Here is a 922746-nt window from a genome sequence, read left to right as displayed (position 1 = left end):
CAGCGCCAGAGGCGGGTTCGGATCCGCGGCGGCCTCGGGATGGTGCCGTCCGATTGCGTGGTCGGCGAGGCGGCGCAGCAGGTCGAGGTCACCGGTCGCCCGCGCGTACTGGAAGGTGCCCACCCGCAGGTGGCTGCTCGCGACCCGGGAGAGCACGGCTCCGGGCAGCCAGGTCTCGCGACGCACCTGCCGACCCGTCGCGACGACGGCGAGCGACCGGGTGGTCGGCACGCCCAGGGCGTGCATCGCGCGGCTCACGACGAGCTCGCGCAGCATCGGCCCGACGGCGGCGAGACCGTCGCCGCCGCGAGCGAACGGCGTGCGACCCGAGCCCTTGAGGTGGAGGTCCCACTCGCTGTCGTCGGGGCCGATCAGCTCCCCGAGCAGCAGTGCTCGACCGTCACCGAGACGCGGGACGAAGCCGCCGAACTGATGTCCGGCGTAGGCCTGCGCGACGGGGGTGGCGCCGTCGGGCACGGCGTTGCCCACGAGGAACCGCACGCCGGCGGGGCTGCGCAACCACTCCGGGTCGAGGCCGAGCTCGGTCGCGAGGGCGTCGGCGAGGTGCAGGAGCCGAGGTGTGGGCGCGTCCTCAGCCCGCCACGGGACGCCCAGCTCGGGAAGCTCCCGAGCAAACCTGCCGTGGAGGACGACCGGTACCGGCGGTGCGGGGCTCACCTTCTCGAGGGTACGTCGGCGCGGGATCGGCGCAAGCAACTCGTAGCGCTTCGGTCCTGGAGCGCGTCTTGTTCGCCCCCCGGGGGGCGAACGCGAACGACTGCGGCTACCTCACTTCGGCGGCCCACAAGGGGAACGCGCCCGCCGGCGCAGGCGGGTCGACGCCGCGCAGGCGAACGATGCAGGCCTGCTCATCAGCACCGGTGGCCGCCCACAGGCTGTGCGTGCGACCTGCCGCGTTGCTCGAAATCCATGACAGCGCGTCGTCGAGGTCGGTAGCGGTTAGCCTCGTGATTTCACGCCGGTAGTGGGTTGGAGACGGCGAAGGTGCCCCTGACCTGGGATGATGTGTCTTGCGACGGACAGATCAGACCAGAACGAGGAGCACCTTCGTGGTGAACGCTACCCGCCCGTATCCGAGTGTTCGAGTCGATGCCGCGCCGGTGGCCGCGGTCGGTTCTGCGGGCGGGGTGCTGCTGACGGAGGTCCTCGCAGTCAGCGGCCTGTCCTCGGCGCTGTCAGCCGGGCTGGAGCGCTGGCGCAGACCGAGCGCTGTGCATGACCCGGCCAAGGTCCTGACCGACCTCGCTCTCACGCTCGCACTCGGCGGGGACTGTCTCGCGGATGCTGCTCTCCTGCGCGGGGAGCCGGAGGTGTTCGGGCCGGTCGCTTCGGAGGCGACGGTCTCGCGCACGATCACGGCCCTGGCAGCGGAACCGGGCCGGGTCCTGCCAGCGATCGCGAAGGCTCGTAAGGCGGCCCGGGCCCGGGTCTGGGAGCTGGCGGGCCAGGCGTCCCCGCTGCACGGGATCAGTGATGCGAACCCGTTGGTGATCGATCTGGATGCCACGATCGTCATCTCCCACAGCGAGAAGGAGGCGGCCGCGCCGACGTTCAAAAGGACGTTCGGGCACCACCCCCTGCTCGCGTTCGCCGACCACGGCCAGGCTGGCAGTGGCGAGCTCCTCGCTGCCCTGTTGCGGCCGGGGAACGCCGGGTCGAACACCGCCGCCGATCACATCGAGATCACAAGGCAGGCGCTGGCGGCCGTGCCAGGGATCAACGCCTCCCGCCCGGGAAGGAAGGTGATGATCCGCACCGACGGCGCCGGAGCGAGCCGCGAGTTCCTGACGTTCCTGACCCGCCGCGGACTGTCCTACTCGATCGGGTGGACCCTGCCCTGGGCCGAGATGGGCGAGATCTACCAGGCCGTCACGAGGGCTGGCGGGTGGACTCCGGCGCTGACCGCGGCCGGTGAGGTCAACGAGCACGCCGACGTCGCCGACATCACCAACCTGCTCACCCAGCATGGGCACCTGACGGGCTGGCCGGCCGGGATGCGTGTGATCGTGCGCCGGGAACGGCCCCACCCCGGCGCCCGCGTCGCGCAGGACCGGCTCGATGACGCCGAGGGCTACCGCCTCACCGCGTTCACCACGAACACCCGCCGAGGCCAGCTCCAAGTCCTCGAGCTACGCCACCGCCGACGGGCCCGCTGCGAGGACCGGATCCGCTGCGCGAAAGACACCGGGCTACGCAACCTCCCCCTGAAGACCCTCGCGCAGAACGAGATCTGGCTGGCCGCCGTCGCTCTTGCCACTGATCTCCTGGCCTGGCTCGGCCTCCTCGGACTCGACGAGGACAGCGCCCGGGTCTGGGAACCCAAGCGGCTCCGGCTACGCCTGTTCACCGCCCCTGCCACGATCGCCCGACACGCCCGCCGCGTCATCCTGCACGTCAAGGAGACCTACGCATGGGCTGAAATCGTGCTCGCCGCGCACCGGCGCCTCAGGGCCCTGGCTGCCGCACCGACCTGACCCAAGGACCCCCGACCACCCACGACCCCGAGGAACCCCGACCGGCCGGAACCGGCGCCCACCGCGAGCGACACGCGGCACGACGTCACACCCACAGGGCAGAATCACCACCAGGAGCCGGCACCGACGCCGACAAGTCCACCGAGCCCGCCCGATGAAAGATCGAGGTTAGCTCCCACTCCTCGCAGGTCGTCGCGTTCGCCCAGAACAGGACGCGGTAGGTCGGCGCGACGTCCTCGGACCTGGCGTCGCGGGGATCGATCAGTCGCGCGCGCATGCAGAACACCATAGCGTCGGACCGAGGTGCTCCTGTCGACGGACGAACCATCACCCGAGAGCCAGCCGCCGGAGTGATAAAGAGTGCGGCTAGAAGTCCTGCCTCAACATCGCACCCAAACTTGCCCGAGCCTCGGCGACCCGCTCCTCGTCTGCCCCAGCAACAACCGCTCCGTCACAGACCAAGTCCCAGTGGACATGATCAGGGAGATTCAGTAGCTTCCGACGGCTATCAGCATTATCTCGAGCAACGTCGAAACCATAGCATATTGCGTCGATATTGAATCGCACCTGTTCGTCCAACAGCGCGACCAACGGCACAACCGGTTCATGCCGGCTAGCCCGTTCCGAGCCCACCAGCACCTGGAACTTGACTCGTAGGTTCGATGCCGCCCACAAAATCGGGAGTTCTTGATAGTACGTGAAGTACACCGCCGTGTTAAGGCGCCCAAAGTCGCTGTACTCCAGGGGTATGTCGCCCTCATCGAATCCCGCTGGAAACGGGATCCTCGCACCCCCTTCGTCCAACTTGTAAGTCACTGTCGGATGAGACCTGTTCTCACTTCTGAACACACTACACCTGAGAGATGATCGGTGTTTGTCATCATTGTCGTAGATGCTCAAGAGGTTGACCACAGAGGTTTCGGACCACTCCCGCGACGGTTCCCTACCGTCGACCGGTCGGTCCGCGAAGGGCTGAAGGCGACGTACACGCTCGACGATGTATTCGGGCAACTGCTCCAGGCGACGACTCCACCGGTTCCACTCGCTCGCAGAAACTACGTTTGGGTACTCGAGTCTGGCAATAGCACCTTCGCTAGCTCCCGCATCTCTCGCAGCTCCATCACAAGGTGGTTCAGGGCGGACCTCAGATTGTGCACGTAATCGCCGATCAGTACCGCGAGTCGGCCAAGTGACAAGGTGGGCGAGAACTTCAGGCGAACCTCGAAAGCATGACGCTCAAGCACCAGTCGGCCCTCACAGCTCATTCCCGCGTTGGTCGACCATTCCGCTATCAGTGATTCAATTTCCCTCCGAAGAGTCTGGGCCCTACGGTATTTGGCTTCAACGGACGCAGGGCTGCCGCGCCCAGCGCGAACAACGGGATCCTCGCGAAAGAAGCCCGCCCCGAAATTGGGAAGAGGCATCGAGACCTCCCACTCCTGCTCTCAGCTCGCTGTGGACCGGCTCAACTTGGTCGACTACCGGTCCCACGAGTCAACTCGGCTGCATGTCGACATGGACAGGGCCTACCAGGCCCCGCCGCCCCCACCCGTGTCCTGCGCCATGTCGACGAACCGCGCGTAGTGGCCCTGGAACGCGACGACGATCGTGTCGGTCGGACCGTTGCGGTGCTTCGCCACGATGAAGTCGGCCTCGCCCTTGCGGGGCGTCTCGCGGTCGTAGGCCTCGTCGCGGTGCAGCAGGATCACCATGTCCGCGTCCTGCTCGATCGAGTTGTGGACCGCGATCCCGTTGGCGACGAAGTTGTGGCCACCGACCACGGTGGCGTCGAAGACCTGCGCCTCCCCCATCGGCTCGATCGCCACCACCTCGTCCCAGAGGACGTCGTTCACCGCGTACATCTCGAGCTCGGAGTCCTGAAGCAGAGCCGCCACACGACCGAGTCGCTCACGTGACGGGCTGCGCTTCCACGCCGCGGAACCCGCGAACTGCGTGCCCATCGCGCTGGCGAACTGACGGTGCGTGATGCCCTGCTCGGCCAGCACCAGACGCACACGGTCCCAGACCTGAGCCGGCACCGTGTCCACATTCGGGTTGCTCGTCGTCGAACGCACGATCTCGAGCAGACGGGCGCCCGCGTCCCCGCGAGCACCGTGCACTCCGATCTCCTGCAGGAACCGACGCTGGCTGTCGGATCCCGACACGTCCAGCGTGTAGCCGTCCCGGTAGCCCTGCTTGCGCACCGTACGCACCCGAGTGGAGATCCCGAACCTCAGAAGCAGCCGCGAGAGGTCGTCCACCAGGCGTCGCGACGTCGACGAGTAGTAGACGCGCCCACCTCGACCGTCCTTGCGCACCGTGACGGAACCGTCGGTCGCCCAGATGTGCCGAACGAAGAGGGCGATCTGGTCCTTCGGAAGGGAGAAGATCGCCGTCGGCACGAACTTCTCGTGCGAACGCGCGCCGAACAGGCCCAAGTCGTCCAGCCACGCCGCGATCGGGTTGCGCCGCCCGTGCGTCAGGTGGAACGGCGCAGGAAGCCGCAGCGTGGAGACGCGGGCGGCCGCATAGTCGTCGCGAACCGGCTTGACGCCCCAGCGAGTAGCGGCGTCTCCGACGGCCGCCAGGTTCGCCTCGTCGATCGATGCGTAGCGCAACGGCTGTCGCTTCACGAAGGATCCGTCACCCAACAGGTGCGCCAGCATCACGACCTCGCGGTCGTCCCATGCCGGCACCTCGCCGACGCCCGCGCACCGCTCCGGCCCGGGGACGTGCCGCGGCACGCCGACCCGGGAGCCCACGGCGAGGTCGCCGAGCGATGTCCAGCCCTCGTAGGTGAGGAACGGGTGGTTCGCCGTCGCCGTGATCTCCTTGCCGGACGCCAGCCGCAGTCGGAAGGTCTCCTTCACGCCCGTGGGGAACACGTGCGTGAGGTGGCGGCGCACGTACTGCAGCCGGTCGTTGAGCGTCCACACCGGGATGTCGCGGGCGTTGAGCGCGAACAGCTCGCCCATCGTGGTCTCCGCGCCGGTGTCGGCGCGCAGCACCCGGGTGTCCGCCGCCAGGCAGCCCGACTCACGCAGGTCGCTCACCTGCGGCCGCTTGTCCTGGCGCTGCTCGGCACCACGGTTCAGCTGGGACACCGCGATGACCGGCACCTCCAGCTCCTTGGCGAGCAGCTTGATCGCGCGGGAGAACTCCGAGACCTCCTGCTGGCGCGACTCCACCCGCTTGCCCGAGCTCATGAGCTGCAGGTAGTCGATCACGACGATCTTGAGGTCGTGGCGCTGCTTGAGCCGGCGGCACTTGGCCCGGATCTCCATGAGGGACATGTTGGGCGAGTCGTCGATGAACAGCGGCGCGTCCGAGATCGCACTCACCGTGCCGGCCAGCTTCTGCCAGTCCCGGTCGTCCATCGGCCCCTGCCGCAGCCGCTGCAGCGGCACCTGCGCCTCGGCGGCCAGCATCCTCATGACGATCTCGTTCGCGCTCATCTCGAGGGAGAACACCGCCGCCGTCATGCCGTGGTGCACCGCCGCTGACCGCACGATGTCCAACGCCATCGTCGACTTGCCCATCGCGGGCCGGGCCGCGACCACGATCATCTGCCCCGGGTGCAAACCGTTCGTGAGTCGGTCCAGATCGGTGAACCCGGTCGGCACCCCGACCATCTGGCCGTCGCGGCTGGTGGCGTGCTCGATCTCCTCGACGGTGCCGGTGATGATCTCCCGCAGCGCCTTGTAGTCCTCGCTCGTGCGCCGCTCCGTCACGGCGTAGATCTCCGACTGCGCCGAGTTCACCAGCTCCTCGACGTCGCCGCCGTCGGCCGCGTACCCGAGCTGCACGATGCGCGTGCCGGCCTCGACGAGCTTGCGCAGCACCGCTCGCTCACGCACGATCCCCGCGTAGTAGCCCGCGTTCGCGGCCGTCGGGACGGACGAGATGAGCGTGTGCAGGTACCCGTGCCCGCCTACCCGGCCGAGCTCACCGCGCTTGGTCAGCTCGTCGGCGACTGTGATGACGTCCGTCGGCTGACCACGCCCGTACAGGTCGACGATCGCGTCGTAGACCATCTCGTGCGCCGGCCGGTAGAAGTCCGCCGCGCGGATCTCCTCCACGACGTCGGCGATCGCGTCCTTGCTCAGCATCATCCCGCCGAGCACGCTCTGCTCCGCCGCCGCGTCCTGCGGCGGGGTCCGCTCCCCGAGTGCACTGAAGGCCCGAAGATCCGCCTCGTCCGTCGCCGTCACGCTCCACCTCTCCGCCCCGTCGCTGTTCTCCGACGAGTGCACACCCGGCCACCGACATCGCCCGGACGAACGCGTCGGCTCCGGGCCAGCGGCACACGCTACGACCTCCCCGACCCCTCCGGACGCCCTGGGACGAACCCGCCCCGGCTTGACATCCACGCGTGTTCCGGCGGGGTGTGGACCGCCTGTGGAAAGCCTGGGGACAGGGTGGGGACGACGACGTAACCGCAGTGTGGACGACACTCCGCCCCGATCCCCAGGACTGTGGACAACGTGTGGAAACCACGCGGGAAACGGCGGGATCTCAACGATTCCCGCTGTGGGTTCACCCCACGCCGACGCGACGGCGAAATCCACCGACCCGACACGCCGCGCCACGCCGTCGGACCCGTCTGGCAGGCTTGGCCGGTGAGGGAACCCCGAGGAACGCCGCTGGACCGCAGCATCCTCGCCCTCGCGATCCCCGCCTTCGGCGCCCTCGTCGCCGAGCCGGTGTTCGTCCTCGTCGACTCCGCGCTCGTGGGCCACCTGGGGACGGCCGAGCTCGCCGGCCTCACCCTCGCCTCCACCCTGCTGGTCACCGCCGTCGGCCTCTTCGTCTTCCTCGCCTACACCACCACCGCGAGCGTCGGCCGCCTCCTCGGGGCGGGCGAGGAGACCCGCGCCCTGCGGGCCGGGATCGACGGGCTGTGGCTCGCGCTCGCCGTCGGGCTCGTCGTCGCGGCCCTCGGCCTCGCCACGGCGCCGTGGGCGATCGGCGCGATGGGCGGCACGGGCGACGTCGCCACCCAGGCCGTGACCTACCTGCGCTGGTCGCTGCCGGGCCTGCCCGGCATGCTCGTCGTCCTCGCCGCGACCGGCGTGCTGCGCGGCATGCTCGACACCCGCACCCCGCTCGTCGTCGCCGCCGCCGGCGCCGTCGCCAACGGCGCGCTCAACGCCCTCTTCATCTACGGCTTCGGCTGGGGCATCGCCGGCTCCGGCGCCGGCACCGCCCTCGTGCAGCTCGCCATGGGCGCAGTCCTCGCCTGGCGCGTCCTGCGCGGTGCCCGACGGCGAGGGGTCGCCCTCTCCCCCACCCTCACCGGCCTGGGGCGCGGGATGCGCGACGGCGGGCCCCTGTTCGTCCGCACCCTCACCCTGCGCGTCGCGATCCTCCTCACGGTGACGACCGCCGCCACGCTCGGCGAGGTGCCGCTCGCCGCGCACCAGGTCGTCAACGCGCTCTGGGGGTTCGCGGCGTTCGCGCTCGACGCGCTCGCGATCGCAGCCCAGGCGCTCGTCGGGCACGCGCTCGGCGCGCGCCGGCCCGAGGACGCGCGCGCCGTGCTGCGCCGCACCCTGCAGTGGGGAGCCGGCGGCGGTGCCGTGCTCGGCGTCGTGCTCGCGCTCCTCGCCGTGCCGCTCACCGCGCTGTTCACGTCCGACCCGCTCGTGCGCGGCGCCGCCGCGGCGGGCCTGTGGGTGGTCGCGGCCGCGCTGCCGCTCGCGGGCGTGGTGTGGGTGCTCGACGGCGTGCTCATCGGCGCCGGCGACGGCCGCTTCCTCGCGTGGGCCGGGGCGGCTTCGCTCGTCGTCTACCTGCCGTTCCTGTGGATCGTGCGCACCGCGGCGCCGCGCGGGGCGGGCGAGGCGCCGTGGTCCGTGGTGTGGCTGTGGCTCGCGTTCGGCGTCGTGTTCATGCTCGCGCGCGGCGGGGCGACGTGGTGGCGCTCGCGCGGCGACGCGTGGCTCGTGCTGGGCGCGCGCTGACCCGGGTCGCGCGCCCTGCCTCGCCGCCGACTCCTCAGCGCGGACGATTCCGGAGCCATACGCTCCGGAAACGTCCGCACTGAGGGGGGGGCGGGCAGGTCCCACCACGGGATGACCCCGCCGGCAACGCGGGACCGTGGGCCGAACGTCCGCCGGCACCTCGGCTCCTAGCGTCGGGGGCATGACCTCCACGAGCCCCCTGCCGCCCGACGCGCCCCAGCCCTACCCGACGAGCCCGCGGGCCGACTCGAGCCCGACGCCGTCGACACACGCGACGCACCAGCCACACCAGTCCCACCCGGCACATCAGTCCCACCCGGCGCACCACGCCGATCCGACCTCCCCCGCCCCGGCCGTGCGCGCCGTCGGGCTCACGAAGACCTACGGCACCGGCGGCGCGGCCGTGCACGCCCTGCGCGGCGTCGACGTCGCGTTCAAGCGCGGCGCGTTCACGGCGATCATGGGCGCCTCCGGCTCCGGCAAGTCCACGCTCCTGCACCTGCTCGCGGGTCTCGACTCCGCCACGGACGGCCACGTGCTCCTCGGCGACACCGACCTGTCCACCCTCGACGACCAGGCCCTCACCCTGCTGCGCCGCGAGCGCGTCGGGTTCGTCTTCCAGGCGTTCAACCTGCTGCCGATGTTCACGGCCGAGCAGAACATCACCCTCCCCCTCGAGCTCGCCGGCCGGGTCGGCCGCGGCGGCATCGACGCCGACACCCGCGCCTGGTTCGACCGCCTTGTCGACGTCCTCGGCCTGCGCGACCGCCTCGGCCACCACCCCAGCGAGCTCTCCGGCGGCCAGCAGCAGCGCGTCGCGATCGCCCGCGCCCTGCTCACCCGGCCCGACGTGGTGTTCGCCGACGAGCCGACGGGCAACCTCGACTCGCGCTCGGGCGCGGAGGTGCTGGAGCTCCTGCGCACCAGCGTGCGCGAGCTCGGCCAGACGGTCGTGATGGTGACGCACGACGCCGCAGCGGCCGCCTACGCCGACCGGGTCGTCCTCGTCGCCGACGGACGGATTGCGGGCGACCTCGAGCACCCCACCCCCGAGCAGGTCACCGCCGCGCTCGACGCGCTGCGCACCGCCAGCCTCGCCGGCTCCGTCGTCGGGGCACGCTGATGTGGCGCCTGACCTGGGCGCAGATGCGCCGCACGGGCGGACGACTCGTCGCCGTCGGGATCGCGATCGCGCTGGGCACCGGCTTCATCACGGCCGCGTTCCTCGGCTCCTCCACGCTCGAGGCGACCGCGCTGGCCACGGCGCGCGCCGGCGTCGGCGACCCCGACCTCGTCGTCCAGACCAGCATGACGACGGACGAGGTCGCCGACCTGGCCGCCATCGACGGCGTCGCCGCGGTCCAGCCGATCGGCTTCGTCGGCCGGGAGGTCGGCACGGGGCAGGGCTCGGAATACCTCCTGCTCGCCCCGCCCGCCACCGACGACCGCCTCGCGCCCGCCGCCCTCGCCAGCGGCGAGGCGCCGGACGCGCCCGGCGAGATCGCCGTCCCGGGCACGACGGCGCAGCGACTCGGGGTGCAGGTCGGCGACACCGTGCAGGTCGTCTCGCAGACGTGGACGGCGGACTCGGACGAACCCACGCGCGAGGTGAGCGACGCCGTCGTCGTCGGCATCACCGCGGACGGCTCGGGCCTCGGGTTCGGTCTGCCGCTGGGGCTGGCGGACGCGACCGACGTGGCCGCGTGGCAGGCGTCCGACGGCAGCACGTGGTCCGGCGCGACGCTCGTCCTGGCCGACGGCGCCGATGCGGGCGCGGTGCGCGACGCCGTCGCCGGCTCCGTCGACCCCGACGCCACCCTGCAGACGGGCGAGGAGTACGCACGAGAGGTCGCGTCCTCGTTCACCGACGGCGTCGACGTGTTCCGCTCGCTCGTGCTCGCCTTCGCGGGCGTCGCGATGGCCGTCGCGGGCATCGTCATCGCCAACACGTTCACCGTGCTCGTCGCGCAGCGCACCCGCACGCTGGCGCTGCTGCGCTGCGTCGGTGCGACCGCGTCCCAGGTCCGCGCGTCGGTCCGGCTCGAGGCGCTCGTGCTCGGCGTCGTCGCGTCCATTGCCGGCGTGATCGGCGGCGTCGCGCTCGGCCAGGTGGTCCTGACCATCCTGGGGCGTGCCAACGCCGGGGTGCCGCTGCCCGCCGTCGTGCCCGTGTCGGTCGCCGCCGTGGTGGTGCCGATCGTCGCCGGCGTCCTCGTGACGCTGCTCGCCGCGGGCGGCGCGGCGCGGCTCGCCACCCGGGTGGCGCCGCTCGCCGCGCTCCGCCCGGTCGACCTCGCGTCCGGTGCCCGACGGCGCAGCGTGCGTCCCGCGATCGGCTGGACGCTCGTGGGGCTCGGCCTGGCGGGCATGGCCGGTGCTCTCGTGGTGAGCGCGGGCGGGAGCTTCGACCTCGGCCTCGCCCTCGGGGTGCTGGGCGGGATCGTGTCCGTGGTGGGCGTGGTCGTCGCGGCGATCACCTACGTGCCGGGCCTCACCCGGGTGCTCGGGCGCACGGCGGCGGCCATCGCGCCGGACCGCAGCCGGGTGTCCGCGCGGCTCGCGGCGATCAACGCGGCCCGCAACCCGGCCCGCACCACGTCCACGGCGACCGCCCTGCTCGTGGGCGTCGCGCTGGTGGTCATGATGTCGACCGGCGCCGCGATGGCCCGGTCCGCGCTCGACACCGAGCTCTCGGAGCAGTTCGCGGTCGACGTCACCGTGAGCGGCACCGCGCTGCGCCAGGCGACGATCGACGCCGTGCGCGCCGTCGACGGCGTGGCCTCCTCCGTCGTGATGGACGGGGCCAGCGCCGAGGTGACCACGGACGACGGAACGTCCACCGTCACGGCGTACTCGGCGTCGGACATCGCGGCGCTGGCCGACGTGGTGGCGACTCTCCCCGCCTGGGGGCGAGGGGTGTCGATGGCCGACGGGTGGGTGCTGGCGAAGGACGGGCCCCTCACGGTGAACGGGCTGACGACGTCCGGAAAGCTCGTCGAGGGACTGCCGAGCAGCACCGTGCTGCTCGACGCCGAGACGTTCGCCTACGCCTCGCTCACGCCGGACTCGCGGACCGTGTGGCTCGCCCTGACGCCGGGCGCCGATCCTCGCGCCGTGGCGAACGCCGTCACCGACGCGGTCTCGGACACCACCACGGGGACCGCCGGAGCGACGCCGGTGGTCGCCGGGGGCGCCGTCGAGCGCGCGGGGTACGGGCAGATCGTCGACACCATGCTGCTCGTGGTGGTGGGTCTGCTCGCCGTCGCCGTGATCATCGCGCTCATCGGGGTGGCGAACACGCTGTCGCTCTCGGTGGTCGAGCGGCGGCGCGAGAACGCGCTCCTGCGAGCCCTCGGGCTGACGCGCCGGCAGCTGCGGGCGACGCTCGCCGTCGAGGGCGTGCTGCTGGCCGGGGTCGGTGCGCTCGTGGGGATCGTGCTCGGCGTCGGGTACGGCTGGCTCGGCTCGATGCTGCTGCTCGGGCCGACCGTCGGGCTCGGCGTGGGCGACCTGGCGGTGCCGTGGTCGACCGTGCTCGTGATCGTGGCGGTCGCGGTGGTGGCCGGCGTGCTCGCGTCGGTGCTCCCGGCGCGCGGCGCGACGCGGACCTCGCCGGTGGCGGCGCTGGCGACCGAGTAGGCCAGGATGGGCCGGTGCCCGTCGAGATCCGCTACGACCGGTTCCTGGTGGCGGGCGCTCCTGCGGGAGCGCTCGTCCGCCACCTGGAGCCCGGCCGGCTGCGCACCGTGCTGGCGTACGCGAGCGCGGACGGCGCCGTCGTGCACCACACGAGCGAGATCGACCACCCCGGCGACGTGCGGCACTGGACCCGCTCGCGCTACACCGAGACGGAGAAAGGGCTCGACGTCGAGCACCGCCATCTCGGGTCCGCCGCGCCGAGCGTGCCCACGTACGCCGACGTGCTCGTGGTCGAGCGACTCGCGCGCCTGCGGGAGGACCGCCTCGACGTGCCCGTGCTGCACGAGCGCGACGGCGACGTGGAGGCGGGCGCGTTCGTTCGGCACGCGCGCGACCTGGCCGCTCCCCGCGGCCTGCAGGTCGACTCGCGGGTGGACGTGCTCACCGGCGTGGCGCTGCACGCCCGGCACTGGTGCCTCGGCCCCACCCTCCTCGCGTCGGACTGGATGGGGGCGTTCTCGTTCCGGGTGCGCACCCTCGACCTCGCGCTTCGCGGGGTGCCCGACGGCGTGGCAGCGCTCGTGCGCGACGCCGTGCGGTAGGCCGCGGCGCGGGTGAGGCGGCGGCGGGGTGCGGCGGCGGAGCAGGCGAGGCGGCGGCGGGCGGCCCGCAGCGCAGCTGACGTGCCGAACGAGCGCAGGCCCGGTCCCCTCGGGGACCGGGCCTGCGTCGTGACGCGAGCGGGAGCGTGCTCAGGCGGGGACGACCTCGACGGTCACCTTGGCCGAGACGCCCTCGTGCAGGTGCACCACGACCTGGTGCGTGCCGAGCGTCTTGATGTGCTGCTTCGACTCGATCTTGCGACGGTCGACCGAGGGCCCGCCCGACGCGAGGACCGCCTCGGCTATCTCCTTCGTCGTCACGGTGCCGAACAGGCGACCACCGGCGCCGGCGCGCGCCTTGACCGTGTAGCGCGAGCCCTCGAGGGCGTCGCGCACCGCAGCCGCAGCCTCGACGGAGTCGTGCGCGCGCTTGCTGCGCGCCGTGCGGATCGCCGCGATCTCCTTCTCGGCACCCTTGGACCAGCCGGTCGCCAGGCCACGCGGGACGAGGTAGTTGCGGGCGTACCCGTCCTTGACCTCGACCACGTCGCCGGGGGCGCCGAGGCCGGTGACCTCGTGCGTGAGGATGAGCTTCGTCGTCATGATGTCTGCCTCCTCGTGGCTCAGCGAGCGGAGCTCGAGTAGGGGAGCAGCGCCATCTCGCGGGCGTTCTTGACCGCCTTGGCGATCTTGCGCTGGTCCTGGACGGAGACACCGGTCACGCGGCGGGCGCGGATCTTGCCGCGGTCGGAGATGAACTTCCGCAGCAGAACGGTGTCCTTGTAGTCGATCGTGCCCTCGACCTTGGCGGCCTTGAGAGGGCTGACCTTCTTCTTGGGCTTGCGAAGAACGGGCTTCGCCATGGGGTACTCCTTGGGGTGTCGCTGTCTGTGATGTCGAGTGGTCCTGCGGGCGCCGGTCGTGCGTCAGGCACGCACCGGGCGGTCCGTCAGAACGGGGGCTCGTCCGGGTAGGAGCTGCCGCTCCCGCCGGTGGCCCAGGGGTCCTCGTTGCCGCCGCTCGAGCCGCCACCGGAGTAGCCGCCCGAACCGCCGGAGCCGCCGGAGCGCGAGGACCCGGAGTCGCCGTACCCGCCGCCGCCACCGGAGAAGCCGCCACCACCGCCACCGCCGCGCTGGGCACGGGCGACCTTCGCCGTCGCGTACCGCAGCGAGGGGCCGATCTCGTCGACCTGGAGCTCGACGACCGTGCGCTTCTCACCCTCGCGGGTCTCGTAGGAGCGCTGCACGAGCCGGCCGGAGGCGATGACGCGGGTGCCCTTGGTGAGGGACTCCGCGACGTTCTCAGCCGCCTCGCGCCAGATGGAGCACCGCATGAACAGGGTGTCGCCGTCGCGCCACTCGTTCGACTGGCGGTCGAACGTACGCGGCGTGGACGCCACCGTGAAGTTGGCCACGGCGGCCCCCGACGGCGTGAAACGCAGCTCGGGGTCGGCCGTGAGGTTGCCGATCACGGTGATGACGGTCTCGCCTGCCATGGATGCTCCTCGTCTCGTCTGGGTCGAGTGAAGTCGGTGCGAGTGGGTGAGGCTCGGTGGAGCGGGGGTCAGCGCTCGTCGGCGCGGAGGAGCTTGGTGCGCATCACGGCCTCGTTGAGGCCGAGCTGGCGGTCGAGCTCCTGGGCGAGGGCCGGCGTCGCCGTCATGTTGACGACGGCGTAGATGCCCTCGGAGCGCTTGTCGATCTCGTACGCCAGCCGGCGCTTGCCCCAGATGTCGACCTTGTCGACGGAGCCACCACCGGTGGTGATCACGGACAGGAACTTCTCGAGCGACGGAGCGACGGTGCGCTCGTCCACCTCGGGGTCGAGGATCAGCATCAGCTCGTAAGGACGCATGTGTCTACCCACCTCCTCTGGACTGTGCGGCCACGGACGTTCCGTGACAGGAGGGCAATGCGTGTGCGTCGTGCGCCCCGAGGACCGGAGGTCCGCCGGGCACACAACCGCACCAGTGTAGCCGACCGGGCTATCCGTTCCCGCCCGCGTCCTGCGTCGGCTCCGGCGTGGGCGCGGGAGTCGGCGTCGACGTCGGCGAGGGGGTGGGGCTCGGCGTCGGCGAGGGCGCCGGGGTGGTGGGTGGCGGGGCGGCCGGTCCGGTGGAGACGACGATCGTGACGATCGTCGACTTCGACGCGCTGCCGGCGCCCGGCTCGGTGCGGATGACGGACCCCGCCGGCACGGTGTCGGACGCCTCGGACGAGGTGGCGACCGAGAACCCGGCCGCCGCGATCGCAGCGCGCGCGGCGTCCTCGCCCTGCCCGACCACGTCGGGGACGTCCCCGGTCTCCTCGGCGGTCGCCGTCGGGCTCGGGGTCGCGGTGGGCTCCTCGGTGGCGCCGCCGATGTAGGTGCGCGCCGGGAACTGCTCCACGGGCATGCCCTCGGTGACCTTCTGCATGTACGCGAGCCACATGTCGGCGGGGACGGAACCGCCGGCCACCGGGTTGGCGCCGCCGAACGGCGTGATCGTCTCCTCGGTGCCGTCGGCGCCGGTCTGGTACAGCGCGACGACGGTCGCGAGCTGCGGGATGTAGCCCGCGAACGAGGCCGACTTGTAGTCCTGCGAGGACCCCGTCTTGCCGGCGACCGGACGGCCCAGCTCGGCGATCTGGGGTGCCGTGCCGCCCCGCGCCGGGACGTGGGTCATCGCGAACGTCGCCTCGGCCATGACGTCGGGGCTGACCACCTGCTCGCCCTGGGTCGGACCGGTGTAGACGACGTTGCCGTCGGCGTCGAGCACCGTGTCCACCACGTGCGTGGTGTGCTTCATGCCCTGCGCCGCGTAGGTCGCGAACACCGACGCCATGTCGATCGCGTGCGGGGAGGCGTTGCCGAGCACGTTGGACAGCACCGGGACGAGCCCGACCGTGTCGGTCGGCAGGCCGACCTTCACGGCGGTGTCGACGAGGGCCTGCCCCGGCGCGCCACCGGCCGAGATCGCCTTGTTGAGCTGCGCGTAGTACGTGTTCACCGACCCCGCGGTCGCGGCGACCATGTCGATGTCGCCCTTGTTGCGCCCGTCGAAGTTGCCGACCTTCCAGCCGTCGATCTCGATGGAACCGGGAGAGTTGTAGGTCTGCTCCAGCGACATGCCCTGCTCGAGCGCCGTGATCATGGCGAACGGCTTGAACGTCGAGCCGCCCTGGTAGACCGCCTGCGTCGCGCGGTTCAGGCTCTCGGTGAGGTAGTCGGTGCCGCCGTACAGCGCCTTCACGCCACCGGTGGCCGGGTCCACCGACACGAGGGTCGCCTTGAGGTTGTCGGCGTGGTCGCTCGGCAGGTCGTTCTGGATCGTGTCGACGGCGGCCGCCTGCATCGTGGCGTCGAACGTCGTGATGATCGAGAACCCGCCGCGGTTGAGCTCGTCCTGCGTGTAGGGCGCGTCGTCGCCGGAGGTGAGCTCGGAGATCGTCATGGCCAGCAGGTACCCGTTGGTCCCCCCGAACCGGTCCGACTGCACGGGCTCGATCGTCGTGGGGAACGTCTGCGCGTCACGGTCGGCCTGCGTGATCATGCCCTCCTGGACCATGTAGTCCAGCGTGCGGGCCCAGCGCACCTGCGCCTGGTCCGGGTTGATCGCGGGGTCCCATGCGCTCGGCGCCGGGATGATCCCGGCGAGCATCGCGGACTCCGACAGCGTCAGCTCGCTCGCGCTCTTGCCGAAGTACGCCTGAGCCGCGGCCTCGATGCCGTAGGCGCCGCGGCCGTAGTAGATGGTGTTGAGGTAGGAGTCGAGGATCTGGTCCTTGGACAGCGACTGCTCGACCTTGACGGCGAGGATCGCCTCCTTGAACTTGCCCAGGTACCCCGTGGTCCGGCCCAGGTAGTAGTTCTCGACGTACTGCTGGGTGAGGGTCGAGCCACCCTGGCGCTGACCGCCCGTGAGGTTGTTCCACAGGGCGCGCGCGATGCCGACCGGGTCGATGCCGGAGTTGGAGTAGAACCGGCGGTCCTCCGAGGCCACGACGGCGCCCGCCACGTAGTCCGGCAGCGCGGTGGTGTCGATGATCGTGCGGTCGACCTCCTGGAGCGTGCCCAGCGGCGTGGTCCCGTCGGCGAAGTACACGGTGCTGCTCTGCGCGAGCGCGAGCTCCTCGGGCTCGGGCACGTCGGTGCGCACGTACGCGGCGGCGACGACCCCGACGACGACAGCCACACCGGTCACGACGAGGCCGAGCAGGAAGCGCCAGCTGGGCAGCCAGCGACGCACCGGACCCTTGCCCCGGCGGGGGTAGTTCCAGAACCGGCGCTTGGCCTTGCCCTTGGCCGGCTTGCTCTTTCGTGACGTGGCCACGCGTGCTGCTCCGATCGGGTGGGTGCGGGGGACGGCGGGACGCACCGTCGCGACCGCCCTCCAGTATGGCGAGCCGGTGCCGGGGCGCGGGGGCAGCGCTGGGCAGGCGCGGCGGGAGGTTCGTGTGCGGGTTGTGGAGGCACACGCGTCGCAGTGGCTCACGTCGATGTATCCATGCGATACATTCCTTGCTGACATACACCCACGCTTGTCAGGTCGGGAGCACCCGGCCCCGCGAGCACTGCCGGACCGACGCACCGCCCGCACCACGACCGGCACCACGAGAGGAGGCCTCATGCGCGACCGCACCGAGGTCCTCGAGCTCGCCGTGCTCGGCCGCCTCGCGGACGGCCCGCTGCACGGCTACGAGCTGCGCAAGCGGCTCGTGACCGACCTCGGCGTCTTCCGCACCCTCTCGTTCGGCTCGCTCTACCCGCGCCTGCGCTCGCTCGCGGACCGCGGCCTCGTCACGGCCTCGGGCACCGCCGAGCTGCCGCACCCCCTCGCGGGTCGGCGCTCCCGGGTGGTGTACGAGCTCACCCCCGAGGGCAAGGAGCACCTCGCGGCGGCGCTCGCCGTCGCCGAGCCGACGGCGTGGGAGGACGACGCGTTCGACGTGCGGTTCTCCCTGTTCGCGGCCACCGAGCCGAGCACCCGGCTGCACATCCTCGAGGGCCGGCGCACCCGCGTCCTCGAACGTCGCGAGGCCTACCGCCTCGCCTCCGCGCGCGGCCGTGAGCGCCGCGACGCCTACACGCTCGAGCTCCAGCGCCACGGCCTGGAGCTCCTGGACCGCGAGCTCGGCTGGCTCGACGGTCTCATCGCCTCCGAGCGAGCCGGCTCCGAGCGAACCGGCTCCGAGCGAACCACCCCGAACCCCAGCACGCCCCCCGCTGCTGCGCCGTCGTCCGACGGCACCACCTGAGAAGGAGAACCCATGAGTTCCATCCGCGTCGCGATCGCGGGCGTCGGCAACTGCGCGAGCTCGCTCGTCCAGGGTGTCGAGTTCTACAAGGACGCCGACCCGACGGGCACCGTGCCCGGCCTCATGCACGTGCAGTTCGGCGAGTACCACGTGAGCGACCTCGAGTTCGTGCTCGCGTTCGACGTCGACGCCAAGAAGGTCGGCCAGGACCTGTCCGCCGCGATCACGGCGTCGGAGAACAACACGATCAAGATCACCGACGTGCCGCCCACCGGCGTGACCGTGAAGCGCGGCCCGACCCTGGACGGCCTCGGCAAGTACTACCGCGAGACCATCGAGGAGTCCGCCGAGGAGCCGGTCGACGTCGTCGCCGCCCTCAAGGAGGCGCGCGTCGACGTGCTGGTGTGCTACCTGCCCGTCGGGTCCGAGGAGGCCGTCAAGGCGTACGCGCAGGCCGCGATCGACGCGAAGGTCGCGTTCGTCAACGCGCTGCCCGTCTTCATCGCCGGCACCAAGGAGTGGGCCGACAAGTTCGAGGCCGCGGGCGTGCCGATCGTCGGCGACGACATCAAGTCGCAGGTCGGCGCCACGATCACGCACCGCGTGCTCGCCCGCCTGTTCGAGGAGCGCGGCGTGGTCCTGGACCGCACCTACCAGCTCAACGTCGGCGGCAACATGGACTTCAAGAACATGCTCGAGCGCGACCGCCTGGAGTCCAAGAAGATCTCCAAGACGCAGGCCGTCACCTCCAACATCTCCACCGGCCCGCTGGCCGGCAAGAAGGCCGACCGCAACGTCCACATCGGCCCGTCGGACTACGTCGCGTGGCTGGACGACCGCAAGTGGGCCTACGTGCGCCTCGAGGGTCGCGCGTTCGGCGAGGTGCCCCTGAACCTGGAGTACAAGCTCGAGGTCTGGGACTCCCCCAACTCCGCCGGCATCATCATCGACGCCGTGCGCGCCGCCAAGATCGCCAAGGACCGCGGTGTCGGCGGCCCGATCCTCTCGGCGTCCTCCTACTTCATGAAGTCCCCGCCGGAGCAGTACGACGACGAGACCGCGCGCGCCAAGGTCGAGGCCTTCATCGCCGGTGACGTCGAGCGCTGATCGGCAGCACGACCCCGTCGGACCACCTTCCGACCGGGTGCGGTGCTGATCCGCAGCACCCACACGCACACCCACGACGGCGAGGGGCCGGGTTCCGTACGGAACCCGGCCCCTCGCCGTCGGGCGGACGGGCACCTGGCTTCCCGAACCCAGCGGTTCGTGCCGCGTCCGGCCACCAGACCGCGACAGATCGCTGGCACCCCCCGCCGGACCGGCACCAGTCAGCGCCGTTCAGCCCTTCTCCGCGCCGGCGCTCGCGTTCATGATCCGGCGCTGGAAGACGAAGAACAGCACGGCCACCGGGATCGTCATGATGACGGCCGCACCGAGCTTGAGCGGGTACTGCGTGCCCTGGCTCAGCGCCCCGGAGGACAGCTGCGCGACGCCCTTGGTCAGGGTGTAGAGGCCGGGAGACTGGGACGCCACGATGAAGTGGGACAGCTCGTTCCACGAGCCCTGGAACGACAGGATCACGATCGTGATGAGCGCCGGCGTCGCCATCGGCAGCACCACCGACCAGAACACCCGGAACGTGCCGGCGCCGTCGAGCCGGGCGGCCTCTTCCACCGAGGCGGGGATCGACTCGAAGAAGTTCTTCATGATGAAGATTCCGGCGGCGTCGGCCAGCAGCGGGATGATGAGGCCGGCGAAGGAGTTGTAGATGCCCAGGGTGTTGATGACGAGGAACTTGGGGATCAGCAGCACCACCGACGGCACGGCCATCACGGCGACGAGCCCCGCGAACACCACCCCGCGGCTCCGGAACGGCAGGCGCGCGAGCGCGTAGCCGGCGAGGGAGTTGAAGAAGACCCGCCCGAGCGTCACGGTGACCGTGACGATCACCGAGTTGCGGAACCACAGCGGGAAGTCGGAGTTGAGGAACAGGCGCGAGTACGCCGCCGTGGTGAAGGTCTCGGGAATGAGCGCGAGGGGGTCGGCGGCCGCTTCGGCGTCGGGCTTGAACGACGTGGCGACCGAGATGAGGAACGGGTACACGTACACGATCGCCAGCGCCACGAGCAGGGCGTACGTGAGGACGGCCCCGACGACCAGGCCGGATGGCCGACGGCGTCGCTCGCGTCCGTCGGCGGGCGACGGTCGCGTAGGCAGCGCGTCGGCGCTCGTCGCGGCGGCGGTCATCGTCGCCACCCCCAGCGGCGCCGGAGCGGGACGTCGCGCTCGGCGAGCGCGACGCGCTGGAGGATCGTCAGCACCACGATGATCGCGAACAGGATGAAGGCGATCGCGGCGCCCTGACCCCAGTTCTGCCCCACGAACGAGGTCTGGTAGGACAAGTAGGCCCTCGCCTGGCTGCGGGACTACGGCGACGCCGACGGCGACGGCTTCCTCGACTACGTCGACGCCACCGGCAGCGGGCTCAGCAACCAGGGCTGGAAGGACTCGGGCGACTCCGTGCAGTGGCGCGACGGGCGCCTGGCCGAGGGTCCGATCGCCCTGAGCGAGGTGCAGGCCTACGCGTACGAGGCCGCCGTCGGCGGCGCCGCGCTGCTCGACGCGTTCGAGCGACCAGGCGCGACGGCGTGGCGCGCCTGGGCGGCCGGCCTCGCCGACCGCTTCCGGGCCCGGTTCTGGACCGCCGACGACGACGGCCCCTACCTTGGCATCGCGCTGGACCGCAGCGGCGCGCTCATCGACTCCGTCGCCTCGAACATGGGGCACGTCGTCGGCACGGGGATTCTCACGCCCGAGGAGGAGCGCGTCGTCGCCGACCGCCTGGTCTCCCCCGAGCTGTCCTCGGGGTACGGCCTGCGCACGCTGTCGGACCGGATGGCCGGCTACTGGCCGCTGGGCTACCACCGTGGCTCGGTCTGGGCGCACGACACCGCGATCGCGATCTCGGGGCTCGCCCGCGCCGGGCTCGACGAGCAGGCGGCCGTGCTCGTGCGCGGCGTGCTCGCCGCCGCCGAGAGCGTGCGCTACCAGCTGCCCGAGCTGTACGGCGGCGCGCCACCGGAGTCGACGCCGGGCGTGGTGCCCTACCCCGCCGCCTGCCACCCGCAGGCGTGGTCGGCGGCGTCGGCTGTCGCAATCCTGCAGGCCTGCCTCGGGCTCGCGCCCGGCGTCGAGCGGGGCGGGCCGCCGCGTGCGCTCGGGTCGGGGGCGGCACCGGTCGGCCGGGTCGACGTCGAGGGTGTCGTCGCCGGCGGGCGGGTGTGGCACGTGAGCGCGCCCGTGGGCGGGACGCCGACGGTGACGCCGGCCGACGGCGACGGCGACGGCGACGGCGCTCGCTCCGCCGTCGGGCGCGCCTGAGCTCGGGTGGCCCGAGGCGCCGGGCTGTCTGACACGAGAGCCCGGCGATCGGTGCCGGGTCAGAACGCGAAGCCAGCGATCTGTACCGGGTTCGACCCGCGAACCGGGACAGATCGCTGGCACCGCCCGCAACCCCCCGACGGATCGCTGGCACCGCACCCACGCACGCACGCGCGCCGGGTCTGGATCGGGGGCTCCCGCCCCGCCCCGTCAGTACCCGAACGTCAGGTGCGCCGGGCGCGACGGCGTGAACGCCAGGTCCAGCGCCTGCGCCGTCGGCTCGCTCGCCGCGACCCGGCCGGCCGCGCGCAGCGTGCTCCACCGCGCCGACCCCAGCCACAGGCTGGCAAGGTCGGCGACGCCGAGGCGCGCCACGCCGTCGGGCACCTCCGCGTCCGGAGCGGCGTCCGACTCGCCCGACGGCGAGCCCACCCGCTCGACCGTCGCCGCACCGTTCGCGTCGGCCACCAGGCGATAGCGCCCGCCCGCGATCCCGACCGGGTCGGAGACCTCGAGCTCGACGTCGAGCGCCGTGCGGTAGCGCCGCGCCTCGAGGCAGCGCCGCACGTCGAGCAGCCGGAGCCAGTGGTCGTCGCTGTCGCGCACCCGGATCGCCCGGACGTCGCGCACGAGCCATCGCAGCGGCGACTCGAGCGGCGCCCACGCCTTGACGGTGCCGATCAGGTCGTGCGTGAGGACGTAGTGCCACAGCGCCGCGTACGCGTCGGGCGTGGTCGCGGCCAGGTGGCGCACGGACAGCTCGCTCGCCGTGTAGTCGGTCTCGTTGCCCTTGATCGCGTAGGTCACGAGCCCGGCGAGACGCCCGGCCGCGTCGGTGTAGCGGACCGCGCGCAGCTCCTTGCGGTGCTGGTCGGGGTGCAGCCCGGCGGCCTGGCGCCAGAGCGTGGGCCAGCCCGCGACGTCGCCCGGCTGGCTCCCGACGAGCTCACCGTGCAGCGTGGCGATGTCCCGCATCGCGTCCTCGCGCTCGACCTGGTCGAGGCGGCCGCGGCCCTGCGCCACGGGGTTCGGGCCGACCCACCCCGCGCGACGCGTCTGGATCTCGTGCACGCCCTCGCCGGCCGCGGGTCCGAACCCGTAGCGGCCGTAGATGGTCGCCTCGGACACCGTCAGCCCGGCGACGGGCACCCCGGCCGACGCGGCCGCGCGCAGCTCGCCCTCGAGCAGGGCGCGCGCCACGCCGCGCCGGCGGTGCGTCGAGGACACCGTGACGCCGCTGATCGCCCACATCGGCAGCACGGAGTCGAGGTCGACCGTGAGGTCGGTCGTCCAGCACACCACCGTCGCGACGGGCGTCTCCGGGTGCGCGCCGGCGGGGTCGTAGACGCCGATCGGGCGCGTCGTCGTCTCGCCGGTCCGCCAGGCCTCGCGCGACTCGGCGCTCTCCCGCTCGCCGAGGAAGCCGCGCTCCATGGCGTGGCAGAACTGGGCGAAGGCCTCGGCGTCGTCGGGCACGACGCGGTACTGAAGGCCCGCGGCCGCGAGCGCCCGCGTCGACGTCGCATCCAGCGGGACGTCGGCGGCCACCGGCAGGTGGGAGCGGTCGGGCAGATCGAGGAGCTCGACCTCGGGTGTCGCGTCCTTCCTCTTCTCGTCGGTCGAGTCGGTCGCGTCGGCGGCTGAGGCGGTCGCGGGATCGGTCGGCTTGCTCGTCTGCTCACTCACCCGAGGCACGCTACCGACGCGCGGGCTCCGAGGACGAGGCGATATCGCCCGCCCCCGCGTCGTGCGCGACGAGCAGCCGGCTCGACACCCCGCCGAGCGCCACGAGCGCGCACCCCACGCCGACCATGATCGCCAGCGGCGCCGACCAGCCGCCGCTCGCGTCCCGGACCGCACCGATGAGCACCGGTCCGACGGCGGCGCCCGCGAACCCGACCGTCTGCAGCACTGCCTGGATGCCGCGCGACTGCGTCTCGTCCGCGGCCACGTGCACGCCGAACGTCACGATCACCGTGAAGCAGGCACCCTGCGCCATGCCGCCGACGAGCACCGCGGCGAGCCACGCCGTCGGCGCGAACGCGAGCAGCAGCACGCACGCGAGCCAGCCGAGAGTCGTGAGCGTCATGAGCATCCACAGCCGCGTCCCGGGCAGCCGCAGCAGGAGCGGCAGCGCGAGCGGCCCCACGATCCCCAGCGCCATGAACACGGACACGCACGCCCCCGCGGCGCCCGCCGTCAGCCCCGACCGCTCCTGCAGCAGCGTCGGCAGCCACGAGGACACCGCGAAGTAGCACAGCCCGTGCATCGCGAACGTGAACCCGAGCACCCACGCGATCGGCACGCGCAGCCCGGAGACAGCGCGAGGCACAGGGCGCGCCGCCAGACGCCCGCCACCGCCCGAGGCTTGATGCGCGACGGCGAGCGACCCTCCCGAGGTCGGCTCCCCGTCGGGCGCGTGGGGCCCGGCCACGACGACGCCGGCGGCGACCTCGCCGGTCGCCCCGACCTCGGGCACGCCCACGAGGTCGGCCGGGGCGAGCGGACGACGGCGAGCCATCGCGTCGCGGTTGGCCCACCACCACACGAGCGCGGCGAGGAAGGAGGTGGCCGACCAGACGGCCAGGCCGACCTGCCAGCCGAGCAGCGCGACGACGGGCGCGGACACCGCGGCCGCGAGCGCCGAGCCCACGTTCGTGGCCGAGGTCTGCACCCCGTTCATGAGCAGCGCGCGGTGCCGGTAGCGCCGCGTGACCAGCGTGGGGATCGCGATGTTCGCGACGGCGATCGCGCCGCCCAGCAGCACCGAGCCGGCGAAGAGGGCGGCGACCGAGCCGGTCGAGCGCGCGAGGACGCCCGTGCCGATGAGCAGCGAGGCGCCGACGAGCGACCGGTTGACGCCCGCCCAGCCCACGATCCGCGCGGCGAACGGGGTCAGCAGCGCGAAGCAGAACACCGGGATGCTCGTGAGGGCGCCCGCGGCGGCGCTGTCCAGGCCGACGTCGGCCTGGATCGTGCGGATCACCGGCCCGAGCGCGACGGTCGGGATCTGCAGCTGCAGGCAGACGAGGGCGAACGGCAGGAGCGCCGTGCCCGCGCGGACGAGGTCGGGGCGCCGGGCCTCGGGGCGCCGGACGCCGACACCCCCGGGATCGGCCGGGCTCACGGCCGGGGCATCTCGCGCGCGGCCCACCACGCGCGCAGCCGCTCCTCGGCGTCGGCCTCGTTCAGCTCCCCCTCGTCCAGGCGCAGCTCCATGAGGAAGCGGTACGCCTCGCCGACCGTCGGCCCCGGCGGCAGGTCGAGGATCCGCATGATCGCCACGCCGTCGAGCGCCGGACGCAACGAGGCGAGCGACTCCGCCTCGGCGAGCTCGGCGATCCGCTTCTCGAGGTCGTCGTAGGCGTGCGCGAGGCGCTCGGCCTTGCGGCGGTTGCGCGTCGTGCAGTCCGCGCGGGTGAGCCGGTGCAGTCGCTCGAGCAGCGGGCCCGCGTCGGTCACGTAGCGCCGCACGGCCGAGTCCGTCCACGCGCCCTCGCCGTAGCCGTGGAAGCGCAGGTGGAGGGCGATGAGGTCGGTGACGTCCGCCGTCGTGGCCTTGTCGAACGCGAGCGCCTTGAGGCGCTTGCGGGCGAGCTTCGCGCCGACGAGCTCGTGGTGGTGGAACGAGACGCGTCCGCCCGGTTCGTTGCGGCGGGTCGCGGGCTTGCCGACGTCGTGGAGCAGCGCGGCGAGCCGGAGGACGAGGTCCGGGCCCGGCACGGGTCCGGCCGCGCTCGTCTCCAGGTCGATCGCCTGGTCGAGCACCGTGAGGGAGTGCGCGTACACGTCCTTGTGGCGGTGGTGCTCGTCGATCTCCAGGCGCATCGCGGGCAGCTCGGGCAGCACGACGTCGGCGAGCCCGGTCTCCACGAACAGCTCCAGCCCGCGCCGCGGCGCGGGTGCCATCAGCATCTTGACGAGCTCGGCCTGCACGCGCTCGGCCGAGACGATCGCCAGGCGCGGCGCGAGCGCGGACATCGCGGCCATCACCTCCGGCGCCACGTCGACGCCGAGCTGTGCGGCGAACCGGCAGGCCCGCATCATCCGCAGCGGGTCGTCGTCGAAGGACTGCTCGGGTGACGCGGGCGTGCGCAGCACGCCGGCGGCGAGGTCGGACAGGCCACCGAACGGGTCGACGAACGTGAGGTCGGGCAGGCGCACGGCCATCGCGTTGATCCGGAAGTCGCGCCGCGAGAGGTCGCCCTCAAGCGAGTCCCCGTACGCCACGACGGGCTTGCGGGACGAGGGGTCGTAGGACTCGGTGCGGTAGGTGGTGACCTCGACGACGACGTCGCCGCGCCGGGCGCCGATCGTGCCGAACTCCCGGCCCATGTCCCACGTGGTGCCCCAGCGGGCGAGGATCGCCTCGGTCTCCTCCGGCCGCGCCGAGGTGGTGAGGTCGAGGTCCTGGCTCGTGCGCCCGAGGAAGGCGTCCCGCACGGGCCCGCCGACCACCGCGAGCTCGTGCCCGGCGTCGGCGAACATCGACCCGAGCGGCTCGACGTCCTGCGCCATCGCGCCGAGCACGCCGAGGGCCGTGCGCATGAGCTCGGCCGGACCGGGTGCGGGGGAGGTGGGTGACTGCGGGGGCATGGGTCCCAGGTTCCCACGCCTGCTCGCCTATGGTGGGGGGCATGTCCACCCCGTCGCCGGCTCGACGCGTCCCGGGTCGGCCTGCGCCGCCACCGGCACCGTCGGCGCCACCGGGTGGGCAGCAGCCGGGGCGCACTCCAGGCCCGCCGTCGGGCCATCAGCCGGGGCCGCCGGTCCAGCCCTCGGGCCACGCCCCGCACCACTCGGGTCACGTCTCCCCAGCCTCGCGCGGGATCCGCCCGTCGCCGCCCGTCGTGGACGAGACCTCCGCCGGCGGCATCGTCGTCGACGTGGTCGACGGCGTCGCGTACTGCGCCGTGATCGCGCGCCGCAACCGCGCGGGCCGGCTCGAGTGGTGCCTGCCCAAGGGCCACCTCGAGCTCGGCGAGACCGCCGAGCAGGCGGCCGTGCGCGAGGTCGCCGAGGAGACCGGCATCACGAGCCAGGTCGTGCGCCACCTCGCGACCATCGACTACTGGTTCGCCGGCCACGAGCGTCGCGTCCACAAGGTCGTGCACCACTACCTCCTCGCCGCGCTCGGCGGCGACCTCAGCATCGAGAACGACCCCGACCACGAGGCCGAGCAGGTCGCGTGGGTCGAGCTCGACGTGCTGCCCAGCCGCCTCGCCTACCCCAACGAGCGTCGTGTCGTGGCGATGGCGCGGGACGTGCTCGTCGGCCCGTCGTGACCCGGGGTCGCGCTGCGGCCCGCCTCGCCCGCGCGCTGCTGGGCCTCGCGGTGCTCGCGCCGGTCGCCGCGCTCACGCCCGGCGCCGCGCTCGCGGCGACGGCTGCGCCGTCCGCCGGCCCGACGGCGAGCCCCACGAGCGCCACCCCGAGCGCCACCCCGAGCGCCACCGCGTCCGCCACAGCGACCCAGCCCGACGACTCACCCGCCGTCCGCCTCACCCTCTCCGACCTCGCCCCCTCGGTCGCGCGACCCTCCGACACGCTGCGCCTGACCGGGACGATCACCAACGCGACCGACCAGGCCTTCGTCGACCCCGTGCTCACCATCGGCGTGCAGCAGGTCGTGCCGCGCACCCGGACCGCGCTCGAGCGCTGGTTCGCCGAGGACTCCGCACCCACGGCGCGGCTCGAGCTGACCCGGCAGGAGTCGCTGCGCGTGGAGGCCGGCGCGACGGCGGCGATCGTGCTCGACGTCCCGGTCACCGACCTCGGCTTCCCCATCCGGTTCGACAACTGGGGCGCGCGTGGCCTCGAGATCACGCTCACCAGCGGCGACGTGCAGGCCGTCGTGCGGACCGTCGGCGTGTTCTACCCCGAGGAGGGCGTCGAGGCCGCGCTCGACGTCGGCGTCCTGCTGCCCGTCACGCCCAGCGCGACCGAGTGGACCAACACCCTCGAGGCCGGCGGGAGCCCGGCGTTCGTGTCGACCGCGCGCACCCAGGCGCTGCTCGACGTCGCCGAGTCCGGCGCGACGCTCGCCGTCGACCCGGTCGTCCTGCCCGACTCCGACGGCGTGCTCCCCGCGACCGCCCCGCTCCTCACCCTCCCGTGGGCGGACGCCGACGAGGCGGTGCTGCCGGTCGCCGGCCCGGCAGGCGACGAGCTGCTCGCGCGGGCGCGCGAGCGCGCCGCCGCGAGCTTTGCCGGGACCCGGTGGACGCCGAGCTCGAGCGTCGCGTGGCCCGCGTCGCCCGGCGTGACCGCCGACCTCGTGCAGGCGCTCGTCGACGACGGCTACGACGGCCTCGTGCTCGCCGACGACGCCCTCCCGGCGGCCCCGCTCGGCACCGCCGACGCGCGCGTCGACCTCACCCTCGCGGGCGACTCGACCAGCACGGCCGGCTCGACCAGCACGGCCGGCTCGACCGACACCCTCCCCGCCCTCGTCGCCGACGCCGGCCTGTCCGACACGCTCGCGGGGACCGGAACCGTGCCGCACGCGGGTGTCACGGCCGCGCTCGCCCAGCGCCAGCTCGCCGTCGCGACCACCGCGGTGGTGGTCCAGGAGACCCAGGCGCCGACGGAGGTGCTCGCGCTGGTGGACCGGACCGCGGCCGCAGCCCTGACGCCTCAGGACGCGCGTGCGCTCGAGGACACGCTCGCGGCGCTCGCCTCGGCGCCGTGGGTGAGCCTGACCGACGTCCCGACGCTGCTGGCCCGCCCCGCCGCGGCCACCACGCCGGCGACCGACCTCACAGCCGCCTCCGCGCTGACACCCGACCTGCAGGGCGTGGTCGACGACACGGTGGTGCTGGCCGAGGAGGCACAGCGGCTGTCCTCGGCCTTCACCGATCCGGAGCAGCTCGCGGCGCTCGGCACCGGCGTGACCGACACCCTCGCCGTCGCGCCGTCCGCCGCCTGGCGGCTCGGCGGGCAGACCGGCGACCTCGCATTGCAGCGCGTGAGCGACGCGCTCGCGACGGCGTCGACCGGCGTCGCGGTCGCCGTGCCGCAGAGCCTCGTGAGCATGCTCGCGGAGGAGGGCGTGATCCCGCTCAGCCTCACCAACACCCTCGAGGAGACGGTGACCGTGCACGTGCACGTCCGTCCCGGCCAGGCGATCCTGCGGGTCGAGGACACCCCCGACGTCACACTCGCCCCCGGCCAGTCCGAGACCGTCCGGGTGCCGGTGACCGCGGTCGCGAACGGGCAGACCACGCTCACCGTCACCGTGACCAGCCCCGACGGCGCGCCCATGGCGCAGACCAGCCGGTTCACGGTGCGTGTCCGGGCCGAGTGGGAGTCGGTGGGACTCGGCATCGCCGCCGCCGCGCTCGCCGTGCTCCTCGTGCTCGGGCTCATCCGCACGATCCGGCGCGGTCGCCGTCGGGCCGACGGGGTGCCCCGATGACCCGCTCGCGCGGCATCGCCAGCGCGACCGCGACGATGTTCTCCGGGACCCTCGTCTCGCGCGTCCTCGGCTTCGTGCGCGGCGGCCTCATCGCCGTCGCGCTGTCGTCCGCCGGCGGTGCGGCGGCGTCGTTCGCCGTCGCGAACACGCTCCCCAACACGATCTACATGCTGCTCGCGGGCGGCGTCATCAACGCCGTGCTGGTCCCACAGCTGGTGCGTGCGGCGCGGCTGCCCGACGGCGGACGCGAGTACACCGACCGCCTCCTCACGGTGGCGACGGCCGGGCTGTTCGTGGTCACCGTGGTCCTCACGCTGGGCGCGGGACTGCTCGTGCGCCTGTACGCGAACCAGATGAGCGCCGACTGGCTGCCCGTCGCGTACGCGTTCGCCTACTGGTGCGTGCCGCAGGTCTTCTTCTACGGCCTGTACACGCTGCTGGGCCAGGTGCTCAACGCGCGCAGCGTTTTCGGGCCCTACATGTGGGCGCCCGTCGTCAACAACGTCGTCGCGATCGTCGGCCTCGTGGTCTACCTGCGCCAGTTCGGCGCGATGCCGACGAACCAGCTCACGGCCGCGCAGTTCGGCGCCGACCGCATCGTGCTGCTCGGCGCGACGGCGACGCTCGGCGTCGCGCTGCAGGCGATCGTGCTGGTCGTACCGCTCTGGCGGGCCGGGTTCCGCTACCGGCCCCGGTGGGGCCTGGCCGGCCTGGGTGGCGCGACGCGGATGGGCGGCTGGACGTTCGCCGCGCTCGCCGTCGGGCAGGTGGGGTTCCTCGCCGTCTCGAACGTCGCCGCCGCGGCCGGTGCGCGCGGCGACGCCGCGGGCTCGATCTACGCGGACAACGCGACCTACCAGCTCGCGTTCACCGTGTTCATGCTGCCGCAGTCGCTCGTCGTGGTCTCGCTCGTCACCGCGATGTTCACGCGGCTGTCGGAGAAGGCCGCGGCGCGCGACCGGTTCGGGGTGCGCAGCGACCTCTCCTTCACGATGCGCACGGTGAGCGTCTTCACGGTCATCGCGACCGCCGTCGTGATCCTCGGCGCGCACGACCTGGCCACCCTCATCACGCTCGGCAGCCAGGAGGCCGACCGGGTGAGCCAGCTCTCCCACGTGATCGTCGGGCTCGCCGTCGGGATCCCCGCCCTCGGGCTGTGGAGCGCGGTGCAGCGCGTCTACTACGCCTACGAGGACGCCCGGTCGCTGTTCTGGATCCAGGTCGTCATGGCCGTCGTCGTCGCCGGCGGGTCGTTCGCCGGGATGCTCCTGCTCTCACCGTCGACCTGGGTGGTCGGCGCCGCCCTGGCGATCGCCGCGTCGTACGTGCTCGGGTCCGTGATCGGCTACCTCGGGCTGCGCCGGCACCTGCCGAGCATCGACGGCGCGCGCGTCTTCCGCACGCACCTGCGGCTCGTGCTCGCCGTCGTGCCGCCCGTGGTGGTCGGCGTGCTGCTCGGCATCGTGTGGACGGGTGGCTCCCTCGCCGTCTCGGCGGTCCGGCTGATGCTCCTCGCGCTCGTGATGGGCGCCGCGTACCTCGCAACCGGCCGCGCGCTGCGGATCTCGGAGGTCAGCGGGCTCATGGACCGGGCGGCGCGCCTGCTGGCGCGCGTCGGTCCCCTGACCGACCGGCTGCGTACCATGGTCTCGGCGCGAACGTCTCGCGCGGGGACGACCGAACGGGGTGCGGTGACCCAGCTGGGGTACGACGCGGTGGCCGTGGGCCTGCTGCTCGCCGACCGTTACCGCGTGGACCAGCAGGTCGACTCCGCGATCCCCGGGATCGCCGCCTGGCAGGGTCGCGACACCATCCTCGAGCGCCGCATCGACGTCCTGTCCGTGGCCCCCGAGCGCGCGAACGCGGTGCTCGACGGTGCGCGCCGCGCCTCGCTGCTGTCCGACCCGCGCCTGCCGAAGGTGCTGCGCGTCGGCGAGCACGAGGGCACCGGGTACGTCGTCCTCGAGCCGTTCGCTGCGCGCACGCTCGCGCAGGTGCTCGACGGCGGAGGTCACCTGCCGCCCGACGTCGCCCGGTCGATCGCGGGCGAGGTCGCCAGCGCCCTGGAGACGGGGCGTCGCCGCGGCGTCCACCACCTCGGTCTCGTGCCCGAGCTCGTCGGGTTCACGAGCACCGGTGGCGTCCGGGTCGCCGGCCTCGGCCTCGTCGGGCCCGCGGGCGGGCTCGCCCCCAGCTCCACCGAGGCGGCCCGCGCCGACGCGCGCGCCGTGGCCGACCTCTACGCGACCATGACCGGCGCGGACGCGGCGCCCGTGGCCGACGGCGAGCTGCACACCGCGTCGAACGTCGTCGTCGCGCTCGCGCCGTGGGCCGCCGTGCCGCCGCTCGCCGAGCTCGGTGCGCTCGCCGCGCCCGCCGCCGGGAGCGGCGCCCCCGATCCGGCCGGTGCGACCCCCGCTCCCGGTCGCCCCGCCGAACCCTCGTCAGGGCGCCCGACGGCGGACCTCGCCGTCGGCACGCCGCTCGCCGGGGCGGTGGTCGGGTCCGTCGTGGAGCCCGAGCACGACGCCGACCTCGCCGAGCTGGCGTCCCTCGAGGGCGACGAGGTCGCCGTGGCCGACGTGACCGCGGGGGGCATCGGCGCTTCGGGCGACGAGGATGCCGAGGATCTCGTAGGTGTCGCCGGCGCCGCGGGAGAGCCCGGCGATGCCGCGGTCTCGACGGCGAGCGACGGCGACGAGGAGCTGCGCGAGCTCGCGGCGGTCGACGGCGCGCTCGTGGACGAGACCGCGAGCTTCGGCGACGCGTGGCAGCCGGCCATGAACGACCTGTCCGCTCCCCCGACCCTCGGCGCGGTGCTCGCCGGATCGGACGCTGCGGGGGCCGCTGGTGCTGCTGGCGCTGCGACCCCGACCGAGCAGACCGCGGGTGCCACCGACGACCCGACCACGGCGCCGTCCACCGTCGCGGCGGCTGGTGCCGGGCTCGCGGGGGTGGGCGCCGCCGTCGCCGGCTGGCTGCGTCGCCTGGACGCCGCCGTGCCCGCCGCCGAACGGCCCGCCCGCGAGGGCGGGACCGGTGCCGAGGGCGCGGCCGGCACGGACGCGTCCGCCCCGGGCGACCCCTCCCCGGCAGCCTCCGGCGCCACGGCCGCGCCCGTGACCCCGCCGGCACCCGTCGCCGACTCCTCGGCGTGGACGGTGCACCCGGGCGAGGGCATCGCGAAGCCGCCGGCTGCGTTCGACGAGGCGATCGGGCAGTGGGTCGACAACGAGGCGCCGGGCGAGCCGGCCGCTCTCGACGGCGTCGCCACGGCACGGCACGGCAGCGGCGCGGCGGTCGCCGCCGCGCTCGCGTGGTTCCAGGGTCGCCGTGAGGTCTGGGGCGAGCAGCGTGCGGACGCGGCCGAGCGCCGGGAGCTCGAGCGGGCCGAGCGTGAGAAGGCCGCCGCGGAGCAGGCCGAACGCGACCGCGTGGCAGCGGCCGAGCGCGCCGAGCGTGACGAGCAGGAGCGGATCGCCGCCGAGCAGGCAGCGCACGAGCAGGCCGAGCGGGACGAGGCTGCCGCCGCCGCGCTCGCGGCCGCTCCGCCCGCGGCTGCCCCCGACCCGGCGCCCGAGTGGGTCCCGACCGGGTCGGCGACCACCGTCCTCCCGGGCGAGCCCGTGGCGCCCACCCGGGCGATGCCTGCCGTCGCTCCGGGCGCGTCCGAGGGCGCCGGCGCAGCGCCTGCTCCCACGCCCACGCCTGTGCCCGAGGCCCCGGTGCCGCCCGCGCGGCCGGCCGACGACCGCGCCGAGCGGGACGCGGCCGCCTACCAGGTGCCCGTCCGCCGCCGCGGCACGTGGGGCACCATCAACGCCACGCCGTTCGTGCTGCTGCTCGTCCTGGCGGGCGTGGTGTGGGTGTTCTTCGCGGCCATCGGCTCGCTCGTCGACGCCGCGCGGAGCGGCGTGTCGGACGAGACTCCCACCCCGGCGCCCAGCCCCAGCCCGACGGCCGAGGCCGGCCCCGGATCGGACCCGTTCTCGGCCGGCGTGCTCGAGGCCGCCTCCGACGCCGCTGCCGGCACCACGACGCACGCCGCGAGCGAGCTCACCCCCGGGCACGAGCCCGGCCCCGCCGACCTGCCGGCCTGGCTCACCTCGTTCTGACCGCCACGCGCGAGGCCGGCCCGACGGCCGCCGGCCGCGCCGCTCGGGAATGCGCGCGACCTAGAATCGGTTCTCGTGCATGCCCGGCCCGTTCCGGCCGGCGACCCGAGGAGACAGCCCCACCATGACCGACACCCCCGTCGAGACCCCCGTGCGCGACGTCGTCATCATCGGCTCCGGCCCCGCCGGCTACACGGCCGCCGTGTACGCCGCGCGAGCGAGCCTGCAGCCGATCGTCTTCGCGGGCAGCGTGACGGCCGGTGGGGCGCTCATGAACACCACCGAGGTGGAGAACTTCCCGGGCTTCCCCGAGGGCGTCATGGGTCCCGACCTCATGGAGCACATGAGCGCGCAGGCCGAGCGGTTCGGCGCGGACATCCGCTACGAGGACGTCGCGTCCGTCGAGCTCGCGGGCGACGTCAAGGTCATCACCACGGCCGACGGCGACGTCGAGCGCGCCCGCACCGTCATCCTCGCCACCGGCTCGGCCTACCGCGAGCTGGGGCTGCCGGACGAGAAGCGGCTGTCCGGCCGCGGCGTCTCCTGGTGCGCGACCTGCGACGGGTTCTTCTTCCGCGAGCAGCACATCGTCGTCGTCGGCGGCGGTGACTCCGCGATGGAGGAGGCGACCTTCCTCACCCGGTTCGCGAGCAAGGTCACCGTCGTGCACCGCCGCGGCGAGCTGCGCGCGTCCAAGATCATGGCCGAGCGGGCGCAGGCCGACCCGAAGATCTCCTTCGCCTGGTACAGCGAGATCGCTTCGATCCAGGGCGCGGACAAGGTCACCTCGGTCACGCTGCGCGACGTGCGCACGGGCGAGGAGCGCGAGCTCGACGCGACCGGAGTCTTCGTCGCGATCGGGCACCTGCCCCGCACGGAACTCGTCGCGGGCCAGGTCGACCTCGACGAGGCCGGCTACATCCGCGTCGCGCACCCCACCACCGAGACCAGCCTGCCGGGCGTGTTCGCGGCGGGCGACGCCGTCGACCACCTCTACCGGCAGGCCATCACGGCCGCGGGCACGGGCTGCTCGGCCGCGCTGGACGCGGAGCGCTACCTGGCCGCGCTCGACGCCGGTCAGGACCCCGCAGAGGACCCGCTGCTCGCCGTCGACGGCGCACCCGGGCCCTTCGGAGACCAGGACGGGACGCTCGCGGGCGTACGCTGACCCACCGAGGGACCGCCGTCGCGGTCCCCGCGCGCCCCGCCGGTCCGCACCGGCGCGCCTCGGCCCAGGGCGCGGCCTCGTTCCCGACGTGCGGAGAGTGATGTGAGCATCATCAGCGACGTGACCGACGCGACCTTCGCGGAGGAGGTCCTGGCTCACGACGGCGTGGTCCTCGTCGAGTTCTGGGCGGCCTGGGCCGGCCCGTGCCGGCAGCTGCAGCCCGTCGTCGAGGAGCTCGCACGCGAGCTGTCCGGGAGCGTCAAGGTCGTGAAGGTGGACACCGAGGAGAGCCCCGAGGTCGCCCACCGGTACCGGATCTCCTCGATCCCGACGCTGCTCGTGGTGCGCCGCGGTGAGGTCGTGGCCACGCTGCTCGGCTCGCGCTCCAAGGCCGCGATCCGCGAGACGCTCGCCGGCATCGCGGCGGCGTGAGGGGAAGTCGATGACGTCGCACCAGCCGACCGGGTCCACCGGTCCGAGCGGTCCCACCGGAACCGTCGTGCCTGCCGCGTCCACCGGGACGCGGCTGGACCCCTGGTACGGGTCGTACTCCGCCCGCACCCACGGGATGCGCGCGTCCGAGATCAGGGCGCTGTTCGCCGTCGCGAACCGGCCCGAGGTGGTCTCGCTCGCGGGCGGGATGCCGAACATCGCCGACCTGCCGATGGGCCGCTTCGCGGACACCGTCGCCGACCTCCTGCGCACGCGCGGCACGCGCGCGCTGCAGTACGGCTCCGGCCAGGGCGAGCCGGAGCTGCGGACCCAGATCACCGAGGTCATGGCGCTGGAGCAGATCAACGCGCACCCGGACGACGTCGTGGTGACCACCGGCTCGCAGCAGGCGCTCGACCTCGTGGCGCGGATCTTCCTCGATCCGGGCGACGTCGTGGTGGCCGAGGCGCCGAGCTACGTCGGCGCGCTGGGGGTCTTCCGCGCCTACGAGGCCGACGTGGTGCACACACCGATGGACGCCGACGGGCTCGTGCCGGAGGCCCTCGACGAGCTGCTCACCCGGCTCGCCGCTCAGGGCCGGCGCGCCAAGCTGCTTTACACCGTGCCGAACTTCCACAACCCGGGCGGGGTCACGCTCTCGCTCGAGCGGCGCCCGCGGGTGGTCGAGGTGGCGCGCCGGCACGGCGTGCTCATCCTCGAGGACAACCCCTACGGCCTGCTCGGCTTCGACGGCGACCCGCTCCCGGCGCTCGCCTCGTTCGCGCCCGACGACGTCGTCTACCTCGGCTCGTTCTCCAAGACGTTCGCGCCCGGGTACCGCCTCGGCTGGGCGCTCGCGCCGCACGCCGTACGCGAGAAGCTCGTGCTCGCGAGCGAGTCGGCCATCCTGTGCCCGTCGGTCGCCGCCCAGCTCACGGTCTCGGCCTACCTCACGCAGTTCGACTGGCGTGCGCAGGTCAAGGAGTACCGCCTCATGTACGCCGAGCGCCGCGACGCCATGGTCGGCGCGCTCGCCGAGCACCTCCCGACCTGCTCGTGGACGACGCCGGAGGGCGGCTTCTACGTGTGGCTGCGCCTTCCGGACGGCCTCGACTCGCGCGAGATGCTGCCGCGCGCCGTCACCTCGCTCGTCGCGTACGTGCCGGGCACCGCGTTCTACGCCGACGGGCAGGGCAGCACGCACCTGCGACTGTCCTACTGCTACCCCACGCCGGAGCGGATCGTCGAGGGCGTGCGGCGGCTGGCCGGCGTCGTGAACGCCGAGGCCGACCTCGTGCGCATGTTCGGCACAGCCGCCTCGCGCCCCCACGGCGTCGAGTCACCTGCCACCGGGACGCTGTGATGGCGCTCGTGGATCCCGACGTCGTCGCGGTGGACCCTGCCGAGGCGGCGGTACCACCGAGCTCGCCTGCAGCCGCGGCGGCCTCTCGGACGGAGGCTCGCTCCCGCCCGCTCGAGGTGCTCGTCCTCGCGGGCGGCCTGTCCCACGAGCGGGACGTCTCGCTGCGCTCGGGTCGCCGGGTCGCCGACGCACTCGAGGACGCGGGCGTGTCCGCGACCGTGACCGACGTCGACTCCGACCTGCTGCCCACGCTCGATCGCCTGCGCCCCGACGTGGTGTGGCCGCTCCTGCACGGCTCGACCGGCGAGGACGGCTCGATCCGCGACCTCCTGGAGCTCGTCGGCGTGCCCGCCGTCGGCACCGGTTCCGCGGGCTCGCGCATCGCCTGGAGCAAGCCGGTCTCGAAGACCATCCTCGCCCGCGCGGGCGTCGCGACGCCGGAGAGCGCCACGCTGCCCGCCTCGGTGTTCCGGGAGGTGGGCGCCCGCGCCGTGCTGGACCGCGTCGTCGACCGCCTCGGGCTGCCGCTCGTGGTCAAGCCGGCCAAGGGCGGTTCGGCGCTCGGGGTGAGCGTGGTGACCGACGTCGACGCGCTGCCCCAGGCCATGGTCACGTGCTTCTCCTACGGCGAGGTCGCGCTCATCGAGCGCGCCGCCGTCGGGACCGAGCTGGCGGTGTCCGTGGTGGACCTCGGCGAGGGTCCCGTCGCGCTCCCGCCCGTCGAGATCGTCGTCGAGGACGGCATCTACGACTTCGACGCGCGGTACAACGCCGGCCGCACCGAGTTCTACGTGCCGGCTCGGGTGCCCGCGGAGCACGCGCGCGCGGCGCAGGACGCCGCCGTCACCGCGCACCGGGTGCTCGGCCTGCGCGGCCTGTCCCGGACCGACCTCATCGTCGACGACGACGGCGTGCCCTGGTTCCTCGAGGTGAACAGCGCGCCGGGCATGACGGAGACGTCCCTGCTGCCGCTGGCGGCCGAGGCCGCCGGTTACGCCCTGCCGGACCTGTACCGCGCGATCGTCGAGCACGCACTGCGCGGCTGACTCCGCGTCCTGGTGGGCCGGGACGCCCCGGCGGGCCCCGCCGTCGTGCTCAGGACGACGCAGCGGACTCCCCCGGTGCGAGCGACTCGAGGATCCGGTCGAGGTCCTCGGCGCTGGCGAACTCGATGGAGATCCGGCCCTTGCGCTGACCCATCGCGATCTTCACGCGGGTGTCCCAGCGGTCCGACAGGCGACGGCCGAGATCCTCCAGCACCGCGGAGCCCTGGCTGGCGCGCGGCCGACGACGCAGCTCGGGTCGCAGCGGCTCGTCATCCTCGCCCAGCGCGACGATCTCCTCGGTCGCCCGCACGCTGAGGCCCTCGGCCACGATCCGGTGGGCGAGGTGCTCCATCGAGGTGGCGTCGGACAGTCCGAGGAGCGCGCGGGCGTGGCCCGCCGACAGCACGCCGGCGGCGACCCGTCGCTGCACGGCGGGCGGAAGGCGAAGCAGGCGCAGCGTGTTGGAGATCTGCGGTCGAGAGCGGGCGATGCGCGTGGCGAGCTGCTCGTGGGTGCACTCGAAGTCCTCGAGGAGCTGCTGGTAGGCGGCGGCCTCCTCGAGCGGGTTGAGGTTCGCGCGGTGCAGGTTCTCCAGCAGCGCGTCGCGCAGCAGATCGGTGTCCGCGGTCTCGCGGATGATCGCGGGGACGTGGTCCAGACCTGCCGCCTGCGTCGCACGCCACCGCCGCTCGCCCATGACGAGCTCGTAGTGGTCGCCGACCGGGCGCACCACGATCGGCTGGAGCACCCCCACCTCGCCGATCGAGGCGGCCAGCTCGGCGAGGTCGTCCTCGTCGAAGACCGTGCGCGGCTGGTTCGGGTTGGGCACGACCGAGCCGACCGGTAGCTCTGCGAAACGTGCGGGAACGTCGCGAAGCCCTGTCGAACGGGTGTCCGACTCATCTCCTGCCAGAGCATCGTTGCGTGAGCCGGAGGGCGCGGTACGGCGACTCGTGACCTCGGGGTGCGGGGCCTGCGGGGTCGCGACACCCTCCTCCGAGTCGACCGCGGCGCGCAGCTCGGCGTTGGCCGCGGTGGCGCCGGGCCGGTGGCTCGGCTCGGACTGCTCCGTCCGCTCGTCGTTCGGCGTGGTGTCCGCACCCGGCCCGGCGTGGTTCGTCGTGGTCCCCGCACCTGGGTGCGCCACCGGGTGATCGAGGTGCGAGTGCGCGATGCCGTGCTCGTCGTCGACGTCGGCGCGCAGCTCGGACGCGCTCCGCTCGTTCTCGTCCGAGTGGGTGGTGCTCCGGTGTGCCGTCTGGTCCGGGAAGAAGACGTCGACAGGGCGTGCTGCGGTCGGCGAGGTCGGGATGAGGGCGCCGAGTCCTCGGCCGAGTCCGGTGCGTCGTCGTTCGCTCATGCGATCCTCCTGGCCTCGCGCGTGCTGAGCTCGCGGGCGGCCTGCGCGTAGGCGAGGGCACCCGAGGAGCTGGGGTCGTACTGGATCACGGTCTGCCCGTAGCTGGGCGCCTCGGAGATGCGCACCGAGCGGGGGATCACCGTGGGGAGCGTCTGCTCGGGGAAGTGGCTGCGGACCTCCATCGCGACCTCGCGGGCGAGGTTCGTCCTGGTGTCGCTCATCGTGAGCAGGATCGTCGAGACCTCGAGCGCGGGGTTGAGGTGCTCCTTGATGAGGTCGATGTTGCGGAGCAGCTGGCTCAGGCCCTCCAGCGCGTAGTACTCGCACTGGATCGGGATCAGCACCTCGGCGGCCGCGGTGAACGCGTTCACGGTGAGGAGGCCGAGGCTGGGCGGGCAGTCGATGAAGACGTAGTCCAGACGCGGCAGCCCGTTCTCGGCTCGATGGACGAGATAGCTGCGCAGCGCGGTCCGGAGGCGTGTTTCACGTGAATCCACCGACACGAGTTCGATCTCGGCGCCCGAGAGGTCGATCGTGGCCGGGACACAGAGCAGGTTCGGGGCGAACGTGCTCTCCCGCACGACCTCGTGCATCGCCGCCTCACCCAGGAGCACGTCGTACAACGACACGGCATCCCGGTCGTGCTCGACCCCGAGCGCCGTCGACGCGTTTCCCTGGGGATCGTTGTCGATCACGAGCACCTGCTGGCCTGCCCGTGCCAGCGCCGCGGCAATGTTGACCGCAGTGGTCGTCTTGCCCACGCCACCCTTCTGGTTCGCCACCGTCAGGACACGTGTTTGCGACGGAGGTTCGAACGTCACACCGCTGAGGGAGATCTTGCGGCGGGTGTCCACCGCCAGCTGCGCTGCCAGTGGGGTGTCCGCATCGAAGTCGGGCACGGACGAGAGCTGGGCTGCGCGGCGCTCCTCGTCGGGGAGCGGCAGAGGTGACGTCACGGAACGACCTTTCGTAGACCGCCTCAAGCCTACGTGCTAACCGGCGCTCGCCCGCCCACGACACCCGTTTCACGTGAAACGATGCGACGGGCGCGCACGCTCGCCGTGGATGCGGCCCTCGGGTCCGCACACCCGCGGATGCGACGGGCCGCTGGCTGCGTTCCCACACGAGCGACTCTTTGACGGCGCGACAACCGCGCGAGTTGGATCCTTGATGCGAGCGCGCACCGCGAGTTGGGCCGCTTGATGCGAGCGCGCACATCGGGGCACCGCGGGGCATAGTGCCCGGGCTCATGCGCGCGGCGGCACAGTCACGGGCACATCCCGCGGGTGGGGCCCCCGTGCACGCTCGAACCGCCGCAGCGAGGAGCACCGGCGACTCGGCTCAGGCGGCCGAGCGTGGTCCCCAGGTCGACGCGGCGCACCGCGCCCGTTGGTCGCCGGGTCGGTCGCATCGATCGACCGGGTCCCGCTGAGCGCTCGGTGCCGGCCCGCCCCCACGCAGGCAGTTCGGTTCGCGTGCTGACGGCTCCCGTCCGTTCCGAGGCTGGGACACCAAGCCGAGGTCGTGCGCGCGCCGTTTCACGTGAAACCTGTCGTGCGGCCGTGGTGGCTTGACGCGGGAGGTCTGCTGCCTGCCGCTCTGTTCGACAGCACGAGCGCGGATCACCCGGTCGCACGCGTGGCATGGCCGACAGCCACCGCCGCCCTTGCGCGACCCGTGCGTGCTGATACCTCGCTGTCACGGAGCTACTCGTCGTGCCGCGCGACGAGGGTGGGTGTTCCACGTGAAACAGCCGCCTTACGGATCCGACCCTGAGCGTCGTGCCTCCCGTTCTGGCCAGGTCCGACCAGCACCCCGGACGCGTCTGTGTCAGCCTGCTGCTGCGAACCCTCGTCGCCCGTCCACCTCCTACGCCGCCCAAAGACAGATCGACGTCCGCACTCCGTCCGAGCTCAACAGTCCGAGCGCGGAGGCCCACCAGTCGCACACCCCACGGCGGCGAGGCCCGCCGGTCGCACACGCCACGGCGATGAGCAGCTACCGATCTGCTGCTGCCGATGCAGCCGTCTTCCACCGTGAGCCGCACGACACTTCATCGTACGCGTGTACCCTTCTCGGACACTGAACGCAAGAGAGCCGCTGCAGAACCGGGTTCAGGATCCGTCCGTGAGCGGGTGGCGGCGGAGGCGGGTCTGCAGCAGCCGGCGCTCGGCGTCGTTGCTGGTCAAGGCCAACGCCTGCCGGTCGGCGGCCGCGGCCTCCGCGGGTCGACCCAGGAGCCGGAGCAGCTCCGCGCGCGTCGCGTGCAGCAGGTGGTAGCCGGCGAGGTGAGCACCGAGCGCCTCCACCTCGGCCAGCGCGCGTTCGGCCTGACCGGGACCCAGCTGAGCGAGTGCGATCGACGCGTTCAGCCGCACCACGGGCGAAGGGTCGATGTCGGTGAGGAGCCCGTAGAGCGTGGCGATCTGTCGCCAGTCCGTCTGTGACCACGAGGGCGCCTCGGCGTGACACATCGCGATCGCCGCCTGCAGCTGGTACGGCCCGGGCGAGCGCAGGGCGGCGGCGCGCTGCAGATCCTTGCCGGCCTGGTCGATCGCGCGGCGGTCCCACAGGGAACGATCCTGGTCGCGCAGCAGGACCAGCTCGCCGCGCGCGGTGAAGCGCGCCGCGGCTCGCGCATGCTGCACCGCGAGCAGCGCGGACAGGCCCCATGCCTCCGCCTTCCGTGGCAGGCTCCGCGCGACGACTCCGGCCAGCCACACCGCGTCCGCGCCCAGGTCGCGATCCTCCGAACCCCCGGCGGAGGCGACGTACGCCTCGTTGTACGTGAGGTAGACCACAGCGAGCACATCCGGCAGTCGGCCATCGACGTCGTCGGGGACCCTGAGGTCGATCCCGGTCGCGACGATCTTGCGCTTGGCCCGCACGATCCGCTGCGCGAGGGTCGACTCGTTGACGAGGAACGCGCGAGCGATCTGCGGTGTGGTCAGGCCCATCACGGCGCGCAGTGTCAGGGCCAGGCGCACCTCGGGCGCCAGCGCGGGGTGCGCACACGCGAACAGCAGCGGCAACCGGTCATCCGCATCGACTCCGACGGCCTCGTCCGCGGCCGGCACTGCCTCCTCCGTCGTCGCCGCCAGGCGCTCCGTCACCTGGCGCCGCCGACCTCGCCCGCGCAGCAGGTCGAGGGCGTTGCGCTGGGCCGCCGTCGTCAGCCACGCCGCAGGGTTGCGGGGAGGGCCGTCACGACGCCACTGCGTCACCGCCTCCAGCAGCGCGCCCTGCACCGCCTCCTCGGCGACGTCGAAGTCGCCGAAGCGGCGGTACAGGGCGGTGACGAGGCGGCCCGTCTCCTCGCGGGCGACGGCCGCCAGCGTCGCGTCGGCGCCGCTCACTCGAACTGGCTGTAGTCCACCACCATCGGGCGAACCTCCACCGCCACCCCGGGCAGCTCCAGTCCGGGCCACGTCCTGGCCACGGCGAGCGCCGCGTCCATGTCGGGCACCTCGATGACGCTGAATCCGCCGATCACCTCCTTCGCCTCGTTGAACGGTCCGTCGACGACGACGCCACCGGTCCTGACCGTGGTCGCCGTCTCGACGGGCTGCAGCTCGGCGCCCGAGTCGCTGATCACGGCGGCGTGCTCGCCGAACCAGCCGTAGATCCGACCGTAGACGTCCTGGGCCTGCTCCTGCGTCACGTCCGCCGCCTGCGACGGGTCGCTCGTGAACATCAGCACGTACTTCATGGGGAGTCCTTCCTCGTGGGTGGGTCCTTCACCTGTACGTCGCCGGTCGGGTGCGGAAATCGACAGCCGGGTCGCAGCAGATCTCGCGGGCCCTCAGGGCAGGAGCGCCAGGCGCCCTTCCACGCCCGCGGCTTGGCCGACAGTGTGGCGCACGGGCACGCTCGGCGCGAGGGCGCGTGGTCACGCGATTTCACGATACTGTGAAGCCGTGAATCCACCTGATGCGCCACTCTACGAGATCAAGGCCAACCTGTTCCGCGCCCTCGCCCATCCCGTCCGCGTGCGCGTGCTCGAGATCCTTGCCGCGTCGCCGCAGGAAGTCGCCGTCGCCGACCTCCTCACGACGCTCGGCCTGGAACCGTCCCACCTCTCCGGTCATCTCGCCGTGCTGCGGCGCCACGACGTCGTGACCTCCCGCCGGGTCGGCTCCACCGTCTACTACCGGCTGGGCCACCCTGCGGTGGCGGACGTCCTCGCGAGCGCCCGGGTCTTCCTCCACGACACGCTCGCCACGGCGGCGCAGCGGCTCGACGCAGCACGCGACCTTCCGCCGGTCGGCCGATGACCGCGGCCACGACGGCGTCGGCGACGAGCAGCGTCGCCCGGCACCTGCGCACGCTTCTGCCGGGACGGGCCGACCTCGCGCCCGTGCGGACCTCGTGGCGGCGCGACCTGCTCGCGGGGGTGACCGTCGCCGTCGTCGCCCTGCCGCTCGCGCTGGGGTTCGGCATCAGCTCCGGGATGGGCGCCGCGGCCGGACTGGTGACGGCCGTCGTGGCCGGTGTCGTCGCCGCCGTCCTCGGCGGCTCGCACGTCCAGGTGTCCGGTCCGACCGGCGCGATGGCCGTGATCCTCGCCCCGATCGTCGCCGCGCACGGGACGGCCGGCGTCGTGACGATCTCGGTCATGGCCGGGATCGTGCTCGTGCTCGCCGGGCTCGCGCGGCTCGGCCGGATCGTCGTCTACATCCCGTGGCCCGTCATCGAGGGGTTCACCGCCGGGATCGCGGCGATCATCTTCCTCCAGCAGGTGCCCCTCGCTCTCGACGTCACCGTCACCGGCGGGGAGCGCCCGCTCGCCGCGGCGCTCGACGCCGTCGGGCAGGCGGGCCTCGCGCAGAGCGGCACTGCCCTCGGCGTCACGGTCGGCGTCATCCTCGTCATCGAGCTGTGTCGTCGACTCCCGGGCAACGTCCCCGGCGCGCTCGTGGCGGTCGGGCTCGCGACGGGTGCCGCCCAGGTGCTGCACCTCGACATATCCCGGATCGGCGCCCTGCCCACGTCGCTGCCGGCGCCGTCGCTCGGCGTCGTCGACCCGGCAACCCTGGCGGGCCTCGCGGGGCCTGCGCTCTCGGTGGCGGCCCTCGCGGCCATCGAGTCGCTGCTGTCGGCACGCGTCGCCGCCGGCATGGCGCCGACCGGGCGGCCGCTCCCGGACCGCGAGCTCGTGGGCCAGGGCATGGCCTCCATCGCGTCCGGCGTCTTCGGCGGCATGCCCGCGACCGGCGCCATCGCGCGCACGGCGGTCAACGTGCGGGCGGGCGCGCAGAGCCGGCTCGCCGCCGTCGTGCACGCGCTGTGCCTCGCGCTCGTCGTGCTGGTCGGCGCGGGCCTCGCCTCGCTCATCCCGCTGGCCGCACTCGCCGGAGTGCTCATCGCGACGGCGTTCCGGATGGTCAACGTGCGCGAGGCGACCACTCTGCTGCGGCTGGGCCGCGGACCCGCGCTCACGTTCCTCGTCACCATCGTGTGCACCGTGGCGCTCGACCTCATCACCGCCGTAGAGGTGGGGATCGTCCTCGCGGGGTTCTTCGCGCTGCGACGGATGGCGTCGACCTCACGCGTGGAGCGCGAGGCGCTGCCGGGACCCGCCTGCCCGGGCGACGAGCACATCTCCCTGCTGCGTCTGGACGGCTCCCTGTTCTTCGGTGCCGCCGACCGCGTGCTCGACGAGATCGCCGACTCCCGCGCCTGGGTGGTGATCCTGCGGCTGTCCCAGGTCAACCTGCTCGACTCCACCGGGGCCCACCGCCTCATGGAGCTCATGACCCAGCTCGAGGCACGCGGCATCACGGTCCTCATCAAGGGCATCCGTCCGGAGCACCACGACACGGCGCTGCGCGCCGGTGTGCTCGGTGCGCTGCGCCACCAGGCGCACCTCTTCGAGGAGCTGCCGCCCGCCGTCGAGCACGCCCGCGACCACGTCCGGCGCGAGCTCGCACACCGGCCTACCACCGTGGACCGCGCGCTCTGACCAGACGCGAGGACTCCGAACGGCCCGACGGCGAAGGAGGGCTCAGCGCCCGCCCACGCGCCGGATCTCGACCACCCGGGTGACGTCACCGTCGCCCAGGACGTCGACGTCGTGCACGACCCCCGCGCCCGCGCCGAGGCGGCGCAGCGTGGACCCCGCGGCCTCGAGCTCGGCGGCGGCGCGCTGACCCTTCATGGCGAGCAGGGCGCCCCCGGGTGCGACGAGCGGCCAGGTCCACGTCACGAGCTTGTCCAGGGCGGCGACGGCGCGTGCCGTCACCGCGTCGAACCGCGCCTTGCCGTGCAGCTCCTGCGCCTGACCCTGCACCACCGAGACGTTGGTCAGTGACAGCTCGGCTGCGACGAGCTCGAGCCACTCCACCCGGCGCTCCATGGGCTCGATGAGCGTGACGGTGAGGTCCGGCCGCACGGCGGCCAGCACGACTCCCGGGAGGCCGGCTCCCGACCCGACGTCGGCGACGCTGCCCGACCCGGGCAGGTAGGGCAGGACCGCAGCGGAGTTCAGCACGTGCCGCGTCCAGAGGCGTCCGAGCTCACGCGGGCCGACGAGCCCACGCTCCTCGCCGTGGCGGCGCAGCAGCTCGTAGTAGGCGACGCACGCGTCGTAGCCGGCACCGAGGACCTCGCGGGAGCCGGGGGTGGCCTCGGGCTCGGACTCCGCCGCTTCCGTCGCGGACACGTCAGGCCGGGCGGATGACGACCCGGCGCGCCGGCTCGACACCCTCGGAGTCGCTCACCAGGCCCGCCGCCGCCACCCAGTCGTGGACGATCTTGCGCTGGTAGGGGTTCATCGCGTCGAGCGCGACCGACTCCCCGGAGGACTTCACGTGCTCGACCGCCTCGGCGGCCACCTTCTCCAGGGCCTCGCGCTGACGCGCGCGGAACCCGGCGACGTCGAGCATGAGCCGGCTGCGCTCGCCGGTGCGGGCCTGCACGGCCAGCCGCGTGAGCTCCTGCAGGGCGTCGAGCACCTCGCCGTCCTCGCCCACGAGTCGGTCCAGCGAACCCGGCGCCTCCTCGGAGACGATCTCGACCGCCGCGCGGCCGTGCTCGACGCCGAGGTCGATGTCGCCGTCGAGGTCCGCGATGTCGAGCAGCTCCTCGAGGTAGTCGGCGGCGATCTCGCCCTCCTCCTCGAGTCTCGTGGGGGCAGGAGTGTCCTGGTTCGTCATGTCGTTCTCCGGGGGTCTGCGAGGTTCTCGTGTCCTGCGGTGGGCGCCGGCGTCACCTGAGGGGCGACGGCGCGGCGTGCTGCGTCGGCGTCGATGCCGGGGTCAGCGCTTGCGCTTCGTTCTCTTGCCGGGCGTCGGTGGCTCGTCCTCCAGGACGCTCCCCGAGCCGGACGAGCCGGACGAGTCCGAGCGGCCGGACGAGTCCGTCGTGCCCACGGGGGGCGGAGCGTCGGTGACGTCGTCGGGCACGCTCGCCACGCCGTCGGGCGCCGTGGACGACGGCGTGCCCAGCGGGCGGGGTGCGCCGGACTTCTTCGCCCGTGCCTTGCTCTTGGGCTGCTGACGCTGGCCGGAGACCGGACGCTCGTCCTCGAGCAACGCGGTGCCGCCGGCCCCGGTCGTGACGGCATCCGAGCTGCTCGACGTGCCCTTGCGCGCGGCCTTGCGGGCCATCCGCTCCTGGTACTTGCGCTCCGCCTCGGAGCCGGGCGCCGGCATGTTGCGGATGACGTAGAACTGCTGACCCATCGACCACAGGTTCGTGGTGGTCCAGTAGATGAGGACACCGATCGGGAAGTTCACGCCCGAGAATGCGAATACGAGCGGGAGGATGTACATCAGCATCTTCTGCTGACGGGCCATCGGGTTGTCCAGCGCCGCCGCCGGCATGTTCTTCATCGTCAGCTGGCGCTGCGTGGTGAACGTGGTCACCGACATCGCGACGATGAGGATCACCGCGACGATCCGCACCGCGGCGGTGGCGTCGGGCATGAGGAACCACGACGAGAGCGGCGCTCCGAGCAGCGTCGAGGCCTCGGCCTGCGATGCCAGCTCACGCGTGAGCGGACCGATATGGCTCTGCGTGCCCGCCGCGATCTCGTCCAGGGAGGAGAGCACGCGGAACAGGGCGAAGAAGATCGGGGACTGCGCGAGGATCGGCAGGCACGACGCGAACGGGTTGGTGCCCGCCTCGCGGTAGATGGCCATCATCTCCTGCTGCATGGCCTGCCGCGACGCCGGGTCGGTCTTGCCCTTGTACTTCTTCTGCAGCTTCTGGATCTCCGGCTGCACGATCTGCATCGCGCGCGACGCCCGGATCTGCCGCACGAAGAGCGGGATCAGCACGATGCGGATCACGATCACGAGCACCACGATCGAGAGCACCCAGGACAGGCCGCTCTCGTCCATGCCGATGAACGTGAAGGCCTTGTGGGCGAGGACCATGATCCACGCAACCACCCACATGATGGGGGAGAGGATCGTGTCGAACCAGTCCATCGTCTCTGCAGAGCTCCTGTCGGGAAGGGGTCGGGCACCAGGCCCGAGTCGAGGGTACGAGACCGGGGCAGCGGCGACGAATCACAGGGCGTGACCGGGCCGGGCCTGGCCGGCCGGTCAGGCGGGGCCGGGTGGCTCCGGCGTCGGTGCCGGGGTCGTCGGAGTCGTCGGAGTCGTCGGAGTGGGAGCCTCGACCACCCCGTCCCAGCTTGCCCAGCGCTGGCCGCGCACCGGCACGTGATCGACGCCGCCGCGCGCCCACGGGTTGCACCGCAGCACCCGGTAGACCGCGAGCACGAACCCCACGGCGGCGCCGCGCGTGCGCAGCGCCTCGACGGCGTACGCCGAGCAGCTCGGGTAGAAGCGGCACCGCGGCGCGAGCCACGGCGACACGACGCCCTGGTAGAGGCGCACCAGCGCCACGAGCACGCGAGCGGCCGGCGACGGCGTCGCGTCCTTGGTCTGCGACCGCACGCCTCGCACGTCCGACGGCGCACCCGCGTCGTGCGGTTCGCCGTCGGACGGGTGGGCGGTCGCGTGGGGCATCCGGTCCTGCACCATGGTCACGACCGGGTCACGACCGGTGCTCGCGCGGTGCGGACACCGCGGCCACAGTGCGAGGCGACGGGGAGACCGCCGACGGACGCCCGCTGCGCTGCGACGCTGCGGCGGCGCGACGCTCGGCCTGCCGCCACGCGGTGTCGAGGGAGTCGGCCAGCTCGACGCTCGACGCCGTCGCGCTCGCCGGGAGGGCGCGCACCACGAGGCGAGAACCGTCCGGGAGCCGATCGACGCGTGCGCGCACCAGATGACGCAGGCGCCGCTTGACCCGGTTGCGCACGACGGCCACGCCGACGCTCTTGGGGACGACGAAACCCACCAGGGCCGCAGCCGCTGGTGGGTCGTCGGACGTCCGCCCGGTGGAGTCAGGCAGGGCGAGGTGCACGACGAGGTGCGAGGACCCTGTCCGAGCCCCCCGGCGCACCGCGACGCGGAAGTCCTCGGACTCCCGCATCCGGTGCGCCGCGCTCAGCACGGCTCAGGCGGAGAGCTCGGAACGCCCCTTGCGACGGCGCGCCGACAGGATCGCGCGGCCGGCGCGGGTCCGCATCCGGAGACGGAAGCCGTGCACCTTGGCACGACGCCGGTTGTTCGGCTGAAAGGTCCGCTTGGTCACGGGGGTGCTCCCACTCATTGCTTGGTCGGTCGGGCGCGCCACGCCCGATCCGCGGAGCAGACCGGTGTGCGCGACGCCCGAAGCAGTGGCCCGCGCGCTCGCAAGCGCGATCTGGGCAGGACGGACGGCGCGCGTGTGGCGCGACTGAAGAACGGTACGCGGGTTCGCTGACCCGGTCAAATGACGCGCACAAATGACGCGCGCGCTTCCGCGGCTGCGCCCTGCCCGGGGCACAGCCGGCCGGGGCGCGCTCGCTATCATCGGACGCGCGACCCGGCCAGCCTGCCCGATGCCGGTGCGCTGCCACGGGCACGACACGCCCGTCCCACCCACATCCTTGTCCACAGCCTGTGGGTGCACGGACCGCCACGGGCCGGGAACAGGGGACACTAGGCCGATGACCTCAGCCGACGACGCCACGTCCGACGACCTCACGTTCCAGTGGGACGCCGCCGTCGGACACCTGCGCGGTTCGCTGGCGACGTCGCACCTCGCGTTCGTCCGGCAGTCGCGTCCGCTGGGCGTGCTCAACGGCACCCTCCTGCTGGCCGTGCCGAGCACCTACACCAAGGACTTCCTCGAGACCCGGGCGCGCGAGGAGATCCTCGACGCGCTCGCCGTTGCGTTCGGGCAGACGCTCACGTTCGCGGTGACGATCGACCCCTCGCTGCAGGAGAACGACCCGGCGCTCGGCGCGCCGGCGCGCTCGGCCGACGAACGCACGGACTCGGCCTCCTCCCCTCGCGAGCTGCCCGAGACCCGGCACGAACCCAGCCACCGGCGCCCGCCGTCGCACGACCTCTCGGCCACCCCGCCGCGGTCCCCGGCGCACCGCCTCGACGAGGCGTCGCGCAGCTCCGCGGACGACGGCGTGGTCCCCGCACCGCGGCGCCCCTCCGTCGCCGAGCCTGCTCCGGGCAACGACCCCGCCCGGCTGAACCAGGCGTACACGTTCGACACGTTCGTGACCGGGTCGAGCAACAGGTTCGCCAACGCCGCCGCGTTCGCCGTGGCGGAGGCCCCCGCCAAGGCCTACAACCCGCTGTTCATCTACGGCGACTCGGGCCTCGGCAAGACGCACCTCCTCCACGCGATCGGCCACTACGCCCAGCGGCTCTACCCCGGCATCCGGGTGCGCTACGTGAACTCCGAGGAGTTCACGAACGACTTCATCAACTCCATCCGGGACGACAAGGCCGAGTCGTTCCAGCGCCGCTACCGGAGCGTGGACGTCCTCCTCATCGACGACATCCAGTTCCTGCAGGGCAAGAAGGAGACGATGGAGGAGTTCTTCCACACCTTCAACTCTCTGCACAACGCGACGAAGCAGGTTGTCATCACGTCCGACGTCGCGCCCAAGCACCTGGACGGATTCGCCGACCGGATGCGCAGCCGGTTCGAGTGGGGTCTCCTCACCGACATCCAGCCGCCCGACCTCGAGACCCGCATCGCGATCCTGCGCAAGAAGGCCGGTCGTGAGCACCTGTCCGCACCCGACGACGTGCTGAGCTACATCGCGTCGCGCATCTCGACGAACATCCGCGAGCTCGAGGGTGCGCTGATCCGCGTCACGGCGTTCGCAAACCTCAATGGTCAGCCGGTGGACCTGCCGCTCGCCGAGATGGTGCTCAAGGACCTCATCACCGACGACGGCGACACCGAGATCACGCCCGCGGCGATCATGGCGCAGACGGCGACCTACTTCGGCGTCTCGATCGACGCGCTCTGCAGCGCCGATCGCACCCGGGTGCTCGTGAACGCCCGGCAGATCGCGATGTACCTGTGCCGAGAGCTCACCGACCTCTCGCTGCCCAAGATCGGCCAGATCTTCGGCGGCCGCGACCACACCACCGTGATGCACGCCGACCGGAAGATCCGCGAGCTCATGGCGAAGAACCGTGCGACGTTCACGCAGGTCACGGAGCTGACGAACCGCATCAAGCAGCAGACGCGCGCCTGAGCGCGGTGACCCGCAGGTGAGGCGCGGGGGTGCTGCAGGCGTCTCGCGCGCAAACCTTCAGCCATGTGTTGAAGAATGCACAACTGTGGACAACCCTGGGGACGGCGGTGGACAGCCGTCTCGGACGCGTGGACAGCCGGCCGCGTCGACGTGGAATCCACGCCATGTGATTCGACGCGATCCACGACACCCGCGACGCGTCCACGGTTGGTCCAGCACCCGCGTCCACACCCGAGATCGGCAGCGGACCGCGCCGCACGGCACTTCTCCCCAGGATCCACACCGCCTACTACGACGATGACACCTAGATCGATGACGGGGTTGTGGAGGAACCACTGCCCGGCCGACCCGGTTCGGGCCAGCTCGATCCGGTGGTTCCCGGACCACGCACCGATCGCCGACGGGACGCCGTCTGCACGTCGGCGCGAGGGGTGAGCCACGGCGTCGGACACCACTACAGGCACGGACTAGGGTGAGGCCCCAGGTATCACCACACGACCGACCAGACCCCGAGACCAGATCCCCGGCAGGAAACGGCCACGAGCCGACGTCCTGCGCCCCCGGAAAGGTGACCGACGTGAAGTTCACCGTCGAACGCGACGTGCTCGCCGAGGCCGTCACGTGGACCGCCCGCTCCCTGCCGTCCCGACCGAGCATCCCGGTGCTCGCCGGCGTGCGGATCGAGGCGAGCGCCGAGGGGCTGGCGCTCTCGAGCTTCGACTACGAGGTCTCCGCGGTCAGCGAGATCACCGCCGACGTCGCCGAGCCGGGGTCGCTGCTGGTCTCGGGTCGACTGCTCGCCGAGATCTCCCGCGCCCTGCCCGCGCGCCCCGTCGAGGTCACGGTCGAGGGCACGCGAGCCGTCCTCACCTGCGGCTCAAGCCGCTTCACGCTGCTCACGATGCCGATCGAGGACTACCCCTCGCTGCCGGCCCTGCCGCCGGCGTCGGGCACGATCGACGCGCACGCCTTCGCCGAGGCCGTCGGCCAGGTGACCGTCGCCGCGAGCCGCGACGAGACGCTCCCGCTGCTGACCGGCGTGCGGATCGAGATCGAGGATGATCTCCTCACGCTGCTGGCCACGGACCGCTACCGGCTCGCGATGCGCGAGGTCTCCTGGAACCCGGCGACGCGCGGCATCTCCGCGACCGCACTGGTGCGGGCCCGTACGCTGTCCGAGGTCGCCAAGTCGCTCACGAGCGCCGGCAGCATCTCGCTCTCGCTGCCCACCGGGCAGGGCTCGGACATCGTGGGCTTCGAGGCCGGCGGCCGCCGCACCACCTCGCTCCTGGTCGACGGCGACTACCCGCCCGTGCGGCGCCTGTTCCCCGAGGTCACGACGTCCCACGCGGTGGTCACCACGTCGTCCCTCATCGAGGCCGCCCGCCGCGTCGCACTGGTCGCGGAGCGCAACACCCCGATCCGGCTGGAGTTCAGCGAGGGTCAGGTCGTGCTCGAGGCCGGTCAGGGCGAGGACGCGCAGGCGTCCGAGGCGATCGAGGCGAGCTTCGAGGGTGAGGCCGTCACCACCGCCTACAACCCGGGCTACCTCCTGGACGCGCTGGGTGCGGTGGGCAAGGAGTTCACCCGCCTGTCGTTCACGCACGGCACCAAGCCGTCCGTGATCACCGGCCAGACCGCGCTGGACTCGACGACCGACGAGGGCTTCCGCTACCTCATCCAGCCGATCCGCTTCGCGGGCTGACGCCCCGCGTCGGCTGCGCCACCTCCCGCCGTCGTCCTGGCTCCGTGCACGTCTCCGACCTCGCGCTGAACGACTTCCGGTCCTACCCGGAGGTGGTGCTCGCGATCCCGCCGGGCATCACGGCGTTCGTGGGTCCGAACGGCCAGGGCAAGACGAACCTCGTCGAGTCGATCGGCTACCTCGCGTCGTTCTCCAGCCACCGCGTCGCCAGCGACGCCCCGCTCGTGCGGCAGGGCGCGCAGCGTGCCGTGGTGCGGGCCCGCGCGCAGCTGGGTGAGCGGGCCCGGATCGTCGAGATCGAGATCAACGCCGGGAGCGCGAACCGGGCCCGGCTGGACCGTGCGCCCGTCGCGCGGGTGCGTGAGGCGGCCGGGATCGTGCGCTCGGTGGTGTTCGCCCCGGAGGACCTCGCGCTCGTCAAGGGTGACCCGGACGTGCGCCGGCGCTACCTCGACGACCTGCTCGTGCAGCGCACCCCCCGGATCGCCGCGGTGCGCGCCGACTACGAGCGCGTGCTGCGGCAGCGGACCTCGCTGCTCAAGTCCGCCGGCGCGCTCCGCTCGGGGCGGCGCTCACGCACGGCTGCACCGCCGGCTCCACCGCCCGATCCGGACGGCCCCACCGGCAGCGAGCCGACCGACGGCCGGTCCGGTGCCCTGCGCACGCTCGACGTCTGGGACGCCCAGCTCGCGGCGGCCGGCGCACGCCTGATCGCCGCGCGGGTCGAGCTGGTCCGGCTGCTGCGGCCCCTCGCGGCCGCCGCGTACGCGCAGGTCAGCAGCGCGCAGGGCGACCTCGAGCTCGGCTACCGGGCGAGCGTCGCGCAGGCGCGGCCCGGCGACGCCCCGGACGAGGCGCCGCCCGGGGGGTGCGAGGAGGAGCTGCTGGCGGTGGACCTCGTCGAGGCGCGGCTCCTCGAGGCGATGTCACGCCTGCGCCCCAAGGAGCTCGAGCGCGGCGTGTGCCTCGTGGGCCCGCACCGCGACGACCTCGAGCTCGTGCTCGGCGGGCTGCCCGTCAAGGGGTACGCGTCGCACGGGGAGTCCTGGTCGGTCGCGCTCGCGCTGCGCCTGGCCAGCTTCGACCTGCTGCGCGACGACGACGGCTGGTCCGGCGGCGATCCGGTGCTCATCCTGGACGACGTGTTCGCCGAGCTCGACGCGCGCCGCCGGACCCGGCTCGCGGCGCTCGTGGCACCCGCCGAGCAGGTCCTGCTCACCGCGGCCGTCGCCGAGGACGTGCCCGAGGAGCTCGACGGCGCCCGGTTCGACGTGATGGAAGGCGAGGTCACCCGTGTCCGGTGAGCGCGGGCACGACGGCGAGCGCACCTCGGGCGGGACGCCCTCCTCCGCACGGGAAGAGCGGGCGGGCGGCGGTCCGTCGCCGAGCGACGACTCGCCCGCAGGCATCGCCGACGGCGTGACCGACAGCGCGGCCGCCACGGACGACGGCACCGAGGACGACACCCCTCAGGGCGACGCCGCGATCGTCGCGCTGGCCCGCGCGCGCGAGGCGGCGCGCGCCAAGGGGCTGCGACCCGGCCAGCGCCCGAGGTGGCGCGGCGGCGCGAACGGTGGCTCGGCGTCGGGCACCGAACGCCTGGTCGACGGGACGCGTCGCCCGGTGCCGGGCACCGGACCCGGCTTCCCGCCGGGCAGCCGGCCCGACCCGCGGCCGGTGGGGGAGACGCTCGGCCGCCTCATGGCGCAGCGCGGGTGGACCGAGCCGGTGGGCGTGGGCGGCGTGATCGGACGGTGGCGCGAGGTGGTCGGACCCGACATCGCCGACCACGCGACGCCCGAGACGTTCACCGACGGGCGGCTCGTGGTGCGCACCACGTCGACGGCGTGGGCCACGCAGCTGCAGCTGCTCCTGCCGCAGCTCGAGCGCCGCCTCGCGGAGGAGGTGGGCGAGGGCGTCGTGGCGGAGGTCGTCGTGATCGGGCCAGGGGCGCCGTCGTGGGTCCGCGGGCAGCGCGTCGTGCGTGGCCGGGGTCCGCGCGACACCTACGGGTGACCCTGTCCGGTCCGGTCCGGGCCGCCTCGTGGAGGCGCCTGTGGGGCGTCGAACCACGCCGACCCACCCGCGGAGGTTTGGTTGTCCACATAACACGGTCTGAGGGCCGTTCAAGGGGCTCGACGGGGTAGAATTGACCACACGAGTCCGAGCGCCGAGATCGGCGTGTCAGCGGACGTGCACCCGAGACGCCTCGTGCTGTCGCGCGCGCACGCGAGCTCCCACCCCGCCCGGGACCGACGACTCGTGCGTGCGCCTGACCGGACGCGCGCCGGTGCGACAGCGAGGATCCCCGTGACAGAGCCGACGCCCGAGGTCGAGCCCACCCCGAACGAGGCCGTGGAGCCGGCCGTCGAGCCCGTCGCGGCCCGCCCGGCGAACGGCGGCTACGACGCCCAGAACATCACGGTGCTGGAGGGCCTCGAGGCCGTCCGCAAGCGCCCGGGCATGTACATCGGGTCGACCGGCGAGCGCGGCCTGCACCACCTCGTCTACGAGATCGTCGACAACTCGGTCGACGAGGCGCTCGCGGGCTACTGCGACACGATCGACGTCACCCTGCTGGCCGACGGCGGCGTCCGCGTCATCGACAACGGCCGCGGCATCCCTGTGGCGATGCACCCCACCGAGGGCCGGCCCACGCTCGAGGTCGTCATGACGATCCTGCACGCGGGCGGCAAGTTCGGCGGCGGCGGCTACGCGGTCTCGGGCGGCCTGCACGGCGTCGGCATGTCCGTGGTGAACGCGCTGTCCAGCCGGATGGAGTCGGTGGTCCGGCGCGACGGCTACACGTGGTCGATGGCGTTCGCCGACGGCGGCAAGCCGGTCGGCGAGCTCGAGCGAGGCGCGGCCACCGACGAGACCGGGACGCAGCAGACGTTCTGGGCCGACGCGAGCATCTTCGAGACCACCGAGTACGACTTCGAGACCCTGCGCACTCGGTTCCAGCAGTACGCGTTCCTCAACAAGGGCCTGCGCATCTCGCTCACCGACGAGCGCGCCGTCGAGGAGCACGACGAGGTCGCCGGGGCGGACGACGAGGTCGCCGTCGCGCCCAAGCACCGCAGCGTGACGTACAAGTACGACGGCGGCCTGGTCGACTACGTCAAGCACATCAACTCCGCCAAGAAGGCCGACCTCGTCAACCCCGAGATCATCGACTTCAGCGCCGAGGACACCGGACGCACGATCTCCCTCGAGATCGCCATGCAGTGGACGACGGCGTACACCGACTCGATCCACACGTTCGCCAACACGATCAGCACCCCCGAGGGCGGCACGCACGAGGAGGGCTTCCGCGCGGCGCTCACGAGCCTCGTGAACAAGTACGCCCGCGCGCAGAACCTGCTCAAGGAGAAGGACGAGAACCTCAGCGGCGAGGACATCCGCGAGGGGCTCACGGCCGTCGTCTCGATCAAGCTCGGCGAACCGCAGTTCGAGGGGCAGACGAAGACCAAGCTCGGCAACACCGAGGCGCGCACGTTCACCCACTCGGTCGTCTACGACCAGCTCGGCGACTGGCTCGACTCCCACCCCGCCGAGGCCAAGGAGGTCGTCCGCAAGGCGATCCAGGCCTCCGCCGCACGGATGGCCGCGCGCAAGGCGCGCGAGGCGACCCGGCGTAAGGGGCTGCTCGAGGGCGTCGGCATGCCGGGCAAGCTGCGCGACTGCTCGAGCCGGGACGCCTCGATCTCCGAGGTGTTCATCGTCGAGGGTGACTCGGCCGGCGGCTCGGCCGTGCAGGGCCGCAACCCCGCGACGCAGGCGATCATGCCCATCCGCGGCAAGATCCTCAACGTCGAGAAGGCCCGGCTGGACAAGGCGCTGTCCAACCAGGAGGTCCAGGCGCTCATCTCGGCGTTCGGCACCGGCATCGGTGAGGACTTCGACCCCTCCCGGCTGCGTTACCACAAGATCGTGCTCATGGCCGACGCCGACGTCGACGGCCAGCACATCTGCACGCTGCTGCTCACGCTGCTGTTCCGCTACATGCGCCCGCTCGTGGAGAACGGCCACGTCTTCCTCGCCGCGCCGCCGCTGTACAAGCTGAAGTGGACGAACGCGCCCCACGGCTACGCCTACTCCGACCGCGAGCGCGACGCGCTGCGCGATGCCGGGCTCGCGGCCGGCCACCGCCTGCCCAAGGAGGGCGGGATCCAGCGCTACAAGGGTCTCGGCGAGATGAACTACTCCGAGCTGTGGGAGACCACCATGGATCCGGAGACGCGCATCCTCAAGCAGGTCACGATCGGTGAGGCCGCGGCCGCCGACGAGATCTTCTCCATCCTCATGGGCGAGGACGTGGAGTCCCGCCGCTCCTTCATCCAGCGCAACGCCCGCGACGTGCGGTTCCTCGACATCTAGGCGTCCGCCCGGCCGCCCCGCGCGCACGGCGCGCGGACCACCCGGCCGGGTGACGCCGTCGGGAACCCCACCGCCACAGAAACGGACCACCGTGACCCAGCCCCCTCGCGACGACGAGCCCACCACCCCCGAGCCCGGCGACGGCGCGCCGCACAACCACGGCCGCATCGAGCAGGTCGACCTGCAGCTGGAGATGCAGCGCAGCTACCTCGACTACGCGATGAGCGTGATCGTGGGCCGCGCGCTGCCCGAGGTGCGCGACGGCCTCAAGCCCGTGCACCGCCGCGTGCTCTATGCGATGTACGACGGCGGCTACCGTCCGGACTCGGCGTTCTCCAAGTGCACGCGCGTCGTCGGCGACGTCATGGGCAACTACCACCCGCACGGCGACAGCGCGATCTACGACACCCTCGTGCGCCTCGTGCAGCCGTGGACGCTGCGCTACCCGCTGGTGGCGGGGCAGGGCAACTTCGGCTCGGCCGGCGACGACGCCGCTGCCGCGCCGCGGTACACCGAGTGCCGGATGGCGCCCCTGGCCATGGAGATGGTCCGGGACATCGACAAGAACACCGTCGACTTCGACTGGAACTACGACGGCCGCACGCGCGAGCCGGTCGTGCTGCCGGCACGCTTCCCGAACCTGCTGGTGAACGGAAGCGCCGGCATTGCCGTGGGCATGGCGACGAACATCCCGCCGCACAACCTGCGCGAGGTCGCGTCCGGGGCCCAGTGGTTCCTGGAGAACCCCGAGGCGACCAACAACGAGCTGCTCGCGGCGCTCATGCTGCGCATCAAGGGCCCGGACTTCCCCACGGGTGCGCAGATCCTCGGCGTCAAGGGCATCGAGGACGCCTACCGCACGGGTCGCGGCTCGATCACGATGCGCGCCGTCGTCGAGGTGGAGGAGCTGCAGGGCCGGCAGTGCCTCGTCGTCACCGAGCTGCCCTACCAGGTCAACCCCGACCGGCTCGCCGCCAAGATCGCCGAGCTGGTCCGCGAGGGCAAGGTCTCCGGGATCGCCGACCTCCGGGACGAGACCTCCGGTCGCGCCGGCCAGCGCCTCGTCATCGTGCTCAAGCGCGACGCCGTCGCGAAGGTCGTGCTCAACAACCTCTACAAGCACACGCAGCTGCAGGAGACGTTCGGCGCGAACATGCTCGCGCTCGTCGACGGCGTGCCGCGCACCCTCAGCCTCGACGCGTTCATCCGGCACTGGGTCGACCACCAGGTCGAGGTCGTCGTGCGGCGCACGCAGTACCTGCTGGACGCCGCCGAGAAGCGGATCCACATCCTGCGCGGGCTGCTCAAGGCGCTCGACGCCCTGGACGACGTCATCGCGCTGATCCGGCGCTCGCCGTCGGCGGACGAGGCCCGCACGGGCCTCATGGAGCTGCTCGACATCGACGAGGTGCAGGCCACCGCGATCCTCGACATGCAGTTGCGCCGCCTCGCCGCGCTCGAGCGCGCGCGGATCCTCGCCGACTTCCAGGCGCTCGAGTCCGAGATCCTCGAGTACCAGGCGATCCTCGCGAGCCCGGCGCGCCAGCGCACCGTGGTGTCGGAGGAGCTCGCGGCGATCGTGGACAAGTACGGCGACGACCGCCGCACCACGATCCTGCCGTTCGACGGCGAGATGAACGTCGAGGACCTCATCCCGGTCGAGGACATCGTCGTGACCATCACCCGTGGCGGCTACGCCAAGCGCACCCGCACCGACGCCTACCGTGCGCAGCGCCGGGGCGGCAAGGGCGTGCGCGGCGCACAGCTGCGCGAGGACGACGTCGTGGAGCACTTCTTCGTCACGACGACGCACTCCTGGCTGCTCTTCTTCACCAACCTCGGCCGGGTGTACCGCGCCAAGGGCTACGAGCTGCCCGAGGGCGGCCGCGACGCGAAGGGCCAGCACGTCGCGAACCTGCTCGCGTTCCAGCCGGGGGAGGAGATCGCCCAGGTCCTCACCATCTCCGGCTACGACGCCGCGGACTACCTCGTGCTCGCCACGCGCCGCGGCCTCGTGAAGAAGACCCGCCTGGCGGAGTACGACTCCGCCCGCACGGGCGGCGTCATCGCGATCAACCTGCGCACGGACTCGGGCGGCGAGGTGGACGAGGTCGTGTCGGCTCGCCTCGCGAACGCGGACGACGACCTGCTGCTCGTGTCGCGCGAGGGCCAGTCGATCCGGTTCACCGCCGACGACGACGCGCTGCGCCCGATGGCGCGGGCGACGTCGGGCGTGACCGGGATGAAGTTCCGGGCCGAGGACGAGCTGCTCGCGATGGACGTGGTGCGCGAGGGTGCCGCGCTGTTCACGGTCACCGAGGGCGGCTTCGCCAAGCGCACGCTGCTGTCGGAGTACCGGCTGCAGGGCCGCGGTGGTCTGGGGATCAAGGTCGCGAACGTCGTCGAGGCGCGCGGCCACCTGGTCGGCGCGCTCGTCACCGACGAGGCCGACGAGGTGCTCGTCATCATGGAGCGCGGCAAGGTGGTGCGCTCCGCGGTGGCCGAGGTCAACCTCACCGGCCGCAACACCCAGGGCGTCACGTTCGCCAAACCGGACGACGGCGACCGCATCATCGCCGTCGCGCTCGGTGAGCGGGCCGAGGTCGTGGAGGCCGAGGCGCCCGACGGCGAGGCGCCCGACGGCGAGGCGGTGGACGCGCCCGGCGCGGTGCGTGAGGATTCGGTGCAGGCTGCCGACGGCTCCACGCCGTCGCCGGAGGCGGCCGGGACCGATGGCGTAGCGTCGGCACCGACCGTTGCCGCGCCTGCTGGGACCGCCCTGACCGAGGAGCCCGCCGGCGCGGACGATGACGAGGAAGAGACGCGATGAGCCAGCCCACGTCCGGCCCCACCACCGGTGACGCCCCGACGGCGACCACCCCCGTGCGCACGTCCGCCAAGCAGAGCGTGCGCTCGGGTCCCGTGAGCGGGACCCTCGAGGCCGACCCGGCGACTGCGCCCGCGTCGTCGTCGACCACGAGCGACCGGTCGACCGGCGACCGCTCGACGGCCACGTCGTCGACCGGGTCGCGGCCCGCGCCCAAGCCGGCGCCCCGACCGGCTCCCGGCGGCCCGCGCCGGGTGCGCCTGTCGGTCTCCCGGGTGGACCCGTGGTCGGTCATGAAGCTCGGCTTCCTGCTGTCCGTGGCGCTCGGCATCGTGACGGTCGTCGCGGCCGCCGTCGCCTGGAAGGTCGTCGACTCGATGGGCGTGTTCGCCGACCTCGAGTCGCTCTTCACCGACCTGGACGCCACGAAGCAGTTCGGCGTCGTGCTGGAGTACCTGCGGCTGAAGAACGTGATGTCGCTCGCCACCGTGGTCGCGATCATCAACGTCGCGCTCATCACGGCGCTGACCACGCTCGGCGCCTTCATCTACAACATCGTGGCCGCGCTCGTGGGCGGGCTGCACATGACGCTGACGGACGACTGAGGTTCGCTGCGCCGTCGCGCGCGTGCTGTCGTCGAGGGCCGGCCACCGATGCGGTGGCCGGCCCTCGACGTCTCCGCGCGTGCGCACGGCCCTCGACGTCTCCGCGCGTGCGCACGGGCCTGGCGGGAGGTCTTGTCGGCGGAAGGGTGCGGGCGCAGGCTGGGGCCATGAGCGACGACGGCGAGCCCCTGTTCCGCGCGACGGCCGCCGTGCTGGACGCCCCCGATCCCGAGGCGCTCGCGCGCTTCTACGGCGAGCTGCTCGGGTGGACGGTCACCGTCGCCGACCCGACGTGGGTGACGGTCCGTCCGCCGTCGGGGATGGGGCTGTCGGTCCAGCGCGAGGAGCGGTACGTCGCGCCGGTCTGGCCCGCGGGTGAGGGCGACCAGCAGATGCAGCTGCACCTCGACGTCGAGGTGACGGACCTGGCGCGCGGCGTGGAGCGGGCGCTCGCGCTCGGTGCACGGCTGGCCGAGTGGCAGCCGCAGGAGGACGTGCGCGTGCTGCTGGACCCGGTGGGGCACCCGTTCTGCCTGTGGATCGAGACCTGACCGGTGCCGGGCGGGCCCGGGCGCGGCCGTCGATCCGGGAGCCCATCGCCGTCCTACGCGGCGCTCCGTGACGCCACAGCGACTGTCCGTTCCGCCACAGCGACTGACCCGCGAGCTCGGGCCGGCCGCCGTTGCGTCGGCGCTGGTCAGCGAGCGTCGAGCTCCGCCGACCCCGCGACGAGTCGCTCTCGCGTCACGCAGAGTCGCTCTGGCGTCACGGGGCTCGAGCGCGGCCCAGCCTCGCTCGCGCCTCCCACGAGCCCTCGGTTTGGGGAGCGGGCCCGGAGTGGGGTAATCTCGACCGGCGCGTGCGGCAGATGTCGAGCACGCCACGGGCCTATAGCTCAGTCGGTTAGAGCGCTTCCCTGATAAGGAAGAGGTCCCGCGTTCGAGTCGCGGTAGGCCCACACTCTCCCCTCCAGGAGGTCACGATGAAGCGTCTGCTCGTGCTGGCGGCCCTTGCCGGCCTCGGGTACCTGGTCTGGCGTGAGGTCTCGGCCGAGCAGGCCGAGCGCGACCTGTGGCGAGAGGTCACCGACCCGGTCGAGTGACGATCCACCGGCCCACCTCGGGCCGACGGGGCCTTGGCGCAATTGGTAGCGCACCTGCTTTGCAAGCAGGGGGTTAGGGGTTCGAGTCCCCTAGGCTCCACCCAAAGTGTCTTGCGGGAACACGCGACATCGGAAGATGTGGAGTGTTCCCGTTTGGTCTTCTTGCCTTCGGCTGCTTCGTTGATGATCGTTGCGAAGGGTTCCGCGAGGTGCGGGCGTAGTTGCTCGTCTTCGGTGATCTCGAGGCGCGTGTAGAACGCCTGGTTTGCGAGCCTCCGGTCGGCATCGCCGGATCGAGCGTAGGCATGTTGCGCGTTGGTCAGGAGCCGGAGTGAGTCGTGAAGGAACGCCCGCTTTCCGGTGTGCTTCTCATCGTGTTCATTGAGACGCTGCTCGATGTCTGTTAGGCCCGTGCGGATGCGGTCCTGGTGCCGTTTCAGCGTGGGTAGGTCGATTGCGTCAGCGAAGTGCGCGGCGAGGAGCTTGTCGGACTCGGCTTCAAGCCTGGCCCGGTTCGCCGTCAGATCAGCAAGTTTCTGATCCCTGCCCGAACTCCGCTTGTCGAACGCCGAGTCGACCTCGGCGGCAAGGTGGCGGTAGTCATCTTCGCTGATCGTGATGTTGGCGTAGGAGTCCGCTACGAGCCGTTCCGCGACCTGCACGGGCACGGCACGGCGGGTGCAGGTGGTCTTCTTCGCAGCCCGGCCTGAGCAGACGAAGTAGGCGTACGTCGTGCCGCGCGGGTTGGTCGCGAAGTCGAGCAGCATTCTCGACCCGCAGGTTCCGCAGTGCAGCAGCCCTTTCAAGTGGTGGGCGTGCTGGACGTGTCGGGTTGCGTGCGCGTTGCGCGCCTTCAACAGCGATTGCACCTGATCGAACAGAGCGGGCTCCACGATGGGCTCGTGCGGGCCAGGGTGAAGTGCTCCCTTGTAGCGGATGACTCCGGCATAGTAAGGGTTCGTCAACACCCGGTAGAGGGCATTCTTCCCCAGCGGCTTCGACGGACGCTTTGGCGACGGCACCGACACCAGGCCTCGCGCCGTGAGGTCGCGGAGCAGCGCAGTCACGGAACCCTCGCCCTTGGCGTACTGCTCGAACGCCCACGCGATCAGTGGGGCACGTTCGGGATCGACCTTGACTGTGCGCACCTCGCGGCCTTGTTCGTCGGTCCGGCGGACGTTAAGGTAGCCGACCGGTGCGCGCATCGGGGTGCCGCCCTGCGCGGCCTTCTGCGACAGGCCCTTGGTGACTTCGGTGGCGAGGTTGCGGCTGTAGAACTCCGCAATCGAGGACATGATGCCGTGGACGAGCATCCCCGAAGGCGTCTGGTCGATGGACTCCGTCGCCGACACGAGCGTGACACCTGCGCTGATGAGAGCTTCGTGAATCTTCACGTCGTCGGCGCGGTTGCGGGCGAGCCGGTCGAGCTTGTGCACGATGCAGAACTGCACCCGCGACGCGGCGATGAACGCCAGCATGTCCTGTAGCCCGTCGCGATCCGCTGAGCGCGCTGATTCTCCGGCGTCGATGAACTCGCGCACGATCCGCGCGCCCAGCTCGTCGGCCTTCCTCGCGTTGGCCTCGCGCTGGGCGGGGATCGAGAAGCCTTCCTCGGTGCCGCCGCGCTCGGCCTGCTCCCGCGTCGAGACGCGGAGGTAGGACACAGCCAGCATGACAGGGGTCTCGGCGGCCCGCTCGGACGTCGTGGTGTCGAGTGTCGCGGTGCTCATGGTGGGCCTCCTTGCCGGGGTGCTTCTTGGTGTCGATCCTCTCGCGCACCCCTGACAGAACGAAGAACTCAGTGGCGCGCAGACGCCAGGTCCTCGGGCGGTGGAAGCCCGTAGGGGTCGGGTTCGCCGTTCACCCAGGCGCGGTGACGAGCCTCGGCGATGCCCAGCACCCACTCGATCAGCGTGCCGAGGTCAGGCTCCTCGCGCCGCGTCACCCGCAGCCTCAGATTCCTCTCGTCGCCTCGCATGCCAGGCAGGTGCACGGGCCTCCACACGATGCACACCTTCGCCCGTCCGCCCGTCTCCACTTTGAGGTCACACGCATCTTGCAGATCGAGGACTGGACACTTACGTCGGTGACGAAACCCGACGTACCGTAGAACATGGCCACCAAACGCTACGACCCCTCAGCGACCGACTTCAACGGTCGCTACTCCCGCTGGGTCGCCGCGCTCGAATCGGGCGACGAGGCCGAGCTACTCGAAGCGACCCTGGCGCTCCCGACCCTGAACAGGCGCGTACTCAAGAAACTTGCCGCGGTCGATCGGGACGAACCTGACTCCACGGTGCGGGCGGAGCGGAAGCGCGTGATCGTGCTGCTCAGCGAGATCAACGCCAACCGGGCTGCACGGCTCCGTGAACGGAAGCAGGCGGAGCAGCGCCGTCGCGACCGAACCGTCCGGGTCGAACGTCGGGTCGAGCTGCCAACCACCTGCGCCAGGTGCGGCACCAAGCTCAAGGAAGTGAAGCCCACAGGCAGGCCGCGCCTGTACTGCTCGCCCGCCTGCCGGAAGGCCGCCTACGAAGACCGTCGCGCCCACCGAGACGGTGCGGTGAAGGTGCAGGTAGTCGAGAAGGTCGTCACCGAGGTGCGGGAGCGCCGCATCGAGGTACCTCATCCGAGGAGCGACTGCATCGATGCCGTGCTCTACGACAACGATGCTCTCGTCCAGGCCATGTGGGTGCTGATCGACAACGTCGCTGACCAGAACTACGAAGCGTTCAGCCCGGCTCAGTCACGGTTCTGGGATTTCTACAACAACGTCGAAGTCCTCTACGAGGCGCTCGTGAAGCGTGCAGCAGCCGATGACCGTCGCCCTGCTGCGCCCGACGAGTCGACGCTGAGGAACAAACACAGGCGCAACATGCAGCTCATGACCCGGCGGCATCCGCCGATGGGGAGCGATTGACCAGTAGCGCTCGGCGTGCTCCCCGGTCGCTGTCGGTGGTCCCAGATACGATGAGAGCGTGTTGGCGACAGACCTCCTAGGCATCGCCGAGGTCGAGCGAGTCACCGCCCTCGGCGGTCTCGACGCGCGCACGCAGAGCGACCTGGGACAGTTCTTCACCCCCGCTGCCGCCGCTCAACTGATCGCCTCCCTGCCGAGCCTGCCATCGACCGGCACACTGCGCGTGCTCGATCCTGGAGCCGGCTCCGGCATGCTCACCGCAGCTTTGGTGCGCCGCGTGTTGGCAGAACAGCCGGAGCTGTCGGTAGAGATCGTCGCGATTGAACGCGATCCTGCCGTGCTGCCACACCTTCAGGCAACCCTCGCCGAGTGTGAGCGCGCTGGGGAAGGTCGAGTAGTGGCCGAGTCTGTAGAGGCGGACTTCATTCTCGATTCCACTGGCTTGGATGCCTCACTCAATCTGGAAGCGCAGTTCGATCTAGTGATCGAGAACCCGCCTTACGGAAAGCTGGCGGTGTCAAGTTCACACCGAACCGCCATGCGGGCGGCTGGAGTCGATGCTCCGAACCTCTACGCTGCGTTCCTTGCCCTATCTGTCGCAGCACTGCGGCCCGGCGGGCAGATCGTCGCGATCACACCCAGATCATTCTTCAACGGCCCGTACTTCGGAGCGTTCCGCGCCCACCTGCTCGACTCGATCGCGCTCGACCGGGTACACGTGTTCGACTCCCGCTCTACCGTCTTCGCCGACACGGGTGTACTCCAGGAGAACGTCATCTTCTGCGGAACTCGGGGAGCCGCTCCCGGTGTCGTTGAACTCTCGGTGAGCCGCGACCATACCGACGACATCGCCTCTCGCGTCGTTCCCTACAACGACGTGGTCTTTCCTGATGATCCCAACCGATTCATTCGGCTGGCGACCGACGCAGACGACACCATGGTTGCCGAACTGGTGCTGGCTCAGCCTTGCACACTGACGGACATTGGTGTTCAGGTCTCGACCGGCCGGGTAGTGGACTTCCGTTCACGCCAGGCGCTTAGCGGCGTCGAACTGCCTGGCGCGGTTCCGCTGATTTATCCTGGCAATCTCCGTGACGGCGGAGTGCTCTGGCCGCGACCAATTCGCAAGCCACAGTGGTTCCAACCGACCAGTGACAAGGATCGGGCAATGCTTTTGCCGGAGGGCTGGTACACCGTCGTCAAGCGATTCAGTGCGAAGGAAGAGCGCCGACGGATCGTGGCATCAGTCTGGTCACCCAACGACAACCCTGGTGAAGTAGCTTTCGAGAACCACCTCAACGTGTTCCACATCGGAGGTCGCGGGCTGGACGAAGAGCTCGCAAGAGGCCTCGCTGTCTGGCTCAACTCATCCGTGATCGATAAGTTCTTCCGCACCTTCTCGGGCCATACGCAGGTCAACGCCACCGACCTGCGCACTTTACGGTTCCCTGCCATCGAGACCTTGCGTTGTCTCGGGAAGAACTCCGTCGTGTCGCAGAAGGAGGTCGACTCGCTTGTGAAGGAGCTGATCGCAGCATGAGCGAGCTGAGCAACGACGCCTACGAACGAGTCGAAGACGCCCGTATCGCCCTGGAGACGCTCGGCATGGATGCGGAGCGCAGCAACGAGCGTTCCGCGCTCGTGCTCCTGGCCCTCCTGCGGCTCACACCCGCTGAGTCATGGGCAGATGCAGCCAACCCGATGCTCGGAACCCGGGCGATCATGGACTTCATCCGCGACGAGTACGGCAAGGACTACGCGCCGAACACTCGTGAGACCGTCCGCCGGTTCACGCTCCACCAGTTCGTGGAAGCACAACTCGTCGTCCAGAACCCTGACGAGCCGCAACGCCCCGTGAACTCGCCCAAGTGGAACTACCAGGTCACAGGAGAGGCGCTGGACGTGTTGCGCGCCTACGGCACCGACGCCTGGCAATCTACAACCGACCGATACCTTGCTGACCTGCCCGGCCTCAAAGCACGCTACGCGGCCGCGCGCGAGATGGATCGCATCCCGCTGACACTCCCGGACGGCTCGATCTTCACCCTGACGCCCGGCGGGCAGAACGTGCTCCTCAAAGCCATGGTCGAAGACTTCTGCCCGCGCTTCACGCCCGGTGGGCAAGTGCTCTACATCGGCGATGCTGGCGACAAGTGGGCACTCTTCGAACGAGAGACGCTGTCCTCGCTCAACGTCGAGGTCGACGAGCACGGCAAGATGCCCGACCTCGTCATCTACCTCCCCGACCGCAACTGGCTCGTGCTCCTGGAAGCAGCAAGCTCACACGGCCCCGTCGACTCGAAACGCCAAGCCGAACTCGCCGACCTGTTCGCACAGTCAACGGCAGGCCTTGTCTACGTCTCGTGCTTCCCCGACCGGGCAGAGTTCCGCAAGTACGTCGACAAGATCGCCTGGGAATCCGAAGTCTGGTGCGCCGACCACCCGACCCACATGATCCACTACAACGGCGAACGCTTCCTCGGACCGTACGCTTGACATGTCGGTTGCAGATTCACCAATGCCAATCAACTACCCCGGCTGGGGATGAGATGTTCCTGCACGCTCCTTGCCCACAACGACTAGAGAACCTGTCACAAGGGCATCCCCTCTACGGACTCGATCTGCGAACGCTGAGTGACGAGCGGCTTGCGGACGCGGGCGCGCGTGCGATCATCCCAGATTGGGCGAGCGTGTGGCACCACCTTGACCACCAGAACACTGCACATAGTGAGATTGCGAATCTGGCGAGTTCGATCTTGCGACGAGTCACCCGAGTCATCGTGTGGAGCACCCGGCTTGCGCGGCTAACTGAGGACAGCGACTTCTCGCTTGACCGATTGGACGAACTTCTCGAAGCAACGACGCTAACCTACATCCAGATGGTCGGAGCGTTCGACGCCATTGCGATCATCAACGGGCTTCTCAGCGGCCAGACCAACTATCCGGCAATGGCGTGGCAGCGCAGGCGCTTCCGTGATTCAGTCCGTCTAGTCGCACCCCGCGCAGCGGAGCTCATGGACGACGGGACACCTGGCGATCTTTACTTCCAGGCAATTCGGGCTTTCCGCAACACCATCCATAAGCGCATGCCAGACGTCGGTACTTCAGCGCCCCACCAAGGAGACCCAGCTCACACTAAGGCAATCCTGACGCTCGAGTCGAATGGGCACCGAGAGATCATCGACACATTCACCGCTGCGGGCTGGACGAAGTTTGTTGGCATTGACCTTGCAGGACCGGACTGGCTATTCCTTCGACCGGAAACTGCTGTGAATCTCTTGAAAGCCGAGGGCATTCCTCTCCTCAATGAGCTTCTTGCTGCGACGCCAGCGGATCGCCTCGGCCCCGCACGATTCGCGCTGGATGACGATGCGACGCTGTACCCGCGGCAGATGCAAGACTACGCGCTTGAGTATCTTCATCTCGGACATCTCGTCCCGAAACCCCGTTAGTTGGACCGCGTCTTCGCCCAGATCGTGCCGCGGTGAACGCCGAAGCGGCGCGCCAATGTGGTCACGCTGACACCGGCAGCTCGGGCTGTTCGCATAGCGTCCACTTCGCTCTCCGTGAGCCGTGTTCGAGGTCGCTTCTTTGGTGGCTCTTCGGACATCCGGTGGGGGTCAGGGGGTGAGTCCGCCGGCGGCGAGGAGCATGCGTAGTCGGTAGTTGTCGCGGTTGCGGTAGCCGCGGGCGAGGCGGCGTGCGAGTTCGATGATCCCGTTGAATCTCCTATGTATGTCAAGCAGCCGCCGCAGGTGTGATCGTGGCGTTGAGTTGCCTGTAGATCTGACGGGCGAGGTAGCGCTTGAGCGAGCGGCGGATCTCGCGCGGGGTGCGCCCCTGCGCGGTGCGCTTGTCGACGTAGGCGCGGGTCTCGGGGTCCATGCGCATGCGGGTGACGACGGCCATGTGCAGGGCGCGGTTGAGGCGTCGGTCGCCGCCGCGGTTGATACGGTGTCGAACGGTGTTGCCGGATGAGGCCGGGATGGGGTTGACGCCGGCCAGGCTGGCGAAGGCGGCTTCGGAGCGGATCCGGCCGGGGTGCGACCACGCAGCGTAGGCGATCGCGGCGGTGACGGGTCCGATGCCCGGCTGGTCCAGCAGGCCCGCGGCGGGGCTCTCGTTCAACAGGGCGGTCATCTGGCGGGTGAGGTCGCCCAGCTCCCTGTCGGCTGTGCGGACACGCTTGGCGAGGCGGACGGCCTCGGCGCGGGCGACGCCGATGGAGAGCTCCTCGGCGCGGGCGCGCCACGCGGCGATCTCGCTGATCCGGCCGGTGTTGAGGGTGCCTCGGGCATCGATCCCCAGGTCGACGACCCGCAGCAGCGCGATCAGGGCGTTGATCGCGGCGGTGCGCTCGTTGGTGATGTGGTCGCGGGAGGCGATCAGGATCCGCAGGGCGGCCCGGGCTCCCTCGTCGGTGCGCGGCAGACGCAGCTGGGTGTGGTCGAGCGGGAGGGCTGCTTGAGCGATCCGGCGAGCGTCCAGGGGGTCGGACTTGCCCACGCCGCGGTTGGCGCGAGCGTTCATCCGTGGTGCCTCGGCCACGGCGTACCCAGCATCGGCAGCTGCACGCGCCAGGCGGGCGCCGTAGGTGCCGACGCCCTCGATGACCCAGAGCGCGTCGAGGTCCGCGCCGGTGCGGCGTGCGACCCAGGCGACGGCACGGGCAAGGCCGGCAGTCGTCGCTGGGAACTGTGCCTCATCGAGGACCTCTCCGGTCGGGCAGGCCAGCACGGCGAGTGCATGGGTTCGGGCGTGGGCGTCTACGCCGATGACGAATGGGCGGGTGTGCGCGACGATCGACATGGTGATCGACGTTCCTTCCTCGTGACGGGGATGTGATGTCTCGGTCGCCAAGCGGCCGGCACCGGCCCGGGTAGAGGTCACGTCGGGGCATATCTGTGATGGGCCACGACCCCGTGAATCTAGATGGGGTCGGACAGTCTCCTGATCAGGTCACCGAGGTGGGCCGGACGGTGCCGGCCGCGCTTCCCAGCGTGGACAATTCAACGGAAGAGCACCGCCGAAGCGGGCCAATTGCTTCGAGAGTCACACGCTGTTCAGCGCGACCGGAACCATCCTGACCAGCCGGTCCCGGACCAGCCAGGTAGACACTCACAGATGGCTTCGGTGCCGCCGTTGTTCGCGCGGCCGGTGGTGAAGTAGGCCAGGAACGCCTCGCGCCATCTGCGCAGGGTGCGTCCCAGTCGCGCGATCTCCGGGATTGGGCAGGTGTGGAAGGTGGTCAGGGTCTGCTCGGCCAGTGCCCGGCCGTGGGTGGTGTCCCTGGTGCGGTAGGCGGCTCGGAGGTCCTGGGCGCAGCGCCAGGCGATGTAGACCTCTTGGTGAGCGTCATTGGCCTCGATCGCGGCCGCGAGGCGGTTGAGCTGCTTGTCGGTGAGGTTCTCTGCCCCGGCTCGCAGCAGGCGCTGGATGCCGTAGAGCGGGTCGCCCTTGCGGCCACGATGCCCGGTGGTGTCTTGCTGGACCCTTCGTCGGACCTCGTCCACGGCCTGGGTGCCGAGCTTCACGACGTGGAAGGCGTCCAGGACCGCGACGGCGTCGGCGAGCTCGTCATCGATCGCGCTCTTGTAGCCTCCGAACGGATCCAGTGCCGCGACACCGATCCCGGCCCGGAATGCTTCTCCTCGTTGGGTGAGCCAGTCGGCGTAGGCCTTCTTCGACCGGCCCGGCACCAGGTCCAGCAGTCGGGCGTGAGGGCGGCCGTTCTCGTCGCGGGTCAGGTCGACCATCCCGGTCAGCTCCTTGGGGCCCTTCCTGCGGGGGTCGCCGTGGTGCCAGATGTGCTCATCGACCCCGAGCGAGGTGACCCCGGCGAACCGGGACTCATCAGCTGCCAGCCGCTCCAGCTCGGGCCTGATCGCGAGCCAGGCCGTCTTCCACGCGATCCCGAGCTGGCGTCCCAGCCCGCTGATCGTGGCGTGCTCACGCCGGAGCTGCTCGATCGCCCACCCGATCGCGCGGGTCGTGACCGATCCCCGCGCCGGGACCAGACTCGGGACCTGCTCGCTGAACATCCCGCGCGGGCACCCGAGATCAGGGCAGCGCCACAATCGTTGCCGCCAGAGCAGCTCCACGCGTGCCCCGGCGTGGGGAACATCGTGAAGGCGCCGCATCCGACGGCCGCGGCTCGCAGCCACGACAGCGCAGTCGGGACAGCCCATCAGACGCCACGGCGTCGAGACCGTCACCGCGAGCAGGTCTGCCTCGCGCTCCACCGCCTCGACCTGCACGCCCGGCAAGCCGAGCAGCACGTCACAGCGCGAGCATGGACCCGTGGTCGCGGGTGCCGCAGGGCACCCCGTAGCGTTGGTCAACGTCGAGGTCTCCGGAACGAACAGTTGCTTGGTCGCTACTGATCATCGGGGACCTCGACCACCTACCCCCGGACTACCGCGCCGACACCCCATCTCCCCACCGGATGTCCGAAGAGCCTCTTTGGTTCCGCCGACACCCCGATCAGCGGGTCGTCAGCCTCGCCGTCGGCCTCGGCATCCCCGCGAACGCCTCGACTCCACGCGGAAACGAGCCTCAACCCGTGGTCGCCTGTTCCCGCAACGCTCCATTGCTTCCACCCTTCTCTTCTCCGTCGCGCGAGCTCGACAGCCGCGGACGATGCCTCGGAGCCAGCCGCCGGGCGTGCTCGTCCGCCCGGGGTCACGACTCCCGTCGGTCCGGCGGCACCAGCGATTCGCCAAGCCCGGCCATCCGCAGCCGTCGTCGCGCACGGTGCGCGGCACGGGCCCGGCCCAGCAGCAGGAGCAGCTCCTCGCGCCGGCGCGAGCGCTGCTCATCGAGCGTGGGCAGCGCGGCGGGCCCGATCGGCGCGATGCTCGACGCCGGATCCTCGGTGGTCGTCATCGATCTCCCTCCGCACGTGGCCCGGCGGTCGACGGATGTCGTCCGGCCACACCCACTACGTGCCGTCAGCACTCCGGTTCGATACACCGGGGACCCGAAATGTGACACAGCTCACATCCAGCGGCGGGAGGCCACGCCGTCGCCTCTCCTATCCAGGCGACAGACACGCGCACGACGGCGAACGCCCCGCTCCGGAGGGAGCGGGGCGTTCGCGGATGGTGCGTCGGGCGAGGGCGTCAGCCCTCGGAGGAGGGCTCGCCGTCGCCCTCGGTGGACTTGCGGCGACGCGACCGGCTCGGCGGCTGCTCGCCGTCGCCCGTCTCGCCCTCGCTCGCGGAGTCGTCACCGGTCGAACCCTCGACGCCCTCGGCGGCCTCCTCGGTGATCGCCTCGGCCTCGGCGACGGCGTCCTCGGCGGCCGAAGCCGCGTCGGAGTCGGCCACCGCGTCGGCGACCTGCTCGGCGCCGGACTCGGCCTCCGCCTCCGCCTCGGCGACGGCGTCGACGAGCGCGTCGACGGCCTCGGACTCCGAGACGTCGCCGGAGTCGGCGTCCTCCCAGTACTCCTCGGCCCACGGGTCGTCGAGCGGCTGGGTGCGGCGCCACACGAGGTAGCCGGCGGCGGCGGTCGCGGCGCCCGCCGCGATCCAGCCGAGCGTCTTGCCCACGCCGTGGGTCTTGCGCGCGGGCTCACCGGCGGCGGCGACCTTCGCGGCCAGCTCCTCGGCCTTGCCGGAGAGCGCCGAGGCGGCGTCGCCGGCCTTGCCCGACAGTGCCGCGGCGGCGTCGTCCAGCTTCGCGGAGGCGGCGCCGGCCGCACCCTCGGTGGCCTCGGCGGCGGCGCGGGCGGCGTCCTGCATCGCGGCGACGATCTTCGGGATGATGATCTCGACGAGCGCGTCGTGCGCGGAGTCGGTGGCGACCTTGGTCTTGACGGCGGCGACGTCGGCGAGACCGGACGCCTTGGAGGCGGCGGTCTCCACCTTCGGCGCGGCGGCCTGGACGCCCTGGCGCCAGGCCTGCTCGATGCGCGGGGCGGCCCAGCCGACCGCGGCCTCGATGCGCGGTGTCGCCCACTCCACGCCCTGCTCGGCCAGCGCCTTCGCCTGACGGCCTGCTTCGTTGACCTGCTCGCGGACCTCGTCGGGATCGACGTGAACCTTACGTCCCATGTGGCTGCTCCTTGCTGGTCGAGCGTGTGGTGCGGGCGAGGAGACGCCCGCGGTACGCGTTCCGCGCGGGTGTGCGCGTGTCGTCTATCGTGCCACCCCACCTGCGCGCGTGCACACGGGAGGCGCCGCAGGACGCTCCCCCGTCGGGGACCCCGACGTGGGCACTGCCGCCCGGACCACGCTCCCGCACGCACCCACCGTCCTCCCTGAGGTCGTCGCCCGCCTCACCCGGAGGAAGAGTCTGGGAGAATCGCAGGATGCACGCGATCATTCACACGTCCGCAGGCGACATCACGGTCGAGCTCCTGCCGCACCACGCCCCGAAGACGGTCCGCAACTTCACGGCCCTGGCCACGGGCGCCAAGGAGTGGACCGACCCGGCGACGGGCCAGCGCACCAGCCGTCCGCTCTACGACGGCACGATCTTCCACCGGGTCATCCCCGACTTCATGATCCAGGGCGGCGACCCCCTCGGGTCCGGCCGTGGCGGCCCGGGCTACACGTTCGACGACGAGATCCACCCCGAGCTCACCTTCCGCGACCCGTACCTGCTCGCCATGGCGAACGCCGGTAAGGACCGGTTCACCGGCAAGGGCACGAACGGGTCCCAGTTCTTCATCACCACCGTCGCGACGCCCTGGCTGCAGGGCAAACACTCCATCTTCGGCAAGGTGACGGACGAGGCGAGCCGCGCCGTCGTCGACTCGATCGAGTCCGCGACCACGGGCCCCGGCGACAAGCCCGTCAAGGACGTCGTCATCTCCAGCATCGACATCGTCGAGGACTGACGCGCGGATGAGCGCGACCGGCGGCCCGCCCGGCGGCTACGGCCGGCCGTACCCCTCGGGCGGGGCCGCGGGCGGCTGGGGCCTGCCGGGCCAGCCCGGCCAGCCCGGCCAGCCCGGCCAGCCCGGCCAGCCCGCTGCCGGCCAGCCGGTCTGCCCGCGCCACCCCGACCGCGTCTCGTACGTGACGTGCCAGCGCTGCGGCCGGCCGGTCTGCGCCGAGTGCCAGCGACCAGCGACGGTCGGCGTGCACTGCGTGGACTGCGTGCGCGAGGCCGCCCGCAACCGGCCCGTCGCCCGCACCGTCTTCGGCGGGGTCTCCCGCCCGGGCCGGCTGGTCGTGACGCTCACGATCATCGTGGCGTGCACCGCGCTGGAGCTCCTGCGCTACCTCGCGCCGGACGTGTATGCGGAGGTCTTCCGACAGCTCGTGTTCGCGCCGCGGTTCGGGCTCACCGACCCGTACCGCTTCCTCACCGCCACGCTGCTGCACGGCGGGATCCTGCACCTCGCGTTCAACATGTACGCCCTGTGGCTGATGGGCACCCAGCTCGAGCCGGCCCTCGGCCGCCTGCGCTTCGCCACCCTCTACGTGCTGTCCGCCCTCGGCGGGACGGTCGGCTACCTCGTGATCGCGGGCCCGAACGCGCCGGCCGTCGTGGGTGCGTCGGGCGCGGTCTTCGGGCTGTTCGCCGCGTTCGCGGTGCTGCTGCGTCGCCTGGGCCGGGACGCCCGCGGCATCCTCGTCGTCATCGCGCTCAACCTCGTGCTGGGGTTCGTGGTCGCAGGCGTCGCGTGGCAGGCCCACCTCGGCGGGCTGGTCGTCGGCGCGGTCCTCGGCCTGATCTTCGGGTACCTGCCCGTGCAGCGCACGCCACGATCGTCCACGCGCCCGACGGCGAACCAGCCCGGCGCTCTCGCCTCACCTCGTGCGTCGCTCACCTCGGGTGCCACGCTCCAGTGGCTCGCCGTCGCCGGGGTGGCCGTGGTCCTGGTCGCCGTCGCCGTGCTCGTCTCGGGCTGACGCGCGTCCGTTCTCGCGCCGGCCTCGCGATCTGACGGACTGTGGGGCGAGGCGCACCGGCCGACCACGGACCCCCTCTGTCCACAGGGATGTCCCCATCCTGGGGAGAATCACATCCGTGTAGTTCTCCCCAGGTTCGTCCCCAGCTGGGGACGAACGCGTGTGTGGAAGGGCGTCAGCGCCAGCGCATCGTCATGCCGAAGCCGACGAGGATGAGGCCGAAGCCCACGCCGAGGTTCCACGAGCCGAGCGCTGGGATCGGGTAGCGCGAGCTCGAGACGTACGTGACCACGACCCACACCAGGCCCAGCACGAGCAGCGTGACGAACGTCGGCACGAACCACGGCGGGTTGGGCTTCTCGGCTCCGGGCGCGAGGGGCAGCGGCGCGGGCTTGGCCGCCTTCTTGCGGGTGCGCGACTCGGGCACTTCGTACTCCTGGGGTCGGGCGGCCGTGGACGGCCGTCGGGACGGGGCGAGGGGCGCGCGCACGGGCTCTCGACGAGCGCTCGCACGCGGTGGTCCGCGCAGACCACCAGGGTAGCCCGCGCCGCCCCGGACGGCGCCGTGCACCGCTGCTCAGGGCCGTGTCGCAGCCGTGTCCGGGCCGTGCCGGAGCCGTCTCGGTGCGGTCTCGGAGCCGCACGGTGACGAGACCGCAGCCCGACCCGTCCGCGGGGGCGCACCGTACACTGGACGGGTCGTCGGGGGGCTCGGAGGTGGTGCGCGTGGCTCGTCGTCTTCCGCGCGCGTCGCTCGCCGTCGGCGTCGTCGCCTTCGTCGCCGGCGTCCTGTTCGCGACCAACGCCTCCGTCTTCGCCGCCCAGGACACCTCGCGCCCCAACGACCTGCGTGGCCTCGTCGCCCAGGAGACCGAACGCCTGGACACCCGCAACGCCGAGGTCGAGGAGCTGCGCGCCGAGGTGGCCCAGCTCGAGGAGGACACCGCCGTGGCGCCCGCTGCGCCGTCCGCGGCCGAGGCGCTGGAGACCGGGCTGGAGGCCCTCACCGGCCCCGGCGTCCGCGTGAGCCTCTCGGACGCCCCGAGCGGCGCGACGTCGCAGAACCCCGACGACCTCGTGGTGCACCAGCAGGACATCCAGGCCGTGGTGAACGCCCTGTGGGCGGGCGGCGCCGACGCCGTCGCGATCCAGGGGCAGCGCGTCGTGGCCACCACCGCCGTGCGCTGCGTGGGCAACGTCCTCCTCCTGCACGGGCGCACCTACTCCCCGCCGTACGTCGTCGAGGCGATCGGCGACGTGGACGAGCTCACGCAGGCGCTCGAGCAGGATCCCGTGCTCGAGGTCTACCAGCAGTACGTCGACGCGTTCGGGCTCGGCTGGTCGGTCCAGGAGCGTGACGAGATCACGATCGACGCCTACACCGGCACCCGGACCCTGAGCCACGCGAGCCTCCTCACCGACGGCGACGGCCCCGCATGAGCGCGCCCGTCGCCCGCCCCGAGGCCGCCCGTCGGCCGCCCGGCCCGTCGGCCGCCTCCCGCGTGGTCGGCGTCGTCGGCGAGCTCCTCATCACGCTCGGCGTGCTCCTCGGCCTGTTCGTGGTCTGGCAGCTGTGGTGGACCGACGTCGAGGCCGGCCAGACCCAGCAGCAGCTGTCCGCCACGCTCGACGAGACGCTGCCGCCCTCGCCGGACACCGTGGCGCCGGCGGGGACCGGCGAGGCGCCGGTCGCGCTCGAGCCGCTGACGGGGACGACGTTCGCGCGCCTGTGGGTCCCGCGCTGGGACGACGGCGACACCCCCTTCGCGCGCACGATCACCGAGGGCGTGGACCGGGCCACGGTGCTGGACCCGTTGGGGATCGGCCACTACCCCGGCACCGCGATGCCCGGCCAGGTCGGCAACTTCGCGCTCGCCGGCCACCGGCAGAGCCACGGCAAGCCGTTCTACGCCGTCGACAAGCTCGCGCCGGGCGACGCGCTCGTGGTGGAGACGGCGGAGGCGTGGTACGTCTACCGCGTGACGACGAGCGAGATCGTGCCGCCCACCGACGTGGACGTGATCGCCCCGAACCCGAGCGACCCGGGCGCGGCCCCCACTGCCGCGACCATCACGCTCACCACCTGCCATCCGCTGTTCTCGACCCGCGAGAGGTACGTCGTGCACGGTGAGCTGGAGTCCTGGGTGCCGCGCGACGCGGGCCGCCCCGCCGAGCTGGCCGGGGAGGGCTGAGATGTATGCCGCGATCTGGCGGGTCCTGCCCGGCCCGCGCTGGCTCAAGGCGACGCAGGCGCTCCTGCTCGTGCTCGCCGTCGTCGCCGTCCTGTTCCTGTGGGTGTTCCCGGCGATCGCGCCGCACCTGCCCATCGACCAGCAGACCGTGGAGTGACCCCGATGACGCGCATCCTCGTGGTGGACAACTACGACAGCTTCGTGTGGACGATCGTCGGCTACCTCGAGCAGCTCGGCGCCGACGTCACCGTCGTGCGCAACGACGCCCTCGAGGGCACGACGGCGGACCTCGCCGGGTACGACGGCGTGCTGATCTCGCCAGGTCCCGGCGCTCCCGCCGACGCCGGCGCCTCGATGCGTACGATCGAGGCGTGCGCCGGGGCCGGTGTCCCCATGCTCGGCGTCTGCCTGGGCCACCAGGCGCTCGCCGAGGTGTACGGCGCGACCGTCACGCACGCGCCCGAGCTCATGCACGGCAAGACCTCACGCGTCGCGCACGGCGGCGAGGGGGTGCTCGCGGGCCTCGGCTCGCCGTTCACCGCGACCCGCTACCACTCGCTCGCCGTCGTCCCCGAGACCGTGCCCGACGTGCTCGAGGTGACGGCGTGGGTGGCCGGTCCCGGTGACGGCGATGGCAGCGGCGCCGATGGCGCGAGCGGCGGCGCCGACGGGACGACCGAGACCGGCGCCCGGCTGGTGATGGCGGTCCAGCACCGCGACCTGCCGCTGTACGGCGTGCAGTTCCACCCCGAGTCCGTGCTCACCGAGGGCGGTCACCGGCTGCTCGCGAACTGGCTCGCCGTCACGGGTGACGCCGACGCCGTCGCGCGCAGCGCGGGCATGCGCCCGCTCGCGGCGCTGTAGCGGCCGCGCGGGGCTCGACCGGCAGCCACGCACGACGGCGAACGACGCGAGCGACGGCGGACGACGGCGAACGACGCGAGCGACGGCGAACGACGAGAGACGCGAGGAGCCCGGGCCGCATCGGCCCGGGCTCCTCGTCACATCCGCGCGATCAGCGGCCCGTCGGTCACGGGTTCCCGCCGCCGGGCGGGTCGGGCTGGCCCGGCGAGGGCGTCCCGGTCGCCTCACCCGTCGGCGGCGTCGTCGGCGTGGCGACCTCGGTCGGCTCGGTCGCGATCAGCACGGTGATCTGCGACAGGCGGTCCACCGAGCCGGTCGGGTTCCACGAGATGACGGTGTCGGCGTCGTGGTCGCCGTTCGGCGTCTGCTCGAAGTTCCCGGTGAGGCTGGCGGCCTGCAGCGCCTGCTGCGCCTGCTCGCGGGTCATCCCGGTCAAATCCGGGACGTCCACCTTGCCGGTGGCGATGGTGAGCGTGAACTGGGAGTCCGGGGCGACGGACGTGCCGACGCCCGGGTCGATCGCCATCACCTGGCCGGCCGAGAACGTCGCGCTGTTGGCGGTCTGCTTGATGATCGTCTTCGGCGTGAAGCCGGCGTTGGTGAGCGCCTGCTGAGCCTGCTGGTCCGTCATCCCGAGCACGTCCGGCACCGCGAGCGCGTCCGGGCCGGTCGAGACGACGATCGTGACGTCGAGGCCCTGGGCGATCGAGACGCCCGCCGCCGGGTCGGTCGAGACGACCGAGCCCGCGGGCACGGTCGCGTCCGCCGCGGTCTGCGGCACGGCGACGAGGCCGACGTCCTGGAGGTCGCGGGTGGCCTGCGCCTCGGTCTCACCGACGACGTCCGGCACCTCGACCATCGTCACGGTGGGGGTGGGGCTCGGGGTGTCGTCGGGCTCGCCCGTGTCGCGCGTGAGGGCCCAGACGATCGCGGCCGCGAGCAGGATCCCCAGGACCACGAGGACCCAGACCCAGGCCCGACCCTTCTTCGGGTCATCCTCCGCCGGCGGGACCGGCGGCGTGCTCGAGGTGGTGGCGGTGGGCGGTCCGCCGAGGATCTGCGTGGGGGCGCCGCGCTGGGCGGCCGCGCTCGCGGCCGCCGCGTTGGCTGCCGCGATGACGCCCACGGCGGGTGCGCCCACGACACCGCCGCGCTGAGCCGAGACGAGGTCCGCCCGGAACTCCTCGGCGCTCTGGTAGCGGACCGTGCGGTCCTTCGCGAGCGCCTTGAGCGTGATCCGGTCCAGCTCCTCGGGGACGTCCGCCGCGACCGAGCTCGGCGTCGGCGGTTCCTCCCGCACGTGCTGGTAGGCGACGGCGACCGGGGAGTCTCCGACGAACGGCGGCCGCCCGGTGAGCAGCTCGAACAGCAGCGCACCCGTGGAGTACACGTCGGACCGGGCGTCGACCACCTCGCCGCGCGCCTGCTCGGGGGAGAGGTACTGCGCGGTGCCGACCACGGCCTGCGTCTGCGTCATCGTCGCGGCGGTGTCCGCGACGGCGCGCGCGATGCCGAAGTCCATCACCTTGACGTCGCCGGCGGTCGTGATCATGACGTTCGCGGGCTTGATGTCGCGGTGGATGATGCCCGCGTGGTGGGAGTACTCCAGCGCCTGGAGCACGCCCTCGGTGATCTCGACGGCCTCCTCGATGGGCAGCGCCGCACCGTCCTTGAGCAGCTCGCGGACCGTGTGCCCCTCGACGTACTCCATGACGATGAACGGGGAGTGCCGCACCGTGCCGTCGGGGAGGGTCTGGGTGTCCTCGCCCGTGTCGTAGACCGACACGATCTTGGGGTGGTTCAGCGCCGCCGCGGACTGGGCCTCGCGGCGGAAGCGCGCCTGGAACGTGGAGTCCTGGGCGAGGTCGGAGCGCAGCAGCTTGATCGCGACGCGCCGGGAGAGACGGTTGTCCCGCCCGATGTGCACCTCGGCCATGCCGCCGCGACCGATGAGCTCACCGATCTCGTACCGACCGGCGAGTACCCGTGGGATCTGATCCACCACTTATCGAACCTCTCGCATCATCCGACCGACCAGGGGTCGGCCGCCCGGGCCGATTGTCCCAGACTTCCCAGCATCAGCAGGCCCAGGGTGAGGGCCGCCACGACGAGCACCACCGCGACGGCGAGCCCCACGCGCCCCAGCGTCCCCTGCGGGAACGCCGGGTGCCAGGGCCGGCGCGCGTGCCGGTCGCGCCGCGTCGCCGACGGGTTCCGCACCGCCCGCACCGCCTGCGCGGCGGGGACGGCGGCGTGCGGAGCGCGGGCGGCGGGGCCGAGGGCGCGCGCAGGTGCGGCGACGGGCACGACCGGTCGCTCGCCGTCGGGCACGGCCTGCGACGGCGAGCGCCACCGTCCGGTGACGAGCGTCGGGTCCCACGCGGAGTCGAGGTCGGCGAGCAGGGCGCGCGCCCGCGCGGCGACCTCGTCCGCCGAGGCGGGCCGGTCGGCCGGGTCCTTGGCGAGCATCTGCTCCACGAGCGAGCGCAGCGGCAGGTCGAACCGGCCCGGCAGCGGCGGCAGGGGCTCGGTGACGTGCGCGAACGCGATGTCCACCTGGGTCGTCCCGGTGAAGGGGCGGTGCCCCACGAGCGCCTCGTAGGCGATGATCCCCAGCGCGTACAGGTCGCCGGCGCCCGTCGCCGGCCGACCCATGGCCTGCTCGGGCGGCAGGTACTGCGCGGTCCCCATCACCATCCCGGCGGCCGTCATGGGCGCCTGGTTGGCGCCGAGGGAGATGCCGAAGTCGGTGAGGGTGATCGCGCCGTCGGGTCCGATGAGGAGGTTCGCGGGCTTGATGTCGCGGTGGACCACCTGGGCGCGGTGCGCGACGGCGAGCGCCTGCGCGGTCTGCGCCACGACGTCGAGCACGGCGCGGGGGGAGAGGGTGCGCTCGCGCGCGAGGACGGCCGAGAGGGGCTCGCCCTCGACGAGCTGCATGACGAGATAGCCGAGCCCGCCGACCTCGCCGTGCGCGTAGGTGCGTGCGATGCCGGGGTGGTCGAGGTCGGCGGAGTTGCGCGCCTCGGCGGCGATGCGATCCAGGAACAGGCGCTCGCCCGCGAACTCGGGCCGCAGCACCTTGGCGGCGACCTCGCGGCCGGTGTGCACCTCGGTGGCGGCCCAGACCTCGCCCATCCCGCCGACGGCGATGCGCCGGGTGAGCTCCCACCGGCCGTCGAGGATGACGCCGGCGCGCGGCGTCACGAGCCGCTCCCGAGCGCGGCGGCCATGACCGAGCGGGCGATCGGGGCGGCGAGCGCGCCGCCGGTGTAGTCGCCGGCCGCGGGGTCGGCGCCGTTGACCACGAGGACCGCGACGGCGACCTGCGGGTCGTCCGCGGGGGCGAAGCCGGTGAACCAGGCGTGCGGGTTGGACCGGGCGGTGCCGTCGTCGAACCCGGACTCCGCGGTGCCGGTCTTCCCGGCCACCGACACCCCGCTGATCTGCGCGCGCCGGCCGGTGCCGCTCGTGACGACGCCCTCCATGAGCTGCGTCATGGTCGCGGCGACCTCGGGCGTGATCGGCGTGGACAGCTCGCTCGGGGAGGTCTTCGACACGACCGTGAGGTTCGCGTCGCGGGTGGTGGCGACGAGGTAGGGGCGCATCAGCACGCCGTCGTTGGCGATGGCCGAGGAGACCATCGCCATTTGCAGGGGGGTCACGCGGACGTCGCGCTGACCGATCGCCGTCTGGCCGAGGGCGGCCTCGTCGGCGATCGGTCCGAGCCGGCTCGGCGTGACCGTGAGCGGGATCGCGAGCTGGTCGCCGAAGCCGAACGCGTCGGCCTGGTCGCGGATCGCGTCCGCGCCGAGGTCGAGCGCCATCTGCACGAAGGGGGTGTTGCACGACTTGGCGAACGCCGTCGCGAGCGTGGCGGTCTCGCCGTCGTCGCAGCGCTCCCCGGCGGGGTTGGCGATCGTGGCGGTGCTGCCGGGCAGCGTGATCGAGTCGGGCGCGGAGATCCGGGTGTCGGGCGTGAGGGCCGCGTCCGCGGACAGCGCCGCCGCCACGTCGATGAGCTTGAACGTCGAGCCCGGCGCGTAGGTGTCACCGGCGATCGCACGGTTCGCGAGCGGCTTGCCGGGGTCGTTGAGAAGCTGCTGCCACGCGGCGTTCACGGCGGCGGTGTCGTGGCCCGCGAGCACGTTGGGGTCGAAGCTCGGCGTCGAGACGAGCGCGAGCACCTCGCCCGTGCGGGGGTCGAGCGCGACGACGGCGCCCTCGTGGTCGCCGAGCGCGTCGTACGCGGCCTGCTGCACGGCCGGGTCGATCGTGAGCTCGACGGCGCCGCCCTGCGGCTGGCGGCCGGTCACCAGGTCGCCGAGGCGCTGCTGCCACAGGGACGGCGACGTCCCGTTCAGCACGGAGTTCTCCGCGAGCTCGATCCCGGACTGGCCGAACACCACCGAGGAGTACCCGGTGACGGGCGCGTACAGCGGCCCCTGGGTGTAGGTGCGGAGGAACTTGTACGGGTCGTCCACGGGCTGGGAGAACGCGATCTCCGCCCCGGCCACGACGATCGGGCCACGGTCGCGGCCGTTCTCCCGGTAGGTGTTGCGCACATTCCGGGGGTCGCCGTTGAGCGAGGACGCCTGGAAGAACTGCACGGACGTCACCGCGGCCATCAGCACGAGGAACATCGCGATGACGACGGCGCTCACGCGGCGCAGCGCGGCGTTCACCCGGCCGCCCCGGCCACGGACGCGCGCGGCTCGCGCGGGTCGCGCGGCAGCGCCGGCTCGACCTCGGGTCCGGGCCGGCGCGCGCCGTCGGACAGCCGCAGGAGCAGCGCGAGGATCATCCAGTTCGCGAGCAGGGACGAGCCGCCGGCGGCGAGGAACGGCATCGTGAGGCCGGACAGCGGGATGACCCGGGTCGCGCCGCCGACCACGACGAAGCACTGGAGCGCCACGATGAACGCGAGGCCGCAGCCGAGCAGCTTGCCGAAGCCGTCCCGCACGCCGATGGCGGTCCGCATGCCGCGCTGGGCGAAGACCAGGTACAGCATGAGCACCGCGAGCAGGCCGGTGAGGCCGAGCTCCTCGCCGAGCGAGGGCACGATCATGTCGGCGTTGGCGGAGTAGGTGAGCTGGGGGTAGCCCTCACCCCAGCCGGTGCCCATGAGCCCGCCGGACGCCATGCCGAAGAGGCCGGACACGATCTGGCCCGAGCCGCCGGGGTTGCGGCTGTAGATCTCGGGGTCGAGGGCGTGCAGCCAGACGTCGATGCGGGCCTGGATGTACCCGATCCGCGACGCCAGCAGCAGGACGCCGCCGATCGTGAGGACCCCGCCGATGAGCACCCACGACAGCCGCTCGGTGGCCACGTAGAGCATCGCGATGAACAGGCCGAAGAGCAGGATCGAGGTGCCGAGCTCACGCTGGAACAGCAGCACGCCCACGCTGATCGCCCACGCGAACAGGATCGGACCGAGGTCCCGGACCCGGGGGAACGTCATCCCCAGCACCTTGCGCCCCGCGAGCGTGAGGGTGTCGCGGTGGGTGACGAGGTACCCGGCGAAGAAGATCGCGAAGCAGATCTTCGCGAGCTCGGCGGGCTGCAGCGAGAGCGGTCCGACGCCGATCCACAGGCGCGACCCGTTGATCTCCTTGCCGATCACGGGCGCGAGCGGCAGCAGCAGGAGGAAGAGGCCCGCGGCGAGGAACGTCCACGTGTAGCGGCGCAGCGTGCGGTGGTCGCGCAGCAGGAGCAGGACGGCGAGGCACGCCGTCGCGCCGACCGCCATCCACATCATCTGCCGGGTCGGGTCGACGTCCCAGCTGGGCACGTTCTCGCGCGCCTGGAGCGCGAGGTGGACGCGCTCGATCATGGCCAGGCCGAGCCCGTTGAGCGCGACGACGATGGGCAGCAGGACCTGGTCGGCGTACGGCGCGCGCAGGCGGAGCACCACGTGCACCGCGAGCGCGATGGCGGCGGTGACGAGGCCGAACGCGAGCAGGTCCGGGGGGACCGCGCCGTTCACGGCGAGCCCCACCTGGAGGTAGGCGTAGATCCCGACGGCGAGCGCGGGCACGAGCAGCGCGAGCTCGGTCCAGCGCCCGGCACGCGGGGTGACCTGGGAGACGGTGACCATCAGGGCGTCCCACCGGACGTGGGCTGCGTGGTGGGCTGCGTCGTCGGCTGGGTGGTCGCCGTCGCACCGGGGGAGGCGGACGGATTGGTGCCTCCCGTGCCGCCCGCTCCGCCGGTGCCAGTCGTGGCCCCCGTGCCGCCCGTGTCGGGGAGCTGGTCGCGCAGGGAGGCCACGACGTCGTCCGCCTGGGCCCGCGTGCCGTCCGCGGGCGTGATGGTTTCCTCGAGGCGGGTCTGCGCGAACGCGGGGAGGTCGGCCACGCGGATGTCCGTCGTCTCCACGACGTGCCCCAGCTCGAGCGGGCCGAGGGAGACCGGGATGCCCTGGTAGACGGCGACGAAGTCGCCCGAGGTGCCCACGTAGTACTGGGTCTGCGTCCAGCGGTGGCCGAACCAGCCGCCGACGGCGAGCGCGAGCGCGAGCACGGCCACGCTCGCCAGCCACCAGCGCCGACGGCGGTGACCCGGCTTCAGGGCGGCCGCCCGGCGGCCCTTGCCCCCGGCTGAACGCGGCCCGCCCACTCCGTCCGTGCTGGTGGGCTCGCCGTCGGGCTCGTCGTCGCCGTCCGTGCTCGCGGCTGCGAGCAGCGCGGCCGCTCGCGCCGCGGCGCCGGACCCGCCGCGGGTGGGGCGGCCCCACTGGGCGGCCGCGGCGCCGACGACCTGCGGTGTGGTGGAGGGGGCGGCGCCGTCGGGCACGTCGTCGAGCTCGACGACGTCGGCGACCACCGCGGTGATGTTGTCGGGCCCGCCAGCGCGCAGCGCGAGGTCGACGAGTCGCTCGGCGCAGGCCGCGGGGTCGTCCTCGTACAGCAGCGCCTCGTTCACGGTGTCGGCGCTGACGAACGAGGACACGCCGTCGGAGCACAGCAGGAAGCGGTCGCCGACGGCGAGCTCCCGCACGGACTCGTCGAGCTCGACGCCGAAGTCGTGGTCGCCGAGCACGCGCAGGATGACGCTGCGGTGAGGGTGGTTCTCCGCCTCGGCCTCGGTGAGCTGGCCGATGTCGACGAGGTGCTGTACGTACGTGTGGTCGGCGGTGAGCCGGCTGACCTGCCCGTCGCGCACGAGGTAGGCGCGCGAGTCGCCGATGTGCACCATCGCGAGGCGCTTGCCCGTGCGCAGCGCCGCGATGAGCGTGGTGCCCAGGCCCGCGAGCTCGGTGTCCTCGGCCGCGCGGGCGCGGAGCTCGGCGTGCGCGTCGGCGACGGCGGAGCGCAGCAGGGCGAGCGCGTCACCCGCGTGGGACTCGCCGTCGAGCGGGGCCAGGTGCGCGATCGCGACGGACGAGGCGACGTCGCCGCCGGCCGGTCCACCCATGCCGTCGGCGAGCACGAGCAGGTGGGGACCCGCGTAGCCGGAGTCCTGGTTGACCGTGCGCAGCAGGCCGACGTCGGAGCGCGCGGCGTAGGAGAACGCGAGCGTCACGGGCGCCCCCGCAGCTCCAGCACCGTGCGGCCGATCGTCACCTGCATGCCGAGCGGGACCGGGGTGGGGCCGTCGATGCGCTCCTCGCCCACCCACGTGCCGTTGGTGGAGCCGAGGTCCTCGGCGTACCAGCCGCCGTCGTGCGGGAAGATCCGGGTGTGCCGGCCGGACGCGTAGTCGTCGTCGACCACAAGCGTGCACGAGGGCGCCCGGCCGATGAGGACCGCAGACGTGCGCAGCTCGAGCGTCGTGCCCGCGAGCGGACCCTCGAGGACGACCAGGGTGACGGGCTGGGAGCGGACGTGCTCGCCGTCGGACGCCTCGGCGCCGGAGGCGTCGCCCGCCCCTGCCCGGCCCCGACGGCGGGCGGCGCTGCGGGAGGAGACCTTGGTGCCGAAGATGTCGCGGCGCAGCACGCCGACGCACGAGAGGACGAGCAGCCAGAGCAGGACGAGGTAGCTCAGGCGGAGCAGCGTGAGGACGAGCTCGCTCACGCGGTGCCGCTCTCGCCCGTGTAGAACAGCAGGCGCGTGCGGCCGAACGTCACGGTGTTGCCGTCGACGAGGGTCGCCGCGGTGATGCGGTTGCCCTCGACGAAGGTGCCGTTGGTGGAGCCGAGGTCGGTGACCACCACGCCGCGGGCGGTCCGGCGCAGCTCGAGGTGGCGGCGGGAGACCCCCGTGTCGTCGACCACGATGTCGGACTCGCTGCCGCGGCCGAGCACGGTGACGGCGGCTGTGAGGAGGTAGCGGCGGCCGTCGATGTCGATCACCGGCAGGCGCGGCGGCTCGGGCACCTCGGGGGCGGGACGCTGCGCGGGGGCGTCCGTCCAGCCCTCGGCGCGGACCGTGGAGGAGTGCACCCGGAAGCGGCCGGTGGCCAGGTCCGGGCTCGTGGCGAACGTGACGTCGAGCGGTCCGACGAGGGAGTAGCCCTGCTCGCGGGCGTGCTCGGCGGCGGCGTTCTGGATCTCCTGCGCGAGCGCGTCCTCGCCCCACTCGGCGATCCGCTCGTGGTCGTTCTCGCCGAGCTCGACGGCGAACGTGTTCGGCACGACGGTGCGGCCACGGAAGGCGGCGGCGCGGTCGTCCATCTCCTTGTGCACGGCGCTCGCGATCTCCACCGGCTTGACCTCGGAGCGGAACGCCTTGGCGAAGACGCCGGCGACGGCGCCCTCGACGCCCTTCTCGATGCGGTCGAGCAGACCCATCGCGTTCCTCCTTCTCGGGCGGTCAGGCCGGTGTCGACACTCGCCGGACGTCCTCGTGGTCAGTCCCGGTGGGGCCTGGTCTCGGTCCGGTCGAACGGCGGCGTGTCGTCGGGCGGGGGATGCCGACCTGCGCGAACGGCGCCGACACGGGCGATCGCCCCGCCAGTCATGGTAGTCACCGGGGCGTGGCCGGTTCCGGCGGCGCGGCGGTCGTATCGGGCGGCGGGTGTGGGGAGCGTGTGAAGGGTGGGCGGGTGGGGCGCCTGAGGGCTGGCCGGGGGCGTTGCTGGGTGGTGGCCGGGGCCGGTGGGCTTCTCACGCGCCGACTGGCGCCTGGTCGAGGGCCCTCGACGGCGGTGGTAGGCTGGCTCGCGCTGTGCCGCTCGTGCGCTTCTCACGATCGGCGCGGCACTGCGCAAGTGGCGGAATAGGCAGACGCGCACGGTTCAGGTCCGTGTGCCCGAAAGGGCGTGGGGGTTCAACTCCCCCCTTGCGCACGTTTCCCCCTCCGGGGGACGGCTCGCACCTGGTGTCATCCAGGTGCATTCAGGGCCTCTGACCTGCATGAACGCCTCCTCACGCCGACCATGGCGTAGGGGGCATTCTTGCATCCAGGTACACCGCAGTGCATCACGTGCAACATATGGACGACATATGAGGGACGGTGCAACGCACGGGTCGCACCGAGGGCCACGTACACGGCTGGACCACCCGCCACGGAGCACCCCGATGCGCACGCACAGCCACCCGATCCGAATCGACCTCAACTGCGCACGTCGTGGCGTGCGGCGATCGCTGACGCCGACCTTGCGTGGGGTGACGCCGCGAACCCTGCGACAGGCGGTGGCGACCCGGATGGCCGAGACGTCCGGTGGTGAGGCTGCGGCACGGCACCTCGGCCGTGCAAGCGTGGAGGTGGCGGCCCGGCACTACATCCAGCGCCGCCCGTGACGTGGACTACGCCGACATGCTCGACTAACAGGCCTGCCGCACACGGGAGGTGGCGACGGTCCGGCACACGGTTGGGCCACCACCGCGAGGAGCCACCGTGTCCACCAGCGTCCTGGACGAGAACGTCGTCTACCTGGCCTACGACCGTTGGGTCTGCGGGCGCCTGGACTGCGCCGGCTGGCACGCCGCGCGCACCGGACGCACGACCAGCGGGTACCGGCTCACCAAGGTGACCGGCGCCGACGTGGAGGCGTGGATGCGCGAGTTCGACGAGCCACTCTCCTGCGAGTGCGGCGCGATATCGCTGGACAACCCGCAGGCCATCGTCCAGTAGCACACGGCACCGACATCGAGCAGGGCGATCAGGACGCCAGCCGGCTCGACCCGTCCTGCCCCCGCAGCACCGACTCGCGGATGAGGCCACGAAGGTCACCACCCGTGGTCTGCATCGTCGACGACACCGCCTCGAGCACCGCCGCACCGCGTGGGTCCCGAACGAGCAAGTCCCCGTCACGTCGCATCTGTCCCAGGAGAGCCTGAGCCACTACCCCGGTGTTCACCCCGTTGCCGAGCTGCTTCCACGAGGCCGCGTCACGCTGCCCGGTGAAGTCGAACTCGTCCGGCAACCCCTGCAGTGAAGCGCCCCGGGTTTTGTGGAGGCTCGGTTATCTGGAACCGGCTCCGACGGGAACCTGTTCTTCAACGTAGCTGACGGGCTTGTGGGATGCCCAGTGGGCGGCCTCGAACTCGGCGGGCGGGATGTGTCCGATCTCGCCGTGCAGGCGCCGGTGGTTGTACCAGTCGACGTACTCGGCGACCGCGATCTCGACGTCGCGGACCGACGCCCACCCGCCCTTAGGGCGCATCATCGGGTTGCGGATGCACTCGGCCTTGAACAACGAGTTCAGCGCCTCGGCCATCGCGTTGATGCTCCTATAGCTCGTCAAGTCGATCAGGCCGCGATTTCGAGCTCTCCATTAACGGGCTTGGCGATGGCGTCCGGGGCCGGCAGCAGGCGGAAGAGCTCGCGAGCGAGGTACCGCTTCAGGCACCGGATGATCTCCCGCTTCGACATGCCCTCGGCGGTGCGACGGGCCACGTAGTCGATCGTCGGCTGATGCCAGCGCATGCGCACGATGACCACGCGATACAGCGCGGCGTTGGCCTGCCGGTTCCCGCCGCGGTATAGACGGTGCCGGCTGTTGGTCTTGCCGGATCCAGCCGGGATCGGGCACGCGCCACACATCTTGGCAAACGCTGCCTCGGACTTGATCCGGTTGGTGTTGTCGCCGGCGGTGATCAGCATCTGTGCCGCAGTGTCGTAGCCGACGCCGACGGCCTCGACGAGCTGGGGCGCAGCGGCCGCAGTGAGTGCCTTCAGTGATGCGGCGTGAGCCTTGGCCTCCTCGTGCAGCGCCAGCCAACGCTTCGCCATCGAGGACAGCACGTGTCGCATTGCCACATCCGGGTCGCCCGGGACAACAACGGCAGGTGCGCCACGGCGCACGGGCGGCAGTGGAGTCGGACCCTCCAGCGCCGCGCACGCGAGGATCAGCTTGTGGTCGGTGAGCGTCTCCAGCTCCGCCCGCAACGCCTCGCTCCCGGTCGCGAGGGTCGCCTTGAGCGTGATCATCGCGGTTGTCCGCGCTTGAACGGCACCGTCGTAGGCGATCTTGACCAGCCTGATCGTTTCGACCGCGCCGTCGGCGGTCTTGGGTGTCGACAGCCCGTGCCCAGCCAGGAGCTGGCGTGCAGCGTGCTCGGCATCGATGGTGTCGTTCTTCCCTGCGAGTCGACGTTCCGCGGCCCGTGCTGGGCGGGCGATCTCGTGGACGTCGTGACCGTGGTTGCGCAGGTAGCGCGCCAAGCCGACCCCGTAGGAGCCGGTGCCCTCGACGCCGAACCCGATCAGCCGACCGGCCGACCCGACGAAGGCCAGACAGAAGGCGAGGAGCTCCTCAAACCCGGCGATGGTGGTGGGCACGACGATGTCGCCGAGCCGGCCGCCAAAGCCGTCGATCGCGACCGCTACGTGGTTGTCCTTGTGGGTGTCGACGCCGACGATGACATCGTCACGCCGAAGCTGCATGCTGGGCATCGGGCTGTGGATCCTCTCTCGCACTTTCCGGGCGGGCTGTCCATGGCTCAGCTGGCCGGAGTGGGCGGACAGGACTGCGATGAGGCCCTGGTCGAGTCAGGCTCCTATCAGGTCACTGCCCACCCGGCCAGCAGCCTGGTGAACGCCACCACCCGGGGCCGACACGTCAACGCGAGGGCACCCGCAGGGCCGGTCATAAGCAAGGGTCAGACCCCAGATGGTGGCGCAGTCACGATGCTCGCAGTCGTAGCTGTCACCGACCGTTCCGACGGACGCGACGGCGTCGGCTTCGGCGAGGCGCTCGGTGTAGCGAATGGCTCGATACTGCACTCCGGCATCGCTGTGATGGATCAGCCCGGTGATGTCCTGCCCCGCTCTGCGACGCTCCCAGAGGCCCATGTCGAGCGCGTCGAGGGCGAGATCGGTGCGCAGCGACGTGGACACCTGCCAGCCGACGACACGGCGAGAGAACACGTCGAGGACGAACGCGGCGTAGGTCCACCCGGCGTGGGTACGGATGTAGGTCAGGTCCGCAACCCAGAGCTGGTTCGGTGCCGTCGCGGTGAACGCGCGCTTCACGAGGTCGGCGGGCCGGTCGGTCTCCGCGCCCTCTCCGAAGGTGGTCTTGCGGGTCTTGTCGCGCCGGATGCCCTGGATGCCCGCGGCGCGCATCAGCCGCTCGACGGTGCAGCGGGCGACCTCGACGCCTTCCCGGTTCAGGGCCGCATGGATCTTCCGGGCGCCGTAGACACCGAGGTTCGCCTTGTGGACCACCCGGATGTCCTCGGTCAGCTCCGCGTCCCTGACAGCCCGGGCAGACGGCGGCCGGCTCTTCGCGGCGTAGTAGGTACTCGGGGCGATCTGGACGTCCGTGTCACGCAGGACCTGGCAGATCGGCTCGACCCCGAACCGGTCGCGGTGCTCGTCGATGTACTCGACCAGCACCGCGGTCGGCACCTCGGCTACTTCAGCTTGCGGTCGAGCTCCGCCGCGGCGAAAAACGCGGACGCGGTCTTCAGGATCTCGTTCGCCCGCCGCAACTCCCGCACCTCGGCCTCAAGCTCCTTGATCCGCTGCGCCTCCGCGGTCGTCACCCCGGGCGCCTGCCCGGCGTCGATCTCGGCCTGCTTCACCCAGCCCCGCAGCGTCTCCGGGTTGATCCCGAGCTGCTCGCTGATGCGCTGGAGCGCACCGGCCTTCCGCGCGGGGTCCTGTCGTGCCTCGACCGCGAGCCGCGTCGCGCGCTCACGCAACTCGTCCGGGTACTTCTTCGGTGCTGCCATGACTCTCATCCTCCGTGAGTTGAGAGCCTCCACCGAACCCGGGGCGCTTCACGCTGGAGGGGTGATCGCACTGGAAGACTGGGCTGAGATCCGTCGGCTGCACCGAGCCGAGGGTGTTCCGATCAAGGAGATCGCGCGCCGGCTGGGGTTGGCGCGCAACACGGTCAGGGCGGCGTTGCGGGCCGGGGCGCCGCCGTCGCGCGAGCGTGGTCCGCGGGGCTCGGCGGTCGATGCGGTCGAGCCGCAGATCCGGGCGCTGCTCGCGGAGTTCCCGCGGATGCCGGCGACGGTGATCGCGGAGCGGATCGGGTGGACGCGGTCGCTGACGATCCTGAAGGACCGGGTCCGGGAGCTACGGCCGTTGTTCGTGCCGCCGGACCCGGCCGATCGGGTCGAGTACGACCCCGGCGAGGTCGCCCAGTGCGATCTGTGGTTCCCGCCGCAGCCGATCCCGGTCGGTGGCGGGGCCGAGCGGATCCTGCCGGTGCTGGCGATGACGTGCGGGTACTCGCGGGTCACGGACGCGGTCATGATCCCCTCGCGCAAGGCCGGAGACATCCTGGCCGGGATGTGGCAGATCCTGGCCGGATGGGGCGCCTGCCCGCGGACGTTGGTCTGGGACCGGGAGGCGGCCATCGGCGGCACGGGCAAGCCCACGATCGAGGCGGCGAGCTTCGCCGGGACGATCGGGGTCCGGCTCAAGCTCGCCCCGCCCCGGGACCCGGAGTTCAAAGGCCTGGTCGAGCGGCGCAACGGGTTCTTCGAGACCTCGTTCCTGCCCGGCCGGACCTTCACCTCGCCGCTGGACTTCACCGACCAGATCGGCGACTGGCTGGCGACGCGGGCGAACACACGGGTGCTGCGCTCGATCGGGTCGGTCAGCCCGGCCCAGCGGTGGGCCGCCGACCGGGCGGCGATGGTCGCACTGCCCCCGCTCGCACCGGCGATCGGGCTCACGCACCGGGTTCGGCTGGGCCGGGACTACTACGTGCGCATCGACGGCAACGACTACTCCGTCGACCCGCGGGCCATCGGCCGGTTCGTCGGAGTCGTGGCCACCCCGGCACGGGTCGTGGCGACCTGCGCGGGGCAGGTCGTGGCCGACCACGCCCGTGACTGGGGGCACGCGCGCACGATCACCGACCCCGAGCACCGAGCCACCGCGAAGCTGCTGCGCCACGACCTGGCCGCCCGTCGCCAGCAGCGCTCGACCCGCACCCACGGCGACGGGCACGTCGTGGCGATCCGGGCACTGCCGGACTACGACGCCCTGTTCGGCGTCGACTTCGACCCCCGCCCCGGCTCCGGAGCGGTGACCGCTGAAGGGAAGTAGATGACCACCATCACGAAGACCAGACCGGTCGGCGACCAGCTCGCCTCCAAGCTCGCCTACCTGACCCGGGTCTTGAAGACCCCGACGATCGGGCGAACCTGGGACACGCTCGCCGAGCAGGCGCGGGAGGCGAACTGGTCGCACGAGGAATACCTCGCCGCGGTCCTGGAACGCCAGGTCGCCGACCGGGAGTCCGCCGGGACCACGATGCGGATCCGCACCGCGCACTTCCCCGCGATCAAGACGCTGGAGGACTTCAACCTCGAGCACCTGCCCTCCCTCAGGAAGGACGTGCTCGCGCACCTGGCCACCGCCACGTTCGTGCCCAAGGCCGAGAACGTGATCCTGCTCGGCCCACCCGGCCTGGGAAAGACCCACCTCGCGATCGGCCTGGGCATCAAGGCCGCGCAGTCGGGTTGCTCAGTGCTGTTCGACACCGCGACGAACTGGATCGACCGCCTCGCCCGCGCCCACCACGGCGGCGCCCTGGAGGCCGAGCTGAAGAAGATCCGCCGCTACAAGCTGATCATCATCGACGAGGTCGGCTACCTCCCGTTCGACACCGACGCCGCGAACCTGTTCTTCCAACTCGTCGCGTCCCGCTACGAGACCGGCTCCATCCTCGTCACCAGCAACCTGCCGTTCGGACGCTGGGGCGAGGTCTTCGGCGACGAGGTCGTCGCCGCCGCGATGATCGACCGCCTCGTCCACCACGCCGAGGTCCTCACCCTCGCCGGCGAGTCCTACCGCACCCGAGCCCGCCGCGAACTCCTCGCCAAGGACCGCGACAAGTAGACCAACGAGCACGTCGGGGGGTCACTTCCAGTCCGACGACACGGGGTCAGTTCCAGTCCGACGTTGACACATGGTGCCCATGAGTGCGAGGTGGAAGAACCTGCGGTCGATGACGATGCCCGACTTGGACACGATCTCCCGGCCCTCGTTACGCCGACGGCCCGTGATGGCGGTCAGCATGTAGAGGGCCGGGACGTGAACCTCGTCCTCGTGCGGCATCGTCGGTCTCCTCGCCCCTGGGCTCAGACGCCGGAGGCGATCCCACCGATCATGTTGATGATGGCGTCCACGATCCGCAGGAACAGCGGGATCACGACGCTCGGCATGACGATGATCGCGGCGACCAGGAGCGCCCAGCCCAGGCTGCCCAGACCCTCGTTGCGACCCCGGAACTTGGCGAAGATCATCTTGACGATGACGAAGACGATGAACACCGCCGCCACGATGCTCAGGACCGTCATCAGGGTGCCGAAGCCGCCGGAGCCGGCCAGGCCGTTCCAGAAGGTGCTCCACCCGCCGGAGAGGTTGCTGTTCATGTCGTTCTACTTCCGCTCGAAGTTCTACCTACCCGGGACCATGCGGCACATGCGCCCCTGCACCAGGTGATGTGGGCGGGAGAGCGGAAGAACGTTCGAGGCGCTGACGGCGGGCCCAGGCTTGGTCGTCCCATCGCTCCACAATGGCCCGGTCGGCGTTCTTCGTCGTGCGGACAAGACGGGAGTCAACGACTCGGGCGGTCTCCCCGAGGACACCAAGACCCGCTCAGAGCCTGCACAGATGGTCCACGGCGCAGGGGAGCCCTGCTCGCTCGGCGCCGCTAGCGTGAGCCTGTGGACAATCCTGCGACGAGCATTCAGGAGCCCAAGGGGCGCGGGATACTCCTCAGAATCACGGTGGCGCTCGTTCTGTGTGCGGGGCTGGGTGCGCTCGTCGGCTTCGCGGTGCCGAACCTGCTCAGCTCTCGGCCTGACACTGCGAGTTCAGCCTTCCTTCGGGCCAACGGTGACCTGCCCTTGGCCGGGGGCCTTCACCTAGCCGGGGCCACGTCGGGCGACAACGGCTTCGCGGGAGCCGAGGGGCCGGTGACCCTGACCGTGACCCTTGAGATGGAGGGGCCTGCCACGTCCGTGTATGCGGAGAGCGCATGGGATGAGCTGCGCGAGAGCGCCGTGGATGTCGGCTTGCTCACGCAGGACATCGACCTCATCAAGGTCGTCGTGTACTCCACAACCCACGGGTACCCGACGGCGACGGCCACTCTTGCGCCCTGACCGGCTCAGGGGACCGGATTGCGCCCTGCGCGTGAGGCGATGATTGCGGACAGTCCGTGCCCGATGCCCCGGGCCTCACCCTCGGTGAGGTCACTGTAGGAGTAGTCCCGATCTGCCCCTTCGCGGATCAGTTCCATACGGGCGGCCGAGAGCGCGAGGTTCTCTGGGGTGTCCGGGGACAGCGTCAGGGCCATGGACATGGCGTTGGACATCGTGATGGTCGAGCTGCCGAACCGTCGGACGATGAAGGCCTCGTACCGCCAGGCCAGCCCGTTGACGTTGACCGTCTGCAGCGCCCAGGCCACGGCGGCGGCAACGTCACTGCCTGTGTCGACCTGGCGCCCCCGGGCATTGAACGCGTCGAGGTCCTGGTGCAGGTCGAGGCGGTCGAACGAGGCGACCAGGCCCGGGGCGCTCCCGGGAGCCTGGCCGATCCTCGTGAAAGCCCAGTCGTAAGCGGCTTGGTAGGTCTGGGGAAGGCCGTTCTCGCGACTCTGTCTCAGGTACTCTCCCGTCGCCGTCCACAGGTCCCCCAGCCATCCCCCGACGTCCGCGAGTGTGACCACACCGGGGAGTGGAGGCATGCCCTGGTGCACCAAGGCGCCCAGAGTCGCCATCAGGTGCGGGCTGTAGGCCGCCTTGCTGCCTCCCGGGTCGTCGTAGCGCAACGCGAGCGGCCATGAGCCCGGCTCGACCATCTGGGCTCGGGCGTCGTCGACGAAGGAGTCGTCCACAGGGCCAGCAAGAAGTCCCCAGTTCAGGCCCTCGTAGCGGCCCTGCCGGAACGGGTAACTCATCAAGGCAGAGGGGTCCTGCCCGGTCGAGGCCGACCACGAGTTCGCCAGCGCTTGCAGACGCGCCAGCGAACGGGTGAAGGCCTGGCTGACCCGAGCTCCGTCACTACGGCCTGACGAGGCGACACGGTCGAGGCCCAATGACACGATCCCGGTACCGTTGCTCACGCTCGCTGTGGTTTCCTGGATCTGGTTGAAGGCCCAGTCCCGAGGCAGGGGGAAGCCGAGATTGCCCGACCATCCGCTCGAGAGCCCCGCTACGTAGCTGGCAGTCGCGAGGGCGAGGTCGGACAGGGTCGTGCAGACGTTGCGGGTGCCGTAGGCGCCGAGGCGGAACTCACTCCCCGCGAGCGCGTCACGGACGCCTTCGAAGTAGGGCACGACGTTGGAGGCGATCTGGTCGTCCGTTGCGTCGAAGTCGACTGCGAAGTAGATGATCGTCGAGTTGCCGAACCCGAGCGCGCGAGCCGCTTCGATCGCCGTAGCTCCGTCGGTCAGGCCGCGAGCACGTGTGAAGTAGGAGGAAGCCGAGCCGGTGGTCTGGAAGAAGGGGACGACGCCCATCCCAGCGGCCGAGACCATGGCCAACTCGTCCACCCGCATCCGTTTGTCGAGCGTCCCACCGGGTGCGTTCACCAGGTAGCGACCTGCGATCGTGTACCCCTGCGCTACCAGCGACGCCGCCATCGGCGCGGCGTCGATCGTGTCGTTGTCCGGCTGTGAGGCCAGGATCAGCGGAGTCGCTGTGTCGATGGCGGTCACGGGCCGGGTGGGGTCGCCGGTGGAGACGAGGAGCTCTGCCCAGGTCTGGTAGTTGCCCGTGCCGGTGACCTGGAGTGCGGCGAAGTCCTGGAAGGTGCTCGTCTCGGTTGAAGAGGCCGGCCCGAAGTTCCCGTCGAAGAAGACGGGGTACCCGTTGAAGGTCAGCGCGGCCTGGAACAGATGGACGAACTTGGTGACGCCGTCGACCGTACCGACGACTAGGGGCGGGCGGGCGGACAGGAGCGCTCTGGTGGTGGGCCCGAAGGCGCCGTTCGGGTCGCATCGTTGAGGCCGAGTTCGAACTGCAGGGCGTACAGCAGCCCGGTCTGGACACCGCGCGAGAAGCGGCCATCGGTCGGAAGGTACTGAAAGTTGAGCCGGCCGATGTAGGTCGCATTGAGCCACTGCTGGATGGAGCGGATCTCGACCGTTCCCGCGCCGACTCGGATGTAGGCGTCCATGGTCAGCAGGGTTCGGAAGAGCTTGGCGTCTACGGTCCCGAACCCGGGCCTGGAAGCGACGCCGAGATCGGTCTGGACGTTGCGCACCGCAGCGGTGAGGAGAGCACCGAAGTCGCCGTCGATGTTGCCGGCGCTGTAGCCCTTGCACCACATCGCGCACTGAAGGATCTTGACGACGTTGACCGGTGCACCGCTTCCGGTCGCGATCGGGGAGATCGCGGACACTGCGGCGGTTGTGCCTGGCCCGAAGGCGTTGGAGGGCGGTGCGACGCCCAACTCGATCTGGAGTGCTCGAGTCAGCGCGTACATCGTGGACCAGCCAGTCTGCCCGTTCTCCGGCGCGTCGACGAACCCCGGCTTTCCTCTGTAGGTGTCGTTGACCCACTCCTGCGCTTCAAGAACCCTGAGGTCCACTGCCACTTTCGCCTCCTTCCGAGAACACCCGAGCGTCGTGACTGGTCTGGGCTAGCAGGCGATGGTGGCGAGACGCTCCAGGAGGGTCTCGGTGAGGTAGGAGTCGTAGCCCTCGGGGAAGGCTGGCGGGGGCTCGACGGCGGGGTAGGCCAGGACGGCAGCGAGGCAGTGGGCGTCAGGTGTCAGCGCTTCTGCGGTCATTCCCCATCCGGGTTCGCTCACCAGGACGGTCGAGCCGTCTGGAAGCGGTGAGCGGTCAGCGGCCTGGGCGCCCAGTGGAGTGTGGGTCAGTGGGGTGTCCGAGTAGGTGACGCGGAAGGTGAAGCCCAGGCCGGAGGGATCCTCGTACCCTCCGCCCCAGTATTGCAGGTCCGGGAGCGCGTCCTTGGTCAGCACCCCGATCGTGGCGAGATCGGGGAACGGGTCGCCGGGCAGGACGAGGGCGGCGAACCGCTCGGCATCCTTGTCATCGAGATCGACCATGCCGCCTTCTCGCGCTTGTTTGAAGAGTGTCGAGACGGTCGGCACCTCCCCAGTGTCGGCGGGTGCTCGTCCGGGGGTCAGGCCGTCCGTGTCGGCACTCGCCCGGTCCGCATCGGGCCCGGAGGCGGTCACCTCCGGTGTTCCGCCCGGAGCGGGATCGGAACTACCCTCGCCAGGTGGGAGCGAGCTGCAGCCCGAGGCAACGATCGCCACCAGACCGCCGAGCGCGACGAGGACAAGTGGGCGCGCTCCTAGCCCTTGTCGCGAGGGCAACAGGCCGAGAGGACGCGTCACTGCCCCGACCAAGATGCTGTCCCTCTTTCGGGGGCGCCCCAGAGGCTCTCGTTCTGCGTTGACAGCGGGGCCGAGGCCGGGCACACACTCAGTCCACAACTGGAGAGCTGGACAACGGTGATGATGATCGGGCTCGGGATGTCGGAGAAGTAGTAGCAGGTCGTCGATGACGACACCGGGCCCCGCCAGGCAGACCACCGAGGGGTCCAGTAGCCCGTGTTCGACCACCAGACCCGTCCTCTTGTCTTGGCGGGGCACACACCTGCGGCGGCGCTATAACCCGGGATCGTCCCTGTGGCCGTGATACTGGTCTGGTTGTCCCCGACAGCGGCGTAACACGATGCTCGAACATTGCTGTCGAAAGCCTGTGTCCAGAGAACTCGGTACCAGTAGACGCTGGAGCACGTTCCGACGGAGAGGGGGGTGACGACCTCTGACAGGGCAGTGAGTGTCGAGTCGATGGCCTCGACCTGTGAGCGGTCAATCTGCTGAAAGTCAGACTCGTCCGGCTCGATCGTGGGCATCCAGTCATCGATGGGCCCTGCCCACTCGATGTCTTCGAGTGGCACCCACGTCCACGAGACGGAGGATCCCTCTGGAGCGTTGAGAGCGCTCTGGAGCGTCTCTTCAACGGCGAGTCGCACGTCCTCGTCCTGGAGCGCTTCGTTCACTTCCGGGGTGCGCAGTACCTCGATCGCATTGGGGAAGTCCGAAGCCACCTCCTCAAGAAGCGTGGGTTCGAGGGCCGGATCTTTTGGCGGGGGAGCGGAACTCCCCACCGTGCCGAGTACGACCGCAAGGGCGATCGCACAGACTACTGGGGCCTTCTGCCAAGTGCGCACGAGTCCTCCGTAACACCGTGGCGCCCCGCAGGACGCAGCGGTGCGCCTTCGGGTTGCGACTGCTTCTTCGATCGTGCCACGCGATCTTCTTCCTGTCAGCGGATTGGCTTCGAGACGGGCCTCGTCGGGGCGCTCGGACGCGCGGTGACGGGCACTGGCCGCCCGACGTGGAACTTGACGGACCCTATCCGCGACGCGCAAGAGGTCGGTGAGACGGGGTTTGAAGCGCCCCAGGTTCTCTGCCGCTGCTATGCGGGTTGGAACTGCTCGGTGAGTGCAGCGTAGTGCGCGGCCTCGTACTCGGCGGGTGGGACGTTGCCGAGCGAGCCGTGCAGACGCCGGTTGTTGTACCACTCGACCCACGCGGCGGTCGCGAACTCGACGTCGGCGATGGTCTTGTAGGGGCCGGCGTGGAAGACGGTGGTGCGCACGCACTCGGCCTTGTACAGGCCGTTGATCGTCTCCATCAGGCCGTTGTCATACGCGTCGCCGACGGTCCCGATCGAGGGCCGGATGCCCTCGAGGGCGAGGTGCTCGGTTAGGCGCAGGCTCGTGTACTGAGACCCGGCATCCGAGTGATGGATCAACTCGCCCGGCACCGGCGGGTGCCCGTCGCGGTCACGCTGCCACAACGCGATCCGCAGCGGGACCATGACCAGGTCGGTGTGCTTGGACGTGGCCGCGTGCCAGGACACGATCTTCTGGGAGAACACGTCCACGATGAACGCGACGTAGACCCACCCGGCCCACGTGCGCACATACGTGAAGTCGGTGACCCACACCCGGTTCGGCGCGGCGGCGGTGAAGTCCCTGTTCAGCAGGTCGCCGGCCCGGATGCCGTCCTTGGCCGGGATCGTGGTGCGCACGTGCTTGTCACGGCGCACCCCGGCCAGCCCGAGCGCTCGCATCGCCCGGTCCACCGCGCCCGGCGAGGCGTCCGGCACGCTCGTGCGGCGCATCAGCGCGGTCATCTTGCGCCGCCCGTACAGGCCCTCGCCGGTCAGCCGACGCACACCCGCCTCGTCGGTGCGCCACGCCGCCGAGCGCACCGCGTCTTCGACCACGGCGTCGCTGATCGTGCGCGCCGCGACCCGCCGATGCGCACCGCGCCATGCCCGGTAGGTCCGCGCAGCCACCGGGCAGCCCTGCTCGCGCAGGACCCGGCAGACCGTCTCGACCGCGTGACCCTCGGCTCTCATGGTGTCGATGAACCCCATGATCAGCGGTTGCGGGGGTCGAACTCCCCGACGAAGAAAGACGTCGCGGCCTTCAGCACCGCCACGTCCTCGCGCAGCCGCTTGTTCTCCGCCTTCAACCGGCGGACCTCGGCCGACTCCTCGCTCGTCGTGCCCGGCCGGGTCCCGGCGTCGACCTCGTCCTGCGCGACCCACCGGCGCACCGACTCACGCGAGACGCCGAGCTGCTTGGCCACGGCGACCGACGCCGCCGTCACGTTCTGGTACTGCCCGGCGTGCTCTCGCACCAGACGCACCGCGCGCGCCTTGAGCTCGGGATCGATCTTCTTCGGCATGGTGGCCATCCTCCTGGACTCAAACAGGAGCGGCATCAAACCTCGGGCGCTTCAACCTGATCAGCACCACTCCCCCTGTTCTCGAGGCTGCGATCCGCTGGCTGACCGACCTCACCGGCTGGCGCGACCCCGTGAGTGGCGGGCTCGACAACCTACGGACCTGGACAAAGTTGACGGCGCCAACCAGAGGTGAGGTTCCGCTGGCACCATCGGGCACACGCCCACAGCCCGAACTCGATGCCTACGCGGCATCGATCCGGCTCGCCTCCTCGGCGCTCAACGCCAACTTCTACATGGGGGGACGCGCAGGCTCGCGATTCAACTGGGTGGGCGGCTGGTAGGTCGCTAGGCGGGGACACCAGGAAACGAAGCGGCGCCTGCGGGCGTCAGCCGCACAACAACACCGCCGGCAGGCGGCATCCTCTCGGTCACCGGATGGCTGTGCGCCGTGCGTTACGCAGCCAGCGGTAGTCCCATGTGTCACCCATGTGTCACACCACATGTATCTAGATGCTCCCGGGTGCCAAGATCGCTCTGGGGGTCACAACGTGCTTTTCGCATCGTCGCAGGTCAGAGCCCAAATCGAGGGCATTCCAGCCACTGGGGGCGAACCCAGGGCGTGTAGGCTCAACTCCCCCCTTGCGCACATCGACGAGAGGGCGGGTCCCGTCCGGGTCCCGCCCTCTCGTGCTTTCAGCGACGCGCTGCTCAGGCGGTGGCCAGCGCCGCGTCGAGCACGTCGGCACCGGTCTCGACGGCCGCCCCCGACTCCGCGACGCCCGCGAACTCCCTGCGTGCCGCGACGAACAGCACCGCGCCCAGCAGGAACACCACGAGCTCGGTGACCGTCATCGCCCAGATCACGCCGGTCATCCCGAACCACGCGTTGCCCAGGAGCACCACCGGCACGAACAGCACGCCCTGCGCGACCGACATGATCGCGGCGTCACGCATCTGCCCGGTCGCCTGGAACACCGCGATCACGAGCCCGGAGATCCCGTTGAACACCGTCGCCACGAGCATCGCGGTGAGGATCCGGGTGCCGTCCGCCAGCACGTCGGCGTCCGCGCTGAACAGCGCGAACACCTGCTCGCGGAAGAGCAGCACGAGCGTGGAGAACACGGCCGTGAAGCCGAGGATCGCCACGGCCGCGCCGGTGATCGCGCGACGCAGCCGCACGCCGTCGCCGGCTCCGTAGCCGTACGCGAACAGCGGGATCGCGCCGAGGAAGACACCCATGCAGATCATCTCGGGCAGCTGGGAGATCCGCAGTGCCACGCCCATCCCGGCCAGGAGCGCCGAGCCGTACCCGATCGCGACCCAGTTCATCACCACGGTGCTGACGACGAGGAATGAGGACTGCAGCAGCTCGGAGACGCCCACACCGAACACCGTGCGCAGCAGCTCCCGGTCCAGCCTGAGCCATCGCGGAGCGAGCGCGGCCGCCTCGCTGCGGCGGACCAACCACCACACGTAGTAGCCGGCCATCACGACGTTCGAGAGCCCGACGGCGATCCCCGCCCCGAGCACGCCCTGGTGCAGCACGAGGATGAAGAGGACGTCGAACGCGAAGTTCGCCGCCGTCGAGATCAGGACGCCCGTCATCGAGGAGACGGCGGCGCCCTCGGCGCGCACGAGCTGCTCGAGCGCGAAACTCGCGACCATCGCCGGCGCGAACGCGCACATCGCGGCGATGTACTGCGCCGTCGGGACGAGCGCATCGCCCGAGGCCCCGACCGCCGTCGCGATCGGCGTGGCGAGCACGAGCCCGACGACGCCGACCACCACGCCCGCAGCGACCGCCCCCCACAGGGTGAAGGCCGAGAGCTGCTTGATCCGCAGGGCGGTCTCGGCGGGTGAGCGCAGTGGGTCCGTGCCTCCCACAGGGTCCACGGCGTCCTCCGCGCCGATCAGGCGCGAGACGTACGTGCCGCCGCCGACGCCGAACACGCCGCCGACGGCCATGAGCACGGCGAACACCGGCATCGCGAGCGTCAGCGCCGCGAGCATCGGGGTCGAGTGGAGCGAGCCGACGAAGCCCGCGTTGACGATGTTGTAGACGGTGCCGACGGACAAGCCGGCGATCATCGGCACGCAGAGGTGCACGAGGGCGCGCCAGACGGGCGCCGTCGCGAGCGCCCGGCGGTTGCCGGAGGTGCTCCCGGACGCGGTCCCTTCGGACGCGTCGTCGGCGTTGGTGACAGCAGGAGTGGTGAGGTCAGCAGGCATGGCGGAGTCTCCGTTCACGAGACGGTGCGAGAGGGGAGTGGCCGGTCGGTCGGTCGCGGGCGACTCGTGGTCGCGCGCAGGCCGGGCACGACGGCGTGTCGCGCCTCGGCAGGCGCGTGGCGGTGGGGTGCAGCGGAGAGAGAGGACGGTGGAGAGAGAGCGGGTGGCGAGAGAGGGCGGGCGGCGAAGGAGCGACCCGACCGGCCGTGGACTACAGCGGTCGACGGCGAGGGTCGCCGGGCGGACCGCCAGGACGGCTGGGCACCTCGACGTTCTCGACCAGCCGCTCGAGGAGCGCCAGGAGCTGGTCCTGCTCAGCCTCGGACAGCGGCGCGTAGAACGCCTCGAAGGCCGCGCGCATCGCCTCGTCGAAGCCGGCGATGATCTGCTCGCCCTCGGGCGTGACGCGCACGACCTTGACGCGCGAGTCGTGCGGCGAGGACGTGCGGGTGATGAAGCCACGCGCCTCGAGCCCCTGCAGGAGGCTCGTGACGGAGGCCGGGGTGGTGCCAGTCCCGTGCGAGACTTGGCCCAGCGAGCGACGGAGCACGCCTCCACGCTCGGGGGGACCCGACGCAGTGACGGAGCACGCCGTGACCCAGGAGCAGACGGAGCATGCGAGGCCGGACGACGCCGGCGCGCGTGCCGATCTGATCCACGACCAGGCGCGCGGTCCGCGTTGGGCAGCCAGCCCCGGCGAGACGCCGCCCGTGGAGCAGGTCGCCGAGGTGGGCGGCCGGATCCAGGCCGAGGTGGCCCGCGTGCTGGTGGGCAAGGACGAGGTGGTGCGCCTCGCCGTCGTGTGTCTGCTGAGCGAGGGGCACCTGCTCATCGAGGACGTCCCGGGGACGGGCAAGACGTCGCTCGCCAAGGCGCTCGCGCTCGCGGTGGCCGCCGACGTCTCGCGCGTGCAGTTCACCCCCGACCTCATGCCGACCGACGTCACCGGCGGCAGCATCTACAACCGGCTGACCAGCGAGTTCGAGTTCCGCCCCGGGCCGATCTTCGCCAACATCGTGGTGGCCGACGAGATCAACCGCGCCTCGCCCAAGACCCAGTCGGCGCTGCTGGAGGCGATGGAGGAGCACCAGGTCTCGGTCGACGGGACCACGTACACGCTCGCGCGCCCGTTCCTCGTGCTGGCCACGCAGAACCCGGTCGAGATGGAGGGCACGTTCCCGCTGCCCGAGGCGCAGCGCGACCGGTTCCTCGCCCAGACGAGCATCGGCTACCCGGCCGCGGACGCCGAGCTGGAGATGCTCCTGGACCGTGACCAGGTCGACCCGCTCACGAGCGTCCGGCCGGTCACCGACGCCGCCGGCGTCCTGGCGATGGCGGCCGCGGTGCGCCGCGTGCACCTCGCGCCCCAGGTGCGCTCCTACCTCGTCGGCATCGTGCGGGCCACCCGCGGCCTGCCCGGCGTGCGGCTGGGGGCCTCGCCCCGCGCGGCGCTCCACCTCGCGCGCGCCGCGAAGGCCTCGGCGGCGCTCGCGGGCCGGCCCTACGTGGTGCCCGACGACGTCTCGGCGCTGGCCGTGCCGGTGCTCGCGCACCGGATGCTGCTGGGTCCGGCGACCCCGGGCTCGCCGCACCGCACCACGCACGAGCTGGTCTCCGCCCTCGTGAGCCGGGCCCAGGTGCCGCGTGGAACGCGCGGATGAGCGCGGCACCGTCCGCCGCGGGCTGACCGCTCGCGGCCGCTGGCTGCTGGCCGGAGGAGCCGCGACCGGCCTCGTGGCCCTCGTGCTCGACGAGCGCGACCTGCTGTTCGCCGCCGCGATCGGCGTGCTGCTGCCCGTGGTCGCCGTGCTCTTCACCGTGCGCCGGCCTCGCCTGGCCGTGCGCCTGTCGACGGCCAGCCCGGTGCTCCCGGTGGCCGGGGAGGGCACGGCCGACGTCCGCGTGGACAACGTGGGCCGCCTGCCCGGTCGCTCGCTCGAGCTGCGGCTGCCCCAGGCGCCGGGCCTGCTCGAGGAGCAGCGCCGCGCCGTGCCGCCCCTGCTCCCAGGGAGCGTGACGACGCTGCAGGTTCCGCTCGTCGGCGACCGCCGCGGTCGCTACGCGATCGGACCCGTGCTGCTGCGCTCGCACGACCCGTTCGGCCTGTGGGAGGACCGCCGCACCGTGCCCGGCACCCTCGAGGTGCTCGTCGTGCCCGAGGTCGTCGAGCTCGCGGGCCTGCCGCGCAGCGCGGCAGGACGGGGGAGCACGACGGCGAGCACCGGCACCACGCCGACCGGCGGTGCGCCCGACGTGGGTGTGCGGCCGTACCGGATCGGCGACGACGTGCGCACCATCCACTGGCGCGCGTCGGCCCGGCTCGCCGACGACGTCGTGGTGCGGACCGCACAGGTCCCCTCGCCCGCGACGGTGGCGCTCGTGCTGGACCACCGTCCCCGGGAACCGCGCACCGCGGGCGGCCTCGACGCGGCGGGCCTCGACGTCGCCGCGACCCTGGCCGCCTCGGTCGGCCTGCACCTCGCCGCAGCGGGCATCGAGGTGACGCTGACGGACCACACCGGCGCCGTGCTGCTCGAGCCGGAGGCGGTGCCGGGCACCCTGCAGGCACGCCTCGCGGACCTGGGGCGCACCGGCCACCAGTTCACCCCCGCCGTGCCCCACGCGCTCGACCTCGTGATCGCGATCGTGGGTCCGCTCACCGACGACGAGACCGCCGCCCTCGCGCGCGTGCGGCGCCGCGGTGCAACCGCGATGGCCCTCGTGCTGGACCCGCGCTCCTTCGTGCCGGCGCGGCTCGAGCACACCGTGCCGACCGCCGCGACGACGGCGCAGGCGTTGCGGGTCGCGGGCTGGCGGGTGGCCGTCGTCGACGTCACCGCCGCGCGCGGCCCCGGCGGCGCAGCCGAGATCGCCCTCGCGTGGCAGCACCTCACGCACCTCGGCATGCTGCGTGAGCCCACCGGGGGGCTCGACGGCGTGACACCCGTGCGCTCGGCCGTCCCCCGCACCGGGGTGGGCACGCGATGAGCGCGTCCACGTGGACGCCGCGGCCGCCGGCCAGCTCGCCGCCACCACCACCCCCACCGCCGCGTCGTGCGGTGCCCAGCCCTGGTCCCGGATCAGGCGCCGGGCCAGGTGCCGGAGCCGGTCCGGTCGGCTCCGGGCGCGCCGCGCAGCCGACCCGCTCGGCGTGGCCCGCCGTGCTCGGCGCCGTCACCCTGCTGACCTCGGCCGCCGGCTTCGGCGCGCTGCTCCAGGGCGGGTCGTGGTGGCCCGCGGCCGTGCTCACCGTCACCGCGGTGACCGTCGTCGAGGAGGTGTGCCGGGCGCGAGGCCCGCGCGTCGTCGTCGCCGTCGTCGCTCAGGTCGCCGCGCTCGCGCTCATGCTGTCGTTCGTCTCCGGCGTGACGACGCCCGCGGGGGCGGGCGCCCTGCTGGAGGCCGCGGGCGAGCACATCCGGACCTCGGTCGCGCCCGCGCCCGTCGTCCCCGCGCTGACCGCGCTCGTCGCGGGTGCGCTCGGCCTGCTCGCGATCGTGGTGAGCCACCTCGCCGTGCGCGCGCCCGCCCTCGTGGCGCTCCCCGCCCTCGGCGCGGTGCTCGTGGCGGCGACCTTCGCCGTCGGGCCCCTGCCCTGGTACGCCCTCGCGCTGCCGGCGGCGAGCTACCTGCTGCTGCTCGCCGTCGGGCGTCCGCGCTCAGGTGCCGCCGCCCGTGGCGGCGGGACGGCCGGCGCGGACCGGGTGGCCGGCACGGTCGCGATCGGCGCGCTGACGGTGGCCGCGGCGCTCACCGTGACCGGCGCGGCGACGGGCGTGGGCACCACGGGGCGGTTGGACCGCGTCGCGTACGAGGGACCGTCGCTGCTGACCAACCTCACCGGCGACCTCCTGCGCGGCTCCGACGCGCCGCTCCTGCGGGTGACCGGCCAGTCCGCGCCGGGTTACGTGCGCACCGCCGCGCTCACGGTCTGGACCGACGGCGTGGGCTGGTCGATGGGCGACGTCGAGAACGACCTGCAGCCGGAGGCCTCGCCCGCCGGGGTGCAGGGCGACGTGCAGGTGGACGCCGAGACGGGGGACGTGATCGCGTTCGACGGCGAGCAGCAGCCCACGGCGTACGACGAGGAGGCGCAGGTCGAGTCGCTCGGGTACACCGGGACGTTCCTGCCCGTGCGCGAGGGCACGGTCAACGTGGCGACCGACGAGCCGTGGTCCTACGACGCCGACCTGCGCGCCTGGCACCGCGCCGAGGCTACGAACCCGGGCGCGTACACGATCCGGGTCGACACCCGCGTCCCCAGCGAGGCCGAGCTGGACGCCGACACCGTGACCGCGGGCGGTCCGCTGACGGAGGTCGGGGACCTGGACCGCGCGGTGTTCCGGACCGCCGTCGACCACACCAAGGACGCGACGAGCCCGTACGCCAAGGCGGTGGCGCTGCAGCAGTGGTTCACCGATCCCGCCAACGGCTTTCGCTACAGCCTCACGGTGCCCGCCGGCAGCACCGGCGACCCGCTGCTGGACTTCCTCGCCGAGCGGCAGGGGTACTGCCAGCAGTTCGCTTCCGCGATGGCCGTGATGCTGCGCTCGCTCGACATCCCCGCGCGCGTCGTGGTCGGCTTCGGCGCGGGCACCGTGCAGTCCGACGGCTCGGTGGTCATCTCGAGCCACGACGCGCACGCATGGGTCGAGGTCCTGTTCGACGGCGCCGGCTGGGTCGCGTTCGACCCCACCCCGGCGGCGGCCGGTCAGGCCCCGCAGACCGTCGACGGCGCCCCCGTGCTCCCCGTCCCCGGGTCGACGGCGCAGGCGGGTAACCCGGACGACCTCGAGATCCCGGGCGGCGCGCAGCCGGTCGACCCCGCGAACCCGGTGGGCGGCTCCGAGGCGACCGCCGGGACGGACGTCGACACGGCGGCCGAGGTCGCCCAGGCGCAGGAGGCGGCCCGCTGGCGCGCGCTCGGGGTCGTCCTGCTCGCGCTCCTCGGCGGGGCGGCACTGGTGCTCGGCCCCGCGGGCGTGCGGTGGTGGCGGCGCCGGACGCGGCTGCGCCGCGCAGCGCGCGGCGGACCCGGCGCGGTCGAGGACGTCTGGGCCGAGCTGAGCGACCTCGCCGTCGACCACGGGGAGCCGCTCGACGACACCGCCAGCGTGCGCGGCGTGGCCGCGCTGCTCTCGCGCCGGGCGCGGCTGGACCGGGACGGGCGCGCGCGGATGGCGGCCCTCGTGCGCGCCAGCGAGCGCGCCTGGTACGGCGGGGCGGCCGGGGCGGCCGAGGAGGCCGGGGCGGCCGGGGCGGCCGGGGCGGCCGGGGCGGGCGGTCCGCCGCTCGTCGCCGACGCCCCCACGGCGGGCGGCGCCGACCCGCGCGAGCTCGTGCTCGCCGTCGGGCAGGTGCGTCAGGGACTGGACCGCTACGAACCGATCGGGCTGGGCGCGCGGTGGCTGCCGCGGTCGCTGCGGTCGGACGTCGCGCGGCGCGCGCGCGTCCGCCGAGCCGAGGGTGACCCGACTCACGCCGCCGATCCGCCTGCGCGGGTGGTCACCCGCTGACGCCTCGACTAGCCTTGAAGGCGCTTCCGCGACGACGCCCCGCGCTCGTCAGGCGGGACCCCGCGTGGAGTCGGACCGCACCCGGTCCGGTGTCTCTGCCCCTCCGCTACGAAACGGCGTGATCCCACCGCCACATCCGCGTGCCACCAGTCGGCGGGCATGCCCGCACCCTCCGCCCCGACCGCCGCGTCGACGCCGAGGGAATGCCGGTCCCGACCACTCGTGCTGGCGCTCGCCACATGCCTTCGCGTGCCGTCAGCGCACTCGCGTGCGCACCCGAGAGAACCTTCCACCCTCCTCACCTGAGAGCCTTGCCATGCCCTTTGCCTTCCTGCTCCTGCTCGCCCTCGTGCTCGTCGTCGTCGTGACCGGTGTCGCCCTGCTCGGGCTCGCCTTCGTCGCCCGCCTGGAGCTGCGGCCCCGCGCACGTCGTGCGGCCGACCCGCAGCTCAGCTGACCCGTCCGCCGGAAACCCCGGCGCCCGACGGCGAACGGCGCCACCCGAGGGGTGGCGCCGTTCACCGTTCGTGCGTGGTGCGTCGGAGATGCGTCAGTGGTGCGGGCCTCGCGTCGGGCTCCCGTGGGCCTGGTGTGCGACTGCGCTCAGCGACCCCGGCGCACCGTGTCCCACACGCCGAGCAGGTACTGGATGCCCAGCGCGCGGTCGTAGAGCCCGTACCCGGGGCGCGGCTTGTTCGTCGTGTTCTCGTCCCACAGGTGCCGCCCGTGGTCCGGCCGGATGTAGCCGGTGTAGTCGGCCTCGGCGTACGCCGCCATGATGCCGACCGTGTCGACGTCGCCCTCGCACGCGCGGTGGCCGACCTCGGTGAAGTCGCCGTTCGGGAAGTGCTTGATGTTGCGCACGTGCGAGAAGTGGATGCGGTCCATGAACGTGCGCACCGCGCCGACCGCGTCGTTGGCCGGGTTCGCCGAGAACGAGCCGAGGCACAGCGTGAGGCCGTTGTACGGGCTGTCGTTGAGCGACAGGATCGTCGCGAGGTCCTCCTTGGTGGACACCACACGCGGCCAGCCGAAGATGTCGAAGGGCGGGTCGTCCGGGTGGACGCCCATCTTCACGTCGTACTCCTCGCAGGTGGGGATGATCGCGTCGAGGAAGTACTTGTAGTTGCGGTACATGTCCTCGTGCGTGACGCCCTCGTAGGCGGCGTTGAGCTCGCTGAAGCTCGCAAGACGCTCGGGCTCCCAGCCCGGCAGCGTGAGCCCGCCGGAGTTCTTCTCCATGTCGGCGATGAGGGACTCGGGCGACATCTGGTCGACCACGGCCTTCTCGTAGTACAGCGCCGTGGAGCCGTCGGGGAGCGGGTGCCACAGGTCGGTGCGCAGCCAGTCGAAGACCGGCATGAAGTTGTAGCAGACGACCTTGACGCCCGCCCGGCCCAGGCGCTCCAGCGTGGTGACGTAGTTCTCGATCGCCTCGTCGCGGCTGAGGCCCAGGACCGTCTTGCCGAGCTTGATCGACTCGTGCACGTTGACCGACTCCACGACGTCGGCGTCGAGCGTGCGGGTGACCCCGCGGGCGGCCGCCTCGGCCGAGATGCCGGTGATCCGGGCCATCTCGGCCTCGATCTCCGCGGTCTCCCAGACCTCGCCGGCCTGCTTGTGGTGGAGGCTCCAGACGATCGTCTCGACCCCCGGGATCTGGCGGATCTGGTCGAGGGCGACGGTGTCGTTGCCCTCCCCGTACCAGCGGAAACCCATCTTCATCGGTGTCTCTCCTCGACTCTGCTGCTCTGCCGCGACAGCGCGGCGGTGGGGTGTGGTGGTGGTGGGGTGTGGTGGGGGTGGGTGGCGCGCGGCCGGGCGCTCAGAGCAGGCCGTCGCCCGCCTGGGTCAGATTGCGAACGTGTGCGAGTACGGCGTCGACGAGCCGGTCGTCGGTGCCCGCGTCCCCCGGCAGGAGGCCGGGCGTTGCGACGAGCGCGCGCGCCACGTCCTCGGGCCGGTCCTCACCGACCTCGTGCACGGTCGCGGTGAGCCGCTCGGCGCCGGCCGGGTCGCCCAGGTCCACGCCGTCGCGCACCGCACGCCGCACGAACTCGCTCCACGCCGCGAGGCCGTACGCCACGCCGTCGGGCACGCGTCCCTGCTCGAGGTTCCACGCGACGGCCTCGCCCCAGCGGAACGGGATCTTCTGGGTCCCGTCGGTGGAGACCTGGCGCGTGGTGTGGCCGGTGGCCGGGTTGGCGAACCGGACGAGCAGCTCCTCGCCGTAGGCGAGCAGGTCGGCGCCCGCGGGCGGGGTCAGGGTGGGCAGCGCGTCGTCGACCATGAAAGCGCGCGCGTGGCTCGCGATCGCGGGATCGGTGACCGCCTCGGCGAGCGTGGCGTGGCCGGCCAGCCGGCCGGCGTAGGCGAGCACGGAGTGGGTCCCGTTCAGCAGGCGGAGCTTGGCGTTCTCCCACGGCACGACGTCGGGCACCAGCTCCGCGCCGACGCGCTCCCAGGCGGGGCGCGGACCGGCGAAGCGGTCCTCGATCACCCACTGGCGGAACGGCTCGGCGACGATCCCGGCCTCGTCGCGGGCGCCGATCGCGGCCGCGACCTGGTCGAGCACGTCCGGTGTCGCCGCGGGCGTGATCCGGTCGACCATCGAGCCGGGGAACGTGGTCGACTCCTCGAGGTAGCTGCGCAGCGCGGCGCCGGCCTCGCCCGGCAGGGCCGCGTCGACGAGCTCGTCGACCACGCCGCGCAGCACGCGGCCGTTCTCGGGCATGTTGTCGCACGAGAGCACCGTGACCGGCGCCCCGCCGGCCCGACGGCGAGCGGCCAGTCCGCGGACGAGCAGCCCCATCGCGGTCGTCGCCGGTGCGGCGGCCGACACGTCGGCGTCGCCCGCGGCCTCCTCCGCGGCGAGCAGCGCGATGTCGGCGGCGGCCTGCTCGACGTCGAGGCGGCCGTCCGGCCGGCGCGCGTAGCCCTTCTCCGTCACGGTCAGCGTGACGACGTGCGTGGTGGGCGCGGCGATCGCGGCGAGCAGGCGCGGCGTCTCCTCGCCCGGGTAGGCGACGTCGACGACGGATCCGACGACCCGGGCGCTGCGCACGGTGTGCCCGTGCTCGTCGAGGCCGACCGTGAGCACGGTGTAGAGGCCGTCCTGCGGGCGGACCGCGTCGCGCACCTGGGGCGAGCGCTCGACGTCGCCGAGGATGCCCCAGCTCAGGTTGCCGGTCTCGGCCATCGCGTCCTCGGTGTAGATCGCCTGGTGGGCGCGGTGGAACGCGCCCCAGCCGAGGTGCACGATCCCGACGCCCGTCGGGCGGACCCGCGGGCCGCTCGCCTCGGGGGCGATCGGGGTGGAGCGGGTGAGGCGCGGCAGGTCGGGGGTGGGCGTGGTCATCGTGCTCCTGGGGTCGGTTCGGCGGGTGCTGGTGAGGTGGTGGGCGCCGGGACGAGCCGGCTGAGCGGGGGAGCCGTGGAGTCGCGCTGGACGAGCCAGCTCGGCAGCAGGACGAGCTCGCCGGGGGCGTCGGGCCGCTCGATGCGGTCCAGCAGGAGGTCGGTGGCGCGCCGGCCGACCTCGGTGACGTCGCCGTGCACGCTCGTGAGCGCCGGGGTGACGAGGGTCGTGAGGTAGGTGTCGTCGAACCCGGCGACGGACAGGTCGTGCGGCACGCGCAGGCCCAGGGCGATCACGCGGCGCATGAGCCCGACGGCGACCGTGTCGTTGAAGGCGAGCGCCGCCGTCGCGCCGGAGGCGATGACGACGCCCGCGGCGGCCGAGCCGCCCTCGACCGTGGGCGGGTACGGACCGAGGACGTGGACCTCGAGCTCGGGGTGGCGCTCGGCGACCGCCTGCAGCGCGTCACGTCGCCGCGCGTCCGACCACGACGTCGTGGGCCCCGCCACGTAGGCGATGCTGCGGTGCCCGAGGGACCGCAGGTGCTCGAGCGCCGCGACCGCTCCGGCGACGTCGTCGAGCGCGACCGAGGGGGCGGCGTCGAGCGCGTGGTTGACGAAGACCGCGGGGTGCGCGCCGAGCACGTCGGTGTCGCGGATGAGGGCGCGCGGGGAGCACAGCAGGACGCCGTCGGTCTGGCCGACGAGCCCGCGCAGCAGGTCGACCTCGGCCGCCGGGTCCTCCTCGGAGTCCGCGACGAACACGGCGACGCCGTGGCTGCGGGCGCGCTGACTCACGCCGCGGGCCACGACGGCGAAGTACGGGTTGGTGAGGTCGGGCACCAGGAGCCCGATCGCGTTGGTCCGTCCGGCTCGCAGGCCGCGCGCGGCGCGGTTCGGCGTGTAGCCGAGGGCGTCGGCCGCCGCGAGGACGCGGTCGCGGGTCGCGGCGGCGACCCGGTCGGGATCCGCGAGGGCACGGGAGACCGTGGCGATGGAGACGCCGGCGGCACCGGCGACGTCCTTGATCGTGACCATCGATGGCCTCCCTTCGTTGAAAACGTTAACAAGCGGAATGGGGAAGGTGGAAGTGGTTGCCGCGAAGTTGCCACACCGATCGGTCCTCATCCGCACACGCGGGCGGGAGCCGTGGGGCACGGGCGGCAGACGGCCTGCTGTAAACGTTATCCGGACGAGGGGGCGCGCCACTGCGGACTTCGGCACCGGGGCGCGGGAGACTGGAGCCGTGCCGGACCAGCCGCGAGACGCCCGTGACCCCGCCGAGGCGCGCGACGGCGTAGGTGACGACGCCGCGGACGGCGCGCTCGCCGTCGGGCACGCGGACCTCACCGCACTGCGACGCTGGCCCGACGTCGAGGCGCCCGACCTCGTGGCCGTCGACGCCGCCGACCGGCTGCTCCTCGTCGAGGCGGCCGGCCCGCTCGCGGCGCTGGCCGCCGCACCCGGCGGCCTCACGGCGTCGGACGTCGTGGTGGTCGGCGACCACTACGGCGCGCTCACGCTCGGGCTGCTGACCGGCGCCGTGGGGATCCGGCCGCCCCGCGTGCGCGTGCACCAGGACTCGCTGCTGTCCGAGCAGGCGCTGGTGGCGAACGCGGGCCGGCTCGGCGTCGCGCTCGCGGACGAGCGCGGCGACGTCGTCGCGCACCACGGCCTCGAGCCGGCGCTCGTGGCCGGCGCCCGGCTGGTCCTCGTCGCCCTGCCGCGCTCGCTCGCGGCGCTCGAGGAGATCGCGCAGGTCGTCGCCGCCGCGGCCGGGCCGGACGTGCTCCTCCTGGCCAGCGCCCGCGTCAAGCACATGACGCGCACCCAGAACGTGGTGCTCGGGCGCTCGTTCGCCGAGGTCGGCGCGTCGCTCGCGCACGGCAAGGCCCGGGTGCTGCGCGCGCGGGGACCGCACCCCGCGGCCGCTCGGACGTACCCGCTCGCCCGGCGCCTGCCGGAGCTCGACCTCGACGTCGTCGCGCACGGTGCGGCGTTCGCGGGCGCCGCGCTCGACGTCGGGACGCGCTACCTCCTGCAGTTCGTGCCGCAGATGGCGCCGGACGCCGTCGACGTGGTGGACCTCGGCTGCGGGACGGGCGTGCTCGCGGCGATGCTCGCCCGCTCCCGCCCGCAGGCGCGCGTGCTCGCGCTCGACGTCTCGGCCGCGGCCGTGGACTCGGCGCGCGCCACCGCCGCGGCCAACGGCCTCGCGCCGCGGATCGAGGTCCGCCGCGCGGACGGCCTGCGCTGCCTGCCGCCCGCGAGCGTCGACCTCGTGGTGTGCAACCCGCCGTTCCACGTCGGCAGCGCCGTGGTGCCCGACGTCGCGCTGCGGCTCCTCGCGAACGCCCGCACCGTGCTGCGACCGGGCGGGGAGCTGTGGACGGTGTACAACTCGCGGCTGGCGCACGCGGCCGCGCTGCGCCGGCTCGTCGGACCGACCCGCGTGATGGGCGACAACGGCGCCTTCACGGTCGCGCGCACCGTGCTGCGGCCGGCGCCGGTCCCGGTGCGAGACTGACGCCCGTGCTGCTCGCGAACGCCCGCCTCGTGGGGCGGCCCGACCTCGTCGACGTCCTCCTGGTCGACGGCCGGGTGGCGCGCATCGCGCCCGCTCCTGCGTCTCCCGCGGGCGTCTGCGCGGCCCCCGACGGCGAGCACGTCGACCTCGACGGCCGTCACCTTCTCCCGGGGTTCTGGGACGCCCACGTGCACCTGCTCCAGCAGGCGCTCGCGGCACGCCGGCTCGACGTCGCGTCCGCGCGCTCCGCCCGCGAGGCGGCCGACCTCGTCGCGGCCCGGGTGCGGCGGGATCCGCCGCGGCCGGGCGAGGTCGTCGTCGGGTTCGGGTTCCGCGCGGTGGGCTGGCCGGACCAGCCGACGGCGGCGCTGCTGGACGCCGCGGGCGGCGGCGCGCCCGTCGCGCTGACGAGCGGCGACCTGCACTCCGGCTGGTTCTCGACCGCCGCGCTCGCGCGCCTCGGCCTCACGGCCGACGCCAGCGGCCTCGTCCGCGAGGACGACTTCTTCCCCGTGGCGGGCGCGCTCGACGGCGGCACCCCGGCCGAGCGCGACGCCTGGGTCCGCGCCGCCGCCGCGCAGGCCGCCACCCGCGGCGTCGTCGGCGTCGTGGACATGGAGGCCGCGGACCCGCGCGAGTGGACGCGGCGGCTCGGCGGCGGGCCCGGCGAGGGCCCCGACGTCACGCGGTTCCCGATCCGGGTCGAGGCGGCGGTGTGGCCGCAGGACGTCGAGGCGGTGCTCGCGGCCGGGCTGCGCCCGGGTGACGCGCTCGCGGGGGCGCGGGACGCCGTCGGGCACGCGCTGGTGCGGCTCGGGCCGCTCAAGGTGATCTCCGACGGCTCGCTCAACACGCGCACGGCGTACTGCCACGACGCCTACCCGGGCGGGGGGCGCGGGACGCTCAACGTGGGGCCGGGTGAGCTCGCGCCGCTGCTCGCCCGGGCGCACGGGGCCGGGCTGCGGTGCGCGGTGCACGCGATCGGCGACGCCGCGGCGGCGCTCGCGCTCGACGCGTTCGCGGCGACGGGCGCCGCCGGCAGCCTCGAGCACGCGCAGCTGCTCGCGACCACCGACCTCACCCGGCTGGCGGCGCTCGGCCTGGTCGCGAGCGTGCAGCCGGCGCACCTGCTCGACGACCGCGACGTGGCGGAGGAGCTCTGGCCGGGCCGCACGGCGCGCGCCTACCGGTTCGCCGACCTGCTGGTGGCCGGGGTGCGGCTCGCGCTCGGTTCGGACGCGCCGGTGGCTGCGCTCGACCCGCTGCTCGCCGTCGCCGCGGCCGTGCGCCGGACCGGCGACGCGCGGCCGCCGTGGCATCCCGAGCAGCGCATCGGGGCCGTCGCGGCGCTGCTGGCCTCGACGGGCGGGTGCGGCGTGCGGCCGTCTGTGGGACAGGTCGCGGACCTCGTGGTGCTCGACGGCGACCCCGTCGCCTGGGCGAGTGAGTCGACGGCGGGGGGTCGCCCACGAGCTCTGGGCGTCGCAGGCACGCTGCTCGCGGGGGAGTGGACGCACCGATCGCTGTGAGGCGGCGTGGAGCCGCGTCGTGCGGCGGCGTGCGTGAACCGCACGTTTCGAGCCGGCCGCCGCGGGCCCTGCGGCGTGCCGCAACGTTTACCGGAGCGTCACCGGGCCGTCGCCCGGCCGGTTCCGACGGTCCCTAGCGTGGGCGCCATGACACGACACGAAAGGGCCGCAACGACGACGGCCGACGCCCAGGCGGCACCGGCCGCCCCGACCACGACGCTCACGCTCGTGCGTCACGGTCAGACCTACCTCAACGCCCGCCGCCTCATGCAGGGCTCGTGCGACTCCCCGCTCACGCGGACGGGCCGCCTCGGCGTGCAGTCGACGGCCCGCCACCTCGAGCCGCACTCCTTCCACGCCGCGTACTCCTCGCCGCAGGGCCGCGCGGTGATGACCGCGGTCGAGATCGTCCGTCGCCACGAGGGTCTGCGGCTGCGCACGCACGAGGGCCTGCGCGAGGTCTCGTTCGGGATCTACGAGCGCCGCCCCGAGCACGAGCTCGACCGGCACGAACCGTGGTCGCGCCTGGTCCCGGCGATGCTCGCCGGCACGCACCCGGGCCTGCCGAACGGGGAGTCGGGCGCGGACTACATGGCGCGCGTGCGGCGTGCCTTCACCGAGATCGTCGCGGCCCACCCGGGCGAGGACGTGCTCGTCGTCGGGCACGGCGTGACGCTCGGCGCGTACCTCTCGCTCGTGGGCCACGACGGGCTCGCCGCCCTGCCGAACGCATCGGTCTCGCGCGTGGCGGTGTCCGACGGCGTGGCCCGGATCCTCGAGGTCGGCACCGACGTGGCGGGACACGGGTCGCTCGCGGCGCGGCCCGCACCGGCCCCGGACGAGGTCGCTCCGGTGGCGGCGCCCCTCGCGCACGCCGAGCCGATCCCGGCCTGAGGCTGAGCCGGCGCACGGGAACACGCCGCCCTCGCCCGGGCGTTGCTGACGTGTGAGCCCGCTGCCCCGTCTCTCCTGCCCGACCACAGCACGTGGCCGGACGAACCGCGAACCGAGCCGGCGCCGTCGTGCCGTCGCCCTGCCGCTGGCCCTCCTGCTCGCGGCCGGAGCGCTCGGCTCGTGCTCGGTCGTCTCCGACGCCGCGCAGACCGCCGCGTGCGCCGCGGTGACGCCCGTGGCGCAGTCGGTCGGGGACCGGCTCGACGAGCTCGTCGCCGACATCGCCGTGGACCCGCAGGGTGCGGTGACCGGGCTGACGCAGCTGCGGGACAACACGGCCACGGCCGTGTCCGGCGTCGACGGGCGGCTCGGTGATGCGGGCGCGAGCCTCGTGTCCGCGCTCGACGGGCTCGTCGCGCTGGCCCAGCAGGCGGCCGACGGCGCCACGGTCACCCCGGCGGAGACGGCCGATCTGCGCGCGCAGACCGAGGCGGCGCTCACCTCGCTCGTCGGGGAGTGCCCCGACGCGTAGCGCCGCACCCACGTGCCCCTCGCTCCGGGCCGGATGTCAGTGGTCGGTGAGAACCTGAGTGCATGGCTGGTCTGCGGGGTGTGCCGGTGGTCCGGGACGTGGTCCCGGGCGCCTCTCGCGGTGCGCGACACGCCGAGCCGGCGCGCGTCGCGAACGACTTCGCGGAGTGTTGCGGGCGGCTCCGGCCGCGTCGTCCCGAGCGCGGTGCACACGCGGTCCACATCTGTGTCCACAGCCCGTGGACGGCGTCGAGGCGCCCTTCCGGGCCCGGTGGTGCGGGTCCCGCGGTCCCGCGTGCCGAGGGCCGTGGACTGTCCACACGCCTGGGGGTGGAGCCCTCGCACAGGGGTGGACGGACGTCGAGCACCGACACGCCGAGACACGACATCTGGTGGTGCCTGGCCCCTCCGACCACTAGGTGTAGTGTTCAGAGCCCGGGCAGCACCACACCCGGACCCGAACGACACGTGTGTAACTACACGCGTGGGCACGTCAGAACGAGACCGGCAACCAAGCCCGAGCGTCAGGGGAGAACGTGAGCATCACCGTCTTCAGCAAGCCGAACTGCGTCCAGTGCTCGGCCACGTACCGCGCGCTCGACAAGCACGGCCTGAGCTACGAGGTCGTCGATCTCAGCATTGACGCCGAGGCGCTCGAGTCGGTCAAGGCGCTCGGCTACCAGCAGGCGCCGGTCGTGCTCGCCAACGGTGACCACTGGGCCGGCTTCCGCCCGGACAAGATCAAGGCGCTCGCCGCCGCCGCGGTTCCGGCGGCGGAGGTCGTCGGGGCCTGACCCCGGCGTCGCCGTCGGCACCCGCTCTCGGCAACGGCACCCCCGCACCACACCGCACGGCAGGACCCACCTCGTCATCGTCCCGCGCACCGCTGAGGAGGAGCACATGGCACGTCTCGTGTACTTCTCCTCGGTCTCGGAGAACACGCACCGGTTCGTCGAGCGGCTCGGCCTTCCGGCGCACCGCATCCCGGTCCGGCGGACCGACCCGCCGCTGCACGCGGACGAGGAGTACGTGCTCCTCCTGCCCACGTACGGCGGCGGGAACGGCGAGCGGGGTGCGGTTCCCCGGCAGGTGATCGCCTTCCTCAACGACGAGGGGAACCGCGCCCTGCTGCGCGGGGTGATCGCGGCCGGCAACACGAACTTCGGCGAGGCCTTCTGCCGCGCCGGCGACATCGTGGCCGCGAAGTGCGGCGTCCCCTACCTCTACCGCTTCGAGCTTCTCGGAACCGACCAGGACGTGACTCGCGTCCGCGAAGGATTGGCACAGTTTTGGCAACAACGCTCGCAGATCCCGGCCTGACCGGCGCGCAGGTCCTCCACCACGACCCGCGGTTCGAGGGCATGGACTACCACGCCCTCAACGCGATGCTCAACCTGTACGGCCCGGACGGTCGGCTCCAGCTGGACGCCGACCACGCCGCCGCGCGGCAGTACTTCCTGCAGCACGTCAACCAGAACACCGTCTTCTTCCACGACCTCGACGAGAAGCTCGAGTACCTGGTCGAGGAGGGCTACTACGAGCCCGAGGTGCTCGAGCAGTACTCGCGGGAGTTCCTCCACCGCATCTGGGACCTGGCCTACGCCAAGAAGTTCCGGTTCTCCACGTTCCTCGGCGCGTTCAAGTACTACACGTCGTACACGCTCAAGACGTTCGACGGGAAGCGCTACCTCGAGCGCTTCGAGGACCGCGTCGTCATGGTCGCCCTCGCCCTCGCGGCTGGCGACGAGCGGCTCGCCGAGCACGTCGTCGAGGAGGTCATCTCGGGCCGTTTCCAGCCCGCGACGCCGACCTTCCTCAACGCGGGCAAGCAGCAGCGCGGCGAGCTCGTCTCGTGCTTCCTGCTGCGCATCGAGGACAACATGGAGTCGATCGCGCGCGGGATCAACTCGGCGCTGCAGCTGTCCAAGCGCGGCGGCGGCGTGGCGCTCCTGCTGAGCAACATCCGCGAGCACGGCGCCCCGATCAAGAAGATCGAGAACCAGTCCTCCGGCGTCATCCCCGTGATGAAGCTGCTCGAGGACTCCTTCTCCTACGCCAACCAGCTCGGGGCCCGCCAGGGCGCCGGCGCGGTGTACCTCAGCGCGCACCACCCGGACATCCTGCGGTTCCTCGACACCAAGCGGGAGAACGCGGACGAGAAGATCCGCATCAAGACGCTCTCGCTCGGCGTCGTCATCCCGGACATCACGTTCGAGCTCGCGAAGAAGAACGAGGACATGTACCTGTTCTCGCCGTACGACGTCGAGCGCGTCTACGGTGTGCCGTTCTCCGAGATCTCCGTGACCGAGAAGTACCACGAGATGGTCGACGACGGCCGGATCCGCAAGACCAAGATCAAGGCACGCGAGTTCTTCCAGCTGCTCGCCGAGATCCAGTTCGAGTCCGGCTACCCGTACATCGTGTTCGAGGACACGGTGAACGCCGCCAATCCCATCGCGGGCCGCGTCACGATGAGCAACCTGTGCTCGGAGATCCTCCAGGTCTCGACCGCCTCGACGTTCCGGGACGACCTGTCCTACGAGCACATCGGGCGGGACATCTCCTGCAACCTCGGCTCGCTCAACATCGCCAAGGCCATGGACTCCCCGGACTTCGGCCGCACGATCGAGACCGCGATCCGCTCGCTGACCTCCGTCTCGGACCAGACGCACATCCGGTCGGTCCCGTCGGTCGAGCGGGGCAACGAGGCGTCGCACTCCATCGGCCTCGGGCAGATGAACCTGCACGGCTACCTCGCCCGCGAGCGGATCCACTACGGCAGCGAGGAGGGCGTGGACTTCACCAACATCTACTTCTACACGGTGACGTACCACGCGCTGCGCGCCTCCAACCGCCTGGCCATCGAGCGCGGCACCGCGTTCGAGGGGTTCGCCGACTCGGCCTACGCGAGCGGGGAGTACTTCACGAAGTACACCGAGCGCACGTGGGAGCCGGCCACCGAGCGAGTGCGCCAGGTGTTCGCCGACGCCGGCATCGCGATCCCGACCCTGCAGGACTGGCGCGAGCTGCAGGCGCAGGTCCAGGCGCACGGGATCTACAACGCGTACCTGCAGGCGGTTCCGCCGACCGGCTCGATCTCCTACATCAACCACTCGACGAGCTCGATCCACCCGATCGTGGCCCCGATCGAGATCCGCAAGGAGGGCAAGATCGGCCGGGTCTACTACCCGGCGCCCTACCTGAGCGACGAGAACATGGAGTACTACAAGGACGCGTACGAGATCGGCTACGAGAAGATCATCGACACGTACGCCGCCGCGACGCAGCACGTGGACCAGGGCCTGTCCCTGACGCTGTTCTTCAAGGACACCGCCACCACGCGGGACGTCAACAGGGCCCAGATCTACGCCTGGCGCAAGGGCATCAAGACGCTCTACTACATCCGGCTGCGCCAGGCTGCGCTCGAGGGCACCGAGGTCGAGGGCTGCGTCTCGTGCACCCTGTGACGCTGCGCTGAGACCCGACCCACCGACCCCGCGAGACGAAGGAACGACGAACGTGATCAGCGAGAAGCTCAAGCTGGTGAGCCGGGTCCAGGCGATCAACTGGAACCGGATCGAGGACGACAAGGACCTCGAGGTGTGGGACCGCCTCGTGGGCAACTTCTGGCTGCCCGAGAAGGTGCCGGTCTCCAACGACATCCCGTCGTGGGGCACCCTCACCGCGCAGGAGCAGGAGCTCACGATGCGCGTGTTCACGGGGCTCACGCTGCTGGACACGATCCAGGGCACGGTCGGTGCGGTGAGCCTCATCCCGGACGCGCTCACCCCGCACGAGGAGGCCGTCTACACGAACATCGCGTTCATGGAGTCGGTGCACGCCAAGAGCTACAGCTCGATCTTCTCCACGCTGTGCTCCACGCGTGAGATCGACGAGGCGTTCCGCTGGTCGGAGGAGAACGAGAACCTCCAGCGCAAGGCCGAGATCGTCATGAAGTACTACCGGGGGGACGAGCCGCTCAAGCGCAAGGTCGCCTCGACCCTGCTGGAGTCGTTCCTCTTCTACTCGGGCTTCTACCTGCCGATGTACTGGTCCAGCCGCGCGAAGCTCACCAACACGGCCGATGTCATCCGCCTCATCATCCGCGACGAGGCCGTGCACGGGTACTACATCGGGTACAAGTTCCAGAAGGGCCTGCAGCTCGTCGACCAGGCCAAGCGGGACGAGATCCAGGAGTACACCTACGACCTGCTCACCGAGCTCTACGAGAACGAGGAGCAGTACACGGAGGACCTCTACGACGGCGTCGGGCTCACCGAGGACGTCAAGATGTTTCTGCGCTACAACGCGAACAAGGCCCTCATGAACCTGGGCTACGACGCGCTGTTCCCGAAGGACCAGACCGACGTGAACCCGGCGATCCTCTCGGCCCTCGCGCCGAACGCCGACGAGAACCACGACTTCTTCTCGGGCTCGGGCTCCTCGTACGTGATCGGCAAGGCCGTCACGACCGAGGACGACGACTGGGACTTCTGACCCGCCGTCGCCCCGCGATCGACCAGCACCGCACAGGACCGCCGCACCCTCCCGGGTGCGGCGGTCCTGCCGTTCTCGGGACGAGCGCCCGCGTGGGGCGCGGATGTCGTACGGCAGGCGCAGACTGAGCCCGACACGGGTCGAGACGAGCGAGGGAGACGGCGATGACCTTGACCGACGAGCTTCTCGAGCAGCACACCTGGCACTGGGACCACCAGCTGCGGCCCCGGCTGGAAGGGCTGACGGACGCCGAGTACCTGTGGCCGCCGGTCGCGGACTCTTGGACGGTCCGCCCGCGCGGCGAGCACGGCCCGTGGGGCACGATCGGCTCGGGCTCGGGCGTCGTCGACTTCGAGGTGCCTGAACCCGTCCCCGCCCCGGTCACCACCATCGCCTGGCGCCTGGCCCACCTCGTGGTCGGCGTCTTCGGCGACCGCAACGCGCGGTACTTCGGTGGCCCCGAGATCAGCTACGACTCCTACGACTACCCGCTCACGGCCGCCGCATCGCTCGCCGACCTCGACGCCGGCGAGGCCCGCTGGCGCGCCGGCGTGGCAGCACTCGACGACGTCGCGCTGGCGGAGCCCTGCCGCGAGCCGGGCCACGAGGACTCCTCCATGGCCGGGCTCGTGCTGCACATCCACCGCGAGGTCATCCACCACGGCGCCGAGATCGCGCTGCTGCGCGACCTGTATCTCCGACAGGGGTGAGACGTACGACGGCGGGCCCGCCGCGTGCTCAGCGCCGTGGCGGCGCGGTGCTCTCGCGCACGATGAGGTTCGCCGGGACGACCCGCCGTGTGGCTTCCGCGGGAGCCGCCTCGCCAGAGGGCCCGCCAGGCACCAGCCGGCCGGCCCCGCGCCGGCGCACCTGCGCGATCAGCATCTCGACCAGCGCCTCGCCCATCGCCGCGAAGTCCTGCTCGACCGTGGTGAGCGGAGGCTGCAGGTAGGCCGACAGCGGGATGTTGTCGAACCCGATGACCGACACGTCGCCCGGCACCGACAGGCCGGCGCGGGTGAGCGCGAGCAGGAGCCCCGCCGCCATCTCGTCGTTGGCGCTGAAGACCGCGGTGATCGGCTCGCCGTCGTGGATGCGCGCGACGAGCTCGGTTCCCGCGCGGTAGCCGGACGCGGGGGTCCAGTCGCCAGTGGTGAGCGGGGGGACCTGGCGCCCGTGCGCCTCGAGCGCCGCGACCCAGCCGGTCCGGCGCACCTGGGCGGGGTTCGACGTCGGGGGCCCGCCGACGTGGTGCACCGTGACGTGCCCGAGGCCGAGCAGGTGCTCGACGGCGGCCGCCGTGCCCGCGAGCTGGTCCGCGCCGACGGTGGCGTGCTCGCCGACGAACCGTGCGTCGGACACCACGAGCGGCAGGGTGTCCGGCACGCGCAGGTGCACGGGCGTCTCGGTCTCGTGCCGCAGCACGATGAGGCCGTCGATGAGCTGGTTCTGCAGGCGGGCGACGGCGGCCTCGACGTCGGAGTCGCCGGCGTGCTCGACGTCGACGAGCGTCACGGCGTACCCGTGCCGGCGTGCCGCGGCGACGATCGCCTCCACGCTGCGCGACTCCCCGGTCCGGGAGATCTGGTGGACGATGACGCCGAACGTGCCGAACGTGCCCGAGCGCAGTGCACGCGCCGCGGCGTTCGGGGCGTACCCGACGGCGCACATAGCCTCGAGCACCACGGCCCGCGTCTCGGGACGCACCTGGGTCGAGCCGGTCGAGACGCGGGACACCGTCTGTGTCGAGACGCCGGCGAGGCGTGCGACGTCGGCGAGCGACGGCGCGCGGCCGGCAGCGGCGCCGGTGCGAGAAGGGGAGCGGTCGTTCGCGGCACGGGCGGGCATCGGAGCTCCTCCTCTGCCCACTGCGGGGCGGTGACGACATCGTTACCGTTTCGAGACGTGTGTCCCGGCGATCCCATGATAACGTCACCATCGGTCGGCTGTTGACGTCAACATGACGCCCCGCCGGCCGGCCAGCGCAGGTCCGTGGTGAGGAGACGAGGATGTCGAGCGTGGTCGCCGAGCGGCCCGGCCAGGTGCGAAAGGTCAGGCGACGGTTGACGGGACTGTGGTTCACGGTCCCGTTCCTCCTGGTCTTCGTGTTCGTGTTCATCGCCCCGCTGGCGTACACGATCTGGCTGAGCCTGTTCCAGACGAAGCTGATCGGAGGCACGTCCTTCGTCGGTGCGGACAACTTCGTCGCCGTGTTCCAGGACCCGAAGTTCTGGGAGGGCCTGGGCCGCGTGAGCCTGTTCCTCCTCGTGCAGGTCCCGGTGATGCTGGCGATGGCGCTGGTCGCCGCCCTGGTGATCGACTCGGCCCGGCTGCACGGGATCCGGTTCTTCCGGATCGCGATGTTCCTGCCCTACGCGGTGCCCAGCGTCGCGGCGGTGCTCATGTGGGGCTTCATGTACGGCGAGCGGTTCGGCCTGGTCGGCAACCTCAACGGTTGGCTAGGCACCGACTTCTCGGTGCTCTCCCAGCAGTGGCTGCTCGTGGGCATCGGCAACATCGTGACCTGGTCGTTCATGGGCTACAACATGCTGATCCTGTACTCCTCGCTCAAGGCGATCTCGCCCGAGCTGTACGAGGCGGCCGCGCTCGACGGCGCCGGTCAGCTCCGCATCGTGCGGAACATCAAGCTGCCCGCGGTCCAGGGCTCCATCGTGGTGGCGGTGATCTTCTCGATCATCGGCTCGTTCCAGCTGTTCAACGAGCCGAACATCATGCAGAAGCTCGTCCCGAACCTCATCTCGACCTACTACACGCCGAACATGTACGCGTACAACCTGTCCTTCACCGGGCAGCAGGTGAACTACGCGGCGGCGCTGGCCATCATCATGGGCGTCGTCACGGCGGTCATCGCCTACGTCGTCCAGCTCCGCGGGAACCGGGAGGCCCTCAAGTGAGCGGCGACGTGAGCACCCACGCCGGCACGACGGCGAGCACCACCTCCGCGGGGACGCTCGCCTCGCCGTCGGGCACCAGGACCACGGGCGCGAGTCGAGCGAAGGGACGTCAGGGCGTGGCCCCGGGCTACGAGCACCTGCGCCCGGACCGGCACATCCACCGGTCGGTCGCCCTGACGGTCGTCATGATCTTCTTCGCGATCTACTGCCTGCTGCCGCTGTACTGGCTCGTCGTCAACTCGACGAAGGACTACGGCAGCCTGCTGAGCTCCTCCGGGCTGTGGTTCGGCGACAGCTTCCAGCTGTTCGCGAACATCGGCGAGGTGCTGACCCGCAAGGACGGGATCTTCGTCCGCTGGTTCCTCAACACGATCATCTACGTGGTCGTCGGCGCGGGGGGCGCGACCCTGCTGGCCACCCTCGGCGGCTACGGGATGGCGAAGTTCAGCTTCCCGGGCAAGAAGTCCGTGTTCGCCGTCATCCTGGGCGCGATCGCGATTCCCGGCACGGCCCTCGCGGTCCCGACGTTCCTCATGTTCTCGTCGCTCGGTCTCACCAACACGATGCTGTCGGTGATCATCCCGGCGCTGGTCTCCCCGTTCGGGTTCTACCTCATGTGGATCTTCGCGCAGGAGTCCGTGCCCACCGAGGTGCTGGAGGCGGCCCGCGTCGACGGGTCGAGCGAGATCCGCACCTTCGCGACGATCAGCGTCCGGATGATGGCGCCGGGCATCGTGACGGTGCTGCTGTTCGCCGTCGTGGCCACGTGGAACAACTACTTCCTGCCGCTGATCATGCTGCGTTCGGAGAGCCTCTACCCGCTTCCGCTCGGCCTGCAGGCCTGGAACCTCGAGGCCACGGGCGTCCAGGCGTCGCCGATCTACCACCTCGTGATCACGGCGTCGCTGCTCACGATCATCCCGATCGTCGTCGCCTTCCTGTCCCTCCAGCGCTTCTGGCAGAACGGCCTCTCGGCCGGCTCCGTCAAGGCCTGACCCGACCAGACCGGCCGGGGCGAGCCCGGCCGGTCCCCAGGAGTCCACGTGCCGGCCTCGGCCCGTGGACGACCACGCCACCCCCACCCGGCGCGTCACGCGCCACCACAGTGAAGTGAAAGGAAAGGCCATGGCCAGCTCCACCCGCCGAGTCCTCACGGTGACCGCGTCCGCGGTCGCCCTCGGGCTCGTCCTCGCCGCCTGCTCCGGCGGCTCCTCCGACTCCGGCTCCGGCGACGGGACCGCAGGCGGCTCCGACGGCGGCAGCTCCGACGCGCTCGACGCCGCGCTCGAGCAGGGCGGCACGATCGAGTACTGGACCTGGACCCCGCAGGCCGAGGAGCAGGCCGCGGCGTTCATGAAGGCCTACCCGAACGTCACGGTCAACGTCACCAACACCGGCGGCGCCGCGGACCACAACCTCAAGCTGCAGAACGCCCTCACGGCCGGCTCGGGCATCCCCGACGTCGCGCAGCTGGAGTACCAGTCGGTCTCCCAGTTCCAGCTCCCGGGCTCGCTCACCGACCTCACCGAGTACGGCTTCGCCGACCTCGAGGACCTCTACACCCCCTCCACGTGGGGTGCGGTCACGCAGAACGGCGGCATCTGGGGCCTCCCGCAGGACTCCGGACCGATGGCGCTGTTCTACAACGAGGAGGTCTTCACGTCCCTCGGCATCGAGGTGCCCACCACGTGGGACGAGTACATCACGGCGGGCGAGGCGATCAAGGCCGCGAACCCCGACACGTGCATCGTCAACGACTCCGGCGACGCCGGCTTCACCACCTCGATGATCTGGCAGGCCGGTGGCCGCCCGTTCGCCGTCGACGGCGAGAACGTGACGATCAACCTCCAGGACGAGGGCTCGAAGCTCTGGGCCGACACCTGGAACAAGATCGTCCAGGGCGGCCTCAACTGCGAGATCCCCGGCTGGACCGACGAGTGGTTCGCCGCGCTGTCCGACGGCACGATCGCCACGCTGCCCACGGGCGCGTGGATGCCGGGCGTGTTCGAGAACAGCGCGCCCGACGGCGCCGGTAAGTGGCGCGTGGCGCCCATGCCGACCTACGACGGCACGCCCGCCAACGCCGAGAACGGCGGCTCCACGGAGGTCGTGCCGAAGGGCGCCCCCAACCCCGAGCTCGGCGCCGCCTTCCTGCGGTGGCTGAACTCCGACCCCGAGTCGATCTCCGTGTTCCTCAACAGCGGCGGCGGCTTCCCGGCGACCGTGGCCGAGCTCCAGTCCGACGAGTTCCTCGGCTTCACCTCCGACTACTTCGGCGGCCAGGAGATCAACAAGGTGCTCGTCGAGGGCATCGACAACGTCGGCACCGGCTGGCAGTACCTGCCCTGGCAGTCCTACGCCAACAGCATCGTGTCGGAGACGCTCGGCCAGTCCTACCTCAACCGCACCGACCTCAACGAGGGCCTCGTGGCGTGGCAGGACGCGAACGTGAAGTACGGCGAGGAGCAGGGCTTCACGGTCAGCACCGAGTGACCTCCCGCTGAACCCACCGCTCGCGCACGACGGCGAGGCTCACCCGAGCCTCGCCGTCGTGCGTTGCGCGGTGCGTGCGTCGGCAGGCGCCCACCGACAGCACTGCTCACCGGCAGCAGTGCTCACCCGACACCCAGGCTGCTCCCAGCCGGCGTCCCTACGGTGAGGCAGCATGACGCTCCACACCCGACAGGGGCACCTGCTCGACGTCAACCCGGTCGCCCGCCTCCTGCGCGCGAGCGCCCACGAGCTCGACATCGACGGCGACGGGGTGCCGGACGGGCCCGCCGACCCCGGCGCGGCGGACGCGACCGCGCGGATGCTGCTGGCCCACCTCGTGCTCGCCAGCGGCGAGCTGTGGGTGACCGAGCGCGACGGTGAGATCGTGGCCGCGTCGGTGTGGGTCCCCGGCGGCGACGACGCCGCGAGCGTGCGCGCGGGCGCGCTCGACCAGCTGCTGCGCCGCGAGCTCAAGGTCGACCGGGTGGTCGACGCCGTCGGTCCCGCGGTGCACCTGCGACCAGCGCTCGAGTCGGCGATGGCCGAGGTGGGCGACCTCATCCAGCTCTCGAGCGCCCGGCTGGTGCTGTTCGCCGTCGCGGTCGCGCCGCACGTCGAGCGTCACGACGTCGTGACGATGGCGAGGACGGTCGTGGAGCCGGTGCTCTCGCGCGACGAGCCGGTGCTCGCCGTCGCGATCGACGACGGCCGCGGCGCGCTCCTGCGCCAGAGCGGCTTCGCCACCGTGGGGCGGGTGCCGCTCGGCGAGGGCAACGAGGTGTGGCTCGGGGGGCGCCGTCCCGCGCTCGTCGCCTAGGAGGCGGCGAGCAGCGGCGCCAGCGCCGGCAGCGCGCGTGGGTCGGTCTGCACGACGAGGGTCGTGACGCAGGTGCGCTCCCAGCGGGCCACCTGCTCCGCGATGTCGGCGGGCGTCCCCACGAGCGCGATCTCGCGCACGAGCTCCTCGGGCACGGCGGCCGCGGCACGCTCGCGGTCCCCGGCCGCGTAGTGTGCCGACACCTCCGCCAGCGCCTCGGCGTACCCGAGGCGGGCCATCGCGTCGCGGTGGAAGTTGGCGCTCGCGGACCCCATCCCACCCGCGTAGAGCGCGACGTGCGGGCGCACGAGGTCGACGGCCTCGGCGATCGAGCCGGCGACGGCGAGCGGCACGCTCGCGCACACCTCGAACTCGGAGGCGGGCCGCAGGGTCGCCGACCGGGCGGCGAACCCCTCCTCGAGCAGGGCCCGCGCCTCGGCGTCGAGGGCGGGGGAGAGGAAGGCAGGCAGCCAGCCGTCCGCGATCTCCGCCGCGAGTGCGGTGTTGCGCGGCCCCTGCGCCGCGAGGTGGATCGGCAGGTCGGCGCGCAGCGGGTGCACGGTGGAACGCAGGGCTTTGCCCTGGCCGGTCGCGCCCGGGGCGTCCGCGGGCAGCGGCAGCGAGTACGCAGGTCCGGGCGCGGTGACGGGCGCCTCTCGGCGCAGCACGTCCCGCACGATCGCGACGAACTCGCGGGTGCGCGCGAGCGGCCGGGCGTACGGCTGGCCGTACCAGCCCTCGACGACCTGCGGACCCGAGGCGCCCAGGCCCAGCACGAACCGGCCGCCCGAGAGGTGGTCGAGAGTGAGCGCGGCCATCGCCGTCGCGGTCGGCGTGCGGGCGGAGAGCTGGGCGATGCCGGTGCCCAGGCGCACCCGGGAGGTGGTCGCGCCCCACCACGCGAGCGGCGTGAACGCGTCGGACCCGTACGCCTCCGCCGTCCAGACCGAGTCCATGCCGTGCGCGTCGGCCCACGCGACCGCCTCGGCAGCGCCGGCGGGCGGTCCCGCCTTCCAGTACCCCGTGTGCAGGCCGAGCCGCATCGCCCCTCCTCGTCAGGTCCGGGCAGGGGGAGCCCCGGCGCTCGTTCTCCCGGTCACGCTACCCGGCACGCCGAATCCGGCTGGTCCGCGCCGAGTTGTTCGTATAACATACGAATATGTTGTGGCGCCTCGACACGCGGAGCGAGCGCACCTACGCCGACCAGCTCGCGGCGCAGGTGCGCCGCGCAGTGTCCGACGGCGAGCTCTCCCCCGGCGATCGTCTCCCGTCCGCGCGCGCCCTCGCCGCGATGCTCGAGATCAACCTCCACACCGTGCTGCGCGCCTACCAGGAGCTGCGCGACGAGGGCGTGCTGGACCTGCGGCGGGGCCGCGGCGCCACCATCGCGCCGGGCGCCTCGACGTCGCGCGCCGGGCTCGAGGCACTCGCCCGCGACTTGGCGACCGAGGCCCTGCGCACCGGCGCCGAGCTGCAGGAGGCGATCGACGCCGTCGTGCGGGCGTGGCCGGAGCGCACGGCGGGCGCCGCGGGCGCTGAGCGCCCGGCGCCTCCACCGACTCGTCCGACCGACCTGACCGACCCCGCACGCCCGTCCGACCACCCTGCAGGAGGCACCCGATGACCCGCCCGGTCGACCCGGCCCGCACCCCCGGAACGAGTGCGCCCTCGCGCGGTGGCGCGAGCCGGTCCGCCGACGCGACCGGCGACGCGCACAGCCCGCGGCCCACGCCGTGGTGGCGCCGGGCGCTCGCAGCGCTCGTCGTGGCCGCGCCGCTCGTCCTGCTGCTCACGTGGGGCGAGGTCCTGCTGGACCGGCTGCCGCCGCTCACGCCGACGCACTTCGGCGCGAGCGGAGCGGCGGACGCGTGGTCGGACTCCGGCCGCTACTGGCTCACGATCACGCTCGTCGTGGCCGCGCTCGCGGTGGTGGGCGTCGCCGTGCTGCCGCTGCGCCAGGCGTTCGCGCGGGTGTGGACACTCGTCGCGCTCGCCTGGGCCGCCGCGTTCGTGGCCGGACTGTGGTTCGCCAGTGCCCTGGTCACGCTCGCGGCGAGCGCTCCGGGGGAGGAGTCGCTCTCGTGGCAGGCGTTCGCCGTCGTGCTCCTCGCGTGCGGGTGGGGCGCGCTCGCGTGGGGGGCGCACGGCCCGGCGCGGCGCACGCCCACCTCGTCGGGCGCCGTGGCGCCTGCGCCGCTCGCCGCGGGCGAACGCCTCGCGGCCTCGGCGACGACGAGCGCCCCGATGTTCTGGTGGCTGACCGCAGCGACGGCCGCGCTCGCCGTCGTCGCCGTGCTCGTGAGCACCGCCGGCGGTGCGTCCCCCGCGACGGCGGCGCTCGTGGGCGGCGTGCTGGTCGTCGCCGCCGTCGCCGGGGCCTGGCTCGCGCGGATCACCGCCACGGTCGACGCCCGGGGCCTGCGCGTCACCTCGTGGCTCGGCCTCCCGGTCAAGCGCATCCCGCTGAGCGATGTCGCGGCCGTGCGGAGCGAGGACCTCGAGCCGACGCAGTGGGGCGGCTGGGGCTTCCGCTGGCTGCCGGGCCGCACCGCGTACGTCGCGCGGCGCGGCCCGGCGCTCGTCGTCGTGCGCCGTGACGGGCGCGAGTTCGCCGTCACGCTGGACGACCCCGAGCCGCTGGCGAGTGTGCTCGCGGCACTCGCCGCGGCGGACGGACGGGAGCAGCCGACGCGCGCACGATGACGCGGCGTACGTCTGAGCGCGTCAGAGCACGTCGGCGCCTCGGCGCGCCTCGGCGCACGTCAGGACACGTCAGCGCACGTCAGCGCACGTGCGGCAGCAGCTCCGCGGCGACCAGCTCGAGGTGATCGAGGTCGGCCAGGTCGAGCACCTGGAGGTAGACGCGGTCGGTGCCCCACTCGCGCAGCTGACCGAGCCGGTCCAGCGCCTCGGGAACGGTGCCCGCGATGCCGTGCTCGCGCAGCTCGGCCGGCTCGCGGCCGATCGCCGCGGCCCGCCGGGCGAGCTCGGTCTCGTCGGCGCCGACGGCGAGCACGAGCGCCGCGGAGTACGTGAGGGACTCGGGGTCGCGCCCGGCGGCGTCGCACGCGTCGCGGACGGTGGCGAACCGAGTCGGGATGTCGGCGATCTCGGGGAAGCTCGTGTTGTACTCGGCGCCGAACCGCGCGGCCAGCGCCGGCGTGCGGGACGGCCCGTTCCCGCCGATCACGACGGGCAGCGGCGCCTGCACGGGCTTGGGCAGGGCGGGGGAGTCGACGAGGGTGTAGTGCTCGCCGTCGTAGGAGAAGGTCTCACCGTCCGGGGTGGACCACAGGCCGGTGATCACCTCGAGCTGCTCGGTCAGCAGGCCGAACCGACGCGGGGGGAACGGGATCCCGTAGGCGGCGTGCTCCCGCTCGAACCAGCCCGCGCCGAGGCCGAGCTCGACCCGGCCGCCGGACATCGCGTCGACCTGGGCCACCTGGATCGCGAGCACGCCGGGGTGACGGAAGGTTGCCGACGTGACGAGAGTGCCGAGCCGGATCGTGGACGTCTCGCGCGCGATCCCGCCGAGGGTCACCCACGAGTCGGTGGGGCCGGGCAGGCCGTCGCCGCCCATGGCGACGAAGTGGTCGGACCGGAAGAAGGCGTCGAAGCCGAGGCGTTCCGCGGCCTGGGCCACGCGGAGCTGGTCGTCGTAGGAGGCGCCCTGCTGGGGCTCGATGAAGATGCGCAGGTCCATGGGAACCAGCCTGCCACGTGCCGCCGATGTGCAGCCGGACAGGCAAGAGCCCGCGGGCTGCCGGTGGTCGTGGACCGACCGGCCGTCGCGCTGGACGAGGCGCGACTCCCGCGGGCTCCGGTGATCGCCTGGTTCTCGCTCGCCGGGTCGGCGGTCGAGGACGAACCGTCCTGTGCGGTCCCCGACTAGCGGGCGACCACCTCACGCGTCCGAAGGTTCTTCATTGGCTCGGACCACCTCCTCTCCGTGTGGTGACACGGTAGGCACGGGGGAACCTTCGCGTCACCCCCTTTTTCGTCACCAACTCGCCACACCACCGGGGGCGCTGCGGCCCGCCGCACGGGGGGTCGTAGGGAAGAATTGCGGGCAGGGGGACGCGGGGCACAGGGCGCCGGCGCCCGGCACGAGCAGGAAGTACCACGCATGCGTCGTTCTCGCTGGGTCGCGGCCCTCGCCGTGCCGCTGCTGCTCGCCGCGTGCACCGCGCCGGGCGGCTCCGACTCCGACGCGCAGGCCGGCGCGAGTCTCGCGCCCACCGACCCTCCCGTGACGGCGGACCCCACCGCGGCCGGACTCGTCGCGGTGGGCGTGGACGGCTCCAGCGACGGCACGCTCGACACCGCGGCTCTCACGTCGTTCCCCCTGCTCGCCGCGAGCGCGCAGCGGTGCGACGGCGTGCCCGTCCCGCCCGACGCCGACCCGGCCTCCGTCGACGCGGCGCAGGGTGACGCGGCATCCGTCTCGATCGAGGTCGTCGCGGCCGACCGACAGGTGCTCGGCGTGCGGTGCGAGTCGACGGCCGGGGCCCGCACCGTGTACACGGACGCGGCGTCCGGGCGGGTGTGGCAGGGCGGCGAGCTGGTCTCGGACGCGGGACACGCGATCGTCTCGCCCGCGTTCGCCGAGGCCACCGGCGACGCCGCCGCGGACCCGTTCGCGGACGTCCGCTTCGACACCGAAGGAGATCTCGTGCTGGTGCACTCCGACGGCACCGCGTGGCGCCTCCAGGCGGACGAGACCGATGCGTTGCTCACGGACGCGGGTCGGGTGGTGCGGGGCTCCGTGCGCTCCGGCGGGGCGTTCGTCGGAGCGATCGCGACCACCGCCCAGGTGGTCCCGGCGCCGGCGAGCGCGCCCCTGCCGGCCCCACCCGTGCCGCCCGCGCCGGTCACGCCACCCGCCGCCGGCGTGGACTGCGCCGTCGCGAAGTGCCTCGCGCTGACGTTCGACGACGGACCCGGCCCGGACACGCCTCGGCTGCTGCAGGTCCTCGCGGACAAGGACGTGAAGGCGACCTTCTTCATGGTCGGGTCGAACGTCTCCCGGTACCCCTCGACGGTGAAGGCCATCGCGGACGCCGGCCACGAGCTGGCGAACCACACGTGGAACCACCCCAACCTCACGACGCTCTCGGCGGGCGACATGGCCTCCGAGATCCAGCGCACGTCGCAGGCGATCGTCGACGCGGCGGGGCAGGCGCCGGACGCCCTTCGCCCGCCCTACGGCGCGGTGGACGACGCGGTGCTCGCGGAGGCGGGCCGCGACGGCATGGCGGTCGTCCTGTGGAACGTCGACAGCGAGGACTGGAAGTCCAAGAACGCTCAGGCCACGCACGACCGCGTGATCACGACCGCCAAGCAGAACGGCATCGTGCTCATGCACGACATCCACTCGTGGACGATCGACGCGGTGCCCTCGATCATCGACGACCTGCGCGCCCAGGGCTACACGTTCGTCACCGTGGAGCAGCTGCTCGGCGGGTCGATGCAGCCGGGCACCAAGCACTTCTCAGGGGGCTGACGCGTGACGTTCTCGCTGATGACGGTCTGCACGGGCAACATCTGCCGCTCCCCGATGGCCGAGGTCGTGCTGCGCGACGCCCTCGAGCGCGCCGGCCTCGCCGATGTCGTGTCGGTCCGCTCGACGGCCGTGACGATCGAGGAGATCGGCAACCCGATCGACCGCCGCGCGCAGCGGGTGCTCGCCGACGCCGGGTACGCCGTGCCACGCCGCCGGGCGGTGCGGGTGCAGCGCTCCGACGTCGAGGCGACCGACCTCGCGCTCGCCATGACGGCGCAGCACGCGCGGGCGCTCCGCGCGCTCGGGTTCCCGGCCGCCAAGGTCGCGCTCTTCCGCGCCTTCGAGGACGGCGTGCCGGGCGGCGACCCGTCCGACCAGGACGCGCCCGACACCCCGGACCCCTGGTACGGCGGGCCCGAGGACTTCCAGGAGTGCCTCGCCACGATCGAGGCGTGCGCGCCCGGGATCGTCGACTACGTGCGCGAGCGCGTGGTCTGAGCCCGGCGCGGGCCCGGGGCCGCCCCGGGCGTCGCCGCACGACGTCGGGTCCGGCAGCGCCGGTCAGCCCACGACGCGCAGGCCCACCGCCGTCGCCAGCGCCGGCGCGAGCGACATGAGCTGGGCGGAGTCCACGACGGCGCCCGCGAGCCACCGCGGTCCGACCACCTCCTCGATGTCGCAGCCGCGCAGGTCGACGTCGACGAGCCGCGCATGCTGCAGGTCGAGCCGGCCGACGCGGGAGCCCGGCAGCGCCACGCGCTCGGCCGAGGCCTCGACGAGGTCGAGCTCGTCGACGATGCAGTCGCGCAGCTCCACGTCCGCGAGGCGGGCCGCCCGCAGGTTGAGGTAGCGCAGCCGCACCCCGACGAAGCGGACCCGGCGCAGCTCGCCGTCGTGCAGGTCGGCGGAGCCGAACCGACCGCCGAGGACCTCGGCGTCGCGCCAGTCCGAGGCGGGCGCGTCGAGCACCGTGACGTCCGGCTCGGTCAGGCGCGTCTCGCGCAGCCGTGCACCCCGTGCGGCGACCCGGGCCGCGCGCAGACCGCTGAGCTCGCTCGAGAAGATCTCCGCGTGCGAGGCGTCCAGCGCGTCGTCCGGGTCCAGGGCGGCATCCAGCGCGATCCGGACGCCCTCGAGCTCGGCGTGCGGGTGCAGCCCGGCCGGGTCCACCACGGTGAGGTCGGGCAGCAGCACGGGCTCGACCGCCGGGGGTCGCACGGCAGCGGGACGTCTCGGGGTGACCACAGCGCAACGGTAGCGGCGGCGGTCCGACGCTCGTCCACAGGCCGGCGGGCGCACGTCGCCCCCCGCGCCTACGGTGGGCGACATGACCGCACAGACCACCGACGGCACGATCCCGCCTGTGACCGACGTCGCCGGAGACCTCGAGTCCGCCGCCGGCGAGCCCGTCGCCGGCGAGCCCCTCGCCGACGCCGCGCCTCCCGCAGGGAGGCGGTGCTTCGGCGACGGCGACCCGGTCTACGAGCGGTACCACGACACCGAGTGGGGCGTGCGTCCCGAGCCGACGGTGGACGAGCGCGAGCTGCTTGAGCGCCTCGCTCTCGAGGGCTTCCAGTCCGGACTCGCGTGGATCATCGTGCTGCGCAAGCGCGAAGCATTCCGGGCGGCGTTCGCGGACTTCGCGCCGGACGTCGTCGCCGGCTTCGGACCCGACGACGTCGAGCGTCTCCTCGCCGACCCGGGCATCGTCCGCAACCGCCGGAAGATCGAGGCGACGATCCGCAACGCGCAGGCACTCGTGGCGCTGCGCGCCGAGGGCGGGCGGCTGTGGGACGTCCTCGAGCGGTACCGCCCGGAGCCGCGCGCCACCCCGCCCGCGTCCTACGCCGAGGTGCCGACCGACACGCCCGAGTCGATCACACTCGCGAAGGAGCTCAAGCGGCTCGGGTTCACCTTCGTCGGGCCGGTCACGACCTACGCGACGATGCAGGCGGTCGGCCTCGTGGACGACCACCTCGCCACCTGCCCCGTGCGGGCGGCGTAGTCAGCCGGGTGAGACGGGTCGGCCGGGCCACGGTTCACGCGGCGGCCACGTGACCCGGATACCCTCCGGAGTCATGACCCCGGACCGGTTCCCGACCGCCGCTGACCACCCCGACCGCGAGGTCCTCACCTGGGCGGACTTCGGCCACGCCGTGCGCGCCCTCGCCCGCACGATCGCGGCCACCGGCTGGGAGCCCGACCTCGTGGTCGCGGTCGCACGCGGCGGGCTCGTGCCGGCGGGCGCCCTGGCCTACGCGCTGGACCGCAAGGCGATGGGCACCCTCAACGTCGAGTTCTACAGCGGGGTGGGCGAGACGCTCGCCGACCCCGTGGTGCTGCCGCCCGCGCTGGACACGTCCGAGCTGCGCGGCCAGCGCGTGCTCGTCGTCGACGACGTCGCCGACTCCGGCCGCACGCTGCAGCTCGTGCTCGAGATGATCGGTGCGCACGGCGCCGACGTGCGCAGTGCGGTGCTCTACACCAAGCCGCGCTCGGTGGTGCGCCCGACGTACTCCTGGCGCGAGACCGACGCCTGGATCATGTTCCCGTGGTCCTCGCTCCCGCCGGTCACGGGCAGGGGCGCGCCCGACGCCTGACCGGTCGCGTCAGAACTCCCGCGAGGACAGCACGCAGAACTCGTTCCCCTCCGGGTCGGCGAGCACCGTCCACGAGACGTCCGGCGACTGGCCGACGTCGACGCGGGTCGCGCCGAGCGACTCCAGGCGGGCGATCTCCGCGTCGCGGTCGTCGCTCGTGTGCGGCGCGAGGTCGAGGTGCAGCCGGTTCTTCGTGGTCTTCTCGTGCTCCACGAGCACGAACACGAGGCCGGGCGGCTCGCGGTGGAAGGGCAGCTGCTCGCTGAGCTCGCGCGCCCAGCGCGGCACGATCACCACCTCGTCGTCGGCCTCGTACACCGTCTCCCAGTCCAGCGCCCGCGCCCACCAGTCCGCCAGGTGGCGGGGCTGGGTCGTCTCCACAACCACCGAGTACCACCGCAGTGCCATGACGCGCTCCTTCGTCCGGGCGGCGCCGAGAGCACCGCGTGCGCCGAGGGTAGGTCCACGCACCGACATGCGAGCCGGCGCGGTCCGCCGCAGGGACCGTCCGGGGCAGAATGAACCCTCGTGTCCACCGAACCGACGCCGCAGCCGGGCCTCGGCCTGCCCGTGGGCGCGCGCGTCGGCATCGTGTGCCTCCACACCGACCCCTACGCCGAGCCCGGCAGCGGCGACGTCGGCGGCATGAACGTCGTCGTGCGGCACGTGTGCACCGCGATGGCGGCGCTCGGGGTCGCGGTCGAGGTCGTCACGCGGCACGCCGACCCGCGCGTCCCGGCCCACGAGAAGGTGGACGGCGTCACGGTCCACCGGCTCGCCGTCGGACCGCTCGGCCCGGTCCCCAAGGGCGACCACGAGGCGTTCATGGCCGACTTCGGCGCCGCGCTCGCCGACCTCGGGCCCTACGACCTCCTGCACTCCCACCACTGGTTCTCCGGCATCGCCGCGCTGCCGGTCGCGCGCGCGTGGGGCGTGCCGCACGTGCAGTCCTTCCACAGCATCGCGGCACCGGCGCACACCGAGCTGGCCGAGGGTGAGCGCCCCGAGTCCCCGGGCCGCCTGGCCGGCGAGGCCGAGCTCGCCCGGCTCAGCGACGCGATCGTGGCGGTGAGCCACGCGGAGGCGCGCACCGCCGTCGAGCGCCTCGGCGCCGACCCCGCGCGGATCCGCGTGGTCCACCCCGGCGTCGACACCGAGCGCTTCCACCCCCTCGCCGCCGCGGCGCACGACGGCGAGCCCCCCTCGGGCGAGGATCCTCGCCCCTCGCTCGTCGTCGCCGCGCGGCTGGAACCGCTCAAGGGTGTCGACCTCGCGATCCGGGCGCTCGCCGCGCTGCCGCAGCCGCGCCCGGTGCTGCGGGTGGCCGGCGGTGCGACGTCGGACTCCGCGTTCGTCGCCTCGTTGGCCGACCTCGCCCGCGACCTCGGCGTCGAGCGCGACGTGGACCTCATGGGCCCCCTCGGGCGCACCCAGCTAGCCGACCTCATGCGCCGCGCCACCCTCGTCCTGGTGCCCTCGCACTCGGAGACCTACGGGCTCGTCGCGCTCGAGGCGTCGGCGAGCGGCGTCCCCGTGGTGGCGGGTGAGGCCGGCGGGCTTGTCGAGGCCGTGCTCGACGGCGTCACGGGCGTCCTCGTGCCGACCCGCGACCCGCAGGACTGGGCCGGGGCGATCGGCGGGCTGCTCGGGGACCCGGCGCAGCGCGCCCGGCTCGGCGCGGCCGGCCGGACCGTGGCGCTGCGGCGCACCTGGGCGACCGTGGCCGGTGCGACCGGCCGCGTGTACGCCGACGTGCTGCACGCGCACGAGCCCGCGTCGTAGCCGCCTGGCGGCGCTGGTGCCAGCGATCTGTGCCGCCCTGGAGCTGGTGCCAGCGATGTGTGCCGCCCCTGAAGCTGGTGCCAGCGATCTGTGCCGGTTGCGGGCGCTGAACCGGAACGGATCGCTGGGTTCGTGGTGGAGCAACTCCTGGTGCCAGCGATGTGTGCCGGTTGTTGGCGCTGGTCCGGAACAGATCGCTGGGTTCGTGGTGGAGCAACTGTGGCCCACAGGGATATGTGGCCGTAGATCACCTGTGCTCTGTGTCCGGGCACCTTCGCTCAGTGCCCGATGAGGAGGGCCTCGCGGGCCGCTTCGACGACCTCCGGTGTCACCGTCGGGAGGTGGTTGATCTGGCGGATGCGTTCAATCTGAGTGAGGAGTCGGTCGACGAGGCGGAAGTTGCCGCCGGTGACGCGGGCGACCGTGGTGATGGCGGCGGCCTGAGCCAAGTCGTCTTCGTCCGGGTGCTTATCTGATTGCCAGCGGCGGGTGAGGACGGCGGTGAGCTCGTCGGGCCCAGTGATCGGTACTCGTGGGCGAAGCCGATCCTGCTGTAGAGCTGGGGGTAACGGGCCAGGCGCTTCTCGATCCCGGGCATGCCGATCAGGATGACGCCGAGGCGGTGTCGGTCGTAGTAGTCGCGGACTTGCTCCAGCCCGACGGTTCTAAGCCGGTCGGCTTCGTCGATGATGAGCAGCTCGGTGAGCGCAGAGCCCGCTGAGGCCGGGTGCACGAAGGGGTCGACCTTGCCGTACTGGTGGTAGTCGACGGCGTAGGAGATCTCCTGGCACGCGCGGGGCAAGGCCCGGTCGACTTCGCGGGTGCTCGCGTTGACCGTGGGCGTCCAGAACGCGGTCCGCGCCTGCAGGACGCGTTCGGGCACGGCACCGGGATCGGTGCCGCTGGTGAGGGTGTGCTGCCAACGCGCCCAGTGATCCGTGCCGGCGTAGTGGCGAGCAGACAGGGTCTTGCCAACCCCGGGCGGCCCCCAGCACAGCCCGACGTGGCGGTGGCGTCGCACGGTGTCGGCGAACTCTGCGAACCGCCGGTGCTCCTTCGTGACCAAGAAGGAGACCTGCTCCTCACGCGGCGCCGGCGGGACAAGCTCACCCAGTCCTCTGGTCAGGAAGCGCCGGCCGTCGTCGTTCTTGCCGAGGATGCTCCGGTCGGGGGCAGGTTCAGTCGTTGGCATAGGTCCGCAGCCTGTGACGAGGGACGGGCGGCTCGGCCGGCGGACGCTGCCCGTCCACGCCCGGCAAGCCCGCGGGCTGCACCACGGCGTAGTGGTGATCCGCGGGCAAGGCGTCGGCCAGACTCCGACGCTCGCGCAGCTCCTTCTTCAGCGCCCGCCGTCTGGCGACGCGAGCGTCCTGCAGCTGCTCCAGCGTGACTGCTTCGCGGGCGAGCTCAGGTGCGATCGCCCGGCACAGGTACTTATCGCAGTAGTAGACGTGGACCTCGGCTGCGTCGCGGGGGTCGTAGCGGATGGTGACGCTCTCTCCGACGTAGGCGGCGAGCACCGGGCTGATGTACCGGGTGCCGGAGAAGCGGATCCCGTCACGTTGGACGATGCGGCTGGTAGCCGCCGTGAGCAGGAGCGTGTCGAGGTCCTCCGGGTGGGCTGGGCTGCGAGGGATCCAACCGTCGGCGAGCCAGCGGACCACGGGCGGCTGCCGGGTCTCGGAGTGCGGCCGGCTGTGATACTCCTCGACGACGAAGCGCTCGACTGCGCTGTCGAGCTCGGCGAGGGTGAGCTGCGGCGGTGTGGTGGGTTGCCCGCCGGTGCCGTGCGGGATGTACCCCGGCAGGTGCGGCAGCAGCTCGGTGGTGATGGTCCTGAAGAGGCGCTCGATCTTGCCGCGGCCTTGCGGGACCCCGATCCGGGAGTGGATCAGGCTGACGTGGGTGTCGAGGCAGACCCGCTCGAGCCGGCTGCTGGTGAAGTCGCTGCCGTGGTCGCTGTAGAGCACGTCGGGTAGGCCTTGGACCGGCCAGGCAGGGTTGCCCTTCGCGATGACGGCCTGGTGCAGCGCGAGGGCCGTCCGCTCGGCGCTCGGCGCGCCGAGGAAGAGCGTGTAGCCGGCGACGGCACGCGAGTAGTCGTCCAGCACTACCGTCAGCCACGGTCGTGCCGGGCGTCGGTGGGCATCGAGGATCTGCACGTCGAGCAGCGTGTGGTCGGCCTGCCACTGTTCGTTCGGGCGGGCCGCCGAGCGCCGGTAGACCAGCTCGAACCGATCCCGATAGGCGGTGTCGCCACCCGTCGCAAGGGTGCGCAGACCTGGGTCGATGCTGGTGACGATGTCGCGCACCGTGGAGTAGCTCGGCGGAGCCAGCCCGCGGTCGCGCGCCATGTCAGCGATCCGGCGGTGCACGAACGCGGTCGTCGGGGCGGGCCGGCGTAGAGCCAACGCCTCGACGGCCGCGATGAGGTCGTCGGGCAGCCGGCGCTGGCCGGCGTCGCTGCGCCGTCGACGTTCCAGTGAATCGACGGTCCCGTCGGCCCGGTAGGTCGTTGCCCACCGGCGCAGCGTGCGCTCCGGGATGCCAGCGTGCTCAGCCAGGCGGGTCAGCGGCACTCCGTCCTGGAGGTGCTGGCACAGCAGCAAGGCCTTCTGCTGGGCCGTCAACCGAGCCGAGACCATCGCTGTCTCCTTGCTACCTCGCGGACTCCGCTGCCGCCTGCTCGGTCGCCGGCGCAGCGGTGAGGTGCTCGACGGCCCGAGGCGGCAGGTGGCGGTACAGGCTGGTGCGGGCGATCCCCGTCTTGGCGACGATCTCCGCGATGGAGTGGCCGGCCTCACGCAGGTGGGCGGCGTAGGCGAGCTTGTCAGCGTCGACCAGGACGGGTCGGCCAATCCGCCGGCCCTTGGCTGTGGCAACAGCTCGAGCGTGGGCGGCGCGCTCGACGGTGTAGGTCCGTTCCATCTGCGCGAACAGGGCCAGCAGGACGACCGCGAGCTGTCCCATCGGGTCGCTGGGGTTCGCGGAGTCGACCTTGATCGGGTCCGCGAGGTTGCGGACCCCGACGCCGCGGTCGGTGAGGTCGTGGATCAGGTTGAGGGTGTCGCGCACCGTGCGCCCCAGGCGGTCCAGGGTGTGCACGACGATGACGTCGCCCTCACGGGCGTACGCCAACACCGCCCGGAGGCCCGGCCGGTCGGTGGTCGCGCCGGACTTCTTGTCCAAAAAGATCTTGTCCCGTGCGACGCCGGCCGCCACGAGCGCCTCGACCTGCCGGTCAAGGTCCTGCTTCGCCGTCGAGACGCGTGCGTAGCCCAACTCCACCGGCCCAACGTACCGAAGGTCGTCTCTGTACGGAACCAACGGGACGCGATTTCGGGACCTACTTCTGGCACGGCGCGTCAGCCGTGCCGCCTTGGCTCGAACAAGTCTTGGACCGCTCGTCCCACTTCCAAGGAAGTGGGACAGGCTCAACTCTGTCTGACGCGTTGACCCAGCCTGGCCCTGTGTCTTCTGGTGCGGGAGTGGGAGCATCGCGTGATGAGCCAGGACTCGAGGGAGTGCTCGTGCTGCGGGCGCAGCAAGCCGCGCCGCGCTCTTCATGCGTTGGACGGCGGGGCGTCGTACATCTGTCGGCCTTGCGGCCTATGGGTGGCCCTGAGGCTGAAGGGCGACACTGTCGGCGCGGGCTCGCACGAGCCGTGACGCGCCGGCTCGGGTGCCTATGCGCAGCAGCTCGTGGGCAGCGCTGAGCGGAACAAGCCGGCGGCGATGCGCAGGGCTTCGCTCATCGTTAGGTAGGGGGCCCAAGTGTCGGCGAGGTCGTCCACGGTGAGGCCGAACTTGATCGCGTAGGTCGCTGCGAGCATCAGTTCGCCTGCGCCGTCCAGGGCAGCGTGCACCCCGAGGATCTTGCGGCTCTCGGCGTCGATGACGAGCTTGAGGACACCGCGGGTGTCCTGGTTGACCAGGGCGCGCGGGATGTCTTGCGCTCCTAGGACGCGGCATTCGCAGGCGTGCCCAGCGGCGAGAGCTTGGTCCTCCGTCAGTCCCGCGCTGGCGATCTGGGGCGTGGTGAAGGTGACGCCGGGCAGCCCTCGATAGTCCACTGCTGAGGGCTGGCCGAGCGCGCCGGCTGCGGCGACGTGTCCTGTCTGGGCTGCGACGTAGACGTACTGCGGGACGCCGGACACGTCCCCGGCCGCGAAGACCCGTGGGTTGGTGGTCCGCTGGTTCTCGTCGACGACGACGAAGCCGCGCCTGTCAGTAGCAACACCTGCTGCATTGAGAGCCAGGTCGGACGTGTCGGCGAAGCGCCCGGTCGCCACGAGCAACCGCTGGCCCGTCAGCCGCCTCTCGCTCCCGGTCCGGACCTCAACGCCGTCGTGAGTCGCCCGCACCTCCGTCGCGCGCTCCTGCACCACGGTGATGCCCTCGTCCTGAAACACGCCGAGCAACACGTCTGCAACCTCCGGCTCCGCGTGGGGCGCGAAGCGTCCGACGATGGTGACGGCGACACCGAGGTGCGCCCACAGCTGGGCCTGCTCGAGCCCGACATACCCGGCGCCGAGCACCACCATGGATGCGGGTAGGTCCTGCTGCTCCATCGCGGTGGTGGAGGTCAGGTACGCCACGTCACCCAACCCCGGGAGGTCCGGGATGTGTGGTGCCACGCCGGTGGCCACGACGTACCCGTGCCGTGCTCGCAGGGCCTGGCCGTCGACCTGCAGTGTCTCTTGGTCGATGAAGCGTGCGTGGCCCTGCAGGATCGGGAAGCCGTGGGCGTCGGCGACGTCGGCGTACTTCGCTTGGCGCAGGCGGTCGATCAAGGCCTGCTTCTGCTCCATCAGGGCGCCCAAGGCGACCGGGCCCGCGCTGGTGGAGATGCCTTCAAAGGGGTGCGTGGCCGCACGGTGGCGCTGCCCGGCGGCGGCGAGGAGGATCTTGCTGGGCACGCAACCGATGTTCAGGCAGGTCCCGCCTAGCGGCCCGTGCTCGACGAGCAAGACGCTGTTGCCGCGGGACCGTGCCTCGATGCCCGCGGCCATCGCAGCGCCGCCGGTCCCGATGACGATCAGGTCGTACTCGTCCATGGCATTCTCCTCGCGCGCGCGGACAGGTCATCGGACGGTAGACGTTCCAGTGCGGGGGAAGGTCAAGGTCTACGGTTGACCATGCGCATCGGAGAGCTGGCCGCCACGGCCGGCGTGACGACCAAGACGATCCGCTACTACGAGAGCGCCGGCGTGCTGCCAGCGCCGGCTCGCCAAGCGTCGGGCTACCGGGAGTACGACCACCGGGCGGTCGACCGGCTGGCGTTCGTGAAGGCCGCGCAGGCGGCCGGGCTGACCCTGGCGGAGATCGTCGACGTCGTCTCTGCCCGCGAAAGCGCCGGCGCACCGTGCGCACACGTCGCGGCAGTGCTCGAACAGCACGCCCACGATCTTGAGCGGCGGATCGCCGAGCTCACGACTCTGTTAACCCAGGTGCGCCAGCTCAGCGCGCGGGCAAAGACTCTGCACCCTGACCAGTGCACCCCCGCCCAGGTCTGTCACCTCATCCCCACCGCCTGAAGCATCCGCCGTACCTGCGCGCGAACGCCGCAGCGCAGTCAGCCGCAAGGTGCACACATGATCACGGCGCCGCCGATGGCTGCCTCTGGGCCGTAGCCCCCCGTCGATGTCATGGGCCCAGCTCAACCGCCACATTGCGGCGACAGATTCCCGCCACCCAGCGCTGAAAGCCACAGTCGTTCCTCCCGATCAGCAGCGGTAGTGTCCGGTGAGCGTTCCCCTTACGGGCATGCGATCTGGGCTGACGCCTGTGACCGAGTGTTCAGTGCGCGCTGTATAGTTCAGTCCATGCTGACTATTGCTTCGCGTCTCGACGTGATGAACCGCCTGGGTCGTGCACTGGCCGACCCCACTCGATCCCGGATCATCTTGACCCTGCTCGACCATCCCGCTTACCCGGCGGAACTGGCCCGAGATCTGGACCTGACACGCCCGAACGTGTCCAACCACCTGGCATGCCTGCGCGATTGCGGGATCGTCGTCTCCGAGCCCGAGGGTCGTCGGACACGATATGAGATCGCCGATTCGCACCTGGCGCAGGCGCTGACGGCACTGGTCGATGCCACCCTGGCAGTGGACGAAGACGCCCCGTGCATCGATCCCGCCTGCTCGCTTCCCGGATGCGACGCAGCTGGGGAGGGCGCATGATCCTCACCTCGGTCTTGCAGGCGATGGGCCTGTTCGCAGCGACCAACATCGACGACATCATCGTGCTCTCCCTCTTCTTCGCGCGAGGGGCAGGCCAGCGCGGCACTACCGCCCGCATTCTGGCCGGCCAGTACCTCGGATTCGCCGGCATCCTCGGTGCCGCGGTCCTGGTGACCATCGGTGCCGGAGCATTCCTGCCCTCGGCAGCCATCCCGTACTTCGGTCTCATCCCTCTGGGCCTCGGCCTCTGGGCCGCATGGCAGGCCTGGCGCGGAGACGATGACGACGATGACGACGAGGCCAAGGTTGCCGGCAAGAAGGTCGGCGTGTGGACCGTCGCAGGCGTCACCCTTGCCAACGGCGGCGACAACATCGGCGTCTACACCCCTGTCTTCCTCAGCGTGGAACCTCTCGCAGTAGTCGCCTACTGCATCGTCTTCCTCGCGCTCGTCGCGGTCCTGGTGGCCCTGGCAAAGTTCGTCGCCACCCGCCCCCCGATCGCCGAAGTGCTCGAACGCTGGGAGCACATCCTCTTCCCCATCGTTCTCATCGGCCTCGGCATCGTGATCCTCGTCAGCGGCGGAGCCTTCGGACTCTGACGTAGCGGCAGCGATCCAAACGGCCCCGACCGGGCGCACCCCTCTCGGTTCAGACCGCGACACCTACCTGCAGCCAGTCCTGCGTGATCGCGGCAACAAGACCGCCACGGAGCGCTGCAAAAACCCCGCCACCAAGCGAACGAAGCCACAGGAGCAACTCCTGGTGCCAGCGATGTGTGCCGGTTGCGGGCGCTGGTCCGGAACAGATCGCTGGGTTCGCGGTCCCGCAGCCACCGCGACGGCAGGCGGCCCCCCGCACTCCGCGCTCGAGCTCCCGGCGAGTCCGGGCGGACAATGGAGACATGAGCCCCTTCCGGCGCACGCCCCCGCCCCCGGTGACGGAGCGCGGATCCGGTGTGCTCGCCGTCGAGCACGCGCAGGACGTGGCGATCGAGGAGGATCCCTGGGGCGTGTTGACCCCGCGCGTGGTGCGCGAGGGGATCGAGGCGATCCCCGCCGTCGGGCGCTACGCCGCGGCCGACGCCGCGATCGCCGCGGGTGCGGTGCTCGGCGGGCGGTGGTGCACCGTCGCGCTGCTGGGCCACTGGGCCGGGGGCGCGCCGCTCGCGAGCCAGTGGCGCGCGGTGCGCACCCTGGCCGAGGGCGACGGGTTCGTGGTGCTGCTGGGTGAGGACGCGACGCTCACCGTCACCGGGATCGCCGCCGCCGGTGTCGGCATCGTGCGGCGGCACGGCTCGGTCGTCCTCGAGGTGCCCACGGCGCGCTCGGCGGTGCTCACCGTCGGCGGCGAGGTCGCCCCCGGCTCGTTCGAGGTGCACGACGGCGAGCCTCGCGACCTGCGCACGGGTCATCCGGCGCGGTGGCGCGGTGGGCCGACCGTCGCGGGCGGCGGCGTGCGCGGCCTCGCCGAGCGGCGGATCGCGGCGCACGCCGGTCGGGGGACCGGGCCCGCGGTCCAGCTCGTCGCGGTCGTGTGACGTGCCCGGCGCTCGGGGAACAGATCCATTCAGTTGAATGTTGAACGAGCCATGAAGAAGATCGGGTTCCTCTCGTTCGGCCACTGGTCCGCCTCGCCGCACTCCGCCACCCGCAGCGCCTCCGACGTGCTGCTGCAGTCCATCGACCTCGCCGTCGCGGCGGAGGAGCTCGGCGCCGACGGCGCCTACTTCCGCGTGCACCACTACGCCCACCAGCTCGGCTCGCCGTTCCCGCTGCTCGCGGCCGTCGGTGCGCGCACGAGCCGGATCGAGATCGGCACGGGCGTGATCGACATGCGGTACGAGAACCCGCTCTACATGGCCGAGGACTCCGGCGCCGCGGACCTCATCGCGGGCGGCCGGCTCCAGCTCGGGATCAGCCGTGGCTCACCCGAGCAGGTCCTCGAGGGGTACCGCTACTTCGGCTACGGCGCGCCCGAGGGCAAGACGATGAACGACGTCGCTCGCTCGAACACCGAGGTGTACCTGCAGGTCATCGACGGCGCGCGGTTCGCGGAGCCCAACCCGCGGCCGATGTTCCCCAACCCGCACCCGGGTCCGCTGGCGATCCAGCCGCAGTCGCCGGGCCTGCGGGAGCGGATCTGGTGGGGCTCGGGCTCGAACGCCACGGGGGAGTGGGCCGCGAAGCTCGGGATGAACCTGATGAGCTCCACGCTCAAGGAGGACGAGAGCGGCAAGCCGTTCCACGTGCAGCAGCGCGAGCAGATCGACGTGTTCCGTGCGGCGTGGGCCGAGGCGGGGCACGAGCGCGAGCCGCGCGTGTCGGTGAGCCGGTCGATCTTCGCGCTCGTGAACGACCAGGACCGGGCCTACTTCGGCGCCGACCGCTCCAGCACCGACCAGGTGGGCGAGCTCGACGACTACCGCGCCGTCTTCGGGCGCTCCTACGCGGCCGAGCCGGACGTGCTCATCGAGCAGCTCGCGGCCGACGAGGCGATCGCCGCCGCCGACACGCTACTGCTCACGGTGCCGAACCAGCTCGGCGTGGAGTACAACGCGCACGTCCTCGAGGCGATCCTCACCCACGTGGCGCCGGGGCTGGGCTGGCGCTGAGCCGACCGCTCGCGCGGATCGCCGATGCTCAGCCGGCGATCTGCGCGAGGCGAGCCGACAGGAGGTCGCGGAGCACGCCGTCGGGCAGGGGGTCCGAGGGCTGGAACCGGATCGTGCCCTTCTCCGAGGTGACTCCGGGCAGCCCTGCCAGGTCGGCGGCGACGGTCGCGACCACGGTGCCGCTGAACGGGTAGAGCCCGATGTGCTTCTTCGCGCGCATCACCGAGACCAGCGGCTTGCCGCGCCAGGTCAGGGCGGGCATGCCGTAGCCCAGGCCCTGCTCGGCGTCGGGCGCGAGCTCCCGAGCGATGGCGTACACGTGGCCGATCGCGGCCGCGTCCGCCTCGTCGAGGCCCGCCAGGTAGTCGTCCACCGTGCCCATCGCGTCCACCCTCCGTCGGGTCCTGCCCGTGCTGACGCCGTCGCGCGAGACCCATCGTGCCGCTCGGGGGAGCGGCTGGCCACCCGACCGGTCGGCCGTCACGGCGGGCCGGGCCGAACGTCCCTGGCCCCGATCGCTCGGCCTCGCCACAATGACGGGATGACCGAGGCGGTCGACGACGACCCGTCCCTGGCGGCGTCCCTCGGGGCGCCGCGTGCGGCCTGGCTCTGGCAGCTGCCGCGACACCCGCGCGCGCTCGTCGACCACCTGTTGCGCGAGCGCGTCGAGGACGTCTTCCTCGGCGTGCCGTGGTCCGGGCCCGAGCCGGGCTGCGCGCCGACGCTCGCGGCGCTCAAGGGCGCGGGCATCCGCGTGCACGCCCTCGGCGGGGAGCCGCAGTGGGCCCAGGACCCGCTCCTCGCGCGCGAGTGGGCGGAGCGCCTGGGCCGCTCGCGCGCCTTCGACGGCGTGCACCTCGACGTCGAGCCCTGGGCGTCGCCCGCGTGGCCCGGGAACGAGGCGACGCTGCTCGCGGGCTTGGGCGACGCCGTCGGGCACGTGCGGGACGCGACCGGCGATCGCGAGGTGGAGGTCGACCTGCCGGCGTGGCTCGCCGTCGAGCGCCCCGAGGCGTTCCTGCGCCTCGCCGCGGACGCGGACGCGGTCACGGTGCTCGCCTACCGCGACCGGGCGACGGCGATCCTCGCCTTCTCGAGCCTCGCGCGCCAGGTGCTGGCGGAGGGGCGGCGCAGCTACCGGATCGGTGTGGACACGACGTGCTCACGGGACCCGGGCAGCTCGTTCTTCGACGACGGCCGCGCGGTGCTGCAGCGGGAGTCCGGCTCGGTGGAGCGCGCGCTCGGCGAGGACGTGTGGTTCCGCGGGATGGCGGTGCACGACGTCGCCGGGTGGCAGGCGCTGCGGCCCTGAGGTCGCGGCGGCGGCGGCCGGCTTCGGCCGGCGGCGCCGACCTGGCGCCGGGCCGGCCGGGTTCGGCCGCCGGGGTTCAGCCGGCCGGGTTCAGCCGGCGGCGCCCTCCTCCTCGGGCGGTGGCCCCTGCACCACCGCGCGGAAGGCCATGAGGCCCTCGGCGGGCAGCTCGAAGCCGATGTCGGTCGCGGGGTTGACCACGACGCCGACCTCCGGCGCCCCGGCCCCGAGCAGCACGCTCCCGGGCAGCGACGCGACCGCGCGACCCTCGCCGAACTGCGGGTGCACGCGATCGGGGTGGGTGAACGCGGCCAGGAACGGCTTGCCCTCGCGGTGCAGCACGAGCGGCTGGACGCCCTCGGGGGCGGGTGCACCCGACTCGGTCATCGGGGTCAGCACGAACACGGTCGCGACGTAGAGCGACCAGACGGCCACCTCGGTCGGGACGCGGCCCTGCGTGGCGCGTCGGATCGCCACCTCGAGCGGGGTGGCGCGGCGCGGTTCGGCCATGGCGGGGTCCTTCCGGGTGGAGGTCGGTGCTGGGGCGGGTATGACGCTGACGGGTTCTCGGACACCAGCCTCACACGAGAGCGCTGGCGAGCAGAACGATCGCGGCCACGAGCGACGCGGCGAGAGTGAGGCCCTCGAACATCTGCTGGCTCAGCCGGCGCAGCAGCCTGCGGCCCAGCCACGTGTCGACGAGGACCGTAGGCGCGAGCACTGCGGTGAGCACGAGCGTGGACGCGGGCAGCAGCCCGAGGCCCGCGGAGAACGGCAGCTTGGCCACGTTGACGAGCAGGAAGAACCACGCGTTCGTGCCGACGAAGCGCATCTTGTCCACGCGCGCGGCGAGCAGGTACAGCGCCATCACCGGGTCGGCCGCGTTCGCCACCATCGTGGTGAAGCCCGCCGCGACGCCCGCGCCGACCGTCGCTGCGAGGTGCGGCTCGACGTCGGGCGGCGGTGCGGGCCGGTGCCGCAGGGCGAGCTGCAGCGCGAGGGCCGCGAGGATGGACAGCCCGATGACGATCGTCATAGTGGTGTCGTCGACCACGAGCATGAGCAGCGCGCCGAGCACGATGCCCGGCAGCACGGCGGGCAGCAGGCGCCGCAGCATCGCCCAGTCTGCGCTGCGGCGGTAGGTCGAGACGGCGACGACATCGCCGATGATCAGCACGAGCAGTACCGCCGCCGTCGACTCCTTCGCCGGGATGAACAGTGCGAAGCCGGCGACGGCGAGCGCGCCCATCCCGCCGATCGACGTCTTCGCGATCCCCACCACGAGCGCCGACAGCGCCAGCACGATCCAGCCGATCGTGGGGAAGTCCAGGCCGAGCACGGCCCCGACCCTGCCACACGCGCCGTCGACCCAGCGATCTGGTCCGGGTCGGGGCGCGGGCCCAGCGATCTGTGTCGGCCCGTCCGGTGGACCCAGCGATCTGTGCCGGGTTAGGTCTAGAACCGGTACAGATCGCTGGCATCGCGCGGGTGGCCGGCACGGATCGCTGGCACCGCGGGGAGCACCGGCACGGATCGCTGGCATCGCGCGCATGAGCCGGCCGGTGCGAGCCCGCCCCACGCGTCAGACGGTGACGACAACCTTCCCGCGCACGTGCCCGGTCTCGACGAGCCGGTGCGCGTCCGCGGCGCGTTCCAGCGGGAACGTCTCGGCGATCTCGAGCCGCAGCACGCCGTCGGCCGCGAGCGCGCCCAGCTCGGCGAGGTCGGCGGCGTCCGGGCGCACCCACACGTAGTGCCCGCCGAGCTCGGTGCGTGCCCGAGGGTCGGCCACGGAGACGACCGTGCCGCCCTCGGCCAGCAGGGCCGGGGTCGCGTCGATCGCGGCGCCGCCCACGTAGTCGAGCACGACGTCGAACCCCTCCGGCACGACGGCGAGCGCCCGGTCCGCGAGCCCCTCGCCGTAGGCGACGGGCGTGGCGCCGAGGGCCCTCAGATAGTCGTGGTTGCCCTCGGACGCGGTGCCGACGACGTGCGCGCCCTGGTGCACGAGAAGCTGGACGGCGAGCGAGCCGACGCCGCCGGCGGCGCCGTGCACGAGGACGTGCTGACCGGCTGCGACCCCGGCGCGGCGGATGCTCTGCAGCGCGGTGAGCCCGGCGAGAGGGAGCGCGGCGGCCTCGACGAACGAGAGCGCGTCCGGCTTGCGGGCCGCGGTGCGGACCGGGACCTGGACGAGCTCGGCCAGCGTGCCGCCGGAGACGACGTCCTTGCGGGCGTAGGCCATGACGGCGTCACCCACCTGGAGCTCGGGGGTGTCGAGCCCGACGGCGACGACGGTGCCTGCGACGTCCCAGCCCGGGACGACCGGGAAGACGGTGTCGAGGAGGCCCGCGAGATGGCCCTCGCGCACCTTGTAGTCGACGGGGTTGACGCCGGCGGCCTCGACCTTGACGACGACGGCGTCGGACCCGATGTGCGGGTCGGGCAGGTCGGTGAGGTGCAGGACGTCGGCGGAGCCGAACTCGGAGTACGCGATGGCCTTCATGTCAGGGCCAACGCGCGAGCGCGGTCGGCGGATTCCCGCAGGGCGCGTGGTGTGACTCGGCAGACGCGTCGGCCGGACTCGAGGCGCCGGGCACCACGCGTCAGTCGCTCGGCGTGGCCGGGGCCAGCCGCAGGATCACGCGCGTGTCCGGCTTGCGGCGCAGGCGGCGCAACAGCCGCTCGCCGCCGATGAGGAGGCGGTACTGCAGGCCGTAGGTGCGGCGCAGCGCCTGCTCGCCGGCGATCGCAGCAGGGTCCTCGGCGGGCAGGATGCGGGCGGTGCCGTGCACCGTCGGGGCGTCCTCGGCCACCGCGCCCATCCGGCTGCAAGGCCGCAGCACGACGCGCGGGTCGTGACGCAGGCGCTTCACCTTGCCCGTCGTCCGGTCGGTCGTGACGACCATCTCGCCGCCCTCGAGCGCCACCCACACGGGGGTCTCGACGAGCTCACCGCTGCGCCGGTAGGTGCCGAGCGAGACGAAGGGCGAGCGCGCGACCTCGGTCCAGCTCGCCGTCGTCGGTGTGTCGTCCTGCGCCATCGCGACCCTCCTCGGGGAGCCGGGCTGCTCCACCCCGAGCGTACGTCGCGTGCGTCCGTGACCTGGGCGGCCTGCTACGCGAGCAGCTCCCGGACGTCCTGGGCCGTGAGGCGGCCCACCGCCCCGGCGTCCCCGCGCCGCCTGGGCGAGGCGACGCCGTCGGGCATCGCGTCGGTCCCGCCGAGCTCGCCGCTCGAGCCGAGCACGCCCGCGACGAGCGCGCGCTTGCTCTCCTGCAACGCCATGACCTTCTCCTCGATGGTGTCGGTGGCGACCATCCGGTACACGAGCACGGGCCGGGTCTGCCCGATCCGGTGCGCGCGGTCCACGGCCTGCGCCTCCGCGGCCGGATTCCACCACGGGTCCGCGAGGACGCAGTAGTCGGCCATCGCGAGGTTGAGCCCCACGCCGCCGGCCTTGAGGCTGATGAGGAACACGGGCTGGTCGCCCTCGGCGAACGAGCGGATCACCTCGGCGCGGCGCGTGGTCGAGCCGTCGAGGTAGGCGTAGCGCAGCCCGTCGGCGTCCAGGCGCGCGGCGATCTTGCCGAGGTAGCGCGTGAACTGCGAGAACACGAGGACGCGGTGACCCTCGTCGGCCGCCTCGCGCAGCAGGGGCATGAGCTCCTCGAGCTTCGAGGACGGGACGCCCTCGTACTCCTCGTCGACGAGCGAGGCGTCGATCGCGAGCTGACGCAGCCGGGTGAGCGCGCTGAGCACCTCGACGCGGTTGTGCTCCATGTCCTGCACGAGCCCGAGCACGCGCTGCCGCTCGCGCTGCAGGTGGCGCGCGTAGACGCGGCGGTGCGCGGGGTCGAGCTCGACTCGCAGCACCTGCTCCTGCTTGGCCGGCAGATCCGGCGCGACCTGCTCCTTGGTGCGGCGCAGGAGGAACGGCGCGATCCGACGGCGCAGCCGCAGCAGCAGGTCGGCGCCGTTGCCGCGCTCGATCGGGGCCGCGTAGAGCTCGTGGAACTGCTGCGGCGTGCCGAGCAGCCCGGGCGCCGCGAGCGCGAACATCGCCCACAGCTCGGTGAGGTCGTTCTCCATCGGCGTGCCCGTGACCGCGAACGTGACGTGCGCCGGGGTCGTCTTCGCCAGGGCGAACGCCTTGGACTGGCGGTTCTTCACGTTCTGCGCCTCGTCGAGCACGAGGCCCGCCGGCCGGAGCGCCGCGTAGTCATCGTGCTCGAGCCGGAACAGCGCGTAGGAGGTGACGAGCACGTCCGCGTTCGCGGCGAGCGCCGCGATGCTCTCCCGGCGGCGTGCGGCGGTCGCGGTCACGACGGCGACGCGCAGCCCGGGCGTGAACCTCGCCGCCTCCGCGGCCCAGTTGGGGACCACCGACGTGGGTGCGACGACGACGAAGGGGCCGTGCTCGCCGTCGGGCGCGGCGTGCGACCCGCGCGGTGGGGCGTCCGGCGACTCGTGGGGCGCGTTCTCCTTCCAGTCCTGGATCATCGCGAGCACCTGGAGGGTCTTGCCCAGGCCCATGTCGTCGGCGAGCACGCCGCCCAGACCGTTGCGGCGCAGGCGCGCGAGCCACTCGTAGCCGGTCCGCTGGTAGGGCCGCAGCTCGGCCCGCAGGCCGGCGGGCAGCGCGGGCGGCTCGCTCTCGTCAGTGGTCGCCGCGCGCAGCCGCCTCAGCCACTCGCGCGCCTGGCGGTCGATCTCGCCGAGCGCGAGCAGCTCCTCCCACCAGGACAGGTCGAGCCGGCTCATCCGCAGCGCGCCCGTGCGGCGGCGGTCCTGCAGTGCACGACCCTCCTCCAGCAGGGTCCGCAGCTGATCGAGCTCGGGCCGGTCCAGGCTGACGAAGCCGCCGTCCTCGAGGAACAGCGTCTTCTCCCCACGGGCCAGCGCCGTGATGACCTGGCCGACCGGGACCTCGCGGTCGGCCACCCGCAGCCGCACCTCGAGGTCGAGCCAGTCGCGGCCGGCGGGCGTGACGTCGACGGCGATCTCGGGCTCGCCGAGGTCGCGGAACGTGGGGAGGTCCTCGGGCAGGTCGAGCGCGACGCCGTCGACCGCCCTCAGCGCGGGGACCACCTGCTCCAGCAGGGTCACGACGGCGTGCCCCGAGACCACCATCTCCTCCAGGGGCGTCCGGTCGGGCGCGAGGAGCGGGGGCAGCGCCGTCATGGCGGCGCCCGCGCGGACGAGCAGGGCGCGCTCGGCCGCGGCGTCGCGGCCGGTGTCCCGCGGATCGGGCGGCAGAGTGAGCGTGCGGGCGAAGCCGTCGTCGGCGCGGCCGTAACGCCACTCGGCCTCGACGGAGGCGCGCGGCGTGCTGCCGATCGCGGCGAACAGCAGCCGGATGCGCACCACGAGCGTGGGTGCGGGCGGCGGGGCGGGCTTCCAGCCGCTCGTACGCAGCGTCGCGCGGGGCAGACGCGGCAGGATCGTGCGCTCGAACAACGTCCGCTCGGCCACCGGCACGGTCACGGCGCCGCTGCGCCACAGGTCCAGCCACTCGCGCGAGGCGGGGATCTCGAACGGGGCCAGGGTGAGCCTGCCGGCGTCGTCCCGACCCACGACCCCGTGCGGCGGCGTGCCCAGCAGGAGCAGCGAGCGCAGCGGGGTGTCGCTCGCGACGACGGACTCGACGAGGAGGTCGTCCGGGTGCTCGCCGTCGGCCACGGGACCATCGTCGACCTCGTCGACCTCGTCGACCTCGTCGACCTCGTCGACCTCGTCGACCTCGTCGACCTCGTCGACCTCGCTGTCCTCGCTGTCCTCGCTGTCCTCGCTGTCCAGTGTGCGGCGCTGGCCACGGGTTCCGACGGCGAGCTCCGCGCGAGCCGGCGCGTCCAGTAGGACGGCGGGTGCGCCGTCGGGCTCGATGAGCGTGACGCCCGCGGCGACGAGGTCCGCCAGGACCGGCCAGAGCGACCGGCTCGTGATCCGGTGCACGTCGACCCACGTGGTCGAGCCGTAGACGTAGTTCTGGGACGCCTGGTGCAGGCGGAACAGCGCGGCGAGGGAGTCGAGCTGAGCTGGGGAGGCGGTCGGGATCGCGGAGCGCTGCACGTCCGACCAGGACGCACCGGACGCGATCCAGGCCCCGCGCTTGCCCATCCGCATCGGCTTGGCCTGCAGGCCACCCTCGTGCACCACCTGCCACACGGTGCGCCGCACCGCGCTACCGCCCCTGCCGCGGCGTCCGTCGTCGCCGTCCGAGGGTGGCGGCTGGAAGTCGAGCGCGAGGGCCACCGGCTCGTACCCGGTGGCCGCGGGGTCGGGGAAGATCCCCTCGAGCCGGGAGCGCCAGGCGCTGACGACGGGTCGACCCTGCGCCGCGCGCTGCTGCTCGAGCGCGGTGATGAGGAGGGCGACGGTGTGCTTGCAGTCGGCCTGGACCGGACACGAGCAGCGGCCGTCGAAGGAGACGATCGTGCCGTTGCGGGTGAGGTCGTAGAAGGCGGTCGAGGAGTAGACGTTGCGCCCGCTGCCCTCGACGTTCCCCGTGACGACCCGCGCCTCGGCGTCGTGCCGCCGCACGACCGCGCGATGCTGCCGGGCGTAGGCGGTGCCCGCGTCGAAGGCGTGCCGGCCGACGATGCCGACGAGCTCGATGGGGGCGTGCACCCGACGAGCGTAGGTCGCACCACCGACGCGCGTGCGCGGCGGGTGGCGGGCTGTGGACAGGGGCGGTCGGGACGCCCTCCTGAGCACTTCCAGGGTAGTACCAGGGTAGTATCAAGAGTATGAAACTGAGTGTGAGCCTTCCGATCGCGGACGTCGAGTTTCTCGACGCGTTCACACGCGGGCACGGTCTAGCGTCGCGCTCGGCCGCGGTCGCGCAGGCAGTCCGAGCACTGCGCGCGGAGTCGCTGACCAGCGCGTACGAGCAGGCGTTCGACGACGGCGTCGAGGAGGCCGCGGCGTGGGACGTCGCCGTCGCCGACGGCATGAGTCAGGCGTGAACGGACACCTCGGGGCACGCGATGCGGTGACGCACCCTCCGCGGCGCGCAGAGATCTGGTGGGTCGACCTGGCTCCTGCTGTGGGCAGTGAGGCGGACAGTCGAAGACCCGCGGTCGTCGTGAGCAACGACGGCGCCAACTCGGCCGCCGCCTCGCTCGGCCGAGGCGTGGTGACGGTGGTCCCGCTCACCACGACGCTGACGCGCGTGCTGCCCTTCCAGGTCGTCATCCCGGCGAGTGAGGAGGTGGGTCACGGCCTTCGCCAGGACTCCAAGGCTCAGGCGGAGCAGGTGCGGTCCGTCGACGTGCGGCGCCTCGTCTCGCGGGCCGGACGCCTACGCCCCGACACGATGGCGCGGCTGGAGGACGCGCTGCGTCTGCACCTCGGCTTGTAGACGCGCACGGAGCACGCGAGGGCGCGCCGGGGACCACCCGCGAGTGCGGGGTTCGCTACCGCCCTCGTCCCGTTCCGATCAGCCGGCGTGCGGCGTCACGACCACCGTGAGCAGCACGACCGTGTCCTCGATCGCCGACAGCCCGTGCCGCTCGTGCGGGATTGCGACGAGCGCGCCGTCGGCAAGGTCCCAGCTCTCGGTGGCGGTGGTGAGGCGGGCGTGCCCGCGCAGGACCTGCAGCGTCGCCTCGCCGGGTGCGTCGTGGTCGGCGAGCGCGCTGCCGGCCGTGAGCGCGATGAGCGTCTGGCGCAGCGCGTGCCCGCGCCCGTGCGCGATCGACGTGGCCGACCGGCCCGCGGGGGCGCGGTGCGCGCGCTCGAGGTGCTCGACGGCGAGCGCCGCCAGGTCGTTGACCTGCGGTTGTGCGGGGGTGCCGTCGGGCGCTGCTGGCGTGGGCTCGGGTGACGTGTCCGCGGACGGCTGCTCGCCGTCGGGAGCGTCCGAGCGGGGATCGGGGTGGGCGAGGAGGTAGTCGCGCAGCACGACGGCGTGGTTGACGTCGAGGTCGCGCGCGCCGAAGAGCAGCGTGACGACGTCGTGCACGCGGATCGCGAGCCGCAGCTCGGCGAGGGCGTCGCGGGTGTCGGGCTCGCCGTCGAGCTCGGCGCGGTAGGCGTCGGCGAACTCCTCGAAGCGCTCGGGCTCGTGGTGCCACTCGGTGCGCAGCGCGGGCGTCGGGGCGACGTCCTTGAGCCAGAGGTCCAGGTCCGCGCGCGCGTGCGTGAGGCCGCGCGGCCAGAGGCGGTCCACGAGGATGCGGTAGCCGTCCTCGGGGGCCGGGTCGTCGTAGACCCGCTTGAGCTGTACGGTCGGCACGGCGTTTCCCTCCGGACGGACGACGGCGTCGCGCACCTCGGCCCAGTGGCTCGCCGGGGCGAGGCGGCGTCGAGCCGAGAGTAGCGGGGTGGACTTGATGCTCGCCGCGCCCTAGCGCTGTCGGACGGGAGAGATACGGTGACCGGCATGGCCGGGGAGCACGGGTTCGCGTCGGTGTCGTCGTCGCGCGAGGCAAGGGGCGCGGGACTCGACGAGACGCAGTGGGACCGCGCGATCGCCGTCGTGCTCGCGTCCGCGCTGGGTGACGCGCTCGGGGCGGGGTACGAGTTCTCGAGCGTCCCACCCGACCTCGTGCCGGACATGATCGGCGGCGGGCTCGGCAACTTCGCGCCCGGGGAGTGGACCGACGACACCGCACAGGCGGTGGCCGTCGCGCGGGCGGCGGCGGACCACGACCTGCGCACCGAGGCGGGACTCGACGCCGTCGCGGCCGGTTTCGCGCGCTGGTTCGCCGACGGGCCTGCGGACGTGGGCATCCAGACGCGGGCGGTGCTGTCACTGGCGGGACCCGACGCCTCGGCGGCCCGGATGCGCGAGGCGGCGCTCACGGTGCACGAGCGCACCGGTCGCAGCGCGGGCAACGGTGCGCTCATGCGGACCGGGCCGGTCGCCGTGGCGTACCTGGCGGATCCGGAAGGCGCTGGTCGACGCGGATGGGGGTAATGATCGGCCGGTAGACGGCAATGTCGTGGTTGTAGGGGATCGGCGGGCCTGGGAGGTGAGGCGAGGGTGGATGATGCGCAGGCGTGGATGCGCGCCCTATGGGTGGAGCACTCGGCGGATATCTATCACTTTGTGCATCGTCGTGTTCCCGAGCTTGCCGAGGACGTCACGTCCGAGACGTTCCTGACGGCCTGGCGCCGTCGCGAGGACGTCCCGGCGGAGCCTCGCGCGTGGCTGTTCGTGACGGCCCGGAACGTCCTACTGACTCAGTCCAGGGGGCGGACGCGTCACGACCAGTTGCTGGTCCGCGCCGCGACGCTCGCCGAGGAGGACCGTGTCGAGTCCGACGTGGCCGAGCAGGTCACCGAGCGAGCCGCGGAGAGGTTCGCATGGCTGTCTCTGTCCCCGAACGACCGCGAGGTCCTGATGCTCGTTGGCTGGGACGGTCTGAGCAACGCCGAGGCTGCGGCTGTCCTGGGTTGCACACCAGCCACGTTCGCCGTCCGGCTCTACCGGGCTCGGCGCCATCTGCTGCGAGCTCGTGCGAGCTCACCGGACTACCCCATCACCCCTCGCCCGGAAGGAGTTCCGAATGTCTCGTGACCGGCTCCCGCAGTGGTTCCTTGACAGTGACCCCGACCGGAACGTCCACCGTGACGCCCGCGAGGACGACGCCGCGCTGGTGGCAATCCTCAAATCCCCGCCTCTCACCCCCTCAGACGGTGCCGCACGGCCCGCCGCGGCTGGCTCCGCCCAGCGCGTGGCGGTCCTGCGCCGCGGCGCGTGGGGCGTGGCCGCTGCTCTAGTCGTTGGTGTCGTCGTCACGGTAGCCACCACGCTGGCCACGCCCACGCCGGCGTTCGCCGACTGGACCCCCTCACCGACCCCACCCACCACCGACCTCACGCAGCGGGCCATCGCGGCGTGCCCACTCCAGATCCCCGAGGTCCGGTCCAGCAACGACAGTGGCGGCGAGATCGTGACGCACGACGTCGAGCTCGTCACCATCGATGTGCGCGGATCCCACGCCCACCTCATCGCCGCCAACGAGTACGGCTGGCTGGACTGCTTCGTCGGCCTCGCCAGCAACGGCGTCGACGTGATCGCTGCCGGCAACGCCGGGTTCAACCCCGCACAGCCGCTCGCGACGCCCGCGGCCACCGGGATCACGGTTGTGGCCAACGGCACGACCAGCTGGGCCGCCGAGGGGTCCGAGCCCGCCGGCTCCTACACCTCCGCCTACGGTCGCGCGGGATCACAGGTGAGCGCCGTCACGCTGCTGACCACCACGGGCGACGCGATACACGCCACCGTCACCGACGGTTGGTGGTCCGCCTGGCTCCCCGCCACGACCACCCTCCAGGACGTCGCAACGCTCACCTCGACGAGCGGATCAACGAGCACCATAGATCTACGCATTGCCGCTTTCGAGGGGTAATTACACACTCATTCCGACTGATTGCCGCTGATCGTGTGAGTATGTTCACGAACGCCGCCGCAATAGGCGGAGATGAACTTACTCGAGCGATTGGATAGTGATGCGACACAGACAGCGATTCTTCGCAATGCTCGGTGTCCTCAGCGTGACGCTGATCGGAGCGGCAGTACCCGCCTTGGCGACGGATGAACCCGCCGCGAGCGTCGGGGCCGCCGAGGACGAGAACCTTCCCGGCGTTCCGAAGAAGGGAGCCCCTCGCGTGGAGTGGGAGGAGTGGGTCGAGCGTGACCGCGCCTCCGTGGAGGCGATGGACTGGGCGGGGCAGTCCGCGGCCAAGGGCTGCACGCTCCTGGAGGTCAGCATCGTCGACGAGATCGATCCCGGCTACAACCTCTCGATGGGCGCCCCCGCCGACCTTGTGACCGTCCGGGTCGACCTGAGCGAGACCTGCGAGGTCGCGGCTGGCGCGCGCCTCGTCCCGACCATCGCGCCCATGTCGGTGCCCGCTGGTCCGCAGCAGTGCAACTCACAGACGCACGGCCCGGGAACCATCTGCATCTACAAGTCCGGTGGACGCGTCTACTCCTCGTGGAACTACCGCGGCAGCGGGGCGGTCACCGGCTACATGCGCATCTACATGATCGACACAGCGGCGATCGGTTGCCCGACCGGGACCACCTGGCACACAGGCGCAGCGCAAGCATGGAGCACGAACACCACGAACACCACATCCAAGGCCCAGACCCAGAGCGCTGCCTACTCCGCTCACATCTGGAAGCACAACGGCGCCGCCTCCTACTCCGACTGGGGACAGACCTGCGCGGTCCTCTAGCCAACGAGAGACTCCTTCGCGAGGGCCAGTCCCCGGTCGGGGCTGGCCCTCGTACTGCTTCACACAGGTCCGTGCGGTCACGCGGACGCGTAGCCGCCGCTTCCTGGAGTCCGCCCTTGTCGGCGTCCTCACCAGCTTCGTCTAGAGGCTCGCGCCACGCACGTTCTAGGTGCGGGTGACGGCGTTTGGCCCAGACCCAGGCGTGGCCTTCGCGGTCGTGCTGGTCGAGGTAGCGGACCTGCACCTGGGGGCTGGTCCATGCGATCGCCCAGCCCTGCATGAGCTGGTAGCGCGACCGGTGGGAGTCGATCCAGACGCGTACCGGGATCGGGGTCTCTGGTCGGGTCTGGCGTTGCCCCTCGCGATGGGCTGCCGGCGCTTCCCGCGCGGCGTCGGCCATCGGAATCATCTCCTTACCCGAGCCCGGCGCCAGTAGCGGGCGTGTCCTTCACCTGTCACGGGACGAGGATGCTGCATGAGTCAGACATCCCGAGCGTCTTGCACTTCCCTGTTCGTGATGTGCGTCGCGTAGGAGCGCTCAGTCGCGGCCCGGGTAGAGCCGGGCATCTGCTCACCAGAGCGGGTGCTGCCCGCGGTCGACTGGGAGCAGTCCGAGTTGTGCGACGTGCTCGACGTCGCCGCCGGCGCGCGCGGCGTTGCGCAGCTGTGTTGCTCGTTCCCGTGACCCTCGTGCATCGCGCAGCGGACTGCCTGGGGTGTGTCGCCGCCAGGCCCACTCGGCGCGGTTGCGTTCGTTCGTGGACGAGCTGAGGTGGCCGGGGCTCGGGTTCTGGCAGAGGGGTTCGTCGCAGCCGTGCGCGAGCGTCGCCGGCAGGGCTCCGACGCCGTGCGCGAGGGCGTAACCGAAACGATGCGCGATGATCACGAACCCGTCCTCCACCCAGAAGCGGCCGTGGCCCCGACCGGATACGGCACCGGTCCAGAGCCAGCACTCGTCCTCATTGGCGATGCTCACCTTGGCCAGGTAGCGCTCAACCACGTCGCCGTGAGCGAGCGCTCGGCGCAGGCGCTCACTCGGCGCGGGTGGGCTCGCCATTGTGCGCCGGGATGGTCGGCGCCTCGTGCGCTGATGCGAGCGAGCGCAGGCGCTTGACTTCGGCTGCGTCGATCTCCAGCAGTGCCTGGGCGTCGCGGGCAGAGAGTCCGCCGTCGCTGATCAGGGACGCGAGCTTCGTCGCGAGCTTCGCGTCGAAAGCGGCGAGATCGGCGCGGACCGCCTCGCGCTGATCCACTGGGGCGCCGGTTCCCGGTGTTCCAGGCGCGGGAGGAGGACGTGTACCCCGCGCGTCTGGCTGCGGCGTACGCGGCCTTCGCCGCGGAGAACGACCGACCCCCGGAGCCGGGGTCCGAGCGCGATGAACTGCGGTGGAGGGTGGCCGAGGAGATCCTGACGGAGAAGGCCGACGGTCATGCGCCGCAAGCGGGGGACACGGCGCATTACCTCGCCACGCGCGGCGCGGAGAAGCGCGCAGCCGTCGCCGGCTACGACCTGGTCTTCACGCCCGTGAAGAGCGTCAGCACGCTGTGGGCACTCGCCGACGCCGGCACCCGCGAGCAGATCGGGCGGGCTCACACGGCAGCGTGGCGCACTGCGCTGGAGTGGGTCCAGAGCGAGGCAGCGCTGACGCGCGTCGGCGCCGGGGGCGTCGGGCAGATCGACACCAAGGGCCTCGTCGCGGCCGCGTTCGACCACCTCGACTCCCGAACCGGGGACCCGAACCTACACACCCACGTCGCCGTCTCCACAAAGGTCCAGGGCAGTGACGGGCAGTGGCGATCACTGGATGGCCGTGTGCTCCACGCCCTCGGCGTGGCCGCATCGGAGCGCTACAACACCCTGATCGAGGAGGAGCTCCGTACCCGCCTCGGCGTGCGGTTCGTGGAAGAGGGCCGCGAGGGCAAGCGACCCGTTCGGGAGATCGCCGGAGTCGACAGGGACGTCCGCGCGGCGTTCTCTCAACGACGCAACCAGGTCGAGGAGAACTACCGCACGCTCCTGGCCGAGTACCGCACCCAGCACGGGCGCGAAGCACCGCGAGCGGTGCAGTTCAAACTCGCTCAGCAGGCCACCCTGGCCACCCGCCAGGACAAGGAGCACGCCGTCGGGCTGGCCGAGCGCCTCCCGCAGTGGCGCGCCACGGCCCAGCGCGTCCTGGGGGAGCGGGAGAGCGTGGAGCAGATGGTCGCCCGAGCCCTCGCCGGAGACCTAGCCACGCTCGACCCCACTCAGGTCGAGGAGCGATCGGAGACCGCCGACGAACTTGCCGCGCAAGTGCTCGCCGGTCTGGGGGAGACCCGTTCGACCTGGAACCGGTGGAATCTGCAGGCAGAGGCCGAGCGTGTGGTGCGGTCCTCGCGACGAGTCGCCCGACCGGGCTGGGACCTGTCGGTGCGGGCGCTGGTCGCCGCGGTCGTCGACCGGGCACTGGCGTCCTCGATCGCGCTCACCCCGGCCGAGCTGAACCACTCGGACTCGCCGCGCACTTCGCCTGCTCCGGGCGGCGGCTCAGCGCCGGAATCGGGGCCGCGGGCACAGGGAAGACGACCGCGATGACGGCGTTCGCGTGCGCCCTGGAAGCCGCAGGAGGGCGCGTGATCGGTCTCGCCCCGTCCGCGGCCGCGGCTGCCGTCCTGGGGGCGGAGCTCGAAGTTCCGGCGGACACACTGCACAAACTCCTCGACGTCCACGCCCGAGCCAAAGCAGTCGCGGGACCGAACGGGAGAGTGCCCGATGGCGCCATCGAGCCCAGGTACGCACTCGACGCGCGCTCGGTGCTCCTCGTGGACGAAGCAGGCATGGCCGGCACCCCGGAACTCGCCGCCGTCCTCGAGCTCGCCGAGCGGTACGGAGCGAGCATCAGACTGCTCGGGGATCCCTCGCAGCTGGCCGCCGTCGGTTCCGGGGGAGCGCTGCGGCTCATCGACCACTACGTCGGAGCAGCCCACCTCGAGGAAGTGCGCCGCTTCCTCCTGGCCGACGGGAAGACGACCAACGAGAAGGAGGCGCGAGCCTCGCTCCAGCTGCGCAAGGGCAACCCGGTTGGACTGGACTACTACGTCGAGAACGACCGTGCCCGCGGCGGCACCCGAGAGGCGATGATCGAAGACGTCTACGCCGCATGGGCTACCGACATGGCCGCCGGCGACTCCGCCATCATGGTCGCCGCCACCAACGACGTGGTCGTCGAGCTCAACGCCCGCGCCCGACGCGACCGCGTCATCGCCGGCAGAGTGAAAGAGGACGGAGTCTTCCTCCACGACGGCGGAACCGCTGGCGTGGGCGACATCGTCGTCTCCCGCAGGAACGATCGCCGCCTACGAACCGGACCGAGCGACTTCGTCAAGAACGGTGACCTGTGGCGCGTCACCCGCCACTACCACGACGGCGCACTGTCCGTCGTGCACCGCGACACCAAAGCGAGCGTGACGCTCCCCGCCGGCTACGTCGCGGAATGGATCGAACTCGGCTACGCAGCCACCGTCCACCGAGTCCAGGGGATGACCGTCGATGCGGGCCACCTCCTCGTCGACGAGACCATGACCCGCGACCACCTGTACACCGGCGCCACCCGAGGCCGGTACATGAACCGCATGTACGTCGTGACCGACGCAGTGCTCGACGTCGACCTGCACGAACAACCCGACCCAGCCCGCGCCGTACGCCAGACCCTCGAACAGGTGCTCGACCGGACCGAGGGCGACCCAGCTGCGCTAGAAGCACTCGTCACCGAGTGGGACAGCGCGCACTCACTCGCCCAGCTCGTCCCCGCCTACGAGGACGCACACACCCGACTCCTCGAGCCCGACCGGGAACAGCGGATCGCTACCCTCCTGCACGAACAGATCCCAGCACACGCCGACCGAATCCTCACCGACCCGGCCTGGCCAGCGCTGCTGGCCCGACTGGCCCGGCACGAGAACTCCGGCAGCGACCTGCGGCAACTCCTGCCAAACGCTCTCGCGGAACGAGAGATCGGCACCGCCGACTCACTCGCCCAAGTCCTGCACTGGCGCATCGGCGACCCCGAACCAGAACCCGGGGAGAGCAACCTCCCCTCCTGGGTCACCCCAGCACCCCAGGAAGATCCCGAGCCCACCCAGGACCCTGCACCCCAGCCCCAGGTCGAGGCGGACCCAGCCGAAGACGAGACACTCGCAGACCAGAAGATCCCGGACGTCCGGGTCGACCCGGGGGAGCCGGCCTATCGGGAAGCCGTGGAGATCAACACCGCGGCGTGGACCTGGTGGAACCAGCAGTCCGACAGCTCCGACTCCTGGACGGCTACCTATCGGACGCCCGGGGTGTTCCCACGGCCGAATCCGGCTGGGCGCCCAACGGGTGGGACGGACTGGTCGGGCACCTACGCAGCCTCGGCTACCGTGACGACGCACTCCTGGACTCCGGAGTGGCAACCCGCACCCGTGATGGACGGCTGATCGACCGCTTCCGAGACCGCCTCGTCATGCCGATCCGCGACCCGGAGGGTCTGATCGTCGGGTTCACCGCCCGCGCCAACCCCGACGTCGCCGACGCCCGCACTCCCAAGTACCTCAACACCCCCGAGACCGCAGCGTTCCACAAGCGCGAGCTGTTGCACGGCTGGAGCCCCACCGCCGCTGCGCGGCTCGCCGCGGGTGCTCGTGCGGTCTTCGTCGAGGGCCCGCTCGACGTCGCCGCCGTCGCATCCCTGCACCGCGACGACTTGGTGCCCCTCGCCCCCTGCGGCACCGCCCTCACCGACGCCCAGCTCGACCTCATCCGCCGGGCCGGCGGCGATCTCGCTCGAGCCATCTTCCTCTTCGACGCCGACACCAGCGGCCCCCGAGCCACCGTTAGAGCATGGGAGCGACTCACCCCGACCGAAGCCCACACGGCTCGCGGCGCCGTCATGGTGGGAGCCAAGGACCCCGGCGAACTCATCCAGACCGGCCGGGGGGAGGACCTCGACGCCGCGCTGCGCCACGCCGGCCACCTCACCCACGACGTCATCGACCACTTCGTCGGCACCACCCCGACCGACACCCCTGAGAAGGCCGTCGCTCTGGCACGACGTCTCGGCGACGCGCTCACCCGACTCCCGGACGACCCCGAAACAGACGTCTACCTCGCTGGTGCCCTCACCGGACGGCTCGACCCGCAGACCGTGTACGACATCCTCGCCAACCTGCGCAGCCCGATCGGGGCGGACACCATCGTCGTCACCGACGACGGCGATCCCACCTCCTCGACCCGGCGAGTCGTCGACCCCGCGGTCCGCGACTGGCTGGAGCGACAGGCGATCCTCATCAGCGACCGGCTCGACGCCCTCGTCGCTGACATCGAGGGCGACACGCCACCGGCCTGGGCACGCAGTCTCTACCGGCCACCCGCCGATGCCCGCACCCTCGCCGTCTGGCGTGCTCGCGTGCGCGACGTCGCCGCCTACCGCGACCGCTATGCCATTACCGGCACCGATCCTCTCGGGCCGGTACCTCCACACGACGTAGGCGCGCAGACGTACGCCTACGAGACCGCGAAGACAGCGCTCAAGAAGCTCATTCCCACCCAGCCTCCGCCGGCGCCGACGGCCGAGCAGGCCGACCAGCTCGACACACTCCGCCGGCGTCTCGAGCTCGCCCGCGTCCAGGCCGTCCGAGCCACGGAGGAGTCCCCCCAACCGGAGATGACCACTCCCGACCCACACATGCCCGGCATACCAAAGCCCGGGATGTAGTCACCCTCAACAGCCGACTGATCCAGACGAACTACAGCAAGATGCTCTCGTGGACTTCGACGACCCGACTCGGCTCAAGCGGTCGATCGAGCGCGTCGTCGCCGGCGGGGACGACGACTCTGGTGACGACCCCGTCACCCTCGCGACGTTCCTGGACGCCTGGCGAGGGTGGCTGCAGGACGGCTACACCATCGCGTTACCCGATGGATGGCGCACTCGGATCACTGTTCTCGGAGAGGCAGGGCTCACGGCCCGGGAGATGCAGGAGGCGATCCGCGTCGCGATGAGCGCCGATCACCTCCGCAGCAGCATGAACCGGTTCTCGTACTTCGTCGCCGTCGCGTTCAACACGCTCACTCCTCGCCTCTACCCCCATGGAGACGAGGGAATACCCGAGACCCTCTACGACCTCGAAGCAGCCCAGCAAGCGGCAGAGCGCAGGTCGAGCGGTACTGGATCACGTTGGAAGGCGACGACGGAAGAGGAGTCTGCGTGGCAGCAACGAGATCGGCTCGCCTGGAAGAACCTCAGAGAGACGGCCAGCGCCACGGGGGCCCGCTACGTGTGGAGGCCGCCGGATGACCTCCATCCGGGATCGCGCGTACACCTCCTGGAGCATCTCTGCTCCGCAGGAGCGCACCTCTCCGCCGTGCACGCCGTCGTGGTGACCGATCTACCCGAAGAAGCAAAGGCATGCATCAACTGTTTCCCGGGGGAAGCGAGCAGGTCATGACGAGATCGGGCGGAAGCCAGATCCGGATAGGTACCGGCGCCAGGAGAACGGTGCTCTCCTACTGACCGTAACTGGAGCCTCGAACGGGTCCCCAGTAGCGCGGCTGCCACTGCGGCCCGTCGAGGGCTGCGGCATCGAGGACTGCCCCAACCCAGACGACCGGCTGCAGTGCCGCCGGTCTCCAGCCCGTTGCCTCCTGAAAGAAGCCCCCCTTGTTCGCTCGACCGTCTCGCCACAGCTTGTCTTCGACAGGCAGCCGGTTGAAGTTCAGCCGCTCGCCGGTAACCGGGTGCTCAGGCCAGGTGTAGTGCGTGAGGAAGTCTTCTTCGTCGGCTTGGTAGCGCCGCATCTGAAACGGTGCGGCTTCGAATGGTTTACCGGTGACGAACCAGCTGATGCCCACCGCGCCCGGGCCGAAAAGGGCTTCGGTGCGTTCATCCGGAAGGCTCTTGGTCCACTGGGCCAGCAGTTCCTCGGCCGTCGCTTCATCTGGCGTGTAATTGTCAGTGATCGGGTCGTTCCATATTTCCCACGTAAGGAACAGCGGGCACTTGAAGCGATGGTTCGTCCGGCGCACCTTCCAGGTCCAGAGGTTCTGTTCGGTCGTGTAGGTCGTCGCGCTCACCGCCTCAGCGTAGGGAGTGGGTGACCGTCGGTGACGTACTGGCGCGCCGTCGACGGCCGGGCTCCAGGCGTCAGGGACTCTGGGTCGCAGGTCCAGCCATGAACTAAAACGGCCCCGGCGGACTTGTCTTCAACCCTCAGCGATGCGACTGACCGCGCTAGCCTCGATGTTTCATCGTGAGGGGTCGGGGTGCTTGTCGGCGTCGGTGCCGGTGTCTGGTCGTGATTCTGCCGTGTGGGTGTGACACCTCGCCGCGTGTCGCTCGCGGTGGGCGCCGGTTCCGGCCGGTGGGGTTCCTGGGGTCGTGGGTGGGCAGGGGCGTGGGGGTCAGGTCGGTGCTGCGGCCAGGGCCCTGAGGCGCCGGTGCGCGGCGAGCACGAGGGGTGCCCAGTGGTAGGTGTCCTTGATGTGCAGGAGCACCCGGCGGGCGTGGCGTGCGATCGCGGCGGGGGCGGTGAACAGGCGCAGCCGTAACCGTTTCGGCTCCCACCGGCGGGCCTGCTGGTCGGTCAGGCCGAGGAGGCCGAGCCAGGCCAGGAGATCGGTGGCGAGCGCGACGATGTGGAGCCAGAGCTCGTTCTGGGCGAGGCTCTTCAACGGCAGGTTGCGCAGGCCGGTGTCCTTGGCGCATCGGATCCGGTCCTCGCAGCGGGCGCGTTGGCGGTGGCGTAGCTCGAGGACTTGGAGCTGGCCTCGGCGGGTGTTCGTGGTGAACGCGGTGAGGCGGTAGCCCTCGGCGTCATCGAGCCGGTCCTGCGCGACGCGGGCGCCGGGGTGGGGCCGTTCCCGGCGCACGATCACACGCATCCCGGCCGGCCAGCCCGTCAGGTGCCCATGCTGGGTGAGCAGGTTGGTGATGTCGGCGACGTCGGCGTGCTCGTTGACCTCACCGGCCGCGGTCAGCGCCGGAGTCCACCCGCCAGCCCTCGTGACGGCCTGGTAGATCTCGCCCATCTCGGCCCAGGGCAGGGTCCACCCGATCGAGTAGGACAGTCCGCGGCGGGTCAGGAACGTCAGGAACTCCCGGCTCGCCCGGCCCCGTCGGTGCGGATCATGACCTTCCGGCCCGGACGGGAGGCGTTGATCCCCGGTAGGGCGGCCAGCGCCCGTCTCGTCAGGTCGATATGATCGCTGGCGGTGTTCGAGCCGGCGTTGCCCGGCCGCAACAACGCGGCGAGGAGCTCACCACCCCCACCCTGGCCGTGGTCGAGGAACGCCAGCAGGGGGTGATGCCCAAAGGTGCGTTTGAACGTCGGCGCCGCCGCCTCCTTCTCACTGTGGGAGATGACGATCGTGGCATCCAGATCGATCACCAACGGGTTTGTCTCGCTGACACCATGCAGTGGTGAGGCCTGGCCTGCCAGGGCCCAGACCCGTTCCCGCGCCCGCTTGCGGGCCCTGGCGATCTGGGGCAGGACCCGATCAGTTTGCGCCGCCAAGGCGGTGATCGTGCGCGAGACCGTCGCCTCCGAAGCAACCGAGCCGAACACCTCCGGCTCACCACGCAGCACGGCCGCATCAGCCAGGCAGTCACCACCGAGCGCGAGCGTGAGGGCGAGATCGGTCAGCACCTTGGCCGGATCATGGCGAGCGGTCGGCTTGCGCCACCGCTCCAGCCCCGCCGACAACGTCGTCGACAGGCCGCTGACCGCGAGGACCTCCGTCAGCAGCACCCCACCCGCCGACCCCACCGCCGCGACCGGAGCCCCGTCGACTCGAACACTCGGATACGGGCGGGTAGCGTTCACCTCGAAGGTGCTCCTCGAACTGGTCCAGATGGTGCGTCGTAACACTCATCTTCCCAGTTCAGGGGCACCTTCACCGTCCCAGGCGCGCCACCCCCGTGAAATCACGAGGCTAGCCCAGACCCAGACCGTCTACTCCCGGTCATGCCGGTCGACGTATCGAACCTGGACCTGCCGTTCGGTCCACGCCAGGGCAACCCCTCGACACTTCTGGTAGCCATGCCGACCCGCGAGAATCCAGACCTCGACGGGGACCGGAGACTCCAGCTCCCGGCGGCGAGCCTCGCGGCGCTCCTGCTCAGCCATCGCCCGTGGTCGACGCGCACACCACGGCGATCCGGATCGGTCACGACACCGACACCGTCGCGGCGATCGCGGGTGCGCTGCTCGGGGCGCGGTGGGGGACCGGCGCGCTGCCCGAGCGGTGGACGCGGATGGTGCACGGCTGGCCGGGGCTCGACTGGTCGGGGCTGCGGGCGCTCGCGGAGCGCGTGGTCGCTCAGGGTGCCGATCGCCGGGGCGCCTGATGGGCCTGGGCAGTCAGAGGCGCAGGAGGTAGCGGAGCACCTGGTCGACGCGAGCGAGGTCCACGGGGCCCACTCGCCCGAGGACCTCCACCGCGCGGTCGGTCGAGATCGTGCGAATCTGCTCACACTGGACGTACGAGATCACCGGAAGCGCGCCGTCGAGCTCGACGTTCGTGGCGTACCCGCGCCGGGTGCGGGTGATCGGGAGAACGACGGCGAGGCCCACCGCCGAAAAGCGGGAGTCTGACACCACGAGCGCCGGTCGTCGCCAGGCGGCCTCATGCCCGATGGGATCACCGAGGTCGACCAGCCAGATCTCGCCACGCGCCATGGTCATCGCCGCACCGTCGGGCTCATCGCGGCGTCGCGCCGCCGCGGGCAGGTCTCAGGACGTCCTCCCACGACTCCGGCTCGAGCCCGTTCTTCGCAGAGGGCCCGGCAAACGTCTCGAGTTGGAACGCCCCGGCGAGGGCGTCCGACCGGACGACGTCCCAGAACGCCTCACGCTCGCGGGCGGCGATGGCTCGCTCGACCACGGCGGCGATGCTCGAGCCGTCGTGCGCCGCCAGCGCAGCCAGGCGGTCGCGGAGCTCCTGTGGGACGCGGATCGTCGTCGAGGTCACCCGGCAATGATACGAATATGTAGACGACTCCGTCTACCCGCAAGCTGCGCTCGTTGCGTTGCTCGCTCGGGACGCGACGTCACGCCGCACGTCGACGTCTCCAATAGATTGGCTGACGTCGCCGGGGGAGGGGTGCGCGTGACGGGGCAACCAAAAGCAGCGCAGGGAGGCCCGATGGAGTGGACGTTCGACGCCAACCCCGCCGAGACCGTCCTCGCCCTCGAGGCCACCCGCATGCAACAGGCTGCGCTGTTCGACCCGATGCTCGCCGTCGCCACCAGCAAGGTGGACCCCCTGCCGCACCAGATCCGCGCTGTCTACGGCGAGCTGCTTCCGAAGCCCGGCCCGCTGCGATTCCTCCTCGCGGACGACCCAGGCGCCGGCAAGACGATCATGGCCGGCCTCTACCTCAAGGAGCTCCTGCTTCGGGGCGACGTGCGCCGTTGCCTGATCGTCGCGCCCGGTGGCCTGGTGGACCAGTGGCAGGAGGAGCTCGCGGAGCGGTTCGACCTCGAGGTGACCATCCTCTCGCGCGCCCTCGCGGACGAGTCAGCCGATGGCAACCCGTTCGGCGACCCCGCCGACCGAACCCAGGCGCCCCTGATCCTCGTCGCGCGGATGGACCAGCTCTCCCGCGACGAGGCCTGGCTCGCCCATCTCGAGGGCAGCGAGTGGGACCTCGTCGTGGTGGACGAGGCGCACCGGATGTCCGCCACGTACTCGGGCGGCGAGCTGACCCGCACGCTGCGCTACCGGCTCGGCCAGCTCCTCGGCTCGATCACCCGCCACCTCCTGCTGATGACGGCCACGCCGCACGCGGGCAAGGACGAGGACTTCCAGGCTTTCCTCGCGCTGCTGGACCCGGACCGCTTCGAGGGCGCCTACCGCCGCGGCGTCCATCGCGCCGACTACTCGGGCCTCATGCGGCGCATGCTCAAGGAGGATCTGCTGACGTTCGAGGGTCGAAGCCTCTTCCCCGAGCGGATCGCCACCACCGTGCCGTACGAGCTCACCGCCGCGGAGCAGACCCTGTACGAGGAGGTCACGCGGTACGTCCGCGAGCAGATGAACCTCGCCGATCGCGTCGCGGCCGAGGGTGATGCCCGACGACGTACCACCGTCGGCTTCGCCCTTACCGTGCTGCAGCGTCGCCTCGCCTCCAGCCCGGCGGCGATCCACGAGAGTCTGAGACGCCGTTCCGAGCGGCTGCGCGCCCGCCGGACCGAGCTCTCGAGGCTCGGCGGCGCGTTGGAGGAGATCCACCACGCCGAGCTCGCCGTCGTCGACTCCACCCGTGTGACGCGGCTCTGGGAGGACCCGGAGGAGGTCGACGTCGAGGAGACCGAGGCCCTCGAGGAGCAGGTGCTCGACTCGGCGACGGCGGCGCGTACGGTCGCCGAGCTCGACGTCGAGCTCGCGGTTCTCGACGAGCTCACCGCGCTCGCGGCGCAGGTCCGCGCGAGCGGGACGGACCGGAAGTGGGGTCAGCTGCGCGATCTCGTGCTGCACGCGGGGGCGCGCAAGCTCATCGTCTTCACCGAGCACCGGGACACGCTGACCTACCTCACGGACCGGATCGCCACGGTGCTGGGGGACGCCTCCGCCGTCGTCGCGATCGACGGCGGGACGCGCCGGAGCGAGCGCCTTGCAGTCCGCGAGCGGTTCACGCACGACCCGACGTGCCGCATCCTCGTCGCGACCGACGCCGCGGGTGAGGGGCTGAACCTGCAGGCTGCGCACCTCATGGTGAACTACGACCTGCCGTGGAACCCGAACCGGCTCGAGCAGCGGTTCGGCCGGATCCACCGGATCGGCCAGCGCGAGGGGTGTCGGCTGTGGAACCTCGTGGCCTCCAACACCCGTGAGGGCCAGGTCTTCGAGCGCCTGCTGACGAAGATCGAGGAGCAGCGCACGGCGTACGGCGGCAAGGTGTTCGACGTCCTGGGTGAGCAGGCGTTCGGCGAGCGTCCGTTGCGCGAGCTGCTCCTCGAGGCGGTGCGGTACGGCGAGGACCCGGCGGTACGTGCCCGCCTGGACCAGGTGATCGACGCGAGCGTGGCGCACGGTCTCGCGGACCTCGTGCGCGAGCGGTCGCTGGCCACGCCGGAGATCTCCCTCGCCGATCTGCACGCGCTGCGCGCGGAGATGGACGAGGCACGGGCGCGGCGGCTCCAGCCGCACTACGTCGGCCGGTTCTTCGTGCACGCATTCCGCGCGGCGGGCGGATCGATCCATCCGCGAGAGTCGGGTCGGTTCGAGATCACGCACATCCCGTCGAACCTCCGGCTGGCCCGCGTGTCGCCTCGCTACGCCCGAGTCACGTTCGACCCGGCCACGGAGCGTGCGGAAGCCGAGGTCCTCGCGCCTGGGCACCCACTGTTCGACGCTCTCGTGGCCGAGACCCTGCGCCGCACCGCCCACACGCTCCGGCGGGGCGCCGTGCTCCTCGACCCCGATCCCGGTGCCTCGGCCCGCCTGATCGTGGCGGTTGCCGAGGAGCTGCACGACGGCGAGGATGCGATGGTCTCGAAGCGCCACTCGTACGTGGCGATCGACGGGGACGGCGGGCGGCTCGCGGGCCCGGCGCCGCATCTGGACCTGCTAGACCCGACGGACCCGGCCGCGGGCGTCGACCTGCGACGGCTGGCCGACGTCGTCGCAGCCACGCTGTCGCAGAGCTGGGCGGCACGCGTCGCGGGGTCCGCCCTGGACTGGTCGCGCGAGCACGGCCTGACGACCCACCGTGCGGAGGTCCAGCGCCGCGTTGCCCGCAGTTCGCTGCACACGCGCACTCTGGTCACGCAGCGGCTGCAGGCTCAGAGCAACTACTGGTACTCCGAGGCGGCGAGGCTGGCCGAGGACCAGGCCGCCGGCCGGCGGGTACGGGTCGCTCCCGCCACCGCTCGGGCGCGGGCCGAGGCGCTCGAGGAGCGGCTCGATGCGCGGCTCGCCTCGCTCGCTCGCCAGGAGGAGGTCCTGGCGGGCGAGCCCCGGGTGATCGGTGCCCTGCTCGCGGTGCCGCTGTCCGCCGTCGTGCCCGTGCCCGACGGCGAACCCGACGTTCCCGAGACCGCCGCGGACACCGCGGAGAGCGATCGTCGCGCCGTGGCGGCGGTGCTCGCGGCCGAGCGCGCGCTCGGGCGCGGGCCGGAGGAGCAGCATCACAGCAACCCGGGCTGGGACGTCCTCTCGACGCGGCCGGACGGCACCACGCTGCGGATCGAGGTGAAGGGCCGGCTACGCGGCGCCCACGACGTGCACCTGTCGATCCAGCAGATCATCACCGGGCTGAACTCCGGGGACGACTTCGTGCTCGCGCTCGTGGAGATCGATCCCGACGGCGACGCGTCCCGCGACCGCCTGCGCTACGTGTACCGGCCGTTCGAGGGGATGAGCGTGCACGTGCTCGACTCCTACCGCCAGCTGCTGTGGCGGCCGTTGTGGGAGCGCGGCGGACCGCCGCGGTAGCGTCCGGCGGCACGCAGGGAGCGGGTCAGTTGGTTTCGCGGTCGGCAGGTGCGCGCCGATGTAGCCGACGTAGACCACGCCGTCGATCGTGGTCGCGTCGAGGTAGTGCAGGCGCGGCGAGATGAGCCCGACGTTCGCGAGCTTGAAGTGTGCTCCCATGAACACGATGCCGCTCGGATCGATATGCGTCGGGACGGGCAGTCTCCGGGGCTGGCAGAACTTCGCGTTCTTCTTCACGTCCTCGCTCTCGTCGCGAGCGTGGCGGTTGGCGGAGAACCCGTGGCAGCCGTCCGGTGTGTTCTCGAGGAAGTGGTGGACCCCGCCGGTGAAGGTCCCCTCGGACTTCGCGCGGGCGTAGTCCTCGAGGGCCAGAAGCGCGTTCCATGCCTTGACCGACGAGCCACCGTAGGGGAGCGAGACGTCGAGATCGCTCGTGGTCTCGGCACTGCCTGTGAAGACGACGCGGTCGAGCTCTCCGTCGAGCCGCTCGAGGAGCTCCGCGAAAGACTCGGGAGCCTTGTCGCGCGGGCTGGCCTCGACGGGCGTCCAGGCGGCATCGTGCGCGCCGACGTCGAGCAGTCGGAGCCGGAGCCCCCGGACCTGTCGGCTCAGCTCCTCGAGTTGGTGGAGAGCGTCGGTCCACTCGAGCTCGATGTCATCCCGCTCCTGGCGCACCGTCAGCAGCTCGGCACTGACGTCTCGCGCCTCGCGACGGGCGCGCTCGGACCGCTCGCCGAGATCCTCGGCGCGGGCATAGGCCTCCAGGCGCTCGCGCGCCAGTGCCGAGTACCTCACCTGCATCGACTCGATCTCCCGGGCGCGGGCGTCGGAGACCTCACGCGCCGCGGCGAGCGCCCGCAGCAGCTCGGTGTCCAGGGGTGCCCCGAACAGCTCGAGCGCGAGCTCGTCGAGAACCGACGGAGCGGGAGACACCGTGATGAGCTCTGGCGCAGGACGAGTCTCGGTCTCCGGTCGGTGCGCCGCCGGCTGCGCGTCCTCGCGGAAGGGCTCCGGGTTGCGGAGGCGGTCCTCCTCGGCGATCTTCTCGACGCGCGAGTCGAGGTACTTCTCGTCCGCCAGCTTCTCGAGGCGATCGCGAGTGCTCCTCGCCCAGGACGGCACCTCGGCGGCGAGAGCGAGCTCCGCAGCGCGTGAACCGAGGGTCCGCGCGATCTGCTTCGGGTTCGTCGCGAGAATCGTCTCGGTGGTGAGGAACCGGTGGCGGAGGGCGTCGAGGTCCTCCGAGGGGTGCACCCCGGGAAGGAAGGTGCGCAGAGTCCCGGGCGAGACGGCGTGACGTGCCCCGAGCTCGTGTTGCAGAAGCTCGGTGGCCTCGGCGTCGAGCACGTACCCGGCCGCGAGGCCCACCGTGTCGTGGAGCAGCCTGCCGACGTAGTCCTGCCATTTCGGGAGCGGGAAGTCGGGCGTGCTCCCGGCGACGAACACGAGACCCCGACGTTCCTTGTCGAGCAGTGCCGCCAGCACGTCCTCGGCCTCGTCGCCACGAACGACCGTCGGATGCGCGGCGAGAGACGCGCGGCCATCCGTCGCCTCCAGCACGTCGAGCAGGTCGCGAGCCACCCGGGGGATGCCCGCCGGCCTCGGCCCGTCGATGTCGATCCACGCCCAGTCCTTCCGCCGATGGCCGTTGCCGGGGTCTTGCGCGATGACCTGGGTGGTCCATGTGCCGTCGGTGGTTGCCTCCTGCAGCAGGAACATCCCGGAGCGCGTGTGATCCCTGCCGGTATCGGTGACGAGCAGCGCCTCGGCGTTCTCGCCGATTCGTGCGATCGGGCCATCCCAGACCAGCGCGTCCGCGTCGTAGCGTTTGCTCCGCAGCCAGGCGTGGACCTGCGCGAACACGTCGTCCACGGTCGACTTCCTGTCGGCCACGGTGAACAGCGATCGGTACCTCAGCACGGAATGCCCCCTCGCGCGTCGAACTCTGCGTTCCCCCCATCACAGCGCATCGGTCCGACATCCGCAGGCGCTTCAGTCGTGCCCTCGGACCTCGAGCTCGTAGCGCGTGTCCCGCACTCCCCGACCTCCCAGCACGCGGACCTGCCCGGCCTGCTCCAGGCGGCGCAGCGCGTGCGACACCTGGCGGTCCGTGAGTCCGGTTCGGGACGCGATCTCGGCTCGGCTCGCTCCGTCGCCTCCGATTGCGCTCATGATGGCGCGTGCGTGACGCGTGGTCGGTACGAGGCCGGGGGATGTGCCCGTGGTGTTCGGGTCGGCAGGGGGTGGTGCCGGGCGGGTATCCGGGGAGCTCGCATGAGCGGGAGAGTCCGCGAGGGTCGAGTCGGTCGGGACGTCGACGAGCAGCGGCGGCGTGCGCATGGTCAGCGGCACAGCCGCCTCCGGATCGAGGCGGTAGGTGCGTGCTCCGCGCTCGCCGCGGGCCACGACCAGGCCGCGGTCGGTGAGCTCCATGAGCTGGGCTCGTGCCTGGGTGGAGTCCATGGGAAACGTTTCGCGGAACTCGCGGTTCGTCCAGACGGCCCCGTGCCGCATCCCGACGAGGGCGTGGCGCTGCGCGTCGGTGAGACCGGCGGTCCCGGGAAGACTCGCCAACCACGTCAGGTCGGACGGGTCGAGCAGCGCGTGCTGCGGGACGACTGCCGTGAACCTGATCCCGGCGTCGAAGAAGTGGGGCGGGCTCATTCCTGCAAGCCTCAGGGCCTCTCGGGCAGCCGCGATGCCGGTTCCGACGCCCTCGATCACCCGTCGCCCATCTGCGGTCCGGACGTCCTTGAGCATGTCGTAGAGGCTCTGATTGCGCGCGTAGCCGCCGTCGCGCTTCCCGAGCTGCTCCACGCTGAGGCCAACGAGACCGCCGGGGTTCGTGATGACGAGCCGGTTCGTCTCGAGCACCAGCTGGACGCGGCCTCCGAGCGCGTGGGGTCCGATGTCGCGATGGACGAGTGCGTTGGCGATCAGCTCGCGGAGAGCCTCTGAGGGGAACGCGGGTTCGTCCCTGCCGTGACCGTCGGGACCGAAGCGCACGCGAGTGGCGGTGTTGCGCCGCACCCACGAGACCGCCTGGTCGAGCAGCTCGGGAAGTGGGCCATCGAAATGCGCGAGATCAGAGCTTCGAGTTCCCGGTGGGTCGCTGGCGAGCGGCGCCATCCGGGCCGAGATCGAGAGCGTGGGCACGAACTCTTGCGGGTAGGAGCCGAGGGCGTAGAGCCCGCCGAGCGTGAGCGCCCCGGTTCGACTGACGACCCTGGTGTGCCGGAGGACCTCGTCGTCGGACATGGCCGCGAGGCGTGAGGATCGCGATCGGACGTTCACCAGGTACGCGGTCGTGAGGACAGGATCGAGGTCGGCGACCGAGGTTCCGATCGCGTCTTCTCGGTCGTACCGTGGGGTGGCGCGCTCCGCGATGAATGCTTGAACCTCCTGCTCCGACAGCGGATAGTCGCCGTCGTACGAGCGCAGGTACGCGCGGTGCGTCCCGCGGATGAAGCAAGGTTTCCGGGAGGAGGGCAACTCAGCGAGACGGGCGACGACGATCGTTCGTTCGTCCACCAAAGCGTCCTCGAACGTCGCCTGGAGCGAGGGCTCGACGGCGTCTCGCGCCTGGGCGGCGAGGCGACGCTTGGCGTCGGCGACGTCGTAGACGCCGGTCGCAGCGAAATCGTCCGCCTCACTGAGCCCGAGCACGATCACGCCACCACCGGGAAGATTCCCGAACGCCGAGAGCGTCGGTGCCAGATCGGTGGGGTACCCCTTCGAGGCGCGCTTCGCTTCGATGTCCGCGACGTCGCTGCCCTCGGCACGCAGGATGTCGACGAGTGCAGCAACGTCCAGATCAACACTCGACATGCACATAATGTACAACTCGGGCGCGTGTGAGTGTAGATCATGTCGATGTGGCCGATGCGACGTGTCGCCGCTGGTCCGACTGGGGGCCGGCGGCATGCCTGGCGTCGCTTCGTCGTCGACGTGGCACTACGTCCGACGGCGGGCCAGTTCTGTCGTCCCGGGCATGGGATGAGCGCGCACCGCCGTGTAGAACGCCTGGTCCAGCGGCCATGCGAGGTCGACCGAGGCGCCTGGGTCAGGCGGCGGCGGCTGGTCCGAGTAGGGGATCAGCAGGGAGAGCGGCACACCGAGTGCGCCCGCGAGCTTGACGAGCTGCCGCACCTGCGGACTGTAAGCAGAGTCCGAGGTCGAATCGCGGCTCTCGATCTTCTCGATGACACCGTCGCTCACCCCAGACGCCCTGCTGAGGGCGGCGCGGCTGAGCCCGCGATCGAGCCGGATGGCCTCCAACCGTCTGCCGAGGTGCTCGGCGAAGCCTTCCAGGAGCACGTCCTCGCCAGGATCGCGCCTCTTGTTGACCACGACTCGAGCGTTGGGGGCGGGTTCTGTCTCCACCTACCAATAGATTGGGTAGTCTCCCAATGGATTGCGACGTAGCCGTGCCCGGGCGCAGGTCGCCCGAGTTGGAGGACCGCCGTGACCGCGCCCCACCCCGCCCCGCCGGTCCGCAAACTCATCGAGGTCTCCCTCCCGCTGGAGGAGATCAACCGCGAGTCCGCGCGGGAGAAGTCGATCCGGCACGGCCACCCCTCCACGCTCCACCTGTGGTGGGCCCGCCGCCCTCTGGCCGCCGCCCGCGCCGTGCTGTTCGCGCAGCTCGTGGACGACCCGTCCTCCCACCCCGACCGCTTCCCCACCGAGGCCGACCAGCGCCGCGAGCGCGAGCGCCTGCACGGCCTCATCCGCCGCCTTGTGGTCTGGGAGAACGTGAACGACGAGCGCCTCCTGCGCGAGGCGCACGCCGAGATCGTGGCGTCCGCTCCCGACGGCGTGCCCCCCGCCATCCTCGACCCGTTCGCGGGCGGTGGCACGATCCCGCTCGAAGCCCAGCGCCTCGGCCTGGAGGCGCACGCCTCCGACCTCAACCCCGTGGCCGTGCTCATCAACAAGGCGCTCATCGAGATCCCGCCCCGGTTCGCGGGCCGCCCGCCCGTGTTCCCCGGTGCCGCGGAGGAGAAGCTGGGTGATTGGCCGCGTGCCACCGGCCTGGCGGAGGACGTGCGCTGCTACGGCGCCTGGATGCGGGACCGCGCCGCCGAGCGCATCGGCCACCTTTATCCGAAGGCCACCCTGCCCGACGGCTCCGAGGCCACGGTCATCGCGTGGATCTGGGCCCGCACCGTCACCTGCCCCAACCCGGCGTGCGGCATCGAGATGCCGCTGGTGCGCTCGTGGTGGCTGGGCAAGAAGAAGGGCAAGGAGGCATACGTGGTGCCGTCGGTGATTCCCGACGGCGCAGCCCCCTCCGGTCGCCGCGTCGCCTTCTCGATCGGTCACGATCCCGCGCAGGCGCCCACCAAGGACGACGACGGCACGATGTCCGGGCGCACGGGCGCGACATGCGTGGCATGCACGACGGCGGTGCCCGTCTCGCACATCCGAGCCGAGGCTGAGTCCGGGCGCATGGGCTCCCGACTCATGGCTACTGTGGCTGAGGGTCGTCGTCAGCGCGTCTACCTTGACCCCGATGGTGCCCAGGTTGAGGCCGCCGCGACAGCACCTCCGAACGGCGTCCCGGATGGCCGCATTGCCGACAATCCCCGCTGGTTCTCTCCCCCGGCTTACGGGTTGACCGAGTTCGGCGACCTGTTCACGGACCGGCAGCTCGTGGCGCTCACCACGTTCAGCGACCTCGTGACCGAGGCCCGCGAACAGGTGTTGCGCGACGCCCTCGCCGCGGGCCTCCCCGAGGGCAACCGCCTCGAAGTCGGCGGCGACGGCGCCGCCGCGTACGCCGATGCCGTCGCCACCTACCTCGGGATGGCCGCCTCGAACACCACTGACGACCACTCATCATTGGTCAGCTGGAGGTCGTCGCATGGGACCGGCGCGACCCGATCGACGTTCGCTCGGCAGGCGCTCCCGATGGTCTGGGACTACGCCGAAGCCAACCCTCTCTCTGGTACAGCGGGTGACTTCTCGAACACGATTCCCGGCGTCGTTGCCGTACTCGAGCGCGGGCCGGATGCAGCCGCCGCCCACACCGAGCAAGCAGACGCATCTACCCGGCAATACGGATCGCTGCTTCTGAGCACAGACCCTCCGTACTACGACAACATCGGGTACTCGGACCTGTCGGACTTCTTCTACGTCTGGCTCCGCCGCTCGCTGCGCGACGTTCACCCGAGCCTTCTGAGCACGATGCTCGTCCCCAAGGCCGAGGAACTCGTCGCCAACCCGTACCGGCACGGCGGCAAGGAGGGTGCGTCGAAGTGGTTCGAGGAGGGGTTCGAGCACGTGTTCGCCCGCGCCCGCGAGTCGGCACGGGACGACTACCCGATCACCGTGTACTACGCGTTCAAACAGGCCGAGCTCGAGTCCGAGGGCGTCGCGAGCACCGGCTGGGCTACGCTGCTGGAGGGCATGATCCGGTCCGGCTGGGCCATCACGGCCACCTGGCCCGTCCGGTCGGAGCGCACAGGCCGGATGATCAGCGTGGGCACGAACGCCCTCGCGTCCAGCATCGTCCTGGCCCTCCGCCCCCGCCACGCCACGGCACAGGCCACCACCCGCCGCGGCTTCATCGCCGCGCTCAAGGCCACGCTCCCGCAGGCGCTCACCGAGATGCAGCAGGGCGCCATCGCACCCGTGGACCTCGCGCAGGCCACCATCGGCCCCGGCATGGCCGTGTTCTCCGCGTACTCGCAGGTGATCGAGGCCGACGGCTCCCCAATGACGGTAAAGACTGCGCTCGCGCTCATCAACCAGTCGCTCGACGAGGTGCTGGCCGAGCAGGATGGCGAGCTGGACGCGGACACGCGGTTCGCCGTCGACTGGTACCGCCAGTACGGCTGGACCGCGCAGCAGTTCGGCGAGGCCGACGTGTTGGCCCGCGCGAAGAACACCAGCGTCGAGGGCCTGGCCCGCGGCGGGGTGCTGACCAGTGCCGCAGGCAAGGTCGCACTCGTCCAGGCGAAGGACCTCGACCCCGCCTGGAACCCCGCGAACGACGACCGCGTCTCCCTCTGGGAAGCCACACTGCACCTCGCGCAGTCCTATGCCACGCAGGGCGGAGAGACGACGGCGCGGCTGCTGTCAGCCGTCGGGAATCGCGTGGATCTCGACGCGGTGCAGCTGCTCGCGTACCGCCTCTACGAGATCAGCCAGAAGGATCGCCCGGCGGACGCGTTGCTTTTCAACGGCCTCGGCCAGGGCTGGTCCGACCTCACCTCGGCGTCCCGGCGGACCACCGCGCGCGCAACCCAGGGCACGTTCGACCTGGACGGGAGCGCGTGATGGGCCGCCACTCGGCTGACGCCACCGAGCCCGCAGTGGCCGCGACGTCGGCGTACGCGCACGCCGCCTACGGCCGAGCCCTGCACGACCTCACCGCGGAGCTCGCCCCCTGGGTGGACGAGCAGCTCACGGTCACATTCCCCGGCAGGGACTGGAAGGCCGCGCTCGGCGCGCGCGACGCCGCGAAGACCGGGCACGAGGTGCCGGTCGACCTTGGCGATCCGCGTCGGCTGATGCGGATCCTGCGGGACGACTACCGCGCCTTCACCCCACGCCTCACCCGGACCCAGGCGGCCTACGCCCACCTCGTGCTCGACCTCACCAACTCCTGGGCACACGCCACCGCCATGGACGGCCACACCGCTCGCCGGGGGATCGAGTACATGGTCGACCTGTTGCTGTCACTCTCCCGGCCCGACGCCGCCGAGCGGCTCCAGGTGCTCGCGGACGGCGTCGACGGCGGCCGGCCCACGATCGCCCGCGCCGAGGAAGCGCATCCCGCCACGGACGGGACGCGCGACGCCGAGCCCGACGACGCGTCGATCGCCGAGCGCGCCGACGTTGACTCCGGCGCCGGGATGGAGTCCGCCGTTCGCGTGGGCAACGACTCCACCGAGTACGTGCCGGCCGCTACCGAGCCGCGCCAGCACTCGTGGCTCCTGAACCAGCTCGACGATCCGGCATCCGTCGAGGTCGTGCGCGGCGAGATCGCCGACGTGATCGCCGCGGAGGCGCCGATCCTGCTGGACCGGCTGCTCGCCGTGGTGGTCTACCGCTTCGGGCTCCAGCAGGCGCACGACAAGCGGCGGCGCTCGATCGAGCCGTTCGTGCCCGCGCACCTCATTCGGGTGTCAGCCAACCGGGACCGAGTGGTGTGGCCCGAGGGCGAGGGACCGGAGGGCTACACGTCCTACCGAATCCCGCCACCGGGACGACGCCGGCCGGTCGCCGACATCCCGTACGAGGAGCTTCGGAACGCGATGGTGGAGATCTGCTGGGAGCAGCCCGACGGCGTGTCGCCCGGCCAGCTCGCCTACCTGGTCAACGCGGAGTTCGGCGGCCAGCGCGTCAAGGGTCCGACCGGGGACCGGTTGCAGGGCGTGATCGACGCGGCGCTTCGGGAGGGAACGCTCCATCGCCGCGATGGAGCGATCGTCGCCACCACGACGGAGGTCTGACATGGGATTCGAGACGCCTCAGCTGAAGCTGGCGGAGCTGCTGGCGCAGGTCCGGGACGGGCGCGTGCAGCTCCCTGACTTCCAACGCGGATACAAGTGGGACGACGATCGCATCCGCGAGCTCCTGGTGACCGTGCTCCGCGGGCACCCGATGGGAGCGCTCATGCAGCTCGCGCACAGTGACGGTGCCGGCGTGCGGTTCAAGCCGCAGCCGCTCGCGCGCGTGGCGGACGACGCCGCGCTCGAGCATCGGCAGCTCGAGCAGCCGGAGTACCTGCTGCTCGACGGCCAGCAGCGGATGACCTCCCTTTACCAGGCGCTGACCGGCAGCGGGGTCGTGGCCACCAAGGACTCGCGCGGCAAGCTCCTGACGCGTCGGTACTACCTCGACGTCGAGAAGGCCCTGGGGGATCCGAGCGAGCAGAACGACGCCGTGCTGTCACTCCCAAAGGACGGGGTGGTGCGGGACAACTTCGCTCGAGACGTGGTGCTCGACGTCTCGACGGCGCAGCTGCAGGCGGCCACGGGGATCATGCCGTTCACGGCGCTCTTCGACGGCACGGACACCAGCTGGTTGCTGCGCTACGTGGGTGCTCCGGACGCCGACCAGTCGGCACGGCTCATGGTGTTCGAGGCCTTCAACAACCGCGTCGGCGGAACGATCAAGGGATACGTCATCCCGGCGATCCGCCTCGACAAGCACACCACGAAGGAGGCCGTGGCCACCGTCTTCGAGAAGGTGAACTCCGGGGGCCTCCCCCTGAACAACTTCGAGCTGCTCACCGCGATCTACGCGGGCGACGCGGGGTACTACGCCGAGCACGGCGACGACTTCCGGCTCGGGGAGGACTGGGCCGCGCACCGGGGGGTGCTGCATCGCCACGCCGTGCTCCAGGGCATGCGGGAGACCGAGTTCATCCAGGCCGTGCTCCTGCTCGCGACCCTCGAGCGGCGGAGAGCGGACCTCGAGTCCGGGTCCACCAAGGTCCGCGCGGTGACGGCGCGTGGCGACGACATGCTCAATCTCACCCTGCGCGAGTACCTGCGCTGGGCGCCCGTGGCACGAGAAGGCTTCGAGTGGGCCGCCGGCTTCCTCCTGCGTGAACACGTGCACACCTCCGGCTGGCTCCCTTACCGCAGCCAGACCGTGCCGCTCGCGGTGTTCCGCGCTCTGCTCGGCACGGACATCGATGTGTACCCCGTCCTGGAGCGGATCCGGCGCTGGTACTGGGCGGGTGTCATGGGTGAGCTCTACGGATCGTCCACCGAGACGCGCTTCGCCCGCGACGTGGAGCAGGTACCGGCGTGGGCGCGGGCCGCGGTGACGGGTGAGCGTGCGGCGCGTCCGGGCACCGTGGAGGATGCGATCTTCCGCGAGTCCCGGCTGCTCTCGCTGCGCAGCTCGCGGTCCGCTGCCTTCAAGGGGATCTACGCGCTCCTGCTCAAGCACGGCGCGCGGGACTGGAAGCTGGACCAGGCCATCGACCACGCGAGCTATCTGGCGCAGGGCATCGACATCCACCACATCTTTCCCAAGTCGTGGTGCGACAAGCAGGGCATCGGCTACGACAATCGTGAGTCGATCATCAACAGGACGCCACTCGCCGCTGGGACGAACCGGCACGAGGTCAGGGGCGACTCGCCCGCGGTCTATCTGCCACGGCTCGAGCGGAACACCGGCATGTCGCCCGAGCAGGTCGACGCCCTGCTCACGGGCCACCTCATCACGCCCGAGACCATGCGTGCGGCCGACTTCGAGGCGTTCTTCGAGGCTCGTCGTGACGCGCTCCTCGACGTGGTCGGGGCGGTGCTGGACACCGAGGTTGTTCGCGACGTCGTGCGCGACGAGGTCGGCGCGCTGCACGGCGAGGAGGACGCCTCCGCCTACGAAGAGGAAGGGCCGGCGACCCGAGAGGGAGACGTGCCGGACCCCGACGTCGAGGACCCCGACGTCGACGATGCCGAGCTCGACGCCGAGGGCGAGCACTGAGATGGCACTGAGCAACCACGAGAAGATCCGCATCGCGCTCTTCGACCAGCTCGTGCCAGGGCTGCGACCCTTCGTCGACGCGCACCTCAACGCCAAGGTTCCGAACGGGGACTGGGTCTCCCTCTATGCCGCGCGCGAGCGGGCCAACGGCGGCCGCGGCGAGGTGAACCCGGACGATCCAGCGCTCCTCCTCAAGGTGCTCACCGAGGACTGGCGTGCCTTCGAGAAATCGCTCAACCGCGCGCAGAGCGCTCTCGCCACGGAGGTGCGCCAGGTCCGCAACGACTTCGCGCACAACAAGCAGTTCACGTCCGACGACACCTACCGCGCACTGGACTCCATCGAGCGGCTGCTGCTCGCCGTCGGCGTTCCGGAGCAAGCCGCGGCCGTCGGCAAGCTCCGTCAGGACCACCAACGCCAGGTCTACGAGGACTCCACCCGGCACCGGGCGAAGACGGCCGCGACGGTGGTGAACGTGCCGGGTGTGCGTTCGGGCCAGAGCATCAAGCCGTGGCGCGAGATCGTCACCCCGCACGAGGACGTCTCGTCGGGCCAGTTCAACGCCGCCGAGTTCGCCGCGGACCTGCACCAGGTCGCCACGGGACAGCAGAACGCACCCGAGTACGCCGACCCCCGGGAGTTCTTCGCCCGCACCTATCTCACGTCGGGTCTACGCGATCTGCTCGGCTGGGCCGCCCGGCGGATCTCCGGCGACGCCAACGCCTCCCCGGTCGTCAACCTGCAGACCCAGTTCGGCGGCGGCAAGACCCACTCGATGCTCGCGCTGTACCACCTGTTCTCCGGCGTCGCCCCGCAGGCGCTGCCGCAGGGGGTGCAGGAGGTGCTGGCGAGCGCGGCGCCCGAGGGTGCGGCGCCGTCGTGGCCGGCGGACCTGACAGTCAACCGGGTGACCCTCGTGGGGACCCACCTCTCGCCGTCGCAGCCGCTCGTGAAGTCCGACGGCACCCAGGTGCGGACGCTGTGGGGCGAGCTCGCGTGGCAGCTCGGCGGCCGCGACGCCTACGAGCGGGTCCGCGCCGCCGACGAGGCCGGCGTCCCACCGGGCGACGCCCTCGCCGACCTCGTCCGGGACCACGCACCGGCGCTCATCCTCATCGACGAGTGGGTGGCCTACGCGCGCCTGCTCGTGGACGCCGAGCGGGCGCTCCCCGGCGGCACGTTCGACGCGCAGTTCACGTTCGCGCAGCACCTCACCGAGCTCGTACGCGCCATCCCGGGCGTCATGCTGGTGGTCTCCATCCCGGCGTCGGACACGCTGGATGCGGGCGGTGTGGGCTCGGCGCTGGAGGTGGGCGGTCCGAACGGCCGCGTCGCTCTCGAGCGGCTGCAGCACGTGGTGGGCCGCACCGCCGACGACTGGCGGCCCGCGTCCTCGGCGGAGTCGTTCGAGATCGTGCGCCGGCGGTTGTTCACGGAGCCCGACGGCGTAGCCCGCGCCGACGTCGCCGCCGTCGCTCGGCAGTACGCGATGTTCTACCAGGAGCACACCGGCTCCTTCCCGCGCGAGACCACGAAGGGGGAGTACGAGGAGCGGATCCGCTCGGCGTACCCGATCCACCCCGAGCTGTTCGACCGGCTCTACCAGGACTGGTCCACCCTGGAGAAGTTCCAGCGCACCCGCGGCGTGCTGCGCCTCATGTCGGTCGTGATCCACAGCCTCTGGGCCTCGGGCGACGCCGCACCGCTGATCGCGCCCGGCACGGTGCCCGTCGCGGACTCGCGGGTGTTCAGCGAACTCACGAAGTACCTTCCGGACAACTGGAAGCCGATCGTGGACTCCGATGTGGACGGCGAGGGCTCCACGCCCGTCCGGATCGACGCCGAGAGGCCCGCGTTCGGCTCGCGCGCCCTGACCCGCCGGATCGCGCGCTCGGCGTTCCTCGCCTCGGCGCCGACGCTCGGCACCTCGCACCGCGGCGTCGACAAGCAGCGACTGTGGCTCGGGACCGCCGTGCCCGGTGACACGGTGGGCCACTTCGGCGACGCCCTTGAGCTGCTGGCACAGCGCGCGACCTACCTCTACGACGAGTCGGGCCGCTACTGGTACGACACCACGGCGTCGGTCACCAAGCAGGCCGCCGACCGCGCCGACCGGCTGCGTGAGGAGCCCGAGACGGTGTACGCAGCGATCGTCGAGCGGCTCCGCGCGAACGTCGCCGGCCGGCCCGGCCTGTTCGCGGCCGTGCACGTGGGCGTGCGGGACACCGGCGACGTGCCCGACGGCGAGGACGTGCGCCTCGTGCTCGCCCACCCCACGATCGCGCACGCGAAGGACGCCTCCACGGCGCGCGAGTTCACCGCCGAGCTGATGGCGACGGCGGGACGGGCCCAGCGGCAGCGGCGCAACACGGTGGTGGTCGTGGCCCCCGATCGAGCGCGGATGGAGGAGCTCGAGGCGGCGGTTCGCGACCAGCTCGCATGGGAGGGCATCGTCGCGTCGGCGACGTCGCTGGACCTGCGGCCGCAGCAGGTGGAGCAGGCGCGGGCGCGCGCCCGCACCGCGGCGGAGACGGTGGGCTCTCGACTCACCGGGGCCTACGTCCACGTGCTCGTCCCCGAGCAGCCCGATCCCGGCTCGCCGGCCACGGTCGGGGCGTCGCGGGTGTCCGACGGCGCAGGATCGATCGCGGAGCGCGTGGCGGACAAGCTGCGCCGCGGCGACCAGCTCGCCGACGTCTACGCGCCGGCCCGGATCCGGATGGCGCTGGAGGGCCCGCTCCAGACGCTCTGGTCACAGGGGCACGTCTCGGCCGGGACGCTCTGGTCGCTGTACACGACGTACCCGTACCTGGACCGGTTGCGGAGCCGACGCGTGCTGGAGGAGGCGATTCTCGCCGTCGCGAACTCGCTCGTCTGGCAGGTCGAGGGGTTCGCGCTCGCGGACTCGTTCGACGGCGAGCGGTACGTCGGCCTGTGGCTGCCCGGCGACGTTCCCGAGCCCGCCGGCGTGACCGACTCGACGCTGCTCGTGCGCGCCGACCGTGCGCTGGCGCAGCGGGCGGCGGACGAGGCCGCCAGAGCAGCGGCGCAGGCGGACCCACCCGATCCCCGCGGGGAGCCGTCCGCAGGCACGAGCGCCGCGGACGAGCCGCCGACCGGTCTCGGAGCGGCCGTCCCGCAGCCACCCGAGCGGCGCGTCGCTCCGCGTGCGGTGCCGCGCGGGTTCTTCGGCTCCAAGGCGCTGGACCCGCAGCGCTACGCGAAGGACTTCTCCACCGTGGTGGCGGAGGTGCTGCAGCACCTGGCTGCCGTGGACGGCGTCGAGCTCTCGGTGCGCCTGGAGATCTCGGCCACCGCGCCGGACGGGTTCTCCGAGCAGGTGGTGCGCACCGTGCGGGAGAACGCGAACCAGCTGAGGTTCGAGCAGTCCGGGTTCGAGGAGTAGGTCGGAGGCGGCGGCCGTGGTCGAGGCGATGTCCACGATCAACTGGAACGTCCCTGCGCACGCGGCCGCGACCTGGGTCGGCATCGCGATCGGCGTCACCGCGACGGTCATTCTGTGGGGGTTGTGGGAGCTTCGGAGCCGACGCGATCGGCGCCAGGAGCTGCACCGGGCCTGGTGGGACGGCCGGGCTACTGGTCGTGTCGAGTTGCGGGCGGAGATGCGGGCCGAGGTGCGGGCAGAGATGCGGGCCGCGGCGCCGCCTCCCGTGCCGGATTCTGCACCTCGGCCGCCTGCGACCACCGCGGTCTCACCCGCTGTCAAACCCGCTCCTGCAGCGCCTCCACCACAGCTCTCCGCCTTGTCGACGGCCACCGATCCGACGCCATCTGCGCCGCTTCGGCCGACATCGCCGCCGAGCAGGCGAACGGCGGTCGAACCGCACATCGTGACGCGTACGCGCGAGCCCAGCACGACTGCGCTCCGGGACGACTTCGCATCACGGCGACGGCAGTGGTCCACGGCAGAGACGTCACGCGCGGGTGAGCTGTGGGAAAGCGGCGAGACGGTGGAGCGCGTCGCGCTCGTGATGCGGATCGATCGGTTCGACGTGGCCGAGCACCTTGCCAGCCACTACTACCAGGTCCAGGGGCGCATCGGACAGGACGTGAGCCGACCACGCTACGGGCTCCGATACGAGCAGTGGGAGCTCCGCGCGATGGATCGCTTCGGACCGGCTGGCGCGACGTTCGACGAGCTCGTTGCTCGGCTCGAGCGAGACCGGCTCGGAGTGGCGATGCGCATGCTCGATCGGGGCGTCGGGCGCCCCGGCTGGCGCGAGGCGGAGCCCACGCCGCGTACTCCTCGCCCAGACCCCGAACGGCGAGTCGTGATCTTTGCCACCGCACCGGAACCTGCTTTGCGACATGCGCGCTCGACCTCACGCCGTCGGACGGCCGCTTCCCCATCGAGGATCTGTCCGACATGCCGCATCGAGCTACCAGCCACCGGAGTCTGCGACAACTGCTCGTGAGGGAGTCTCGGGTGGTGCCCGCACGACTCTGCCGGACGACGGCTCGGGCAGCGCCGAGCCGCAGCCCTGTGGCTGCGCACATCGGAACTGCTCCGAGCCGCGCCCCGTCCGCGGAGCATCGCGGGGCGGCGAATCGGCGCTTCTCCGCGCCTCACACCCCACCCGGCGGACACAACGCGAGGTCGACCACAGCCACAGCCCTGTCACGAAGCCTTGTCGGGTCGGAGTCCGTCGGCGAGCGGCGCACGGCCGCATCTCGTGCTCGAGCGCTGGGTGGACACGCGGATCACTCGGGCTGCTCGGACGCGGGGCCGCGGATCAGGGCAGCCAGCGTTGCCGTCACGAGCGAGCGGCACATCTCGTCGGGGGGATCGCGCTCGGCCATGGCGGCCAGCGTCGTCGCGCCGCAGATGACCACGAGATCGCCGAGCGCGACGGACCATCGAGACTCGACGTACTCGGCGCTCGCCGTCCCCACCCGCGACACGAGGCGCCACCGGTTGTCGACCACCGTGGCGCTCGCCGGAACGTACAGACCGAGCTCTGCGGGCGAGGGCTGAGTCACGACCGACGTGCCGCGGAACCCGGGCGAGAACCTGCCTTCGCCGCGGGGGGTCGGCGCGACGTCGAACGTGGGGTCCGCGGGCGACAGGCCGGCCTGCGGATCGGTCCAGGCGGCGTGGTCGACAGCGGCCTCGTCCGGGCTGGCGAACTGGAGGATCGAGAGGCCGATCGCCGGAGTGAGCCAGATGCCGCCCTCCGCGAACGGCGTGCTCCAGTCGCCGTCGTCGGACTCGGGCGGGTCGTCCACCGTGGCGAGCCCCACCCGTCCGCCGACGTACGCGACGGCGAGGGGCGTCGGGGACTCGACGGGAAGGTCCGCCTCGTCGGCTTCGTCGTCGCCGCACTCGGCCGCACCCGGGCACCGCAGGACGTCGACGAGACCGGAGGGCAGCTCGTCGTCGGTCGGCAGCGCGGCCTCGAGGTCGGCGAGCGTCCATGTTCGCAGCGTCGTCGCCGGCCCGAGCGAGGTCTGCCGTGCCTGTTGCTCACCGCCCGCGCACCCGGTGGCGGCGAGCGCAGCGATGAGCACGAGTATCGTGGTGTCAAAACGCCTCATACAACGTCACAGTAACGCTTGCGAGATCTATTGCCTAGTGAGTCGGGGGCCGGTAGCGCGGAGCCAGGGCGCAAGGGGGCCTGGACAGCGCTCAGCGGGTCGGCGGGGCCGGCGGGCGTGCGCGACTGCGGAACTGCGGCGGCGTGGGCGCGCTCAGGCCACGAGGGGGTTGCGCACGCGCTGCTGCGGGAACCACGAGAAGTCCCGGTCCGCCGACCACAGCTCGTCGATCCCGTGGGACAGACAGATCGCCGCGATACGGGCATCGTGCACCTTCGGGCCCGCGACGTCCCCGCGCTTCAGCAGCTCGGTCAGAACGTCGAGATGCTCGGCCGTCTCGCTCAGCAGGTGCACCTGGGGCAGGCTCGTGATAGCCCGCATCGCCTCGAGTGCCACCCCTTGCGGCGACGGCGGCGTGTAGATGCGGGGGTGAGTCACCACGGCGAGGAATTCGTGCACGCACGGCCACGGGACGGCCCAGGAGGCACCCGACGCCACCAGGTCGTCCACCACGGCGAGCGCTCGAGTGTGGTACGGGCTGTCCTCACGGTGCGCGTACACCAGGAGGTTCGTGTCCACTGCGATCACGGCGTCGAGATCCCGTAGGAGCGGATGATCACGTCGGAGGGGTCGACGTCGGACACGAGGCCGTGTCCGGCGACGGTCGGGAAGTGGAAGTCGATCGGCGGCGCGGCAGTGCGGCGATCGAGCTCGGCGGTGACCCCTGAGATGACCAGCTCTCGCAGCGTCGTGCGGTGCTCGTGAGCGACGGCGCGGGCGCGTCGCGCGAGCTCGTCCGGGATGTCGATCGTGGTCTTCACACCCCCATGGTAGGCCGGACCCGTACTCCCGCATCGGCATCGCGGCGAGCCGTATCGTGGGAGTGGGTGTGGTTGGTGCCGAGGCAGCTCACGCACGGAGGTACGCACGGCGGCGCGAGCTTCGTCCTCGATGTCAGGGGCAGCGGTTACCTTGACCGAGTCGGAACGGAGCGAGCGATGGAGGGCGAGATGAGCGGCACCGCGGTGCGACTCACGGCTCTGGAGCTGCGCCGTGTTCGAGACACCGAGCACCACCCCGGGTGGGCGCTCATCCGGGCCGAGAACGCCCCCGTCGCCGCGGCGATCCTCGGCACGTACCTCGCGGGGGACGTGCGGCGTCGGCCGGCCGCCGAGCTGGCCGAGCTGGTCGAGAGTGAGCTCGACGAGCTGCGCGAGGCTGGCTTCGACCTCCCACGTACCGCCCATGCCTACCTGGCCGAGTGGCGCGCCCAAGGACTGCTGATCCGCCGCGCTGCCGACGAGTCCCGGACGGAGACCTATGAGCTGACCGCCGAGGCGCTGGGGGCCCTTCGCTTCCTCGACCAGCTCCGCACGCCTCGGCAGGCCGCGACCCAGTCCCGCCTCGCCACTATCTCCGCTGCGCTGCGGTCGCTCGCCGTCGACACGGACCCCGACGTGACGGTCCGGCTCGCCGCCCTCGAGGAGGAGCGCGCGCGGCTGGACGAGCGCATCGCGCGCCTGCGCTCGGGCGAGGAACCCGTCGTGGACCGCGCGGCCGCGATCGAGCGTGCGCGGGACGTCGTGCAGCTCGCCGAGGAGGTGCCGGCCGACTTCGCTCGCGTTCGCACCGAGCTCGACGGCGTGAACCGCAGTTTGCGGGAGTCGATCCTCGACGGCGACACGGTGCAGGGCAGGGTGCTCGCGGAGGTCTTCCGCGGCGTCGACCTCATCGCCGAGTCGAACGCCGGGCGGACGTTCGCCGCCTTCGCCGAGCTCGTGCTCGACGCCGAGGCCGGCGCCGCGTTCGCGGACGCGGTGGGCCAGGTGCTCGACCGTGAGTTCGCTCGCGAGCTGAGCCCCGCGCAACGACGCTTCCTGCGCGGACTCCTTCCGGCTCTGGTCGACGCGAGCCTCGAGGTGCAGGTCACCATGGCCGCCTTCGCCCGCAGTCTGCGCCGGTTCGTGCACTCCCAGGACTACCTCAGCGACCGCGTGCTGCGCCGCGAGCTCACGCAGACGCTGGCCGCGGCCCTCCCCGCCGCCGCCACGACGCGACCGTGGGCGCCGTCGGGCATCGAGCTGTCGCTCACCTCGGTGCCCCTCGCAAGCGTCGGAGCAATCCAGCTGTACGACCCACAGGAGTCCGAGGTGAGCGGCGACGTGGAGGTGCACGAGGACACCGAGGTGGACCTCGACGCGTTGCGCGCGCTCGCCCGCGAGACCGAGATCGACATGGCCGAGCTGCGCGCGGCCGTCAACGACGCGCTGGCCTTCGCGCGCGACGTCACCATCGCGGAGGTGCTCGACCGGCACGGCGCCACCCAGGGCGTTGCGAGCGTGGTGGGACTCCTCGCGCTCGCCGCACGGCACGGCGTGGCGCATCCCGAGGCTCGCGAACGGGTGGAGTGGACGTCCGTGAGCGGAGTTCCGCGAGAGGCGCGCATTCCTGTCCACACCTTCACCGGGAGGGTTCCGTGACCGACACGACCTGGGGGCGCGTCGCTCCGCCGCCCGACGGCGCGCCCGCCGACGCGGCACCCGATCGCACCACGGAGCCGTTCGAGCTCGCCGACTCCTCACGGCCTGGGCTGTGGCCGGGCGACCGCGGGAGCCTCGACGCTCCGTCGCGGCGCGCGCTGCTCGCGCTGCTGCGCGGCCCGTACCTCTCCGCCGATCGCCACGGCGACCTCTGGAAGGCCCTGCTCCGTGACACCGACGCGATCGTCGCGCGCCTGAACGACGTCTACTGCGACCTGGTCGTCGACATCGACGTGGGCGTGGCGTTCGTCCGCAACGTCGAGCTGCCCGACGGCGGGGCACCCCGCGCGGTGCGCACGGCGCCGCTGACGTTCCTCGACACCGCGATGCTCCTCGTGCTGCGCCAGCACTTCCTGGCGAGCGACGGCGCAGACCGCGTGATCGTGGGAAAGGACGAGGTCGCCGAGCAGCTCGACGTGTACCGCGGGGCGATGGGCCGCGACGAGTCCGACTTCGCCCGGCGCGTCAACGCCTCCTGGACGAACATGGACAAGCACGGCTTCACGCAGCGCACCGACGTCGAGGGTCGCGTGGAGATCTCGCCGCTGCTGCGCATCATCGTCGGGCCCGAGCAGGTCGCGGCCGTGCGGGCGAGCTATGAGCGTATGGCGGCGGGCGGCGGGCCGGCCGAGACGGAGGTCGACCGCGAGGGGGACCCCCGGCCCGGCGGCGCCAGCAGCGAGGACGCAGGCGGCGGGGTCGACGTGAGCGAGACCGAGGAGGCCTCATGACCAGCGGGAGCGACGCCGTCGTGCACCCCGGGCAGTGGCGACTGAGCAGGGTCCAGGTGCTCGACTGGGGCACCTTCTCGGGCCTGCACACGGTGGACGTGGCCCGTCAGGGCCACCTGTTCGCGGGCGAGTCCGGTTCGGGCAAGTCCTCGCTCCTCGATGCGATCGCCACCGTCCTCACGCCGGCGAGGTGGCTCGCGTACAACCTCGCGGCGCAGGATGCGGGCGCGCAGCGACGCTCCGACCGCAGTCTCGTCACCTACGTCCGCGGCGCGTGGCGCCGTGAGTCCGACCTGGAGTCCGGCGGGACCACCGCGACGTACCTGCGCACGGGTGCCACGTGGAGCGGGATCCTCCTGCGCTACGAGAACGGCCAGGGCGACGTGGTCTCGTTGGTGCGACTCATGCACGCCCGCTCGACGGCGAGCTCACCTGCCGACGTCCGCCAGCTCCACCTCATCGTGCGCCGCGAGGTGGGGCTGCTCGACTTCGGCGAGCACGTGCGCCACGGGATCGACGTGCGTCGCCTCAAGCAGGCGTTCGACGCCCCGGGTGACACCGTGACCGATCAGCAGACCGTCTTCACGCAGCGCCTGCGCCGGGTCCTCGGGATCGGGCAGGGGAGCATCGCGCGCGACAGCGAGAACGCCCTCCTCCTGCTCCACCGCACGCAGGCGGCGCGCAACCTCGGCAGCCTCGACCACCTCTTCCGCACGTTCATGCTGGACGAGCCCCGGACGTTCGCGATGTCGGACAACGCGGTGGAGCAGTTCGACAACCTCGACCAGGCGCACCAGCGCGTCGTCGAGGCGCGACGCCAGGTCGAGCTGCTGCGCGTGGCCGAGGGTCCGGCCACCGCGTTCGAGCGGGCGACGAGCGAGGCCGCGACAGCGCACGAGCTGCTCGACGAGCTGGACTCCTTCCACGACCACCGCATCGCCGAGCTGCTCGAACGCAGCATCGCCGAGGACACCGCATTGCGTGCGACCCTGGCGGCCGCCATGGACGAGGCCACTCGGTCCGCGGTGCTGGCCGAGCGAGAGCTCACCGCGGCGCGCCGCGAGGTCGACGACCGAGGCGGGATCGGCGTCGCGCTGGCGCAACGGCGCGTGACCGAGGAGGCCGACGCCGCGGACCGCGTTCGGCAGCTCCACGAGCGCACCGCCAGCGCGCTCGCGTCCGTCGCGATCCCGATGCCCGACTCCTCGGCGGCGCTCGCCGAGCTGCAGGCCACGGCCCGGCGCACGCAGGACCAGGCCACCGAGGCGAAACGACGCACCGACCCCGACCTGTACGACGCGCACGACGCGCGAGCTGCGGCGCAGCGCGCGGTGGTCGAGCTCGAGGGCGAGCTCGAGGCGCTGCGCGGCCGGCGCAGCAACATGGAGCCGCGGCTCCTGGCGACGCGCACCTGGCTCGCGGACGTCCTCGGAGTCGCCGAGTCGGCGCTGCCGTTCGCGGGCGAGCTGCTGGACGTGGCACCCGAGCACGCAATCTGGCGAGGCGCGATCGAACGCGTGCTGCGCCCGCTCGCGACCACCCTGCTCGTGCGCGAGGAGCACCTGGACCGCGTCGTGCGCGCGGTCGAGGAGAGGCATCTGGGGACGAGGCTCGTGTACCAGGCCGTGCCGGCGCACGTGGGAGGGCCGCCGCCCGTGGCCACGGCCGACTCGCTGGTGCACCGGCTGAGCCTCGCACCGCACCCCGCGTCGGGCTGGCTCGCCGTCGAGCTCGCCGAGCGCTACGACTACGCCTGCGTGGCCACGCCCGAGGAGCTGCGCCGCGTGCGCCGCGGGATCACCGTCGCCGGTCAGGTCAAGGGCGGTCGAGGGCGGTACGAGAAGGACGACCGCCGCGAGGTGGGTGACCGCAGGTCCTGGGTGCTGGGCTCGGACAACGAGGAGAAGCGCGAGGCCGTTCACGCCGCGCTCGTCCAGGCGCGCGAGGAGCTCGCGCGCGCAACGGAGGTGGTGGCTGCGCTCCAGGGCCGCGCGGAGCAGCAGACCCGTCGGATCACCGTGCTCGCGGGCGTGGTCGGGCTTCGGTGGCCCGAGCTCGATCGTGACGGTGCCGCAGCCCGGGTGCGGGACGCCGAGGCCGACCTGGACCGCCTCGTCCAGGGCAACGCCGACCTCGCCACGGCGAGGGAGTGGGTCGAGCAGGCTCGGGCCGGGCAGGAGCGCGCCGCGTCCGCGCGCGATGACGCCGCCGGTGAGCTCGCCGTCGTGCACCACCGCCTCGCGGAGCGTGAGGGGGAGCTGCGGGTGGTCCGGGCGCGGGTGGCTGGGACCGCGGGGAACCTCGGGAGTACCGACGGCGTGGGCGGGTCTGTGGCCGGTCGGGACCCGGAGGCGCGTGCGGCGCTGTGGGCGTTGCTCGACGAGCGGTATCGCGCGATCCGTCGCAAGCAGACTCTCGACGGCGTGCGCGAGTCCCAGGCCAAGGTGCTGAAGGCGCTCACGGACGAACGCGTCGTGGCTGAACGCGAGGCACGCGACGCCGCGAGCCGCTACGAGGACGTCCTGCGGCGGATCCGCTCCGAGTTCCACGCCCTCGCTCCCGACCTCACCGTCTCGGTCGGGGACCGCGCCGGGTGGCGGCGCGTGCGCGAGCAGGTCGAGGGCACGGGTCTGCCCGAGCACGAGCAACGCTTCGCCGACCTCCTGCGAACCCAGTCCCGCCAGCTCGTGGCCCAGCTCCTCAACGAGCTGCGCGGTGCCCTGCGCGCGGTCCGCGAGCGGATCGACCCCGTCAACGCCTCGCTCGCGCGCTCACCGTTCGACCGGGACCGGCACCTGCGCATCGTGCCGAGCGAACGACGCTCCCAGGACGTCAACGCGTTCCTCGAGGACCTGCGCGCCGTCGCCGACGGCTCGTGGGAGGGCGAGGACCTCGCGGCCGCCGAGGTGCGCTTCGCGGTGCTGCGCCGACTCATGACCCGCCTGGGATCGGGCGAGGCGGCGGATCAGGCGTGGCGCCGCCGGTGCCTCGACACCCGCGAGCACGTCACGTTCCTCGCCCAGGAGATCGATCTCGACGGCGTGGTGGTCAACGTGCACGACTCCGGCGAGGGCCTGTCGGGGGGCCAGAAGCAGAAGCTCGTGGTGTTCTGCCTCGCCGCGGCCCTGCGCTACCAGCTGACCGACGGCGAGGAGGCCGTGCCCCGGTACGGGACGATCGTGCTCGACGAGGCATTCGACAAGGCCGACTCCGCCTACACCCGGATGGCGATGGACGTGTTCGTCGAGTTCGGCTTCCAGATGGTGCTCGCGACGCCCATGAAGCTGCTGCAGACGATCGAGGAGTACGTCGGTGCCATCACGTACGTGACGTGCCGGGACTTCAAGGAGTCGCAGGTCGGGACGGTGGCGATGCGCCGCCGCGAGGCACCCCCGCGCGTCGTCGCAGCGGGGCCCCTCGAGCCGAGCGCCCCGGTGGCCGGGTGAGCGACTCCCCTCGCGCAGGGACGCGCCGCGCCGGCGACTGGGTAACGCCGTCGGACGTGCGCGCCGTTGCGCAGCGCCGCTACCGGCGCGACCACGCGACCTGGGCGGCCGGCGGGCGGTCGGCGCGCATCGCCCCCGACGTCATCGACGTCCCGCTGCACCCGCCGAGCGAGCGCGTGGCGCTCGCCGATCTGCCGGGCGCGACGGCGTGGGCCGAGTCCTGGCGCGCCGCGCACCCCGCGATCGACGTGACGTGGCAGGAGCGACGATGGTCGGCCGTCGGGAACCAGCGCGTGCCCGTGCGTGCCCGCGTCGACGGGGCGGACGCGATCGCCGACCTCGCGGGAGAGGGAGCGCGCTGGCGGCGTCTCGAACGGCGCCTCGACGGACTGCGGGCCCACTGGTTCGCGCCGGGCGGCTCGAGCGACTCCGACGGGCCGAGCGTCGCCGGGCCTGCCGGGCTGGTCGGGGCACTGCGCCGGGTCGCCGACGACGTGGCGGGCCTGGACGAGGTCGACCTGGCGCGGGTGGTCACGGTGGTCGACTGGGTGCGCGACCATCCCGAGTCCGGCGCCTACGTCCGGTCGTTGCCCGTGCGGGGGATCGACTCCAAGTGGCTCGAGGGGCACCGGGCCGTCGTCGAGCGGCTGCACGCTGGGGTCACCGGACGGTCCGAGCTGGGTCTGCGTCGTCAGAACGACCTGATCCGCATCCGCATCCTGGACGAGGCGGTGCGGCCGGGCGGGATCAGCGAGCTCGCGCTGCCGCTCGCGGAGCTGGCTGCGGTGCGCTGGCCGATCGCGCCGCAGGCTGCCCTGATCCTCGAGAACGTCGAGTCGCTGGTCGCACTTCCGGACATCCCCGGAGCTGTCGCGGTGCACGGGGCGGGCCACGCCGTCGGGCGGCTCCGGGACGTGCCCTGGTTGGGCGAGGTGCCGCTCGCGTACTGGGGCGACCTCGACACCCACGGCTTCCGCGCGCTGCACCACGCGCGTGAGTCCCTCCCGCGGGTCGAGTCGGTGCTGATGGACGCCGAGACGCTCGACGCCCACCGCGACCTGTGGGGGACCGAACCGGCACCCCACACCGGTGAGCTCCCGCTGCTGACTCCGGACGAGCGGACCGTGCTCGAGGCGTTGCGCGAACACGGCAACGTCCGGCTCGAGCAGGAGCGGATCGCCTGGGCATACGCCCTGGCGAGACTGCGCGAGCGGCTGGAGGTGCTCACCGGCGAGCAACGACGGACCGGGTACACCTAGGCGGTCGGCCGCCCCTGCCAGGTGCACACGCAGGCCTCGTTGCCCTCGGGGTCCGCCAGCACCCAGAACGCCGGCGCGGCAGCGTCGGAGACGAGCCGCCCACCCGCCTCGAGCGCCGCAGCGATCCGCGGCTCGGCCTCGTCGTGGCCGACCGAGACGTCGAGGTGGATGCGGTTGCGCTGCGGCCGGGGCGCGTCCATCTGCTGGAACCAGTAGGCCGGGCCGAGCCCGTCCGGGTCGACCAGCTCCACGTCCAGCTCGCCGTCGGCCTCCTCGACGTGCGCGTCGTAGCCCAGGACCGCGGCCCAGAACGGCCACACGGCCGCGATGTCGAGCGCGTCGATGGCGACCTCCTGCACCGACATGCGCGGCGCGGTGGGCACCAGGCCCATCTCCTCGGCGATCACGCTCACCCGCTCGGCCAGCTCGACGTCGCGCTCGGTGAGGCCGCGCGCGTCGTGGCTGGTGGTGGTCACCGTGACCCGGCCCCAGCGCAGGTGCAGCTCGGGGTGGTGGTGCAGCTCCTGCGCGAGCTCGGTCACCGCACCCGCGAACTCCACCAGCAGGAGGTAGCTGTCGGACGTGAAGGTGGCGCGCAGGGTGCGCAGCAGCACACGCCAGTGCCGCTCGTCGACCGACGCCGTCACGTCCGCGTGCCCGAGTCTCGGTGGTCGGCTCCTGGCCGGCCGCCCGTCAGTCACAGCTGCCGCACACGCCGCTGACCGGCAGCTGCATGAAGCACGACGGGCAGATCGCCGGTGGCTCCTCGGCGCGGGCCGCGGCGGCCGCCTTCGCCGCGCGCGCCGCGGCCCGCTCCGACTTCTCCCGGTGCGGGCGAGGGCCCTCGCCGTACCGGTCCACCCACGCCGTCGTCATCCGCGGCTGCGCGTCGTCCGGGACGTCGTCGGCGTACAGGCGGTAGCACGTGAGCCGGTCGGCGGCCGCTGCGTTCTGGCGCGCGACGTCGTCGGTGAAGCCCCCGAGGTGGCCGTGCGTGATGTACCCGTCGCTCACGCTGCCGTCCGCGTGCACCACGAGCGAGGTGAGAGGCGGCCGGCCGTCGGTCGAGGTCGCACGCTGCACCGGGCTGAGCACCTTGCCCATCCAGTTGCCCGACAGCATGCGGGTGCGATACCCCGTCCGCTCGAACAGCTCGTGCGCGAGATCGCCGTACAGGACGTAGCCGCCGTAGCGTCCGGCGACCTCCTCCAGCAGGGGAACTGTCGCCTCCACCCACGCTTGCACGGCGACGTCGAACTCGACCTGGACCTCTGGTGCGGCGTCGTGCCACGTACCCGGACCCTGGGGCGTCGTCGTCATCGTCATCGCCTCCCGCGTCGGACCTCGAAGGGTTCCCGCCATTCCAGCAGCAGAACGGCCGATCCGCCAGATCGACCGTCCACCCGGCGAGTCACAGACCGATCCGGGGCGAAGTCTTGACGCCGACCGGGCCCGAGGTTGACTATCGGCGCCAGGTCTAGGCCTTCGTCTAGGTAGTTCTGCTGTCTTTCCGCGGAAATCTCATGTTGACTGGCCTTGGTTGCTGGACAACTCACGGTGCTGACTTCAAGCGCCGGCGCACAGCACAGAAACCGCTCCCCGAAGACTCGCCAGGAGGTGAACCCGATGTCCGGTCAGCCGCTCGACCGACGGAGCTCCGCCGTTGCCGCACTCCCCGCCGGGAACGTCGCCCGAGCGCTCGTCCACCGGACCTCTCCGCTGGTCCGCCTCACCCGCTCGACCGCCCCGATCATGCTGTCGCTCGTCGCCGTGTTCACGACGATCTCCCAGAACGGCAGCTACGGCACCGCACCGTTTTGGCTCGCGGTGGTCCTGACGGTGAGCGCGTACGGCGGCTGGTGGGAGACGGGGCTGCGTCGGCCCCACGCCGATCGCGTCGAGGCCGCCATCACCTGCGCCGCCCTCCTGACCTGCGTCTTCGCGGTCGTGCTCGCTCTGCTCGGCCTCTCTGCCTGACGCACGTCCCCCCACGCGCCCCTGACGCCTCGCACGTCCTCTGACGTCGTTCGACTTCCGACCCGCGCCCGACGGCGAGTGCACCGGCCCGCGAACCTCCCGTTCGCCGTCGCGCACGTCGTGCGGCCCGGGCACCCGACCTAGGGTGGAGCGCATGTCCGAGACCACGAACCCGACCCCCGACCGCGCCGTCCGCACCCACACCACCCCCGCCGGCTCCGCAGCCGGCTCGCCCCGACCCCGCGTCCTCGCGATCACCGGTGGCTACGTCGTGCCGGTGGCGGGCGATCCGATCGAGCGCGGAACGGTGCTGGTCACGGACGGGGTGATCTCCGCCGTCGGCGGCCCCGAGGTCGCGATCCCCGACGGCGCCGACCGCGTCGACGCGACCGGCTCGTGGGTGCTCCCCGGCTTCGTGGAGTCGCACGGCCACGTCGGCGTGCACGAGGAGGGCGAGGGCTGGTCCGGCAACGACACCAACGAGATGACGGGCCCCAACGGCGCCCGCCTGCGCGCGCTGGACGGCATCGACATCGAGGAGCTCGGCTTCCGCGACGCGCTGCGCGGCGGCGTCACCACCGTCGTGGTGAAGCCCGGTTCGGGCAACCCGATCGGCGGACGCACCGTCGCGATCAAGACCTGGGGCGGTCGCACGGTGGACGAGCAGATCCTCGCTGCCGACGTCTCGGTGAAGTCGGCGCTGGGGGAGAACCCCAAGCGGGTCTACGGCGACAAGAAGCAGACCCCGGCCACCCGTCTCGGCGTCGCCGCCGTGATCCGCGACGCGTTCGTGGCCGCGCAGAGCTACGCGGCCAAGCGCGACGCCGCCGCGGCCAAGGACGAGCCGTTCGAGCGCAACCTCACCCACGAGACGCTCGCGGCGGTGCTCGACGGCACGCTCCTGTGGGACCAGCACTGCCACCGCCACGACGACATCGCCACCGCGATCCGCCTCGCCGAGGAGTTCGGCTACCAGCTCGTGGTCAACCACGGCACCGAGGCGCACAAGATCGCCGACGTCCTGGCCGAGAAGGGCATCCCGGTCATCTTCGGCCCGATGCTCACGTCGCGATCGAAGGTCGAGCTGCGCGACCGCGGGATCGCCAACCTCGCGCTCATCGCCGACGCCGGCGTGACGGTCGCGATCACCACCGACCACCCCGTCGTCCCGATCGACCAGCTCGTGCTGCAGGCCACGCTCGCGGTGCGTGAGGGGCTCGACCCGGCCACGGCGCTCGCGGCCCTCACGCTCAACCCGGCGGCGATCCTGCGGCTCGACCGGCGCGTGGGCGCGCTGGAGGTGGGTCGTGACGGCGACGTCGTGCTCTGGTCGGGCGATCCGCTCACCGTGGGCTCGCGCGTGCAGCGCGTGTGGATCGAGGGGCGTCCGGTCCTCGAGCCGGGACCCGACGGCGAGCAGCGCGTCGTCGAGCGGTGGGAGCGGTTCGACCGGACCGGCTGGCGCTGACCGGCCGGCGCCGACCCGTCGGAGCTGCGCCGCGGCTCGGCTGATCGTGCGCCGGTCGCCGTCCCCGCGTCAGGGCAGCAGCCGCCCGAGGCGGACGGCGTAGCGCACGTCCTGGGCCAGGAGGAACGCCCCCTGGAGCACGACGGCGAGCCCGTCGCCCCGGCGGCCGGCGAGCCTCCCGCGGGGGTTGGCCAGCAGGGTGGTGCCCGTGGCGAGGTAGCCGACGTCGAGGGCGGCGTTGACCGCGAGCGAGCGGCGCAGCCGCGTGCCACGGCGCACGGCGGCGCGTCCGCACTCAGCGTCGGGACCACGGCTCGCGCGCGCGAACCGCACGGCGCCGACGAGGGCGATCACGCCGTCGACCACGGCCCACACGAGGGTCTGACGGCCGAAGTCCACCGCACGCGGGCGGCCCGTCCGCGCCCCGACCACCCACGTGGCCGCGCCGACGGCGGCCGACCCGGTCGCCCACGCGGCCAGGGCGCCGAGCAGCTGGCGCTCCTCCTGCGCGACCGCCTCGGCCAGCGTGACGCCCTCGGTGACGGTGAGGTCGTCGATCGACCAGGCGGCGTGCGGGGGCGAATCGGCGACCTGCGTCTCGTCGGGGTGGGGCTCGCCGGCCGGGTCGCACGGGTCGGGCCGCTCGACGAGCAAGGCCTCGTCCTCGGTCATCTCTGCCCCACTTCCGTGCGCCGGTGATCGGCCCCCGCCGCCATGTTCCTCTCCCCGGACGGCCCGACCTAGAGCCGAACGGACAGACCTGTGAGCCGAACGTCTACGGCGCCGGGCCGACGCGCACGACGTGCGCTGACGCCTGGGTAGCGTGGGCCGATGCGTCGGAACCTGGTGCTCTACGGGCTGCTCGCCGTCGTGCTCGGCCTCGCGATCGGTGTGTGGGTGGAGGCGGCCGGTGGCGGTGCGCTGCCGATCGACGACGTCTGGGCCGCGTGGATGCTCGACATCCGCGTGCCCGTCGGCGAGACGATCGCGCGCTTCCTCAACGACGTCGGCGGTGGCTGGCTCGGGGTGGTCGTGGTGCCCCTCGTGACGATCGCGGTGCTGCTCGGGCTGCGGCGCCCGTGGGCCGCGCTGTACTACGCCGTCGCGGCGGTGAGCAGCGTCGCCCTGGTGCAGGGGCTGAAGTGGCTCTTCGACCGCGCGCGACCGGAGGACATGCTCGTCACCAGCGACGCCGGCTCGTTCCCGTCGGGCCACGTGGCGAACGCCGCGACGATCGCGGTGACGCTCACGGTCATCGCCGCGCGCGCCTGGGTCGCGTGGCTCGGCGGCGTGTACGTGCTGCTCATGGTGGTGAGCCGGGCATACCTCACGGTGCACTGGCTCTCCGACACGGTCGCCGGCGCCCTGATCGGAGCCGGCGTCGCCCTCGCCGTCGCCGCGGCGTTCCTGCCGCGGCTCACGGCGGAACGCGAGCGGCACCGGGCGCGCGCCGCCGTCGGGTCTTGACGCCTTCGTAGACTGGATCGGCGGTTCGCCCGCCCTGCTTGCGTCCGTTCGCCCGTTCCGCCAAGGAGTCCCCGTGCTCGCTGTTCTCGTGGTGCTCCTCGGCCTTCCGCTCCTCGCGATCGTCTCGATCCGCGCCGAGCGCTGGCTGCGCGAGCGGGAGGACGCCCGCGGCGGCGCCGAGGTCTACACCGACGGCGGGCTCACGCTGTTCTCCCTCGGCTCGCTGAGCGACGGCGAGCTGGCCCACGTGCTCGAGGCGGAGCGGGCCGCGACGCGCGGCGGCGCGGACTCCGACGGCGCGCACGACATCCGCGACGGGCACGCCGCGCGCGACACCCTCGGCGCGCACGACGGCGAGCCCACCCTGGCCGCGAAGCGCCGCATGCGGCTCGCGCCCGAGCGGCCCTGGTCTCGTCAGGAGACCATCGAGCTGCTCTACCGCTACACCGACGGCGAGGGGCTGGGGCAGATCGCGACGGCGATCGGTCGTCCGTTGGAGGCGGTCGCCGGCCACCTCGGCGCTTTGATCGGCGACGGCGTGACGTCGCGCTCCGAGGCGGAGGCGGCGCTCCTGCGCCTCGTGGCCTGACGGCCCGAGGTCCCCGCCGGCACGCGCGGCCGGAGCTCTTCCTGCGAACCGAGGTCGTCGGTTCTCGCCCGGGGCTACCGTGAAGCCCATGGGCACGCCCCCGTCCGCCGGCCCCGCCGTGGAGGTCCGCGGGCTGAGCAAGCGGTTCGGCAAGCACGCCGCCGTCGACGACCTCGACCTTGCCGTCGCACCCGGCGTCGTCTTCGGACTGGTCGGCCCGAACGGCGCGGGCAAGACCACGACCCTGCGGATGCTCCTCGACGTCATCCGCCCCACCGCGGGCGTCGTCCGGGTGCTGGGGCAGGACCCGCGCCGGGCCGGCCCGGCGCTGCGACGCCGGATCGGGTACGTCCCGGGCGACCTGCGCCTGGACGGCCGCGTCACCGGGCGGCGCCTGCTCGCGTTCTACGCCGGGGTGTCCGGCGGCGTCCGGTCCGGTGAGGCGGACGCGCTGGCCGAGCGGCTCGGCGTCGAGCTGGACCGCCCCGTCCGCACGCTCTCGAAGGGCAACCGGCAGAAGCTCGGCCTCGTCCAGGCGTTCTGGCACCGGCCGGAGCTCCTCGTGCTCGACGAGCCGACGAGCGGCCTCGACCCGCTGCTGCAGCGTGAGTTCCTCGCGCTGGTGCGCGAGGCGCGCGACGCGGGGCAGACGGTGCTGCTCAGCTCGCACGTGCTCAGCGAGCTCCAGCAGGTCGCCGACGAGATCGTGGTGCTCGCGCACGGCCGCGTGGTCGCCGAGGGCGACGTCGCGTCCCTGCGGCTGTCCACCGTGCGGCACGTGCAGGTCGGGCTCGGTGATACCTCGGTCGAGGCGGTGCAGGCGGCGCTCGCGCCGATCGGCACGCTGCGCGAGGTGGACGTGCGGGAGCAGGGCGGCGCGGTGCGCGTCTCGGCCACGGCCGACGGCGAGATCGATCCGCTGGTGAAGGCCCTGGCACGGTTCCGGGTCCTCGACCTGTCCGCGCAGGAGCCCGACCTCGAGGAGTCGGTCCTGCGCCTGTACGGGCAGGAGGGGACCGGTGGCTGAGGGGGTGGTCGCCACGCCGCGCCGCCTGCCGGTGCTGCGGCGCGCGCTGGCGGAGTCCTGGCGCGCCGTCGTGGCGTGGGCCGTCGGCATCCTCGCGGTGCTCGCGCTCTACCTCCCGCTCTTCCCGAGCATCGGCAGCAACGGCGAGATGCAGTCGATCATCGACTCCCTCCCGCCGCAGCTCGTGAGCACGCTGGGCTACGACGACATCGGCACCGGCGCGGGCTACACCGAGGCGACCTTCTTCGGCCTCATGGGGTTCGTCCTGCTCACGATCGCCGGCATCTCCTGGGGTGCCTCCGCGATCGGCGGGGCGCAGGAGTCCGGGCGTCTCGAGCTGGACCTGGCCCACGCCGTCGGGCGCGTGTCGTACGCCCTCGAGCAGGCGCTCGCGCTCGTGGTGCGCCTGGCCGCCCTCGGCGCCTTCGCGGGCCTGGTGATCCTCGCGCTCAACGGGCCGAGCGAGCTCGACCTCACGGTCGGCGGGGTCGTCTGGGCCTGCGTCGCGCTCGTCGGACTCACCCTGGCGTCGGCGACGGCGGCGCTCGCCGGGGGGGCGGCGTCGGGTCGGCGCGTGGTCGGGGTCGGGACGGGGGCCGCCGTCGCCGTGGTCGGCTATCTCGCGAACGCGCTCGCGCAGCAGGGCGACACGTTCGCGTGGCTGCGGCCGTTCTCGCCGTACGCGTGGGCGTTCGACTCGCCGCCGCTCACCGATCCCGACCCGGCGTCGATCGGCCTGCTCTGGCTGCTCGCGGCGGTGTTCGCGGCAGCCGCGGCCGAGCTGCTGCGGCGCCGCGACGTGGGCTGAGGAGCGTCAGCGCTCGACGAGGATCCCGTCGGCGTCGCTCCACAGGTGCGCGCCCGGGCGGAACGTCACGCCGCCGATCGTCACCGGGACGTCGACCGTGCCCTCACCCGTCTTGCCGCTCGTGCGCGGGTTGGTGCCGAGCGCCTTCACGCCGATGTCCAGCCGGTCGATCAGCAGCGCGTCCCGGATGGCGCCGTGGATCACGAGCCCGGCCCAGTCGTGCGCCACGGCAAGTCCGGCGATGACGTCGCCCACGAGCGCCGTCGCGAGCGAGCCGCCGCCGTCGACGACCAGCACCGCGCCGTCGCCCGGCGTCTGCAGGACCTCCTTGAGCAGGGCGTTGTCCTGGTAGCACCGCACGGTGCGCACGTGTCCGGCGAACGCGTGCCGGCGTCCGAACGAACGCAGCTGGAGGCAGAGCGAGACGAGCTCGTCGCCACGTTCGTCGTACATGTCCGCCGTCGCCGCCATCACGCACCGTCCTCGACTCGTCCGACCGGGCACGCCCCGCTGGCTGGGAACCTAGCGCGCGGCGGGGCGGCCCACCCCCGGTATTCGGCGGCGAGATCGCCCGAATGGCACGCGTTCGTGCAGAGCGGGCGAAGTTCTGCGCCGATCCCGGCCCCGCCCGGGGGCGTGCGTCAGAACTCCTCCCACGTCGCGGGGTCCTGGTCGGGGTTCACGCGCTGACCGCGCCCGAGCGCCGTGATCGCGGCGAGGTCGTCCGCGCTGAGCAGCGGGGCGAGGTCGAGCGCGGCGAGGTTGGCCAGCTGGCGCTCGGCCGAGGACGCCTTGGGCAGCGGGACGACGCCGCGGGCGATCTCCCAGGCGAGCACCACGGTGCCCGGGCCCACGTCGTGGGCGCGCGCGATCGCGCCGATCACCGGGTCCTCGAGGAGGTCGCCCGCGCGACCCAGCGGACTCCAGGCCTCCGTGCGGACGCCGCGCTCGCCGTCGGCCGCGAGCTGGTCCACCTGCGGGAGGTAGGGGTGCAGCTCGATCTGGTTGACGCTCGGGGCGACGCCGTGGTCGGCGACGAGCCGGTCGAGGTGCTCGGGCAGGAAGTTGCTCACCCCGACCGAGCGCACCAGACCGTCGGCCTTCGCCTGCAGGAGCGCGCCGAACACCTCGGAGTACTTGTCCAGGCGGGGCAGCGGCCAGTGGATGAGCACGAGGTCGAGGTAGTCCAGACCCGTGCGGAACAGCGACTCCTCGACCGTCTGACGGGTGGCCCCGGCCTCCTGGTGGTCGCCCCGGATCTTGGTGGTGAAGCGCAGCCCCTCGCGGGGCACGCCGCTCGTCCGCAGCCCGGCGCCGACGCCGCCCTCGTTCTCGTAGCGCTCCGCGGAGTCGATCAGGCGGTACCCGTGGCCGATCGCCGCGGCGACGACGTCGCGGGCCTCGACGCCGCGCAGCGGCCAGGTGCCGAACCCGATCGGGGGGAGGGTGGTGCCGTCGTTGAGGGTGTGCCAGCCGGGAGGCACGTCGCGTGCCGACGGGATCGAGCCGGCGGTGGGGGACGTGCTGGTGGACGTGCTGGCGGGCGTCGTGCCGGCGGGGGTCGTCATCACCCCATCCTGCCCCGTTGTCCACAGAGACGGACGAGGACTTCCGCCGCTCGTGACTAGTGGCCGACGATGGCGCATGGCCCTGATCACCCTCCCGCCGCTGCCGCGTGGCACCGCGCCGCCGACCACGCGCGTCAGCGTCGGGATGCTCGTCGGGCCGGTCGCGGTCGCCTCGCTCGTCACCCCCGTGCTGGTGTTCATGGCCATCGCCGGGCTGGGATCGCCGTGGTGGGAGTACGCGCTCGCCTTCGTCGCCCCGAGCGCGATCTGGGTCGGCCTCTTCACCGTGGCGGCGTCGCGGCAGCTCCCCCGGCACGGCGTGGTCCCCGAGCTCGCGAGGCCCTCGGCCACCGCCGGGGTCGGGCTGGTGGCGGTCGTGGCCGGGTGCGGGCTCGCCGCCGTCGGGATCGCCGTGATGCAGGAGCTGCTCGCGTACGACCCGCAGGAGCTGTCCGAGGCGACGGGCGACGGTCTCTGGCTCACGTTCGTCGCGCTGTTCTGGGCGGGTGTGATCGGGCTCGTCGCGCTGGGCGGCGGCGCGCTGATCGTCGCAGCGCTCGCCTACCGGTTCGCGGGGGACCGACTCGCGGCGCGCGGCATCGGGCCGCTGCCGAGTGCCGCCGCGCTGCGCAACCCCGGCCCGTACGACGGGCGCTATCCCGGACCCGACCCCGAGCTGTTCCCGCGGTCCGCCCGACGGACCGGCACACGCTTCGAAGCCCGGTCCGAGGCCCGATCCGGAGCCCGGTCCAGCGAGCGGTCTGACACCCGGGCCCGTGCAGGCACTGACGCGCTGTCGGACGCCCGGCCGTTCGCCGGGCTGCTGACCGGGCCCGACGTACGGTGGATCCCGTGCCAGCAGCCGCGCGAGGAGAGGCCGCGCCCCGCCGCGCGCCCGCCACAGGGGGCCCGGCCGCACCCGTGACGGCGCGCCGCGCGCTCGTCGCGGCCCTGCTCGCCCTCGGCACCCTGGGAGCCCTCGGCGCGTGCAGCCCGTCGCAGCCGGACGCGACGCCGACCGAGGTCGCGCCCACGACCCCGTCGCCGGCCGTCTCGTCGACACCCGAACCGGCCACGGCCCAGACCGCGACCCCCGACCAGGGCGCCGCACCCTCGGACACGGCCACCGCCTCGGGTGAGCCGGACGCGCTGCGCGTGCTCGCCGTCGGGGACTCGATCTCGACGGGCTTCAACACGTGCCAGCTGCTCACCCGATGCGACTCGACGTGGCTGACCGGTCCGGACGGCGTCACCGAGCGGCTCGCCGGCGAGGGCTACGCGCCCACGCTCGTCCTCGCCGCGCTCGAGGGCGCCACCCTCGCGGACGCGCCGGCGCTGGTCGACCAGGCGCTCGCGGCCGACCCGGGCGAGGTCGACCTCGTCGTCGTGCTGCTCGGCGCGAACGACGTCTGCGCCGGGACCGACCCGAGCGCGACGTCGAGCGCCACCTCGCCCGAGGCGACGGCGGCCGGCACCGCGGCGCTGCTGGACCACCTCGCCGCCGTGGCGCCGCACGCCCCGGTCGCGTTCCTGTCCCCGCCCGACGTCGTGTCGGTCTGGGACGCCGCGCACACCGACCCGGTCGCCCAGCGCGCGTGGGCCCAGTGGCGGGTGTGCGCGTCCGCGCTCGGCAGCGACGACGCGGCGCGCCAGGCGACGGCGCAGCGCGTCGCCGACCTCACGGCCACCGTCGCGGCGGCGTGTGCCGCGCGCGAGCGCTGCGTGTCCGACGGCGGAGCGATCGCCGCGCTCGACCTCACCGCCGCCGACCTCTCGCCGAACGACTGGTTCCACCCCTCCGCGCAGGGGCAGCGCGACCTCGCCGTCGCGGCGTGGCCGACGGTGCAGGCCGCCGCGGCGCTCGTGGGGAACGCCGGCTGAGGGAGCAAGAGGCGCCCGCGGCGCCGGCGCGCGCCTCAGGCCTTCCGGTCGTACGCCACGTGCGCGACGGCGCCCGCCGCCGCGGCGACCGTGAACACCGACGGCCACGCACCGATCCTGCGCGCCAGCGGGTGCGAGGCGACGAACGCCCCCACGTACGCCGCCGACAGCGCCGCGGTCAGCGCGGGCCCACGCCGGAGCCACTCCCGCCCGGCCAGCACGCCGCCCGCGAGCAGCACCACGCCGCCCAGCGGCCGCCGCCGCGTCCAGCGCGCGACGGCGTAGCCCGCCACGAGCGACGCCGCCACGACGGGGGCGGTGGGCAGGACGAGACCGGTCGGCGCCGCGTGCGCGGGGAGGGTGTTCACGTCTGACGTTCTACACCTGCGGTGTCAGCCACGGTGTCCTCCTCGGGGTTCGCCGAGGTGTCTGTGCTGGTGTCTACGGCGGACCCATGACCACACAGATCCCCAGCATCGAGCTCACCACCGGCGTGACCTCGCCCGTCGCGATCCCCCAGGTCGGGTTCGGCACGTGGCAGGTCGAGGCCGACGTCGCCCAGGGCGTCGTCGAGAACGCGCTCGAGGTCGGCTACCGCCACATCGACACCGCCGCCGGGTACTACAACGAGGCCGAGGTGGGCGCGGCGCTGCGAGCGAGCGGCCTGCCGCGCGAGGAGCTGTTCGTCACCACCAAGCTGCGCAACGGCGACCAGGGCTTCGAGCAGGCGCTCACGGCGTTCGAGGCCTCGCGCGCCAGGCTCGGCGTCGACGTCGTGGACCTGTACCTCATCCACTTGCCCGTCCCGAGCAAGGACCGCTACCTCGAGACGTGGCGCGCGTTCGAGAAGCTCCTCGCCGACGGCGCGGTCCGCGCGATCGGCGTCTCCAACTTCCTCGCCCCGCACCTCGAGCGTCTCGTCGCCGGGTCGACGGTGGTGCCCGCGATCAACCAGGTCGAGCTGCATCCCACCTTCCAGCAGCCCGGCACCCTCGCGGCCGCGCGCGAGCACGGGGTCGCCATCGAGGCCTACTCCCCGCTCGGCCAGGGCAAGGACGTCAACCACCCGGTCGTGACCGCGATCGCCGAGCGGCTCGGGGTCAGCACCGGCCAGGTGATCCTGCGCTGGCACGTCCAGCACGGGCACGTCGTGATCCCGAAGTCCGTCACGCCCGAGCGGATCGCGGGCAACCTCGACCTGTTCTCCTTCGAGCTGTCCCTCGAGGACGTCGCAGCGATCGACGCCCTGGACTCCGGCGATCGGCTCGGACCGGACCCCGCGACGGCGTCCTTCACCCAGTTCCAGCACTGACCGCCCCCGGGGAGGCGGGCGGGACTGAGGGTCAGAGAGGGACAGGACAGCAAGACAGCGGCGAGGCAGCGCCCGTCTCCGCGAGCGCCGTGACCGCTCGCTGAGACGGGCCGCCTCCCCCCGCTGGGGTGCGCCGGCTGCTAGCATCCGGACCGTCCGCGTTCCCCGCGTCGAAGGGCTCCGCATGTCCACCGTCCAGCAGTCCCCGGAGGCGCAGATCACGAGCGCGGTGCGCATCGGTCTCGGCCTCCTCGGCCTCGTCGCGCTCGCCGTCGGGATCGCCATCCTCGTCTGGCCCGGTCACTCCGCGGCCGTGGTCACCGGCATCTTCGCGTTCTACGCGATCGTCGTCGGCATCGTGTACGCCGCGGTCGCCGTCTTCTCGCGGGGTCGGGGCGCCTGGTCCCGGATCGGGTTCCTCGTGCTGGCCGCCCTCTTCGTTGCCGCGGGCGTCATCGCCTTCGCCAACCTGAAGGCGACCACCGTGTTCCTCGTCACGTTCGTCGCGATCGCCCTCGGTGTGCTCTGGATCATCGAGGGGATCGTGTCGTTCTTCGCCCTCAAGAGCTCGCCGAGCAAGGGCTGGACGATCTTCTTCGCGATCCTCAGCATCGTCGCGGGCCTCGTGCTCGTCACGTCGCCGATCTGGAGCGCCGTGATCCTCTGGCTGTTCATCGGCCTGTCGCTCGTGGTCCTCGGCATCATCCAGGTGGTGCGCGCGATCTCGTTCGGCCGCCGCACCGTCTGAACCTCCGCCCGGACCCACCGGCTCAGCCCGAGCCACACTGGTGCCATGGCGCGCGTCGGGACGTCGGGGTGGAGCTATGACCACTGGGAGGACGTGCTCTACCACGGCGCGCCCGCGCGCGACCGGCTCGCACGGTACGTCGCCGAGTTCGACACCGTCGAGCTCAACGCGAGCTTCTACCGCTGGCCCCGGGAGGCGACGTTCGCCTCCTGGCGCTCGCGCCTGCCCGACGGGTTCGAGCTCACCGTGAAGGCGCCGCGCGGCCTCACGCACGCGCGGCGCCTGTTCGAGCCCGAGGTGTGGGTCGAGCGGGTCACCCGCGGGCTGCACGCCGTTCGGGGCCGCCGGGGTCCGCTGCTGGTCCAGCTGCCGCCGACGATGGAGCGCGACGACGCCCGCCTGGACTACTTCCTCCGCGTCCTGCCCGCCTGGACGAGGCCCGCCGTCGAGCTGCGCCACCCCTCGTGGCACCACGACGACGTCTACGCGCTGCTCGAGCGGCACGGTGCGGCGTACGTGGTGATGAGCGGCGCCGACCTGCCCTGCGTCCTGCGCGCCACCGCCCCGCTCGTGTACATGCGGCTGCACGGCCCGGACCACCACCACCTCTACGGCGGCAGCTACTCCGACGCCGACCTGCACTGGTGGGCCGACCGGGTGCGGGAGTGGGAGGGCGCGGGGCACCAGGTCGTCGCGTACTTCAACAACGACGGCGGCGGCCACGCCGTGCGCAACGCGCGGACGCTGCGCGACCTGCTGCGGTGACGCACCTGGAGCGCCCGACGGCGAGCCACCCCTTGCGGCGTAGACGCCGGGAACGCTCGGGTACAGACTGGCGGTGACGACGCGGCTCCAGACCGGTGGGCCCGTCCCCCTTCGTCGACGAAGGAGCACCCTGTGCCGAACCCGGACCGTCCCCACGTCGTAGCCAACCCGAAGCCTCGGGACCTGCCTGCCCCGAGCGTCGAGGAGCCGGTCGACCCGGTCCCGCCCCTCGACCCGCCCTCCGACGTCGCGGCCCCCGAGCTGCGCTCGGCCACCGGCCGTCCGGTGCGCGCCGCCGCCACCACCCGGGCCCAGCAGGGTGCGTTCCTCACGACGGCCACGGGGACCCGGCTCCGGGACACCGACCACAGCCTCAAGGCCGGCCGGCGCGGCCCGGTCCTGCTGCAGGACCACCACCTGCGCGAGAAGATCACCCACTTCGATCACGAGCGCATCCCCGAGCGCGTGGTGCACGCGCGCGGGGTCGGGGCCCACGGCGTGTTCGTCTCCAACGGGGCCGCCGCGAAGCTCTCGCGGGCAGCGTTCCTCCAGGCGGACGTCGAGACGCCTGTGTTCGTGCGCTTCTCGACGGTGCTGGGGTCACGCGGCTCGGCCGACACGCCCCGGGACACCCGCGGCTTCGCCGTGAAGTTCTACACGTCCGAGGGCGTGTTCGACCTCGTGGGCAACAACATCCCGGTCTTCTTCATCCAGGACGCCATCAAGTTCCCGGACATCATCCACGCCGGCAAGCCCGAGCCGGACCGGGAGATCCCCCAGGCCGCGAGCGCCCACGACACGTTCTGGGACTTCGTCTCGCTGCACACCGAGGCGCAGCACCACACGATCTGGAACATGTCCGACCGTGCGCTGCCCGCCTCGCTGCGCACGATGGAGGGCTTCGGCGTCCACACGTTCCACCTCGTCGACGCGGCCGGCGACACGGTGCTCGTGAAGTTCCACTGGAAGCCCGCCGCGGGCGTGCACTCCCAGCTGTGGGAGGAGGCGCAGCTCACCGCGGGCGGTGACCCGGACTTCCAGCGCCGCGACCTGTACGACGCCATCCAGAACGGCGCCCTGCCGTCGTGGACCTTCGGCGTGCAGGTCTTCCCCGACACCGAGGACGAGACGTTCGAGGGCATCGACCTGCTCGACCCGACGAAGATCGTGCCGGAGGAGCTCGCCCCCGTGCAGCCCGTCGGCACGCTCACCCTCACGGCGAACCCGACGAACTACTTCGCCGAGACGGAGCAGGTCGCCTTCCACCCGGGCCACCTCGTGCCGGGCATCGACGTGACGAACGACCCGCTGCTGCAGGGGCGGCTGTTCTCCTACCTCGACACGCAGCTCACGCGCCTGGGCGGTCCGAACTTCGACCAGATCCCGATCAACCGGCCGCACGCGGACGTCAACGACATGCTCCGCGACGGGTTCCACCAGCACGCCGTGCACACCGGGGTGGCGCCGTACAAGCCGAACAGCCTCGACGGCGGCTGCCCGTTCCACGCCGGGGTGGCCGACGGCGCGTTCCTCGAGGTGCCCTCACCGGTCGAGGGCGAGAAGGTGCGTGAGCACCCGGCGTCCTTCGACGACCACTTCTCCCAGCCCCGGATGTTCTTCCGCTCGCTCTCGCCGATCGAGCAGGAGCACGTCATCGCCGCCTACACGTTCGAGCTGTCCAAGGTCACGTGGCCGCAGGTGCGCGAGCGGCAGCTCGCCCACCTCGCGCTCATCGACGAGCGGCTGTGCGCCGAGGTCGCGGCCGGTCTCGGGCTGCCCGCTCCCACGCCCGACCCCGACGTCGAGGTGCAGGACCTCGCGCCGTCGCCGGCCCTCGCCCAGATCGTGCCCGGTGCCACCTACCCGGTGGCCGGCCGCACGCTCGGGGTGGTGGCGGACGCCTCGACGCGGACCGCGGACCTGCAGGCGGTGATCGACGCCGCGCAGGCCGCCGACCTGCTGGTGTTCGTCCTCGGCCCGCACGCGGGGGTCGCGGACGCCGCGGACGGCACGTTCGCCGTCGACAAGCCGCTCTACCAGGTGCGCTCGTTCGAGCTCGACGCCGTGGTGCTCACCACCGCCACGACACCCGCCGCGGACGTGCCGAGCAGGCGCGACGCGAAGGTCGGCTCGCCCGACCACCGGGATGTCGGCGTCGACCCGCGCACGCTTCTGCTGCTGAGCGAGCTCTTCCGCCAGGGCAAGGCGATCGGTGCGCTGCCGGACGCCGCGCCTGCGCTCGTCCAGGCCGGCATCGCCGAGGACGACCCCGGCGTGGTGGTGCGCGAGGACGCCGCCGCGGTCACCGAGCAGGTCCTCGCGCTCGTGGCGCAGCACCGGGTGTGGGAGCGGCTGGCGCCGTTGGGCTGAGACGTCAGTGTGCGGCGTAACTCGCGTAGGCGACGCCGATCGCGAACCGACGCGTGTCCAGCAGCTCCAGGTGCGGGATCTCGTGGCCGTCGGGGAACAGCCGACGGCCACGGCCCTGCACCACCGGGTAGGTGTAGAGGCGGTACTCGTCGACGAGACCGGCGGTGATGAGGGCGTGGCACAGCGTGATGCTCCCGGTCACCACGATGTCCTTGCCCGGCTGCTCCTTGAGCGCGGCGACCTCGGCGACGAGGTCGCCGCGCAGGACCGTCGTGTTCTCCCAGCCGGGCTCGGTGAGCGTCGAGGACACGACGTACTTGGCGACCTCGTTCAGGTATGCCGTGACACCCGTGGTGTCGTCGGTCTGCTGCGGCCAGTAGCCGCGGAAGTCCTCGAACGTCTGCCGGCCCAGGACGAGGGCGTCCGCACGGGCGTCGACCTCCTCGTTGTGCCCCTTGAGATCGGACGCGTCGCCGGCCTGCGGGTCGAACCAGTCGCCGAGCATCTCGATCGAGCCGTCGAGGGTGATGTTCTGCGTGATCGCGAGGGTGCGCATGTCCGAGTCGAGCACGGTGCGCCGGTCAGGACAAGGGCGGCGCCGTCAGTCGAGGTAGCCACGCGCCGCGTCGACGGCGTCGCGCCCGTACGAGGGTCCGAACAGCTCCGCGTGCACGAGCAGCGGGTGCAGCTGGTGGAGCGCGACGCGGTCGCGCCACCCGGGTGCGAGGGGGGACACGCCGTCGTACCCGGCGAGAATCTCGCCCAGGTGGGGCGCGCCGAACAGGGCGAGCATCGCCAGGTCGGTCTCCGCGTGCCCGCCGTGCGCGGCGGGGTCGATGAGCACCGCGCCGCCCGCGTCCCACAGCACGTTGCCCGACCACAGGTCACCGTGCAGGCGCGCCGGTGCGTCCGGCGCGAGGAGCCCGGGCTGCGGGTGGTCGAGCTCGCCGGCGGCGAGCCGGTCCGCGACGCGCTCGATCACCGCGGCGCCGGCTGCGGTCACACTCCCGCGCCCGACGGCGGAGCGCAGGTGGGGCAGCACGCGGCAGCGCGCGTAGAACGCGCCCCAGGTGGCGGGTGCCGTGCGGGCGTCGGCGGGCGTCGCGAGGACGGCCGCACCGATCCTCCCGTCGCCGCCGGAACCGGGCGGTGGCGCACCCCAGAACGCCGCTCCCGCGGCGTGCATGCGGGCGAGCGCCGCGCCGAACGAGGCCGCGGCGGAGGCGTCCGGGCGTCCGCCGTCGGGCACGCGCTCGAGCGTGAGGCGCGCGCCGTCGACGGCGTGCACGGCCACCACGCGCGGCCCGCCGTCGGCCGTGGCGAGCCACCGCAGACCTGCCGCCTCACGGGCGGCCGCGCTCGCCGTCGGGCATCGCTTGACCCAGTCCACACGAGAAGCATGCCTACGATCGAGGCCAGTCCGGTCAGGGTGGCTCGGCCGGCACGAGCCAGGAGGTGCACGTGAGGCTTGGCGACGACGTCTTCCGCAGCAGGTTCCGCGAGGAGTACGAGAAGCAGGACCTGGCGATCGGCCGGTTCAACCTGGCGATCTTCGGCAAGACCGGCGTGGGCAAGTCCACGCTGCTCAACGCGATCTTCGGCGAGGAGGTCGCGGCCACGGGAATCGGCGAGCCGGTGACCAAGGGGTCGCGGCTCTACCTCGACACGCACGGCCACCTCGGCATCCTGGACACGCAGGGGCTCGAGGTCGGCAAGAACACCAAGGAGCTCATCGCGGAGCTGGACACCGTGATGAAGCAGACCCGGTCACGGCCGCTGGAGGAGCAGCTGCACGTGGCGTGGTACTGCGTGCGGGGCATGGACCGGCGGTTCGAGGACTCCGAGGCCGACTTCATCGAGCGGCTGCGCGCCGTGGGGCTCCCGGTCATCCTCGTGTTCACGCAGGTGCCGATGCGCGACGGCGTGTACCACCCCGACGCGATCACGCTCGCCGACCAGGTGCTCGCGCGCGGACTGCCGATCGTGGACCGGCGGGTGTTCCTCACCAACGCGATGGCCGACCCGTTCACGGGTCAGCAGCCGCACGGCCTGCACGACCTGCTCGATGCCACCTTTCGGGTTGCTCCGGAAGGAGCTCACCTCGCGCTCGCCGCAGCCCAGGCGATCGACGCGGCTGCGAAGGCCCGGCTGGCTCGGCGGGCGGTGAGGACCGCCGCGGCGAGCGCCGCCGCTGCGGCCGCCGTGCCGATCCCGTTCTCCGACGCCGCGCTGCTCGTCCCCGTGCAGCTCGCGATGATGGCGCGGATCGGTCGGATCTTCTCCGTCCCGTTCGGCCGCGCCGCGCTCATGTCGACGCTCGCGACGACGGCCGCCACGCAGGGCGGTCGGGCCGCCTTCACCGGCCTGCTCAAGATGGTGCCTGGCGCTGGCAGCGTGACGGGCGGGCTCGTCGGGGCGTCGGTCGCGACGACGTTCACCTACGCCATGGGCGAGGCGTGGATCAACGTGTGCGCCCGCGCCTCCAAGGGCGAGTTCACCGATGTCACCGGCGCGCTGGACAACGCCCAGGTGAAGAAGGCGTTCCTGGACGTGTTCTCACGGTGGGTCAAGCTCGACTCCAAGCAGCGCAAGGAGCTGGAGAAGGAGCTGGACTGAGCCGTCGTGACGCCGGCTCGTGCTCGAGAACGGCGCCGCCGTTAGGGTCGGTCGTATGACGCGCACCGATGCCGAGATCGCCCGGCTCGCCCTCGAGACCATGGACCTCACCGACCTCAGCGACGACGCCACGCTGGAGGGTGCGCTCGCGCTCGCGCAGCGCGCCGCCGAGCACGGCACCGCCGCCGTCTGCGTGTGGCCCCGGTTCGTCGCGGCGAGCGCGCAGGCGCTCGCGGGGACGGGAGTTCGGGTGGCGACGGTGGTGAACTTCCCCGGCGGGGCAGACGCGGCCGACGACGTCGCGGCGCTCACGCGGCAGGCCGTGGCCGACGGCGCGGACGAGATCGACGTCGTGCTGCCCTACCGGGCGTTCCTCGCCGGGGATGTCGCGGGCGCCGCGGCCGTGCTCGACGCGACGCGCGAGGCGGCGGGAGACAGCGACGTCAAGGTCATCATCGAGTCGGGTGAGCTGCGCGAGACCGACGCCATCGAGGCCGCGGCGGGGCTCGCCGTCGAGCACGGCGCGCAGTTCGTGAAGACGTCGACCGGCAAGTCGCCGGTCTCGGCCACGCCCGAGGCCGCGCGCGCGATCCTCGGGGTGCTCGCGGACCTGTCCGACGGCGTGGAGCCGGTGGGGTTCAAGGCGTCCGGCGGCATCCGCACCGTGGCGGACGCGCGGGTCTACCTCGAGCTCGCCGACGAGATCATGGGCGCGGACTGGGTCTCGCCGTCGACCTTCCGGTTCGGTGCGTCCGGGCTGCTCGACGACGTGCTGCGGGTGCTCGGAGCCGAGAGCGAGAGCGGGGACGGCGGTGAGTCGGGTCCCGGCTCGGACGCGGACGCGCCCGCCGGCTCGTCCTACTGACTCGCCGGCTCGCGCGCCGCACCCGGACCCCTCGCACCCGGGACGCTCGCTCCCGGGACTTTCGTCCCTGGCCATCGACGGTGTGAGCCTCGCCTCATCGCAGATAGTTGATGAAAGTCAACCTCTCGACGCATAGTTGATCCAGATCAACAACTTGTCGAAAGGACAGCCATGTCATCCACCACCGAGCTGGACCGGCGTTCCGCCGGTGCCGGGGTCAGGGCTGAGGAGCCGAACGAGGCACCGCGGACGCAGGGTGTCCTGCCCGTGATGATCGCCCTGATGATGGCGATGTTCGTCTCGATGCTTGCGAGCACCGTGGTCGGGTCGTCGCTCCCGGTCATCGTCGCCGACCTCGGCGGCACGCAGTCCGCCTACACCTGGGTCGTGACCGCCACCCTGCTGGCCACCACCGTGAGCACACCGGTCTGGGGCAAGATCGCCGACCGGGCCAACCGCAAGATGCTCATCATGCTGGCGCTCACGATCTTCGTGCTCGCCTCCGCCGTCGCCGGCTTCTCGCACAACACCGAGATGCTCATCACGATGCGCGTGTTCCAGGGTCTGGGCGCCGGCGGCCTCGCCGCGCTCTCGCAGATCGTGATGGCGGACATCGTCTCGCCGCGCGAGCGCGGCCGCTTCGCCGGCCTGTTCGGCGCCGCGATGGCCGTCGGCACCGTCGGTGGCCCGCTGCTCGGCGGGTTCCTCACGGACACGCTGAGCTGGCGCTGGAACTTCTACATCGCGATCCCCTTCGCCATCGCGGCGCTCGCGCTGCTGCAGCGAAACCTGCACCTGCCGCCGCGAGAGCGCGTGAAGACGTCGATCGACTACCTCGGCATCGTCCTCATCTCGGCGGGCGTCTCGCTGATCCTGCTTTGGGTGACCTTCGCCGGCTCGGAGTTCGAGTGGAGCTCCTACGAGTCCTACGCCATGGTCGGTGGCGCCGTGCTGCTGCTGGCCGTCGCGGTGTGGTGGGAGCTGCGCGTGGAGGACCCGCTGCTGCCGCTCACGATGTTCAAGAACCGCACGTTCACGCTCTCGGTGGTTGCCTCGCTCGCCACCGGCGTCGCGATGTTCGCGACGTCCGTCTTCCTCGCGCAGTACATGCAGCTGGCACGCGGCGCCACGCCCATGGAGGCCGGCGTCCTCACGATCCCGATGATGGCGGGGCTGCTGCTCACGTCGACCGTGGTCGGCACGCTCGTGAGCAAGCGCGGTCGGTGGAAGGGCTTCGTCGTTACCGGCGCCGTGCTCATGATCATCGGCCAGCTCCTGCTCAGCCGCCTGCACTACGACACCACCTACTGGATCGTCGCCGTCTCGATGGCGGTCCTCGGCGCCGGGGTCGGCATGCTCATGCAGAACCTTGTCGTGGTCACCCAGAACTCGGTAGAGACGCGCCACCTCGGTGTCGCGACCAGCGCGATCACGTTCTTCCGCAGCCTCGGCGGCACGATCGGCGTGTCCGTGATGGGCTCGATCCTCGGAACGTTCGTGGCCACCGAGATGCGCAACTCGATCGCGACGCTCCCGGCCGAGCAGCAGGCCGCCGCGGCGCAGGCGCTCGGCAGCGGCACCATCCCGAAGATGGCCGAGCTCCCGGAGGCGATCCGCGTGATCGTGGAGTCCGCCTACGGACTCGGCATCGCCCACGTTTTCCTCGCCGTCGTGCCGATGGCCGTCATCTCGCTCATCGCGGTGCTGTTCCTGCCGAACCGTCCGCTCGGGGTCAAGAACGGCATCGAGCTCGCGAAGGCGGAGTCGGGTCGGAACGCCGGCCACGCGGCCGGCGTGCTGGGCGCGACGTCGGACACCGACGCCGAGTCCGACGCGGAGCGCGAGGAGCTGCAGCGCCTCGAGGAGATCGAGGATCTCGCCATCGAGGCCGCGTCCGCGGTCGGGGCCCTTCCGCCCGTCGGCTCGAGCCGACCGGGCGATGGTCCCAGCCGGTGAGGTCCGCCACCGTGGACACTAGGACCATGTCGCGTCCCGACGCCGCCGCCCGCGCACCCGAGGGTGCGCGCGGCGGCGGCGCCGCATCCGGGGCGCTCCCGGACGGCGTGCTCCGCGTCGAGGAGCAGATCGTGGTCCTCTTCCGGCGCGCGAAGGTGCTCTGGGCGAGTGCCGCGGCCTCGGTGCACCCCGACCTGCAGCCGGTGGGCTACCGGCTGCTGTCCACCCTCGTGCGGCTCGGACCCACGAACCCGGGTCGCCTCGCGGAGATCATCGAGACGGACAAGTCCGTGGTGAGCCGCCAGGCGCGCGTGCTCGAGGCGCTGGGCCTCGTGACCACCGAGCCCGACCCGCACGACGGACGCGGTCGTCTCCTGCGCGCGACGTCGTCGAGCAGCGAGCTCGTGGAGAGCACTCGCCAGCGCGTGCTCGAACACCTCAAGGCGGGCCTCGCGGGCCTGACGGACGAGGAGCTGAACCAGCTCGCGCTCCTCATGACGCGGCTCAACGACGCCGTCGAGTCCTCCGGCTTCGCGCTGGACCCGCCCGCGCGCTGAGCACGGCCACCCTGGCGGCCCCTCAGGCTCCGCGCTCACCCCGCGCCGTGACTCGCGCCCGGATCGCCGCCTCCTTGGCCCGGTAGGCCGGCGTCATCGGCGCCGGGTGGCCCTTGTACTCCCACGTGAGCAGGGCGTCCAGGGAGAAGCTCCGGGAGCACCGCGTGCACGACAGCGGCGCCTGGGGTCGCCGGTGCCGCTCCGCGACGTGGCCGGCCGGGCACGTGCCGATCCAGTCCCGGGCGGGCAGGTCCGGGGAGACCAGCGTCCGTGCCGCCGTCGACCCGATCCGGCGGGCCACCGCCTGCCACGCGGGGCCGTGACCCGCCCGCGGGCCGGCGAGCGCGTGCGCGATCTCGTGCAGCACGGTCTCGCGGACCGTCTCCTCGTTCTGCAGGAGCATCAGCGGAGCGCTGAGCGAGATCTCCCGGCGGGAGTAGCGACACTGCCCGGCCCTGGTCTTCGCGCGGTCGAAGACCAGGCGCCAGTCACCGACGCCGTGGGTAATCATGAGCTGGACCGCCAGCCGGCGGACGTCCAGGAGATCCATGTGCGTTGTCCTTCCTCGAACGAGTGTGCCATCTGGGTGCGAGGGTAGGGCGGACCTGTGACATCGACCTGCGAACCGGCTCGGTCCTACTGTGCCAGGTTGCGGTCGACCCACTCCAGAAGCGCGTCGCGGACCAGCTCGGGTCCGTGCGGGACCGCCTGGAGCGGGTCGCCCGTCCAGTTGCCGCGGAACCGCTCGTCGCCCGTGTACAGCTCGGTCAGTCCTCGAACGTAGGCGGCGAGCTGGGCCTCGTCGCCGGTGGCAGCCGGGGTGCCCGGGACCGAGCGCAACCACCGCACGTGGCGCGCCGCGAGCTCCTGGGCGAGCTCGCCGTCGGGCGCCTCGCCCTGCCGGGCCGCCTCGACCCAGGCGGCGTTGAGCTCGGCCGCGAGCGCCTGCACGTCGCGCTGCTCCTGCGGCGTCTTCGCCGACCACCATGCGGCCGAGCGCTCGTAGGCGTCCCGCCCCCAGCGGCGCGTGACCTCCTCCTCGTACTGCGCGTGGTCGAACCCGTCGAACATGTCCTTCGTCATTGCCGTGCCGTCCTTCCTGGCGGTGATGGTGCGACGGACCGCCGCGATCCGGCGGTCGAGAGCGTCGCGCTCGAGCTCGAGAAGCTCCAGATGGGCCCGCAGGTGGGCCGCCTCGCGGGCGTCCGCGCCCGCTCGGGCGGCGCGGGACGTGCCGTCGCCCGGATCGGCGAGCGCGTCGCCGATGGCGGCCAGGCCGAGGCCCAGGTCGCGCAGCAGCAGGATGCGCTGCAGCCGCACCAGCGCGGCGTCGTCGTAGCGCCGGATGCCGCCCGGCCCCGTCTCGGTGGCCGGCAGCAGGCCGATCGCGTCGTAGTGCCGCAGCGTCCGGCTCGACACGCCCGTCGCCCGGGCGACCTCCTGGATGGTCCACATGAGCAGCTCCTCTCGTTCGGGACCACGATGACAGTTGACGTCGCGTCAACCGCAAGTACCTGGGGGAGGATGGGTCCATGAGCAACCAGCACCTTCCGCCGGACGCGCTCGACGACTGGCTTGCGGGGGTCAGCGACCTCTACGGCCTCGGCGGCGTCACGACGGCGGAGACCACCGTGGTCCTCGACGTCGCCCGGGACGTCTCCCGCGGCGTGGCGCGCCCCGCCGCACCGCTGACGACCTACCTGCTCGGGCTCGCCGTCGGGCAGGCCGTGGCGGCGGGGGAGGACGTCGGCGCGGCGACGGCGCGGCTGGCTCGCGAGGTCACCGATCTCGCCCTGGCACGGCCCGAGGCCGGGGCGTCCGACCCCGGGACGCCCGACGGCGAGCGCCCGTGAGCGTCCGGGTGCGGCTCTTCGCCGGCGCGGGCGAGGCCTATGGCGAGAGCGAGGCGTGGATCGAGCACGCGGGCGACGTCGCGTCGCTCGTCGCGGCGCTGGTAGCCGCGGGCGGTCCCGGCACGGCCGAGGTGCTCGCGCGGTGCGCGCTCATCGTCGACGGCGTACGGGCGGACGCGCCCGACACCCCGGTGCGCGACGGGGCGCTCGTCGACGTGCTGCCGCCGTTCGCCGGCGGCTGAGGCGTCAGCCGCCGATCGCGTTCATGCCGCGGGCGGGCTGCAGGAAGCCGGGGTCGTCGATCCCGTGACCGGCCCGCTTGCCTGCGAGGCACACGCGAAGGCGCGCGTCGACCGCGGCCTGGCGCTCGCCGTCGGGCGTGCGACTCGATCCGTCCCCGCCGACCGTCCCCCGCAGCACACCGACGAGGTCCGTCTCGTCGGTCGCGAACAGGCAGCTGCGCAGCTGGCCGTCGGCGGTGAGGCGGAGCCGGTCGCACGCGCCGCAGAACGGCGCGGTGACCGACGCGATGACACCGACCGTGTGACCCGTGTCCCGCGCCGCCTCGCCGCGGCCCTCGAGCAGGCGCCAGCGCTCGGCCGGCGCGCCGCCGCGGCCCGGGATCGGCCGCAGCGTCCAGCGCCGCTCGAGCGAGGCGAGGATCTCCTCGCGCGTCACCATCGCACTGCGGTCCCACGTGTGGCCGGCGTCGAGCGGCATCTGCTCGATGAACCGCAGCTGCGCGTCGTGTGCGACGGCGAACTCGACCAGGTCGACGAGCTCGCCGTCGTTGACGCCGCGCATCGCGACGGCGTTGAGCTTGAGCGGGCGCAGGCCGGAGCGCTGGGCAGCAGCGACGCCACGCAGGACGTCGTCGAGCCGGTCGCGCCGGGTCAGGGCGGCGAACTTCTCGCGGTCCAGCGTGTCGAGGCTGATGTTGAGCCGCTTCAGGCCCGCGGCGACGAGGGCGTCGAGCACCTCGGGCAGCCGGATGCCGTTCGTGGTCATCGCGACCTGGGCTCCTGCGCCGTCGGGGCCGCGCAGGGCCGCGAGTCGCGCGACGACGTCGACGACGTCGGGCCGCAGCAGCGGCTCACCGCCGGTGAGGCGGAACGTGGTGATGCCCGCGGCGGCGGCCGCGCGGGCCACGGTGACGATCTCGTCGGTGGTGAGGACGGAGGAGCGCGAGAGCCACTCGTTGCCCTGCTCGGGCATGCAGTAGGTGCACCGGAGCGAGCAGCGGTCGGTGAGGGAGATGCGCAGGTCGCGGTGCACGCGGCCGAAGCGGTCGGTGAGGGGCTCACTAGGTGCGTTCGGGGCGGTCGGCACAGTCGGCACTGCTGAGGGGGTCGGCACGGCAGGAGCCGGCGCCGGGCGGCGCCCGATCGTCACCGGCACGGCCACCACGGCTACAGCCCCACCCAGTGCGACGCGCCGTCGGCGGTGCGCTGCTTCTTCCAGACCGGCAGCTCCGCCTTGACGCGCTCGACGAGCGTGCGCGAGAGGTCGTACGCCTGCGCGCGGTGCGCCGTCGCGACGCACGCGACGAGCGCGAGGTCCCCGACGGCGAGCGAGCCGACGCGGTGGCTGACGGCGATCCGCGCGGGGGGTGCGACGCCGTCGAGCACGTCGGCCACGAGGCGCGTGAGGACCGCGGTCGCGTCGGGGTGGGCCGAGTACTCGATGCCGGTGACCTCACCGGTCGCGCCCGGGTCGTGGTCGCGCACCTGGCCGAGGAACGTCACGACGGCGCCGCACGCGCGGTCCTCGACGGCGGCGAGGTGCGCCCCGACGTCGAGCGGCTCCTCGGTCACGGCGACCAGCGTGCCGCGGGCTGTCGTCGTCACCGGTGGTCACCCCCCGCGAGCTGCGCAACGGCGTGCGGCAGCAGCGGCAGCAGCACCTCGAGCGACTCCGCGACCGCGCGGGGCGACCCCGGCAGGTTCACCACGAGCGCGCGTCGACCGGCGTGCTCGACGACGCCCGCGACCCCGCGGCTCAGCGCCGCGGTCGGCGTGGCCTGCAGCCCCCGCGCGCGCAGCAGCTCGGCGATCCCCGGCACCTCGTAGCGCACGACGGCGTGGGTCGCCTCGGGCGTGTGGTCCCGCGGTCCGAGGCCGGTTCCGCCGAGCGTGAGGACGACGTCGGCCCCACTCTCGCTCGCCGCGACCGCGGCAAGGATCGCGTCGCGGACGGACGCCTCGCCGTCGGGCACGAGAGCGAGCGCGACGTCGTGCCCGGCGGCCTCGAGGAGGTCGCGCGCGACGGGGCCGGAGCCGTCCGGTCGGGTGCCCGCGGCGCTACGGTCGGACACGGTGATCACCGCGACGCGCACGCCGGTGGGCGCGTCGGCGTCGTCCGCGCCCGCTCGCACCTGTGCCACCGCCCCGGTCATCGCTCGAGCCTAACCCCGCGCTACTGGCGGTCCTTCGGGTCCGTGCCGGTCCGCGTGCCGTTCTCGAGCGTCGCGATCCGCGCCATGTCGTCCTCGTCGAGCGCGAAGCCGCCGAGGTCGAGGTTGAGCCGCAGCCGCTCGGCGTGCACGGACTTCGGCACGGCTGCGCCGCCGAGCTGGAGGTGCCAGCGCAGCACCACCTGGGCGGGCGTGACGCCGTGGCGTGCCGCGATCTCGACGATCGGCGGCTGCTCGAGGAGCCGGCCGCGGCCGAGCGGGCTCCACGCCTGGGTCACGATGCCGTGCGCGGCGTGGAACGCGCGCAGCTCGTGCTGCGGCAGCCAGGGGTGGGACTCGACCTGGTTGACGGCCGGCGCCACGCCGGTCTCCTCGATGAGCCGGGTGAGCTCCTCGACCGAGAAGCTCGCGACGGCGATCGAGCGGACCCGGCCCTCCTCGCGCAGCCGGACGAGCGCGCGCCAGGTCTCGACGTACGTGCCGCGCGACCCGCGCGGCCAGTGGATGAAGTAGAGGTCGAGCGGGCCGATGCCGAGATCGGTGAACGAGGTCTCGAAGTCCGCGAGCGCCGCGTCGTAGGACTGCACGGGGTCGCCCCAGAACTTCGACGCCACGAGCAGCTCCTCGCGCGGCACGGCCTGCTCCTGCGTGACCGCACGCACCGCGGCGCCGAGCTCGGGCTCGTTGCGGTAGAACATCGCGCCGTCGAGCAGGCGGTAGCCGAGCCCGACGGCGGAGTTCACCGTCGGTCCGACGTCCTGCGGCGCGACCTTGTACAGACCCAGTCCGATCGCGGGCAGGGTGGTGCCGTCGTTGAGGGGGATGTCGTCGAGCGGGAGGGACGGGGGCGGGCTCGGCGTGGCGGCGTGCGGGTCGGGGGCCATGGCGCCCATCGTGGCACCGACGCTCGTGGTGCTGTCCGCCCTCTTGTCCGGCGGCAGCTTCGCGACGACGATGCGACCCATGCCGCCCGCAGAGCCGGACCCCCGCCTGGCCGCCGCCGTCGCGTCGCTCACGGCCGGCCTTCCCGACGGCGCGCCACCCGTCCACCCCATGCGCGCCCTGTCCGCGGCCGGGTTCGGCGTCGGCGGGCACCTGTTCGCGTTCGTCGCCGGGGAGGGGAGGCTGATCGCGAAGGTGCCCTCCGCCGTCGTCGACGGGTACGAGCAGACGGGGACCGGGACGCGGATGGCGATGCGCGGACGGCCGATGCGGGAGTGGGTCGAGGTGCCGCCGGAGGCCGGCGACGCCGCGTGGGCCGAGGTCGTGGCGGCGGCCTACGCGTTCGTGTCCGGCGGCTGACGGCGCGAGGCGCGCACCGCGGCGACGAACGCCCGCGCGAGGTCCTCGTCCAGGACGGCGCGACCCTCGCCGTCGACGACGCGGTGCACCGTGACCTCGGCGCCGCCCGCGGCCTCGCGCATCGCGCCGATCGCGGCCAGGTCGAGGGCCGTGCCGGGGCCGGTGTCGGTGTCGCGGCGGCGGGCGGCCCCGACCACGACGCCGTCGGCGCCGCGGGCCACCGCCTCACGCACGTCGCGGACCATGACGTCGATCTCGTCGGCGTCGTGCACGAACGTGCCGGTGCGCGGGCGGATGAGCACGTGGACCGCGGGGCCTCCGGCGGCGCGGACGGCGACCGCGGCGTCGAGCAGCCCGATCGACGGCGTGAGGCCGCCGAGCGCGAGCCCGGTGCACAGCTCGATCCGGTCGGGGGCGACGCGGTGCGCGATCGCGAGCGCAGCCGGCTCCTGCACGACGAGCTCGGCGGTGAGCGGGCGGGGGCGCTGGCTGCTGGCTGGACGCGCGTCGTCGGAGGTCACGGCCCGAGGCCACTCAGCCGCCGTGCACGTGGGGCTCGTCCGCCGAGCGGCCGCGAATGGGTTTGAGCCGGCCTGGGAGAATGGACGGCGATGTCCGACCCCGCCGCCTCGACCGAGGCCACCTCCTCGCCCGAGCCCCGCCGTCGTCGGGGCTCGCGGCGCGGCGGCGCGCACGGCCGGGCGCACGGGACCCCCGGCGGCGAGCACCGCCGGGGCGGCGGGCCGCGGCGCGGACCGCTCCCGCCCACCCCCGAGCTGGTCGCCGCCCGCCTCGCGGCCGTCCCGACGATCAGCTTCCCGCCCCAGCTCCCGGTCACCGCGCGGCGCGATGACATCGCGGCCGCGATCCGCGACCACCAGGTCGTCGTCATCGCCGGTGAGACCGGATCGGGCAAGACCACGCAGATCCCGAAGATCTGCCTCGAGCTCGGCCGCGGCATCGCCGGGACGATCGGGCACACCCAGCCGCGCCGAATCGCCGCGCGCAGCGTGGCCGACCGCCTGGCGGAGGAGCTCGGCGTCGAGCTCGGCACGGCGGTGGGGTTCCAGGTGCGGTTCACCGACAAGGTGAGCGCGACCACGCTCATCAAGGTGATGACCGACGGCATCCTGCTCGCCGAGATCCAGCGGGACCCGGACCTCCTGCGCTACGACACGATCATCGTGGACGAGGCGCACGAGCGGTCCCTCAACATCGACTTCATCCTCGGCTACCTGCGTCGGCTGCTGCCGCGCCGCCCCGATCTCAAGGTCGTCATCACCTCCGCCACCATCGACTCCGAGCGCTTCGCGCGGCACTTCGCCCAACGTCCGGACGGTCGCGTGGTCCCTTGCGTGGGAGACGACGGCGAGCCCGCCCCGGTCATCGAGGTCACCGGGCGGACGTACCCGGTCGAGATCCGGTACCGCCCGCTCACGGCCGACCGGTACGAGGACGAGGACGACGACGACGGCGACGTGTCCGGCGGCGAGACCGGTACTGGTGCGCCGGCGCGGCCCTCCGCACGTCCGGACGCGCGCGGCTCGTCCGCACCGCCCGACCCGGCCGCCGAGGACCTGGACCAGCCGACGGCGATCTGCCGCGCGGTGGACGAGCTCCTCGCGCTCGGCCCCGGCGACGTGCTCGTGTTCTGCTCCGGCGAGCGCGAGATCCGCGACGCGACCGACGCGCTGCGCGACCACCTCGGCACCCGGTTCACCCACCCGGGCACGACGAACACCACACCGGGCGCCGTCGAGGTGCTGCCGTTGTACGCGCGGCTGTCCGCGGCCGAGCAGCACCGCGTGTTCGAGGACCACCGCTACCGGCGCGTGGTGATCTCGACCAACGTCGCCGAGACGTCGCTCACGGTGCCGGGCATCCGGTACGTCGTGGACACCGGCTACGCGCGCATCTCGCGCTACTCCGTCCGCACCAAGGTGCAGCGCCTGCCGATCGAGCCGGTCTCCCAGGCGAGCGCGAACCAGCGCTCGGGTCGGTGCGGGCGAGTCGCCGACGGCGTCGCGATCCGCCTCTACTCGGCCGAGGACTTCGCGAAGCGGCCCGAGTTCACCGAGCCGGAGATCCTGCGTACCTCGCTCGCGGCCGTCATCCTGCAGATGGCGGCGCTGGGGCTGGGGCGGATGGACCGGTTCCCCTTCGTCGAGCCGCCCGAGCTGCGGGCGGTACGCGACGGCGTCGCGCTCCTCACCGAGCTCGGCGCCATCGCGAGCGCAGCGGGTGGGGCGAGGAACGCCGCGCAGGCGACAGACAACGCCTCGCAGGCGACGGAAACCCTCTCGCGAAAGGACGAAGATCCTCTCGCGAACGGGGGGGCGGAGGAGGACGAGGACCCCAACAACCCCGGGGTCCGGCTCACCGAGGTGGGGCGCCGCCTCGCGCAGCTCCCGATCGACCCCCGCCTGGGCCGGATGCTGCTGGAGGCGGACCGGCTCGGCGTCGTCAACGAGGTGATGGTCATCGTCTCGGCGATGTCGGTGCAGGACGTGCGCGAGCGCCCGCAGGAGCGGGCCGAGCTCGCCGACGCGAGCCACCGCCGGTTCGCGCACGCCGACTCCGACGTGCTCGCGCTCGTCACGCTGTGGGACTACGTCTGCGACCAGCGCGACGTCCTCGGGTCCTCGGCGTTCCGCCGGATGTGCCGCACCGAGTTCCTGCACTTCCTGCGCATCCGCGAGTGGCAGGACGTGCACGGGCAGCTGCGCCAGCTCGCCGCCGCCATCGGCATCAAGCCCGAGCGGGTGAACCGGCTCGACGGCGCGGCGGAGCCCGGACTCGTGCGCCGCCGCCGGATCGACGCCGATGCCGTGCACCAGGCCGTGCTCGCCGGCCTGCTCAGCCACATCGGCTCGTGGGACGAGCGTCGCCGCGACTACGCCGGTGCGCGCGGCGCCCGGTTCGTCCCGTTCCCGGGCTCCTCGCTCGCGCGCAAGCCCCCCGCGTTCGTCATGGCGACCGAGCTCGTGGAGACCTCGCGCCTGTTCGGCCGCACGTGTGCGCGGATCCAGCCCGAGTGGGCGGAGACGCTGGGCGCCCACCTCGTCAAGCGCACGCACTCCGAGCCGTACTGGTCGAGCAAGCAGGGCGCCGCGATGTGCCACGAGAAGGTGCTGCTCTACGGCGTCACGCTGGTCGCGGACCGGATCGTGCCCTACGCCAAGGTCGACCCGGCGCTCGCTCGCGAGATGTTCATCCGGCATGCGCTGGTCGAGGACGGCTGGACCACGCACCACCGCTTCGCCGCCCGCAACCGCGAGCTGCGCGCCGAGGCCGAGGAGCTGGCCGAGCGCGTGCGACGGCGTGACCTGCTCGCCGACGACGAGGCGCTCGTCGACTTCTTCGACGAGCGACTGCCCGAGCACGTCACCACCGCGCGGGCGTTCGACGCGTGGTGGAAGGACCACCGGCGCGAAGAGCCCTACCTCCTCACCTACACGCTCGACCTGCTCGCCCCCGGCGCCTCGGGAGTAGACACCTCGGGCCTGCCCACCGTCTGGCGCCAGGCGCTCGCGGGCTCGGCCGAGCCGCTCGAGCTCCCGCTCACGTACCAGTTCACCCCCGGCGAGGAGGCCGACGGCGTCACCGTGCACGTGCCGCTCGCGGTCCTCCCGCGGCTGCGCCCGGACGGGTTCGACTGGCTCGTGCCGCAGCTCGTCCCCGAGCTCGCCACCGCGACGATCCGCGCCCTGCCCAAGCCGGTCCGCGTCCAGCTCGTCCCGGCACCGGACACCGCGGCGCGCGCCGTCGAGCACCTGCCGGACTGGCAGGAGGTGGCGCCCGCACCGCCCGGTGCGCCGTCGTTCGCCGAGGCGTTCGCGACGGCGCTGCGCCAGGTGCGCGACGTCGTCGTGCCCCCCGAGGCGTTCGAGGGCGTGCCCGAGAAGCTCCCCGCGCACCTGCGGATGACGTTCCGCGTCATCGGCGAGCGGGGTCAGGTGCTGGGCGCGGGCCAGGACCTCGCCTACCTCCAGCGGCGCCTCGCCGCGCAGTCCCAGTCCGCGGTGCAGAGCGCGGTGCGCCGTGCGCTGCGCGAGGCCGCCGCGCCGGCCACGCCGGCCACGCCGGCCACGAACGGGCGCGTCCGGACGGGCGGGGGTCCGGCCGCGGGCCCGGGCCCGGCCGCCCCGACGCCGCCGGGCACCGGGTTCACCACGGCGGACGCCGTCGAGCTCGCGCGGGTCTCCTCGTGGGAGGCGCTGCAGGGCCGCACCATTCCGACCGAGGTGAGCACCGTCGTCGGCGGCCTGGAGGTGCGCGGCTACCCGGCGCTCGTCGTCGAGGGCGACGGCACGGACCGCCGCGTCGCGCTGCGCGTGCTGGCCGACGCCGAGCGCGCCCCCGCCGCGCACGCCGCGGGCGTGCGCGCGCTGCTGCTCGCCGAGCTCGCGCTCGCCGAGAACCGCGTCACCTCGCGGTGGACGGGCCGGGAGGCGCTCACGCTCGCCTCGAGCCCGTACCGCACGACGGCGGAGCTCGTCCACGACGTGCAGGCGGCGGCGATCGCGCAGCTCACCACGGGGACGGACCTCGCGGCGGTGCGCGACGACGTCGCCTACCGCTCGCTGCGCGCCGACGTGCGCGAGCGGCTCGAGGACACGGTGTACGGCGTCGTCGCGCGGGTCGTGGACGCGCTGGTCGCGTTCCGCGAGCTCGAGGCGCAGGTGCGCGGGGCGTCCTCGGTCGCGCTGCTGGCCACGCTGCAGCAGATCCGGGCGCACGCCGCGAGGCTCGTGCACCCCGGTTTCGTCGGCTCGACCCCGCCCGAGCGGCTGCGGGACCTGCCGCGCTACCTGCGGGCCGACGGCATCCGGCTCGGCAAGGCGCAGGAGAACCCCGCGCGCGACGCGACCCTCGCGTGGGAGGTGACGCAGCTCGAGGACGCGCTCGCCGTCGTCGACGCCCCGACGCTCCCGCCCGTGCGGCGCGAGCGCGCCCGTGCGGTGCGCTGGCAGCTGGAGGAGCTGCGGGTGTCGCTGTTCGCCCAGCAGCTCGGGACGCGCGAGTCGGTCTCCGCCGCTCGGATCCGCAAGGCCATCGCCGCGGTCTAGCGGGGCCGGCCACGACCGGCCGAGCCGGACGCGCGAGCGCGGGTGCCGGGGGCGACCCCCGCCACCCGCGCTCGGATCGTTCTGGAGGCGCTGGTGCTGCTCGGTCCTACTGGCCGTTCGTGTCGATCTTCGCCTTCGCGGCGTCGGCGACCTTGTCGATCGTCGCGTCGTACTGGTCCGGCGCCTTGTCCTTGAGCAGGTTGGCCGCCTGATCGATCTTGTCCTCGGCGGCCTCCTCGCCGCCCAGCGCGTCCTTCGCCTTGTTCACGATGTCGTCAAGACCCACGATGACCTCCTCGTCCGGCGGGGGTGCGGGGCGCATCTCCCGTCCGCCGCGAGCCCAGGACCGTGCGGCCCGCAGCGCACCCCGGTCGGTCTCACCCGCCCAGCGGGACGGCCGCACTGCATGCGAGGCGCTGCATGAGGAAGCCGGTCTGCTGCTCGATCCACAGCCCGTCCTTGCCCGCTCCGGTGCCGTCGTCGTCGCTGGGGCGCCACTCGGGGTCGAACGCGGAGTCGGGGACGTACGCCACGCAGAGCCGCACCGACGACGGCGAGCGGGGCAGCGTGACCGCGCGGTCGCCGTCAAGATCCGTGAAGGACGCGAACGGGCGCTCCGCCATCAGCTCGCCCTCCTCGACCTCGCCGGCCACGAGCTCCGACACCTCGGAGTGCGGGGGGTACAGCCACTCGTGATCGGTGCGGACGGGGAAGAACGCGCGGACCACCGCCACACCCCCGCGCGTCGTGTCGTCCGGGACGGCGAGGCCTCGCTCCGAGCCACCGAGCCACACCGACTCGTGGCCACGATTCTCGAGGCGGTACGTGAACACCACCTCGTCCTCACGCACCTGCGTCTCGGCGGTGAGCACCACGTCGAGCGACGCGTCGCCCAGCTCGCTCACCGAGATCGGGCTCGGCACGCTCCGCGAGCAGGCCGCGACGAGGGCGCCGGCGGCGAGCGCGCCGAACGCGAGCGCCGCGCCGACCACCCGCCGTGATCGTCTCCCCGTCATCGGTAGCTCTCCCTCGTCGGCAGACCCATCTCCTCGCGCAGCCCGTTCTCCGTGACGTCGATCGGGTGGTCCGGATCGATGATCTCAGGGGTGGCCGGGTTGCCGTCGTGGTCGATGGGGAGGCCGGAGGCCTGTCGCTCGCCGACGCTGACATCGGGGTACCCGGGCCGTGGCGTGTCCCGGGTGTCCGAACCGGTGTAGGGGTCGCCGACGAAGGTGCCGTTCGCGTAGTCGTAGACGTGGGCGAGCTCGTGCTGCAGGACGACCACGGGCGGTGCCCCGCGGAAGTCGTCGATCGAGGGCAGGTACCGGACCGTGTCCACGTTGCCCTGGAACAGTCCGCCGTTGCTCGCCGTCGAGTTCTGGCCGAACGGCTGGTCGCTCGGCGGCTCCCACTCCCTGATCACGAGGGAGCTCTTGCCCATGCCCAGGAACCCCGACTCCTCGTACCGTTGCTCGAGGTTGGCCAGCAGCGCGGAGCCGGCGGGCGAGGACCCGAGGAGGTCGAGGTCGGCGCGCACTCGCGCAACGAACTCCGGCGATCCCTCGATCGTGATGTGCTCGAGGTCGGGCGGGAGCTCGACGGTGGTGTTGACCTCGTTGGTCGAGCCCTCGGCTCGGGCGTCGTCGATGCTCGTGTCGGTGCCCGTGCCACCGATGCTGACGTCGCGGCCGTGCCCGCCGTACGCCAGGTCGTCGCCCAGGCCGCCGTCGAGCGCGTCGTCCCCGCGGCCACCGGACAGGATGTCGTCGCCCTGGCCGCCGTCGAGCGCGTCGTCACCCTCGCCGCCCTCGAGGTAGTCCCTCCCGGTACCGCCCGAGAGAGCGTCGTCGCCGTCGAGGCCGTAGAGCGTGTCGTTGCCCGCGCCCCCGAAGACCGTGTCGTCACCCGCCTGGGCGTCGAGGTAGTCGTGGCCCGCGCCACCCGACACGTAGTCGGCACCACCGCCCGCGGTGACCTCGTCGTCGCCGCCGAGGCCGAAGATCCGGTCCTCACCGCCGCCCGAGCTGATCCGGTCGCGCCCGCTCCCACCCGTCACCGTGAACGCGATGGTCGAGTCCGTGGGCAGCGTGATGATGTCCTCACCCCCACCACCGCGTATCACGAGGTGCTTGCCGGCGGGGAGCCGGTAGGTCACGGGGTCACCCTCCACCACCGCGTTGTCGACGTACGTGTACGTCGTGACTGTCACGATCTGCTCGCCGGTGTCCGGGTCGATCGTCACGGTGATGCGCTCGTTGCCGTCGCCGCCGGAGAAGATCACCTGGCCGCCGACCACCACGACCCCCACGCGCTGGGTTCCGTCGCCCGGCCCGACGGGCACGTCGAAGGGAGCAGTGGCACCGTCGGCGACTGGACCCCAGTCGGCCACGAGGGACCGCCACACGGCAATCGCGGACCGCACGGTGGCGGAGTAGCCGAGGAGCGTGCCGGCGAGGGAGCTGCGCACGTCGGCCGCCGTGTCGGCCGCCGCCCGCGCGCGAGCGAGCTCCTCCTCGGTCTCGGTGGTGAACGTGATGCTGCCGTAGGGACCGTACGTCCGCGGGAGACTCATCACGCTCGCCCACGACGCGTCCAGCTGTCCCTGCGCGCTGCGGACGGCGCCTGCGGCGCTCTGCATCGCGGCGGCGACCCCGGCGGCCGTCTCGGACGCGGTGTCGAGACCCTCGAGGAGCGTCCGACGCACGACGTCGAAGGACTCCGCCGCCGCGCCCTCCCACTCCGACCGGGCGTCCTGACCGGCCAGCCGGTACGCCTCGGCGGCGGTGTCGAACGCCTGGCCTGCACTCGCCCACGCCGCGGCCGCACGGTCCAGCGCCACCGGATCGGCGTGCAGGTTCCAGGTGCCCTCGGTCATCGGACGCGGAACCTCTCTGCTGTGTCCTCGTCGGTGGTGGTGTAGGTGAACGCGCACGTGTACACCGCGTCCGAGACGTACTCGAGGGCTCCGGTCAGCGCTTCCGCCGCGGCCGACGCCGCCTCGGCGCAGGTTTCGTGATCGGTCACGAGGCCGGTGCCGCTCGGGAGGTCGCCCGCCGCGCGTCCGGCGGCGGCCGTGGACAGCGTCGCGAGCGCGGCTCGTTGGCTCTGCCACGCCACGGCGAGCGCAGCGGAGGCGTCGAGAATCTGACCGGCCGCCGTGCTCAGGACGGTGGGGGAGACGGTGACCATCCGGGCCTCCTCGGGGAGTGAACCGCGAAACGTAGCACACGCCGTCGGCGGGCTCGCCGCCCCTTGCGCGAGCTACGCCGCGCGGACCGCGAGCCGGTAGACCACGCTCTCCCACGGCCGCAGGGCGAGGTGCGCTCCGCCGTCGGGAACCGCGGCGTCGCCGTACGCGTCGGCGTGCGAGGCGACCAGCACGCTCGCCCCCTCGAGCACGACGGCGTCGCCCAGCTCCGCGGCGACGTCCACCTCGAGCGGTTCACCGCTCAGGTTCGCGACGACGAGCAGCGCCTCACGCGGTCCGCCCTCCGTCTCGAGGGTGCGGGTGAAGGCCCACAGCCGCTCGTGCTCCGGCGCGAGCAGCGCGAAGGCGCCGTCGATGACGAGGGCGGCCACGCCGTCGTCGATCCCGTCCTGCCCGGCCGCGGCGCCGCGCCGCAGGGCGACGAGGCGGCGGTAGTGGTGGAAAACCGAGTCCGAGTTCGCCCGCTCGGCCGCCGCGTTGATGCTCTCCCAGCCGGGCGCGAGCGAGAGCCACGGCGTTCCGGTGGTGAAGCCGGCGTTCGGGGAGTCGTCCCAGGCGACGGGCGTGCGCGCGTTGTCGCGGCTCATGTACGCCAGGCCCGCGAGCAGGCGCTCGGTGCTCATGCCCATGGTCTCGGCGTCGCCCGCGACGTTGAGCGACTCCAGGTCGCGGTACTGCGTCAGCGCGGTGAAGCCGGCGTTGCGCATGCCGAGCTCCTCACCCTGGTAGACGTACGGCGTGCCGCGGTGCAGGTGCAGGATCGTGCCGAGCGTCTTGGCGGAGGCGACCCGGTGCTCGCCGTCGTCGCCCCAGCGGCTCACGATCCGGGGCTGGTCGTGGTTGTTCCAGTACAGGGCGTTCCAGCCGGCCGTGGCGAGGCCGTCCTGCCAGCGCGCGAGGTTCGCCTTGAGGTCGGGCAGGTGCAGCGGGACCGGGTCGAACTTGCCGAGCACGCCGTGGTCCAGGCCCATGTGCTCGAACTGGAACACCATGTCCACCTCGCGCCGCTCGGGGTCGGTGTACAGCCGCGCCTCCTCGAGCGTGACCCCGGGCGTCTCGCCGACCGTGAGGTAGGTGCCGGGGAAGGGGTCGAACACCTCGCGATGCATCTCGGCGAGGAACTCGTGCATCCGCGGACCGTCGGTGTAGAACGGCGCACCGTTGCCCCAGCCGTCCGCGCGCGGTGCGCCGTCGGTCAGCTCGCCGTGCTCGCCGACGTGCTTGGAGATGAGGTTGATGACGTCCATCCGGAAGCCCGCGACCCCGCGCTCCAGCCACCAGCGCATCATCGCGTAGACGGCCTGGCGGACCTCGGGGTTCTCCCAGTCCAGGTCCGGCTGCTTGCGGGAGAACAGGTGCAGGTAGTACTCCCCGGTGGCCTCGTCGAGCTGCCACGTGCTGCCGGAGAAGAACGAGCCCCAGTTCGTCGGCTCGGCGCCGGGCGTGCCGGGCTCGAACCCCTCGCGGGCGGGGCGCCACCAGTACCAGTCGCGCTTGGGGTTGTCCCGGCTGGAGCGGCTCTCGGCGAACCACGCGTGCTCGTCGGAGGTGTGGTTGACCACGAGGTCCATGACGATGCCGATCTCGCGCTTCGCGGCCTCGGCGATGAGCTCGTCCATCGCGGCGAGGTCGCCGAACAGCGGGTCGACGTCGGTGTAGTCGGAGATGTCGTAGCCGTTGTCGTCCTGCGGCGAGCGATAGACGGGGCTGAGCCAGAGCACGTCCACGCCGAGCGCGGCGAGGTGGTCCAGGCGCGAGGTGATGCCGCGCAGGTCGCCCACGCCGTCGCCGTCGGAGTCGGCGAAGCTGCGCGGGTAGACCTGGTAGACGACCGAGCGGTGCCACCACGGGCGGTGCGTGCCGGCGTGACCCGCGCGGCGCTCGCGGCGGGTGGTCTCCGGCTGGTCGGGCGTGCCGCTGGTCTCGTCCATGCTCGGATCATGGCACCGACCGGCCGCCGCGAGGTCCTCGGGCGTGTCCACGTCGAGGCTCGCGCCGCCGCGATCGGGCACGCGCTCGAGCTCCAGGCGTGCCAGCGCCGCGCGCAGCGACGCCCCCTCCAGCGTGCCGCGCTCGGCCCGCACGGCGTCGATCGCCGCCCGCAGCGGCCCGACGGCGTAGCGCCCCGCGAGCCACTGGGTGCGGCCCGCGGCGTCGACCACGGCACGGCCCGCGCCGGGTGCGGCGGGGTCGGATCTCTCGGCCTCGTTCTCGAGCAGCAGCTCCAGCAGCGCGGGCGAGCGAGGCAGGTCGCATGCCAGGAGGACGACCTCGTGCTCGCCGTCGGGCACGAGGTCGAGGCCGGCCGCCACGGCGGCGAGCGGACCCGCGAACGGCGGGTCCTCGCGCGTCACCCGCACGCCGGGCCGCGTGGCGCGGTCGGGCGACGGCGGGTCACCCACCACGACGACGTCGCGCACCCCGGCTGCGGCCAGGGCGTCGAGCACGCCGTCCAGGAGCGCGACGCCGCCCACCCGCAGCGCCGCCTTCGACACCCCGCCCAGGCGCGAGCCGCGCCCGCCGGACAGGACGACGGCGCTCAGGCCTCGCCCGTGCGCCGCCACTCGCCCGACTTCCCGCCGGTCTTCGCCTCGAGCCGCACCTCGCCGATCCACGTGTGTTTGTCCAGGCCCTTGACCATGTCCAGGAGAGCGAGCGCGGCGACGGACACCGCGGTGAGCGCCTCCATCTCGACGCCGGTCCGGTCGGCCGTGCGCACCGTCGCGGCGACGCGCACGCCCTCGTCGGTGAGGTCGAGGTCGACCGCGGCGCCGTGCACGCCGATCACGTGCGCGAGCGGCAGCAGCTCGGCGCACCGCTTCGCGCCCGCGATCCCCGCGATGCGCGCGACGGCGAACGCGTCACCCTTGGGCACGTCACCCGCCCGGAGCGCACGCACGACGGCGGGCGAGCAGTGCACGAACCCGGTCGCCGTCGCGGAGCGCACGGTGGGCGACTTCTCGGTGACGTCGACCATCCGCGCGTGCCCGGCGGCGTCCAGGTGGGTGAGCTGGTGGGAGGCCGTCGGGGCCGGCTGGGGGGACGGGTCAGGCACGGGCGGGCTCCAGGGAGGTGAGGACGACGTCGACGACGTCGCCGGGGGCGACCGGCGCACCGCCGCGGGCCGCCTGGTCCGCGGTGGGCACGATCGCGTAGCCGTTCGCGAGCGCGAGGCTCGCGACGAGGTTGGACCGCGAGCCGAGCGCTGCGGCGGGGGAGACGAGCAGGCCGCCCGCCTCGCCCGGATCGCCGGGGCCGGCGGGCCGGATCCGGGCCGGCAGGTACTGGTCGCGCCCGCCGGGTGTGCGCCAGCCGGTCTCGACCACGGCGCGCAGGCGCGGAGGCGTGACGACGTGGTCGGGCGCCCCCGCCATCGTCAGCAGCGCGGGCCGGACGAACACGTGGAACGAGACCCAGGCGCTGACCGGGTTGCCGGGCAGCCCGAACACGAGCGCGCCGTCGCGCTCCGGCCCGGCGGGATCGCCGAGCCCGTGGTCCGGCGGCTCGCCGAACCGGCCGAACGCCTGCGGCTTGCCGGGCTGCATCGCCACCGACACGAACCGCACCCGGTCCGAGCCCGCGAAGGCCTGCTTGACCGGGTCGAACGCCCCCTGGCTCACGCCGCCGGTCAGCAGGATCACGTGGGGCCGGGCGCCGCACTGCGCGGTCGCACCGAGCACACGCGCGCGCACCTCGGCCGCGTCGTCGCGCACGCGACGCACCCCCTGCAGCTCCCCGCCCGCCTCGCGCACCAGCTGCGCGAGGAGCAGGGAGTTGGAGTCCGGGATCGCGCCACGCCTCAGCGGGGCGCCGGGCGCCGCGAGCTCGTCGCCGGTCGAGATCACGGTGACCCGTGGCCGCTCGCGCAGCCAGACGCGCGTGACTCCGGCCGAGACGAGGGCCGCGAGCACCGGGCCGGTCACCAGCGTCCCCGCGGGGACGAGGAGGTCCCCGGGCCGCCGGTCCTCGCCCGCGCGGCGCACGTGCATGCCGGGCGTCGGCGCGCGCAGCACCGTGACGGTGTCCGCGAGCGGCGCGACCGGGTCCGTCCGGTCGGTGTGCTCGAGCTGCACGACGGCGTCGCTCGCGCTGGGCAGCGGTGCTCCCGTCATGATCCGGGCCGCCTCGCCGGGGCCGAGCGCCGGGTCGAGGGCGGAGCCTGCGGGCAGGTCGGCGACGATCCGCAGGGTCACGGGATGCTCGGGCGAGGCGTCCGCGACGTCCGCGTGGTGCACGGCGTAGCCGTCCATCGCCGAGTTGTCCCACGGCGGCACCGCGATCGCCGCGCTGACGTCGCGGGCCAGGCGCCGGCCCGGGGCGTCGAGGACGTCGACCTCGAGCTCGCGGACCAGTCCGGTGCGGGACAGGACGTGCGCGAGGTGGTGGGCGACCGGGACGAGGCCCGGTCGGCCGGCGTCGTGCCCCGCGGGTGCGTGCGGTGCGTGCACCCTCAGCGCTTGCCGCCGCCGAGGAGCCCGTCGAGGAGGCCGCCGGCGCCACCTCTCCCGAGGACCCCGCCGAGCACGTCGCCCACGTCGCCGAGGCCCGAGGACTGCGCGGATCCGCCGCCGCCGAGCCCACCGAGCAGTCCGCCGAGGACGTCACCGATCCCGCCGTGCGCCGCGGTGCCGTTTCCCGCCGAGCCCGCCGGACCGGCGGAGGACGGGGAGTGGCCGAAGATCTGCTCGAGCACGCCGCTCATCGCCCCGGGGCCGGTGACGCCGCTCCCCGACTCGCCCGAGTCGCCGGAGCCACCGGTGAGGCGCCGCGCGAGGAAGGCGAGCACGATCGGCGCGAGCATCGGCAGGATCCGCCGCACGAGGCCGCTCTCCTGGCGGCCCGGGGCGCTGCCGAGCGCGGTGACGACGTCGTCGGTGCGCGTGCCGAAGATGTTGCGGACGATCTTCTCGCCGTCGGCCTCGTCGACGTCCGCGAGGCGGACCCCGCGCGGGCCCGCGTTCGCCACCAGCGAGGTGTCCTTCGTGCCGAGGGCCGACAGCAGCGAGGCGGCGCCGGCGGGGTCCTGGACGTTCGCCTCGAGCCCGCCGAGGAGGGCGGGCAGCGCGGCCGCGACGCCGTCGCGCGCCGTCGCCTCGTCCACGCCCAGCCGGTCGGCGATCTGGTCGACGGGGATGACCGCGAGCAGCTGCGTGATGTCGGACATGACCTTCCTCTCCGGCGCGCACCTCGTCGGGCTCACCTGTCGGTGGTGAGCGTAGTCGTCGGCGCTCAGGTCCGAGGGCGCATCCGGGCGACGTCGTCGGGCGACAGCGCGGCGACGTCGCGGTCGAGGCCGGCCAGGGTGCGCGCGGCCCGCGCCGCACGGACACCGGCCGCGCAGTACGTGGCGAGCGGCACGCCGTCGGGCACGCCGGCCTCGCGCAGGAGCGCGGCGGCGGCCCCCGGACCGGTGCGCGCGGCCTGCTCGAGCGCGCTGACGGGCACGTTGACCGCACCGAACAGGGCGTCGACGGCGAACTCGGCCGGTTCGCGCACGTCCAGGAGGGTCCGGCCCAGGAGGTCGGTGGCAGGGGGGTTCGCGGCGGGCTCGGCGGGGTTGCTCGCCGTCGGGACCGTCGCCCTCGCGAGCCCCGACGGCGGCGCACCGGTTCCCGCGAAGGCCACGTCGTGCACGCGCATGGTGGCGGCGTCCACCACGGCGACCCGCCCGAGAAGGACGTCGCCGAACCCGACGAGGAGCTTGATCGCCTCCATCGCCATCATCGAGCCGACGATCCCGCACAGCGGGCCGAGCACACCCGCCTCGGCGCACGAGGGCACCGATCCGGGCGGCGGCGGGGCGGGAAAGAGGTCGCGCAGGGTGACGGGGGCGACGTCGCCGGGCGGGTGGGACCAGAACACCGACACCTGACCGTCCAGGCGCAGGATCGAGCCCCACACGAGCGGGACGCCGAGGTCCGCGCAGGCGTCGGCGACGACATAGCGCGTGGCGAACGTGTCGGTGCCGTCGAGGACGACGTCGTAGCCGCGCAGGACCTCGGTCGCGGACCGCTCGTCGATCCATACCTCATGCTCCTCGATCACGACGGCGGGGTTGTGCTCGCGCAGGCGGCGTGCGGCGTGCTGCACCTTGCGCTCGCCGATGCTCGCCTCGGCGTGCAGGACCTGGCGGTGGAGGTTCGAGCGGTCGACCACGTCGTCGTCGACGATCCCGATCGTGCCGACGCCGGCGGCCGCGAGGTAGGCCAGCACGGGCGAACCGAGGCCGCCCGCCCCGATCACGAGGACGCGCGCGGCGGCGAGGCGGCGCTGCCCGGACTCGCCCAGCTCGGGCAGCAGCGTCTGGCGGGCGGTGCGCTCGCGCTCGGCCGCCGTGAGCGGCGGACCGGGGTCGACGAGCGGAGGCAGGTGCACGCGACCAGGGTAGGTCGCCCCGCCCGGGGACCTTCCGCCTGCCGCCGGGCCGGCGTCGGGCGGAGAATGGGGCCATGGTCGGTGCCGGCAGCTCCGCGAGCCTTCTCGCGTCGCCCAGCCGCGTGCAGCTCCTCCACCTGCTGCAGCAGGGCGGTCGCAGCACCATCGACGTGCTCGCCCGGGCCACCGGCCTGCACCAGAACACCGTGCGCGAGCACCTCGCGCGGCTCGCCGAGGGCGGCTTCGTGGTGAGCGAGCCGGAGGTGCGCAGCACTCGCGGCCGGCCCCGGATCGTCTACCGCACGACGCGCCCCGCTGACGTGCGAGAGGACCCCGAGGCCGCTCGACGTCTCGCGCAGGCGGCCCTGACGAGCGCGCTCGTGCGCGCGTTCGGCCCCGACGACCACAGCGGGGCCGCGGAGCGAGCGGGCCGCGAGGTGGGCGCCGCGCTGTCGATCCGGGAGGCGGACTCCACGCAGGACCTGGACGCCGGGCCGCCCGACCGGGAGCTGCTCGCGCTCGAGGCGCACCTCGACGGCTTCGGGTTCGACCCGGTGCTCGTCCCGGACGACCTGGGGGGTGGCGCAGGCGACGGGCGGAGCGGCGAGGACCGCGACGAGCAGCGCGTCGAGGAGCGCGCGACCTTCGAGCTGTGGCGGTGCCCGTTCCTCGTCCTCGCGCTCGAACGGCCCGACGTCGTGTGCTCGGTCCACGCCGGGCTCGCCCAGGGCGTCCTCGACCAGGCCGGCACCCGGTGGCAGGTCGACCGGCTCACCCCGTTCGTGTCGCCCGAGCACTGCACGCTCGCGCTGTGCCGCCGACACGCCGGGTCCTGAGGTCTCACGCGCCGCACGAGCGGCTGCCTCGGTTGCGCCTTCGAGCCACGCCAGACGTCGCACCTGCGGCTGTACGGGTGTTGAATCGACGCATGACCGCTCGCGATCTCAAGATGGCCGAGGCTGCCGCCCTGCTCGGCATCAGTCCCGACACCGTGCGGCGTCGCGCCACCGCGGCCGGCCTCGAGCCCGGCGGCTCGCCCGGCCACCAGACCCTGCCGGCCGAGGCTGTCGCCCGGCTCGCCACGCAGGAGGCGGCCGACTCCCACCTCGACGACCTCGGTGACCTCGCCCCGGCGTCCGCCCGCAACCGGCTGCGCGGCGTCGTCACGCGCGTGGTGCGCGACGGCGTGATGGCGCAGGTCGACGTGCAGGCCGGCCCGTACCGGGTCGTCTCCCTCATCTCGCGCGAGGCGGCCGACGAGCTCGGGCTCGAGCCGGGCAGCCTCGTCGCCGCCACCGTCAAGGCGACCAACGTGGGGATCGAGGGGATCCGATGAGCCGGGCGACGTCGCCCCGCGCGTCCCGGGCCGGCCTCGCGGCGGTGCTCGCCGTCGGCGCGCTCGCCCTGGCGGCGTGCGGGTCGGGTGACGCGGGCTCGGGGGCCACCGGGAACAGCGACGCCGCGACCGACGCCGGCTCGGGGGCCACCAGCGGGGCCACCGGCGAGGCCACCGACGACGCCACGGCGGGCGACCTCAGCGGTGACCTCACGGTGTTCGCCGCCGCGTCGCTCCACGGCGTCTCCACCGAGCGGGGCGACACGTTGATGGCCGCGAACCCCGACCTCACGGTGACGTTCAGCTTCGCCGCGAGCTCGGCCCTGGCCGAGCAGGTCAACTCCGGTGCGCCGGCCGACGTGCTCGCCACGGCGTCGGCGGCGACGATGGAGCAGGTGGGCGACCTCGTCGTCGACCCGGTCACCTTCGCCACGAACACGCTCGTGATCGTCACGCCGGCGGACAACCCGGGCGGCGTGAGCGGCCTTCCCGACTTCACGAACCCCGACCTGCGGATCGCGGTGTGCACCGAGGAGGTGCCGTGCGGTGCGGCGGCCGCAAAGGTGTTCACCGCGGCCGGGCTCACCCCCGCGGTCGACACGTACGCCGAGAACGTGACGGCGGCGCTCACGCTCGCCAGCACGGGTGAGGTCGACGCCGCCCTGGTCTACGCGACCGACGCCCTCAGCGCCGAGGACGCGGTGACGACCATCGAGTTCCCCGAGGCGGCCGAGGCGGTGAACGCCAACCTCGTCGGCGTGCTCGCCGACGCCCCGAACCCGGCGGCGGCGCAGGCGTTCGTCGACCTCGTGCTCTCGCCGGAGGGCGCGGACGTGCTCCGGTCGGCGGGCTTCGGCACACCGTGAGCACCGGGCGCCCGGGTCGGCGCCGGGTCCCGCCCGTTCCCCTGCTCGTGCCGGCGGCGATCGCCGCGGCGTTCCTGCTCCTGCCGCTCCTCGCGCTGCTCGTGCGGGCGCCGTGGGGGTCGATCGGCGCGCTCGTGACCGACCCGGCGACGGCGGGCGCGATGTGGCTGTCGCTGCGCACGGCGAGCGCGGCGACGCTCGTCGCCGTGGTCCTCGGGGTGCCGCTCGCGTGGTTGCTGGCGCGCGGCAACCTGCCCGGCGCCGGCGTGCTGCGCGCCCTCGTGACGCTGCCCATGGTGCTGCCGCCGGTGGTCGGGGGTGTCGCGCTGCTGAGCCTGCTCGGGCGTCGCGGGCTTCTGGGTCAGCACCTGCACGCCTGGTTCGGCCTCAGCATCCCGTTCACCACGGCGGCGGTGGTGATCGCGCAGACCTTCGTCGCCCTGCCGTTCCTCGTCCTCTCGGTCGACGGCGCGCTGCGCGCCGCCGGCGGGCTCGCCGAAGGCGTCTCCGCGACCCTGGGCGCCTCGCGCTGGACGACGTTCCGCCGCGTCACGCTGCCGGGCACGGCGTCGGCGATCGGCGCCGGCGCCGTGCTGTGCTTCGCCCGCGCGCTCGGCGAGTTCGGCGCCACCATCACGTTCGCCGGCAACTTCCCCGGGACCACCCGCACCATGCCGATCGCGATCTACCTCGCGCTCGCCCAGGATCCGGACACGGCGATCGCGCTCGCCGTCGTGCTCATGCTAGTGTGCGCCGTCGTGCTCGTCGCGCTGCGCTCGCGCTGGCTGACCGCGCTGCGGGGCGCGGAGTGACCGGGGCGGACGCGGAGGCGACGGGCGCGCTCGAGATGCGTGGCGCCGTCGTGCACCGCGGCGTGCGCCGCATCGCGGCGGACCTGCGCGTCGCGCTCGGGGAGGTCGTGGTGCTCGCCGGCGCGAACGGAACGGGCAAGACCACGGTGCTGCACGCCGTCGCAGGACTGCTGCCGTTGACGTCGGGCGAGGTGCGGCTCGCGGGCCGCACGCTCGACGGCGCGGACGCCTGGGTGCCGCCGGAGCGTCGCGGGATCGGCCTCGTGCCGCAGCAGCACGAGGTGTTCGCGCACCTCAGCGCCCTGGAGAACGTGGCGTACGGGCTGCGCGCCCGCGGGCAGCACCGGCGCGACGCCCGCGCTCAGGCGCAGCGGTGGCTGGACCGGCTCGGCGTCGGCGACATCGCGGAGGCGCGCGCGGGGCGGCTGTCCGGCGGGCAGGCGCAGCGGGTGGCGATCGCGCGGGCGCTGTGCGCGCGGCCGCGGGCGGTGCTGCTCGACGAGCCGTTCGCCGCGATCGACGCCGCGAGCCGGCCTCACGTGCGCGAGGTCGTGCGGGCGGCGCTCGAGGAGCTCGGCGTGCCGGCGATCCTCGTGACGCACGACGCCGCGGCCGACGGCGCGATCGCCGACCGGGTGGTCGAGCTCGCGGCCGGGCCGCCCGTCACGGGGTGACGGCCACGTACCCCGCGGCGCCCTTCTCGGCGTCGCTCATGAGGTGCGAGACGAGGGAGTAGCGCCCCGCCTCGGGGAAGGTGAGCTCGACGAAGCCGCCCTGCGCGGGCTGCAGCGCGAGCGCCTGCGAGCCGCCGGTGCCGGTCGAGCCGCCGTCGCGCAGGAGGTAGTCGCCCTCGGCGAACACGGTGTCGAACTGTCCGCCCACCACGTGGAAGGAGCTCGGGCGGTTGGGCCCGACGTCGAGCACCCAGATCCGCACCCGCTCGCCCACGCGGGCCGTGAGCGGGGCGTAGCGGTAGGCGTTCGCGTACCCGTTGAACACGACGAGGTCGGGGTTCTGGGTCGCGATCCGCGCGGGGTCGGCCTCCCCGCCCTGCGGCCCGAGGTAGTACTCGGACTGCACGAGCAGGTACTCCCGGTCCGCCGGCTCGAGCCCGGGCGGGTCGATCACCACGGCGCCCGCCATCCCGTTCGCGATGTGCATGCTCATCGGCATGGTCGAGCAGTGGTACATCCACACCCCGCTGCGCTCGGCCCGGAACGTGTAGACGAGCGACTCGCCGGGGTCGATCGTGCGCATCGGCTCGTCCGGCGCGAGCGCGCCCGCGTGGAAGTCGATCGAGTGCCCGATCGAGGCGTCGTTGACGAGCGTGACCTCGAACGTGTCGCCCACGGCGCCGTGCAGCACGGGCCCGGGCGCCTGCCCGTTGTACGTCCACAGCGTCTGCGTCACGCCGGGCGCGACCTCGACCTCGCGCTCCGCGACCGTCAGGGTGATCCGGTGCAGCGTGCCCGTGCCGTCCGGGTCGGGCTCGCTCGTCATCCCCTGCTCGTCCGTCCCGCTCGTCGCGACCGGCGCGAGGGTGGCGTCGTGCGGCTGCCAGCCCGCGTCCGGCTCGGCCATGAGGTCGATGTCGGCGGCGGCGCTGGGCGCATCGGGGGCGGTGGTGCCGGTGGCGCCGGAGCCGTGGTCCATCCCAGCGTGGTCCCCGCTCGCCTCGGCGCTGGTCTCGCCGGCCTGGCCCGCCTCGTCGGCGAGCGTCGTGCCGCCGGTGGCCACGACGTCGAGCGTCATCCCCATCAGCCGGTGACCGGCCACGGAGCACCAGCCGGCGACGTCGGCCGTGACGACGCCGACGTCGACCGTGGTGGACTCGCCCGAGGGCAGCCGGCCCGAGGACGCGCCCGTCGCGAGCACGAGATCGTGCACCTGGTCGTCCGCGTTGACGAGCTCGATGACGAGCCGGTCGCCCGCCGGCACCTCGATGCGCGACGGCGTGAAGCGCATGTCCTGCATCGTCACCTGGACGGTGGTCGTCTCCCCGGTAGCACCGGCAGCCGAGGCCACGCCCGCGCCCTGCGCGAGCGTGGCCGGCACCGCCACGAGGCCCGCGGCCGCGGGGTCGACCGCGACGCCCGCCACGACGGCGAGCGCCACCACCGCGACCCCCACAGCCGCACCGCCGACCAGGCGGACCGGACGCCAGTTCGGCGTGGTCGCGACGCCCGGCGCGATCGGCGCGAGCGTGCGGCGCGTGCGCTCGGAGCGCTGCAAGGCGATCGTCCGGAGCGCCAGCACGAGGAAGACGAGCAGCGGCACGAGGCCCACCATCGAGGCGGCCACCCGCACCCAGCTCGGCGCGGGCAGCAGGAATACTCCGAGCGCGAGGTTCAGCACCGTCCAGCGGGCCATCCCGGCCCGGTCCATCGCGGCGTTGCTCCACCGCGCCGCGCCGGGCCCGCCGCCGAGCACCACGGGGACGAGGTAGCTCATCGAGCCGAGCATCACCTGCGCCACGAAGCCAACCGCGAAGGGCGCCACCAGCCACGTGAGCCGATCGGGCACCGCGGTCCAGCCGGGCGCGGCGATCACGGTCACGCCGAACGCGAGCACGCTGGCGAGGAACCAGCCGCAGGACGCCGCGAGCGACCATGCCGCGAACGAGCCCGAGCCGTGCGTGCGCGCCGCCGCGCGGCCCTGCTCCACCACGTGCCACCCGATCCGGGCGAGCCCGGCCGCCACCACCACGGACCCGACCAGGACGAGGGGACGCCACCCGAGCGCCGGGCCGGCCAGCACGAGGAGGATCCCGACGGCGAGCACCACCAGCGCGTGCCGCCCCCCGGTCTCCGCGGCGGGGGACAGGCGGGTGCGCAGCGCCGTGGGCCACAGCAGCACGATCGTGCCGGCCACGGTGAGCCCGACCCAGCCGAGCAGCGTCGCCGCGACGTGCGCCACGTAGAGCCGGCCGGCCACCTCGGGCGAGACGTCGACCCGTGCGAGGACCACGCCGAGCGCGACGCCGAGTGGTAGGAACGCCGTCGCCGCCAGGTAGTAGCGCACGAGGTGCTCGAGCCGGTTGCCGAGCATCCGGCCGGAGCCCCGCCGCTGGAGCGCCAGCACGACGAGATGGGCGACGGCCACGGCCGCGAGCACCACCGCCCCGGCGACCACGAGCCGCGTCGAGGAGGCGACCATGCCCGCGGTGACGACGAGTGCGCCGGCCGACCAGCCCAGCAGCCGGGCCCAGAGCACGCGCGCCCCACCGGGCGCGGGCCGGCGCGTGAGGGTCTCGGCGAAGTGCTGGCTCCACAGCAGGATCGCCGTCGAGACGCCGCCGAGCAGCAGCAGGTGCACCATGAGCCACCCCGCGACCGGCACGAACCGGTGCCCGAGCGCCACCGCGGCGGCGCCGACGAACCAGGCGAGCACGAGCGCGTTGGCCGGGACGTAGAGCGAGCGGCGGTTCATGCGCGCACCAGCCCGGGGGCAGCGGCCGGGGTCGGAGCCCGCGCGGCGCGGGGTCCGCGCACCACGCTCACGAGCGCGAGCACCACGAATGCGAGGACCGCGACGATGTTGCCCACGCCGCCGACGGCGACGGCGACCGGCAGGTCCCACGCGTCGCCCGCGAGCACGCGCACTCCCAGCGTGACGTGCAGCAGCGCGAGCGGCCCGTAGAGCAGCGGCGTGTACGGCAGCGGTCGACGCACGACGGCCGGGAGGATCACGGGCGCGTGCGCCATGACCATCGAGATGACGAAGCCGAGGAACACGGCGTGCAGCACGGCGTCGTACCCGCGCCCCTGCCACTGCGGCCCGAGCAGGAGCCACGTCGCGCCCGCCACCGCGAGCCACGCGTACCCGGCGAGCATCGCCACGGCCATGTACCGCGGCAGACCCGTCGTGCGCACCGTGCGGCGTGCGACGTCGAGCCGGAGCACGACGGCGAGGCACGCCACGAGCGTCACGCCCAGCAGGCGGTAGCCCACCTCGGGTGCGATGAGGGCGAGGGCCGCGCTCGCGGCGTAGCCCAGCGCGAGGGTGAGGGCGAGCGCCTCGGGGCGACCCACGCCGTCGGGCGCCGTGGTGTCCGACGGGCCGAGCCGGCGCCCGACAGCGCCGAGCTCGATCCGCTCGCCGAGCACGGTGAGCACGAGGAACCCCACGAGCCAGGGTGCGAGGAACGGCACGGCGACGCCGGCGGGCCACAGGCCCGCGGCGCCGACGCCGAGGCTCGCCCCGGTCGCCTCGACGGCGAGCGGGAGCGAGGGCTGGCGGCGCCAGAGGGCCACGTAGAGCAGGCCGAGCGCCACCGCACCGGCGAGCAGCACGCCGCGGCTCACGCCGTTCGGCAGCGGGGAGAGCAGGAGCAGTCCGCCGAGGCCGAGCAGGACGGGGGCGGCGTACCCGAGGCGCGAGCGCAGCGCCACGGCGCGCTCGAGCGCGATGACGGTGCCGACGAAGCCGAGCACCATGAGGGGGCCGTGCACGTCCTCGAGCCGGTCCAGCCGCAGCGGCGCGGGCAGGCCGAGGAGCAGGAGCGCGCCGTCGAGCCCGGCGAGCAGCGCGAGGCCGGCGGGCACGAGCAGGAGGGTGCGCGCCGCCGGTCGAGGGTTTTGCACGGTTCGATCGTAGAAATCCGCGGGGGCCGCCGCCCGGGACGTAAGGCCCGCCGCCGTAGGCTGAGCCGATGCGCGCCACGCAGCGACGGCCCGTCACGCGGATCACGCTCGGCCGGCCCGCCGTGCGGCGTCCCGACACGCTCGTGGGCGAGGAGCCGCTGGAGATCCGGGTCGGCGGCGCCTCGCTCGCCGTGACGATGCGCACGCCGGGCCACGACGTCGAGCTCGCCCTCGGCTACCTCGTCGCCGAGGGCGTCGTCGCCACGAGCGAGGACGTGGTGACCTCACGGTTCTGCGCGGGGGTGGGGCCCGACGGCGAGAACACGTACAACGTGCTCGACGTGACGCTCGCACCGCACGTGCCGCCGCCGGGAGCCGAGCTCGTGCGCCGGGTGACGACCAGCTCGGCGTGCGGGGTGTGCGGGCGCACGAGCATCGACCAGGTCCGCACCGCGTCGCGGTACGCCGTCGAGGGCGACGCGACGACGATCCCCGTCGAGCGACTGCTCGCCTACCCGGACGCGCTGCGCGCGGACCAGGAGATCTTCGACCGCACGGGCGGGCTGCACGCCGCCGCGCTGTTCGACAACGCGACCGGCGAGCGGCTCGTGCTGCGCGAGGACGTGGGACGGCACAACGCCGTGGACAAGGTGGTCGGCTGGGCGGTGGCGAGCGGCCGGCTGCCGCTCGCGGGCTGCACGCTGCAGGTGTCCGGACGCGCGAGCTTCGAGCTCGTGCAGAAGGCGTCGACAGCGGGGATCCCCGTCCTGTCCGCCGTGTCGGCGCCGAGCGCGCTCGCGGTGGACCTCGCCGTCGAGGTCGGCATGACGCTCGTCGGCTTCGTGCGGGGGGAGTCGCTCGTCGTGTACAGCCGGCCCGACCGGGTGCTGCTCGACGAGCGACCCGGTGTCGCCGCGACTCAGCCGGGCCGCGGCCCGAACACGGCGACGCCCTCGAGCGCCCCGACGCCGTCCGTCAGGGCGGCGATCTCGAACGTCGTGCGCCGCGAGAACAGCACGCGCAGGAGCTCGTAGTCCTCGGCGGCGAACGTGAGCGCGGTCGTCGGAACGCCGATCGTCCAGGTCGACTCCGTCGTCGTGACATCGAAGCCGATCGCCGCGGGACGCCGGCCGAGCCGCTCCACCACTTCCGGCAGCAGCGTGCGCCAGGTGTCCTCGGGCGCGCGCTCGAGGTCGAGGGCCTCCCGCAGATCCTGCTCGTGCACGAGCAGGTCCCACCGCGGCGGGGCGCCCGGCGCGCCGACCACCGAGGCGGGCAGCAGGCCCGCGTACTCGCGCAGCTCGGCGCCCAGGTCCGCGGTGGGCGTGCGGCGGCGGTCCACGACGTGCCGGTTGGTCCACGCGCGGCTCGGGGCGCCGTCGGTCTCACCGGTGACGAAGTCGTGCACGGCGCCGGCGAGGTGCGCGAGCAGGTCGTGCACCGTCCACTCCGGGGTGGCCGGGACCACGCGCCCCGCCTGCGCGGGCGTCACGGTCGCGGCGAGCGTGGCGACGCGCGTCACGGCGTCGGCGTAGATCTCCTCGAGGCTCACGCGGGAGCAACGCGGGGCAGCGGCGTGCGACTCCCGAGCCCGGCGCGAGCGGCGATCAGCCGACGACGTCGAGCTCGGCCCGCAGCAGCGCCTCGGCCCGCGAGCTGGGCCCCACGAGCAGGGCGAACCGTCCCGGCTCGACGACGCGCTCGCCGTCGGCGGTCACGAGCGTGAGCGCCGCGACCGGCACCTCGAGGTCGACCACGGCCGACTCGCCGGGCTGCAGCGGCACCAGCCGGTGCGCCTTGAGCTCCTTGCCGGCCCACGTCACGGACGTCACGACGTCCTCGACGTACACCTGCACCGTCTCGATCACGGGCCGCTCGCCGGTGTTCGCGACGCGCACCGTCGCGCGCACCACGTCGTTCTCGCTGCCTGGCAGGCCGAGCACGGGCGTGCTCACCGCGAGGTCGGCGTAGGCGACCTCGGAGTAGGACAGCCCCTCGCCGAACACCCACTGCGGGTCCTGCGTGAGGTCGGCGTACCGGGTGCCGTGCTGGTGGGGGATCTGGTTGTAGAACACCGGCGTCTGGCCCACGTGCCGCGGCCAGGACAGCGGCAGCCGCCCGGTCGGCTCGACGTCGCCGAACAGCAGCTCGGCCACGGCCTGCCCGCCGCGCATCCCGGGGTTCGCGGCCCACACCACGGCGCTCGCGGCCTCGACCGACGGCGGCAGCACGAGCGGCTTGCTCGCCAGGACCACCACGACGAGCGGCACCTCGCGCTGCGTCGCGACCTCGGCCACGGCGTCGAGCAGCGCGATCTGCCCGCCGACCAGCTCCAGCGTCGCCGTCGAGCGACCCTCGCCGACGAGCTCGATCCGGTCGCCGACGACGGCGACGATCGCGTCGGCCTCGCGCGCGACGGCGACGGCCTCCTCGATGAGCGCGGCGTCCGGCGCGGCGGGCAGCACCACCGGCGGGCGGGGCTGGCCGTCGGGGAAGAAGGCCCCGAGCGGGTCCGGCCCGTGCGAGCAGATGTCGGCGCCGCGCGCGTGCGCGACGTCCCAGCCGTGAGTGGGCGCGACGGCGTGCAGCCCGTCCAGCACGGTGGTCGTCATCTCGCGCGGGTGCCCGTCGCTGAGCCACGGCGCCTGCCCGGACGCCCCGGCCCAGTCGCCGAGGATCGTGTGCTCGTCGTGCGCGTTGGGACCCACGACGGCGAGCCGACGCACCCGGGTGGGCTCGCCGTCGGGCGTGGTCGCCTCGGCGGGGGTGCTCGCGAGCGGCAGCGTGCCGCCGGTGTTGCGCAGCAGCACGAGGCTGCGCCGCGCGATCTCGAGGTTGAGCGCCGCGTGCTCGGCGGTGCCGATCGCGGTGGCCTGGAGGGCGACGTCGGGGCGGCGCGGGTCCTCGAACAGGCCGAGCCGGAACTTCAGGGTGAGGATGCGGCCCACAGCGGCGTCGATCGCCTCCTCCGGGAGCAGACCCTTCGCGACGGCGTCCTGCGCGCCGGTGAAGAACTCCGGTGTGGTCATCACCATGTCGTTGCCCGCGAGCACGGCGCGCGCGGCGGCGTCGGCGAAGTCGGGGGAGATCCGCTGGATGCGGACGAGCTGGCCGACGTTGTCCCAGTCGGTGATGAGCATCCCCTGGTAGCCCCACTGCCCGCGCAGCACCTCGTTGAGCAGCCAGTGGTTGATGGTGATCGGCACGCCGTCGAGCGCCTGGTAGCCGAGCATGAACGTCGCGCAGCCCTCTCGGGCGACGCGCTCGAACGGCGGGGTGTACCAGGACAGCATCTTGCGGTGGGAGACGTCCGCCTCGGACGCGTCGCGCCCGCCTTGCGTCTCGGAGTAGGCGGCGAAGTGCTTCGCGGTGGCGAGGATCGCCGTCGGGTCCGCGAGGCCGTCGCCCTGGTAGCCGCGGACCATCGCCGAGGCGAGCTCGCCGATGAGATGGGGGTCCTCGCCGAACGTCTCGCTCACGCGACCCCAGCGCAGGTCGCGCGCGATGCAGAGGACGGGCGAGAAGGTCCAGTGCACGCCGGTCGGGGCGACCTCGACCGCCGTCGCGCGCGCGACCCGCTCGACCAGGTCGGTGTCCCACGTCGCAGCCATGCCGAGCTGCGTGGGGTAGATCGTCGCGCCGCGGAAGAAGGAGTGCCCGTGGATGCAGTCCTCGCCCACGAGCAGCGGGATCCGCAGCCGGGTGGTGGCGACGAGGTCGTGCGCCTTCGCGAGCGACTCGGGTGAGGCGTGCAGGATCGAGCCGACGTGGTGGTCCACGACGAGCCGACGTACGAGGTCGGGGTCGTCGTCCCCCTGGTAGCCCCCGGCGGGGAGCTGCATCATCTGGCCGACCTTCTCCGCCAGCGTCATCCGGCCCACGAGGTCGGCGACCCGGGCGGCCACGGGCAGCGCGGGGTCGAGGAAGGGGGCGCCTGCGAACGGGTGGGCGGCGGGGGTCGTCGTCGACGTCATGGGACCAGCCTGCCAGGCACCGCTCGTTAGGGTGAGCCGGTGACCGGACTCGAGCTCGACGTCGTCGACGATTCCGTCCGCGCGCTGTTCCACAGCGCCGCCACGCTGGAGGAGGTGGCCTCCGGCGGCACGTGGTTCGAGGGACCCGCGTGGCTCGGCACGACGCTGGTGTGGAGCGACGTCGTCGGCAACCGCCTGCACGCCTGGGACCGCGCGCGCGGCGCGCGCGTCTGGATCGACCCGTCCTTCCACCAGAACGGCCACACCGTGGACCGACAGGGCCGGCTGCTGGCCGCGAGCCACGGTGAGCGCGCCGTCGTGCGGCGCGAGCACGACGGCCGGTGGACGATCGTGGCGGACCTGATCGACGGCGCCCGGTTCCACTCCCCGAACGACCTCGTCGTCGCGAGCGACGGCGCCGTCTGGTTCACCGATCCCCGCTACGGGCTCGACAAGCCGACCGAGGGGTTCGGCGGATCACCCGAGATCGACGGCACGCACGTCTACCGCGTGGATCCGCGCGGGATGGTCGGCGGGGTCCGCAACGTCACGCGGCACTCCCCGCCGATGCCCGCGCCGAACGGACTCGCGTTCGCTCCCGACGAGTCCGTGCTCTACGTCGCGGACTCCGAGGCCAGCCACATCCTCGGGTTCGTGGTGCGCATGAGCCTCGACGGGCCGGAGCTCGGCCGGCGCTGGGTGGTGCACGAGACGATCCACGGCTGGCCCGACGGCATCCGGGTCGACCCGACGGGTCGGATCTGGAGCTCGTCCACCGCGGGGGTGGAGATCCTCGCGCCGCCCTCGGCGGTCGGTCGCCCCGCGCGCCACCTCGGCACGCTGCACACCCCGTTCACGACGGCGAACCTCGCCTTCTCCCCGGACCTCGCGACCCTGGCGCTCACCGCCACGTCGTCGGTGTTCCTCGTCCGGCTCGGGGACGTCTCGGTCTGAGGTCTCCCGTGCCGGTCGGCGCGTGTGGGGTGGACGTGGCGGTGGCGGTGTCCACCGGGGCCGCGTCGGGCGGGTGGTTGCCGCGTGTGGGGTGGACGTGGCGGTGGCCGTGTCCACGTGGGACGCGACACTAGCCTGACCCGATGACCGAGCTCGTGATCGACGGCGCGCGCATCGACTCGATCGCCGACCTCTACGACCAGCTCGACGACCTGCTCATGACCGGCGAGGACTGGCGGATGGGCGCCAGCCTCGACGCGCTGAACGACGTCCTCTACGGCGGCTTCGGGACGCTCGCTCGGCTCGAGGAGGCGCCGACCTTCGTGTGGCGCGACTTCGCCCACTCGCGCGAGGCGCTCGGCGTCGACGCCACGATCGCCTGGTGGCGCGAGAAGATCGCCCGTCCGGGCTTCGACGTCGCACGGGCGCAGGCCGCGATCCGCGAGCTCGAGGCCGGCGCCGGCCCGACGTACGCCGACCTCGTGCTCGAGGTCTTCGCCGATCACCCCCGGTACCGCCTCGAGCTCGCCTGACTCGCGCAACCACGGCACCAGCCTGCGTACCCTGGCTCGCATGCCCACACCGGAGTTCGTCCTCGAGCTGCGCCGTCACATCGGGACCGCTCCGCTCTGGCTGAGCGGCGTGACCGCCGTCGTGCTCCGCGAGCGGCGGAACTCCAGCGACGGGGGCGTGCTCGAGGTCCTGCTCGTGAGGCGCGCCGACAACGGTGCCTGGACGCCCGTGACCGGCATCATCGACCCCGGCGAGGAGCCCGCCGTCGCCGCCGCGCGCGAGGTGCTCGAGGAGTCCGGCGTCGTCGCGACGGCGACCCGGCTCGCCTCGGTCTCGGTGACCGAGGAGGTCGTCTACGACAACGGCGACCGGTCTCAGTATCTCGACCTCACCTTCCGGTTCACCTGGGCGTCCGGCGACCCGCACCCCGCCGACGGGGAGAACACCGAGGCGCGCTGGTTCGCCGTCGGGAACCTCCCGCCGATGTCCGAGCGCATGCGGGCGCGGCTGGACTCCGCGCTCGCCGAGCGCGGCGAGGCGACGTTCCGGGTCTGAGAGCCCGCGCCGTGAACGACGCTCGCCCCGGACTCCTCGCCCGGCGGGCGAGAGGTCCGGGGCGAGGGGTCCGACGGCGAAGATCGCCTCAGCCGGTGACGCCGGCCAGCTCGTTGGTCGCGTGCGAGAGCTCGGCGGACCGCCACACCGTCCCGCCGACGCAGGTCACGCCGTCGGCGCCGCGTCTCGCGCCGCGTCTCGCGATGCGGACCGCGATCCGGTCCGTGGACGGGGGCGAACGCCCGCGCTAGGCTCGCCCTCACCATCCAGAGCGGCCGAGAGACCTGGCTCGTCGACGCCGCAGCAACCCCCCAACGGAAGCCTCCCGCGGGAAGGGTGCTCACGCCAGGATCGATGGAGACACCATGCGGGCACACCACCCGTGGCGCAGCGGGAGGCGACGATGACCACGTCGGAGCTCTACCGCGCCCCACGACCCACGATCAGCTTCGAGCTCTACCCGCCGCGCACTCCGCGCGGCGAGGAGCAGGTCCACGAGACGGCGGCGCGCCTGGCGGCCGGCGAGGCGGACTACTTCTCGGTCACCTACGGCGCCTCGGGCACCACGTCCGAGCGCTCGCAGGCGCTCGTCGAGCACCTGCTGGCCGAGACCCGAGTCCCCGTGATCGCCCACCTGACCTGTGTCGGGCGCAGCCGGTCGCAGCTGCGCAACGTCGTCGGCGGCCTGCTCGACGCGGGCGTGCGCGACTTCCTGGCGCTGCGCGGCGACCCGCCCGAGGGCGGCGAGTGGTCGCCGGGGGGTGACGGCCTGGCGCGCGCGTGCGACCTCGTCGCGCTCATCCGCGAGGTGGAGGCGGAGCGCTTCGGCCTGCCGCCCGCGAGCCCGGTCGAGCGCCTCGTCGCTCGCCGCACCCGGCGCGACGGCGTGAGCATCGCCGTCGCCGCCTACCCGGGTTACACCGTGCCCGGCCTGCCGGGCGAGTTCCAGGTGCGCGACGACGAGCTCACCGCCCTGCGCGCCAAGCAGGACGCGGGGGCGGACTTCGCAATCACCCAGGTATTCTTCGACGTCGAGGCGTACGTCGCGCTGCAGCGCGCCGCGCGCGCGGCCGGGATCGTCCTGCCGCTCGTGCCGGGCGTGCTCCCGCTCACCGACCCCGACCGGATCCGCAGGCTGTGCGCGCTCAACCGGATCCCCGAGCCCGCCGAGCTGCTCGCCGAGCTCGAGGCGGCCGGCGGCCCGGAGGAGGCGTACGCGCTCGGCGTGCGGCGCACCGCCGACCTCGTCCGCGGCGTGCTCGCCGCGGGCGCCCCCGGTCTGCACCTCTACACGTTCAACCAGCACGCCGCGGTGACGCGGCTGCTCGACGAGGTCCTGGCTCCGGCCTGACCCGCCTCCCTCAGTCACTCGACCTCACCCGACCAACGGCGAGCACGAAGCCTCTCCTCGCCACCGCCCGTTCCAGGAGAGCATCCATGACCACTCAGCCCACCCCGTTCCCCGCCGCCACGATCCTCGGCTACCCGCGCATCGGCCCCCGCCGCGAGCTCAAGCGTGCGCTCGAGGACCACTGGGCCGGCCGCACCGACAAGGCCGCGTTCGAGGCGAGCGCCGCTCAGGTGCGTCGCGCAGCCGTGACGCGCCTGCGCGACCTCGGCCTCACCGCGCCGGCCGCCGTCCCGCTGGACTTCGCCCACTACGACCAGGTGCTCGACGTCGTGCTCGCACTCGGTGCGCTGCCGGCGCGGCTCGCCTCCGACCCCGAGGTCGCTCCGCTCCTGACCGAGGGGGACGGCGCGACGGTGCAGCCGCTGCCGCTCGCCGTCGAGTGGGCGCTCGCTCGCGGCACGACGGCGCAGGGTCCGCTCGAGATGACCAAGTGGTTCGACTCCAACTACCACTACCTCGTCCCCGAGATCGGCCCGGACACCTCGCTCGCCTACCGTGGCTCGCGCCGCGCCGACCACGTCCGCGAGGCGGCGGCGCTCGGCGTCGCCGGCCGTCCGGTGCTCGTGGGTCCCGTCACGTTCCTCCTGCTCGCCAAGGCCGCGGCCGACGCCCCGGCGGGCTTCGACCCGCTCGACCGGCTCGACGTCGTCGTCGCCGGCTACGCCGCGCTCCTCGCGGACCTGCGCGCGGCGGGCGCGGAGTGGGTGCAGCTCGACGAGCCCGCCCTGGTGAGCGACTCCTGGGCGCGCACGACGGCGGAGCTCGCCTCCGCCGTCGGGCACGCGTACGCAGCGCTCGCCGCCGCGCAGGAGCGACCGGCGATCTTTGTCGCCGCGCCCTACGGCACGCTGCCCGGTGAGGCGCTCGCCGCGCTCGCGACCGCGGGCGTCGAGGCCGTGGGCGTCGACCTGGTCAAGGGTGAGGTGCCCGACGGCGAGGCGCCCGACCTCGGCGCGCTCACGCTGGTCGCGGGCGTGGTCGACGGACACAACGTGTGGCGCACCGACCTCGACGCGGCGGCCGCGCGGGTCGCCGCGCTGGCTGCGCTGGGCGCGGGCGCGACGACGGTCTCGACGTCGACGTCGCTCCTGCACGTCCCGCACACGGTGGCCGACGAGGCCGGCGCCCCGCTGCTGCCCGAGCGCGTGGCCGGCTGGCTGGCGTTCGCGGACGAGAAGGTGGCCGAGGTGCTCGCGATCGCGGCCGGCGCCGACGGCGCACCCGACGCGTTCGCCGCGGCCCGGGCCGCCCTGGCCGACCGTGCCGGCGCGCCCGGCGTGGTCCGGCCCGAGGTGCGGGCGCGGGCTGCCGCGCTCACGCCGTCGTCCTTCACGCGGGAGCCGTACGCGGTGCGCCGCGCTGCGCAGGAGGCGGTGCTCGACCTGCCGGCGCTGCCGACCACGACGATCGGCTCCTTCCCGCAGACCGCTGAGCTGCGCCGGGCGCGGGCCGCGCTGCGCCGCGGCGAGCTCACCGAACAGGGCTACGAGGACGCGATGCGCGCCGAGGTCGCCAGCGTGATCGCGCTGCAGACCGAGCTCGGGCTGGACGTGCTCGTGCACGGGGAGCCGGAGCGCAACGACATGGTGCAGTACTTCGCGGAGCAGCTCGACGGCTTCGCGGTGACGCAGCAGGGCTGGGTGCAGTCCTACGGCTCGCGCTGCACGCGTCCCTCGATCCTGTGGGGCGACGTCGCGCGACCGGCTCCGATCACGGTGCCCTGGGCGACCTACGCGGCGTCGCTCACGTCGGCGCCGGTCAAGGGCATGCTCACCGGGCCCGTGACGATCCTCGCGTGGTCCTTCGTGCGCGACGACCAGCCGCTCGGCGACACCGCGACGCAGGTCGGCCTCGCGCTGCGCGACGAGGTCGCCGACCTCGAGGCCGCCGGCATCGGCGTGATCCAGGTGGACGAGCCGGCGCTGCGCGAGCTGCTGCCGCTGCGCCGCGCCGATCAGGACGCCTACCTGGCCTGGGCGGTCGCGGCCTTCCGGCTCGCGACCTCGGGGGTGGCGGTGCGCACCCAGGTGCACACGCACCTGTGCTACTCGGAGTTCGAAGAGGTGTTCGGGGCGATCGACGCGCTCGACGCCGACGTCACCTCCGTGGAGGCGGCCCGCTCGCGGATGTCGCTGCTGCCCGCCGTCGCGGCGGCCGGCTTCGAGCGCGGCATCGGTCCGGGCGTATGGGACATCCACTCCCCGCGGGTGCCGTCCGAGGAGGAGGTCACCGAGCTGCTCCGGCTCGCACTGGAGTCGGTGGGCGAGCGCTCGCTGTGGGTCAACCCGGACTGCGGGCTCAAGACGCGCGGCTACGCCGAGACGACGGCGGCGCTGCAGGCGCTCGTCGGGGCGGCCCGGCGGGTGCGCGCGGAGATCGGGGCGACGACGGCGGTCTGACGCCGGTTGCGCGTGGCCCGTGGCGGTCCCCGCGGGGGTCGCCACGGGCGTGCGCGGGCCTGCGTGGGGCGCGTCACCCGGGGCTCTTGGTGCGTGCTGCGTGGACGCTGCGGTCGCCGTGTCCACCGTGGGCGCGGCAGCGGGGCTCTTGGTGCGTGCTGCGTGGACGCTGCGGTCGCGGTGTCCACCGTGGGCGCGGCAGCGGGGCTCCTGCCGCATGCTGCGTGGACGCTGCGGTCGCCGTGTCCACCAGGGACGCGGCAGCGGGGCTCTTGGCGCGCGCTGCGTGGACGCCGCGGTCGCCACGTCCACCAGGGACGCGGCAACGGGGCTCTTGCCGCGTGCTGCGTGGACGCCGCGGTCGCCACGTCCACCGTGGGCGCGGCAACGGGGCTCCTGGAGCGCGCCGCGTGGACGCTGCGGTCGCCGTGTCCACCGTAGACGTGGCCACGTGTCCGACGGCGCGCCCCACGTGGTCCCGGTGGCCGCCGCGTCGAACGCTCGCTCGCAAGGCACCGCAAGTCTTTACTGGATTCTTGCGATTCGACGGCGTCCGTTACGCAACCGTTACGGCACTGAATCGTTTCGTCAGTTGCGCAGCGCGCTGTCCCGGGGTTGTATCGGGCGGTCAGCCCCTTCGGGGGATCGCCGCGGCCTGACCGGGGGCGGCGAACCACGACGCTGTGGAGGAGCAACAAGATGACCTCATCGATTGGGATGCGACGTTTGCGTGGGAGCGCTGCCATCGTGGCTGCCGGCTCGCTCGCACTCGTTCTTGCCGCGTGTTCGAGCGGCGACGGTGGCGGTGGGGACGCCACCGGTGGGGGCGACACGACGGGCGATGGCGGTGGTGGCTCGGCCGAGGGGATCGACTGCGCACCGTACGAGGAGTTCGGTGACCTGAGCGGCACGAGCGTGTCGGTCTACACGTCGATCGTGGAGCCGGAGTCGGACCAGCAGATCGCGTCGTACAAGCCGTTCGAGGACTGCACCGGCGTCACCATCAACTACGAGGGCTCGCGCGAGTTCGAGGCGCAGCTCCTGGTGCGGATCCAGGCGGGCAACCTGCCCGACGTCGCGTACCTGCCCCAGCCGGGCCTGCTCAACACGATCGTCACGCAGTACGGCGACAAGATCGTGGCGGCGCCCGAGCAGACCGCCGCGAACGTGGACGAGTACTACGACCCGAAGTGGAAGGACTACGGCTCGGTCGACGGCACGTTCTACGCCGCTCCGCTCGGCGCCAACGTGAAGTCCTTCGTCTGGTACTCGCCCTCGATGTTCGAGGACGCGGGCTACGAGATCCCGGAGACGTGGGACGACATGATCACCCTGTCGCAGACGATCGCCGACGAGGCCAAGGCGGGCAACGGCGCAATGCCGTGGTGCGCCGGTGTCGAGTCCGGTGACGCGACCGGCTGGCCGGGCACCGACTGGATCGAGGACGTGGTGCTGCGCACCGCCGGCCCCGACGTCTACGACCAGTGGGTCACCCACGAGATCCCGTTCAACGACCCGCAGATCGTCGACGCGTGGGACACCGCCGGCGAGATCCTCAAGAACCCGGAGTTCGTCAACGCCGGCCTCGGCGGCGTCGACTCGATCGCCACCACGACGTGGACGGACGCCGGCTTCGGGATCCTCGACGGCACCTGCTGGATGCACCGCGCCGCGAACTTCTACGCGACGCAGTGGCCCGAGGGCACCAACGTGGCCCCCGACGGCGACGTCTACGCGTTCTACCTCCCGGGCGACGGCACGAGCAAGCCGGTCCTCGGCGGCGGCGAGTTCGTGGCCGCGTTCGCCGACCGTCCCGAGGTCCAGGCGTTCCAGACCTACCTGTCCTCCCCGGAGTGGGCCAACGCCAAGGCGAAGGCCACCGACACCGGCGGCTGGGTCAGCGCCAACAAGGGCCTGGACCCGGAGAACCTCGCGACCGAGTTCGACAAGCTCAACGCCCAGATCCTCCAGGACCCGGAGTCCGTGTTCCGCTTCGACGGCTCGGACCTCATGCCCGGCGAGGTCGGCGCCGGGACGTTCTGGACCGGCATCGTCAACTGGCTGACCGGCACGGACACCCAGACGGTGGTCGACACGATCGAGGCCTCCTGGCCCGCCAGCAGCTGATCGCCCGTCGAACGGCACAGCGCCGGCTGAGCGCCGGCACCCCGCTTCACCCGTAGCACCGGTTCGAGGGGGTCCACCTCCTGGTGGGCCCCCTCGTTCCACCTCGGCACTCGTGCCGAGCCAGTCTCGAGGTCCTGCTCGAGTCAGCCCACCTCTCCGGCCGCGAGGTCGGACACGCATCCGCCGGTGACGTCGCCGGCGGGAGGGAGCCCCTTCATGGACTGGTTGCTCCGGCCTGAGGCCGCGGGCGAGAAGATCGTGGTGATGGTCATCGCGATCCTCCTGTTCGCCGCCGTCATGGCCCTCATCCTGTTCGCCGTCGACCGCCCCAAGCGGATCAGCGGCACCGTCGTCGCCGTGGCCTTCGCGGGCCCGGCGATCATCCTCGTGACGATCGGCCTGATCTATCCCGCGATCCTCACGATCATCAACTCGTTCAAGAACAAGAACGGCAGCGCCTGGGTCGGCCTCGACAACTACTCTCAGGCGTTCAGCAACCCCGAGCTCCTGCTCGTGCTGCGCAACACCGCGATCTGGGTCATCCTCGTGCCGCTGCTCTCGACGGCACTGGGCCTGATCTACGCCGTGCTGGTGGACCGCACCCGCGGGGAGAAGGTGGCCAAGGCGCTGGTCTTCCTGCCGATGGCGATCTCCATGGTGGGCGCCTCGATCATCTGGAAGTTCGTCTACGAGTTCAAGCCCAACCAGCCCGGTGTGAAGCAGACCGGTCTGCTCAACCAGGTGATCGTGTGGCTCGGCGGCGAGCCGCAGCAGTTCCTCTCCACCCAGCCGTGGAACACGTTCTTCCTCATCGTCGTGATGATCTGGATCCAGACCGGTTTCGCGATGACCATCCTCTCGGCCGCGATCAAGGCGATCCCCGACGACATCATCGAGGCGGCGCGGCTGGACGGGCTCAAGGGCATGAGCATGTTCCGCTACATCACGATCCCGAGCGTCCGGCCTGCCCTCGTCGTCGTGCTCACGACGATCGCGATGGGCACGCTCAAGGTGTTCGACATCGTCCGCACGATGACCGGTGGTCAGTTCGGCACGTCGGTCGTGGCGAACGAGTTCTACACCCAGCAGTTCCGGCAGGCGAACCAGGGCCTCGCGGCCACGCTCGCCGTCATCCTGTTCGTCCTGGTCATCCCGATCGTCGTCTACAACATCGGGCAGATGAAGAAGGTGGAGGAGATCCGATGAGCTATCCCGCGATCGAGTCCACGACTCTCGTCGAGACGGCCGACGGCGGAGGTGACGAGCGGCGCCGTGGGCGGCTGCGTCGCTCGAAGATCGCCGAACGGTCGGAGTCCGCCGCCTCGCGCCTGTCCTCGCCCTGGGCGTCGGCCGTCGCGATCCTCGTGGCGATCCTGTGGACCATCCCGTCCGTCGGCCTGCTGGTGACCTCGTTCCGACCGGAGCTGGACATCCGCCGCAGCGGCTGGTGGACCGGCCTGACCGGTCCGTTCACCGTCCAGAACTACGAGACCGCCTGGTCCGGGTCCGGCGGTCTGGGGCCGTTCTTCGTCAACTCGTTCGTCATCACGCTGCCGGCCGTGCTCATCCCGATCACGATCGCGCTGCTGGCGGCCTACGCGTTCGCGTGGATCGACTTCAAGGGGCGCAACTTCCTGTTCGTGGCGATGTTCGCGCTGCAAGTCGTGCCGCTTCAGGTGGCGCTCGTGCCGCTGCTCAAGGCGTACGTCGACATGGGGATCAACGGCACCTTCTGGTCGGTGTGGATCTCGCACGCGATGTTCGGCCTGCCGCTGGCGATCTTCCTGCTGCACAACTTCATGAAAGACATCCCGCCCGCGCTGGTCGAGGCGGCCCGGGTGGACGGCGCCGGCCACGTGAAGATCTTCTTCCAGGTGCTGCTGCCGCTCCTCGTCCCGGCGATCGCCGCGTTCGGGATCTTCCAGTTCCTCTGGGTCTGGAACGACCTGCTCGTCGGCCTGACGTTCACCGACACCGGCAGCCGCCCGATCACGGTGGCGATCGCCGAGCTCGCGGGCTCGCGCGGCGGCCAGTGGCACCTGCTCACCGCGGGTGCGTTCATCTCGATGATCGTGCCGCTCGTGGTGTTCTTCTCGCTGCAGCGGTACTTCGTCCGAGGGCTTCTGGCGGGGTCGGTCAAGGGCTGACGCCGATCGCTGCCAGGAGGAGAGGAGGCCCCCCGCCCAGCAGGGCGGGGGGCCTTCGCGTGCTTGCGGTCGACTCGGCGCCCGCGTGCGGTGAGCACACGCTACCGGCGCCGGTCGAGACTGCGCGCCGCACCGGCGCCGGTCGAGACTGCGCGCCGCACCGGCGCCGGTCGAGCTTGCGCGCCGCACCGGCGCCGCACCGGCGCCGCGCCCGCTCCGCTATGCGCCGAGCGGCTGCGGCTCGCGGAGGTCGAGCACGGGTGCCCGGGCGCACAGGCGCAGGTAGGCGCCGAGGTCGGCGAGAGCGTCGCCGTCGAGCGGCACGCCGTCGGCGAGCGCGGGCGAGGCGACGAGCACCGCGGCCCACTGGCCGCGCGACACCGCCACGTTGAGCCGGTGCCGGTCCAGCAGGAACCCGACGCCGCGCGGGATCTCCCGGGCCGACGACGCCGCGAGCGTCACGATCGCGACGGCGGCCTCCTGGCCCTGGAACTTGTCGACCGTGCCGACCCGCACGCCGGGCAGGCCGGCGTCGTCGAGCATCGCCCGCACGAGGGCGACCTGCGCGTTGTAGGCGGCGACGACCAGCACGTCGCGGGACTCGGTGGGGCGCGGCGCGCTCTCGCCGTCGGGCCGCCACGGCCGGCCGATGAGGTCGCGCACCAGCCGGACGACCTCGGCCGCCTCCTCCGTGGACGCCGAGCTGTTGCCACGGTGCGCGACCGGCCGCCGGTGCACGCCCGGCGCGAGGCCGTCCAGGTGCCGGACGTCGGTGACGTCGACCTCCGAGCGCAGCCGGCCTGCGTAGGCCAGGTCGGAGACCGCGGCGCACAGCGCCGAGTGCATGCGCCACGAGCGGTCGAGGAAGTAGCCGTGCGTGGGCGGCATCACCGGCTCCCCACCGGTCACCCAGGCGAGCGCGGACTGGTCGACGGGCTCGTCGTGGTGGCCCTGGCTCACCTGCGGCAGCTGCTGCGGGTCGCCCAGCAGCAGGAGCCGCCGCGCCGACGTGGACGCGGCGAGCGTGTTCGCGAGCGAGAACTGCCCGGCCTCGTCGACGACGAGGAGGTCCAGCTCGCCGTCGGCGATCCGTGACCTGTTGGTGAAGTCCCACATCGTGCCGCCGATGACGCACCCGTCCGAGGCGTGCTGCGCGAGGAAGGTCGCGTGCGCGTCCGGCCCGAGCATCGTCCACGGCGGCGGGACGACGGCGGGGTCGGACAGGTCCGGCGTGGTGGCGGGCTTCTTGGCGACCTGGGCCGCGTCGAGCCCACCGGCGACCACCTGGTCGAGCAGGTTCTCCACCACGGCGTGCGACTGCGCGACGACGCCGACCCGCCAGCCCAGCTGCTGCACGAGCCGCGCGATGACCCGCGCGCCGACGTGCGTCTTGCCGCTGCCCGGCGGCCCCTGCACGGCCAGGTAGGAGCGGTCGAGCGCGGCGGTCGCCCGCGCGATCGTGGCGGCGCGGTCCTCCCCGAGCGGCGGCAGCGCGCCCCCGCCCGCCAGGCGCGGCGTGCGGCGTCGGAGCAGCTCGACCGCGGCGGTGTCCGACAGCGCCGGCGTGCCCGACGGCGTGGGGGCACCGGCGGGGAGCGCGTCCAGATCGCGCGGTGAGAGTCCCGCGGCGTGGGCCGCGACGTCGACGATCGCCGCGTGCGGGTTCTTGGTGGGCACGGGGGCGCCGGGCACGACGGCGACCGGGGTCGCGTCGACGCCGACACCCTCGGCGAACTCGGCCGGCGCCCGCTCGATGACCTCGAACACGGCGCGCGTGCCGTCGGGTGAGACCGAGACCTCGGCGAGGACCGCGTTCGTGGCGGCGTAGGCCGCGCCGGTGCCGATCCGCAGGCCCTCGGCGGCACCGGCGGGGTGCAGGCAGAAGACGTCGCGGCCGGCGTCGGGGGAGCTGGCCGGCCCGAGCGTGCCGGTCAGGCGCAGCCGCCGCCGGCGGTAGCGCCCGGCGGTCGACCACGGCTCGACCACCTCGACCGCCTCGGGCCCGTCGCCGACGCTGAGCACGTCGCGCGTCTCGGCCCACCAGTCGCGCGGCTGGGCGAGCCGCTCGAAGTGCTCGCGCCAGCCCGGAGCCTGCTCGCGCCGGTGGTAGTCGACGGCCGCCGCGAGGAGGGCGAACGCCTGGTCGTCGTCGGAGCGGGGCGACTCGCCCGCGGCGGCGAGGAGCGCGCCCACGAGGCGCTGCTCGCCGGTGGGACGAAGGCCGATCTCGGGGCTCGCCGTCGGGCCGGGCGTGGCGGGCGACGCGGGCAGGTCGGCGGCCGGGCCGGGTGTGCCGACGGGCGCCGGGCCGCGCGCCGAAGACTCCGCGGTCGAGACGGGCTGCGACGTGACGCCGGCTCCGGCGCCGGCCAGCGAGCGCAGCCAGAGCAGCAGTCGGCGGGTGGAGACGCAGTCGTACCGGTTGTAGTCGGCGATCTCCGCCATGGCCGCGGCAAAGGCCTCCTCGGCGCCCGGCTCGCCCGCCCCGCGCGCGGCCGCGGCCTCGGCGTAGGCGACGACGGAGTCGCCGCCGGTCGTCACGCCGCCCGCGTCGCGCAGCTCGGCGCCCATGTAGAGGGGCTCGAGCGACTTGAGGCCGTAGGAGGGCTGCGAGACGACGACGGCGTTGCGCACCACCGGGTAGAGGTCCACGAGGACGCCCTCGCGCACGAGCGTGAGCACCTCTTCCAGCCCCGCGCCGTGCCGCTCGGCCAGCCGCTCGAGCGCGGTCTTCTCGTAGGACGCGTAGTGGTAGACGTGCATCCCGGGAAAGCGCGCGCGGCGCCGCTGCAGCCAGGCGAGGAAGTCGACGAGCGCCGCCTTCTCCTGCGCTCGGTCGTGTGCCCAGAACGCGACGTACCGCTCCTGCTCGCCCTCCTCGACGAGCCCGAACAGGTACTCCAGGCCACCCTCGAGCGCGCCGTGCGGCGCCCACATGGGGTCGCCCTCGAAGTCGAAGTAGACGTCGCCCGGGTCGGGCGCGGGCAGCGCGGCCAGGACGTGCCGGCCCTCCCGCTGGAGCACCTGGAACCGCACGACCGGCTCGAGCGCCGCGGACGCCGCGGGGTCGACGTCGGCGAGCGGCTCGCCGTCGGGCGTCACGACCCGCGCGCCCGGACCGAGGGTCCAGCCGGCCGCCTCGACCGCGGCGATCCGCGCGCGCTGCCCGGCCTGGGCGGCCGCCTGGCGGACGAGCCGGTCCTGGACCAGCGGCGGGATCCGGGGCACCGGCGTGCGCAGTGCGCCGAGCTCGGCCACCGTGTGCACGCCGGCGGCGAACAGCCGCGTGCGGTGCACCGCCTTCATGCCGTGCACGAGCCGGACGTCGTCGGTCCGCTCCACCTCGGGCGTGCACGCCTCGCACCGGCCGCACGCGCGCCGACGGACGCCGAGACCGGCGGGCAGGAGCGCGAGCTCGGCAGGCTCGGCGTCGCCATCGCGCCACTCCTGCCACGAGACGGGACGCCCGAGCGCGACGTGGGCGTCGATGAGGCCCTCCACGAGCCGCCGCTCGCCGCGGTAGACCTCGAGGAGATCGGCGAGCAGGTGGTCGCTGCGCACGCCGTTGCCGTGGTGCAGCCACACCCGGTCGGTGATCGGCACGTCGAGGGCGAGGAGCTGGTCGGCGTACGCGGCAAGCTGGAGCAGGGCCGTGCCGCGCACCTTGGCGGTCAGCTTCGTGTCCACGACGGCGTAGCGCGGCCGGGGCGTCGAGCTCGCCTGGCGTTCGCCGCCGCCGTCGCCGTCCTTGACGAGGAAGTCGGCGCGTCCGTAGAACCGCCCGTCGAAGAACGTCGCCTGGAACACCACGTCGGCGCCGCCGCGCAGCGCCGCGATCGTCTGCTCCCTCGCGGTGGCGATCGTCGCCCGGAAGTCGCCCTCCGGCTCGATCGCCGCGACGCCGCGGGGGATCACGCCGTCGTACGTCCCGTACTGCTCCTCGTAGGCGAGCCGCACGCGCGCCTCGTGCGCGTCGCCGAGGAGGGCGGCTCGGCGCAGCATCGGGTCGTCCACCTCGGCCAGGCGCTCGGCGCGCCCGAGCACGCCGTCGAGCGTGCGCAGCAGGCGGAACGGGCAGTCCGCGAGCGTCACGTCCGTGGGCGAGTAGACCACGGTGGGAGAGTCGGCGACGGCGTCGCGACCGGAGAGGATGAACACCTCTTCACGCTAACGCCGACCACCGACGTCCGGGCGTGGGCCCGCAGCGCCGGGTGGCCGCGCGCAGGAGTTCGGCTCCCCGACACGTTGCGAGCGGCCCCAACGCGCCGTCAGGATGACCCGGTGACCTCCCCAGAGCCGGCGGCGGGGACGTCCCAGCCGTCCCCTCCCGCGTCGACCCCTGCCCCGTCGACGCCCCCCGCGCCGACCCCGGCCTCGCAGGGGACGGCCCCGCAGCCGCCCGCCCCCAATCTCCCCCCGCCGACCCCGACTCCGTCGGCCGAGGGCCTGCGGACGAGCGCGCGGGCCGCGGACATCCGGCGCTGGCGCGGCTACCTCGCCGACGAGCGCGCCGAGATGCAGATCTACACGGACCTCGCGTCCCGCCGCACGGGCGAGGAGCGGGCGATCCTCCTGGCGCTCGCCGAGGCCGAGAAGCGGCACGAGCAGCACTGGCTCCACCTCCTCGGCGAGCACGCCGGCGACCGGCAGCGGCTGCCCCTGCGCAGCCGGGTGCTCGGCTGGTTCGCGCGCCGGTTCGGGTCGGTCTTCGTGCTGGCGCTCGTGCAGCGCGTCGAGGCGCGGTCCACGTACGCCACCGAGCGCGACGCGACGCCGCAGATGGTGGCCGACGAGCGCATCCACGCCGAGGTGGTGCGCACGCTCGCGGCGCGCGGCCGCGCACAGATGTCGGGCTCGTTCCGGGCTGCGGTGTTCGGGATGAACGACGGCCTCGTGTCCAACCTCGCCCTCGTGCTCGGCATCGGCGCCACGGGCATCTCGACCGGCGTGGTGCTCGCCACGGGGCTCGCCGGCCTGCTCGCGGGCGCGCTCTCCATGGGTGCGGGGGAGTTCGTGTCCGTGCGCAGCCAGCGGGAGCTGCTCGAGGCCTCGACCCCGGACCCCCTCTCGCGGACCGTCTACCCGCACCTCGACCTCGACCACAACGAGCTCGCGCTCGTCTACCGCGCCCGCGGGGAGTCGCCCGAGGACGCGCGCGTGCACGCCGAGCGCGCGATCACGAGCTACCGGCCCGACTCGGTGCAGCCGCGCCACCTGCACACCGAGTTCGAGGAGATCGGCAGCGCCTGGTCGGCTGCGTTCTCCAGCTTCGGGCTCTTCGCGGCGGGCGCCGTCGTTCCGGTGCTGCCCTACCTGTTCGGCCTGACCGGCCGCTCGGCCGTGCTCGTGGCGGCGATCCTCGTGGGGGTCGCGCTGCTCGTCACCGGTGCGATCGTCGGGGTGCTCTCGGGCGGTCCGCCGCTGCGCCGGGCGCTGCGCCAGCTCGCGATCGGCTGGGGCGCGGCGGCCGCCACCTATCTCCTCGGCCTCGCGTTCGGCACGCAGGTCGGCTGACGCACGCCCGAGGGTGGACACGCTGGCCGCCCTACGGGTGCAAGGCCCGGCGGAGGTGCGACACAGACCCGGTATGAACCGGCCCGGCAGGAGAAGCCCCGGCACGAACGGCCCCGGCACCACGCGGTCGCTCGCCGTGCTCGCGATGCTGGGCACGGCCGCTCTGACCGGTTGTGCGACCGACGGCCCTGGCGGTGAGCCGGGATCGTCCTGCGCCGTCGTCGAGCCGGCCACGGACGTCACGCTCGACGGGCTCGGCGAGGCCGACGTCCTCGCCCTCGACGCCGTCACGAACTTCTCCCGCGTCGTGGTCTACGCCGACGGACGCGTCGCGATCATGGACGTCGAGGGCTGGGACGGCGAGCGGCCCGACGGCGAGCCCACCGCGAGCGCGGCCCTCACCGACGCACCGCCGGCACCTGGGTTCACCGCGGTGCTCGCGGCCGGAACCCTGCGGCCCGGCGCCCGGGCCGCCGAGATGGTGCCCGCGATGGCGTGGCCGTGGCCCGCGGTCCCGGACGTCCCCACGCTCTGGGCCGGGCAGCTCTCCCCGTGCGCCCTCGGTCTCCTGGCCGCCCAGGCCGCAGACCTCGCCCATCACGTCGGGGAGCTCGACGGCGATCTCGGCGTCTGGGCCACCACGGACCTCGCGACGACGGTCCTCGACTACCGGGGCGAGCCCGCCGTCGTCGCCTCCGCCTACGGTCTGGACGTGGACGCGGACGGCGACCCGGCCTCGCGCTACAGCCAGCGCCAGCGTGACGCACGCGAGCTCATGCGGCAGATGCAGGACACCGTCGTCAGGTACACGACGGGCGTGCGCGAGGTTCCCGTCACACGGCTCGAGGTCTACTGGCCGACGGACGCGTGCAGCGCGGTCACCGACCCTGACGAGGTCGCGCAGCTGCTCTCCGGAACGGCCGCCGACGACCACGGCCTCCTCACCAGGGCTCTCGCCCCCGGCGTCGAGGCGTGCGACGGCACCACCTGAGCCGACTAGCGTGGGTCGGTGCGCCGCCTGCTCCTGGACACCCGACCGCTCCACGTCTCACCCGCCTACCGCCGCCTGTGGTGGGGCCTCGGCCTCGCGCAGATCGGCACGATGGTCACGCAGGTCGCGGTCAGCCTGGAGATCTACGAGCAGACGTCCTCGACGTTCGCGGTCGGCATCCTGGGCATCGCGGCCCTCGTCCCGCTCGTGGTGCTCGGCCTGTACGGCGGCGCGCTGGCCGACGCGTTCGACCGGCGCACCGTCGCCCTCGTGTCCGGCGTCGTGATGATCTCGGCCACCGTGGGGCTCGTCGTGCAGGCCGCGCTGCAGCTCGAGCAGCCCTGGGTGCTCTACCTGCTCGTCGCGATCCAGTCGGCCGGCTCGGCGGTCAACGTCCCCACCCGGATGTCGATCATCCCGCGGCTCGTCGGGCGCGACCTGCTGCCCGCCGCGAACGCGCTCGGCACCCTCACCGGCTCCCTCGGCCTCACGGTCGGCCCGCTGCTCGGGGCCGTGCTCGCCGCGTCGGTGGGCTACGCGGCGACCTACGCGCTCGACGTCGTGCTCTTCGGGTTCGCGCTCTACGCGCTGCTCCGCCTCCCGGCGATGCCGCCGGGCACGCCGATCGCGGCGGCGCCCGGGCTCCCACCCCTGGACGCGGACGCGGACGCCGCCGCCGTGCTGCCGGCCGACCCCACGGCCGCCGACGGCGAGCCCGCCCCCCGCCGTCAGGCCGGCTTCGCGGCGGTGTGGGAGGGCCTGCAGTTCCTGCGCACGCGGCCGAACCTGCGCACGACCTTCGTGCTCGACATCATCGCCATGGTCACCGCCATGCCTCGCGTGATGTTCCCCGCGGTCGGCGCGGTGATCCTCGGCGGCGGCGAGACGACCACGGGCGGCCTCACGGCGGCCATCGCGATCGGGTCGGTGCTGGCGAGCGCGCTGTCCGGCGGCCTGGGCCGGGTGCGCCGCCAGGGCGTCGCGATCGTCGTGGCGATCGTGGCGTTCGGCGTGTGTGCGGTGGGGTTCGGCCTCTCACTCATGGCGGCCGGGCGGACCTCGCCGTCGTCGCTGCTCGTACCCGTCGCGATCGTCGCGGGCCTGTTCCTCGCCGGCGCGGGCGCCGCGGATGCGGTGAGCGCGGTGTTCCGCCAGACGGTGATGCAGTCGGCCACGCCGGACCACCTGCTGGGCCGCCTCCAGGGCGTGTTCATCGTGGTGGTCGCCGGCGGCCCGCGGCTCGGCGACCTCGTGCTCGGGTCGGCCGCGACCCGGTTCGGCGAGGCGTCGGCCGCCGTCGGCGGCGGGATCGTGTGCATCCTCGCGGTGCTCGCCGTCGCGTTCGGCCAGCGCGGCTTCCTGCGCTACGACGCGCGGCACCCGACGCCGTAGCGCACCCGGCATCGGCGGCTCGGCGGCGGCGCCGTCACGCACGTGCCCACCGCGCCGCGCCCTGGTGTCGGTGACTCCCGGCCGCGCGCGACGGGTTGCCCGGGGGCGGGAGTCACCGACGGTCTGGGACGCGTCGGGCGCTGGGCGGCAGCGCGGCTAGAGGTCGACCGAGCGGTTGGTCGCGACGTCGGGCTCCTCGCCCTTGACCATCGCGACGGCGTACTTGACCAGCGCCACCGGCTTCGGGTCGTCCATGGTCCAGTACTCGGCGGAGTCCGCGTCCACCTTGAGCAGCGCGACGGCCGGGTCCTCGCGGCCGCCCTCGAACCAGGCCTCCGCGTGCGGGTTCCACAGCTCGTCGATCTTCGCCTGGTCGCGCGAGACCGACGCGGTCCCGGCGATCGAGAGGTAGCTGTCGCCCGCGGTGATCGCGACGTTGACGTGCGGGTGCGCCTCGAGCTGGGCCGTCTTCGGGGAGGGCTCGGCGACGAGGAAGTACAGCGTGCCGTCGAAGTCCCGCTCGACGACGGCGAGGGGCCGGCTCAGCAGCTCGCCCTCGGGTCCGACGGTGGTGACGAACGCGGTCCGGGCCTTCTTGACGAGACCCGCGATGGTCTCCAGGTCCTCCTGAGATGCGGTCATGAGCGTGACGGTACGTCCGGGTCCCCGGGCGGGCCTCCCCCTTTCGGGTGGCTGAACGGGCACGGGGTCCGAGGCGACCTCAGGGGCCATCTCGCGAGCCGGCTCAGGGCCAACTCACAGGACGGCTCACAGGCCGAGGAGGCGCAGCAGCGCGGTCGCACCGGCACCGAGCAGCACGCTCACCACGAGCGGTGCGCGCACGGCCGCCGCGCCGAGCGCCAGCCCCACGCCCACGGGACGTGCCCACCCGTCCGGTGCGGCGCCGTCGTACACCGCGGCCGAGGCGGTGACGGCGATGAGGAGCGCGACGACGCCCTGCTCGAGCAGCTGCTCGACCTGGGCGGCGCGGCCGAGCACGCGGCCGCCGAGCTCGACGCCGAGGCGGCGCGTCGCGTACGTGCCGAGCGCCAGGAGCAGGCCGGCGGCGACGACGGCGCTCACGCGAGGCCGCCGGGTGCGTCGCTCTGGGCAGGCCACGAGCGGCCGGGCACGAGCACGACGGCGAGCGCCGCCAGGGCGAGCACCGGCGCCAGCCCGGCGGGCACGAGCGGCGTGGTCACCAGGGCGATGACCGCGGCGAGGACGGCGACGGCGAGCGTGCGGCCCGCGCGGATCGCCGGCACCGCGAGCGCGCCGAGCAGCGCGGGCAGCACGGCGTCCAGGCCCCACACGCGCGGGTCGGAGACGACGAGCCCGAGGCCCGCGCCCACCGCGGCGCCGACCGGCCAGCCGAGCGCGACGCCGATCCCGGCGACCCAGAACGTGGCGACCCGCCCGCGGTGGGCCGTGGGGACCGGCGCGGCTGCCGGTGCCGGCGAGGTGGCGAACGCGACGGTCTCGTCGTTCACGAGGTGCGCTCCGAGCGCCCGGCGCCACCCGCGCGGCAGCAGCGGCGAGACGGCCATGCCGTAGACGCTGTTGCGCAGGTTGACGAGGATGCCCGCCGCTGCCGCGAGCCACGGGCTGGCACCGGCGCCGACGAGGCCGACGAAGAGCAGCTCGGCCGAGCCCGCGAGCACGGTGAGCGCGAGAAGCAGCAGCTGCCAGGCGGCGAACCCGGCGCTGACGCCGGTCACGCCGTAGGTCACGCCGACCAGGGCGACGGCGAGCGACATGAGCAGGATCGGGCGACGCAGGTCGCGGGGCACGTCGTGCCACAGCGCCCGGATCGCTCGCAGTCCGTGGGCCATGCGGGGATCGTGCAGCGGTGACCGAACGTTCGTCAAGCCGAACGGACGGTCCGCTAGGGTGAACACATGAGCGGACCGACGTCGCCGAACGGAGCCGACCGTGAGGCTGCCCCGGACGTGCGCGCGCTCGTCGCTGCGGGCCTGCGCGCCGCGCGGACGCGCAGCGGCCTGAGCCTCTCGGAGGTCGCGCGCCGCGCCGGAGTGGCGAAGTCCACGCTCTCGGCGCTCGAGGCCGGTCAGGGCAATCCCGGCGTGGAGACCCTCTGGGCGCTCAGCGACGCGCTCGGCGTCCGGTTCTCGGAGCTCGTCGACCCACCACCCTCGCCCGTGCGACTCCTCCGGGCGGGCGAGGGGCCACGGGTCCCCGCGGGCGAGGCGACCTACGCCGCAACGCTGCTCGCCGCGTGCCCGCCGACGGCGCGACGCGACGCCTACCGCATCACGGCCGAGCCGGGCGTGCCGCGACGCTCGACGCCGCACGCGCGCGGGACGCAGGAGCACGTGGTGCTCGCGGCGGGTCGGGCGCTCGTGGGCCCGACGGACGAGCCGGTCGAGCTCGCCCCGGGGGACTACCTCGCCTACCCCGGCGACGTCGCGCACGTGTTCGAGGCGCTCGAGCCCGGCACGTGGGCGGTGCTGCTGTCCGAGCTGGGCTGAGCAGCGCTGGGCTGAGCAGCGCCCGGCGCCGACGCCGCCCGCTCACCAGCCGCGCGCGAGCCAGGCCGCGACGTCGGCCGCCTCCGCCCCGATGGTGGTGTCCTCGCCGTGCCCGGTGTGCACGGGGGTCTCGGGCGGCAGGACGAGCAGGCGCTCGCGGATCGACGCGACGATGCCCTCGAACGAGGAGTAGGGCCAGCGCGTCGCGCCCGGGCCGCCGTGGAAGAGGGTGTCGCCGGTCATCACGGCGAGCGGCCGGGCCGCCCCGCGCTGCTCCTCGCCGTCACCCCCGCCACCCTCCGGCCACGCGACCACGACGCACGAGCCGGGGGTGTGCCCCGGCGTGTGCCGCACCTCGACCTCGCCCCCGGCGACGGCGAGCCGCAGGCCATCGGTGAGCTCGCCGTCGGGCGCGTCCACGAGCGACTCGTGCCAGAGGGTGCGGTCGGCCGCGTGCAGGAGGACGGGCGCGTGCGTGCGGGCGCGCAGCCGCGGCGCCGCGCCGACGTGGTCCCAGTGCCCGTGCGTCACGAGGGTGGCCACGACGCGCCGGTCACCGACCGCGTCGGCGATCGCGTCGCCGTCGTGCGCCGCGTCCACGACGACGACCTCCGCGTCGTCCCCGACGAGCCACACGTTGTTCGTGAAGTCCGTGCGGCCCGGGGCCGGCACGACGAGCCGCTCGAAGCGCATCGCCCCACTGTGCCGCGCGGGGCCGCCCCGCGTCACCCTCGCCGGCCCGAGCGGCCCGAGCGGCCCCTCGGGCCCGTCCCGCCGAGCGCGTTGCCCACCCACGCCACCAGCAACGCCATGGCGAAGAACGCGACGGCCACGAGCAGGCTGCCCAGCACCACGGGTGCGTACCCGCCGTCGCGCGGGTCGAGGAACGGGTAGGGGTACCAGTCCACGATCGGACCGCGCACGAGGGTGTAGGCGAGGTAGGCGAGGGGCACGAGCATCCACGCCACCACGCGGCGCGGCGTGGTGCGCGTGCGCGGCGGGTCCAGCAGCCAGTCGGCGACCATGAGGATGGGCACGACGACGTGCAGCACCGTGTTCGGGAACCCCTCGGTCTGCACGTCCACACCGCGCAGCATCGTGTTGTAGACGATCCCGGTGAGTCCGAGGAAGGTCACGGCGGCGCCGCGGACGACGTCGGGCACGGGTGCCACGAGCGCCCACGCGCACACCACGGCGCCGAGCAGGTTCGAGAGCACCGTGAAGTAGGAGTAGTGGTTCGCGGGGGAGAACGCGTCCCCGAGCGACGTCACGAGGTACGTCTCCGCCGCCACCACGAGGGCCACGACGGCGATCCGCACCACCGCGCTCGCGCGCAGTCGCGCGGGGGTCACGCCTGCTCCAGCACGGCCTGCGCCGCGTTGTGCCCGCCGAGCCCCGACACCGCGCCGCCGCGCACCGCACCGGACCCGCACAGCAGGATCCGCTCGTGCGCCGTCGCGACGCCCCAGCGCTGCGCGGGGGAGCGCTCGCCGTCGGGCGCCGCGTCCTCGCGCCACGGCCAGGCGAGCGGCCCGTGGAAGATGTGTCCGCCGGGCATGCCGACGGAGCGCTCGACGTCGAGCGTGGTGCGCACCTCGACGCAGGGGTTGCCGTGGGCGTCGTGCGCGACGACGTCGAGCACCGGCTCGGCGAGGACGGAGTCCAGGGCTCGCAGGACCGCGTCCCGCAGCGCCTCGCGGAGCGCGTCGTTGCCGTGCGCCGCGACGAGCCGGTGCGGCGTGTGCAGGCCGAACACGGTGAGGGTCTGCGCGCCGGACGCCGCGAGCTCCGGCCCGAGGATCGAACGGTCGCTGAGGGTGTGGCAGTAGATCTCGCAGGGCAGCGGGTCGGGCACGGCGCCACCCGCCGCGCGCGCGAACGCGGCGGTCAGCTCGCTCGCGAGCTCGTGCACGTGGAACGTGCCGGCGAAGGCGGCGGCGGGGTCGACGCTCGTGTCCCGCAGGCGCGGCAGCCGGTCCAGGACGAGGTTCACCTTGACCTGCGCGCCCTCCGGGGCGGTCGCCGATGCCGGGTCGGTGCCGGCGTCCTCGGCCAGCAGGCGGTCCAGCACGGCCGGGGCGAGGCCCGCGAGCACGACGGCGCCGCTCACCTCGTGCGTGCGGCCCGCCCGGGTGAAGCGCACCTCGCCCGAGGGGCTGACCGCGACGACCTCGGCGCCGGTGAGCAGCTCGGCGCCCGCGCTGCTCGCGGCGCGGGCGAGGGCGCCGGAGACCGTGCCCATGCCGCCGACCGGGACGTCCCAGTCGCCGGTGCCGCCGCCGATCACGTGGTAGAGGTAACACCGGTTCTCCGCGAGCGAGCGCTCGTGGAGGTCGGCGAACGTGCCGATGAGGGCGTCGGTCGCGACGACGCCGCGGACCAGGTCGGACGCGAAGCGGCGGTCCAGGGCCTCGCCGAGCGGGCGCTCGACGAGGTCGCGCCAGAGCGCCTCGGCTTCGGCGTCGGCGTCGGCGTCGGCGTCGGCTCCGGGTTCGGCGTCGGCTTCCGTGCGTGTGATGACACCGGCCTCGGCGAGGAACCGCTCGCGCACCTCGGCCCGGGTGGGCAGCGGCTGGATGAGGGTCGGTGCCAGCGCCCGGGCGAGTGCCGCGGTGCCGGCGTACCAGCGCGCCCAGGGTTCGGCGTCGTGCTCCGCGCCCACGCGCGCGAACGCCGCCCGGTGGGCGACGGCGTCGGCGGCGGAGTCGACGAGCAGGCCGCGGGCGGGGTCGTGCGGGTCGGGCGTGTAGGAGGAGAAGCGGCGCCGGACGAGGGTGACGTCGAGGTCGAGGTCCCGGGCGATCGTCCGGGGCAGCAGGCTGACGAGGTAGGAGTAGCGCGAGAGGCGCGCGTCCACGCCGTCGAACGGTCGCTCGGACACGGCGGCGCCACCGAGGTGGTCGGCGCGCTCCAGCAGGAGGACGCGCCGACCGGCCCGCGCGAGGTAGGCCGCGGCGGTGAGGGCGTTGTGGCCGCCGCCGAGGACGACGACGTCGTAGCGCTGCACGACCCGAGCGTAGGGCGCCGCCGTCCGGAGGGCGGGCGCTCGAGCCGCCGCGCGGCTCAGGTGGCTCAGGCGGCCGTGGCGGCCAGCACGTAGCGGGCGGCGTCGGCGGCGGCCTGCGGCGTGAGGCGGCGCGTGGTGCGCACCGCCGTCTGCGCGCCGGGCGCGTCGCCGACGAGGTCGCCGTCCGTGTGCACCTCGACGCCCCAGGAGCGGGGCTGGTCGGCGGGACGGCCGGGGCCGTCGTCGACCACGAGGAAGACACGGCGGCCGTCGTCGAGGAACGCGATCGGCACGGGCCGGCTCGCGGTGAGGGTGGTCTCGCCGGCGAGCTCGCCGGCCAGGAGGCTGCGGACGGTCTCGGTGACGGCGAGCACGGCGGTGGCCTCGTCGGTCATGCCGGTGCGGTCGATCGGTCGGAAGGTCGGGATGGTGGTCATGGGTACTGCTCCTTGCGTGCATGCGGCCCGGTCGTCGGGTTCCGAGGAACGCAGCGGGTGCGCGCTCACGACGGCGCAGCTCGCCCAGGTGGGCGGCGCACCGTGCCGGTGACGTCCGGGAGGGGGCACGGCGACGATCCGTCGTCGCCACGCTCCCCGTGGGTGCCGGGCGGGTGCCCGGTCGACTCGTCCGGCCGGTGTGACCACGGCCGTGGACGAGCCGCCCACGTTACGTCATAACGCCGACAAGGGCCAACGCATTCCCGGTGAGGTGGGACGAGTCACGACGGCGAGGGGCCGCCGTCCGGGTGGACGGCGGCCCCTCGGGGGTGCTGCGAGCGCGGCGGGCGTCAGGCCCTGTACGCGGCGACTCAGTCGTTCGCGGGCGCGGCCTCGACGGCCTCGGCCTGGACGACGCCTCCGTCGCTCTGGCCGTGCTGCACCTCGATGCGACGCGGCTTCGCCTCCTGCGCCACCGGGATGGTGAGCGTGAGCACGCCGTCGTGGTAGTTCGCGCTGATCGCGTCGAGCGCGAGACCGCGGCCGACGGTGAGCTGGCGCGCGTAGGTGCCGGTCGGGCGCTCCTTGGCGAGCCACTGCACGTCGTTCGCCTCGGGGGCCGTGCGCTGCGCCCGGATGCTCAGCGTGCGGTCCTCGACGTTGACGTCGATCGTGCCCGGGTCCGCCCCGGGGATGTCGACCGTGAGCACGTAGTGGTCGCCGGACCGGTACAGGTCCATCGGCATCTGCGCGGCGGCGCGGTCGGCGTTGAGCATCTGTCCGACGAAGCGGTCGAGCTCGCGGAACGGGTCGTAGGTCTTGGCCATCTGTCGCTCCTCGTGACGGTGGGACTGCCCCGTGCGGTCCCGCTGATGTCAGTTTTAGCACTCGGTGGCGGTGAGTGCCAAGAGAGTTGAGTCGGGTTCACTCAAGGCGAACGATGGGAGGCACCGATCGAGGTCAGGGCGCCATCAGGCGGCCGGTCGGGACGGACCCGGCCCGGTCAGGGCACCGACGCGGGCGAGGCCGGCTCGTCGTGCGTCCCGCGCCACCGGGCCACGGACCGCATGAGGTGGTACACCGCGAGCGCCGAGAACGTGCCGAGCGCAATGCCCTCGAACGTGAGCTGCCCCGCGCTCCACGTGAAGTTGGCGATCCCGACGACCAGGGCGATCGCCGCCGTCGTGAGGTTGACGGGGTCGGCGAAGTTGACCTTGTTCTGGACCCAGATCCGGGCGCCGAGCACGCCGATCATGCCGTAGAGCACCGTGCCCGCCCCGCCCAGCACGCCGACCGGGATCGTCGCGATGAGCGCGCCGAACTTGGGCGACAGCGACAGCAGGAACGCGGTCACCGCGGCGACGTAGTACGCGGCCGTCGAGTACACCCGCGTGGCCGCCATGACGCCGATGTTCTCGGCGTACGTCGTGGTGCCGGACCCACCGCCGAGGCCCGCGAGGACCGTGGCGAACCCGTCGGCGAAGAGCGCGCGCCCTGCCATGGGGTCGAGGTTGTCGCCCGTCATGGCCGCGACGGACTTGAGGTGGCCGATGTTCTCGGCGATGAGCACGAGCACCACCGGCACGAACAGGCCGAGGACGGCCAGGCTGAACGTCGGCGTCGTGAAGTGCGGCAGCCCGACCCAGGCCGCGGCGCGCACCTCGTCGAACACGACCTCGCCGCGCACCAGCGCGACCGCGTAGCCCACGAGCACGCCGAGCAGGATCGACAGTCGGCCGAGGATGCCCCGGAACAGCACGGTCACGAGCACGACGGCGAGGATGGTCACCAGCGCCGTGACCGGCGCCACCTTGACGTTGTTCCACGCCGCGGGCGCGAGGTTGAGCCCGATCACCGCGACGATCGTGCCGGTCACGATCGGCGGCATGAGCACGTCGATCCAGCCGTGCCCGGCCCAGCTCACCACGAGGCCGACGACGGCGAGCACCGCTCCCGCGACCACCACGCCGCCCAGCGCGCTCGCCATCCCGCCGCTCTGGCTGGCGGCCGCGATCGGCGCGATGAAGGCGAACGACGAGCCGAGGTAGCTCGGCACCCGCCCCCGGGTGATGAGCAGGAACAGGAAGGTCCCGATGCCGGAGAAGAACAGCGTCGTCGCGGGCGGCAGGCCCGTGATCAGCGGGACGAGGAACGTCGCGCCGAACATGGCGACGACGTGCTGCATCCCGATGCCGATGGTGCGCGGCCAGCTCAGCCGCTCGCCGGGGCTGACGACGGTGCCCGAGGCCACCGTGCGTCCGTCGCCGTGCACCCGCCAGCGGAAGGGGTGGTTCGCGGTGGCGTCGGTGGAGGGGCCGGTGGTCGGGCGTGCGGGCATGCGGCATCCAGGGGGGTGACGGGGGGTCGGCAGGGTCGAGCACACCCTAGTGAGGCCGTCGGCCCGACGTCGCCGGAACGCCGCACGGCCCCGGGGCGAGGAGCTCCGGGGCCGTGCGGGTCGTGCGGGTCGTGCGGGTCGTGCGGGGCGTGCGATGGTGGGCGTCAGCTCGACGGCGGGCCCCACGGCTGCGTCGGCGGCTTGGGCTCGCCGTCGGGCTCCGTGGGCGTGGGCTCGCCGTCGGGCTCGCCGGACGTGGGCTCGCCGTCGGGCGCAGCGGGCGTGGTCGGCGCGGTGGGCTCAGCCGGACGGTCCCAGGGCTGGCTCGGCTGCGCCTGCGGCTCGCTCGGCGCGGGGGGCGCGGCGGGACGGTCCCAGGGCTGGCTCGGCTGCGCCTGCGGCGCCGCCGACTCGCTCGGCGCGGTGGGCGCGACGGGCTGCGCAGGCGCCTGCGGCTGCGCCCACGGCGCCGCCTCCGGGCTCGTCGGCGCGCCGGGCACCGCCGGCACGACGCCCGCCCCACCGGCGGCCCCGCCACCGGCGCCCGCGTACGCCCCCGCGTAGGCGGCGGCCGCGTCCGGGCCGCCGTTCTTGCGGTTGCGCAGCACGAACCACACCACCAGCGCGACCACCACGAGGAATGCGAGCAGCACGACGACGATCCAGATCGGGAAGCCACCCGCGGACCCGCCGGCCTCCGCCGTCGCGGTGAGCGCCTCGGTGTAGCTCGTGAGGTCCCACGTCGCGGTGTTGCCGTCGATGTCGGCGCCGGGAGCCTCGAGGACCTTGCCCGGGAAGGTCACCACGATGGTGCCCTCGTCCAGCAGGGTCGCGGGGTCGGCGCCCAGGTCGGTGCCGCTGGAGTCGAGGTCGCCGAGGGTGGAGGTGAAGCTCGGCATCGAGAACGTGATGGTGTCGTCGTCGTCGTTCTTGGTGAACGTGAACGACTGGCCCTCGTCGGTGCCCTGGAACTCGCTCGCGGGCACGTCGTCCATCACTACGCGCATCCCGACGTACTCGCCGTCGTCGATCTGCTCGACGGTGACGCCCTCGGGCGCGTCGTCGGTGCCGGAGGTCATCTGCTGGAGGAAGTCGTCCTTCGACATCCCCATCGTCTCCAGCGCGCTGGTCTGCATCGCGATCTCGAGCGTGCCGGTGACCTCGAGGTCGCCGTTCACGGTGAGGTCGGCGTTGTACTTCATGCAGCCCGCGAGCATCGCCACGGCGGCGATCACGACGGCGAGCCGCGGCACCCGGGACAGGATGCGGCGGGAGCGGGAACGGGGGGATCGGTGCGCGGGTGGGGCGGTCGGGCGGGAGGTGGCGGCACGGGTCAGGGTCGGCACGGGGACTCCTCGGAGGGGGACCAGCAGAACGGAGCAGCATAAGGGACGCTACTGGTCCCGGAGCCCTAGGGTGGGCGCCATGACCTCTCCGATCGACCCCACCACCACTGCGGCCTGGGCGGAGCTGGACGCCCTGCGCACCGCCTTCACCCCGGACCTGCGCGCCTGGTTCGACGGCGACCCGGGCCGGGTCGGCCGGTTCTCGCTGCCGCTGGCGGACCTGCACGTGGACCTGTCGAAGAACCTCGTGACGGACGAGGTCCTCGCCGCGCTCGTGCGCCTGGCCGAGCAGACCGGCGTCGCCGACCGCTTCGCCGCGATGCTCGCCGGCCAGCACATCAACACCACCGAGGACCGCGCCGTCCTGCACACCGCGCTGCGCCGCCCCGCGGGTGCGACCCCGCCGCTCGAGGTCGACGGCCAGGACGTCGACGCGGACGTGCAGGCCGTCCTCGACCGGATGTCCGCGTTCGCCGAACGGGTCCGCTCGGGCGAGTGGGTGGGCGTCACGGGGCAGCGCGTCACGCACGTGGTGAACATCGGCATCGGCGGCAGCGACCTCGGCCCCGTCATGGCCTACGAGGCGCTCAAGCCCTACGCCGACGCGGGCATCGAGGCGCGGTTCGTCTCCAACATCGACCCGACCGACCTCGCGCAGAAGGTCTCGGGGCTCAACGCCGAGACCACCCTTTTCATCGTTGCGTCGAAGACGTTCACCACGCTGGAGACCCTCACGAACGCGCGGCTCGCGCGCGACTGGCTGTGGGAGAAGCTCGGCGCGGCGGGCGCGATCGGGACGTCCGAGGAGGACCGGAGCAACGCCGTCGCGCACCACTTCATCGCGGTCTCGACGGCGCTGGACAAGGTCGCGGCGTTCGGGATCGACCCGGCGAACGCGTTCGGGTTCTGGGACTGGGTGGGCGGGCGCTACTCTGTGGGCTCCGCGATCGGCACGAGCCTGGCGATCGCGCTCGGCCCGCAGGTCTTCCGCGACCTGCTCGCGGGCTTCCACGCCGTCGACGAGCACGTGCGCACCACGCCGCTCGCGCAGAACGTGCCGGTCCTCATGGGCCTGCTCAACGTCTGGTACGTCAACTTCCTCGGCTCGCAGACGCACGCCGTGCTGCCGTACGCGCAGCAGCTGCACCGCTTCCCGGCCTACCTCCAGCAGCTCACGATGGAGTCGAACGGCAAGTCCGTGCGCTGGGACGGCTCGCCGGTCTCGACCGACACCGGTGAGGTGTTCTGGGGCGAGCCCGGCACGAACGGCCAGCACGCCTTCTACCAGCTCATCCATCAGGGCACGCGGCTCATCCCGGCGGACTTCATCGCCGTCGTGAACCCCGCCTACCCCCTGCGCGACGGCGAGCAGGACGTCCACGCCCTCTTCCTCGCCAACTTCCTCGCGCAGACCAAGGCGCTCGCGTTCGGCAAGACGGCCGAGGAGGTCGAGGCCGAGGGCACGACGGGCGCGCTCGTCGCGGCGCGGACCTTCGCGGGCAACCGCCCCACGACGTCGATCTTCGCGCCGGCGCTCACGCCGTCGGTGCTGGGCCAGCTCATCGCGCTGTACGAGCACATCACGTTCACGCAGGGCGTGGTCTGGGGGATCAACTCCTTCGACCAGTGGGGCGTGGAGCTGGGCAAGAAGCTCGCCCTGGAGATCGCGCCCGCGATCGAGGGCGACGACGCCGCGCTCGCCGCGCAGGACGCCTCCACCCAGGCGCTCATCGCCTACTACCGCGAGCACCGCGTGTAGTCACGCGAGCCGCGCGCTCAGACAGCGAACGACGGCGCGAGAACGGCCCTCCGCGACCAGAACGGCCCGCTGGGGGCCGTCCTCGTCGCCTCGGGCCGTTCTCGCGCCGTCGTGCGTCGTGCGGGTGGTGCGCTGCGCCGTCGTCCTGGTGAGGGTGGCGGTGCAGGTGGTGCGAGTGCGACTCGGTCGCGCTCGGCTCGGGCGCGTCAGGCCTGGTCGGCCGCCGCGCTCGCCTCCTGCTCGGCGATCTGGCGCCGCACGTCGTCCATGTCGAGCGCGTTGACCTTGCCGAGGAGGTCCTCGAAGGCCGCGGGCGGCATCGCGCCGGCGTTGCGGTAGACCAGGATCTGGTCGCGGAAGACCATGAGCGTCGGGATCGACGTGATCTGCGCCTGCGCGGCCAGCGCCTGCTGGTCCTCGGTGTCCACCTTGCCGAAGACGATCTCGGGGTGGGACTCCGAGGCCTTGCTGAAGGTCGGCGCGAACTGGCGGCACGGGCCGCACCACGAGGCCCAGAAGTCGAGCACGACGGTGCCGTTCTCGCTGATCGTGCTCTCGAAGTTCTCGGCCGTGATCTCGATGGTGGCCATGCGTGCTGCTCCTGTCTGCGGGATCGGGCTCCGCTACGACGTCGGGTGTCCATGCGCGTCAACGCCGAGCGGTGCGTCGGCATTCCGCCGGGCCCGCATCGTCCAGCCCGCGCCGAGCGTCACCACGACGGCGACGACGCCCGCCCCGGTCGAGACGAGGAAGCCGGTGTGGGAGCCGTGCGCGTCGATGAGCGGACCCGCGATCGCGGACCCCGCCGCGACCCCGACGCCGAGCGCCGTGCCCACCCACGTGAGCCCCTCGGTGAGGCGCGTGCCCGGCACGATCTCCTGCACGAGCGAGTTGCCCGAGACCAGCGTCGGGGCGATGGACAGCCCGACCACCACCATGACGCCGGCGAGCATGACGAGCGACGTCGTGAGGAAGAAGAGCGAGACGCCGACGGCGAGCACCACCGTGCCGATGCTGAACCGGCGCCACAGCGGGCTGGACCAGCGCCGCGCGCCGTACACGAACCCGCCCACGAGGGAGCCGGCCGCGAAGCACGCGAGGATCACGCCCGACAGGCCCTTGTAGCCGGACTCCTCGGCGAACGCGACGGTCGAGACGTCGGTCGCGCCGAAGATCGTGCCCATGCACACGAACACCACGACGAGCACGAGCATCCGGCGGTTGCGCAGCAGGGACTGCCGGGAGCCCGCGCTCGCGGCGTCGACCCGGCCGCTGGGCGGCGGCTCGGTGGCGCGCTGCGCGAGGAACGCGTAGCCGCCCAGCACCGCGGCGACGATCGCGACGGCGAGACCGGCCGCCGGGTGCACCCCGGTCGCGAGCACGGTCGCCAGGACGGGGCCGACGACGAACACGACCTCGTCGAGCACCGACTCGAGCGCGTAGGCGGTGTGCATCTCGTCGTGGGTGTCGGTCACGGCGTTCCACCGCGTGCGCACCAGCGAGCCCATGCTTCCCAGCGACGCACCGACGACGACGGCGAGCACGAGCAGGACGGGGACGGGCGCCATCGCGTTCGCCGCGAGGGCGAGGGCGGCGAGCGCGGTCATCGAGATCGCGATCGCCGGGCGCATGACACGCGCCTGGCCGTAGCGGTCGATGAGCTTGGCGATCTGCGGCGCGGCGACCGCCTGCGCGACGACGAACACGCCCGAGACCTGTCCGGCGAGTCCGTAGGAGCCGTACAGACGCTGGTCGGACAGCATGAGGACGATGCCGATGCCGACCATGGAGATCGGCAGGCGCGCGAACAGGCCGGCGAGGGAGAACTTCCAGGCGCCGGGCTTGCTGAGGACCTCGCGGTAGGGGCGGAACATCGCCCGCAGTCTCTCACCCGACCGGCCGGACGGTCGAATCGATTCGGTGCGTCCCGCCTCCGACGGTCGGCGGGAAAAGTTCATCGAAGCGTTACGCCCCGGGGTACCCCGCGTCGGTGGCTCGTCGTAACGTCACGAGGTCAGCCGTCGTACGGAGGGAACGCAAGGATGCACAGACGGACACGATTCGTCGCTGCGGCCGGAGCCGCAAGTCTCGTCACGGCGGGGGCGGTGATCGTCCCGGCTACCGCCTACGCGGACGTCAGCGCCGACGCCGCCGTGGTGATCAACGAGGTCTACGGAGGTGGTGGCGGGGGATCCTCCGTCTACCAGCAGGACTTCGTCGAGCTTCGCAACACCAGTGCTGCACCGGTCGACCTGACCGGATACTCGGTGCAGTACGCCGCAGCCGCGGGGACGAACTGGTCGGGTCGAATCGATCTCGCCGGCTCGATCGCCCCGGGCGACACCTTCCTCGTGGTCACGGGCACGGCCGGGTCCGGCACCCCGACGCCGACGGGAGACGTCACCGGATCGGTCAACCTGGCCCAGGCCAACGGCAACGTCGCCCTCGTGTCCCGTCAGACGGCGCTCACGTGCGCCACCACGGCCTGCGCCACCGACGACGCGGTCGTCGACCTCGTCGGCTACGGCACCGGCGCCGCCTTCGCCGGGTCCGGCCCGGCCACCGGGATGAGCCAGACCACCTCCGTCGCCCGCAACGCCGCGGGCACCAACACCGGCAACAACGCCGCGGACTTCGCGGCCGGCGCGCCGACGCCGCAGGCCTCGACGGGCACGACTCCGACGCCGGAGCCCACCACCGAGCCGACGGTGGCGCCGACCACTGAGCCGACCATCCAGCCCACCACCGGACCGACCACTGGGCCCACCACCGAGCCGACCAGTGAGCCCACGGCAGAGCCGACGGGCGGGCCCACGGCCCCGAGCTGGACCCCGATCGCGCAGATCCAGGGCACCGGCACCTCCGTCGCCGTCACGGGCACCGTGACGACGCGCGGCGTGGTCACGGCGGCGTACCCCACGGGCGGGTTCGCCGGCTACGTCATCCAGACCCCCGGCACCGGCGGGACCACCACCGGCCGGACGGCGTCGGACGCGATCTTCGTCTACTCCCCGAACACCGTGGCCCAGGTCGAGATCGGCGACTACGTCGAGGTGACCGGCGCGGCGGGTGAGTTCAACGGCCTGAGCCAGGTCGACCTGCGCAGCGGCACCCTCACGGAGCTGACCGACGAGGTCGAGCCGGTCGTCCCGCTCTCGATGGCCTGGCCGGCCACCGACGCCGAGCGCGAGGCGATCGAGTCGATGCTCCTCGCGCCCGCGGGCGACTACACGGTGACGAACACCTACTCCACCAACCAGTACGCCGAGGTCGGCCTCGCGAGCGGCACCACGCCGCTGCGCCAGCCCACCGACGTCGCGCGTCCGAACAGCGTCGAGGCCGCTGCGGTGGTCGCCGACAACGCCTCTCGCGCGGTCACGCTCGACGACGGCGCGACGACGAACTTCCTCGCTGCCGCCAACCAGTCGCAGACGCCGCCCTACGTCTCGCTCACCGACCCGGTGCGCGTCGGTGCCCCGGTGACGTTCACGCACCCGGTCGTCGTCGACTACCGCAACAACACGTGGAAGCTCGCGCCGACGTCGCAGGTCACCCCCGCGGACCCGGCCGCCTACCCCGCGACGTTCGCGAACACCCGGACCGCCGGGCCGGACGCCGCCGCGATCGGCGACGCCGACCTCACCCTCGCCTCGTTCAACGTCCTCAACTACTTCACGACGCTCGGCGCGGACACGCCCGGGTGCACCGCGTACACGGACCGGACCGGCAACGGCGTCACCGTGAACAGCGGCTGCGACCCCCGAGGGGCCTGGGACGCCGACGACCTGAAGCGGCAGCAGGACAAGATCGTCGCCGCGATCGGGGGCATCGACGCGAGCGTCATCGGGCTCATGGAGATCGAGAACTCGGCCAAGCTCGGCGAGACCCCGGACGAGGCCACGGCCACGCTCGTCGCCGCCCTCAACGCGGCAGCGGGCACCACGAAGTGGGCCTACGTCCCGTCCAGCACCGAGCTGCCGCCCGTGAGCACGCAGGACGTGATCACGAACGCGATCATCTACCAGCCGGCCGAGGTCACCCCGGACGGCGCCTCCCACGCGCTCGGCACGGCGTCGGGCACGAACCAGGCGTTCGACAACGCGCGTGAGCCGATCGGCCAGCGGTTCGTCCCCGCGGGGGAATCCGGCGACGACGAGGACGCGATCTTCGTCGTGGTCAACCACTTCAAGTCCAAGGGCTCGGCGGGACCGCTGCCGGGCGACGCGGACAGCGGTGACGGCCAGGGTGCGTCCAACGCCTCCCGCGTCGCGCAGGCCACGGCGCTGCGCGACTGGCTGCCGACGGTGACCGAGGAGGGCGACGCCGTCGCCCTCGTGGGTGACTTCAACTCCTACGGCACGGAGGACCCGCTCGAGGTGCTCTACGACGACGGGTTCACCGACGTCGAGCAGCACTTCGACGTCCCGGAGAGCTCCTACAGCTTCTCGGGCCTGTCCGGGTCGCTGGACCACGTCCTCCTCAACGAGGCGGCCCTGGCGCGCGCGACCGGCGCCGACATCTGGTCGATCAACTCGGGCGAGTCGATCGCGCTGGAGTACAGCCGGTACAACTACCACGGCACGCTCTTCTACGCCCCGGACGCCTACCGGTCCTCCGACCACGACCCGGTGGTCGTGGGCCTCACGGCCGACGGCGGAGCGGCCGAGCCGATCGAGCTCGACCTCGTCAACCTCAACGACTTCCACGGGCGGATCGACGCCAACACCGTGAAGGTCGCAGGCACGGTGGAGCAGCTGCGCGCGCAGAACCCCGAGGGCACGGTCTTCGTGTCCGCCGGTGACAACATCGGCGCATCGCTGTTCGCCTCGGCGCTGCAGCAGGACCAGCCGACGATCGACGTCCTCAACGCGCTCGACCTCGCCACCTCGGCCGTGGGCAACCACGAGTTCGACCAGGGTTACGCCGACCTCACCGACCGCGTGATCGGGGCCGACAAGCCGAACGCGCAGTGGGCCTACCTCGGTGCGAACGTCTACGAGAAGGGCACCCAGACCCCGGCGCTGCCGGAGTACGACGTCGTGGAGGTCGACGGCGTGCGCCTGGGCTTCGTGGGCGTGGTGACGGAGGAGACGCCGACGCTCGTGACGCCGTCGGGCATCGCGGACCTCGACTTCGGCGACCCCGTCGAGGCGCTCAACCGGGTGACCGGCGAGCTGCTCGACGGCGACGAGTCGAACGGCGAGGCCGACGTGGTGGTCGCGCTCGTGCACGAGGGCGCCGGCGCGGGCACGCCCGACGGCGCCACGATCGAGCAGGAGATCGCCGCCGGCGGCGCGTTCGCCGACGTCGTGACCGGCACCGACCCGCGGGTCGCGGCCTTCCTCACCGGCCACACCCACAAGCAGTACGCGTGGGACGCGCCGATCACGGGCACCGACCGCACGCGACCGGTCATCCAGACCGGCAGCTACGGCGAGTTCGTGGGGCACACCACGCTGCTCGTGGACCCGGGTTCGTTCGAGGTCGTGGACTACGCCGTGGAGAACGTCGCCCGGACGACCACCTCAGACGCCGAGCTCGTCGCGGCCTACCCGCGGGTGGCCGACGTCAAGACGATCGTCGACGCGGCGCTCGCCGAGGCGACCGTGATCGGCGCGCGGCCGGTGGGTGCGGTGACGTCGGACATCACGACGGCGTTCGCGGGCGGGTCGTTCGCGAACGGCGTCTGGACCGGCGGCACGCGGGACGACCGCGCGTCGGAGTCCGCGCTGGGCAACCTCGTGGCGAGCTCGCTGCGCGACACGCTCGCCGACGACAGCCGGGGCGGCGCCGACATCGGCGTCGTCAACCCGGGCGGCCTGCGGTCCGAGCTGTACTACGCCCCGGACGGCGTCGTGACCTACGCGGAGGCGAACGGCGTCCTGCCGTTCGTGAACAACCTCTGGACGGTCACGCTCACGGGCGCGCAGCTGGACACGCTGCTCGAGCAGCAGTGGCAGACGAACGACGACGGCGTGACGCGGCCCTCCCGGCCGTACCTCGCTCTGGGCCTGTCGGACAACGTCACCTGGGTCGCGGACACCGCCGACGGCAACGCGACGCCGGGCGACAACGTGTCGGCGATCTACGTGAACGGCGAGCTCGTGCAGCCCGACGACACGTTCACCGTGGCGACGTTCTCGTTCCTGGCGACCGGAGGTGACAACTTCCGGGTCTTCACGCAGGGCACCGGGGTGCGTGACTCCGGCCTCGTGGACCGCGACGCGTGGATCGACTACATCGCCGACAACAGCCCGCTGACGCCGTCGTTCGCCCGCACCCGCACCGTCCTGCCGGCCCTGCCCGGCACGGTCGAGGCGGGCTCGGACGTGACGCTCGACCTCGCCGGGCTCAACCTCACGTCGCTCGGGGCGCCCGCCAACGCGAGCGTCTCGGTGACGCTCGGGGGCACGCTCGTCGGCACGGCGCCGGTCCTCGCCGGGACGTCGTCGGTCACCGTCACGGTGCCCGCCGACGCCGTGGCCGGGGACACCGCGTTCACGGTCACGGTCGACCCGGCCGGGACGGTGGCGCAGATCCCCGTGACGATTGCGGCCGCGGCCGAGAAGACCGTGGACCTCACGCTGCTCAACGTCAACGACTTCCACGGCCGGATCGACGCCAACACCGTGAAGGTCGCCGGGACGATCGAGCAGCAGCGGGCCGAGGTCGAGGCCGCCGGCGGCGAGGTCGCGTTCCTGTCTGCGGGCGACAACATCGGGGCGTCGCTGTTCGCCTCGTCGGTCGCGCAGGACCAGCCGACCATCGACGTGCTGAACGCACTGGGCCTGGCGGCCTCCGCCGTCGGGAACCACGAGTTCGACGGCTCCTTCGCCGACCTCACCGACCGGGTGATCGGGTCGGAGGCCGACTCCAACGCGGACTGGACCTACCTCGGGGCGAACGTCTACGACGCCACGGGCAACCCGGTCCTGCCCGAGTACGAGCTGCTCGAGCTGGGCGACGTGACGGTCGGCGTGATCGGCGCCGTCACTCAGGAGACGCCGTCGCTCGTCTCGCCGGGCGGCATCGTGGGCCTCACCTTCGGTGACCCGGTCGAGGCGGTCAACCGCGTCGCGGCGCAGCTCACCGACGGCGACCCGGCCAACGGCGAGGCCGACGTCCTCGTGGCCGAGTACCACGAGGGGGCCGGCGCGGGCACGCCCGACGGCGCCACGCTCGAGGAGGAGGTCGCGGCCGGCGGCGCGTTCGCCGACATCGTGACGAAGACCTCGGCGTCGGTGGACGTCATCTTCACCGGCCACACGCACAAGCAGTACGCGTGGGACGCCCCGGTCCCGGGCGTGGACGGGGCGACCCGGCCGGTGCTGCAGACGGGCTCCTACGGGGAGTTCGTGGGTCGCGTCGACCTCACCTACGACACCGAGACCGACACGGTCACCGCCCACACGGCGACCAACGTGGCCCGCACCACGACGGCCGACGCCGAGCTCGTGGCGGCCTACCCGCGGGTGGCCGAGGTCAAGACGATCGTCGACGCGGCGCTCGCCTACGCGGACGTGATCGGCGCCGAGCCGGTCGGTTCGGTGACCGCGGACATCACGACCGCGTTCGCCGGCGGCTCGTACGTCAACGGGGTCTGGACCGGGGGCACCCGGGACGACCGGGCGTCGGAGTCGGCACTCGGGAACCTCGTGGCGAACTCGCTGGTGGAGTCGCTGTCGGCACCCGAGCGGGGCGCGGCGACGATCGGCGTGGTCAACCCCGGCGGCCTGCGGGCCGAGCTCCTGCGCGGGGCGGACGGGGTGATCACGTACGCCGAGGCCAACGCGGTCCTGCCGTTCGTGAACAACCTCTGGACCACGACGCTCACGGGCGACCAGGTCATCGAGATGCTCGAGCAGCAGTGGCAGACCACGGCGACCGGGACCGTGCCCTCGCGGCCGTTCCTCAAGCTCGGCCTGTCCGAGAACATCTCCTACACCTACGACCCCGACCCCGACGGTGACGGCGTGCTGCTCGGCGACCTCGACGACCAGGGCAGGCACATCACCTCGGTCACGGTCGACGGGGCACCGATCGACGAGGCCGGGCAGTACCGGATCGGGTCGTTCTCCTTCCTCCTGCAGGGCGGGGACAACTTCCGGATCTTCACGTCGGGCACCGACACGCGCGACTCGGGTCTCATCGACCGTGACGCGTGGATCGACTACCTGCGTGACGCCTCGCCGCTCTCGCCGGACTTCGCCAAGCAGGCGGTGGCCGTGGAGCCGGTGGAGCCCGTCGTGGCGGGCGGCACGCTGGCCGTGACGCTCTCCCGGTTCGACCTCACCTCGCTCGGCGCGCCGCAGAACACCACGGCGACCGCGCTGCTCGGTGGGACCGCGGTCGGGACGGCGACGGTGTCGGGCGGGTCCGTGACGCTGAACGTCGTGGTGCCGGCCACGACGCCCGTGGGGCAGCAGCTCCTCACGGTGCGGCTCGCGCCCTCGGGCACCGAGGTGACGATCCCGATCGAGGTCGAGGCGGCTCCGCCGGTGAAGGTGACGACCACGACGAGCCTGTGGCTGTCGCAGCAGGACGTGCGCAAGTGGCAGATTCTGCCGGTGCTCGCGACGTCCTACGTGCGGGCCTCGGACGGGTCGTTCGTGACCGGCACGGTCGAGATCCGGTCCGGTGACCGGGTCGTGAGCCGGGCACCGGTGTTCGCCGGGGTCTCGATCGCGCTGATCTGGCCCTGGCAGCAGCAGGTCGGCACACAGGAGCTGACCGCGACCTTCATCCCGCGCGACGGCGGCCCGGCCGGGTCGACGAGCGCTCCGGTGAAGTTCCGGGTCCGCTGACGCAGCAGAAGGGGGCCGACCGCGATGCGGTCGGCCCCCTTCTGCGTGCCCGGCGCCTGTGTGGGCGCGAGGCGTCAGGCGATCGCGTCCGCCACCACGGCGCGCGCCGCGTCCTGCACCTGCTCGAGGTGCTCGGGCGAGACGAACGACTCGGCGTAGATCTTGTAGACGTCCTCGGTGCCGGACGGCCGAGCGGCGAACCAGGCGTTCGCCGTCGTGACCTTGAGCCCACCGATGGGCTCACCGTTGCCGGGCGCCGTGACCAGCCGCGCGGTGATCTCCTCGCCCGCGAGCGTCGTGGCGGTGACGGCCGACGGCGAGAGCGCCTTGAGCGCGGCCTTCTCCTCGCGCGTCGCGGGCGCGTCCACGCGGGCGTACCAGGACTCCCCGTGCCTCGCCACGAGCGAGCGGTGGTAGGCCGACGGCGAGGCGCCGGTCTTCGCGGTGATCTCGGCCGCGAGCAGGTCGAGGATGAAGCCGTCCTTGTCCGTGGTCCAGACGGTGCCGTCGAGCCGGAGGAACGAGGCCCCTGCGCTCTCCTCGCCACCGAAGCCCATCGTGGTCTGCAGCAGGCCGTCGGCGAAGTACTTGAACCCGACGGGGGTCTCGATGAGCGGACGGCCGAGGTCGGCCGCGACGCGGTCGATGAGCGAGGACGAGACGAGCGTCTTGCCGACACCTGCCGACGCGGGCCAGCCGGACCGGTTGCGGAACAGGTAGTCGATGCAGACCGCGAGGAAGTGGTTGGGGTTCATCAGCCCGCCGTCGGGCGTGACGATCCCGTGCCGGTCGGAGTCGCCGTCATTCCCCGTCGCGAGGTCGTAGGGCGCGGAGCCGCCGTCGGGAACGGCCATGATCTCGCGCAGCGACGCCATCGCGTACGGCGAGGAGCAGTCCATCCGGATCTTGCCGTCCCAGTCCAGCGTCATGAACGAGAACTGCGGGTCGGCGTCGGGGTGGATGACCGTGAGGTCGAGCCCGTAGCGTTCGCCGATGACTCCCCAGTACTCCACGCTCGCGCCGCCGAGCGGGTCGGCGCCGATGCGCACGCCCGCTGCGCGGATCGCCTCGAGGTCGACCACCGAGGGCAGGTCGTCCACGAACGTCGCGCGGTAGTCGTGCTTGACCACGAGGTCGCTCGCGACGGCGCGCTCGTACGGCGTGCGGTCGATCGAGCCGAGGCCGGCGCGCACGAGCTCGTTGGCGCGCCGCGCGATCCAGCCGGTGACGTCGCCGCCGGCCGGGCCGCCGTCGGTCGCGTTGTACTTGATGCCGCCGTCGGTGGGCGGGTTGTGGGACGGCGTGATGACGATGCCGTCGGCGATCCCCGGCCCGGCCGTGCGCGGCCCCTCGCTGGTCGCGGCGCCGTTGTGCAGGAGGATCGAGTGGGACACCGCGGGCGTCGGCGTGTAGGAGCCGCGCGCGTCCACCCAGACCTCGACCCCGGCCGCCACGAGCACCTCGAGCACGGTGCGCTCGGCGGGCTCGGAGAGCGCATGGGTGTCGCGACCGACGTAGAGCGGCCCGTCGATGCCCTGCGCGCGGCGGTAGTCGACGATCGCCGCGGTGATCGCCGCGACGTGCGTCTCGGTGAAGCTGCCGTTGAGGCTCGAGCCGCGGTGGCCGGAGGTGCCGAAGACCACCTGCTGCACCGGGTCCTCCACGTCGGGCACGGTGTCGTAGTAGAGGCCGAGAACCTTCTCGACGTCGATGAGGTCCTCGGGCTGGGCGGGCTGGCCGGCGCGTGGGTGCATGGCCTGATCCTGCCAGCGCCGCGCACGCGACGACTAGGCTTCGCGGCCGCGACGCCCGTCACGCCGCCGGTCACCACGGCCCGCGGCGGGGGCGTCCGGCGACGCACTCCGACTAGGCTTGCTCGCCATGGCCAAGAAGAACCGCCGGTCCTCGGGCCCCGCGCAGCGCGCGGGCGGCACGCGCCCCGGAACCCGTCCCGCCAGCTCCCGCCCGGACACGCACGGCGCCGGTGCCGACGCCGGCGCCGCCACCGCTCCCGGCGCCGCGAGCGCCGAGGCGACCACGCGGCAGCGCCGCACCCCGGTCCCCTTCGTCGCCCGCCCGTTCGAGGGCCTCGCGGGCGAGGCCGACTGGGTCGCGGTGCGCGAGATCGTGCCGTCCGCGGTGGGCACGGTGCGCACGACGGCCGAGCACGGCGCCGTCGACGTCACGATCGTGAGCCTTCTGCCCGACCTCATGCCGGCCGTGCGTCGCGAGGACGGCCAGGTGCTTGTGGCCCTGCAGACGGTCGGCACGAGCGGCGACGCGAGCCGCGACGTCGCGGACGCGCTGCTGCGCGCCCTCGAGCTCGAGCCCGGGGACGCCCTGACCACCAACGACCTGCCCGAGCCGGGACCCCGGCTGCAGGACGTGCTCGACCCCGCCGTCCCCTTCGAGCCCGAGGTGCGTGACGAGTTCGACTTCTGGCTCGCGCCGGGCGAGCACGCGCACGAGGTGGAGGCGGCGCTCGAGAACGCCAACGAGCTCATCGTGCCGACGCGCCCCGTCGCCGTCCCGGAGGAGCTGGGCAAGGCGTTCTGGTGCCGGATGAACGGCAAGGAGTTCCTGCGCTGGGTCGTGGCCGCCGCCGAGGAGGAGACGCTCGACGCGCTGGCGCGGCTCGCGGCGCGGCGCACCGCGGCCCTGGAGGAGGGCGCACGGCTGATCGGGGCGTTCCGCACGTGCGGCGTGCTGGTCCCGGTGTGGGAGCTGGTCCGCGGCACGGAGGCCGACGAGCTGGCCGAGCCGGTCGCGGCCCTCGCCGAGCGGCTCGGGACCGCGCTGCGGACCACGGACCCGCTGACCTCCGACGAGCGCCGGGCCCGCGCGGGGCTCGTCTCCCGCCAGGTCAACCTTCGCTAAAGCACACGCCACGCACGACGGCGAGCCCGCAGTCCTCGAGGCGAGCGCGGCCACGATGGGCAAGTGGCGGGCAACCGACCGGCAACCGGTCGGCAAGCGATGAGCAACAGACCAGCAACCGACGAGCATCGTAAGGTAAGCACCGTGGACGGACAGGGCGCCTCGAGCCGGGACCCGCTGCGCGTCGTCCGCGCCCGTGGCGCGTCGCGTCCCGCACCCTCCGACACCGTGCGCCGGGCTCAGCGCGTCGCCGCCGTCATCCCCGCCAAGGACGAGTCCGAGCGGATCGCCGCGACCATCCGCGCCGCCCGCGCCATCCCGAGCGTCGACCTCGTGCTCGTCGTGGACGACGGCAGCACGGACGACACCCAGCACGTCGCCCGCGCCGCCGGTGCCGTCGTCGTGCGGCACTCGCACAACCGCGGCAAGGCCTCGGCGATGGAGACCGGCGCCGCGGTCGCGGCGATGCGCGACGCCGACGGCGAGCCGCCCCGCCTCCTGCTCTTCATCGACGCCGACCTCGGCGACACCGCGGTGAACACCGCACCACTCGTCCCGCCGGTGCTCGCCGGCAAGGCCGACCTCTCGGTCGCGATCCTCCCGCCGCAGGCGGGCGCCGGTGGTCACGGCATCGTGCTCGGCCTCGCACGTCGCGCGATCCAGGCGGTGTCGGGCGGTTGGACGCCCAAGGCGCCGCTGTCCGGTCAGCGCTGCCTCACCCGCGAGGCGTTCGAGGCCGCGACGCCGCTCGCGCGTGGCTGGGGCGTGGAGACAGGGATGACGATCGACCTGCTCGAGCAGGGCTTCGCCGTCGTGGAGGTGCCGTGCGACCTGCGCCACCGGCCCAGCGGCAAGGACCTACGGGGCTACCTGCACCGTGCGGCGCAGTACCGCGACATCGCCTACGCGATCTCGGTGCGCAAGGTCCGCCGGTACTGAGCGTCCGCCGGCACGGCGAGCTCAGCGCTCGCCGTCGCCCGCGCTCGCCTGCGCCGGTTCCTCGCTCGGCGCCAGCGTGAGCAGCCAGCTCGCGCACGTCGCGAGCAGCAGCGGCACCGCGAGCGCGACGCCGTAGGCCGGGATCGCGATCCCGGAGTCGTTGACGGCGAACCCGATGCCGAGCGCCACGGCGAGCGCCACGAAGCCGGGCCGCAGCATCGGCACCACGTCGCCGAGCTCGGACAGCCGCGCCCCCGCGCTCAGCCACGAGAACCGGCCCCCGCCGGGTGAGGTGATCGCCGAGCGCACCGGCCGGGCCAGCAGCAGCACCACCAGCGCGACGCCCGCGATCGCGAGGATCGTGAGCGGCCGGTTGTTCGCGAGGATCCGCAGGTTCGCCTCGAGCTTGCGGCCCACCACGTCCCACGCCCCGCCGTCGAGCACGGTCTGCACGAACCTGCCGAGGTGGGTGCGGTCCTCCGCCGGGCGCAGGTAGTCCAGGACCGCGAGCGCCGCGGTCGCGGCGACGGCGGCGCCGACGACGGCGAGCACCCGCCCCCACGTGATCCGCACCCCCGCGGCCATGAGGGCGAGCAGGGCGAACGCCGGGATGATCGCCGGCGGACCGCCGAAGTCGGCGCCGATGCCGGGGGCGCCGTCAAGCACGGTGGCGAGCAGACCGACGATCGCGACGATCGCCGCAGCACCGGCCCGCTGCCCGCGGCGCACGAGGTGGTTCGTGACGGCCAGGCAGAGGAGGATGCACGCCGTCGTGAACAGTGCGAACGCCGTGTTGTTGAAGCCGTAGAAGCGGCCGGCCACCAGCACGGGCACGCCCATCACGGCCGAGAGCTGCAGGCGCGCGCCGGTCGCGACGTCGACGGCGAGCACGAGCGCCGTGAGCCCGGCCACCACGCCCATCGGGACGAGCAGGCCGGGGATGCTCGGCGCGGGGCGCGCGCTGCCCGTGACGTCCGAGCCTGCGGCGGGCGCGGGCGCTTGCGCGGGCGTGGGCGCGGGCGCGGGCGCTTGCGCGGGTGAGCCGGCCACAGCGTCGACGGCGTGACGCGAGGCTCGCCGTCGTCCCGCCGCTGCGGCCGCGACCAGCGCGCCCGCGGTCACGACCGCGCAGATCGCCAGCGTGGCGACGGCCAGGGCCAGCCCCGCCGGCTCCACCCGCCACCACGGCAGGAGGTTGGCGAGGAACGTGGAGACCGGGATCGCGGCCATCGCGACGGCGACGACGCGCAGCGTGCGCAGGACCCGAGGCCGCTCGCGGGTCGGCGAGACCGTCGCCGGGTCGGTGCGCCGCCAGCGCGCGAACCACCGGCCGAGCCGGGTCGCGGTCTGTCGTGAGAGGCCGAGCGCGACCCCCGCGTAGAGGATGACGTTGAGGATGACGAGCAGGAGGTAGAACGGCGCGACGAGCGGACGCTGCGCCTGCGCGTGGTCGTTCGCGTCCACGAGGGCCGCGATGCGGTCCTCGCCCGCGTCGGTGGTCCCGGCGCCGCCGACGACGTACGGCGCCGAGCCCACGAGCGAGGCGGACGGCGTGGTGAGCCGCGCGATGCCGGCGGTGCGCAGGAACCACGGCGTGAGGTCGGTGGCCTGCACGTACCCGGGCTGGCGCGTGGAGGTCGAGGTGAGCGTGCCCGGGCCGAGCCCGTCGGCGGCGATGACCTGGAGCGCGGGGCTGGACCCGGAGTCGGCGAGCGAGGCGGCGACGACGAGCGGGCGGTCCCGTGCGTCCCCGGCGGCCTCCGCGACGCCGCTGAGCACCTCGCCGACGAGCGCGTCGACCACCGCGACCTGCTGGGCGCGGAACGCCGCCCGGTCCGCCTCCGACGGCTCGTCCGCGGCCGCCGATCCCGGCTGCGCCACCCAGTCCCGGACGGAGCCTACGTCGACGACGAGCACCGCGGAGTCCGCCATCGCGTCGCGAACGGCGTGCTCGAGCGCCGCGGCGTCCTCGGGTCGGGGGAGCGCGGTGCCGGCGACGGCACCGTTCGACGTGGCCAGCGCGATCGCGGCGCCGGGCCCGATCGCCGTCGCGGCCACACCCGCCGCGCGCAGCTCGTCGCCGAGGAGACCGGGGCGGGAGTCGTAGGAGGAGCTCGCGGACGCCGCCGCGTAGTCCGCCCAGCCGGGCACCGTCGCGCCGGTCGCGGCGCCGTCGGTCGAGGCCTCCTCGAGCGGCCGGCAGGTGAGGCCGGAGTCGTCGGTGGTGCGGTCCGCCGCCGCCAGGTCGGCCGCACGCGCGCCCGAGGAGACCGCGAGCCAGCCGTCCGCCGGGCAGGTGGTCGACCGGACGCTGCGCACCACGAGGTTGCCCACGCCCGTGCCCACGCCGAGGCGCCACAGCGACGGCGTCGCCTCCGGCGAGACGTCGTCCCAGCGCACGCCCGTGAAGCCGACGACCACGAGCGGGCGGGCCTCGTCCTCGCCGTCGCGGGTGTCCGCGTGCGCCGCGGGAGACCAGGGTGCCAGCGGACCGAGCACCGTCGTCAGAAGCGCTGCGAGGAGGGTCAGCGCGAGCAGCCGCGCCGTGGGAGGGACCGGTCTGTCGCCGCGTCGGCGGGGGCGTCGGGCGGCGGGTGCGATCACGCTGCCAGGGTAGGCGAGCGGATAGGGTCGCTCGGGGCGGAACTCCGCACCCGAGGTCGAGGCGAGACGGAGAAGTCGTGGAGAACGGGGCCCGGCCGCTCGTCGTCGCCGGGTTCGCTCGCGGCGCCGGCCCGTGGGTCGTCGAGCACCTCCTGCGCGGCACCGCCTGGTCCCGTGTCGAGGCGCTCGACGGCGAGCCGGCCTCGGCGGGTGCGCTCGCCGTCGCGCACGGTGGGGGTGGGCAGGGTGCCGCCGCTCCTGACGCCTCGGACGTCCCCGCCCTCCCGGACCTGCCCGCGCTCGCCGTGCTCGCCGTCCCCTCGGACGAGGTCGCCGGGTACGCGGCGCGGCTGGCCGGGGTGCTGCCGCCCGGGTCCGGCGTGGTCGTGGTGACCGCGGGCAGCATGGCGAGCCTCGCGGCGGTGACCGCCGTCGAGCCGAGCTGGCAGGTGTGCGGGCTGCACATGCTGTTCGACATCTACCGCACGGGTCCGCAGGGGCAGACCTGCTACGTCGTGGAGCGCACGAACCCGCTCGGTCAGTGGGTGGCCGCGCTCGTGGAGCGGGCCGGCGGCGTCGTGAAGTCCGGCCCCGCCGCGGTGCACGACGAGACGATGGCGCTGGTCCAGGCGCTGCCGCACCGCATGCTCACGGCGTTCGTCGACGAGGTGCTGCGCTCGGACGTGCACCTGGAGGACGAGCTGTGGGCGGCCCGCACGCCGCTGTTCGAGGCGTTGCTCAGCCTCGGCGTCGGCGTGCTCGACACCCGTCGGGAGAACTCCCTGGCCGCGGCGCAGGAGCTGCCCACCACGCCGGCCGTCCGTGCGGGCTACGACGCCGCGCTCGCGCGCTTCGACGCCGCGGCCGACGCGCACGCCACCGCGGACCACCTCGGCGTGGTGCGCGACGCGCTCACCGGCGCCGCCTACGACTCCCTGCGCCGGGTCGGCGCGAACGCCGTCGCGGCGGTGCAGGCCAAGCGTGCCGAGCTCGCGCTGCACCGCCGCACCGGAGCGCTCATCGGGCTGCGCACCGTCACCGACGCGGGCAGCCTGCGGGTGGGCCGGGTCGTCGGGATCGAGCCGAACACCGTCACGCTCGAGGAGCTGCTCGTCGGGCCGCCCGGGCGCGCGGCGCTGCTGGACGGGCCGGGGGTGCGCAACGCGCGCCGGCTCGGCGTCGCAGGCCGGGTGCACCGCACGACGTTCGCCCTCGGCCACGTCACGCTGCTCGAGCCGACCGCGCTGCAGGCCGAGCTCGACGCCTGGCTCGGGATCATCCACCGCGACGTGCGGCTGCTCGTGCCCGAGTCGGTCTCGGGGCTCGGCGTGCTGGCCGCCGTCGCGCAGCTGCCGCAGGTGCGCGACGCCGCGCACGTCGACGACGTCGTGCGGGTCGGCCAGCGGTCCGTCGTGCTGCGCATCGGCATCCGGGCCGACCGCGACCTCGAGGCGACCGTGGAGTCGGTCCGGGCGTACGTCGCGGGCGTGTACCGGTGGCCCGCGGGGGTGGCGCTCGCGCACGAGGCAGCGGGTGATGCAGCCACAGGGCCGACCGACGCCCCAGCACAGGCCCGCGTCCACTTCCTCGGACCGCGCGGCTCGTTCTCCGAGGTCGCGGCCGGCAGCGTCGAGCAGCTCGTCGCCGCGCGGCCGCGTGCGCTCGTGGCCGAACCGTCGTTCGACGCGGTCCTCGCGGGCGTCGCGGCGGGCGGACTGGGCGTGCTGCCGGTGTCGAGCTCGGCGTCGGGCCTGGTCTGGCGCGCCGTCGAGGCGCTCCTGGCCGCGCCGCCCGCCGCGGACGGCGGCCCGACCGCGGGCGGGATGATCGACGTCGCCGTCCGCTTCGACGCCTACGGCCGTCCCGGCACGTTCCTCGAGGACCTGCGCGGTGCCGTCGTGCTCAGCCATCCGCAGGCGATCGCGCAGTGCGGGGCGTTCATCCGGCGCTGGGGCCTGCGCCCGGTCCCGGTGTCCTCCACCGCGCGCGGGCTGGAGATCCTCGCGGACCCGGGGCTCGCCGTCGTCGACGGCCTCGCGGACGTGCCCGGCGTCGCCGGGGTTCTCGACGGCGAGCCCGCCGTCGCGCTCGGCGTGCAGGACCGCGGGGCGAACCTCGGCCTGGTGACGCTCGAGCGCGAGGTCGACGACCTTCCGGGCTCGATCACGCGGTTCCTCGTGGTCGGCCCGGCGGGCACGTTCGGTGCGGCGCCGGGCGGGGCGCGGCCGACGCTGCGCAGCGTGTGGGTGGGCTCCGGGCTGCGCGCGGGCGCGCTCGCGGCGACCGGCACGGAGGCGCGGTTCGACGAGCTGCTCTCCGACGGCGAGGGCCGGTTCCTCCTCGTGACGAGCGGGCCCGGGCCCGGGGGGATCGCGGGGACTGGGCTCGCGGCGGGCGGGGAGCCGTTCGCCGAGCGCGCGCGGCTGCTGGGAGAGATCCCGTGGAGCCCGCGCACTCCGGTGGTGCGGCCCGGCTGAGGTGCGTCTCCCGGCCATCGAGGCGCGGCCGGCCTGTGCCCGCCACGATGGGGGAGTTCGGTGCGCCGCGGCGGACTCGACGGCAGACTGCGGGGGTGTTCTTCACCTCCGCGTCCATGTCGCCCTCGCCCGACGATCGCCCTCGCCCCGACGGCTCCGGCGAGGAGCCGCCACCGCCGCCGGACGCCTACGCGGACAGTCGTCTGGACACGTTCCTCACGGCGTTCCACCGACTGTCCCAGGCGGCAGCGGCCCGCGCGGCCAGTGAGGCCGCCGGGGGTGTCGGACTGGTCGCCCGGGTCACCGACCACCTCGGCGTCAACCCGGGCACGCTGCCGGTCGTGACCGAGGCGGTCGCCCCGATGCGCGTGGTCGACATCGACGTCGCGGTCGCGCACGTCGTCGAGGCGCACGGTGGTGGCGAGCTGGTCGGTGTCGGGGGAGGCGACCAGCGCTGGCACATGTCGTTCGCCGACATGCTGCAGGAGAACGGGTGGGCACGACTGAGGGTCGGCGCCGTCGAGTACCGGCGCGAGTCGACCGGCCCGGACACCGAGCGCGACATCGTCGCCTACGGGCTGCACCTGTTCCGCCACGACGGCGTACCGGTCGCCCTGCTCCAGCGCGGCAGCAACCCGCAGTTCGGCGGTGAGCCCAAGCTGGAGGTGGTCAGCCCCGACGCGGACGCGGTGCGCCGGGTCCTGGCCGAGGTGCGCGAGGCGATGTCCACGCACTCGGTCCTGCGCGGGCAGGTCGTCGTCTTCACCTCCTCCCCGTTCGAGCCCGGCAGCGGCGGAGTCAGCTTCCTGGCCCGACCGCGGATCGAGTCGGGTCAGATCGTGCTGCCCGACGGGCTCCTGGCGCGGCTGCGGCGGCACGTCATCGGCATCGGGGAGCGGGCGAGCGAGCTGCGGGCGCTCGGTCAGCACCTCAAGCGCGGCGTGCTGCTGTACGGGCCTCCGGGCACCGGCAAGACCTTGACCGTTCGCCACCTCGTCGGGGAGTCGTCGTCGACGGTCATCGTGCTGACCGGCGCAGCGCTCGCGAACATCACGCTGGCGGCGCGGACGGCGCGTGCCCTCGCGCCCTCGATCCTCGTGCTCGAGGACTGTGATCTCGTCGCCGAGGAGCGCAGCACCTACACGAGCTCGCCGCTGCTGTTCGAGGTGCTCGACGCGCTCGACGGGCTCGATCCCGATGCGGACGTCACGTTCCTGCTCACCACCAACCGCGTCGACGTCCTCGAGCCGGCGCTCGCCCAGCGGCCGGGGCGCATCGACCTCGCGGTGGAGCTGCCGCTGCCGGACGAGCGGGCTCGCCTCGCCCTGCTCGAGGTGTACGCGCGACACCTCGATCTCGGCGCCGAGGCGCTCGCGTCCGCGGCACGGGAGACGACGGGTACGACGGCGTCGCTCGCCAAGGAGCTCGTCCGCCGGGCCGTGCTCACGGCCGCGGAGGAGGGCCGAGCCGTGGCCGACGAGGACCTCGCGGCTGCTGTCGCGGAGGTGACGCGTGAGGCGCGCGGGATCGGGCAGTCGATGCTCGGGGCGTCGCCTGCTCGCGCGGCCGCAGCCCCGGGTGACGCCGACGCTGACGCCGCGGCCGACGGCGGTGCCGACGCGCTCTGACGCGCGTGGCCGGCTGGAAGGACGGGGAGGGCGTCAGCGGCGCACGCGCACCCGCAGGCCGCCCGCCTGCACCCGCACGTGCACCTCGACGGCCTCGCCCACGAGGTCGCCGTCGACCTGCACCGGCCCGGGCTTGTCCAGCTGCACGGAGATCGACCGGCCGCGGAAGAACTCGATGCTGCTGGGGTTGTAGAGCACGGTGTGCCGCACCCCGATGCCCTGCAGCAGCACGCGCCACAGCAGCGACGCCCAGCCGATGAGCCCGCCGCGGGTGTCGATCGCGGCGACGTCGAGGTAGCCGTCGTCGAGGTCGGCGTCGGGCAGCAGCACGATGCCGGCCGGGAGGCGGCCGCAGTTCGCGAAGAGCAGGGTGCGCACGCGCAGCGCCTGCCACGCGCCGTTGCCCACCTGGAGTGCGAGGCGGGTGCGGCGCGCGTGCAGGTGCCGGACGCCCGCGAAGAAGTAGGCGACCCAGCCGATCCGGCGCTTGAGCGCGTCGTCGGCGCCGGCCACCATCTGCGCGTCGAACCCGGCGCCTGCCATGACGAGGAAGAGGTGCTCGGGGTAGCCCTGGTCGCCGGCGTCGCCCTCGGCTGGGATGGCGGTGAGCCAGCCGAGGTCCATCTCCACCTCACGGCCGGACAGGGCGGTGCGCACGAGCGGGGAGTGCCCGTCCACCGGCAGGTCCAGGTTTCGCGCGAGGAGGTTGCCGGTGCCGGACGGGATAAGCGCCATGGGCACCTCGCCGCCGGCCAGCGCGGTGGCCACCGACCGCACGGTGCCATCGCCACCGGCGGCCACGACGACGCTCGCCCCTGCCGCGAGCGCGTCCTTCGCCTGACCGACGCCCGGGTCGGCCACGGTGGTGTGGAAGATCAGCGGGTCGGGCAGGCCCAGCTCGCGTGAGATGGTGCGGGCCGCGGTCTCGAGCGCCTCGACGTCGGACACCTTGATCGGGTTGATGACGAAGGCCGCGGGCCCGACGGGACGGGGCGTGCCGTCGTCGTCGGTCGTGGCGCGCGGCACCGGGACCCGGCGAGGTGCGCGCATCGGGGGGAGCGTCGCCGTCGTCCGGTGCTCGCGGTAGGTCACGGCGGCGATCCACAGCGCCACGGAGGCGAGCACGACGGCGATGATGCCGAGGACGAGCGCCGCATGGACCACGCTCCCACGCTATCGGTGTCCGCTTCGTTGAGGAGTCCCGGGAGTGCCTCGTGCGCCGCAGTCAGATCGTGGTCGCACCACAAGGCTGCCCGAACCCGTCTTCGTTCCGTCGCACCGAACGCCGCCGCTTCTCGTGCGCCGGTGCTAGGTTGACCTCACGGATGGCAAACCAGCCGTCGTGCCCCAGAATGTCGTCATCATGAGATTGCAGAAGTCCCTGCCGGCAACCCTCTCAGTACTGATGCTTATTGTCGGCGGCTCCGCCGCAGGAGCAAATGCAGACGACTTGGCCGGTGTAGGGGATTCCGTGGCTGCCCAGATTGCCGAGGTAGCGCCCGAGGTGGGAGCGCTTGTGCCACCGTCGCCAGAGGCAGGTAGCCTCGTTGCGGTTTCCGACGATGTCGTCGTGACGGCACCGAAAGATGGCGTCGGAAGCGTCGAGTTGAGGAGTTCCACCGTCGGCACTCTCGATGCATCTCTGCCAAACCAGGCGAACCAGGATGCGCCGGTCGTTGCGAGTGATGGCACAGTGGTCTATTCGGGAGAGACGTCCAGCACCGCCCTGCAGGTGCTCACCGCAGGGGACGTGAGGCTGCAGAGCATTAGTGAGAATGAGGGAGCACCCAGCCGCTATTCGTACGAGTTCTCTGACTTCGTCGATCTAGTGTTGCGGGGCGATGGAGGAGCGGGCATCACAGAACGGACTCAAAGCGGTTCGGTCGTGAAGTATGGTGAGATCGATGCCCCTTGGGCGTTCGACGCGAGTGGAACGCCGGTGCAGACGTACTATCTGGTCGAGGGTAACCTGCTGACTCAGGTTATTATCACCGACCCCGGCACGACGTACCCAGTGATTGCTGACCCCAAGTTGACGCTTGGCAAGAGGATTTATTGGTCACTGACGCGAACGGAGCAGCGATACTTCGGGACGACGGGATCGGTGGCTGCCGCAGCGTATCTCTGTGGACAGACCGTCGGTCCCGGATGTGCGGCGGCATCAGCTGCTGCGGCTGGTATCGGCCTGTGCTTGAGTGACCGCGGAGGGCTCTGTCCCACGTCAGCCCCATGGTTGCAGGTTGGGTTCCCCGACGGATTCCCGGCCCAGATGTGGCCAGGGCCGTCCCTCGCCTGCCTGAAGACGGTCTGACATGCGCCGCCCCAACCTTCGAGCAGCCTGGGCTGTCACGGTGATGCTCAGCCTCGTCATCGGCGCGACGGGAGGATGGCGCCTCGGGCTGGCGTGCTTCGCGGCAGGCGCCGTCACCGTGATCCTCATGGCCTGGAGTGGCAGGAGGGCGAAGGCGCAGCGCAGGTAATCCGATCGCTCGTGGGACGTGTGGCCGGGTGGCGCCGATGCCCGGATACCCTCGGAGGGTGATCGACATCAAGGCGCTGCGCGAGGATCCCGAGGTCGGCCGGGCGAGCCAGCGGGCCCGCGGCGCGGACGAGACCCTGGTGGACCGCGTGCTCGCGGCGGACGAGCGGCAGCGCGCGATGCTCACCTCCTTCGAGTCGCTGCGCGCCGAGCAGAAGCAGGTCTCCCGCTCGGTCGGCAAGGCCGCCCCCGAGGAGCGGCACGACGTCCTCGCGCGGGCCAAGCGCCTGTCGGAGCAGGTGAAGGATGCCGAGCAGGCCGCCGACGAGGCCCGCGAGGAGCTCGACGCCCTCCTCGCCCAGCTCCCCAACATCGTGCTGCCGGGTGTACCCGTCGGTGGCGAGGACGACTACGTCGTGCTCCGCCACGAGGGCACGATCCGGGACTTCGCCGCCGAGGGCTTCGAGCCCAAGGACCACCTCGAGATCGGCGAGGGGCTCGGCGCGATCGACATGGCGCGCGGCGCCAAGGTGTCGGGCGCGCGGTTCGACTACCTCGTGGGGTTCGGCGCGCGGCTGGAGCTCGCGCTGCTCAACGCCGCGATGGACATGGCGATCGCGCGCGGCTTCACCCCGATGCTCACACCCACCCTCGTGAAGCCCGAGATCATGGCGGGCACCGGCTTCCTCGGCGCCCACGCGGACGAGATCTACTACCTCCCGGCCGACGACCTCTACCTCGTCGGCACCAGCGAGGTGGCGCTCGCGGGCTACCACGCGGGGGAGATCCTCGACCTGTCGAGCGGCCCGCTGCGCTACGCGGGCTGGTCCTCGTGCTACCGCCGCGAAGCGGGTGCCGCAGGCAAGGACAACCGCGGCATCGTGCGCGTGCACCAGTTCGACAAGGTCGAGATGTTCTCCTACGTGCGCCAGGAGGACGCCGCCGTCGAGCACCAGCGCCTGCTCGGCTGGCAGGAGGAGATGCTCACGCTCGCCGGCCTGCCCTACCGCGTCATCGACACCGCGGCCGGCGACCTCGGCTCCTCCGCAGCCCGCAAGTTCGACTGCGAGGCGTGGATCCCCTCGCAGGGCCGCTACCGCGAGATGACGTCGACGTCGAACTGCACCACGTTCCAGGCGCGCCGCCTCGGCGTGCGCGAGCGGCTCGAGGACGGCTCGACCCGCCCGGTCGCCACGCTCAACGGCACGCTCGCCACGACGCGCTGGATCGTCGCGATCCTCGAGAACCACCAGCGCCCGGACGGGTCGGTCGCCGTCCCCGAGGGCCTGCGGGGCTACCTGGGCGGCCTCGAGGAGCTGCGCGCCTGATGGGCGCGGGGCTCAAGGCGCACGACGGCGGATGGCTCGCCACGCCGTCGTTCTCCCGCTGGTTCGCGCGCGCCGAGGCGTCCGGGCGCGCGCGTGACCTCGTGGCGGGCCCGGACCTGCTGGTCTGCCTCGACATCGACGGCACGGTGCTCGGCCACGACGGCTCGCTCAGCCCGCGCGTCCACGAGGCCGTCGCGGCGCACGCCGAGGCGGGCACGCACGTGGTGCTCGCGACCGGGCGCAGCATCCCCGCCGTCGTGCCCGTGGCGCACTGGCTCGGACTCACCCGGGGCTGGGCGGTCTGCTCCAACGGCGCGGTGACGATCCGGCTCGACCCCGACCTGCCCGGCGGGTTCGAGGTGGTGCAGGTCGTGACGTTCGACGCCGGACCGGCCGTCCGCGCGCTGCTCGCCGAGGAGCCGGGCGTGCTCGTGGCGGTCGAAGACGTCGGCGTCGGGTTCCGCGTCACGGCGCCCTTCCCGGCGGGCGAGCTGCTCGCGCCCACCCAGGTCGTGGACGTCGAGGAGCTGCTCGCCGAGCCCGTCGCGCGCGTGACGCTGCGCGCGCCGGGGAAGGAGTCGCACCTCTTCCACGACCTCGTCGAGCGGTCGGGACTGCACGGCGTGGCGTACGCCGTCGGCTGGACGGCCTGGCTCGACCTCACCCCCGAGGGGATCTCGAAGGCGTCCGCGCTCGAGGGGATCCGGGAGCGGCTCGGGGTCGAGGAGTCGCGGACCGTCGCGGCCGGCGACGGCCAGAACGACCGCGAGATGCTCACCTGGGCGAGCCTCGGGGTAGCGATGGGCAGCGCCGACGCCGGGACGATCGAGGTGGCCGACGCCGTGACCGGGCACGTCGAGGAGGACGGGCTCGTCGACGTGCTGCAGGCGCTGCTGCCGTAGTGCTGCGCGTTCGTGGTGCGTGCTGCGTGGTGAGTGGTGCGTGGTCCAGCAGGCACCGCACCGACTCAGCCACGTCGGGTACTGCGCTCGTCAGTGCTGTGGCTCCCGTCTCGGCGGCGCGAGCCTCCGAACCGGACGATCAACCGCGTGGTTCCGCCAGTGTTTGCGCACACGGCGCAGCGCCCATCGCGGGTCGCGGCTGGTACAGAGCCACAGCGCTGTGGCTGTGCAGCGCGCGGGACCCTGGCCGCGGCGCCCGACGAGGCGCCGAGAAACGGCGGAATCAAGCCGATTCTCGGCCATGCTGCGGCGGCGCCGGCACCGCGGCCCAGCCACAGCGCTGACCATCGGCCGGGGCATGGTCGTGGCGCTTGGCCGAGCTAGAGGTACTGGCCGGGTGCGGGGTGGCGGCCCTCGCCGTCGTCCGACGCCACCGCACCCGCGGGGATGATCCGCACGCCCGGTGGCAGCTGGCGCGGCGCGCCGGCCTGCTGCTGCGCCTGGACCTGCTGCGCCACGAGCGCCGTCTGGATCCCGTGGAACAGCCCTTCGAGCCACCCGACGAGCTGCGCGTGCGCGATGCGCAGCTCGGCGTCGGTGGGGGTGTCGTCGGGGGAGAACGGCAGCGTGACGCGGTGCAGCTCGGCCACGAGGTCCTCCGACAGTCCGGACTCGAGCTCCTTGACCGACGCCTCGTGCACCGCCACGAGTCGGTCGCGCGCCGCCTCGTCCAGCGGCGCGGAGCGGACCTCGTCGAGCAGCTGCTTGATCATCGTGCCCAGGCGCATGACCTTCGCGGGCTCCTCGACCTGATCGAGCACGCCGCGGCGCTCGCCGTCACCCTCAGCGGGGCCGGGCAGCGTCTCGGTCTCGTGCGGGGTGGGCTCGGTCGCGGTGGGCTCGGGGGCGGCGGCCGGGCGATCAGCGTCGTCGGGCTCGTGCGACGGGGTGGTCGGCTCCTGCGTCATCGCCCCATCATGTCCCACCGGTGCGACGCCGCCCCCGGCCAGCCCCGCAGTGCCAGGATGGACGCCGTGAGCCTCGACGACGCCGTTTCCCCCGCCACGCAAGCCGCGCTTCCTACGCCCGCCACCTCCGACGGGACCGCAGCGGCCACGCGCGCCGCGATCGACGCCCCCCTGACCTGGCTCGGCAGCCCCGCGCACGCGCGCTGGCTCGAGCAGCACACCGACGACCTCATCGCCTTCGCCTCGGGCAGCGCGATCGACGCCGGCTTCGGCTACCTCGACGGTGACGGCGAGGTCCGCGACAGCGACCCCGACGGCGAGGCCGAGCTCTGGATCACGTGCCGGATGATCCACTCCTACAGCCTCGGCGTGCTCCTCGGCCGGCCCGGCTGCGCGGTCCTGGTGGACCACGGCCTCGGTGCGCTGCAGCAGACCTTCGCCGACGTCGAGAACGGTGGCTGGTACTCCAGGGTCACCGCCGACGGCCCGACGGCGAGCATCAAGGAGGCCTACGCGCACGCCTTCGTGCTCCTCGCCACCTCGTCGGCGCTGCTGGCCGGCCGGCCCGGCGCCGCCGAGCTGCTCGCGCAGGCGCAGGAGGTGCACACCACCCGGTTCTGGAACGAGGACGAGGGCATGGCGGTGGAGTCCTGGGACGCCGCGTGGACCGAGTGCGAGTCCTACCGCGGCGTCAACGCCAACATGCACACGGTCGAGGCCTACCTCGCGGTCGCCGACGCCACCGGCGAGCACGTCTGGCGCGAGCGCGCGCTGCGCATCCTGCGCCGGGTCCTCGGCTACGCGGCCGACTACTCCTGGCGCATCCCGGAGCACTTCTCCACCGACTGGGAGCCGCTGCCCGACTACAACACCGACGACCGCGCCCACCCGTTCCGCCCGTACGGCGCGACCGTCGGGCACTGGTTCGAGTGGGCGCGCCTCGCGCTGCACGCGCGCGCCGCGGAGCTCGCCCACGGCGCGCCCGAGGGTGACGTCGCCTGGCTGCTCGAGCCCGCCGTCGCGCTCTTCGAGGCGGGGGTGCGCGAGGGCTGGGCGGTCGACGGCGAGGACGGCTTCGTCTACACGGTCGACTTCGACGGGGTCCCGGTCGTGCGCGAGCGGATGCACTGGGTCGTCACCGAGGCCATCGGGGCGGCCGCCGCGCTGTGGCGGGCGACGGGTGAGGCCTCCTACACCGAGGCGTACCAGACCTGGTGGGACTACGCGCAGACCTACCTGCTGGACGGCAGCGGCTCGTGGGTGCACGAGCTCGACGTGCACAACGCGCCCGCCGACACCGTCTGGCCGGGCAAGCCGGACATCTACCACGCGATCCAGGCGTCGCTCATCCCGCGCCTGCCGCTGTGGCCGGCCCTCGCGAGCGCCGTGAAGGCGGGGCTGCTCGACAGCTGAGCGGGGGAGCGCCGGTGCCGGTGCCGGTGCCGGTGCCGGTGCCGGTGCCGGGAAGCATCGGCCCGCCGGCGCGGCACGGCTAGGCCGACGCGCGGCGTGGCCGGGCCCGCGCGTCGCCCCGGCCCGGCGAGACGCAGCACGCAGACACGGCGAAGGGCCCCGGGGGATCACCCCGGGGCCCTTCGTGGTCCGTGCCGGTCGGAGCGGGTGGTACCCGCACCGACCGGCGGCGCGCTCAGGAGATCAGCGCAGCCACTTGTTCTTCTTGACGACGTCGAGGCCGCCCCACCACTTGCCCAGGCCCCAGGTGTCACCTGCGAGGGTCACGGCGGCGATGAGGAGCAGGAGCGCCTCGTGCCAGTGGGAGTCGACGAACGGGTTGGTGTTGCGCTGGACGAAGAACGGCCACTCCGCCATGTACATGAAGATCATGAGCAGGGTGCCCGAGACGGCCGCGATGCGCACTCCGGCACCGAGGATCATCGCGATCCCGATGCCGAAGAGGCCGAACATGAACAGGAAGTCGCCGAACGGGTTGATGAACAGCTTGAAGAACCCGACGAACGGCGTGGTGGGCTCGCCGCCGAAGCCACCGGTAACGCTCGGTTCTCCTTGTGAGGTGGCCCGAGTGCGCCGGGCCCGACATGTGAATCGTTGCCGTCCGGCCACCCTAAGGCACGGGACGTAGGTCCTGCCTTCACAAAACCTTCACAGGATAGCGGGAACTCGACACTGTGGTCGCAGCAAAAACCGCAGCATCGCGCAGTAACGAGGAGTACGCGCGAGGTGACGCGGCGTCACGGGGGGCCGAGCCACGTCACGGGCGTAGGAGCACCGTGACCCTGTCCACGCCGCCGGGCACGTCGTCCTCGCCGACGTCCGACGGCGAGCGATCGGACACGAACACGCTCACCTCGAACGGGGCTCGCCTCGCCCCGGGCGGGTGCTCGCGCTCCGACACCCGCGCGCGGACCAGTGCGACCTGCTCTGCGAGCCGCGGCCCGAGGCCGCTCACGATGTTGACGCCGTCGGCGAGGTCGGCGGCGAGGGCGAGGGTCGCCGTCGCGCCTGCGCCCACCACGATCGGCGGCGCCGGTCGGGTGACGACGCCGGTCAGCCCGTGCGTCGCGACCGAGCCCGTGGCGTCCCGCCCGGCCCAGATCGCCCGCAGCGCCGCGACGTGCTCGGCGAGCAGCGCGCGCCGCGCCGCCGCGGGCTCCGGCACCCGGCCCAGCGCCGCGTCCTCGCGCGCGAACGGCGAGCCCGGCCCGGCGCCTGCGCCGATCCCGCACACGACGCGGCCCGGCGCGAGCGAGGACAGCGTGTCGACGGCGAGCGCGAGCTGCGCGGGGTGGCGGTTGTGCACGTTGGCGACGAGGACGCCGAGCCGGACCCGCTCGGTGCGCGCGGCGATCGCGCCCAGCATCGCGAACGGGTCGCGCGACGCGCCCGCGCCCGGGTCGCGCAGCGCCGCGAGCGAGCTGACGTGGTCGAAGGTCCACACGCCGTCGTATCCGTCGTCCTCGGCGCGGACCGCGGCGTCGAGGATCGCGCGGGCGTCGCCGCCAAAGGGGGACAGGACGAGGTCGCGCGCGAGCGTCATCGCGCCGCGGTCCAGCCGCTCGGTGCGCCCGGGACGAGCACGACCTTGCCGACCGCCTCGCCGTCGCGCAGCATCGCGTGGGCGCGCGGCGCGTCCGCGAGGGCAAGGACGGCGTGCAGCACGGGCCGGATGCGGCCCGAGGCGACGTGCGGACCGAGATGCGTGACGACGTCGTGCACGATCGTGGCCTTCTCGGCGGCGGGACGCGCGCGCAGGGTGGTGCCGTGCACGCTCGCGCGGCGCTGCATGAGGGTGAGCAGGTCGAGCTCGCCGCGGCGGCCCTGCTGCGTGCCGATCACCACGAGGCGGCCGCCGGGTGCGAGGCGGCGCACGTTCTCCGTGAGCGCGCCGCCGCCGAGGACGTCGAGCACGACGTCGACCCCGCGCCCGTCGGTCGCGGCCAGGACCGCGTCGGTGAGGGCGGCCGGGTCGAGGGCGTGGTGGTCGAGCACGACGTCGGCGCCCAGGTCGGTCACCACACGCGCCTTCTGCGGGCCGCCGGCCGTGGCGAGCACGCGCGCGTCGAGCACGCGGGCGACCTGGACCGCGGTGACGCCGATGCCGCCCGAGCCGCCGACGACGAGCACGCTCTCGCCCGCGCGCAGGCCGCCGACCGGCCGGTCGCCGACGCCGACGAGGTTGGACCAGACCGTCGCGAGCGCCTCGGGCAGGCTCGCGGCCTCGGGATCGGTGAGCGCGTCGGGGGTCGGCAGGAGCTGCGCGGCCGGCGCGATCACGTGGCTCGCGTAGCCGCCGCCGGCGAGGAGGGCGGCGACGCGGTCGCCGTCGCGCACGTCGGTCACGCCGTCCCCGACGGCGAGCACCCGGCCCGCGACCTCGAGCCCGGGATGGCGGGGTGCTCCGGGCGGGGGCGGGTAGTGGCCGGCGACCTGCATCAGGTCGGCGCGGTTGACGCCGGCCGCGGCGACCTCGAGCAGGACCTCGCCGGGGCCGGGGGTCGGGGTCTCGGCGGTGGTGGGGTGCAGGGCGCCGTCGCGGATCTCGAGGAGGTCCATGCCGCTCACGCTAACCCGCTCGGGCCGCCGGGCCCGGCGAGCACTTCGGCGAGCACCGCTCGCGCACAGCTGCGGACGCCCGCGCACAGCTGCGGACGCCCGCGCACAGCTGCGGACGGCTGGCGGCACGGGGTGAGGACCGACGGCGTGTCTGCCGCGACACGCCGACCGTCGGGTCAACCCGTCCGCAGATGTGCACGAGTCGTCCGCACGTGCGCGCCGGCCCCCGAGGAGCACGGACCGCGCGGTGGGAGCGGCTGGCCGCGAGCATGCGCCGGGGTGCCCGATAGCGATCCTCGGGCAGGCGCCGGGGTGCCCGAGAGCGATCCTCGAGCACCCCGGCGCACGCTGGCGGGCCGTCGCGTCCTTGAAGCCGCCTTAGTGCGCGACCGCCTTCTCGGCCCCGTGCCCGGTGAGCGAGCGCACCTCCATCTCGGCGGCGAGCTCGGGGTCCTCCGACCGCTTGTCGAGCACCGAGAACAGCCATCCGGCGAGGAACCCGAGCGGGATCGAGACGATGCCCGGGTTGTTCAGCGGGAACCAGTGGAAGTCCACGCCGGCGCCGAACACCGACGTCTCCTTTCCGGAGAACACGGGCGAGAAGAAGATGAGCACGAGCGCGCTGATCAGCCCGGTGTACATGCCGCCCACCGCGCCGCGCGTGGTGAACCCCTTCCAGAACAGCGAGTACAGGATCGTCGTCGGCAGGTTCGCCGACGCCGCGACGGCGAACGCGAGCGCCACGAGGAACGCCACGTTCTGCCCCTGCGCCCCGATGCCGCCGAGGATCGCGACGGCTCCGATCCCGATCACCGTGTACCGCCCCACGCGCACCTCGGCGGCCGGGTCGGCCTTGCCCTTCTTGATGACCGAACCGTAGATGTCGTGCGCGAACGACGCGGCCGCGGTGATCGTGAGGCCGGCGACCACCGCGAGGATCGTCGCGAACGCGACCGCCGAGATGATGCCCATGAGCAGCGACCCGCCGAGCTGGAGCGCGAGCAGCGGCGCCGCCGAGTTCACGCCGCCCGGCGAGGCAAGGATCGTCTCCGGTCCGACGAGCGCGAGCGCCCCGAACCCGAGCACGAGCGTGAACAGGTAAAAGATCCCGATGAGCGCGATCGCCCAGACGACGGACTTGCGCGCCTCCTTCGCCGTCGGGACGGTGTAGAAGCGCATGAGGATGTGCGGCAGGCCGGCGGTGCCGAGCACGAGCGCGAGGCCGAGCGAGATGAAGTCGACCGGGTTCGCGCCGTACTGCTTGCCGGGCGCGAGGATGCTGATGTCACCGCCCGCGGACTCCACGCCCGCCTCGAGCATCGCGGAGAAGTCGAACCCGAACTTGCCCAGCACCCACACGGTCATGATGAACGCGCCGATGATGAGCAGGATCGCCTTGATGATCTGCACCCAGGTGGTGCCCTTCATCCCGCCGATGAGGACGTAGACGATCATGAGCGCGCCGACCACCGCGATCACGATGGACTGCCCGAGCTTGGCGTCGACGCCGAGCAGCAGCGACACCAGGCCGCCCGCGCCGGCCATCTGAGCCAGCAGGTAGAAGAACGAGACGGCGAGCGTGGACAGCGCGGCCGCCATCCGGACGGGTCGCTGGCGCAGCCGGAAGCTGAGCACGTCGGCCATCGTGAACTTCGCGGTGTTGCGCATGAGCTCGGCCACGAGCAGCAGCGCCACGATCCACGCGACGAGGAAGCCGAGCGAGTACAGGAAGCCGTCGTAGCCGTTGACCGCGATGGCGCCGCAGATGCCGAGGAAGCTCGCCGCGGACAGGTAGTCGCCCGCGATCGCGGTGCCGTTCTGCGGTCCGGAGAACGAGCGCCCGCCCGCGTAGTAGTCCGCGGCGGAGGAGTTGTTCCGGCTGGCCCGGAACACGATCACCATCGTCACCGCCACGAAGAGCAGGAAGATGACGATGTTGAGCACGGGGTTGTTCTGCGCGGCGAGCTCGTCGTTCATCGCACACCTCCCACGGCGTCGGCCGCCGTCCCGCCGCCCTCCATGGCTTCCAGCTCGGCGCGCAGGTGCTCGGCGCGCGGGTCGAGCTCCTTGTTCGCGTAGTGGACGTACCAGGCGGTGATGCCGAACGTCGTGACGAACTGCGACAGCCCCAGCAGCAGGCCGATGTTGACGTGCCCGAAGACCTGGGTCGCCATGAAGTCCCGCGCGTACGACGCGAGCAGCACGTAGAGGATGAACCATCCGAACGCGGCCGCTGTCACCGGGAACACGAAGCGCCGGTGCTTGCTGCGCAGCGCCTGGAACTCGGCCGACTCCTGGACGGCGATGTAGTCGATCCCTGTCACGAGGCCTCCTTGCCCGTCATCGGTTTCGCGAAGTCTGTCAGCCGCTCCGAGCGCCGCGATAGAGACTTCGGTCGAGAACATCTCCGAAAGTTCTCGTCCGTTCGGCGCCCGACGGCGAGCCCGCCCTGGTAGGGCGCGCCCGACTCGGGTGTCGGCCAGGTCGGGCGGTGGGCCCGGGTGGGGCGCGCGACGGCGAGCGCCCCCGGGGAGGCGAGGTGCCGATCGTCGTTCTCACGACGGTCGGCGCGAAGTCGGGAAACCTGCGCAAGACGGCGCTGATGCGCGTCGAGCACGAGGGCGACTACGTCGTCGTGGCGTCCAAGGGCGGCGCACCCGACCACCCGCAGTGGTACTGGAACCTGGCGGCGAACCCGCACGTGGAGCTGCAGGACGGCCCGGTCAAGACTGACTACCTCGCGCGCGAGGTAGTCGGGCGACGAGCGTGCGACCTGGTGGGACCGCGCCGTCGCGGTGTGGCCGGACTACGCGAGCTACCAGATGAAGACCGACCGGCTCATCCCGCTGTTCGTGCTCGAGGAGATGACCGAGCCCGAGGGCTGATCTGGTTGACGGGCGGCGGTCCGTTCTGTCCGACGCTGCGCGGCCAACGCGTCTGGGCACGTGCCCGGGCCCGTGCGCGACGCGTCCGTCGCGCGAGCGCTGGCAGAATGGCCCCGGCCCTGGGCGGTGCCGCGGTGACGTGACGACGCCGCTGACGACCCGGGTCAGGGAGCGATGACAGAGCGGCCGAATGTGACGGTCTTGAAAACCGTTGAGGTGCAAGCCTCCGGGGGTTCGAATCCCCCTCGCTCCGCCATGAGCGGCTTGCTGGAACTCGCGCGGGAGGTCACCTCCCCCGGTTCGAGCGAGACGTTCGGCCCAAGCGCCTCGACCGCAAGGTCGGGGCGCTTTGCGTTGGCCGCCCGCCCTGCGGCGGTGTGTGCTGCCGCCACGAGCGACTTGAACGGTTCCTTGAGGTCGGCGCCTTCGACGTCGTCCTCGAGGTACAGCGCCTCGAACATCACGTGCGCTGATGAAGCCACGGGCTTCATCAGGAGCCTGCCGATAGACGGCAGCGAGGTTGCGCATGGCGGTCGTGGCTGTGGCGAGCGCCTTGGCACCGATAGCGAGCCTTGCGTCGGTCTCGGTTCGCTCTTGGGAGAGACGCTCCCGCTCGCGCTGGACCTTTCGTAGACGTTCACGCAAGCACGACGCAGGCGCGGCCCCCTCCTCGGCGAGATCGAGGATGCGCGCCTCGCGCACGTCCAGCTCAGCAAGCCGGCGCTTGACGGCCGCGTCGATCTCGGCGACCGTGCGCTGCGAGTCCCTGACGGCTTCCGAGATGGCGCTGTCGACTCCATCGGCGAAGTCGGTGGGGAGCTCGACTGAGGCGAAGTGGTCTGCGACTGCGGACTCCACGAGCGGGACTGGAAGATAGGGCAAGTCGCAGGTGCGGTCGTTGCGGCGCTGACACATGAAGTAGGCGTAGACCCCTCCTCTGCCCTGCGCCTCGGTGTAGACCATCCGGGTCCGCTGCCCACGTGCGCGGCAGCGCTGGCAGAAGAGTAGGCCCTTCAGGTAGTGGAAGTGGACGCGGTCACGCGAGCCGTTCTGGGAGCGCAGATGCAGAACCTCCTGCACTCGTTCGAAGAGTTCGGGCGTGACCAGTGCTGGGTGCCGACCGACGAACTCCTCGTCTCCGTAAGTGACCATGCCCGTGTAGTAGGGACCTGAGCGAGAAGAACGCTGCACAGCTCCGAGAAGCCGTCGCACCGTTCACTTCCTCCGGTCGCCGTAGCGGACGCGCACCCCGCGCGAAGGCCAACTCACGTGGCACCGGCGGCGACTATGACCCCAAGGCCGTCCGAATCTGGGCTGAAGCGAACGACGTCGACGTGCCCGCACGCGGCCGCATCCCCGCAGCAGTGCTGGGGCAGTACCGGGCCGCAGGCAACTAGATCCTCCTAACGGATGCTGGCTCCGTTGTCACCCGCGAGGTGCGTGGTGGGGCCAGCACCCGTCGGCCCATCTCGCGTAGAAGGGCAAGCTGACTCTTCGGACATCTGGTGGGGAGTGGGGGTCGGGGTGTGATCGGGGCTGGGTAGGGGTCGAGGTCCTCGATGATCGGTAGCGACCAAGCGACCGTTCGTCTCGAGGACCTCGACGTTGACCAACGCTACGGCGTGCGTGCGCGCGCCTTCCACAGGTGATCCCTGCCCGCGGTGTGACCTCCTGCTGGGGCTGGAGGGTGTGGTCCATGTCGAGGGCGTCGAGCGCGTCGACGGCCACATGCGCGTGGAGGTCTCCACGCCGTGGCAGTTGATGGGCTGCCCGGAGTGCGGTGTCCTCTCCCCGAGCCGGGGCCGGCGGGTCCGGCGGCTGCACGACGTGCCGCACGGGAGCGCGCGTGTCGTGCTGGTGTGGCGCCAGCGGGTGTGGCGATGCCCCGATCAGGGCTGCGCGCGGGGGACGTTCACCGAGCAGGTCCCCGACCTGGTTGCGGCGCGGGGATCGGTCACGACCCGAGCAGTGGCCTGGGCCATGGAGCAGCTACGGCGTGAGCACGCCACGATCAGTGGCCTGGCCCGCCAGCTCGCAGGTTGCGTGGAAGACGATGTGGCGCGCGATCGAGCCCGTCCTGGAACACCTCGACAGCCAGGAGTCCCGCTTCGCCGGAGTGAGCAGCCTTGGGGTCGACGAACACATCTGGCACCACGGCGACCCACGCCGGAAGGGTCCGAAGGAGTTGACCGGGATGGTCGACCTCACCCGCGATGAGCAGGGACGGGTCCGCGCCCGACTGCTGGACCTGGTCCCGGGCCGCTCCAAGAAGGCCTACACCGACTGGCTCACCGCCCGCGGCGATGCGTTCCGCGCCGGAGTCCAGGTCGCGGCCCTGGACCCGTTCGGTGGCTACAAAGCCGCGATCGACGCCGCGCTCGCCGACGCCGTCGCGGTCCTGGACGCCTTCCACGTCGTGAAGCTCGGCACCCAGGTCGTGGACGAGGTCCGCCGCCGGGTCCAGCAGACCACCCTGGGCCACCGCGGCCGCAAGGGGGACCCCCTCTACGGCATCCAGACCATCCTGCGGGCAGGGGCGGAGAACCTCACCGACAAACAGTTGGATCGCCTGGCGGAAGCTGTCGAGGCCGACCCCGCCCACGAAGAGGTGTATGTCGCGTGGCGCTGCGCCCAGGACCTCCGCGCCGCCTACCGCGACAAGGACACCGCCGCGGGCAAGAAGCAAGCCGAGAAGATCCTGGACTCCTTCCACACCTGCCCCATCCCCGAGGTCGCTCGCCTCGGGCGGACCCTCAGGCGCTGGCGCGAGGCGTTCCTGGCCTACTTCACCACCGGCCGCGCGAACAACGGACCCACCGAGGCAGTGAACGGCATCATCGAGCTCCACCGCCGCCTCGCTCGCGGCTACCGCAACCGCACCAACTACCGCCTACGCATGCTCCTCGCCGCCGGCGGACTCACCCCCTGATCCCCACCAGATGTCCGAAGAGCCATCAATGCAGCGCAATAGGCTCCGTCCATAACCAAAACCGTAGGAACTACTACACATTCAAGTACCGCAGCCCTCACTCATCGCTAGCATTCGGTGGAGTTATCATGATGCACCGCGGCATCTGGAAAGCAATGGACGTTGCCTAGAGGAGAACGCGGGACGACGGGTGCTTACATCCGACACTAATACGACTCCGGGGCGAACTCCTGATTTCTTAGCCGGGACCCCACCCCTCGACAAGCCAATCATGTCCGCGCATCGAACCCCTCGCACTCAAGGCAATCCGAGACTGGCGTGCTCGCCAACGGCTTGGCCGTCTCGATTCTCTTTGACGCTGCCCATCTCGTTACGCCGAACTGTTCCGCTATACGCGCATGCGTCCACCCCGCATTTCGTAGTTCCTGCATCTGCCTGACAGCCTCGTCGCTCAGCTTTCCATGTCGCCGTTTCACGCCGCTTCGTCGCAGGTGATCGAGGACTGCAGTCTCCGAGATGCCATACTCCACCGCAACCTGTGCAGCCGTCGACCCTGCTGCGTACGAAGCCGTCATCCCCTCGAGCTCACTGGCCGAGCGCCTTCCTGACACCGCGTGTGGCACCCAGCCCCTCGCCTCGCTAGGCCGTTGCTCACCCTTGCTCGCAAGCTTGATGATCTTGGTGAACACCGGAAGCTGGCGTTCGTACCTCCAGTAGCGCCGCATGACCTCCGCACGAGGTGACGACGCCGCAGCCGGCGCCCGGCCCCGCGAGGACGTCCGCCCGCACGTGGAAGCGCCCCGCCACGAGCCGAGGGGGACGACTCGCGGCGGGACGCTACGCGTTCCGCAGGTCGGGGACAGGCGGACCGCGAATGTCTTGGAGGTGCCGGGGGGGGCCGGGGGGGGGGGGGGGACGTTCGGTGCGGGCCGGCGATCAGCGACGCTGCCCGCCTCCCCCGCCGGGCGCCTGCCCGCCGCCGCCCATGCCGCCGCCGGGCCCACCGCCCATCCCGGTGAGCGAGGAGGTGCCGGCCGTCAGCGTGACGGAGGTTCCGCCGTCGGCCGTCACGGTGTAGCTGGACCCGGCCGCGACGTCGGCGGAGGAGTAGACCACCGAGGCGACGTCCTTGGGCGTCGTGAACGAGGTGAGCTTGGTGCCCGACGCGTCCGTGATCGTGACGGTCGAGCCGGCGGAGGCGGTGAGGTTGCCCGCGACCCAGCTCTGCGCCGACTCGGTGGACGGCGCCACGGCCATCCCGGCGGACCCGACGGCGAGCAGCGTGCCGCCCGAGATCGAGAACACGTCGAGGTCGAGCGGGCCGTTGCCGTCCATGGTCGGCCCGTAGACCACCACGTCGCCGCCGGTCATCTCGGCCGTCCCGTTGGAGTCGAGCCCGTCGCCGTCGGCGTTCACGAGGATCGATCCCGCCGAGATGAGCAGCCACACCTCCGACGCCGAGGAGTTGGCGGCGTTGACGCCGTCGTCGCTGGCGGTGATGTCGGCGTCGGTCCCGGAGAACGTGATCGTCGCACCCTCCACGCCCTCGTAGGACTCGGTCACGGTGAGCGTGCCGCCCGCGAGGGTGACCGAGCCGTCCGAGTGCACGCCGTCGTCACCGCTCGCGAGTGTCAGCGTGCCGCCCGAGACCGAGACGGCGCCGTTGCTGTGCACGGTGTCGTCGGTCGCGGTCAGCGTGAGCGTGGGGTCGCCGCCGACGACCACGGACACGTCCCCGTTGAGCCCCTTGCCCACGGACGTCGCGGTGATCGTGCCGCCCCCGACGATGACGTCGGTCGCCGCGGAGAGGGCGTCGTCCCCGGCGTCGACGGTGAGCTCGCCGTCGAGCACGGCGATGTAGCCGGCCGTGGTGTCCTCGTCGTTGTCCGACTTCAGGGCGTCCCCGCCCGCGGTGAGGTCGAAGGTGCCGCCCGTGATGACGAGGTAGTCCTTGCCGCGCACGGCGTCGTCGGCGGCATCGACCGTGACCGTGCCGCCCGTGACGACGAGGCCGTCCTTACCGGTGATGCCGTCGCCGGCCGCGGAGGTCACGGTGAGGCTGCCGGTGCCGCCGATGGTGAGGTCCGCTGTCGAGTACAGCGCGGCGTTGACCACGTCGGTGCCGGAGGCGTCCTCCTCGGGGATGGCGGTGCGCGCATCGTTCAGCGTGTTCGTCGAGCCGTCGGCCAGCACCACGACGACGCTCCCGGAGTCGGCGACCTGCAGCGGCATGGTCGTGGTGGACGTGATGTCGGCGCCGTCGAGCACGAGGGTGACCACGCCGTCGTCCGCCGAGTCGACCACGATCTGGCCGTCGGTGAGGGTGCCGGACACCACGTAGGTGCCCGAGGCGGTGATGGTCACGGTGGAGCCGTCGACGGTCACGGCGGCGGCGCCGTCGCCGGTCGCGCTCGCCGAGTCGCCCGAGAGCGAGATCGCGACGGCGGAGCTCACGTCCACGTCCGTCTCGCCCGTCTCGTAGGCGAGGTTCGCGGCGAGGGCCGCCTCGACGTCCTCGCCGGCGACGGCGTCGACCGGGGCCGCGGCGTCGGAGTCGGTGTCCGAGGCGTCGGCGTCCGTGGTGGCGGTGTCGCTGGCGGCCTGCGCGGTGTCGGAGTTGTCCGCCGCCGCGGTGTCGGTGCCGCAGGCGGCGAGGGCTCCCACGCCGAGCGTGGCGGCGACGGCCGCGGCCAGCGCCTTGCTGCGCAGCGGGCGAAGGGCGCCCAGCGAACGGGTCTGTCGGGTGGTGGGGGTGGGTCGCATCGCAAGGCTCCTTGGTTCGGGTCGCTCAGGCGGCCGCAGCGGGGACGACGGCGTGCTCGCGCAGCTGCGTCATGGTGCGGTGCCAGCGGTTGGTGGGGAGGTCGGCGTCGCCGGTGAGGGCGAGGCCGCACGTGTACTTCGACATCCGGCGCGGACGGATGCCGCAGTGCCAGAGCAGGTGGTCCAGCGCGCACGGGCGGCCGGTGGTCTTGGTCTCGACGACGGCCCAGCCGGGCAGCGCGAGCCGGCGCCCGGTGCGCACCTGGGTCCACTCGAGGTCGGTGTCGACCGTGACGCGGCTGTCGCTCGCCGGGAGCAGGTAGGTGGTGCGGGAGTAGGTCACGTCGAGCACGGGTTGCAGCGGGGACACCGCGGGCAGCTCGATGCCGGTGCGCTCGCGGACGGTGGCCGGGGCGAACCGATGCCGCTCGGTGCGGGACGCGTCTGCCAGCGGCAGCCGGTCCTTGACCGTCTCGCCGCGGACCGAGCGCGTCTTCACCTCGAGGAACTCCTCGCCGGAGTCGCGGTAGGTGCGGGTGCGCACCTTGTACCGGCGCGGCCGGCCGTGCGCCGCGAGGAGGTAGGACTCCAGGTCCGCGGTGTCGAGGTAGCAGGACGCGTACCGGTGGGACGTGCTGCCGGCGATCTCGAGGACGCGCAGGTCGGGGTCGGCGTCGTCGATGAGGGCGAGCTGCGACGTGGGGAGCAGGTACTTGCGGTCCACCCGGGTCTGCAGCTCGGCGACGGCGAGCAGCTCCTCCAGCGAGATCGGTCGCGCGGTCATCGGGTCACCTGTGGGGCGTACGACGGCGCAGCCTGGGCCGGGTGCGCGGTGTGCGGGGTGGCTTGGGTCGCCGTGGCGGTGGGGGCTGTCTGTGTCGGCGCGGCCGTGTGGGTGGACACGGCGGTCGGGGTTGTCGCCGCTGTCGCGGTGAGGACGCGGGGGGCGGCGGACTGGGCGTTGCGCGGCAGGACGTAGCGCACGTCGACCCAGGTGGAGTCGTTGACGAGGTCGAGACGCTGCACGTGGACCGAGCGGACCGAGGCGCCGAGCATCTGCTCGAGCACGTCGCGCAGCTCGTTCTCGTCAGGGATGGCGCGGTCGAGCACGATGAGCTGGCCGCGGGAGGTCGGGAACACGGCGGGATGGTCGACGACGAACATCACCGCGACCACCAGCGCCATGCCCGCCATGGCGAGCCAGATCGGGGTCGGGGCGAGGCCGCCGAGGAGGCCGATCGCCAGGGCCGCGAAGTAGTAGGCAACCTCGCGCTGGCTCAGCTCGTCGGAGCGGAGGCGGATGATGGACAGGACGCCGAGGAGCCCGAGGCCGAGGCCGGCGCCGACCGAGGAGGACGCGAGAGCCGCCGAGACCGCGAACACACCCACGTTGATGCCCACGTAGGCGACGACGAGGTCGCGGCGGTGGTGGCGCGGGTGGTACAGGCCGAGGACAAGAACGGCGATCGCGACCAGGTCGGCCGCGAGCAGCACAAGTGTCGTGGGGACGGACATCGGGGCTCCTTCGTGGGTTGGACTTCCCCTAGTCAGCCCGGTGCGCCTGTGCCCTGCCTGTGCCTGGCGTCAGGGGGCGCTTATGGTCCGTGTTCGGGTGGCGTTCACCGTGCGTTCATCCGTGCGTTCATGCGAGACGGGCACGGCCGGTGCGCCGTTGCTCTGCTCGCCTCCGAGTGACAGCGCTGTGGCTGGCGGATCCCCGTCCCGTCTGCACGGCTGGCCCTGCGTCCGTCTCGGCGAGGGCCCGATCGAGGTGGGGCTCGCCGGCGGACTCGCTTTGGCAGCAGGGTCGCAGGGCGGGTAACCTGCTTCGAGCCGGTCGCGAGCTCGTGGTCGGTGTTGGAGACGTCGCATAGTCAGGTCTAGTGCGCGGTCCTGCTAAGACCGTGAGGGTTAACGCCCTCCGTGGGTTCAAATCCCACCGTCTCCGCGTGACAAGCCCGGAACCCCAGTGGTTCCGGGCCTTTTCGCCTTCGAACTCGCCGCGCGCCAGTTCGACCACCTCGTGCCGAGCCCACCCGGCGACAGTGGGGGCAAGGCCCTCGCCGACCGCATTTCCACTCGCAGCACGGTGCTCGACGCTGGCCCGCACAAGGGTGACGAGGACGACGACTACTCGAAGTGGGGCTCGATCGATGAGCCAGGCGCGTGGCAGGTGCTGGCAAAACAGGGGGGCGGATCGAGTCGGTCACGGCCGAGGGCAAGCTGTTGGTCGCGGAGTCGCGGTGCAGCACGTGTGTCGAGCACGGGCCGTGGTGACGGACTGAGTCAGATGGCGTCGAGCATCCGCCCGGTGGTGCCCCCGCCGCGCGCGGACTCAGGCCCGCGCGCCCCGCACCCGCACCGCCGCCGTGTAGATCTCGCACCCGAGGCAGAACGCGAACACCGCGTTGAGGAACGCCGCCACGAACGCCAGTCCGGCGGCGACCAGCACCGCGTACGGCGCACCGAGCAGCCCCAGCACGAGCCCGACACCCGTGATCACGAATCCCACCAGCTGCGCGAACGTCGGCGGCCGCGGGTCCTCCCGCTCGGTCGGCGGCGCCAGCCGCGGCGCAACCAGCGTCCGGAACACCGCCGCCTGCCACGTTCGCTGCACCCCGCCGAACGCCCCGAGCGCGAAGCCCGCCACGACCACCGCGAGCACCACCAGCGCCCCGACGTTCCGGTCCGGCGACGTCCCCTGCAGCACCAGCACGACGGCGAGCAGCACCGCCGTCAGCGCCGCACCGAAGCGCGGCCCGCGCGCGTCGATGCCCCGAGTGGCCGACTCAGGCGCAGTGCCGGAGACAGACGAAGTGGGCTCGGTCATCGGGTGCTCCTCGGGCTCAGACGGTCCGCCGCCTGCGCGGCGAGCGGAGTGTCGGCGACGTCCGCGCCGGACGGGTGTTCGCCGTCGTACGCCCCGGCGGCGACGGCGCGTGCCCGGGCGAGGCTCGGCACGCCGTCGACGCGGGCGACGAGGCGACCTGCGCCGTCGAGAACGAACGACGTCGGCGTGCGCCACACCTGGAGGGCGGACGCGAGGTCGAGGTGCTCCTCGACGTCGAGCTCGACGTGCTGCCCGTCGGGCAGGACCGAGCGCCACACGCGCGCGGTGGCGCGGCACGGCGAGCAGACGGCGGCCGAGATCTGGACGACGGCGGGGCCGGCGGCGGCGTCGCGCTCGGGCAGGAGGGCGGCGAGGTCGAGGCGGTCGGCGGCGTCGCCGGCCGCGGTCGGCACGGAGCGGCTCCGGCCCTCACGACGGCGCAGCCACAGTCCCAGCGCGGTCGCGAGCACGAGCAGCACGGCGACGACCACGATCCCGCCCCAGCTCGGCATGTCGTCAGGCTATGTCGGGGTGGGGAGGCGCCGAAGGAGGAGCCGCGCCGTCTCAGCCTGCGGACGGCCAACGTCCGCGGCCGGCAACTACCAGCGCGGGTGGATGAGCTCGCGCAGGCGAGCGTCGTATACGCGGCGGATCACGCCGTCGAACGCCTCGACGTCGAACCCGGCGCTCGCCCCCGAGTCGGACAGCAGCTCCAGCGCGGAGGCGTTCGAGGCCGACTGCGCCGCCGTCCGCGCCCCCGGGATCGCGGCGCTCACGCCCGGGCGCGACGCGATCCAGGCCAGGGTCGCGGCGGGGAGGGACACGCCGTCGGGCAGGGCCTCGGCGAGGTCCGCGACGGCGGCGAGCCCGACGTCGTAGGGCACCCCCGAGAACGTCTCGCCCTGGTCGAAGGCCTCGCCGTGCCGGTTGTAGGTGCGGTGGTCGTTCGCCGCGAACGTGGTGGAAGCGTCGTAGCGGCCCGAGAGCAGGCCCGATGCGAGCGGCACGCGCGCGAGGATGCCCACGCCCGCCTGCTGCGCGCGCGGCACGACCTCCTCGAGCGGCTTGAGGCGGAACGGGTTGAGGATGATCTGGACGGATCCGACGCCGGGGTGCGTGATCGCGGCGAGCGCCTGGTCGCACGTCTCGACCGAGACGCCGTAGGCGGCGATCGACCCGTCGGCGACGAGCTCCTCGAGCGCCTCGTACGTGGCGTCGTCGGTGAGGACCGCGGTGGGCGGGCAGTGCAGCTGGACGAGGTCGAGGGTGTCGACGCCGAGGTTGCGGCGCGACCGGTCGACCCACGCGCGGAAGTTCTCCGGCGTGTAGCTCTCCGGCTCCTGCGGCAGACGGCGGCCCATCTTGGTGGCCACGAGCACGCCGTGGCCGGGACGGGTCGCGAGGAAGCGGCCGATGCGCTGCTCGGAGCGGCCGTCACCGTAGACGTCGGCGGTGTCGAAGAGAGTGACGCCGGACTCCACGGCCGCGTCGAGGACGGCGAACGCCTCCTCCTCGTCGACCGTGCCCCAGTCGGCGCCGAGCTGCCAGGTGCCGAGGCCGATCGCGGAGACGTGGCGGCCGAGGCTGGGGACGGTGTGGGTGAGCATGGTTCGACGGTACCCGGGCGCCACCGGCCCGCAACCTCCCGCCTACGCTGGCCCGATGCCGAAGACGATCGTCATCACAGGCGCGAGCAGCGGGATCGGCGCGGCGGCCGCGCGCCAGCTGACCAGAGCGGGCCACGACGTCGTGCTCGTCGGCCGTAACCCGCGCACGACGGCGGAGCTCGCCTCCGAGCTCGGCGCTCGCCACTTCGTGGCCGACTTCGCCGACCTGGCGCAGGTGCGGACGCTCGCGGAGGAGCTGCGCACCGCCGTCGGGCACATCGACGTGCTGGCGAACAACGCCGGCGGGGTGTTCGGGGACCCGACGCCCACCGTCGACGGCTTCGAGACGACCTTTCAGGTCAACCACCTCGCGCCGTTCCTGCTGACGACCCGGCTCATGGACGTGCTGACCGCGTCCCGGGCGTCGGTGATCCAGACCTCCAGCGTGGGCGCACGGTTCTTCGGTCACCTCGACCTCGACGACGTGCAGCACGAGCGCGACTTCAACCCGCAGGTCGCGTACGGCACGGCGAAGCTCGCGAACATCCTGTTCACGCGCGAGCTGCACCGCCGCTACCGCGACCAGGGCATCGCCGCCGCGGCGTTCCACCCGGGCGTGGTGGCCACGAGCTTCGCGACCGAGTCGGCCAGCGTCATGCGCCGCCTGTACGCCAGCCCGCTCGCGCGGTTCATCCTCTCGAGCCCCGAGAATGGCGCCTCCCAGCTCGTCTGGCTGGCGGAGGGGACGCCGCCCGAGGACTGGACGCCGGGCGTGTACTACGAGAAGAAGCGGCCGGCGCGGAGGGTGAACCCGCAGGTGCGGGACGCGGCGCTGGCTCGACGGCTGTGGGACCTCAGCGCCGAGATGCTCGGCACGGAGAGGGGAGCGGAATGAGCCGCACGAGAAGAGGCGTCGTGTGGCGCGCGCTGCTGGGAGCGGGGCTCGCCGTCGGGCTGCTCACGGCGTGCTCGGGAGCGGAGCCGTTCACCCTGGGCGAGGTCGTGCGGTTGAAACGGACACCTCGCTCGAGCCGACGCTCACGGTGACGAGCGTCGAGCGCGTGGGCGACGACGAGGGCCTGACCGACTTCGGCGGCGGCGCGCTCACGGGCGACCCGTGGCGGGTGAGCTACCGCATCGCGCTCGGCGACGGCGTGCGCCAGGACTTCACGTGGGACGCGATCCCGGAGCCCGAGCGCGTCGACGGCCGTCGCGGCGTGGCGTGGCGCCTCGTGAGAGGTCGCTAGCGACCATCCGCGACGGGTTGTTCGGAACCCGGTTCGAGAGAGCGGCGCGCCCGGAGGCAAGTCTGTGGTGAGCTGTGACGGTGGCGACGATGGACTCCGAGGTTGAGGCAGGGCTCCGCACCAGGATCATCAACGAGGTCATGCAGCGTGCGGAAGGCAACGGAGGGTTCCTCACGCGGCATGAGTTGCTCGAGTGGACCGTCGACGGGAGGAAGCTCCCGGTAATCGACTACTCCCGGGGTATCCGCAACCCGGCCGACTTCGGTTCGACTCTGTCGATTGTGTCCTCCGCAGGGGGTCCCTACGACGACGTCGAGTCGCCCGACGACGGGCTGCTCCACTACGCGTATCGAGACGGTGATCCGTGGACGGGCGACAACCGCAAGCTGAGGACCGCGCTCGAGACGGGGATGCCGCTGATCCTGTTTCGGAAGGAGACGCCCGGAGTTCTGACGCCGGTGGCGCCGGTGTACGTGGTCGACGACGAGCCCGAAAACCGCGCGTTCATCATCGCGCTCGACGAGGCGTTCCGGTTCATGCCGCGCGGCAGAGACATGACCGAGGATCAGCGGCGCTACGCGCTTCGACTAGCAAAGCAGCGACTACACCAACCGGCGTTCCGGACTCGGGTGCTTGTGGCCTACGAGTCCCATTGCGCGGTCTGCGAGCTGCGGCACGCGTCGCTCCTGGATGCGGCACACATCATCGCCGACGGCGACCCCCGTGGCCGTCCCACAGTCACGAACGGCCTGGCCATGTGCAAGATCCACCACGCGGCGTTTGATCAGCAGATGCTGGGGGTTACTCCCGACTACGAGGTGCGGATCGCAAAGTCGCTGCTCGATGAGATCGACGGCCCAATGCTGAAGTTCGGGCTCCAAGCTATGGACGGTCGCCGCATCTGGGTGCCTTCGCGCCGTAGCGATCGCCCCGATCCGGAGCTCTTGGCGGATCGGTGGAAGGCGTTCGCTCCGGGCATCTGACGCGCTCGCACGCATTCCCGAGGCCCACGCGATGCACGTCAACCCGACTGCGCCGTCAGGGCCCGGCCCCACCGAGACCTGACAGGCTCCTCCCGTGGAGACCTTCGCGCTGCGCCTCACGCTCGCCTACGTCGAGCCGCCCGTCTGGCGCGAGCTCCGCGTGCCGGCGAACCTCCCGCTCACCGAGCTGCACTACGCCCTCCAGGCGGCGATGGGCTGGGACGACGCGCACCTCTACAGCTTCAGCCGCGGCGAGCGGACGTGGCGCGACGCGCATCCGGACCTTCCCCTGGAGGAGGACGGCGCGACGGACCTCGAGGACGGCGTCGTTGCCGACCTCCTCGAGCGCGGCGGCGAGCCCGCCACCTACCTCTACGACTACGGCGACCGGTGGGAGCACGAGCTCACCCTGGTCGCGGTGATCCCCGACGGCGACCCTCGCGCCGTCCGCGTCCCGCACCTCGACGCGGGGGAGGGGACGTGCCCGCCGGAGGACTCCGGCGGAGCACACGGGTACGGGCGACTGGTCGCTGACGGTGTGTTCGACGGCGTGGACGCCCTCGACCCGTTCTCCCTCGACGGCGCCGCGCGCCGCGTCCGGCTCCAGGCCGCCCCCGAGCCTCCGCTGCGCCCGGCGGTCGCCGCCGTTCTGCGCCAGGCGCCGTGGCGCGGTCCCGGCAGTGTCTTCGAGCAGGTCCGCGTGGCCGCGGAGCTGGTGGACCGTCCGCTCGACACCCGCGACTGCATCGACCTCACCGTCCACCTGCGCTGGTTCCTCGCGCACCTCGGCCCCGACGGCGTTCCCCTCACCGCGGCCGGCTACCTCAAGCCCGCCGACGTGGTCGCGCTCGCGGAGGAGCTCGAGCTGAGCCGAGAGTGGATCGGGAAGATGACCCGTGAGGACTCCACGCCGCCGATCGGGCAGTTCCGCGAGCTCGTGCGCCGACTCGGGCTTGCCCGCGCGTTCCGCGGCCGGATGGTGCGCACGAAGCTGGGCGACCGGCTCGTCAACGCCCCGGTCGGCATGGTCGAGCTCCTCGTCGAGAGGCTGCCGTGGGGTGACGACGAGCCCGGTGTCGCCGCCAGCGCCCTCACGCTGATCGACCTTGCCGCGCTACCCCACCAGACTCCCGACGGCAACCGCTTCCAGCAGCTGAACGACCGTGACGCCCGGATCCAGCTGGGCATGGAGTCCCTCCGCTGGGAGCTCGTCGACGGCGACCCGCAGATGGCGTTGCGGTCCACGATCCGCACCACCGTTGCCCTGCTCACGCGGACCGACTCGCTGCGCCCCACCGACCGGGGCTTCGACTGGGTCCCGACGCCCGCCGGCCGCCGCCTCGCCGCCACGATCCTCGGCATCGTCCCGCTGGTCTGAGCGCGCCCGAGCAGGACGGCCTCACTCGTGACGGGAGAGCGACTGGGCGTGACGGCAGAGCGACTGGCCGCTGGCTCGGGCCGTACCCGCGCTGCGTCTCCGCAGGTCACGAGGCTGGCCGCGCCAGCACGACGCCGACGAGTCGCTGTGGCAGAACGCGGAGTCGCTGTGCGGAACGGGAGCGGAAGCACGCGGCGCCCCACGCCAGGGAATGCTCCCCGCCGGTGGCGCGTTGGACCTGGGACCGCCCGACCGAGGAGAGCCGTTGCCCGTCGCCCCCACGTCCGAGCCCACCACCACGCATCACGCCGCCGAGCCTGCCGTCGCTCCGCCAGCTCTCGCCCAGCCCACTCTCGCCCGGCACGCCCACGACGGCGCAGCCTCGCCGGGTGCACCGTCGCACCTCCCGCTCCCGCCGGTCGGCGAGCAGCTGGACCGGCTCCTCGCGCTCGGCCTCGCTGCGCTCGCGGGACGCGACGAGCGGGAGCTGCGCGACGCCGTCGGGCGCCTCGCGGTGAACTCGGAGGTGCCCGCGCTGCTGGCGATCCACCCCAGCCTCGTCCCGGCGCGCACGCTCGCGCCGCTGCTGGAGCGCGGCGGCAAGCCCGGCTTCGTGGTGGTCGACATGACCGACCTCGAGGACTTCACCACCGTCCCGGGCGTCGCGCTGCCGGACTCGCCGCTCTACCTCGTGCACGACGTCGAGCGCGGCGACCACCTGCGGGGCGCCTCGCCCGAGGAGGCGCTGGCGGCGCTGACCGCGGCCGAGCGCTCGCCGCTCACGCTGCACGAGGGGATCAGCTGGCTGCTGCAGCAGCCCGAGCGGCTCGAGCCGAACCACTGCTTCATGTGCCTCAGCACGCGCAAGGCGAAGCCGCGCGGCGGGTTCGACGCGCGCACCCCGGCGCTGTGGATCAGCGGCGGCACGGGTCGTGACGGGCGTGAGCGACGCGGCGCCCCGAAGGTCGGCTGGTGCTGGTGGCGCAACCGGCACGACTGGCTGGGCTTCGCGTCGGCGACCCGCCGCTCCGGCTGACGCCTCGCCGTCGGGCCGCTACCAGCCGACTGGCCGGTGGCGTCTGGGGGACTCAGCGACGGCCGCGTCGTGGTCAGACCGGGGCGCCACACGATGCGACGATGGGGAGATGGGAATGGTGGACGGCAGCGCCGTGATGGGCTGGGGCTACGAGGGCCGGACGCCGGCGGATCTGATCGACGACGCGCGAGCGTGGGGCGTCTCGACCGTCGTCGATGTGCGTCTCACCCCCCTGTCTCGTAAGGCGGGCTTCTCCAAGCGGGCTCTCGCTGCTGCGCTCGGAGCTGCTGGCGTGGCCTACGTGCACCTTCCGGCACTGGGAAACCCGCGAGACAACCGCGCCGGGTTTGCCGATACGGTCGGTGAGGTGGGGGCGAACGCGCGGCGTCGGTTCGTCGACGAGGTGATCGGCCAGCCGCCCGCTCAGGTCGCACTAGATGAGGTGGCAGCGCTCAGCCAGTCAGGCCGAGTGATTCTGCTGTGCTTCGAGGCGAGCGAAGGCACCTGCCATCGTCAGCTGGTGCTGGACGCGCTTCGCGACCGGGTGGCCGAGTCGGTGCCCGTCTAGAAGAGCGCGGGCCCTTCGACCGCCTCGGCCGGGGGGTAGTACGCGCCGAGCGTGACGAACGATCTCCGGCGTTGGACGTTCTCCTGGTTGCCGACGTAGATCAAGGGTCGTTTGCCGGGACCGAACATGTTCTCGTAGAAGTTCTTCTCGATCAGCGCCCGCAGCTCTGCTTCGGGGCGGTCGCGGTAGCGCCACTGGAAGGCGGTCAGCTCCCAGTCGATGTTTCGCTGCTTGTGGCCTCCGCAGCCCGGCTCCAGGCAGTGGTAGGGGACGTGGACTATCAGTCGCGGCGGCTCGAGCATCTTGGGATCACGGGTGCGAAACAGGTCGCCCTTGTCCGACCACGCACGAAACCGCGCGAGCTCGGTGTCCGACCATCCAGGATGGGGCTTGAACTCAAGCGGGTCGACGGCGCGAGGACGCACGGCAGCGAGCGAGATGCTGTTCATGTCCGCTCGTACAGCCCGGAGCACTTCGCACATAGTGGGGCCGACGGCCGTCTCGACCCAGGCGGACCTATTGCCCCATCCCTTGAGCACGGGGCCGAGCTCGATGGACTGAGCGTCGATCTTCAGGCTCTCGGCGCGCTTGTCGCCGCTGGCGTCGCGCACCGTCACGTCGATCATCATGTACTTCGAGAACTGGCGCTCGCCGTCCATGTGGCGGAACGGCACGGGATACAGACGGACCCAACGCAACGGGCCGGGGGAGATCGCGAGCCCGGCGACGCATACCGTGTCGCCGTAGGTCATCGAGAGCTGCGGCGTCGCCTTGACCAGGACGAGGACACGGATTCGACGTCCCGCTCGATCCAGACGCCGCGCCATGGAGAGGTCCGCCTCTGCATCGGTCACGCGCCCATTGTTGCCCGTGCGTCGCGCAAACGGGTGCTCCTGCTTTCAGTTGGTGGACAACCGTGTCGTGCGCTCGGAGGCTCCTCCACGATTGGGCCATGCTCGCATTCTTCGAGTTCGCGACCATTATTGTCGGCGTGCTGACGCTGGTCGGCGCCCTCTACACGTGGCATCACCAAGCGCGACTGACTCGAGAGCAGCGGGTTCGAGACCTCGAACTCGTCTACGTGCAGCGGTACTGGTCGATCCGTGAGCGCATGAGCATTGAGACGCGGAGCGACGCGTCCCGCGCGATCGACCCACGGGATCGGACGGCGGTGGCCGACTATCTGGAGCTGTGCGAGGACGAGATCGACGCCCGCCAGCGTGGGTGGATCTCTGACGACACCTGGAGTTCGTGGGCCGCCGCGATTCGTGGAGCAGCCGGTAACGAGGTCCTGATGGGGATGCTGGTCGAGCTCGACCGCGAAGAGCGTCTGTTCACGCACCTTCGATCCAAGAAGGCGAACGACGATGGCTGGGATCCGTGCACGCTTCCCAAACGAGACCGCCTACGCCAGGGGTTGATGCCTCAGTACCGCAACCATGTGGAGCGGCTTCGGATGCGCGTCACGTCCTCGAAGAGTCAGCGTCGTTCCGGGGCAGTCGAGGTGGGCGAGGTCGTGCGAGCTACGTCGTAACGCCCTCCTTCTCAGGAGCGGGACGACCGCTCGTCGCCCTTCGCGTCCTTCGCGGACCCCGTGACGCCCGCCTCGTCGGCGTCGCTCGACTCGCCCCGCGTGACCCGCAGCGCCCGGCCGCGCGCGACGTCCGCCTCCGCCTTGGCGGCCCGCTTCTCGGCCGCCTTGGTGTCGCGGGCGGGGAGCTGGAGGTCGCGCTCGGCGGGGATGCCCGCCTGCAGCTCACGACCGCGCTCGAGCTCGGAGTCCAGCTCCGCGCCGAACAGCAGCGCGAGGTTCATGATCCACAGCGCGAGCAGCAGGATGATCACACCGGCCAGCGAGCCGTACGTGGAGTCGTAGCTCGCGAATCGCGAGACGTACAGCGCGAAGCCCACCGATGCGAGCACCCACACGAGGATCGCGGCCAGCGCGCCGACGCTCACCCAGCGGAACTTCGGCTGCCGCACGTTCGGCGTCTGGTGGTACAGCAGTGCGACTGCGAGCACCACCAGCGCGAGGACGAGCGGCCACTTGAGGATGCTCCAGACCGTGACGGTCACGTCGCTCAGGCCCAGCGCGGAGCCGACGGACCGCGCCACGTCGCCCGACAGCACGAGCGCCGCGACGATCACCGCCGCGATGACCAGGAGCGCGAGCGTGACCAGGAGCAGCTGCGGGCGAAGCTTCCAGATCGGTCGCCCCTCCTCGACCTCGTACACGCGGTTCATCCCGCGTGAGAACGCGGCGACGTATCCCGACGCGGACCACAGCGCGGTGACCAGACCGATGACGAACGCGAAGCCCGCGGCCGACGCCTGGGTGAGGTTCTCGATGATGGGCTGCACCGAGGCCAGGGCCTCGGGCGGGAGCACACCCTCGAGCAGGTCCATCACCCGGGTGACCATCTCCTCCGGATCGCCCACGAGCCCGAGGATCGACGTGAGCGCGAGCAGCGCCGGCGCGATCGCGAGGACGGCGTAGTACGTGAGCGCCGCCGCGAGGTCGGTGCACTGGTCCTCCTGGAACTCCCGCACGGTGGTGCGCAGGACGTACTTCCAGGAGCGGCCCGTGAGGTCGTCGGGCGAGTCCGGCTTGCGCGGGTCGTCCGGGTTGGGGGCGTGGGTGGTGGTGGTCTCGTCCGAGCCGGTCGTCATCGTGTCGGATCCTCCTCAGCTTCGTCGGGCGTCGGGCGTCACGCCGCTGCGGGCGTCAGGCACGGTGCGCGACGGCGCCGCGTGCGAACGCGGCGACCAGCGCCTCGTCGAAGGCCGGGAGGTCATCGGGCGTGCGGCTGGAGATCAGCCCGTCGTCGTCCACGACCTCCTCGTCGACCCACGTGGCGCCGGCGTTCGTCAGGTCGGTGCGCAGGCTCGGGAACGAGGTGATCCTGCGGCCGGTGAGCACGTCGGCGTCGGTGAGGATCCACGCGCCGTGGCAGATCACCGCCACCGGCTTGTGCTGTGCGACGAGGTCGCGGACGAACGCGACTGAGGCCTGGTCGGTGCGCAGGTCGTCGGCGTTCACCACGCCGCCCGGCAGCACGAGGGCGTCGAACTCGGCGGCGTCGACGTCGTGCGAGGTGCGGTTCACCGAGGCGACGTGGCCCTTCTTGCCGGTGATCTCGCCGTCGTCGGGGGCGATGAGGACCGCGGTGCCGCCGTGGGCGACCACGGCCTCCCAGGGCGAGGTGAGCTCGGAGTCCTCGAAGCCGTCCGTGCTGAGGAACGCGACGGTCACGCCGTCGAGGCTGGTGTTAGAGGTGGCGTCGGCCGCGGCGCTGGGCTCGGCGGCGGGGGTGGTGTCGGACGTGGGAGAGGACATGACGGGCTTCCTTCCGAGAGTGCAGACTCTCGAACCCTACGGTCGCTCGGACCAGATCACTACCCTCCCTTGGGGTACTTGCGGCCCTTTCGTGATGCTCGGTAGACATTTCCCGTGAGGCAGAGCACACTGGCGATGAACCGTCGGCTCCAGACACGGGGTCGGCCCCGACGGGATGCCCCGGCTCCGCTCCTCGAACTGCAGGCGCGCCTGAGTCCGTCGGTGCGACCCGCTCCCCTTCCTCCGCGCCCGCCTCGGGTCGACGTGAGGACAATCCCGAAGAACTGCGCAGGTCTCGTCGCCCGCTTCGGTGCGGCGGGTGCTGGCACGAGCAAGGAGACACGATGAGCAGCCCCTACGCCCCGCCCGGGGCCACGCCCGACCCGTACGGCCGGCCCGGGGACGCCCCGGCGGGCCCCCTCGAGGACGACATCGAGCGCGGGCCGGAGAGCATTCCGGTCGCCGAACCGGAGGCGGCGACCGGCTATTCTTTCCCGCCCGAGACCGGTTCGGCCACGTCCCAGGGCGAGTCCGGCGGCGCCGTTGAGCAGGTGAAGGCGAAGGCCAACGAGGCGGCCGGCACGGCGAAGGACGAGGCCGCCGGAGTCGTCGAAGACGCCAAGGCGTCCGCGTCCGACGTGCTCGGGACCACGGCGTCCGAGGCCGGGAAGGTGGCCACGGAGGCCAAGGACCAGGCGGGTTCACTGCTCCACGAGGCGGCGCATGCCGTGCGGGAGCAGTCCGCCACCGGCAAGGATCGCGCAGCCAACGGCCTGCGCGCGCTGTCCGGTGAGCTCTCCTCGCTCGCCGAGGGCGCCCAGGAGCCGGGCATGGCGGCCGACCTCGCGCGGCAGGCCGGCGATCGGCTCGGTGGCGCGGCGAGCTGGCTCGAGGATCGGGACATCGACGGCGTGCTTGAGGACGTCCAGGACTTCGCGCGACGACGTCCGCTCACCTTCCTCGCCATCGCGGTAGGCGCCGGCGTCGTGGTGGGCCGCCTCGCCCGCGCCCTCAAGGACGCCCCGTCCACGCCTGCCGCTCGGCCCGCCGTCGACCGCTCCGCCGTCACGGGTGCGCGCACGCCCGGCTCGTACGGCACGCCCGCGGTGGGCGCCCTCGGTGTCGCGCCGCTGCCCGGTCGCCACGCGGTCGGCGACACGCTGTCGTCGCCTGCGGACGCCCTGGCGGTCGATCCGGAGACGGCCGCGCCGAACCGACCGGGCTCCCCGTGGTGACCGACCCGTACGGCGCGACGCCGCCGCCCGTCACCACCGACGACTCCCTCGGGTCGATCGTCGGGCGGCTGACTGCCGACGTCTCAACCCTCGTGCGTCAGGAGATCGCGCTGGCGCGGGCCGAGGTCACCCAGGACGTCAAGCACGCCTCCAAGGGCGCCGGGATGTTCGCGGGCGCGGGCGTGGCCGGCCACTTCGTGCTCATGTTCCTGTCCATCGCGGCGTGGTGGGGGCTCGGCTACCTCATCGGCAACGCGTGGTCCGCCGTGGTGGTCGCGGTGGTGTGGGCGATCGTGGCCCTCGTGCTTTACACGGTCGGCAAGAAGCAGCTCGCCGCTGCGGACGGCATCCCGCAGACCGCCGAGACCGTCAGCAAGATTCCGAACGCCCTCAAGGGACACCAGGAGACGTCATGACTACGAGCAACGACCCCGACGAGATCCGAGCGGAGATCGACCGAACGCGCCAGCAGGTGGCGAACGACGTCGACGTGCTCGGTGAGAAGGTGAGCCCCGCCGCCGTCGCGCAGCGCCAGGGCGAGCGGATCAAGGCGTTCGCCTCCGACGCCAAGGACGCCGTGTTCGGCTCGGCCGAGGACGCCAAGGCGCGCACATCCGACGCCGCGTCGTCCGCCGTCGACAGCGCCCGAGGCGTTGCCGACTCGGCCCGCGAGGCGGTGGGCAACGCGCCCGACGCCGTGCGCTCGCGGGCGCGAGGCAACCCCCTCGCGGTGGGCCTCATCGGCTTCGGCGCGGGCCTGCTCGTCTCCTCGCTGATCCCGGCGAGCCGCAAGGAGCAGGAGCTTGCGACGAAGGTGAAGGACAGCGACGAGGCGGCCGCAGCGAAGGACGCGCTCACCGACGCTGCCCACGGGCTGCTCGACTCCGCGAAGGAATCCGCGCAGTCCGTCGCCGAGCAGGCGAAGGAGTCGGTCGCCGTCGTGAAGGACCAGGGCGCCTCGGCCGCCCAGGACGTCAAGGCCAGCGCCCAGGGCGCGGCTGCGAGCACGAAGGACGCCCTCGCTTAACCGCCCGATCCGGGGCACGATCGAACCAGACGCAGCATCAGCAAGACCCGCAGGATCCGCTAGAGCACGTTGCAGTACCGACTGAGAGGAAAGAATCCATGGGACTCGACGACAAGATCGGCGCCGCCGCACAGGACCTGAAGGGCAAGGCGAAGGAGAAGATCGGCGACGCGACCGACAACGTGAGCCTTCAGGCCGAGGGCGTGAAGGACCAGGCGGTCGGCCAGGCCAAGAAGGCCGCCGAGGACGTCAAGGACGACCTGAAGTAGGTCTGTCGGCGGAGCTCACCGGAGTTTGGCGTCGCGCCGCTCCCACGCTGCGAAAGGGCGAGCGACCGAGAGGTCGCTCGCCCTTTCGCGTGCATGCCGTGCCTCGGCTAGTCGACCACCGCGCGAACGCGTGGTGAGGTGTCCGGGCGCCGCCGCTCGCCGTCGGCGCTCAGCGCGTGTACACGTCGAAGTGGTTGCCGACTGTCCCGCGGTCGTACACCTTGCCCTGCGCGCCGAACGGGGTGTCGATGACGGTGCCCTTGGGCGTGCTGGACGCGAGCACGATGTAGCCGTCCGCGTCGGCGACGTAGCCGTCCGCGTTGACGTGCCGGCCGGGGATGACGAGCCCGCCGCCCGGCAGCACGCTCTGGGAGTAGTAGGTGAACTTGTAGCCGTTCCAGTTCACGACGCCGGCGCTCATGAACTCGCTCAGCGTGTAGAGCTTGGTCGACGCGGTGGTCTTCGTGCCGACCTCCACGATCTCCGGCACCGCGGCCGTGAGCTGCGTGGAGACGAGCGTGGTGCGCGCCGTCTCGACCCCGTCGACCTTGGTGACCTGGCTCGTGGTCTGGGCGACGCCGTCGACGCCCTCTTGCACGACCTGCGTCTCGCCGAGGGCGAGCGAGTCGGTCTCGCGCTGCTCGACGGCGTGCGGCGTCGTGGTCTGCTCGGTGACGTACTCGATCGTGCCGCGCCCGATCGTGACCTGCTCGCCGGCCTGCGGCTGCGTGGTGAGGTCGACGGAGACGGTGTCGTCCCAGCCGAGCTCGATGTCCGCCTCGGCGAGCGCGTCCGCGAGCGTGTCCGCCGCCGTCGTGATCTCGCGCGTCTCGCCGTCGACCACGACGGCGAAGGTGACGGCATCGCCGTCGGCCAGCGCCGTGCGCGCCGAGCCTCGCGAGGCCGGGTCGGGCGTCACGTGCACGACGTCGTCGGCCGCGAGGGTGGTGTTGAGGAGCGGGATGTCGGCGCTCGTGGTGTCCTGCTCCGCGGCGGACTCGGCCGCCTGGTGCGCGATCCCGCGGACCACCACGCCTCCGGTCGCTGCGACGAGTCCGGCGACGACGACGCCGCCGGCGAGGGCCTTGACGGCCCGGGCGGAGGGGCGAGCGCTCACGGGTTCCTCGATTCGCGGGGGATCGGATCACGGTAACGAAATGATCACGACGCGGCTACTCGCAGTGACGCATCTCGCGCGACGTGCCCAGGTTCGCCCGCGGGTGCGCACACGGCGCACACGGGCTCGCTTCTCGGCGGGTGGGAACCGCGCGGCGGGCGGCGTCGGAGTCGTACCGTGTGCGCGTGAGCACCGAGGACTCCCCGCGCTGCCCGTGCCGCAGCGGGCGGCCGTTCGCCGAGTGCTGCGGCCCGCTCCTCGCGGGTGGGCTCGCGTCGACCGCCGAGGCGCTCATGCGCTCGCGGTACACCGCGTACGCCCTCGGCGACGAGGATCACGTGCTGCGCACCTGGCACCCGGGCACCGCGCCGAGCGTGCTCGACCTGTCCGACGGCGTCACGTTCGTCGGCCTGCAGGTCGTGGACACGGTGGCCGGGGGAGCCGACGACGACGCCGGCACCGTGCACTTCCGCGCTGCCTACCGCACCGAGACGGGCCGCGAGGTGCTCGAGGAGATCAGCCGGTTCGTGCGGCTGGACGGCGCGTGGCTGTACGTCGACGGCGACATCCTGTCGACGTGAGCCGCCTCGACGTGAGCCGCCTCGACGTGAGCCGCCCGTGGTGAGGCGCAGCGCCGCGCTGCTCGTCGTGCGCGACGACCCCGAGGCGGGCCCGCTCCTGCTCATCGGCCACATGGGCGGGTCGTTCTGGGCGCGCAAGGACGTGGGCGCCTGGTCGATCCCGAAGGGGGAGTACCTCGACGACGAGGAGCCGGAGGCGGCGGCCCGTCGCGAGCTCACCGAGGAGACGGGCTACGTCTGGCCGCCGGACCGGCCCGTGGTCGACCTGGGCGAGTTCCGCCAGACCGGCGGCAAGCGGGTGAAGGCGTTCCTCGCCGTCGAGCACGCGTTGGTCGACGGGAGCGAGCACCGGTGGGAGCTGGCCGACTTCCGGAGCAACACGTTCCCGCTCGAGTGGCCGCCGCGCTCGGGGCGGTTCGTCGACGTCCCGGAGATCGACCGGGTGGGCTGGGTCTCGACCCAGGTCGCACGGGAGAAGCTGGTGAAAGGCCAGCTCGCCGTCGTCGATGCCGCCGCGTCCCACGTGGGTGAGACGCGGCGGCCGGACGAGGCCCGCTACAGCGGGTAGCGCCGAGGTTCGGCCGATTTCAGCCCGCGACGCCGGCGAGCCGCGCGCCCTCGCCGAGCGAGGCGAGCTTGGCCCACGCGATGTCCGCGTGCACGCGGCCGCCGAGGCCGCAGTCGGTGGAGGCGATGACGCGGTCGGTGCCGACGATGTCGGTGAACCGGCGGATCCGCTGCGCCACGAGCTCGGGGTGCTCCACGACGTTGGTCGCGTGGCTCACCACGCCCGGGACGAGCACGAGGTCGTTCGGCACCGCGGCATCGGCCCAGGCGCCGAACTCGTGCTCGTGGCGGACGTTGCCCGCCTCGAACGAGATCGAGCCGACGTTCGCCTGGAGGATGACCGGGAGGATGTCCTTGAGCGCGACGTCCGTGGTGTGCGGGCCGTGCCACGAACCCCAGCACAGGTGCAGGCGCACGAGCTCCTTCGGCAGCCCCGCGATCGCGTGGTTGATCGCCTCGACGCGCACCGCGGTGAACGCCTGGTAGTCCTCGATCGAGGGCTCGGGGTTGATCTGGTCGAAGTTCTCCGCGAGCGAGGGGTCGTCGAGCTGGACCACGAGGCCGGCGTCGGTGATCGCCTTGTACTCCTCGTGCAGCGCGTCGGCCCACGCGAAGATGTGCTCGCGCTCGGTGGCGTAGTAGTCGTTGCGAACCCGCGCCGCGGACCCCGGGGCGATCGCCGTGAGGAAGCCCTGCTCGCCGTCGTGCAGCGCGGCCTTGAGGTTGCGGATGTCGGAGGCGACGGCGTCGTGGCCGCGGTAGGAGATCGGGCCCGTGGTGGTGGGGAAGGCGGTGGCGCCCGAGCCGACCTCGACGGCCTCGGCGTAGACGGCCGGGAAGAGCTGGCGGTCGCGGCGGTCGAGGAAGCTCGTGAGGCGGATCGCGCCGGGCTCGGAGCGCACGGGCGGCTCGTTGAACGCGTTGACCTCGGTGAGGGAGAGGCCGGCGGCGCGCTGGAAGGAGTAGGACCACCAGGCGCCGTAGTCCACGGCGTTCGACATCGCCTTGCCGAACTCGCCGTCGCCGACCAGCGTGATGCCGGCCTCGCGCTGGCGGGCGACGACGTCGGCCACGGCCTGTGCCGTGAGCTCCTGCACCTCGGGCGTCGAGCGGAGCGTGAAGCCGTCGTCCTCGAAGGTGCGCGCGGCGTTCGCGGCGATGAGGGCGTCGGTGCGCGGCAGCGAGCCGGCGGTGGTGGTGGCGATGGTCGTCATGGCGCGAGGCCTCCTGCTGTGGAGCGGTGGGGGTGGTAAGGATCGGTCCAGAACGACCCTAGCCACGACGGCGAGCCCCGGTCGCGCGGGCGGCGTGCGCCGTCCGCAGCGTGGGACGGCGGGTGCGGTCCGTACCGGGTCAGGGGAGGCCGCGCGGGGTCTGCGTCGCCGCGCGCGTGGGCAGCGGCTCGTCGGGGCAGGTGGCGAGGACGTCGGCCATCGCGTCGTGCTCGGACGGCGTGACCCGCAGGTCGTAGGCGTCCTTGACGGCGATCTGCCGCGCGACGTACGCGCACCGGTAGGCGGTGCTCGGCGGGAGCCACTCGCTCGCGTCGCCGGAGCCCTTGGCCTGGTTTGCGGGACCGTCAACGGCGAGCAGGTTCAGCGGGTCGTTGCCGAACTGCACCATCGTGTCCTCGCTCCAGCCCTGCGCCCCGGTCACCCAGGCGTTGGCGAGGGCGACGACGTGGTCGATCTGGATCCCGCCGTCGGAGGAGGGACCGGTGCCGATCACGAAGTCGATGCGCGTGCCGGTGTACGGGTCGGTGAGGAGGACGCCGGAGTCGACCTTGCAGTCGTTCGTGCCTTCCCGGATGTCGAGCTCGGTGAGGTCGCGACGCAGGACGTCGTTGCGGGTGTCGCAACCGTTGCGGTCGACGTCCTCGCGCCAGGCGAACGACTCGCGGACGTAGCCGTCGAACGGGTCTTCCGCGCCGACGTCGAGCGTGGCCAGGGCGGCGAGCGCGGTGCCGGGGGCCGGGGTGGGTGCGGTGCTGGTGGCGAGGCTCCGCCCGAGCGCGAGGCCGACGGCGAGGACTGCCACGAGCGCGACCGCGCCCGCCATGGGCCACCAGCGCCGCGACCGCCGCGGTCTCCGCTGCTGCGGCTGTCTCAGCTGCCACCGCTGCCGCGGAGGGCGGAGGGATGGCGCGGCGGGCACGCCCTCGATGGTTCCACGGTGCGGCCCGCGCCGCGGTGGAACTCAGAGCGTCCGCGGCACCTCCTCGTCGGGGAGCAGCACGTGGTACTGCTTCTCGAACTGACGGCGCCCGAACAGCCGGTAGGCGATCATCGGCTGGACGCTTTGACTGGTCGCCCGTGCACATTGACTGGTCGGATCCGATCACGCCGGAGGGGCGTCGCATTGCCGCAGGTCAGCGGCATGGGGGTCGGGCGCAGAGAGCGGCCAGGGGATCTGACCAGTCAAGGCGCACACACCTCCAGTCAATGTGCACACGCAGGCCGCCCGCGGGCCACCCCGTCCGGCACGACGGCGCCGGTGGGGGAGAGTAGGCCCATGCGAACGGTGGGGGTCGAGGAGGAGTACCTGCTGGTGGGGCAGCACGGCGAGGCGGTGGCCCGCTCGCGTGCGGTGCTCGCCACGCCCGCGGCCAGCGCCGTGACTGCAGACGCGGCCGAGGCCAACACACAGTCCGACGCAGAGTCGGGCGCCGACCCGAACCCCACCACGACCCTCGAGTCGGAGCTCCAGGAGCAGCAGGTCGAGATCTCCACACCCCCCGCGACCGACCTCGCGGCGGTCGCCGACGCGCTGAGGCTGGCTCGCCGTCGGGCGCAGGACGCCGCCGCCCAGGCGAACGCACGCATCGTGGCGATCGGCACGTCCCCGCTGCCCGCGACGACCGTGGGCAGCGCGGGCGAGCGGTACGGGCGCATCCGCGACCTGCTCGCGCTGACCGCGCGCGAGCAGCTGACCTCGGGCGCGCACGTGCACGTCGGGATCAGCGACGAGGACGAGGGCGTGCGCATCCTCGACCGCATCCGCCCGTGGCTGTCGGTGCTCGTGGCCCTCGGCAGCAACTCCCCGTTCTGGCAGGGCGAGGACACCGGCTACTCCAGCTACCGTTCGCTCGTCTTCCGGCGATGGCCGACGGCGGGCCCCACCGACGCCTTCGGCTCGCCCGAGGCCTACCACCGCACGGTCGAGCAGCTGCTCGCGACCGGCGCGATCCTCGATGAGGGGATGGTCTACTTCGACGCGCGCCTGTCCGCCCGCTACCCCACGGTCGAGGTGCGGGTGAGCGACGTGACGCTCGCCGTCGAGCACGCCGTGACGCTCGCCGCGCTCGTGCGCGCGCTGGCCGACACCGCCGCGCAGCCCGACGCCCCTGCACCCGACGTGCGGATCGAGGTGCTGCGCCTCATGGGCTGGCGCGCCGCCCGCAGCGGGCTGTCGGGAGAGCTCGTCTCGCCGGTGTCCTTCACGCCGTTGCCCGCCGAGGAGGTCGTGGGGCAGCTGCTCGAGCACGTCGACGCCGCGCTCACCGCGAGCGGCGACCGCACCCTCGTGCACGACGGCGTGGCGCACCTCCTGCGCGACGGTGACGGCGCGACGCGGCAGCGTGCGTGGTTCGCGGAGACGGGTTCGCTCGCGGAGGTGGTCGGCCGCGCGCACGAGGTGACGATGGCGTGAGGTCGAGATATCCCACTTGCGCGCTCTTGTTGGTATCATCGTAAGGTGAGTGGGACGTATGCGGTAACGATGGGAGACCGGGGCCGTCTCGTCGTCCCCGCCGAGCTCAGGGCTCGTAGCGGTCTCGCGGAAGGCACACCGCTTGTGCTCACCGAAACGCCCTTCGGGGTCGTCGTCATGACCCGAGCGCAAGCACGAGCACACCTGCGTCGCCAGATTGGTGACGCAAACCTTGTCGACACTCTGCTCGCTGAGCGACGGGTGGCCGCGGCGCGGGAGGACGGCGCGTGACCGTCGTGCTTGACGCGTCAGCAGTTCTCGCGTTCCTGGGCGACGAAGCGGGGGGCGGCGTCGTGGAGCGAGCTCTGGACGAGGGTGCGCGCTGCAGTGCGGTCAACTGGTCGGAAGTAGCGCAGAAGGTCTCGGCGGCGGGTGGCGACTGGGACGTGGCCGCCGCGCTGCTGGCGAGCTACGGCCTGGCCGTCGAAGACGCGTCGGCCGCCGATGGAGTCGAGGCAGCGCGGTTGTGGAAGCGTGGATCGGGTCTGTCGCTCGCTGACAGGTTCTGTCTCGCGCTGGGGGTGCGGCTCGGCGAGACCGTGCTCACCGCGGACTCGGCCTGGGGCTCGGGCGAAGCGGTCCGCCAGATCCGGTAGGGCACCGCCGCGGGGGCAGGATGAGCGCCGTGGCGGAGCTCGTGCTCGTGCAGGGCGACATCACGCGCCGGCGCGTGGACGTCGCGGTCAACGCCGCGAACCGGCGCATGCGCGGGGGCGGCGGCGTCGACGCCGCACGCCTCGCGGTGGCGACGCTCACGACCACGCCGGTGCTCGCCGTCGGGCGCGTCGAGCTCGTGGTGCTCGGCGACCGCGAGTGCGACGCCGTCCGGGCGGCGCTGGACGCGCTGCCGGTAGGTTCCTCGCAGGCGCCCGCGGCCCCACCGCGTGAGGGCGCCACCACGCGCGACGAGGGGACCACGCCGTGACCGCCGACATCCCACCCGTCGCGCCGCCCCCCACGCCTGAGAAGGCGGGCGGAGAGAGTCTCCTCACCGTGCTGATCGCGCTCGGCGCGAACGCGGTGATCGCCGTCGCGAAGTCGATCGCGGCCTCGCTCACCGGGTCCGCGTCTCTCGTCGCGGAGGCCGCGCACTCCTGGGCCGACACGGGCAACGAGGTCTTCCTGCTCATCGCCGAGCGACGCGCGGTGCGGCCGTTCGACGCGCGACACCCCTACGGTTACGGGCGGTCGGCGTACGTCTGGTCGATGATCGCGGCGTTCGGCCTGTTCGTCGTCGGAGCCGTGGTCTCGATCTGGCACGGCATCCAGCAGCTCGGCGCACAGGGCGAGGGCGAGGACTATCTCATCGGCTACGTCGTGCTGGCGTTCTCCGCCGCGCTCGAGGGAACGTCGTTCCGGCAGGCGTACCGGCAGACCAGGTCCGAGGCGCGGCGGATCGGTGTGCACTCGTTCCGCTACATCGGCGACACGTCGAACCCGACCCTGCGAGCCGTCTTCTTCGAGGACTTCGCAGCGCTGATCGGTCTCGTCATCGCGGCGCTCGGCATGGGACTGCACCAGCTCACGGGCTCGGCGGTGTACGACGCGATCGGGTCGATCCTCGTCGGCGTGCTGCTCGGCGTCGTCGCGGTGTTCCTCATCCGGCGCAACCTCGACTTCCTCACCGGGCAGGTCGTGAACCCGGCCGTGCGCGACTGGGTGCTGCAACGCCTGCTCGACACCCCCGAGGTCGAGGCGGTGACGTTCCTGCACCTGGAGTACGTCGGCCCCGACCGCGTCCTGCTCATCGCCGCCGTGGACCACGTGGGTTCGCCGAAGGAGGACGAGCTCGCGGTCCGCCACCAGGCGATCGAGGACCGGATCGAGAGCAACCCGAGGGTGGCGCGGGCGTTCCTCACGCTGTCGGCGCCGGGCGCAATGCCGATCCTGCCGGGGCAGGATCCGGGGTACTGACGCCGAGGTCCAACGTCAGCCCGGTCCACCCGCGCCGCAGCCAGCGGTCGTGAGACGCGACCACCACCGCGCCCGGATAGCGCCCGAGCGCATCCTCGAGCTGCGTGACGAGCACGAGCGAGAGGTGGTTGGTCGGCTCGTCCAGCAGCAGCACGTCCGGTGGATCGGCGAGCACGACGGCGAGCGCGAGCCTGCGCTGCTGGCCCACCGACATCGTGGCCACCGGGCGGTTCTCGTCCCGTCCCGCGACCAGGCCGAACGTCGCCAGCGGCACCGCCTCGGCGCGCTCCTCGCCGACGAGGTCGGCGTACGCCTCGCGGGCCGTCCGGCCCGGCCCGCGGCCGTGAGGATCCGGCAGCGCCGTCTCCTGCGCGAGCAGCCCGACGCGCAGCGCGCCGGCCGCGTGGCCCGAGCCCGACGACGGTGCCAGGTCGCCCGCGAGCACCGCCAGCAGCGTGGACTTGCCCGAGCCACTCGGACCGGTGATCAGCCAGCGCTCGCCGGCGCTCACGGTGAGCGACACCGGCGCGAGCCGGCCCTCGACGCCGACGCCGGTCGCGCTCAGCACCGGGCCGCTCCAGGTGCGGCGGCGCGTGGCGCGTGCGCCGCTGCCGCCACGCTCACGCCCGAGCCCGGCCTCGCCGTCGAGCCCGCGGAACGTGGGCCACGCCGGGGGCTTGCGTACCTGGTCGGCCGTCAGCGCGTCCAGGCGCGCCCGTGCGTCGTCCACGCGGCGCGACACGACGGCGGCGTTGCGGTCGGAGTAGAACTTCTTCGAGCCCCGCATCTCCGAGCGCGGCTCGCGCCCCGGGTGCCCCACGACGTGCGCCTCGCGCAGCGAGCCGCGCAGCCGCTTGAGCTCGGCCTGCTCCTCGGCGTACCGCCGCTCCCAGCGCTCGCGTGCGTCCAGCCGGGCGTTGAGGTAGTCGTGGTAGCTCCCGGTGAATCGCGTGACGCCGATCCCCGACCCGTCGCCGTCGGCAACCAGCGGGCCAGCCACGGCGTGCGGCAGCGGCACGGGGTCGAGGTCGACGAGCGCGGTGACGGCCTCCTCGAGGAATGCGCGGTCGTGGCTCGCGAGCAGCACCGGTCCGCGCCAGGGAGCGAGCAGTCCGGTGAGCGCCGCAGTGGCGGTGTCGTCGAGGTGGTTCGTCGGCTCGTCGAGCAGCAGCACGTCGGGCGCGCTGAGCAGCACCCACGCCAGGGACAGCCGGGCGCGCTGGCCGCCGGACAGGCCGTCGGTCGGGCGCGCGCGCTCGACGTCCGCCAGGCCGAGCGCCGCGAGCATCGTGGCGACGCGGGCGTCGACGTCCCAGACCTCGAGCTGCTCGGCGCGGGCGAGCGCGGTGGCGTAGGCGGTGCTCGCGGCGTCGTCGTCGTGCGCGACGGCGAGGGCGTGCGCCGCGTCGTCGAGGTCTCGTTGCGCGTCCCGCAGGTGCGCGACGGCGGACTCCAGCGCCTGCGCCACCGTGCTCCCGGGCGCGAACGGCGGCTCCTGGTGCAGCAGCCCGACCCGCGGAGTCGCGCCGCCGGGCGCCGTGAGCGCGACGCTGCCCGAGTCGGGCCGCAGCAGCCCGGCGGCGAGCCGCAGGAGCGTGCTCTTGCCGGTGCCGTTCTCGCCGATGAGGCCGACGCGCTCACCCGGCCCGACGGCGAACGACACGTCCGTGAGCACGCGGCGGTCACCGAAGGCGAGCGAGACGCCGTCGAGGCGGAGCTGGGCGTCGGACTGCGACGCGCCGGCGAGCGAGACGCCTGTTGAACCGGCGCCGGAGGAGGAGGGAGAGAGAGCTGACATGGGTCACCCGGGGGTCGAGTCGAGTCCCGCGGGCGAGGGCGCCGCGGCGGGAGGGGACGTCTCGGGTCAGCTCAGCACCGCTCGACCGTAGGCGCGCCGAGGGCTCTCGGCAAGGGAATTGGCGCGGCTTCGACCCCCGCGGCGCGTCTCACGTGGACATGGCGACCGCCGCGTCCACCTCAGGCGCGGCTACGACCCCCGCGGCGCGTCTCACGTGGACATGGCGACCGCCGCGTCCACCTCAGGCGCGGCTACGACCCCCGCGGCGCGTCTCACGTGGACATGGCGACCGCCGCGTCCACCTCAGGCGCGGCTACGACCCCCGCGGCGCGTCTCACGTGGACATGGCGACCGCCGCGTCCACCTCAGGTCCGCCCACGCGTACGGGACCCTGGCGCCGACCGCGCGGAGGCCCGCTCCGCTAGCCTGCGCAGCACGGACGTCACGGCCGTCGGGGGGCGGCCGTGCGGCGTCGTCGCGGGGACGGGGAGGCCAGGGTGCCGGACGCACGAGGCGAGGGAACGGACGACGGCGAGCTCGACGTCGGGCACGCACGTTCGCCACGGGCGAGCGATCCGCTGACAACGGGCCGGTCCCACGACCCGCTGGAGACCGAGGGATGGGCGCCCGTCCGGCGCGACCTGCGCCGGCGCGACGCCGGGGCGCTGCGCACGATGCTCGGGCGCGAGATCGACGACCTCGTCGACCCCGACGGGAACAGCGTGGTGAACCTGGTGCTGCGGCTGTGGGCGCGGTTCAGCCAGGCGGTCTACGACGAGGACGTCGACGTGATCTCCGCCGAGCTCGAGATCGCGCCGCCCGAAGGCGGCGACCCGGTGGACTGGGACACGGTCGTGGCGCACGTGTTCGACCGCATCGTGACGCTGCTCCCGCCCGCCGATACCGCGCGTGGCGCCCGCTGTCGGGCGACGTTCGCGGTGTTCGTGTCCTGCGAGACGGTCGTGTTCTGGGAGTACTCGGTGGTCGCGGCGGAGGTCCGCGCGATGCGGCGCGGCCTCGAGGCGGTCGGGGCGGGGATGCCCGTGGAGCCGGCCTCAGCCCCTGACGCGCTGATGTGCCACGAGGTCGTGGGGCTCGCCGTCGACCTCCTCGGGGCGGTGGAGCGCCAGCTCGACGTCGAGCAGGCGATGGCGGCGTGCGCGGTGACGGCCGTGCGGCGCACCGCCGGCGCGGCCAGGGCGGCACTCGCCGCGGCCGCGGAGGAGGCGGCGGAGTTGCGGGGTCGTGTGGCGGCGAGCGGCCGGCTCGGCGCCGACGGCGCCGACGGCGCCGAGTCGAGCGGCGGCCTTCCCGAGGACCTCGCGGCGCACCTCGACGCACTCCTCGCGCTCGTGCTCGACGACCTCACCGGCACCGTCCCGTACTTCGCCCTGCTCGCCGACGAGATCGCGCCCGCGAGCGAGGCGTTCCTGGCCAACCTCGGCACGCGCACCGACGACGCCGCCGTAGCCGACCGCCTGACCCGGGCAGCCGAGGCGTGCCGGGCCTTCGAGGACTCCGACGTCGGGCAGTGGTCGGTCTTCGCCACGGAGGTGCGCGCCCACCGGGCGCCGCTGGAGGCCGCCGCCGCGTACTGCGCGCGCCCGGACCTGGAGACGCTCGAGCTCGTCGCGGCCGACGTCACCTACCTCTACCCGTTCGGGCTCCCCGTCGCCGGGTCGGCCACGGACGTGCGCCGCGAGCTCATGGCCGCGCTCCAGGAGGCGGGCGGTGGCGGCTCCTCGCCGATCGAGACGCTCGCCGGGGTGCCGGTCGTCATCGACGACGCGCCGCGCTCGGACGGCTGGCTCGCCTCCACCTGGGTGCAGGACCGCGACTACCGCGCGTTCCGCGTCGTGTTCCCCGACCACGAGCTCGTGCTGGAGACGGCCGACGGTGTCACGATCGTCGGCCTCGACGTCGACCTGCGCCTCAGCGGCATGGGCAACCACTACGTGCGGATCCGGGTCGGCACCGACACCCAAGTCGAGGGCGCGGAGCACCGCCGCTGGAACGCGCACGACCTCGAGCAGGCCGTGCGCCGCGGCGGGCAGTTCGCGGGCGCCGAGCAGGTCCGGTTCCGCGCCCGCACGCCCGGCGCTCTCGACTCCGAGGAGTTCGGCACGCTGCTGAGCCTCGCGACGCGGATCGTCGGGGACGTCGCGCGCTCAGCACACCGACTCGTCGGCAGCCCGCCCGCCGACCTGGACCGCGATCTCGGCATCGTCGAGGGCTTCCTCGCCCGCTACTGCCAGGTGCTCGTGATGGTCGGCCGGGCCGAGGCGGTGACGGCGGGCGGTGGCCGCCGCGCCCTGGTCGACGTCGCCGCGCTCGACGGCGTGCTCGGCGTGACCACGGCCCTCACCGCCCAGCGTGCGCTGGCCCAGAGCGCGCTGGAGTGGGTGACGTACGAGTCGCCGTCGCCCGAGGTACGGGCACGCCGGACGCTGGCCGGGCGCATCCGGCGCGAGCTGATCTGGTGCGCGGGGGACCTCACCGCCGTGTTCGGGCCGACCGCGCCGCACTGGCAGGTGCTCGAGACGGAGGCGCTCGCGGAGTTCGCCTCGAGCCTCATCGGCGTGTTCTGGCGGCGGCAGCAGTGGCTGCGCAGCGTGGTGGACGACGCCGGGCGCCATCTCGCCGGCAACGATGCGGCAGGCGCCACGCACGCCGCGGTCGCCGACCTCGAGGACGCCGAGCGACGCCTCGGCGAGGCGATCCGGCACGTGCAGCTGCTCGTGGACCGCGCGAACGAGCACGTGCTGTCCAAGGACCAGCAGGGCCGCGAGGTCTGCTACCACCTCATCGGGCTCAACGGCGTCGCCGAGCTGCAGCGCTCGCTCGGCGCCACCGTGCAGGCCGCGCTCAGCACGCAGCGCTTCCTCCAGGAGCGGCTTGACGCCGAGCACCGGCACGAGCGCGCCCTCGCCGAGGAGGAGGGTCGCGCGGCCGAGGCCGAGCAGGCGGAGCGGGCGGAGAAGTCCCGGCAGCGTCCGCTCGAGGTGCTGCTCGCGGTGCTCGCCGTCGTCGGCCTCATCGACCTGTTCGGCTGGGTGAACGACGCGGTCGGGATCGTCGGGCTGAGCGTGTGGTGGGTCGCCGAGACCGTGGCGATCGTCGCCGTCGCCGGCCTGCTCCTCTGGCTCGGGATGCGCGCGTGGCGAGTGTCCGACGGCGAACGCGAGCGACGCCGTCGGGTGCGGTCAGTCCAGCGCGAGCGGGGCGACCTCGCGCCACCGGGCGAGCGGTAGCACCCGCAGTGCGGGCGCGGCGCCGATCCGGTCCAGCAGCGCGACGCCGCGCGGGTCCTGGGCCGCGTCGGTCGGTGCGTGGCCCTCGCAGACCTCGAAGTAGTCGCGCGCCCAGGCCAGGACCGGGGCGCTCGGGACCGTGGGCTCGGCGTCGGCTTCGGCGTCGCCGTCGCCGTCGGGCCGGTGCATGACGAGCAGGAGCATGTCGGGCACGCGCTCGCCGCGCGGGCCGAGCGCGGGCTGCACCCAGGGCGCGTCGAGCACCTCGGCGCCCGCGCGGCCGTAGAAGCGCAGCCGCGCCTCGGGGTGCTCGTCGGTGTCCTCGGCGTGGCCGCGCGGGTCGTGCACCTCGGCGAGCACGAGGCCGCAGCCGCGCGCCCGCCACAGCTCGCGCAGGTGCGCGAGCAGCGCACCGCCCGCGCCGAGGCCGCGGCTTGCCGGGCTGACGGCGAGGTACTCCAGGAGGCTCACGCCGTCGGGGTCGAGCTCGCAGAACGCGGCGCCGACGGGCTCGCCGGACGCGTCGCGCGCGACCGTGAGCACGTGGCCCCCGTTCGGCTGGACGCCCTCCGGGCCGGGCAGCTCGTCGAGCGTGAACGAGGGGCGCAGGACGCGCTCGTACGTGGCCGCGAGGAGCGCAGGGTCGTCCTCGAGCGTGGTGAGGTCGGTCAGGGTGAGAGCTGGCGCGGTCATCACGTGCACCTTACGGCGCCGGTGGCTCCTCGTCCTCGACGCGCACGTGCGGGCGCAGCGCATCGAGGTCCCACCAGTGCGCGACCACGGGCACCACGACCGGCTCGCCGGCCGCGACCCGCGCGAGCGCGCGCCCGCGCAGCCGCAGGAGGCTCGCGACCATGGCGAGGGTGGAGACCGCGGCGATCGCGACGACGGTGGCGAGCGCCCAGCGGTAGTCGTCGAGGTCCGGGGCGGCGCCGCCGGAGCGGGCGTCGAGCACGAGGCCGACCGTGACCGCGCCGACCATCGCCCCGAGGAAGCCGCCGGCGTTGACCAGGCCGGTCGCCGTCGAGATCCGGGTCTGCGGCGTGTAGTCGCGCGCGAGGTGGAAGCCGATCTGCGACGCCGGACCACCGGTGGCGATCACGACGAACGCGAGCGTCACCACGAGCTCCGGCGGCCGGCCACCCGGCCAGCCGAGCAGCACGAGCCAGGCCAGCAGGATCGCGGCGCACACGGCGATCGCGAGCGGCATCCGCGACCCGCGCCACCGCCCGGCCACCGGCCCGATGACGAGGCTGAAGGCGAGCGTCGCCACGACGAACAGCGACAGCTCGGCGGCCGCGCGCGCGTCCGGGTAGCCGAGCCCCTCGGTGAGGTAGGGGTAGCCCCAGACCATCGCGAGCACCGTGCCGGAGGCCATCGTGGCCTGGTGTGTCCAGAACCCCAGGCGCGCGCCGTGCCCGCGCTCGCCGCCGCGCCAGGACTCGAGCACCTGGCCGAGCACCGACCGCCACGCCGCGCGCGGCGTCCGGGCGTCGCCCAGCGCGTCCTCCGGGCCGGGCAGGTGCACCTCGCGGTAGGGCGCGGCGACGGCGGGCCGCAGCAGGAGCACCGCGTACAGCAGCGACGTGATGCCGGTCACGGCGAACGTCCGGGTCCAGCCGTAGGTCTGCAGCGCGATCGTGAGCGGGACGGTGGCCGCGAGGTTGCCCGCCATGCCGACCATGCCCGTGATCATCGTGAGCCCCGCGTAGCGCGTCGCGGGGAACCACTGCGCGGCGAGCCGCAGGCAGGAGATGTACACCGCCGCGTCCCCGACGCCGAGCAGCGCCCGGGCGCCGAGCGCCACCGGGTACGTGGTCGCGAACGCGAACGTGGTCTGTGCGATGCCGAGCACGAGCGTCGCCACGAGCAGCACCCGGCGCGGTCCCCAGCGGTCGATCGCGAGCCCCGACGGGATCTGCATCACGGCGTACACGCCGAGCTGCAGCATGACGAAGATGCCCAGCTGCGCGGACGTGATGTGCAGCCGTTCGACCGCCTCCGGCCCGGCGACGCCGAGCGAGGAGCGGTGCAGCACCGCGAGGAAGTACACCCCGCAGCCGGTGGCCCACACGATCCACGCGGAACGCCGGGCGCGGCGTCGGGCGTGCTGGAGGAAGGTCACGGTCCCTCAGTGTCGCACCGTGCGGCGGCACGGGGCGGCGCGGGTCAGGGTGTGGTCGGGCGCCGCAGCTCAGGCGCCCGACGCGAGCATCCGGTGCGCCACGCCGCGTGCGGCCGCCGCGCCGAGCAGCACGCACGCCACCGCGGCGGCGACCGCCCCCACGAACTGCAGCAGCACCGCGGGCTGCAGCCACATCCCGGCGCCGAGCAGCGGCACCATGAACATCAGCATCGTCACGGTCGCCGTCCCCACGGCCGCGACCAGCGGGATCACGGTCTCCCGGCCGCGGGCGGCGTCGAGCACCCGGGTGTCGGCGCCCGCGAGCGCGAGCGCGCGGTAGGCCGAGCGCTGGTCGATGACGCGGCCGGCCTGCATGACGCCCGTGGACACCCCGGCGAGGACGCCCGCGATCGCGAGCGTGAGCAGCCCGCCGGTCTTGAGGTCCTGCAGGACGATCGCGTCGCCCGGACTGCTCGCCATCGTCGTGTCGAACAGGGCGACGATCGACGTCGCGCCGGCGATGAACGTCGCGAGCGCGACCCCGCCGACGCTGCGCCAGGCGGTGCGCGGGTCGTCCGCGAGCCGGCGCCCCGCCAGCAGCGTCGCGGCCGACCGGGCGCGGGCCGCCGTCGCGCGTCCGACGAGGCCGAGCACGAACGGCCCGACGAGGTTGAGGGTCGCCATTCCCGCGGCGACCACGCCGACGACGAACACGAGCATGAGCATCCCGACGGCGTTCTTCATCACCGCCTGCACCACGGTGAGCGCGATCAGCGCGAGCACGACGGCGAGCAGCCGCATCGCGCGCAGCCCCGGCGGGGTGGTGCGTGCGGCCACGCCGATCGGCGTGATGACCACGCGGCGCAGGCCGAGCAGCGCGGACCACGCCGCAATGAGCACGACGGCGAGCACGGTCAGCGCGAGCGGACCCGCACCGACCCACAGCTCGGCGATCTCGAAGGTGCGGCCCTGGAACCGCAGCTGGGCGACGGCGGGCAGCAGCGCCGCGTAGAGCGCGACGCCGAGCACGGCTCCGACGACGGCCTGCGCCACGGCGTCGAGCACCGCGAGCGTGCCGACCTGGCCGCTCGTGGCGCCCGCGAGGCGCAGCGCCGCGAGGCGGGCGTCCCGGCGGGACACCGCCAGCCGCGCCGCCGCGCCGCCGAGCGTGGTGAGCGGGACGAGCAGGAGCAGCACCGCGAACCCCGCGAGGATCGGGTACAGCCCGGCGTCGTAGCTGCCGATGGCGGCGCCCGCCTCACTGCGGGCGAGGAGTGCGAGGAACCCGCCGAGCAGCACGAGCGCCATGCCGGTCGTCACGGCGAACGCGACGACGGCGAGCACGGTGGTCAGGCCCGCGGGGTCGTGGGTGTCGGTGCGGCCGCGGCGGCGCAGCAGGGCCCACAGGCGCAGCGTGGTCATCGCGCCGCCCCCGACCACGGCGCGGTGGGGAGGGCGACGGGGAGGGGCTGGCTCGCCGTCGGGCTCGGCGTCGGGCTCGCCGGGCCGGTAGTGCCGGCCGCGCTGGCCGTGGCGCCGGCGGCCGTGACGCCTGCGGCCGGCGCGACCGGCTGCGCGTGCGCCTCGGCGACGATGAGGCCGTCGCGCATGTGCACGGTGCGCGAGCACCAGTGCGCGACCTCCTCGTCGTGCGTGACGACGACGAGGGAGGCGCCCTGCGCGCGCGTCGCGGTGGTGAGCGCCTGCATGACCTCCCAGCCGGTGTGCCGGTCCAGCGCCCCGGTCGGCTCGTCGGCGAACACGACGCCGGGCCGCCCCACGAGCGCCCGCGCGATCGCGACGCGTTGCGCCTGACCGCCGGAGAGCTCCCCGGGGCGGCGCCGCTCCATCCCGGCGAGCCCCAGGTGGGCGAGCCACCGGCGGGAGGTGTCGATCGCCGTCGGGCGCGGTGTCCCCGCCAGGAGGAGGGGGAGGGCGGCGTTCTCGTCGGCGGGCAGCTCGGGCAGGAGCTGGCCGGCCTGGAACACGAAGCCGAAGTCGGAGCGGCGCAGCTGGGTGCGTGCGCGGTCGGGGAGCGTGGTGAGGTCCTGGCCGCGCCAGAGGACTGAGCCCGACGTCGGCGCGAGGACGCCCGCGAGGACGTGCAGCAGCGTCGTCTTGCCGGAGCCGGAGGGGCCCATGATCGCGACGGACTCGCCGGGGGCGACCACGAGGTCGACGACGGCGAGTGCGCGGGTGGCGACGCCCTGGTCGCCGTAGGTCTTCACGAGGCCACGGGCCTCGAGCGGTGCGCTGGTCATGCCTCCACGTTCGCGCACGACGGCGTCGCGCGCCCTCCCGCGTCGGTCGCCTCCGCGGGTGGTCGCGTGGGCCCACGGGCCGACGTCGGGGTCGGACCGTGGTCGCACGCGGGCGCTGCTCGGCGGGGCTCCTGGTGGCGCGCTTCCCGCTCTTCCCCCGCTCGCCCCCGCATGGAAGAGTCAGCGAGACACCGTTCCTGACCAGGAGGTTGCGATGTCCACCACCGAACCCGCCTACCCGCCCGCCACCGCCGCCGAGCTCACCGCGGCCGAGCTCGAGGAGACCGGACCCGTCACCGACCAGGCCACCGACGAGGACGTCGCGGAGGCCGCGCAGGCGCTCGACGCGATCAACGACCCGGCCAACGACGACATCTTCGAGCACCTGCGGCCGCACAAGGAGTGACCTCCAGCGGGCTCCTCGTACGGGGCTGGGCATCGCGGTCCGGCGCCGCGATCCTGCCGCGCGACGCCGCCGATTAGGTCCGTGCCGCGGGGCCGGGGTATGCTCTTCCCCGGCCTTGCGGCCACGCGCCCGTAGCTCAATGGATAGAGCATCTGACTACGGATCAGAAGGTTGGGGGTTCGAGTCCCTCCGGGCGCGCTCGTTGAGACAGCGACGCGGAAGCCCCGTCAGCCCCACGGCTGGCGGGGCTTCTGCGTTGTCCGGCCTGTGGCGCGGCTGCGGGCGCAGCACCCCGTGGGCGATCGACGACCTCGAGCGCCTCGACGAGAACACCACGGCCGCGCTGATCGACGATCTCGAGGCGCTGCGTGCCCACGTCGGCATCGACGCCTGGCTGGTGCACGGCGTGTCCTGGGGGTCGACGCTCGCGCTCGCCTACGCCGTCGCGCACCCCGCTCGCGTCACCGCACTGGTGCTGACGGCCGTCACGACCGGCGGTCGGGACGAGATCGACTGGATCACCGAGGGCGTCGGCCGCATCTTCCCGGAGGCGTGGGCGCGCTTCGCGGCGACAACCCCGCACGGCGTGCGCGTCGTCGAGCACTACGCGCGGCTGCTGCGCGATCCCGATCCGGCCGTGCGGGCGGCGGCCGCCGACGCGTGGGACGCGTGGGAGGCCACGCACATCTCCCTCGACCCGGCCTGGGTGCCCGGGCCGCTGCACGACGACGCACGCGAGCGCGCGAACTTCGCCACCCTGGTCACGCACTACTGGGCGAACGACTGCTTCCTGCCCGGCGCTGCGAGCATCCTCGCCCGCACGGACGATCTTCCGGACGTCCCGGCGGTGCTCGTCCACGGCCGGCGCGACATCAGCGGGCCGGTCATCACCCCGTGGCACCTGCACCGCGCGTGGCCGTCCAGCGAGCTCCACGTCGTGGAGTCCGAGGGCCACAGCGGCGAGGACGAGATGGAGCTGACGTGCCGGGCGATCGACCGGCTGGCGCTGGTGGTGCCTCGCGCGGGCGGCTGAGGCCGGCGAGTACCGTCTGCGAATGGCCGACCGCGCAGTCCCCAACCTGCCCTCGCGCGACTTCACGCGGACGAGCGCGTTCTACGGTTCCTTGGGCTTCCGCGAGACTTACCGCGACGACTCGTGGCTGATCCTGCGCCGCGGCACGGTTCAGCTGGAGTTCTTCCCGTTCCCGGACCTCGACCCTCTGGCCAGCTCGTTCATGTGCAGCATCCGGGTGGCCGACCTGGAGGAGCTGCACGCCGCCGTCGCCGCCTCCGTGCCGATCGACGACGGCGGGATACCGCGCTTGACCCCGGTCGCACGTCAGGCCTGGGGGCAGCGCGCCGGGTATCTCGTCGACCTCGACGGGACCCAGCTCGCTCTGATCGAGGAGCGCGGCCCAGACGGCTGACTCCGTCCCCGGGGCGACGCTCCCCGCGTGGAGCTCGTCTTCTCCGGGGAGATCGTCCACTGGCGCGGGCCCGCGCCGTACCTCTTCGTCGTCGTGCCCGAGCAGGAGGCCGCGCAGATCGCGTCCGTGGCGCCCGTGGTCACCTACGGCTGGGGGATGATCCCGGTGGCCGTGACGATCGGCGCGACCCGCGTCACCACGTCGCTGTGGCCGCGCCACGGCAGCTACGTCGTGCCGATCAAGAAGGTGCTGCAGGAGGGCGAGGGCGTCGGACTCGGGGACGTCGTGACGGTGCGGCTCGACGTCGACGCCTGAGGCCGCGGGCCGGTAGTCCTCGTGCTCAGGGCCGTGCCCCTAGGGTCGGCTCAGTGTCAGGGTGACAGTGCCGCTTCGCGGTGGTTGGGTCCTGATCACCAGTCGTCTGACTCGTAGGGTCGCTGCCTTCGTGGCGTGCATGGGTTTTGTCGGCGTCTGGTGTGACGGACCGGCCGGCGTGACTTGATAGGAGCGTGGCATCGCCCCCACTGAGATGTGTCCGCCGGCCGGCCCAACCGTCCCTGCACTGATCGGGTGGAAGGAGGCAACCCTCATGGTTGTCGTTGGAGCCGATGTACACAAGAAGAGCCACACGTTCGTCGCGGTCGATGAGCGGGCCCGCAAGATCGGGCAGTTCACGGTCAGGGCGACCACTCCTGGTCACCGGGAGGCGTTGCGGTGGGCGCGGCGCCAGTTCGGTGATGAGCTGGAGTGGGCGATCGAGGACTGCCGTCACCTCTCGACCCGGCTGGAGATGGATCTTCTCGCGGCTGGTCAGGTCGTGGTGCGGGTTCCGCCGAAGATGATGGCGCACGCCCGTGCGAGCGCGCGCACCCGCGGCAAGTCCGACCCGATCGACGCCCTGGCGGTGGCTCGTGCCGCGTTGGCGGAGCCCGGTCTTCCCCGGGCCGTGCACGATGAGCAGGCTCGTGAGCTGAAGCTGCTGGTGGATCGGCGCGACACGCTGGTCAAGCAGCGCACGGCAACGATCAACAGCCTGTTGTGGCGGGTGCACGAGCTCGACCCCGAGCACGAGATCCCGGCCGGGGCGATGGACCGGATCAAGCATCAGCGTGCGTTGCAGGCGTGGTTGGAGGGTCGAGGCGAGGGTGTGGTGGTCGAGCTCGCCCTGGATGAGTTGAGCGACATCTGCGCCGTGAGTGTGCGGATCAAGGACCTGGAGAAGCGGATCGCTGCGTTGGTGAGCGTTCGGGCTCCGGCCCTGGTCGCGGTGCCTGGGTGCGCGGAGCTGACGGCCGCGAAGCTCGTCGGGGAGATCGGTGGCATCGCACGTTTCAGCACCGACGCCCAGCTCGCCCGCCACGCCGGCATCGCGCCGATCCCGGTCTGGTCCGGAAGCACCGAGGGCAGAGTCCGCATGACCCGTAGCGGGAACCGCCAGATCAACTGTGCGGTCCACCGCGTTGCCGTCACCCAGATCAGGCTGCCCCGCTCTCTCGGGCGGGCGTACTACGACAAGAAGAAGGCCCAAGGCATGTCGAACCGAGAGGCCCTGCGCTGCTTGAAGCGGCACCTCATCCGAGTCGTGTTCACCACCCTCAAGACCACCACCCAACCCCTCCACCAGCCCACCACGACCACCGTCGCCGCCGCGGCTTGACATAGGAGAAACGCATGAGCACGGCGACCACGCCCGTGGCGGGCGAGCGGACCTTCTTCGGACACCCGCGCGGGCTGGAGACGCTGTTCTTCACCGAGATGTGGGAGCGGTTCTCCTACTACGGCATGCGAGCCCTGCTCGTGCTCTACATGACGGCGCCCCTGACCGGCGACAACCCCGGCCTCGGCATCGACGACGGCGTGGCCAAGGCCATCTACGGCACCTACTCCGGTCTGGTGTACCTCACGCCCGTCGCGGGCGGCTGGATCGCGGACCGCCTCATCGGACTGCGGCGTTCGGTGCTGTACGGCGGCGTCGTCATCGCCTGCGGCCACTTCCTCATGGCGATGCCCACGGAGCTGTCGTTCTGGCTCGGCCTCCTCGCGATCTCGCTCGGCACCGGTCTGCTCAAGCCGAACGTCTCCGGCATCGTCGGGCAGCTCTACGCCCCCGAGGACGCCAAGCGAGACGCGGGCTTCTCGCTGTTCTACATGGGCATCAACATCGGCTCATTCGCGGCCCCGCTGATCTGCGGCACGCTCGGCCAGGGCGTCGGCTGGCACCTCGGCTTCGGCGCCGCAGGCGTCGGGATGACGCTCGGGATCCTGCAGTACGTGCTCGGCCGCCGGTATTTGCACGGCGTCGGCGACAAGCCCGACGAACCCGCCACGGCCCAGGAGCGCAAGCACGTCCTGGTGATCGCCGCCGTCGTGGTCGGGATCCTCGCCGTCCTCATCACCGCGTTCGTGATCGCGGGCCAGTCCTCCGTGACGGCAGTGACGTCCGCGGTCACCGTCTTCATCCTCATCGTCCCCCTCTGGTACTTCCGCCAGGTGCTGCGGGGCACGTCCGGTGACGCTCGCGGGCGCTCGCGGGTGACCGCCTTCATCTGGCTGTTCCTAGGCGCCGCGATCTTCTGGATGATCTTCGAGCAGTCCGGCTCCACGCTCACGCTGTTCGCGGAGAACGTCACGAACCTCGCGGTCACGAGCGGCTTCTCGATCCCGGCGTCGTGGCTGCAGTCGGTCAACCCGCTGTTCATCGTGATCTTCGCACCCGTGTTCTCGGCGGTCTGGCTGCGCTGGGGAGACCGCGCGCCGCGGACGTCGGTGAAGTTCGGCGTCGCGCTCCTCATCGTCGGCTTCTCGTTCCTGCTGCTGACGATCCCGATGTCCTCCTACGCGAACACCGGGCACAAGGCGACCATCTGGTGGCTCGTCACGGTGTACCTGCTGCAAACGTGGGGCGAGCTGCTGCTCTCCCCGAACGGGCTCTCGGCGACCACGAAGCTCGCGCCGCACGGCGCGCTCGGGCAGTTCCTCGCGCTGTGGTTCCTCGCGACGTCGGTCGGTACCACCGTCGGCGGCCAGATCGCGCGCGTCACCTCGAACGACCCGGTGCTCTCGTTCGCGGTGTGCGGCGGCATGGCCGTGGCGTTCGGCGCGATCATGCTGTCCGTCGTGCGGAAGATCAACGCCCTCATGGGGGACGTGCACTGAGTTCCGCAGCCTCGGCGTGCGGGCGCCGCAGGCCTGAGCGCCGCAGGCCTGAGCGGCCAGCGCCGCGCGCCGCGCTTCAGTCCCGCGTCGCGGCCAGCCCGTCCGCGAGGGCGCCGAGGACGCGGACGGTCGCCTCGACGTCGGCCGCCGTCAGCGAACCCGCCTCGACGCCGAGCCGCACGCGCGCGGCCCACCGCCCCCGGATCGTGGTCCGGCTCGCGTGCGCCAGCGCGGTGAGGTGCAGGTGCACGACCCGGCCGTCCACGCCGTCGGGCCTGCGCTCCACGAAACCCTTGCGCACGAGCGCGGCGAGAGCCGCGCTCACGTTGCTGCGCTGCAGGGAGGTCGCCTCGGCGACCGCACCCGGCGTCGCGTCCGGCCGGTCCTCGATCGCCTTGAGCACCATCACCTCGGTGTGCGTGAGGGGGACGACGCCGTCGCCGTCGGGCCGCCCGACGTCGCGCGCGACGGCGTGCGCGAGCTCGGCGAGGTCGGCGAGCGTGTCGTCGGCCAGCGTGTCCTCGGCCACATCCGGGCGGGTCTCGGCAAGCAGGGCGTTGTCGGCCATGCGACCCAGCCTATATGGTGATGCGTCGATCATTATGGAAATATAAGTAAGGACAGTTGTGACGTCTCGCCCCCACCTGCTCACCACGCGCCTGCTGCTCGCGCTCGCGCTGCTCTCCGCCGTCGCGCCGTTCGCGACCGACCTCTACCTGCCCGCGTTCCCCGCGATGGCCACGGACCTCGGCACCGACCCGACCGCGATCCAGCTCACGCTCACCGCGTTCCTCGTCGGCATGGCAGCGGGTCAGCTGATCTTCGGCCCGCTCTCGGACCGCCTCGGGCGCCGGCTCCCGCTCGTGATCGGGGCCGTGGTGTTCGTGCTCTCGAGCCTCGTCGTCGCGTTCGCGCCGACGATCGGCGTGCTCGTCCCCGCGCGGCTCGTCCAGGGGCTCGCCGGCTCGGCCGGGATGGTGCTCGGCCGCGCGATCATCTCCGACCTCGCCCGCGGTGAGGTCGCGGCGCGCGCCTTCACGCTCATGATGATCGTGGGAGGGGTCGCGCCGGTCGTGGCGCCGGTCGCGGGCAGCCTGCTCACCGAGGCGCTCGGCTGGCGCGGCACGCTCGGGGTGCTCACCGGCATTGCCGTGCTCATGCTGCTCGCCGTGCTCGCGGCCGTGCCGGAGACGCTGCCGGCGCACGCGCGTCGAGGTCGGCGCACGACGGCGTCGCTCGCCCTCGCGGCGGACGTCGCCGACGTGCCGGCGTGGGGGTCGCCCGCGTCGGGCGCGATCGTGAATGGTCCCGCGGTCGAGCCGACCCTGCCGCTGTGGCGCAACCGCACCTACCTCCTGTGCACGGCCGTGTTCGTGGCGTCGTTCGCCGTGATGATGGCGTACATCTCGGCCTCCCCGTTCGTGTACCAGGAGCTGATCGGCCTGAGCGCGGTGACCTACGGGCTCGTCTTCGGTGCCAACGCCCTCGCGCTCATGGCGACCAGCGCGGTCGCGTCCAAGCTGCTTTCGAGCCTCGGTTCCCGGCGCGTCATGGCGATGGGCCTCGCGGGGCTCGGCGTCGGGATCGTGCTGCTCGCTGCGACGGCCGCGTGGCTTCCGGTGGCCTTCCTGCCCGTCCCGATCCTGCTCACGGTGGCGTCGCTCGGCTTCATCCTCGGGACCGCCACCGCGCTCGCCCTCGATGCCGTGCGGGGGCCCGCGGGTTTCGCGTCGGCCGCACTCGGCGCCGCCCAGTTCGCCGCCGCGGGCCTGGTGTCGCCGCTGGTCGGGCTCGGCGGCGGCGTGTCCGTCACGCCGATGGTGCTCGTCATGGCCGTGGCGGGCGCCATCGCGATCGGGAGCGGCGTGCTCCACGCCGTCGGGAGTCGGAGTCGTGCGGACGTGGGTGACGCTGATGCGGCCGACCGCAGCGCCGCGGTCGACGCGGCTGACGCGGAGCCGGGCGAGCTCACCCTGGCCGGCGAGGGCGCCCAGGCGTAGCCGACGGCCGCACCGACCCCGGGGTAGCCCGACGCATTGACTGGTGGCCCCGACGGATTGACTGGCCAGATCCCGTCCGGCGTGGCGGGCGCAGCATCGCCGCAGGTCAGAGGGTTGGCGGTCCGTGCGGTTTCGATCTGACCAGTCAATGCGCTCGGGCGACCAGTCACAGCGCACGGCAGTCCAAACCCACGCCCGCGGGCTCAGGCGCCTGCGCCCCGCAGCGCGTCAGGCAGCAGCGCGTCCCAGCAGACCTGGTCGTGTCCGCCGTCGAACTCGCGCCACGTGACGGTGGCGCGCCCGCGCAGCACCTCGCGCAGCCGCCGCGTGGGCTCGAGCAGCACCCACTCGCGCGTGCCGACCTCTAGGTGCACCCGGCCGAGGTGAACGGCGGAGCTCTCGATCGCCGTCGTGAGCCACTGCCCGGCTGAACCGGCTGTGCCGCCCGTGTTCGGCCACCAGAACGATCCCGACTGGCTCACGCTCACCCCGAACCGCTCCGGCGCCCGGCACTGCGCGTACACCGCGAGCAGGCCGCCGAGGCTGCGCCCGACGATGCTCGTGCGCGCGGGGTCGGCGGTGAGCGGGGCCCCGAGGAGCGCGGGGTCCGCGCCGTCGAGCGCACCACGCAGCGCGTCCACCATGTGCGGCGAGCACGTGAGGTCGCGACCGCGCGCGGCCATGTCCCCGCCCTCGACGAGCAGCGTCACGCGCCGCGGTGCGCCCTGCGCGGGGAGCGCGTCCAGCCGCGGGGCCGCCGAGACGGAGCCGGGAGCCGCAGGCTCGAGCCAGTGCTCGCCGTCGAGCAGCACCCGCACGTCCCATTCCGCCGGCGGCGGACCGGCCGGCACGTGCCACCATCCGCGCCGACCGCCCGGCAGTGCCGCTGGGACGAGCCGGCCGGGCGACACCGGCGCCGCGACCACCGGCGCACGCGGGGCGTCCGGTCCCCGCGCGACGGATGCTCCGCCGCCGTGCTCGCGCGCGAGCGGATCGGGCGCGGCGTGCGCGAGCAGGTTGAACCACGCCGCGATCGCCTCGTGGCGCTCGGGCAGCGACACGGCCAGCGCCCGCGCGCGGCGCGTCTCGAGCCCGCCGTGCTCGGCCCGCCCGCGTGTGCCGGCCGTCGCCTCGCCCGCGTCCACGGGCACGACGGCGAGCGCGTAGCTCCCGAGGAACGCTCGCCCCAGGCGGAGCGTGAGTGCCCAGACGTCGGTGTCCGGCACCGGCTCGAGGAGCGCGCTCTCGAGCGTCGAGGCGTCGGAGAGCTTGTTGACGAGCGCGGCGACGCGTCGGGCCGGGCCGCGCCAGAGGAACGTCACGAGGCAGTCGTGGGAGTCCAGCGTCTCCACCAGCGGGGTGCCCGCGCCGACGAGGTCGCGCCACTGGGCCTCGCGGGCGGCCACCGTCGTCGCGCTCCGCGCGGCCTCGGCGAACGCCGTCACGCGGGGTGAGACGCTGCGCGGCACGGGCTGCGGCCGGGCGTGCTGCGGCGGGACGCCCGCGGTGCGGGGGAGCGGGCCCGGCTCGGGGAAGGGCGCAGGGCCGCCGGCCGAGGTCGTGGACATCGCGTCGATCGTGGCACAGCGCCCCACTCGGTTGCGCCCGTCGGAACACGCCGGCGAACGCATTCGTTGACGCCTCAACCATCGTGGGTTTACTATCTACTTGTAGCAACAACTAATCAGAGGAGTGAGAGAGATGACCAGCGTCACCATCATCGGAACCGGCAACATGGCCAACGCGATCGGCGGCGTGCTCGCCAAGGGCGGCGCCTCGGTGGGCTACGTGAGCCGCGAGGAGGCGGGGACTGCGCCGGTGACGGGCGACGTCGTTGTGCTCGCCGTGCCCTACCCCGCCCTCGCCGGTCTGGCCGAGGCCTACCGCGACCAGCTCGCGGGCAAGGTCGTCGTCGACATCACCAACCCGCTGGACTTCTCGACGTTCGACTCGCTCGTCGTGCCGGCGGGAAGTTCCGCTGCGGCCGAGCTCCAGGCGGCCCTCCCGGGCGCGCGCGTGGTCAAGGCGTTCAACACGACGTTCGCCGCGACCCTCGCGAGCGGCCAGGTCGGCGCGAACACGACGACGGTGCTCGTCGCGGGCGACGACGCGGGCGCCAAGGCCACGCTCGTCGAGGCCGTGAAGGCCGGCGGCCTGCAGGCGATCGACGCCGGCTCGCTCGCGCGGGCCCACGAGCTCGAGGCGCTCGGCTTCCTCCAGCTCACCCTCGCCGCGGGCGAGAAGATCTCCTGGACCGGTGGGTTCGCCGTCGTCTCCTGACGGCTGAGGACACGCCCGACCACCGCGACCTCTCCGAAGCCGCCCGCCCCGCCCCTCACCGGCCCTCGCGTACGAACCGGTAGCCCATGCCGGGCTCCGTCACGAGGTGCCGGGGGTCCGCACGGACGGGACGCGCGACGGCGAGCTCGGCCTCGCCGTCGCCCTCACCGACACCCCGGGCGGGGTGGCCCTGCGCGCGGAGGTGCGCGACGCCGTCGGGCACCTCGTGGCGGGCGGGACGCTCGACACCCGATCGCGACGCTCCCGACGGCGAGCCCACCGTCGCGGGCCGGCTCACCATCCCCGACGTGCACGCGTGGGCGCCAGGTGACGGCTACCGGTACGACCTCGCGCTCGAGGTGCCCGACGGCGAGGGCTGCGTGCTCGACCGCTACGACCTCAAGGTCGGGATGCGCACGGTGCGGGTCGCCGGCGCGCGGCTGCTCGTCAACGACGAGCCGGTCCACCTGCGCGGCTTCGGGCGGCACGAGGACCAGCTCGTGCACGGCAAGGGGCACGACCCGGTGCTCGCGGTGCACGACCACGCCCTGCTCGCGTGGTTCGGGGCGAACTCCTTCCGCACCGCGCACTACCCGCACGCGGAGGAGGTGCTCGACCTCGCGGACGAGGACGGCCTGCTCGTCATCGACGAGGCGCCCGCGGTCGGGCAGAACGAGGCGTTCTCGGGCGGGCGGCTCGCACCCGCGACGTTCGGCGAGGGCCCCGGCCTCATCGGCGCCGCCGCACAGGAGGCGCACGCGCGGCTGCTGCGCGAGCTCGTCGCGCGCGATCGCAACCACCCGAGCGTGGTGGCGTGGAGCGTCGCGAACGAGCCGGCGTCGTCCGCGCCGCTCGCGGGGGAGTACTTCGGACCGCTCTTCGCGCTGGTGCGCACCCTGGACCCGACCCGGCCGGTGACCTTCGCGAACGAGGGCCGCCACCGCCCCGAGACCTGCCGGGTCACGCCGATGGCCGACCTGCTCCTGCTGAACCGCTACTACGGCTGGTACGAGGACAATGCCGACCTGGAGTCCGCGGAGCAGCACCTGCGCGCCGAGCTCGCGACGTGGGCGGCGCTCGGCAAGCCGATCGTGGTGAGCGAGAACGGCGCGGACGCGCTGCCGGGCACGCACCACGCCGACCCCGAGCCGTGGTCGGAGGAGTACCAGGCCGCGGTGCTCGAGATGAGCGGTCGGGTGTTCGACGGCGAGTCCGCCGTGGTCGGCGAGCACGTCTGGGCGTTCGCCGACTTCGCAACGGCGCCCGGCCTCATCCGCGCCGACGGCAACCGCAAGGGCGTGCTCACGCGCGACCGGCGACCGAAGGCGGCGGCGTGGGTGCTGCGGAGGCGGTGGCGCGCGCGGGCGGCCGGCGAGCGCGCTGACGGCGCGCGCGAGGAGGGGGCGCCGACGCCCGAGGGCGGTGTTGACTGGGGCGATGGAGGCAGGTCTGCCGAGTGACGAGTCGCACGAGCGGGCGCGCGACGGCGACGGCGAGGCGCCGGACGGCGCAACGCCCGACGGCGAGGCGCCCGACAAAGGCGCTGCGCCCGAGGACATCACGAGCGTCCCCGGCGCGCGCCCCGGCACCGCGATGTTCCCGCTCGCGTCCGTGCTCCTGCCGCACGTGCCGATCCGGCTGCGGATCTTCGAGCCGCGCTACCGCGTGATGCTCGGCCGCATCCTCGCGTCCGGCCGGCCGGAGTTCGGCGTCGTGCTCATCGAGCGCGGGACGGAGGCCGGCGGCGGCGAGGTGCGCTTCGGCGTCGCGACCATGGCGCACATCGTGCAGATGGCGGCGCAGGACGACGACGTGCTCGTCGTCGCGCAGGGCACGCACCGCGTCGAGGTGCTCGCCTGGGGCGAGGACGACCCGTACCCGGTCGCGACCGTACGCGCGCTGCCCGAGCTCGCCTGGGACGACGACCTCGAGCCGCTGCGCGAGCAGACCGAGCACCTGGTCCGCGGCGTCCTTGCGCGCGCCGCGGAGTTCGCCGAGACCGACTGGGACCCCGACGTCGGGCTGTCCGAGGACCCCGTCGAGGCCGCCTGGCAGCTCGCCGCTATCGCGCCGATCGGTCCGCTGGACCGCTACCGGCTGCTCCGCGCCGGCAGCGCCGAGGAGCTTCTCAGCACCACGCGGTCGCTCACCGAGGACGCGCTCGACACCCTCGAGCCCACCCTCGGTGGCGACACCGTCGACCAGGCCCTCTGGCGCTGGCTCGACGAGGACGGCGGCGCCTGAGCGCAGCACGCCCGCGCGGAGCCCGACGGCGAGCGCTCAGTCGTCCTGCACCGCGCCGCCGAGCAGCTGCGGTCCCGGCAGCGCGGTCGGCCCGCCCTCGGTGGGCGGCACGCCGGTGCGGCCCGACGGCGAGCGCTCGCCCGCCTCGACGGCCCACGGCAGCGCGTTGCCCTCGATCGGGCGCGGGCAGGTGCCGAAGTCGGTGAACGCGTAGGGGAAGTTGACGGTGCGGTTGAGGTCGACCTCGCCCTCGCCGTCGGCGGGGTCGCCGAGCACGGCGACGGCGCGCCAGGCCGAGGAGGTGACGCCCGACGTCGCGTCCGTGAACGCGACCGACCACGACGACGGCGAGCCGGTCGCCACGAGACGGACCTCCTCGCCGTCGCGCTCGAGGACGACCTCGCCGACGGCGTTCGCGCGCTGCGTGAGGCCCGGCGCGGCCGCGCCGACGACGACCGAGCGGGGCGCGGCGTACGGCTCGAGCCGGGCCGTGAGGCGCCAGGCGGGGTCGTAGTCCCAGGTCGGCACGCCGTCGAAGGACGTGCGGGCGGGCGCCTGCGGGTCGCGCAGCCGCAGCGCGTAGTAGCCGCCGCGGCGTAGCACCTCGATGCGGACCTCGGTCTCGTCGTCGTCGGCGCTAGCAGCGTCGTCGGCGGCGTCACCAGCGCCGGACCGGAACGCCGCGAACGGCACGGCGCCGGCCTCGCCGACGGCGACGGAGGCCTCGCCGTCGAGCACGCCGGTCGCGCGGCCCAGTGAGGCGGCATCGGCAGCGCCGGACGCAGCGTCACTCGACCCGAGGAGGCGCAGCCCGTCCGCGGTGCGCGCGGCGACGTGCGCACCGCCGTCAGCCACCCACCACGACCCCGGGACGCCGGGCACCGCGGCGGGCTCGTCGCCGAGCCAGACGAAGCCGACCACGCTGAGCCAGTCGTGCGGGCGGGCGAGGTCGGCCTCGCGGCGTGCGCGAAAGGCGAGCCAGTCCTGGACGTCGACGTCGGCTGAGACGACGCCGGGTGCGCGGGTGTCGATGGACAGCGGGGGACTCCTCGGTTCAGGTGAGAGCGAGCTGACGTGACGGGATGCGAAGCAGTGGCGAGCCGGGTGGGGCCGGTGGCTCGACCGGTTCCGCGGACGGTAAGCACGCCCGACGCCGCGTCACGCCGGAGCCCGCGACGTCTCGCCATCCGGACCGTCCGTCCCACCGCGAGCCCGGCGCTACAGCGGCCTCCGAGTGCCCCGTCTCAGCCCCTGAGACGCGCCGAGGCCGCCCGAGCCGCCTTCCGGCAGGTGGTTAGCGTCCCGGACCAGCACAGCCCCCCGAACCAGCACCGCCCGAACAGCCCAGCCCCGCTCTCACCCACGACCGCCCCCGGTCCCCCACTGCCAGGAGGTGCCCCATGGCGCACCAGCCCCTCGTCGTGGCCGTCGAGCTCGACGGCTTCGGCGCCCACCCCGCCGCGTGGCGGGCGAGCACCGAGCGTCCCCACGCCGTGCTCGACCCCGCCGCCCTGCGTCGCACCGTGCTCGCCGCCGAGAACGCCGGCTTCGCCTTCGCGACGTTCGACGACGCCCTCACCACGACCGACGCGACCGCGCACCCCGCCGAGGTCGCCGCGCGGCTCGACGCGATCGTCCGCGCGTCCTTCGCCGGCCCGCTCACGACCCGGCTCGGCCTCGCCCCGCGCGTCCAGCCGCGCAGCGTCGAGCCCTTCCACCTCGCCGCGCAGCTCGCGTCGCTCGACATCGCCACGCTGGGCCGCGCGGGCTGGGTCGTGGGCGACGACGACCAGCCGGGCCTCGCCGACGCAATCGACCGCGTGGTCCCCGAGACGCCCGAGGCCCGCCGGCAGGAGGTGCGCGACGTCGTCACGACCGTCCGCCGGCTGTGGGACTCGTGGGAGGACGACGCCGTCATCAAGGACGTCACCACCGGCCGCTACATCGACGCCGACCGGGTGCACAACGTCGAGGTCACCACCGCGACGTTCTCGGTGCACGGTGCGAGCATCACGCCGCGTCCGCCGCAGGGCCACCCCGTCGTCATCGCGCCGGAGGACGTGCTCGACCCGTCGCTCGCCGACGTCACGCTCGTCGCCGGGCCCGACGCCGAGGAGGTCGCCTTCCGCGCCGAGCGCGCCCGCCGCCAGGGCGCGACGCGCGTCCTGGCCGAGATCGCCGTCGTGCTCGACGACGACACCGCCCCGGGCGCAGGCGGTCAGGGGAACCGCGGCTCGGCCGCCCAGCGCCTCGCGGCGCTCGACGCGCACGTGCCGTGGCAGCCGGACGCACTCCGGTTCGTCGGCTCGAGCTTCGGGCTGGTGGCGCTGCTCGAGCAGCTCGCCCCCGCGGTCGACGGTGTGCGGCTGCACCCCGCGGTGCTCACCTCCGACCTGCGCGTGCTCACCCGGCAGGTGCTCCCGCGCCTGCACGCCACGCGGCTCGCGCGCGCCCCCCGTCTCGGCCAGAGCCTGCGCGACGTGCTCGGCCTCGACCGCCCCGAGAACGTGTTCTCCCGGAAGGACGTCGCATGACCACCGCCAACCCCGCCCACGCGGCAGCCACCGCGGGCGCCGCCCCGGCGCCGATCACCCGCCCCGACGCCCAGGTGCACTTCGGCGTCTTCTTCCAGGGCGTCAACCACCACACCGTGTGGTCGGACCCGCGCTCGGGCTCGCAGACCGACTTCGCCTCGTTCGTGCACGTCGCTCGGACCGCCGAGCGCGGCCTCTTCGACGCGTTCTTCCTCGGCGAGGGCCTGCGCCTGCGGGAGAGCCACGGGCGCCTGCACGACCTCGACGTCGTGGGCCGGCCCGACGCGATCACCCAGCTCTCGGCGCTCGCCGCGCTGACGAGCCGGATCGGCCTCGTCGCGACGCAGAACACCACGTACAACGACCCGGCCGATCTCGCGCGCCGGCTCGCGAGCCTCGACGTGCTCTCCGGCGGTCGCGCCGCCTGGAACGTCGTGACCACCGACAACGCGTGGACCGGGGCGAACTTCCGCCGCGGCGGCTACCTCGACCACGAGGACCGGTACGTGCGGGCCGAGGAGATCGTGCGCGCCGCGCAGGCGATCTGGGACTCCTTCGCCGACGACGCCGTGGCCACCTCGCGGGATGCGGCCAGCTGGGCGCAGCCCGGCTCGGTCTCGCCGGTGGCGCGCGAGGGCCGCACGCTGCGCGCGCACGTCACCCCGACCGTGCCGCGCAGCCCGCAGGGCCATCCGGTGCTCTTCCAGGCCGGCGACTCCCCGGCCGGGCGCACCTTCGCCGCGAACAACGTCGACGTGATCTTCTCGGCGCACGGCTCCGACCTCGACGACGCCCTCGCGTTCGCCCGCGACGTGCGCCGCCGCGTGGTGGCCGCCGGCCGGCCAGCCGACGACGTGAAGATCTTCCCCGGCACGTCCTTCGTCCTCGCCGACACCGAGGCCGAGGCGCGCGAGAAGCAGCGCTGGCTCGTGCGCGAGCAGGTCACGCCCGCCACGTCGCTCTCGCTCATCGGGCAGATCTGGGGCGAGGACCTGTCCCACCTCGACCCCGACGGCCCGCTGCCCGACCACGACCCGGTCGCGCGACCGATCGACGGCACGCGCGGTGCGGCCCGCCAGGGCGCGGACCCGACGGCGATCGCGCGCGCCCTGCGCACGCGCGCCGAGCAGGAGGGCCTGTCGATCCGCGAGGTCGTCATCGCCACGGACCGCGGCCACAACGGCTTCGTCGGCACGCCGGACTCCGTGGCCGAGCGGCTCATCCGGTTCGTCCGGACCGGCGCGGCCGACGGCTTCAACATCTCGCCCTGGCTCGTGCCCGACGGCCTCGACGACATCGTCGACCGGCTCGTCCCGGCCCTGCAGGAGCGCGGCGCCTACCGCACCGCGTACGAGGGCACCACGCTGCGCGAGCACCTCGGCCTGCGCGCACCGCTCACCCGCCGGCAGGCGAACGGCACCGAGCGCACGGCGGTCGGCGCATGAGCGTCGTCGTCCTCTCGGGCAACCCCCGCCCGGGCTCGCGGACCAGCGCGACGGCGCTCGCCGTCGCCCGTGCGGTGGTCGGCGCGGGCGCGGCCGACGGCGCCGACGCGTCGATCGAGACGGTCGAGCTGGCCGACATCGCCGGCGAGGTGCTCGTCGGCGGCGCCGGCCTGGAGGCCGCGCGCGACACGGTGCGCGCCGCGCGCCTGCTCGTCGTCGCGACGCCCGTGTACAAGGGCGCCTACACCGGCCTGCTCAAGGCGTTCCTCGACACCTACGACGGCGGAGAGCTCGCCTCGGTGACGGCGCTCGCCGTGGTCGTGGCCGGCCAGCCCGGGCACCTGCACGCGGGGGAGACCCACCTGCGCCCGGTGCTGCTCGAGCTCGGGGCACAGGTCCCGGCGCCGACGTTCGCGATCGCGCAGGGGCGGCTCGGCGACCTCGACGAGCTGCTGCCCGGGTGGGTGGCGCGGTACGGCCACCTGCTCGCACCCGCCGCGGTGCCCGCATGAGTGCGCAGCCCGTGAGCGCGCTGCGGCCGGACGGCGCACGCGGTGAGGGCGACGGGGTCGTGCGGGACCAGGCCCTGTTCCGCGAGGTCTTCCGGCGCCACCCCGCGGGCGTGGCGGTCGTGACCCTGCTGGACCCGGTGTTCGGCCGGCCGGTCGGGTTCACCGCGACGTCGGTCATCTCGGTCTCGGCCGACCCGCCGACGCTCGCGTTCTCGATCTCGCGCGGCTCGTCGTCGTGGCCCGCGCTGAGCCAGGCCGACGGCATCGTCGTGAACTTCCTGCCGTCGGGCCACACCGCGCTGTCGCAGCGCTTCGCCACGCACGGCATCGACCGGTTCGAGGGCGTCGCGTGGCGTCCGCTCGACTCGGGCGAGCCCGTGCTCGCCGGCACCACCTGGGTGCACGCACGCGTCGCGGACCGGCACCCGACGGCGGACTCGGCGCTCGTCGTCGCGCGCGTCGTGCAGGGGGCCGTGGGCGACGAGACGCCGCTGGTGTTCTTCGACCGCGGCTACCACGGCCTGTTCGCGCTGCCTCCGCTGAGCGAGGGGATCTCATGACCGACCTGACGCGCGAGCAGCCCGGCCGGGCCGTCCGGCACGTGCCGCTGTCCGTGCTCGAGCTCGCTCCGGTCAGCGAGGGCACCGGACCCGGTGAGGCGCTGGCGGCGGCGCTCGACGTCGTCGCGACCGTCGAGGCCGAGGGCTACGAGCGGATCTGGTTCGCCGAGCACCACACCACGCCGGGCGTCGTCTCGACGTCGCCCGCCGTGCTCGCGGCCGTCGCCGCCGAGCGCACGCGACGCATCCGCGTCGGCTCCGGCGCGGTGCTGCTCGCGCACACGCCGCCCGCGGTCGCCGTCGAGCAGTTCGCGACGATCGCGCGCCTGCACCCGGGCCGGGTCGACCTCGGCCTGGGTCGCGCCGGCATCCCCAGCGGGGGTGCCGCGCCCGGGAGCCGCGACGCCCGCGCCGGTGCGCCGGCGCCCGCGGCGCAGCCCGCGGCCCCCGCCGCACCGGCGCCCCCCGCGCAGGACCGCTGGGTCGAGGGCCTGCTCGTGCCGCCCCCGCCGCCGTTCTCCCTCACCGACCCCGGGATCCGCGAGCGGTTCGCCGCGCGCGCCGACGTCGTGGGCCGCCGCGCCGAGATCGGCGACTACCGCGACGAGCTCGCGGTGGCGCTGGACCTGCTCGGCGCCGGACGGCCGGCCCGCACCGGCGAGCGCGTCGTGAGCGGCGTCGCGGGCGGCGCGGACGTGCAGGTCTGGGCGCTCGCGAGCAGCCCCGGCGAGAGCGCCCGGGTGGCCGGCGAGCTCGGCCTCCCGCTCGCCGCGAACTACCACGTGAGCCCCTCCAGCGTGCTCGAGACGGTCGCCGCCTACCGCGACGCGTTCCGACCCGGCGTGCTGCCCGCGCCCTACGTCCTCGTGTCGGTCGACGTGCTCGCCGCCGCGACGGCGGAGCGGGCCGAGGCCCTCGGCCGCGGGTTCGACGCGTGGGTGCTCGCGATCCGGTCGGAGTCCGGCTCGATCCCCTACCCGCACCCCGACGCGCCCGAGCGCTCGTGGACGACGGCGGAGCGCGCCCTGGTCGCGGACCGCGTGCGCACGCGGTTCGTCGGCACGGGCGAGGTGGTGGCCGACGGCCTCGAGGCGCTCGTGCGTGCCACCGGCGCCGACGAGCTGCTGCTCACGACGATCGCCCACGACGTCGAGGCGCGCACCGAGTCCTTCCGCCTCGTCGCGCAGGCGTGGGCTCGCCGTCGGGCGCTGGACGTTGAGGGCGATGGCGACGAGACCGCCGGCGGCGCACAACACGACGAGCGCGCCGCCGACCGCGCGGACGCCCTGGTCCCGTGACGGCGACGACGGCGGCCAGCGCGACCGGCTCCGCCCCCTCGCGCGCGTACCTCGACCTCCTCGAGGCGACCACGCGTCGTCGGGCGCTCGCGTTCGAGCCGCTCACGTCGCCGCACACGGGCGCTCCCGAGGCGGCAGCGGCGGACGTGCGCCGCGCAGCGGCCGAGGGGCGGGACGACGTCGCGACCCTGGCGGGCGTGGTGCACGACCTCGCCGAGGTCGCGTTCGAGGAGCACGCCTCGGTCGCCGCGATCGCCGACCTGCTCACGCGGCACGGCATCGAGGTCGAGACCGGCACGCACAGCCTCGCGACGTCGCTGAGCGCCCGCGTCGGGCTCGCGCCGGGCGACGGCGGCACGGGCACGATCGCGATCGTCGCGGAGTACGACGCGCTGCCCGGCATCGGGCACGCGTGCGGCCACCACCTCATCGCCGCCTCGGCGACCGGCGCGTTCCTCGCGCTCGCGGCGCAGGCGCGCGACCTGCCGGGCGAGGTCGTGCTGCTCGGGACGCCCGCCGAGGAGGGCGGCTCGGGCAAGGAGCTGCTCTGGCGCGAGGGCTTCTTCGACGGCGTGGACGCGGCGGTCATGCTGCACCCGTTCTCCTACGACGTGGTGGACCACCCGTTCCTCGGGCGGCGCCAGCTCGTGGTGACCTACCGCGGCGTGGCCGCGCACGCGTCCGCGCAGCCGTTCATGGGCCGCAACGCGCTCGACGCCGCCGCGCTGAACTACCAGGCCGTCGGCCTGCTGCGCCAGCACCTGCCGCCGAGCGACCGCGTGCACGGCGTGGTCCGCGAGGGCGGCGACCGGCCGTCGATCGTGCCGGAGCTCGCGCGCCTGGAGTACTACGTGCGCTCGGCGCACCCGGAGACCTTGCGGGACCTGTCCCGGCGGCTCGAGGACGTCGCGGTGGGCCTCGCGCTCACGGCGCTGGACTGGCTGCACGACGGCGAGCTGCGCGCCGCGGCCGTCGCCGACTTCGAGGCGGCGGGCGGCGTGGTCGACGTCGAGGGGTACTTCGCGTGAGCGCCGCGCCGTCCGACGCGCAGCCCGTGGTGCACGCGATCCACGAGAACCCCGACTGGTTCGGGCCCTTCGCCGACGCGTTCCGCGAGCGCGGCATCCCCTACCGCGAGTGGCTGCTGACCGACGGCGGCGCCGTCGACCTCGACGAGCCGCCACCGCCCGGCGTGTACTGGTCGCGGTTCTCGGCGTCCTCGCACACCCGCGGGCACGCGCTCGCCAAGGAGCACACCCGCGCGGTCCTCGCGTGGGCCGCGGCCGCCGGCCGCCGCGTGGTCAACGGGCGCAGCGCGCTCGAGGCCGAGGTGAGCAAGGTGGTGCAGCTCGCCACCCTGCGCCGGCACGGCCTGGACGTCCCGCGCACGACGGCGGTCGTCGGCACCGCGGACCTCCTCGCCGCAGCACGTGGGCTCGTCGCGCGGACCGGGGGACCGTTCCTCACCAAGCACAACCAGGGTGGCAAGGGGCTCGGCGTCGCGCGGTTCGACGACGTGGACGCGTTCGCCGCGGCGATCGCGGCGGGCGACGTGCCCACTCCCGTGGACGGCGTGACGCTGCTGCAGGAGTACGTCCCGCCGGCCGACGGCACGATCACGCGCGTGGAGCTCGTGGCCGGCGAGCTCGTGTACGCCATCCGCGCCGACACGGTGCACGGCGGCTTCCAGCTCTGCCCCGCGGACGCGTGCGCGCTCGACCCCGTCACGGGGGCACCGCTGCTGCCGCCGGGGGCGCAGCTGCCGCCCGTGCCGGGGCAGTCGCTGTTCTCCCTCGACGCGGAGTTCGGCACCCGGCCGGGCGAGGACGCGCTGCTGGCGGGGTACCGCGCCGTGCTGGCCGAGCTCGGCGTCGAGATCGCGGGCGTCGAGCATCTGCGCGCCGCCGACGGTCGGGTGCTCACCTACGACATCAACACGAACACCAACTACAACGCCGACGTCGAGGCCGTGGCGCCGCGGTCGGGTCCCGGCGCCATCGCCGACCACCTCGGGGCGCTGCTGCGCGCCGAGGCGGTGAGCTCCGCCGTCGGGCACGCGGGCGTCGCACCGCCTGCGGGGCGCTGACCACGCGGCCTGTCTCCGTCCCTCGCTCTGTCTGTCCCTGCTCTGTCTGCTCCTGTGCTTCTCGTCCCCTGAAAGGCGGCCCGCCGTGCGGTTCCAGGTCCTCGACATCGTGTTCAACCCGCCCAACCCCGTGACCGGCCAGACGGTGCCGGCGGACGTGCGGCTGCAGCGCGTGGTGGAGCACGCGGTGCTCGCCGAGGAGCTGGGGCTGGACGCGTTCTCGGTGGGGGAGCGGCACGCCGGGCCGGTGCTGTCGTCCGCGCCGACCGTGATCCTCGGCGCGATCGCGCAGGCCACTCACCGGATCCTGCTCAACACGGGCGTCACCGTGCTGTCGCTGCTCGACCCGGTGCGTGCCGCCGAGGACCTCGCGACCGTGGACCAGCTCAGCCGCGGGCGGCTGGAGATCACGATCGGCAAGGGCAACGAGGTCGCGCAGTACCCGCTGCTCGGCAAGGACATCGCGCTGCAGTACGACTACCTCACCGAGAACTACGAGCTGCTGCGACGGCTGTTGGCCGAGGAGGACGTCACCTGGTCGGGCCGATTCCGGGCCGCGCTCGACGGCGTGACCACCCTGCCGCGCCCGTTCGACGGCCCGTTCCGGATCTGGCACGGCACCGCGACGTCCTCGACGGCGGTCGAGCTCGCCGCGCGCTGGGGCGATCCCGTCTTCACCGCCAACGCGCTGCAGCCGCGCGAGAACTACCTGCGCCACCTCGTGCACTACCGCGAGGAGTACGCGGCCGCGGGGCACGACCCGGCGCTCGCGTACGTCGGGTCGGGCTCGGGCGGGCTGTTCCTCGCAGGCACCACGGAGGAGGCCGTCGAGCAGTACCGGCCGCTCTACGAGGGCCAGGTCGCGCAGTCCGACGCCCGCGGGCACCGCGACGTGCTCGGCGTCGGGACGTCGTTCCGCACGCTCGCCGAGGCCGTCGAGCGGGGGCCGGTGCTCGTGGGCTCGTCCGAACGCGTCGCGGAGAAGATCCTCGACTACCACGGCACGTTCGGCCACGACATCCAGTCGGTCTCGATCAGCCCGGCGCTCCCGGCCACGCAGCAGGAGGACGTGCTGCGGCAGTTCGCCGAGGAGGTCGTGCCGCTCGTCCGGCGCGAGGTGAGCACCACGCTGTGGGGGCCGCAGGATCCGCTGCGGCCGGCGTTCCTGCGCCGCGCGGACGCGCTCGTCTCGGCCTGAGGTCAGGTTTCGCGGGGCTCACCGCGCTCGCGTTCGCGCTGCGCCGACGCGCTGACGGTGGCGACGGCCTCGACGACGGCGCGGTGCAGGGTGCGCGAGGCGAGCACCTTGAAGTGGCCGTCGATCGGCAGCTCGACGTTGGTCGCGCCGACGAGGACGCTGCCGTCCGGGACGTGCGGGTCGAAGCGCGCGTAGATCGAGTGGATGCGGTCGTGGGTGTCGACGGTGCGGCCGAGCGCGACGATGTCCGCGTCGACCGGGGAGAGCGCGCGCACGGCGCGGGCCGGGAACCAGCGCGCGAGGCGCGAGCCTCCGAACGGCGTGTTCACGGCGACGAGCCCGGCGACGCGGCCGGTCGACCACGCGGCCGCCAGGACGCTCTTGCCGATGAGGCCGCCCTTGCTGTGCGCGACGAGGACGGCGTCGCGCAGGTCGAGCGCGCGCAGGCGGGCCTCGACGGTGGTGACCGACTGCGGCAGCGTCGCGCCGTTGTAGCCGAGGCCGGGCACGGTGTGGACGGGATGGCCGGCGTCGTGCAGCGCGCGCGCCAGCGGCGCCATGACCTCCCACGTCTCGTAGATGCCGGGGAGCAGGAGGACGGGTGCGGCGCGGCCCGTGATGAGCGTGGAGGCGCGGTCGCCGGGTCGCAGGGCGGCCGTCTGGGCCAGTCCGATCCAGGAGTAGTCCGCGGCCCACGCGGCGCCCTTGTGCACGACCGAACCGAGGTCGCCGGCGCCCGGGATCCGGGGGAGCCGCGGCCGTCTCATGCGTCGCTGCCGTGCGGGACGCGGGTGCTGGCGCCGGAGTCCCGGGCGCTGGAGTCCTGGGCGCGCGAGTCCCGGGCGTCTGGCGCGCCCGGCGCGTGTGGTTCCCCCTGCGCGAGGTGGGTGTCCGCCGAGGCGGGCTGCTCGCCGTCGGGCGCCTCGCCGTCGGGCGCTTGCTCGGTGCGCTCACCGCGCGCCGGCCGCGCCGCGTGCTCGGCGATGAGGTCGGCGACCTCGCGGCCGTGCTCGTAGATGACGGCGTGGGAGGCGCCGGGGATCTCGGCCGACCAGGCGTCCGGAGCTCGGTCGACGAGCATGGCGGTCCACTCGCGCGGCGCGACCCGGTCGTACTCGCCGCGGACGACGAGGAGGGGGGTGTCGACGTCGGCGATGCGCTGCTCCACGGGGAACCGCAGCATCCCCGGCAGCACCTGGCGGAACCAGCGCACCGTGGTGCGGCGGTAGCCGGCCAGCGCCATCGCGCGCGTGCCGCGCGACTCCCGCACCGAGCTCTGCGCCAGGCGCACCACCTGCTGACCCACCGACCGCTCCTGCGCGTTGACGGGCGGCCCGATGAGGACGCCGTGCGTCGCGACGCCCGGGTCGCGCGCGAGCACCTCGGTGACGATCTGCGAGCCCATCGAGTGGCCCACGAGCACCACGTTCTCGAGTCGCTGCCGCCGCAGCCACCGGTCGACGAGCGCCGCGAACTCCTCGATCCCGGCCGCCTCGCGCGGCGGCGGGACCGCCGCGAAGCCCGGCAGGTCCAGCAGGTGCACCGTGCCGACCTGCGCGAGCGCGAGGGCGACGCGTCCGTAGTACGCCGAGCTCACCCCGAGGCCGTGCAGCAGCACGAGGTTGCGCGGCGCGTCCTGCGGCCCGGGTCCGCCCGCGGACTGCGCGAGCGACATGCGCCAGGCGCGTAGGCAGAGGTCGTCGAACCGGTAGCGGTCGACCCGCAGCTCGAGGCCGTCGGGCAGGTCCGGGTCCACGATCCGGCGGCCGTAGCGGCGGGGCCGCCTGCGGGAACGCTGGGCCACGCCGGGCACCGCCTCTCGGGAGGAGCGCGCGGGCTGGCGCCACGCGCGGGGTCGGCGCGAGTGTAGCCAGCGGGTCTGGGCGGTGCCCGGGCAGGGGCTGGTGCGGGGCTGGTGCGGGGGTGCGGGCTGGGGTTCGTGACGGGAGAGCGACTCTGCGTCACGCCAGAGCGACTCGTCCGGGCGCCGGCGGATGAGGCCCGAGCATCGCCGCAGGTCGCGGGGCTGCGGGTGTCGGTGTGGACGCGGCGAGTCGCTGTGGCGGAACGGAGAGTCGCTGTGGCGTCACGCGCGGTCGTCGACGGGCGGCACCGGAGCCGCAGGTGGGCGGCGCGAGAGCCCGCGCACGCCCCCCGTCGGTCCGCCGTGGTAGACCGGGAGGCATGGCGACGCCCTTCCACGACCTCGACGACTACATCGCGATCCCCCGCCTCACCTCGCTCGCGCTCGCGCCCGACGGGTCCCGCCTCGTGGCGACCCAGCAGGCGCTCGACGCGAAGCGCACCGGCTACGTGACCTCCCTGTGGGAGATCGCGCTCGACGGCGAGCAGCCCGCCCGGCGCCTCACGCGCGGCGCGAAGGGCGAGAGCGGCGCGGCCTTCACGGCCACGGGCGACCTGCTGTTCGTCGCGCGCCGCGCGGAGCCGGGCACGAGCGAGGCCGACGCCAAGGCGTGCGTGTGGCGGCTGCCCGCGGGCGGGGGCGAGGCCCACGTGCTCGTGCGGCGCCCGGCCGGTGTCTCCGGGGTGCTCGCGGCGAGCGCCGCGGAGACCGTGCTCGCCGTTGCGGACACGCTCCCGAGCGCCACCGACGAGGCGAGCGAGCGCGACCTGCGCACGAGTCGTAAGGACGCCAAGGTCGCCGCGATCCTGCACAGCGGCTACCCGGTCCGCTACTGGGACCACGACCTCGGCCCCGGCGCGCCGCGCCTCTTCGCCGTCGAAAGCGCCCCGCTCCCGCCGAAGGGCGAGCACCCCGAGCCCGACGGCGAGGCACCGGCCCCCGCGGACGTCGCCGTCCCAGGCCCGGACGACGAGCGCGGCACCCGCGACCTCACGCCCGACGCGGGCCGCGCCCTCGGGGACGTCGACCTCGCCGCGGACGGGAGCTTCGCCGTCGCGCAGTGGACGGTGCCCGAGGAGCGCGGTGCGTCGCGCTCGACCCTCGTCCGGATCGACGTCGCCACCGGCGAGCGCACGGTGCTGGTGGACGACGGCGTGGGCGGCGGCGACGCCGGGCACCCGCTGATCAGCCCCGACGGCGCGTGGGTCGCCTACGTGCACGACACGCGGACCACGCCGACCGAGGCGCCGCGCGTCACGCTGCGGGTCGTCGCCAGCGACGGCGAGAACGGGACCGGCGGCCGCACGCTCGTGCCGGACTGGGATCGCTGGGCCACCCCGGCGGCGTGGCTGCCGGACTCCTCGGCGCTGCTCGTCGTCGCGGACGAGACCGGCCACGCGCCGCTGTTCCGCGTCCCGCTCCGCGAGGGCGCGAGCGCGGCGGACGTGGTGCGCCTGACGGGTGAGGGCGCCTACTCCTCGGTCGTCGTGACGCCCGACTGCGAGGCCGCCCTCGCGCTGCGGGCCTCCTACCGCTTCCCCGCCGAGGTGGTCCGGGTCGACCTCGGCTCCGTCGGGAACGGCTCCGACGGCGGTGCCGACGCGGAGGCCGACGCTGCGGTGACGCCGCTGCGCGGCCCCGTCGAGCGGCCGACGCTGCCGGGGCGGCTCGAGGACGTCGCGACCACCGTGAGTGACCCGACCGATCCAGCCGGGACCGAGGTGACGGTCCGCGGGTATCTCGCGCTGCCCGAGAGCGCCTCGTCGGACGCGCCTGCGCCGCTGCTGCTGTGGATCCACGGCGGACCGCTCGGCTCGTGGAACGCCTGGAGCTGGCGGTGGAACCCGTGGCTGCTCGTCGCGCAGGGGTACGCGGTGCTGCTGCCGGACCCGGCGCTGTCCACCGGGTACGGCCGTGACTTCGTCCAGCGCGGCTGGGGTGCGTGGGGCGAGGCGCCGTACACCGACCTCATGGCGATCACGGACGCCGTGGAGCAGCGGGCCGACGTCGACGAGACCCGGACCGCGGCGATGGGCGGCTCGTTCGGCGGCTACATGGCCAACTGGGTCGCCGGGCACACCGACCGGTTCGCCGCGATCGTCACGCACGCGAGCCTGTGGGCGCTCGACCAGTTCGGGCCGACCACCGACGCGGCGTTCTACTGGCTGGGCGAGATGACGCCGGAGATGGCCGAGAAGAACTCACCGCACCGGTTCGTCGCCTCCATCCGCACGCCGATGCTCGTGATCCACGGCGACAAGGACTACCGGGTGCCGATCGGCGAGGGGCTGCGGCTCTGGTACGAGCTGCTGGCGTCCTCGGGTCTGCCGGCGGGACCCGACGGGACCACGCCGCACCGGTTCCTCTACTTCCCGGACGAGAACCACTGGATCCTCACCCCGCAGCACGCGAAGGTCTGGTACGAGGTGGTCGAGGCGTTCCTCGCCGAGCACGTGCTGGGCCAGACACGCGTGCTGCCGGACGTGCTGGGCTGAGTCCCAGCGACGCCCGGCAGCGCTGATCGGGAGCACTGATCGGCAGTGCCGATCCACGGCGCCTGTCAGAACACCGCGCGGCCCCCGGTGACGCCGAGCACGGTGCCGCTGACGTACGAGGCCTCGTCCGAGGCGAGGAACACGTACGCGGCGGCCACCTCGACCGGCTGACCCGGGCGGCCGAGCGGGGTGTCCTCGCCGAACCCGTCGACCTTCTCCTCCCCGAACGTGGAGGGGATGAGCGGCGTCCAGATCGGACCGGGCGCGACGGCGTTCACGCGCACGCCCTTCGGGCCGAGCTCGGTCGCGAGGTTGACCATGAGGTTGTTGAGCGCCGCCTTGGTCGAGGCGTAGTCCAGCAGCGGTCCGCTCGGCTCGTACGCCTGGATCGACGTCGTGATGATGATGCTCGCGCCGGCGTCGAGGTGCGAGACGGCCGCCTTGACGAGCCAGAACGTCGCGAAGACGTTCGTCTCGTAGACCTGCTCGAGCTGCGGCGTCGAGAAGTTCTCGATCCCGCCCGGCGTGCCGTTCTGGAACGCCGCGTTGGAGACCACGACGTCGAGCCCGCCCAGGCCCTCGACGGCGAGCTCGACGAGGCGCTGGTTCGCCTCCTCGGTCCGCTGGTCGGTGGGCAGGAGGAGGCACCGGCGGCCCTCCGCCTCGACCGCGGAGGCGACCTGCTCGGCGTCGTGCTGCTCGTCGGGCAGGTAGGCGATGGCGACGTCGGCGCCCTCCTTGGCGAAGGTGAGCGCGACGGCGCGGCCGATGCCGGAGTCGCCGCCCGTGATGAGGGCGCGCTTGCCGACGAGGCGCTCGCGCGGGGTCCACGACGTCTCGCCGTGGTCGGGCACCGGGTCCATCTCGTCGGTGCGGCCGGGCCACTCCTGCTGCTGTGCGGAGACGTGGGTGGGTCGGTCGGGGGTGTCGGACACGGTTCCTCCAGAGTGCGGAGCGCGTGCGCTCCGCGGGTGAGTAACGGCGGTCAGGGGCTGCGGCGCTGCGGCGCTGCGTCGCAGCCGTGTGCGGCGGCGTCCCGCACGAGGGTGCTCGGGTGGTCCGCGCACGGGCGCCGCCGGCCGTTCCACCGTAGGCAGGCCACACGTCCGGCGACAACCTCCCTTCGGAGGCGATCTCATGGCGCTGATCGACGGCACGTCCGCGGCGGGCGCCCTCGCCGACACGACGGCGGCCCTCGCCCTGACCGGCGAGCACAGCGGCCCGCAGCCGACGTCGCGGTGGGAGGATCGCGGGCGTGAGCGACACCGCACCCGTGCTGCCCCCGCCGGCGACGACGACCAGCACTCCCTCTGTTCGGCGTCGCGTCCTGCGCGCCGCGATCTGGCTGGTCGTGGCGGTGTTCGCCTGGGTCGCCCTGGACCGCCTCATCGGACGCATCGACTGGACCGCGGTGGGCAACGCGCTCGGCCGCGTCGAACCGTGGATGGCTCTGCCGCTCCTCGCGATGCTGCTCGTGCGGCAGGTGCTCAACGCCGTCCCGCTCGTCTACTACGTCCCCGGGCTCAGCTGGGGCCGCTCGGTGCAGAACGACCTCGCCGCGAACGTCGTGGCGACCTTCGCGCCGCCGCCGGGCGACATCGTGCTGCGGATCGCGATGTTCCGGTCCTGGGGGCTGGACCCCGTGCGCGGGATGACCGGCGTGACGCTCAACTCGTTCAAGTTCTACGCCGTGCGGTTCCTGGTGCCCGGTCTCGGCCTGCTGCTGCTCACCGGGTACGAGCTCTCGCAGCGCCAGTACGTGCTGGCGCTGGCCAGCCTGCTCGTGGCCGCGGCCATCCTCGGGATGCTCGTCGCCATCCTGTCCTCGCAGTCGCTCGCGCGTCGGGCGGGGTACTGGGCCGGCCGGCTGCTGCGGACGTTCCGTCGGAGCACCGACCCCGATGCGATCGGCGACCGGGCCGTCGAGCTGCGCCACCAGGCGGCCGACAGCCTGCGCCGCGGCCTCGCGCCCTCGCTCGTGGCGCTCGTCGGGATGACCCTCGCTGACGCGACCATCCTGCTGCTCGCCCTGCGCTCGGTGGGGGTGGGGCCCGACACGCTTCCCGTGACCGAGATCCTCGGGATGGTGCTGCTGACCTACCCGCTCACCACGCTGCCGCTGTTCGGGTTCGGCGTCATCGAGGCGATCCTCATCGCCGCCTGGACGCTCACCGCGGGCGTGCTCGTGGAACCCTCGCTCGTCGCGGCGACCATCGTCTGGCGGATCGTCACGATCCTCGGGACGCTCGCGATCGGGGCGGTCGTGCTCGTGGTGTGGCGGGTGCGGGCTCGGTCCGGGTTCGGTGCGTCGGTGTCTTGAAGCCCGATCGAGGCCGGGGGCGTGAGGCCCGGTGCGCGCGGGCCCGGGGCTCTGGGCCCGGGGCCGCGAGGCCCGGTGCGCGCGGCGGCTCGCCTCGCTCACGCTCGCTCGTTCCTCGCTCGCTCCGCTACGGCTTGACGGCTTCGCCGCCGCGCGCACCGTGCCTCGCGGCTTCGCCGCTCGTCCCGCCACTCAGTCCGGCAGGCACGGCCGCTCGCTCCGACCCTGGTGGGGGATGTCAGTCGGGGGGCTGCAATGAGTCAGGGCCCCCGGTACTGGTGTACCGGGGGCCCTGACTAGTGCTGTGGGTCGTGCTGTGGCTGCTCGGGTGCCGTCAGGCGGCGTCCGAGAGCGGGTGGCCGAGCGCGGCGACCTCGTACGAGACGCGAGCGAGGTCGTCCGGGTGGGGCAGTGCGTCGATCAGGTGCGTGATCGCGACCGCCGCGTCGACGCGGGTGCAGGTGTGCGAGTCGCCGGGGCTCAGCTCGCGCACGACGAGGGCGATCTCGCCGTCGGTCAGCCGGGTCCTCTCGAGCGCCTGGACGACGACCGGCAGGTCGTGACTGGCGCATCCCCCTGCGCCCTCCGCGCGAAGCCACGCGAGCACCGAGCGCGTGCTGTCAGTGAAGCTCATCGGTCCTCCCTGAGGTCTCCTGTGGGTGGGTCAGGATGTCCAGGGTACCGGGAGAAGTGCTGGTAGGCCAGGGTGGGGCGTCAACGGAGTGTTGCCCGGCGGGTTCGGGGTCACGTCAACGGACCATTGCCGCCGGTCGTCCGGGCGGCGGGGTGCGGCCTACGCCGGGGCGCCGGGCCCGTCGCCCGCGCCCGGGGCCGCGCCCGAGGCCGACCCCGAGGGCGCGCTCGAGGCAGCCACGACCTGCGGTGAGGCCGTCGAGGCGGCGCCGGACGGCTCGGAGTCCTGCGCGACCTCGGCCGGTGCAGCGCCGTCCGCTGCCTGCGTGGGTTCGTCACCCTCCGCTGCCTGCGCGGGCGCGTCGCCCTCGGCGGGCGCCACGGTCGACGGCCAGCCGTGCCTGGCCAGGATGGCCGCGACCCGGGCGACCTCGTCCTCGCTCGGCTCCTCGAGCAGGCGGGCCTCGATGAGCGTGACGAGCTCCGCGCGCGGGAGCGGCTCGTGGGCCGGGACCGGCGAGTCCGCCGGGTGCGCGCGCTGCAGGTCCTCGACGATCGAGGCGATCTCCGCCGTCGTGAGCTGCTCGCGCCGCAGCAGGGCGAGCACCGGCGAGTAGTCCTTCGGCGGGACGCCGTCGGGGTACCCGGCCATGAGCCAGCGCAGGACGGAGCGGAGCGGGTCTGGCGTGTTCATGGGGCGTCCTTGCCGAGGGCGAGCTGCGGTCTAGAAGAGCGAGATGCCGAGGTAGTGGTCCAGGCTCTTGCGCGTGATCCACAGGACGCCGATCAGCACGGCCACGATCACGACGGCGAACACCGCCATCGCCCCGGCACGGGCGCCGGAGCTGCCGTGGCGCACGGAGCCGTCGGCGAGGGCCTCGTCGGTGCCGCGGGACCACAGCACGATGCCGAAGGAGAAGAGCGCCGGGAGGCCGGCGCCGAACACCAGTCCGGCGGCGAGCACCCGCAGGACGGCGAGGGCGGTGTCTGCGACGTTCATGGCGGCTCTCCCTGAGCTCAGGCGACCGGGGACGGGGTGGGGGAGTCGGCGGCGACCTCGTCGCTGGCCCACTCCTCGTTGACGTTGCTCGCCGTGACCGCCTGACGGCGGCTGCGCAGCCACATCCACACCGCGCCGGTGACGAGGATGCCGAAGACCACGAGGCCGCCCGCGAGGTGCGGCAGCGCGTTCGCGATGAGGAAGCAGACCGCGCCGACGAACGCGGCGGCGGGCAGCGTGATGAGCCAGGCGACGGCCATCCGGCCGGCGACGCGCCAGCGCACCGAGGCGCCCTTGCGGCCCACGCCGGTGCCGAGGATCGAGCCGGTCGCCACGTGCGTGGTGGACAGCGCCATGCCGAAGTGGCTGGAGGTGAGGATGATCGCCGCGGAGGAGGCCTCGGCCGCCATGCCCTGCGGTGACTCGAGCTCGACGAGGCCCTTGCCGAGGGTGCGGATGATCCGCCAGCCCCCGAGGTACGTGCCGGCCGCGATCGCCAGCGCGCAGGTGACGATGATCCAGACCGGCAGGCCGTTCTGCTCGATGCCCGTCGTGGTGAGCGTGCCGTGCGCGATGAGCGCGAGCGCGATCACGCCCATCGTCTTCTGCGCGTCGCCCGTGCCGTGGGCGAGCGAGACGAGCGAGGCGGTGCCGATCTGGCCCCAGCGGAAGCCCTGCTCCTTGCGCGCGGCGGCCACCGAGGACGTGATGAGGTAGACGAGCCGTGTGCCGACCGCGGCGACGACGCACGCGATCACCGGCGCGAGGAACGCCGGCAGGATGATCTTGGCCGTCACGCCGGCCCAGTTCACGCCGCTCATGCCGAGCGCCACGATGCCGGACCCGATGAGGCCGCCGAAGAGGGCGTGGGACGAGGACGACGGCAGGCCGAGCAGCCACGTCGTGAGGTTCCACAGGATGCCGCCCACCAGGCCGGCGAAGATGATCATCACCGCGGTCTCCGAGCTCAGGCCCGCCACCAGCGAGCCGTCGTCGCCCTGGATCGTCAGGACGTCCTTGGTGATCGTGAGCGCGACCTCCACCGAGAGGAACGCGCCGACGAGGTTCAGCACCGCGGAGAGGCCGACGGCTACCTTCGGGCGCAGCGCCCCGGTGGCGATGGAGGTGGCCATCGCGTTGCCGGTGTCGTGGAACCCGTTGGTGAAGTCGAAGGCCAGCGCCGTGAGCACGGTCAGGCCGAGGATGAACAGCTCGACGTCCATGCGTCGAGTCTGACAGGTCGCGACCCGCCGCCGCACCCGTCGATCACCCCGGACGGTTGAACCCACAGGATGTTCACACCGAGGTTGGGAGCGCTCACGCAGGATGCGGCCGGTGAGGGGGCCGAAGGTCCCCTCCCGAATGTGGTGCGTGCCACCTAGCCTGGGTCGCACTCGGATCCCGGAGGTCGCCATGAGCGAGGCAACGATGCCCGTCAGAACAGACCGTGTCCGCAACGTCGCCCTCGTGGGGCACGCAGGGAGCGGCACCACCACGCTGGCCGAGGCGATGCTCGTCGCCTCGGGCGCCCGCACGCGAGCGGGTCGGGTCGAGGACGGCACCACCGTCTGCGACCACGACGCGGAGGAGATCGCGCGCGGCTCCTCGGTGACCCTCGCCGTCGCCGATCTCGCGTGGACCCCGCCCGGGGGCGAGCCGCACCACGTCACCCTGCTGGACACGCCCGGCAGCCCGGACTTCGCGGGTGCGGCCGACGCCGCGCTCGCCGTCGCCGACGTCGCGCTGCTGGCCGTGTCCGCCGTCGACGGCGTGCAGCCGGGCACCCTCGCCGCATGGCGGCGGGCGGCGGAGCTGGACCTGCCCGTGATCGCGGTGATCACGAAGGAGGACAAGCAGCGGGCCGACTTCCACACCGTGCTCGTGCAGCTGCGCGAGCTCGCGGCCGGCAGCGGGATGGCCGTGGTGCCGCTCGAGCTGCCGCTGGGGGAGGAGTCCGCGCTGCACGGCCTCGCGGACGTCCTCACCGACACCGGCGTGGAGTACGACGGCGCAGGTCACCACACCGTGGCCGTCCCGGCCGACGTGGAGCAGGAGGAGCGCGCCCTGCACGAGGAGGTCGCCGAGGAGATCGTGTCCCACGACGACGCGCAGCTCGAGCGCTACCTCGACGGCGACGAGCCCGCGGCCGCCGAGCTCGAGGCGACGCTGCGCCGCGAGGTCGCCGCACGGGAGGCGCTCCCGGTGCTGCTCGTCTCGGCGCAGACCGGGGTGGGGGTGGCCGAGCTGCTCACCTACGTCTGCGAGCTCGCACCCAGCCCGGCCGACCGGCCCGCACGGGTCGTGCTCGGCCGCGGCGAGGACGCCGTGCTGCAGGAGGTCGTCGCGGACCCCGACGGCGAGCTCGTGCTCCAGGTCTTCCGCACCCTCACGGACCCGTTCGTCGGGCTCGTCTCGTTCGTCAAGGTGCTCTCGGGGTCGGTGCGCGGGAGCGCGCACCTCGTCAACGCCGCGACCGGGGCGACCGAGCGCGTGCACGCGCCCTTCCGCCTGCGCGGGGCCGAGCACCTGCCGACCGACGCCGTCGTGGCCGGGCAGATCGTCGGGGTCGCCAAGCTCACCGACTCCCCGACCGGCAGCCTGCTGGCGGCCAACCCCGGCACCGCCCGGCCCCTGCTGCCGACGCCGCCCACACCGGGCTACGCCGTCGCGCTCGTGCCCGAGCGGCCGGGCGACGAGGAGCGCCTGCCGACCGCGCTGGCGCGGCTCGTCGCGGCGGACCCGACGCTCGTCGTCGACCGCCCCGACGGGCAGACGGTGCTGCGCGGGCTCGGCGACCAGCACGTGGCCGTGGCGGTCGAGCGGATGGCGCGCCTGCTCGGCGTGCAGGTGCGCACCGAGCCGGTCCAGGTGGCCTACACGGAGACCATCGCGCGTGAGGTCGAGGTCGAGGGGCGGCTGAAGAAGCAGTCCGGCGGCCACGGGCAGTTCGCCGTCGTCCAGCTGCGCGTCTCGCCGCTCGCCCGCGGCGAGGGTCTGCGGTTCGTCGACCGGGTGGTCGGTGGGTCCGTGCCCCGGCAGTTCATCCCGGCCGTCGAGCGTGGCGTGCAGGACGCGATGGCCGGCGGCGGTCCGCGCGGCCACCGCGTGGTCGACCTCCAGGTCGAGCTGCTGGACGGCAAGGCGCACTCGGTGGACTCCTCCGAGATGGCGTTTCGCACCGCGGCGGCGAGCGGGGTGCGTGCGGCGCTCGAGCAGGGCGGCAGCGTGCTGCTCGAGCCGATGGTCGCGCTCACCGTGCGTGCGCCGCTGGACGTGCAGGGCGACGTGATGGGCGACATCGCGGCGCGCCGCGGCCAGGTGACGGGCACGTCGATGAGCGAGGACGGCGGGGACGTCGTGGTCACGGCGCGGGTGCCTGCGAGCGAGCTCGACCGCTACCTGCTCGACCTGCGCGCCATGACGCACGGGCGTGGGGAGATGGTGACCGAGCCGGCCGGCTACGAGGTGTCCACCGCACAGGCGGGGTGACCGGCTCGGGCTGCGGCGTCCGGGCAAAGAAGGGCTGGCCCGTCGGCAGGGGGCGGTCGACGGGCCAGCTGGCGGAAACCATACCTCACCCGGAAGGGTGGCGCGCCCCCGTCTTCGGCGGCGCGCCGAGCTCGCTCGATGCGCCGCCGTTAGGCTTCGCTGCGATGTCCCACGTCACCCTGCCCGAGGCGCCCGCGCCGTTGCCGCCGGACGAACCCGCGCCCGACGGCGTGCGCTCGCTCGCGCGGCGCGTGCTGCGGTCGCGCTGGACGTGGGTCACGATCGCCGCCGTCGTGCTCATGGTTCTCGTGATCGGCCTGCTCGGCGGCTGGCGCCGGGTCGCGCCCGAGGGGCTGCCCGAGGTCGCACCGGGCGAGGAGGTCGACCTCGGCCAGTTCCGGATCGTGGCGACGGGCTGGACGGTCTACGAGCACGTCGACACCTGGGATCCGGACGAGGTCACGCCGATGCTCGCGCTCGGCCTCACCGTGACGAACACCGGCGGGTACACGGCCGGTCTTCCCCTGTCGATGTTCGAGCTGCCGGGCGTCGCGGTCGACACCGTCACGGGCGAGACGCACCGGTCCGGCGAGCTGGACGCGACCTGGACGCTCGCGCCCGACGTCACGCTCGACGTCGTCGTGCTCTACGAGATGCTCGACGGCGCGCAGCCGCCGAGCGGGGACGACCCGCTCGAGCTGGTGCTCGTCGAGTACGACTACCACCCGCACGCGCTCAACGGCGAGGAGGGCTGGTGGCCCGTGCAGGCGGTCGGCACCGTGGCGCTGCCACGCGACGACGCCGTGGCGGAGACGATGACCGCGGCCCTGGCGCGCGAGCTCGCCGGCGACGACGCCGGCACCGACGCGGACGACGCAGCCGGGAGCGACGGATGACCACCGCGACCCAGCCCGAGGCCCAGCCCGAGTCCCAGCCCGGCGCCAGCTCGCGCCGTCCCGCCGGGGCGAGGGTCGCCGTCGTCGCCGTGCTGGCGGCGCTCGTGCTCGGCCTCGGCTGGTTCCAGGGCAACCGGCCGGACGCGGTCGGCACCCGGGAGGTGCCCGGCGTCCTCGACGAGCCGGTCGACGCCGCCGGCGCCCGCATCGTGGTCGGCGCACCGCACCAGGCGGACGTCGTGCGCGTCACGAACGACTTCGACACGACGACCGAGCTCACCACGCCGGGCACGTTCCTGCTCGTGCGAGTGGCGTACCAGGGGGTCAGCCGACCCGTCGGGATGAAGAGGGTCGCGTTCCAGGCCGCCGACGGGCGCGTCTTCTACCCCGACGACCGTCAGCCGACGCCCTGGATCCTCGACGCGCAGGTGGGCCAGTGGTGGTTCACGGAGGTCGTGCTCGAGCTGCCGGCCGACGCCGTCGGCGACGGCCTCGTCGTCGTCATGCCGGAGAGCCCGACCACGGGCCTGCCGCTCGAGGTGGCGGTGGTGCCCGTGACCGACGCCGACATCGTCCGCGAGGACGGCCCGGTCGACGTGATCGAGCCGCAGTGGGTCCTCGAGGAGGAGGAGTGACCGAGACCCTGATCGAGGCCCTGACCCCGCCGGGGGCTGCGGCGCGGCGTTCCCCTGGCCGCGGCCGCACCGCGCTCGTCGCCGTCCTGTCGATCCTCGGCATCGTCGCGGGCGCGGTGAGCATCGCCTGGACGCCGGTGGAGAGCTGGCTCAACACCAACGGCGTGCGTCGCACGCCGATCCGCGACGACGGCGTCGGCTGGATCGGGTCGTTCGGCCTGCGGCTGGACTCGGTGGCGTCCGCCCAGACGGTGGTCGGCCCCTACGACGAGTGGACGGTCCCGGACGGCTTCACCGCGTGGATCGTCACGATCGCCATCGTCGGTCTGCCACCCGAGGAGGACGACGGGTCCTACCCCGAGGGCGAGATCAGCGGCTCGGCCGACCTCCTCGTGCACGCCGACGACGGCAACGCCTACTCCCAGCCGTCCTACCTCCCCTCGGGACTCACCTCCGAGGGTTCCCTCATGTACCTGCCGAGCGAGCTGGGTTCGTTCGAGCAGATCGTCGTGATGGCTGACGGCGTGCGTCCGGTCACGGTCGACGTGGTCCCGCGGTATCCCTCGAACCCCTACTGGTCGTTCCCCGTCCCGGAGAGCTGAGCCGGCGGGACACCGATCGGCTGGACGACCTCGACCTGCGCGTTCTCGAGCGTCTGGCCGAGGCTCGGTGGCCGCCCCTGGGTGAGGCCTCGCTGGAGCGCCGTCCCGAGCCCCGCGAGCCGAAGGGCTCGGTCCGCCGCCGCGGCGACGACCGCCACCGTGAGCGTCAGGGTCACGACCGTGATGCACGCCTCGACCAGCACCGAGACCGGCCCCCAGTCGGAGCGGCGTGTCAGCGGCAGGAGCTCCGCGAGCCACCAGATCGGGTACTGGACCTGCTGCACCAGCCCGAACGCGACGCAGTACACGAGCACCGGGACAGGTCCGAGGGCGAGGACGAGTCCGCCCGCTCCGCCGAGCGCGTCCCAGCGGCCCTCGGGCTCGGTCAAGCGGGCCCATGAGCGCTCCAGACGCGCGAGGTCCGTGCCGCGTCCGGTACCGCGGCGCAGGCGGACCACGCTCGTGACGCGCTGCTGCGCGGCGGACGTCAGTCGCGCGGCGCGCTCGGCGACGCCGGCGACGTCGCCGAAGCGGGAGCCGTAGACGATCGCGGCGAGCGCGAGCCACACGAGGGGCACGACCAGCCCGGCGACGACGGCGCCGACGAGCACCCCGCCCGCGGTGGCGAGCCCGCCGACCACACCCGTGACGTCGGGCAGGCCCAGCCCGGTCCACCACGCCGACACGGCGTGCACGACGGCGCGCTCGGACCACCAGGTGCCGAACTCGTCCTGGATCGCCGAGAGCGAGACGACGGCGAGCACGATCCAGACGATCTCGGCGTACGCCACGAGGACCCGCAGCACGCCGGCCAGCACGCGGGCCGGGAGCCCGGCCGGCTGCCCGCTCGACTCGCGCGCGTTCTTCCAGCGATCGAGCAGCCACGCACCGCCGACCCGGAGCAGGAACGCGACGGCCACGATCACCAGGACCGTGATCGAGAGGCTGTCCGGGATCGTGTTCCCGGCGTCGCCCGGGTCGTCCAGCGACCACAGCTGGGAGAAGAACGCCTGGTCGAGGTACTCCAGGCGCTGCGCGCGCAGCGAACCGTCCTGCTCGTAGATGAGCAGGTAGATGAGGAGGGCGCTGCCGAGCACACCGAGGCCGCCCGCGGACGCCGTGCGGTCGGCCCGTCGGCCCACCAGCAGCAGCATCGCGGCGACCGTGCCGAACGCGACGGCCGGGGCGAGCGCGAAGACGAGGATGCCCAGCACGGCGTCCACGCCCGCGAGGGTCGGCGCGAGGTAGATCGCGATCCGCTCGCGCAGCGCGAGCCCCACGGTCGCGACGGCGAGCAGGGGCAGTCCGTAGTGCAGCAGGATCCGGCCGGCCGTCGAGACGAGCGCGCGCGCCTCCGCGGCGGCGGTCGCGACTGCTCCGCGCGGGGGCGCGGCGGGCCCGGGCCCGAGGTCCGAGGCGTCGGGCTCGCCGTCGGGCGCGGTGCTGTGCGGGGCGTCCGGCCGAGGTGGGACGACGGGAGGGGCGGGCTCGCCGTCGGGCGCGGTGCTGTGCGGGGCGTCCGGCCGAGGTGGGACGACGGGAGGGGCGGGCTCGCCGTCGGGCGCTGGAACCTGGCGAGCGTCCGGCCGCGGCGGGACCACGGGGTCGCTCACGTGGTGCCCGGACCGTCGTCGAGGCGCGACGCGATCCAGCGCAGCACGGTGTCCTCGTACTCGGCACGGGGTCGGGGTGCGGAGAGGGCGAGGTCGTGCAGGCCGCCCGGCACCGTGCGCAGCGTGACGTCGCGAGCGAGGTGCGGCACCACGCGCCACATGTGGCGCACGTCGAGCACCGTGTCCGTGGAGCGCAGCTCCGCGGGGCTCGGCCGTCGCCCGGCGATGCCGCCGCTGCGGCTCGACGTGCACAGGAGCACCGGGAGGTTGAGGCGGAGTCCGCGCGCGACCTCGTGGTGGGCGCGGCGGATCGCGAGGAGCCAGCCGGCCCGCACGGGGAACCCCTCGACGGGCTTGAGCGTGAGGTCGAAGTCCCACGCCCCGCCCGTGCTCGCGTGGATCGACCGGCCGTAGTCGCTGCCGAGGCTGGCGACGACCCGCTCGGGTGCTCGGCTGGAGACCGCGGCGGCCAGCGGCGTGCTCGTGAGGCGGCGCAGCGCGGTGTCGTTGACGTCGAACCAGGGGCTGTTGAGGACGAGCGCGTCGACGGCGCCCGCGTTCCGCTGGACGAACAGGGACGTCACGAGGCCGCCGGTGGAGTGCCCGAGGAGTACCACCTGCTCGTGCCCCTCCGCGCGGATCACGGCGAGGGCGGCGAGCAGCTCCTCGTCGTACTCGGCGAGGTCGCGCACGTCGCCGGGCAGGTGGCCCGGGCGCAGCGACCGGCCGTACCGGCGCAGGTCGAGCGCGTAGAAGTCCAGCGCGCCGCCCTCGGCGATCCGTCGGGCGTGCTCGGCCTGGAAGAAGTAGTCCGAGAACCCGTGCACGTACAGCACGGCGCGGCGGTGCGTGGGGTCGCCGAGCCGGACGAGGGTCGCCTCGAGGTCCTGTGCGCCGCGGGCGTCGGGGCGCAGGGGGAGGCTCGCGCTGCGGAAGTCGCCGCCGAGCAGGTCGGGTCCGTAGGTCGTCGCCGGAGGGAGCGCCATGGACAGCGAGGGTATCGGCGACCGGCCGGGGCGTCGCGCCGCGTGCGGTCCGACGGCCGGTCGCGACGCCGTTCGTTCACCTGGCTCCGGCACAATCGCCCCGACACGAGGAGAACGGTGACCCAGGAACCCCCGGCCACGGCCGGAACGGCGCTGCTCGACGCGACACCGCTCGCGCCCGCCCCGCGAACCCTGCTCGACGTGCTCCGCGCGACCGCGGCGGAGCACCCCGACGCCCCCGCACTCGACGACGGCGGAGGGTTCGTCGGCGCCGGGAGTGGCGCTGCCGCGGGCCGTACCGGCCCGGACGGCGTCCCGGCCGTGCTCCCGCCGGGGATGTCGGGCGAGGTCGGCGAGCCTGCCACCGAGGATGCGCGCGCCTCCTATCTCACCTACACCGAGCTGCTCGACGTCGTGCTCGCCCGGGCGCAGGAGCTGCGCGCGGCGGGGGTGCGGCGCGGCGACCGCGTCGGTGTCCGGCTGCCCTCGGGGGACCGTTCGCTGTACGTCGAGATCCTCGCCGTGATCGCGGCGGGTGCGGCCTACGTGCCCGTCGACGCCGACGACCCGGAGGAGCGCGCGACGCTCGTGTTCCGCGAGGCCGACGTCGTGGGCGTCGTCGAGCGGCCCGGCACCCTGCGCCTGGTGCGCGGCACGCACGCGCTGACCGGCGCCGTCGCGGGGACGAGCGCGGGCGCGATCCAGCACGCAGCGCGCGCGGACGACGGCGAGCCCACCGTCGACGACGACGCGTGGATCATCTTCACCTCCGGCTCGACCGGCACGCCCAAGGGCGTCGCGGTGAGCCACCGCAGCGCGGCCGCGTTCGTGGACGCCGAGGCCGACCTCTTCCTCGCGGGCGACCCGCTCGGACCGGGCGACCGGGTGCTGGCCGGTCTCTCGGTGGCGTTCGACGCGAGCTGCGAGGAGATGTGGCTCGCGTGGCGCAGCGGCGCGTGCCTCGTGCCCGCCCCGCGCGCGCTCGTCCGGTCCGGCGAGGACCTCGGGCCGTGGCTCGAGCGGCGCGGCATCACCGCCGTCTCCACGGTGCCCACCCTCGCGGCGCTGTGGCCCGCCGAGTCCATCGAGAACGTGCGCCTGCTCATCTTCGGCGGCGAGGCGTGCCCGCCCGAGCTCGCCGCGCGTCTGGTCGGGGAGGGCCGTGAGGTCTGGAACACCTACGGGCCCACCGAGGCGACCGTCGTCGCGTGCGCCGCGCCGCTCGACGGAGCCGGCCCCGTACGGATCGGGCTGCCGCTCGCGGGCTGGTCGCTCGCCGTCGTGAACCGCGAGGGCGCGCTCGTCGGCGACGGCGAGGTCGGCGAGCTGGTGATCGGCGGCGTCGGGCTCGCGCGCTACCTCGACCCCGCGAAGGACGCCGAGAAGTACGCGCCGCTGCCGGCGCTGGGCTGGGAGCGCGCCTACCGCTCGGGCGACCTCGTGCGTTACGAGCCCGAGGGGCTGCTCTTCGTCGGCCGCGCCGACGATCAGGTGAAGATCGGCGGTCGGCGCATCGAGCTCGGTGAGGTCGAGAACGCGCTTCAGCGTCTGCCCGGGGTGACGGGCGCCGCCGCGGCCGTGCGGCGCTCGGCGGCCGGGACCCCGCTGCTCGTGGGCTACCTCGCCGTCACCGACGCGTTCGAGCGGCAGGCCGCGCGGGCCGCGCTTGCCGCGGAGCTCCCCTCCGCGCTCGTGCCGCTGCTCGCCGTCGTTCCCGATCTCCCGACGCGCACCTCCGGCAAGGTCGACAAGGACGCGCTGCCCTGGCCGCTGCCCGGCGTCGGCGCCGGCGCAGAGGGCGGCGCCGCAGGTGTGCCCGCGGAGCACGCGTGGCTCGCCGAGCAGTGGGAGGCGGTGCTCGGCCTGCCCGTGCCGAGCGTGGACGCCGACTTCTTCGACCTCGGCGGCGGCTCGCTCGCGGCGGCGCAGCTCGTCTCGCGCCTGCGCACCCGGCTGCCCGAGGTCACCGTGGCCGACCTGTACGACCGGCCGCGGTTCGGCGCGATGGCCGCCATGGTCGGCGAGCTCGACGCTGAGCACGACGGCGAGCCCGCCTCGTTCACCCGGCCCGCGCCCACGCCGCGGCGCACCCAGGTCCTGCAGACGCTGACGGCCGTCCCGCTGCTCGTGCTCCAGGGCGTGCGGTGGCTCATGTGGGTCCTGCTCGCGAGCAACCTCGTGGTGCTCGCCGGGCCGGACGCGCTGGGCCCCGACCTGCTGCCGGTCACGTCGTGGTGGGTGCTCGTGCCCGCGCTGCTCGTGCTCGGCACGCCGTGGGGCCGGATGGCGGTGGCCGCGGTGTCGGCGCGGCTGCTGCTCGCCGGGGTGCGTGCGGGGGACCACCCACGCGGGGGGCAGGTGCACATGCGGCTCTGGCTCGCCGAGCAGATCGCCCACCAGGTCGACGCCGTGAGCCTCGCCGGCGCGCCCTGGGTGGTGATGTACGCGCGAGCGTTGGGCGCGAAGGTCGGCAGGCACGTCGTGCTGCACACGCTTCCGCCGGTCACGGGCATGCTCGAGGTGGGCGACGGCGCGTCGATCGAGCCCGAGGTCGACCTCGCCGGCTACTGGGTCGACGGCGAGACCGTCCGGATCGGGAGCATCGAGGTGGGCCGCGGCGCGACCGTCGGCGCCCGCAGCACGCTCGCGCCCGGCGCCCGGATCGGCAAGGGCGCCCACGTGGCGCCCGGGTCGGCCGTCTTCGGCAAGGTGCGCGCGGGGACGACGTGGGGCGGGTCGCCCGCGATGCGGCTCGCCGACACCGGCGACGACTGGCCGCGGCACTCCCCGCCCTCGCACCAGGGCTGGCGCTGGGCGTACGCGGTGTCCGCCGTCGGGCTCGCGCTCCTGCCGCTGGTCTCGCTCGGCTCGGGGGGACTCCTCGTCGTCCACGGCGCGCGGGAGGCGCAGACGTGGGGCGAGCTCGCCGTCGCCGCCGTGCGGTGGCTCGTGCCCGCCACGCTGCTCGCGGGCGCGGTGTTCGCGGTGCTCGTCGTCGGGGCGGTGCGACTGCTCGCGATCGGGCTGGTGGCGGGCGACCACCCGGTGCACTCGCGCGTCGCCTGGCAGGCGTGGACGACCGAGCGGCTGCTCGACCTCGCGCGCACGATCCTGTTCCCGATCTACTCCAGCCTCGCGACGCCCCTGTGGCTGCGCCTGCTCGGCGCCAAGGTGGGCCGACACGTCGAGGCGTCGACCGTGCTGCTCATCCCCTCGATGACCACCGTCGCCGACGGCGCGTTCCTCGCCGACGACACCATGGTCGCCTCCTACGAGCTGCGCCGCGGCTGGCTGCGCATCGCCCCAGCGCGGATCGGCAAGCGCGCGTTCCTCGGCAACTCCGGGATGGCGGGTGCGGGCCACACGGTGCCGAAGGACGGCCTGGTTGCCGTGCTGTCGATCGCGCCCGCGAAGGCCAAGGCGGGCTCGTCGTGGCTCGGGTCGCCGCCGGTCCGGTTGCGCCGGGTGGCAGCCGCCGTCGACGAGCGCCTCACGTACGCCCCCGACCCCTCGCTGCGCGTGCGGCGTGCGCTGTGGGAGGCGTGCCGCGTCGTCCCGGTCCTGCTCACGTGCGGGCTGGGCCTCGCGGTGCTGCTGACCCTCGCCGCGCTGTCCGGCTGGTGGGGGTTCTGGTGGGCCGCCCTGGCCTCGGGCGTGGTCCTCACGCTCGCGGCCGTGGTAGCCGCGCTCGTCACGACGGCGGCGAAGTGGCTCCTCGTCGGCCCGATCCGGTCCGGTGAGCACCCGCTGTGGTCCTCGTTCGTCTGGCGTACCGAGGTGGCCGACACGTTCACCGAGATGCTCGCCGCGCCGTGGTTCGCGAACTCGGCCAGCGGGACGCCGGCGCTCGCGCTCTGGCTGCGCTCGCTCGGGGTGCGGATCGGACGCGGCGTGTGGTGCGAGTCCTACTGGTTCCCCGAGCCGGACCTCGTGGTGCTCGGCGACGGCGCGACCGTGAACCGCGGCTGCGTGGTGCAGACGCACCTCTTCCACGACCGCGTCATGAGCGTCGACACCGTGACGCTCGGCGAGGGCGCGACGCTCGGGCCGCACAGCGTGATCCTGCCGGCGGCGTCGATCGGGGCCCACGCGACCGTCGGGCCCGCCTCGCTCGTCATGCGCGGGGAGACCGTGCCGGTCGGGAGCCGATGGAGCGGGAACCCGATCGGGCCGTGGCGCTCGGTGCGCGTGCGGGCGTACCAGGAGGTGTGAGGGGCTCGGCTGCGTCGGGCTGCGTCGGGCTGCGTCAGGCTGCGTCAGGCGGCCACCGACGCGGCTGGTGACACGCGGCCGTCACACGCACCGCTTAGGCTCGGCGAGTCCCGCACCACCCGACCTCCTGACCGCTCCAGCCCGACCGCCAGCCGAACGGACCAGACGTACCGATGCCGAAGTCACGCGTCGCCCGCAAGAACGAGTTCCACACCGGTCCGCACGACCCCGCCTCGCACCCCGCGGGGATCGTCGCCGACGCGTACGCCCCCGACAGCGGCAACCCCGGCTACCACGTCGAGCTCTACGACCTCGAGCTGGACTACCGCGTCCGGACGAACCGGCTCGTCGGCGTCGCCGTGCTCTCGGTCGTGGCGACCGAGCACCTCGTGCGGCTCGAGCTCGATCTCGTGGGGCTCAAGGCGAGCGAGGTCCGGGTCAACGGCAAGCGTGTGCGGCACCTCGAGACGGCGACCAAGGTCAAGCTGGTGCTTCCGGAAGCGATCCCGGCCGGTACCCGGTTCACGGTCGAGGTCGACTACGGCGGCAAGCCGGTTCCGCGACGCACGCGCTGGGGCCGGATCGGCTGGGAGGAGCTCACCGACGGCGCCCTCGTCGCCTCGCAGCCGACCGGTGCTCCCACGTGGTTCCCGTGCAACGATCACCCGGCGCAGAAGTCCCGCTACCGGATCTCCGTGTCGTGCGAGCGCGAGTACCGGGTCGTCACGAACGGTGTGCCGGGCGGGCACACCGAGCGCGCCGGCCGGCGGACCTGGCGCTACTACCAGGACATCCCCGCCGCGCCCTATCTCGCCACCGTGCAGATCGGCCGCTACGACGAGGAGCACCTCGACCTCGACGGCGTGCCGGGGTCGCTCTACTACCCGCAGCGACTGCGCTCCCGCGTGCGGCACGACATCGCGCAGCGGGTGCCCTCGATGATGCGGACGTTCGTCGACGCCTTCGGGCCCTACCCGCTGGCCAAGTACGTGGTCGTCGTGACGGACGACGTCCTGGAGATCCCGATCGAGGCCCAGGGCATGGCGACCTTCGGCGCCAACCACGCCGACGGCAACGGCGGCTCGGACCGCCTCATCGCACACGAGCTCGCCCACCAGTGGTTCGGCAACTCGGTCGGCGTCGCGCGGTGGCAGGACATCTGGCTCAACGAGGGGTTCGCCTGCTACGCCGAGTGGATCTGGTCCGAGGCGTCGGGCGGTCCGACCGCCCACGCGCGTGCCCTCGCCTACTACGCGAAGGTCAAGGCCCAGCCGCAGGACCTCCTCGTCGCCGACCCGGGTGCGGCCCGGATGTTCGACGACCGCGTGTACAAGCGCGGCGCGCTCACCGTGCACGCGCTGCGGCGCACCCTCGGCGAGGAGGTGTTCTTCGCCGTCGTGCGCTCGTGGACGCAGGCGCACCGGCACGGGACGGCGACCACCGAGGACTTCGAGGCGTACGTGGCGCGGGAGACCGGGCGCGACCTCGGCGGGCTGTTCGACGCCTGGCTGCGGACGCCCGCGCTGCCGCAGCTGCCGTAGCTGCGGGGCCAGCGCCGACGTCTTCCGCCACAGCGACTCTGCGTCACGCGACAGCGACTGAGTCCCGACTGGCCGCGCGTCCCATCGCGCTGACCTGCGATGACGCCATGCGGCGCGGCCGTGCGAACCGCCTGAGTCGCTGCGGCGTGACGGACAGTCGCTGTGGCGTCACGGACCATGCCGGCGCGACCTGGCCACGGCTGCCCCGCAGTCGGCATCACGCTGGGCTGGTCGACCCCGCGCCGGCGACGGCGAGGCTCGTCACCGCGCCGGGCGTCGGCACGTCGTGCAGCACGTAGCGGGCGACGACGCCGGGCCCGTGCTCGACGACGATCCCCGTGCCCTCGGCCTTGGCGACCGCCTCGCGCTGCGTCCAGGCGCGCAGCGTCGCGACCTCGTGGCGGGTGGCGTCGGGCGGGACGGGTTCGGTGTCGACACCGAACGCCCGCGGCCGCGAGCTGTCGGTGGTGTTGCCGTCGACGGGGCCGCGCGCGGTGGGGGAGCAGGCGGCGACGACGAGCCCACCGGCGTGCGCCACGCTCACCTCGGGCGCGGGGAAGGTCGGGTGCGCCCGCAGGCCGGCGAGCGGCACCACGACCTGCGGCCGGCCGTGCTCGCGACCGCAGGCCGGGCACGTCGCCGTGATGACGACGGCGTCCGCTGCGCAACCCATCGCCTCGGCGGCGAGCACCCGGACCAGGTAGCGACCGAGCAGCGTCTCGTCGGCCGCGACGTCGGAGATCCCCTCGAGTCTGGCTCGCTCGGACGCGGTGAGCCAGGAGTATGCGCTCGAGCGGACCGGGTCGACGGCGGCGGTCGGCGCCCACACCACGGTGACGCCCGCGATCACGGCGCGGCCGGTGGGGGCCCAGCCGGCCACGCCCGCCGACTCCGTGACGCCGGCGCGGTTCGGCAGCTGTCCTTCCACGGCCGCAGCGTAGGCGTCGCGCGGCTGGGGGGTGGTGGGGCGCGGCGTGGGTGGACGCGGCGCTCGCGGTGTCCACGTGGGGCGCGGCGGCAGCGCGCAGGGTGCTGCGGCGTGGGCGCACCGGACGCGGCGGTCCGCAACCTTCGCCCGGTCGCTCACCCCGCACTGCCAGCTGCGATCGAATTACGACACACGAGTGACGCATCGGAATAGGTGCGGATGCCGTGCCGTAAATAGCCCGCCGAGTACCTCTATTAGGCCTCTGACCTGCGCAAAGGCATGCCTTACCAACGTTGCGATATTGCGGATGCCGGGTTTATGGTCATGCCAATTCCGACACGCGTCGGACGGAGGAGGAACACCATGTCCACGATCAACGAGATGCCCCACGTCGTCGAGTGCGCCGTGGCCGGCTGCTCCTACAACCACGACGGCTGTACCGCCTTCGCCGTCACCGTCGACCGCGACGCCGACTGCGCCACGTTCATCGACATCGGCACCCGCGGCGGCCTCGACCGCGTCGTCGCCCAGGTCGGCGCCTGCCAGCGCACAGACTGCATCCACAACGCGAACCTGGAGTGCACCGCGGAGGCCGTGCGCATCGGCCCCGGCGGCGGCACCGCCAACTGCCTCACCTACGCCAAGGCCTGAGTCCCGGAGCGAGGCCGAGCAAGGCACAGAGACCCCGCGCGGCAGCGCGCGGCTGCACCACCGTCCCCTCCTGCGCCGCTGGGAGGACGACAGCTGCGAGGCCCCCGGACCGATCGGTCCGGGGGCCTCGTGCTGTCTTCGGACGGCGACGTGTCTGCGACGGCGACGCGTCCGACATGTGAGACGACCCCGAAGGTCCCGATCGCCCCTCCCGCTGGCCGCTAGCGTCCTTCCCGTGACGAGCACCCAGCACCCGAGCGCAGCGGCGATGCCGCCCGCCGCGTGCTGCCCGCCGATGCCGGGGTGTATGCCCCGGCCCGGCCTCGCGTTCGTGCGGTAGTTCCCGCGAAGCGAGTCCGGGCGCCGCGACCCCCGACTCGTCCCCTCGCCGGAGCCTCCCGTGACCCTCGTCAGCACCCTTCCGTCCTCCGCGCCGCGTCCCGCGGCGCTCGCCGCCCCTGCGCCCGTGCCCGCTCTGTCGCCGGATCCGTCGACCGTCGAGATCGACGCCTCCGAGCCCTTCCATCGCGTCGTCGCCGCCGTCCAGGAGGCCGTGCGCGACGGCGTCGCGTCCGTCTGGCTGACGGGTCACGGCGCCGCTCCGGTCGCCGCACGCGTGCTGCGGCTGGTCCGCGACGTGCGGGTCGGCGCGGAGCTGGACCCCGCGGAGGTGGGCCTGGCGGAGGCGGCGAGCGACGCCGTCGTGCTTGCGGGGGTGGCCGGGGGACGCGCCCACGTGCTCGTGCGCGACCCGAGCGCGCGCGCTGCGCTGCGTGCGGCGGTGCGGCGCCTCGTGGCGCGCGGCCCCGTCGCGCTGCCGAGCCGGTTCGGCGGCGACGCGTGGTCCGCGACGGTGGCGCTCTCGTGGCCGGTCGAGGTCGTCGTGCACCCGCGCGTCGCGGCGGTCCTCGCCGCCTGAGCAGGACCGCACCGGCGCGGCGTCGGGGGGCAGGGGCAGGATGGGCGCATGAGCGCACAGCAGCCCCTGCGCTGGGGCATCCTCGGGCCGGGGCGGATCGCGACCAACGTGGCGAAGGACTTCCGGCACGTGGCCGACGGCGTGATCGCCGCCGTCGCGAGCCGCAGCCTCGAGCGAGCCCAGTCCTTCACCGCCGAGCACGCCCCCGACGCGACGGCGTACGGCTCCTACGGCGAGCTGCTCGCCGACCCGGACGTCGACGCCGTCTACCTCGCCACCCCGCACGCGCAGCACGCCGCACAGGCGATCGCGACGATCCGGGCGGGCAAGGCGGTGCTCGTCGAGAAGGCGTTCACCGCGACGTTCGGCGGCGCCGAGCGGGTGGTCGCCGAGGCCCGCGCGAGCGAGGTGTTCGCGATGGAGGCCGTCTGGACGAGGTTCCTGCCCGCCGTCGTGCGTGCCCGCGAGCTCATCGCCGACGGGGCGATCGGCGAGGTCCGCGCCGTCGCCGCCGACCTCGGCGTGCGCCGCGAGTTCCACCCCGACGACCGGCTGTTCGACCTCGCACTCGGCGGCGGGACGCTGCTCGACCTCGGCGTCTACGTGGTCAACGTCGCGCAGATGGTGCTCGGGGAGCCGCAGGAGGTGGTCGCGCGGGGATCGCTGCTGCCCACCGGGGTCGACGCCGAGGCCGGCCTGCTCGTCGACTTCGGCGAGGGCCGCACCGCCACGCTGCAGACGTCGTTCCGCGCGCCCACGCCCGGCGACGCCCGGATCTACGGCACGGACGGCTGGCTCGACCTGCCGCCGCGGTTCCACCACCCCGACCGCCTCGTGCTGCACCGGTACGGGCAGGACGCCGAGGAGATCGGCGCGCCGCACCGGGGCGCGGGCTACTCCTACGAGTTCGACGAGGTCGCGCGCTGCGTGCGCGCGGGACGCACCGAGTCCGCGGTCATGCCGCTCGCCGACACGCTCGCCGTGGCCCGGGTGCTCGGCTCCGCGGCCGAGCAGCTCGGCGTCGCGCTGACCGATGACCCGGACGCCGGCGTGGAGTCGGACTGACATGGTGCTGCCGCTGTCGCCGCCGATCGCGCCGATGCTCGCGCGGTCCGTCCCCGAGGTGCCCGACGCCGCCGCCGCGGGCGGGCCCTGGTCCTACGAGCCGAAGTGGGACGGGTTCCGCGCGATCGTGCTCGTGGACGCCGCGGCGGGCGCAGCCGGCAGCGCGTCCGACGGCGTGGAGATCCTCTCCCGCAGCGGCCGCTCCATCACGCGGTACTTCCCCGACGTCGTCGCCGCCGTCCGCGCCGAGCTCCCGGCACGCGTCGTGGTCGACGGCGAGATCGTGCTCGCGCGCGGTTCGCGCCTGGACTTCGAGCTGCTCGGGCAGCGCATCCACCCGGCCGCGTCACGCGTCCGGATGCTCGCGGAGCACGCCCCGGCGATGCTCGTCGTCTTCGACGTGCTCGCGCTGGGCGACGAGGCGCTCCTGGACCGTCCGCTGCGCGAGCGGCTCGACGTGCTCGACGGCCTGCGCCTCACCGGGCCGCGGGTGCACGCGACGCCGCGCACCACCGACGCCGACGTCGCGCGGCGCTGGTTCGCCGAGTTCGAGGGCGCGGGCCTGGACGGCGTGGTCGCCAAGCCGCTCGGGGAGCCCTACGCCCCGGGCAAGCGCACGATGCTCAAGATCAAGCACGCGCGCACCGCCGACGTCGTGCTCGCGGGCTACCGCGAGCACAAGGACTCCACCCCCGAGCGCCCGCTCGTGGGCTCGCTGCTGCTCGGGCTGTACGACGGCGAGCACAGCGGTGAGCACGACGGCGGCGGCAGTCGGTCCGACGGCGACGCGGGCGGCCCCCTGTGCTTCGTCGGGGTGTCGGCGTCGTTCCCGATGGCGCGACGTGCGGCGCTCGTCGAGGAGCTCGCCCCCCTCGTGGTCCACGCCGACGACGAGGCCGGTCTCGCGGCGCACCCCTGGGGCGACTGGGCCGACCCCGCCGCGCAGGCCGAGGGCCGCAGGCCGGGCGCGCAGTCGCGCTGGTCCGGCACGAAGGACCTGTCGTTCATCCCGCTGCGCCCGGAGCGCGTGCTCGAGGTGTCCTACGACCACATGGAGGGCAGCCGGTTCCGGCACACCACCCAGCTGCTGCGCTGGCGGCCCGACCGGGAGCCGTCCTCGTGCACCTACGCCCAGCTGGAGGAGGTCGTCGGGTACGACCTGGCCACTCTCCTGCCCGGCGGCCCGACCGCGGATCTGCCCGGCTGACCGTCCCCGGGCGTCGCCCGTGCCCGGCTCCGACACGTCCTCGCGACGGCCCGTGTCGCGGCGAAGGCCCGACCTCGGGCCCGGGATGGCGCGGGTTACGATTCACCGTGCGGTACCTGCAGGGGAGCGGCTTCGTGGTCGCGCGGGGGGGCGTGGTCGCCCTCCTGACTCCGCGCGCCCCCGAGGAGCTCGTCGCCGAGATCTGGGACCTCGCGGCCTCCGCCACCCGTCACACCGGCGTCCTCGGCGCGATTCTCGCCCGCGGCTTCGTCGCGGTCGGTGACTTCGCCGTTGCTGTCGCGCACGGTGACCAGCGCACGCTCGTCCTGCGCGGCGACGTCGGCGCCGTCGTGGGCGACGGCGAGGACATGGTCACGCTGACCGGTCGCGGGACCGACACCTGGCTCGAGCGGCAGGTCCCCGTGCACGCGACGGTGACGTTGTACGGCGGTTCGGCGCCGGCCGCGGGGGCCGGCCTGCCGCTCGTGGCGGGCGTCGTCCGCGCCCAGGGCGCGATGCTCGGACCGGCTGCCGGTGACGGCCCGACTCCGTCCGCGGCGGGGCGGGAGGCCGCCGAGGTGGCGTCCCTCGCGCCGGGGCACGGCTCGCCGTCGGTCTTCGCGCCGGGGCCCGGACCGCTGTCCACGCCCGCGCCGGTCCGCGTGCCGCACGCGCCGGCCGCCGCGTCCGATTCCGAGCTCGATGCGAGCCGTCGCCGGGAGCCGCAGGTCACGCCGGAGGCGGCGACCGACCCGTCACCCGCCGTCGCCCCTGCCGCGACCGGCGACGGCGACCTCGTCGACCGTGACCAGCACGGTCGGCCCGACCGCACAGGCGGGCGTCCGCCGGTCCCGCGACCGGACGGCCGGATCGCCGGCTCGTGGCGCAGCAAGCGGGCCGGCGCGCTGGACGGTGCGGCGACGGGCTCTGGAGCCGGCGCTGAGGCCGGCCCCGTGACGGGCCCCGAGGGCCGACGGTCGCAGCGGGCCCCGAGCACCGACGGGCTCCCCCTGGTCCTCACCGCCCAGGGTGCGGCAGGCGCCGCCGACGCCGCGGGCGCCATGCCGGGGACCCGGGTCGCGACGGCGGTGACCCGAGCCAAGCAGTCCGGGCAGCCCGAGCAGATCGGGCAGTCAGGGCAGGCTGGGCACCCCGCCTCGCCCTTCGCGGCGCCGGCGCCCGGCGCCGAGGAGGGCCCCGACGACGACACGCTGCTCGCCGCCGGCCTGCCCGCGCTCGCCTACGACCCGGCCTCGCTCGCGCCCCGCCAGTTCGCACTGCGCCTGGTGACCGGCGAGCGCGTCCCGCTGGACCGGTCGGTGCTCGTGGGCCGGGCGCCTCACCACGCCGCGACCGGTCCTGGCCGGACCCCGCCGCGCCTGCTCGTCGTGCCCAGCCCGAACGGCGACATCTCGCGCACCCACGCCCGGGTCGAGGTCGTCGACGGGAACGTCCTCGTGACCGACCTGGAGTCGACGAACGGCCTGCAGGTCAAGCACCGCTACCGCCCGCCCGTGCGCCCGCGCCCCGGCGTCCCGACCACCGTGGACGTCGGCAGCGTGATCGACCTCGGGGACGGGGTGCACCTGACCGTCGAGGTGCAGGCATGACGGCCCGCACGTCGGGCCCGCCGGCGATCGACGGGTACACCCCGATGGCGCTCGTGGGCCACGGCGGGCACGCCGACGTCTACACCTACCAGCAGCGCTCGCCCCGCCGCGTCGTCGCCGTCAAGGTCCTCGCCGCACCCGAGGGCGGGGCCGACACCGAGGCGCTCTCCGCCGCGCTCGAGGCCGAGGCCGACTACCTCGCCGAGCTCTCGCGCCACCCCTCGATCGTCACCGTGCACTCGGCCGGGGTCTCCGCCGACGGGCGGCCCTACATCGTCATGGAGTACTGCGCGCGGCCGGGCCTCGGCTCGGTGTACCGCCGCCAGCGACTCGGCGTGCCCGAGGTGCTGCGGATCGGCATCCGGCTCGCGTCGGCCGTGGAGACCGCGCACCGCGCGGGCGTGCTGCACCGCGACATCAAGCCCGCCAACGTGCTCGTGACCGACTTCGGCTGGCCCGCGCTCGCGGACTTCGGGATCGCCGGCGCCGTCGGGGCGGGCTCGGCCGCGGGCGTCTCCGTGCCCTGGGCGGCGCCCGAGGTGCTCGTGCGCGGCACCGCCGACGAGCGCTCGGACATCTACTCCCTCGGCGCGACGCTCTACGCCCTGCTCGCGCAGCGCTCGCCGTTCGAGGTGCCCGGCGCGGACAACGACCCGTACGAGCTCATGGCGCGCATCGAGCGCGGCAACCCGCCGCCGGTCGGCCGACCCGACGTGCCGCAGAGCCTCGAGTCGGTGCTGCACCGCGCGCTCGGCCCCGCGGCCGCGCGCTACCGCTCGGCCGCGGACCTCGGTCGTGCGCTGCAGCAGGTCGAGCTCGAGCTGTCGCTGCCCGTGACCGAGCTCGACCTGCCCGAGGTCCCCCAGCGCGGCGCCGCCTGGGTCGACCAGACCGGCACCTCGATCAACCCCGGCGAGGCGGCCCGGCAGGCCGGGCCGCTGCAGCCCTGGGACCCCACCCGGGTCCGGCCGATCGAGATCGCGGACGTCCCGGAGGCGGACCCGCGCGGAGGCCACGGCGACGGACGCGGCGCGGGGGAGGGCCGAAGCGCCCGGGTGATGCTCGCCGTCGTGCTCGTGCTGGTCGGCACCGTGGCCGCGGTGTGGCTGCTCTCCCGGCTGGGCTCCAGAGCCGACCCCACGCCCACGGCCCAGGCGACGTCCACGCTCGCGCTCGGCACCACCGCGCCGACGCCCACCGACCTCACGGCCACCCGGGTGCCCGGCGGCGTCGAGGTGACGTGGGTGAACCCCTCGCCGCGCACGGGCGACACCTACGCGTGGTCGCTCAGCGGCCCCGGCACCACCGGCGAGCGCACGATCGTCACGGAGCCGCGCGCCCTCGTGCCCGCCGAGGCGAGTGACCCGGTGTGCGTCGACGTCGTGATCGTGCGCGCGGACGGCGCCGCCTCGATGAACCCGGGGAACGTCTGTGTCCAGGACTGACGCCGCGCACGGGACGCCGGGACGCGGCCCGCTGGCCCGGTGGTGGGACGCCGTGCGCCCGCGGGGCGGCCGGTCGGGCGGCCGGGCCGACGCGGGGCGCGACGCCCGTGCGGGCCAGGGCCGGGGACGGGCCGGCAACCGTGGTCAGCACCGCGGTGGCAGCGGGCCTGTCGACCCGCGCGCCGCGCGGCGCACCGCGGCCGTGGCGGTGCCGGTGCTGCTCGCCGTCGGCGCGCTCGCCTACCCCGGCCTCACGACCACCCAGGTGCAGGTGGACGACGGCGGGGTGTGGGTCACGAACGGCAGCCGGCTCGTCCTCGGCCGGTACAACGTCACGATCGACTCCCTCACCGGCGGCCTGCTCGCCACCAGCCCGCGCCTGGACGTGCTGCAGCAGGGCACCGACGTGCTGCTCCTCGAGCCCGGTCGGATCAGCGTCGTGGACCCCACGATGGTCGTGACCACCTCGCGCGTCGACGTGCCGCCCGACGCCGAGGTCGACCTGCAGGACCGCACGGTCCTGGTCACCGACCCCTCCACCGGCAACGCGTGGCTGCGTCCGCTGGAGACGCTCGCGACGCTCCGGGTCGACGCCGACGAGCCCGACCTCACCGTCGGGCTCGGCGGCGCCGTGGCGCTCGGTGTCGACGGCGTGGCGCGCGGCCTCACGGCCGACGGCGAGGAGGTCGAGGCGCACGTCGACGGCGAGGAGGTCGTCACCAGCCACGTCCGGGACCGTGACCGGGCCCCCGGTGGGTCGTGGAGCACCGCGACCGTCGTGGGGGAGGACCTCGTCGCGACCGACGGCGCCGTGCTGTCCACGCCGGACGGCGCCGTCCCGGTGCCGGCGGCGGGCGTGCTCCAGCGCTCCGGCGACGCGGCCGACGTCGTCGCGCTCGCCACCCGCACGTCCCTCGTCCAGGTGGACCTCTCCGGCGGGGACGTCACCGAGACCCCGACCGGCGGCTCCGGCACGCCCGCCGTCCCGGTGCGGGTGGGTGCGTGCCTGCACGCGGCGTGGGCGTCCGCGACCGGGAGCTACGCCGTCGACTGCGGCGACGGACCCGCGGTGAGCGACCTGGACGGGATGGACCCGCAGGTCGCGCCCGTGTTCCGGGTCAACCGCGGTCGCGTCGTGCTCAACGACGCGACCGGCGGCTTCCTCTGGGTCCCGCAGGAGTCGTCCGAGCGGCGCGAGCCCGCGTGGGACACCGTGCTCGACTCCGACTCCGGGCAGGTGAACGAGGAGCAGGAGCAGGTCGTCACGAACGAGCGCACCGCCTGCACCGAGGAGGAGTCCGACCCGCTCGCGACCGCCGACCAGTTCGGCGTGCGGGCCGGCGCCACCGCGATCCTGCCGGTGCTGGACAACGACTCCTCGCGCGCGTGCGGCGTGCTCGCCGTCGCGAGCCTCACGGTGCTGCCCGAGGACTTCGGCACCGTCGTGCCCGTGTACGACGGCCGGGCCCTTCAGGTCACCCTCGCGCCCGGCGCGACCGGGCAGCAGACCTTCCGCTACACCGTGAGCGACGGCCGCGCCACGACCACGCCCGCCGAGGCGGAAGTCACCGTGACCGTCCGCGGGCCCGACGAGCAGGGCGCGCCCGTCCAGGTGCGCACCGAGACGCTCACCGTGGAGCAGGGCGGCGAGGCGCGCTACGACCTGCTCGGTGACCTCCTCGACCCGGACGGCGACGACCTGCAGCTCCTGAGCGCGACGTCCGACGGCGACGCGAACGTCTCGATCGACCCCGACGGTCTGCTCACGGTGCGCCCCCAGGGCTCGGCCCTCGGTCGCCAGACGGTGACCGCGATGGTCAGCGACGGCGCGACGCCCGTCGAGGCGACGCTCGCCGTCGACGTCGTCGCCGCCGCGTCCGCGCCCCCGCGCCTCGGCCCGGTGCACGCCGCCACCGTGGCGGGCACCCCAGTCACGCTCGACCCGCTCGGGGCCGTGCTGTCGCGCGGTGCCGAGCCCGCGCGGCTCGCGAGCGTGGGCACGACGGCGGGCCTCACCGTCGACGCCGACCTCGCCGCGGGCACGTTCACCGTGACGGCGCAGGCGCCCGGCAGCTACGTCGTGCCGTTCGTCGTGGTCTCCGCCGGCCAGGAGGCGCGCGGGCTCGCGCGGATCGACGTCGTCGCGCAGGAGGACGCGCCGTCGGCCCTCGTCGCGACCCGCGACGTGCTCTACCTGCCGGCCACCGGCGAGGGCACGCTCGACCCGCTCGCCAACGACGTGCTGCCACCCGGCGTCCCCGGTTTCGTCCTCGACGTCACCGGCCCGTCCGACGGCGTGGTCGAGGCCTCCGTGCACGACCACCAGCTCGTCACGGTGCGCCGGATGCGGTCCTTCGACAAGCCGGTCGAGCTCACCTACACCCTGACCGACGGGGTGACGGCGACGACGGGGACGATCGCCGTCGTGCCCCTCCCGGCGCCTGCCCAGGTCGGGCCGCCCGTGGTCGACGACACCGCCGCGGACGTGCGCACCGGCGGCGTGGTCACGCTGCGCGTGCTCGACGGCGCCCGCGACCCCGACGGGGAGGCGCTCAGTCTCGTGCCGCAGATCGTCGAGCAGCCGGCGGCGGGCACGCTCTACGTGACGGGCGACGTCGTGCGCTACCAGGCGCCGGAGGAGCCCGGCACCTACCAGGGCAAGGTCGAGGTCGTCGACGCGAGCGGCAACCGGGTCGGTGCGCGCGTGCAGCTCTCGGTGCACGGGGCGGACGCCGACGCCAAGGCGCCCGCGCGTCCGCGCGACCTCGAGGTGCGGGTGTTCGCGGGCGAGAGCGTGCGCATCGACGTGCCGCTCGTGGGGATTGACGAGGACGGCGACGGCGTGATGCTGCAGGGTCCGGCGACGGCGCCGACGCTCGGGCGGATTACCGACGTCGGCAGCACCTGGCTGGAGTACGAGGCGCTGCCGGGGGAGACGGGCACCGACACGTTCCAGTACGCCGTCGAGGACTGGACCGGGCAGCGCGCCCGGGCGCAGATCCGGGTGGCCGTGGTGCCGCGGCCCGACCCGACGAACACCGTCACGGCCGTCGACGACCTCGTCTCGCTCCGCCCGGGCCAGACCGTGCGGGTCCCGGTGCTCGAGAACGACTCCGACGCCTCGGGCGAGGCGCTCGTCCTGGGCGACGCCCTCGAGCCGGACGGGGACGGGATCACCGCGACGGTCCAGGACGGGGCGATCGACGTCGTCGCCGGCTCGGCCGAGGGGGTGGTCAACGTCCTGTACACCGTCACCACCGCGACCGGTGGCTTCGCGCAGGCGCTGCTCGTCGTCGAGGTCCGTGCTGACGCGGCGCTCCTGCCGCCGGTCGCGGCCGACGTCGTGGTGCGACCCGCGGACACCATCGGCCTCACTGAGGCGGACGTCGACGTGCTGAGCGTGGCCCGCAACCCCTCCGGCCCCGTCTCGGATCTCACCGTGTCGCTCCCGGCCGGGTACGACGGCGTCGCGCGGGTCGCCGGGAACGGCGACGTCGTCGTCACGCTGGGCCCGACGACGCGCACCGTGCCGTACCTGCTCACCAGCGCGAGCGCTCCGGACACCGCCGGCATCGCGTTCATCACGGTGCCCGCGCTCGGCGACTTCCCGCCGGTGCTGCGCTCGCGGGCGCCGGCGCTGTCGGTGGTGTCGGGGGAGACGCTGACGTTCGACCTGTCCGACCAGGTCCGCGTCGCGCCCGGCAAGGAGCCGCAGGTCGCCGACTCCACGACGGTGCAGGCCACCCGCGCCGAGCCGGGCGCGGCGCTGGTCGTCGACGCCGACACCCTCACGTTCACGCCCCAGGCGGGCTACGCGGGTCCGGCGTCCGTATCGGCCGAGGTCGCGGACGGACCGCTGGACGATCCCACCACCCGCGTCTCGCTCCTCACGTTCCCCGTCACGGTGCTCGCGGCCGAGGCCTACCCGCCCACGTTCACCGCGACGACGCTCGAGGTGGGTGCCGGCGACGCGGCCGTCTCCGTCGACCTGCTCAACCTGACCTCCTCCGTCGCCGACGGCACGGGGACGCCGCAGCGCTACTCCTACGCGCTCGACGGCGAGACCCCGCTGGGCTTCGACGTCACCCTCACCGGGTCGCGCCTCACCGCCTCGGCCGCCGCCGACGCGCCGGTCGGCACGCGCGGCTCGGTCGGGCTGGCCGTCTCCTACGGCGGCAGCGAGCCCGTGCTGGCCCGGGTCGAGCTGCGGGTGGTGCCGACGCGGCATCCGCTGCCGCGCGTCCTGGACCGGTCCGTCCCGGACGCCCGGGCGGGCCAGTCGCGCTCGGTCGACGTGCTCGCCGGCGCCTACAACCCCTTCCCCGAGACCCCGCTGCGCCTGGTCGGCGCGACCCTCGTCGCCGGGAGCGGCGACGTGGCCACGAGCGGGGAGTCCGTCGTCGTGACCCCCGAGGCCGGCCGCGCGCAGGTGATGACGATCCGCTTCCAGGCGATGGACGCGACGGGGGACGCGGCCCGGATCGCCGAGGGGACGCTCACGGTCACGGTGGTCGGCCCGCCCGACCCGCCGCCGGCTCCGAGCGCGGTGCCCGGCGACACGGTCGTGGACCTCACGTGGTCGCCGCCGGCCATGAACGGCTCGCCGATCTACGAGTACCAGGTCACCACGCAGCCGGGCGGGACCGTCACCGCCTGCCCCAGCACGGTCTGCCAGATCACCGGGCTCGTCAACAACACCGACTACACCTTCACCGTGATCGCGCTCAACGAGGTCGGCGCGTCCCCGCCGGGGGCGCCGTCCGCCCCGGTGCGCCCCGACGTCATCCCGGACGCGCCCGCGTCGGTTCAGGTGGTGCGGGGCGACGGCGCGCTGACCGTGAGCTGGGCCGCCGCCGTCACGCGCGGGTCGCCGGTGAGCTCCTACGTGGTCCAGCTCGAGCCCGGCGGCATCCGCGTCGAGGTGGCCGGCACCCTGCTCTCGCGCACGATCGACGGACTCGCCAACGGCACCGAGTACACCGCCACCGTGCAGGCCGTGAACGCCAAGGGCCCCGGGCCGGTGAGCGCGCCCGCTCGCGGGATCCCGGCCGGCGTGCCGCTCCCGCCCGGCCTGCCGACGGTGCCGAACGAGTACCGCCCGGACGGCAGCACGGCGCTCCAGGCGTCGTGGCCGGCCGCGAACGGCAACGGCGACGCGGTCACGCTCTACGAGGTGGAGGTCACCGGACCCGGGGGCACGCAGAACGCGACGGCGGCCTCGACGTCGTGGTCGATGGCCGGCGCCCAGCTCGGAGCGACCTACCAGATCCGGGTGCGCGCCCAGAACGGTGTGGGCTGGTCGGCGTGGGGTCCGCCGGCGACGGCGCGCGTGTGGACGGCGCCCGGCGCGCCCGGCGGCGTGCGGCTCGACGTCGGCGGCGGCGCCGAGCCCGGCCAGGGGTCGGTCACCGTCTCGTGGACCCCGCCCGGCGACGCCGGTGGCCAGGGCATCACGGTGGACCGCTACCGGCTCGACTGGGTCCAGTCGGGCGTCGCGCGCAGCACGGAGGTGGCCGGGACCTCGTACACGATCGGCTCCCTCGCGGGCGGGACGCAGGTCACCGCGTCGGTGACGGCGATCAGCTCGGTCGGTGCCACCGGGCCCGCGGCGAGCGCCGGCCCCGTCACGGCCGTGACCCGGCCGCAGGTCTACGAGCTGCGGGCGGAGCTCGGCTCGAACGGCCGGGTCACCGCGACCTGGCGGGTCAACGACGGCGGGTCGGGGATCACGGGGACCGAGGTGCGCCTCGACGGCGACCGCGGCGTCGTCGGCGTCGGGGACCTCACGTGGACCTCGCTGCTGCCGCTCACGCCCGGTGACCACGTGGTGCGCGTCGTCGTCGAGAACGCCCAGGGCGCCTCGGCGCCGGCCGAGGTCACCGTGCGCGTGCCGGAGCCGACGCCCGAGGCGACCCCGACCGCGAGTGCGACACCATGAGCACGCGCGGCCGGCGACCGCCGACCCAGCCCGCAGCACACGCACCGCACTCAGAGCACTCAGAGCACGCAGCGCACGCAGCGCAGACAGTCCAGGAGGACGCCCGGTGACCACGCCCCCCATGCCCGAGCAGGAGGCCACCGCGTTCGCGGCGACCTTCGACTCGATGGTGCTCAACGTCGGCCACGCCCTCCTGGGCAAGGAGCACGCGGTGCGCCTCGTGGTCGGCGCGCTCCTCGCGCGGGGTCACGTCCTGCTCGAGGACGCCCCCGGAACGGGCAAGACGTCCCTCGCACGGGCGCTCGCGGCGTCGGTCGACGGGAGCACGAGCCGGGTCCAGTTCACCCCCGACCTGCTGCCCTCCGACGTCACGGGCGTGTCGGTGTACGACCAGGCGCACGGCACGTTCGAGTTCCACCGCGGTCCGGTGTTCGCGTCGATCGTGCTCGCGGACGAGATCAACCGCGCGTCCCCGAAGACGCAGTCCGCGCTGCTGGAGGTGATGGAGGAGGGCCACATCACGGTCGACGGCGTGACCCACCCCGTGCCCGACGTCTTCATGGTCATCGCGACCCAGAACCCCATCGAGCAGGCCGGCACGTACCGCCTGCCGGAGGCTCAGCTCGACCGGTTCCTCGTCAAGCTCTCGCTCGGCTACCCCGACACCGAGGCCGCCCTGGACATCCTCGCCGGCTCGGCCGAGCGCGACCGCACCTCGCGGCTCACCCCCGTGGTCGGCACGGCGGACGTCGCCGCCATGTCGCGTGCGGCGTCGACCGTCTACGTGGACCGGGCGGTGCTGCGCTACGCCAACGGCCTCGTCGAGGCGACCCGCGCGGACCCGCGCTGCCGGCTCGGCTCCTCGGTGCGCGGCGGGCTCGCGCTCGTGCGGCTCGCCAAGGTGTGGGCGGCCTCGCAGGGGCGCAACTACGTGGTGCCCGACGACGTCAAGGAGCTCGCCCTCCCGGTGCTCTCCCACCGCCTCGTGCTGGATCCCGACGCCGAGCTCACCGGCACCGACGCCGAGCAGGTCGTCGCGGACGTCCTGGCCGCGCAGCCGCCCCCCAACCCGGGCCTCTGAGATGGCCGGCGGGAGGCGCGCGCACCGTCGACCGGGCGCGCCCGCACCACGCCGGGCGACGCCCGCGTGGCTCGCGCGGCTCGCGCGCATCCGCGCGGGGGGCGGCTCGGTCACGCCGATCGGCTGGAGCGTGCTCGTCGTCGGGGTCGCGGCGCTGGTCGCCGGGCTGCTCACGGACTGGGCCGAGCTGCTGGCGCTCGGCGCCTTCGCGCTCGTCGCGCTGCTCGTCGCGGGCGTCCAGGCGTGGGGCGCGTCGACGTACGACGTCGAGCTGGACCTGGCCGCTCGACGCGTCACCCAGGGCGAGCGCGTGCTGGGCCGGGTGCTCGTGCGCAACGCCGCGCGGCGCCGGCTGCTGCCCGCGCAGCTGGAGCTGCCCGTCGGCGGCAGCCTGGCGACGTTCCCCGTGCCCGCGCTCGGCCCCGGTGCGGTCGACGAGAACGTGTTCCGGATCCCGACCACGCGGCGCGCCGTGCTCACGGTGGGGCCGGCCGCGACGGTGCGCTCCGACGCCGCCGGGCTCGTGCGTCGCCGACGGACCTGGACACCCCCGATCGAGGTCATCGTGCACCCGCGCACGATCGCGCTCGGCCAGACCGCGAGCGGCCTGCTGCGCGACCTCGAGGGCGGCGCCACGCCGTCGCTCGCGGAGGTCAGCCTCGAGTTCCACGCGCTGCGCGAGTACGTCCCCGGTGACGACGTCCGGCGCATCCACTGGCGCTCGACGGCGCGGCTCGGCCAGGTGATGGTGCGTCAGGACGAGGACGTGCGGCGCACCCGCACCGCCGTCGTGCTCGCGACCGGGTCGGCCGGGTACGCGGGTGAGGAGGACCTCGAGCTCGCGGTCTCCGTCGCGGCGTCGTGGGTGGTCCAGGCGGTCCGCGAGGAGCGCGACGTCATCGCCCACGCGGGGCGAGCGATCCCGGTGGCGACGTCCGTGGCCGCGCTCGACGCGTTCTCCGCCGTCGAGGCGACGTCGGACGGGTTCGACGTCGCGGCCGCCACGGCGTGGGTGGCCCGGGAGGTCCCGGATGCGTCGATGGTCGTGCTCGTGATGGGGGCGCGCACGCGCGCCGCGCAGGTCCGGGCGGCGCTGCACGCGCTGCCGGTGGACGCCGTCGTCGTCGCCGTCTCGTGCGATGTGGGCGCCGAGGTCGAGGTCGCCACCGACGGGCACCAGACTCTCGCGCGGTGCGGCGACCTCGCTTCCCTGCCCGGCCTCGTCCGCGGGGCGCTGCCATGACCGGGCCGTCGGGGATCACGGGGGGCACGGCGCGCGTCGGCAGGACGGGGAGCGCACGGGCGGTGCGCCCGGTCGGGCGGCCCGGCGGCCCGGACGCGCCGCGGCCCGGCGGCCTGCGGCCGGACGGTGGGCGCCCGGGTAGCGGTCCCGCGGACGCCGGACGCGCCGATCATGGGCGCGCGGACGCCCCGGACGCGCGGCTCGTGGACGGGGCGCGCGGCTGGCCCCGGGTGGTCGCCGTGGCGCTGCTCGTGCTCGCCGTGCCGGCCGCGCTGCTGCCGCTGCTGCCCGTCGTCGACCCACCGGTCCTCGTCCGGGTGGGCGGCATCGGCGCCGTGCTCGGGGCGGCGTTCGCTCTGCTGACCACATGGCGCCGGTGGGGCGCGGCGCTCACCCTCGCCGCGCTCGTGGTGGGCTACCTCGGCGGGGGGATGATCGCCGTCGCGCCTCCCTGGCGAGCCGGCGGCTCGCTGGGCGCCTCGCTGATGGCGCTGCTCGGCGGGATCGTGACGTCCTGGAAGGACGCGCTGACGCTGACCCCGCCGATCGGGGAGGTACCGGGCGTGCTCGTCGCGCCGTGGCTGCTGAGCTTCGCGGGCACCGCGCTCGTCGTCGTGCTGGGCCTGCGGGGACGCGCGTGGGCGCCCGCGGCAGGGCTCGTCCCGCCCGTCGTGCTCCCGGCCGCGCTCGTGCTCGGGGACGCGCGGGCCGTGCTGCCGGCGGTGCTCGGGGTGGCGATCGGCGCCGTCGGGATCGTCGCGGCCGGGCTGCTGCGCGGCGCTCGGATGCAGCGGCCGGTGTCCCTCGCGGTGCTGCTGGTGATCCCGATCGTCGCGGGCCTCGCGACGCCGTGGGCGCTCGCGCCGCTGGACCGGCTCGTGGTGCGCGACCAGGTGGTCCCGCCGTTCGACCCCGCCGCCTACGAGAGCCCGCTCGCGACGTTCCGCAAGTTCGTGAAGGCCGACGACGACGTCGAGCTCGAGATCTCCGGCGACACCGCCGCCGACGTGGCCGGGACGCGGCTGCGTACCGCGGTGATGGACTCCTACGACGGGGTGGTGTGGACGACGTCGGTGAGCAGCGGCACCGGCGGGCAGTCCTCGGGCGACTTCCGGCGCGTGGCCGGCGAGCGCGCGGTGGTCGGCGACCCGGTCGCGCTGGACGTCACCGTGCGCGGGCTGACCGGTGTGTGGCTGCCCACCGTGGGTTCGATGCGGAGCTTCGACGCGACGCCGGAGCTGCGCGACGCGCTGCGCTACAACGACGCCACGACGAGCGCCGTGCTGGTCGACGGCCTCAGCGAGGGTGACACCTACCGGATCGAGGCCGCCGTCGAGCCGGCGGTCGAGGACGCCGCGCTCGCCGACGTCGGCGTGGCGGACGTGGACCTCGGGCCGGTGACCGGCGTGCCCGAGGTGGTCGGGCTCGTGGCGCGCGAGTGGGTCGGCGCCGCGGACACGCCGATCGTGATGGCCCGCGCGCTCGAGCAGCGCCTCGCGGGCTCGGGCTACTACTCCGACGGCCTGACCGAGGGCACGCCCGCCGGGCACGGCGCGGACCGCATGACCACGCTCCTGGAGTCCGACCTCATGGTCGGCAACGGCGAGCAGTACGCGTCTGCCATGGCGCTCATGGCGCGCGAGCTGGGCCTGCCCGCGCGGGTCGTCATGGGGTTCGACGTGCCCGTCGACGGCGAGGCCGGGCCGGACGGGTCCTACCCGGTGCACGGCAGGGACGTGGACGCGTGGGTCGAGATCGCGTTCGACGGCGTGGGCTGGGTGCCCTTCTACCCGACCCCGGACAAGTCGCGCACCCCCGACACCTCCGAGGTGGTCACCGACCCGGAGAACCAGCCGCTCGTGACGCAGCCGCGGCCCACGCAGCCGCCGCCCACGCAGGCGCCGACGGCGGAGCCGAACGACGTGCGTCCGCAGGACCGGCCCGACCCCGAGCCCGAGGACGCGGGCGCGGGCTGGGTGTGGGCGGTCGCCGGCGCGACCGCAGGCGGTCTGCTGCTGCTCGCGGTGCCGTTCCTCGTGGTCCTGGCGGCCAAGGCGGCCCGCGCCCGGGCCCGCCGCAGCGATCCCGACCCGCGCCGCCGGGCGGCCGGAGCCTGGGCCGAGGTGGTGGCGCTCGCGACCGACGTGCGGCGCGCGCCCCCTCCCACCGCGACGCGCCGCGAGGCCGCCGCCGACCTCGGCGCGTTCGCGCTCGCCACTGCTGCCGCGCAGGAGGAGGCGTGGGTCGAGGCGGGGGCGGGTCGTGGGGCCTCTGTGCGTCGTGGGGCCAGGGCCGGTGCGGCCGGTGCCGTGGGTGCCGGGACCGCTGCGGGTGCCGGGACCGCTGCGGGTGCCGGGACCGCTGCGGGTGCTGGCAGCGATCCGGGGGTCGGCACCGCGTGGGGACCGGGCGCGGCACCCGCGGATCCCTGGGCGGCACCAGCGGATCCGTGGGCCGCACCAGCGGATCCGTGGGCCGCACCCGCGGACCCCTGGACTGTCCCGCGTCCGCCCGCCGACGGTCCGGCCGCGCGCGCCGCGGCGACGGCCCATGCGCTCGACGTCGTCGCCGCCCGCGCCGACGCCGCGCAGTTCGGGCCCTCCGAGCCGACGCCCGAGCAGGGCGCCGAGGCCTGGCGCGCCGCGGGCGAGGTCCGCACGGGACTGCTCGGCCAGCTGAGCCGGTGGCAGCGGCTGCGCGCGCAGGTCTCGATCCGCTCGCTCCGCCGTCGCGGGTGACGTCACTCGTCTGAGGCGGCTGCGAGCGCCGCAGGCGCGCTCCACGTGGCCGCGGGGCGCGCCGTGTCCACGTCAGGCGCGCCGCGGCCATGCCCGCCGCGTGCCAGGTGGCCACCGCAGTCGCCTTGTCCACGTCAGGCGCGCCGCGACCATGTCCGCCGCGTGCCTGGTGGCCACCGCGATGGCCGTGTCCACGTCAGGCGCGCCACTGCTGCTCCTGGCGCGTGCCACGTGGCCACCGCCGTCGCCATGGCCACCGCACACGCGTGGTGGTGCCAGCGATCTGTGGCGCCGTCTCTGGTGGTGCCAGCGTTTCGTGCCGGTTGGGCGCCTGGAGTCGCTACAGATCGCTGGGTTCGCGTCGTGGGGCGGGAGGAATCACTGGGTCGGAGCTGTGGGGTAGGACGGACCGCTCAGCGGGGGAAAGCCGCGCGACCCGAGCGCCTACAGGTCCGACGGCGGCGCGTCCGCCAGCTGCACCACGCGCACCCCAGCGTCGCGTGTCACGAGCTGCGCCCGACCCGGGATCGCCCGCCGCGCCCGCACGGTCCCGATCAGCGGTCCCTCGCCGGGGTCGCCCGAGAGCAAGATGCCCGTGGCGCCGAGGTCGCGCATCGTCTGCAGCAGCGGCTCGAACTGCGCCCGCGCGGCGCCGCCCGAACGCCGGGTCACGAGGATGCGCAGGCCGATGTCGCGCGCGTGCGGCAGGAGCGGCACGAGCGGGGTCAGCGGGTTGCCGGTGCTCGTCGCCACGAGGTCGTAGTCGTCGACGAGCAGCGTGACGAGCGCCCCCGTCCACCACGACCGGTCCCGCAGCTGCGCCGGCGTGATGTCCGGACCGGGCAGGCGGGTGCGCAGGAACTGCGCGAGGCCGGCGATCTGCTCGGTGGTCTGCTCCGCCGTCGTGAAGTACCCCGCGAGGTACTCGGGCGGCACCTCGCCCAGCAGCGCGCGCCGGTAGTCGACCACGAAGATCTGCCCCTGCTTCGGCGTCACCGTGCGCTGCGCCTCGCGCGCCATGGCGCGCAGGAACGTCGACTTGCCGGAGTCCGACTCGCCGAACAGGTACGCGAACGGCGCCTCGTCGAGGTCGAGCGTGACCGGCCGAAGCGTCGCCTCGTCGACACCAAGCAGGAGGCCCGACGGCGAGCCCGCGTCCGCAGCGGCCGTCACCGCTCCCGTGCCCGCCTCGGAAGCGGCAGCCGTGGCAGCCGCCGCGCCCGCGCCCCCGGCATCGGCGCCGGCGCCAGCCGCATGCGCGACCCCGGCCATCTCCCGCACCCGCGTGAGCGTGACCCGCTCGGGCAGCAGCCGCAGCTTGGGCGGCGTCGGGCCGTCCCACGCGGCGGTCACGCTCTCGACGAGGTCCTCCACGCCGGTGGACAACGTGTCGGGCCGGGAGTCGCCGTCGAGCCGCGGCAGGGCGAGCAGCATGGGCCGGCCGGCGGGCGTGAGGCCGTGGCCGGGGCGCCCGGTGGGCACCGTGTCGGCGACGCGGCGCCGGTGCACCGAGTCCGTGGTCTCCCCGAGGCGCAGCTCGATGCGGGTCCCGAGCAGATCCTTGATCGCGGCGCGGAAGTCCATCCACCGCGTGCCCGAGACGAGCACGTGCACGCCGTAGGTGAGCCCGCGGCCCGCGATCGCCTGGATCTGCGTGGTGAGGTCGTCGTACTCGGTGCGCAGCGTGCTCCAGCCGTCCACCACGAGGTAGACGTCGCCGTACCCGTCGTCGACCGCACCCGGGCCGGTGCGGCCCGGCGTGCGCCGCCGGCGGTAGGTCTCGACCGAGTCGATGCCGGCGGTGGCGAACAGCCGCTCGCGCGCGTCGAGGATCGTCGTCACCTCGGCGACCGTGCGACGCAGGACGTCCTCCTCGCCGCGCACCGCGACCCCCGCGACGTGCGCGAGGTCCCGCATCGACGTGAACGTGCCGCCCCCGAGGTCGAGCACGAAGATCTGGGCCTCGACCGGCGTCCTGGTCAGCGCGATCGCGCCGACCACGGTGCGCAGCGCCGTGCTCTTGCCGCTGCGGGGTCCGCCGACCACCGCGAGGTTCCCGCCCGCGCCGTCGAGCGAGATCGTGAAGACCTCGCGGCGCTGCTCGAGCGGCAGGTCCGTGATGCCGAGCGGCAGCAGGCCCGAGGCGCGCCACCCGGGGGAGTAGAGCCCGAGACCCGGCTCGACGGCGAGGTCCGGCGCGAGGTCGTCGAGCGTCGCCGGCTCGGCCAGCGGCGGGAGCCACACCTGGTGGGCCGCGGGACCGCGCCCGGCCATCCGCTGCACCGCGATGTCGAACGTGGCGGGCTCGTCCGCCGCGGGCTGCTGTCCCTCCGCGCTCTGGCCGTCGCCGCTCGCGGAGCCGGCGTCCCGGCGCGAGGACGCCCCGGGCGGCAGCGGCACGGGAGCCGCGGTGAAGGGTGCGAGGTCCGCGGAGGCGACGGCGCGGGCCGGGCCCTGCGCGAGGCCGCGGGAGGGCGGCGGTGCTGAGACGTAGGCGGCTCGGAAGCGGATGAGGGTCGCGGGGTCCGGCCGCAGGTAGCCGACGCCGGGGACGGGCGGCAGGGTGTGCGCGTCCGGGACGCCGAGGACCTGACGGGACTCGCTCGCGGAGAACGTGCGCAGGCCGATCCGGTAGGACAGGTGCGACTCGAGGCCGCGCAGGCGGCCCTCGTCGAGCCGCTGCGAGGACAGCAACAGGTGGATGCGCAGCGAGCGACCCACCCGGCCGATCGCGGCGAAGAGGTCCGCGAACTCGGGCTTCGCGGCGAGCATCTCGGTGAACTCGTCGCACACGATGAGCAGCGTGGGCAGCGGCGCGAGGTCGGTGCGCCCCGCGAGCCGGGCCCGCTCGTACTCGGCGACGTTCGTGAACGGGCCCGTGGCGCGCAGGAGCTCCTGCCGGCGGGTCAGCTCGCCCTGGATCGCCTCCTGCATGCGGTCCACGAGCGAGAGCTCCTCGCTGAGGTTGGTGATCACGGCCGAGACGTGCGGCAGGTCGGACATGCCGGCGAACGTCGCACCACCCTTGAAGTCGATGAGGACGAGGTTGAGGTCCTCCGAGGAGTGCGTCATCGTCAGCGCGAGCACGAGGGTGCGCAGCACCTCCGACTTGCCCGAGCCGGTCGCCCCGATGATGAGCCCGTGCGGACCCATGCCGCCCTCGGCGGACTCCTTGAGGTCCAGCACGGCGGGGGCGCCGTTGCTCGTGACGCCGAACGGCACGCGCAGCCGGTCACGCGCGGTGCGGGGCGCCCACGACGTCGCGACGTCGAGCTCGCGCACGTCCGGGAGGCCGAGGAGGTCCGTGAGCTCGCCGCTGCGGGCCTCGCCCGACCCGCGCTCGTCCTCCGCGCTGGGCAGGCCGCGCCGGGTCAGTCGGCGTGCGGCCGCCTCCGCGTCGGCCACCGACATCGCGTCGGGACGCACGAGCGCGGCCGAGTAGCCGCCGTGCAGGAGCTCGGCCTGCCACTCCTCGCCCGCGCCGCGCAGCAGCAGTCGGGCCTGGTGCGGCCCGATGTCGGCCGTCCACGTGCGAGGGATCGAGACGACGGTCGCCCCCTGGACGCCCGTGACGAGGCCGTGGTCGGGGGGCAGGGGTACGCCGTCGAGCACGAGCAGGACGTGCGGGAGCACCTGGTCGGCGACCGGGGAGAACGGCCGTCGGCCCGCCGTCGGCAGCAGGTCGAGCACCTCGCGCGCGTCGGTGCCGACGAGGCGGACGGGGCCGCCGCCGTCGAGCTCGTCCGGCGACCACGCGTGGGGCAGCCACTTCACCCACTCCCAGTCCGCGGCGTGCTCGCCGTCGGTCACGACGGCGAGCCGCAGCGAGCCGGGTCCGCTGAAGGTCGCGAGGTGGACCAGCATGGCGCGCAGCAGCGCGCGTGAGCGCGCGCCGTCGCCGGCGACCTCGAGGTGCGTGAGCTGCTGCAGGTCGACGAGGGTGGGGACGTCGTGCTGCACCTCGTGGGTGAGCAGGAAGCGGTGCGCCGCGGACGCCGCGACGGGGTCCAGCTGGGCGAGCGGCGCTGTCTCGGGCGGCTCGAGCGTCACGGCCAGCGGCGCGTCGCCGGTGCCGATGCGCGCGTGCAGGAAGTCCGGGTCGGCGGCCGCACGCTCCCAGACGCGGGAGCCGTCCTCCGCGAGCAGGGCGAGCGCGGTCGGGTCCGGCAGCCGCCACTGCGCGTTGCGGCGCTGCCGGCTCGCCGCGTTGCGCACGCTGGTGCGCAGGTCGGCGAGGTAGGACAGGTACTCCCGGCGCGAGGCGTAGACGGCCGAGCGGTGCTGGGAGCGCTGGCGCACGAGGTTGACCGCGACGAACCCGAGCGAGGCGATGAGGATGCCCGCGCCGAGCATGATCCGCAGCGGTGAGATCGGCTGCTGCGCGAAGACGATGAGCGCGATCGAGCCGACCGATCCCACGACCGGCATCGCCGTCATGAGGACCGAGCTGCCCGAGTCCGCCCGGACGATCTCCGGCGGCGGCTCCAGCGTGATCGTCCCCTCGGGGACGGTCGGCGCCGGGATGCGCGTCGACTCCTCGTCCATGGCCCTCCGCCCTCGTGCGCGTTCCCGACGACCCTAGACTCATCGAGGGCTGGACATCGGCTCCAGACCGCGCAGCGGCACACCGGCGGGGGGTGGACGAGCAGATGGAGGCCGACCTCATCGCGCTGACCGTCCTGTCCCCGCGCGGGCGTCGGGACGTGGTCGTGCGGCCCGACGTCCGGGTCGGTCAGCTCTCCGACGCGCTCGACGCCGGGAACGCGCGCAGCGCCACGCCCCTGCGGACCGTGACGGGTGACCCGCTCGCGCGGGACGCACGGCTGGGCTCGGTCGTGCACAGCGGCGACACCCTCGTGACCGCCCCCGACGAGCCCGCCGCCGGCGCACCGAGAGGCCGCCCGGGTCGGCGTCCGGGGGGCCGACCGGGCGGCGCCCGGCCGGGTGGACGAGGAGCCCGCGCCGGCGCCGGAGTCGGCCCGTTCGGCCGTCGGACCGGCACATCCGGTGCGTCTGGCCTGTCGGGCGTGCTCGCGGCCCCGACCGTCCCCCTCGCCTGGGCGGGCGTCGGCCTGCTCGTGCTCGCCGTCGCCGCCCGGCTGCTGGACCTCGCCGCGCCCGGCGGGCCACGGCCGTGGCTCGCGGGCGGCGCGGGCGCGCTGGCGCTCGCGATCGCGCTGCTCCCCGTCCAGCGCGGCCCGGCCGCCGACCCGGTCGCCGCGGCGTGCTGGCTCGCCGGGACGCTCGCGGGCGCCTCGGTCGTCGGCCCCGACACCGGCGCCGGGCTCATGCTGCCCGTCACGGTGGGACTGCTCGCGGGCACGGTCGCGAGCGCGCTGCGCGTCATCCGGGCGGGCGGCGGGGGCGACGCGCTCGCCCGGGTGCTGCTCGCCGTCGGCGGCGTCGGCGCGCTGGGCGGCGTGGTGGCCGTGCTGCTCGAACGCCCGTACCCGGCCGCGCTCCTCCTCGGGTTCGTGCCGCTCGCGCTGCGCGCCGCGCCGGCCGTGAGCCTCGACGTCCCCGACCCGGTCCTGCTCGACCCGGAGCCCGCCCAGCGCACCGCGCTCGGGGTGCGGGAGCGAATCGACCCGGCGCCGGCGAGCGTGCGGGCGCGGACCGTGAACGCGGTCGTCTCCGACGCCGTGCACCGCCGAGCCGTCACCGTCGTCGTCCTCGCGCTCGCCGCAGCGCTGCTCGCGACGGTCGCCGCCGTCCTCCTGCCCGCGGGCACGCTCGAGCGGATCACGACGGCGACGCTCACCTTCGCCGTCGCGCTCGCCCTCGCGCTCGTGCCCCGCCGCGACCGGGACGCCGTCACGCGGTGGGCGCCGCGGGCCGCAGCGCTGCTCGTCCTCGCGGTCGCCGTCGCGGTCGCGCTGGTCTGCGGGGTGTCTCCGGTCGCGCTCGCCGTGGCCGCGCTCGTCGCGGCCGCCATCGCCGTCGGGGTCGCCGCCGCGAGTGCGCGCGACTGGCGCTCGCTGCGCGCCTCGCGGCTCGCCGACGCCGTCGAGTCGCTCGCCGTGGTGCTCTCGCCCGCGCTCGGCGTCGTCGCGGTGGGTACCGTCGGTCTTCTCATGGAGCTTCCCTCGTGACTCACACCCCGAGCACCCGGACCGCGTGGCTGCGCGGCGACGACACGCTGCCCGCGAGCGGGCTCAGCGGGATCGTCGCCCCGGCCGGCGACGGAGCCGGTGCGCCCCGCCCGCTGCCGGCCGCCACCACCGAGCGGCGGATCGGTGCGTACCTCATCGACCTCGTCGTCGTGGCGCTGCCCGCGGTGGTCGCGTGGTTCGTGTGGCGCTCGGTGCCGCTCGCCGTCGTGCTCGTGCTCGAGGTGGCCGCGGCGGGAGCGCTGGTCGAGGCGCGGACGGGTGCCACCGCGGGCAAGGCGATCCTGCGGCTGCGTGCCGCGCAGCTCGACCGGCCCTTCGCGCCCGGCCTGCGGCGCGAGGCGCCCCGCGCGGGTCTGCTGGGTGCGGCCCACGTCGTGCCGTTCGGGCCGCTCGTGCTGCTCCTCGTGCGCGACCGGTCCGGGCGGTACTGGCACGACGTCGTGGCGCGCACTCGCGTCGTCGCGCCGACGGCGGGTGCCTCGGTGAGGGCCGCGGGCGTCGGCGCGGCGGGCGTCGGCGGTGCCGTCGTGCCGGGCGGAGCGGGCACGGGCCGCGTGCGGGGTCAGGTGGGCGCTGCGCCGGGGGTGCCGGGCATGCCCGCTCGACCCGGTGTCGGCGCGGGCGCCGGTGCTGGGGCGTCGAGGGGGCCCGGCACGCTCGGGGCGGACGGCGTACCCGCCATCCCGGTGGCACCGGGCCGACTCGGGCCGATCGGCACGGTCGTGCCGCCGCGGCCCGGTTCGGCCACGATGGTGCCCGGCACGGCGGGGGCCGCGGTCGCCGGCGAGGAGTCCGTCTCGCTCGCCGTGTTCCGGCAGCAGCGAGGCGTCGTGCCGCCGCGCCCGACGGGCGACCCGGCCGCGCGACTCGCGCCGTCCTCGGCCACCGTGCCACCGGAGCACGCGCAGCGGGCCGCGCCGCCCGCCGGGCAGCCACCTATCGCGCAGCCGCAGCCCTCGAGCTCCACGGCGCCTGGCTCGCGGACGGTCGTGCCGCCCCGACCCGACGCGCAGCGGCCCTCCGGCCCCGCGACGACCCCCGCGACGACCCCCGGGACGACGTCCCCGACGCCGACGCCGGCACTGCCGCAGACCGGGAGCCGCCTCTCGCCCACCGCCGCACCGCCGCGCTCCGCGACCCTGCGCGTGCACGGCGACGGCACGTTCGTGGTGCGCACGTCCGCGGTCCTGGGCCGGCGCCCGGACCCCGCGGGCAGCGACGTCGTCGTGGTCCTGCCCGATGACACCCGTGCGATCTCGCGCACGCACGCGCGGCTGCGCGTGACCGACGCCGGCCTCGTGCTGGAGGACCTGGGCTCGACCAACGGCTGCGTGGTGCGCGGACCGTCCGGCGGTGCGGTGCGCGTGCCGTCCGGCGGCAGCACCCCGGTGCTCAGCGGCAGCGTGCTGGAGATCGGGCACGCCCGGATCGACGTGGAGGAGACAGCGTGAGCGTGGAGGACCTGGACCAGGCACCGGTCGTGGTGCGGGCCACGGTCACGCGCGGCGATCGCCGCGCGGACCTCGCGCTGCCCGGCACGATCCCGGTCGCCGAGCTGCTGCCCGGCCTGGTGCGCCGCCTCGGCGCGCTGGGGCTCGACGTCGTGCACGCCGACGTCCGCCTGCTCACGGCGGACGGCCAGCGGCTGCGCACCGACGCGTCCCTCGCCGTCCAGGGCGTGCAGGACGGCGCCGTCCTCGCGCTGCACACCGAGTCGGAGGAGGGCGAGCAGCGCTACGACGACATCGTCGAGGCGGTGGCCGAGGCCGTCGAGCGCGAGACCCCGCCGTGGTCCGTGCGCGACTCGGCCCGCACCGCCGTCGCCGCCGCGTGCGCCCTGCTCGTCACGGCGGCCCTCGTCCTGGTCGGTGCCGACCTCGACGCGGCGGCGAGCGCCGCCGTCGCCGGGTCGGCGACGCTGCTGGCGCTCGTGGCGGCCGCGGTGCTGGACCGCTCACCGGCACCGCCGGTCGCCGCCCGCTCGCTCGGCGTGCTCGGCTGCGCGCTCGCGGCGCTCGCCGGGTACCTCCTCGCGGGCGGACCGACCCGGCTGGGCGAGGGTTCGGGCTCGGCGACCGCGCTCGCCGCCGCGGGGGCGGCCGGGCTCGGTGCCGCCGTGGTCCTCGCGGTGACGACCACGCGCGTGCGCACGGCCGCCGTCGCGCCCGGAGTGCCCGCCGTCGTCGCCCTGCTCCTCGGCGGCGTGACGCTGCTGCTGGGCCCGTCGTCGGCGCCGGCCGCGACCGTCGTGACCTTCGCGCTGCTCGCCGTCGCGACGCTCGCCGTGCCGTGGCTCGCGCTGTCGGCGACGCCGCTGCGCGTCGTCGCGCCACGGGAGGACGCCGAGATCCTCGCCGACCCGCCTCCCGTGGACCCCGAGGCGGTGCGCGCGCAGGCGCTCGCGGGGCACTGGCTGGTCGTCGCGCTGCGCACGGGGATCGGCGCGACGCTCGTCCTGCTCACGCCGGCGGTGGTGGCGACCGGGCCGGCCGGCGGTCTGCTCGCCGTCGCCGTCTGGGTCGCGCTCGCGCTCGGCGTGCGGCAGAGCGTGGCGCGCACCGACGTCGCCGCCGCGCTGATCTCGTCGGCGATCGGCCTGCTCGTTGCGACCGTGACCGCCGCGCTGCTGCAGCCCACCTGGCGCGCCGCGCTGTCGGTGGCCCTGCTCGTGGCCGCGTTCGCCGTCGTGGTGGCCGCGTTCCTCGGGCAGTCGCGCCGGCTCCGCCTCGAGCGGGTGGGCGACGCGCTGCGCCTGCTGCTGCTCGCGGCGGTGCCGCCGCTCGCCGTCGTGGCCGCGGGCGGTCTCGGGTGAGCGGCGAGGTCGCCTGATGGCGTCGAAGAAGGAGCTGCTCGAGGCGCAGTCGTTCGCTCGGCGCCGCCTGCTCACCGCGTTCACCTCCGGCGCACCCGGTGGGCGCGAGCTCGAGCCGACGACGCCGGTGCGCGGCCTGGTCACAGGCGTGGTGCTCGCAGCGCTCGTGGTGGGCGGGTCGTTCGTGGCCGGGCTGTTCGACCAGGGCCTGGAGTCCGGGTGGGAGAACGGGAAGATCATCCTCGTCCGGGACAACGCGGCGCGGTACGTGAGCGCCGACGGCGAGCTCGTCCCGGTGCCCAACATGGCCAGCGCCCGGCTGCTCGCCCCCGCGGGCGCGGAGATCCTCACGGTCCCGGCCGACGACGTCGCCGACGTGCACCGCCGCCCGGTCGTCGGCATCGCCGGCGCGCCGGACTCCCTGCCCGAGGTGGCGGACCTCGTGACCGGCGGCTGGCTCGCGTGCGTCGCGCAGGACGGCACGACGGCGACGTCGGTCGTCGACTCGCCCGCGCCCGAGCAGGGCGGCCCGAACAGCCCGAGTGCCCTCGTCGCCGTCGTGGCGGGCGAGGAGCGGTCGCTGTTCCTGGTCCAGGACGGCCGGCGCTACGCGGTGCCGGGTACCGCGACGACCGACGGTGTGCTGCGCGCCCTGGGCTACACCCCGCAGGACGCCGTGACGGTGGATGCCCGCTGGCTCGAGCTGTTCCCCGAGGGTGGCGCCGCGACGCCGTTCACGGTGGCCGACGCCGGCACCACGCCGCCGGGCGACCTGGCCGACGTGCCCGGCGTCGTGGTCGGGTCCGTCATCGAGGTGAGCGGCCAGGCCTTCGTGGTGCTGCCCGACGGCGCGCTCGCACGCCTCGACCCGTTCGCCGACGCGCTCTACTCCGCCGGACCCGGTGGCCTGCTCAGCCGGGAGAGCGTCGAGCCGGCGCGCGTGGCGGGGGTGCAGGAGGTGGCCGTGGCCGACGGTCCGGTGGACGCGACCTGGCCGGTCGTGATCGCCGATCCGCTCGAGTCGGGCGCCGCGCCCTGCGCGCGCCTGGACACCGAGACCTTCGGCAGCGACCTCGTCGCGGGTGAGCCGGTCGCGACTGGGGGGATCGCCGTCGCCCCCGCGCGCGGTGCGCTCGCGCTGTTCGTGGCGACGGCCGACTCCGCGAGCGGACCGGTGCGGTTCATCGACGAGAACGGGATCTCCTTCCCGGTCGTGGCGAGCTCGGTCGACCTCACCGACACGCTCGAGCGCCTGCTCGGCGAGGGCGCCGACCCGGTCCGGGTGCCGTACGCGTGGGGCGACCTGTTCCCCACCGGGCCGACGCTCTCGGTCGACGCCGCGGGCACGCCGCTCGCGGCGGGAGGCGCGGCCGCCACGCCCACGGAGCAGCCGTGAGGTACGACGGCGAGCGCGCCTCGGGCGTCGTTCGTCGCGGACGCCGGGGTGCTTCGAGGCGGGGCGCTGCGGGGCGCGCTGCTGCGGGGCGCGCTGCCGCCGGCGGCCTGCTCGCCGTCGGACTCGTCGCCGTGCCCGCGTGGGCGCCCGTCTGGACGCCGCACTCGACGCACTCCTGGGCCCCGGTGGGCTCCGCCGTGGCCGCCACCGCGAACCAGGACGAGGAGTGCCCGGCGGGCGTGCTCATCCCCGAGCGCGGCTGGGCGCCGGACGCGCTCGCGCTCGACGCCGCGCACCGCATCGCGACCGGCGCGGGCGTCCGGGTCGCGGTGATCGACTCGGGCGTCGCACCCGTGGCACACCTGCGGGGTGCGCTGGCGATCGGCACGGACGTCGTCGGCGGCGAGGGCGCGGACGCGACCGGGCAGACCGACCTCACCGGGCACGGCACGGTCGTGGCCACGATGGTCGCGGCACGCCCGCTCGAGGGGTCGGGCCTGGTCGGGGTGGCCCCCGGCGCGCAGATCCTGCCGGTGCGGGCCTGGTACGCCGACGACGACGCGGCGCAGCGCGACGGCACCGCGCCGACCCCGCAGTCGCTCGCGGCCGGGCTGCGCGCCGCCGTCGCGCTCGGCGCCGACATCGCCGTGGTCGCCGCGTCCACGGCCGAGGACGCTGCGGACCTGCGCGACGCCGTCGCCCAGGCCTCGGCGGCGGGCGTGCTCGTCGTGGCGAGCGCGGGCAACCTGGCCGACGACGACGACCCGACGCAGCCGCGCTACCCCGGGGCGTACCCGGGCGTGCTCGCCGTCGCCGCGATGGCCGACGGGCTCGTGCCGGTGGCCGCGCACACCGGGCCGCACGTCGCGATCGCGGGCCCCGGCGCGCTCGTGCTCGGCGGGCTGCCCAACGGCGCGGACTGCGTGCTGGGCGCCGACGGCAACGCGACGAGCTGGGCGACGGCGCAGGTCGCCGGCGCGGCGGCGCTGCTGGCCCAGGCCTACCCGGACGAGGGGCCGGAGGGCTGGGTGTTCCGCCTCACCGCGACCGCGGCCCGCCAGGACCCCGACGCCCGCACCGACGACGTGGGGTGGGGGCTGGTCCAGCCGCTCGCGGCCCTCACCCTGGTGGACGACGGGACGGCACGCGGTGTCGACTCACCCGCCGTGGCCCGGCCGGAACCCGCGGCCGACGACGAGCCGCCGCTGCACGTGACGGTGCCGCCGGACACGTGGCTGCCCGCGCGCCAGGCGGTGCTGTGGTGGTCGCTCGCGGCCGCGGTTGCGTCGGCGGCCGTCGTGCTGGTGGGCCGACGACGCGGGCCGGCCGCGCCGCGCGCGCTGCGCCGCTGACCGCCTGCGCTCGTCGGCGGGACGAGGAAACCGGTCAGGAGGCGCGGCTGCGACGCACCGCGACGACGACGCCGCCACCGACGAGCAGCACGCCCACCACGATGCCCCCGACGAGCAGCGGGACGTTCGTACCGCCGTCCTCCGGCTCGGCCGTCGCGGTCTCGGACGGCTCCGGCGCAGCGGTGGTGCCCTCACCGCTCTCCTCGGCCGTGGGCTCGGCGGGCGTGGTCGCGGTCGTCGGCTCGGCGGTCGCGACCGGCTCGAGCTCCGCCGGTGAGGGCAGGCCGTCGGCGCGCACGAACGGGTTGGTGTCCGGCAGGCCCGTCGGGTCGGTGGCGACAAGAGCCGCGAGGTCGATCGACCCGAAGCCCGAGGTCGCGGTGCGCGTGCCGGCGGGCGACCCGTCGAGCGGGCGGGAGGTCGCGGCGAGCGCCTGCAGCACCTGGTTCGACGTCGCCTCGGGCCACGCCGACATCGACAGCGCGACGGCGCCGGCCACCATCGGGATCGCCAGCGACGTCCCGCTGGTCAGCCCGTACGTCGACCAGTACTCGGGGAAGGTCTCCTCCTGCAGCATCCGGATGTCGGTCCCGGGCGCCACGACGCCGAGGTCCGGACCGGTGTACTGCGGCTGGTCCACGGTGCCCGACGCGGTGAGCGCCTCGACGGTCACCGTGCCGTTCATGCCCGCCGGGAACCCGGCGACGTCGCCGCCGTCGTTCGCGGCACCGGTGATCACGACCACGCCCGCCTGCTGCGCGCGCACGATCGCGTCGTAGAACGCGCTCCCGACGTGGTCGGCGACGGCGGCCGGCGCCTCGGTGCCGTCGGTCCCGATCCCGAACGCCAGGGTGATGACGCGCGCGCCGTCGGCCACGGCCGCGTCGACGGCGTCGGCCTGGGCCTGGTTCTCGCGGTCGCTGCAGCTCGCGCCCTGCTGCGCGGTGATCTTGTACGCGCGCAGCGCCACGCCGGGCGCGACGCCGCGGATCCCGGGCTGGCCCCCGGCGCCCTGCTGGCCCGGGCCGACGACTAGCAGCGCCACCCCCGTGCCGTGCAGCGCCCCGCCGAGGTCGGCGTCGCCCACCGTGCCGCTCATGCCGGGCACGGTGACGTCGCAGAACAGCGTCGGGACGGCCGTCACGTCGGCGCCCGCGAAGTCGGGCTGGAGGAGGTTGAGGCCGGTGTCGATCACCGCGACGGTGACCCCCGCACCCGTCGTCGTCGCCTGCACGGCGTCAAGGCCGAGCGACGAGACGTACCAGGTGCCGTCGCCGGCGTTCGGGTCGACGGGTGCGGCCAGCGCGGCGGGCGCCGCCGCGAGCGGCGCCGCGACCAGCGCGAGCGCGACGGCGAGCGCCGCCTTCCGCCGCGACCTCACCAGGCGTCCTCGGCCGTCTCCACCAGCGGGATGCTCTGGTCCTGGGCGCCGGCCGTGGCCGTCGGCCCGTCGACCTGCTCCGTTCCGTCGATCTCGGGAGCCGCAGGCCCGGCGAGGCCGCGACGCCGGCCCTTGCGGCCCTCCCGCCCGGCCTGGCCGCCGTGCATGCCCGGCGCCATCGCGGACGTGCCCGGGGCGCCGGGCGTGCCCGCCGCACCGCTCGCCGCCGAGCCGCCCGCACCGGTCCCGCTGCCCGTGTAGCCCTGACCCGTGAGGCTCGTCGACGGGGTCGCGCCCGGGCCGCCGAGGCCGGCGGGCGAGGCGCCAGACAGGCCCGAGGCGCTCAGGCCGCGCGCGCCGAGCCCGCCCGATCCGCTGAGCCCGCCCGATCCGCTGCCGTAGGCGGTCGCGCCGGCGCCGCCGCCGCCGCGGACGCCGAGGCTGCTGCCGGCCGCCCCGGTGCCGGTGGTCGGCCCGCCCGCGTATCCCGCGCCCGTCAGGCCGGTCGTGCCGCCGCCGAGCCCGCTCAGGCCGCCGAGCGCGCCGCGACGCGCCACGAGGGCCGCCGCTCCGGCCGCGCCGGCACCGAGCGCCGCGGCGCCGGTCCCGCCGAGCGCCCCGGCACCGCCGCCCGCGCCGATCCCGAAGGCGGCACCCGCGCCGTGGCCGTTCCCGTTCGCGCCCCCGGTGGTCCAGCCGGCGCCGGCCGCGCCGGTGCCGGAGACCGACCCGTCAGGGGTGACCCACGAGCCGGCCGATCCCGTTCCGCCGGCAGTGCCGCCCGCCGGCCCGCCGGCCGGGCCACCGGCGGCTCCGCCGGACGAGCCGCCGGACGAGCCGCCGGGGTAGACGTAGTCGCCGGCACCCGGACCGGAGCCCGTGCCGCCGCCGCTGCCCGTGCCGGACCCGGTGCCGATCCCGACGTAGCTGCCCGCGCTCGGTCCGCCGCCGACGGCCGAGAGGGAGCCTCCGGTCACGGAACCGACCGAGTGGGGCGAGGAGACGGTGCTCGAGGAGCCGGTGGGGTCCGACCCGGGCGCAGACCCGTCGGTCGGGAAGACCGGGGTGGTCTCCTGCGGCAGCTGGCCCGCGGCGGCGTCGAGCTCGGCGGCGAGCGTCGACAGGACGCCGCCGGACTGCTCCTCACGCATCGCCTGACGCTGCGCGGTGTAGTACGCGACCGCCTGGCCGCCGGTCAGCGTGCCCTGCTCCGGCACGACGATCGTCTCGGCCTGAAGCGCGTTGCGCAGGCCCGAGGGCAGCTGGGGCGAGGGGAGCTCCTGGTAGGAGTCGCGCGCCCGGCGCAGCGCGCCGTCGGCCGTGGACAGGCTCGTGCGGACCTGGGAGAGCGCGGTCGCGACAGCGCTGAGCTCCGCGCTCAGCTCGGCGAATGCCCCGCTCGCGGCGTCGGCAGTAGCTCCCGTGATGCCGAGGTCGTCCGCCGTCTTAGCGATGTCGGTGGAGACGCCGTTCACGCCGGTCGACGCGATCGACAGGTCGAGGCCGCTCCCGCCGCGGCGGGAGGAGCCGTCGTCGGCGGCCTCCGCGACCCCGCGAAGCTGGTCGACGTTGTTCCCCATGGCGCTGTCCTCCGTGCGTTGCTGAGACGGGACTTCTCGGGTCTGTCGGGTCTGTCGGGTCCGTCAGGAGCTGTCAGGTGTGATCGGTGGTGCGGTCGGCGGATCGCCGCGACGGCGAGCCGGCGGACCGGCACGTCAGGGCGCGGGCAGCGTGCTGCTCGTGCCGAAGCTGGTGATCGACGCGAGGCTCGCGGTGATGGTGCGCATCGTCTCCGAGAGCAGCGGCACCCGCTCGGGCTCGGCGGAGAGGCGGGCGGTGAGTGCGTCCATCCGGGTCGCGACGTCCTCGTCCACGTGGTCGAGGCTGTCGACGCTCGCGCGCAGCGCCTCGCCCAGGCCACGGACCTGCTCCCGCGCGGCGGAGAGCCGCTGCATGAGGTTCTCCGTCGAGCCGACGAGCTGGGCCGCGTACGTCATCGCGGGCGGGAAGGAGGACCAGGCGCCGTTCTGCTGGTCGCGCACGTCGATCAGCGTGCTCCAGCTCGTGTCCAGCTGGTCGGCGAGGTTTCCCAGCAGGGTCAGTCGTGCCAGCACGACGTCCGGGTCGCTGGTGAAGTCGCTCACGGGTGCCCCTTATGCGCGTGGTCAGGTGGTTCTGGGGGAAGCTCGGGCGCTTGCAGGGCGCCCTGGTCCGCACCGCCCGGGGTCGCGCGCCGGCGCGACCCCGGGGGTGGTGTCGGGGTGACGCCGCTCGTGGCGGCGCCGGGTCACCGCCGAGGCGGTGGGAGTCACGGCGCGAGGTGCCGTGACGGGTGACTCACTCGAAGCGGGCCCGGTTGCGGGCCTCGGCGGCCTGGAAGTCCTGGCCGCCCTGGTCCACGGCGGTGCCGGTGGAGGAGAGGACGCCGTTCATCTCGACGAACGCCGCGTTCCACTGCCTCTGCGCCGCGTCGAACGCCTCCGAGGCGGAGCCGCCCCACCCGGTGCGGTAGCGGGTGACCTCGGTGGTGAGGTCCTCGAGCCGCTGCTGGATGCGGCTCGCCGTGGCGGCCATGTCGGACGCGGCCTGGGCGACGGAGCCGAACCCCATCGCGATGCGCTGCTGGTTCATCTCAAGTCCTCTCAGGCCAGCCGGCCGGCGATGTTGTTCATGATCGCGGCCTGGGCGTCGTCCTCACCGATGTACGTGGTGTTCGACCCCGTCAGGTTCGTCTCGAAGTCCGTGAGCGCCTGGGTGATCTTGTTGGCGCCCTGGAACCACTGGGACATGAGCCGGCGGACAGCGTCACCGGACGAGCCGTCCCACTGCAGCTCCTGCAGCCGGGTGGTGAGGTTGGTGAGCTCTGTGTTCAGGTCCGCCTGGGCCTGGTCGACGGCGGTCGCGGTCTTCGGGATCGCATCCGGGTCTACGTACACCTGGTCGGTCATCGTGCACCTCGCTGGTCGTCGTGAAGGCACGCACCCGGGTGGTCCGCGCCGCACCGCCGTTCGGCGATGGCCCCACGATAACCGGCCCTCGGAGAGGGAACCGGCCGCAGCGGAACAGGCGAACCTAGCACGCGAGGCGGCATGCGCCAACCCCCGTCCTGCGGCCGGTCGGTGCGAGTGCGAGGCCGGACTGGTGGAGGGCAGCCGGAGGGCATGCGGAGAGCAGCCGGAGGGCAGCCGGAGTCGGACCGCGCCGTCCTGGCGCGTCGCGCGCAGGGGTCGGCGAACCGTGGACAGCCGTCAGAGCGCCGCGCGCAGCTGCGCGAGCAGCCAGTCGATCTCGTCCCGCGCGACGACGAGCGGCGGCGCGAGCCGCAGAGTGCGTGTGTGGGTGTCCTTCGCGAGCACACCATGCGCGGCCAGCCGCAGCGCGACGTCGCGTGCGGTCCCGACGGCCGGGTCGATGTCGACGCCGGCCCACAGGCCACGCCCGCGGACCGCCGTGACGCCGTCGCCCACCAGCGCCCCCAGGCCCGCGTGCAGGTGCGCGCCGAGGACGCGGGAGCGATCCTGGAGCTCGCCCGTCGCCAGGATCGCGACGACCTCGGTCGCCACGGCAGCGGCGAGCGGGTTGCCGCCGAACGTCGAGCCGTGCGTCCCGGGGGTGAGGACCCCCAGCACGTCGGCGTCACCCACGACGGCAGACACCGGCACGATCCCCCCGCCGAGCGCCTTGCCGAGCGTGTAGAGGTCGGGCACCACGCCGTCGTGCTCGATCGCGAACGTGTAGCCGGTGCGCGCGAGGCCGGACTGGATCTCGTCCGCCACGAGCAGCACGCCGCGCTCGGCGGTGAGCGCGCGCACGCGCGGCAGGTAGTCGGGCGGCGGGACCACGACGCCGGCCTCGCCCTGGATCGGCTCGAGCAGCACGGCGGCGGTCGACGGCGTGAGCGCGGCAGCCAGCGCGTCCGCATCGCCGAACGGGACCGTGACGAAGCCCGGGGTGAAGGGGCCGAACCCCGCGCGGGCGGTCTCGTCGTCGGAGAAGCTGACGATCGTCGTCGTGCGGCCGTGGAAGTTGCCGGAGGCGACGACGATCTCGGGCGAGGCGATGCCGCGCACGTCGTGCGCGTGCTTGCGGGCGATCTTGATCGCCGTCTCGACGGCCTCGGCCCCGGTGTTCATCGGCACGACCATGTCCTTGCCCGCGAGCGCGGCGAGGTCCGTGACGAACGCGGCCATCCGGTCGTGGTGGAACGCGCGGCTCGTGAGCGTGATCCGGTCCAGCTGCTCGTGCGCGACGGCGAGCAGCCGCGGGTGCGAGTGGCCCAGGTTCACCGCGGAGTAGGCCGCGAGGCAGTCGAGGTAGCGCCGGCCCTCGACGTCCGTGACCCAGACGCCCTCACCGCGGGTGAGCACGACGTCGAGCGGGTGGTAGTTGTGCGCGGCGTGCTCCTCGATCGCGGCGATGTGCTCGCCGGCGCTCGCCGTCGCCGTCGTGGTCGTCGAGGCCGTGGCCGTCGGGCTCATCGCCGGACCTCCCTCGCCCAGCCCGGCTCAGGCCGCGGGCGTGGCGGGACGCAGCTCGAGCGTGCAGCACTTGATGCTGCCGCCGCCCTTGAGCAGCTCGGACAGGTCGACGGGCACCGGCACGTAGCCCGCGGCGCGCAGCTGGGCGATGAACCCGGTGGCCTGCGCGGGGACGACGACGTGCCGCCCGTCCGACACGGCGTTGAGTCCGAACACGGCCGCGTCCTCGGCGCTGACGTGGATGGCGTCGGGGTACAGCTCCGCGAGGCGCGCCCGGCTCTCGGGCGAGAACGCCGAGGGGAGGTAGGCGACGTGGTCGGCGTCGAGCACGGTGAGTGCGGTGTCCACGTGGTAGTAGCGCGGGTCGACGAGCTCGAGATCGACGACCTCCAGGCCCGAGAACGCCGCGAGCTCGAGGTGCGAGGCGGTGTCCGAACGGAACCCGCTCGCCGCGAGGATCCGCAGGCCGGCGACGAGGAAGTCGCCCTCGCCCTCGTTGATCGCGACGGCGTCGGTGACAGGGAAGCCGTGGTCGCGCAGCCACGCGGAGAAGAGGGCGGCCTCCGGGCGGCGCTGCTCGAAGTGGAAGCTCACCCCGAGCGCGCGACCGTCGACCACCGTGGCGCCGTTGGCGGCGTAGACCATGTCGGGCAGGCCGGGGGCGCCCTCGATGACCTCGACCTCGTGCCCGAGCTCGAGGTATGTGGCGCGCAGGTTCTCCCACTGGCGCATCACGAGGTCGTGGTCGACGGGGACGTCGGTGTGCATCCACGGGTTGATCTCGTAGACCACGTCGAAGTAGGTCGGGCGGCACATGAGGTAGCGCCGCGTGGTGGCGACCCGGTCGGCGAAGTCTGTGCTCGTCGTCGTGCTCGTGCCCGTGCCGGTGCTCGGGAGCGGGCTGGTCTGCGTGGTCGCGAGGGTCATGGTGGGCTCCTTGTCGCCGCGATGGCTGCTGCTCGAGCGTGCGGACCGCACGCGGCGACGCGTCGCCGGTGCGCGCCGTTGCTGCCTCTACGGTGACACCCGGGCCAGGCGTCCTCAATCACCGCCCGTTGCGTGTTGACGCAACGGATCGCCGCTCTGTTCGACTGGGAGCGCGATTCGTTGTGCAGCGGTGAGGGTGGTCACCCCGGCCCGTGGGCCGGCCCGAGCGACGCCGGCCGGCCCCGGCCGTCCTCCGACCAGGCAGACGACCCTCAGCAGCAGCCCTTGGGCGTCGCCTCGTCCTGGCGGGCGCGCCACCACTCGCGCTCGGGCAGGGGATCGTGATCGGCGTGCTCGACCCGGTGCCGGGCGACGTAGCGCTCGTAGGCCGACGCGCCGAGGACCCCGCGGAACCACCAGCGCAGCGAGCGCCCGCCCCGAACGGCGGCCGCGACGGCCGCGGCTGCGGCCGCGGTCGCGGTCCAGGGTCGGGGCTCGCTGCGCTGGGTCATGAGGAGGTCATCGGACGGTCAGGCGGCGTCGGCGCGCCGGTTCAGTGGTGCCCGCCCGCGAGGAGCTTCGGGTCGCCGACGATCGCGTACTCGGCCTCGACCTTCTTCTCCAGCGGCGTGGCGACGAGCAGCGTCTCGGGCGCGTAGAAGTTGGACTCCACGGGCTCGTCCTCGCTGGAGAACTCCTCGCCGGTCCGGCCCGTGCGCACCGCCTTCACCACGACCATGATCGCGGTGACCATGAGCGAGGCTACGAGCACGATGAACAGGATCGACAGCGTGCCCTGGATCGCGGTGTTGCGGACGGTGGCGTTCGCGTTCGCCAACGCGGTCTCGTCGAGGTCGCCGGTGGCGATCTTGGCCTTGGTCGCGTTGTGCAGCGCCCAGTACCCGAGCGCGACGTCGCTGGAGAAGATCTTCTGGAACGAGGCGGTGAAGGTGGTCGCAGTATCCCAGACGAGCGGGACCAGCGGTATCCACACCCACTTGAGGTAGCCCTTCTTGACCACCATCACCGTCACGATCGTGAGGGCACAGGCGGCGATGAGCTGGTTCGCGATGCCGAACAGCGGGAAGAGCATCCGGATGCCGCCGTTGGGGTCGGTCACGCCCATGAGCAGGAGCGAACCCCACGAGGCCACGACGACGGCGGTGGTCAGCCAGCCGCCGACCCGCCAGGACGGATCGCGGAACTTGGGCACGAGGTTGCCGATCGCGTCCCCCAGCTGGAACCGCGCGACGCGGGTCACGGCGTCGACGGCGGAGAGGATGAACAGCGCCTCGAACATGATCGCGAAGTGGTACCAGAACGACATCATCCCGGTGCCGCCGACCACCTTGTGCAGGATGTTGGCCATCCCGACGGCGAGCGTCGGGGCGCCGCCCGTGCGGGACACGATCGAGGGCTCACCGACGTCCTCGGCGACCGCCGTGAGCGCCTCGGCGCCGTAGAGCGTGACCCGCTCACCGTCCCGCTCGGTCTCCCAGACCGCCTCGACCTCGTCGCCGTCGCGGTTCACCTCGAGGTTGGGCAGTGCGGCGGCCGCGTTCTCCTCGGGGCTCGCGTCGGCCGAGTACGACTCACCCGCGGTGTTCTGGATCGAGGCGGCGGACATGTTCATCGAGAAGTACACGCCCTGGTTCAGGGAGACAGCGGCGGCCAGCGCCATGATCGCGACGAACGACTCCATGAGCATGCCGCCGTAGCCGATCATCCGGACCTGGGACTCCTTCTGCACCATCTTCGGCGTGGTGCCCGAGGAGACCATCGCGTGCATGCCGGACAGCGCGCCGCACGCGATGGTGATGAACAGGAACGGGAAGAGCGCACCGGCGAAGACCGGGCCCGCGGTGTTGAAGGCGAACTCGGTGAAGTCGGGCATCTGGGCGATCGGCCGGGCGACGAGGATGCCGATCGCGAGGATCACGATCGTGCCGACCTTCATGAAGGTCGAGAGGTAGTCGCGCGGCGTGAGCAGCAGCCAGACCGGCAGGACCGCGGCGAAGAACCCGTAGATCACCATGCACACGACGAGCGTGGTGGGCGTGAGGTGGAGGAACTCCCCCCACGAGGACTCGGCCACGTACCGGCCGCCGACGATCGCCGCGATGAGCGCGACGAACCCGATGATCGAGATCTCCATGACCTTGCCCGGGCGGACGAAGCGCAGGTAGAGGCCCATGAGCAGGGCGATCGGGATCGTCATGCCGACCGAGAAGACGCCCCACGGGCTCTCGGCGAGCGCGTTCACGCAGACCAGCGCGAGCACCGCGAGCACGATCATGAGCATCACGAACACGACGACGATCGCGACCGTCCCGCCGAACCGGCCCATCTCGTCTCGGGCCATCTGGCCGAGCGAGCGGCCGCCGCGACGCATCGAGTAGAAGAGCACGAGCATGTCCTGGACGCCGCCGGCCACGACGACGCCGAAGATGATCCACAGCGTGCCGGGCAGGTAGCCCATCTGGGCGGCGAGGATGGGCCCGACCAGCGGGCCGGCGCCGGCGATCGCGGCGAAGTGGTGCCCGTAGAGGACGCGGCGGTCGGTCGGGTCGAAGTCGCGGCCGTTGTTGACGCGCTCGGCCGGGGTGGCGCGCCGGTCGTCGGGGCGCATGATCCGGCGCTGGATGTACAGCGCGTAGAACCGGTAGGCGATCGCGTACGTCGCCACGGCGGCGACGACGAACCAGACGGTGTTGACCCGCTCGCCGCGGACGATCGCGAGCATCGTCCAGCCGAGCGCGCCGGCGAGGGAGATCGCGATCCAGACGGCGATCCGCACCGGCGTCCATCGTCGGTGCTCGGTCACCCCCACGGGGTGGCCGAGGGAGTTGCGGACGACGCTCCGCTCCTCCTCGTCGGAGTACTCGGGAAGGCGTTCGCTGGTGGTGGTCATGGTGGACTCCGTGGCTGCGCTGCCGGTCAGGGGTAGGTGCAGTCGGGACGCTAGCACCGGCCCCACCGCGCGCTAGGACCAAGGTCACGGGTGCTCGGCCGTCCGCGGCGCACGTACGCTGCCCCTACGCTGGCCGCCGTGGACGACATCGACCGCGCCATCGTCGGGGTGCTGAGCCGTCACGGCCGTGCGACGTACGCGGAGGTGGGCGCCGCCGTCGGGCTCTCCGCGCCCGCGGTGAAGCGGCGGGTCGACCGGCTGCTCGACGACGGCGTCGTCGTCGGCTTCGCCGCGGTGGTCGATCCCGGCGCGATGGGCTGGGGGATCGAGGCGCTCGTGCACGTCTACTGCCAGGGCCGGATCGCGCCGAGCGCGCTCCGGGACGCGTGGGAGCCGATCCCGGAGATCGTCTCGGCGAGCACGGTCGCGGGCACGGCGGACGCCGTGGTGCGGGTCCGGGCGCGCGACGTGCAGCACCTCGAGGACACCCTGGAGCGCATCCGTGGGTCGGCCGCGATCGAGCGGACGGAGTCCACGATCGTGCTCTCGCGTCTCATCGAGCGCGCCTGAACGAGCCCCACGGGCGCCTCGGCGTCGTGGACGATCCGACCTGCGCGGCTCCGATCGGGGCGAGTTGTGGTCGTTGTGGTCGCGGCGGTGTCTCGCATCGTGAGCAGGAGTGCGACCGCGACCCCGCGCCCGGACGCACGACGCCCGACGGCGCGCCGCACGAGGGACGTGCGACGCGCCGTCGGGCGTGGGTCGGGCGGATCAGGCCGCGGGGGTGTCCTCGACCGTGTCGTGCGCGACGGCGGAGGGCGCCTCCCGCACGACGGTCACCGAGACCGAGGTGACGAGGGCCGCGACGGCGCCGACGGCCACGAGGACCGGGGCGAAGACGGCTGCAACGGCCGTGACCGCGAGGCCGGCGTTGAGCGGGATCTCCAGGAGGGTGTTCCCGGACGTGGTGGTGAGGATGATCCGGCGGACGTTGCCCTCCGCGATGAGCTCCTTGACCTTCCCGAGGAGCTTTTCGCCGGAGACCGTGAACTGCTCGGTGCGGGTGGGGCCGGCCTTGTCGGTCGACTCGTCCGTGGGCTGCTCGGCCGGCTGCTCGGTGAAGGGCTGCTCGGTCTTCTGCTCGAAGGGCGGCGGGGTGGGCTGCTCGCCGAAGGGCTGGCCGTCCTGCGGCTGACCGTCGGTCCCGTAGTGCTCGGACATGGTGGCTCCTTCCGGCGCTGGTGGCGCCATGCGGTCGTAGTTCGTGTCTCGATTCTGCGCGCCCGACCTGCGCGCGGCCATCCTCCCGACGGCTGAACCTCGCCGCCTCGGCCTCGGGGTGCTCCCGGACCCGCGTCCCTGAGGGCGGCCGCGGCCGGTCCGGGCGGCGCGTCAGGTCGGCAGTGCGTCGGGCAAGCAAGGCGTCGGGCAAGCAAGGCGTCGGGCAAGCAAGGCGTCGGGCAAGCGGGGCGTCAGGCCGTCGGGTCGGCGGCAGCGGCGCCGTCGTCAGCGTCGTCGGCGTCGTGGCGTGCGCGGCTCGGCTGCACCCGCTTCGGCTCGCCCGGCATCTTCGGGTACTCGGGCGGGTAGGGCGCCTCGCCGAGCCCGTGGTCGCGCTCGTCGCGCGCGGCCCACTCCAGGAGCGTCTCGAGCCCGGCGCCGGGGTTCTCCGGCGTCCCGTTCGCCCCGGCGAACAGGTCCCCGACCTGCGCGAACCGCGCCGGCATCGTGCGGATCGTGAAGTCGTCCGGCGTGACCTCGGGGACCTCCTCCCAGCGCAGCGGCGCGGACACCGTCGCGCGCGGGTTCGCTCGCATCGAGTACGCGGACGCGATCGTGCGATCGCGCGCCATCTGGTTGTAGTCGATGAACACGCGCTCGCCGCGCTCCTCCTTCCACCACTTCGTGGTGACGCGCCCGGGGTCGCGGCGCTCGATCTCACGAGCGAGCGCGATCGTGGCGCGGCGCGCCCGGACGAAGTCCCACTCGGGCCGGATCGGCGCGAACAGGTGCAGCCCGCGTCCGCCCGAGGTCTTGGGGTGCAGCGTGAGACCTGCCTCCTCGGCGACCTCACGCACGAGCGGCGCGAGTGCGGCCGCGTCGGCGTAGTCGGTGCCCGGCTGGGGGTCGAGGTCGATCCGGAGCTGGTCGGGGGAGTCCACGTCCCCGCGGCGCACCGGCCACGGGTGGAACGTCACCGTGTTCTGCTGGATCGCCCAGACCACGACGGCGAGCTCAGTCGGGCAGACCTCGTCGGCGAAGCGTCCGCTCGGGAAGGCGATGCGGACCGACTCCACCCACTCCGGGGCGCCCTTGGGCACCCGCTTGGAGTAGAAGCCGTCGCCCTGCACCCCGGTCCGGGTGGTGAGCACCATCCCGCGGCGGTACCCGTCAGGCCAGCGCTCGAGCGCCGTCGGACGGTCCTGCAGCGCGGCGAGGATCCCGTCGCCGACGGCGACCACGTACTGCGCGACCTCGAGCTTCGTCACCGGGCCGCCCGGGACCTCGTCGAACACCACCTTGTCGGGCGAGGAGATCCGCACCTGCCGCCCGCGCACGTCCAGCAGCTCTGCCTCGCTCGCCCGCGCCATTCCTGCACAGTACGCAGGGCCCCGCGCCCCGGCTACGGCGCGTCGGGCGGATCGACCGCGGGCGACGACGCCGACTCGCCTCGGTCGGGACGCCATCGGCCTGAGCCGGCACGACGCCGTCGTCGGCATCGCCGCATCGGGCCGCACGCCCTACGTGATCGGCGGTCTCGACCACGCGAGGTCGGTGGGCGCGGCGACGATCTCCCTCGCGTGCAACCGCGGCGCCGAGATCAGCGACCACGCCGAGGTCGCGATCGAGGTGGACAACGGGTCCGAGGTGCTCACCGGGTCGACCCGGCTCAAGGCGGGGACGAGTCAGAAGCTCGTGCTCAACATGATCTCGACCGCGGCGATGGTCCGCATCGGGAAGGTCTACGGCAACCTCATGGTCGACGTGCGACCGACCAACGAGAAGCTGCGCGCCCGGGCCGAGCGCATCGTGCTCGACGCGACCGGGTGCACCCCGGAGCAGGCCCACGACGCCTACCTCGCCGCCGACGGGCACGCCAAGACGGCGATCGTCATGATCCTCGCCGAGGTCGGCGCCACCGAGGCCCGGGCGCGACTGCGGTCCGCCCGCGGGTTCGTCCGCGACGCGATCGGCTGACGCGGCGCCACCGCGGCTCGCGTCGTCGACCCGACGTCCCGACCGCGATCGGTCGAAACCCTTCCCGCGCGCCGTGTCGTGCTCCCGCACCACCGGCGCCACCGGTCGAACACCCGCCATCCGAACAAGGACGTCTCATGGACAAGACCACCCAGCTGGCGAGCGACCTGCTCGAGCAGCTCGGCGGCGCCGACAACATCGTCGCCGTCGAGAACTGCATGACGCGCATGCGGGTCACGCCGCGCGACCCGCGCGCATCGACGAGGCGGCGATCAAGCGGACCCCGGGTGTGCTCGGCGTCGTGGACGACGAGACCTACCAGATCATCCTCGGGCCGGGGGCGGTCAGCCGGGTGACCACCACGTTCCGCGAGCTGCTCGCCGCAGGCGGCGGTGACGGCGCGCGCGGCAGCACGGCCGGCAGGTCCGAGAGCGGTTCCGGCTCCGTCGGGAAGGCCGGCGGCGCGACGAGCAGGACGAGGTCTGACGCGGAGGCGCTCGCGGCGCGCGGCGCGGAGATCCTCGCCCCCGCACCGGGCGCCGTCGTCGACCTGGCGGACGTGCCGGACAAGGTGTTCTCGGGTCGGCTCATGGGCGACGGGTTCGCGATCGACCCCACGTCAGGGGACTTCCGCAGCCCGGTGTCGGGGCGGATCGCGACGCTGTTCCCCACCGGCCACGCGTTCGCCGTCGTGACGCCCGAGGGCCTGGAGGTGCTCGTGCACATCGGGCTCGAGACGGTGAAGCTCAAGGGCGAGGGGTTCACCGCGCACCACGCGGTCGGCGACGAGGTCCGGGCCGGCGACGTCGTCATCTCGGCCGACCTCGACGCGATCCGACCCCGTGTGCCCTCGCTGCTGACCCCGGTCGTGGTCCTCAACACCCCGGCGTTCCCGGTCGCCGACCGGTCGCCGCACGGCGACGCCGTCCTCACGGTGGCGCGCGCCGCTGCGGCGGTGCCCGCGGCCGACTGACCGCGCAACCACCCGACCTCCTCGCGGCCCGGGGCCGTCGCACGCCAGGATGGCCCCCATGACCCAGGTCCAGGTGGTGGTCGTCGGCGGCGGCGTGATGGGGGCGGCGACGGCGTGGAGCCTCGCCCGGCGCGGCACCGACGTGCTCCTGCTCGAACGCTTCGAGCCCGGTCACCACGAGGGCGCCAGCCACGGCGCGACCCGCAACTTCAACACCGCGTACTCCTCCGACCACTACCTCGACCTCGTCCTGCGCGCCCGCGACCTGTGGGCGGAGCTCGCCACGGAGGCCGCGATGCCGGTCCTCGACCCGGTGGGCCTCGTGAACCACGGCGGCGGCCTCGCCGGCACGGCCCGGTGGCAGGCGGTCCGGGACGCCCTCGTCGCCCGCGGCGAGCACGCCGAATGGCTCGCCGCCGACGCGGCGCACGAGCGCTGGCCGGCCCTGCGCTTTCGCGCCGCACCCGTCGGGGACGGGCGCGACGTCCTCTGGGTCCCCTCCGGCGCCCGGGTCCGGGCCGCGGACGCGCTCGCCGCGATGCACGACGGCGTCACGCGCCACGGTGGCGCCGTGCGGTTCTCCTCGCGTGCGCGGGCGGTGGAACCGCTGCCCGAGGGCGGCGTGCGGGTGGTGACGGACTCCGACGAGGTGACCTGCGCCGTCGTGGTCCTCACCGTCGGGGCGTGGACGGCCGGGCTCGTGGCGAGCAGCGGCCTGGACCTGCCGCTGCCGACGCTCGAGGTGACGCAGGAGCAGCCGGCGCACTTCGCCGTCGTGCGCCCCGACCTGCTGACGGGCGACCTGCCGGGCTTCAACCACGCGCCGGACCCCGACGACCCCGCGGACGCCTACTTCCGCTCGGACGTCTACGGCATGCACACGCCGGGCGAGGGGATCAAGGCGGGCTGGCACGGCACGGGCGCCGTGCTCGACCCGGACGAGCGGACGTACGCCTACGAGGAGCGGCAGATGGCCGACCTGCGGCGGTACGCCGCGGACTGGCTGCCGGCCGCGGACCCCGACCGGTTCGAGGCGATCTCGTGCACGTACACGTCGACGGCGAGCACGGACTTCGTGCTCGACCGGCGCGGGGACGTGGTGGTCGGGGCGGGGTTCTCGGGGCACGGGTACAAGTTCGCCCCCGCCGTGGGCGAGGTGCTCGCGGACCTGGCGCTCGGCGTCGGGCCCGGGCCGGCGGCGGCGTTCCGGCTGACCGGCCGCGCGGAGGCCGGCGCGCGGCGCGGGTACGGGACGTAGCCGTGCAGCTGGTCCGGGGGGAGTTCGAGCGGACGGCGAGCCACTGGTGGTGGCGGCCGGGGTGGGAGCGTGGTCGTCGCTACCTGACCGTGCACCTGACGTTCGGCGGCGCACCCGAGCTGGTGCGCGAGGCCGAGCGCTACCTCCCCGCGCTGAGCGGGCGCGCGGGGGTCGAGGTGGTGCCGCTGCCGTGGCTGCACCTCACGATGACCGGGATCGGGTTTGTCGACGAGGTGTCACCGCACGCGTTGGAGGAGGTGGCGGGGAGGGTGCTCGGCGCTGACACGGCGACGAGCTCGGGCGTCGGACCGCTCGTCCTCGACACGCTCTTCCTCGGACGGGAGGGGCTCGCGCTGACCGGGCCGCTGCCGGGCTGGCTGGCGGGGATGAAGGTCGCCCAGGAGCGCGTGGTCGGCGAGGTGCTGGGCGTCGAGCGGCCGGCCGCGGCGTTCCACCCGCACGTGTCGCTCGCGTACTTCGACGCCGAGATCGACGAGCCGGGACTGGTGGCGGCGGTGCACGAGGCCGGGCTGCGGGACGTCGGGGTGCGCACGCCGACGCTCTCGGTCCTTGAGCTGGGCCGGGACGAGCACGTCTACACCTGGCGGGTGATCCGCGAGCGGGTGCTCGATCTCGGGGGGTGAGGCGCGGTTGGGCTGTGCGCCGCGGCGGTGCGTGGCGGGTGGCGGCGGCGGTGCGTTGTGGGTGGCGCGTGGTGCTTGGTGCGTGGTGGGGCTGGGCGTGGGCGCACGAGGGGGCAGACTGGCCCGACCCGGAGTCGACGTCCGTGCCCCGATCGAGCAGGGCACGAGCGGCGTCGTACTCCGCGACTCGACCGGACGAGAGGGACAGACCATGGTGAGGATCGCCGTCACGGGGCACGCCGAGCGGGCGCTGTCGGCGGAGCGGGGAACGCTGCGCGTCGAGGTCTCCGCCGTCGGCGACGACCGGCGGGAGGTGCTCGAACGCGTCACCCGGACCCACACGGACTTGCGCGCGGAGGCGCAGGCGCACGTGGACTCGGGTGCCGCGACGTGGTGGGGCTCGCACGGGGTGTCCTCGGGTCAGCTCATCGACTGGGAGCAGCGCGACGGCCACCAGGTCAAGGTGCGCCGGTTCCAGGCGCGCGCCGACGTGCGCGTGCGGTTCAGCGACTTCACCGCACTCGCGGAGTGGAGCGTGGCGGTGGCCGAGCGCGAGGACGTCGAGGTAGCCGGGATCACGTGGGACCTCACGGACTCCCGCCGCGACTCGGTGATCGACGACGTCCGCGTCGACGCGACCCGTGACGCGCTCGCGAAGGCGTTCGTGTTCGCGCGCGCCGCGGGCCTGGGGTCGCCGCGGCTCGTCGCGCTGTACGAGGAGGGGCTGCGTCCGGGCGGGGATCGACCGCCCGTCCAGCCGGTGATGCGCTCCCTGGCGATGGACTCGGGTGGTCGCGGTGGCGGCGTCGAGCTGCGGCCCGACGACATCGAGCTCACGGTGTCCGTCAGTGCGGACTTCGAGGCCGACGGGGCGTAGGCGGCCCTGAACTCGGCAGTGGTCCGTGACCAGGACTCAGCGTTCGGCAGTGATCCGTGACCAGGGCTCAGCGTTCGGCGGGCCCGGAAAGCCAGAACCCGGCGCTCGGTGTCCGAGCGCCGGGTTCGGCGTGCCGATGGTTCGCGGCCTCTGGCGGTGACGCGAGGCCTGAACGAGCCCAGGATCAGAAGTTGATCATGTGCCCCGAGATGCCGTGCATGGCCTCCTTGACGGCCTCGCCCAGCGTCGGGTGGGCGAACACGACGCGCGAGACCTCGTCCGCGGTGAGGTCCCACGTCTGCGCCACGTTGATCGCGGGCAGCAGCTCGGTGACGTCCGGGCCGATCATGTGGGCGCCGAGGATCTCGTTGCGCTCGGCGTCGGCCACGATCTTGACGAACCCGACGCCCTCGCCGAGGCCCTGCGCCTTGCCGTTCGCGCTGAACGGGAACGTCGCGACCTTGATCTCGTGCCCGGCGTCCTTGGCCTGCTGCTCGGTGAGGCCCATCGAGCCGATCTGCGGGTGGCAGTAGGTGGCGCGCGGGATGAAGCGGTAGTCGATCGACATCGTCTCGGCGCCCGCGAGGGTCTCGGCGGCCACGATGCCCTGCGCCTCCGCGACGTGCGCGAGCATCATCTTCGCGGTGACGTCGCCGATCGCGTAGACGTTCGGGACGTTGGTGCGCATGTAGTCGTCGATCTCGATGGCGCCACGCTCGGTGAGCTTCACGCCGATGTTCTCCAGGCCGAAGCCCTCGGTGCGCGGCGCGAAGCCGATCGCCGACAGCAGCCGGTCCGCCTCGAGCACCTTCTGCTCACCGCCCGCGGAGACGGTGACCTTGACGCCCGACCCGGTGTCCTCGACCGACTCGACCTTGGTGCCCGTCAGCACCTTCACGCCGAGCTTCTTGTAGTGCTTGGCAAGCTCCTTGGACACGTCGGCGTCCTCGGTCGGGACCATCCGGTCCAGGAACTCCACGATCGTCACGTCGACGCCGAAGTTGGTCATGACGTAGGCGAACTCCACGCCGATCGCGCCCGAGCCGGCGATGATGATCGAGCCCGGCAGGTCGGCGTCGAGGATCTGCTCCTCGTAGGTGACGACGTTCTTGCTCACCTGCACGCCCGGGAGCATCCGCGTGACGGACCCGGTGGCGAGGATCAGGGTGTCGAACGTGACGTTCTCGGTCTCACCCGAGTTCAGGGCCACGTCCATCGACGTGGGGGACGTCAGCGTGCCCCAGCCGTCGATCTCGGTGATCTTGTTCTTCTTCATGAGGAAGTGGACGCCCTTGACGATGCCGGCGGACACCTGACGGCTGCGCGCGTGCGTCGGGCCGTACGCCATCGTCGCCTCGCCCTCGATGCCGTACTTGGCCTTCTCGTGGGTGAGCGTGTGCGCCAGCTCGGCGTTCTTCAGCAGCGCCTTGGAGGGGATGCACCCGACGTTGAGGCACACACCGCCCCAGTACTTCTTCTCGACGACGGCGACGGACTTGCCGAGCTGCGCTGCACGGATGGCGGCGACGTAGCCACCGGGGCCCGCACCGAGGACAACGACATCAAAGTGGGAAGCCATGGCCCTCAGCCTAGTTCCGCGGTACCCGCGATTCGACGCCGTGCGGCGTCGCCTCGGTCACGTCTCCCGCGGCGCACGACGGCGAGCCTCGCCTCCGAGCACCAGTCGCCACGGCTACACGTGCTGCGGCGCGGCTCACGTGGACATGGCCACCGCCATGTCCACACCTGACGCGGCTACGCCTGTTGCGGCGCGGCTCTCGTGGACGTGGCCTCCGCGGTGTCCACGCCTGACGCGGCTACGCGTGCTGCGGGGCGGCTGAGTCCTGACGTGGCGCCCCGACCGCCCCACCACCGCCGAACCGCGGCGACGAAGCGGGCGGCGTGGCTCGCCGTCGGGCACTACGATCGTCCGTGACCATCCAGAGCAGCCGAGAGACCTGGCTCGACGACGCTGCAGCAACCCCCCGCGACCTCACGCGGGAGAGGGTGCTCATGCCAGGACCGATGGAGGGGTGAGAGTGATGTACGAGGCCGACCTGACGCCTGCCGAGGCGTGGGAGCTGCTGGAGAACCACGAGGACGCCGTCCTGGTGGACGTGCGCACGCCGCAGGAGTGGGCGGAGGTCGGGATTCCCGACCTCGGGCCGCTGCACCGGCGCGTCGTGCTCGACCCGCTGCTCACGGCGGCGGGTCCTAACCCGGACTTCCTCACGGCGCTCGCCGACGCCGGGCTCAGCCCCGGCGACTCGCGGCCCGTGCTGTTCGTCTGCAAGGCGGGCGGGCGCAGCGTGGCCGCGGCGCGCCTCGCGACGCAGGCGGGGCTCGGCCCGGCGTACAACGTCGTCGAGGGGTACGAGGGCGCGACGGCGAGCGAGGCCGGGTGGGCCGGCACCGGTCTGCCCGTGGCCCGGTGGGACGGGGAGCAGGCGTGACCGACCCGCAGCCCCGCAGCGCCCTGCCCGACGGCCTGCGCCCCGCGACCCTCGCGGTGCGCGGCGGCCAGGAGCGCACCGGGTTCAAGGAGACCTCCGAGCCGCTGTTCCTCACGCAGGGCTACGTCTACCCGCGCGCGGCCGACGCCGAGGCGACCTTCCTGGCCGAGCTCGACCGGTTCTCCTACACGCGCTACGCCAACCCCACCACGTCCGCGTTCGAGGAGCGTCTGCGCCTCATCGAGGGTGCCGAGGCGTGCTTCGCGACGGCGTCCGGGATGGCCGCGGTGTTCGCCTCGATGGCGAGCCTCGTGCGCCAGGGATCGCGCATCGTGGCCGGCCGGGCGATGTTCGGCTCCACGCTCCTCGTGCTCGACGAGTTGTTCACCTCCTGGGGCATCGAGACGGTCTACGTCGACGCGCACGTCAACGAGCAGTGGGCGCAGGCGCTCGCGACGCCGGCCGACGTCGTGTTCTTCGAGACGCCGTCGAACCCGATGCAGGACATCGTCGACATCGCCGAGGTGTCCCGGCTCGCGCACGCCGCGGGCGCGACGGTCATCGTGGACAACGTGTTCGCGACGCCGGCCCTGCAGCGCCCGCTCGCGTTCGGCGCGGACGTCGTCGTGTACTCCGCGACCAAGCACATCGACGGCCAGGGGCGCGTGATGGGGGGCGCGGTGCTCGGCTCGCGCGAGTACGTGACCGGGCCGCTGCAGACGTTCCTGCGCAACACCGGCCCGACGATCAGCCCGTTCAACTCGTGGGTGCTGCTCAAGGGCCTGGAGACGATGGACCTGCGCGTCCAGCGTCAGTCCGAGAGCGCGCTCGCCGTGGCGCGGTGGCTCGAGAACCAGCCCGGCGTGGTGGGCGTGCGCTACCCGTACCTCCCCTCGCACCCGCAGCACGCGCTCGCCACCACCCAGCAGACGGCGGGCGGGACGGTCGTCGCGTTCACGCTCGACGGCCCGACCGACCCCGAGGGCGGCAAGGTGCGCTCGTTCGCGTTCCTCGATGCGCTGCGGCTCATCGACATCTCGAACAACCTCGGCGACGCCAAGTCGCTCGTGACGCACCCCGCAACGACGACGCACATGAAGACGGGCTACGCCGGTCGGCAGCGCACCGGCATCGCCGAGACGACGATCCGGCTGTCCGTCGGCCTGGAGGATCCCGCGGACCTGCTCGACGACCTCGCGCGCGGGCTCGCGGCTCCGTTCTGACGCGGGCCGGTCAGACGCGGGCCGGTCAGACGCGGGTGCTGGTGAGACAGGCCCCCACTAGACAGGCCCGCGGGGGTCCCCGTCGGCGTACCGTGCTGCGGGGGTCGGGACGGCCGACCCCGACCAGAGTCGAGGAGCAGGCCAATGTTCGTCTCCACCATGAACGACGTCCCGGGCGCGCAGGTCGTGCGCGTCCTCGGTGAGGTCTCCGGCATCACCGTGCGCGCGCGGCACATCGGCGCGCAGCTCGGCGCCGGCTTCAAGGCGATCGGCGGCGGCGAGCTCAAGGGGCTCACGCAGCAGCTCCAGGAGACCCGCGACGAGGCCTACGGCCGGATGTGCGAGAACGCGCAGGCGCTGGGCGCGAACGCGGTGCTCGCGATGCGCTACGACAGCAACGACATCGGCGGGTCCTACCAGGAGGTCGTCGCCTACGGGACGGCCGTCATCCTGCAGTAGGCGGTACCTGCGCGAGTACGGCCCCGCCCGCTTCGGGCCGTACTCGCGCAGGAGCTGGGAGGGGAGGGCGCGGCACGCCGTCGAGCCCGACGGCGTCGCTCGCCCCCCGCAGGTCCGCGGCGGTGACGCAGCGCTCGGCCGCGCACACCGCGGCCACCGTAGCGGTCTTCGGCGGCCAGGGTTGCGCGGTGTCCACAGGGTGCGCCACGCGCGCTCCGTGTGCGAGACGCCGGGCGCCGTACGAGGCACGACACCAGGTACGTCACGCGGCGGTGCGCCACGGGGCGGCGCGCCGCACGCGCAGCCAGGCACGCCGTCGCAGGCCGCACGAGTTGCGACCCCTGCGACCCGGCCGTCACGCCGCGGGCCGCGGCGTCAGTCGCCGAGGTCACCGCGCAGCACCTCGACGCGCTCACCCGCCGCGCCGGTCCGGCCGTCGCGCCCCGCGTCCGGGTTGCGCGGGTCCCAGCCCGGCACGTGCACGAAGCGGGAGATCACGGTGCCGATGACGAGCAGGATCACGGGGTAGACGGACAGGTAGAAGCGGAACGCCAGGTCCGGGTTGGGGCCTGGCGTCGCGCCGGACCGGTAGCCGAAGAACAGCGTGAGCGAGGCGAGCGCGGCGGCCACCACGAGTCCGTTGAGCCGGCCGAGCACCCCGAACGCCGACAGGAAGATGCCCTCGCGGTGCACGCCGTGCCGGGTGGCGTCGTCGTCGAGGACGCGGGCCATGATGAGGTCGTTCGTCGCGAGGACGCCGGAGTACCCGACGGCGACGCACAGGCCCGCGATCACCGCGCCGAGCAGGTCCTGCACGAAGAACAGCGGCGCGAACGCGACCGCCGCGATCGGCAGGGCGCGCTTCCACGTGCGCTCCGCGCCCCAGCGCCGCACGAGCCGCGCCCACACCGCGAGCATCCCGATCGCCCCGACCACGACGACGACCTGCAGGATCGTCGCGTCCAGCCCGCCGCCGCCGAGGGAGTAGCGCACGTAGAGCTGCAGGCCGTTGAGCACGAGCGCCATGGCCGAGCCGTAGCAGGCGTTGACCACGCCGATGGTCCAGAAGTAGCGGTTGGTGAGGATCTGCCGGATCGAGGCGAGGAACGGCGGACGCTCCTCGTGGGAGGCCTGCGGGTCCTCGTGCACGCCGAACGTCATGTAGAGGATCACGGCGACGCCGAGCACCGCGAAGATCACGGCCAGCCGGGTGTAGCCCACCGTGGGGTCGGCGCAGCCGGCGGCGTCCACGGGGCAGCCGAGCACGTTCTGCGCGAGCACCGGCGTCAGCCCGAGCGCGAGGATCATCGCGAGGAGCTGGCAGCCCTGGCGGATCGCGTTGGCGGACGCGCGCACGCGTTCGGCCGGGAAGAGCTCCGGCAGCAGCGCGCCGTAGTTGGCGTTGATGAGGGAGTCGGCCATCTCGGCCAGCACGGCGAAGATCGCGAACCAGACCACCAGCGCCGTCGCGGAGGAGGCCACGCCGCCGGGCACGGCGAACAGCGCGATGCTGGCGAGCAGCAGGACCGCCGACCCCACGACGAGGTACGGCTTGCGTCGGCCCCACCGGGTCCGCGTGCGGTCGGAGAGGTAGCCGAACACGGGGTTGTCGATCGCGTCGATGATCCCGTACACGGCGTAGACGCCGGCGAAGACCGCGGCGTCCATCCCGAGCAGGTCGACGTAGAAGAACAGCATCGACCCCTTGATGAGGTTGATCGGGATCGAGGTGCCGAACATCCCGACGCCGTAGCGCGCGGGGCTGGTGCGCGGCCTCGCGGGCGCCGTGCCCGTGGGCCTCGCCCCGGTCGGTGTCGTCTCTGCCGGTGTCGTCTCGGTCGTGACCGCCTCCCCGTCCGGGGCCTCGGGATGCGTCACACCGAACCGCCCGAAACCAGCCGCGTCGGCAGGAGGACGTGCTCGGGCGGCAGCGACGGGTCGGTCAGGCGGGCGAGCAGCATCGAGGTGGCGCGGGCCGACAGGTCGAGCACGGGGTTGGACATCGTGGTGAGCCGCGGGTGCATGAGCTCCGCGGTGCCGAGGTCGTCGAACCCGACGAGCGCGACGTCGTCGGGCACGCGCAGACCGCGGCGGTCCAGCGCGCGCCGCACGCCCACGGCCATCGTGTCGGAGGCGACGAAGATCGCGTCGACGTCGTGCGCGTCGAGCAGGCGCTCGGCCGCGGCCTCCGCGGCGGGCACGGAGAAGTCGGCGGCCTCGGCCGCGTCGTGCGGCAGGCCGGCCGCGTCCAGCGCCTCCTGCCAGCCGATGAACCGGTCCTGGCCGGCGGTCATGTCCGTCGGTCCGGCGACCGTGCCGATGCGCGTGCGACCTGCGCGGACGAGCACCTCGGTGGCGAGCCGGGCGCCGGTGACGTTGTCGACGTCGACGAAGCTGAGCCCGTTCATCTCGAACGGACGGCCGATGAACACGATCGGGCGTGACCCGCGCAGGCCCTCCTCGAGGTGGTCGCCGCGGTGCGGGGAGGCGATGATCGCGCCGTCGACGTGCCCGGCCTGGAGGTAGCGCACGAGGCGGCCGGGCGTGCGGTTGCTGATGAGCAGCACGAGCTGCAGCTCGGTGACGGCGAGCGCGCCGGACACCCCGCGCAGCACGCCGAGGAGGAAGGGGTCGTTGAGGAAGCGGTCGTCCGGCTCGGGGATGACGAGGGCGACCGAGCCGGTCTGCTGCGTCGCGAGCGCGCGCGCGGCCGGGTTGGGGGTGAAGCCGAGGCGCTGCACGGCGTCGTCGACGGCGGCCTGGGCGGTGGGGGAGACGCGCTTGCCTCCGTTGATCGCCCGCGAGGCGGTGGAGCGCGACACCCCGGCCTCGCGTGCGACCTCGTCGAGCGTCGGCGCGCGGCCGCTGATCGTGCTCATCCTGCTCCCTCGTCTCTCCGGCCGTCATCGTAGGCCGCCGCACGGGTGCGCCGCCGTCCGCGGACGCCTGCTCCCCAGGCGCCGGTGCCTGGAGAGCAGGCGGGGGTCCGCGAGCGTCAGCTCACCCCTTGACCGCGCCCTGCATGATCCCGGCGACGAGCTGCTTGCCGGTGAACAGGAACACGACGATGAGCGGGAGCGTCACGAGCAGCACGCCCGCCATGAGGAGGGAGTAGTCCACGAAGTACGTGGCCTGCAGCGAGCGCACCACGATCGGCAGCGTCGGGTTGGACTGGTTGAGCACGATCGAGGGCCAGAAGAAGTTGGTCCACTGGGCGACGAACGTGAACAGCGCGAGCATCGCGGCCGCGGGGCGCGCGGCCGGGAGCGCCACCGACCAGAAAGTCCGCAGCACGCTCGCGCCGTCGACCCGCGCGGCCTCGACGAGCTCGTAGGGCAGCGCCTCGCCGAGGTACTGGGTCATCCAGAACACCCCGAACGCGGTCACGAGCGCCGGCACGATGACGGCCTCGATCGAGCCGACCCAGCCGAGTCGCGTCGCGAGGATGTACATCGGGATGACGCCGAGCTGCGTCGGTACGGCCATCGTCGCGATGACGAACACGAGCAGCGGCCCGCGCCCGCGGAAGCGCAGCTTCGCGAACGAGAAGCCGGCAAGCGTGGAGAACAGCACGGTGGACAGTGACACCACCACCGCGATGACGACCGAGTTGACCGCGCCCTTCCAGAAGTTGATCGCGGTGGACCCCATGATCTCGGCGAACCGGTCGAACAGCGAGAGGTCCGGGAACAGCTGCGGGAACGGGTCGCGCGAGATCGCCTGCTGGTCGCTCGAGCCGAGCACGGCCGTGTAGTACAGCGGGAAGATCGAGATCACGATCACGACGGCGAGGATCACGTACGTGAACCAGCGCGGTCGGCGGTTCACCCCGCCCGACCCGCGACGGCGAGCGGCGGCCCGGGCCGCGCGCGGTCCGGCGGTCTGGGCGACGACGGGCAGGGAGCTCATGACGCGCTCCTCTCGGGGTCGGAAGTGGCGGGGCCGGCGTCGGGGTCGGTGTCGCTCGCGCCCGCCGTGCGTGCGGGGGGAAGTGCGGCGCTCGCGACCGCACTCGGGCGCGTGGGGCGAGGCTCGCCGTCGGGCACGGGCACGACTCCCCTGCGGCGCAAGGCGCGCCGACGGGCGGACCGGCCGCGCCCGCCATCGTCGGCGATCCTGCGCGTGAGCGCGAAGTTCACGAGACCGATGAGCAGGATGAGGAGGAACAGCAGCCACGCGATCGCGGCCGCACGGCCGAAGTTCTTCTGGTTGCCCCAGGCGACGTCGTAGAGGTAGAGGACGGTGGTCATCCACTGGCGGTCGGCGCCGCCGAGGCCCTGGGCGTCGAACATGCGGGGCTCGTCGAAGATCTGCAGGCCGCCGATCGTGGAGGTGATGACCACGAAGATCACCGTGGCGCGGATCTGCGGGACCGTGACGGAGAAGAACTGCCGGATGCGGCCGGCGCCGTCGATGATCGCGGCCTCGTAGAGCTCGCGCGGCACGGCCTGCATGGCCGCGAGGAAGATGAGGGCGTTGTAGCCCGTCCAGCGGAAGTTCACCATCGTGGCGATCGCGACGTGGCTGGCGAGCGGGCTCGCGTGCCAGGCGATCGGGTCGAGGCCGATGCCGGTGAGGAGGCTGTTGACGAGCCCGTACTGGTCGGCGAAGAGGCGGCCGAAGATCATCGAGACCGCGACGGGGGCGACGACGTAGGGCAGCAGCACGCCCATCCGCCAGAAGGTCGCCGAGCGCAGGTTCTGGTCCAGCAGCGCGGCGAGCACGATGGCGGCGACGACCTGCGGCACCGAGCTGAGCAGGAAGATCGAGAAGGTGTTGCGCAGGGACTTCCAGAACGTCGCCTGGCCGAGCACGTCGACGTAGTTCTGCAGGCCGACGAAGTCACCCTGGCCGCCCAGCAGGTTCCACTCGTGCACCGAGACGACCGCGGTGTACAGGAGGGGGAACAGGCCGGTGAGGGCGAACAGCAGGAAGAAGGGGGAGATGAAGAGGTAGGGGGAGACCTTGACGTCCCAGCGCGAGAGCTTCTGGGAGAAGGCGACGCGGCGCGGGGTGCGCGGTGGCGCGGGGTCGGTCATGGTGCCCGCCCTCCGGGAGAGGGTGCTGGTCATGGGGTCCTGGCCTGACGGTGGTGGGCTGACGGGGAGGGCTGGACCGGCGGGTGCCGGTGCGGCGCGCTCTCGCGCACCGCACCGGCACCGGGGTCATCGGACCGTCAGGACAGGCCGAGGTCCTTGAACGCCTGGACCGACTTGGCCCAGGAGCTGTCGGCGTCGTCGGTCTTCTCGACGTCGACGCGCTTGAGGCCGTCCTGCACCGCGGTGTGGATCGAGAAGTAGTTCGGGCCCTTGAACGGGGCACCCTTGATGGCCTGCGCACGAGCGGAGAAGATCGCGCCGACCGGGGCGTCGTTGAAGAACGGGTTCGTGAACTCCTGGACCGCCGTGGAGCTCTGCGCCTCGATCTGCGAGGGGAAGGTGCCGGCCGAGGTGAACGCCTGCGTCTGCACCTCGGGGCTCGTCAGCCAGGCGGCGAGCTCCTTGGCGGCCTCGGTGTTGGCGCCCGAGGCGGGGACGGTGAGGAACGAGCCGCCCCAGTTGCCGCCGCCGCCGGGGAAGACGTCCGCGACGTTCCAGCCGGTCACGCCGCCGGCGCGCTCCTCGATCGGGCCGGTCATCCAGGCCGGGCAGAGCATGGTGGCGAAGCCGTCCTTCTGGAACGCGGCGTCCCAGTCGGCGGACCACTGCTCGAGGCCGGCGGACAGGCCGTCGGCGCTCGCCTGGGTGACCTGCGTCCACAGGTCGATGATCGGCTGGTTCGTGGCGAGGTCCTTCGGGGTGCCGTCGGACTCCTCGTAGGCGTTGGTGAGCTGGTTGACCATGCCCTGGTAGGTGGCCGAGGCCGAGTCGTACCAGGCGGAGTCGGAGGCGGTGACGAACTGCTTGCCGACCTCGAAGTAGGTGTCCCAGGTGGCGTCGTCGCCGCCGAGCAGCGTGGCGACCTCGTCGGGCGTGCTCGGCAGGCCCGCGGCCTCGAACAGGTCCTGGCGGTAGCAGATCGCCTCGGGGCCGATGTCGGTGCCGTAGCCGATGAGCTTGCCGTCGGTCGTGGTGGCCTGGTCGACCTTCCACTGCACCCAGCGGTCGGCGAGCGCGGGGTCGGACAGGTCGACGAAAAGGTCGGGGTACTGCATGAGCTCGGGTAGCCAGTCGACCTCGATCGCCTCAATGTCCGCCAGGCCCGTGCCGCCGGCGCCGAGCTTGGTGGTCATGTTGGTGCGGGCGTCCTCGGACTTGGCGGCCTTGACCTGCTCGACCGTGACGCCGGGGTGGTCGGCCTCGTACTGGTCGAAGAGCTCGTCGGTGTAGCCGAAGTCGTTGAACGTCGCGACGGTGAGCTTGATCTGCTCGCCGGAACCTGCGCCGGCGTCGGTCGAGGCGTCGCCGCCCGCGGCCTGTGTCGAGTCGCCGGTGGCGTCGGAACCGGATCCGGAACCGCCGCCGCAGGCGGTGAGGACGAGCGCGAGGCTCGCTGCGAGTGCCGTCGCCGTGGCGACGCTGCGGGTACGGGAACTGCGCACGGTGTGACTCCTTCGTCATCGGTCGGGCACCTGCCGTGCCCGAGAGTGAGGCGATCGTGGAAGCGCTCTCACCTGAGAGCAGCGTCACATGCTCGGCGTGGAAGCGCAACCACACTTCTGGGAGCGGTACCACGGTGTTGGCAGCTGCGTGTGCGTTTGCGCAGGTCAGCGTGGGTTCGGGCGCGTCGGACGTGATCGGATCGTTATCTGCGGGTGGGTGGAGGGGTTCGTGGTCGCGTCGGGCTTGCCGGATGCGGTGCTTGCGGTCTCGATGGCGGAGCTTGCGGCCTCTCGCGCACTCGCCGGTGGCGCGGGAGCGACTGTCCGCGACGCCAGAGCGACCGTCCGCGACGTCAGAGCGACTGTCCGCGACGTCAGAGCGACTGTCCGCGACGCCAGAGCGACCCACATGCCAATCGTTCGACGCCCCGCGAGCATCAGTGCTGGTCAGCCGGTTGTGACCGCCGAGCAGCGCTGCGCTGGTCGCTGTGGCGTTGCGGACAGTCGCTCTGGCGTCACGGACAGTCGCTGTGGCGTCGCGACGAGTCGCTCTGCGGTGGCGGGCGGACGCTGGGGTGGGCGCCACGTGAAGCAGATCGAGGAAGCGCGCCGCCGTCAGGCGCCGAAGACCGCCGGAAGCACGAGCAGCATCGCGAGCGACCACGTCACGTGCGTGAGCGCGGGTCCGAGGATCCCGCCGCTGGCTCGCCGCTCGAAGCCGACCACCACGCCCAGCACCGCCGCCGCGAAGACGAGCACGAGGTTCCCGGACGGCAGCGTCGCGAGCACGTACGCCACCGTCGACAGCGCCACCGCGCGTCGCGCCGGCAGCGCCGCGTACAGCGCGCCGCGGAAGAAGAGCTCCTCGGCCACGCCGTTCAGCAGCGTGATCGCGATGACGACGGCGAGCACCCCGTCGCTCGCGTACCCCAGCACGTCCTGGGTGAGGGTCGCGAGCGCGGGCACCGACCGGATCACCAGCCCGCCCACGATGAACACCGCCGCCAGCCCGAGCCCGACCGCGATCGGTGTGAGCACAGGCCGGCGCAGCGTGTCGCGGAACACGATGTGGCCCAGGTGCAGCGGCCCGGACGCGAACGCGCCCACCACCCACGTCGCGGCGAGCCCGAGCGTCAGCGGGTAGAACAGCGCCTCACCCTGCTCGACGGCGAACGAGAGTCCCAGTAGCAGCGCACCGATCAGGAGGGTCGCCGCGACCACGACCCGGCGACGGCGCAGTGCCGCGGGGGACGTCTCCGGGGTCGGCCGGGCCTCCTCGACGAACACCCGACGCACGACGCGGTGCGCCCGACCGGCGCGTCGCGCGCTAAGGGGGTGCAGATGGGACTTGGGGTCCGCGGGCGAACCTGCGCCGGGCGCGAGGTGTGGGTTGCGCGGGAGGGGCGGTTCGCCGTCGGGCGAACCTGCGCCGGGCGCGACGTGAGGGTTGCGCGGGAGGGGTGGCTCGCCGTCGGGCGTCCCGTGCTCAGTCGACGCCACGGTCCTGCTCGCGCGCGATGAGCGCGTGCCGCACGGCGTCGGCGTAGCCGAGGACCTCCCCCGGCACGACCCGGCGGATCGAGTCGTCGCTCACGACCACCTCGACGTCCATCGAGTCGACGAGCGTGCGCGCCGTCGCGGTGTCGACGTCGGTCACGAAGGAGAGCCAGTGCGAGGACAGCCGGGGCGTGAGCAGCGGGACCGTGAGGATCGGCAGCGGCTTGCCCAGGTGCTTGCCCACCTGCCGCATCATGTCCGCATAGGTCAGCACGTCCGCGCCGCCGACCTCGAACACGCGCCCCATGGCGTCGGGGTTGTCGAGCACGCCGACGAGGTAGCGCACCACGTCCTCGAGCGCGATCGGCTGCGTCCGCGTGCTGACCCAGCGCGGCGCGACCATCGCCGGGAGGTTCACCGCGAGCTGGCGCGTGATCTCCCACGAGATGCCGCCGTGGCCGATGACGATCGCGGCGCGCAGCACCGTCAGGGGCACGCCCCCGTCGGCGAGCAGCCGCTCGACCTCGCGCCGCGAGCGCAGGTGCGCCGAGAGCGTGCTGTCGTCGCGCCCGAGGCCGCCCAGGTAGACGATCTGCCGGAGCCCCGCCTCGGCGGCCGCGGCCCCGAACGTGCGGGACGCCTCGGCGTCGAGCCGTTCGAAGTCCGCCGAGGCCAGCGAGTGCACGAGGTAGTAGGCCGCGTCGACGCCCTCGAGTGCCGCCGCCATCGAGGACGGGTCGGCGACGTCGCCGAACACAGGGTCCCCCGCGCCCTCGTAGGTGTCCGGATGGCGGGTCATCGCGCGTACCTCGTGGCCCTCGCGGACCAGCGCGTCGGCGACGTGCGAGCCCACGAAGCCCGTCGCACCCGTCACGAGCACTCGCGTCATGCCCTGCTCCCTGCCTCGTCCGGCCGCAAGTCGCGAGCGTAACCCGCGCCACCGACATGGCGGCCCGCCCGCAGGGGTGGGGAGCGCGGGGTTCGACGGCGAGGCCCGGTTCGGCCTGCGGGCGTCCCACAGCGTTCCTCCGGCGTCCCACAGCGTTCCTCCGGCGTCGCACAGACGTTGCTCCGGCGTCGCTCGGACGTGTCGGGCGCCCAGCGTCAGTCGGCCGCGACCTCGGTGGGTTCGTCGGTCGGGTCCGCTGTCGGGACCTCGGTCGGCTGATCGGTCGGGACCTCGGCCGCGTCCTCGCTGGGGATGCCGGGCTCCCCGGTGGGCTCGCCGTCGGTCGGCTCGGTCGGGTCCACCATCGGCCCTTCCGTCGGGTCCTGCGTCGACTCCCCGGTCGACTCAGGCGCGCTCGGCGACGCTGACGGCTCCTCGGCCGGTGCCACGCGGCCGAGCAGCGGGAACTCGAACGGCTCGAGCCCCGGGACGGTGACCGAGAGGAGGAGGCGCTGCTCGCCGTCGAGCGTCGCGCCCGTGCCGGTCAGCGTCAGCGCGAACGAGCCGTCCCGCTCGATCCGCAGGTCGCCGACGGCGAGCACCGGCTTCTCCTCACCGGCGGCGGTGAGCGACAGGGTCGTCCTGGCCAGCAGCACGGTGGGCGCGCTGATCGACCCCGTGATCACCGTGCCCGGCTCGGCGACCTCGGGCAGCGCGTCGACGCCCACCTCGACCGGGGGCGCCGCGACGCGCACGACGGCGGACGCCGCCTCGGTCTGGTTCGCGGCACTCGCGCGCACGGTCACCGTCACGGCCTCGGTGTTGCCGACGACGGACGGTCCGTCGAACTCGACGGGGATGGTGATCCAGGGCTGGTCGGGCAGCTCGCAGACGACCGTGGTCGCGGTCGCGTTCTCGCTGCACCGCAGCCAGTCGGGGGTCTCGGGCAGGTCGAGCCGGCCGGAGCCGTCGAGCGTGAACGTCACGACCGGGGCCACGAGCGTAGCCTCCGACGCGTACCCACCGTCGAGCCAGATCCCGATCGGCGACCCGGACCCCTCGGGCGGTCTGACCTCCAGTCCGATGCTCTGTTTCTCGACGTCGGACGTCTGCGCCCCGACGGTGGTCGTCGCGCCGGTCGGCTCGCGCACGTCGTCGGAAAGCTCGACCGTGAGGCTGCGCCCCGTGGTCCAGACGGGTGGGGTCATGGTGACCTGGTCGGTCGCGTGCGGCGCGACGGGCGCGAGCGTGCAGACCACGACGTCGTCGCCGGACGCCACGCAGCGCGGGTCGGCCGGGTCGTCGAACGCGGCAAACGCGTCGACGAGGCGCTGCGGCGCCGCCGCCGCGACGGCGAACTCGGACCCGTCCGTCCCGGCGGCGAGGGTGCTCATGAGGGCGCCCGCGCGTGCCGTCGCGCTGCTGGCGGCTGCCGCGTCGGCCCCGTCGCCGTCGGCCCCGTCGCCGTCGGCATCGGCGGCGGACCCGCTCGGCCCGAGGGTGTACGTGAGCGTGGGCGCCGCGAGGCCGTTCTCGCCGCCGTTCACGGTGACGGTCCACGGACCGTTGGCCTCAGGAGTCTCGGTGAACGGCGGGAGCTCGGCGCCGGACAGCGCCGGGGGCGTCGTCGGTGTCGGGCTCGGCTCGGTGGTGGGCTCGGTGGTGGGCTCTGTCGTCGGCTCGGTCGTGGGAGCTGTGGTCGGCTCGGTCGTCGGCGCCGTGGTCGCACTACCGCCCCCCGTGCCCGTGCCGGTTCCGTTCCCCGTGCCGGTTCCCGTCCCAGTTCCGGCCCCAGCGCCCGTTCCCGCCCCAGCGCCCGTTCCAGCACCGGCGCCGGTTCCAGCACCAGCGCCGCTCCCGGCTCCCGCTCCCGTGCCGCCGCTGAGCGCGCCCGCACCCGACGTCGGGTCGGTTCCGTTCGCCGTCGTGCCTGCGCCGTTCGCGCCTGCCGCGGCGTCGCTGCCGGCCCCGGCCCCACTGCCGCCCGTCCCCGACCCCGACCCGCTCGTGCCGGCACCAGAGCCCGCACCGGAACCAGCACCGCCGCCCGCCGGCGCGCTCACGCCCGGGTCGGCGGCGGTGTCGTCACCACCGCCGAGCGCCGCGGAGATGCCCCAGGTCAGCGCGCCCACCGCGACGAGGCCGGCCGCGACGAGACCCGCGATCGCCCCGCCGCCCAGTCCGCCTCCGCCCGCACCGCCGGCCGCCGACGAGCCCGACGAGCGGCCGGAGGACACGCCTCGCCCACCCGGTCGCAGGAAGCCCAGCCACGCCAGGCCGGCGCCTGCGGTCGCCGCGGCGAGTCCGCCCGGCAGCAGCGCGGCCGCAGCGGCCGAACGCGCGCCGACGAGGAACGCGTACTGCGCCTCGCAGTCCTCGCAGTCGCGCCGGTGCGCGTCGACGATCGCGGCGTTCTCCGAACCGGGGTCCATGGCCGCGTCCACCATGAGAGCGCGCACGGCGGCGCACTCGGGGTTGTCCGTGGGCAGCAGGTGCGAGCGCACGTAGGCCTCGCGGAACGCCCGACGCGCGCGGTAGAGCATGGCCGACGTCGCGTTCTCGCTGATCCCGAGCTCGGTGGAGATCTCCTTCACCGAGCGACCGTCGAGGTGGTTCTTCACGAGGACGTTGCGCGCCGACGCGGGCATCCCCGCGAGCACCTCGCGCACCAGCATCTGCTGCTCGAGGCGCTCCGACCGCGTGGCCGGCACCTCGTCCGGCTCGGGCAGCTCGCTCTCGCGGCCGCGCGTGCGCAGGAAGTCCACGCAGAGGTGGCGCACCGTGGAGTCGAAGTAGGCCTCGTAGCGCCGGGGCGCGGCGTCGCCCTCGGTCGGCACGCGGAGCATCCGGACGAGCGCCTCCTGGACGACGTCCTCGACGTCCGCCACGGACAGGCGGTAGGAGCGGGCGATCGTCGTGCCACGGCGGCGCAGCGCGGCATATCGGGTCAGGTCGACGAGCGACCCTCCGGAGGATTCTGCGTGCGGAACAGCCATGCCACTTCCCCCTTGCACCATCGCGCACGACCGTGCGGTGTGGCGGCCGCCCGTCGCACTCCGTCAGGCCGATCGGACCCTCAGATCTCTGGCATGGTACCCAACGAGCGCGCGGACCCGGGTTCGGGTGGCCCGCTACGCCCCGGTGCCTGGCCGCTCCGGCCCGCCGAGGTGGCGCCGCAGGAACTCGTACGCGTACGCCGCCATGTGCGCGGCCTGCGCGTTCGTCGCCGCGCCGCCGTGGCCGCCCTCGATGTTCTCGTAGTACGTCACGTCCTTGCCCTGGGACAGCAGCAGCGCGGCCGTCTTGCGCGCGTGGCCGGGGTGCACGCGGTCGTCGCGGGTCGACGTGGTGAACAGCACGGGCGGCAGTGGCCGGTCCGGCTGCGCCGCGGCGAGGTGGTACGGCGAGAACGTCCGCAGGAACTCCCACTCCTCGGGCACGTCGGGGTCGCCGTACTCGGCCGTCCACGAGGCGCCCGCGAGCAGCAGGTGGTAGCGGCGCATGTCCAACAGCGGCACCTGGATCACGACGGCGCCGAACAGCTCCGGGTACTGCGTGAGCATGTTGCCCGTCAGCAGCCCACCGTTCGAGCCGCCCTGGACGCCCAGGTGCGCCGGAGAGGTGATCCGGGTCGCGACGAGGTCGCGCGCGACCGCAGCCAGGTCCTCGTACGCGCGGTGCCGGTTCGCCTTGAGCGCGGCCTGGTGCCACCCCGGTCCGTACTCCCCGCCGCCGCGGATGTTCGCGACGGCGTACACCCCGCCCGGCTCGAGCCACGCGCGCCCGAGCGCGCCGGAGTAGCCGGGGGTCAGCGAGATCTCGAAGCCGCCGTAGGCGTACAGGAGGGTCGGCGCCGTGCCGTCGAGCGGCAGCCCCGTGGGCCGGACGAGGAAATACGGCACGCGCGTGCCGTCGGCGGAGGTCGCGAAGTGCTGCTCGGACTCCAGGCCTCCTGGGTCGAAGAAGGCGGGCGCCGCCTTGAGGTCCTCGGTGCGCTCGACCCCGCCCTCGCCGTCGAGCACCACGAGCGAGAGGGTCGACGGCGTGAGGTAGTCCGTCGCCGTCAGCCACACCGCGTCGCCCAGGGGGCCGGGGTCGTCGCGGTCGACGGCGCCGACCGCGACCGTGCCGATCGCCGGGGCGGCCCGCAGCGCACGACGGCGCCACGCGGCTCCCGCGGGCGGCGTCGCCTCGGGCGCGTGGTCGGCAGGGGTGGTCGGGTGGCCGGTCGCGGCGGTGGTCGGTTGGCCGGTGGCGGGCGGCGTCAGCACCTCGAGCCGGTTCTTCACGTCGTCGAGCACGTTGAGCACCAGGTGCGAGCGGGTCCACGAGGCGCCCACGAGCGCCGTCGTGGGCGTCGGCGCGAACAGCGTGGTGCCGATGCGGCTGCCCGCGCGGAACGCCTCGTAGTCGAACGCGACGAGCGACCCGCCGGGGTGGCGCACGCCGCCCGCCTCGCGCAGGTCCCACTCCTCGCGCAGCTCCACGAGCAGCCACGAGCGGTGCACGCCCGCCTCGGCCGAGTCGGGGACGTCGAGGCGCTCGAGCCTGCCGTCGGGTCGCAGCTCGAGCAGCTCGTTCGTGTAGAAGGTGAGCGCGCGGGACACCCAGTCGCGCTCGAACCCGGGCGTGCGGTCGTGGTGCGCCGAGATGTACAGGTCCTCGACCGCCCCCTCGAACACGATCGGCGCGTCCGCCAGGGCCTGTCCGCGCGACCACCGCCGCGCCCGCCGCGGATAGCCGGAGGAGGTGGGCTCGCCGTCGTCCGCGGTCTGGACGAAGAGGGTGTCGCCGTCGATCCAGCTCGCGCCGCCCTTGGCCTCGGTGCGGTGGAAGCCGCCGTCCTCGACGGTGACGAAGGTGCGGGCGGTGAGGTCGAACTCGCGCGTGACGTCGGCGTCGGAGCCGCCGCGCGAGATGTCGACGAGCGCGCGGGTGTACGCCAGTGGCCCGGTGCGCAGGATCGACGCACCGTGCCACACCCAGTCGACGCCCTCGGCGGCTGAGATCGCGTCGAGGTCGAGCAGCACGTCCCAGTCGGGCTCGGCGGTCCGGTAGGAGTCGAGGGTGGTGCGCCGCCAGACCCCACGCTCGTGCTCGGCGTCGCGCCAGAAGTTGTAGAGGTGCTCGCCCGCCTTCGCGACGACCGGGATGCGGTCGGTGGAGTCGAGGACCTCCAGGACGTCGCGCTCGGTGCGGGCGAACTCGGCCGTCGCGGCGAGGGACGTCTCGGCCTCGGCGTTGCGCTCGCGCACCCAGGCGAGCGCCGCCTCGCCCTCGACGTCCTCGAGCCAGAGGTAGGTGTCGTCGTGCTCGTGTCCGGGCTGCGTCATGGCGTCGAGCCTACGAGCCGCACGCCTGCCGGCTCACACCGGCTGATCCCTGGCTGCGGACCACGCTCACGACCCGGGCACGGGACCGCGGTCGACCTCCCAGACCTCGAGCTCCGGGTGGGAGGGGTGGGAGGGGACGGTCGCGCGGATGACCGAGCCGTCCTCGCGGACCGAGCCCTCGATGTCGCGCACGGACGGGCGGCCGAAGCGCTCGTCGAAGCGCCGCAGCGGCACGGTGAGCGTGGTCCCGCGGTCCACCACGACCTCCTCGCCCTGCACGACGAGCCGCAGGTGCGGGTCGTCGCCGGCCTCGAGGTCGAACGTGATCGAGTCCTCCAGCACGTGCACCCGCAGGCGGTTGCCCTGCAGGCAGAGGCGGAACGTGAGGTGGTCCCACGAGGAGGGCAGCCGGGGGTCGAAGCTCCACTCGGCGAGGTAGTCGCGCATCCCGCCGAAGCCGGCGACGAGGGCGTTCCACACGCCGCCGAGCGACGCGACGTGCACCCCGGCGTCGGCGTTGTGGTGCAGGTCGGCGAGGTCGACGTACACCGCGCTGGAGAAGTACGCCTCCGCGAGCCCGGAGTAGCCGACCTCCGCGGCGATGATCGACTGCACGACGGCGGACAACGTCGAGTCGCCGGTCGTCAGCGGGTCGTAGTACTCGAAGTCGGCCAGCTTCTCCTCGAAGGAGAACTCGTCCCCCTGGAGGAACAGCGCGAGCACGACGTCGGCCTGCTTGAGCACCTGGTGGCGGTAGATGACGAGCGGGTGGTAGTGCAGCAGGAGCGGCCGCTTGTCCGGCGGGGTGTTCGGCAGGTCCCACAGCTCCTTGGACAGGAAGTCGTCGTCCTGCGGGTGGATGCCGAGGTTCTCGTCGTAGGGGACGTGCATGGCCTCGGCCGCGCTGTGGAACTCCTCGATCTCCTCCGCGGAGAGGGCGAGCCGACGGCAGACTGCGACGTACGCCGTCGGGTCCTCGCGCTCGATCCGGCGCAGGTTGCGCACCGCGGCGCGCAGGTTGGCGCGCGCCATGACGTTGGTGAAGAGGTTGTCGTTCACCACGGCCGTGTACTCGTCGGGACCCGTGACGCCGTGGATGTGGAACTCCTCGCGCCCGTCCGAACCCGCCGATCGGCGCCAGAAGCCGAGGTCCGCCCACAGGCGCGCGGTCTCCACGAGGATGTCGATCGCCTCGCGCTCGAGGAAGGCGCGGTCCCCGGACGCGGCCACGTACTGCGACACGGCGTGGGAGATGTCGGCGTCGATGTGGTACTGCGCCGTGCCCGCCGCGTAGTAGGCGGACGCCTCCTCGCCGTTGATCGTGCGCCAGGGGTAGAGCGCGCCGCGCTGGTTGAGCTCCCACGCGCGCCGGCGCGCGGCGTCCAGCAGCGTGTAGCGGAACCGCAGCGCGTTCCGCGCGAACGCGGGGGAGGTGTAGGTGAGGAACGGGAGCACGTAGATCTCGGTGTCCCAGAAGTAGTGCCCGTCGTAGCCCGACCCGGTCACGCCCTTGGCCGGTATGCCCGTGCCCTCCGCGCGGGCCGAGGCCTGGATCAGCTGGAACAGGTTCCACCGCACGGCCTGCTGCAGCTCCGGCTGGCCGCCGATCTCGACGTCGCTGCGGGCCCAGAAGTCGTCCAGCCACGCGCGCTGCGCGGCGAACACCGACTCGGTCCCGGCCCTCTTGACCCGGTCGAGCGTGCGGCGGCAGCGGTCCACGAGCTCCGGCGGGGGCACGCCACGGGACGTGTGGTAGCTGACCACCTTGGTGATCCTCGTCGTCGTGCCCTGCGTCGCGTCGATGCGGAACACGTGCTTGGCGAGGTCGTCGCCGGTCTGCGTGCGGATCTCGTAGGAGTCGGTGGTCTCGATCGAGTGGTCGGCCGCGACGGCGAGCGTCATGCCGGACGCCGCCACGCGGTAGCCGAGCACGGACCGCCCGTCGCCCTCCCAGTTCAGCACCGGCTCGAGGATGCGTCCGCGCAGGCTGGCCGCGCGGCGCGGGTCGAACGTCGCGCCCGGGACCAGGCCGTGGCCGTTCACCGTGCGACCGGTGTACTCGTCCTGGCCGTCCTGGCGGTTGAGGATCTGGCACGAGATCGCGACGGGCGCGTCGGCGTCCAGCAGCGTGATCTCGTAGTCCATGACGGCCAGGTGCCGCTCGGAGAACGAGACCATCCGGCGCGAGCGCAGGTGCACCCGCTTGCCCGACGGCGTGCGCCAGAGCACCTCGCGGGTCAGCACGCCGTCGCGGAAGTCGAGCGTCCGCTCGTACCGCTCGAGGTCCGCGACCGTGAGCAGGAGCGGCTCGTCGTCGACGTAGAGCCGCATGATCTTGGGGTCGGGGACGTTGACGATCGTCTGCCCGACCTTCGCGAACCCATACGCGTCCTCCGCGTGCTGGATCGGCCAGATCTCGTGGAAGCCGTTGATGAACGTGCCGTGCGCGTAGGTGTCGCGGCCCTCCTCGACGTTGCCGCGCAGCCCGAGGTACCCGTTCCCGACGGCGAAGAGCGTCTCGGTCTTGCCGAGGTCGCCGGAGTCGTAGCGCACCTCGCGCAGCGCCCAGGGGTCGGCGGGGAAACGCGTCCGGTCCAGCGGGTCCTCGGTGGTCGCACGGCGCATGCGTCAGTCCTTCCGCGTCAGGCCGACGACGAGCTCCCCGAGGTCGTCCACCACGACGTCGGCCCCGCTCGCCAGCAGCTCCTCGTGCCCCGCCCCCCTGTCGACGCCGAGCACCAGCCCGAATCCTCCCGCACGTCCGGCCGCGACGCCCGAGTGCGCGTCCTCGACGACGACCGCGCGTGTCGCGGGGACGCCGAGCAGCTCCGCGCCGTAGAGGTACGTGTCCGGCGCCGGCTTGCCGGCGATGCCGTGCTCGGCCGCGACCACGCCGTCGACGATGACCTCGAACCGGTCGATGAGGCCCGCCGCGGTGAGGACCGGGCGGGCGTTCTTCGACGAGGACACGACGGCGACGGCGACCCCGCGCGCCTGCACCGCGTCGAGGAAGGCCACCGAACCGGGGTAGGGGGCCACGCCGTCGGACGCGAGCACCGAGGTGAAGACGCCGTTCTTCCTGTTCCCCAGGCCGCAGACCGTGTCGAGGTCGGGGGAGTCGGTGGGCTCGCCGTCGGGCACGACGATGCCGCGGGAGGCGAGCAGGCTGGCGACGCCGGCGTAGCGCGGCTTGCCGTCGATGTAGGCGAAGTAGTCCGCGTCGGTGTAGGGCGCGACGCCGCGGGCGGCGAGGAACGGCTCGAAGAGGCGGGCCCAGGCGAGCATGTGCACCTCGGCCGTGGGCGTGAGGACGCCGTCGAGGTCGAAGAGGACGGCGTCGAGGGGGTCGAAGGGGGTGGGGATCTTCGGTGTTTGGGCTGGGGCTGGTGCGTGGGGGGTGGGCTCGGACATGACGGACTCCCTGGTGATCGTCGTCGGTGTCGGTTCCGGGCCACGGTTCCTCGAGAGGTCGGTGTCGTGTCGGCCCGGCGCGCTCCGGGCAGGCTACCCGGCGCGTGTGACCGGGAGGTGACGCCTGCGTGTGCGGCCCGGGCCGTCGCGGCGCGGTCCGGGTGGACGCGGCGGTCGCGGTGTCCACATGGGACGCGGCTGCGCGTGCCGTGGCGCGGTCTGGGTGGACGTGGCGGTCGCCGTGTCCACCGCGGGCGCGGCTGTGCGGGCCGCGCGCTGCCTCGAGCCCCCGGCGCGCAGCCGTCGTCAAGGTCGGTCCGGGCCCCTCGCTTAGGCTTGGCCGGGTGACGGAGAAGCAGAGGGCGGCAGTCGTGCACAACCCGGTGAAGGTCGACCGGGAGGATCTCGAGAGGATCGTCGGCGCGCTCGAGGCCGAGCTGGACTGGGAGCCCACGCTCTGGCTGGAGACCTCCGTCGAGGACGCCGGGCAGGGGCCGGCGCGCGAGGCGCTGGACGCGGGGGTCGACGTCGTGGTCGCGGCCGGCGGCGACGGCACCGTCCGTGCCGTGGCCGAGGCGCTGCGCGGCACGGGCACGTCGCTCGGGCTGCTGCCGTCGGGAACCGGGAACCTGCTCGCCCGCAACCTCGACCTCACGCTGTCCGACGCCGAGCGCGCCCTGCGGGTCGCGTTCACGGGGGACGACCGGGCGATCGACGTCGCGCTCGCGCGGCTGCGCCGCGAGGACGGCGAGACCGAGGAGCACGCGTTCGTCGTGATGGCCGGGATGGGCCTGGACGCGCGGATGCTGTCGGAGACCGACGACGACCTCAAGGCGAAGGCCGGCTGGCTCGCCTACGTGCACGCGATCAGCAAGGTGCTGCGCGACCCCAACGAGCTGAAGTTCGCCCTCCGGCTCGACGACGGCGAGGCGCGCCGCGTGCGTGCCCACACTGTGATCGTCGGCAACTGCGGGTCGCTGCCCGCCGGGATCCTCCTGCTGCCGGACGCCGCGGTGGACGACGGCGTGCTCGATGTCGTGGTGCTGCGGCCGGGCAGCCTGCTCGGCTGGCTGCAGGCGATCTCCCGCGTGATCTGGGACAACGGGGTGCTGCGGCGACTGCCGTGGCGCAAGAACGCGCCCGAGCGGCCGAGCCGCGCGCTCGTCTACTCGACGGCGCGCACGCTCGACCTGCGGCTCACCGAGCCGCACGAGGTGGAGCTCGACGGCGACGCGTTCGGCACGGCCGTCGCGCTGCGGGTGAGCGTGGAGCCCGGAGCGCTCCAGGTGAAGGTGCCGTTCTCCGACTGAGGCGAGGCTCGCCGTCGGGCGCATCCCGTTCGCGAGGTGATCTTCGTCCTTTCGCGAGGTGATCTTCGTCCTTTCGCGAGGTGATGTTCGCTCGCTTCGGCGTCGGAGAACACCTCGGGAAAGGACGGACTTCCTCTCGCGAAAGGACGGAGTTTCTCTCGCGAAAGGACGAACTTCCTCTCGAGAAAGGACGAACTTCCTCTCGAGAAAGGACGGACTTCCTCTCGCGAAGGGGTGGCGGGAGGCGGGTGGCGGGTGGCGAGCGGCGGTCAGCCGTGCAGCAGCACCAGCAGCTCGGACTCCGCCGAGCCCAGGCGTGCGGGGTCGATGGTCCGGCCCTCGTCGTAGGAGTCCACGACGCGGGGGTCCACGTACGACGCACGCGCTATCGCGGGCGTGTTCCCGAGCTGCTCGGCCGCGGCGCGCATGGCTGCGGCGACCGCCCGGTTGCGCTTCGCCGTCGTCGGCTGCGGTCCGCGCCGGGCGAGCTCGATCGCTGCGGCGACCGTGCCGTGCAGCGTCCGGAAGTCCTTGGCGGTGAAGTCACCGCCGGTGCGCGCGCGGACATCGGCATTGATCTCCTCGGCCGAGAGCGGGTGCCAGCCCTTCGCGTCCTGCCACGCGAGCAGGCGGGCGCGCCCGCCGCGGCGCTTGAGGCGAGCGACGAACGCCGCGAGGTCGGGGTCGACGACGTCGCTGCTCCACTCCTGCCCGCTCTTGGCCGGGAAGCGCAGGTGCACCTCCCGTCCGCCGCTCACCGTCGCGTGCGCCGCGAGCAGCGTGGACAGGCCGAAGCTGCCGTGCGCGAGCGCGTACTTCTCCGAGCCGACGCGCAGGTTCGCGACGTCGAGCATCCGGAACGCCGCCGCCAGCGCCCGCTCGCGGGACAGGTCCTCGCGCCGCAGGTCCATCGTGACCCGGCGCCGCGCAGCGGGCAGCACCTCGGCGAGCGCGAGGGCGCGGTCGTACTTGATGGCGTCCATCCGCATCCGCCACGTCGGGTGGTAGACGTACTGCCGACGGCCAGCCTGGTCCACCCCGGTCGCCTGGACGTGACCGTTCGGATACGGGCAGATCCACACGTCGGTCCACGCCGGCGGGATGGCGAGGGCGTCGAAGCGGGTGCGGAGCTCGGCGTCGTGCAGGGTGGCGCCGTCGGGGTCGCGGTAGGTGAACCCTCGACCGCTGCGGACACGGTGGAAGCCGGGGCCGGCGGTGTCGCTGCGGCGCAGACGGGGCATGGTGCACGGTAGCGCCGGCGTCGGGCACGCGGCGCCCCCCGTGCGGGTGAGCCCCCGCCCCCGCCGGAGCGTGCGCCCGCTTCTCGACTAGCGTCGGGGCGTGAGCAGCAGCATCGACGCCCTCCTCGACTCCTCGGCCAGGGACATCGCCGCCGCCGTCCGCGCCCGGGAGGTGTCCGCCGTCGAGATCACGACGGCGTCGCTCGCCCGGGCGGACCGGCTCGGCCCGGTGGTGGGCGCGTTCGTCCGGGTCACGCCCGAGCTCGCGCTCGAGCAGGCGAGCCGCGTCGACGAGCGCGTGGCCGCGGTTCGGCGGAACGGGTACGACGGCGTGGCGCCGGACGGCGAGTCGGTCCACGTCCCCGCGGCGGACGCCGATCGTCTGCTCGCGGCGTTGCTCCCGCTCGCCGGCGTGCCGTGTCCGATCAAGGACCTCAACCAGGTGGCCGGCGTCCCGATGTCGGTCGGCGCGGCGCTGCTCGCCGCCCACCCGATCGTCCCCGACGCCGACGACGGCACCGTGACCCTCCTGCGCGAGGCGGGCACCACGATGATCGGCAAGACCGCGACGCCCGAGTTCGGCTTCCCGCCGTACACCGAGCCGCGCACCGGACCGGGTGGCGAGATCGTCGCGGCGCGCACGCCCTGGGACCTCACACGCGGCGCGGGTGGGTCGAGCGGGGGCGCGGCCGCGGCGGTCGCCGCAGGCATCGCTCCGATCGCGCACGCGTCCGACGGCGGAGGCTCGGTTCGCATCCCGGCCGCCAGCTGCGGGCTGGTCGGGTTCAAGCCCTCACGGGGACGGGTGAGCAACGGACCGCTCGGCGTGGACGGCAACGGGCTCGCGACGCAGGGGGTGATCACCCGGTCGGTGTTGGACGCGGCGCTCGCCCTCGACGTGCTGTGCCGCGCCTGGCCCGGTGAGGTGGTGCCGAGCCTCGACCAGAGAGGGCTGCTTCCGCTGCTCGAGTACGCCGAGCTGGCCGATCCCGACTACGGCGGGCGACTCGACGCGGTTGCGCTGGGCCTGCGCCAGCGCCGCCTGCGCCTCGGGATCCTGACCGAACCGGTGGTGGCGGGCGACGCCGTCGTGCATCCGCAGGCGCGGGCCGCAGCCGAACGCGCGGCGGGGGTGCTCGAGGGGCTGGGACTGTCGGTGGAGCCCGCGCCGGTGCCGTTCACGCCGCAGGAGTGGATGGCGTTCATGCCGCTGTGGTCGGTCGGGGCGCTGACGCTCCCGGTGCCGGACGAGGCCGAACCGATGCTCGAACCCCTGACGCGGTGGCTGCGCGAGATCGGGCGGGGCGTCACGGGTGCGCAGTACGCCACCGCTGTCGCCGAGGCGCAGCGCGTGGCCCGGGCGACGGCGCGCGCCTGGGACTCGTTCGACGCCGTGATCACGCCCTCGCTCGCGGGTCCGCCCGCGCCGGTCGGCGCCATCCGCAACGATGCCGACCCCGCACGCGACTTCGAGGACCAGAAGCGGTTCACCCCGTGGACGTCGATCGCGAACATCTGCGGCCGTCCGTCGGTGTCGGTGCCGATCCACCGCGCGGCGGTCGAGGACGGCGGAGTCGAGCTGCCGTTCGGCGCGATGCTGACGGGGCGGATCGGCGGCGACCCGACGGTGCTGGAGCTCGCGCGGCTGCTCGAGCTGGCCGACCCGTGGCCCGCGCCGCCGGTTCCGGCCGTGCCGGTCGCCTGAGAGACGGTTCGCGCCCGTCCGCTCCGGTTCGCTGCGATCCAGAACGGTCCGTGGCGACGAGAACGGTCCGCTGCGGGCCGGTTTCGTCGCGGTGGGCCGTTCTCACCGTGGGCGGTGCCGGGTCGGGTCTCGCCATGGGCCGTTCTGGTCGCGGTGGGCCGTTCTCGCCGTCGGGCGGCTCTCCTCTGTCGGTCGTGTCGCCGAACACGGCCTGTGGCGACGAGAACGGTCCGCTGCGGGCCGGTTTCGTGGCGGTGGGCCGTTCTCACTGTGGGGCGGTGCCGGGTCGGGCTCGCCATGGGCCGTTCTGGTCGCGGTGGGCCGTTCTCATGGTGGGGTGAGTGGCTGACAGAAGGTGCGGAGCTCAGCTGGCCGCTGCGGCGTCGACCGCGAGTGCGACCCGCTCGCGCATGTACCGCTCGAGGGGCACCGGCGCGGCGGACGGGCTCCAGGCCACGAGGACCTGCCCGTCGCGCACCGACAGCGGGCTGGCCGCTGCGCCGTGTCCGTCGCCGACGCAGTAGCCGTCGTCACTGCTCTCGCCGTCGCGACTGCGCGGGCCGGCCGCGTCGCCGTCGCCGTCTTCGGGCGCCGTGCGGTCGAGAGCAGCCAGGTCCACGAGCCGCCACCCGAGGTGCACCGCCACGCCGTCGGGAACTCCGCCGCGGGATGCGGCCGCCGCAAGGTCGGCACGCGCCCGCGTCGACTCGGCCGTGTACCCGCGGCGGACCTCCTCGCGCGCGCGGACGACCTGACCGGCCAGGGCAAGTCCGCCGTCGGGCAGGAGAAGGACCGAGCCGAGTCGCCAGACGTCGCCGTCGGACACGATGCGGGGCCGGCGCACCTCGACGCCGAGCACGCGGCGCGCCGGAACCGGGCGGCCGAGCACCTCGGGCCGCACGCCGGCGGCGACGAGGGCGGCGACCGCCGTCGTGACCAGGTCGCGGACCTGCGCCGACGGCGAGCGGCCGTCGTGCGGGTCGGGCGAGCGATCGGTCACGCGCGGCACGCTACCCGCGACCGTGCGGGCGGACGCCCGGCTACCGCTCGGCCCACGCCCGGGGCAGCAGGTGGTCCCGCGTGAGCGGCGCGAGCGGGAGGAGCGGGGCGGTGTGCCACGTGACCCAGACGGCCTCGGCGATCTCCGCGGCCGTGCGGACCGAGGCGGCCTCCTGCTCGGTGAGGTGCGCGCGGTAGGCGTGCGCGACGAGCGCGTGACCCGGCTCGTTGGCGGCGCTGGAGCGGAAGCGGCCGAGTGGCTCCAGCCGCGAGCGGTCGAGCACCACGCCGACCTCCTCCTCGATCTCGCGCACGAGCGCGGCGTCGGGCGACTCGCCCGGCTCTGGCTTGCCGCCGGGCTGCATGAACGCCGCAGTCCCGGTCTTGCGGACGAGGAGCAGGCGGTCGGCGGGGTCGAGCAGCACGCCCGCGGACACGTGGATGACCCGGATCTCGGCGGCGTCGGGCATCTCGTCGGGCACCGCGTCAGACACCGCCTCGGGCACCGCGTCGGACGCGTCGCCGGGCACCTCGTCGGACGCCATCAGTCGTTCCGGCTGCGCCACCACACGGTGAGCAGCCCGAGCAGCGCGAGCACGACGAGGCCGCCGCCACCCCACAGGAGCCCCTCCCAGATCCACGGCGGGAAGCTTGCGGCGGTCGCGGAGGCGGTGGCGTCGAGCACGAGCGGCGTGTCCCAGGAGGACAGCCACGTGACGGTGTTCCCGTCGACGGTCGCGGCGTCCTCGGTGCCGCGCACCTCCTGGACCGGCCCGGGGAAGGTCAGCGCGATCGTGATCGTGGACTCGGCGGCGCCGGCCGGACGCTCGCCGGCGGCGCCGGGCGCGGGGACGGCCTCCTGCCCGGTTGTGTCCAGCGTCGCGTGCACGACGAACCGGTCGCCCTGCCGCTCGATGATCGGGAGCGCACCCTCCGCCGTCGGGTCGCCGAGATAGAGGTCCTCGATCGAGACCCTTTCGAGGTCGAGCTCGGTGCCGTAGTAGCCGTCTTCCTCCTCCGGCGCCGCCTCGACCCCCGTGACGTCTCGGATCCCCGGCAGCACGCGCTGCTCGATCGCTGTCGCCTGCTGTGCGGCGGTCTGGCGCCCGGCGTCGGAGTTCTCCGTGAGCGGGACGAGGATGTCGATCGTGCCCGTGACGGTGTCGTTGCGGCCGTCGACCTCGAGCTCGGCGTCGGCGCGCACGCACCCGGCCAGAGCGAGGGCGGCGACGGCGACGGTGACGGCAGCGGTGACGGCAGATCGCAGACGACGGTGGCGCATGGGGGTGATCGTGGCACATGAGGTCGCCCGCGGCTCGGTGGTCCGGGGCCGCGCGGCGCACGCCCTCCGGCGCACTCACGCGGCGACGGGCTGGGCGACGATCCGGTACGAGGGCAGTCCCCGACGGCGGATCAGCCACTCCGCGACCAGCAGGTTCGGCAGCCAGGACAGGAACGGCAGCGGCGCGTAGGCGACGTCGAGGATCGCCGCCGCGTCGGCGCCCGGTCCTGCGAGCGCGAGCTGAGCCGCCACGATCACCCTCGCCACAGCAACTTGAGCGGAATACACTCAACTTGCCGGAGGTTGTCCCTCGCAGAGACGTGTCCCCGCACCAAGGAGCAGCATGAACGACAAGCTCACCACCAAGTCGCAAGAGGCGATCGCCTCGGCGCTGCAGGCCGCGACCGCGGCCGGCAACCCCTCGCTCGAGCCGGCTCACCTCCTGGCCGCACTCCTGGAGCAGACCGACGGGATCGCCGTCGCGCTCCTCACTGCCGTGGGCGCCGACCGCGTCGCGCTCGCGCAGCGCGTGCGCGGCGTCCTCACCGCGCTGCCGTCCGCGAGCGGCGCGACGGCGTCGCAGCCCACCGCTTCCCGCCCGCTGCTCGCGGTGCTCACCGCCGCGGGCGAGGAGGCGCGCGCGCTGGGCGACGACTACGTGTCCACCGAGCACCTGCTCATGGCGCTCGCGGCGAGCCAGGGCAGCGCGGGCGATGCGCTCCGGGGCGTCGGCGCCACGCGCGACGCGCTGGCCGGGGCGCTACCCACGATCCGCGCGGGCAAGGTGTCCAGCCCCGACCCCGAGGGGTCGTTCCAGGCGCTGGAGAAGTACGGCCAGGACCTCACGGCGCGCGCCCGCGAGGGCAAGATCGACCCCGTCATCGGGCGTGACTCCGAGATCCGGCGGGTGATCCAGGTCCTCTCGCGCCGCACGAAGAACAACCCGGTCCTCATCGGCGAGCCCGGCGTCGGCAAGACCGCGGTCGTCGAGGGCCTCGCGCAGCGGATGGTCGACGGCGACGTCCCCGAGTCCCTGCGCGGCAAGCGCCTCATCTCTCTCGACCTCGGCTCGATGATCGCGGGCGCGAAGTACCGCGGCGAGTTCGAGGAGCGGCTCAAGGCGGTCCTCGAGGAGATCAAGGGGTCCGACGGCGAGGTCGTCACCTTCATCGACGAGCTCCACACGGTCGTCGGTGCCGGCGCGAGCGAGGGCGCGATGGACGCCTCCAACATGCTCAAGCCGATGCTCGCGCGCGGTGAGCTGCGGATGATCGGCGCGACGACGCTGGACGAGTTCCGCGAGAACATCGAGAAGGACCCGGCGCTCGAGCGCCGGTTCCAGCAGGTGTTCGTGGGCGAGCCGTCGGTGGAGGACACCGTCGCGATCCTGCGCGGCATCGCGCCGCGCTACGAGGCGCACCACCAGGTCACCATCGCTGACTCGGCGCTCGTGGCGGCCGCGACGCTGTCCGACCGCTACATCACCGGACGTCAGCTCCCGGACAAGGCGATCGACCTGATCGACGAGGCCGCCTCGCGGCTGCGGATGGAGCTGGACTCCTCGCCCGTGGAGATCGACGTGCTGCAGCGCTCCGTCACGCGCATGGAGATGGAGGAGCTCGCGCTGGAGAAGGCCGAGGACCCCGCGTCCCGCGAGCGGCTGGAGCGGCTGCGTGCCGACCTGGCCGACGCCCGCGAGGAGCTCGGCGCGCTCACCGCCCGGTGGGAGGCCGAGAAGGCCGGGCACAACCGGGTCGGTGAGCTGCGCGTCAAGCTCGACGAGCTGCGCACGGCGCTGGACCGCGCGGTCCGCGAGACCGACTACACGACGGCGAGCCGGCTGCAGTACGGCGAGATCCCGGCGGTCGAGGCCGAGCTCCTGGCCGCCGAGCGTGAGGAGGAGGCGCACGACGGGACGGGTGCCTCCGCCGTCGAGCCGATGATCGCGGACAAGGTGGGGCCGGACGAGGTGGCCGAGGTGGTCGCCGCATGGACCGGCATTCCCGCCGGCCGGCTGCTGGAGGGCGAGACCGCCAAGCTGCTGCGGATGGAGGACGTGCTGGGGCAGCGGCTGATCGGGCAGCGGGCCGCGGTCGCCGCCGTGTCCGACGCGGTACGGCGCTCGCGGGCCGGCATCTCCGACCCCGACCGCCCGACGGGCTCGTTCCTGTTCCTTGGCCCGACCGGCGTGGGCAAGACGGAGCTCGCGAAGTCGCTCGCGGACTTCCTGTTCGACGACGAGCGCGCCATGGTGCGCATCGACATGTCGGAGTACTCCGAGAAGCACGCGGTCGCGCGCCTGGTCGGCGCGCCTCCGGGGTACGTGGGATACGAGGAGGGTGGCCAGCTCACCGAGGCCGTGCGGCGTCGGCCCTACTCGGTGGTGCTGCTCGACGAGGTCGAGAAGGCGCACCCGGAGGTGTTCGACATCCTGCTGCAGGTGCTCGACGACGGTCGGCTCACCGACGGCCAGGGTCGCACCGTCGACTTCCGCAACGTGATCCTCGTGCTGACGTCGAACCTCGGCTCGCAGGCGCTGGTCGACCCGACGCTGTCGGACGAGGCCAAGCGAGAGATCGTGATGGGCGCCGTGCGTGCGTCGTTCAAGCCGGAGTTCCTCAACCGGCTCGACGACGTGGTGATCTTCGAGCCGCTCACGCTCGAGGAGCTCGGGGCGATCGTGGACCTCTCGATCGACAGGCTCGCGGCGCGGCTCGCGGACCGTCGGCTGCGGCTCGACGTCACGCCGGCGGCGCGCGAGTGGCTCGCGCTCGAGGGGTACGACCCCGCGTACGGCGCGCGGCCGTTGCGGCGGCTCGTGCAGCGCGAGATCGGCGACGCGCTGGCGCGGCTGCTGCTGGCCGGGCAGGTGCACGACGGCGACACCGTGGTGGTGGACCGCGTGGCGGGCGACGCCGCGGGGCTCACGCTGCGGGTCGGAGCCGAGGCGCCGGTGGCGTAGCGGGTCTCGCCGGCGGCCCGGGGCCGAGGCGCCGGTGGCGTAACGGGTCTCGCCGGCGGCCCGAGGCCAAGGCGCCGGTGGCGTAGCGGGTCTCGCCGGCGGCCCGGGAGGACCTGTCAACCGAGGGGTTGACAGCCCCAACACCCCGGGCGCATGCTTTGAAGCGCATCAATTGAAGCGCTTCAAGCCGACGCCGGCCGACGGGCGCACCCCGCACACGATCACCGCCGATCCTCAGGAGCTCCGATGGCGACCACCGCGTCACCCGACATCCACATCCCGCGCCAGGCCTGGTACCGGACCACCGTGTCCGGCATGGCGTCCTACCTCGACGCGGCCGCCATCATCAGCACCGGCACCGCGCTCGTCCTCTACCAGGACCAGCTCGGCCTGACCGCGGGCCACATCGGTGGGCTGTCCGCCATCCTCACGTTCCTCATGGCGGCCGGCGCCCTCGTCGGCGGTCGCCTCGGCGACCTGTACGGCCGCCGCCGCGTCTTCATGGTCACGATGGCGCTCTACACCGTCGGCGCCGCGCTCATGCTCACGGCCGGCTCGGTCGGCATGCTCTACGTCGGCGTCGCGGCGCTCGGCTTCGCGGTCGGTGCGGACCTGCCCGTCTCCCTCGCGATGATCGCCGAGGGCGCGCCCAAGGGAGCGCGCGGCAAGCTCATCTCCTTCTCCCACATCCTGTGGCTCGTCGGCATTCTGGCGTCGCAGCTGCTCGGCATCATCGTCGGGAACATGGGCTTCGCCGGCGGCCGCATCCTCTACGCCCACCTCGTGGTCGTCGCGATCGTCACGCTCGTCCTGCGTGCCCGGATCCCCGAGTCGGCCCAGTGGGCCGCCGCGCACCACGGCGAGGTCGTCGCCGACGCCTCCGGCGACAAGGTCGACGTCGGCACCCTCAAGCAGCTCCTGCGCGGCCCGTTCCTCGCCCCGATGATCGCGGTCTCGCTGTTCTACGCGCTGGTCAACGTCGGCGCGAACACGGGCGGCCAGTTCAGCACCTTCATGTACGTCAACATCGCCGGCTCCACCGTGCGGTTCGCCTCGACGGTCTCGTTCATCACGTTCCTCATCGCGTTCGCGGCCACCTACCTGCTCATGCGCATCGTCGACGGCCGCAACCGGATGCGCTGGTTCGCCGTCATGGCCGTGATCTACACGCTCGGCTACGTCCTGCCGGCGGTGCTCGGCGCGCAGGTCTGGACCCTCGTCACGATGGGCGTCATCGGCTCGATCGCCGGCGCCATCGCGGGTGAGCCGATGTTCAAGATCTGGGCCCAGGAGCTCTTCCCGACCGTCTACCGCAGCACCGCGCAGGGCGTCATGATCGCCGTCACCCGCGTGGTCGCCGCACTCGTCGCGCTCTGGACCCCCGCCCTCCTCGAGGCCAGCCCGAGCATCCTGTTCTGGTTCGTCGCGGCCTGCATCGCGGCCGGTGGCCTCATCGGGGTCTTCTGGATCAGCCGTTACCCGAAGGTCGCCGACGCCGAGCCCGACACCCTCGCCGCCCAGCCCACCGACGCGCCCGTCATCGACGCGCCCGTCACCGACGCCCCCGTCGCCCCCAGCGCGGACGGACGCGTCCAGCGATGACCGCCGTCGCGGCCCCCGACCACGTGCGCTTCGAGCACCACGAGCCGGGTGCGCTCGGCATCGGTGAGGCGGCCCCGCGGCTGTCCTGGCAGGTTTCGCACGCACCCGCCGACTACGCCCAACGGGCGTACGAGGTCGCCTGGGAGGTGACGCGGGGGGCGAGCGGGCGGACCGAGGCGGGCCACGCCGTCGTGCACTCGGCCGATCAGGTGCTGGTGCCGTGGCCCGGCCCCGAGCTCGCCGCGCGCGACGCCGTGAGCGTGCGGGTGCGCGTGCAGGCGCCCGACGGCGAGTGGAGCCCCTGGAGCGCGCGCGCCACCGCGGAGCGTGGGCTGGGCGCGGGTGACTGGCGGGCCGCGATGGTCGGCCCCGGGTACGACGAGGGGCCGCGCGAGACACGGCGCGCGCCGCTGCTGCGGCGCGAGGTCGACCTCCCGCGCGACCTCGAGGGCGCCACCGCGCGCCTGCACGTCACGGCGCACGGGCTCGCGCAGGTCGAGGTCAACGGTGTTCGCGTGGGCCGCGACGAGCTGCTGCCCGGCTGGACGCCGTACCACGAGCGCCTGCGCACCTTCACGTTCGACGTCACCGAGCACCTGCGGCCCGGCGCCAACGCGATCGGCGCATGGCTCGCCGACGGCTGGTTCCGCGGCCGGTTCGGGTTCGAGGGCGGCACGTGGGACATCTACGGCGAGCACGTCGGGCTGCTCGCGCAGCTCGAGGTGACCACGCGCGACGGGGAGCGGCACGTCGTCGTGACCGACGACGCCTGGCGCAGCGCGCCTGGCCCGCTCACCCGCGCGAGCCTCTACGACGGCGAGACCTTCGACGCGCGGCTGCTGCCCGCCGGATGGTCGGAGTCCGGGTTCGACGACGCCGCGTGGCACCCCGTCGTGACTCACCCGTTCGACGCGTCGGTGCTCGCCGCGCCCGACGGCCCGCCCGTGCGGTGCACCGACGAGCTCGCGCCGGTCACCGTCACGCCGACCGGTCCGGGGCGGTTCCTGCTCGACTTCGGGCAGAACCACTCCGGCCACCTGCGGCTGCGCGTGCCGGCGGCGTCGGCGGGGACCGTGGTGCGCGTGCGGCACGCCGAGGTCCTGCAGGACGGCGACCTCTACACACGCACGCTGCGCGAGGCGGCCTCCACCGACGAGGTCGTCAGCGCGGGCGAGGCACTGGAGTGGGAGCCGCGGTTCACGATCCACGGGTTCCGGTACGCGGAGGTGTCGGGGTGGCCTGGATCGTCTGGATCGTCTGGATCGTCTGGATCGTCTAGATCGCCCGGATCGCCCGCCACGCTCCCGCCCGGCGCCGTAGTCTCGCGCGTCCTGCACTCCGACATGGCCCGCACGGGCTGGTTCCACGCGAGCGACCCCGACCTCGAGCGCCTGCACGACAACGTCGTCTGGAGCCTGCGCTCCAACTTCGTCGACATCCCCACGGACTGCCCGCAGCGCGACGAGCGCCTCGGTTGGACGGGCGACATCCAGGTGTTCGCCCCGACCGCAGCCTTCCTCTACGACGTGCACGGCATGCTCGCCGACTGGCTGCGCACCCTCGACATCGAGCAGCGCCGCTTCGGCACCGTGCCCGTCTACGTGCCCTGGATCCCCGGCGGCCGGTTCTGGCAGCCCACCTGGGACATCGCCGTCTGGGGCGACGCCGCGACGGTAACCCCGTTCGACCTGTTCACCGACTCCGCCGACACCGGCCTGCTCGAGCGTCAGCTCTCCAGCGCGACGGCGTGGGTGGACCGCGTCCTCGACCTCGCCGGTCCGGACCACGTCTGGGACACCGGCATGCAGCTGGGCGACTGGCTCGACCCCAGCGCGCCGCCCGAGGACCCGATGCGCGCCACGACCGACCCGCACCTCGTCGCGACCGCCTACCTCGCGCGGTCGGTCGCGGTGCTCGCCCGGACGTACGCGGCCCTGGGTCGCGACGCCGAGGCCGCGCGCTACGAGCGGCTCGCGGGCGAGGTCCGCGCCGCCTACCAGGAGCGCTACGTGGGCTCGAGCGACCCGCTGCACCGCTCGACGACGGCGCTCGCCCTGGGCCTCGCGTTCGGCCTCGTGCCCGACGGCGAGCCTCGCCACCGCGCGGGAGCCCGCCTCGCGCAGCTCGTCCGGGAGAGCGGGTACCGCGTTGCGACCGGCTTCGCCGGCACCCCCGTGGTGACGCAGGCGCTCGCGGACACCGGGCACCTCGCGGAGGCGTACGCGCTGCTGCTGAGCCACCGCTCGCCGTCGTGGCTCGCGATGGTCGACCTCGGCGCGACGACGATCTGGGAGCGCTGGGACTCCATGCTCACCGACGGGACGGTGAACCCCGGCGACATGACGTCCTTCAACCACTACGCCCTCGGCTCCGTGGCGGACTGGCTGCACCGCGTGGTCGCGGGCCTCGCGCCCGCCTCACCGGGCTACCGCACGCTGCGGCTCGCCCCGCGCCCGGGGGGCGGCCTCACCTGCGCCGGCGCACGGCACCTCACGCCCTACGGCGAGGCGAGCGTCGCGTGGGAGATCGCCGACGGCGAGCTCACCGTCCGCTGGCACGTGCCCGTCGGGTGCACGGCCGAGGTGGACGTGCCCGGGGTGGCGCCGTTCGCCGTCGGGCACGGGGCGGGCGAGGTGAGCGCGCCGTGGGTCCTGAGCGACGCCGTCGTGCGTGTTGATGGCTCTGTGGCGGACGGCGAGCTGGCTACGGCGCCGACGCTCTGACGACGAGGCGGGGCTCGAGCACCACCGCACGGTGCTCGTGCTCCGCCTCGCCCGCGACGGCACGCTCGGGGGCGCGGGCCTCCTCGACGGTGAGCTCGGTCGCGAGGCGGCCCATCTGCTCGCCCGGCTGGGCGATCGTGGTGAGCGGGACGGGTCCGTCCCAGGCGGCCTGGTTGTCGTCGTAGCCGGTGACCGCGACGGTGCCGGGCACGTCGACGTCGGCCTCCGCGAGGCCCTGGATGAGGCCTGCGGCGAGGAGGTCGGTGGCGGCGACGACGCCGTCGATACGGCCGGCGCGAATCGCGGCCAGGAGCGCGCCGGCGGCCTCGAAGCCGTCGGAACGGTTGACGGCCGGGGGGTCGACCTCGAGCACCGGCTCGAGCCCGGCGGCGGCGAGGACCGCACGGAAGCCGGCGCGGCGGTCGTGGATCGGGCGGAGCTCGTCCGGGCCGCCGACGAACGCCAGGCGGCGCCGGCCGGTGCTCAGGAGGTGCTCGGTGGCGAGGCGCGCGCCGAGCACGTTGTCGACGGCGACGCTGCAGTAGCGGTCGGTCGGCGCCGTGAAGTTCACGAGGACGAGGGGTGTCTCGCGCGGGGCGGCCTGCGTGATCGCGGCCATGTGCTCGTCGTCGGACAGCGTGATGAGGGCGCCCGCGACGCGCAGCTCGCTGAACATCTCCAGGTGCTCGAGCTCGCGGCCGACGTGGTTGTCGCCGTCGGCGAGGATCACGTTCATGCCCGCGGCGGCCGCTGCCGCCCCGGCGCCGCGCGCGATGTCGACGAACAGCGAGTTGCCCAGGTCGGTGAGCACGAGGCCGAGGACGCGGGACCGACCGGCGGCCAGCGAGCTCGCGATGCGGTTGGGGCGGTAGCCGATCTCGGCCATGGCGCGCTCGACGCGCTCGCGCGTGGCCGGGGTGACCCGGCCGGGATGGTTGAGGACGTGCGAGACCGTGCCGGGGGAGACGCCCGCGAGCCGCGCGACCTCGCTCATCGAGGGCCGGGTGGAGGGCCGGTTCCCCGCGGTGCGCGCCACGGCGCCACCCTACGGCCGGACGGGGTGCTTGCGCTGTGTCGGAGGCGCGTCCGGCGTGCCCGCGCCGGGGGTCGCCGGAATGCCGGTGCACTTTGACTGGTCGCCCGTGCGCATTGACTGTCCAGATCGCGATCCGGCCGGGTCGGCGCGACTGCCGGGCCCCTGACCTGCATGAACGCGGGAGCGCGACGCCGCGCTCCGATCTGACCAGTCAATGCGCACGGGCGACCAGTCAATACGTCCGGGCTGTCGGTCGGGGTGGTGGTACCGGTTCTGCGCCCGTCGGGGTGGTGGTGCCGGCGATCTGTGCCGGTCGCGGTGGTGGTGCCAGCGATCTGTGCCGGTTCGGAGGCCGAACCCGGCACGAATCGCTGGGTTCGCGCGGTGGCCCGGCACGGATCGCTGGGTTCGCGCGGCAGAGGGGTCCACGGCTGTGGCGCGATCGACCCGTAAGGTGACGAGATGCGGCTGAGTACCTGCATCCTGCCTGTCCACGCCCCGGGCGAGGCCCGTCGGCGCTGGCGCGAGGCCGAGGATCTCGGCTTCCACGCCGGCTACACCTACGACCACCTCAACTGGCGCGAGCCGTTCCGCGACGGGACCTGGTACGAGGCGCTGCTCACTCTCTCGCTCGCCGCGTCCGTCACGTCCGAGCTGCGGCTCGGCACGCTCGTCACGACGCCGAACTTCCGCACGCCCGTCACGCTCGCCAAGGAGCTCGTCACCCTCGACGCGATCTGCGCCGGCCGCCTCACGCTCGGCCTCGGCGCCGGCACCGACGGCTACGACGCCGCGATCCTCGGGACGCCGGCGCTCACCCCGCGACAGCGGCACGACCGGTTCGAGGAGTTCACGCGCCACCTCGACGTCCTTCTCACCACGCCGAGCGCGACCCTTAACGGCGCGCACTACCGCGCGGTCGAGGCCCGCACGATCCCCGCGTGCGTCCAGGCGCCGCGGGTGCCGTTCGCCGTCGCCGCGACGGGTCCGCGCGGCCTGCGCCTCGCCGCGGAGCTCGGTCAGGCGTGGGTCACGACGGGCGATCCTGCGACGTTCGAGGGCGGCACGCCCGACATCTCGCGAGCCGCGGTGCGCGCCCAGGTGGGCCGCCTGGAGGAGGCGTGCGACGCCGTCGGGCGCGATCCGGGCGCGATCGAGCGCATCCTGCTGACGGGCTTTCTCCCGGAGGACACGACGGCGAGCCCGGCCGCGTTCGGCGAGGCTGCGGCCGCGTACGCCGAGGTCGGGATCACCGAGATCGTGGTGCACGCCCCGATCCCGGGTACGCTGTTCGCCCTCGAGGAGGACGTGTACGCCGGGATCGCCGCACTCGCGCCGGAGCTCGCGCGGCTCTGACGCGAGGGCCTCCTACTGCCCGTCGTACGGTTGCGTGCCGTCGGTGTCGTAGCACAGCGAGGGCTTTCCGGTTCTCGACGTCAGCAGTTCCGGGGGCACCTTGGCGGCTTCGAGGTCGTCGCAGGACCAGAGGTCTTGACTACCGGCCACCTCGACCCAACCAACGTCCGTACGCTTCCAGATGGTGGCGGCTCCGCCACAAGCCTCCCAGAAGCCGACGGCCCACCCAGCCGGATCCACCGCGTCAACCCCCACGGTGACGCTGCAGGTGTCCGCCGCTCCAAGCATCGACGCGACGAAGTCGACGAAATCTTGGGGCGCGCCTGCCAGTTCGGACAGATCGCCGGTGGTCTCGATGGAGAGGGTGGGATCGAACGTCAGGAGCGGCGCTGGTGTCGGCGTCACGGCGGGAGTCGGCTCGTTGGTGTGGATCGCGGTGCTGGCGGCCGTGGTTGACGATCGCGCGGAGACGCTGGCGGCCGCCGTGGCCGATGAGGCGGAAGCCGTCACCGTTGCAGGCGTCACCTGCGACTCCGGCGAGGAGGGTGAGGTGCAGCTCGCAAGTGCGAGAGTCACGAGCACGGCAGCCACACGGGGGGTCGAGAGTCGCGGGCGCTTCCGCATGGCGGCATGGTGGCACAGGGCACGCCGATGCGTCTGTAAGACGTCAAGCAGGTCTTTCGCATCGTCGACCTGCGACCCACCTAGCAGGACACATCCTGCAGCGGTCGAGTGCCCACCGCGTCAGACCTCGAGGACGAACGTGCTCAGCGAGTCCGCCGGCAGCACCGGCCGCACGACCTGGTCGCCGACGAGGATCGAGATCGGCAGGTCGCTCCCGCCGTCGTTCTGGACGACGAGCACGAGCAAGCCGTCCGGGTTGCGGAACGCGAGCTGGTTCTCGTACCCGGTGTAGCTGAGCGTCGAGACGAGCCGGGCGCCGGGTGCAACGGCGTGGCTCACGTGCTTGAGCACGTAGTACTCGTGCGTGTACTCGTACGTGCGCATGGCCGGGTCGACCACGACGAGCGAGTTCTGGTAGCAGCCCCATCGGATGACACCGCCGCTCTCGAGCGCGATGTTCCAGTAGTGGTAGGCCGAGGCTCCGCCGAGGAGGAACCGCGTCATGAGGTCCCAGGAGTAGCGGGCGTAGCGCCAGTCGTTGCAACCGTCGCCGCACTCCTGCTCGGTCTGGTAGATCCGCAGCTCGGGGTGCAGGAACGGCAGAGCGCCCTTGCCGTGTCACTGCACCCCGACCCCGGGACGGCGCCCAGGTGCAGCTCGGGAAGACCTGGGCGGCGCGGACGAACGGCACGAGGGTGTCCAGGTCGTTCGCGACGCTGAAGTGCTCGAGCTCGAGATCACCGGCGACCTCGTCGTAGGAGTACCAGTCGCGCGAGAAGTCGTTGGCGCCGACGGGCAGGCGGCCCGTGGTGAGGCCCGCGCCGACCCCCGGCGCGTAGAGCTCGCGGAGGATCTCGGTGCGCTGGGACTCCTCGAGGTGGGCCAGCGCAAGCCAGCCCATCTCGTTGAACGCGGCGCCGAACCCCTCGACCTCCTGGCGCTCGTCGTCGAGGCGCACGAAGACGTCGGGCATCCCGATCGGGCCGTCGGACTCGCATCGTCACCGACCGGTCCACCGCGGAGCGGCTGCTCGTCGACGCGTGAGACGCCCGACGGCGAGCGCTCAGCGCGTCCGTCGCCTCACTGCACGCGAAGGTCTCCCGCCGTCGCGCTGCCGTACATCGTGGCGCCGTCGCTCACGAGGAGGCACGACACCATCCGGTGCCCGCTGTCCCAGTCGTCGAGCGTGGGGACGACGGCGTCGTAGAAGAGGTTCGTCGTGTCGACCCCGCTCGGCACCGTCATCCCGGTGCAGCTGTCCTGCGCCTGGTCCCACAGCTCGTCCTCGCCCGGGTAGGCGTTGCCGCTCGCCTCGAACTGGGACATCACCTCGGCCGTGTGGGCGTCCGCGCACGGCACCTGCAGCACCGGCGCGCCGTCCCAGGTCATCTCCTCGATGCAGTTGCCCAGCGACAGCTCGGTCACCTCGATCTCCCGCGCCGAGTCGGTGTCGCCCGGGTTGCTACCCATCACCGACCCGCCGAGTCCGCGCGCGATGAGCAGCCCGATGGTCACCATGAGGGCGATGACCTGAACGGCGCCGACCACCACCGCCACGACCCCGGGAGTGATGCTCGCGCGCGCAGCGCGCGACCGGCTGATCGACATGGCGCCCAGCACGATCCCGACGAAGCCGACGAGCAGGCCGAGCGCGGCGCCGAGCCAGCCGAGACCCGCGCCGGGGTTGCCGGTACGCGAGGTCGGCGGGGTGGCGGGGCCGGTGGGTGCACCGCCTCCCGGCGCGCCAGGTGCTCCGGGCGGGGGAGTGGCTGGGCTCTGCGCCGCGTACTGCGGCGCGGTGTAGGCCGTCGGCTGCTGCTGGCCGTAGCCCTGCTGCGGGGCGCCCGACCACTGCGCGGAGGGCGTCGGACCCTGGGCCTGCGACTGGCTCTGCGCCGCCGGCGCGCCGGTCCCCGGCACGCCCCACGCGGAGGTGGGGGGCGTCGTCGGCTGCTGCGGCCCGGCCTGCGCACCCGGCTGGACGGGAGGTTGCGCGGGCGGGCCGGCGTCGGGGTCGCGGCCGTACGGCGTCGTCATGCGAGCAACCTACCGGCCGCGTCAGTTCACCAGGTCGGTCTCGACCTGACCCTGGGTGGACCGCACGAGGCACGCGACGGTGCGCACGCCGTCGTCCCATGCCGCCGGGCTCGGCACGAGCCACCACTCGAGGAACGCGGCGTCGTCGGTGTCGAACGCGCCGAACGCCGTCGCGCACGCCGCCTCGCCCTGCTCGACGGCGGCGTCCGGACCGGGGTAGGTGTCGACGTCGAGCGTGATGACGTCGACAACCTGCGCGAGGTGCGGCTGCGCACACGGCACGAGCGCAAGCTCGCCGACCTCCTGCTGCGGCGGCAGGTGCTCAACGCAGTTGCCGCGCGCGAGGGCACTGGCCTGCACGGTCCGCGGCGCGTCGACGTCGCCCGGGACCGGATCCGCGGACGCCCCACCGAACCCGCCCAGCGCGGCGACGACGGCGAGCACCCCCCAGCCGATCGTCCCCAGCACGCCGAGGCCGAGCCCGACGCCGGCGATGGTCGTGCTGCGCAGCCAGCGCGTCGAGGTCCGACGCAGCCCCAGCGCGCCGAGCACCACGGCCACCGGACCGAGCCCGACGGCGCCGCTCACCACCGCGGTGACGGAGACCGGGTCCAGGGGCGGCTTGGCGATCTCGGGCATCACCTCGGCCGGGCCGACACCCTGCGGGGTGGACAGGTCGGGCGGCCGCGGGCCGGTCTCGGGCGGGGCGTAGGGCGAGCGCGTCGGGTCGGTGAAGCCGTAACCCGGGGCCGGAGCCGAGGGCGGTGCAGGCGAGATCGGTGACGCCGTCGTCGGGCCGTAGGACGTGGCGCCCGGATCCGTGTGCGCCGGTGCGGGCGTGACCGGATGCGCGTACGGGCTGCGCGCGGGCGCGGCGCCGGGCGCCTGCGGCACCACGGGAACCGGCGGGACGTCCGGGCGGTCGTCCGAGGAGCGACCGCTCACGTGTCGAGCTCCAGCACGACCGGAGCGTGGTCGCTCGCGCCCTTGCCCTTGCGCTCCTCGCGGTCGATCGCCGCACCGACGACATGAGCCGCGGCCGACGGCGAGCCGTACGCGAGGTCGATCCGCATGCCCTGGCGCTTGGGGAACCGCAGCTGGGTGTAGTCCCAGTACGTGAACTGACCCTCGGTGTAGGCGCGCGTGAGCTCGGTGAAGCCGACGTCCTCGAGCGCCGTGAGCGCGTCCCGCTCGGGCGCCGTGACGTGCGTGCGGCCCTCGAAGAAGGCCGGGTCCCACACGTCCTCGTCCCGAGGCGCCACGTTCCAGTCGCCGACGAGGAGGGTGGGCGGCGCGTCGGGGCTCGTCCACTCCTTCGCCGCGTCGCGCAGCGCCGCGAGCCAGCCCAGCTTGTAGACGTAGTGCGGGTCGGCGACCTCGCGTCCGTTCGGGACGTACAGGCTCCACACCCGGACCCCGCCGCACGTGGCGCCGAGCGCCCGCGCCTCCGCCGCGGCGGGCTCTCCCCAGCCGGGCTGACCGGGGAAGGCCGGCTCGACGTCGGACACCCCGACGCGCGACGCGATCGCGACGCCGTTCCACTGGTTGAGGCCGTGGTGGACGACCTCGTAGCCGGCGGCCTCGAACGGCAGGACGGGGAACTGCGCGTCCTTGCACTTGGTCTCCTGCATCGCCAGGACGTCGACGTCCGAGCGCTCGAGCCAGGCCGTCACCCGGTCCACGCGCGCTCGGATCGAGTTGACGTTCCAGGTGGCGATCCGCATGGCTCCACCGTATCCGGGAGGACCGACGCTCACGGCTCGGCGTCGGCGTCGGCGTGCGGCAGCATGGGCACCATGCCCACCGCCCTCATCACCGGCGCGAGCGCCGGGCTCGGCCGCGAGTTCGCCTGGCAGCTTGCCGAGTCCGGACACGGCCTCGTGCTCGTCGCGCGCGGCACGGACCGGCTCGAGACGCTCGCCGCCCAGCTCCGTGCCGCGGCGCACGTCGAGGTCGAGGTGATGACGGCCGACCTCGCCCACCCTTCCGACGTCGAGCGTGTGGCCGAGCGAGTGCGCGACGGCGAGCGACCGGTCGACCTGCTCGTCAACAACGCCGGGTACGGCTTGGGTGGGTCGTTCCTGCGCACGTCCGCGCGCGAGGAGGTGGACGCCCTCACAGCCATGGTCGGCGCAGTGCTCGTGCTCTCCCGCGCCGCGTGCGACGCGATGGTGCCGCGCGGCCACGGAGCGATCGTCAACGTCGGTTCGGTCGCTGGCGTCATGACCTCCGGGACCTACTCGGCGCACAAGGCGTGGGTGCGGGTGTTCACCGAGGGGCTCGCGCGGACGCTGGCCCGCACGGGCGTCACCGCGACCGTGGTCAACCCGGGGCTCACCCGCACGGAGTTCCACGAGCGCGCAGGGTGGAAGGCGAGCGGCGCACCGGCGTTAGCGTGGCTGAGTGCGGACCGGGTGGTCGCCGACACGCTGGCGGCGGTGGCCGCGGGGAAGGCGGAGGTGACGCCGTCGCTGCGGTACCGGCTGGCGTCGTTGGGCCTGCGCCTCGCGCCGCGCTCGCTCGTGCGCCGCGTCAGCCGGCGGTTCTGAGTCGTTACTAGGCTTGGCGCCCGTGAGCACCCCGAAGGAACGTCTGGCCGAGCTCGTGAGCACCCTCGCCGTCGTGCACGGGCGGGTGACCCTCGCGTCCGGGCGCGAGGCCGACTACTACGTCGACATGCGGCGGGCGACGTTGCACCACGAGGCCGCGCCGCTGATCGGTCACCTGCTGCTGGACCGGCTCGAGGAGGAGGGCTTCGGGCCCGACGACATCGACGCCGTCGGCGGCCTCACGATGGGGGCCGACCCCGTGGCCGCGGCGATGCTGCACGCGGCCGCGTCGCGCGGGCTCGAGCTCGACGCCTTCGTCGTGCGCAAGGCCGCCAAGGAGCACGGGATGGGGCGCCAGGTCGAGGGGCCGGACGTCGCGGGTCGGCGCGTCGTCGCGCTCGACGACACCTCCACCACGGGCGGCTCGGTCCTGACTGCCGTCGAGGCGCTGCGCGCCGCGGGCGCCGAGGTGGTGGCGTGCGCCGTCGTCGTGGACCGCGACACGGGCGCGCGGGAGGCGGTCGCGGAGACGGGCCTGCCGTACATCTGGATCCTCGACACCGAGGACCTGGGGCTGCCCGCTACCCGCTGACGTCGCTGTCCCCCGCGAGAGGATCTTTGGCGTGCGCGAGAGGATCTTTGGCGTGCGCGAGAGGATCTTTGGCGTGCGCGAGAGGATCTTTGGCGTGCGCGAGAGGATCTCTGCCGCCTGCGAGAGGATCTCTGCCTCAGCGAGAGGTGGGCGACGCCGTCGTCGGCGATGTTGACCCGCCCGCGGCCCGCTCGACGAGCGCGTCGAGAGCGTCCCGGTAGCGGTCCAGGAACTCCTGCTCGAGGCCGACCGCGATCACGCGATACCGCGGCACGTAGTCCACCACCTGTCGGCACGCGAAGTCGGCGGCCCCGATCTCGGGTTCGAGTGTGCGCAGCTCGGCGAGCACATCGGCGTCCTCGTTCTCGTCCCACGAGATCGTGCCGGTGTTCTCGGGGTCGAAGGTGCTGCGCAGGTCCTTGATGGCGAGCGCTGGGCTCGCGTAGGAGTAGCCGGACTCGCGCATGCACGCGGCCCACTCGCGGTTGAGGTCGTCGAAGGCCGGGTCGTCCGCGCGCCCCTCGAAGAACCGGTCGACCTCGTCCAGCAGCGCCTGCTCGGGCGTTCCGTCGTCGAACGAGTAGCCGGACGCCTGGGACGAGCACCCTCCCTCGGACGTGGACGCGACGACGTTGCCGTCCTCGTCCCACGCGACCGCGACCGCGACGCCGTACAGCGCCTCGTCCCAGGCCGCGGCAGCGGTGGGGGATGAGGGCCGACCGCCCGGCATGCCGCCGTTCCCCGACACCACGAGGTCGCCCCGGGGTGCGGGGGGGCGCGTGTAGATCCCGTACCCGTACTGCGCCATGTACTCCTCGCTGCCGGGTACGAGGCCATCCGTCACGACCGCGATGTCGGCAACCGAGGGCAGGACGGGTTCGTAGTCGAACCCCTGCTTGGTCATGCACGCGGCGACGGCGTCCTGCCAGCGACGCTGCTGGTCCACGTACTCCTGCGGGCTCTGCCCCATCGCACCCGCCCACCCCAGCAGCTGGGTCAGCGGTCCCTCGAACCCGTCGGGCTCCTCGCTCGTCACCCGGATGCCGTCGAGCACCGTGAGGTGTGGCTCGTCGCTGTCGCTGTCGCCGTCGCCGTCGCCGTCGCTCGAGCATCCGGTGGCGCTCCCCGCGACCACCAGTCCGACGGCGAGCCACGCCGTCGCGCCTCGCGCCGAGAACCTAGGGCGCCGCGTCGCGGACGTCCGGGCGCGGGCGCGGACGTGGCCGGTCCGCAGCGCGTCCAGCGGCCGGGTGGTGCTCGTCATGAGGAGGAGTATCGACCGCGGCGTGCGTTCGTGCACTGGGTTGCACGCGGCGCGACCGTGTCAGTGATCGCGAGTCACGCCGTCGTGCCTGCGCGGATCGTTACCGCTCGCCGGGAGCCTCGGGGTCCTCGGAGAGCGCCTGCCCGGTCGCGACGTCGAGCGCGGCCTCACCGGGCGACGTCTTCGCCTCGCGTCGCGCGCGCCAGATCTCGACCACCATCGGCAGCACCGAGATCAGCACGATCACCACGAGCATCGCCTCGATGTTCTCCTTCACGAACGTGAGGTTGCCGAGCCCGTAGCCGAGCAGCGTGATCCCGACGGTCCAGACGAACGCGCCGATCACGTTGTAGGAGACGAAGTGCCGGTAGTTCATCCGGCTCATCCCGGCGGCGACCGGCGCGTAGGTGCGGACGATCGGCACGAACCGCGCCAGCACGATCGTGCGACCGCCGTACTTCTCGAAGTAGTCGTGCGCCTGCTGGATGTACTGCGGCTTGAGGACGCGCGCGTCGGGGTTCCTGAACAGTCGGGATCCGAACTTGCGCCCGATGAAGTACGCGAGCTGGTCCCCGAGGAACGCGGCCGCGAACAGCAGCACGAGCAGCAGCGGCAGATTGATCGTGAGCTCGTCCTGCGCCACGAGCGCCCCTGCGGTGAACAGCAGCGAGTCGCCCGGGAGGAAGGGGAACAGCAGCCCGGTCTCGATGAAGATCACGGCCACGATGCCGATGAGTGCGGCATCACCGAACCGCTCGATGAGGCTCTCGGCGTTCAGCCAGTCCGGTCCGAGCGCGACGATCTCGCCGGTGTGGGTGGACGCGTCGGCGAGCAGGGGCGCGAGATCGAGGAGGGGCACCGGACCACGGTAGCCGCGCCGGTGGGTCGAGGATCCTGCCCGTGGGCGATCTCATCACCTCTTCACACGGACCGCACACGTGCACGACGGCGCCGCCTCCTCCCGCCTTCGCTCGCCGCCCAGTTGGCGCCGCGGGGGTGGTGGGCGCGTGTGCGGTGGACGTGGCGGTGGCCGTGTCCACGTGGGGCGCGCCGAGGGGGCCGGGGCCGCGTGTGAGGTGGACGTGGTGGTGGCCGTGTCCACGTGGGGCGCGCCGAGGGGGCCGGGGCCGCGTGTGAGGTGGACGTGGTGGTGGCCGTGTCCACGTGGGGCGCGCCGAGGGAGCGTGGCCGCGTGTGGGGTGGACATGATGGTGGCCTTGTCCACCGTCAGCCCGCGAGCAGCGGGCGGTAGTGGCCCTCCTCGATGAGCACTCGCATGACCGTGCGCCAGATCTCACCCGTCGCGAGCTGGTGCCACGCGAAGTGGAAGACGCGGTGGCCGAGAGCCGAGAGGGCGTTGTCCTGCGCGTTGTCCACGTGGATCTGACCGTTCTTGCGGTGATGCGCACCGTCGAGTTCGATGATCAGCAGCCTGCCGCCACCGATTTCCCAGACGAGGTCGCACCGAGCAATGAAGCCTCCTTCGCGAGTGCGCACGACGCGCTGGAGATCGTCGGGCGGAGTTCCCTGATCCTCGCACTGCAGCCGGGTGCGGGTCTCGAACGGAGACTCGGAGCGGCGGTCGCGGCGGCGTCGGGCCTCGCGGAGTGTCACGGCGCCACGGCGACCCGCGACCATCGCGGCCACGTCGTCGAGGTCTCGTTCGGTGAGCCGGCCCGAGTGCAGACCGGAGTCGAGCAGGCACGTCGCGAGCTCGACATCGCAGCTCGGCAGGACCTGCGCGAGCGCAGTGGCCGGCGCGGTGACCAGGCCCATGGGGAGCCTGAGCGCTAGCCGGGGCCGCGGGTTCTCGGACGTCTCCGCTCGCAGCCGTCGGACATGGACGGCCGGGACGGAGCGTCTGCGCGTGGAGAACGTCGACACCTCGGGCCGGTAGGTGATCGGCGCTCCCTGCACCCCCGCGAGCGAGAGTGCCGCCAGTCCGGACGCGAGAGTGCGTGGGCCGCCGAAGAGCACGGCGACCATTCCCCGCTGTGCGGTCCGGTTCGGCCAGTCGGTCCGTTCGACGGCATCCGGCACGACCAGCCGGACGTGTGGCGCGACCGCGATCCAGCGACCCGCGGCGACCAGGCGCCGTTGGCGATCGCCGTCCACATGGTGTGCGGCGCACTGGGCAGTAGAGACGAGGCCCCACTGCGTCCGAGCGAGCGCCAGCAGTGGCTCGGGAATTGGCGCGAAGCTGCGACCGAGGACCTGCCCGGAGGGATCGAGACCCTGCGGCGGAGTGAGTAGGTCGGCGAGGGGGTCGGTAGTCATGTGCTCATGAGACGACGTTTGACGCCTGCCGCGCCTGCGGGCTGTAGATGGCTGACCGGGAGGCCGCATCGCCGTGTTTTGGGGACAACCGGGGGGACGAGCGCGGGGTGAAAGGGGTAGGCGGGCCGCGTGTGAGGTGGACGTGGCGGTGGCCGTGTCCACGTGGGACGCGGCGAGGGGTGCGTGGGCGCGTGTGAGGTGGACGTGGCGGTGGCCGTGTCCACGTGGGACGCGGCGAGGGGTGCGTGGGCGCGTCTGAGGTGGACGTAGCGGTGGCCGTGTCCACGTGGGACGCGGCGAGGGGTGCGTGGGCGCGTCTGAGGTGGACGTAGCGGTGGCCGTGTCCACGTGGGACGCGCCGAGGGGTGCGTGGGCGCGTCTGAGGTGGACGTGGCGGTGGCCGTGTCCACGTGAGGCGCGCCGAGCGGGCAGGACCGCGTCTGGGGTGGGCGGAGCGCCCTCGCGGAGGGGGCGGAGCGCCCTCGCGGACGACGGGGCGGTGGCCGTTGTCCACGTGGGAAGCGCCGGCGGGCGAGAATCTAGGGGTGACCATCGAGCCCGACGGCGCACCCGACCCGCAGCCCGACTGCGAGCACGAGCGCGACGGCGCGCTCGCCGTCGGCGTCGGGCCCTGGCCGGGCGGCCCGGCCGCCTGGCCCACCGGCGAGCACGGCGAGCTCGACGACCGCTACGACCCCGAGCTGCTCACGAACGGCGACCGCCGCAACGTGCTCGACCGCTACCGCTACTGGCGCGTCGAGGCGATCGTCGCCGATCTCGACACCCGGCGCGCACCCCTACACGTGGCGTGGGAGAACCTCACGCGCGACCTCAACATCGGCTCGGTGGTGCGTACGGCGAACGCGTACAACGTGGCGGGCGTGCACGTCGTCGGGCGGCGGCGGTGGAACCGGCGCGGGGCGATGGTGACCGACCGCTACCTGCACGTGCACCACCACGCGGGACCGGCGGAGCTGGCGCGCTGGGCGCGCGAGGCGGGGCTCGCCGTCGTCGGCCTGGACAACGTGCCCGGCTCGGTGCCGCTCGAGCGCGGCGGGCTGCCGCGCCACGCGATGCTCGTGATCGGGTCCGAGGGAACCGGGCTGAGCGCGGAGCTGCTCGCGGCCTGCGACGAGGTCCGTCACATCACGCAATACGGATCGACGCGGTCGATCAACGCCGGCGCGGCCGCGGCGATCGGGATGTACGCGTGGGCGCGCGAGCACCTTCCGCTGCCCGAGCAGCCCGAGGGGCCCGAGCAGCCCGATCCGCCCGAGCCGTCGAGCCAGCACGGGTGACGCAAGTCCCGAGCCACCCGACCTGCGACCGTGCCAGACTTGACCACGATCTGGCGATCACCCAGCGAGTACCTGAACTCAAGGAGCATCTTCCATGCCCATCGCAACCCCCGAGGTCTACGCCGAGATGATCGAGCGGGCCAAGGCCGGCTCGTTCGCTTACCCCGCGATCAACATCACCTCCTCCCAGACGGTCACGGCCGCCATCCAGGGCTTCGCCGAGGCGGAGTCCGACGGCATCATCCAGGTCTCGGTGGGTGGCGCCGAGTATGCGTCCGGCTCGACGATCAAGGACCGCGTCACCGGCTCCCTCGCGCTCGCCGCGTACGCGAAGGAGGTCGCGAAGAACTACAACGTGACCATCGCGCTGCACACCGACCACTGCGTGAAGAAGAACCTCGACTCCTGGGTCAAGCCGCTGCTGGCCATCGAGGCCGAGCAGGTCAAGAACGGCGGCCTGCCCACGTTCCAGAGCCACATGTACGACGGCTCCGACGTTCCGATCGAGGAGAACCTTACGATCGCGGCCGAGCTGCTCGAGCTCTCCCAGGCGGCACGCACGATCCTCGAGATCGAGGTCGGCGTGGTCGGCGGCGAGGAGGACGGCCACGTCGCGGAGATCAACGAGAAGCTGTACACCACGGTCGAGGACGGCCTGCGTACGGTCGAGGTGCTTGGTTCGGGCGAGAAGGGCCTCTACCTCACGGCTCTGACGTTCGGCAATGTGCACGGCGTCTACAAGCCGGGTGCCGTGAAGCTGCGTCCGGAGATCCTCAAGGAGATCCAGGACGCCGTCGGCGCCAAGCTCGGTAAGGACAAGCCGTTCAACCTCGTGTTCCACGGCGGCTCGGGCTCGACCGCCGAGGAGATCTCCGCGGCCGTCGACCACGGCGTCGTCAAGATGAACATCGACACCGACACCCAGTACGCGTTCACGCGTCCCGTGGCCGGCCACATGTTCAGCAACTACGACGGCGTGCTCAAGATCGACGGCGAGGTCGGCAACAAGAAGGCGTACGACCCGCGCGCCTGGGGCAAGCTCGCCGAGGCCGGCATGGCAGCCCGCGTGGTCGAGGCTTGCCAGCAGCTGCGCAGCGCCGGGACCAAGCTGTCCTGACGAGCGATCGACTGAGCGACTGACGCACGACGTGTCTCGGGGCGGAGCGGTGACGCTCCGCCCCGAGGCGTGTCTGCGGGGCCGCCGTTCGTCGCTGCGGCGCCCGCGCCGGCCGGCGCGGTGGGCTCGCCCGAGGTCGCGTCGCAGGGGAGTGGCAGGATGACGGCCGTGAGTCACGAGACCCTCGGTACCGCCGTCCCCGTCGGTCCGCCGGCGACGCTGCTGCCCGCGGACCACCCCGACCTCGCCGTCGCGGACCAGCTCGGCCTGCACGACGGCGTCGTCCGCACCGACGACGCGGCCGCCCTGCGCGCCGCCGCCGTCGCGCACCCCGACTCCTCCCTCGCGTGGGCCCTGCTCGCGCGCGCCGAGCTCGACGCCGGAGCGCACGGTCCCGACGCCGTCGCCGCCTACGCGTACGCGCGCGTCGGCTACCACCGCGGGCTCGACGCGCTGCGCCGCGCCGGCTGGCGCGGCCAGGGCCTCGTCCCCGTGAGCCACCCGAGCAACCGCGGCTTCCTCGCCGCGCTCCTCGCCCTCGGCGAGGCCGCCGCGCGGATCGGCGAGGACGAGGAGGCCGAGCGGATCGCCGAGTTCGTCGCCCAGTCCGACCCGACGGCGGCGCTCGCCCTGCGCGACGGCGTCCCCATGGGTCCGCCGGTCGAGACCGCCGGGTAGACCACCAGAACAGCGCCGGCCGCACCACCAGCACCACCCGCACCACCGCTCACCGCATCCGACCAGGAGAAGCTCATGCCAGCAGTTGTCGTCGTCGGCGCCCAGTGGGGCGACGAGGGCAAGGGCAAGGCGACCGACCAGCTCGGTTCGCGCGTCGACTACGTCGTGAAGTTCAACGGCGGGAACAACGCGGGCCACACGGTGGTGATCGGCGACGAGAAGTACGCCCTCCACCTGCTGCCCTCGGGCATCCTCAGCCCCGGCGTCACGCCGGTGATCGGGAACGGCGTGGTGGTCGACCTGCAGGTGCTGTTCTCGGAGCTGGACCACCTCGAGACCCGTGGCATCGACGTCTCCCGGCTGCTGGTCAGCTCGAACGCGCACGTCATCCCGCCGTACAACCGCACGCTGGACAAGGTGACCGAGCGCTTCCTCGGCAAGCGCCAGATCGGCACCACGGGCCGCGGCATCGGGCCGACGTACGCCGACAAGATGAACCGCGTCGGCATCCGCATCCAGGACCTCTACGACGAGAAGATCCTGCACGAGAAGGTCGAGGGCGCCCTCGAGCTCAAGAACCAGATCCTCGTCAAGGTCTACAACCGCCGCGCGGTCACCGTCGAGGAGACCGTCGACGCGCTGCTGGCGTGGGCCGACCGGCTCCAACCGATGGTCGCGGACTGCTCGCTCGTGCTCAACCAGGCGCTGGACCGCGACGAGACGCTCCTGTTCGAGGCCGGTCAGGCGACCATGCTCGACGTCGACCACGGCACCTACCCGTTCGTCACCTCCTCCTCGGCGACCGCCGCCGGTGCGTGCACCGGCTCGGGCATCGGGCCCACCCGCATCGACTCCGTCGTCGGCGTCATCAAGGCGTACACCACGCGTGTGGGCGAGGGACCGTTCCCCACCGAGCTGCTCGACGACATGGGCGAGTTCCTGCGCAAGACCGGCGGCGAGTACGGCGTCACGACCGGGCGCTCGCGTCGCTGCGGCTGGTACGACGCCGTGATCGCGCGGTACGCCTCGCGCGTCAACGGGCTCACCGACCTCGTGCTCACCAAGCTGGACGTGCTCACCGGCCTGGAGAAGGTGCCGGTGTGCGTGGCCTACGACGTCGACGGCACCCGGTACGACGAGATGCCCGCCGACCAGAGCGCGTTCCACCACGCGGTACCGGTCTACGAGCACCTCGACGGCTGGTGGGAGGACATCTCCGGCGCCCGCACGTTCGACGACCTGCCCGCCAACGCGCAGCGCTACGTCGAGCACCTCGAGGAGATCTCGGGCACCCGGATCTCGGCGATCGGCGTCGGGCCGCAGCGCGAGGCCACCATCGCGCGGCACGACATCCTGGCCTGAGACGGGCCGGACCCTGAGCTGACCCCCGGCCGACCACCACCGCCAGCCCCACCCCCGGGACCTCCGACTTAGCGTCGAGCCCCCGCGTACGCCACCATTGCCCCGTGACGACCACGACCAGCGCTCCTGGCACTCCCTCGACGGGCCCCTCGGGCTTCTCGGGCTTCCTCGACCGGTACTTCTCGATCAGCCAGCGCGGCTCGACCATCGGCCGCGAGGTCCGCGGCGGGCTCGTGACGTTCCTCGCGATGAGCTACATCGTGGTGCTCAACCCGCTCATCATCGGCACGGTGGCGGACGGCACCGGCTCGTTCCTGGGCGGTGACGAGGCCACCTCGGTCGCCAAGGTCGCGGCCGCCACGGCGCTCGTCGCCGGCGTGATGTCGATCCTCATGGGCGTCGTCGCGCGCTTCCCGATCGCGATGGCCGCGGGGCTCGGCCTCAACGCCGTCGTCGCCTTCTCCATCGCGATGCTGCCCGACATGACCTGGGCCGACGCCATGGGCGTCGTGGTGCTCGAGGGCCTCATCATCCTCATCCTCGTGCTGACCGGGTTCCGCGAGGCGGTCTTCAACGCCGTCCCGGCCGAGCTCAAGGTTGCCATCAGCGTCGGCATCGGCCTGTTCATCGCGTTCATCGGCCTCGTCGACTCCGGTTTCGTCCGGATCCCCGCGTCGCAGGCGACCCCGGTCGAGCTCGGCATCGGCGGCTCCGTGGCGAGCTGGCCGCTCCTCGTGTTCGTCGTCGGGCTCCTCACCGCGATCGTGCTGTGGATCAAGAGGGTGCGCGGCGCGCTGCTCATCGCGATCGTCGGGGCGACGGTGCTCGCGTTCCTCGTCGAGGCGTTCGGGAAGGTCGGCTTCCGCAGCGCGGACAACCCGGGCGGGTGGAGCCTCAACGCCCCCGTCTGGCCCGACAGCCCCGTGGCCGTCCCGGACTTCTCCCTCATCGGCCAGGTCTCGCTGTTCGGCTCGATCGAGAAGGTCGGCTTCCTCACCGTCGTCCTGCTGGTCTTCACCCTCCTGCTCGCCGACTTCTTCGACACCATGGGCACGATGGTCGCGATCGGCGGCGAGGCGGGCCTGCTCGACGCCAAGGGCAACCCGCCGCGCACCCGCGAGATCCTCGTCGTCGACTCGGTCGGCGCGATCGCCGGTGGGGCCGGCTCGGTGAGCTCGAACACCGCCTACATCGAGTCCGCGGCCGGCGTCGGCGAGGGCGCCCGGACCGGGCTCGCCTCCGTCGTGACCGGCCTCGCGTTCCTGCTCACGACGTTCCTGTCGCCGATCGTCGACATGGTGCCCTTCGAGGCCGCGACGCCCGTGCTCGTGCTCGTCGGGTTCCTCATGATGACCCAGATCACCGGCATCGACTGGCGCAAGCTCGAGCTCTCGATCCCTGCGTTCCTCGTCATCATCCTCATGCCGTTCACCTACTCGATCACGGTGGGCCTCGGCGCCGGCTTTGTGTCGTTCGTCCTCATCAAGGTGCTGCTCGGCAAGGTCCGCCAGGTCCACCCGCTCATGTGGATCGCGACGGTCCTGTTCGTCCTCTACTTCATCCGCGGCCCGCTCCAGGCCTGGATCGGCTGACCGCGTGCCCTCCGCCCACGTCGAGCGCGAGCTCAAGGTTCGTCTGCCCGCGGACGCGGCGCCCGACGTCGTCGCCTCCCTCGTCGCCGACGTGCGGCGGGGCGGTGCGTCCGAGGGCGGGGCGCCCGACGGCGAGCACGCCTCGACCGAGGCGGTCGCCTCGGTCGAGGCGACGGACGCCGTCGAGCTCGTCGCGGTCTACCACGACACGCTCGACCTCCGGCTCGCGCGCTGGGGCGTGACCCTGCGCCGGCGCGAGGGCGGCGGCGACGCGGGCTGGCACCTCAAGCTGCCGCAGCCGCACGACGAGACCGCCGACGGCGTGGCGGAGCGGCTCGAGCTCGGCGCTCCGCTCTCTGCGGGTGAGGTGGGTGACCCGCCCGCCGAGCTGCTCGACCTGGTCGCGGCGCTCGTCCGGGACGCACCCGTGCGCCCGCTGGCGCAGGTCCGCACGCTGCGGCGCACGTGGGTGGTGCGCGACGCCGCGGGGGCCGCGCTCGTCGAGGTCAGCGACGACGCGGTGCAGACCGCGCGGCTGGGCCTCGACGAGGCCGAGGAAGCGGCGCAACCCGAGGGCTCCGAGACCACGGACGCTCAGGACGGCCCCGGTGGCGGCATCGAGTTCCGCGAGGTCGAGGTCGAGGCGGCCACGGGAACCGACGGCCGACCGGTCGAGGGGAGCGACGCCGTGGTGGCCGCGCTCTCCGCGGCGCTCGAGGCCGTCGGCGCGACGCCGAGTCCGAGCGGCAAGGGCGTCGAGGCGCTCGGCGCGGCCGCGCTGGGCCCGGCCGACGTGGTGGTGCCGGCCGATCAGCACGGCGACGACGGCGACGGCTCGGCCCGCGAGGCGCTCCGGGCCGTGCTCGCGAGCCAGACCCAGGCGCTGCTGTGGGCCGACGTCGCGGTGCGCCTCGGCGAGCCCGACGGCGTGCACGACTTCCGCGTCGCGGCCCGCACGCTGCGCAGCGCGCTGCGTACGTTCGCGCCGCTGCTCGAGGAGGACTGGCGCGACGCGCTGCGGTCGGAGCTGTCGTGGGTGGCCGGCGCGTTCGGCGAGGCCCGCGACGCCGAGGTGCAGCGCGAGCTGCTCCAGCACGACGCCGAGCGGCTCGGGTCGGACGACGCCGAGGCCGCAGCGGGCGTCGTGGACCGGCTGCTGACCCAGCGGTACGAGACGGCGCACGCCGCCGCACTCGCGCAGCTGCGGACGCGGCGCTACCTCGAGCTGCTCGAGGCGCTCGTGGCGGCGGCGCGCGAACCGCTGACGACCGCGGTGGCGACGCACGACGTCGCGCGCGGGCTCCGGCCGCTCGTCACCGTCGCCGGACGCCGGCTGCGCGGCAAGGCCGACACGCTCGACCTCGCGGTCGACGCCGAGCGGTGGCACCGCGTGCGGATCCACGCGAAGCGCGCGCGGTACGCGGCCGACGCGCTCGCCGCGACCGGCAGCAAGCGGGCACGGCGGCTGGCGAAGGCGCTCAAGAAGGTCACCACGGTGCTGGGCGACGTGCACGACGCGGCCGTGTCGCAGGAGGTGCTGCGCGACCTCGCCGCCGAGCCCGACGTGACGAGCGAGGAGGGGCTCGCACTCGGCCTGCTCATCGCCGCCGAGCGCGACAAGGAGCGCGAGCTCCAGGAGGCGTTCCTCGAGGTCTGGCCGACGGTGCGCAAGGAGCTGCGGCGGTTCGACGACTGAGGCGATCGCGGCGGCGCGCTTGTGTCAGGGGCGCTCGTCGTGAGCCCGCTCGGCGTCGCGCACCGTCGAGGTCCGCACCCGCGCCGCGACGTAGCCGCACGCCACGAGCGACACGACGACCGCGCCCACGAACGTCGTCGGCAGCCCCCACCTCTCGGCGACGAGCCCGCCGACCAGCGCGCCCACGGGCATGAGGCCGTAGGACAGCGTGCGCCCGGCCCCGCCGATCCGGCCCAGCATCGCGCTGGGCGAGATCCGTTGGCGCAGCGACATCGAGACGACGTTCCCGATCGTGTTGAGGAAGCCGACCACGGTGAGTGCGCCCGCGACCGCCCATCCGGACGGCCAGAGCAGCGGGACGAGCAGGAGCAGCACGTTGACGGTGAGCGTCGTGACGAGCGTCGGCATCTCGCCGAACCGGTTCTGCACCTTCTCCGCGAGCAGCGATCCCACCACCGCACCGGCCGCCAGCCCGAGCGTGAGCAGAGGGAACTGCTGCGGCGTCAGCCCCATCGGCGACCCCGGCCCCACCGCCCACAGCACGAACACCGCGAAGTACGCGGTGCTCGCCATGTTGAGCACCGCCGAGGTGATCGTGAGCGGCCTCAGCACCGGGTGGTGCAGGAGGAACGCGAGTCCTTCGCGCACCTGACCCAGCCCCGCGCGCAGGGCGCGGGCGGGGGAGGAGGTGGGCTGCGCCGTCGTGCGCGTGCTCGTCGCCTCCGCGCGGAAGCGTCCGCGGAGCCCGACGGCGAGCACCACCGCCGCGAGCGCGGCCAGTCCCGCGGAGGTGCCGAAGGCCACGCCGGCGCCGATCGCGAGGAGCGCCCCGGCCAGGGGCGCCCCGACGAACGCGTTGGCGACCTGCTGCACGCCGAGGATGCGGCCGTTGGCGGCCGACAGGCGGTCGCGAGGGACGAGGGCGGGCACGATCGCGGTCGCACCGAGGTCGGCGAAGACCTCCGTGACGCCGTAGACCAGCACGAGGACCAGCAGTGAAGTCATCGAGAGGCGGTCGGTGGCGGCGAGCCACGCGCCGGTGGCCAGGAGCGTGGCGCGCACGAGGAGCGAGACGACCTGCACGGTGCGGCGGTCCAGCCGGTCGACGACCGCTCCGGCGACGATGCCCAGGACCAGCCACGGCAGCCACGCCGCTGCCTGGAGCAGCGAGATCTGCGCGGGCGAGGTGGTGAGGGTGAGGGCGACGAGCGGCGCGAGGGTGCCGAGCACGCCGTCGCCGAGGTTCGCCAGGCCGGTGGAGGTGAGTTGGGCCGCGAAGGGGTGGCCGAGAGAGCGGCGCGGGGTTGTGGCCTCCGGGGACTCAGTTGGTTGTGGCGACTCGGGCAGAACAGGCGATGCCGGCGAGGCTGCCGGCTCGGGCGACACAGGAGGTTCCGATGACGCCGGCGGCTGCGACACAGGACTGGGCTCGGCGATCGTCTCGGCAGCAGACATGGCGGCCTCTCCTCTCTAGACTGGCGGTGCAGAGGATCCTCTGCAAAGGAATCTATGCAAAGGTATCTCTGCATATGTCGGATGACAAGAGCGAGCGCGGCGACGTCGTGGGCCCGTCGTCGGACGAGCCGAGCCGTCGGGGCTTCTCCGTCGGCCCGGAGGCGCTCAAGGCGTTCGCGCACCCGCTGCGGATGGCGCTCTACTCCGAGCTCCAGCGCCGCGGCTCGGCGACCGCGTCGAGCCTGGCGCGGGCGCTCGGCGAGAGCAGCGGGCAGACGAGCTACCACCTGCGCCAGCTCGAGCGGCACGGGTTCGTCGAGGACGACCCGGACGCCGCCTCGGGCGGTCGCGAGCGATGGTGGCGCGCGGTCGGGTTCGACATGAGCTCTCCGGAGCTGCTGCGCGATCCGGCGACCGAGGGCGCCGCCCGCGCCCTGCTGCACCAGGTGATCGCCGAGCGGGCGGGGGCGCTCACGGCGTGGGCCAACGCACTCAAGGGCGACCTCGACGGGACCTCGGGGCTGCTGTCCTCGGGCACCCTCGTCATCACGCCGAGTGAGATCGAGGAGCTGGGCGCGGAGCTCGTCGAGGTCGTCGAGCGGTACACCGACCGCGCGCGGGACCGCACACCGCCCGCCGACGCCGTCCGGGTGCGCACGCACGTCGACGTCTTCCCGCTCGAGCCGCCGGACGCACCCGACGGCGAGCCCTGACGCCGCGCCCCGGGACGTGGTGGTGGCCGTGTCCGCGTGGGACGCGCGGCGGGGCGCGGTGGCGCGTCTGGGGTGGACGTGGTGGTGGCCGTGTCCACGTGGGACGCGCGGCGGGGCGCGGTGGCGCGTCTGGGGTGGACGTGGCGGTGGCCGTGTCCACGTGGGACGCGAGCCCGGCGGGAGCATCCGGCTCGGTAGGCTGACCACCCGTGAAGATCCTGCTGATCGGCTCCGGTGCCCGCGAGCACGCCCTCGCCCGTTCGCTGGCCCAGGCGGGCGCTGACCTCGTCGTCGCACCGGGCAATCCAGGCACGGCGGCCCTCGGCGAGAACCGCGCACTCGTCGCCACCGACCCGGACGCGGTCGCCGCCCTCGCGCAGGAGCTCGCGGCCGACCTCGTCGTCGTCGGCCCGGAGGCACCGCTGGTGGCGGGCGTCGCGGACGCGGTGCGCGCCGTCGGGATCCCCGTCTTCGGACCGGACGCTGCGGCAGCCCGGCTGGAGGGCTCGAAGGCGTTCGCGAAGGAGATCATGGCCGCCGCCGGCGTGCCCACCGCGCTCGCGCACGTGTGCACCACGCTCGACGAGGTTGCCGAGGCGCTCGACGCGTTCGGTGCGCCCCACGTGGTCAAGGACGACGGGCTCGCGGCCGGCAAGGGCGTCGTCGTGACCGACTCGCGCGAGGAGGCCCTTGCGCACGCGGCGGAGTGCCTCGCGAAGGTGGGCGGCGCGGTCGTCGTCGAGGAGTTCCTCGACGGTCCGGAGGTCTCGCTGTTCTGCCTGTCCGACGGCGTGACCGTCCTCCCCCTCGCCCCCGCGCAGGACTTCAAGCGCATCTACGACGGCGACGCCGGCCCCAACACCGGTGGCATGGGCGCCTACTCGCCGCTGGACTGGGCGCCCGAGGACATTGCCGAGCAGGTGGTGACGCGCGTCGCGCAGCCGACGATCGACGAGCTCGCGCGTCGTGGCACCCCGTTCGTCGGCCTGCTCTACTGCGGCCTCGCGCTCACCTCACGCGGCCTGCGGGTCATCGAGTTCAACGCGCGCTTCGGTGACCCCGAGACGCAGGTCGTTCTCGCGCGCCTGGACACCCCGCTCGACGAGGTGCTGCTCGCCGCCGCGACCGGGCGCCTGGACCAGGTGGCGCTGCACTGGCACGACGGCGCCGCCGTCACCGTCGTGGTCGCCGCCCCCGGCTACCCCGCGGCGGTCGAGACCGGCGGCGCGCTGACCGGCCTCGAGGACGCCGAAGCGGTGCCCGGCGCGTGGGTCCTGCACGCCGGGACGGCGCTCGACGACGGCGGCGCGCTCGTCGCCGCGGGCGGTCGCGTCCTGTCGGTGGTCGGCACGGGCGCGACGCTCGCCGACGCGCGCACGACGGCGTACGAGGCCCTCGCGCGCATCGGCCTGCCCGGGGGTCAGCACCGGACGGACATCGCGGCATCCGCCGAGCGCGGCGAGGTCCGCGTTCCGGACGCGACCGTCTGACGGCTCGCCGCCGGCTGACGGCCGACGTGGGGTGGCTCGGCTCGCCGTCGGGCAGGCCGCAGTCAGGCCGGGCCGGCGGATGCGACCGGGTCCGCCCCGTGCGCCGACGCCGATGCCGCCGGCGCGTGCCGGTCGAGGAACGCGTACATGTCGGCGTCGCTCACGCCGGGGAACGTCCCGGTCGGCAGCGGGCGCAGCACCTGCGCGTGCACCTGTGCGCTCGGCCACGCGTGCTCGGCCCACCGCTGCGACTGCGCGGGGTCGGGCCGCCGGCAGCACGACGGGTCGGGGCAGCGCGACTGCGTGCGGATCTTGGTGTCCCGGCCGCGGAACCACTTCGCGTGCTGGAACGGCACGCCGACCGTGATCGAGAACGTGGCCGGCGCCCCGGGCGCTGCGCCCGCCACCGTGCCGGCCGCCGAGCCCGTTTGCGTCGCGTTGAAGAACGTCCCGCCCGGGGTGTCGGTGTACTGGTGGTGCTCGGTGGTCCGGTCGCCCTTCTCGAACGCCTGCCGCGACGCCCAGTACCGGCACACCGTCTGGCCCTCGATCGTGCCCCAGGCGTCCTGCGGGAAGTCCACGTCGTCGTTCTCCCAGCCCCGGATGAGCGTGCCGTCGCCGCTCACCCACACGAAGTGCACGGGAAACCCGAGGTGGCGGGTCGCGAGGTTGGTGAACCGCTGCGCGGCGAACTGGTGCGTGATGCCGAACGTGTCGCGGAAGTCCTCGATCGCGACGTCCCGCTCGCGCTTGGCGTTCTCGAGGAACGGCACGGCGGCACCGAGTGGCACGAGCGCCGCCGCTGCGAAGTAGGTGATCTCGAGGCGTTGGCGGAGGAACTCGGCGTAGGAGGTCGGGCGCTCGTGGCCGATCAGCCGGTGCGCCATCGCCTGCAGTGCGAGCGAGCGCAGCCCGTGCCCGCCCGGGATGGACGCCGGCGGCAGGTAGATGCGCCCGTTGCGCAGGTCGGTGACGGTCCGGGTCGATGTCGGCAGGTCGGAGGTGTGGATGAGGGTGAACCCGAGCCGCTGCGCCATCCGCGCGACCGTGCGGTGCGTGACGGCGCCACCGTCGTAGCCCGCCTTGCGGATCTCCGACTCGGCGAGCTCCTCCAGCTCCGGCACGAAGTTGTCCAGGCGCTGCATGTGCAGCCGCAGCTCGGTGTTCGCGCGTCTGGCCTCCTCGGGCGTGGCCACCGACTCGCGCGCGCGCCGTTCGAGCTCGCCGTGCAGCGCCATGAGCGACTCGAGCACCTCGGTGGGGACGGCGCGCGTGGGACGAACAACCGGTGCGGCGAGGCCGCGGTACAGCGCTCCCGCCTGCGCCCGTGCGAGCTCGATCTCCAGGCGCGCGCGCCGGTCCGGCGGGGGCTCGTCGGACAGCAGGTCGGCGGTCGTCACGCCGAGCTCCCGGGCGAGCGACTGCAGCAGCGACAGGCGCGGCTCGCGGCGCCCGTTCTCGATGTGCGAGAGCTGCGAGGCCGTGGTGCCGGTCGCGTCCGCGAGGCTCGCGAGCGTGCGGCCCGAGCGGGTTCGGAAGTGCCGCAGGCGTCGGCCGAGCGTGAGGGTGTCGGAGATCGCGCCGGACGGTTCGGGCGACTTCCCGGGGTCGATGTACGGCTTGGGCGCCGTCTCGTTCGCCATGGCGCGACCATAGTGCAACTTCCGCTGAAGTTGCATCGGGAACGGGGTGGTCGAGGGGTGGCGAGGCGCGCACGCTGGACGTGTCGCAGCACCCGCCCCGTCCCCCTCGCCCGCTCCACCAAGGAGACTCCTGTGACCGCCACCCTGTCCGGCCCCGCCACCGCCCGGCGCGCCACCGATCCCGCCGCCACGTCGTCCAGCACTGCCTCGGCCAGAACCGCGCCGTCGGGCATCCCCAGCGCCACCGCGACGTCGTCCCGCACCACCGCACCCGCACGCCCGACGGCGAGCCCCGCCGTCGTCGGCACGCCCACCTCGCGCGCCGACCTCGCCGCGTGGGTGGCCGAGATCGCGGAGCTGACCACGCCGTCGCGCATCGTCTGGGCCGACGGCAGCGCCGCCGAGAACCAGGCCGTGCTGGACGAGATGGTCGCCGCCGGCAGCCTCATCAAGCTCAACGAGGAGCTGCGTCCGGGCTCCTACCTCGCGCGCTCCACCCCGAGCGACGTCGCCCGCGTCGAGGGTCGCACGTTCATCTGCGCGGAGACCGAGGTGCAGGCCGGCCCCACGAACAACTGGCGCGACCCCGCCGAGATGCGCGAGACGCTGCACGGCCTGTTCGCCGGCGCGATGGCCGGCCGGACGATGTACGTGATCCCGTTCTCGATGGGCCCCGTCGGCTCGCCGCTCGCCCGCTTCGGGGTCGAGATCACGGACTCGCCGTACGTCGTGGTGAGCATGCGGATCATGACCCGGATCGGCGCCGACGTACTGGCCCGGATCGACGCCGGTGCCGACTGGGTGCCCGCGGTGCACAGCGTCGGGACGCCGCTGGCGCCGGGTGAGGCGGACGTGCCGTGGCCCTGCAACGACGAGAAGTACATCGTCCAGTTCCCGCAGACCCGGGAGATCTGGAGCTTCGGCTCGGGCTACGGCGGTAACGCGCTGCTGGGCAAGAAGTGCTTCGCGCTGCGGATCGCCTCGGTGCTCGGGCGTGAGGAGGGCTGGCTCGCGGAGCACATGCTGCTCATCCGGGCGACTTCCCCGCAGGGCGAGGCGGTGCACCTCGCCGCCGCGTTCCCGTCCGCGTGCGGAAAGACCAACCTCGCGATGCTGCAGCCCACGATCCCGGGCTGGCGCGTGGAGACCCTCGGTGACGACATCGTCTGGGCCGCGCCGCGCGAGGACGAGCAGGGTCGTCGACGCCTGTTCGCGATCAACCCCGAGGCGGGCTTCTTCGGTGTCGCGCCCGGCACCGGCTGGTCGACCAACCCGATCGCGATGGAGACGCTGCGCGAGAACGTCATCTTCACCAACGTGGCGCTGACCGACGACGGCGACGTGTGGTGGGAGGGCATGACGGACGAGGTGCCCGCGCACCTGACCGACTGGCAGGGCAACGACTGGACGCCCGAGTCGGGCCGGCCCGCCGCGCACCCCAACTCGCGCTTCACCGTGGCCGCCGCCCAGTGCCCGACCATGGCGCCGAGCTGGGACGACCCCGCCGGCGTGCCGCTCGACGCGATCCTGTTCGGCGGACGCCGCCCCTCGAACGTGCCGCTCGTGGTGCAGGCGGACTCGTGGACGTCGGGCGTGCTGCTGGGCGCGACCGTCGCCTCGGAGCGGACCGCCGCGGCCGAAGGCACGGTGGGTGAGCTGCGCCGGGACCCGTTCGCGATGCTCCCCTTCACGGGCTACGCGGTGGGCGACTACATGGCGCACTGGCTCGCCGTCGGGCGCTCGCTCGGCGACGGCGCCCCCGCGGTTTTCGGCGTCAACTGGTTCCGCCGCGACGCCTCCGGTCGGTTCCTGTGGCCCGGGTTCGGGGAGAACTCGCGCGTCATCGCGTGGATCGCCGGACGGGTCAAGGGCACGGCGCGCGGCCGGTCCACGGCCATCGGCGTGCTGCCCACGCACGAGGACCTCGACCTCAGCGGGCTGCACGTGAGCGAGAACGACCTCGACGCACTCCTCACGATCGACCCGGTCGCGTGGCGCAGCGAGCTCGCCCGCAACGCCCGGTTCCTCGGTGACCTCGGTGCGCCGGCCGCGCTTCGGCAGGCGGTCCTCGCGCAGCTCGACCGGCTCGAGCTCGACCCGGCGTGACGGGCCGCCCGCGGTAGCGGGCGAGCGGCCAGCGGGCGAGCGGCCAGCGGGCGAGCGGCCAGCGGGCAGCGGACGAGCAGCGAGCGGGGTGTCCACGATCCGGGACACCCCGCTCACTCGCGCGTGCGCCCCGGCCCCGCGGCTAGGTTCGCCGCCAGCCCGCGTGACCCGCGCGGGCGGGAGCCGTCTCCGAGGAGCACACCATGTCCGACTCCGCCCGCCTCGTGCGTGAGCCGCTGAAGTTCGCCTACTGGGTGCCCAACGTCTCGGGCGGGCTGGTGGTCTCGACCATCGATCAGCGCACCGACTGGAGCCTGGACTACAACGTCCGGCTCGCGCAGACCGCCGAGCGCGTCGGCTTCGAGTACGCCCTGAGCCAGGTGCGCTACCTGTCCTCCTACGGGGCCGCGCAGCAGCACGAGTCCACCTCGATCTCGCTCGCGCTGCTGCTCGCGACCGAGAAGCTCAAGGTCATCGCCGCCGTGCACCCCGGGCTCTGGGAGCCGGCCGTGCTCGCCAAGTTCCTCCTCACCGCGGACCAGTTCTCCCACGGCCGCGCCGCCGTCAACGTGGTGTCCGGCTGGTTCAAGGACGAGTACACCCGCCTCGGCCTGCCGTGGCTGGACCACGACGAGCGCTACCGCCGCTCGGCCGAGTTCATCGAGGTGCTTCGCGCGCTGTGGACGCAGGAGAACGTCCAGTTCCACGGCGACTTCTACCGGGTCAACGACTTCACCCTGCGCCCCGGTCCGTACCCGGTCGAGGGTCGGCCGCACCCGGAGATCTTCCAGGGCGGCAACTCCACGGCCGCGCGGTTCAACGGCGGCGCCCACGCCGACTGGTACTTCTCCAACGGCAAGGACTTCGACGGGTTCACCGAGCAGTACGACGACGTCACCCGCGTCGCGATCGAGCACGGCCGCACCGTGCGGTTCGGCCTCAACGGGTTCGCGATCGTCCGCGACACCGAGGCCGAGGCGAAAGACCAGCTGCGCGAGATCATCGCGAAGGCCGATGTCGACTCGGTCAAGGCGTTCGGCAGGTCGGTGCAGCAGGCCGGCGCCGCGACGTCGGACAAGAAGGGCATGTGGGCCGACTCCTCGTTCGAGGACCTCGTGCAGTACAACGACGGCTTCCGCACCCGCCTCATCGGCAACCCGGAGCAGGTGGCGCGGCGGATCGTGGAGTACAAGAAGCGCGGCGTGAACCTGCTGCTGCTCGGGTTCCTGCACTTCATCGAGGAGGTCGAGGCGTTCGGCACCCGCGTGCTGCCGATCGTCCGCGAGCTCGAGGCCGACCTCGAGGCCGAGGTCGAGCGCACCGGGACGGTCGTGTTCGCCGAGAGCTGACCACGACCTTTCGCACGACGAGGGCCCGACGGCGAGCATCGCCGTCGGGCCCCCGTCCCGCCTCCCGGTGGGCGCGCCCTGGATAGGGTGCTGACGGGACGCCTCGACGGTGAGGCGTCGGTGCCGGCGAGGCGGGGGAGGTTCGCGGTGAGTGCTCGGGCGACGAAGCTCATCGGTGCGGGAGTGCTGCTGTGCCTGGTGGGCGGCGTGCTGATCGCGTACTCCGGGCGGTTCATCATCTGGGTAGCGGGGCTGGCGGGTAGCGACCCGGCCGGCGTCGTGCCCCTCCTCAGCGGCACGATGCTGGTGCTGCAGTGGACGGTCATGCCGCTCGGGGCGTGCCTCGTCGCGGTGGGGATCGGAGTCGAGACGCTCCGCCGCGAGTGGCTCGACCACGAGGCGGGGCGTATCGACGCGGCCGCCGCCCGCTCCGTGCCGGCGCCACCCCCGGAAAGGTAGGCACGGGCCCGACGGCGAGCATCGCCGTCGGGCCGTCGTCCCGCCGACGCGCGGCCTACGCGCCCCGGGGTGCAGCGCGAGCGTTGCTCGCAGCGGAGCGGAGTATCGTCCGCGGGGGCGATCCGCCGACGTCGGCGGTCGGCGGGCGGAGGCCGGAGGAGGCGCGGCGTGACGGACGGATTCCGGGTGGACCTCACGGCGCTCGACGACGCCGTGAACGGCATCGTCGACACGATGGACCAGATGGCCACGAAGAAGGTGGAGGACCTGCAGGTCGGCGGGTCCGACGTCGGGCACGGCGATCTGAGCGACGTGCTCGGGCAGTTCTGCCGGCGCTGGGACATCGGAGTCACGAACCTGGTCAGTGATGTGGGCGGCGTGATCGACCGTCTTGTCTACGTGCGGGACACCTACCGCGCGACCGATGAGGCGTACGCGGCCGGCTTCACCGGTGTGATCGGGCGCGACCACGGCGTGGACCCGGCGGCGGGATGACCGAGCTCGGCGAGACTTCCGACCCGGCCGCACTCGTGCCGGGCAACGTCGGCACGCTCGCGGACCGGGTCTGGGCGCTGCGCGGGTTCTCCGAGTCGCTCGAGGACGCTTTCACCGGGCTGAAGGGCATCACCACCGACGCGGGCTGGAGCGGCGAGGCTGCGGATGCGTTCCGCACCACCTATCACGCGCAGACCTCGCGGTGGTCCGACGCGTCGGTGGCGTTCGAGGATGCCGCCAGCGCCGTGGACTCCTATACGAACACGCTGCAGTGGGCGCAGGGCAAGGCCCGGGACGCGATCGCCCGGTACGCGGAGGGCGACGCGCTGACCGACGCCGCCATCACGCGCTACAACGACGGCGTGGACCGGTACAACCGTGACCTCGCCGAGGCGCAGCGGACCGGCGGCACGGCGCCCACGCCGCTCCCGCCGTTCAGCGATCCCGGCGAGGCGGTGCGGGCCGAGGCGCGCGAGACGCTCCAGGGCGCGCGCGAGTCGCTCGTGCGAGCCGGGGATACGGCCGCCGCGAGTGTGCGGGCCGCGCTCGCGGACGCACCCGAGGAGCCGTCCTGGCTCGACAAGGCCGGTGACGCGCTCGGCGACGCGGCGACGTGGCTCGGTGAGCGCGCCTACGACGTCTCCGCCGCCGTCGTGAACTCGGTGGCCTCGTTCGGCAACGCGATGATCGAGCACCCGGGGGAGACCGCCGCGTTCCTCGGCGGCATCGCCCTCATGGTGCTCGGCGGCACCGGCGAGGTGGGCGGTGTGGCGCTCGACGCCACCGGCGTCGGCGCGCTGGCCGGCGTCCCGATCAACATCGCGGCCGCCGGGGTGATCGCGGCCGGAGCCACGATGACCGCGGCGGCCACGACGTCGCTCGCGCAGCACGCCGGTTCGGACTCGCGCGTGGAGGTGATGGAGTCCCGCGCGTCGGAGTCCGGGCCCGCCACGAAGGGCGAACGCGGCACACCGACCGACCGCCAGAAGGAGCACCTCACCGAGCGCGACCTGGACGCCGCGCGCCGCGAACGGGCCGGTGAGGTGGTGGCGCGGAAGTCCGACGGCACGCCCTGGGACCACGTGCAGGAGGTCAGGAACGCCCAGCAGGGCCTGTGGAACCGGATTGCGAAGCTCAAGCGCATGCTCGGCGACTCGAGACTCTCGCCCGAGGCGAGACAGGCCGCCCAGGAGGAGCTGTCCGAGGCGAGCAGGCTGTTCGACCACTCGAAGGGGTATCTGCCGTGGCCATGACGAACGACTCGCCCGAGCAGGGCGGCGAGGCGCTGCGCGCCGTCGCGCGCGAGCTCGGGGCTCGCACGCTGGACGAGCTGGACCCCCCGGCCTGGCCGCCGGCACCCGAGGACGCCTCGCGGCTCGTTCGCACCGCCCACGCACTGCGCTCGGTCCCGTTGGTCGATCTCGACGCCGAGGCGCTGCGCCTGCTGGTCGCGCAGCAGGTCGCGCTGCCCGTCACCGTTCCGCTGGCGCTCGGGGTCCTGGGCGAGAACCCGTTGGCCGAGGGTGACTTCTACCCCGGCGACCTGCTCATGGCCGTCCTCGCGGTGCCTGCGCCCTACTGGCGGGGCAACCCCGTGCACGCCCAGGCGCTGCGCGACGTCGTGACCCGCCTCGATCCCACCGATCCGGACTACCCGGTGCTCGGCGAGGGCGACGTGCTTGCCCGCACGGTTGCGGACTTCCTCGCGCGCCTGAGGGACTGACGCGCGCGAGCGGGCCGGGCCCCGCAGCGCGGAACGAGGCTGAGCGGAGCGCGGCGCCGGCGCGAGACCCGGCCCGGAGGCCATGGTGCCCACCCGCGAGGAGGCTTCCGCCTATCTGGGCTCGACCTCGGACTCACTCGTCCGACTGAGTCGTCGCACGATGCGGGTCCACGGCAGCAGGTGCAGAACGGTGACGATGCCGGCAACGAGGGCGAACCACAGCCCCCGCTCGCACAACGGGTTCCGCTCCGTCAGGAACGACCCACCATCCTCGATCCGGCACTCCAGCACACCTGGCGAGTCGACACTGTACGTGTAGGCGCCCTCGCACAGCCCACCCGTTCCGAACAGACCCTCAGCGTCCTCTGGTCGGTCCCGGAGACGTCCGTTCTCCGTCCCCGGAGGGCGTCTGGCGTGATCCCCAGCCGCCGCCGCCGAGCTCTCTGACACTTTGACTGGTGGCCGCGTCACTTTGACTGGCCGGATCGCATTCGGCCCGAGTCCGCTGAGCGTTTGCGCAGGTCAGCGCCATGGCTGGAGGCGCGTCGGGGATCTGACCAGTCAGAGCGCACGGGCGACCAGTCAAAGTGCACCGACAGACCGCGAGATCGCCCTCGATGCGGGCCCGATTGCGCTGGATGGCCCCCTCCCAGCGCGGGCTCCGGCCCTCCCGACGTGAAGCGGGCCCGGCCCCGCCGCGCGGAACCGGGCCCGGCCGAGCGGCCTCAGGACTGCTGGGTCTCGCTGCGGTCGGCCGACCACTCGGTGTGGAACACGCCGTCCTTGTCCACCCGGTGGTAGGTGTGCGCGCCGAAGAAGTCGCGCTGCGCCTGGATGAGCGCGGCTGGCAGGTGCTCGGCCCGCACGCCGTCGTAGTACGCGAGCGACGACGCAAACGCCGGCACCGGCACGCCGTTGAGCGCGGCCTGGGACACCACGCGGCGCCACGACTCCACGCCGTTCGACACGGCGGACGCGAAGTACTCGTCGGCGATGAGCAGCGGGAGGTTCGCGTCGCGCTCGTAGGCCTCGGTGATCCGGTTGAGGAAGCGGGCGCGGATGATGCAGCCGCCGCGCCAGATCCGCGCGCACGCGCCGCGGTCCACGTCCCAGCCGTGCTCGGCGGAGGCGGCGGCGATCTGGCCGAACCCCTGCGAGTAGGCCACCACCTTGGAGGCGTACAGCGCGCGGCGCACGTCCTCGATGAACGCGTCGCGGTCGGGCACGTCCCAGCCGGCGGTCGCGGCGGCGAGGTCGGCGGCCCGCGCCGCCTCGCGCTGCGGCACGGAGCCGGACAGCGCCCGGGCGAACGTCGCCTCGGCGATGCCCGTGATGGGGACCCCGAGGTCGAGCGCGGACTGCACCGTCCAGCGGCCGGTGCCCTTCTGCTCGGCCTGGTCGGCCACCACGTCGACGAACGCCTTGCCCGTCTCGGCGTCCGTGTGCGCGAGGACGGTCGCGGTGATCTCGATGAGGTAGGACTCGAGGTCGCCCGTGTTCCAGTCGGCGAAGATCTCCCCGATCTCCGCCGCGGACAGCCCGAGCGCGGTGCGCAGCAGGTCGTATGCCTCGGCGATGAGCTGCATGTCGGCGTACTCGATGCCGTTGTGCACCATCTTCACGTAGTGCCCCGCGCCGTCCGGGCCGATGTAGGTGCAGCAGGGCACGCCATCCACGTGCGCGGAGATCTTCTCGAGCATCGGGCCGAGGGTGTCGTAGGCCTCGCGGGTGCCGCCGGGCATGATCGCCGGGCCGTTCAGCGCCCCCTCCTCGCCACCGGAGACCCCGGTGCCGACGAAGTGGAACCCGCGCGCGGACAGGTCCTTCTCGCGGCGGATCGTGTCCGGGAAGTGCGCGTTGCCGCCGTCGACGATGATGTCGCCGGGCTCGAGGTGCTGCGTCAGCTCCTCGATGACCGCGTCGGTCGCCGCACCGGCCTTCACCATGATGAGGACGGTCCGCGGCCGCTTGAGCGAGGCCACGAAGTCGGCGACGGACTCGCTCGCGACGAACTCGCCGTCGGACCCGTGCGCCTCGAGCAGCGCGGCGGTCTTGGACCACGAGCGGTTGTGCAGCGCGACGGTGTACCCGTTGCGCGCCAGGTTCCGGGCCAGGTTCGAGCCCATCACCGCAAGACCGGTCACTCCGATGTCAGCCACAGCCTCAGTCATGGTCGCCATTCTGCCCGAGGAGCGCGCGCGTGCGCCGGGGCGTCTCGCGCCTGCGCGACTCCGGTGCGCCGGTGGCACGATGGATGGTCGGCGCGCGCGAGGTGGGCCAGGAGGGACGGCACGCATGACGGGCGGCACGACGGCGAGCGGCAGCCCCGGGGCAGCCGCACCTTCGGCGGGGCGTCGGCCCGCGCCGACGTCCCTGTGGGACCCCCGGCTGCGCTGGACGAGTCTCGGCTCCCTCGCGCTCGTCCTGCTCGCGGCGTTCGAGGCGATGGCGGTCACGACCGTGATGCCTGTGGTCGCCGAGGACCTCGACGGCGCGCGGCTGTACAGCGTGGCGTTCTCGGCGACGCTCGCGGCGTCGGTCATCGCCATGGTGGTCTCGGGCCGGTGGAGCGACCGCAGTGGACCCGCGCTGCCGCTCGTCACCGCGACAGGAGTGTTCGTGGTCGGGCTCGTGGTCGCCGGCACCGCCGAGCAGATGCCGGTGCTCGTGCTCGGCCGCTTCCTCCAGGGACTCGGCTCCGGCGCGATCACCGTGACGCTCTACGTGCTCGTCGCGCGCGCGTTCCCCACGCCGCTGCACCCCCGCGTGTTCGGGCTGTTCTCCGCGGGCTGGGTGCTCCCGTCGATGATCGGGCCGCTGCTCGCCGGGGTCATCGCCGACGTGTGGAGCTGGCACTGGGTGTTCCTCGGCGTCGCGCTGCTCATCGTGCCCGCGCTCGCGCTGCTCCTGCCCGTGCTGCGCAGCCTGCGCGAGATCGAGGCCGAGCGCGCGGCGGAGAGCGCGGCCGCGACCGGCCCGTCCGGAGCGCAGGGCACGCCGACGGACGACTCCCGGCCCGCAGTGCTCGGCGTCCCGCCGGAGGGCGCCGCGGTCGGTGCGAGCGCCGCCGCCGAGCTCGCCCCCGACGCCCCGGCAGCACCCGCCGCCGACGCCGACGCCGACGCAGCAGCGACCCCCGACCCCACCCCCGGCTGGAACGCCCCGAGCACCGTCCTCGCCGTCCTGCTCGCCGTCGTCGTCGCGCTCGCACTGGTCGGTACGGGCAGCACGTCCGAGCTGCTGCCCTCGCCGGTGGCGTGGCTGCTCGCGGCGGGCGGGCTCGCCGTCGTGGCCCTCGCGGTGCGTCCGCTGCTCCCGCCGCGCACGCTGCTCGCCGGGCGCGGCCTGCCCGCGACCGTGCTGGCGCGCGGCACGCTCGCCGCTGCGTACTTCGGCACCGAGGTGTATCTCCCGCTGATGCTGCAGCGTGAGTACGGGCTCACGCCCGGCAACGCGGGCCTCGTGCTGACCGTCGGCGCGATCGCGTGGTTCCTCGGCTCGATGACGCAGGCGCGGCTCGGCGGGCGCGTCGCGTCGGGCCGGCTGCTGGTCGCCGGGGCGTGCTTCGTCACCGCCGGCGTCGCGATCCAGATCACGACGGCGCTCGCGGACCTCGGCGTGCCCGGCGCCCTGGTCGGGTGGCTCGTGGGCGGGATCGGGATGGGGCTCGCGATGCCGCGGCTGTCCACCCTCGTGCTCGCGTACTCCACGCCGCGCGACCAGGGCCTGAACTCCTCGGCGCTGTCGATCTCCGACGCCGTGGGCGGGTCCGCGATCACCGCCGTGACGGGTCTCGTGTTCGCCTCGGTGGGCTCGGGCCGCACCTCGTTCGCGGCCGCGTTCCTGCTCTGCCTCGCGCTGGCGGTGGCCACGGTGCTCGTGGCGCGACGCGCGGGCCCGGGCTCTGCGAGACTTCCCGCGTGAGCCAGCCCAGCGCGCCCAGCCCCGCCGGCCAGCCGGCCGTCGACCCCTCCGCCACCGGCCCGAGCGCGGCGGGAGGCACGACGGCGAACGCACCCCTCCCGGGATGGCGGCACGTCGCCGCGGGCAAGGTCCGCGAGCTCTACGTGCCGACGCCCGACAACCCGGACTGGGGCGACGACGTCGTCCTCGTGGTCGCGAGCGACCGCATCTCCGCGTACGACCACGTGCTCTCGACCCCGATCCCGGACAAGGGCGCGATCCTCACCGCGCTGTCGGTGTGGTGGTTCGAGCGGCTGGCCGACGTCGTGCCGCACCACCTCGTCTCGCTCGACGTGCCCGAGTCGGTCGCCGGGCGCGCCATGGTGTGCCGGCGGCTCGAGATGTACCCGGTGGAGTGCGTGGCGCGCGGCTACCTCACGGGCTCGGGCCTGGTCGAGTACCGGGAGAGCCGCTCGGTGTGCGGGCTGCCGTTGCCCGAGGGCCTGGTGGACGGCTCGCCGCTGCCGGCGCCCCTGTTCACGCCGGCCGCGAAGGCCGCGATGGGCGAGCACGACGAGAACGTCACCTTCGAGCGCGTGGTCGAGATGGTGGGCGACGACGTCGCGCACCGCCTGCGCGCGACCACCCTCGCGCTCTACACGCGCGCCGAGGAGATCGCGGCGGACCGCGGCATCGTGCTCGCGGACACGAAGATCGAGCTCGGCGCCGACCCGCACGGTCCGGACCTCGTGCTCGGCGACGAGGTGCTCACGCCCGACTCCTCGCGCTTCTGGGACGCCGCGACCTGGCGGCCCGGCGGCAGTCAGGCGAGCTTCGACAAGCAGTTCGTGCGCGACTGGCTCACGTCGCCCGCGTCCGGGTGGGACCGCGCGTCCGACGCGCCACCACCGGCCCTGCCCGACGACGTCGTCGAGCGCACGCGGGCGCGGTACGTGGAGGCCTACGCGCGGCTCACCGGGCGGCGCTGGGTCTGACGCCGCCCGCCGCGGTGGGTCGCGCGCGGCCACGTGCCGTCGCCGACCGGCGGCGACCGTGCCCGGTCTCGACGGCGGAGCCTCGGTCAGGGACCGACGGTCACCTCGACGAGCTGGCCGCCACGCAGGAGTTGGCGCACGCCGGTGTTGTCCGCCGCGATCCGGAACCGCAGCGAGCCGCCGGGCTGACCGAACCAGGGCTGGACGATCTCGGCCTCGACGTGCAGCGGCTGCATCGTCACGAACTGGTACAGCCGCGCGTTGCTGCTCGTCACGGGCGGCAACGAGCGGTTCGGCATCGGCGTCGCCCAGGGGAACAGGAACACGCCGTCGAGCGCGCCGATCCGGTCCAGCGCCACGCCGGGCGGCAGCACCGTGAGGGTCGCGCCGCCGCCCGCCTGCAGCTGCGCGTACAGCTGCGCGTAGGCGGGTCGGTAGGAGGCCGAGCGCTGCTCGAGGTCGTAGCGGGGCACGGCCGTCGCCACGGGCGGGGCCGCGGACAGGTAGCTCCACAGCCACTCGCACGCCTCGCGCTCGGTGGGCACGGACGCGAACGGCTCGAACGTGCCGTAGTCCCGTACACCGATCTCGTACCGACGGGCGCCGCTCTGGCGCACCTCCATCGCGCCCTCGAGCGGGGTCTGGCCGTCGCCCGCGACGCCGGGCAGCACCACGGCCTCACGCGGGTAGCCGACCTGCTCGAAGCGGCGCGCGAGCTCGGCGAACGCCGCGCCCGGGTTCGCGGTCGAGTTCCGCAGCCACTCCGGCAGGTGCTCGGGCGAGCGGGGGTAGGTCTGCAGGTCGGCGAGCCACTGCTCGTCGTCGGGAATCGCGACGGCGGGCACCGCGTCCGCAGCCTGCGGCACCATGCGCACGCCGGTGGCGTTCCAGTACGGGCGCGCGTCCCACTCGTACGTGACGGTGCGGCCGCCGTCGGGCGTGACGCCGACGAGCGCGGACAGCCACGCACCGCGCTCGGGGGTGGCGAGCTCCGCGCGGAGCTGGGCGAGCGCCGCGACCGTCTCGTCGGGCAGGTCCAGGCGGACGATGCCGGCGTTCGACGACGTGAGGTACGCCCGGCCGGAGTGCTGCGGGCCGGACTGCGACCACTCGACGTTCGCGGACTGCCAGTCCACGCCGCGGGCGGCGGCGCCGGCCGCGAGGGCGGGGAGCGGAGCGACGGCGGCCGCGAGCAGCTGCTCCTCACGGGAGAGCGGCGGGGCCGGGGTGGGCTCGGGCGGCGCCGGGGGAGCGGGGTACCACGAGGGCGCCTGGCTCGGCGCCGGGTCGAGGATCGGCGTGGGCGCCGGCTCGGGCTCGGGTGCCGGCTCGGGCTCGGGAGCCGGCTCGGGCTCAGGGGTGGGCTCGGGCTCGGGGGTGGGCTCGGGCTCAGGGGTGGGCTCGGGCGTGGGCTCGGGTTCGGGCTCGGGGGTGGGCTCGGGAGCGGGCTCTGCTTCAGGGGCCGGCTCCGGCTCAAAGGCGGCCTGCGACTCGGACGCCGGCGCAGACTCCTCCTCCGCAGCGGGAGCAGGGGCGGGCTCCGGCGTCGGCCAGGGCTGGGTCTCCACCTCCGGCGCGGGCGCCGGCTCCGCCTCGACGGCCTCGCCCTGCGGGCGGACGGCGTCGATTGGCAGCGTGGTGTCGACCGGCTCGGACGTCTGCGGTTCACCCCACGAGGACTCGGTCACCTCGGCCGGCGCGGCGGGCTCGTCAGAAGCGGACGCCGCCTCGGGATCCGACGCCTCTTCCGGCTCCGACGCCGCGTCCAGCTCCGACGCCGCTTCGGGATCCGACGCCTCTTCCGGCTCCGACGCCGCTTCGGGCTCCGACGGCGTGGGCAGCGGGGCTGCCCAGATCGAGCGGGCGGGCGGCGGCGGAACGGCAGGCGCCTGCGGGTCCTCGGGGCTCACGCTCATGGGGCCATCTTGTCACCGCGTCGCGTGGCCGCGCGGCTGTGTGCACAGGTGTCTCGGCCCAGCGCGCCCGGTACGATCGGAGCCGCCCCCTTTGCTCCGTCGGAAGCGAACCATGCCGCGCATCGTCGTCGAGGTCATGCCCAAGCCCGAGATCCTGGACCCCCAGGGCAAGGCGGTGAACGGGGCGCTGCCCCGGCTCGGCTTCACCGGCATCAGCCAGGTCCGCCAGGGCAAGCGGTTCGAGCTCACGGTGGACGGTCCGGTGACGGAGGACCTGCTCGCCGAGGTGCGTCGCGCCGCGGAGACCGTGCTGTCCAACCCGGTGATCGAGGACGTCGTCCGCGTCGCCGAGGAAGCCTGATGGCGCAGCAGCCAGCCGTGGAGCGCGGCGCCGCCGCCGGCGCCCGGATCGGGGTCATCACCTTCCCCGGCACGCTCGACGACCGCGACGCGGCACGCGCCGTCCGGCTCGCGGGCGCCACGCCCGTCACGCTGTGGCACGGCGACCCCGACCTCCACGGCGTGGACGCCGTCGTGCTGCCGGGCGGGTTCTCCTACGGCGACTACCTGCGGGCCGGCGCGATCGCCCGGTTCGCCCCGGCGATGAACGCCGTCGTGGACGCGGCGCGCGGCGGTCTGCCAGTGCTCGGGATCTGCAACGGCTTCCAGATGCTGACCGAGTCGCACCTGCTGCCCGGCTCGATGATCAAGAACGACCACCTGCACTTCCTCTGCCGGGACCAGGGTCTGCGCGTGGAGAACACCGCCACCGCGTGGACGTCGCAGTTCGCCGCGGGCGAGGAGATCGTCATCCCGCTGAAGAACCAGGACGGCCAGTACGTCGCGGACGAGCGGACGCTGGACGAGCTCGAGGCCGAGGGGCGCGTGGTGTTCCGCTACGTCGGCGGCAATCCGAACGGCTCCCGCCGCGACATCGCGGGGATCACGAACGAGCGCGGCAACGTGGTGGGCCTCATGCCGCACCCGGAGCACGCCGTCGAGCCCGGGTTCGGCCCGGACGCGAGCGCCGGCCCCCGGTCGGGCCTCGACGGGCTGCGGTTCTTCACGTCCGCGATCAGCTCGCTTCTCGCCACCGCCTGAGTCCGCTCGACGCCACGGAGCGGGACCTCCTTCACAGGAAAACCTACGGTTGCGTAAGTTACGCTGACGTAGTGAGCGGCGACACCACCTTCCCACCCCTGCACCTGGCCGGTTCCTGGCCCAACGTCCTCGCGACGTCCGTCCCCGACCAGCTGCGTGACGCGGCCTACCGCTGGCCCGACCGGATCGCCGTGGACTTCCTCGGCGACACCCGCACGTACGCCGAGCTCGCCGCCGACGTCGCCCGCGCCGCCCAGGGCCTCCTGGACCTGGGCGTGCGGCCCGGCGACCGCGTCGCGATCGCGCTGCCCAACTGCACCACGCACGTCGTCGCCTTCTACGCCGTGCTGCGGATCGGGGCGATCGTCGTCGAGCACAACCCCACGTACTCCACCGAGGAGCTCACGCACCAGATCGCGGACTCCGGCTCGCGGTTCGCGCTCGTGTGGGAGAAGGTCGTGCCGGCCGCGCTCGAGGCCCAGGCGTGCAGCGCGCTCGAGACGGTGATCGCCGTCGACCTCTCCGCCGACCTGCCGCGGACCTCCCGGCTCGCGCTGCGCCTGCCGATCCGCGCGGCCCGCGAGCAGCGCGCGGCCCTGCGCGGCCCGGTCCCGCGCGGCGTGCGGCGCTGGAAGGACGTCCTGGCCGCCACGCCCCTGCGTGCCGAGCACCCCTACCCTGCGCCCGACGACGTCGCGCTCCTGCAGTACACCGGCGGCACCACGGGCACGCCGAAGGCCGCCGTGCTGCTGCACCGCAACCTCGTCGCCAACGCCGCGCAGTGCCAGGAGTGGACGGCCGTGCGCGGCGGCACCGAGACCGTGTACGGCGCGCTGCCGTTCTTCCACGCGTTCGGGCTCACGCTGTGCCTCGTCTACGGCGTGCGCACGGGCGCCACGCTCGTCGTCTTCCCGAAGTTCGACCCCGCCGCGATGATCGCCGCGCAGAAGCGCCGGCCGGGCACGTTCCTGCCCGCCGTCCCGCCGATGATCGACCGGTTCACGACGGCGGCCCGCGCCCAGGGCGTCGACCTCACCTCGTTCTCGTTCGCCTTCTCCGGCGCGATGCCCCTGCCGGCGGAGACCGCGACGGCATGGGAGGACGCGACCGGCGGCTACGCCATCGAGGGCTACGGCATGACGGAGACGGCCCCCGTCGCGCTCGGCAACCCGGCGTCGGAGGCCCGGCGGCCGGGGGCGCTCGGCATCCCGTTCCCGGCCACCTCGATCCGGGTCGTCGACCCGGACACGCTCGAGGAGGTGCCCCAGGGCGAGCGCGGTGAGCTGCTCATCCAGGGTCCGCAGGTGTTCGCCGGGTACTGGAACCGCCCTGAGGAGACGGCGCACCAGCTGCTCGAGGGCGACTGGGTGCGCACCGGCGACATCGTCGTCGTGGGCGAGGACGGGTTCGTCACGCTCGTGGACCGCATCAAGGAGATGATCGTGACCGGCGGGTTCAAGGTGTACCCGTCGCAGGTCGAGGACCGGCTCCGGCAGATGCCCGGGGTCGCGGACGTCGCCGTGGTGGGCATGCCGGCGGGCGACCTGGGGGAGAAGGTGGTGGCCGCCGTCGTGCTCGACGGCTCGGTGCCCACCCTCACCCTCGCGCAGGTGCGGGAGTGGGCCTCGTCGCGGCTCGCGGGCTACGCGGTGCCGCGCGACGTGGTGGTCCTGCCCGAGCTGCCGCGCTCGCTGATCGGGAAGGTGCTGCGCCGCGTGGTTCGCGAGGACCTGCTCGAGCGCGTGGCCGCGGCCGTGCCGGGCGTCCACGGGGGCCACGGCGGGCACGGACACGGTGCGGCCGGCGGTGGCAGCGGCAGCCCGCAGGCGGCCGCCTGAACCCGCCCGACCGCTACCGCTCGGCGTCGGGCAGCGCGGTGATCGCGGGCTCGGCGACCAGGTCGAGCGCGGCCGCGAGGACCGCCTCGGCGGCCGAGCGGTGCCCGGCCACCCACTCGCCCTCGTAGCCGCGGATCGGGATCTCCGCGACGAGCACGAGGGAGTAGTACAGCCGGTAGAGGGCGAACCGCGCGGCCCCGGTGGGCGAGGCCAGCTCCGCCGCGAGCACGCCGCCCGCGGCGGTGTTCCCGGCGAGCAGGTCGGGGTCGACGTGCCACAGGCCGAACTGGTCGGCGCCGACGAGGTCGAGCAACGGGTCGCCCCACACGGTGCGCTCGGTGTCGATGAGGCCGACGATCCGCGGCTCGCGCTCGCCGTCGGCCGCGCTGCTGCCCTCGTCGCCGCCCGCGTCGCTCCCGACGTCGAGGAACAGGTTGGCCGGCCACAGGTCGTTGTGCACGATCGCCGCCCGGGTCACGACGTCGAGCGCCCCGCCGTGCCGCGCGAGCGCCGCGCGAACCGCGTCCGCGGACACCTCGGTGCCCGTGTCGGCGGCGTCCTGGAGCACGCCCTCGACCATGAGCGTGAACGCGGTGCGCCAGTCCGCCGCGCGCAGCCCGGCCTCCGGCGCGGGGTAGCCGAACGCGGGCGCCCCGACCCGGTGCAGCCGCGCCATCAGCCCGCCCAGCTCGCGGCGCACGACGGCGTCGCTCGCCTCGTCGAGCCCGGCCACGTTCCACGGGGTACCGGCCAGGTGGCTGGTCACCACGACGTCCGCCACGAACCGCTCCCGCGAGAAGTCGGTGAGGAGCACCGCGGGGACCGGCAACCCGCGCTCGCCGAGCACCTCGAAGGTCTCGGCCTCGGTCCGCGCGATGCCCACCTCGTACCGGCACAGCCGCGCCGGGTCGGCGTCGCTCACCCTGATCACGGCGCGCGAGCCGTCCGCGAACTCGAGCGTGTGCGCGACGGCGAACATCCCGCCGGTCAGTCGCGTCACCTCGACCACGGCGCCGCGCTCGGCGGTTAGCGGCGCGACGATCTCGACGAGCTGGTCGGTGGTCGGGAGCACGCGAGGCGTCGACGGCGACGCGGGGGAGGACACCCGTCGAGCGTACCGAGCCGGCCCGATGCTGGACCCCGGTCCGGTCATGGGCCTGGCCGTCCACCGGCGGTCCATCACTGTCGCGGCGGCGCGCTGACAGGCGCTGACGGGCGCAGACCCCGGGTGTGATCTCCGGCGCGCCTCCTGGACCTCGCCCCGGCGCATTTGCGAGCCTGGTCCCGGACAAGCCGAAGGCCCCTCCGAATAGCGTTCGGAGGGGCCTTCGTGTACCGCACCGGCGATCGGATCCCTGCTGGCCCTGGGGCCGCGGGGTCCGGTCCCGCGGGTCCGCGCCGTGAGGTGCGGTCCGGCGGTTCGAACGTTCCGCCGAAGCGGGTCGTTCGCCCGGTCCGTCGCCCTGACCCGGCGACGGGAGGTGCTGAGAGTCCGAGGACCCACCGCACCGCGGGGCGGTGTCCGGTGTCGGCCGAGCCGGACGCGGGTCGGGCGTCCTGGTGGTCTCCCACCGAGCTCGGCGACCTGTCGGTCACCTCGGGTGAGCCGTCTCGCTCCGGCGGACCGGCGCGGGGTGGTTCACCCGACCCGTCCAGCTCCTGCGCGTTCGTCCGGTCTCCCGGTCGATCAGCCTCGGTGCTGTGCGAGTAGGGAGAGCGTGCTCCCGTCCGGGGCGCTCCGCAACCGGTTTGGGGACCGGATCTGCGTCCACAGCGCGTCCCCAAGCTTCTCCACACCGCGGGGCGCCGAACTGCGCCGTCGCGCACAGCCCTGTGGACGAAAGTGGTGGACAGGGACCGCCAGGAGTCTCGCATCGTGAGATGCGGGCGCGGGTGGCGGGTGCTCAGGGAGGGCTGCCCGGGACGGATCAGGCGAGCGCGAGCGCCGAGCGCAGGTGCAGCGCTCCCCGGCGCGGGTCCCAGGCGGTCATCGACCAGCCGGGCCGCACGCCGCCGGCTGTCACGTCGAGGTCCTCCGCGCGCTCGAGCCGCAGCGCTACCCGCCCGGGCACCGGGACGGGCGCAGCGAACTCCGCCGTCCAGGTGAACGCCTCGCCGCGCAGCGGGCCGAGGGCCGCGAGCGCCCGCGCAGCGGTGTCCATGCCGTGAGCGATGGTCCCGCGGAACCCGAACGCGCGCGCCGCAAGGGCGTGGGTGTGGATGGGGTTGCGGTCCCCGGAGACCGTGGCGTACTCGCGCGAGGTGAGCTTCGCCGTCGTCCATCCCCCGGTGGGCACGGGCGGGCTGAAGGCCGGGCGCTCGGGCCGGTCGAGGAGCGCGAGGTCGGGCAGCTGCACGCCCTTGGCGAGGTAGGTCGACACGCCCTGCCAGACGAGCTCGCCGTCGGGCCGGCCGACGCGCGCCTCGGTGACGAGCTCGACCTGCGTGCCCAGGCGGTCGCCGGAGCCGACGGGGCGGCCGACGAGGTCGCGCGCCCACGTGGTGGCGACGAGCGCGTCGTCGGTGCGCACGGCCCGCAGCTGCTCGACGCGGTTGGCGACGTGCACCATGCCGAGCATCGGCAGCGGGAAGTCCGCGCGGCCCATGAGCGCGAGCTGCAGCGGGAAGAGCGTGACGTGGACGAAGCCCGGGGGAGCTGCCTCGCCCGCGGTCTCGCCGATCAGCCGGCAGTAGGCGTCCAGCCGGGCGCGGTCCAGGTGCACGTCGGCGACGCGGAGCGCCCGGTCGGGCAGACCTTCCCCGACCGAGGCGGTCGCGACCATCGCGCGACCGGCCCGCGCGAGCGCGCCGGCGTACAGCGGCCCGGTGGCCGGGAGCGCGGCGAGGTGGTCGACGCGGGTCGGGGCGCCGGCCGTCGACCCGCCGTCGAACGCGCCGCCGTCGAGCGTCTCGCCGCTCATCGCCCGACCAGGTTCTGCCCGCACACCCGCAGCACGGCGCCGTTGACCCCGCCGGCCTGCGGCGAGGCGAGGAACGCGATCGCCTCGGCCACGTCGACGGGCTTGCCGCCCTGTCCCAGCGAGCTCGCGCGGCGGGAGATCTCCCGCGGCACGGCCGGGATCGAGGACGTCATCTCGGTCTCGATGAACCCTGGCGCCACCGCGTTGGCGCGCCCGCCGCCGGCCGCGAGCACGGGCGCCCACGCCTGCGTCGCGCCGATCACGCCCGCCTTGGAGTACCCGTAGTTGGTCTGCCCGCGGTTACCCGCGATGCCCGACGTCGAGGCGAGCGACACCTGCACGAGGTCCGGCACGCGCGCGGCGAGGGTCTGCGTGATCGCGAGCTGCGCCGCGAGGTTGACCCCCACGACGCTCGTCCACTGCTCGGGCGACATGTTCGCGAGCAGCTTGTCCCGCAGGATGCCCGCGTTGTGCACGAGCACGTCGAGCCCGCCGAACGCGCGCTCGGCACGGTCCAGGATCCGCGTCCCCGCGTCGGGCGCCGTGATGTCGAGCTGCAGCGCGATGCCGCCCACCGCGTTCATCGTGCGCGCCAGGCCCTCGCCCGCGGCCGGCACGTCGACGCCGAGCACGTGGGCGCCGTCGCGCGCGAGCACGCGCACCGTCTCTGCGCCGATCCCGCGTGCCGCACCGGTCACGACGGCGACGAGCCCCTCGAGCGGTCGCGTCCAGTCCGCGGGGGCCACGCCGTCGGACGTGATCGGCAGCAGCTGGCCGTCCACGAACGCGGACCGGGCCGAGACGAGGAAGCGCAGCGCTCCGAGGACGGCCGGCGCCGCGACGTCGACGCCGTCGGCGAGCTGGAGGCCGTTCGCCGTCGCGCCCGCGCGCAGCTCCTTGCCGAGCGAGCGAACGAGGCCCTCCACGCCGGCGCGGGCCGCGGAGCGGGCGGGGGTGTCGTCGGGGCGTGGCAGCCGCGAGAGCGTGACGACCCGGGCGCACCGCGCGAGGTCGCGCAGCACGCCGGCGACGGCGAGCACCGCCTCGGCCTCCTCGCCCGGCGACTCGAGGTCGGTCAGCACCGCGACCACGGCGCCCCAGCGCTGCTGCGCGGGCGCGCCGACCTGCGGGGAGTGCCGCCGCACGTCGACGCCCCAGCCGAGCAGGGCGGTCGCGAGGGCGTCGGCGTCGGGGCCGGTCCCGACCACGAGCACCGGTCCGCTCGCGAGCGGCACGTCGACGTGGTCGGGGTCGGTGCGGCGCAGCGAGACCGGCTCGGTGAGGCCGAGCGCCTTCGTCAGGGTGCGCCCGACCTGCTGCTGCACGCCGCGCAGGGGCGCAGGAACCTTGGCCATGCTCACGCCTCCAGCAGCATCGCGACGGCCTGGCCGCCCGCGGCGCAGACCGAGATGACCCCGCGGAACGGTGCCTCGCGCTCGGGGTCGGCGGCTCGCCGTCGGGCCAGCAGGGTGGCGAGCGTCGCCACGATCCGCGCGCCGGTCGCGGCGAACGGGTGGCCCGCAGCGAGCGAGGAGCCGGCGACGTTGAGCCGGGCCGGGTCGAGCGTCCCGAGCGCGGGGAGCCCGAGGCGCTCGGCGGCGAAGGTCTCGTCCGCCCAGGCGGTCGTCGTGGCGACCACGACGCCGGCGAACGCCTCGTGGATCTCGACGAGGTCGATGTCGTCGAGGCCGAGCCCCTGGCGGGCCAGCAGCCGCGGGACGGCGAACGCGCCGCCCATGAGCAGCCCGTCCTCGCCGCGGACGAAGTCGACGGCGGCGGCCTCGGCGTCGACGATCCGGGCCAGCGCGGGCAGCTGGCGCTGCGCGGCCCACTCGGGCGAGGCGATGAGCACGGCGGCCGCACCGTCCGACAGCGGGGTGGAGTTGCCGGCCGTCATCGTGGGGTTCGGCTGGTCGTTGCCGAAGACGGTGCGCAGCCCGGCGAGCGCCTCGGCGGTTGTCTCGGGCCGCAGCGCCGCGTCGCGGGTGAGGCCGCGGTAGGGGGTGACGAGGTCGTCGAACAGGCCGTCCTGCCACGCCTGCGCGAGGTGGTGGTGGGAGGCGAGGGCGACGGCGTCCTGAGCCTCGCGGGTGACCTGCCACTGCAGGTTGGTGAGCGCCTGGTGCTCGCCCATCGACAGGTGCGTGCGCGGCTCGTTGACGTTCGGCGCGACGGGCGCGAGGTCCGCAGGACGCAGCTGGCCGAGCAGCTTGAGCTTCTCCGGCACCGAGCGCGCGCGGTTGAGCCGCAGCAGCACCCGGCGCAGGCGCTCGGAGACCACGATCGGGGCGTCCGACGTCGAGTCCACGCCCGCGGCGACGCCCACCTCGATCTGGCCGAGGGTCACCTTGTTGGCCACGTCCCACGCGGCCTCGATGCTCGTCGCGCACGCGCGCTGGAGGGTGACGGCCGGGGTGGTCGCGTCCAGCGAGGAGCCGAGGACGGCCTCGCGGGCGAGGTTGAAGTCCCGGCTGTGCGCGAGCACGGCGCCCGCACGGACCTCGTCAAGCCGGGCGCCGGCGAGGCCAAACCGGGCGGCGAGGCCGTCGATCGTGCTCGTGAGCATGTCAAGGTTCGAGGCGCCCGCGTAGGCGCCGCCCGCCTTTGCGAACGGGATCCGGTTGCCGCCGACGACGACGGCGGTGCCGTTCGGCGTCGGGCGGGCTGAGCCCGCGGACGAGGCAGTGGGGGAGGCGGTGGGGGAGTAGGACGGGGCGCTGGTCATCGACGACCTCTCGGTGGCTCGTGGCTCTACGGCGGGCAAAGTGCCTAGTACCCACAGTACGGGATATCGGGCGAGGTCGGCAGGGCTGATCGGGCGGCCGGGGAGGGCGGGGCGTCGGGCAGCGCGCGGGCAGGGAGCGGTGGGCGGCCCGGGCGGCCTGCCGCTCAGACGCTTTGACTGGAGGCGCGGTCACTTTGACTGGTCGGGTCTCCGGCCGCCGCACGCGCACCGCGCTGACCTGCGGCGATACCATCCGGCCACACCGAGTCGCGATCTGGCCAGTCAATGCGAACACCCCTCCAGTCAAAGCGCACCGGGCCGCGACTCGTCCACGCGGACGAGACATTGACTCGCCTGCTGGTCGACGAGCGCGCCACGTCACGCGTGCCCGCTACGAGCGGCACCTACATCGAGGGCACGCCGCGCCTCGTTCCGGTCGCGTGGGAGTCCGCGGCGTTCCTCGCGGGGGTCGTCCCGATCTTCGCGGGAGTCCACGCGCGCTTCCCGTGGGACCGCGTTGCGCCCTGGCTGAAGCCCGGTGCGATCCCCGCCCGCCAGCGGCTCTACCGCTACTACGAGGTCGCTACGCGGTGGCCGACCAACCTTCTGAGCTGGGCCGTGGTCGACGGCTGGGACCGCGAGGTCGCGATCGAGCTCGAGGTCGCGCTGCTCGACGCGTACGCGGGTCCCCCAGCTCGAGGCGCGCGCGAGCGCGCTCCGCAGGGCGTGGACGCACATCCGCGAGGACGAGAGCCTGTGGCGACTGCACGTCGCGGGGTCCCCGGACGACGTCGACCGCTACTGGCGCAACGACCTCGACGACGCGTTCTACTCGGTCCTGCCCGAGGTCGCCGGGCCGGCTGACGCGCTGGCGTGGGCCTACCAGGGCCTCGCCGCCGTCACCCGCGTCCTCGACCCGGTCACGAGGCGCGACTTCGGAACGGCGACGTTCGTGGCGGACTCGCTGCTCGCCGTCGGGCGCCGCGAGGTTCCGCCCCTGCTGGACCTGGCGCTGCCCGGGGTGGCCGCGGACGTCGAGGCCGCGCTGCGGGCTCGGGCTGTGGGGTTCGACGCTGCGACGGTGCGCGCGCACGTGCGTACCTACCTCGTGCGCGCGATGCAGGCGGGGGAGCTCGAGCTCGCCAGGCGCGTCGCCGCGCTCGGCTCGGTGGTGTCAGGGTACGCCGTCTCGATCCCCGAGAGCCCGACGCGGATGCCCGACGTCGTGCCCCTCTTCCCGTTCGTCGAGGACCTCGAGGAGGTGCACACGGTGCGGCGCGGGCGGAACCCGCTCGAGCGGGCGCTCGCGGACCGGGCCGCGGCGGCGTCCCGGACGCTCGACGCGGGCGCAGACCCCGACGGTGGCGAGGGCTGCGAGGACGATGCCGACCCCGGCCGCCCGCCGCGCCCCCTGGCCGCACGTGCGAACGACGACGGCGAGCTCGCCGTCGGGCACGTCGAGGAGGTCGAGATCGGCGATCCGGTGGGCGACCTCGACCGGCTGATCGGCCTCGCACCGGTGAAGCAGCAGGTTACGAGGCTGCTCGCGGAGGCGCGGGCCGAGGTGATGCGGCGCCGGGTCGGGATGCCGGACACGGGTCGATCCCGGCACCTGCTGTTCGTGGGCAACCCCGGCACGGCGAAGACGACCGTGGCGCGCATCGTGGCGCGGATCTACGCCCAGCAGGGACTGCTCAGCCGTGGGCAGCTCGTCGAGGTGAGCCGCGCCGACCTGGTGGGGGAGTACATCGGGCAGACCGCGCCGCGGGTGCGGGCCGTGCTCGAGCGGGCGCTCGGCGGCGTGCTGTTCATCGACGAGGCGTACTCACTGGTGCCGCGTGACTCCCATCGCGACTTCGGGCACGAGGCCGTGGCGACCCAGCTCAAGGGGATGGAGGACCTGCGCGAGGATCTCGTCGTCGTCGCCGCGGGTTACCCCGAGGAGATGCGACGGTTTGTGGACGCCAACCCGGGGCTCACGTCGCGCTTCCCCACCACGGTCGAGTTCGCCGACTACGACGACGACGCGCTGTGGGCGATCTTCCGGCTCGTCGCGACCGAGGCGGGGTTCACGCTGGCGTGGGGGGTGGAGCAGGCGGTGCGCGCGCTGCTGCCGCGGGTGCGCCCGCGCAACTTCGGCAATGGACGCTTCGTGCGAAACGTCTTCGAGGAGGCGACGGCGCTGCAGGCCGTCCGCGTCGTCGCGCTGACCGACCCGAGCGCCGACGTCGTGCGTACGCTGCTGCCGCAGGATCTCCCGGCACGCGGCGCGGTCAAGGAGAGCGTGGAGCCCTCGGCCGGGCTGTACCTCTAGCCCTGGGCTAGCGGGCGTAGGGGTCGGCTCGGCGGCGAGTCGAGGTCAGGACGGCAGGTTCCGGCTCCCGCCGAGGGGTCGGCCGAGCGCGACGACGCACGAGGTAGTAGGCGCCGAGGACCACGATGAAGAACCCCACGGCCACGGTGAACGCGACAGGGACGGACCAGAGGTTCAGGCCCACGGTGAGCAGGATCGAGGCGGCCAGCATCGAGAAGCCCAACGGGCGGTAGTTCCGCCCTGCATCGGGAGTATCCATCACGGGCTCGGCCGCGCTCGGGCCCGATCAGGCTTGGCTCAGCCGCGCTCGTAGAGGCGGCGGTGCTCGTTGAGTCCGACGAACCGGAACGACCCGGCGCGCTCCGCCGTCGTGCGGTACTCGCGGCCGTCCTCGGGCAGCGTCGTCTTGTGCAGCACCTCGTAGGCGGTGTGGTCCAGCGGCACGCGCGCGTCGATCATCGCGGTGTGCTCCTCGCGGCGCAGGTGGTCGCGGTAGCCCGGCTGCACGACGCCGCCGAAGAACTCGGCGACGGAGCCGGAGCCATAGCTCGCCAGGCCCACGCGCGCGCCGGTGAGGTCGTCGGCGTGGTCGAGCAGCGAGGCGAGGGCCACGTACACGGATGCGGTGTAGGAGTTCCCGATGAGCCGGTTGTAGCGCATCGTGTCCTCGAGGTAGGCGGCGACCTCGACCGGGGTCGGGTTCTGCCCGTTGAGGACGGCGAGGTGGCGGTGCGCCTTCGTCGCCATCTTGGTGAACGGCTGGTGGTAGCAGATCGAGGCGAACGACTCGAACGGCTCCCCGCCCTGGTCGGCGTAGTCCTGCCATGCGCCGCCGATGGCGTTGAGGTACGCCTTGATCGAGCCCTTGCCGTCCACGAGCGCCGTGGAGCGGTAGTTGGGCCGCCAGAAGTCCATGACGTCCTCGGTGTACACACCGGCGGGGTTCTCGACGGCGAGCAGCGCCGGGTTCGCCTGCACCAGCATCGCGGCGGCGGCCGCGCCCTGGGTGGACTCGCCCGAGGAGCCGAGGTCGTAGCGGGCCACGTCGGAGGCGACGACGAGCACCTTCTGCGAGGGGTCGCGCGCGATGAGCCCGACGGCGAACTGCAGCGCCGCCGTCGCGGAGTAGCAGGCCTGCTTGAGCTCGACCACGCGGACGGTGGGCGGGAGCCCGACGAGGGAGTGCACGTAGACGCCGGCCGACTTGCTCTGGTCGATGCCCGACTCCGTCGCGAACAGCAGCGTGCGGATGCCGTCGGTGCCGTTGCGCGCGATGATCCGCGCCGTCGCGTCCGCGGCCATCGTCACGATGTCCTCGTCGGCCGCGAGCACGCTCATGACGTGCTGGCCGATGCCGACCGTGAACTTCGCGGGGTCGATGCCGTGGTGGTCGGCCAGGCTCTCGAGGTCCAGGCTGTGGTGCGACGTCGCGAGGGCGAGGTCGTGGATGCCGATGCTCGGCGTCGCGGCGTCGGTCAGGGACGTCGTCACTGGTCTCCTCCTCCTGTCACCCTCGGGTGGCTCACCTCGGGGGTGACAGGCACCCGTGATGCCCACCGACGATTATGGACCCGCCTCGGCGACGGGAACGACAGGCGGCCGCATCCGGACGGCACTCTGCACGCGATCTCCACGCCCCTCGTGGCGCGAGTCACGCCGTCGCGCCTGGATCGGCGAGAGGCGCCGAACCTGCGCCGGGGGCGGTCGCCGACGCGGCGGCGGGCCGCGCCGCTCCTCGCTCGAGCACGACGTGGCTGCGCATGAGCTCGCCCGGGTTCGTCTGCGCCGCGAGCAGCGACAGCTCGCCGCACAGCACGCTCGCGGCGGCGAGCACCGCGAGACGGCGCGCGTTGGCGCCCGGCTCGCGCTCCTCGCGGCAGCCGAGCCGGGTGAGCGCCTCCTCCACGCCGGGCAGTCCCTTGCCGTTGCCGACCGAGCCGACGATGAGGTTGGGCAGGGTGCAGGAGAAGTAGAGGTCGCCGTCGCGATCCTCCGCGAGCGTGATGCCCTGGGAGCCCTCGACGATGTTCGCGGCGTCCTGGCCGGTGGCGAGGTAGAAGGCCAGCAGCATGTTGGCGTAGTGCGCGTTGGCCGAGCGCAGCGCGCCCGCCACGAGGGAGCCGACGAGGTTCTTGCGGATGTTGAGCGTCTCGACGCGCTTCGCCGTGGTGCGCAGCCGCTTCTCCACGAGCTCGCGCGGGACGAGGATCTCGGTGACGACGTTCTTGCCGCGGCCGAGGATGCCGTTGACGGCCGAGGGCTTCTTGTCGATGCAGTAGTTGCCGGAGATCGAGCCGTAGCGCACGCCCGGCACGACGCCGAGGATGTGGTCGAGCAGGCGCTCGGACGCGAGCGTCACCATGTTGTGACCCGACGCGTCACCCGTGGTGAGCTCGAACCGCACGAACAGCAGGTCGCCGACGATCTGCGCGTGCAGGTCGACGAGCCGGGCGAACCGGCTCGTCGTCGCGACCACGTCCTGCAGCGCGGCGCGGTTGCCCTCGATCCAGCGCCACGCGGCCAGGGCCGTGACGGCGTCGTCGGCCTCCAGCAGCACCGAGCGCGACATCCGCTCGTCGACCACGACGGCGCGGATCCCGCCGTCCACGAGCGTCGAGATCCGCGCGCCGCGGCCCACCGACGGCCACAGCGGCCTCTCGTAGGTGGCGAGGGGCACCGCGAGCTCGGCGTCGACCTCGCCGCTCACGCGCAACGGGCCGACCCACTTGAGCGGGATCGGGGTGGTCAGGTCCGGGGAGCTCACCGCGTCAACCTACCGCCAGCCCTGTTCCGCGGCCGAAAGTACCTGATACTCTGAGTTTCATGAGTCGTGTCGACGTGGACGCGGCGTCGTCGACGTCGCCCGCCCCCGAGCCGAGCGCCGACGGTCGCGCCCGGCGCTGGGACACCCACCGTGCCACGCGGCGCGACGAGCTCACCCGGGCCGCCCGCCGTGCGGTCCACCACGGCGGACCCGAGCTCTCGATGGACGAGATCGCGACGGCGATCGGCACCTCGAAGTCCATCGTCTACCGCTACTTCCGCGACCGCAGCGGCCTGCAGGCCGCCGTCGGCGAGGCCGTCCTGCGCGACCTCGGTGCCGCGCTCGCCGAGGCCACCCGCGGCGCCGCCGATCCCGGCGAGACCGTGCACGCCATGGTCGAGGTCTACCTCGCGATGATCTCCACCTCGCCCGCCGTCTACCAGTTCGTCACGCGCGCGGGCGACGTCGGGGACGCCGACGCCCCGATGCGCACGCTCGCCGACGACGCCGCGGCGCTCCTGGTCCCCGAGCTCGAGCAGGTGCTGCTCGACTCCGGCCGCGAGGGGGCGCTGGCGCACATGTGGGCCGCCGGGGTGATCGGCTTCGTCCGCGGCGCAGCCGAGGTCTGGCTCGCCGAGCGCGCGTCCGACGGCGCGCTCGGGTCACCCCGTCCGGCCTCGGAGGACGGCTCGCCCGATCCGGCGCTCGTCACGCTCGCCGACACCATCACGAGCTGGATCTGCCTCGGGACCGGCGCCACGCCGTCGTCCGTGCCCTGAGCGCGTCCCGCGAACCGCACCACCGCACGACCGCTTCACCCGCACCACCCGCAGACCGCACGAGAACGCACACCGCACGAGAACGCAGCCAAGGAGCCGACGATGGCCACGACCGCAGCACCCTCACCCGCCCAGCCCCTGTCGGAGAGCTCGCTCGCGCGCATCTCCGCCGCGCTCGACGGCCGCTGGGCCGAGCGTCGCCGGGCCTCCCGCACCGTCTGCACCGAGCCGGACCTTGTGAGCGTGCCGGGGATGTCCGTCGCCGACCACCGCGCCCGCGTCCTCGCCGCGATCGGTGAGCTCGCCGACCGCGGAGAGGTGCAGCGCGCGTTCCCCGCCCGCCTCGGCGGCGCGGACGACCCGGGCGGCAACATCGCCGGGTTCGAGGAGCTGATCGTCGCCGACCCGTCGGTGCAGATCAAGGCGGGCGTCCAGTGGGGCCTGTTCGGCGCGGCGGTGCTGCACCTGGGCACCGCGCATCACCACGACGAGCTGCTGCCGGGCATCATGTCGCTCGCGGTGCCGGGGGCCTTCGCCATGACCGAGACCGGCCACGGCAGCGACGTCGCCTCCATCGGCACGACGGCCACCTACGACCCGGACTCGCAGGAGTTCGTGATCCACACCCCGCACCGCGGCGCGTGGAAGGACTACCTCGGCAACGCCGCGCAGCACGGCGTCGCGGCCGTGGTGTTCGCGCAGCTCGTCACCGGCGGGGTCAACCACGGCGTGCACGCGTTCTACGTCCCCCTGCGCGACACCGACGGCGAGCGCGACGAGCGCGGCGACCTCCCGATGCTGCCGGGCGTCACGAGCGAGGACGACGGCGTCAAGGGCGGGCTCAACGGCATCGACAACGGCCGGCTCGCGTTCGACCACGTCCGCATCCCGCGGACCAACCTGCTCGACCGGTACGGCCAGGTCGCGCCCGACGGCGAGTACTCCTCACCCATCGCCTCGCCGGGGCGGCGGTTCTTCACGATGCTCTCGACCCTCGTCCAGGGTCGCGTCTCGCTGGACGGTGCGTCCGCCGTCGTGAGCAAGATGGCGCTGGCGATCGCGATCCGGTACGCCGAGCAGCGCCGCCAGTTCACCGGCGCCGACCCCGACGTCGAGACGGTGCTCATGGACTACGGCACCCATCGGCGTCGTCTGCTGCCTCTGCTCGCGCGGACCTACGCCGTCCAGCTCCTCCACAACGACCTGCTCGAGCGGTTCCACGGCGTGTTCTCGGGCGAGCACGACACCGACGCCCACCGCGAGGACCTCGAGACCCTCGCGGCGGCTGCCAAGCCGCTGTCCACCTGGCACGCGCTCGAGACGCTGCAGACCTGCCGCGAGGCGTGCGGCGGCGCGGGCTTCCTCGCCGCGAACCGGCTGGTCGGGCTGCGCGCGGACATGGACGTCTACGCGACGTTCGAGGGCGACAACACGGTGCTGCTGCAGCTCGTCGGCAAGCGCCTGCTCACCGACTACGGGCGCTCGACGGCGAAGATGGACGTCGCCGGTCAGGCCCGCTGGGTCGCGGAGCGCGCGGGCGACATGGCGCTGCACCGCACGCCGCTGCGCCGCGCGTCGCAGTCGATCCGGGACTGGGGCTCGCGCGCCCGGTCGGCTGAGGAGCTGCGCGACCCGGCCGTGCAGCGCGAGCTGCTCGAGGACCGCGTCGAGACGATGGTCGAGGAGATCGCCCTGCGGCTGCGGCCCACTCACAAGGCGTCCGCGGCGGAGAAGGCGGCGGCGTTCGACGCCAACCAGGCCGAGCTCGTCGAGGCGGCCCGGGCGCACGGCGAGCTGCTGCAGTGGGAGTCGTTCACCGGCGCGCTCGAGTCGATCACCGATTCGGACGCCAAGCGCGTGCTCGTCTGGCTGCGCGACCTGTTCGCGCTCACCACCATCGAGCGCCACCTCGCCTGGTACGTCGTGAACGGACGCCTCTCGGCGCAGCGGGCCCGCACCGTGACGTCGTACGTGGAGCGGCTGCTGCTGCGGATCCGGCCCTACGCCGGCCAGCTCGTGGACGCGTTCGGGTACGGCCCCGAGCACCTGCGCGCCGAGATCTCCACGGCGGCCGAGGGCGAGCGGCAGGCCGAGGCCATGGCGTACGCGCGGGCCCGGCGGGCCAGCGGCGAGGCGCCCGTGGCGGAGAAGGACCTCGTGCGCCGGTCCGGGTCCACCCAGACCCCGCGCGAGGCCGCGGCCGCGCCCGCCTGACCGCGAGGCGCCCGACGCGCGACGGCGAGCCCACCTCTCCCCCCGACCCACCTCCGAACGGGCTTAGGCTTGCCTCACTTGAGACGTGGCGAGAGGTGCGGAACGTGGGTCGTGGTGTGGTCACCGAGATGCAGGTCGTGGCGAAGTCGTGGGTCAGCCCCCACCTCGTGCGGCTCGAGCTGGCCGGCCCCGGGGGCCGACCGCTGAACGAGTTCCCGATGAACTCCTTCGCCGACGCCTACGTGAAGGTGGTGCTGCCGCCGCGCGGCGTCGACCTGGGCTGGCCCTGCGACGTCGAGCACGTCCGGGAGCACCGCCCCGCGCAGGAGTGGCCGGTGATGCGCACGTACACGATCCGCTCGTTCGACGGCGAGCGCGTCGCGCTCGACTTCGTCGTCCACGGCGACGAGAGCGTGGCCGGGCCGTGGGCGCGCGACGTCGAGCCGTACGGGCACGGCAGCCTCGTCCAGGTGCGCGGTCCGGGCGGCGCCTACTCCCCGGACCCCGACGCCGACCACCACCTGCTCGTCGGCGACACGTCCGCCCTGCCGGCGATCGCCGTCGCGCTGGAGCGTCTCCCGCTCGGGGCGAGCGCCGACGTCGTGATCGAGGTCGCGGACACCCGCGAGGAGATCCCGCTGACCACGGCCGGCGACGTCCGGGTGCGCTGGGTGCACACCGCCTGCTCCGACCTCGCGCCGGGGGAGGAGATCATCGCCGTGGTGCGTGGGCTGCACCTGCCCGGCGACGTGCACGCGTTCGTGCACGGCGAGGCCGGCTGGGTGAAGCAGCTGCGCAGCCACCTGCGCTTCGACCGCGGCATCCCGCGCGAGCGCCTGTCGATCTCCGGCTACTGGCGCCGCGGCGCCACGGACGAGCAGTGGCGCGCCGGCAAGCGCGAGTGGAACGAGTCGGTCGAGGCCGAGGAGCTCACGCACGGCTCGACCGTCTGACGCGCCGCGCGGAGGGTGCGGCTCAGCGACGCGTGTACGTCAGCACGACCGGTGTTCCCGCGCTGTCCACGGTGAGGCTCAGCCGGTCGCCGTCGCACACCACCGTGGCGCTCGTCCGCGCGTCGGTGCTCGGCACGTCCGCCAGGGACGTCTCGGTGGTCTGAGGCGCCCCGTCGCCCACCGGTCCATCTCCCACGCACCGAGCATGCAGGTGGCCACGTCGCCGGCGGCCGGCGGCCGGCTGCCCGGCGGCGCCGGCCGCGTCGGTCGTGGTGGCGTCGGGGGTGTCCTCGGCGTCGGACTCGCCCGAGCAGGCGGAGAGCACGACGGCGAGCGCGGCCGTGGCGAGCACGGCGAGCAGCCGGCGGGGGTGCGGCGCGGAGCGAGGCACGAGTCGCGGTCCTCTCGCGATCGGGGGATGCGAGTCGAGCAGAGTTGCGAGTCGCGCGCGGCGCAGGCGCCGCGCGCGACTCGGCGGCTCAGCGGCTCAGCGGCGCGCGAACGTCTGCACGACGGGCGTTCCGGCGGCGTCCGTGGTGAAGGTGAGCGTGTCGTCGGCGCACGCCACCGTGAGGCTCGTGCCGGCGCTCAGGGCGCCGACGTCAGCGAAGGACATCTCGGTCGTCTGCGGCGCGGCGGTGCCCACCGTGACGGTCGAGGAGACCGTGCCGTCCGCCGAGATCAGCTCGCCGTAGGTGAGCACGTCGCCCGCGAGCGTGTAGGAGAACGCGTTCGAGCCCTTCGTGACGCTCTCGCCCGTCATCGCGGTCCCGTCGGACTCGGTCGCGAACGTCGCGGTGGTGTCGACCTCGGAGGCCACGGTGGTGGCGTCGATCGTCATGCGGGACCAACCGTCGACCGACATGTCGGCTGCGGCGCCGCCGAGCATCTGCTCCACCTGCTCCTTCATCGCGGCGGTGTCCATCTCCCAGTCGCCGAGCATGCAGGACGCGACGTCACCGGCGGCGGCGGGCGCCTCGGCTGACGTGGACTCCTCGGCGACCGTCGGCTCGTCGGCAGCGGTCGACTCCGCCTCGTCGGCGGTGGGGGCGGCGGTGGCGGCAGGGGTGGCGTCGCCGTCGGAGGAGCCGGAGCACGCGGTGAGCACGACGGCGAGCGCGGCCGTCGCGAGGACGGCGAGGACGGGACGGGGGGTCAGGGTGGATCGAGACACGAGTCGCGGTCCTTTCGGGTCGGTTCAGGCGAACCGAGAAACATACACCACGTCCGGCGGGCAGGGGCCGCCGCGGCGCTCGACCACGGACGCCCGGCGGCCCTGTGGCGGCGCGGCGATAGGCTGACCCCGAGCACGCCGTCCCGCGCGGACGGCCCGGTCACCTCCCCAGACAGGACGCCATGAGCACGCCCGCGAACCCGGACGCCATCCCCACGACGGACCTGCCCGACCTGCCCGATCACGCGCCCGACACGGTCGAGGACGCCGCGGCCACGCCGGACCGCGCACTCCCGTACCGCGAGCTCGGCCTCAAGGACGACGAGTACGCCCGGATCGTCGAGCTGCTGGGCCGCCGCCCCACCGCTGCCGAGCTCGCGATGTACTCGGTGATGTGGAGCGAGCACTGCTCCTACAAGTCCTCCAAGGTGCACCTGGGCCAGTTCGGCGACAAGACGACGCCCGAGATGCGCGAGCACCTGCTGGTGGGCATCGGCGAGAACGCCGGCGTCGTCGACATCGGTGGCGGCTGGGCTGTGACGTTCAAGGTCGAGAGCCACAACCACCCCAGCTACGTCGAGCCGTACCAGGGCGCCGCGACCGGCGTCGGCGGCATCGTGCGCGACATCATCTCGATGGGCGCCCGGCCCGTTGCCGTGATGGACCAGCTCCGGTTCGGCGCGGTCGACCACCCGGACACGGCGCGTGTCGTGCACGGCGTGGTGGGCGGCGTCGGCGGCTACGGCAACTCCCTCGGCCTGCCGAACATCGGCGGCGAGACCGAGTTCGACCCGTGCTACCAGGGCAACCCGCTCGTCAACGCGCTGTGCGTCGGCGTGCTGCGGCACGACGACATCCACCTCGCGAACGCCTCGGGCGTGGGCAACAAGGTCGTGCTGTTCGGCGCGCGCACCGGCGGCGACGGCATCGGCGGCGCCTCGATCCTCGCGAGCGAGACGTTCGAGGGCGGCGTGCCGGCCAAGCGCCCGAGCGTGCAGGTCGGCGACCCGTTCATGGAGAAGATGCTCATCGAGTGCTGCCTCGAGCTGTTCCACGGCGGCCTCGTGGAGGGTATCCAGGACCTGGGCGCCGCGGGCATCTCGTGCGCGACCAGCGAGCTCGCCTCCAACGGCGACGGCGGCATGCACGTGGACCTGGAGAACGTGCTGCTGCGCGACCCGACGCTGACCGCCGGCGAGATCCTCATGTCGGAGTCGCAGGAGCGCATGATGGCGGTGGTGACGCCCGAGAACCTCGAGGCGTTCCTCGCCGTCACCACGAAGTGGGACGTCGAGACGGCCGTGATCGGTGAGGTCACCGGCACCGGCCGCCTCACGATCGACCACTTCGGTCACCGGATCGTCGACGTCGACCCCCGCACCGTCGCCCACGAGGGCCCGGTCTACCACCGCCCGTTCGCGCGGCCGGCCTGGCAGGACGCCCTCGTCGCCGACGCGGCCGAGGCGCTCCCGCGTCCCGGCGCCCCGGCGGAGGTCCGCGAGCAGTGGCTGCGCCTCGTCGCGTCGCCGAACCTCGCCTCCGCGGCGTGGATCACCAACCAGTACGACCGCTACGTGCAGGGCAACACCGCGCTCGCGATGCCCGACGACGCGGGCGTGGTCCGCGTCGACGAGGCCACCGGGCTCGGGGTCGCCATCGCGACGGACGCCAACGGCCGCTTCACCAAGCTCGACCCGTACACGGGCGCGCAGCAGGCGCTCGCCGAGGCCTACCGCAACGTGGCGACGGTCGGCGCGCGGCCCCTCGCCGTCACCGACTGCCTCAACTTCGGCAGCCCCGAGGACCCGGACTCGATGTGGCAGCTCGTCGAGGCCATCACCGGCCTCGCGGACGCGTGCCGCACCCTCGGCGTGCCCGTGACCGGCGGCAACGTCTCGCTCTACAACGGCACCGGTCAGCCGGGCCGGATCGACTCCTCGATCAACCCGACCCCTGTGGTGGGCATGCTCGGGGTGCTCGACGACGTCGCGCACGCCACGCCGTCGGGCTGGCGCGAGGAGGGGCTGGGCGTCTACCTGCTCGGGACCACGCGCGAGGAGCTGTCCGGCTCGGAGTGGGCGCGCGTGGTGCACGACCACCTCGGCGGCACGCCGCCGGTGGTCGACCTCGCGGCCGAGCGCGCGCTCGGCGCGATCCTCGTCACCGCCTCACGCGACGACGTCGCGGTCGCCGCGCACGACCTGTCCACCGGCGGCCTCGCGCAGGCGCTCGTGGACGCCTCGGTCCGGTTCGGCGTCGGCGTCCGGATCGACCTCGCGGGCCTGCTGGCGCGCGACGGCGTGGACCTCACGTCGGCGCTGTTCGCCGAGTCGGGCGCCCGCGCGCTCGTCGCCGTGCCGCTCGGCTCGGAGGTGGCGCTCGCGGACCTGTGCTCGGCGCGCGGCTTCCCCGTCCTGCGCCTGGGCGAGACGACCGAGGAGGCGGAGGTCGCCGTCGTGACGCCCGACGGCGAGCTCACCCTCGCGCTCGAGGAGCTGCGTGCGGCGAGCGCCGCGACGCTGCCGCACCACTTCGCCTGAGGCGCGCAACGCCCTAGGCGCGCGTCTCGTCATCCGGAACGTCGCAGCCGTGCCCGGCGCTCGGCGTCCCGTACCGCCTGGAGCGCGTTCTCACCATCCGGAACGCGTCGTGCCCGCCGGGTGAGCGGGCCGCTTCCCGCCGAGTCTGGCCTCACGCCGACGTCGATCCCGACGCCGCGAGACCGCCACCTCCGAGGAGCACGCCCGCCATGACGCGCACGACCCAGCCGCCCGCCCGGCGCACCCGACCCACGACCGCTCGCCACGCCGTCGTGCCCGCGATGCTCTCCGCCGGCCTGCTCCTGGCCGCGTGCGCGAGCCCTGGCACCGCCGGCTCCGACGGCAGCGGCGACGCCACCGACGGCGCGTCGGACGGCGCCGACGAGGCCACCCCGGTCGAGGGCGGCAACCTCACGTTCGCGATCACGGTCGACTCGCACTGCATCGATCCGCAGCAGGTCGGCAACAACGACGCCATCGCGGTCGCGCGCCAGACGGTCGCCTCGCTCACGGCGCAGGACCCCGAGACCGGCGAGATCGTGCCGTGGCTCGCGACGTCGTGGGAGTCGAACGAGGACGCCTCCAGCTTCACGTTCACGCTGCGCGACGACGCCACGTACGCCGACGGCACCCCCATCGACGCGGAGTCGGTGAAGACCAACTTCGACGCGATCGTGGCGCTCGGCGCGAAGGCCAGCCTCGGTTCGCAGTACCTCGCCGGCTACGAGGGCACCACGGTCGTGGACGAGCACACCGTGACGGTGGACTTCGCGGCGCCGAGCGCGCAGTTCCTCCAGGCCACCTCGACCTTCAGCCTGGGCCTGCTCTCGCCGGCGACGGCGCAGCTCACCCCCGAGGACCGCTGCACCGGGGACTTCGTCGGCTCGGGCCCCTTCGCGGTGTCCTCCTACACCCAGGACTCCGAGATCGTGCTGGAGAAGGTGCCCGACTACGCGTGGGGCTCGGAGGCGAACGGGCACACCGGCGCCGCCTACCTCGACACGATCACGTACACCGTGGTCCCGGAGTCCTCGGTGCGCACGGGCAGCCTCGCCTCGGGGCAGATCGACGCCACCGCCGCGATCGCCACCGTCGACCTGCCCCAGTTCGCGGGCGATGGCTTCTGGTCCACCTACCGCGCCAACCCGGGCGTGGTGTTCTCGCTCTTCCCGAACGAGTCCTCCCCGCTCGGCGGCGACAAGGCCGTGCGCCAGGCGATCCTCAAGGGCATCGACCGCGAGCAGGTCGCGACCACGCTCCTCACCGAGGAGGACCAGCCCGCGACCAGCGTGCTGTCGCACTCCACGCCGCTCTACACCGACCTGGGCGACGCGCTCGCCTACGACCCCGAGGGCGCGAAGAAGATCCTCGACGACGCCGGCTGGGTCGAGGGTGCGGACGGCGTCCGGGAGAAGGACGGCCAGCGGCTGTCCACCACCGTGACGTTCTGGCAGGTCCCCGAGCCGCTCGAGCTCGTCCAGCAGCAGCTCGCCCAGATCGGGGTGGAGCTCAACCTCCAGCACGTCACGGTCGCCGAGTCGCAGGCGATCAAGGAGAGCGGCGACTTCGACTTCGATTACTACAACCTCACGCGGTCCGACCCGGACGTGCTCCGGCTGATCTTCTCGGCCAACGCCCGCAACGTGAACAAGCGCGAGCCGGCCGAGGTCGACTCGCTGCTGGACTCCTCCGCCACGATCACCGATCCCACGCACCGCCAGGACGTCCTCGCTCAGGCCGCCGAGCTGCTGATCGAGGACGCCCACGCGATCCCGGTGTACGAGCTGTCCACCACGATCGTCGCCGCGGACCACGTGCACGGCCTCGGGTTCGAGGCCTCCTCGCGGCTGGACTTCTACGACGCGTGGGTCGAGGGCGGGGCGGGCTCGTGACCCGCTACCTGCTGCGGCGGGTGGGCCAGGGCGTCTTCGTCCTCTGGGCCGCGTGGACGATCTCGTTCTTCATCCTCTACCTGCTGCCCTCCGATCCGGCCGCGCTCATCGCGGCCCGGGGAGGGGAGGCGGACACGGTGGACCCGGCCCTGCTCGAGCAGCTGCGCGCGCAGTACGGCCTCGACCGCCCGGTGAGAGTCCAGTACGTCACGGCGCTGCTCGCGGCGCTGCGCCTGGACTTCGGCCAGTCCTACGCGTCGGGGGGGCCCGCGATGGACGTCGTCGCCGGCGTCCTGCCCTCCACGATCCAGCTGGCCGCCGTGGCGCTCGTGCTGGGCGTGGCGCTCGGGGCGCTGCTCGCCGTCGCGACGGTGCTGCCCCGCGCGGCGTGGCTGCGCCAGCTGGTCTCGACCCTGCCGCCGGTCGGCGTCGCGCTGCCCACGTTCTGGGTCGGGCTGATCCTCCTGCAGGTGTTCTCGTTCCGGCTGGGGCTCTTCCCCGCGATGGGCGACGACGGCGTGGCGAGCCTCGTGCTGCCGGCCGTCACGCTCGCCGTGCCCGCCGCGGCGGGGCTCTCCCAGGTGCTCTCCCGGAGCCTGCGGGAGGCGCTGGGCGAGCCGTACGTCGAGACCGCCCGGGCGAAGGGGGCGAGCCGGCTGCGGGTGCAGCTCGGGCACGCGCTGCGCAACGCGGCCCTGCCCGCGTTCACGATGCTCGGCCTCACCGTGGGCGGCCTGCTCGGCGGCACCGTGGTGACCGAGACGGTCTTCTCCCGCGCCGGCCTCGGCCGGCTCGCGGTGACGGCCGTGAACAGCCAGGACATCCCCGTGGTGCAGGCGATCGTCGTGGTGTCCGCGCTCGTGTTCGTCACGGTGACGCTCGTCGTGGACCTCGTCTACCCGCTCATCGACCCGCGGATCGCCGTGCGCGCCCCCGCACTCGCCGCCTGAGGAGACCGACGATGACCTCCACCACCGCTCCCTCGACCGCGTCCACGTCGGCCGGGTCGACGCGGCGCCCCGGCTCGGGTGCGTCGACACCGTCGGCCCCGTCCGCCCAGGCGCCGCTCGCCACCCACGCACCGCTCCCGGAGGAGCTCGAGGTGCTCGAGCCGTCGCCCGACGGCGTGACCTCCGCGGTCATGGAACCCGCCGCCGCGCGGGGTGCCTCGCACGGACTGGCCCGTGGCCTCGGAGCGCGGGCGGGTGCCCGGCTGCGGTCGCTCGCGCGCACGCCGGGCCTCGTGCTCGCCGGGCTCGTCGTGCTGCTCGTGCTGGCCTGGGCCCTCGTGCCGAACCTGTTCGCCTCGGGCGACCCGCTCACGGGCGTCCCCGCCGACCGGCTCGCCGCGCCGTCGGCCGCCCACCCGTTCGGGACGGACCACCTGGGCCGCGACGTCTACACGCGCGTCGTGCACGGGACGGGCGTCTCGCTCTCGGCAACCGCCGTCGCCGTCGCGATCGGCCTCGTCGTCGGCTCGGTGCTCGGCCTTCTCGCCGGCTTCCTGCGCGGCTGGGTCGACGAGGCGATCGGCCGGGTCGTCGACGTGCTGCTCGCGATCCCGAGCCTGCTGCTGTCCCTCGCGCTCATCACGGCGCTCGGGTTCGGCACGGTGAAGGTCGCGATCGCCGTCGGCGTCACTAGCGTCGCCGCGTTCGCACGCGTCATGCGGGCGCAGGTGCTGCGGACCTCGACCTCGCTGTACGTCGAGGCCGCGCGGGCCGGCGGCGTGCGCTGGCACTCGGTGCTCCTGCGGCACGTGCTGCCGAACTCGGCCGGCCCGGTGCTGGCTCTCACGGCCCTGGAGATCGGGACCGCGGTGCTCGCGATCGCCTCGCTCAGCTTCCTCGGCTACGGCGCCCCGCCGCCCGCGCCCGAGTGGGGCTCGCTCGTCGCGGGCGGCCGCGACTACCTCGCCACCGCGTGGTGGCTGACCGTGCTCCCGGGCCTGGTCATCGTGGCGCTCGTGCTCGCGGTGAACCGCGTCGGGCGCGCCCTCGAGCGGACGGGGGAGGCGCGATGAGCCGCTCGGTTGGCGAGCCGACGAGTGAGCAGACGGGTGAGCCGACGAGCGAGCCGGTGCTCGCCGTCGAGGGCCTGCGCGTGGCCTACCGCGGCCGCGACGGGCAGGAGGTGCTCGCGGTGCGCGGCGTCGACGTCGTGGTGCACCCGGGCGAGGTGGTCGCCCTGGTCGGGGAGTCCGGTTCGGGCAAGAGCACGACGGCGCACGCCGCCCTGCATCTGCTGCCGGCGGGCGGTCGCGTGGCCGGGGGCAGCATCCGGCTGGCCGGTCGCGACGTGACGGGCCTGTCCGAGCGGGAGTGGCGCAGCGTGCGCGGCCGCGAGGTCGGGCTCGTGCCGCAGGACCCGACCGTGTCGCTCAACCCCGTGGTGCGGGTCGGGGACCAGGTGGCCGAGGTGCTCGTCATCCACGGCCTGGCTCGGCGGCGCGAGGCGCGGCTGCGGGCCGTGGAGCTGCTGCGGCAGGCCGGGCTCGACCAGCCCGAGGCGCGCGCGCGGCAGTTCCCCAACCAGCTGTCCGGCGGCATGCGCCAGCGGGTGCTCATCGCGATCGCGATCGCGGCGGGTCCGCGGCTGCTCGTCGCCGACGAGCCGACGAGCGCGCTCGACGTCACGGTGCAGAAGCGGATCCTCGACCACCTCGGCGCTCTCGTGCGCGAGCTCGGCACGGCGCTGCTGCTCATCACGCACGACCTCGGCGTCGCGGCGGACCGGGCCGACCGGATCGTGGTGCTCGAGAACGGCGTCGTGGTGGAGCAGGGGCGCACGCGCGACGTGCTCGACGCGCCGCAGCACCCCTACACGCGCCGGCTGCTCGCGGCCGTGCCGAGCCTCGGCTCGCAGCGGCTCGTGCGCGAGCGGCCCGTCGCGGCGACCGGGTCCCCGCCCGCGCCGCCCGTCCTCGAGGTGCGCGGCCTGAGCAAGACGTTCACCCTCCCGCGGGGCTCGACCCCCCGCGAGGTGACGGCCGTGGACGACGTGTCGTTCGCCGTCGGGCGCGGGCGGACGTTCGCCCTGGTGGGCGAGTCCGGATCGGGCAAGAGCACGACGGCGCGGATCGCGCTGCACCTCGAGCGGCCCACCGCGGGGCGCGTGCTGCTGCACGGCGAGGACATCACGGCCGCGCGCGGGGAGCGGCTGCGGCGGCTGCGGCGCCGCTTCCAGGTCGTGTACCAGAGCCCGTACGCGTCGCTGGACCCGCGGTTCACGGTGGAGCAGGTGATCGCCGAGCCGCTGCGGGCGTTCGGCATCGGGACCCCGCGCGAACGGACCGAGCGCGTGCGCGAGCTGCTCGCGGACGTCGCGCTGCCGGACGACGCGCGGCACCGCGGACCGCGCGAGCTCTCCGGCGGGCAGCGGCAGCGGGTCGCGATCGCGCGGGCGCTCGCACTGCGGCCGGACCTCGTGGTGCTCGACGAGCCCGTCTCCGCGCTCGACGTGTCCGTGCAGCGGCAGATCCTCGAGCTGCTCGTGCGGCTGCAGGAGGAGCACGCGCTGGCCTACCTCTTCATCTCCCACGACCTCGCCGTGGTGCGGCAGGTCGCGGACGAGGTGGGGGTGCTGCACCGCGGGCGGCTCGTCGAGGTCGGGCGGCCGGAGGACGTGCTGGCGCGGCCGACGCAGGAGTACACGCGCGAGCTCGTCGCGGCCATCCCGGGCCGGCGGGCCGAGGAGGGCGGCGACGCGGACTGAGCGCGACGCGCCCGACGGCGAGGCTCGCCGTCGGGCGCGGACGGTGCGCGGACGGGAGGTCGGCGGGCGACGGCTGGCTCGCCGTCGGGCGCGCGGGTGTCTCACCGGCGGGACGCGCGCGGCGTGCGGGCCCCGACGGGCGTAGCGTGTGCGCCGATCCGCACCTGAGAGAGAGTCCTGCACGCCATGACCACGCTCGACCGCGTTCTCGAGACCGTCCTCGCCCGGAACCCCGGCGAGCCCGAGTTCCACCAGGCGGTGCGCGAGGTGGTCGACTCGCTCAAGCCGGTCGTCGCGCGACGCCCGGAGTACCTCGAGGTGTTCGAGCGGCTCTGCGAGCCCGAGCGGCAGATCATCTTCCGGGTGCCGTGGGTCGACGACGCCGGACGCGTGCGGATCAACCGCGGCTTCCGCGTGCAGTACAACTCCGCGCTCGGCCCGTACAAGGGCGGCCTGCGGTTCCACCCGTCGGTGAACCTCGGCATCGTGAAGTTCCTCGGGTTCGAGCAGATCTTCAAGAACGCGCTGACGGGCATGCCGATCGGCGGCGGCAAGGGCGGTGCGGACTTCGACCCGCGCGGGCGCAGCGACGCCGAGGTCATGCGGTTCTGCCAGTCGTTCATGATGGAGCTGGCCAACCACATCGGGCAGTACACGGACGTCCCGGCGGGCGACATCGGGGTCGGCGGCCGCGAGATCGGCTACCTGTTCGGGCAGTACCGCCGGATCACCAACGCCTACGAGTCGGGCGTGCTCACCGGCAAGGGCCTCACGTGGGGCGGCTCGCGCGCCCGGACCGAGGCGACCGGGTACGGCGCGGTGCTGTTCGCGGCGGAGATGCTCCGCACGCGCGGTGAGGACCTCGACGGACGGCGGGTCTCGGTGTCCGGCTCGGGCAACGTCGCGATCTACGCGATCGAGAAGGCCCAGCAGCTCGGCGCGCACGTCGTGACGTTCTCCGACTCCTCGGGCTACGTGGTCGACCAGGCCGGCGTCGACCTCGCGCTCCTGCAGGACGTCAAGGAGCGCCAGCGCGGCCGTGTCGCGGACTACGTCGCACGCCGCCCGGGTGCGCGCCTCGTGACCGACGGCTCGGTGTGGTCGGTGCCGTGCGACGTCGCGCTCCCGTGCGCCACGCAGAACGAGCTCGACGCCGTCGCCGCGGTGCGCCTCATCAAGGGCGGCGTGCGCGCCGTCGCCGAGGGCGCCAACATGCCGTGCACGCCGCACGCGGTGGAGGAGTTCCGCGACGCGGGTGTGCTGTTCGGACCCGGGAAGGCTGCGAACGCGGGCGGCGTCGCGACCTCGGCGCTCGAGATGCAGCAGAACGCGAGCCGTGACTCGTGGTCGTTCGAGTACACGGTCGAGCGGCTGACCGACGTGATGACGCGGATCCACGCGAACTGCCTCGAGACGGCCGAGGAGTTCGGCGACCCCGGCAACTACGTGCTCGGCGCGAACATCGCCGGGTTCACCCGGGTGGCCGACGCGATGCTCGCGCAGGGCGTCATCTGAGCAGGCCGTGCCGCGGCTCGTCGACGGGACGGTGGGATCGTGGCCGCCGGTCGATCGGGTCCGGCGACCGCCGGTAACACGAGCGGCGTACGGTACGGCCGACCACCGGCCGGCCGATCGCTCGCGCCGACCTCGGCGACACCTCGTCCCCCCTGCCGTCCGAACGAGAGGACCCTCCCATGCCGTCGCCCGACGAGCAGACCGTCACGCGTACGGGGTTCCCGCGCTGGGCCACGTTCGTGCTCATCGGCCTCGGCGCCGGGCTGCTGTCCGGCCTGTTCGGCGTCGGCGGCGGGACCGTCATCGTGCCCGCGCTCGTCGCGTTCGCGGCGTTCGACCGTCGCACGGCGGCGGGGACGTCGCTGCTCGCGATCGTGCCGACGTCGATCGTCGGGTTCCTCACCTACGGTCTCGCCGGGCACGTGAGCGTGCTGACCGCGGCGATCCTCGCCGTCGGGACGGTGATCGGCGCGCAGCTCGGGACGTGGCTGCTGGCCCGGCTGTCGCAGCAGGTGCTGCGGTGGGCGTTCGTCGCGTTCGTGCTGTTCGTGGCCGTGCAGCTGTTCTTCACCGTGCCCGTGCGCGGGGGCGAGGTGGAGATGACCGCGCCGCTCGTCGCGGGGCTCGTGGGCCTGGGGCTCGCGACGGGCGTGCTGTCGGGGCTGCTCGGCGTCGGCGGCGGCGTGGTCGTGGTGCCGGCGATGATCCTGCTCTTCGGCTACTCGGACCTGCTCGCCAAGGGCACGTCGCTGCTCATGATGATCCCGACGGCGATCTCCGGCACGATCGGCAACCTGCGCCGGAAGAACCTCGACGTGCGGGCCGGACTGTTCGTCGGGCTCGGGGCGTGCGTCACGGTGACGCTCGGGTCGCGCCTCGCGGCGCTGCTCGACCCGCAGGTGGCGAACTGGCTGTTCATCGCCTTCCTCGTCTTCCTCATGCTGAAGACGCTGCAGGACATCGTGAAGGCGCGGCGTTCGGCGGCTCCCGGCGCCTGAGGCCCGCTGGGGAACCGGCGAACGTCGAGGCGACCGCCGCCGCGCGCGCGGCGTCGGTCGCCGGACGCCGCGCGACTCAGAGCACGGGAGCGTGCGCGTGCTCGCGCCGTCGCCAGTCGACCACCGCCACCACCAGCGCGAGCGCGAGGATCGACACCACGATCGTGAGCGACGTCGAGAACGCCTGCGGGTAGCTGCCGCCGCTGGTCCCGAGCACGGTGAAGAACGCGGCCGCGTTCGCGCTCACGCCCACCGCGGCCCCGATCCGCTGCATCGTCTGCAGCGCCCCCGCGGCCGCGCCGGCGTCCGAGAGCGGCACACGCGCGAGCGTGAGGGTCTGGTTCGGCGAGATGACGAGCCCGTTCCCGAGCCCGGCCACGGTCAGCACGGCGCACACTACCCACACCACGCCCGGCCCGTGCCACGTCCGCACCACGAGGTCGACGGCGACCAGCGCCACCCCCGTCACCGCGATGCCGATCACCACGAGCGGCCGCCCGATCCGCCCGATCAGCCGCCCGCCCACGGTCGCCGAGATCGCGCCCGCGATCGAGAACGGCGTCAGGACGAGCCCGGCCTCCAGCGGGGTGAGGCCCATGCCGGTCTGCAGGTACAGCGTCGAGGACAGCCACACGCCCGTGAACGCGAGGAAGTACAGCGTCGAGACACCCACGCCGAACATGAACGACGGCACCCGCACCAGCCCGCCCGGCAGCAGCGGCAGTCCGCCGCGGCGCTGCACGCGCCGCTCCCACCACGCCAGCACGCCCAGCACCGCGAGCCCGACGGCGATCGTCCACCACGCGGGCGAGCTCGCCGCGGCGGTGGTCGAGTCGCCCGAGCCGGAACCGCCGGAGCTCGAGCTTCCGGAGCCCGAGCCGCCGTGCTCGGAGCTCACGAAGGGCCACATCACGGCGACGACCCCGACGGCGAGCAGCAGCGTGCCCACGACGTCGAGCCTCGCGGTGGCCCGGCGTGGTGCGGTCCGGCGGGGAAGCAGTCGCCAGGCGAGCGGGAAGAGCACGAGCCCGATGGGCACGTTGACGAGGAAGACCGAGCGCCAACCCTCCTGCTCGCCGAAGATCGCGAGGAGGGCGCCCCCGGCGAGGGGACCGATCGCCGTCGAGACCCCGACCGTCGCGCCGAACATGCCGAACGCGCGGCCGCGCTCCGCGCCGGAGAACAGGTCCTGGATGAACGCGATGACCTGCGGGTTGAGCACGCCCGCGGCGATGCCCTGGACGAACCGCACCGCGGCGAGCGCGACTCCGGAGGTCACGAGGCCGCACGCCGCGGACGCGAGCACGAACCCGGCGAGGCCGACGAGGAAGAGGGTGCGACGGCCGTAGACGTCGCCGAGGCGGCCCGCCGGCACGAGGGCGAGGCCGAACGCGAGCGTGTAGCCGGCGAGGATCCACTGCAGCTCGTTCGCGCCGGCGGAGAGGGAGTGCTCGATCGAGGGCAGCGCGACGTTGACGATCGTCACGTCGAGCAGCGTCATGAAGCCCGCGCCGAGGCACACCGCGAACGCGGGCCAGCGCGCGTCACGGGTGGGTCGGGTGGCCGCTGCAGAGGAGTCGCCGGGTGCGCCGCCGGGACTCCCGGTGGGGGAGGTCACCGACCATGCCTAGCACGCACCGGCGACACACCCCGCTGTCGGCGGGGGTCTCAGGGTCGCGCGCGAGACACCTCAGGGGCGTCCCCGATGGCGCACGAGCCGGCCCGTGACGGAGGCTGAGGGCGTGCCCGTCACGCCTGCGCCCTGCCCGCGAACCCGTCCGGCAGCCCGCCCGGACGAGGGTCGTCCTGGCGTAGATTGACGGGCGGACCAGCCAAGCCGCCACGGACCGCCCCTCCCTGCAGAAGGACAGTGATGACCAGCCAGCCTGCACCGCTCGAGCCGCCCGCCACCGTTGCCGACGTCCTCGCGCTCGAGGCCCCCGCACCGCTGCAGCCCGTCGCCGCCACGCAGGCCCCGGCGATGGCGCCGCGGGTCGACGTCGCGGTGATCCCGACGCTCGACGCGAAGGTGGACGCCTACCTCTCGCAGCTGGGCACCTCGGCCACGCGGTCGCCGGAGTTCGCGGCCAAGGCGGACGACGTGCGCACGATGGGCGACGCCGACATCCGCGCTGCGGCCGCCGTGTCCAACCGGCTGCTGGACGCCCCGGTGCGCGAGATCCGCGAGGGCGGCGTCGCGGAGTCCTCCAAGGTCTCCAAGTCGCTGCTCGACCTGCGCCGTGTGGTCGAGGAGCTCGACCCGGGCGAGAAGAACTTCGGCCGCAAGATCCTCGGCTTCCTGCCGTTCGGCGAGAAGATCGACGACTACTTCCGCCAGTACGAGAGCGCCCAGAAGCAGATCGACGCGATCATCACGTCGCTGTACTCGGGCCAGGACTCCCTGCGCAAGGACAACGCGGCGCTCAACCTGGAGAAGCGCCAGCTGTGGGAGACCATGGCCCGCCTCAACCAGTACATCTACGTGGCCGAGCGGCTCGACGTGCGGCTGTCGGCCACCGTCGCCGAGCTCGACGTCACCGACCCCGAGCGCGCCCAGGCGCTGCGCGAGGACGTGCTGTTCTACGTGCGCCAGAAGCACCAGGACCTGCTCACCCAGCTCGCGGTCTCCATCCAAGGCTACCTGTCGATGGACATCATCCTCAAGAACAACCTCGAGCTCATCAAGGGCGTGGACCGCGCGACGACCACCACGGTCTCGGCCCTGCGCACCGCCGTGGTGGTCGCGCAGGCGCTCGCGAACCAGAAGCTCGTCCTCGACCAGATCACCGCGCTCAACACCACGACGTCGAGCCTCATCGAGACGACCTCGAAGATGCTGCGCGACAACTCCGCGCAGATCCAGCAGCAGGCGGCGAGCGCGAGCGTCGGGCTGCCGCAGCTGCAGGCCGCGTTCGAGAACATCTACGCGACGCTCGACTCCATCGCGACGTTCAAGACGCAGGCACTGGACTCGATGGCCAAGACGATCGGTGTGCTGCAGAGCGAGACGACCAAGGCCCAGGAGTACGTGGACCGGGCGCGGCGCACCGAGATCCCGGAGAACCTCTCGGGAGGCGCGGGCGCGCTGGACCTGGGTCGAGCCTGACCCGTGGGCTGGTTCGACGACGTCGTGGCGCGGATGTCCGGGCGCGAGCGCCCGGCACAGCCGGTCGAGACGCCGCCGGCGCCGCCCACCTCGGCCGAGATCCTCGCGTCGGTGGAGGCCGTGGAGGAGCGCATCGCGGGTTCCGCGCCCGCCGCGGTGACGGCGCGCGTGCACCGGATCGCCGTCCGCGTGGGGGAGATGGTGCCGCGACTGGACCGGATGGGCGTCGCGAGCCGGGAGGCGCACACCGTCGTCGCGACGGCCACGAGCTACCTGCCCGAGGCGGTCGACTCCTACCTGCGGCTGCCGCGCGACTTCGCCGATCGGCGCGTGGTCTCGAACGGGAAGACCTCGCTGATGCTGCTGTGCGACCAGCTCGACCTGCTCGCCGTCACGCTCGGTCAGATCTCCGACGCGATGTCGCGGCAGGACGCCAACGCGCTCATCGCGCACGGGGACTTCCTCGCGGACAAGTTCGGGAAGGGGAGCCTGGAGTGAGTGCGGGAGCAGGGGGCGGCACGGGTCCGACGGCGTCGCTCGCCCACGCGGTCGAGGCCGCCGTGGCGACGGGGGTGCGCGCCGGGCTGCCCGAGGCACTGGTGCGGGACGAGGCCGAGCGGCTGGCCGCCGCCGTCGCCGAGTCGACGCCGGGGGCGAGCGCCTCCTGGCTCGCCGAGACGCACCGCGCGGGAGCGCCGACCACCCTCTTCTTCGAGGCCGCCGCCGCGGGTCGTCGGTGGCGGTCCGCCCCCACCGACGCGCTGACCGCGCTCGTCCTCGCGGGCGGGGACGCCGCGGGGCACGCGGCCGAGTACGCGGACGCGCTCGGCGACGTCGCGGCCGCCGCGGCCACCCTCGGGTCCGCGGGTCCGCTCGCCGCGCGAGCCGCGATCGAGGCGGCGGCCGCGCAGCGCGGTGCGCTCGCGTCGGACGAGCTCGGCACGCTCACGCTCGCTCCGCCGGACGCACCGGTCGCCTTCCCGGCGCCTCGTCTCGACATCTCCGGCGTGCCGGACGTCCAGCAGATCCTCGAGGCGCTGCGGCTGGGCTCACCGACGGGCCCGGACGGCGTACCCGCCCCCGCCAGCCCGGGGACGACCGCGGTGCCGGGCTCGCCGTCGGGCACGGCCGCCCCGGCCGCGGTCGGCCAGGGGCAGGCCGCCGCGGCCGCCGAGCCGGCGCCCGTTCCCGAGAAGACGCTCGCCGAGCTCATGGCCGAGCTCGACGCGCTCATCGGCCTGGGCCGCGCGAAGGACCAGGTCAAGCGCCAGATCGAGCTGCTCAGGGTGGAGAAGCTGCGCACCGAGGCCGGGCTCACGAAGCCGACCCTCACGCGTCACCTCGTGTTCGTCGGCAACCCGGGCACGGGCAAGACGACGGTCGCGCGCCTCCTGTCGGGCCTCTACCGCGCGATCGGGCTGCTGTCGAAGGGACACCTCGTCGAGGTGGACCGGTCCGAGCTGGTCGCCGGCTACCTGGGCCAGACCGCGGCGAAGACGACCGCGGTGGTGAGCTCCGCCGTCGGCGGCGTGCTGTTCATCGACGAGGCGTACGCGCTCACCGAGGGCGGCACCGGCCCGGACGCCTACGGCCAGGAGGCCGTGAACACGCTGGTCAAGGACATGGAGGACCACCGCGACGACCTCGTCGTCATCGTCGCGGGCTACCCCGCGCCGATGGCCGAGTTCATCGCGGCGAATCCCGGGCTGGAGTCGCGGTTCGCGACGACCATCACGTTCGAGGACTACTCCGACGACGAGCTGCGCTCGATCTTCTCCTCGATGGCCGAGAAGGCGGACTTCCTGCCCACGCCCGAGTGCCTCACGCGCGTGGCGGAGATCGTCGCGGTGCAGCCGCGGACGTCCGGGTTCGGCAACGCCCGGTTCGTCCGCAACCTCCTCGACGCCGCGATCGGCCGGCACGCCTGGCGCCTCAAGGACGTCGCGGAGCCGACGGTCGAGCAGCTCCAGGAGCTGCTGCCGGAGGACCTCGTCGACCCCGCGCAGGAGGACGTCGAGGACGTGCTCGCGCTGCTCGACCCCGCGCCCGACGGCGAGCCCGCCTCGCCCGGAGACGTCGCCGACGCGGCCGAGGAGTCCAGCGACCCTGCCGACCCGACCACCCGCGCGCCCGAGGAGGAAGCATGACGAGGTCCGCCGTCCCGCCCCGACCCGGCGGCCCCGTCGGCGCGTCCGCAGCGGCGCCGCCGAGCCTACGGCCGGCGCAGCCGAGCCCGCAGGCGCCGCGCGGCGCGCAGGGTCAGCAGGGCCGGCAGGGTCAGCAGCGCGTGAAGCGCCGCCTGGCTCCCTCGAACACGCCCTCCCGGCTCCGGCTCGCGATCGCTGTGGCCGTGCTGGCCTCGGTGCTCGTCGGGGCACTCGGCCTGACGATCGGGCTGCAGCAGTCCCGCCTGCTCGGCGCCGTCGCCGAGCGCGGGCAACGCGTGGTCGCGCTCCTGGACACGCGCGGGAACCTCGTCACGGCCGACGGCACCGTCACCAACGCCTTCCTCATCGGCGGTCTCGAGCCCGCGGACCTGCGCGCCGCCTACGACGCCTCGCTCGCGGACGGCGCCGCCGGCCTCGCGGCCCTCGGCGACACCCCGGACGACCCGGAGCACCTCCTCGCCGGCGCCTCGAGCGACGTCGCCGTGTACGCGGGGCTGGTGGAGCAGGCACGCGCGAACAACCGGCAGGGCTTCCCGGTCGGCGCCGCCTACCTCGGCCAGGCGTCCCGCGGCCTCGCGACGGACGTGCTCGCGCCGATCGACACCGTCGTGAGCACCACGGCGGACGCGACGGCGCGGGACTTCAACGCCGTCGGGGGCGTCGTCGCCCTCGCCTGGCTCTCGTTCGCGCTGCTCGCCGTGCTCGTCGTCGTGCAGATCTGGCTGGCGCGCCGGAGCCGGCGTGTGATCAACGTGCCGACGCTCGTGGGGACCCTCGTGCTGCTGCTCGCCACGGTGGTGGGGACGGTCGTCGCGTCGAGCACGGCGTCGACCGCGCGAGACACCCGCACGTCGAGCTACCAGGGGTCGCTCGCGGTGTCCCAGGCGTTGTCGCTGGCGGGCGAGGCGCGCTCGGACGAGGCGTTCACCCTCATCCGCCGCGGATCGGGCGGTGCCTACCAGGAGCAGTTCGTCGCCGCGACCGAGCAGGCCCGGGCGGACCTCGAGCGCGCCGCGGAGGCGGCCGGCGACGGCGACACCGACCTCGTCGCACTGCTGGACGCCTGGGTGGAGCAGCACGCACAGATCCGCGCGCTGGACGACGGCGGGGACTGGAACGGCGCCGTCGCGCTCGCCACGAGCCGCGCCGAGGACTCCCCGAGCGCGGCCTACGACGCTTTCGTCACGGCGGCCGACGCGCAGGTCACCGCGTTCTCCGACGCCACCGACCACAGCCTGCGCTCGGCGCAGTGGCAGACCGGCGTGATGGGCGTCGTGCTCGCCGTCGCCGGGCTCGTCTCGGCGGTGCTGTGCTGGCGAGGTATCGGCCGACGGCTGGAGGAGTACCGATGAGCCGCACGACCTTCGACCGGGCGGACCGGGTCCGCGGTCGCCGCGCCGGCCGCTCGCGCCGCGCCCTCGCGGGGCTGGCTGCCCTCGCGCTCCTCGCGGTGACGGCGGCGTGCTCGGGTCCGGACGGCCAGTCCGACCTCGGCCGCACCCCCGAGCCCACGGCGACGGCGTCGGCCGAGCCGACGACGGCGCCCACCACGGCCGCGCCCGCGGAGTGCGCGGACCCGACGCAGTCCTACGACCCGCTCGCCACGCTGCCCGCCGCGGGCGCGATGCCGTCGGGCAGCACCATGGCCGAGATCGCCGACCGCGGTCAGCTCATCGCCGGAGTCTCGGCCGACACGCTGCTCATGGGCGCGCGCAACCCGTTCACGGGCGCCATCGAGGGGTTCGACATCGACGTCGTGCGCGACATCTCGACGGCGATCTTCGGCGACCCCGACCACGTCCAGTACCGGGTCATCACCTCCGGCCAGCGGCTCCAGGCGCTCCAGGACGGCACCGTGGACGTGGTGGCGCGGACGTTCTCGGTGACGTGCGCCCGCTGGGCGGAGATCGCGTTCTCCGCCGTGTACTTCCAGGCGGGCCAGAAGCTGCTCGTGAGCGCGGACTCCCCGGTCCAGGGGTTCGACGACCTGGCGCCGGACACCCGGGTGTGTGCGCCGTCGGGCACCACCACGCTCACCCGGCTGGAGGAGTACGACGTCGAGGCGGTCCCCGCCGCGACCCACACCGAGTGCCTCGCGCTGTTCCAGCAGGGTCAGGTCGACGCCATCACGGGCGACGACACGATCCTGGCGGGGTTCGCGGCGCAGGACCCGTACGCGAGCGTGGTCGGCGCCGCCATCAGCGCCGAGCCGTACGGCGTGGGGATCGCGGCCGACGACGTCGACCTCGTGCAGTTCGTCAACGCGGTGCTCGCGCAGCGCGTGGCGGACGGTCGCTGGCAGGCCTCCTACGACCGGTGGCTCGCCCCCGCGCTGGGCGCCGGGACCGGGGCGCCGACGCCCGTGTACGGGCGGACGCCGTGACCGCGCCGCCGCTGCGCGCCCCCGAACCGGTCCCGGCGCCGGTCCCGCCCGGCCGCCTCGGCGAGTCGATCGGGCAGCAGGCGCTCCTGGACTACCAGGTCGCGCTGCACCGCTGGCTCGAGGACCGCCGCACCGAGCTGGACCGCCTGGACCGCGCCGCGCAGGCCGCCCGGGACGCGCAGGCGGTGACCGGGGACGTGGTGCTGGCGATGTCGATGTGGGAGTCGGTGCGCAGCCGCGCGGAGGAGCTGCGCACGCTGTGGGACTCGGGTCGCGCCGATGCGCTCGCCCGCGAGCGGATGTCCCGGGTGATCTGGGGCCGCCTCGACGGCGCGCCCGTCCCGGGCGACCCGACGGCCGCGACCAGCACGGTCTCGCTCGCCGAGGCCACCACGCTCGCCGACGCGCTCGTGCGCCAGCTGCGCACGCGGCTGGCGTTCGACCCCGACCAGGCCGACGTCACCGCGCGCCTGCGGGCCGTGCGCGCGAGCCTCGTGCGCAGCGGCGACCTCGTGCGCGACGGCGAGCCCGAGGCCGAGGCGGTCGCGCGCGTCCGCGGTGCGTGGGAGCGCGTGACGGCCGACTCGACCCGCGGCGCCGACGTGACCGGTCCGCTCGGCGAGCTCGAGGTGGCGTCGGCGCGCGTCGAGCGTGACGCGATCGTCGCCGCGGCCCGGCGGCACGAGGCGCAGCGCGACCACGCACGGGCCACGTCGCTCGCGCAGCAGCTCGAGGCCCGGGAGGCCGGGCTGGCCGAGCTCGTGGAGCGGTGCCGACGCGAGATCGCCACGCCCCCGCGGCTCGCCGTGCCGGACGTGTCCCGGCTCGGCGACGTGCCCACCGAGGCCGAGGCGCTCGCGGCCTACCTCACACGGCTCGAGGCGGTGGCCCGCGCCATGGACACCGTCGAGGACGCCTACACCACGCCGCTGCGCACGCGGGCCTCGCTGCGGTTCCGGCTCGCGCGGCTCACCGAGCGCGCCGCGGGCAACGGGCGGGACGCCTCGCCCACCGTCCGCGCCGCGCTGGCCGAGGCGAGCGACGCCGTCGCCGCCTCGCCCTGCGACGTCACCCTCGCCGAGGACCTCGTCGACCTGGCCGACGTCGTCACGGCGCCGCTGAAGCACGGGAGGTCCCGATGACCGCACCAGTGACCGGTGAGCGGTGCACCCAGCCCGGGTGCACCGGTGTCCTGGAGGACGGCTACTGCAACGTGTGCGGCATGCCGGCGCAGGACCCGGCCGGGGGGCAGACAGGCCTGGCGACCCACCGGGCGGCCGGTTCCGCGGCGCTCGGCACGGGTGTCGCGGGGGCGGGCTCGGCGGGTTCGGCGCCCCCGAGCGGGCCGGCGAGCCGGCACACCCCCGCCGAGGTCGCCCCGGGCTCGACCCGCTTCGCGGCGTCGTCCTCGACGCGGCTCGCGAGCGCCGCCGTCGGGTCGGCCCGCGGGTCGCGCGTCACGCGCCGGCTCGGCACCACCTCGACGCGGCTGCGGACGCAGCGCATCGGCGCGGGCCTCACGTCCGTGCCGGCGACGCCCGTCGAGGACCCGCTCAAGGCGGTCCTCGCCCGACCCGAGGTGGCCGAGCGCAAGCGGTTCTGCCCGAGCTGCGGGACCGCCGTCGGGCGCTCGCGCGACGGCGTGCCCGGCCGCACCCAGGGGTTCTGCCCCCACTGCGGAGCGCGGTTCGACTTCGAGCCGCAGCTCAAGGCCGGCGACCTGCTCGGCGGCCAGTACGAGGTGGTCGGCGCGCTCGCGCACGGCGGCCTCGGGTGGATCTACCTCGCACGCGACCGCAACGTCTCGGGTCGGTTCGTCGTGCTCAAGGGCCTGCTGAACTCGGGCGACCGGGACGCGTACGAGGCGGCGATCGCCGAACGCGAGTTCCTCGCCGAGGTCGAGCACCCGCTGATCGTCGAGATCTACAACTTCGTGATGCACGAGGGTGCGGGCTACACGGTCATGGAGTTCGTCGGCGGCAAGTCGCTGCGCGAGATCCTCGAGGAGCGCCGCGCGGCCAAGGGGGGCGTCGTCGACCCGCTTCCGGTGGACCAGGCGCTGGCCTACATCCTCGAGATCCTGCCCGCGTTCGCGTACCTGCACGACCACGGGCTGCTCTACTGCGACTTCAAGCCCGACAACGTGATCCAGCAGGGCGAGGGACTCAAGCTCATCGACCTCGGCGGCGTGCGGCGCGCGACCGACGAGACCTCGGCGATCTTCGGCACCGTCGGGTACCAGGCGCCCGAGGTGCCGACCGACGGGCCGTCGGTCGCCTCGGACATCTACACGATCGGTCGCACGCTCGTGACGCTCGTGCTCGACTTCCGCGGCAACACCTCGACCTTCGCGGCGTCGCTGCCGTCGGTCGCGGACACCCCGGTGTTCCAGACCTACGACTCCTTCTACCGGCTCGTGGCGAAGGCGTGCGCGCTGGACCCGTCCGACCGGTTCGCGAGCGTGGACGAGCTGCGCTCCCAGGTGCTCGGCGTGCTGCGCGAGGTGGTCGCGACCGACCGCGGCCCGGGCAGCCCGGCGCTGTTCTCTGCCGCGTCGCCGCACTTCGAGGCGCCGCTCGTGGACGCCGTGGACGCGCCGCTCGCGTGGAGCGAGCTGCCTGCGCTCAAGGTCGACCCGGGCGACCCGATGGCGACCTGGCTCGCCGGGGTGACCGACCCGGTGGGCCGGCTGCAGGCGCTGCGGGGCGCGGCGCAGGACACCGTCGAGGTGCGCCTCGCGCGGATCCACGCCGCGATCCAGGCCGGCCAGCCCTCGCTCGCGGAGCAGGGCATCGCCGAGGTGCTTGCCGAGGACCCGTGGGAGTGGCGCGCCCTGTGGCTGCAGGGCCTGCACGAGCTCGCGGCCGCCAGCCCCGTGGCCGCCCGCGCGTCCTTCAACGCGGTGTACGGCCAGGTGCCCGGCGAGCTCGCACCCAAGCTCGCGCTCGCCACGACGTGCGAGCTGAGCGGTGAGCTCGACGTGGCCGAGCAGCTCTACGTGGTGTGCGCGCGGTCGGACGCGAACTACACCGCGCCGTGCGCGTTCGGGCTCGCCCGGATCCGCGCGCGTCGCCAGGACGTGGACGGCACGCTGCGCGCGCTCGACCTCGTGGCCCGCACCCGCGCGTCCTACCCCGTGGCGCGGGCGCGTCGGGCCGGCGTGCTCGTGAGCACGGCGAGCTCGCAGGCCGGCGTCGACGACGCGCTGACCAGCATCAAGGGTGTTCCGATCGAGCCCGAGCAGCGCGCCGACCTCGAGATCGCGGCGTACTCGACCGCGCTGGCGCTCGTGCTGGACGGGGCCGGGGCGTCCGGTGGCGGCTCGGGTGGCTCGGGTGGTGCTGGTGGCGCGGGCGGGAGGGGCCGGAAGGCTCAGCCCTCGGCCGTGGGACTCGGGGGCGCCGGCGGTGTGCTCGCGCAGGAGCGCCCTCTGCGGCTCGCGCTCGAGCGCGCGTACCGGGTCCGCGCGAGGCTGGCCGACGACGAGGGCGAGCGCGTGGCGCTCGTCGACCGAGCGAACGAGGTGCGACCGTGGACGAGGACATGACGACGGAGTCGGGGCAGGACGAGCAGCCGACCCAGGCGCTGCCCGCGCGCGGCGCGGTGCGGCCGGGCGAGGGGGCGCCCGGCGGCGGGGCCGCGGGGGCCGAGCCGGCGGCGGGTGGCATCGCCGCCGGCGCGGGCGAGCCTGCGCCGGGGATCGTCGCGGCCACGACGGATGAGCCTGCCGCGGCGCCGGGCGAGCCCGGTGAGCCGGCCGCGGCGCCGGATGAGCCTGGTGAGCCGGGCGAGCCCGGTGAGCCGGCCGCGAGTGCGGACACCGACGGCGCGACGGCGAACGTTCCGTCGCTGGCGTGTCCCGTGTGCGGTGCGCTCGGCCCGGCGACGGACAGCTTCTGCGAGGCGTGCGGCACGCCGCTGCGCGCGAGCGCGGTCCCGCCCGCCGGCGGCCAGGCGTCCGCCGCGCCGGCGGGCCCCGCCGCACCGGCGACGCCCGCGACCGACCCGGTCGGCGCCCAGACCCCGGACGACCCGGGCGGCGCCGCGGGCGAGGCCGCACCGGCGCCGTTCGGGACGCCGGGGTCGAACCCGGAGGGTCTGGCCGGGGCCTCCCCGTTCGGGACGCCTGGCTCCGCGGCCGGGGGCCACGCCGTCGCCTACCCGGTGGGCGACCCGGCCGCCGCCGGCGCACCCCCCGCCCCGGGCGCGCCGACTGCAGCGGCGGCGCCCGCCGTCGGGCACGACCCGACGGCGACGCTCGGCCCCGGCGTGCGCGAGTGCTCGCGCTGCGGGGGGACCATTGCCTCGGACGGCTACTGCCTCGAGTGCGGCGAGCGCGCGGCCCTGCCGCGCGACCACTTCCGCAGCGCCCCTGCGCCGTGGCTGGGCGGAGTCTGCGACCGCGGGGTCGTGCACACGCGGAACGAGGACGCGATGGCGCTCGCCGTGAGCGGCGGCGGGGCGGTGCTCGTGGTGTGCGACGGCGTGTCGTCGGCGCGGGACTCCGACGTCGCCAGCCTCGCCGCGTGCGAGGCCGCGGCGACCGAGCTGCTCGCGCAGCTGGACCGGACGCCGGGCCCGGAGCGCGAGCAGCAGCTCCTCGACGCCGTCGCGCGGGCGGCCGTCACCGCGAACACCGCCGTGGTCGCGACGGGCGGGGCCGCGGCGCACGGCGCTTCGCAGCAGGGCTCCGCCGCCGGGGCGGACGCCGCCGAGGGAGCAGACGCCGCCGGGGCCGACGCCGCGCTGACGGGAGCCGCGACGGGGGGGGAGGACTCGCCGTCGTGCACGTACGTCGCCGCGGTGGTCGAGGGACCGGTGGTGGCCGTCGCCTGGATCGGGGACTCGCGCGCGTACTGGTTCCCCGACGCCGGTACGCCGGTGCGGCTCACGAACGACCACTCGTGGGCCGCCGAGATGATCGCGCTCGGCATGCCACGCGCCGAGGCGGAGGCCGCGCGGCACGCCCACGCGATCACGCGGTGGCTCGGCGCGGACGCTCCGGACCTCGCGGCCGGCACCACGCTGCTGGAGGTCGCCGACCCGGGCTGGCTGCTGCTGTGCAGCGACGGGCTGTGGAACTACTGCTCCGAGCCGGAACCGCTCGCGGCGCTCGTGCGCCAGAGCGTGCAGGAGGCGCAGGGCGACCCGACCGAGTCGGCCGCGGCGCTCGTGCGGTGGGCGAACGGCCAGGGCGGGCGGGACAACGTGACGGCCGCGCTCGCGCGGCTCGGGCGATGACACCGTCGGCGACCCCGAGGGCGACCCCCGCACCGGCCTCGAGCGAGACCCCGTGGGTGGGCCCGACTAGGCTGGGCGGGCCCACGAAGGAGCAGGTGAGGGAGCACGATGGCGACGTTCAGCGCTGAGGTCTTCTCCAACCAGTACGTGCCCGAGGGGGCCACGGACGTCCACGCGATCGTCTCCGTGACGGCGTCGGGCTCCGGCTCGGGCGCCGCGGGGGACTACGGCGCGACGGGCGCCGGCGCTGCGGAGATCATCATCTTCGACAGCTCGGGCTCGATGTCCGGGCGCAACCTGCAGTCCGCCAAGTACGCCGCGTCGGTCGCGGTGGACCAGATCGTGGACGGCACGTGGTTCGCGATCGTCGCGGGCAGCCACGTCGCCACGCGGGTGTTCCCCTACCCCAACGCACCCGTGCAGATCGTGCGGATGGAGCCGGCCGCGCGGGCCGAGGCCAAGCGCGCCATCGAGCGGGTCACCGCGACGGGCGGCACCGCGATGAGTTCGTGGCTCATGCTCGCGGACCAGATCTTCGCGACCGTTCCCGCGGGAGTGCGCAAGCACGCGATCCTCCTCACCGACGGCAAGAACGAGTCGGAGCCGGCCGGCAACCTGCAGCGGGCGATCGCCGCGGTGCAGGGTCACTTCCAGTGCGACGCGCGCGGCGTGGGCGACCGGTGGATCGTCGAGGAGGTGCGGCAGATCGCGACCGCGCTGCTCGGCACCGTCGACCTCATCGCCGACCCGTCGGGCATCCCGGCCGACTTCGAGCGGCTCATGCGCGCGTCGATGGCGCGCACCGTGAACGACGCGCAGCTGCGCGTCTGGGCGCCGCAGGGCGCCCAGCTGCTGTTCGTGCGCCAGGTCGCGCCCACGCTCGAGGACCTCACCGCGCGCCGGATCGTGGTGAACCCGCTGACCGGCGACTACCCGACCGGCGCGTGGGGCGACGAGGAGCGCGAGTACCACGTCGCGGTCCGGGTGCCGTCCCGCCCGCTCGGTGCGGAGCAGCTCGTGGCGCGGGTGCAGGTCGTGGTGGGCGGCCAGGTCGCCGCCTCCGGGCTGGTCAAGGCCACGTGGTCGGCCGACCCGTCGCTCACGGCGCGGATCAGCCCCGAGGTCGCGCACTACACGGGCCAGGCCGAGCTCGCCTCGGTGATCCAGGAGGGTCTCGCGGCCAAGGCGGCGGGCGACGAGGCGACGGCGACCGTGAAGCTCGGCCGCGCCGTCCAGCTCGCGCAGCAGACCGGCAACGACGAGGCCACCTCGCGGCTGCGCCGCGTCGTCGAGATCGACGATCCGGAGCGTGGCACCGTGCGGCTGCGCCGCGAGGCCTCCCGCCTCGACGAGATGGCGCTCGACACGGGCTCCACGAAGACCACCCGCGTGCGGAAGTGAGGGTCCGATGAGCGCCGTCTGTCCGAACGGACACCTGTCGGAGGCCACCGACTACTGCGACACGTGCGGTGAGCCGATCGCGTCGGTGGCCTCGCCGTCGCCGGCCCCGGTCGCTCCTGCCGCATCCGCACCCGCCGGGGCGAGCGCGGGTCAGGCGTGCCCGAACTGCGGGGCGACGGCCGCCGCCGGCGCTCTGTTCTGCGAGAACTGTGGCTACGACTTCACCACGGGCACGGCGCCCCAGCCGTTGACCCCGCCCGACGGCGTCGCGTCCGGCGGTCTGCTCGACCTCGGCTCGCCCGTGGGTGCGCCGGGGCAGGCCTCCGGCCCGGGCGCGACGGCGAGCGGAAGTCCGGCGGCGGCGGCGGGCGAGCCGGACCCGGGAGCCGACCCGGCCGCTGCGGCGGCGAGTGCGCCGGGTGCTGCTGAGGGTGAGCCCGCATCGACCGGGGACGGCGGTGCGGCCGAGGGCGAGGGCGGCGGCGGAGGCGACGGCGGACCGGCCGAGCCGGGCGCTGACCCCTCCTCCGACCCCGACCCCGCGGCGGCCCACGTCGCACCCGAGGCGAGCGAGGCTGCGAAGGGGGGCTCGCCGTCGGGCGTCCCGTTCACGCCGGCCGCGCCGGCGCTCGCGGACGCGTGGGTGGCGGAGATCTGGATCGACCCGGACTGGTACGCCGAGCAGCAGCCGGAGGACCCCATGCCGAGCGTCGGGATGCCGACGCTCGTCCCGCTGCGGCTCGCGACCCTGCTCGTGGGGCGGCCCTCGCGCTCGCGCGGCATCCACCCGGACCTCGACTGCGGCGCCGACACCGGGGTGTCCCGGCGGCACTGCCAGCTCACGTCGGACGGGCAGCGCTGGTGGGTCGAGGACCTGCAGTCCGCGAACGGCACGTACGTCAGCCCGGTCGGCGAGCCGCTGCCGGTGACGCCGCTGCCGCCGGGGGAGCGCCGCGAGATCGACGAGGGCAGCCGGATCTTCGTGGGCGGGTGGACCCGCATCGTGGTGCGCCGCGCGCTGCCGGGCGAGGTCTGAGTCGGCGAACGCCGGCCCGACCGCTACGACCAGAACGCGTCGGACCGTCCCGCGCGCCCGTGAAGGGGTAGCCTCCGCAGGGGCGGGGTCAGGCACCCCGCGGCACGCCTACCGATGGAGCCACGCGTGAGCACCCCCAGCGTCAGCTACTCGATCACGGTCCGCCTCGAGCTGCCGTCCCGCCCGAGCGTCGTCTCCACCCTGACGACGGTGGTGGAGCAGGAGGACGGGCTGGTGACCGCCGTCGACGTCTCCGGGTCAGAGACGGACCGGCTCCAGGTCGACCTCACGATTGCCACCGGCGGCGAGGCCGACGCGGCGCGGATCGTCGACGCGCTGCGCGCGATCGACGGCGTCACTATCGGACGCGTCTCCGACCGCGTCTTCCTCGCGCACCTGGGCGGCAAGCTGACGATCCAGTCCCGCGTACCGATCCGGCACCGTGACGACCTCTCCCTCGTCTACACGCCGGGCGTTGCTCGGGTGTCCCGGCAGGTCGCCGACCACCCCGAGGACGCGCGACGGCTCACCATCAAGCGCAACACGATCGCTGTGGTCTCCGACGGCTCCGCGGTGCTCGGGCTCGGCAACATCGGGCCGCTCGGGGCGCTGCCGGTGATGGAGGGCAAGGCCGCGCTGTTCAAGCGGTTCGCCGAGATCGACGCGTTCCCGCTGTGCCTGGACACCCAGGACGTCGAGGAGATCATCGCGACCGTGAAGAACGTCGCGCCGGTGTTCGCGGGCATCAACCTCGAGGACATCTCGGCGCCGCGGTGCTTCGAGGTCGAGCGGCGGCTGCGTGCGGAGCTGGACATCCCGGTGTTCCACGACGACCAGCACGGCACGGGCATCGTCGCGACGGCGGCGCTGCTCAACGCGCTCACGGTGGTGGGCAAGGACATCGGCGAGGTCCGCGTGGTGCTGTCCGGCGCCGGGGCGGCCGGGTCGGCGGTGCTGCGGATGATGCTCGCGGCCGGGGTGAAGCACGCGACGGTGGTCGACGTCGAGGGGATCATCTACGACGGTCGGCCCGGGATGCACGAGTCCCTGCGCTGGATCGCCGAGCGGACGAACGCGCGCGGCCTGACCGGGACGCTCGCCGACGCCATCGTCGGAGCCGACGTGTTCGTGGGCGTCTCCGCGCCCAACATCCTGCGCGAGGAGGACGTCCAGGCCATGGCGCCGAACGCGATCGTGTTCGCGCTGGCCAACCCGACGCCCGAGATCGACCCCGCCATCGCGGCCCGGCACGCCGCGGTCGTGGCGTCGGGGCGCAGCGACTTCGCCAACCAGATCAACAACGTGCTCGCGTTCCCCGGCGTCTTCCGCGGGCTGCTCGACGCGCGCTCCAACACGGTGAACGACGAGATGCTGCTCGCGGCGGCGCGGGCGCTCGCGGCGGTCGTGACGCCGGAGGAGCTCAACCCGACGTACGTCATCCCGAGCGTGTTCCACCCCGAGGTGCACGAGACGGTGGCCGAGGCGGTCCGCCGCGCGGCCGAGCAGGCCCGCTGACCTGCGTCCGGCGCGCCCGCTGACCCCCGCCCCCCCGTTCGCGAGAGGTTCTTCGTCCTTTCGCGAGAGGATCTCGGTCCTTTCGCGAGAGGTTCTCCGTCCTTTTCCGAGAGGTTTTCGGTCGTCTCGCGACGCGACCGACTTCCTCTCGGGAAAGGACGAACTTCCTCTCGGGAAAGGACGAAGATCACCTCGCGAACGGGGTGGGGCCGGGCAAATGGCTGGACGGCGCTCGTAGCGTCGATGCCATGTCCGACCCCGTCTCGCCGCGCTGGCGCGTCGCGCGCGTCGACCGCACCCGGGTGGTCCTCGTCCCCGACCTGCCCGACGGCGTCGACCCCGCCGAGCGCGCCGCCTCACCCGAGCCCGGCCCCGACCTGCCCGACGGCGTCGACCCCGCCGAGCGCGCCGCCTCACCCGAGCCCGGCCCCGACCTGCCCGACGGCGTCGACCCCGCCGAGCGCGCCGCCTCACCCGAGCCCGGCCCCACCACGCCCGCCTCACCCGCGTCCGGCCCCGCCGCGCCCGCGCGCCGCACCGTCGCGCTGCGCCCCGGCGGCGTCCTCGGCGCCGTGGTCGGCGAGCCGCAGGCGCCCGCCGTCGGCGACCGCGTCGTCGAGGCGCCCACCGCCACCGACGCCGAGCGTGTCCTCCTCGCCCCGAGAACCTCCGAGCTCGTGCGCGACTCCGCCGACCGCTCCGCGAGCTTTCAGGTGCTGGCCGCGAACGTGGACGTCGTGCTCGTCGTCGAGCACCTCGACCCCGAGCCGAAGATCGGCCGCCTCGAGCGGCTCGGCACGCTCGCGTGGAACGCGGGAGCGACGCCGCTCGCCGTGCTGACCAAGGCCGACCTCGTGACCGACGCCACCGACTGGGTCGCCGACGTCGAGGCCGCTCTCCCGGGCGTGACGGTCCTCCCCGTGTCGGCCACGACGGGCGAGGGCGTCGACGCGCTGCGCGACCTGCTCGAGCCGGGCACGACGGTGGTGGTCGTCGGCCCGTCGGGCGCGGGCAAGTCGACGCTGGTGAACGCGCTCGCCGGCGCCGAGGTCATGGCGACGGGAGAGCGGCGCGGGGACGGCAAGGGCCGGCACACCACCACTCATCGCGAGCTCGTCCCCCTGCCCCTGCCCCGCGGCGCGGCGTGGCTCGTCGACACCCCCGGGCTGCGCACCATCGGGCTCGTCGCGTCCGAGGACTCCGTGGCCAGCACGTTCTCCGACGTGGCAGCGATCGCCGAGCGTTGCCGCTTCGGCGACTGCGCGCACGACGGCGAACCCGGCTGTGCCGTGCAGGCGGCACTCGCGGACGGCTCCCTGCCGCAGCGCCGCTACGACTCCTGGCAGACCCAGCTCCGCGAGGCGCGGTACGCCGCACGCCGCAACGACGCGCGCCTCGCGGCGCAGGAGAGCGCGCAGTGGCGGCGCCGGACCATGCAGATGCGCGAGTACCTCAAGGTCTCCGGCAAGGGCCGCCACTGACGCCACCAGGTCCTGAGCCGAACCCTCCTACCGCCCCGACGCCCGTTTGACACTCCCACACAAACGGAGGTAAACAGAAGCGACCACAGGACCCCGGGAGTGCACCATGTACGCGACGGAGCGGCAGCTGGAGATCCGCGCCATCGCGCGCGAGCGCGGCCGAGTCGAGGTCAAGGAGCTCGCCGACCGCCTGGGCGTCACCCCCGAGACCGTCCGCCGCGACCTCACCCTGCTCGAGCGCCGCGGCGTGCTGCGCCGCGTGCACGGGGGAGCGATCGCCGTCGAGCGCCTCGCGATCGAGCCCGCCGTCGCTGATCGCGAGACCCGGATGTCCGAGGCCAAGCAGCGCATCGCGCGCGCGGCCCTGGACGAGCTGCCCGACGGCGGAGCGATCGCCGTCGACGCCGGCACCACCACCGCGCAGCTCGTCGCGCTCATGCCGGCCGACCGTGAGCTCACCGTCGTCACGCACGGCGTCCACCTCGCGATCGCGCTCGCCGCGCTGCCCGGCATCACGCTCCACCTCCTCGGCGGCCAGCTGCGCGGGCGAACCCTCGCCGCGGTCGGCGCCTGGGCCGAGCAGCAGCTCGCCGACGTGCACGTGGACGTCGCGTTCGTCGGCGCGAACGGCGTCACGGTCGAGGAGGGCATCACGACCCCCGACCTCGCCGAGGCCCGCATCAAGCGCGCGCTCGTCCGCGCCGCGAGCCGCACCGTGATCCTCGCCGACCACACCAAGTTCGGCCTCGTCGACTTCGCGCGCGTCACCCCGCTCGCGGACGTCGACACCTTCATCACCGACACGGGCCTCGACGCCGAGGCGGCCGCCGAGATCGAGGCGACCGGCTGCCGCGTCGTGCGCGCCTGAGCGCCCGGCACCGGACGGGACGGCGAGAGACGATGGCACGACGGCGGATCGATCCACAGGCGGGCGAGGTCGCCCTCGCGCAGTGGGCCGCCCAGGGCGAGGACACGCCGCGCACCGTCCTGCTCACGGCTGTCCGTTACGCGCTGGAGGAGCTCGAGGCCCTGCACCCCGGCCACAGCGTGGAGGTTCGCGTCCCGCCGGCGGGCGCGGTGCAGGCCTTCGGCGGCCCGCGGCACACCCGTGGCACCCCGCCGAACGTGGTGGAGTGCCGGCCGCACACGTTCCTCGGCCTCGCCACGGGACGGATCGCGTGGGCCGACGTCGTGCACCGCGCGATCGACGACGGTGGCGTCCAGGCCTCGGGCACCCGCGCGGACCTCACCGAGGCGCTGCCGTTCCTCCGGCCGCGCGCTCGCGGCACGCACGGCGACGACGGCGGCGCGCACCGCCCGGCGTGAGGCGCGCCTTGCGCGGGCACGCCCACCGACGACGGCGGCGCGCACCCCCCGGCCTGAGCGCGCCTCGCGCGGGGCGTGAGTACGGCGACGACGCCAGGGCGCGGTCGGGTGCGGCTTAGGCTGACCGGGTGAGTGAGCAGCAGGCGCGCCCCGCAGGACCCGGCGACGACGCGGGCGAGAAGGACGAGCTCGCGGGCGTGGCGCACGAGGACGGCCCGATCGAGGTCGTCGCGCAGGTCGCCGACCCCACGCGCGTGCGCCGGGCGCCGCGGTTCGGGGCGTTCGTCTTCGTCGGGATCGCGCTCGCGTTCCTGCTCGCCGGCCTCCTGTCGTTCGTGCGCGACTCGTTCCTGCCGCCCGAGGAGGTCGCCGCCCGCGCGCTGGACTCGTGGGGCATCTTCTGGCTCCTGCTGCTCGGTCTGGGCGCGTTCTTCGCGCTGGCGAGCTTCGCCGTCGCCGTCTGGATCGATCACCGCAGCGTGCGGCGAGCCGAACGCGTGCGTGCGGCTGCGCCGTCGTCCGCTGCGACGCCTGACCCGACGCCCGCCGCGCCGCTCGCTCCGCCGACAGCTCCGCGCGCATCGACGCGCGAGTCAGAGGCATGACCCGCCGCTCCCCGCGGGCCGGCGCCGCCGCGGCCGCAGCCGCGTCCGGACTCGCCGCGCTGCGCGCCGAGGTCGGCGTCCCCGAGGGCCACGACCCCGCCGTGCTCGCCGAGGCGGAGGAGGCGGCGTCGCGCCCGATCGAGGACGGCCTCGAGCGCGCGGACCGCCGGGACCTCCCGCTCGTCACGCTCGACCCCGCGGGCTCGAAGGACCTCGACCAGGCGTTCCACCTCGCCGTCGACGGCTCCGGCTTCGTGGTCCACTACGCAATCGCCGACGTCGCCTCGTTCGTCACCCCGGGCGGTGCGCTCGACGCCGAGACGCACCGCCGCGGCGTCACCTACTACGGCCCGGACGGCCGGTTCGGGCTGCACCCGCCCGTGCTGTCCGAGGGCGCCGCGAGCCTGCTGCCCGAGGTGGACCGTCGGGCCGTCCTCTGGCGGATCCGGCTCGACGGCGACGGCGTGATCCGCGACGTCGACGTCGAGCGCGCGATCGTGCGCTCGCGCGCGCAGCTGGACTACGTCGGCGTGCAGGCGGCCCTCGACGCGGGCACCGCGGACGAGATGCTCACGCTGCTGCCTCGGGTAGGTGCGCTGCGCGCCGAGCTGCAGGTCCAGCGCGGCGGCGCGAGCCTCGACGTGCCGGACCAGGAGGTCGAGACGCACGACGAGCGCTACCGGCTCGTGTACCGCGCGGCGCTCCCGGTCGAGGAGGACAACGCGCAGCTGTCGCTGCTCACCGGCATCGTGGCGGCGCGGCTGCAGCGCGAGGCAGGCATCGGCCTGTGGCGCACGCTGCAGGCGGCGCGCGAGGAGGACGTCGCGCGCCTGCGTCGGGTCGCTCTCGGGCTCGGCCTCGACTGGCCGGCCGGCACCTCCTACGGGGCGTTCGCGCGCACGATCGACTCGCGCATCCCCGAGCACGCCGCGTTCGCGACCGAGGCCACGACGCTCTTCCGCGGCGCCGGTTACGTCGCGTTCGGCACGCCCGAGCACCCCGACGTGCCCGTCGGCGCGGCGCACTCGGCGATCGCGGCGGAGTACGCGCACGTCACGGCGCCGCTGCGCCGCCTCGTCGACAGGTACGGCACCGAGGTCGCGCTCGCGCAGGTGGCGGGCCGTCCCGTGCCCGAGTGGGTGGTGGCCGCGCTCGAGGCGCTGCCGGTCGAGATGGCCTCGGCCACGCAGCGCGCCGGCGCGTACGAGCGCGGCGGCCTCGACCTGCTCGAGGCGCTCATCATGGCGCCGCGCGTCGGCCGCACCTACGACGCGGTCGTGGTCGAGTCGACGCGGTCCAAGGAGGACGACGGCGAGGCTCGCGCCACCGTGCTGCTCACCTCGCCCGCGGTGCGGGCCCGCGTGGTGGGCCCGCGCGATCGCCTGCGGGCCGGGAGCCGCGTGCGCGTGACGGTGACCGCGGCCGACGTCGAGCGGCGCAGCGTGACGCTCGAGCTGGCCGACGCCGGCTGACCGTTCCACGCGAGCGGCACGGCTCGCGCTGGCCGACGCCGGCCGACCGGCCCGTCCCACTGGCAGCATGCGGCGGGTCGCTGGGTTGCCGCGTCGCCGGGTTGCCGGGTCGCTGTGGCGTCACGGTCGTAACGGGAGAGCGACTCGCCCTGACGGGAGAGCGACTCGCCGCCTCCACCCTGCCGGCCGCACGCCCGTGACCTGCGCAGACGCCGCTCGCCGTGACCGGATCGGGGCGTTCGGTCGCTGTGGCATCAGGCAGAGTCGCTGCGGCGTCACCCGGTCGGAACGCGAAAATCGTTGTCCCGCTCGCCGTCGCCGCGCCTAGCCTCGCCGACATGTCCAGCGACCTGTCCACCCCCGCGACGCCGCTCGCCGCGCCCCACGGCGAGCCTGCGCTCGACGGCGAGCCCGCGCCCCACGGCGAGCCCGCCTCCGAGGCCGCGCTCGCCGTCGTCGCGACCGCCTCGAAGGGGTCCGCCTCCGACGCGACCGACCTCGACGCGCGCCTCGAGCTGCGCCCGCTGCACGTCCCGGACACGCTCGACGGCGAGGACGCGGCCGACTTCCTGGCCATGGTCGAGGTCCGCAACGAGACCTACCGCCTCATCGCGGGGCACGACGACCTCGCCACCACGCCCGCTGTGCTCCTGCCGCACTACCGTCCCGATCCGCTCGAGACGCGCCTGGTGTGGGTCGTGCTGCTCGACGGCGTCGTCGTCGGCCGCGTCGGCCTGGACCTGCCGCACGAGGGCGAGGCCCGCGGCGGGTACTTCCTCATCGAGCTGCACCCGGACGTCTGGGGGCAAGGCATCGGCCGCCGGGCGATGCGCCTCGTCGAGGACGCCGCACGGGAGCACGGGCGCACCGTGCTCGAGACCTGGGTGCAGCACCCCGAGACCGGCGGTCCCCGGCTCGCTTCCCCGACCGGCTTCGGCTCGATCCCCGCCGAGGACCGCGGCGCCCGGTTCCTCCTCGCCCACGGCTTCACGCTCTCGCAGATCGAGCGGTACAGCGCGCTCGACCTCGCGACCTGCACCGACACCGTCGACGCCCTGCTCGCCGAGGCCGCGACCCACGCGAGCGACTACCGGCTCGTGAGCTGGACCGCCCCGACGCCGCCCGAGCACGTCACCGGGTATGCGTGGCTGAAGTCGCGGATGGCGACCGACACCCCGAACGCCGACCTCGAGGTGGTCGAGGAGGTGTGGGACGCCGACCGGGTCGCGCGGCACGACGCCCGCAACACCGAGGGTGGCCGCACGCTCCACGTGGTCGCGGCCCAGCACGTCGAGACCGGCGAGCTGTGCGCGTTCAACGAGCTCGTGACCGGTCCCGAGCCGGACGAGGTGACCCACCAGGAGGACACCCTGGTGCTGCGCGAGCACCGCGGACATCGGCTCGGGACGCTCGTGAAGTGCGAGAACCTGCGGCAGTGGCGGGAGATCGCACCGTGGTCGCGCCGCGTGACGACGTACAACGCCGAGGAGAACCGCCCGATGCTCGACATCAACGAGGCGATCGGCTTCGTCCCGCGCTCGTACGAGGGCGCCTGGAAGAAGGTGCTGGAGCCGCAGACGGCGTGAGTCCTGGCTGACACCGGCTGACACCTGGTTGAGATCGGCTGCCCGGGCTGCCCGGGCTGCCAAGCCGAGTGCGTGCCGGTCGGCGGGCCCGATGGCGCGCCGACCGTGGAGCCGACCGGGCACCCGGCGCCGGCCTGGGTAGGGTGCCACGATGCAGGCACCCTGGGACGACGTCCTCGCACAGGTGCGGCGCTACCCGTCGCCGCACAACTCCCAGCCGATGAAGGTCCGCGTGACGAGCCCGCACACGGCGGACGTGTTCTACGACCTCGACCGCGGTCTGCCCGCCGAGTCCTTCGGCATCCCGTTCGCGCACGTGTGCGCCGGGGTGTTCCTGCACGCCCTCGGTGTCGTCGCGGGCGCCCACGGCTGGCGGGTCGAGGAGGATCTCGACCTCACCCCGATGGACTTCGACGCCGCCGACCGCGCGCACCGGATCGGGACGGTCCGCCTCGTCGCCGGGGCGATCGACGCCGAGGCGGCGGCCGACGGCGAGGCGTTCGTTCGCCGTCGGACGTCCCGTCGGCCCTACGACGGCCGGCTCGTGGACGACGACGTCCTCGCGGGGGCCGCCACGATCGCGGCGGAGGCGGGGCACACGCTGGGCGTGACGGCCCAACCCGACGACGTGCGCGCGCTCGTGCGCATCAACCAGCGGACGCTGTTCGACGACCTGCGCAACGACGCCGTGCACGCCGAGATCCTGCAGTGGCTGCGCTACTCCGAGCGCGAGGCGGCGGCGACCGGCGACGGCCTGTCCGCGGCCACGATGCTCATGCCGGGCCGCGTGCTCCGGTTCGCGATGCGTCACCGCGGGCTGTGGGAGGCCCCGGTGATCGGGTCGCTCATCAAGGCCGTGTACCTGCGCACGATGCGCGGCGTGCCGCAGCTCGCGTGGCTCACCGGACCGTTCGCCGACGAGCGCGACTACCTCGAGGCCGGTCGGACGTTCCTGCGGATCTGGCTCCACCTCGAGCGCAGCGGCGTGGTGCTGCACCCGCTGGGCACCGTCATCACGAACCCGACGTCGCACGCGGCGCTCGTGGAGCGGCTGGGAATCAGGGAGGAGAACGGCGAGATGGCCTGGATGCTCGTGCGGATCGGGTACTCACCGCGGCCGCCGCTGGCACACCGGCGCGACGTCGCGGAGATGCTGCTCCCGGGGGAGACGTCGTGAAGCGCCTGCTGCTCTTCGCGTTCATCGCCGTGCAGGACGCCGTGGTCTGGGCGCTCGCGCGCCGCGTGAGCACGCACAAGATCCTCCTCGCGCCGGGAATCGAGCCGCTGCGCTGGCGGCTCGGGCGGTGGCGCGCCGCGCGGACGTTCGAGCTCGCGGTGCGCAGGGTGCCCGCGTACCGCGCGTTCCTCGCCGAGCAGGGGGCGAGCGACCGCCTCGACCTGAGCGACGGCGTCGCCCACGCGCTCGAGCAGGTGCCGCCGATGGACAAGGCGAGCTACATCAAGCGCTGGTCCGTCGCGGAGCGCTCGCTCGGCGGGCGCCTGCCGCGGCGCGGCGTGGTGGTCGACGAGTCCTCGGGTAGCTCGGGCACGCCGACGAGCTGGGTGCGCGGCCCGGACGAGCGCCTCGCGACGCGTATGCTTCTGCAGGTCGGGTTCTCGCGCACCGCGAAGGATCTGCGTCGCCAGCCGTTCGTGCTCAACGCGTTCTCGCTCGGAGCGTGGGCCACGGGGATGAACGTCACGTCGTCCCTCACCGAGATCACGATGATCAAGTCGGTGGGTCCCGACCGCGAGAAGATCATCGCCACGATGCGGGAGTTCGGCCCCGACTACACCTACATCGTCATGGGGTATCCGCCCTTCCTCAAGGCGCTGTTCGACGACCCGCGGCTGGAGTGGGGGCGGTACGACGTCGTGGCGGCCTTCGGTGGCGAGGGCATCAGCGAGGGGATGCGACGACGGATCCTCGCGCACACCCACCGGGTGTTCGGGTCCTACGGCGCGTCCGACCTCGAGATCAACATCGCCCTCGAGACCGACTTCACGATCGCGCTGCGTCAGGCGATCGACGCCGACCCGGCGCTCGCGCGCGAGCTCACCAAGCGCGAGGAGTACGGCACGCTGCCGATGATCTTCCAGTTCAACCCGTACGACTACCTCATCGAGTCCACGCCCGACGGCGAGCTCCTCGTCACGATCACCCGCAAGCAGAACATCAACCCGCGAATCCGCTACAACATCCACGACCGCGGCCACGTGATGCGGCTGCGCGACCTGCGCCCGGTGCTGCGGCGCACGGGGCACACCGACGTCGAGCGCGAGAGGTTCCTCGACCTGCCGCTGCTGTTCCTCTACGGCCGGTCGGACATGTCTATCGACTACAACGGCGCGGTCCTCGCGCCCGACACCGTGCGCGACGTCGTGAACACCGACCCCGAGCTCGCGCGCCTCGTCGAGTCGCACCGGCTCATCGCGTTCGAGGACTCCGACGGCGACCGCCAGCTCCACCTGGCCCTGCAGCTCGTGCCGGACGCCGAGGTCATGCCGGCGCAGCGCGACGCGTGGCTTGCGTGGGTGCCGGACGAGCTGCGCCGCCTCAACGGCGACTTCCGCAACGCGGTGTGCACCGCGCCGCCGCACACGTGGCCGACGATCGCGTTCTACCCCTACCGCACCGGGCCGTTCACGTCCGACGGCGCGAAGCTCAAGAACGAGTACGTCTGGCAGCTCACCTCGGGCGAGCGGGCCGCGATCGAGCTGAACCTGGGGCACGTCGTCCGGCCGTAGCCGGCCGTGGCCCGCGGAAGCCTCGCGAGAGGCGAGCCCGACGGCGAGGCGTGGGTGCGCCGTCGGGCGTCACCGGGCGCACCGTGCGTTCGCCGGGCGACGCGCCTCAGGCAGGGCGAGCTCAGGAGCTCATGGTCTCCTCGACCCAGCGCAGGTACTCCTCGTCGACGCGGCCCGAGACGTAGCGGCCGTCGAAGCAGCTCATGTCCAGGTCCGTGACGGTGCTCTGCCCGGCGAGGATCGCGGACTTCATGTCCTCGACCTCCTGGTAGACGAGGTAGTCGGCGCCGAGCGCCTCGTTGGCCTCGGGGATCGTGCGGCCGTGCGCGATGAGCTCCGAGCGCGTGGGCATGTTGATCCCGTACACGTGCGGGTAGCGCACCGGGGGAGCGGCCGACGCGAACGTCACCCGCGCCGCACCGGTCTGCCGGGCCATCTCGACGATCTCGCGCGAGGTGGTGCCCCGCACGATGGAGTCGTCGACGATGAGGATCGACTTGCCGGCGAACTCCGAGGGCATCGCGTTGAGCTTCTGCCGCACCGACTTCGTGCGCTCCTTCTGGCCCGGCATGATGAACGTCCGGCCCACGTAGCGGTTCTTGTAGAACCCCTCGCGGTACTCCAGGCCGAGCCGCTGGGCGACCTGCATCGCGGCGGGGCGAGCCGAGTCGGGGATCGGCATCACGACGTCGATCGCGCCGCTCGGGGTGTACTGCGCGACGGTCTTGGCGAGGGCGTCGCCCAGGCGCAGTCGTGCCTCGTACACCGAGATGCCGTTCATCGTGGAGTCGGGACGCGCGAGGTACACGTACTCGAAGGAGCAGGGGATGAGGCGCGGTGCCGGGTGGCACTGCCGGGTCGTCATCTCCCCGCCCATCGTGATGAAGACGGCCTCGCCGGGCGCGACGTCGCGCACCTTGCGGTAGCCCGACGCCTCCGGCACGAGCGACTCCGAGGCGACGATCCAGTCCTCGCCGGTGAGCGTGGACTCGCGGCTGGCGAGCACGAGCGGCCGGATGCCGTTCGGGTCGCGGAACGCGAGCAGCCCGTAGCCCGCGATCATCGCGATCACCGCGTAGGAGCCCTCGATGCGCTCGTGCACGCGCTCGACGGCGTCGAACACCTGGTCCGGGTCGAGCTGGTTGCCCCGGATCACCTGCTGCAGCTCGGTGGCGAGCACATTGAGCAGCAGCTCGGTGTCCGAGTGCGTGTTCATGTGCCGGCGGTCGACGCCGAACAGGTCCTCGCGCAGCTCGCGCACGTTCGTGAGGTTCCCGTTGTGCACGAGCATGATCCCGTAGGGCGCGTTCACGTAGAACGGCTGGGACTCCTCCTCGGCGGAGGCCTTGCCCTGCGTCGCGTACCGCACGTGCCCGAGGCCCATGGTGCCCAGCAGGCGACGCATGTCTCGGGTGCGGTAGGCCTCGCGGACCTGGCCCTTGGACTTCACCTGGTGGAAGACGCTGCCCTCGGCGGTCGCGATCCCGGTGGAGTCCTGGCCGCGGTGCTGCAGGAGTCCGAGGCTGTCGTAGATGAGCTGGGCGACCGGCTCGGCCGAGACGGTTCCCACGATGCCGCACATGGGTGGGGGTGCTCCAGGGCGTTGGGGGGACGTGTGCCGGAGTCGATCCTCCCACGACGCGGCGCTGCTTCGCGCCCGATGCGTGTGCCCGGCGTCCCCGCCCGCCGGCTGCGGCCGCCCGCCGACATCCCCGCCCGCCGGCGGCGGCCGCCACGGTAGGTTGGCGGGCGTGAGCTCTCTGTACAGCGCGGCCGGGGTCGACGTCGAGGCGGGCGACAAGGCCGTCGAGCTGATGAAGGCGGCCGTGGCCCGGACGCACTCCGCGCGGGTGCTCGGCGGGGTCGGCGGTTTCGCCGGGCTCTGGGACGCCTCGGACCTGCTCACCTACACCCGTCCGCTGCTCGCGACGTCGACCGACGGCGTGGGCACCAAGGTCGCCCTCGCGCAGCGCCTGGACAAGCACGACACCATCGGCGTCGACCTCGTCGGCATGGTCGTCGACGACATCGTCGTCACCGGCGCCCGCCCGCTGTTCATGACCGACTACATCGCGTGCGGCAAGGTGGTGCCCGAGCGCATCGCGGCGATCGTCTCGGGCATCGCGCGTGGATGCGAGGAGACCGGCACGGCGCTCGTGGGCGGGGAGACCGCCGAGCACCCAGGTCTTCTCGAGCCCGAGGAGTACGACGTCGCGGGGGCCGCGACCGGCGTCGTCGAGGCCGGCAAGGTGCTCGGCCCGGAGCGGGTGCGCGACGGCGACGTCCTGCTCGCGATGGCGGCCTCCGGCGTCCACGCCAACGGCTACTCGCTCGTGCGGCACGTGCTCGCGAGCACCGGCTGGGACCTCTACGCCCACGACGACGACCTCGGCCGCACGCTCGGCGAGGAGCTGCTCGAGCCGACCCGGCTCTACACCCGACCCTGCCTCGACCTCGTCGAGGCCACGACGGTGCACGCGTTCACGCACGTCACGGGCGGTGGGCTGGCCTCCAACCTCGCGCGCGTGCTGCCGCCGGGGCTCGTGGCCGACGTCGACCGCGCCTCCTGGGTGCTTCCGCCCGTCTTCACGCTGCTCGCCCGCGGCGCGCAGGCCTGGCCGCACGAGCTCGAGGGCACCCTCAACCTCGGTGTCGGCATGGTGGCGATCCTCCCAGCGGCCTCGTTCGAGCGCGCGACGGCGTCGCTCGCCGCCGCGGGGATCGAGAGCTGGGAGCTGGGTCGCGTCCGCGTCGAGACGCCCGACGACGTCACCCACCACCCGATGGTGTCCGGCACCAAGGGCGTGCACGGAGGCGCCGTCGTGATGCACCGGGAGTACCGCACCGCGTGAGGTGCGGATGTCCCGCACGAGGTGCGGATGTCCCGCACGAGGTGCAGGCGGCGCGCCCCGTCGTGCGGGCGCGGAAGCACCGCCGTCTCGGGGCGCGAACGAACCGCCGCCCTGAGGCGTGCGAGGTGCCGCACCACGTGAGGTGAGGCGTGCTGTGGCGCCCCGATCGGGCGCCTCGCTCAGCGACTGCCGGCGGAGGCCCAGTCGTCCGTGTCGTCCTCGTCGTCGTCGTCCGCGTACGGGTCGACGAGACCGGTACCCGTCGGCGCGTGGCCGAGCTCGCGCTCGAGCGCGCGATAGTCGGTCTCCGGGCTGTAGTACTTCAGCTGCCGGGCGACCTTGGTCTGCTTTGCCTTCTGACGGCCGCGTCCCATGGACTCGACCCCCTCCACCTCGGGTGCCGGAGCAACATCGCGAACGTAGTCGCACCGGGGACTGTTTGTGTGCCGTGGACAAGGTTACATGGCGATGAGGACGCTCACCAAAGGACCGCGCCCGCACCGCGTGCGGGTGGCCGACGGCTTCCGGACCGCTGCCGGACGCGCCCCGACCGACGGATGCTCACCCGACGGACATCCGCCGGAGGGCCACCACCGAGCCAACGGCCGAGGAGCGCCGGATCTCATCGTGAGACCCGGTGTCCCGGGTCGTGAGAGGAGTCAGCGACCCCTGCGGGCGCCGAGCACGATGGCGGCGACGACCGCGGCGACGGCGCCCCCGACGATCGCGATCGTGCGGGGGTTGCCGGCCTTGACGTCGTCGACGACCGCAGTCGAGCGACCCTTGACGTCCTCGACGAGCGCGTTCGCCTTCTCCTTGGCCTGCTCGGCCTGCTCGGAGACGGTCGTGACGACCTTCTCCTTGGCCGCCTGGGCGTGGGCGCGCGGGTCGACGCGGTAGGCCAGCTGGTCGACGGTGCGACCGAGGTCGGCGCGGGTCGCCTCGAGCTCCGCCTGGATCTCCGCGGCGGAACGCTTGCGCGGCTTCTCGTCGTCCGTGGGGGTGCTCACTTGCCCAGCCCTTCCTTGATGCCGTCCTTGATGACGTCGACGTCGGTCTTGAGGTTGTCCTTGATCTCCGGCTTGACCTCGTTGCCCGCGTCGATCGACTTCTTGCCGATGAGGGCGAGCAGGCCGGCGATGAGCAGGAGGACCACGGCCACGATGAGGGCGGCCGCCCAGGCGGGCAGCACGAGCGCGAGCGCCAGCACCGCCGTCGCCACGAGCGTGGCGAACGCGAAGAACCCGAAGAACGCGGCTCCCGCGAACAGGCCGGCACCGATGCCGAACTTCTGGCCCTTCTCGGCGACCTGCGCCTTGAGCAGGTCGACCTCACCCTTCACGAGGTTGGACAGCTGCGTGGTGATCGTCGCCACCAGCTCGCCCAGGGTGGGCTGCAACGGGCTCTGGGTCATGGGGCCTCCTCCTCGTGGTGCTACCCGTAGCCTGGCACGTCCTGCCACCCGATGTCGTCGCCCACAGGGGTGGCACACTCGCCGCATGCCGGCTCGACACGGGACGCTCATGCTGCTGGACGCCGCCTCGTTGTACTTCCGCGCGTTCTACGGGGTCAAGGGCGACGTCTCCGCGCCGGACGGATCCCCCGTCGGCGCGATCCGCGGGTTCACGGACGCGCTCGCCTCGCTCCTCGTCTCCCGTCGCCCGAGTCGCGTCGTCGCCTGCTGGGACGACGACTGGCGCCCGGCCTTCCGCGTCGCGGCCATCCCCTCCTACAAGGCGCACCGCGTCGCCTCGGGTGCGGCGGGGGTGCGCGGGGAGGAGGAGGTGCCGGACGCGCTCGCACCGCAGGTGCCGGTCATCGCGGAGGTGCTGGCCGCCGTCGGGATCGCGCGGGTGGGCGCCCCGGGGTGCGAGGCGGACGACGTCATCGGCACGCTCACCACGCGCGCGGTCGCCGCGGGCGAGGTGAGCGCGGTCGAGATCGTCACCGGCGATCGCGACCTCTTCCAGCTCATCGACGACGGGCGTGACGGGGGCGAGGGGTCCGACGGCGAACGCACGCCCGCCGTTCGCGTCCTCTACACGGGGCGTGGGGTGCGCAACCTCGAGACGGTCGACGTCGCGCGCCTGGCCGAGAAGTACGGCGTCGCCTCGGGTGAGGCGTACGCCGCGCTCGCGACGCTGCGCGGGGACGCCTCCGACGGCCTGCCTGGTGTTCCGGGCGTGGGGGAGAAGACCGCGGCCGGACTGCTCGCGACCTACGGGACGCTCGACGGCGTGATCGCCGCCGCGCAGGATCCCGGCGAGCGTCGGCTCTCGCCCGGCGTGCGCAGCAAGCTGCTCGCGTCGCTGGACTATCTGGCGGTGGCGCCCGCCGTCGTGCGCGTGCTGCGCGACGCCGAGCTGCCCGAGCACCGCGACGCGCTCCCGCGCGAGCCGCGTGACCCCGAGACGCTCGACGCCCTCGCCGAACGGTGGGGGCTCACATCGAGCGTCGAGCGGCTCGTCGCGGCGCTGGCGACGGCGGCCGCGGGCCAGGGGCCGGTGGCGGGGTAGCGTTGCCGCGTGCTCAGGACGGGACGCGGTAAGGCGCACGCGAAGGTGATCCTGTTCGGTGAGCACGCCGTGGTCCACGGGGAGCCCGCCGTCGCGCTGCCGCTGGCCGAGCTGCCCGTCCGGGTGACGGCCGAGGCAGTTCCGGGTCCGTTGACGATCGCGTCCACCCCCTACACCGGTGTCCTGCACGAGGTGCCGGAGCTGCTCGACGCGCCCCGCGCCGTCGTGCTCGCGACGCTCGACCACGTGGGCCTGCCGCACGAGGGGATCCGGATCACGGTCGAGGGCGACGTGCCGCCCGCGCGCGGCCTCGGCTCGTCCGCCGCCGTCGCGGGCGCGCTCGTCCGGGCGCTCGCGGACCTCGCCGGGCGTGACCTCACCGAGGCGGAGTACCTCGACCTGGTGGCGGTGGGCGAGCGCGTGGCGCACGGCTCGCCGTCGGGCCTGGACGCCGCGGCGACCGCGGCCGCCGAGCCGGTGTGGTTCGAGGCGGGCGTCGCGCGCCGGCTGGCGACGCGGATGAGCGGCGTGCTCGTCGTCGCGGACTCGGGGGTCAAGGGCCGCACGCGGCACGCCGTCGCGTCGGTGCGCACGTTCCTCGAGCGCCGCCCCATGCGCTTCGCCGCGCTCATGACCGGGCTCGGTGCCCTCGCCCAGGGCGGCGCGCTCGACCTCACGGGTGACCGCCCCGAGGCGCTCGGGGAGAAGATGACGCAGGCGCAGGGCATGCTGCGCGAGCTCGGCGTCTCCAGCCCGGAGCTGGACCGTCTCGTCGATGCGGCGCTCGCCGCCGGCGCGCTCGGCGCGAAGCTCACCGGCGGCGGGCAGGGCGGCTGCATCATCGCGCTCGCCGCTGACGACGCCGCGGCGGACCGGATCGACCTCGCGCTGCGCGAGGCGGGCGCGATCGGCACGTGGCGGCACCGGATCGGGCCGGAGGATGACCGATGAGCGCCGAGCCGGGGGGAGTGACCGCCGTCGCGCACGCGAACATCGCGCTCGTGAAGTACTGGGGCAAGCGCGACTCCACCCTCATGCTTCCGGCGACGTCGTCCGTCTCGCTCACGCTCGACGCGTTCCGCACCACCACGCACGTGGAGCTTCTCGACGCGCCCGCCGGCCGCGACGAGGTGGTGCTCGACGGCGAGCCCCTCGCGGGTACGGCGCTCACGAAGGTCCTCGCCTTCCTTCACCTCGTCCGGAGTCAGGAGCCGCGGACGGCGACGGCGCAGGCCGCGCGCGTGACCTCGACCAACGAGGTGCCCACGGGCGCGGGCCTGGCGAGCTCGGCGTCGGCCTTCGCGGCGCTCGCGGGTGCGGCGGCCACGGCGTACGGCCTCGACCTGGGCCGGCGCGACCTGTCCCGGCTCGCGCGGCGGGGCTCGGGCTCGGCGTCGCGCTCGGTGTACGGCGGGTTCGTGGTCTGGCACGCGGGCGACCTCACCGATCCCGCCCGCGGCGACCTCACGTCCTACGCGGAGCCGCTGCCCACGGCGCCGGAGCTCGACGTCGCCATGGCCGTCGCCGTGCTGGACGCCGGGCCCAAGAAGATCGGCAGCCGCGAGGCGATGGCTGCCACGGTGGCCACCTCGCCCTACTTCCCGGCGTGGACCGAGCACACCGAGGCGGACGCCGCCGAGGCGGCGGATGCGATCGCGGCCGGCGACCTGCCGCGCCTCGGCGAGATCGCCGAGGCCAGCGCCATGCGGATGCACGCGACGATGCTCGCGGCGCGGCCGGCCGTGCGGTATCTCGCGGCCTCCTCGCTCGCGGTGCTCGACGCCGTGGCGGACCTGCGCGCGGCCGGCGTCGGAGCCTGGGCGACGATGGACGCCGGACCCAACGTGAAGGTGCTGTGTGAGGGGGCGGACCTCGACGTCGTCGCCGCGGGCCTGCGCGGGATCGTGCTGCCGGGCGGCGGTGCGCCGCACGTGCTGCTCGCCCGACCGGGGCCGGGACTGCGGATCGAGGCCTCGGCGGCGTTGCCGGCGGGCGTGCTCGCCTCCGGTGCCGCGGAGGAGCCCGCATGAGGCGGGTCGTGTCGTCCGCGCCCGGGAAGCTGTTCGTCGGTGGCGAGCACGCCGTGACCGACGCCGGTCAGCCCGCGGTGCTGGTCGCCGTCGACCGTCGCCTCGAGCTCACGCTCGCATCCTCCGACCGCACGCGCGGCCTGGACCAGGAGGGCCGGTACGTGCGCGCGGTAGCCGCGGTGATCGCGCACGTCGCGGCCGAGCGCGGGCGCGACGGCGGCCCGTACGCCGTCTCGACCCGCAGCACGCTCGTGGACCCCGCGGTGGGCGACGCGCCGGCGCGCAAGTACGGGCTGGGCTCGTCCGCGGCGGTGACGGTCGCGGCCGTGCGCGGCCTCGACGTGTGGCACGGCCTGGGCCTGACGCCGCAGGAGCAGCTCAAGGTCGCGCTGCTCGCGACGCTGCGGGTGAACCCGCGCGCGTCGGGCGCCGACGTCGCGACGAGCCTGCGCGGCGGGTGGGTGTCCTACTGCTCGCCGGACCGCGCGTGGGTGCACGCCCACGACGACGCCGACGACCCGGCGGCGACGGCGCGGCTCGTCCGGGCGGAGTGGCCGGGGCTTGCGAGCGCGTCGCTGCCCACGCCGACCTCGCTCGCGCTGCGGGTCGGCTGGACGGGCTCGCCCGCCTCGACGGTCTCGATCGTGTCGGCGGTGCGCGCCGTCGGGCTGACGCCGCAGTTCCTCGCCGCCTCTCGCGCGGGAGTGGACGCGCTGGTCGCGGCGGTCCAGGCGGACGACCCCGACGCCGCGCGGGACGCCGTGCGCACGATCCGCGCGGCGCTACGAGACCTGGGCTCCGCCGTCGGGGTCGGGATCGAGACGCCGCTGCTGACGGCGCTCGCCGACGCCGCGGAGGCGCACGGCTTCGCGGGCAAGTCCTCCGGCGCGGGCGGTGGCGACTGCGGGATCGCGGTGGGCGCCGCGGGCGACGAGCACGCCGTCGCGGGGCTCGAGGCCGCGTGGGCGGAGGCGGGGATCGTGCCGCTGCACCTCGCGGTGGACGCGGGTGCGTGGGTCGAGGACAGCGAGTCGGACGCCGAGGGGGACGCATGACGCAGCCGCACGGTCCGGGCGGGTCGGGAGCTTCGGGTGATGCCGGGACGGCGTCGGGCCTGGGCGCGCCGAGCGGCGCCCTCAGCGAGACGGCGCGCCGCAAGGACGACCACCTGCGCCTCGCGATGGCGCAGCACACCCCCGACCGGCCGCGCGACTACGACCATGTCACCTTCGTGCACCACGCGCTCGCGGGCGGCGCGTCGGACGCCGTGAGCCTGGCGTCGCCGGCGTTCGGCTGGCCCGTGCCGCTCTACGTGAGCGGCATGACCGGCGGCACCGAGCAGGCGACGCGCGTCAATCGAGGCCTCGGCGTGCTGGGCCGGGAGACCGGGCTGCCGGTCGCCGTCGGCTCGATGGGGATCGTGCTGCGCGAGCCGGAGACGGCCGCGAGCTTCACCGTGGTGCGCGAGGAGAACCCGGACGGGTTCGTGCTCGCGAACACGAACGCGAACGTGACCGGTGCGCAGGCGGCGCACCTCGTGGACGTGCTGGGCGCCGACGCGCTTCAGGTGCACCTCAACGCCCCGCAGGAGATCGCGATGCCCGAGGGCGACCGCGACTTCTCTCGGTGGGCGGACGCCGTCGCGGAGATCGTGGCCGCGGCCGGCGTGCCCGTCGTCGTGAAGGAGGTCGGCGCCGGGCTGTCGCGCGGGACGATCGCCGTGCTGCGCGACCTCGGGGTCGCGGCGGTCGACGTCGCCGGGCGCGGGGGCACCGACTTCGGCGCGATCGAGTCGGCGCGCCGACCCGAGGGCGAGCGTGCCTACCTCGCGGGGTGGGGCCAGTCGGCGGTCACGTCGCTGCTCGAGGCCGCCGGGCTCGACGGCGTGGGTCGCGCCTCGAGCGGCCTCGCGTCGGGGGTGGCTGGGGTCGCTGGGGTGGCTGGGTCGGCTGGTCCGGCTGGGTCGGCGGCGGTCGCGCTGCTCGCCTCGGGCGGGGTGCGGCACGCGCTCGACGTGGTGCGGGCGCTCGCGCTCGGCGCCGACGCCGTGGGAGTGGCCGGGACGTTCCTGCACACGCTGCTCGAGGACGGGCCCGACGCGCTCGTCGCGCTCGTGCAGCGCTGGCTGTCGGAGATCCGCGACCTCATGGCGCTGCTCGGCGCCGACGACGTCCCCGCGCTGCGGCGGACCGACGTGCTGCTGTCCGGCCCGGTGCGCGAGTACGCGGAGCTGCGCGGTCTCGACGTGACGGCCTACGCGCGGCGCAGCTCCTGGTCGCAGGTCTAGGGGAGGCGGTCCCGCGCCGCCCGGGTTGGTTTCGGCTGACCGGCGGCTCGCGCCTTTCGTCGCCCTCGCTCGCCGGCGCCGCCTCGTGTCTCGTCGCGCTCGGATTGTGTTCGACGGCGAGCGTGCGTGGCGATGTGCGACGGCGAGCGTGCGTGGGGGGCGCGTGTGGCGCGGTCTGTGCGGACGATTGCGGAGCCTTGCGCTCCGTTTGCGTCCGCGTTGATGGTGTCGTCCGCGTGCCTGGTCGCGCGTAGCGATTCACGCCGGGCGCTGGCGGCCGGCTCGGCGCCTCAGGTCAGCGACGTCCCGCGCGACGGGTCCCACGTGAGGTCGGCCACCGACTCCTGCGTGCCGAGCCGCGAGCGGCTCGCGGGCAGCTGCTGCCAGCGTCGCAGCGCCCCCACGAGCCCCTCGGGCGTGACGCCCGCGCGGCGCAGCGGCACGTCGATCCACGGCGTGGGCGCGGGGCGCCAGAGCACGCGTCGGCGCGGGGTGCGGACGACGCCGTCGGAGCCGGCGAGCTGAATGCGCACGACCACGCCGTCCCGACCCGCCGCGACCGTGACGCCGGTGACGTCCTCCCACCGGGCGCCGACGTCCTCGTCGGGCAGGCGAGCCGCCACGCCGTCGGGCGTGAGCACGAGGCGGGTGGCGCGGGTCGCGCGCAGGAGGATGTCGGGGAGCACCGACCCGAGGGTGAGCAGTCCGATCACGGCGAGCCAGCGCAGCAGGCCCGCGCGGCCGCCGAACGACGGGGCCCACGCCAGCAGCGCGAGCAGCGCCACGATCGCGACCAGCGCGAGCACGAGCGTCACGTCGCCGGCGCGCGAGAACGGCACCACGGTGCGACCCGGTTCGAGGCGGATCCGTCGCCCGTCGACCGGAGGCCTGCTCACCCGCGTCACCACGAGGTTCACCGCGAGCAGCGCCACCACGAGCGCCGCCGCACCCGCCTCGGGCGATCGCAGCACCACGGCACCAACCCCGAGCAGCACCGCCACGAGCCCGTTCACGACGGCGAGCAGCACGTCGAGCGGTCGGGTGCGGCGCCACGCGTCGGCTCCCTGGGCGGGTGGGCCGTACGGACTAGAAGAGGCCACCGAAGAAGTCCCCGATCGCATCGCCCGTCTCCATGAGGTCGTTCCAGCCGTTCTCGATCGCGCCGCCCACGCCGTCGCCCTCGAAGAGGCCGTCGATCACCCCCGAGGAGACGATGCCGACCACGCCGCCGACGACCGTGCCGACCACCGCCCCGGCCACGGTGCCGACGATCGGCACCGGGATCGCCGTGCCGATCAGCGCGCCGGTCGCGGCGCCCGCGGCGAGCGAGGCGCCGAGTCCGACCCCGTTCGAGGTGACCGCCTGCGCCACCGACTCCCCGTCCTGGATGTCGGCGTAGATGCTGTACCCCGTGGTCGCGACGGCGAGCGCGCCCCCCGCGATGCGAACGCCCCGCGGAGAGACGGTCCGGGACGGGGCGAGCTCGTCGGCCTCCCGGATCGCGGCGGCGTGCCGGTCCATGAGGTCGTAGTAGTGGCTGGCGTCCGTCAGGATCCGGCCACGGTCGTTGAGAGCCGCGAGGTGCCTCGCGAGCTCGTCCGCCTGGGAGAGCGCCGTCGCGGACTGCATGCTGCGGTTCCACGCCACGACGGCGACGGCGCCGAGCTCACCCACGAGAGCGAGCGTGTCTCCTGCGGTGGAGGTGAGCGCGGCGGACTGCTCCTCCCAGACGCGCTGCATCTGCTCCACGGCGCGCTGCCAGCGCTCGAGGGCGGCGTCGACGATGTCGACGCACGAGTTCCAGACCTCGACGAGCGTCTCCCACTCCACCACGAGTGCCGTGAGCTGGGTCTCGCTCGTCGCGGGCCCGGTCCGCCCGCGCAGCCACGCGTCGAGCTCGGCGGGCGGGGTGATCGTCGTGCCCGAGACGCTGAGTCCGCCGGCCTGAGCGGTCTCGCGCGCGTGCGCGAGGTCGTCGAGGGTGAGGCGCAGGGAGTCGCCGAGGGTCGTCACGGCGGCGGCGACGGTCCCGGCGATCCCGGTGACCTCCGCCGTCGACTCCGTGAGGGACAGCGCGGTGGCGCCGAACTCGTCGGCGGCCGTCCCGCCCCACTGCGCGAGCGCCGTCGAGCGCGCGTCGACGGCGTCGTCGACGTACCCGTCGACGGCGGGAACCACGGTGCCGGACAGCCAGGACGCGACGGCGTGGATGGCGGCGGGGCTGCCGTCGAGCCGCGTGTCCATCGCGGCCGTCACACCGGCCCCCCGGCGAGCCGGCTCGCGAGGCGCTCCGCCACGCCGTCGTCCGTCCCGCGGTAGTCCGCGGCGGCGGCGACGAGGTCGCCCGCGCACACGTCACCCGCGTGCGTGACGTCGCCGACGGCGAGCGGGAAGGTCGCGAGGATCGACGCGAGCACGTCGCTCGCGAGTCCGGCGTCGCCGAGCCCCGGGGCCACGACGGCGGTGCGCGCCGCCGTCGAGGCGTGCTGGAGCGCGGTGGCCGCCGCGTCGAGCGCGGTGGGGACGACCTCGACGCTCATCGCGCCGCGCCGATGCGTTCGTGCGCGGGCAGCGGGAGGTCGAGGTACACGACGTCGTAGGGGCGGACCTTGCGCAGCTCGTCGAGCCAGCTGGTCGCCGCGAGGAACCACGGGGCGTCGGGGCCGTTGCAGCCCTGGAAACGGTCGAGCGCCGTGTAGAGCAGGAGCGCGGTGCGGCCGTCCTTCGTGGTCCGGTAGACGACCTCGAGCTGGTCCGGCTCGGTCACGTGCCTCGTGCACGGCACGTAGAAGACGGGTGGGACGTCGAACGGGAGGCCGCCCGCGCGGGCTGCGGGGGCGTCGGACGGCTCGGTCACGGGTCTCCTCGGGGTAGGCGAACGGACCAGCCTAGACGACCGCGCGGATGCGGCCGACGACCTCGTCGCCCCCGCGCACGTCCAGCGGGAGGCGCGGCAGGAACGCGGCGACCGCGTCGGCGTCGAGCGCCCCGGCCTGGGTGAGCAGCGTGAGCGCGACGAGCGTCGCGGGGCGAGCTGCGCCGTCGAGCACCTTGAGGGCGACACACCCCCCGGGTGCAGCGACCACGAGCACGCCCTCGGCGCCGCCCTTGGCCAGCGCCCCGAGGTGCTGGATGACGAGGGTGTTCTCGCGGCCCTCGCCGTCGATCGTCCACGGGAAGCGGTGCACCGCCTCGACCACGCGCGCAGCCGCCGCCTGTGCGGGATCCGCGGCGTCCGGGGCGGTAGCCCACGCCGTCGCGCGGGCGAGCGCCGTCAGCGACACGGCGAACAGGGGCGCGCCGCAGCCGTCGACTCCGGTCGCGGCGATCGGCTCGCCGCCGGCTCGCTCGAGCGTCGCGGCGATCTCGCGCTGCAGCGGGTGCCCGGGATCGGTGTAGTCGTGGGTGGACCAGCCCTGCGCGCGGCACGCGCGCAGCATCGCGGCGTGCTTGCCGGAGCAGTTCATGTGCAGGCGGTCCGGCCCGTGGCCGGCCGCGGCCCACTCCTGCCGCGCGGCCGAGTCGCCCGGCCACGCCTGCGGACAGCGCAGGTCCGACGGCGTGAGGTCGCCCTCGGCGAGCATGCGCGCCACCACCGCGACGTGCGCCGGGGTGCCCGCGTGCGAGGCGGTGGCCAGGCCGGCCGCCTCGTCGTGCAGGTCGGCGCCGAGCGCGAGGCACGTGGCGGCCTGGACCGGCTTGAGGCTCGAGCGCGCGAAGACGGGTGTCGTCACGTCACCGAGCGTGCGCACGGGTACGCCGTCGGGATCGAGCACGACGGCGCTGCCGAGGTGACGCGACTCCACGAAGCCCGAACGCTCGACGAGGGCGAGCTCGACGGCGTCGCGTGCGGTGAACGTCTCGGTGGCGTGCGTGGCGTGCGTGGCGTCGGGGGTCGGACGGCTGCTCACGCCTGGTCACGCTACCGCGAGGGTCTGCGTGTGAGGCAGGTCACGTAGACTCGGCCCCACGCTCCTGCACCGGGGGAGGAGAGGCGATGCCGGCTCACGGGCACGATCCGAGCGCGGTCCGCACTGCGCACGAGGGCTTCGTCGCGTCCGGACGCCTCGACCCGGGCGTGCGTGACGTCGTCGCGGACTCCTGGCGGCGCAGCCGCCGCAGCGGCGTGGACCCTGAGCACGTCTCGCCCACGGTCGACCTGACCGGGTCGGACCTCCTGCGCGTGCGCGCCGAGCACCCGCTCGCCCCCGCGATCCCCGTGGTGCGCGACCTGCTCCTGGGTCCCGACGCGGGCTGGGTCGCGGCGCTCATGGACGCCTCCGGCCGGCTGCTGTGGGTCGAGGGTGACGCGGTGGTGCGGCGTCGGGTCGAGCGCGTGGGATTCGTCGAGGGGGCGATGTGGCGCGAGGACACCGCCGGCACCAACGCCCCGGGCACGGCGCTCGCGACCGACCGGGAGGTCCACGTGCTCGGCGCCGAGCACTGGTCGCGCCCGGTGCAGGGACTGAACTGTGCGGCCGCGCCGGTGCACGACGCCGACGGTCGCGTGCTCGGCGTCCTCGACATCACCGGCGGCTCGCCCGTCTCGTCCGGCATGGCGCGCTCGCTGGTCCGCGCGACGGTCGCGGCGGTCGAGGCGATCGTCGCGCGCACCGACCGGTCGCCCCGCGTCGTGGGCCCCGACGGCACGCGCCCGGGCAGCGGTCCCGCCGAACCGCGGCTGCGCGTGCTGGGCGCACGCGACGGCGAGCTGCGCACGCCCCAGGGGGTCGTCCGGCTCAACCGGCGGCACGCCGAGATCCTGCTCCTGCTGGCCGAGCACCCCGAGGGGTTGAGCTCCGAGGAGCTCGCGATCATGCTCTCCGAGGAGGACCTCTCGGTGGTGACGGTCCGTGCCGAGGTTTCCCGGCTGCGCCGCGTCGCCGGGCCGCTGCTCGCGGAGTCGCGGCCCTACCGGCTCGTGCGCGACCTGCACACGGATGTCGATGCGGTGCGGGCGGCCCTCGCCGTCGGGGACGTGGCCCAGGCGCTCGCGAGCTGTCCCGGCCCGGTGCTCGCGCGCTCGACCGCGCCGGGCGTGGTCGCGGTGCGCGAGGCGCTCGCGGCGGACCTGCGCGCCGCCGTCCTCGCGTCGAACGACCCCGACGTCATCGCACGCTGGACGGCCGCCGACGTGGGTGCGGAGGACTGGTGGGCGTGGCAGCGCCTGGCCGTCGTCGCTCCGAGCGGCAGCCCGCACGCGCTGCGCGCGCGGACCCGGCTCGCGACGCTGGACCGCGCGCTCGCCTGACGCGCGGGACGAAGGTCCCTTGCGGCACGTGCAACCCTCGTGCAACGGTCGGCGACCTACGCTCGCAGCGGATCACGGCACCGATGCCGTGATGCGCGGTCGGACCGGACGCCAGGGGCGGCGCCACGGTCGGCCGACGGACGCGGACCGAGAGGTTGACCATGACCGTCTACGCAGCACCGGGCACCGAGGGATCGGTCGCCACCTACCGCGAGCGCTACGACCACTGGATCGGCGGCGAGTTCCGCAAGCCGGTCAACGGGCGCTACTTCGAGAACGTCACCCCCGTCACCGGCAAGGTGTTCACCGAGGTGGCCCGCGGCGACGCCGACGACATCGAGGCGGCCCTCGACGCCGCGCACAAGGCGGCGCCCGCCTGGGGCCGGACCTCCGCCACCGAGCGCGCGATCATCCTCAACAAGATCGCCGACCGGATGGAGGAGAACCTCGAGAAGATCGCCGTCGCGGAGTCGTGGGAGAACGGCAAGCCGGTCCGCGAGACCCTCGCCGCCGACATCCCGCTCGCGATCGACCACTTCCGCTACTTCGCGGGTGCCATCCGGGCCCAGGAGGGCACGATCTCCCAGATCGACGAGAACACCGTCGCCTACCACTTCCACGAGCCGCTGGGCGTGGTCGGCCAGATCATCCCGTGGAACTTCCCGATCCTCATGGCCGTGTGGAAGCTCGCCCCGGCGCTCGCGGCGGGCAACGCCGTGGTGATCAAGCCGGCTGAGCAGACGCCCGCGTCGATCCTCTTCCTCATGGAGATCATCGCCGACCTCCTCCCGCCGGGCGTGGTCAACATCGTCAACGGCTTCGGCGTCGAGGCGGGCAAGCCGTTGGCCTCGAGCTCGCGGATCCGCAAGATCGCCTTCACCGGCGAGACCACCACGGGCCGCCTGATCATGCAGTACGCGGCGCAGAACATCATCCCGGTGACGCTCGAGCTGGGCGGCAAGAGCCCGAACATCTTCTTCGACGACGTCGCCGCGGAGCGGGACGCCTACTACAGCAAAGCGCTCGAGGGCTTCACGATGTTCGCCCTCAACCAGGGCGAGGTGTGCACGTGCCCGTCCCGCGCCCTCATCGCCGACGAGATCTACGACTCCTTCCTCGGCGACGCCATCGAGCGCACCAAGCTCGTGAAGCAGGGCAACCCCCTGGACACCACGACGATGATCGGCGCGCAGGCGAGCAACGACCAGCTCGAGAAGATCCTGTCCTACATCGAGATCGGCAAGGGCGAGGGCGCCGAGGTCCTCCTCGGCGGTCACCGCGCTGAGCTCGACGGCGACCTCGCCGGCGGCTTCTACGTCGCCCCGACGATCTTCGAGGGCAAGAACTCGATGCGCATCTTCCAGGAGGAGATCTTCGGGCCGGTCGTGGCCGTCACCTCGTTCTCCGGGTTCGACGACGCGATCGCGACGGCGAACGACACCCTGTACGGCCTCGGTGCGGGTGTGTGGTCGCGCAACACGATGACGGCCTACCGGGCCGGCCGCGCCATCCAGGCCGGCCGGGTGTGGACGAACAACTACCACGCGTACCCCGCCGCGGCGGCGTTCGGTGGGTACAAGGGGTCCGGCGTCGGCCGGGAGAACCACCTCATGATGCTGGACCACTACCAGCAGACGAAGAACCTGCTCGTCTCCTACTCCCCGGACGAGCTGGGCTTCTTCTGATCGGACGCGCCTCGCCGTCGGGCACCCCGTCCGCCCGACGGCGAGGCGACCGGCCGGTTGCCGGTGGTGCCGCGTGCGGTGCTCCGTCCCGCCCGCGGCTCCACCGGGAGCCGGCCGGTCCCCTGGGCTACCCGAAAGGAGACGACGATGACGTCGCAGGACCTGCCCGAACGGGTGGCCGTCACGCCCGCCGCCGCGACCATGCTCGTGCAGCTGCGCGCGCAGCACGGCCCGCTCATGTTCCACCAGTCGGGGGGCTGCTGCGACGGGTCGTCGCCGATGTGCTACCCCGACGGGGAGTTCCTCACGGGTGACGCCGACGTGCACCTGGGGGACCTCGCCGTCGTGCCCGACGGGGTTGCCGACGGGGGCGAGCCGTTCACCGTGCCCGTGTGGATGTCGAAGGCCCAGTACGAGTACTGGAAGCACACGCACCTCACGATCGACGTGGTGAAGGGGCGCGGGGCGGGCTTCTCGCTCGAGGCGCCCGAGGGCGTGCGGTTCCTCATCCGCTCGCGCGTGCTGACCGACGAGGAGTACGGGGCGCTCGCGGCCGCCGGCGTCGTGTGAGTCACCCCGTACGGCGCGCTCGCCACCGTTCGCCGAGCCGTCGCAGTCCTGCCAGCCCCCGCCCCGTTCCGCGACGGTGGGGTGTGCCCGCCCGCCGCCCGAGCGCCTCGAGGAGCGGCCGCAGTTCGTCCTCGGCCAGGTTCCGTCGGGTGAGTTGGGCGAACGGGTCCGTCCCGCGCGAGCCGAGCAGCCCCGGTCCCGTGTCCGCGCCCGTGGCGATCAGGCGGCGCAGCACCACCGCGTCGCCGCCGTCGAGGGTCGGGTTGCCGAGCAGCACGTTGACGGGCGTCCGGGCCGCGAGCTGCGTGGTGGGCGTCGCACCGTTGGCGAGCAGCCACAGCGACTTCTCCCGGCGGTCCTGCGGGTCGAGGGTGTCGAGCGCGGCGTCGAGCAGGTAGCGGTGCGGCGAGTCGAACTGCACGATCGCGTCGAGGAGGTCGTGGAGCGTTCCGGTGAGGGCCTGGGTGAGTGGCGCGCTGACGTGCTCGAGCGCGGCCAGGGCCTGGTCCGGTGTGACCTCGACGCCGAACGTCCGCTCGGCGTACCCGGCCTCGCTCAGGGTCCGCGGCGACATCTGCTGCCCGCGGCCGAGCACCCGACGCAGCTGCGGCACACCCGCCTCGGCCGAGTACAGCGCCTCGAGAGGGTCGCGGCCCTCTCGACCGGCCGCGCGAGCCTCGGCGAGCATGTTGTCCGTCGCACGCCAGTGCCCGCCGTCGCGGTAGAACACCGCGCTGAGTGGCGCTCCAGCGATCGAGGACGCCTCGCCGTCGGACGCCTCGCCGTCGGATGCGACCACGAGCGGACGCAGGTCGCTCGGCAGGCCCTCGAGCAGGTCGGCTGCTTCGGTGGGTGAGGCGCCCGGGCGGCGCGACGTGAGGACGGCGCGCCTGTCGTGGGTGAGGTGGAGGGTCCACACGATGTCCTCCGCCCGGATGCGGATCCGGCGGACGGTCGGCTGGATCCGCGATCCCTCCAGCGGCGTGGCCGGTGCGGACGCGGGCCACGCGACCTCGGTGGCGACTCGGTCGAGCGCGAGGTGAGGCGGGACGGCGGGATCGCCGTGCGCGAGGGCGGCGAGGTTCTCGATGACGCGGGCGCGCCACCGCAGCTCCCAGATGGTCATCCGACCGAGCAGCTCCACGACGGCGTCGGCGCGGCAGATCACGAGGGTCACCACGGGCGTCGAGCGGTGCTCCGTCCTCGGGAACCCCGCCAGCGTGACGACGGCGTGACCGTCCACCCACCACAGCCAGCCCTTGGTGAGCCCGATCCCGCGCATGACGGCCGTGAGGGGCGTGTGGTGGTCGAGGCCGAGCTGGTCCGGGTCGTAGACCGTCTCTGTGGGCTCGCCCCACCGCGCCGTCATCGCCCGGCGCAGGTCGGCGTTCCACGCGCTGAGCGCCTCGACGGTCCAGTACTCCCCGCGTGCCAGCACGGTCTGGAGCGTGTCGGGCCCGCCCGCGTCGCGCAGGCGGCGGCCCACGACGACGAAGGGGTCCTCGCCGAGCGTTCCCTGCTCCGGGTCGCGCTCCCACCAGGCGGCGCACGCGCGCTCGATCGCCTCGACCACGGCCTCGTGGTCGTACGGTCGGGGCACGCCGTAGCCGAGGACGGTGTCACCCTCGGGCCTGGGCTGCTCCGGGTAGGGGCACGCGTCGAAGACCTCGAGCACGACGGGTTCGGGCTCGTCCTCGGAGGTGAACGTCGCGGGCGTGAAGACGCCGCCCAGGCGGAAGGGTATGCGTACCGCCTCCTCGAGCCCGAAGTCGTCGAGCGTGAGGTCGTTCTGGAACCCCGCCTGGACGAGCCCCGGACTCGCGCGCCAGACCGACCCGTCGAACCAGAACGCGCCCGAGGCGATCGGGATCGGCCGGCCGTCCAGCAGTCCGAACGCGAGCGCGTGCTCGGCGACGTCGCCCGTCACCGTCTCGCCGCGCGCGTCGACGCACGCGCGCAGGTCCTCCGGCACGCCGTCGAGCAGTCGCTCCAGGCGGATGAGCTGCGACGCGGTCCAGGCGTCGGGGTCGCCTTCTGGGTCGCCGTTCGGGTCGTCGTTCGGGACGTCGGACGCGGGCAGGCCGTCGTCTCCGTCCACGTGCTCGTCGTCGAGGCGACGAAGCAGGGTGAGGAACTCCGACGCCGGGTCGTGGACCAGCAGGAGCTGGCGCCCGTCGTCGGCGAAGATCCAGGTCGACGTGGTGCCCGTCCGCGACCGGAGCGTGCACCGCGTCGCCTCGATGGAGACGTCCCGGACGTGTACCTCGCCCCGGTCGAAGAGGGTGCTCAGGACCCACGCGCGGCGGTGCAGCTCGACCGGCGACTCGCCGTGCATCAGCAGCTCCTGCACGGTCTCGTCCGTCAGGTAGGCCGCCATCCCCGTCATCATGAGCGGGCGCGGCAGCAGCATGGCGATCTGCCGGAGCGTGCTCGTGCCGGGTTCGCCCGTCCACTCGCTGAGCAGCGCGACGAAGACCTCGTGCCGGTCCCAGACCTCGGCCTGCGCGAAGTCCTGCGCGAGGAGCAGGTAGTCGAGGATCCCCTCGGGCTCCTGGGCCGCGCCGACGCGGCGTGGCGTGTGGACGACGGGTGCGCCCCAGCTCGCGCGCATCGCGTGCTGAGCACGGTTCGCCCAGTCGCTCATGCGGTGGCCCCACACGGCGACGTCGGTCTCGCCCGCGGCGACCTGCTCTGGGCTGGGGGACACGTCAGCCGTCGGGTCGAACACGCCGATCGGGGCGAGCCACACGCCGGCGGCCGTCTCGAAGGCCACCCCGTCGACCGTGAAGTCCTCGACCTCGGGGAGCAGGTCCCGAGCACGGGCCAGCGCACGATCGAGGAAGGCGGGGATGTCCTCGGGGTGCTCCTGGGACCGGTGGAGCGGGAGGCCGCGGTCGTGCTCCAGCGTGTCGTCGTCCTCGGGCTCGGTGTTCTCGGGCTCGGTGTTCTCGGGCTCGGTGGTCACCGGTCCAACGTAGCCGGGGCCGTCTCACCGGCGTCGTCGGCGGCGAGGCAGGGGTGAGGACTCGGTGAGGCGGCGGCGCGGCGGGCCGGTGATGGGTGGGGAGGGGTTGGAGATGGGGAGGGGCTGGAGACGCGGTGGTCACGCGGTGGGCAGCCGCTGCCGCTCGTCCCGGCTACCGCTCGCGGGGCTCGCCGCGCTCGAACGCCTCCATGGTGAACCGTCGCGCCAGCGTGGGCAGGGGCGTGTCGACCCGCGGGGCGGGCGGCCCGGAGTCCGACGTGACGGGGCAGTGCAGCACCACGGGCCGCCGGGCCTGCGCGGCCTCGAGCAGCGCGGCGCGCAGCGCGTCGGCGCCCTCGACCCGGCGTGCGTCGGTCACCCCGGCCGCCCGGGCCAGAGCGGGGACGTCCACCCGCTGCGACGGCACGGGCTGGGCGCCGGTCGAGGCGTACGCCCCGTCGTCGAGCACGACGTGCACGAGCGGCAGGTCCGGTCGCGACCCCAGCTCGAGCAGGTCCGCAGGGTTCATGAGGAGGCTGCCGTCGCCGTCGAGCACGAGCGTGGTGCGGCCCGTGGTGGCCGCGATGCCGATGCCCACGGGCAGCGCGAGGCCCATCGACCCGACGAGCGGCAGCACGCGGTCCTCGCCGCGCGCGGCGCCCAGGCGCGCGGTGTAGCCCGTGGTGCACACGGCGGGGCCGGGCAGCGTGTCGAGGGCGAGCGCCACGGCGTCGGCCTTGGCGAAGGTGCCCGACGGCGTCGCGTCAGTCCCCGCGAGGGTGCGCGACGGCGTCGCGTCAGTCCCGCTCACGGCCGCCACCCGAGCTGCTCGGGGGCCACGAGCAGCGCGGCCGGCCGGCGCTCCTCGCGCACGACGCGCGCGAGGCGAGCGATCTGCTCGGGCACGTGTTCGGCGTCGAGCATCTCGTGGCGGACGCCGAGCCCGGCGAGGGTCGGCGCCGTGAGGGCGCCCATGCCGGCGTTCTCGGGGGTGTCGTCGACGCCGGTGCCGCGCAGGCTCACCACGAGCAGCATCGGGAGGGCGTACGGCACGACGAGCGAGGCGAGCGCGTTGACGCACAGACCGAAGCCGGAGTTCTGCATGAGCACGGTGGCGGGGCGTCCGGCGAGCGCGTGGCCCGCCGCGATCCCGACGGCGTTGTCCTCCCGGGTGACCACGCGGTAGTCCGCGCGGGGATCGTCCGCGAGTCGCCCGAGGAGCGGCGCGAGGATCCCGCAGGGGGTGGCGAGGAAGGGGCCGAGGTCGTGGTCGACGAGTGCCTCGTGCAGTGCCGTGACCGTCGCTGACGCGCGGGCGGTGGCGTCGTCGTCGGGCTCGGGCACTGGACGAGCCTAGTCGCGGCGGCTCACACGAACGACGAAGCCCCGCTCGGAAGCCTGAGTGGGCGCCGGGCGGGGCGTGCGTGCTGCGGTTCGATCGGGTGGCTCCGACGGGCGTCGATCCCGTGACCTCACGATTTTCAGTCGTGCGCTCTACCAACTGAGCTACAGAGCCCTGAACGATCGGCCGGCTGCCTTCCGGGTGGAAGGCGACCGGCCGAGTGTTCCGCGACCCCGACGGGACTTGAACCCGCGACCTCCGCCGTGACAGGGCGGCGCGCTAACCAACTGCGCTACGGGGCCTCGTGCTGCGCGAGGCAGCGGAGAGACCTTACTACGTGGTTTCCACTCACACGAATCCGTACCCCCAACGGGATTCGAACCCGTGCTACCGCCGTGAAAGGGCGGGGTCCTGGGCCGCTAGACGATGGGGGCCCGCTTGGGCTCCCGAGCCGCGCCCGGCGCTCAAGACCTCGGCGAGCATACGGGACGCGGGCGCGCATCGCGAAATCGCGGACAGTTGGACCGCGTGCTCGCGTACCGTCGCTGTCGTGGCCGTCGAGATGAGCGTCGAGGACTTCGAGGGGTGCGTCGCGGACGGGCTGGACCTCGTCCCGCCAGAGCTCACCGCCCTGATGGACAACGTCGTCGTCCTCGTCGAGGACGCCCCGCCCGACGGCGAGGACGAGGACCTCCTCGGCCTCTACGAGGGCACGCCGCTCACCGAGCGCGGGGAGTGGTGGGGCGCGGGCTCGCTGCCGGACCGGATCACCATCTACCGCCTCCCGACGCTGCAGATCTGCGAGGACGCCGAGGAGGTCGCGCAGGAGGTCGCGGTCACGGTCGTGCACGAGATCGCGCACCACTTCGGCATCGACGACGAGCGCCTGCACGAGCTCGGATGGGGGTGACGGAGCATCGCTCTCGGGTGAGCGCTCGCGCGGTCGCGGCCCTGCGTGCGGGACTGCTCCTCGCCGCGGCGTGCGCCCTCGCCGCCTGCACCCCACCGGGCCCGACGGCGAGCGCACCCGGGTCGTCCGGCTCGCCGTCGCCGTCGGTCGCCGCGCCGGGGTCGGTGGCAGCCTCGCCGCTGGAGTCGCCCGGGCCGGCCGAGTCGGAGGGTTACCCAGTCCCGAGCGACAACCCGACGGCGGTAGCGACCGCAGACCCGCCGCTCGCCGGCGTCGTGGTGGTCGTCGACCCCGGCCACCAGCTCGGCAACCGGCACTTCCCGGCCGAGATCAGCGCGATCGTCGACGCGGGGATGGGTGTGCGCAAGGCGTGCAACACGACCGGCACCGCGACGCCCGACGACGTGCCCGAGGCGACGATCACATGGGGCGTCGCGCAGGCGCTCACCGCCGGACTGGAGTCCGCCGGCGCGCAGGTCGTGCTCACCCGCGACTCCGACGACGACGCCCTGTGGGGTCCCTGCGTCGACGTGCGCGGGTCGCTGGCCAACGACCGGGCCGCCGCGCTCGTCAGCCTGCACGGCGACGGCGCGCCCTCGGGGGAGTACGGCTTCCACCTGCTGGTCCCCGGGCCCGACCAAGCGACGCGCGCGGAGTCGGTGCGCCTGGCGGAGGCCCTCCGCGCCCGCCTCGACGCCGCCGGGCTCCCGCGGGCGACCTACGTCGCGGACGCGATCCGCGCGTCGAACGACTACGGCACGCTGAACCTGTCCAGCAAGCCCGCCGTGATTGTGGAGATGGGGAACCTGCGCAACGCCAGCGACGCCGCGACGCTCACCGACCCCGCGGGCCAGCTCGCCGTCGCGCAGGCCGTGGCCGCGGGTGTGCAGGACTTCATCGACGACGCGCGCGGCGGTGCGTCGTCCTAGCCTGCCGCTCTGCGTCGTTCCGCCCGGCCCGGCACCCTGCGGCACGCAGCAGCGCGAGCGTGACGGAGCCGCGCGAGCTCGGGATAGCGCTACATCGACATATGGCGATAGCATCGCCGCATGACGATGAATACGGCGGTGTCCGACGCGACCGCCCCGCCCGACCGCACTCCAGGCTCCAGTCGGCACGGCGCCCCGGACGCCGGGCAGCACCCCCGCCACGACCACGACGCGGTCGCCGCGACGTTCCGCGCCGTCGGTGAGCCGGCTCGCCTGACGATCGTGCACGCCCTGGCCGACGGCGAGGCGCGCGTCACGGACCTCGTCGCCGCGGTCGGGCTGGCGCAGTCCACGACGTCGGCGCACGTCGCCGTCCTGCGGGACGCGGGCCTGCTGCTGTCCCGCACCGCGGGCCGTGCGACTTACTACCGGCTCGCGACACCCGCCCTGCTCTCCCTCGTCGAGCGTGCGGAGGAGCTCCTCGAGGAGGGGCTGCACGCCGTCGTGCACGAGCACGAGGAGGCGTGATGGGACACGACCACGGCACCGGCGCACCTCTGAGGGGGACCGCGGGGGCGCGGCACCGTCGTCGCCTCGTCGCGGCGCTCACGATCACCGTCTCGGTGATGCTCATCGAGCTCGTCGCCGCGTTCGTCTCGGGCTCCCTCGCGCTGCTCGCCGACGCCGGGCACATGCTCTCGGACTCGGCCGGCCTGACGATCGCGCTCGTCGCGACCTGGCTCGCGCAGCGGCCCGCGACGCCGCGCTGGACCTTCGGCTGGCAGCGCGCGGAGATCCTCGCTGCCCTGGTCAACGGCGTGATCCTGACGGTCGTGGGGATCACCGTGCTTGTGGAGGGCGTCCGCCGGCTCGCCGCGCCGGAGGCCGTCGAGGCGCCGGTGATGCTCGCCGTCGGCATCCTCGGCCTGGTGGCGAACCTCGTCGCGCTGCGCCTGCTCGCCGGCGGCCGTGAGGAGAGCCTCAACGTCCGCGGCGCCTACCTCGAGGTCCTCGGGGACCTGTTCGGATCCGCCGCCGTGATCGTGGCGAGCGTGCTCGTCCTGACGACAGGGTGGGAACGGGCTGACGCCGTCGCGTCGCTCGCGATCGGTGTCCTCATCGTGCCTCGCGCGCTGTCCCTGCTGCGCGACGTGGCCCGAGTGCTGCTCGAGGGCGCGCCGGACCAGGTCAGCGTTGCTGACGTGCGCGAACACCTGCTGGGCGTGCCCGGCGTCGTGGCGGTGCACGATCTGCACGCCTGGACGATCACCTCAGGCGTGCCGGTGCTCTCGGCGCACGTCGTGGTCGCGGACGAGGTCGCGACGGCGAGCGGCTACTGCACGGTTCTCGACGCCCTGCAGGAGTGCCTGCACGGGCACTTCGACGTCGAGCACTCCACCCTGCAGATCGAGCCGGCCTCGCACACGCGAGAGCACCCGGAGGTGGGCTCACACGCGTGAGTCCAGTGAGCAGGCGGGGCCGAAGGCCCTCGCGGTGGGGGCGCAAGACCCTCGCGGTGGGTTAGGCGCTGGACCCTCGCGGTGGGGGCGCAAGACCCTCGCGGTGGGTTAGGCGCTGGGCCGTGCGGCCCAGGCGCTCGCGACCATGTCCTGGACCGTGTGGCGCATCGCCCAGCCGATGTCGCGCGCGGCGAGCGTGCCGTCGGCGACGATGCGGTCCGGGTCGCCCGGGCGGCGCGGCCCGATCTCCGGGGTGAAGTCGAGGCCCGTGACCTGCGCGAACGCATCCATGATCTGCTTCACCGACAGTCCGTCGCCCGAGCCGAGGTTGTAGACGCGCTCGAGCTCGCGGCCCGCGGCCAGCGCCTTCGCCGCGGCCACGTGGGCGGCGGCGAGGTCGACGACGTGCACGTAGTCGCGCACGTTGGTGCCGTCGGGCGTGGCGTAGTCGTCGCCGTTGATGCGCGGGGTGCGGCCCTGCGTGAGCGCCTGCACGACGAGCGGGAAGAGGTTGTGCGGGGACGTGTCTGCGAGCCCGGGCAGCGAGCCGACGACGTTGAAGTAGCGCAGCGACGTGTGCCGGATGCCGTGGGCGCGGCCGGCGTCGGCGATGAGCCACTCGCCGATCAGCTTGCTCTCGCCGTACGGGGACTCCGGATGGGTCTGCGTGGCCTCGGTGACGAGGTCGACCCGCGGGGTGCCGTAGGTCGCAGCCGAGGAGGAGAACACGAGGTCAGTGACGCCCGTGGCGACCATCGCCTCGAGCAGGTGCGCCGTTCCGGTGACGTTCTGCTCGTAGGTGTGCAGTGGCCGCTGCACCGAGACGCCCGCGTACTTGAAGCCCGCGAGGTGCACCACCCCGGTGACCGCGTGGGTCCGGATCGCGCTGGTGAGCACTGCGGTGTCCAGGATCGACGCCTCCACGAACGGCACGCCGTCGGGCACGTACTCGCGGTGACCCGAGGAGAGATCGTCCACGACGACGACGGCGATTCCCGCGTCCTCGAACGCCCGCACCACGTGCGATCCGATGTAGCCGGCGCCGCCGGTCACGAGCCACGACATGCTTCACGTCCTCCGTCCGGTCGGCGCTGCGCCGACGCCTCGCATTCTGTCACATTCCGACAGATTCTACCAAAAGCGAACACGGGAGCGGTGGCCGCGACCCGGTCGGCCGGGGCCCGCGACGGCACGGTCCCCTCTCCCGAGTCTCGCACCCGCCCTCACCTGAGGGGAGGGTCACACTCCCTCGCCGGTCCGCCGGTGGTGCGGTGTGCCAGGATGGACGTGACGGCGCGCCACCTGCGCGTCGTGCCGCGAGACTCTTCCGCGCTGGTCCGGCCGCCTCGGCCGACGTGCGGGGCCAAGCCCCCGCCCAGCAGCGATCGCACTCACCGCGGCCCCCGGCCGCGCGCGCCCTGATCAGGCCGCCCGCAGACTCAGAGACGGACACCCGTTGACCTCTTCCGCTTCCTTCACCGCGCTCGGCGTCCCCGCGCCGCTCGCCGCCTCCCTCGAGGCGCGCGGCATCACCGAGCCCTTCCCCATCCAGACCGCGACGCTGCCCGACTCGCTCGCGGGGCGTGACGTGCTCGGCCGCGGCCGCACGGGCTCGGGCAAGACCATCGCGTTCAGCCTGCCGCTCGTGGCTCGGCTCGCCGAGGGTCGCCGCGCCGCCCCCGGCCGGCCCCGTGGCCTCGTGCTCGCCCCGACCCGCGAGCTGGCCAACCAGATCACCGAGACGCTCGAGCCCCTGGCCAAGGCGGCCCGGCTCAGCGTCACGACGATCTTCGGCGGCGTGTCCCAGGTCAAGCAGGTCAGCGCGCTGCGCGGCGGCGTGGACATCGTCGTGGCGTGCCCCGGCCGGCTCGAGGACCTCATGGGCCAGAAGCACGTCTGGCTCGACGCCGTCGAGATCACCGTGCTGGACGAGGCGGACCACATGGCCGACCTCGGCTTCCTGCCCGGCGTCACCCGGATCTTGGCGGCGACCCCGACCACCGGCCAGCGCATGCTCTTCTCCGCGACGCTCGACAACGGCGTGAACACGCTCGTCAAGCGGTTCCTGCACTCGCCCGTCTCGCACTCGGTGGACCCCGAGAGCTCACCGGTCGCCGCGCTCACGCACCACGTGTTCGAGGTGGCCGACGTCGAGGCCAAGCGCAGCGTGGTCGAGGCGCTCGCCTCGGGCACCGGCCGCCGCCTGCTGTTCCTGCGCACCAAGCACCAGGCGCGGCAGATGGCGCGTCGCCTGACCGAGTCCGGCATCCCCGCCGCCGACCTGCACGGCAACCTGTCCCAGAACGCGCGTGAGCGCAACCTCGCGGCGTTCTCCTCGGGCGAGGTCCGCGTCATGGTCGCCACCGACATCGCCGCGCGTGGCATCCACGTCGACGACGTCGACCTCGTCGTCCACGTCGACCCGCCCACCGAGCACAAGGCGTACCTGCACCGCTCGGGCCGCACGGCGCGCGCCGGCGCGGGCGGCGACGTCGTCACGCTCATGCTCCCGGAGCAGCGCTCCGACGTCGCGACGCTGCTGCGCCTGGCCAAGATCCGCGCCACGCCGCAGCGCGTGCGCCCCACCGACGAGGCCGTCACGGCGCTCGTGGGCGAGGTCGCCGCGCGCGTCGCGCCGGCCGACGCCCCGTCGGGCGCCGCGCGCAAGCCCGAGCCGTCCGCGGCCTCCGGCGGCGGTCGCCGCAAGGGCCGGCCCGCCTCCGGCGTCGGCTCGACCGTCGGTGGGCGTAGCACCGCCACGCGCACGACGGCGCAGCCCGGCTCCCGCACGTCGGCTCCCGGTTCGCGTGGCGGCGCCGGCGGTGGCGCCGGCGCGGGCAAGGGTGGACCGTCCGGCGCGCCGAACGGTCGTCGTCGCGGGCAGCGCACCGCCGCCCAGGGCCCCGCGGGTGAGTCCCGCGGGCACGGCACGCGCGGCAGCGACGTCCCCGGGGGTGCGCCTCGCGGCGGTCAGGGTGCGGGTCGTGGTGGCCAGGGTGCGGGTCGTGGTGGCCAGGGTGCCGGTCGTGGTGGCCAGGGTGCCGGTCGTGGTGGCCAGGGTCAGCGCTCGGCGCAGGGCCCGAGCCGTCGCTCCGGCCGCGCGCCCGTGAGCTACTCGACGTCGAGCTCCTCGATCGTCCCGATGACGCAGCGCTGATCGCGGGCTGATCCCGCGTCGACCGCCGGTCGTCGACCGACCCTCGGCCAACGTCCGTCGTTGGTCGGCCGGTCGTCCGTTGTCGGTCGGGTGCGCTGCTGCGGGCCCGCACGAGCACGCCGCGCCGATCGCGGGCTGATCCCGCGCTGACCGCCGGCCGACGGCGGGGCTGTCGCTCGCCGTCGTGCCGGGGAGTCGTGCGGGCGGGCGCCCGCTTCGTCACCGTGGGGCGCGCTTGTCGGGTGACGCTGCGAGCGGCGCCGGTGCTCGCCGTCGTGCGTGGGGGTAGGGCAACGGGCCCGCATGCGGCACGCTGGAGACATGACGAGTGCGCACGGCAGTGTCGACGAGGCCTGGGGCCCGAAGACAGCCGCCGCCATCGAGGCCGTGATCGAGCGGCGCGCGTCGAACGCGATGGCGCGCCGGGGGTGGCGTCCGACGCCGCTGGTGTTCGACTCCTACGGCCGCGCCGCCACCGACTCCGGGCCCGGCTGGGTGCGCGTGCTGTGTCGCGTCCTGGTGATGCCGCCGACCCAGCGCCGCAGCGCCGAGGGACGCTCGCGCGGCTGGCGGCGCTACCTCTCGGTGTCCGCGCCGAACCTGCCCGCGCGGATCCGGATCGGGCAGACCGTGCACCGCGCGCGCACGGAGCCTGGGGGGCATCTCGACCTGCGCATCCCGGTGGACCTGCCGCCGGGGCGGCACGAGATCCAGGTCTCGGTTCCGGGCGGCGCGGAGGCCGGTCGTGGGCACGTCGACGTGATCGACCCGACGATCGGGCGCGGCATCGTCTCCGACATCGACGACACCGTCATGGTCACGCTCCTGCCGAGCCCGTTGCAGGCGTTCTGGAACACGTTCGTCATGCAGGAGGGGTCGCGGCGGCCCGTGCCCGGCATGGCGACGTTCCTCAACCGGGAGAGCGCGGGGTTCGTCGTCTACATCTCGACCGGGGCGTGGAACTACGCCCCGGTGATCCGCGACTTCCTGCGCCGGCACGACTTCCCCGCGGGCGCGTGCATCATGACCGACTGGGGCCCCTCGACCCAGCGCTGGTTCCGGTCCGGGCTCGAGCACAAGCGCAGCCAGCTGCGCCGGCTGCGGACCGAGTTCCCCGAGCTGAAGTGGTTCCTCGTCGGCGACGACGGCCAGCACGACCCCGCCATCTACGCCGACTTCGCGAGCGAGTTCCCCGAGTCGGTGGACACGATCGCGATCCGCACGCTGACGCCCGTGGAGCACCTCGTGATGGGCGGCGTGCCGCTGGCGCCGGACGACCTCGCCGCGCTGCTCCCGATCGTCGCCGCGCCGGGCCTCGAGCACGCCCACCCGCCCGACGGCGTGCGTCGCCTCGCCGGTGGGGACGGGAACGCGCTCATCGTGCAGACGCTCTGACCGCTGTGGTCGGGGGTGGCGCGGGGCTGCGTCGGCCCCCCCCGCCGGTGTGACGCTCGGCGCGGCTGGCGGGTGTGGGCCGCGCTGAGCGTCACATGGGTGGTTGGGGTGGGCGGCCTGGCGGGGCCGGGTTCGGCCGGGTTCCCGCCGGTGTGACGCTCGGCGCGGCTGGCGGGTGTGGGCCGCGCTGAGCGTCACATGGGTGGTTGGGGTGGCAGCCTGGCGGGGCCGGGTTCGGCCGGGTTCCCGCTGGTGTGACGCTCGGCGCGGCTGGCGGGTGTGGGCCGCGCTGAGCGTCACATGGGTGGTTGGGGTGGGCGGCCTGGCGGGGCCGGGTTCGGCCGGGTTCCCGCTGGTGTGCTCGGCGCGGCTGGCGGGTGTGGGCCGCGCTGAGCGTCACATGGGTGGTTGGGGTGGGCGGCCTGGCGGGGCCGGGTTCGGCCGGGTTCCCGCTGGTGTGACGCTCGGCGCGGCTGGCGACCGATCAGCCCGCGCGGACCACGTTGCGCAGCGGCTCGCCCGCGAGCAGCGCCCGCACGTTCGCCGCGATCAGCTCGTCGGCCCCGAGCGGGCGCCCGCCCGCCGAGTGCGGCGTGAGGATGAGGTTCGGCGCGTCCCACAGGGGGTCGTCCGCGGGCAGAGGCTCCGGCGTCATGACGTCGAGCGCGGCGCCCGCGATCACGCCGTCGTGCAGCGCTGCCACCAGCGCCGCCTGGTCGACCGTGGCGCCCCGGCCCACGTTCACGAGCCATGCCTTGCGCGGCAGCATGGCGAGCACCTCGGCGGACACGGCGTGCTCGGTCTCGTCCGTCGCGGGCAGCACGTCCACCAGCACGTCGGCGTCGGCGAGGACGCGCGGCAGGTCCTCCTGCGTGACCACGGGGAACCCCGCGCGCTCGCCGGCCGACCGGGCGATCCCGGTGACCTCGGCGCCGAGCGCGCGCAGGTGACCGGCCAGGCGCTGGCCGATGCCGCCGAACCCCCAGATCACCACGCGCGCGCCGTGCACCATCGTGAACGCCGTGGCGTTGTCCAGCGGCTGGTCCACCGACAGCTCTCGGGCCCAGCGGTGGGAGTCGACGGCACGGACCGCGACATCCAGCCGTCGCGCCGCCGCGATGATGAGGCCGAGGGCGTGCTCGGCCACGGTGATGTCGTGCAGTCCGACGCCCGAGCAGATCGTCGCGCCGTCGTGGAAGCCCGCCGCCTCGATCGTGTCGGTCCCGGCCGACAGCGACTGCACGAGCCGCAGCTGCGTGAGGTCGCGCGCCGCCTGCTCGAGCCAGCCCTGGCGCGACGCCCACAGCACCACCGCCTCGGCGTCGCGGTGCTCCTTCGGGATCGGGACGCGACGGCTGTACACGACGACCTCCACGCCGTCGGGCAGCTCGGGGTGCAGCGGGACGTTGTCCGGGAGCAGGAGCTTCATGGGCACCATCCTGCCGCGCGGGAGTGACGCAGCCGCTGCCCACGGAGCGAGCAGGGCTGCGGGAACACCGACGCGTGCGCCACGGTTGTGCCAGGTGGGGTCGTGGCGCGTGGGCGCCGCGCCGATCCACGCGACGAGGAGGACCCATGGACTACAAGGTGTGGAAGAGCGACGCGGAGTGGCGCGACCTGCTCGGCGCCCAGGAGTACGCCGTGCTCCGCGAGGCCGCGACGGAGCGGGCCTGGACCGGTGAGCTGCTCGACGAGAAGCGTGAGGGCGTCTACTCCTGTCGCGCGTGCGGGGCGGAGCTGTTCCGCGCCGAGACGAAGTTCGACAGCCACTGCGGTTGGCCCAGCTTCTACGCGCCCAAGGAGGGCGACGCCGTCGAGCTCATCGAGGACCGCAGCCACGGCATGGTCCGCACCGAGGTCCGCTGCGCGACCTGCGGCTCGCACCTCGGACACGTCTTCGACGACGCCCCGCAGACCCCTACCGGCGACCGCTTCTGCATGAACTCGGTCTCGCTGACGTTCGCCCCCGACGCCGACGCCGACGCCGACGCCTGAGGGCCGCAGCTCCCACCCCGTTCGCGAGGTGATGTTGGTCCTTTCGCGAGGTGATGTCGGTCGCGCACGCTGACGTACATCACCTCGCGAAAGGACGGACTCCCTCTCGCGAAAGGACCGACTTCCTCTCGCGAAAGGACGGACTTCCTCTCGCGAAAGGACCGACTTCCTCTCGCGAACGGGCGAGGCGAGGCGGCGCCCGGTGGCCGAACGGCCCGGACGCCGCCCGGGCCCGGACGGTAACTTGACCGCGTGACGGGCGTTCTCGAGGGTTTCGCGCTGATCAGCGCGATCATCGCCGTCGGGTATCTGCTGGGACGTCTCGGGATCCTCGGTGACGCGGCGGGCGGCGTGCTCAGCCGCCTCGCGTTCTTCGTGGGCAGCCCCGCCCTGCTCTACGTCACGCTGAGCGGCGCCGAGGTCGGCACGCTCGTCGACACCCGGTCGCTCGTGTCCTACGGCACGGCGCTCGCGATGATCCTCGCCTACCTGCTCACGGCGCGGCTGCTCATGCGCCGACCGGCCGGCGAAACCGTGATCGGCGGCCTCTGCGCGGGGTATGTCAACGCCGGCAACCTCGGCATCCCGATCGCGGTCTACGCGCTCGGCGGCGCGGAGGCCGTCGCGCCCACGATGATCTTCCAGCTCACGATCCTCGCGCCCGCCTCGTTCGTCGTGCTCGACCTGCTCGAGAAGCGCGGTCAGGGCACGACCCTGCGCAACGCGCTCACCCCGCTGCTCAACCCCACGCTGATGGCGTCGGCCGCCGGGGTGGTGTCCGCGGTCGCGCACTGGCAGCCGCCCGAGGTCGTGCTCGCGCCGATCCAGACGCTCGGCGGCCTCGCCGTCCCGGCGATGCTGCTCGCGTTCGGCATCTCCCTGCGCGGCTCGCCGATGCCAGGGAGAAGCGACATGCGCTCCCAGCTGGTGCTCGCCGTCGTGCTCAAGTCGTTCGTCCAGCCGGCGCTCGCGTGGGGGGTGGGGCTCGCCGTCGGGCTGAGCGGGCCGACGCTGCTCGCGGCGGTCGTCATCGCCGCCCTGCCGACCGCGCAGAACGTCTTCACCTACGCGATGCGCTACGACCGTGGCGTGGTCCTCGCACGTGAGTCGGTGCTGGTCACGACGATCCTGTCGGTGCCCGTCGTCCTCCTCACCGCCGCGGTCCTCGCGTGAGGGCCGTGCCCGACGGCGCACCCTCCTTCGCGGATCGTGTCCCCGCTCCCGCGCTCTTCCTGGGCGCGGGCGTCTCGATGTACTACGGCGCGGCGCTCGCGGTGGGCCTGTTCGCGACGGCGAGCGCCGTCTCGGTCGGCTGGGCGCGGCTGGTCGTCGCGGCGGTCGTGCTGGTGGCGCTCGCGCGGCCGTGGCAACTGACCTGGACGCGGCGCAGCCTGGGCGTCGCGGCACTGTTCGGGATCCTGCTCGGCGGGATGAACCTGCTGTTCTACGTCGCGATCGACCACCTGCCGCTCGGCGCGGCGGTCGCGATCGAGTTCACCGGGCCGGTCGCCGTGGCCGTCGCGAGCGACCGCAGCCCGTGGTCCGCGCGACGGCTGCTCGCACCGCTGCTCGCGGCCGGCGGCGTCGCGGTGATCAGCCTCGGCGAGGTCGACTGGGCGCACCTCGGCTCGGGCTCCGCGGTCGGGGTGCTGTTCGCGCTCGCCGCTGGTGCGGCGTGGGCCGGCTACATGGTGGTCGGTCGGCGGATCGCCGCGCGGGCGGGGGAGGTCGCGTCAGTCGAGCCGGACACCGGCGCGGTGGTCGGGCACGACGTCGCAGACGGTGGCGCTCCTGTCGGCGACGGCGACACCGGCGACGGCGACCACGCCGGCTACGGCGACGGCGACGGCGACACCGGCGGTGCGGTGCGCGCCCGCGGCGGCCAGCCGGTCGGCGCCCTGCGTCGCGGGATGGCGTCGCTCGCGCTCGGGATGGTCACCGCGGCGGTCGGGTACGCCGTGGTCGGGCTCCCCGACGCCGCACCGCTCGTGGCGGACGCGCACACGGTCGCGCTGGTGCTCGGCGTCGCCGTGCTCTCCAGCGTCGTGCCGTACGCGCTGGACCAGGTGGCGATGAAGCGGCTCTCGACGTCGGTGTTCGCGCTGCTCAACGCACTGCTGCCGGCCACCGCGACGCTCGTCGGGTTCCTCTCGCTGCGCCAGCTGCCCAGCGTTGGGGAGCTGCTCGGGGTGGTCGCGATCAGCGCGGCCGTCGCGCTCGCGACGCGTCCGCACGCCGACGCGTGAGGGGCGCGGCGCCGTCGGGCTCGGGCTGTGCCGACGTCGTCACGCTCCGTGGGCCGGTGCGTACCCGGCAGTCCGCCTCGACGCCGTGTGCCCCGCTCCCTGACGGGAAAGGGGCACACGGAGCGAGCAGGGAGCGAGCGACGCGGAGACGCGGTCAGACCTTGCGCCTGCCGGTGAGAGCCCCCACGATCCACAGCACGATCACGGATCCGATGATCGCGAGCACCCACGTCTGCAGGCTCCAGAAGTCCTCGAGCGGTGCGTCAAAGATGAGCGATCCCAGCCATCCGCCGACGACCGCGCCCACGACACCCAGGATGAGGGTGCCAAGGAAGCCGCCAGGAGCGCGGTCCTTGAGGATGGCCTTGGCGATCGCGCCGGCGATCAGGCCCAGGACGATCCATCCGATGAAGCCCATGTCGTTCCTTTCGTCAGCTGCCCTTGTCAGGCCTGTGTGCCTACTGTGCCATGCAGACACCACAGTCCGGTAAAGCCGGCCTGACCGCCACGCCACCGACCAGTCGGCACGCGCCCACAGCCCTCACGGCCGCCGGCGCCGCGGGTTGAGCCGCACGAGCGGCAGGACGGGTGCGGGGATGCGTGCGCCGTCGTGCCCCTCCACCACGCCGAAGCGGGCGACGCGCCGTTCGGCGTCCTCCCAGTCCTCGCGCGCAGCCACGACGTCCTCGTGCCGGCGCCCGACGAAGTTCCACCACATGAGCAGGTCCTCCTCGAGCGGCTCGCCGCCGATGAGCACGAGCCGCGCCTCCGTCTCCGGCGCCTCGAGCGTCACGTGCTCGCGGTGCGTGCCGAGGTAGAGCAGCGGACCGGGTCGCAGCAGCTCACCCTCGGCGACCACGACGCCGTCGGTCACCTGCACGGCGTGCTCCCAGTCGGTCCGCAGCGGCAGCGCGATCCGGGTCCCGGGGTCCAGGTCGACCTGCGCCCCGACGAGGGGCGAGAAGGTGCGCGCGGGCGAGGCTGCGCCGTCGTGCTCCCCGAGGAAGACCGTCACCCGGGCGCCTGGGTAGGCGACGACGGGCAGGTCCCTCACGTGCTCGAAGGCGGGCTCGGTGAAGCGCGACTCGTGCGGCAGGGCGACCCAGAGCTGCAGCCCGCGCGCGCCGGCGTCGTCGACGAGGAACTCCGAGTGCGCGATGCCGTCGCCGCTGGTCATGAGGTTGAGCTCGCCCGGCTCGAGCAGCTGGACCGAGCCGAGGGAGTCACGGTGCAGCATCTGCCCCTCGAGTGGCAACGTCACCGTCTGCAGCCCGATGTGCGGATGCGGCAGGACGTTCATCGGCGGTTCGCCCGGCGCGAACGCGTCGAGGAAGCACCACGCTCCGACCGTCGGCAGCTCGCGGTGCGGCAGCGTGCGCTGCACGCGGGCGGCGCGGATCCCGCCGAGCGGCACCTCGCGCTCGTCGTAGCGCTCGAGCACGGGCCCGACGGCGAGCCGTGCGTCGTGCGCGGCCGGACAGCTGGTCTCGACGGGACGCGTCTGGAGGTCGGTCATCGCGGTCGCGGGGGTCAGTCGAGGAGGCGGCCGCCGGCGACCGCCGTCGGGAGCGGGGCGAGTGCGGCGTCGTGCTGGTGGAACTTGGTGAGCCAGTGCCGCACGTACGGGCAGATCGCGGCGAACCTGCCGCCGCGAGCGACGACGTCGGCGATCGCTCCGTCGACCATCGCGCTCGCGTAGCCCTGTCCCTCGAACTCGTCCTGCACCACGGTGTGCGTGAAGACGGTGACGCCGTCGATCTCCGTGAACGCCGCGATGCCCGCGAGGCGGCCGCCGACGAGGATCTCGTAGCGCGAGCGCTCGGGGCGCAGCAGCACCTCGGTGGGCGGGCCGTCGGGGTCGGGGCCCTGCGTGCGGGGTGCGTCGGAGGTCATGGCCCAGTCTCACCCGGCCGAGGCCGCGCGCGCCAGGGTCGACTCGCGCCAGACGATCTGGTGCACCGGGTGGTCCTCGAGGGGGTCGGGAGCGGCGGCATCGGCTGGGCCGCTCGGGCCCCCGCGCAGCCGCGCGAGCAGCAGTCGCATCGCACGCCGCCCGAGCTCGGGCCGATCCACGGTCACGGTCGTGAGCGAGGGGACGAGGAACGCCGACGTCGGCTGGTCGTCCCAGCCGGTCACGGCGAGCTGCCCGGGCCGCGTCCAGCCCCGCTCGTGCGCGCCGCGCAGGACCCCGGTCGCCACGACGTCGTTCGCGGCGATGACGGCCAGCGGCGGCGCTTCCGCAGGCAGCGCGAGGATCGCCTCGACCCCGCACGCACCACCCCAGTCGCCCTGGTGGACGCCGAGCGACTCGACGCCGAGCGCGGCGACGGCGGCGCGGTACGCCTCGGCCCGGGCGCGCGCCGAGGGGTAGGCCACGGGGCCGGCGACGTGCAGGAAGCGGTGGTATCCCAGGTCGGCGAGGTGCGCCACGAACTCCCGCACGGCCGAGGCGTCCGCGAGGCCGCCGGCGCCTCGCAGGTGGTCGTCGAAGTCGGGGGACGCGACCACGACGGCGGAGCCCTGGTCCGCGGACGCCTCGCCCTCGGCGGGCGCGGCGTCGTCGCTGCTCCTCGTGCCGCCCGCGGCGCCCGGGGCGCCCTCAGCGGGCCACGGCCCGAGCGGAGCGAGCACCACGATCCCCTCGTACTGGCCCGACCGGGCCAGCGCGGCGACGCGCTCGCGCACCGTGGCGGCATCGCCCTCGACGCTGTGCACCTCGACGGCGTAGCCCGCCTCGAGCGCGACCTGCGTCGCGCCGTCGAGCACCTGAACCGGACGCACGAGCGACACCGACAGCACGACGGCGAGCCGGCCGGTGCGGCGGGTGCGCATCGAGCGGGCCGCGAGGTTCGGCTGGTAGCCGAGGTCCGCGATGGCCCGCAGCACTCGCTCGCGGGTCTCGGGGGCGACGGTGGCGCGGCCGGTGAGCACGTGCGAGACGGTGGACTGCGCGACGCCCGCGGCGCGCGCGACGTCGCGGCTCGTCGGTGCTCGTCCCATCTCCGCTCCCGTCGCTCCGTCCGGGTCCGATCGCGACCGACCGTGTCCCGGTGCCGTCCGACGGGTTGACAGGCCGCCGCTCAGCGAGTGTACTGACACCGCGATAAATACGTATTCATGGGAGGCGCGGCCACGGTGCCGGCGCCTCGGGCGGAGGACAGCACGTGCTCAGGATCGGCATCGTCGGGACCGGAAGCATCGCCCGCGCACACGTCGCGGCCTACCAGCGGTTCCCGGACGAGGCGCGCATCGTCGCGCTCGTCGACCCGGTGCCCGGCCGCGCCGCGCGGGCGCGCGACGAGCTCGGCCTGGCCGACGCGGAGGTGTACGAGGACGCGTCGGCGATGCTCGTCGTCGGAAACGTGGACCTCGTGAGCATCGCGACGCCGCCGGCGACGCACGCCGCGCTCACGGTCGCGGCGCTGGACGCCGGGGTGCACGTGCTGGTGGAGAAGCCGATGGCGCCGTCGCTCGAGGAGTGCGACGCGATGATCGCGGCGGCGCAGCGGTCCGGGCGCGTGCTCTCGGTGGTGGCGCAGAACCGGTTCCGCGACGACACCGCGACGCTCAAGGAGGTGCTCGACTCCGGGCTGGTGGGCTCGCTGTCGCACGTGCGGGTGGACTCGGCATGGTGGCGCGGGACGGAGTACTACGACCTCGACTGGCGTGGCACGTGGGCGTCGGAGGGCGGTGGCTGCACGCTCAACCACGCGATCCACCACCTCGACCTCACGCTGTGGCTCATCGGACGGCCCGACTCGGTGACCGCCGTGCTCACGAATGCGCAGCACGAGAACTCCGAGGTCGAGGACCTGTCCGTCGCGGTGCTCACCCACGGGCGCGCCCTGTCGGAGATCACCGCGTCGGTGGTGCACCACGGCGAGGAGCAGGGCATCGTCGTGCAGGCCGAGAAGGCGCGGGTGTCCCAGCCGTGGCGCGCCGTCGCCGAGGTCGCGAACCCGAGCGGGTTCGGCACGCCGGAGGGCGACGTCGAGCTCGTCGCGCGGCTGAACGCCCTGGCCGCCTCGCACGTGCCGCTGCCGCACCTGGGGCACGCGGGTCAGGTCGCCGACGTGCTCGCGGCGATCCGCGAAGGCCGCGCCCCGGCGATCGGCGGGGCGGACGGGCGCAACGCCGTCGAGCTCGTCACCGCGATCTACCAGGCCGGCATCGAGCGCCGGACGGTCGACCTGCCGCTGAGCGAGGACAACCCGTTCTACCGCGCGGGCGCGCTCGTCGAGCGGGCGCCGCACTTCTTCGAGAAGCAGACCTACGCCGTAGAGCTCGACGGCGACACGCGCGTCGGCGCGGCCGCGATGGCCGAGCGCTGAGCCGTTCCTTCCCACCCTGTGACCTCACGAGGAGTTCCATCATGACCAGCGCCAGCGGCGCCCAGTACGCCCCCGCCCCCATGCCGGCCCCCGTGGTCGCGCCGGGGGAGTTCGTGTTCGCGGCCGTCGGCCTCGACCATGGCCACATCTACGGGATGACCGAGGGGCTGATCGGCGCGGGCGGCACGCTTGCGTGGGTCTACGACCCCGACCCGCAGAAGGTCGAGGCGTTCCGCACCAGGTTCCCGCAGGTGCGCGTGGCGCGCAGCGAGGCGGAGGTGCTGGACGACCCCGCCGTGCTGCTGGTCGCCGGCGCGGCCGTCACCGCGGACCGGTGCGCGCTCGGGCTGCGCGTGATCGAGGCGGGCAAGGACTACTTCACGGACAAAGCGCCGCTCACCACGCTGGACCAGCTCGCGGCGGCGCGGGAGGCGACGGCGCGCACGGGTCGCAAGTACGCCGTCTACTACTCCGAGCGCATCCACGTGGAGGCCGCCGTGCTCGCGGGCCAGCTCGTGGAGCGGGGGGCGATCGGGCGCGTGGTGCAGGTGCTCGGGCTCGGCCCGCACCGGCTCGGCACGGGTAGGCCGGACTGGTTCTTCGAGAAGGAGCGCTACGGCGGGATCCTGTGCGACATCGGCTCGCACAACATGGAGCAGATGCTCTACTTCACCGGCGCGACGGACGGGCGCGTGACCAACGCGGCGATCGCCAACTACCACCACCCCGAGCACCCCGAGCTGGACGACTTCGGCGAGGCGAGCGTGGCGCTCGAGGGCGGCGCGAGCGGGTACTGCCGGGTGGACTGGTTCACCCCGGACGGCCTGGGCACGTGGGGCGACGGGCGGACCTTCCTGCTCGGCACCGACGGGTACATCGAGCTGCGCAAGTACATCGACGTCGCGCGTGAGGCCGAGGGCGGCCACGTGTTCCTCGTGGACTCCGACGGCGAGCACCACCTCCGCGCGAACGGTCAGGTCGGCTTCCCCTACTTCGGGCAGCTCATCCTCGACGTGCTCGAGCGGACCGAGAACGCAATGACGCAGGCGCACGCGTTCAAGGCGGCGGAGCTGGCGCTGCAGGCGCAGGCGCAGGCGGTGGTGCTCGCGTAGGGGTGGGCGCGGGCGGGGTGCCGCGATCGGGCGGCTCCTGGTCCGCGCCCGCGACGCTTTGACTGGTCGAGTCGGATCGACGCGCCGCCGTGCCGATCGGCGGCATCGGCACACGGCTCTCATCTGCGACGATGCCCGGGCGTCCGTTCTGCGGTCAGGGCGCGGCCGATCTGACCAGTCAATGTGACCGTGCCCGCGAGTATGGCGCGCGCGAGGCCTCGCCGGTGGTCGATGCGGGCTCGAGGTCTAGGCTTGCCGGGCGCGCGAGGGTGCTTCGCCGTCGTGCGGGCCTCTAGCTCAACTGGCAGAGCAGCGGACTTTTAATCCGCGGGTTGTGGGTTCGATCCCCACGGGGCCCACCCCTTCCGGTGGCCGACGACGTCGTCCGTCGACCTTGGCCCGCCCGGGCGACGGCGAGCGCTGTGATGGTCCTCATGCGCGCCTTTGCCCGGCGGGCATCCCTCAGCGCTCGATCAGGCAGCGCCACGCCAGAGCGACTCGCGGTGACGCCACAGCGACTCAACCGCCTGCTCGCGTGACGGCGCGGGCATCGGCGCAGGTGAGGGGCCCGGTCCCCGGAGCGCGGCCTCGGTGAGTCGCTCTGGCATCACAGGCAGTCGCTCTCCCGTCAGGCCACAACGACCGCTGACCGCGCGCGGTCGCGCGGCCAGAGCGCGACGGCGGTGATGGTCGCGGTCAGGCTGGTCGCCGCCAGCACGAGCGCGGCGGACGTGAGTCCTGCGGCGCCGAGCCAGCCGGCCACGGGGTAGGTGACCAGCCAGCATGCGTGCGAGAGCGAGAACTGTGCCGCGAAGACCGCGGGCCGTTCGCCGTCGGGCACGTCGCGCACGATGAGCCGCGCGATCGGGACCTCGGTGCACGCCCATGCCGCGCCGACGGTGAGCCACAGCGCACCTACCGCGACCAGACCCGCGACCGGCGTGGGGACCGCGAGCGCGAGCGGGACGAGCGCCGTCGCGACGGCGAGCACGCTTCCGCCGCCCAGCATCACCGTGCGCTCGGACACTCGTCGCAGCACCCGCGGCAGCAGCACGGCCGCACTGATCGAGCCCGCGCCGTTGACGGCGAGCAGGAGCGCGACCTCGCTGTCGCCCTGGCCGAAGGTCGACCGGGCGATCACCACCGTCTGCACGAGGACGAAGGCGCCCGCTGCGGCGACCGCGAGGTTGAGCGCGAGGACGGGTCGCAGCGACGGCGAGCGCACCATGAGGCTCACTCCACGCCGCACGCGCACACCGAGCGGGAGCTCCCCGAAGTCCGGGCCGGCGCCGGCGCGCTCGTCGCCGTCGGTCCCGACCGGAGTCACGCCGCCCCACCCGCCGTCGGCGCCGTCGTGAACCCCGCCTCCGTCGCGATCGCGTGAGACGGACCGCGCGACCGGCGGCACGACGACGGACGCGACCAGCACGGCGGAGGCGGCGAAGCCGATCCCGGTGCCGACGAACAACGCGTGCGAGGAGACCACGAGCAGCAGCGCGGCCGCGAGCACGGGCGAGAGCACGAGCTCGAGGTCGTCGGCGACGCGGGAGTAGGACAGGGCACGGGTGTAGGTGCCCTCGTCCGGGAGGACGTCGGGGACCGCGGACTGCCAGGTCGGGGTGTGCAGTGCGGACGCCGCCTGCAGCACGAACACGAGCACGTACACCTGCCACGTCGCGCCGACGAAAGGCAGACACAGGGCGATGCCTGCGCGGAGAAGGTCGGCTCCCACGAGAGCCGTCCGCCGCGGGACCCGCACCACGAGCGCCGCGGCCAGCGGCGCCACCAGGACGTAGGCGACCATCTTGATCGCGAACACCGTCCCGAGCACCTGACCGGCCTGCGCGCCGGCGACGTCGTAGGCGAGCAGGCCGAGGGCCACGGTGGCCAGCCCCGTCCCCGCCAGCGAGACGACCTGCGCGGTGAAGAGTCGGCGAAAGGTGGGGCTGCCGAGCGGGTTCACGCTGATGAGCCGGTCGAGCCCGACGAGCGCGACGAGCGTGACGAGCCGGTCGAGCCCCGGTGGTGCTCGGGATCGTCCCCGAGCGCGTGCTGCGCCTGGAAGACGGCCTGCGTCACCAGCGTCCGGGCGTGCTCGTCGACCAGGGAGTAGAAGACCCGAGTGCCCTCCTGGCGGGACTTCACGATCCGACCCCACCGCAGCTTCGCGAGGTGCTGGGACACGGCAGCCGTCGGCTTGTCAAGAATGTCGGCCGCGGACTCCTCCGGCCACGCGAGGAGCGCCCGCATCGCGGCGGCGCGCTCGGGGTCCAGCAGTGCGACGATCGGCTCGCGCTCGGCCGCGTCGAGCTCGCGCAGCACCTCGGCGGCGCGGTCGGACTCGAGCTCGGCGAGCATGTTCGCGGTGGCGCGCGGCGGCACGATCCGCACGGCGTCGACGAGGACGTGCAGGTCGAGCGTGTCCGCGATCTCGACCGCTGCGGGCACGGGGAGGAGCTCGCTCAGGCGCACGACCTCGGCGCGGGTCAGCGCCGTCAGCTCGTCCGCACGCTCGACCGGATCGTCCACCACGTCGAGCCACAGCTCGACCGCCTTCGGCGTCCCGATCGCGACGGCGTGGCGCAGGTCGATGGTCGACGGCGGAGCCGCGGGAGCGCGCATGGCTTACCTCCTGGGGAAGTCGGGATCAGGGTCGGGGCCGCCGGGCGAGCTGCCGGGCGTAGTGTCCCGCATTCGTGTGTCGGGAGGGCGCCGGAGCACCGCGTCCGGGTGAACGGACGGCGGCGGGCGGGCGCGACGGCGACGCTGTGCGGACTCAGGCGGTCGAGGCCCGTGCCACGACCGACACCGGCGCGACCAGGTGCTGCGGCGGCTCGGTCGAGCCCGCGATGCGGCGCAGCAGCAGGTCGCTCGCGCGCTCGACGATCCACCCGTTGTGCGGGTCGACGCTGCTGAGGCCAGGCGGGACGTGCTGGACCAGGCCGAGGTCGTCGAACCCGATGAGCCGCACGTCCTGCGGGACGCGCAGCCCGGCGTCGTGCAGCGCGGCCCGCACACCGAGCGACACCTGGTCGGTCACCGCGAACACTGCGTCCGGCAGCGCGCCGCGCTCCCGCGCCCCAGCGAGCGCCTCGGCGACGACACGGTGCGCCGTCGCCGCCTCGAGGTCCGGCATCGGGACGAGCAGGTCCTCGGGGGGCTCGAGCCCGGCGTCCCGGTGCGCCGCGCGCCACCCCTCGCTGCGCAGCTCCGACGCTCCCGTCGACGGACCCGACGGCGTGCCGCCCGCCATCGCGACCCGTCGGGACCCGCGCTCGAGGAGGTGGGCGGTCGCGAGGCGCGCGCCCTCGACGTTGGCCATCATCACGTGGTCGAACCGCTCGGGGACCACCTGCTCGCCCAGCAGCACGATCGGGAGGTCGGTGCGCAGGCGGTCGACGTCGTCGTAGTGCAGGCCGACCACGCTGAGGATCACGCCGTCGTACATGTGCAGGCGGGCGTGCGAGACGGCGGACAGCTCGCCCTCGCGGCTCGCGCCGCTCTGCTCGACCGCGAGGTGCAGCCCCTTCTCGCCCAGCAGGGTGGCGAACCGCCCGGCGAGCTCGCCGAAGTACGGGTGGTCGAACCGGGGGACGACGAGCGCGACGGTCCCGGTGCGACCCGCACGCAGGCGCTTGGCCGTGAGGTTGACCTCGTAGCCGAGGTCCGCGACGACCTCGAGCACGCGCAGGCGCGTCTCCGCGCTGACCCGTGGCCGGCCGTTCACGACGTTGGAGACGGTCATGACCGAGACGCCGGCCACGCGCGCGACGTCGCTCATCGTCACCGGTGCCATGCGTCGTCACCCCCGCCCGTCAGATCGCCCGCTCGCCGGCCGCGCCGCAGCGAGGATCGTTGCTTGATCGTTAACATCTGCGCCGCCCTGCGGGTTGACGTCCGCGGGCGGCGGCTGTAACAGTACCTGTCAGCACCCAGGTATATCGATAAAGCCTTCGCCCGCGAACGTTCCCGGGCGAGTGTCGGACCCCTGATCGACCACTGACCGAGTGGGGGCCGACGACGTCCTCGAGCATGCCGACGAGTGCCGCACGAGTGCCTCTGATGAACGGACACGAAGGAGTTCCGATGAACAAGCGCCCCCTCCTGGCCGGCGCCGCCCTGGCCGCGGCCCTGGCGATGACCCTCTCCGCCTGCGGCGGTTCCGACGGCGGCGGTGACGCCGACGGCACCACGACGATCACGTTCCTCTCCTGGACGGGGGAGGAGCAGATGACCCCGGTGCTGGAGGCCTTCGGCGAGGCGCACCCGGAGGTCAAGGTCGAGGTCTCCTACTCCCCGCCGGTCGCGGAGTACATCCAGACCCTCCAGACGCAGGTGCTCTCCGGCACCGCACCGGACGTCTTCCTCATCGCGGCCGAGAACAAGACGAACCTCATCGACGGCGAGCACGTCGTCGACCTGTCGGGCGAGGACTTCGTCAAGAACGTCGAGCCGTTCAACCTCGAGACCTACGGCCGCGACGGCGCGTACTACGGCCTCTCGCTGTCCTCCTGGGCCGCGGGCTACGCCTACAACATGGACCTGCTCGCGGAGGTCGGCTACGACTCGGTCCCGGAGACCTGGGACGAGTTCCTCGAGATGTGCCAGAAGCTCAAGGACGCCGGCATCACGCCGTTCCTCGAGAGCGTCGACCAGATGCCGACCACCGTCTCGGCCATGATCGGCGCCAAGTCCTCGGAGATGGACCCGAGCCTGGACGACCTCATCTTCTCGGGCGAGTCGACGTTCGAGGAGCAGTGGACGCCGGTCCTCGAGGAGTACAACCGCCTCTACACCGAGGGCCTCGTCTCCTCCGACGTCGTGGGCCTGGACGGCGACATGGTGCGCGACGAGTTCGCCGCCGGGCGCGTGGCGATGTTCAACGCGGGACCGTGGAACATCGCCGCGATCGAGGAGGCCGCACCGGACCTCAACTGGACCTACGCGATGGTCCCCGGGCTCGAGGACGGCAAGCCGTTCGTCGCCGGCGCCGCGTCGCCGGGCTACGCGATCAACTCCGCCTCGGACGAGGCGCACCAGGCCGCGGCGAAGGTGTTCCTCGGCTGGCTCGCCTCCCCGGAGGGCGTCGAGATCGCGCAGAAGCAGACGAACGACGTGACGGTCACGAGCGACTTCGACCCGCCGGTGGACCCGATCTTCGAGCCGATGGTCGAGTCCATCCGGTCCGGTCAGCTGTACCTGCCGATGATCTCCTGGCAGCGCTCGGAGGACGTGCTCAACGTCGAGGCCGTGGCGCAGATCCAGCGGATGATCCAGGGACAGATCACTCCCGAGCAGGTCGCGCAGGCGCTGGACACCAAGCTCGCCGCGTCCTGATCGTCCCGACCCCCCGCCCGGCGCCGCGCCCGACCGCGGCGCCGGGCGGGGCCCCGAGAGGTGAGTGATCCATGAGTGCAGTCGCAGTGCGCCCGCCCCGGGCGCTGAGCAGGAGGGGCTCCCTGCGCGGCGGGGCGTCCGGGGGGTGGAAGCAGGTCGCCGTCAACCAGGCGTTCCTGCTGCCCGCCCTGATCGTGTTCGTCTTCCTCTTCGTCGTCCCGCTGGTGCAGACCTTCTACTGGAGCCTGACCGACTTCACCGGCTACAGCCCCGAGGCGAACTTCGTCGGCCTGGACAACTACGCGAAGATCCTCCAGGACCCGTCCATGCTCGCCGGCCTCGGGTTCACCCTGCTGTTCGCCGTCGGGACCACCCTCCTTATCACGGGGCTGGCGATCCCGCTCGCGGTGCAGCTGAACAAGGTGTTCTTCGGGCGCAACTTCGTCCGGTCCGTGTGGTTCTTCCCCGCCATTCCGTCGATGGCCATCCTCGGCCTGGTGTGGCGCTACGTGCTCTCGCCGCTGGAGTCCGGCGTCCTCAACTCGGTGCTGGCCCGGTTCGGCGTCGAACCGATCGGCTGGCTCTCGGTCGACTCCCTCGCCCGACTGTCCGTCATCGTCGTCGGGGTGTGGGCCGCCACGGGGTGGCACGCGGTGCTCTACACCGCGTACCTGCAGTCGATCCCCGGTGAGTACTACGAGGTCGCGAAGATTGACGGGGCGTCCCCCCGCCAGCAGTTCTTCGGCATCACCCTCCCGCTGCTCACCCCCGCCGTCGTGATCAGCACGTTCCTGCTCATGACCGGCGGCCTCAAGGTGTTCGACCTGCCCTACACGCTCACCAACGGCGGACCTGGCTTCGCCACGTACACGATCACGCAGTCGATCATCGTGTCCGGCGTCGGGCAGGGCCGGTACGGCCTGGCCTCAGCGCTCGCCGTGATGTTCACGGTCGCGGTCGGCATCCTGTCCTTCAGCCAGCTCGCGCTCACGCGCTACATCGAGCGGAGGTTCGTGTGACCAGGCCGCTCTGGCGCCGCATCCTGCTGAGCGCCGTCATGATCCTGCTGGCGTGCTTCATCGGGATCCCGCTGTACTACATCGTCGTCAACACGTTCAAGACGCAGGGCCAGATGGTGACCTCGCCGCTGGCGCCGCCCACCGAGCTGTTCCTCGGCAACTTCCAGGAGGTCCTCACCGACCCGCGGATGTACCGGTCGTTCGCGAACACGCTCTATGTGACCGCGCTCTCGGTGGTGCTCCAGCTCGTCGTCGGGGCGCTCGCGGCGTTCGCGATGATCATGCGGACGAGCCGGCTCAACCTCCTCATCGGCAACATCCTGCTCATCGGTTTCATCGTCCCCGGGCAGTCCACCCTCATCCCGCTCTACCGCACGCTCGTGGGCTTCAAGCTCGTGAACGACCTCAACGGCCTCGTCGTGATGTACATGGGCGGCGCGATCTTCTGCTACTTCCTCATCCAGGGGTACATGCGGACGCTCCCGTTCGAGGTGATCGAGGCGGCCCGGCTCGACGGCGCCGGCCCGTTCCGGATCTTCTGGCACATCGCGCTGCCGCTCATCAAGCCGATCCTCGTGACGGTGGGCGTGTTCCAGACGATGTGGGTGTGGAACGACTTCCTCATCCCGACCGTGTTCATCTCCAGCCCGGACAAGCGCACCGTGGTGCTGCAGGTCTACAACGCGGTCTCGGAGTTCACCACGGACTGGCCGATGTTCATGACCGTCTCGGTGGTCGCGCTCATCCCGATGGTGATCTTCTTCGTGTTCACGCAGCGCCACATCGTCTCCGGGCTGCTCGCCGGCAGCGTGAAGGGCTGAGCCGTGACCGACCTCGATCCCTACGGGTATGTCCTGGTGCACTTCGTCGAGGACCACGTGGGCCACGGCGAGCGGCTCTACCTCTCGCTCTCGGTGGGCGACGACCCCCTGCGGTGGCGTCGCCTCAACGGTGGTGAGCCGGTCGCCGAGTCGACCCGCGGGGCGAGGGGCATCCGTGACCCGCACCTCGTACGCCGGCACGACGGCGAGGGGTTCCACGTCGTCGCGACCGACCTTCGCGTGTGGACCGGACAGCCGACGATCGACTGGGACCACCTGCACCGGCACGGCAGTCGTGACCTCGTGGTGTGGGACTCGCCCGACCTCGTGACCTGGTCGGCGCCGCGGTACGTCACCGTGGCGCCGGCCGAGGCCGGCATGGCGTGGGCGCCCGAGGCGCACTACGACGAGGAGTCGGGGGAGTACCTCGTCTACTGGTCCTCCACGCTCTACGCGCCCGACGACGTCGAGCACGCCGGGGAGTCCTACAGCCGCATCCTCGTGGCGCGCACGCGCGACTTCGTGACGTTCGAGCCGGCGCAGGTGTACCTCGACCAGGGCGAGGAGGTCATCGACCTCACCGTGTACGTCGAGAGCCCGACGCGCGACGGCGAGCACGCCCGGGTGCACCGGTTCGCCAAGGACAACGGCGGGGACCGCGGGGTCTTCCAGGAGACCGGCTCGGCGTTCCTCGCCGACGACTTCGTGGCCACCGCCGACGGGCTGGGCCGCGAGCTCGCCGTCGGGGTCGAGGCGCCCCTGGTGTTCCGCCACCACCACGAGTGCCGGTGGTACCTGTGGGTGGACAGCTACGAGCTGGACCCGCAGGGCTACCGTGCCCTGACCACGACCGACCTCGCCTCGGGGGAGTGGCGGGTCGTGCCCGACCTCGACCTGCCGCCGAACACCAAGCACGGCACCGTGCTGCCGCTCAGCCGCGGCGAGTGGCAGCGCCTCGACGCGCTCTGACGCGGTACGACCCGACTCGACCCGTCTCGACCCGCCTCAACCCGACCCAGACCGAAGGACCCCTCATGCCCGAGCCGCTCATCGCCGTCGTCGACCTCGACCTGCCCGGCCCCACGATCTCCCGGCACGTGTACGGCCACTTCGCCGAGCACCTGGGCCGCTGCATCTACGGCGGGTTCTACGTGGGCGAGGACTCCGACCTGCCGCACGAGGGTGGGATCCGGCTCGACGTCGTGGAGGCGCTGCGCGCCGTCGCGATCCCGAACCTGCGCTGGCCGGGCGGCTGCTTCGCCGACGACTACCACTGGCGCGACGGCATCGGCCCGCGCGAGGACCGCCCCCGGATGGTCAACTCGCACTGGGGCGACGTCGTGGAGGACAACTCCTTCGGCACGCACGAGTTCATGCACCTGTGCGAGCTGCTCGGGGCCGACCCTTACGTCTCGGGGAACATCGGCTCCGGCACGGTGCGCGAGATGAGCGAGTGGGTGGAGTACCTCACTCGCGGCGACGACTCCCCGATGGCGTCCCTGCGGCGCAGCAACGGCCAGGACGACCCGTGGCGCGTGCCGTTCTGGGGCCTGGGCAACGAGGCGTGGGGCTGCGGCGGGAGCATGCGCGCCGAGCACTTCGCCGACCTCGCACGGCAGTACGCCACGTACGTGCGCAACCACGGCGACAACAAGGTCTACAAGATCGCCGCGGGCGCCAACGCGGACGACTACGCGTGGACCGAGACGCTCATGAAGTCGCTGTCGTGCCTGGGCTGCTCGCGCGAGCCGCAGAGCTACTTCCAGGGCCTGTCGATCCACTACTACACGATGACCGGGACCTGGGGCGTGTCGAAGGGCTCGGCCACGGAGTTCGACGTCGAGGAGTACTACGTCGCGATGCGCCGCGCGCACCGGATGCGCGAGATCGTCGCCGGGCACGCCGCCGTCATGGACTGCTACGACCCCAAGCGGCGCGTCGGCCTCGTGGTGGACGAGTGGGGGACCTGGTGGGATGTCGAGCCCGGCACCAACCCTGGCTTCCTGTACCAGCAGAACACCCTGCGCGACGCGCTCGTGGCCAGCGTGCACTTCGACGCCTTCCACGACCACGCCGACCGGGTGGTGATGGCGAACATCGCGCAGACCGTCAACGTGCTGCAGGCGATGATCCTCACCGACCCGGACTCGGGGGCGCTCGTGCTCACGCCGACCTACCACGTGTTCGAGATGAACGTCGGGCACCACGACGCCGCCTCGCTCGCGGTGCGGGTCAAGGGCGAGGTGCCGACGCGCGAGGTCGAGGGAACGGAGCTGCCGCTGCTGTCGGCGTCGGCCTCCACCAAGGACGACACCGCGCTGGTCTCGCTGTCCAACCTCGACGCGCAGGAGGCGCGCACCGTCGTGCTCGACCTGCGTGGGCGCGACGTGACCGCCTCGAGCGCGCGGGTGCTCACCGCCGCGACGCTCCAGACGCACAACACGCCGGGGGCGCCCGACGCCGTCGCACCGGTCGCGCACGACGGCGTGCGTCCGCACGCCCTCGGCCTCGAGGTGGACCTGCCGGCGCACTCGTACGTGACGGTGTCGCTCGAGCTGGGCTGACGCCGACCCCGACCCCGACGCCGACGCCTGCGAGCTCGGCCGGGCCCGGCGTCGCAGTCCGATCTCCTGCGGGTTCCGGACGCTGGGGTCAGCGTCCGCCGGTCTCGCCCCGGGTGAAGAGGAGCAGCTCCGGCAGCGACGTCGCGAAGTAGTCCGTGACGCCGGAGGCGTGCCGGGCGACCGGCGGCACGAACTCCGGGCGAGCCTCGCCGAGGGTCGCCGGCGGATCGGCGAGCGGGAGCCCGAGCGCGTCGCGCGCCGCGTCCCAGGCGGCCAGGGTGCGGCCCTCCCCGCCCTCCCACGGGTGGAAGCGCCGCGTGGTGAGCACGTCGAGCGCCTCCTGCGCCCGGCCGCAGGCGGTGAGCAGCCCCACGTACTCGATCGTGAGGTCGTCGCGCGTGAGCACGAGGTGACGCACGGGCTCCAGGCGCGCGAGCCGCTCGGCGTTCGTGTGTCCCAGGCGCGCGGCGAGCTGGTCCTGCTCGTACCGCAGCCGGGCGTCGTCGGGGGCGAGCGCGATCGCCTGCTCGTACCGCCGCCACGCGAGCGCGTCGTCGTGGGTCACGTTGTAGGCGGCGAGGCCCGCGTTGCGCAGGAGCACCGGGTCCTCGCCCCCCGCGGAGACGGCGGTCTCCCACAGCTCGGCGGCCTCGGGTCGCCGGTCGCGGGAGTACAGCAGCATGGCGAGCAGCGCCGCGGCGCGCGCATCACCGGGATCGGCGTGCAGTGCCGCCACGAGCACGTCGTGCTGGTCCAGACCGTTCGGGAACGCCCAGGTGGCGTCGCTCGCGCGTGCTGCCGCCCGGCGCTCGGCCGCCTCGTCCGCCTGCCCGAGGTCCGCGAGGATCGCGGCGGCCGTGTAGTGCGCGATCGGAGCCCAGCTTCCGGCCGGCGTGCTCGGCGCCGCGGCGACCTCGGCCAGGTGCGCGAGAGCCTGCTCCACCTCGCCCGCACGCCACAGGTCGAGGGCGACGTCGTAGCGGATCCCCGCGTCGGTCGGAGCCGGCCGAGCGGCGAGCACGCGGAGCGTCGCGTCGAGCGGGTCGGCGCCGAGCGCGGCCGCCAGGACCCGGTCGGCGCCGTCGGGGCACCCGAGCCGGCGCAGCAGTACGGCACGCAGAGCGGGACGTCGGGCGTCGTGGCCCACCACGCCGTCGAGCGTGTCGAGGACGCGCAGCGCCGCCCGGTTGCGCCCGCGTGCCGCGAGCGAGCGCGCGAGCTCCAGGCCGGCCGCGGGCGCCCAGGTGCCGTCCCACCCCGCCTTGCCGAAGGCCGACTCGGCCTCGGCAGTCCGGCCCAGCCGAGCGAGTGCGAGCCCGGCGAGGTAGAAGGCCCCGGCGTCCTGCGGGTTGGCGTTGCGTCGCGTGAGCCGTTCGAGCGCGGTCTCGGCGTGCTCGAGCGCGGCGGCGTACCGCGCGGCGCGGTAGTCCCGATCGGCGAGCGCGAGGTGGGTGCCGACGTGTCCGGGGTCGCGGCGCAGGGCCTCGGACCAGTAGGGCAGCGGGGAGCGGGTGGGGTGGCGGTACTGGGCGAGGTGCACGCCGATGAGGCAGAGCTCCTCCACGGAGTCGATCTCCTCGGGTGCCGCCGGCTCCGAGGCGACCCACGGCTCGCCGTCGGCGACCTCGGTGGGCGCCCAGGCGACCAGAAGGCGACCCGCGGCGTCGTGCAGCTCGACGCTGACGCCGTCGGGCTCACCGTCGGCGTGCAGCGAGACTGGGACGCCGGGCACGGCGTCGACCGTGGCGCTCGCGAGGATCTCCTCGCCGCGGCGGATCAGCAGGCGCGCGCCCGGGCGCGGCGAGGTGACGGCGAACGAGGCCGTGATCCCGTCCTCGCGCTCGACGCTGACGGCGGCGTCCGGTGTCGCCTGATGGGCCGGCCCGATGGCGGGGATCGGGTACCAGTACTGCGTGAAGAGCTTGGTCTCGCCGGGCAGGAGCCACGTGAAGTCGGGCTGGTTGTCCGTGTAGACCCCGGCCATGAGCTCGACGTAGGGCCCGTCGTCGTCGGTGAGCTGCGCGTCCCACGCGTGGCCGAAGGGCGCGTCGCCCCACGTCCACTGCTTCTTTCCGGGGGAGATCCGGCGCTCGGCCCAGTGGACGAAGCCGGCGCCTGCGCCGTGGTCGTAGCCGCCGAAGAAGTCCTGCTGGGAGTCGACCACCATGTACGACGTCGGCACCGGGATGTTGCGGTACCAGTCGATCCGGTCCGCGCCCGGCGTGACCTCGGCGCGTGCCGGGTAGTCCACGCCGTAGTAGGGCCGGTCGGCGTGCGGGAAGGCGGTGAGCGCGCGGCGCGCGTGGTCGGCCACGTAGCGCACGTCCTCGGGGAAGAAGGACTGGTAGTCGTCGCCCGCCGCGGCGGCGACGTTCGCCCACCACAGGAACGTCTGGCGCTCGTTGGTGCGGTTGTGCAGCCTGACCACGAGCTCGAGGACCGAGCTGTGCGCGCGCAGGCGCACGCCGTGCTGCGCGGACATCCGGTGATGCGGGTCGTGGTCGTGACACCACACAGTGACGGTGCCGTCGTCGTGCTCGATGGTCGTCTCGACCGGCAGGTAGGTCGCGGGGCGGTGGTGCTGCGGCCAGTTGAGCTCGACCCCGCCGCTGATCCACGGCCCGCCGAGCCCCACCAGCGCGGGCTTGATGACGTTGTTGCGGTAGAAGAAGTCGTACCCGGTCGTCTTGTCGTAGCCGATGTGGATCCGTCCGCCCAGCTCCGGCAGCACCACGAGCCGGACGTAGGAGTTCTCGAGGTGGATCGCCTGCCAGTCCCGCGCGACGCCGTCGTCGGCGACGCTCTCCACGAAGGGCAGCGGGTAGACGCGCCCGCTGGAGCCCTGGTAGACCCGCTGGTCCAGATACATCGGGTACGCGCTGGGTGCCCCAGTCTCGTACGTCGTGATCGTGAGGGGCTGGCTCCACGCGACCGCCGCACCCGACGTCAGGCGAGCCGCCACATTCGCGGGGGCCTCGGGAAGAACGATCCGCGCCCGCTCGCTCGGCGTGGCTCCGGTCGCGAGCGGGAGCGGCCGGTGCCGTGGCGTAGCGTCGGCGATTCGCTCGGTGGTGGACATCGCGGGACCTCTCTCGGGGCGTCGGAGCTCGGCTCGTCGTTCTCGGCTCGCCGCGCTCAGTGCCCTGGTGCGGGTTGCCTCGGTGCGGGCGGTGCCTCGGTGCGGGCGGACCTGGACGGGTCGCCGTCGGTGCTCACGACACTAGGAAGGTGCCGCGCGAGTGGGCATGTCGGGACCCGCGGGTTCCATGGACGAAATCGCGGCCGGGACTACGCCGTCGTGGTACCGCCCGGCCTCGTCGCGGATCAGGCCTGGCGCTCGCGGTAGGCGGTCGGCGGCACGCCGTGCGTCTTCGTGAACTGCCGGGAGAAGTACAGGGGATCGTCGTACCCGCACGCGCTCGCGACGGCGGCCACGGGCATCGTGCTGCTGTCCAGCAGCTCCCGCGCCCGAGCCATCCGCAGGTCGTTCTGGTAGCGCAGCGGAGGCACCCCGACCTGCTGGCGGAAGAGCGCTCCGAACTGGGACGTGCTGAGGCCGACCATCGTGGCGAGCTCCTCGACGGCGGTCCGGCGCGGCGCCGTGGCGCGCAGGTGCTCGACCGCCCGCTCGATCGGGCCCAGGGTCGACCCGCGGGTGCGTCGTCCGGTCGCGATCACCTCGGTGAGGGCGTTCCACGCGGCACCGGAGGCACGGACGAGGCCGCCGGCGGTCGCGGCGTCGAGGCCGTCGACGACCCGCGCGAGCAGAGCGGTGACGGTCCCGGCGTCGCGCAGGTGGGAGAGCACACCGCCGGTCGCCGCGTGGGCGGCGTGGACCAGCTCGGCGGCGTCCGCCCCGGTGACGTGCATCCACCACAGCGTCCAGGGGTCCCGTTCGGACGCGACGTACTCGTGGGAGACCCCCGCGGGCAGCAGCAGCGCATCGCCCCGCTGCACGTCGAATCGTCCATCGGGGGTCCGACACCAGCCGGCGCCGCCCGAGCAGACCATGAGGATGTGCTCCCGGGAGCCGGCCGGACGGGTGCGGCCGTGCCGCGCGGCGTGCGGGAAGAAGCCTGCGTCGGTGACGAGGAGTCGCCTGGTCACCGGCCGGGTGAGCGCCGCGCTCACCACCGGTCGCGCGACCACCACCATGCGCTGTCCCGCGAACCCCTCGCGCAGGTACTCGGGCGTGGCGCGCGGGGGTTCATCCATGGTCCACATCGAATCGGCCATCCCCGCGAGGGTCAACGCTCGCCTACCGTGGAACGCTGTCGCGGGCCGCGCGAGCCCGTCGCGCCTCGCAGGAGAGACATGAGCACCACGAGTCCCACGCCGTCACCGGTCGAGCCCGGGCGGTCCACACCGGCTGCACCGGCTGCACCGGCCGCCAGGCACCTGCGCGTGGGCCGCCCGCAGGAGCCGCGGCGCGGGCACCTCGCGCTCGGCGAGCCGGAGGGCACGCCCGACCGGATCGACGTGACCAGCCGCTCTCTCGAACGCGGCGGCCGGCCGTGGTTCCCCGTCACGGGTGAGATCCACTACTCCCGGATCGACCGCCACCGCTGGGACGAGGTGCTGGGCCTCGCGCGTGCCGGCGGCCTCGGCACCGTCGCCACCTATGTGTTCTGGCAGGCGCACGAGCCCCGACCCGGTGAGTTCGACTGGTCCGGCAACCTGGACCTGCGGGCGTTCGTCCAGCTCGCGGCCGAGCACGGGCTCGACGTCGTCGTGCGGATGGGCCCGTGGGCCCACGGTGAGGCGCGCTACGGCGGCTTCCCCGACTGGCTCGAGGAGCTCGGCCTCGCCACCCGCACGAACGACCCGGAGTACCTGACGCTCGTCCGGCGGCTGTTCGCCGAGCAGGCGGCGCAGCTCGTCGGACTCACGCACGCCGAGGGCGGTCCCGTCGTCGGGCTCCAGATGGACAACGAGCTCTACGACCAGCCGCAGCACCTCGCCACCCTGCGGACGATCGCGGAGGAGCTGGGCCTGCGGGTGCCGATCTGGACCGCCACCGGCTGGGGCGGGGCCCAGGTGCCCGAGACGCTCCTGCCGCTGTACTCCGCCTACGGCGACGGCTTCTGGGAGGAGACCACCACCGAGTGGCCGGAGTTCGCCGCGTTCCACTACCGCTACTCGCCCGTGCGCGACGACCTGAGCGTGGGCAAGGACCTGCGCGAGAGCCTCGACGGCGTCCTGCTCGACCCCGACGCGGTCCCGCTGAAGGACGACGAGCAGCTTCCCTACGCCACGTGCGAGCTCGGCGGCGGGATGCACGTCGCGTACCACCGGCGCCCGCTGATGACCGCGGCGGACGTCACCGCGCTCTCGCTGGCCAAGCTCGGCAGCGGGTCGGTCTGGCAGGGCTATTACATGTACGCGGGCGGGACGATCCGGCGCGGACCCTGGGGGACCTCGCAGGAGTCGCACGCGACCGGCTACCCGAACGACGTCCCGACCCTGACCTACGACTTCTACGCGCCGATCGGCGAGTTCGGTCAGCTGCGTCCGCACTTCCATGCCCTGCGCCTGCAGAACCTGTGGCTCGCGCTCGACGGCGAGGCGCTCGCGGCCATGACAGCGAGCGTCGGGGGCGGCAGCGAGGACCCCGGCGAGCTGCGGTGGGCCGTGCGCTCCGACGGCGAGCGCGGCTACGTCTTCCTCACCACTTACCAGCCCGCTCGGCGCCCGATCGACGGCCAGGAGTCCGTCCAGGTCACCGTGGAGCTCGAGGGCGGTCCGGTCACCGTCCCGTCGCGGCCCGTCGACCTGCCGGCAGGCGTCAGCGTGGCGTGGCCGATCCAGTACCGCCTCACCGATGCGGTGACGCTGCAGAGCGCGACCGCCGCCCTCGTGACCCGGGTCGGTGCGCCTGGCGCGAGCGACGTCGTCGTGCTCGCCGCCACCGATGGCGTCCCCGCCGAGGTCGTGCTCGAGGGGGACGTGGTGGTCGCGGGCGCCGGGCGGGTCACGCGCGAGGACGGCCGCACGATCGTGGCGATCGACGAGCCCGGCCCGGACTGCGTCGTCGAGCTCCCGGGCGTTCGCCTCCTCGTGCTCGACGAGCGCACCGCCCACGCGCTGTCCGTCCTGGACCTCGGCGGCGCACCCCGGCTCGTCCTCACCGAGGCCGGCGCGTACGCGCGGGACGGCCGGCTCGTGCTCCTGTCGGAGCAGGCCACCGCCCGAGTCTCGCTGTTCCCTGCGGCGCCCGGCCGCGTCCGGGCCGTCGCGGGTGAGGCGCGGGACGAACCACCGCGCTCGATCTGGACCACGCTGCGCGTCACGCTCCCCGGCGTGGGGACAACCCGCCTCGCCGAGGGGCTGTCCCTCGAGGCGCCCCGCCCCCCGGCGCCGACCCGGGGAGGGCCGCTCAACCGTCTCTCGGCGCCGACGGACTTCGCCGGCGCCGCCCGGCTGCCGATCGACCTCCCGGTCGAGCTCGTCGACGGCGCCGACCGCAGCCTGCTCCGCGTCACCTGGACCGGTGACGTCGGCCGCGCGGTGATCGGCGAGACGGTCGTGAGCGACACGTTCTGGCACGGGCGCGTCTGGGACGTCGACCTGACCCGCGAGCGGGACGCCCTCGCCCGGTCGGGGCTCGTCCTGGAGCTCCTGCCGTGGCGTGCCGAGACGGGGGTGTGGGTCGACCCCAGCGTGCGGGACGTGCCGGACGGGATCCACGTGGAGGCCGTCGACGTCGTGCGGGTGGGTCGCGCGGTCCTCGAGGTCGCCCCGGCCGACTGACGCGAGGGCGGGGCCCGGCCGGTGCCGGACCCCGCCCTCGCGTGGTCGTGCTGGTGGTGCTGGTCGTGCCGACCGAGCTCGTCGGATCAGTTGAAGAGTGCGTTCACCTGGTCGTTGGCCGAGGTGAGCGAGTCCGGCTCGGCGTCGCCCGTGAACACCGCGTCCACGGCCGGCTGCATGATGCCGGTGATCTCGGCGGCGTTGTCGGTGATCGGGAAGAGGAACGTCGTGCCGTCCTCGACGTGCTGGAGGAACGGCGTGACGTCGATGCCCTTGGCCTCGAACGCGGCCTTCGCGGCGTCCGTCCCGCTCGGGATGGCCGGGAAGACCACGCCGCTCGCGCCGACCACGTCCTGGCAGGCAGCCGAGCCGAGGTACTCCACCCACTTCACCGCGGCGGCCTTGTTGTCCGAGCCGGCCCACACGGAGTCGGCGAGGCCGTTGTACATGCTGGCGCGCTTGCCGTCGGGGCCGACCGGGGTCGGCGCGAGGCCCGTCTCCACGCCGTCGTAGCCGAACATCTGGTTGATCATCCAGGAGCCGTTGGTGATCATCGCGTACTTGCCGGCGCCGAAGATCTCGGCCGAGCTCTGCCCAATCACGGCCTCGAGGCTCGGCATGTAGCCCTTCTCGATGAGGCTGCGCATCCAGGCGATGGTGCTCTGGAACTCCGGCTTGTCGTAGTTGTAGTGCGTGCCCCACGGGTTCTTGTCGGTCACGGTCCAGCCGGTGGTGCCGGAGTACATGCTCCACTGGGTCTGGCCGTTGCCGGCGCCCGAGCCGCCGTCGAGGCCGAGGCCATAGACCGCGACGTCGTCCTTGTCGAACCCGGGCTCGTCGCCGCGCACGCCCTTGCCGTCCACCGTGAGGTGGGCGATGAGCTTCTCGTACGTGCCGCCGTCGTCGGGGTTCCACTCGAGGTTCTGCAGCTCGGCCGGGTCGACGCCCGCGTCGGCCAGCAGCGTGCTGTTGTAGAAGATCGCCACGGTGTCGAAGTCCTTCGGCAGCCCGTAGCGCAGGCCGTCCTGGCCCACCCACAGGTCGGCGAGGCCCTCCTGGAACGAGCCGGTGTCCACGCCGTCGGCCTCGAGCGTCGCGTTGAGCGGGAGCAGCTGGCCCTGCGAGACGAACTCGGGGTACTTCGACAGGTGGTCGGTGAAGACGTCCGGCGCGGTGCCGGCGACGAAGCCGTTGGTGACGTTGGTCCAGTAGTCGTCCCAGCTGTACTGGGTGATGTTCACCGTGACGTCGGGGTTCGCGGCGTGGAAGTCGTCGGCGCACTGCTGGTAGGCGGGCAGCTGGTTGCTGTCCCAGAGCCAGTAGTCGATGTCGCCGGACGCGGTCGACGTGTCGATCGCGTCGCCGGCGTCGCCGCCGCCGGAGGAGTCGCCGGACCCGCCGGAGCTCCCGCCGGAGCAGGCGGTGAGGACGAGGGTGAGGCCGGCGGCGACGGCGAGCGCGCCGCCGACGGAGCGGGTACGGGTGCGGGTGCTGGACATGGTTTTCCTCTCGGGTGACCGGCGTCAGGGCGCGCGGGGCTCAGGGGTGGTGGGTGAGGGGTCGAGCGAGCGCTGCGGGCGAGTGCCCCAGCGGGTGGTGCGGCGAGCGGGAGGTGAGCCGACGCGGCGACGGGAGCGTCGCCGTCGGGCACGCCTACTTGCTGCCCGAGTAGCCGATCGAGTCGATGATGCGGCGGGCGAAGGAGAAGAAGAGCAGGAGCATCGGGGCCGCGGCGACGAGCGTCGCGGCCATCAGGCCGGCCCAGTCGGGCGAACCCGCCGGGGTCTGGCTGCGGAACACCCCGAGCGCCACCGTGAGCACGCGGGTGTTCTCGGTGTTGCCCACGATCAGCGGCCAGAAGTAGTCGTTCCAGGTCGCGATGAACGTGAGGATGCCGAGCGTGGTGACCGGTGCGACGCTCATCGGCAGGATGATCCGGAAGAACGTGCGCCACTGGCCGGCGCCGTCGATCCGGGCCGCCTCCTCGATCTCGCGGTTGATGCCGAGGAAGAACTGCCGCAGGAAGAAGACCGCGAACGGCGTCATGAGCAGCGTCGGCAGGATCATGCCGGGCAGCGTGTTGAGCAGGCCGAGGTTCTTGATGAGGATGAAGTTCGGCAGGCTCGTGAAGATCGGCGGCACCAGCAGGGCGCCGAGGAAGATGCCGAACACGAGGTTGCGGCCGGGCCAGCGCAGCCGGGCGAACGCGTAGGCCGCCATCGAGCAGAAGAACACCTGGCCCAGCGTCACGGCCGTGGAGTACACGAACGAGTTGCGCAGGTAGAGCCAGAAGTTCACCGCCGCACCCGAGCCGCCCTCGGCGACCGCCTCGTCGAAGCTCGCGAGACCGAGGACCCGCTTGAACGCGCCCCAGGTGAAGTCGACCGGGAGGAGCGAGGAGGGGTCGGTGGGCAGCGCGCGGGTCGTGGAGAACGCGGTGCGCAGCATCCACAGGAACGGGAAGATCGTGAGGGCGAGGAACGCGATCATCACGATCCACGCGGCGATCCGGCCGGGCGTGAAGCGGCGACGGCGAGCACGGGACCGCGCGTCGGCGCGCGCCTTCGCCTGGGCGTCGGCGTCGTGGGCGCCGCCTGCGTCGTTCGGACGAGCGTCGGAGACAGTCGTGGTCATGGCGGGCGCTCCTAGGCCAGGTCCGAGTCGCCGGCGCGGAGCAGCCTCAGCTGCAGCGTGGCGAGGATCGCGAGGATGATGAACAGGACGACGGCGATCGCGCTGCCGTAGCCGAACTGCCCCTCCCCGAAGGCCTTCTGGTAGATGTAGTACTGGATGACGCGGGTGACGTTGACGGGGCCGCCTCGCGTCGTGACCGCCACTGTGTCGAACACCTGGAACGAGCCCGTCACGGTGATGACGAGGACCATCGCGAGGACCGGGCGCAGCAGCGGGAGCGTGATGCGGCGGAACGCGGTCACCTCGGACGCGCCGTCCAGGGACGCCGCCTCGTAGACGTAGTTCGGGATCGTCTGCAGGCCGGCGAACACCAGCAGCGCGGTGTAGCCCATGTGCCGCCAGACGTTGACGAAGGCGATCGTCGGGATCGCCCACACCTCGTCGCCGAAGAAGGCGATCCGGTGGATGCCGACCCAGTCCAGGAACTGGTTCACCAGGCCGATCTGGTAGTCCAGCAGCCAGAACCACAGCATCGCGGCGATGACGTTGGAGATCAGCCAGGGGATGAGCAGCGCGCCGCGCAGGGCCGTGGACCTCGTCAGCCGCTGCATGAGGACCGCGAGGAGGACCGCGATCGTCGTCTGGAAGGTGATGTTGAGGACGACGTACCAGATCGTCACCTTCAGCGCGTTCCAGAACAGCGGGTCGTGGACGAGCTTGACGTAGTTGTCCATCCCGACCCAGGTGGGCGAGCCCAGCAGGTTGTACTCGGTCAGGCTGTAGTAGATGCCGCGCAGGGTGGGCACCAGGTAGAAGGTCGTGAACCCGATCAGTGCCGGGAGGATGAAGACCAGCGCCGTGGCGAGCTCGGCTCGCCGGCCGGTCGGCAGGCGGAGCGACCTTCGGGCTCTGCCGCGGGTGCTCACGTCCGCGTCTGCGACTGTGCTCGCACTCACCTCAAGTTCCCTTCGTTGGGATGCCCACGGGAGTCGTGGGCCTGTCGAACGGATGGGACGCTACACGTGTAGATCCGAAGCGCGCAAGAGGGAAGTTCGGGGCGGAGAACCGCGGTAGCGAGGCGATGCCGATTGGCAACCTGCTCTATACGCCGTGGGTCTACAGGTGTAGATTGCCGTCGCGATCTACTGCTGTAGATTGGCAAGCGCCAGCAACGAAGGAGGGCACGATGTCCGGTGGCGTCCCCGGCTCCGGCGAGCCGAGCACGCGGCGCTCGCGCCGCTCCGATCCCGAACCGGCGCCGCGCGCCCTGGCGACCCGCGTCGACGTGGCCCGCCTCGCCGGGGTGAGCTCCGCCGTCGTGAGCTACGTGGTGAACGACGGACCGCGGCCCGTCGCGGCCGAGACGCGCGCCCGGGTGCTGCAGGCCATGGACCAGCTGGGCTACGTGCCGAACGCGAGCGCACGCAACCTGCGCCGGGGGAGCACGCAGACGCTGGGACTCGTCGTCGCCGACAGCCAGAACCCCTTCTTCGGCCAGTACACGTTCGAGCTGGTCAAGGCCGCCGAGCGACAGGGCAAGCAGCTCCTCATCGCGGACTCGCGCGAGGACGCCGCGCGCGAGGCGGACATCGTCGACAACCTCGTCGCGCAGCAGGTGGACGGGCTCCTGTTCACCTCCGCGTTCGCCCGCGTGGACCGCAGCCGCAGCCTCCGGCTCGCCGGCATCCCCACCGTGCTCATCGACTGCCCGGGCCCCGTGGTGGGGCGCCGCACCGTCGGGTCGGACGCGGGTGGCGCGGCCGAGATGCTCGTGCGGCACCTCGTCGAGCACGGGCGCACCCGGATCGGTCTCGTGATCGGGCACCGCGGGTTCGGCGATCCCGACCCCCGCGAGCACGGCTGGCGCCTCGCGCTGCGCTCCGCCGGCCTGCCGGACGGGCCGATCGTGCGCGTCCCGTTCACGCGCGAGGGTGGCTTCGCCGGGGCGCAGGCGCTGCTCGAGAGCGCCGACGTCGACGCGATCTTCGCCAGCAACGACATCCAGGGGGTCGGCGCGCTCCTCGCGCTGCAGCAGCGGGGCGTCCGCGTGCCCGACGACGTCGCGGTCGTCTCCTTCGACGGCACCGAGGAGTCCCGGTTCTGCTGGCCGCCGCTGACCGCCGCGCGTCAGCGCATCCCCGATCTCGCGGCCACGGCGCTGGAGCTGCTCGGTACGCCCGACACCGAGGCCGGCACCCACGTCAGCCTCCCGACCGACCTCGTCCGGCGACGATCCTGCGGCTGCGGGGTGGCCGAGCCCGATCCGGGTGTGGCCGCGGAGCTGCAGCTGCCCGACGGCGAGCACGCGGGCGATGGCGGGTCGGCGTCGGCGGCCGTGGCGACCTGAGCGTCACGACCTTCCCGTCCCGACCGAGCCCGCGCGCTGCGCCCGTCCCCACCAGCCCTGATCGCACGCCCCAGCACCCAGCACCCACCACCCAGCCCCCAGCACCCGACAGCCGCCGTCCGGCACACCTGGACGCGCGGTGCCCCGACCATGCCCAGCCGAGCCGAAGGACCTCACCGATGAGCAAGCCCGTCAACGCCTACCTCCACCTGCACGCCGAGGGTGTCGGCGTCGTGATCGACCTCGCCGAGGGTCGCCTGCCCGCGGTGCTGCACTGGGGCGCCGACCTGGGTGCGCTGACGGTGGCCGACGCGCAGGCCCTCGCCCTCACCGGGGTGCACGTCATCGCGCCGAACATCGTCGACGAGCCGGTGCGCGTCGCGCTGCTGCCCGAGGCGCGCACCGGCTGGCTCGGCCGGCCCGGGATCAGCGGCTCGCGTGGCGGCCGGGACTGGTCACCCGCGTTCACCACCACCGCGCTCGCGATCGACGGCGAGGACCAGGACGCCAACGGCGAGACTCCCGTGCTCCTGGAGCGCGGGACCGCGGAGGTGACCGTGCTCGCCGTCGACCACGTCGCGGGTCTCGCGCTCGAGCTGCGCATCGCCCTGACGCCGGGCGGTCTGCTGCGTACCCGCGCGCTGCTGCGCAACACCGGTGCCGACGCGTACCAGCTCGACGAGCTCGTGCTGGCGTACCCGGTGCCGCCGGTCGCGCGCGAGCTGCTCGACCTCGCGGGTCAGTGGGGTCGCGAGCGCTCGCCGCAGCGCCGCGCCCTCACGGTCGGCACGCACCTGCGCGAGGGTCGCCGCGGCCGCACCGGCGCGGACGCGGCCACCGTGCTGCACGCCGGCACGCCGTCGTTCTCGTTCGGCTCCGGGGAGGTCTGGGGCGTGCACGTCGCCTGGAGCGGCAACCACACCCACCTCGCGGAGCGGCTGTCCACCGGCGAGCAGGTGCTGGGCGGCGGCGAGCTCCTGCTCCCCGGCGAGGTCGTCCTCGCCCCGGGCGAGCACTACTCCTCGCCGTGGCTCTACGGCTCCTACGGCGAGGGGCTCGACGGCGTGGCGCACCGCTTCCACCGCTACCTCCGGTCGCGCCCGCAGCACCCCGACGTCGAGCGACCGGTCACGATCAACGTGTGGGAGGCGGTCTACTTCGACCACCGCCTGCCGCCGCTGCTCGAGCTCGCCGAGATCGCGGCGTCGCTCGGCGTCGAGCGGTTCGTGCTCGACGACGGCTGGTTCGGCTCCCGGCGCGACGACTACTCCGGCCTCGGCGACTGGACCGTGTCCGCCGACGTGTGGCCGGACGGGCTGCACCCGCTCGTCGACCGGGTGAAGGACCTCGGCATGCAGTTCGGCCTGTGGTTCGAGCCCGAGATGGTGAACCTCGACTCCGACGTCGCCCGCGCGCACCCGGACTGGGTGCTCGCGACCGGCGGCCGGATGCCGGTGCCCTCGCGCCACCAGCAGGTGCTCGACCTCGGCATCCCCGACGCCTACGCCTACATTCGCGACGCGATCCTCGCGATGCTCGCGGAGTACCGCATCGACTACATCAAGTGGGACCACAACCGCGACCTCGTCGACGCCGGCAGCGGACCCGCGGGCCGGCCGGGCGTGCACGCGCAGACCCTCGCGGTCTACCGGCTGATGGACGAGATCCGGGCCGCCCACCCGGGGCTGGAGATCGAGGCGTGCGCCTCGGGTGGTGCGCGCGTGGACCTCGGCATCCTCGAGCGGACCGACCGCGTGTGGGTGTCGGACTGCATCGACCCGCTCGAGCGGCAGCAGATGCTGCGCTGGAGCGGTCAGCTGCTCCCGCCGGAGCTGCTCGGCTCGCACATCGCCTCGGGCGTCTCGCACACCACGGGCCGGTCGCACGACCTCGACTTCCGCGCCGCGACCGCCCTGTTCGGCCACCTCGGCATCGAGTGGGACCTGCGCCGGGCGAGCGAGCGCGAGCGCGCCGAGCTCGCCGAGTGGATCGCGTTCTACAAGCGTGAGCGCGGCCTCCTGCTGCGCGGCGACCTCGTCCGCGTCGACTTCCCGAACGCCTCGCTCACGGCGTCGGGCGTCGTGAGCCCGGACCGCTCCCGAGCGATCTACTCCTTCGCCTCGGTCGCGACGCACGAGACGGCGCTGCTGGGCCGGCTCCGGTTCCCGGGGCTCGACCCGGACCGGCGCTACCGGGTGGCGCCCGTCCTGGTGGGGAGCGCGCCGTCGGGCCTGCTCCCGCCGCAGTGGTGGGGCGTCGAGCGCGACCACTCCGCCTACCTCGCCGACCTGCACGAGGGGCACGCGCCCCGGCTGCGGCAGGTGGGGGAGCACCTCGGGGTCGAGCTGCCGGGCTCGGTGCTCGTGCACACGGGGCTCGTCGACGCACGCGTCAACCCCGACCACGTGCTGCTCTACAGCGCGGAGGCCGTCGACTGACGGCGGAGGTCGGGCCGGGCGCGACCCGCGCCGACGCTCGTGGGAGCGGCGGCGCGGGGTCGCGCGGTTCGGCGGCGCGCCTCAGCGCGTCTCGGCGGCTTCGGCGCCCTCCTCGTGCCCGACGGCGTCGCGCAGCGCCGCGTAGACGGCGTCCGGCACGCTCGGCGGGACGGAGCACGACGGCGCGAGCAGGAACGCGCGCCCCGCACCCTCGAGCGCGGCGCGGGCCTGGTCGCGGACGGTGGCGACCTCGCCGTCGCCCGCCGCGAGATGCGCGACGCCGCCGACGCCGATCGCGCGCAGCGTGCGGCCGGCCTCGGCGAGCGTCGGGTTGCCCGGCGCCGTCTGGTCCCAGTGCACGGCGTGCACGCCGGGACGGTCCAGCCACTCCGGGTGCGCCCACGGGCCGCACGTGTGCACCACGCGCCAGCCCTGGACCGAGGCGAGCACCTCGTCGTCGTACGGCGTGGACAGCTCGGAGAACTGCTGCGGCGACGCGACGTCGCGGTGGGCCGTCCCCGTCACGGCGAAGAACACCCCGTCCGCGCCGGCCTCGCGCGTGCGCCCGAGATAGGTGACCAGGGTGTCGGTGATCGCGCGCAGGGCGGCGTGGACCGCCGTCGGGCGCTCGGCGAGGAGGCCGGCGAGCACCTCGGTGGGCCGGGCGTCGCCCGGCTGGAGCGCCGAGACGTACGACGGCGTGCCGGTCAGCTCGAGCAGCACCGACAGCGGCGAGAACACGGTGGGCAGGAGCGGGAGGTCGCCGACGCGTTCGCGCAGCAGCGCGACGAGGCGCACGTGGTCGGCGAGCACCGCTGCGTCGGCGGCGTCGGTCACGAGGTCGAGGTCGGCGGGGGTGCGCACGAGGGTGCGGGTGCGCGCCGGGAGGACGCCGGTGTAGCGGGCGAGGTCGTAGGTGTTGCCGAACGCCTCGGGCAGGTAGGTCGCGCGCGGGTTGATCTTGATCCAGTCCCAGCCGAAGCGCGCGGTGTCGGCGGCCACCCGGTCGGCGAGGGCCTCGACGTCGGACTCCTCGGGGATGTGGTGCTGCCACGCGGTGACGGGGACGCGGTCTGGCGTGCCGCCCTTGAGCGTGGCCTCGAACCGGCGGCGCTGCGGGGACGGGGTCGGGGTGGGAGTGGGAGTGGTGGACTCGGCCGGCGGGACGAGGGTGGTCGTGTCGGTGGTCATGGCGGGCTCCTCGGGGGTGCGGTGCCGAGTCGGTCGCCGGTGCGACGGCCGCTCGGTCGGGCTGGTGCTCCCACGGTCGGGGCCGATGCTCTCGCGCGAGAGCAACGCGGCAGGCGTCCCGGATGCCGGAACGATTTCGTGGGACTTCAGTCCCGTTCGGGCGCGGGAGAGGGCCATGGCGCGCCGTCGTGCCGGGCTGACGCGGTGCGCGCTCCTACGCTGGCGCGATGCGCGCGCATCCCCACGCCCTCGACGAGGTGCCCTGCCACGACCCGTACGTCCTCGCCGTCGAGGACGGGTACCTCCTGTACACCTCGTTCGACTCCCGGCGGTGGGCGCACCACATCCCCGACGGCAGCGACTACGCCGCACCGGTCGGCACCGGCGTGCTGGCCTGGTGGAGTCCCGACCTGCACACGTGGGGGTCGCCGGAGGTGGTGTTCACGGTGCCGGACGGCGCCTGGGCGAGCCCGGACGCGGCGCCGTGGGCACCCGAGGTGCACGCGTGGGGCGACCGCTTCGTGCTCGCGACGACGCTGCACGCGCCGCAGGACCCGCTGCCCCCGACGCGTCAGCGCGGGACGGTCGTGGACCTGATCGGTGCGGCGGGGGAGCACACGCTGCGGCCGATCCGCCGAGGCACGGTGCTCGCCGTCGCCGACGACCCGCGCGGGCCGTTCGAGCTCCTGGACCCCTCGGCGCCCCACACCCCGGGGGACTTCATGGCGCTGGACGGCACGCTCGTGCGGGACGAGCACGGCACGCCGTGGCTCGTGTACGCGCATGAGTGGGTGCAGGTGCTCGACGGGACGATGGAGGCGGTACCGCTGACGGAGGAGCTCGCCGTCGCCGGCGCGCCGGTGCACCTCTTCCGGGCGTCCGAGGCGCCGTGGTTCACCGCGATCACCCCTTCGACGCAGGCCCTCGCGCCCTACGTCACCGACGGCCCGCAGCCGTACCGGCTGCCGGGTGGTGCGCTCGCGATGCTCTGGGCGTCCTACCGGCCGGGGAGCGACGTCGTGACCGGCGAGTACGTCGAGACGCAGGCGATCTCACCGTCCGGCTCGCTCCTCGGGCCGTGGCAGCAGGGCGAGGTTCTCGTGGCGGGGAACGCGGGTCACGGGATGCTCCTGACCACGCACGACGGCGAGCTCGTGCTCGTCCTGCACCGCGGCATGAACACGCCGCGGGTGCGAGCGGAGGTGCACGACGTCGTCGCGACGCCCACCGGCCTGCGCGTCGTCGGACGCCGCGTGCCGGCGATGTGATCGTTATCAAACAGTGACCCGACCCACTGGTCAGGAGTTGTTCTAAGGGTTAATGTAACGGCCACGACAACGACCGAGGGCCGGTGCGCTGAGGCGCCGGGCCGACGTCGGACCCACCGCAGAGAGGCGGAGAACCTGGGATGAGTGCCACACGACGACGCCCGAGGCGACCGTGACGGCCGCTACGGCCGTGCGCACGGAGCTCGAGCCGCCACCGACCCGGAAGCAGACGACGATGCGCCGGCTCAAGCAGTCGCGCGTCCTCATCGTCATGTGCCTGCCTGCGCTCATCTACTTCCTCGTGTTTGCCTACGGGCCGATGCCGGGCAGCTGGATCGCGTTCACGAACTACAACTACCGGGACGGGATCTTCGGCAGCCCGTTCGTCGGGATGAAGAACTTCGAGTTCCTCATCCAGTCCGGCCAGCTGTGGCTGCTCACGCGCAACACGATCCTGTACAACCTGGCCTTCATCGTGCTCGGCAACATCTCGCAGATCGCGCTCGCGATCATGCTGAACGAGATGCGCATGAAGTACTTCAAGAAGATCAGCCAGACGATCATGTTCCTGCCGTACTTCATCTCGGTGGTCCTGATCGGCGTGATCGCGTTCAACCTCCTGAACTACGACACCGGCGCCGTCAACGCGCTGATCGAGCAGTTCGGCGGCGACCCGGTGAAGATCTACAGTGCCGCCGGGATCTGGCCGCTCATCATCATCCTGTTCTTCCTGTGGCAGAGCACGGGATACGGATCGATCGTGTACTTCGCGGCGATCATGGGCATCGACTCGACCATGTTCGAGGCCGCGGCGATCGACGGTGCCTCGGCGTGGCAGCGGATCCGCTACATCATCCTGCCGAGCCTGAAGCCGACCTTCATCATCCTGCTGCTCTTCTCGCTCGGCGGGATCATGCGCGGAAACTTCGGGCTGTTCTGGAACCTCATCGGCAACAACGCCGTGCTCTTCGAGACGACCGACATCATCGAGACCTCCGTCTACCGCATGATCGTCTCCCAGAACAACTTCACCTCGTCCACGGCCGTCGGCCTGTACCAGTCGCTGTTCGGCTTCGCCCTGGTGATGCTGTGCAACTGGATCGTGCGGCGGATGAATCCCGACTACGCGCTGTTCTGACCGGGAGCCACCATGACCACCACAGCTGCAGCCCTGCCGGCGACGAAGGCCGGCACCACCAAGGTCAAGCTCGGCGCGAGCGACTACGCGCTGCGCGGGGTCTCCTACGTCGTCGTGACACTCTTCACGATCTTCTGCGCGCTGCCGTTCATCCTCATCATCTCGGCCTCCTTCTCGAGCGAGGCCTCGATCATGCGAGACGGCTTCGGGCTCTTCCCGCGGGAGTTCTCCACCGAGGCGTACGAGTTCATCTTCCGCTTCCCACGCGCGATCGCCGGCTCCTACGTCGTGACGATCGTCATGACCGTGCTCGGGACGGCCATCGGGCTCTTCGTCATCGCGATGACGGGCTTCGCGCTCCAGCGCCGCGACTTCGCCTACCGCAACTATCTCTCGTTCTTCATCTACTTCACGACGCTGTTCTCCGCGGGCCTCGCTCCCACCTACCTGTGGGTGACGCAGGTGCTGGGCCTCAAGGGCTCGTACCTGGCGGTGTTCCTGCAGCTGCTCATGACGCCGTGGCTGATCATCCTCATGAAGAACTTCTGCCGCTCGATCCCGTGGGAGGTCGTGGAGTCCGGGAAGATCGACGGCGCGGGCGACTTCCGCATCTTCCTCCAGCTCGTCCTTCCGATGCTCAAGCCGGCGCTGGCCACCGTCGGGCTCTTCCTCGCACTGGGCTACTGGAACGAGTGGTACCTCTCCTCGCTCTACCTCGGCAGCGCCGTCGAGTTCAAGCCGCTGCAGTACTACCTCTACAACGTGGTCAACACGGCGAACGCGCTGAAGAACTCGGTCGCCGGAGCGAACGTCAGCGTGGCGCAGCTGCCGTCGAACACGCTCAAGATGGCGACCGCCGTGATCGCGACCGGGCCCGTGGTCCTCATGTACCCGTTCGTCCAGAAGTACTTCGTCACCGGCCTCACGGTCGGCGCCGTCAAGGGCTGACCCCCGGACCCGCCGGCTCTGCGGGGCGGCTGGTTCGCGCCGTCCCGACCCGCAGCGTCGCGCGGCACCCGCAGGACTCACCAGACAGCACCACCAGCACCACCGGATCCACCACCACGACCAGCACCAGAACCAGAACCAGCACCACCGGATCCACCACCACGACCAGCACCAGAACCAGAACCAGCACCACCGGATCCACCACCACGACCAGCACCACCCGGAATCACCTACAAGGGAGCAGAGGATTCTCCGATGAAGCGCAGAACGATCACCAAGGCGGGGGCGGTCGCCGCCACCCTCGCGCTGTCCAGCGTGGCTCTCGCCGCCTGCGGCAGCGGCGGCGACAGCGACGGCGGCAACGCCGACGGCGGCGCGTCGGGCGACATCACCCCGATCACGATGCTCGTGCTCGGTGACAAGCCGACCAACGGCCGGCTCGAGGCGATGCTGGACGAGCTCAACGCGAACCTGCGCGAGCAGGCGGGCGCCGAGCTCTCGCTGTACTACGTGGAGTGGGCCGACTGGCAGACCCAGTACAACGTGCAGCTGCTCGCCAACGACGGTTCGGTCGACCTCGTCACCACCGCGACCGACTGGCTGTTCGCCTGGGAGAACGCCGAGAAGGGCGCGTTCCTGCCCCTGTCGGAGGACATGCTCAAGGAGAACGCCCCGAAGACCTGGGAGCAGGTCTCGGCCTCCGGCGACTGGGACCTCACCAAGCTCGACGGCGAGATCTACTTCATCCCGGAGGACAACTACACGCAGTACACCAACCACGGGTTCTTCTACCGCGGCGACTGGGCCAAGGAGGCCGGCTTCGCGAACGGCGAGATCACGAAGTTCGAGGACTTCACCCAGTACTTCCAGTGGGTCAAGGACAACCAGCCCGAGGCCTACCCCTGGGACGTGGCGGGCGCGAACATGGCCGCGCTCACCGGCTACCTGCAGGGGCACACGGACGCGATCACGCTCCAGGGTGTCGCGACCGGCAACTACTCGATCTTCGAGACCACGAAGTCGGACCCGTACACGATCAGCTCCAACTTCATGGAGGGTGACGCGCTGCTCGAGGCCGCCGAGCTCGCCAAGGAGTGGAACGACATGGGCGTGTGGCGGGAGGACGCGATCAACTACACGGGCGACACCCGTGAGGAGTTCTACGCGGGCCTGTCCGGCGCGGACCAGCACCACACCCAGACCTTCCTCACCCAGATCGTCAACAACATGACGACCAAGCAGGAGGGCTCGGACCCGAAGATGTTCTACTTCGGTCAGGAGAACGGGAACATCTTCAAGGACCTCAAGACGCACGGCGCGATGGCGGTGAGCGCGGCCTCGAAGAACCCCGAGAAGGCGCTGCAGGTCTACGACCTGATCCGCAACGACCAGACGGACTACGACCTGCTGAACTTCGGCATCGAGGGCACCGACTACATCCTCACCGACGACGGCAAGCTGGACTACCCCGAGGGCTACGACTCCTCCACCGACGCGCTCGGCTCGAACTTCTGGGGCGGCCGGATGGACGAGTACGAGTACGACAAGGTGACCGACGCCCCGAACAAGTGGGAGACGTACGAGGCGCTCGACGCCGTCGCGGAGGACTACCCGTACGAGACCCTCGTCTTCAACAAGGACTCGATCGACTCCTCGCTGGCCACGATCGGCGGCGTGCTCTCGACCTACCTGCCCCAGCTCATGTACGGGAAGTTCGACGACCCGGCTGCGGCCATCGAGGACATGCGGGCCGAGCTGGCGGCCGCCGGCTACGACGAGGTGCGGGAGTCCCTCCAGGCGGACATGGACGCCTGGGCCTCGGAGCAGGGCCTGAAGTAGTCCGCTTCCTGCACGATCCCGCACGACACCCAGCACGATCCGGATGGGGCCGGACGTCGATCGGACGTCCGGCTCCACCCGCCCACCACGACGAGACGAGGACGACGTGAGCACGAGCATCTTCGAGGCGGACTCCGCGCTCCTGCGGTTCCTCAGCAAGGTCGCGGACGTGATGGTGCTGAACCTGGTGTTCGTCCTCACCTCGCTGCCGATCGTGACGATCGGCGCGTCGCTGACCGCGCTGAACTACACCGCGCTGAGGATCGTCGACGGCGAGTGCGAGTCGGTCCTGGACTGCTACCGCCGGTCCTTCCGGCAGAACCTGCGCCAGGCGACGGTCCTGTTCGGGATCGTGGTGGGGCTCGCCGTCGTGCTGGTCGCGTGGTTCCTCATCGCCGACGGCCTGGCCATCGCCTCGATCGTCCGGTTCGCGCTCTACATCGTGCTGTTCCTCGTCACGTTCCAGGCTGTGATCGGCGCGCTCTTCGTGTTTCCGTATCTCGCGAAGTTCGAGGGGTCCACCAGAGAGGTGCTGGGCAACGCCCGCAAGATGTCGCTGCGCCACCTCTTCGCGTCGCTCGCGTTTCTCCTGACGACGGGCCTGCCCGTGGTCATCACGATCTTCTACCCCCACCTCGTGGGCTACGGACTGCTGTGGTTGGCCTTCGGGTTCGCCGCGATCGCCGTCGTCAACGCGTTCCTGTTCAGCGCGATCTTCGCGAAGTACGTCCCGACCGCCCCGGAGGGTGTCGCATGACCGTCGTCGAGCAGCCGGCCCCGGCCGGCGTCCTGCCGGAGCCGAGCGGGGCGGGGCTGCCCGGGCTGGACGAGGTGGTGCTGTGCGCCTCGCTGTTCTACTTCCGGATCCCGGGTGAGCTGTGGTCCGCCCGGCTGGCTCAGGTGCGCTCGTCCGGGTACCAGGCGATCGACGTCTATCTGCCGTGGAACTTCCACGAGCTCGCCCCGGGCGAGTGGGACTTCACGGGTCGGCGCGACGTCGCCGCGTTCCTCGACCTCGCCCACGAGGCCGGGCTCCGCGTGATCGCCCGCCCCGGGCCCTACATCTGCTCCGAGTGGGACGGCGGAGCGCTGCCGGCCTGGCTCGGACTCGCCGGGACCGATGGCCTTCGGCAGGCCGAGCCCCGCTACCTCGACGCGGTGCGTGCCTGGTTCGACCGCGCGCTGCCGATCCTCGCCGAGCGCCAGCTCGGCCGCGGCGGCAGCGTCGTCGCCGTCCAGCTGGAGAACGAGCTGGACTTCTTCGACACCCGCGACCGCACCGCGTACGTCGGCGCGCTCGCCGAGATGGCCCGCGCGCACGGCATCGAGGTGCCGCTGATCGCGTGCGCCGGGCAGGGTGATCTCGCCGGCGCCACCGGGGACGTGCCGGGTGTTGTGCCCGCCTGCAACTTCTACCCTGACGACCGCTCCCCGTTCGTCGAGCCCGAGGTCCGGCGCTACCGCCACCTGCTCGCCGAGCGCGGCCTGCCGCTCCTGGTGACCGAGACCAACCGTGCGCACGCCACCCTGCGCCGGCTCGTCGCCAGCGGCGCGGGTCTGGTCGCGCCCTACCTGCAGGCCTCGGGGTACAACGTCGGCTTCACGCCGTCGGTCGGCAACTGGGGCGACCCCGCCGGCTTCATGGCCCACGACTACGACTTCCACGGCTTCCTCTCCCCGGTCGGGCAGGCGCGTCCGGAGCTCGCCGACGCGCGGGTGCTCGCGGCCCTCGTCCGGCTGCTCGGCGCCGACCTCGCGCGCGGACTGCCCGAGGCGGCGGTCGGCGCCTACGCGACCGACGCGCCGACCAGCGCCTCGCCGTCGAGGCTGCGGATGCCCAGCGGCGCGAGCCTGCTGGCCGTGCCGAACCTCGGCGACGTCGACGCCGAGGTGAGCCTCGCCGTCGGGCCCGATCGGGTGAGCGCGCCGTTGCCAGGGCTGATCTGCCTGCTCGTGCTGGCGGAGCTGCCGCTCGCGCGGTTCGGCCTGCCGGGCACGCTCGAGCTGGCCACCGCGGACCTCGTCGCCGCCGACCCGACGGGCCTCACGCTGGCGGCGACCGGCCGCAGCGCGCTGGTCCTTCGTGCGCCCGACGGCGAGCGAACGGTCCTCGAGATTGACGCGCCTGCGCCCGGGGCCGCCGTGCAACACCGGGTGGCCGTGGGCGACTCCACCTGGGACGTCGAGGTGGTGCACCCGCAGGACGTGGCCGGCCCAGCCTCTCTCGACGCCGACGCCGACGCGGACGCCGACGCCGACGCGGACGCCGACGCCGACGCGGACGCCGACGCCGACGCGGACGCCGCGACCCCCGTCTCCGACGAGGCGCAGGAGCTCGGGCCGCTGCGCGCGCTGCGGGCGGCGGAGCTGCCCGCACCGCAGCGGCACGCCGTCGCGCCCTGGTCGGAGGAGGTGGGGGTGTGGCGTGGCCGCACCCACTACCGCGCCTCCGTGGCCGACGTGCGCGAGCTGCTGCTCGAGGGCGCGGGCGACATCCTGGACGTCGCGCTGCTCACGGGCGACGGGGACGCGTCGATCGCCCACCGCACGCTCACGCCGTTCGGGGCGACCACCCTGCTCGACGTCGCGGACGCCGCCGAGGTGGCCGTCACGGCCGAGACGTGGGGGCACGCCAACTTCGACGACGCGCGGCTGCCGGGCCTGCGGCTCGGCTCGCTGCGCGGGCTCGGCCGGGTGTGGGCCGTGACCGGGCGCGACGACGTCGGCGCGCTCTGGCGGGTCGAAGGACAGTGGAGCGGCCGGCCCGCGCCGCTGCGCACGCTCGGCGGCTGGAGCAGCACCCGCGTCGGGCTTCCGATCACCTACCGCCGCACGCTCCCGGTCGACGGTGAGCACCACTACGCGCTGCACCTGTCCGAGGTGCCCGGCGCGGTCGAGGTGACGCTCGACGGCGAGCCTCGCCTCGTCAGCGCGCACGAGCCCTGGCTGCACCTCGAGCCGGGCCGCGGGCGCGACGTCACCGTGACCCTGCCGCACCTGCCGGGATCGCTCGGCGCCGCCCGGCTGCTGCGCCTGAGCGAGGTCCGGGACTGGAGCGTGCAGCCCGAGCCGGACGACGTCTACCTGGCGCGGGTCGCGGACGCGGCCGAGACGGCCGACGCGATCGAGCTCCCCCTGGCCCTCGAGCCGGGCGAGGAGCGCGTCCTTGCGCTGCGCGTGCCCGCGGGCGGGCTGTCGCTGCGGTTCGCCGGTCAGCAGGTGCGCGTCTCGGTGGTGGCCGGCCGGGAGCTGCTCGGCCGGGTTTGGCTCGACGACCCGGCACGTCCGAGGTTCACCGGAGGTGACGCGCACCGGACCTGGCTGCCGGCGGCGTGGAACACCGGCGCCGTGCGGCTGCTCGTCCGCGGCATGGCGGGCCCCGGCGTCCCGGAGCTGCGCAGGGCGTGGGCGGAACCGACGCCGCAGTGACGGCGCCACGCCGCCGGACGACGTGTCGGGCGGCCCTGTCCGACGGCGCGAGACGTGTGCTCACCGAGGCTCAGCGGTGCGCAGAGCTGCTCGTGGTTACCATGACCGGAACCAGGTGGGGGTGAGCGTGGCGGTCCAGCGACTGACGTCGCGCGACATCAGGAGCGAGTCGAGACTCGACGTGATGAAGGCGCTGCTCGTGGCGGGGGAGGCGTCCCGCAACGAGCTCGTGCGCGAGACCGGGCTGAGCCCGGCGACGGTGGCCACCGTGGTGGGCGAGCTGATCACCGCGGGCATCGTCACCGAGGGCCGGACCACGTCCGGCGGGATCGGGCGCCCGACCCGGGTGCTCCACATCAACGCCGCACGAGGTCTCGTGGTCGGCGTCGACGTGGCGGAGACGTACGTGCGTGCCACGGTCTTCAACACCTCCCTCGACGAGGTCGAGTCCGCCGTCGTGCACCGGGACGAGCACGAGCACACGGTCGAGTACGTCGTGGACGGCATCGAGCGCGCGGTGGACACCGCGCTCGCGAGCGCGGGCGCCGAGCGGGAGGCGGTGCTCGCCGTCGGCGTCTCGCTGCCCGGTCTCGTGGTGCGGGGCGGGAGCACGTCCGTCGTGGTGCCCGAGCTGACGTGGCACGAGACCGGCGTGGACCGGATCCGGGAGCGGCTCGCCCTGCCGGTCGTGGTCGACAACCCGCTCAAGGCGGTCGCGGCTGCCGAGCTCTGGTTCGGGGAAGGGCGCGACTGCGACTCGATGATCACGATCAACCTCGGCACGGGCGTGGGCGCCGGGATCGTGATCGGCGGGGAGATCCTGCGCGGCGCGACGAGCTCGGCCGGCGAGTGGGGTCACTCCCTCCTCGTGCTGGACGGCCGCGCCTGCCGGTGCGGTCGGCGCGGATGCGTCGAGGCCTACGTCGGCGCGCCGGGCATCCTGGAGACGCTGCGCGAGATCGATCCCGACAACCCGCTCGTGCGGGTCGGCGCTCAGCGCGACGTCATCGAGGCGCTCGCGGGCGAGCTCGCCGCGCCGGAGCCCGACCCGGCCGCTCTGGAGACCATCGCGCGCACCGCGCGCTACCTCGGGTCGGCGATCGCCGACCTGGTGGCGATCCTCAACCCCGAAGCCGTCGCCCTGACGGGCTGGACGGCGTGGGCGCTCGGCGAGCACCTGCTGCCGCTGACTCGCTCGACCCTGGTCGCGCAGGCGCCGGGGGAGTCGGCCGTCGACATGACGCTCCGCATCTCCACCGTGCGCGGCAACTCCGTGGCCACCGGAATGGCGGTCTCGGCGCTGACCTGGTTCCTGGCCGACGTCGGGCTCGTCACGCGGGTGCCCGTCGGGCTCTGAGGCGCCGACGGCGGGGCGGGGGTCGGCGCGGCACGGTCAGTGCCGCGGGCGGCCGCCCTCGTCGAGCACCACCTCGAGCGCCCCGCGGGGCAGGCCTCGGTCGGTCGCCCAGCTCGGCAGCCAGCCCCGCCGGGACGCGTACCACACCAGCGCCGCGATCGCGAGCCCGAGCAGGACGGGCCAGGAGGCAGCGGCCACCGTGACGGCGTCGAGCCTCGGGACCGAGACGATCGGGACCCACTGCCCGGCGAGGTACCAGGTGGCCGCGGTGCCGCCGAGCACGAGCGCCGCCCACGCCACGAACCACCCGTCGGCGCGTTGCCTGGCCGGCGCGATGTGGCTGCGCAGCGTGAACGCCGCACGCGCGAGGATCAGCGTGGTGGCGGTCGCGACGAACGGGAGCAGCGCGGTGACGTCGAGCAGGAACGGCGCCGCAGCCACGGCGCTCTTGGCGGCGTACTTCGCCACGGCGCCGCTTCCGAGCGGCGCCCCGGCGACGGCGAGCGCGAGCACCACGCCACCCGCCACGACCCAGCGCCGCTGGGGTCCGCCACCGTAGCGCGCCCACACGGCGACCGTGAGGATGAGCCCGCCCTTCGCCATGCCGTGGTGCACCGCGTACACGACGGCGGACAGCACGCACGCCGTCGCGAGCTCCGGCGCACTCAGCGCGACGCCCACGATGACGCCGAGGAAGCCCATCTGGGAGACCGAGCTGAACGCGAGGGACGCGTCCGGGTCGTTGCTGCGCACGCCGGGCAGCAGCGCGACACCGGCACCCAGCAGCGCGAGCACGACGAGGCCACCGCCCCACACCGGCAGCGCGGCCTCGCCGAGCGGCAGGAACCGCAGCCACCCGACGAGGCCGATCTTGATGACGCAGCCGCTCAGCACCGCGCCGACCGGGATCGAGACGCCGGACTCCACGAGCGGCAGCCAGCCGTGCAGCGGGAACGTGCACGCCCACTCACCGAACCCCAGCAGCAGCAGCGCCACGATGAGCGGCGCGAGGGGCGACGCCGCGACGGCTGCCGGGGCGTCGGCCACCCGCCACCCGCCCGCGGCGACCACGAGCACGAGCGCCGCGAGCACGAACGCGTCGCCGACGAGGCCGAACGCGAGGTAGGTCCGCGCGGCCCTGCGCGCGAGCGGTGACTCCTGGCCGAGGATCATCGCGTAGACCATCGACGTCACGATCGCGCAGCCGACGGCGAAAGTCGCCACGTCGACGGCGGACAGGACGAGGGCGTTCCCGGTGAAGCACACGAGCAGCCTGCTGGTCAGCCGCGACGCCGCGGCCGACCCGGACCGGGCGGAGAGCACGAGCGCCCCGGCGTAGAGCGTCACCGCGACGAGCAGCAGCGGACGGCTCACGACGTCGAGCCGGCCCACACCCCACGCGGCCGGTTCGCTCGCCCCGAGCACGTCGAGGACAGCGACCGGCACCAGCGCGAGCGGCGCGAGGTGCGCGACCCGGCCCGCGGCCCCAGGCCCCGACGACGACGGCGTCACCCCCGTCGGTCCAGGGGTGGCACCCGCGTCGTGGCCGCGCCGCGCGAGGACCCCCAGCAGCCCGGCCGTGAGGGCCGGCAGGAGGTGGGCGAGGAGCTGCAGCGCGAGCATGCGTTCCGATCGGACGTCGGGCGCGCGGCGCTCGTGCGACGCGCGCCGCCGAGTGTCTCACCCCGCGGCTCATCCCGGCTTGCGCCGCGGCGTCCCGCGTGTCGCGCCCACGTGCGTCAGGGGGCGGCGTGCCGCAGCAGGACGACGTCGTGCGGCGCGATCTCCACGTGGAGCGCGACGCTGCCCGGGGCGACACCGCGCGCCGCGTCGCTCTGCTCGGTCACCGCGGTGCGACGCACGACGGCGTCGCGCCAGAGCTCGCGCACCTCACCGTCCAGCGTGGTCGGGAGGTCGACGTTGCCGGCGTCGAGCGCGACGGCGAGCGGCGCCTCGCCGGTGTTGAAGGCCGCGACGTACGCGGCGCCGTCGTGCCCCTGTGCCGACCACAGCACGAGGGGACCCTCGCGGAAGACCTCGCGCGACGCCGTCGTGCGCAGGAGGGCGAGCACGCCGGGGTTCGTGAGCAGGGCGATCGTCTCCGGGGAGGACGTGGGCAGGTCTCCGCCCACCATGAGGGGCGAGCGCGCGACGCACCACAGCGTCATGAGGGTGCGGCGCTCGGCCGGCGTGAGGAGGCTGTCGCGCGGCTCGCCGCGCTCGGCCCGAAGGCCGATGCGGCCGAGGGGGAGCATGTCGCCGTCGGGCCAGCCGTGGGAACCGGCGTGCGGCGCCCAGCGCGCGAACCGGGCGAAGTTGGCCTCGACGTCCTCCCACCGGTCCCACAGGTCGTCGCAGATCCGCCACATCGTGGCGTGCTCGCGCAGATGGTCCAGGCGGGTGAGCGAGAGGTCGCGCCCGGGGGAGAGGCTGAGCTCGATCGACCTGCCCGAGCGCTCGATCGCGAGCGCGTAGGCCTCGATGTCGCGCGCCTGGTAGGGCCAGAGCATGTCGTCGCACTTGATGAAGTCCACGCCCCAGGAGGCGTAGAGCGCGAGCGTGGAGTCGTAGTAGGCCTGCGCGGCGGGGTGGGCGTGGTTCAGGCCGAGCATGTCGGGGTTCCACTCGCACACGTTGGTGGCGTCCGCGACGTCGGCTGCGGTGGCGTCGGTGCCATCAGTCCCGAGGATCGGAGTGGCCTGCGCGACCGCGCGGCGCGGGATGCCGCGCATCGTGTGAATGCCGAAGCGCAGTCCGAGCGCGTGCACCGCGTCCGCGAGCGGGCCGAAGCCGGCGCCGTCGACCGAGCTCGGGAACCGGGTGACGTCGGGCTGCAGGCGACCCCAGGCGTCCATCGCGAGCGGCGCGTCGGCGTTGTACCCGTGGGAGCGCGCGGTGGGATCGGACCAGTCGATGTCCACGACCACCGTGTCCCAGCCGTGGGGCAGGAGGTGCTCGGCCATGAAGCGTGCGTTGGCGAGCACCTCGGCCTCGGTGACGGTGGTGCCGTAGGAGTCCCAGCTGTTCCAGCCCATCGGGGGCGTGGGGGTGGGCGTCGTCGCCATGTGCGTCTCCCTCGACGGGCGCAGTCCGAAATGACAACGATGAACCTACCGCACCGCGCGGCGCTCCCCTGCGTCTACCCTGTGGCCCATGGCCGCCACGATGCGCGACGTCGCCGCGCTGGCGGGCGTCTCCCTGAAGACGGTGTCGCGTGTGGTCAACCTCGAGCCCCACATCCGCCCCGAGGTGATCCGACGCGTTCGCGCGGCGATCGCAGAGCTCGGCTGGGTGCCCAACGGCAGTGCGCGCGCCCTGAGGACCGGCCGCACCAACGTCGTCGCCGTCGCGGTGCCGCACCTGCAGCGGCCCTACCACGCGCTGCTCGCCGAGGCCCTCGTGGTCGAGTCGAACCGACGCGGCATGCAGGCCGCCGTCGAGCCGACCCACCGCGATCCCGCACGCGTGGAGGCGGTGCTCTCGTCGGTCGGGCGCTCCTTCGACGGGGCGCTGGTCATGGGACGGCTGCCTGACGGGCTCGATCCCGAGCTGCTGCGCACGCGGCCCGTCGTGCTCGTCCAGGCCGAGCCGGTCGACGGGGTCGACGCGGTCAGCGTGGACCTGGTGGAGGCGGCGTCGCTGCTGGCCAGGCACCTCGTCGTGATGGGGCGGCGGCGGCCCGCGCTCATCGGCTGGGACAGGTTCACCAGCGGGGAGGCCGTGATCGCGGCCGCGCTGTCGCCCGACTCCCCGGACACGCTGCCGCGGGTCTCCAGGGTCACCACGCGCGCCGACGGAGCGGCGGCGGCCGAGTCCCTCCTGGCGTCGTCGCCCGACGTCGACGCCGTCGTCTGCGCCAGCGACGAGATCGCCACCGGCGTCCTGCACGTCCTCGCCGAACGGGGCGTCGAGGTGCCGCGCGCGGTGGCGGTCACAGGGTTCGACGGGATCGACGAGGGACTGTTCGCCACGCCGTCGCTCACGACGATCGACCCGGGTCCGGCCGCACTCGCGCGGCACGCGCTCGACCTCCTGCTGGACGGGCTGTCCTCCACGCCGCCCCAGGCGGGTCGACACGTGCTCGCGCCCGTGAGCCTCGTGCGCCGCGAGACCACCCTCGGCCAGGGGGTCGCATGACGACGACGATGGCGCACGTCGCCTCCGCCGCCGGCGTCTCGACCAAGACGGTCTCCAACGTCCTGCTCGGGCGTCCGGGGGTCTCGCCGGCGACACGCGAGCGGGTGCTGCGGCTGGTGGAGGAGCTCGGCTACCAGCCGAACCTCGCCGGCCGGGGCCTGTCGTCCGGACGGACGGGACGGGTGGCGGTCGTGGTGCCGATGCTCTACCAGCCGTACTTCGCCGAGGTGGCCGAGGGTCTCATCCTGGCGCTCGCAGATCGGGGCTATGCCACCACCCTGCGGATCGCCCCCGACGGCGCAGCCGAGCGCGACGCGGTGATCGGAACCACGACCCCGGACGTCGACGGCGTGATCCTGTGTCCGCACGCCTTCGTCGAGGAGATGGTGGACGGGGTCGAGCACCGACCCCTCGTGACGCTCGGGGGTCCGCCGATGCAGAGCGTGGACTGCGTGGTGATGGGTGAGCACGAGGGTGCGCGAGCCGCGACTCGGCACCTGCTGTCCACCGGGCGCAGCCGCATCGCGCTGCTCTGGAACGACCTGGGCTCCAGCACTCCGCACGGCGACCGGTACCAGGGGTACGTGGACGGGCTCGCCGAGGCGGGACTCGAGCCAGATCCCGCACTGTTCGCCTTCGGCTCGGACTGGGACCGCCGGATGTCCGGGTACGAGGCCATGGTGGCGCTCCTGCTCTCGGGGCGGTCCTTCGACGCGGTGCTGTGCATCAACGACGCCCTGGCGATCGGGGCGACTCGCGCGCTGCGCAGCCACGGTCGGCGCATCCCGGACGACGTCGCGGTCACCGGGTTCGACGACACGGCGGAGGGGGAGTTCATGACCCCGACCCTCACGACGGTCAACCCGCGCAAGGCGGAGATGGTCGAGCACGCCGTCGCGATGCTCGTCGAACGGCTCGACGGGTACGACGGCGAGCCTCGCCAGATCCGCACCGGAGCGGACCTCGTGGTGCGGGAGTCGAGCCGCTCGCGCGCGGACGGCAAGGCCTGACCGCACGCAGACCTGCCCGCTGACTCGCGCCGTCTGACGAGCAGGCGACCCGCGGAGCCCCGGCGGGGCCCTCGGGTCGCCTCGGCGGCCGCTGGACTCGAGAATGCGTGTCGAACGTTCACATCGGCCCACCGCTTGGAAAGTGTCACGGTCGAGTAACGATTGACAACGATGATGGCTCGCTGTTGACAACGCTGAACTCGACGGGACAGACTCGCCCCCAGCCACCCGGTCGAAGGAGACCCACGATGACCGCCAGCACCACCAGCAGCACGGCCGTGAGCCGCGTCGACGACGCCCGTGACGTCGCCGCGCCCGCTCTGCCGAGCGCGGCGCACGCCGTCCACACCCCGCTCGGTGTGCGCGAGGTGCGCCTCACCGACGGTCCGCTCGCCAGCTGGCAGTCGCTCAACGCGAGCGCGACGCTCCCGCACTGCATCGAGCAGATCGAGGAGTGGGGGATCCTGGACAACCTGCGGCGGGTGATCGGGGAGTCCGGCGCCGAGTTCCGCGGCTTCTGGTTCGCCGACTCCGACCTGTACAAGGTGATCGAGGCGGTCGCGTGGGAGATCGCGCGCACCGGCACCACCGAGTTCGACGCCTGGCTCGACGACGTGATCGGCCTGGTCGCCCGCGTCCAGGAGCCGAGCGGCTACGTGCACTCGTGGATCCAGGGCGTCCACCCGGAGCTCAAGTTCGTCCAGCTCGAGCTCACGCACGAGATGTACGTGCTGGGCCACATGATCCAGGCGGCCGTCGCGCTGGACCGCGCCAACGGGCGCGACGACCTGCTCGTGCTGGCCCGCCGGTTCGCCGACCTCCTGGACCGCCGGTTCGGACCGGGGCGCGAGCAGGGCATCTGCGGTCACCCCGAGATCGAGACGGCGCTCGTCGAGCTGTACCGGCACACGGGTGAGGAGCGCTACCTCGCGCTCGCGGCGCACATGGTGGAGCTGCGCGGACAGGGCCTGCTCAAGGTCGGCGGCCTCGGGGCGCGGTACTTCCAGGACCACGCCCCCGTGCGCGAGGCGCGCGACGCCGTCGGGCACGCCGTGCGCCAGCTGTACCTCAACGCGGGGGTGACCGACGTCTACCTCGAGCAGGGCGATGCCACGCTCCTGGCGGCGATGGACGCGCAGTGGTCCAGCGCGCACGAGCGGAAGATGTACCTCTCGGGCGCGTTCGGCTCGCGACACCGTGACGAGGCGTTCGGCGACGACTACGAGCTGCCCAGCGAGCGGGCCTACGCCGAGACCTGCGCCACGATCGCGGACATCCACTGGACCTGGCGCATGCTCCTGGCCGGCGGGGCGGCGGGCGCCGCGACGTACGCCGAGACCATCGAGCGCGAGATCCACAACGCGCTCGCGGCCTCGATCGACGGAGGCGGCACCCGGTTCTTCTACTCCAACCCGCTCCAGCAGCGTCCGGACCGCTACTCCGAGGAGAACGCGCCGCGCGAGCGCACGCCCTGGTACGTGTGCGCGTGCTGCCCCCCGAACATCGGACGCACCGTCGCGCAGCTGGGTGCCTACGTCGCCTCGACCACCGCCGACGCGCTGTGGCTGCACCAGCTGGCCGCCGCCGAGATCGACCTGCCGGCCGACCTCGGCGAGGCGGTCGTCCGCGTCACCACGGCCTACCCCGCCGACGGGCGCGTCGAGGTGAGCGTGCACGGGCACGTGCGCGACGGCGTCCGGCTCGCCGTACGTGTTCCGAGCTGGTCGCCCGACGCCGAGCTCACCTCACGGGCAGACGGGGGCTCGGGCGCCGCCCGCGCCGATGCGGACGGCTACGCGCGCCTGCCGCTCGTCGACGGCGCGCGCTACACGCTCTCCCTCGACCTCACGCCCCGCCTGACCCGCGCCCACCACCGGGTCGACGCCGTGCGTGGGTGCCTCGCCGTCGAGCGCGGTCCCGTCGTCCACTGTGTGGAGCAGGCCGACCTGCCCGACGGCGTCGCCGTCGACGACCTCGTCCTCCTGCCCGCGCAGGGGGTCGGCGTGGCCGACGACGGCACGCTCACGGTGCGCTGCGCGGTCGTGGACCGCCCGGACACCCTCTACTCCGGCGCTGGTGCGCCGGTCGCGACCGAGGGCTCGCCGAGCCTGGACGTCGCCGCCATCCCGTTCGCGACCTGGGGCAACCGCTCCCCGGGCGCGATGCGGGTGTGGCTCCCGGTCGACCGCTGACCTGACCGCCGCCCCACCACCCGACCTTCCCAACCCCCTCGTCCGCACCCTCCAGCACCCACGCGGACGAACCGTCTCGAGGAGGAGACATGACCGCTGCCCCACCCACCCGGCGCCGGTACACCCGGACCGCCGCCGCCGCGTCCTTCGCGGCCGTCCTGAGCCTCGTGCTCGCCGCGTGCGGCGGCGGTGGCTCGGACACCGACTCCGACGCCTCCAGCGGCGCCGGTGACGGCGAGACGCCCACCGTCTCGATCATGGTGATCAAGCACCCCCTCACGAAGCCGATGGCCGACATGGCCTGGGTCAAGCAGCTCGAGGAGGAGGCCGGCGTGACGATCACGTGGGAGGAGGTGTCGGCCGACTGGGACCAGAAGAAGAACCCGATGCTCGCCGCGGGCGACGTTCCCGACCTCATCATCGGCAACAACGCGATCACCGATGCGGACCTGGCCACCTTCGGCTCGCTGTTCGAGGACCTCTCCGACGACATGGACGCCCTGCCGAACGTCCAGGCGATGTTCGACGAGGTCGACGGCGCCCAGGCGATGGCCACGTTCAACGACGCCGAGAAGTCGGTGCCGTCGTACAAGAAGTTCTGGCCCACCGCCATCACGCACCAGTACATCAACCAGCAGTGGCTCGACGCGCTCGGCCTCGACATGCCGACCACGTGGGACGAGCTGTTCGACGTGCTCGTCGCGTTCAAGGAGCTGGACCCGAACGGCAACGGCCAGGCCGACGAGATCCCGTTCGACTTCGCGCCGGTCGGCACGACCGGGTTCGGCTACTTCCAGCCGTCCGCACTGCTGGGCTCGACCGGGATGCAGATCGTCGGCGGCGGTGGTGGCGGGTACTTCCTCGAGGACGGGGAGGTGAAGAACTTCTTCGTCGACGAGCGCTACCGCGACGTCGTCGAGTTCCTCAACCGCTGCTGGCAGGCCGGCCTGATCAGCGCGGACGCCTTCACCCAGGACTACTCGACCTACCAGTCGGTGGCCCGCGGCACGGGCGACACCGCCCGCGTCGGCTTCTCGTGGGGCTGGTCCGGCTCCGACCGCTTCGGTCCGGGCGTCTACGAGCAGTACACCGCGATGGCGCCGCTCCTGCAGGAGGAGGGTCAGTCCGCCCCGGTGCGCTGGTCCTACGACTTCGAGAACCTCACCCGCAACCACGTCACGATGTCCGCCGACCCGTCGGACAAGGACGCGGTGCTGCGCGTCATCAACGCGTTCTACTCCCCGGACATCTCGATCCAGGTGCTCTTCGGTGACATCGGCCCGAACGTCGAGAAGGTCAGCGACACCGAGTACAAGGTGCTGCCGCCCGCGGATGCGAACCTCGACCCGTCGACGTGGAAGTGGACCTCCAGCCTCGCGGACAACGGCCCCATCTTCATGCGCGAGAACATGGAGGTCGAGCTGCCCTCCGACCTCGCCGAGGCGGTCGAGAACGCCGTTCCGCTGGAGCCGGCCTTCGCCGACCTCGACGTGGACACGGACGTCTACCCCGCGCCGTTCATCAAGCTCGACGCCGCGGACCAGTCCACGACGGCCGTGAACGACACCGCCATCCAGGGCATCGCGATGCCCGCCTTCGCGCAGTGGGTGACCTCCGGCGGCGCCGCCGACGGCTGGGACTCCTACGTGTCGCAGATCGAGAACGCCGGACTCCAGGCCAACCTCGACATCCTGCAGACGTACTACGACGACTACATCGCGTCGAAGTCCTGATCACCCCGCGCCCGGGCCGCTCCGCGTGACCGGCCCGGGCGCAGCCCGGAGAGGCAGGTAGCCATGGCCGTGGCCCTGGAGACGAAGGTGGCGACGACGCCGCCCGCGCGCACGAGATCGCCGTGGCCCCAGCGGCTGCGGCAGCACCTGAGCCGGCGCTGGCAGCTGTGGGTCATGCTCGCGCCGGCCATCGTCGCGACGGCGGTCTTCGCCTACGCCCCGATGTACGGCATCCAGCTCGCGTTCCGCGAGTTCGACTTCGAGGCCGGCCTCACCGGCGGCGACTGGGTCGGACTGAAGTACTTCCGGCAGTTCTTCGAGTCGCCGCAGTTCTGGCAGTTGATGCGCAACACCGTGCTCATCAGCGTCACGACACTGGTAGTCGGCTTCTTCGCCCCGATCGGTCTCGCCCTGCTCGTCAACCAGGTCGTCGGTCCGCGTCGCAAGCGGTTCAGCCAGACCGCCACGTACCTGCCGCACTTCATCTCGATCGTCGTGATCGTGGGCATGCTGCAGGTGTTCCTCTCCCCGAGCACCGGTCTCATCACCCGGGTGCTGGAGTGGTTCGGCGTGAGCGGGATCAACTTCCTCGGTGATCCCAAAGCCTTCATCCCCGTCTACGTGATCTCCGAGGTGTGGCAGCACTGCGGGTGGAACAGCATCATCTACCTCGCGGCGCTGTCCAACGTCGACACCCAGCTCTACGAGGCCGCGAAGATCGACGGCGCAAGCCGGTTCCAGATCATTCGCAACGTCGACCTGCCCTCGCTCGTACCGACGATGGTGATCCTCTTCATCCTCACGATGGGCGGGGTGCTCAACACGGGCTTCGAGAAGATCTTCCTCATGCAGAACACGCTGAACCTGCCCATCTCCGAGGTCATCTCGACCTACGTGTACAAGATCGGCATCATCGGCAACCAGTTCAGCTACTCGACGGCGATCGGCCTGTTCAACACGCTCATCAACTTCGCGTTCCTCGTGGGCGCGAACCAGCTCGCCAAGCGTCTCGCCAACACGAGCCTGTGGTGAGGGGAGAGACGCCATGACGACCAAGGTCCGCTACCACCGCCCCGGCGACATCGTCTTCGCCGCCCTCGTCGCGGTCAGCATCGTGCTGATCGTCTTCGTCACCCTGTACCCGATCTTCTTCGTGGCGATCGCCTCGATCTCCCAGCCTCAGCTGGTGCAGGGTGGCCAGGTCTGGTTCTTCCCGCGCGGCATCAACTGGTTCGGGTACGAGCAGATCCTCGGCGACCAGCGCATCTGGACCGGGTACCGCAACACGATCGTCTACACCGTGCTCGGCACGGCCGTGAACATGCTCGTGACGATCCCGGCGGCGTACGCGCTGTCGCGCCGTGAGTTCGCCGCCCGCCGGCCGCTCATGTTCTTCTTCGCGTTCACGATGTTCTTCAACGGCGGGCTGATCCCCACCTACCTGCTGTACCGCGACCTCAATCTGCTCGACAACATGTGGGTGTTCATCCTGCCGAGCGCGCTCAACGTCTACAACCTCATCATCGCGCGCGCGTTCTACGAGAACTCGATTCCCGAGGAGCTGCACGAGGCCGCGACGCTCGACGGGTCCGACGAGTTCCGGTTCTTCTTCACGATCGCCATCCCGCTGTCCAAGGCGATCCTGTCGGTGATCATGCTGTACTACCTCGTCCAGCACTGGAACGACTTCTTCACGGGTCTCGTGTTCATCCGTGACTACGCGAAGCAGCCGCTGCAGATCGTGCTCCGGGACATCCTCATCTCCAACACCGCCTTCGCCGGCGGGGCGGGCGGCGCAGGCGGGACCGGTGGCGGTTACGGGCAGCAGTACGCCGACCAGATCAAGTACGGGGTCATCATCGTGTCCTCGCTGCCCGTCATCATGCTCTACCCCTTCCTGCAGAAGTACTTCGAGAAGGGCGTCATGATCGGGAGCGTGAAGGGATGAGGAACGTCCTGGACTGGCACGTGCGGATCGGCGACCTGGGTCGCCGCCTGCTGTGGCTGCAGCTGCTGTGGGTCGCGCACACGCTGCTCGGCGCCGTCGTGCTGGGGATCGCCCCCGCCACGGCCGCCGTGCACGCGGTGCTCAGGCGCGACCAGATGGCGGCCGAGGGGTGGCCGGGTACCGCCGAGCGCGAGCGACTGCCGCGCGAGTTCCACCGGGCCTGGCGCCGTGAGCTCGTCCCGGCCAACGCCGTCGGACTCCCGCTCGTGGCGGGATGGGCGTTAGTCCTGCTGGACCACCGCCTGCTGCGCACGACCGAGGTGGCCGGCGCGGGCGCGCTGCAGGTGCTGCTCTGGGTCCTCACGCTCGTGCTGATGTGCGTCACGGCGACCGTGTGGGTGCTGCAGGCGCACTTCGCCGAGGGGCCGTTCCGGGTGCTGCGGCGAGCGCTCGTGCTCGTCGTGGCGCGTCCGCTGATCTCCCTCGGCGGCGCCGCGGTGCTGGCGGCGACGGCGTGCCTCTACTACGTCGTCCCCGGACTCGCGGTCGTGTTCGGGATCATGGCGCCCGCCTGGGTGACCACCGCCCTGGTGTGGCGCAGCGGGATCCTGCCACGGCCCGCCGCCACGTCCGACGGCGAGCCCACGGCCGCGTCCGACGGCGCCCCGACGCCGGCGCTCGCGCCCGCGCGCTGACCGAGCACTACCCCCACCCAGCACCACGACCCGCACGGACAAACGAACCACGACCGACCACGACGAACCACGACGAATCGCGCCGTCGCCGTCGCCGTCGCAAGCAGGAGGAGCACGCGTGAGCAGCCACGTCCAGCTGTCCGGACCCGCCCTCGAGTGGACCGGCGACGGCGAGACCGTCCGGGTCGAGTCCTGGGGCAGGAGCGCCGTCCGCGTGCGGGCGACCCTGAGCGGGGAGCTGCGCGACCACGACTGGGCGCTCCTGCCGCCCGACCCCGCGATCACCGACGCGGGCGGCGACGCCGGCCCGGAGCTCACGGTCACCGAGACCGCGGACGGCGCCGTCGGGACGCTCGTGCAGGGCGACCTCCGGGTCGTCCTGACCGCGCGACAGGGGATGGACGGTCAGGCGGGGTACCTGCGCTCGAGCTGCCACCTCGCGTTCTACCGCGGGGACCGGCTCGTGCTCGAGGAGGAGCACGAGGGCGGCGCACTCAAGCGCCGCGCGCGCCAGTACGACCCGCGCGGCGCCGGGCACCGTCTCACGGTGTCGCTGGTCGGACCGCGCGAGGAGCGCCTGGTCGGGATGGGTCAGTACCAGCAGGACCTGCTGGACCTCAAGGGCTCGACCCTCGAGCTCGCGCACCGCAACTCCCAGGCGAGCGTGCCGTTCGTGGTCTCGAGCGCCGGCTACGGCTTCCTCTGGCACAACCCCGCCGTCGGTCGTGCCACGTTCGCGAGCAACCGCACCGAGTGGGTCGCCGAGCTCACCGACCAGGTGGACTACTGGCTCACGGTGGGCGACACGCCGTCGGACATCGCGAGCGCGTACGCGGACGCGACCGGTCACGCCCCGATGATGCCCGAGCTCGGGCTGGGCTTCTGGCAGTGCAAGCTGCGCTACACCACGCAGGCCGAGCTGCTCGAGGTGGCCCGCGAGCACACCGCGCGCGGCCTGCCGCTCGACGTCATCGTCGCGGACTTCTTCCACTGGCCGCACATGGGCGACTACCGGTGGGAGGAGGAGTTCTGGCCCGACCCCGCGGCGATGGTCGCCGAGCTGGCCGAGCTCGGCGTCGCGCTCATGGTGTCCGTCTGGCCGCAGGTCTCCTACGAGTCGGAGAACTACGCGGAGCTCGCGCGACGCGGGTACCTCGTGCGGTCCGACCGCGGTGTGGACGCGCAGATGTCCTTCCAGGGGCCCTCGCGGTTCCTCGACGTCACCCACCCCGGTGCGCGGGCGTGGCTCTGGGAGACGCTGCGGCGGAACTACCCGGGGGTGCCGCTGTTCTGGCTGGACGAGGCCGAGCCCGAGTTCGTCTTCTACGAGTACGAGGCCTACCGCTACCACGCCGGCCCGGCGATCCAGGTCGGCAACGTCTACCCGCAGCTGTTCTCGCGCGCGGTGGCGGAGGGCCAGGTCGCGGACCGGCAGGCGGGCGGTGCCGCTCGTGACGCGTCCGGCCCGGTCAACCTCGTGCGCTGCGCGTGGGCCGGCTCCCAGCGCTACGGCGCGCTCGTCTGGTCCGGCGACATCCACTCCTCGTTCGAGTCGATGCGGCGCCAGGTCACGGCCGGGATCCACATGGGCGCCGCGGGCATCCCGTGGTTCACCACGGACATCGGCGGCTTCTACGGCGGTCACGTCGACGACCCCGCCTTCCACGAGCTCCTGCTGCGCTGGTTCCAGATGGCGACGTTCATGCCGGTGATGCGGCTGCACGGGGACCGGTCGCCGCAGCGCGGCGTGACGGCCGCCGACGGCTCGGCGCGCTGCCACTCCGGCGCCGGCAACGAGCTGTGGAGCTACGGCGAGGCGGTCTACGAGGTGCTCGCACGGCACGTGCACCTGCGTGAGGCGCTGCGCGACTACACGCGCGAGGCCATGCGCGCCGCGCACGAGGACGGTCAGCCGGTGATGCGCGGACTCTTCCACGGGTTCCCCGACGACGCCGAGGCCTGGCGCATCGGCGACCAGTTCCTCTTCGGCCGTGACGTCCTCGTGGCGCCCGTCCTCGAGGCCGGGGCTCGCCGTCGCCGGGCGTACCTGCCCGGCGGAGCCACGTGGACGGACCTCGCCACGGGCGAGGTGCACGACGGCGGAGCCTGGGTCGACCTCGACGCTCCCCTCGAGCGCACGCCCGTCCTCGTGCGCGACGGCGCGCTCGCCGGGCTCGTCGGGGTCGCCTACCGCGGCGCTGCTGTCGGCGCCGCAGACGCGGGGTGACCCGGCTCGACGCGCCAACCCGCCGGCCACGCCCCCGCCGGCCGGCGGGCCGCCTAGGATCGACAGCACCACACGGACGAAGGAGACCGCGATGACCACGCCGTACACCGGGAACTCGCCCTACCCCGCGATGGGCTTTCCCGCCGCCCTGAACGCCGAGACCGAGGCCGAGAAGGTCGAGGAGCTCGAGACCCCCGACGTGCCCGAGGAGGAGCTCGAGGAGGACGAGTCCGAGGGCGCCGCGGTGCTCGGTGCGCTCGCCGACCCGGCCAACGCCGAGGCGATCGAGCGTCTGCGCCCCAAGCACGAGGGCTGAGGAGCGCCGCGCCCGGCGGACGGGCCGGCCCGTGGGGGTGCTCGCGCCCCTAGCATGCCCGCGGGAGGTCCGATGACGACGGGTGCGAAGGGCCCGCGCGAGGTGCGCGCGCGCGGCGGGGTCACGATGCACGACGTCGCAGCGCTCGCGGGCGTGTCCTTCAAGACCGTCTCGAACGTCCTCAACGACTACCCGCACATCCGGCCCACCACCCGCGCCCGCGTCGAGGCCGCGATCGCCGAGCTCGGCTACCAGGTCAACGCCTCGGCGCGGAACCTGCGGCGCGGTCGCACGGGCGTGATCGGCCTGGCACTGCCCGGGCTCGCGGAGCCCTACTTCGGCGAGCTCGCCGACACCGTGGTGCGCGTGGCCGAGACCCGCGGGGTCACGGTGCTCGTCGAGCACACCGCCGGCGAGCGCGCCAAGGAGCTCGACGTGCTCACGAGCGCGCGCCGCTCGCTCACCGACGGACTGCTGCTGTCCCCGCTCGCGGTCACGGCCGAGGACCTGCGCGAGCTGCGACCGACCTCTCCGCTCGTCCTGCTCGGTGAGCGGGTGTTCGGCGCAGGGCTGGACCACGTGACGATGGCCAACGTCGAGGGCGCTCGGCTCGCGACCCGACTCCTGCTGGACCGCGGCGCGCACCGGATCGCGGTGGTCGGCGCCCCCGGTGCGCCCGGCGAGCCCGAACCGCTCGACCCGCTCACGGAGCTCACCGGGCTCGCCGAGCTCGCCGCGCTCCCCCGCGGCGCCGGGGTGCCCGACGGCGAGCTCGGCTCCGCGCGTCCGCTCACCACCACCACGGCGCGCCTGCGCCTGGCCGGGTACCTGCACGCGCTCGTCGAGGCCGGCCTCGAGCCCGACCCCGCCCTGCTGCTGCCGACCGGCGACTGGCACCGCACCTCCGGTGCGGCGGCGATGGACCGGGCGCTCGCCGTCGGGCTCGAGGTGGACGCCGTGCTGGGACTGAACGACTCCGTCGCCCTCGGCGCGCTGCACGCGCTGCAGCTGGCGGGCGTCGACGTGCCCGGGCGGGTGCAGGTCGTGGGGTTCGACGACACGATCGACGGCGCGTTCGCGACACCGGCGCTCACGTCGGTGTCGCCGGGGCGCGAGGTGATCGCGAGCTCCGCCGTCGACCTGCTGCTGCGACGGATCGAGGGCGTCGAGCAGGCGCCGCAGCTCGTCGTCGCGCCGGTTCGGGTGGAGGAGCGCGGGAGCACCCGCCGGGCGTGACTCGAGTGACCCGAGCAGCGCGCATGAAACCCGCGCACCACACCCGTCGACAGCCGCACCGCCACCCGCTAAAATCCGGATCTACAACGTTGTAGAACTCGTGCGAGGAGCACCCATGGCCCAGGCCACACTCACCATCGATCCCGCCTTCACGATCGGACCCGTGCGCCGCCGCACGTTCGGCTCGTTCGTCGAGCACCTCGGCCGCTGCGTCTACGAGGGCATCTACGAGCCCGGCCACCCGACGGCCGACGAGGACGGCTTCCGCGGCGACGTCATCGAGCTCGTCAAGGAGCTCGGCATCTCCACCGTGCGCTACCCGGGCGGCAACTTCGTCTCCGGCTACCGCTGGGAGGACGGCGTGGGCCCGGTCGAGGACCGGCCCAAGCGCCTCGACCTCGCGTGGCACTCCACCGAGCCGAACACCGTGGGCCTGGACGAGTTCATGGCGTGGGCGCGCAAAGCCGACGTCGAGCCCATGATGGCGGTCAACCTCGGCACCCGCGGGGTCGCGGAGGCGCTCGAGGTGCTCGAGTACGCGAACATCGCCGGTGGCACCGCGCGATCGGACCAGCGGCGCGCGAACGGCGCCGAGGAGCCCTACGGCATCCGCATGTGGTGCCTGGGCAACGAGATGGACGGCCCGTGGCAGACCGGCCACAAGACGGCCGCCGAGTACGGCCGACTCGCCGCCGAGACGGCGCGCGCGATGCGGCAGATCCAGCCCGACCTCGAGCTCGTGGCCTGCGGCTCCTCCAGCGCGTTCATGCCGACCTTCGGCTCGTGGGAGCACACCGTGCTCACGGAGACCTACGAGCTCGTCGACTACGTCTCGGCGCACGTCTACTACTGCGAGGGCGACAACGACCTCGGGTCCTTCCTCGCCTCCGCGGTGAACATGGACCACTTCATCGAGTCGGTCGTCGCGACGGCGGACGCGGTGCGCGCCGCGGGCAAGCACACCAAGCGGATCCACATCTCGTTCGACGAGTGGAACGTGTGGGACCAGAAGCGGGTGGAGTCCTACATCCCCTCCCCGACGGGCGACGACTGGCCGATCGCGCCGCCGCTTCTCGAGGACCACTACACGGTCGCGGACGCCGTCGTCGCGGGGAACCTGCTCATCTCGCTGCTGCGGCACACCGACCGCGTGCACTCGGCGTCGCAGGCGCAGCTCGTCAACGTCATCGCGCCGATCATGACGCAGCAGGGCGGCGGCATCTGGAAGCAGACGATCTTCCACCCGTTCGCCCAGGCCTCCTCCCTCGCCAAGGGCGCCGTGCTGCGCACCCTCGTCGACACGCCGACGTACGAGACCGCCGTACACGGCACCGCGGGCCTCGTCGACGCGGTCGCGACGTGGGACTCCGAGAGCGGCGAGCTCGTCGTGTTCGCCGTCAACCGCGCCCAGGACGAGGCGACCGAGCTCGCGGTCGACGTCCGGATGGCCGGCCTCGAGCTCGTCGAGGCGACGAGCTACTCCCACAGCGACCACACGTGGCAGGCCTCGCCCGAGGACGACACCACGGTCCTGCCGGTCGCCAACGAGAGCGCGCGCACGACGGCGGACGGCCGCGTCACCCTCAGCCTCCCGGCGATCTCGTGGAACGTCGTGCGGCTGCGCCGTGCGTGAGACCCGCCCGTCGCGGGCGGTGCCGGCGAGCAGGCTCGCCGGCACCGCCCTCGCGGTCGCCGTGGTCGCGGTCTCCGGCGCCCTCGCCGCGTGCGCCGGCGAGGCCCCGGCGGCCACGGTGATCGAGGCCGACGGGGACACCGCGACCCACGACCCGGCACTCGTGATCACCGACGACGCCTGGTACGTCTTCTCCACCGGCGACATCGGGGTCGGGTTCGGCGCTCCGCAGATCCGCCGGTCCACGGACGAGGGCGTCACGTGGGAGCGCATCGGGACCGTCTGGGACTCGAGCACCCGGCCCGAGTGGGTCTACGCGACGGTGCCGGGCGTCACGAACTTCTGGGCGCCCGAGGTGATCGAGCACGACGGCACCTACTACCTCTACTACTCGGCCTCGACCTTCGGGAAGAACGCCTCGGCGATCGGGCTCACCACCAGCGCGTCCCTCGACCCCGACGACCCGGACTACGGGTGGACGGACCAGGGTGTGGTGTGGCAGTCGGCTCCGGGCGTGAACTACAACGCCATCGACCCCGGCGTCATCACTGCGCAGGACGGCACGCCGTGGATGGCGTTCGGGTCGTTCTGGGGAGGCATCCAGCTCGTGGAGCTGGCGTGGCCCCACGGCAAGCCCGTGGCCGACGCCGAGCCCACCCTGCTGGCGGCCCGCGGCTTCTCGCCCAACCCGATCGAGGCGCCGTACCTCGTGTGGCACGACGACTGGTACTACCTGTTCGTCTCGCGCGACTTCTGCTGCCGGGGCACCGACTCCACGTACAACATCGCGGTCGGCCGCGCGCGCGACGTCACGGGCCCCTACCTCGGCCCCGACGATGCGCCGATGACCTCGGGCGGGGGACTGTCGCTGCTCAGCACGGACGGCGACATGGTCGGGCCGGGCGGGCAGTCGGTGTCCGACGGCGTGCTCGCGTTCCACTACTACGACGCCGCCGCGGCGGGGGCGTTCCGCCTCGGGCTGCGCGAGCTCGCGTGGACCGAGGACGGCTGGCCGGTGGCGCGCACGGCGCAGGAGCGGCGCGCCTTCGAGGACGCCTCGGCGTCGTCCTGATGGCGCGCGCGTCGCGGGCGCGCTCTCGCGGGATCCAGTGGTGACGTGGCTCACTTCCGGCCAGGATTGCCCTGCCCGGGACACGTGCAGGGCAGACGGGTGCCGCGGGGGAGCGGCCCCCGCGATCGCACCTCGGCCCCCCGTCGGACCGATGTCCGACGCACGCCCGACCCACGCCCGACCCACGCCCGACTCACGCAGCAGGAGACACCATGACCCAGGTCCGCACCCGACCCACCACCCGCCGCCGCTCGCTCGCGACGGTCTCGCTCGCCGTCGTGCTCGGCGCCTCCGTTCTCGCCGCGTGCGCCTCCGGCGGCTCCGGCTCCGGCGGCGCGACCGCCGAGGCGCTCTCGCTGGAGGGCTCCTGGACGCTCGTGTCCGGCAGCGGTCCCGACGGCGAGATCACGCCGGTGGACGGCGCTCCGATCACGCTCATGGTCGACGGCGAGGGTGCGGTGAGCGGCAAGGACGGCTGCAACAACATCGTCTCGACCGTGACCGTCGACGGCGACACGGTCACGTTCGCGCCGATCGCCTCGACGATGATGGCGTGCGAGCAGCCGATCATGGACGTCGCGACCGCGTACGGCTCGGCGCTCGGCGCCGTGACGACCGGTGACCTCGACGGCGAGCAGCTCGTGCTCACCGGGCCGGACATCGAACTCACCTACGACCAGGCCTGAGCCACCGGCGGCATCCCTGCCGCCGGCGGACGAGTGCGGGCGCGGACCTCGGTCCGCGCCCGCACTCGTCGCGCGAGACCCGCGGGTCAGGGCACCTTGAGCATGAGGGAGTGGTCGTCCGGGGGGAGGAAGGGCTCCGCCGTCGCGAGCACCTTCATCCGGTCCAGCGTGAGCCGGGCGCCGTAGTTGGACAGGAACGCGGTGTCCGAGGCGTCCCGGCCGGTCGCGACGCGCACGAGGGTGTGCCGCGGTGCGAGCCGCGTCGCGTCGACGACGTGCCACGCGCCGTCGACCCACGCCTCGGCGACCGCGTGGAAGTCCATCGGGAACAGCCCCGGCGCGTACACGGCCGCGAGCCGGGCGGGCACGTCGAGCGCCCGCAGCATCGCGATGACGACGTGCGCGTAGTCGCGGCAGACGCCGCGCCGCGCGAGCAGGGTCTCCACCGCGCCGTCGGTGGGCCGGGAGATCCCCGGGGTGTAGCGCGTCTGGCGGTGCACCCAGTCGCCGACGGCGAGCACCAGCTCGCGCCCCTTGAGCCCGCCGAACTCCGCGTAGGCCGTGCCGAGCAGACGGTCGGACTCGACGTACCGGGACGGACGCAGGTACGTCAGCAGGTCCACGGGGCCGCCCGCGTCGCCGACGATCTCCTCACCCTCGGCGTCGTCGTGCGAGGAGTCGACCTCGTCCCAGTTCGTGTCGACGTTCGCGTGGTAGCTGAGCACGAGGGGCGTGCCGGACACGCCCGGGTCCACCTGGAGGTGGTGGATCACGCCGTGGTGGGGCGCGGGGATCTCGGTGGGGACGAGTTCGGTCTCGCCGAGATGGATGGTCAGTCGCTGCTCGATGAGCAGCCCGGGAACCCGCGCGACGGCGACCATGAAAGCCAGATCGGCGGGACCCTCGCTGAGCGTGAGCTCGAGGGTGGCGGAGACGTTGCGACGCACCTCTGAAGGATCCCATGACGCGGGGGCTCGCCCGGCCGCGCGCGGGTCCGCACCCGGCCGTTCGGCCGGGCCTGACCGGCCGAGCGTGCGCGAGCCACCCGTACGTCGGGACCGGTGGCATCCGACGCTTTGACTGGTGGCTCCGTCACATTGACTGGTCAGATTGCAGATCGCCGGAACTCAGACCGGACCCGCCGCTGTGACCTGCGACGATGCTCCCGGGTGCGGTCGCCGCCGGGTCTGACCAGTCAATGTGTCGGAGCCACCAGTCAATGTGTCACGAAAGGCGGCCCGCATGGGCCTCCCAGTCGCCCGCACGGGCCCGCAGTCGCCCACCCGGGCCCCGCACCGGGCTGCCGGCGCCGCGGGGGTGACAATGGGGCGCATGACCGAACGCCCGCACCGCCCGCGCCGGCCCGCCTCGCTCGACCCCGCCCAGGCCGACCGGATCGCCGGGGGAGCCGATCCCGCACTGCGCCTGCGCGCCGCGCACGCCACGGCGCAGGCCGTGCTGCGGCGCGGGCACGAGTCCGACGTCGACGTCGAGACCGTCGACCGGCTCGTCCGTCTCGTGGAGACCGAGGGGCTCGAGGTCGTCGCCTCGCTCTGGGCCGACAGTGACGCCGCCTCCCTCCCCGGCGCCCTGTGGCGGCTGTACGTGCTGCGCGAGTGGATCCGCCGCACGCCGGTCGAGGTCACGGCGCGGTACGCGCTCGGGGCGCAGCGCGCGGAGGTGGACGACGCCGTCGCCGGCGTGCCCACGCCGCCCACGCCGCAGGAGGTCGCGGCGCTCGCGGACGCCGTGCTCGCCGGCGCCGTCACCGCGGACCTCGACGTCGCGCTCGACCGCGCCGCCGCCTTCTACCGCGTCGTCGGGACCGGGACGGCGCTCGACGCCGACCTGCACGACGCCCCGCACGGCCCCGAGGCCGCGCACGCCACGCGCAGCGCCGCCAACCTCGTGCGCACCGGGGAGGAGCTGCGGGACGCCGCGCGCCGGGCGCGGGCCGGGACGCTGGAGTGACCACGGTTCCCGGGCGGCCACCGTCTCCCGCCGACCGCATCGAGTCGGGCGACGCCGTCGCCCCCGGTCCATTGCATGAGGTGGACCGTCGCGCCGTGCTCGCGCTGGCCGCCCGAGCACAGGCGCACGACGGCGTCGCCCCCCTCTCCGAGGAGCACCTCCTCGCGCTGCGCACGCCCAAGGCCCACGTGCTCGTGCGCCGTGAGGCGGGCGCGATCGTCGCGGCGGCGTCGCGGTCGGGCTCCGCGGCCGAGGTCGTGGTCGACCCGGCGCACCGGCGCCGCGGGCACGGCGCGGCGCTCGTCGCCGGCGTCCTCGCGCAGGACCCGAACGTCGGGTTCTGGGCGCACGGCGACCTGCCCGGCGCGCGCGCCCTCGCGGCCTCGGCCGGGCTCGAGGCGGCGCGGTCGCTCCTCGTGCTCGAACGCCCGGTCGGCCCGGCCGACCTCGATCCCGACGTGGCGGGTGCGCTCGCCGCCGCCGGGCTGACCGTGACCACCCACGCCGACGCAGTGGCGACCGACGCGGTCGCCGGAGGCGCGGGCTCGAGCCAGGGGCGAGGAGCGGCCGACGCCCTGCTGTCGGCGTGGCTGGAGCTGAACGCCCTCGCGTTCGCCGACCACCCCGAGCAGGGCCGCTGGACCCGGGCCGACCTCGACGCTCGGCTCGCCGAGCCCTGGTACGACCCGGCGCTCCTGGCGGTGGCGACCCGCGCGGGCGCCGTCGTCGGCAGCGTGTGGGTGAAGTCGGTCGGTCCCGAGCGCGCGGAGATCTACGTGCTCGCCGCGCACCCGGCGTCGGGCGGCGGCGTCGGCCGGGCACTGCTGCGGTGGGCGACGGCGCAGGTCGCCGCGCGCGGCGCGACGAGTCTCGAGCTCTACGTAGACGGCGCAAACACGCGCGCCCGGGCCCTGTACGAACGCACGGGCTACGCGGAGCGAACCCGGGATGTCCAGTATCTGACCCTTTCGCGACCCCCCCGCGGTGGTGTCACGATAGGGGCATGACCGACCAGGCGTTCGCCGCCGCCCCCGACACCCTCTCCGACGAGCTCCCGGACGTGGCGAGCCAGGCGGAGGCCGACGAGGTCCAGCTGCCCGAGGGTCGGTTCGCCGACCGCGAGCTGTCCTGGCTCGCCTTCAACGAGCGCGTCCTCGAGCTCGCCGAGGACCCGGGGCTGGCGCTGCTGGAGCGGTGCCGGTTCGCGGCGATCTTCGCCTCGAACCTCGACGAGTTCTTCATGGTCCGGGTCGCCGGACTCAAGCGGCGCATCGCGACGGGGATCGCCGTCACGGCCGCATCGGGGCTGACGCCGCGTCAGGTGCTCGAGGCGATCTCGGTCCGGGCCCACGAGCTCACGGCGCGGCACGCCGAGCTCTTCCGGTCCGAGCTCGTGCCCGCCCTGGAGGGCGAGGGCATCACGTTCGTGCACTGGGAGGACCTCGCGGACGAGGAGCAGGACCGCCTGCACCGGTTCTTCCGCAAGCAGATCTTCCCCGTGCTCACGCCGCTGGCGGTGGACCCGGCGCACCCCTTCCCGTACATCTCGGGGCTCTCGCTCAACCTCGCGGTGGTGGTGCGCAACCCGGCCACGGAGAAGGAGCACTTCGCCCGGGTCAAGGTGCCGCAGTCGCTCCCGCGCTTCGTCAAGGTGGAGGAGGCGCTGACCGGCGAGGCCGACGAGCGCGGGGCCAACCGGCTCATCGCGCTCGAGGAGCTCATCGCGGCGCACCTGCACTACCTCTTCCCGGGCATGGACGTGGTGGAGCACCACTCGTTCCGCGTCACGCGCAACGAGGACCTCGAGGTCGAGGAGGACGACGCCGAGAACCTCCTCAAGGCGCTCGAGAAGGAGCTGCTGCGGCGCCGGTTCGGCCCGCCCGTGCGGCTCGAGCTCGCCCCGGACATCTCGCCGCAGATCCGCCGCCTGCTCGTGCGCGAGCTCGGCGTGGTCGAGCACGAGGTCTACGAGCTGCCGGCCCCGCTCGACCTCACGGGCCTCAACGTCGTGGCGGACCTGGACCGCCCCGACCTGCAGTACCCGCGGTTCGCCGGTCGCACCCCGCGTGCGCTCGCCGAGGTCGAGAGCGCGAGCCCCACGGACTTCTTCGCCACGATCCGCGAGCGGGACATCCTGCTCCACCACCCGTACGACTCCTTCTCCACGAGCGTGCAGCAGTTCCTCGCGCAGGCGGCGGCCGACCCCGCCGTCCTCGCGATCAAGCAGACGCTCTACCGCACGTCGGGCAACTCCCCGATCGTGGACTCGCTCATCGACGCCGCCGAGGCGGGCAAGCAGGTGCTCGCGATCGTGGAGATCAAGGCCCGGTTCGACGAGCAGGCGAACATCTCCTGGGCCCGCAAGCTCGAGCAGGCCGGCGTCCACGTCGTGTACGGCATCGTGGGCCTCAAGACGCACTGCAAGCTCTCGCTCGTGGTGCGCCAGGAGTCCGACGGCCTGCGCCGCTACTGCCACATCGGTACGGGCAACTACAACCCCAAGACCGCGCGGCTGTACGAGGACCTCGGGCTGCTCACGTGCGACGGCGAGGTCGGCCAGGATCTCACCCGGCTCTTCAACCAGCTCTCGGGCTACGCGCCCAAGAGCCGGTTCCACCGGCTGCTCGTCGCGCCCCGCTCGATCCGCGCGGGCCTGATCGAGCGGATCGAGCGGGAGATCGTCAACCGCCGCGAGGGCAAGGACGCCTGGATCCGGATCAAGGTCAACTCGATCGTCGACGAGGCCACGATCGACGCGCTGTACCGCGCGTCCCAGGCCGGCGTGCCCGTCGAGATCGTGGTGCGCGGCATCTGCGCGATCAAGGCAGGTGTGCCGGGGTTGAGCGAGAACATCACGGTGCGCTCGATCCTCGGGCGGTTCCTCGAGCACTCGCGGATCTACGCGTTCGCCAACGATGGCGAGCCCGAGTACTTCATCGGCTCGGCCGACCTCATGCACCGCAACCTCGACCGCCGGGTCGAGGTGCTCGTGCGGCTCACCGACCCCGACCACCTCGCGCAGCTCGCGAACCTGTTCGCGCTGTCGGTCGCCGACACCACCTCGTCCTGGCACCAGGTGCACGTCGACGGCGAGCAGCAGTGGGTGCGCCACCATCTCGGCCCCGACGGCGAGCCGCTCCTCGACCTGCAGAGCGCGCTGATCGCGCGGCCGCGTGCCCGGGTGAGCGTGCGGTAGTGCCGGCCGCTGTCCTCCGGGCACCCCGCGCCTCCCGCAGTGCACCCGTGACCACCCCACCGCTGCCCGCACCCACCGTCCACGCCGGCGGCGCGGTCGTCTGGCGCGTGGACCGCGGCCACCTGCAGGTGCTCCTCGTGCACCGGCCCCGGTACGACGACTGGTCGTGGCCGAAGGGCAAGGTCGAGCCGGGGGAGAGCCTGCCGGCCTGCGCCGTTCGCGAGGTCGGCGAGGAGACCGGGCTGCCCGTCGTGCTCGGGCAGCCGCTGCCCGGCGTGCGCTACCGCCTCGCCGACGGCCGCCTCAAGCAGTGCCACTACTGGGCCGCCCGCGTGCTGGACCCCGGGTCACCCGCGCTCGCGGCGCGCGGCGTCGTGCCGCGGTGCTCGCCCGAGGAGATCGACGAGGCCCGCTGGGTGACGGTGCCCGAGGCGCGCCGCGTCCTCACCCGCGCGGCCGACCGCCTCCCGCTCGACGCGCTCGTCGACCTCTGGGACGACGGCCACCTCGACACCCGCGCGCTCGTGGTGCTGCGGCACGGCCGGGCCAAGAAGCGCAGCGCGTGGAAGGGCGGCGAGGACGACCGGCCGCTCACCGCCGTCGGGCTGCACCAGGCGGTCGCCGCGGTGAGCATGCTGGCCGCCTACGGGGTGTCCGAGGTGTACACGAGCCCGTGGGAGCGGTGCGCCGCGTCGGTCCGGCCGTACGCGCTCGCGTCGGGACTCACGCCCGTCGCGGTGCCCGAGCTGACGGAGGCGGCTGCCAAGCGCCGGCCCGGCGCGGCCCGCAGCGCCGTGACCCGTCTCGTCGGGGAGTTCCGGCACCGGCGCGGGGTCGACGTGCCCGAGGGTGCCGTGCTGTGCACCCACCGGCCCGTGCTTCCCCTGGTCCTCGAGGCGCTCGCCAGCCGTGCGTCCTCGCGCGTGCGCGCCACCCTGCCGCGGGAGAACCCGTACCTGCGCACCGGCGAGCTGCTCGTCGTGCACGTGCTCCCGCGCCACCGCCGGGGTGTGCGGATCGTCGCCGCCGAGCGGAGCAGGCCGCCCGTCTGACGCGGCCCACCAGGCGATCACCGGGCGCACGCCCGTGCGCGCGCGTGCCCCCGTGCCGCCCGCCCCTTTGGCCGGCCCTTGGCGAGATCGTTGCGTCCAGCTGGCCGACGCGGCGCTCCCGGTCCGGCATGATCGCCCCCATGTCGCAGACCTTCGCCCGGCCCGTGCGACGCACCGCTCGGGGCTTGCGGAACGCGCGAGGCGCCACGGGCGTCGCGGCCACCGTGCTGGCCGCGCTCGCCCTCGTCGGGTGCTCCTCGCCGTCGTCCGCTCCGTCCCCCAGCCCGAGCACGGCGCCGTCGACGACCGTCCCGACACCCAGCCCGGCGCCCAGCCCGACGCCGAGCCCCACCCCCAGCCCGACGCCCGACCCGGTGCAGTCGCTCACCCTCGAGCAGCGGGTGGGCCAGCTCTTCGTCGTGGGCTCGAGCGCGTCCAGCGCGGACGCCGTGACCCTGGACGCCGTGAGCAGGCTCGCCGTCGGCGGCGTGTTCCTGCACGGCCGCTCGAGCGCCGGCGTCGACGCGACCAGCGCCGTGGTCACGACGCTGACCTCCGCCTCGACGTCGCCCGTTCCGGTGCTCGCGGCCACCGACCAGGAGGGCGGTCAGGTGCAGGTGCTCAGCGGTCCGGGGTTCTCCACGATGCCGTCCGCGCTGCAGCAGGGCCAGCTGGCCACGAGCGACCTGGAGTCCTCGGCCGCGACGTGGGGCGGGGAGCTCCACGCCGCCGGGGTCACGCTCAACCTCGCGCCCGTGCTGGACGTGCCGGCGAGCGCCGAGGCCGCGGCGGGCAACGCGCCCATCGGCGCGTTCGACCGGGGGTTCGGGTACGACGCGCAGGCGGTGGCGACGGCGGGCCGCGCCTTCGCGGACGGCATGGCGACGGCGAGCGTCGGCACGGTCTTCAAGCACTTCCCCGGTCTGGGCCTCGTCACGCAGAACACCGACACCACCGCGAACGTCACCGACACGCAGACGACGGCGAGCTCGCCCAGCGTGCAGGCGTTCGCCACGGTCATCGGGCAGGGTGCGCCGTGGGTGATGGTCTCCTCGGCGATCTACACCCAGCTCGACCCGGCCAACCCCGCGCTGTTCTCGTCGTCGATCGTGACCGACCTGCTGCGGGGCACGCTCGGCTTCACGGGCGCGGTGATGACCGACGACGTGTCGGCGGCCGAGGCCGTCGCCGCGTGGTCGCCGGGCGACCGCGCGGTCAACGCGATCGCGGCGGGCTGCGACGTCGTCCTCGTCTCGGCCGACCCGACGGTGGTCGCGGAGATGGTGGCCGCCGTGCTCGCGAAGGCCCAGTCCGACGCCACGTTCGCGGCCCGGGTCGACGAGGCCGCGGCCCACGTGCTGGCGGCCAAGGGCTGGCACGGCTGAGTCACCGAGGACGCCGTTCGGTGTGATCGTTCCCACGATCGGGCAAGGTGTCGCCGCTCGTTCACCTCGCATTCACCCTGCGCCGGGCGGCGCGTCACCCGCCCTTCCTACCTTCTCGTCATGGCGGACACACGCGTGCCCGCAGACCAGACGAATGGGGAACGAAGTGAAGCAGTCGATCCGTCGTGGCACGTACGCGATCCTCGCCGCGAGCACGGCACTCGTGCTTGCGGCCTGTGGGTCGTCGGCGTCGTCCGGTGACTCCGGTGGCAGCGACTCGACCGCCGGTGGTGGCGAGTCCGCGGCGTCCGGCGACCTGTCCGGCAACCTGGCCGGCGCGGGGGCGTCGTCCCAGGCCAAGGCCCAGGAGGGCTGGGTCGCCGGGTTCACCGAGGCGAACCCCGACGTCACCGTGACGTACGACCCGGTCGGCTCGGGCGGTGGCCGCGAGCAGTTCCTCGCCGGCGGCACGCTCTTCGCCGGCACGGACTCCAACTTCAACGACGACGAGCTCGCCTCGGGCACCGAGCGCTGCGCGGGCGGCGACGTCGTGGAGCTCCCGGTCTACATCTCCCCGATCGCCGTGGTGTACAACCTCCCCGACGCGGGTGTGGAGCACATCCAGCTCGACGCCGACACCCTCGCGAAGGTGTTCTCCGGTGCGATCACCACCTGGGACGACGCGGCCATCGCGGCGCTAAACCCGGACGCCACCCTGCCGGCCACCAAGATCACCGTGGTGAACCGCTCGGACGACTCGGGCACGACGAAGAACTTCACCGACTACCTCGGTCAGACCGCGCCCGACGTGTGGACCTACGAGGCCGACGACGCGTGGCCGATCGCGTCGGTGCAGTCCGGTGACGGCACGTCCGGCATGATCGCGACGGTCGGCGCCGCCGTGGGTGCGATCGGCTACGCCGACGCGTCCCAGGCCGGCGACCTCGGCACCGTCGCGGTGCAGGTCGGCGAGGACTTCGTCGGCCCCGACGCGGACGCCGCCGCCAAGGCCCTGGACGCCTCGCCGCTCACGGACGACGCGACCGACCTGCGCATCACCTACAAGATCGACCGCACCACGACCGAGGCCGGCGCCTACCCGCTGATCCTCGTGTCCTACCTCGCGGGCTGCAGCACGTACGACTCCGCGTCGGACGCCGCGAACGTCGCCGCGTACTTCACGTACGTGACGAGCGAGGAGGGTCAGGCGCGCGCCGCCGAGCCGAGCGTCGCGGGCTCCGCGCCGATCTCGGACGACCTGCGCACCAAGATCGACGCGGCGATCGCGCAGATCAAGGGCGCCTGATCACCCTGCGACCGCTCCGGGGCGGCGCCCGCGGGTCCTCATCCAGGACCCGCGGCGCCGCCCCAGCCGAGTGATCAGCGGCGGCGCCCCGAGGTCCGCTCCGAACCGGGACGCCGCCGCGAACCCTCGACCTTCCCCCGCCACCGTGCAGAAAGGCGCAGCGTGAGCACCGACGTGAGGCCGGACCCCGTGGACGCGGTGGCTCCCGAGCCGCTCAGCGACCACACCAAGCACCCGGGCCGCTTCGGCAACCGGCTGTTCTCGGGCATCTCGCTCGCTTCCGGCATCCTCATCCTCGCGACCCTCGTGGCCGTCGCCGCGTTCCTCCTGCGGGAGGCGCTGCCGGCGATCACGTCGTCGACGCAGGACATCGCCGACTTCACCCGCGGCCTCAGCCTCGGGCAGTACATCGCCCCGCTCGTCTTCGGCACCGTGCTCGCCGCGATCATCGCGCTCGTCATCGCGGTCCCGCTGTCGATCGCGATCGCGCTGTTCATCGCGCACTACGCGCCGAAGCGCCTGGCCGGGCCGGTCGCCTACGCGATCGACCTGCTCGCCGCGATCCCGTCGGTCGTCTACGGCCTCTGGGGCTTCTACTGGCTCGTGCCGCTCGTCGGCCCGTTCTTCGACTGGGTCTCGACGACGTTCAGCTTCATCCCGCTGCTCGCGGACTACGCCCCGCCGGCGAAGAACATCACCTCGGCCGCGGTCGTGCTGGCCGTCATGGTGCTGCCCATCGTGACCGCGGTGTCGCGCGAGGTCTTCCTGCAGACCCCCCGCCTGCACATCGAGGCCTCGCTCGCGCTCGGTGCGACGCGCTGGGAGGTCGCCCGGATGGCCATCCTGCCGTTCGGCCGGTCCGGCGTGATCTCCGCGTCGATGCTCGGCCTGGGCCGCGCGCTCGGCGAGACGATGGCCGTGCTGATGATCCTGGCGCCGTTCGCCAAGGGCTCGTCCTTCTTCAGCTGGCACATCCTGCAGAGCGCGCAGCACCAGACGATCGCCGCGAACATCGCCCAGCAGATCCGCGAGGCTGACGGGCTCAGCGTGAGCGTGCTCATCGCCTCGGGTCTCGCGCTGTTCGCCATCACCCTCGTCGTCAACATGATCGCGCGCTGGATCGTCTCGCGCCGCGCCGCCTTCTCGGGAGCCAACTGATGGCCGTCCAGACCCAGTCACCGACCGGCCCGACGCCCACGCCGACCGACGCCGCGCCGTCGTTCGCCACGACGGCGAGCGGCCGGCGCCGCAAGCGGACCAACACGATCATGGCCGTCGTTGTCACCGTCGCGTTCCTCATCGCGCTCATCCCGCTGATCTCGCTGCTGGTCGAGGTGGTGGTCCGCGGCGGCAAGATGATCAGCTGGGACTTCCTCACCACCGACATGGCGGGCGTCTTCGGCGACATGACGACGGGCGGCGTCGAGCACGCGATCCTCGGCACGCTCCAGATCACGGCGCTCGCGACGCTGATCTCGGCGCCGATCGGGCTGCTCGCGGCGATCTACCTCGTGGAGTACGGCACCGGCCGGCTGGCGAAGACGCTCACGTTCTTCGTCGACGTGATGACCGGAATCCCGTCGATCGTGGCGGGCCTGTTCGCCGTCGCGCTCTTCGCGCTCCTCGTGGGTCCCGCGTACCGCTCGGGCCTCATGGGCGCCGTCGCGCTCTCGGTGCTGATGATCCCCGTGGTGGTGCGCAGCTGCGAGGAGATGCTCCGGCTCGTGCCGAACGAGCTGCGCGAGGCCGCGTACGCGCTCGGCGTGCCGAAGTGGCTCACGATCATCAAGGTCGTGCTGCGCACCTCGCTCGCCGGCATCGTGACCTCGATCGTGCTCGCGATCGCCCGCGTCATCGGCGAGACCGCTCCGCTCCTGCTCACCGTGGGCATCGTCACCACCGTGAACACGAACATGCTGGACGGTCGCGTCGCGACGCTGCCGGTGTTCGCCTACAGCCAGTACGCGCAGGACTCCCAGGGGGTGGGCGCCGACCGCGCCTGGGGCGCCGCGCTCGTCCTCATCGTCATGATCATGCTGCTCAACCTCGTCGCGCGGTTCATCAGCCGCCGGTTCTCGATCGCCGAGAAGTAGCGCGCTCGGACCAGCAGCCGCCACCGCACAAGGAGACCCAGAACCCATGTCCAAGCGCATCGACGTCAGCGACCTCGACATCTACTACGGCGACTTCCTGGCCGTGAAGGGCGTGAACATGGCCATCGAGCCGCGTTCCGTCACCGCCCTCATCGGCCCGTCCGGGTGCGGGAAGTCCACCTTCCTGCGCACGCTCAACCGGATGCACGAGGTGATCCCGAAGGCCCGCGTGGAGGGCAAGGCCGTCATGGACGGCGTGGACATCTACGGCCGCGACGTCGACCCGGTCGAGGTCCGCCGCCAGATCGGCATGGTGTTCCAGCGGCCGAACCCGTTCCCCACGATGTCCATCAAGGAGAACGTGCTGGCCGGGGTGAAGCTCAACAACAAGCGCCTCTCGCGCTCCGACGCCGACGCCCTCGTCGAGCGCTCCCTGCGCGGCGCGAACCTGTGGAACGAGGTCAAGGACCGCCTCGACAAGCCCGGCTCGGGCCTGTCCGGCGGCCAGCAGCAGCGCCTGTGCATCGCCCGCGCGATCGCGGTGTCGCCGCAGGTGCTCCTCATGGACGAGCCGTGCTCGGCGCTCGACCCGATCTCCACGCTCGCGATCGAGGACCTCATCGCGGAGCTCAAGGCCGACTACACGATCGTCATCGTCACGCACAACATGCAGCAGGCCTCGCGCGTCTCCGACCGCACGGGCTTCTTCAACCTCGAGGCCACGGGCAAGCCCGGCCAGCTCGTCGAGATGGACGACACCACCACGATGTTCTCCGCGCCCTCGCAGAAGCAGACCGAGGACTACATCTCCGGCCGCTTCGGGTGAGCCACGGCGGTGCGCCCCGGCGCACCGCTTCGCACCACGCGCACGCACGACGGCGAAGGCCGGCTCCCGAACGGGAGCCGGCCTTTTGCGTCAGAGCAGCACGGCGGCGAGCACGGCGTAGCTCCCGGCGGCGACCAGCGCCGCAGCGGGGATCGTGAGCAGCCACGCCACGCCGATGTTGCCCGCGACGCCCCAGCGCACGGCGGACAGTCGTCGGGTGGCGCCGACGCCCATGATCGCCGACGTGATCGTCTGGGTGGTCGAGACCGGGGCGTGCAGCCCCATCGCCATGACGTAGAGCACGAACGCGGAGACCGACTCGGCGACGAACCCGCGCGGGGGGTCCAGGTCGATCAGTCGCCGCCCCAGCGTCCGCATGATCCGCCACCCGCCCGACCACGTGCCGAGCGAGATCGCCAGCGCCGCGAGGAGCTTCACCCACAGGGGGATCGCGTCGTCGGCGCGCACCCAGCCTGCGGACAGCAGCGCGAGGAAGATGACGCCCATCGTCTTCTGGGCGTCCTGCAGGCCGTGGCCGAGCGCCATCGCCGCCGCCGAGACGGTCTGGGCGAGGCGGAACCCGCGCGTGGTGGGTCCCGGCCGTGCGTTCCGGAACCGCCACAGCACCCCGATCATCAGCGCGAACGCGAGCGTGAAACCGATCACGGGGGAGAGCACCATGGGGATGACGACCTTGTCCAGGACCTCGCCCCACTGGACCACGAACGAGCCCGCAAGGCCCGCGCCGACGAGCCCGCCGATGAGGGCGTGCGAGGAGGACGACGGCAGGCCGCGCCACCAGGTCAGCAGGTTCCAGCCGATCGCGCCGACGAGCGCCGCGAGCACGACGACGAGCGCGGCGCTCGCGTGCGAGCCCTCGCGGACATCGAGCGTGACGATGCTCGTGGCGATCGTCTCGGCGACCGAGGTGCCGAGCAGCGCGCCCACGAAGTTCATCACCGCGGCCATCACCACGGCGACCCGCGGGGTGAGGGCGCGGGTGGAGACCGAGGTGGCGACCGCGTTCGAGGCGTCGTGGAACCCGTTGGTGTAGTCGAAGCCCAGGGCGAGCGCGACGACGAGGAGGACGAGGGCGACCTCCACCGATCAGGCTTCCTTGATCGCGATGGTCTCGATCACGGCCGCGACGCGCTCGAAGGCGTTCACGGCGCGCTCGAGGCCGTCCGTGATCTCCTTCAGCTTGAGCACCTCCACGGCGTCGCGGCCGGCGGGGGAGGTGCCGTCGAAGATCGTCGAGAGCACCGCGCGGTGCATGATGCCCGCCGCGTTCTCGATGCTGTTCAGCTCGACCCAGTACTCGCGCAGGTTCGCCATGGTGCGCAGCCGGGGCACGGCGTCGGACGTCAGCTCGGCGCACCGCTGGATCGCGTCGACCTGCGCGACCACCCCCGCGGGCAGCTCGCCCACCCGGAACGACACGACGCGGTCGCCGACCTCCTCGAGGAGGTCGACGCAGTCGTCGAGGGACGCGGTGAGCCGCGCGATGTCCTCACGGTCCAGCGGCGTCACGAACGTCTCGGCCAGGCGGTGGAGCACCGCGTGCGCGCTCTCGTCGGCAGCCTGCTCCGCGGCGCCGAGTCGGGCGGCGAGCTCGGCGCGCGCGGCCGTCGGGGCGGCCACCAGCTGGGCGAGCAGGTCCGCGGTCGACGGGAGGTGCTGGGCGAGGGCGGTCAGGAGGTCGAGGATCGAGGAGTCGCGGGGCTTGAGGCGCAGGCGCACGAGCTCTCCCGAAGTCGAAGGGGGTAGTGGACACCGGACCGGGAAGCGCCTCTCGGCGCGTGGCCGCTCGAAGCGGCTGTGATTGGAGCCCGGGGCTTGCCCGGCCCGGCGTCCGCGGACACTCTACCTGCCGAAGGTGACGGGGTGTCCGGCGGGTGAACGTCAGGAGCGGGCGCCCGCCCGGGTGCTGGGACGCGCGGGGGCGACGCGCCCGGGGACGGGCGATGCCGCGCCGTCGGGGGCGTTCGTGCCGGTGGGCGCGACGACGGGCGCGACGATCGGGGCCTGCGCGAGATCGGGCCGCGGCGGCTCGAACCGGTAGCCGACGTTGCGCACCGTGCCGATGAGCGACTCGTGCTCGATCCCGAGCTTCGCGCGCAGCCGGCGGACGTGCACGTCCACGGTGCGCGTGCCCCCGTAGTAGTCGTACCCCCAGACCTCCTGCAGCAGCTGGGCACGCGTGAAGACGCGGCCGGGGTGCTGGACGAGGTACTTGAGGAGCTCGAACTCCTTGTACGTGAGGTCGAGCGCCCGACCGCGCAGCCGCACGGTGTAGCCGCTCGGGTCGATCGCGAGGTCGCCGGCCTCGATCTCGGCGTCCTCGTCGGCGAGGCGCTGCGAGCGGTCGGACTCCCCGAGCAGGCGAAGGCGGGTGGACAGCTCGGCCGGTCCTGCGGTGTCCAGGACGATGTCGTCGGTGCCCCAGTCGGCGTTCACGACCGTCAGCCCGCCCTCGGTGAGCACGAGGAGCAGCGGCACGGTCAGGCCCGTGGAACGGATGAGGCGGCAGGTGGTGCGCGCGGTCGCAAGGTCGCGCCGACCGTCCAGGATGACGACGTCCGCGTCGGGTGCCTCCAGCAGGGCCGACGGCTCCACGGGCAGCACGCGCACGCGATGACTGAGGAGGCCGAGAGCGGGCAGCACCTGGGACGAGCCACCGGGTTCCGACGTCAGCAGGAGCAGATCGGCCACGCCGTTCCTTCCTCGGGTCGGACAGGGGGAGTGGTTGGAGTGTATTGCAGTACCGTGGACGGGCCCCGTCGGGGCGCCCGGAGCTGCCGGGAGAGTCGTCGGCCAGAGCGCGTTCGCGCCGGGGGAGAGTCATGGCAGAGGTGCGCACGCTCGGCGCCTCGACGCGCGCCGTCGTGAGCGCCGCCGCGGCGGCCCTCGTGGCGATCGCCTCCTACGCGGGCACGACGGCGGTGCTCGCCGTGGTCGCCGTCCTCCTCCTCGCGTTCGCCTGGGGATGGCCGCGGCTGGTCGGCCTCCCCGTCGCCGGTCGACGCGCCGTGCTGCTCGCCGTCGTCGCCGTCCTCTCGCTCTCCGCGGTGCTGCTGACGGGCGATCTGGAGTACCTCGCGGTGGTCGCTGCCGCCGGCGTGATCGGCGCCTTCGTGCTCGAGCTGACCCGCGACGACGGGCGACCACGCCTCGTGGACTCGCTCTCGGCGTCGTGCGCCGGGGTCGTGGTGGTGGTGTCCGGCGCCGGCTGGGTCGGCATGGGGCGCACGCCGCTCGAGGTCGCCGTCGTGTTCACCGCCGCGGGCACGCTCGCCGCCGGCGCGGCGTGCGCCGCGATCCACCTGCCGCCGTGGGTGCACGCCGGGGTCACGATCGTCGGGGCGACCGTGGTCGGCGCCGTCGCCGGGCTCGTGCTGCCCGAGCTCGGCTACGTCGGCGCCATCATCGGCTTCGCGTCCGGCCTGCTCAGCGCCGCGCTGCACCAGCTGCTCGGGCGCTACCCCGCGGCGAACCGGCTCGTGCCGGCGCTCGCGGCCGCGGTGCTGCCGGTGGTCGTGGTGGGCGTGCCGGTCTACGTGATCGCGCGGTTCTACCTCGTCTGAGTCGTCTGGGCCGGCTGGGCCGGCGGCTGAGCCAGCCGCGAGAGGTGCTCGGCGGCGCGCTCCCCGATGCGCCGCTGCGCGGGCGGGTCGGGGTGCAGCAGGTCGGCCATCGGGAGCTCGACGCCGTCCTGCTCGCCGTACAGCGCGAGGCCGTCGAGGTGGTGCAGCGCGGTGTCGCCGGCCGCGCGGCGGGCGGCCACGACGTCGGCCACGAGTACCCGCATGTCCCGCAGCGTGAGGCGGCCCTCGGCCACCTGCTCCGGCTTGCCGAGCGAGACGAACTCGACGTGGTCGGTCACGGTCGGGTCGATCACGGTCGGCCCGGGGGTGTCCTCCGCGATGGGGCAGAACAGCGGGGAGATCACGAGGAACGGCGTGTCGGGGTGGCCCTCGCGCACGGTGTCGAGGAACCCGTGCAGCAGCGGCGCGAACATCCGCCGGCCGTACGCGTTCGCGTTGAGGACGTTGATCCCGATCTTGAGCGAGAGAAGGTCCGCCGGCGCGTCGCGCATCGTGCGGGCCACGAACGGGTCGAGCATCGCCGCGCCGGACAGCCCGAGGTTGACGAGGTCCAGGCCGGCCGTTCGCGCCGCGACGGCGGGCCACGTGCCGGTCGGCGACGCCGCCTCCGCGCCGTGGCTGATCGAGGAGCCGTGGTGCACCCACCGCGGTTGGTCGACGGCGGGCGGGGCCGCGACGTCGTCGGCCTCGAGCGCGACCAGCCGCACCCGGTCGCGGTAGGGCAGCCAGAGCTCGACGGTGCGCGCGCGGCCGTCGCCGGGCGGGAGGTCCACTGCGAGGGCCTCGGGCGCCCCGAGGTCCTCGTGCTGCGTGACCGCTGCGAGGTCGAGCGTGACGAGCCCGGTGCCGATGGGCTCGATGGCGCAGTGGAGCTCGCCGTCGAGCACGACGTCGATCGGGCCGGGCGGGCGCGGCGGTGTCTCGACGGCGGGCGGGACCGGGCGAACGAGGGTGCGGCTGACGCACGCGTGCAGCACGAAGGCGTCCGAGGTGGTGCGGAACCGCACGCGGACGCCCGAGGGGTGGGCGACGTTGACCGCGTACAGCGGGTCGGGGTACTGCGCGCGGGTCCACGCCGGGAGGCGCTGCGGGAGCAGGCCGGCGTCGGTCGGCTCGAGCCAGGCCGCGCCGCGGACGTCGAGCCGGGCGTCGGGGAACGGGATGCGCACGGGGACTACTCGGCGGTGTCGGCGGAGCCGCCGGCGCCCGACGCGCCCGTGCTCGCCGTCGTGCTCGCGTCGCTCTCGGAGACGGTCTCGGCGGTCCGGGCGGTCTCCGCCTCGGCGGCGCGGGTCGCCTCGCCCGCCGTGAGGAGCCCGGCGAGGAACGTGAGCCCGAGGCCCTGGCCCCAGCCCTGCGTCCACTTGCGGGAGATCGAGCGGTAGCCCTCGCGGTCGCGCATGACGGCGGTGCCGGCGGAGGTGTTGAGGAGCCGGCCGTCGGGGGAGACGTTGGCGAGGACGCCCTCCTGCGCGGCGGCCACGGCGCGGGTGTGCAGCGGGTTGCCGCCCGCGAGCATCGCCGCGGCGATCCCGGCCGAGGCCGAGAGCTCCTCGTAGCTCTCCTCGTCGTCGAGCACGGTGCGCCACAGGCCGTCGGGGGTCTGCAGCGCCCGCACGCCTGCGAGCTGGTCGCGCAGCGAGCTGTCGACGTCCATGAACTGCGGGTAGAGGTAGGGCTGCGGGATCGTGCGGCCGACCTGGCTCATCGTGTAGGCGGCCCAGGCGTTGGCGCGGGCCCAGAAGAAGCCCGACATGTGGTCGCCGCGGACGTTGTCGTAGCCGTGGTAGAAGAGGCCGGTCGCGGGGTCCTGCAGGTACTCGATGTGCCAGAAGTACTGGTTGAGCGCGTCGTCGACGAGCGCGCGGTCCTCGTCGCGTGCGCCGACCCGCAGCATGAGGAACGCCGCCATGAACAGGGTGTCGGCCCACGCCTGCTCGGGGAAGTCGTTGTTGGCGGACACGGTGTGCTGGAGCACGCCGTCGCCGAAGCGCAGCGCGCGGTGGCGCAGGTAGTCCATCTTCTGCTCGAGGATGTCGCCGTAGCGCTGCTCGCCGGTGACCTTCTGGAGCGTGAGCAGGCTGTGGCCCATCGCGCACGTGTTGACCGTCCAGCCCGGCAGGCCGACGTCGATGAGCTCGTCCACCCGCGCCTGCAGCAGCTCGAGGTAGGCGTCCTCGCCCGTCGCCTCGTACGCCTGCGCGACGCCGTAGTACGCGACGCCGCACGGCCAGTCCCACGTGAGGTCCATCGCCATCGTGCGGCGGACCATGGCGTCCAGGGCGGTGCGCAGGCGTGCGTCGTCCGTGCTGACGCGGATCATCTCGGGGTGTCCTCTCGGTGGGAGCTGGGGGGCGGTGCTGTCGGTGTCGTGTTGCTGCTGTGGTGCCGGGGCGTGGTGCTGTCGGTGGTCGGAGCTAACGCGCGCTGCGGGTCGTGCCACGCGGGATCACGGTGAAGTCGGCCAGGCGTGAGTCGACCGCACCGGGGTCGTCCTCGTCGTCGTGCTCGAGCAGGTGCGCGAGGACCTCCAGAGCGAGGCCGGCGGCGTGCCGCTTGCCCGGCTCGACCGTGGACAGGGCGGGCAGGGCGAAGGCGGACTCCTCCAGGTCGTCGAACCCGGCCACCTGCACCTGGCCGGGCACGTCGAGACCGGCTCGCACCAGCGTGCTGAGCGCGCCGAGCGCGAGCATGTCGTTGAACCCGAAGACGGCGTCGACCTCGACCCCGTCGGCGAGCAGCTCGGCGACGGCCTGCGCCCCGGAGGTGCGGTGCCACGCCGTCGTCGGCCGGATGAGGGCGTCGTCGCGGGGGATGCCGGCGGCGTCGAGCGCGGCGAGGTAGCCCTCGAGGCGCGGCGTGGCCGACCCTGCGCGCTCGTGCGGCCCGATCGCCGCGATCCGCCGCGCTCCGCCCGCGAGGAGCAGCTCGGTGACGGCGCGGCTCGCCTCGACGTTCCGGTAGCCGACCTGCGGGCAGTGCGAGTCCGCCCCGCGTTCCCCGAGCAGGACCACGGGGACGCGATGGGCGCGGCGGGTCTCGAGCACGTCGTCGATCTCCGTGCCGAGCAGCTTCTGCGGCACGTACACGAGGCCGTCCACGAACGCCGTCATGCTGCCGGTCAGGACCGAGACCTCGTGCGCGCGGTCGCCCGCGAGCACCTCCACCGCGACGCGCAGCCCGTACCGCGATGCCGCCCCGATGACCTCGCTGGCGAGCTCGGCGAAGTAGGCGTTGCGCAGGTCCGGCACGACGAGTGCGATGGTGCCCGAGCGGCCCGAGCGCAGCGACCGCGCCAGCGCGTTCGGCTCGTAGCTCAGCTCGTCGGCGGCGGCCCGCACCCTGGCGCGGGTGGCGTCGGACACCCGTGGGTGGTCGCGCAGCACGTTGGAGACGGTGGCGGGGGACACGCCCGCGAGGCGCGCGACGTCCCGGATCGTCGCGGGTGACGGGGCGGTGCTCACGGCCACTCCTGCAAAATCGATTCAATCCCCGGCTGCGTTGCCACCGACCGAAGTCGGGTGGGATGGCGTCACCCTACCCCACAGCCGGTTCACGGGCGGCCTTCCCGGCGGCGCGGATCCAGCGATCTGTGCCTTGTCGGGAGGCTGACCCAGCGATCTGTCGCGGGTCGGGGCTCGGAACTGGCACAGATCGCTGGCTTCGCGAGTGTGAGCGGCACGGATCGCTGGCTCCGTGTGGAGCAGCGGCACGTATCGCCGGCATCGCGTCCGCGGGAGCCGCGTCGGCCCGCGCAGCAGGCGAGCCCGCCCGGACCGACCCCGGACCGCGCGCGAGGCAGTAGGTAGCATCGGCCCATGTCGATCCACCTGATCTTCACCGCACTCATCGGCGTCGTGGTCGTCGCCGTCGGATGGTTCGCGGCCTACGTCGTCTACAGGCTGTACAAGCAGTCGCGCTGATGACGTTCACCATCGCCGACGACGTCGCGCCCGAGCTCTACCCGCTCGCGTGGCTCCTCGGCTCCTGGCGCGGACCCGGCGTCCTCGCCTACCCCGGCATCCCCGAGCGCGGCATCGTCGCCGACATGGTCGTCACGCACGACGGCGGGCCCTACCTCGCGTACACCACCACCCTTCGCCTCGGCGAGCGGGTCGACCACGAGGCGCCTTTCGACCCCGAGGCCCTCGTCGCGGGTGAGATCTGGTCGCGCGAGAGCGGGTTCTGGCGCCCTGCCACCGGGTCCGAGGCCCGCCCGGTCCAGGGCGCCCCCGCCGACGGACCAGCCCCCACCGCGATCGAGGTGCTCGCCACCGACCCCAGCGGCTTCGCGGCCGTGCTGGGCGGCAGCGCGCAGGGCCCGCGGATCGACGTCGCGAGCGACTGGGTCGCGAGCACCGCCACGAGCCCCGGCCGCGTCACCGCCATCCGCCGGATGTACGGCTGGGTGCGCGGGGAGATCTTCTGGGCCCACGAGCTCGCGGCGTTCGGCCACGAGCTCGCCAACTACGCGTCCGGGCGGCTGGCCCGCGTGGCGGACTGACGTGCTCCCGATCCACGGCGCCGTCGCGGCGGCCGGCCCTGACGCCGGGGTCGCCGCGCACTACGGCGACCCGATGCGTGAGCAGCGCCTGCTCGAGGCAGGCCGCGGGGTCGTGGAGCTGCCGCTCGCCGTCGTGAGCGTGCGCGGCCGCGACCGCCTCGGCTGGCTCGACACCCTCTCCAGCCAGCGCGTGCGCGGCCTCGCGCCCGGCGAGAGCGCCGAGCTCCTGCTCCTGGACGTGCACGGCCGCGTCGAGCACGCCGCGGCGCTCGTGGACGACGGCACGACGGCGTGGCTCACCACCGAGGCCGGCCGCGCCGACGCGCTGGCCGCCTTCCTCGACTCGATGCGGTTCATGCTCGACGTCGCGGTCGCCCGCGAGGAGGACGTCGCCGTGCTCGGCACGGTCGTGCCCGGGCGCGGGGGCGCCTCGCGCGTGGTGGCCGAGACGCGCGCTGCCCTCGCAGGATCGGACACGTCCGACGCCGCGACGGCGAGCCACGCCTTCGGCCCCGACGCCCTGCGCGCCGTGTGGGTCGACCCGTGGCCCGGAGTCGTCCCGGGCGGCACGCGCTACGCCCTCGCTCAGCCGCACCCCGGTGAGGCGACGACGTTCGTCCTCGTGCTGCTGGCCGCGGACGCGGTCGACGCGGTGGTGACGCACCTGCGCGCGGCGGGGATCGCCGTCGCCGGCGTGCTCGCCTGGGAGGCGCTGCGCATCGCCGCGTGGCGGCCCCGGCTCGCGCGCGACGTCGACGACAAGGCGCTGCCGCACGAGCTGGACTGGCTGCGCACCGCCGTGCACCTGGACAAGGGCTGCTACAAGGGGCAGGAGGGCGTCGCGCGGACGTACAACCTCGGCCGGCCGCCGCGCCGCCTCGTGCTGCTGCACCTCGACGGCTCCGACCACCTGGTGCCCGAGGCCGGCGCGGACGTGGGCTGGGGCGGCCGGGTCGTGGGTCGCGTGACCTCCGTGGCACGCCACCACGACCTCGGTCCCGTGGCGCTCGCGGTGGTCAAGCGAACGCTCGACCCGGACGTGGACGTCGAGGTCGCCGGGCCCGCGGGCCCCGTCGCGGCGTCGCAGGAGGTCATCGTCCCGACCGACGGCTACGGCGAGGGCCGGCCGCAGGCCCGTGGGCCGGTGACGCCCGGCCTGCGTCGGTGAGCACGCCGCCCCCACCCGGGCGGCGGCCCTGGTCCGCCCTCGTGACGCCGGTGCTCGGGCGTCCGCGCGTGCGGGCCGGGCTCGGGCGGGTGCGTGTGGCTGCCCAGCCCGTCGCGTGGGCGAGCCTCGCGGCGGGGGTGGCGTACGCCGTCGCCGGCGCGCTGCTCGGCCACCCCTACCCGTTCTTCGCCTCGGTCGCGGCGTTCTCGGCGCTCGGCTTCTCCCCGGACGTGCAGCCGCGTCGAGTGGGCGAGCTGGCGTTCGGGGTGTCGCTCGGCGTCGCGATGGGCGAGCTCATCCAGCACGAGTTCGGCTCCGGGCCCGTGCAGACGACGGTGGTGGTGTTCCTCGCCGCGCTGATCGGCCGCGCGATCGACCCCTCGCCCGTGGTGACGACCCAGTCCGCCGTGCAGGCGATCGTCGTGCTCGGACTGCCGGCGGCCGCGTCGAGCGGGGGTCCCGTCGGCCGGTGGACCGACGCCCTGCTCGGCGGCCTCGTGGCGCTCGTGTTCTCGCTCTTCGTGCCGAAGGATCCGCGCCGCCGACCCCGGATGCTCGCGCGGACCGTGCTCGCCGAGCTCGGCGACGTCCTGGCGCTCGTGGGGCGCGCGCTCGCGCAGGGCGACACCGTGGCCGCCGCGGAGTCGCTCCGCCGCGGCCGGGCGACGCAGGGTCTGCTCGTCGCGTGGTCCGAGGCGGTCACCGCCTCGGGCTCGACGGCGAGGATCTCGCCCGCGTGGCGGCGCCACGCCCACGAGCTCGTCGTCCTCGACGCCGCGAGCGAGTTCACCGACCGCGCCGTGCGCACCTCGCGCGTGCTCGCGCGGCGCGCGGGCGTCTCGGTGCGCGAGGGCGTGCGCGACCCCTGCCTCGCCGGCCTCGTCGAGGAGGTCGGGCTGGCCGCGCGCCGGCTCGGCGTGGCCCTCGGGGAGGGACGCGAGCCGACCCCGCCGCGGGAGGACCTCGAGGCCGTCGCGGTGCGGCTGGACACGCGCGGGGAGCGCGACCCGGGCCGGCACGTCGTGCTCACGCTGCTGCGCTCGATCACGTTCGACCTGCTCCGGGTGGCGGGCTGCACCGAGGCGCAGGCCACGGCTGCGCTCGGTCGCGCCGGGGTGCCCGGGGCGCCGGACGCCCGGCCTGGCCCGAGCACGCCGCCCGCGCCCGGCGAGGACGGCGCGCCGACCCCGTAGGCTCGCACCCGTGCTCATCGGCCTGATCACGTTCTACGTCTTCCTGGGACTCGCCCTCGTCGGTTTCGCGATCGAGGCGTGGGCCCTGGTCGACGCCGTGCGCCGGCCCGCGCACTCCTTCGTGACCGCGGAGAAGCGGACGAAGGTCTTCTGGGTCTCGCTCACCGCCGTCGGTGCCCTCATCGGGTACCTCGCCATCCCGGGCTTCTCGGTGTTCGGCGTCCGGATCGGGTTCGGGCTGCCGTGGCTGTTCACGCTCCTGGCCGTGCTGCCCGGCGCGATCTACCTCGCGGACGTCAAGCCCGAGGTCATCCGGTACCTGCGCCGACCCGGGCCCTCGACCGGGCGCTGGTGACGGCGTGCGCGCCGTCGTCCAGCGGGTGACCCGCGCCCGCGTCACGGTCGCGGACGAGGTCGTCGGCGAGATCGGCCCCGGCCTGCTCGCGCTGGTCGGGGTGACGCACGACGACGGCGCCGCGCAGGTCGCCACGATCGCGCGCAAGATCGCCGACCTGCGCATCATGCCGGGGGAGCGGTCCGTGACCGAGACCGCCGGCGGCGTGCTCGTCGTCTCGCAGTTCACGCTGTACGGCGACTCGCGCAAGGGCCGCCGCCCCACGTGGATCGCCGCCGCCCCGGGCGACGTGGCCGAGCCGCTCGTCGACGCCGTCGTCGCCGACCTGCGCGGGCGCGGCCTCACCGTGGCCACGGGAGTGTTCGGGGCCGACATGGCCGTCGAGCTCGTCAACGACGGACCGGTGACGATCCTGCTGGAGGCCTGAGGCTCGCGACGTCCCCGTGCCGCGACGACCCCTCGTCCGCGGGTGCCTACGCTGGGCCCCGTGCCCCGGCTCGCCGTGATCGACGACGTGACCTGGGACGGCGTGCCGGTCACCGGGCCGATCGTGCGCGACCTGCTGCGCGCGCTGGTGGTCGCGGGCCCCGCCGGGAGCTCGGACGGCGCGCTGCTCGAGGCGCTCTGGGCGGACCCGCCCGGCCGCAACGCGCTGCAGACGGTCGTCTCACGCGCCCGCCGCGCGCTGACGGCCGAGGCCGTGGCGCGGACCGCGACGGGCTACCGGCTCGCACTCGACGCCGGCGAGGTCGACGCGTGGGCGCTCACCGAGGCGGCGCACGCCGCCGCCCGTGCGCTCGCGTCCGCCGACCCCGACGGCGTGCTCGCCGCGGCGAGGCACGTCGCCGACATCGGCGCGCGGCACGAGGGCGGGCGCGACGGCGAGGGTGCGCACGCCGAGCCGGTCGGCCCCGCCGAGCGCTGGGCCGAGCCCGGTCCGGCGGAGCGCGAGCTGCACGCCCGCGCGACGGCGGACCGCAGCCGCCTCGACACGGCGCTCGGCAGCGTCCTGCTCGCGCTCGGGCGGGACGCCGAGGCCCTGGAGGCGCTCGAGCGCGCCCACGCCGCCCGGCCCGACGACGAGGACGTCGCCGTCCCCTACCCGCGCGCCCTCGCGGCCGTCCACGGGCCGCCGCGCGCCCTCGCGGCGTACGCCTCGCTCGCCGCACGCACCGCGGACCGACTGGGGGTCGACCCGTCGGCGCCGCTCGCCGTCGTGCACGCGGAGCTGCTGGCCGCGGACCGTCCCGTGCGGACCGGCGTGGTGCAGGACCCGACGCCGCTCATCGGCCGGGAGCGCGACCTCGCCGCCGTGCGCACCGCGCTCGAGGAGGCGCGGGTCGTCACGATCCTGGGGTCGGGCGGCCTCGGGAAGACGACCCTCGCGCAGCGCGTCGCGCGGACCGCGCGGCAGCCCGTCGTGCACGTGGTCGCGCTCGCGGCGGTGACGGCGCCGGCGGACGTCGCGCCCGCCGTCGCCGCCGCGATCGGGGCGCGCGACGGGGCCGCCGAGCGGCACGACCAGCGGGCGGACGCGGGCGCCGTGCTCGCCCGGATCGCGGCTCACCTCGCCGGACCGCCGGTGCTGCTCGTCCTGGACAACTGCGAGCAGGTGGTCGAGGCCGTGGCCGACCTCGCCGCGTTCCTCGCCGCGGCGGTGCCCGGGCTGCGCGTGCGCCGCCCCGGCAGGCCCTGGAGCCGGCCGAACATCCGCAGGTTCTCCCGGGCCGTGAGGTCCTCGTCCACCGAGGCGTACTGCCCGGTGAGGCCGATGAGCTGACGCACCCGGTGCGGGTGCTTCATGACGTCGACGCCGAAGACCTCGGCGGTCCCGGAGTCGACCGGGAGGAGGGTGGCGAGCATGCGGAGCGTGGTCGTCTTGCCCGCACCGTTGGGGCCGAGGACGCCGACGATCTCGCCGCGCGCCACCTCGAGGTCGACGTGGTCGACCGCGCGGTTGCTCCCGAAGTCCTTGACGAGGCCGCGGGTGCGGACCGCCGGTGTGGCCGTGGGGGTGGTGGGTGTCATGGGACGAGGGTGCGCCCGAGGACTGACAGGTCGCTGACGCTCCGCTGACAGCGTGGCTGACGGTGGCTGACAGCGCGACCGGCGCGACGCCGTCGTGCGTGGACGTGGGCGCGACGCGCCGCCTCGCCACCGAACCGTGATCCGCCGGGGGCGAACAGGGGCATGCAATGTCGGACTCGCTCGTTAGCCTGGGTGGACACCGTCAGCGGGCCGTTGTCGCGACCCGTCGTAGCCGGAAGGGAAGGTGCGCGATGTTCGAGAGATTCACCGACCGAGCTCGCCGCGTCGTCGTCCTCGCTCAGGATGAGGCGCGCATGCTCAACCACAACTACATCGGCACCGAGCACATCCTCCTCGGCCTCATCCACGAGGGCGAGGGCGTCGCTGCCAAGGCGCTGGAGTCGCTGGGCATCTCGCTCGACGTCGTGCGGCAGCAGGTCGTGGACATCATCGGCGAGGGCCAGCAGGCTCCCACCGGCCACATCCCGTTCACGCCGCGCGCCAAGAAGGTGCTCGAGCTCTCGCTGCGCGAGGCGCTCCAGCTGGGTCACAACCACATCGGCACCGAGCACATCCTGCTCGGCCTGATCCGCGAGGGCGAGGGCGTCGCCGCCCAGGTGCTCGGCAACCTCGGCGCCGACCTCGGTCGCGTGCGCCAGCAGGTGCTGCAGCTGCTCCAGGGTCAGCCCGGTGGCAAGGAGCCCGTCGCGGCCGGTGGCCCGCAGGAGGGCACGCCGTCCGGCTCGGCCGTCCTGGACCAGTTCGGCCGCAACCTCACCCAGCTCGCCCGCGAGGGCAAGCTCGACCCGGTGATCGGGCGCGAGCGGGAGACCGAGCGCGTGATGCAGGTGCTCTCGCGGCGCACGAAGAACAACCCCGTGCTCGTGGGCGAGCCCGGCGTCGGCAAGACCGCCGTCGTCGAGGGCCTCGCGCAGGACATCGTGCGTGGCACCGTCCCGGAGACGCTCAAGGACAAGCAGCTGTACACGCTCGACCTCGGCGCGCTCGTGGCCGGCTCGCGCTACCGCGGTGACTTCGAGGAGCGCCTCAAGAAGGTGCTCAAGGAGATCCGCACGCGGGGCGACATCATCCTGTTCATCGACGAGATCCACACGCTCGTCGGGGCGGGCGCCGCCGAGGGCGCGATCGACGCCGCCAGCATCCTCAAGCCGATGCTGGCGCGCGGTGAGCTCCAGACCATCGGCGCCACCACGCTGGACGAGTACCGCAAGCACGTCGAGAAGGACCCGGCGCTCGAGCGCCGGTTCCAGCCGATCACGGTCAACGAGCCGACGATCGCGCACGCCATCGAGATCCTCAAGGGCGTGCGGGACCGGTACGAGGCGCACCACCGCGTCACGATCACCGACGGCGCGCTCGTCGCCGCGGTGACGCTCGCGGACCGCTACGTCAACGACCGCCACCTGCCGGACAAGGCCATCGACCTGATCGACGAGGCGGGCGCCCGCCTGCGGATCCGCCGGATGACGGCGCCGCCGGAGCTGCGCGAGCTCGACGAGCAGATCGCCGAGGCGCGCCGCGCCAAGGAGTCCGCGATCGACGACCAGGACTTCGAGCGCGCCGCACGGCTGCGCGACGACGAGAAGAACCTCGCCGCCCGCCGCCTCGAGCGCGAGAAGGCCTGGAAGTCCGGTGACATGGACTCCGTCGCCACGGTGGACGAGGACCTGATCGCCGAGGTGCTCGCCGTCGCGACCGGCATCCCCGTCTTCAAGCTCACCGAGGAGGAGTCCTCGCGGCTGCTGCGGATGGAGGACGTGCTGCACGAGCGGATCGTGGGCCAGAAGGCCGCGGTCACCGCGCTCTCGCAGGCGATCCGCCGGACGCGGGCCGGCCTCAAGGACCCCAAGCGGCCCGGTGGCTCGTTCATCTTCGCCGGCCCCACGGGCGTCGGGAAGACCGAGCTGGCCAAGGCGCTCGCGGAGTTCCTGTTCGGGGACGAGGACGCGCTGATCCAGCTCGACATGTCCGAGTTCTCCGAGAAGCACACCGTCTCGCGGCTGTTCGGCTCCCCGCCGGGATACGTCGGCTACGAGGAGGGCGGCCAGCTCACCGAGAAGGTGCGCCGTCGGCCGTTCTCCGTGGTGCTCTTCGACGAGGTGGAGAAGGCGCACGCCGACATCTTCAACTCGTTGCTGCAGATCCTGGAGGACGGTCGCCTGACCGACTCCCAGGGCCGCGTGGTGGACTTCAAGAACACCGTCATCATCATGACGACGAACCTCGGCACGCGGGACATCGCCAAGGGGGTCCAGACGGGCTTCCAGGCGGGCGGCGACCTGTCGACGTCCTACGAGCGCATGAAGAGCAAGGTCAACGACGAGCTGAAGCAGCACTTCCGCCCGGAGTTCCTCAACCGCGTCGACGACGTGGTGGTCTTCCCGCAGCTCTCGCGGGACGAGATCTTCCAGATCGTGGACCTGATGGTCGCGCGGCTCGGGAAGCGGCTCGCGGACAAGGACATGGCGATCGAGCTCACCGAGGCCGCCAAGGGTCTGCTCGCCGAGCGCGGGTACGACCCGGTGCTCGGGGCTCGGCCGCTGCGTCGCGCGCTGCAGCGGGAGATCGAGGACGCCCTGTCCGAGAAGATCCTGTTCGGCGAGCTCCGCGCGGGTCAGAAGGTGCTCGTGGACGCCACCGGCGAGGGCCTGCTCGGGGAGTTCCTCTTCACCGGCATGGAGAAGTCCGACCCGCGCCTGGAGAGCGAGGCGAGCGACGTCGTCGTGGTGGGCGCCACCGCTATCGACGCGCCCGTCGAGGACGCCTCCACCAGCGAGAGCTGATCTGGGCGTCGCGGCCCACGCCGCCACCCACGAGCCGAAGGGCCGGCGCACCGTCAGGGTGCTCCGGCCCTTCGGCGTCTTGGTGGCTCGGTGGCTCGGCGGCTATGGGCGCGAAGGCGTTCGCTTGGATCGTCGGATGTGACGCTGGGCGCGGTTGGGGGTGGGTGTGCCGCGCGGAGTGTCACGCCCGGTGGGTGTGCCGCGCGGAGTGTCACACCCGGCGGGGGAGCGTCGCGACGCGTTCGCTTGGATCGTCGGATGTGACGCTGGGCGCGGTGGGGGTGGGTGTGCCGCGCGGAGCGTCACACTCGGCGCGAGTGCCGCGCGGAGCGTCACATGGGCGGGTGGGGAACCGGCCGGACGGGCGCCGCCGACGCTCGCTCGCAACACCGCCCGCCTCGATGGCGGTACGCTCGTGGCGACGTCACCATCTAGTGAGTCCGCGCCGCTGAGGGCAGCCGAGACCGCCTGAGCCAGCACGTGCCGTCAACGAACGCCCGCGCCGACAACCCCGCCCACTCAGCCCGACCCAGTCCGCCGCCCACCACGCCACCGAACATGGAGTCTCCGTCGTGTCTGCCGCCAAGTCGATCGCTCCGCCCTTGCCTGAGCTCGCCGCAGGGACGGGCTCCGCGCACGTCCCTGCCGCACTTGACGGCGTCACCCACGAGACCGTCGCCCCTCCCGTGGGCATCCGCCCCGCGCGCTTCCGCCCACCGACCGGCGCGAGCAGCGCTGAGACGGTGAGCCTCGACGGCGACTGGCGCTTCCGACTCTTTCCCGGGGCCGAGACGGGCGCCGACCCGGCGGACGACGGCAGCAGCAGCAGCAACAGCAGCCCCGCCTCCGACCCCTGGGACATCCTCACCGTCCCCGGCCACTGGCAGCTCGCGGGGGCGCCCGACGCCTGGCCCTACGGCAAGCCCGCCTACACCAACGTCCTCTATCCGATCCCGCTCGACCCCCCGCGCGTGCCCCGCGACAACCCGACCGGGGAGTATCGCCGCACCTTCGACGTGCCGGAGTCATGGCTCGCCGAAGGCCGGGTCGTGCTGCGGTTCGAGGGCGTGGACTCGTGGTTCACGGTCGCCGTCAACGGCACCCCGCTCGCCGTCTCGCACGGCTCGCGCCTGCCCACCGAGATCGACGTCACCGAGCACGTCCGCGCGGGCGCCAACCTGCTCGCGGTCCGCGTCACGCAGTGGTCGGCGTTCACCTACGTCGAGGACCAGGACCAGTGGTGGCTGTCGGGGATCTTCCGCAGCGTGAGCCTCGAGCACCGCCCCGTCGGCGGGATCGAGCACGTCCGCGTCAGCGCCGAGTACGACCACACCAGCGGCGAGGGCACCCTGCGCGTCGACGTCACCGGGCCCGACGGCGAGCCCGCCCCCGGCGCGCGCGTCACCGTTGCCGAGCTCGGGATCGAGGTGGGCGCGGGTGAGGAGGTGACGCTCGCCGTCGACCCCTGGAGCGCGGAGGTGCCGCGCCTGTACGACGCGAGCGTCACGACCGACGCGGAGACGGTCGCCCTGCGGATCGGCTTCCGCACGGTGTCGATCGTGGACGGGGTGTTCCTCGTCAACGGCGCCCCGGTCAAGCTCAAGGGCGTCAACCGGCACGAGTTCGAGCCCACCGCCGGGCGCACCGTGAGCCCCGAGCAGATGCGGCAGGACGTGCTGCTGATGAAGCGGCACCACGTGAACGCGGTCCGGACCAGCCACTACCCCCCGCACCCGCACTTCCTGGACCTGTGCGACGAGTACGGCCTGTACGTCGTCGACGAGAACGACCTCGAGACGCACGGGTTCATCGCCGCGGGCTGGCGCGGCAACCCCACCGACGACCCGGCGTGGACCGACGTGCTCGTGGACCGCGTGACCCGGATGGTGCACCGCGACGCCCACCACGCGAGCATCATCCTGTGGTCGCTGGGCAACGAGGCGGGCGAGGGCCGCAACCTTGCGGCGATGAGCGCGGCGATCCGCGCACTCGACCCGAGCCGTCCGATCCACTACGAGGGCGACTGGTCCAGCGAGCACGTCGACGTCTACTCGCGGATGTACGCGTCCACGCAGGAGGTGGCGCTCATCGGCCGCGGCGAGGAGGACGCCCTGGCCGACGGCGAGCTCGACGCGCGCCGGCGCGGCCTGCCGTTCATGCAGTGCGAGTACGTGCACGCGATGGGCAACGGCCCGGGCGGTTTCACCGACTACGACGACCTGTTCGACGCGCACCCGCGCCTCATGGGCGGGTTCGTCTGGGAGTGGAAGGACCACGGCATCTCGCGTCGCGAGGACCTCGACGCCGGCACGGGTGAGACGTTCTACGGCTACGGCGGCGACTTCGGGGAGACCTTCCACGACGGCACGTTCATCGCCGACGGCCTGCTGCTGCCCGACCGCACGCCGTCGCCCGGCATGGTCGAGATGGCCGCGGTGTACGCGCCGGTGCGCGTCGACCCGCTCGACGTCGACGGCGACGGCGTGAGCGACCACCTGCTCGTCCGCAACCGCTACACGTTCCGCGACACCGCCCACGTGCGGCTCGCGTGGTCGCTGCACCAGGGCCACGAGGTGCTCGCCGCGGGCGAGCTGGACGACGAGGACACGCTGCTCGCCCCGGGCGAGGAGCTCCTGCTCGACGCTCCCGAGGAGGCGGTCGCGCTGGCCGCGCAGGCGCCGGGGCGCGAGCCGGTCTGGTGGACGGTGCGCGCCGTGCAGCGCGCGAACGCCGGCGCCGGACTTGACGCCGCGTGGCTCGACGGTCTCGACGGTCTCGACGGCGAGCACGTGCTCGGCGCCGGACAGCTGCTCCTGCGTGCGCAGCGCGCCCTGCCCGAGGTGGGCGACGGCGTGGCGAGCCAGGGCGCGGACGGCGGGTTCGCCGTCGGGCCCGCGCGGTTCGACCGCGCCGGACGACTCACGGCCCTGGGCGGCGTCGCGGTGCGCACGGCGCGCGTGGACGCGTGGCGCGCCTCGACCGACAACGACCACGCCAAGCAGTGGGAGGCCGCGCGCAGCGACGAGGAGACCTGGTACCTGCAGGGGCTCGCGCTGCTCACCGAGCGCCTCGACACCGCGGAGGTCGTCGACGACGCGGTCGTGGTGAGCGGCCGGGTGGCGGGCCCGGCGACGGAGGTCGGGCTCGCGTTCACCGCGACGTGGCGCGCGGTCGCGGCGGACGCCGTCGACCTCGACCTCACCATCGTGCCGGAGGGGCAGTGGCTCGGCAGCGTGCCGCGGCTCGGCCTGCTGCTCGGGCTGGAGCAGCCCGACCCCGGGGCCGTCGCGGCCGTCGAGGTCGACTGGGCGGGCCTGGGGCCGGAGGAGTCCTACGCCGACTCGACGAAGGCGGCGCTGGGCGGGGCGTGGCGGCACACGGTCGCCGACTGGCAGACGCGCTACACCCACCCGCAGGAGAACGGCGCGCGCCGCGGGGTCACCTCCGCGACGCTCACGCTCGACGGCGGACGCACCCTCGACCTCGAGGCCGCCGACAGCGAGCTCGGCGCGCGCACGCTGCCAGGGCTCGAGCTCACGCTGCGGCCGTGGACGGACCAGGCGCTGCACGCGGCGGCGCACCCGCACGACCTCGTGCCCGACGGCGTGCTCTGGGTCCACCTCGACGTCGCCCAGCACGGTGTCGGGACCGCGGCGTGCGGCCCCGGCGTGCTGGCCAACGCTGCGCTGCGGCCGGCGCCTGCGCGGCTGCGGGTGCGGCTCACGGTCGGCGGCTGGGCGGACTGACGGTCCAGCCCACTCGCTCCGCGCGCCGAGAACGGCCTGCTGCGGCGAGAACGGTCCCCGGCGGGCCGGTCTCGTCGCGGTAGGCCGTTCTCGCGGTGGACGGGCGAGGGCCGGGGAGTCGGGGACGGGCGGGCGGCGGCGAGGCGCGCTACACGTCGATCGTGGCGATCCGGCGCAGGTGCGCGCGCACGCCGTCGGCGAGGCGGACCTGCCCGGGGTGCAGCAGCCACGCCCGACGTCCACCCGGACCTCCAGCTGCTGGCCACCGCGAGCTTCGTCACCGCCGACGCCGACCGCGGCGCCGCGCTCGAGCTTCTGCGGACGGTGACCCTCGATCAGCCGCCCGCCGAGGTCGCGAGCGCGCGGATCCTCGCCACCGCGCGCGGCGTCTACGCGCTCTTCCTCGACGGCGAGCCCGTCGCCCCGGACGTCCTCTCGCCCGGCTGGACGAGCTACGAGTGGCGCCTGGCCTTCCAGGAGCGGGACGTCTCCGACGCCCTGCGCGACGGCCCCGAGCGCCGCACGCTCTCGGCCCGCGTGGGCAACGGCTGGTGGCGCGGCGACCTCGGCTTCAGCCAGGCGAACGCGTGCTACGGCGAGGAGATCGGGCTGCTCGCCGCGCTCGAGATCACCTATCGCGACGGCGCCACGCAGGTCGTGCCGACCGGCACCGACTGGTCGGCGCGCACGTGTGACGTCACGGCCAACAACCTCTACCAGGGTCAGCGCATCGACGCCCGGCTCCGGGGCGACGGCACGAACACCAACCCCGACCACCGGGTTACGCCCCCTCGCCGTCGGGCGCGACGCTGGTGGACTTCGGCCAGAACCTCGTGGGCTGGCTGCGCGTGGAGGTCGAGGGGCCGGCCGGCACCGAGATCACGGTGCGGCACGCCGAGGTGCTCGAGGACGGTGAGCTCGGCGTGCGGCCGCTGCGGAACGCGGCCGCGACCGACACGTTCGTGCTGTCGGGCACGGGCGTCGACGTCTTCGAGCCGACCTTCACGTTCCACGGCTTCCGGTACGCCGAGGTCGCCGGCTGGCCCGGCGGGCTCGACCCCGAGTTCGACCCGGAGGTGATCGGGGAGGCGATCCGCGCCGTCGTGGTGCACAACGCGATGCGTCCGACGTCGAGCTTCGCGTGCTCCGACCCGCTCGTGGACCGCCTCGTGCGGAACGCGGTCTGGGGCCAGAAGGGCAACTTCCTCGCGGTGCCCACGGACTGCCCGCAGCGCGACGAGCGCCTGGGCTGGACCGGCGACATCGCCGCGTTCGCCGCCACTGCAGCGTTCCAGTACGACGCCGCGGACTTCCTGCACTCGTGGCTGCTCGACGTCGCGCTCGAGACCGCGCACGCCGGCCACGTCCCGATCATCGTGCCGGACCTCATGCGGCACGCCCGCTTCGACGGCCCGCCGCCGTTCCCCGAGGTCGCCGCGCAGACGATCTGGTCCGACGCCGCGGTGTGGGTGCCGCAGGCGCTCTGGCAGGCCTACGGCGACCTCGACCTGCTTGCCGCGCACTACCCGGGGATGGTCGCGCACCTGGAGTCGGTCGAGCCGCTGCTGTCCGAGACCGGGCTGTGGGACGTCGGCATGCAGCTGGCGGACTGGCTCGACCCCGACGCGCCGCCGGACCAGCCGTGGGCCGCGAAGGCGCACCCGGGCGTCGTGGCGACGGCGTCGTTCTACCGTTCGGTCGCGTTCACTGCGCAGGCCGCGCGGCTGCTCGGACACGACGGCGACGCCGAGCGCTGGGCGGCGCTCGCGGCTCGCGTGCGCGCGGGGTTCCGCACGCACTACGTGAGCGAGGGCGCGGAAGGCCTGCGCGTCGTGTCCGACTGCGCCACCGTCTACGCGCTCGCGATCTGCTTCGGCCTGCTCGACGGCGAGGAGCACGCCCGCGCGGCCGATCGCCTCGCCGAGCTGGTCGCCGCGCGCGACTACCGGGTCACCACCGGGTTCGCGGGCACACCGTTAGTGACGTGGGCGCTGTCGGAGCACGGCCACGTCGACGCCGCCTACCGGCTGCTCCTGGAGCGGGGCTGCCCGAGCTGGCTCTACCCGATCACCATGGGTGCGACGACCATCTGGGAGCGCTGGGACTCGATGCTGCCCGACCGCAGCATCAACCCCGGCGAGATGACGTCGTTCAACCACTACGCGCTCGGCGCCGTGGCGGACTGGATCTACCAGGTGGTGGGCGGGATCCGGGCCGCGGAGCCCGGGTACTGCCGCGTGCTCGTGCAGCCCGTGCCCGGAGACGGGCTGGACTGGGCGCGGACGGCGCTGGAGTCGCGGGTGGGGCGGATCGAGACCGCGTGGCGCGTCGAGGCGGGTGTGGCCGGCGCGGCCGAGGTCAAGACGGGAGGCACGACGGCGCCGCGCACCTTCGTCCTCGACGTCACCCTCCCCGTGGGTGTCCCCGCCGACGTGGTGCTGCCGGACGGCACCCGGCACGAGGTGACCGGCGGCTCGCACAGCTTTCGCTGCGCCCTGCCCGATCCGGCCTGATCGCCGTCGCGCGCTTTCGCGCGCCGAGAACGGCTCACCGCGACGAGAACGGCCCCTCGGGGGCCGTTCTCGTCGCCATGGGCCGTTCTCGCTGCGGGTGGGGGGCGCCTCGGGCCGTTCTGGGAGTGGGTTGGGGAGCCACGAGCCGTTCGTGGCGGTGCGACGTCGGGCGGGTCGCTCTGCCTCCGCTGCGCCCTGCCCGGCGCAGCTTGACCATCAGCGCGCACGTCAGCGCGCCGAGAACGGCCTGCCGCGACGAGAACGGCCCCGAGGGACGCGGGCTGACCGCCGTCGCGCGCCGCAGTGCGCTGAGAACGGCCTCCCGCGACGAGAACGGCCCCGGGGGATGCGGGCTGACCGCCGTCGCGCGCCGCAGTGCGCCGAGAACGGCCTCCCGCGACGAGAACGGCCCCCCGGGGGCCGTTCTCGGCGCCATGGGCCGTTCTGGCGGTGGGGAAGTGGGGTTGTGGGGGCGCCACGCGACCAGAACGGCCTACCGGGCGCCAAGGGCCGACCCGAACGCCCCTCAGCCGAGCCCGGCGCGGCGGCGCGTCGTGCGGTTGGCGTGCACGGAGTAGCGCGGCACGAGCCGCCACAGCGCCACGCCCGCGCCGCCGGACAGCGCGACCATGAGCAGCACCCCGCCGGCCAGCGACCCGAGCGCGGCACCGGCCGACAGCAGCAGCGGTCCGGCCGCATTGCCCGAGTCGTGCAGCAGCCGCCACGCGCCGAGGAACGACGCGCGGTCCGACGGCGGCGCGACGTCGGCGCCCAGCGTCATGAGCACCCCCGACCCCATCCCGCTGCCCAGGCCCAGCAGCAGCGCGACCGGCGTGAGCGCGGCCGCGGTGTGGGCGAGCGGGACAACCCGTTCCAGGTCGGCCAGTCCGGGCTGATCGGCAACCCCGCCGCGGCGAGCGCCATGGAGGACGCCGACACCCTGTTCCTCATCGGCACGGACTTCCCCTACCGCGACTGGTACCCGAGCGGCGCCACCGTGCTCCAGCTGGACGCGCGCGGGGAGCACATCGGCCGGCGCGTCCCGGTGGCCCACCCCCTGGTCGGGGACGCGCGCGAGACCCTGCGCGCGCTGCTGCCCCAGCTCGCCGCACGGGAGGACCGCAGCCACCTCGACGACGCGCGCGCCTCGTTCGAGCGGTGGCACGAGCGGCAGTCCTCGCTGCAGGACCCGGGCCACGACGGCACGCTCATCGGCCGCGTGCGGTCCGCCTTCGACAACCCCGACCTGCGGATCCGGCCCGAGGCCGTCGCGCGCGCCGTGGACCGCCTCGCGCCGGAGTCGGCGATCTTCACGGCCGACACGGGCATGTCGACGGCGTGGCTCGCCCGGTTCGTCGAGATGCGAGGCACGCGCCGCCTGATCGGGTCGTTCAACCTCGGCTCGATGGCGAACGCGCTCCCGATGGCGCTCGGTGCCCAGGCGCTGGACCGCGAGAGGCCGGTGGTCTCCTTCAGCGGCGACGGCGGCCTCATGATGCTGCTCGGCGACCTGCGCACCGCCGTGACCTACCAGCTGCCCGTCCGCGTCGTCGTCTTCGACAACGGCCGGCTCGGCATGGTCAAGCTCGAGCAGGAGCAGGGTGGCCTGCCCGAGTTCGGCACCGAGCTGGACAACCCCGACCTCGCCGCCGTCGCGTCCGCGATGGGGCTCGCCGCGCGCCGGGTGACCGAGGCCGACGCGCTGGACGACGCCGTGGCGTGGGCGTTCGCGCAGGACGGACCGGTGCTGCTCGACGTCGTGACCAACCCCGACGAGATCTCCGTGCCGCCGCACCCGACCCTCGCGCAGGGCTGGGGCTTCGCGATCGGCAAGGCCCGGGAGACGCTGCGCAGCCGGGGCGACTGACGTGTGCCGGCTGTTCGGCCTCACGGCGGGCGCGACCCCGGTCGCCGCGACGTTCTGGCTCCTGGACGCCTCGGACTCCCTCGTTCGGCAGAGCCGGCACAACCCCGACGGCACCGGGCTCGGCACGTTCGACGCGGCCGGGGCGCCGCTCGTGGAGAAGCAGCCGCTCGCCGCGTACGCCGACGACGCGTTCACCCGCGAGGCTCGGGAGCGGCGCAGCTCCACGTTCGTCGCGCACGTGCGGCACTCCTCCGGCACGGCGCACACGTGGGCGAACACGCACCCGTTCGAGCGCGACGGGATGGTGTTCGCGCACAACGGCGTGGTCCGAGGGCTCGACGCGCTCGAGGCCGAGCTCGGTGCGGATCTCGCGGGCGTCGCGGGGGACACCGACAGCGAGCGCGTCCTCGCGCTCGTGAGCCGCGAGATCGCACGGGCCGACGGCGACGTCGAGCGCGGCGTGCGCGCGGCCCTCACCTGGGTCGCGGCGCACCTGCCGGTGTTCGCCGTCAACTGCGTGCTCACCGGTCCGCGTGACCTGTGGGCGTCGCGCTACCCGGCCACCCACGATCTCTGGGTGCTGGAGCGGCACCGGCCCGACGGCGCGCTGCACCAGACCTCGGCGGCCGGGATGCGCGTGCACAGCGCCGAGCTCGCGGACGCGCCGAGCGTCGTCGTCGCGAGCGAGCGACTCGACGCCGACCCGCGGTGGCGGATGCTCGCGCCCGACACGCTCCTGCACGTCGACGCTGGCCTCGCGGTGCACGAGAGCGTGCTCGTGGGGGCGCCGCCGAGCCACCCGCTCACGCTCGCCGACCTCGGCGCGGCGGCGCAGTCGCAGCGCGTGGCGTGAGCCGGTCGAGGTCGACGCCCGCCCCCCCCGCAGGGCGGGCGGGCCCCGCCACTAGAGTGGTGAGGCCGCTCGTGCCGGCCTCGCACCGCCGCGGTCCCGCCTCAGCCGCCCGCCTCAGCCGCCTGTCTCAGTCGCCCGCCCCAGGGAGCACCTCGTGCCCGACCGCCCGTCCCTCGCCGACGTCACCCGCGGCCGCGGTCTGCTCTTCGGCGGCGACTACAACCCCGAGCAGTGGGCGCCGCACGTGTGGCGCGAGGACGTCGCGCTCATGCGGGCCGCGGGCGTGAACCTCGTGACCGTCGGGGTCTTCTCGTGGGCGCGCCTGCAGCCCGAGCCCGACCGCTTCGACCTGGACTGGCTGCGCGAGGTGATCGACCTCCTGCACGAGGGCGGCATCGCCGTCGACCTCGCGACGCCCACCGCGTCGCCGCCGCCGTGGCTCGGTGCGCTGCACCCGGAGACGCTTCCGGTCACGGCCGACGGTGTGCGGCTGAGCTGGGGCTCGCGCAACCAGTTCTCCGCCTCCTCGCCCGCCTACCGCACGGCCGCGCTCGAGGTGAGCCGCGCCGTCGTGGACGCGTTCGTCGACCACCCGGGCGTGGTGATGTGGCACGTGGGCAACGAGCTGGGCCAGGTGGACCACTCCGACGTGGCCGCGGCGTCGTTCCTGCGCTGGCTGGAGCGCCGGTACGGCTCGGTCGAGGCGCTCAACGTGGCGTGGGAGACGACGGTCTGGTCGCAGCGCTACCGCTCGTTCGACGAGGTGCTGCCGCCCCGCGCGGCGCCCTACCACCGCAACCCCAGCCAGGACCTGGACTTCCGCCGGTTCACCTCCGACGAGCTGCTCGACCTCTACCGCGCCCAGGTCGGGGTGATCCGCGAGCGCGACGACCGCCGGCCCGTGACGACCAACTTCATGGGCTTCTTCCACCTCGCCGACTACTTCTCGTGGGCGGGCCACGTCGACGTCGTGGCCGACGACGCCTACCCCGACCCCGGCGACCCGCGCTCGCCCGCCGACGCCGCGCTCACCCAGGACCTCATGCGCTCCCTCGGCGGCGGCGCGCCGTGGCTGCTCATGGAGTCCGCGACGAGCGCCGTGAGTTGGCGCCCGCACAACCTCACGGTGTCGCCCGCCGCCTCCCGGCGCGCGTCGCTGCAGGCGGTGGCGCACGGCGCCGACGGCGTCTGCTTCTTCCAGTGGCGCCAGGCGCGCAGCGGCCCCGAGCGGTTCCACTCCGCGATGCTGCCCGTCCAGGGCGTCGACACCGCGGTGCACCGCGGCGTCCGCGCACTCGGCGCGGACCTCGCCCGGCTCGCCTCGGTCGCCGGGCAGCGCACGACGGCGCAGGTCGCCCTGGTCTGGGACTGGCCCTCGTGGTGGGCCGCCTCCGCGCAGGCGATGCCGACCGACCGGCTCGACCCCCTGGCCACGCTGCGCGCGTGGCACCGGATCCTCTGGGACCGGCGGATCGCCGTCGACGTCGTGCCCCCGACCGCCGACCTGTCCGGCTACCGCGCGGTGCTGGCGCCCTCGAGCTACGTCATGACCGAGGCGGACGCGGACCGCGTGCGCGAGTACGTCGCCGCCGGTGGCCGCTACGTGCTCGGGCCGTTCTCGGGCGTCGCCGACGAGGGGGCGCACCTGCACCTCGGCCCGTTCCCGGCGCCCGTGCGGGACGTGCTCGGGGTCGCCGGCCAGGAGTGGGTGCCGCTGCCGGACGGCGGCGTGCCCGCGCGCTGGGCCGACGGCGAGCGCCCGTCGTTTCGCGTCGAGACCTGGGCGGAGCACACCGCCGCGACGGGGGCCGAGCCGGTGGTGCTGCTGTCGGCGGCGCCAGGCGCCGAGCAGCTCGACGACGCCGTCGCCGTCGCGCGCCAGGCCCACGGCTCGGGAGCCGCGTGGTACGACGGCCCGTGGGGCCTGGAGTTCGTCGACGCCGGCGGCCGCGTCCTCACGCGGTCGATGGACCGCAGCGTCGGCCTCGTGACCACCGCCGACGGCACGTTCGTGCGCGACCAGCTCACGATGGTCGTGGCCGAGACGATCTACGGGCTCGGCGAGCGGTTCGGCACGTTCGCGAAGAACGGCCAGGTGGTCGACATCTGGAACGCCGACGGCGGCACCGCCTCCGAGCAGGCCTACAAGAACGTCCCGTTCTACCTCTCCGATGCCGGGTACGGGCTGTTCGTCGCGCACCCCGAGCACGTCTCGTTCGAGATCGGCTCCGAGGTGGTCTCGCGCGTGCAGTTCTCCGTGCCGGGCGAGGAGCTGCAGTACTACGTCGTGCACGGCGCGACGCCGAAGGAGATCCTCGAGCGGTACACCGCCCTGACGGGCCGGCCCGCGCGCGTGCCGGCGTGGACGTACGGGCTGTGGCTCTCGACGTCGTTCACCACGAGCTACGACGAGGAGACGGTGACGTCGTTCGTCGACGGCATGGCCGAGCGCGACCTGCCGCTGTCGGTGTTCCACTTCGACTGCTTCTGGATGCGCCAGTTCCACTGGAGCGACTTCCTGTGGGACCCCGCGATGTTCCCGGACCCGCGCGGCATGCTCGAGCGGCTCAAGGCCAAGGGTCTGCGCATCTGCGTGTGGATCAACCCCTACATCGCGCAGCGCAGCGTCCTGTTCGAGGAGGGCCGGCGCCTCGGGCACCTCGTCACCCGGCCCGACGGCTCGATCTGGCAGTGGGACCTGTGGCAGGCCGGCATGGCGCTGGTCGACTTCACGAGCCCGGCCGCCGTCGCCTGGTACCAGGAGAAGCTGGAGGCGCTCCTGGACGACGGTGTGGACTGCTTCAAGACCGACTTCGGGGAGCGCATCCCCACCGAGGTGGTCTACGCCGACGGCAGCGACCCGCAGCGGATGCACAACTACTACACGCAGCTCTACAACAAGGCGGTCTTCGACCTCCTGGAGCGCAAGCGCGGCACGGGCGAGGCGGTGCTGTTCGCGCGCTCGGCGACGACGGGCGGCCAGCAGTTCCCGGTGCACTGGGGCGGTGACTGCGAGTCGACGTTCGTGGCGATGGCGGAGTCGCTGCGCGGCGGGCTCTCCCTCGGCCTGAGCGGCTTCGGGTTCTGGAGCCACGACATCGGCGGCTTCGAGGGCACGCCCGACCCGGCCGTGTTCAAGCGCTGGGTGGCCTTCGGTCTGCTCTCCTCGCACTCGCGCCTGCACGGCTCCAACTCCTACCGGGTGCCGTGGGCGTTCGACGAGGAGGCCGTGGACGTCACGCGCGCCTTCACCCACCTCAAGCTCTCCCTCATGCCCTACCTCGGGGCCGTGGGCGAGCAGGCCAGCGCGACGGGCGTGCCGGTCATGCGCGCCATGGCGCTGGAGTTCCCCGGCGACCGCGGGGTGGCAGGGGTCGGCACGCAGTACACGCTGGGCGAGTCGCTGCTCGTGGCGCCGGTCTTCTCGGCCGCGGGCCACGTCGAGCTCTACCTGCCCGCCGTCGGCACCTGGACCCACCTCCTGACGGGGGAGAAGGCCGTGGGAGCCGGGTGGCGCAGCGAGCAGCACGGGTTCTCCTCGCTGCCGCTGTACGTGCGTCCCGGCACGGTGCTGCCGGTCGGCGCCGTCGAGGACACCCCCGAGTACGCGTGGGCCGACGGCGTCACGCTGCGCCTGTTCGAGCTGCCCGACGGGTACGACGCCGTCACCACCGTGCCCGGTGGGACCGGGTCTGCCGCCTCGTTCCGCGTGGTGCGCACCGGTTCCCAGGTGCGGGTGACCAGCGACGACGCCACCGCCTCGTGGTCCGTCGCCGTCGGTCTCGGCGACGCTCTCGGCTCCGCCGCGGGCGCCGGCGAGGTCGTCGTCGAGCTGGAGGACTGACGCCGTGACCGCACGCCACCTCCCGGACGAGGCCTCGGTCGTCACCCGGGAGGTGGCGTGGCGGCACGCGACCAACCCCGTGCTGCCCGCCTTCCACCCCGACCCCTCGGTCTGCCGGGTGGACCACGGCAGCCCCGGGGCGAGCGACGTCTGGTACTACCTCATCAGCTCGACCTTCGAGTACCTGCCGGGCCTGCCCGTGCACCGCTCGCGCGACCTCGTCACCTGGGAGCTCGTGGGGCACGTCGTCACCGACCAGCTCGACTACACCCGCGTGCACGACTCGGGCGGGCTCTACGCCCCCACGATCCGGCACGACGGCGAGCGCTTCCTCGTCGTGTGCACCCACCTGGGTGGGCCGGAGGGCGCGTCGGGCACCTTCATCACGACGGCGACGGACGCCGCCGGGCCCTGGACGCCACCGGTGTGGTGGCACGGGGTCCAGGGCGTGGACCCCTCGCTGCTGCTCGACGACGACGGCCGGATCTGGGCCCACGGCGGCCGCGGGGCGACCCCGCCGCAGTGGGAGGGGCACGGCGAGATCTGGGTGCGGGAGCTCGACCCGGCCACGCTCGAGCTCACCGGGCCCGAGCACGTGATCTGGTCCGGAGCGGCGGTGGGTGCGACCTGGCCCGAGGGGCCGCACCTGTACCGCCGGGGCCGGCACGTCTACCTGGTCGCAGCCGAGGGCGGGACGGGGCGGCACCACGCGGTCGTCGTCGCCCGCGCCGAGCAGCCGACGGGTCCGTTCACCTCGGCTCCGGACAACCCCGTGCTCACACACCGGCACCTCGGCCCCGAGGCGGCCGTGGTGAACGTGGGGCACGCCGACCTGGTGCAGGCGAGCGACGGGAGCTGGTGGGCGCTCGCGCTCGCCTCCCGGCTGGCCGGCGGGATCGACCTGCTCGGCCGCGAGACGTTCCTGCTGCCGGTCACGTGGCGCTCCGGCATCTGCGCCGGGGACCCCGGCGACGACGGCGACTGGCCCGTTCTCGCGCCGGGCGTCGGCACGCTCGTCCCCGAGCCGGGCGGGCCGGACGGGGTGCGTGCTGACCGGCTCGGTGGCGGCGATGGCGTCGGCGCCGGGCTGGGTGGGCTGCCGGAGCGGACCTGGATCGGCGTGCGGCGGCTGCCCTCGACGATCGCGGAGACCGGTGGGATCGGTGGGATCGGTGGGGTCGGTGGGGTCGGCGGGATCGGTGGTGCCGGCGAGGTGGCGCTGCGCGCCGGGGCCGGGCTGGGCGATCACCTGCCCGCCTTCATCGGGCAGCGGCTGCACGTGCTCGAGGGCAGCGTGACGCAGGGTCTGGGGGACGCCGTCGAGCACCTCTCGGGCCCGGCCGAGGGCGGCATCGCCGAGGTGGGGCTGGCGCTGCGCCAGTCGACCCCCCAGTGGCTGACGGTCGGAGTACGTTCCGCCGACGGCGGGACCGAGGTCGTCGTGACGCGCAGCGTCGACGGCACGGTCGAGGTCGCCGCGGCGATCGCTGCGCCGGCCGGCCTGGACCGGCTGCGCCTCACGATCACCGGCCGCGTCGGGCTCGTCGAGGCGCTCACCGCCGACGGTGCGGCCCATGAGGTCGGCCGCGTCGACGTCGGGCACCTCTCGACCACGCACGCCGGCTGGTTCGTCGGGGTCGTGACCGGGCCGTACGCCGTCGGGGACGGCGTCCTCTCCCTTCCGGCACCGGAGCAGGTGCCGGCCTGAGACGCACCGCGGCTGCTGCGTCGTCGTCCCTGATCGTCATCGTTCCCTGACCCCCGAGAGGTGCTCACCGTGACCCACCCCGTGCTGCCCGGCTGCTACCCCGACCCGTCGGTCTGCCGCGTGGGGGAGGACTTCTACCTGGTCAGCTCCTCGTTCGGCTACCACCCGGGCCTCCCGGTGCACCGCAGCCGCGACCTGCGGGAGTGGGAGCTCGTGGGGCACGCGATGACCGGGGAGAGCTGGCTCGACCTGACTGGCTTCGGCGTCTCCTTCGGGGTGTGGGCGCCGACGGTCCGGTTCCACGAGGGCCGGTTCTACGTCGTCGTGACCGTCGCGGGGGACAACGGCTCGGGCGGGCTCGACGCCACGGCCGTGGCCGGCACCTACCTGCTCACCGCCCCGGACGTCACGGGTCCGTGGAGCGCGCCGCACCGCCTGGAGGCCGAGGGGATCGACCCCGACATCTTCTTCGACGGCGACGGGCGGGCGTGGGTGTGCGCCACCCGTGACTCCCAGACCCCGGGACGCGGCCCCGGTGAGTTCTGGACGCGGGAGCTCGACCTGGCCACGCTCGACCTGGTCGGGCCCACGCACGTGCTCTGGCACGGGGCCCTGGCCGGGGCGTGGGTCGAGGCGCCGCACGTGTACCTGCACGAGGGGCGCTACCACCTCATCGGCGCCGAGGGCGGCACCGAGCGCAACCACTCCGTGACGCTCGCCGTGGCCGACGCCGTGACCGGGCCCTACCGCACCGACCCGCGCAGCCCGCTGCTCACGCACCGCCACCTCGGCGAGGGCGACCCGATCCAGAACGTCGGCCACGCCGACCTCGTCGAGGGGCCCGACGGCGCGTGGTCGGCCCTCGTGCTCGCGGTCCGCCCGGTCCAGGGGCACCACACGCTCGGCCGCGAGACGTTCCTCGTACCGGCGGCCTGGGACGAGCGCGGGTTGCTGCTGGCGCCGGGCGTCGGGAAGGTGCTCGGGGAGCCGGTGGCGCCGCCGCGGCCGGGGCGGACGGACTGGGTCTCGCTGCGCGGACCGGTCGAGCACCGGATCGTGGACTCCGGCAGCGCGGGGCGGGAGTACGGACAGGACGCGGGAGTGCCCGACGTCGAGCTCGCACCGCGGCCCGGTGCGCTCGCCGAGCGCGGTGTGCCGGCGTTCCTGGGTCGCCGGCAGCAGGACCACACGTTCGCCTTCAGCACCCGGCTCGACGTCGCCGACCTCGTGGGGCGCGAGGCGCTCGACGCCGGGATCACCGCGTTCCAGGACGAGTCGGCCCACCTGACGCTGCGGGTGCGGCGCGGCTCGACGGGGCTGGCGGGGCTGGCGGTGCTGCGGACCGGGGGTGTCGAGACTGAGCTCGCTCGGGTGCCGCTGCCGCTCGGTGACCTGGGTGAGGGCTCGCTGGGCCTGGCCATCCGCTCCGACGGGACGAGCTACACCGCGAGCATCGAGGTGCAGGGGGGCGCTGGGGAGGCTGGCGACGCGGGTGACGTGGTCGAGGGGGCGGCCGGCTGGCGTGACCTCGCGACCGTGCCGCACAGCGCCCTGAGCACAGAGACCACCGGCTCGTTCGTGGGCGTCGTGCTCGGTCTGGTCCACCAGGCGCCGGCCGACGCGGCCCCGCTGCGGTTCGGCGCCGTGGCGTACCGGCCCGCCTGAGCGGACTGCCGGCCCTGCCGGCCCTGCCGGCCTGCCGGCCCTGCCGGCCCTGCCGGCCTGCCGGCCCTGCCGGCCTGCCGGCCCTGCCGGCCCTGCCGGCCTGCCGGCCCTGCCGGCCTGCCGGCCCTGCCGGCCTGCCGGCCCTGCCGGCCCTGCCGGCCCTGCCGGCCCTGCCGGCCCTGCCGGCCTGCCCAACCCCACACCTGCCGACAATGCGTGACGGTGCTGTATCCACCGGATACAGCACCGTCACGCACGGTCGGCAACCGTGGTCGCTGCCGAGAATGCGGGTGGGAGCTCTATCCGGCTGGTTTGGCAGCGCGGCGCATTCTCGGTGGGCGCGTGAGGAGGGGGAGTGGGGCGGAGGGGCGTCAGGCGGGGCGGACGTCGAGGACGGCCCGGGCGTAGCCGGTCAGGCCGGTGGCTCCGACCACCTCGAGGATGACGTGGATCTGCTGGCCGGAAGTCGCGTCGGCCGGGACCTCGACGACGCACGACGGCGTGGCGCCGGCGGCCGCCGCTGTCTCGCCAGCCGCACCGGGCGTACCTGCGGTCTCGCCCGCGGCGCCGGGCCCACCCACCTCCAGCCCACCCACCTCCAGCCTGACCTCACCCGGATACGGCTCCAGCCCCGCCTCCCGGTAGTGCCACCACCGCGCGGTGGTGCCAGCGCCGTCGGGATCCACGACCTCGGCCTCCAGGGCGACCCGTTCGCCCGGGGCGACGGCCCGGATCCCGGCCGCTCCCAGCCCGAGGATCCGCGCCCGGGGCGGGTGGTCGGCGTCGGCGAAGGTCGGTGTCACGCTCCACCGCAGCCGCGCCGCGAGGTCGCGCTGGAAGGCGCCGAACCAGCGGGCAGCAGCCCAGTCCTTCGGCGTCTCGCGCACACCAGACGTCTCACGCACCCCAGACGTCTCGCGCGCACCAGGCCTCTCACGCCCTTCCGCCACCTCGCGGGTGTCGTGGGCGAGGTCGGCCAGGTGCTGCGCCGGGTCCTCGACCGATCGCTCCTGCCGACCGCCCCAGCCGCCCCAGCTCGCGTGGCGCCAGGAGTCAAGGCCGTTGTCGACGAGCAGCGCGAGGTTGGAGGAGTCGCCCTCGGAGATCCACGAGCCGGGCTCCTGCACCGGTGTCCACACGACGAACCCGGCCTCCCGCAGCTCGGCAGCGCTCCGGCCCCGCCCCCCGAAGTAGTCCTCGGCGTCGAACTCGGCCGCCATCCGCCTGCCATCACCCCACACCCGGTAGGCGGCGCCGATCGGGCCGACCTCGGAGACGTGCTCGCGCATCCACGATGCGCCGAGCAGCGGGGCCTCGGCGGGGTCGACGACGTCGCGGGCGCCGTAGCCCCAGATCGTCGTCGCGACGTCGCGCAGCTCGAGCCCCGGCCACTGCGGGCGCAGGTAGTCGCGGAAGGTGGAGTCCTGCTGCCAGAAGCTCGTCAGCACCGTGTGGCGGGTGATGTGCTCCCGCTGGCGCTCGCCGTCGGGGTCCTCGGCGAGGTGCTCCGCCACGGTGAGGAACGCGCGGGCGATCGTGCCGAGCCCGCCCCAGGCCTGCAGGAACAGCAGCGGAGGCGTCTCCTCCAGCGTGAGTGCGAGGAGCTCACGGACGATGAGGTCGGAGCCGGGGGTCGGTGAGGCCATGTCGCCCTCGGCGGTGATGTTCCCGACGGCGACCAGCGAGCGCAGGTGCGCCGGGTCGGGGTAGCGCTCGTCGTGCACGAGCAGGTTCGGGTGGGCCAGGGCGTAGGCGCCGAGCGCCTCGTCGATGTGCCAGGGCACGTCAGCCGGCGGCCAGCGCTTCGCCGGGATCCCGCGCGCGGGATCGCCGCTGGAGTGGAAGCGGCTGGAGGCGTAGACCAGCCCGCGCAGGTCGATCTCGTTGGCGTAGAGGACCAGCCGCAGGATCGAGTTGAGGTCGTCGAGCTCGGGGTCGGTCGTGACGACGGTGCGGGGCCGGTGCCGGGACAGGAGACGCTCGCGCTCGCCGGGGGTCATGAGAGCCAACCAACCAGAACTGAGGGGGTCCGCTCAGGTCGAACCTGATTCGAAACCTATCGATGACAGCTCTCGATCGGGGCGATGCTGCGGCGCCGCGGTTCTGCCGCCGGGACGGTGACCAAACTGTGACCTGAGGCACTTGACTCGTCAATGTGAACGCGCACATACTGACTCTGCTATCGGAAGTTGCGTCGATAGTTGCGAGTCGGAGGGAAGCCTCCGGCCCCACTGGCTGCCCGGCAACGACGTCGGGTGCAACTCGAAGAGGAGAGTCATGTCAGGTGTGCTGAGGAACGCAGGTGCGCGGCGGCGTGTGGTGGCAGGCGCTGCCACGCTCGCGGCCACCGCCATGGTGCTGAGTGCGTGCGGTGGCGGAGGCGGTGGCGGCAACAACGAGGCCGACGGCGGAACAGGAGAGAGCGCCGAGGGCGTCCAGCTCGAGTGCTCCCAGGAGAGCGCGGCCGACGCGCAGTTCAAGGCTGCGGAGCCGGTGGAGCTGGGCATCCTGTGGACCGACTGGCCCGAGATGCCGGTCAAGGACTCCTGGCAGCTGTTCGACGAGATCGAGGCGCGCACCAACGTGCGCCTCGTCCCGACCCACGTCCCGTTCAGCGACCGGGTGGAGAAGCAGAGCCTGCTCATCTCCGCCGGTGACGCGCCTCCGCTGATCCCGCTGATCTACACCGGCGACGAGAAGCAGTTCGCCGCCTCGCAGGCCGTGCTCCCGCTCAGCGACTACTCCGAGTACATGCCGAACTTCAACAAGTACGTCGACGAGTGGGACCTGCGCGAGATGGTGAACAACCTCCGCCAGGACGACGGCAAGTACTACATGACCCCGGGCCTCCAGGAGGTCTCGGTCCCGGTCTTCTCCGTGATCATCCGCAAGGACATCTTCGAGGAGGTCGGCGCCGAGGTCCCCAACACCTGGGAGGAGCTGCGCACCGCGCTGGAGAAGATCAAGGCCGCCTACCCCGACAGCTACCCGCTGGGTGACGGGTTCGAGGGCGCCTCGATGCTCAACTACGCCGCGCACGCGTTCGGCACCGTCGCCGGCTGGGGCTTCGGCAACGGCACGTTCTACAACACGGACACGGACGAGTTCGAGTACGCCCCGACCACCGAGGGCTACCACGAGATGGTCGAGTACTTCCACGGCCTCGCCGCCGACGGCCTGCTCGACATCGAGTCGTTCACGCAGTCGAACGACGGCGCCGGCACGGTCAAGGAGAAGGTCGCCAACTCGAAGATCTTCGCCGCCTCCGGAGCACCCGGCACGGTGAACGAGTTCGCCATCGCCGCCGCCGAGGTTCCCGGCGCCGAGGGCGCCGAGTTCATCCAGATCGCCCCTCCCGGCGGCCCGGCCGGTGACGTGGTGGAGCCGCGTGGCTTCTGGCACGGCTTCATGCTCACCTCCCAGGTGAAGGACGACCCGAACCTGTGCACCTACCTCCAGTTCGCCGACTGGCTGTACTACAACCCCGAGGCGCGTGAGCTGATCCAGTGGGGCGTCGAGGGAGAGACCTACACCAAGGAGGACGGCGTCTTCACCCTCCTGCCGGAGTTCAAGCTCGAGGCCTACAACCTCAACATGGACACCGGCACGATCGACATCGCCAAGGACCTCGGTTGGGCGAGCAACGTGTTCGCCGGTTCGACCGAGTCGCGCGAGCTGAAGGAGTCCTACAACTCGGCGGAGTTCGTCGACTACATGGACTCGGTGCTCTCCTCGCGAACCCCGCGTGACCACTTCCCGCCCGCACCGCTCAACGAGATGGAGCTCGAGCAGGCCTCCCTGATCTCGACGGCGCTCAAGGACACGGTCGACACGGCGACGATGCAGTTCATCGTCGGCCAGCGTGACCTCTCCGAGTGGGACACGTTCGTCTCGGAGCTGGAGGGGCAGAACCTCCAGACCTACCTCGACCTCGTCAACGGGGCCGCGGACCGCTACGCCGAGGCTGTCAGCGACAGCTGACCCGGTGCTTTCGAGGTGGCGGGTCGACCGCGAGGTCGGCCCGCCACCCGTCACCAAGGAGTCTCGATGACCAACACCACTGCCGTGCGGGCTGATGAGCTCGCGGAGGTCGAGCAGCGGTCGGCGCCACGGCGCAGACTGCTCCGTCGCACCGATCGGGCACCGAAGGTGCCGTGGAAGATCGACCTGCGACGCAACTGGGTGCTCTACGCGATGGCACTCCTCCCGGTGATCTTCCTGCTGATCTTCCGGTACCTGCCGATGATCGGGAACGTCATCGCGTTCCGCCGCTTCCGACCGGGCGGCAACATCTTCGGCGAGTACTGGGTCGGCACCTACTACGTCGACATGTTCCTCAACGACCCGCAGTTCTGGAAGGTGTTCGCGAACACCGCGATCCTCGGCGGACTGACGCTGCTGGTCTGCTTCCCGCTGCCGATCGTGCTGGCGCTGCTGCTGAACGAGGTCCGCAAGAAGGCGTTCAAGCGCACGATCCAGTCGATCTCGTACCTGCCGCACTTTCTCTCGATCGTGATCGTCGCCGGCATGGTGATGCAGCTCCTCTCGGTCCAGGGCACCGTGAACCAGATCGTGACGGCGCTGGGCGGCGACGCGATCCCGTTCCTGGAACGCGCCGAGTGGTTCCGGACCGTGTACGTCACGTCCGAGGTCTGGCAGACCGTCGGGTGGGGCACGATCCTCTACCTCGCCGCACTCACCACGGTCGACTCCTCGCTGTACGAGGCCGCCAGGATCGACGGCGCCAACCGGCTGCGCCAGACCTGGCACGTCACGCTCCCCGGCATCAGGCCCACGATGGTCACGCTGCTGATCCTCAACGTCGGAACCTTCCTCAACGTCGGTTTCGAGAAGGTGCTGCTGCTGTACAACCCGCTCACCTACTCCACGGCTGACGTCATCTCGACCTACCTCTACCGGGTCGGTCTGGTGGCGAACAACTTCAGCTACGCGGCGGCCATCGGCCTCTTCCAGGCCCTCATCGGTCTGGCCATGGTGCTGACCGCCAACCTTGTGTCCCGTCGAGTGGTCGGAGCGAGCCTGTGGTGACCCAGAGCATCTCCAACACCGTCAAGGTCTCCTCTCGCGGCGGTGCCGCCGTGGGGCCGCGTGACACCCCCGGCTACCGCGTCTTCACCTGGCTGAACGGGATCGTGCTGATCCTGGTCTGCCTCCTCATGGTCTACCCGTTCGTGACCCTCATCGCCCAGTCGTTCTCGAGTCCGGGGGCGATCAAGGCGGGCCGCGTGAACTTCTGGCCCGTGGGCTTCAACACCGAGACCTACGCCGCGGTGATGCAGAACGGCATGTTCTGGACCAACTACCGCAACACCGTGGTCTACACCGTCGTGGCGACCCTCATCGCCATGGTGCTCACCACCCTGATGGCGTACGTGATCGCCAGGCAGCACCTGCGCTCGCGCAACTTCCTCATCGGGATCGTGGTGTTCACCATGTTCTTCAACGGTGGCCTCATCCCGAACTACGTGCTGATCTCGGCGCTCGGCATGAAGAACACCATCTGGGCGATCGTCATACCCGGGGCCATCTCCGTGTTCAACCTGCTGATCATGAAGTCCTTCTTCGAGAACCAGCCGCGTGAGCTCGAGGAGGCGGCCCAGATCGACGGGCTCGGCTGGTGGGGGATCTTCACCCGGGTCGCGCTGCCGCTGTCGAAGGCCGTGCTGGCCACGATGATCCTGTTCTACTCGGTGGCGTTCTGGAACGACTGGTTCTCGGCCTTCCTCTACCTCGATCGCCAGGAGCTGTTCCCCGTCACGCTCTTCCTGCGCAACCTCATCGCCGGGGCCTCCACGGCCGCGTCCGAGGGGGCCGCGATCTCGAACCTGTCGGTCCAGCAGATCAGCGAGAACATCAAGGCCGTGGCGATGATCCTCACGATCATCCCCATCCTGTGCGTCTACCCGTTCGTCCAGCGGTACTTCGTCTCGGGCGTGATGCTCGGCTCCGTCAAGGGCTAGTCGCCACCCGTGGTCGCCTCCTCCGGGGTGACCACGGGTCGGCTGAGGCGCCCCGCAGCCGACCCGAGACCCTGCAGTCCCCTTCTCATCCGCGCTGCCCACCTACCGTGGGCGGGCTCGACCCGTCCCGAGAAATGCCTGGAGCCATGACCTCCCACCTCATCACCCCCGCCGGATCCAGCGAGCCGTGGCGCGATGCCTCGCTCCCGGCGTCGGCCCGCGCCGGTGCCCTGCTCGCGGAGATGACGCTCCAGGAGAAGCTGAGCCAGCTCGTCGGCCTCTGGGTCGGCGCCGACGCCTCGGGCGGTGAGGTCGCGCCGAACATGGCCACCATGACCAAGGACGCCCCCTCCTTCGCCGAGGCGATCGTCGACGGGCTCGGGCAGCTGACCCGTCCGTTCGGTACCGGGCCCGTCGACCCCGTCGTCGGGGCCAGGTCGCTGGCTCGCTCCCAGCGCTCGATCATGGCCGCCAACCGGTTCGGGATCCCGGCGCAGGTGCACGAGGAGTGCCTGGCCGGCTTCGCCGCCTGGAAGGCGACCGCCTACCCGGTCCCGCTCGCCTGGGGGGCCTCGTGGAACCCGGAGCTGGTCCAGGTGATGGCGGAGGAGATCGCGCGGTCGCTGCGGTCGGTCGGCGTGCACCAGGGGCTCGCGCCGGTGCTGGACGTGGTCCGCGACTACCGGTGGGGTCGGTGCGAGGAGACGGCGGGCGAGGACCCGCTGCTCATCGGGAGTCTCACCTCGGCCTACGTGCGCGGTCTCGAGGGCGAGGGAGTCGTCGCCACCCTCAAGCACTTCGCCGGCTACTCGGGCTCGCGCGCCGGCCGCAACCACGCCCCCGTCTCGGCGGGGTGGCGTGAGGTCGCGGACGTGTACCTCCCGCCGTTCGAGATGGCGCTTCGCCTCGGTGGCGCCAGGTCCGTCATGAACTCCTACGCCGAGGTCGACGGCGTCCCCGGCGCTGCCGACGAGGCCCGCCTCACCGGACTCCTGCGCGAGACGTGGGACTTCGCCGGGGTCGTGGTGGCCGACTACTTCGCGATCGCATTCCTGCGTTCCATGCACGAGATCGCCGACACCGACGCCGACGCCGCACGGCTCGCCCTCACCGCCGGGATCGACGTGGAGCTGCCGTCGGTCGCGACCTTCGGGGCTCCGCTGCTGGAGGCCGTGACGTCGGGTCGGGTCCCCGAGCACCTGGTCGACCGAGCGGTGCTCCGGGTCCTCACGCAGAAGATCGAGCTGGGCCTGCTCGACGCCGACTACGACCCGGAGCCGAGCGGCCCCGCCGATCTGGACACGCCGCAGCAGCGCGGGACGGCGCTGGCGCTCGCGAGGGAGTCGGTGGTGCTGCTCGCGAACGACGGCGTGCTCCCGCTGGCCCCGGGCGCGCGGGTCGCCGTGGTGGGTCCCCTGGCCGACGACCCGTACGCGATGCTCGGCTGCTACTCCTTCCCGGCGCACGTGCTGGCCCACCACCCCGATCACGAGCTGGGCATCGAGGTGCCGAGCGTGCTGGCGCAGCTGCGGCTGCACCACGACGGACCCGTCACCCACGCCGTCGGCTGCGACGTCAGGGAGCCGGGGACCGCGGGGATCGCCGAGGCCGTCGAGGTCGCTCGGAGCGCCGACGTCGCCGTCGTCGTCGTCGGTGACCGGGCCGGCCTGTTCGGCCGCGGGACGTCGGGGGAGGGATGTGACGCGCCGGACCTGAGCCTGCCGGGGGAGCAGGACGAGCTGGTGCGGCAGGTGATGGCCACCGGGACGCCCGTCGTCGTCCTGGTCGTCTCCGGTCGTCCCTACGCCCTGGGGGAGCACGCGGAAGGCGCGGCCGCCCTCGTGCAGGCCTTCTTCCCCGGTCAGGCGGGCGGTCAGGCGCTGGCCGAGGTGCTCACGGGACAGGTCAACCCCTCGGGTCGACTCCCGGTGGGGGTGCCCCGCGATCCCGGCTCGCAGCCGGGGACCTACCTGACCCCGCCCCTGGGGGCCCGCAACGGCGTCACGAACCTCGACCCCACCCCGCTCTACCCGTTCGGCCACGGCCTGGCCTACCACCGCGCGAGCTGGGGCTCCGCCGTCGTCGGGCAGGACGAGTGGGGGACCGACGGCGAGGTGGTGGTGAGCCTGGACCTGGCCAACGAGAGCGAGGCCGAGGCGGCCGAGGTGGTGCAGCTGTACCTGCACCGGACCGGCACCCAGGTCACCCGCCCGGTGCGCCAACTGATCGCGTTCCACCGCGTCGTGCTCCCGCCTGGGTCGACGAGGCAGGTCCGGTTCCGCCTGCACGCCGACCTCACCTCCTTCAGCGGTCTGCGTACCCGGGTGGTCGAGCCGGGCGACGTCGAGCTGCTCGTGGCGAGGTCGAGCGCTGACGTCCACGCGACGCTCCCGATCACCTTGACCGGCGAGCTGCGCGAGGTCGGGGCCGACCGCGTGCTGCTGGCCGAGACGAGCGAGCACGCCGCGCTCGAGGTCGTGCGATGAGCACCGAGACGCGCACCGAGCTGCTCCTCGGCCTGAGAGGGGGAGACCGATGACGACGACGCAGGCGACCACCGCCGTCGGCCCCACCACGTCCCTGCGGGTGACGGCCCGCAGCGCGGCACACGAGTCGACCGAGTACGGGGATCCCGTCGCGCTGGGGCTGGCGGTGGAGGTCGCCGTCGCCACCACGGGGCCCTGGCCCCGCACCGTCACGCTGTCGGTGACGAACACGTCCGAGGCGGACTTCCTCGGCGTCGTCCACGCCGAGGTCCTCGGCGACCTGGCAGCACCCGATGAGCACCACCCCCCGGCCACCCGCCCCGACCCCGGCTTCCTGCTGCCCGGCTTCCTCGTCGGACGCAACCGCGGTGAGGCCCCGATGGAGGTCACCCGACGCTTCCCGCGGCTGCGGCCCGGCACTGCCTCGATGCCCGCCTCGCCGTGGTGGATGGTGCGCGCGGACCGCCTCACCCATCCGGTCGCCGCGGCCGTGGGTCGCGGCCGGCTGGTGGCCGTCAGCGCGAGCCCCTACCTCGTGGGGAGTCCCGCTGGGCGGATCGGGTGGTCGCCCGGGGCGTCAGGTGCGTTCGCCGAGTTCACCGGCTTCACCTGCTCGCTCGAGAACGGGAGCGTGGGTGTCACCCTCGGCTCGGAGTCGGCGCCGTGGAGCTTCGTGCAGTCCACGGACGTCAGCGAGCGAGCACCGCTGGAGACGGGGGCGACCCGCATCCGGCCGGGGGAGCACCTGACGATCGACCTCACCGTGTGGGACGTCCCCGCCGCCGGTCCCGACGCGCTGGACGCGGTCGTCGAGCACGTCTACCGCGCGTTCCACACCCCGCCGCGCCCGGTCGGCGACCCGCGACGCGCCGCCCGCGAGCTCGCGACCGCCGTCCGCGACGCCGCCTGGCTCGAGGACCTCGGCGCGTACGCCGGCTTCGTGTTCCAGGCCGCCGACGGCTCCCGCACCTACCGGGAGCTGCCCTCGCTGACGTGGACGAACGGACTGGCCGTCGCCACCCCCATGCTGCTGGCCGCGCTCAGGCTGGACGACGGGGAGATGCGGCGCCAGGCGCTGCACTTCCTCGACGGCGTCGTGAAGGAGTCCCTCAACCCTCGCTCGGGTCTGCCCTTCGACAGCAAGGTGGCGGGGGAGTGGGCCGTCGGAGGATGGTGGTTCGACCTGCTCCCGGCTGCCGGCCACAGCGGCTACCTGGTGGGCCAGGCCGTCGTGCACCTGCTGGACGCCTACGACCACGAGGCCCGTCTCGGTGACGGTCCGCGGCAGGAGTGGCTCGCGTTCGCAGCCGGGGTGATCGACCGGCTCCAGCTCTCCCGGGACCAGCGGGGGGAGTACCCCTACCTGCTCTCACCCGACGCGGGGACCGGGATCGAGTACGACTCGACCGGCCCGGTCTGGGCACTCGCGGCGGCCGCCCGGTACGTCCAGCTCACGGGTGACCGAGCCCATCTTCCCGACCTGCTCGCGAGCGAGGCCCACTACCACCGGACCTACGTCCAGCCCCGGGAGTGCTACGGAGGTCCGCTCGACGTCGCGAAGGCGGTGGACTCCGAGGGGATCCTCGGCTACATCAAGGCGGTGCGGTGGCTGCACGAGGTCACCGGCGAGCAGGACCTGCTCGACCACCTGCGCGACGCCGTCGCGTACGAGCTGACCTTCCGCTTCGGGTGGAACGTTCCCGTGCAGGTGCCACCGCTCTCGGAGATCGGCTGGTCCAGCGTCGGCGGCTCGGTCACCTCGACGGCGAACCCGCACATCCACCCGATGGGCTCGCTCATGGTGGACGAGCTGCACTACTACCTCCGCCACCGCGAGGACCCCTATCTGGCCTCCCGGCTGAGGGACGTCGTGGGGTGGGGCTGCCAGACCTACAACCTCACGCCGCACGAGTACGGCCACGGTGACGTCGGGTGGATGTCCGAGCGCTTCTGCTACTCGGAGGGGCTGCTCACCGAGCGCTACCCGGACGGGTCTCCTGCGAGCACCTGGTTCTGCCTGATGCCGTGGGCCAGCGGGTGCGTCATCCGTGGCATGGTGGGAGATCTCTGGGACGAGACCGCAGGCACCGACGCCCCCGAGACCTCCACGCAGAACGGAGCCCATCGATGAGCAGCAGCTCCCGCGAGCTCGGCACGGGGCCCCTCTCCCTGCTGGCGCTGTCCGTCGCCCGGCACGCCCTGCTGGCGCTGTGCCTCGTGCTGGCGCTGCTGCCCGCCCTCGTCGCGACCTTCCTGCTCGGCTCCGAGGTCGGCAACGTCGGGTGGGTGGTGATGGCGCAGATCCCGGTCGTCCCGGCGCTCTCGGCCGGGCTGTTCGCCGTGCGCGCGTGGCGCCGCAACGACGACGCTGGCGTCTGGCGGGAGTTCTGGCGGGGCTACCGGCTCAACCTCCGCGACACCCTGCGCTGGTGGGTGCCGACCCTCGTGGCGGGATCGATGCTCGCCCTCGCGATCGCCTTCGCCGACAGCGTTCCCGGCGGTCCGCTCATCCGACCGGTCGCCGCCGCGATCGCCGTGGTGCTGTTGCTCTGGTCGGGGCAGGCGCTCCTGATCAGCTCGTTCTTCGCGTTCCGCACCCGGGACGTGGCCCGGATCGCCGCCGCGATGCTCTTCCAGCAGTGGCGCGTGACGCTGGTGCTGGTGTCGTTGACGGTGGTCGCAGCGGCGGTGATGGTGATCGGCTCCGAGGTGCTGCTCGCCCTGCTCGCGTGGGCCTTCGTGAGCCTTCTCGAGGTGGTCGCCCGCCCGCTCGTGGAGCAGGTGACCGCGCAGTTCACGCAGCAGCCCGAGGCCTGAGCCGCGCCTCGAGGTCCTCGTCCTTCCCCGCCCGCCGCTCCTTCGGAGGTCTCCCGTGCCCGAGCTGGTCCAGCCCACCGCCACCCCGCCCGCCCGCTGGGCGCCCGACTCGCCGTGGCCCGACGGTGCCACCAACCCCGTCATGCGCGGGTTCCACCCCGACCCGACCGTCTGCCGCGTCGACGGCCCCGACGGCACCTGGTACCACCTCGTCACCTCCACCTTCGAGTACCTGCCGGGGCTCCCGGTCTTCCGCTCGCGCGACCTGATCGGCTGGGAGCTGCTCGGGCACGTGCTGGACCGTGACGAGCAGGTCGACCTGCTCGGGGTCCGCGACTCCGGCGGGCTGTACGCCCCGACCCTGCGCCACGACGTGCGGCGCGGCGTCTTCCTCCTCGTGTGCACCGTGGTCGGCGGCGTCGAGGGGGCGAGCGGCAACTTCGTATGCACCGCGACCGATCCGGCTGGACCCTGGTCCGACCCGGTCTGGTGGGACACCGACGGCATCGACCCCTCGGTCCTCGTCGACGACGACGGGCGCTGGTGGGCGCACGGGACCCGCCTCGTCGCGCAGCCGCAGTGGGACCAGCAGACCGAGGTGTGGGTGCGCGAGCTCGATCCGCAGACCCTCCGGCTGACCGGACCCGAGCACGTCGTGTGGACCGGGGCGCTGATCGGGGCGATCTGGGCCGAGGGGCCGCACCTGTACCGCCGCGACGGTCACGTCTACCTGCTCGCCGCCGAGGGTGGGACGGGTCGGGACCACGCCGTCAGCGTCGCCCGTGCCGAGCACCCCACGGGGCCGTTCGTCGGGAACCCCCGCAACCCCGTGCTCACCCACCGTCACCTCGGCAGCGGCTCGAGCGTCGTCAACGTCGGGCACGCCGATCTCGTGGACGCGCCGGACGGGTCCAGCTGGGCCCTGCTGCTCGCCTCGCGACCGGTCGACGGAGCCGACCTGCTCGGCCGGGAGACGTTCCTCGTGCCGGTGACCTGGGAGGACGGCTGGCCGGTGCTCGCCCCCGGGTTCGGGCACCTGGTCCCCGAGCCGGGCGGCCCAACGCCGAGCGGTGCGCCGGCGACGACGTCGCCCGAGGAGTGGGTCGCGGTGCGGCGCCAGCCGGCGAGGGTGGGGTCCGCCGGGGACGACGGGCGGGTCACCCTCGCTGCGGGTGAGGGGCTCTCCGGCGTCACTCCCGCCTTCCTCGCGCAGCGGGTGCGAGACCTGACGACGCCGGTCGAGGTGGTCCTCGAGCACGTCCCGCCCGGCGTCGAGGCGGGTCTGGGGCTGCGCTACTCCACCGCCTCCTGGGTCGCGGTGCTGACCGACGGTGGCGCGGTCCGGGTGCTGAGCGCCCGGGACGGCGCGGTCGAGGAGATCGCGCGCGTCGTCGTCGACGTCGAGGTGCGCTCGGTGGCGCTGCAGCTCGCCGGAGCCCGGGCCGTGGCGAGCTGGACCGACTCGGAGGGCTCCGGCCACCCCGTCGTCGACGTCGACCTCGCTCACCTGTGCGCCGAGGCCTCCGGCGGGTTCGTCGGCATCACGGCCGGGGTGCTCGCCGTCGTGGGGAACGCGGGGGAGGGCGGGGTCGTGGCGGCCCGGTTCCGGACCGGGGGGCTGACGACGGCGTGACGGCGGCGCCGTGACCGAGCGGCGTGATCGGGCGCCGTGACCGGGCGCCGTGATCGGGCGCCGTGATCGGGCGCCGTGATCGGGCGCCGTGATGCCCGGCTCGGTCCGACCGACCAGGCTCAGGAGGGCGGCAGCTGCGGTGCGAAGGCCGCGGGAACGAGCAGCGTCGCGAGCTCCGGCCGCCACAACGGCGCCGTGTGCCAGCGAGCCGTGAGGCCGGCTGCGGTGCGGGTGACGAGCAGCCGGTGCGGTGAGGACGTCACGACCAGGTGGATGAGCAGGTCGGCGCCGTCGTCCTCGCCCCTGGCGGCGACGGGCAGCGCCTCCTCGCCCGCAGGCAGGATGCCGCTGCTCCATCGCTCCAGGCCGACCGGGATCTCCCAGTGCTCTCCCGGGCGTGAGGAGGGCAGGCGCAGCAGCCAGCCGTCGGGAAGGTCGCGGATCCTCCAGCCGGTCGTGTCGAGCGGGGCGGCAGCCGGGTCCGGCGTGATGACAGCGCGGGCGTCCCACGAGTCGAGCGAGGCGACGCTCTGGTCGAGCCGGTCGGTCTCGGCCTTGTCGACGGCGAGGGGGGTGTCGGTGACCTGGTCGACCAGCTCCCAGAACAGCTCCAGCGTGCGGCCGGTGTCGGTCGTGGACCCCTGGTAGGCGATCACGAGGTCACGTTCGGGCAGCACGAGCCCGAACTGACCGTAGGCGCCGTCGAGCCGGAAGCCGTGCCTGCTGCGCCAGACCTGGTAGCCGTACCCCAGCGACCAGTCGCCAGCGGGGGCCTCATCCGCGGGAGACCCGGGCTCGCTCGTGTCGATCCAGGCGCGGGAGAGGGCCTCGACGTAGCCGGCGGGTACGACCTGGCGGTCCTCGACGGCGCCGCCCTGCGCCAGCAGCGTGGCGACCCGGGCGATGTCCTCGACCGTGAGGTGGAGTCCGGAGAAGCCCTGGTCGAGGCCGTCGTGCCGACGCCACCAGCGCTCCGGCACCCCGATCGGGTCGAGCAGGCGGGGGCGCAGGTACTCGGTGAGGGAGTCGCCCGTGATCGCCGTGACGAGGGCGGAGAGCGCGTAGGTGGCGGGGGAGCTGTAGGCGAAGTGGGTGCCGCGGGGGTGCTCGGCGGGCGTGGTGAGCAGCGTCTCGACCGAGAACGGCAGGGTGAGGGTCTGCTCGCGGCTGTGACCGGTGGCCATCGTCAGCAGGTCCCGCACGGTGACGCCGGCGGGGTTGGGCACGGCGAGATGGCGGTCGAAGGGATCCTCCGGCCGCAGCCGGCCCTCGGCCTCGAGCAGGCCGATCGCCAGCGAGGTGAAGGTCTTGGAGACCGAGTACACCAGGGCCGGTTCGGTGAGCCGGTAGGGCGCCCACGAGCACTCGAGCAGCACCTCGCCCCGCCGCGCGACCAGGAGGGCGTGCGGGTCGAGCCCGGCGGCCGAGAGCTGCTCGACCAGGCGGGCCAGCGCCGCTGAGGGCACACCGTGCTGCTCCGGGGCGGCGTGGGAGAGGACCAGGGGGGCGGCGGTCGGCACGGGTGTCCTTCTGAGACGTGGTGGGCGGTGGGAGCGGCGGCGGGCCGGCGGTGGGCAGCGCCACGTGGGGCCGCCGGGCCGCGTGGCCACGTGGGGCCGCGGGCGAGCCTCAGCCGGGCGGCGGGGGGGCGGTGCTGGCGCGGGGGACGAGCTCGGTCAGCAGCTCGATCTGCGTCGAGGCGGGGCGGCCGCCGGAGGCGAGGGTGAGCAGCATCTCGGTGGCCAGGGCCGCCATCTCGCGCAGCGGCTGGTTCACCGTGGTGATCGGGGGGTTCAGCCACTCGGTGATCGGGAGGTTGTCGTAGCCCACGACCGAGAGGTCCTCGGGGATGCGCAGCCCGAGCTCGCGAGCGGCGCGCATCACGCCGAGCGCCTGGTAGTCGGAGCCGGCGAAGATGGCAGTCGGGCGCTCCGGGAGCTCGAGCAGGGCTCGGGCGTGGACGTAGCCGCTCTCGGCGTCGAACGAGCCCCACCGCACCAGCTGCGGGTCGCGCAGCAGGCCGACGCCGTCGTGGGCGCTGCGGTAGCCGTCGACCCGGGCGCGGGAGCACAGCACGTCGCCGGGGCCGGTGATGACGGCGATCCGACGGTGCCCCAGCCCGATGAGGTGACGCGTGGCGACGAGCCCGCCGTTCCAGTTGTTCGACCCGACCGCAGGCACTCCCGGGGTCGGCTCGCCCTGGGTGTCGACGACGGCGTAGGGGATGGAGCGCGACTCCAGCTGGTGGCGCTGGGTGTCGTCGAGCTCCGAGAGCACCAGGAGCACCCCGAGCGGGCGGCGCGCCATCACGTCGTCGATCCACTGCTGCGGAGGGCGGTGGGAGCCGCCGAGCTCGGAGAGCACCACCCCGACGCGCGCCGGGCCGCAGACTCGCTCGACGCCCTTGATGATCTCCTGGGCCCAGAGGTTCTCGGCCTCGTGGAAGACGAGGTCGAGAAGTCGGGGGGAGGACGGCGAGCGGGTGGAGACGGGCTTGCGATAGTCGTGCCGCGCCAGCGCGGCCTCGACCCGGGCGCGTGTCGCCTCCGCGACGTCGAGGCGGCCGTTGAGCACCTTCGAGACCGTGGGTACGGACACGCCGACCTCTCGTGCGATGTCCGCGATCGTCGATCGACCCTTTGCCACGGTGTCCTCCTCCGAAACTCTCGCCAGCCTAGGGCGTCCCGCGGGCGTGTGACCAGCAGACACGCATTCGTCTCACGAAGTGCAACGATTCATTGCAGTCGGGCTCCGACACTTTCGGGTTCCGTGACGCTGTCTCGTCGGACCAGCTCCGTCGCCAGGACTCGGCGGCGGGCCGTCGTCGCGGTGGGTCGAGGGGCGAGTCCGGGTTCCAGGGCCAGCGCCGCGGCCGCGGCGCCCATCTCGGCGAACGGCTGCCGCACGGTGGTGAGCGACGGCGTCGCCGACCGCGCGACCACCGTGTCGTCGAAGCCGACCACCGAGATGTCGCTCGGGGTCTGCAGCCCGGCGGCGGTCAGGGCCCGCATGGCGCCGACGGCCATGAGGTCGGACGCGGCGAACAGGCCGTCGCAGGGATGGCCGGCCTCGAGCAGGCGGACCATCGCCTCGAGCCCGGAGGGCAGCGAGAAGTCGCCGTGCTCGACGGCCCGCACCGCCACCCCGGCGGCCTCGCACTCGGCGGTGAAGCCCCGGACGCGGTCGTCGGAGGGAAGGTAGGCCCGCGGGCCGCCGATCACGCAGAGCTCGCGGCGCCCGGCTCGCAGCAGCTCCCGCGCGGCCAGGCGACCGCCCAGCTCCTGGTCGCAGTCGACCAGGTGGTGCGTGGTCGGCATCTCCACGCTCGGCCGACCGATGTAGACCGTGGGGACCGGGAGGTCGGCCAGGGCGCGGTAGAGATGCATCGACTCCATCTGGAGCACCACGATGACGGCGTCGACGTGCCCCGCCGAGAGGTGGCGCACCAGCCGCGAGGGGTCGCGGCCCTCGTCGAGCAGCAGCACCGGCTGGACGTCCGCGGCGAAGAGGGTCTGGGAGGCGGCGCGGATCGGGGTGCCGACGAACGGGCTGTCGGTCCCGGCGGCGTCGCTCGCCGGCGCGACGATCGCGACGGCGTCGGCCTGCCCGCGTCGCAGGGCCCGAGCCGCGGGGTTGGTGCGGTAGCCGAGGGCCCGCGCCGCGATGCCCACGCGGTCGGCGAGGTCGGCTCCGACGTTGCCCTGCCCCGCCAGTACGCGCGCGGCTGTGGCCCGGGAGACCCCGGCCTCCCGGGCGACGTCGAGCAGGGTCGGCCTGTTCTTCACGGTGACATCGTCGCACCCTGCGCGGTGGGTGCGCGGTGGTCGCGCGTGGGGTGCGGGGTGGGTGCGGGGACGGCCCGGTGAGGGCGGGCGGAACGGCTGGACAAGGGGGTCCTCGGTGGGGCAGGCTTGTCGCGAGAGATCGATCTCTCGGAATGTCTCCCACGGTGTCGGAGCTCGCTGGCGAGCCGACCCAGATGCGCAGGAGCACGGTGTGACTGATCGTTTCGGCTACCTCCTCGTCCACTTCGTCGAGGATGCCCAGGGGCACGCGGAGAAGGTGTACCTCTCCCTCAGCGAGGGGGACGACCCGCTCCGGTGGCGTCGGCTCAACGGGGGCGAGGCCGTGCTGGAGTCGAGGCTCTCGACGACCGGTGTGCGTGACCCCTTCCTCGTGCGGCGTCGCGACGGCGCCGGCTTCCACGTGCTGGCGACCGACCTGCGGGTCTGGGGCCGGGGCGAGCCCGACTGGGACGCCTTCACCCGCCACGGCAGCCGCAGCCTCGTGCTGTGGGACTCCACCGACCTGGTCACCTGGTCGGCGCCGCGTCTGGTGGAGGTCGCGCCGCCGTCGTTCGGGATGGCCTGGGCCCCGACCGTCTCGTGGGACGCGCAGGCCGGGCACTACCGGGTCTTCTTCTCGGGCAAGCGGTTCGCCGACGACGACCCGGACCACACCGGTGACGCGGCGGCCGCCGTGTGGTGCGCCACGACGTCGGACTTCGAGACCTTCTCCGACCCGGAGCTCTACCTCGCTCTGCCCACCGGCGTCATCGACCTCGTCGCCGTTCCCGACGGCGACCTCGTGCACGTCGTGGCCAAGCAGGACGACGCCGCGACGGACTCCGCCGCGGTGTTCCACCAGGTGCGCCACGGGTTCGACGACGCAGCGGGTCGCACCGTGGCCACGAGGATCGGGGCCGACCTCGGCCCCCACGTCGAGGGGCCGCTCCTGTTCCGGGAGAACGACGGCGGCCGCTGGTTCCTCTGGGTCGACCAGTACGACTCCCAGCCGCAGGGGTTCCGGGCGCTGACCTCGCACGATCCCGCCTCCGGGAGCTGGACCCCCGTCCCCGAGGGCGAGTTCGTGATGCCCCTCAACACCAAGCACGGCGGCCTGATCCCGCTCACCCGGCAGGAGTGGGAGCGGGTCGCGGCTCACGACGCGGCACGGGTCTTCGTGCCGGAGCGCGACGAACTGACAACAACTGAGAGGACGATGTGATGACGCAAGCGGTACCGGGCACCAGGAGGGCCCTTGTGGTCCGCGGGGGGTGGGACGGGCACCAGCCCGAGGCGGCCACCGACCTCTTCCTCCCGTTCCTGCGCGAGCAGGGCTTCGAGGTGCAGGTCGAGACCGAGCCCGAGGTGTACGCCGATCGGGAGCGGATGGCCGGGATCGACCTGATTCTGCAGAGCACCACGATGACCGAGATCTCCTGGGACGCGCTCGTCGGGCTGCGCGCGGCCGTCGCCGCGGGGACCGGGCTGGCCGGGTGGCACGGCGGGATCGCCGACTCCTTCCGCAACAGCTCCGACTACCTGCAGCTGGTCGGTGGCCAGTTCGCCACGCACCCCGCCAAGGCTCCGGAGGAGCGCGTGGGTGACCAGACCGACAACTACCTGCGCTACACCGTCGAGATCACCGACCTCGGGCGCTCCCACGTCATCACGGCCGGGATCGAGGACTTCGAGCTCGACACCGAGCAGTACTGGGTGCTGCACGACGACCTCATCGACGTGCTCGCCACCACGACCCACCCGGTCCGGCCGTGGCACCCCTGGCACCGCCCCGTCGTCTCACCCGCGATCTGGACCAGGCTCTGGGGCAGCGGGCGGATCTTCGTCGCGACCCCCGGGCACGGACCGGACGTGCTCGAGGACGTCAACGTTCGCACCGTCATCGAGAGGGGACTGCTGTGGGCCAGCCGCACGGAGTCGGAGTAGTCGGACTCGGCGTCATCCTGGACGCCTACCTGCTCACGCTCGCCGATCACCCGGGGGTGCGCCTCACCGCCGTCGCCGACCTCGACGAGGCGCGAGCCCGCAGCGTCGCCGAGCGCCTGCCCGGTGCCCGGGCGACGAGCGTGGCGGAGCTGCTCGCGAGCGAGGACGTCGAGACCGTTCTCGACCTCACCGTGCCGGGTGCGCACGCCGAGATCGCGCTCGCCACGATCGCCGCGGGCAAGCACCACTACGGCGAGAAGCCGCTGGCCGCCACCTGGTCCGACGCCGCCCTCGTGGCAGCCACGGCCGCAGCGGCTCCCGGCGTGCTGCTGGGCTGCGCCCCCGACACGGTGCTCGGCACCGGCGTGCAGACCGCGCGCGCCGCGATCGACCAGGGCCTCGTGGGTCGCCCGACCTCCGCCAGCGCCACCTGGATCTCCGGTGGCCACGAGGGGTGGCACCCCCAGCCGGACTTCTACTACCGAGACGGCGGCGGGCCGCTGCTCGACATGGGTCCGTACTACCTGACCAGCCTCGTGCACCTGCTCGGACCGGTCGAGCACGTCAGCGGGGTCGCGTCCCGGCTGCGGGACACCCGCACGATCGGCAGCGGCCCGCGGGCGGGGCAGAGCGTGCCGGTCGAGGTCGACACCCACGTGGCCGGGATCCTGCAGCACGTCGGCGGCGCGATCTCCACGGTGACGGTGAGCTTCGACGGCGCCACCACCTCGGCCCGTCCGATCGAGGTGCAGGGGGAGGACGGCGCCATCACGGTGCCCGACCCGAACGCGTTCGACGGCGAGGTGACGCACGTGGCCCGCGGGTCGAACCAGTGGCAGGTGCTCGAGCCCTCGGCCGGCTTCGTCGGCTCCTCCCGCGGGGTCGGGCTGCTGGACATGGTCGGCGCAGCCGGGACGCCCAGGGCCGCGACGCCGCGGGCGAGCGGGGAGGTCGCGCTGCACGTCATGGAGATCATGACCGGGCTGCTCACCTCCGCGCGGGAGGGTGGCCGGATCACCCTGACCACGCGGCCCGAGCGGCCCGAGCTCGTCCCGCTCACCCCCTTTGACGTCTGGAAGGACCTCCGATGAGCCTCGAGGACCGGCTCACCTCCACCCGGGTGGTGGTCGCCGACCTGGACGGTCGCCCCGTGCCGGGCCAGCAGGTCGAGGTGGCCCAGGTCAGGCACGCCTTCGAGTTCGGGTGCGCCGCCTTCGAGGTGGCGCAGGCCGACCAGGAGTACCAGGACCTGTTCCTCGGGCTGTTCGACACCGCGACCCTGCCGTTCTACTGGGGTCGCTTCGAACCGCGCCGGGGGGAGCCGCACACGGCCGAGCTGCTGGCCGCGGCCCGGTGGTTCCAGGAGCGCGGTGTGCGTCTCAAGGGCCATCCCCTGGTGTGGCACACGGTCAAGGCCGAGTGGGTCGACCCGCTCCCGCTGGCCGAGGCCGAGGCCGAGCTGCGAGCCAGGATCCGCCGTGAGGTGGGGGACTTCGCCGGCCTGGTGGACACCTGGGACGCGATCAACGAGGTCGTGATCATGCCGCGGTTCACCAACGAGCCCGACGGCGTGACCAACGCGATCACCCGGCTCTGCCAGGACAGGGGTCGCGTGGAGATGGTGCGCCTCGCGGTGGACGAGGCGCGCAGCGTCGGCACCCGACCGCGTCTCGTGCTCAACGACTTCGACCTCGGCCCGGAGTACGAGGACCTGGTCGCCCAGGTGCTCGACGCCGGCATCGAGATCGACGCGATCGGGCTGCAGTCCCACATGCACCAGGGCTTCCGCGGTGTGGAGCAGCTCGTGGAGATCTGCGACCGGTTCGCCCGGTTCGGGCTCCCGCTGCACTGGACCGAGACCACCCTCGTCTCGGGCGACCTCATGCCGCCCGAGATCGAGGACCTCAACGACTACGTCGTCCAGGACTGGCCGAGCACCCCGGAGGGTGAGGCGCGCCAGGCGGCGGAGGCCGTGGCGCACTACACCACGCTGGTCTCCCACCCCGCGGTGGAGTCGATCACCTACTGGGGGATGGGCGACGCCGGGACCTGGCTCGGAGCTCCGGCCGGGCTGGTCAGGGCCGACGGCACGGCGAAGCCCGCCTACGACGCGCTGCGCTCCCTCATCCGGGGAGAGTGGTGGTGGGCGCCGCGAACGCTGGTCACCGGGCCCGACGGCGCGGTGCAGGTCGACGGGTTCGCCGGCCGGTACGCGATCACGGCAGGCGGTGCCACGACCGAGGTCGATCTCGATCGCGGCCCGGGCACGACGACGGTGACGCTCACCTCCTGAACGAGGCGAGGCGCGCGCGTCGGGCGACACCGCTCGCCCGACGCGCGCTCCTCGGCGTTCTCGTCGGCTCTCTCGGTTCTGCCTTCGGCGCCGTCGTCCCAGGGAGACGCTGGGAGGCGCTGGGAGTCACGGGGAGCTGCGGGAGTCACGGGCCGGATCCCTGGTGGCGGCTAGGCTCGGGGACCGTGAGTCAGCTCCCACCGATCCCCGGCCAGCAGCCGCAGCAGCACGGCCAGCCCCAGTACGGCCAGCCCCAGCAGCAGCCTCAGTACGGCCAGCCGGCACCCGGCTACGGGCAGCCCTCGCCCTTCGGTGGGCAGCCGACCAGCTACGGGCCGCCCGCTCCCTACGCCGTCGGGCCCACCGACCAGGTCGCACCCGCCTTCGTCGACCTCACGGTCCAGGGGTCGAGCATGACCTCCTCGCTCGTGCCGCCGCGGGTGCGGGTCAACGGGTTCCCGCTGCAGGACGGCTACGGCTTGCGCCGGGTGTCGGTGCCGCCCGGGCCGGTGCGCGTCGACGTCACGATGCAGTGGATGCGCGAGTACGGCCAGGCGTCGCTGGTCTTCACGGCCGAGCCGGGCCAGGTCGTGCCGGTCTTCTACGCCGGGCCGTGGCACCAGTTCACGACCGGGAGCATCGGTCACCAGAAGCAGTCGCGCAAGGGCGTCGGATTCCTCGTGGGGCTGGTCGCGCTGCCGGTGGCGATCATGCTCGTGGCCGCCGTCGCGATCGTGAGCACGATGGCCTGAGCCGGGCCGGCACGGGCGTCGGCACCGACACGGGTGGCGGCCCGGACGAGCACCGCTACCGGTTGCGCCGGGCGATGGCCCCGGTGAGCGCCGTCGCGAAGCCGCACCACGCCGCGTACGCCCCGAGCACCGCGGCTCGGCCCGCCCCCAGCGGCGCCGCCCGCCGGGCCAGGTCGGCCGAGCTGACGGCCAGGGCCGCGGCACACACCGTCGCCGCGCGCGGGGCGTGGCCCCGGAAGAACACGGCGCTCCAGGCCGTGTTGAGCGCGAGGTTCACCCCGAGGGCGAGGCGGAAGGCCTGCCCGGCTGCGACGTCGTCGGGGTCGTCGGAGTCCGCGAGCTCGGCCACGGTCGCCGCCGACGAGAGCGCGATCCCGCTGTAGAGCGCCGTCCACACCACGGGGAACACCGCAGCGGGCGGCTGCCAGCGCGGCAGCCGGAGCGAGCGGTACCAGCGCGAGTCGGTGCTCGTGAGCACCCCGCCTACGACGGCGCAGGCGAGGGTCGCGATCCCGACCTCGCCGATCGTGCGCCGCCAGGCCAGCGGGTCGTAGGTCTCGGTCGCGGCCAGCACCGCCTCGTCGAACCCGGTCGCCCCGCCCGGGGGCGGGCCGAGGAGATCGGCGGCTGTGTCGCCGTCGTCGACATCGCCGTCGACACGGCCGTCGACTCCGCCGCCGTCGCCGACGACGGCGTCGTGCACGAGACTCGCGACCAGGGGCCGGGCGACGCCCGAGGGCACCGGCGTCACGAGACCGACCCAGTGGCTCGCCAGCCCCGGCGTGAGCACCGGAACCGTCGCCACGAGTCTCCGGCCGATGCCGGTGAGCCGGGCGTAGCGCTGCATCATCTCGCGGTAGGTGAGCACGTCGGGGCCGCCGATGTCGATCGTGCGGTTCACCTCGGGCGGCAGGTCGGCGGCGGCCACCAGGTGGTGCAGGGCGTCGGCGACGGCGATCGGCTGGATCCGGTTGTCGAGCCACCGTGGCGCGATCATCGCCGGGAGCCGCTCGGCGAGGTGACGCAGCATGTCGAAGGAGGCCGACCCGTCGCCGAGCACGACGCCGGCCTGCAGCACAGCCGTCGGCACGCCCGAGGCGAGCAGCACCTCGCCGACCTCGACGCGCGAGGCGAGGTGGTCGGAGAGGTCGGTGCCCTCGGGGTGGAGCCCGGAGAGGTAGACCAGGCGCTCGAGCCCGGCGGTGCGGGCGGCGTGGGCGAACGCCGCGGCCAGGGCGCGGTCGCGCGCCACGAAGTCGCCGGCCCCGTCCATCGAGTGCAGCAGGTAGTAGGCGACGCCGGCGCCGGCCAGGGCCTCGGTGAGGGCGGCCGGGTCGGTCGCATCGCCCGTGACGACCTCGACCTGGCCGCGCCAGGGCAGCTCCGCGATCCGGTCCGGGTGGCGCACGAGCACCCGCACCCGGTGCCCGGCGGCCAGCAGCCGGGGCACGAGCAGGCCTCCGATGTAGCCGGTGGACCCGGTGACCAGGGTGGGGCGGGAGCGCGGGGGTGGCGGCTGTTGCTGCGCCGTCGTCGTCGTGCTCGTGGAAGTCGTGTCGGTCGTGCTGCTGTCGGTCGTGCTGCTCGGGCCGGCGGGGGGTGCCATGGCGAGCTCCTTCCGGACGTGCCCCTCAGGTGAGGAGCTGGGGCAGGACGAGGAGCATCCCGAGGCTCCAGGTGACGTGCGTGACGGCGGGCCCGAGCACGCCGCCGGTGACCCGGCGCTGGAGCCCGGTCACGAGACCGAGGGCGGCCGCGGCGAGCACGAGCAGGCCGATGCCGGTGGGCACGACCGTGAGGGCGTAGGCGATCGTCGTCACCGCCACGGCGTGGCGCGCGGGCACCGCGGCGAAGAGCGCACCGCGGAAGTAGAGCTCCTCCGCCACCCCGTTGAGGGCGGTGAGGGCCGCGACGGCGACGAGCGAGCCGACGCGGGCGTGGTCGAGCAGGCGCTGCACCGAGTCGGCGAGGGCGGGAATCCGCGCGACCACGAGCGCCCCGAGGGCGAAGATCCCCAGCAGCAGGGCCGCCAGGGCGAGGGACTGCACGACGGCGGCGGCGTCGGTGCGGCCGGAGCGGGTGCGGGCGCGGCCGCGGTGCAGCGGGCCGGAGGCGAGCGCGCCGACGAACCAGACGGCGGCCAGGGCTGCCGTCGCCGGGTAGAAGAGCGCGTCACCCGGGGGGATGCGCAGCGCCCACGCCATGACGCCGGCCCCCGCCACGAGCGTGAGCCCGGCGACGACGCGACGGCGGCGCAGCGCGTCCGGCGGCTCCGGCACCGCGTCGGTGACGGGCGTGACCAGGGCGGCGGAGAAGAATCGTCGCAGCTCCGAGGGTGCGGCCACGCGATTCCCTCCCGGTCGTGGGGTCCGGCCCTCCACCCGTTCGGGCGGGGCGCCGGCCGTGCTGGCCATGCTAGGCACGTGACCCCGGTCCGGCGCCAGAGGGACGTCGGCGGCTAGAGTCCGCGACATGGCCCGTCAGCTACACCTCCTGCGCGCGACCGTGCGCCCCCGTCGCCCGGTCCCCGGCATCGACCCCCTCGGGGTCTCGATCACCCGGATGCGGGTGCTGCCCACGGATCTCGACCTGTACCTGCACGTGAACAACGGCACCTACCTGCAGATGATGGACGTGGCGCGGTCGAACTACATCGCCGACCTCGCCGGGTTCCAGCGGCTCGCCAAGCATCGCTGGTACCCCGTGGTGGCCTCCTCGACGATGACCTACCGCGCCTCGCTGCGGCCCTTCCAGGCCTTCGAGATCCACACCCGGATGGTCGGCTGGGACGAGCGGATCACCTACCTGGAGCAGGTGTTCCTGCGCGGGGAGACCGAGTGCGCGCGCGGGCTGGTCGCCGGCCGGTTCCTGCAGCGGGGCACCGGCGCTCGAGTGCCGGCCGCCGACGTCGTGGAGCTGCTGGCGCCCGGACTCGCGCAGCCCGAGCTGCCGGCGCACGTGGCGGAGTGGGCGCACGCCGTCGGGGTGGCCTACCGCGGGAGCTGAGGGCGCTGCGGCTGCGGAACCAGCCGCCGTGGCCGCTGGAACGGCGTCCCCCTCCCACCCGCCTCCACGCCGGCACGCCGGGACGTCCCCATCACTGCTCGTCCGGCCGCGTCGCGGACTCAGGCCGCCCGGTTGCCGCGCGCCCTGGCCGCGACAGTGCCGGCCATCAGCCGCACGCCCACGCTCTCCCCGACCGTCGGGATCAGCGAGACGGCGTGCTGCACGGCCACCCGGTGGCCGTCGCTCGTCTCCACGAGCGTGCGGCGGGCGTGGCCGAGGAACGTGCTGCTCAGCACGGTGGCTGATGTCGTGCCCCCGGTCGTTCGCGCAGCGCCGGACCCGACAGCTGCGCCGGTCGGCGCCTCGACGAGCGTGAGGTCCTCCGGGCGCAGCAGCAGCTCGGCGTCACCGTCGTCGACGAGGCCACCCACCACCCCGACCGTGCGTCCCCAGAGCACGGCCCGGCCGCCGTCGACCGCGGCCGGGACGGCGAACGACTGACCGACGAAGGTCGCGACGAAGCCGGTCTCCGGGCGCAGGTAGAGGTCCTCCGGGGCTCCGATCTGCTCGATCCGCCCGGCGTTCATCACCGCCACCCGGTCGGAGACGCTGAGGGCCTCCTCCTGGTCGTGGGTGACGAACACGGTGGTGATGCCGAGCGACTGCTGGATCGCGCGGATCTCCTCGCGCAGCTGGACCCGCACCTTGGCGTCGAGGGCCGAGAGGGGCTCGTCGAGCAGGAGCACCTTCGGGCGCGTCACGAGGGCGCGGGCGAGGGCGACCCGCTGCTGCTGCCCGCCCGAGAGCTCGTGGGGGAAGCGCGCCTCGAGGGCTCCGAGACCGACGAGGTCCAGCGACTCCTGTGCCCGCAGCGCCGCATCCGCCCGAGGCACCCGTCGCCTGCGCAGCCCGAACATCACGTTGTCCAGCACGCTGAGGTGAGGGAACAGCGAGTAGGCCTGGAAGACCATGCCGAGGTCCCGTCGGTTCGGCGGGACCGCCGTCACGTCGTGGCCACCGATGAGCACGGCTCCCGACGTGATCTGCTCGAGCCCGGCGAGGATCCGCAGCGCCGTGGTCTTGCCGCAGCCCGACGGGCCGAGCAGCGAGATGAGCTCGCCGGCGGCCAGGTCGAGCGTGACGCCGTGCAGCACGCGGGTGCTGCCGTACTCCTTGACCACCTCGCGCAGGGTGACGGTGCTTCCGGACGTGGTCATGCTGGCTCCTCGGAGGGCAGGGGTTCGGGGGTGACGGCGGCCACGGGAGCCGTGGGGACGACGGCGGCCACGGGCGCCGCGGCGACGAGGACGGCGGGGACGGCGGCGGCGGAGTCGACCGGGACTGCGCCCGTCGCGACCCCGGCCCCCGGGAAGGCCGGCCCGGCGGGCCGGGAGCTGCGTCGTCGTCGTCGTTCGCCGCCGAGGTGGGACATCGTCAGCAGCAGCGCGAACGCGAAGGCAAGCGAGATCAGCGAGAAGATCTGGGCTGCCCAGGCGTCCTGGCGGGAGACGAGCAGGAGCTGCGTCTGGAGCACCTGGCGGTTGAGGAGCGAGGCGATGGTGAACTCCCCGAGCACCACGGCGACCGAGATGAGCGAGGCCGCCAGCAGTCCCTGGCGCAGGTTCGGGGCGAGCACGCGGACCAGGACGGTCGGCCAGGAGGCGCCGAGGGTGCGTGGCGATCGAGCTGCCCGAGGCGCTCGGGAAGGGTCCGGCCACGTTGACCTCGGGCCGGCTCACCGCCCGCGTGGTACGACGGCCCGTGGGGCCTGGAGTTCGTCGACGCCGGCGGCCGCGTCCTCACGCGGTCGATGGACCGCAGCGTCGGCCTCGTGACCACCGCCGACGGCACGTTCGTGCGCGACCAGCTCACGATGGTCGTGGCCGAGACGATCTACGGGCTCGGCGAGCGGTTCGGCACGTTCGCGAAGAACGGCCAGGTGGTCGACATCTGGAACGCCGACGGCGGCACCGCCTCCGAGCAGGCCTACAAGAACGTCCCGTTCTACCTCTCCGATGCCGGGTACGGGCTGTTCGTCGCGCACCCCGAGCACGTCTCGTTCGAGATCGGCTCCGAGGTGGTCTCGCGCGTGCAGTTCTCGGTGCCGGGCGAGGAGCTGCAGTACTACGTCGTGCACGGCGCGACGCCGAAGGAGATCCTCGAGCGGTACACCGCCCTGACGGGCCGGCCCGCGCGCGTGCCGGCGTGGACGTACGGGCTGTGGCTCTCGACGTCGTTCACCACGAGTTACGACGAGGAGACGGTGACGTCGTTCGTCGACGGCATGGCCGAGCGCGACCTGCCGCTGTCGGTGTTCCACTTCGACTGCTTCTGGATGCGCCAGTTCCACTGGAGCGACTTCCTGTGGGACCCCGCGATGTTCCCGGACCCGCGCGGCATGCTCGAGCGGCTCAAGGCCAAGGGTCTGCGCATCTGCGTGTGGATCAACCCCTACATCGCGCAGCGCAGCGTCCTGTTCGAGGAGGGCCGGCGCCTCGGGCACCTCGTCACCCGGCCCGACGGCTCGGTCTGGCAGTGGGACCTGTGGCAGGCCGGCATGGCGCTGGTCGACTTCACGAGCCCGGCCGCCGTCGCCTGGTACCAGGAGAAGCTGGAGGCGCTCCTGGACGACGGTGTGGACTGCTTCAAGACCGACTTCGGGGAGCGCATCCCCACCGAGGTGGTCTACGCCGACGGCAGCGACCCGCAGCGGATGCACAACTACTACACGCAGCTGTACAACAAGGCGGTCTTCGACCTCCTGGAGCGCAAGCGCGGCACGGGCGAGGCGGTGCTGTTCGCGCGCTCGGCGACGACAGGCGGCCAGCAGTTCCCGGTGCACTGGGGGGGCGACTGCGAGTCGACGTTCGTGGCCATGGCCGAGTCCCTGCGCGGCGGGCTGTCCCTGGGCATGTCGGGCTTCGGCTACTGGAGCCACGACATCGGCGGCTTCGAGGGCACACCCGACCCGGCGGTGTTCAAGCGCTGGGTGGCCTTCGGTCTGCTCTCCTCGCACTCGCGCCTGCACGGCTCGAACTCCTACCGGGTGCCGTGGGCGTTCGACGAGGAGGCCGTGGACGTCACGCGCGCCTTCACCCACCTCAAGCTCTCCCTCATGCCCTACCTCGGGGCCGCGGGCGAGGAGGCGGCCACGACGGGCGTCCCCGTGATGCGGGCGATGGCCCTGGAGTACCCCGGCGACCGCGGCGTCGCCGGCGTGGGCACGCAGTACAGCCTCGGCGGCTCGCTCGTCGTCGCGCCGGTGTTCTCGGCCGAGGGCGACGTGGACGTGTACCTGCCCGCCGTCGGACGCTGGACGCACCTGCTCACGGGCGAGGTCGTCGAGGGGGCGGGCTGGCGGCACGAGCGGCACGGCTTCGACTCGCTCCCGCTCTACGTGCGCCCCGGCACCGTCCTGCCGGTCGGCGCGAACCGGTCGACGCCGGAGTACGCGTGGGCCGACGGCGTGACGCTCCGGCTCTTCGAGCTCCCCGACGGGTTCGACGAGGAGGTCCACGTGCCCGGCGGCACGGGCGCGGCCGCGACGTTCCGCGTGGTCCGCTCGGGCGACGAGGTCCGCGTCACGACCGACGACGCGCCCGGCGAGTGGGCCGTGGCGCTCGGCGTCGCGGAGCCGACCGTGACGGGCACCGGCCGTGGCGAGCTCGTGCTCGACGTCGCCTCGGGTGACTGAGGCCGTCCGCGTGACGTGGGAGCCGAGGGCCCGCGACGGGTCCAGCGGTGACCTTCCGCGGGGTCCGCTACGAGCGCTGAGGGCCCGAACGCGGGCGATCGGTCACGGTGAACGGGCGGGGTGGGAGCGCGCGCTCCCACCCCGCCCGTCGGCACTGCCTGGCTACCGCAGCGAGACCACGAGCGGCGCCGAGGCGACCTTCGCACCGTCGACGACGGCGCTGATCTCGTAGGGGCCGAGCAGGAGCAGCGGCAGCCCGCGCACCGTCGTGCTGGCCGTGCCCTCCGCGCCCACCACGACCGTCGTGCGCGCGGTGACGAGCGTCAGCCACGGCGCCGGCGCCCACGTCGTGCGGACGGTGACGCGCTGACCCGGCGTGAAGTCCGCGAGGTCGACGCGCACCGAGCCGGCGATCCGCACCCGGTCGGTCGACAGCGTGAGCGACGGGTCCGGGACCACCACCGGCGGGGTCTCGACGAGCTGGCCCACGCCCCACTGCGACGTGAACTGGTAGCCGAGCCCGGTCGGGTTCGCCCAGTTCCGGATTCCGGTGCGCTCGCCGCCGCTCGCGTCGTTGACCTGGAAGTCCAGGCCGTGGAACGTGCCCGCACCACCCGTGCCCGCGAGCGAGATCGCCGCCTCGACCACGTACCCGGTCCCGGTCGTCGCGACCGCCGAGGTCAGTCGCGCGGCCTGCGCCGCGGCGTCGCCGGTCCCGAACGTGACCGCGCCGTCGGCGCCGATCCGGATCTGGCTGTCGAGGGCGGTGTACGCGCCCGCCTTCGAGTTGCCCGCGTCGACGTAGATCTCCACCGAGTCCCGCGTCCACGGGTTCGAGCCGGTGGAGTCGATCACCGGGTCGGTGACGTCCATGAGCACGTACAGCGTGTCCTCCCGCCACAGCGTCCGGACCTGCGCACTCGCGCCGCCGGTGCCCTCGATCTGCAGGTCGGTCGGCACCACGTCAGCCTGCGCCCACTGCGGGTCCACGACGGCGTCGATCACCGGCTCCTGTGCGGTCTCGGCCACCTCGAGGTAGCCGAGCGGGCCCACGAGCGTGAGAGCACCGAGCGTGCCCTCGCGGTTCCACCCGACGACGTCGCCGCCGTCGGTCACGCGCACGTCGAGGTCGACCACGTCGCCCGCGACCGCGCCCGTGAGCGGCGCCTGGAGCACGACGGTGTACCCGCCGTCGCGCGGCGTGACCACCGCGGGGACGGACCCGTCGCCGCCGCTGCGCGGCACGACCAGCTCGGCGTCGCCCACCGAGAGGGCGACGGCGTCGCCGGCATCGACGCTGGCGTCGTCGACGTCCACGTAGACGGTGAGGTGGTCGGCCGTCCAGCGGGTCTGGAACCGGGCCGTGTCCCCGACCGCGATCGTGGGCAGCTGGCGCCACGCGAGGTCGCCCGCCACGTCGGCGTCGAGCGCGACGTCGGCCTGGAAGGAGTCGGCGGACTCGGGCGTGGCCGGCAGCTCGCCGTCGGCCGCGCCCCAGAAGGCGTACTTGGCCTGCAGCGCGTCGTCGAACAGCAGCGGCGCACCGGAGTCGTCGCGCCAGGAGCGCCCGTCCGTGAGCCCCCACACCGTGACCGAGTACAGGTCGGCGGAGTGCTCGCGGAACACCCGGAAGGCGTCCCGGTAGTAGTAGCCCTGCTCGATGAGACCGGGCTGGGTCACGGGCGTGCCCGTGGGCACGTCGAGCTCGGTGACGGCCTGGACCACGGGCAGCGCCGCGAACCGGTCCAGCGTGGCGTCGAGCTGGCTGATCGGCACGCCGAGGTTGAGGTGCATCTGGTGACCCACGCCGTCGACCGGGATCCCGCGCTCGATGAGCGAGCTCACGAGCGCGAAGTAGCGGTCCTGCTTGCCGCCGCTCTCGGTGTTGTAGTCGTTGATGAACAGGGACACCGGGCGGTCCGTCGACGGGTCGGCGTACACGTCGTTGAACGCCTCGTCGGCGTAGGTGAAGGCGAGGTCGATGTACTCGGCGCCGAGCACCTGGTACCACGGGCTGCGGCGCAGCCCGTCGGCCGTGGCGCTGCCGTCGTCGACGACCTCGTTGACCACGTCCCACGCCACGAGCGGGTTGGTGTCGCTGCCGAACGAGCCCCAGGTGCCCGAGAGGTACTCGGCGATCGAGAAGATGTGGGTGCGCATGCGCTCGCGCAGGATCTCCTTGTCCGCCTCGCTGGAGGTCAGCGGCGTGCCGTCGTCGCGCTGGAAGAACCAGTCCGGCGTCTGGCTGTGCCAGACGAGCACGTGCCCGTACACGCGCAGGTCGTTCGCGGCCGCGAAGTTCATCAGCGTCGTCGCCTGGGCGCTCGGGGTGAACGTGTGGTCGGCGGCGTACCAGGCGTCGGGCTTCATGTGGTTCTCGGCCGTGATCTGGTCGAAGTGGCGTGTGAGCACGTCGGCCGCCGCGCCGACGGTCTCGCGCTGGTCGATCGCGACGCCGAGCGGGAAGTCCACGGTGTCACTCAGCGGGTCCAGGGTGGAGGCGTTCTCGCCGGGCGTGCCGGAGACCGGGGCGGTCACCGTGAGGTCGTCGACGTAGTACGTGTAGGTCGCGGTCCCGTTGCCGGTGCCGAGGTAGGCCTGCCGACCGGTCGCGCCGTCCGGCACGGTGTAGGTGCCGGTGACCGTGGTCCACGCGTCTGCGGTGACGGCGGTGTTGCCGATCCACGTGTACTCGGGCTTCATGACGAAGCGGGCCTGGCTCGCCGGGGTGCCCGGCGCGAGGCGCACCTGCATCGAGAACGTGAGGACGTCGCCGGCCGCGTAGCCGTCGAAGAGCCCGGCGGGGGACTGGATGCCGACGTAGTCGGCGGAGCGGTCGACGACGGCGAGCGCCAGTCCGCCGTCGTCGTCCGGGACGTAGTCGAAGGACTGGGTGCCCGAGGGCTGCCACGCTCCGATCGTCCCGTCGTCGAAGTCGACGGCGCTGATGACCTCGACGTCGTCGGCCATGGCGGCGGGGGCGACCAGGGCGAGGCTCGCCCCGAGCGCGAGGACCGCTCCGAAACTTTCGACTAGCCTGCGCCGCGTTGCGCTGGGGTGCACGGATGTCTCCCTCTCGTCAGGAGTCCGCGGCTCGCGCCTGTGCGAGTCCGCGGCCCGCCGTCGTGGGGATGACGGCGGTGAGGCGATCGTACGAGCCCGAGACGCGCCAGGGCAATACTTTCGGAACTGTTTCGAGAACAGTGTCCGAAAGTAGGCCCACGAACGCGTCAGTAGATCCGGCGCCCCGTCGCGTCCGGCACGCCGGACTTGCGGAAGAAGTAGCTGCGCACCTGGTCGCGCCACTCGACGGCGCTGCGTCGCTGCTCGGCCAGGCGCTCGCGGACCCGCGTGTCGAGCGCGGTCGGGATCGCGGTGCCGACGAGGTCGGCGAGCGACTCCCACTGCGCGTCCACGTCGTCGAGCTCGGCCACCGCGTCGGCGCGCGAGTCGTAGACGTGCTGGATGACCGTCTTGCCCGAGTGCAGCACGTGGTCGTACGGCACGTGGTGGAAGAACAGCAGCAGCTCGTCGGGGCACGTCCGACGCGACTCGTAGACGTCCCGCCACGGCGCGGGGTACTGGCCGGTGTAGCCGGTGCCGGTCGCGCGCGTGCGGTCCACGCCCACGCCGTCGCGGTCGGCGAAGTGGTACGTGCCCCACGGGGAGTACTCGTAGCCGTCGACCGAGGGCCCGTAGTGCGTGCCCGGCGTCACCATGAAGCCGACGCCGAGCGGCGCGGTGTAGCCCTCGTACCGCAGCCACGAGCCGGCCATCACGGCGTGCAGCGCCGCCCGGATCCGCGGGAGGGCGGCCGGTCCGGCGCCGGCGAACGTGAGCGCGATCCACTCCTCGAGCACGGCGTCCGGCTCGAGGGTCGGGTCCCACGCGAGCCGGCCGAACGCGTAAAGGTTCGCCTGGGCGAGCGGGTGGCCGGTCCAGAACTCGTCGTCGCCGACGTTCGACACCGCCGCGATCCCGCCGGCCGGGTGGGACGGCCGGGCCTGGCCGGCACCCCCGCCGGGCGTTCCGGCGACGATCTCGGCCACCGTGCGCTCGCCGTCGAGCGGGAACGTGAGGTACTCCCGCCAGGCCGGCGCGAGGTAGCAGACGTGCCGCTGGTGGCCGGTGTACTCCTGGGTGACCTGGAGCTCGAGCGCGACGCGCGTGCGCGGCATCGCGGCGATCACCGGCGAGAGCGGCTCGCGCACCTGGAAGTCCATCGGGCCGTGCTTGACCTGCACGATCACGTTGTCGGCGAAGGCGCCGTCGAGCGGTGCGAAATGGTCGTACGCGGCGCGCGCCCGGTCGGTGCTGCGGTCGCGCCAGTCCTGGGTGTGGTTGTAGACGAACGCGCGCCACAGCACGGTCCCGCCGTGCGGCGCGAGCGCGGCCGCGAGGACGTTGGCGCCGTCGGCGTGGCTGCGCCCGTACGCGAACGGGCCGGGCTGGCCCTCCGAGTCCGCCTTGACGAGGAACCCGCCGAAGTCGGGCACGACGTCGTACACCGCGTTCGCCGCCTCGGCCCACCACGCGGCGACGCCCGGGTCGAGCGGGTCGTTCGTGTCGAGGCCGCCGAGCAGCCGCGGCGAGCCGAACGAGACCGACAGGAACGTGCGGATGCCGTACGCGCGCAGCTGCGCGGCGACGCGGGCGACGTCGGGCAGCCCGTCGGTGAGCAGCCGCGCCTCGCGCGCGTGCACGTTGACGTTGTTGAGCGCGACGGCGTCGATCCCGGTCGCGGCGAGCAGCCGGGCGTAGGCGCGCACACGCGAGAGGTCGGTGCGGACCTCGCCGTCGGCGAAGAAGATCGAGCCGCCCGAGTAGCCGCGCTCGACCTGCCCCATCACCGGGTGGACCGTCATGTTGTCCCAGTGGTCGAGCATGCGCAGCGGCATCGCGGGCGCGGACGTCGTCACGCCGTCGGGGTGCGGCTCGCTGCGCAGCGCGGCGACCGCGTGCTCGCGCGCCAGGGCGTACAGGCCGCGCAGCGCCGCGGCGTCGTCGGCCCCGAGCACGACGGCGCGTCCCGCCGTGCGGACGATCGCGAACCCGCTCGCCGGGAGGGTCGGCAGCGCGCCGGGATCGAGGCCCAGGGCCGCCGCGAGGTCCGAGGTGCCCGCGGCGGCGTCCGAGGCGTCGAGACGCGCGACGGCGAGCGTCGCCTCCGCGGGCGCCGCCGGCCGGGCGTCGGCGAGCTCGGCCCGCACGGTGTCAAGGCACACCCCCTCCCCGAGCACGGCGACGGTGCGCGTGCGCAGGGGGGCGAGCGCCGCGTCGGGCAGCCAGGCGGGGTGGACAGCGGTGTTCGCGGTGTGGGTGGTCATGGCTCCGGGGGAGTTCGGGTGCTGGCGGGTGGGGTGGTCAGGTGAGCGGGCCGGGCACCTCGAGCATCGCCAGCTCGGGCCGCCACAGCGGTGGGATGTGCCAGCGCGCGGTGACCGTGCCGTCACTCGCACGCACCACCTCGATCCGGTGCGGGGAGGTGGTGACGAGGACGTGGGCGCGCACTCCGCCGTCGGACGTCTCCTCGCCGCGGGCCGCGAGCACGAGGTGGCCCGGGCTGGGTGCGGCGTCGTCGGGACGCAGAGTCGGCGTCGAGCGCGTCAGCACGGTGCGCGCCCAGTGCGAGCGGGACACGCGCACCGCCCCGCCCGGGTGCGCCGCGACCTCCGGGAGGTGCAGGACCCAGCCGCGCTCGCCGTCGTCCGTCATGCGCCACCCGGTGGTGTCGTGGTCGACGGCGAGCTCCGGACCGAGGCTCGCGCGGGCGTCCCAGACGTCGAGGGCGTCGACGCGGCGCGCGAGCTGCGCGTGCGCGTCCTCGACCGCCGTCTCGTCGACGGCGCCCACCTCCTCGTCGGAGAACGCGTCGACCAGGTCCCAGAACGCCTGCAGGGTGCGGCCGGCGTCGGCCGTGGCGCCCTGGTAGGCGATGACGATGCCGCGCTCGGGCACGACGACGCCGAACTGGCCGAGGGCGCCGTCGAGCCGGTACCCGCGCCTGCTCCGCCAGACCTGGAAGCCGTAGCCCTGCGCCCAGTCGTGGTCGGGGGTGTCCGGCTCTCCGTTCGCCACCCGGGGGGCGTCGGGGTCGCGGGTGTCCGACCACGGCCGGGACATGGCCGCCACGTAGTCGGCGGGGATCACCCCGGCGCCGTCGACGACACCGCCGGCCGCGAGGGCGATCGACAGGCGCGCGATGTCGCGCACCGTGACGTGGAAGCCGGAGAAGCCCTCCTCGAGGCCGCCGAGGTCCTTCCACCAGCGCTCGCCGATTCCCAGGGGATCGAGCAGGCGCGGGCGCAGGTACTGCGTGAGCGTCTCGCCCGTGATCGCGGTGACGACGGCGGACAGCGCGTACGTGGCGGGGGAGTTGTACGCGAAGTGCGTGCCGGGCGCGTGCGCGGGCGGCGTGGTCAGCAGGGCCGCGACGTCGAACGGCAGCGCGAGCGTCTGCTCGCGGCTGTGCCCGGTGCTCATCGTGACCAGGTGCGTGAGCGTGAGGCCGTGGGGGTTGGGCAGGTCGAGGTGGCGGTCGACGCCGTCCTCGAGCGTGAGCCGCCCCTCGTGGGCGAGCAGGCCGATCGCGATCGACGTGAACGTCTTCGACACCGAGTAGACGAGCGCCGGGTCGTCGAGGCCGTAGGGGCGCCACGCGGCCTCGAAGAGCACCCGGCCGTGCCGCGCCACGACGATCGCGTGCGGGTCGAGGCCCGTCCCGAGCGTGTCGAGCAGGGTGAGCAGCGCCGCGCTCGGCAGTCCGTGGGACTCGGGTGTGGCGGTGGGCAGGTCTGGCATCGTCGCTTCCTTCAGATCGCGGGCGGCGGCGCGGTCGAGGACCGCACGACGAGCTCGGTGAGCAGCTCGACCCGCGGCGAGGGGGGCCGGCGGCCCTCCGCGAGGGTGAGCACCATCCGGGTGGCGAGCCCCGCCATCTCGCGCAGCGGCTGGTTCACGGTGGTGAGCGCCGGGTTGAGCCACTCGGTCACCGGCAGGTCGTCGTAGCCCACGATCGAGAGGTCGTCCGGGACGCGCAGGCCGAGCTCGCGCGCGGCGCGCATGACGCCCATGGCCTGGTAGTCCGAGCCCGCGAAGATCGCGGTGGGCCGGTCGGGGCGGTCCAGGAGGTCGCGGCCGTGCGCGTACCCGCTCTCGGCGATGAACTCGCCCCAGCGCACGAGGCCGGGGTCGCGCGCGACGCCCATCTCGTCGTGCGCGCTGCGGTAGCCGTCGACGCGGGCGCGGCTGCACAGCACGTCGGCCGGACCGGAGATCACGCCGATCCGACGGTGCCCGAGCGCGAGGAGGTGCCGCGTCGCGGCGAGGCCGCCGTTCCAGTTGTTCGAGCCCACCGTGGGCACGCCCGCGGGCTGCTCGCCCTCGGTGTCGACCACGGCGAAGGGGATCGAGCGCGAGCTCAGCTGGTGCCTCTGCGTCTCGTCGAGCCCGGACAGGACGAGGAGCACGCCGAGCGGTCGGCGCGCCATGACGTCGTCGATCCACTCCTGCGGCGGGCGGTGCGAGCCGCCGAGCTCGGACAGCACCACGCCGATCCGCGCCGGGCCGCAGACGAGCTCGACACCCTTGACGATCTCCTGCGCCCACATGTTGTCGGCCTGGTGGAAGACGAGGTCGAGCAGCCGCGGACCGGCGGGCCGCCCCGACACCGGCTTGCGGTAGGCGTGCCGCGCGAGCGCCTCCTCGACCTTCGCGCGGGTGGCCTCGGCGACGTCGGTGCGCCCGTTGAGGACCTTGGAGACGGTCGGGACCGAGACCCCGACCTCCTGCGCGATCTCCGCGATCGTGGCGCGCCCCTGGGCCATGGGCCCCCCTTTCCGAAAGTGTCGGAAGTCAACCACGTCGAACGGGCCGTCATCAACCCGTTACCGGTGACCGACGTCACGATGTTGACACCGTCGCGCAGCCTGGCTTACGGCTCCCGTCGAAAGCATATCGATGTCGAGTGCGAAAGTTTCGACACCACGGTGAAGTGGAGAGTCATGGTCGAGGGAGCTGGCGAGGTGTGGCGCGACGTGCGCCGCACGCCGCAGGAACGGGCCGACGCGCTCGTCGCTGCGATGACGCTCGAGGAGAAGACGAGCCAGCTCGTGGGCCTGTGGGTCGGCGCCGACGCCTCCGGCGGCGACGTCGCGCCCTACCAGGGCGACATGACGCAGCACGGCCCGACCTTCGCCGACGTCATCGTCGACGGCCTCGGGCAGCTCACCCGGCCGTTCGGCACCGCGCCGGTCGACCCCGTGCTCGGGGCTCGCTCGCTCGCCCGCTCCCAGCGCGCCGTGATGGCGGCCAACCGCTTCGGCATCCCCGCTCAGGTGCACGAGGAGTGCCTCGCGGGCTTCGCCGCCTGGGGCGCGACCGCCTACCCGGTGCCGCTGTCGTGGGGTGCCACGTTCGACCCGGAGCTCGTCGCCGAGATGTCCGAGCAGATCGGCGTGGCGATGCGCTCCGTCGGCGTGCACCAGGGCCTCGCGCCGGTGCTCGACGTCGTGCGGGACTACCGGTGGGGCCGCGTCGAGGAGACCATCGGGGAGGACCCCTACCTCATCGGCACGGTCGGTTCGGCGTACGTGCGCGGCCTGGAGAGCACGGGCCTGGTCGCCACGCTCAAGCACTTCGCCGGCTACTCGGCCTCCCGCGGCGCGCGCAACCACGCGCCGGTCTCCGCGGGACCGCGCGAGATGGCCGACGTCTTCTACCCTCCGTTCGAGACGGCGCTGCGCGAGGGCGGCGCGCGCTCGGTGATGAACTCCTACGCCGAGGTCGACGGCGTGCCCGCAGCCGCGGACCGGCGCCTGTTCACCGAGCTGCTGCGCGAGGAGTGGGGCTTCGAGGGCGTCGTCGTCGCCGACTACTTCGCCATCGCCTTCCTCAAGACGCTGCAGCGGGTCGCCGCGACCGACGGCGAGGCCGCCGGCAAGGCGCTCTCCGCCGGGATCGACGTCGAGCTCCCGTCCGTCTTCGCCTACGGCGAGCCGCTCGTCGCGGCCGTCCGGGCCGGGCAGGTGCCGGAGGAGCTCGTGGACCGCGCCCTGCGGCGCGTGCTGATCCAGAAGGCCGAGCTCGGCCCTTCTCGACCCGGACTGGACGCCCGAGGTCGACGCCGAGCCCGACTTCGACACGCCCGCGCACCGCGACGTCGCCCTGCGGATCGCCCGCGAGGCGGTCGTGCTCCTCGCGAACGAGGGCGGTGTCCTGCCGCTCGCGGACCAGGCGCGGCTCGCCGTCGTCGGCCCGCTCGCGGACGACCCCTACGCGATGCTCGGCTGCTACTCCTTCCCCGCCCACGTGGGCGTGCACCACCCCGAGGCCGGGATGGGGATCGAGATCCCGACCGTCGTCGAGGCGCTGCGCGCCGCGCACCCCGGCCAGGTCACGCTCGCGAAGGGCTGCGACGTCAAGGCGCCCGGACGGGACGGCTTCGCCGAGGCCGTCGCCGCGGCCGAGGCGGCCGACGTCGCGCTCGTCGTGGTCGGCGACCAGGCCGGACTGTTCGGCCGCGGCACGTCGGGGGAGGGCTGCGACGCGCCCGACCTGCGCCTGCCGGGCGAGCAGCACGCGCTCGTGGAGGCGGTCCTCGCGACCGGGACGCCCGTCGTCGTGCTCGTCCTCTCGGGCCGGCCGTACGCGCTCGGCGCGTTCACGCAGGGTGCTCACCCCGCGGCCGCGCTCGTGCAGACGTTCTTCCCCGGCCAGCTCGGCGGCCAGGCGATCGCCGAGGTGCTCACCGGCGCGGTCGACCCGTCGGGGCACCTGCCCGTCGGCATCCCGCGCGACCCGGGCTCGCAGCCCGGCACCTACCTCGCGCCGCCGCTGGGTCGTGCCAACGGGGTGTCGAACATCGACCCCACGCCGCTGTTCCCCTTCGGGCACGGCCGCTCCTACCACGAGGCCGCGTGGGGCGAGGTCGCCTGCGAGGCCACCGAGTGGGCGGTCGACGGCGAGGTCGAGGTGAGCGTGACGCTCACCAACGAGACCGACGAGGTCGTACGCGACGTCGTCCAGCTCTACCTGCACGACCCCGTCGCGCAGGTCACCCGGCCCGACTCCCGGCTCGTCGCCTACCGGCGCGTGGCTGTCGAGCCCGGCACGCGAGCGGTCGTCACGTTCACCGTGCACGCCGACCTCGCATCGTTCCCCGGCGTCGACGGGACCCGGGTGGTCGAACCCGGCGCCGTCGAGCTGCGCGTGGCGCGCTCCAGCGCCGACGTGCACGCCGTCGTCCCGCTCACGCTCGTGGGCGAGATCCGTCAGCCGGGCGTGGACCGCCGGCTCGTGACCGCCACGCACCTCGCCGTCGAGGCGCGTGCTGAGGAGGTGAGTGTGGGATGAGCGTGACTCCGACCACCGCGGGTCCGAAGGCCGACGCCGACGTCGACGCCGAGCGACCCCGGCACATCGAGCGCAAGCACACCTGGGCGCGTGCCCTCAAGCGCGACTGGCGCCTGTACACGTTCCTGATCCTGCCGATCGTGTTCCTGCTGTTCTTCCGCTACCTGCCGATGGCCGGGAACGTGATCGCGTTCCGCCGGTTCAAGCCGGGCGGTTCGATCTTCGGCGAGGAGTGGGTGGGCTTCTACTACTTCGAGATGTTCATCCACAACCCGCAGTTCTGGTCGGTGTTCTGGAACACGGTCATCCTCGGGGCGCTGACGCTGGCGATCTGCTTCCCGCTGCCGATCGTGCTGGCACTGATGCTCAACGAGCTGCGCTCGCGGCGGTTCAAGAAGATCGTGCAGACGATCTCCTACCTGCCGCACTTCATGTCCGTGGTCATCGTGGTCGGCATCGTGTTCCAGCTGACGGCCGTCAACGGCACGGTGAACCAGGTGATCGGCGCGTTCGGCGTCGACCCCATCCCGTTCATGCAGCTGCCCGAGTGGTTCCGCACGATCTACGTCTCCTCCGAGGTCTGGCAGACCGTCGGGTGGGGCACGATCCTCTACCTCGCGGCGCTCACCACGATCGACGACCAGCTCTACGAGGCCGCCCGGATCGACGGCGCGAACCGGTGGAAGCAGACCTGGCACATCACGCTGCCGGGCATCCGCCCGACCATGATGGTGCTCCTCATCCTCAACATCGGCTCCTTCATGGCCGTCGGGTTCGAGAAGGTCCTGCTCCTGCAGAACCCGCTCATCTACTCCACGGCGGACGTCATCTCGACCTACCTCTACCGGGTCGGCATCCAGTCCGCCCAGTTCTCCTACGGGACGGCGATCGGCCTCTTCGAGGCGATCATCGGGCTCGTGCTCGTCCTCTCCGCGAACTTCTTCTCGCGGCGCGCGGTTGGAGCCTCGCTGTGGTGACCGATCCCCTGACAGCAACGCCGGACATCGCGGCGGTCCGCACCGAGGGCGGGACGGTCCGCGACGGCACGGGCTACCGGATCTTCCGCGTGGTCAACGTGTCGCTGCTCGGCCTGGTCTGCGTGGTGACGCTCTACCCGTTCGTCAACCTCGTCGCGAAGGCGTTCTCCTCGGAGGGCTACATCGCGGCCGGCCAGGTCAACCTCATCCCGCGCGGGTTCAACACCACGACCTTCACGGCCGTGATGAGCGACCCGATGTTCTGGACGAACTACAAGAACACCATCATCTACACGGTGCTCGGCACGATCATCGCGATGGCGCTGACGACGACGTACGCGTACGCCCTCAGCCGGCCGCAGCTCAAGGCCCGCGGGTTCTTCGTCGGGATCGCGGTCTTCACGATGTTCTTCGGCGGCGGCCTCATCCCGAACTACATCCTCGTGGCCTCCTACCTCGGCTGGCGCAACTCGATCTGGGCGATCGTGATCCCGGGCGCGCTGTCGGTGTTCAACCTGCTCGTCATGAAGTCCTTCTTCGAGAACTTCCCCGTGGAGCTCGAGGAGGCGGCCTCGATCGACGGGCTGTCCACGTACGGCGTGTTCGGCCGGATCGTGCTGCCGCTCTCGAAGGCCGTCCTCGCGACGATGACGCTCTTCTACGCGGTGAGCATGTGGAACTCCTGGTTCAGCGCATTCCTCTACCTGGACAAGAAGGAGCTCTTTCCGGTCACGGTCTACCTGCGCAACCTCATCGCGGCCGCGACCGGCTCGCAGGAGGTCACGGGCGGCGCCGGGACGGACGCCGTGCAGATCGGCGCCAACATCCAGTCGGTGACGATGCTGCTCACCGTCCTGCCGATCATCTGTTTCTACCCCTTCATCCAGCGGTACTTCGTGTCGGGCGTGATGCTCGGCTCGGTCAAGGGCTGACCTGCCCGCACTCGGTATTCCCCACCACCCAGCGTCGAACGACGACGTTCACAGAAGGAGAGATACATGGCTCACATTCGCAGGCGGTCGGCCGGCGTGGCGGCGGTCGCCGCACTCGCCGTCGTCCTCACGGCGTGCTCCGGCGGCGGCGGAGGCGGCAACGACGCCACCGGCGGCGGCGACGGCACCGGCGAGGTCGCCGAGGGCGCCACGATCGACGCCGAGCACTCGGTCGGCGCGATGGAGGACTTCGAGGCGGGCACGACGTTCAAGGCCACCGAGCCGGTCGACTTCAGCCTCATGTACCGCGACCACCCGAACTACCCCGTCAAGGACGACTGGCTGATCTTCACCCAGCTCGAGGCGAACCAGAACGTCACGTTCACCCGCACCGACATCCCGCTGGCGGACTGGGACCAGAAGAAGGCCCTGCTCATCTCCGCGGGCGACTCGCCGGACATCATCTCGGTGACCTACCCGGGTCAGGAGACGCAGTTCGTCTCCGGCGGCGCGCTGCTGCCGATCTCGGACTACTTCCAGTACATGCCGAACTTCTCCGAGAAGGTCGCCGACTGGGGCCTGCAGGCCGAGCTCGACACCCACAAGCAGGAGGACGGCAAGATCTACCAGCTGCCCGGCCTGCGGGAGATCCCGGACGTGCAGTACTCCGTGGTGATCCGTGAGGACATGTGGGAGAAGGCCGGCATCACCGAGGACCCGGCCACGTGGGACGACTACCTCGCGGACCTGGAGAAGGTCAAGGCCGCGAACCCCGAGATCACCTACGCGATGTCGGACCGCTGGACCGACACCACGACCCTCGGCGCCTTCCTCAACGTGGTCGCGCCCAACTTCGGCGCGAGCGCCGGCTGGGGCTACACCAACACGTGGTTCGACCAGGACTCGGGCGAGTTCGTGCTCAACGGCACGTCCGACGCCTACAAGGAGCTCGTCACCTACGCGGCGAGCCTCGTGTCCGACGGCGTGCTCGACCCCGAGATCACGCAGAGCGACGACCAGGCGATCCAGAAGTTCATCTCCGGCCAGAGCGCCGCGATCTCCGGCAACACGCAGGAGATCACGTCCTACCGGACGAAGTTCGCCGACGCCGGCCAGGCCGACGTGCCGCTGCGCCTCATCGTGATCCCGGACGGCCCCGCGGGCAACAACCTCGCCGGCAGCCAGCTCTCCTCCGGCCTCATGCTCTCGAGCTCGGCCGCCGACAGCCCGAACTTCAAGGCGATGCTGCAGTTCATCGACTGGCTGTACTACTCCGACGAGGGCATCGAGTTCGCCCAGTGGGGTGTCGACGGTGAGACCTACACCAAGGACGCCTCGGGCGCTCGCACGCTGAACGCCGACATCGGCTGGAACGCCCTCAACCCGGGCGCGCCGAAGAAGCTCAACGCCGACTACGGCTTCTCCAACGGCGTGTTCCTCCTCGCCAACGGCTCGTCCAAGGACCTGCTCCAGTCCGTGATGTCGGACGAGATCAAGGAGTGGACGAACAACGTCCTGGACAAGAAGGAGACCCTCCCGGTGACCCCGGCCGCGGGCCTCAACGAGATGGAGCTCGAGCAGACCTCGCTGCTGGACTCCCAGATCAAGGACGCCGTGCAGGCGGCGACCGCCGGCTTCATCACCGGCCAGCGCTCGCTGGACGACTGGGACGCCTACGTCAACGAGATCAACGGTCTCGGCGCGCAGACGCTCATCGACACCTACAACACCGCCTACCAGCGGACGCAGGGCTGAGCACCTCCACCGGCCGGTCGCCCTCGGGCGGCCGGCCGGTGGCGCGCCCGGCACTCTCAGCACCACCCGCGTGACCCCGCACCACCCCGCACCATCCGAACCCAGGAGGGCCCACCCGTGATCGCCACCGCCCGCGAGACCGACGCCCCGGTGCTCGTCCCCGCCCGGCCGATCGGCACGCTGCCCGACGCGTGGCGCGCGTGCGTCGGCACGGGCCGCACCCGCGAGGTGCTGCACGCCGACTACCGCGACTCCCTCGAGGTGGTCCAGGACGAGATCGGGTTCGGCGCCACCCGCGCGCACGGGATCCTGCACGACGACATGGGGCTCGTGCAGCCCTACGACGCCGCCGGGTTCGCCGGCGTGCGGTACGGCTTCGCCTACGTGGACCTCGTGATCGACACGTGGCTCGAGGCCGGCCTCGACCCGTTCCTCGAGCTCGGCTTCATGCCCGCGGCGCTCGCCTCGGGCGACCAGACCGTGTTCTGGTGGAAGGGCAACGTCACCCCGCCGCGCGACCACGACGCGTGGGCCGCGCTCGTGCGCGCGCTGCTGCGCCACCTCGTGGACCGCTACGGCATCGAGCGGGTGCGCACGTGGCCGGTCGAGGTGTGGAACGAGCCCAACCTGGAGACCTTCTGGCAGGGCGCCGACGAGGCCGCCTACCACCGGCTCTACGCCGCGACCGCCCGCGCCGTGAAGGACGTCGACGCCGACATCCAGGTCGGCGGGCCCGCGATCTCGCCCGGGTCGGACGACTGGCTGCCGCGGTTCGCCGACTTCGTCGCGCGCGACGGCGCGCCCTGCGACTTCGTGAGCAAGCACGCCTACACCACCGGCCCCGCGCAGCACGTCCCGTTCCGCGTGCACCAGACGCTGCGCCCGCCGCAGCACCTGCTCGAGCAGTTCGCCACGCCGCGCGACCTGCTCGCCGGCACCGCGCTGGCGGACCTGCCCGTGCACATCACGGAGTTCTCCTCCTCCTACCGGCCGGACAACCCGATCCACGACACCGCCTACCAGGCGGCCTACCTGGCCCCGGTCCTCGCGCGCGGCGGCGAGCACGTCGCCTCGTTCTCCTACTGGACTTTGTGCGACGTGTTCGAGGAGGTCGGCATCCCGACGGCGCCGCTGCACGGCGGCTTCGGCCTGCTCGGCCACCGCCAGCTGCGCAAGCCGGCGTTCCACCTCTACTCCTTCATGGCGCGCCTGGGGTCCGACGTCCTCGCCAGCGGCGAGGACCACCTCGTCACCCGGCACGCCGACGGCCGGATCAGCGCGCTGCTGTGGCAGCCCCTGGACGGGAGCACGACGGCGGAGCGCGGCCACCGCGTGCGGCTCGCTCTCCCGGGCGCCGGCTCGGCGGTCGTCGTCGAGCGGCACGTCGACGCCGAGCGCGGCAACGTCCGCACGGCCTGGCAGGCCATGGGCAGCCCGCTCGCGCCGGACCACCGCGCCACCGCCGACCTGCACGACGCCTCGGCGCCGGCCGTCCGGGTGAGCCGCGTGCACGCCGTCGACGGCGTCTGGCACGTCAGCGCCGACCTCGGCCGGCACGGCATCGCACTCGTCGAGGTGACGGGCAGCCGGGACGAGAATCCGGCCTGGCTGACCGAGGACCGCCTCCTCGGCCACGCGGACCCGACAGGATGACTGTCATGACGCAGCGCGACGGTGCCGGGCGGAACGACGACGAGGTGGGCCGCGGACCCCTGTCCCGCGGTGCCGCATGGATCTACCGCGTGATCGTGCTCGAGGTGATGCTCGTCGTCGCGCTCCTGCCGACGATCGCGGCGATCCTGCTCCTGGACCGCGACTCCTCGAACGTGCCGCTGTACGTGCTCGCGCTGCTGCCGGCCGGACCCGCGCTCGTCGCGGGCCTCGGCGCCGCGCGGGGGTGGGAGGTCGAACCCGATCTCTCCCCGGCCCGGCCGTTCTGGCGCACCTACCGCCGCGAGGCGCTCGGGACGCTGACGTGGTGGGTGCCGCTGCTGGTCGTCGTCGCGGTGCTCGGCGTGAACCTCGCCCACCTCCAAGAGATCGAGGGCGGTGCGCTGCTCGGGCCGGTGAGCGCGCTCCTGCTGCTGCTCCTGCCGGTGTGGGCCGCGCACATGGCGGTGCTGCAGGTGCGCTTCTCCTTCCGGCTGCGCGACGCGGCGCGGATCGCGGTGGCCGAGCTCGTGCCGCAGTGGCGGTTCAGCCTCGGCGCTCTCAGCCTCATCGTGGTGCTGTCCGCGATCACGGTCGTGACCACCGACGTCGTCGCCCTCCTCCTGCTCTGGACCGTCGTCCTGTTCCTGCACGCCCTGTCCCGGCCGCTCGTCCGGGACGTCACCGAGAGGTTCACCGTCCATGACTGAGGCGCCCTCCGCCGTTTCCGTGCCCCGCCTGCGCACCCCTGCTCCGGCGCCGACCCCGGCCCGGCTGCCCGAGGTCCCGGGCGTGGCGTTCGGGGGCGACTACAACCCCGAGCAGTGGGACAAGGCGACCTGGGACGCCGACTACGAGGCGTTCGACGTCGCGCGGATCACCACCGTGACGCTCGGGGTCTTCACGTGGTCGCTCACCCAGCCGGCCGAGGACACGTTCGACTTCACCGCGCTGGACGAGATGGTCGCGCGCGCCGCGGCCGAGGGCCGTTCCATCTGCCTCGCGACCGGGACCGGCGCGCTGTCGCCGTGGATCGCGCGGGCCTACCCCGACGTGACCCGGGTCGACTTCGAGGGCCGGCGCCACCGCTACGGCCAGCGGCACAACGCGTGCTGGAGCTCGCCGAACTTCCGCCGCCTGTCGGCCGGCATCGCCGGCCGGATCGCCGAGCGCTACGCGAACCACCCCAACGTCGTCGCCTGGCACATCGGCAACGAGTACGGCGGCGACGGTGGCGCGTGCTGGTGCGATCTGTGCGCCGCGGAGTTCCGACTCTGGCTGCAGGCACGCTACGGCACGCTCGAGGACCTCAACGAGGCGTGGAACACGACGTTCTGGTCCCACCGGTTCACCGACTGGGACGAGATCGTGCCCCCCAGCGCCCTCACGGAGCACTGGCGCGGCCGCGGCTACACCGCCTTCCAGGGCATCGCCCTGGACTACTACCGGTTCAGCACGGACAACGCGATCGCCGCGTTCCGCGCCGAGAAGGACGCCATCCGCGCGCACTCCGACCTGCCCGTGACGACGAACTTCATGGGCTTCTTCCAGCCGCTGGACTACCACCGCTGGGCGAGCGAGCTGGACTTCGCCTCCTGGGACAACTACCCGCCCCGGGCCGACGAGCCCTGGCGCACGGCCCTCTCGCACGACCTCATGCGCGGGATCAAGGACGGCGCGCCGTTCTGGCTCATGGAGCAGACCCCGACCGTGACCGCCTCGCGCGACGTCAACCCCGTGCGCCGGCCCGGCGTCATGCGGCTGTGGTCGTGGCAGGCCGTGGCGCACGGCTCGGACTCGGTGCTCTTCTTCCAGATGCGCGCCTCGCGCGGCGCCTGCGAGATGACGCACGGCGCGGTGCTGGACCACTCCGGCCGGCTGGACACGCGCGCGTTCCGCGAGGTCGCCGGCCTCGGCGCCGAGATCGAGCGGCTCGGCACCACCGTGCTCGGCGCTCGCACGCCCGCCCGCGCGGCCCTGCTCGTGGACTGGGACTCGTGGTGGGCCGTCGAGATGGCCGACGGACCGAACCGGCTCGTGCGCTACCTGCCTACGGTCCTCGAGTGGGGCCGGGCGTTCTGGGAGGCCGGCGCGCAGGTCGACGTCGTGCCCGTGACGGCCGACCTGAGCGGGTACGACGTCGTCGCGGCGCCGCTGCTGCACCTGGTCAAGGAGGGCGTCGTCGAGGCGCTCGAGGCCGTCGCCGCGCGCGGCGGGACCGTGCTGACCGGCTACCTGTCGGGCCGCGTCGACGAGGACGACCGCCGCTTCCTCGCGGACGTGCCCGGACCGCTGGGCGCGCTCGCCGGGGTGCGGGTCGCGGAGACGGACGCCGCCGAGCCCGACGTCGTCAACCCGGTGATCTTCGAGGGCACGGCGCCCGACGGCGCGGCTCCCCGCACGGTCGACGCGCGCCTCCTGTTCGAGGTGCTCGTGCCCGAGGGCGCCGAGGTAGTGGCGCGCTACGGCGCCGACTTCTACGCCGGTGAGCCCGCGGTGACCAGGCGGCGCGTCGACGGTGCCCATGGATCGACGGGCGAGGTCTGGTACCTGGGCACGGAGCTCGCGCAGGAGGGCCTCGCGCACGTCGTGCGCACGGCGCTCGCGCGGCACGACCTGCTCGGGCCGTACGCCGACGTGACGGGACTCGAGCTCGCGACGCGCGTGGCGCCGTCGGGCACGGTGGTCGACTTCCTGCTGCACCACGGGGGCGCGCCCGTCACGGTCGCGCTGCACGCGGGCGGGGAGGACCTCCTCACCGGCCGGACGTACGCCGCGGGGGAGCAGGTCACGTTCGCCCCGACCGACGTCGTGGTGCTCAGGCGGGACTGACCGAGCAGCGCGCGATCCGCCCCGACGCCGGCCCGACCGGCGCGAGCGGGCCGACCAGCTCGACGCGTCCCTCGGCCTCGCGCTCGGCGCACGACCCGCCGACCCAGACCTCGACCGTGCCCGGCTCGACCGCCCGGCGCCAGGCCGGGTCGGTGAGGGCGAGCCGCGCCGTCGGGACCTCGAACGCGAGCCGGGCCGACGCGCCGGGCGCGAGCGTCACGCGCTGGTAGGCGAGCAGCTGTGCGACCGGCCGCACCACGCTGGCGGCGACGTCGCGCGCGTACAGCTGCACGACGTCGGTGCCCTCGCGCGCGCCCGTGTTCGTCACGGTGACCTCGACGGCGATCGTCCCGTCGGTCGGGCACGTCGGGGGCGTGGTCAGGTCGGTCCGGGCGAAGGTCGTGTAGGTGAGCCCGAAGCCGAACGGGCGCACCGGCGTCGGGTCGACGCTCGTCACCTCGCTCGGGCCGCCGAGCACGGGGTGCAGGTAGCCGTAGGGCTGCGCGCCCGCCGCGCGGGGCAGGCTCACCGGCAGGCGCCCGGACGGTGAGGCCGCGCCGGTCAGGAGCCGCGCGATCGCCGCGCCGCCCTCCTCGCCCGGGAAGAAGGACTGCAGCACGGCGTTCGGCCGGTCCTCGCCGTCGAGCGCCCACGCGAGCGCGTACGGCCGGCCGGTGAGCAGCACGACGACGAGCGGTGTGCCGGTTTGCCGCAGCTCCGCCACGAGGGCGCGCTGCTGGCCGGGCAGCTCGAGGGACTCCACATCGTTGCCCTCGCCGACCGTGCCGCGCCCGAACAGCCCGGCCTGGTCGCCGAGCACGACGACGGCGACGTCGGCGCTCGCGACGACCTCGGCGGCCTCGGCGAAGCCCGAGCGGTCCTCACCCTCGACCTCGCAGCCGAGCGCCGTGACCACCTCGCTGTCGGGCAGCTGGGCGCGCAGCGCCTCAGCGAGCGTCGGCAGCGCGAGGCCGAGCTCGACGTCGGGGTGGTGGGCGAGCACGTGGTTGACGAAGGAGTAGCAGCCCATGAGCGCAGCCGCGCGGTCGGCGTTCGGGCCGACCACGGCGACGCGCGCCGGTGCGCGCTCGGCGCTGCCCAGCGGCAGCACGCCGTCGTTCGCCAGCAGGACGACCGACTCCTCGGCGAGCGTGCGCGCGAGGGCGCGGTGGCCGGGCGGGTCGAGGTCGACGACGTCGGGCCCGTGGCCCTCGAACGTCTCGGTCAGCAGGCCGAGCTCCGCCTTCTGGGTGAGCACGCGCAGCACCGCGCGGTCCACCGCGGCCTCCTCAAGGCTGCCCTCGCGCACCGCGTCGACGAGGGCGAGGTAGGCGTCGCCGGTGGGGAGCTCGACGTCGATCCCGGCCGTGAGCGCGAGGGCGGCGGCCTCGGCGGGCGAGGTCGCCACGCCGTGCATGAGCTGCAGGAAGGCGACGGCGAAGTAGTCGGACACGACCACGCCGTCGAACCCCCACTGCTCGCGCAGGAGGTCGGTGAACAGCGCGCGCGACGCGGCCGCGGGCACGCCGTCGAGGTCGCTGTAGGAGTTCATCACCGAGTGCGCGCCGCCGTCGCGCACGGCCATCTCGAACGGCGGGAGGAAGACGTCGGCGAGCTCGCGCGGACCGATCGAGACGGGCGCGTGGTTGCGCCCGGCGCGCGAGGCGGAGTAGCCGACGAAGTGCTTGAGGGTCGCGTGCACGCCCGCGGACTGCAGGCCGCGCACGTAGGCGGTGCCGACCGTGCCGACGAGGTAGGGGTCCTCGCCGATGCACTCGTCGACGCGGCCCCAGCGCGGGTCGCGGATCACGTCGAGCACGGGCGCGAGCCCCTGGTGTACGCCGAGGCTGCGCATGGACTCCCCGATGAGGGCGCCCATCCGCTCGACGATCTCGGGGTCGAAGCTCGCGCCCCACGCCAGCGGGGTCGGGAAGGTCGCGGCGCGCCAGGCCGCCAGGCCCGTGAGGCACTCCTCGTGCACGAGGGCGGGGATGCCGTGGCCCGAGCGCTCGCGCAGGCGACGCTGCTCGGCCCACAGCCACCGCGCGCGCTCGACCGGGTCGACCGGACGCGTGCCGTACACCCGTGTGAGGTGCCCGACGCCGTGCCGGGTGACGTCCTCGTACGCGCTCGACGTGGCCATCTCGCCCGCCATGGGCGCGACGACCTCCTCGCCGCGGTCGATCCAGTAGCCGATGAGCTGGGCGACCTTCTGCTCCAGCGTCATCGTGGTGAGCAGGTCGAGCGCGGTGCGCTCGTTCGTCGTCTGCGTGGTGGTCTGCGTGGTGGTCATCGTGTCCCCTCAGCCCTTGACCGCGCCCTGCAGCCCGCCGACGATCTGCTTCTGCGCGGTGAGGAAGAAGATCAGCGCGGGGATCATCGACAGCGTCGTGAACGCGAACACCCCGGCCGTGTCCGAGGCGTGCTCGGAGGAGAAGTCGGCGACGCCGAGCGGCAGGGTGCGCATGTCGCCCTGCAGCAGGAGCAGCGGCAGCAGGTAGGCGTTCCACGAGCCGACGAACGCGAGCACGCCGACGGTGACCATGCCGGGCCGCGAGAGCGGCAGCAGGATCCGCCAGAAGAAGCCGATCCGCCCGGTCCCGTCGAGCATCGCCGCCTCCTCGAGCTCCTTCGGGATCGCCTGCAGGAACGGGCGCAGGATCACCACGGTCAGCGGCAGCGCGAACGCGGCCTGGGGCAGGGCGATGCCGGCCCACGTGTTGCCGAGGTGCAGCTCGCGCGTGGTGATGATGAAGAGCGGGATGACCGCGACGGTCGCGGGGAACAGCAGCCCCATGACGAAGATCGTGAACAGGCCCTCGCGGCCGCGGAACTGGTAGCGCGCCAGCGGGTAGGCCGCCATGATCCCGCACACCACCACGAGCACCGTGGACATCGTCGCGATCGCGACCGAGTTGAGCGTGTAGCGCCAGAACTGGCTGCCCTGCAGCACGTTGAGGTAGTTGTCGAAGACCCACGGGTCGGGCCAGCCGGCCGGGTTCTCCGCGAGCTGGGCGTTGGTACGGAATCCGCCGATGACGCCGACGAGCACCGGCAGCAGCGTGAAGAACACGACGATCGCGGCCAGGACGTAGACCCACGGGCTCGGCCGCCCGATCGCCCGACGGCGAGGGGTCGCCTCGGCCGCGTCGGGCGCCGGCCGGCGCGGGGTGAGGTCGCGGGTGGGGGCTGCGGCGCTCATGCCGTGACCGCCTTCGGGGTGCTGCGTCGGGTGCGAGGGGTCTTCGCCGGCCGGTCGACCGTGTTGTCCCGGCTGAGGATGAACCGCTGGTAGAGGAGGGCGAGCACGAGCGCGACGACGAACAGCACGACCGACGCGGCGGACGCGATGCCGTAGTTGGAGCGCCGCTGGCCCTCGGTGAGCAGGAACGTCGCCATGGTGGTCGTCGCGTTCGCGGGGCCGCCCTTGGTGAGGATCCAGACCATGTCGAAGAGCTGCAGCGAGCCGATCATCGAGAGGAACGCCCAGGTCCGCATGGTCGGCCCGAGCAGCGGGAACGTGATGTGCCACTGCGTGCGCCAGTAGGAGGCGCCGTCGATCTGGGCGGCCTCGCTCAGCTCGTCCGGCACGCCCTGCATGCCCGCGAGCAGCAGGATCACGGCCATCCCGAGGTACTTCCAGGACAGCACCACGATGACGGTGCCCAGGGCGAGGTCGGGCGTGCCGAGCCAGCCCTGCTCGGGGCTGGGCAGGCCGAGCGCGCCGAGCCACTGGTCGATGATCCCGTACTGGGGCTGGAGCAGCTGCACCCAGACGACGCCGGCGATGACCTCGGCGAGCACGTACGGCACGAAGATGATCGTGCGCAGCGCCGCGCGGCCACGGATCCGGCGGTTGAGCAGCAGCGCGATGAGCAGGCCGAGCGGCAGCTGGATCGCGATCGAGGCCACCACGATGATGAGGTTGTGGAGCACCGCTCCCTGGAACACCTCGCTCGTGAGCACCGAGACGTAGTTGCGCAGCCCGACGAAGTCCTCCAGCGGCCCGTAGCCCTTCCACCGGAAGAACGACCACTGCACCGCGCGCAGCACGGGCCACACGATGAACACGGCCATGAGCACGAGCGCCGGTGCCACGAAGAGCGTGACCTCCAGGGCCGTGCGGACGTCCACGCCGCCGCGCCGACGGCCCCGGCGGGAGGCCGCCCTCGCGTTGAGGGCGGCCTCCAGCGGTGGGACCTGAGCGGACGGCGCACCCGGTGCGCTGTCCGCCGTCGTCACTTCTCGGCGTCCGCGGCGGCCTGCGTCTGGTCGACGATGTCCTGCGGGGTCGCCTGACCGGCGAACAGGAGCGCGATCGCGTCGTTCATCGCACCGCCGATGGACTGGCCGAACTCCGTGTCGAAGTACAGCTGGACGAACGGCGCGGAGTCGCGCACCTCGAGCAGCTGTGCGAGCGCGGGGTCGCTGACCGAGTCACGCGCGGCCGGGTTGGTCGGCAGGCCCATGTCGAGCTCGGCGAAGCCCTGCTGCACCTCGTCCGACAGCAGGTACTTGATGAACTCGACCGCCTCGTCGGGCGCGTCGGCCGAGGCGGCCCACGCGTCGCCACCGCCGAGAGCGGCGCCCTCGGCCCCGTCCCCGCCGTCGACCTCGGGGAACGCGAACCAGCCGGTCGCCTCGCCCAGGCCCTGACCGTCCTCGGTGAGGCCCTGCATCACGCCGGGCTCCCAGTGACCCGCGAGCTCCATCGCGACCTTGCCCGTCGCGAGCAGGCCGGACGCGCTCGTCGCACCGCTCTGCGCCGCCGTGGTGAGGAAGCCGGGGTTGAACGGCTCCGCCGCGACCAGCTGCTCGAGGTCCTCGCCGGCCCGGACCCAGCACTCGTCCGTGAACTCGAGCGAGGCGACGGTGTCCTTGATCGTGTCCTCGGAGCACTGCCGCAGCGCGAAGTAGTACCAGTAGTGCGCGGCGGGCCACTTGTCGCCGGCACCGACCGAGATGGGCGTGATGCCCGCGGCCTCGAGCTTGTCCAGCACGTCGTAGAACTCGTCCCAGGTGGTCGGCGTGTCCGTGATGCCGGCCTGCTCGAAGAGGTCCTTGTTGTACCAGAAGCCCACGACGCCGAGGGAGAACGGCAGCGCGTACGTCTGGCCGTCGACCTGCCAGCCGGCCGCCTGGCCGCCGATCACGTCGAGCTGGTCGCCCACCTGGTCGGTGATGTCCTTGACGAGGCCGGCGTCGACCTTGTCGCGCAGCTCGCCGCCGCCGCGCTCCATGAAGATGTCGGGCATGTCGCCGCTCTGCATCGCGGCGTCGAGCTTGGTGCCCATGTCCTCGTGCTGCATGGCGGAGACCTCGATGGTCACGCCGGGGTTGGCGTCCTCGAAGTCCTTGGCGACCTGGTCGTAGTAGTCCTTGCCCTCGCCGGTGTTGGAGTTGTGCCACCACGTGATGGTGACCGCGTCCCCGCCCGAGCCGCCGTCGCCCGTGGCGTCCCCCGATCCGCCGTCGCCCGAGTCGCCCGAGCCGCATGCGGCGAGCGACAGCACGGCGAGGGTCGCCAGCGCAGCGGTCGTCCCGCGAAGTGATGTGCGCATCCCACGTCCTTTCGTCCTCGTTGACCGGGCCGGGAAGCCCGTTGGGGGCGACCCTCGCACTGCGACCCAGGGCGTGTCAATCGTTATCGATAACGTTTTAGTAGCGACGCACGTGGCTATGCTCGGCTCGTGCAGTCGCGGGTGACCATCGTCGACGTGGCGCGCGAGGCCGGCGTCTCGGTCGCGACCGTCTCCAAGGTGCTGAACGGCAAGGACGGCGTGGCGGGTGCGACCGCCGTGCGCGTCCAGGGCGTCATCGAGACGCTCGGGTACGAGTCGAGCATCGTCGCGCGCAGCCTGCGCTCCAGCCGCACCAACGTGGTGGGCATCCTCGTGCCCGAGTTCGAGCCGTTCTCCGCCGAGGTGCTCAAGGGCGTCGCGCGCGGGATCGGGGAGACCCAGTACGAGCTGCTCGCGTACGCCGGGGCCGGTGCACGGCTGCACGAGGGCTGGGAGCGGCGCTCGCTGTCCCGCCTCAGCGGCACGCTCATCGACGGCGCGGTCCTCGTCACCCCCACGGTCACGGAGGTCGCCACGACGATCCCGGTGGTGGCGATCGACCCGCACACCGGCACGTCGCGCCTGCCGTCGGTCGTCTCGGACAACGACGACGGCGGCTACCAGGCCGCCCGGCACCTGCTCGACCTCGGCCACACCCGCATCGCCTTCATCTCGGGCCGGCCGGACCTGGAGTCCTCGCGCGGGCGCGAGGCGGGCTACCGCCGCGCGATGACCGAGGCGGGGCTCGCCGTCGACCCCGCGCTCGTCGTCGCGGGCGACTACCAGCGCGAGGGCGCGCGCCGCGCCACCGCGGCCCTGCTCGACCTCGCCGAGCCGCCGACCGCCGTGTTCGCCGCGAACGACCTGTCGGCGCTGGCCACGATCGAGGAGGCGACCCAGCGCGGCGTCGACGTGCCGGGTGGGCTCTCGGTGGTCGGCTTCGACGACGTGCCCGAGGCCGCGCGAAGCGTGCCGGGCCTGACCACGGTGCGCCAGCAGATGAGCGAGATGGGCGCCGTGGCCGCCGCGATGCTGCTCGACCTGCTGCGCCGCAGCGAGCCGGTGAACCCCCACGTGCGGCTGGGGACGGAGCTCGTGGTGCGCGCGAGCACCGCCGTGCCACGGCGGTGAGTGCCACGGCGCCCGAGCTTCTGCGTCCGCGCGCGCTGCGGCGCGGGGATCTCGTGGTGATCGCGTCGCTCTCCGGCCCGCTCCCGGCGATGTACGAGCCGAACGTCACGCGGACCGAGCGCGTCCTGGAGGGCATGGGCTTCCGCGTCCGGCGCGCACCCCTGCTCGAGGTGGGCCGACAGCGGTGGTGGAGCTCGGCGTCGCCCGCGCAGATCGCCGCCGAGCTCAACGGGCTGCTGCGCGACCCCGAGGTGCGGGCGATCGTCGCGAGCGACGGCGGGCAGACCGTCTTCGGCTACCTCGACCTCGTCGACCTCGACGCGATCCGGGCCGATCCCAAGCCCGTCCTCGGGTACAGCGACCTCTCGCTGCTGCACCTCGCGCTCGTGCAGGCGACCCGGTTCGCCGTGCCGCCGGAGTGGTTCGACGGCGCGGTGCTGTTCTGGGAGGAGATCGGCGGGATCGCCGCGCACGTGTGGAGCTATCTGCAGGTGATGCGGCACGCCGGCATCCTTGACCGGATCTCGGGGATGGTCGTGGGCGTGCCGCGGGACATCGCCGGGCTCGACGGGCCGGGCGAGCCGTCGCTGCGCGAGATCGTCGACGACGTCCTCGGGGACCGCGACATCCCGGTGCTGGCCGGGGTGGACGTCGGTCACGCCGGGGCGAACCTGCCGATGCCGGTGGGGATCCGGGTGGGCCTGGACGCGGGCGAGCGCACGCTCGCGCTGCTCGAGCCGGCGGTGCGGTAGGGCGTCGCGGTAGGGCGTCGCGTCTAGGGCGTCGCGTCCGGGTCGGAGGACATCCGCACCACGAGCTCGGGGGTGAACTGGACGTGCTCGGGGCCGCTCGCGCGGTCGTCCTGGCGCAGCAGCAGGTCCGCGGCGGCCCAGCCGATCTCGTGGATGGGCTGACGGATCGTGGTGAGCGGCACCATGAGCATCCCGGCGAAGGAGATGTCGTCGTAGCCGACCACCGCGATGTCCTGCGGCACGCGCACGCCCCGGCGCAGCAGGGTGCGCAGCACCCCGAGCGCCACGAGGTCGTTGACGCAGAAGATGCCGGTGGGCCGCTCGTCCTCGGGCATCGCGAGGATGCGCAGGGCGGCGTCGTCGCCCGACTCGACGTTGAGCGACGTGATCGGGACCTCGAGGAGGTCCTTCGGGGACCGGCCCGCGTCGGCCAGGGCGGCGCGGGCGCCGAGGAGGCGGTCCACGCACTGACGGATCGACGCCGGGCCGTTCACGAACGCGATCCGCTCGTGGCCGCGCGCCACGAGGTGCCCGACGGCGAGCGACCCGCCGTGCACGTCGTCCACCGACACCGAGGGGAAGGAGGAGTCCGCGTCGGCGTCCATGAGGACGACGTGCGTGCCGCGCTCGCGCAGCGCCTCGAAGTCGGACAGGTCGGGCCCGCACGGGGTGACGAGCACGCCGCGCACGCCGTGCTGCTCGTAGAGGTTGAGGAACCGGGTCTCGCGCGCGGGGTCGTCGTCGGAGGACGAGACCAGCAGGGCCAGGCCGTCCGCCTCGAGCCGGTCCTCGATGCCGCGCGCGATGAGCGTGAAGAAGGGGTTCCCGACGTCGAGCACGATCGCTCCGACCGTCTGCGCGACACCGGCGCGCAGCTGCCGCGCGGAGGCGCTGGGCACGAAGTCCAGCTCCTCGATCGCGGCCAGGACGCGCTCCCGGGTCCCCTCCGACACGCGCTCGGGCCGGTTGAGGACGTTGCTCACGGTACCGACGGACACGCGTGCGATGCGGGCGACGTCGGCGACGGAGGGGCGGGGTCTCACAGGCACATTGTGACGGTTCAGAGCGGGTGCTCGGCGCAGCGGCGCTCCGGGCGTACCGGAGCGGCGGGTCGTCGGTGGACGTGGTCGCGGCCGCGTCCGCGTCAGACGCGGCACGGGCTTGTTGGGCGCGTGCTTCGTGGACACCGCGGCCGCCGCGTCCACGTGAGTCGCGGCACGGGGCCGTCCGGCGCGTCCCCGGTGGACACCGTCACCGCGGCGTCCACGCTGCGCGCCCTCACGCCCCCGGGTCGGACGAACGTCGCACCACGAGCTCCGGCGCGAACCGCACGCGGGTCGGCCCGACCGCGTCCTCGCCGTCGAGCCGCAGCAGCAGGTCGGCCGCTGTCCAGCCGATCTCGTGCGTCGGCTGGCGCACCGTGGTGAGCGGGACGACGAGCATCGCGGCCCACGGCACGTCGTCGTACCCGACCACCGCGACGCCGTCGGGCACCGGGACTCCCGCCCGCACGAGCGTGCTGAGCGCCCCGAGCGCCACGAGGTCGTTCACGCAGAAGATCGCGGTGGGTCGGGTCGACTCCGGCATCGCCAGCAGGCGCTCGGCGGCGAGCGTCCCGTGCTCGGCGTTGAGCGACGGCAGCGGCACCTCGACGAGCACCTCGTCCGGGTCGAGACCCGCGTTCACGACGGCGAGCCGCGCCCCCGCGAGACGGTCGGCGCACTGGTGGATCGTGAGCGGTCCGTTCAAGAGCGCGATCCGCCGGTGCCCGAGCTCGAGCAGGTGTGCGACGGGCAGGCTGGCCCCGAGCACGTCGTCGACGGAGACGCTCGGGAGCTCGTCCTCGCCGTCGACGTCCATGAGCACCACCGTCGTGCCGCGCGCGCGCAGGGCGTGCAGGTCCGCGCGCTCGGCGCTCGCCGGCGTGACGAGCACGCCGCGCACGCCGTGCTGCTCGTACAGCTGCAGCGCGCGGTTCTCCCGCTCGGGATCGTCGTCGGAGGACGACACGAGCAGCGCGAGGCCGTCGGCGCCGATGCGGTCCTCGACGCCGCGGGTGAGCGCCGTGAAGAACGGGTTCCCCACGTCGAGGACGATCGCCCCGACGCTGCGCGCTCGACCGGCCCGGAGCTGGCGGGCCGACTCGCTCGGCACGAACTCCAGCTCCGCGATCGCGGACTCCACACGGGAGCGGGTCCGGGGGGACACTCGCTCCGGACGATTGAGCACGTTGGAGACGGTGCCGACCGACACGCGAGCGAGTCGCGCGACGTCCATGACCGAGGGCCGGTGCCGCGCCGGCGTGGGCGCGGCGGTGGTCACGCTGTCGGCGGTCATCTGGCAGCTCCGTCAGGTCCTGGCGACCTCACGGCACCATGCCCCAGTAGCCGAGCGGCAGGTGGTCGTCGTCGAGCCCGTCGAGGGCGCGCAGCTGCTGCGCGACGAAGCCGGCGACGGCGCGGGCCCCGGCGAGGCCGAAGTGCGTCGTGTCGGGGTTGCCGTTCTCGGGGTGCGGGTGGGGGAAGAGCTCGCGGCAGCGCTCGGGCCCGAGCCACGGGTAGAGCCACCGGGTGAACGCCGTGAGGTCGATGACGGGGACGTCGAGCGTCCGGCCGAGGCGACGCACCGCGCGAGGGTAGGGGCCGTGCGAGACCCGGAGCTCGCCGTCGTCGGTGAAGAGGCACCGCTCCACGCTGGTGCCCAGGATCGGGCGGCCGCCATGGTCTCGCACGTCGGTGACGAACCGGGTGAGGTTGTCGATGTAGCCGCCGTCGGCCGCGAGCTCGGGGTCCTTCTGGTCGTTGTGCCCGAACTGGATCACGACGTCGTCGCCGGGCCGGATCGCCTCGAGGGTCTCGGCCCAGCGGCCGGTCTCGAGGAACGTCGCGGTGGTCGCGCCGCCGAACGCGCGGTTGGCGACGGGCCGGGTGACGAACTCGTGCAGGACGCCGCCCCAGCCGATCACGCCGGAGCCGTCGAGGGGGCCGGGTGCGACGGTGGAGTCGCCCGCGAGGTGGATGGTGGTCGGGTCGGTGGTCATCCGGCCGCTCCCTCGAGGCGCGCTCGAGCGCCGTGCGGACCCGCTGGTCGTGCCATGGTTCTCCCACCTTCGTCGCTGGGTCTGTTCTGGGCGGCGACGCTACGTGTGAATCGAATCAACTGTCAAAGCTGCCCCGTTCGGCCGGCCTTCGTGGTTGACGGCATCCCGTCTGCGGCCGTAGGCTGCGTGAAACGATTCATTGAGTGTGGGGCGGTTCACGGAACGGTCACCGGCGAGCGCGAGGCAGCGCTCGGCCGGCCCGTCGAGGAACGAGACCCGCACGAGCACGAGCGCAGCACCCAGCACAGCACCAGCACCACCGACCGGCACCCGCAGTCACCTGCAGCACCGAGCGCGGCATCCGACGCGCATGAGAAGGATCGAGGAAGTCATCGTGGACATCGCCGCAGCCAAGGCCGTCCTGGCCCAGCAGACCATCGAGGTGCCGTCCTGGGCGTACGGCAACTCCGGGACGCGCTTCAAGGTGTTCGGCACCCCCGGCACCCCCCGCGACCCGTGGGAGAAGATCGCCGACGCCGCCCAGGTTAACGCCGTCACCGGTGCCGCCCCGCGGGTGTCCCTGCACATCCCGTGGGACAAGGTCGAGGACTACGACGCCCTCTCGGCGTACGCGCACGAGCAGGGCATGACGATCGGCGCGATCAACTCCAACGTCTTCCAGGACGACGACTACCGACTCGGCAGCCTCGCCAACCCGGACGCCCGGGTGCGGGCCAAGGCCGTCGCCCACCACCTGGACTGCCTCGAGGTGATGCGCGCCGTCGGGAGCACGGACCTGAAGATCTGGCTCGCCGACGGCACGAACTACGCCGGTCAGGACTCCATCCGCGCGCGGCAGGACCGCGTCGCCGAGGGCCTCGAGCAGATCTACGCGGGCCTGCAGCCGGGCGAGCGGATCCTGCTCGAGTACAAGTTCTTCGAGCCCTTCTTCTACACGACCGACATCCCCGACTGGGGCACGAGCCTCGTGCACTGCATGGCCCTCGGCGAGCAGGCCACGGTCGTCCTCGACACCGGCCACCACGCCCCGGGCACGAACATCGAGTTCATCGTCGCGCAGCTGCTGCGCCTGGGCCGGCTCGGGGCGTTCGACTTCAACTCGCGCTACTACGCCGACGACGACCTCATCGTCGGGTCTGCCGACCCGTTCCAGCTGTTCCGGATCATGCACGAGATCGTCCAGGCGGGCGCCCTCGACCCGGCGCTCGGCGTGAACTTCATGCTCGACCAGTGCCACAACATCGAGGCGAAGATCCCGGCCCAGATCCGGTCCGTGATGAACGTCCAGGAGGCGACGGCGAAGGCCCTGCTCGTGGACGCCGACGCCCTGGGTGCGGCGCAGCAGGCCGGCGACGTCCTCGGCGCGCACGCCGTGCTCATGGACGCCTTCAACACCGACGTGCGCCCGATCCTCGCCGAAGTGCGCGAGGCCAAGGGCCTCGACGCCGACCCGATCAAGGCGTTCGCCGCCACCGGCTACGCCGAGAAGGTCGCGGCCGAGCGCGTCGGCGGCACCCAGGCCAGCTGGGGCGCCTGACCTCGATGTCCAGCACGTCCAGCGCGGCACAGGGCCGCTCGTTCGCGGCCGTCGACCTCGGCGCCACCTCCGGGCGCGTCATCGTCGGCACCGTGGTCGGTGAGCCCGGCGCCGAGCGCGTCGAGCTCACCGAGGTGGGTCGCTTCCCCAACGAGCCCGTGCTCGTCCCCGCCACGCGCGGGGACGAGCGCGCGGTCCTCACCTGGGACGTGCCCGCGCTGTGGCGCGGGATCCTCGCGGGCCTGCGCGACGCCGTCGCGCGCTTCGGCCCCCTCGCCGGGATCGGGATCGACTCCTGGGCGGTGGACTACGGGATGGTCGACGGCGAGGGTCGCCTCCTCGGCAACCCCACCTGCTACCGCGACACCCGCACCGAGCCCGTGCTCGCGCGAGTCTTCGACCTGGTGGGCGCGGCGGACCAGTACGCCGTCAACGGGCTCCAGGTGCAGCCGTTCACGACCGCGTTCCAGCTCCTCGCCGAGACCCGGCTCGAGCAGGCCGACCGCGTGCTGCTGCTGCCGGACCTGCTCGGGGCCTGGCTCACGGGCGTCGAGCGCTCCGAGATCACGAACGCCTCCACCACGGGCCTGCTCGACGCCGCCTCCCGCACCTGGTCCACCGACCTCGCCGACCGGCTCGGCCTGCCGGCCCGCGTGCTGCCCGAGCTCGTCGCGCCCGGTGAGCTCCTGGGGCACGTCCGGCCCGGCCTCGCGGCCGTGCTCGGGTTGCCCGACGGCGAGCGCCTCCCGGTCTGGACGGTCGGCTCCCACGACACCGCCTCGGCGGTGGTGGCCGTCCCGATGGAACGGCCCGACGCCGCGTACATCTCGTGCGGGACGTGGTCCTTGGTGGGCCTCGAGCTCGACGAGCCCGTGCTCACCGAGGCCTCCCGCGCCGCGAACGTCACCAACGAGGCGGGCGTGGACGCCACGATCCGCTACCTCAAGAACGTCATGGGCCTGTGGGTGCTCACCGAGACGATGCGGGGCTGGGCGGCCGCGGGCCGCGAGGTCCCGCTCGCCGACGCGCTCGCGCAGGCCGCCACCGTCGAGCCCCTGCGCACGGTCGTCGACATCGACCACGCGAGCCTCCTGCCGCCCGGCGACATGCCCGCGCGCCTCGCGTCGCTCGCCCGGGCGACCGGCCAGCCGGTGCCCGAGTCGGTCGGCGAGGTGGTGCGGTGCATCCTCGACTCGCTCGCCCTCGCCTACCGGCGTGCCGTACGCGAGGTGAGCGCCCTGGCCGACCGCAGCGTCGCCGTCGTGCACGTGGTCGGTGGCGGCGTGCACAACGAGGCCCTCATGCAGCTCGCGGCCGACGCGATCGGCGTGCCGGTCGTGACCGGCCCGGCCGAGGGCGCCGCGCTCGGCAACGTGCTCGTCCAGGCGCGTGCCGCCGGCGTGCTGCACGGCACGCTCGGCGACCTGCGGCGCGTCGTGGAGCGGTCCACGCCGCTGCGGCGGTACGAGCCCGGCGCGGGCGAGGTCTCGACGCCGGACGCCTGGGACGACGCCGAGCGTCGCGCGCACCCGTGATGGCGGTGCGGGCGGACGATCGCGCGCCGGGGGACCTAGGGCCTTCCCCAGGACGATGTCTCCCGGTACGCTATGAAACGTTTCAACCACGTCAACGACCGACGGAAGGATCCACCGATGAGCACCACCCCCATTCGCCCCAGTCTTGGGGAGATCCTCGACAGCATGGGCGAGGCAGGCGCTCGCATCTCTGAGATCGACGCCGCCGAGGCCGGCGCGGGCAACATCTCGGTCTACCTCGGGTGGGACACCGAGGTGCGCCGTCGGTTCCCGCTCCAGGAGGAGATCGAGCTCCCGCTGCCCGCCCCGCACCTCGTGGGCGGCACGCTGCTCGTGACGGGGTCCGGTCGCCGGCTGCGCCAGATCATCGCCGACCCGGAGTCGTGCGTCGCGGCCGTGAAGGTGCACGACGGCGGCACGCGCGCCACGATGTACACCTCGCCGAAGCGCCTCTTCGAGCGCCTGACCAGCGAGTTCAACTCCCACCTCGGCGTCCACGAGGACCAGGTCGCGCGCCGCGGGGTGAACTTCCAGGCCGTCGTGCACGCCCAGCCGCCGCACCTGACCTACCTCTCCCACATTCCCGAGTACCGCGACGACGAGTCGATGAACCGCCGCATCCTGCGCTGGGAGCCGGAGTCGATCGTGTCCCTGTCCCAGGGCATCAAGGTGCTCCCGTTCTTCATCCCGGGCTCGGCCGAGATGATGGCCGCGAACGTCGAGGGCCTGCGCGAGTTCGAGATCACCCTGTGGAGCAAGCACGGCGTGATGGCGCGGTCGGACCTGTCGGTGACCCGCGCCGTCGACCGCATCGAGTACGCCGAGACCGGCGCCAAGTACGAGTACATGGACCTCGCCGCGGGCGGCCGCGCCGAGGGGCTCACGCGCGAGGAGATCGCCTCGGTCGCGAACGAGTTCAACATCGACTCGCGCTGGGTCTGACGTGCCCCGCTACTGCTTCACCTCGCAGGTCGACCCGCGCCACCTCGACGCCTACAAGGCGGCGCACGCCGCAGTCTGGCCCGAGATGCTGCGGGCCCTGCGGGACGCGGGCTGGCGCAACTACTCGCTCTTCCTCTCCGACACAGGCCAGCTGATCGGCTTCTTCGAGGCCGCCGACGCCGACGCCGCCCAGGCGCGGATGGCCGCCACCGAGGTCAACGGACGGTGGCAGGCCGAGATGGCGCGGCTGTTCGTGGGGGAGGGCAACCCCGACGAGGGGTTCAGCTACCACCCGGAGATCTTCAACCTCGACGACCAGCTCGCCGCGGCGGAGGAGCCCGGGCGCTGAGACCGTCGGGTGCTGATCTCGAGCGCTGAGTCCGTCAGGGCGCCCGTGCCGCGAGAGCGGCGCGGGCGCCCTTCGTCGTCCCGGCCGTGGCGGGCCGACGTGCCGGCCGTGGCGGGCCGACGTGTCCGGCCGTGGCGGGCCGACGTGCCCGGCCGCGGCGGGCCGACGTGCCGGCCGTGGCGGGCCGACGTGCGGTGGTGCGGCTCGCCGTCGTGCGCGGTCAACTCGGGGTGTGACCTAGGTCGCGCCTACCACGGCGATCCGACTGAATCCATTCAAAAAGGTCCTTCCGCAGGGGCGTGCGATGTGTTTGAATGGTTTCAGTCACAGAGGAACGGCCGTTCCGCTGGACGAAACAGGCGGTACACTCGGCCCGTTCGTCAGAACGCGATCGGCCGAACGGCAACCGCCGTGACCAGCACGGTGCCACGGGAGTCACCCCGCACGGAGGGAACCCGGTGCATCGACGCACCAAGCCCAGGAGGGGCCCGCCAGGCTCCTCGTCAGCGATGACGGAAGAAGAACCATGAGCAACACCGACAGTGTGACCACGGCCGAGGTGGCCGCCGGCACGAGGGACCCCAAGCGCGCCGCGATGAGCGGCTGGATCGGGAGCGCGCTGGAGTACTACGACTTCGCGCTCTACTCGCAGGCAGCAGCGCTGGTCTTCCCGACGATCTTCTTCGCGAGCGAGAACAAGGCCGTCGGGATCATCGCCTCGCTGGCGACCTACGCCGTCGGGTACGTCGCCCGGCCCGTGGGCGCCGTCGTCCTCGGCGCGTGGGGAGACCGCAAGGGACGCAAGAACGTCCTCGTGTTCGCGATGCTCCTCATGGGCTTCTCGACCCTCGCCGTCGGCCTCCTGCCGACGTACGCGCAGGTCGGCATGCTCGCCCCGATCCTGCTGGTGCTGCTGCGCCTGATCCAGGGCTTCGCCGTCGCCGGCGAGCTCGGCGGTGCGAGCGCGATGATCGTGGAGCACTCCCCGGACGAGCGCCGCGGCTTCTTCGCGAGCTTCAGCCTCCAGGGCACGCAGGTCGGCTCGATCCTCGCCACCGGCGTCATGCTGCCCCTGTCGATCGTGCTGGACGACGCGCACTTCGAGTCCTGGGGCTGGCGCGTGCCGTTCCTGCTGAGCGCCGTCGTGATCGTCGCCGGCTACCTCATCCGCCGCCGGGTGCAGGAGCCGCCCGCGTACCTCGCCCAGGCCGACGCCCCGAAGCGGCGCTTCCCGTTCGTCGAGCTGATGAAGACCCACCCGTGGGCCGTCGTGCGCTGCATCCTCATGACCTTCACGAACGTCATCGGCATGGCGACCCTGGTGTTCGGCGTCTCCTACGCCACGCAGGACGGGTACGACATCGGCTTCAGCAAGAGCGACCTGCTCTGGGTCACGCTGGTGGCCAACATCACCGCCGTCGTCACCATCCCGATCTTCGGGGCGCTCTCGGACAAGATCGGCCGCCGCGTCTTCATGCTCGTCGGTGGCATCGCCGGCGGTGCGCTCGCCGGGGTCTACCTCGCCGCGGTGGACGCGCGGAACCTGTTCCTCGTGTTCGTCATGGTCGTGATCGTCCAGGGCATCTTCTTCCAGATGTGGAACGCGACGTTCGCGACGTTCTTCCAGGAGCAGTTCCCGATGCGCATCCGCGTCACCGGCTTCGCCGTGTCGCAGAACATCGGCCTCATGCTCGCCTCGTTCTTCCCGGCGCTCTTCACGGCCATCGCGCCTCCCGGGTCGACCAACGTCCCGCTCACGATCGGCCTGGTCACGTTCGGCATCTGCGTCGTGGCGGCGGTCGCTACGCTGCTGACGCCGGAGACCAAGGGCAAGTCGCTCGCGGAGCTCGAGACCGCCTGACACCTGGGGGGCGGCGCCCGACGCCGCCCCCCAGCCACACACGACGCCCCGACGCGGTGGCGCCCGAGGAGAGGACGTAGGACCGGAGATGGAGCAGTGGAACCCGATGGTGCAGAAGGCGTGGCCGGTGAAGCACAGCGCGCTGCTGCGGGCGCCGGAGCGCGTCGCCACGCGGGACGAGATCGACGACCTCGTCCACCGGCTCACCGACAACCTCGTCCACATCACGGACGAGACGGGGCAGTTCCTGCTCCGCCTCGACGACGGCCGCGTCATCGACACCAAGGGCTGGGCCGGGTGGGAGTGGACGCACGGCGTGGGGCTCTACGGCATCTGGCAGTACTACGACCAGACGGGCGACGAGGCCACGCGCCAGATCATCGACGACTGGTTCACCGCACGGTTCGCCGAGGGCACCACGAAGAACGTCAACACCATGGCGCCCTTCCTCACGCTCGCGTACCGCTACGAGGAGACCCGCGACCGCACGCTCCTGCCCTGGCTGGACGCCTGGGCCGAGTGGGCCATGCGGGACATGCCGCGCACGCCGCACGGCGGGATGCAGCACCTCACGCTCGCGGAGGAGAACCACCACCAGCTGTGGGACGACACCCTCATGATGACGGTGCTGCCGCTGACGAAGATCGGCCTGCTGCTGGACCGGCCGGCCTACGTGCAGGAGGCGACGTTCCAGTTCCTCACACACGTCGCCTACCTCATGGACCGCGAGACCGGCCTGTGGTTCCACGGCTGGACCTTCGAGGGCAGGCACAACTTCGCCCGCGCGCGGTGGGCCCGGGGCAACTCCTGGCTCACCATGGTGATCCCGGACTTCCTCGAGCTGCTCGACCTGCCCGAGGGCGACCCGGTGCGCCGCTTCCTGATCGAGGTGCTCCAGGCCCAGGTCGAAGCCCTCGCGGACCTGCAGGACGACTCAGGTCTGTGGCACACGCTGCTGGACGACCCGGACTCCTACCTCGAGGCGTCGGCCACCGCGGGCTTCGCCTACGGGATCCTCAAGGGCGTGCGCAAGGGGTACCTCGACAAGCGGTTCGCCGCGGTCGGCGAGAAGGCGATCCGCGCGATCATCGCCAACGTGAGCGACGACGGCGAGCTCCAGCAGGTCTCCTTCGGCACCGGTATGGGCCCCAGCCTTGACTTCTACCACCAGATCCCGCTGACCTCGATGCCGTACGGGCAGGCCATGGCCATCCTGTGCCTCGCGGAGTACCGCCGGACCTACTACTGATCGTTCGCCGTCGGGCGCCTCAAGGTGCCCGACGTCGACGCGCGCGACGAGACCGTGCGCGATGTGACCGACTGACCACTGACTACCGAAGGCCCGGGCGGCGCCCGGGTCCCCCTCTCGAAAGGATCCTCATGATTCTCGACTCGTTCCGTCTGGACGGGAAGGTCGCTCTTGTCACGGGTTCGTCCCGTGGTCTGGGCCAGGGTGCGGCGGTTGCGCTCGCGGAGGCGGGTGCGGACGTCGCGCTGCTGGACCGTGCGCCGGCGACCGAGACGGCTGAGCAGATCGAGGCGCTCGGGCGTCGGGTGCACCTGATCGAGGCGGACCTGATCAAGGCGACGCCGGGTGAGCTGGACGCGGCGGTGCAGGAGGTCGTGGACTCTCTGGGTCGTATCGATGTGCTGGTGAACAACGCGGGCATCATCCGTCGGGCGCCGTTGCTGGAGCACCCGGCCTCGGACTGGGACGACGTGCTGGCGATCAACCTGGACGCGGTGTTCCACCTGTCGCAGGCGGCGGCGCGCCGGTACGTGGCGCAGGGCGGGGGGAAAATCATCAACATCGCCTCGATGCTGTCGTTCCAGGGCGGGATCCTGGTGCCGGGGTATGCGGCGAGCAAGCACGCGGTCGCGGGGATCACGAAGTCGTTCGCGAACGAGCTGGCGGCGCACGGGGTGAACGTGAACGCGATCGCGCCGGGGTACATGGCGACGGAGAACACGGCGCCGATCCGCTCGGACGAGGCGCGGGAGAGGTCGATCCTGGACCGCATTCCGGCGGCGCGGTGGGGGACGCCGGCGGACCTGCAGGGACCGTTCGTGTTCCTGGCCTCGCCCGCCTCGGACTACCTCAACGGTGCGATCATCCCCGTCGACGGCGGATGGCTCGTGCGCTGACCCGCGCTCGCGCCGCGCGCTGACGCGCGATCTCGTTCCGGCCCTCGGCGCTTCGGCGCCGGGGGCCGGCGCGCGTCACGGGCTGGCGTGCGTCGGGAGGCGGCGTGCGCTGCGCGTGGTTGACCGCCTCGCACCGGCCTGACAGCGCTGTTACTCGCGCGGCCGCTTCGCGACACGGGTTCCGCTTGGCGGACCCGCGCCATACTGCCATTTCCGGCATGCCGGCTCCCCGGTGAAGCTCGGGCCTCGCTCGAGTGCACAGCCACAGCGCTGTGGCTCTGTACTACCGCGAACGACGCGTGCGTGCGCTGGTCCACGGCGCGCACGCCGCGCAGTGGTGCGGCACATCGCGCCGCGAGAGGGGCGATCCGGTCGGCGCGCCGCGGTGCTCGATCCCTCCGGTGCTGGGGCAGGGCCGGAACCACGAGAGCCGAGCTGTGGTCACGGACACGCACCCACCGGAGAGCGAACCGGTTGACCGGGACCAAGGTCCCGGATACGCTGATCCCTGAAACGATTCAGAGACCAGGAGAGACACCGATGTCCCAGTCCCCGGCCGCGGCCCTCGTCGCGCGCTCCAACCGCCTCGGGTCCGACCCCCGCGTCACCAACTACGCGGGCGGAAACACGTCCGCCAAGGGCTCCGCCACCGACCCCGTCACGGGTGAGGACGTCGAGCTGCTGTGGGTCAAGGGCTCCGGCGGCGACCTCGGCACGCTGACCGAGAAGAACCTCGCCGTGCTCCGCCTCGACCGCCTCCGCGCGCTCCCGAACGTCTACCCGGGCGTGGACCGCGAGGACGAGATGGTCGCCGCGTTCGACTACTGCCTGCACGGCAAGGGCGGCGCCGCGCCGTCGATCGACACCGCGATGCACGGCCTCGTCGACGCCGCGCACGTGGACCACCTGCACCCCGACGCGGGCATCGCCGTCGCGACGTCCGCCGACGGCGAGCGCCTCACCCAGGAGATCTTCGGCGACCGCGTCGTGTGGGTGCCCTGGCGCCGCCCCGGCTTCCAGCTCGGCCTCGACATCGCCGCCATCAAGGAGGCCAACCCGCAGGCCATCGGCTGCATCCTCGGTGGCCACGGCATCACCGCCTGGGCCGAGGACTCGGCGGAGGCCGAGGCGCGCAGCCTCGACATCATCCGCACCGCCGAGGCGTACATCGAGCGCACGACGGCGGAGCTCGCCGCCCGCGGCGAGCACCCCTTCGGCGCGGTGCGCGCCGGGTTCGAGCCGCTCGAGGCCGCCGCCCGCCGCGAGCGCGCCGCCGCCCTCGCGCCGGTGATCCGCGGCATCGCGTCCGCCGACAAGCCGCAGGTCGGCCACTTCACCGACTCCGACGTCGTGCTGGACTTCGTCTCGCGCGAGAAGCTGGCCCCCCTGGCCGAGCTCGGCACCTCCTGCCCCGACCACTTCCTGCGCACGAAGGTCAAGCCCCTCGTGCTCGACCTGCCGGCCGACGCGCCGCTCGAGGACGCCGTCGCTCGCCTGCACGAGCTGCACGAGGCCTACCGGGCCGACTACGCCGGCTACTACGAGCGCAACAAGGTCGACGACAGCCCCGCGATGCGCGGTGCCGACCCGGCGATCGTGCTCGTGCCCGGCGTCGGGATGTTCTCGTTCGGCAAGGACAAGCAGACCGCGCGCGTGGCGGGGGAGTTCTACGTCAACGCGATCAACGTGATGCGCGGTGCCGAGGCCATCTCGACCTACGCCCCGATCGACGAGAACGAGAAGTTCCGGATCGAGTACTGGGCGCTGGAGGAGGCCAAGCTCCAGCGGATGCCGAAGCCGAAGGCGCTCGCCACGCGCGTCGCGGTGGTGACGGGTGCGGCGTCGGGCATCGGCAAGGCGATCGCCGAGCGGCTCGCGGCCGACGGCGCCTGCGTCGTCATCGCCGACCTCGACGAGGCCAAGGCGCAGGCGGCCGCGGCCGAGATCGGCGGCCCCGACGTCGCTGTCGGCGTCGCGGCGGACGTCACGTCCGAGGAGGCCGTGGCCGAGCTCGTCAAGGCCACGGTGCTCGCGTTCGGCGGCGTGGACCTCGTCGTGAACAACGCCGGGCTGTCGATCTCCAAGCCGCTCCTGGAGACCACGACGAAGGACTGGGACCTCCAGCACGACGTCATGGCCCGCGGCTCTTTCCTCGTGGCCCGCGAGGCGGCGCGCGCGATGATCGCGCAGAACCTCGGCGGCGACATCGTCTACATCGCCTCGAAGAACTCCCTGTTCGCGGGCCCGAACAACATCGCCTACTCGGCCACGAAGGCCGACCAGGCGCACCAGGTCCGTCTGCTGGCCGCCGAGCTCGGCGAGCACGGGATCCGCGTCAACGGGATCAACCCCGACGGCGTGGTCCGCGGCTCGGGCATCTTCGCCGGCGGCTGGGGCGCCAAGCGCGCGGCCGTCTACGGCGTGCCCGAGGAGGAGCTGGGCCAGTACTACGCGCAGCGCACGCTGCTGAAGAAGGAGGTGCTGCCCGAGCACGTCGCCGCCGCGGTGGCCGCGCTCACCGGTCCGGACCTCGTCCAGACCACGGGCCTGCACATCCCGGTCGACTCCGGCGTCGCGGCGGCGTTCCTGCGCTGACCCGCCCTGACGCACGCGTCCCCGACGGCGAGGCACGGATCGATCCGTGCCTCGCCGTCGTGCATCCCGCCAGCCCGTTCGCGAGAGGATGTCGGTCCTTTCGCGAGAGGAAGTCCGTCCTTTCGCGAGAGGAAGTCCGTCCTTTCGCGAGAGAATGTCCGTCCTTTCGCGAGAGGATCTTCGACGCGGCGGCCGCTCGGAGACGTCAGGCGGGCGGGCCGGCCGGGTTGCGATCCGGGTGCAGCACCGTGACGAGGGACCAGGCGTCGCCGTCGGGGTCCGGGCCGCGCTCCTTGAACTCCTGGATCAGTCCGTAGAGGCGCTGGTCCAGCTCCGCCTTGTGCGCGGCGTTGAGCCGCAGTCCCATCCAGGTCGTCGCGACCTCGTCCGGGTCCACGCCCGCCAGCTGCTGGCGCATCGTCTCGAGCAGCACGATCGACATCCCCGGCACGCGCGAGTGCCACGAGCGACCCGTCGCCTTGTAGGGGATCTCCTTCGCCCCGCGCCGACCCGTCCGGGGCTCCTGCGGCGCGAGCATGTCGACGTCGACGAGCGTGCGCACGTGGTGCAGCACCGTGCCCGGGTTGAGATCGAGCAGCTCGGCGAGTTCCTTGTTCGTGCGCGCGTCGAACGCGCACAGGCGCAGGATCCGCATTCGCAGGGGCGAGCTGAGCGCGCGGGCGACGGCCTCGGCGGCGGGGGCGTCGTCGTCGGCGGGGTCCGGGCGCTCCCCCCGGTGTCCGGTATCCGGCTGCTCGTCCGTCGCGCGCTCGTCCGCCATCTCGCGAGCCTACCGACGCACCGGCAGTGATTGACAGAACTCAATCGCCCTCCCGATACTGATTGACATGACCCAATCACTCGCGGCTGGGGAGCATCGCTCCCTGTGGCGGGACGCCAACTTCCGTACGTTCTGGGGCGGCCAGGCGCTGAGCCAGCTCGGCGCGGAGGTGACCGGACTCGCGCTGCCGGTGCTCGCCGTCGTGCTCCTGCACGCGAGCGAGCTCGAGGTGGGGGTCCTCAACGCGGCGTCGGTGGCGGCGTTCCTGGTCGTCGGGCTGCCGGCGGGTGCGTGGATCGACCGGATGCGCAAGCGCCGGGTGATGATCGTGGCCGACGCCGTGCGCGCCGTCGTGCTCCTGGCGATCCCCGCGCTGTGGCTGGGCGGGCACCTCACGGTCTGGCACCTCGTCGCAGTCGCGCTGGTCATCGGCGTGGCGACGGTGTTCTTCGACGTCTCCTACCAGAGCGTGATCCCCGCGCTCGTGGACCGCGACGCGATCCCCGAGGCGAACGGCAAGCTGGAGTCCACGCAGCAGCTCGCGGCGCTCGCGGGGCCGAGCCTCGGCGGCTGGCTCGTCGGTGCCGTGTCCGCACCGATCGCGGTGCTCACGACGGCGGCCACGTACGTCGCGTCGTTCGTGGCCCTCCTGCGCACGCGCGACCACGAGGTCGTGCGGCCCGCGCACGAGCGCGAGCCGCTGCGCACCGAGATCGCGGAGGGGCTGCACTGGGTGCTCGGCCACCCGCTGCTGCGCCGGATCGTCGGCACGACGGCCGTGTCCAACCTCTGCTCGACGATCGTCGTGACGCTCGCGCCGATCCTCGTGCTGCGCACCCTGGGTCTGTCGCCGGCGACGTGGGGGCTGGTGTTCTCCCTCGGCGGCGTCGGTGGGCTCGCCGGCGCCGCGCTGACGCCCCGGTTCGTCCGAGCCGTCGGGGAGGGCCGGGCGATCCCGCTCTCGGCGATCGCGTTCAGCGTGGTCGGGCTCGCGTTCCCGCTGGTCACGCTGGTACCGACGGGCTGGGTGGTGCCCGTGCTCGCGGCGCAGGGGATGCTCGCCAGCGCCGCGATCCTCGTCTACAACGTCACGCAGGTCTCGTTCCGCCAGCGCATCACGCCGGCCCGGCTGCTCGGCCGGATGAACGCCTCGATCCGGTTCTGCGTGTGGGGCACGATGCCGATCGCCGCGCTGCTCGCGGGCGTGCTGGGGGAGTGGCTCGGGGTGGTGCCGACGGTGTGGCTCGGCGCGGTCGCGGGCGTGCCGGCCTGCCTGTTCGTGGTGGCGGGGCCGTTCTGGCGGATGCGGGCGCTGCCCGTGGCCGAGGAGGACGAGTACGCGGTTGAGGACGCCGTGAACGCCGTCGACACCGACCACGTCAGTCGGCCGCAGGCCTGACGCCGCTCTTCGCCGGCGCCGGCACCACGCAGATGCCGTTGACGCACAGGCCGTCCCCGTCCCCGTCGGCCGCCGTGGCCGGAGCGGCCGCCACCGGGTGCCCGACCATGACGAAGGGCGAGCGGACGGGCGACGGCGTGGGCTCGCCGTCGTGCACCGCCCGGGTGGGCTCGCGCGCGGACGAGGCCGCGCTCACGAGGCGGTCACCGACGTCGCACCCGCGCGCGCCGCGCGGGCCTGCCGCAGCGCGGCCGCGAACACGTCCGCGGACTGCGCGCCCGACACCCCGAGCGCACCGTCGACCACGGTGAACGGGACGCCGTTGATGCCGTAGGCGCGCGCCTGCGCGACGTCGGCCCGCACCGCGGGCAGGTACCGGTGGTCGGCGAGGGCCGCCCGGGCCTCCGCGGCGTCCAGCCCGCTCTCGACGGCGAGCGAGACGAGCTCCTCGACGTCGCCGACATGGCGGTTCTCCGTGAAGTAGGCGCCGAACAGCCGCTCCTTGAGGTGCTCCTGGACGCCGCGCTCGCGCGCGAGGTGGAGCAACTCGTGGGCGAGCACGGTGTTCGTCTGGCGCGCGGTCTCGAGGTGGTACTCGAGGCCGTCGCCCGCGGCGATCTCGGTGACGCGGGCCATCATGGCCCGCACCTGGTCACGCGGCATGCCCTTGCGATCGGCGAGGAAGTCGACCGAGGTGCCGTCGTAGTCGACGGGGACGTCGGGGGCGAGCTCGAACGAGCGGTAGACCAGCTCGATCTCCTCGCCCGTCGCGGCGACCGCCTCCTGCAGCCGACGGCGTCCGATCCAGCACCAGGGGCACTGGACGTCCGACCAGACCTCGACCTGCAGGGGTTCACCCAGGGGTTGACTCACGGCTTCGCTCACGCAGCGTGCAACCCGTGGCCGGCGCTGCGCATTCCGTCGGGCGTTCCGTCGGGCGTTTCCGTCACGCCGCCCGCCAGGCCGCTCCTCAGTCGGTGCCGTGCCCGACGACCACGCGCTCGGGGTCGGCGAGCACCGCGAGCACGGGCCCGAGCGCGGCCCCCTGCAGGCTCGGCAGGTCGTGCACGCGCGCGGCGTCGAGCGCCGGCCGGGCCCACGGGTAGGCGAGGACGCGCGTGGCCAGCTCGGCCTCGAGCGGGTCGCGCAGCTGCGGCAGGAGCGGGGCGAGCGTGCCGCCGAGCACGAGGGTCTCGACGTCGAGCAGGTTCACCGCCGCCGCGAGCGCGACGCCGAGCGCCCAGCCCGCCTCCGGCAGCGGTGTGCGCGCGAGCGCCTGGGCCCCGACGTACTGCTCGAGGCAGCCCGTCGCGCCGCAGCGGCAGCGCGGACCGGCGGGGTCGACCGTGAGATGCCCGAGCTCGGTGGCGAAGCCGTGCGCGCCGCCCTGCACGCGGCCGTCGACGACGTGCGCGCCGCCGACGCCGATCCCGCCGGACAGGTAGAGGAACGAAGCGCCGCCGCGTGCGTGCGCCTCGGCGACCGCGGCGAGCGAGGCCTCGTTGCCCACTGCGACCGGGATCTCGTCGGACGCGTCGGCGCCCCGGGCGTCGCGCAGCGCCGCGCGGACGATCGCCTCGGCCGGCACGTCGACCCAGGCGAGCCGGGGGGCGTCGAGCACCACGCCGTCGCGCACGATGCCGGGCACCGCGACCTCGACGCCGAGGAGCGTGAGCCCAGGGTGCTGCGCCACGGCCTGCTGCCAGGTGAGCGACGCGAGCGTCGCCAGCCGGGCGAGGGTGTCGGCCGGCGACGGCGCAGCGAAGTCTCCCCGCACCTCGCGCTGGGCGAGGCGTGCGCCGGTGAGGTCGACGACGGCGGCGGCGAGGTGGTTGGCGCCGACCTCGAGCCCGAGGCCGGCAAGCGTCCCCCGGGCCAGACGGACGGGCGCGGCGGGGCGGCCCACCGTGCGCGCCGTCGTCGACGGCGCCCACTCGAGGATGCGCGCGGCCAGGAGGAGCTCGACCAGGCTCGAGACGGTGGCGCGGGTGAGGCCGGCGCGCTCGGCGACCTCGGCGCGCGACAGCGGCTCGGCTCGCGCGACGTGCTCGAGGACGAGCGCGAGGTTGTGGGTTCGCAGGGCGCCCTGGCGTGCGGCGTCGCGGCGCCCCCGCGGTGAGGCGTCGCGCGCCGACGCCGACACGCCGCGCGGCTCGCCGAGATGCTCGTCCACGGGGTTGACCGTAGCGCACATCCGGCTATAAGTTCATCCGGTAAATCAAATCGACGACGATCGACGCCGTCGAGCAAGGATGCCGACGAAAGAGGCAGTGATGGTGCGCGCAGCAACCCCCGAGGACAAGTTCTCGTTCGGTCTGTGGACCGTGGCATGGGCGGGCAAGGACCAGTTCGGCGACCCGACGCGGGCCGAGCTCGACCCGTGGGCCTACCTCGGCCCGCTCGCCGAGGCCGGCGCGTGGGGCGTGACGTTCCACGACGACGACGTCGTGCCGTTCGGCACGAGCGACGCCGAGCGCGAGCGGATCCTCGAGCGCTTCAAGAAGGCGGCCGACGAGGCCGGCCTCGTCATCGAGATGGTCACGACCAACACGTTCAGCCACCCCGTGTTCAAGGACGGCGGATTCACGGCCAACGACCGCTCGGTGCGCCGCTTCGGCCTGCGCAAGGTCATCCGCAACGTCGACCTCGCGGCGTCGCTGGGCGCCTCGACGTTCGTCATGTGGGGCGGGCGCGAGGGCGCCGAGTACGACGGCTCCAAGGACGTCAACGCGTCGCTCGACCGCTACCGCGAGGGCATCGACACCGTCGCCGGCTACATCAAGGAGAAGGGCTACGACCTGCGCATCGCGCTCGAGCCCAAGCCCAACGAGCCCCGCGGCGACATCTTCCTGCCGACGGTCGGCCACGCGCTCGGCTTCATCGCCGAGCTCGAGCACGGCGACATCGTGGGCCTCAACCCCGAGACCGGCCACGAGCAGATGGCGGGCCTGAACTACACCCACGGCCTGGCCCAGGCGCTGTGGGCGGAGAAGCTCTTCCACATCGACCTCAACGGCCAGCGGTCCATCAAGTACGACCAGGACCTCGTGTTCGGCCACGGCGACCTGCTGTCGGCGTTCTTCACCGTCGACCTTGTGGAGAACGGCTTCCCGAACGGCGGCCCGCGCTACACCGGCCCGCGCCACTTCGACTACAAGCCCTCGCGCACCGAGAACTTCGACGGCGTGTGGGCGTCGGCGAAGGCGAACATCGACACCTACCTGCTGCTCGCCGAGAAGGCCAAGGCCTACCGCGAGGACCCGCGCACCCAGGCGGCGTTCGAGGCGGCCGGCATTTTCGAGGCCGCGAAGCCGACCCTCGGCGAGGGCGAGACCCTCGCCGACCTGCTCGCCGACCGCAGCGCGTTCGAGGACTTCGACGCCGACGCCGCGGGTGCCCGCGAGACGAACTACGTCGCGCTCAACCAGCTCGCGCTGGAGCACCTCATCGGCTGACGACTCCGGGGCTCCCGGCGGCGCGGGCGGCGTACGCGCCGCCCGCGGCCCCGGGATCCCGGTCGTCCCTGCTCGTCCCGCCCGGCCCCCGGGCCGTGCTCCCGCCCGGCCCCCGGGCCGTGCTCCCGGCCGGCCCCCGGGCCGTGCTCCCGCCCGGCCCACCAGCACACCTCGAAGGAACACCCATGTCCGCTCGCCGCCTCGTGGCCGGGATCGACAGCTCCACTCAGTCCGTCAAGGTCGTCGTCCGCGACGCCGACACGGGCGCGCTCGTGCGCAGCGGCGCCGCGAGCCACCCTCAGACCACCCAGGTCGACCCGCGCGTGTGGTGGGAGGCCCTCGAGCTCGCCGTCGAGCGCGCGGGCGGGATCTCCGACGTCGCCGCCGTCGCCGTCGGGGGCCAGCAGCACGGCATGGTGACGCTCGACGCCGACGGCGAGCCCGTCCGTCCCGCGATGCTGTGGAACGACAATTCCTCCGGCCGCCAGGCGACCGACCTCGTGGCCGAGCTCGGCGCGCAGCGTTGGGCGGAGGAGACCGGCACGGTGCCGGTGGCCTCGATCACCGCGACGAAGCTGCGCTGGCTCGCCGAGAACGAGCCCGAGAACGCTGCCCGGGTCGCCGCCGTCTGCCTCCCGCACGACTACCTCACGTGGCGCCTGCGCGGGTCCAGCGACCTGCGCGACCTCACCACCGACGCGTCCGACGCGTCCGGCACCGGGTACTTCTCCGGTCGGACCGGCGAGTACCGCCTCGACCTGCTCGCGCACGCGTTCGGCCGCGACGACATCGTGCTGCCGCGCGTCGCGGGCTTCCGTGAGGCGGTCGGCCGCACCACGACGTTCGGCGCCGACGCGCTCGTCGGCCCCGGAACCGGTGACAACGCCGGCGCCGCCCTCGCGCTCGGCCTCGGGCCCGGCGACGTCCTGCTCTCGGTGGGGACCTCCGGCGTGGTCTCGGCGATCGTGGCCGACCCGCCCGCCGACGCCACCGGCCTGGTCGCCGGGTTCTCCGACGCGACCGGCAACTACCTGCCCCTCGTGGCGACCGTGAACTGCGCCCAGGTGCTCGACGCCACGCGCGCGCTGCTCGGCCTCGACCACGACGAGCTCGCGCGCCTCGCGCTCGCCGCCCCCGCGGGCAGCGAGGGCCTGACGTTCGTGCCGTACCTGAACGGTGAGCGCACCCCGAACCGGCCCGACGCGATGGGTGCGCTGCACGGCGTCACGCACGCGAGCTACACGCGGGAGAACCTCGCGCGGGCCTCGTTCGAGGCCATCGTCTGCGGGCTCGGCGTCGGGCTCGACGCCGTGCGCGCGCTCGGCCTCGAGGTCGCCTCGCTGCGCCTCGTCGGGGGCGCGGCGAAGTCGCCCGCGCTGCGCGAGGTCGCCCCGAGCGTCCTCGGTCAGGACATCCTCCTGCCCGCGCCGGGGGAGTACGTGGCCGACGGCGCCGCGCGCCAGGCGGCGTGGGTGCTCGACGCTCAGGAGGACCCGACGGCGGACCTGCCCGCCTGGACCGCGCTCGCGGACACCGCGACCGAGGTCGCGAGCGCGCCGAGCGCGCCCGTGGTGCGCGAGCAGTACGCCCGCGCGCAGGAGCTTTTCCTCTCGCGCTGAGACGACCTCCCGCTTCCGCGACAGGCCCCCGCCATCCCCGGCGGGGGCCTGTCGACGTGGGCCCGCGCCGCGGGAGCTGTCGCCGCGTCTGGGGTGGACGTGGCGGTGGCGCTGTCCACCCCGGCCGCGCCGCGGGAGGTGTTGCCGCGTCTGGGGTGGACGTGGCGGTGGCGGTGTCCACCGCAGGCGCGCCGCGGGAGGTGTTGCCGCGTCTGGGGTGGACGTGGCGGTGGCGGTGTCCACGTGGGCCGCGGTGGTCACACGGAGCAGGTCGGGAAGAGCGGATCGAACCCCGATCAGCGACGCGCGGGCCAGGCGCTCAGGATCCTCTCGTGAAAGGACGAACTTCCTCTCGCGAAAGGACGAACTACCTCTCGCGAAAGGACGAACTTCCTCTCGCGAAAGGACGAACTTCCTCTCGCGAAGGGGGGGCGAGCCCTGGCAACGCCGAGCAGCGCCGCGCGGCGCCGCGTGCTCAGCGGACGACGCGCCGAAGCACGGCCTTCCCGGCCTCGTTGAGCAGGAACACCACGATGGCGAGCCCGAACGTGAGCCCCCACTGGTAGAACCCGATCGGCGCCGAGTCGAACCAGGAGTTCATGAACGGCGCATAGCTGAACAGCAGCTGCAGGGCGATCAGGATGCCCGCCGAGATCCAGATCGCCGGATTGCCCGTGAACACCCGCCACGTCAGCGCCGACGTGCTGAGGAATCGGCAGGACAGCAGGAACGCGAGCTGGCCGAGCGCGAGCATCGTGACGGCGCTGGTCTGCGCGACGGCGTAGTTCCCGGTCGCCGCGCGCTCGAACAGGTACACCCCGAGCGTCGCGCCGCCGATGAGCACCGAGGCCCACAGCACGAGCGCGAGCGAGCGCGGCGAGAGCACCTGTTCCTTGGGCGAGCGCGGCGGCCGCTGCATGATCCCGGGCTCGGCGGGCTCGCCCGCGAGGGCGAGGGACAGCGTGACCGCGGTCGCGAGGTTGACCCACAGGATCTGCACGGGGGAGAGCGGCAGGGCGAGGCCGAGCAGCACGGCGACGAGGATGACGAGCGACTGCGCGCCGTTCGTCGGGAGCAGGAAGACGACCGACTTGCGGATGTTGTCGTAGATCCGCCGGCCCTCCTCCACCGCGCGCTCGATGGTGGCGAAGTTGTCGTCCGCGAGGACGATGTCCGCCGCCTCCTTGGTCGCCTCGGTCCCCTTGATGCCCATCGCGACGCCGACGTCGGCGCGCGTGATGCTCGGAGCGTCGTTCACGCCGTCGCCCGTCATCGCGACGACCTCGCCGTGGCTCTGCAGCGCACGCACGATGCGCAGCTTGTGCTCGGGGGAGGTCCGCGCGTAGACGTCGACGTCGCGCACCACGCGACGCAGCTCGTCCTGGCTCATGGCCTGCAGCTCGGCGCCCGTGAGCGCGGGCACATCGCCCTCGGGCGGAGCGATGCCGAGCTCGCGCGAGATCGCGACGGCGGTCCCGCGGTGGTCGCCCGTGATCATCTTGACCCGGATGCCGGCGCTGTGGGCGTCGGCGATCGCGGCGGTCGCCTCGGGCCGGGGCGGGTCCACGATGCCGACGAGCCCGAGGAACGCGAGATCGCCGTCGAGGTCGTCCAGCGCGAGCGTCGTGACGCCGTCGGCGGGTCGTGTCGCGGCGGCCAGCACCCGCAGCCCCTGCGCGGACAGCGCGTCGATCCGCTCCTCCCACGCCGCGCGGTCCAGCGGCTCGCCCGTGCGCTCGGTCGCGCTGCGGTCCAGCAGGCGGTCGGGTGCGCCGAGCACGTGCACCACGCGAACGGGCGACGGCGAGCTCTCGGTCGCGACGTCGTCGAGCGTCGCGGAGAACTTGTGCGTCGACTCGAACGGCACCTGCGCGCGCCGTGTCACGCCGTCGACCGGCGCGCCGGCCTTGGCCGCGAGCACGTCGAGAGCGCCCTCGGTGGGCTGGCCGACGACGCGCCAGCCGTCGGGGGTCTCCTCCACGCGCGCGTCGTTGGCGACGCCCGCGGCGAGCACGAGGGCGGCGAGGTCGGGGTGGTCGGCGAGCTCCGCCGTCGTGCCCGCGTCCGGACCGGACTCGAGGTGCACGCGGCCGGCCGGGTCGTAGCCGGTGCCCTCGACGGCGTAGATGCGCTCGGCGGTGACGACCGTGCGGGCGGTCATCTCGTTCTGCGTGAGGGTGCCGGTCTTGTCCGAGCAGATCGTGGTGACCGAGCCGAGCGTCTCCACCGCGGACATCTTGCGGGTGATCGCGCGCCGCCGGGCCATCTGCTGCACGCCGAGCGCGAGCGTGATCGTCACGAGGGCCGGCAGGCCCTCCGGCACGGCGGCGACGGCGAACCCGATCGCGGCGGAGATCAGCTCGTCGACCGCGAAGTCGTGGATGAGGCGGCCGATGAGCAGCATCACGACGGCGAGCAGCCCGATGAGGATGGACAGCTGCTTGCCGAGGTGGGCGAGCTGGCGGGTCAGGGGCGTGTCGAGCTGGTCCTGCTCGGAGACCAGGGCGGAGATGCGCCCGATCTCCGTGCGGGCCCCGGTCGCGACGACGACGCCCTCGCCCGTCCCGGTCGCCACGATGGTGCCCGAGAAGACCATCGAACTGCGGTCGCCGACGCCGGCGTCGTCGCTCACGGCCTCGACGTCCTTGGTCGCGGGGACGGACTCGCCGGTGAGCGCGGCCTCGTCCACCTGGAGGTTGGCCGACACGAGCAGGCGCAGGTCGGCCGGCACCTTGTCGCCGGACCGGACCCGCACGACGTCGCCCGGCACGAGGGTCGCCGCGTCCACGACCCCCCACGTGCCGTCCCGCCGGGCCTGGGCGTCGAGCGACTGCATGCTCTGCAGGCTCGCCAGCGCGGAGGCCGCGCGGCCCTCCTGGATGAAGCCGATGAGGGCGGTCGCGAGGATCACCACGGCGACGACGGCGAAGTCCACCCAGTCGCCCGAGATCGCCTTGAGCACGGCGGCGGCCATGAGGATGTAGATGAGGACGTCGTCGAAGTGCGTCAGCAGGCGGCGCCACCACGGCTTCTGCGCCGCGGCGGGCAGCGCGTTGGGGCCCGTCTGCGCGAGGCGGGTGTCGACCTCGGCCTGAGCGAGCCCCTCCGCGCTGGAGTCGACGGCGCGCAGGACCTCCTCGGGAGGTCGGGCCCACGGGCGGTCGCTGTCCAGGACGGCGGGTGGTGCGGCGGTCATGCGCCCTATTGTTCCACGGCGGGTTCGCGGGCCCGTAGGACCCCCGGGACGTCGCGCGCCGTCGGGCGGGCCTCGATCAGGCGCCCTGCGCGAGCAGCGCGATGAGCGCGTCCTCGGCGTTCTCGCGCGGCAGGGGCGCGAGCCCGCGAGCCCGCCACGACCGCACGAGCGCCGGCTCGGCGCGCGTCAGCGCGACACCGCGGCGCACGAGCGCGCCCAGAGGCTTCCGGGCCTCGCCGACGTCCCGCGCGAACCGGCGCAGCGCCGTCGTGAACCGCGACTGCTGCAGGTAGTAGGCGCCCAGCAGGACCCCGGCCGCGCGCAGCGGCTCGACGATCTCGGCCGCGAAGATGCCCTCGGCGACCAGCGCGGGGGCGCCCGTCACGTCGACGGTCTCGGTCCCGGTGCGGCGCGACGTCGGGATGTCGTAGACCGGCAGGACGAGCCGGTCGGTCCGGCACGCGGTCAGCAGTGCGTCGCACGCGGCCTGCGCGTCCCACGTCTGGGGCACGTCCCAGTCCACGATGCCGTGCCGGCGGGGAAGTCCGGGGTGGTCGCCGTCGAGGTAGAAGTCGTCGAGCCGGACCACGGGCACACCGAGGCGCTGGGCCACCGAGCTCTTGCCCGAGCCGGACGCCCCCGCGAGGACGAGGACCCGTCGGCGCGGGACGCGGGAGCCGGCGGGGAGGTCGAAGAGTGCGTCGGCGCTGTGCGCGTCCTCGGCGGTGGCGTGGGAGGCGGTGTCGAGGACGGCGTCGGTTCCGGAGTCGGGGTCGGGGTCCCGGCGCATCCGAGAATCCTACCGAGAGGTGGTTGCGCGACGGGACGGCGCACGGCCAGGGTGGGCGCGAGGGCGACGCGCACGCGACGCCGCCACGACCCGAGGGAGAGCGATGTCCGAGCAGAGCTTCGTCGACAAGGTCACGGCCGCGGCGCACGACGTCGCAGCCAAGGCGCAGGACCTGTACGAGGACGCGGTCGAGAAGGCGGGCCCGGCGTTCGAGGACGCGAAGGCCAAGGCGGCCGCGCTGCTGGACGATGCGAAGGAGAAGGCCGGACCGGCGTTCGAGGACGCGAAGGCCAAGGCGGCTGCGCTGCTGGACGATGCGAAGGAGAAGGCCGGTCCGGCGATCGAGGACGCGAAGGCCAAGATCTCCTCGTTCGTCGGCGACGTGACGGGTCAGGGCGACGCGGCTGTGCCGCCGGCCACGCCCGAGTCGCCCGCGGACCCCGCCGAGGACCCTGCGGTGCAGCCGAGCACGCCCGAGCCGAGCACGCCCGAGCCGAGCACCCCTGAGCCGAGCACGCCGGGCACCGAGGCGCCGGATGCACCGCTGCCGTCGGACCCGGACGCGCCGGTGCTCCCTACCGACCCGTCTGCTGACCCGTCGACCGACCCGTCCGACCCCTCGACGCCTCGCTTCTGAGGCCGGCGACCACCCCGACGGCGAGCACCACCGTGGCGGCCACGGCCGCCAGGACGGTCGTGACCGACGAGCTCGGCCCCTCGGTCGCCCGACCGACGGCGATCCCCGCCAGCCCCCACGCCGACGCAGCAGCGACGCCGAGACCCGTCCAGGCCAGGCCGGACAGCCGCACGCTCGTGAGCGAGGCGATGACGGCGGCGACCGCGACGACCACGCCGGCCCACGCCGTCGGGCTCAGGACGCTGAGGTCGATGCTCGAGGTGGCGAGCGCGGCGGCCGAGAGTGCGCCGTCGGAGGCCTGCGCGATCGGCGTGCCGCCGAGTGCGCCCGACCCGACGGCGGACCCCGCGACGGCGAGCACGGCCCCCACGCAGACGCTCACCTGCCGGACGCGATCGCTTGTGGTGGGCCGCCCCGGGGTTGGACCTGCGGATGGGCCGTCGTGATCCGTTCGTGACGAGGTCATGACCCCATCGTCACCTATTCGAGGGGAAGTTGGGGAGGGGGCAACGCTCCTCGGTCAGTGCAGCCGGACGTGCCGTTCGCCGAGCTCGCTCACGGAGTTGACCCCGAGCAGCTTCATGGTGCGTACGATCTCGCCGGAGAGGATGTCGACGGCGCGCTCGACGCCGCGCTCACCCCCGGCCATGAGGCCGTAGAGGTAGGCCCGGCCGACCATGGTCGCGTGCGCGCCGAGCGCGAGCGCGGCCACGACGTCGCCGCCGGACATGATGCCCGTGTCGACCCACACCTCCGTCGCCTCGCCGACGGCGGCGCGCACCTCGGGCACGAGCCGCAGCGGGACGGGGGCGCGGTCGAGCTGACGGCCGCCGTGGTTGGACAGCACGAGCGCGTCGGCGCCCGCGGCCGAGACGCGCTTGGCGTCCTCGAGCGTCTGGATGCCCTTGATGACGAGCGGGCCGTCCCACACCGAGCGCAGCCACTCGAGGTCGGCCATGGTCATCGACGGGTCGAAGAGGGAGTCGAGCAGCTCGCCGATGGTGCCGTTCCAGGCGTCCAGCGACGCGAACTGGTAGGTCGGCGTGGTGAGCAGGTCGACCCACCAGTTGGGGTGGGTCGCGCCGTCGAGGAAGGTCTTGACCGACAGCTGCGGCGGGAACGAGAAGCCGTTGCGGGAGTCGCGCAGCCGCGCGCCCGCCACCGGGACGTCCACCGTGAGGATGAGGGCCTCGTAGCCCGCCTCCTTGGCGCGCGCCATGAGGTCCTCACCGCGCGAGCGGTCCTTCCACACGTAGAGCTGGAACCACTTGCGGGCGTCCGGCCCGGCGGCCGCGACGTCCTCGATCGAGGTGGTGCCCATCGTGGAGAGCGCGTAGGGGATCCCGCGCCGCTCGGCCACGCGCACGACGGCGGTCTCGCCCTCGGTCTGCATCATCCGCGTGAAGCCCGTCGGAGCGAACGAGAACGGCAGCGCGGCCGGGCGGCCCAGCATCGACGTCGTGGTGTCGACCTCGGAGACGTCGTGCAGGATCGAGGGGCGGAACTCGAGGTTTGCGAACGTGCGCCGCGCGCGCCGCAGCGAGATCTCGCTCTCGGCCGCGCCGTCGGTGTAGTCGAAGACCGACTTGGGCGTGCGACGGGCGGCGAGCCGGCGCAGGTCGGCGATCGTGAGCGCGCCGGCCAGTCGCCGCCGCGTGCCGTCCGGGTCGAACGGACGCAGGCGCAGCAGGGGGGAGAGGTCTCCCCAGCTCGGGATCTGGCGCTGGACCATGGAGGGGCCTTTCTGACGTCACTGTCGGCTCGTGCCGGTGGCGCGACTCTAGCATTGGAACGTTTCACAGTGCCACGGCCGCTCGGCCGGGCAAGGCCCGTGCACGAGCCGACTCGCCGATGGCCGACAATGCGCGGGTGGACACGGACGAGGTGTGGCAGATCTGGGCGACGGCCGCGGTGTCCGCGCTGCTGGCGGTTCTTCTCGTGGTGTGGGGGGTGCGTGCCCGTCGTCAGCGCCGGGAGGGTCGGCACGGCTGGTGGCGCACGGTGGTCGCCGGCGTCCTCGCGTTCGTGCTGCTCCTCTTCGCGGCCGGGCTCGCGGTCGGCGCCCACTACGGCTACCTGTCCTCCTGGCGCAGCCTCGTGGGCGTGTTCAACGACGTCGCGGAGGACGAGCCGCTCGTGGTCCCGATGGGCAAGCCGTGGACGCTCCCGGCGGACACCACGGAGAGTGCGGGCGTCGTCGTCCACGTCACCGTCCAGTCCACGGCGCGTGGAGTGCCGGACTCGACGGTGAACATCTACCTCCCGCCCGGGTACACCCAGAACCCGGACACCCACTACCCGACGATCTACATGCTGCACGGCGCGCCCGGTTACGGCACCGACTGGTTCGACTCCGGCGACCTCGACGACCACCTCGACACGTTGATCGCCGCGGGCACGATGCCGCCGGTGATCGCCGTCGCCCCGGACATGGACCTCGGCTCGAGCGACGAGCCGGTCAACTATCCCGGCGCCGGTCCCGATCGCGGCGACTTTCTCACGCTCGACCTCGTGCCGTGGGTCGACGCCCACCTGCGCACCAAGGCCGAGGCGGGGCAGCGCGTCCTCGGCGGGATGAGCGCCGGCGGCTACGGTGCGCTCATCGACTCCGTGGACAAGCCCGACGTGTGGGGCGGGACCTTCTCCGCCATGCCGTACATGCAGCCCGTGGCGCCGCAGCTGAACGCGGACCCGTCGGGCGCCCCCGGGTCGTTCCCGGCGACCGCGATCCCGGCCGCCGGGAACCTCTCGGGGCACCCCTTCTACCTGGGCTACGTGTCGACCGAGGGGCCGAGCCAGGCGAACGAGATCGCGGGCCTGCTCACGACCCAGGGCGCCACCGTGAAGGTCGAGGGCGTCGAGGGTGGCCACGACTGGATCTCCGCGCCCAAGCTGGCCGTGATGGGCCTGCCCTGGTTGGCGCAGCAGCTCGGCTGGATCGCCGGGACCCCCGACTCCTCGGCGACGACCGTGACGCCGTGACGCCGTGACGCCTCAGCCCAGCGGCCCCAGGACCGAGGTCGCGATCGTCGAGTGGGCCGACTCCTCGTCGCTGGGGTGGAAGATGCCCGCGAGCACGTCCCGGTACAGCCGGTTCACCTCGCTGCCCGCGGCGTAGCTCGCACCGCCGCCGACCCGCAGCGCCAGGTCGACCACGCCGCGCGCCGTCTCCACCGTCCGCACCTTGAGCCCCACCAGCTGCGCGAACCAGCGGGCGCCGTGGTCGGCCCGCTCGTCGACGTCCCGGGCGAGCGCGAGGACCTCCAGCCGCGCGCCGTCGTGCGCCATCGCGGCCTCGGCGACCTTCCAGCGGATGTCCGGGTCGGCGTCGTACGTCGTGCCCGTGCGTCGGGAGGTGCGCCGCCGCGCGGAGGCTACGGCGAGCTCGACCGCGCGCCCGGCGATCCCCGCGTAGACGGCCGCCACGAGGATCTCGAAGGCTGCGAACAGCGCGAACGTGAACGAGTCCGCGTTCGGGCCGGGCGCGAGCACGCGGTAGACCCGGTCGGCGGGCGCGTGCGCGCCGTCGAGCACCGTCGAGCAGGACTGCGTGGCACGCATCCCGAGCGTGTCCCAGTCCTCGAGCGTGCGTGTTCCCTCGCGCGTCACGACGCCGTGCGCGAGGACCGGCCGGTCGGGGTCGGAGTCGTCGCGACCGAACGTCGCCAGGCGGGTCCACACCGGGGCGAGCGAGGTGAAGATCTTGGTGCCGTGGTAGCGGTAGCCGCCCTCGCCGTCGGGCTCCGCGCGGGTGCCCGAGTCGAACATCACGAGGTCGTTGCCGGCCTCGGAGTTCCCGAACGCGAACACCTCCCCGGCCGCCGCGTCGGTGAGGATCGGGTCGGTCCGGGCGTCGCCGTCGGCGTGCAGGAGTGCCGCCATCGCGACGACCACGAGGTGCATGTTGACGGCGAGCGCGGTCGCGGGCGCGGCCGCCGCGAGCCGGGTCTGCTCGGCCGCGAGCTCCTCGAGCGTGAACCCGGCGCCGCCCAGGTCGGTCGGCACGGCGGCGCGCAGGTAGCCCGCGGCGACGAGGTCGGCCAGGTCGGCGTGCGGGAAGGTGTTCTCGGCGTCGTGCTGGGGCGCGCGGGCGTGGATCCGGGCCAGGAGGTCGTCGTCGAGGAGGGTGCGGCGTCGCGGGGTGGCCATGGGCCCCAGCCTCCCACCCGGGAGCGGCGCGCGCAGGATCGTCGCGGACCCACGCCGCCAGGCGCACCGCGGGCAGCAGGGCTCCGGGAAGGGCTGGAGAGACAGACATGGTCGGTTCGCAGGGGGCTGAGAACCGACCACGTCCGTGTCCGCTCCGTCGAGGACGCCGTCCACGTTAACCCGGCTTCCCGGTGTGGCATGCACCACGCAGGTCACGATTCGGCATCGATGCGCCACACTGGTCGGCGATGTCCTCCGACCCCCTGCCCGTGGCCCCGCGGCCCGTGCCACCGCGCCCCGAGGTCCCCGCCGCGACGGTCGACCCGGACCCCATCCCCGCCGCCGAGCGGGCCTTCTTCCTCGCCGAGTTCCGTGGCGTCACGATCGTCGTCTCGGTGCCCGTGCTGGACGAGGAGGCGGCCGCGGCGATCGCGCGGACGGTGCGCGGGTTCGCGGCCGGCGACACCCGGTTCATCCTCGTGGTCGAGCACCATGCCGCGGCGGGCGACCTGCGCGCGGCGCTGGACGCCGTCGGCGTCGGGTCCGCCGTCGCGAGCACGCCGCGGGTGTGGGACGAGCGCAGCCTCGCGGAGCTCTGGATCGCCGTGGCCGACCACGGCGTCCTCGTGGCGGTGGCCGAGCCCGACGGCGTGGCCGAGACCGCGGGCCTGCTCGCCTCCGGGGTGCGTGCGGCGAAGGTGGTGCTCACCGACCCCCGCGGCGGCTGGGGCGACCCGCCGCGCAGCTTCGCCGACCTGCGCACGCTGCACGACGAGCTCGCGCGCGAGCTCGACGGGCGCGGCGACCCGCACCTGCTGCCCGCGGCCGAGCGGGCCCTGCGCGGCGGTGCGTACAGCGTCAACCTCTGTCGCGCCGCGGACCTCGAGCGCGAGCTCTTCACGTTCGACGGCGCGGGCACGGTCCTCACGCTCGGCGGGTACGTGCGCCTGGAGGACCTGCGGGTCGACGACCTGCCGGTCGTCGAGGCGCTCGTCGCGCAGGGGGTGGCCGACGGCGTGCTCAAGCCGCGCACGCGCGCGGAGGTCGCACGGATGGCGGTGGGCGGCCTCGGCGCGCGCGTGGCGCGCACCGGTCACCTCGCGGGCGTCGTCGGACTGGAGACGGAGGCGTACGGCGGGCAGGGCCTCGGGGAGGTCTCCGGGCTCATCACGGTGAGCGCGTTCTCCGGTGCGGGAGCCGGCGGCATGCTGCTCGAGGGACTGCTCGAACGGGCGCGCGAGGCCGGGCTGCGCGCGCTGTTCGCCGTCACGGTCTCGGCCCCGGCGGCCGAGTTCTTCGCGCGGCGCGGCTATCGCGAGGTGCCCCGGGACGCCGTGCCCGACGCGAAGTGGCGCGGCTACGACCCGGGCCGGCTCGCCGTCGCGCGCTGCTTCTGGCGCGACGTCGAGGTGTAGCCGACCCTCGCACGAGAACGACCGACGCCCCGGACGGGTCCGGGGCGTCGGTCGTTCGTGCGCAGGCTCGGCGACCGAGTCTCAGTGCGCGAGTGCGGTCACTCGACGTCCTCGTCGACCCAGTCGAAGGTCTTGGTGACGGCCTTCTTCCAGTTGCGCATGAGCCGGTCGCGCTCCTCGCCCTTCATCTCCGGCGTCCAGCGACGGTCCTCGGCCCAGTTGTCGATGACGTCCTGCTCCCCGGACCAGAAGCCCACGGCGATGCCGGCCGCGTAGGCGGCACCGAGCGCCGTGGTCTCGGCGACCTTGGGCCGCACGACGTCGACGCCGAGCACGTCGGCCTGGAACTGCATGAGCACCTCGTTGGCGATCATGCCGCCGTCGACCTTGAGCTCGGTGAGCTCGACGCCGGAGTCCGCGTTCATCGCCTCGAGCACCTCGGCGGTCTGGAACGCGGTCGCCTCGAGCGCCGCACGCGCGATGTGGCCGATGGTCACGTAGCGCGTGAGGCCGACGAGCGCGCCGCGGGCGTCGCCGCGCCAGTACGGCGCGAACAGACCAGAGAACGCCGGCACGAAGTACGCGCCGCCGTTGTCGTCCACGGTCGCGGCGAGCGCCTCGATCTCGGGCGCGGCCGAGATGACCTTGAGGTTGTCCCGCAGCCACTGCACGAGCGAGCCCGTGACCGCGATCGAGCCCTCCAGCGCGTACACGGCCGGCGCGTCGCCGATCTTGTAGCAGACGGTGGTGAGCAGCCCGTTCTTGCTCGGGACGATCTCGGTGCCGGTGTTCATGAGCATGAAGTTGCCGGTGCCGTAGGTGTTCTTGGCCATGCCGACCTCGAAGCAGGCCTGGCCGAACGTCGCCGCCTGCTGGTCGCCGAGGATGCCGGCGATCGGCACGCCGGCGAGCAGGCCGCCCTCGCGGTCCTTGCCGTACACCTCGGCCGAGGAACGGATCTCGGGGAGCATCGACAGCGGGATCCCCATGTCGGCCGCGATCGAGGCGTCCCAGTCGAGCGTCTCCAGGTCCATGAGCAGGGTGCGCGAGGCGTTGGTGACGTCGGTGACGTGCACGCCGCCGTCCGCGCCGCCGGTCATGTTCCACAGGACCCAGGTGTCCATGGTGCCGGCGAGGAGGTCGCCCGCCTCGGCCTTCTCCCGCGCGCCCTCGACGTTCTCGAGGATCCACACGATCTTCGGGCCGGCGAAGTACGTCGCGAGCGGCAGGCCGACCTTGGCCTTGTACTTCTCGGCGCCGACGTCGCCCGCGAGGCGGTCGCAGATCTTCTGGGTGCGGGTGTCCTGCCAGACGATGGCGTTGTACACCGGCTTGCCGGTGTTCTTGTCCCACACCACCGCGGTCTCGCGCTGGTTGGTGATGCCGATCGCGGCGATGTCCTTGGCCTGCAGGCTCGCGCGGCCGAGGGCCTGGCCCACGACGTCGCGCACGTTCGTCCAGATCTCCTCGGCGTCGTGCTCGACCCACCCCGCCTTGGGGAAGATCTGCTCGTGCTCCTTCTGGCCCGTGGAGACGATGCTGCCGCTGGAGTCGAAGATGATCGCCCGCGAGCTCGTGGTGCCCTGATCGATGGCGAGGACGTAGTCAGCCACTTGTTCTTCCTTCACGTCGGTGTGCGGTTCTGAGGTGGAGCCGGTGGATGGGAAGGGCCGGGTGGAACGGCGCCGGTGGGCGTGATGCCCGACGGCGAACGCGCGTTCGCAGGACGAGGTGCGTTCGCCGTCGGGCGGCCTCGTGCGTCAGCCGAGCCCGAGGGCGTTCTGCATGACGGACGCGACGATGCCGGCGAGCACGCCGCCGACGATCGGGCCCGCGATCGGGACCCAGGAGTAGGCCCAGTCCGAGCTGCCCTTGCCCTTGATCGGCAGGAGGGCGTGGGCGATGCGCGGACCGAGGTCACGGGCCGGGTTGATGGCGTACCCCGTGGGACCACCGAGGCTGGCACCGATGCCGACCACGAGCAGCGCCACGGCCAGCGGGCCGAGGCCCGAGGGGGAGTTGCCGAACAGGATGATCACGAACACGAGCACGAAGGTCGCGATCACCTCGGTCACGAAGTTCCAGGCGTAGGAGCGGATCGCGGGCCCCGTGGAGAAGACGCCCAGCTTGTTGGCCGGGTCGGGCTCGTCGTCGAAGTGCTGCTTGTACGCGAGCCACGCGATCGCGGCGCCGATGATGGCTCCGACGAGCTGCGCGACGATGTAGAGCACCGCGTTCCCGAAGGTCGCCGGGACGGCGGCGAGGCCCAGGTCGGCGTTGCCCTCGTAGAAGTCCTTGCCACCGGCCCACAGGCCGAAGGTGACGGCGGGGTTGAGGTGGGCGCCGGAGGCGAACGCGACGTAGACGCCCGCGAAGACCGCGAGCCCCCACCCGAAGTTCACCATGAGGAACCCACCGGCGTTGCCCTTGGTCTTGGTGAGCGCCACGTTGGCGACCACACCACAACCGAGAAGCACGAGCATTGCTGTGCCGAACAGCTCGGAGAGGAAGATCTGGGTACCCATCGAGCACCTTTCACATCGTTGTGAGAACCGACGCGGGTCTGCGCCGGCCCCGAGCGTCGACCGGTACCGTGGCACCGATCTCCTGCATTGTCGTCCCGGACGTTCGTGCGGGTCGGTGGCGGCGCGCCGGGACGCGCGCCGCCACCGTGGTCGGGGTCGGCCGACCCCGACCGGGGTCAGTCGGCCCGGGAGGTCGCGAGGTCGAGCATCGGGGCGATGTCGGCGGCGGCCTGCCGCGCCAGGTCGCCCTCGGCGTCGGTGGCCGTCTGCGCGGCCGCGTCGTCGGCGTCGCAGCGGGCGAGGTAGCTCGCCTTCTCCGCCGCCTGACGCTCGGAGTCCCACCCGAGCACCGGCGAGATGATCTCGAGGATCTCGTCGGTGGCCGCACGTCCGGCGTCGGAGACCTCGTAGGTCAGCCGGGTGCGGTGGAGCATGACGTCCTCGAGGTGCAGGACCTGCTCGTGCGTCGCCGCGAAGTGGATCTCGGCGCGCAGGTAGGCCGAGGCGTGCTCGAGGGGACGCGCGAGGTCGGGTTGCTCCTCGATCGCCGCGAGCAGCTCGCGCAGCGCGGAGCCGTAGCGGTGCAGCAGGTGGTCGACCATCGCCTCGCTCCAGCCGTGCTCGCGCTGCAGGCGGGTGCTCTGGCGGTAGATCGCGTCGAGTCCGACGGCGCCGAGCAGCGGGATCCGGTCCGTGATCGACGGCAGGCTCGACGCGCGGGCGCCGAGCGCGAAGTCGACCGCGTCCTTGGCCATCACGCGGTACGTGGTGAGCTTGCCTCCGGCGATCGCGACGAACCCGGGGACCGGCGAGGCGACCGTGTGCTCGCGGGACACCTTGGCCGAGGACGTGCCGTCCTTCGTGCCGGGCTGGAGCAGCGGGCGCAGTCCGGCCCAGGTGCCGATCACGTCGTCGCGGGTGAGCGGCGTGGAGAGCACCGCGTTGGCGTGCTCGATGACGTAGTCGATGTCCGCCGCGGTGGCCACGGGGTGCACGAGGTTCTGCACGTAGGGCGTGTCGGTGGTGCCGATGACCCAGTAGCGCGACCAGGGGATCACGAACAGCACGCTCTTCTCGGTCTGCAGGATCAGGCCGACGGTGCCGCGGATGCGCTCGCGGGGCACGACGATGTGGATGCCCTTGGACGCCAGCACGTGCAGGCCGCCCTCGCTGCCAGTGAGGGACTCGGTCTCCTCGGTCCACACGCCGGTCGCGTTGATGACGTGGCCCGCCTTGACGGTGTGCTCGGTGCCGCTCTCCAGGTCGCGCAGCACGGCGCCGTCCACGCGGCCGAGGCCGGACTTGGTCAGGCGCACCACCTGGGTACGGGGCGCCGCGAGCGCGCCGTACGCCGCCGCGGTGCGCACCAGGGTGAGGACCAGCCGCGCGTCGTCGACGGAGGCGTCCCAGTACCGCACGGCGCCGACCGCGGCGTCGTGGCGCAGGTCGGGGAACATCTTCTGCATCCCGCCACGGCTGAGGTGGCGGTGGAACGGCATCGCGCGGCCCTTGCGGCTGCCGACCGTGGCGAGCGCGTCGTAGAGGGCGACACCGGCGCCGACGTACGGACGCTCCCAGTGCTTGGTGAGCGGGTAGAGGAACGAGACCGGCTTCACGAGGTGCGGCGCGATCTCCTTGATGAGGAGGTCGCGCTCGGTGAGCGCCTCGTGCACGAGGTGGAAGTCGAGCATCTGCAGGTAGCGCAGCCCGCCGTGGACGAGCTTCGAGGAGCGCGAGGACGTGCCCGAGGCCCAGTCCTGCGCCTCCACGATCCCCGTGCGCAGACCACGGGTGGCGGCGTCGAGCGCGATGCCCGCGCCCGTGACGCCCCCTCCGACGACGAGGACGTCGAGGCCCTGGTCGTCGCTCATGGCGGCGAGCGCCTCGAGGCGGGAGTCCGGGGTGATCGCGGTGGTCACAGTTCCTCCTGGTGCTGGATGGTCCGTGGCGGCGTCGGCGCGCGCGGGACCAGGAGATCCCTGCGACGGCTGCCGGTGCCGTCGCCATCACCTTGTCGTCGCATGGACGAATGCGCAACACTTCTGCACGAACGTGCACATCGAGGGGAGCGGCGATGGACGGGCGTGAGGAGCTGATGCACGAGGCGGCGACCCTCTACTACCTGCAGGACGTCACCATGGACACGGTGGCCCGGCAGCTGGGGATGTCCCGCTCGGGCGTCAGCCGGCTGCTCAAGAGTGCGCGCGAGAGCGGCATCGTGCGGATCCAGGTGCGCGCGCCGCGCGCGGGGGGAGCGGTTGCCCGGCGCATCGAGGCCGCCTACGACGTGCGCGCCCACGTGGTTCCCGTGCGCTCGCCGCTCACCGAGGACGTGCGCCTGGACCACGTGGCGCGCTACGCCGCGCAGCTCGTGCAGGAGTGGTTCGCCGACGGGATGACGCTCGGGCTCGCGTGGGGCACCACGGTCGCGGCGGTGGCCGCGCACCTCGTGCCCACCTCGCTCAAGGAGGCCGTGGTCGTCCAGCTCAACGGCGCGGCCAACACCCAGTCCTCGGGCCTCGCGTACGGCACGGACCTCGTCTCGCAGTTCGCGGAGGCGTTCGACGCCATCCCCGAGCACTTCCCGGTGCCCGCGTTCTTCGACTTCGCCGAGACCCGCGCCCTCATGTGGCGCGAGCGCAGCGTGCGGCACGTGCTCGGCGTCCAGGCGCGCGCCGACCTCGTGCTCTTCGGCGTCGGCGCGCTCGTCGCGCCGGTGCCCTCGCACGTCTACACCTCCGGCTACCTCGAGCCGGCCGACCGGGACGCGCTCGCGGCCGACGGCGTGGTGGGCGACGTGTGCACCGTGTTCCTTCGCGAGGACGGCAGCTGGGAGGACGTCGCGATCAACGCGCGCGCCACGGGACCTGATCCGCGTCAGCTGCAGCGGATCCACCGCCGCGTGTGCGTGGTGGCGGGGGAGGCGAAGGTCGTGCCGCTGCGGGCCGCGCTGCTCGCCGGCGCGGTCACCGACCTCGTCATCGACGAGCCGACGGCGGTGCGGCTCGTGCGCACGGCGCCGGCGCGGCGGTGACGCGGAGCGAGTAGGCGGTTCGCTCCGCGGCGGCGGCAGCGGCGGCGCCGAGAACGGCCTGTGGCGGTGTGGGCAGCGGTGGCGGAGGCGCCGAGAACGGCCTGTGGCGGCGAGAACGGCCCGTGGCGGTGTGGGCAGCGGTGGCGGAGGCGCCGAGAACGGCCTGTGGCGGCGAGAACGGCCCGCAGCGGACCGTTCTCGTCGCTATGGGCCGTTCTGGATGACGGCCGCGTCGTCTCGGGGCGTTCTGGGCGCTGGCTGCGGCGGCAGTGACGGGGGCGCAGCGGCGGCGGGAGCAGCAGTAGCGGCGTCGAGAACTGCCTGTGGCGACGAGACCGGCGGCATCAGCGGCAGCGGTGGCAGCAGTGTCGTCGAGACCGGCCTGTGGCGACGAGAACGGCCCGCTGGGGGCCGGTCTCGTCGCCTCGGGCCGTTCTGGGCGACGGTCGCGTCGCTTCGGGCCGTTCTGGGCGACGGTCGCGTCGCCTCGGGCCGTTCTGGGCGACGGTCTCGTCGCCTCGGGCCGTTCTGGGCGACGGTCGCGTCGCTTCGGGCCGTTCTGGGCGACGGTCGCGTCGCCTCGGGCCGTTCTGGGCGACGGTCGCGTCGCCTCAGGCCGTTCTGAAGGTCGGCCGCGTCGCCTCGGGCCGTTCTGGGGGCGGGCCGCGTCGCTGGGGGCAGGCGGCGCGGAGGCGTCAGCGCGGGCGCAGAACCCGCGCCCGGACGGCGCCGATGACGACGGCCACCTGGACCGCGACCAGCCCGCCGAGCACCGCGGACAGCGTCGCGGACGGCCGCACGACCACCCAGACCCCGACCGTCAGCACGAGCGCCGCGACGAGGCCGCGTGCGCAGAGCCCGAGCGCCCGGGACAGGCCGGCGACGGCGTGCCCCGGCACCGGGACGTCGTGGCGCAGCAGGCGTAGCAGCACCCAGGCGGCGAGCACCGCCCCGACCAGCGCCGCGAGCATTCCCACCATGAGCACGACGAGCCCGGGGGTGACCATGTCGGCGCCCATGCCGCCGTCCTCGACCCGCGCCATGCTCGCCGCGCCCGCCGCCACGAGGCCGAGGCCGACCACGGAGGCGGCCATCGCGGCGAGAGTGCGGGTGGCCGCCTGCACCGCCAGACCGCCCTCGACGTCGGGGTCGGTCCGCTCGACGACCGGGGACGTGTCGACGGGCTGGGGCGTGCCGGCGGGCGTGCTCGAGGAACGTCCCTCGAACGGCGTGTCCTCCGGCGTGCCCACGTCCTCACGGTAGGTGAGGAGCGCGCCACGACGGCGCAGGCGCGCACGCCCGCGGGCCCTGGAGGCCGGCCCGCTACGGCAGCGCGTACCCGTCGTCGCGGCTGACGAGCAGCCCGTCGGCCACGAGCGTGGCCAGCGCCCGCTCACGCTGCTCCGCCTCGGGCCAGGTCAGGCCGAGCACGGCGTCGGGCACCACGCCACCGGCCTCGCGCACGGCGCCGAGCAGCCGGCCACGGGCCTGCCGGTCCGTCCCGTGCCAGGCCTGGACCCGGCGCCGGTGCGCGTGGGGGTCGGGCGGGTAGCCCGCCGCGCGCCACGCGCACGCGCCGGCGACCGGGCAGGCGGTGCAGGACGGGGCGCGCGCGGTGCACACGAGCGCGCCGAGCTCCATGATCCCGACGCTCCACCGCGCGGCGGCCGCCGGGTCGCGGGGCAGCACCGCGGCCGCACGGGTGCGCTCCGCGGAGGTGAGCGACGGGGCGGGCAGCGCCTCGCCGTCGAGCACGCGCGTGAGCACGCGTCGCACGTTCGTGTCGAGCACGACGGCGCGCCGACCGTACGCGAACGCCGCGACGGCGGCCGCGGTGTACTCCCCGATGCCCGGCAGTGCACGCAGGGTGTCGAGGTCGAGCGGCACCTCGCCGTCGTGCGCCGCGACGATCGCGGCGGCGGCATCACGCAGGCGCAGCGCCCGACGCGGGTAGCCGAGCCGGCCCCAGGCGCGCAGCACGTCGGCGACGGGCGCAGCGGCGAGGTCGGCGGGCGTCGGCCAGGCCGCGAGCCAGGCGCGCCAGACGGGCTCGACCCGGGCGACCGGCGTCTGCTGCAGCATGACCTCGCTCACCAGCACGCCCCAGCCGGTGGCGTCGGCGGCGCGCCAGGGCAGGTCGCGCGCGTGCGCCGCGTACCACTCCGCGACGGCGCGGTGCAGGTGCGCCGGGTGCGCGGCGGTCGGGTGGGGATCGGGCGACGCCGGGCGCGGGCTGTCGGGTGCGGCGGTCATGGCTCGCCTATCCTCACAGGGTGCCGAACCCGTCGCGACCGACCCGTGCGACGGCGGCGGCGTACCGACGGCGACGCCTGGTCGCCCTGATCCTGGGGCTTCTCGTGCTGGGGGCCGCGGCCTGGGGCGTCACGGCGCTCGTGGGGCTCTTCACCGGGGGCGACGCCGAGGCGACCGCGACCTCGACCGGCGCCCCGACCAGCAGCCCCGCCGGGGACCCCACGGACGTGCCCACCGACACCGGTACCGGGGGCGCCACCGATCCGACGACCGCGCCGGAGCCCTCGCCCACCGAGTACCCGCTCGGCGCGACCCCGCCGACGCCGACCGCGTGCACACCCGAGCAGGCCCAGCTCACGCTCACAGTGCCCGCGACGAATGCGGTGGGTGCGGGCGTCGCGATGGTGCTCGGCGTGAGCACCGGCTCGGGCCCGGACTGCCTCGTCGACCTCGGGTCCGGCGCCACCGTGCTGGAGATCAGCTCCGGCGGCGTCCCGGTCTGGAGCTCGGCGCAGTGCCCGTTCGAGCCGACCTCGCGCAGGCTGCTGCTGCCCGCTGACAGCGAGGACTTCCAGGACCTCTCGTGGCCCGGTGCGCTGTCCCAGGACGGCTGCCCGGGTGGGATGCCGGTCGCGCAGGCCGGGACGTACCTCGCCGTGGTGACGCAGACGTCGGGGGACCAGGTGCTGCGCGCGGAGGCGACGTTCGTCCTGCAGTAGCGCGGTGCCTACGGCAGAGCGCTACACGAAGCGGTCGATGAGCGATGTCTCGGCGAGGCGCGACAGCCCCTCTCGCAGCGAGCGGGCGCGCACCGCGCCGACCCCGTCCACCACCTGGAAGTCCTCCACCGTCGCGGCGAGCAGCTTCTGCAGCGTGCCGAAGTGCGCGACGACGGCCTCGACGATCGGCATCGGCAGGCGCGGCAGCCGGGTGAGCATCCGGAACCCGCGCGGGGACGCGGCGGCGTCGAGCACGTCGCCGCCCGCACCGCCGAGGCCGAGGCGCCGGGCGACCTGCGCGAGGTCGATGAGCTCGGTGGAGTCGAGGGCCTCGATGCTCGCGAGCGACTCGGCGAGCGTGCGCCGCTCGTCGATGTAGTCGCGCACCACGAGCTCGCGGTCGGGCCAGGAAGCGCCCACGAGCTCGTCGAGCTGCAGCGCAAGGAGGCGGCCGTTCGTGCCGAGCTCGGTCACGTAGCCGGCGATCTCGATCGAGATCCGGTGCACCATCTCCAGGCGCTGGACCACGGTGGCGACGTCCCGCACCGTGACGAGGTCCTCGATCTCGAGGGCGGACAGCGTCTGCGTGACCTCGTCCAACCGGGCTCGGTAGCGCTCGAGCGTCGCGAGGGCCTGGTTGGCGCGGGACAGGATCGCGTCGGAGTCCTCCACGACGTACCGCTCGCCCTTGTAGTACACGGCGACGATCCGCATCGACTGGCTGACCGAGATGACCGGGTAGCCCGTCTGCACGGCCGCGCGCTGCGCGGTGCGGTGCCGGGTGCCGGACTCCGACGTCTCGATCGAGGCGTCGGGCAGGAGCTGGACGGCCGCCCGCAGGATGCGCGACGCGCTCGTGTCCATGACGATCGCGCCGTCCATCTTCGCCAGCTCGCGCAGCCGGGTGGAGGAGAACGCGACGTCGAGCTCGAACCCGCCGGAGCAGATCGACTCCACCACCGGGTCGTACCCGATCACGATGAGGGCGCCGGTGCGTCCGCGCAGGATGCGCTCGAGGCCGTCGCGCAGCGCCGTCCCGGGCGCGACGGCGCTCAGGAACGAGCGGCCGGAGGCGGCGGGGACGACGTCGGACATGGCGCGCACTCTACGGCAGCGGCGGCTGCCGGCCGGGGCTGCTCACCGGCCGCCGCGCGCCCGCCGAGCGCGTTCGAGCTCGTCCGGCGGCGCCGCCGGGGTGCGTCCGTCGGAGGCGCCGACGGGAGAGTCCGCGCCGTCCAGGGCGAGCGCGAGCGCAGCCGCGACGTCCCCCGCGGGCAGCAGACGCAGTCCCTCGGGTGCGCGCACACCCGAGGCGCCGGCCCCGCCGAGGCCCTCGGGCACGACGGCGCACGTGAACCCCAGCCGGACCGCTTCCGCCAAGCGGCGCTCGAGCCCGGTGGTGGGACGCAGCTGCCCGGTCAGCCCGACCTCGCCGACCGCGATGAGGCCCGGCCGCAGCGGCAGGCCGGACCGCGCGCTGGCGAGGGCGAGGATGAGCGCGACGTCGGCCGCGGGCTCGAGCGCCCGCGCGCCACCCACGGTGGAGACGTAGACGTCCTGACCCGCGACCCCGCGGGCCAGGCGCGACTCCAGCACCGCGAGCACCATCGACACGCGCGCGGGATCCACCCCGGCGGTCGCGCGGCGCGGGTGCGGCGCCGAGGACGTCGCGACGAGCGCCTGCACCTCGATGGGCATCGGGCGGGCGCCGTCGAGCGTGATCGTGACGCAGCAGCCCGGCTCGGGCGAGCGCCGCTCCGAGAGGAACAGGCCGCTCGGGTCGGCAAGCCCCTCGATGCCGGAGTCACTGAGGTCGAAGCAGCCGACCTCGTCGGTCGGGCCGTACCGGTTCTTCACCGCGCGCACCATACGCAGGCGCGAGTGCCGCTCGCCCTCGAACTGGCACACCACGTCGACGAGGTGCTCGAGCACGCGCGGCCCCGCGATCCCGCCGTCCTTCGTCACGTGCCCCACCAGCACGACCGGCAGGTGCCGGGCCTTGGCCACGGCGATCACCGCGGCCGCGACCTCGCGCACCTGTGCGACACCGCCGGCGGTGCCCTCCACCTCGCGCGACGCGATCGTCTGCACCGAGTCCACGACGAGCAGGTCCGGCTCGACGGCCTCGACGTGGCCGAGCAGCGCGCCCAGGTCGCCCTCGGCCGCAAGCATGAGCCCGTCCTCGACGGCGCCGATCCGCTGGGCGCGCAGGCGCACCTGTGCGGCGGACTCCTCACCCGTGACGTAGAGGACGCGGCTGCCGGTGCGCGCCGTGCGCGCCGCGACGTCGAGCAGCAGGGTCGACTTGCCGACGCCGGGCTCGCCCGCGAGCAGGATGACGGCGCCCGGGACGAGGCCGCCGCCGAGCACCCGGTCCAGCTCGCCCACGCCCGTGGACCGGCGTGCGACCAGCGCGATCTCGACGTCGGCGATGGGGCGCGCGGGGCTGCGCGGCGGTGCTGCGGCGGTGGTGCGGGCGGGCTCGGGGGCGCCGACCTCGGTCATCGTGCCCCACGCCTGGCAGCCCGGGCAGCGCCCCACCCACTTCGCGGCGCCCCAGCCGCACTCCGTGCACGACCACGACGGCGCGGCGGCGCGCCCCCGTGCAGAGGGTCCGGAGCCGCGGGTCGTCGCCATGTTCGGGACGCTACCGCGCGGGACCGACACCCCCGCCTCGCCGTCCCCTAGGCTCGCCGCGACGGCCGGGCGCCCCCGGCCCGACCGCACCGCCCCGAGAGGACCTTCCGGGTGAACGCTCCCGCCGACCCCACCGACACCGGCGCCACGCCGCCGACCGAGCGCCCGGCCGATCGCCGCGCGCGGGCGTCGGGTGGCTCACCCGGCCGAGCGCCCGAGGCGAGCGGGGGAGCTGCCGCCGCGGCGAGCGGCGCCATGGGCAGCGGCGACGGCTCCGGCTCGACGGCGTCGCCCGCGGTGATCCGGCGGCGCCGGATCGTCCTCGCGCTCGTGGCGCTCGTCGTGGTGCTCGGCGTGGTGCTCACGATCGTGCTGCTCAACCGGCCCGCCGCCGAGCTCGAGGCCCTCGAGCCCGTGCCCGGAGAGACCATCACCGGCCCGACCCCGACGCCCGTGGTGGCGCCCGTGGAGCGGGACAAGAGCACGGCCCTGCTGGCGGCGCTGCCGGACGCGGTGCTGAAGTGGGCGGTGTCGGCGCAGACGGTGGACGACCCGGCGGCGGTCGCGGCCGCCGCCGGGGTCACGGGGCAGCCGCTCGAGGCGTACACGCTCACCTACTCCGACGGTTCGGGCGACGCCACCACCGACGTTGCGGTCGCCGTCACGCAGTGGCGCACCCCCGAGGCCGCCGCGGCGTACGTCGCGGCGCTCGGCCTGGAGGGCACCGTCTCGCGCGAGGAGCCCGTCGTCGTGGCGGGTCAGCAGGCGGGCACGATGCGGATCCTCTCCTCCGAGACGGGCGAGCGGGTGGCGTGGAACAACGGAGCCACCGCGTTCGTCGCGATCACCCCGGTCGGGGCGGGCGGCACGTTCTACGACGCGTTCGGGATGTGACATGAAGATCGCGCTGATCGGCTCCGGGGTGATGGGCAGCGCCGTGCTGTCCTCCCTCGTGGCGGCGGACGCCGTCACCGAGGTCGCGGTGACCGACGTGCGTGGCGACGTCGCGCGCGAGGTCGCCGCGCGGCACGACGGCGAGGCCGCCTCGGTCTCCGGCGGCGCCGACAACGCCGCGGCCGCGGCGGGGGCCGACGTCGTGCTGCTCGCGGTCAAGCCCCAGTACATGGCGGACGCGCTCGCGTCGGTGCGCGACGCCGTCGGGCCCGACACGCTCGTCGTGTCGATCGCCGCGGGCCTGCCGTCCACGTTCTACGAGCGTCGCCTGCCCGCCGGCGTGCCCGTGGTCCGGGTCATGCCGAACACGCCCGCGACGATCGGGCGCGGCGTGAGCGCCGTCAGCCCCGGCAGGCACGCGAGCCCCGACCACGTGGCCCTCGTGGAGACGCTGCTCGCGGGGACGGGCCTCGTGGTCTCGGTGCCGGAGGCGCTGCAGTCCGCGGTCACCGCGATCTCCGGGTCCGGGCCCGCGTACGTGTTCGCCATGGTCGACGCGCTCGCCGAGGCCGGCACGCTGCTCGGACTGCCGCGCGCGCTCGCGCAGCAGCTCGCGGCGCACACCGTGGCGGGGTCGGGCGTCTACGCGGCCGAGTCCGGGCAGCACGCGGCGATCCTGCGCGAGGCGGTGTCCTCACCGGGCGGCACGACGCTCGCCGCGCTCGCCGAGCTCGACGAGCGCGCCGTCCGCGCGGCCTACGTGGCGGCGGCCCGAGCCGCGGCGCGGCGGGCGGACGAGCTCGCCCGCGAGGCCGACCCCGAGGGCGCCGACGGCGAGGGGCACCGAGCGTGAGCGCGGGACGCCCTGCGGGCATGGCGGACGTCGCCAGGCTCGCCGGGGTGTCGCACCAGACGGTCTCACGCGTCCTCAACAACCATCCCAGCGTCCGGCCCGCCACGCGCGAGCGCGTCCTGGCGGCGATGGACGACCTCAGCTACCGACCGAACCGGCTCGCCCGGGCGCTCGTCACGGCCCGCTCGGGCCTGCTCGGCGTCGTGACGAGCGGCTCGGCCAAGTTCGGGCCGATGTCCACGCTCATGGCCATCGAGGAGACGGCGCGCGCGGCGGGCTACTCGGTGCACGTCACGGCGGTCCGTCCGGGCGAGGACGACCTGCTCGCGGCGGTCGCGCGGGCGCTCGGCGACTTCGACTCCCAGGCGGTCGAGGCCGTCGTCGTCATCGCTCCGCGGATCCGCGTGGTCGAGGCGCTCGCGGACATCACCTCACGCGCGCCGCTGCTGCTGGTGGCGGCCGGGGTGGAACCCAGCGACCGCTACGTGGCGGTCGGCGCCGACCAGGCCGCCGGGGCGCGGTCCGCACTGCGCCACCTCGTCGACCTCGGGCACGAGCGGATCGCCCTGCTGACCGGTCCCCCCGACTGGCTGGACGCGCGTGAGCGTGAGCGTGGCTGGCACGAGGAGCTGGCCGCGGCCGGGCTGCAGCCGGCGCACGTGTGGGCCGGGGACTGGTCCGCCGAGGCGGGCTACCGCGTGGGGCAGGAGATCGCGTCGAGCGCCTCGCGCCCCACGGCCGTCGCGGTCGCGAACGACCAGATGGCCCTCGGGCTGCTTCGGGCCCTCGGCGAGGCGGGCATCGACGTGCCGGGCGACATCAGTGTCACCGGCTTCGACGACATCGAGGGCACCGACTACTTCCGGCCGCCGCTCACCACCGTCCGCCAGGACTTCACCGAGCTCGCGCAGGCCGCGATGACCGAGCTGCTCGGCGCGATCGAGGCGGACCGCCGCGCAGGCGACGAGCCGGCGAGGGAACCCGCCGCCGGCGAGGGGGCTGAGGATGGCGCCGGCGACAGGGGAGCCGCCGCCGTGGTGCCCGAGCTCGTGGTCCGGGCCAGCACGGCCCCGCCGACGCGCTGACCCGGCGCCGCCGATGCCGATGTCGCGGCCGCGCGGCACCCCTGGTAGTGTGAACGCTCACATCACCACGACGGACGCGACCGCCGCGCGCGAGCGCAGCGGCCGCCGCAAGGATCACGACGGCACAGGACCGGGCAGTGCGGCTCGGAGAAGGGCGGGTCCCGGTGACCATGCTGAACAGCTCGCAGGGCGACGCGCCCGAGACCGGCGCGGCCCGCGCGGACCTGCTCGCCGGTCGCACCACGCTGGGCATCGAGCTCGGCTCGACCCGAATCAAGGCCTGCCTCGTCGGCGCCGACCACGCGGTGCTCGCCACGGGCAGCCACGCGTGGGAGAACCAGTACGTCGACGGCGTGTGGACGTACGCCCTCGACGCGGTGTGGGCTGGGCTCCAGGACGCCGTCGCGGCGCTGCTCGCCGACGTCGAGCGCACCCACGGCGTGCGCCTGACGACGGTCGGGGCGATCGGGGTCTCGGCGATGATGCACGGCTACGTCGCCCTCGACGCGTCCGGCGAGCAGCTGGTGCCGTTTCGCACGTGGCGCAACACGTCCACGGGCCCCGCGGCGGCCGAGCTGACCGAGGCGCTCGGCGCGAACATCCCGCTGCGCTGGACCGTGGCGCACCTCTACCAGGCCGTGCTCGACGGCGAGCCCCACCTCGACCACGTCGCCCACGTCACGACGCTGGCCGGCTATGTGCACGGGCGCCTGACGGGGGAGAAGGTCGTCGGCGTGGGCGACGCGTCCGGCATCTTCCCGATCGACCCCGCGACGGGCGACTACGACGCGGCCGCGCTGGCCACCTTCGAGGGCCTCCTGGCCCGCCGCCGCGGTGGCGAGACGGACGCGTCGCCGCTGCCCGCCGTCGTCGACCTGTTCCCCGCCGCCGTGCCGGCCGGCCGGCCCGCGGGCGCGCTGACCGCCGAGGGCGCCGCGCTGCTGGACCCGAGCGGCGTGCTCACGGCCGGCATCCCGCTGTGCCCGCCCGAGGGTGACGCGGGAACGGGGATGGTGGCGACGAACGCCGTCGCGCCGCGCACGGGCAACGTGAGCGTGGGCACGAGCATCTTCGCGATGGTCGTGCTGGAGCGCCCGCTCGCGGCCGTGCACCACGAGATCGACCTCGTCACGACGCCCGCGGGCGACCTCGTGGCGATGGTGCACTGCAACAATGGCGCGAGCGAGCTCGGCGAGTGGGCGAGCGTCTTCCACGCCTTCGCCGGAGCGCTCGGCCACCCGGCGGACGCCGACGAGGTGTTCGGCGTGCTGCTGCGCGCCGCGCTCGACGGCGAGCCCGACGGTGGCGGCCTGCTCGCCTACAACTACCTCGCGGGCGAGCCGATCACGGGGCTGACGCAGGGCCGGCCGCTCGTGGTGCGCACGCCGGACAGCCGGCTGACTCTGGCCAACTTCGCCCGCACCCAGGTCTTCGGCGCGTTCGGCACGCTCAGCCTCGGCATGCGGATCCTCGAGCGCGAGGGCGTCGAGGTCGACGCGCTGCTCGCGCACGGCGGGCTGTTCCGCACTGCGGGCGTCGCGCAGCGGCTGCTCGCTGCCGCCGTCGGGGCGCCCGTCGCCGTCGGCACGACCGCCGGCGAGGGCGGCGCCTGGGGGATCGCGGTGCTCGCCGCGTACCTCCTGGCCGCGCAGGCGTCCGACGGCGAGGCCGCGCCCGATCTCGGCACCTGGCTCACCGAGCGCGTCTTCGCCGACGCGGCCTCGGTCGTGGTCGAGCCGGACCCGGCCGACGTGGCCGGCTACGCGAGGTTCCTCGAGCGCTACGAGGCGGGCCTCGCCGTCGAGCGCGCCGCCGGCGAGAGCGTCTGAGACCGTCCCGCGAGCCAACCGCGAGAACCCGCGAGAGAAGGAGCGAACCCGATGACCGAGTCCCGGACCGTCCCCGAGCACCTGCGCGACGCCGTCGCGCAGGCCCGCGTACAGGTCGCCGCGCTGCACGCCGAGCTGCCGAGGTGGGGGCTGGTGGTGTGGACCGCCGGCAACGTCTCCCAGCGCGTGGTCGCCGATCCCGACGGCGGGCCCGGACCCGAGGACCTGCTGGTCATCAAGCCGTCCGGCGTCACCTACGACACGCTCACGCCCGAGTCGATGGTGGTGTGCGACCTCGACGGGACGCTGGTCGAGGGCGACCGCTCGCCGTCGAGCGACACCGCGGCGCACGCGTACGTGTACCGCCACATGCCCGAGGTCGGGGGCGTGGTGCACACGCACTCGACCTACGCGACCGCGTGGGCCGCGCGGCGCGAGCCGATCCCGTGCGTGCTCACGATGATGGCCGACGAGTTCGGCGGCGAGGTGCCGATCGGGCCGTTCGCGCTGATCGGGGACGACTCGATCGGCCGCGGCATCGTCGAGACGCTGCGCTCCTCGCGCAGCCCCGCCGTGCTCATGGCCAACCACGGGCCGTTCACGATCGGGGCCGACGCCAAGGCGGCGGTCAAGGCGGCCGTGATGGTCGAGGAGGTCGCGCGGACGATCCACATCGCGCTCCAGCTCGGCACCCCGCACCCGATCGAGCAGGACAAGATCGACTCCCTCTACGACCGGTACCAGAACGTGTACGGGCGCTGACGCGGCACGCCCTGCCAGTCGAACCGCCCGTACTGCCCGTCCTTGGCTTCCCCTCAGATCCGCTGCACTGACCCGAAGGACCCGACGATGACCGTTACTCCCGGCACGCCTCCCACCAACCCCACCACCGCCGACCCGTTCGCCGGGCGCGAGATCTGGTTCCTCACCGGGAGCCAGCACCTCTACGGCCCCGAGACGCTCGAGGAGGTCACGGCGAACTCGCGCGACATCGTCGCGCTGCTGGACGGCTCGCCGGAGATCCCGGTCCGCGTCGTGTTCAAGGAGCTGCTCACCGACACCGAGGCCATCCGCCGGGTGGCGGACGAGGCCAACGCGAACCCCGCCGTCGTCGGCGTCATCGCGTGGATGCACACGTTCAGCCCCGCGAAGATGTGGATCACCGGCCTGGACGCGCTGCGCAAGCCGTTCCTGCACCTGCACACGCAGGCCAACGTCGAGCTCCCCTGGGCGGAGATCGACATGGACTTCATGAACACCAACCAGGCCGCGCACGGCGACCGCGAGTTCGCGTACATCGCCTCACGGCTCGGGATCGCGCGTAAGACGGTCGTGGGGCACGCCTCGCGCGCCGACGTGCGGGCCGAGATCGGCACGTGGGCCCGCGCGGCGACCGGCTGGGCGCACGCCCGCGGCCTCAAGCTCGCCCGGTTCGGCGACAACATGCGGTTCGTGGCCGTCACCGAGGGCGACAAGACCGAGGCCGAGCGCGTGTTCGGCGTGCAGGTCAACACGTGGGGCGTCAACGAGCTCGCCGCGAAGGTCGCGGCCGTGTCCGACACCGAGGTCGACGCCCTCATCGAGACCTACCTCGCCGAGTACGACGTCGCCCCCGAGCTCCTGCCCGGCGGCGAGAAGCACCAGAACCTGCGCGACGGCGCCGCGATCGAGGCCGGGATGCGTGCCTTCCTCGTCGAGGGCGGGTTCTCCGCCTTCACGACGAGCTTCGAGGACCTCGGCGACCTCAAGCAGCTGCCCGGGCTCGCGGTGCAGCGGCTGATGGCCGAGGGGTACGGGTTCGGCGCCGAGGGCGACTGGAAGACCGCGATCCTCGTGCGCGTCGCGAAGGTGATGGGCCACGGCCTGCCCGGCGGCGCGTCGCTCATGGAGGACTACACCTACGAGCTCGCCGAGGGCCGCGAGAAGATCCTCGGCGCGCACATGCTCGAGGTGTGCCCGTCGCTCACCGTCGGCCGGCCGCGCCTGGAGGTGCACCCGCTCGGCATCGGCGGCAAGGACGACCCGGTCCGGCTGAAGTTCGACACCGACCCAGGCGAGGCCGTCGTGGTGTCGCTCGCCGACCTGCGCGAGCGGTTCCGGCTCGTCGCGAACGTCGTCGACGTCGTCGGGCCCGACCACGAGCTGCCCAACCTCCCGGTCGCCTCCGCGGTGTGGGTGCCGCGGCCGAGCTTCGCCACGTCCGCGAAGGCGTGGCTGCTCTCGGGCGCCGCGCACCACACGGTGATGAGCACCGCCGTCGGGATCGAGGCGTGGGAGGACTTCGCCGAGATCCTGCGGACCGAGCTCGTGGTGATCGACGAGGACACGACGATCCGCGGGCTGAAGAACGAGCTGCGCTGGAACGCCGCGTACTACCGCCTCGCCCAGGGCTTCTGACCTTCGCGAGGTGATTCCCGTCCTTTCGCGAGAGGGTTCCGGTCCTTTCGCGAGAGGGTTTCCGTCCTTTCGCGAGAGGGTTTCGGTCCTTTCGCGAGAGGGTTCCGGTCCTTTCGCGAGAGGGTTTCGGTCCTTTCGCGAGAGGGTTTCCGTCACCCCGCTGACCCGCGTCTCGCCGAGGACGGCCGGTGGCGACGAGAACGGTCCGCTGCGGGCCGGTCTCGTCGCTGCGGGCCGTTCCCGCGCGCGAGGGCGGAGCCCGGGGGAGGAGCGCGGGGGATGAGCGCGGGGGATGAGCGCGAGGGAGGAGCGCGGGGGATGAGCGCGGGGGATGAGCGCGAGGCGTCCGCGTACGAGCTCGCCCCGCAGCACTCTCGACAAGCAGGGCGCCGCAGGCGCAGGCTGTGACTGGTGACGACCCACACCGCTGCGGAGCCGGAGCTGAAGCGGGCCATCGGCCCGAAGCTGCTGCTGCTGTTCATCGTGGGGGACATCCTCGGTACCGGCGTCTACGCCCTGACGGGCCAGGTCGCGGGGGAGGTCGGGGGAGCGGCGTGGCTGCCCTTCCTCATCGCGTTCGCCGTCGCGACGCTCACGGCGTTCAGCTACCTCGAGCTCGTCACGAAGTACCCGCAGGCCGCCGGCGCGGCGCTGTACACGCACAAGGCGTTCGGCATCCACCTCGTGACCTTCCTCGTCGCCTTCATCGTCATGAGCTCGGGCATCACGTCGGCCTCGACGGCGTCGCGCGCCTTCGCGGCGAACTTCGCCACCGGCGTGGGGTGGGACGCCTCCGCGACGGCGATCCTCGCCGTCGCGCTCGTGTTCATGGCGCTCCTGGCGCTGGTGAACTTCCGCGGGGTCGGGGAGAGCGTCAAGGCCAACGTCGTGCTCACCCTCATCGAGCTCTCGGGCCTGCTGCTCGTCATCCTCGTGGGCCTCACGGCGTTCGGGATGGCCGACTTCTCGCGCGTGGTCGCGTTCGACACGCCGCAGGACAAGAGCGTCTTCCTCGCGGTCACGACCGCGACGTCGCTCGCGTTCTTCGCGATGGTCGGCTTCGAGGACTCGGTCAACATGGCGGAGGAGACGAAGGAGCCCGCGCGGATCTTCCCCCGGATCATGCTGACGGGCATGGGGATCACCGGGGTGATCTACGTGCTTGTCGCCGTCGTTGCGGTGGCGCTGCTCCCGGTGGGTGACCTCGCCGCGAGCGAGACGCCGCTCGTGGAGGTGGTGAAGGTCGGCGCCCCCGGCCTGCCGATCGACCGGATCCTGCCGTTCATCTCGATGTTCGCCGTCGCGAACTCCGCGCTCATCAACATGCTGATGGCGAGCCGCCTCATCTACGGCATGGCGCGCCAGCGCGTGCTGCCGCCCGTGCTCGGCAGGGTGCACGAGGGGCGGCGGACACCGTGGGTCGCGATCGTCTTCACCACCGTGATGGCGTTCGGCGTCATCACGGCCGTGTCGCTGACGCCGGACTCGAACGTCATCGCCGTCCTGGGTGGCACGACGGCGCTGCTGCTCCTCGCGGTGTTCGCCGTTGTGAACGTCGCGGTGCTCGTGCTGCGCCGGGACCCGGCGCCGCCGGAGGCCTTCCGGACGCCGACCGTGATCCCGGTGCTGGGGGCCCTCAGCTGTCTCTACCTCGTCACCCCGCTGGCCGGTCGCGACCCGCTGCAGTACCGGGTCGCGGGGACGTTGCTCGTCGTCGGGCTCGTGCTGTGGGGGATCACGTACGCCGTGAACGCCCGGCTCGGGGTGAAGCCGACGCGGTGGCAGGACCCGGACTCGTTCTCCTCGTCCGGCCCGGTGAGCTGAGGCGCGAGTCCGGTATTGATTTGATGGCTAAACTAATGAGCTAGGGTGGGAGAAACCGCCCCCGTGTCGAGGAGAGAACTCGCCGTGTCGAGCCAGCCCACCGCCATCCCGTCCCCCCTTCCTGCACGGATGCATCGCGGCCGGCTGCACGCGGCCGGCGACCTGCGCATCGACGAGGTGCCGCTGCCCACGCCGGGGGAGGGGGAGACGCTCGTCCGGATGACCGACATGGGTTTGTGCGGCAGCGACCTGCACTGGTTCGCGGAGGGCGGCATCGGCGACGCCGTGCTCACCGAGCCGCTCGTGCCCGGTCACGAGCTCGCCGGCATCGCCGTCGACGGGCCGTTCGCCGGTCGCCGGGTGGCCCTCGACCCGGCGATCCCGTGCGAGCACTGCGCGCTGTGCGCCGAGGGGCACCGTAACCTCTGCCCGCAGGTTCGCTTCTCCGGCCACTCCAGCACCGAGGGCGGCCTCGTGGAGCACAAGGTGTGGCCGACCCACCTCCTGCACCCCCTCGCCGAGGGGATGACCGGCGCCGACGGCTCGGTGCTCGAGCCACTCGGCGTCGCGCTGCACGCCTGGGACCTCGCCCACGCGCGGCTCGCGCACGACATCGTCGTCGTCGGGTGCGGGCCCATCGGACTGCTGCTCGTCCAGCTCGCCAAGGCCTTCGGCGGCGGCCGCGTCGTCGCGATCGAGCCGCTCGACCACCGCCGCGAGGCCGCGCTGCGCTACGGCGCGGACGCGGCGTTCGCGCCGGGCGAGCTCGACGCCGCCGCAGCGGCGCTCTCGGACCCGCTGGGTGCGCACACCGTCTTCGAGGTCGCCGGGAACGACGACGCGATCGCCTCCGCGGTCACCCTCGCCCGCCCCGGGGCGCGGGTCGTGCTCGCCGGCATCCCGGACGACGACCGCTCCTCCTTCGGCGCCGGTGTCGCCCGCCGCAAGGGCCTCACCTTCGTCATGGTGCGCCGGATGAAGGAGATGTACCCGCGCGCCATCGCGCTGGTGGCCTCCGGCGCCGTGGACGTGCACTCGCTCGTCACCGAGCGCCTCCCGCTGAGCGAGGCGGCCGAGGCATTCGCGAGCGGCGTCGCGCGCCGCGGCCTCAAGGTCGTCATCGGGATCGACGCCGGGCTCGACTCCGCGATCGACTGACGCGACCGACGCAAGCGCCAGCGAGCGCCGGCGACCGACGCAAGCCCTCGCGCCCGTACCATGGACCGGTGCGGATGGGAGTGACGACCACGGTGGCGCTCGCCGTCGTGCTCGCCGGGTCGCTGCGCGCCCTGGCCGCCTCCGGCCTCGTCGAGCTGCGGGCCTGCGTGCCCACGGGTCACGCGATGCTCGAGGCGCACCTCGCCTTCCTCCGTCCGGTCGACGCCTGCCCCACCGGGGTGGGGCTCGACGACGGCGCGGTCGCGGTGGTCTGCTCCCTCGCCCTCACGACGATTGTGGCCTGGTCCTGGGGGCTGACGGGTGCCGGCACGGTCGGGCTGCTGGCCCGACGAGCCGGTGCGCTCGTGCGGCGCGTGCTCGACGCCGTGCTCCCCGGTCGCCGGGTGCCGCGGGTCGGCGGTCCCGTCCGGGTCGCCCGGTCGCTGCGCACCCCGCGCCCGAGGGTGGTGCGCCGCACGCTGGTGAGCGGCGCCGTCGTGGCCTGGCGGGGTCCGCCCGCGCTCGCCGCCTGACGCCGCCGCGCCGTCGGGCACCCGCGACCCACCTTCCGCACGACCTCCCCGATGGAGACCTCATGACCACCCCCAAGAACACCAAGCCCACCCGCGAGCAGCGCCGCGACGCCGCTCGCGCCCAGGCCGAGAAGCTGCGCCAGGAGCAGGCCGCCCGCGAGCGCCGGAGCCGGAACATCCTGCTCGGTGTCCTCGCCGGCGTCGTCGTCCTCGTCGTCGCTGCCGGCATCTGGATCTACGCCGAGTCCCAGAAGACCCTGCTCGACGAGTTCGACGGCGCGACGCCCGCGAACTCCGACAGCAGCGGCGGCATCTCGGTCGGCGCCACGGCCGCCGGCACCGTGAACGAGGGCGCCTCCGACCTGCAGGTGTACCTCGACTTCATGTGCCCCTACTGCGGCATGTTCGAGGACGCCAACGGGTCCGACCTCGACACGCTGCGCAGCTCCGGCGACCTCACGGTGACCTACCACCTGCTCGCCAACCTCGACAGCCTCTCGATGGGCACGCAGTACTCCACCCGCACGGCCAACGCGGCGGCCACCGTCGCCTCCGAGGCCCCGGACGCGTTCGTCCCGTTCGTCGAGGGCCTGTTCGCACAGCAGCCCGAGGAGAACACCGAGGGCCTCACGGACGACGAGATCGCCCAGATCGCCGTCGACGCAGGCGTGCCGCAGGAGGTGGCCGACACCTTCACCGACGGCACGTACAACGAGTGGGTCGCCGTCGCCACGCAGCAGGCCAAGCGTGAGGGCGTCAGCGGCACCCCGACCGTGAAGCTGGACGGCAAGACCCTGCCGCAGACGGTCAACTTCTACGAGCCCGGCACGCTGTCCTCCTACCTCGCCGAGCAGGGCGTCGGAGGCTGAGGTCCGCCTGCGGCGGCGTGGCATGATGGCCGCGCCGCCGCGGCGGCACGCCTCCTTAGCTCAGCTGGCCAGAGCAGCTGTCTTGTAAACAGCAGGTCGTCGGTTCGAATCCGACAGGAGGCTCCATCACCGTCGTCGGTGCGGTGCGCAGTGCCCGACGGCGAGCGTCACTCGAGCGCGTCGCTCGCCACGTCGACGGCTCGCACGGTGCTCCACTCCGGCAGCTTCGCGACCCGCAGGTCGCCCGAGGACCGGCCGTGCAGGCGCCGGGTGGCCCACGGGTAGGCGTGGTCACGCACCCACGCCGCGTCGACGCCGAGCTGGCGCAGCGCGGGCAGCGCGGCCAACGGCTCGAGCGGGTCGTCCCAGCCCGGGTCGTCCGGCGTCAGGCCGAGGCCGACGAGCGCAGCCTGCGCGACCCTGGCGTGGCCCTCGGCGGTGAGGTGGATCCGGTCGGTGGCCCACATCCGCCAGTCCCGCAGCGCCCGCAGACCCCACACGTCGACGACGTGCGCGCCGTGCCGCTGCGCGATCGTCCACAGGTGGGCGTTGAACACCCCGACCCGCGACCGCGTCGCGGACACGAGCGGGGAGTCCTTCGTGTCCATCCCGGTCGCCAGCAGCACGTCGCACCCGGCCGCGCGCAGCTCGCGCACGGCATCCTCGAGCAGGCCCGCGATCCGGTCCAGGTCGACGGCGGGGCGCAGGATGTCGTTCCCGCCCGCCACCAGCGAGACGAGGTCGGGCCGCAGCTCGAGCGCACGCGGCACCTGCTCGGCCACGACGGCGGGCAGCAGCCGCCCGCGGATCGCCAGGTTCGCGTAGCGCACCTCGCCCGCGGGTGACCGCGCGGCGAGGTGGGCGGCGAGCATGTCGGCCCAGCCGCGCACGCGCAGGTGCGTGACGTCCGGATCGTGGGGGTGGTCGCTCGCCCACCGCGACAGGTCGGGGTTCGCGGCGCCGTCGTCGTCGACGACGTCCCACAGGCCCTCCGAGAAGGAGTCGCCGAGCGCGAGGTAGGAGGTCCACCGGGACGTGGTGCTCATGGCCCCATGGTGCCCCACGCCGCCCTCGCCACGCCCCCTGCGCGCGGGTGGGATGCGCGCGGGTGAGATCAGGGCAGGCGCCAGTCCACGGGCTCCGCACCCTGCTCCACCAGCAGCGCGTTCGTGCGGCTGAAGGGTCGCGACCCGAAGAACCCCGCGTGCGCCGACAGCGGCGAGGGGTGCGGGCTCGCGACGACCGGCACCGACCCGAGCGCCCCGCGCAACGTCTGGGCGTCCCGGCCCCACAGGATCGCGACGAGTGGACCGCCCCGCGCCACCAGAGCCGCGATCGCCGCGCTGGTCACCTCCTCCCAGCCCTTCCCCCGGTGCGACCCGGCGGCGCCCGGGCGCACGGTCAGCACCCGGTTGAGCAGCAGGACCCCGGCGTCGGCCCACGGCGTGAGGTCGCCGGTGGTGGGCATCGGGACGCCGACGTCGTCCACCAGCTCGAGGTAGATGTTGGCCAGCGAGCGCGGCACCGGCCGCACGTCGGGCGCGACCGAGAACGAGAGCCCGACGGCGTGACCCGGCGTCGGGTACGGGTCCTGCCCGACGACCAGCACCCGCACGTCGGCGAGCGGCCGCTCGAACGCCCGCAGCACGTGCGCGCCGCCCGGGAGGAACGAGCGCCCCGCCGCGAGCTCGGACCGCAGGAACTCCCCCATCGCGTGCACCTGGGGCTCGACGTCGGCGAGCGCGCTCGCCCAGTCCGGGGCGACGAGCTCGGCGAGGGGGCGCGGTGATGTCGGCACGTCCGCGATCCTGCCGGATGTTCCGCCCGCGGTCGTTCCGCCGTCGTGCCCGCAGCCGTGCCCGACGGCGTCGCGTCGGCGGGCGCGTCGGCTCGCCGAGCGCGTCGCACCGGTCGTCCGAGGTGCGACCCGCACCCGTGGGGGTCGAATGACACCGGTGTCGTTCGCGCACTAGCATGACCGGGACGAGGGTTCCGGGCGCGACGCGCGGTGGGACCGGCTCCCGGCGACGAAAGCCGGACCGACGTGAGGAGGACCGATGAGCGCAGTGCCCGAGCACGCCGCCCCGGGCGTCGAGCCCGACGGCTCGCGCAGCGACGCCGGCCTCGAGAACGGCCTCACCGACACCGAGCGTGCAGTCCTGGAGTTCGAGCGCGGCTGGTGGCGGCACGGCGGTGCCAAGGAGTCGGCGATCGCCGAGCTGTTCGGGATGACCGCGACGCGGTACTACCAGACTCTCAACGTGCTCATCGACTCCCCGGCGGCGCTCGCGGTCGACCCGATGCTCGTCAAGCGGCTGCGGCGCCTGCGCGCGCAGCGGCAGCAGGCTCGCCAGGCGCGACGCCTCACCGATCTCCCGGCCGCGGGCCGATAGTCTCCCCACGTGGCCCAGGACGACTACCCCTACCCCGAGGACGAGTTCGACGTCCTCGGCCGTGAGCGCTCCCCGCAGGCCGTGCACCGCGCGCCTCGCCCGTGGTGGCGCGTGTGGGGGCCGCTGATCGCCGTCGTGATCCTGGCCCCGCTGCTCGCGATCGCCGTGGTCAAGCTCGCGACGTCGGACGGCGGCTCACCCGCCACCGAGCCCACCCCCGCGGTCACCGCGACCGAAGACGCCACCGACGGCGCAGCGGCGACCGACGGCGCGGCGAGCGCCGAACCGAGTGCCGACGCGAGCACCGAGCCGAGCTCGGAGCCCACGCAGGAGGAGTCGCAGGCGCCCCCGCTCGACCAGGCTGTCGCGGTCAGCGTCCTCAACGGCGCACGCGTCCAGGGTCTCGCCGGATCGGTCCAGGAGCAGCTCGTGGCCGCAGGCTGGACCTCGGTGAGCTCGGGCAACTACCAGTCGGCCGAGCCGACCGTGTCGACCGTGTTCTACCGCGACGCCGATCTAGCCGACGAGGCGCAGGCCATCGCGCAGGCGCTCGGCATCGGCCCCGTCACCGAGCTCGCGAGCGTCGAGTCGATCACCGTGGTGCTGCGCTCCGACTTCACGGGCTGACGGCTCCCCGCCCCCGTCTACACACCGCCGTCGCCCTCCGTACCACCCGGTCGGCCCCGAGCGAAGAACCGGGCACCTTCCGCGCACGGACGCATCGGCGTGAGGTGCACGACCCCGGTTCCGCGTTCCGTCCGCCGACGTTCTACGGTGGGCCCATGCCCACACCGCGCAACGACGCCACGGTCGACTACGCCCTCATCGGCGGCGGCATCATGAGCGCCACCCTCGCGCTCCTGCTCACCGAGCTCGACCCCGGCGCCACCGTCCACGTCTACGAGCGCCTGCCCGAGGCCGCGCAGGAGAGCTCCAACCCGTGGCGCAACGCCGGGACCGGGCACGCGGCGCTGTGCGAGCTGAACTACACGCCCGAGCGCCCCGACGGCAGCATCGACATCGCGAAGGCCGTGGCCGTGAACGAGCAGTTCCGCGCCTCGCGCGAGCTGTGGTCCTACCTCGAGGCCAAGGGCGCGCTCGGGGAGGAGTCGGCGTTCCTGCACGACGTGCCCCACCTCACGCTCGTCACGGGCGCGGACGGCGTGGACTTCCTGCGCCGGCGGTACGAGGCGATGCGCGCGCACCCGAACTTCGCGGCGATGGAGTACTCCGAGAGCCTCGAGGAGATCCGGTCCTGGGCACCGCTGCTCGGTGCCGGGCGTCCGGCCGATGAGCCGATCGCCGCGACGCGCGTGGTCGAGGGCACCGACGTCGACTTCGGCGCCCTCACGCGCGACATGTTCGCCGCCGCGAAGCGCCGCGGCGTCGTCGTCCACCTCGGCGCCGAGGTTCGCGGGGTCCGGCGCGACGGCGACGGGTGGCGCCTGCGGATCCGGGACCGGTCCTGGCAGACCATCGGCGAGCCGGCAACGGCGCGTGCCCGGTTCGTCTTCGTCGGCGCCGGCGGCGGCGCGCTGCGGCTGCTGCAGTCCTCCCGCATCCCGGAGATCCGCGGCTACGGCGGCTTCCCGATCGCGGGGCAGTTCCTGCGCACGTTCGACCCCGACCTCGTCGCGCAGCACCACGCCAAGGTCTACGGCCGCGCCGACGTCGGTGCGCCGCCGATGTCGGTGCCGCACCTGGACACCCGCGTGGTCGGGGGGCGGACCGCCCTCATGTTCGGGCCGTTCGCCGGCTTCAGCATGAAGTTCCTCGTGCACGGCTCGCTGTTCGACGCGCTGCGCACGATCCGCCCCGGCAACCTGCTGCCGATGCTCGCCGTCGCGAAGGACAACCTCGACCTCGTGAAGTACCTGGTCAAGGAGCTCGTCGCGACGCCGGCGCAGCGCCTGCGGACCATGCAGAAGTTCTACCCCGACGCGGGCAAGGCCGAGTGGACCCTCATCAACGCCGGCCAGCGCGTGCAGATCATCAAGCCGCACCCGACGAGGAAGGGCTCGCTGGAGTTCGGCACCGAGGTCATCGCGGCCGGCGACGGCAGCATCGCGGGCCTGCTCGGCGCCTCGCCGGGTGCCTCGACCGCGGCGTTCGCGATGTCGAAGGTCATCGAGCAGTGCTTCGGCGACGACCGGCCCGAGTGGGTCGATCGGCTCCACGAGATCATGCCGAGCCTCGCGGGCGGTGGCAGCAGCAAGCGTCGCGATCCCGCGAAGCCGGTGGGGCCGGTCTGATGGCCCGCGAGGAGGTCGACGCCGTCGTCGTCGGCTCGGGACCGAACGGGCTCGCCGCCGCGGTGACGCTCGCACGGGCCGGGGTCGGCGTGCGCCTCTACGAGGAGCAGGACACCCTCGGCGGCGGGTCCCGGACCCTCGACCTCGAGCTCGCTCCCGAGCTCGCGCCCGGTCTGCGCCACGACATCTGCTCCGCGGTGCACCCCATGGCGCTCGCCAGCCCGTTCCTCGCCGAGTTCGACCTCGCCGCGCGCGGCGTGGACCTGCGCGTCCCGGAGATCTCCTACGCCCAGCCGCTCGACGGCGGGCGGGCCGGCCTCGCCTGGCACGACCTGGACCGCACGGCGGCCGGGCTCGGCGCCGACGGCGCGGCGTGGCGCGCGCTGCTGGGCCCGCTCGTCGAGCGGCCCGACGCCGTGGTCGGCCTCGCGATGGGCGACAAGCGCTCGGTGCCGCGCGAGGTGCTCGACCCCTCCGGCGTACGTGCGGCCCTCGCGTTCGGCGCGGCCATGCTCGAGCAGGGCACGAACGCGTGGGGCCGGCGGTTCACCGGCGACGTCGCACCTGCCCTGATCACGGGCGTCGCGGCGCACGCGATCGGCCCGGTCCCCGGCCTCGCCGCCGCCGGCACGGCCCTTCTGCTCGCGAGCCTCGCGCACGCCGGCGGCTGGCCGATCCCGGTCGGCGGCAGCCAGGCGATCACCGACGCGCTCGTGGCGGACCTGCTCGCGCACGGCGGGGAGATCGTCACCGGCCGCGGCATCACCACCTGGCGGGAGCTGCCCCGCGCGCGCACCTATCTCTTCGACACGACCCCGACCGCCGTGCTGCGGATCTGGGACGAGCGGCTGCCCGCGAGGGTGTGGGACGCCTACGCCGCCTACGAGTACGGCGACGCGGCCGCCAAGGTCGACTTCGTGCTCCGCGAGCCCGTGCCGTGGGCGGCCGAGGGCGTCGAGCACGCCGGCACGGTGCACGTCGGCGGCTCGCAGCAGGACATGGCCTACGCCGAGCAGGCGGTCGCCGACGGCTGGCACGCCGAGCGGCCCATGGTCCTCGTGAGCGACCCGACCGTCGTGGACCCCTCGCGACGCGTGAACGGTGCGATCCCGCTGTGGACCTACGCGCACGTCCCGCACGGCTCGCCCGAGGACGTCACGGAGGCGGTGACCGCCCAGATCGAGCGCTTCGCGCCCGGCTTCCGCGACGTCGTCGTGACCTCGCGGTGCGTGCCCGCGGACCGGATGGCCGCGCACAACGCCAACTACGTCGGCGGCGACATCGCCGCGGGCGCGGTGACCCTGACCGGGATGATCGCGCGCCCGCGCGCCGCGTGGGACCCGTACGCCACGGGCGTGCCGGGCGTGTACCTGTGCTCGGCGTCGACGCCCCCCGGGCCCGGCGTGCACGGGATGTCCGGCTGGTTCGCCGCGCGCCGCGCGCTGCGGCACCGCTTCGGCCAGCGCTCGGCCCCGTCGCTCGCCCCCTGACCTGCATCGGGACGGCAGCCGCCGGACGTAGGGTCGAGCGGTGAAGCCCGAGCACCTCGCGCTCCTGCGCGTTCCCGGCCGTCCCACCGTCGATCCCACGGGGGAGTACGCCGTCGCCGCCGTCGCGCGGCCCGAGCTCGACGAGGACGCGTACCGCAGCCGCCTGTGGCGCTTCCCGCTGTCCGGCGCACCCGCGTGGCCGCTGACGGCCGGGGAGTCCGACAGTCAGCCCGTGCTGTCCCCCGACGGCCGCCTGCTCGCGTTCCTGCGCCGCGTGGACGGGCGCGCCCAGCTCGCCGTGCTGGACACCCGGGGCGGGGAGCCGCGCGTGCTCACCGCGCACCGCCTCGGCGTGGAGGGCCGGCCCGTCTGGTCGCCGGACTCCACCCGCCTCGCCTACGTCGCGCGGGTGCCGGAGGAGGGCCGATTCTCCACACGCGACGGCGTGGGTCCCGAGGCCGAGCCCGCGCGCCGGATCACCCGGTTCACCTACCGCAGCGACGGCGTCGGGTTCACGATCGGGCGCCCCACGCACGTCCACGTGCTCGACGTGCCCCGCACCGCGCGGCCGGTCGACGGCGCGCCCGAACCGGTCCGGCCGCTCCGGCTGACCGACGGCGAGCCCGCCGTGATCGACCCCGTCTGGACGCCGGACGGCGCGGCCCTGCTGGCGCTGCGCGCGCGGGCCGACCGGCTCGGCGCCGACCTCGTGCGGCTCGCGCTGCCGGAGCCTGGTCAGCCCGACGGCCGACCGGACGGCCGGCCCGACGGCGACGTGTCCGACGACGAGGAGGCCGCGCGCGACGGGGTGCTCGTCCCCGTCCGCCCCGTCGTCGTCGAGCTGCCCGGCACGCTCGTCGCCGACGCCGTGGCCTTCGGACGCGACGCACCCGACGTCCTGCACCTGCTCGTCTCCGACCTCGGCCCGGACGCGCTCGGCTTCGTCGGCACGAACTCGGCGCTCGCGCGCGGTCGCCTCGACGGCGGCACGCTCACCGACGTCCGCGTGCTCACCGATCCGCTGCTCGACGACCTCGCGGGTGGCACGGGCGACGGCACCTTCCAAGTGCTGCCCGGCGGCGCGGACGCACCCGTGCTGCTGCGCCGCGTGCGCCGGGGCCGCACCGAGCTCGTGCTCGCCCGGCTGACCACGGCCGAGGGGGCGGGCGGGGGAGAGGCGGTGCTCGACGTCGTGCACCCGGGCTCGATCACCGGCGCGACGGCGCTCGCGGACGGGCGGCTCGTCGCGAGCGCGACGCTCGTGGACTCCCCGGGCGAGCTGCTGCTGCTCGAGCCGGCCACGCTCGACGCGTCCGCGCCCGACGGCGAGACGCACCTCACCGACCTCGGCGCGGCGCTGCGGGAGATCGCCCCGGTGCGGGTGCCCGTGGTGGTGCCGGCGACGTCCGCCGACGGCGAGCCCGTGCACGGCTGGCTCACCACGCCCGACCCCGCGGTGCACGGCGAAGGCCCGTACCCGACGCTGCTGCTCATCCACGGCGGCCCGTACGCCGCGTACGAGGACACGTTCTTCGACGAGGTGCAGGTCTACACGGGGGCGGGCTACGCCGTCGTGTACGGCAACCCGCGTGGGAGCGCCGGGTACGGCGCGGCGCACGGACGCGCGATCGTCGAGGGCTTCGGCACGGTCGACGCCGACGACGTGCTCGCGCTCCTCGACGCCGCCTTCGCAAGGCACGCCGAGCTCGACGCCACGCGCGTCGGCGTCCTCGGGGGCTCGTACGGCGGGTACATGACGGCGTGGCTCACGACCCGGCCTGACGCGCGTGAGCGGTTCCGGGCCGCGATCGTCGAGCGCGGGTTCCTGGACCCGGTGAGCTTCGAGGGCTCGAGCGACATCGGCTGGTTCTTCGGCCTGCGCTACCTCGGCGAGGACGCCGACCGCGTCGCGGCGCAGAGCCCGATGGCCCGGATCGGCGACGTCGTGACGCCGACGCTGGTCATTCACTCCGAGCAGGACTGGCGGTGCCCGGTGGAGCAGGGGCAGCGCTGGTTCGTGGGGCTGAAGCGGCGCGGCGTGGAGGCGGAGCTGCTGCTGTTCCCGGGCGAGGGGCACGAGCTGTCCCGGTCGGGGCGGCCGACGCACCGTCGGCAGCGGTTCGAGGCGATCCTGGACTGGTGGTCCCGCTACCTCGCCTGAGCCGTAGCACCCGTCAGGCGTCAGCGACGCGCGAACCGGCGCACGAACGGCAGCCGTTCGAGCGGCAGGAACGCGGCCCAGCACACCACGGTCGGCAGGAAGTGGATGCCGAGCGACAGGTACGTCATGAGGTGGAAGAACAGGAAGACGCCGATCATGAGGTACAGCCACCTCCCGCGCAGCCACAGCACCACCGGTGAGGCGAGCTCGAGCAGGAACAGCCCCCACTGCCCGATCACGAGCAGCCACGGGTAGTCCAGCGTCCACCGGATGAGCGCCGACCCGCGTCGGGTGATCGCCCAGACGAACACCGCCGAGCTGGGCCAGCCCCACAGCGAGCCGGCGCGCAGGATCTTGAGCACCGCCGACCCCACGTACGTAGCGACGACGGCGAGCTGCACGCTGCGCAACGCCCACCCGGCCGCCTCGCTCGGGCGCGTGTCGCCGAGGGTGGCGCGGCCCGCCGTCGGGAGCACGGTGATCGCGACCATGATCGCGAGGTGGTCGTGGCTGACGTAGCCGAAGCCCATCGAGTTGAGCATCCAGACCCAGAACGCGCCCGCGAGGAGCCAGCCCGTCGTGCGCTGCCAGCGGCCCGCGAGCACCGCGGCGATCGCAGCCGCGACCAGCGCGAGGATGCCCCACCTCAGAGCGATCGCGACCTCGGGCGTGAGCGGCGGCAGGTGCAGCGCGCGGGCCAGCCACGTCGGGCGGTACAGCTCGGGCACGTAGGAGTGCGCCACCACGCTCGCGCGGATCCAGAGGATCTCCAGCGGCAGGAACGCGTAGAGGAGGATCCGGAACACGGCGAGCCGCGCCCGGGGCACGGGCGCGACGAACCAGCGCACGACGGCGGAGGCTCGCCCCCGCGGCTCGCTCGCCTCGGCCGGGGGTCGGCTCGCCGCCGACTGGTGGCTCGCCGTCGTGCCGCCCATCACGGCTGCACCTGCCACTCGGCGAGCGTCTCGATCGTCGGCTCGCCCACGGCGCGCCCGTTCTCCAGCTGCGTGACCGAGCGGCGCAGGTAGAGGACCTCGGGCTGCGGGCGGTCCGGCCGCAGCTCGGCGTAGGAGTCGGCGATCTGCTGGAGCAGCGACGGGTCGTCGATGAAGCGGCCGAGCTGTCCCTCGATCTCCCCGCGCTGGATGCCCGTCGACCCGGCCGACAGCCCGAGCGTGCGCGGCTGCGTCTCGCCCTCGAACAGGGCCTCGACGTAGACCGACCGGATCGTGCCGTTGACGTCCTTCGGCGCGCCGTACTGCGAGAGGGAGCCGAGCGGCCAGAAGTCGTCGGTGTCGACCACCTGCGCCGTCGCGAGGACCCCGAGCACCGCGGCGGTGGCGACGAGCCGCCAGATCAGTCCTCGGCGGGGGAGCCGGTCGACGGGCTCGGCGGGCGCCGTCGACGGCCCTGCCTGCTCGACGGCCGGCTCGCCGGCCGATTCGCCGTCGGGCTGGCCGCCGGCGCGCTCGGGCCCGACCGTGGCCCGTCCGCGGGCCCGGTCGGCACTCTCGCGGGCGGTCCGGGACACCGCGCCAACCTAGCGCGCCGGCAGCGCGCAGGCCGCGAGAACCACGGTGGCCGCGGTCCAGGCCAGGGGTGCGACCTCGGCCGGACTACCGTCGGCGAGCACCTTCTCGGGCAGCGCGCCGGAGGCGGTCCGGTGCTGCTCCAGCCAGGTCAGGAGGTCGGTCGCGAGGTCGACGTCGCCGGCGCTCGCGGCCGTCAGGGCGAACAGGCTCGTCTGGGGCGTCCACGAGACGCCGTCCTGGCGCCATGCCGCGCCGGGCGCGAGGCCACCCGCGGGGCGGGCCAGCGCGGTGAGACTCGCCCGCCACGCGTCCTCGACCCCGTCGACCGACGCGTTGAACGGCGGCAGCAGGAACGCCACCGAGGCGTCGAGCGCGTCGAGCGCCGGCCCGGAGGTGCCGTACCGGCGGAAGCCGGGTCCGAACGCGCGCTTGACGGCGTCGCTCACCTCCCCGGCGCGCGCCGCCGCCGCGTCGGCCACCTCGGCGCCGACGACGTCGCCCAGGCGCGCCGCCGCCTCGAGCCCGGTGAGCACGGCGCCCGCGGTGCCGAGCGTGAGGCGCTGCTCGGGCAGCTCCCAGTAGTCCGACGACGCCGGCGGGAGGACGTCGCCGTCGCCCGGGTCGGTGACGGCGAGCAGGTGCGCCGTCGCGGCGGAGGCCAGGGGCTCGACGGCGACCCGCGCCGAGGCGAGCGCTGCGGGGGAGTGCTCGCGCACCCGGGCGAGCACGCCGTCGGCGGCCCAGAGGACCCAGCCGACGCCGTCGAGCTGGTCCTCGCGGGCGTCCGGCACGCCGTCGCCCGTGGGCAGGTAGCGCGCGGCGAAGGCGCCGTCGGAGCGCTGGACGCCGGCGAGGAAGGACAGGACGGCGAGGGCGTCGTCGGTGTGGCCGGTCTCGGCGAGCGCGAGGGCGGCGAACGCGGCGTCGCGCGGCCAGACGTAGCGCCACGGGCTCGACCAGCCGGCGACGAGCGCGCCGGGTGCGGCGGGTGTGCCGTCCGGGGACGTGGGCGCGAGCAGGACGTGCAGGTCGAGCAGTGCGCCCTCGACGAGGTCGGCGAAGGCGCCGGGGCTCTCGCCGTCGGGGGAGCACGTGGTCCCGGCCTCGAGCCACGCGCGCTGCTGTGCGGCGAGGGCCGCCGCGGCGGGATCGGTCGCGGCCGCCTCGGCGAGGACGCGGGAGCCGGGGGAATAGGTCGCGCCGGTTCCGGCGGGGACGGCGTGCACGACGCCGTCGGCGGAGACCGCGAGCCCGTCCTGACGCAGCGGGGTGGTCGCGAGCGTGGCGACCCCCGAGGTCGGCGCGATCGACGCGAGGGCCGCGAGCACGGCGCACACCGCGACGCCGCGCCGCTGGCGCGCGTCACGTCCCCCGGGGCCCCCACGCCCCGACCCGCCGGCCATCGGGCCACGGTAGTCCCGCCGTCGGGCCCCCGCGTGCCGACTCGCGCCGCTTCCCGCCGCACCCGGCCTCGGGAGCGTGCGCTCGCCGTCGGGAGCCGTGTGCCGACTCGCGCCGCTTCCCGCCGCACCCGCCTCGGGAGCGTGCGCTCGTCGTCGGGCCCTGCTTGCACTCGGGAGGGGAGAGTGCCAATAATGGCGTTAGCACTCTCGCCGTGAGAGTGACAACAAGGCCGGTACCGATGAGGCGCCGCGCCGGGCGGGACATGACCGCCCGGGGTGACGTCGTCCGTCGCGGGCATCGCCCGGCCACCACCCCTCACACGGAGGATCTACAGCCACATGGCCAAGATCATTGCCTTTGACGAGGAGGCCCGTCGCGGCATGGAGCGGGGCCTCAACCGCCTCGCCGACGCCGTCAAGGTCACCCTCGGCCCGAAGGGCCGCAACGTCGTCCTCGAGAAGAAGTGGGGCGCCCCCACCATCACGAACGACGGCGTCTCGATCGCCAAGGAGATCGAGCTCGACGAGCCGTTCGAGAAGATCGGTGCCGAGCTCGTCAAGGAGGTCGCCAAGAAGACCGACGACGTCGCGGGCGACGGCACCACCACCGCCACCGTGCTCGCCCAGGCGCTCGTGCGCGAGGGTCTGCGCAACGTCGCCGCCGGCGCCAACCCGATCGCCCTCAAGCGGGGCATCGATAAGGCCGTCGAGGCCGTCACCGAGGCCCTGCGCACGCAGGCCAAGGAGATCGAGACCAAGGAGGAGATCGCCGCCACCGCCGCCATCTCCGCCAACGACCCCGCGATCGGCGAGCTCATCGCCGAGGCGATCGACAAGGTCGGCAAGGAGGGCGTCATCACGGTCGAGGAGTCCAACGCCCTCGGCCTCGAGCTCGAGCTCACGGAGGGCATGCGCTTCGACAAGGGTTACCTGTCGGCGTACTTCGTGACCGACCAGGAGCGCCAGGAGGCCGTCCTCGAGGACGCCTACGTGCTGCTCGTGGAGTCGAAGATCTCCACCGTCAAGGACCTGCTCCCGCTGCTGGAGAAGGTCATCCAGTCGGGCAAGCCGCTCGTCATCATCGCCGAGGACGTCGAGTCCGAGGCCCTGGCGACGCTCGTGCTCAACAAGATCCGCAACATCTTCCGGTCCGTCGCCGTCAAGGCGCCCGGGTTCGGCGACCGCCGCAAGGCGATGCTGCAGGACATGGCCATCCTCACCGGTGGTCAGGTCATCTCCGAGACCGTCGGCCTCACGCTCGAGAACGCCGACCTGTCCCACCTGGGCCAGGCGCGCAAGGTCGTCGTCACCAAGGACGAGACCACGATCGTCGAGGGCGCCGGCGACGCCGAGCTCATCGAGGGTCGCGTGCAGCAGATCCGCGCCGAGATCGAGAACTCCGACTCCGACTACGACCGCGAGAAGCTCCAGGAGCGCCTCGCGAAGCTGGCCGGCGGCGTGGCGATCATCAAGGCGGGCGCGGCCACCGAGGTCGAGCTCAAGGAGCGCAAGCACCGCATCGAGGACGCCGTGCGCAACGCGAAGGCGGCCGTCGAGGAGGGCATCGTCGCCGGTGGTGGCGTCGCTCTCATCCAGGCGGGCAAGGTCGCGTTCGAGGGCCTGTCCCTCGAGGGTGACGAGGCGACCGGCGCGAACATCGTGTCCGTGGCCATCGACGCTCCGCTCAAGCAGATCGCCGTCAACGCCGGCCTCGAGGGCGGCGTCGTGGCGGAGAAGGTCCGCAACCTGCCCTCCGGCCACGGCCTCAACGCCGCGACCGGGGTGTACGAGGACCTCCTCGCCGCCGGCGTGAACGACCCGGTCAAGGTCACGCGTTCCGCGCTGCAGAACGCCGCGTCGATCGCGGGCCTGTTCCTCACCACCGAGGCCGTCGTGGCCGACAAGCCGGAGAAGGCTCCGGCCGTCCCGGCCGGTGGCGGCGACGACATGGGCGGCATGGGCTTCTGAGCCTCGTCGCCTGAGGGCGCTGACTGAGGGGCCGGTTCGTCGGTTCCTCGGGCGGCTCCTCTCGCCTCACGTACGACGCACGACGCACGACGGCGGGCGGTCACCTTCGGGTGGCCGCCCGCCGTCGTTTGTACGGGCGGCGCCAGAGCCACCTGCTCCCACGCGCGACACCGCTGGCTCGGCGCGCCGCCCCGGGGGTGGTCACCTGGGGTGGTCCACCGCAGGGTGGCTCACCGCGCCACGGGCCCTGGCTGACCTGCACCGACGCCGGCGGCCCCCTGAGGTACGCCGCGGCCGGTGGCAGCGGTCTTGCCGCGTGTGGGGTGGAGGTGGCGGTGGCCGTGTCCACGTGGGGCGCGCCGCGGGGGTCGTGGCCGCGTGTGGGGTGGACGTGGCGGTGGCCGTGTCCACGTGGGGCGCGCCGAGCGGGTCGTGGCCGCGTGTGGGGTGGACGTGGCGGTGACCGTGTCCACGTCGGACGCGCTGAGCGGACCGTGGCCGCGTGTGGGGTGGACGTGGCGGTGACCGTGTCCACGTGGGGCGCGCCGGCGGGGTCGGGGGCGAGGGCGCCGCGAGGGCGACGGCACGCGCTCCGAGACTCCGTTGCAACTCGCGCAACGTCGAGATGAAAACGTGATGTCGTGTGAGCGCTTCCACCGCTCACGCGGCGGTCGCTAGTCGTGTGCAAGTGCTCGACACAGCGTCATACGTGCTGCAAGCAGTTCACTTTCTTGTCGTATCCGTGTGTCCCGGGTCACAATTGGGGAGGCTCGCGAGAGGCGATGACGCCTCCCGCGGGCCACGAAGCGCCGGGCCGACTGACCCCGACCACGGCGCTGCGCGCAGCACCGGCACGACCCAGCACCACCGTTCCACCGGACACCTCCAGCACCATCCGCACCACCCGCACCACCCGCACCACCACGAGCAACACCCGCACCACCCTGACCCGACGACGAGACCAGGACCTGACCCGTGCGCACCTCGAGCCCCACCCCGCTCCCCGCCCGCCGCCGCATCGCGGCGTTCGCCGCCCTCGCGCTCGTGCCCACCGGCCTCGGCGCCGTGGCCGCGCCGGTGATCGCGGCCCCCGCGACCGGCACCACCGCCGAGGCCGTCACGCCCACCGCCGACGGCGACCGCACCTTCACTCTCGTCGGCAGCCTCCAGGACGAGCTCGGCTGCCCGGGGGACTGGCAGCTCGACTGCGCGGCCACCGCACTGGCCCCGACCGGCGTCGCGAACCAGTACGCCGCCGACTTCGAGGTCCCGGCCGGCACGTACGAGTACAAGGTCGCGGTGAACAACGCGTGGGACGAGTCCTACGGCAAGGAGGGCGGCAGCGACAACGCGCCACTCACGGTCGCCGGCCCGACCACCCTGCGGTTCACGTTCGACGACGTCACGCACCGCACGGGCCTGACGCCCCTCGACCTGGGGGGCGACTACACCGCGGCCGACGACGCGCTCGTCGCCGCCCCCGTGCGCCAGCAGGGCGCGGGCGAGCAGTTCTACTTCGTGATGACCGACCGGTTCGCCAACGGCGACACCAGCAACGACACCGGCGGCCTCACCGGCGACCGCCTGACCACCGGCCTGGACCCGACCGACAAGGGCTTCTACCACGGTGGCGACATCGCCGGGCTGAGCGACCAGCTCGACTACATCGAGGGGCTGGGGACCACGGCGATCTGGCTCACGCCGTCGTTCATGAACCGTCCGGTCCAGGGCGAGGGCGCCAACGCCTCGGCCGGCTACCACGGCTACTGGATCACCGACTTCACCCAGATCGACCCGCACCTCGGCACGAACGAGGAGCTCGAGGCGTTCATCGACGACGCGCACTCGCGCGACATCAAGGTCTACTTCGACATCATCACGAACCACACGGCGGACGTGAACTCCTACGCCGAGGGCCAGTACGGCTACGTCGAGCAGTCGGCCGAGCCCTACCGGGACGCCGACGGCAACGCCTTCGACCCCGCGACCTACGCCGGCACGAACGACTTCCCCGAGCTGGACGCGGCGACGTCGTTCCCGTACACCCCGGTGATCGCCCCCGAGGACGCGAACCTCCGCGTCCCGAGCTGGCTGAACGACCCGACGCTCTACCACAACCGCGGCAACTCGACCTGGACGGGCGAGTCGGTCACGTACGGCGACTTCGACGGCCTCGACGACCTCATGACCGAGCACCCGCAGGTCGTCAACGGCTTCATCGACGTGTACGACGCGTGGGTCGACCTCGGCATCGACGGCTTCCGCATCGACACCGTCAAGCACGTCAACACCGAGTTCTGGAAGACGTTCACCGCGGCCGTCTCACAGCACGCGGCGGACCAGGGCCGTCCCGACTTCTTCATGTTCGGCGAGGTCTACGACGCCGACCCGACGAAGCTGAGCCCGTACGTGCGCACCACCGACATGGACTCGGTGCTCGACTTCTACTTCCAGCAGCAGGCGGTCTCCTACGCGTCGGGCAACTCCGCCAACGCGCTCGCCGCGCTGTTCGCGGGCGACGACTACTACACGACGGCGAGCACGTCCGCCTCCGCGCTGCCCTCCTTCCTCGGCAACCACGACATGGGCCGGGTCGGCTACGCGGTGCGCGGCACCGACGACCCCCTGCAGCGCTCGCTCCTCGCGCACCAGCTCATGTACCTCACGCGCGGCCAGCCGGTCGTCTACTACGGCGACGAGCAGGGCTTCACGGGGTACGAGGGCGCGGGCAACCTCGGCGGCAAGGACAAGGACGCCCGCCAGGACATGTTGGCCACGCAGGTCGCCGAGTACGCCGACCAGACCCTGCTCACCGGCGAGCAGGCGGGCACGGGGTCGCACTTCGACACCGACGCGCCGCTCTACACCGCGATCGCCGACCTCGCCGAGCTGCGCAGCAGCACCCCGGCGCTCACCGACGGCGCGCAGATCGAGCGCCTCGTCGACACCGACGCGGGCGTCTACGCGTTCTCGCGCGTCGAGCGCACCGAGCGGATCGAGCACCTCGTGGTGACGAACAACTCCACCTCCTCGCGCACCGTCGACGTGCCCACCCTCACGGCCGACGCCGCCTTCAGCCCGCTGTACGGGGACGTGTCGGCCACGACGTCCGACGCCGACGGCGTGGCGAGCGTGACCGTGCCGGCGCGCACCGCCGTCGTGCTCGTCGCCGACGCCCCGGTGACCGACCCGGACGGTGCCGCCGACATCGAGGTCTCGACGCCGGCGGCCGGCGCCGCCGTGACCGGCGTGAGCCCGGTCGCGGCGACGACGGCGGACTCGTGGCGCGAGACGTCGTTCGCCTGGCGCGTGGTCGGCTCCGAGACGTGGAACCCTCTCGGCACGGCCGAGGACACCACGCCGCGGGTCTTCCACGACGTGTCGGGCCTCGCCGCAGGCACGCTCGTGGAGTACCGCGCCGTGACCGTCGACGCGGGCGGGGACGCCTCCGCCGCCTCGACGTTCGCCTCCGTCGGCACCGACGTCACCACCGAGGGGCCGGCGGAGCCCGAGCAGCCGAGCTACGACTCGGTCGCCGTGCCCGGCTCGCACAACTCCGAGATGGGCTGCCCGGGCGACTGGCAGCCGGACTGCGCTGCGGCCCAGCTGACGCTCGGCACCGACGGCATCTGGTCGGGCACGTTCGACCTTCCGGCCGGCGACTACGAGTACAAGATCGCCGTCAACGGCAGCTGGGACGTCAGCTTCGGTGCGGGCGGCGTGCCCAGCGGGGCGAACGTGGCCTACTCCCACGCGGGCGGGGCGATCACGTTCTTCTTCGACCCCGTGAGCAAGCAGTTCTCGAGCACCGCCGAGGGCCCGATCATCACGCTCGCAGGCAGCTTCCAGTCCGAGCTCGGGTGCCCGAGCGACTGGGCCCCGGACCAGCTGTGCGCATGGCTCACCGACCCCGACGGCGACGGCGTCTACACGTTCAGCACCCCCGCGCTGCCGACCGGCTCGTACGAGGTGAAGGTCACGCACAACCGCTCGTGGGCCGAGAACTACGGCGTGGACGGCGTGCGGGACGGTGCGAACATCCCGTTCTCGGCCTCCGAGGGCAAGGTCACGGCCTTCAGCTACGACATCGCCACGCACCGCCTCACGGTGACTGTCGAGGACCCGCCGCTGCCCGGCACCGGCGAGCAGCGCGCGCACTGGGTGCGTGCGGGCCTGCTCGCCTGGCCGGCGGACCTCGGTGGGGCCGCGGCCGACGGCGGGACCTGGACCCTGCACCACGCCGCGAACGCGGGGCTCGTCGTCGGCGACGACGGCGTGACCGGCGGCGAGGACCTCGCCCTCAGCGTCGACCCCGCCGGCCTGCCGGCGGACGTGCTCGAGGACTTGCCCGCGCTCGCCGGGTACACCGCGCTGCGGCTGACCGGCGCGGACCGGTCCGAGATCGCCGAGATGCTGCGCCAGGAGGTCTGGGTGTCCCGCGCGGACGACGACGGGCTCACGGCCGTCACCGGGGTGCAGATCCCCGGCGTGCTCGACGACCTGTACGCGGGCGCCGTCGCCGACGTCGCGCTGGGCGTGACGTTCGACGACGACGGCGGCGCGGCCGTCTCGCTGTGGGCGCCCACGGCGCGCCTGGTCTCCCTGCAGGTGGGCGACGGCGGAGGCGAACCCTCGGGCGGCGTCGTCGCCGAGCTCGACCCCGCCTCGGGCGTCTGGTCGGTGCCCGCGGGCACGCTGGACGTGGGCGACACCTACCGCTGGACGGTGCGGGTGTACGCCCCGAGCACCGGAGCCATGGAGACCAACGTCGTCACCGACCCGTACTCCACGGCGCTGACGGTGAACTCCCAGGCGAGCGTCGTCGTCGACCTCGACGACTCCTCGACGCGGCCGGCGCAGTGGGAGGACACGGCGGCGCCCACGGTCGAGCGGACCGTGGACCGTGCGGTGTACGAGCTGCACGTGCGCGACTTCTCGATCGGCGACGAGACCGTCCCGGCCGACGAGCGCGGCACGTACGCGGCGTTCACGCACGCCGACTCCGCCGGCATGACGCACCTGAAGGAGCTGGCCGACGCCGGCATCACCACGGTGCACCTCCTGCCGACGTTCGACATCGCCTCGATCGAGGAGGACCGCGCCGCACAGGCGACGCCCGACTGCGACCTCGAGGCGCTGTCCGCCGCGAACCCGGCCGGCACCGAGCAGCAGGCCTGCGTCGGCGCCGTGCGCGCGGACGACGGCTACAACTGGGGCTACGACCCCTGGCACTACCAGGTGCCCGAGGGCTCCTACGCCACCGACCCCGACGGCGCGGCCCGCGTGACCGAGTTCCGCTCGATGGTCGGGGCGCTGCACGCCGCAGGCCTGGAGGTCGTGCTCGACCAGGTCTACAACCACACCGCGGCGTCCGGGCAGGCCGAGAAGTCGGTCCTGGACCGCATCGTGCCCGGGTACTACCAGCGCCTCGACGCGGCCGGGAAGGTGCAGACCTCCACGTGCTGCCAGAACGTGGCGACCGAGCACGAGGTGGCGCAGAAGCTCATGGTCGACTCGGTGGTGCTGTGGGCGCGGGAGTACCACGTCGACGGCTTCCGGTTCGACCTGATGGGGCACCACTCCACGGAGAACATGGCCGCCATCCGGTCCGCCCTGGACGAGCTGACGCTCGCCAAGGACGGCGTCGACGGGAAGTCGATCTACCTGTACGGCGAGGGCTGGGACTTCGGTGAGGTCGCCGGGAACGCGCTGTTCGAACAGGCCAAGCAGGGTCAGCTCGACGGGACGGGCATCGGGACGTTCAACGACCGGCTGCGCGACGGCGTGCACGGCGGTTCGCCCGTCGACGGCGACTCGACCTTCGACCAGGGCTTCGGGACGGGGCTCGGGACCGACCCGAACGGGCGCTCGCGCACGGGCGACGCCGACCTGGGCGGGCTCACCGACCTGGTGAAGCTCGGCATGGCCGGCAACCTGCGTGACTACTCGCTCGTGTCCGCCTCGGGTGCGACCGTCACCGGCGCCGAGCTGGACTACCGCGGCGCCCCGGCCGGGTACGCCTCGGAGCCCGACGAGATCGTGAACTACGTCGACGCGCACGACAACGAGACGCTGTACGACCTCTCGGTGCTCAAGCTCCCGACCGACACCACGATGGAGGAGCGGGTGCGGATGAACACCGTGCAGCTCGCCACCGTGGCGCTCGGCCAGTCGCCGTCGTTCTGGCACGCGGGCACCGAGCTGCTGCGCAGCAAGTCGCTGGACCGCGACTCCTACGACTCCGGCGACTGGTTCAACCGGATCGACTGGACGGGTCAGGAGAACACGTTCGGCTCCGGCCTGCCCGGCGCGTGGTCGAACGAGGCGAAGTGGCCGGTCATGACGCCGCTCCTGAGCGACCCGACGCTGAAGCCGGACGCCGACGCGATGGCGGCGGCGAACGACCAGGCGCTCGAGCTGCTCCGGGTCCGCTCGGAGGTCCCGCTGCTGCGACTGGGCAGCGCGGACCTCATCGAGCAGAAGGTCACGTTCCCGGGCAGCGGCCCGGACGAGGCCGCCGGGACGATCGCGATGCTCGTGGACGACACCGTGGGCGAGGAGGTGTCCGAGGACCTCGCCGGCGCGCTCGTGCTGATCAACGCCTCGCCCGACGACGTCACGCGGACCTTCCCCGACCTCGTGGGCCGCGAGTTCGCCCTCACCCCGGCGCAGGCCGACGGCGAGGACGCGGTGGTCGCGGGCGTCACCTGGGACGCCTCGACCGGGTCCGTGACGGTGCCGGCGCGCTCCTACGCGGTGCTCACCGAACCCGACTATGTGGCGCCGCAGCCCGTGGCGACCACCACGTCGCTGTGGCTCTCGCAGCACGAGGTGCGCCGCAGCCAGTTCCTGCCGGTGTTCGGGTTCGCCACCGTGCGGACGGCGGACGGCACCCCGGCACGCGGGTCGCTCGAGGTGCGGGTGGGCAACCGCGTGGTGAGCACCACGCCGGTGATCATCGGCATCTCGGCGACCGTGATCTGGCCGCGCACGCTGTCGACGGGGACCTACGACGTCACGGCGACGTTCGTGCCGCGGGACCCGACGACGCAGGCCGGTTCCAGTACGGCCACCCCGCTCCGGGTGCGCTGAGCCGGCGGCTCGCGATCGGTGCGGACGATTCCGGAGCCCGGCGCTCCGGAATCGTCCGCATCGATGTGCCGCGGGCGCGAACCGGTCACTCCAGCGCCGCAACCTCGGCGGCCACGTTGGCTCGGGCCCGGTGCTCCCACCATCTCGACCCGGCGCCGGTGGCGTACAGCGGACCCGAGAGCAGCGCGGTGAGGATCGCGGAGCGACCCGCGCGGAACTCCCGGTCCGGGACGTCGGCGTACTCGCCGCGGATCGCGGCGGCGTAGTCGGCGTACCGCGCGGGTGCGGCGCCCAGAACCGCGAGGTCGGCGTCGCACAGCACGGCCCCGACGGCGTCGCTCGCCTCGACCTGGTGCGTCGCCGTGAGCAGCACGAGTCGGGCGACCTCGTCGGCGTCGGGGTCGCCGAGCGCGGTGAGCGTGCGTCGGGCCAGCGCCGCGGAGGCGGCCTCGTCGCTGTCGGGCGCTCCGTCGGGCGCGGCGCCACCGGGCACGCCACCGCTGGACGCACCGCCGTCGGATGCGCCGTCTCGTCGCGCCGCGGCGCCGCGGGAGAGCCCGGAGCGGTGCACGGCGTCGTGGAACCAGGCGGCGAGGGACGCGCGGCGGTGGGCTGCGCCGTCGAGCCCTTCGGCCGCGGCGAGCGCGTCGACGGCGTCGAGCGTCTCGGTCAGGTGCTGGGTGTCGTGGTACAGGCGGCCGCGCTCGCCCCACCGGGCGAGCAGGTCGGCGCCGACGCGTGACCATGCGTCGTGCTCGGGGGCGCCGGGGGTGACGTCGCGGCCGGACGGCGAGCTCGCCGTCGGGGGAGTCACCGCAGCCGTCCCCGTCTCGCGCGGGCGGCGCGTGTCGGCGGCGGGCGCGAGGGCCGTCCAGCGCGCCTCGAGCGCGGCGCGGTCCCGCGCGCGGTCACGCGGGGTGCGCCGCAGGCCGGACGCGCGCAGCGCGCGCACGAGCTCGTGCGCGGTGACGGCCTGCGCCCCGAGGGCGATCAGGTCGGTGTACCGCTCGGCCGGGACGTCGTAGTGGTCGCGCTCGAAGCCGCGGGCAGGAAGACCGGCGCGTACCGCGAAGGTGTGCAGCTCGGCGAGCGAGGTGTCGGAGACGAGGTGCGACCAGAGCGTGCCGTGCGCCGGCCAGAGCGGTGGGTCCAGGAGCAGCGTCACGCAGGCGAGGCTAGCCCCGCGGGGTGCGCGCGAGCGCGGCGGCGACCTCGGCCGCGAGCCGTTCCGGGCGCGGCGCGGGCAGCGCGTCGACCGGCCACCAGCGCAGGTCGTCGGACTCGTCGCTGATCGTGGCGACCGGCGGGGTGCCGTCCGCGGTCGGCCGCGTGCGCACCACGAAGCCGACGTTGAGGTGGCGGGTGGGCACGCCGAGCGAGCACGTGAACGGGTGCGCGTCCAGGCGCACGGGCTCCGAGCCGATGACGACGTCGACGAGCCCCGTCTCCTCGCGCACCTCGCGCAGCGCGCCGTCGGCGAGGGTGGCGTCCTCGGGCTCGCAGTGCCCGCCGGGCGGCAGCCACATGCCGGCGCGTGGGTGCAGCACGAGCAGGGTGTCCCTCGCGGTCGCGTCCAGCACGACTGCCCCGACCGTCACGTGGCCCGGCGCATGGGCGCGCCAGAGCGCGTCGGAGGTGGTCGCGAGCAGCGCGAGGTAGGCCTCGCGGAGCGTCGCCTGCTCCTGCGTCGGCGCGGGCCAGCCCGCGAGCAGCGCGAGCGCCGAGCCGGCCAGCGGGTGCGCCTCGGTCACGGGCGCACGGCCTCGGCCGACCGGGCGTCGGGCGTCTGCTCGACCTCGTCCGTCGGCGCGGCGCCGCGGTGCTCGCCGTCGCGCTCGGTCCGCGCCAGCACCTCGGGGCGCACGACGGCGAGCCGACCGCTCGCGGCGCCGTCGCCGTCGCGCTCGGTCCGCGCCAGCACCTCGGGGCGCACGACGGCGAGCCGACCGCTCGCGGCGCCGTCGCCGTCGCGCGCGGTCACCACCCAGCGCTCGGACGGTCTGGGGTAGACGCGCTCGGTGTGCGCCTGCCCGTCCACGAACGCCTCGAGGATCGAGTGGTCGACGGCGACCAGCACGTCGGCGCCCACGCCCGTCCACACCTCGCGCTCGCCGTCGGGGCCGGCCAGCGCGACGCGCACCGTGTGGCGCGGGGGCTCGGACCCTGCCTGCCGGGGTGCGCCCGCGGCCGGGCGTGTGCCGGACGTATCGACCGCGCCTCCCGGGGCGGGTGACGCGGCGTCTGCGCAGCCGGCGCCCGCGACCGACGCCTCGGCGACGGCGAGCCAGACGCGATCGCCGGTCTCGCCGTCGTGCGGGTGAAGGTCTCCGTGCGCGGCGAGGACCTCCGGGGCGAGCGCGGTCACGACCCGGTCGCCGGCGACGTCGAGCGTGCGGGGATAGGTGAGCGTGCCGGTCCAGTCCCGCTCGGACAGGTTCGGCGGCGGGGCGACTCCGTCCGCCTCCCACGCCCACCCCCACAGCAGCACGCGGGAGGTCGCGGAGCCGGACCGCTTCTGCTCCACGTCCGCCAGGTCGAGCACGGCCTGGGGCGCGTAGAAGGCGGGCCCGTCGTCGATCGGACCGCCGGCGCGCGGCACGAACCGCACGCCGGCGCCGACACCGTCGTCCTCGGTCGGCTCGAGCCCGCCGAGCAGCCACGCGACGCGCTGCGGACCGTGGCCCAGGGCGGCAGCGGCTTCCGAGTCCCAGAGCGAGAGCAGCAGGACCCAGTCCTCGCCCACGGGAACGAGCTGCGGGCACTCCCAGATCGCACCCGGCGCGTACTGCGCCGCGACCGGGTCGTCGCCGCGCAGGAGGGTGCCCAGCGGGCGCCAGTGGTCCAGATCGTCCGCGTCGAACAGCAGGAGCAGCGCCACGCCGTCGGCCGTCCCGCCGCCCTGGACGGCGAGCCGGCGGCCGCGCCACGTGAACAGGTACGGGTCGCGGACGTCGCGCACGCCTTCGGGAGAGGGCGGGGTGACGACCTCGTCGGGCTGGCGCCACGCGTCGGCCGCGGTTCGGCGCGCGATGGCCACCCGCGCCTGCGCGGCTCCGCCGACGGGCACGGCGGTGTAGACCAGGGCGGGCTCGCCGTCGACCACGTGCGCGACCCCCGTCCACACGCCGTCCTCGTCGATCGTGCCGGGCCGCGGCACGAGCGCCGGTGGGTGCGTGCGCCACGTGACGAGGTCGGTGGAGGACAGGTGGGCCCACTCGATGTCGCCCCACGCCGTCCCGACGGGGTTGTGCTGGCACATGACGTGCCAGCGGCCGTCCCAGCGGCCCACGCCGCACGGGTCGTTGACCCACCCCGTCCTCGGTCGGGCGTGCAGCTGAGGGCGGTGCAGATCGGGGGTGGTCACCTGGGCAGGCTAGTAGCCCGGGCGCGAGCGTGCCCGCCGGTCGAGCGTGCTCGCCGGCCACGAGCGCGCCCGCGCGGCACGCGGCGCCCCGCGGGGCTCGCGGCGCCCGCGCGGCTCGCGGCGCCCGCGCGGCTCGCGGCGCCCCGCTCACCGCGAGCGCGCCCGCGCGTCACCTGGCCACGAGCGCGCCGCGGGGCTCGCGGCGCTTGCGTCACACCGCGAACAGCCGCGTCGTCGCCGCCTCCGTGTCCGAGTAGTGCGCGGCCGCCTGGTCCAGGGCCACGCCGATGGAGTCGAGCGAGGACTCGACCTGGGCCTGGGTGGTGCGCCACTGCGCGGCGAGGGCGCCGAACTGCGTCGCGGCGCCGCCCTGCCACGAGGCCTCGAGGGTGGCCAGGTGCCGCATCATCGCCGCGACCTCCGTGGCGATCGCGAGGCCCGAGGCCCGGGTGGCGGCGGCCGCGCCGGCCACCGCCTCCGCGTCGACCGTGTACTGCGTCATGGTGCTCCTCCGTGTCCTGCCCGCACGGGCGGCGGGCCTGGAAGGAGGCTACGAACGCGGTTGGCTGCGCGGGGCGCGGCCCAGCGTCGTCGTGGACACGTCGGCGAGCGAGCGCTCGTGGGACAACTCGCGCGGGCGTGGCTGCGGTCCCTCGCCGGTGTGCGGCGTGGGGGCGGCCGTCTGCGCGGGGGCGCCCTCGCCGTCGGGCTCGTGCCCCGTGCGCTCGAGCTCGTCGAGCTCGTCGGTGAGGCGGGTGAGCTCGGCCGCGAGGTTCTCGCGCGCCGCCTCCTCCCACTGCTGGCCCATCGGGCTGCAGAACAGGCGTGGCCGAGCGCGCAGCTTCTGCAGGATCGCGATCCGGGCCTCGAGGTAGTCCTCTGCGGGGATGTGGGCGTACTCGGCGCGGATGTTGCGCAGGTACTCCGCGTACTTCTGCGGCTCCGCGGCGAGACCGGCGAGGTCGGCGTCCGACAGCGCCTGGGCGTCGACGTCGCTCGCGGCGGCGGAGTGCCGGTGCACCTGCTCGACCATCGCGGCGATCCGGTCGACGACGTCGGCCGGGACGCCGATCGTGGGCAGCTCGCGCCGCGCGCGCTCGGCGCCGGCGATCGGGTCCTCGCCGCCCTTGTGCGCGTAGCTGGCCCGACGCGCGGAGGTGAACTCGGCGCCGTGGTACCAGCCGGCCAGGCGTACCGCGTCCGGGTCGTGGGTCTCCTCGGCCAGCTGGTCGATGCTGGCGAGGACGTCCACGAGGTGCCGGATCGCGTGGTGCCTGCGGTCGGCGCTCGTCCAGCTCGAGACGAGCCCTGCGGCCACGTCCTCGATCCGTTCGGTCGGTGCGTTCGCGCCGATCGCCTTGGCGCTCCGCACGAATGCGGGCACGAGCCACTGCGGCGCTTCCGTCACGCCCATCGTCATATCCAGTCGTCGGGGTCAGGCACGCTCAGAGAGCCCGGCCATCGTAACCCCGGGGCGCCGGACGGGCGCCTGGGCGGGCGAACGGCGCCTACAGGAACGGCGGTGGGCGGCCCGCGGCGGCGTCGCGCCTCCGGGGCGGCGTCGAGCGGCTGTGGCAGGCTGCCCGGATGACCTCATCGACGAGCGGGAGCGCCGGCGGCGGCACGAGCGGGCCGAGCGGGGGAGTGGACGCGGCACGCGGCGGTCGCTCGGGCGACGCGTGGGAGAAGGCGGCTCGCGCGGGCTACGCCGTCAGCGGTGCGCTCCACCTCGTGCTCGGCTTCCTCATCGTGAGCATCGCCTTCGGCAGCGGCGCCGAGGCCGACCAGAGCTCCGCGCTCGGCACGCTCGGCCACTCACCGCTGGGGGCGGGCGTGCTCTGGCTCGCCGCGGTCGCGTTCCTCGCGCTCGGCGGCTGGCAGGTCGCGGACGCGGTGCACGACGGCGAGCCGGCCGATCGGGCGAAGGCGGCCGGCCGCGGTGCGATGTACCTCGTCCTGGCGTTCGTGTCGGTCTCGCTTGCGCTCGGGTCGGGCGGGTCGAACGGCGACGGCCAGGCGCAGGGGTTCGCGGGCGCGCTCATGCAGGCGCCGGCCGGACGGCTTCTCGTGGGCGCGATCGGGCTGGGCATCCTGGCCGGCGGCGCCTACCACGTGGTGAAGGGCGCCAGGAAGACGTTCCTCGAGGACCTCCAGGCCACTCCGGGTGGTCAGCTCGGCCGCGGCGTGCGGGCGATGGGGACGGTCGGCTACATCGCGAAGGGCGTGGCGCTCGCCGTCGTGGGCGTGCTGTTCGTCGTCGCGGCCGCGACGGCCGACCCCGAGCAGGCGCAGGGGATCGACGGCGCGATCGACAGCCTGCTCGGACTCCCCGGCGGGCCGGCGATCGTCGTCGCGGTCGGCGTCGGGTTCGCGGCGTACGGCGTCTACTCCTTCGCCCGCGCGCGCTACGCGAGGATGTGACGTGCTCGCCGGACCCCCGCCGACCGCGCCGAGCAGGGCGGAGGTGGGCCGCGCCGTCGTGCGCCGTGTGCTGATGCCGGCAGCGGTGCTGTGGGTCGTCGTGGTCGGGGTCGGGTTCCTCCTCATGTCGGTGCTCGCGCTGCCCGAGGTCGGCGTCAACGAGGCGCTGGCGCGGGCGCGGACACCCGTCTGGGACACAGTCTCCGCCGTGCTGTCCGGGCTGGGCACCACCGAGGCGCTGATCGGCACGTGCGTCGTGGTGGTGGGCCTCGTGTGGTGGCGGACGCGGCGGTGGTGGTTCGCCGTGGTGCCCGCGATCGCGCTCACCGTGCAGACCGCGGTCTTCCTCACGAGCTCGCTCGTGGTCGGTCGCGAGCGCCCGGACGTGCCGCGGCTCGACGAGGCGCCACCGACCTCCGGCTTCCCGAGCGGGCACTCAGGCGCCTCGACGGCGTTCTACGTGGCGTGTCTGCTGTGCGCGACCCGGATCCGCATCCCCTGGTTGCGCGTGCTCGTGCAGGTGGTGTGCGCGCTGGTGCCGCTCGCCGTCGGGGTGGCGCGGGTGTACCGCGGGATGCACTTCCCGAGCGACGTGCTTGCCGGGTTCGCGGTGGGCATCACGTGCGCCGTCATCGGGTGGCGCTGGCTGCCGAGCCGGCCGGGCCGCGGGCGCTGAGCCCGGGCGCGCGCCGGCGTCGGTGCGTCGGGGCGGGTGCGTCGGGGCGGACGAGTCGCGGGCTGACGGTGGACGATCCCTGGGCACCGCGGGGGCGTGCAGGCGCCGGCCCCGACGAACTGACTGGTCGCCCTGACACATTGACTGGTCCGACCCCGCTGCCGCCGACGCGACCTGGGCAGACGCACGCCGAAGCGACCGCTGAAGGCATCTGGCCAGTCAAAGCGCCAGGGCGACCAGTCACAGCGTCCGGGCCGCGGCGCGTACCCGGACGTGGCGGGCCTGGTGGGGTGAGGCGACGACCCTCGGCGGGCGGCCACGCCCGGGTGAGACACCGAACCGCTTGACGGTGCTAGATCGATTCAATAGCCTCCTGCGTCACCAGTGTTGTACCGATTTAGCGGACGTCGTCGTCCGGGAGCAGAGAGGCTCGTCGCCCATGAGAAGGCCCGTCATCGCGTTTGCCGCCGCGCTGGCCGCCGCCGGTCTGGCGCTCACCGCCTGCAGTTCCGGAGGCGGTGGCGGAAACGCCACCGACGACGCGGGCGCCGGCGACGGCACCTCGGCCGGTGAGGCCACGCCGGACACGACCCCGGTGACGATCACGCTCACGTGGTGGGGCAACGAGGACCGTGCCGCCATGTACGAGGAGGCCGTGGACCTCTTCGAGGAGAAGTACCCCTACATCACGGTGCAGACGAGCTGGCAGGCGTTCTCCGACTACTGGACCGCGCGCAACACCGAGGCGGCCGGGAGCGCGCTGCCCGATGTCATGCAGTTCGACTCGACGTTCCTGCGCGAGTACGCCCAGAGCGGCCGCCTGCTCGACCTCACCGAGCTCGTGGCCGACGGCGACATCGACCTCTCCGGCGTGGACCCCGCACTCGTGGACGGCGTGTCCCTCGACGGCGAGACCCTCGGGATCCCGACGGGCACCAACACGCTCGGGATGTTCGTCAACCCGACCGTGCTCGAGCAGGTCGGGCTGGACTTCCCCGCCGACGGCTACACGTGGGAGGAGTACAACGACTACGTCCAGCAGGTCGCGGACGCCGGGGTGAAGACCGCCGACGGGTACCAGATCTACGGTTCGGGCGACTACACCGGGACGTTCTGGTTCTTCCTGCAGTGGCTCGTGCAGCAGGGGGTCGAGCCGTTCACCGACGACGGTCAGATCGGCTTCACGCAGGACGACGTCGTGACCTGGCTCGACAGCGTCAAGGACCTGCGCGACGGCGGGGCGTTCTTCCCGGTGGACCGCAACGTGGCGCTCTCGCCCAAGGGTGGTTTCACGGTCAACGAGGTGGGCTCCGAGGCCTCCTGGGACAACTTCCTCGCGACCTACACCGCCGAGACCGGCACCGACTCCCTCGAGCTGGTGCCGATCTGGTCGGGCGAGGACGGCACCCAGAACTTCTTCCGCGCCTTCATGATGGCGGCCGGTGCGAACACCGAGCACCCCGAGGCGACGGCGCTGCTGCTGAACTTCTTCGCGAGCGAGCCCGAGGTGGGCGCGATCTTCGGGACGTCCAAGGGCATCCCGGCGGACGAGGAGCAGCGCGCCGCGGTCGACGCGCCCGAGGGGTCGGTCGACGCGAAGGTCATCGCCTACGAGGAGGCCGTGCGGGAGACGGGGAGCGTCGCGACCGCGCCGATCCCGGTGCTCGGGTTCGGCACGGTCGAGGAGAAGTGGAAGCAGCTGGGCGAGGAGCTCGACTACGGCACCATCACGGCGCAGGAGTTCGCCGAGCAGTGGTTCGCCGAGGCCGAGCTGGCGGTGGGCTGAGGACCGCCGCCATGCGGCCGGGGCCCGCGGCACGTAACGATTCAGTCTCGGGCCCTCGTTCCGCTTGACGCATCTGTATCGATTCAATATGGTCCTGTTGTACCGATTCAGCACACACATCGGACGTCCTGAGCAGAGAGGCTCATCGAACATGAGGAAGTCAGTCATCTCCATCGCCGCGGTCTTCGCGGCCGCCGGTCTGGCGCTCACCGCGTGCAGCTCGGGCGGTGGCACCGACGACGCCACCGGCGGAGCCACCTCCGGTGGGGACGGCAGCGCCGCAGGCGAGGCCACCCCCGACACGACCCCGGTCACCATCAACTTCACGTGGTGGGGCAACGACGACCGGGCCGACCGCTACAACCAGGCCATCGCGAAGTTCAACGAGGCCTACCCCTACATCACGGTGCAGACGAGCTGGCAGGCGTTCCCGGACTACTGGACCGCCCGCAACACCGAGGCGGCCGGCAATGCGCTGCCCGACGTGATGCAGTTCGACTCCTCCTACCTGCGCGAGTACGCCAGCACGAACCGCCTGCTGGACCTGCAGGAGTTCATCGACAACGGCACGATCGACCTCGGCAACTTCGACGAGAGCCTCGTCGCGGCCGGCAACCTCAACGACGTGCAGGCCGCGATCCCGACCTCCACCAACACCCTCGGCATGTTCGTCAACCCGACGGTGATCGAGCAGGTCGGAGTGGACTTCCCCGCGGACGGCTACACGTACGACGAGTACAACGAGTTCGTCCAGGCCGTCTCCGACGCGAACGTCACCAACGCCGAGGGCTACAAGCTCTACGGCTCCGGCGACTACACGTCGACGTTCTGGTTCTTCCTCCAGTGGGTCATCCAGCAGGGTGAGGCGCCGTTCACCGATGACGGTCAGCTGAACTTCACCGAGGACGACGTCGTCGAGTGGCTCAGCCTCACGGCCGACCTCCGCGAGAACAAGGCCGTCTTCCCGGTCGACCGCGGCGTGGCGCTCTCCCCGCTCGGCGGCTTCACGGTCAACGAGGTCGCGGCCGAGGCCACCTGGGACAACTTCATGGCGTCCTACACGGCCGACTCCGGCACCGACAACCTCGAGATCGTCCCGATCTGGTCCGGCGACAACGGCACCCAGAACTTCTTCCGCCCCTCGATGCTGCTCGCCGCCGGCGCCAACACCGAGCACGCGGAGGCCGCCGCGACGTTCATCAACTTCCTCCTCACCGACCCGTCGGTCGGCGAGATCTTCGGCACGAGCAAGGGCGTCCCCGCGGACTCCGAGCAGCGCGCCGCGATCGTCGCCGAGGAGGGCTCGACCGACGCCAAGGTCCTCGCCTACGAGGAGCTCATCGGCGAGACCGAGACCTCGACCGCACCGATCCCCGTCAAGGGCTTCGGCACCATCGAGGAGAAGTGGCGCAACCTCGGCGAGGAGCTGAACTACGGCAACATCACGCCGGAGCAGTTCGCGGACGAGTGGTTCGCCGAGGCCTCCATGGCGGTCGGCTGACCGTCCTCGCCGGGTAGGGTCCGCGCCCACGGCGCGCGCCCACCCGGCGCCGGAGGGCGCAGTCCCTCCGACCATCGTCCGACGGCGGCGTCCGCGTTGCGTGGGCGCCGCCGTCGGTGTCTTGTCTCTGATGTGCTTGTTGGAATTGGACCGAGGGAGGTCCGTGGTGGCTGCTGAGGCAGTGGTGATGGATCCTGTGCGGCGGAGTGCGATCAAGCGGCGTGATCGTGCGACTGCGCGGGTGGGTCTGGCGTTCTTGTCGCCGTGGTTGATCGGGTTCTTCGTCTTGACGGCTGGGCCGATGCTGGCGTCGTTGTACTTGTCGTTCACGGACTACAACTTGTTCGCGGCGCCGAACTTCACGGGGCTGGAGAACTACCAGCGCCTGTTCTCGGACCCGAACTTCATCCAGGCGTCGAAGATCACGTTGTACTACGTGCTGGTCGGGACCCCGATCAAGCTGATCAGTGCGTTGGCGGTGGCGATGCTGCTGAACAACTCCCACCGTGGTCAGGGGTTCTACCGCTCGGCGTACTACATGCCCAGCCTGATCGGCGGGTCGGTCTCGATCGCCATCGTGTGGAAGGCGATGTTCATCGACAACGGCATCGTGGCCCGGGTCGTGGAGGCCCTGGGTGGGCCCACCGCGGCCGAGGGCGGCTGGGTGGGTGACCCGAACAAGACGATGCCGATGCTGATCCTGCTCACGGTGTGGCAGTTCGGTGCCCCGATGGTCATCTTCCTGGCCGGGCTCAAGCAGGTCCCGGTGGAGCTGTACGAGGCGGCCGAGGTCGACGGCGCGGGGCCGGTGCGCAAGTTCCTGCGCATCACGATCCCGATGCTGTCCCCGGTGCTGTTCTTCAACCTGCTGCTGGAGACGATCCACGCGTTCCAGATCTTCAACTCCGCGTTCATCATCTCCAACGGCACCGGTGGTCCGGCCCGCTCGACCCTGTTCTACACGTTGTACCTGTACTTCCGGGGCTTCCGTGACTTCCAGATGGGTTACGCCTCCGCGATGGCGTGGGTGCTGGTGGTCGTGGTGGGTCTGGTGACCCTGGTGATGTTCCGGACCTCGAACGCGTGGGTGCACTACTCCGGAGGTAACAAGTGAGCGCGACGTCGATGCCCCCGAAGGCCGTGGGCAAGACCGGTCCCGCCGGCGTCCTGCCCGGCGGCAGCGGTGCTGGGGTGAGCAGCGAGCGGTCTGCTCAGCTGCGCAAGCAGGCCAAGCGCCGCAACCTGGCCTCCTCCCTGGGGTTCCACCTGTTCAGCCTCATCGTGCTGATCGTGATCCTCTACCCCGCGGTGTGGATGCTGATGTCCACGTTCAAGCCGACGAACGAGATCGTCGGGGACGTGTCCCTGATCCCGCACGGGGCGTCCCTGGACAACTACCTCACCGCCCTGAACGGGATCGGCGGGGTCTCGTTCTGGGTGTTCGTGCGCAACTCCCTCATCCTGGCCGTCGCCTCGGTGGTCGGGGTGGTGATCTCCTGCTCCCTGGCCGCCTACGCCTTCGCCCGGGTGAACTTCCCGGGGCGGAACGCGTTCTTCGCGTGCATGATCGCCACGATGCTGCTGCCGTTCCACGTCGTGATCATCCCGCAGTACATCGTGTTCAACTCCCTGGGCATGGTGAACACCTACTGGCCGCTGCTGCTGGGCAAGTTCCTCGCCGCGGACGCGTTCTTCGTGTTCCTCATGATCCAGTTCATGCGCGGCCTGCCGAGCGAGCTGGACGAGGCCGCCCGCATCGACGGCGCCGGGCACCCCCGCATCTTCGCCTCGATCATCCTGCCCCTGATGAAGCCCGCCCTGGTCACGTCCTCGATCTTCGCGTTCATCTGGTCCTGGAACGACTTCTTCGGGCCCCTGCTCTACCTCAAGAGCCCGGACAAGTACACGATGCCCATCGCCCTGCGCGCCTACGTCGACCAGACCTCCACCAGCGACTACGGCGCCCAGATGGCCATGGCCGTCCTCGCCCTCCTGCCCGTCATGCTCTTCTTCTTCGCCTTCCAACGCCAGCTCGTCGGCGGCGTCGCCACCCAAGGCCTCAAGGGATGACGCGCACCCGCCCCCGGCGGCCCCGATGACCTCCACCGGCAGGCCCGGCCCGGGCGGCGGCGCACGCCGCCGCCAGGGCCGGCCGGTCGAGGACATGCGGCGCTTCGGCGGTGGGGGCGTCGCCACCTTCGGCGAGATGATCGTGGTGGGCCTCGTGGTCACCGCGCTCTCGCTGCCGGTGATCACGGCGGTTCCGGCCCTCGCGGCCGGCGTCCACCACCTGGAGCAGCACCTCACCGACCGGGCCGATGCCATGCGCGACCTGCTGCGCTCGGCCTGGCAGGCGATCCGCACCGGGTGGTGGGTCGGGCTGCTCACAGCGGTCGTCGCGTTCCTGCTCGCGCTCAACCTCTCCGCCGCGCTCCAGGGTCTCGTGCCCGGCGGGGTGGTGCTCGCCGGCGCGACGGCGATCATCGCCGTCGCCCTCGGCGTGTGGGTCTGCCGCGCGGCCGCGCTCTGGCGACCCGGCGCACGCTGGGGCGACCTGCTGACGCGCGGGCGGGAGCTCGCCGTCGCCGATCCCGTGGGCTCGGTGTACGTGATCGTCGCGTTCGGCGTCAGTGCCGTGGTGGTGTGGATGCTCCCTCCACTCGTGGTGCTGACGCCGGGGATGATCGCCATCGCGCTGGTCGCCGGGCAGCTGCGGCTGGCCCGACGCGGCGAGCCGACCGGCTGACCCGCCGAGCCGCCGCCTGTCCGACCGCCGCCTGTCCGACCGACGCCCGACCGACCGACGCCCGACCGACGCCCGACCGACCGCCGGACCTCCCGACCGACGCCCGACCGACCGACCCCCTGAGCCGCACCGTTGCGGCCCCAGAAGGAGAACGAACCATGGACCACGGTGGCTTCACCCTGCCCGGCGAGGCCGGACACGAGGCGCTCACGCTGCGTCTCGCCGAGCGCTGGGGGGCCGACGTCATTCGCGACTCGGACGGCACGCAGCTCTCGCCCGAGATCCTGCACGCCGGCCACGGCATCTACTCCACGATCTGCCTCATCCGCGAGGACCGCGCGTGGGCCGCGGAGCACTCGCGGCTGCTGCAGCAGAACGTGCTGATGTCGTTCCCGCGCGTCGCCGAGGGCGAGGAGCTGGTCATCGAGCTGCTCGAGGGGTTCTCCACCGACCAGTTCGTCGTGAACGACTGGGACGGCACCGAGTTCTGGCAGGTCTTCGACCGCACCACGGGCACCGAGGTGCTGCGTGAGCAGTGGTCGATCGGCGGCGAGGCCGCCGTCGAGACCAGCGCCGACACCGCCGACAGCGCCGATGCCGCCGACGCCGCCGATGCCGCCACCGCGCCCGGCACGGTCCGCCTCACCGGCGCCGTGCCCGGCCACTCCTACACGGTCAACTTCCTCGCCATGCGGCTGTGGGAGGAGATCTCGATGTACAACCACGTGACCAACGACTGGGGTGACCGCCCGCGCCTCATGGCCGTCGAGCCGCGGCACCCCGAGGTGGCCGAGCACCTCCTGGCGTGGCTGGAGGAGTGGTGCGTGACGCACCCGGACACCACGGTCGTCCGGTTCACCTCGCTCTTCTACAACTTCGCGTGGTTCTGGGGCTCGGACCCCGATTTGCCCCACGTCTACGCCGACTGGGGCTCCTACGACTTCACCGTGAACCCGATCGCGCTGCGCGAGTTCAACGCCGGGCGCGAGGTGCCGATCACGGCCGAGGACTTCGTCAACGCGGGCCGGTACACCTCGACCCACAACCCACCGTCGGCGATCTACCTCGAGTGGATGGCGTTCGTCGGCGCGTTCGTGCGCGACCTCGGGCGCCGCTGCGTCGACGTGGTGCACCGGCACGGCAAGAAGGCCTACGTCTTCTACGACGACTCCTGGATCGGCCTCGAGCCGTGGTCGCCGCAGTTCGGCGAGATGGGGTTCGACGGGCTCATCAAGGCCGTCTTCTCCGGGTACGAGGCGCGCCTGAACGCCGGCGTCGACGTCCCGGTGCACGAGCTGCGCCTGCACCCCTACCTCTTCCCCGTGAACCTCGAGGGCGCGCCGACCTTCGCGCCCGGCGGCGACCCGACGGCGGATGCGCAGTCCTACTGGACGGTCCTGCGCCGCGCGCTCCTGCGCGAGCGGATCGACCGGATCGGGCTCGGCGGCTACCTCTCGCTCGTCGAGCCGTTCGAGGACTTCCAGGCCTACATCGCGGGCGTCGCGGACGAGCACCGGCTGATCCGCTCGCTGCACGAGGCCGGCGCCCCCGAGGTCGCACCCGTGCGCGTCGCTGTGCTGACGGCGTGGGGCGCGCTGCGGTCGTGGACCTGCTCCGGTCACCTGCACGAGAGCCCGGACCTCTCCCTCCTGCACGTCATCGAGTCCCTCGCCGGGCTGCCGTTCGACGTGCGCTGGCTGTCCCTCGCCGAGGTCGCCACCGACGGCGTGCCCGACGTCGACGTCCTCGTCAACGCCGGCCCCGCGGGGACGGCGTGGTCCGGTGGTCCCGCGTGGGCCGACCCCGCGCTCACGACGGCGGTCACCGCCTTCGTCGCGAGCGGCGGCGGCCTGATCGGGGTTCAGGAGCCCGCCGCCTTGGACCGGGCCGAGGCGCCCGGTCGCCTCCACCGCCTGCAGCTCGCCCCCGTGCTGGGGGTCGACCAGGACGCGGGGGACCGGCGGGTCCTGTCGCGTCGGCGGTTCGAGGTGCACCAGCACCATCCCGTGCTCGACGGCGTCCCGCACGCCCTCGAGCACGTCGCCGCCGTGCGTGGCACGCACCTCGTGCGCGCGGGAGTGGACGTGCTCGCCGTCGACGGCGCCGGCCTCCCGGTGGCCACGGCGACGGCCTTCGGCGACGGCCGCGCGGTCTTCCTCGCCGACCACCGGCACGGGCCCGCGTCGGCGCGCCTGCTGGAGAACGCGCTGTGGTGGGCGGCCGGCCGCGAGCGGTCGGGTTGGACGTCCTCGGCGCCCGAGGTCGACGTCGCGCACTTCCCGACCGCCGGCCAGGTGCTCGTGGCGAGCTCGGCGTCGAGCGTCGTGACGACCGTGCTGCGCGCACCGTCGGGCGCCGAGCGCACGCTCGTACTCGCGCCGGGGGAGCTGCTCGCGCTTCCGGTGACGTAGCCCGGGCCCGAAGGCGGCACCCGCCCGCGCGGAAGTACCTCAGGCGGCGGGGAGCTCGACGCGGAAGGTCGCTCCGCCGTCGGGCGTATCGTCGCACACGACCGTGCCGCCCATGGCGACGACGGACGAGCGCACGATCGACAGGCCGAGGCCGGACCCGCCCGCGTCGCGCGAGCGGCCGGCGTCCAGGCGTGCGAAGCGCTCGAAGATCCGCTCGCGGTCGGCGGCGGGCACGCCGGGGCCGTGGTCGCGCACCTCCAGGCGCACGAGGCCGCCGGGGAGCAGGCCTGCGACGAGCTCGACCGGCGTGCCGGCGGGGGAGTAGGCGGCGGCGTTCCCGACGAGGTTCGTGAGGACCTGCTGGAAGGCGGCGCGGTCCACGGCGACGGCGGCGCCGGGCTCGAGGTGGACCTGGACGGTGCGGGTCGGGTCGAGCGCACGCAGGTCCGCGGCCGCCGACTCCAGCACCGGCGCGAGCGGAACGGGCTCGATCCGCAGCGGCGCGCCCTGGTCGAGCCGCGCGAGGGTGAGGAGCTCGACCACGAGCGAGCTCATCCGCGTCGCGGAGTCCTCGATCCGGCCCATCACGCCGGGCAGCTCGGCGTCCGGGATGCCGCCCATCCGGTAGAGCTCGGTGTACCCGGCGACCGTGGCCAGGGGCGTGCGCAGCTCGTGGCTCGCGTCGCCCACGAATCGCTGCATCCGCTCCTCGCTCGCGCGCTGGGCGTCGAACGCCTCCTCGAGGTCGCCGAGCATCGTGTTGATCGACGCCGCGAGCGACCCGACCTCGGTGCTGGGCGGCGGCGGGTCGGTGACGCGCTGGGACATGTCACCGGCGGCGATCGCCGCCGCGGTCGTCTCCATCCGGCGCAGCGGCTGCAGGCTGCGGCGCACGACGGCGTAGGTCGCCACCCCGGCGACCAGCAGCACCCCGCCGCCCACCGCCATGAGCGCGCCGACCATCCGGCGCATCGTCGCGTCCACCGAGGTGAGCGGCAGGGCGACCGCAGCCGTCCCGATGATCCGCCCGTCGGCCGACGTGAGGGGGGCGACGACGGCGCGCCAGCGGGTGTCGCCGGCCGCCGAGCCCGTGGTGAAGGGCTGGCTCCCGCGCCGCTCGACGTCGGTGATCGCGAGCGAGCCGACGGCGGGCCGGCCCGCCGTCGCGACGTCCTCGACCACCACCGACCCGTCGATGGTCGCGATGAGGACCGCGTACTCCGAGGGCACGAGCGGGTTGGTGGGATCGTCGTGGTCGGACAGCGAGCCCTGCCAGGACTGCTCCACGAGCGACTGCGCGGCGCCGGTGAGCTGGCCGTCGATCTCGGCGAGGAGGGACTGGCGCAGCAGCGTGAGCGCGAGGGAGCCGACCGTGACGAGGGCCAGCAGGAGCAGCGCCGTGAACATCACGACGAGGCGGACGCGCAGCGGCTGGCGGCGCCAGAGGGCGACCGGGCCTGCGGCTGGGCCGTCTGCGGGGCCGGCTGTGCCGGCGGCGGGGCCGGCTGTGCCTTGTCGGCCGGCCGGGTCGGCTGGGGCAGCTCGGCCGGCGGCGGGGTGGCGTTCGTCCGTCACGACTGCTTCAGCACGTACCCGAGCCCACGCCTGGTGTGGATGAGCGGGACGGGTGGCTCGCCGTCGGGCGCCTGCGGCGCGTCGATCTTGCGGCGCAGGTAGGAGATGTAGGACTCCACGATGGTGGGCTCACCGCGCCAGTCGTAGTCCCACACGTGGTCGAGGATCTGCTGGCGCGAGAGGACGCGGCCGGCGTTCGTCGTGAGGTAGCGCAGGAGCTCGAACTCGGTGGGCGACAGGTCGATGAGCCGACCGGCTCGGCGCACCTCGCGCGCGTCGGAGTCGATCTCGAGGTCGGCGTAGCGCAGGACGGCGTCGTCCTCCTCGCTGCCGCTGCGCCGCAGCACCGCGCGGATCCGCGCGACGAGCTCCTCGAGGCTGAAGGGCTTGGTGACGTAGTCGTCCCCGCCGACGGTGAGGCCCTGCACGGTGGAGGCCACGTCGTCGCGCGCGGTGAGGAAGAGGACCGGGACGGTGACGCCGCGGCCGCGCAGGCGGCGGGTGACCTCGAAGCCGTCCATGTCGCCGAGCATGACGTCCAGGACGACGAGGTCGACCCCGCCGTCGGCGATGACGCCGATCGCCTCCGCGCCGGACGCCGCGGTCACGACGTCGAACCCGGCGAAGCGCAGGGAGGCCTGGAGGAGGTCGCGCAGGTGGGGCTCGTCGTCGACGACGGCGAGCCGCGCCTCGGGCGTACGGGCGGCAGCGGTCACGGGGTCATCCTGCCCCGCCTGGCTGAGTGTTTCCTGGACGTGGCCTCGACGCGCCCCCCCTTCGCGAGAGGATCTCTGTCCTTTCGCGAGGTGATCTTCGTCCTTTCGCGAGAGGAGGTCTGTCGCGCCTGCACCCGGGCGATGCTCGCCGTCGTGAGCGGGGACTGCCAAGAGTGAGTCGGACGACGAGGTTCCTCTCGCGAAAGGACGAACTTTCTCTCGCGAAAGGACGAACTTCCTCTCGCCAACGGGCGGGCCGGGAGGCGCAGCCCGTCAGAGGTAGCGCAGCGGGTCGAACGCCGAGATCGGGATGATGCGCACCCGCGGCAGCGGGGCGTTGAAGGCGCCGAGGTCGTCCTCGAGGTCGTGGATCGTGAGCCCGCGCTCGGTCAGCTCGGTGAACTGGGCGTTCGCGAACTCCCGGAAGGCCAGCAGGCCGACGCGGTGCTCGCCGTCGAGCAGGGTCTCGACCTGCGGGAGGAAGTCGCCGTCGTGGCTGGCTAGCAGCACGTCGCCGCCGCGGCCCGCGATCGCCTCCAGCGTGCGCTGGATACCGATGTCGACGACCTTCTCGGTCGCGCTGCCCGACAGCGGGATCGGGTGGTAGCCCAGCGCCAGCAACGCCTGCACGAACCCCATCGGCATCTGGCCGGAGGAGGCGTTGAGGAAGAACAGCGCGGTGACCGGCTGGTTCCACAGGTGCTGCGCGAAGGTGTTGACGCGCTCCCAGCGCGGGCGCTCCTCGGGGGCGGGGCGGCGCCCCAGCACGCTCATGCCGAGCGTCGCGTCGATGTTCTCGCCGTCGACGAGCAGGTATGTGCGGTTCGGGGACGCGGGCTCCATGCCGCCCACCCTAGGGCTCAGCCCGCGAGGGTGCTGCCGTGCGGGCTCAGCAGCGCCGAGGGGCGGGACATCGACGATGTCCCGCCCCTCGGCGTCCGTGTGCTGATCCGGACTCAGCCCTGGGTGATCTGGTCCTGCGTACCGGACGGCGGCAGCACGCCGCGCTGCAGCGCCTCGAGCCGCAGCTCGATCTCCGTCTTGTCCCCGGCCGACTCGAGCTCGGCGAACTGGGACTCCAGGCTCGACGCCGCGATCTCGGCGTGCCCCGCGGCCTGCGCCTCCTGCTGGCGGACCGAGTCCTCCCAGCGGGACAGCTCCGACGTGGGGTCGAGCACGTTGATGGACCCGACGGCGTCGTGCACCTTCTGCTGCGCCTGAGCGGCCTTCGCCCGCGCCACGAGCTCGTCGCGCTTGGACTGCAGCTGGCTCAGCTTGTCCTTCATGCCCGCAAGGCCGACCTTGAGCTTCTCGGCGGTCTCGGCCTGCGAGGCGACGATCGGCTCGGAGGAGGCGACCTCCTTCTCGTAGTCGAGCTGCTTGCCGAGCGCGATCCGCGCGAGCTGGGTGAACCGGTCAGCCTCGGCCTGGTTGCCCTCGGCGGCCTTGCGCTGCGCCGTCGCGGCGGCCGCGGCCGCCTTCGCGCCCCACTCCTGGACCGCAGCCTTGTCCTCCGCGAGGTCCTGCTGGGCGAGGCGGGTGTTGCCGATCGTCTGGGCGATTGCGTTCTCCGCCTCGACGATGTTGTTCTTGTAGTCGCGGATGAGCTGGTCGAGCATCTTCTCCGGGTCCTCCGCGCTGTCCAGGAGCGAGTTGATGTTGGCCTTCGCGAGCTGGCTGATGCGCCCGAGGATCGTCTGCTTCTCTGCCACTGCCGTTCCTTCCTCTTCTGCCGTGCTGGGGATCGTGCTGGATCGTGCCGGACTGGTGTGGTGCGTGATCGTGCGGGAGGCGCCGGGCGTGCCGGTGGGCGGCGCCTAGAACCGTCCGCCCCGGGTGCGGCCGCGAGAGCCGCCCCCGCTCGGGCGTCGACCCCCGCCGGAGGAGCGGCTGGACGAGGACCGACCGCCGGACGATCGGCCGCTCGACCCGCCCCCACCCCACGAGGATCCGCCCCCGCCCCACGAGGAGCCGCCGCCCCACGAGGAGCCTCCGCCCCACGACGAGCGCCGGTTGCCGCCGCCCATGAGGATGCCGCCGAGGATGAGCGAGCCGATGTCGACACCCCCGCCACCGGACCCCGTGCCGCCGTAGCCGCCCGCGCCGCCGTACCCGCCGCCGCCCTGCTGCTGCTCCCACGCGGCGACGTCGCGCTGGGCGAGCTGGGTCGCCTGAGCCTGCTGCTGCTCGGCCGCCTGCAGCGCCGCGAGCGCCGACGTCGGATCGCTCGCCTCGAGCGCGCGCGCCTGTCCGAGCAGCCGGATCGCCTCGGCCAGCGCGGTGCGGGCATCGGGTCCGACGGCGCCGCGTCGGGAGTCGATGTAGTCGTTGGTCGCGCGGATGGCGCTCTCGAGCCGGCTCCCGCGCTCGGTCACCTGGACGCGCGCCCGCTCGGCCACCTCGGCCGCCTCGCGGTAGGGCGCGAGCGCGGCGTCGAGCGCCGACTCCGCGTTCGCCAGCCGTGCCAGCGCCGCGAGCGGGTCACCACCCGGCTGGGTCGCCGTCGACGCTCCGCCCACGGCCTCGTTGGCGGCGCTGACCAGGGCGCCGACGGCCGCGTCCTGCGGCGCGAGCCGCCGCGCGTCGGACACGTCGGAGGTGATCGAGGCCGTCGCGGCCTGGAGTCGGCCGACGGCGTCGGCGAGCGTCTCGCGGGCCCGGTCCACGGCGTCGAGCAGGCCGGCGGCCTGGCCCAGGGCGTTCTCGGCAACCCGGGCCTGGGCCACCCCTGCGCCCGCATCGCCCGCGGCGACGTGCTGCTGACCGGTGGTGGCCGCCGCGCGGGCGGCGTCGACGAGCTGCGCCGCGTGGTCCGGGTTCGCGCTCACGGACGCCAGGGCCGTCGGTGGGTACTGCACCCCGAGCGCCGCGAGGGTGGCGCGGGTCGGCTCGAGCCGGGCTGCCGTCTCGTCCGCGCGGGTGAGGATGGCCGCCAGGCGCCCCGGCACGTCGGCCTGCTCCTTGCGCAGCGCCTCGAACGCGGCCGACTGCTCCTCCAGCGCGCCCGAGACGGACTCGCACGCCTGGAGCACCTGGATGGCGAGCGCACGACGGCGGCCCTCGTCCTGCGTCCGGTCGAGCTCCTGGCGCGCGGCGAACGCCGTCCCGACCGTGGACTTGGCCTCCGCGAGCACGCTTGCGAAAGTCCCGGTCGCGTCGCTGCCGAACTGCGCCTCGGCGAACCCGAGGTCCTGCTCGAACGAGCGCAGCTCGTCGTCGATCGCCACGAGGGCGGTGCCGGATCGCGCCACGAGCTCCTCGGTCGGCAGCGACGCGGCGTCCGAGGCGCCGCCGGCGCCCGTCCCGCTCGCGCCGCCGTCGCGCCCCTTGCGCCGCCGGCGCAGCACCGCCCAGGTGCCTACGCCGGCGACGGCGACCGCGCCGACCCCGACGGCGACCGCGGCCCCCGAGCCGCCACCGCCCCCGGTGGACCCGAACGCCTGGGCCGTGTCGACCACGACCTGCGACCAGGTCCCGTCACCGTCGGCGGCGGCCGTCGCGGCGGCGGTCGCGGCGTCGTAGGCGTCGTCGTACACCCCCTGCGGGACCGCGTCCGTCGCCGACAGCGCCAGCGAACGGTCGTCGACGGCGACGGCGAGCACCAGGTCGTCCTCGCCGAGGTTCGACATGGTGGCGGTCGCGTCCGCCCAGTCCGCGGCGCTCACGCCGTCGAAGGAGTCGACGAAGACCGCCCACAGCCGGTACGTGCCCTGGCTCTCGAGCTCCGTCAGCGCGGCGTCGGCGTCGGCGAACCCGGTCCCGAGGACCCGGTCGGTGGTGCTGTCGGTGAGCCGCTGCGGCAGGAAGAACGGCGCATCGGCGTACGCCGCCGCCGGCACGAGCAGGAGGAGAGCGGCCGCCGCGAGTGCGGCGAGGGCGCGCACGCCTCGGGCGGCCACACCCCCGCCGGGTCGGGCGCGAACGGTCGACGGCGAGCCAGCGGGCATGACCCGATCCTCGCCGTCGCGCTGGCGGTGCGCAACGTGCGCAGCCGGTGCGGTGCCTGTTCGACGCCGGTTCGACGCCAGTTCGCGGGCGGTTCGCAGGGTCGATCCCAGCACCCGGACCCCGGGAACAACCTTGTCGATGAGAACGCTGTACCGCCCGAGTCACACTCGTGACGAGACCCGATCCGGCGGAGGGCCCATGTCCGAGACGACTCAGTGTCGTGAGGCGAGCGACCTCGATCCACCCACAGCCCACCAGCGGGTGACCCGCGCGCCCGACCCGAGCGACGCCGTCGTGCCGGACGCCCCTGCGGCCGCCGCGCCCGCCACGCTCACCCCGGCGAACCGCCGTCTGCTCGCGCTGCTGCTGTGCTCGGCGTTCGTCGTCATTCTCAACGAGACGACGATGTCGGTCGCACTGCCGCCGATCATGGACGACTTCGGGATCTCGGCCGCCGCGGGACAGTGGCTCACCACGGCGTTCCTCCTCACGATGGCCGTCGTCATTCCCACCACCGGGTGGCTGCTCGGTCGGCTCGGCACGCGCGTGTCGTTCGTCGTGGCGATGGGCGCGTTCTCCGTCGGCACCGCGCTCGCCGCGTTCGCGCCCACGTTCGAGATCCTGCTCACCGCGCGGGTGGTGCAGGCGTCCGGCACGGCGGTGATGATGCCGCTGCTCATGACCACCGTGATGGCGGTGGTGCCCGCGCGCGCGCGTGGGCGCGTCATGGGGAACGTGGCGCTCGTGATCGCTGCTGCGCCCGCGCTCGGGCCGACCGCGTCCGGCCTCGTGCTGCGCTCGCTCTCCTGGCACTGGATCTTCGGCCTCGTGCTGCCGATCGCGCTCGTCGCGCTCGCGTGCGGCGCGCGCTGGGTCAGGGCGGAGACCGAGGCGGAGACCGGACCGCTCGACGTGCTCTTTTTGCCGCTCGCCGTCGTCGCGTTCGGTGGGCTCGTCGTCGGGCTGTCCCTGCTCGGCGAGGCGTCCGACGGGGGATCGAGCACGACGCCGTGGGTCGCCGTCGTGCTCGGCGTCGCCGCCCTCACGGTGTTCGTCTGGCGGCAGCTGCGGCTCGCGCCCGCCGGCCGCGCGCTCCTGGACGTGCGCGTGCTCGGCATCCGGGACTTCACGGTCGCGCTGGGCATCATGTGCCTCGCCATGTTCGCGATGTTCGGCGTGATGATGCTGCTGCCGCTCCTCACGCAGCGCGTGCTCGGCCTCGAGCCGCTCGGGGCGGGACTCGTGATGCTCCCGGGCGCGCTCGCGATGGGACTGCTGGGGCCCGTGGTCGGGCGGATGTACGACGCCGTGGGCGCGCGTCCGCTCGCCCTGCCCGGCCTCGTGCTCGCCGCGGGCGCCCTCGCGCTGCTGGCCGCGGGACCGCGTGCGGTCGGCGTGGTGCTGGCCGGGCACGTGCTCATGAGCCTCGGCATGGCCCTGGTGTTCACGCCCATGTTCACGGTGGCGCTGTCGGCGGTGGCCGGACCGCTCGTGGCCCACGGGTCCGCGACGATCGGCACGCTGCAGCAGCTGGCGGGGGCGGCCGGCACGGCGGCGCTCGTCGCCGTGATGACCACGGGGCAGGCGTCGCGCCTCGCGGCCGGGGCGAGCGAGAGCGACGCACTGGCCGGGGGCATCCAGTCTGCGTTGTGGGTGGGTGTCGGCGCGCTCGTGGTCGCGGCGTTGCTCGCAGTTTCCCTGCGCCGCCCGGCCGACGTCCCGGGTGGCGGGGCGGGCAACGGGGCGGGCGACGCCGCAGGTGACGGAGCAGGCGAGCGGGCGCACGCCGTCGGGCACTGACGCACACCGCGGTCGGGTGGCGGTGGGTGCGCGGGCCGGTCGCGGTGGCCGCGCGGAGCGTCACACGGGCGCGGGGTCGTGACGGTGGCGTCGTCGGGTGTGACGGCGGGCGCGGCTGGGGGGCGGTGGCCGCGCGGAGCGTCACACGGGCGCGGGGTCGTGACGGTGGCGTCGTCGGGTGTGACGGCGGGCGCGGCTGGGGGGCGGTGGCCGCGCGGAGCGTCACACGGGGTGGTCATTCTGGTACGACTCAGGCGGCGAGCCGCCCGGCCCTCTGCAGCTCCACGCGAACGGTTCGCACAAGTTCGCCGGTCCCGAGGTCTTCCCAGCCCAGGTGGTACACCACGTGCCCCAGGCGGCGTAGGGCGTTGTCCTTCGCGGAGTCGCGGCGCGCCGTGCCGTTCTGGCGATGATGCGCCCCATCCATCTCGATGATCAGCAGTCGACCTCCTCCGAGATCCCACGTCATGTCGAACCGTCCGATGAATGTGCCGCGCTCGTCTAGCACCACGCGCTGCAAGTCGTTTGGGGCCAGACCCGCGTCGAGGCACTCGAGTCGGGCTCGGCTCTCCAGCGGCGAGTCCGCGCGTCGATCCGCCAGCTGGTTCCACTGGCGGACATGACGCACACCCGGTCGACTGTGCATCAGATCGACAAGTCGAACGAACTCGGCGCTGTTGATCACCTGCAGGTTCAGCGCGCTGTCGAACAGACTGACGGCGACCTCACGGTCGACGGCGCCGAGGACGTGGGTCAGCGCGGTGATCGGCTTCGCCACCCAGATGTTCTCCACCAGCATCGCGTCGGAGTCTCGGTCGAAGGAGCCGCGCCACTGGCGCACCCCGGTCCGCTCGCGGTCCTGTCTGCCCGGCGGCAACCAGAACTGCGGTTTGTAGTCGAGAGGTGAGCCCTGGACACCCACGAGGCAGAGCGCAGCGTGGCCTACTGCGACGGACTCGCTCCCAGCCGCGAGCGCGCCCACGAAGGCACGCTGTCGTAGTCGGTTGGGCCAGTCGTCGTGAGCGACCAGGCCAGGAAGTACGAGGAAGACGTCGCGCGTCACGCACAGCCACGCTCCGGCCTGAACGAGCCGCCGGATTCTGTCTTTCGAGACTCCTGCGATCGTGCACTGTTCCCGTGAGAGAAGCCCGAGCTGGCGCCGGGCCGTGCGCAGAAGCGGATGTGGAAGTGGACGAAACGCGCGGAGTGGGACGCGTCCGTCCGGGCGATGGCCGAGTGAGTCGCCGGAGAGGGAGCCGAGCGGGTCAGGGACGTCGAGCGGGATTGAGCGCACGGCTCAGCGAACAGCTCCGGCGGTAGGCAGCGCAGTTCGGCTGTGGATGAGCGCGAGCCCGAGGCCGTGGACGCGGGTTGGGGACAGGCGGGGGTGATCATCTCCGTCGGTGGTCCACCACAGCGTCCTCGGGTGTGACGGTGGGCGCGGCTGGGGGGCGGTGGCCGCGCGGAGCGTCACACGGGGTGTCGGGCGTGACGGTCGGCGCGGCTGGGGGGCGGTGGCGTCCTCGGGTGTGACGGCGGGCGCGGCCCGGTGGCGGTGGCGTCCTCGGGTGTGACGGCGGGCGCGGCTGGGGGGCGGTGGCCGCGCGGAGCGTCACACGGGTGTCGGGTGTGACGGCGGGCGCGGCCCGGTGGCGGTGGCGTCGTCGGGTGTGACGGTGGGCGCGGCCCGGGGGTGGCGCACGCCGTCGGGCACTGACGGACGGCCGGCCCGGCGCTACTCCGCGGCGTCGAGCGCGCCCAGGTCCTCGGCGTCCACGATCCGGTAGGAGTAGCCCTGCTCGGCGAGGAACCGCTGGCGGTGCGCCGCGAAGTCGGCGTCGACCGTGTCCCGGACCACGACGGCGTAGAAGTGCGCCTCGCGTCCGTCGCCCTTGGGGCGCAGCAGGCGGCCCAGACGCTGCGCCTCCTCCTGGCGTGACCCGAACGCGCCGGACACCTGGATCGCGACGGCCGCCTCCGGCAGGTCGACGGAGAAGTTCGCCACCTTCGAGACGACGAGCACGGGCACCTCGCCGGCGCGGAACGCGTCGAACAGCTTCTGCCGCTGCGTCACGGTCGTGGCGCCCGTGATGACCGGGGCGTCGAGGGACTCGGCGAGCTCGTCCAGCTGGTCGAGGTACTGCCCGATGACGAGCGTCTGCTCGCCCGGGTGGCGCGCGAGGAGCGCGCGGACGACGTCGATCTTGCCCGGCGCCGTCGCCGCGAGCCGGTAGCGGTCCTCCGGTTCGGCCGTCGCGTAGACCATCCGCATCGGTTCGGGCAGCGAGAGCCGAACCTCGACGCACGAGGCGGGGGCGATGTAGCCCTGCGCCTCGATGTCCTTCCACGGTGCGTCGTACCGCTTCGGCCCGATGAGCGAGAACACCTCGTCCTCGCGGCCGTCCTCGCGCACCAGCGTCGCCGTCAGCCCGAGGCGACGGCGAGCCTGCAGGTCGGCGGTCATCCGGAAGATCGGGGCGGGCAGGAGGTGCACCTCGTCGTAGACGACGAGCCCCCAGTCCCGCGCGTCGAGCAGCTCCAGGTGCGGGTAGGCGCCCTTCCGCTTCGTGGTGAGCACCTGGTAGGTCGCGATCGTGACGGGCCGGATCTCCTTGCGGGCGCCGGAGTACTCGCCGATCTCGTCCTCGGTGAGGGTGGTGCGCCGCACCAGCTCGTCGCGCCACTGTCGCGCGGAGACGGTGTTCGTGACGAGGATCAGCGTGGTCGCGGACGCCTGCGCCATCGCGCCCGCGCCGACGAGCGTCTTACCCGCACCGCACGGCAGCACGACGACGCCACTGCCGCCGTGCCAGAACGACTCCACGGCCTCGCGCTGGTAGGGCCGCAGCGACCACGCGCCCGCGCCGTCCGGACCCGTGCCCGCCTCGGCGAGCGCGATCGGGTGCGCCTCGCCGTCGACGTATCCCGCGAGGTCCTCCGCGGGCCAGCCGAGCTTGAGCAGCACCTGCTTGAGGTGGCCGCGCTGGGAGGGGTGGACGACGACGGTCGTGTCGTCCAGGCGCGCGCCGACGAGCCCCGCGGTCCGCTTGGACCGCAGCACCTCCTCGAGCACCGCGCGGTCGAGCGCGTGCAGGACGAGCCCGTGCGCGGGGTCGGGCAGCAGCTGCAGACGGCCGTAGCGCGACATCGTCTCGGCGACGTCCACGAGCAGCGCGTGCGGGACCGGGTAGCGCGAGAACCGCACGAGCGCGTCCACGACCTGCTCGGCGTCGTGCCCCGCGGCGCGCGCGTTCCACAGGCCCAGCGGGGTGAGGCGGTAGGTGTGCACGTGCTCCGGCGCACGCTCCAGCTCGGCGAACGGGGCGACGGCGCGGCGCGCCTCGCCGGCGAGCGGGTGGTCGACCTCGAGCAGCAGCGTCTTGTCGGACTGGACGATCAGGGGGCCGTCGGGCATCCGACCAGTCTCTCAGGTGATCGGGCCGGGCCCCGAGGCGGGCGATGGGTCAGCCGGCCGGCGGCACCGGCTCGACGGCGACGACGCGGTGCACCGCGACCGTCAGGTCCGTCTCGCGCGCCAGGTCGCGCGCGATCACGACGCCGTCGCGCACCCGCAGCGGGATCACCCGCCGGTGGCCCACGCGCCCGGACGGACCGGCGACGGCGAGCATCACCTCCGCGCCCGCCCTCGCCGCCTCGCGGAGCCGGCCGAGCAGGTCGGCCGCGTCCCGCTCACCCGCGCTGGCGCGCGCCTGCCCGTGCCGCAGCCGCGCGACGGCGTCGGCCAGGTCCCGCTCGCCGTCGTGCTCCTCGCGCGCCCCGCGCACCGGGCCGTGCTCGACGACGAGGCCCGCGACCGGGCGGGACGCGCGGGGCCGCCCCGCGACGTCGACGACGTCCCCGTCCGGCCCCTCGACGAGCACCGGTCGCCCGAGGGCGCGCAGCAGCTGCGCCAGCCGTCCGGCCGGCACGGGGGAGACCGCGACGGTCGGGGCGATCAGGCGCAGGCCGAGCCCCGGCTCGCCGAGCAGCACCGCCAGGACCGTGGGGTCCTCGGCCCGCAGGTACGCCGCGGCCGAGCCGGCGCGCAGGCCGCCGTGCCGGCGCTGCGCCTCGCGCACCGCGTACTCCAGCGGCTGGGGCAGCGGGGTGCGGGAGAACGCGGCGAGCCGCGCCAGCAGGTCCTCCGCGTCGTGCCCGGCGGCGATCGCGCGTGCGAGCGACGCGGTCGTGAAGCGGACGGTCAGCGCCCCGCCGCGTGACTCGGTCTCGGCGCTCGCGTCCAGCAGCGCCGCCAGCTCCGGGGCGGGTCGCCCGGGCACGACGGCGGTGAGGTCCGCCTGGACGAGCATCTCCTCGACTGGCGGCGGCAGGAGGTTCCGCAGCGCGTCGGCCAGCGCGCCGAGCGCCGCCTCGGGGTCGTCCGCGGACGGGGGCCCGACGGCGAGCAGCGCCCGCCCGGTCCCGGCGAGCGCGCCGGCGCCCGTCAGCCCGAGCACCTCGGCCTCGGCCAGGACGCTCGCCACCGCCCAGACCGGTGGGGGAGCGGCGGGGGTCGACCAGGCCACGTGCGCGACGACGGCCTCGGCGTCGGGTGCGGCGCCCGCCGGCCACGCGGCGAGGGCCGCGAGGACCCTGGCCCGCAGGTCGGACGCCCACCCGCGGTCCAGGCCCGGCTCGAGGGGAGCCCGGCGGGCGCCGTCGGGCGCTGTGGTCCCGACGAGCGCGAACGCGCGCGGGCTCGCCCACCACGCGAGGACGGCCTCCGCCCAGGCGACGGCCGGGTCGACGGCGCGCTCGGGGCCGCCGACGCCGCCGACGCCGTCGCCGCCCCGCGCGTCCGCGGCGCCCGCCGAGAGCTGCGGCCGCTCGTGGGTCGCGACCGGGACCCAGAACGTCCCCTCGAGCTCCACGAGCCGCCCGACGGCCCCGGTGGCGGCGGCGAGTTCGACGAGGAGGTTCGCGCGCTCCTCGGGCACGTCGAGGGCGAGGCGCGTCCGGCGCATCTCCCGGATGCCGACGCCGCCGGAGCGCAGCGCCGGAGCCGGGTGCTCCGACCACGCCTCGAGCAGGTCCGCGAGGTGGCGGGCGAGGTCCAGCGCGGCGCGGCCGGCCTCGGCCGTGACGGAGTCCGGGTCGATCACGTGCGCCGACGGCAGCGGCGGCGCCCCGGGGACGCCGCGGTGGGTGCGCCCGCCGCGGGCGGCGAGCGCGACCGCTCCGGGCACGAGGACGGCCTCCGCCCCCTGCGGGACGATGAGGCCGGCGGCGAGCAGCTCGCCGACCGCGTCCGCAGCGGCGGACCCCGCCTCCGGCAGCGTCCCCACGGGGCCGTCCCACGCGAGGCGGTCCAGGAGCAGGCGAGCCGAGGGGCCGACCGCCGGCTCGCCGTCGGGCGTCGCAGGTGTCGCGGACGTCGCGGAGGTCGCGGTGGGGACGTGCCCGACGGCGAGCCCCGCCGGGAAGGGTGCGCGCGCCTGGGGCACGCCTGCGCTCGGGCGCCAGGTGGCCGGCGCGGTGGCTGCAGGGGCGCCGGCCCCCGGCCGGGCGACGACGAGGGCGAGGGCGGCGAGGTGCGCCAGCGCGGCGTCGACGACGTCGACGGCCAGCCCGGACGCCGTCGAGACCCGCTCAGCGGTGACGTCGCCCTCGAGCGCGTCGAGCGCCACGACCGCGTCCAGCACGGCGAGCGTCGGGGTGTCCAGTCGCGCGACGGCGAGCCGCGCCGAGCGCTCGGTCGCGGCGCGAGCGGCCAGCGACGTGAGCGTGCCGGGAAGCGGGCTGAGCAGATCCGGCCGCGCGTGCAGCAGTGCTGCGAGCGCGTGGTCCGGCCACGTCTCGAGCGCCGCGGCGGACAGCGAGGTCGACATTGGGTTCACGGTAACGAACCACGTGGAGCCTCCGACCGAGGCCACCGACAGGTAGGATGGACTGCCCAGACAAGCGCCCCGCTCAGAGGTGGACCAACCCGTGCCTACTGGCAAGATCAAGTTCTTCGACGTCGATCGTGGATTCGGCTTCATCGCCGGCGACGACGGTTCGCAGGTGTTCCTGCACGCCTCGGCGCTGCCGGCGGAGGTCACCGCGCCCAAGCCCGGCCTGCGCGTCGACTACGGCGTCGCGGACGGCCGCAAGGGGCCGCAGGCGCTCGCCGTCACCGTGCTCGACCCGACCCCGTCCGTCGTGCGCGCCCAGCGTCGCGACGCCGAGGACATGGCGCCCGTGGTGGAGGACCTCATCAAGCTCCTCGACCGCGCCGGCGCCTCGCTGCGCAAGGGGCGCTACCCCGAGCGCGAGTTCTCCGGCCGCCTCGCCAAGGCGATGCGCGCCGTCGCGGACGAGCTCGACGCGTGATGGACACCGAGGTCGAGGGCGCGGTCGCCGAGGCGGACGTCGTCGTGGACGCCGAGACGCCGGCGAGGTCCGCCAGGACGGTCCGGGCCGCGAAGCGTGACGCCGTCCTCGCGGCCGCCGTCGACCTCGCGCGCGAGGCGGCGCTGGAGGTGTCCGGTGGCGACGACGTCGGTGCGCACCTGGGCTACACCGACGACGGCGAGCGTCTCGGCAGCCATCGCTTCGCCACCACGGCGCCGGGCTACCGCGGCTGGCACTGGACCGTGACGGTCGCCCGCATCTCGCGGTCCCGGCACGTGACGGTGTGCGAGGTCGAGCTGCTGCCCGGTGACGAGGCGCTGCTCGCGCCGGCCTGGGTGCCGTGGGCGGAGCGGCTCGCGCCGGGTGACCTCGGCGCCACCGACGCGCTCCCGTACGACGCCGACGACCCGCGCCTGGAGACCGGCTACCGGCCCACGGGCGACGTGGCCACCGACCAGGTGGCGATCGAGGATCTCGGCCTGTGGCGCGAGCGTGTGCCGACCCGCGCGACTCTCGAGGCGGCGGCCACCCGGTGGGCGGCGGGTGACCGCGGCGGGACGTCCGCCGGCGCGCGCGGGTCCAAGGAGGGCTGCGAGACCTGCGGCTTCCTCGTCCCGCTGACCGGGGTGCTCGGGTCGATGTTCGGCGTGTGCGTCAACGAGTGGTCCCCGGACGACGGCAAGGTCGTCTCCTTCGACCACGGCTGCGGTGCGCACAGTGAGACCGACGGTCCGCGCTCGGGCGGGGACTGGAAGACCACGTCCCCGGTCGTGGACGACTTCCAGGTGGACGTGACGCCGGGCTGACCCGACGGCGGCCCGTGCGGGCTCTGTGCGCGACGACGCGCGCCCGTCCGGCGTCCGCCGCGGGGCCGGACCGCTTCCGTTACCGTTCCGTTATCCGATTCGTTTCACTGTTCACGCAAAAGTCGGCTAACCTCCCCCGTGGGGGAAGGGGAGCGGGATGGCTCTTGGGGTTGAGCCAACGCCGCGATCGACTACCGACACGTTCACGGATGGGGCCGTGCGTGCGGATCGTCGTAGCCGCGTTGATGAAGGGGAAACGGCTGCCGCAGGGCAGCGTGTGCACTCGACGGCCTGGTACGGGCGCGTCAAGGCACTGATCACAGTCGGCGATGCCGTCGCGATCGGCGTCACGCTGGTGGCGGCGTACTTCATCCGGTTCGGTGACACGAACCCACGGGTGTGGTCCTCCGCCGACAGTGCGACGGTCGGGTACGAGCAGGTGGGACTGCTCATCGGGCTGGTCTGGATGATCAGCCTGGCCGCCAACCGGTCGAGGCAGTCGACGATCCTGGCGCAGGGCCTGGTGGAGTACCACCGGGCCGCGAGCGCGACGCTGCTCACGTTCGGCAACGCCGCGATCGTCGCCTACCTGCTTCAGGTCACGCTGTCGCGGCAGTACTTCCTCGTGGCGCTGCCGCTGGGCATCGTGCTCGTGGTGGCGAACCGCTGGGTGATGCGCCAGTACCTGCGGCACGCGCGGAGCGAAGGGCGCTTCCAGGACAGGGCTCTCGTCGTCGGGCGCCTGGAGGACGTGCACCGCGTGCAGCGCGAGCTGCGCCGCACCAGTGCTGCGGGCATCGCCCCGGAGTTCGCCTACTACGTGGACTCCGCGGACGACGTCGCGCAGGCGGCTCGCAGCACGCTGGTGGCCCGGGCCAACGCCGAGGACGTCGACCTGGTGATCATCGCCGGCGAGCTCCCGGGCGGTGCCGACGCGGTGCGTCGACTGAGCTGGGACCTCGAGCGCACGCGCGCCGACCTCGTGCTCGCCTCGCGCCTGACGGACATCGCGGGGCCTCGCATCCACCTGCGGCCCATCCCGGGCATCCCGCTCGTGCACGTGAGCCTGCCTCGTTTCACGGGTTGGTCCTACGTCGTGAAGCGCGCCATGGACGTGGTGCTCTCCGCCGTCGCCCTCCTCGTGCTCTCGCCGGTGTTCCTCGTGGTCGCCGCCGCGATCAAGCTCGACGACGGCGGTCCGGTGTTCTTCCGGCAGACGCGCACCGGCACGAACGGCGAACCGTTCCACATGCTCAAGTTCCGGTCGATGCGTACGGACGCCGAGCAGGTCAAGTCCGAGCTGATGACGGCGAACGAGGGCGCGGGACCGCTGTTCAAGATGAAGGCCGACCCGCGGGTGACCCGCGTGGGACGCGTGCTGCGCGCCTACTCGCTCGACGAGCTCCCGCAGTTCGTCAACACCCTCCGGGGCTCCATGAGCGTGGTGGGCCCTCGCCCGCCGCTCCCGAACGAGGTCGCCCAGTACGACAACGCCGCCCACCGGCGCCTGCTCATCAAGCCCGGCATCACCGGGCTCTGGCAGGTCAGCGGTCGGTCGAACCTCTCCTGGGAGGACAGCCTCCGGCTGGACCTGTCCTACGTGGAGAACTGGTCACCGGTCGGTGACCTCGCGATCGTCGCACGCACCGCGATCGCCGTCGTACGCCGCGAAGGGGCGTACTGACCCACAGACCACGTCGGCCGGGGGCTGCGCGCAGCTCCCGGCCGGCGTGCCCCATGCGCCCCGTCGCTCCGCGTCGCCCGCCGCGGAGCGGCGGGGCGCGCTCATGGGAGCCGGTTCAGCCCGTCAGCACGTCCGCAAGACGTCGGCACGCCTCACGGATCGTCGCGTAGGAGCTCGCGTAGACCGCAGCCGAGCGCCCGTAGGGGTCCTGGACGTCGTCCTCCTCGACCGGGACGCGCAACCGCGGCCTCGCGCGCAGCGCCAGCGGCGTGAGCTCCTGCAGTCGGGCACCGGGCGTCGACCCCGCCAGCGGCGTGGCGCCCGCGATGTCGGTGGATCCCGCGAGCCGCACGAGCTCGCGCAGGGTGAAGGTGCGACGCAGTGCGCCTGGTGCCTCGCTCACCACCCGCGAGCGGTGCGCGCGCGTCATCGCCAGGATGACGTGCGCCTCCTCGATCTGGTCGCGGTGCAGCTGGCGGGCGCGGAAGCCGCCGGCGTCGAGACCGTCGGCGGCCAGCAGTGCGGCCATCGCGGGCTCGACCGGGGCGCCGACGACGGCCTGCGTGCCGGCGGACCGGACGGAGACGCCGGGGCCGAGCGCGTGCGCGAGCAGAACCTCGGCGGCCGGTGAGCGGCAGATGTTGCCCGTGCAGACGACCAGCACGTGCGTGGTCGGACGGGAGCGGCGCACGAGGGCAGCCTAGGGCGAGGCAACCGTGGCTGCGTGGCCGTCCGCACTCCGAGCGATCCCCGGCCGATCGTTGCTTACGCTAACTAAGTGGTAGACTTGAGGTCGTGCCCGCACAGTCCTCCGGTCAGCCCCGCCAGCCCCGGGAGACCAACGCCGAGCTCGTGTCGAACCTTCGGCGCGCCGTGCTCATGACGTCCCGCCGCCTGCGCGCCGAGCGCGCGGGCGGTGTCACGGAGTCGCAGTACTCCGTGCTGGCGCACCTGAGCTGCGAGGGCGAGTGCACGCCGTCGGACCTCGCGGAGCTCGAGTGCGTCTCCGCGCCGTCGATGACGCGCACGGTCGCCGCGCTCGAGACCGCCGGTCTCGTGGAGCGCCGTCCGCACCCGGACGACGGCCGGCAGGTGCTCGTCCGGATCAGCGACGAGGGCACAGCGGTGATCGCCGCGACCCGACGTCGCCGCAACGCATGGCTGACGCAGCGCCTCGGCGCGCTCAGCCCCGACGAACGGGACGCGCTCGCGCGCGCCGCCGACATCCTGAGGAGGATCTCCGCCCGGTGAGCAGCTCGTGAGCACGACCTTCGACTCCCTCAAGTTTCCCGCCTACCGGCTCTGGTTCGCCGGCGCGCTCGTCGCGAACGTCGGGACGTGGATGCAGCGCATCGCCCAGGACTGGGTGGTCCTCACGGACCTCTCGGACAACTCGGGGATCGCCGTGGGGATCGTCACGGCGCTGCAGTTCCTGCCCGCGCTGCTGCTCGGGCCGTACGGCGGACTCCTCGCCGACCGCCTGCCGCGCCGCGGGCTGCTCATGGTCACCCAGGGTGCGATGGGCGCGCTCGCGCTGGGACTCGGCGCCCTCGTGCTGAGCGGGTCCGCGCAGCTGTGGCACGTGTGGGCGTTCGCGTTCGTGCTGGGCGTCGTCGCGGCGGTCGACAACCCCGTCCGGCAGACCTTCGTGGCCGAGCTCGTGCCGCAGTCCTCGCTGCCGAACGCCGTCGGGCTCAACAGCGCGTCGTTCAACGCGGCACGGCTGGTGGGTCCCGCCGTCGCCGGCCTCACCATCGCGGCCGTCGGGCCGGGCTGGGTGTTCGTGGTGAACGCCGCGTCGTTCGCGTTCACCGTCGGGGCGCTCATGCTCATGCGCACCCGCGACCTGCACCCGCTCCCGCACGCCGAGCGGAGCAAGGGGCAGGTGCGCGAGGGGATGCGTTACGTCGGCGCTCGCAGCGACATCCTGCTCATCATGGCCGTGGTGGGCGTGGTCAGCGCGCTCGGGCTCAACTTCCAGCTGACGTCGGCGATGATGGCCGTCACGGTATTCGACCAGGGCGCCGCGAACTACGGCCTGCTCGGCTCGGTCCTCGCGATCGGGTCGCTCGCCGGCGCGCTCATGGCGGCGCGGCGGTCGCAGCCGCGGGTGCGGTACATCCTCGGCGCGGCGCTCGGGTTCGGCCTCGCCAGCGCCCTCATGGCGATCGCTCCGACGTACTGGACGTACGCGCTCGCGGCCATCCCGGTCGGGTTCTGCTCGCTCACGATGCTCGCGTCCGCGAACGCCTACGTGCAGACCTCGACCGCTCCCGAGATGCGCGGCCGGGTCATGAGCCTCTACCTCATGGTGCTCATGGGCACGACGCCGATCGGCTCGCCCGTCGTCGGCTGGGTGGGGGAGGCGTTCGGAGCGCGGTGGAGCATCGGCATCGGCGCGATCGCCACGATCGTGATCGCGGTCCTCGGGATCGCCTGGGCCCGGCGCGCGTGGCACGTCGAGCTGCGGTACGTGCGCACCCCGTCGCCGCACGTGCTCGTGCTGAGCGACGCCGACCGGATGGGCCGCGCGGTCTGACGCCCGGCGCGTCCCACCCCGGCGTGCCCGCTCCGCCGTCGGCCGGGCTCAGAGGCGCTCGACCACGAAGTCGACGCACGCGGTGAGCGCCTCGACGTCCTCGGGCTCGACGGCGGGGAAGGCCCCGATCCGCAGCTGGTTGCGGCCGAGCTTGCGGTAGGGGAACACGTCCAGCACGCCGTTGTCCCGCAGCGCGCGGATCACGGCAGTGGCGTCCACCTCGGGGACGAGGTCGACCGTCGCGACGACGGGCGAGCGGTGCGCGGGGTTGACGACGAACGGCGTGGCCCACTCCCGAGCCTGCGCCCACGCGTACACGTGATCGGTGCTGCGGCGCGAGCGCTGCGCCGCCCAGTCCAGGCCGCCGTTGTCGAGGAACCACTCCACCTGCTCCACGAGCAGCACGAGCGTGGCGATGGCCGGGGTGTTGAGCGTCTGGTCCAGTCGTGAGTTCGTGAGGGCGACGTCGAGCGAGAGCGACTCGGGGATCCACCGGCCCGAGCCGGCGATCTCGCCGATCCGGTCCACGGCGGCGGGGGAGACGACGGCGAGCCACAGCCCGCCGTCGGACCCGAACACCTTCTGCGGCGCGAAGTAGTAGGCGTCCGCCTGCGTGAGATCCACGACGGCGGCGCCCGCGATCGAGGTGGCGTCCACCAGCGTCAGGGCGTCGGCCGGCGCGCCCGGCGGGCGACGGACGGGCGAGACGACTCCCGTGGAGGTCTCGTTGTGGGCCCAGGCCACGACGTCGACGGCGTCGCTCGGGTCGGGCACGGCGAGCGTGCCGGGCTCGGCGCGCACCACCTCGGACGGCTCGAGGAACGGCGCGGCCGTCGTCGCAGCCGCGAACTTGCCGGAGAACTCCCCGTGCACCGCGTGGTGCGCACGGCTGCGGACCAGGGAGAACGTGGCCGCGTCCCAGAAGCTCGTGCTTCCCCCGTTCCCGAGCACCACCTCGTGCCCGTCGGGTGCCCCGAGCAGCTGCGCCAGGCCCTCGCGCGCGCGGCGCACCAGATCGCGCACCGGTGCCTGACGGTGCGAGGTGCCCAGCACGGTGCTGCCGACCGCGGCCAGCGCCTCGACCTGCGCGGGGCGCACCCTGGACGGGCCGCTGCCGAACCGCCCGTCGGCGGGCAGCAGGGACGGTGGGATCACGATCGTGGCCGGGGCGGTGCGAGCGGCGGGGCTCGGCACCGCAGAGCTCGGCACGGAAGAGCTCGGCACGGCAGAGCTCGGCACGGCAGAGCTCGGCGCCGCAGTGTTCGGCGCCGCAGAGCTCGGCTCGGTGGCCGACGCGGGCGCGGGCGGTTCGACGGGTTCGGTGGGCGAGGGCGTGAACACGGCCCCCATCCTTGCGCACCCGCCGTTCGGCATAGGGTGGTCTCTGGAAAGCCGCGAGCGAAGGGGCGAAGGGTGAGCGACCTCATCGACACGACCGAGATGTACCTCAAGACGATCTACGAGCTGCTCGAGGAGGGCATCGTCCCGCTGCGGGCTCGCATCGCGGAGCGCCTGGGTCACTCGGGTCCCACCGTGTCCCAGACCGTGGCCCGCATGGAGCGGGACGACCTGGTGGTGGTGACCGACGACCGTCACCTGGAGCTCACCCGAACCGGACACGCGCGCGCCATGCACGTCATGCGCAAGCACCGGCTCGCCGAGCGCCTGCTCACGGACGTGATCGGTCTGGAGTGGCCGCGCGTGCACGAGGAGGCGTGCCGGTGGGAGCACGTGATGAGCGGCGAGGTCGAGGCACGCCTCATCACCCTGCTCGGGCACCCCGACCACGACCCCTACGGCAACCCGATCCCGGGCCTGGACGAGCTGGGGGAGAAGCGAGCCGAGCCGTTCCTCGCCGGCGTGACGTCCCTGCTCGCCGCGGTGACCGCCGGGGAGAACCAGTTCACGGTGCGTCGGATCGGCGAGCCGCTGCAGGTCGACGTCGAGCTGCTGCGCCGGTTCGAGGAGTCCGCGGTGCTGCCCGGTGCCCGCGTGACCGTGACCCGGGAGCCTGCGACGCTCTCGCTCCAGGCGGAGGGGTCCGAGATCGTGCTCGACCTCCCGTCCGAGCTCGCGCGGCACGTCTTCGTCGAGGTCTGAGGGTCAGCCCCGCATGTGACGGGCGCGCGGGCGGGGTCGGCCTCCTCCGCTGCCGCGCGCGCCGCGTCGGCGGGGTCGATCCACACGCGCCGGCAAGGCCCGGAGATCGTGTCTGTGGGGTTGCCCACAGCCTTCTGACCTCGCCTTTTGTTGGACCGTTGAACGAGACTTGACCTGCCAGGACGTACTTTTGGTCGCACTTGACCAAACTGGGTGCGGGTCACCGTGACCAAAACGTGACATCGCGCTCGGGGATCAGTTACAGTCCCCGCATCCCTCTTCCGAGGGAGACCCGCGCGGCACGCCGAGCCCTGCCACCGCGACCGGGGAGCCTACCCAAGGCAGGGACGGGGGACCCACCGTTCTACGGGCTCCGGCCACGCCGGGGTCCTTGGGGTGAAGCTCCCACCGAGAGGCGGGAGCCGGGTGCACTCCAGCCCGACCCGACAGCTCACCTCGCAGGCGTAGGAGGAACACGACTTGACCCAGGTGATCACGCGCGGCCGCCACCGGGCTTCAGCCCGACCCACGACCGCTCTCGACGTCATGGCGTCGAACGTTGCGAGCAGCATTCCCGGCAACCTCGGCCGCACCGCCGTCGTCGCTCTCACGTCCACGGGTCTCGTCCTCGGCGGTGCCGCCGTGGCCCAGGCTTCCCCGTCCGGACAGCCCGACACGATCAAGGCTCCGAGCACCAAGTCCACGACACTGAGCGCTGAGCAGATCGAGCGCGCCGGCACCCAGTCCACGGTGACCGTGGACGCCGGCACCGACCTCGGCATCACCGCCGCGACCGTGACGGCGGAGGCCCCGCCGCCCCCGCCGCCCCCCCCGCCCGTCGTCCGCACCGTCACCACGTCGCGCACCCGGACGGCCACCCAGGCCACGACGCGCACGACCACCAACGAGGACACCGCGACCGCGGCGGCCGACAGCGCCGAGGCCGAGACCGTGAGCGCCGCCCCCGCGATCGACGGGAGCCTCGCCTCCGCCGTCGTCGCCGAGGCGTTCAAGTACATCGGCACCCCGTACGTCTCCGGCGGCGCGAGCCCGTCCGGCTTCGACTGCTCGGGCTTCCTGCAGTACGTGTTCGCGCAGGTCGGCGTCTCGCTCCCGCGCACGTCCTCGGCCCAGGCGGCGGCTGGCTACCGCGTCTCCGCCTCCGAGGCCCGCGCCGGTGACCTCATCTACCAGCCCGGCCACATCGGCATCTACCTCGGCGACGGCCAGCACATCGCTGCCCGCAGCCCGGGCACGCCGCTCAAGGCCGGCCCGGTCTACATGACGAGCCCGCAGTACATCCGCGTTCTCGGCTGACACCAGCCCACGCACGAAGGCGCCCCGGACCTTCGCGGTCCGGGGCGCCTTCGCGTGGGGTGACCACGCGTGGCACCGCGTGGGGATGCCCTGACAACCCCGCCGGTGCGGGCTAGGGTCGAGTCATCACCGAGCGAAGGGGGTGAGACGCGATGACGCACACCCCGGAGGTGCTCGTCGGCGTCGACGGGTCCCGGGCCAGCGCCCAGTCTCTCGAGTGGGCGCTCCAGGAGGCGGTCCGGCGCAGCTGGTCGCTGCGGGTGCTCTGCTCCTACTCCTTGCCCTCGTTCACTGCGGCGTCCATCGACGGCGGGTACGCCGCCCTGGACGACACCGCGATCCGTGACAGCGCCCAGGCCGCGCTCGACGCCGCCGTCGCGCAGGTCTCCGACCGGGGGGTCGAGGTCAGCGCCGACCTCGAGACCGGTGACGCCGCGGGCGCGCTCATCGCCGCGACCTCGAACGCGGGGCTCGCCGTCGTGGGCACGCGCGGCGGCGGCGGCTTCACCGACCGGCTGCTCGGCACGGTGTCCAGCGCCCTGCCGGCGCACGCGCACTGCCCGGTCGTCGTGGTGCCGCACCGCACCAAGGACGGCGGCGAGGGCGACACGCCCGTCCGCCCGCCGCGCAAGATCGTGGTCGGCGTCGACGGCTCGCAGAGCGCCCGGGTCGCGCTGCAGCACGCGGTCGCCGAGGCGACGCTCTGGGGCGCCGAGCTCACCGTGGTCGCGGCCGTCCCGATCAGCCAGGGCTCGAGCATCCTCCCGTGGCTGCCGTCGGCGGTGGACCGCGGCCAGATCCTCGCGGACGTCGAGGCAGGCCTCAAGGTCACGGTTGACGAGGCGGCGCGGGATGCCGGGATCTCCGTCTCGATGCACGCGATGGACGGGACCGGCGCCGCGCTGCTCACGGAGTTCTCCACCGCGGTCGACCTCGTCGTCGTGGGCTCGCGCGGGCGGGGCGGGTTCACCGGGATGCTGCTCGGCTCCACGAGCCAGTCTGTGCTGCACCACGCGTCGTGCCCCGTGCTGGTCGTGCCGGTGCGCCTGGACAAGGAGGAGGACTTCTCGCCCGTGCGGCCGCCGTGGACGCGGTGAGGGCGGGGCTCTGGGTGCCCCCGGCGCGAATCGAACGCGCGACCTACCGCTTAGGAGGCGGTTGCTCTATCCCCTGAGCTACGAGGGCGGGGACCGGGCTGCACCGGCGGCGACCAGCCTACCGGGCGTCCGAGGGCCGGGACGGCGCGCGGACGCCCGGGACGAGGGCGTCACCGGGGTGAGGATGGAGGCATGACCACCTCCACCACGCCCGCCGACGCACCCGCCCGCCACGCCGCCCACGACCCGTCCGCCACGGGGTCTGTCGCCCGAGTCACGGATCCGCTCGACGTCGGGCCGGTCGTCCTCGGTGGCAACGTGTTCGGCTGGACGGCCGACGCCTCTCACGCGGTGCTCGACGCGTTCGTCGCGGGCGGCGGACGTGCGGTCGACACCGCGGACGCCTACTCCGCCTGGGTGGACGGCCACGTGGGCGGGGAGTCCGAGACGGTGCTCGGGGACTGGCTCGCGGCGCACGGCGCCCGGTCGGACGTCGTGGTCGCCACCAAGGTCGCCAAGCTCGCGAGCCGCCCCGGCCTTGCCCGGGACAACGTGTCGGCCGCGCTGGAGGAGTCGCTCGCACGTCTGCGCACCGACGTCGTGGACCTCTACTACGCGCACGCCGACGACGCCGAGCTCGCGCCCGAGGACATCGCCGCCACCTTCGGTGCCCTGGTCGCGGACGGGCGCGTGCGCGCGTGGGGCCTGTCGAACTTCCGTCCCGACCGCGCCCGCGCGGTGGTCGAGGCCGCCCGCGCGGCCGGGACGGCGGCACCGGCGTACTCCCAGGACCGCTGGAGCCTCGTCGAGCGCGGGATCGAGGGCGACCTCCTGCCCACGCTGCTCGACCTCGGCCTCACCGAGCTGCCCTACCACGCGCTCGCGGCCGGCTTCCTCACGGGCAAGTACCGCCCGGGTGCGCGGGTCGACTCCCCGCGCGCGGGCGCCGCCGGCCGCTACCTCGAGCGCCCTGGTGCGCTGGCGCTGCTGAGCGTGCTCGACGACGTCGCCGCCGCGCACGGGGTCGACGTCGGTGCCGTCGCGCTGGCCTGGCTGCGGACGCGGCCGGGCGTCGGCGCGCCTATCGCGAGCGCGCGCTCGGTCGCGCAGCTGGGTCCGATCCTCGCGTCGTTCACGCTCGAGCTCACCGCGGACGAGGTGACGCGGCTGACCGCGGCGAGCGACGCCGTCGTGCCTGCGTCCTGAGCGCGGGCCGGGGCTGGTCGCGGTCCGGTCGAGGCGCGTCCGCAGCTGCGGCGAGACCGGCCTGCCGAGGGCGCGCAGGGCCGCGCGTGCCGGGGCCGCCTGGCGTGTACGGCTCCGTGGCGGCCCGGAGCCGGTTAGCCTGCCATGGTGACGAGCGGAGGGTGCGCGTGACGTCGGGACGTGACGAGCACGAGACGGAGATCCTTCCGGCGACGCGGGACGAGGCGAGCGGGCCCGACCGGGCCGGCGCCGTCGGCGACCTCGAGACCGGCGCTGTGGCGTCCGCAACCTCTCCTGAGACCTCGCCCGAGGCCGCGGCTGAGGCCGCGCCTGACGCCGGTGCCGGGGCGGGGACCGAGGCCGCGACCGCGCAGACCACGCCCGCGCAGCCCACGCCCGCGCAGCCCACCCCGGCCGCGCCGGCGCCGACCCAGGTCCCGGACGCGGAGCCGGCGCCGGCTCGTGCGGCCGAGCCGGTCGCCGAGCCACTCACCCGCGCCGAGGCGGTCGCCAGGGCGGTGCGGCAGTGGCAGGACGCGCTGTCCGCGCTCGGCGGCGAGTCGGCACTGCGCGACATCGACACGGTGGCCGACGCGACGCTCGACCTGTCCGCGGCGCACCCCGGCGGCATGGCGCAGCTGCTCGCGGGGCGCCCGACGGCGCTCGGCAACCTCGTGCGTGAGCCGTCGGCGCTCGCCCACGCCCGCCGTCGGGCGCGGGTGGTGCTCGCGCGGGCCGCCGAGCACCGGCACCAGTACGGCGTCACGGCCACGACGGCGGCGCTCGGCGTCATCGCGTGGAGCGAGCCCGGCGAGGACGGCGCCCGGGTCGACGTGCGGGCGCCCGTGTTCCTGCGTCCCGTCGCGCTGGAGATGGCCGACGGCGACCTCGAGCCCACGCTCACGCTCGGCGGTCGCGCGCAGCTCAACCCTGTCGTGGAGCACGCCCTCCTGCACGCGGGCCTCGACCCGGCGGTGCTCGTCGCGCCGGTCCTGGAGGGCTCCTCCGACCTGCGCGAGGCCCTGGACGGCATCCGCGACGCGGCCGTCGGTGCGCTCGAGGAACCCGAGGTGTCCGAGCTCATCGTCGTGGGCTCCTTCGCCCACCCCGGTCAGCTCCTGGCCGACGACCTCGCCGGCGGATGGCTCGCCGGCCACGACGTGGTGGCCGCGCTCGCGGGCGACCGTGACGCGATCCGGGCGCTCGCCGTCGAGCCGCCGCCCGCGCTGACGCGCGACCGCGATCCCGGCACCGAACGCGGGGTCGGCGACCTCGACCTCGCGCAGCAGCGCGTGCTCGACACCGTGGCGAGCGGCCTGTCGGTCGTCGTGGACGCCCCGCCCGGCACGCCCACCACCGAGACCGTCGCCGCGATCGTCGCGGACGCGGCCGCCTCCGGGCGCACCGTGCTGCACGTGCCCGGGACCCGCCGCGCCGGAGAGAGCCTCGTCGCCCGGATGATCGAGCTCGGCCTGGACGGCATGGTGCTCGACGCCGCCGACGGACCTGCCCAGGGCCCGGCGGCCGGCGGGCTCCTCGTCGCGCGCCTCGGCGCCGACCTGCCCACGGTCGACAAGGTCGGGATCGGGGCGCAGCGGGCCGAGCTCACCCGGCTGCGTGCGGCGCTCACCGCCCGCGTGGACGCCTGGCACACGCGGCACCACCAGCTCGGGGTGTCCCCGTACGACGCGCTGCAGGCGCTCGCGGAGCTCACCGCCCGCCGCCCGGCGCCGCGCAGCCAGGTGCGGTTGAGCTACGCCACGCTCGGCCGGCTCACCGGTCGTGCGCTCGAGGACGCCCGCGGCGAGCTCGCGCGTGCGGCGGCGCTCGGCGCCTTCCAGGTCCGCCGCAGCGACAGCCCGTGGTTCGGGGTGCGGCTCGCCGACGCCGACCAGGCGCGCGCGTGCGTGGCCTCGGTGCAGCGCCTCGCCGCGCGCACCCTGCCGGCGCTGCGGCAGAAGATCGCGGTCGCCACCACGCAGACCGGGCTCGAGCCCGCGCGCGACCTGGAGACCTGGGTCGAGCAGCTGCGGATGCTGCAGGGCGTGCGCGCCGCGCTCGACGTCTTCCAGCCGACCATCTTCGAGCGCTCCGCCGCCGACCTCGTCGCCGCCACCGCGCCGCGCAGCGAGCGCGACGCCTACGACGAGATGCCGGCCGCCGTGCGGCGGCGCCTGCGCAAACAGGCGAAGGACCTGCTGCGGCCCGGGCGGCACGTCACGGACCTGCACGCCGAGCTCGTCGCGGTCCAGGAGCAGCGCGAGGTCTGGCAGGTGCACTGCACGGCGGGCGGGTGGCCGCGCCTGCCCGACTCGATGTCGGAGCTCATCGGCGCGACCGAGGAGGTCACCGCCGCGATCGCCGAGCTGGACGCACCGCTGCGCAACACCGTCGGCGACGGCTCGGTGCCGCTGGAGCACCTGCACCTCGACGACCTGTCCGACCACCTCCTCAGCCTCGCCGAGGACGAGAGCGTGGCGCGTGCCCTGCCCGAGCGCACCGACGCCGTCGCGCGCCTCGTGGACCTCGGGCTCGCCGACCTGCTCGACGACCTCGCCGACCGGCGCGTGCCGCTCGAGCTCGTGACCGCGGAGCTCGACCTCGCGTGGTGGACGAGCGCGCTCGAGCACGTCATCGCCAGCGAGCCGGCGCTGCGCGGCGCGTCGAGCTACGCGCAGGACGTCGAGCGGCTGCGGGAGCTCGACCGTCGCCAGGTCGACAGCCTCGTCCCGCCCGTCGCGCTGGCGACGGCGCAGGCGCTGCGCACGGTCGCCGTCGCGCACAAGGCCACGGCACGCGAGGTGTTCCGCCTCGCGGACGCGGCGCGACGCGGCATCGCGCCGTTGGACCTGCGTCGCTTCCGCGCGGAGTACGCGCCCGTCGGAGCCCAGGTGGTGCCGTGCTGGAGCGTGCCCGCGATGCTCGTGCCACAGCTGCTCGAGCGGCCGGGCGCCGAACCCGACGGCCCGCCCGTGGACCTCGTGGTGCTCGACTCGGTGCAGAACCTCGCCACCGAGCAGGCGGTCTCCGCGATCGCCCGGGCGCGGCAGGTGGTCCTCGTCGGCGACGTGCGGCGCGGTGGCACCGGGCTCGTGGCCGACCTCGCGGCGGTGCTGCCGCGCGTGGAGCTGGACGGCTCGCGCACCGACCGGGACGAGTTCCTCACCGCGTTCCTCGCGGCCCACGGGTACGAGGGCGCCGTGGTGGAGGTGCCGTCGCCGCCGGGTCCGACGGCCATCCGGCTCGACCTCGTCGAGGGGCGTGCCCTCGCGGCCCACGGCGGCGTGGTGGACAGCGTGCCCGCCGAGGTGGAGCACGTCGTCGACGTCGTCATCGACCACGCCCTGAGCCGCCCCACCGAGTCGCTCGCCGTGATCGCGCTGAACCCGCGGCACGCCATGCGGATCCGCGAGGCCGTCGCGGCCGCGGTGACCGGGAGCCCCGCCGTCGCCGGCTTCTTCGACACCGGGCGGCTCGAGCCGTTCCAGGTGGTCGACGTCGAGCAGGCCGCGGGCATGCGGCGCGACGCCGTGGTGCTCGCCGTAGGGTACGGCAAGACGCCGCACGGCCGGGTCATCCACCAGTTCGGCGCCGTCAGCTCCGCGCGCGGGGTCTCGCTGCTCGTGGACGCCCTCGAGGCGTGCCGGCGCCGGCTCGTGGTGACGAGCTGCCTCGCGCCGTCGGAGCTCGACAGCACCCGGCTGCGCTCGGCCGGGTCGCGGATGCTCTCGGACCTGCTGCAGTTCGCGGCCGCGGGGGGGGAGTACGGCGTGCCGCCCGCCGAGCGCGAGGGACACCCCGCACCGCTGCTCGTCGACCTCGCCGACCGCCTCTGGAAGCTCGGGCTCGACGTCGTGGCGGACTACGGCCCGCCGCGCGGCGTGCGGATCCCGCTCGCCGTGGGCCACCCCTCGCTGCCGGGGACGTTCCAGGTGGCGGTGCTCACCGACACCGACGACTACGTGATGACCGGCAGCCTGCGAGCGCGCGACCGGTACTGGGTCGAGCGCCTCGAGCGGCGCGGCTGGGCCGTGGTGGTGCTGTCCTCGCTCGACGTGTTCCTCGACCCGGCGGCTGCCGCGCAGCGTGTGCTCGATGCCGTCACGGCGCGCGTGCGCGACGCGCTGGCGGCGCCGACCCGCACCGCGGCCAGCGCGCCGCCCGTGCTGCAGGTGGACGAGGACGGTGCGGACGACGCCGACGAGCCCGTGGGGCTGGGCGGGGTCGAAGCGGGCCGGCGAGGCGGTGGCGACCGCGGAACGGACGCCGGCGGCGGTGCGTCGGCGGGGTCGGACGTCGGGGACCGTGCGGGTGCGGGCTCGGGTGGCCCTGCGGACGGCGCGGGTGCGGGGGAGGCGCTGGTCGACGTGACCCGCCTCGACGGCGCGGCCGAGGCGGTCGACCCCGCGGAGACCGAGGACGAGGCGTCCGAGGCGCCGCCCCGGCAGGGCGAGCGCCCCGACGTCTTCGCCGGGCTCCCGATGGGCGCCTACTCGGCGCGTGAGCTCGACGCCCTCGCCGCCTGGATCATGAGCGACGGCGTGGGGCGGGACGACGCCGAGCTGGCCGCCCAGCTGCGCGCCGAGCTCGCGGTGCCCCGGGGTGCCGCTCGGGCCGACGAGATCATCGGTGAGGTGGTCGAGCGGACGCTGCGGCCGCGCCCCGAGGAGCCTGCTACGGATGATCACGACGACGACGGCGACACGGCGGCCGAGCGGGAGACCCGCTACTCCGCCGGGCCGGAGACCGCGGAGATGATCGTCCGGTTCAGCGACGACGACGCAGCCGACGACGACGCAGCCAGCGCGGACTCAACCGCGGCTGACGCGCGCGGCGGCGCCAGCGCGGACTCAACCGCGGCTGACGCGCGCGGCGGCGACAGCGCGGACGTCCGCGGCGGGACCGAGCCGGGGGCGACCGCGCAGCGCGCCTCGGCGGCGGCGCGCCCGCCGGCACCTCCCGTGCTCCCGAGCAAGGCGTGGGAGGACGAGGACCGTGCCTGGGGCGACCGCGGCGGCGACGACGAGGATCGCCTCCGCCGTGAGCGCCCGCCCCACTGGGGCTGAGCCCGCCCGATACGACGGAGCCGGACTCGCCCGCGGGCGAGTCCGGCTCCAGCGTCGGTGCGCGCCGACGCTCAGGCGGTCGGCGCTCCGGGCAGGATCGGCCCGCCGGGCGCGGGCGGAACCGGCGCCGGCGGGACGGCCGTGCGCCCCGCGCCGCCGGCCGGAGCCTTGAGCAGGTCGCGGATCTCCTGGAGCAGAATGACGTCCTCGGCGGGTGCCTCCGGCTCCGGCTCCGCGCCGGCCTTGCGCTTCGCGGCCAGCGCGTTGAGCGGCAGCACGACGATGAAGTAGATCGCGGCGGCCACGAGCAGGAAGTTGATCAGCGCCGTGAGGACCATCCCCGGCTTGATCAGGGCGTCGCCGAGCGAGATCGTCCAGATGTTGTCGAGGTTGGGCTGGCCGAACAGCCCGCCGATGAGCGGGTTGATCAGGCCCTCGACGATCGCGGTCACCACGGAGGTGAACGCGGCGCCGATGACGATGCCGACGGCGAGCTCGACGGCGTTCCCGCGGCTGATGAACTCCTTGAAGCCGTTGAGGAAGCCGGTGCGCTTGGCGACGGCGCTCGCGGCGCTGTTGTAGGCGTTGCTGGCGTTGGCGAAGGCGTTGGACATGAGGATTCCCCTCGTGCTGGTCGTTCACGGACCCGGGCGGCTCCCCGAGGCGCCGAGGGCGACGGTCAGGGTGCCGCCCGCGCTGGCGTCGAGCACGAGGGTAGCGGCCTCGCTCGGAACGGCAACCAGCAGGAGGTCCGACGGCGACCCCGAGCCGCCGAGCAGACCGCCCGTCGAGGCCGCGCCGATCCGCGCCAGGACGCGGGCGCGCGAGGTGAGGACGCTGGCGCCCTCACCGGTCGCGCTGACGAGGTGGACGGTCGCGCCGTCGGGCAGGAGGTCCGCCGCGGCGGGGTCGGCGAGGTGCACCGGGACGGCGAGCTCGCCGTCGGACAGGCCGGTCCAGCCGTCGACGGCGAGCTGGCTCGCCAGGACCGGCGTGCCGCGCGCCGCGGGGTGCGCGAGCATCGATCCCACGAGGTCGGCGGGGGAGGCGCGGGCCCCGGCCGGCACGAGCGCCGGGGGGAAGTCGGCGATCTCGACGTCGGCCGGGGTGATCCGGGTGCCGGCGGGCAGGTCGGCGGCCGCGACGACCACGGCGCTCGTCTCCGGCGGGGTGGGGAGCACGGCCGGGAGCAGCGTGAGGATCGCGGTTGCGACGAGCGCCCCGACGAGGAGCGGCCGGTACCGCCACAGCCGCGAACGCCACGCGCGACGTCGCGCACGGGCTCCTCGTCCCGCGTCCGCCGGTGCCCAGCTCGTCATGGCGACGACGCTAGGTGGATGCCCCGCCGACACGCGCGCGGGCTGTGGACAGTGCTCGCGTCGACGGCGCCCGACCCGTAGGGGGACAACCCGCGTGGCCGCTCGGGCGGGCCGCGGGGTGACGACCCTCACGCGGAGGGCTTGCTCGCCGTCGGCGGCGCGTCAGGTGAGCTGCGCGGGGGTGAGCCTCACGCCGAGGGTTGGCTCGCCGTCGTCGACGTGCCGGTCGAGGTCGACCCGGAGGACCCGGACGCGGACGAGCTGGACGAGGTCGACCCGCCGGATGTCGAGCCGGATCCGCTCTTCTCGCCGGACGAGGCCGTCGAGCTCGCGGACGTGGAGCCGGAGTCCGAGGACCCGCCCGACGTGGCCGAGGAGGACCCGCCCTTCTTCCCGCTCTCCCGCGAGTCGGTGCGGTAGAACCCCGACCCCTTGAACACGACCCCCACCGGCTGCAGCACCTTGCGCAGCGCTCCGCCGCACTCGGGGCACTCGGTGAGCGGCGCGTCGGTGAAGGACTGGCGGACGTCGAAGGCGTGTCCGCACGCCGTGCAGCGATAGGCGTAGGTGGGCATGACGCTCCTGGTGCTCCTGGCCTCGGGCCCGCGTCGCGGGCTGGCACTCACGTGGTCCGAGTGCCAAGACTACCCCTGCCGTCAGGCTGCGCGGCGGCCCTACGTCCACCAGCTCGTGGGAGTGAGCACGCCCCCCACGGGCACGTCGTGCGCGGCGCGGGGGAGCGGTGCGTGGTGCGCCTCCTCGTCGTACACGACCGCGAACACCGCGGCGTCGGGCGCGGCGTGCAGCAGCGTGCGGTCGTACCAGCCTCCGCCGAGCCCGAGGCGGTAGCCCTCGTCGTCGACGGCGAGGGCCGGGACGAGGATGAGGCGCGCCTGCGCGAGGAGCTCCGGCCCGCCGTCGGACTCGACCGGCTCGAGCGGGCGGTTCGGGGCGCGCTGCGCGAGGTCGGCCATGCCGGTGTAGTGGCCCCACCGGCGGTCGAGGGCAGCCCCCAGCACCGGGAGCAGGATCTCCAGGCCCGCGTCGTGGAGCACGTCGAGCGTCGGATGGGTGCCGGGCTCGTCCTTGCGGGAGACGTACGCGGCGACGGCGTCACCGGCCTGAAGCCCGAGCGAGGCGACGAGGTCCGTGGTCTGGCGCGCGATGCCGCACGCGCTCGTGGCGAGGCGGCGGGCGTCCTGCTGGCGGCGACGGCGCACGAGCGTGGTGCGCAGCGCGTCCTTCGCGTGCTCCAGCGCCTCGTCGGCGTGGTCGCCCGCGATCTCGGGCATCGGGTGGGGGTCGTCCTCGTGGGACATGGGTAGGGCGTCCTTGCCTTTCACCCCTTTACTGTCGCACAGGAAGCGCGTCGCGGCTCCCGTCCCGGGGGCGGTGTCTCGTGCTCGTCGCGGGCTGTCCGGAGCGCCGCAGGGCGACGCGACGGCGGCGTGGCGGGAGCCGCCCGGCGAGACCCGTGCGCCACCTCCGCGGTGTGCGCGTTCGCGGCCCGTCGGCCGCCTTGCCGATGTACCGCCACGCGCGCGTCGCGCGCCGCTACTGTGCACCCCATGTGGCCGACGCGTCTCGCCGAGGGGCCGCTCGCGCTGCGCCCGCTGCGGCGCCGGGACGGCGCCGAGTGGTCGGCGGTGCGCGCGCGGAACGCCGTCTGGCTGGCGCCGTGGGAGGCGACCGTGCCCGGGGGAGCGCGCTCGGTGCTGACGTTCGGCGGATACGTGCGCGAGCTGAACCGGCAGGCGCGGTCCGGCGCCTCGCGGCCCTGGGTGATCGAGCTGTACGGGCGCATCGTGGGGCAGGTGACGGTCACCGCGATCACGCACGGGTCGCTGAGCTCGGCCGCGATCGGCTACTGGATCTCGCGCGACGTCGCCGGGCGCGGCCTCATGCCGCTCGCGGTGGCGATGGCCGTCGACGACTGCTTCTCCTCGATCGGCCTGCACCGCATCGAGATCAACATCCGGCCGGAGAACGGCCCGAGCCTGCGCGTCGTGGAGAAGCTGGGCCTGCGGGACGAGGGCGTGCGCAAGGCCTACCTGCACATCCAGGGGGCGTGGGCGGACCACCGGACCTTCGCCCTCACGACCGAGGAGGTGCCGCGCGGCCTCCTGGAGCGGGCGCGCGCACTCCCGCACGACCTCGGCTGAGCTCGACCCACGCCTGAGACGCCCGACTGCGTCGCCCGTCCGCGCGGCACCGCCCACGCCGCATCGCCCGCGTCACCCCGCCCGCGTCACGCCGCGGGCGACGCCTGCGCCGCACGGCGATCCTCGCCGTCGGGCCCGCGGTGTTCGACCCGATTGCGCGACACGCCCGCCCACGTGCGCCGACGCCTCGAGCGGCGGCCCTACCGTCGGCTGCGTGAGCACCGCCGGGTTCGTCATCGCGGCGGCGGTCATGCTGATCCTGGGCTACTTCGTCCCGTCGCTCGTGCGGCGGCGGCAGACCATCGGGGACGCCCGCGTCCACGACCGGTTCTCCGCCTCCCTGCGGGTGGTGGAGCGGCGGGGTCGACCCACGGACGGCGTACCGCTCTCGACGACGTCGCTCCTGCCGGCCTCACGCCCCGTACCAGCCCTGGCGGCCCCCGCGACCGCCCGAGCCGCCTCACCCGCCCGAGCCGAGGAGCCCACCGTGAACCGCCCCACCGGGATGGCCGAGCGCCGCAGCGCCCAGGAGGCACGCCGGGTTGCGGCCGTCCGCGCCGCGATCGCCGCACGGCGTGCCGAGCAGGCGGCCGCCGCTCGCCGTCGCCTCGTCGTCACCCTCGCCCTCGTGACCGTGACCGCCGTCGCGTGGCTCGCCGTCGTGCTCGCCGACTTCTCCGTGCTGCTGGCCGTGTTCTCCTCGCTCGTGCTCGTCGCCGTGCTCGTGCTCGGCGTGCGCGCGGCGAAGGCGGAGCGCGCCGAGTGGGCGGACGTTCCCGCGAGCCTGGTCGAGCCGCGTGCCGCCGTGGTCGCCGGGCCCACGTACTCGCCCGCCGAGCTGCGCTCGCACCTCGCCGCGGCGGGTGCCGCGACGACGGCTGCGCCGTCGACCGCGTCCGAGCCGGCCGAGGCCGCCGCCGACGCCACGTCCGGACGCCTGCGCTGGCAGACGGACGAGCCCGCCGAGGTGGCGGCCAGCACCGACGCCGCCGCCGGTACCTGGACGCCCGTCCCCGTGCCCGTGCCGACCTACACGCTCAAGGCCGAGGCTCGCCGTCGCGAGGACGTCGCGCCCGACGGCGAGCTCGAGTCCGCCGGTGACCTCGCCGCCGCGCAGGTCGCCCCCGAGGGGGCCGGTGTCGAGGCTCAGGCCGCCGGGGCACCCGACGCCGAGGTGCCGGGCATCGACCTCACCGCTGTGCTGGCGCGACGCCGCGCGAGCGCCTGACGCGACCCCCGGGGGCGTCCGTACCATCGGTGCGTGAGCGACGTCCTCGACCACGGTCCGTTCTTCCACGGCACGAAGGCCGAGCTGCGCCCGGGTGACCTGCTGACGGCGGGGTACCGGTCGAACTACCGGCCCGAGGTCGTGATGAATCACGTCTACTTCACGGCACTGCTCGACGGTGCCGGACTGGCGGCCGAGATCGCCGGGGTCGAGGGGGCGCCGCACGTCTACGAGGTCGAGCCGACCGGTCCGTTCGAGAACGACCCGAACGTGACGGACAAGAAGTTCCCCGGCAACCCCACCAGGTCCTACCGCAGCGCGGACCCGTTGCGGGTGGTGCGGGAGGTCGAGGACTGGCCGAGGCTGGCGCCCGAGGCGCTCCAGACCTGGCGGGAGCGCCTCGCGGCGCTTCGCGCGGACGAGGCCGCGCAGATCATCAACTGAGCGGCCAGCGGATCCGGTGCCGACAGCTGTCCACGGCGGACGTGCCGCGCCCCGTGGCCCGGACCGGGTACGCCCGCGGCCCTCAGCGCTGCACGACGAGCCGCTCGCCCTCCCAGCGCAGCGGCATCGGGTCGGTGATGCACCCGCCGAACGCGCCGTCGGGTCCCTCGTTGACGAACGCGAGCAGCACGGCGCCCTCGGCCGAGTCCACGATCTTGCCGACGTAGAGCGACTCGTCCGTGAGCAGGTACGCAGCGTCGAGGTCGTAGGGTCCGACCGCTGACGCCGCGGGCGCCGCCCAGATCCCGCCGTGACCGAACCGCTCGCGGCGCTCAGGCGAGAGCTCGCCCGCGAGGCAGTTGAAGACCAGCACATCGCGGCCCTCGACCGCGGCGGCCTGGAACACCTCCAGCTGACCGAACCCGTGCCGCGGCTCGGTCAGCGGCGGCTGCACCGTCCACGTGAACAGGTCGGGCGACGTCGCGTGGCCGACCACGCCACGCTCCGCGACGTCACCCTCGCGCGACCGCGCGGTCACCAGCATGTGCCACCCCTCGCCGTCGGGGTCGCGCAGCACCCAGGGGTCGCGCCAGTGCTCGTCGATCCAGCCGGCGGGCCCGCCGACCTTCTCGTACCAGCGCGCGTCGGCGCGTGCGACGGGGTCCGCGCGCTTGGTCCAGCCGTGCAGGTCGGCCGAGGTCGCGTGACCGACCTGCTGCACGAGCTGGCCCTCGTCCGTCAGCGTGGTGCCGGTGTAGAAGAGGTGCCAGCATGCGTCGTCGCCGCGGACCACGGACCCGGTCCAGGTGGCCGTCTGGTCGAAGGCGGGCGGGCTGCCGTGCACGAGCGCGTCCGCCACCCGCCGCCACGTGCGCAGGTCCGTCGACACCGCGTGCCCGACGGCGGCGCGACGGTGGCGCAGGTTCGGGTCACCGAGCGCGCGGGAGGCGTAGAGGAAGAACAGGTGATGGGTGCCGTCGTCGTCCTGGGCGTGCCAGAAGTCCCACACCCACGAGTCGGGGAGCTCGAGCATCAGCCCTTGACCCCCGAGGACGCGATCGAGTTGATGAACGAGCGCTGGAAGCACACGAACAGCACGAGCACCGGGATCGTGATGAGCGAGGCGTAGGACATGATCTGGCCCCACGAGGTGTTGAGCTGCTTGAAGTAGTCGATGCCGACCATGACCGGCCGCAGCTCCTCGGACTGCACCACCATGAGCGGCCAGAGGTACTGGTTCCACGCGGGCAGGAACGTGAGGATCGCGACGGTGGCGATCGCGGGCCCGGCGAGCGGCATGACGATCTTGCGGTAGATCGTGAAGCGACCCGCACCGTCGACCGTCGCGGCCTCGTCCAGCTCCTTCGGGATCGACGCGAAGTACTGGTAGAAGAGGTAGATCGAGAACGCGTTGGCGACGAACGGGATGATCTGGACCTCGTAGGTGTCGAGCCAGCCGGTCGAGCCGTCGTAGTACGGCAGCAGGTTGACCCACCACAGCAGCGGCAGCGCGAGCGTCTCGAAGGGCACGATGAGCGTCGCGATGATGACGCCGAGCGCCAGGCTGCGGCCGCGGAAGCGCAGCCGCGCAAGCGCGAACGCGCACATGCTGTTGACGATCAGGCCGAGCACCACGGTCGCGACGGCGATGACCACGGAGTTCGCGAGGAAGCGCCAGAACGGCACGCGACCGAACACCCCGGTGTAGTTGTCCAGCGAGATGTCGCCGACTGGGAGGAACGCCCGGACGCTCGTCAGGTCGCCGAAGATCTGCGTGTCGGGCTTGAGCGAGGACACGAACATGAACAGCAGCGGCAGTGCGAACACGAGCGTGAGCGCGATGCGCACGACCCAGCGCCAGACGAGGCGTCCGGTGCTCGGCCCGCGGTGGGAGCGGTTGGCTCGGGCAGGCACGACGGCGTGCGGGGCCGGTGCGGCCACGTCGCCCGTCGAGGTGGTGGCGGAGGCGCTCATCAGGCGTCCTTCTCTCGGGTGAGGTAGCGCTGGATCAGGTTGACGGCGAGGACCAGGGCGAAGAACACGAGCGCGATCGCCGCCGCGTAGCCGGTCTGCTGCTGGGTGTAGCCGGCGCGGAACGCCTGGAACACCACGGTGCTGGTGGAGTCGAGGGGACCGCCCTGCGTCATCACCTGGACCTGGGTGAACAGGGCGAACGCCGCGATCGTGATGGTGACGAGGATGAAGGTCGCGGTCTGGCGCAGGCCCGGCCACGTGACGTAGAGGAACTTCTGGCGGTTGCTCACGCCGTCCAGGTCCGCGGCCTCGTAGAGCTCACCGGGGATGGTCTGCAGGCCCGACAGCCAGATCACCATGTGGAAGCCGACCGCCTGCCAGATGGACATCACGATGATCGCGAGCAGTGCAGTGTCCTTGTTCCCGAGCCAGTCCGGGCCCGTGATTCCGATCCGCGCGAGCACCGCGTTGATGAGGCCGTCCTGCTGGTACATGAACTGCCACAGCAGCGAGATGACGACCATCGAGGTGACGACCGGCAGGAAGTACATGGTCCGGAAGAACGTGACGCCGTGCATCTTCACGTTGACGAGCAGCGCGAGGCCGAGCGCGAGTCCGGCCTGCACCGGGACGATCACCGCAGCGAAGATCACCGTGTTGCGCAGCGACTTCCAGAACACCGGGTCGTCGAACAGGCGGGAGAAGTTCTCCACGCCGATGAATCGGGGTCCGGTCGGCGAGATGAGCTTGGCGTCGGTGAACGCGAGGCCGAACGTCAGCGCGATCGGTACGAGGACGAACACGAGGATGAGGACGCCGGCGGGCAGGATCATCCACGCCGCGGTGCGGGACTGACCCCGCGAGCTGCCCGTCACCGACCGCGGACGTCGGGTGACGGCGGCGGACGGGACCGGCGGTTCGATCTCCACCATCTGGGTCATGAGGGCTCCTGTCGGATCTGAGGGCGTCGGCCGGGCCGCTGCGGTGCGGTGAACGGGCCCGACGGCGTGGCGCGTCGGGGGAGGCGGCGCTGGGGTGGGGCGGGGGTGACGCGGCGGGGGTGACGCGACTCGACGGGCGAGCGACGCCGTCGTGCACCGGTGGTGCGACGTGCGGGGCAGGGCGGGGCTCGCTCGCGGCGAGCCCCGCCTGTGCCTCAGGAGGTCGGGGCGAAGTTGTCGTTGCTCTTCTGGTTGGCGTCGATGTCCTTGACGGCCTGGTCGAGCGTGGCCTGCGGGTCGGCGCCGTTGAGGATGTCCTGCGCGGCCTTGGTGAACGTGGTCGCGATGAACGGGTAGCCCGGGGTGACCGGGCGCAGCTCGGCGAAGTTCTTCGAGAAGACGCGGAAGATGTCGTACTTGCCGCCCTCGCCGTAGCCGTCGACCATCGCGGCGGCGCCGTCGGTGGCCGGGATGGTGCCGGTGGCCTCGGAGATGGAGGCGACGTACTCGTCCTGCATGGCGAACGTCATGTAGTCCAGCGCGCCGTCCATGTCGGAGCAGGTGGCGCTCACGCCCCACTGCCAGGAACCGCCGCCGATCTTCGCGCCGGCGCCGAAGTCGACGGGCGGAAGGAACGTGACGTCGTCGGCGATGTCGGACTCGGCCGCCGGCGCCGCGGACCAGGAGCCCGTCCACAGCAGCGCGGTCTTGCCGTTGAAGAAGTCCTGCGCCGGGTCCTGCCCGGACTTCAGCGGCATGTAGCCGTCGTCGACCAGCGAGCGGAACCACGTGGCCCACTCCACCGCCTCGGGGCCGTTGAGCACGCCGTCGGCGCTCTCGTAGTTCTCGCGGTCGATGAGGTCGCCGCCGAAGCTCTGCAGCTGCGGGGAGTAGGCGTAGGGCCACCACTCGCCGGTGTTGCCGGTCTGCATGTCGAGCACGTTGTCGAACTGACCGCTCGCCTTGATGGCCGCGAGCGCGGAGGCGAGCTCGTCCTTGGTCCAGGGCTCGTCGGCGGTCGGGATGCGCACGCCCGCGGCCTCCAGCGCCGAGGTGCGGGCGAGGAACGCGAGCGCGACGTCGTAGTAGCCGAGCGAGTAGAGCTCGTCGTTCCAGACGCCCTGCACGGACGGGAGGAAGTCGGCGGCGCGGTCCTCGAGGCCCGTGAGCGGAGCCAGATAGCCGGCCCACGCCCAGTTCGGGACGTTCGGACCGTCGATGTCGAGGATGCAGGGGAGGCTGCCCGAGGACGCGGCGGAGGTGACGGAGGTGTTGTAGGAGTCCTGCGGGAACGCCTGCACCTCGACCTTGTACGTGCTCTGGCTCGCGTTGTAGTCGTCGACGACGCCCTGGATGGCGGCGAGCTCGGCGTCGTTGCCCGCGTTGTGCGTCCACATCTTCAGGACGGTGGCGCCGCTGGCGTCCTCACCCCCACTGTCGGTGCTGCTGCCCTTGCCGCACGCGGCCAGGGAGAGGGCGAGGCCCGTCGCTACACTGACGGCGGTCAAGCGCTTGAGCTGCGTGGAAACCACGATGTTCTCCAACTCTGTGTCGTTCCCGGGTTGCAGCCCGGGGATGGTGTCACCCGTTGCAGCGGGTGGGGGTGGGGTACTCGCTCGTCGCCCCGGTTCCCGACCGGGGCGACGTGGCCTGTGGGACCGCCTCGGGCCTATCCCGGCGGCGCGGCGACGGAGCCACGGCGCACCAGAGGGCACGGCAACGTCTCGTAGCGGGGACGCTCCTTTCGGGTCGAGTCGATCGAGTCCATGAGGGTGTCGACGGCCCACCTGCCCATGTCGTAGTGGGGCAGGGCGACGGTCGTCAGGCCAGGGCGCAGGCTCGCGGCGATGAGCTCCTGGTTGTCGAAGCCGACGATCGACACGTCCTGCGGCACACGCAGCCCGAGCTCCTGGGCCGCCTGGTAGGCGCCGAGTGCCATCCGGTCGTTGAAGCAGAAGAGGCCGGTCGGGCGCTCGTGCGCGGGGCGGTCGAGCACCGTGAGTGCGCCGAGGAACCCGCCGCGCGCCTCCGAGGGGTGCTGGGTCAGCATGTCGGGCGCAAGCTTGAGGTCGGCTGCGGCGAGGGCCTGACGCACTCCGTCGAGCCGCAGCGACGACGCCGGGATGTCGTCCTCGTTGTTGACGAAGGCGATGCGCCGGTGGCCGCGCTCGAGCAGCTCGGTGACCGCGGCGGCCGCGCCGCCGGCCTCGTCCGGCACCACCGAGGACCAGCCGGACTCGGTGGAGCGGGCGTCCAGGAGCACGGTGGGGATGCCCTCGAGGGCCGCCGGCGGGGTGAGGACCCGGTGGTACTCGGCGGCGTAGACGATGCCGTCGACCTGGCGGTCGCGCAGCTCGCGGATCTCGCGGTTCTCGAGGTCCTCGTCGGCACCGGTGTTCATGAGGACGAGGATCGAGCCGCGCGCGGCGGCGGCGTCCTGCGCGCCCTGGATGCTCTGGCCGGCGTGCGGCGAGGTGGCCACGTGGTCGCCGACGAAGCCGATCGTGTCGCTGCGCCGGCGCCGCAGGCCCTGCGCGAGGCGGTTCGGCGTGTAGGCGAGCTGGGCGGCAGCAGCCTGCACCCTCTCCTTGGTGGAGTCCGGGATCCGTTTGCCGGGGATGTCGTTGAGGACGTAGGAGACCGTGGTGACCGAGAACCCGGAGAGCTCCGCGACGTCGCGCAAGGTGGTGCGTCCCACGGTTCCTCCTCATCGAGTGCCCAAACGTTTCGGCTGCTGGAGAGGAGTGTGCCCAATGGTTTCGCCACCTGTCAACTGTCATGCTTCGCTGCGTGTCTCGGCGGTCCGGTGCGAGGCGCGGGCATGGGAGACCACGCCCGAGCGATCGCGCCCCCGCGGAGGACGTTGACATCGCGGGGAGCGCCCGCGGAATGCCCGGGTCGCCGGTGCGGTCACTTAGTCTTCGAGTCGCCGACCGCCCGCTTCGGTGAGGTGTGCCCTGATTCGCGTCCGAGATGGGGCGCTACTTTCAGCCTCTCCCCGTTTCGGCAGCGCGTTGTGCGGGCGCCACTGATCCCGGTAGCTGCGAGTGCGATCGTAACCATGTCGGCCGAGCGGGCGAGCATCGTGAACATAGCGTTCATGAGTCGACCTCCCTTCTTGACTCGGTTCTTCCAGACATCTGTGGGGAAGACGGTCGTGAGGAGGGACACCGTGATGCAGGCCAGGATCAGCAGCCCCGAGGGGTCTGCTCGCTCCTCGCTTGCGGCGCCGAGGAACGACTATGCGTGCTCGTAGCAGTGAACGTCGCGGTGATGTCGGTGTCTCGTGAGAGCGTAACGGTGCATGGTTGCCGAAGGGCGGCCCGACGAAAGGGCGGACAGTGTACCTCGCGCAAGACAGCACCATCGTTGCCAACTACTTCCGCATCCGGGAGTCGATCGCCAACATCCCCGACTTCAGCGATCTCGCGTACGGCCGTCATCCTGCCCGGTTCTCGCAGCTATTGAGCTCGATTGTGCTCGGAGCTGGCGAGTCACCCTTCACACTCGTGACCACAAATGGTGAGGTGGCGACGAACGGCCCTCAAACGATGAACCTGCACGGGCTCGCGTTCACGGACGCCCTCGTTGTCGAGTTCACGATCGGGGATGTCCAGCTGTCAGCGAACGAAGGACGCGGTCGCGTCACGGTGCGCAGATTGTCAGATATGGAGTCGTTTGACGTGTGGTCGAGTGGCCCGATCGCGACCACGGGGTGGCCCTTCGATGTCGAGGGGATCCTGCGCTTCAGAGACGGGCATTCGTGGCTCTTCACAGTTCACGGTGTAGGAGTTGTGGCCTGAAGCCGCCGGTCTCGAGCAGGCTGCGGGCGATGTAGTTGGTCAGGTTCCTGAATCCGAGTGCGCTGCCGCGCAGGTGTTCGAGTCGGCCGTTGAATCTCCTATGTATGTCAAGCAGCCGCCGCAGGTGTGATCGTGGCGTTGAGTTGCCTGTAGATCTGACGGGCGAGGTAGCGCTTGAGCGAGCGGCGGATCTCGCGCGGGGTGCGCCCCTGCGCGGTGCGCTTGTCGACGTAGGCGCGGGTCTCGGGGTCCATGCGCATGCGGGTGACGACGGCCATGTGCAGGGCGCGGTTGAGGCGTCGGTCGCCGCCGCGGTTGATACGGTGTCGAACGGTGTTGCCGGATGAGGCCGGGATGGGGTTGACGCCGGCCAGGCTGGCGAAGGCGGCTTCGGAGCGGATCCGGCCGGGGTGCGACCACGCAGCGTAGGCGATCGCGGCGGTGACGGGTCCGATGCCCGGCTGGTCCAGCAGGCCCGCGGCGGGGCTCTCGTTCAACAGGGCGGTCATCTGGCGGGTGAGGTCGCCCAGCTCCCTGTCGGCTGTGCGGACACGCTTGGCGAGGCGGACGGCCTCGGCGCGGGCGACGCCGATGGAGAGCTCCTCGGCGCGGGCGCGCCACGCGGCGATCTCGCTGATCCGGCCGGTGTTGAGGGTGCCTCGGGCATCGATCCCCAGGTCGACGACCCGCAGCAGCGCGATCAGGGCGTTGATCGCGGCGGTGCGCTCGTTGGTGATGTGGTCGCGGGAGGCGATCAGGATCCGCAGGGCGGCCCGGGCTCCCTCGTCGGTGCGCGGCAGACGCAGCTGGGTGTGGTCGAGCGGGAGGGCTGCTTGAGCGATCCGGCGAGCGTCCAGGGGGTCGGACTTGCCCACGCCGCGGTTGGCGCGAGCGTTCATCCGTGGTGCCTCGGCCACGGCGTACCCAGCATCGGCAGCTGCACGCGCCAGGCGGGCGCCGTAGGTGCCGACGCCCTCGATGACCCAGAGCGCGTCGAGGTCCGCGCCGGTGCGGCGTGCGACCCAGGCGACGGCACGGGCAAGGCCGGCAGTCGTCGCTGGGAACTGTGCCTCATCGAGGACCTCTCCGGTCGGGCAGGCCAGCACGGCGAGTGCATGGGTTCGGGCGTGGGCGTCTACGCCGATGACGAATGGGCGGGTGTGCGCGACGATCGACATGGTGATCGACGTTCCTTCCTCGTGACGGGGATGTGATGTCTCGGTCGCCAAGCGGCCGGCACCGGCCCGGGTAGAGGTCACGTCGGGGCATATCTGTGATGGGCCACGACCCCGTGAATCTAGATGGGGTCGGACAGTCTCCTGATCAGGTCACCGAGGTGGGCCGGACGGTGCCGGCCGCGCTTCCCAGCGTGGACAATTCAACGGAAGAGCACCGCCGAAGCGGGCCAATTGCTTCGAGAGTCACACGCTGTTCAGCGCGACCGGAACCATCCTGACCAGCCGGTCCCGGACCAGCCAGGTAGACACTCACAGAGCGCCTCGGTCGGACCGTTGGATGTGCCGGGGCGGTCGAAGTAGGCCAGGACGTCGGCGGCGCGCTTCTTCAGGGTTCTTCCGAGCTTCGCGACCTCGACTCACGCCTTCGGAGCACCGGTACCGAGGTCGTTGATCAGCTGGGCCATCGCCTCACGTGCGCGGCTGCCCTCCTCGGTGCGGTAAGCCGCGATCATGCGCTGGTAGACGCCCCCGGTGGCTTCGACCTCGACATGGCCCTCGTCGGCGAACAGCTGGTTGAGCCGGTCGATCTGTCGGTCGGTGAGCAGCCCGGGACCGGTGTGCAGAGTGCGTCGCGACTTGTGGAGCGGGTCGTCCTTGAAGCCGCGGTGGCCGTGGATCGCGAGCTGGACCCGGCGTCGGCACTGGTCGAGTGCGTCGCCGGCCAGGCGGACGACGTGGAAGGGATCCATGACCGCGACCGCGTCGGGGACCTCCTCGGCAGCGGCGGTCTTGAAGCCGGTGAAGCCATCCATCGCGACCACCTCGACCGCATCGCGCCACGCTTCGGGGCGTTCAGCGAGCCAGGTCTTGAAGGCCTGCTTGGAGCGGCCCTCGACCATGTCGAGCAGCCTCGCGGGGCCGGTGCCGTCGCGGACAGGGGTGACGTCGATGATCACGGTCACGTACTTGTCGCCACGCCTGGTGTGACGCCACACGTGCTCGTCGACGCCGATCACCGCGACGCCGTCGAACCTGTTCTCATCCTCGATCAGGACGCGCTTGCCTTCGGCCAGCACAGCGTCGTTGGCGGTGTTCCACGCGACTCCGAGGCCCTCGGCTACCCGGGCCACGGTCAGATGCTGAACCACGATCCCTTCCAGAGCCCACCGCAGCCCAGTGCGGGTCAGCTTCGCCCGGGGCTCGGCCGCATGGCTGGTGTCTTGGCGCCACACATGCCCGCAGTCGGTGCACTTGTAGCGGCGGATCGAGACCAACAAGGTGGTCGGCCGCCAGCCCAGCGGCACGTGGGCCAGCCGTCGGGTCACGGTGTCGCGCGGTGCGCCCTGGCAGCCGCAACGTCGACACCAGCCCTCGCTGCCGTCATCGGCGTCGAGAACGCGGCAGGCGAGAACGGCGTGGTCGGGGGCGAGGTGTTGCCCGACGACCTCGAGACCGAGGTCATCGAGGTGGCAGAACTTGGTCAGGTCAGGGAGCGCGAAGGTAGCGTCAGGCAAGTCGAGGTCTTCTGGATGTGTGGCGTAGGAACCTCCATCTTCAGGGGACCTCGACGTCTACCCAGCCAGCGCCCCGCCGACGCCCGTCACACCGTCATCTGTGACACTCCTATTGACTGGAGTCAAGCGGCGGCCGTTTCGCGCTGGGGCAGCAGCACTTCGACGATGAGTGGGTAGAGCTGGCGCACGAGGTACCGCTTCAGGCAGCGGATGATCTCCATCTTCGTCTTGCCTTCAGCAGTTCGCCGTTGTGCGTAGTCTCTGGTCTCCTTGTCGTAGCGCAGCCGCACGAGCACGATGTGGTAGAGCGCGGAGTTCGCCTGCCGGTCGCCGGCGCGGTTGAGTCGGTGCCGGTTCGTCTTGCCCGAGGATGCCGGGACTGGACACGCTCCGGCCAGTGCTGCGAACGCGGCTTCTGAACGCAGCCGGTCGGGGTTGTCACCGGCGGTGATCAGTAGCTGTGCGACGGTGTCTCGGCCGCAGCCGAACACGCTCATCAGCTCCGGGGCGTGGTCATCCAGCAGCCGCTGCAGGTGCCCGGCCAGGTCCTCGATCTGCTCGGTCAGTGCCTGCCAGCGCCGGGCCAGCAGCCGCAGGCTGTACGCCGTCGCCTCTGTGGCGGTGACCGGCGCGTGTGTGGGGCGGGAGGCCGCCAGCGCAGCGATCAGCTTGGTGTTCGACATGCCCCGGTAGCGCGAACGCAGTTCTTCTGGAGCCGTGATCAGCATGCCCTTGATCTGGTTGATCGTCGCCGTCCTGGCCGTCAGCGCTGAGGACCGGGACGTGCGCAGTACTCGTAGCGACTCCACCAGCCCGTCGCCGCCCTTGGGTGCGGCGCTGGCTCGGCCCGAGAGCACCGCTTCAGCGGCAGAGTAGGCGTCGAAGGGGTCGCTCTTGCCGCGTAGCCGGCGGTCGAAGCGGTTGGGGCGGTTGACCTCGCTGACCTCGATGCCCGCGCCTCGGATCGCACGACTGACCCCAGCACCGTAGGAGCCGGTGCACTCGATACCTACCTTCACCAGCCCGGGCCAGGACCGCAGAAACTGCAACGCCGCCTGGTAGCCGGCCGCGGTGGCCGAGACCTTCACATCGGCTAGTCGTCGTCCGGCTCCGTCGATCGCCGCGACGTGGTGGGTCTCGGCGTGGGTATCGATGCCGCCGTAGACCTCGATCTGATCTTGCTTCACCATTGGAACTGCGCCCTTCCGTGTTGTCGGGTGCGCAGCCCGGCCGGGCGTCAGTCAGTTCACTATCGGGGATCTCGCCAGACTCCTATCAGGACATGACGGCCCGCCGGGCTGCACTTTCGGGAGTGAGCCGAGCCGGTCGACACGTCGCAGACAGGACAGCCACCAACAAGCAGCGGCGTCAGAAGAGCCGTGAGTCAGACCCGCCCACCAGACCATCCTGCGTCCACCGAGCCGAGACCGCCACGCCCATCAAGGAGCCAGACCAACCGGTCCACGGGATCCATAGTGAAGAGCCGCGAATCGGGCTCGAAGAAGGCTTGCATGACGCACGATGCCCGGCACCGCACGGTCAGCGCTCCAGGTCTTGATCAGACCTTCATGGTTCGGGGATCAGGTGTTGATCCTGGCACGCGAATCTGGTGACTCCATGTCTGCGAGGTCGGGCGAGAGTCCGAGCGTGAGGACGCCCCGATGGACGGATGCACACGACGTGCAGCACAGGATGAGGAGCGAGATCTGTTGAGTACGACGAAGACGAAGATGGTGGCCGTCGCCGGGGCTGCAGCGTTGGTGATCGCGCTGGCTGGGTGTAGTTCGGAACCTGAGTCTGCTGGTGGGCAGGCCTCCCCGACGGCGACGGACTCGCCTGCGACGCAGGAGGCGGTTGTGCATAACGAGGCTGATACCGAGTTCGTGCAGATGATGATCGTGCATCACGAGGGCGCGATCGAGATGGCCGACCTGATCGTGGAGCGAGCCAGCACTGCGCAGGTGCGCGAGCTGGGTGAGCGGATTCGTGATGCCCAGGGACCAGAGATCGAGCAGATGACCGGCTGGCTGGAGGCCTGGGGGGAGGAGCTGCCCTCCGGTATGGACCATGGCGGCATGGACCACGACGGCATGGACATGGGGGGCATGGATCAGCAGGAGGCGATGCAGGCGCTGGCGGACGCCGAGGATGCCGAGGTGGATCGGCTGTTCCTGGAGCTGATGATCGAGCACCACCGGGGGGCCATCGAGATGGCGCAGTCTCAGGTTGAGAACGGTCAGAATGCGGACGCGATCGCGTTGGCGGAGGACATCATTACCGCGCAGGAGGCCGAGATCACCGAGATGGAGCAGATGCTCGACGAGTCCTGGATGTAGAGTTTCGGGTTGCGCCGCAACGCACCAACGTCCCCGGCGACCGCTACGAGCGGTCCCCGGGGACGTTGGTGTGTTGCGGCGAGTTCATCCTGGGGAGGACGGCGCAGGTCGGGGGTCAGCGACGAGAGCCGTTCCAGGATGCGACAGGCACGCTCAGCTCCTGGGGTGCCTGCCGCGCCGGTCGCCCGAGCCGCAGTGGCAGTGGATCGGGTGACGCGCGAACACGGGCCGGGCTCGGGCTCGCCGAGCCCCTGGTTCGCGTGTCCCCGGCTTGCCGTGGGGTCGATCACCGTGGCCGGGTGGTGACCAGCGGGTGGCTTCATCGAATGTTGATCGAACCCCGATCGGTGGCGTGGGGCGGTGCGGTGAACATGGTCTCGACAGCGAACCTCGCGCGGCCACGCGCAGGGGGCGCCCACGAGGAGATCGAAGGATCGGGTGGTTCAGCAATGAGGTACACGCCGCGTATCACGGTGGTATCAGCCCCGGCGTGCCACTTCTGCGAGGACGCCGACCAGGCGTTGCAGGAGTTGGCGCGCGAGTTCGCAATTGCGGTCAGCCACGTCGCGCTCGACAGCGCTGAGGGCAGGCGGCTGGTCGCTGAGCACCGGTCGGCCATGAGCCCACTGGTGTTGCTGGAGGGGGCCTACTTCAGCTCGGGCCGGCTGCCGCGCAAGAAGCTCGCCCGTGCGCTGGCTCGGATGGGCGCGGCCACCCTCTCTCGGGCCGGTTCAGGCGCGTTGGGTGGCGCTGGTGGGAAGTGAGCTGCTGACCACCGGGAGTGTGGTGGCGGCGTTCCTGGCTGGTGGGGTGGCGTTGTTCGCGCCGTGCTGCATCGTGTTCCTGGCACCGAGCTACCTGGCCGGCGCGGTCAAGAACCGGCGATGGCGGTTGTTGCCGTTGACGTTCGTCTTCGCCGCCGGGTTGGGTGTGGTGCTGCTGCCGCTGACCCTGGGAGCCAGCCTGCTGGCCGGTGCCATCGCCCGGTACCACCAGGTGCTGTACTACGCCGGCGGCGCCTTGATGATCGGACTCGCTGTGCTGGCGCTGTCGGGGCGCATGTGGTCGCTGCCGAGCTTCGTGCGTGCACCGGACACGACGCGGGCCGACACCGCGAGCTTCTTCGCTCTGGGGGTGTTCTCGGGCATCGCCTCGGCGTGTTGCGCACCCGTGCTGGTCGGTGTGATGACCCTCTCGGCCCTCTCGGCGACTCCGGCTGGTGGGCTGGTGCTTGGACTGGCCTACGTGTTCGGGATGGTGTTCCCGCTGTTCGTCATGGCCCTGCTGTGGGATGCCGCCAGGCTGGGCGAGCGCACCTTCTGGCGCGCCAAGCCGGTCCGCCTAAGAGTGCGAGGGCACGTGCTGGCCACCAACACGGTCAACCTTGTCGTGGCCGTCGGGTTCATGGTCATGGGCGGAGCGGTCATCGCCTTGGCCAACCAGCCGGGCATGACCGGCGGCACCGAGGCCCAGTCGGCCATCGCTACCTGGCTGACCGAGACGTTCCTGCGCATCCAGCAGTGGGCCGCGCCCATACCTGAGCCCGTTCAGGCGCTGATCCTGTTCGTGGTGGCCGGGGCGTTCATCTGGGCCACGCTCATCGGGCGCCGCAGAGCGCGGCGCACCGGCTCCCTCGACTCCATGGCCGGGCACGGTTCGGCCGCAGAGACAGCTCTCGATCCCGTGGAAGGTCACCCATCCGCAGGCGAGAACCACGGCAGTCCGGTGCCGACCTGCCACGACACGACCAGCACGAGGAACCCGCAATGACCTCTCGATCTGCCACCCGACGAGCCAAGGAGCGCCAGGAGACGATGAGGCACGAGCAGGACACCCGGGCACGCCGCAGGAGGACGGCGCGCCTGAGCATCGTGAGCTTGGTGATCCTGGCGGTCGTCGCATTGGTGGTCATGGCGCTGCTGTCTGCCCGGCCCGAGCAGTCCGACCAGGTGCGCACGGCTCCCGACTTCACCCTCCCCGCCTCCGACGGCACCTCGGTGAGGCTCTCGGACCTGCGCGGCGCGCCGGTGCTGCTCTACTTCAACGAGGGCGCCGGCTGCGACGCCTGCATCGTCCAGATGACAGCGATCGAGGCCGAGCCGGGCTTCGCCGACGCCGGCATCACCGTCCTGCCGATCGTGATGAACACCGCAGAGCAGATCAACGCCGAACGCGAACGCCTCGGAGCCACCAGCGCGTTCCTGCTCGACGACGGCGCCGTCTCCGCCGAGTACGACACGCTCGGCACCGGCATGCACGAGGGCCTGCCCGGGCACGGATTCGTCCTCATCGACGCAGACGGCCAGCAGGTCTGGTCCGGCGACTATCCCTCGATGTGGATCGACGCCGACGACCTGCTGGGCATCGCCCTCGACAACCTCTAGCCCACCCATCCCCACACGCCCACGATCCACGGAGGACACGATGACCACCTGCTGCCGCGATAGTGCACCCGACCGAACGGCCGCTGCAGACCAGAGGTGCTGCGGCGGGCATGCCGCCACGCAGCCGACCACCGGGCACGAAGCCTGCTGCACGGTTCCTGAGACCGACAGCCGCCTCAGCGACGCTGCCGACCGAACACCCCGATAGGCGACCAGCCCACCACAGGAGCGCACCATGCGACCGATCCTCTTCTCCGTCCTCGGCCTGGACATCCAGACCTACGGCCTCAGCAAGGCGCTGGCGGCGCTGCTGGGCGCCTTCCTGCTCGGACGGGCCTTCCAGCGCCTGGGCCTGAAGAAGGACGACGCTCACGCCCTGGTGCTGTGGGCGACGGTCTGGGGGTTCGTTGGCGCGAAGATCTACCACCTGCTGGAGAACCTGCCGAACCTCACCTGGCACCACTTCGGCGGCACCGGGTTCACCTGGTACGGCGGGCTCCTGGCCGGCCTCGCCGCCGCGCTCGTGCTCATCCGCCGTCGACACCTACCTCTGGCCGTGGTCGCCGATGCAGCGGCGATCCCGTTGACCCTGGCTTACGGGGTCGGCCGGCTGGGGTGCTGGTTCTCCGGCGACGGCACTTACGGGCGACCCACCACACTGCCGTGGGGCATGACGGTCTCCGATGGCACGGTTCCCACCGACGTGCCCGTGCACCCCACACCCCTGTACGAAGCACTTGCGGCCGTCCTGATCGCTGCTGTGCTGTGGCGGGTGGCCCGCCGGCGACAGCCGCCCCTGACGATCTTCGCCGGCTATCTGATCCTCAGCGGTGGTGCACGGTTCGCGGTCGAGTTCCTGCGCATCAACGAGCCCGCGCTCTTCGGTTTGACGCAGCCACAGCTGTGGTCGATCACCAGCATGCTCGCCGGTGCTGTCCTGGTCGTCATGGTCCGCCGACGCCACCTGCAGGGCAGCAGTGCGCCACCCCGCCTCGCAGCACGCGACCGGTCACTGGCGCCACCCGCGGTGTCGTCCTCGACCCCTTCCTGACTCAGCCGATGCGCCGGCCCGGCAGGAGTCCGCAGCAACGACACGCGTCCACGGGCCCAGCGAGCAAGCCAGGTGCGCCCTCAGGCTCGCGACCCATTCGTCCGTTGCCGTTTCCCACCCGTGGCACCGACGAACAGGCCCACGCTGATGGCCACTTTGTCGGGGTGAGCAGAGACACTGGTAGGCATGAACACTTCCACTTCCGATAGTCGCCGTGCTCTCGTCGTCGACGATGAGCAGCCGCTGGCGCGTGTGCTGGCCGGCTACTTGGAGCGGGAGGGGTTCGAGGTCGACCTGGCCTTTGACGGGCCCTCCGCAGTGGAGCTGGCCCGGCAGGGTGATCCACTGGTGATCATTCTCGACCTGGGCCTACCGGGCCTGGACGGGGTGGAGGTCTGCCGCCAGATCCGCACCTTCTCAGACTGCTACATCCTCATGCTCACCGCCCGCGCCGAGGAGATCGATACGTTGATCGGGTTGTCGGTCGGGGCTGATGACTACATGACCAAACCGTTCAGCACTCGTGAGCTGATCGCCCGGGTCGGGGTGATGATGCGCCGACCCCGCACCGCACCGGCTGCGGCGGCGCTGGCGGAGCGGCTGGTCTTTGGCGGGTTGAGCATCGATCAGTCGGGACGTGAGGTTCATTTGGACGGCGAGCCGGTGGCGCTGACACGCACCGAGTTCGACGTGCTGGCGGCCCTGGCGGCCCATCCGCGACAAGTCTTCACCCGCCAGGCGTTGATCAACGCAGTCTGGGGTGCGGACTGGGTGGGCGATGAGCATCTGGTGGACGTGCACATCCTGCACGTGCGGCAGAAGCTGGGCGACAGCGCCAAGGAGCAGAAGTACGTGCGCACGGTGCGCGGCGTCGGGTACCGGATGGGCACAGGCCAATGACTGCGCGGAGCCGGTCGGCGGCGTCGGGGCGCGCGGGTGGGATCGCTGCGCGCCTGATCATCGCGATGGCGCTGGTGATCATCGCCGGAGGCATCACGGCACTGCTGATCGCCGCCCTGGTGGGGCCGGTGTTCTTCCACCACCACCTGATCGAGGTGGAGAACTCGCCCGGGACGACGTTCGAGCATGCCGAGGCCGCCTTCATCTCGGCCAGCACGCTGACCCTGGCCATCGCTCTGGGAGCCTCGGCGCTGACCTCGTTGGCCGTCAGCCTGATCTTGGCCCGCCGCATCGGTGCCTCGCTGGGCACCATGTCCACTGCTGCGGCTCAGGTGGCCGCGGGCCGATTCCAGGCCCGCGTGGCACGGCCGCGGGTGGGTGCGGAGTTCGATGAGCTGGCCGACGCCTTCAACGACATGGCCACCCGCCTGGACCGTGACGAGGACCTGCGGCGGCGGCTGATGGCCGATGTGGCGCATGAGCTGCGCACCCCGGTCACCACGATCTCCGCGACCGTGGACGCCCTGGAAGACGGGGTGCAGCAGCTGGACCCGCAGACCGTCGAGGTGCTGCGCACCCAAGCTTCTCGGCTGACCCGCCTGGCCGCCGATCTCGCCGCCGTGACCCGGGCCGAGACCGGCGCCCTGCACCTGGACCGGCAACCCATGACCCCGCAGGAGGTGCTGGAGGTGGCGGCCGAGTCCGCCCGTGACCGCTACACCGCCGCCGGCGTCGAGCTGGTCGTCGAGGCCAGCACACACCTGCCCGAGGTCTGGGTGGACGCCGATCGGTTTGGGCAGGTGCTGGCCAACCTGCTGGACAACGCGCTGCGCCACACCCCGACCGGTGGCCGGGTCGGCCTGGGCGCGAGCCGGCACGGCGACGGCGTGCGGGTGGTGGTCGCCGATACCGGTGAGGGTATCGACGGTGTCCATCTGCCCCACGTATTCGAGCGGTTCTACCGGGTCGATACCGCCCGCGACCGTGACCACGGCGGCTCCGGTATCGGGTTGAGCATCACACGGGCGCTCGTGCACGCCCACGGCGGCACGATCACCGCCCACAGCGCCGGAGTGGGCACCGGGACCCGGTTCGTCATCGACCTGCCCGCAGCAGCGACCGTGGCTGATCTGCCCACCGCTGATCTTCAGTGAGACTTCATCAAGCGACCGCCTCTTCTTGATCCCCCTGGCCCAGGCTGGAACCAAGCCACCGGTGGCACACACCGGGGTCAGCGCAAGGAGACCGTGATGGGACTGTGGTGCAACCAGATGGGCGTCGCCGGCTGGGCCGCCATGATCGCCCTGTGGGTCGGGTTGCTGGTGGTCGTCGTCTGGGCCGTGTCTCGGATGTTCCCCACCCCCCGCCGACGGCCCGATCCCAGCCTCGACCCGCAGGCACTCCTGGATGCCCGCCTCGCCGCGGGCGAGGTCGACCCCGAGACCTACCGGTCGCTGCGCTCCCAGCTGGCCGACCCCTCCCACCTGGCCGACTCCGCGCCGGTCACCACGAAAGGACCACGATGAAACACCACCTCAAGCACATGGCCATCGGCGCGGTCGTCATCCTCGCCGTGTTGCTGGCCTTCGGCGTCAACCTGGGCCAGGCCCTGCCGTATGCGATCCTGCTGGCCTGCCCCTTGGGGATGGTCGCGATGATGTTCTTCATGAACCGCCAAGGCGGCCACAACCACGGCGACGCCACCGGCCAGGACCCGGGGCACGAGCACGTCACGCCGACCCGCGAGGACCACGAACGCATCCCCTGAGACCGACCCTCGACCCAGGCGTCGGCCCTTCCGTTCTGGCCGGCGCGGGCGTGCCCCCGCTGATCCCCCTGCAGCGCACACGCCCGCGCCGGCCTCGTCATTCCTGCACACCGCAGACGGCACGGGGTCACGCACAGCGGGCGTCTTCATCGAACTTGCATCGATCCATCAGGGCAGTACAGGTTCCGCCCGCCTACTGTGGGAGATACCCCCACCGGGTATCGGCGGGGTTCGAGCCATCTGGCCCAACAGGAAGGAGCGAGGTCATGGGAATCCTCGCCACGCTGGCCGCGGCCCTGGTGCTGACGGCCCTGATCGGCTGGTACTTCTTCGGCCCGAAGAAGTCCCGCCGCGCACAGGTCGATGGCGGTGTGCAGGTCGTGACCGTCTCGGTCAAGGGCGGCTACAGCCCCGACGTCATCGAGGTCGTCCAGGGCGTCCCGGTGCGGATGGTCTTCGACCGTCAGGAGTCCGGGGACTGCTCCTCCCGGGTGGTCTTCCCCGACTTCAAGGTCAACCAGTCCCTGCCCGCCTACGCCACCACGGCCGTGGACTTCACCCCCCAGGAGGTCGGTGAGTACGGCTTCGCCTGCGGGATGAACATGCTGCACGGCAAGGTCCGAGTGGTCTCCGGCACCGCTGCCGCTGGTGGTGCCGACTCGGGTGCTGCGGCAGCCTCGAACCCACCCACCGGTGGTGGCGTGATCGCACCCCCACGCCCGACCGAGGAGATCGCGCCGGTGACGGGCGCTTCGCACGAGCACCAGAGCGGGGGCGAGACTGCCACCACCGCGGTGGGTGGTCCGGTGGCGCTGCATGTGGCCGAGGACGAGTCGGTCGACGCCGAAGCCGCCGAGCGCGCGAGCGAGATCGCCGATCTGCGTCGGCGAGTGATCATCGGCGCGGTGCTGACCTTCCCGGTGCTGGTGGCGGTGATGGCCCATGAGCTGTTCGGGGCGATGTGGCCCGGGGTGCTGCTGGAGCCGTGGCTGCAGCTGCTGCTGATCGCCCCGGTCATGGTCTACACCGGCTGGCCGATCCACCGCACCGGGTGGCTGGCGCTCTCGCACCGCACCGCCGAGATGAACTCCCTGATCACCCTCGGCACGATCGCCGCCTTCGGGTTCAGCCTGGTGGCCACCTTCGTCCCGGACGTGCTGCCCGCCGATGCCCAAGAGGTCTACTACGAGGCCGTCGGGGTCATCTTGACGCTGATCCTGCTGGGCCGGCTGCTGGAGACGAAGGCCAAGGCCGGAACCGGTGAGGCCATCCGGGCCCTGATCGGCCTGCAGCCACGCACCGCGCGGGTCATCCGCGCCGGTGAGGAGCTGGAGATCGGCGTCGGTGACGTCCAGGTCGGTGACGTGATCGCGATCCGCCCCGGAGAGAAGCTGCCCGTGGACGGCGAGGTCAGCGAGGGCACCTCGGCGATCGATGAGTCGATGGTCACCGGCGAACCGATCCCGGTCCTCAAGGCCGCCGGGGACACCGTCATCGGTGCCACGATCAACCAGACGGGGGCGTTCCGCTACGTGGCCACGAAGGTCGGCGCGGACACCATGCTCGCCCAGATCATCCGCCTGGTCCGCGAGGCCCAGGGCTCCAAGGCCCCGATCCAGCGCCTGGTCGACAACGTCTCCAGCTACTTCGTGCCCGCCGTGATCGTGATCGCGGTCTGGACCTTCGCGATCTGGTCCCTGGTCGGCCCCCCGCCGGCCGGGATCTTCGCGCTGGTCGCCGCGGTCGCGGTGCTGATCATCGCCTGCCCCTGCGCCCTTGGCCTGGCCACCCCGCTGTCGATCACCGTCGGTACCGGCAAGGGCGCCACGCACGGCATCCTGATCCGCTCCGCCGAGGCCCTGGAGACCGCCCACAAGCTCACCACCGTGGTCCTGGACAAGACCGGCACCATCACCAAGGGCGCCCCGTCGCTGACCGATGTGCTACCGGCTGACGGGTTCGACGACACCGAGCTGCTGGCCCTGGTCGCCGCCGCCGAACGCGACTCCGAGCACCCGCTCGCGGCCGCGATCGTGGCCGGCGCCACCAACACCGGGCACGCCCTGGGCACACCACAGGAGTTCACCTCGATCACCGGTCAGGGCGTGCGTGCCCTCGTCGAGGGCCGCCAGGTGCTGGTCGGCAACAAGCGTCTCCTCACCGGCGCAGGCATCGACCCCACACCCCTGAGCGGCGACCTCGAACGTCTCGCCCGAGACGGCAAGACACCCATGCTCGCCGCTGTGGACGGTCGCCCGGCCGGAGTGATCGGCGTGGCCGACACCCTCAAGGACGGCTCGATCGAGGCGATCGCCGCCCTGCAGGCGCGCGGGCTGGACGTGGTGATGATGACCGGCGACAACCGCGACACCGCCGCAGCCATCGCGCGCCAGGTCGGCATCACCCGGGTCCTGGCCGAGGTCATGCCCGAGCACAAGGCCGCAGAGGTCAAGCGCCTGCAAGCCGAGGGCGGGATCGTGGGGATGGTGGGCGATGGCATCAACGACGCCCCCGCCCTGGCCCAGGCCGACGTCGGCTCGGCCATCGGCACCGGCACCGACGTCGCCATCGAGTCCTCCGACATCACCCTGATCTCGGGGAACCTGTCCGGCCTGGTCACCGCCGTGGACCTATCCCGAGCCACCATGCGCAACATCCGACAGAACCTCGGCTTCGCCTTCGGCTACAACGCCCTGGGCATCCCCATCGCCGCCGGAGCCCTCTACTCCGCCTTCGGGCTGCTGCTCAGCCCGATCATCGCCGCCCTGGCCATGGCGCTGTCCTCACTGTCGGTCGTCGCCAACTCCAACCGGCTGCGCCGCTTCAACCCCGCCCCCGTGCCCGCGGCCATCACGACACCGGCCACTACTACCGAACAACCGGTGGTCGAGCTCGGAGGGGACCACCACCACGACGAGAACACCAACGACGACAAGGAAGAGACCGCCATGACCCACCACCACGAGGCCGCCTCGCACCACAACGCCACCGTGACCGACCCGGTGTGCGGGATGAGCATCGACCCGGCCACCGCCGCAGCCACCCGTGAGCACGACGGCGTCACGTTCTCCTTCTGCTCCGAGCACTGCGCAGCCACCTTCGACGCCGACCCCCACCGCTACGGCCACCCCGCCCACTAGCGCCACCGCCAACCACGTGGCCAGGGCACACACACAAGGCGACCGGCCCGCACCAGGAAGGACGGCCATGACCACCACCGGAACCGACCGCGACGCCCTGCACCGCCGGCTGCACCGGATCGAAGGACAGGTCCGCGGCATCGAGCGCATGGTCGAACAAGACGCCTACTGCATCGACGTCCTCACCCAGGTCGCCGCCGCCTCACGCGCCCTGCAATCGGTGGCCCTGCTGCTGCTCGATGACCACCTGCACCACTGCCTCACCGAGGCCGCCCAAGCAGGGCCGAACCTGCACACCCAGAACGTCACCGAGGCCTCCCAGGCCATCGCACGCCTCGTGCGCAGCTAGGCCACCCCCACCACCATCGCCCCTGACCCGCCGGACCCGTTCGGTGGCGCACCGCTGCGGCCTCGAACCGGCCCACGACCACCCACGGAGACCGACATGCCGCACCCGGCACGAAGGACGCGACACGCCCACCACCACCGGCAGCCGTGCCCGCTCCCGCCTCGCGTTCGCCGGCACAGGCGGCAGTGATGGACCGGAAGGACGCCCCGGGCACAGCACGCACCATGCCCGCCGGCCCCCGCGGGGGGCCGCTGCGCCGGTTCGTCGCCATGGAGAACTCCGGGGCGATCGTGCTCATCGTGGCCACCATCGCCGCCGTGGCGTGGGCCAACTCCCCGTGGGCCAGCACCTACGAGGCACTGTGGACCACCCAGCTGGGCCTCCAGGCCGGAACCTGGGAGCTGTCCCACAGCCTGCGCGACTGGGTCAACGAAGGACTGATGGCACTGTTCTTCTTCGTCGCCGGGCTGGAGATCCGCCGCGAGTTCGACATGGGCGAGCTGCGCGAGCGGCGACGTCTGGCGGCCCCAGTGATCGCCGCGGTCGGCGGCATGATCGTGCCCGCACTGCTCTACCTGGCCATCAACGCCGGGGCGGACTCGATGCGCGGCTGGGGCATCGTGGTCGGCACCGACACCGCCTTCGCACTCGGTGTCCTGTCGCTCTCGCGTGGGGTGTCCTGAAGCGCCCCGGGTTTCGTGGAGGCTCGGTTGTCTGGAACCGGCTCCGACGGGAACCTGTTCTCCAACGTAGCTGACGGGCTTGTGGGATGCCCAGTGGGCGGCCTCGAACTCGGCGGGCGGGACGTGTCCGATCTGGCCGTGCAGGCGCCGGTGGTTGTACCAGTCGACGTATTCGGCGACCGCGATCTCGACGTCGCGGACCGACGCCCACCCGCCCTTGGGGCGCATGACCGGGTTGCGGATGCACTCGGCCTTGAACAACGAGTTCAGCGCCTCGGCCATCGCGTTGATGCTCCTATAGCTCGTCAAGTCGATCAGGCCGCGATTTCGAGCTCTCCATTAACGGGCTTGGCGATGGCGTCCGGGGCCGGCAGCAGGCGGAAGAGCTCGCGAGCGAGGTACCGCTTCAGGCACCGGATGATCTCCCGCTTCGACATGCCCTCGGCGGTGCGACGGGCCACGTAGTCGATCGTCGGCTGATGCCAGCGCATGCGCACGATGACCACGCGATACAGCGCGGCGTTGGCCTGCCGGTTCCCGCCGCGGTATAGACGGTGCCGGCTGTTGGTCTTGCCGGATCCAGCCGGGATCGGGCACGCGCCACACATCTTGGCAAACGCTGCCTCGGACTTGATCCGGTTGGTGTTGTCGCCGGCGGTGATCAGCATCTGTGCCGCAGTGTCGTAGCCGACGCCGACGGCCTCGACGAGCTGGGGCGCAGCGGCCGCAGTGAGTGCCTTCAGTGATGCGGCGTGAGCCTTGGCCTCCTCGTGCAGCGCCAGCCAACGCTTCGCCATCGAGGACAGCACGTGTCGCATCGCCACATCCGGGTCGCCCGGGACAACAACGGCAGGTGCGCCACGGCGCACGGGCGGCAGTGGAGTCGGACCCTCCAGCGCCGCGCACGCGAGGATCAGCTTGTGGTCGGTGAGCGTCTCCAGCTCCGCCCGCAACGCCTCGCTCCCGGTCGCGAGGGTCGCCTTGAGCGTGATCATCGCGGTTGTCCGCGCTTGAACGGCACCGTCGTAGGCGATCTTGACCAGCCTGATCGTTTCGACCGCGCCGTCGGCGGTCTTGGGTGTCGACAGCCCGTGCCCAGCCAGGAGCTGGCGTGCAGCGTGCTCGGCATCGATGGTGTCGTTCTTCCCTGCGAGTCGACGTTCCGCGGCCCGTGCTGGGCGGGCGATCTCGTGGACGTCGTGACCGTGGTTGCGCAGGTAGCGCGCCAAGCCGACCCCGTAGGAGCCGGTGCCCTCGACGCCGAACCCGATCAGCCGACCGGCCGACCCGACGAAGGCCAGACAGAAGGCGAGGAGCTCCTCAAACCCGGCGATGGTGGTGGGCACGACGATGTCGCCGAGCCGGCCGCCAAAGCCGTCGATCGCGACCGCTACGTGGTTGTCCTTGTGGGTGTCGACGCCGACGATGACATCGTCACGCCGAAGCTGCATGCTGGGCATCGGGCTGTGGATCCTCTCTCGCACTTTCCGGGCGGGCTGTCCATGGCTCAGCTGGCCGGAGTGGGCGGACAGGACTGCGATGAGGCCCTGGTCGAGTCAGGCTCCTATCAGGTCACTGCCCACCCGGCCAGCAGCCTGGTGAACGCCACCACCCGGGGCCGACACGTCAACGCGAGGGCACCCGCAGGGCCGGTCATAAGCAAGGGTCAGACCCCAGATGGTGGCGCAGTCACGATGCTCGCAGTCGTAGCTGTCACCGACCGTTCCGACGGACGCGACCGCGTCGGCTTCGGCGAGGCGCTCGGTGTAGCGAATCGCACGGTATTGAACTCCGGCATCGCTGGGGTCTGCTGCACGGTGAGGTGACAGGGTGGGTCAGGCGGCGAGTGCTGCCTGGGTGGTGATGATGGTCTCGTACTCGATCGGGGTCAATCGGCCGAGTCGGGGTTGGCGTCGACGCCGGTGGTAGGTGCGCTCGATCCAGGTGATGATGGCCAGCCGGAGCTCCTCGCGGGTGGCCCATCGGCGGCGGTCCAGGACGTTCTTCTGCAGCAGGCTGAAGAAGGACTCCATCGCGGCGTTGTCGCCGGCGGAGGCGACCTGGCCCATCGAGCCGAGCAGGTCGTGCTCGGCCAGAGCGCGTAGGAACTTCCTGGATCGGAACTGACTACCTCGATCGCTGTGCACGATGCAGCCAGTGACCTCACCGGGTCCGCGTCGGGCGAGCGCGCAGGCCAGGGCGTCCACGGCCAGACGGGCTTTCATGCGCTCGTCCATGGAGTAGCCACGATCCGGCCCGAGCAGACGTCCTTGATCGCGCACAGGTAGAGCTTGCCCTCGCTCGTGTGGTGCTCGGTGATGTCGGTGAGCCACAGCTCGTTAAGCGTCTCGGCGGAGAAGTTGCGCTGTACCCGGTCCTCGTGCGCGGGCGGTCCGGGCTTCTTCCCGTTCCTGGCGCGCTTCCTGCCGAACACGCTCCACCAGCCGTTCTCCGAGCAGCGTCGCCACACCGTGCGGTCGCAGGCCTTCTCACCCGCCAGGGCCGCCTCGTCGGCCAGGAGCCGGTGCCCGAACTCCGGGTCATCGCGGTGGGCGTCGAACAGGGCATTCGCGAGGTAGGCCTGGTGCAGGTCCCGAGCGGTCACGGGATCGGCCAGCCACCGGTAGTAGGCGGCTCTGGTGAGATTCAGCACCCGGCAGGTCACCGTGACGGGAATCTCGTCAGCGGCAAGGTCACGGACCAGCGGGTACATCATTTTCCCGGCAGATGAACCTGAGCGAAGTACGCCGCAGCGCGGCGCAGAACCTCGTTCTCCTGCTCCAGCAGCCGGTTGCGACGCTTCAGATCCCGCAGTTCCACCGACTCCAACTTCGTCACCCCCAGCCGGGCGCCGTCCTCCACGTCGGCCTGCTGCAGCCAGTTTCGTAGGCACGACTCGGAGATCCCGAAGTCCTTCGCGATCTGTGCGATCGGAGCATCCCCGCGGCGAGCCACGGCCACGACATCGTCGCGGAACTCCTTCGGATGAGGTCTGGGCACGATCGACATCCTTCCAGTGGCACCCCACGGCACCACACATCAGGTGTCACCCATCCGTGCAGCAGTCCCCGGTCTCCTCTGTGCACCGGCTGCTGACCAACCCCTACTACAAGGGCGATGTCGTCTACCGCGGCACCCGCTATAGAGGCGCCCACCCCGTCCTCGTCCCTCCCGAGGTCTGGTACCAGGTCCAGTCGGTGCTCACCGCGCACAAGACAGCCGCCGAGGCCACCCAGGTCCACGACCACTACCTCAAAGGCACCATCCACTGCGGACAGTGCGGGTCACGGCTCATCGTGTCCAACGCGAAGAACCGCCACGGGAAGGTCTACTGCTACTTCGTGTGCTCGGGCAGGCACTCCAAGCGCACCGACTGCACCCGACAAGCGATGCTCATCGAAGACGTGGAGAAGCTGATCGAGGACTACTACACCCGCGTGCAGATCAGCCCCGCCCAGCGCGATGCCCTGTCGGGGATGCTCCACCACGAGTTCGACCGGCTCATGGCCGCCGAGACCGATGAACTCGACCGCCTCACCAAGCACCGTGACCGGCTCGAACACGAACAAGACCGGCTCATGCAGGCCCACTACGCCGATGCGATCCCGCTGCCTGTGCTCCGACGAGAGCAGGACCGCATCCTCGGAGAACTCGACGGCGTGAACCGGCGTATCGACGCCCACCACGGCGACTATGCCGACGCCCGCGCCCACCTCAACGATGCGCTGAACCTGCTGACCGACTGCGCCGACATCTACCGTCGGTGCGACGACGCGAACCGCCGCCTGTGCAACCAGGCCTTCTTCACCAAGGTCTACATCGACGAAGACGACCAACTACGCGTCGAGAACAGCCGGCCCTTCGAGATGCTGCTCGACCCCGAGGTCAACGCCAACGCCCTCAACTGGACTCAGAACGGCAACAAGGCCCGAACCCCGGCCAACGATTCTGTTGGCAAGGGTTCGAGCCTTGTGCGCGGGGTGGAGCAGAAGGGACTCGAACCCTCAACCCCCTCGATGCGACCGAGGTGCGCTACCAATTGCGCTACTGCCCCGTGACTCCTGCGAGCCACGCTCCTCCAGTCTCCCGGAGGCGCCAGGAAACCCTAGCACCGGATCGCGGCTGCGCCGAATCGGCGGGCTCCCGCCCGGCCGCCCGGCGCGCCGACGAGCACCCACCCGCAACCCGCCGAGCCGACCCACCGCCGAACGCAACCCCTACCGCACGGCCCCGAGCGGCGCCGTCGTGACCGGGTCCTCACCCCGCGCGATGCGCGCGTCGAGCTCGCCGACCAGGGTGCGGCTCGCCGTCGTGCGGTACGAGGAGTCGAGGAGCTCGGCGACCTCGTGCCAGGACGTGAACGAACCCCCGGCGTCGGGGAGGTCGAGGTCCACGCCGGTCCAGCCGGAGGGCCCGAGGTAGGCAGGCTCGAAGGCGCGCGGGTCGTCGGCGAGGGCGCGGGTCTCCTCCGGCGGCAAGTGCACCATGAGGGCGTGGTCGCGGCGCGGACCCGCAGGCTCTCCGCGCACCCCGCCGCCCAGGTAGGCGAACACCGTGCGCGTGCGGAACGAGGGCCGACCGTGCGTCTCCACCTCGATGGCCTCGGGGAAGGCGAGCGCCACCCGCCGCAGCCCGACGAGGACGGGATCGGAGTCGTCGTACATCCGGGGGTGCGGCACGGGACGACCGTGGCCTAGATCCAGCCCACGTGCAACGACTCGTTGTTGTGGAACCACATGTGCGCGTACCAGTAGTCGTACGGGATGGGCGTGCCGGTCCAGATCGGCCAGAAGAACGCGGCCAGCAGCAGTGCGGCGGCCACGACGCCCGCGAACACCCAGCTCCCGGTCCGGCGGCGCTGCACGCTGGCCCCTGGCGGGCCGAGCACGAGGCCGAGCGCGTACGCCAGCGCGAGCACCACGTAGGGCACGAACGCGACGGTGTAGAACGTGAAGATCGTGCGGTTCGAGAACGGCAGGGAGTAGCTGAACCACGGCAGGTACATCGCGACGTAGCCGGCGAGGATCGCCCACGCGCGCCAGTCCCGGTGCCGGACCGCGAACCAGATCACCACGATCAGCGCCGCGGCACCGCCCCACCACACCACCGGGTTGCCGAGCGCGAGGACCGCCTCGACCCAGCGCCCGGACGCCCCGGCGGGCGTGTCGACGTCCTGCCACGCGAACGACGTCGGCCGCATCTGCAGCAGCCAGCCGATCGGGTGGCTGGAGTAGGAGTGCTCGGACTCCAGCGTGGTGTGGAAGTGCCACGCCTGCAGGTGGTACTCCCACCACGAGTTCAGCGCGTCCGGCAGCCACGTGCGCTGCGGCTCGGCCGCCACCGCGTTCACCTCGACCGCCCACTGCCGGTTGTACGCGTTCGTGCTCGCGAACCAGCTCGTCCAGCACGCGACGTAGGTCACGACGGCGATCGGCACCATCGCGAGCGCGCTCGAGATCCCGTCGCGCACCGCGCCTGCGCCGACCCAGAGCCGCACGCCGACCGTGCGGCGGGCGGCGATCGCCCACGCGACGGCAGCGATGCCGAACACGGCGACGGCGTAGATGCCCGACCACTTCACTCCGCACGCGAGGCCGAGCAGCACGCCGGTCGCCACGAGCCACCAGCGCACCCCGAGCCGCGGGCCCCACGGATCCTTGAGCGTGCCGTCGCGCGCGATCGCCTCCGCGGTGCGTGCGGCGAGGATGCGTCGCGTGCGATCTCGGTCGAGCAGGAGCGTGCCGAACGCGGCGAGCACGAACGTGCTCACGAAGATGTCGAGCAGCCCGGTCCGGCTGAGCACGAGATGCATGCCGTCGACGGCGAGCAGCAGTCCCGCGGTCGCGCCCAGCAGGGTGGAGCCGAGCAGGCGGCGGCCGATCCGGATCACGAGGAGCACCGAGATCGTGCCGGCGATCGCGGCCGACAGGCGCCACCCGACGATCGACTCCGGACCGAGCAGCTTCATCCCGATCGCGATGAGCCACTTGCCCAGCGGCGGGTGCACGACGTAGTCACCGTTCGTCGTCAGGCCCGAGAAGTCCCCGCGCGCGAAGGCCGGGTCGGAGTCGTCGACCCAGTCGCCCTCGTAGCCCAGCACGAGCATCGAGTACGCCTGCTTGACGTAGTACGTCTCGTCGAAGATCAGGCGCGCGGGCCGGTCGAGGTTGACCAGGCGCAGCACGGCGGCGAACGCGGTGATGACGAGCGCGACCGTCCAGCCGACCGCGCGGCTGCCCTCGACGCTGCGCACGAGGCGGGGGAGCAGAGCGTCGCGGATCTCGGCGGCGGAGCCGTGCGGGGCGTCGGCGTCGAGCGTGGCGGTGGCCGGCGCTGCGCCGGTGGCGCCGGTGCTGCCGGTTGCCGGGGACCCCGGGGGCGGCTCGTCGACGCCGGGGGATGCGGCCGGCGGGGGTGCACTCACCCGGCGAGTGTAGGTGGGACCACCTCGCCCGCGCGGTGCACGACGGCGGAGCGCTGCGGCCGTGCGCGCACGGCGCATCCGGCGGTGCGTCCGCCGCGTGACGCAGCCGGGATGATGGGGACGTGAACGCGACCGAGGGCGGGGACGAGTCGGTACTCGAGGTCGGGCCGGAGGCGGGGCCCGACGCCGGACTCGGCCGCGCGTCTGACCGTGACGCATTCCTCGCGCCGGGGGCCGACACCGGGCCGGAGCAGGGCCTCGAGCCCGACGCCGAGCTCGACCTGGACGCGGACGTCGAGGCCGAGGCGGCCGAGGAGCTCGAGGCGGAGCTCGACGAACAGCTCGAGGCGGAGTTCGAGTGGCAGGCGAAACCGGACGCGGCGCGCTGGCGCGGACTCGGCAAGGTCGTCCTCGCCGCGACGCCGATCGGCAGCGCGCGTGACGCCACCCAGAACCTGCGCGACCTGCTGGCCGAGGCGGACGTCGTCGCGGCCGAGGACACCCGCACCCTGCGCGAGCTGCTGCGCCGGATCGGTGTGACGCCGTCGGGCACGCTCGTGAGCTACCACGAGCACAACGAGCGCGAGCGGGCCGAGGAACTGGTCGCGCGCGCCGCGGCTGGCGCGACGGTCGCGGTCGTGACGGACGCGGGGATGCCGTCGGTGTCGGACCCGGGCTACCGCGTGACCGTGGCGGCGCACGAGGCGGGCGTGCCCATCACGGCGCTGCCGGGGCCGTCGGCGGTGCTCACGGCGCTCGCGGTGTCGGGCCTGCCGTCCGACCGGTTCAGCTTCGAGGGGTTCGTGCCGCGGCGGCCGGGGGAGCGGCGACGACTGTTCGCCGAGCTCGCGACCGAACGGCGCACCATGGTGCTGTTCTCCTCCCCGCACCGGGTCGCGGACGAGCTGGCCGACCTCGCGGCGGCGTTCGGGGCGACGCGCCCCGCGGCGGTCTGCCGGGAGCTGACGAAGCGCTACGAGGAGGTGCGCCGCGGCGGGCTCGCCGAGCTGGCCGACTGGGCGACGGCGGGCGTGCGCGGCGAGATCACGCTGGTGGTCGGCGGGGCGACGCAGGCCGACGGCGGGCTCGACGGTCGGACGGACGCCTCGGCGCTCGCGGCCCGAGCCCTCGAGCTGGCGGCCGGTGGGCTGCGCCTCAAGGACGCGGCGGCCGTGGTGGCCGAGGGGGCCGGGGTCTCCAAGCGCGAGGTGTACGAGGCGGCGCTCGCCGCTCGTCCCGCGCCCTGACCCCCGTCGGCGCGGGGCCGCTCTCCTATCGCGGTTCTGGTGCGTCTCGGCGCGAGCAAGCGTGGGCGAGCGACGGGCGCGAGGCGAGCTGCGCCGTCGGGCGTCAGTCGACGGCGGTCTCGAGGGCGACGCCGGCGTCGCGCATGACCTCACGCGCCGCCTCGCCCTGCTCCTCGCTGACGGGGACGGTGAGGTCGGTGAAGACGCGGACGGTGAGGCCCTCGTCGAGGGCGTCGAGCGCTGTGCGCAGGACGCAGTGCGACTCGGCGATGCCGACCACGTCGACCTCGTCGATCCCCTCGGCTGCGAGGAGGTCGCCGAGCGCGGTGCCCTCCTCGTCCACGCCCTCGAAGCCCGAGTAGGCGGCGGCGTACTGGCCCTTCTTGACGGAGTAGTCGGGGTCGAGGTCGGCGAGCGCGGGGTGCAGCTCGGCCTCGTCGGTGCCGGCGATGCCGTGCGGCGGCCAGGTGTCGATGAAGTCGGGGTTCTCGGAGAAGTGGGCACCCGGGTCGATGTGCCAGTCCTGCGTCGTGACGACGAGGTCGTAGTCGCCCCGGTTGTCCGCCGCGTACGCCGCGATCGCCTCGGCGACGGCGTTCCCGCCCTCCACCGCGAGGGCGCCTCCTTCGCAGAACGTGGGCTGGACGTCGACGACGATGAGAGCGCGTGCCATGCGCTCCAGGCTATGTGGCGACGAGTAGGTTCGCACCCATGGACTTCCGCCGCATCTCCGGGCTGCCCCCGTACGTCTTCACCATCATCGACGGGCTCAAGGTGGAGGCACGGCGGGCCGGGCGGGACGTGGTGGATCTCGGCTTCGGCAACCCCGACCTGCCGAGCCCGCAGATCGCCGTCGACAAGCTCGCCGAGGCCGCGCACAACACCCGCAACCACCGCTACTCCTCCTCGCGCGGCATCCCGAAGCTGCGCGAGGCGGTCGCGGCGCTGTACGAGCGACGGTTCGGCGTGGTGCTCGACCCCGAGCGCGAGATCCTCACCACGATCGGCGCCAAGGAGGGCTTCAGCCACCTCATGTGGGTGCTGCTGCAGCCGGGCGACACCGCGATCGTCCCCACGCCGAGCTATCCCATCCACATCTGGGGCCCGTACTTCGCGGGTGCCTCCACGCTGCAGGTGCCGATGGGCGACGGCGACGACGGCGCCGGGTACATCGACCGCGTCATGGAGACGTGGGAGCTCGGTTCGCCGAAGCCGCGCGCTGTGGTGCTGTCGTTCCCGCACAACCCGACGACGAGCACCGTCGAGCTGGCCGACCTGCAGCGGCTCGTGGACTGGGCGCGTGAGCGCGACGTGGCGCTCGTGCACGACCTCGCCTACGCCGACATGTGCTTCGACGGGTGGCAGCCGCCGTCGATCCTGCAGTGCGAGGGTGCGAAGGAGGTCGCCGTCGAGCTGTACTCGCTGACGAAGTCGTTCTCGATGGCGGGCTGGCGAGTGGCGTTCATGCTCGGCCGCACCGACGTGATCGCAGCGCTGCAGCAGCTCAAGAGCTACCTCGACTACGGCACGTTCCAGCCGATCCAGATCGCCGCGACCGTCACCCTCAACGAGGCGCAGGACTACCCGGCCGAGCTGTCCGCCGTGTACGAGTCGCGGCGCAACGCGCTCGTGGACGGGCTGGCGCGCGCGGGGTGGGACATCCACAAGCCGCGCGGCACGATGTTCGCGTGGGCGCGGATCCCCGAGCCGTACCGCGAGATGGGGTCGATCGAGTTCGCGACGCACCTCATCCGGGAGTGCGACGTGGCGGTGTCGCCGGGGGTCGGCTTCGGGACCGGGGGCGACGGGTTCGTGCGGTTCGCGCTGATCGAGAACGAGCAGCGGATCGCTCAGGCGGCCCGGTCGATCCGGCGTGGGCTGACGCGGCTGCACTGACGGGGGTGGGACTGCGCGGCTGCACTGACGGGGGTGGGGCTGCGCGGCTGCACTGACGGGGGTGGGGCTGCGCGGCTGCACGGACGGGGGTGGGGCTGCGCGGCTGCACGGACGCGGCGGCTGGGGTTGATGCGGCGCCGCTGGGCGGGCGCCGGACGCTTTGACTGGTCGGCCCGACGCTTTGACTGTCCAGATCCCCGACCGCCTCGACCGGCGCCGAGCGAGCCGCTCTGACCTGCGGCGATGTGAGGAGCCCGCGCCGCGATCAGCACCCGACCAGTCAACACGTCGGGGAGACCAGTCAAAGCGTCCGGGGCAGCGCGGGGTTTCAGTCGCCGGCGACGCCAGAGGGGCGTACGTGGGGCGTCAGCTGGGAGACCTGCTCGAGTGCCCGGGTCGCGCGCTCGCTCACCTGAGTTCCGCGGCGCGCGAGGCACTCCGCGCGCAGAAGCCCGACCTCGTGCCGCTCAGCGTCCCCGATCCGGCGGCTGAACGACCGCGGCCGGGGATCGACCTCCAGCAGATCGGCCACCTCGGCACAGATCGCTTGCGGATCCGCGTCCTCCCAGGCGAAGCGCAGCACCGTGAACCCGAGATGCGCAGCGCGACGGTCCCGGCGGCGATCGGTTCGGTAGGGACGGCGATCGCGGTGGTAGGCGAACCCGTCGATCTCCACGATGATCCAGCCGTCGACCAGCAGGTCCACCTCGCCGACCCCCGGGATCAGACAGCCCGCGATCACGCCGTGCCCCGCCGCCACGAGTGCGAGGCGCGCGGTCGTCTCCTCGTAGGCGCGGCTCGCGACGTCGAGGTCGCGCTCGAGGTCATCGGCGAGCGAGCGGTTGCTGGCGCGAACGCCGGCGAGGACGACGTCGACCCCCGGAGCTCCGGGGACGAGCCTGGCGAGCTCGAGTGCCGACAGCGCGTCGAGGTACGGCAGGCACGACATGGCACGGACGAGCGCATCCTCGGGAGGGGCGACCCGCGCGCCGAGATGGCGGCGGATCGGCCCGTAGTGCAACCGCACTCCGGGCGGACGGCGCCCTCGCATCCCGCGATGCGACGGGACGGTGACGTGAGCCACCGTCGCGTCGCCCCGAACCGTGAAGCCATAGCTGCGAAGTGCGGACAGGCAGTCGACCACACCGTCCACCTGTACCGCTCGAACGAGCTCGTGGGCTGCGGAGGGCAGGGCGTAGCGACCGTGACCGACTCGGTTCAGCGCTCCGGTGGCGACGACCCGATTGACGGACCGCCGGTGTGCGCCCAACTCGCGCAGCGTGGCGACGCCGTTCAGACGCCGCATCGTCTCCAAGATGCTCATAAGGAGCATCGTGGCGTCACGGAGGCGTGTCTGCCAGGTGTGGTCCGCGCCTGTGGACGGCGTGGGCCCGACGCTTTGACTGGTCGCCCGTGCGGATTGACTGGTCGGGCGGTCGACGGCGCCGAGGCGGGACGGACCCAGGGCCCTGACCTGCGGCGATGCCAAGGTCGACGCGAGCGCTTGGATCTGACCAGTCAATCCGTACGGGCGACCAGTCAAAGCGTCACGGGCACGGCGGGCCCGGCCGCTGCCCGCGGCGGGCCCACGGCTGGGCGGCGGCGCGATCCCGTGCCCGCAACCTAGGATGGTCGCCCGTGAGCCACATCCTCTCCGCCGTCGCCTGGCCCTACGCCAACGGCCCGCGGCACATCGGTCACGTCGCCGGTTTCGGCGTTCCCTCCGACGTGTTCAGCCGGTACATGCGGATGGCGGGTCACGACGTGCTGATGGTCTCGGGCACCGACGAGCACGGCACCCCGATCCTCGTCCAGGCCGAGCAGGAGGGCGTCCCGCCGCAGGTCCTGGCCGACCGGTACAACCGCGTCATCGTCGAGGACCTCGCGCAGCTCGGCCTCACCTACGACCTGTTCACCCGCACCACAACGCGCAACCACTACGCGGTGGCCCAGGAGCTCTTCCGCCAGGTGCACGCGAACGGCTACATGATCGAGCGCACCACCACGGGCGCGATCTCGCCGAGCACGGGCCGCACGCTGCCCGACCGCTACATCGAGGGCACGTGCCCGATCTGCGGCTACGACGGCGCGCGCGGTGACCAGTGCGACAACTGCGGCAACCAGCTCGACCCGAGCGAGCTGAAGAACCCGCGCAGCCGGATCAACGGCGAGACGCCCGTCTTCGTCGAGACCGAGCACTTCTTCCTGGACCTGCCCGCGCTCACCGACGCGATCGCGGCGTGGCTGGAGACCCGGACCAACTGGCGCCCGAACGTCCTCAACTTCTCCCGCAACCTGCTCAAGGACGTGCGCCCGCGCGCCATGACGCGCGACATCGACTGGGGGATCCCGGTCCCGCTGGAGGGCTGGAGCAGCAACCCGAACAAGCGCCTGTACGTGTGGTTCGACGCCGTCGTCGGCTACCTCAGCGCGAGCATCGAGTGGGCCCGCCGCGAGGACGTCCGCACCGGCGGCACCGGCGCGCCGGACTCGACCACGGCCCAGCGCTGGCGCGAGTGGTGGAACGACCCGACCGCCCTGTCCTACTACTTCATGGGCAAGGACAACATCACCTTCCACTCCCAGATCTGGCCCGCCGAGCTGCTCGGCTACGCCGGAAAGGGTGACAGGGGCGGCCACCCCGGCGCCTACGGCGAGCTCAACCTGCCCACCGAGGTCGTCTCGAGCGAGTACCTCAACGTGGCCGGCGAGCAGTTCTCCACGAGCCGCGGCGTCGTCATCTACGTGCGCGACATGCTCGCGCGCTTCCAGCCCGACGCCCTGCGCTACTTCATCGCCGCCGCCGGCCCGGAGAGCAGCGACGCCGACTTCACCTGGCCCGAGTTCGCCCGGCGCACCAACGACGAGCTCGTCGCCGGCTGGGGCAACCTCGTCAACCGCACCGCCACCCTCGTGCACAAGAACTACGGCGCGGTCCCGACGCCGAACGAGCACACCACCGACGACCTCGCCCTCCTGCAGCTCACCCAGGCGGGCTTCACCACCGTGGGCGACCTGCTCGGCTCGCACCGCCAGCGCGCCGCGGTGGGGGAGGCCATGCGCGTGGTCGGCGAGGTCAACCGCTACGTCTCGGCGCAGCAGCCGTGGACCCTCAAGCAGGACCCGGACCGCCTCGCGACGGTGCTGCACACCATGACCCAGGCCGTCGCCGACTGCAACGTCCTGCTGGCCCCGTTCCTGCCGCACTCGGCGCAGCAGGTGCACGAGCTCTTCGGCGGCACCACGGCCCTCGCGCCGCAGCCGCGGATCGAGGAGGTCACCGACCTCGACGACGACGAGCGCACCTACCCCGTGATCACCGGCGACTACCGCGTGGGCGAGACGCTCGCGCCGTGGGCGCGCGCCGACGTCGTGCCCGGCACCCCCGTGGCCAAGCCGGCGCCGGTGTTCACCAAGCTCACCGACGAGGTCATCGCGGCCGAGATCGAGCGGCTCGCCGCACCGCGCGGCTGAGCCGGGCGAGGGTCGGGACCCGCCATGGCGAAGAAGCGCGAGAAGGGCTGGCCGCCCCCGCCCGAGCCGCTGCCGCTCGCCGTCGTGGACAACCACACGCACCTGCTCTCGGCGGCCGACGTCGTGCCGGACGGCGAGCGGCTCCCGACGGCGAGCGAGGAGATCGCGTGGGCGCGCGCCGTGGGCGTGACGCGCCTCGTGCAGGTCGCGTGCGACCTGGACGCGATCGAACCGAGCCTCGCGTTGGCGCGCGAGCACGCGGAGGTGGTGCTCGCCGTCGCGCTGCACCCGAACGAGGCGGTGCTGCACGCGGGCGTGCGGGAGGTGGCCGCGGACGGGCTCGATCCCGATCCGCAGCCCCGGCACGAGGTGCCGCTGGACGAGGCGCTCGACGCCGTCGCGCGCGCCGCGACCGACCCCCGGGTCCGCGCGATCGGCGAGACCGGCTTGGACCACTTCCGCGGCGGCGAGCGCGGGCAGGCCGTGCAGCGCGAGGCGTTCCGCGCGCACGTCGCGCTCGCGAAGGAGCGCGGGCTGCCCCTGCAGATCCACGACCGCGACGCGCACGAGGACGTCGTCGCGGTCCTGCTCGCCGACGGCGCTCCCGAACGCACCGTGTTCCACTGCTTCTCGGGCGACGTGGCGCTGGCGCGCACGTGCGCCGAGCACGGCTGGTACCTGTCGATCGCCGGTCCGGTGACGTTCCGCGCGAACGACGAGGGGCGCGCCGCGGTCGCGGCCGTCCCGCTCGAGCTGCTCCTCACCGAGACCGACGCGCCCTACCTCACGCCGCACCCGTACCGCGGACGGCCGAACGGGCCGTACCTCCTGCCGCACACGGTGCGGCAGATCGCCGAGGTCCGGGGCGAGAGCCTCGAGCGGGTGTGTGCCGTGACGTCCTCGACGAGCGAGGCGCTGTACGGGCCGTGGTGAGCGCCGGTTCGCGCGCGACGCCGCACGGGCCGCGGGTCCTTTCGGCCCGCGTTTCGGGCAGGACGCGCCGACGCCGCTCGCCCCGTGCGTGACCGTTCCGTTATCGTCGAGCGGTCCCCTGACGAGGAGTGCGTTCCTGTGACATCGCCACGCCGAGCCGTCAAGCTCGGCCTCAACACCGCCGTCCTGCTGGCGCTCGCCGCCGGGACGGGCGCCGTGGTGCTCGCGGACCCCGCGCCGTCGGCCACCGCCGCCGACGCCAGCGGTGCCGACCCCAACGGTGCCCTCGACGGCGCAGCAGCGGCCGCGCGGGGCTCCGCCGGGACCGACACGGCGAGCGCCGACATCCCGCTCCTCAACACCACGCTCGCCGGAGAGGACCTCGTGCACGTGACGCCGGTGTCACGCTCGCAGGACCGCGCCGCGCTCGTCGACGGCAACGGCGTGACGTTCACGGTGACCGTCGACGGCGTCGCCACTCCGCTCACGACGACCGCGGACACGCTCGCCGACGCGCTCACGGACGCGGGCATCGTGCTCGGCTGGGACGACCAGGTCAGCGCGCCGCTGACCTCCGCACCGCCCGCGGGCGGGGAGGTGACGATCGGTCGGGGCACGACGTCGTACGTCACGGAGCAGGTCGTCACGCCGCACGCCACCGAGGAGCGCGAGAGCTCGAGCCTGGAGCAGGGCAAGACCCGCGTGCTCCAGGCCGGGGTCGACGGCGACGCTCGCGTCACGAGTCGGGTGCGCCTCGTCGACGGGGTCGAGGTGGGCCGCGAGACGCTGCTCTCGATCACGCTGACCGAGCCGGTCACCGAGATCGTCGAGGTCGGGACGAAGGTGACCGTCGCGGCGGCCGCGCCGTCGACCGGCGGTGCGATGGACTCCGACTCCGCGCCGAGCTCGTCCGGCGCCTCCGCCGTGGCACCGACGACGTCGGCCGACCCCGGCTCCAACCGGGCGATCGGCAAGGAGCTCATGCTCGCCTACGGGTTCGGCGAGGACCAGTGGGGCTGCCTGGAGAACCTCTGGACGCGCGAGAGCGGCTGGAACCACCTGTCGAGCAACAAGTCCTCGGGGGCGTTCGGCATCCCGCAGGCGCTGCCCGGGTCGAAGATGGCCTCGGCCGGCGCCGACTGGGCCACCAACCCCGCGACGCAGATCCAGTGGGGCCTCGGCTACATCGCCGGCCGGTACGGCACGCCGTGCGGCGCGTGGTCGGCGTTCCAGAGCAAGGGCTGGTACTGACCGACGTCTGACCTCCACTCCTGACCCGCCCTTTACCACGACCTGAACCGTCCCGCGCCGCGACACGCTGTGACCGGGGTCACTGAGGGTGGTCGGTCGATAACGATTCGGTTACGGTGGGCGCCGAGCGGCTTGCGCCAGGGGGGCGTGCCGCTCTCCCACGCCGGTCAGCCGCCGCGCCTTCGGGTGCCGCGCGACCGGGCCGCACCAGCTCAGGAGACGCATGTCGGACCGCACGCAGCCCGAGGACGCTTTCGACGACGCCCTGGGCGGCGTGCCCGAGGACGGCACCATGCAGCGCCCGGCCTCGGACGCCGCGGCGTCCGAGACCGCGCTCGACGGCGAGCCCACGCTCGCGGGTGAGGCGCTCGACGGCGAGCCCGCGCTCGACGGCGAGCCCGCGCTCGACGGCGAGCCCGCGCTCGACGGCGAGGCCACCCTCGAGGGCGAGGCGCTCGACGCTGACGCCGCTTCCGACACCGACCCCACCGCCGCCGAGGCGACCACCGCCGAGGCGACCGCCACCGCGCGACCCGTGCGCCGCCGTCGTCGGCGCGTCCTGCTCGCCTCCGCCGCCGCGCTCGTGCTGCTGCTCGGCACCGGCGGCGTCGTCGCCGCGCAGGCGCACAAGACCGTCACGCTCGAGGCCGACGGCGAGACCACGACCTCCGGCTCGTGGCGCGGCACCGTGGGCGGCTTCCTCGAGGACCAGGGCGTGTCGCTCGGCGAGCACGACGAGGTCATCCCCGACCTCGAGACCCCGCTGTCGGACGCGACCACGGTCGAGGTGCTCCGCGCTCAGCCGGTCGACGTGGTCGTCGACGGCGAGCAGGACGTCCTCTGGACCACCGCCGAGGACGCCGGAGCGGCGCTCGCGTCGTTCGCGCTCGAGGGCCGCGGCTCCGCTCAGATGGTCGTCTCGCGCTCGGCCGGGCGCACGGAGGTCGACCTGCCGCTGGCGGAGAAGACCACGATTCACGTGATCGACGGTGACAAGAACCTCGTCCTCGCGCCGGGTACCACGCTGCAGCAGGCGCTGGACCAGGCCGGGATCACGCTCAACGACTCCGACGAGATCAGCGTGACGAGCGCCGCCGACGGCTCGAGCCTTGTGACGATCGTGCGCGTCGTGCTCTCGCAGCGCGTCGAGACCGAGGTCATCCCGCACACCTCGCGCCAGGTGGAGAGCGACGAGTACTACGTCGGCACCACCAAGGTCACCACGGAGGGCGTGGACGGCACGCTCCAGCGCACCTACAACGTCACCACGCGTGACGGCCAGGTGGTCTCCGACGAGCTCGTCGAGGAGGCCACGACCGTTCCCGCGGTCGAGGAGGTCGTGACGGTCGGGACGAAGAAGCGCCCGGTGGCCACGCCGAAGGCGACGACGTCGTCCTCCTCCGGCTCGTCGTCGGCGAGCTCCTCCTCGTCCGACTCGTCCGCCGCTGCGTCCGAGTCGACCTCGACCGTGAGCGGCGACGTCTGGGCGCAGCTCGCGCAGTGTGAGTCGGGCGGCAACCCGAGCATCGTGAGCTCGAACGGCAAGTACCACGGCCTGTACCAGTTCACGGTGTCCACCTGGGCGTCGGTGGGCGGCTCGGGCCTGCCGTCCGAGGCCTCCGCGGCCGAGCAGACCCAGCGAGCGCAGGCCCTCCAGGCGCGCTCGGGCTGGGGCCAGTGGCCGGCGTGCGCCCGCAAGCTCGGCCTGCTCTGACGCAGGGCCGCCTGCGATCTACCTGACGAGACCCACCCCGCACCGGGGTGGGTCTCGTCGTCGGTAGCCTCGTCGGGTGACCGAGCCCGCTTCCGAGGAGTCCGCCGACGCGTCCGCCGTTCCTGCGCCGTCCGTCGCCGTCGACCTGCTCACGACAGCGGACGTGCGCCAGCTCCTCGGCCTCACCCAGGTGCGCCCCACCAAGGCGCTCGGGCAGAACTTCGTCACCGACCCCGGCACGGTGCGGCGCATCGTGCGGGCCGCGCACGTGGCGCCCGGCGACGTCGTCGTCGAGGTCGGACCCGGACTCGGCTCCCTCACGCTCGGCCTGCTCGAGGCGGGCGCACGCGTCGTCGCCGTCGAGATCGACCCCCCGCTGGCGGCCCGGCTCCCGGTGACCGTCGCCGCGAAGGCGCCGCTCGCCGTCGGGAACCTGCGGGTCGTCACCGCCGACGCGCTCGCCGTCACCGACGTGGCGTACGACGGCGAGCCCCCGGTCCGCCTGGTGGCGAACCTGCCGTACAACGTGGCCGTGCCGGTGCTGCTGACCATGCTCGAGCGGTTCCCGACGCTGCGCGAGGTGCTCGTCATGGTGCAGGCGGAGGTCGCGGACCGGATCGCGGCGCCGCCGGGGTCGAAGGTCTACGGCATCCCGTCCGCGAAGGCGGCCTGGTACGCGGAGGCGAGCCGCGCGGGCGCCGTCGGGCGCACGATCTTCTGGCCGACGCCGAACGTCGACTCCGCGCTCGTGCGGCTGGTGCGGCGCGACCCGCCCGAGGTGGGGGCGACGCGCGAGGCGACGTTCGCCGTCGTCGACGCGGCGTTCGCGCAGCGCCGCAAGACGCTGCGGGCGGCGCTTGCGGGCTGGGCCGGGTCGCCGGCGCTCGCGGA

General features: G+C 73.2%; 760 protein-coding genes, 13 tRNA genes, 20 pseudogenes, 3 riboswitches and 1 other annotated feature (2 of these 797 only partly in view). Of the genes and pseudogenes, 455 read left to right on the top strand and 338 right to left on the bottom strand.

The annotated features are described in order from the left end of the window. Window positions 1–678, bottom strand: partial view of a protein adenylyltransferase SelO gene (locus tag AC3AQ1_RS09045; protein WP_108718710.1) — the 5' portion only. 792 nt of this gene lie to the left of the window's left edge; only the first 678 of its 1470 coding nucleotides appear in the window; the start codon lies at window positions 676–678; the stop codon falls past the left edge of the window. A gap of 392 nt (window positions 679–1070) precedes the next feature. On the opposite strand from AC3AQ1_RS09045, the gene AC3AQ1_RS09040 reads away from it, so the two are divergent. Next, complete coding sequence (locus AC3AQ1_RS09040) at window positions 1071–2495, top strand: IS1380 family transposase (protein ID WP_108717753.1); 1425 nt, start codon at window positions 1071–1073, stop codon at window positions 2493–2495. Window positions 2496–2580: 85 nt separating this feature from the next. On the opposite strand, the gene AC3AQ1_RS09035 is transcribed toward AC3AQ1_RS09040, so the two are convergent. From AC3AQ1_RS09035 to AC3AQ1_RS09025, 3 genes are all read right to left on the bottom strand, one after another. Next, window positions 2581–2772: a hypothetical protein gene (locus tag AC3AQ1_RS09035; RefSeq protein WP_159096466.1), complete on the bottom strand. Its 192-nt coding sequence runs from the start codon at window positions 2770–2772 to the stop codon at window positions 2581–2583. Between the two features lie 89 nt (window positions 2773–2861). Continuing rightward, window positions 2862–3311, bottom strand: a complete 450-nt coding sequence (locus AC3AQ1_RS09030; protein WP_159096465.1) for a hypothetical protein — start codon at window positions 3309–3311, stop codon at window positions 2862–2864. Window positions 3312–4021: 710 nt separating this feature from the next. Beyond that, complete coding sequence (locus AC3AQ1_RS09025) at window positions 4022–6706, bottom strand: replicative DNA helicase (RefSeq protein ID WP_108718707.1); 2685 nt, start codon at window positions 6704–6706, stop codon at window positions 4022–4024. A gap of 408 nt (window positions 6707–7114) precedes the next feature. Here AC3AQ1_RS09025 and AC3AQ1_RS09020 point away from each other — a divergent pair, with 408 nt between their 5' ends. The 4 genes from AC3AQ1_RS09020 (at window position 7115) to AC3AQ1_RS09005 (ending at window position 12699) form a co-directional block, all read left to right on the top strand. Continuing rightward, window positions 7115–8458 (top strand): MATE family efflux transporter, encoded by a 1344-nt coding sequence (locus tag AC3AQ1_RS09020; RefSeq protein ID WP_108718706.1) that lies wholly within the window; start codon window positions 7115–7117, stop codon window positions 8456–8458. Between the two features lie 181 nt (window positions 8459–8639). Next, window positions 8640–9581, top strand: coding sequence for an ABC transporter ATP-binding protein (locus AC3AQ1_RS09015; RefSeq protein ID WP_108718705.1), 942 nt, complete (start codon window positions 8640–8642; stop codon window positions 9579–9581). Beyond that, on the top strand, window positions 9581–12097 hold the full coding sequence (locus tag AC3AQ1_RS09010) for an FtsX-like permease family protein (protein ID WP_108718704.1): 2517 nt from the start codon (window positions 9581–9583) through the stop codon (window positions 12095–12097). Before AC3AQ1_RS09015 ends, AC3AQ1_RS09010 begins: the two co-directional genes overlap by 1 nt. Before the next feature lie 14 nt (window positions 12098–12111). Then, window positions 12112–12699, top strand: coding sequence for a hypothetical protein (locus AC3AQ1_RS09005; protein ID WP_108718703.1), 588 nt, complete (start codon window positions 12112–12114; stop codon window positions 12697–12699). 150 nt (window positions 12700–12849) lie between these two features. Here AC3AQ1_RS09005 and rplI read toward each other — a convergent pair whose 3' ends face one another. The 5 genes from rplI to AC3AQ1_RS08980 form a co-directional block, all read right to left on the bottom strand. Continuing rightward, on the bottom strand, window positions 12850–13302 hold the full coding sequence (gene rplI, locus AC3AQ1_RS09000) for a 50S ribosomal protein L9 (RefSeq protein ID WP_108718702.1): 453 nt from the start codon (window positions 13300–13302) through the stop codon (window positions 12850–12852). A 20-nt stretch (window positions 13303–13322) separates the two neighbouring features. Further along, window positions 13323–13562, bottom strand: a complete 240-nt coding sequence (gene rpsR / locus AC3AQ1_RS08995) for a 30S ribosomal protein S18 (RefSeq protein ID WP_108718701.1) — start codon at window positions 13560–13562, stop codon at window positions 13323–13325. Between the two features lie 86 nt (window positions 13563–13648). Further along, the gene (locus AC3AQ1_RS08990; RefSeq protein WP_108718700.1) at window positions 13649–14197 is read right to left on the bottom strand and encodes a single-stranded DNA-binding protein; all 549 of its coding nucleotides are present in this window, start codon (window positions 14195–14197) and stop codon (window positions 13649–13651) included. A gap of 68 nt (window positions 14198–14265) precedes the next feature. Continuing rightward, on the bottom strand, window positions 14266–14556 hold the full coding sequence (gene rpsF / locus AC3AQ1_RS08985) for a 30S ribosomal protein S6 (RefSeq protein WP_108718699.1): 291 nt from the start codon (window positions 14554–14556) through the stop codon (window positions 14266–14268). Window positions 14557–14686: 130 nt separating this feature from the next. Next, window positions 14687–17014, bottom strand: a complete 2328-nt coding sequence (locus AC3AQ1_RS08980; protein ID WP_234417438.1) for a transglycosylase domain-containing protein — start codon at window positions 17012–17014, stop codon at window positions 14687–14689. A 295-nt stretch (window positions 17015–17309) separates the two neighbouring features. Between AC3AQ1_RS08980 and AC3AQ1_RS08975 the strand changes: the two genes are divergently transcribed. Continuing rightward, window positions 17310–17939, top strand: a complete 630-nt coding sequence (locus tag AC3AQ1_RS08975) for a PadR family transcriptional regulator (RefSeq protein WP_108718697.1) — start codon at window positions 17310–17312, stop codon at window positions 17937–17939. A gap of 12 nt (window positions 17940–17951) precedes the next feature. Then, window positions 17952–19046, top strand: coding sequence for an inositol-3-phosphate synthase (locus AC3AQ1_RS08970; protein WP_108718696.1), 1095 nt, complete (start codon window positions 17952–17954; stop codon window positions 19044–19046). Window positions 19047–19277: 231 nt separating this feature from the next. Here the strand turns inward: AC3AQ1_RS08970 and AC3AQ1_RS08965 are convergent, their stop codons facing one another. After that, window positions 19278–20186, bottom strand: coding sequence for a carbohydrate ABC transporter permease (locus AC3AQ1_RS08965; protein ID WP_108720104.1), 909 nt, complete (start codon window positions 20184–20186; stop codon window positions 19278–19280). Then, a pseudogene (locus tag AC3AQ1_RS08960) lies at window positions 20183–20347 on the bottom strand (carbohydrate ABC transporter permease); the annotation flags it as partial. The pseudogene AC3AQ1_RS08960 and the gene AC3AQ1_RS08965, both read right to left, overlap by 4 nt. A gap of 112 nt (window positions 20348–20459) precedes the next feature. On the opposite strand from AC3AQ1_RS08960, the gene AC3AQ1_RS08955 reads away from it, so the two are divergent. Continuing rightward, on the top strand, window positions 20460–21320 hold the full coding sequence (locus tag AC3AQ1_RS08955; RefSeq protein ID WP_370445271.1) for an amylo-alpha-1,6-glucosidase: 861 nt from the start codon (window positions 20460–20462) through the stop codon (window positions 21318–21320). Between the two features lie 210 nt (window positions 21321–21530). On the opposite strand, the gene AC3AQ1_RS08950 is transcribed toward AC3AQ1_RS08955, so the two are convergent. Genes AC3AQ1_RS08950 through AC3AQ1_RS08940 form a run of 3 tightly spaced genes read right to left on the bottom strand, consistent with a single transcriptional unit; the run spans window position 21531 to window position 25916 of the window. Continuing rightward, window positions 21531–23006, bottom strand: coding sequence for a GNAT family N-acetyltransferase (locus AC3AQ1_RS08950; RefSeq protein WP_108718694.1), 1476 nt, complete (start codon window positions 23004–23006; stop codon window positions 21531–21533). Window positions 23007–23016: 10 nt separating this feature from the next. After that, window positions 23017–24447, bottom strand: a complete 1431-nt coding sequence (locus tag AC3AQ1_RS08945) for an MFS transporter (protein WP_159096464.1) — start codon at window positions 24445–24447, stop codon at window positions 23017–23019. Beyond that, on the bottom strand, window positions 24444–25916 hold the full coding sequence (locus AC3AQ1_RS08940; RefSeq protein WP_108718692.1) for a CCA tRNA nucleotidyltransferase: 1473 nt from the start codon (window positions 25914–25916) through the stop codon (window positions 24444–24446). The genes AC3AQ1_RS08945 and AC3AQ1_RS08940 overlap by 4 nt, the downstream gene beginning before the upstream one ends. A gap of 254 nt (window positions 25917–26170) precedes the next feature. On the opposite strand from AC3AQ1_RS08940, the gene AC3AQ1_RS08935 reads away from it, so the two are divergent. The 7 genes from AC3AQ1_RS08935 to AC3AQ1_RS08905 all read left to right on the top strand — a co-directional run bounded on the left by AC3AQ1_RS08935 (window position 26171) and on the right by AC3AQ1_RS08905 (window position 36861). Continuing rightward, window positions 26171–26605 (top strand): NUDIX hydrolase, encoded by a 435-nt coding sequence (locus AC3AQ1_RS08935; protein ID WP_370445270.1) that lies wholly within the window; start codon window positions 26171–26173, stop codon window positions 26603–26605. Next, window positions 26602–28737 (top strand): DUF6049 family protein, encoded by a 2136-nt coding sequence (locus AC3AQ1_RS08930; RefSeq protein ID WP_108718691.1) that lies wholly within the window; start codon window positions 26602–26604, stop codon window positions 28735–28737. Before AC3AQ1_RS08935 ends, AC3AQ1_RS08930 begins: the two co-directional genes overlap by 4 nt. Beyond that, complete coding sequence (locus tag AC3AQ1_RS08925) at window positions 28734–32852, top strand: lipid II flippase MurJ (protein WP_304595654.1); 4119 nt, start codon at window positions 28734–28736, stop codon at window positions 32850–32852. The genes AC3AQ1_RS08930 and AC3AQ1_RS08925 overlap by 4 nt, the downstream gene beginning before the upstream one ends. A 124-nt stretch (window positions 32853–32976) precedes the next feature. After that, entirely contained in the window at window positions 32977–34020 is a 1044-nt protein-coding gene (gene trxB, locus AC3AQ1_RS08920) for a thioredoxin-disulfide reductase (RefSeq protein WP_108718690.1), read from the top strand. A gap of 120 nt (window positions 34021–34140) precedes the next feature. Then, entirely contained in the window at window positions 34141–34452 is a 312-nt protein-coding gene (gene trxA / locus AC3AQ1_RS08915; RefSeq protein ID WP_234417437.1) for a thioredoxin, read from the top strand. Between the two features lie 10 nt (window positions 34453–34462). Beyond that, window positions 34463–35815: an aminotransferase-like domain-containing protein gene (locus tag AC3AQ1_RS08910; protein WP_108718688.1), complete on the top strand. Its 1353-nt coding sequence runs from the start codon at window positions 34463–34465 to the stop codon at window positions 35813–35815. Continuing rightward, entirely contained in the window at window positions 35815–36861 is a 1047-nt protein-coding gene (locus tag AC3AQ1_RS08905) for a D-alanine--D-alanine ligase family protein (RefSeq protein ID WP_108718687.1), read from the top strand. Before AC3AQ1_RS08910 ends, AC3AQ1_RS08905 begins: the two co-directional genes overlap by 1 nt. A 49-nt stretch (window positions 36862–36910) precedes the next feature. On the opposite strand, the gene AC3AQ1_RS08900 is transcribed toward AC3AQ1_RS08905, so the two are convergent. From AC3AQ1_RS08900 to AC3AQ1_RS08885, 4 genes are all read right to left on the bottom strand, one after another. Further along, a complete protein-coding gene (locus AC3AQ1_RS08900) occupies window positions 36911–38221 on the bottom strand; it encodes a ParB/RepB/Spo0J family partition protein (RefSeq protein WP_108718686.1) in 1311 nt (436 codons plus the stop codon). After that, on the bottom strand, window positions 38218–39177 hold the full coding sequence (locus AC3AQ1_RS08895) for a ParA family protein (protein WP_304595653.1): 960 nt from the start codon (window positions 39175–39177) through the stop codon (window positions 38218–38220). The genes AC3AQ1_RS08900 and AC3AQ1_RS08895 overlap by 4 nt, the downstream gene beginning before the upstream one ends. Before the next feature lie 1158 nt (window positions 39178–40335). Next, a complete protein-coding gene (locus AC3AQ1_RS08890; protein ID WP_108718684.1) occupies window positions 40336–41577 on the bottom strand; it encodes an RNA polymerase sigma factor in 1242 nt (413 codons plus the stop codon). Further along, window positions 41574–41930: a YciI family protein gene (locus AC3AQ1_RS08885; protein WP_108718683.1), complete on the bottom strand. Its 357-nt coding sequence runs from the start codon at window positions 41928–41930 to the stop codon at window positions 41574–41576. Before AC3AQ1_RS08885 ends, AC3AQ1_RS08890 begins: the two co-directional genes overlap by 4 nt. A gap of 208 nt (window positions 41931–42138) precedes the next feature. Between AC3AQ1_RS08885 and AC3AQ1_RS08880 the strand changes: the two genes are divergently transcribed. Continuing rightward, window positions 42139–42495: an ArsR/SmtB family transcription factor gene (locus AC3AQ1_RS08880; protein WP_234417436.1), complete on the top strand. Its 357-nt coding sequence runs from the start codon at window positions 42139–42141 to the stop codon at window positions 42493–42495. Beyond that, window positions 42492–44183 (top strand): SulP family inorganic anion transporter, encoded by a 1692-nt coding sequence (locus AC3AQ1_RS08875; protein WP_108718681.1) that lies wholly within the window; start codon window positions 42492–42494, stop codon window positions 44181–44183. Before AC3AQ1_RS08880 ends, AC3AQ1_RS08875 begins: the two co-directional genes overlap by 4 nt. Window positions 44184–44225: 42 nt before the next feature. On the opposite strand, the gene rsmG is transcribed toward AC3AQ1_RS08875, so the two are convergent. The 6 genes from rsmG to rpmH all read right to left on the bottom strand — a co-directional run bounded on the left by rsmG (window position 44226) and on the right by rpmH (window position 47830). Beyond that, the gene (gene rsmG / locus AC3AQ1_RS08870) at window positions 44226–44882 is read right to left on the bottom strand and encodes a 16S rRNA (guanine(527)-N(7))-methyltransferase RsmG (RefSeq protein ID WP_108718680.1); all 657 of its coding nucleotides are present in this window, start codon (window positions 44880–44882) and stop codon (window positions 44226–44228) included. Window position 44883: 1 nt separating this feature from the next. Further along, window positions 44884–45375, bottom strand: coding sequence for a Jag family protein (locus tag AC3AQ1_RS08865; protein WP_108718679.1), 492 nt, complete (start codon window positions 45373–45375; stop codon window positions 44884–44886). A gap of 102 nt (window positions 45376–45477) precedes the next feature. Continuing rightward, window positions 45478–46653, bottom strand: a complete 1176-nt coding sequence (gene yidC, locus AC3AQ1_RS08860) for a membrane protein insertase YidC (protein WP_108718678.1) — start codon at window positions 46651–46653, stop codon at window positions 45478–45480. Window positions 46654–46770: 117 nt separating this feature from the next. Beyond that, entirely contained in the window at window positions 46771–47199 is a 429-nt protein-coding gene (gene yidD, locus AC3AQ1_RS08855; RefSeq protein ID WP_108720102.1) for a membrane protein insertion efficiency factor YidD, read from the bottom strand. Between the two features lie 28 nt (window positions 47200–47227). After that, on the bottom strand, window positions 47228–47689 hold the full coding sequence (gene rnpA, locus AC3AQ1_RS08850) for a ribonuclease P protein component (protein ID WP_108718677.1): 462 nt from the start codon (window positions 47687–47689) through the stop codon (window positions 47228–47230). Between the two features lie 3 nt (window positions 47690–47692). Continuing rightward, on the bottom strand, window positions 47693–47830 hold the full coding sequence (gene rpmH / locus AC3AQ1_RS08845) for a 50S ribosomal protein L34 (protein ID WP_108718676.1): 138 nt from the start codon (window positions 47828–47830) through the stop codon (window positions 47693–47695). 397 nt (window positions 47831–48227) lie between these two features. Here rpmH and dnaA point away from each other — a divergent pair, with 397 nt between their 5' ends. From dnaA to AC3AQ1_RS08785, 12 genes are all read left to right on the top strand, one after another. Next, complete coding sequence (gene dnaA / locus AC3AQ1_RS08840) at window positions 48228–49790, top strand: chromosomal replication initiator protein DnaA (RefSeq protein WP_108718675.1); 1563 nt, start codon at window positions 48228–48230, stop codon at window positions 49788–49790. A gap of 577 nt (window positions 49791–50367) precedes the next feature. After that, window positions 50368–51495, top strand: a complete 1128-nt coding sequence (gene dnaN, locus AC3AQ1_RS08835; RefSeq protein WP_108720101.1) for a DNA polymerase III subunit beta — start codon at window positions 50368–50370, stop codon at window positions 51493–51495. Between the two features lie 44 nt (window positions 51496–51539). Next, window positions 51540–52799: a DNA replication/repair protein RecF gene (locus tag AC3AQ1_RS08830; protein ID WP_108718674.1), complete on the top strand. Its 1260-nt coding sequence runs from the start codon at window positions 51540–51542 to the stop codon at window positions 52797–52799. After that, the gene (locus tag AC3AQ1_RS08825) at window positions 52789–53511 is read left to right on the top strand and encodes a DciA family protein (protein WP_370445269.1); all 723 of its coding nucleotides are present in this window, start codon (window positions 52789–52791) and stop codon (window positions 53509–53511) included. The genes AC3AQ1_RS08830 and AC3AQ1_RS08825 overlap by 11 nt, the downstream gene beginning before the upstream one ends. Before the next feature lie 294 nt (window positions 53512–53805). Then, window positions 53806–55875 carry a DNA topoisomerase (ATP-hydrolyzing) subunit B gene (gene gyrB / locus AC3AQ1_RS08820; protein ID WP_108718673.1) on the top strand — a complete coding sequence of 690 codons (2070 nt, stop codon included), beginning with the start codon at window positions 53806–53808 and terminating at the stop codon, window positions 55873–55875. Window positions 55876–56068: 193 nt separating this feature from the next. Further along, window positions 56069–58705, top strand: coding sequence for a DNA gyrase subunit A (gyrA, locus tag AC3AQ1_RS08815; RefSeq protein ID WP_108720099.1), 2637 nt, complete (start codon window positions 56069–56071; stop codon window positions 58703–58705). Beyond that, window positions 58702–59307, top strand: coding sequence for a DUF3566 domain-containing protein (locus AC3AQ1_RS08810; RefSeq protein WP_108718672.1), 606 nt, complete (start codon window positions 58702–58704; stop codon window positions 59305–59307). Before gyrA ends, AC3AQ1_RS08810 begins: the two co-directional genes overlap by 4 nt. Window positions 59308–59474: 167 nt before the next feature. Next, window positions 59475–59858 carry a VOC family protein gene (locus AC3AQ1_RS08805; protein ID WP_108718671.1) on the top strand — a complete coding sequence of 128 codons (384 nt, stop codon included), beginning with the start codon at window positions 59475–59477 and terminating at the stop codon, window positions 59856–59858. A 333-nt stretch (window positions 59859–60191) separates the two neighbouring features. Beyond that, a tRNA-Ile gene (locus tag AC3AQ1_RS08800) sits at window positions 60192–60265 on the top strand. Window positions 60266–60289: 24 nt separating this feature from the next. Next, window positions 60290–60409 carry a DLW-39 family protein gene (locus tag AC3AQ1_RS08795; protein WP_218975294.1) on the top strand — a complete coding sequence of 40 codons (120 nt, stop codon included), beginning with the start codon at window positions 60290–60292 and terminating at the stop codon, window positions 60407–60409. 27 nt (window positions 60410–60436) lie between these two features. Next, window positions 60437–60509 (top strand) — tRNA-Ala (locus AC3AQ1_RS08790). A 367-nt stretch (window positions 60510–60876) separates the two neighbouring features. After that, complete coding sequence (locus AC3AQ1_RS08785; RefSeq protein WP_234417435.1) at window positions 60877–61119, top strand: hypothetical protein; 243 nt, start codon at window positions 60877–60879, stop codon at window positions 61117–61119. Here the strand turns inward: AC3AQ1_RS08785 and AC3AQ1_RS08780 are convergent. Both AC3AQ1_RS08780 and AC3AQ1_RS08775 read right to left on the bottom strand, forming a co-directional pair. Then, window positions 61102–62082: pseudogene (locus AC3AQ1_RS08780) on the bottom strand (recombinase family protein); the annotation flags it as partial. The gene AC3AQ1_RS08785 and the pseudogene AC3AQ1_RS08780 sit on opposite strands and share 18 nt — an antisense overlap. A 125-nt stretch (window positions 62083–62207) precedes the next feature. Continuing rightward, window positions 62208–62354 carry a hypothetical protein gene (locus tag AC3AQ1_RS08775; protein ID WP_159096463.1) on the bottom strand — a complete coding sequence of 49 codons (147 nt, stop codon included), beginning with the start codon at window positions 62352–62354 and terminating at the stop codon, window positions 62208–62210. 168 nt (window positions 62355–62522) lie between these two features. Here AC3AQ1_RS08775 and AC3AQ1_RS08770 point away from each other — a divergent pair, with 168 nt between their 5' ends. From AC3AQ1_RS08770 to AC3AQ1_RS08755, 4 genes are read left to right on the top strand one after another with little or no spacing between them, the layout of a single operon-like run. Continuing rightward, complete coding sequence (locus AC3AQ1_RS08770; RefSeq protein ID WP_108718670.1) at window positions 62523–63329, top strand: hypothetical protein; 807 nt, start codon at window positions 62523–62525, stop codon at window positions 63327–63329. A gap of 58 nt (window positions 63330–63387) precedes the next feature. Further along, a complete protein-coding gene (locus AC3AQ1_RS08765) occupies window positions 63388–64869 on the top strand; it encodes an Eco57I restriction-modification methylase domain-containing protein (RefSeq protein WP_108718669.1) in 1482 nt (493 codons plus the stop codon). Next, window positions 64866–65825 carry a BsuBI/PstI family type II restriction endonuclease gene (locus AC3AQ1_RS08760; protein ID WP_108718668.1) on the top strand — a complete coding sequence of 320 codons (960 nt, stop codon included), beginning with the start codon at window positions 64866–64868 and terminating at the stop codon, window positions 65823–65825. Before AC3AQ1_RS08765 ends, AC3AQ1_RS08760 begins: the two co-directional genes overlap by 4 nt. Before the next feature lie 53 nt (window positions 65826–65878). Continuing rightward, on the top strand, window positions 65879–66781 hold the full coding sequence (locus AC3AQ1_RS08755) for a hypothetical protein (RefSeq protein WP_159096462.1): 903 nt from the start codon (window positions 65879–65881) through the stop codon (window positions 66779–66781). A 286-nt stretch (window positions 66782–67067) separates the two neighbouring features. Here the strand turns inward: AC3AQ1_RS08755 and AC3AQ1_RS08750 are convergent, their stop codons facing one another. The 4 genes from AC3AQ1_RS08750 to AC3AQ1_RS08735 all read right to left on the bottom strand — a co-directional run bounded on the left by AC3AQ1_RS08750 (window position 67068) and on the right by AC3AQ1_RS08735 (window position 71386). Continuing rightward, complete coding sequence (locus AC3AQ1_RS08750) at window positions 67068–68138, bottom strand: IS110 family RNA-guided transposase (protein WP_106817779.1); 1071 nt, start codon at window positions 68136–68138, stop codon at window positions 67068–67070. Between the two features lie 254 nt (window positions 68139–68392). Further along, complete coding sequence (locus tag AC3AQ1_RS08745) at window positions 68393–69670, bottom strand: ISL3 family transposase (RefSeq protein WP_108718667.1); 1278 nt, start codon at window positions 69668–69670, stop codon at window positions 68393–68395. Window positions 69671–70010: 340 nt separating this feature from the next. Next, window positions 70011–70214, bottom strand: coding sequence for a hypothetical protein (locus AC3AQ1_RS08740; RefSeq protein WP_108718666.1), 204 nt, complete (start codon window positions 70212–70214; stop codon window positions 70011–70013). A 236-nt stretch (window positions 70215–70450) separates the two neighbouring features. After that, complete coding sequence (locus tag AC3AQ1_RS08735) at window positions 70451–71386, bottom strand: hypothetical protein (RefSeq protein WP_159096461.1); 936 nt, start codon at window positions 71384–71386, stop codon at window positions 70451–70453. Window positions 71387–71643: 257 nt separating this feature from the next. Here AC3AQ1_RS08735 and AC3AQ1_RS08730 point away from each other — a divergent pair, with 257 nt between their 5' ends. Further along, window positions 71644–72174 carry a peptidylprolyl isomerase gene (locus tag AC3AQ1_RS08730; protein ID WP_108718665.1) on the top strand — a complete coding sequence of 177 codons (531 nt, stop codon included), beginning with the start codon at window positions 71644–71646 and terminating at the stop codon, window positions 72172–72174. A gap of 7 nt (window positions 72175–72181) precedes the next feature. After that, window positions 72182–73195: a rhomboid family intramembrane serine protease gene (locus AC3AQ1_RS08725; protein ID WP_108718664.1), complete on the top strand. Its 1014-nt coding sequence runs from the start codon at window positions 72182–72184 to the stop codon at window positions 73193–73195. Window positions 73196–73370: 175 nt separating this feature from the next. On the opposite strand, the gene AC3AQ1_RS08720 is transcribed toward AC3AQ1_RS08725, so the two are convergent. After that, a complete protein-coding gene (locus AC3AQ1_RS08720; RefSeq protein ID WP_108718663.1) occupies window positions 73371–73622 on the bottom strand; it encodes a cell division protein CrgA in 252 nt (83 codons plus the stop codon). A gap of 299 nt (window positions 73623–73921) precedes the next feature. Here AC3AQ1_RS08720 and AC3AQ1_RS08715 point away from each other — a divergent pair, with 299 nt between their 5' ends. Genes AC3AQ1_RS08715 through AC3AQ1_RS08700 form a run of 4 tightly spaced genes read left to right on the top strand, consistent with a single transcriptional unit; the run spans window position 73922 to window position 76251 of the window. Then, complete coding sequence (locus AC3AQ1_RS08715; RefSeq protein WP_199916442.1) at window positions 73922–74635, top strand: DUF881 domain-containing protein; 714 nt, start codon at window positions 73922–73924, stop codon at window positions 74633–74635. Next, entirely contained in the window at window positions 74632–75387 is a 756-nt protein-coding gene (locus tag AC3AQ1_RS08710) for a class E sortase (RefSeq protein ID WP_108718661.1), read from the top strand. Before AC3AQ1_RS08715 ends, AC3AQ1_RS08710 begins: the two co-directional genes overlap by 4 nt. A gap of 1 nt (window position 75388) precedes the next feature. After that, entirely contained in the window at window positions 75389–75544 is a 156-nt protein-coding gene (locus tag AC3AQ1_RS08705; protein WP_180359795.1) for a hypothetical protein, read from the top strand. Between the two features lie 5 nt (window positions 75545–75549). Next, window positions 75550–76251 (top strand): anthranilate synthase component II, encoded by a 702-nt coding sequence (locus AC3AQ1_RS08700; protein ID WP_108718660.1) that lies wholly within the window; start codon window positions 75550–75552, stop codon window positions 76249–76251. 166 nt (window positions 76252–76417) lie between these two features. Here AC3AQ1_RS08700 and pknB read toward each other — a convergent pair whose 3' ends face one another. The 7 genes from pknB to AC3AQ1_RS08665 are packed head-to-tail and all read right to left on the bottom strand — an operon-like array spanning window position 76418 to window position 84985. Beyond that, window positions 76418–78256, bottom strand: coding sequence for a Stk1 family PASTA domain-containing Ser/Thr kinase (gene pknB / locus AC3AQ1_RS08695; protein ID WP_370445268.1), 1839 nt, complete (start codon window positions 78254–78256; stop codon window positions 76418–76420). Between the two features lie 17 nt (window positions 78257–78273). Further along, window positions 78274–79458 carry a serine/threonine-protein kinase gene (locus AC3AQ1_RS08690; protein WP_108718659.1) on the bottom strand — a complete coding sequence of 395 codons (1185 nt, stop codon included), beginning with the start codon at window positions 79456–79458 and terminating at the stop codon, window positions 78274–78276. Continuing rightward, window positions 79455–80936, bottom strand: coding sequence for a peptidoglycan D,D-transpeptidase FtsI family protein (locus AC3AQ1_RS08685; protein ID WP_108718658.1), 1482 nt, complete (start codon window positions 80934–80936; stop codon window positions 79455–79457). Before AC3AQ1_RS08685 ends, AC3AQ1_RS08690 begins: the two co-directional genes overlap by 4 nt. After that, window positions 80933–82348, bottom strand: a complete 1416-nt coding sequence (locus AC3AQ1_RS08680; protein WP_108718657.1) for an FtsW/RodA/SpoVE family cell cycle protein — start codon at window positions 82346–82348, stop codon at window positions 80933–80935. Before AC3AQ1_RS08680 ends, AC3AQ1_RS08685 begins: the two co-directional genes overlap by 4 nt. Then, window positions 82348–83775 carry a PP2C family protein-serine/threonine phosphatase gene (locus AC3AQ1_RS08675; protein WP_108718656.1) on the bottom strand — a complete coding sequence of 476 codons (1428 nt, stop codon included), beginning with the start codon at window positions 83773–83775 and terminating at the stop codon, window positions 82348–82350. Before AC3AQ1_RS08675 ends, AC3AQ1_RS08680 begins: the two co-directional genes overlap by 1 nt. Further along, window positions 83772–84269: an FHA domain-containing protein FhaB/FipA gene (locus AC3AQ1_RS08670; RefSeq protein ID WP_108718655.1), complete on the bottom strand. Its 498-nt coding sequence runs from the start codon at window positions 84267–84269 to the stop codon at window positions 83772–83774. The genes AC3AQ1_RS08675 and AC3AQ1_RS08670 overlap by 4 nt, the downstream gene beginning before the upstream one ends. Next, entirely contained in the window at window positions 84266–84985 is a 720-nt protein-coding gene (locus AC3AQ1_RS08665; RefSeq protein WP_108718654.1) for an FHA domain-containing protein, read from the bottom strand. The genes AC3AQ1_RS08670 and AC3AQ1_RS08665 overlap by 4 nt, the downstream gene beginning before the upstream one ends. A gap of 413 nt (window positions 84986–85398) precedes the next feature. Here AC3AQ1_RS08665 and AC3AQ1_RS08660 point away from each other — a divergent pair. The 3 genes from AC3AQ1_RS08660 (at window position 85399) to AC3AQ1_RS08650 (ending at window position 86270) form a co-directional block, all read left to right on the top strand. Further along, window positions 85399–85482 (top strand) — tRNA-Leu (locus tag AC3AQ1_RS08660). 232 nt (window positions 85483–85714) lie between these two features. Beyond that, window positions 85715–85936, top strand: a complete 222-nt coding sequence (locus AC3AQ1_RS08655; RefSeq protein WP_139987476.1) for a hypothetical protein — start codon at window positions 85715–85717, stop codon at window positions 85934–85936. Between the two features lie 97 nt (window positions 85937–86033). Then, window positions 86034–86270 carry a hypothetical protein gene (locus AC3AQ1_RS08650; RefSeq protein WP_108718653.1) on the top strand — a complete coding sequence of 79 codons (237 nt, stop codon included), beginning with the start codon at window positions 86034–86036 and terminating at the stop codon, window positions 86268–86270. A 28-nt stretch (window positions 86271–86298) separates the two neighbouring features. Here AC3AQ1_RS08650 and AC3AQ1_RS08645 read toward each other — a convergent pair whose 3' ends face one another. The 5 genes and pseudogenes from AC3AQ1_RS08645 to AC3AQ1_RS08625 form a co-directional block, all read right to left on the bottom strand. After that, window positions 86299–86562 carry a hypothetical protein gene (locus tag AC3AQ1_RS08645; protein ID WP_234417433.1) on the bottom strand — a complete coding sequence of 88 codons (264 nt, stop codon included), beginning with the start codon at window positions 86560–86562 and terminating at the stop codon, window positions 86299–86301. 39 nt (window positions 86563–86601) lie between these two features. After that, window positions 86602–86856, bottom strand: coding sequence for an integrase core domain-containing protein (locus tag AC3AQ1_RS08640; RefSeq protein WP_108718651.1), 255 nt, complete (start codon window positions 86854–86856; stop codon window positions 86602–86604). Window positions 86857–86888: 32 nt separating this feature from the next. Continuing rightward, a complete protein-coding gene (locus AC3AQ1_RS08635) occupies window positions 86889–88034 on the bottom strand; it encodes an IS110 family RNA-guided transposase (protein ID WP_108718098.1) in 1146 nt (381 codons plus the stop codon). Window positions 88035–88130: 96 nt separating this feature from the next. After that, the gene (locus tag AC3AQ1_RS08630; protein WP_370445267.1) at window positions 88131–88991 is read right to left on the bottom strand and encodes an IS3 family transposase; all 861 of its coding nucleotides are present in this window, start codon (window positions 88989–88991) and stop codon (window positions 88131–88133) included. Further along, window positions 88887–89039: a sequence feature (AL1L pseudoknot), on the bottom strand. It overlaps the preceding gene by 105 nt. 80 nt (window positions 89040–89119) lie before the next feature. Continuing rightward, window positions 89120–89317: pseudogene (locus tag AC3AQ1_RS08625) on the bottom strand (transposase); the annotation flags it as partial. Between the two features lie 61 nt (window positions 89318–89378). On the opposite strand from AC3AQ1_RS08625, the gene istA reads away from it, so the two are divergent. Together istA and istB are read left to right on the top strand one after the other, a co-directional pair. Then, window positions 89379–90650: an IS21 family transposase gene (gene istA / locus AC3AQ1_RS08620; RefSeq protein WP_159096460.1), complete on the top strand. Its 1272-nt coding sequence runs from the start codon at window positions 89379–89381 to the stop codon at window positions 90648–90650. Next, window positions 90651–91445: an IS21-like element helper ATPase IstB gene (istB, locus tag AC3AQ1_RS08615; protein ID WP_108718649.1), complete on the top strand. Its 795-nt coding sequence runs from the start codon at window positions 90651–90653 to the stop codon at window positions 91443–91445. A 21-nt stretch (window positions 91446–91466) separates the two neighbouring features. Here istB and AC3AQ1_RS08610 read toward each other — a convergent pair whose 3' ends face one another. Together AC3AQ1_RS08610 and AC3AQ1_RS08605 are read right to left on the bottom strand one after the other, a co-directional pair. Next, window positions 91467–91664, bottom strand: a complete 198-nt coding sequence (locus AC3AQ1_RS08610; protein ID WP_108718648.1) for a hypothetical protein — start codon at window positions 91662–91664, stop codon at window positions 91467–91469. Window positions 91665–91687: 23 nt separating this feature from the next. Beyond that, complete coding sequence (locus tag AC3AQ1_RS08605; RefSeq protein WP_108718647.1) at window positions 91688–91981, bottom strand: hypothetical protein; 294 nt, start codon at window positions 91979–91981, stop codon at window positions 91688–91690. A 294-nt stretch (window positions 91982–92275) separates the two neighbouring features. Here AC3AQ1_RS08605 and AC3AQ1_RS08600 point away from each other — a divergent pair, with 294 nt between their 5' ends. Next, window positions 92276–92716: a hypothetical protein gene (locus AC3AQ1_RS08600; RefSeq protein ID WP_108718646.1), complete on the top strand. Its 441-nt coding sequence runs from the start codon at window positions 92276–92278 to the stop codon at window positions 92714–92716. A gap of 5 nt (window positions 92717–92721) precedes the next feature. Here AC3AQ1_RS08600 and AC3AQ1_RS08595 read toward each other — a convergent pair whose 3' ends face one another. The 7 genes and pseudogenes from AC3AQ1_RS08595 to AC3AQ1_RS08565 all read right to left on the bottom strand — a co-directional run bounded on the left by AC3AQ1_RS08595 (window position 92722) and on the right by AC3AQ1_RS08565 (window position 101076). Continuing rightward, window positions 92722–94272 carry a glycoside hydrolase domain-containing protein gene (locus tag AC3AQ1_RS08595; RefSeq protein WP_108718645.1) on the bottom strand — a complete coding sequence of 517 codons (1551 nt, stop codon included), beginning with the start codon at window positions 94270–94272 and terminating at the stop codon, window positions 92722–92724. A gap of 87 nt (window positions 94273–94359) precedes the next feature. Beyond that, window positions 94360–95147, bottom strand: a pseudogene (locus AC3AQ1_RS08590) (peptidoglycan-binding domain-containing protein); the annotation flags it as partial. A 51-nt stretch (window positions 95148–95198) separates the two neighbouring features. After that, the gene (locus AC3AQ1_RS08585) at window positions 95199–95630 is read right to left on the bottom strand and encodes a hypothetical protein (RefSeq protein WP_108718643.1); all 432 of its coding nucleotides are present in this window, start codon (window positions 95628–95630) and stop codon (window positions 95199–95201) included. Between the two features lie 290 nt (window positions 95631–95920). Further along, entirely contained in the window at window positions 95921–96766 is an 846-nt protein-coding gene (locus tag AC3AQ1_RS08580) for a hypothetical protein (protein ID WP_139987785.1), read from the bottom strand. 248 nt (window positions 96767–97014) lie between these two features. Continuing rightward, a protein-coding gene (locus AC3AQ1_RS08575) for an IS3 family transposase (protein ID WP_108720097.1) occupies window positions 97015–98297 on the bottom strand; the annotation gives its coding sequence in 2 pieces (ribosomal slippage) (window positions 97015–98024 and window positions 98024–98297; 1284 coding nt in all). Window positions 98298–99005: 708 nt separating this feature from the next. Next, complete coding sequence (locus tag AC3AQ1_RS08570; protein ID WP_108718641.1) at window positions 99006–100526, bottom strand: MATE family efflux transporter; 1521 nt, start codon at window positions 100524–100526, stop codon at window positions 99006–99008. A 211-nt stretch (window positions 100527–100737) separates the two neighbouring features. Further along, window positions 100738–101076, bottom strand: coding sequence for a MarR family winged helix-turn-helix transcriptional regulator (locus AC3AQ1_RS08565; RefSeq protein ID WP_159096459.1), 339 nt, complete (start codon window positions 101074–101076; stop codon window positions 100738–100740). 43 nt (window positions 101077–101119) lie between these two features. Here AC3AQ1_RS08565 and AC3AQ1_RS08560 point away from each other — a divergent pair, with 43 nt between their 5' ends. From AC3AQ1_RS08560 to AC3AQ1_RS08545, 4 genes are all read left to right on the top strand, one after another. Then, window positions 101120–102187, top strand: a complete 1068-nt coding sequence (locus AC3AQ1_RS08560; RefSeq protein WP_234417432.1) for an AAA family ATPase — start codon at window positions 101120–101122, stop codon at window positions 102185–102187. Further along, window positions 102171–103514, top strand: a complete 1344-nt coding sequence (locus AC3AQ1_RS08555) for a DUF58 domain-containing protein (RefSeq protein ID WP_108718640.1) — start codon at window positions 102171–102173, stop codon at window positions 103512–103514. Before AC3AQ1_RS08560 ends, AC3AQ1_RS08555 begins: the two co-directional genes overlap by 17 nt. 71 nt (window positions 103515–103585) lie before the next feature. Continuing rightward, a complete protein-coding gene (locus AC3AQ1_RS08550) occupies window positions 103586–106042 on the top strand; it encodes a transglutaminase TgpA family protein (protein ID WP_159096458.1) in 2457 nt (818 codons plus the stop codon). A gap of 316 nt (window positions 106043–106358) precedes the next feature. Continuing rightward, complete coding sequence (locus AC3AQ1_RS08545) at window positions 106359–106499, top strand: hypothetical protein (protein WP_159096457.1); 141 nt, start codon at window positions 106359–106361, stop codon at window positions 106497–106499. 146 nt (window positions 106500–106645) lie between these two features. Here the strand turns inward: AC3AQ1_RS08545 and uxuA are convergent, their stop codons facing one another. The 3 genes from uxuA to AC3AQ1_RS08530 form a co-directional block, all read right to left on the bottom strand. Continuing rightward, window positions 106646–107767, bottom strand: a complete 1122-nt coding sequence (gene uxuA, locus AC3AQ1_RS08540) for a mannonate dehydratase (RefSeq protein ID WP_108718638.1) — start codon at window positions 107765–107767, stop codon at window positions 106646–106648. A 100-nt stretch (window positions 107768–107867) separates the two neighbouring features. Continuing rightward, complete coding sequence (locus tag AC3AQ1_RS08535; protein ID WP_108718637.1) at window positions 107868–109400, bottom strand: mannitol dehydrogenase family protein; 1533 nt, start codon at window positions 109398–109400, stop codon at window positions 107868–107870. After that, window positions 109397–110437 (bottom strand): LacI family DNA-binding transcriptional regulator, encoded by a 1041-nt coding sequence (locus tag AC3AQ1_RS08530; RefSeq protein ID WP_108718636.1) that lies wholly within the window; start codon window positions 110435–110437, stop codon window positions 109397–109399. Before AC3AQ1_RS08530 ends, AC3AQ1_RS08535 begins: the two co-directional genes overlap by 4 nt. A gap of 208 nt (window positions 110438–110645) precedes the next feature. On the opposite strand from AC3AQ1_RS08530, the gene AC3AQ1_RS08525 reads away from it, so the two are divergent. From AC3AQ1_RS08525 to AC3AQ1_RS08485, 9 genes are all read left to right on the top strand, one after another. Continuing rightward, window positions 110646–111926 carry a class I SAM-dependent methyltransferase gene (locus AC3AQ1_RS08525; protein ID WP_370445266.1) on the top strand — a complete coding sequence of 427 codons (1281 nt, stop codon included), beginning with the start codon at window positions 110646–110648 and terminating at the stop codon, window positions 111924–111926. Window positions 111927–111931: 5 nt separating this feature from the next. Then, window positions 111932–113455 (top strand): amidohydrolase, encoded by a 1524-nt coding sequence (locus AC3AQ1_RS08520; protein ID WP_234417431.1) that lies wholly within the window; start codon window positions 111932–111934, stop codon window positions 113453–113455. A 147-nt stretch (window positions 113456–113602) separates the two neighbouring features. Continuing rightward, window positions 113603–114349 carry a histidine phosphatase family protein gene (locus AC3AQ1_RS08515; protein WP_108718634.1) on the top strand — a complete coding sequence of 249 codons (747 nt, stop codon included), beginning with the start codon at window positions 113603–113605 and terminating at the stop codon, window positions 114347–114349. A gap of 52 nt (window positions 114350–114401) precedes the next feature. Beyond that, window positions 114402–114881 (top strand): hypothetical protein, encoded by a 480-nt coding sequence (locus tag AC3AQ1_RS08510; protein ID WP_108718633.1) that lies wholly within the window; start codon window positions 114402–114404, stop codon window positions 114879–114881. 535 nt (window positions 114882–115416) lie between these two features. Continuing rightward, the gene (gene nrdH, locus AC3AQ1_RS08505; RefSeq protein WP_108718632.1) at window positions 115417–115674 is read left to right on the top strand and encodes a glutaredoxin-like protein NrdH; all 258 of its coding nucleotides are present in this window, start codon (window positions 115417–115419) and stop codon (window positions 115672–115674) included. Window positions 115675–115780: 106 nt separating this feature from the next. Continuing rightward, window positions 115781–116200: a class Ib ribonucleoside-diphosphate reductase assembly flavoprotein NrdI gene (nrdI, locus tag AC3AQ1_RS08500; RefSeq protein ID WP_108718631.1), complete on the top strand. Its 420-nt coding sequence runs from the start codon at window positions 115781–115783 to the stop codon at window positions 116198–116200. Between the two features lie 41 nt (window positions 116201–116241). Then, window positions 116242–118347: a class 1b ribonucleoside-diphosphate reductase subunit alpha gene (gene nrdE / locus AC3AQ1_RS08495; protein ID WP_108718630.1), complete on the top strand. Its 2106-nt coding sequence runs from the start codon at window positions 116242–116244 to the stop codon at window positions 118345–118347. Between the two features lie 55 nt (window positions 118348–118402). Next, window positions 118403–119377: a class 1b ribonucleoside-diphosphate reductase subunit beta gene (gene nrdF / locus AC3AQ1_RS08490; protein ID WP_108720093.1), complete on the top strand. Its 975-nt coding sequence runs from the start codon at window positions 118403–118405 to the stop codon at window positions 119375–119377. A gap of 164 nt (window positions 119378–119541) precedes the next feature. After that, window positions 119542–120087 carry a DinB family protein gene (locus tag AC3AQ1_RS08485; RefSeq protein WP_108718629.1) on the top strand — a complete coding sequence of 182 codons (546 nt, stop codon included), beginning with the start codon at window positions 119542–119544 and terminating at the stop codon, window positions 120085–120087. Between the two features lie 28 nt (window positions 120088–120115). Here AC3AQ1_RS08485 and AC3AQ1_RS08480 read toward each other — a convergent pair whose 3' ends face one another. Next, window positions 120116–121225 (bottom strand): LacI family DNA-binding transcriptional regulator, encoded by a 1110-nt coding sequence (locus AC3AQ1_RS08480; RefSeq protein WP_108718628.1) that lies wholly within the window; start codon window positions 121223–121225, stop codon window positions 120116–120118. A gap of 161 nt (window positions 121226–121386) precedes the next feature. Here AC3AQ1_RS08480 and AC3AQ1_RS08475 point away from each other — a divergent pair, with 161 nt between their 5' ends. The 4 genes from AC3AQ1_RS08475 (at window position 121387) to AC3AQ1_RS08460 (ending at window position 125602) form a co-directional block, all read left to right on the top strand. Beyond that, window positions 121387–122292: a carbohydrate ABC transporter permease gene (locus AC3AQ1_RS08475; RefSeq protein WP_108718627.1), complete on the top strand. Its 906-nt coding sequence runs from the start codon at window positions 121387–121389 to the stop codon at window positions 122290–122292. 185 nt (window positions 122293–122477) lie between these two features. After that, the gene (locus tag AC3AQ1_RS08470; RefSeq protein ID WP_108720092.1) at window positions 122478–123287 is read left to right on the top strand and encodes a carbohydrate ABC transporter permease; all 810 of its coding nucleotides are present in this window, start codon (window positions 122478–122480) and stop codon (window positions 123285–123287) included. 130 nt (window positions 123288–123417) lie between these two features. Beyond that, window positions 123418–124785 (top strand): ABC transporter substrate-binding protein, encoded by a 1368-nt coding sequence (locus AC3AQ1_RS08465; protein ID WP_108718626.1) that lies wholly within the window; start codon window positions 123418–123420, stop codon window positions 124783–124785. A gap of 172 nt (window positions 124786–124957) precedes the next feature. After that, window positions 124958–125602 carry a hypothetical protein gene (locus AC3AQ1_RS08460; protein ID WP_108718625.1) on the top strand — a complete coding sequence of 215 codons (645 nt, stop codon included), beginning with the start codon at window positions 124958–124960 and terminating at the stop codon, window positions 125600–125602. Here the strand turns inward: AC3AQ1_RS08460 and AC3AQ1_RS08455 are convergent. After that, window positions 125599–126645: an LLM class F420-dependent oxidoreductase gene (locus tag AC3AQ1_RS08455; protein ID WP_108718624.1), complete on the bottom strand. Its 1047-nt coding sequence runs from the start codon at window positions 126643–126645 to the stop codon at window positions 125599–125601. The two genes, AC3AQ1_RS08460 and AC3AQ1_RS08455, sit on opposite strands and share 4 nt — an antisense overlap. A gap of 116 nt (window positions 126646–126761) precedes the next feature. Between AC3AQ1_RS08455 and AC3AQ1_RS08450 the strand changes: the two genes are divergently transcribed. Then, window positions 126762–127226: a GntR family transcriptional regulator gene (locus AC3AQ1_RS08450; RefSeq protein WP_108718623.1), complete on the top strand. Its 465-nt coding sequence runs from the start codon at window positions 126762–126764 to the stop codon at window positions 127224–127226. Beyond that, the gene (locus tag AC3AQ1_RS08445; protein WP_108718622.1) at window positions 127223–128305 is read left to right on the top strand and encodes a hypothetical protein; all 1083 of its coding nucleotides are present in this window, start codon (window positions 127223–127225) and stop codon (window positions 128303–128305) included. Before AC3AQ1_RS08450 ends, AC3AQ1_RS08445 begins: the two co-directional genes overlap by 4 nt. 79 nt (window positions 128306–128384) lie before the next feature. On the opposite strand, the gene AC3AQ1_RS08440 is transcribed toward AC3AQ1_RS08445, so the two are convergent. Then, a complete protein-coding gene (locus tag AC3AQ1_RS08440) occupies window positions 128385–129305 on the bottom strand; it encodes an LLM class F420-dependent oxidoreductase (protein ID WP_108718621.1) in 921 nt (306 codons plus the stop codon). Between the two features lie 423 nt (window positions 129306–129728). On the opposite strand from AC3AQ1_RS08440, the gene AC3AQ1_RS08435 reads away from it, so the two are divergent. Together AC3AQ1_RS08435 and AC3AQ1_RS08430 are read left to right on the top strand one after the other, a co-directional pair. Then, a complete protein-coding gene (locus tag AC3AQ1_RS08435) occupies window positions 129729–131105 on the top strand; it encodes a polysaccharide deacetylase family protein (protein WP_108718620.1) in 1377 nt (458 codons plus the stop codon). Window positions 131106–131108: 3 nt separating this feature from the next. Next, window positions 131109–131603: a low molecular weight protein-tyrosine-phosphatase gene (locus AC3AQ1_RS08430; protein WP_234417430.1), complete on the top strand. Its 495-nt coding sequence runs from the start codon at window positions 131109–131111 to the stop codon at window positions 131601–131603. 63 nt (window positions 131604–131666) lie between these two features. Here the strand turns inward: AC3AQ1_RS08430 and AC3AQ1_RS08425 are convergent, their stop codons facing one another. Next, on the bottom strand, window positions 131667–132350 hold the full coding sequence (locus tag AC3AQ1_RS08425) for a pentapeptide repeat-containing protein (protein ID WP_159096456.1): 684 nt from the start codon (window positions 132348–132350) through the stop codon (window positions 131667–131669). A gap of 82 nt (window positions 132351–132432) precedes the next feature. On the opposite strand from AC3AQ1_RS08425, the gene AC3AQ1_RS08420 reads away from it, so the two are divergent. Both AC3AQ1_RS08420 and AC3AQ1_RS08415 read left to right on the top strand, forming a co-directional pair. Further along, on the top strand, window positions 132433–133110 hold the full coding sequence (locus AC3AQ1_RS08420; protein WP_108718617.1) for a DNA-3-methyladenine glycosylase I: 678 nt from the start codon (window positions 132433–132435) through the stop codon (window positions 133108–133110). 73 nt (window positions 133111–133183) lie between these two features. Further along, window positions 133184–133705: a phosphoribosyltransferase gene (locus AC3AQ1_RS08415; protein ID WP_108718616.1), complete on the top strand. Its 522-nt coding sequence runs from the start codon at window positions 133184–133186 to the stop codon at window positions 133703–133705. A gap of 9 nt (window positions 133706–133714) precedes the next feature. Here AC3AQ1_RS08415 and AC3AQ1_RS08410 read toward each other — a convergent pair whose 3' ends face one another. Next, window positions 133715–134113, bottom strand: coding sequence for a VOC family protein (locus AC3AQ1_RS08410; protein ID WP_108718615.1), 399 nt, complete (start codon window positions 134111–134113; stop codon window positions 133715–133717). A gap of 120 nt (window positions 134114–134233) precedes the next feature. Between AC3AQ1_RS08410 and AC3AQ1_RS08405 the strand changes: the two genes are divergently transcribed. Beyond that, the gene (locus AC3AQ1_RS08405) at window positions 134234–135487 is read left to right on the top strand and encodes a glycosyltransferase (protein WP_234417429.1); all 1254 of its coding nucleotides are present in this window, start codon (window positions 134234–134236) and stop codon (window positions 135485–135487) included. A gap of 328 nt (window positions 135488–135815) precedes the next feature. On the opposite strand, the gene AC3AQ1_RS08400 is transcribed toward AC3AQ1_RS08405, so the two are convergent. From AC3AQ1_RS08400 to merA, 4 genes are all read right to left on the bottom strand, one after another. After that, entirely contained in the window at window positions 135816–136679 is an 864-nt protein-coding gene (locus AC3AQ1_RS08400; RefSeq protein ID WP_234417428.1) for an AAA family ATPase, read from the bottom strand. Then, window positions 136666–138132 carry a Mu transposase C-terminal domain-containing protein gene (locus tag AC3AQ1_RS08395; RefSeq protein WP_108718614.1) on the bottom strand — a complete coding sequence of 489 codons (1467 nt, stop codon included), beginning with the start codon at window positions 138130–138132 and terminating at the stop codon, window positions 136666–136668. The genes AC3AQ1_RS08400 and AC3AQ1_RS08395 overlap by 14 nt, the downstream gene beginning before the upstream one ends. Before the next feature lie 13 nt (window positions 138133–138145). Then, entirely contained in the window at window positions 138146–138775 is a 630-nt protein-coding gene (locus AC3AQ1_RS08390; protein ID WP_108718613.1) for a recombinase family protein, read from the bottom strand. A gap of 398 nt (window positions 138776–139173) precedes the next feature. Beyond that, window positions 139174–140544, bottom strand: a complete 1371-nt coding sequence (merA, locus tag AC3AQ1_RS08385; RefSeq protein WP_108718612.1) for a mercury(II) reductase — start codon at window positions 140542–140544, stop codon at window positions 139174–139176. 81 nt (window positions 140545–140625) lie between these two features. Here merA and AC3AQ1_RS08380 point away from each other — a divergent pair, with 81 nt between their 5' ends. The 5 genes from AC3AQ1_RS08380 to AC3AQ1_RS08360 all read left to right on the top strand — a co-directional run bounded on the left by AC3AQ1_RS08380 (window position 140626) and on the right by AC3AQ1_RS08360 (window position 144283). Next, window positions 140626–141024, top strand: coding sequence for a heavy metal-responsive transcriptional regulator (locus tag AC3AQ1_RS08380; protein ID WP_013884816.1), 399 nt, complete (start codon window positions 140626–140628; stop codon window positions 141022–141024). Window positions 141025–141312: 288 nt separating this feature from the next. Next, complete coding sequence (gene cmtR, locus AC3AQ1_RS08375) at window positions 141313–141672, top strand: Cd(II)/Pb(II)-sensing metalloregulatory transcriptional regulator CmtR (protein WP_006590980.1); 360 nt, start codon at window positions 141313–141315, stop codon at window positions 141670–141672. Then, window positions 141669–142271 carry a cadmium resistance transporter gene (locus AC3AQ1_RS08370; protein ID WP_016997609.1) on the top strand — a complete coding sequence of 201 codons (603 nt, stop codon included), beginning with the start codon at window positions 141669–141671 and terminating at the stop codon, window positions 142269–142271. Before cmtR ends, AC3AQ1_RS08370 begins: the two co-directional genes overlap by 4 nt. Before the next feature lie 302 nt (window positions 142272–142573). Beyond that, complete coding sequence (locus AC3AQ1_RS08365) at window positions 142574–143209, top strand: hypothetical protein (protein ID WP_139987020.1); 636 nt, start codon at window positions 142574–142576, stop codon at window positions 143207–143209. A gap of 51 nt (window positions 143210–143260) precedes the next feature. Further along, window positions 143261–144283, top strand: coding sequence for an LLM class flavin-dependent oxidoreductase (locus tag AC3AQ1_RS08360; RefSeq protein WP_108718610.1), 1023 nt, complete (start codon window positions 143261–143263; stop codon window positions 144281–144283). A gap of 28 nt (window positions 144284–144311) precedes the next feature. Here AC3AQ1_RS08360 and AC3AQ1_RS08355 read toward each other — a convergent pair whose 3' ends face one another. After that, window positions 144312–144665 (bottom strand): iron chaperone, encoded by a 354-nt coding sequence (locus tag AC3AQ1_RS08355; RefSeq protein WP_108720090.1) that lies wholly within the window; start codon window positions 144663–144665, stop codon window positions 144312–144314. A 159-nt stretch (window positions 144666–144824) separates the two neighbouring features. On the opposite strand from AC3AQ1_RS08355, the gene AC3AQ1_RS08350 reads away from it, so the two are divergent. Further along, window positions 144825–145595 carry a hypothetical protein gene (locus AC3AQ1_RS08350; RefSeq protein WP_108718609.1) on the top strand — a complete coding sequence of 257 codons (771 nt, stop codon included), beginning with the start codon at window positions 144825–144827 and terminating at the stop codon, window positions 145593–145595. A gap of 90 nt (window positions 145596–145685) precedes the next feature. Here the strand turns inward: AC3AQ1_RS08350 and AC3AQ1_RS08345 are convergent, their stop codons facing one another. The 5 genes from AC3AQ1_RS08345 to AC3AQ1_RS08325 all read right to left on the bottom strand — a co-directional run bounded on the left by AC3AQ1_RS08345 (window position 145686) and on the right by AC3AQ1_RS08325 (window position 152226). Further along, window positions 145686–146105, bottom strand: a complete 420-nt coding sequence (locus AC3AQ1_RS08345; RefSeq protein WP_108718608.1) for an SseB family protein — start codon at window positions 146103–146105, stop codon at window positions 145686–145688. A 70-nt stretch (window positions 146106–146175) separates the two neighbouring features. Further along, window positions 146176–146934, bottom strand: coding sequence for a sulfite exporter TauE/SafE family protein (locus tag AC3AQ1_RS08340; protein WP_234417427.1), 759 nt, complete (start codon window positions 146932–146934; stop codon window positions 146176–146178). Between the two features lie 243 nt (window positions 146935–147177). Then, on the bottom strand, window positions 147178–148101 hold the full coding sequence (locus AC3AQ1_RS08335) for an NADP-dependent oxidoreductase (protein WP_108718607.1): 924 nt from the start codon (window positions 148099–148101) through the stop codon (window positions 147178–147180). Between the two features lie 100 nt (window positions 148102–148201). Then, complete coding sequence (locus tag AC3AQ1_RS08330; protein ID WP_108718606.1) at window positions 148202–148639, bottom strand: PPOX class F420-dependent oxidoreductase; 438 nt, start codon at window positions 148637–148639, stop codon at window positions 148202–148204. A 74-nt stretch (window positions 148640–148713) separates the two neighbouring features. Further along, entirely contained in the window at window positions 148714–152226 is a 3513-nt protein-coding gene (locus tag AC3AQ1_RS08325) for a DEAD/DEAH box helicase (RefSeq protein WP_234417426.1), read from the bottom strand. A gap of 131 nt (window positions 152227–152357) precedes the next feature. On the opposite strand from AC3AQ1_RS08325, the gene AC3AQ1_RS08320 reads away from it, so the two are divergent. Together AC3AQ1_RS08320 and AC3AQ1_RS08315 are read left to right on the top strand one after the other, a co-directional pair. Next, entirely contained in the window at window positions 152358–152564 is a 207-nt protein-coding gene (locus AC3AQ1_RS08320; protein WP_234417425.1) for a ribbon-helix-helix domain-containing protein, read from the top strand. Further along, on the top strand, window positions 152525–152959 hold the full coding sequence (locus tag AC3AQ1_RS08315; protein ID WP_342777043.1) for a type II toxin-antitoxin system PemK/MazF family toxin: 435 nt from the start codon (window positions 152525–152527) through the stop codon (window positions 152957–152959). The genes AC3AQ1_RS08320 and AC3AQ1_RS08315 overlap by 40 nt, the downstream gene beginning before the upstream one ends. 78 nt (window positions 152960–153037) lie before the next feature. Here the strand turns inward: AC3AQ1_RS08315 and AC3AQ1_RS08310 are convergent, their stop codons facing one another. Further along, a complete protein-coding gene (locus AC3AQ1_RS08310) occupies window positions 153038–153835 on the bottom strand; it encodes a DUF488 family protein, N3 subclade (protein ID WP_370445265.1) in 798 nt (265 codons plus the stop codon). Window positions 153836–153982: 147 nt separating this feature from the next. Here AC3AQ1_RS08310 and AC3AQ1_RS08305 point away from each other — a divergent pair, with 147 nt between their 5' ends. From AC3AQ1_RS08305 to AC3AQ1_RS08290, 4 genes are all read left to right on the top strand, one after another. Continuing rightward, window positions 153983–154519, top strand: a complete 537-nt coding sequence (locus AC3AQ1_RS08305) for an ADP-ribosylglycohydrolase family protein (protein WP_108720085.1) — start codon at window positions 153983–153985, stop codon at window positions 154517–154519. Between the two features lie 66 nt (window positions 154520–154585). Continuing rightward, complete coding sequence (locus tag AC3AQ1_RS08300; protein ID WP_108718604.1) at window positions 154586–155122, top strand: RNA polymerase sigma factor; 537 nt, start codon at window positions 154586–154588, stop codon at window positions 155120–155122. Further along, window positions 155112–155957, top strand: a complete 846-nt coding sequence (locus AC3AQ1_RS08295; RefSeq protein WP_108718603.1) for a hypothetical protein — start codon at window positions 155112–155114, stop codon at window positions 155955–155957. The genes AC3AQ1_RS08300 and AC3AQ1_RS08295 overlap by 11 nt, the downstream gene beginning before the upstream one ends. A 145-nt stretch (window positions 155958–156102) precedes the next feature. Further along, window positions 156103–156789: a hypothetical protein gene (locus AC3AQ1_RS08290; protein WP_159096455.1), complete on the top strand. Its 687-nt coding sequence runs from the start codon at window positions 156103–156105 to the stop codon at window positions 156787–156789. Between the two features lie 571 nt (window positions 156790–157360). Here AC3AQ1_RS08290 and AC3AQ1_RS08285 read toward each other — a convergent pair. Next, window positions 157361–157789 carry a hypothetical protein gene (locus tag AC3AQ1_RS08285; RefSeq protein WP_159096454.1) on the bottom strand — a complete coding sequence of 143 codons (429 nt, stop codon included), beginning with the start codon at window positions 157787–157789 and terminating at the stop codon, window positions 157361–157363. 31 nt (window positions 157790–157820) lie between these two features. Then, a complete protein-coding gene (locus AC3AQ1_RS08280; protein ID WP_108718600.1) occupies window positions 157821–158042 on the bottom strand; it encodes a hypothetical protein in 222 nt (73 codons plus the stop codon). 17 nt (window positions 158043–158059) lie between these two features. Between AC3AQ1_RS08280 and mobF the strand changes: the two genes are divergently transcribed. Genes mobF through AC3AQ1_RS08260 form a run of 4 tightly spaced genes read left to right on the top strand, consistent with a single transcriptional unit; the run spans window position 158060 to window position 163257 of the window. Continuing rightward, window positions 158060–159364, top strand: coding sequence for a MobF family relaxase (gene mobF, locus AC3AQ1_RS08275; protein ID WP_159096453.1), 1305 nt, complete (start codon window positions 158060–158062; stop codon window positions 159362–159364). Continuing rightward, window positions 159328–161247 carry an AAA family ATPase gene (locus AC3AQ1_RS08270; protein WP_234417938.1) on the top strand — a complete coding sequence of 640 codons (1920 nt, stop codon included), beginning with the start codon at window positions 159328–159330 and terminating at the stop codon, window positions 161245–161247. Before mobF ends, AC3AQ1_RS08270 begins: the two co-directional genes overlap by 37 nt. After that, window positions 161160–162524, top strand: coding sequence for a toprim domain-containing protein (locus AC3AQ1_RS08265; protein ID WP_234417937.1), 1365 nt, complete (start codon window positions 161160–161162; stop codon window positions 162522–162524). The genes AC3AQ1_RS08270 and AC3AQ1_RS08265 overlap by 88 nt, the downstream gene beginning before the upstream one ends. A 49-nt stretch (window positions 162525–162573) precedes the next feature. Beyond that, a complete protein-coding gene (locus AC3AQ1_RS08260) occupies window positions 162574–163257 on the top strand; it encodes a hypothetical protein (RefSeq protein ID WP_108718597.1) in 684 nt (227 codons plus the stop codon). Between the two features lie 58 nt (window positions 163258–163315). Here AC3AQ1_RS08260 and AC3AQ1_RS08255 read toward each other — a convergent pair whose 3' ends face one another. Both AC3AQ1_RS08255 and AC3AQ1_RS08250 read right to left on the bottom strand, forming a co-directional pair. Further along, a complete protein-coding gene (locus AC3AQ1_RS08255; RefSeq protein ID WP_108718596.1) occupies window positions 163316–163882 on the bottom strand; it encodes a hypothetical protein in 567 nt (188 codons plus the stop codon). Between the two features lie 327 nt (window positions 163883–164209). Continuing rightward, window positions 164210–165630: pseudogene (locus AC3AQ1_RS08250) on the bottom strand (IS1380 family transposase). 308 nt (window positions 165631–165938) lie between these two features. Between AC3AQ1_RS08250 and AC3AQ1_RS08245 the strand changes: the two are divergent. Then, on the top strand, window positions 165939–166154 hold the full coding sequence (locus AC3AQ1_RS08245; protein ID WP_234417424.1) for an ADP-ribosylglycohydrolase family protein: 216 nt from the start codon (window positions 165939–165941) through the stop codon (window positions 166152–166154). 13 nt (window positions 166155–166167) lie between these two features. On the opposite strand, the gene AC3AQ1_RS08240 is transcribed toward AC3AQ1_RS08245, so the two are convergent. Together AC3AQ1_RS08240 and AC3AQ1_RS08235 are read right to left on the bottom strand one after the other, a co-directional pair. Continuing rightward, window positions 166168–166491, bottom strand: a complete 324-nt coding sequence (locus AC3AQ1_RS08240) for a type II toxin-antitoxin system PemK/MazF family toxin (RefSeq protein WP_199916441.1) — start codon at window positions 166489–166491, stop codon at window positions 166168–166170. Between the two features lie 16 nt (window positions 166492–166507). Further along, a complete protein-coding gene (locus AC3AQ1_RS08235) occupies window positions 166508–166777 on the bottom strand; it encodes a ribbon-helix-helix protein, CopG family (RefSeq protein WP_108718594.1) in 270 nt (89 codons plus the stop codon). Window positions 166778–166951: 174 nt separating this feature from the next. On the opposite strand from AC3AQ1_RS08235, the gene AC3AQ1_RS08230 reads away from it, so the two are divergent. After that, window positions 166952–170245 (top strand): helicase-related protein, encoded by a 3294-nt coding sequence (locus AC3AQ1_RS08230; RefSeq protein ID WP_199916440.1) that lies wholly within the window; start codon window positions 166952–166954, stop codon window positions 170243–170245. Window positions 170246–172237: 1992 nt separating this feature from the next. On the opposite strand, the gene AC3AQ1_RS08225 is transcribed toward AC3AQ1_RS08230, so the two are convergent. Continuing rightward, complete coding sequence (locus tag AC3AQ1_RS08225; protein ID WP_159096450.1) at window positions 172238–174073, bottom strand: ATP-binding protein; 1836 nt, start codon at window positions 174071–174073, stop codon at window positions 172238–172240. A gap of 126 nt (window positions 174074–174199) precedes the next feature. Further along, on the bottom strand, window positions 174200–174595 hold the full coding sequence (locus AC3AQ1_RS08220) for a helix-turn-helix domain-containing protein (protein WP_159096449.1): 396 nt from the start codon (window positions 174593–174595) through the stop codon (window positions 174200–174202). Between the two features lie 114 nt (window positions 174596–174709). On the opposite strand from AC3AQ1_RS08220, the gene AC3AQ1_RS08215 reads away from it, so the two are divergent. Genes AC3AQ1_RS08215 through AC3AQ1_RS08195 form a run of 5 tightly spaced genes read left to right on the top strand, consistent with a single transcriptional unit; the run spans window position 174710 to window position 185133 of the window. Next, window positions 174710–177529, top strand: a complete 2820-nt coding sequence (locus AC3AQ1_RS08215) for a DUF1156 domain-containing protein (RefSeq protein ID WP_199916439.1) — start codon at window positions 174710–174712, stop codon at window positions 177527–177529. Next, window positions 177529–178707, top strand: coding sequence for a Swt1 family HEPN domain-containing protein (locus AC3AQ1_RS08210; RefSeq protein WP_108718591.1), 1179 nt, complete (start codon window positions 177529–177531; stop codon window positions 178705–178707). The genes AC3AQ1_RS08215 and AC3AQ1_RS08210 overlap by 1 nt, the downstream gene beginning before the upstream one ends. 1 nt (window position 178708) lies before the next feature. Beyond that, on the top strand, window positions 178709–180697 hold the full coding sequence (locus tag AC3AQ1_RS08205) for a DUF262 domain-containing protein (protein ID WP_108718590.1): 1989 nt from the start codon (window positions 178709–178711) through the stop codon (window positions 180695–180697). Between the two features lies 1 nt (window position 180698). Further along, window positions 180699–184103: a DUF499 family protein gene (locus AC3AQ1_RS08200; protein ID WP_108718589.1), complete on the top strand. Its 3405-nt coding sequence runs from the start codon at window positions 180699–180701 to the stop codon at window positions 184101–184103. Between the two features lie 16 nt (window positions 184104–184119). Continuing rightward, a complete protein-coding gene (locus AC3AQ1_RS08195; protein WP_159096448.1) occupies window positions 184120–185133 on the top strand; it encodes a hypothetical protein in 1014 nt (337 codons plus the stop codon). Between the two features lie 286 nt (window positions 185134–185419). On the opposite strand, the gene AC3AQ1_RS08190 is transcribed toward AC3AQ1_RS08195, so the two are convergent. From AC3AQ1_RS08190 to AC3AQ1_RS08180, 3 genes are all read right to left on the bottom strand, one after another. Next, window positions 185420–186253, bottom strand: coding sequence for a hypothetical protein (locus AC3AQ1_RS08190; RefSeq protein ID WP_159096447.1), 834 nt, complete (start codon window positions 186251–186253; stop codon window positions 185420–185422). Between the two features lie 153 nt (window positions 186254–186406). Beyond that, entirely contained in the window at window positions 186407–186841 is a 435-nt protein-coding gene (locus AC3AQ1_RS08185; RefSeq protein ID WP_108718586.1) for a type II toxin-antitoxin system VapC family toxin, read from the bottom strand. Then, on the bottom strand, window positions 186838–187074 hold the full coding sequence (locus AC3AQ1_RS08180; protein WP_108718585.1) for a hypothetical protein: 237 nt from the start codon (window positions 187072–187074) through the stop codon (window positions 186838–186840). The genes AC3AQ1_RS08185 and AC3AQ1_RS08180 overlap by 4 nt, the downstream gene beginning before the upstream one ends. A gap of 189 nt (window positions 187075–187263) precedes the next feature. Here AC3AQ1_RS08180 and AC3AQ1_RS08175 point away from each other — a divergent pair, with 189 nt between their 5' ends. The 4 genes from AC3AQ1_RS08175 to AC3AQ1_RS08160 are packed head-to-tail and all read left to right on the top strand — an operon-like array spanning window position 187264 to window position 194229. Beyond that, window positions 187264–188733, top strand: coding sequence for a DUF3375 domain-containing protein (locus tag AC3AQ1_RS08175; RefSeq protein ID WP_159096446.1), 1470 nt, complete (start codon window positions 187264–187266; stop codon window positions 188731–188733). Then, complete coding sequence (locus AC3AQ1_RS08170; RefSeq protein WP_108718583.1) at window positions 188730–189524, top strand: DUF4194 domain-containing protein; 795 nt, start codon at window positions 188730–188732, stop codon at window positions 189522–189524. The genes AC3AQ1_RS08175 and AC3AQ1_RS08170 overlap by 4 nt, the downstream gene beginning before the upstream one ends. Then, window positions 189521–192970, top strand: a complete 3450-nt coding sequence (locus tag AC3AQ1_RS08165) for an ATP-binding protein (RefSeq protein ID WP_108718582.1) — start codon at window positions 189521–189523, stop codon at window positions 192968–192970. The genes AC3AQ1_RS08170 and AC3AQ1_RS08165 overlap by 4 nt, the downstream gene beginning before the upstream one ends. 56 nt (window positions 192971–193026) lie before the next feature. Then, a complete protein-coding gene (locus tag AC3AQ1_RS08160) occupies window positions 193027–194229 on the top strand; it encodes a Wadjet anti-phage system protein JetD domain-containing protein (RefSeq protein WP_159096445.1) in 1203 nt (400 codons plus the stop codon). On the opposite strand, the gene AC3AQ1_RS08155 is transcribed toward AC3AQ1_RS08160, so the two are convergent. After that, the gene (locus AC3AQ1_RS08155) at window positions 194226–194876 is read right to left on the bottom strand and encodes a VOC family protein (RefSeq protein WP_108718580.1); all 651 of its coding nucleotides are present in this window, start codon (window positions 194874–194876) and stop codon (window positions 194226–194228) included. The genes AC3AQ1_RS08160 and AC3AQ1_RS08155 overlap by 4 nt on opposite strands. 46 nt (window positions 194877–194922) lie before the next feature. Continuing rightward, window positions 194923–195549 (bottom strand): hypothetical protein, encoded by a 627-nt coding sequence (locus AC3AQ1_RS08150; protein ID WP_139987153.1) that lies wholly within the window; start codon window positions 195547–195549, stop codon window positions 194923–194925. A gap of 306 nt (window positions 195550–195855) precedes the next feature. Between AC3AQ1_RS08150 and AC3AQ1_RS08145 the strand changes: the two genes are divergently transcribed. Then, entirely contained in the window at window positions 195856–196206 is a 351-nt protein-coding gene (locus AC3AQ1_RS08145) for a hypothetical protein (RefSeq protein WP_108718578.1), read from the top strand. Window positions 196207–196360: 154 nt separating this feature from the next. Then, on the top strand, window positions 196361–197674 hold the full coding sequence (locus AC3AQ1_RS08140) for an amidohydrolase (RefSeq protein WP_108718577.1): 1314 nt from the start codon (window positions 196361–196363) through the stop codon (window positions 197672–197674). Between the two features lie 69 nt (window positions 197675–197743). Here the strand turns inward: AC3AQ1_RS08140 and AC3AQ1_RS08135 are convergent, their stop codons facing one another. Further along, the gene (locus tag AC3AQ1_RS08135; RefSeq protein ID WP_108718576.1) at window positions 197744–198346 is read right to left on the bottom strand and encodes a DUF6992 family protein; all 603 of its coding nucleotides are present in this window, start codon (window positions 198344–198346) and stop codon (window positions 197744–197746) included. A 159-nt stretch (window positions 198347–198505) separates the two neighbouring features. Here AC3AQ1_RS08135 and AC3AQ1_RS08130 point away from each other — a divergent pair, with 159 nt between their 5' ends. The 4 genes from AC3AQ1_RS08130 (at window position 198506) to AC3AQ1_RS08115 (ending at window position 201565) form a co-directional block, all read left to right on the top strand. Further along, window positions 198506–199141, top strand: a complete 636-nt coding sequence (locus AC3AQ1_RS08130) for a phosphatase PAP2 family protein (RefSeq protein ID WP_108718575.1) — start codon at window positions 198506–198508, stop codon at window positions 199139–199141. Between the two features lie 73 nt (window positions 199142–199214). Further along, the gene (locus AC3AQ1_RS08125) at window positions 199215–199730 is read left to right on the top strand and encodes a hypothetical protein (RefSeq protein WP_108718574.1); all 516 of its coding nucleotides are present in this window, start codon (window positions 199215–199217) and stop codon (window positions 199728–199730) included. Window positions 199731–199818: 88 nt separating this feature from the next. Next, window positions 199819–200757, top strand: a complete 939-nt coding sequence (locus AC3AQ1_RS08120) for an ABC transporter ATP-binding protein (RefSeq protein WP_108718573.1) — start codon at window positions 199819–199821, stop codon at window positions 200755–200757. Further along, on the top strand, window positions 200750–201565 hold the full coding sequence (locus AC3AQ1_RS08115) for an ABC transporter permease subunit (RefSeq protein WP_234417423.1): 816 nt from the start codon (window positions 200750–200752) through the stop codon (window positions 201563–201565). The genes AC3AQ1_RS08120 and AC3AQ1_RS08115 overlap by 8 nt, the downstream gene beginning before the upstream one ends. Before the next feature lie 6 nt (window positions 201566–201571). On the opposite strand, the gene rraA is transcribed toward AC3AQ1_RS08115, so the two are convergent. Together rraA and AC3AQ1_RS08105 are read right to left on the bottom strand one after the other, a co-directional pair. Continuing rightward, a complete protein-coding gene (rraA, locus tag AC3AQ1_RS08110) occupies window positions 201572–202036 on the bottom strand; it encodes a ribonuclease E activity regulator RraA (RefSeq protein ID WP_108718572.1) in 465 nt (154 codons plus the stop codon). A 170-nt stretch (window positions 202037–202206) separates the two neighbouring features. After that, a complete protein-coding gene (locus AC3AQ1_RS08105; RefSeq protein ID WP_108718571.1) occupies window positions 202207–203133 on the bottom strand; it encodes an aldo/keto reductase in 927 nt (308 codons plus the stop codon). A 76-nt stretch (window positions 203134–203209) separates the two neighbouring features. Between AC3AQ1_RS08105 and AC3AQ1_RS08100 the strand changes: the two genes are divergently transcribed. Both AC3AQ1_RS08100 and AC3AQ1_RS08095 read left to right on the top strand, forming a co-directional pair. Next, entirely contained in the window at window positions 203210–204058 is an 849-nt protein-coding gene (locus AC3AQ1_RS08100; RefSeq protein ID WP_108718570.1) for a hypothetical protein, read from the top strand. Continuing rightward, window positions 204055–205014, top strand: coding sequence for a GDSL-type esterase/lipase family protein (locus AC3AQ1_RS08095; RefSeq protein ID WP_159096443.1), 960 nt, complete (start codon window positions 204055–204057; stop codon window positions 205012–205014). The genes AC3AQ1_RS08100 and AC3AQ1_RS08095 overlap by 4 nt, the downstream gene beginning before the upstream one ends. Before the next feature lie 35 nt (window positions 205015–205049). Here AC3AQ1_RS08095 and AC3AQ1_RS08090 read toward each other — a convergent pair whose 3' ends face one another. Then, window positions 205050–205382, bottom strand: coding sequence for a hypothetical protein (locus AC3AQ1_RS08090; RefSeq protein WP_108718568.1), 333 nt, complete (start codon window positions 205380–205382; stop codon window positions 205050–205052). Between the two features lie 86 nt (window positions 205383–205468). Between AC3AQ1_RS08090 and AC3AQ1_RS08085 the strand changes: the two genes are divergently transcribed. The 4 genes from AC3AQ1_RS08085 (at window position 205469) to AC3AQ1_RS08070 (ending at window position 210209) form a co-directional block, all read left to right on the top strand. Next, window positions 205469–206326 carry an aldo/keto reductase gene (locus AC3AQ1_RS08085; protein ID WP_108718567.1) on the top strand — a complete coding sequence of 286 codons (858 nt, stop codon included), beginning with the start codon at window positions 205469–205471 and terminating at the stop codon, window positions 206324–206326. Between the two features lie 184 nt (window positions 206327–206510). After that, window positions 206511–207074, top strand: coding sequence for an HdeD family acid-resistance protein (locus AC3AQ1_RS08080; protein WP_108718566.1), 564 nt, complete (start codon window positions 206511–206513; stop codon window positions 207072–207074). Window positions 207075–207119: 45 nt separating this feature from the next. Then, complete coding sequence (locus AC3AQ1_RS08075; RefSeq protein ID WP_108718565.1) at window positions 207120–207839, top strand: DUF72 domain-containing protein; 720 nt, start codon at window positions 207120–207122, stop codon at window positions 207837–207839. A gap of 132 nt (window positions 207840–207971) precedes the next feature. Beyond that, window positions 207972–210209 (top strand): catalase, encoded by a 2238-nt coding sequence (locus AC3AQ1_RS08070; protein WP_108718564.1) that lies wholly within the window; start codon window positions 207972–207974, stop codon window positions 210207–210209. A 4-nt stretch (window positions 210210–210213) separates the two neighbouring features. On the opposite strand, the gene AC3AQ1_RS08065 is transcribed toward AC3AQ1_RS08070, so the two are convergent. Continuing rightward, window positions 210214–210780 carry a dihydrofolate reductase family protein gene (locus AC3AQ1_RS08065; RefSeq protein ID WP_370445264.1) on the bottom strand — a complete coding sequence of 189 codons (567 nt, stop codon included), beginning with the start codon at window positions 210778–210780 and terminating at the stop codon, window positions 210214–210216. Window positions 210781–210810: 30 nt separating this feature from the next. Next, window positions 210811–211599 carry a fructosamine kinase family protein gene (locus tag AC3AQ1_RS08060; protein ID WP_108718563.1) on the bottom strand — a complete coding sequence of 263 codons (789 nt, stop codon included), beginning with the start codon at window positions 211597–211599 and terminating at the stop codon, window positions 210811–210813. Between the two features lie 71 nt (window positions 211600–211670). Between AC3AQ1_RS08060 and AC3AQ1_RS08055 the strand changes: the two genes are divergently transcribed. The 4 genes from AC3AQ1_RS08055 to AC3AQ1_RS08040 all read left to right on the top strand — a co-directional run bounded on the left by AC3AQ1_RS08055 (window position 211671) and on the right by AC3AQ1_RS08040 (window position 216203). Next, window positions 211671–212825, top strand: a complete 1155-nt coding sequence (locus tag AC3AQ1_RS08055; protein ID WP_108720079.1) for a GTPase family protein — start codon at window positions 211671–211673, stop codon at window positions 212823–212825. A gap of 55 nt (window positions 212826–212880) precedes the next feature. Then, complete coding sequence (deoC, locus tag AC3AQ1_RS08050) at window positions 212881–213690, top strand: deoxyribose-phosphate aldolase (protein ID WP_108718562.1); 810 nt, start codon at window positions 212881–212883, stop codon at window positions 213688–213690. Between the two features lie 171 nt (window positions 213691–213861). Next, a complete protein-coding gene (locus tag AC3AQ1_RS08045) occupies window positions 213862–215646 on the top strand; it encodes an MDR family MFS transporter (RefSeq protein ID WP_108718561.1) in 1785 nt (594 codons plus the stop codon). Window positions 215647–215672: 26 nt separating this feature from the next. Continuing rightward, window positions 215673–216203 carry a MarR family winged helix-turn-helix transcriptional regulator gene (locus tag AC3AQ1_RS08040; RefSeq protein ID WP_108718560.1) on the top strand — a complete coding sequence of 177 codons (531 nt, stop codon included), beginning with the start codon at window positions 215673–215675 and terminating at the stop codon, window positions 216201–216203. 22 nt (window positions 216204–216225) lie between these two features. Here the strand turns inward: AC3AQ1_RS08040 and AC3AQ1_RS08035 are convergent, their stop codons facing one another. Further along, the gene (locus AC3AQ1_RS08035; protein ID WP_108718559.1) at window positions 216226–216753 is read right to left on the bottom strand and encodes a SprT family zinc-dependent metalloprotease; all 528 of its coding nucleotides are present in this window, start codon (window positions 216751–216753) and stop codon (window positions 216226–216228) included. An 86-nt stretch (window positions 216754–216839) separates the two neighbouring features. After that, window positions 216840–217658: a MerR family transcriptional regulator gene (locus AC3AQ1_RS08030; protein WP_108718558.1), complete on the bottom strand. Its 819-nt coding sequence runs from the start codon at window positions 217656–217658 to the stop codon at window positions 216840–216842. Window positions 217659–217735: 77 nt separating this feature from the next. On the opposite strand from AC3AQ1_RS08030, the gene AC3AQ1_RS08025 reads away from it, so the two are divergent. Continuing rightward, complete coding sequence (locus AC3AQ1_RS08025; protein ID WP_108718557.1) at window positions 217736–218056, top strand: DUF6457 domain-containing protein; 321 nt, start codon at window positions 217736–217738, stop codon at window positions 218054–218056. Next, window positions 218053–218298, top strand: a complete 246-nt coding sequence (locus tag AC3AQ1_RS08020; RefSeq protein WP_108718556.1) for a MoaD/ThiS family protein — start codon at window positions 218053–218055, stop codon at window positions 218296–218298. The genes AC3AQ1_RS08025 and AC3AQ1_RS08020 overlap by 4 nt, the downstream gene beginning before the upstream one ends. 4 nt (window positions 218299–218302) lie before the next feature. Here the strand turns inward: AC3AQ1_RS08020 and moaA are convergent, their stop codons facing one another. From moaA to AC3AQ1_RS08000, 4 genes are read right to left on the bottom strand one after another with little or no spacing between them, the layout of a single operon-like run. Beyond that, complete coding sequence (gene moaA, locus AC3AQ1_RS08015; RefSeq protein ID WP_108718555.1) at window positions 218303–219463, bottom strand: GTP 3',8-cyclase MoaA; 1161 nt, start codon at window positions 219461–219463, stop codon at window positions 218303–218305. A 2-nt stretch (window positions 219464–219465) separates the two neighbouring features. Then, window positions 219466–219903 carry a molybdenum cofactor biosynthesis protein MoaE gene (locus AC3AQ1_RS08010; protein ID WP_234417890.1) on the bottom strand — a complete coding sequence of 146 codons (438 nt, stop codon included), beginning with the start codon at window positions 219901–219903 and terminating at the stop codon, window positions 219466–219468. After that, window positions 219900–220451 (bottom strand): MogA/MoaB family molybdenum cofactor biosynthesis protein, encoded by a 552-nt coding sequence (locus tag AC3AQ1_RS08005; RefSeq protein WP_108718554.1) that lies wholly within the window; start codon window positions 220449–220451, stop codon window positions 219900–219902. The genes AC3AQ1_RS08010 and AC3AQ1_RS08005 overlap by 4 nt, the downstream gene beginning before the upstream one ends. Before the next feature lie 20 nt (window positions 220452–220471). Beyond that, window positions 220472–221434: an aldo/keto reductase gene (locus AC3AQ1_RS08000; RefSeq protein WP_234417889.1), complete on the bottom strand. Its 963-nt coding sequence runs from the start codon at window positions 221432–221434 to the stop codon at window positions 220472–220474. Between AC3AQ1_RS08000 and AC3AQ1_RS07995 the strand changes: the two genes are divergently transcribed. Further along, window positions 221433–221771: a hypothetical protein gene (locus AC3AQ1_RS07995; RefSeq protein WP_108718553.1), complete on the top strand. Its 339-nt coding sequence runs from the start codon at window positions 221433–221435 to the stop codon at window positions 221769–221771. The two genes, AC3AQ1_RS08000 and AC3AQ1_RS07995, sit on opposite strands and share 2 nt — an antisense overlap. Here AC3AQ1_RS07995 and AC3AQ1_RS07990 read toward each other — a convergent pair. Next, on the bottom strand, window positions 221747–222292 hold the full coding sequence (locus AC3AQ1_RS07990) for a copper homeostasis protein CutC (protein ID WP_234417888.1): 546 nt from the start codon (window positions 222290–222292) through the stop codon (window positions 221747–221749). The genes AC3AQ1_RS07995 and AC3AQ1_RS07990 overlap by 25 nt on opposite strands. 90 nt (window positions 222293–222382) lie before the next feature. Between AC3AQ1_RS07990 and AC3AQ1_RS07985 the strand changes: the two genes are divergently transcribed. Continuing rightward, window positions 222383–226840, top strand: a complete 4458-nt coding sequence (locus AC3AQ1_RS07985; RefSeq protein ID WP_234417887.1) for a DUF3418 domain-containing protein — start codon at window positions 222383–222385, stop codon at window positions 226838–226840. Window positions 226841–226946: 106 nt separating this feature from the next. Here AC3AQ1_RS07985 and AC3AQ1_RS07980 read toward each other — a convergent pair whose 3' ends face one another. The 10 genes and pseudogenes from AC3AQ1_RS07980 to AC3AQ1_RS07935 form a co-directional block, all read right to left on the bottom strand. Continuing rightward, entirely contained in the window at window positions 226947–227126 is a 180-nt protein-coding gene (locus tag AC3AQ1_RS07980) for an Rv0909 family putative TA system antitoxin (protein WP_108720074.1), read from the bottom strand. A gap of 91 nt (window positions 227127–227217) precedes the next feature. Then, entirely contained in the window at window positions 227218–227856 is a 639-nt protein-coding gene (locus AC3AQ1_RS07975) for a hypothetical protein (protein ID WP_159096442.1), read from the bottom strand. After that, the gene (locus AC3AQ1_RS07970; protein WP_108718551.1) at window positions 227853–229715 is read right to left on the bottom strand and encodes a M91 family zinc metallopeptidase; all 1863 of its coding nucleotides are present in this window, start codon (window positions 229713–229715) and stop codon (window positions 227853–227855) included. Before AC3AQ1_RS07970 ends, AC3AQ1_RS07975 begins: the two co-directional genes overlap by 4 nt. Further along, the gene (locus tag AC3AQ1_RS07965; protein ID WP_108718550.1) at window positions 229712–230029 is read right to left on the bottom strand and encodes a hypothetical protein; all 318 of its coding nucleotides are present in this window, start codon (window positions 230027–230029) and stop codon (window positions 229712–229714) included. Before AC3AQ1_RS07965 ends, AC3AQ1_RS07970 begins: the two co-directional genes overlap by 4 nt. A gap of 72 nt (window positions 230030–230101) precedes the next feature. Then, window positions 230102–231979 (bottom strand): glycoside hydrolase family 13 protein, encoded by a 1878-nt coding sequence (locus AC3AQ1_RS07960; protein ID WP_370445353.1) that lies wholly within the window; start codon window positions 231977–231979, stop codon window positions 230102–230104. 195 nt (window positions 231980–232174) lie between these two features. Continuing rightward, window positions 232175–232543 (bottom strand): annotated as a pseudogene (locus AC3AQ1_RS07955) (NTP transferase domain-containing protein); the annotation flags it as partial. A 44-nt stretch (window positions 232544–232587) separates the two neighbouring features. Continuing rightward, entirely contained in the window at window positions 232588–233025 is a 438-nt protein-coding gene (moaC, locus tag AC3AQ1_RS07950; protein ID WP_108720073.1) for a cyclic pyranopterin monophosphate synthase MoaC, read from the bottom strand. 70 nt (window positions 233026–233095) lie between these two features. Continuing rightward, the gene (locus AC3AQ1_RS07945) at window positions 233096–234496 is read right to left on the bottom strand and encodes a molybdopterin molybdotransferase MoeA (protein WP_234417886.1); all 1401 of its coding nucleotides are present in this window, start codon (window positions 234494–234496) and stop codon (window positions 233096–233098) included. A 2-nt stretch (window positions 234497–234498) separates the two neighbouring features. Next, the gene (locus AC3AQ1_RS07940; protein WP_108718548.1) at window positions 234499–235212 is read right to left on the bottom strand and encodes a DUF937 domain-containing protein; all 714 of its coding nucleotides are present in this window, start codon (window positions 235210–235212) and stop codon (window positions 234499–234501) included. A 65-nt stretch (window positions 235213–235277) separates the two neighbouring features. Next, entirely contained in the window at window positions 235278–236423 is a 1146-nt protein-coding gene (locus AC3AQ1_RS07935; RefSeq protein WP_108718547.1) for a ThiF family adenylyltransferase, read from the bottom strand. A 74-nt stretch (window positions 236424–236497) separates the two neighbouring features. On the opposite strand from AC3AQ1_RS07935, the gene AC3AQ1_RS07930 reads away from it, so the two are divergent. From AC3AQ1_RS07930 to AC3AQ1_RS07910, 5 genes are all read left to right on the top strand, one after another. Next, window positions 236498–237259 (top strand): helix-turn-helix transcriptional regulator, encoded by a 762-nt coding sequence (locus tag AC3AQ1_RS07930; protein ID WP_108718546.1) that lies wholly within the window; start codon window positions 236498–236500, stop codon window positions 237257–237259. 92 nt (window positions 237260–237351) lie between these two features. Next, window positions 237352–237759, top strand: a complete 408-nt coding sequence (locus AC3AQ1_RS07925; protein WP_108718545.1) for a TOBE domain-containing protein — start codon at window positions 237352–237354, stop codon at window positions 237757–237759. Beyond that, complete coding sequence (modA, locus tag AC3AQ1_RS07920) at window positions 237756–238625, top strand: molybdate ABC transporter substrate-binding protein (protein ID WP_108718544.1); 870 nt, start codon at window positions 237756–237758, stop codon at window positions 238623–238625. Before AC3AQ1_RS07925 ends, modA begins: the two co-directional genes overlap by 4 nt. Continuing rightward, window positions 238622–239437: an ABC transporter permease gene (locus AC3AQ1_RS07915; RefSeq protein WP_108718543.1), complete on the top strand. Its 816-nt coding sequence runs from the start codon at window positions 238622–238624 to the stop codon at window positions 239435–239437. The genes modA and AC3AQ1_RS07915 overlap by 4 nt, the downstream gene beginning before the upstream one ends. After that, window positions 239434–240111 carry an ABC transporter ATP-binding protein gene (locus AC3AQ1_RS07910; protein WP_108718542.1) on the top strand — a complete coding sequence of 226 codons (678 nt, stop codon included), beginning with the start codon at window positions 239434–239436 and terminating at the stop codon, window positions 240109–240111. The genes AC3AQ1_RS07915 and AC3AQ1_RS07910 overlap by 4 nt, the downstream gene beginning before the upstream one ends. On the opposite strand, the gene AC3AQ1_RS07905 is transcribed toward AC3AQ1_RS07910, so the two are convergent. Together AC3AQ1_RS07905 and AC3AQ1_RS07900 are read right to left on the bottom strand one after the other, a co-directional pair. Then, window positions 240101–242866, bottom strand: coding sequence for a multicopper oxidase domain-containing protein (locus tag AC3AQ1_RS07905; RefSeq protein ID WP_108718541.1), 2766 nt, complete (start codon window positions 242864–242866; stop codon window positions 240101–240103). The genes AC3AQ1_RS07910 and AC3AQ1_RS07905 overlap by 11 nt on opposite strands. Next, complete coding sequence (locus tag AC3AQ1_RS07900; RefSeq protein ID WP_108718540.1) at window positions 242863–244020, bottom strand: hypothetical protein; 1158 nt, start codon at window positions 244018–244020, stop codon at window positions 242863–242865. The genes AC3AQ1_RS07905 and AC3AQ1_RS07900 overlap by 4 nt, the downstream gene beginning before the upstream one ends. 68 nt (window positions 244021–244088) lie before the next feature. Here AC3AQ1_RS07900 and fdhD point away from each other — a divergent pair, with 68 nt between their 5' ends. Beyond that, window positions 244089–245054, top strand: a complete 966-nt coding sequence (gene fdhD / locus AC3AQ1_RS07895) for a formate dehydrogenase accessory sulfurtransferase FdhD (protein WP_108718539.1) — start codon at window positions 244089–244091, stop codon at window positions 245052–245054. Here the strand turns inward: fdhD and AC3AQ1_RS07890 are convergent. Continuing rightward, window positions 244940–245572: a maleylpyruvate isomerase family mycothiol-dependent enzyme gene (locus AC3AQ1_RS07890; protein WP_159096440.1), complete on the bottom strand. Its 633-nt coding sequence runs from the start codon at window positions 245570–245572 to the stop codon at window positions 244940–244942. The genes fdhD and AC3AQ1_RS07890 overlap by 115 nt on opposite strands. 55 nt (window positions 245573–245627) lie before the next feature. Then, the gene (locus tag AC3AQ1_RS07885; RefSeq protein WP_108718538.1) at window positions 245628–247994 is read right to left on the bottom strand and encodes a glycoside hydrolase family 3 N-terminal domain-containing protein; all 2367 of its coding nucleotides are present in this window, start codon (window positions 247992–247994) and stop codon (window positions 245628–245630) included. 39 nt (window positions 247995–248033) lie between these two features. On the opposite strand from AC3AQ1_RS07885, the gene AC3AQ1_RS07880 reads away from it, so the two are divergent. The 8 genes from AC3AQ1_RS07880 (at window position 248034) to AC3AQ1_RS07845 (ending at window position 258100) form a co-directional block, all read left to right on the top strand. Then, window positions 248034–248948, top strand: a complete 915-nt coding sequence (locus AC3AQ1_RS07880) for an SMP-30/gluconolactonase/LRE family protein (protein ID WP_108718537.1) — start codon at window positions 248034–248036, stop codon at window positions 248946–248948. A 143-nt stretch (window positions 248949–249091) separates the two neighbouring features. Beyond that, window positions 249092–249481, top strand: a complete 390-nt coding sequence (locus AC3AQ1_RS07875) for a barstar family protein (RefSeq protein ID WP_108718536.1) — start codon at window positions 249092–249094, stop codon at window positions 249479–249481. 40 nt (window positions 249482–249521) lie between these two features. Beyond that, window positions 249522–250016, top strand: a complete 495-nt coding sequence (locus AC3AQ1_RS07870; protein ID WP_108718535.1) for an NUDIX hydrolase — start codon at window positions 249522–249524, stop codon at window positions 250014–250016. Window positions 250017–250275: 259 nt separating this feature from the next. Then, window positions 250276–250377, top strand: a riboswitch (SAM riboswitch). A 42-nt stretch (window positions 250378–250419) separates the two neighbouring features. Next, window positions 250420–251367, top strand: coding sequence for a methylenetetrahydrofolate reductase (locus AC3AQ1_RS07865; protein WP_159096439.1), 948 nt, complete (start codon window positions 250420–250422; stop codon window positions 251365–251367). Window positions 251368–251453: 86 nt separating this feature from the next. Further along, entirely contained in the window at window positions 251454–253826 is a 2373-nt protein-coding gene (gene metE / locus AC3AQ1_RS07860) for a 5-methyltetrahydropteroyltriglutamate--homocysteine S-methyltransferase (RefSeq protein ID WP_108718533.1), read from the top strand. 699 nt (window positions 253827–254525) lie between these two features. Next, window positions 254526–255953, top strand: a complete 1428-nt coding sequence (locus AC3AQ1_RS07855) for an ABC transporter substrate-binding protein (RefSeq protein WP_370445339.1) — start codon at window positions 254526–254528, stop codon at window positions 255951–255953. A 216-nt stretch (window positions 255954–256169) separates the two neighbouring features. Further along, window positions 256170–257159, top strand: coding sequence for a carbohydrate ABC transporter permease (locus tag AC3AQ1_RS07850; protein ID WP_108718531.1), 990 nt, complete (start codon window positions 256170–256172; stop codon window positions 257157–257159). Continuing rightward, on the top strand, window positions 257156–258100 hold the full coding sequence (locus AC3AQ1_RS07845) for a carbohydrate ABC transporter permease (protein WP_108718530.1): 945 nt from the start codon (window positions 257156–257158) through the stop codon (window positions 258098–258100). Before AC3AQ1_RS07850 ends, AC3AQ1_RS07845 begins: the two co-directional genes overlap by 4 nt. A gap of 219 nt (window positions 258101–258319) precedes the next feature. Here the strand turns inward: AC3AQ1_RS07845 and AC3AQ1_RS07840 are convergent, their stop codons facing one another. After that, window positions 258320–262258: a TM0106 family RecB-like putative nuclease gene (locus tag AC3AQ1_RS07840; protein ID WP_108718529.1), complete on the bottom strand. Its 3939-nt coding sequence runs from the start codon at window positions 262256–262258 to the stop codon at window positions 258320–258322. 363 nt (window positions 262259–262621) lie between these two features. On the opposite strand from AC3AQ1_RS07840, the gene AC3AQ1_RS07835 reads away from it, so the two are divergent. The 3 genes from AC3AQ1_RS07835 (at window position 262622) to AC3AQ1_RS07825 (ending at window position 265997) form a co-directional block, all read left to right on the top strand. After that, on the top strand, window positions 262622–263614 hold the full coding sequence (locus AC3AQ1_RS07835) for a VIT1/CCC1 transporter family protein (protein WP_370445352.1): 993 nt from the start codon (window positions 262622–262624) through the stop codon (window positions 263612–263614). 73 nt (window positions 263615–263687) lie between these two features. After that, window positions 263688–264605 (top strand): hypothetical protein, encoded by a 918-nt coding sequence (locus tag AC3AQ1_RS07830; protein ID WP_108718526.1) that lies wholly within the window; start codon window positions 263688–263690, stop codon window positions 264603–264605. An 18-nt stretch (window positions 264606–264623) separates the two neighbouring features. Then, window positions 264624–265997 (top strand): MFS transporter, encoded by a 1374-nt coding sequence (locus AC3AQ1_RS07825; protein WP_108718525.1) that lies wholly within the window; start codon window positions 264624–264626, stop codon window positions 265995–265997. 156 nt (window positions 265998–266153) lie between these two features. Here AC3AQ1_RS07825 and AC3AQ1_RS07820 read toward each other — a convergent pair whose 3' ends face one another. From AC3AQ1_RS07820 to AC3AQ1_RS07810, 3 genes are all read right to left on the bottom strand, one after another. Beyond that, window positions 266154–266639: a pyridoxamine 5'-phosphate oxidase family protein gene (locus tag AC3AQ1_RS07820; protein WP_108718524.1), complete on the bottom strand. Its 486-nt coding sequence runs from the start codon at window positions 266637–266639 to the stop codon at window positions 266154–266156. A 126-nt stretch (window positions 266640–266765) separates the two neighbouring features. After that, a complete protein-coding gene (locus AC3AQ1_RS07815; protein ID WP_108718523.1) occupies window positions 266766–267080 on the bottom strand; it encodes an AzlD domain-containing protein in 315 nt (104 codons plus the stop codon). Continuing rightward, window positions 267077–267829 (bottom strand): AzlC family ABC transporter permease, encoded by a 753-nt coding sequence (locus tag AC3AQ1_RS07810; protein WP_108718522.1) that lies wholly within the window; start codon window positions 267827–267829, stop codon window positions 267077–267079. The genes AC3AQ1_RS07815 and AC3AQ1_RS07810 overlap by 4 nt, the downstream gene beginning before the upstream one ends. Window positions 267830–267895: 66 nt before the next feature. On the opposite strand from AC3AQ1_RS07810, the gene AC3AQ1_RS07805 reads away from it, so the two are divergent. Next, window positions 267896–268486 (top strand): helix-turn-helix domain-containing protein, encoded by a 591-nt coding sequence (locus AC3AQ1_RS07805; protein WP_108718521.1) that lies wholly within the window; start codon window positions 267896–267898, stop codon window positions 268484–268486. Between the two features lie 42 nt (window positions 268487–268528). Here the strand turns inward: AC3AQ1_RS07805 and AC3AQ1_RS07800 are convergent, their stop codons facing one another. The 7 genes from AC3AQ1_RS07800 to AC3AQ1_RS07770 form a co-directional block, all read right to left on the bottom strand. Continuing rightward, complete coding sequence (locus AC3AQ1_RS07800) at window positions 268529–269179, bottom strand: MBL fold metallo-hydrolase (protein ID WP_108718520.1); 651 nt, start codon at window positions 269177–269179, stop codon at window positions 268529–268531. 32 nt (window positions 269180–269211) lie between these two features. Then, complete coding sequence (locus AC3AQ1_RS07795) at window positions 269212–269838, bottom strand: Pr6Pr family membrane protein (RefSeq protein ID WP_108718519.1); 627 nt, start codon at window positions 269836–269838, stop codon at window positions 269212–269214. Continuing rightward, window positions 269835–271493: a phytoene desaturase family protein gene (locus AC3AQ1_RS07790; protein ID WP_108718518.1), complete on the bottom strand. Its 1659-nt coding sequence runs from the start codon at window positions 271491–271493 to the stop codon at window positions 269835–269837. Before AC3AQ1_RS07790 ends, AC3AQ1_RS07795 begins: the two co-directional genes overlap by 4 nt. Window positions 271494–271558: 65 nt before the next feature. Continuing rightward, window positions 271559–271930, bottom strand: a complete 372-nt coding sequence (locus tag AC3AQ1_RS07785; protein ID WP_108718517.1) for a hypothetical protein — start codon at window positions 271928–271930, stop codon at window positions 271559–271561. A gap of 371 nt (window positions 271931–272301) precedes the next feature. Beyond that, a complete protein-coding gene (locus tag AC3AQ1_RS07780; protein ID WP_108718516.1) occupies window positions 272302–272757 on the bottom strand; it encodes an Hsp20/alpha crystallin family protein in 456 nt (151 codons plus the stop codon). Window positions 272758–272933: 176 nt separating this feature from the next. Continuing rightward, entirely contained in the window at window positions 272934–274268 is a 1335-nt protein-coding gene (locus AC3AQ1_RS07775; RefSeq protein ID WP_108718515.1) for a uracil-xanthine permease family protein, read from the bottom strand. 164 nt (window positions 274269–274432) lie between these two features. Beyond that, window positions 274433–275614: an LppM family (lipo)protein gene (locus AC3AQ1_RS07770; protein WP_159096437.1), complete on the bottom strand. Its 1182-nt coding sequence runs from the start codon at window positions 275612–275614 to the stop codon at window positions 274433–274435. Between the two features lie 79 nt (window positions 275615–275693). Between AC3AQ1_RS07770 and pgi the strand changes: the two genes are divergently transcribed. Further along, entirely contained in the window at window positions 275694–277373 is a 1680-nt protein-coding gene (gene pgi, locus AC3AQ1_RS07765) for a glucose-6-phosphate isomerase (protein WP_108720072.1), read from the top strand. Between the two features lie 206 nt (window positions 277374–277579). Here pgi and trxA (AC3AQ1_RS07760) read toward each other — a convergent pair whose 3' ends face one another. Both trxA (AC3AQ1_RS07760) and AC3AQ1_RS07755 read right to left on the bottom strand, forming a co-directional pair. After that, complete coding sequence (trxA, locus tag AC3AQ1_RS07760) at window positions 277580–277963, bottom strand: thioredoxin (protein ID WP_108718513.1); 384 nt, start codon at window positions 277961–277963, stop codon at window positions 277580–277582. Window positions 277964–277996: 33 nt separating this feature from the next. Next, window positions 277997–279247 carry an MFS transporter gene (locus tag AC3AQ1_RS07755; RefSeq protein ID WP_108718512.1) on the bottom strand — a complete coding sequence of 417 codons (1251 nt, stop codon included), beginning with the start codon at window positions 279245–279247 and terminating at the stop codon, window positions 277997–277999. 231 nt (window positions 279248–279478) lie between these two features. Between AC3AQ1_RS07755 and AC3AQ1_RS07750 the strand changes: the two genes are divergently transcribed. Then, window positions 279479–286177 carry an ExeM/NucH family extracellular endonuclease gene (locus AC3AQ1_RS07750; protein ID WP_370445338.1) on the top strand — a complete coding sequence of 2233 codons (6699 nt, stop codon included), beginning with the start codon at window positions 279479–279481 and terminating at the stop codon, window positions 286175–286177. A 74-nt stretch (window positions 286178–286251) separates the two neighbouring features. On the opposite strand, the gene pgm is transcribed toward AC3AQ1_RS07750, so the two are convergent. Continuing rightward, window positions 286252–287931 (bottom strand): phosphoglucomutase (alpha-D-glucose-1,6-bisphosphate-dependent), encoded by a 1680-nt coding sequence (pgm, locus tag AC3AQ1_RS07745; protein WP_108718510.1) that lies wholly within the window; start codon window positions 287929–287931, stop codon window positions 286252–286254. Window positions 287932–288058: 127 nt separating this feature from the next. Between pgm and AC3AQ1_RS07740 the strand changes: the two genes are divergently transcribed. After that, window positions 288059–289054: a DUF5926 family protein gene (locus AC3AQ1_RS07740; protein WP_234417885.1), complete on the top strand. Its 996-nt coding sequence runs from the start codon at window positions 288059–288061 to the stop codon at window positions 289052–289054. A 228-nt stretch (window positions 289055–289282) separates the two neighbouring features. Then, window positions 289283–289993: a glycosyltransferase family 2 protein gene (locus AC3AQ1_RS07735; RefSeq protein WP_234417933.1), complete on the top strand. Its 711-nt coding sequence runs from the start codon at window positions 289283–289285 to the stop codon at window positions 289991–289993. A 21-nt stretch (window positions 289994–290014) separates the two neighbouring features. Here AC3AQ1_RS07735 and AC3AQ1_RS07730 read toward each other — a convergent pair whose 3' ends face one another. Continuing rightward, complete coding sequence (locus AC3AQ1_RS07730; protein WP_108718508.1) at window positions 290015–292597, bottom strand: serine/threonine-protein kinase; 2583 nt, start codon at window positions 292595–292597, stop codon at window positions 290015–290017. 77 nt (window positions 292598–292674) lie between these two features. Here AC3AQ1_RS07730 and AC3AQ1_RS07725 point away from each other — a divergent pair, with 77 nt between their 5' ends. Next, entirely contained in the window at window positions 292675–295074 is a 2400-nt protein-coding gene (locus AC3AQ1_RS07725; protein ID WP_108718507.1) for a prephenate dehydratase domain-containing protein, read from the top strand. A 95-nt stretch (window positions 295075–295169) separates the two neighbouring features. After that, window positions 295170–296702, top strand: a complete 1533-nt coding sequence (locus AC3AQ1_RS07720) for an AAA family ATPase (protein WP_108718506.1) — start codon at window positions 295170–295172, stop codon at window positions 296700–296702. A gap of 33 nt (window positions 296703–296735) precedes the next feature. On the opposite strand, the gene AC3AQ1_RS07715 is transcribed toward AC3AQ1_RS07720, so the two are convergent. Next, a complete protein-coding gene (locus AC3AQ1_RS07715) occupies window positions 296736–297866 on the bottom strand; it encodes a diacylglycerol/lipid kinase family protein (RefSeq protein WP_108718505.1) in 1131 nt (376 codons plus the stop codon). Between the two features lie 199 nt (window positions 297867–298065). Here AC3AQ1_RS07715 and AC3AQ1_RS07710 point away from each other — a divergent pair, with 199 nt between their 5' ends. The 3 genes from AC3AQ1_RS07710 (at window position 298066) to AC3AQ1_RS07700 (ending at window position 301411) form a co-directional block, all read left to right on the top strand. After that, entirely contained in the window at window positions 298066–299013 is a 948-nt protein-coding gene (locus AC3AQ1_RS07710) for a hypothetical protein (RefSeq protein ID WP_159096436.1), read from the top strand. 227 nt (window positions 299014–299240) lie between these two features. Continuing rightward, window positions 299241–300509: a serine--tRNA ligase gene (serS, locus tag AC3AQ1_RS07705; protein ID WP_108718504.1), complete on the top strand. Its 1269-nt coding sequence runs from the start codon at window positions 299241–299243 to the stop codon at window positions 300507–300509. Then, window positions 300509–301411 carry an HAD family hydrolase gene (locus AC3AQ1_RS07700; protein ID WP_108718503.1) on the top strand — a complete coding sequence of 301 codons (903 nt, stop codon included), beginning with the start codon at window positions 300509–300511 and terminating at the stop codon, window positions 301409–301411. The genes serS and AC3AQ1_RS07700 overlap by 1 nt, the downstream gene beginning before the upstream one ends. A 380-nt stretch (window positions 301412–301791) precedes the next feature. On the opposite strand, the gene AC3AQ1_RS07695 is transcribed toward AC3AQ1_RS07700, so the two are convergent. Then, window positions 301792–302379, bottom strand: coding sequence for a bacterial proteasome activator family protein (locus AC3AQ1_RS07695; RefSeq protein ID WP_108718502.1), 588 nt, complete (start codon window positions 302377–302379; stop codon window positions 301792–301794). 66 nt (window positions 302380–302445) lie between these two features. Between AC3AQ1_RS07695 and AC3AQ1_RS07690 the strand changes: the two genes are divergently transcribed. Beyond that, complete coding sequence (locus AC3AQ1_RS07690) at window positions 302446–303792, top strand: AGE family epimerase/isomerase (RefSeq protein WP_370445337.1); 1347 nt, start codon at window positions 302446–302448, stop codon at window positions 303790–303792. A gap of 243 nt (window positions 303793–304035) precedes the next feature. Here AC3AQ1_RS07690 and AC3AQ1_RS07685 read toward each other — a convergent pair whose 3' ends face one another. From AC3AQ1_RS07685 to AC3AQ1_RS07665, 5 genes are all read right to left on the bottom strand, one after another. Next, window positions 304036–304461 (bottom strand): hypothetical protein, encoded by a 426-nt coding sequence (locus AC3AQ1_RS07685; RefSeq protein ID WP_199916558.1) that lies wholly within the window; start codon window positions 304459–304461, stop codon window positions 304036–304038. Window positions 304462–304609: 148 nt separating this feature from the next. Continuing rightward, window positions 304610–305395, bottom strand: a complete 786-nt coding sequence (locus AC3AQ1_RS07680; protein WP_108718500.1) for an LLM class flavin-dependent oxidoreductase — start codon at window positions 305393–305395, stop codon at window positions 304610–304612. Then, on the bottom strand, window positions 305392–306411 hold the full coding sequence (locus AC3AQ1_RS07675) for a zinc-binding dehydrogenase (RefSeq protein WP_108718499.1): 1020 nt from the start codon (window positions 306409–306411) through the stop codon (window positions 305392–305394). The genes AC3AQ1_RS07680 and AC3AQ1_RS07675 overlap by 4 nt, the downstream gene beginning before the upstream one ends. A gap of 378 nt (window positions 306412–306789) precedes the next feature. Further along, the gene (locus AC3AQ1_RS07670; protein WP_108718498.1) at window positions 306790–308388 is read right to left on the bottom strand and encodes a solute symporter family protein; all 1599 of its coding nucleotides are present in this window, start codon (window positions 308386–308388) and stop codon (window positions 306790–306792) included. Beyond that, window positions 308385–308735: a DUF485 domain-containing protein gene (locus AC3AQ1_RS07665; protein WP_234417884.1), complete on the bottom strand. Its 351-nt coding sequence runs from the start codon at window positions 308733–308735 to the stop codon at window positions 308385–308387. The genes AC3AQ1_RS07670 and AC3AQ1_RS07665 overlap by 4 nt, the downstream gene beginning before the upstream one ends. Window positions 308736–308902: 167 nt before the next feature. Here AC3AQ1_RS07665 and AC3AQ1_RS07660 point away from each other — a divergent pair. From AC3AQ1_RS07660 to AC3AQ1_RS07650, 3 genes and pseudogenes are all read left to right on the top strand, one after another. Beyond that, window positions 308903–309118, top strand: a pseudogene (locus AC3AQ1_RS07660) (nitroreductase/quinone reductase family protein); the annotation flags it as partial. Window positions 309119–309206: 88 nt separating this feature from the next. Further along, complete coding sequence (locus AC3AQ1_RS07655; RefSeq protein ID WP_304595774.1) at window positions 309207–309296, top strand: nitroreductase/quinone reductase family protein; 90 nt, start codon at window positions 309207–309209, stop codon at window positions 309294–309296. Window positions 309297–309464: 168 nt separating this feature from the next. Next, window positions 309465–309552, top strand: a tRNA-Ser gene (locus AC3AQ1_RS07650). Between the two features lie 638 nt (window positions 309553–310190). Here the strand turns inward: AC3AQ1_RS07650 and AC3AQ1_RS07645 are convergent. After that, window positions 310191–310259, bottom strand: a pseudogene (locus AC3AQ1_RS07645) (hypothetical protein); the annotation flags it as partial. A gap of 206 nt (window positions 310260–310465) precedes the next feature. Here AC3AQ1_RS07645 and AC3AQ1_RS07640 point away from each other — a divergent pair. Further along, window positions 310466–310693 (top strand): Lsr2 family DNA-binding protein, encoded by a 228-nt coding sequence (locus AC3AQ1_RS07640; protein ID WP_108720070.1) that lies wholly within the window; start codon window positions 310466–310468, stop codon window positions 310691–310693. Between the two features lie 208 nt (window positions 310694–310901). Continuing rightward, window positions 310902–312225, top strand: a pseudogene (locus AC3AQ1_RS07635) (ISL3 family transposase). A gap of 269 nt (window positions 312226–312494) precedes the next feature. On the opposite strand, the gene AC3AQ1_RS07630 reads toward AC3AQ1_RS07635, so the two are convergent. From AC3AQ1_RS07630 to AC3AQ1_RS07615, 4 genes are all read right to left on the bottom strand, one after another. After that, window positions 312495–312914 carry a helix-turn-helix domain-containing protein gene (locus AC3AQ1_RS07630; protein WP_159096435.1) on the bottom strand — a complete coding sequence of 140 codons (420 nt, stop codon included), beginning with the start codon at window positions 312912–312914 and terminating at the stop codon, window positions 312495–312497. 247 nt (window positions 312915–313161) lie between these two features. Further along, window positions 313162–314988 (bottom strand): carbohydrate-binding domain-containing protein, encoded by a 1827-nt coding sequence (locus AC3AQ1_RS07625; protein WP_108718495.1) that lies wholly within the window; start codon window positions 314986–314988, stop codon window positions 313162–313164. A 25-nt stretch (window positions 314989–315013) separates the two neighbouring features. Continuing rightward, on the bottom strand, window positions 315014–315772 hold the full coding sequence (locus tag AC3AQ1_RS07620; protein WP_108718494.1) for a polyphosphate polymerase domain-containing protein: 759 nt from the start codon (window positions 315770–315772) through the stop codon (window positions 315014–315016). Continuing rightward, complete coding sequence (locus tag AC3AQ1_RS07615) at window positions 315769–316503, bottom strand: DUF4956 domain-containing protein (RefSeq protein WP_108718493.1); 735 nt, start codon at window positions 316501–316503, stop codon at window positions 315769–315771. Before AC3AQ1_RS07615 ends, AC3AQ1_RS07620 begins: the two co-directional genes overlap by 4 nt. A gap of 344 nt (window positions 316504–316847) precedes the next feature. Here AC3AQ1_RS07615 and AC3AQ1_RS07610 point away from each other — a divergent pair. Beyond that, window positions 316848–316936: transfer RNA gene (locus AC3AQ1_RS07610), tRNA-Ser, on the top strand. Between the two features lie 387 nt (window positions 316937–317323). On the opposite strand, the gene AC3AQ1_RS07605 is transcribed toward AC3AQ1_RS07610, so the two are convergent. The 3 genes from AC3AQ1_RS07605 to AC3AQ1_RS07595 form a co-directional block, all read right to left on the bottom strand. Beyond that, window positions 317324–317818 (bottom strand): DUF4395 domain-containing protein, encoded by a 495-nt coding sequence (locus AC3AQ1_RS07605; RefSeq protein WP_108718492.1) that lies wholly within the window; start codon window positions 317816–317818, stop codon window positions 317324–317326. Further along, complete coding sequence (locus AC3AQ1_RS07600) at window positions 317815–318330, bottom strand: thioredoxin family protein (protein ID WP_199916557.1); 516 nt, start codon at window positions 318328–318330, stop codon at window positions 317815–317817. The genes AC3AQ1_RS07605 and AC3AQ1_RS07600 overlap by 4 nt, the downstream gene beginning before the upstream one ends. An 87-nt stretch (window positions 318331–318417) precedes the next feature. Then, window positions 318418–319425 carry an aldo/keto reductase gene (locus AC3AQ1_RS07595; protein ID WP_108718491.1) on the bottom strand — a complete coding sequence of 336 codons (1008 nt, stop codon included), beginning with the start codon at window positions 319423–319425 and terminating at the stop codon, window positions 318418–318420. Between the two features lie 55 nt (window positions 319426–319480). On the opposite strand from AC3AQ1_RS07595, the gene AC3AQ1_RS07590 reads away from it, so the two are divergent. From AC3AQ1_RS07590 to AC3AQ1_RS07565, 6 genes are all read left to right on the top strand, one after another. Beyond that, on the top strand, window positions 319481–320320 hold the full coding sequence (locus AC3AQ1_RS07590; RefSeq protein ID WP_108720069.1) for an SDR family NAD(P)-dependent oxidoreductase: 840 nt from the start codon (window positions 319481–319483) through the stop codon (window positions 320318–320320). Between the two features lie 148 nt (window positions 320321–320468). After that, complete coding sequence (locus tag AC3AQ1_RS07585) at window positions 320469–320672, top strand: hypothetical protein (protein ID WP_108718490.1); 204 nt, start codon at window positions 320469–320471, stop codon at window positions 320670–320672. Between the two features lie 89 nt (window positions 320673–320761). Next, entirely contained in the window at window positions 320762–321655 is an 894-nt protein-coding gene (locus tag AC3AQ1_RS07580; protein ID WP_108720068.1) for an HNH endonuclease, read from the top strand. 94 nt (window positions 321656–321749) lie between these two features. Further along, the gene (locus tag AC3AQ1_RS07575; protein WP_108718489.1) at window positions 321750–323033 is read left to right on the top strand and encodes a plasmid pRiA4b ORF-3 family protein; all 1284 of its coding nucleotides are present in this window, start codon (window positions 321750–321752) and stop codon (window positions 323031–323033) included. Between the two features lie 265 nt (window positions 323034–323298). After that, window positions 323299–324069, top strand: coding sequence for a DUF5701 family protein (locus AC3AQ1_RS07570; RefSeq protein WP_234417882.1), 771 nt, complete (start codon window positions 323299–323301; stop codon window positions 324067–324069). A gap of 109 nt (window positions 324070–324178) precedes the next feature. Continuing rightward, window positions 324179–324637 (top strand): DUF488 domain-containing protein, encoded by a 459-nt coding sequence (locus tag AC3AQ1_RS07565; protein ID WP_199916556.1) that lies wholly within the window; start codon window positions 324179–324181, stop codon window positions 324635–324637. Here AC3AQ1_RS07565 and AC3AQ1_RS07560 read toward each other — a convergent pair. Further along, entirely contained in the window at window positions 324634–325491 is an 858-nt protein-coding gene (locus AC3AQ1_RS07560) for a hypothetical protein (protein WP_108718488.1), read from the bottom strand. The two genes, AC3AQ1_RS07565 and AC3AQ1_RS07560, sit on opposite strands and share 4 nt — an antisense overlap. A 98-nt stretch (window positions 325492–325589) precedes the next feature. Between AC3AQ1_RS07560 and AC3AQ1_RS07555 the strand changes: the two genes are divergently transcribed. Beyond that, on the top strand, window positions 325590–326171 hold the full coding sequence (locus tag AC3AQ1_RS07555; RefSeq protein ID WP_108718487.1) for a hypothetical protein: 582 nt from the start codon (window positions 325590–325592) through the stop codon (window positions 326169–326171). 11 nt (window positions 326172–326182) lie between these two features. Here AC3AQ1_RS07555 and AC3AQ1_RS07550 read toward each other — a convergent pair whose 3' ends face one another. After that, window positions 326183–327307: a YihY/virulence factor BrkB family protein gene (locus AC3AQ1_RS07550; RefSeq protein WP_108718486.1), complete on the bottom strand. Its 1125-nt coding sequence runs from the start codon at window positions 327305–327307 to the stop codon at window positions 326183–326185. Window positions 327308–327362: 55 nt separating this feature from the next. Beyond that, window positions 327363–327974 carry a type 1 glutamine amidotransferase domain-containing protein gene (locus AC3AQ1_RS07545; RefSeq protein ID WP_108718485.1) on the bottom strand — a complete coding sequence of 204 codons (612 nt, stop codon included), beginning with the start codon at window positions 327972–327974 and terminating at the stop codon, window positions 327363–327365. A gap of 344 nt (window positions 327975–328318) precedes the next feature. Here AC3AQ1_RS07545 and AC3AQ1_RS07540 point away from each other — a divergent pair, with 344 nt between their 5' ends. The 4 genes from AC3AQ1_RS07540 (at window position 328319) to AC3AQ1_RS07525 (ending at window position 330505) form a co-directional block, all read left to right on the top strand. Then, the gene (locus AC3AQ1_RS07540) at window positions 328319–329209 is read left to right on the top strand and encodes a hypothetical protein (protein ID WP_108718484.1); all 891 of its coding nucleotides are present in this window, start codon (window positions 328319–328321) and stop codon (window positions 329207–329209) included. Beyond that, window positions 329206–329625, top strand: coding sequence for a phage holin family protein (locus AC3AQ1_RS07535; protein WP_108720065.1), 420 nt, complete (start codon window positions 329206–329208; stop codon window positions 329623–329625). Before AC3AQ1_RS07540 ends, AC3AQ1_RS07535 begins: the two co-directional genes overlap by 4 nt. After that, window positions 329622–330236 carry a DUF3618 domain-containing protein gene (locus tag AC3AQ1_RS07530; RefSeq protein WP_108718483.1) on the top strand — a complete coding sequence of 205 codons (615 nt, stop codon included), beginning with the start codon at window positions 329622–329624 and terminating at the stop codon, window positions 330234–330236. The genes AC3AQ1_RS07535 and AC3AQ1_RS07530 overlap by 4 nt, the downstream gene beginning before the upstream one ends. 98 nt (window positions 330237–330334) lie before the next feature. After that, a complete protein-coding gene (locus tag AC3AQ1_RS07525) occupies window positions 330335–330505 on the top strand; it encodes a CsbD family protein (protein ID WP_108718482.1) in 171 nt (56 codons plus the stop codon). Window positions 330506–330674: 169 nt separating this feature from the next. On the opposite strand, the gene AC3AQ1_RS07520 is transcribed toward AC3AQ1_RS07525, so the two are convergent. Further along, window positions 330675–331622 (bottom strand): resuscitation-promoting factor, encoded by a 948-nt coding sequence (locus AC3AQ1_RS07520; RefSeq protein ID WP_108718481.1) that lies wholly within the window; start codon window positions 331620–331622, stop codon window positions 330675–330677. A 185-nt stretch (window positions 331623–331807) separates the two neighbouring features. Here AC3AQ1_RS07520 and AC3AQ1_RS07515 point away from each other — a divergent pair, with 185 nt between their 5' ends. Next, window positions 331808–332203 carry a YchJ family protein gene (locus AC3AQ1_RS07515; protein WP_108720064.1) on the top strand — a complete coding sequence of 132 codons (396 nt, stop codon included), beginning with the start codon at window positions 331808–331810 and terminating at the stop codon, window positions 332201–332203. Window positions 332204–332240: 37 nt separating this feature from the next. Continuing rightward, the gene (locus AC3AQ1_RS07510; RefSeq protein ID WP_108718480.1) at window positions 332241–332771 is read left to right on the top strand and encodes an NUDIX hydrolase; all 531 of its coding nucleotides are present in this window, start codon (window positions 332241–332243) and stop codon (window positions 332769–332771) included. A 19-nt stretch (window positions 332772–332790) separates the two neighbouring features. Here the strand turns inward: AC3AQ1_RS07510 and AC3AQ1_RS07505 are convergent, their stop codons facing one another. Further along, entirely contained in the window at window positions 332791–333984 is a 1194-nt protein-coding gene (locus AC3AQ1_RS07505) for a cobalamin-independent methionine synthase II family protein (protein WP_108718479.1), read from the bottom strand. Between the two features lie 139 nt (window positions 333985–334123). Next, window positions 334124–334828, bottom strand: coding sequence for an HNH endonuclease family protein (locus AC3AQ1_RS07500; RefSeq protein ID WP_108718478.1), 705 nt, complete (start codon window positions 334826–334828; stop codon window positions 334124–334126). A gap of 453 nt (window positions 334829–335281) precedes the next feature. On the opposite strand from AC3AQ1_RS07500, the gene AC3AQ1_RS07495 reads away from it, so the two are divergent. From AC3AQ1_RS07495 to AC3AQ1_RS07480, 4 genes are all read left to right on the top strand, one after another. Beyond that, a complete protein-coding gene (locus tag AC3AQ1_RS07495) occupies window positions 335282–336418 on the top strand; it encodes a carboxylate-amine ligase (protein ID WP_108718477.1) in 1137 nt (378 codons plus the stop codon). A 287-nt stretch (window positions 336419–336705) separates the two neighbouring features. Then, a complete protein-coding gene (locus AC3AQ1_RS07490; RefSeq protein WP_108718475.1) occupies window positions 336706–337074 on the top strand; it encodes a type II toxin-antitoxin system VapC family toxin in 369 nt (122 codons plus the stop codon). A gap of 29 nt (window positions 337075–337103) precedes the next feature. Continuing rightward, entirely contained in the window at window positions 337104–337403 is a 300-nt protein-coding gene (locus AC3AQ1_RS07485) for a hypothetical protein (RefSeq protein WP_370445336.1), read from the top strand. After that, entirely contained in the window at window positions 337400–338392 is a 993-nt protein-coding gene (locus AC3AQ1_RS07480; RefSeq protein ID WP_234417880.1) for a cation diffusion facilitator family transporter, read from the top strand. Before AC3AQ1_RS07485 ends, AC3AQ1_RS07480 begins: the two co-directional genes overlap by 4 nt. Here AC3AQ1_RS07480 and AC3AQ1_RS07475 read toward each other — a convergent pair. After that, a complete protein-coding gene (locus AC3AQ1_RS07475; RefSeq protein WP_108718474.1) occupies window positions 338334–340190 on the bottom strand; it encodes an ABC-F family ATP-binding cassette domain-containing protein in 1857 nt (618 codons plus the stop codon). The two genes, AC3AQ1_RS07480 and AC3AQ1_RS07475, sit on opposite strands and share 59 nt — an antisense overlap. Window positions 340191–340687: 497 nt before the next feature. Here AC3AQ1_RS07475 and AC3AQ1_RS07470 point away from each other — a divergent pair, with 497 nt between their 5' ends. Then, entirely contained in the window at window positions 340688–343441 is a 2754-nt protein-coding gene (locus tag AC3AQ1_RS07470; protein WP_108718473.1) for a hypothetical protein, read from the top strand. On the opposite strand, the gene AC3AQ1_RS07465 is transcribed toward AC3AQ1_RS07470, so the two are convergent. From AC3AQ1_RS07465 to AC3AQ1_RS07450, 4 genes are all read right to left on the bottom strand, one after another. Beyond that, the gene (locus tag AC3AQ1_RS07465; protein ID WP_199916555.1) at window positions 343394–344134 is read right to left on the bottom strand and encodes a GNAT family N-acetyltransferase; all 741 of its coding nucleotides are present in this window, start codon (window positions 344132–344134) and stop codon (window positions 343394–343396) included. The genes AC3AQ1_RS07470 and AC3AQ1_RS07465 overlap by 48 nt on opposite strands. A gap of 10 nt (window positions 344135–344144) precedes the next feature. Further along, complete coding sequence (locus tag AC3AQ1_RS07460) at window positions 344145–345566, bottom strand: MFS transporter (protein WP_108718472.1); 1422 nt, start codon at window positions 345564–345566, stop codon at window positions 344145–344147. Window positions 345567–345635: 69 nt separating this feature from the next. Then, window positions 345636–346988, bottom strand: a complete 1353-nt coding sequence (locus AC3AQ1_RS07455) for a hypothetical protein (protein WP_108720062.1) — start codon at window positions 346986–346988, stop codon at window positions 345636–345638. Next, window positions 346985–347827, bottom strand: a complete 843-nt coding sequence (locus tag AC3AQ1_RS07450) for an ABC transporter ATP-binding protein (protein WP_108718471.1) — start codon at window positions 347825–347827, stop codon at window positions 346985–346987. The genes AC3AQ1_RS07455 and AC3AQ1_RS07450 overlap by 4 nt, the downstream gene beginning before the upstream one ends. Window positions 347828–348041: 214 nt before the next feature. On the opposite strand from AC3AQ1_RS07450, the gene AC3AQ1_RS07445 reads away from it, so the two are divergent. The 7 genes from AC3AQ1_RS07445 to AC3AQ1_RS07415 all read left to right on the top strand — a co-directional run bounded on the left by AC3AQ1_RS07445 (window position 348042) and on the right by AC3AQ1_RS07415 (window position 352816). Next, window positions 348042–348233 carry a hypothetical protein gene (locus AC3AQ1_RS07445; protein WP_108718470.1) on the top strand — a complete coding sequence of 64 codons (192 nt, stop codon included), beginning with the start codon at window positions 348042–348044 and terminating at the stop codon, window positions 348231–348233. Between the two features lie 125 nt (window positions 348234–348358). Next, a tRNA-Arg gene (locus AC3AQ1_RS07440) sits at window positions 348359–348431 on the top strand. Window positions 348432–348489: 58 nt separating this feature from the next. After that, the gene (locus tag AC3AQ1_RS07435; RefSeq protein WP_234417879.1) at window positions 348490–349266 is read left to right on the top strand and encodes an alpha/beta fold hydrolase; all 777 of its coding nucleotides are present in this window, start codon (window positions 348490–348492) and stop codon (window positions 349264–349266) included. Between the two features lie 22 nt (window positions 349267–349288). After that, complete coding sequence (locus AC3AQ1_RS07430; RefSeq protein ID WP_108718468.1) at window positions 349289–349660, top strand: bleomycin resistance protein; 372 nt, start codon at window positions 349289–349291, stop codon at window positions 349658–349660. Window positions 349661–349687: 27 nt separating this feature from the next. After that, on the top strand, window positions 349688–349975 hold the full coding sequence (locus AC3AQ1_RS07425; protein WP_108718467.1) for a DUF1905 domain-containing protein: 288 nt from the start codon (window positions 349688–349690) through the stop codon (window positions 349973–349975). 274 nt (window positions 349976–350249) lie between these two features. Beyond that, the gene (locus AC3AQ1_RS07420) at window positions 350250–351317 is read left to right on the top strand and encodes an IS110 family RNA-guided transposase (RefSeq protein WP_108717602.1); all 1068 of its coding nucleotides are present in this window, start codon (window positions 350250–350252) and stop codon (window positions 351315–351317) included. Between the two features lie 14 nt (window positions 351318–351331). Continuing rightward, the gene (locus AC3AQ1_RS07415; protein WP_108718466.1) at window positions 351332–352816 is read left to right on the top strand and encodes a peptide MFS transporter; all 1485 of its coding nucleotides are present in this window, start codon (window positions 351332–351334) and stop codon (window positions 352814–352816) included. Between the two features lie 76 nt (window positions 352817–352892). On the opposite strand, the gene AC3AQ1_RS07410 is transcribed toward AC3AQ1_RS07415, so the two are convergent. Continuing rightward, window positions 352893–353384, bottom strand: a complete 492-nt coding sequence (locus AC3AQ1_RS07410) for a MarR family winged helix-turn-helix transcriptional regulator (RefSeq protein WP_159096434.1) — start codon at window positions 353382–353384, stop codon at window positions 352893–352895. A 58-nt stretch (window positions 353385–353442) separates the two neighbouring features. On the opposite strand from AC3AQ1_RS07410, the gene AC3AQ1_RS07405 reads away from it, so the two are divergent. Continuing rightward, the gene (locus AC3AQ1_RS07405; protein WP_108718464.1) at window positions 353443–354816 is read left to right on the top strand and encodes a multidrug effflux MFS transporter; all 1374 of its coding nucleotides are present in this window, start codon (window positions 353443–353445) and stop codon (window positions 354814–354816) included. A 203-nt stretch (window positions 354817–355019) separates the two neighbouring features. Here AC3AQ1_RS07405 and AC3AQ1_RS07400 read toward each other — a convergent pair whose 3' ends face one another. Beyond that, the gene (locus AC3AQ1_RS07400) at window positions 355020–356384 is read right to left on the bottom strand and encodes an enterochelin esterase domain-containing protein (RefSeq protein WP_159096433.1); all 1365 of its coding nucleotides are present in this window, start codon (window positions 356382–356384) and stop codon (window positions 355020–355022) included. 133 nt (window positions 356385–356517) lie between these two features. Here AC3AQ1_RS07400 and AC3AQ1_RS07395 point away from each other — a divergent pair, with 133 nt between their 5' ends. After that, the gene (locus AC3AQ1_RS07395) at window positions 356518–357096 is read left to right on the top strand and encodes an NADPH-dependent F420 reductase (protein WP_108718462.1); all 579 of its coding nucleotides are present in this window, start codon (window positions 356518–356520) and stop codon (window positions 357094–357096) included. Window positions 357097–357151: 55 nt separating this feature from the next. Here AC3AQ1_RS07395 and AC3AQ1_RS07390 read toward each other — a convergent pair whose 3' ends face one another. After that, the gene (locus AC3AQ1_RS07390; protein ID WP_199916554.1) at window positions 357152–357397 is read right to left on the bottom strand and encodes a hypothetical protein; all 246 of its coding nucleotides are present in this window, start codon (window positions 357395–357397) and stop codon (window positions 357152–357154) included. Window positions 357398–357404: 7 nt separating this feature from the next. Here AC3AQ1_RS07390 and AC3AQ1_RS07385 point away from each other — a divergent pair, with 7 nt between their 5' ends. Further along, window positions 357405–358556, top strand: a complete 1152-nt coding sequence (locus AC3AQ1_RS07385) for a glycoside hydrolase family 2 TIM barrel-domain containing protein (RefSeq protein ID WP_199916553.1) — start codon at window positions 357405–357407, stop codon at window positions 358554–358556. Continuing rightward, window positions 358534–359340 (top strand): LON peptidase substrate-binding domain-containing protein, encoded by an 807-nt coding sequence (locus AC3AQ1_RS07380; protein ID WP_234417877.1) that lies wholly within the window; start codon window positions 358534–358536, stop codon window positions 359338–359340. The genes AC3AQ1_RS07385 and AC3AQ1_RS07380 overlap by 23 nt, the downstream gene beginning before the upstream one ends. A 36-nt stretch (window positions 359341–359376) precedes the next feature. On the opposite strand, the gene AC3AQ1_RS07375 is transcribed toward AC3AQ1_RS07380, so the two are convergent. Next, window positions 359377–360261, bottom strand: coding sequence for a DUF1684 domain-containing protein (locus tag AC3AQ1_RS07375; RefSeq protein WP_108718460.1), 885 nt, complete (start codon window positions 360259–360261; stop codon window positions 359377–359379). A gap of 479 nt (window positions 360262–360740) precedes the next feature. Between AC3AQ1_RS07375 and AC3AQ1_RS07370 the strand changes: the two genes are divergently transcribed. The 8 genes from AC3AQ1_RS07370 to AC3AQ1_RS07335 all read left to right on the top strand — a co-directional run bounded on the left by AC3AQ1_RS07370 (window position 360741) and on the right by AC3AQ1_RS07335 (window position 368973). After that, complete coding sequence (locus AC3AQ1_RS07370; RefSeq protein WP_108718459.1) at window positions 360741–361874, top strand: LLM class flavin-dependent oxidoreductase; 1134 nt, start codon at window positions 360741–360743, stop codon at window positions 361872–361874. After that, entirely contained in the window at window positions 361871–363319 is a 1449-nt protein-coding gene (locus AC3AQ1_RS07365; RefSeq protein ID WP_108718458.1) for an NtaA/DmoA family FMN-dependent monooxygenase, read from the top strand. The genes AC3AQ1_RS07370 and AC3AQ1_RS07365 overlap by 4 nt, the downstream gene beginning before the upstream one ends. Beyond that, window positions 363316–363831 (top strand): NADPH-dependent FMN reductase, encoded by a 516-nt coding sequence (locus tag AC3AQ1_RS07360; RefSeq protein ID WP_108718457.1) that lies wholly within the window; start codon window positions 363316–363318, stop codon window positions 363829–363831. Before AC3AQ1_RS07365 ends, AC3AQ1_RS07360 begins: the two co-directional genes overlap by 4 nt. After that, window positions 363828–364391, top strand: coding sequence for a flavin reductase family protein (locus AC3AQ1_RS07355; RefSeq protein ID WP_108718456.1), 564 nt, complete (start codon window positions 363828–363830; stop codon window positions 364389–364391). The genes AC3AQ1_RS07360 and AC3AQ1_RS07355 overlap by 4 nt, the downstream gene beginning before the upstream one ends. Continuing rightward, entirely contained in the window at window positions 364388–365689 is a 1302-nt protein-coding gene (locus AC3AQ1_RS07350; RefSeq protein WP_108718455.1) for an LLM class flavin-dependent oxidoreductase, read from the top strand. The genes AC3AQ1_RS07355 and AC3AQ1_RS07350 overlap by 4 nt, the downstream gene beginning before the upstream one ends. Next, complete coding sequence (locus AC3AQ1_RS07345; RefSeq protein ID WP_108718454.1) at window positions 365686–366717, top strand: amidohydrolase; 1032 nt, start codon at window positions 365686–365688, stop codon at window positions 366715–366717. The genes AC3AQ1_RS07350 and AC3AQ1_RS07345 overlap by 4 nt, the downstream gene beginning before the upstream one ends. Continuing rightward, on the top strand, window positions 366714–367775 hold the full coding sequence (locus tag AC3AQ1_RS07340) for an ATP-grasp domain-containing protein (RefSeq protein WP_108718453.1): 1062 nt from the start codon (window positions 366714–366716) through the stop codon (window positions 367773–367775). The genes AC3AQ1_RS07345 and AC3AQ1_RS07340 overlap by 4 nt, the downstream gene beginning before the upstream one ends. Window positions 367776–367860: 85 nt before the next feature. Beyond that, window positions 367861–368973 (top strand): LLM class flavin-dependent oxidoreductase, encoded by a 1113-nt coding sequence (locus AC3AQ1_RS07335; protein WP_108718452.1) that lies wholly within the window; start codon window positions 367861–367863, stop codon window positions 368971–368973. A gap of 2 nt (window positions 368974–368975) precedes the next feature. Here the strand turns inward: AC3AQ1_RS07335 and AC3AQ1_RS07330 are convergent, their stop codons facing one another. Continuing rightward, a complete protein-coding gene (locus AC3AQ1_RS07330) occupies window positions 368976–369740 on the bottom strand; it encodes an esterase/lipase family protein (protein WP_108718451.1) in 765 nt (254 codons plus the stop codon). Beyond that, window positions 369737–370777: an alpha/beta fold hydrolase gene (locus AC3AQ1_RS07325; RefSeq protein ID WP_159096432.1), complete on the bottom strand. Its 1041-nt coding sequence runs from the start codon at window positions 370775–370777 to the stop codon at window positions 369737–369739. Before AC3AQ1_RS07325 ends, AC3AQ1_RS07330 begins: the two co-directional genes overlap by 4 nt. A 380-nt stretch (window positions 370778–371157) precedes the next feature. Here AC3AQ1_RS07325 and AC3AQ1_RS07320 point away from each other — a divergent pair, with 380 nt between their 5' ends. Continuing rightward, window positions 371158–373332, top strand: a complete 2175-nt coding sequence (locus AC3AQ1_RS07320) for a S9 family peptidase (RefSeq protein ID WP_108718449.1) — start codon at window positions 371158–371160, stop codon at window positions 373330–373332. 65 nt (window positions 373333–373397) lie between these two features. Here the strand turns inward: AC3AQ1_RS07320 and AC3AQ1_RS07315 are convergent, their stop codons facing one another. Continuing rightward, complete coding sequence (locus tag AC3AQ1_RS07315; RefSeq protein WP_108720060.1) at window positions 373398–374195, bottom strand: SDR family oxidoreductase; 798 nt, start codon at window positions 374193–374195, stop codon at window positions 373398–373400. Window positions 374196–374587: 392 nt separating this feature from the next. Here AC3AQ1_RS07315 and AC3AQ1_RS07310 point away from each other — a divergent pair, with 392 nt between their 5' ends. Next, window positions 374588–375652, top strand: coding sequence for a lysylphosphatidylglycerol synthase domain-containing protein (locus AC3AQ1_RS07310; RefSeq protein WP_159096431.1), 1065 nt, complete (start codon window positions 374588–374590; stop codon window positions 375650–375652). 334 nt (window positions 375653–375986) lie between these two features. Here AC3AQ1_RS07310 and AC3AQ1_RS07305 read toward each other — a convergent pair whose 3' ends face one another. The 4 genes from AC3AQ1_RS07305 to AC3AQ1_RS07290 form a co-directional block, all read right to left on the bottom strand. Next, window positions 375987–376286 (bottom strand): DUF3349 domain-containing protein, encoded by a 300-nt coding sequence (locus AC3AQ1_RS07305; RefSeq protein ID WP_108718447.1) that lies wholly within the window; start codon window positions 376284–376286, stop codon window positions 375987–375989. A gap of 159 nt (window positions 376287–376445) precedes the next feature. Beyond that, window positions 376446–376979, bottom strand: a complete 534-nt coding sequence (locus AC3AQ1_RS07300; protein ID WP_108718446.1) for a DUF3349 domain-containing protein — start codon at window positions 376977–376979, stop codon at window positions 376446–376448. Between the two features lie 30 nt (window positions 376980–377009). Continuing rightward, window positions 377010–377285 carry a hypothetical protein gene (locus tag AC3AQ1_RS07295; protein ID WP_108718445.1) on the bottom strand — a complete coding sequence of 92 codons (276 nt, stop codon included), beginning with the start codon at window positions 377283–377285 and terminating at the stop codon, window positions 377010–377012. A gap of 17 nt (window positions 377286–377302) precedes the next feature. Next, complete coding sequence (locus AC3AQ1_RS07290; RefSeq protein ID WP_108718444.1) at window positions 377303–378508, bottom strand: inorganic phosphate transporter; 1206 nt, start codon at window positions 378506–378508, stop codon at window positions 377303–377305. 190 nt (window positions 378509–378698) lie between these two features. On the opposite strand from AC3AQ1_RS07290, the gene AC3AQ1_RS07285 reads away from it, so the two are divergent. From AC3AQ1_RS07285 to AC3AQ1_RS07270, 4 genes are all read left to right on the top strand, one after another. After that, window positions 378699–380774, top strand: coding sequence for an elongation factor G (locus AC3AQ1_RS07285; protein WP_108718443.1), 2076 nt, complete (start codon window positions 378699–378701; stop codon window positions 380772–380774). Window positions 380775–380938: 164 nt separating this feature from the next. Then, window positions 380939–381670 (top strand): hypothetical protein, encoded by a 732-nt coding sequence (locus AC3AQ1_RS07280; RefSeq protein ID WP_108718442.1) that lies wholly within the window; start codon window positions 380939–380941, stop codon window positions 381668–381670. Continuing rightward, window positions 381667–382305 carry a hypothetical protein gene (locus AC3AQ1_RS07275; RefSeq protein ID WP_108718441.1) on the top strand — a complete coding sequence of 213 codons (639 nt, stop codon included), beginning with the start codon at window positions 381667–381669 and terminating at the stop codon, window positions 382303–382305. Before AC3AQ1_RS07280 ends, AC3AQ1_RS07275 begins: the two co-directional genes overlap by 4 nt. Beyond that, entirely contained in the window at window positions 382302–382907 is a 606-nt protein-coding gene (locus tag AC3AQ1_RS07270; protein ID WP_108718440.1) for a hypothetical protein, read from the top strand. The genes AC3AQ1_RS07275 and AC3AQ1_RS07270 overlap by 4 nt, the downstream gene beginning before the upstream one ends. On the opposite strand, the gene AC3AQ1_RS07265 is transcribed toward AC3AQ1_RS07270, so the two are convergent. Beyond that, window positions 382877–384520, bottom strand: coding sequence for a hypothetical protein (locus AC3AQ1_RS07265; RefSeq protein ID WP_159096430.1), 1644 nt, complete (start codon window positions 384518–384520; stop codon window positions 382877–382879). The genes AC3AQ1_RS07270 and AC3AQ1_RS07265 overlap by 31 nt on opposite strands. Then, window positions 384517–385506, bottom strand: a complete 990-nt coding sequence (locus AC3AQ1_RS07260; protein ID WP_108718438.1) for an alpha/beta hydrolase — start codon at window positions 385504–385506, stop codon at window positions 384517–384519. Before AC3AQ1_RS07260 ends, AC3AQ1_RS07265 begins: the two co-directional genes overlap by 4 nt. Window positions 385507–385623: 117 nt before the next feature. Here AC3AQ1_RS07260 and AC3AQ1_RS07255 point away from each other — a divergent pair, with 117 nt between their 5' ends. Next, entirely contained in the window at window positions 385624–389718 is a 4095-nt protein-coding gene (locus tag AC3AQ1_RS07255; RefSeq protein ID WP_234417875.1) for a Pls/PosA family non-ribosomal peptide synthetase, read from the top strand. A gap of 173 nt (window positions 389719–389891) precedes the next feature. Continuing rightward, window positions 389892–391259 carry a M1 family metallopeptidase gene (locus AC3AQ1_RS07250; protein WP_108718437.1) on the top strand — a complete coding sequence of 456 codons (1368 nt, stop codon included), beginning with the start codon at window positions 389892–389894 and terminating at the stop codon, window positions 391257–391259. A 217-nt stretch (window positions 391260–391476) separates the two neighbouring features. On the opposite strand, the gene AC3AQ1_RS07245 is transcribed toward AC3AQ1_RS07250, so the two are convergent. Next, entirely contained in the window at window positions 391477–392187 is a 711-nt protein-coding gene (locus AC3AQ1_RS07245) for a 4'-phosphopantetheinyl transferase family protein (RefSeq protein WP_108718436.1), read from the bottom strand. Between the two features lie 363 nt (window positions 392188–392550). Between AC3AQ1_RS07245 and AC3AQ1_RS07240 the strand changes: the two genes are divergently transcribed. From AC3AQ1_RS07240 to AC3AQ1_RS07195, 10 genes are all read left to right on the top strand, one after another. After that, the gene (locus AC3AQ1_RS07240) at window positions 392551–392838 is read left to right on the top strand and encodes a DUF1540 domain-containing protein (protein WP_108718435.1); all 288 of its coding nucleotides are present in this window, start codon (window positions 392551–392553) and stop codon (window positions 392836–392838) included. 400 nt (window positions 392839–393238) lie between these two features. Next, window positions 393239–393757, top strand: coding sequence for a hypothetical protein (locus AC3AQ1_RS07235; protein ID WP_108718434.1), 519 nt, complete (start codon window positions 393239–393241; stop codon window positions 393755–393757). A 48-nt stretch (window positions 393758–393805) separates the two neighbouring features. Next, window positions 393806–394822: a Gfo/Idh/MocA family protein gene (locus AC3AQ1_RS07230; protein ID WP_108718433.1), complete on the top strand. Its 1017-nt coding sequence runs from the start codon at window positions 393806–393808 to the stop codon at window positions 394820–394822. A gap of 1 nt (window position 394823) precedes the next feature. Beyond that, on the top strand, window positions 394824–396029 hold the full coding sequence (locus AC3AQ1_RS07225; protein WP_108718432.1) for an ATP-dependent DNA ligase: 1206 nt from the start codon (window positions 394824–394826) through the stop codon (window positions 396027–396029). Window positions 396030–396136: 107 nt separating this feature from the next. Continuing rightward, window positions 396137–397639: an FHA domain-containing protein gene (locus AC3AQ1_RS07220; protein ID WP_108718431.1), complete on the top strand. Its 1503-nt coding sequence runs from the start codon at window positions 396137–396139 to the stop codon at window positions 397637–397639. Further along, window positions 397636–399084: a serine/threonine-protein kinase gene (locus AC3AQ1_RS07215; protein WP_108718430.1), complete on the top strand. Its 1449-nt coding sequence runs from the start codon at window positions 397636–397638 to the stop codon at window positions 399082–399084. Before AC3AQ1_RS07220 ends, AC3AQ1_RS07215 begins: the two co-directional genes overlap by 4 nt. After that, complete coding sequence (locus tag AC3AQ1_RS07210; RefSeq protein ID WP_139986236.1) at window positions 399071–405022, top strand: fibronectin type III domain-containing protein; 5952 nt, start codon at window positions 399071–399073, stop codon at window positions 405020–405022. Before AC3AQ1_RS07215 ends, AC3AQ1_RS07210 begins: the two co-directional genes overlap by 14 nt. A 121-nt stretch (window positions 405023–405143) precedes the next feature. Beyond that, window positions 405144–406103, top strand: coding sequence for an AAA family ATPase (locus AC3AQ1_RS07205; RefSeq protein ID WP_108718428.1), 960 nt, complete (start codon window positions 405144–405146; stop codon window positions 406101–406103). 1 nt (window position 406104) lies between these two features. Further along, complete coding sequence (locus AC3AQ1_RS07200) at window positions 406105–407346, top strand: DUF58 domain-containing protein (protein ID WP_108718427.1); 1242 nt, start codon at window positions 406105–406107, stop codon at window positions 407344–407346. Between the two features lie 203 nt (window positions 407347–407549). After that, window positions 407550–410084 (top strand): transglutaminase-like domain-containing protein, encoded by a 2535-nt coding sequence (locus AC3AQ1_RS07195; protein ID WP_159096429.1) that lies wholly within the window; start codon window positions 407550–407552, stop codon window positions 410082–410084. A gap of 444 nt (window positions 410085–410528) precedes the next feature. Here AC3AQ1_RS07195 and eccCa read toward each other — a convergent pair whose 3' ends face one another. Then, a complete protein-coding gene (gene eccCa / locus AC3AQ1_RS07190; protein ID WP_108718425.1) occupies window positions 410529–414629 on the bottom strand; it encodes a type VII secretion protein EccCa in 4101 nt (1366 codons plus the stop codon). Between the two features lie 92 nt (window positions 414630–414721). Here eccCa and AC3AQ1_RS07185 point away from each other — a divergent pair, with 92 nt between their 5' ends. From AC3AQ1_RS07185 to AC3AQ1_RS07165, 5 genes are read left to right on the top strand one after another with little or no spacing between them, the layout of a single operon-like run. Beyond that, the gene (locus AC3AQ1_RS07185) at window positions 414722–416176 is read left to right on the top strand and encodes a hypothetical protein (protein WP_159096428.1); all 1455 of its coding nucleotides are present in this window, start codon (window positions 414722–414724) and stop codon (window positions 416174–416176) included. Further along, complete coding sequence (locus tag AC3AQ1_RS07180; protein WP_159096427.1) at window positions 416173–417648, top strand: FHA domain-containing protein; 1476 nt, start codon at window positions 416173–416175, stop codon at window positions 417646–417648. The genes AC3AQ1_RS07185 and AC3AQ1_RS07180 overlap by 4 nt, the downstream gene beginning before the upstream one ends. Next, the gene (eccD, locus tag AC3AQ1_RS07175) at window positions 417645–419009 is read left to right on the top strand and encodes a type VII secretion integral membrane protein EccD (protein WP_159096426.1); all 1365 of its coding nucleotides are present in this window, start codon (window positions 417645–417647) and stop codon (window positions 419007–419009) included. The genes AC3AQ1_RS07180 and eccD overlap by 4 nt, the downstream gene beginning before the upstream one ends. Window positions 419010–419025: 16 nt before the next feature. Further along, window positions 419026–420405 (top strand): type VII secretion protein EccB, encoded by a 1380-nt coding sequence (gene eccB, locus AC3AQ1_RS07170; RefSeq protein WP_108718422.1) that lies wholly within the window; start codon window positions 419026–419028, stop codon window positions 420403–420405. Then, window positions 420402–421757 (top strand): S8 family serine peptidase, encoded by a 1356-nt coding sequence (locus AC3AQ1_RS07165; protein ID WP_159096425.1) that lies wholly within the window; start codon window positions 420402–420404, stop codon window positions 421755–421757. The genes eccB and AC3AQ1_RS07165 overlap by 4 nt, the downstream gene beginning before the upstream one ends. Before the next feature lie 34 nt (window positions 421758–421791). On the opposite strand, the gene AC3AQ1_RS07160 is transcribed toward AC3AQ1_RS07165, so the two are convergent. The 9 genes from AC3AQ1_RS07160 to AC3AQ1_RS07120 all read right to left on the bottom strand — a co-directional run bounded on the left by AC3AQ1_RS07160 (window position 421792) and on the right by AC3AQ1_RS07120 (window position 431454). Further along, window positions 421792–423138, bottom strand: a complete 1347-nt coding sequence (locus AC3AQ1_RS07160) for a S8 family peptidase (RefSeq protein ID WP_108718420.1) — start codon at window positions 423136–423138, stop codon at window positions 421792–421794. Continuing rightward, entirely contained in the window at window positions 423135–424718 is a 1584-nt protein-coding gene (locus AC3AQ1_RS07155; RefSeq protein ID WP_108718419.1) for a hypothetical protein, read from the bottom strand. Before AC3AQ1_RS07155 ends, AC3AQ1_RS07160 begins: the two co-directional genes overlap by 4 nt. A gap of 135 nt (window positions 424719–424853) precedes the next feature. Next, the gene (locus AC3AQ1_RS07150; RefSeq protein WP_108718418.1) at window positions 424854–425282 is read right to left on the bottom strand and encodes a hypothetical protein; all 429 of its coding nucleotides are present in this window, start codon (window positions 425280–425282) and stop codon (window positions 424854–424856) included. Between the two features lie 193 nt (window positions 425283–425475). After that, window positions 425476–425769 (bottom strand): WXG100 family type VII secretion target, encoded by a 294-nt coding sequence (locus AC3AQ1_RS07145; RefSeq protein WP_108718417.1) that lies wholly within the window; start codon window positions 425767–425769, stop codon window positions 425476–425478. Between the two features lie 11 nt (window positions 425770–425780). Then, window positions 425781–426086: a WXG100 family type VII secretion target gene (locus AC3AQ1_RS07140; RefSeq protein WP_108718416.1), complete on the bottom strand. Its 306-nt coding sequence runs from the start codon at window positions 426084–426086 to the stop codon at window positions 425781–425783. A 300-nt stretch (window positions 426087–426386) separates the two neighbouring features. Next, window positions 426387–427616: an ornithine--oxo-acid transaminase gene (gene rocD, locus AC3AQ1_RS07135; protein WP_108718415.1), complete on the bottom strand. Its 1230-nt coding sequence runs from the start codon at window positions 427614–427616 to the stop codon at window positions 426387–426389. A 27-nt stretch (window positions 427617–427643) separates the two neighbouring features. Next, window positions 427644–428543, bottom strand: a complete 900-nt coding sequence (gene ddaH / locus AC3AQ1_RS07130) for a dimethylargininase (RefSeq protein ID WP_108718414.1) — start codon at window positions 428541–428543, stop codon at window positions 427644–427646. A gap of 272 nt (window positions 428544–428815) precedes the next feature. Next, window positions 428816–429055 carry a CstA-like transporter-associated (seleno)protein gene (locus tag AC3AQ1_RS07125; protein ID WP_108718413.1) on the bottom strand — a complete coding sequence of 80 codons (240 nt, stop codon included), beginning with the start codon at window positions 429053–429055 and terminating at the stop codon, window positions 428816–428818. A 41-nt stretch (window positions 429056–429096) separates the two neighbouring features. After that, window positions 429097–431454, bottom strand: coding sequence for a carbon starvation CstA family protein (locus AC3AQ1_RS07120; RefSeq protein WP_108718412.1), 2358 nt, complete (start codon window positions 431452–431454; stop codon window positions 429097–429099). A gap of 138 nt (window positions 431455–431592) precedes the next feature. On the opposite strand from AC3AQ1_RS07120, the gene AC3AQ1_RS07115 reads away from it, so the two are divergent. Further along, window positions 431593–432024, top strand: coding sequence for an AsnC family transcriptional regulator (locus tag AC3AQ1_RS07115; protein WP_199916552.1), 432 nt, complete (start codon window positions 431593–431595; stop codon window positions 432022–432024). Window positions 432025–432225: 201 nt separating this feature from the next. Here the strand turns inward: AC3AQ1_RS07115 and AC3AQ1_RS07110 are convergent, their stop codons facing one another. Together AC3AQ1_RS07110 and AC3AQ1_RS07105 are read right to left on the bottom strand one after the other, a co-directional pair. Next, entirely contained in the window at window positions 432226–432675 is a 450-nt protein-coding gene (locus AC3AQ1_RS07110) for a DUF4342 domain-containing protein (protein WP_108718411.1), read from the bottom strand. 251 nt (window positions 432676–432926) lie between these two features. Beyond that, window positions 432927–434045, bottom strand: a complete 1119-nt coding sequence (locus AC3AQ1_RS07105) for a DNA polymerase domain-containing protein (RefSeq protein WP_108720057.1) — start codon at window positions 434043–434045, stop codon at window positions 432927–432929. A gap of 94 nt (window positions 434046–434139) precedes the next feature. On the opposite strand from AC3AQ1_RS07105, the gene AC3AQ1_RS07100 reads away from it, so the two are divergent. From AC3AQ1_RS07100 to AC3AQ1_RS07075, 6 genes are all read left to right on the top strand, one after another. Beyond that, window positions 434140–434652, top strand: coding sequence for an N-acetylmuramic acid 6-phosphate etherase (locus AC3AQ1_RS07100; RefSeq protein WP_370445351.1), 513 nt, complete (start codon window positions 434140–434142; stop codon window positions 434650–434652). Window positions 434653–434789: 137 nt separating this feature from the next. Next, window positions 434790–435008, top strand: a complete 219-nt coding sequence (locus AC3AQ1_RS07095; RefSeq protein WP_108718409.1) for a PTS sugar transporter subunit IIB — start codon at window positions 434790–434792, stop codon at window positions 435006–435008. Then, complete coding sequence (locus AC3AQ1_RS07090) at window positions 434954–435625, top strand: PTS sugar transporter subunit IIA (protein WP_199916551.1); 672 nt, start codon at window positions 434954–434956, stop codon at window positions 435623–435625. Before AC3AQ1_RS07095 ends, AC3AQ1_RS07090 begins: the two co-directional genes overlap by 55 nt. 58 nt (window positions 435626–435683) lie before the next feature. Then, a complete protein-coding gene (locus tag AC3AQ1_RS07085; RefSeq protein ID WP_108718408.1) occupies window positions 435684–436883 on the top strand; it encodes an FAD-dependent oxidoreductase in 1200 nt (399 codons plus the stop codon). Window positions 436884–436885: 2 nt separating this feature from the next. Further along, a complete protein-coding gene (locus tag AC3AQ1_RS07080) occupies window positions 436886–437527 on the top strand; it encodes a hypothetical protein (RefSeq protein ID WP_108718407.1) in 642 nt (213 codons plus the stop codon). A gap of 211 nt (window positions 437528–437738) precedes the next feature. Continuing rightward, window positions 437739–438404 carry an SIMPL domain-containing protein gene (locus AC3AQ1_RS07075; RefSeq protein ID WP_108718406.1) on the top strand — a complete coding sequence of 222 codons (666 nt, stop codon included), beginning with the start codon at window positions 437739–437741 and terminating at the stop codon, window positions 438402–438404. A 184-nt stretch (window positions 438405–438588) separates the two neighbouring features. On the opposite strand, the gene lpdA is transcribed toward AC3AQ1_RS07075, so the two are convergent. Further along, the gene (gene lpdA / locus AC3AQ1_RS07070; RefSeq protein ID WP_108718405.1) at window positions 438589–439983 is read right to left on the bottom strand and encodes a dihydrolipoyl dehydrogenase; all 1395 of its coding nucleotides are present in this window, start codon (window positions 439981–439983) and stop codon (window positions 438589–438591) included. A gap of 354 nt (window positions 439984–440337) precedes the next feature. Further along, a riboswitch (SAM riboswitch) is annotated at window positions 440338–440436 on the top strand. A 10-nt stretch (window positions 440437–440446) separates the two neighbouring features. Between lpdA and AC3AQ1_RS07065 the strand changes: the two genes are divergently transcribed. The 3 genes from AC3AQ1_RS07065 to AC3AQ1_RS07055 all read left to right on the top strand — a co-directional run bounded on the left by AC3AQ1_RS07065 (window position 440447) and on the right by AC3AQ1_RS07055 (window position 442539). Further along, window positions 440447–440857, top strand: coding sequence for a rhodanese-like domain-containing protein (locus tag AC3AQ1_RS07065; RefSeq protein ID WP_108718404.1), 411 nt, complete (start codon window positions 440447–440449; stop codon window positions 440855–440857). After that, the gene (locus tag AC3AQ1_RS07060) at window positions 440854–442080 is read left to right on the top strand and encodes an O-succinylhomoserine sulfhydrylase (protein ID WP_108718403.1); all 1227 of its coding nucleotides are present in this window, start codon (window positions 440854–440856) and stop codon (window positions 442078–442080) included. Before AC3AQ1_RS07065 ends, AC3AQ1_RS07060 begins: the two co-directional genes overlap by 4 nt. A 144-nt stretch (window positions 442081–442224) precedes the next feature. Then, on the top strand, window positions 442225–442539 hold the full coding sequence (locus AC3AQ1_RS07055) for a YbjQ family protein (RefSeq protein ID WP_108718402.1): 315 nt from the start codon (window positions 442225–442227) through the stop codon (window positions 442537–442539). A gap of 375 nt (window positions 442540–442914) precedes the next feature. Here the strand turns inward: AC3AQ1_RS07055 and AC3AQ1_RS07050 are convergent, their stop codons facing one another. From AC3AQ1_RS07050 to AC3AQ1_RS07000, 11 genes are all read right to left on the bottom strand, one after another. Next, complete coding sequence (locus tag AC3AQ1_RS07050; protein WP_108720055.1) at window positions 442915–444279, bottom strand: MFS transporter; 1365 nt, start codon at window positions 444277–444279, stop codon at window positions 442915–442917. A gap of 134 nt (window positions 444280–444413) precedes the next feature. Beyond that, on the bottom strand, window positions 444414–445418 hold the full coding sequence (locus AC3AQ1_RS07045; protein WP_108718401.1) for a LacI family DNA-binding transcriptional regulator: 1005 nt from the start codon (window positions 445416–445418) through the stop codon (window positions 444414–444416). A 121-nt stretch (window positions 445419–445539) separates the two neighbouring features. Beyond that, window positions 445540–446448, bottom strand: coding sequence for a carbohydrate ABC transporter permease (locus AC3AQ1_RS07040; protein WP_108718400.1), 909 nt, complete (start codon window positions 446446–446448; stop codon window positions 445540–445542). Continuing rightward, window positions 446445–447578, bottom strand: coding sequence for a carbohydrate ABC transporter permease (locus AC3AQ1_RS07035; RefSeq protein WP_370445335.1), 1134 nt, complete (start codon window positions 447576–447578; stop codon window positions 446445–446447). The genes AC3AQ1_RS07040 and AC3AQ1_RS07035 overlap by 4 nt, the downstream gene beginning before the upstream one ends. A gap of 137 nt (window positions 447579–447715) precedes the next feature. Continuing rightward, window positions 447716–449080, bottom strand: a complete 1365-nt coding sequence (locus tag AC3AQ1_RS07030) for an ABC transporter substrate-binding protein (protein WP_108718398.1) — start codon at window positions 449078–449080, stop codon at window positions 447716–447718. A gap of 615 nt (window positions 449081–449695) precedes the next feature. Beyond that, window positions 449696–450376 carry a CPBP family intramembrane glutamic endopeptidase gene (locus tag AC3AQ1_RS07025; protein ID WP_108718397.1) on the bottom strand — a complete coding sequence of 227 codons (681 nt, stop codon included), beginning with the start codon at window positions 450374–450376 and terminating at the stop codon, window positions 449696–449698. Between the two features lie 190 nt (window positions 450377–450566). Next, on the bottom strand, window positions 450567–451466 hold the full coding sequence (locus tag AC3AQ1_RS07020; protein ID WP_108718396.1) for an NAD(P)H-binding protein: 900 nt from the start codon (window positions 451464–451466) through the stop codon (window positions 450567–450569). A gap of 215 nt (window positions 451467–451681) precedes the next feature. Then, window positions 451682–454462 (bottom strand): RNA polymerase sigma factor, encoded by a 2781-nt coding sequence (locus tag AC3AQ1_RS07015; protein WP_159096424.1) that lies wholly within the window; start codon window positions 454460–454462, stop codon window positions 451682–451684. Between the two features lie 135 nt (window positions 454463–454597). Next, on the bottom strand, window positions 454598–456799 hold the full coding sequence (locus AC3AQ1_RS07010; RefSeq protein ID WP_108718394.1) for a prolyl oligopeptidase family serine peptidase: 2202 nt from the start codon (window positions 456797–456799) through the stop codon (window positions 454598–454600). A 66-nt stretch (window positions 456800–456865) separates the two neighbouring features. Continuing rightward, entirely contained in the window at window positions 456866–459424 is a 2559-nt protein-coding gene (locus AC3AQ1_RS07005) for a glycoside hydrolase family 65 protein (protein ID WP_108718393.1), read from the bottom strand. Window positions 459425–459427: 3 nt separating this feature from the next. Beyond that, window positions 459428–460210: an HAD family hydrolase gene (locus AC3AQ1_RS07000; RefSeq protein ID WP_108718392.1), complete on the bottom strand. Its 783-nt coding sequence runs from the start codon at window positions 460208–460210 to the stop codon at window positions 459428–459430. Between the two features lie 344 nt (window positions 460211–460554). Between AC3AQ1_RS07000 and AC3AQ1_RS06995 the strand changes: the two genes are divergently transcribed. Then, window positions 460555–461520, top strand: a complete 966-nt coding sequence (locus tag AC3AQ1_RS06995) for a diacylglycerol/lipid kinase family protein (protein ID WP_108718391.1) — start codon at window positions 460555–460557, stop codon at window positions 461518–461520. Between the two features lie 269 nt (window positions 461521–461789). On the opposite strand, the gene AC3AQ1_RS06990 is transcribed toward AC3AQ1_RS06995, so the two are convergent. Then, window positions 461790–462761, bottom strand: coding sequence for a DNA topoisomerase IB (locus AC3AQ1_RS06990; RefSeq protein WP_108718390.1), 972 nt, complete (start codon window positions 462759–462761; stop codon window positions 461790–461792). A 100-nt stretch (window positions 462762–462861) separates the two neighbouring features. On the opposite strand from AC3AQ1_RS06990, the gene AC3AQ1_RS06985 reads away from it, so the two are divergent. Then, complete coding sequence (locus AC3AQ1_RS06985; RefSeq protein WP_199916550.1) at window positions 462862–464466, top strand: amidase; 1605 nt, start codon at window positions 462862–462864, stop codon at window positions 464464–464466. A 364-nt stretch (window positions 464467–464830) separates the two neighbouring features. Here AC3AQ1_RS06985 and AC3AQ1_RS06980 read toward each other — a convergent pair whose 3' ends face one another. From AC3AQ1_RS06980 to AC3AQ1_RS06965, 4 genes are all read right to left on the bottom strand, one after another. After that, the gene (locus AC3AQ1_RS06980; protein WP_108718389.1) at window positions 464831–465466 is read right to left on the bottom strand and encodes a glutaminase; all 636 of its coding nucleotides are present in this window, start codon (window positions 465464–465466) and stop codon (window positions 464831–464833) included. Window positions 465467–465506: 40 nt separating this feature from the next. Then, a complete protein-coding gene (locus tag AC3AQ1_RS06975; RefSeq protein ID WP_234417873.1) occupies window positions 465507–466010 on the bottom strand; it encodes an NUDIX hydrolase in 504 nt (167 codons plus the stop codon). Then, the gene (locus AC3AQ1_RS06970; RefSeq protein WP_108718388.1) at window positions 466010–466747 is read right to left on the bottom strand and encodes an LppM family (lipo)protein; all 738 of its coding nucleotides are present in this window, start codon (window positions 466745–466747) and stop codon (window positions 466010–466012) included. The genes AC3AQ1_RS06975 and AC3AQ1_RS06970 overlap by 1 nt, the downstream gene beginning before the upstream one ends. A 75-nt stretch (window positions 466748–466822) precedes the next feature. Beyond that, window positions 466823–466999 carry a hypothetical protein gene (locus AC3AQ1_RS06965; protein ID WP_234417871.1) on the bottom strand — a complete coding sequence of 59 codons (177 nt, stop codon included), beginning with the start codon at window positions 466997–466999 and terminating at the stop codon, window positions 466823–466825. Between the two features lie 91 nt (window positions 467000–467090). Between AC3AQ1_RS06965 and clpB the strand changes: the two genes are divergently transcribed. The 3 genes from clpB to AC3AQ1_RS06950 all read left to right on the top strand — a co-directional run bounded on the left by clpB (window position 467091) and on the right by AC3AQ1_RS06950 (window position 474034). Continuing rightward, a complete protein-coding gene (gene clpB / locus AC3AQ1_RS06960) occupies window positions 467091–469709 on the top strand; it encodes an ATP-dependent chaperone ClpB (protein ID WP_108718386.1) in 2619 nt (872 codons plus the stop codon). Between the two features lie 246 nt (window positions 469710–469955). After that, window positions 469956–471311, top strand: coding sequence for an MFS transporter (locus tag AC3AQ1_RS06955; RefSeq protein ID WP_108718385.1), 1356 nt, complete (start codon window positions 469956–469958; stop codon window positions 471309–471311). Then, window positions 471308–474034 (top strand): alpha-L-rhamnosidase, encoded by a 2727-nt coding sequence (locus tag AC3AQ1_RS06950; protein ID WP_108718384.1) that lies wholly within the window; start codon window positions 471308–471310, stop codon window positions 474032–474034. The genes AC3AQ1_RS06955 and AC3AQ1_RS06950 overlap by 4 nt, the downstream gene beginning before the upstream one ends. Here AC3AQ1_RS06950 and AC3AQ1_RS06945 read toward each other — a convergent pair. Further along, entirely contained in the window at window positions 474015–475070 is a 1056-nt protein-coding gene (locus AC3AQ1_RS06945) for a LacI family DNA-binding transcriptional regulator (RefSeq protein ID WP_234417869.1), read from the bottom strand. The two genes, AC3AQ1_RS06950 and AC3AQ1_RS06945, sit on opposite strands and share 20 nt — an antisense overlap. A gap of 462 nt (window positions 475071–475532) precedes the next feature. Between AC3AQ1_RS06945 and AC3AQ1_RS06940 the strand changes: the two genes are divergently transcribed. After that, window positions 475533–476426, top strand: a complete 894-nt coding sequence (locus tag AC3AQ1_RS06940; protein WP_108718383.1) for an LLM class flavin-dependent oxidoreductase — start codon at window positions 475533–475535, stop codon at window positions 476424–476426. A 12-nt stretch (window positions 476427–476438) separates the two neighbouring features. Here the strand turns inward: AC3AQ1_RS06940 and AC3AQ1_RS06935 are convergent, their stop codons facing one another. The 6 genes and pseudogenes from AC3AQ1_RS06935 to AC3AQ1_RS06910 all read right to left on the bottom strand — a co-directional run bounded on the left by AC3AQ1_RS06935 (window position 476439) and on the right by AC3AQ1_RS06910 (window position 480811). Further along, window positions 476439–476936, bottom strand: a complete 498-nt coding sequence (locus AC3AQ1_RS06935) for a hypothetical protein (protein ID WP_139985674.1) — start codon at window positions 476934–476936, stop codon at window positions 476439–476441. Window positions 476937–477170: 234 nt separating this feature from the next. Continuing rightward, complete coding sequence (locus tag AC3AQ1_RS06930) at window positions 477171–477554, bottom strand: glycoside hydrolase family 30 beta sandwich domain-containing protein (RefSeq protein ID WP_234417867.1); 384 nt, start codon at window positions 477552–477554, stop codon at window positions 477171–477173. Window positions 477555–477771: 217 nt separating this feature from the next. Further along, window positions 477772–477951 (bottom strand): annotated as a pseudogene (locus AC3AQ1_RS06925) (glycoside hydrolase family 30 protein); the annotation flags it as partial. A 179-nt stretch (window positions 477952–478130) separates the two neighbouring features. Further along, entirely contained in the window at window positions 478131–479087 is a 957-nt protein-coding gene (locus AC3AQ1_RS06920) for a septum formation family protein (RefSeq protein ID WP_108718381.1), read from the bottom strand. Between the two features lie 21 nt (window positions 479088–479108). After that, a complete protein-coding gene (locus AC3AQ1_RS06915; protein ID WP_108718380.1) occupies window positions 479109–480032 on the bottom strand; it encodes a septum formation family protein in 924 nt (307 codons plus the stop codon). Continuing rightward, the gene (locus AC3AQ1_RS06910) at window positions 480029–480811 is read right to left on the bottom strand and encodes an exodeoxyribonuclease III (protein ID WP_108718379.1); all 783 of its coding nucleotides are present in this window, start codon (window positions 480809–480811) and stop codon (window positions 480029–480031) included. Before AC3AQ1_RS06910 ends, AC3AQ1_RS06915 begins: the two co-directional genes overlap by 4 nt. Before the next feature lie 72 nt (window positions 480812–480883). Here AC3AQ1_RS06910 and AC3AQ1_RS06905 point away from each other — a divergent pair, with 72 nt between their 5' ends. Together AC3AQ1_RS06905 and pyrE are read left to right on the top strand one after the other, a co-directional pair. Next, entirely contained in the window at window positions 480884–481636 is a 753-nt protein-coding gene (locus AC3AQ1_RS06905; RefSeq protein ID WP_108720050.1) for an SDR family NAD(P)-dependent oxidoreductase, read from the top strand. Window positions 481637–481658: 22 nt separating this feature from the next. Then, entirely contained in the window at window positions 481659–482228 is a 570-nt protein-coding gene (pyrE, locus tag AC3AQ1_RS06900) for an orotate phosphoribosyltransferase (RefSeq protein WP_234417865.1), read from the top strand. A 136-nt stretch (window positions 482229–482364) separates the two neighbouring features. Here pyrE and AC3AQ1_RS06895 read toward each other — a convergent pair whose 3' ends face one another. The 3 genes from AC3AQ1_RS06895 to AC3AQ1_RS06885 form a co-directional block, all read right to left on the bottom strand. Next, a complete protein-coding gene (locus AC3AQ1_RS06895; protein ID WP_108718377.1) occupies window positions 482365–483492 on the bottom strand; it encodes a hypothetical protein in 1128 nt (375 codons plus the stop codon). A gap of 100 nt (window positions 483493–483592) precedes the next feature. Continuing rightward, window positions 483593–484351 carry a VTT domain-containing protein gene (locus AC3AQ1_RS06890; RefSeq protein ID WP_234417863.1) on the bottom strand — a complete coding sequence of 253 codons (759 nt, stop codon included), beginning with the start codon at window positions 484349–484351 and terminating at the stop codon, window positions 483593–483595. A 368-nt stretch (window positions 484352–484719) separates the two neighbouring features. Next, window positions 484720–485769 carry a DUF559 domain-containing protein gene (locus AC3AQ1_RS06885; RefSeq protein WP_159096423.1) on the bottom strand — a complete coding sequence of 350 codons (1050 nt, stop codon included), beginning with the start codon at window positions 485767–485769 and terminating at the stop codon, window positions 484720–484722. Between the two features lie 551 nt (window positions 485770–486320). On the opposite strand from AC3AQ1_RS06885, the gene AC3AQ1_RS06880 reads away from it, so the two are divergent. The 6 genes from AC3AQ1_RS06880 to AC3AQ1_RS06855 all read left to right on the top strand — a co-directional run bounded on the left by AC3AQ1_RS06880 (window position 486321) and on the right by AC3AQ1_RS06855 (window position 493512). Further along, window positions 486321–487067, top strand: coding sequence for a TrmH family RNA methyltransferase (locus tag AC3AQ1_RS06880; RefSeq protein WP_108720048.1), 747 nt, complete (start codon window positions 486321–486323; stop codon window positions 487065–487067). 94 nt (window positions 487068–487161) lie between these two features. Then, window positions 487162–488184 carry a class II fructose-bisphosphate aldolase gene (fbaA, locus tag AC3AQ1_RS06875; RefSeq protein ID WP_108718375.1) on the top strand — a complete coding sequence of 341 codons (1023 nt, stop codon included), beginning with the start codon at window positions 487162–487164 and terminating at the stop codon, window positions 488182–488184. A 168-nt stretch (window positions 488185–488352) separates the two neighbouring features. After that, a complete protein-coding gene (locus AC3AQ1_RS06870) occupies window positions 488353–488862 on the top strand; it encodes a DUF3151 family protein (protein ID WP_370445334.1) in 510 nt (169 codons plus the stop codon). 75 nt (window positions 488863–488937) lie between these two features. Further along, window positions 488938–490224, top strand: coding sequence for an adenylosuccinate synthase (locus AC3AQ1_RS06865; protein ID WP_108718373.1), 1287 nt, complete (start codon window positions 488938–488940; stop codon window positions 490222–490224). A 104-nt stretch (window positions 490225–490328) separates the two neighbouring features. After that, window positions 490329–491816, top strand: coding sequence for an NCS2 family permease (locus tag AC3AQ1_RS06860; protein WP_108718372.1), 1488 nt, complete (start codon window positions 490329–490331; stop codon window positions 491814–491816). Between the two features lie 4 nt (window positions 491817–491820). Next, window positions 491821–493512, top strand: a complete 1692-nt coding sequence (locus tag AC3AQ1_RS06855) for a CYTH and CHAD domain-containing protein (protein WP_108718371.1) — start codon at window positions 491821–491823, stop codon at window positions 493510–493512. Between the two features lie 24 nt (window positions 493513–493536). Here the strand turns inward: AC3AQ1_RS06855 and AC3AQ1_RS06850 are convergent, their stop codons facing one another. Further along, window positions 493537–494898: an MFS transporter gene (locus AC3AQ1_RS06850; RefSeq protein WP_199916549.1), complete on the bottom strand. Its 1362-nt coding sequence runs from the start codon at window positions 494896–494898 to the stop codon at window positions 493537–493539. Between the two features lie 143 nt (window positions 494899–495041). Between AC3AQ1_RS06850 and AC3AQ1_RS06845 the strand changes: the two genes are divergently transcribed. Further along, entirely contained in the window at window positions 495042–495680 is a 639-nt protein-coding gene (locus AC3AQ1_RS06845; protein WP_108718370.1) for a helix-turn-helix domain-containing protein, read from the top strand. A 209-nt stretch (window positions 495681–495889) separates the two neighbouring features. After that, the gene (gene purD / locus AC3AQ1_RS06840) at window positions 495890–497170 is read left to right on the top strand and encodes a phosphoribosylamine--glycine ligase (protein WP_108718369.1); all 1281 of its coding nucleotides are present in this window, start codon (window positions 495890–495892) and stop codon (window positions 497168–497170) included. A 62-nt stretch (window positions 497171–497232) separates the two neighbouring features. Here purD and AC3AQ1_RS06835 read toward each other — a convergent pair whose 3' ends face one another. After that, entirely contained in the window at window positions 497233–498813 is a 1581-nt protein-coding gene (locus tag AC3AQ1_RS06835) for a helix-turn-helix domain-containing protein (protein WP_108718368.1), read from the bottom strand. 231 nt (window positions 498814–499044) lie between these two features. Here AC3AQ1_RS06835 and AC3AQ1_RS06830 point away from each other — a divergent pair, with 231 nt between their 5' ends. The 6 genes from AC3AQ1_RS06830 to AC3AQ1_RS06805 all read left to right on the top strand — a co-directional run bounded on the left by AC3AQ1_RS06830 (window position 499045) and on the right by AC3AQ1_RS06805 (window position 504945). After that, window positions 499045–500919 carry a phosphoenolpyruvate carboxykinase (GTP) gene (locus AC3AQ1_RS06830; protein WP_108720046.1) on the top strand — a complete coding sequence of 625 codons (1875 nt, stop codon included), beginning with the start codon at window positions 499045–499047 and terminating at the stop codon, window positions 500917–500919. Between the two features lie 203 nt (window positions 500920–501122). Further along, window positions 501123–502268 carry a dimethylsulfone monooxygenase SfnG gene (gene sfnG, locus AC3AQ1_RS06825; protein ID WP_108718367.1) on the top strand — a complete coding sequence of 382 codons (1146 nt, stop codon included), beginning with the start codon at window positions 501123–501125 and terminating at the stop codon, window positions 502266–502268. Window positions 502269–502415: 147 nt separating this feature from the next. Continuing rightward, window positions 502416–502727 carry a hypothetical protein gene (locus AC3AQ1_RS06820; RefSeq protein WP_139985706.1) on the top strand — a complete coding sequence of 104 codons (312 nt, stop codon included), beginning with the start codon at window positions 502416–502418 and terminating at the stop codon, window positions 502725–502727. A 168-nt stretch (window positions 502728–502895) separates the two neighbouring features. Next, window positions 502896–503222 (top strand): hypothetical protein, encoded by a 327-nt coding sequence (locus AC3AQ1_RS06815; RefSeq protein WP_108718365.1) that lies wholly within the window; start codon window positions 502896–502898, stop codon window positions 503220–503222. Continuing rightward, window positions 503219–504475 carry a putative T7SS-secreted protein gene (locus AC3AQ1_RS06810; RefSeq protein ID WP_108718364.1) on the top strand — a complete coding sequence of 419 codons (1257 nt, stop codon included), beginning with the start codon at window positions 503219–503221 and terminating at the stop codon, window positions 504473–504475. The genes AC3AQ1_RS06815 and AC3AQ1_RS06810 overlap by 4 nt, the downstream gene beginning before the upstream one ends. Continuing rightward, the gene (locus tag AC3AQ1_RS06805) at window positions 504472–504945 is read left to right on the top strand and encodes a contact-dependent growth inhibition system immunity protein (RefSeq protein WP_139985712.1); all 474 of its coding nucleotides are present in this window, start codon (window positions 504472–504474) and stop codon (window positions 504943–504945) included. Before AC3AQ1_RS06810 ends, AC3AQ1_RS06805 begins: the two co-directional genes overlap by 4 nt. A gap of 725 nt (window positions 504946–505670) precedes the next feature. Here the strand turns inward: AC3AQ1_RS06805 and gndA are convergent. Next, window positions 505671–507125 carry an NADP-dependent phosphogluconate dehydrogenase gene (gndA, locus tag AC3AQ1_RS06800; RefSeq protein WP_199916548.1) on the bottom strand — a complete coding sequence of 485 codons (1455 nt, stop codon included), beginning with the start codon at window positions 507123–507125 and terminating at the stop codon, window positions 505671–505673. A 115-nt stretch (window positions 507126–507240) separates the two neighbouring features. Between gndA and AC3AQ1_RS06795 the strand changes: the two genes are divergently transcribed. Both AC3AQ1_RS06795 and AC3AQ1_RS06790 read left to right on the top strand, forming a co-directional pair. Next, window positions 507241–508869 (top strand): MFS transporter, encoded by a 1629-nt coding sequence (locus AC3AQ1_RS06795; RefSeq protein ID WP_108718361.1) that lies wholly within the window; start codon window positions 507241–507243, stop codon window positions 508867–508869. After that, the gene (locus tag AC3AQ1_RS06790; RefSeq protein WP_108718360.1) at window positions 508866–509843 is read left to right on the top strand and encodes a phosphoribosylaminoimidazolesuccinocarboxamide synthase; all 978 of its coding nucleotides are present in this window, start codon (window positions 508866–508868) and stop codon (window positions 509841–509843) included. Before AC3AQ1_RS06795 ends, AC3AQ1_RS06790 begins: the two co-directional genes overlap by 4 nt. Before the next feature lie 86 nt (window positions 509844–509929). On the opposite strand, the gene AC3AQ1_RS06785 is transcribed toward AC3AQ1_RS06790, so the two are convergent. After that, window positions 509930–511759 carry a TNT domain-containing protein gene (locus tag AC3AQ1_RS06785; protein WP_159096422.1) on the bottom strand — a complete coding sequence of 610 codons (1830 nt, stop codon included), beginning with the start codon at window positions 511757–511759 and terminating at the stop codon, window positions 509930–509932. 112 nt (window positions 511760–511871) lie between these two features. Between AC3AQ1_RS06785 and purS the strand changes: the two genes are divergently transcribed. From purS to AC3AQ1_RS06770, 3 genes are all read left to right on the top strand, one after another. Next, on the top strand, window positions 511872–512120 hold the full coding sequence (gene purS, locus AC3AQ1_RS06780; protein WP_108718357.1) for a phosphoribosylformylglycinamidine synthase subunit PurS: 249 nt from the start codon (window positions 511872–511874) through the stop codon (window positions 512118–512120). Then, complete coding sequence (purQ, locus tag AC3AQ1_RS06775; protein ID WP_108718356.1) at window positions 512120–512860, top strand: phosphoribosylformylglycinamidine synthase subunit PurQ; 741 nt, start codon at window positions 512120–512122, stop codon at window positions 512858–512860. Before purS ends, purQ begins: the two co-directional genes overlap by 1 nt. Window positions 512861–512931: 71 nt before the next feature. Then, window positions 512932–514698, top strand: a complete 1767-nt coding sequence (locus tag AC3AQ1_RS06770) for an AMP-binding protein (protein WP_108718355.1) — start codon at window positions 512932–512934, stop codon at window positions 514696–514698. 13 nt (window positions 514699–514711) lie between these two features. Here AC3AQ1_RS06770 and AC3AQ1_RS06765 read toward each other — a convergent pair whose 3' ends face one another. The 4 genes from AC3AQ1_RS06765 to AC3AQ1_RS06750 all read right to left on the bottom strand — a co-directional run bounded on the left by AC3AQ1_RS06765 (window position 514712) and on the right by AC3AQ1_RS06750 (window position 520344). Continuing rightward, a complete protein-coding gene (locus AC3AQ1_RS06765) occupies window positions 514712–515803 on the bottom strand; it encodes a phosphotransferase family protein (protein WP_159096421.1) in 1092 nt (363 codons plus the stop codon). A gap of 823 nt (window positions 515804–516626) precedes the next feature. Further along, window positions 516627–517619, bottom strand: coding sequence for a MaoC/PaaZ C-terminal domain-containing protein (locus tag AC3AQ1_RS06760; RefSeq protein WP_234417859.1), 993 nt, complete (start codon window positions 517617–517619; stop codon window positions 516627–516629). Then, window positions 517616–518974 (bottom strand): 3-oxoacyl-ACP reductase, encoded by a 1359-nt coding sequence (locus tag AC3AQ1_RS06755; RefSeq protein WP_108718353.1) that lies wholly within the window; start codon window positions 518972–518974, stop codon window positions 517616–517618. Before AC3AQ1_RS06755 ends, AC3AQ1_RS06760 begins: the two co-directional genes overlap by 4 nt. Window positions 518975–518976: 2 nt before the next feature. After that, window positions 518977–520344 (bottom strand): acetyl-CoA C-acetyltransferase, encoded by a 1368-nt coding sequence (locus AC3AQ1_RS06750; protein ID WP_108718352.1) that lies wholly within the window; start codon window positions 520342–520344, stop codon window positions 518977–518979. A 952-nt stretch (window positions 520345–521296) separates the two neighbouring features. On the opposite strand from AC3AQ1_RS06750, the gene AC3AQ1_RS06745 reads away from it, so the two are divergent. Beyond that, window positions 521297–522658 carry an AAA family ATPase gene (locus AC3AQ1_RS06745; RefSeq protein ID WP_108718350.1) on the top strand — a complete coding sequence of 454 codons (1362 nt, stop codon included), beginning with the start codon at window positions 521297–521299 and terminating at the stop codon, window positions 522656–522658. A gap of 7 nt (window positions 522659–522665) precedes the next feature. On the opposite strand, the gene AC3AQ1_RS06740 is transcribed toward AC3AQ1_RS06745, so the two are convergent. From AC3AQ1_RS06740 to AC3AQ1_RS06730, 3 genes are all read right to left on the bottom strand, one after another. Beyond that, on the bottom strand, window positions 522666–522917 hold the full coding sequence (locus tag AC3AQ1_RS06740) for a hypothetical protein (RefSeq protein WP_159096420.1): 252 nt from the start codon (window positions 522915–522917) through the stop codon (window positions 522666–522668). A 38-nt stretch (window positions 522918–522955) separates the two neighbouring features. Next, complete coding sequence (locus tag AC3AQ1_RS06735; RefSeq protein ID WP_234417857.1) at window positions 522956–524149, bottom strand: hydroxymethylglutaryl-CoA synthase; 1194 nt, start codon at window positions 524147–524149, stop codon at window positions 522956–522958. A gap of 160 nt (window positions 524150–524309) precedes the next feature. Next, a complete protein-coding gene (locus AC3AQ1_RS06730) occupies window positions 524310–525422 on the bottom strand; it encodes a hydroxymethylglutaryl-CoA reductase (RefSeq protein WP_108718348.1) in 1113 nt (370 codons plus the stop codon). A 59-nt stretch (window positions 525423–525481) separates the two neighbouring features. On the opposite strand from AC3AQ1_RS06730, the gene AC3AQ1_RS06725 reads away from it, so the two are divergent. The 3 genes from AC3AQ1_RS06725 (at window position 525482) to AC3AQ1_RS06715 (ending at window position 529368) form a co-directional block, all read left to right on the top strand. Then, a complete protein-coding gene (locus AC3AQ1_RS06725; protein ID WP_108718347.1) occupies window positions 525482–526201 on the top strand; it encodes a TetR/AcrR family transcriptional regulator in 720 nt (239 codons plus the stop codon). A 102-nt stretch (window positions 526202–526303) separates the two neighbouring features. Beyond that, a complete protein-coding gene (locus tag AC3AQ1_RS06720; protein WP_108718346.1) occupies window positions 526304–528415 on the top strand; it encodes an acyl-CoA dehydrogenase family protein in 2112 nt (703 codons plus the stop codon). Between the two features lie 104 nt (window positions 528416–528519). Continuing rightward, window positions 528520–529368, top strand: a complete 849-nt coding sequence (locus tag AC3AQ1_RS06715; protein WP_234417855.1) for a siderophore-interacting protein — start codon at window positions 528520–528522, stop codon at window positions 529366–529368. Window positions 529369–529390: 22 nt separating this feature from the next. Here AC3AQ1_RS06715 and AC3AQ1_RS06710 read toward each other — a convergent pair whose 3' ends face one another. Both AC3AQ1_RS06710 and AC3AQ1_RS06705 read right to left on the bottom strand, forming a co-directional pair. Continuing rightward, on the bottom strand, window positions 529391–529759 hold the full coding sequence (locus tag AC3AQ1_RS06710) for a hypothetical protein (protein ID WP_108718345.1): 369 nt from the start codon (window positions 529757–529759) through the stop codon (window positions 529391–529393). Window positions 529760–529855: 96 nt separating this feature from the next. After that, the gene (locus AC3AQ1_RS06705) at window positions 529856–530542 is read right to left on the bottom strand and encodes a hypothetical protein (protein WP_108718344.1); all 687 of its coding nucleotides are present in this window, start codon (window positions 530540–530542) and stop codon (window positions 529856–529858) included. A gap of 182 nt (window positions 530543–530724) precedes the next feature. Between AC3AQ1_RS06705 and purL the strand changes: the two genes are divergently transcribed. The 7 genes from purL to AC3AQ1_RS06670 all read left to right on the top strand — a co-directional run bounded on the left by purL (window position 530725) and on the right by AC3AQ1_RS06670 (window position 541201). Beyond that, window positions 530725–533082 (top strand): phosphoribosylformylglycinamidine synthase subunit PurL, encoded by a 2358-nt coding sequence (purL, locus tag AC3AQ1_RS06700; protein WP_108718343.1) that lies wholly within the window; start codon window positions 530725–530727, stop codon window positions 533080–533082. A 209-nt stretch (window positions 533083–533291) separates the two neighbouring features. Continuing rightward, window positions 533292–534974 (top strand): ABC transporter substrate-binding protein, encoded by a 1683-nt coding sequence (locus AC3AQ1_RS06695; RefSeq protein WP_199916547.1) that lies wholly within the window; start codon window positions 533292–533294, stop codon window positions 534972–534974. Further along, window positions 534971–535924: an ABC transporter permease gene (locus AC3AQ1_RS06690; protein WP_108720040.1), complete on the top strand. Its 954-nt coding sequence runs from the start codon at window positions 534971–534973 to the stop codon at window positions 535922–535924. The genes AC3AQ1_RS06695 and AC3AQ1_RS06690 overlap by 4 nt, the downstream gene beginning before the upstream one ends. 11 nt (window positions 535925–535935) lie before the next feature. Then, on the top strand, window positions 535936–536997 hold the full coding sequence (locus AC3AQ1_RS06685) for an ABC transporter permease (RefSeq protein ID WP_234417852.1): 1062 nt from the start codon (window positions 535936–535938) through the stop codon (window positions 536995–536997). Continuing rightward, entirely contained in the window at window positions 536994–538688 is a 1695-nt protein-coding gene (locus tag AC3AQ1_RS06680) for a dipeptide ABC transporter ATP-binding protein (protein WP_108718342.1), read from the top strand. The genes AC3AQ1_RS06685 and AC3AQ1_RS06680 overlap by 4 nt, the downstream gene beginning before the upstream one ends. Window positions 538689–538874: 186 nt before the next feature. Next, complete coding sequence (gene gdhA, locus AC3AQ1_RS06675; RefSeq protein WP_108718341.1) at window positions 538875–540203, top strand: NADP-specific glutamate dehydrogenase; 1329 nt, start codon at window positions 538875–538877, stop codon at window positions 540201–540203. Between the two features lie 179 nt (window positions 540204–540382). Then, entirely contained in the window at window positions 540383–541201 is an 819-nt protein-coding gene (locus AC3AQ1_RS06670) for a sulfite exporter TauE/SafE family protein (protein ID WP_108718340.1), read from the top strand. Window positions 541202–541277: 76 nt separating this feature from the next. On the opposite strand, the gene AC3AQ1_RS06665 is transcribed toward AC3AQ1_RS06670, so the two are convergent. After that, window positions 541278–542819 (bottom strand): MFS transporter, encoded by a 1542-nt coding sequence (locus AC3AQ1_RS06665; RefSeq protein WP_234417850.1) that lies wholly within the window; start codon window positions 542817–542819, stop codon window positions 541278–541280. Between the two features lie 255 nt (window positions 542820–543074). Between AC3AQ1_RS06665 and AC3AQ1_RS06660 the strand changes: the two genes are divergently transcribed. The 19 genes from AC3AQ1_RS06660 to AC3AQ1_RS06570 all read left to right on the top strand — a co-directional run bounded on the left by AC3AQ1_RS06660 (window position 543075) and on the right by AC3AQ1_RS06570 (window position 567269). Then, window positions 543075–544307: a toxic anion resistance protein gene (locus AC3AQ1_RS06660; protein WP_108718339.1), complete on the top strand. Its 1233-nt coding sequence runs from the start codon at window positions 543075–543077 to the stop codon at window positions 544305–544307. A gap of 3 nt (window positions 544308–544310) precedes the next feature. Next, entirely contained in the window at window positions 544311–544805 is a 495-nt protein-coding gene (locus tag AC3AQ1_RS06655) for a hypothetical protein (RefSeq protein ID WP_108718338.1), read from the top strand. Then, on the top strand, window positions 544802–546454 hold the full coding sequence (locus AC3AQ1_RS06650; protein WP_199916546.1) for an AAA family ATPase: 1653 nt from the start codon (window positions 544802–544804) through the stop codon (window positions 546452–546454). Before AC3AQ1_RS06655 ends, AC3AQ1_RS06650 begins: the two co-directional genes overlap by 4 nt. Next, window positions 546451–547827: a hypothetical protein gene (locus tag AC3AQ1_RS06645; RefSeq protein WP_108718337.1), complete on the top strand. Its 1377-nt coding sequence runs from the start codon at window positions 546451–546453 to the stop codon at window positions 547825–547827. The genes AC3AQ1_RS06650 and AC3AQ1_RS06645 overlap by 4 nt, the downstream gene beginning before the upstream one ends. Then, window positions 547824–548858 (top strand): glutamate ABC transporter substrate-binding protein, encoded by a 1035-nt coding sequence (locus tag AC3AQ1_RS06640; RefSeq protein ID WP_108718336.1) that lies wholly within the window; start codon window positions 547824–547826, stop codon window positions 548856–548858. Before AC3AQ1_RS06645 ends, AC3AQ1_RS06640 begins: the two co-directional genes overlap by 4 nt. Continuing rightward, window positions 548855–550000, top strand: coding sequence for a hypothetical protein (locus AC3AQ1_RS06635; protein WP_234417849.1), 1146 nt, complete (start codon window positions 548855–548857; stop codon window positions 549998–550000). Before AC3AQ1_RS06640 ends, AC3AQ1_RS06635 begins: the two co-directional genes overlap by 4 nt. Next, the gene (locus AC3AQ1_RS06630; protein WP_108718335.1) at window positions 549997–552405 is read left to right on the top strand and encodes a serine/threonine-protein kinase; all 2409 of its coding nucleotides are present in this window, start codon (window positions 549997–549999) and stop codon (window positions 552403–552405) included. Before AC3AQ1_RS06635 ends, AC3AQ1_RS06630 begins: the two co-directional genes overlap by 4 nt. After that, window positions 552390–554099, top strand: coding sequence for a PP2C family protein-serine/threonine phosphatase (locus tag AC3AQ1_RS06625; protein ID WP_108718334.1), 1710 nt, complete (start codon window positions 552390–552392; stop codon window positions 554097–554099). Before AC3AQ1_RS06630 ends, AC3AQ1_RS06625 begins: the two co-directional genes overlap by 16 nt. A 108-nt stretch (window positions 554100–554207) precedes the next feature. After that, window positions 554208–555500, top strand: a complete 1293-nt coding sequence (locus AC3AQ1_RS06620; protein WP_108718333.1) for a VWA domain-containing protein — start codon at window positions 554208–554210, stop codon at window positions 555498–555500. 7 nt (window positions 555501–555507) lie between these two features. Beyond that, window positions 555508–556536, top strand: coding sequence for a double zinc ribbon and FHA domain-containing protein (locus AC3AQ1_RS06615; protein ID WP_108718332.1), 1029 nt, complete (start codon window positions 555508–555510; stop codon window positions 556534–556536). A 126-nt stretch (window positions 556537–556662) separates the two neighbouring features. Then, the gene (locus AC3AQ1_RS06610) at window positions 556663–558051 is read left to right on the top strand and encodes an NAD-dependent malic enzyme (RefSeq protein WP_370445333.1); all 1389 of its coding nucleotides are present in this window, start codon (window positions 556663–556665) and stop codon (window positions 558049–558051) included. Window positions 558052–558299: 248 nt separating this feature from the next. Beyond that, complete coding sequence (gene rsgA, locus AC3AQ1_RS06605) at window positions 558300–559532, top strand: ribosome small subunit-dependent GTPase A (RefSeq protein WP_108718330.1); 1233 nt, start codon at window positions 558300–558302, stop codon at window positions 559530–559532. 106 nt (window positions 559533–559638) lie between these two features. After that, entirely contained in the window at window positions 559639–560400 is a 762-nt protein-coding gene (locus tag AC3AQ1_RS06600) for a DeoR/GlpR family DNA-binding transcription regulator (protein WP_108718329.1), read from the top strand. A 32-nt stretch (window positions 560401–560432) separates the two neighbouring features. After that, window positions 560433–560858 (top strand): sterol carrier family protein, encoded by a 426-nt coding sequence (locus tag AC3AQ1_RS06595; RefSeq protein WP_108718328.1) that lies wholly within the window; start codon window positions 560433–560435, stop codon window positions 560856–560858. Window positions 560859–560986: 128 nt separating this feature from the next. Then, window positions 560987–561463 (top strand): hypothetical protein, encoded by a 477-nt coding sequence (locus AC3AQ1_RS06590; RefSeq protein ID WP_108718327.1) that lies wholly within the window; start codon window positions 560987–560989, stop codon window positions 561461–561463. Next, on the top strand, window positions 561460–562935 hold the full coding sequence (locus AC3AQ1_RS06585) for an RNB domain-containing ribonuclease (RefSeq protein WP_108718326.1): 1476 nt from the start codon (window positions 561460–561462) through the stop codon (window positions 562933–562935). The genes AC3AQ1_RS06590 and AC3AQ1_RS06585 overlap by 4 nt, the downstream gene beginning before the upstream one ends. Window positions 562936–563273: 338 nt before the next feature. Further along, entirely contained in the window at window positions 563274–564521 is a 1248-nt protein-coding gene (locus tag AC3AQ1_RS06580; RefSeq protein WP_108718325.1) for a GNAT family N-acetyltransferase, read from the top strand. Between the two features lie 151 nt (window positions 564522–564672). Then, window positions 564673–565698, top strand: a complete 1026-nt coding sequence (locus AC3AQ1_RS06575; protein WP_108718324.1) for a nitroreductase family protein — start codon at window positions 564673–564675, stop codon at window positions 565696–565698. Beyond that, the gene (locus AC3AQ1_RS06570) at window positions 565695–567269 is read left to right on the top strand and encodes a phenylacetate--CoA ligase family protein (RefSeq protein ID WP_108718323.1); all 1575 of its coding nucleotides are present in this window, start codon (window positions 565695–565697) and stop codon (window positions 567267–567269) included. The genes AC3AQ1_RS06575 and AC3AQ1_RS06570 overlap by 4 nt, the downstream gene beginning before the upstream one ends. A 121-nt stretch (window positions 567270–567390) precedes the next feature. On the opposite strand, the gene purF is transcribed toward AC3AQ1_RS06570, so the two are convergent. Further along, window positions 567391–568851: an amidophosphoribosyltransferase gene (gene purF / locus AC3AQ1_RS06565; protein ID WP_108718322.1), complete on the bottom strand. Its 1461-nt coding sequence runs from the start codon at window positions 568849–568851 to the stop codon at window positions 567391–567393. A 169-nt stretch (window positions 568852–569020) separates the two neighbouring features. On the opposite strand from purF, the gene purM reads away from it, so the two are divergent. Continuing rightward, window positions 569021–570121, top strand: coding sequence for a phosphoribosylformylglycinamidine cyclo-ligase (gene purM / locus AC3AQ1_RS06560; protein ID WP_255421223.1), 1101 nt, complete (start codon window positions 569021–569023; stop codon window positions 570119–570121). Window positions 570122–570300: 179 nt separating this feature from the next. Here the strand turns inward: purM and AC3AQ1_RS06555 are convergent, their stop codons facing one another. The 3 genes from AC3AQ1_RS06555 to AC3AQ1_RS06545 all read right to left on the bottom strand — a co-directional run bounded on the left by AC3AQ1_RS06555 (window position 570301) and on the right by AC3AQ1_RS06545 (window position 571535). Continuing rightward, window positions 570301–570495, bottom strand: coding sequence for a DUF3073 domain-containing protein (locus AC3AQ1_RS06555; RefSeq protein WP_108718320.1), 195 nt, complete (start codon window positions 570493–570495; stop codon window positions 570301–570303). A 285-nt stretch (window positions 570496–570780) separates the two neighbouring features. Beyond that, on the bottom strand, window positions 570781–571131 hold the full coding sequence (locus AC3AQ1_RS06550) for a DUF3618 domain-containing protein (RefSeq protein ID WP_108718319.1): 351 nt from the start codon (window positions 571129–571131) through the stop codon (window positions 570781–570783). Beyond that, window positions 571128–571535: a phage holin family protein gene (locus AC3AQ1_RS06545; RefSeq protein WP_108718318.1), complete on the bottom strand. Its 408-nt coding sequence runs from the start codon at window positions 571533–571535 to the stop codon at window positions 571128–571130. Before AC3AQ1_RS06545 ends, AC3AQ1_RS06550 begins: the two co-directional genes overlap by 4 nt. A gap of 85 nt (window positions 571536–571620) precedes the next feature. On the opposite strand from AC3AQ1_RS06545, the gene AC3AQ1_RS06540 reads away from it, so the two are divergent. The 5 genes from AC3AQ1_RS06540 to AC3AQ1_RS06520 are packed head-to-tail and all read left to right on the top strand — an operon-like array spanning window position 571621 to window position 576954. Further along, a complete protein-coding gene (locus AC3AQ1_RS06540) occupies window positions 571621–572637 on the top strand; it encodes a 5'-3' exonuclease (protein ID WP_108718317.1) in 1017 nt (338 codons plus the stop codon). Between the two features lie 9 nt (window positions 572638–572646). Further along, window positions 572647–573588: a mevalonate kinase gene (gene mvk / locus AC3AQ1_RS06535; protein WP_108718316.1), complete on the top strand. Its 942-nt coding sequence runs from the start codon at window positions 572647–572649 to the stop codon at window positions 573586–573588. Further along, entirely contained in the window at window positions 573585–574667 is a 1083-nt protein-coding gene (mvaD, locus tag AC3AQ1_RS06530; protein WP_108718315.1) for a diphosphomevalonate decarboxylase, read from the top strand. Before mvk ends, mvaD begins: the two co-directional genes overlap by 4 nt. Next, complete coding sequence (locus tag AC3AQ1_RS06525; RefSeq protein WP_108718314.1) at window positions 574664–575722, top strand: phosphomevalonate kinase; 1059 nt, start codon at window positions 574664–574666, stop codon at window positions 575720–575722. The genes mvaD and AC3AQ1_RS06525 overlap by 4 nt, the downstream gene beginning before the upstream one ends. After that, window positions 575719–576954 carry an alpha-hydroxy-acid oxidizing protein gene (locus tag AC3AQ1_RS06520; protein ID WP_108718313.1) on the top strand — a complete coding sequence of 412 codons (1236 nt, stop codon included), beginning with the start codon at window positions 575719–575721 and terminating at the stop codon, window positions 576952–576954. The genes AC3AQ1_RS06525 and AC3AQ1_RS06520 overlap by 4 nt, the downstream gene beginning before the upstream one ends. 290 nt (window positions 576955–577244) lie before the next feature. On the opposite strand, the gene AC3AQ1_RS06515 is transcribed toward AC3AQ1_RS06520, so the two are convergent. The 5 genes from AC3AQ1_RS06515 to AC3AQ1_RS06495 are packed head-to-tail and all read right to left on the bottom strand — an operon-like array spanning window position 577245 to window position 580865. Beyond that, window positions 577245–578054, bottom strand: coding sequence for a hypothetical protein (locus tag AC3AQ1_RS06515; RefSeq protein WP_139987488.1), 810 nt, complete (start codon window positions 578052–578054; stop codon window positions 577245–577247). Beyond that, window positions 578041–579198, bottom strand: a complete 1158-nt coding sequence (locus AC3AQ1_RS06510; RefSeq protein ID WP_159096419.1) for a hypothetical protein — start codon at window positions 579196–579198, stop codon at window positions 578041–578043. The genes AC3AQ1_RS06515 and AC3AQ1_RS06510 overlap by 14 nt, the downstream gene beginning before the upstream one ends. Window positions 579199–579206: 8 nt before the next feature. After that, window positions 579207–579494: a hypothetical protein gene (locus AC3AQ1_RS06505; protein WP_108718311.1), complete on the bottom strand. Its 288-nt coding sequence runs from the start codon at window positions 579492–579494 to the stop codon at window positions 579207–579209. Continuing rightward, window positions 579491–579811 carry an SAV_915 family protein gene (locus AC3AQ1_RS06500; RefSeq protein ID WP_199916545.1) on the bottom strand — a complete coding sequence of 107 codons (321 nt, stop codon included), beginning with the start codon at window positions 579809–579811 and terminating at the stop codon, window positions 579491–579493. The genes AC3AQ1_RS06505 and AC3AQ1_RS06500 overlap by 4 nt, the downstream gene beginning before the upstream one ends. Before the next feature lie 31 nt (window positions 579812–579842). Further along, window positions 579843–580865, bottom strand: a complete 1023-nt coding sequence (locus AC3AQ1_RS06495) for an asparaginase (protein WP_108718310.1) — start codon at window positions 580863–580865, stop codon at window positions 579843–579845. Window positions 580866–580951: 86 nt separating this feature from the next. Here AC3AQ1_RS06495 and AC3AQ1_RS06490 point away from each other — a divergent pair, with 86 nt between their 5' ends. From AC3AQ1_RS06490 to AC3AQ1_RS06480, 3 genes are all read left to right on the top strand, one after another. Then, window positions 580952–582205 carry a helix-turn-helix domain-containing protein gene (locus AC3AQ1_RS06490; protein ID WP_108718309.1) on the top strand — a complete coding sequence of 418 codons (1254 nt, stop codon included), beginning with the start codon at window positions 580952–580954 and terminating at the stop codon, window positions 582203–582205. Between the two features lie 161 nt (window positions 582206–582366). Beyond that, window positions 582367–583890, top strand: a complete 1524-nt coding sequence (exaC, locus tag AC3AQ1_RS06485) for an acetaldehyde dehydrogenase ExaC (protein ID WP_108718308.1) — start codon at window positions 582367–582369, stop codon at window positions 583888–583890. Between the two features lie 147 nt (window positions 583891–584037). Continuing rightward, window positions 584038–584460, top strand: coding sequence for a DUF779 domain-containing protein (locus AC3AQ1_RS06480; protein ID WP_108718307.1), 423 nt, complete (start codon window positions 584038–584040; stop codon window positions 584458–584460). 1 nt (window position 584461) lies between these two features. On the opposite strand, the gene AC3AQ1_RS06475 is transcribed toward AC3AQ1_RS06480, so the two are convergent. The 6 genes from AC3AQ1_RS06475 to AC3AQ1_RS06450 form a co-directional block, all read right to left on the bottom strand. Continuing rightward, a complete protein-coding gene (locus AC3AQ1_RS06475) occupies window positions 584462–587425 on the bottom strand; it encodes a hypothetical protein (protein ID WP_108718306.1) in 2964 nt (987 codons plus the stop codon). 172 nt (window positions 587426–587597) lie between these two features. Beyond that, window positions 587598–588236, bottom strand: coding sequence for a thiamine pyrophosphate-dependent enzyme (locus AC3AQ1_RS06470; protein WP_159096418.1), 639 nt, complete (start codon window positions 588234–588236; stop codon window positions 587598–587600). Further along, complete coding sequence (locus tag AC3AQ1_RS06465; RefSeq protein WP_108718304.1) at window positions 588233–588769, bottom strand: thiamine pyrophosphate-binding protein; 537 nt, start codon at window positions 588767–588769, stop codon at window positions 588233–588235. The genes AC3AQ1_RS06470 and AC3AQ1_RS06465 overlap by 4 nt, the downstream gene beginning before the upstream one ends. A 99-nt stretch (window positions 588770–588868) precedes the next feature. After that, window positions 588869–588941: transfer RNA gene (locus AC3AQ1_RS06460), tRNA-Phe, on the bottom strand. A gap of 54 nt (window positions 588942–588995) precedes the next feature. After that, window positions 588996–589069: transfer RNA gene (locus AC3AQ1_RS06455), tRNA-Asp, on the bottom strand. A 59-nt stretch (window positions 589070–589128) separates the two neighbouring features. Next, window positions 589129–589201 (bottom strand) — tRNA-Glu (locus AC3AQ1_RS06450). 128 nt (window positions 589202–589329) lie between these two features. Here AC3AQ1_RS06450 and AC3AQ1_RS06445 point away from each other — a divergent pair. The 4 genes from AC3AQ1_RS06445 (at window position 589330) to AC3AQ1_RS06430 (ending at window position 592066) form a co-directional block, all read left to right on the top strand. Continuing rightward, window positions 589330–589677 carry a metallopeptidase family protein gene (locus tag AC3AQ1_RS06445; protein WP_108720034.1) on the top strand — a complete coding sequence of 116 codons (348 nt, stop codon included), beginning with the start codon at window positions 589330–589332 and terminating at the stop codon, window positions 589675–589677. A 17-nt stretch (window positions 589678–589694) separates the two neighbouring features. Then, window positions 589695–590606 carry an N-acetylmuramoyl-L-alanine amidase family protein gene (locus AC3AQ1_RS06440; protein WP_159096417.1) on the top strand — a complete coding sequence of 304 codons (912 nt, stop codon included), beginning with the start codon at window positions 589695–589697 and terminating at the stop codon, window positions 590604–590606. Between the two features lie 120 nt (window positions 590607–590726). Further along, window positions 590727–591134, top strand: coding sequence for an ArsR/SmtB family transcription factor (locus AC3AQ1_RS06435; RefSeq protein WP_108718302.1), 408 nt, complete (start codon window positions 590727–590729; stop codon window positions 591132–591134). Then, window positions 591134–592066 (top strand): cation diffusion facilitator family transporter, encoded by a 933-nt coding sequence (locus tag AC3AQ1_RS06430; RefSeq protein ID WP_108718301.1) that lies wholly within the window; start codon window positions 591134–591136, stop codon window positions 592064–592066. Before AC3AQ1_RS06435 ends, AC3AQ1_RS06430 begins: the two co-directional genes overlap by 1 nt. A gap of 108 nt (window positions 592067–592174) precedes the next feature. Here the strand turns inward: AC3AQ1_RS06430 and galE are convergent, their stop codons facing one another. Continuing rightward, window positions 592175–593131 (bottom strand): UDP-glucose 4-epimerase GalE, encoded by a 957-nt coding sequence (gene galE, locus AC3AQ1_RS06425; protein WP_108718300.1) that lies wholly within the window; start codon window positions 593129–593131, stop codon window positions 592175–592177. A gap of 391 nt (window positions 593132–593522) precedes the next feature. Here galE and AC3AQ1_RS06420 point away from each other — a divergent pair, with 391 nt between their 5' ends. Then, complete coding sequence (locus AC3AQ1_RS06420; protein WP_199916544.1) at window positions 593523–595223, top strand: DEAD/DEAH box helicase; 1701 nt, start codon at window positions 593523–593525, stop codon at window positions 595221–595223. Between the two features lie 321 nt (window positions 595224–595544). Further along, entirely contained in the window at window positions 595545–596618 is a 1074-nt protein-coding gene (locus AC3AQ1_RS06415) for an App1 family protein phosphatidate phosphatase (protein ID WP_159096416.1), read from the top strand. 484 nt (window positions 596619–597102) lie between these two features. On the opposite strand, the gene AC3AQ1_RS06410 is transcribed toward AC3AQ1_RS06415, so the two are convergent. After that, window positions 597103–598047, bottom strand: coding sequence for an NAD(P)-dependent oxidoreductase (locus tag AC3AQ1_RS06410; RefSeq protein WP_108718297.1), 945 nt, complete (start codon window positions 598045–598047; stop codon window positions 597103–597105). 146 nt (window positions 598048–598193) lie between these two features. Here AC3AQ1_RS06410 and msrB point away from each other — a divergent pair, with 146 nt between their 5' ends. The 3 genes from msrB to AC3AQ1_RS06395 all read left to right on the top strand — a co-directional run bounded on the left by msrB (window position 598194) and on the right by AC3AQ1_RS06395 (window position 600859). Beyond that, the gene (gene msrB, locus AC3AQ1_RS06405; protein WP_108718296.1) at window positions 598194–598613 is read left to right on the top strand and encodes a peptide-methionine (R)-S-oxide reductase MsrB; all 420 of its coding nucleotides are present in this window, start codon (window positions 598194–598196) and stop codon (window positions 598611–598613) included. A gap of 252 nt (window positions 598614–598865) precedes the next feature. Further along, window positions 598866–599786 carry an AEC family transporter gene (locus AC3AQ1_RS06400; RefSeq protein WP_108718295.1) on the top strand — a complete coding sequence of 307 codons (921 nt, stop codon included), beginning with the start codon at window positions 598866–598868 and terminating at the stop codon, window positions 599784–599786. Continuing rightward, on the top strand, window positions 599783–600859 hold the full coding sequence (locus tag AC3AQ1_RS06395; protein ID WP_488301227.1) for an EamA family transporter: 1077 nt from the start codon (window positions 599783–599785) through the stop codon (window positions 600857–600859). The genes AC3AQ1_RS06400 and AC3AQ1_RS06395 overlap by 4 nt, the downstream gene beginning before the upstream one ends. Before the next feature lie 154 nt (window positions 600860–601013). Here the strand turns inward: AC3AQ1_RS06395 and AC3AQ1_RS06390 are convergent, their stop codons facing one another. The 4 genes from AC3AQ1_RS06390 to AC3AQ1_RS06375 form a co-directional block, all read right to left on the bottom strand. Further along, entirely contained in the window at window positions 601014–601277 is a 264-nt protein-coding gene (locus AC3AQ1_RS06390; RefSeq protein WP_108718294.1) for a GlsB/YeaQ/YmgE family stress response membrane protein, read from the bottom strand. A 123-nt stretch (window positions 601278–601400) separates the two neighbouring features. Continuing rightward, complete coding sequence (locus tag AC3AQ1_RS06385; RefSeq protein ID WP_108718293.1) at window positions 601401–602375, bottom strand: pirin family protein; 975 nt, start codon at window positions 602373–602375, stop codon at window positions 601401–601403. Between the two features lie 14 nt (window positions 602376–602389). After that, window positions 602390–602752: a GNAT family N-acetyltransferase gene (locus AC3AQ1_RS06380; protein WP_108718292.1), complete on the bottom strand. Its 363-nt coding sequence runs from the start codon at window positions 602750–602752 to the stop codon at window positions 602390–602392. 9 nt (window positions 602753–602761) lie between these two features. Next, window positions 602762–603859 carry a LacI family DNA-binding transcriptional regulator gene (locus tag AC3AQ1_RS06375; protein WP_108718291.1) on the bottom strand — a complete coding sequence of 366 codons (1098 nt, stop codon included), beginning with the start codon at window positions 603857–603859 and terminating at the stop codon, window positions 602762–602764. Window positions 603860–604023: 164 nt separating this feature from the next. Here AC3AQ1_RS06375 and AC3AQ1_RS06370 point away from each other — a divergent pair, with 164 nt between their 5' ends. From AC3AQ1_RS06370 to AC3AQ1_RS06360, 3 genes are all read left to right on the top strand, one after another. Further along, window positions 604024–605190, top strand: coding sequence for a Gfo/Idh/MocA family protein (locus tag AC3AQ1_RS06370; protein WP_108718290.1), 1167 nt, complete (start codon window positions 604024–604026; stop codon window positions 605188–605190). A gap of 41 nt (window positions 605191–605231) precedes the next feature. Continuing rightward, a complete protein-coding gene (locus tag AC3AQ1_RS06365; protein ID WP_108718289.1) occupies window positions 605232–606302 on the top strand; it encodes a Gfo/Idh/MocA family protein in 1071 nt (356 codons plus the stop codon). Between the two features lie 286 nt (window positions 606303–606588). Continuing rightward, window positions 606589–606661, top strand: a tRNA-Lys gene (locus AC3AQ1_RS06360). 269 nt (window positions 606662–606930) lie between these two features. Here the strand turns inward: AC3AQ1_RS06360 and AC3AQ1_RS06355 are convergent. The 3 genes from AC3AQ1_RS06355 to AC3AQ1_RS06345 form a co-directional block, all read right to left on the bottom strand. Then, a complete protein-coding gene (locus AC3AQ1_RS06355) occupies window positions 606931–608265 on the bottom strand; it encodes an MFS transporter (RefSeq protein WP_108718288.1) in 1335 nt (444 codons plus the stop codon). Beyond that, window positions 608262–608924, bottom strand: a complete 663-nt coding sequence (locus AC3AQ1_RS06350) for a magnesium transporter MgtE N-terminal domain-containing protein (RefSeq protein WP_108718287.1) — start codon at window positions 608922–608924, stop codon at window positions 608262–608264. Before AC3AQ1_RS06350 ends, AC3AQ1_RS06355 begins: the two co-directional genes overlap by 4 nt. 154 nt (window positions 608925–609078) lie before the next feature. After that, complete coding sequence (locus AC3AQ1_RS06345; RefSeq protein WP_199916543.1) at window positions 609079–610098, bottom strand: LacI family DNA-binding transcriptional regulator; 1020 nt, start codon at window positions 610096–610098, stop codon at window positions 609079–609081. A 290-nt stretch (window positions 610099–610388) separates the two neighbouring features. Between AC3AQ1_RS06345 and AC3AQ1_RS06340 the strand changes: the two genes are divergently transcribed. From AC3AQ1_RS06340 to AC3AQ1_RS06320, 5 genes are all read left to right on the top strand, one after another. Beyond that, window positions 610389–611639 carry an ABC transporter substrate-binding protein gene (locus AC3AQ1_RS06340; protein ID WP_159096415.1) on the top strand — a complete coding sequence of 417 codons (1251 nt, stop codon included), beginning with the start codon at window positions 610389–610391 and terminating at the stop codon, window positions 611637–611639. A 71-nt stretch (window positions 611640–611710) separates the two neighbouring features. After that, the gene (locus AC3AQ1_RS06335) at window positions 611711–612658 is read left to right on the top strand and encodes a carbohydrate ABC transporter permease (protein ID WP_108718285.1); all 948 of its coding nucleotides are present in this window, start codon (window positions 611711–611713) and stop codon (window positions 612656–612658) included. Continuing rightward, window positions 612655–613479 (top strand): carbohydrate ABC transporter permease, encoded by an 825-nt coding sequence (locus tag AC3AQ1_RS06330; RefSeq protein ID WP_199916542.1) that lies wholly within the window; start codon window positions 612655–612657, stop codon window positions 613477–613479. Before AC3AQ1_RS06335 ends, AC3AQ1_RS06330 begins: the two co-directional genes overlap by 4 nt. Window positions 613480–613482: 3 nt before the next feature. After that, window positions 613483–614448, top strand: coding sequence for a glycoside hydrolase family 43 protein (locus AC3AQ1_RS06325; RefSeq protein ID WP_108718284.1), 966 nt, complete (start codon window positions 613483–613485; stop codon window positions 614446–614448). 65 nt (window positions 614449–614513) lie between these two features. Then, the gene (locus AC3AQ1_RS06320; protein WP_108718283.1) at window positions 614514–616043 is read left to right on the top strand and encodes an alpha-N-arabinofuranosidase; all 1530 of its coding nucleotides are present in this window, start codon (window positions 614514–614516) and stop codon (window positions 616041–616043) included. Window positions 616044–616131: 88 nt separating this feature from the next. Here the strand turns inward: AC3AQ1_RS06320 and AC3AQ1_RS06315 are convergent, their stop codons facing one another. Both AC3AQ1_RS06315 and AC3AQ1_RS06310 read right to left on the bottom strand, forming a co-directional pair. Further along, window positions 616132–619122 carry a DUF5107 domain-containing protein gene (locus AC3AQ1_RS06315; RefSeq protein ID WP_108718282.1) on the bottom strand — a complete coding sequence of 997 codons (2991 nt, stop codon included), beginning with the start codon at window positions 619120–619122 and terminating at the stop codon, window positions 616132–616134. A gap of 245 nt (window positions 619123–619367) precedes the next feature. Further along, entirely contained in the window at window positions 619368–620279 is a 912-nt protein-coding gene (locus AC3AQ1_RS06310; RefSeq protein ID WP_234417843.1) for a helix-turn-helix domain-containing protein, read from the bottom strand. A 78-nt stretch (window positions 620280–620357) separates the two neighbouring features. Here AC3AQ1_RS06310 and AC3AQ1_RS06305 point away from each other — a divergent pair, with 78 nt between their 5' ends. Beyond that, window positions 620358–622793 carry a beta-galactosidase gene (locus tag AC3AQ1_RS06305; RefSeq protein ID WP_108718280.1) on the top strand — a complete coding sequence of 812 codons (2436 nt, stop codon included), beginning with the start codon at window positions 620358–620360 and terminating at the stop codon, window positions 622791–622793. 86 nt (window positions 622794–622879) lie between these two features. Here the strand turns inward: AC3AQ1_RS06305 and AC3AQ1_RS06300 are convergent, their stop codons facing one another. From AC3AQ1_RS06300 to AC3AQ1_RS06290, 3 genes are all read right to left on the bottom strand, one after another. Beyond that, window positions 622880–624292 carry an ABC transporter substrate-binding protein gene (locus AC3AQ1_RS06300; protein ID WP_108718279.1) on the bottom strand — a complete coding sequence of 471 codons (1413 nt, stop codon included), beginning with the start codon at window positions 624290–624292 and terminating at the stop codon, window positions 622880–622882. A gap of 154 nt (window positions 624293–624446) precedes the next feature. Then, a complete protein-coding gene (locus tag AC3AQ1_RS06295; RefSeq protein ID WP_108718278.1) occupies window positions 624447–625427 on the bottom strand; it encodes a carbohydrate ABC transporter permease in 981 nt (326 codons plus the stop codon). A gap of 11 nt (window positions 625428–625438) precedes the next feature. After that, window positions 625439–626353, bottom strand: a complete 915-nt coding sequence (locus tag AC3AQ1_RS06290; RefSeq protein ID WP_108718277.1) for a carbohydrate ABC transporter permease — start codon at window positions 626351–626353, stop codon at window positions 625439–625441. Window positions 626354–626613: 260 nt separating this feature from the next. Between AC3AQ1_RS06290 and AC3AQ1_RS06285 the strand changes: the two genes are divergently transcribed. Together AC3AQ1_RS06285 and AC3AQ1_RS06280 are read left to right on the top strand one after the other, a co-directional pair. Continuing rightward, window positions 626614–627774 (top strand): LacI family DNA-binding transcriptional regulator, encoded by a 1161-nt coding sequence (locus AC3AQ1_RS06285; RefSeq protein WP_159096414.1) that lies wholly within the window; start codon window positions 626614–626616, stop codon window positions 627772–627774. Window positions 627775–627953: 179 nt separating this feature from the next. Continuing rightward, on the top strand, window positions 627954–630212 hold the full coding sequence (locus AC3AQ1_RS06280) for an alpha-galactosidase (protein ID WP_108718275.1): 2259 nt from the start codon (window positions 627954–627956) through the stop codon (window positions 630210–630212). A gap of 81 nt (window positions 630213–630293) precedes the next feature. Here the strand turns inward: AC3AQ1_RS06280 and AC3AQ1_RS06275 are convergent, their stop codons facing one another. Continuing rightward, window positions 630294–631403, bottom strand: coding sequence for a uroporphyrinogen decarboxylase family protein (locus tag AC3AQ1_RS06275; RefSeq protein ID WP_159096413.1), 1110 nt, complete (start codon window positions 631401–631403; stop codon window positions 630294–630296). Window positions 631404–631630: 227 nt separating this feature from the next. Between AC3AQ1_RS06275 and AC3AQ1_RS06270 the strand changes: the two genes are divergently transcribed. From AC3AQ1_RS06270 to AC3AQ1_RS06260, 3 genes are all read left to right on the top strand, one after another. After that, window positions 631631–632671, top strand: coding sequence for a glycoside hydrolase family 43 protein (locus tag AC3AQ1_RS06270; RefSeq protein ID WP_108718273.1), 1041 nt, complete (start codon window positions 631631–631633; stop codon window positions 632669–632671). Window positions 632672–632843: 172 nt separating this feature from the next. Beyond that, window positions 632844–633809, top strand: coding sequence for an ABC transporter permease (locus AC3AQ1_RS06265; RefSeq protein ID WP_199916541.1), 966 nt, complete (start codon window positions 632844–632846; stop codon window positions 633807–633809). Between the two features lie 12 nt (window positions 633810–633821). Then, window positions 633822–634757 carry a carbohydrate ABC transporter permease gene (locus tag AC3AQ1_RS06260; RefSeq protein WP_108718272.1) on the top strand — a complete coding sequence of 312 codons (936 nt, stop codon included), beginning with the start codon at window positions 633822–633824 and terminating at the stop codon, window positions 634755–634757. Here the strand turns inward: AC3AQ1_RS06260 and AC3AQ1_RS06255 are convergent. Then, window positions 634747–634977: a hypothetical protein gene (locus AC3AQ1_RS06255; protein ID WP_159096412.1), complete on the bottom strand. Its 231-nt coding sequence runs from the start codon at window positions 634975–634977 to the stop codon at window positions 634747–634749. The two genes, AC3AQ1_RS06260 and AC3AQ1_RS06255, sit on opposite strands and share 11 nt — an antisense overlap. A gap of 35 nt (window positions 634978–635012) precedes the next feature. On the opposite strand from AC3AQ1_RS06255, the gene AC3AQ1_RS06250 reads away from it, so the two are divergent. From AC3AQ1_RS06250 to AC3AQ1_RS06235, 4 genes are all read left to right on the top strand, one after another. Next, entirely contained in the window at window positions 635013–636596 is a 1584-nt protein-coding gene (locus AC3AQ1_RS06250; protein WP_108718271.1) for an ABC transporter substrate-binding protein, read from the top strand. A gap of 106 nt (window positions 636597–636702) precedes the next feature. Then, entirely contained in the window at window positions 636703–637353 is a 651-nt protein-coding gene (locus AC3AQ1_RS06245; RefSeq protein WP_159096411.1) for a YesL family protein, read from the top strand. Then, complete coding sequence (locus AC3AQ1_RS06240; protein WP_108718269.1) at window positions 637350–640025, top strand: beta-galactosidase; 2676 nt, start codon at window positions 637350–637352, stop codon at window positions 640023–640025. Before AC3AQ1_RS06245 ends, AC3AQ1_RS06240 begins: the two co-directional genes overlap by 4 nt. Window positions 640026–640146: 121 nt before the next feature. Further along, on the top strand, window positions 640147–641382 hold the full coding sequence (locus AC3AQ1_RS06235; RefSeq protein ID WP_234417842.1) for an ROK family transcriptional regulator: 1236 nt from the start codon (window positions 640147–640149) through the stop codon (window positions 641380–641382). Between the two features lie 36 nt (window positions 641383–641418). Here the strand turns inward: AC3AQ1_RS06235 and AC3AQ1_RS06230 are convergent, their stop codons facing one another. Both AC3AQ1_RS06230 and AC3AQ1_RS06225 read right to left on the bottom strand, forming a co-directional pair. Next, complete coding sequence (locus tag AC3AQ1_RS06230) at window positions 641419–643005, bottom strand: proton-conducting transporter transmembrane domain-containing protein (RefSeq protein WP_108718268.1); 1587 nt, start codon at window positions 643003–643005, stop codon at window positions 641419–641421. A gap of 116 nt (window positions 643006–643121) precedes the next feature. Then, a complete protein-coding gene (locus tag AC3AQ1_RS06225; protein WP_108718267.1) occupies window positions 643122–644447 on the bottom strand; it encodes a glycoside hydrolase family 27 protein in 1326 nt (441 codons plus the stop codon). Between the two features lie 88 nt (window positions 644448–644535). On the opposite strand from AC3AQ1_RS06225, the gene AC3AQ1_RS06220 reads away from it, so the two are divergent. The 13 genes from AC3AQ1_RS06220 to AC3AQ1_RS06160 all read left to right on the top strand — a co-directional run bounded on the left by AC3AQ1_RS06220 (window position 644536) and on the right by AC3AQ1_RS06160 (window position 660267). Further along, a complete protein-coding gene (locus AC3AQ1_RS06220; RefSeq protein ID WP_108718266.1) occupies window positions 644536–645519 on the top strand; it encodes a LacI family DNA-binding transcriptional regulator in 984 nt (327 codons plus the stop codon). Then, on the top strand, window positions 645516–646529 hold the full coding sequence (locus AC3AQ1_RS06215; protein ID WP_108718265.1) for a LacI family DNA-binding transcriptional regulator: 1014 nt from the start codon (window positions 645516–645518) through the stop codon (window positions 646527–646529). The genes AC3AQ1_RS06220 and AC3AQ1_RS06215 overlap by 4 nt, the downstream gene beginning before the upstream one ends. Window positions 646530–646777: 248 nt before the next feature. Continuing rightward, a complete protein-coding gene (locus AC3AQ1_RS06210; protein ID WP_108718264.1) occupies window positions 646778–648721 on the top strand; it encodes a glycoside hydrolase family 127 protein in 1944 nt (647 codons plus the stop codon). An 89-nt stretch (window positions 648722–648810) separates the two neighbouring features. After that, window positions 648811–650454, top strand: coding sequence for a type 2 periplasmic-binding domain-containing protein (locus AC3AQ1_RS06205; RefSeq protein WP_108718263.1), 1644 nt, complete (start codon window positions 648811–648813; stop codon window positions 650452–650454). 63 nt (window positions 650455–650517) lie between these two features. Then, entirely contained in the window at window positions 650518–651486 is a 969-nt protein-coding gene (locus tag AC3AQ1_RS06200; RefSeq protein ID WP_108718262.1) for an ABC transporter permease, read from the top strand. Window positions 651487–651499: 13 nt separating this feature from the next. After that, on the top strand, window positions 651500–652402 hold the full coding sequence (locus AC3AQ1_RS06195) for a carbohydrate ABC transporter permease (RefSeq protein ID WP_108718261.1): 903 nt from the start codon (window positions 651500–651502) through the stop codon (window positions 652400–652402). After that, window positions 652399–653097 carry a YesL family protein gene (locus tag AC3AQ1_RS06190; RefSeq protein ID WP_108718260.1) on the top strand — a complete coding sequence of 233 codons (699 nt, stop codon included), beginning with the start codon at window positions 652399–652401 and terminating at the stop codon, window positions 653095–653097. Before AC3AQ1_RS06195 ends, AC3AQ1_RS06190 begins: the two co-directional genes overlap by 4 nt. Before the next feature lie 118 nt (window positions 653098–653215). Further along, entirely contained in the window at window positions 653216–655324 is a 2109-nt protein-coding gene (locus AC3AQ1_RS06185) for a glycoside hydrolase family 31 protein (RefSeq protein ID WP_199916540.1), read from the top strand. Window positions 655325–655415: 91 nt separating this feature from the next. Then, entirely contained in the window at window positions 655416–655640 is a 225-nt protein-coding gene (locus AC3AQ1_RS06180) for a hypothetical protein (RefSeq protein ID WP_108718259.1), read from the top strand. 72 nt (window positions 655641–655712) lie between these two features. After that, a complete protein-coding gene (locus tag AC3AQ1_RS06175) occupies window positions 655713–656876 on the top strand; it encodes a LacI family DNA-binding transcriptional regulator (protein ID WP_234417841.1) in 1164 nt (387 codons plus the stop codon). Window positions 656877–656991: 115 nt separating this feature from the next. Next, entirely contained in the window at window positions 656992–658509 is a 1518-nt protein-coding gene (gene arfA, locus AC3AQ1_RS06170) for an arabinosylfuranosidase ArfA (protein ID WP_108718258.1), read from the top strand. Beyond that, a complete protein-coding gene (locus AC3AQ1_RS06165; RefSeq protein ID WP_234417840.1) occupies window positions 658502–659581 on the top strand; it encodes an arabinan endo-1,5-alpha-L-arabinosidase in 1080 nt (359 codons plus the stop codon). The genes arfA and AC3AQ1_RS06165 overlap by 8 nt, the downstream gene beginning before the upstream one ends. 212 nt (window positions 659582–659793) lie before the next feature. Further along, the gene (locus AC3AQ1_RS06160) at window positions 659794–660267 is read left to right on the top strand and encodes an META domain-containing protein (protein ID WP_108718257.1); all 474 of its coding nucleotides are present in this window, start codon (window positions 659794–659796) and stop codon (window positions 660265–660267) included. An 86-nt stretch (window positions 660268–660353) separates the two neighbouring features. Here AC3AQ1_RS06160 and AC3AQ1_RS06155 read toward each other — a convergent pair whose 3' ends face one another. Further along, window positions 660354–661214 (bottom strand): transglutaminase-like domain-containing protein, encoded by an 861-nt coding sequence (locus tag AC3AQ1_RS06155; protein ID WP_234417839.1) that lies wholly within the window; start codon window positions 661212–661214, stop codon window positions 660354–660356. A gap of 385 nt (window positions 661215–661599) precedes the next feature. Between AC3AQ1_RS06155 and AC3AQ1_RS06150 the strand changes: the two genes are divergently transcribed. From AC3AQ1_RS06150 to pstB, 9 genes are all read left to right on the top strand, one after another. Next, complete coding sequence (locus tag AC3AQ1_RS06150) at window positions 661600–662238, top strand: hypothetical protein (RefSeq protein ID WP_108718256.1); 639 nt, start codon at window positions 661600–661602, stop codon at window positions 662236–662238. Beyond that, window positions 662235–663245 carry a mycothiol synthase gene (mshD, locus tag AC3AQ1_RS06145; protein ID WP_108718255.1) on the top strand — a complete coding sequence of 337 codons (1011 nt, stop codon included), beginning with the start codon at window positions 662235–662237 and terminating at the stop codon, window positions 663243–663245. Before AC3AQ1_RS06150 ends, mshD begins: the two co-directional genes overlap by 4 nt. Then, entirely contained in the window at window positions 663242–665434 is a 2193-nt protein-coding gene (locus AC3AQ1_RS06140; protein WP_108718254.1) for an RNA degradosome polyphosphate kinase, read from the top strand. The genes mshD and AC3AQ1_RS06140 overlap by 4 nt, the downstream gene beginning before the upstream one ends. Window positions 665435–665481: 47 nt before the next feature. After that, window positions 665482–666486 carry an NUDIX hydrolase gene (locus AC3AQ1_RS06135; RefSeq protein ID WP_108718253.1) on the top strand — a complete coding sequence of 335 codons (1005 nt, stop codon included), beginning with the start codon at window positions 665482–665484 and terminating at the stop codon, window positions 666484–666486. Between the two features lie 140 nt (window positions 666487–666626). Then, window positions 666627–667871, top strand: a complete 1245-nt coding sequence (locus tag AC3AQ1_RS06130) for a glycoside hydrolase family 3 protein (RefSeq protein ID WP_199916539.1) — start codon at window positions 666627–666629, stop codon at window positions 667869–667871. A gap of 166 nt (window positions 667872–668037) precedes the next feature. Continuing rightward, a complete protein-coding gene (gene pstS, locus AC3AQ1_RS06125; RefSeq protein ID WP_234417838.1) occupies window positions 668038–669177 on the top strand; it encodes a phosphate ABC transporter substrate-binding protein PstS in 1140 nt (379 codons plus the stop codon). Between the two features lie 162 nt (window positions 669178–669339). Then, the gene (pstC, locus tag AC3AQ1_RS06120) at window positions 669340–670335 is read left to right on the top strand and encodes a phosphate ABC transporter permease subunit PstC (protein ID WP_159096410.1); all 996 of its coding nucleotides are present in this window, start codon (window positions 669340–669342) and stop codon (window positions 670333–670335) included. Further along, window positions 670335–671270: a phosphate ABC transporter permease PstA gene (gene pstA / locus AC3AQ1_RS06115; protein WP_108718251.1), complete on the top strand. Its 936-nt coding sequence runs from the start codon at window positions 670335–670337 to the stop codon at window positions 671268–671270. The genes pstC and pstA overlap by 1 nt, the downstream gene beginning before the upstream one ends. Window positions 671271–671316: 46 nt before the next feature. Further along, window positions 671317–672096: a phosphate ABC transporter ATP-binding protein PstB gene (gene pstB, locus AC3AQ1_RS06110; RefSeq protein ID WP_108718250.1), complete on the top strand. Its 780-nt coding sequence runs from the start codon at window positions 671317–671319 to the stop codon at window positions 672094–672096. A gap of 90 nt (window positions 672097–672186) precedes the next feature. Here pstB and AC3AQ1_RS06105 read toward each other — a convergent pair whose 3' ends face one another. From AC3AQ1_RS06105 to AC3AQ1_RS06095, 3 genes are all read right to left on the bottom strand, one after another. After that, on the bottom strand, window positions 672187–673200 hold the full coding sequence (locus AC3AQ1_RS06105) for an inorganic phosphate transporter (RefSeq protein WP_108718249.1): 1014 nt from the start codon (window positions 673198–673200) through the stop codon (window positions 672187–672189). A gap of 3 nt (window positions 673201–673203) precedes the next feature. After that, window positions 673204–673836 (bottom strand): DUF47 domain-containing protein, encoded by a 633-nt coding sequence (locus AC3AQ1_RS06100; RefSeq protein ID WP_108718248.1) that lies wholly within the window; start codon window positions 673834–673836, stop codon window positions 673204–673206. A gap of 162 nt (window positions 673837–673998) precedes the next feature. Further along, on the bottom strand, window positions 673999–674808 hold the full coding sequence (locus AC3AQ1_RS06095; RefSeq protein ID WP_108718247.1) for a winged helix-turn-helix transcriptional regulator: 810 nt from the start codon (window positions 674806–674808) through the stop codon (window positions 673999–674001). 131 nt (window positions 674809–674939) lie between these two features. Here AC3AQ1_RS06095 and AC3AQ1_RS06090 point away from each other — a divergent pair, with 131 nt between their 5' ends. Then, window positions 674940–675680, top strand: coding sequence for a hypothetical protein (locus AC3AQ1_RS06090; protein WP_108718246.1), 741 nt, complete (start codon window positions 674940–674942; stop codon window positions 675678–675680). Here the strand turns inward: AC3AQ1_RS06090 and AC3AQ1_RS06085 are convergent. The 3 genes from AC3AQ1_RS06085 to AC3AQ1_RS06075 all read right to left on the bottom strand — a co-directional run bounded on the left by AC3AQ1_RS06085 (window position 675668) and on the right by AC3AQ1_RS06075 (window position 679165). Beyond that, a complete protein-coding gene (locus AC3AQ1_RS06085) occupies window positions 675668–676870 on the bottom strand; it encodes an SGNH/GDSL hydrolase family protein (RefSeq protein WP_108718245.1) in 1203 nt (400 codons plus the stop codon). The two genes, AC3AQ1_RS06090 and AC3AQ1_RS06085, sit on opposite strands and share 13 nt — an antisense overlap. 5 nt (window positions 676871–676875) lie before the next feature. Next, window positions 676876–678024, bottom strand: coding sequence for a glycoside hydrolase family 88/105 protein (locus AC3AQ1_RS06080; RefSeq protein ID WP_108718244.1), 1149 nt, complete (start codon window positions 678022–678024; stop codon window positions 676876–676878). Between the two features lie 94 nt (window positions 678025–678118). Beyond that, on the bottom strand, window positions 678119–679165 hold the full coding sequence (locus AC3AQ1_RS06075) for a LacI family DNA-binding transcriptional regulator (protein ID WP_159096409.1): 1047 nt from the start codon (window positions 679163–679165) through the stop codon (window positions 678119–678121). Between the two features lie 458 nt (window positions 679166–679623). Here AC3AQ1_RS06075 and AC3AQ1_RS06070 point away from each other — a divergent pair, with 458 nt between their 5' ends. The 6 genes and pseudogenes from AC3AQ1_RS06070 to AC3AQ1_RS06045 all read left to right on the top strand — a co-directional run. Continuing rightward, entirely contained in the window at window positions 679624–680205 is a 582-nt protein-coding gene (locus tag AC3AQ1_RS06070) for a heme-binding beta-barrel domain-containing protein (protein WP_108718242.1), read from the top strand. A 1-nt stretch (window position 680206) separates the two neighbouring features. Further along, the gene (gene ygfZ / locus AC3AQ1_RS06065; protein WP_234417837.1) at window positions 680207–681373 is read left to right on the top strand and encodes a CAF17-like 4Fe-4S cluster assembly/insertion protein YgfZ; all 1167 of its coding nucleotides are present in this window, start codon (window positions 680207–680209) and stop codon (window positions 681371–681373) included. Continuing rightward, complete coding sequence (locus AC3AQ1_RS06060; RefSeq protein WP_108718241.1) at window positions 681370–682566, top strand: FUSC family protein; 1197 nt, start codon at window positions 681370–681372, stop codon at window positions 682564–682566. The genes ygfZ and AC3AQ1_RS06060 overlap by 4 nt, the downstream gene beginning before the upstream one ends. Before the next feature lie 10 nt (window positions 682567–682576). Continuing rightward, window positions 682577–682921 (top strand): DUF2516 family protein, encoded by a 345-nt coding sequence (locus tag AC3AQ1_RS06055; RefSeq protein WP_234417835.1) that lies wholly within the window; start codon window positions 682577–682579, stop codon window positions 682919–682921. A gap of 4 nt (window positions 682922–682925) precedes the next feature. After that, window positions 682926–683348, top strand: a complete 423-nt coding sequence (gene dtd, locus AC3AQ1_RS06050) for a D-aminoacyl-tRNA deacylase (protein WP_108718240.1) — start codon at window positions 682926–682928, stop codon at window positions 683346–683348. A 42-nt stretch (window positions 683349–683390) separates the two neighbouring features. Beyond that, window positions 683391–684521: pseudogene (locus AC3AQ1_RS06045) on the top strand (AfsR/SARP family transcriptional regulator); the annotation flags it as partial. On the opposite strand, the gene AC3AQ1_RS06040 reads toward AC3AQ1_RS06045, so the two are convergent. Further along, window positions 684485–684835, bottom strand: coding sequence for an ATP-binding cassette domain-containing protein (locus AC3AQ1_RS06040; RefSeq protein WP_370445349.1), 351 nt, complete (start codon window positions 684833–684835; stop codon window positions 684485–684487). The pseudogene AC3AQ1_RS06045 and the gene AC3AQ1_RS06040 overlap by 37 nt on opposite strands. On the opposite strand from AC3AQ1_RS06040, the gene AC3AQ1_RS06035 reads away from it, so the two are divergent. The 5 genes and pseudogenes from AC3AQ1_RS06035 to AC3AQ1_RS06015 all read left to right on the top strand — a co-directional run bounded on the left by AC3AQ1_RS06035 (window position 684716) and on the right by AC3AQ1_RS06015 (window position 694012). Continuing rightward, window positions 684716–684997 carry a hypothetical protein gene (locus AC3AQ1_RS06035; RefSeq protein ID WP_199916637.1) on the top strand — a complete coding sequence of 94 codons (282 nt, stop codon included), beginning with the start codon at window positions 684716–684718 and terminating at the stop codon, window positions 684995–684997. The genes AC3AQ1_RS06040 and AC3AQ1_RS06035 overlap by 120 nt on opposite strands. A gap of 203 nt (window positions 684998–685200) precedes the next feature. Continuing rightward, window positions 685201–687753: an ATP-dependent Clp protease ATP-binding subunit gene (locus AC3AQ1_RS06030; protein ID WP_108718237.1), complete on the top strand. Its 2553-nt coding sequence runs from the start codon at window positions 685201–685203 to the stop codon at window positions 687751–687753. Window positions 687754–688439: 686 nt separating this feature from the next. Next, the gene (locus tag AC3AQ1_RS06025; RefSeq protein ID WP_234417833.1) at window positions 688440–691499 is read left to right on the top strand and encodes a glycoside hydrolase family 2 TIM barrel-domain containing protein; all 3060 of its coding nucleotides are present in this window, start codon (window positions 688440–688442) and stop codon (window positions 691497–691499) included. A 324-nt stretch (window positions 691500–691823) separates the two neighbouring features. Then, a pseudogene (locus AC3AQ1_RS06020) lies at window positions 691824–692195 on the top strand (alpha-L-rhamnosidase N-terminal domain-containing protein); the annotation flags it as partial. Window positions 692196–692311: 116 nt separating this feature from the next. Further along, window positions 692312–694012, top strand: a complete 1701-nt coding sequence (locus AC3AQ1_RS06015; RefSeq protein WP_234417831.1) for a family 78 glycoside hydrolase catalytic domain — start codon at window positions 692312–692314, stop codon at window positions 694010–694012. A gap of 526 nt (window positions 694013–694538) precedes the next feature. On the opposite strand, the gene AC3AQ1_RS06010 is transcribed toward AC3AQ1_RS06015, so the two are convergent. Continuing rightward, the gene (locus AC3AQ1_RS06010; protein ID WP_234417829.1) at window positions 694539–694793 is read right to left on the bottom strand and encodes a hypothetical protein; all 255 of its coding nucleotides are present in this window, start codon (window positions 694791–694793) and stop codon (window positions 694539–694541) included. Between the two features lie 69 nt (window positions 694794–694862). Between AC3AQ1_RS06010 and AC3AQ1_RS06005 the strand changes: the two genes are divergently transcribed. The 6 genes and pseudogenes from AC3AQ1_RS06005 (at window position 694863) to AC3AQ1_RS05980 (ending at window position 703949) form a co-directional block, all read left to right on the top strand. Continuing rightward, on the top strand, window positions 694863–695879 hold the full coding sequence (locus AC3AQ1_RS06005) for a thiamine pyrophosphate-dependent enzyme (protein ID WP_304595719.1): 1017 nt from the start codon (window positions 694863–694865) through the stop codon (window positions 695877–695879). 1 nt (window position 695880) lies between these two features. After that, window positions 695881–696732 (top strand): class II glutamine amidotransferase, encoded by an 852-nt coding sequence (locus tag AC3AQ1_RS06000; RefSeq protein WP_108718235.1) that lies wholly within the window; start codon window positions 695881–695883, stop codon window positions 696730–696732. 268 nt (window positions 696733–697000) lie between these two features. Continuing rightward, a pseudogene (locus AC3AQ1_RS05995) lies at window positions 697001–697987 on the top strand (beta-galactosidase); the annotation flags it as partial. Then, the gene (gene yicI / locus AC3AQ1_RS05990) at window positions 697976–700576 is read left to right on the top strand and encodes an alpha-xylosidase (RefSeq protein ID WP_108720019.1); all 2601 of its coding nucleotides are present in this window, start codon (window positions 697976–697978) and stop codon (window positions 700574–700576) included. The pseudogene AC3AQ1_RS05995 and the gene yicI (AC3AQ1_RS05990), both read left to right, overlap by 12 nt. Before the next feature lie 4 nt (window positions 700577–700580). Further along, window positions 700581–702284 (top strand): glycoside hydrolase family 43 protein, encoded by a 1704-nt coding sequence (locus AC3AQ1_RS05985; RefSeq protein ID WP_234417827.1) that lies wholly within the window; start codon window positions 700581–700583, stop codon window positions 702282–702284. A 69-nt stretch (window positions 702285–702353) separates the two neighbouring features. After that, window positions 702354–703949, top strand: coding sequence for a glycoside hydrolase family 43 protein (locus AC3AQ1_RS05980; RefSeq protein WP_234417826.1), 1596 nt, complete (start codon window positions 702354–702356; stop codon window positions 703947–703949). Between the two features lie 371 nt (window positions 703950–704320). Here AC3AQ1_RS05980 and AC3AQ1_RS05975 read toward each other — a convergent pair whose 3' ends face one another. Next, window positions 704321–705949, bottom strand: a complete 1629-nt coding sequence (locus AC3AQ1_RS05975) for a DUF1593 domain-containing protein (RefSeq protein WP_108718233.1) — start codon at window positions 705947–705949, stop codon at window positions 704321–704323. A gap of 277 nt (window positions 705950–706226) precedes the next feature. Here AC3AQ1_RS05975 and AC3AQ1_RS05970 point away from each other — a divergent pair, with 277 nt between their 5' ends. The 7 genes from AC3AQ1_RS05970 to AC3AQ1_RS05940 all read left to right on the top strand — a co-directional run bounded on the left by AC3AQ1_RS05970 (window position 706227) and on the right by AC3AQ1_RS05940 (window position 716866). Beyond that, the gene (locus tag AC3AQ1_RS05970; protein WP_108718232.1) at window positions 706227–707930 is read left to right on the top strand and encodes an ABC transporter substrate-binding protein; all 1704 of its coding nucleotides are present in this window, start codon (window positions 706227–706229) and stop codon (window positions 707928–707930) included. Window positions 707931–707996: 66 nt separating this feature from the next. Then, window positions 707997–708998, top strand: coding sequence for an ABC transporter permease (locus AC3AQ1_RS05965; RefSeq protein ID WP_108718231.1), 1002 nt, complete (start codon window positions 707997–707999; stop codon window positions 708996–708998). Then, entirely contained in the window at window positions 708992–709930 is a 939-nt protein-coding gene (locus AC3AQ1_RS05960; protein WP_370445332.1) for a carbohydrate ABC transporter permease, read from the top strand. Before AC3AQ1_RS05965 ends, AC3AQ1_RS05960 begins: the two co-directional genes overlap by 7 nt. Before the next feature lie 146 nt (window positions 709931–710076). Beyond that, a complete protein-coding gene (locus AC3AQ1_RS05955) occupies window positions 710077–712416 on the top strand; it encodes a beta-xylosidase/alpha-l-arabinosidase (protein WP_108718230.1) in 2340 nt (779 codons plus the stop codon). 49 nt (window positions 712417–712465) lie between these two features. After that, entirely contained in the window at window positions 712466–714547 is a 2082-nt protein-coding gene (locus AC3AQ1_RS05950; RefSeq protein ID WP_108718229.1) for a hypothetical protein, read from the top strand. Beyond that, window positions 714544–715233, top strand: a complete 690-nt coding sequence (locus AC3AQ1_RS05945) for a DUF624 domain-containing protein (protein WP_108718228.1) — start codon at window positions 714544–714546, stop codon at window positions 715231–715233. The genes AC3AQ1_RS05950 and AC3AQ1_RS05945 overlap by 4 nt, the downstream gene beginning before the upstream one ends. 55 nt (window positions 715234–715288) lie before the next feature. After that, entirely contained in the window at window positions 715289–716866 is a 1578-nt protein-coding gene (locus tag AC3AQ1_RS05940; protein WP_108718227.1) for a glycoside hydrolase family 43 protein, read from the top strand. Between the two features lie 119 nt (window positions 716867–716985). Here the strand turns inward: AC3AQ1_RS05940 and AC3AQ1_RS05935 are convergent, their stop codons facing one another. The 3 genes from AC3AQ1_RS05935 to AC3AQ1_RS05925 all read right to left on the bottom strand — a co-directional run bounded on the left by AC3AQ1_RS05935 (window position 716986) and on the right by AC3AQ1_RS05925 (window position 720651). Then, window positions 716986–718386 carry a serine hydrolase domain-containing protein gene (locus tag AC3AQ1_RS05935; protein ID WP_159096407.1) on the bottom strand — a complete coding sequence of 467 codons (1401 nt, stop codon included), beginning with the start codon at window positions 718384–718386 and terminating at the stop codon, window positions 716986–716988. Window positions 718387–718495: 109 nt separating this feature from the next. Next, window positions 718496–719512: a LacI family DNA-binding transcriptional regulator gene (locus tag AC3AQ1_RS05930; protein ID WP_199916537.1), complete on the bottom strand. Its 1017-nt coding sequence runs from the start codon at window positions 719510–719512 to the stop codon at window positions 718496–718498. An 89-nt stretch (window positions 719513–719601) separates the two neighbouring features. Continuing rightward, window positions 719602–720651 (bottom strand): LacI family DNA-binding transcriptional regulator, encoded by a 1050-nt coding sequence (locus tag AC3AQ1_RS05925; RefSeq protein ID WP_108718225.1) that lies wholly within the window; start codon window positions 720649–720651, stop codon window positions 719602–719604. A 211-nt stretch (window positions 720652–720862) separates the two neighbouring features. Between AC3AQ1_RS05925 and AC3AQ1_RS05920 the strand changes: the two genes are divergently transcribed. The 5 genes from AC3AQ1_RS05920 to AC3AQ1_RS05900 all read left to right on the top strand — a co-directional run bounded on the left by AC3AQ1_RS05920 (window position 720863) and on the right by AC3AQ1_RS05900 (window position 725640). After that, the gene (locus tag AC3AQ1_RS05920) at window positions 720863–721873 is read left to right on the top strand and encodes a glycoside hydrolase family 43 protein (RefSeq protein ID WP_108718224.1); all 1011 of its coding nucleotides are present in this window, start codon (window positions 720863–720865) and stop codon (window positions 721871–721873) included. Then, window positions 721873–722595 carry a ThuA domain-containing protein gene (locus AC3AQ1_RS05915; RefSeq protein ID WP_108718223.1) on the top strand — a complete coding sequence of 241 codons (723 nt, stop codon included), beginning with the start codon at window positions 721873–721875 and terminating at the stop codon, window positions 722593–722595. The genes AC3AQ1_RS05920 and AC3AQ1_RS05915 overlap by 1 nt, the downstream gene beginning before the upstream one ends. Further along, window positions 722568–723686 (top strand): Gfo/Idh/MocA family protein, encoded by a 1119-nt coding sequence (locus tag AC3AQ1_RS05910; protein WP_108718222.1) that lies wholly within the window; start codon window positions 722568–722570, stop codon window positions 723684–723686. The genes AC3AQ1_RS05915 and AC3AQ1_RS05910 overlap by 28 nt, the downstream gene beginning before the upstream one ends. Further along, a complete protein-coding gene (locus AC3AQ1_RS05905) occupies window positions 723683–724888 on the top strand; it encodes an endo-1,4-beta-xylanase (protein WP_108718221.1) in 1206 nt (401 codons plus the stop codon). Before AC3AQ1_RS05910 ends, AC3AQ1_RS05905 begins: the two co-directional genes overlap by 4 nt. Window positions 724889–725073: 185 nt before the next feature. Then, window positions 725074–725640, top strand: a complete 567-nt coding sequence (locus AC3AQ1_RS05900) for a hypothetical protein (protein ID WP_108718220.1) — start codon at window positions 725074–725076, stop codon at window positions 725638–725640. A 55-nt stretch (window positions 725641–725695) separates the two neighbouring features. Here AC3AQ1_RS05900 and AC3AQ1_RS05895 read toward each other — a convergent pair whose 3' ends face one another. Both AC3AQ1_RS05895 and AC3AQ1_RS05890 read right to left on the bottom strand, forming a co-directional pair. Continuing rightward, window positions 725696–727246 carry a tryptophan-rich sensory protein gene (locus tag AC3AQ1_RS05895; protein ID WP_108718219.1) on the bottom strand — a complete coding sequence of 517 codons (1551 nt, stop codon included), beginning with the start codon at window positions 727244–727246 and terminating at the stop codon, window positions 725696–725698. A gap of 25 nt (window positions 727247–727271) precedes the next feature. Then, entirely contained in the window at window positions 727272–727985 is a 714-nt protein-coding gene (locus AC3AQ1_RS05890) for a CPBP family glutamic-type intramembrane protease (protein WP_108718218.1), read from the bottom strand. A 127-nt stretch (window positions 727986–728112) separates the two neighbouring features. Between AC3AQ1_RS05890 and AC3AQ1_RS05885 the strand changes: the two genes are divergently transcribed. After that, on the top strand, window positions 728113–728646 hold the full coding sequence (locus AC3AQ1_RS05885) for an acyl-CoA thioesterase (protein ID WP_108718217.1): 534 nt from the start codon (window positions 728113–728115) through the stop codon (window positions 728644–728646). Window positions 728647–728765: 119 nt separating this feature from the next. Here AC3AQ1_RS05885 and AC3AQ1_RS05880 read toward each other — a convergent pair whose 3' ends face one another. Next, window positions 728766–729863: an ABC transporter ATP-binding protein gene (locus AC3AQ1_RS05880; protein WP_108718216.1), complete on the bottom strand. Its 1098-nt coding sequence runs from the start codon at window positions 729861–729863 to the stop codon at window positions 728766–728768. Next, window positions 729860–730282: a hypothetical protein gene (locus AC3AQ1_RS05875; RefSeq protein WP_370445331.1), complete on the bottom strand. Its 423-nt coding sequence runs from the start codon at window positions 730280–730282 to the stop codon at window positions 729860–729862. Before AC3AQ1_RS05875 ends, AC3AQ1_RS05880 begins: the two co-directional genes overlap by 4 nt. Here AC3AQ1_RS05875 and yicI (AC3AQ1_RS05870) point away from each other — a divergent pair. Then, window positions 730273–732340, top strand: a pseudogene (gene yicI / locus AC3AQ1_RS05870) (alpha-xylosidase); the annotation flags it as partial. The gene AC3AQ1_RS05875 and the pseudogene yicI (AC3AQ1_RS05870) overlap by 10 nt on opposite strands. Window positions 732341–732502: 162 nt before the next feature. Here yicI (AC3AQ1_RS05870) and AC3AQ1_RS05865 read toward each other — a convergent pair. The 4 genes from AC3AQ1_RS05865 to AC3AQ1_RS05850 all read right to left on the bottom strand — a co-directional run bounded on the left by AC3AQ1_RS05865 (window position 732503) and on the right by AC3AQ1_RS05850 (window position 740166). After that, on the bottom strand, window positions 732503–735310 hold the full coding sequence (locus tag AC3AQ1_RS05865; RefSeq protein ID WP_108718214.1) for an endo-1,4-beta-xylanase: 2808 nt from the start codon (window positions 735308–735310) through the stop codon (window positions 732503–732505). Between the two features lie 260 nt (window positions 735311–735570). Next, window positions 735571–737667, bottom strand: a complete 2097-nt coding sequence (locus AC3AQ1_RS05860; protein WP_108718213.1) for an alpha-glucuronidase — start codon at window positions 737665–737667, stop codon at window positions 735571–735573. Between the two features lie 37 nt (window positions 737668–737704). After that, window positions 737705–739141: a serine hydrolase domain-containing protein gene (locus AC3AQ1_RS05855; RefSeq protein WP_108718212.1), complete on the bottom strand. Its 1437-nt coding sequence runs from the start codon at window positions 739139–739141 to the stop codon at window positions 737705–737707. Between the two features lie 11 nt (window positions 739142–739152). Next, the gene (locus AC3AQ1_RS05850) at window positions 739153–740166 is read right to left on the bottom strand and encodes a LacI family DNA-binding transcriptional regulator (RefSeq protein WP_108718211.1); all 1014 of its coding nucleotides are present in this window, start codon (window positions 740164–740166) and stop codon (window positions 739153–739155) included. A 177-nt stretch (window positions 740167–740343) separates the two neighbouring features. Between AC3AQ1_RS05850 and AC3AQ1_RS05845 the strand changes: the two are divergent. From AC3AQ1_RS05845 to AC3AQ1_RS05815, 7 genes and pseudogenes are all read left to right on the top strand, one after another. Then, window positions 740344–742693 (top strand): annotated as a pseudogene (locus AC3AQ1_RS05845) (beta-xylosidase/alpha-l-arabinosidase). Continuing rightward, the gene (locus tag AC3AQ1_RS05840) at window positions 742690–743670 is read left to right on the top strand and encodes an ABC transporter permease (RefSeq protein ID WP_108718210.1); all 981 of its coding nucleotides are present in this window, start codon (window positions 742690–742692) and stop codon (window positions 743668–743670) included. The pseudogene AC3AQ1_RS05845 and the gene AC3AQ1_RS05840 overlap by 4 nt, the downstream one beginning before the upstream one ends. After that, a complete protein-coding gene (locus tag AC3AQ1_RS05835; RefSeq protein ID WP_370445330.1) occupies window positions 743667–744602 on the top strand; it encodes a carbohydrate ABC transporter permease in 936 nt (311 codons plus the stop codon). The genes AC3AQ1_RS05840 and AC3AQ1_RS05835 overlap by 4 nt, the downstream gene beginning before the upstream one ends. Before the next feature lie 66 nt (window positions 744603–744668). Then, a complete protein-coding gene (locus AC3AQ1_RS05830) occupies window positions 744669–746357 on the top strand; it encodes an ABC transporter substrate-binding protein (RefSeq protein ID WP_108718208.1) in 1689 nt (562 codons plus the stop codon). Window positions 746358–746474: 117 nt separating this feature from the next. Next, on the top strand, window positions 746475–748010 hold the full coding sequence (locus AC3AQ1_RS05825; protein WP_370445329.1) for a GH39 family glycosyl hydrolase: 1536 nt from the start codon (window positions 746475–746477) through the stop codon (window positions 748008–748010). Between the two features lie 5 nt (window positions 748011–748015). After that, complete coding sequence (locus tag AC3AQ1_RS05820) at window positions 748016–748717, top strand: DUF624 domain-containing protein (RefSeq protein WP_159096406.1); 702 nt, start codon at window positions 748016–748018, stop codon at window positions 748715–748717. After that, complete coding sequence (locus AC3AQ1_RS05815; RefSeq protein ID WP_108718206.1) at window positions 748710–750839, top strand: beta-galactosidase; 2130 nt, start codon at window positions 748710–748712, stop codon at window positions 750837–750839. The genes AC3AQ1_RS05820 and AC3AQ1_RS05815 overlap by 8 nt, the downstream gene beginning before the upstream one ends. Here AC3AQ1_RS05815 and AC3AQ1_RS05810 read toward each other — a convergent pair. From AC3AQ1_RS05810 to AC3AQ1_RS05795, 4 genes are all read right to left on the bottom strand, one after another. Further along, complete coding sequence (locus tag AC3AQ1_RS05810) at window positions 750826–753132, bottom strand: beta-xylosidase/alpha-l-arabinosidase (protein ID WP_108718205.1); 2307 nt, start codon at window positions 753130–753132, stop codon at window positions 750826–750828. The two genes, AC3AQ1_RS05815 and AC3AQ1_RS05810, sit on opposite strands and share 14 nt — an antisense overlap. A 9-nt stretch (window positions 753133–753141) precedes the next feature. Continuing rightward, window positions 753142–754041: a carbohydrate ABC transporter permease gene (locus tag AC3AQ1_RS05805; protein WP_108718204.1), complete on the bottom strand. Its 900-nt coding sequence runs from the start codon at window positions 754039–754041 to the stop codon at window positions 753142–753144. After that, entirely contained in the window at window positions 754038–754973 is a 936-nt protein-coding gene (locus AC3AQ1_RS05800; RefSeq protein ID WP_370445328.1) for a carbohydrate ABC transporter permease, read from the bottom strand. Before AC3AQ1_RS05800 ends, AC3AQ1_RS05805 begins: the two co-directional genes overlap by 4 nt. A gap of 104 nt (window positions 754974–755077) precedes the next feature. Continuing rightward, a complete protein-coding gene (locus AC3AQ1_RS05795) occupies window positions 755078–756400 on the bottom strand; it encodes an ABC transporter substrate-binding protein (RefSeq protein WP_108718203.1) in 1323 nt (440 codons plus the stop codon). A 129-nt stretch (window positions 756401–756529) separates the two neighbouring features. On the opposite strand from AC3AQ1_RS05795, the gene AC3AQ1_RS05790 reads away from it, so the two are divergent. Both AC3AQ1_RS05790 and AC3AQ1_RS05785 read left to right on the top strand, forming a co-directional pair. Continuing rightward, complete coding sequence (locus tag AC3AQ1_RS05790) at window positions 756530–757531, top strand: LacI family DNA-binding transcriptional regulator (protein ID WP_108718202.1); 1002 nt, start codon at window positions 756530–756532, stop codon at window positions 757529–757531. Window positions 757532–757587: 56 nt separating this feature from the next. Continuing rightward, complete coding sequence (locus tag AC3AQ1_RS05785) at window positions 757588–758283, top strand: LD-carboxypeptidase (protein ID WP_199916535.1); 696 nt, start codon at window positions 757588–757590, stop codon at window positions 758281–758283. Window positions 758284–758306: 23 nt separating this feature from the next. Here AC3AQ1_RS05785 and AC3AQ1_RS05780 read toward each other — a convergent pair whose 3' ends face one another. The 3 genes from AC3AQ1_RS05780 to AC3AQ1_RS05770 form a co-directional block, all read right to left on the bottom strand. After that, on the bottom strand, window positions 758307–759326 hold the full coding sequence (locus AC3AQ1_RS05780; protein ID WP_234417824.1) for a LacI family DNA-binding transcriptional regulator: 1020 nt from the start codon (window positions 759324–759326) through the stop codon (window positions 758307–758309). A 235-nt stretch (window positions 759327–759561) separates the two neighbouring features. Beyond that, window positions 759562–760620, bottom strand: a complete 1059-nt coding sequence (locus tag AC3AQ1_RS05775; RefSeq protein WP_108718200.1) for a LacI family DNA-binding transcriptional regulator — start codon at window positions 760618–760620, stop codon at window positions 759562–759564. A 28-nt stretch (window positions 760621–760648) separates the two neighbouring features. Beyond that, window positions 760649–761323 (bottom strand): rhamnogalacturonan acetylesterase, encoded by a 675-nt coding sequence (locus AC3AQ1_RS05770; protein WP_108718199.1) that lies wholly within the window; start codon window positions 761321–761323, stop codon window positions 760649–760651. Between the two features lie 370 nt (window positions 761324–761693). On the opposite strand from AC3AQ1_RS05770, the gene rhaI reads away from it, so the two are divergent. From rhaI to AC3AQ1_RS05730, 8 genes are all read left to right on the top strand, one after another. Then, the gene (rhaI, locus tag AC3AQ1_RS05765; protein WP_108718198.1) at window positions 761694–762881 is read left to right on the top strand and encodes an L-rhamnose isomerase; all 1188 of its coding nucleotides are present in this window, start codon (window positions 761694–761696) and stop codon (window positions 762879–762881) included. A gap of 5 nt (window positions 762882–762886) precedes the next feature. Beyond that, complete coding sequence (locus tag AC3AQ1_RS05760; protein WP_108718197.1) at window positions 762887–764416, top strand: rhamnulokinase; 1530 nt, start codon at window positions 762887–762889, stop codon at window positions 764414–764416. Between the two features lie 117 nt (window positions 764417–764533). Further along, window positions 764534–765358, top strand: coding sequence for a class II aldolase/adducin family protein (locus tag AC3AQ1_RS05755; RefSeq protein ID WP_108718196.1), 825 nt, complete (start codon window positions 764534–764536; stop codon window positions 765356–765358). Window position 765359: 1 nt separating this feature from the next. Next, on the top strand, window positions 765360–765707 hold the full coding sequence (locus tag AC3AQ1_RS05750) for an L-rhamnose mutarotase (protein ID WP_108718195.1): 348 nt from the start codon (window positions 765360–765362) through the stop codon (window positions 765705–765707). A 526-nt stretch (window positions 765708–766233) separates the two neighbouring features. Then, the gene (locus tag AC3AQ1_RS05745; protein ID WP_234417822.1) at window positions 766234–767568 is read left to right on the top strand and encodes an MFS transporter; all 1335 of its coding nucleotides are present in this window, start codon (window positions 766234–766236) and stop codon (window positions 767566–767568) included. A gap of 88 nt (window positions 767569–767656) precedes the next feature. Then, window positions 767657–768817, top strand: a complete 1161-nt coding sequence (gene bglB / locus AC3AQ1_RS05740; RefSeq protein ID WP_199916534.1) for a beta-galactosidase BglB — start codon at window positions 767657–767659, stop codon at window positions 768815–768817. Window positions 768818–768948: 131 nt separating this feature from the next. Continuing rightward, window positions 768949–769713, top strand: coding sequence for a 2-dehydro-3-deoxy-D-gluconate 5-dehydrogenase KduD (gene kduD, locus AC3AQ1_RS05735; RefSeq protein ID WP_108718194.1), 765 nt, complete (start codon window positions 768949–768951; stop codon window positions 769711–769713). Window positions 769714–770253: 540 nt separating this feature from the next. Then, complete coding sequence (locus tag AC3AQ1_RS05730; protein ID WP_108718193.1) at window positions 770254–772308, top strand: bifunctional aldolase/short-chain dehydrogenase; 2055 nt, start codon at window positions 770254–770256, stop codon at window positions 772306–772308. Between the two features lie 205 nt (window positions 772309–772513). On the opposite strand, the gene AC3AQ1_RS05725 is transcribed toward AC3AQ1_RS05730, so the two are convergent. Beyond that, the gene (locus AC3AQ1_RS05725; protein WP_108718192.1) at window positions 772514–773089 is read right to left on the bottom strand and encodes a winged helix-turn-helix domain-containing protein; all 576 of its coding nucleotides are present in this window, start codon (window positions 773087–773089) and stop codon (window positions 772514–772516) included. Between the two features lie 67 nt (window positions 773090–773156). On the opposite strand from AC3AQ1_RS05725, the gene AC3AQ1_RS05720 reads away from it, so the two are divergent. Beyond that, on the top strand, window positions 773157–774488 hold the full coding sequence (locus AC3AQ1_RS05720; protein ID WP_108718191.1) for an MFS transporter: 1332 nt from the start codon (window positions 773157–773159) through the stop codon (window positions 774486–774488). On the opposite strand, the gene AC3AQ1_RS05715 is transcribed toward AC3AQ1_RS05720, so the two are convergent. From AC3AQ1_RS05715 to AC3AQ1_RS05705, 3 genes are all read right to left on the bottom strand, one after another. Next, window positions 774469–774684: a hypothetical protein gene (locus AC3AQ1_RS05715; protein WP_108718190.1), complete on the bottom strand. Its 216-nt coding sequence runs from the start codon at window positions 774682–774684 to the stop codon at window positions 774469–774471. The genes AC3AQ1_RS05720 and AC3AQ1_RS05715 overlap by 20 nt on opposite strands. Then, entirely contained in the window at window positions 774681–775361 is a 681-nt protein-coding gene (locus AC3AQ1_RS05710) for a DsbA family oxidoreductase (protein ID WP_234417820.1), read from the bottom strand. Before AC3AQ1_RS05710 ends, AC3AQ1_RS05715 begins: the two co-directional genes overlap by 4 nt. Before the next feature lie 97 nt (window positions 775362–775458). After that, a complete protein-coding gene (locus AC3AQ1_RS05705) occupies window positions 775459–776661 on the bottom strand; it encodes an ROK family transcriptional regulator (protein WP_159096405.1) in 1203 nt (400 codons plus the stop codon). Between the two features lie 100 nt (window positions 776662–776761). Between AC3AQ1_RS05705 and xylA the strand changes: the two genes are divergently transcribed. Both xylA and xylB read left to right on the top strand, forming a co-directional pair. Continuing rightward, on the top strand, window positions 776762–777943 hold the full coding sequence (xylA, locus tag AC3AQ1_RS05700; protein WP_108718188.1) for a xylose isomerase: 1182 nt from the start codon (window positions 776762–776764) through the stop codon (window positions 777941–777943). A gap of 185 nt (window positions 777944–778128) precedes the next feature. Continuing rightward, entirely contained in the window at window positions 778129–779562 is a 1434-nt protein-coding gene (gene xylB, locus AC3AQ1_RS05695) for a xylulokinase (protein WP_108718187.1), read from the top strand. Window positions 779563–780037: 475 nt separating this feature from the next. Here xylB and AC3AQ1_RS05690 read toward each other — a convergent pair whose 3' ends face one another. Together AC3AQ1_RS05690 and AC3AQ1_RS05685 are read right to left on the bottom strand one after the other, a co-directional pair. Further along, entirely contained in the window at window positions 780038–782758 is a 2721-nt protein-coding gene (locus AC3AQ1_RS05690; protein ID WP_108718186.1) for a cation-translocating P-type ATPase, read from the bottom strand. 76 nt (window positions 782759–782834) lie between these two features. Next, entirely contained in the window at window positions 782835–783548 is a 714-nt protein-coding gene (locus tag AC3AQ1_RS05685) for a uridine kinase family protein (RefSeq protein ID WP_199916533.1), read from the bottom strand. A 103-nt stretch (window positions 783549–783651) separates the two neighbouring features. Here AC3AQ1_RS05685 and AC3AQ1_RS05680 point away from each other — a divergent pair, with 103 nt between their 5' ends. Continuing rightward, complete coding sequence (locus AC3AQ1_RS05680; protein WP_108718185.1) at window positions 783652–784185, top strand: hypothetical protein; 534 nt, start codon at window positions 783652–783654, stop codon at window positions 784183–784185. Here the strand turns inward: AC3AQ1_RS05680 and AC3AQ1_RS05675 are convergent. Together AC3AQ1_RS05675 and AC3AQ1_RS05670 are read right to left on the bottom strand one after the other, a co-directional pair. Next, window positions 784124–784567, bottom strand: a complete 444-nt coding sequence (locus AC3AQ1_RS05675; protein WP_159096404.1) for a hypothetical protein — start codon at window positions 784565–784567, stop codon at window positions 784124–784126. The genes AC3AQ1_RS05680 and AC3AQ1_RS05675 overlap by 62 nt on opposite strands. A 138-nt stretch (window positions 784568–784705) precedes the next feature. Continuing rightward, window positions 784706–785917, bottom strand: a complete 1212-nt coding sequence (locus tag AC3AQ1_RS05670; RefSeq protein WP_108718183.1) for an alpha-hydroxy acid oxidase — start codon at window positions 785915–785917, stop codon at window positions 784706–784708. A 137-nt stretch (window positions 785918–786054) separates the two neighbouring features. Between AC3AQ1_RS05670 and AC3AQ1_RS05665 the strand changes: the two genes are divergently transcribed. Further along, window positions 786055–787167, top strand: coding sequence for an alpha/beta hydrolase (locus AC3AQ1_RS05665; RefSeq protein ID WP_159096403.1), 1113 nt, complete (start codon window positions 786055–786057; stop codon window positions 787165–787167). A 12-nt stretch (window positions 787168–787179) separates the two neighbouring features. On the opposite strand, the gene AC3AQ1_RS05660 is transcribed toward AC3AQ1_RS05665, so the two are convergent. Then, complete coding sequence (locus AC3AQ1_RS05660; RefSeq protein ID WP_108718181.1) at window positions 787180–788334, bottom strand: acyl-CoA dehydrogenase family protein; 1155 nt, start codon at window positions 788332–788334, stop codon at window positions 787180–787182. 248 nt (window positions 788335–788582) lie between these two features. Between AC3AQ1_RS05660 and AC3AQ1_RS05655 the strand changes: the two genes are divergently transcribed. Continuing rightward, window positions 788583–789749: a GNAT family N-acetyltransferase gene (locus tag AC3AQ1_RS05655; RefSeq protein WP_108718180.1), complete on the top strand. Its 1167-nt coding sequence runs from the start codon at window positions 788583–788585 to the stop codon at window positions 789747–789749. A gap of 98 nt (window positions 789750–789847) precedes the next feature. Here the strand turns inward: AC3AQ1_RS05655 and glpK are convergent, their stop codons facing one another. From glpK to AC3AQ1_RS05640, 3 genes are all read right to left on the bottom strand, one after another. Further along, on the bottom strand, window positions 789848–791362 hold the full coding sequence (gene glpK / locus AC3AQ1_RS05650) for a glycerol kinase GlpK (protein WP_108718179.1): 1515 nt from the start codon (window positions 791360–791362) through the stop codon (window positions 789848–789850). Between the two features lie 147 nt (window positions 791363–791509). Then, window positions 791510–792274 (bottom strand): MIP/aquaporin family protein, encoded by a 765-nt coding sequence (locus AC3AQ1_RS05645; protein WP_108718178.1) that lies wholly within the window; start codon window positions 792272–792274, stop codon window positions 791510–791512. Between the two features lie 176 nt (window positions 792275–792450). Beyond that, window positions 792451–794145, bottom strand: coding sequence for a glycerol-3-phosphate dehydrogenase/oxidase (locus AC3AQ1_RS05640; RefSeq protein ID WP_108720008.1), 1695 nt, complete (start codon window positions 794143–794145; stop codon window positions 792451–792453). Window positions 794146–794348: 203 nt separating this feature from the next. On the opposite strand from AC3AQ1_RS05640, the gene AC3AQ1_RS05635 reads away from it, so the two are divergent. Next, window positions 794349–795308 (top strand): sugar-binding transcriptional regulator, encoded by a 960-nt coding sequence (locus AC3AQ1_RS05635; RefSeq protein WP_108718177.1) that lies wholly within the window; start codon window positions 794349–794351, stop codon window positions 795306–795308. Between the two features lie 695 nt (window positions 795309–796003). Here AC3AQ1_RS05635 and AC3AQ1_RS05630 read toward each other — a convergent pair. Both AC3AQ1_RS05630 and AC3AQ1_RS05625 read right to left on the bottom strand, forming a co-directional pair. After that, a complete protein-coding gene (locus AC3AQ1_RS05630) occupies window positions 796004–796558 on the bottom strand; it encodes a hypothetical protein (protein ID WP_108718176.1) in 555 nt (184 codons plus the stop codon). A 73-nt stretch (window positions 796559–796631) separates the two neighbouring features. Continuing rightward, the gene (locus AC3AQ1_RS05625) at window positions 796632–797561 is read right to left on the bottom strand and encodes an HhH-GPD family protein (protein ID WP_108718175.1); all 930 of its coding nucleotides are present in this window, start codon (window positions 797559–797561) and stop codon (window positions 796632–796634) included. A 20-nt stretch (window positions 797562–797581) separates the two neighbouring features. On the opposite strand from AC3AQ1_RS05625, the gene AC3AQ1_RS05620 reads away from it, so the two are divergent. Beyond that, window positions 797582–798280 carry a hypothetical protein gene (locus tag AC3AQ1_RS05620; protein ID WP_108718174.1) on the top strand — a complete coding sequence of 233 codons (699 nt, stop codon included), beginning with the start codon at window positions 797582–797584 and terminating at the stop codon, window positions 798278–798280. Between the two features lie 21 nt (window positions 798281–798301). On the opposite strand, the gene disA is transcribed toward AC3AQ1_RS05620, so the two are convergent. Beyond that, window positions 798302–799375, bottom strand: a complete 1074-nt coding sequence (gene disA, locus AC3AQ1_RS05615; protein WP_108718173.1) for a DNA integrity scanning diadenylate cyclase DisA — start codon at window positions 799373–799375, stop codon at window positions 798302–798304. A 42-nt stretch (window positions 799376–799417) separates the two neighbouring features. After that, on the bottom strand, window positions 799418–800917 hold the full coding sequence (radA, locus tag AC3AQ1_RS05610) for a DNA repair protein RadA (protein ID WP_108718172.1): 1500 nt from the start codon (window positions 800915–800917) through the stop codon (window positions 799418–799420). A gap of 111 nt (window positions 800918–801028) precedes the next feature. On the opposite strand from radA, the gene AC3AQ1_RS05605 reads away from it, so the two are divergent. The 11 genes from AC3AQ1_RS05605 to AC3AQ1_RS05555 all read left to right on the top strand — a co-directional run bounded on the left by AC3AQ1_RS05605 (window position 801029) and on the right by AC3AQ1_RS05555 (window position 812485). Next, the gene (locus AC3AQ1_RS05605; protein ID WP_108718171.1) at window positions 801029–801811 is read left to right on the top strand and encodes a hypothetical protein; all 783 of its coding nucleotides are present in this window, start codon (window positions 801029–801031) and stop codon (window positions 801809–801811) included. Window position 801812: 1 nt separating this feature from the next. Then, window positions 801813–802664, top strand: a complete 852-nt coding sequence (proC, locus tag AC3AQ1_RS05600; RefSeq protein WP_108718170.1) for a pyrroline-5-carboxylate reductase — start codon at window positions 801813–801815, stop codon at window positions 802662–802664. Further along, window positions 802661–803749: a LacI family DNA-binding transcriptional regulator gene (locus AC3AQ1_RS05595; RefSeq protein ID WP_234417818.1), complete on the top strand. Its 1089-nt coding sequence runs from the start codon at window positions 802661–802663 to the stop codon at window positions 803747–803749. The genes proC and AC3AQ1_RS05595 overlap by 4 nt, the downstream gene beginning before the upstream one ends. Window positions 803750–803919: 170 nt before the next feature. After that, window positions 803920–805578 (top strand): xylulokinase, encoded by a 1659-nt coding sequence (locus tag AC3AQ1_RS05590; RefSeq protein ID WP_108720007.1) that lies wholly within the window; start codon window positions 803920–803922, stop codon window positions 805576–805578. Window positions 805579–805629: 51 nt separating this feature from the next. Next, window positions 805630–806340, top strand: a complete 711-nt coding sequence (locus tag AC3AQ1_RS05585) for an L-ribulose-5-phosphate 4-epimerase (protein WP_108718168.1) — start codon at window positions 805630–805632, stop codon at window positions 806338–806340. Window positions 806341–806427: 87 nt separating this feature from the next. Next, on the top strand, window positions 806428–807975 hold the full coding sequence (araA, locus tag AC3AQ1_RS05580; protein WP_108718167.1) for an L-arabinose isomerase: 1548 nt from the start codon (window positions 806428–806430) through the stop codon (window positions 807973–807975). A 408-nt stretch (window positions 807976–808383) separates the two neighbouring features. Then, window positions 808384–809799, top strand: coding sequence for an APC family permease (locus tag AC3AQ1_RS05575; RefSeq protein WP_108718166.1), 1416 nt, complete (start codon window positions 808384–808386; stop codon window positions 809797–809799). A 129-nt stretch (window positions 809800–809928) separates the two neighbouring features. After that, window positions 809929–810957, top strand: coding sequence for a zinc-dependent alcohol dehydrogenase (locus AC3AQ1_RS05570; protein ID WP_108718165.1), 1029 nt, complete (start codon window positions 809929–809931; stop codon window positions 810955–810957). Between the two features lie 68 nt (window positions 810958–811025). Beyond that, window positions 811026–811490, top strand: a complete 465-nt coding sequence (locus tag AC3AQ1_RS05565) for a hypothetical protein (protein WP_159096402.1) — start codon at window positions 811026–811028, stop codon at window positions 811488–811490. 62 nt (window positions 811491–811552) lie between these two features. Then, window positions 811553–812359 (top strand): DsbA family protein, encoded by an 807-nt coding sequence (locus AC3AQ1_RS05560; protein ID WP_108718163.1) that lies wholly within the window; start codon window positions 811553–811555, stop codon window positions 812357–812359. Between the two features lie 49 nt (window positions 812360–812408). After that, window positions 812409–812485: transfer RNA gene (locus AC3AQ1_RS05555), tRNA-Thr, on the top strand. A gap of 41 nt (window positions 812486–812526) precedes the next feature. On the opposite strand, the gene AC3AQ1_RS05550 is transcribed toward AC3AQ1_RS05555, so the two are convergent. Together AC3AQ1_RS05550 and AC3AQ1_RS05545 are read right to left on the bottom strand one after the other, a co-directional pair. After that, a complete protein-coding gene (locus tag AC3AQ1_RS05550) occupies window positions 812527–813405 on the bottom strand; it encodes an SGNH/GDSL hydrolase family protein (protein WP_108718162.1) in 879 nt (292 codons plus the stop codon). 68 nt (window positions 813406–813473) lie between these two features. Next, the gene (locus AC3AQ1_RS05545) at window positions 813474–814157 is read right to left on the bottom strand and encodes a uracil-DNA glycosylase (protein ID WP_108720006.1); all 684 of its coding nucleotides are present in this window, start codon (window positions 814155–814157) and stop codon (window positions 813474–813476) included. A 259-nt stretch (window positions 814158–814416) separates the two neighbouring features. Between AC3AQ1_RS05545 and AC3AQ1_RS05540 the strand changes: the two genes are divergently transcribed. From AC3AQ1_RS05540 to AC3AQ1_RS05520, 5 genes are all read left to right on the top strand, one after another. Further along, window positions 814417–814752 (top strand): DUF3263 domain-containing protein, encoded by a 336-nt coding sequence (locus AC3AQ1_RS05540; protein ID WP_108718161.1) that lies wholly within the window; start codon window positions 814417–814419, stop codon window positions 814750–814752. A gap of 9 nt (window positions 814753–814761) precedes the next feature. Then, window positions 814762–815379: a LytR C-terminal domain-containing protein gene (locus tag AC3AQ1_RS05535; RefSeq protein ID WP_108718160.1), complete on the top strand. Its 618-nt coding sequence runs from the start codon at window positions 814762–814764 to the stop codon at window positions 815377–815379. 155 nt (window positions 815380–815534) lie between these two features. Then, window positions 815535–817004, top strand: coding sequence for a malate dehydrogenase (quinone) (mqo, locus tag AC3AQ1_RS05530; RefSeq protein ID WP_108720005.1), 1470 nt, complete (start codon window positions 815535–815537; stop codon window positions 817002–817004). Beyond that, a complete protein-coding gene (locus tag AC3AQ1_RS05525; protein WP_108718159.1) occupies window positions 817004–818494 on the top strand; it encodes a phytoene desaturase family protein in 1491 nt (496 codons plus the stop codon). The genes mqo and AC3AQ1_RS05525 overlap by 1 nt, the downstream gene beginning before the upstream one ends. A 40-nt stretch (window positions 818495–818534) precedes the next feature. Next, entirely contained in the window at window positions 818535–820655 is a 2121-nt protein-coding gene (locus AC3AQ1_RS05520) for a S9 family peptidase (RefSeq protein WP_108718158.1), read from the top strand. A 20-nt stretch (window positions 820656–820675) separates the two neighbouring features. On the opposite strand, the gene AC3AQ1_RS05515 is transcribed toward AC3AQ1_RS05520, so the two are convergent. The 3 genes from AC3AQ1_RS05515 to AC3AQ1_RS05505 are packed head-to-tail and all read right to left on the bottom strand — an operon-like array spanning window position 820676 to window position 823590. Further along, the gene (locus AC3AQ1_RS05515; protein ID WP_159096401.1) at window positions 820676–821608 is read right to left on the bottom strand and encodes an HTTM domain-containing protein; all 933 of its coding nucleotides are present in this window, start codon (window positions 821606–821608) and stop codon (window positions 820676–820678) included. Beyond that, window positions 821590–822186: a hypothetical protein gene (locus AC3AQ1_RS05510; protein ID WP_108718156.1), complete on the bottom strand. Its 597-nt coding sequence runs from the start codon at window positions 822184–822186 to the stop codon at window positions 821590–821592. Before AC3AQ1_RS05510 ends, AC3AQ1_RS05515 begins: the two co-directional genes overlap by 19 nt. A gap of 9 nt (window positions 822187–822195) precedes the next feature. Beyond that, window positions 822196–823590 (bottom strand): glycoside hydrolase family 15 protein, encoded by a 1395-nt coding sequence (locus tag AC3AQ1_RS05505; protein ID WP_108718155.1) that lies wholly within the window; start codon window positions 823588–823590, stop codon window positions 822196–822198. Between the two features lie 339 nt (window positions 823591–823929). Between AC3AQ1_RS05505 and groL the strand changes: the two genes are divergently transcribed. Further along, on the top strand, window positions 823930–825558 hold the full coding sequence (gene groL, locus AC3AQ1_RS05500; protein ID WP_108718154.1) for a chaperonin GroEL: 1629 nt from the start codon (window positions 823930–823932) through the stop codon (window positions 825556–825558). 975 nt (window positions 825559–826533) lie between these two features. Beyond that, window positions 826534–832650 carry a pullulanase-type alpha-1,6-glucosidase gene (gene pulA, locus AC3AQ1_RS05495; RefSeq protein ID WP_108718153.1) on the top strand — a complete coding sequence of 2039 codons (6117 nt, stop codon included), beginning with the start codon at window positions 826534–826536 and terminating at the stop codon, window positions 832648–832650. Between the two features lie 85 nt (window positions 832651–832735). Here the strand turns inward: pulA and AC3AQ1_RS05490 are convergent, their stop codons facing one another. The 5 genes from AC3AQ1_RS05490 to AC3AQ1_RS05470 all read right to left on the bottom strand — a co-directional run bounded on the left by AC3AQ1_RS05490 (window position 832736) and on the right by AC3AQ1_RS05470 (window position 837428). After that, window positions 832736–833815: a DUF4031 domain-containing protein gene (locus AC3AQ1_RS05490; protein ID WP_108718152.1), complete on the bottom strand. Its 1080-nt coding sequence runs from the start codon at window positions 833813–833815 to the stop codon at window positions 832736–832738. A 10-nt stretch (window positions 833816–833825) separates the two neighbouring features. After that, a complete protein-coding gene (locus AC3AQ1_RS05485) occupies window positions 833826–834401 on the bottom strand; it encodes an NUDIX hydrolase (protein WP_199916532.1) in 576 nt (191 codons plus the stop codon). Next, on the bottom strand, window positions 834398–836014 hold the full coding sequence (locus AC3AQ1_RS05480) for a glycoside hydrolase family 32 protein (protein WP_108718151.1): 1617 nt from the start codon (window positions 836012–836014) through the stop codon (window positions 834398–834400). Before AC3AQ1_RS05480 ends, AC3AQ1_RS05485 begins: the two co-directional genes overlap by 4 nt. 211 nt (window positions 836015–836225) lie before the next feature. Further along, window positions 836226–836516 carry a WXG100 family type VII secretion target gene (locus AC3AQ1_RS05475; protein ID WP_108718150.1) on the bottom strand — a complete coding sequence of 97 codons (291 nt, stop codon included), beginning with the start codon at window positions 836514–836516 and terminating at the stop codon, window positions 836226–836228. 48 nt (window positions 836517–836564) lie between these two features. Next, window positions 836565–837428 (bottom strand): HD domain-containing protein, encoded by an 864-nt coding sequence (locus AC3AQ1_RS05470; RefSeq protein WP_234417814.1) that lies wholly within the window; start codon window positions 837426–837428, stop codon window positions 836565–836567. A 173-nt stretch (window positions 837429–837601) separates the two neighbouring features. On the opposite strand from AC3AQ1_RS05470, the gene AC3AQ1_RS05465 reads away from it, so the two are divergent. The 8 genes from AC3AQ1_RS05465 to AC3AQ1_RS05430 all read left to right on the top strand — a co-directional run bounded on the left by AC3AQ1_RS05465 (window position 837602) and on the right by AC3AQ1_RS05430 (window position 847555). Beyond that, the gene (locus tag AC3AQ1_RS05465; RefSeq protein ID WP_108718148.1) at window positions 837602–838435 is read left to right on the top strand and encodes a DUF1206 domain-containing protein; all 834 of its coding nucleotides are present in this window, start codon (window positions 837602–837604) and stop codon (window positions 838433–838435) included. 1 nt (window position 838436) lies between these two features. After that, window positions 838437–839111: a phosphatase PAP2 family protein gene (locus AC3AQ1_RS05460; protein WP_234417812.1), complete on the top strand. Its 675-nt coding sequence runs from the start codon at window positions 838437–838439 to the stop codon at window positions 839109–839111. Window positions 839112–839550: 439 nt separating this feature from the next. Next, complete coding sequence (locus AC3AQ1_RS05455) at window positions 839551–840897, top strand: ABC transporter substrate-binding protein (protein WP_108718147.1); 1347 nt, start codon at window positions 839551–839553, stop codon at window positions 840895–840897. 151 nt (window positions 840898–841048) lie between these two features. Continuing rightward, window positions 841049–842398 (top strand): ABC transporter substrate-binding protein, encoded by a 1350-nt coding sequence (locus tag AC3AQ1_RS05450; protein ID WP_108718146.1) that lies wholly within the window; start codon window positions 841049–841051, stop codon window positions 842396–842398. A gap of 187 nt (window positions 842399–842585) precedes the next feature. Continuing rightward, a complete protein-coding gene (locus AC3AQ1_RS05445; RefSeq protein ID WP_108718145.1) occupies window positions 842586–843512 on the top strand; it encodes a carbohydrate ABC transporter permease in 927 nt (308 codons plus the stop codon). 11 nt (window positions 843513–843523) lie between these two features. Beyond that, complete coding sequence (locus AC3AQ1_RS05440) at window positions 843524–844468, top strand: carbohydrate ABC transporter permease (protein WP_180359764.1); 945 nt, start codon at window positions 843524–843526, stop codon at window positions 844466–844468. A 25-nt stretch (window positions 844469–844493) separates the two neighbouring features. After that, the gene (locus AC3AQ1_RS05435; RefSeq protein WP_108718143.1) at window positions 844494–845144 is read left to right on the top strand and encodes a YesL family protein; all 651 of its coding nucleotides are present in this window, start codon (window positions 844494–844496) and stop codon (window positions 845142–845144) included. Between the two features lie 158 nt (window positions 845145–845302). After that, on the top strand, window positions 845303–847555 hold the full coding sequence (locus AC3AQ1_RS05430) for a 1,3-beta-galactosyl-N-acetylhexosamine phosphorylase N-terminal domain-containing protein (RefSeq protein ID WP_159096399.1): 2253 nt from the start codon (window positions 845303–845305) through the stop codon (window positions 847553–847555). Window positions 847556–847594: 39 nt separating this feature from the next. Here the strand turns inward: AC3AQ1_RS05430 and AC3AQ1_RS05425 are convergent, their stop codons facing one another. The 5 genes from AC3AQ1_RS05425 to AC3AQ1_RS05405 form a co-directional block, all read right to left on the bottom strand. Beyond that, window positions 847595–849130 carry a sensor histidine kinase gene (locus tag AC3AQ1_RS05425; protein ID WP_159096398.1) on the bottom strand — a complete coding sequence of 512 codons (1536 nt, stop codon included), beginning with the start codon at window positions 849128–849130 and terminating at the stop codon, window positions 847595–847597. Next, window positions 849127–849846, bottom strand: a complete 720-nt coding sequence (locus tag AC3AQ1_RS05420) for a response regulator transcription factor (protein ID WP_108718140.1) — start codon at window positions 849844–849846, stop codon at window positions 849127–849129. Before AC3AQ1_RS05420 ends, AC3AQ1_RS05425 begins: the two co-directional genes overlap by 4 nt. A 273-nt stretch (window positions 849847–850119) precedes the next feature. Then, entirely contained in the window at window positions 850120–850689 is a 570-nt protein-coding gene (locus AC3AQ1_RS05415; RefSeq protein ID WP_108718138.1) for an NYN domain-containing protein, read from the bottom strand. A gap of 113 nt (window positions 850690–850802) precedes the next feature. Next, window positions 850803–851558, bottom strand: a complete 756-nt coding sequence (locus AC3AQ1_RS05410) for a PspA/IM30 family protein (protein WP_108718137.1) — start codon at window positions 851556–851558, stop codon at window positions 850803–850805. A gap of 105 nt (window positions 851559–851663) precedes the next feature. Beyond that, a complete protein-coding gene (locus AC3AQ1_RS05405; protein ID WP_108718136.1) occupies window positions 851664–853793 on the bottom strand; it encodes a TPM domain-containing protein in 2130 nt (709 codons plus the stop codon). Window positions 853794–853992: 199 nt separating this feature from the next. Between AC3AQ1_RS05405 and AC3AQ1_RS05400 the strand changes: the two genes are divergently transcribed. Further along, window positions 853993–855594: a DHA2 family efflux MFS transporter permease subunit gene (locus tag AC3AQ1_RS05400; protein WP_108718135.1), complete on the top strand. Its 1602-nt coding sequence runs from the start codon at window positions 853993–853995 to the stop codon at window positions 855592–855594. A gap of 250 nt (window positions 855595–855844) precedes the next feature. Here the strand turns inward: AC3AQ1_RS05400 and AC3AQ1_RS05395 are convergent, their stop codons facing one another. From AC3AQ1_RS05395 to AC3AQ1_RS05385, 3 genes are all read right to left on the bottom strand, one after another. Further along, window positions 855845–856657 carry a hypothetical protein gene (locus AC3AQ1_RS05395; RefSeq protein WP_139987198.1) on the bottom strand — a complete coding sequence of 271 codons (813 nt, stop codon included), beginning with the start codon at window positions 856655–856657 and terminating at the stop codon, window positions 855845–855847. Between the two features lie 672 nt (window positions 856658–857329). Continuing rightward, window positions 857330–859009 carry a DNA repair helicase XPB gene (locus AC3AQ1_RS05390; protein ID WP_108718133.1) on the bottom strand — a complete coding sequence of 560 codons (1680 nt, stop codon included), beginning with the start codon at window positions 859007–859009 and terminating at the stop codon, window positions 857330–857332. A 49-nt stretch (window positions 859010–859058) separates the two neighbouring features. Next, complete coding sequence (locus AC3AQ1_RS05385; RefSeq protein ID WP_108718132.1) at window positions 859059–861422, bottom strand: helicase-associated domain-containing protein; 2364 nt, start codon at window positions 861420–861422, stop codon at window positions 859059–859061. Window positions 861423–861522: 100 nt separating this feature from the next. Here AC3AQ1_RS05385 and AC3AQ1_RS05380 point away from each other — a divergent pair, with 100 nt between their 5' ends. The 3 genes from AC3AQ1_RS05380 to AC3AQ1_RS05370 all read left to right on the top strand — a co-directional run bounded on the left by AC3AQ1_RS05380 (window position 861523) and on the right by AC3AQ1_RS05370 (window position 864417). Beyond that, window positions 861523–861906: a cold-shock protein gene (locus tag AC3AQ1_RS05380; protein WP_108718131.1), complete on the top strand. Its 384-nt coding sequence runs from the start codon at window positions 861523–861525 to the stop codon at window positions 861904–861906. Next, entirely contained in the window at window positions 861906–862733 is an 828-nt protein-coding gene (locus tag AC3AQ1_RS05375; protein WP_108718130.1) for a DUF3027 domain-containing protein, read from the top strand. The genes AC3AQ1_RS05380 and AC3AQ1_RS05375 overlap by 1 nt, the downstream gene beginning before the upstream one ends. Before the next feature lie 277 nt (window positions 862734–863010). Continuing rightward, window positions 863011–864417: a sugar transferase gene (locus AC3AQ1_RS05370; protein ID WP_159096397.1), complete on the top strand. Its 1407-nt coding sequence runs from the start codon at window positions 863011–863013 to the stop codon at window positions 864415–864417. Window positions 864418–864532: 115 nt separating this feature from the next. Here the strand turns inward: AC3AQ1_RS05370 and AC3AQ1_RS05365 are convergent, their stop codons facing one another. Then, complete coding sequence (locus tag AC3AQ1_RS05365; RefSeq protein ID WP_108718128.1) at window positions 864533–865108, bottom strand: arsenate reductase/protein-tyrosine-phosphatase family protein; 576 nt, start codon at window positions 865106–865108, stop codon at window positions 864533–864535. 104 nt (window positions 865109–865212) lie between these two features. Here AC3AQ1_RS05365 and AC3AQ1_RS05360 point away from each other — a divergent pair, with 104 nt between their 5' ends. Together AC3AQ1_RS05360 and AC3AQ1_RS05355 are read left to right on the top strand one after the other, a co-directional pair. Continuing rightward, window positions 865213–865668, top strand: coding sequence for a MarR family winged helix-turn-helix transcriptional regulator (locus AC3AQ1_RS05360; RefSeq protein ID WP_234417811.1), 456 nt, complete (start codon window positions 865213–865215; stop codon window positions 865666–865668). Window positions 865669–865675: 7 nt separating this feature from the next. Next, complete coding sequence (locus tag AC3AQ1_RS05355) at window positions 865676–866956, top strand: MFS transporter (protein WP_108718127.1); 1281 nt, start codon at window positions 865676–865678, stop codon at window positions 866954–866956. Between the two features lie 48 nt (window positions 866957–867004). Here the strand turns inward: AC3AQ1_RS05355 and serC are convergent, their stop codons facing one another. Beyond that, window positions 867005–868114, bottom strand: coding sequence for a phosphoserine transaminase (serC, locus tag AC3AQ1_RS05350; protein WP_234417920.1), 1110 nt, complete (start codon window positions 868112–868114; stop codon window positions 867005–867007). Window position 868115: 1 nt separating this feature from the next. On the opposite strand from serC, the gene AC3AQ1_RS05345 reads away from it, so the two are divergent. The 4 genes from AC3AQ1_RS05345 (at window position 868116) to AC3AQ1_RS05330 (ending at window position 871470) form a co-directional block, all read left to right on the top strand. Then, the gene (locus AC3AQ1_RS05345) at window positions 868116–868373 is read left to right on the top strand and encodes a hypothetical protein (protein ID WP_234417810.1); all 258 of its coding nucleotides are present in this window, start codon (window positions 868116–868118) and stop codon (window positions 868371–868373) included. After that, window positions 868370–869056 (top strand): iron-dependent transcriptional repressor DtxR, encoded by a 687-nt coding sequence (locus AC3AQ1_RS05340; RefSeq protein ID WP_108718125.1) that lies wholly within the window; start codon window positions 868370–868372, stop codon window positions 869054–869056. The genes AC3AQ1_RS05345 and AC3AQ1_RS05340 overlap by 4 nt, the downstream gene beginning before the upstream one ends. Before the next feature lie 329 nt (window positions 869057–869385). After that, window positions 869386–869530: riboswitch (cyclic di-AMP (ydaO/yuaA leader) on the top strand. Between the two features lie 15 nt (window positions 869531–869545). Continuing rightward, on the top strand, window positions 869546–870373 hold the full coding sequence (locus AC3AQ1_RS05335) for a C40 family peptidase (RefSeq protein WP_234417919.1): 828 nt from the start codon (window positions 869546–869548) through the stop codon (window positions 870371–870373). Window positions 870374–870525: 152 nt separating this feature from the next. After that, entirely contained in the window at window positions 870526–871470 is a 945-nt protein-coding gene (locus tag AC3AQ1_RS05330) for a universal stress protein (protein WP_108718123.1), read from the top strand. Window positions 871471–871485: 15 nt separating this feature from the next. Here the strand turns inward: AC3AQ1_RS05330 and AC3AQ1_RS05325 are convergent. Continuing rightward, window positions 871486–871558, bottom strand: a tRNA-Arg gene (locus tag AC3AQ1_RS05325). A gap of 104 nt (window positions 871559–871662) precedes the next feature. Between AC3AQ1_RS05325 and AC3AQ1_RS05320 the strand changes: the two genes are divergently transcribed. Next, complete coding sequence (locus tag AC3AQ1_RS05320) at window positions 871663–872676, top strand: aldo/keto reductase (RefSeq protein WP_108718122.1); 1014 nt, start codon at window positions 871663–871665, stop codon at window positions 872674–872676. Between the two features lie 167 nt (window positions 872677–872843). Beyond that, complete coding sequence (locus AC3AQ1_RS05315; RefSeq protein WP_159096395.1) at window positions 872844–877742, top strand: hypothetical protein; 4899 nt, start codon at window positions 872844–872846, stop codon at window positions 877740–877742. A gap of 71 nt (window positions 877743–877813) precedes the next feature. On the opposite strand, the gene mscL is transcribed toward AC3AQ1_RS05315, so the two are convergent. Both mscL and AC3AQ1_RS05305 read right to left on the bottom strand, forming a co-directional pair. Further along, on the bottom strand, window positions 877814–878356 hold the full coding sequence (mscL, locus tag AC3AQ1_RS05310; RefSeq protein WP_108718119.1) for a large conductance mechanosensitive channel protein MscL: 543 nt from the start codon (window positions 878354–878356) through the stop codon (window positions 877814–877816). 24 nt (window positions 878357–878380) lie between these two features. Beyond that, window positions 878381–879061 (bottom strand): SAF domain-containing protein, encoded by a 681-nt coding sequence (locus AC3AQ1_RS05305; protein ID WP_108718118.1) that lies wholly within the window; start codon window positions 879059–879061, stop codon window positions 878381–878383. A 141-nt stretch (window positions 879062–879202) separates the two neighbouring features. Between AC3AQ1_RS05305 and AC3AQ1_RS05300 the strand changes: the two genes are divergently transcribed. After that, window positions 879203–879481 carry a hypothetical protein gene (locus AC3AQ1_RS05300; protein ID WP_313556713.1) on the top strand — a complete coding sequence of 93 codons (279 nt, stop codon included), beginning with the start codon at window positions 879203–879205 and terminating at the stop codon, window positions 879479–879481. A 62-nt stretch (window positions 879482–879543) separates the two neighbouring features. On the opposite strand, the pseudogene AC3AQ1_RS05295 reads toward AC3AQ1_RS05300, so the two are convergent. Both AC3AQ1_RS05295 and AC3AQ1_RS05290 read right to left on the bottom strand, forming a co-directional pair. After that, window positions 879544–879636 (bottom strand): annotated as a pseudogene (locus AC3AQ1_RS05295) (FmdB family zinc ribbon protein); the annotation flags it as partial. Window positions 879637–879735: 99 nt separating this feature from the next. Continuing rightward, window positions 879736–880380 (bottom strand): 5-formyltetrahydrofolate cyclo-ligase, encoded by a 645-nt coding sequence (locus tag AC3AQ1_RS05290; protein ID WP_234417809.1) that lies wholly within the window; start codon window positions 880378–880380, stop codon window positions 879736–879738. A 249-nt stretch (window positions 880381–880629) separates the two neighbouring features. On the opposite strand from AC3AQ1_RS05290, the gene AC3AQ1_RS05285 reads away from it, so the two are divergent. The 3 genes from AC3AQ1_RS05285 (at window position 880630) to arr (ending at window position 882895) form a co-directional block, all read left to right on the top strand. After that, complete coding sequence (locus AC3AQ1_RS05285) at window positions 880630–881223, top strand: GNAT family N-acetyltransferase (protein ID WP_108718116.1); 594 nt, start codon at window positions 880630–880632, stop codon at window positions 881221–881223. Window positions 881224–881437: 214 nt separating this feature from the next. Then, window positions 881438–882451: a hypothetical protein gene (locus tag AC3AQ1_RS05280; RefSeq protein WP_108718115.1), complete on the top strand. Its 1014-nt coding sequence runs from the start codon at window positions 881438–881440 to the stop codon at window positions 882449–882451. Between the two features lie 33 nt (window positions 882452–882484). Then, a complete protein-coding gene (gene arr / locus AC3AQ1_RS05275; protein ID WP_108718114.1) occupies window positions 882485–882895 on the top strand; it encodes an NAD(+)--rifampin ADP-ribosyltransferase in 411 nt (136 codons plus the stop codon). Window positions 882896–882977: 82 nt separating this feature from the next. On the opposite strand, the gene AC3AQ1_RS05270 is transcribed toward arr, so the two are convergent. From AC3AQ1_RS05270 to AC3AQ1_RS05250, 5 genes are all read right to left on the bottom strand, one after another. Beyond that, window positions 882978–883928, bottom strand: a complete 951-nt coding sequence (locus AC3AQ1_RS05270; protein WP_108718113.1) for a glycoside hydrolase family protein — start codon at window positions 883926–883928, stop codon at window positions 882978–882980. After that, the gene (locus tag AC3AQ1_RS05265) at window positions 883928–884869 is read right to left on the bottom strand and encodes a carbohydrate ABC transporter permease (RefSeq protein ID WP_108718112.1); all 942 of its coding nucleotides are present in this window, start codon (window positions 884867–884869) and stop codon (window positions 883928–883930) included. The genes AC3AQ1_RS05270 and AC3AQ1_RS05265 overlap by 1 nt, the downstream gene beginning before the upstream one ends. Continuing rightward, window positions 884869–885810: a carbohydrate ABC transporter permease gene (locus AC3AQ1_RS05260; protein ID WP_234417808.1), complete on the bottom strand. Its 942-nt coding sequence runs from the start codon at window positions 885808–885810 to the stop codon at window positions 884869–884871. Before AC3AQ1_RS05260 ends, AC3AQ1_RS05265 begins: the two co-directional genes overlap by 1 nt. 215 nt (window positions 885811–886025) lie before the next feature. Then, complete coding sequence (locus AC3AQ1_RS05255; protein WP_199916531.1) at window positions 886026–887342, bottom strand: ABC transporter substrate-binding protein; 1317 nt, start codon at window positions 887340–887342, stop codon at window positions 886026–886028. 137 nt (window positions 887343–887479) lie between these two features. Continuing rightward, on the bottom strand, window positions 887480–888508 hold the full coding sequence (locus AC3AQ1_RS05250; RefSeq protein ID WP_108718111.1) for a LacI family DNA-binding transcriptional regulator: 1029 nt from the start codon (window positions 888506–888508) through the stop codon (window positions 887480–887482). Between the two features lie 610 nt (window positions 888509–889118). Here AC3AQ1_RS05250 and AC3AQ1_RS05245 point away from each other — a divergent pair. Further along, entirely contained in the window at window positions 889119–889613 is a 495-nt protein-coding gene (locus AC3AQ1_RS05245) for a citrate synthase family protein (RefSeq protein ID WP_159096394.1), read from the top strand. Between the two features lie 107 nt (window positions 889614–889720). Here the strand turns inward: AC3AQ1_RS05245 and AC3AQ1_RS05240 are convergent, their stop codons facing one another. From AC3AQ1_RS05240 to AC3AQ1_RS05230, 3 genes and pseudogenes are all read right to left on the bottom strand, one after another. Continuing rightward, window positions 889721–890791 (bottom strand): IS110 family RNA-guided transposase, encoded by a 1071-nt coding sequence (locus AC3AQ1_RS05240; RefSeq protein ID WP_106817779.1) that lies wholly within the window; start codon window positions 890789–890791, stop codon window positions 889721–889723. A 314-nt stretch (window positions 890792–891105) separates the two neighbouring features. Continuing rightward, a pseudogene (locus tag AC3AQ1_RS05235) lies at window positions 891106–892305 on the bottom strand (ISL3 family transposase); the annotation flags it as partial. A 122-nt stretch (window positions 892306–892427) separates the two neighbouring features. Next, window positions 892428–893495, bottom strand: coding sequence for an IS110 family RNA-guided transposase (locus AC3AQ1_RS05230; RefSeq protein ID WP_108718108.1), 1068 nt, complete (start codon window positions 893493–893495; stop codon window positions 892428–892430). Between the two features lie 519 nt (window positions 893496–894014). On the opposite strand from AC3AQ1_RS05230, the gene AC3AQ1_RS05225 reads away from it, so the two are divergent. The 12 genes from AC3AQ1_RS05225 to AC3AQ1_RS05170 all read left to right on the top strand — a co-directional run bounded on the left by AC3AQ1_RS05225 (window position 894015) and on the right by AC3AQ1_RS05170 (window position 904916). Then, window positions 894015–894641, top strand: coding sequence for a DUF305 domain-containing protein (locus tag AC3AQ1_RS05225; RefSeq protein WP_342777036.1), 627 nt, complete (start codon window positions 894015–894017; stop codon window positions 894639–894641). A gap of 299 nt (window positions 894642–894940) precedes the next feature. After that, window positions 894941–895405 (top strand): thioredoxin domain-containing protein, encoded by a 465-nt coding sequence (locus AC3AQ1_RS05220; protein ID WP_234417807.1) that lies wholly within the window; start codon window positions 894941–894943, stop codon window positions 895403–895405. After that, window positions 895386–896411 (top strand): cytochrome c biogenesis CcdA family protein, encoded by a 1026-nt coding sequence (locus AC3AQ1_RS05215; RefSeq protein ID WP_342777037.1) that lies wholly within the window; start codon window positions 895386–895388, stop codon window positions 896409–896411. Before AC3AQ1_RS05220 ends, AC3AQ1_RS05215 begins: the two co-directional genes overlap by 20 nt. Then, on the top strand, window positions 896408–897025 hold the full coding sequence (locus AC3AQ1_RS05210) for a peroxiredoxin family protein (RefSeq protein WP_060960852.1): 618 nt from the start codon (window positions 896408–896410) through the stop codon (window positions 897023–897025). The genes AC3AQ1_RS05215 and AC3AQ1_RS05210 overlap by 4 nt, the downstream gene beginning before the upstream one ends. 235 nt (window positions 897026–897260) lie before the next feature. Beyond that, window positions 897261–898076 (top strand): prolipoprotein diacylglyceryl transferase, encoded by an 816-nt coding sequence (locus AC3AQ1_RS05205; protein ID WP_108718105.1) that lies wholly within the window; start codon window positions 897261–897263, stop codon window positions 898074–898076. A 186-nt stretch (window positions 898077–898262) separates the two neighbouring features. Continuing rightward, window positions 898263–898976: a response regulator transcription factor gene (locus AC3AQ1_RS05200; protein WP_108718104.1), complete on the top strand. Its 714-nt coding sequence runs from the start codon at window positions 898263–898265 to the stop codon at window positions 898974–898976. A gap of 65 nt (window positions 898977–899041) precedes the next feature. Beyond that, window positions 899042–900130, top strand: coding sequence for a sensor histidine kinase (locus AC3AQ1_RS05195; RefSeq protein ID WP_234417806.1), 1089 nt, complete (start codon window positions 899042–899044; stop codon window positions 900128–900130). 96 nt (window positions 900131–900226) lie between these two features. Next, window positions 900227–900502 (top strand): hypothetical protein, encoded by a 276-nt coding sequence (locus tag AC3AQ1_RS05190; RefSeq protein WP_199916530.1) that lies wholly within the window; start codon window positions 900227–900229, stop codon window positions 900500–900502. After that, window positions 900499–900744: a DUF2933 domain-containing protein gene (locus tag AC3AQ1_RS05185; RefSeq protein ID WP_108718102.1), complete on the top strand. Its 246-nt coding sequence runs from the start codon at window positions 900499–900501 to the stop codon at window positions 900742–900744. Before AC3AQ1_RS05190 ends, AC3AQ1_RS05185 begins: the two co-directional genes overlap by 4 nt. Before the next feature lie 266 nt (window positions 900745–901010). Continuing rightward, window positions 901011–903884: a heavy metal translocating P-type ATPase gene (locus AC3AQ1_RS05180; RefSeq protein WP_108718101.1), complete on the top strand. Its 2874-nt coding sequence runs from the start codon at window positions 901011–901013 to the stop codon at window positions 903882–903884. A gap of 67 nt (window positions 903885–903951) precedes the next feature. After that, window positions 903952–904233 carry a metal-sensitive transcriptional regulator gene (locus tag AC3AQ1_RS05175; protein ID WP_108718100.1) on the top strand — a complete coding sequence of 94 codons (282 nt, stop codon included), beginning with the start codon at window positions 903952–903954 and terminating at the stop codon, window positions 904231–904233. A 188-nt stretch (window positions 904234–904421) separates the two neighbouring features. Further along, window positions 904422–904916: a Na+/H+ antiporter NhaA gene (locus tag AC3AQ1_RS05170; RefSeq protein WP_108718099.1), complete on the top strand. Its 495-nt coding sequence runs from the start codon at window positions 904422–904424 to the stop codon at window positions 904914–904916. Window positions 904917–905078: 162 nt separating this feature from the next. Here AC3AQ1_RS05170 and AC3AQ1_RS05165 read toward each other — a convergent pair. The 3 genes and pseudogenes from AC3AQ1_RS05165 to AC3AQ1_RS05155 all read right to left on the bottom strand — a co-directional run. Beyond that, window positions 905079–905144: pseudogene (locus AC3AQ1_RS05165) on the bottom strand (hypothetical protein); the annotation flags it as partial. Window positions 905145–905230: 86 nt separating this feature from the next. Next, a complete protein-coding gene (locus tag AC3AQ1_RS05160) occupies window positions 905231–906376 on the bottom strand; it encodes an IS110 family RNA-guided transposase (protein ID WP_108718098.1) in 1146 nt (381 codons plus the stop codon). A gap of 375 nt (window positions 906377–906751) precedes the next feature. Further along, a pseudogene (locus AC3AQ1_RS05155) lies at window positions 906752–907916 on the bottom strand (IS3 family transposase). On the opposite strand from AC3AQ1_RS05155, the pseudogene AC3AQ1_RS05150 reads away from it, so the two are divergent. Then, window positions 907841–908284, top strand: a pseudogene (locus AC3AQ1_RS05150) (recombinase family protein); the annotation flags it as partial. The pseudogenes AC3AQ1_RS05155 and AC3AQ1_RS05150 sit on opposite strands and share 76 nt — an antisense overlap. Here AC3AQ1_RS05150 and AC3AQ1_RS05145 read toward each other — a convergent pair. The 4 genes from AC3AQ1_RS05145 to AC3AQ1_RS05130 form a co-directional block, all read right to left on the bottom strand. Continuing rightward, window positions 908201–908752, bottom strand: coding sequence for a hypothetical protein (locus tag AC3AQ1_RS05145; RefSeq protein ID WP_234417804.1), 552 nt, complete (start codon window positions 908750–908752; stop codon window positions 908201–908203). The pseudogene AC3AQ1_RS05150 and the gene AC3AQ1_RS05145 overlap by 84 nt on opposite strands. 145 nt (window positions 908753–908897) lie before the next feature. After that, window positions 908898–908970: transfer RNA gene (locus AC3AQ1_RS05140), tRNA-Ala, on the bottom strand. A gap of 163 nt (window positions 908971–909133) precedes the next feature. Further along, complete coding sequence (locus AC3AQ1_RS05135) at window positions 909134–909595, bottom strand: MmcQ/YjbR family DNA-binding protein (RefSeq protein WP_108718097.1); 462 nt, start codon at window positions 909593–909595, stop codon at window positions 909134–909136. Window positions 909596–909609: 14 nt separating this feature from the next. Further along, window positions 909610–911340: a dolichyl-phosphate-mannose--protein mannosyltransferase gene (locus AC3AQ1_RS05130; RefSeq protein WP_234417802.1), complete on the bottom strand. Its 1731-nt coding sequence runs from the start codon at window positions 911338–911340 to the stop codon at window positions 909610–909612. Window positions 911341–911462: 122 nt separating this feature from the next. On the opposite strand from AC3AQ1_RS05130, the gene rsmI reads away from it, so the two are divergent. Further along, a complete protein-coding gene (gene rsmI / locus AC3AQ1_RS05125; RefSeq protein WP_370445327.1) occupies window positions 911463–912587 on the top strand; it encodes a 16S rRNA (cytidine(1402)-2'-O)-methyltransferase in 1125 nt (374 codons plus the stop codon). A 103-nt stretch (window positions 912588–912690) separates the two neighbouring features. On the opposite strand, the gene AC3AQ1_RS05120 is transcribed toward rsmI, so the two are convergent. Then, window positions 912691–913260 carry an isochorismatase family protein gene (locus tag AC3AQ1_RS05120; RefSeq protein WP_108718095.1) on the bottom strand — a complete coding sequence of 190 codons (570 nt, stop codon included), beginning with the start codon at window positions 913258–913260 and terminating at the stop codon, window positions 912691–912693. A 38-nt stretch (window positions 913261–913298) separates the two neighbouring features. Here AC3AQ1_RS05120 and AC3AQ1_RS05115 point away from each other — a divergent pair, with 38 nt between their 5' ends. Further along, complete coding sequence (locus AC3AQ1_RS05115; RefSeq protein ID WP_108718094.1) at window positions 913299–914483, top strand: aminotransferase class I/II-fold pyridoxal phosphate-dependent enzyme; 1185 nt, start codon at window positions 913299–913301, stop codon at window positions 914481–914483. Between the two features lie 328 nt (window positions 914484–914811). Here AC3AQ1_RS05115 and AC3AQ1_RS05110 read toward each other — a convergent pair whose 3' ends face one another. After that, window positions 914812–916005 (bottom strand): DUF559 domain-containing protein, encoded by a 1194-nt coding sequence (locus AC3AQ1_RS05110; RefSeq protein WP_234417800.1) that lies wholly within the window; start codon window positions 916003–916005, stop codon window positions 914812–914814. 116 nt (window positions 916006–916121) lie between these two features. On the opposite strand from AC3AQ1_RS05110, the gene metG reads away from it, so the two are divergent. The 5 genes from metG to rsmA all read left to right on the top strand — a co-directional run. Further along, complete coding sequence (gene metG / locus AC3AQ1_RS05105; RefSeq protein WP_108718092.1) at window positions 916122–917957, top strand: methionine--tRNA ligase; 1836 nt, start codon at window positions 916122–916124, stop codon at window positions 917955–917957. Between the two features lie 24 nt (window positions 917958–917981). Beyond that, a complete protein-coding gene (locus AC3AQ1_RS05100; RefSeq protein ID WP_108718091.1) occupies window positions 917982–918890 on the top strand; it encodes a TatD family hydrolase in 909 nt (302 codons plus the stop codon). Between the two features lie 138 nt (window positions 918891–919028). Then, window positions 919029–920141, top strand: coding sequence for a resuscitation-promoting factor (locus AC3AQ1_RS05095; protein WP_159096392.1), 1113 nt, complete (start codon window positions 919029–919031; stop codon window positions 920139–920141). Window positions 920142–920364: 223 nt separating this feature from the next. Beyond that, entirely contained in the window at window positions 920365–921855 is a 1491-nt protein-coding gene (locus tag AC3AQ1_RS05090; RefSeq protein WP_159096391.1) for a resuscitation-promoting factor, read from the top strand. Between the two features lie 76 nt (window positions 921856–921931). Continuing rightward, a protein-coding gene (rsmA, locus tag AC3AQ1_RS05085) for a 16S rRNA (adenine(1518)-N(6)/adenine(1519)-N(6))-dimethyltransferase RsmA (RefSeq protein WP_108718087.1) crosses the window boundary here: on the top strand, window positions 921932–922746 show its 5' portion. Its footprint extends 97 nt past the window's final position; 815 of the gene's 912 nt are visible here — the first part of the coding sequence; the start codon lies at window positions 921932–921934; the stop codon falls past the right edge of the window.

Source organism: Miniimonas sp. S16, from assembly GCF_057748195.1.
Note: the sequence above shows the minus strand (reverse complement) of the source record. Positions and strands in the feature narration are given on the sequence as shown.

Bases quoted from the DNA above. Each gene is read 5' to 3' on its own strand.
- rpsR (WP_108718701.1), bottom strand. From the start codon at position 13,562: ATGGCGAAGCCCGTTCTTCGCAAGCCCAAGAAGAAGGTCAGCCCTCTC.
- AC3AQ1_RS05840 (WP_108718210.1), top strand. From the start codon at position 742,690: ATGAGCGTGACTCCGACCACCGCGGGTCCGAAGGCCGACGCCGACGTC.
- AC3AQ1_RS08230 (WP_199916440.1), top strand. From the start codon at position 166,952: ATGGAGTGGACGTTCGACGCCAACCCCGCCGAGACCGTCCTCGCCCTC.
- AC3AQ1_RS06175 (WP_234417841.1), top strand. From the start codon at position 655,713: ATGACGACGGGTGCGAAGGGCCCGCGCGAGGTGCGCGCGCGCGGCGGG.
- AC3AQ1_RS07000 (WP_108718392.1), bottom strand. From the start codon at position 460,210: ATGTCCGAGCCCACCCCCCACGCACCAGCCCCAGCCCAAACACCGAAG.
- AC3AQ1_RS08410 (WP_108718615.1), bottom strand. From the start codon at position 134,113: ATGGCACTGCGGTGGTACTCGGTGGTTGTGGAGACGACCCAGCCCCGC.
- AC3AQ1_RS08740 (WP_108718666.1), bottom strand. From the start codon at position 70,214: ATGACGACCACCGAGGATCCGGCGTCGAGCATCGCGCCGATCGGGCCC.
- istB (WP_108718649.1), top strand. From the start codon at position 90,651: ATGACCACCATCACGAAGACCAGACCGGTCGGCGACCAGCTCGCCTCC.
- AC3AQ1_RS06845 (WP_108718370.1), top strand. From the start codon at position 495,042: ATGTCGGATGACAAGAGCGAGCGCGGCGACGTCGTGGGCCCGTCGTCG.
- AC3AQ1_RS07095 (WP_108718409.1), top strand. From the start codon at position 434,790: ATGGACAAGACCACCCAGCTGGCGAGCGACCTGCTCGAGCAGCTCGGC.
- AC3AQ1_RS08730 (WP_108718665.1), top strand. From the start codon at position 71,644: ATGCACGCGATCATTCACACGTCCGCAGGCGACATCACGGTCGAGCTC.
- AC3AQ1_RS06640 (WP_108718336.1), top strand. From the start codon at position 547,824: ATGAGCCGCACGACCTTCGACCGGGCGGACCGGGTCCGCGGTCGCCGC.
- araA (WP_108718167.1), top strand. From the start codon at position 806,428: ATGACCGTTACTCCCGGCACGCCTCCCACCAACCCCACCACCGCCGAC.
- AC3AQ1_RS06180 (WP_108718259.1), top strand. From the start codon at position 655,416: ATGACCACGCCGTACACCGGGAACTCGCCCTACCCCGCGATGGGCTTT.
- AC3AQ1_RS08120 (WP_108718573.1), top strand. From the start codon at position 199,819: ATGGGCACGCCCCCGTCCGCCGGCCCCGCCGTGGAGGTCCGCGGGCTG.
- rraA (WP_108718572.1), bottom strand. From the start codon at position 202,036: ATGGCGGCGACGGCGGACATGTACGACGAACGTGGCGACGAGCTCGTC.
- AC3AQ1_RS07810 (WP_108718522.1), bottom strand. From the start codon at position 267,829: ATGGCCCACGGACTGCGAGCGATCCGGGCGCTGTGGCACGACGTGCCC.
- dnaA (WP_108718675.1), top strand. From the start codon at position 48,228: ATGACCTCAGCCGACGACGCCACGTCCGACGACCTCACGTTCCAGTGG.
- AC3AQ1_RS08040 (WP_108718560.1), top strand. From the start codon at position 215,673: ATGTCGCGTCCCGACGCCGCCGCCCGCGCACCCGAGGGTGCGCGCGGC.
- AC3AQ1_RS07240 (WP_108718435.1), top strand. From the start codon at position 392,551: ATGTCCACGATCAACGAGATGCCCCACGTCGTCGAGTGCGCCGTGGCC.
- AC3AQ1_RS06340 (WP_159096415.1), top strand. From the start codon at position 610,389: ATGAACAAGCGCCCCCTCCTGGCCGGCGCCGCCCTGGCCGCGGCCCTG.
- AC3AQ1_RS08395 (WP_108718614.1), bottom strand. From the start codon at position 138,132: ATGGTCTCGGCTCGGTTGACGGCCCAGCAGAAGGCCTTGCTGCTGTGC.
- purF (WP_108718322.1), bottom strand. From the start codon at position 568,851: ATGTGCGGCATCGTGGGAACCGTCTCGGCCGAGCCGGTCGCCCAGCTC.
- modA (WP_108718544.1), top strand. From the start codon at position 237,756: ATGAGCCGGGCGACGTCGCCCCGCGCGTCCCGGGCCGGCCTCGCGGCG.
- AC3AQ1_RS07045 (WP_108718401.1), bottom strand. From the start codon at position 445,418: ATGAGCACGATCAGCGGCCGCGCGCCGACGCTCGACGAGGTCGCACGC.
- AC3AQ1_RS05570 (WP_108718165.1), top strand. From the start codon at position 809,929: ATGCATCGCGGCCGGCTGCACGCGGCCGGCGACCTGCGCATCGACGAG.
- AC3AQ1_RS08610 (WP_108718648.1), bottom strand. From the start codon at position 91,664: ATGCCGCACGAGGACGAGGTTCACGTCCCGGCCCTCTACATGCTGACC.
- nrdE (WP_108718630.1), top strand. From the start codon at position 116,242: ATGGACTACCACGCCCTCAACGCGATGCTCAACCTGTACGGCCCGGAC.
- AC3AQ1_RS07700 (WP_108718503.1), top strand. From the start codon at position 300,509: ATGGGCGCGGGGCTCAAGGCGCACGACGGCGGATGGCTCGCCACGCCG.
- AC3AQ1_RS08365 (WP_139987020.1), top strand. From the start codon at position 142,574: ATGAGCCCCTTCCGGCGCACGCCCCCGCCCCCGGTGACGGAGCGCGGA.
- AC3AQ1_RS05965 (WP_108718231.1), top strand. From the start codon at position 707,997: ATGACCAACACCACTGCCGTGCGGGCTGATGAGCTCGCGGAGGTCGAG.
- AC3AQ1_RS05455 (WP_108718147.1), top strand. From the start codon at position 839,551: ATGAGAAGGCCCGTCATCGCGTTTGCCGCCGCGCTGGCCGCCGCCGGT.
- AC3AQ1_RS05865 (WP_108718214.1), bottom strand. From the start codon at position 735,310: ATGGCCGACGACGTCGAGGTCATCAGCGCCGTCGACTTCGACGACGGG.
- AC3AQ1_RS06215 (WP_108718265.1), top strand. From the start codon at position 645,516: ATGACGACGACGATGGCGCACGTCGCCTCCGCCGCCGGCGTCTCGACC.
- AC3AQ1_RS08475 (WP_108718627.1), top strand. From the start codon at position 121,387: ATGTCGAGCGTGGTCGCCGAGCGGCCCGGCCAGGTGCGAAAGGTCAGG.
- AC3AQ1_RS05850 (WP_108718211.1), bottom strand. From the start codon at position 740,166: ATGGCCCAGGGGCGCGCCACGATCGCGGAGATCGCGCAGGAGGTCGGG.
- fbaA (WP_108718375.1), top strand. From the start codon at position 487,162: ATGCCCATCGCAACCCCCGAGGTCTACGCCGAGATGATCGAGCGGGCC.
- mscL (WP_108718119.1), bottom strand. From the start codon at position 878,356: ATGTCCAACGCCTTCGCCAACGCCAGCAACGCCTACAACAGCGCCGCG.
- AC3AQ1_RS05855 (WP_108718212.1), bottom strand. From the start codon at position 739,141: ATGCCAGACCTGCCCACCGCCACACCCGAGTCCCACGGACTGCCGAGC.
- AC3AQ1_RS08295 (WP_108718603.1), top strand. From the start codon at position 155,112: ATGTCTCGTGACCGGCTCCCGCAGTGGTTCCTTGACAGTGACCCCGAC.
- AC3AQ1_RS07040 (WP_108718400.1), bottom strand. From the start codon at position 446,448: ATGAGCTCCCTGCCCGTCGTCGCCCAGACCGCCGGACCGCGCGCGGCC.
- pstA (WP_108718251.1), top strand. From the start codon at position 670,335: ATGGCCGTCCAGACCCAGTCACCGACCGGCCCGACGCCCACGCCGACC.
- AC3AQ1_RS08190 (WP_159096447.1), bottom strand. From the start codon at position 186,253: ATGAGGCGTTTTGACACCACGATACTCGTGCTCATCGCTGCGCTCGCC.
- AC3AQ1_RS07065 (WP_108718404.1), top strand. From the start codon at position 440,447: ATGTACGAGGCCGACCTGACGCCTGCCGAGGCGTGGGAGCTGCTGGAG.
- AC3AQ1_RS08030 (WP_108718558.1), bottom strand. From the start codon at position 217,658: ATGTGGACCATCCAGGAGGTCGCCCGGGCGACGGGCGTGTCGAGCCGG.
- AC3AQ1_RS06010 (WP_234417829.1), bottom strand. From the start codon at position 694,793: ATGACGCTGGGCGCCGACGTCGCGCCGCCGTCGGACCGCGCGTCGTTC.
- AC3AQ1_RS07215 (WP_108718430.1), top strand. From the start codon at position 397,636: ATGACGGCCCGCACGTCGGGCCCGCCGGCGATCGACGGGTACACCCCG.
- AC3AQ1_RS05540 (WP_108718161.1), top strand. From the start codon at position 814,417: ATGAGCGCAGTGCCCGAGCACGCCGCCCCGGGCGTCGAGCCCGACGGC.
- AC3AQ1_RS06250 (WP_108718271.1), top strand. From the start codon at position 635,013: ATGAAGCGCAGAACGATCACCAAGGCGGGGGCGGTCGCCGCCACCCTC.
- AC3AQ1_RS06895 (WP_108718377.1), bottom strand. From the start codon at position 483,492: ATGACGAGCACCACCCGGCCGCTGGACGCGCTGCGGACCGGCCACGTC.
- groL (WP_108718154.1), top strand. From the start codon at position 823,930: ATGGCCAAGATCATTGCCTTTGACGAGGAGGCCCGTCGCGGCATGGAG.
- mqo (WP_108720005.1), top strand. From the start codon at position 815,535: ATGCCCACACCGCGCAACGACGCCACGGTCGACTACGCCCTCATCGGC.
- AC3AQ1_RS05645 (WP_108718178.1), bottom strand. From the start codon at position 792,274: ATGGGTACCCAGATCTTCCTCTCCGAGCTGTTCGGCACAGCAATGCTC.
- AC3AQ1_RS07855 (WP_370445339.1), top strand. From the start codon at position 254,526: ATGACCTCATCGATTGGGATGCGACGTTTGCGTGGGAGCGCTGCCATC.
- AC3AQ1_RS05100 (WP_108718091.1), top strand. From the start codon at position 917,982: ATGGCGAAGAAGCGCGAGAAGGGCTGGCCGCCCCCGCCCGAGCCGCTG.
- fdhD (WP_108718539.1), top strand. From the start codon at position 244,089: ATGCGCGCCACGCAGCGACGGCCCGTCACGCGGATCACGCTCGGCCGG.
- AC3AQ1_RS06975 (WP_234417873.1), bottom strand. From the start codon at position 466,010: ATGGCGTCCGACGAGGTGCCCGGCGACGCGTCCGACGCGGTGCCCGAG.
- AC3AQ1_RS07360 (WP_108718457.1), top strand. From the start codon at position 363,316: ATGAGCGTCGTCGTCCTCTCGGGCAACCCCCGCCCGGGCTCGCGGACC.
- AC3AQ1_RS07445 (WP_108718470.1), top strand. From the start codon at position 348,042: ATGTCCACCACCGAACCCGCCTACCCGCCCGCCACCGCCGCCGAGCTC.
- AC3AQ1_RS05230 (WP_108718108.1), bottom strand. From the start codon at position 893,495: ATGGTGAAGCAAGATCAGATCGAGGTCTACGGCGGCATCGATACCCAC.
- AC3AQ1_RS06865 (WP_108718373.1), top strand. From the start codon at position 488,938: ATGCCAGCAGTTGTCGTCGTCGGCGCCCAGTGGGGCGACGAGGGCAAG.
- AC3AQ1_RS06740 (WP_159096420.1), bottom strand. From the start codon at position 522,917: ATGGATACTCCCGATGCAGGGCGGAACTACCGCCCGTTGGGCTTCTCG.
- AC3AQ1_RS07395 (WP_108718462.1), top strand. From the start codon at position 356,518: ATGACCAGCGTCACCATCATCGGAACCGGCAACATGGCCAACGCGATC.
- AC3AQ1_RS06505 (WP_108718311.1), bottom strand. From the start codon at position 579,494: ATGAGCGTCGAGGTCGTCCCCACCGCGCTCGACGCGGCGGCCACCGCG.
- AC3AQ1_RS07275 (WP_108718441.1), top strand. From the start codon at position 381,667: ATGACCACCGCGACCCAGCCCGAGGCCCAGCCCGAGTCCCAGCCCGGC.
- AC3AQ1_RS08075 (WP_108718565.1), top strand. From the start codon at position 207,120: ATGGCGCGCGTCGGGACGTCGGGGTGGAGCTATGACCACTGGGAGGAC.
- AC3AQ1_RS05505 (WP_108718155.1), bottom strand. From the start codon at position 823,590: ATGGCCGGCGGGTCGGGGCGTGGGGGCCCCGGGGGACGTGACGCGCGC.
- AC3AQ1_RS07155 (WP_108718419.1), bottom strand. From the start codon at position 424,718: ATGGGGAACAACGTCGACCAGCTTCGCGGGGTCGCGGAGGCCGCCGAC.
- lpdA (WP_108718405.1), bottom strand. From the start codon at position 439,983: ATGGCTTCCCACTTTGATGTCGTTGTCCTCGGTGCGGGCCCCGGTGGC.
- mvaD (WP_108718315.1), top strand. From the start codon at position 573,585: ATGAGCGCCGAGCCGGGGGGAGTGACCGCCGTCGCGCACGCGAACATC.
- AC3AQ1_RS07930 (WP_108718546.1), top strand. From the start codon at position 236,498: ATGGTCGGTGCCGGCAGCTCCGCGAGCCTTCTCGCGTCGCCCAGCCGC.
- xylA (WP_108718188.1), top strand. From the start codon at position 776,762: ATGGTGCGCGCAGCAACCCCCGAGGACAAGTTCTCGTTCGGTCTGTGG.
- AC3AQ1_RS05190 (WP_199916530.1), top strand. From the start codon at position 900,227: ATGGGACTGTGGTGCAACCAGATGGGCGTCGCCGGCTGGGCCGCCATG.
- AC3AQ1_RS08700 (WP_108718660.1), top strand. From the start codon at position 75,550: ATGACGCGCATCCTCGTGGTGGACAACTACGACAGCTTCGTGTGGACG.
- AC3AQ1_RS05730 (WP_108718193.1), top strand. From the start codon at position 770,254: ATGTCCCAGTCCCCGGCCGCGGCCCTCGTCGCGCGCTCCAACCGCCTC.
- AC3AQ1_RS07845 (WP_108718530.1), top strand. From the start codon at position 257,156: ATGAGCTATCCCGCGATCGAGTCCACGACTCTCGTCGAGACGGCCGAC.
- AC3AQ1_RS07020 (WP_108718396.1), bottom strand. From the start codon at position 451,466: ATGACGCGAGTGCTCGTGACGGGTGCGACGGGCTTCGTGGGCTCGCAC.
- AC3AQ1_RS07940 (WP_108718548.1), bottom strand. From the start codon at position 235,212: ATGTCCGACATCACGCAGCTGCTCGCGGTCATCCCCGTCGACCAGATC.
- AC3AQ1_RS08705 (WP_180359795.1), top strand. From the start codon at position 75,389: ATGTATGCCGCGATCTGGCGGGTCCTGCCCGGCCCGCGCTGGCTCAAG.
- AC3AQ1_RS06685 (WP_234417852.1), top strand. From the start codon at position 535,936: ATGACCTCCACCACCGCTCCCTCGACCGCGTCCACGTCGGCCGGGTCG.
- AC3AQ1_RS05400 (WP_108718135.1), top strand. From the start codon at position 853,993: ATGTCCGAGACGACTCAGTGTCGTGAGGCGAGCGACCTCGATCCACCC.
- AC3AQ1_RS07500 (WP_108718478.1), bottom strand. From the start codon at position 334,828: ATGGCGGGCGCGGTCGCGCTCGTGGCAGTCCTCGCCGTCGGCCTCGCG.
- AC3AQ1_RS08025 (WP_108718557.1), top strand. From the start codon at position 217,736: ATGAGCAACCAGCACCTTCCGCCGGACGCGCTCGACGACTGGCTTGCG.
- AC3AQ1_RS07105 (WP_108720057.1), bottom strand. From the start codon at position 434,045: ATGGCGCGGGCGAGCGAGGCAGAGCTGCTGGACGTGCGCGGGCGGCAG.
- AC3AQ1_RS06805 (WP_139985712.1), top strand. From the start codon at position 504,472: ATGACGAACGACTCGCCCGAGCAGGGCGGCGAGGCGCTGCGCGCCGTC.
- AC3AQ1_RS07755 (WP_108718512.1), bottom strand. From the start codon at position 279,247: ATGTTCCGCCCCTACCGCGAGGTCCTCAGCAAGCCCGGCGCCTGGAAG.
- AC3AQ1_RS08165 (WP_108718582.1), top strand. From the start codon at position 189,521: ATGACCAGCGGGAGCGACGCCGTCGTGCACCCCGGGCAGTGGCGACTG.
- AC3AQ1_RS06030 (WP_108718237.1), top strand. From the start codon at position 685,201: ATGTTCGAGAGATTCACCGACCGAGCTCGCCGCGTCGTCGTCCTCGCT.
- AC3AQ1_RS08770 (WP_108718670.1), top strand. From the start codon at position 62,523: ATGGCCACCAAACGCTACGACCCCTCAGCGACCGACTTCAACGGTCGC.
- AC3AQ1_RS07680 (WP_108718500.1), bottom strand. From the start codon at position 305,395: ATGACGCTCGCGCGCGACCTCGTCCTGTCCCCCTTTGGCGGCGACGCC.
- AC3AQ1_RS07995 (WP_108718553.1), top strand. From the start codon at position 221,433: ATGCCGCCCGCAGAGCCGGACCCCCGCCTGGCCGCCGCCGTCGCGTCG.
- AC3AQ1_RS08140 (WP_108718577.1), top strand. From the start codon at position 196,361: ATGTCCGAGACCACGAACCCGACCCCCGACCGCGCCGTCCGCACCCAC.
- AC3AQ1_RS06320 (WP_108718283.1), top strand. From the start codon at position 614,514: ATGCCCGAGCCGCTCATCGCCGTCGTCGACCTCGACCTGCCCGGCCCC.
- rpsF (WP_108718699.1), bottom strand. From the start codon at position 14,556: ATGCGTCCTTACGAGCTGATGCTGATCCTCGACCCCGAGGTGGACGAG.
- AC3AQ1_RS07430 (WP_108718468.1), top strand. From the start codon at position 349,289: ATGGCCGACCGCGCAGTCCCCAACCTGCCCTCGCGCGACTTCACGCGG.
- AC3AQ1_RS07350 (WP_108718455.1), top strand. From the start codon at position 364,388: ATGACCGACCTGACGCGCGAGCAGCCCGGCCGGGCCGTCCGGCACGTG.
- AC3AQ1_RS05265 (WP_108718112.1), bottom strand. From the start codon at position 884,869: ATGAGCGCCTCCGCCACCACCTCGACGGGCGACGTGGCCGCACCGGCC.
- AC3AQ1_RS06695 (WP_199916547.1), top strand. From the start codon at position 533,292: ATGACGCGCACGACCCAGCCGCCCGCCCGGCGCACCCGACCCACGACC.
- AC3AQ1_RS07250 (WP_108718437.1), top strand. From the start codon at position 389,892: ATGCCGAAGTCACGCGTCGCCCGCAAGAACGAGTTCCACACCGGTCCG.
- gdhA (WP_108718341.1), top strand. From the start codon at position 538,875: ATGACCACGCTCGACCGCGTTCTCGAGACCGTCCTCGCCCGGAACCCC.
- AC3AQ1_RS05470 (WP_234417814.1), bottom strand. From the start codon at position 837,428: ATGGGCGTGACGGAAGCGCCGCAGTGGCTCGTGCCCGCATTCGTGCGG.
- AC3AQ1_RS07620 (WP_108718494.1), bottom strand. From the start codon at position 315,772: ATGACCGCGCGACCGATCTCGCTGGAGGAGCTGCTCGCCGTCGCCGAG.
- AC3AQ1_RS08605 (WP_108718647.1), bottom strand. From the start codon at position 91,981: ATGAACAGCAACCTCTCCGGCGGGTGGAGCACCTTCTGGAACGGCCTG.
- AC3AQ1_RS06755 (WP_108718353.1), bottom strand. From the start codon at position 518,974: ATGGCCAAGGTTCCTGCGCCCCTGCGCGGCGTGCAGCAGCAGGTCGGG.
- AC3AQ1_RS05195 (WP_234417806.1), top strand. From the start codon at position 899,042: ATGGCGCTGGTGATCATCGCCGGAGGCATCACGGCACTGCTGATCGCC.
- AC3AQ1_RS08135 (WP_108718576.1), bottom strand. From the start codon at position 198,346: ATGACCGAGGACGAGGCCTTGCTCGTCGAGCGGCCCGACCCGTGCGAC.
- AC3AQ1_RS05465 (WP_108718148.1), top strand. From the start codon at position 837,602: ATGACCTCATCGACGAGCGGGAGCGCCGGCGGCGGCACGAGCGGGCCG.
- AC3AQ1_RS05795 (WP_108718203.1), bottom strand. From the start codon at position 756,400: ATGCGCACATCACTTCGCGGGACGACCGCTGCGCTGGCGACCCTCGCC.
- AC3AQ1_RS08635 (WP_108718098.1), bottom strand. From the start codon at position 88,034: ATGCCCAGCATGCAGCTTCGGCGTGACGATGTCATCGTCGGCGTCGAC.
- AC3AQ1_RS08225 (WP_159096450.1), bottom strand. From the start codon at position 174,073: ATGTCGAGTGTTGATCTGGACGTTGCTGCACTCGTCGACATCCTGCGT.
- AC3AQ1_RS05160 (WP_108718098.1), bottom strand. From the start codon at position 906,376: ATGCCCAGCATGCAGCTTCGGCGTGACGATGTCATCGTCGGCGTCGAC.
- arfA (WP_108718258.1), top strand. From the start codon at position 656,992: ATGGCCCAGGCCACACTCACCATCGATCCCGCCTTCACGATCGGACCC.
- AC3AQ1_RS06080 (WP_108718244.1), bottom strand. From the start codon at position 678,024: ATGATCCGCGTCAGCACGGACGACGCACGCCTGCGCACCGCCCTGGAC.
- AC3AQ1_RS08485 (WP_108718629.1), top strand. From the start codon at position 119,542: ATGACCTTGACCGACGAGCTTCTCGAGCAGCACACCTGGCACTGGGAC.
- AC3AQ1_RS08370 (WP_016997609.1), top strand. From the start codon at position 141,669: ATGATCCTCACCTCGGTCTTGCAGGCGATGGGCCTGTTCGCAGCGACC.
- trxA (WP_108718513.1), bottom strand. From the start codon at position 277,963: ATGGCCACCATCGAGATCACGGCCGAGAACTTCGAGAGCACGATCAGC.
- AC3AQ1_RS07455 (WP_108720062.1), bottom strand. From the start codon at position 346,988: ATGACCACGCTGCGCCTGTGGGCCCTGCTGCGCCGCCGCGGCCGCACC.
- AC3AQ1_RS06295 (WP_108718278.1), bottom strand. From the start codon at position 625,427: ATGACCACGACTGTCTCCGACGCTCGTCCGAACGACGCAGGCGGCGCC.
- yidC (WP_108718678.1), bottom strand. From the start codon at position 46,653: ATGGACTGGTTCGACACGATCCTCTCCCCCATCATGTGGGTGGTTGCG.
- AC3AQ1_RS06545 (WP_108718318.1), bottom strand. From the start codon at position 571,535: ATGACCCAGAGCCCGTTGCAGCCCACCCTGGGCGAGCTGGTGGCGACG.
- AC3AQ1_RS07495 (WP_108718477.1), top strand. From the start codon at position 335,282: ATGCGAACGGTGGGGGTCGAGGAGGAGTACCTGCTGGTGGGGCAGCAC.
- deoC (WP_108718562.1), top strand. From the start codon at position 212,881: ATGACGCGCACCGATGCCGAGATCGCCCGGCTCGCCCTCGAGACCATG.
- AC3AQ1_RS08750 (WP_106817779.1), bottom strand. From the start codon at position 68,138: ATGTCGATCGTCGCGCACACCCGCCCATTCGTCATCGGCGTAGACGCC.
- AC3AQ1_RS05290 (WP_234417809.1), bottom strand. From the start codon at position 880,380: ATGTCCCACGAGGACGACCCCCACCCGATGCCCGAGATCGCGGGCGAC.
- AC3AQ1_RS07380 (WP_234417877.1), top strand. From the start codon at position 358,534: ATGGAGGCAGGTCTGCCGAGTGACGAGTCGCACGAGCGGGCGCGCGAC.
- AC3AQ1_RS08400 (WP_234417428.1), bottom strand. From the start codon at position 136,679: ATGCCAACGACTGAACCTGCCCCCGACCGGAGCATCCTCGGCAAGAAC.
- AC3AQ1_RS05660 (WP_108718181.1), bottom strand. From the start codon at position 788,334: ATGGCCACCCCGCGACGCCGCACCCTCCTCGACGACGACCTCCTGGCC.
- AC3AQ1_RS06200 (WP_108718262.1), top strand. From the start codon at position 650,518: ATGGCCGTGGCCCTGGAGACGAAGGTGGCGACGACGCCGCCCGCGCGC.
- AC3AQ1_RS05260 (WP_234417808.1), bottom strand. From the start codon at position 885,810: ATGACCCAGATGGTGGAGATCGAACCGCCGGTCCCGTCCGCCGCCGTC.
- radA (WP_108718172.1), bottom strand. From the start codon at position 800,917: ATGGCGACGACCCGCGGCTCCGGACCCTCTGCACGGGGGCGCGCCGCC.
- AC3AQ1_RS08875 (WP_108718681.1), top strand. From the start codon at position 42,492: ATGACCGCGGCCACGACGGCGTCGGCGACGAGCAGCGTCGCCCGGCAC.
- AC3AQ1_RS06130 (WP_199916539.1), top strand. From the start codon at position 666,627: ATGTCGCAGACCTTCGCCCGGCCCGTGCGACGCACCGCTCGGGGCTTG.
- AC3AQ1_RS05450 (WP_108718146.1), top strand. From the start codon at position 841,049: ATGAGGAAGTCAGTCATCTCCATCGCCGCGGTCTTCGCGGCCGCCGGT.
- AC3AQ1_RS05585 (WP_108718168.1), top strand. From the start codon at position 805,630: ATGACCGAGTCCCGGACCGTCCCCGAGCACCTGCGCGACGCCGTCGCG.
- AC3AQ1_RS07230 (WP_108718433.1), top strand. From the start codon at position 393,806: ATGAGCGCACAGCAGCCCCTGCGCTGGGGCATCCTCGGGCCGGGGCGG.
- yidD (WP_108720102.1), bottom strand. From the start codon at position 47,199: ATGCCCCACGCGACCGCCCACCCGTCCGACGGCGAACCGCACGACGCG.
- AC3AQ1_RS08380 (WP_013884816.1), top strand. From the start codon at position 140,626: ATGCGCATCGGAGAGCTGGCCGCCACGGCCGGCGTGACGACCAAGACG.
- AC3AQ1_RS05560 (WP_108718163.1), top strand. From the start codon at position 811,553: ATGACCACCCCCAAGAACACCAAGCCCACCCGCGAGCAGCGCCGCGAC.
- AC3AQ1_RS08640 (WP_108718651.1), bottom strand. From the start codon at position 86,856: ATGGCCGAGGCGCTGAACTCGTTGTTCAAGGCCGAGTGCATCCGCAAC.
- nrdI (WP_108718631.1), top strand. From the start codon at position 115,781: ATGGCACGTCTCGTGTACTTCTCCTCGGTCTCGGAGAACACGCACCGG.
- AC3AQ1_RS08435 (WP_108718620.1), top strand. From the start codon at position 129,729: ATGCGTCGTTCTCGCTGGGTCGCGGCCCTCGCCGTGCCGCTGCTGCTC.
- AC3AQ1_RS05210 (WP_060960852.1), top strand. From the start codon at position 896,408: ATGACCTCTCGATCTGCCACCCGACGAGCCAAGGAGCGCCAGGAGACG.
- AC3AQ1_RS08680 (WP_108718657.1), bottom strand. From the start codon at position 82,348: ATGGTCACCGTCTCCCAGGTCACCCCGCGTGCCGGGCGCTGGACCGAG.
- AC3AQ1_RS07670 (WP_108718498.1), bottom strand. From the start codon at position 308,388: ATGAACGACGAGCTCGCCGCGCAGAACAACCCCGTGCTCAACATCGTC.
- AC3AQ1_RS05415 (WP_108718138.1), bottom strand. From the start codon at position 850,689: ATGGAGCCCGCGTCCCCGAACCGCACATACCTGCTCGTCGACGGCGAG.
- AC3AQ1_RS08000 (WP_234417889.1), bottom strand. From the start codon at position 221,434: ATGGGTCGCATCGTCGTCGCGAAGCTGCCGCCGGACAAGAGGGCGGAC.
- metE (WP_108718533.1), top strand. From the start codon at position 251,454: ATGACCACTCAGCCCACCCCGTTCCCCGCCGCCACGATCCTCGGCTAC.
- AC3AQ1_RS06555 (WP_108718320.1), bottom strand. From the start codon at position 570,495: ATGGGACGCGGCCGTCAGAAGGCAAAGCAGACCAAGGTCGCCCGGCAG.
- AC3AQ1_RS07260 (WP_108718438.1), bottom strand. From the start codon at position 385,506: ATGGCGCTCCCTCCGGCGACGACCTACGGACCCGACCTGCTCGGCGGC.
- AC3AQ1_RS06385 (WP_108718293.1), bottom strand. From the start codon at position 602,375: ATGACCGACCTCCAGACGCGTCCCGTCGAGACCAGCTGTCCGGCCGCG.
- moaC (WP_108720073.1), bottom strand. From the start codon at position 233,025: ATGGTCGACGTCACCGAGAAGTCGCCCACCGTGCGCTCCGCGACGGCG.
- AC3AQ1_RS05390 (WP_108718133.1), bottom strand. From the start codon at position 859,009: ATGCCCGACGGCCCCCTGATCGTCCAGTCCGACAAGACGCTGCTGCTC.
- AC3AQ1_RS07015 (WP_159096424.1), bottom strand. From the start codon at position 454,462: ATGGCTGTTCCGCACGCAGAATCCTCCGGAGGGTCGCTCGTCGACCTG.
- rocD (WP_108718415.1), bottom strand. From the start codon at position 427,616: ATGAGCCCGACGGCCACGGCCTCGACGACCACGACGGCGACGGCGAGC.
- AC3AQ1_RS08335 (WP_108718607.1), bottom strand. From the start codon at position 148,101: ATGAAGGCCATCGCGTACTCCGAGTTCGGCTCCGCCGACGTCCTGCAC.
- AC3AQ1_RS08035 (WP_108718559.1), bottom strand. From the start codon at position 216,753: ATGGATCTCCTGGACGTCCGCCGGCTGGCGGTCCAGCTCATGATTACC.
- AC3AQ1_RS06260 (WP_108718272.1), top strand. From the start codon at position 633,822: ATGACCACCACAGCTGCAGCCCTGCCGGCGACGAAGGCCGGCACCACC.
- AC3AQ1_RS06630 (WP_108718335.1), top strand. From the start codon at position 549,997: ATGACCGCACCAGTGACCGGTGAGCGGTGCACCCAGCCCGGGTGCACC.
- AC3AQ1_RS06810 (WP_108718364.1), top strand. From the start codon at position 503,219: ATGACCGAGCTCGGCGAGACTTCCGACCCGGCCGCACTCGTGCCGGGC.
- AC3AQ1_RS07125 (WP_108718413.1), bottom strand. From the start codon at position 429,055: ATGACCCAGCGCAGCGAGCCCCGACCCTGGACCGCGACCGCGGCCGCA.
- AC3AQ1_RS06210 (WP_108718264.1), top strand. From the start codon at position 646,778: ATGACCGCCAGCACCACCAGCAGCACGGCCGTGAGCCGCGTCGACGAC.
- AC3AQ1_RS08355 (WP_108720090.1), bottom strand. From the start codon at position 144,665: ATGGGCACGGTGGACGACTACCTGGCGGGCCTCGACGAGGCGGACGCG.
- AC3AQ1_RS07410 (WP_159096434.1), bottom strand. From the start codon at position 353,384: ATGGCCGACAACGCCCTGCTTGCCGAGACCCGCCCGGATGTGGCCGAG.
- AC3AQ1_RS07390 (WP_199916554.1), bottom strand. From the start codon at position 357,397: ATGGTGAGCCGGCCCGCGACGGTGGGCTCGCCGTCGGGAGCGTCGCGA.
- AC3AQ1_RS05330 (WP_108718123.1), top strand. From the start codon at position 870,526: ATGACGCACACCCCGGAGGTGCTCGTCGGCGTCGACGGGTCCCGGGCC.
- AC3AQ1_RS07710 (WP_159096436.1), top strand. From the start codon at position 298,066: ATGAGATTGCAGAAGTCCCTGCCGGCAACCCTCTCAGTACTGATGCTT.
- AC3AQ1_RS07280 (WP_108718442.1), top strand. From the start codon at position 380,939: ATGTCCCACGTCACCCTGCCCGAGGCGCCCGCGCCGTTGCCGCCGGAC.
- AC3AQ1_RS09015 (WP_108718705.1), top strand. From the start codon at position 8,640: ATGACCTCCACGAGCCCCCTGCCGCCCGACGCGCCCCAGCCCTACCCG.
- AC3AQ1_RS08305 (WP_108720085.1), top strand. From the start codon at position 153,983: ATGGCCGGGGAGCACGGGTTCGCGTCGGTGTCGTCGTCGCGCGAGGCA.
- AC3AQ1_RS06225 (WP_108718267.1), bottom strand. From the start codon at position 644,447: ATGGCGACGACGCCCACCCCCACGCCCCCGATGGGCTGGAACAGCTGG.
- AC3AQ1_RS05090 (WP_159096391.1), top strand. From the start codon at position 920,365: ATGTCGGACCGCACGCAGCCCGAGGACGCTTTCGACGACGCCCTGGGC.
- AC3AQ1_RS06785 (WP_159096422.1), bottom strand. From the start codon at position 511,759: ATGAGCGTGAGCCCCGAGGACCCGCAGGCGCCTGCCGTTCCGCCGCCG.
- AC3AQ1_RS07305 (WP_108718447.1), bottom strand. From the start codon at position 376,286: ATGAGCTTCACTGACAGCACGCGCTCGGTGCTCGCGTGGCTTCGCGCG.
- AC3AQ1_RS07110 (WP_108718411.1), bottom strand. From the start codon at position 432,675: ATGTCCGAGCACTACGGGACCGACGGTCAGCCGCAGGACGGCCAGCCC.
- AC3AQ1_RS07365 (WP_108718458.1), top strand. From the start codon at position 361,871: ATGACCACCGCCAACCCCGCCCACGCGGCAGCCACCGCGGGCGCCGCC.
- AC3AQ1_RS07675 (WP_108718499.1), bottom strand. From the start codon at position 306,411: ATGGACCTCCTCGAGATCCGCGACGGCGCCCTGCACCCCACCACCGCC.
- AC3AQ1_RS05375 (WP_108718130.1), top strand. From the start codon at position 861,906: ATGGACACCGAGGTCGAGGGCGCGGTCGCCGAGGCGGACGTCGTCGTG.
- AC3AQ1_RS07370 (WP_108718459.1), top strand. From the start codon at position 360,741: ATGGCGCACCAGCCCCTCGTCGTGGCCGTCGAGCTCGACGGCTTCGGC.
- AC3AQ1_RS06410 (WP_108718297.1), bottom strand. From the start codon at position 598,047: ATGAAGCTCCTGCTCCCGGACAACGTCCCGCTGCACCCCGAGCTGCCC.
- AC3AQ1_RS06300 (WP_108718279.1), bottom strand. From the start codon at position 624,292: ATGTCCAGCACCCGCACCCGTACCCGCTCCGTCGGCGGCGCGCTCGCC.
- AC3AQ1_RS05435 (WP_108718143.1), top strand. From the start codon at position 844,494: ATGACCTCCACCGGCAGGCCCGGCCCGGGCGGCGGCGCACGCCGCCGC.
- AC3AQ1_RS06540 (WP_108718317.1), top strand. From the start codon at position 571,621: ATGCCGGCTCGACACGGGACGCTCATGCTGCTGGACGCCGCCTCGTTG.
- AC3AQ1_RS08200 (WP_108718589.1), top strand. From the start codon at position 180,699: ATGGCACTGAGCAACCACGAGAAGATCCGCATCGCGCTCTTCGACCAG.
- AC3AQ1_RS06520 (WP_108718313.1), top strand. From the start codon at position 575,719: ATGACGCAGCCGCACGGTCCGGGCGGGTCGGGAGCTTCGGGTGATGCC.
- AC3AQ1_RS05115 (WP_108718094.1), top strand. From the start codon at position 913,299: ATGGACTTCCGCCGCATCTCCGGGCTGCCCCCGTACGTCTTCACCATC.
- AC3AQ1_RS07525 (WP_108718482.1), top strand. From the start codon at position 330,335: ATGGGACTCGACGACAAGATCGGCGCCGCCGCACAGGACCTGAAGGGC.
- AC3AQ1_RS08805 (WP_108718671.1), top strand. From the start codon at position 59,475: ATGAGCGACGACGGCGAGCCCCTGTTCCGCGCGACGGCCGCCGTGCTG.
- AC3AQ1_RS07055 (WP_108718402.1), top strand. From the start codon at position 442,225: ATGTTCGTCTCCACCATGAACGACGTCCCGGGCGCGCAGGTCGTGCGC.
- AC3AQ1_RS07035 (WP_370445335.1), bottom strand. From the start codon at position 447,578: ATGACCGACCCCGCGCCACCGCGCACCCCGCGCCGCGTCGCCTTCTCC.
- AC3AQ1_RS07565 (WP_199916556.1), top strand. From the start codon at position 324,179: ATGGGAATGGTGGACGGCAGCGCCGTGATGGGCTGGGGCTACGAGGGC.
- AC3AQ1_RS08345 (WP_108718608.1), bottom strand. From the start codon at position 146,105: ATGGCCGAACCGCGCCGCGCCACCCCGCTCGAGGTGGCGATCCGACGC.
- AC3AQ1_RS08455 (WP_108718624.1), bottom strand. From the start codon at position 126,645: ATGCGGCTCGGCCTGCACACGGGGTACTGGAAGGCGGGACCGCCCGCC.
- AC3AQ1_RS07140 (WP_108718416.1), bottom strand. From the start codon at position 426,086: ATGACCGACCAGGTGTACGTAGACCCGGATGCGATCCCGAAGACCGCG.
- AC3AQ1_RS06575 (WP_108718324.1), top strand. From the start codon at position 564,673: ATGCAGGCACCCTGGGACGACGTCCTCGCACAGGTGCGGCGCTACCCG.
- AC3AQ1_RS08585 (WP_108718643.1), bottom strand. From the start codon at position 95,630: ATGGTCGATCTCGATGACAAGGATGCCGAGCGGTTCGCCGCCCTCGTC.
- AC3AQ1_RS05950 (WP_108718229.1), top strand. From the start codon at position 712,466: ATGACGACGACGCAGGCGACCACCGCCGTCGGCCCCACCACGTCCCTG.
- AC3AQ1_RS05320 (WP_108718122.1), top strand. From the start codon at position 871,663: ATGACCACCTCCACCACGCCCGCCGACGCACCCGCCCGCCACGCCGCC.
- AC3AQ1_RS07975 (WP_159096442.1), bottom strand. From the start codon at position 227,856: ATGACGGGGAGACGATCACGGCGGGTGGTCGGCGCGGCGCTCGCGTTC.
- AC3AQ1_RS05655 (WP_108718180.1), top strand. From the start codon at position 788,583: ATGTCCTCCGACCCCCTGCCCGTGGCCCCGCGGCCCGTGCCACCGCGC.
- purS (WP_108718357.1), top strand. From the start codon at position 511,872: ATGCCGCGCATCGTCGTCGAGGTCATGCCCAAGCCCGAGATCCTGGAC.
- AC3AQ1_RS05185 (WP_108718102.1), top strand. From the start codon at position 900,499: ATGAAACACCACCTCAAGCACATGGCCATCGGCGCGGTCGTCATCCTC.
- AC3AQ1_RS07550 (WP_108718486.1), bottom strand. From the start codon at position 327,307: ATGACGACCGGCTCGGACGAGACCACCACCACCCACGCCCCCAACCCG.
- AC3AQ1_RS05440 (WP_180359764.1), top strand. From the start codon at position 843,524: ATGCCCCCGAAGGCCGTGGGCAAGACCGGTCCCGCCGGCGTCCTGCCC.
- AC3AQ1_RS08655 (WP_139987476.1), top strand. From the start codon at position 85,715: ATGCGCACGCACAGCCACCCGATCCGAATCGACCTCAACTGCGCACGT.
- AC3AQ1_RS07600 (WP_199916557.1), bottom strand. From the start codon at position 318,330: ATGCCGAGCTGGGGCGGGATCGTGGTCGTCGCCGTGCTGCTCGTGCTC.
- gyrA (WP_108720099.1), top strand. From the start codon at position 56,069: ATGCAGCGCAGCTACCTCGACTACGCGATGAGCGTGATCGTGGGCCGC.
- AC3AQ1_RS08330 (WP_108718606.1), bottom strand. From the start codon at position 148,639: ATGGCGCAGGACGACACACCGACGACGGCGAGCTGGACCGAGGTCGCG.
- AC3AQ1_RS09010 (WP_108718704.1), top strand. From the start codon at position 9,581: ATGTGGCGCCTGACCTGGGCGCAGATGCGCCGCACGGGCGGACGACTC.
- AC3AQ1_RS07415 (WP_108718466.1), top strand. From the start codon at position 351,332: ATGAGCACGGCGACCACGCCCGTGGCGGGCGAGCGGACCTTCTTCGGA.
- rplI (WP_108718702.1), bottom strand. From the start codon at position 13,302: ATGACGACGAAGCTCATCCTCACGCACGAGGTCACCGGCCTCGGCGCC.
- AC3AQ1_RS07615 (WP_108718493.1), bottom strand. From the start codon at position 316,503: ATGTCCGTCCCCACGACACTTGTGCTGCTCGCGGCCGACCTGGTCGCG.
- AC3AQ1_RS07805 (WP_108718521.1), top strand. From the start codon at position 267,896: ATGAGCGGACCGACGTCGCCGAACGGAGCCGACCGTGAGGCTGCCCCG.
- AC3AQ1_RS05815 (WP_108718206.1), top strand. From the start codon at position 748,710: ATGACTGAGGCGCCCTCCGCCGTTTCCGTGCCCCGCCTGCGCACCCCT.
- AC3AQ1_RS05120 (WP_108718095.1), bottom strand. From the start codon at position 913,260: ATGGCACGCGCTCTCATCGTCGTCGACGTCCAGCCCACGTTCTGCGAA.
- AC3AQ1_RS06280 (WP_108718275.1), top strand. From the start codon at position 627,954: ATGAGCAAGCCCGTCAACGCCTACCTCCACCTGCACGCCGAGGGTGTC.
- AC3AQ1_RS06270 (WP_108718273.1), top strand. From the start codon at position 631,631: ATGCGCGCGCATCCCCACGCCCTCGACGAGGTGCCCTGCCACGACCCG.
- AC3AQ1_RS05270 (WP_108718113.1), bottom strand. From the start codon at position 883,928: ATGCTCGAGCTCCCCGACTCGTGGGTGTGGGACTTCTGGCACGCCCAG.
- AC3AQ1_RS08810 (WP_108718672.1), top strand. From the start codon at position 58,702: ATGAGCCAGCCCACGTCCGGCCCCACCACCGGTGACGCCCCGACGGCG.
- AC3AQ1_RS05685 (WP_199916533.1), bottom strand. From the start codon at position 783,548: ATGCGCCGGGACCCCGACCCCGACTCCGGAACCGACGCCGTCCTCGAC.
- AC3AQ1_RS05305 (WP_108718118.1), bottom strand. From the start codon at position 879,061: ATGACGAGCTGGGCACCGGCGGACGCGGGACGAGGAGCCCGTGCGCGA.
- AC3AQ1_RS07320 (WP_108718449.1), top strand. From the start codon at position 371,158: ATGGCGACGCCCTTCCACGACCTCGACGACTACATCGCGATCCCCCGC.
- AC3AQ1_RS06310 (WP_234417843.1), bottom strand. From the start codon at position 620,279: ATGGCCGATTCGATGTGGACCATGGATGAACCCCCGCGCGCCACGCCC.
- AC3AQ1_RS08005 (WP_108718554.1), bottom strand. From the start codon at position 220,451: ATGACCGGGGCGGTGGCACAGGTGCGAGCGGGCGCGGACGACGCCGAC.
- AC3AQ1_RS06580 (WP_108718325.1), top strand. From the start codon at position 563,274: ATGTCCAGCGACCTGTCCACCCCCGCGACGCCGCTCGCCGCGCCCCAC.
- AC3AQ1_RS08570 (WP_108718641.1), bottom strand. From the start codon at position 100,526: ATGCCTGCTGACCTCACCACTCCTGCTGTCACCAACGCCGACGACGCG.
- AC3AQ1_RS05725 (WP_108718192.1), bottom strand. From the start codon at position 773,089: ATGGCGGACGAGCGCGCGACGGACGAGCAGCCGGATACCGGACACCGG.
- clpB (WP_108718386.1), top strand. From the start codon at position 467,091: ATGAACGACAAGCTCACCACCAAGTCGCAAGAGGCGATCGCCTCGGCG.
- AC3AQ1_RS06510 (WP_159096419.1), bottom strand. From the start codon at position 579,198: ATGGACACGCGGCTCGACGGCAGCCCCGCCGCCATCCACGCCGTCGCG.
- AC3AQ1_RS08080 (WP_108718566.1), top strand. From the start codon at position 206,511: ATGTCCACCGTCCAGCAGTCCCCGGAGGCGCAGATCACGAGCGCGGTG.
- AC3AQ1_RS05525 (WP_108718159.1), top strand. From the start codon at position 817,004: ATGGCCCGCGAGGAGGTCGACGCCGTCGTCGTCGGCTCGGGACCGAAC.
- AC3AQ1_RS05915 (WP_108718223.1), top strand. From the start codon at position 721,873: ATGACGCAAGCGGTACCGGGCACCAGGAGGGCCCTTGTGGTCCGCGGG.
- cmtR (WP_006590980.1), top strand. From the start codon at position 141,313: ATGCTGACTATTGCTTCGCGTCTCGACGTGATGAACCGCCTGGGTCGT.
- AC3AQ1_RS07780 (WP_108718516.1), bottom strand. From the start codon at position 272,757: ATGGCCAAGACCTACGACCCGTTCCGCGAGCTCGACCGCTTCGTCGGA.
- AC3AQ1_RS06275 (WP_159096413.1), bottom strand. From the start codon at position 631,403: ATGACCACCGACACGACCACCCTCGTCCCGCCGGCCGAGTCCACCACT.
- AC3AQ1_RS06390 (WP_108718294.1), bottom strand. From the start codon at position 601,277: ATGGGCTTCATCGGATGGATCGTCCTGGGCCTGATCGCCGGCGCGATC.
- AC3AQ1_RS07870 (WP_108718535.1), top strand. From the start codon at position 249,522: ATGCCCACACCGGAGTTCGTCCTCGAGCTGCGCCGTCACATCGGGACC.
- AC3AQ1_RS08965 (WP_108720104.1), bottom strand. From the start codon at position 20,186: ATGACCGCCGCCGCGACGAGCGCCGACGCGCTGCCTACGCGACCGTCG.
- AC3AQ1_RS08210 (WP_108718591.1), top strand. From the start codon at position 177,529: ATGGGCCGCCACTCGGCTGACGCCACCGAGCCCGCAGTGGCCGCGACG.
- AC3AQ1_RS05205 (WP_108718105.1), top strand. From the start codon at position 897,261: ATGCGACCGATCCTCTTCTCCGTCCTCGGCCTGGACATCCAGACCTAC.
- AC3AQ1_RS05170 (WP_108718099.1), top strand. From the start codon at position 904,422: ATGGACCGGAAGGACGCCCCGGGCACAGCACGCACCATGCCCGCCGGC.
- AC3AQ1_RS06190 (WP_108718260.1), top strand. From the start codon at position 652,399: ATGAGGAACGTCCTGGACTGGCACGTGCGGATCGGCGACCTGGGTCGC.
- AC3AQ1_RS07785 (WP_108718517.1), bottom strand. From the start codon at position 271,930: ATGACCACCATCCCGACCTTCCGACCGATCGACCGCACCGGCATGACC.
- AC3AQ1_RS07595 (WP_108718491.1), bottom strand. From the start codon at position 319,425: ATGCTCACCCACACCGTCCCCAGCCTCGGCCGCCACGTCTCCGCGATC.
- AC3AQ1_RS06480 (WP_108718307.1), top strand. From the start codon at position 584,038: ATGACGTCGCAGGACCTGCCCGAACGGGTGGCCGTCACGCCCGCCGCC.
- AC3AQ1_RS05955 (WP_108718230.1), top strand. From the start codon at position 710,077: ATGACCTCCCACCTCATCACCCCCGCCGGATCCAGCGAGCCGTGGCGC.
- AC3AQ1_RS06240 (WP_108718269.1), top strand. From the start codon at position 637,350: ATGACCGTCGTCGAGCAGCCGGCCCCGGCCGGCGTCCTGCCGGAGCCG.
- AC3AQ1_RS06305 (WP_108718280.1), top strand. From the start codon at position 620,358: ATGAGCACCACGAGTCCCACGCCGTCACCGGTCGAGCCCGGGCGGTCC.
- AC3AQ1_RS06760 (WP_234417859.1), bottom strand. From the start codon at position 517,619: ATGAGCGGCGAGACGCTCGACGGCGGCGCGTTCGACGGCGGGTCGACG.
- AC3AQ1_RS08105 (WP_108718571.1), bottom strand. From the start codon at position 203,133: ATGACGACCCCCGCCGGCACGACGCCCGCCAGCACGTCCACCAGCACG.
- AC3AQ1_RS07865 (WP_159096439.1), top strand. From the start codon at position 250,420: ATGACCACGTCGGAGCTCTACCGCGCCCCACGACCCACGATCAGCTTC.
- AC3AQ1_RS05240 (WP_106817779.1), bottom strand. From the start codon at position 890,791: ATGTCGATCGTCGCGCACACCCGCCCATTCGTCATCGGCGTAGACGCC.
- AC3AQ1_RS05720 (WP_108718191.1), top strand. From the start codon at position 773,157: ATGACCCAATCACTCGCGGCTGGGGAGCATCGCTCCCTGTGGCGGGAC.
- AC3AQ1_RS07540 (WP_108718484.1), top strand. From the start codon at position 328,319: ATGAGCAGCCCCTACGCCCCGCCCGGGGCCACGCCCGACCCGTACGGC.
- AC3AQ1_RS07605 (WP_108718492.1), bottom strand. From the start codon at position 317,818: ATGACCGAGCCCACTTCGTCTGTCTCCGGCACTGCGCCTGAGTCGGCC.
- AC3AQ1_RS08145 (WP_108718578.1), top strand. From the start codon at position 195,856: ATGTCCGGTCAGCCGCTCGACCGACGGAGCTCCGCCGTTGCCGCACTC.
- AC3AQ1_RS08970 (WP_108718696.1), top strand. From the start codon at position 17,952: ATGAGTTCCATCCGCGTCGCGATCGCGGGCGTCGGCAACTGCGCGAGC.
- AC3AQ1_RS05385 (WP_108718132.1), bottom strand. From the start codon at position 861,422: ATGTCGACCTCGCTGTCCGCCGCGGCGCTCGAGACGTGGCCGGACCAC.
- uxuA (WP_108718638.1), bottom strand. From the start codon at position 107,767: ATGAAGATGGGTTTCCGCTGGTACGGGGAGGGCAACGACACCGTCGCC.
- AC3AQ1_RS06435 (WP_108718302.1), top strand. From the start codon at position 590,727: ATGACGATGAATACGGCGGTGTCCGACGCGACCGCCCCGCCCGACCGC.
- AC3AQ1_RS06415 (WP_159096416.1), top strand. From the start codon at position 595,545: ATGACGAGTGCGCACGGCAGTGTCGACGAGGCCTGGGGCCCGAAGACA.
- AC3AQ1_RS05670 (WP_108718183.1), bottom strand. From the start codon at position 785,917: ATGGTCCAGCGCCAGATCCCGAGCTGGGGAGACCTCTCCCCCCTGCTG.
- rsgA (WP_108718330.1), top strand. From the start codon at position 558,300: ATGTCCGACCCCGTCTCGCCGCGCTGGCGCGTCGCGCGCGTCGACCGC.
- exaC (WP_108718308.1), top strand. From the start codon at position 582,367: ATGACCGTCTACGCAGCACCGGGCACCGAGGGATCGGTCGCCACCTAC.
- AC3AQ1_RS07590 (WP_108720069.1), top strand. From the start codon at position 319,481: ATGCCGAAGACGATCGTCATCACAGGCGCGAGCAGCGGGATCGGCGCG.
- AC3AQ1_RS06670 (WP_108718340.1), top strand. From the start codon at position 540,383: ATGCCGTCGCCCGACGAGCAGACCGTCACGCGTACGGGGTTCCCGCGC.
- eccB (WP_108718422.1), top strand. From the start codon at position 419,026: ATGGCGTCGAAGAAGGAGCTGCTCGAGGCGCAGTCGTTCGCTCGGCGC.
- AC3AQ1_RS05810 (WP_108718205.1), bottom strand. From the start codon at position 753,132: ATGACCACCACGCAGACCACCACGCAGACGACGAACGAGCGCACCGCG.
- AC3AQ1_RS06720 (WP_108718346.1), top strand. From the start codon at position 526,304: ATGGCCACGACCGCAGCACCCTCACCCGCCCAGCCCCTGTCGGAGAGC.
- AC3AQ1_RS08360 (WP_108718610.1), top strand. From the start codon at position 143,261: ATGAAGAAGATCGGGTTCCTCTCGTTCGGCCACTGGTCCGCCTCGCCG.
- AC3AQ1_RS07960 (WP_370445353.1), bottom strand. From the start codon at position 231,979: ATGGACGAGACCAGCGGCACGCCCGACCAGCCGGAGACCACCCGCCGC.
- bglB (WP_199916534.1), top strand. From the start codon at position 767,657: ATGGAGCAGTGGAACCCGATGGTGCAGAAGGCGTGGCCGGTGAAGCAC.
- AC3AQ1_RS06905 (WP_108720050.1), top strand. From the start codon at position 480,884: ATGCCCACCGCCCTCATCACCGGCGCGAGCGCCGGGCTCGGCCGCGAG.
- AC3AQ1_RS08755 (WP_159096462.1), top strand. From the start codon at position 65,879: ATGTTCCTGCACGCTCCTTGCCCACAACGACTAGAGAACCTGTCACAA.
- AC3AQ1_RS08940 (WP_108718692.1), bottom strand. From the start codon at position 25,916: ATGCCCCCGCAGTCACCCACCTCCCCCGCACCCGGTCCGGCCGAGCTC.
- AC3AQ1_RS06645 (WP_108718337.1), top strand. From the start codon at position 546,451: ATGACGAGGTCCGCCGTCCCGCCCCGACCCGGCGGCCCCGTCGGCGCG.
- AC3AQ1_RS06595 (WP_108718328.1), top strand. From the start codon at position 560,433: ATGGCACGACGGCGGATCGATCCACAGGCGGGCGAGGTCGCCCTCGCG.
- AC3AQ1_RS08480 (WP_108718628.1), bottom strand. From the start codon at position 121,225: ATGCCCGCCCGTGCCGCGAACGACCGCTCCCCTTCTCGCACCGGCGCC.
- AC3AQ1_RS08100 (WP_108718570.1), top strand. From the start codon at position 203,210: ATGGCCCTGATCACCCTCCCGCCGCTGCCGCGTGGCACCGCGCCGCCG.
- AC3AQ1_RS07315 (WP_108720060.1), bottom strand. From the start codon at position 374,195: ATGGACCCGGTGCCCGACCACGGCGAGACGTCGTGGACCCCGCGCGAG.
- AC3AQ1_RS07875 (WP_108718536.1), top strand. From the start codon at position 249,092: ATGACCGAGCTCGTGATCGACGGCGCGCGCATCGACTCGATCGCCGAC.
- AC3AQ1_RS07545 (WP_108718485.1), bottom strand. From the start codon at position 327,974: ATGTCCTCTCCCACGTCCGACACCACCCCCGCCGCCGAGCCCAGCGCC.
- AC3AQ1_RS06660 (WP_108718339.1), top strand. From the start codon at position 543,075: ATGACCAGCCAGCCTGCACCGCTCGAGCCGCCCGCCACCGTTGCCGAC.
- AC3AQ1_RS07400 (WP_159096433.1), bottom strand. From the start codon at position 356,384: ATGTCCACGACCTCGGCCGGCGGCCCTGCGCCCTTCCCCGAGCCGGGC.
- AC3AQ1_RS05445 (WP_108718145.1), top strand. From the start codon at position 842,586: ATGGATCCTGTGCGGCGGAGTGCGATCAAGCGGCGTGATCGTGCGACT.
- AC3AQ1_RS07530 (WP_108718483.1), top strand. From the start codon at position 329,622: ATGACTACGAGCAACGACCCCGACGAGATCCGAGCGGAGATCGACCGA.
- AC3AQ1_RS06990 (WP_108718390.1), bottom strand. From the start codon at position 462,761: ATGCCCCGTCTGCGCCGCAGCGACACCGCCGGCCCCGGCTTCCACCGT.
- disA (WP_108718173.1), bottom strand. From the start codon at position 799,375: ATGTCCGACGTCGTCCCCGCCGCCTCCGGCCGCTCGTTCCTGAGCGCC.
- AC3AQ1_RS07830 (WP_108718526.1), top strand. From the start codon at position 263,688: ATGAACCGGCCCGGCAGGAGAAGCCCCGGCACGAACGGCCCCGGCACC.
- trxB (WP_108718690.1), top strand. From the start codon at position 32,977: ATGACCGACACCCCCGTCGAGACCCCCGTGCGCGACGTCGTCATCATC.
- AC3AQ1_RS07740 (WP_234417885.1), top strand. From the start codon at position 288,059: ATGGCCAAGAAGAACCGCCGGTCCTCGGGCCCCGCGCAGCGCGCGGGC.
- AC3AQ1_RS07555 (WP_108718487.1), top strand. From the start codon at position 325,590: ATGCTCGCATTCTTCGAGTTCGCGACCATTATTGTCGGCGTGCTGACG.
- AC3AQ1_RS08900 (WP_108718686.1), bottom strand. From the start codon at position 38,221: ATGAGCGAACGACGACGCACCGGACTCGGCCGAGGACTCGGCGCCCTC.
- AC3AQ1_RS06940 (WP_108718383.1), top strand. From the start codon at position 475,533: ATGCGGCTGAGTACCTGCATCCTGCCTGTCCACGCCCCGGGCGAGGCC.
- AC3AQ1_RS06725 (WP_108718347.1), top strand. From the start codon at position 525,482: ATGAGTCGTGTCGACGTGGACGCGGCGTCGTCGACGTCGCCCGCCCCC.
- AC3AQ1_RS06140 (WP_108718254.1), top strand. From the start codon at position 663,242: ATGACCGACCAGGCGTTCGCCGCCGCCCCCGACACCCTCTCCGACGAG.
- AC3AQ1_RS07420 (WP_108717602.1), top strand. From the start codon at position 350,250: ATGGTTGTCGTTGGAGCCGATGTACACAAGAAGAGCCACACGTTCGTC.
- AC3AQ1_RS06350 (WP_108718287.1), bottom strand. From the start codon at position 608,924: ATGCGCGCTCCCGCGGCTCCGCCGTCGACCATCGACCTGCGCCACGCC.
- AC3AQ1_RS06285 (WP_159096414.1), top strand. From the start codon at position 626,614: ATGTCCGGTGGCGTCCCCGGCTCCGGCGAGCCGAGCACGCGGCGCTCG.
- AC3AQ1_RS08905 (WP_108718687.1), top strand. From the start codon at position 35,815: ATGGCGCTCGTGGATCCCGACGTCGTCGCGGTGGACCCTGCCGAGGCG.
- purL (WP_108718343.1), top strand. From the start codon at position 530,725: ATGAGCACGCCCGCGAACCCGGACGCCATCCCCACGACGGACCTGCCC.
- AC3AQ1_RS05975 (WP_108718233.1), bottom strand. From the start codon at position 705,949: ATGACCCCCGGCGAGCGCGAGCGTCTCCTGTCCCGGCACCGGCCCCGC.
- AC3AQ1_RS07625 (WP_108718495.1), bottom strand. From the start codon at position 314,988: ATGCGACCCACCCCCACCACCCGACAGACCCGTTCGCTGGGCGCCCTT.
- AC3AQ1_RS05430 (WP_159096399.1), top strand. From the start codon at position 845,303: ATGGACCACGGTGGCTTCACCCTGCCCGGCGAGGCCGGACACGAGGCG.
- AC3AQ1_RS08975 (WP_108718697.1), top strand. From the start codon at position 17,310: ATGCGCGACCGCACCGAGGTCCTCGAGCTCGCCGTGCTCGGCCGCCTC.
- AC3AQ1_RS06955 (WP_108718385.1), top strand. From the start codon at position 469,956: ATGGCGACCACCGCGTCACCCGACATCCACATCCCGCGCCAGGCCTGG.
- AC3AQ1_RS06525 (WP_108718314.1), top strand. From the start codon at position 574,664: ATGAGGCGGGTCGTGTCGTCCGCGCCCGGGAAGCTGTTCGTCGGTGGC.
- AC3AQ1_RS06950 (WP_108718384.1), top strand. From the start codon at position 471,308: ATGACCGCCGTCGCGGCCCCCGACCACGTGCGCTTCGAGCACCACGAG.
- AC3AQ1_RS08085 (WP_108718567.1), top strand. From the start codon at position 205,469: ATGACCACACAGATCCCCAGCATCGAGCTCACCACCGGCGTGACCTCG.
- ddaH (WP_108718414.1), bottom strand. From the start codon at position 428,543: ATGACCCTCGCGACCACGCAGACCAGCCCGCTCCCGAGCACCGGCACG.
- AC3AQ1_RS07850 (WP_108718531.1), top strand. From the start codon at position 256,170: ATGGACTGGTTGCTCCGGCCTGAGGCCGCGGGCGAGAAGATCGTGGTG.
- AC3AQ1_RS05760 (WP_108718197.1), top strand. From the start codon at position 762,887: ATGTCCAGCACGTCCAGCGCGGCACAGGGCCGCTCGTTCGCGGCCGTC.
- AC3AQ1_RS07580 (WP_108720068.1), top strand. From the start codon at position 320,762: ATGGACTCCGAGGTTGAGGCAGGGCTCCGCACCAGGATCATCAACGAG.
- AC3AQ1_RS07085 (WP_108718408.1), top strand. From the start codon at position 435,684: ATGACCCAGGTCCAGGTGGTGGTCGTCGGCGGCGGCGTGATGGGGGCG.
- AC3AQ1_RS07885 (WP_108718538.1), bottom strand. From the start codon at position 247,994: ATGACGTCGACGACGACCCCCGCCGCCCACCCGTTCGCAGGCGCCCCC.
- AC3AQ1_RS08440 (WP_108718621.1), bottom strand. From the start codon at position 129,305: ATGGACCTGCGCATCTTCATCGAGCCCCAGCAGGGCGCCTCCTACGAC.
- AC3AQ1_RS07505 (WP_108718479.1), bottom strand. From the start codon at position 333,984: ATGACGACCATCGCCACCACCACCGCCGGCTCGCTGCCGCGCACCGAC.
- AC3AQ1_RS05200 (WP_108718104.1), top strand. From the start codon at position 898,263: ATGAACACTTCCACTTCCGATAGTCGCCGTGCTCTCGTCGTCGACGAT.
- AC3AQ1_RS08240 (WP_199916441.1), bottom strand. From the start codon at position 166,491: ATGACCATGGCGCGTGGCGAGATCTGGCTGGTCGACCTCGGTGATCCC.
- AC3AQ1_RS05830 (WP_108718208.1), top strand. From the start codon at position 744,669: ATGGCTCACATTCGCAGGCGGTCGGCCGGCGTGGCGGCGGTCGCCGCA.
- AC3AQ1_RS07695 (WP_108718502.1), bottom strand. From the start codon at position 302,379: ATGACGCAGGAGCCGACCACCCCGTCGCACGAGCCCGACGACGCTGAT.
- yicI (WP_108720019.1), top strand. From the start codon at position 697,976: ATGCTGCCCGTCCAGGGCGTCGACACCGCGGTGCACCGCGGCGTCCGC.
- AC3AQ1_RS05905 (WP_108718221.1), top strand. From the start codon at position 723,683: ATGAGCCTCGAGGACCGGCTCACCTCCACCCGGGTGGTGGTCGCCGAC.
- AC3AQ1_RS05885 (WP_108718217.1), top strand. From the start codon at position 728,113: ATGGCCCGTCAGCTACACCTCCTGCGCGCGACCGTGCGCCCCCGTCGC.
- kduD (WP_108718194.1), top strand. From the start codon at position 768,949: ATGATTCTCGACTCGTTCCGTCTGGACGGGAAGGTCGCTCTTGTCACG.
- AC3AQ1_RS08445 (WP_108718622.1), top strand. From the start codon at position 127,223: ATGACCCGCCCGGTCGACCCGGCCCGCACCCCCGGAACGAGTGCGCCC.
- rhaI (WP_108718198.1), top strand. From the start codon at position 761,694: ATGAGAAGGATCGAGGAAGTCATCGTGGACATCGCCGCAGCCAAGGCC.
- AC3AQ1_RS07820 (WP_108718524.1), bottom strand. From the start codon at position 266,639: ATGACCGCATCTCAGGAGGACCTGGAGACCATCGCGGGTCTCGTCAAG.
- AC3AQ1_RS07290 (WP_108718444.1), bottom strand. From the start codon at position 378,508: ATGGACGTCGAGCTGTTCATCCTCGGCCTGACCGTGCTCACGGCGCTG.
- pstB (WP_108718250.1), top strand. From the start codon at position 671,317: ATGTCCAAGCGCATCGACGTCAGCGACCTCGACATCTACTACGGCGAC.
- AC3AQ1_RS06090 (WP_108718246.1), top strand. From the start codon at position 674,940: ATGGCAGAGGTGCGCACGCTCGGCGCCTCGACGCGCGCCGTCGTGAGC.
- AC3AQ1_RS07985 (WP_234417887.1), top strand. From the start codon at position 222,383: ATGTCCGACCCCGCCGCCTCGACCGAGGCCACCTCCTCGCCCGAGCCC.
- AC3AQ1_RS08045 (WP_108718561.1), top strand. From the start codon at position 213,862: ATGTCATCCACCACCGAGCTGGACCGGCGTTCCGCCGGTGCCGGGGTC.
- AC3AQ1_RS08515 (WP_108718634.1), top strand. From the start codon at position 113,603: ATGACACGACACGAAAGGGCCGCAACGACGACGGCCGACGCCCAGGCG.
- AC3AQ1_RS06615 (WP_108718332.1), top strand. From the start codon at position 555,508: ATGAGCGCCGTCTGTCCGAACGGACACCTGTCGGAGGCCACCGACTAC.
- AC3AQ1_RS06795 (WP_108718361.1), top strand. From the start codon at position 507,241: ATGACGGGCGGCACGACGGCGAGCGGCAGCCCCGGGGCAGCCGCACCT.
- AC3AQ1_RS07925 (WP_108718545.1), top strand. From the start codon at position 237,352: ATGACCGCTCGCGATCTCAAGATGGCCGAGGCTGCCGCCCTGCTCGGC.
- AC3AQ1_RS06315 (WP_108718282.1), bottom strand. From the start codon at position 619,122: ATGTCCACCACCGAGCGAATCGCCGACGCTACGCCACGGCACCGGCCG.
- AC3AQ1_RS06335 (WP_108718285.1), top strand. From the start codon at position 611,711: ATGAGTGCAGTCGCAGTGCGCCCGCCCCGGGCGCTGAGCAGGAGGGGC.
- AC3AQ1_RS07905 (WP_108718541.1), bottom strand. From the start codon at position 242,866: ATGAACCGCCGCTCGCTCTACGTCCCGGCCAACGCGCTCGTGCTCGCC.
- AC3AQ1_RS07450 (WP_108718471.1), bottom strand. From the start codon at position 347,827: ATGACCAGCGCACCGCTCGAGGCCCGTGGCCTCGTGAAGACCTACGGC.
- AC3AQ1_RS05745 (WP_234417822.1), top strand. From the start codon at position 766,234: ATGAGCAACACCGACAGTGTGACCACGGCCGAGGTGGCCGCCGGCACG.
- AC3AQ1_RS08150 (WP_139987153.1), bottom strand. From the start codon at position 195,549: ATGACGACGACGCCCCAGGGTCCGGGTACGTGGCACGACGCCGCACCA.
- AC3AQ1_RS08910 (WP_108718688.1), top strand. From the start codon at position 34,463: ATGACGTCGCACCAGCCGACCGGGTCCACCGGTCCGAGCGGTCCCACC.
- AC3AQ1_RS06620 (WP_108718333.1), top strand. From the start codon at position 554,208: ATGGCGACGTTCAGCGCTGAGGTCTTCTCCAACCAGTACGTGCCCGAG.
- AC3AQ1_RS05945 (WP_108718228.1), top strand. From the start codon at position 714,544: ATGAGCAGCAGCTCCCGCGAGCTCGGCACGGGGCCCCTCTCCCTGCTG.
- AC3AQ1_RS06150 (WP_108718256.1), top strand. From the start codon at position 661,600: ATGACCGAACGCCCGCACCGCCCGCGCCGGCCCGCCTCGCTCGACCCC.
- AC3AQ1_RS05860 (WP_108718213.1), bottom strand. From the start codon at position 737,667: ATGACCACCCACACCGCGAACACCGCTGTCCACCCCGCCTGGCTGCCC.
- AC3AQ1_RS08925 (WP_304595654.1), top strand. From the start codon at position 28,734: ATGACCCGCTCGCGCGGCATCGCCAGCGCGACCGCGACGATGTTCTCC.
- AC3AQ1_RS08990 (WP_108718700.1), bottom strand. From the start codon at position 14,197: ATGGCAGGCGAGACCGTCATCACCGTGATCGGCAACCTCACGGCCGAC.
- AC3AQ1_RS06070 (WP_108718242.1), top strand. From the start codon at position 679,624: ATGACGTTCACCATCGCCGACGACGTCGCGCCCGAGCTCTACCCGCTC.
- AC3AQ1_RS06445 (WP_108720034.1), top strand. From the start codon at position 589,330: ATGAGCGTCGAGGACTTCGAGGGGTGCGTCGCGGACGGGCTGGACCTC.
- AC3AQ1_RS08420 (WP_108718617.1), top strand. From the start codon at position 132,433: ATGACCGCACAGACCACCGACGGCACGATCCCGCCTGTGACCGACGTC.
- AC3AQ1_RS08725 (WP_108718664.1), top strand. From the start codon at position 72,182: ATGAGCGCGACCGGCGGCCCGCCCGGCGGCTACGGCCGGCCGTACCCC.
- AC3AQ1_RS06230 (WP_108718268.1), bottom strand. From the start codon at position 643,005: ATGCTCGCGCTGCAGCTCCTCGCCCACCTCCTGCCGGCCCTCACGGCC.
- AC3AQ1_RS08460 (WP_108718625.1), top strand. From the start codon at position 124,958: ATGACGCTCCACACCCGACAGGGGCACCTGCTCGACGTCAACCCGGTC.
- AC3AQ1_RS08415 (WP_108718616.1), top strand. From the start codon at position 133,184: ATGACCCCGGACCGGTTCCCGACCGCCGCTGACCACCCCGACCGCGAG.
- AC3AQ1_RS05405 (WP_108718136.1), bottom strand. From the start codon at position 853,793: ATGCCCGCTGGCTCGCCGTCGACCGTTCGCGCCCGACCCGGCGGGGGT.
- AC3AQ1_RS06930 (WP_234417867.1), bottom strand. From the start codon at position 477,554: ATGACGCGGTTCCTCCTCGGCGGAGCCTCGGCCTACCACTACTGGAAC.
- AC3AQ1_RS05635 (WP_108718177.1), top strand. From the start codon at position 794,349: ATGGACGGGCGTGAGGAGCTGATGCACGAGGCGGCGACCCTCTACTAC.
- AC3AQ1_RS08865 (WP_108718679.1), bottom strand. From the start codon at position 45,375: ATGACGAACCAGGACACTCCTGCCCCCACGAGACTCGAGGAGGAGGGC.
- AC3AQ1_RS05550 (WP_108718162.1), bottom strand. From the start codon at position 813,405: ATGAGCACCACGTCCCGGTGGACCTCCTACCTCGCGCTCGGCGACTCC.
- AC3AQ1_RS05880 (WP_108718216.1), bottom strand. From the start codon at position 729,863: ATGACCACGTCCGGAAGCACCGTCACCCTGCGCGAGGTGGTCAAGGAG.
- AC3AQ1_RS07295 (WP_108718445.1), bottom strand. From the start codon at position 377,285: ATGAACGTCGCAGACACCGCCCTCGCCGTCCTGCGGGTGCTCGCCGCC.
- AC3AQ1_RS06160 (WP_108718257.1), top strand. From the start codon at position 659,794: ATGACCCAGGTCCGCACCCGACCCACCACCCGCCGCCGCTCGCTCGCG.
- AC3AQ1_RS07475 (WP_108718474.1), bottom strand. From the start codon at position 340,190: ATGTCAGCTCTCTCTCCCTCCTCCTCCGGCGCCGGTTCAACAGGCGTC.
- AC3AQ1_RS08795 (WP_218975294.1), top strand. From the start codon at position 60,290: ATGAAGCGTCTGCTCGTGCTGGCGGCCCTTGCCGGCCTCGGGTACCTG.
- AC3AQ1_RS07010 (WP_108718394.1), bottom strand. From the start codon at position 456,799: ATGACGCAGCCCGGACACGAGCACGACGACACCTACCTCTGGCTCGAG.
- eccCa (WP_108718425.1), bottom strand. From the start codon at position 414,629: ATGGACGAGGAGTCGACGCGCATCCCGGCGCCGACCGTCCCCGAGGGG.
- AC3AQ1_RS06680 (WP_108718342.1), top strand. From the start codon at position 536,994: ATGAGCCGCTCGGTTGGCGAGCCGACGAGTGAGCAGACGGGTGAGCCG.
- AC3AQ1_RS06835 (WP_108718368.1), bottom strand. From the start codon at position 498,813: ATGGCGAACGAGACGGCGCCCAAGCCGTACATCGACCCCGGGAAGTCG.
- AC3AQ1_RS07355 (WP_108718456.1), top strand. From the start codon at position 363,828: ATGAGTGCGCAGCCCGTGAGCGCGCTGCGGCCGGACGGCGCACGCGGT.
- AC3AQ1_RS07205 (WP_108718428.1), top strand. From the start codon at position 405,144: ATGCCCGAGCAGGAGGCCACCGCGTTCGCGGCGACCTTCGACTCGATG.
- AC3AQ1_RS08545 (WP_159096457.1), top strand. From the start codon at position 106,359: ATGCCCTTTGCCTTCCTGCTCCTGCTCGCCCTCGTGCTCGTCGTCGTC.
- AC3AQ1_RS05770 (WP_108718199.1), bottom strand. From the start codon at position 761,323: ATGACCACCGACCCGACCACCATCCACCTCGCGGGCGACTCCACCGTC.
- AC3AQ1_RS05180 (WP_108718101.1), top strand. From the start codon at position 901,011: ATGGGAATCCTCGCCACGCTGGCCGCGGCCCTGGTGCTGACGGCCCTG.
- AC3AQ1_RS08665 (WP_108718654.1), bottom strand. From the start codon at position 84,985: ATGGGTCTGCTCGACCGCATCGAGAAGGGCGTCGAGGGCGCCGTCGCC.
- AC3AQ1_RS08760 (WP_108718668.1), top strand. From the start codon at position 64,866: ATGAGCGAGCTGAGCAACGACGCCTACGAACGAGTCGAAGACGCCCGT.
- gndA (WP_199916548.1), bottom strand. From the start codon at position 507,125: ATGGCGACCATGACTGAGGCTGTGGCTGACATCGGAGTGACCGGTCTT.
- galE (WP_108718300.1), bottom strand. From the start codon at position 593,131: ATGTCGTGGCTCGTGACCGGCGGCGCCGGCTACATCGGATCGCACGTG.
- AC3AQ1_RS08350 (WP_108718609.1), top strand. From the start codon at position 144,825: ATGACCGAGGCGGTCGACGACGACCCGTCCCTGGCGGCGTCCCTCGGG.
- AC3AQ1_RS07970 (WP_108718551.1), bottom strand. From the start codon at position 229,715: ATGACCGAGGGCACCTGGAACCTGCACGCCGATCCGGTGGCGCTGGAC.
- AC3AQ1_RS05175 (WP_108718100.1), top strand. From the start codon at position 903,952: ATGACCACCACCGGAACCGACCGCGACGCCCTGCACCGCCGGCTGCAC.
- AC3AQ1_RS06910 (WP_108718379.1), bottom strand. From the start codon at position 480,811: ATGCGGATCGCCACCTGGAACGTCAACTCGATCCGAGCGCGCGTGGAC.
- AC3AQ1_RS08130 (WP_108718575.1), top strand. From the start codon at position 198,506: ATGCGTCGGAACCTGGTGCTCTACGGGCTGCTCGCCGTCGTGCTCGGC.
- msrB (WP_108718296.1), top strand. From the start codon at position 598,194: ATGGACTACAAGGTGTGGAAGAGCGACGCGGAGTGGCGCGACCTGCTC.
- AC3AQ1_RS06970 (WP_108718388.1), bottom strand. From the start codon at position 466,747: ATGCGCCACCGTCGTCTGCGATCTGCCGTCACCGCTGCCGTCACCGTC.
- proC (WP_108718170.1), top strand. From the start codon at position 801,813: ATGAAGATCGCGCTGATCGGCTCCGGGGTGATGGGCAGCGCCGTGCTG.
- AC3AQ1_RS07285 (WP_108718443.1), top strand. From the start codon at position 378,699: ATGAGCGAGGCAACGATGCCCGTCAGAACAGACCGTGTCCGCAACGTC.
- AC3AQ1_RS05590 (WP_108720007.1), top strand. From the start codon at position 803,920: ATGCTGAACAGCTCGCAGGGCGACGCGCCCGAGACCGGCGCGGCCCGC.
- sfnG (WP_108718367.1), top strand. From the start codon at position 501,123: ATGTCCGACTCCGCCCGCCTCGTGCGTGAGCCGCTGAAGTTCGCCTAC.
- AC3AQ1_RS06375 (WP_108718291.1), bottom strand. From the start codon at position 603,859: ATGGGACGAGCACCGACGAGCCGCGACGTCGCGCGCGCCGCGGGCGTC.
- AC3AQ1_RS07120 (WP_108718412.1), bottom strand. From the start codon at position 431,454: ATGACCACCACCAGCGAACGCCTTCCCGAGTACTCCGACGAGGAGGAG.
- AC3AQ1_RS05805 (WP_108718204.1), bottom strand. From the start codon at position 754,041: ATGAGCGCCGCAGCCCCCACCCGCGACCTCACCCCGCGCCGGCCGGCG.
- AC3AQ1_RS07330 (WP_108718451.1), bottom strand. From the start codon at position 369,740: ATGAGACGGCCGCGGCTCCCCCGGATCCCGGGCGCCGGCGACCTCGGT.
- AC3AQ1_RS07300 (WP_108718446.1), bottom strand. From the start codon at position 376,979: ATGAACACGCCAGACCCGCTCCGCTCCGTCCTGCGCTGGCTCATGGCC.
- AC3AQ1_RS08175 (WP_159096446.1), top strand. From the start codon at position 187,264: ATGAGCGGCACCGCGGTGCGACTCACGGCTCTGGAGCTGCGCCGTGTT.
- AC3AQ1_RS07800 (WP_108718520.1), bottom strand. From the start codon at position 269,179: ATGCGCTTCGAGCGGCTCGTCGTGCCGGCCCCGGGCCGCACGGACTTC.
- AC3AQ1_RS05625 (WP_108718175.1), bottom strand. From the start codon at position 797,561: ATGACCGCCGCACCCGACAGCCCGCGCCCGGCGTCGCCCGATCCCCAC.
- AC3AQ1_RS07775 (WP_108718515.1), bottom strand. From the start codon at position 274,268: ATGCCCGCACGCCCGACCACCGGCCCCTCCACCGACGCCACCGCGAAC.
- AC3AQ1_RS06195 (WP_108718261.1), top strand. From the start codon at position 651,500: ATGACGACCAAGGTCCGCTACCACCGCCCCGGCGACATCGTCTTCGCC.
- AC3AQ1_RS08470 (WP_108720092.1), top strand. From the start codon at position 122,478: ATGATCTTCTTCGCGATCTACTGCCTGCTGCCGCTGTACTGGCTCGTC.
- AC3AQ1_RS08465 (WP_108718626.1), top strand. From the start codon at position 123,418: ATGGCCAGCTCCACCCGCCGAGTCCTCACGGTGACCGCGTCCGCGGTC.
- AC3AQ1_RS08535 (WP_108718637.1), bottom strand. From the start codon at position 109,400: ATGACCACGCCCACCCCCGACCTGCCGCGCCTCACCCGCTCCACCCCG.
- AC3AQ1_RS05690 (WP_108718186.1), bottom strand. From the start codon at position 782,758: ATGACCGCCGCACCACCCGCCGTCCTGGACAGCGACCGCCCGTGGGCC.
- AC3AQ1_RS06750 (WP_108718352.1), bottom strand. From the start codon at position 520,344: ATGACCAGCGCCCCGTCCTACTCCCCCACCGCCTCCCCCACTGCCTCG.
- AC3AQ1_RS05970 (WP_108718232.1), top strand. From the start codon at position 706,227: ATGTCAGGTGTGCTGAGGAACGCAGGTGCGCGGCGGCGTGTGGTGGCA.
- AC3AQ1_RS07050 (WP_108720055.1), bottom strand. From the start codon at position 444,279: ATGTTCGGCACCTCGATCCCGATCAACCTCATCAAGGGGTCGATGCTG.
- AC3AQ1_RS05475 (WP_108718150.1), bottom strand. From the start codon at position 836,516: ATGACGCAGTACACGGTCGACGCGGAGGCGGTGGCCGGCGCGGCCGCC.
- AC3AQ1_RS05755 (WP_108718196.1), top strand. From the start codon at position 764,534: ATGAGCACCACCCCCATTCGCCCCAGTCTTGGGGAGATCCTCGACAGC.
- AC3AQ1_RS08885 (WP_108718683.1), bottom strand. From the start codon at position 41,930: ATGAAGTACGTGCTGATGTTCACGAGCGACCCGTCGCAGGCGGCGGAC.
- AC3AQ1_RS06380 (WP_108718292.1), bottom strand. From the start codon at position 602,752: ATGACCTCCGACGCACCCCGCACGCAGGGCCCCGACCCCGACGGCCCG.
- pgm (WP_108718510.1), bottom strand. From the start codon at position 287,931: ATGCACCCACGCGCCGGCCAGCCCGCCCAGCCCGAGGACCTCATCGAC.
- purQ (WP_108718356.1), top strand. From the start codon at position 512,120: ATGGCGCAGCAGCCAGCCGTGGAGCGCGGCGCCGCCGCCGGCGCCCGG.
- AC3AQ1_RS05775 (WP_108718200.1), bottom strand. From the start codon at position 760,620: ATGACCGCCGACAGCGTGACCACCGCCGCGCCCACGCCGGCGCGGCAC.
- AC3AQ1_RS08205 (WP_108718590.1), top strand. From the start codon at position 178,709: ATGGGATTCGAGACGCCTCAGCTGAAGCTGGCGGAGCTGCTGGCGCAG.
- AC3AQ1_RS05285 (WP_108718116.1), top strand. From the start codon at position 880,630: ATGTGGCCGACGCGTCTCGCCGAGGGGCCGCTCGCGCTGCGCCCGCTG.
- AC3AQ1_RS06345 (WP_199916543.1), bottom strand. From the start codon at position 610,098: ATGGCACCGGTGACGATGAGCGACGTCGCGCGCGTGGCCGGCGTCTCG.
- AC3AQ1_RS08735 (WP_159096461.1), bottom strand. From the start codon at position 71,386: ATGGGACGTAAGGTTCACGTCGATCCCGACGAGGTCCGCGAGCAGGTC.
- AC3AQ1_RS08450 (WP_108718623.1), top strand. From the start codon at position 126,762: ATGTTGTGGCGCCTCGACACGCGGAGCGAGCGCACCTACGCCGACCAG.
- AC3AQ1_RS06365 (WP_108718289.1), top strand. From the start codon at position 605,232: ATGACCAGCGCCAGCGGCGCCCAGTACGCCCCCGCCCCCATGCCGGCC.
- AC3AQ1_RS07200 (WP_108718427.1), top strand. From the start codon at position 406,105: ATGGCCGGCGGGAGGCGCGCGCACCGTCGACCGGGCGCGCCCGCACCA.
- AC3AQ1_RS06885 (WP_159096423.1), bottom strand. From the start codon at position 485,769: ATGACTACCGACCCCCTCGCCGACCTACTCACTCCGCCGCAGGGTCTC.
- AC3AQ1_RS06490 (WP_108718309.1), top strand. From the start codon at position 580,952: ATGCCGGCTCACGGGCACGATCCGAGCGCGGTCCGCACTGCGCACGAG.
- AC3AQ1_RS06430 (WP_108718301.1), top strand. From the start codon at position 591,134: ATGGGACACGACCACGGCACCGGCGCACCTCTGAGGGGGACCGCGGGG.
- AC3AQ1_RS06585 (WP_108718326.1), top strand. From the start codon at position 561,460: ATGACCCGCCGCTCCCCGCGGGCCGGCGCCGCCGCGGCCGCAGCCGCG.
- AC3AQ1_RS08530 (WP_108718636.1), bottom strand. From the start codon at position 110,437: ATGGTCACGATCAAGGACGTCGCCGGTGCCGCCGGCGTCTCCATCGCC.
- AC3AQ1_RS07005 (WP_108718393.1), bottom strand. From the start codon at position 459,424: ATGCGCCGTGCGACCACCGAGGACCCGCTGGACCGGACGCGTTTCCCC.
- AC3AQ1_RS06205 (WP_108718263.1), top strand. From the start codon at position 648,811: ATGACCGCTGCCCCACCCACCCGGCGCCGGTACACCCGGACCGCCGCC.
- AC3AQ1_RS09035 (WP_159096466.1), bottom strand. From the start codon at position 2,772: ATGCGCGCGCGACTGATCGATCCCCGCGACGCCAGGTCCGAGGACGTC.
- AC3AQ1_RS06220 (WP_108718266.1), top strand. From the start codon at position 644,536: ATGGCCGCCACGATGCGCGACGTCGCCGCGCTGGCGGGCGTCTCCCTG.
- AC3AQ1_RS06600 (WP_108718329.1), top strand. From the start codon at position 559,639: ATGTACGCGACGGAGCGGCAGCTGGAGATCCGCGCCATCGCGCGCGAG.
- AC3AQ1_RS05820 (WP_159096406.1), top strand. From the start codon at position 748,016: ATGACGCAGCGCGACGGTGCCGGGCGGAACGACGACGAGGTGGGCCGC.
- AC3AQ1_RS07965 (WP_108718550.1), bottom strand. From the start codon at position 230,029: ATGGTCACCGTCTCCCCCACCGTCCTGAGCACGGCGGCCGGTCAGATT.
- AC3AQ1_RS07145 (WP_108718417.1), bottom strand. From the start codon at position 425,769: ATGAACCAGCAGCGCATCGCGATGGGGTTCGGCTCCGTCGCCCAGGCC.
- merA (WP_108718612.1), bottom strand. From the start codon at position 140,544: ATGGACGAGTACGACCTGATCGTCATCGGGACCGGCGGCGCTGCGATG.
- AC3AQ1_RS07075 (WP_108718406.1), top strand. From the start codon at position 437,739: ATGGTGAGGATCGCCGTCACGGGGCACGCCGAGCGGGCGCTGTCGGCG.
- AC3AQ1_RS07225 (WP_108718432.1), top strand. From the start codon at position 394,824: ATGGTGCTGCCGCTGTCGCCGCCGATCGCGCCGATGCTCGCGCGGTCC.
- AC3AQ1_RS07465 (WP_199916555.1), bottom strand. From the start codon at position 344,134: ATGACCGCGCCAGCTCTCACCCTGACCGACCTCACCACGCTCGAGGAC.
- xylB (WP_108718187.1), top strand. From the start codon at position 778,129: ATGTCCGCTCGCCGCCTCGTGGCCGGGATCGACAGCTCCACTCAGTCC.
- AC3AQ1_RS06920 (WP_108718381.1), bottom strand. From the start codon at position 479,087: ATGACGACGCCGTACGGCCGCGACCCCGACGCCGGCCCGCCCGCGCAA.
- AC3AQ1_RS05895 (WP_108718219.1), bottom strand. From the start codon at position 727,246: ATGGCACCCCCCGCCGGCCCGAGCAGCACGACCGACAGCAGCACGACC.
- AC3AQ1_RS08710 (WP_108718661.1), top strand. From the start codon at position 74,632: ATGAGCGCGCCCGTCGCCCGCCCCGAGGCCGCCCGTCGGCCGCCCGGC.
- AC3AQ1_RS05680 (WP_108718185.1), top strand. From the start codon at position 783,652: ATGTCCGAGCAGAGCTTCGTCGACAAGGTCACGGCCGCGGCGCACGAC.
- pgi (WP_108720072.1), top strand. From the start codon at position 275,694: ATGACCTCTCCGATCGACCCCACCACCACTGCGGCCTGGGCGGAGCTG.
- AC3AQ1_RS05640 (WP_108720008.1), bottom strand. From the start codon at position 794,145: ATGAGCGACGACCAGGGCCTCGACGTCCTCGTCGTCGGAGGGGGCGTC.